The following is a 919118-nucleotide window of genomic DNA, read 5'->3' on the forward strand; positions in this document are numbered from 1 at the left end:
GCGCCTCAACGCCACGCAGTTGGAGGCGGGCGGCAAGACCTTCGCCAACCCGCGCAACGCGGCGGCGGGGAGCCTGCGCCAGCTGGATTCGAAGATCACCGCCAACCGCCCGCTGGAATTCTGCTGCTACGGCATCGGCCAGGTGACCGCTGATATTGCCGATACCCATATCGGCAATCTCAATCAGCTCAAGGCCTGGGGCATGCCCATCAGTCGCGAACTGAAGCTGGCCCACGGTATCGACGAATGCCTGGATTACTACCGCGACATTGGCGAACGGCGCAGTGCGTTGCCTTATGAAATCGACGGTGTGGTGTTCAAGGTCAACAGCATCGCCTCCCAGCGTGAACTGGGTTTCCGTGCCCGGGAGCCGCGCTGGGCCATCGCCCATAAATTCCCGGCCAGCGAAGAACTCACCGAGCTGTTGGACGTCGAGTTCCAGGTCGGTCGCACTGGCGCTGTCACGCCCGTTGCACGGCTCAAGCCGGTCAAGGTGGCTGGCGTGACCGTGGCCAACGCCACGTTGCACAACATGGACGAAGTGGCGCGCCTGGGTTTGATGATCGGCGACACAGTGATTATCCGTCGCGCCGGGGACGTGATCCCACAAGTGGTGCAAGTGATAACCGAGCGCCGCCCGGACAATGCCCGGCCGGTGGAGATCCCGCAAGAATGTCCGGTCTGTGGCTCCCATGTGGAACGCACGCAGTTGATCAAGCGCAGCAAGGGCCGCGAGACCATCAGCGAAGGTGCGGTGTACCGCTGCGTCGGTCGCCTGGCCTGCGGCGCGCAGCTCAAGCAGGCGATCATTCATTTCGTGTCGCGCCGGGCCATGGACATCGAGGGTCTGGGCGAGAAGAGCGTCGAACAGTTGGTGGACGAGGGACTGGTGGGGTCGCCGGCCGATCTGTATGCCCTGACCTTCGAGCAGGTGGTCGACCTGGAAGGCTTCGCTGAACTGTCGAGCAAGAACCTGCTGGCGGCCATCGTCGACAGCAAAAAGCCGAGCCTCGCGCGCTTTATCTACGCCCTCGGCATCCCGGACGTGGGCGAGGAGACCGCCAAGGTCCTGGCTCGCTCCCTCGGCTCCCTGGAGCGCGTGCAGGCAGCTTTGCCTCAAGTCCTCACGTACTTGCCCGATGTCGGCCTGGAAGTGGCTCACGAGATCCACAGCTTCTTCGAAGACCTGCACAATCGCCAGGTGATCAAGGACTTGCTGCGCCATGGCCTCGATATCCAGGACCAGGGCGAGCTGGGTGCCGAGTTCTCCGCCAGCACCACCCTGGGCGGTTTTCTGGACAAGCTGAACATTCCGTCGGTCGGGCCGGGCGGGGCGCAGAAACTGGCGGATAAATTCGGTTCACTCGAAGCGGTCATGAGTGCCGACTGGCTCGACATGCGCCAGGCGCTGCCGGAAAAACAGGCCAACGCCGTGCGTGAGTTCTTCGCTATCGCTGCCAACCGTCAGCAGGCCGAAGCTGCCGAGAAGCAGCTGCAGGACTTTGGCATGCATTGGCTGAGCGAGAAGAAAGTCGTCGAAGGCCTGCCCGAGGCGGGACACACCTGGGTGCTGACCGGTTCGCTGGAGTTGATGAGCCGCGATGTCGCCAAGGACAAGCTGGAAAGCCTGGGGGCCAAGGTGGCTGGTTCCGTGTCGGCGAAAACCCATTGCGTGGTAGCCGGACCGGGCGCGGGCTCGAAGCTGACCAAGGCTAACGAGCTTGGGCTCAAGGTGCTGGATGAAGAGGCGTTTGTGGCCTTTTTGAGTAAGCATGGCCTCACGGTTTAATCAGAAGCGCTCCTTCGGGCAACATGCTGGCTCTTGTGGCGAGGGAGCTTGCTAGCGCTCGGGGGCACCGGCGAGGTAACGCGTGGGAACGATCGTGGGCAGAGGATGATCTAGTCTTGCAGGCTCCAGGGAGATCGCCATGTACCGCTTCTTTGAACAACTGAGTTCGCGCATTGCCGCGCCATTTGTGGGCGATCGCTCGCGTAACAGCAAAATCTGGGCGTGTCGCTGTGGTCAGTCGCTGTTTTTTCGCAACAGCCAATGCCTGGCCTGCCTGGCGGCGCTGGGCTATCAGCCGGAGCAAAGTCGCCTGTCGTCCTTGCAGCCCGGCGAGCAGCCCGACACCTGGACGCTGGACGCCGACCCGCAAGCCGGGGTGTTTCGCCGTTGCGCCAACCTCGACACCCCGGCGGCGTGCAACTGGTTGCTTGCGGCCAATGACCACGATGCCTTGTGCGTCGCCTGCAGCCTGAATCGCACCATTCCCGACTTGTCGATCCCGGAAAACCCCGAGCGCTGGCGCAAGGTCGAGACTGCCAAGCGCCGTCTGGTGGCGCAACTGATCACCCTCGGCTTGCCGGTTATCCCGAAAACCGTCGATGAAAACATTGGCTTGGCTTTCGATTTCATCGGCGTCGATCCTGATGGCACGCCTCCGACCACGGGGCACGCCAGCGGACTGGTCACCCTCGACATCAAAGAGGCCGACGATGACCATCGCGAATACGTGCGCCAGCAGATGCGCGAACCGTATCGCACCTTGCTCGGGCATTTCCGGCATGAGGTAGGGCACTACTATTGGGACAGGCTGGTCGCCAACAGCCACTGGCTCGAGGCGTTTCGCCAGCTGTTCGGCGATGAGCGCGCCAGTTACGCCGATGCCCTGGAGCGGCACTATCAGCAGGGAGCGCCGCTGGACTGGCAAACCCATTACGTCAGCGCCTACGCCACCATGCACCCGTGGGAAGACTGGGCGGAAACCTGGGCCCATTACCTGCACATGATGGACGCGGTGGACACGGCGCTGGGTTTCGGCATGAGTGCCCGGGAAATGGATATCGACTACCAGCCTTTCCCGCCGGAGACCCTGTACGACCCCGAGCACACCGGGGGGACGGCGTTCCTGTCATTCGTCAACGCCTGGATCGAGCTGGCCGGCATGCTCAACGAATTGTCTCGCAGTATGGGGCAGCCGGACTTCTATCCGTTCGTCGTATCCGCCGCCGTCATCACCAAGCTGCATTTCATCCATCTGGTGATCCAGGAGGAGGGTGGTCGGGCGGATGAGGTGCTGATGTAATTTTGCTACCGCTGCAAGTGTCTGCTCAGCAGATAAATTGTCGATTCTCGAAAAGGGGTTGAGCGAAGTTAAAGTGATGCCATTTGTTTTGACAGTGGTTTTCTATTCAAACTTTCCTTTACCCTAAAGCCGCCATGGATGATGGCTATATTTATTATGGAAGATGTTATGAAATATGAAGAGATGGATAAAGCGGCAACTATTCCCAATGCGCCTCGGCGGCTTTCCCAAGCAGGGCAGAGCCAATACACCATTATATTGGCTTGGCAAATCTCGGATAATGTCCGGCCCGATCAGATTGCGGGTCACACGTTTAAAGTAACTGCGGTGGCAACTGGACAGCCACAGTTTGTTCCCGCAACCCAAGTGAAACCGGATGGGCGCGGCTGGTACCGACATGAAATAGGCGTCAGTGGCGGTTCCCGGCCTGTCTATTTCAATGTTCAAGTTCGGGCGCAAGCTTCCAATGGTGAGTATGGGCCGTTCTGCCCAGTGGTAGTTTGTAATACTTCGTCATGACCGGCTATTTAATGTCAACAATGATTCAAGGCCGTAGTTGCTCATTGGTAGTTGTTTGAAAGATTCAATCTATTACGACTCACAGCAGGCCTGTGGGAGCGAGCCTGCTCGCGATGGCGGTGGATCAGCTTGTATTGATGTTGAGTGAACCTCCGTCATCGCGAGCAAGCTCGGCTCCCACATGGGTTCTCTAGTGTCCGCAGATCCAGTGTTCGCTCCAGATCCCTTGTGGGGGCGAGCTTGCTCGCGAAAGCGGTGGGTCAGCTTGCACCCAGGTCGAATGTGCCGAAGCCATCGCAAGCACGCTTTGCCCCCACAGCAAGTGCTTGAACATCTTAAGTTTTTTTATCCGGCGCGAACGGTTGTATCTTCTCGTCAGATAGGTACAATGGCGCGGCTCGCCGTCAGGTGAGCGTCGTTATGGTGACCCCATCGGTCCCCCCGCAACGATTACCCGTGAACCTGGTCAGATCCGGAAGGAAGCAGCCACAGCGGGAACATTGTGTGCCGGGGTGTGGCTGGTGGGGTTGCCTCCATAACGCCCAAGCCTTCGTTCGCAAGGTTTGCCAATTTTCAACTATTCCTATTATTCGCTGATCGATATCGATCGTTGCTTTCTGCTGTCCGGATTTTGGCCGGGGCAGGGCAGCTGAGTACTGGAACAGGTCCGTCTTGCCTCGGCGGACCGAGCTCCTGTCGCAGGTCGCTTGGATCAGCACTCCACGAATCGAGGGCAGTGGGGCTGTGTACAAATCGCCAGCCAGGCAAACGAGCGCCAAAGAGAAGCCTGGTCCGGCTTGTACCGACAGGCCAGATTCCTCTTGTTCATGACTGCATCAAGGCTTGGACAAGGCCTGGTCAACCGCTGCGATCAGCTTTCCCAGATCCTTCGGGGTGGCTCTATGTATGACACCGAACAGATACGCTCGCTGTTCGTCTTCATCGCCCATGTCGGCAAAAAAGGCTTTCAGCTGCACATCCAGCACGTCGGCAAGTAGGAACAAGGCTTCGATGCTGGGGGTGTAGGTGCCGGTTTCGAAGCGGCTGATGGTTTTGGGGTCAAAACCGGTTTTTTCGCCAAGTTCAGCCTGAGTAAGCCCCGCTACTTTGCGATAGCGTTTGATGGCCGCACCCAAACTTGAAATTTGCATCGCTCAATTCCCATTTAGAATCAAGAACTTAACGACAGTTTTTTGCATTAGGCAACCGCATTATTCATCACCTTGCTTTGCAAAATGTGATGCGTTTCGTAGAATCGGCCTTTGGCATGGGTATTTGGTGCCCTGCTTCTGAGCCGGGATGTGCGAAAAGAGTGGGCCTTGTGTTTCTTGCCGCGACACAAGACTTGAGCCTGGGCCCTCTGGTAGCACCGCCGGGGGTCTGTGCCCCAGCTTCTCTCAAGGTGTTTGAGCCTAGTTGATTTTCGCCTTTCCTGGAGGCGGTGCAACCGCGCGCGACAAATGAGCCTGACTCATGGATGACTGCTTCGATGGATAAGAAGTACCGCAGAGCCGTTGATGCCGCCGCGATTTTTTCCGAAACAGATCTGAGTGGGCGCATCACTTACGTCAACGATCAGTTTTGTAAACTGTTCGGGTACCGGCGTGAGGAACTGCTGGGGGCCGATCATCGCCTGCTCAATTCCGGCCAGCATCCCGGCGAGTTCTTCAGCGCCATGTGGCGCACCATTGCCTTGGGGCAGGTCTGGAAAGGGGAAATCTGTAACCGGGCCAAGGACGGCACGTTGCACTGGGTCGATACGACTTTGGTGCCGGTGATCGACGATGCGACCGGGCAAATCGAACGCTACCTGGCGATTCGCTTTGACGTCAGCGAAAAGCGCCAGCTGTTGCATTCGCTGCAGTGGCGGGTCGGGCACGATGTGCTGACCGGATTGCCCAATCGCACCTATCTGTCCGAGTTGCTGGACCAGGCCCTGGAGTTTTCCCGGCTGGAAAACTTTCCCTTGGCCGTGTGCATGCTCGACCTGGACGGCTTCAAGGCCGTCAACGATGGTCATGGCCACGCCAGTGGCGATCAATTGCTGGTGGAGGTCGCCAGGCGGCTGCGCACCATTGTGCGTGGAGAGGACGTGGTGGCGCGGCTGGCCGGGGACGAATTCGTGCTGGTGTTACGCCATGTGCGGGGGATGGAGGAATTGCACGCGGCGTTAAACCGAGTGTTGATTGCCGTGTCCATGCCGTATGGCATCAACGGTAAAGGCATCAAGGTTTTCGCCAGCATTGGCGTCACGTTGTTCCCGTGGGACAACGAAAACGCCGAGACCTTGTTGCGCCACGCCGATCAGGCGATGTATGTGGCCAAACAAAGCGGCCGTAATCGTTTTCATCTGTTCGATGTGTCCCGGGACAAGGAGGTCCGGGCCACTTACCAGACTGTCGAGCGGGTCCGGCAGGCGCTGGCGGGTAACGAATTGCGGTTGCACTTCCAGCCCAAGGTCAATATGCGCAATGGCACAGTGGTTGGTCTTGAGGCGTTGTTGCGCTGGAAGCATCCGCAACGTGGCCTGGTGCCGCCTCGGGAGTTCCTGCCGCTGGTGGAGGAGACTGACCTGATCGTCGAGATTGGCGAGTGGGTCATGGAGCAGGTGCTGACCCAGTTGCAGCAATGGCAGCAGGCGGGGCAGGGCTGGCCGGTGAGCATCAATATCTCGGCGCGTCATTTTCAGCGAGAGGACTTCGTCGAGCGGCTGCAGCAGGTGTTGGAGCGGCACCCGGCGGTGTCGCCGCGCATGCTGGATCTGCAGATCGTTGAGTCCGTCGCCGTGGAAAACCTTGCGCACGTCAGCGCGTGCCTCCAGTCATGCCAGGCGTTGGGTGTAGGCTTTTCACTGGGTGGCTTTGGCACTGGCTACTGCTCGCTCAACGACCTCAAGCACCTGCGCACGCAAACCATCAAGATCGACAAGGCCTTTGTCCGCGATATTCTCGAAGACCGCGATGACCTGGCGCTGACCGAAGCGGTGATCGGCCTGGCCCGGGCGTTTGGCCGCGAGGTGGTCGCGGAGGGGTTGGACAGCCTCGAACATGGGCTACTGTTGCTGCGCCTGGGCTGCGAGGTGGCTCAAGGCTATTTCATTGCCCGGCCCATGCCGGCCGAGCAAGTCCCTGGTTGGGTGACGGATTTTATCCCGCCGTTGCAATGGCGGCAGCGGCCGGGCGTTCAAGGCGAACCGGCTTCGGCCTGCGACGTGTCCCTGCGGCCAGTGTAGAGCCGGATGATTGCGTCGATCTCTCCCGACGTTTTCATTTTCAGCAAGGTGCGCAAAATGCGTTGTGCCGGGATTTTCGGATCGTCGCGCACGTAACAGCTCAACTGCTGTTCCTGGAGCAATGCCACCTCATGTAGCTGCCGATCAGCGTTATGCCGTTGATTGAACCAGTCCAGTGCCCATTGATTAGTGACCGCGTAGCGATAGCGGCCGGCCAGCAGTTTCGCCAGTACTTGTTCCTGGCTACGGGCATCGTCACGGTGCAGTTGGCCGCCATCGAAAAAGGGTTGCAAGGTCGGGTAGGTATAGCTCAGCACGGTGCCTATGGACTGGTGCGCCAGCGTCGCCAGCGTCACCGCTGCGGGGGCGTTCGCCGTGCCGACGAGCACGTCACGCTGGAAAAACAGTGGGACACTCCACAAATAATTGCCGCCCTCACTCACCCAGTCGGGGCTGACATAACACCGTACGTCGATTTCACCCTGCTTCATGGCTCCGTCCATCCGGGCGCGGGAGAGGACGTGAAATTCCGCCGGCATACCCACTTGGGTCGCCAGGCTGGTCATGATGTCGGGAAGGATGCCCTGGGTCGGGCGACCTCGTTCGATCTGTACCATGGGCATGGCCCAGCCGTCGGTAATGGCAAAGCGCAGTGGTACTTCGTCAGCCAAACAACCGGTCCCTAACATCAGCAAAGCCCCCATGGCTGAGCGCATAAACTCTCCTGACTGTGCAAAACCCTGTCGACAACCGAGTCCCAGATTCAAGCTTAGACAGATTAGACAAGCACACCGGATGCAATTTCGCCCCTGCTCCGCTAGCATTAGCCGCTTATGTTCCTTCGTTGCGACGGTTTTCGATGAGTTATCAGGTTCTTGCACGTAAGTGGCGTCCGCGCTCGTTCCGCGAAATGGTCGGCCAGACCCATGTGCTCAAGGCCCTGATCAATGCCTTGGACAGCCAGCGGCTGCACCATGCCTATCTGTTCACCGGTACCCGTGGCGTGGGCAAGACCACCATCGCGCGGATCATCGCCAAGTGCCTGAACTGCGAAACCGGCATTACCTCTACGCCTTGCGGCGAGTGTTCGGTGTGCCGGGAAATCGACGAAGGTCGTTTCGTCGACCTGATCGAGATTGACGCCGCCAGCCGCACCAAGGTCGAAGATACTCGCGAGTTGCTCGACAACGTGCAGTACGCGCCGAGCCGTGGGCGCTTCAAGGTCTATCTGATCGACGAAGTGCACATGCTCTCCAGCCATTCGTTCAATGCGCTGCTCAAGACCCTCGAGGAGCCGCCGCCCTACGTCAAGTTCATACTGGCGACCACCGACCCGCAGAAACTTCCTGCGACGATTTTGTCGCGGTGCCTGCAGTTCTCCCTGAAGAACATGACGCCGGAGCGGGTCGTCGAGCACCTGACCCACGTGCTGGGCGTCGAGAACGTTCCGTTCGAGGACGATGCGCTGTGGCTGCTGGGCCGCGCTGCCGATGGGTCGATGCGTGACGCCATGAGCCTGACCGACCAGGCCATTGCCTTCGGTGAAGGCAAGGTCATGGCCGCCGATGTGCGGGCGATGCTCGGCACCCTCGATCACGGCCAGGTCTATGACGTGTTGCATGCGTTGATCGAGGGTGACGCGAAGGCGTTGCTCGAAGCGGTGCGTCACCTGGCCGAGCAGGGCCCGGACTGGAATGGCGTGCTTTCGGAGATCCTCAATGTGCTGCACCGGGTCGCCATTGCCCAGGCCTTGCCTGAGGGTGTCGACAACGGTCATGGCGACCGTGATCGCGTACTGGCCCTGGCCCAGGCGCTGCCGGCCGAAGACGTGCAGTTCTATTACCAGATGGGCCTGATCGGCCGTCGTGACTTGCCCCTGGCGCCGGATCCGCGAGGCGGCTTCGAAATGGTCTTGTTGCGAATGCTGGCGTTCCGACCGGCCGACACGGCGGACGCCCCGAGGCAACCGCTAAAGCCAGTGGGGATCAGCCAGGCCACAGCTGATTCCGCCAAGCCAGTGGCTGCCGCGCCTGTCGTTGCGCCGGCAGTGGCTTCTGCTCCGGCGGCAGTGGTACCTATGGCCGAACCGGCTCCGGTGCCTGTCATTGCGCCAATTGAACCCGAGCCTGAACCGGTCGTCGAGGCATTGCCTGAGCCGGTCGCCGAAGCGGTCATCGACTTGCCCTGGAATGATCCGGTCGAGCCGCAGATCGTCCAGCAGCCCGCAGTGGAACCCGTGCTGGAAACCACCGCCGAGCAGCCCGAACTGCCACCGATGCCCCTGCCGACGCCCGACAGCGTGGTGCCGGATGCGCCCGAGTGGGTCGCCGCCCCGGTGCCTGAGCCGACAGTGGCCGACGTCGATGACGCCACACCGGGTATGGACCTGGATGACGAGCCGCCGCTGGATGAGGATTACATAGAGCCGGACATGGATTCGGCCTACAGCTATCTGGACGAGCTGGCCAGCGAACACGCTGCTGAACCAGCACCGGAACCCGAGCCGGAGCCGGCGGCGATGCCTGCCACCGGGCTGGCCTTGCAATGGCTGGAGCTGTTCCCGAAACTGCCGATTACCGGCATGACCGGCAGCATCGCGGCCAACTGCACGTTGATCGCCGTGGAAGGCGATCACTGGCTGCTGCATCTGGACCCGGCCCACAGCGCCTTGTTCAATGCCACCCAGCAGCGTCGCCTCAACGATGCGCTGAACCAGTACCACCAGCGCACCCTGACGCTGAACATCGAACTGATCAAGCCTGAGCAGGAAACCCCGGCCCAGGCCGCGTCCCGCCGCCGTGCCGACCGTCAGCGCGAAGCCGAGGAGTCGATCCACAGTGATCCGTTCATCCAGCAGATGATGCAACAGTTCGGCGCCGTGGTTCGTCACGATACTATCGAACCTGTCGAGGCCCCGGTTACTCAGGGCTCATAACTGAAAGCGTCGGGCTGAATGGCCGGACGCGGTGTTTATCCAAGTACTTTCGAGGTGATTCCCATGATGAAAGGTGGCATGGCCGGCCTGATGAAGCAGGCGCAGCAGATGCAGGAAAAAATGGCCAAGATGCAGGAAGAACTGGCCAACGCCGAAGTCACCGGCAAGTCCGGCGGCGATATGGTGACGGTGGTCATGACCGGCCGCCACGACATCAAGCGCGTCAGCATCGACCCAAGCGTGGTCGAAGGCCTGAGCGAAGACGACAAGGAAATGCTTGAAGCCCTGTTCGCCGCCGCCGTCAACGACGCAGTGCGCAAGATCGAAGCCAACAGCCAGGACAAGATGTCCGGCATGACTGCCGGCATGCAACTGCCGCCGGGCATGAAATTGCCGTTCTGATTCGCCATCCCGGTTGGGATGGGCTACACACAATGCCAGGCATCGCGCCTGGCATTTTTGTTTCTGTCATAGGGCCGAGCGGTGGCAGAAACCTTACTTGCTCCCACAAGTACCCACTGAATAAACATCGAACGCCGCTCCACCGGCAATGGTCTGCTTCCTATAGGTCCCACTCAACGATCAAGGAGAACGCTTCCATGTCACAAGCATCGACATCCAACCAGCGCATCGTCCTAGCCTCCCGCCCCAAAGGCGCGCCCACCGCGGACAACTTCCGTATCGAGCAGGTAACGCTGCCGGACCTGGTGGACGGGCAGATCCTGCTCAAGACCCTGTTCCTGTCCCTGGACCCCTACATGCGGGGACGGATGAGCGACGCACCTTCCTACGCCGCCCCGGTGGAAATCGGTGAGGTAATGACCGGAGGCGCTGTCAGCCGCGTGGAGCGTTCGATGCACCCGAAATTCCACGAAGGCGACCTGGTGGTGGGCGCCACAGGTTGGCAGAGCCACGGCATCAGCGATGGGCGCAATGTCACTCCGATCCCCTCCGGGCTACCCAGTCCGTCGATGGCCTTGGGTGTGCTGGGCATGCCGGGCATGACCGCGTACATGGGGCTGATGGACATTGGCCAGCCCAAGGAGGGGGAAACCCTGGTGGTCGCGGCGGCGTCGGGAGCCGTGGGCTCGGTGGTCGGCCAGGTGGCGAAGATCAAGGGGCTGCGGGTGGTCGGCGTGGCTGGCGGCAGCGCGAAATGTAAATACGTGGTCGACGAGTTGGGGTTCGATGCCTGCATCGATCACAAGAGCGAACACTTTGCCGAGGAGCTGGCCCAAGCCTGCGACAAAGGCATCGACATCTATTACGAAAACGTTGGCGGCAAGGTGTTCGACGCAGTGGTGCCGCTGCTCAACGCCAAGGCCCGTATTCCGCTCTGTGGCCTGATCGCGTCCTACAATGAGCACGAAGCACCGAGCGGCCCGGATCGCTTGCCGCAATTGCAGCGCACCTTGTTGACTAAACGCGTGCGGATCCAGGGTTTTATCGTGTTCGACGACTACGGCGACCGTCAGCCGGAGTTCATCAGCGCCATGGCGCCCTGGGTGCGTGATGGCAAGGTCAAGTTCCGCGAAGACGTAGTCGATGGCCTTGAGAATGCACCGCAGGCCTTTATCGGGCTGCTGGAGGGGCGCAACTTCGGCAAGTTGGTGGTCCGGGTGGCGCGGGATTGAGTATTTGACGCTAATCGGAGGCGCGGGTATAAACCGCGTCTCGTTGTTATGTCGGACATTTCCTCCATGAGCTTCAGCCCTTTGATTCGCCAACTGATCGATGCCCTGCGAACTTTGCCAGGTGTGGGTCAGAAAACTGCCCAGCGCATGGCGTTGCAATTGCTCGAGCGTGATCGCAGCGGCGGTTCGCGCCTGGCCCAGGCCTTGAGCCAGGCCATGGAGGGCGTAGGGCATTGCCGTTTATGCCGCACGCTCACTGAAGACGACCTTTGCCCGCAATGCGCGGACCCGCGTCGGGACGACAGCCTGCTGTGCGTCGTGGAAGGGCCGATGGATGTCTATGCGGTCGAGCAGACGGGTTTTCGCGGACGCTATTTCGTGCTCAAGGGCCATTTGTCACCGCTCGACGGCTTGGGGCCGGAAGCCATTGGCATTCCACAGTTGATTGCGCGGATCGAAGAGGCGGGCACGTTCACCGAAGTCATCCTCGCCACCAATCCGACGGTCGAAGGCGAAGCCACCGCCCACTACATCGCCCAATTGCTGAACAACAAAGGCCTGATCGCCTCCCGCATCGCCCATGGCGTGCCACTGGGTGGTGAACTGGAGTTGGTGGACGGTGGGACGCTGGCGCATTCGTTTGCCGGGCGCAAGCCGATCGCGTTGTAACAGCCAGCCAGAAGCTAATGTGGGAGCGGGCTTGCTCGCGAAAGCGGTGGATCAGTCAGTGAATATATTGACTGACACTCCGCTTTCGCGAGCAAGCCCGCTCCCACAGGTTAGATTGTTGTTTGCCGGTTACCTTTCGCTCAGGGAAAACTGCGTCAGGCAGAACGTCGGAATCCCCATATCTTCCAACCGCTGGGAACCGAGCAATTCCGGCAAATCAATAATCGCCGCCGCTTCGTGGACCTTGGCGCCCATGCGGCGGATCAGGTTGGCGGCGGCGATCAGCGTGCCGCCGGTGGCGATCAGGTCATCGAACATCACCACCGAATCACCCTCGCACAGGCTGTCGGCGTGGACTTCCAGGAAGGCCTCGCCGTATTCGGTCTGGTAACCCTCGGCCAGCACATCCGCCGGCAGCTTGCCTTGCTTGCGGAACAGCACAAGGGGCTTGTTCAACTGATAAGCCAGGATTGAGCCGATCAAGAAGCCCCGTGCATCCATCGCGCCGATGTGAGTGAACTCGGCCTCGACATAACGGTGGGCGAAACTGTCCATCACCAGCCGCAGGGCGGTGGGGGACTGGAACAGCGGGGTAATGTCGCGAAAGATCACGCCCGGCTTGGGGAAGTCGATCACGGGGCGGATCAGGGATTTGATGTCGAAGGAGTCGAAAACCATCGTCGAGGTGTCCTGGCAGGGCTGCAAACGCGGCAGTATAGCGCGGCCAGGACAATCCCTCAGCCGCGCATGTGCGTCAGCCTTCGAGCGAGCCGCCGGCCAGGGCGCAGAGCTGGATCGGGTCGAGAATATGAATTTCCTTGCCTTCGGCGGCGATCAACTCGTTCTGCTGGAAGCGGGTGAATACCCGGGACACGGTTTCCACCGCCAGGCCCAGGTAGTTGCCGATTTCGTTACGCGACATGCTCAGGCGGAACTGGTTGGCCGAGAACCCGCGGGCGCGGAAGCGGGCCGAGAGGTTGACCAGGAAGGTCGCAATGCGCTCGTCGGCGGTTTTTTTCGAGAGCAGCAGCATCATTTGCTGATCGTCGCGGATCTCCCGGCTCATCACTCGCATCAGCTGACGGCGCAGTTGCGGCAGTTGCAGGGCCAGTTCGTCGAGACGGTCGAAAGGAATTTCGCACACCGAGGTGGTTTCCAGCGCCTGGGCCGAGACCGGATGGGTCTCGGTGTCCATGCCCGACAGGCCCACCAGTTCGCTGGGCAGGTGGAAACCGGTGAGTTGTTCTTCGCCACCGTCACTCAGGTTGAAGGTTTTCAAGGCGCCCGAGCGCACCGCATAGACGGAATCGAAGGTGTCGCCCTGACGAAACAGGAATTCACCTTTTTTCAACGGGCGACCCCGTTTAACGATATCGTCCAGCGCGTCCATGTCCTCCAGATTCAATGAAAGTGGCAGGCAGAGAGGGGCCAGGCTGCAATCCTTGCAATGGGCCTGGTTGTGGGCGCGCAGCTTGACTGGCTCGGACATTTCTTCAATCCTTGTGGGAAAACACACATAAGGCGTAAGGGTACCCCAGAGCAGTCACTCCGGCCAGTGCGGTTTTGTCGTCAAATTGTCGCGCTCAGATGACCCTGGAGAAGCGTTGCAGGTTGTGTTGCTCCAAATACGCATCGAACACCATGCACACTGATCGCACCAGCAGGCGCCCGGCGGGCAGGACTTTGATGTGCATGTTGTCGAGCTCGATCAGACCGTCCTTGGCCATGGCCTGCAATTGCGGCCATAACGGCGCGAAATAGCCACGAAAATCGATATTGAAAGTTTGCTCGATGTCGGCGAAGGCCAGATTGAAATGACAGATCAACTGCTGGATCACTGCGCGCCGCAGGCGGTCGTCGGCGTTGCAGATCAGCCCGCGACTGGTCGCCAGTTGCCCGTCGGCGAGGGTGTTCTGGTAATGGTTCAGGTCGCTGCTGTTCTGGCAGTACAGATCACCGACCTGGCTGATGGCTGACACGCCGAGGCCGATCAGGTCGCAATGGCCATGGGTAGTGTAGCCCTGGAAGTTGCGCTGCAGGGTCGCTTCTTCCTGGGCGATCGCCAGTTCGTCGTCGGGCAGGGCAAAGTGGTCCATGCCGATGTAACGGTAACCGGCGGCGGTCAGTTGTTCGATGGTGCCTTGCAGCATGGCCAGTTTTTGCATCGGGTTCGGCAGGTCCTGGCTGTTGATGCGCCGCTGGGGCATGAAGCGCTCCGGCAGGTGGGCGTAGTTGAACACCGAGAGCCGATCCGGCTGCAGGTTGATGACTTCCTCGATGGTACGGGCGAAGTTTTCCGGCGTTTGCTTGGGCAGGCCGTAGATCAGGTCGATGTTGATCGAGCGGAACTGCAAGGTCCGGGCAGCTTCGATCACGGCGCGGGTTTCGTCCAGGCTTTGTAGGCGATTGACGGCACGTTGCACGGCCGGGTCAAGGTCCTGCAGGCCGATGCTGACCCGGTTGAACCCCAGCTCTCGCAGTAGGCCCATTGTCGACCAGTCGGCTTCGCGAGGGTCGATTTCGATGCTGTAGTCGCCGGAGTCGTCGTCCAGCAGGTTCAAGTGCTTGCGCAACTTGGCCATCAGTTGGCGCAGTTCGTCGTGGTTGAGGAAGGTCGGGGTACCACCGCCCAGATGCAATTGTTCCACGCGCTGGGCGGAGTCCAGGTGGCAGCCAATCAGCTGGATTTCCTGTTCCAGGCGTTGCAGGTAGACGTGAGCGCGGCCGCGGTCCTTGGTGATGACCTTGTTGCAGGCGCAGTAGTAGCAAATGTTCGCGCAGAACGGCACATGCACATACAGCGACAATGGCCGCAGGGCCTTGCGGCTGTCGCGCAGGGCATGAAGCAGGTCGAAGGCACCCACCTGGCTACCAAATTGCGCCGCGGTCGGATACGAGGTGTAGCGTGGACCCGCCAGGTCATAACGGCGGATCAGGTCTGTGTCCCAACGAATGGCGTCGAGCATGCGGGCGTTCCCCCGGATAGGCTGGCATGGGCACAAGTGTAAGAGGGTGGGCGCGGGGCGGTTTTGATTTGCGTCAACGGGGGGAGTCTGGGCGAAGGCCAATCGCGAGCAGGCTCGCACATTGGGGATGTGGTGTTCGCCCCCCTGCTCGCGATTGGCGGCTACTCGGTCAATGCCCCATCAGCCAATCCTGATGCGGCCCCGGCAATGTCCAGACACCAAAGACTATCACCAGCAACCCACCAGCCATGCGCACACTGCGTTTGCGCAGCAGGGCGGTGACGCGTTCGGCGGCCAGGCCGGTGGCGAGCAGCACCGGCCAGGTGCCGAGGCCGAAGGCGAGCATCAGTAACGCACTGTCCAGTGCATTGCCCTGGCTGGCGGACCACAACAGGGTGCTGTAGACCAGTCCACATGGTAGCCAGCCCCATAGCGCGCCGAGCAGCAAGGCCCGGGGCAGGCTCGACACTGGTAGCAAACGGTTGGCGACGGGCTGGATATGCCGCCACAAGCCACGGCCAATGCTTTCGATGCGGGTCAGGCCGCTCCACCAACCCGCCAGGTACAGGCCCATGGCGATCAACAGCAAACCGGCCAGTACCCGCATGATCATCGCCGCCGGGCTATTGGCCACGGCCCAGCCGGCCAGGCCGATCAACAAGCCGGCGGTGGCGTAGCTCAGGATCCGCCCCAGGTTGTACGCCAGCAGCAGCCGGAACCGCCGACTGCGCTGTTCCTTGGGAATCGCCAGGGTCAGGGCGCCCATCAGGCCGCCGCACATGCCCAGGCAATGCCCGCCACCGAGCAGGCCAAGGATGACCGCCGAGACGAGTAATGGCGCCAGATCAAGCATGGGGCGGGGCCTTGTCGTCCGGTTCACGGGCCTCGCCACTGGCTTCATCCACGGCCGCCTTGTGGTTCGGGTCCTGATCGTCGAACAGGATGCTGTGGGCCGGGCCGTCAAGGTCGTCGTACTGGCCGCTGTCCACGGCCCAGAAGAAAATGTACACGGCGATGGCCACGATCAGCAGTGCGGCCGGGATCATCACGTAGAGAGCTGGCATGTTGGAACTCCATGCCCGCGCGGCTCAGGCCGGCAGCGGGCGGGTATCGGGCGTGGCGTCGAGAGCGTGCGCCTTGGGCTGGCGGGTCAGCCTCAGCGCATTCAACACCACGGTCAACGAACTGATGGACATGCCGACCGCCGCCCACACCGGCGTAATCCAGCCGAGGGCGGCGAACGGCAACATGAGGCCATTGTACAGCCCGGCCCACACCAGGTTCTCAATGATCACCCGGCGGGTGCGTCGGGCCAGGCTGAAGGCGTGGATCAGGGCGTCGAGACGGTTGGACAGCAGCACCGCATCGGCGCTGGTCTTGGCCAGGTCGGTGGCCGAGCCCATGGCGACACTGATGTCCGCCGCCGCCAGCACCGGCACGTCGTTCACCCCGTCGCCGAGCATCAGCACCTTGCGGCCCTGTTGGTGCAACTGTTGCAACATCGCCAGCTTGTCGTCCGGACGCAAGCCGCCGCGGGCTTCGTCGATGCCCAGTTCGGCGGCGACGCTGGCAACCATCGGCGAACTGTCGCCCGACAACAGCAGCGTGCGCCAGCCCCGCGCCTTGCAGGCTGCCAGCAACGCCGGGGCGTCGGCGCGCAAGCGGTCGTCGAGGACGAACCAGGCCAATGGCCCGATATCATCGCCCAGCAACAGCCACTGGCCGGGCTCGTCCGGCATCATCGGCGTCGAGGCACCACTGAGTTCGCAAACGAAACCGGGCTGGCCGATGCGCAGGCGCTGTTCGCCCACCAGGCCTTCCAGCCCCAGCCCCGGAGTGCTGTGCACTTGCTCGGCGGCCAATGGCGCGCGACCGAAGGCGCGGGCAATGGGGTGTTCTGAGCGGTTTTCCAGGGCAGCGGCCAGGCCCAGGCATTGATCGCTGTCGAGGGCCGCCAGCGGTCGAATGGCACGCAATGCCAGGCGGCCCTCGGTGAGGGTGCCGGTCTTGTCGAAAATCACTGTGTCGATCTGGTTCAGGCCCTCCAGCACATGGCCGCGGGTCAGCAGCAAGCCGAGCTTGTGCAGGGTGCCGGTGGCTGCGGTGAGGGCGGTCGGCGTCGCCAGGGACAGGGCGCAAGGGCAGGTGGCGACCAGCATCGCCAATACGATCCAGAAGGCCCGGGAGGCATCCAGTTGCCACCACAACAGGCCTATGACGGCAGCGGCGATCAACGAGAACAACAGAAACCATTGGGCGGCCCGATCAGCGATTTCAGCCAGTCGCGGCTTCTCGGCCTGGGCCCGCTCCAGCAACCGCACGATGGCGGACAGTCGGGTGTCCTGCCCAAGTGCCAGCACCTTGACCGTCAAGGCACCTTCGACGTTGAGCGTGCCAGCGGTGACCGCATCGCCCGCCTGGCGGGGTTGTGGCAGGTATTCGCCAGTCAGCAGCGATTCGTCGACGCTGGACTGGCCGTCGAGAATCTTGCCATCGGCCGGCAGGATCGCCCCGGGCTGCACCAGCACCCGGTCGCCTGTGCGCAACTCACTGAGCAGGATGCGTTCGCTCTGGCCGTTATCCTCCAGGCGCAGGCACGAGGCCGGCAACAGGTTGACCAGTTGCGCGGTGGCGGCAGCGGTGCGCTCCCGGGCCCGGCGCTCCAGGTAACGACCGGTCAACAGGAACAGGGCGAACATGCCCACGGCATCGAAATACAGCTCGCCCACACCGGTGATGGAGGTCCAGATCCCGGCGACGTAGGCGCCGCCAATGGCCAGCGATACGGAAACGTCCATGGTCAGGTGCCGGGTGCGCAGGTCGCGCATCGCGCCTTTGAAAAACGGCGCGCAGCTGTAGAAGACGATGGGCGTGGTGAGGAACAGCGCAACCCAGCGCAGGATGGTGTGCATCTCCGGGCTCAGGTCGATATTGAATTCCGGCCAGGTGGCCATGGTCGCCATCATCGCCTGGAACCACAGCAGCCCGGCCACGCCCAACTGGCGCAAGGCCAAGCGGTTTTGTGCGGCGAGTTGCTCGCAGGCTTGGTCGGCCTGGTACGGGTGGGCGACGTATCCGATCTGGCGCAATTCAGCGAGCAGTTTGCTCAGCGGTAATTGCGCGTCGGCCCACTGCACATGCAGGCGATGATTGGACAGGTTCAACCGTGCCTCGGCCACGGCCGGCAGGCTACGCAATTGTTTTTCGATCAACCAGCCGCAGGCGGCGCAACTGATGCCTTCCATCAGCAGGGTGGCTTCGGCCAGTTCACCGTCATGGCGCACGAACGACTGCTGCACGTCAGGGCGATCGTACAGCGCCAGTTCATCGGTCAGTTGGACCGGCAGGGTTTCGGGGTTGGCCGACGCTTCGCTGCGATGCTGGTAATAACTTTCCAAACCACCGGCAACGATGGCCTCGGCCACCGCCTGGCAGCCCGGGCAGCACAGCTCACGGGTTTCACCCAGGACAACGGCGGTGAAGCGACTGCCGGGGGGGACGGGCAGGGCGCAGTGGTAGCAGGGCTGTGGAATGCTCATGGTTGTCGCTATGAAGGCCTGGCATAGATGGGCTTGCAAGGAGATACACGAATTGTAGGAGCTGCCGAAGGCTGCGATCTTTCCCCTGACACTTGAATCTCAAGGGCAAGATCAAAATCAAAAAATCGCAGCCTTCGGCAGCTTCTACAGAGGCCATCGATCGGTTTTTATTTCTTCAGGTCTTCAGCGCCTTGCAGCGGTTCATCGCCGAGCAGGATGTCCTGCTCATGGTTGATCTGTTCTTCTTCGAACAGACGCCAGGTCTTGTCGTTCTCCACACCCAGCAATTCGACAAAGCGCCGGCCTTCGATCTTGTCCGTCAACTGGCCAACGTACCGCCCCGGTTCGCTGTCGTTGCGAGTCAGGACGATCTTGCGGTCTTTCTCCGGCTGGGTCGGCGAGATCAGGCTCAGCTCCAGGGTCTGAGGCCGGCTGTTGCCGTTCAGGCGCAGGTTCACTTCACCGGTCACGTCGTCCAGTTGCACGTTGGCATGCAACTGCAGGGTCTGGGCCAGCAGTTCGCGTTCCAGCGAGCGGTTGATGCCTTTGCCGGCCTCGTAATAGTTGTCGTTGACCAGGTTATCCGGGTTCTTCACCGCAATGGTCACCATCGTCAGGCTCAGTGTCACCGAACAGGTCAGGATCCCAATAATGATCCATGGCCAGAGATGCTTGTACCAAGGGCTGGTGGCGGTTGCTGCAGGCATGTTCAGTTCTCTTAACGAATTTGTGGGCCGATGAACCGGCTCTTGGCTTCAACATGAACGCTGTTGTCATCGGCATCCTTGAGGATGAATGTTACTTCGTTGGTGCTCGACGGCAGTTGGTCCGGTGCGCTGGACAGTTCAACCGGCTGACTGAAGATCTCGCCGGCCGCGACCTTGATTTCTCGCCGGCCCTGCAACTTGAGATCGGGCAGGCCGGTGGCTTCCAGTACGTAGGTGTGGTCGCGTTGGTCCTTGTTCATGATTTTCAGGCTGTAGACGTTTTCGATCCGGCCTTCGGCGTTTTCGCGGTACAGCACGCGGTCTTTACTGACGTCGAACCCCACCAGCGAACGCATGAAGAACGCCGTCACCAGCAGGCTTACCATCGTCAGTAACACCAGCGCATAACCGATCAGGCGCGGACGCAGTTTATGGGTTTTCTGCCCCGACAGGTTGTGTTCGGTGGTGTAGCTGATCAGGCCACGGGGATAATCCATTTTGTCCATGATGTTGTCGCAGGCGTCGATGCAGGCCGCGCAACCGATGCATTCGATCTGCAGGCCGTCGCGAATGTCGATGCCGGTCGGGCAGACCTGGACGCACATGGTGCAGTCGATGCAATCCCCCAGGCCCAGGGCCTTGTAGTCGACACCTTTCTTGCGCGGGCCACGGCTTTCACCGCGACGCGGGTCGTAGGAGACGATCAGCGTGTCCTTGTCGAACATCACGCTCTGGAAACGGGCGTAAGGGCACATGTAGATGCACACCTGCTCACGCAGCCAGCCGGCGTTGCCGTAGGTGGCGAGGGTGAAGAAGCCAACCCAGAAATACGACCAGCCATCGGCTTGGCCGGTAAAGAACTCGAACACCAGTTCGCGGATCGGCGTGAAGTAGCCGACGAAGGTCATGCCCGTGACGAAACCGATCAGCAGCCAAAGGCTGTGCTTGGCGAACTTGCGCAGGAACTTGTTGGTGCCCATGGGCGCCTTGTCCAGCTTGATGCGCTGGTTGCGGTCGCCTTCGGTGACCTTCTCGCACCACATGAAAATCCAGGTCCACACGCTTTGCGGGCAGGTGTAGCCGCACCAGACACGCCCGGCATAAACCGTAATGAAAAACAGGCCGAATGCGGCAATGATCAGCAGTCCGGACAGCAGGATGAAATCCTGGGGCCAGAAGGTCGCACCAAAAATAAAGAATTTGCGTTCCGGCAGGTTCCACCAGACGGCCTGATGCCCGCCCCAGTTCAGCCAGACCGTACCGAAATACAGCAGGAACAATAGGGCGCCGCCGACCATTCGCAGGTTGCGGAACAGGCCCGTGAAGGCACGGGTGTAGATTTTTTCCCGAGAGGCATACAGGTCGACGCTTTTGTTCGCGTCCTTGGCAGGCGGGGTAACGTCATGTACCGGAATCTGGTTGCTCATCAGTTGCATCCCACGGCAGTGGAAAAGTGCCGAGGCCAGTACGTGCCGACCACGGTCAGAAGGGTGTTGCGGTGGTGCAATGATACGCCTGTCGCTCTAGCCCAAGGGTGCGACCTTTGGTCGCGTTGGGGGTATGCATAGAATGGTGTAGTGGATGTAACAAGTCATGACCCAGATCAATTGACTATAGACATTCCGTGGGGTTGGCAAAAAACGAAAGGGCGGGTGTGGGCAAATCAGTAGACAGGAGAAACCTCCCAACTCGGCTCGCTGAAGGCACCACAAACCGCACGAAGTCTCAGGGTGGATCTAGTTTTTTTCATCTCCTGACCATGGGTTAAGCAACGCCACGCCGCTGCCTTGAAAATCACTCACGTTGCGGGTCACCACGGTCAATCCATGGACCAGCGCGGTAGCGGCAATCAATGCGTCACATTCATTGCTGCGGTCAGGCACATGCAGGCGAGCGCAACGTAACGCGATGGCACGGTCAACCGCCAGGATCCTGCCAGCAAACGCGGGCAGGACGTGGTTATCCAGCCACGCACGCAGGCGGCTGCCTTGGGCCGGGTCCTTGCGTTCGAAGCGCAACACACCGGTTTCCAGTTCCAATACGGTAATTGCCGAGACGTACAGGTTGGGGGCGGGCACGCTACGTGCCCAGGCCTGTACGTTTTTATCTGCCTGCGGTTTGCGTAGTTCCGAAATAACATTGGTGTCGAGTAAAAACATCAGGACAGGTCCACCGGCCTAGGAGTGATGGCGGCACGTTCGGTATCGAAGTCGATATCCGGCGCGTCGGGCATGACCAGCAACTCGACAATGCTGGGGCCGATGCCGGTCAGTTTCTGGTACTCCTCAATGCTTAGCAGCACATGGGCAGGCTTGCCACGGTCGGTGATGATGACCGGTCCTTCACGGCTAGCTTTTTTGGCACCACTTGTGTCGTGGTTGAATTCGCGGCTGGAGATGGTCGTGATGGACATGAAAGTGCCCTCATTGAGCTCGAATGTAGGCACGTTACTACAGGCGTGGGTGGTCGGCAAGCGAAACAGATTTGCCCAGGTTTCGGACCGTAACAAAAAGGCCCCGCCAATCAAATTGGCGGGGCCTTTGGTGTATCAGGCGCTTGCCTTACTGGGCGTCTGCGACCGGAGCCTTCTCGCCGTGAGACAGGCTGTAGACATAGGCGGCCAGCAAGTGGACCTTGTCGTTGCCTTGCAGGTCAGCTTGGGCAGGCATCTGGCCCTGACGGCCGTAACGGATAGTCTGCTGCAACTGAGCGAAGCTCGAGCCGTAGATGAAACCGGCCGGATGCGTCAGGTCGGGTGCGCCCATGGCAGGCGTGCCCTTGCCGGCTGGACCGTGGCAGGCCACGCAGTTGGCGGCAAACAGTTTCTGGCCGTTGGCCGGATCGGCCTTGGCGCCTTCCGGCAGTTTGCGCCCGTGCAGGCTGGTCACCACATAGGCGGATACATCGGCGACGCCTTGCTCGCCGACCACGGCAGCCCAGCCCGGCATCACGGCGTGACGACCGCCCATGATGGTGGTCTTGATGGTTTCCGGTTCACCACCCCAGCGCCAGTCGGCGTCGGTCAGATTAGGGAAACCATAGGCACCCTTGGCGTCGGAACCGTGGCAGACCGAGCAGTTGGAGGCGAACAGGCGGCCACCCATCTTCAGGGCTTGCGGGTCCTTGGCGACTTCTTCGATCGGCATGGAGGCGAACTTGGCGAAGATCGGACCGAACTTGGCGTCCGAACGAGCCATTTCCTTTTCCCACTCGTGGACGCCGGTCCAGCCGGTCTGGCCGTTGGCGAAGGCGGTCTGCTTTTCGGTGTCCAGGTAGTTGTAGCCTGGCAACAGGCCTTTCCAGTTGCCCAGGCCAGGGTAGAGCACCAGGTAGCCGAGGGCGAACACAATGGTGCCCACGAACAGCATGAACCACCATTTTGGCAGTGGGTTGTCATACTCCTCGATGCCATCGAAGGAGTGACCAACGGTTTCGTCCGTTTGCTCGGCGCGCTGGCCCTTACGGGTCGACAACAGCAGCCAGGTCAGGGCGAAGATTGTTCCCAGACTGAGGACTGTGACGTACAGACTCCAGAACGTAGTCATTCTTTGTTACTCCTAGAAGCTTGCTCGACGTGCTTGATGGCTTCGGGATCATCCGCGAACGGCAGCAAGGTCGCGTCTTCAAACTCCGACTTGCGCTTGGGGCTGAACACCCACAAGGCCAGACCGATAAAGGCCACCATTACGACGACGGTGCCCAGGCCGCGAATCATCCCGATATCCATCTAAATCACCGTTTGCTTTTGATGATGGTGCCCAGGCCTTGCAGATAGGCCACCAGCGCGTCCATTTCGGTCTTGCCCTTGACGGCATCCTTGGCACCGGCGATGTCTTCGTCGGTGTAAGGCACGCCCAGGGTGCGCAAGACTTCCATTTTCTTGGCGGTGTCTTTGCCGTCGAGCTTGTTTTCTACGAGGAACGGGTAGGCCGGCATTTTCGACTCAGGCACCACGTTGCGCGGGTTGTACAGGTGCGCACGCTGCCAGTCGTCGGAGTAGCGGCCGCCAACGCGGGCCAGGTCCGGGCCGGTACGCTTGGAACCCCACAGGAATGGGTGGTCCCAGACGCTTTCACCAGCGACCGAGTAGTGGCCGTAGCGTTCGGTCTCGGCGCGGAACGGACGGATCATCTGCGAGTGGCAGCCGACACAGCCGTTGGCGATGTAGACGTCGCGGCCTTCCAGTTCAAGGGCGGTACGCGGCTTCATGCCTTCGACCGGCTTGTTGGTCACGTCCTGGAAGAACAGCGGAACGATCTGGGTCAGGCCGCCGATGCTGACAGCGATGACCATGAAGAAGGCCAGCAGGCCAATATTCTTCTCTACTGCTTCGTGCTTCATCAGTGAGCTCCAACTACGGCGATCTTGGCGGCGGCTTCAGCTTCAGCCGGGTCAGAGGCACGAACGGTGCGATACACGTTGTAGGCCATGAACAGCATGCCGCTGGCGAAGAACGCGCCGCCCAGGGCACGCACGATGAAGCCAGGGTGGCTGGCTTGCAGCGCTTCGACGAACGAGTAGGTCAAGGTGCCGTCGTCGTTGATTGCACGCCACATCAGGCCCTGAGTGATGCCGTTGACCCACATCGAGGCGATGTAGAGCACGGTACCGATGGTCGCGAGCCAGAAGTGCGCGTTGATCAGGCCGGTGCTGTGCATCTGCGCACGACCGAACAGTTTCGGGATCATGTGGTAGATGGCGCCGATGGAAATCATCGCGACCCAACCGAGCGCGCCGGCGTGTACGTGGCCGATGGTCCAGTCGGTGTAGTGGCTCAGGGAGTTGACGGTCTTGATGGCCATCATCGGGCCTTCGAAGGTCGACATGCCGTAGAACGCCAGGGAAACCACCAGAAAGCGCAGGATCGGGTCGGTGCGCAATTTATGCCAGGCACCCGACAGGGTCATCATGCCGTTGATCATGCCGCCCCAGCTTGGCGCCAGCAGGATGATCGACATCGCCATGCCCAGGGACTGCGCCCAATCCGGCAACGCGGTGTAGTGCAGGTGGTGCGGACCGGCCCAGATGTACAGGGTGATCAGCGCCCAGAAGTGGACGATGGACAGGCGATAGGAGTAGATCGGACGCTCGGCCTGTTTCGGCACGAAGTAGTACATCATCCCCAGGAAACCGGTGGTCAGGAAGAAGCCCACCGCGTTGTGGCCGTACCACCACTGGATCATTGCGTCGGTCGCGCCCGAGTAGGCCGAGTACGACTTGAAGAAGCTGACCGGCAGGGACGCGTGGTTGACGATGTGCAGCATGGCCGTCACGACGATGAAGGCACCGTAGAACCAGTTACCCACATAGATATGCTTGGTCTTGCGCTTGACGATGGTGCCGAAGAACACCAAACCGTAGGTCACCCAGACGATGGCCAGCAGGATAGCCAGGGGCCATTCCAGCTCCGCGTATTCCTTGGTGGTGGTGTAACCCAGTGGCAAGGTTACGATCGCACCGACGATGACCGCTTGCCAACCCCAGAAGGTGAAGGCCGCGAGGCTGTCGGAAATCAGTCGCGTTTGGCAGGTTCGCTGCACGACGTAATAGGAAGTGGCAAACAATGCACAACCACCGAAGGCGAAGATCACCAGGTTGGTGTGCAACGGGCGCAGGCGTCCAAACGTCGTCCATGGCAGACCGAAATTCAATTCCGGCCAGACCAGTTGCGAGGCGATGAAGACACCGAGCCCCATGCCAAGGATCCCCCAGACCACCGTCATGATGGCGAACTGGCGGACTACCTTATAGTTATAAGCAGTCGGACTGATTGCTGTGCTCATTCTAAGGTTCCACGGTTTGGGTGTTTTATTAGGATAAAAATCGGTCGCAAGTATGGAGAAAGCGGGGGGTCATTGCAACGCGCCATGACCTGGGTCAATGCTTTCCAAAGCTGATTCTGCGGCCTTTCCATGTTCCGTGTAGGGACAAAATTGGCCCTCGGCAAAATGTCGCAACGAAGGAAACAGGCGAGGGGGTCGGGTCGGTTGTAACGGGGTATGTTCAAACACTGCGTTCGGGGGATGCCAGGCAACTGTCGCAACAGCCGTTGTCTACCTGCCTTTGCGGTCTTTTTTACCGAACGGATTGTCGAACACATCGGGTCGGGTCGACCTGAAACCGGCAATCGCCAGTGCACGCAGAGGCAAGCTTAGACCCGATTAGGGAGAACCGAAAGGCAGACTATGGAAGGGTGCGACAATGCGTCGCGCAGGGGCACGGAACCGCCGCATCCGGATGGATGCGGCTGTTCGTGTGGTCAGGATTTATTCGCTTTTACTTTCAGCTTGCAGGCGTTCGGCGCCGGCGGTGTGGGACAGGCTGTAGACGTAGGCGGCCAGCAGTTGCACTTTGTCATTGCCGAGCAGTTCATTTTGCGCCGGCATATGGCCTTGGCGGCCATGGCGAATGGTCTGCTGCAACTGTGCCAGGCTGGTGCCGTAGATGAAGCCGGCCGGTTGCGTCAGGTTCGGCGCCCCCATGGCTTCGGTGCCCTGGCCGTTGGCGCCGTGGCAAGCCACGCAGGTGGTGTTGAATGCCTGCTGGCCGGCTTGCAGGTCGGCGCCGCTGTCCGCTGGCAGAGGCAGGCCGGCCAGGTCGTGACGCACATACGCCGCCACGTTCTTGACCCCGGCTTCCCCCAACACTTCGCCCCAGGCCGGCATTGCCGCCATGCGGCCGCCCATGATGGTGGTCTTGATGGTGTCGGCAGTGCCGCCCCAGCGCCAGTTGCTGTCGGCCAGGTTCGGGAAGCCGAAGGCGCCCTTGGCGTCCGAGCCGTGGCAGACCGAGCAGTTGGAGGCGAACAGGCGGCCGCCCATCTTCAAGGCCTGTGGGTCCTTGGCAACTTCTTCCACTGGCATGGCGGCGAATTTGGCGAAGATCGGGCCGAACTTGGCGTCGGCCTTGGCCATTTCCTTTTCCCATTCATGGGCGCCGGTCCAACCATTCTCGTAGCCTGGCAGGATGCCTTTCCAGTTGCCCAGGCCCGGATAGAGGACCAGGTAGCCGACGGAAAACACCAGGGTGCCGGCGAACAACAGGAACCACCACTGCGGCAGTGGGTTGTCGTACTCCTCGATGCCATCGAAGCTGTGGCCCATGGTCTGGTCGACGCTGCCCTTGGTCTCGCCCTTGCGGGTGCCGATCAGCAGCCAGGTCAGGCCGATCAGGCTGCCGATGGTCAGTACGCAGATCCACGTACTCCAGAAGGTGGTCATGGCCGGGTACTCCTTGTTGCAGGGTCTTGGGGGGTGGCGAGGTCGGCGGGCGGCTCGTCGGCGAACGGCAGCAGGCGCGCCTGGGCGAATTCCGGGCCGCGTTTGCTGCTGAATACCCAGAGGGTCAGGCCGATGAAGGCCACGAACACCACGACCGTGCCCAGGCCGCGGATCATTCCTGTACTCATTTCAAGAACCATGGCTCACCTCTTGCTCTTGATGGCAGTGCCGAGCACTTGCAGGTACGCCACCAGCGCATCCATTTCGGTCTTGCCCTTGAGCGAGGCCACGCTGCCGGTGATGTCGTCGTCGGTATACGGCACGCCCAGGGTGCGCATGGCGCGCAGCTTGCCTTCGGTATGGCTGCTGTCCACCGCTTGGGTCACCAGCCATGGGTAGGCCGGCATTTTCGACTCGGGCACGACGTTGCGCGGGTTGTACAAGTGGGCGCGGTGCCAGTCATCGGAGTAGCGCGCGCCGACCCGTGCCAGGTCCGGCCCGGTACGCTTGGAGCCCCACAGGAACGGGTGGTCCCAGACGCTTTCGCCCGCCACCGAATAGTGGCCGTAGCGTTCGGTCTCGGCGCGGAACGGACGGATCATCTGCGAATGGCAACCGACGCAACCTTCGCGGATGTAGATGTCGCGGCCTTCCAGTTGCAAGGCGGTGTAGGGCTTCATGCCGTCCACCGGTTTATTGGTCACGTCCTGGAAGAACAGCGGCACGATCTGAGTCAGGCCGCCAATGCTCACGGCCAACACCATCAGCAGCATCAGCAGGCCGACGTTTTTTTCGATTGTTTCGTGTTTCATGGTGGACTCCTCAGGCCATCTGCGCGGCAGCGGCGGCTTCGGCAGGCTGGTAGGCCCGCACGGTGCGCCAGGTGTTGTAGGCCATCAGCAGCATGCCGAGGAGGAAGATCGCCCCGCCTGCCAGCCGTACGACGAAGCCGGGGTGGCTGGCCACCAGGGTTTCGACGAAGGAGTAGGTGAGCGTGCCGTCCTCGTTCACCGCGCGCCACATCAGGCCCTGGGCGATGCCGTTGACCCACATGGAGGCGATGTACAGCACGGTGCCGATGGTCGCGAGCCAGAAGTGCGCGTTGATCAGGCCGATGCTGTGCATCTGTGGCCGGCCGAAGACTTTCGGGATCATGTGGTAGAGCGCCCCGATGGAGATCATCGCGACCCAGCCCAGCGCGCCAGCATGGACGTGGCCGATGGTCCAGTCGGTGTAGTGGGAGAGGGCGTTGACGGTCTTGATGGCCATCATCGGACCTTCGAAGGTCGACATGCCGTAGAACGCCAGGGACACGACGAGGAAGCGCAGGATCGGGTCACTGCGCAATTTATGCCAGGCACCCGAGAGGGTCATCATGCCGTTGATCATGCCGCCCCAGCTTGGCGCCAGCAGGATCAGCGACATCACCATGCCCAACGACTGTGCCCAGTCCGGCAGCGCGGTGTAGTGCAGGTGGTGGGGACCTGCCCAGATGTACAGGGTGATCAGCGCCCAGAAGTGCACGATGGACAAGCGATAGGAATACACCGGGCGCTCGGCCTGTTTCGGCACGAAGTAGTACATCATCCCCAGGAAGCCTGCGGTGAGGAAAAAGCCCACGGCGTTGTGGCCGTACCACCATTGCACCATCGCATCGGTAGCCCCGGCGTACACCGAGTAGGACTTGGTGAAGCTCACTGGCAGTTCCAGGTTGTTGACGATGTGCAGGATCGCCACGGTCAGGATGAACCCGCCGAAGAACCAGTTACCGACGTATATGTGCTTGGTGTTGCGCTTGGCCACGGTGCCGAAGAACACGATGGCGTAGGCAACCCAGACGATGGTGATCAAGATATCGATCGGCCATTCCAGTTCGGCGTATTCCTTGGAACTGGTGTAGCCCAGTGGCAGGCTGATGGCCGCCAGCAGGATCACCAGTTGCCAGCCCCAGAAGCAGAACGCGGCGATTTTCGGCGCGAACAGCTGGGTCTGGCAGGTGCGTTGCACCGAGTAGAACGAACTGGCGAACAGGGCGCAGCCGCCGAAGGCGAAGATCACTGCGTTGGTGTGCAGCGGGCGCAGACGGCCAAAGCTGGTCCAGGGCAAATCGAAGTTGAGCTGTGGCCAGACCAATTGGGCCGCGAGAAAAACCCCGAGGCCCATGCCGACGATGCCCCACACCACCGTCATAATGGCGAATTGGCGGACCACCTTGTAGTTGTAGGCGGTACTGATAGAAGTGTTCATGGTTCCCCATCCACGGTTCAGCCGAAGTGAGCGCCTGCGCAAGGCAGTGCGGCGTTCTTCGCCTGGAGTTATAGGCAGACTAAAAGCGAGATCAGCATGGACAAACAGCACAAGGCCAGTATTGACGGGGATCAATGGGCGCGATGTGTGGCCGAACACGGCTGGCTATGGACAGCCGGACAAGCGGTTGCCAGCGCCAAGGCGCCGACCCTGGTCCTGGCCCATGGTGCCGGTGCGCCGATGGACAGCGGCTTCATGGAAGAAATGGCTGCGCGCCTTGCCGCGCATGGCGTCAACGTGTTGCGTTTCGAGTTTCCCTACATGGCCCAGCGGCGCCTGGATGGGGGCAAGCGCCCACCCAACCCGGCACCGAAGCTGCTGGAGTGCTGGCGTGAGGTTTACGCCACGGTGCGGCCTTATGTCGCTGGGCGGCTGGCTATCGGCGGCAAGTCCATGGGCGGACGCATGGCGAGTTTGCTCGCCGATGAGTTGGGCAGCGATGCGCTGGTGTGCCTGGGCTATCCCTTCTATGCGGTGGGCAAACCGGAGAAACCGCGGGTCGAACACCTGGCGGCGTTGAAGACCCGAACCTTGATCGTCCAGGGCGAGCGCGATGCGCTGGGCAATCGTGAGGCAGTGCAGGGATATGCCTTGTCACCAAGCATCGAGGTGATGTGGCTGGCGGCAGGGGATCATGATCTGAAGCCGTTGAAGGCTTCGGGGTTTAGTCATGAGCAGCATCTGGAGGCGGCGGCGGGCAAGGTGGCGGCGTTTCTTCTTCAGGATTGATAGCGCCTGTCCCGGCCTCTTCGCGAGCAGGCCCGCTCCCACATTTTGAAATGCGTTTGCAGGAGCAACTGCAATCCCCTGTGGGAGCGGGCTTGCTCGCGAAGACGGTTCATAACGCGACACCACTTTTGAATTGGCAATAAAAAACCGGGAAGTATCACCTTCCCGGTTTTTTATTGAACAGGCATCTCTCAGCGGTTAAACCGCTCCACCAACGAATACTGCGTATTGGCCGTGCGGGTCAATTCTTCGCTGAGCAACGCCGAGCTGTGGGCCTGGCCCGAGGTCTGGTCGGCCAGTTCCGAAATGTTGCTGATGTTGCGGCTGATCTCCTCGGCCACCGAACTCTGCTCTTCGGTAGCGGCAGCGATCTGTGTGGTCATGTCGGTGATGTTGGCCACTGCTTCGCTGATTCCCACCAGCGCCGCGTCCGCTTCCATGACCCGCGCCACGCCTTCTTCGGCCTGGCGGTGGCCGGCCTCCATGGTCTGCACGGCATTGGTCGCGGTTTGCTGGAGCTTGGCGATCAGGGCATGGATCTGCCCGGTGGATTCGCTGGTGCGTTGCGCCAGTTGCCGCACTTCATCGGCCACTACGGCAAAGCCACGCCCCATTTCCCCGGCACGGGCCGCTTCGATGGCGGCATTGAGGGCCAGCAGGTTGGTCTGGTCGGCGATGCCTTTGATCACATCGACCACGCCACCGATCTCGTCGCTGTCCTTGGCCAGTTGAGTCACGGTCTGGCCGGTCTCGCCGACCACCACCGACAGGCGCTCGATGGCTTCACGGGTTTCGCCTGCGATGTCGCGGCCGCGACTGGTCAGGCGATTGGCTTCCTGGGTGGCGTCGGCGGTGCGCTGCACATGGCTGGCGACTTCCTGGGTGGTCGCGGCCATCTGGTTGACCGCGGTGGCGACCTGTTCGGTTTCCACTCGCTGGCGTTCCAGGCCGCTGGAACTGTTGTGGGCCAGGGTGTTGGACTGGCGCGCCTGATCATTGAGGTGCTCAGCGGTGTCCTGCAGGCGGGTCAGGCAGGTTTTCAGGCGAGCTTCCTGGCTGAGGATCGACATCTCCAGGCGCGCCTGGGCGCCACGGCTATCGGTATACATCTGGGCAATCAGTGGATCGGAGGTGGTTTGCTCGGCCAGGCGCAGCAGGCGCTTGATCCCGCGTTGTTGCCATTGCAGGCCCATCAGCCCCAGGGGCACTGACAGCGCGGCCGCCAGGGCAAAGCCCCAGGAGGAGTTGAGGAACGCGCCCACGACGAAGCTCAATTGGCTGACCAGGATAAACGGCAGCCAGTCCTGCAGTATCGGCACCCATTTGTCGCTGCCCGGGACCGCGGCCTTGCCTTGGTTGATGCGTCGATAGAGTGCTTCGGCCCGAGCGATCTGTTCGGCGGTGGGTTTGACCCGCACCGACTCGTAGCCGACGACCTGGTTGCCTTCGAACACGGGGGTGACATAGGCGTTGACCCAGTAATGGTCACCGTTCTTGCTGCGGTTCTTGACGATGCCCATCCATGGCAAGCCTTGTTTCAACGTGCCCCACATATGCGCGAACACGGCTGGGGGAACATCGGGATGACGCACCAGGTTGTGCGGCGAACGGATCAATTCTTCCTTCGTATACCCACTGATTTCAACGAACGCGTCGTTGCAGTAGGTGATTACACCCTTGGCGTCGGTGGTGGAAATCAATCGTTGCTGGGCCGGGAAGGTCCTTTCGCGTTGTGTGACAGGTTGATTGTTACGCATGGTGTGTATAGATCCGCAAGGCTTTGAAAGGTTGTCGGCGCCGTCAGGTTTTAATTGAGGCTATTTTTACCTGTCGCTATCACGCCAGCATCGGGTAGGTAAATAGGGCGAAATGAAGCAGATTGAGGCCGAAATGGGTGGTAATCGCGGCGCCCAGGCCGCCAAAACGATAAGCGAGGCCGTAACCGACCCCTGCCAGGCCCGACAGCAGCACCCATTGCCAGCCCGCGCCGATGTGCACCAGGCCGAACAGCAGCGAGGCCAGCAGCAGCGCCAGGTTGTCGCCATGGGTCAAATGTTTGAAGCGCCGGCTCAGGCCTCCCTGAATGTAGCCACGAAACAGCGCCTCCTCCACTAACGTCACCAATAAAAGATTATTAAGCACCCACAGCCAGGCGTGGTCCGGCCACTTCGGTGCCCAGTGGATCATGCCCAGGAGCATCGCTCCGCCGAGGGCCAGCACCGTGCTGAACGCCAGGCCCAGGGCCGTGGCATAGATCGACAAACGCAACGAGCGTCGACCAACGATCCACGGGCAGGCCAGTAGCAGCCAGAAACCGATCAGCGGCTTGTCCTGATTCAAGTACATGGCGAACCGCACGGCATCAGCGGTCAAGCGTTGCGCCGGGATCGCCCGCCCGTTGAAAAAGCCCGGCATCCAGTGCAGCGCCAGCGCCAGGGCCATTACCAGGAAAAGGATATGTCCGAGAAACCGGCCAACCAGCGTTTGCTCCTGGCGAACCGCATACCCGGCAAATAGCAATAACGCGACTGAGATGCCTGCGGTCCAGGCCAGTTGGCCGTAGGCCAAAGCCGAGACATAGCCGATGGAGAGGAGCGCCAGGTACGGCCAGGGTAGGGCAGGCATATCACATCCTTTTGAGACTGAGGAACCGGTGTGGCGGGTCGGGCAGGCAGAGCCGGCGGGATTATAGGCAGGCTCATACAAAAACACCGCCTTTAAGCGGCGGTGTTTTTGTAGGACGGGTCTTTTTAACCTGTAATCAATTGCCGTAGGACGTAATGCAGGATTCCTCCGGCCTTGAAGTATTCCACTTCATTCAAGGTATCGATTCGACACAGTACTTCAATCCGCTCCTGGCGCCCGTCTTCCCGGGTGATGACCACGGGCAGGTTCATGCGCGGTGTCAGTTCGACGTCATTGAGCCCCAGGATGTCGAGGGTTTCCTTGCCCGTGAGGTTCAGGCTCTTGCGATTCTGATCGAGCTTGAACTGCAACGGTAGTACGCCCATCCCCACCAGGTTGGAACGATGGATGCGCTCGAAGCTTTCGGCGATCACCGCTTTTACGCCCAGCAGGTTCGTGCCCTTGGCCGCCCAGTCCCGGCTCGAACCGGTGCCATATTCCTGGCCGGCAATCACCACCAGTGGCGTGCCCATGGCCTGGTACAACATGGCGGCGTCGTAGATTGGCATTCTTTCGCCCGTGGGGATGTAGATCGTATTGCCGCCTTCTTCGCCGCCAAGCATTTCGTTGCGAATGCGGATATTGGCAAAGGTGCCGCGCATCATCACCTGGTGGTTGCCGCGCCTTGAACCGTAGGAGTTGAAGTCTCGCGGCTCGACACCCTGTTCGCGCAAATAGCGGCCGGCCGGACTGTCGGTCTTGATGTTGCCGGCGGGGGAGATGTGGTCGGTGGTCACCGAGTCCCCCAGCAGGGCCAGTACCCGGGCGCCCTCGACATTCTTGACGGCCGGTGGCGGCCCGCCGATGTCGTCGAAGAACGGTGGGTGCTGGATGTAGGTCGAGTCGGCCTGCCAGACGTAAGTCGCCGCTTGCGGCACCTCGATGGCCTGCCATTGCTCGTCACCGGCAAACACGGCGGCGTATTCCTTGTGGAACATGCTGGTGTTCACCTGGGCCACGGCCTCGGCCACTTCCCGGCTGCTGGGCCAAATGTCCCGCAGATACACCGGGTTGCCGTCCCGGTCGTTGCCCAGCGGCTCGCTGCTGATATCGATACGCACCGTGCCGGCCAGGGCATAGGCGACCACCAGCGGCGGCGAGGCCAACCAGTTGGTCTTCACCAGCGGATGCACCCGGCCTTCGAAGTTGCGGTTGCCCGACAATACCGAGGCCACGGTCAGATCGGCCTTCTGGATGGCTTTTTCGATCGGCTCCGGCAACGGTCCGGAGTTACCGATGCACGTCGTGCAACCGTAGCCCACCAGGGCGAATCCCAGTTTGTCCAGGTACTCGGTCAGGCCGGCGGCCTTGTAGTAATCGGTAACCACCTTGGAGCCCGGCGCCAGGGAGCTCTTGACCCAAGGCTTGCGGGTCAGGCCTTTTTCCACGGCTTTTTTCGCCAGCAGCCCGGCGGCCATCATCACGCTGGGGTTGGAGGTGTTGGTGCAGGAAGTGATGGCGGCGATCACCACCGCGCCGTTTTTCAGGCGATGGGTATGGCCTTCGAATTCGTACTCGGTTTCCCCCACCTGATCGGCGTTGCCCACCGCGACCCCACCGCCGCCCTCGCTTTCCAGGCGTCCTTCTTCTTTGCTGGTGGGTTTGACTTGCAGCCCCAGGAAGTCACTGAAGGCCTGGCCGACATTCGGCAGCGAGACACGGTCCTGAGGGCGTTTCGGCCCGGCGAGACTGGCCTCGACGCTGCCCATGTCCAGCTCCAGGGTGTCGGTGAACACCGGTTCCTGGCCGGGCAAGCGCCACAGGCCCTGGGCTTTGCAATAGGCCTCTACCAGTTTCACCGTTTCCGCCGGCCGCCCGGACAGGCGCAGGTAGTCCAGGGTCACATCGTCTACCGGGAAGAAGCCACAGGTGGCGCCGTATTCCGGGGCCATATTGGCGATGGTGGCGCGGTCGGCCAGGGGCAGGTCGGCAAGGCCATCGCCATAGAACTCGACGAATTTCCCCACCACACCTTTTTTACGCAGCATCTGCGTGACCGTCAGCACCAGGTCAGTGGCGGTGATGCCTTCGCGCAGCTTGCCGGTGAGCTTGAAGCCGATGACCTCGGGAATGAGCATCGACACCGGCTGGCCGAGCATCGCCGCTTCCGCTTCGATCCCGCCGACCCCCCAACCCAGCACACCGAGGCCATTGATCATGGTGGTGTGGGAGTCGGTGCCCACCAGGGTATCCGGGAACGCGTAGGTGCGACCGTCTTCTTCGCGGGTCCACACGGTGCGGCCCAGGTATTCGAGGTTGACCTGGTGGCAGATGCCGGTGCCCGGCGGCACCACACTGAAGTTGTCGAAGGCGCTTTGGCCCCAACGCAGGAAGGCGTAGCGTTCGCCGTTGCGCTGCATTTCGATGTCGACGTTCTGTTCGAATGCCTGGCTGCTGGCGAACTTGTCCACCATCACCGAGTGGTCAATCACCAGGTCCACCGGCGACAGCGGGTTGATTCGCTGGGGATCTCCGCCGGCCTTTTCCATGGCGGCGCGCATGGCGGCTAGGTCGACCACGGCGGGGACACCAGTGAAGTCTTGCATTAATACCCGTGCCGGACGGTATTGAATCTCGCGGTCGGAACGACGTTCTTTCAGCCAACCGGCCAGGGCCTTGAGGTCGGTGCCGGTGACGGTTTTTTCATCTTCCCAGCGCAGCAGGTTTTCCAGCAGCACTTTGAGCGACATCGGCAGCTTGTCCAGGTCGCCCAGGCTTCGGGCGGCGTCCGGCAGACTGAAGTAATGGTAGGTCCTGGCGTCGACTTGCAGCGTTTTGAGGGTTTTCAGGCTATCGAGGGACGGCATTGAAATGACTCCTTTGAGTCCGCACGGCTACGGACTGACGGGACGGACAGAGCCTTTAACCTAGCCCTGTTTTGAGCGTATGACTAATCACTGGACTCTATGGGCAGGTTCGGGGTTCCGAAGTCCGCTATCATGCGGCGGTTTTCGTGACAGGCTTTGCTACGGAGTTTCAATGAACACGCTTTTCATGCACTGCCGACCAGGCTTCGAAGGCGAGGTCTGTTCCGAGATCGCCGAGCACGCCGCCCGGCTCAATGTGGCCGGCTACGCCAAGGCCAAACCGGCCAGTGCCTGCGCTGAATTTGTCTGCACCGAAGACGACGGTGCCGCGCGGCTGATGGGCGGCCAGCGTTTCGCCGAACTGATTTTTCCGCGCCAGTGGGCGCGCGGCACCTTCATCGACTTGCCGGAAACGGATCGCATCAGCGTTATCCTGGCCCACATGGCGCAGTTCCCGACCTGCGGCAGCCTGTGGCTGGAAGTGGTGGACACCAATGACGGCAAGGAACTGTCGAACTTCTGCAAAAAGTTCGAAGGCCCCTTGCGCAAGGCACTGGTCGGCGCCGGCAAGCTGGTGGACGACCCGCACAAGCCGCGCCTGCTGCTGACCTTCAAGAGTGGCCGCGAAGTGTTCCTGGGGCTGGCGGAATCCGATAACTCGGCGATGTGGCCCATGGGCATTCCCCGCCTGAAATTCCCCCGGGAAGCGCCGAGCCGTTCCACCCTAAAGCTCGAAGAGGCCTGGCACCATTTCATCCCCCGGGACCAGTGGGACGAGCGCCTGCACAGCGACATGACCGGTGTGGACCTCGGTGCGGCGCCAGGCGGCTGGACCTGGCAGTTGGTCAACCGGGGCATGCTGGTGACCGCTATCGACAACGGCCCGATGGCTGAAAGCCTGATGGACACCGGCCTGGTTCAGCACCTGATGGCGGACGGTTTTACGTTCAAGCCCAAGCAGCCGGTGGACTGGATGGTCTGCGACATCGTCGAGAAACCGGCGCGCAATGCGGCGATGCTCGAAGAGTGGATTGGCGAAGGGCATTGTCGCGAGGCGGTGGTCAATCTCAAGCTGCCGATGAAACAGCGCTATGCCGAAGTCAAACGCCTGCTCGAACGCATCGCCGACGGTTTCAAGGCCCGGGGTATCAAGGTCGAGATCGGCTGCAAGCAGCTGTACCACGACCGTGAGGAAGTGACCTGCCATCTGCGGCGGTTGGATACCAGGAAACCCAAGTCCCGCTAGCGCTCAAAGGCAATGAGATTTGCTTGTGGGAGCGGGCTTGCTCGCGAAAGCGGTGGGTCAGTTAACATTTGAATAACAGGCAGATCGCCTTCGCGAGCAAGCCCGCTCCCACAGGATACGGTGTTAAGCCAGAGGTGACCGAGCGCCGACATTGCGCGACAATGCCGGCCAGTTTCAGGAGTAGAACATGAGTGAAATGAACGATACGCCGGTCGACGGCACACTGGATGCCACCGGTCTCAATTGCCCGGAACCGGTGATGATGCTGCACCAGCACATTCGCGACCTGGCGCCCGGTGGGTTGCTGAAGGTGATTGCCACCGACCCCTCGACCCGTCGCGACATCCCCAAGTTTTGCGTGTTCCTCGACCACGAGCTGGTGGCCCAGCAGGAGGAAGCCGGCACCTACCTCTACTGGATCCGCAAGAAACTCGCTTAACCCACCGTGCGGCTGATGCGGTTCTGCTTGCGTGCGCTGCGGGCCAGGCGGATCGACAGCATCAGCGCCGCGCAGCTCAAGCCCACGATCAGGCCTTGCCACAACCCGCTCGGGCCGCTGGGTGCGCCGAGCCAGTCGGTCAGGCCCAGGGCGTAACCCACTGGCAGGCCAATGCCCCAGTAGGCGAACAAGGTCAGGATCATCGTCACCCGAGTGTCCTGGTAGCCGCGCAACGCGCCCGCCGCCGTGACCTGGATCGCATCGGAAAACTGAAACAGCGCCGCGTAGACGATCAGCATCGATGCCACGTTGATCACCACCGGATCGGCGGTGTAGATCGCGGCAATGGGCCCGCGCAGCGCGAACATCAGGCTCGCCGACAGGCAGGCGTAGGCCAAAGCGCTGCCCATGCCCACGCCTGCGGCGAAGCGCGCTTCACGGGGCAGGCCGCGGCCGAGCGTCTGGCCAACCCGCACCGTCACAGCCATGCCCAGGGAGTAGGGGATCATGAACACCAGGGAGCTGAAGTTCAGCGCGATCTGGTGCCCGGCCACCACCGTGGCGCCGAGGCTGCCGATCAGCAGGGCGATCACTGCAAAAATGCTCGACTCGGCAAACACTGCGATGCCAATCGGCAGGCCGATGCCCAGCAAGCGCTTGATGACCGCCCATTGCGGCCAGTCAAAACGAGCGAACAAGCGGCTTGACTGATAGGCTGGCGCCCAGCGGGCCCAACCGGCCATGCCCAGGGCCATGACCCACATCACGATGGCGGTAGCCCAGCCGCACCCGACGCCGCCCATGGCCGGTACGCCGAGGTGCCCGTAAATGAAGATGTAATTGAGCGGGATGTTCAGCGCCAGCCCGCACAAGCCCAACACCATGGCCGGGCGGGTCCGACCCAGGCCGTCGCTGAAGCAACGCAGTACGTGATACAGCGCCACCGCCGGCAGGCCGGTGCCGATGCCGCGCAGGTATTCCATGCACGGGCCGATCAATTCGGGGTCCACATTCATGACGTGCAGGATCGGCTCGGCGCTGAACAGCGCCAGCGTTGCAGTCAACCCCACCACCAATGCCAGCCACAGCGCCTGGCGCACCAACGGGCCGATCTGGTCGAACGTACCGGCGCCGAAGCGCTGGGCGACTTTCGGCGTGGTAGCCAGCAGTGTGCCGGTCATCAGCAGGAACACCGGCACCCAGATCGAGTTGCCCAACGCCACTGCTGCCAGGTCCCGCGGGCCGACACGCCCGGCCATCACCGCATCGACAAAGCCCATGGCGGTGGTCGCCAGTTGCGCCACCATGATCGGCAGCGCCAGGGCCAGCAGTGTCTTGAACTCCCGGCGAACCCGGGCCGGGCGGGAGAGGGGAGTCGGGGTGTCGATCACAGGATTCACAGGGCAAGCGTCCGAAAAGATTAAGCGCAAGGCGGCGCATTCTACGCCTTGACACAGTGGTCAGGAAAAAACCTGTGTTGGGGATTTGTAATCGCTTTTTCAGTTTGCGAGCACCCGTGGGAGCAAGGCTTGCCCGCGATGAAGATGACGCGGTCTCCCAAGGAACCGAGGCGCCTGCATCGCGAGCAAGCTTTGCTCCCACAAGAGCGGGGTAATCCCTTGGCCACAGCATCGTTCGCTCCCGTTAATGCACGGACTTACGGGAACGCCTACACTGCCAACCCCGCCAAAGGAGCTCTGCCATGCTGATCGTCGCTGACGAAAACATCCCCCTGCTTGATGCGTTTTTCCAAGGTTTCGGCGAAATCCGCCGGGTACCGGGGCGGGGCATCGACCGGACGATGGTCGAACAGGCCGATGTGTTGCTGGTGCGCTCGGTCAGCCAGGTCAATCGGGCATTGCTGGAAGGCAGCAAAGTGCGCTTCGTCGGCACTTGCACCATCGGCACCGATCACCTGGACCTGGATTATTTCGCCGAGGCCGGCATCCGCTGGGCCAGCGCGCCGGGCTGCAATGCCCGTGGGGTGGTGGACTATGTGCTGGGCAGCCTGATGACCCTGGCTGAAATCGAAGGCGCGCAGCTTAAGCAGCGCACCTTTGGCGTGGTCGGCGCAGGCCAGGTGGGCGGACGCTTGATCGAGGTGCTAAAGGGGCTTGGCTGGGCCGTGAAGGTCTGCGATCCGCCGCGTCAGGCCGCCGAAGGAGGCGACTATGTAAGCCTGGAGCAGATCATCGAGCAGTGCGACGTCATCAGCCTGCACACCCCGTTGACCCGCGACGGTGAGCAACCGACCTGGCACCTGTTCGACGAAGCGCGTTTGAACCAGCTCAAACCCGGCACCTGGCTGATCAACGCTGCTCGCGGGCCGGTGATCGATAATGCGGCGCTGCGCGAGGTGCTGCTGGAGCGCGAAGACCTGCAAGCGGTGCTGGATGTCTGGGAGCAGGAGCCGACCGTGGACGTCGACCTGGCTGACCTGTGCGTGATCGCCACTCCCCACATAGCCGGTTACAGCCTCGATGGCCGTCAGCGTGGCACGGCGCAGATCTACGAGGCCTTATGCGGTTTTCTGGAACGGCCGGTTGAAGTCAGCCTCAACGATTTGCTGCCGCGGCCCTGGTTGGGTGGTATTACCCTGGATGCCGAAACCGACCCGGCCTGGGCCCTGGCGACGTTGTGCCGTGGTGTGTACGACCCTCGTGGCGACGATGCGAACTTTCGCCGCAGCCTGGTGGGAACAGTCAGCGAACAACGCAGCGCCTTCGATGCCCTGCGCAAGCACTACCCGCCGCGACGGGAAATCGACAGCTTGAAGGTTCGTATCGAAGGACAGTCCCCAACCTTGCAGCAGATCGTCACCGCGCTGGGCGCCACCGCCATCTAGATCGTGGAGTGCTCTTGTGGCGAGGGAGCAAGCGCCCTCGCCACAAGAGCTGCACTACAAGGGCCTGCAAAGTCAGCAGGCATAAAAAACCCGACATCAAGGTCGGGTTCAATTGAAGACGGGCTGTATCACTTTTGTTCGGCAGGCTTGACCAGTCGTTTTTCCAGCTCGCTGCAAGCTTTTTGGATCATGTCTTCGGTGATCGGAACTTCGCGCCCTTGGGCATCGATGAACGAGCAGCCCAGGGACTGGTCCGGTTGCGTGCGGATTACTTGAATCTTGTCGTCGCTGCTGTGTTGCAAGGACATGGCCTGTCTCCTCATCAGGTTGTGTGCCTACTTTAATGTCGCCAGGTGACCGAGCCATGACACTCCTTGTAGGTTCATGGCGACACCTCCACTCAATCAGAAACACAGTTGCGTTTCCAGCCAGACTTTAGACCGATAACATCTAGTCCCTAGTCGTTGTGGTCATATTTAACCTGACTCATTCTGATTCAAACATGGTTGCGCTGCGCTTCGGTGTCGCTGATCGGCCTTTTTCTGCTGCATTATCGGACGTTTCTGATGCTTTCTTCCCAACAGCGCCGGGCTATCCACCTGGCCAGCGGTTTTATCGCACCTTATCGCAAGCAGGTCGTCGGCGCTTTGCTGGCGCTGATTGTTACCGCCGGTATTACTTTGTCCATGGGGCAAGGCATCCGGTTGTTGGTGGACCAGGGGTTCATGACCCGTTCCCCGCACTTGCTCAATCAGTCCATCGGTCTGTTCATGGTGCTGGTGGTGGGGCTGGCGATTGGTACATTTTCCCGTTTCTACCTGGTGTCGTGGATCGGTGAGCGGGTGGTGGCGGATATCCGGCGGCAGGTCTTCAACCATTTGGTCTACCTGCACCCGGGGTTCTACGAGAACAACCGCAGTTCGGAAATTCAGTCGCGCCTGACCGCCGATACCACCCTGCTGCAGTCGGTGATTGGTTCGTCGCTGTCGTTGTTTTTGCGCAACGCCTTGATGGTGGTGGGCGGCATCGTGCTGTTGTTTATCACCAACCCCAAACTCACCAGCATCGTGGTGATTGCCCTGCCGTTGGTGTTGGCGCCGATCCTGGTGTTCGGCCGCCGGGTGCGCAGCCTGTCGCGTCAGAGCCAGGACCGCATTGCCGACGTCGGCAGTTACGTCTCCGAAACCCTCGGCCAGATCAAGACCGTGCAGGCTTACAATCATCAGGTCCAGGATGAACAACGTTTTTCCGTGACGGTGGAGCAGGCCTTCGAGACCGCCCGCAAGCGCATCGCCCAGCGGGCCTGGCTGATCACCCTGGTGATCGTGCTGGTGCTGGGAGCGGTTGGCGTGATGCTCTGGGTTGGCGGCATGGATGTGATCGCCGGGCGGATTTCCGGCGGTGAGCTGGCGGCTTTCGTGTTCTATAGCCTGATCGTCGGCAGCGCCTTCGGTACCCTGAGCGAAGTGATCGGCGAGTTGCAACGGGCGGCGGGCGCGGCGGAGCGAATTGCCGAGTTGCTGCGTTCGGAAAACATCATCCAGCCGCCGGCCGCAGGTCTTGTGACATTGCCTGCACGAGTCAGGGGCGATTTGCGTCTCGAAGGTGTGCGTTTTTCCTATCCGTCCCGGCCGGAAAGCTATGCGGTCGACGGCCTTGACCTGACCATCCACGCTGGCGAAACCCTCGCCCTGGTCGGGCCTTCCGGCGCCGGCAAATCAACGGTGTATGACCTGCTGCTGCGTTTCTACGATCCGGTGCAAGGGCAAATCTTCATCGATGACGTGCCGCTGACGCAGCTCGATCCGCTGGACCTGCGTCGCCATTTCGCCCTGGTTTCGCAAAATCCAGCGCTGTTTTTTGGCACGGTTGAAGAGAACATTCGCTACGGCAACCCCGAGGCGACGTCCGAGCAGGTGCGCGAGGCTGCGCAGATCGCCCATGCCCACGATTTCATCGAAAAAATGCCCGACGGCTACCAGACCCACCTGGGCGACGGGGGCCTCGGGCTTTCCGGCGGCCAGCGTCAACGCCTGGCCATCGCCCGGGCGCTGCTGGTGGATGCACCGATCCTGCTGCTGGACGAAGCCACCAGTGCCCTCGATGCGCAAAGCGAACACCTGATCCAGCAGGCCTTGCCCAGCCTGATGAAAAACCGCACCACCCTGGTCATCGCCCACCGCCTGGCCACGGTGAAAAACGCCGACCGGATCGCCGTGATGGATCAGGGCAAAGTGGTAGCCGTGGGCACTCACCAGGAACTGGTGGCCAGCAATGCGCTGTATGCGCGGTTGGCGGCGTTGCAGTTCAATGTGGGCCTGGAGCCGGCAACTGACTGAGGACTACGCACACCTGTGGGAGCGGGCTTGCTCGCGAAAGCGGTTGTCAGTCAGCATCATCGTTGGCTGATACATCGCCTTCGCGAGCAAGCCCGCTCCTACAAGGTCCAGTAACGGACCAAAAAAATGCCCGTATCTTTCAATACGGGCATTTTTGCTTTCAGGAGCCGCTTGCCGCTAACCCTCACTGATCATCAAAGTAGCGCTCATGCCAGTCCACCAGCGGTTGTGGCGAGTTGAGCTTCTGGCCGTAGATCACCGAGTATGACAACACGTTCTGCACGTATTGGCGGGTTTCATCGAACGGGATGCTTTCGACCCAGACGTCGAAGCTCAAGTGGTCGGCGCCGCGCAGCCACTGGCGTACGCGACCGGGGCCGGCGTTGTAGGCCGCCGAGGCCAGGACGCGGTTGCCGTTGAACTGGCTGTGGACCTGGCTCAGGTAGGCCGCGCCAAGCTGGATGTTTTTGTCCGGGTTCAACACCTGCTGTGGCGAAGCCAGGGGGATGCTGAATTTGCGCGCGGTTTCCTTGGCGGTGCCAGGCATTAACTGCATCAGGCCAGCGGCGCCGACGCCGGAGCGGGCGTCGTCCATGAAGGCGCTTTCCTGGCGGGTGATCGCGAACACCCAGCTCGAATGCAGGCCACGGACCTTCGCTTCGCGCACCAGGGTATCGCGGTGGGCCATCGGGAAACGGATGTCCAGGTCGTCCCAGTACTTGGCCTGGCTGATGGTGCGGATGGCCGGAAAATACCATTTCAGGTCATAGGCCAGCTTCGCCTGGGCGACCATTTCGTCCCGGCTGAAATGACGGCTGACGTGATACCACTCGCGGCGTCCGTCGACGATGTCGCCACGGGCATGAAATTCCAGCGCCCGACGTATTCCGGGCGTGTTGCGCACCTTATTGATCAGCGCCTGGCTCATCACCAGGGGTTTGTTGACGAGCGAGTACGGTGACTGGGAGCGGTCGGCAGCCAGGAAACCATAGAAATCCCGCTCACGGGCCAGATGCTTGTACAGCGTCAGCGCCTCGGGGTTTTGCGGCTGTGCCAGCTCCAAGGCGCGGGCCTGCCAGTAGCGCCAGCGGTTGGTGCTGGCCAGTGACTCGGGCAAGCGACGCGTCAACTGATAGGCGTCGTCCCAGCGGGCCAGGCGCAGCAGCAGGCGCAGGCGCCATTCCGAAACGGTGTCGTCCCGCAGTTCCGGGTCGTATTTGGTCATCACGTCCAGGGCGCGGCTGTCGAAGCGCTTGGCCAGGGTCAGGCCAATTTCCCGGGCAATCGCGACTTTTTCATCCCGGGAGAAGTGCATGGTGCTGGCGTAGCCGTCCAGCAGCGCCATGGCTTTCTCTGGATCCTGACGGGCCAGGCGACGCAGGCCGAGGCTGACGATATCGGCCATCGGTTCATCGGCCGGGGCGAAGCGCGATGGTTGGTTGAGCAGTTCCGGTTTCTGCGCGACGTCCACGAGCAAACTGCCGCGGGGGGCAAGGGTGGTCAGGCCGCTGACCAGGCTCTTGGCCAGCGGGTAATTGCGCGCCTGGGCCGCCAGTTTGGTGCGCTCCCAGCGTTTTTGCTCGGTCAGTTGTCCCTGGGATGCCCACAGGCCGAACAGCGCATCGCATGCCTGCGGCTGGGACTTGCCGGTGAGCCACAGTTTTTCGGTGTTGGCGTAGCCTTCGGCCTTCAGCCCATGGGTGAGCTGGTACTGCGCGTTGAGACAGTCCAGTTCGGTGAAGTTGAGTTTGGGGTCGTAATACTTGACGAACGTTTCCCAGTCGCCGCGCTCGCTCAGCCAGCGCAACCAGCGCAGCTTCATCCAGTTGGCCTGGGGCAGGTCACCGTGTTCGGCGAGGAATTTCTCGATTTCGGCGTTGCTGGCGCTCTTGAGGCGAGCGGTCAGTTCGTCGTAGGCCAGGTAGGGTTCCAGCGGATAATCGCGCAGAGCCTGGCTGTAGCGAAAGTAGGGGGCGGAATCACCCTTGGCCAAGGCGCGCTTGGCTTCATCGTAATACTGGCGTTGTGTGGAAATATCCACTGCCTGGGCGGTCTGAACGGCAGTGGCACATACAAATAGGCAAGATAAAACACTGAAAAGGCGACTGCGCATGATACGTCCGGGCAGAAAAAACATGACAAGCCCAAGGGTTAACCCAGGGTAACTATCTGTAGCTTAGCCTTTTGCCAGCAACCGGCGAAAGCTTTGCAGGGCCGTCGGTGCAAGTTCGCAACAATTATTGTGCAGAGTGCTGCAGTGGCGAAATTGGCGGACTCTTGGGGCCTCATCTCAGGTAGAATGCGCGCCCGGTTTTTGGAGAAGCTCATGACCCTGCTCAAATTCAGCGATGTGTCCCTTGCTTTCGGCGCTATGCCGTTGTTGGACAAGGTGTCCTGGCAGATCGCCCGTGGTGAGCGGGTGTGCATCATCGGCCGCAACGGCACTGGCAAGTCCAGCATGATGAAGCTGGTCAAGGGCGATCAGAAGCCCGATGACGGCTCGGTCTGGCGCGCCCCAGGCCTGAAAATCGGCGAATTGCCCCAGGAACTGCCGGTGGCCGACGAGCGGACCGTGTTCGACGTGGTCGCCGAAGGCCTGGACGGTGTCGGCGCGCTGCTGGCCGAGTATCACCACTTGAGCCAGAACATCGTTACCGATGCCGACCTGGACAAGTTGATGCACGTGCAGCACGACCTTGAAGCCCGTGATGGCTGGCGTCTGCAGCAATTGGTCGACAGCACCCTGAGCCGCCTGCAACTGCCGGCCGACAAGACCCTCGCCGAGTTATCCGGCGGCTGGCGTCGCCGCGTCCTGCTGGCCCAGGCCCTGGTGTCCGAACCGGACCTGCTGCTGCTCGACGAACCGACCAACCACCTGGACATCGGCGCCATCGCCTGGCTTGAAGAAGCCTTGAAGGACTTCCAGGGCGCGGTGCTGTTCATCACCCACGACCGTTCTTTCCTGCAGAACCTGGCGACCCGTATCCTCGAACTGGACCGCGGCGGCCTGATCGACTGGAACGGCGATTACGCCAGCTTCCTGGTGCACAAGGAAGCGGCGCTGGCGGCGGAAGAAACCGCCAACGCGCTGTTCGATAAAAAACTGGCCCAGGAAGAAGTCTGGATTCGCCAGGGTATCAAGGCTCGTCGCACCCGCAACGAAGGTCGTGTGCGCGCGCTCAAGGCCCTTCGCATGGAGCGCAGCGAACGTCGCGAACGCACCGGCAAGGCCAACATTCAGTTGGATACCGCTGATAAGTCCGGCAAGCAGGTAATGGTGCTTGAGAACGTGAGTTTCGCGCACCCGGGCGGCCCGTTCCTGATCAAGGACTTTTCCATGGTGTTGCAGCGCGGTGACCGCATCGGGCTGCTGGGCGCCAACGGCACCGGCAAGACCACCTTGCTCAAGCTGATGCTCGGCGGCCTGGTGCCGACCAACGGCAAGGTGGAAGAGGGCACGAAGATCGACGTCGCCTACTTCGACCAGTTGCGCCATCAGTTGGACCTGGAAAAGACTGTGATCGACAACGTCGCTGAAGGTCGCGACTTCATCGATATCGACGGTCAGAGCCGCCACGTGCTGAGCTACCTCGGCGATTTCCTGTTCAGCCCCCAGCGTGCCCGTACGCCGGTCAAGGCGTTGTCCGGTGGTGAGCGAGCCCGTCTGTTGCTGGCCAAACTGTTCAGCAAGCCGGCGAACCTGCTGGTGCTCGACGAACCGACCAACGACCTGGATGTGGAAACCCTCGAGTTGCTGGAAGAGGTGCTGCTGACCTTCAACGGCACCGTGCTGATGGTCAGCCACGACCGGGCATTCCTCGACAACGTGGTCACCAGTACCCTGGTGTTCGAAGGCGAAGGCCTGGTCCGCGAATACGTCGGTGGTTATCAGGACTGGCTGCGCCAGGGTGGCTCGCCGCGCCTTTTAGGGGTAACCGAGAGCAAGTCCGGCAAGGCTGACCTGAACTCGGCCGTGGTCAAGGCCGAGCCGGCCCCGGTCGCTGCTGCGGCCCCGGCACCGGCCAAGAAAAAGCTCAGCTACAAGCTGCAGCGCGAGCTGGAAGCATTGCCGGGTGATATCGACGCGAAGGAAAAGCAGATCGCAGCGGTGGAGGCCGACATGGCCGACGCTGGCTTCTATCAGCGGCCTGCCACCGAAACCGCCAAGGTGATCGCGCACCTGGAGCAGTTGCAGGCCGAGCTGGATGCACTGGTCGAGCGCTGGGCTGAACTGGACGCTTGATCCACTGCTGTGAAGAATCCCGGTGCTCAGGGATGAGCGCCGGGATTTCTATTTGAAAACGCAAGCCCGCTCCCACACAGGTTTTAGGCGCGCTTGACCAGGTGTACTGCCAATACATCGCAAGGCGCGCCATGCAATACATCGTTGGCGGTCGAGCCCAGCAACAGGGCCAGGCCGTGACGGCCATGGCTGCCGACGACGATCAGGTCGCAACCCTGTTCCTTGGCCAGGTGATGGATCTCCTGGCGCGGTTGGCCGTAGGTCAGGTGGCTGAATTCCTTTTTCAGGGCAGGGTATTTCACGATCAGTCGGTCAAGGCGTTCCTTGGCCTGATCGAATTGCTGTTGCTGCAGCTGGGAAAGGTCCATTGGCACGTCACCGCCAAAGGCCATGGCCATCGGCTCGACGATGTGCACCAGCGATAGCTTGGTGTCTCGGCCCTCGCAAAGCGCGAGGGCGCGCTTGACGACGGGATCGCATTCTTCCGTGAGGTCGACGGCAACCAGAACGTGTTCGTAGTACATGGAAAGCACTCCAGGGAATTGCGATACGGTAAGTATGGCTGGTTTCAAGCGCATTGACGGCGACGTGGGTCAATGGTCAATGGGCTCAGCAGAATTCGGGGAGTACGAATATGACGGTCTGGATAGTGGTGTCAATCCTGTTGGTGGTGTTAAGCCCCCTGGCATGGTTGCGGCCGTCCCGTGTTCAGAGCGGCCGCATGGCCTTGCGCATGGAGGCGCGGCGCCTGGGCCTGGCCATGCAACTGGCGCCGCAGGAGTGGCCGCACTGGCTCGGCCAGCAGCCGCCAAACCCCTGCGCGCAGTACCACCGGCCCCGACGCGGCAAGGAGCCAGCGGTCTGGAGCTATTGGCAGACTGCGCCGGGGGTGTGGGTCAACCAGTGGCGAGAAGTCTGCCAGGATGAGGCGTTGCTCAATCATTTCGAAAAATTGCCGGCCAACGTCTACAAGGTCGAAGCCGATCGACAAATGATCGCCTTGTATTGGGGCGAGAAGGGCGAAGCCAGTGTTTTGCAGGACATTTCCAATGTGCTCAAGGCTCTGGCCTGAGGCGTAAAAAAGCCCGACAGTCTCATCGGGCGGGTTGGCCAGGCAGGCCGGTAACCAAAACACCTATCCGGACGTTCGTTCGTAACGTCCTTTGCTCAAGATTTCAATCGTACCCCCGACAGCGTAGTCGCCTGAGTCAGGCTTGCCTGTAATTAGGGCGACTTTTCTAATTATTGATTCTATGAATGACTACCCATGCAGCGCCGTGTTGCGGATCTGTGCGGTACGGAAATGACCGCGAAGTCGCGTTCAAACCCCTTGTTTAGGGCGATTGACAATTGTCGGAAATTCCGTGAAGGTGACGTACCCAAATCAAACGGGCGTATGAATTGAGCGTTTGTATTATCCGAACGCTCCTACAGAACCCCGACTATCGCGTTGACGGGTGTGCCTGGCGGATTGGCGTAGCATCGACGGTAACGTCAATGCCGAACCAGCAGTCAGCGTTCAACGTGTACTGTTCAGCTTCCATATCGTGGAGATCAGTTGATGATTTACGAAGGTAAAGCCATCACGGTTAAGGCTCTTGAAAGTGGCATCGTCGAACTGAAGTTCGATCTCAAGGGTGAGTCCGTCAACAAGTTCAATCGTCTAACCCTGAATGAATTGCGTCAGGCAGTGGACACTATCAAGGCAGATGCTTCGATCAAGGGTGTGATCGTCAGCAGCGGCAAGGACGTCTTCATCGTCGGCGCCGACATCACCGAATTCGTCGATAACTTCAAGCTGCCCGATGCCGAACTGATCGCTGGCAACCTCGAAGCCAACCGTATCTTCAGCGACTTCGAAGACCTCAACGTACCGACCGTCGTGGCCATCAACGGCATCGCCCTGGGTGGCGGCCTGGAAATGTGCCTGGCAGCGGATTACCGCGTCATGTCCACCGTGGCCAAGATCGGCCTGCCGGAAGTCAAGCTGGGCATCTACCCAGGCTTCGGCGGTACCGTGCGCCTGCCGCGCCTGATCGGTGCCGACAACGCCATCGAGTGGATTGCCGCCGGCAAGGAAAACCGCGCTGAAGACGCGCTGAAAATCGGCGCGGTGGATGCCGTGGTCGAGCCTGGCAAACTCCAGGAAGCGGCCCTTGAAACGCTCAAGCGTGCCATCAGCGGCGAGTTCGACTACAAGGCCAAGCGTCAGCCAAAGCTGGACAAGCTCAAGCTCAACGCTATCGAACAAATGATGGCCTTCGAAACCGCCAAGGGTTTCGTTGCAGGCCAGGCCGGGCCGAACTACCCGGCACCGGTTGAAGCGATCAAGACCATCCAGAAAGCCGCGAACTTTGGTCGCGACAAAGCCCTGGAAGTCGAAGCCGCCGGCTTCGTCAAGCTGGCCAAGACCTCGGCTGCGCAAAGCCTGATCGGTCTGTTCCTCAATGACCAGGAACTGAAGAAGAAGGCCAAGGCCTACGATGAAATCGCCCGTGACGTGAAGCAGGCCGCTGTACTCGGCGCCGGCATCATGGGGGGCGGCATCGCCTATCAGTCGGCGTCCAAAGGCACGCCGATCCTGATGAAAGACATCAACGAACACGGCATCGAACAGGGCCTGGCCGAAGCCGCCAAGCTGCTGGTTGGCCGCGTCGATAAAGGTCGCATGACTGCTGCGAAGATGGCCGAAGTGCTCAACGGCATTCGCCCAACCCTGTCCTACGGTGATTTCGGCCATGTCGACCTGGTGGTCGAAGCGGTTGTCGAGAACCCGAAGGTCAAGCAGGCGGTACTGGCTGAAGTCGAAGACAAGGTCAAAGAGGACACCATCCTCGCCTCGAACACCTCGACCATTTCCATTTCGCTGCTGGCCAAGGCCCTCAAGCGTCCGGAAAACTTCGTCGGCATGCACTTCTTCAACCCGGTGCACATGATGCCGCTGGTGGAAGTGATCCGTGGCGAGAAGTCCAGCGAACTGGCCGTTGCCACCACCGTCGCCTACGCCAAGAAAATGGGCAAGAACCCGATCGTCGTCAACGATTGCCCGGGCTTTTTGGTCAACCGCGTGCTGTTCCCGTACTTCGGCGGTTTCGCCAAGCTGGTCAGCGCTGGTGTGGACTTTGTGCGCATCGACAAGGTCATGGAAAAATTCGGCTGGCCGATGGGCCCGGCGTACCTGATGGACGTGGTCGGCATCGACACCGGTCACCACGGTCGCGATGTAATGGCTGAAGGCTTCCCGGACCGCATGAAAGATGACCGTCGTTCGGCTGTCGACGTGCTCTACGAAGCCAAGCGCCTGGGCCAGAAGAACGGCAAGGGCTTCTACGCCTACGAGACCGACAAGCGCGGCAAGCAGAAGAAAGTCGCCGATTCGTCGGTGCTGGAAGTGCTCAAGCCGATCGTCTATGAGCAGCGCGACGTTACCGACGAGGACATCATCAACTGGATGATGATCCCGCTGTGCCTCGAAACCGTGCGTTGCCTGGAAGATGGCATTGTCGAAACCGCCGCCGAAGCCGACATGGGTCTGGTCTACGGTATCGGTTTCCCTCCATTCCGTGGCGGTGCGCTGCGCTACATCGATTCGATCGGTGTGGCCGAGTTCGTTGCCCTGGCTGACCAGTACGCTGATTTGGGCGCGCTGTACCACCCGACTGCGAAGCTGCGTGAAATGGCCAAGAACGGCCAGAGCTTCTTCGGTTAAGCGCCCAACGACTAGAGCGAGAGAACATTTATGAGCTTGAATCCTAGAGACGTCGTGATTGTCGACTTCGGTCGTACCCCGATGGGCCGCTCCAAGGGCGGCATGCACCGCAATACCCGCGCCGAAGATATGTCGGCGCACCTGATCAGCAAGCTGCTGGAACGCAACGTCAAGGTCGACCCGAACGAAGTCGAAGACGTGATCTGGGGCTGTGTGAACCAGACCCTGGAGCAGGGCTGGAACATCGCCCGCATGGCCTCGCTGATGACCCAGATCCCTCACACTGCGGCCGGCCAGACCGTCAGCCGCCTGTGTGGTTCGTCCATGAGCGCGCTGCACACTGCCGCCCAGGCGATCATGACCGGTAACGGTGACGTGTTCGTCGTCGGTGGTGTCGAGCACATGGGCCACGTGAGCATGATGCACGGTGTCGATCCGAACCCGCACATGTCGCTGTACGCGGCAAAAGCCTCGGGCATGATGGGCCTGACCGCGGAGATGCTCGGCAAAATGCACGGCATCACTCGCGAACAGCAGGACGCCTTCGGCGTGCGTTCCCACCAACTCGCCCACAAGGCGACCGTGGAAGGCAAGTTCAAGGATGAAATCATCCCGATGCAGGGCTACGACGAGAATGGCTTCCTGAAGCTGTTCGACTACGACGAAACCATTCGTCCGGAAACCACCCTGGAAAGCCTGGCGGCCCTCAAGCCGGCATTCAATCCCAAGGGCGGCACCGTGACGGCCGGTACTTCGTCGCAGATCACCGACGGCGCCTCATGCATGATCGTGATGTCGGCCCAGCGTGCCCAGGACCTGGGCATCCAGCCGATGGCCGTGATTCGTTCGATGGCGGTGGCGGGTGTGGACCCGGCAATCATGGGCTATGGTCCAGTGCCAGCGACGCAGAAAGCTTTGAAGCGTGCCGGCCTGAGTATTTCCGATATCGACTTCTTCGAACTCAACGAAGCTTTCGCTGCACAGGCCCTGCCCGTGTTGAAAGATTTGAAAGTGCTCGACAAGATGAACGAGAAGGTTAACCTGCACGGCGGCGCGATCGCCCTGGGTCACCCGTTCGGTTGTTCCGGTGCGCGTATCTCCGGCACCCTGCTCAACGTCATGAAGCAGAATGGCGGCACCTTTGGCGTGTCCACCATGTGCATTGGCCTCGGCCAGGGCATCGCCACTGTCTTCGAACGCGTCTAAGCGTTGCGTTGATGGAAGCCGGGGCCAAGTGCCCCGGTTTTTGTTTTTCCGGGTTTAGTAAAAAAAAGATTTTGTTTTTATTTTGAAAAGATTTCAGTGAGGGCCAAAGCATGCCGATACAACCTGGGCTCTACCAACATTACAAAGGTCCGCAGTACCGCGTATTCAGTATCGCGCGGCATTCCGAGACCGAGGAAGAAGTGGTCTTCTATCAAGCCCTGTATGGCGATTACGGCTTTTGGGTGAGGCCCTTGAGCATGTTCGAGGAGTCCGTCGAGGTTGACGGCGAACAGGTACCACGCTTTGCTTTGGTGCAGGCCGAAGAGAGCCTTTTTTCCAAGCCTTGAGGGCAGGCTGCGGGAAACCCTGCGCTTGACCTCACCTTGTAGCCACTATATATAGCGGTGCCGCGTCAGGCGCCAACCGCCTTTCACTTTTTAGAATTCAGGAATTTTCTGATCCATGGGCAAATCGCTGGTCATTGTGGAATCCCCGGCTAAGGCCAAGACCATCAACAAGTATCTGGGCAACCAATACGTGGTGAAGTCGAGTATCGGCCATATCCGAGACCTGCCCACCAGCGGTTCGGCTAGCGCCAGCAAGGAGCCAGCCGCCAAGCGCGGCAAGGCTGCTGCCGGTGAAGCGCCGGCGCTGTCGCCCAAGGAAAAGGCGCGCAAGCAGTTGGTCTCGCGCATGGGTGTTGATCCGGACCACGGCTGGAAAGCCAAGTACGAGATCCTCCCGGGCAAGGAAAAGGTCATCGAAGAGCTGCGCCGGCTCGCCAAGGATGCTGACACCATCTATCTCGCGACGGACTTGGACCGCGAAGGGGAAGCCATTGCCTGGCACCTGCGCGAAGCCATTGGTGGGGATGACAGCCGCTACAAGCGCGTGGTGTTCAACGAAATCACCAAGAAGGCCATCCAGGAAGCCTTCTCCCAACCGGGCGAGCTGGATATCGATCGGGTCAACGCCCAACAGGCGCGTCGCTTCCTGGACCGCGTGGTGGGCTACATGGTCTCGCCACTGCTGTGGGCCAAGATCGCCCGCGGCCTGTCGGCTGGTCGTGTGCAGTCGGTTGCGGTGAAGTTGGTGGTAGAGCGTGAGCGGGAGATCCGTGCGTTCATCCCTGAAGAGTACTGGGAAGTCCACGCCGACCTCGGCACCGCGAAAGGCGCCACCGTGCGCTTCGACGTGGCCCGGGAGAAAGGCGAAGCCTTCAAGCCGCTCAACGAAGCCCAGGCCATGGCCGCGCTGGAGAAGCTCAAGGCTTCCAGCTACAGCATCGTCAAGCGTGAAGACAAACCGACCAGCAGCAAGCCGTCGGCACCGTTCATCACGTCCACGCTGCAGCAGGCCGCGAGCAACCGCTTGGGCTTTGGCGTGAAGAAAACCATGATGATGGCCCAGCGTCTGTACGAAGCCGGCTACATCACTTATATGCGTACCGACTCGACCAATCTCTCGGTCGATGCCGTGGCGATGGCGCGCACTTATATAGAGAGCGAGTTCGGCAAGAAATACCTGCCGGAGACGCCGAATGTCTACAGCAGCAAGGAAGGCGCACAGGAGGCGCACGAAGCAATTCGTCCGTCCGACGCCAACACCGAGCCAAGCAAGTTGTCGGGCATGGAGCGCGATGCCGAGCGCCTCTACGAGTTGATCTGGCGCCAGTTCCTGGCCTGCCAGATGCTGCCGGCGCAATACCTGTCGACCACCGTCAGCGTCGGTGCTGGCGACTTCGAGCTGCGCGCCAAGGGCCGCATCCTGAAGTTCGACGGCTACACCCGTGTCATGCCGCAGATCACCAAGCCTGGGGACGACGACGTCCTGCCGGACATGGCCCAGGGCGATGTGATGAAGCTGATCAAGCTTGATCCGACCCAGCACTTCACCAAGCCGCCGGCCCGTTATTCGGAAGCCAGCCTGGTCAAGGAAATGGAAAAACGTGGCATCGGTCGTCCTTCGACCTACGCGGCGATCATTTCCACCATCCAGGACCGTGGCTACGTGGCGTTGCACAACCGCCGTTTCTATTCGGAAAAGATGGGTGACATTGTTACCGAGCGTTTGTCCGAGAGCTTCTCGAACCTGATGGACTACGGCTTCACCGCCGGCATGGAAGAGAACCTCGACGATGTGGCCCAGGGCGAACGGGACTGGAAAAACGTTCTCGACGAATTCTACGGCGACTTCAAGAAAAAACTCGAAGTGGCTGAAAGCCCTGACAACGGCATGCGGGCCAACCAACCGGTCATGACCGACATTCCGTGCCTGACCTGCGGTCGTCCGATGCAGATCCGCACGGCATCGACCGGTGTCTTCCTCGGTTGCTCAGGCTACAGCCTGCCACCCAAGGAGCGCTGTAAGGCGACGGTCAACCTGGTGCCGGGCGACGAAATCGCTGCGGACGACGAGGGCGAGTCGGAATCCCTGGTATTGCGTGGCAAGCATCGCTGCCCGATCTGCAGCACGGCGATGGATGCCTACCTGTTGGATGAGAAGCGCAAGCTGCACATCTGCGGTAACAACCCGGACTGCGCCGGCTACGAGATTGAAGAGGGCACCTATCGCATCAAGGGCTACGAAGGTCCGAGCCTGGAATGCGACAAGTGTGGCAGCGAGATGCAGCTCAAGACCGGCCGCTTCGGCAAGTTCTTCGGTTGCACCAACCCGACCTGCAAGAACACCCGCAAACTGCTCAAGAGCGGTGACGCGGCACCGCCGAAAATGGACCCGGTGAAGATGCCGGAACTCAAGTGCGAGAAGGTAAACGACACCTATATCCTGCGTGACGGGGCATCTGGCCTGTTCCTGGCGGCCAGTCAGTTCCCGAAAAACCGCGAGACTCGGGCCCCGTTAGTGATGGAGATCCTGCCGCACAAGAGCGAGATTGATCCGAAGTACCATTTCCTCTGCGAAGCACCGCAGAAAGATCCCGATGGGCGTCCGGCGGTCATTCGCTACAGCCGCAAGACCAAGGAGCAGTACGTGCAGACCGAAGTCGATGGCAAGCCAACCGGCTGGAAGGCGTACTACGACGGCGGTAAATGGACGGTTGAGGATAAGCGCTGATCGCCGGAGCTAATCTGAAGGTAGGGGGGCTCCCTGTGGCGAGGGAGCGTCCCCATAAGCCCCAAGTGAATAAAGGCCGCATGAACACCCAAGGGTTTTCATGCGGCCTTTTTGTTTTTGACTTGCAGTGGCCTCGGTTGATCCACGACACTGTCGCACTTGCGTGAAGCTCTTATTTCGCTGGGGAGAATGCCGCCATGGCCCACGAACTCTACACCCGAACCAATCAGAAAATTTATTTCGCCGGCCTGTCGCTCGAGGCGCTCGCCAGGGCGGAGGATGGCCGCGCAATGAATTCCCCAGCGTTGATCCAGGCAGGGCGCGAATCAGCGCTGTTTCATCTGTACGGTGCGTTGTTGGGGCTGTGCCATGAAATTGCCGGTTTCTATCGTCTGCCACAAGCGAATGCGCCACGGGCTGAGCAGCTGTTGACCCGTGACGTGCTGGATACCATCGCTATTCCTGAGTTGGCTGAGATGGTCGAGCTGGCCCACAACCCGGAAACCTGGTTGGCCAAGCTGCTGGCGGCCCACGCGGCGCTGTTCGAGCCACCAAGGGCTCCTCGCAAACCCAAGGGCGACGTGACCCAGCCGTTGATCGTGGCGGTCAATCTGGATGAGCAAGAACCCGAGCAGGAGCTGAGCCAGGAGGAGCTGGAGAGCTGGCGCCAGAACTTGAAAAGTTTGGCGATCCGCTTTCGTGAAGGTTTGAACGAGTGCTGAATTTTCCTTCAGCCCGTTCTGAACGTTGATAACGCTTGGTCAAGATCCCGAGCGAACCCTGGCCGATGACTATATAATCCTCGCCTTTCGTGGAGAACAGACCTTTATGCCAACGTCCTTTCTAGAAATTGTCGAACTTCCTGATGGCCGCATCGAGCTGCGCAGGGCCGAGGACGAAGGTTCTCTGGTTACCCTGAACTTCTCCGAAGATGCCAAGGTATTCCTTCAAGGTCAGCATGTCGAAGTCGCCAAGGCGATGCTAAGCGTAGGTGTCCAGATGGCAGGTCGCCTGGTTGAAGGTGAATTCAACAAGGAAGAGGGGCCGCGGGTTCTTCATTGATTCCCGTCTGTCGGCTTTTTAAAGATAGTTCTACTGATCGGCTTCTCTGTCCTGAAGAAGCCCTGCGTTTGTCTTAGCCCAATCGAATATTCAGGCTTTGCGCGTCCCCAGTGCGAGCGGCGCTGATCAACTGTTGCCGTGCGGTAGCGGTCAACGGATTGAGCCAACTGACCACTGTATGACTGCGTCCCAGGCGCAAGGCTTCACACGTCAGTTGCTGGGCGCTTTGAGTTCCCCGCGGTTGCAGCAGCAGGATGCGTTCACGGTTCAGGCCGGCGTCCCGCAACCAGGCCTGGGTGACGCTGGCTGGCGGTGCAATCAGGGTCAACCAGCGAGCGTCCTGGTCCTGGCTGAGTTCTCGCAGAATCGGTGCCAGTAGGTTCAGGCAATTCCCGGCCGCACCACGTAACGACAGCTCGCTGAAAGCCTCGGGCTCGACGCCCCAGGGCGACTCGATGACCTCTTTCAGGACTGGAGCCAGCGGTTGGGCCATGAATGCCTCGAACAGCGGAAGTTGTGTGTGCTGTGGTGTGTGTGGGAACTGCATAAAGCCTCCTTTAGCGGCGAATGACGCCGACACTCAAGCCTTCGATGACCAGGTCCTGATCTTTCAGGTTCACTTCGATGGGGGCGAACTCGGGGTTCTCGGCGATCAGCCAGACCTTGCTGCCATCGCGCTTGAAGCGCTTGACGGTCACTTCATCGCCGATTCGCGCCACGACGATCTGGCCATTGCGGGCTTCGCGTGTCGTGTGGACCGCCAGGAGGTCACCGTCGAAGATGCCGATGTCCTTCATGCTCATGCCGTGCACGCGCAGAAGGTAATCAGCTCGTGGGTGGAAGAATGAAGGATTGATGTTGCAGGATTCCTCGACGTGCTGCTGGGCGAGGATCGGCGCGCCTGCTGCTACCCGGCCAATGATCGGCAGGGTGGTTTCGTCGGCCTTGGCTTCGAAGCCTGGAATGCGAATGCCGCGGGATGCGCCCGGCGTCATTTCGATCGCACCCTTGCGGGCCAGCGCCTTGAGGTGTTCTTCAGCCGCGTTGGGCGATTTGAAACCCAGTTCCTGAGCGATTTCCGCACGGGTCGGCGGGTAGCCGTTGTCTTCGAGGCAGCGTTTGATGAAGGCCAGAATCTCTGCTTGGCGTGGCGTCAGCTTTAGCATATTGATCGCTCTGTCTTTTTATACAGTGACTGGGATTATATACAGTGAACGGCGCTTGGCAATCCTCCTTTTTCAACAGCCCGCTGGACGGTCGGTCGGGCCGCTGGAAGCGACATGGCTACAGCCTGTTTAAAGGTGTGGTTAAATACTGACCGGGCGTTCGCAAAACGTCCCGGCAGGCTTGACAATTCCAAGGCTGAAACGTATGTTTCAAACAAGTGTTTGTCAGGCGGAGTAGCCATGGCCCAGTCGGAAACCGTTGAACGCATTCTCGATGCTGCCGAGCAATTGTTCGCGGAGAAAGGTTTCGCCGAAACCTCGTTGCGTCTGATCACCAGCAAGGCTGGGGTCAACCTGGCGGCGGTGAACTATCACTTCGGTTCAAAAAAAGCCCTGATCCAAGCGGTTTTCTCGCGCTTCCTCGGGCCTTTCTGCCTCAGTCTCGATCGCGAGCTGGAACGTCGCCAGGCCAAACCCGACGTCAAGCCAACCCTGGAAGAACTGCTGGAAATGCTGGTCGAGCAAGCGCTTGCCGTGCAGCCACGCAGCGGTAACGACCTTTCCATTTTCATGCGTTTGTTAGGCTTGGCATTCAGCCAGAGCCAGGGCCACCTGCGGCGTTACCTGGAAGACATGTACGGCAAGGTGTTCCGCCGCTACATGCTGCTGGTCAATGAGGCCGCGCCGCGCATCCCGCCGATCGAACTGTTCTGGCGCGTGCACTTCATGCTTGGCGCCGCCGCGTTCAGCATGTCGGGTATCAAGGCGTTGCGAGCCATCGCGGAAACCGATTTCGGTGTGAACACGTCGATCGAGCAGGTGATGCGCCTGATGGTGCCATTCCTGGCGGCCGGCATGCGTGCCGAAAGTGGTGTCACCGATGAGGCGATGGCCGCCGCACAGTTGCGTCCGCGCAGCAAATCAGCCCCGGCGCTCGCCAAGGCTTGAGTTCACGGGTGGGCGCGGCTGTCTACATCCGCTAAGCTAGCCGCCCATGCCGACTCTCGTTTCGAACCCGCTTTATATTTCATCGCAAAACCTTCGCCTGCCGGGCCTGGAGCCCGTGGGTGCGGTCGTGTGTGTGGGGTTCATCGTTATTAAGGAAATGCTATGACTGCTGGCCTGCAAGGCTCGTTGATGGTGGACGTCGCCGGTACATGGCTGACGGCCGAAGATCGCCACCTGTTGCGCCAGCCTGAAGTGGGTGGCCTGATTATTTTCGCGCGCAACATTGAGCATCCACGCCAGGTACGCGAGCTGAGCGCCGCGATCCGGGCCATTCGTCCCGACCTCTTGCTGGCGGTCGACCAGGAAGGCGGCCGCGTGCAGCGCCTGCGCCAGGGATTTGTGCGGTTGCCGGCGATGCGGGCGATTGCCGACAATCCGAACGCCGAATACCTGGCCGAGCAGTGCGGCTGGATCATGGCCACTGAAGTGCTGGCGGTTGGTCTCGACTTGAGCTTTGCCCCGGTGCTGGACCTCGATTATCAGCGTAGCGCCGTCGTCGGCAGTCGTGCCTTCGAAGGCGACCCCGAGCGTGCCGCGTTGCTGGCCGGCGCATTTATTCGCGGCATGAACGCCGCCGGGATGGCCGCCACCGGCAAGCATTTCCCCGGGCACGGCTGGGCCGAGGCTGATTCCCATGTGGCGATTCCCAACGATGAGCGCAGTCTCGAACAGATCCGCGCCAGCGACCTGGTACCGTTTGCCAAGCTGAGCAAGCAGCTCGCGGCGGTCATGCCCGCCCATGTCATTTACCCGCAGGTTGACGCCAATCCAGCTGGATTTTCCCGACGCTGGTTGCAGGACATCCTGCGCGGCGAGTTGCAATTCGATGGCGTGATCTTCAGTGATGATCTGTCGATGGCCGGCGCCCATGTAGTGGGTGATGCCGCCAGTCGTATCGAGGCTGCCTTGACGGCCGGCTGCGATATGGGTCTGGTGTGCAACGACCGCGCCGCTGCCGAGCTGGCCCTGAGTGCCGCCCAGCGCCTGAAGGTTCAGCCATCGGCAAGGATCGCCCGCATGCGCGGCCAGGCTTTCGCCTCCACCGAGTATCGCCAGGATCCACGTTGGTTGACGGCAATCGGCGCGCTGAAAGCCGCTCAATTGATCGATTAAGGACTTTTTCATGACCGTTTACGCAATTATCGGCGGCACAGGCCTGACCCAGCTCGAAGGCCTGACCATCCGCCAGTCCCTGGCGGTGGAGACGCCCTACGGCGCGCCATCGGCCCAGGTGCAGATCGGCGATTATGCCGGGCGCGAAGTGCTGTTCCTGGCTCGCCATGGCCATCCTCATCGTTTGCCGCCGCATCAGGTGAACTATCGCGCCAATCTCTGGGCCCTCAAGCAGGCCGGCGCCGAGGCGATCCTGGCGGTCAACGCCGTGGGCGGGATTCACGCCGCGATGGGAACCGGGCATTTCTGTGTGCCCCATCAGTTGATCGATTACACCAGTGGCCGCCAGCACACCTACTTTGCCGATGACCTGGAAGCGGTCACCCACATCGATTTCAGCTACCCCTACAGCGAGTCGCTACGTCAGCAACTGATTGCTGCGCTGGCCGCCGAAGGCTGCTGTTACAGCAGCCATGGCGTGTACGCCTGCACGCAAGGCCCGCGCCTGGAAACCGTGGCCGAAATCGCCCGCCTGGAGCGCGACGGCTGCGACATCGTCGGCATGACCGGCATGCCGGAAGCGGCGCTGGCCCGTGAATTGGAACTGGAGTACGCCTGCTTGGCTCTGGTGGTCAACCCGGCGGCGGGCAAGTCCACTGCGGTGATCACCATGGCTGAGATCGAGCAGGCGTTGCATGACGGGATGGGGAAGGTGAAGTCGACCTTGGCGCGGGTGTTGATGGCTGGCTAGTGGATGGTTAAGTCCGCTGCCTGATCGTCAGCTATCGCGAGCAAGCTCGGCTCCCACAGGGATCGGTGTGTGTCAGCGCTTTTCCAGCTTATCCGGCAGCGGCGCGAACAGTGCTTCGATATCGTCGCTCTGCAGTTTCCAGTCTCCGGCCACGCGTCCGTCCAGCACGCCGGCGGCGAGGTCGGATTTTTCCTTTTGCAGCAGCTGAATCTTCTCTTCCACCGTGCCGCGGGCAATCAGTTTGTAGACGAACACCGGCTTTTCCTGGCCGATGCGATAAGCGCGGTCGGTGGCCTGGTTTTCGGTGGCCGGGTTCCACCACGGGTCGTAGTGAATTACCGTGTCGGCCTCGGTCAGGTTCAGGCCTACGCCACCGGCCTTCAGGCTGATCAGAAAGATCTGACGCTTGCCGCTCTGGAACTCCTTGACGGGCGTGCGTCGGTCCCGGGTCTGGCCGGTCAGGATCGCGTAATCGACACCGCGTTTTTTCAGTTCATCCTCAATCAGCGACAACATCGACGTGAACTGGGAAAACAACAGCACCCGGCGGCCTTCTTCAAACAGCTCTTCGAGCATATCCATCAGGCTGTCGAGCTTGCCCGAGGTGCTGCCTCGGGCGGGCAGGGCGGCGTCGTTGAGCAGGCGTAGATCGCAGCACACCTGGCGCAGCTTTAGCAGCGCCTCGAGGATGATGATCTGGCTGCGGGCCACGCCTTTGCGGGTGATTTCGTCGCGGACTTTCTTGTCCATGGCCAGGCGCATGGTTTCGTAGACGTCCCGCTGGGCATCGCTGAGTTCCACCCAATGGATGATCTCGGTCTTGGGCGGCAATTCTGTCGCCACTTGCTCCTTGGTCCTGCGCAGCAGGAAAGGTTTTATCCGACCGTTGAGGTGCTGCAGTCGCACGTCGCTGCCGCGTTTTTCAATTGGCACGCGGTAGTCGCGGTTGAAACTCTTGACGTCCCCGAGCCAGCCCGGCAGCAGGAAGTGGAACAATGACCAGAGTTCGCCCAGGTGATTTTCCAGAGGCGTGCCGGACAGGCACAGGCGCTGCCGGGCGTTGAGCTCGCGGGCGGCCTGGGCGGCTTTGCTGGTGGGGTTCTTGATGTACTGGGCTTCGTCGAGGATCAGCACGTGCAGCGGCTGTGCTGCGAGGCGCTCGACATCCTTGGGTAGCAGCGCGTAGGTGGTAAGGACCAGGTCGTATTCGGCCAACCGTTCGAAATGTTTCTTGCGCCCAGCGCCATAAAGGGCCAGCACCTTGAGCTGCGGCGTGAAGTGGGCCGCCTCATCAAGCCAGTTGGGGATCAGGCTGGTGGGCATGACCACCATGCACGGCCGGTCGAGGCGCCCGGCGTTTTTTTCGCTGAGAATGTGCGCCAGGGTCTGTAGGGTTTTACCCAGACCCATGTCGTCCGCGAGGATGCCGCCGACTTCCAGCTGTCGCAGTGATTGCATCCAGCTCAAGCCTTCAAGCTGATAAGGCCGCAGTATAGCGTTCAGGCCTTCTGGCGCGGTGGTCGTGTAATCCTTGATGTCTCGCAGACGCTGGGCGAGGCCACGAATGTGTTCGCCACCTTCCCAGCTCAACGGCATGTCTTGCAGCGGGTTCAGGCGCAAGGCGTCCGCGCTGTTGAGGCGCAGTTTGGTGGTGCCGGGCTCTTGCAGGTAAAACTCGCCCAGGGTCGCCAGCACCGGTTTCAGCCGGCCGTAGGGCAGGGCCACCTGCTGGGGGCCGAACTCGGAATTCGGGCGGTTCGGCAAGTTGACCAGGATGAGTTCGTCGTCGCGGCGCCGGGCCAGGCGTTCGGGATTGAACAACTCGATGTGCGAGCGCATCAGGTTCAGCAGGATCGGCAGCAGGCTCAGGCGTTCACCGTTGACGATGATCCCCAGCTCCAGGTCGAACCAGTCCCGTTCCGGTGTTTCCTCCACCGTGGCGTACCAGTCGTCCACGGCAGTCAGGTCGAAACCGAAGTCCTCGTCGATCTGCAACTCCCAACCTTGGTCACGCAGTTTTGGCAGGTCGTTGAGGGTGAACGTCAGCCAGGCGCTGTCATTGACCATCTCGTACAGCTCGCCGGCACTTTCTGGCAGGGCCTTGCTTTGCCGGGTCGCAATCTTGAAGCCGAGGATTCGTAGTTGTTCGCGGTAGGACTGTTCCACATCGGTATGGCGTTTGATTCGCAGCGTCTGCGTTTCCTGACGAATCAGCACGTCTGTATTGCGCTGGCCGCTGACGTATTCGTCCAGGTAGCTGAAGGACAGGGCGGCGCGGTGCTGAATGTAGCGCTGCATCTTGCCGTTGCGCGGTTCAAAAGCGCTGAATTCGATGCTTGCCAGCCACAGGCGCGGCAGCGGTTGCACGTTGTCCACCAGCACTTGCGGCGGGGCCTTGGGGCTGCGGTTGTCCAGCACTGCCTGGAGTTTCTCCAGTAACTGCGCGTCCTTCTCGGCGGCCGGGTAGGCCAGGGTTTCCTGGACTTGCAGTAGCACCGCCGCGCAGTGTTTGCAGTTGATGCGCACCGGGCAGGAGCACGCGGCCTCAAGCAGAATCAACGTACCCTTGGCTGACTCTTTAAGGCGAATGGTCTGACGGTAGATGTTGCCGCCAGAGCCTTCGCAACTGGCGGTGATGGTGCTGTCGCCAGCCTCGACGATTCTGACGCGGTTTTCCAGCGCATAACGGCGCCCGCGCTCCAGGCTCTGTTCCTTGAATCGATTGACCCAGGAAGGTGCCAGGGGTTTGCTCAGGGGCGAGGGCATAGGCGCGCCGATCAGTCCGGAATGGCTTCAGGCGCCTGCCGTGGCGCGGGCGCGGTCAGCGAGGTGATCTTGATCAGCAAGCCGAGATGGCCGTTGTCGAGGAAGTTCAGTTGGCCATTTTTGGTATGACTCTGCTGTTTGAGGCGCTCGCTGGACGTCACCAGGCCGTTGGCGTCGATCTGGTTGATCCAGAAATCGGCATCCACATCGGTGAAGCGCCCCAGTTTCAGCTCCAGGGTGCCTTCGATGGGAAATTGACCGAACTGTTCGGTGCCGTCGCTGATGGCAACTTTGCGACCCTGTTCACCGAGGTTCTGCTGCCAGGCCTTGTGCATCAACACCGTGTATTGGCCGCTGGCAGTGAGTTTCTCCACGATATTGCCCAGCGCCGGTGTGCGCTGGCTGTTCGTATCCAGGCGTTGCACGCCGGCATCCCAGTCCTCCGGCGCGGCGCGGCTGACAATCGCCGGCTCGGCGTTCTGACGCACCAGAATCATTTCAACCTGATACAGGTCGTCGGCAAGCGCCAGGGGAGCGACCAGGGTCATCAACAAGGTCAGTGAGCGAAACAGGCGCATGTGGCGTCCTTCAAGCAGTGGTCGGAGTGAGGCGCTCAAACAGCGCTTCTACGGTATTGAAGCGCTCTTCAGAGCGCTCCATGGGCACCATGAATTTGAACATCGTGGCACCTTCGAACTTGTAGCGTTTGGGCTGGCCCTGGATCAGTTTGATCAGCACCAGTGGATCGACCGGCGTCTGGGCCTCGAACTCGAGACGGCCGCCGTTGGGCCCGCCGTCGACTTTCTTGATGCCCAGTTGTTCGGCCTTGAGCTTGAGCAACGTGGTGCGCACCAGGTTCTTGGTCGGTTCGGGCAGCAGGCCGAAGCGGTCGATCATCTCCACTTGCAGATCCTTGAGGCCTTCTTCGTCGCTGGCCGAGGCAATGCGTTTGTAGAGGATCAGCCGTGCGTGGACATCCGGCAGGTAATCTTCCGGGATCAGTGCCGGCACCCGAAGGTTGATTTCCGGCCCGCCGCCCAGGGGCTGATCGAGGTTCGGTTGTTCGCCCTTGCGGATCGACTTGACCGCCCGTTCGAGCATTTCCATGTACAGGGTGAAGCCGACGGCCTGGATCTGGCCGCTCTGGCCATCGCCGAGCAATTCGCCAGCGCCACGGATTTCCAGGTCGTTGGTGGCCAACACGAATCCGGCACCGAGGTCCTGGGTGTTGGCGATCGCTTCCAGGCGCTTTTCCGCATCCGGGGTGATCTGCTGGCGTGGCGGCGTCAACAGGTAGGCGTAGGCCTGGTGGTGACTGCGCCCGACCCGACCGCGCAACTGGTGCAACTGGGCCAGGCCGAACTTGTCGGCGCGCTCGATGATGATGGTGTTGGCGCTCGGCACGTCGATGCCGGTCTCGATGATGGTCGAGGCGATCAGCACGTTGAAGCGCTTGTGGTAGAAGTCGCTCATCACCTGTTCGAGTTCGCGTTCGCGCATCTGCCCATGGCCGATACCAATGCGGGCTTCCGGCACCAGTTCGGCGAGGTCGGCGGCGCACTTCTCGATGGTCTTCACGTCGTTGTGCAGGTAATAGACCTGGCCGCCACGCAGCAGCTCGCGCAGCAAGGCTTCCTTGATCGTGCTTTTGTTCTGCTCCATGACGAAGGTGCGCACCGACAGGCGCCGGGCCGGCGGTGTGGCGATGATCGACAGGTCGCGCATGCCCGACACCGCCATGTTCAGCGTGCGCGGGATCGGCGTGGCGGTCAGGGTCAGGATATCGACTTCGCTGCGCAGGGCCTTGAGCTGTTCTTTCTGGCGCACCCCGAAGCGGTGCTCTTCGTCGATGATCACCAGCCCAAGGTTTTTGATCTTCACGTCGTCCTGCAGCAACTTGTGCGTGCCGATGACAATGTCGATCTTACCCTCGGCCAGGTCGGCCACGGCGGCATTCACTTCCTTGGTGGATTTGAAGCGGCTCATCACTTCCACGGTCACTGGCCAGTCGGCGAAACGGTCGCGGAAACTGTTGTAGTGCTGCTGGGCGAGCAGGGTGGTCGGCACCAGGATCGCCACCTGCTTGCCGCCGTGTACGGCAATGAACGCGGCGCGCATGGCCACTTCGGTCTTGCCGAAACCCACGTCGCCGCACACCAGGCGGTCCATCGGCTTGGGCGCGAGCATGTCGGCGCGCACGGCTTCGATGGTGGTCTGCTGGTCGACGGTTTCTTCGAACGGGAAACCGGCGCTGAAGGTTTCGTAGTCGGCTTTCGGATCGGCGAAGGCGTAACCCTCGCGGGCAGCGCGGCGGGCGTAGATGTCCAGCAGTTCGGCGGCCACGTCACGCACCTGCTCGGCGGCCTTGCGCTTGGCTTTCTGCCAGGTTTCCGAACCCAGGCGATGCAGCGGGGCCAGGGCGTCGTCGCTGCCGGTGTAACGGGCGATCAGGTGCAGGTTCGCCACGGGCACGTAGAGTTTGGCGCCCTCGGCGTACTCCAGTGTGAGGAATTCGGCGGCCTGGTGGTCGATTTCCAGAGTCGCGAGGCCCAGGTAGCGGCCCACGCCGTGGTCGATGTGCACCACCGGCGCGCCTTCGCGCAGCTCGGTGAGGTTCTTGATCACCGCATCGTTGGCGGCGTCGGCGCGTTTCTCGCGACGGCGACGCTGCATGACGCGTTGGCCGAACAACGGGCTTTCGGCGACCAAGGCAAGGGCTGGGTCATCCAGGACCAGGCCGTCGTTCAGTGGCGCGATGGTAATCGCCAGGCGCTCTTTACCCGCGACGAAATCCGGCCAGCTGTCCACTGTCTTCGGCCGCAGCTTCAGGCGTTCGAGCAGTTCCAGCAGCACTTCGCGACGGCCGGCGGACTCGGCGGTGAACAGCACGCGGCCGGGAAATTCGTCGAGGAAGCTGGCCAGTGCCGCCAGGGGTTGCGTGGCCTTGGCTTCAATGGCCAGGTCCGGTAGAGGCTTGGCCGGGAAACGTTCACGGCCAACGCCGGTTTCCACGTCCTGTTGGCTCGCCACCACCCGTGGCCAATTCTTGAGGCGGGCAAAGCAGTCTTCCACCGGCAGGAACAGCTCGGCCGGTGGCAATAAAGGACGGGAAGGATCGACGCGGCGTTCTTCGTAGCGGTTGCGCACGTCGTTCCAGAAGTTTTCCGCCGCCTGTTCGATGCCCGGCAAGGAAAACACCTGTGTGTCCTGGGGCAGGTAATCGAACAGGGTGGATGTTTCTTCGAAAAACAGCGGCAGGTAGTACTCGATGCCGGCAGGGGTGATCCCGCTGCTCAGGTCCTGGAAGATCGGGCAGCGGCGGAAATCCACATCGAAGCGCTCGCGAAACCGCGCCTTGAAGCGGGTCACGGCGTCTTTCTGCAGCGGGAACTCCTTGGCCGGCAACAGGCGGATCGACTGCACCTTATCGATGGAACGCTGGTTTTCCGGATCGAAAGTGCGCAGGGTTTCGATCTCGTCATCGAACAGGTCGATGCGATAAGGCAGTTTGCTGCCCATCGGAAACAGGTCGATCAGGGCGCCGCGTACCGCGAATTCGCCATGCTCGTACACCGTGTCGACGCAGCGATAGCCGCTGGCCTCAAGCCGGGTGCGCATTTGTTCGACGTCGAGCTTCTGGCCGATGTCCAGCACCAGGCTGCTGCCGAGCAGGAATTGGGTCGGTGCCAGGCGATGTAGGGCTGTGGTGATCGGCACTACCAAAACGCCATGACTGAGCTCCGGCAGCCGATATAGGCTGGCGATTCGCTGGGAAATGATGTCCTGGTGGGGCGAAAACAGATCGTAGGGCAGGGTTTCCCAGTCCGGAAAATGCAGCACGGGCAAATCCGGGGCGAAGAAACTCAGCTCCTGTTCCAGCCGCTCGGCGCTTTGGCTGTCGGCGGTCAGCAGTAGGGTAAAGCGCTTTGCAGCGCTGGCAGCCTCGGCAATGGCCAGGCTCAGGGCGGCACCGGGCAGGTTGCCCCAGTGCTGTTTACCTGCCGCGGCAGGGAGAAGCGGAAGACGCAGAACGGGCACGGAAGATTGAGCTCCAGCGTTGCGACAAAGTCGACAATTGTAGCGGGGGAAGGGGGCGGCTGTCAGTCGCAGACTACCGCGGCAGACAGGAAAACCACGGTGCGACAGGCGCGCATTGCTCCGCAGTGGACTCGGCGGCATAATGTAGCCCCTTTTTTCAGCCCCTACATGTGGAAGGTTACCGTGACTCAGAAGCCCGACCAGTGTCTTGGTGAATGGATTGATCGTGAAGCTCTCGCAGAAGCGATGATCCCTCTCATCGGTCAGCTCTACCGCAATAACAACGTGGTGAGCTCGATCTATGGCCGCAGCCTGATCAACCAGTCTGTCATCGCGATCCTCAAAGCCCACCGCTTTGCGCGCCACCGTTCTTCCGACGACAGCGAACTCTCCGTCCACGAAACATTCCCTCTGCTCAAGGCCATGAGCGAGCTCAAGCTCGGCGCGGCTTCGGTGGATCTGGGCAAGTTGGCGTTCAAATTCCGCAACGAAGGCAATGGCCGTAGCGCCGAGCAGTTCGTGCGTGAAGAGATGGCGGATGTGGTTGGCCAGCAGAACGTTTCGGCTCGCAAAGGTACTGATGTGGTCCTGTACGGCTTCGGTCGTATCGGTCGTCTGCTGGCGCGTATCCTGATCGAAAAAACCGGTGGTGGCGACGGCCTGCGCCTGCGCGCCATCGTGGTGCGCAAGGGCGCCGAGAATGACCTGACCAAGCGTGCCAGCCTGCTGCGTCGCGATTCGGTCCATGGTTCGTTCAACGGCACCATCACCATCGACGAAGAAAACAACACCATCACCGCCAACGGCAACCTGATCCAGGTGATCTACGCGAAGAACCCGACCGAGGTGGACTACACCCAGTACGGTATCAAGGATGCGCTGCTGGTGGACAACACCGGTGTATGGCGTGATGCCGACGGCCTGGGCCAGCACCTGACCTGCCCGGGCATCGATCGCGTTGTTCTGACCGCGCCTGGCAAGGGCAAGCTGAAGAACATCGTTCACGGCATCAACCACGGCGAAATCACTGCTGACGACAAGATTGTCTCCGCCGCCTCCTGCACCACCAACGCCATCGTGCCGGTGCTCAAGGCTGTGAACGACAAGTTCGGCATCGTCAACGGTCACGTTGAAACTGTTCACTCGTACACCAACGACCAGAACCTGATCGACAACTTCCACAAGGGCGATCGCCGTGGTCGCAGCGCCGCGCTGAACATGGTGATCACCGAGACCGGTGCCGCCACTGCCGCCGCCAAGGCCCTGCCTGAACTGGCCGGCAAGCTGACCGGCAATGCGATCCGTGTGCCGACGCCGAACGTGTCGATGGCCATTCTCAACCTGAACCTTGAGAAAGCTGCCACCCGTGAAGAGATGAACGAGTACCTGCGCTACATGGCGCTGCACTCCGATCTGCATAAGCAGATCGACTTCGTCAATTCCCAGGAAGTGGTGTCCACCGACTTCGTTGGCTCGCGCCACGCCGGTGTAGTGGATGCTGAAGCCACCATCAGCCAAGACAACCGCGTTGTCCTGTACGTCTGGTACGACAATGAATTCGGTTACAGCTGCCAGGTGGTTCGTGTGATGGAAGACATGGCCGGTGTAAACCCGCCAGCGTTCCCGCGCTAAGCTTTAGCCGCACATGAAAACGCCCCGACTTGTCGGGGCGTTTTTTTTGTCTGGGTTTTTGTGGTGACTGGGCTGGCCTCATCGCGAGCAAGCTCGCTTGTATGTTTAGACTTGAAGGGGTGGGCGGGACTAAAAGCTCGATTCCGACTCTAGCCAGTACGGACCGTGGGAGACTTCTCGTTCCGCCCTTTCTACCTAAAGCGCCGATAAGGAATTCATCGGTAAAACCGACGATAGAGGCAAGCCAGCGCAAAGGTAGACCCCGACAAGCACCTAAACCCTAGCTCCGAGGATTCGTCATGACAATCCTTAACTCACCAACGGTTATTGGTATCGATGTAGCGAAGGCCGAAATCGTCGTTTACCGCGAAGACCTGAAAATCACTCAAGCCATCGACAACAATCGAGAAGCTCTTGGCCGGTGGCTCAAAACACTACCAGCCCAAAGCTCGATTGCGCTGGAAGCCACCAGTTTTTATCACCTGGACACAGCTGAGCTGGCCCATGGAATGGGGTTTCATGTTTACGTTGTGGATCCTTATCGGGTGGCTCATTACCGTGAAAGTATTGGTCTGCGGGCTAAAACTGATCCTTGTGATGCGCGTTTGCTGGCTCGTTATCTAACGAACGAACAAGCAAGGCTGCGTATCTGGAGCCCACCTCCAGAAGCCTACAAAGTGTTAAAAAGCCTGCTTAGAAAACGTGCGGCACTCATCAAGGCCCGCGTCAGCATCGTGCTGAGCTTTTCGAACGAACCGCGTCTGAAGGACATCTTGGCCCGGCAGTTGGAGGTCTTCAAAGAGTCCGATCAGGCCATTCAGAAACTAATGCGTGAGGCCAGCCAAGCGGCAGGGATCACTGAAAACATCAACCGCTGCAAAGCCATTGAAGGGATTGGTGAACTGACGGCCATTGGCTTGGCGACCGCATTCATGCGCGGTCACTTCGTCAGTGGCGATGCATTCATTGCTTTCTTGGGGATGGATTTGCGTCCAAAAGATTCAGGGAAGAAGCACAGTCCTCGTCACTTGAGCAAAAAAGGGGACGGGGAGCTACGACGCTTGGCGCACAACGCCGCGATGGCGGCCTGTCGGTCTCCTGCCTGGAAACCTTACTATGAGGCCTTCTTGGCACGAGGCCTGGCCAGAACTCAGGCCTTGGTTATCCTCGCTCGCAAGTTGTGTCGGGTAGCATTCGCCCTGATGAAAAATCAGAGCGAATACCAACCAAATTCAGGGTTGCAGGGTTCCCCTGCAACATAGAATCTCCCACAGGGTATGCGCGGTCAACTGTGGGAGCGAGCTTGCTCGCGATAGCGATGTGTCAGGCGCCGCCGACGACTGAAGCTTGTGCAGTCCGCAGCTCATGCCGATTACCCTTGAACAACACCAAGGTCGCAATCAACCCCAACACCGCCGCGCCACTGAGCCAGATCCCTGGCGCTGCCTTGTTATCCAATACATGAATCAGGTAAGTGCAGGCGGCAGGCGTAAACCCACCAAACGTCGCTGTCGCCAGGCTGTAGGCCAGGGAGAAGCCGGTGGTACGCACCTCGACCGGCATGATTTCCGTCAAGGCCACCACCATGGCGCCGTTGTACGATCCATACAGGAACGACAGCCACAGTTCGACGATCAGCAGATGACTGAAGCTGGGGTTTGCCACCAGCCAGGACAGTGCCGGGTACGCCGTCAGGACCGCCAGGATAGTCGCGCCAAGCAGCAGGGGTTTGCGTCCTATCTTGTCGGAAAACGCGCCCATCACCGGCAACCAGAAGAAGTTCGACAGGCCGATGCACACCGTGACCAGCAATGCGTCCAGATCCGACAGGTTCAATTCGGCTTTGCCGAAGGTCGGCGTGTAAGCGGTGATCAGGTAGAACGACACCGTGGTCATGACCACCAGCGCCATGCCGGCCAAGACGATGCCGAAGTTCTGACCGATGGAGCGGATGATTTCCGATAGGGTAGGGTGATGTTTTCTCGCCTGGAATTCAGGCGTTTCTTCCAAGGAGCGACGGATCACGAATATCGCCGGCACGATCAGGCAGCCGACCAGGAACGGGACGCGCCAGCCCCAATCGCCCATCTCTTGGGGGCTCAGCCAGTGATTGAGGCCAACCCCCAGCAGGCCGGCAAATACCACGGCGGCCTGTTGGCTGGCCGATTGCCAACTGACAAAGAAGCCCTTGCGCCCCGGCGTGGAGATTTCCGCCAGGTACACCGACACACCGCCCAGTTCGACACCGGCGGAGAAGCCTTGCAGCAAGCGACCCAGCAGCACCAGCAGCGGTGCCGCCACGCCCAGGACGGCGTAGCCCGGCACGCAGGCGATCAGGATGGTGCCCATGGCCATCATCGCCAGGGTGATGATCAAGCCTTTGCGACGGCCGTGACGGTCGATGTAGGCGCCGAGGAAAATCGCCCCCAGGGGGCGCATCAGGAACCCGGCGCCGAACGTGGCCAGGGACAGCATCAGCGAGGCGAAAGCACTGTCGGTCGGAAAGAACGTCTTGGCGATGGCCGTGGCGTAGAAGCCATAGACCATGAAGTCGAACATCTCCAGGAAGTTGCCGCTGACAACGCGAAAGATCGCCTTGCCGTTGCTCGTGGTGGAAGGCATTTGTAGGTACTCACTCTGACTATCTTGTATGAAAGCGCTGCACCTGTGAGAGCAAGGCTTGGGGGGCCAAAGCCCGTGGGAGCAAAGCTTGCTCGCGATGCAGGCGATACGGTTCACCTGCTATACCGCGTCATCGTTTGTCGCGAGCAAGCTTTGCTCCCACAGGTTCGCGCAGGCACGCACTGAAGCCCATAATGGCTTGCGCGGTTTTGAGGGGAGATGAAGATTTGTTAACTGGACGATGGATTGGGCTTGTGGTGCTGGTCAGTGTGTTGTCCGGCTGTGGCAACGACGACACCCTGGAGCGCTTCGACGGCCCGACCATGGGCAGTCACTACTCCATTCAATACGTCAGGCATTCCGCCACGCCCGGTCCGAAAGGGGTGCAGGCCGAGGTGGAAAACATCCTTGCCGAAGTGGATCGGCAATTCTCCACTTATCGCAGCGACTCGGACGTCGAACGTTTCAATGCGTTGCCGGCCAACGGCTGCCAGGTCATGCCAGGTCCGGTCCTGGAGTTGGTCCGGATGGGTGAGCAGTTGTCTTCACAAAGTGACGGCTCTTTCGACCTGACGGTGGAGCCGCTGCTGAACCTGTGGGGCTTCGGCCCCCAGTCCCGAGCCGAGAAAGTACCGACTGCAGAAGCTCTGGCCCTGGTGCGTCAGCGCGTCGGGCATGGTCATCTGCGTATCGACGGCGACCGGTTGTGCAAGGACGCCGCAGTGGAGGTCGACTTCAACAGTATTGCCGCGGGCTACGCCGTCGACCGGATCGCCGCCCGGCTCCAGGCCTTGGGCATCGACAGCTACCTGGCCGAAGCCACCGGCGAGCTCAAGGCTGTCGGGCGCAAACCCGATGGTTCGGCCTGGCGCATTGCCCTGGAGGAACCACGGGACGACCGGCAAGTGGCCGAGCGTGTCATCGAGGTCAATGGCTACGGGGTTTCGACGTCCGGTGATTACCGTCGTTATTTCGAGCAGGACGGCGTGCGTTATTCCCACGCCTTCGATGCGCGCACCGGTGCGCCGGTCCTACACAGCTTGGCGTCAGTCACGGTGATTCATCCTTCGGCGTTGATGGCCGATGGACTGTCGACGCTGTTGTTGATTCTCGGGCCTGAACGGGGTTGGGACTATGCCCAAGAACACGGTGTCGGGGTATTTTTCGTGCTGCGCGACGGTAATCGTTTTGTCACCCGTACCAACGATGTGTTTGAACGGATGAGCAACGGAAAAAGCCAATGATGACAGCGTTACGAAAGCGTACCTGTTGCGAAATAGCGCAGGCAAAGGGGGCGTTCTCAATTAGTTTCCCCACCGCGCCGGGTCTGCTGTTGTGCAGGGCAAGGCGCGAGAAGCGTGGTTTGGTCATTCCAAATAAGCTTTGAGCAACGCAGCCCTGCACAACAGCAGGCCCGGCCCTCCGGGTTGCGCCTTAAAGCGGGCCATGCTGCGTTGCAGGCCTTGGAAAGGGAACACCATTCCCAGCGGCCTGCGCCTTGCCTGGCCCGCTTTAAGGCACAACGCGGTGGGGAAACTAATTGAGAACGCCCCCTAGCCTCCGACGCGACCAAGGGGTAATGTGCGCGGCGTTGACGCTTCTATAGACTGTGGCCGGGCTCGTGAACCGGCCCCAAATTGTTCCTTCATGCCGCAGGCCGGCATGATTTAGCCGTTGGTGCCAAGTGAGGCACCACGGCCTGTTCTGAGGAGTACGCATGGCTGTCTACAACTACGACGTGGTGGTACTGGGTTCTGGCCCGGCGGGTGAAGGCGCGGCAATGAACGCTGCCAAGGCAGGGCGCAAGGTGGCGATGGTCGACAGCCGTCGGCAGGTCGGCGGTAACTGCACCCACTTGGGCACCATCCCGTCCAAGGCCTTGCGTCACTCGGTCCGGCAGATCATGCAGTTCAACACCAACCCGATGTTCCGGGCCATCGGCGAGCCGCGCTGGTTCTCCTTCCCGGACGTGCTCAAGAGCGCCGAGAAGGTGATCTCCAAGCAGGTCGCCTCGCGCACTGGCTACTACGCCCGCAATCGCGTTGACGTGTTCTTTGGCACCGGCAGCTTTGCCGATGAGCAGACCGTCGAAGTAGTCTGCGGCAACGGTGTGGTCGAAAAACTGGTGGCCAAGCACATCATCATCGCCACCGGCTCGCGCCCGTATCGCCCGGCCGACATCGATTTCAACCATGCGCGTATCTACGATAGCGACACTATCCTGAGCCTGGGCCACACCCCGCGTAAGCTCATCGTCTACGGCGCCGGGGTGATCGGTTGCGAATACGCCTCGATCTTCAGCGGCCTGGGTGTTCTGGTGGAGTTGGTGGATAACCGCGGCCAGTTGCTGAGCTTCCTGGACTCGGAGATCTCCCAGGCCCTGAGTTATCACTTCAGCAACAACAACATCACCGTGCGCCACAACGAAGACTACGACCGTGTCGAAGGTGTGGACAATGGCGTGATCCTGCACCTCAAGTCCGGCAAGAAGATCAAGGCCGACGCCTTGCTCTGGTGCAACGGTCGTACCGGTAACACCGACACCCTGGGCCTGGAAAACATCGGCGTGAAGGTCAACAGCCGTGGCCAGATCGAAGTCGATGAGAACTACCGTACTTGCGTGCCGAATATCTACGGCGCCGGTGACGTGATTGGCTGGCCGAGCCTGGCCAGTGCCGCCCACGACCAGGGCCGTTCGGCCGCCGGCAGCATCGTCGACAACGGCAGCTGGCGCTTCGTCAACGACGTACCGACCGGTATCTACACCATTCCGGAAATCAGCTCGATCGGCAAGAACGAGCAGGAACTGACCCAAGCCAAGGTGCCTTATGAAGTGGGCAAGGCCTTCTTCAAGAGCATGGCGCGGGCGCAGATCGCCGGTGAGCCGCAAGGCATGCTGAAGATCCTGTTCCACCGCGAGACCCTGGAAGTGCTGGGCGTGCACTGCTTCGGCTACCAGGCTTCGGAGATCGTTCACATTGGCCAGGCGATCATGAACCAGCCGGGCGAGTTGAACACCCTGAAGTACTTCGTCAACACCACGTTCAACTACCCGACCATGGCTGAAGCCTATCGGGTAGCGGCCTATGACGGGCTCAACCGGCTTTTTTGAGCGGCTCCGGCCGGTGGCCTGAGCCGGCCGGGGAGACCGATTTCAGCAATTCTCGAGCGTGGCAGTGGCCAAACCGGGAAAGTCTGTAATCAGGCTGTCAGCGCCAAAGTCGGCGAGCCTGCGCATCAGCGCGGGTTCGTTGACGGTCCACACCGACACGTGCAGCCCCTGACGCTGGGCCTTGACCAGGCGTTCGGGCGTGCACAGCGTCCAGTTCAGCGCCAGGATTTCACAGCCATAACTCTGGGCGACCTTCAACGGGTCGAGCCAGGCGTACTCGGCCACCAGGCCGCGCGAAATGTCCGGCGTCAGGTCCAGGGCCGCCTTGAGCACTTCCCGGGAGCTGGAGGTGATGGTGATTTTGTCCAGCAGTCCGAAACGCTGGGCCATTTCGCGGATCCCCAGCACGGTGGCGGCGGCGCGGGTGCGCGAGGCGCTCTTGACCTCCAGTTGCCAATGCTCGAAATCACATTTTTCGAACAACTCCTCCAGGCGTGGAATCGGGCATGGTTTGATCCAGCCCGGGCCACCCTTGCGCGCATCGTAGGTGACCAGTTCGGCGGCGGTGTGCTCGACCACCTTGCCCCGGCGATCGGTGGTGCGCTTGAGGGTCGGGTCGTGGATCACCATCAACTCGCCGTCCATCGAAAGATGCAGGTCCAGCTCGCAACGGCGCACGCCGTGCTTGAGACACTCCTGAAAACCGGTCAGGGTATTTTCCGGCGCTTCGCCCTTGGCGCCGCGGTGGCCATAAATGAGGGTCACGGTTGTTCCTTATTGATACCTGATTCGTTCAGTTCCCGAGCCAGGCGACGTTCTTGCGCCTGTTTCTGCAGGATATAGCGGGCCAGTAGCTGACGCTGGGCGTCGGTGGGGTGTTCGAATTCGGTGCCCACATCGTAGCCGTCGCCCTTGGGGTCGCAATGCGTGACGCGTGCCCGGAGTAACAACCCGAGGGCCTGCGGCATCAGTACCAGCTTGATTGACAGATGTGTACCGACGGCGACGGGCGTGGGGTATTGGAAGTCGATGCCGCCTTCGGAAATGATCACCGGTTTGGGTTCGCCGATTTCGCCAAGCGCAGTGAGGGCGATGACCTGACTGAGCAGATCGATGCGTTTGTTCATCGCCTTGAGGTACGCGGCGATGCTGCGTTCGCGCTCGCTGATCTGGCGCAGCAGGTGCTGGGACTCAAATTCGCTCAGGTGCAGTTCACTGAGCAGATTGAACAGTGGAGAAGCATCCTGCAACACTTCCTGGCCAGCAGCTTCAGGAATGGAGAGGGGCCGAATTTCCAGTGCGATCGTGTCCTCGATACGGTAGTATTCGCGGCGATCTTCTTCATCTAATGTCGACATGGCGAACCCATGGTAGCGGCGGTGGTCTGAGTGTAAAGCTGGTTTGTGACCCCCGCCACAAGGACGTTCCTTTTCCCTCCGAACAAGCCCCGACATGTTCAGACCTCTCTTCGTATTTATCGGCACGCGTTATACCCGTGCAAAGCGTCGCAATCATTTCGTATCGTTCATTTCCCTGACTTCTATCATTGGGCTGGCCCTCGGCGTGGTCGTGATGATCGTCGTGCTGTCGGTGATGAACGGCTTTGATCATGAAATGCGCACCCGCGTGCTGGGCATGGTGCCCCACGCGACCCTCGAATCCGGCGAGGCCATCAGCGATTGGCCGAGCCTGGCCGCCAAGGTCAAGCAGAACCCGCAGGTGTTGGCCGTTGCGCCTTTCACTCAGATGCAGGGGCTGCTGACCAACAATGGCAAGGTCTCCAAGGTCTTGCTCAATGGTATCGACCCCGGGCTTGAGCGGCAGGTGTCGATCATCGACAACTTCATGCAACAGGGAAAACTCGACGACCTGGAGCCGGGCAGTTTCGGCATCGTCATCGGCGACAAGGCCGCGGCCAAGCTCGGCGCCGCCATCGGCGACAAGCTGACCTTCGTCGCACCGGAAGTCACCGTGACGCCGGGCGGCATGTTCCCGCGCATGAAACGCTTTACCGTGGTCGGCATTTTCCATGTCGGCGCCGGTGAGCTGGACGGTTACCTGGGCGTCACCAATCTCCAGGACCTGGCTCGACTGCATCGCTGGAAGCCGGATCAGGTCCAGGGCCTGCGGCTGAAGTTCGACGATCTGTTCCAGGCGCCGCGCGTCGCGTGGACCATCGCCCAGCAGCTCGGCGAAGACCGTTACTACGCTCGCGACTGGACCCGCACCCACGGCAACCTGTACCAGGCGATCCGCATGGAAAAAGCCATGATCGGCCTGCTATTGCTGCTGATCGTCGCCGTTGCCGCGTTCAACATCATTTCCACCCTGGTGATGGTGGTGAACGATAAGAAAGGCGACATCGCCATCCTGCGCACCCTTGGCGCTACGCCGGGGCAGATCATGCGGATCTTCATGGTCCAGGGCACGGTCATTGGGGTGATCGGCACATTCGTCGGCGCCCTGGTCGGGATGTTCGCCGCGCTGAACGTCAGCGCCGCCATCGCGGCCCTCGAAGGCCTGATCGGGCACAAGTTTCTCAACGCCGACGTGTATTTCATCGACTACCTGCCATCGCAATTGCAGGCAGATGACGTGTTGATGGTCTGCGGCGCCGCGTTGGTCCTGAGTTTCCTCGCCACCCTGTATCCAGCCTGGCGTGCCGCGCGCACCCAGCCTGCGGAGGCGTTACGTTATGAGTGAGTCGGGCATGAGTGAAAAAGCGATTTTGAGCTGCCGTAACCTGGGCAAATCTTACGAGGAAGGCCCGGAGTCGGTGGTGGTGTTGTCGGGCCTGCAACTGGAGCTGCATCCGGGCGAGCGCGTGGCGATTGTCGGCACCTCCGGGTCGGGCAAGAGTACATTGCTCAACCTGCTGGGCGGCCTCGATACGCCGACCGCCGGCAGTGTCTGGCTGGCGGGCGAAGAACTTTCGGCGCTGAACGAGAAGGCCCGTGGCCTGCTGCGCAACCGTTCCCTGGGCTTCGTTTACCAGTTCCACCATTTGTTGCCTGAGTTCACCGCCCTGGAAAACGTCTGCATGCCGCTGTTGATCGGTCGCACCGCGATTCCTGAAGCGCGTCAGCGCGCCACGGCATTGCTGGAGCGGGTAGGGCTGGGCCATCGCCTGGAGCATAAGCCGGCCGAACTGTCCGGTGGTGAGCGCCAGCGCGTGGCGATTGCCCGGGCCCTGGTCAACAAGCCTGGCCTGGTGATGCTCGATGAGCCGACCGGCAACCTCGACTCTCACACCGCCCAAGGCATCCAGGACCTGATGCTGGAACTCAGCACCTCGATGCGCACCGCGTTCCTGGTGGTGACCCACGACATGAACCTGGCCCGGCAGATGGACCGCGTCCTGCACTTGCAGGAAGGTTGCCTGACGCCCATCTGACCGACCGAAACCCGGTGTTTGCTACACACGCCGGGTCTCTTATTTTTATACGGTGCCCCGCGAATGTTCAGACCGTTATCGATTTTTATCGGCACGCGCTATACCCGCGCCAAGCGCCGCAATCGCTTTGTTTCGTTCATCTCCATGACTTCGATGATCGGCCTCGCCCTGGGTGTGCTGGCGATGATCGTGGTGCTGTCGGTGATGAACGGCTTCCAGCGCGAAATGAGTTCGCGCATCCTCGGCATGGTGCCCCACGCCACCATCGTCGGCGTCAATCCGATCGACGACTGGCAACCGGTGGCCGCCGCAGCGCTGAAAAATCCGGAAGTGGTCGCCGCCGTACCGTTCACCGAAATGGAGGGCATGCTCAGCCATAAAGGTTCGATGCAGCCGATTCAGATCAGTGGTATCGATCCGGCCCAGGAAGGCAAGGTGTCCATCGTCGCCCAGCATATCGTCCAGGGGCGTCTCGATGCGCTGAAGCCGGGTGAATTCGGCGTGGTGATCGGAGAAATCACCGCCCGGCGCTTTCGCCTCAACGTCGGCGACAAACTGACCCTGATCGTGCCGGAAATCAGCACCGCGCCGGGCGGCATTACCCCGCGCATGCAGCGGCTGAACGTGGTGGGTGTGTTCAAGGTCGGCGCCGAGCTGGATGGCTCCATGGCCTTGATCCACTTGGCCGACGCCGCGCAGATGCAGCACTGGCAGCCGAATCAGGTGCAGAGTGTGCGCCTGGCGGTGAAAGATCTGTACGCCGCGCCGCAAGTCTCTGGCGACATCGCCACGGGGCTTGGCGCGAAGTACAAGGCCGACGACTGGACCCACACCCAGGGCAGCCTGTTCAGTGCCATGAAAATGGAAAAAACCATGATTGGTTTGCTGTTGCTGATGATCGTCGCGGTGGCGGCGTTCAACATCATCGCCACCCTGATCATGGTGGTGAATGACAAGGGCGCGGACATCGCGATCCTGCGCACCATCGGCGCGACACCGCGGCAGATCATGGCGATCTTCATGGTCCAGGGCACGGTGATCGGCATCGTCGGCACACTGATTGGCGGCGTGCTGGGGGTGATTGCGGCGTTGAACGTCAGTGCCCTGGTGGGCTGGTTGGAGCGGGTCAGCGGTCAGCACATCTTCAGTTCCGATGTGTATTTCGTCAGCAACCTGCCATCGGAGCTTCAGCGCGGCGATGTGGTGTTGATCTGCTCCGCCGGGTTCATCCTGAGTTTCCTCGCCACGGTTTACCCGGCGTGGCGTGCGGCGAAGATCGAACCGGCGCAGGCGTTGCGCTATTCCTGAGAAACTACAAAATGGGTTTGCTGAGCCACTGCAAGCCCAGGGGCAAGTGGCGATTGCCCCTGTGGCGAGGGAGCTTGTGTCGGCCTTAATCCCCCTTCGGCAACTCAATCACAAACCGCGTCCAGCCATCGGCCGATTCACATCGAATCTGCCCGCCATGAGCGCGGATGATCGAGCGGGTAATCGCCAGCCCGAGCCCTGCGTGCTCGCTGCTGCCTTCCTGGCGAGCCGGGTCGGCGCGGTAGAAACGGTCGAACAGGCGCGGCAGCAAGTCCGCTGAAATACCCTTGCCACTGTTTTCCACGCTTACGCTCACCATGTGAGCCTCATCGACAATTCGCACCCGCACTTCACCGCCACCGGGGGTGAAGCGCAGGGCGTTGTCCAGCAGGTTGGACAGCGCCCTGCGCAACATGCTGCGATCACCCTCGATGTGGCCTTTGCCCTCACGGCTCAAGCGGACATCGGCGTCTTCAGCCAGCGGCGCGAAAAACTCCAGCAGCAGGTCCACTTCCTCCGCCAGTTCCAGCGGCTCGCGGTTGGGTGCCAGTAGGCCGTGGTCGGCCTTGGCCAGGTACAGCATGTCGTTGACCAACTGCGCCATCCATTGCAGTTCCTCGAGATTACTGTGCAGCGCTTCGCGGTAATCCTCCAGCGAACGCTCGCGGGTGAGGGTGACCTGGGTGTGGGTCAGCAGGTTCGACAGCGGCGTGCGCAGCTCATGGGCGATGTCGGCAGAAAACGCTGAGAGACGCTGAAACGCATCGTCGAGGCGTCCGAGCATGGCGTTGATGCTGTGGGACAATTCCGCGAGTTCCGCGGGCATTTGCTCTTCTGGTAGTCGGGCGTTGAGGGAGCGGGCCGAGACACTGCCGGCGATGGCACCCATGCGTCGCAACGGTCGCAAGGCGCGTCGGGCGGCCCAGGCACCGAGCAGGGCGGTGGCCAGGGCCGAGAGGCCGACGGTCAGCCAGATCAGGCGCTGCATGCGTTGCAGGAAGTGCTGATGATGGGTGATGTCCAGCAGCAGCGTCAGTTGTGGCGAATTGGGTTGCTCGGGATACAACGGTGCGTTCAGTACACGGTAATCGCTGTCGCCATCGCTGAGGGTCGACAGCCCCGGGCGCTCGGGCAATTGCGCCGGAATCCGGATCGAGCTGTCGTACCAGCGCACCCCATCTCTGCCCTTGATGCGCAGCGCCAGGTCGGCCTGACGGCTCAGCTCATCTTCCAGGCGACTCTGGGCCTGCTCGGCATTGAGGTCCTGCAGGGCGCGGCGCAGTCCGATCAGTTTGCCTTCCAGCAGTTGCTGGTCCAGCTCGATGAAATGCGCCTCGCTGCCACGGCTGAACAACACCCCGGCAAACAGCGACACTACGGCGGTGCAGGCAGCGAACAGCAGCGCCAGCCGGCTGCTCAGTGACCACTGGCCCCTCACAGGCTGCGCTCTTCAAGCACATACCCCATGCCCCGCACGGTGTGGATCAGCTTGCTGGGGAAGTCATCGTCAATCTTGATTCGCAGGCGCCGTATCGCGACTTCGATCACGTTGGTGTCGCTGTCGAAATTCATGTCCCAGACCTGGGACGCGATCAGGGATTTGGGCAGGACTTCGCCCTGGCGCCGCAGGAGCATTTCCAGCAAGGCGAATTCCTTGGCAGTGAGGTCGATGCGTCGGCCGCTGCGTTCGACGCGTCGGCGGATCAGGTCCAGGCGCAAGTCGGCCAGTTGCAGGCTGGTTTCCTGGGGCGTCGAGCTGCCCCGGCGCAACAGGCTGCGCACCCGTGCCAGCAGTTCGGAAAAAGCGAAGGGTTTGACCAGGTAATCATCGGCGCCCAACTCCAGGCCGTGCACCCGATCCTCTACCGCATCCCGCGCCGTGAGGAACAGCACCGGCGTATCCAGCCCGGCCCCGCGCACGGCTTGCAGAATCTGCCAGCCATCGCGGCCGGGTAGCATCACGTCGAGGATCAGCAAGGCGTATTCGCCGCTCAAGGCCAGTTGCTGACCGGTGATGCCGTCGGCCACCAGGTCGGCATTGAACCCGGCTTCGCCCAGGCCCTGGCGCAGGTATTGGCCGGTTTTCGTTTGGTCTTCGACAATCAGCAGTTTCATGGGCAACTCAAGGCATGGTTGGAACAAGGGCGTTATACCGTGGCAGTCAGTGCCGTGGCGCAACCTGACAAAGTTGTAATCGAGCCGTCAGCCGTCTGGCAGGCGGGCCAGGATAGAGTTTCCCACAAGCTGAATCTGATTGGAGTATGGACATGTTGATGGGAAAACGCTTGATCCTGGCCGCCTGCGCACTGGTTTTCAGCGCGCCATCCTGGGCGTCACCCGGCCATTTTGATTTCGGCCAGCCTGCGCCGGCGGCCAAGGCCAGTCGCAGCATTGATGTGGTGATGGGGGATATGACGTTCGATCCCGGCGCGCTTGATATCAAGGCAGGGGAAACCGTTCGTTTTGTGCTCATCAACAAAGGCCGGTTGCTCCACGAGTTCAACCTGGGCAATGTCGCGATGCATGCCCAGCATCAGCAGGAAATGCTCAAGATGCAACAGAGCGGACAGCTGACGCCGACTGCGATGAAGCAAGGCATGGACCATGCCTCCATGGGGCACGGCCAGGCGGGCATGGGCCACGACGACCCTAACAGTGTGCTGGTGGAGCCGGGCAAAACCGCCGAGCTGACCTGGACGTTCAACAAGGCTACGCGCCTGGAATTTGCCTGTAATGTTCCCGGCCATTACCAGGCCGGGATGAAGGGCGAGCTGACAGTCAGTCAGTAAGCACTCAAAGGCTGCGGCAAAGGCTGATAGAATCGGCTGATTCTTCAGTCAGGTTTCCGTCATGCATCCCGCAGCCGAACATTCGCCGCTGGGCAAGTCCAGCGAATACATCGCCACGTACACGCCGTCACTGCTGTTCCCGATCCCGCGTACCGCAAAATGGGCGGAGTTGGGCCTGACGGCTGAGAGCCTGCCGTACAAAGGCGTGGATTTCTGGAATTGCTTCGAACTGTCGTGGCTGTTGCCGTCCGGCAAGCCGGTGGTGGCTATCGGCGAATTCTCGATCCCTGCGGATTCGCCGAACATCATCGAGTCCAAATCCTTCAAGCTTTACCTCAACTCCTTGAACCAGACGCCGTTCGCCGATATCGAGAGCCTGGAAGCGACCCTGCGCCAGGACTTGTCCGCCGCTGCTGGTAAACCGGTGGGCGTGCGCGTTCGCAGTCTCAAGGACGTGGAGTGTGAAGGCATCGTGGCGCTGCCCGGCGTGTGCATCGACGACTTGGACATCAGCGTCGACTCCTACGAGCACCCGCGCCCGGAACTGCTAAGTTGCGATGATTCGCGCATCGTCGAGGAAAGCCTGCACAGCCATCTGCTCAAGTCCAACTGCCCGGTGACCAGCCAGCCGGATTGGGGCAGCGTGGCGGTGCAATATCGCGGTGCAGCCCTGGACCACGCGAGCCTGTTGGCCTACATCGTCAGCTTCCGCCAGCATTCGGATTTCCATGAACAATGCGTGGAGCGGATCTTTCTCGACTTGCAGCGCTTGCTCAAGCCGGAGAAGTTGACGGTGTATGCGCGGTATGTGCGCCGTGGCGGGTTGGACATCAACCCGTATCGCAGTACCGAAGACGTCCAGCTGCCGAACCACCGTTTGGTTCGCCAATGAATAACCCCTGTGGGAGCGAACTTGCTCGCGATGAGGGCGGCACATTTAACATTGATGTTGGCTGACAAGCCGCTATCGCGAGCAAGCCCGCTCCCACAATGGGTTGCATTTCAGCTCGTGAAATTAAAAAGCCCCGCTATCGACAGCAGGGCTTTTGGCTTTTGGCGGGTTCAGATCCCCATATTGCCCAAGGCTTGCACGATATTGCGTAACGTCCCGGCAAGGGTCGGGTGTTCCAGTTCGAAGCGTTCGACGGCCAGGTTCACATTGTCGGCGAGGTTGGTGTCCGGTGTTTTGGTTTCCAGCTCAAGCTCAAGTTCGATCTGTTGCATCAGCGCGTGCAGGTCGTCGCGCTCGACTTCGGAAAGTGGTGGATTCTGTTCCAATTGCTCGCGCAGTTTATTGAGCTGTTCTTGCAATTCGCGGGCAGGCATTGGCGTACTCCCTTTATTGATAGGCACAGCCATGGACCGCGACGGTTCGTCAAAAGTCCATGGCTTGCCTTAAGAGTAATCCACCCTCACGCACCCTGCATGATCCCGGTCATGGCTTCTCGCCTTTGAGTCGGCGCAGGCTGATATCGGCCAGGCAGGTGTCGAGTTCGCCCAGGTGATCGATCACCGAATGCACCCCCAGGCCGAACAATTGCACGGTGGCCTTGGCGCGCTTGGTTTCCCGTTCCTGTTTGCTTAGCGCCTGCCATTCATCCGGCGTCAGGCCACACAGCGAGCCGCAGGACGCCAGCCCGATGGTCCACAAACCGGCGTTGAGCCCCGATTGCAACAGCCTGGGTTCGCCACTGACCAACACGCAGCCGTCCAATTGCTGGACGTTCAGCGTCATCAAGGCTTGCCAGCAGGCATGCGGTGCCGGCCACGGATTATTTGTTGCTGGAAGTTGCGGCGGTTTGATCCAGGTCGGTAACGAGGCCGCCAGGGCATGACTGACAGCAGGTGGCAATTCATCGAGCCAGGCGCAGGGAATTTCCTGTCGCTGTAAGTGGTGCAGGCTCTCAAGGGCGCCAGGTGTCGGTTGCGCATGCTCGGCCGGCGCTGCCCCTGGCTGACGAATGCGTCCCCCGAAATCCACCAGGCATCCGCTCAGGCCAAACAATACAGCGGTCAGGCTGGGAGCGGGGAGGGGCAGGGCTTCGGCGCGGGGCATGGGAACGTCCTTGAAATACCCTGCAGCCTAACGTGCATCAATGACAGTCCAGTGACAGTGACATGAAGGCGTCGGGTGGTGGAAACGTCCTACGGTTTGCGCGTTTTTCAGTGCTGCCTATCTACGCGTTCCGTCTTATACTAGCCGCCTTACCGCCTGGGCTCGGCGCCCTTGCCTGATTAATCCAAGGAGTTTCCCCTTATGCGCTGGAGCCATTGTCTAGCTCAGCTGTGTTTGTCTGCCAGCGTCCTGCTGGTTCCGTTCGCTGCCCAGGCCGCCACGGAAGAAGATCCTTGGGAAAGCATCAACCGTCCGATCTTCACCTTCAACGACACGGTCGATACCTATGCGCTCAAGCCGTTGGCCCAGGGTTATCAGTATGTGACGCCGCAATTCCTCGAAGACGGCATCCATAACATGTTCCGCAACATCGGTGACGTGGGCAACCTGGCCAACAACTTGTTGCAGGCCAAGCCGGCCGCTGCCGGGACTGATACTGCACGGCTGATCTTCAACACCACCTTCGGTCTGTTGGGCTTCTTCGACGTGGGCACTCAGATGGGCCTGCAGCGCAGCGATGAAGATTTTGGCCAGACCCTGGGCTACTGGGGGGTGGGCAGCGGTCCCTATGTGATGCTGCCGCTGTTGGGGCCAAGCACCGTGCGTGACGCGCCAGCCAAGCTGGTCGACGACTACACCGCTCCGTATCGTTACATCGATAACGTTTCGGTGCGTAACTCTATCAGGGGCCTGAACATCGTAGACACCCGCGCCAGCCTGTTGTCGGCCGAGAAAATGGTGAGCGGCGACAAGTATGTGTTCCTGCGCAACGCGTTCCTGCAAAACCGCGAATTCAAGGTCAAGGATGGCCAGGTCGAAGACGATTTCTGATTTCGTCCGGTAAATCAGGAAGGCGGCCTAAAAGGCCGCCTTCCGTGCTTTGGCGCCGTGTTTGAGCGGGTTTGATCCTTCCATTGAGTTACGCTCCGCTCGGTTCTTATAACTCTCTGTACTTTGACAAATAAAGACGGCAAGCGGCTATCTGCCTGAGCTTGAAACGCCCCGCGGATGGGAGTACCGTCTGCGCCTTAGAAGGGCACCTCTGATGTAACTGTGTGTAGGGCAAAGGCCGGAAGCAGGTACGACAGAGAGGCTAGAAAGCGAATCCAGTAGTGCGCGCCAGGCCCAAGTGCCCAGCCCGCTACGCCAACCTAATTCTGGCGCCGTTTGCCCACATGCCAAAAACCAGTGCCACGCTGCTGATAATCGATGATGACGAAGTGGTGCGAGCCAGTCTCGCGGCCTACTTGGAAGACAGTGGTTTCAGCGTCCTGCAGGCCAGCAATGGCCAACAGGGTCTTCAGGTATTCGAGCAAGACAAGCCCGACCTGGTCATCTGCGACCTGCGCATGCCGCAGATGGGCGGACTCGAACTCATTCGCCAGGTCACCGAGCTTTCCTCGCAGACCCCGGTGATCGTGGTTTCGGGCGCGGGCGTGATGAACGACGCGGTCGAGGCGTTGCGCCTGGGCGCGGCGGATTACCTGATCAAGCCCCTTGAAGACCTGGCTGTGCTCGAGCACTCGGTGCGTCGGGCCCTGGACCGTTCGCGCCTGCTGGTGGAAAACCAGCGGTACCGCGAAAAGCTGGAAACCGCCAACCGCGAACTGGAAGCCAGCCTGAACCTGTTGCAGGAAGACCAGAACGCCGGGCGCCAGGTGCAGATGAACATGCTGCCGGTCAGCCCTTGGGCCGTCGACGATTTCCGTTTTGCCCACCAGATCATCCCGTCGTTGTACCTGTCGGGAGACTTTGTGGACTACTTCCGGGTCGATGAGCGGCGAGTGGCGTTCTATCTGGCGGATGTTTCCGGTCACGGGGCTTCGTCGGCATTCGTCACGGTGCTGTTGAAGTTCATGACCACGCGCCTGCTGTTCGAATCCAAGCGCAACGGCACATTGCCCGAGTTCAAGCCATCAGAAGTCCTTGGGCATATCAACCGAGGCCTGATCAGTTGTAAGCTGGGCAAACACGTCACAATGGTCGGTGGAGTCATCGACGAGGAGACGGGTTTGTTGACCTATAGCATCGGCGGTCACCTGCCGTTGCCTGTTTTGTACACGCCAGACAGTGTTCGTTATCTGGAAGGGCGTGGTTTGCCGGTCGGCCTGTTCAACGAGGCCACCTACGAAGACCACGTGCTGGAATTGCCGCCGACATTCAGCTTGACGTTAATGTCTGATGGCATTTTGGACCTTTTGACAGAACCTACACTCAAAGAGAAAGAAGCGGCCTTGCCTGAACGGGTGAGTGCAGCGGGCGGCAGCCTGGAAGGCTTGCGTCAAGTGTTTGGATTAGCCACGCTCGGGGAGATGCCGGATGATATCGCCCTGTTAGTGTTGAGCAGGAATCTTTGATGAGTACTGGTAGAATCCAGTTCGCCGAGCAGGACGGCACCTTTGTCCTGAAGTTTGTCGGTGAAGTGCGCCTGACTCTATGTTCGGCGCTGGATGCGACTATTGAGCGGATCTTCACCGCGCTGAACTTCAGCGCCATCGTGATTGACCTGACCGAAACCCGCAGCATCGACAGCACCACCCTTGGCCTGCTGGCCAAGCTGTCGATCCTGTCGCGGCAAAAGGTCGGCCTGCTGCCGACCGTCGTCACCACCCACAACGACATCACCCGTCTGCTGCAGTCCATGGGCTTCGATCAGGTGTTCAACATCGTCGGCGATCCCGTGCCATGCCCTGAATGCCTGGACGACCTGCCTGACCAGGACCAGTCTGAAGAAGAGGTGCGGATCAAGGTGCTTGAAGCCCACAAGATCCTCATGGGGCTGAATGACTCCAATCGTGAAGCGTTTCATGACTTGGTTAATGCGCTGGAGCGGCCTTGAGCCTTGGGCTTTATGTAGGCTGCGCCCGCCTCATCGCGAGCAAGCTCGCTCCCACAGGTCTTGTGGCGTTCTCTTAATCGAGCCCAACCGACATCCCCCTGTGGGAGCGAGCTTGCTCGCGATAGCGTTTGTCGAGCCGCCACATCGCTTAAGCCAAACCGCATAAAAAAGGGCGAACCCACCAAGGTTCGCCCTTTTCACATCCCTGAATCAGCTCAAAGCTTGGCTTGCAGCAACGCTTCCAGCTTCTCCTGGTCCCGGGCAAACTGACGAATGCCTTCGGCCAGTTTCTCAGTCGCCATGGCGTCCTCGTTGGACAACCAGCGGAACTGCGCTTCGTTGAGAATCAAGCGCGCTTCCCCGGCTTGGCCTGGCGCAAGCTTGCGCTCAAGCTTGCCTTCATCGGCGGCCAGTTTTTCCAGCAGTTCCGGGCTGACGGTCAAGCGGTCGCAGCCGGCCAGTTGTTCGATCTGGTTGAGGTTGCGGAAGCTCGCACCCATGACCACGGTCTTATAGTCATTGGCCTTGTAGTAATTGTAGATGCGCGTCACCGACTGCACGCCCGGGTCATCGGCACCGGTGTAGTCGTTGCCATTGGCTTTCTTGTACCAGTCGTAGATCCGGCCCACGAACGGCGAAATCAGGAACACCCCGGCATCGGCACAGGCCGCAGCCTGGGCGAAGGAAAACAGCAGGGTCAGGTTGCACTGGATGCCTTCACGCTCCAGCTTCTCGGCGGCGCGAATGCCTTCCCAAGTGGAAGCGATCTTGATCAGCACGCGATCACGGCCAACGCCGGCTTTTTCATACAGATCGATCAGACGATGCGCACGCTTCAACATGGCTTCGGTATCGAACGACAGGCGCGCATCCACTTCAGTGGAAATACGCCCTGGAATCACCTTCAGGATTTCTTGCCCAACCGCCACGCCGAAACGGTCGCTGGCCAGGCCTACGTCACCCTTGCAGTCCGCGACGCAGGCGTTCAGCAGCTCGGCATAGCCTTGGATGGCCGAAGCCTTGAGCAGCAGGGAAGGGTTGGTGGTGGCATCCACGGGTTTAACGCGGGCGATGGCTTCGAAGTCGCCGGTATCGGCCACTACGGTAGTGAATTGTTTGAGTTGTTCCAGCTTGGAAGTCATGAGCGTGCTCTGTCCTATGGGTCTGTTGACATTACCCGAGGGCCGGCAGCCACTCAAGGGCGTGAAGAGGTATCAAATGGCCCCGGTGGCAACAACCTGAAAACGGCTGTTTGAAAGGTCGGGGCGGGTATCGGTAGATACGATTCCAAAACAGGCCGCAGGTTCAAAGCAAGTGACGGTCAGCGCCCTTCCAGCAACTGCCCCGCCTGATCCAGCAACGCCAACGGATCCTTGGTTTTGTGAATATCCACCGACAATAACTGCCGAAACCGCCGTGCTCCCGGAAAACCGGTGCCCAGCCCGAGCACGTGACGAGTGATGTGATGCATCGCGCCACCAGCGGCCAGATGATTGGCGATATACGGCCGCAACTGCGCCAATGCCTCGGCCCGGCTGATGATCGGTGCGGTGCTGCCAAACAGCTGTTGGTCCACCTCGGCCAGCAGATACGGGTTGTGATACGCCTCGCGACCCAACATTACGCCATCGAAGGTCTGCAAATGCTCATGGCACGCCTCCAGCGTCTTGATTCCGCCGTTGAGCACAATCTCCAACTCCGGAAAGTCCGCCTTCAACCGCGCGGCCACGTCATACCGCAGCGGCGGGATGTCTCGATTCTCCTTCGGCGACAACCCCTCCAGAATCGCAATCCGCGCATGCACGGTAAAACTCGTGCACCCGGCGTCACGCACCGTCCCGACGAACTCACACAACTGCTCATAACTGTCCCGCCCATTGATCCCGATCCGATGCTTGACCGTCACCGGAATCGACACGGCATCACGCATGGCCTTCACACAATCGGCCACCAACACCGGATGCCCCATCAGGCAGGCACCAATCATGTTGTTCTGCACCCGGTCGCTGGGGCAGCCGACGTTGAGGTTCACCTCGTCGTAGCCGTGCTCCTGGGCCATCCGGGCGCACGCGGCCAGGTCGGCGGGAACACTGCCGCCCAGTTGCAGGGCCAGGGGGTGTTCGGACTCGTGGTGGCGCAGGAAGCGTTCGTGGTCGCCGTTGAGTAACGCGCCGGTGGTGACCATTTCGGTGTAGAGCAGGGCGTGTTTGGAGAGGATGCGTAGGAAGAACCGGCAGTGGGCGTCGGTCCAATCCATCATCGGGGCAACGGAGAAGCGGCGGGACAGCGGGGCAGTTTGTAGGGGCATTGGGAATCTGGGTCAGCGAGGCGAGTGGCACAGTTTATCAGGGAAGGGCAGGAGGTGTTGGGAGAGCAATATTGCGCCGACTTCACCATTTGGTACGGGGGCGTTGTCGAGTGTGAAATACGCCGAGTATTTGGAGGCGATCACCGTGTACTCCAGCGCCGAGCACGCATAGCTGCCACTTGGTCACCGGTAACAAATTTGCCTTGATCAGCTTCCTTTACGGCAAGTTCGATCTGCGTGGTCAGAGCTTTTTCGTGTTCGATGTAGTCGCGAAGAACGTCTCGCGTCAGGTAGTTCGCACTTTGACCGGTGGTCTTGGCCAGATCGGCGAGGGAGTTTGATAGCTCTTCAGGCCGATTTAGCGTTATACCGGACAAGGCTGTCTCGATGGGGGAGGTTTGTCAGGCATCTTATACCGTTGAACGCTCGCTTTAATCCTTAGACCGTCGCTAGGTGTATCTCGACGTGAGTTGTTCCCCTCCTGCGCAGACACGAAGAGTTTCGCCGATGCTGTCGTCAAAGGGTACATTTCTGCGGGGGGAGTGTGGTTTGGAGCAGGCCGGTCCAACGACTAAAATCGCTCGACTCTTACTCTTATTGCCTTCTTGATAGGGGATTTAATAAAACGGGCCCCTTTCTTTAATTTAGCAAGCGAGATCGGCAATGTAGCAACTGGGCACGATCACATCGCGTAAGTGCCAAGTCAACTTGACGGCCTACAAAGCGCAGATACGGATTAATCGGGACGGGAGGACAGTTTATTAGTAAAACTAGCCCTTCCACCGCAAGCAGGTCATCCGGGTCCGGATCTAACGCCGCGAAACGGAGCTGGCGGAATCTGTTAGCAGCGAGCGCGCAAACCGAAAAGCTGTAACGATCAGGGGATGATCCAGCCGTGCCTGGCAAGGCGCGCTTGGCTGCGTTTAATCACAGTGCTACCGAGGTTCGCCTGGAAATGGCCGGGCCCGAGATCCCCACGTTTTAGCCTGTCCTTGTGGTGGGGCGTCGTTGGAAAAAACTAGCGGCTACCTCCCCAAAACTAATGTAGATAATTTGTAAGCTAATACTTACAATGCTTCCGTAAGTCTATGGCCGTCATGCCTCTGAACGGGGCAAAAATAATCCATGCGTCAGGACGTAACTTAAGTAGGGACACGTGTTGTGATTAAGAGCTTGACCATCGGGCAATCGACCATGCTCAACCTCATACGAGCGTTGGCTGCCTTCTCAGTCTTGGTAGGTCATACCCTTGTAGGAGTGGTTCCGGTAAGTTGGTTTGGAAAGGTAGTTCCCTTTCAGAGTCTGGCCGTTGTTGTTTTTTTCTGGCTATCAGGGTTTCTGATCGCTTATCAATGTTTGAATAAGGTCAAATATAGTTTTAGTGAATATATGATCGATCGCTTCAGCAGGATTTATGTTCTGTATATTCCGGCGCTGATTATTTCATATGTTGTTTTTATAATGGTGTTAGGTCGTGTACCTCCAGCAACTTGGGACTTGGTCGGGCACCTTCTGCAGCTTCAGCATACTCCGTTTGCTCGGATGATTGAAGGCGTGCCGCCGATAAAGGTTTACGGTGGTAACAGTGTTCTTTGGACGATAGCCATTGAATGGTGGTTGTATGTATTTTTCGGCATTGCTTTTTTTTGGCGGTCGATGTCCTTGACTGAAAGAGTCTTTGCAATTGCCCTTGCTGGACCTGCGGTCCTCGTTGTGGGGTATTTTACGGTATGGGAGTCTGTTGCATGGGAGTGGTTTCTTGGGGCCGCCTGTGCTGCGATTTATGTTTATGCACCGCAGACTAACTGGAAGCAAATTCTTGTACCGCTTGCCGCCGTTGTAGTTGGAATGTCGTGGCGGTTTCAGAAGCTTTCGCTAGCGAGTCAGATAAATATGTATGATTTGCAGCTTATGATTCTAGTCGGTGTGGTATTGATGTTTGTAGTGTTAGCGAGCACGAATCTTCCCGTCGTCTCGTCAGTCAGGTGGGTAGTGGCGAAAGGTGCATATGTCTCTTATGCAATGTACCTAACGCATGAGCCGATTCGCGTGTTGATCAGCAAGTATATGAATGTGTCCCAAATGGCCAATGCGTGGCTGTCAATCTTCCTGTGTGTGCTGTTTGCGGCTGCTTGCGCATGGCTTCTTGAAGACAAACATCTGGACCTGCGTCGCTGGCTGAAAAAGAAGCTCATTGCTCCCGAGCGAGAGCTGATTACGGTCCAGGCCAATAAGCTGAGCTAGGTTCAACCATCATAGCCCGCCATGTGCGGGCTTTTTTACATTTGAATTTGTCCTTCGCCAAGCAGGAAGGCCACTGCAGCGATAGTCGCCGAATATTTGAACGCACCACGTTGAAGCGCGCATCATCACTGGAAGAGGTTCTAAATATCCGTGCCCCCGCACGCTTATCTGGTCTCTATCGCAAGGGAGAGCAAGCAAGGGGCGGGCATTCTCGAGGGGATCTCGCGAGTGGATCGAACAATGGAGTTTGCGCAGGGGCACATCGTTGTCAGTGCGGCTGAACAACGAGCCCGTATGTAAACGGCTAGGCATGCGGGTAGTCTGGGAGCGAGTACGACTGATCCCTTAACTCATTGTGTCATGCTGATGTCGGTGATGGTTTCGGTTTTGATCTCTACGAGGCTTAACGCCCCATCGGAAAATGAACAGCCGGTGTCGGTATATATGACGTTGCCCAGACGTGTGACGCTCGACACTGTTGAGTGGCCAACGTAGAGCTGGTTTATTCCTTTTATTGGAGTGTGGTCTTGTCGCTCGATTTTTTCTCTGGCATACAGCGCTGTTTTCAGGGCCAACTGCTGATTTTGTTCCCCGAGTTTTCCAGTTATTGCGTCCTTTGCTTCCTGCCAGCCATCGTGATGTCTGCTGATAGGCGCTTCGGCATGCACAATGCCAATTGTTCGATCGCTTGCCAAATTGACTTCAATGATTAGTGGGAGTTCTTGCAAGGACTTTAAAAGTTCATGCTGGGTGGCGGGTTGTAGTGTATAGAGCCAAGCGCCGCCGTTTCGGATATGCCGGGGGATATCTCCGTGGCCGGAGATACAGTCAATAAGCATCTGCTCATGATTGCCGCGCACCGCATGGAACCACGGCTCCTTAAGCCAGTTCAACACGTCTTCGGAATCGGGGCCCCGGTCGATGAGATCGCCCACGGAAAAAATACGATCCAGATCAGTATTGAAGTTTAGTTTGTTTAAGGCTGACGTTAGAAGCTTGAAGTGCCCGTGAATGTCGCCCACTACAAAGTCTCGACCTTCTTTGTTGATTGGGAATGACTTTGTCTTGTACATGTTCAGTGCTTCAGCAGATGTTAATTGGCGGCAACTGTATCACTTGGCGGAGTAAATCGTAAGGCGGTGAGGGTGAGTACAGTCGGCTGGTCAAGGCCGAATCGGCTGTCCGATACACTTTTCGAATACCAGCTCCATCGGTCCAGGGACGCAGTTGTAAGCCGCGATATTTGCGCAGATCCACTCATCTTTCTCAATTCCCCACCAGCTGATTTCAAATCCGGCATTCATGATGAGGTGTTCAAACAGGATGCGTTGCGCACGGCCATTGCCTTCGCGGAAGGGGTGTACGACGTTGATATCGGAATAGGCTTCTGCAACGGCGACGATCAGGTCAGCCCGGCTCATCCCCTCGAACCAGTTTGCCGCCGCCATGTTGGCGAATATTTTATTGGCTTCCTTTTCCATGTACTCGGGTTGGCAGAAGCGGGTGGTTTGTTTGGACATGCCAACGGTGCGCAGCTCCCCAGCCCACTCGAAAAGGTCCGAAAAGAGAATTCGATGAATGTTCTGCAGATCAGCCAGGCTGTAGGGAGGAGGGCTGAATTCGACGTTGTCCGCCGCGATGGCCGAGAGCTGTTGTTCGGCTGCGCTTAGGGTCAGTTCGTCACGGATGTCGAGTTTGTTGCGAAGGACCGTGGAGCCGGGATAGCAATAAGCGTCCTCGCCGACTCCATATTTGTCAGGCATTAGTTCTGGTCTGGGTGAAGGCCTTCAAGACCTCTTCACGCGTTGGCATTTTGCATTCGCCGTCCGCGAGGGTCACTTTGAAGCCTTCAAGACGGAGGCTGGCCGCGTAGTTGGATCTACGCGTCCTGGCGGCATAGGCCTTTTTGGTTTCAAGGCTGACATTGCCCATGGGGCTGGACCTCAAATCACGCTGGTGGGCGGATTATAGCCCATCCCGCAGGCATGGCCTATGTTGCGACCTGGACGAAAGGCGTTGAGCGCTCATTCGTTTCGAGATTTGTCCTTGCCGCCCATAGTTGCGCAGCCCAATCCATCGCCGGACGCCCCCATCGGAAATTTCCCTCAAGCTGTGTCGCTCCCCGCTGACTATTCACCGAATCACCCCGTGCGCTAAGTTTTCTCCGTCGCTGCAAATTCAGCGGCAGGGTGTGGAAGCCCTAATGCCTGGGATTTTTTCAATTAATCCTGAGATCACCCAATGAAAAAAGGTACAGCTATTGCTTTAAAACTGTGTCCGCAAGGCACGCATTATCTCAACCTCATCCAATCTGTGTTCCATTACATCAACTACCACCTCCTGCTCAACCTACGAATTCCGACCTCGGATTCGGTCCTTCATCCGTGGCATCCCTATCTTCAACCCAGCACTGACCTCCCATCCCCGCAGGAGTAACCCCTCATGTCCCGTTACATGCCCATCACCGGTATTGAAAACAACCTCCACGCGCTCCTGATCGACACAGAAGCGCCGCTGGACGTGCTGCACGACACCGCCGCTTACCGCATCGCCGCTGTCACCCAGTTGCTGGAAAACCTCGCCATGCGTTCCGACATCAGTACGGACGCGGTGGTACGCCATGATTTTGCCCAAGTGCTAGCGATTCCCCTGCGCGATGGGTGTGATTTGCTGGATGTGGTTGGGCGGCGATTGCAGGCGCAGGTTTTGGCGTCGTAAGGGAAGTGGGTGATCTCATAAGGTCTCCTGCCTGACTCACCATCCTTTGCAGGCAGCGATTTGTGGGAGCGGGCTTGCTCGCGAAAGCGGTGTGTCAGTTTGCAGGATGCTGGCTGTGCCGACGCCTTCGCGAGCAAGCCCGCTCCCACAGGTTAATCAGCGTTTCGATGGGTTTGCTTGTATCCTCCCTGGGGGGATAGGATGGCGGTGTTGATTCATCGAAACCCAAGGCTCAAGTCATGAGTGCGCACGACCACGAACATCCCCACCAAAGCCATGCAGCGATCATCAAGCGCCTCAAGCGTGCGGACGGTCATTTGCGCAGCATTATCACGATGATCGAAGAGGGTCGTGAGTGCGTGGATATCGCTCAGCAGTTGCATGCGGTGGAAAAAGCGGTGTGCCAGGCCAAGCGCACGTTGATCCAGGATCACATCGATCACTGCCTGGAGGACACCGTTTCGTCGCTAAATAAAGGCGAGCGCGCGCCCCTGGAAGCCTTCAAACAAATCACCAAGTACCTCTAGGCCCGACATGCCCAATTTTGCTGAGTTGCTGCAACAGGGGGGCGCTCACGCCTGGCTGTATTTTCCCAGCGCTATCTTGCTGGGCGCCTTGCATGGTTTGGAACCGGGCCATTCAAAAACCATGATGGCGGCGTTTATCGTGGCCATCCGTGGCTCGGTAAAGCAAGCGGTGTTGCTGGGCTTGGCGGCTACGCTTTCCCACACGGCCGTGGTGTGGCTGGTCGCCATTGGCGGCATGTACCTCGGCCAGGGGCTGGATGCCAAGACCACCGAGCCCTATTTCCAACTGGCGTCTTCCGGGCTGATCATCGCCATCGCGCTGTGGATGTTGTGGCGTACCTGGCGTGGCGAGCAGGTGTTCAAGCTCGAGCATCGTCACGATCACACTCATCATCACGATCATCACGACGACCACAACCACGACGAGCTGAAAGACCTGGCGCCGTCCCTCGATGGCTATCAGGATGCCCATGAGCGGGCGCACGCCAACGATATCCGTAAGCGCTTCACCAATCGGGAGGTCACCACGGGCCAGATCGTCGTGTTCGGCCTGACGGGTGGTTTGATTCCTTGCCCGGCGGCCATTACCGTCTTGCTGCTGTGCCTTCAGGTCAAGGAAGTCGCGCTGGGCGGCATGCTGGTGCTGAGCTTCAGTATCGGCTTGGCAATCACCCTCGTGACCGTGGGCGCGGCTGCGGCCATAGGGGCAAGGCAGGCCTCCAACCGCTGGCCTTGGTTGGGCAGTGTTGCGCGGCGCGCACCTTACCTGTCCAGCGTGTTGATCATCGGTGTTGGTTTGTACGTCGGTATCCACGGCTGGAACGGTTTGAACGCGTAGCCGAGCGCAGATCATTCAGCCGTTGGTTTCCGCTAGCGCCGCAGACGCATTGCCAGGTCGATGCAGTGAAGCCCCCTCCAACGTCTTCCACAGCTTACGCATCGTCGGATTCCGATTGGCGATCGCACAATACGAGCGGATCTCCAGCCGCGTGCTCCATTCCTCGCTGCCAGCCCGGACCAACAACCCACGCTCCAACTCATCAGCCACCGCGCTCTGTGGCAACCAGGCCACGCCATAGCCTTCGATGGCCATGCGCATCAGCAGCATCGCCATGTCGGCCTCGTAACAGCGCTCCAGCTCAGTCGGTGCCGGGCCGTTCTTGATGACGATATCCGCCACGCGACCCAGGAATGTCGTGGCCGTGTAGGCCAAGTAAGGGACGGGTTTGCCGGAGCGGCCCGGCAAGGGGAACAGCGGTTCGCCTTTAGGGTTGGGGGCACACAGAGGGATGAACGCATCGTGGCCGAGGGTCAGGCTGCCGAAGCGCTCGGCGTCCAGCAGGATCGGCGCCAGCGGATGGTGGTAGACCATCATCAAATCGCAACTGCCTTCCTCCAGCGCGATAACGGCGTCATGAATATTGGCGGCGACCACCCGAGCGTTGAACTGCTCGGTGTTTTGCTGGAACTGCGAAAGCCATTTCGGCAGAAAGGTCATCGAGAGGCTGTGACCTGCGGTGATCTGGATGGAGCGTCCCGGCATCCGCTCTACGTCACGCAGCATCGAGCGCAATCTCAGTAAACCGGCGAGGGCTTCTCTGCTTTCGTCGCAGAAGGTGATGCCTGCGGCCGTGAGCTGGACGGGGTAGGTGCCACGGTCCACCAGCTTGACCCCCACCCATTCCTCGAGGCACTGGATTCGGCGCGACAAGGCCGATTGCGTCACGCAGCGGACTTCGGCGGCGCGGGAGAAGTTTTTCCATTCGGCGATCGCCAGTAGATCGTCCAGCCACTTGAGTTGCATATCAGGATCTCCCGCTGTGAGAGCGCCATTTTACGTCGCAACTGCCCGGCCCAGCGTGGCTTTTCGTTAACTATTCCAAAAGCGCATGGAGCTAGCAGGATTACTCATCATCTCCCCGGATCCGCTCCTTAGAATCATTACCGTAGTACCCATGCCGCCAAGAGTATCGGTACATCCACTTGATCCCTGCCAAGTAAAAAACTCCAATAACTACTTGAGGACAGCACCGTGAAGAAGAATAAGCTCCCACGTCGAATTGCAATGGGTATCGCCCTCGGCGTGCTGGTGGGTTGGGCGTGTCACCATTTCGCAGGGAGCGAGCAAAGTGCCAAAGAGATAGCTTCTTACTTTTCGATGGTCACCGATATTTTCCTGCGCATGATCAAGATGATCATCGCGCCGCTGGTCTTTGCGACGCTGGTCGGTGGTATCGCCAGCATGGGCAATTCACGTTCCGTCGGCAGGATTGGCGCTCGGGCGATGGCCTGGTTCGTTACCGCTTCGGTGGTATCGCTGCTGATCGGTATGGGCCTGGTCAATCTGTTTCAACCCGGTGCCGGGCTGAATATGGACGTGGCCCAGCAAGCGACGGCTGCCGTGCCGGTCAACACCGGCGATTTCAGCCTCAAGGCGTTCATCGGTCATGTGTTCCCTCGCAGTATTGCTGAGGCGATGGCCAACAACGAGATCCTGCAGATCGTGGTGTTTTCGCTGTTCTTCGGCTTTGCGTTGGCGGGCGTGAAACGGGCGGGCTATACGCGGATCACCGACTCCATCGAAGAGCTGGCGAAGGTGATGTTCAAGATCACCGACTACGTCATGGCCTTCGCGCCGATTGGGGTTTTTGCCGCCATCGCCTCGGCCATCACCACCCAGGGGCTTGGCTTGCTCGTCGATTACGGCAAGCTGATTGCCGAGTTCTACTTGGGGATCCTGATCCTATGGGTGCTGCTGTTCGGTGCCGGCTACCTGTTTCTCGGTCGCTCCGTTTTCCACCTCGGCAAGCTCATCCGCGAGCCGATCCTCCTGGCGTTTTCCACCGCCAGCAGCGAGTCCGCCTACCCGAAAACTATCGAAGCGCTGGAGAAGTTTGGCGCACCCAAACGCGTGTCCAGCTTCGTGTTGCCCCTGGGTTATTCGTTCAACCTGGACGGTTCCATGATGTACCAGGCGTTCGCCATCCTGTTCATCGCCCAGGCCTACAACATTGACCTGAGTTTCACCCAGCAACTGCTGATTCTTCTGACATTGATGATCACCAGCAAGGGCATGGCCGGTGTCGCACGCGCCTCGGTCGTCGTGGTCGCGGCCACGTTGCCGATGTTCAATCTTCCTGAGGCGGGACTGTTGTTGATCATTGGCATCGACCAGTTCCTGGACATGGCCCGCACGGCCACCAACGTGGTGGGTAACAGCATCGCGACGGCGGTGGTCGCCAAGTCCGAGCCTTTCGAAGAGGCCGCTGAAGACGAGGGCGCGCATTCCCCCGTTCGGTCCCGATCCGAACCGGTTCCGGTTGTTTGAGGAGAGGGTCATGAAGGTTAAAGCGAAGGTGAGCCACCAGGCCTCTGTTGTCCGCAAGTTGGGCATTGTCGGTGGGCTTGGGTCACTGGCCGGGGGCGATCTGTTCTACAAGTTGGTCAAGTCCCGTGCGGTGCTCGAGGATCAAGGGCGCTACCACTTTCTGTTCGAGCAGCACCCCTTCAAGGATGTGCTGTTGCCGCTGGACCAAGGCGCGAGCATGACGTCGCGCAAGTTCTATGTGTTCCAGGTGTGCAAGTCGTTCGAGGAAAGTGGCTTCGATGCGGTGATGCTCCCGTGCTTCGCCAGCCAGACTTTCCGTGCGGAGATAGAAGATGAGCTGGGTATTCCCGTGCTGGACATGATGGCCGCCTTGACCCGGCACGTCAGCCACACGGTGCCACCCCAGACGACCCTGGGCGTCATCGCCTCTGACTTCGTGCGTCATTGCGGATTGTTCGAGCGGCATTTTGGGAAAGACTTCCAGATTGTCTACCCCGACGCAGATGCTCAAGCAGGGTTGATGGACGCCATGTACGGCCTCAACGGCATCAAGGACGGTCACCTCGACGGTGTGCCGCTTGAAGCGGTCTACCAGGCGTGCCTCTCGTTGCAAGCCCAGGGTGCGACGGTGGTCCTGCCCGGCATGACCGAGCTTTCGCTGGTGTGTGCCGACTTGCAGCGCCGTGGGATCGCGGTGCTGGATATCAACGAGATCTACGCGGACTTCGCGACGCTGGATCAGCAACAGCCCAGGCGGCCGCCCTTCAAATTGGGCATCGTCGGCGGCGTTGGGCCTGCCGCCACGGTGGATTTCATGGCCAAGGTGGTGGCCAATACGCCGGCGGGAAAGGACCAGGACCACATCAAGATGGTGGTCGAGCAGAACCCGCAGATACCGGACCGGACGGCGAACCTGCTACGGGATGAAACCGATCCGACCATGGCGATGTACGCCACCTGCAAACGCCTCGAAAGCGCGGGTGCCAACGCCATCGCGATTCCTTGCAATACCGCCCATGCCTTCGTCGAGCGCATCCAGGCACACCTGAGGGTGCCCATCGTCAACATGCTGACCGAGACGGTGGAGTGGGTCGTGCACACCTACGGTTCGGGCAAGGCGATTGGTCTGCTGGCGACCTCCGGTACCGTGCAAAGCCAGGTCTATCACCAGGCGGCACGCCGCGCCGGGCTTCAGATCCTTACGCCGGGTGTCGATTATCAGGCGATGGTCATGGACGCCATCTACGGGCCGCGGGGGGTCAAGGCTGGTTTCACAGAAGGGCTTTGCAGGGAGCAACTGTTGCTGGCGGCGGAGCATTTGTGTGAGTTGGGGGCGGGGGTTCTGATTTTGGGGTGTACGGAGTTGCCCTTGGTGCTTGGGCATTGCGAAGCGTTCGACATCAATGGGCACACCGTGGCGCTTGTTGATCCGACGATGATCTTGGCGTTGAAGTGTGTTGCCTTGGCGCAAAGGCACGGCCTCGTGGGAGCAAGGCTTGCCCGCGATGAAGCTAACGCGGTCTCCTGAAGGCCAAGGCGCCTGCATCGCGAGCAAGCTTTGCTCCCACGGTTAATCCATGCGCGATGATGAATCAAACAGCCTTGGCCGGGCTACGCAACGCCGCGATATCCCGCTTGGGTGGCGCGCCAAACAGGCGGGCGTATTCACGGCTGAACTGCGAGGGGCTTTCATAACCCACTTTGAAGGCCGCACTCGCCACGTCCACATAGTCGTTGAGCATCAAGCGTTTCGCTTCGTTCAACCGCAGCCACTTCTGGTACTGCAGCGGGCTCATCGCGGTCAGTTGACGGAAGTGGTGATGAAACGTGGGCGCGCTCATCTGTACCAGCGCCGCGAGGTCGTCCACGCGGATCTGCTCGGTGTAGTTCAACTTCAACCAATCGATGGCCTTGGCGATCCGGTGACCCTGGCTGTCCACCGAGGCGATCTGCCGCAGTCGGGCAGCCTGGTCGCTCATCAACAGCCGGTAGTGAATCTCGCGCTGGATCAGCGGCGCCAGTACCGGGATCGCTTCAGGTTCATCGAGCAGCATCAGCAGGCGCACGAACGGCTCCAGCAGTTCGGGCGTTACCGTACCGATCCCCGCGCCGATCCCGACGGGGCGATCACGACACGGCGCGATCTCACCCTGGGCGACCAGATCGGCCACCAGGCGCAGGTCGAGCCGCATGACCAGGCCCAGGCAGGGCTGTTCCGGGGCTGCCGCGATCACTTCGGAATTGGCCGGCAAATCCAGTGACGTCATGAAGAAACGCGTGGTGTCGTACCCATAGGCCTGGCCACCGATCCATACCTGTTTCACGCCTTGGGCCACGAGCACGATGCTCGGCCCGATCATGCAGGTGGCGGGCGGTGCAAGGGCTTCGCGTCGGAAGAAGGCGAGGCCGGCGATCGAGGTTTCGAAGTCGCCGGTTCCAGTGGTGCGGGCACCAATGAGGTCGGCGAGCGTCTCTTGTGGGGATCTGCGTTGAGTGGCCATATTGGGTTCAGGTGTCATCTCAGGTTAATAGCTCTGGGCAGAACATTAACCCGCCAAGCGAAGCGCTGCCTATATGCAGTCTGTGAAGTCACAGGATCAGGCAAGAACTCCAGCGAAATGCACTACCGGATATCGGGGGGGATCCCCGAAGATGCACATCAACGGTGACGTCAAGTATCGCTTCGTGATCGATAACGCGACCTTGGCTAGCTGATCTTCGAGGCCCGGTTGAGCAACGTTGACCGGGTTCTCGCACAACAATCTGAAGCAACCGCTGATGCTCCTGTTCTGCGGCGCCGACCCTCGGTGCCGCAGTGCGCCTCTTTGAGCCCTGAGTGTCCCGACGTTCAAGTCCATCCAGAAACACAGGATTCCCTCCGATGACCGATACCTCTTTGCCGAAATCAAAAGGCCAACCCGCATGGAGCGCGGTATTCGCCATGTCACTCGCCGCGTTCGCCCTCGTTGCATCGGAGTTCATGCCGGTCAGCCTGTTGACGCCGGTCGCGAGCGATCTGCAGGTCAGCGAAGGGCAAGCCGGCCAGGGCATTGCTGTTTCCGGCGCGTTCGCCCTGATCACCAGTCTGTTCATCGCATCAATTGCCGCCCGGGTCGACCGCAAATGGTTGTTGTCAGGTCTGACGCTGCTGATGATCGTTTCCGCAACGGTGGCCGCACTGGCGCCCAACTACGCCACCTTCATGGTCGGTCGCGCGTTGATCGGGGTGGCGATTGGCGGTTTCTGGTCACTGTCGGCGGCCACGGCGATGCGGCTGGTGCAGGACGATCAGGTCCCGCGGGCATTGGCCATCGTCAACGGCGGCAATGCCTTGGCGACCGTGATCGCGGCGCCGTTGGGCAGCCTATTGGGGGCGATCATCGGTTGGCGTGGCGCGTTCTTTTGCATCGTGCCTGTTGCAGCCGTTGCGTTGGTCTGGCTGCTGTTGCGCATGCCCTCCATGCATTCGCAGCCGAAGGAGGGCAGCAATAACGTCTTCCGGTTGATGACCCGTGCTCCGGTCGCGCTGGGCATGTTGGCCGTCAGCACGTTCTTCATGGGCCAGTTCATGCTGTTCACTTACCTGCGACCGTTCCTTGAGACGGTGACGCAGGTGAGCGTGTCGATGCTTTCCTTCATGTTGCTGGTGATTGGCGTGGCGGGTTTGCTGGGTACCTTCCTGATCGGGGCATTCTTGAAGAACGGGCTGTATCGGACGCTCATCGTCATTCCCCTGTTGATGGCCGCCATCGCCATGGCTCTTGTGTGGTTCGGCGGGTCAGTGATGATCACGACGTTCCTGCTCGGTCTCTGGGGCCTGGTGGCCACCGCTGCCCCCGTAGGCTGGTGGACCTGGCTGGCGCGCACGCTGCCGGATAATGCCGAAGCCGGGGGCGGATTGATGGTGGCGATCGTCCAACTTGCCATTGCGGCGGGTGCAACGGTGGGCGGCATACTGTTTGACCTGAGCGGGTATCAAGCGACCTTCGAAACCAGCGCGGCCGTGTTGGGCATGGCCGCCGTGCTGACTCTTCTGGCTGCACGTTCCGCCGTTCGGGGGGCGTCACTGACTCCGAGCGCGACGACATGTAGTACGGCGGGTTAAAAACAGCTGGCACCCGTGACAATGGCAACTTTCCCCGTGAGTCGGTTCCTAACCCGTTCCCCGCGCGCGCAAAGCCAAAGGCTGTTGAATGGACGACCGTTGAGCGCGCCATGGTCGGTGGCACATTGATGGCATGGTATGCTCTGCACTTGTTTAACCATCAAGTTGGCGAGTTGTGACTACCGAGCGAATTTCCCAGTTAGAGCAAGCCCTTATGGCCGTGATTGCTGCTGCGGGAAAGGTGGGCATCAGCAGCGACGAGCTGTGCGCACAAGCGGTGGGCGGGCTGATGTCTGATCCTTACTGGTGCTGGGTAGATGCCCGATGCGCACAAGGCGCGGCGGACGAAATCGACAACGCCTTGAACAGTCTGGTGGGAAGGCAGACGGTGCCACTTACGCCGCCACCGATTGAAATCGCGTCTGATGGAGTCATTGAGTCAGCGGCGCAGATCAGCGGCTGATCAGTTTGACTCAATACAAATGGGCGACCTCAAGAGGTCGCCCATTTGCGTTAAAGCCCCAGGCCTTCTTCTACCAGTGCAATCAGAGCGTCTTCGTTCAGCACCATGGGCTCGGGTTGCTGTTGCCCGGTCGAGCGGAGCGCCTGGGTGTGCCACAGTGATTCACCATGCTCACCCACGGTTCGCACAATGCAGCGTTCCTGCCCCGTCATATGGACTTCAATACAGCCTTCTCCCTTGGAAGAAAAGCGGGCGATCGGGTCGAGTTCGATGCGCCGGTGGTTGCCTTCAATCACCAACTGATCGATGGCGTAGCTGTAAGTCGAGCCGCTGAAGTGACTTTCGAATACGTGGGTGGGGTTGTGCCGGATGTCCAGGCCGGCCTCGCAGACCGGCGCCAGCCAGGTCTCGATCTGACGGTATAACTCGTAGACCTGAGCGGGCCAGTGTTCGATGGCCAGGTCGGCACAATGATCGGTATCGGCCGGGGTCCGTTGGGCTTGCCTCAGTTTGGCCGCCAGCTCGTCTGCTTTGCTCATGTCGATTTTCCCTGTCGTGATGATTGGGTTGAGCGTAGCTGAAGGACAATGGGGATCGTCTTGCGCTGGGTCATGAGCTGGCGCTTTGTTGAGTCTTGCTGGCATTGGCTGGCGTTTGCCTTGGACGATTTCATCCATCTGTTGCACGCTGTCCATCAGCTCATCGAAGAATTTGCTCACGGTTATCTCCAGTACTCGACGATGAGCAATGCTATGGACTCCATTCCCCGATTCACCCTATGGTTTGTAACCCAATCTGGGAGTCGGACAGGACACAGGACGGAGCAACAGTCATGCGCATGACAGCACTGAGTAATGACGATCTTGAACCGTTACGCCACGCGCTCACCTTGGCTGGCTTGCCCGTGGATGACCTGGATTACCCAGGCCGGCAGTTTTTCAGCTTCAGTCAAGCGGGTTTCGACGTGGCGTTCGCTGGGATCGAGGGGGAGGGAACCGACCGATTGCTGCGCTCGCTGGTTGTCTTCGAGGGGCAACGCGGGCGAGGCACCGGTGCGGCGGTGCTGGGCGCTCTTGAGGTGTTTGCGAAAAGCGAGGGGGTAGAGCGGCTCCATCTGCTGACCGATAGCGCCGCCGCGTTCTTTATCGCCCAGGGCTACCAGGAACAAGACCGTTCGCTGGCGCCCGCTTCGATCAGCGCAACGGCGCAATTCAAGACGTTGTGCCCGGCCTCGGCGACGTATCTGAGCAAGAGCCTCGCTTAGCGCAGCAGGTACACCGCCAGCCCGGCCAGCCCGCAGGCCAGCAACACCTGGATCACCCCGCGTTTGTAGCGAAACAGCGCAATGGCCGCCGAGACTGCGATGATTGCCGACGGCCAGTCCAGGGCACTTGAAAAACCGTTGGGCCAAAGCACGTGGTAACCGAAGAAACAGGCCAGGTTGAGGATCACCCCGACCACGGCCGCGGTAATCGCTGTCAGCGGGGCGGTGAACTTCAGCACGTTGTGGGTCGACTCCACCAACGGGCCACCGGCCAGGATGAACAGGAACGAAGGCAGGAACGTAAACCAGGTCACCAGCGTGGCGGCGACGGCACCGGCGAGAAACGCCTGTTCGGGACCGAATACCTGCATCACGTAGCCACCGACGAAGCCAACGAACGCCACCACCATGATCAGCGGCCCGGGGGTGGTTTCGCCCAAGGCCAGGCCGTCGATCATTTGTGTCGGTGTCAGCCAGCCGAAGTGTCCGACGGCGCCCTGGTAGACGTAAGGCAACACCGCGTAGGCACCGCCGAAAGTCAGCAAGGCGGCCTTGGTGAAGAACCAGGCCATTTGCGTCAGGGTGCCTTCCCAGCCGAATGCCGCGGTCAGCAGCCCCATCGGCAATGCCCATAGCAGGGTACCGATAATTGCCAGCCGAGCGAGTCTGAAGGCGCTGAACCGGGCATGCTCCGGGGGCGGGGTGTCGTCGTCGATCAGGGCCGGGCCGAAGGATTGGTGCTGGGTGCCGTGACTGCCCTGGCTGAATTTTTCCGGTGCCCAGCGACCGCCCAGGTAGCCGATGATGGCTGCACCCAGCACGATCATTGGGAAGGGGACGTTGAAGGCGAATATCGCGGTGAACGACGCGGCGGCGATCGCCCACAGCCAATTGTTCTTGAGCGCGCGGGAGCCTATCCGGTGGGCGGCGTGCACCACGATTGCTGTCACGGCGGGCTTGATGCCGTAGAAAATCCCCGCCACCACCGGCACTTCGCCAAAGGCGACATACAGCCAGGACAGCGTAATGAGGATGAACAGCGAAGGCAGCACGAACAGCGCCCCGGCAATGACCCCGCCCCAACTGCGGTGCATCAGCCAGCCCAGGTATGTCGCCAATTGCTGGGCTTCCGGCCCCGGCAACAACATGCAGTAATTGAGTGCATGTAGAAAGCGTCGCTCGGAAATCCAGCGTCGGCGTTCCACCAGTTCCTGATGCATGATCGAGATCTGCCCGGCCGGTCCGCCGAAACTGATAAAACCCAGCTTGAGCCAGAACCAGAAGGCTTCACGCAGGCTAACGGCCGAGGGTCTGGCGAGGGCCTGTTCGTCGACGATTCGGGTGGGGGTGTTCATGGTCGGTGGGTACTTAACAGTCCGGGGCACTCTACGTTAGGGGGCATCACGCAATTTAGATAGCCCCTGCAAGGTTTGCTTGTAAAAGGCAGCGGCGGGTTAGCTGATAAATTCCCTCGCCACAACAATATTCGACTCAGGAATATCGGAGTGGCTTCCCTCAGGTTGGCCTGTCGTTTTCAGCCGGTTTGAGTTCGGTTTTTGGATCCATCCAGCCACCTATCGGCTGCGTGACACGGGCAAATTGCCGCCCCACAAGCGGTAGGCTAAGCTCACGAATATTGGGGGCTTTGAGCCATTTACTCATGCTTTGCCCTCCTCAGGAATTCGCTTGCCTATCCCCATTTTCGATCCGTTCCATACCCCCGGCGGAGCTCTGAAGCGCGTGCCGTTGCTGAAGGCAGCGGTAGCGTTCATTGCGGCGGTGTGCCTGTGCCTTTGCGGTTTGCTTTATCTGCAACTGGAGCAGTCGCGCCGCTATGACCTGGAGTCGGCCCGTGTCGCCTCGGCCAACCTTACCCGGGCCATGGCCCAGCAGGCCCAGGACACGTTCCTGCAGACCGATCTGGTCCTGGCCAGCCTGGCGGACTGGATGCAGATCGACGGTTTCGGTCCGGCGCTGCAACCGCGCTTGCAGGCAACCTTTTCCCGGCGAGTGCAATCACTGGAGCAATTGCATGGCCTGTTTCTGTTCGACAAGCACGGGCAATGGGTCATCACCTCCTTTGAAAACTTGCACAGAGGGCCTGGAATTGCGGACCGGGAGTACTTTACGTTCCACCAACAGAACGCGTCTCTGATCGCCCATATCGGTCCGGCGATCCGCAGTCGGCAAAATGGCGAGTGGATCATCCCGGTTTCCCGGCGCTTGAATGATCAGGACGGCAACTTCCAGGGCGTGCTGTTGGCCGGGATAAAAATGTCCTACTTCGACCAGTTCTTCAAAAGCTTCAGCCTCGACGACAAAGGTGAGATGGTCCTGGCCTTGTCCAACGGGATCTTGCTGGCCCGTCGGCCCTTCGATGAGGCGAAGATTGGCCGCTCTCTGCTCCAGGACCCCGTCTTCCAGCATGAGTCGCAGAGCATCACGTCCGACAATACGGCGATTCGTTCCGTCGTCGATGGCGTCCTCAGGCTTTATGATCATCAACATTTACAGGCCTACCCGCTGGTGGTCACCGCCGCGATGTCCGAAGAGGCGATCCTGGCGAGCTGGCACGACAGGGCGTTCCAATCCATCTTGATTGTGGCCCTGGTGGTTTTGGGCATTTGCCTGTTCGGCTGGGTATTCCTGCGTCAGGTGCGCAATAGCGAGCGGATCGAAGCGGACCTGCGCAAGGCCCAGGAAGCCCTGGAGCTGATTGCTACCCATGACAGCTTGACCGGGCTGGCGAACAGGCGGCTGTTCGAACGGGCCCTGGACATCGAGTTCGGCCGAGGCGCCCGCCAGCGCAGCCCCTTGAGCCTGGTGATGGTCGACATCGATTTCTTCAAGCGTTACAACGACACCTACGGGCACGTGGCGGGGGATCATTGCCTGGCGGAAATGGCGAAGGTGCTCAAGAGCTGCTGTCACCGCAAGGCTGACCTTGCCGTGCGTTATGGCGGTGAAGAATTCGCGGTGCTGTTGCCCGATACCAACTTGCAGGGGGCCATGGCGTTGGCCGAACAGATCCGGCAGAGGGTCATCGACACGCACATCACCCATTCCGGTTCCCCGATCGGTTACCTGACGGTGAGCCTGGGTTGCTATGCGTTTGTGCCCAGCAGCCTGGACAGCATTGAAGTCTTTATCCAGCGGGCCGATGCCGCGCTTTATCAGGCCAAGCACGGCGGCCGTAACCGTGTCGCGGCCTTGTCGAGCGAAGGCGGACTCGACCCACTGGAACGCTCGGATCGTTGAGGTTGAGTGCAAACATCGACTCATCGGCCACGGGCGCTTGCTCAGGTTGAAAACCGGTTCCTGAGGATCCCGTGCAACCACCGCGACCGATTGCAGGTCACAGCCAGTGTCCTGGCATTTCGAGTGGGCCCCCATGAAAAACCTGCGGATCGCGACCTTCAATATCAATGGCATCCGCGCCCGGCTGCCTAACCTGCTGGAGTGGCTGGAGCGGGAAAAACCCGACATTGTCTGTTTGCAGGAGCTCAAGGCAGCGGACAAGGACTTTCCGGCGGCGGAGCTGGAGTCGGTGGGGTATGGCGCGATCTGGCACGGGCAGACGTCGTGGAACGGCGTCGCTATCCTGGCCCGTGATGCAGAGCCGCTGGAGAGCCGCCGTGGCCTGCCCGGCGGGGAAGAGGACAGTCACAGTCGCTACCTGGAGGCGGCGGTGCATGGGGTGCTGGTAGGGTGCCTGTATTTGCCCAATGGCAACCCGCAGCCTGGCCCCAAGTTCGACTACAAACTGGCGTGGTTCGAACGGCTTATCGACTATGCCCAAGGACTCCAGGCCAGCGATCACCCGGTGGTGCTGGCGGGTGACTACAACGTGGTGCCCACCGACATGGACATCTACAACCCGCGTTCCTGGCTCAAGGATGCGCTGTTGCAGCCCGAAAGCCGTGAGTGCTATCAGCGCCTGCTGGACCAGGGCTGGACGGATTCGTTACGCCATCTGTACCCGCAAGAGCGGATCTACACCTTCTGGGATTATTTCCGTCAGCACTGGCAGAAAAACTCCGGGCTGCGCATCGATCACCTGTTGCTCAACCCGGTGGCAAGCCCCTACTTGAGTGAGGCGGGCGTGGACGCCTGGGTCAGGAACCAGGCGCACCCCAGCGACCATGCTCCAACCTGGATCCGGCTGGCTTCGCGAAAGCGGCGTTGAGGGGCGCAGGGCCCATGCCGCTTATTGTCTCTGAAAGGGGAATGCCTTATACCTGGCGCCCAGCAGCAGGGTGCTTTCTGCCAGCCCTGCATGGACCAGGAAAAGGACACCCTAATGAGCCAACCCCGACTGAGTGATACCGGCCGCTATCTGCGCCGACTGGGCTTCGATACGCCGCCAGCCCCGACCCTTGACACGTTGCGTCAGCTTCAATGGCGTCACACGGCCGAATTTCCCTTTGAAACCCTCTCGACGCTGCTGCGCCAACCCGTGGCCATCGACCTTGAGTCGGTCGAGCGAAAAGTCTTCGAGCAAGGACGCGGCGGCTATTGCTATGAGCTCAATCAACTGTTCCTGGCGCTGTTACAGGCGCTGGGCTTCGAGGCCCGAGGCATCACCGGACGGGTAGTGATCAATGCCCCCGAGGGCGCCTGGCCCGCGCGAACTCATCGCCTGAGCCTCGTGACGTTCGACGGTGTGCGCTACATCACCGATGTGGGCTTTGGTGGCATGGTGCCGACCGCGCCGCTGCTGTTGGACAGCCGAGACATCCAGGTCACCCCCCACGAACCGTTCCGAATCGAAGACAACGAGGACGGCTACCTGCTGCGAGCCAACGTCGCCGGCGAGTGGCGGCCCATGTACCTGTTCGATCTGCAACGCCAGCAAGACATCGACTACACCCTCGGCAATTGGTACGTCTGCAGCCACCCTGAGTCGCCGTTCATGGGCCGGCTGATGGTGTCCCGCACCGGTGACGGCTTGCGCAAGACGCTGAATGGCAACAGTTACGCCGTGCACAAGATGGGGCAAGAGAGTGAGCGACGCTCGATCACCGACGCGGACGAATTGATCGACCTGTTGGAAAATGAGTTTGGCCTGCGCGTACCGCCGCGGGAACTCTTGCGGCCTGCGGTTGAGGGCCTGTTGCAGCTATGAAATAGGGCTTTGCGGCTGCGCGGCGGTGCTCTGTTCGTCGCGCGATGCGCAACAAGTTGTATACAACTCTATGGACATTTGTCTTTAGTTTTGAATACAGTGTGCGCATAACAAAAAACAGGGAACCCCCGAACCATGAAAACGCCCCATGTTTCACTCCCACGGCCCGAGGACGAAAACCTTGGCGTCGGCGCGAATATGGCTTACGGCCTGCAACATGTGTTGACGATGTACGGTGGCATCGTCGCCGTGCCGTTGATCATCGGCCAGGCGGCCGGGCTCTCACCGGCGGACATCGGTCTATTGATTGCGGCGTCCTTGTTCGCGGGTGGCCTGGCGACGTTGTTGCAAACCCTTGGCCTGCCATTCTTTGGCTGCCAACTGCCACTGGTTCAAGGGGTTTCGTTTTCAGGCGTCGCCACCATGGTGGCGATTGTCGGCAGCGGCCCAGAAGGGGGCTTTCAGGCGATCCTGGGTGCGGTGATTGCCGCATCCCTGATCGGTTTGCTGATTACCCCGGTGTTCTCCCGAATCACTCGGTTCTTTCCGCCGCTGGTCACCGGCATCGTGATCACTACCATCGGCTTGACCCTGATGCCGGTGGCGGCGCGCTGGGCCATGGGCGGTAACAGTCACGCCGCCGATTTCGGCAGCATGGCGAACATCGGCCTGGCTGCCGTCACGTTGGTGCTGGTGCTGCTGTTGAGCAAAATGGGCAACGCAACCATCTCTCGGTTGTCGATTCTGCTGGCGATGGTCATCGGCACAATCGTAGCGGTGTTCCTGGGCATGGCGGACTTTTCATCGGTCAGCGAAGGCCCGATGTTCGGCTTCCCCACACCGTTTCACTTCGGAATGCCGACCTTCCATATCGCGGCGATTCTGTCGATGTGCATTGTCATCATGGTGACCCTGGTGGAAACCTCCGCCGACATCCTCGCCGTGGGTGAGATCATCGACACCAAAGTCGACTCCAGGCGTCTGGGCAACGGTTTGCGGGCCGACATGCTGTCGAGCATGATCGCGCCGATCTTCGGCTCTTTCACCCAGAGTGCCTTTGCCCAGAACGTCGGGTTGGTGGCGGTGACCGGGATCAAGAGCCGTTTCGTGGTGGCCACCGGCGGGGTGTTCCTGGTGGTGCTCGGCCTGCTGCCGTTCATGGGCCGGGTGATCGCCGCAGTGCCGACTTCCGTGCTGGGTGGGGCCGGTATCGTGCTGTTCGGCACCGTTGCCGCCAGTGGCATCCGAACCTTGTCGAAAGTCGATTACCGCAACAACGTGAATCTGATCATTGTCGCCACTTCAATCGGCTTCGGCATGATCCCTATCGCCGCACCGAACTTCTACGATCATTTCCCGAGCTGGTTCGCGACGATCTTCCACTCGGGTATCAGTTCTTCGGCAATCATGGCGATCATCCTGAACCTGGCGTTCAACCACTTTACCGCGGGTAACTCTGACCAGCAGTCAGTCTTCGCCGCCGGCACCGAGCGAGTGTTGCGCTATCAGGATCTGGCGGCGTTGCGTGAAGGTGATTACTTCAGTGACGGCAAGCTGCACGACTGCGATGGCAATCAGATTCCCGTGGTGGCGGAGCCTTCGCACGCACCGGAGGAACATGGTCCGGTGCGCCTCAAAAGCAGTGAGCACGTCTGACACTGCCAGCCCAATGAAAAAGCAGCCTGTGATCCTCGATCACAGGCTGCTTTTTTGTGTCACCTAAGAGGCTGATTACCAGCGACCGTAATGACCGCGAGGTGGGCCATAGTAATAGCCCCGTGGTGGCCCGTAATACACCGGTGCCGGGCGGTAGTAGATCGGTTGTTCAACATACACCGGCTGTGGCTGGTAATAGACTGGTGGCGGTTGCTGCACATAGACCGGCTGCGGCTGGACGTAGACCGGTTGCTGCTGCACATACACCGGACGATCACGGTTGATGATGGCTGAGCCGACGATGGCCGAACCGACGATCGCGCCAAACACTGCGGGCCCCTCCCAACCACCACGACCGTGGGCGGATGCCTGGCCGGTGACCGCGAGTGCCCCCATGAGCAGGGCAATGATGGGAAGTTTACGATTCATGGCTGTTCCTCGTTTCGGCCCCGGCGCCTGTGGTCTGTAACAGACCCGATGAGGGTCGCGGGGATACTTGCTCTGACAGCGATTTTTTCAAAATTTGCCGCGCCGTTGGGTAAATATTGTGTAAGGTCTGTAGCGTTTTCTTTACCGCGTTGCGCCATTCATCCGGTCTGAGGTCGGGCTGGATAGGGCCGTATCATCATCGAGTAAAACCTTTCGGGACGGGGATTCCGTTTGTCAGAAAGTGACTGCAAGAGGACCCAGCATGCAGATCAATCCCAACAAAGACACCCAACTGTGCATGTCGCTATCGGCACGCCCCGGGAATTTCGGCCTGCGTTTTCATAATCACTTGTATGAACAGCTGGGCCTGAACTTCTACTACAAGGCCTTCAGTAGCCAGGACCTGCCCGCAGCGGTGGGGGGGATTCGTGCCCTGGGTATCCGCGGGTGCGGGGTGTCGATGCCGTTCAAGGAAGCCTGCATTGCCCTGGTCGATGAACTGGATCCTTCCGCTGCGGCGATCCAGTCCATCAACACCATCGTCAACACCAATGGCCATTTAAAGGCCTACAACACCGACTACATTGCCATTGCTCAGTTGCTGCAGACCCACGCCGTGCCCAAGGACTCGACCTTTGCCCTGCGCGGCAGCGGCGGCATGGCCAAGGCTGTGGCCAGCGCCCTGCGCGACGGCGGTTACAAGAAGGGGTTGATTGTTGCCCGCAATGAAACCGCCGGACGCGCCCTGGCCGAGTCCCTGGGTTTTGAGTGGCAAGCTGAGTTGGGTACGCTGCGGCCACAGATGCTGATCAACGTCACGCCGATCGGCATGACCGGTGGCGCGGAAGCCGACCAGCTGGCGTTCGAACCCGATACCATTGCAGCGGCCGATACCGTGTTCGATGTGGTGGCGATCCCCTCGGAAACGCCACTGATCGTGCGGGCCCGGGCTGAGGGCAAGCGGGTCATCACCGGGCTGGAAGTGATTGCGATCCAGGCCCTGGAGCAGTTCGTGCTATACACCGGCGTGCGGCCAAGCCCGGAGCAGTTCGACAAAGCCGTGGCGTTCGCCCGGGCCTGAGGCGGTTATTCCAGGCGCGCCAGACGCTCCTCCAGCGCCGCGATCCGCGCTTCGAGCTCTTCGATGCGCTCCAGCGGCACGCCGCTGCCGGCACCGCGCTCCACGGGATACTGGCGCGCGGCGAGGATCGTCTCGATGTCTGCCGGGTCGCCCATGGCATGCATATAACGATCTTCGCGTTGGCCAGCCTGGCGCGGCACCAGCAGCGCCAGCCCACGGGCAATCAGACGTTCAAGCTGATGCACCACTTGTTCGGTATCTTCAAAGTCGTGCATGCGACCGCTGCGGGTCAACAGTTCATTGACGGTTTGCGGGCCGCGCAGGAACAGCAACCCCATCAGAATCACCTGGGCCGGCACCAGCTCCAACGCCTTGTCGACCCGATGCTCCCAGCGGTCGGCGCGACTGCCCATCACCAGTTTGGTAAAGCCGCGACCTTCCAGCGCTCGCAGGCTTTGGCCGACCTGGCCCGGGTTGAGATTCATCACCGGTTCACGGCTGGTTTTCTGGTTGCAGGCCAATACCAGGGCGTTGAGGGTCAGCGGGTAGGTCTCAGGGTTGGTCGCCTGTTTCTCGACCAGCGCGCCGAGGATGCGAATTTCTGTGCTGTTGAGCCGTGGTTCTTCAGCCTGGCTTTGTTCTTCGATACTCATCGCGCGTTCCCTATGCTGTGGAAGCCGCCTAGCCTAATCCTTGCGCAATAAAAGACAAGCTGCGCAACGGCCGTGGCTATAATCGCTGCACATTTTGATGTGTCCTTTTCCACCTCCTGCATGAGATCGCCATGACTATTTCCCTGTACGCCGCTTCCGTCCCGGTTTTCAAGCAGATGCTCAACGCCCTGAGTGATGTCCTGAGCAAGGCCGAAGCCCACGCCAGCGCGAAAAACATCGACCCGAACGCCTTCCTGCAAGCCCGCCTGTACCCGGACATGTTCCCCCTGGTGCGCCAGGTGCAGATCGCCGTGGACTTCGCCAAAGGTGTGTCCGCGCGTCTGGCCGAGATTGAAGTGCCGAAATATGACGACAGCGAAACCACTTTCGCTGAGCTGCAAGCGTTGATCGCCAAGGTCCTGGCCTTCATCGACGGCATCAGCCCCGAGAAGATCGATGGCAAGGAAGGCATTGAAATCGTCACCCGTCCAGGCACGCCGAAGGAAAAACGCTTCACTGGTCAAAGCTACCTGCTGACCTATGGCCTGCCGCAGTTCTTCTTCCACGTCACCACCACCTATGCACTGCTGCGCCACAACGGTGTGGAAGTGGGCAAGCGCGACTACATGGGCGCGTTCTAAACCCGCCGGCATGAAAAAGCCCGGGACGGTGTGGGCCGTTCCGGGCTTTTTTGTGGCTGTAATATTTGCGCAGTTCTGATGTACCGAAGCCTGCTTCGCGAGCAAGCCCGCTCCCACAGGAAATATTTGGGCAGACATAAATCCAATGTGGGAGCGGGCTTGCTCGCGAATGCGGAAGATCAGCCAACCGCATAGGCCAAGTTTGCCCCGATCGTTACGCCGTGCGCGCGAGCCTCTCTTCCTCACCCAAGCAAGCCGCCGCCGTAAACAGCACATCCGTAGACGAATTCAACGCCGTCTCCGCCGAGTCCTGCAGCACACCAATGATGAACCCCACCGCCACAACCTGCATGGCAATCTCACTGGGAATACCGAACAGGCTGCACGCCAGGGGAATCAGCAGTAGCGAACCGCCAGCCACGCCAGACGCACCGCAGGCGCAAATGGCTGCAACGACACTCAGCAGCACCGCCGTCGGTATATCCACCGCGATACCCAGGGTATGCACGGCCGCCAGGGTCAGTACGGTAATGGTGATGGCGGCACCGGCCATGTTGATGGTCGCACCCAGTGGGATCGACACCGAATAGGTGTCTTCATGCAGGCCCAGGCGCTTGCTCAGCTCCAGGTTCACCGGAATATTCGCCGCCGAACTGCGGGTGAAGAACGCGGTGATGCCACTCTCGCGCAGGCAAGTGAATACCAATGGGTAGGGGTTGCGACGCAGCTTCCAGAACACAATGAGTGGGTTGACCACCAGCGCCACGAACAGCATGCAGCCGATCAGTACGGTGAGCAGATGCAGGTAGCCGAGCAGGGCACCGAAGCCGGAAGTGGCCAGGGTCGAGGCCACCAGCCCGAAGATCCCCAGCGGGGCGAAGCGGATCACCAGGCGCACGATCACGGTCACGCCATTGGACAAGTCTTCGAGCACGGTGCGTGTGGTTTGGCCAGCGTGGCGAATGGCGATGCCCATGCCGATAGCCCAGGCCAAAATGCCGATGAAGTTACCGTTCATCAGGGCCCGGACCGGGTTGTCCACCACGCTCAGCAGCAAGCTTTGCAGCACTTCGCTGATGCCGCCCGGAGCGGTGACGGCGACGTCGTGGGTCGTCAGCACCAGGCTGGACGGAAACAGCGTGCTGGCAACCACCGCGACCACGGCTGCGGCGAAAGTGCCCAGCAGATAGAGGAAAAGAATCGGGCGAATATGGGTTTCCTGGCCGTGCTTATGGTTGGCGATCGACGCCATGACCAGCACGAACACCAGGATCGGCGCCACGGCCTTGAGCGCGGAGACGAAGACCTTGCCGATGAATTCGGTGGACTTCGCCAGCTCCGGAGCCAACCACGCCAGGGCGATACCGGCGATCAGGCCGATGACGATTTGTGTGACCAGGCCAGTGCGTTTGAGGCGTTGTAAAAGGGACGGTGACAAAGCAGTCATAACGGCATCTCTGTTTTTTTTGTGTGCAACGGTCGACGAACTCAGGGCAACAAGCGGGCAGGCCACATGAGCGGGACCGAGAGGATGTACAGCATTCGCAGGGCGCGGACTTTATCACAGCTCGCTGAAAAATCTGACGGACCTGTGACGATCCGTCACCCTTATCCGGGTCATTCGGCGCGTTTTGTCTGGCCTGCAGATTCTGTTAGGCTTTGTCCTTCCCTCATTTCTCTATTTGCCAGCGAGCCCTCGGGCTAACGCTGGTATCGTCGTTTTGCTGGAGTTGTGCATGTTGTTACCCATTTTCCTGTTGTCGGCCGCCGGTTTTACCGTGCTGACTACGGAATTCATCATCGTTGGCCTGCTGCCATCCATCGCCCGCGACCTGCAAGTCACCATTCCCCAGGCCGGTCTGCTGGTCACGTTGTTCGCGTTTACGGTGGCGGCGTTCGGGCCGTTCCTGACTGCCTGGTTCGCTCGCTTCGAACGGCGCAAACTGTTTATCAGCGTGCTGGTGATGTTCGGCCTGGCCAACGTGCTGGCAACGTTCGCCCCCAATATCTGGGTGATGGCCGTTGCCCGGTTGATTCCGGCCCTGGGCTTGCCGGTGTTCTGGGCGTTGGCCAGTGAAACCGCGGTGGACATTGTCGGCCCCGAGTACGCGGGGCGGGCCATTGCCCGGATCGGCTTCGGCATCGTCTGCGCCACGGTGTTCGGCATTCCGGTGGGCACCCTTATTTCCGACGCATTCGGCTGGCGCAGCGCTTTTGCGATCCTGGCGGTCATTGCCTTCGCCAAGGCGCTGCTGCTGTTTATCTACCTGCCCAGAACCAACCTGCACCAGCATCAAGTGAGCTTGCGTTCGCAATTCAAGATCCTGCGCAGCCCGTTGATGCAAGGGCATGTGCTGCTGTCGATCCTGGTGTTCAGTGGCATGTTCACTGCCTACACCTATCTGGCGGACATTCTCGAACGCCTGGCCGGGTTCAACGGCACGTTGGTGGGCTGGTGCCTGATGGGCTTCGGCGCCGTGGGGTTGCTCGGCAACTCCTTGGGCGGCCGAGCGGTGGACCGGCATCCGTTGATCGCGTCGATGGTGTTCTGCCTGTTCCTGATCGGCGGCATGGTGGCGGTGGTACCGGCTATCCATTCGACCTTCGGGTTGGCGGCGGCGATGGGCATCTGGGGCGTAACCCAGGCGGCGTTGTTCCTGGTCAGCCACGTGCGGCTGATGAAGGCTGCGCCCGAAGCCCCGGCCTTTGCCGCGTCGCTGAACATCGCCGGTGCCAACCTGGGGATTGGCCTTGGCGCGATGGTCGGCGGCCGGGTCATCGATACCCTGGGCCTGGGCAGCGTCGGTTTTGCCGCCGCCGGGTTCATCCTTGTATCGATCCTGCTGGCGATGTTGCTGATGACCTTCAAGCCTCGCGCCACCTGCACGAATAGCTAAGCGCTGAACAGTTCGCGCCGCGCCCCTTCGGCGATCGCTACGATGCCTGGGTGGCTGACCTTGCGCTCCACGGAAATGGCGTAGAAGGATTCACTCACTGCGTCGGTCTGGCCGATCACTTCTACGCCGTACTGGCGCTTCACCTCTTCGGCAATCACGCTTGGGCCGATGAAAATCCCACTGCCTGACTGGCCGAAGGCCTGCATCAATGCGCTGTCGTCGAACTCACCGACGATGCGCGGTTGGATCTGTTGCTCGGCGAACCAGCGTTGCAGGCGGCTGCGCACCACGGTTTCCGGGCCTGGAATCAGCAGCGGGGCGTCATGCAGGCTGTGGGGGAAATCCTGCCCGTAGCGTTCGGCCAGCGCGGCGGTGGCGAAAAAACTGATCCCACATTCCCCCAATTTCTGGCTGTAGCCCTTGATGTCCAGGTGAGTCGGCATCGGGCTGTCGGAAATCACCAAGTCCAGGCGCTGGATCGCCAGGTCCGCCAGCAGCCGTTCGAGCTTGTCCTCGCGGCAGGTGATGCGCAGCGGTTCACTCAGTTCCATGGTCGGCGCCAGTAGCCGATAGACGATGGACTTGGGTACCACATCCGCTACCCCGACCCGGAACAGCGTCTGCTGCTCGTTGGGCTGGGCGCGCAGCATCAGCTCGAGTTCGCCGCCCAGTTGGAACATGTGTTCGGCGTAGGGCAGTGTTTGCCGGCCAGCCTCGGTCAACTCCAGCTGCCGCCCGACGCGGCGAAACAACTTGATGTTATAGGTCTGCTCGAACAGGGAAATCTGTCCGCTGATGGTTTGCGGGGTGAGGTTCAGTTGCTCGCAGGCCCGAACGATGCTGCCCGTTTTCGCCACCACCCAGAAGTAATGCAATTGTCGGTAATTGAGCATGGGTGCACACCGATTCGTAAAAACCGAAGTATAACCGCTGAAAATACGAATTTTCCTGAAGTATCGTCGTCTCTAGAATGCCTTGCCATTGGCGAGCCACCTTTCGTGCTCCGTCTAATCTCTTAGAGGCATTTACTCCATGACATACAAATCCCTGGGGCTTGCAGCTTTGTTGGTGATCTCTTCAATGACGCTGGCGGGTTGTGAACAGGCCGAAAAAAGCGCCCAGCAATTGATGGGGCAGGCAGCAGAAACCGCCAAGCAAGCAATCGACGACACCCATAAGGCCGCCGAACAGGCTATCAGCGAAGCCACCGGTGGGTTGATCAGCCCCAAGAAAAAACCGGCGGACGACGCTGACGAGTCAACATCCTCCAACCAAACCATCTAAACCCGTCACATCAGTCAGGACTGACCCATGGATTATCTTTTACAGCTCGCCGCCAGCCCCACTGCGTGGATCGCCCTGGCAACTCTGGTCGTCATGGAAATCGTGCTTGGCATCGATAACCTGATCTTCATTTCGATCCTGACCAACAAGCTGCCCGAACAGCACCGTGCCAAGGCGCGGCGGATCGGTATCGGCATGGCGCTGATCCTGCGCCTGGGCTTGTTGAGCACCATTGCGTTCATTGTGCAGTTGACCGAACCTGTCATCGAGATCCTTGGCCAGGCGTTCTCCTGGAAGGACATGATCCTGATCGCCGGCGGCCTGTTCCTACTGTGGAAGGCCACCACTGAGATCCACCACAGCATGGATCCGGCGCCGAACGATCCCAAGTCGGCCACGTCCGGCGTGACCTTGGGCTTTGCCGCCGCGATCGGTCAGATCCTGATGCTGGACCTGGTGTTCTCCATCGACAGCATCATCACCGCCGTGGGCATGACCGAGCACTTGCCGATCATGATCATCGCCGTCGTGGTGTCGGTACTGGTGATGCTGCTGGCAGCCGAGCCGTTGGCCAAGTTCATCAATGACAACCCGACGGTGGTCATGCTGGCCCTGGGCTTCCTGATCATGATCGGCATGACGCTGATCGCCGAAGGCTTCGGCGCTCATGTGCCTAAAGGCTATATCTACGCCGCCATGGCGTTCTCGGCGGCGATTGAGACGTTGAACATGCTGTCCCGTCGCGCCAGGCAGAAGACGTTGGCTGAAAGCGCCTGATTCCAGGCAGACAATAAAGCCGCCCGGGTCTACATCCCGGGCGGTTTTTTTTTGGGGATTTTGAACAGTCGGTGCTCAGTGTGCGGTTGCGTGGCGCCGGGAGGCTTTCGTGGTTTTTTCCGATAGAGCGGGCGGTGCGTGATGATGGCGGCGGGTAATTCGCAACACACCCCATAACATGGCGGTCGCTACGCTCAGCCAGCCGAATATCAGCATCAGAATTGTCGTCGTTAGGCTCATCTGTGCCTCCTTCTGCCCCGGTTCAGGGCGCGCAATCAGTACAGTAGACAGTCTAGTCGAGCCAGTGTTGCAGGCAGTCGATCGGTAGCGCCCGGCACGGGCCGATTCGTTCTATCGCGACGGTGCGACCGTTGTTTAAGGCTATACCCAGGCTTGTGCGCACCTTATGATCGACGGCCCAAGCATGGCCCGAATATCGGGTACCTGAACTAGAGAGTCATAATGTTGCCGGTAATTTCCTCTTTTCGATCACTGGTACTGGCGACGGTTTGCCTGGCGACCCTGGCGGGTTGCGCGGGCAGCGTGTCGCCTCAGATCCAACGCCTGCCCGAGCGGGTTGAGCTCAACAGCGTGCCGTTCTTTCGGGGCGAAATGTACCAGGGAGCCCCCCAATCGCTGGCGGCCCTGCTGACGTTGCAAGGCACAGTCATTACGCCGGGGCTGCTGGAGAAACCTCTGCACCTGCCGGGCGGAGAAGCTGCTTTGCAGCAGAATATGCAAACCCTGGCGCGAGAGTATGGGCTGGTGGTGTATCCCCTCGACAACGCGCTGCCCGCATTGCTGGAGCAGGTTGCGGCGGGTTACCCCGTATTGCTGCGTTATACCGAGGGGACGGCGTTCTGGTCCGCGCCGCGCTACGGGATTCTGGCCGGCTATAACCGGCAGAAGCAGACCGTCTTGTTGCGATCAGGCATGAATCGGCGACAGTTGATGAGCTTCAGTTCGTTCGAATCGGCCTTCAAAGATGCCGGTGGCTGGGCGGTTCTGGTCCAGCGTCCTACGCAGCTTCCGGCCAATGTTGACTCGCAGCGCTGGCTGAAAGCGGCGAATGAGCTGGCCGGGGCAGGGCAGGAGCACGAGGCGGCGCGGGCCACCAAAGCCCTGGGCACCGCCCACTGATCGCCGGTCCCGTTCGTCACTCGCCGGGCACGACTTGGCTGGCCCGGGGCTCTTATCGTCAGGGTTCGGAATTTTTCCGACCATGATTCCAGGAGGCAGGTATGGCACAGCCAAAAGCACCTACGGGGCCACATTCTTCCGAGCATTCTTCCGGTGACAATGATCTGGGCTTCGATCCGGACTCTCCGGATCTCGGCGACCCACAAGTCGATCCGGTAGGGCCAGCCAAGGCGCCTCTGGACGAGAAAGACGAGCAAGAGAAGTCCAAGCCCTATGATCCGCTGGGTGATCTAAAGCCGTGAACAAAAAAGCCCCGACAAATCGGGGCTTTTTTTGGGAGGGTGGATTACTGGGACGCTTCCACCACGCCACTCTGACGGCTCTTGAGGTTCTTCGCCGCCTTGTATTGGAGGGCCACCGATGGCACGTTGGCGCTTTTGCCGGTTTCTACCCAACTGCGAATTCGGCTGGCATCAGCGAAGTGGGTGTATTTGCCGAAGGCATCAAGGATCACCAGCGCCATTGGACGATTACCCATTTTCGTCACCAGCACCAGGCAGTGGCCGGCCTGGTTGGTGAAACCGGTCTTGGTCAGTTGAATGTCCCAATTGGCTTTGTGGACCAGGTGGTCGGTGTTGCGAAAGCCCAGGCTATACACCGGTTTGCGGAAAGTGACGGTTTTTTCCTTGGTGGTGCTCAGTTCGCTCAGCAGCGGATACTTGCGGGCCGCGATCAGCAGTTTGGTCAGGTCCCTGGCGGTAGAAACGTTCCGGACTGACAGGCCTGTGGGTTCGACGTAATGAGTGCTGGTCATGCCCAGCGATTTGGCCTTGGCGTTCATGGCTGCGATGAATGCCGCGTATCCGCCTGGATAATGATGCGCGAGGCTGGCGGCTGCGCGGTTTTCCGAAGACATCAGGGCGATGAGCAGTACGTCCCGGCGCGACAATTCACTGTTGAGCTTGACCCGGGAGAACACACCTTTCATCTCTGGCGTGTTCGCGATGGTGATGGAGATGTACTCATCCAGGTTCTGTTTGGCATCCAGTACGATCAAGCCGGTCATCAATTTGGTCACCGAAGCGATCGGTACTACCACGTCCGGATTGCTGGAATAGACGACTTTATCTGTCTGCAAGTCCAGCAGGATCGCGCTGCCTGAGGCAACCTGCAGTTTTGAAGTGTCTCGTGGGGCCGCGATGGTTTCCTGCGCGTCGACATTTTGCGTGATGAAGGTGCCTGTGAAAGCGATGAACAGGCTAAGGATCGAAAGACGGATTTTCACGCGAGTAGGCTCGATGGAGTTGAAAAGGTGCCGTTGGCAACGGTTTTCTAAAAAAACGTTGCATTTTATGAGTATGGGCGACAACAGCGCTATATGCCTGTGCCGCCGGGGCTTGTGAATAAATAAAGTTTAATGAAGGGGGATTTTGGCGAATCGGATCTGAAAAATTTGTAGTTTGGGGGATTCAATAACAACCGCCGACGGCTGCCTGTCGATTCAAGAACAGGCGACCAAAACATCTGTGGGAGCGAGCCTGCTCACGATAGCGGTATGTCAGCCACCATTGATGCTGGCTGATCCGAGGCTATCGCGGGCAAGCTCGCTCCCACTGGGGGGGGCGGCTGGATTGAAACGGTGTATCAGCTATGCAGCGTTTCTGCTGCGTACAACGTGTTTTCCAGCAGGCAGGCGCGGGTCATCGGGCCTACGCCGCCTGGTACCGGGGTGATCCAGGCGGCGCGGGGCAGGGCGGTCTCATAGACCACGTCACCTACCAGCTTGCCATCGTCCTGACGGTTGATGCCCACGTCGATGACGATGGCGCCTTCCTTGATCCACTCGCCCTTCACCAGGCCGGGTTTGCCGGCGGCTACCACCACCAGATCGGCGCGGCCGACGTGGCCGGCCAGGTCCTTGGTGAAACGGTGGGTCACGGTGACGGTACAGCCGGCCAGCAGTAACTCCATGGCCATTGGGCGGCCGACGATGTTGGACGCGCCCACGACCACTGCATCAAGGCCATAAAGGTCCACGCCGGTGCTTTCCAGTAGCGTCATGATGCCTTTTGGGGTGCAGGGGCGCAGCAACGGGATGCGCTGGGCCAGCCGGCCGACGTTATAAGGATGGAAGCCATCGACGTCTTTGTCCGGGCGGATACGCTCCAGCAGCTTGGAGGCATCCAGGTGCTGGGGCAGCGGCAGTTGGAGCAGAACGCCGTCGATGTTCGGGTCGTCGTTCAGGCGATCGATCAGATCGGCCAATGCTTGCTGAGTGGTTTCGGAAGGCAGGTCGTAAGCCTGGGAAAGGAAGCCGACCTCTTCACAGTCTTTACGCTTGTGCGAGACATAAACCTGAGAGGCAGGATCGCTGCCGACCAGAATCACCGCAAGGCCGGGCGTGCGCAGGCCTTGCTGGCGGCGCTCGGTGACTCGTTGGGCGATCTGCTGGCGCAGGCTGGCGGCGATCGATTTGCCGTCGATAAGTTGTGCAGTCATTGCGCGTGGTTAACCATCGAGAGGGGGAAAAAAGAGAACGCATTCTCGCACGCCGAGGCGTGAGGGCAAAGGCGCTTGGTCTGCAAATTCCCCTAAGCCCTTTAATTAAATGAATTTTTTTTAAAAAAGAGTTGACGACCTATCAGGCCGTCTATAACATTCGTCGCACTTGTCGGGCACAGCCTAGCACTGGTTAAGAAGGTTGAGCGGAGTTGGTTGTTTCAACTCGGCAAAACTGAAAGCACTTAGTTTGTAATCGTCCAAGAATACAGATTAAAAAGGCGCCCGTAGCTCAGCTGGATAGAGCATCCGCCTTCTAAGCGGATGGTCGCAGGTTCGAGTCCTGCCGGGTGCGCCAATTAGGCAGCTTTGGCACAAGTAAGGCAACAAGGCAATATGGTGGGCGTAGCTCAGTTGGTAGAGCACGGGATTGTGACTCCCGTTGTCGTGGGTTCGATCCCCATCGTCCACCCCATATTCTAGAAAGGCGCCAGATTTAAAAGTCTGGCGCCTTTGCTTTAAAAGCTTGATACGCGGATGTGGTGGAATTGGTAGACACACTGGATTTAGGTTCCAGCGCCGCAAGGTGTGAGAGTTCGAGTCTCTCCGTCCGCACCATACAAGTCGCTATTTAAATAGCAGAAAACGGCGCAGTACCTGAAAAGGGCTGCGCCGTTTTTGTTTTCAATGGTTTTGTGTTGTTCGCCAGCTCCGGTTTTGGAGTTGTGCGCAGCGATCGGTTCGTCGCGATTGTGTTTCGTGATGATACGCGGGGCGCCCGTCGGTCTCCTTGCGGGGCCGGGAGCCGCGAGTTCGGATACCGTGCTTCTATATATAGGAGCGTTGGTGCAGAGCCTTGGGCTGATCGACTGTATTTGCAATCCGGGCGGGGCATGATCGTTTGCCCCGTCCTTAAATTCGGCGCCTGTTTCCTGCGCGTTTTCAGTAGGGTGACTTCTTGAGTTTGACCTACTAGAATGCATGCCCTTGATTCTGGGGTCGGAAACGCCCGGCCAACGTCTGTGCAACGAGGAATATCCATGCAAGTTTCTGTTGAAAATACTTCTGCTCTTGAGCGCCGCATGAGCATCACCGTGCCGGCTGAGCGCATCGAGACTCAGGTCAACAAGCGTCTGCAGCAGACTGCCCAAAAGGCCAAAATCCCAGGTTTCCGCCCAGGCAAAGTGCCAATGAGCGTGATCCGTCAGCGTTACGAAGCTGACGCGCGTCAGGAAGCCGTGGGCGACGTGATCCAGTCTTCGTTCTACGAAGCGGTTGTCGAGCAGAAGCTGAACCCGGCTGGCGCTCCCTCCGTCGAGCCTAAAGTGCTGGAAAAAGGCAAGGACCTGGAATTCATCGCCACGTTCGAAGTGTTCCCTGAGTTCACTGTTGCCGGTTTCGAGTCCATCGCTGTCGAGCGCCTGAGCGCTGACGTTTCGGACGCTGACCTGGACAAGATGCTGGACATCCTGCGTAAGCAGAACACCCGTTTCGAAGTGGCCGAGCGCGCTGCCCAGAACGAAGATCAACTGAACATCGATTTTGTCGGCAAGGTCGACGGTGAAGTGTTCGCCGGCGGTTCCGCCAAGGCTACCCAGCTGGTACTGGGTTCCGGCCGCATGATCCCTGGCTTCGAAGACGGCCTGGTCGGCGCAAAAGCCGGCGAAGAGCGTGTGCTGAACCTGACCTTCCCTGAGGACTACCAGAACCTGGACCTGGCTGGCAAAACCGCCGAGTTCACCGTGACGGTCAACAGCGTTTCCGAGCCGAAGCTGCCTGAGCTGAACGAAGAGTTCTTCGCCCAGTTCGGCATCAAGGAAACCGGTCTGGAAGGCTTCCGCACCGAAGTTCGCAAGAACATGGAGCGTGAGCTGCGCCAGGCCATCAAGTCCAAGGTCAAGAACCAGGTGATGGACGGTCTGCTGGCCTCCAACCCGATCGAAGTGCCAAAGGCTCTGCTGGACAACGAAGTGAACCGTCTGCGTGTGCAGGCTGTTCAGCAGTTCGGCGGCAACATCAAGCCGGACCAACTGCCTGCCGAGCTGTTCGAAGAGCAAGCCAAGCGCCGCGTCGTGCTGGGCCTGATCGTTGCCGAAGTGGTCAAGCAGTTCGAACTCAAGCCTGACGAAGCCCGCGTTCGCGAGCTGATCCAGGAAATGGCCTCGGCCTACCAGGAACCTGAGCAAGTCGTGTCCTGGTACTACAAGAACGACCAGCAGCTGAACGAAGTCCGTTCGGTTGTGCTGGAAGAACAAGTTGTGGATACTGTTCTGCAGAAAGCTAGCGTGACCGATAAAGCGGTCTCTTACGAAGAAGCGGTCAAGCCGGTGGAAGCTCCACAAGCCGATTGATCGTTCTGCGGTAAGAAATACACACCCATAAGCCAGCCTTCGTGCTGGCTTATGCGTATTCAAGACATAACTATTTGGGAGTGACTGCGAGACATGTCCCGCAATTCTTTTTATCAGCAGAGCTCTGACATCCAAGCCGCAGGCGGCCTGGTCCCGATGGTTATCGAGCAGTCCGCCCGTGGCGAGCGTGCCTATGACATCTACTCGCGTCTGCTCAAGGAACGCGTCATCTTCCTGATCGGCCCCGTTGAAGACTACATGGCCAACCTGGTCGCGGCGCAACTGCTGTTCCTTGAAGCGGAAAACCCGGACAAGGATATCCATCTGTACATCAACTCACCCGGCGGTTCGGTGACTGCGGGGATGTCGATCTACGACACCATGCAATTCATCAAGCCAGACGTTTCCACCATCTGCATCGGCCAGGCCTGCAGCATGGGCGCATTCCTGCTTGCCGGTGGCGCAGCGGGCAAGCGTCACTGCCTGCCTAACTCGCGCATGATGATTCACCAGCCACTGGGCGGCTTCCAGGGCCAGGCTTCGGATATCGATATCCATGCCAAGGAAATCCTCCACATTCGCTCGCGTCTCAATTCGCTGCTGGCCCATCACACCGGTCAAAGCCTCGAAACCATTGAGCGTGATACCGAGCGTGACAACTTCATGAGCGCCGAGCGTGCAGCCGAATACGGTCTGATCGACTCTGTGATCAACAAGCGTCAAATGCCTGCCTAAGCCGCTCAAAATGCAGGTGGTTGGGATGACCGGCCGCCTGCGGGCTTGAAAAAGCCCGCAATTGCCTTCATCTTGTGTTGCAAGCCTATCGGATTTGGATCGATCGAATGACTGACACCCGCAACGGCGAGGACAACGGCAAACTGCTTTATTGCTCCTTCTGTGGCAAAAGCCAGCATGAAGTACGCAAATTGATTGCCGGCCCCTCGGTCTTCATTTGCGACGAGTGCGTCGACCTGTGCAATGACATCATCCGCGAGGAGGTGCAGGAAGCCCAGGCCGAGAGCAGCGCGCATAAATTGCCTTCGCCTAAAGAAATCAGCGGCATCCTTGATCAGTATGTGATTGGTCAAGAACGTGCGAAAAAGGTACTGGCCGTAGCGGTGTACAACCACTACAAGCGCCTGAACCAGCGTGACAAAAAGAATGACGACGTCGAACTCGGCAAGAGCAACATCCTGCTGATCGGCCCGACAGGCTCGGGTAAAACCCTGCTTGCCGAAACTTTGGCGCGCTTGCTGAACGTTCCGTTCACCATCGCCGACGCAACCACCCTTACCGAGGCGGGTTACGTAGGTGAAGATGTCGAGAATATTATTCAGAAGTTGTTGCAGAAGTGCGATTACGATGTGGAAAAGGCCCAGATGGGCATTGTCTACATTGACGAAATCGACAAGATTTCCCGCAAGTCCGACAACCCGTCCATCACCCGGGATGTTTCCGGCGAGGGCGTGCAGCAGGCCTTGCTCAAGTTGATCGAAGGTACGGTCGCTTCCGTTCCGCCCCAGGGTGGCCGCAAGCATCCGCAGCAGGAGTTCCTGCAGGTCGACACCCGTAACATCCTGTTCATCTGCGGTGGTGCGTTCTCCGGCCTGGAAAAGGTTATTCAAAACCGTTCCACCCGTGGCGGCATTGGTTTCAACGCCGAAGTGCGCAGCAAGGAAGAAGGCAAGAAGGTCGGTGAGTCCCTGCGTGAAGTCGAGCCTGACGATCTGGTCAAGTTCGGTCTGATCCCGGAATTCGTGGGTCGTCTGCCGGTCCTGGCGACGCTGGACGAGTTGGATGAAGCGGCGTTGATGCAGATTCTGACCGAGCCGAAAAACGCCCTGACCAAGCAGTACGCCAAGCTGTTCGAAATGGAAGGTGTAGACCTGGAGTTCCGTTCCGACGCGCTGAAATCGGTTGCCAAACGTGCCCTGGAGCGTAAGACCGGTGCCCGTGGGTTGCGCTCGATTCTCGAAGGCGTCTTGCTCGACACGATGTATGAAATCCCCTCGCAGTCCGAGGTGAGTAAAGTCGTGATCGACGAAAGCGTTATAGAAGGCAAGTCCAAGCCATTGTATATCTACGAAAACAATGAGCCGACTGCCAAGGCCGCGCCGGACGCGTAAGCGTCCCGCTGTTGGTACAAAGGAGGGGCCTTCGGGCCCCTTTGCTTTTAGCGCGTTTTAGACGTGTCTTAGCGCTTGTTTTTTTTCAAGGCTGCCCCCATCTTGGTTTCAAGCTTACTTCCATCTGTTTCCGGCCTTGTGGCCGCCGTAGAGGCGAAATCATGAAGACAACCATCGAATTGCCTCTCCTGCCATTGCGTGATGTTGTGGTGTATCCGCACATGGTTATCCCGCTGTTCGTGGGGCGCGAGAAGTCTATCGAAGCCCTCGAGGCTGCGATGACGGGTGACAAGCAGATCCTTCTGCTGGCTCAGAGAAATCCTGCTGACGACGATCCCGGCGAAGACGCACTTTATCGCGTAGGTACGATTGCAACGGTTCTGCAACTGCTCAAGCTGCCCGACGGCACCGTCAAGGTTCTCGTTGAAGGTGAACAGCGCGGTGCAGTCGAGCGTTTCAGCGAAGTGGACGGCCATTGCCGGGCCGAAGTGTCGCTGATCGAAGAGGTCGATGCGCCCGAGCGTGAATCCGAGGTGTTTGTCCGCAGCCTGCTGTCTCAGTTCGAGCAATACGTGCAGTTGGGCAAGAAGGTGCCTGCCGAGGTCCTGTCGTCGCTTAACAGCATCGACGAGCCCGGGCGGCTGGTCGATACGATGGCGGCCCACATGGCGCTCAAGATCGAGCAGAAGCAGGAAATTCTCGAAATCATCGATTTGTCGGCCCGTGTCGAACACGTGCTGGCATTGCTCGATGGCGAAATCGATCTGCTGCAGGTCGAGAAACGCATTCGCGGTCGCGTCAAGAAGCAAATGGAGCGCAGCCAGCGCGAGTACTACCTGAATGAGCAGATGAAGGCCATTCAAAAGGAACTCGGCGATGGTGACGAAGGCCACAACGAAATCGAAGAGCTGAAAAAGCGTATCGATGCCGCTGGCTTGCCCAAGGATGCACTGGCCAAGGCCCAGGCCGAGCTGAACAAGCTCAAGCAGATGTCGCCGATGTCTGCCGAAGCCACCGTGGTGCGCTCCTACATCGATTGGCTGGTGCAGGTGCCGTGGAAGGCCCAGAGCAAGGTGCGTCTGGACTTGGCCCGTGCCGAAGACATCCTCGACGCCGACCATTACGGTCTGGAAGAGGTCAAGGAACGCATCCTTGAATACCTCGCCGTGCAAAAGCGCGTGAAAAAAATTCGCGGTCCGGTGCTGTGCCTGGTTGGTCCTCCCGGGGTTGGTAAAACCTCCCTGGCGGAGTCGATTGCCCACGCCACCAACCGTAAATTCGTGCGTATGGCCCTTGGCGGCGTGCGCGACGAGGCGGAAATCCGCGGTCATCGCCGCACCTACATCGGGTCGATGCCAGGAAGATTGATTCAAAAGATGACAAAAGTGGGTGTGCGCAACCCATTGTTCCTTTTGGATGAAATCGACAAGATGGGCAGCGATATGCGTGGCGATCCCGCCTCTGCGTTGCTTGAAGTGCTCGATCCTGAGCAGAATCACAATTTCAACGATCACTACCTGGAGGTCGACTACGACCTGTCGGACGTGATGTTCCTTTGCACCTCCAACTCCATGAACATTCCGGCGGCCCTGCTGGATCGGATGGAGGTGATTCGTCTGCCCGGCTATACCGAAGACGAGAAGATCAACATCGCCGTCAAATACCTTTCGCCCAAGCAGATCCAGGCCAACGGCCTGAAAAAAGGCGAGTTGGAATTCGATGAGGAAGCCATTCGCGACATCATCCGTTACTACACCCGCGAAGCCGGTGTGCGTGGCCTGGAGCGGCAAATTGCCAAGGTTTGCCGCAAGGCGGTCAAGGAGCATGCGCTGGAAAAACGCTTCGCGGTCAAGGTCACTTCGGACCTGCTGGAGCACTTCCTGGGTGTGCGCAAATTCCGCTATGGCCTGGCCGAGCAACAGGATCAGATTGGTCAGGTGACCGGTCTTGCGTGGACCCAAGTGGGCGGCGAGTTGCTGACCATCGAGGCGGCTGTGGTGCCGGGCAAAGGGCAGTTGATCAAGACCGGTTCCCTGGGCGACGTGATGGTTGAGTCGATTACTGCGGCGCTGACGGTGGTTCGTAGCCGCGCTCGGAGCCTGGGCATTCCTGTGGACTTCCACGAGAAGCGCGATACGCATATCCACATGCCTGAAGGGGCGACGCCCAAGGATGGCCCAAGCGCTGGCGTAGGTATGTGCACGGCCCTGGTATCAGCGCTGACCGGCATCCCGGTGCGCGCCGATGTCGCCATGACGGGTGAAATCACGCTGCGCGGCCAGGTATTGGCAATCGGCGGCCTGAAGGAAAAACTGCTGGCGGCTCACCGTGGCGGGATCAAGACCGTGATCATTCCTGAAGAGAATGTTCGCGATCTGAAGGAAATTCCTGACAACATTAAGCAGGATCTTCAGATCAAACCAGTTAAATGGATTGACGAGGTCCTGCAAATTGCGCTGCAATACGCGCCGGAGCCCTTGCCGGATGTGGCTCCGGAGATAGTCGCGAAGGACGAAAAGCGCGAGTCTGACTCTAAGGAAAGAATTAGTACGCATTAATACGCATTTGCCTGGGGGGCTTCCTTGACAGTTTTTTAGAGCCCTTGTTATAAAGCGGCTCTTAAGTGTCTGTAGGCCATTCAGCACTCGTTTTTGCTTTCACCAAAAAAACTTAGAATCATCTCAAATAGATATAAGGGGACTTAGAGTGAACAAGTCGGAACTGATTGATGCTATCGCTGCATCCGCTGATATCCCGAAAGCTGCTGCTGGCCGTGCGCTGGACGCTGTAATCGAATCCGTCACTGGCGCTCTCAAGGCCGGCGACTCCGTTGTTCTGGTAGGTTTCGGCACCTTCTCCGTGACTGACCGCCCAGCTCGTACCGGTCGCAACCCGCAGACCGGCAAGACGCTGGAAATCCCTGCTGCCAAAAAGCCGGGTTTCAAAGCTGGTAAAGCGCTGAAAGAAGCCGTTAACTAAGGTTTCATTGAGTTTATCCGGGTCGGGGTCATGCCTGGCTTGGCAGCGGAGCGGTAATAGGACCGGTTGCTACTGGTCTGTGACGCCAGGGCTTGAGGGTTCGAGCCCGGTCCGCTCCGCCAGTTACGAGAAGGCGCATCCTCGGATGCGCCTTTCTTCTATCCGGATTCTACCCACGCTCCACGGTTGCCTAATTTTGAAGTTCAACCGTTTCTGGGGGACGCATGCTGCAGAATATCAGGGACAATTCACAAGGCTGGATTGCCAAAACCATCATCGGGGTCATCGTCGCATTGATGGCGTTGACCGGTTTCGATGCCATTTTTCAAGCCACCACCAACAGCAATGACGCGGCCAAGGTCAACGGCGAAAAAATCAGCCAGAACGAGCTGAGCCAGGCGGTCGATATGCAACGCCGTCAGCTCATGCAACAGTTGGGCAAGGATTTCGACGCCTCTTTGCTGGACGAAAAAATGCTGCGTGATTCGGCGCTCAAGGGCCTGATCGATCGCAAGCTGCTGCTGCAGGGCGCAAACGACGCGAAATTCGCTTTTTCCGAAGCCGCGCTGGATCAAGTGATCCTGCAAACACCTGAATTCCAGGTCGACGGCAAGTTCAGCGCCGAGCGTTTCGATCAGGTGATCCGCCAGCTGGGTTACAACCGTATGCAATTCCGCCAGATGCTGGCCCAGGAAATGCTGATCGGTCAGCTGCGTGCCGGTCTGGCTGGCAGCGGTTTCGTCACGGATGCCCAGGTGCTGGCATTCGCCCGCCTGGAAAAACAGACCCGTGATTTCGCCACCCTGAACATCAAGGCCGACCCGTCGGCAGTGAAGCTGACCGATGACGAGGTCAAGGCTTACTACGATAAACACGCTAAGGAATTCATGACGCCTGATCAGGTGGTCATCGATTATCTCGAACTGAAGAAAGCCTCGTTCTTCGATCAGGTCAGCGTCAAGGACGAAGACCTGCAAGCGGCCTATCAGAAAGAAATCGCCAACCTGTCCGAACAGCGTCGGGCTGCGCACATCCTGATCGAAGTGAACGACAAGGTCACCGAAGCCCAGGCCAAGGCGAAGATCGAGGAAATCCAGGCCCGCCTGGCCAAGGGTGAGTCGTTTGAAGCCCTGGCGAAGGAGTTTTCCCAGGACCCGGGTTCGGCGAATAACGGCGGTGATCTCGGTTATGCCGGTCCAGGCGTTTACGATCCGGAATTCGAAAAGGCGTTGTATGCCTTGAACAAGGACCAGGTATCGGCGCCGGTGCGCACCGATTTCGGTTTGCACCTGATCAAGCTGCTGGGTGTCGAAGCGCCTGAAGTTCCCACGTTTGCCAGTCTTAAGGACAAGCTGACCCGCGAGCTGAAGACCCAACAGGTAGAGCAGCGTTTCGTGGAAGCGACCAAGCAACTGGAGGATGCCTCGTTTGAAGCGTCCGACCTGGCGCAACCGGCTCAGGACCTGAAGCTGACCGTCCACACGTCGGCACCATTCGGGCGTGAAGGCGGGGAAGGGGTTGCGGCCAACCGTGCCGTGGTCACCGCTGCCTTCAGCCCGGAAGTGCTGGATGAGGGTGCCAATAGCACCGCCATCGAGCTGGACCCGGAAACTGTCGTGGTGCTGCGTGCCAAGGAACACCGCAAGCCTGAACAAATGTCGCTGGAAAGCGTGTCTGGGGCGATTCGCACTCAATTGGCCAAGGAACACGCCAGCGCGGCAGCCAAGACCCAGGCCGATGAGTTGATCGTCAGCCTGCGTGACGGCAAGACTGCCCTGGACAAGCCGGTTGCCGGCCAAAGCTGGAAAGTCAGCGAAGCGGCAACCCGTAACCAGGAAGGTATCGATCCGGCAGTGCTGCAAGCACTGTTCCGCATGCCCAAGCCTGAGTCGAAGGATAAGCCGACGTTCGCCAGCGTGACGTTGCCAGACGGCAGCCTGGTGGTCGTGCGTCTGAACGGCGTGAACGAAGCGGCGGCACCGACCGACGAAGAGAAGGCTCAGTATCGTCGCTATCTCGCTTCCCGTATCGGCCAGCAGGACTTCGCCGCTTATCGCAAGCAGTTGGAGAGCCAGGCGGACATCAAGCGTTTCTGAATGCGATGATGGCTCGCTAACCAAAGACCCCGGCCGAAAAGCCGGGGTCTTTTTGTATCTGCTTATTGCCAATGGCGGAATGTTCGTCGATCCATCGAGATTGCTTCTTTTTCCTGCAAACAACCCCCAGTAGACTTGTATCCCGTTCAAGTCGTGATTACTCACGCTGCCGAGCCGCGTTCTGTTGCACAATACGCCCCGGACTGTTTTTCTCAGGATGTTCAATGTTCAGATCACCTCACATGCGCACCCTCGGGCTTGCCTTGGCGTTGGCCGCCGCAGCCGGTTGCTCGTCCAAGAAAGCTGCCATTTACGAGCATGAAAACTTCGATGATTCCGGTACATTTTCGCGTACTTACCCAGTGAGTGATGCCGCGACCTGTGAAGCCGGGCGCCGGGCGTTGCTCAGTCAGGGCTACATCATCACCAGCAGCGATGCGAAACTGGTCAGTGGTCACAAGAGCTTTCAGCAGACCGGCGAAACCCACATGGAGATCAGTTTCAACCTGGTCTGTGCCGAAGACGGTGGTACCGGACATCGTGCGACCATGTTCGCCAACGCCCTGCAGGACCGTTATGCCCTGAAGAAAACCAACAACTCCGCCAGCCTGGGTGTGGGGGTGCTGGGCTCGGTGTCGATGCCGATCGGCTCGTCAGATGATTCGATGGTCAAGGTCGCCAGCGAAACCGTGTCGGCGGCCAAGTTCTATGAGCGTTTCTTTGCTTTGGTGGAATTGTTCCTACCGCCTGAAGCGAAAAAAGCCGTTGAGAACGTCGAAAAACCAAAAGATGAATTGGGTGTTCCGGAAACCAAGGTCGAACCGGCGGCGCTGATGCCTGCTCCTGCACCTGAACCTGAACCTGAACCTGAATCTTCCGCGCCGCAAGCGGCGCCACCACCTGTCGAACCCGCGCCTGCGGTGTCGGAGCCGATCACTCCGCCTGCCGAGCCAGCGCCGATTGCGCCTGAGCCGTCAGAGCCAACGCCAACCACGGAAACCATCACTGCGCCACCGCCCAGTACTTTGCCGGCGCCGACCGAGCCAATCCAGCCGCTCCCCTGAGGTTCGGCGAGGGGTAATCTCTTGCCACACCTTAATACGGTAATTTTCCGACGCTGTGCTACGTTTAATTCATGAAGCTTTTGCTTCATGTTTTGTTCATAAAGCAGCTTTATGCTGATTCCAACGCCATCAGGCATCGGTTTCAACGACAGGGGAAGGACTCGTAATGGATGATTATCAGGAAGAGCTGCTGGAATACCAGGCGTATGAACTGGACCCGCTGGAACCCGCCGAGGATGCGACGGAGTTGTAGTGCAAGGGCAGCGTACGCTACACGTTATTAGTGGAAAGTTTGAAGCTCAAATCACTCTATGACTGCGGCGAAACTCTCCGGGCGTCTGGTCGTTCCAGCGCTTGAAGGCACGTTGGAACGCCTCGGCTGAGGCGAAGCCCAACAGGTAGGCGATTTCGCCGAACGCCAGTTCGGTATCGCGGATGTAGGTCATGGCAAGGTCGCGGCGGGTGTCGTTGAGGATCGCGCGAAATTGCGTGCCTTCCTCGGCCAGTTTGCGGCGCAAGGTCCAGGTCGGTAGCTTCAGGCGTGCCGCCACTTCTTCCAGGTCGGGTTCCCGGCCGCCATTGAGCAACGGCCCCAGCAGTTGGATGATGCGCTCGCGTAGACTGCGGGTTCGGGTCAGCTGCTCCAGTTCCTGTTCACACAACTGAACCAGATGCCGCCAGGTACTGGGGCAATGCTGCCGATTGCGCTGGGCGAGACTGTCCAGGCCCAGGCGCAGTTGATTCTGCTGGGCGCCAAACTGGATAGGGCAATCACCGAGCGTTCGGTAGGCCTCCACGTACGGCGGTTCTTCGAATTCGATCTCTATGCGTTCGGCCCGCACCGCGATGTCGCTCACGCTCGATAGCTGCGCAAGCCAACCGGCAATGATCGAGTCCACGACGAAGCGGTTGTAGGCGTTATATGGGCTGATGGAATAGAACCGCAGCCACGCTCCCCGGGCGTCCTCATGAAAACTCGATTGGCCACGATAGTTGGAACCGTACAGAGGCTCGAAGCGGATCATGCAGCGTGCGGCTTCGCGTACGGTCGGCGCCTGGGCAGCAGTGACGCCCGCCAGCCCGGCCTGGCTCAAACGGCTGAGTTGACCCATACGCAGGCCCAGGGCCGGATCCTGGGTCTGTTGGATCGCCGCATGGCCCAGGCGCATGTAGCGTGGGATCGACAGGCGAGCCCCGGGTTGGGCCAGGCGTGCGGCATCGAGGCCGTATTGTTCAAGCAAGGGCTGGGGGTCCTGTCCATGACTGGCAACCGCATCCGCCAGGCTATGGACGAAGCCCACGGACAGGTCCCCCAGGCGCATCGGTTGCGGTTTCATGTTCACAACCAAAGGTTCAGCAAGCGGGCGCCACGGGCTTCTCCGTCAGAGAAGTGCTCGCCGCTGTGGCTGATGAAGCTCTGCCCGGCACTGCCGCTGTCCCAGAACTGGCCCCGCAGGAAGACGCTGACGCCGCCCCTGGCCCGGCTGATGGGCAATTGGCTGGTCAGCGTCAGGCGGTGCCAGGCCTGGCCTTCACTCACCTCGCCGGGTTTGAGGCTCACTTCGCTCGGCGTGGACAGGCCTTTATAGCCGCTCCAAGGTTTGTCCCACGTGTCGCGCCCGATGACGAAGGCGGGCACTGCGATCAGTTGCACGCCTTGTTCGTCGAGCTGCCGATAGTGGACTGGGTACCAGCTGTCGCTGCCGATCAGCACGCCCAGGCGCCCGGCGGGGGTGTCGATGACGCGGGTGGTGTTCGAGTGCTCCGCGCCCAGCACATCCCGTTGTTCAAACACCGGATGCTGTTGGCGCTGGGGTTGGCCGATCGGCTGCCCATCGCGGCCAAATACCAGGCTGCTGTTATACAGCGCGCCGCGGCCAATCTTCAGTTGACCGTTACTGACGCTGGGCTCGGGCAGCACGATGGAGCCGGCCACCAGGGTCACGCCGAATTCCTTCGCCAGTCCGCCAAACAGCGCCTGATAGTCATGGGCCATGGTGTCGGCCTTCATGCGTAGGTAGGCATCGTCCAGCCGGTTGTCGCCTTGAGCATTGAACAGGGCCTGGATAAACGCCAGCGGGTTGCTGATCGCCAGCCAATTCATGGCGTCCTTCAGCGTGGCAGCCTGATACAACTCGTCTTTTTCCCCGCTGACCATCAGCCAGGTACCAATGTGCTCGGGCAAGACCACGATGGTTTTGTCGTTGATAAAGCCTTGGTCGCGAGCGTTCTGCAGATAGGCCGCCAGCTTGCGACGCAGGTGCGCGGGGCTTTGGTAGTCAGTGGGAAATAATTCCGGTTGGATGCCCAACAGGTTGCCTCGATCGGCGGGGGTGCCCTGGTCGACCGCCAGGTTGATGCGAAGGTCTGACAGGTAATGACCCGCCGGACGGTCCGCCGTCCACAGTGCATAGGTGATCAGGGCGGCAATCAAGGCCAGTGAAAACAGCAGGTACAGAAATTTGCGCATGGGGGACAGTCGGCGGTCGTGTGCGGATTCACTGACTAGGGTAGGGCCCACAGTGGGCGTTGCCAAGGGGCGCTGCGCATTTGGATCATTAAGTTGTCAGTTACGGTCATTGAGTGAGTGCATCCCGGCTCTTAGGCTGTTACGCATGACAGAGGGAAGCCGCAGAGCTTCCGCATTTTTCCGTGATTGCCCGTTGTGGAGTTATCGATGACCGCCTCCCATTACCCGCACCTGCTGGCTCCGTTGGACTTGGGTTTTACCACGTTGCGCAACCGTACCCTGATGGGGTCGATGCACACCGGTCTTGAAGAAAAGCCCGGCGGCTTCGAACGCATGGCGGCGTATTTTGCCGAGCGGGCCCGGGGCGGCGTGGGCCTGATGGTCACCGGCGGCATCGGGCCGAATGACGAGGGCGGCGTGTACTCCGGCGCCGCCAAGCTGACCACTGAAGAAGAGGCGCTCAAGCATCAGATCGTGACTCGCGCGGTACACGAGGCCGGTGGCAAGATCTGCATGCAGATCCTCCACGCCGGGCGCTATGCCTATAGCCCCAAGCAAGTGGCGCCGAGCGCGATCCAGGCGCCAATCAACCCGTTCAAGCCCAAGGAGCTGGACGAGGAGGGTATCGAGAAACAGATCAGCGATTTCGTCACCTGTTCGACACTGGCCCAGATGGCTGAATACGACGGTGTCGAGATCATGGGGTCGGAAGGTTATTTCATTAACCAGTTCCTGGCGGCCCACACCAACCACCGGACCGACCGTTGGGGCGGCAGTTACGAAAACCGCATGCGCTTGCCGGTGGAAATCGTGCGTCGGGTGCGCGAGGCGGTCGGTCCGAATTTCATCATCATCTTTCGCCTGTCGATGCTCGATCTGGTGGAGGGCGGCAGCTCCTGGGACGAGATCGTCCAGTTGGCCAAGGCCATCGAGCAGGCCGGCGCGACGATTATCAACACCGGTATTGGCTGGCATGAAGCGCGGATTCCTACCATCGCCACCAAGGTTCCTCGGGCGGCGTTCAGCAAAGTCACGGCCAAGCTGCGCGGCTCGGTGAGTATTCCGCTGATCACCACCAACCGTATCAACACCCCGGAAGTGGCCGAGCAGATCCTTGCCGAAGGCGACGCCGACATGGTCTCGATGGCGCGGCCGTTCCTGGCGGACCCGGAGTTCGTCAACAAGGCCGCCGCGGGTCGTGGCGATGAAATCAACACCTGCATTGGCTGCAACCAGGCCTGCCTCGACCATACCTTTGGCGGCAAACTCACCAGTTGCCTGGTGAACCCACGGGCGTGCCATGAAACCGAGCTCAACTACCTGCCGGTGACCCAGGTGAAGAAAATCGCCGTGGTCGGTGCTGGCCCCGCCGGGCTGTCCGCCGCCACCGTGGCGGCCGAGCGCGGTCACCAGGTGACGCTGTTCGATTCGGCCAGCGAGATTGGCGGCCAGTTCAACATTGCCAAGCGTGTGCCGGGCAAGGAAGAGTTCTTTGAGACCCTGCGTTACTTCAATCGCAAGTTGCAGACCACGAATGTCGAGTTGTGCCTCAACACTCGGGTGGATGTGGCGCAACTGGTGGCGGGCGGCTATGACGAGATCATCCTCGCCACCGGCATCGCGCCGCGTGTGCCGGCGATTCCCGGGGTGGAGCATGCCAAGGTGTTGAGCTACCTGGATGTGATCCTGGAGCGCAAGCCGGTGGGTCGCAGCGTCGCGGTGATTGGGGCCGGCGGTATTGGCTTTGATGTCTCGGAATTCCTGGTTCACCAGGGCGTCGCCACCAGTCAGGACCGTGAGGCGTTCTGGAGGGAGTGGGGGATCGACACTCAGCTCCAGGCGCGCGGTGGCGTGGCCGGAATCAAGGCCGAACCCCATGCCCCGGCACGCCAGGTGTTCCTGCTCCAGCGCAAGACGTCCAAGGTCGGCGATGGCCTGGGCAAGACCACCGGCTGGATTCACCGCACTGGCTTGAAGAACAAGCAGGTGCAAATGCTCAACAGCGTCGAGTACCTGAAGATCGACGACGAAGGCCTGCACATTCGCATCGGCGAAACCGGCGAGCCGCAAGTGCTGGCCGTGGACAATATCGTGATCTGCGCTGGCCAGGATCCGCTGCGCGAGTTGCAGGAAGGCCTGGTGGCAGCGGGGCAGAACATCCACCTCATCGGCGGTGCCGATGTCGCGGCGGAGCTGGATGCCAAGCGGGCAATCAACCAGGGTTCGCGGTTGGCGGCGCAGTTGTAAGGCATAAACCTGTGCGGTGACCTTGTTTTCAACCATGGAATCCAAGGTCACCACAAATTCAATGTGGGAGCGGGCTTGCTCGCGAAAGCGCCGAGTCAGCTTGGATCAATGTTGAATGTGCCGTCGTCTTCGCGAGCAAGCCCGCTCCCACAGGGTTTTGCATTGCCAGGTCATCGCAGCCGAGCTGTTAAGATGCCGGCATATTTTCAACCGGCCTGCTGCAATGCTTCTTCCCGCCCTCGACTGGCACCCCCAACCCCGACTCGAACGCCTTCATCTGGACTGGCTTGCCCGTGCCGGCATTGAAGTGGCGGTGTTGCGCCTGGATCGGATCGATCCGCTGATCAGCGGTAACAAGTGGTTCAAGCTGGTTCATCATTTGCGCGCCGCCCACGAGGTGGGGGCCGAGGGCGTCATGAGCCTGGGCGGCGCCTATTCCAATCATCTGCATGCGCTGGCCGCGGCGGGCAAGCGCTTCGGGTTTCCCACGGTCGGGCTGCTGCGTGGCCATCCCCAGGAAACGCCAACGGTGCTCGACCTCAACGCGTTCGGTATGACGTTGCACTGGTTGGGTTACGGTGGATACCGGGAGCGGCACACAGCGGATTTCTGGGTGCCCTGGCGGGTGCGTTATCCAGATTTGTATCCGGTGCCCGAGGGTGGTTCAGGATTGCCCGGCGCCCGGGGTTGCATGGCCTGGGTGGCCAGTGCCCGTGAGCAAATGTCAGCGTTGGGGTGGACGGATTATCACGGCTGGTGGTTGGCCTGCGGCACCGGCACGTCGTTGGCGGGGCTGGTACTGGCCGAAGCGGGAGAGCGCCCGGTCTACGGTGTGCTGGCGGTGCCTCAGGACTATGGCGTGGCGCAGCAGGTCGAAAGCATCGTGGGGGAGGCGGGGCTTTCCCATCCGCTTTATGAGTTGTTCGACGGCAGCCGTGGCGGTTTCGCTCGGGTCGACGCCGAACTCACCACCTTCATCGAAACCACAGGCGTAATCGAGCTGGAGCCGTTGTACACCGGCAAGGCGTTGATGTTGCTCAAGGCGCGGGTCGAGGCCGGACAGTTTGCCCCAGGTACCCGCTTGATCTTCGTTCACACCGGCGGCTTGCAAGGCCGCCGAGGGTTTGCGTAACCCGCCGTCAACCGCGTTTAGGCATCATCCGCAGCAGCGTGTTATCGCGCACCACGTAGTGGTGATAGAGCCCCGCCAAGGCATGCAGGCCAATCAACCAATAGCCGATGGTGCCGCCCAGCACATGCCAGCCTTCCAGCTGTTTGGCAAAGTCCTTGTCCTGATCGATGAGCAGCGGCAAATCGAAACCGTAGAACATGACTTGATGTCCTTCGGCACTGGTGATCAGCCAGCCCAGTAGCGGCATGGCGATCATGAACAGGTACAACGCCCAGTGCATCAGGCGTGCAAGGACGATCTGCCACGCAGGCGAAGCCGGGAAAATCGCCGGTGCCTGACCCATGCTGCGGGCGAACAGGCGCAGCCAGACCAGCACAAACACCGTCAGGCCGAGCATGAAATGCGCTTCCTTGATCAAGGTCCGACCGCCACTGCCCTTGGGGAAAATTCCTCGGAACTCGATGCAGGCGTAAACCACGGCCAGCAGAATCAGCATTAGCCAATGCAAGGTGACGGTGACGGTACTGTAGCGGCTTTCTGAGTTAGTCCAGGGCATTGCGCAGCTCTCCAGCATCAGGGTAATGCGCCGTCTTGAGCGGCGTTGTGTGCTTTTTACTGTAAGCCGGTTTCGCTGGGTTTGCTTGAGCCAGATCAGTTTTGCCAGCACGAAGTCCTGATAAGTGCACTCGCTACAAGGTGACGGGTCAGGGTGTCGTGTCCGGTGGGTTCAGCAGCCAGTCGAGTAGCAGTCCTGCATCAGGGATGGGCGGCACCGGTTGCGCTGGCGCAACGACTTGCCCGCCACCGCTGTCGACAATTCCCGGGCACAGCACGGGTCGATCGGGGTCGCCGTCGAGAAAGCTCACCAGCACTTCACTGCCGGCCATCAGGGTGGGCCTGGCATGCTGTGCCAGCCGCGACACGGGCAGCATGATGCCTTCGTCATCCGGGGTCCACAGACTGACGCTGATGTGGCCGCGCTCATCGGGTCTGGCCGGCTGGCCAGCGGGGCCGAGCACATGGGCGAGGTGATAACCGGGAATGCGGGGCTTGGGATGTTTGAGTGCCGGCCTGAACACGGTGGACCACGCAATGGCTGTGAATCGGTTGCGATAGTCCAGGGCCGGCGGAGTGGGCGGTAGATTGGTTTCAAGGATCGAAAACTGCCGCCCGCGATGTTGGACTTCGGTGATCAGCCATTGGTCGTTGAAGGTGGGAACCGGGTGTTCGCCGATCTGCGCGATATGGCCGCTACGCAGGGCCGGCTGGGTGCTGTGGCCGTGGATCTGCCGTTGCCGACAGCGCAACCGTTCAAGGCTTCGGCGAGTGACCTGGTCATCATGAGCCAGCGCCGGATTGCCGCGCAGGGTTTCGTGGTCGACGCCTTTGAAGGGATGATTCGCGGCGCTGCTCCCGGCTTCGCTCATCGCCCGGTCGCTGAAACCGGCAGGCAGGCCCGGCGCCGTTAAGCGGTGACGCTGATACAGCCGTTGGATGGCCGATTGCCGGCCAGCGTCCTGGCGTAGTGTCAGTTCGACCGGACGCGCGGGGAAGCTTTTAGGGTCTTCGGCGAACACCAGGACATGGCCCTGGTGGGCATGTTCGAAGTGATAATGGATACCTTCTTCTTCGCATAAGCGTTGTAGCAGATCCAGATCACTTTCCTCGTACTGGATGCAGAAGGGACGGCGTGGGTAATGCCCGTGGGGCAGTTCGAAACGGTAGCTGTGGGCGGGCAGTGCGTTGTCCTGCAACAGGCGTTGCAACACTTGCACAACGGTGAGCCGATAGAAGATCCGTCGCCGCGGGCCTTGTTCCAGATGCTGGAGGTAAGGAACCAGCGTCACACGGTAGCCGATGCGGTGCGGTGTATGAGCGCTCAGGCAGACGCTGTGGACAATCCCATGGATGCCCGATTCGCCGTCCAGGCGCAGGAAGGCCGGTTGTCCCAGTAGCGTGTCAGGGGTCATCGGTGGCGCCAGGCCGATCAATTCGAGATCAAAGCGGTACGGCTGGTTGAGGGCTTCCCGACCGTTGAACCGCAATACTTGCAGGCGCAAGTCGCTTTGCGTGAGGGTCAGGCTGAAGGGACTTTCCGTGTCGTTGTGCATCACCGCTCTTACTTGCAGGGAGAGAAGCGCAGAGGGTACGAAACCCCAAGGTGAAACGGTGCTAGCGAATCGCTATTTCAGAAAACCCCTACAACACGCTGTGAAAATGTCGATTCGCAAGGGCTGAATTTTTTGGTCGATCAGCCGGTTTAGGCCGTATAAACTTGCGCCACAGCGCCGGCCGGCAGATGTCTCGGCGCGTCAGACAAGAGAGTGAGTAATGGGCGCACAGTGGAAGGTTAAACACAAAGAAGCGGCTGCCAACGCCAAGGGCAAGATTTTCGGCAAGCTGGTGAAAGAAATCACCATTGCCGCGCGCAACGGCGCCGACACCGCTACCAACGCGCACTTGCGCCTGGTGGTCGAGCAGGCGAAGAAGGCCTCGATGCCCCGCGAGACCTTGGAACGTGCGATCAAGAAAGGCTCTGGCCAGCTCGGCGAAACCGTGCAATACCACCGTGTCACCTACGAAGGCTTCGCACCGCATCAGGTGCCGCTGATCGTTGAATGCGTGACCGACAACATCAACCGCACCGTTGCCGAGATTCGTGTGGCGTTCCGCAAGGGCCAACTGGGCGCTTCAGGTTCGGTCGCCTGGGACTTCAACCATGTCGGCATGATCGAGGCCGCGCCGGACAGCCCTGACGCCGATCCGGAAATGGCCGCCATCGAGGCCGGTGCCCAGGATTTCGAACCGGGCGAAGACGGCGCGACGTTGTTCATCACCGATCCTGCCGACCTCGATGCGGTGCAGAAGGGGTTGCCTGAGCAGGGCTTCACCGTGTTGTCGGCCAAGCTGGGCTATCAGCCGAAAAACCCGGTCAGCGGCCTGACCGACGAGCAGATGGCTGAAGTCGAAGCTTTCCTTGAAGGCCTCGACAACCATGATGACGTGCAGGATATGTTTGTCGGGTTGGCGGGTTAAGCAGCACAACTCCCTGTGGCGAGGAAGGTTTTTCTGTGGGAGCAAGACTTGCCCGCGAGGCAGGCGCCTCGTTTTCTCAGCGACCGCGTTGTCTTCATCGCGGGCAAGCCTTGCTCCCACACCAGTGTTCCTCCCCTCACCACAGTCGAGCGCTCTAGCGCTCGATGCTGCGGTTCCAGCGCGCGTTCCAGGCTGGGCGCTGTTCGTTGACCTGATCCCAATCCACGGCGATGGCGGTTTCCAGATAGCGCTTCATCGCCTCCACCTGGCCACGGGTCTTGTCAGTGGTCGGGGTGTTGGGGTTGGACGGGATCTGGTCGCCTTCTTCCAGGGCAATGGCCTGGGCTTCAGGCGTCAGCAGGAACGCCGCGAGCTTTTGCGCCAGTTCCGGTTGGGTATTTTGCGCGATGGCGCATTCGGCGACGTTGAGCACCACCGAGCCTTCCTTCGGCTGCGCGTACTCGACCGGCATGCCCTTGATTTTCAGCGCGGTCACCTGGGTGGGGGTCAGCGGGAACAGCGCGGCCTCGTCGGTCTGCAGCATTTCGGAGATCTTCGCTGAACTCGGGATGTATTCCAGCACGTTGCGTCCGATCGTGTTCGGCCAGGCCTTGAAGCCCGGTTCGACGTCGGCCTCGCTGCCGCCCTGGATCCGGTTGAACATCAGGAAACCGTGCAAGCCAAACGTGGATGAGGCCATCGACTGGAACACCACTTTATCCTTGAAGCGTGGGTCGGCCAGGTCCATCCAGGACGTCGGCGTATTCCAGCCTTTTTCCGTGAACAGCCGTGTGTTGTAGGCCAGTCCGGTTACCCCGAGGCTGACCGCCACCGCCTGCTCCTTGATACGGCCCTTGGCCGGAATCTGCGCCAGGGGCGGGCTGTCCGCGAGTTTGTCGCACAGCCCCATGGCAATGGCGCGGTACATGATGCCGTCATCGAGGAACATCACATGCATCTGCGGGTTGCCTTTGCTGGCCTGGACTTTGGCCAGGATGTCGGCGGAGGTGCCGGGCACGATCACCACTTTGACGTTGTTGGCTTTCTCGAAGGCCGGCAAGACTTTGTCGGCGTAGAGCCGCTCCATGGTGCCGCCGTTCATGCCCAGGTAAAGCGTCGGCTCGGCCAACGCCTGGGTGACCGGGAGCAGGGCGCCCAGGCAAGCGCAACCCAGCGAGCAGAAACCGAACAGTGCACTGCGTTTGACGTTATTCATTGGCGCGACCTTCCTCTATCAAGCAACGGAGATGGAGTGAAACCGGGTGATGGAAAACGCATCCAACGGCGTGGTTGAGGCGCCGTTGCAGATGATCTCGGTGAGCGCCTGGCCCACCGCAGGGCCGATCTGAAAGCCCGCGCCGGCAAAGCCGAACGCATGCAACAGGCCGGCTTGGGTACTGCTATGGCCGATCACCGGTTGGCGATCGGGAAGATAACCTTCGGTGCCGCTCCAGGTGCGAATCGCCTGGGCGCCCTGCAAAAACGGATAGAGTTCGACCGCCTGGCGCAGGATGTCGATTACCGCGTTCTGGCCGGGACGGGCCCGGGCATCGTCCAGGGCAAACCCTTGGCCGCCTCCCAGCACGCAGTTGCCACGGGCGACCTGGCGCGCATAGATACCGCCGCCCTCCACGCCGGTGCTGGCGTTCATCACCCAGGGCAATGGCTCGGTGACCAGCATCGCCGGGTGCCCGGCGTGCATGGGCACCGCTTCGCCAAACTGCGCGGCGAAATGGCTCGCCCAGGCTCCGGCGCAGTTCAGCAGCCAGGGGGCGTGAACCACCAGGCCCGTTTCGCTGTGTACGGCAAAGCGCTGGCCGTTGTGTTCGATAGTGCTGACCGCGCATTGTTCGTGGATCTGCGCGCCGTGCCGGCGGGCTGCCTGGGCGAATGCCGGCGACACCAGGCGCGGATTGGCGTGGCCGTCATCCGGGCACAGCGACGCGCCGACCGCGATCGCGCCGACCCATGGAAAGCGGGCACGCAGCTCCGCACGATCGAGCAGTTGCAAGTCGAGGCCGAAGCCCTGGCTGCTGGTGGCGTAATCGTGCAGCGCTCGCAGATCTTCAGCGTTGCGGGCCAGTTTCAGATGACCGCTGCGCTGGTACTCACCGTCGATGCCGATCAACCGAGGCAACTGGCCCCAGATTTCATGGGCCCGTTGCGACAGTGGCAGTTGCGACAATGGCCGTCCCTGTCGACGCACACCGCCGTAATTCACGCCGCTGGAGTGCGAGCCGCAAAAGTCCCGTTCCAGCAGTGCCACCCTTCGTCCGGCCTGGCTCAGGAACAGCGCGGCGGAGGCGCCGACGATACCGCCGCCAATGATCACCACATCCACTTCGATCATGGTTCGACCTCCAGGCCGAACGGCACGGGTTTGATCGGCGCCTGGGCCCGCAAGCGGCCAATGCTGGAGACAGGGCGTCCACTTTCCCAGGCGATGATTTCCGCTGCGGCGGCGCCGCACATCCGACCCTGGCAACGCCCCATGCCGACCCGGCAATGGGCCTTGACCCGGTTGATCTCCCAGTGGCCTTCGCCCACCACTTGGCGGATGTCGCCGGCGCTGACTTCTTCGCAGCGGCAAATCATCAGGTGGTCAGCGGCATCGGCGGCCCAGTTTTCGGGAAAGGCAAATGCGCGCTCCAGGCCCAGGCGGAAATGGCCGATGCGTTCGAGGGCTTGTTCCAACTGAGCGCAATGCTGCGGGTCGATCAGATAACCGATGTCCTCGAGCAGGGCCAGGGCCGCCCGTTCGCCGGCCACTTCAGCGGCATCGGCGCCCATGATCCCTGCACCGTCGCCCGCCAGGTAAACCCCGGGCACGTTGCTGCGACCGGCGCTATCTCGTTTCGGCAACCAGGCGCGATTGAGCGGGTTCCAGGCGAATTCGCAGCCCAGCAGGTCGGCCAATTGGGTTTCGCTGCGCAAACCGTGGGCGAAGGCCAGTGCGTCGCACTCAAGGGATTGCTCGCCTTTTGCGTTGCGCCATTTCAGTGACTGCACCCGGCGCTCACCTTCGATACACGACAGGCTCGCGCCTTGATGCACGGCGATGCCATGGGCGCTCAGCCAGGCGCGGTAATAGAGGCCCTTGGCGAGGGTGGCCGGTTGCGCCAGCAGGCCGGGCAGGGCACGAGCCTGGGCGCTGAAGGGCGAACTGTCGAGCACTGCGACCACGTTGGCACCGGCCTTGGCGTATTGATACGCCACCAGATAAAGCAATGGGCCGCTGCCGGCGAACACCACTCGCTCACCGATGGCGCAACCCTGGAATTTCAAGGCGATCTGCGCCGCGCCCAGGCTGTACACCCCTGGCAGGGTCCAACCTGGTACCGGCAGGATCCGGTCGGTGGCGCCCGTGGCGACGATCACACTGGTGTACTCCAGGCGGTCAGCGCGGCCTTCATGCAAGGTGTCCAGCAGGCCGGCCTCGGCGTTCCACACCAGGGTGTCGGGACGGTAATCGAGCTGTTCGCGCAGTTCGTCGAGGGTCTGGTGGATGGCGTTGGCCTTGTGCGCTTCGAAGCCATACAGCTTGGCTGGTGAGCGCTTGAAATTGGCCGGTTGCCGCCGATAGATCTGCCCGCCACCGTGGGCGGCTTCGTCCAGCAGGATGGGGTATACGCCATGGGCAACCAGCGTCTGTGCGGCACGGATACCGGCCGGGCCGGCGCCGATGATGGCTATGGGTTTCATGGCCACCTCGTTGGCGGTGCTGTGGGGTTGGTGGCGTTTTTAAAGACGCCTTCGCGAGCAAGCCCGCTCCCACAGGGGGGCTGTGGTGGGCATGGGTTTTGTGGGCGGCACAAGTCTCCTGTGGGAGCGGGCTTGCTCGCGATGAGGTTGGCATTATTCATAGCTGGCGCCCCGGTTCGCGGCTGATGTGCAGCCCGGCTTCGAGCAGGGTCGAGCAGGCGCGTACGCGGCGGCCGTCGCCCAGGCGGACCCAACAGTCCTGGCAGGCGCCCATCAGGCAGAAACCGGCCCGGGGTTCGGCGCTGAAGTCGCTGCCGCGCAGGTGTTCGCTGTTGGTCAGCACGGCAGTCAGCAACGTGTCACCCAGCAGGCCGCGGGCGGGTACGCCGTCGAGGGTAAAGTCCAGGGCCGGGCGGTCGCCTTCGGCCAGTCGTTTCAGCAGAGCCATGGCGCCCTCATTGTTTGCCTACCAGGACCCGATCCAGGCCATAGACCCGGTCGAGCAGAATCATGGTCAGCGCGGTCAGCCCGATGACCAATGCCGACACCGCCGCCATCATCGGGTCGATGGATTCGGTGGCGTAGACATACATGCGCACCGGCAGGGTTTGCGTGGCCGGTGAGGTGACGAAGATCGACAGCGTGACTTCATCGAAGCTGTTGATGAACGCCAGCAACCAGCCCCCGGCCACCCCCGGCAGAATCATCGGCAAGGTGATTTGCCGAAACAGCGTGAAGCGTCCGGCCCCCAGCGACTGCGCGGCCTGTTCGGCGCTGCGGTCCAGGCCGATGGCCGATGCGAGCACCAGGCGCAGCACATACGGGGTGATCACCAGCACGTGGGCGAAGATCAGCCAGGCAAAGCTGCCGTTCACCCCCATCAGCGCAAACAGGCGTAGCAATGCGACCCCCAGCACCAGGTGCGGAATGATGATCGGCGACAGGAACAGACCGTTGAAAAAGTCCCTGCCCGGGAACTCGAGCCGAGTGATCGCCAAAGCCGCCGGCACCGCAATCAACGTCGCCAACGAGGCTGCGCAGAACGCCAGGATCAGGCTGTTGTAGAACGCATCGACAAAATCCGCGCGCTCGAACACGGCGCGGAACCAGCGCAGGGAAAATTCCGTAGTCGGCAGGCTCAGGGTGTTTTCCGGGGTGAAGGCGACGAGGCAGACCACCACCAGCGGCGCCAGCATGAACACCACTACCAGGGTATGAAACAACAGAGCGAAAGGACCGTTCCTGGACATGACGAATTACCCCAATGACTTCTTGTAGCGGCCTTCGATCATCCGGTTCCACGACAACATGATCAGCAGGTTGAGCAGCAGTAGCGCGACGGCAATGGCCGCGCCCATGGGCCAGTTGAGTTCCGACAGGTATTGGTCGTAGATCAGCGTGGCGACCATTTTCAAACGGCGCCCACCGAGCAGGCCGGGAATCGCGAAGGAGCTGGCGGCGAGGCCGAACACGATCAAGGTGCCCGACAGCACGCCGGGCATGATCTGCGGCAGCACGACTTTGCGGATTACCGTGAACTGGCTCGCGCCCAGCGACAGCGCGGCCTGTTCGGCGGCTGGGTCGAGTTTCTGCAGCGAGGTCCAGACCGGAATGATCATGAACGGCAACATCACGTGAACCAGGGCGATGACCACGGCGAACGGCGTATACAACAACTTCATCGGTGAGCCGCCGAAGGCTTGCAAGGTCTGATTGACCAAGCCGTCGGCGCCGAGCAACAGGCTCCAGCCGAAGGCCCGCACCACCACCGAAATCAGCAGCGGCGTAAGAATCAGGATCAGGAAAATCGAGCGCCACGGCGCCCTCATGCGGCTGAGGACGTAAGCTTCCGGTACGCCAATCAGCACACACAACAGCGTGGTCAGGCCGCTGATCCAGAGCGTGCGTAGAAAGATCTCGTAGAAGTACGGATCACCCAGCAGGCTGGCGTAATGCTCGAAGGTATAGGCGTCGCCGTTGATGCCCGAACTGTAGTCAAAGACGTTGAACGACAGCACCAGCGTCAGGCCCAGGGGGATGACCAGCAGGCCCAGGTACAAGGCCAGGGCCGGCGCGGACATCAGGTAGCCTTGCCGACCCCGACGCATTGCCTCGATCAGCTTCATGCCGGCACCTCATCGACGCTCAGCACCCGCAGCAGCGCCGGGTCCCAGTCCAAGCCGACGACGGTGCCTTCGGTCATGGGCGCTGAGCCGTCGTTGCGGCGCACCACGCAGAGTTCGCCCAGGACGGTCGAGACGCCGTACAACCATTGGCTGCCGAGAAAGAAGCGGCTGATGAGGGTGCCTTGCAGTCGGCCTGCACCGGCGGCGCACAGGTCGATTTTTTCCGGGCGCAGGCTCAGGATCAGGTCGCCCTTGTCCTGCTTGCAGACTTGAACGACGCCTGCGCTGTCACGCTCACCGGGCAGCAGATTGGCTTTGCCGACGAAGCCGGAAATGAACTCAGTGCGCGGGTGTTCGTAAAGGGTGTATGGCGCGTCGATCTGTGTGATGCGCCCGGCCTGCATCACTACGACCCGGTCACTGATGGACAGCGCCTCGGACTGGTCGTGGGTGACCATCAACGTGGTGATCCCGACTTCGCGCTGGATACGGCGGATTTCGTATTGCATCTCTTCGCGCAAGTTGGCGTCGAGGTTGGACAGCGGTTCGTCGAGCAGCAGCACTGGCGGCTCGATCACCAGCGCCCGGGCCAGTGCCACACGTTGGCGCTGGCCGCCCGAGAGCTCTCGTGGATAGCGTTCGGCGTGTGGGTCCAGGCGTACCAGCTTCAGCACCCGATCAACCCGTTGTTGCAACTCGGCGTTGGCCACTTTGCGCATGCGCAGGCCGAAGGCGACGTTGTCCTTGACGGTCATGTGGGGGAACAGCGCGTAACTCTGGAATACCACGCCCAGGCCCCGGCTGGCGGGCTTGGCGTGGGTGATGTCGCGACCGTCCAAAAGAATGCGCCCGCTGCTGACTTCGACGAAGCCGGCGATCATCTGCAAGGTGGTGGTTTTACCGCAGCCGGAGGGGCCCAGCAGCGAGACAAACTCGCCTTTCTCCACGGACAGGTTGGTGGCGACCACCGCGTCGATGTCGCCGTAACGTTTGCCAAGTCCTTCAAGTCGCACAAAAGCCATAGCTGCGCTCCACCTTGGATTGTTATGCGTCGCCGTGAGGCGCGCTTTTTTATGGGCAGATACGAAAGGATGCTGCGGGGTGCGTTGGCGCTCGAGCTTGTGTCGGCTGCCGTTGTTGTTCGGATCGCCCCTGTCTGGACGCAGAGTAGGACGAAGAATAGGATGGGCTCAATGGCCTATTTCACTGAAGCGAAGACTATTTTCAGTTTCATTCGGTGAGTAAATTTATTGATGGAAAATTAAATGTCAGATTCCACTGATCGGAATGATGCGAAGTCTGAGGTCGGGGTTGGCGCTGTCTCCAGATTGTTCGCCGTGTTGCGTAGCCTGGGGGACACCGTCGAAGGCGGCGAGCGGGTGACGCAATTGGCACAACGCATCGGCCTGTCCCAGCCCACCACCCATCGCTTGCTGCGCAGCCTGATGGACGAGGGCATGGTCGAGCAGGACGCGCGCAGCAAACGCTATCGCTTGAGCCTGGACTTCTTTGCCTTGGCCGCCCGTGCCGGCAACTCTGGCAACCTGCGTGATCTTGCGCGACCTGCCATGCTGCGGCTGTCGGCGTCCTTGGGGGACTCGTTGTTTTTGCTGGCGCGCAGTGGGTTCGATGCCATTTGCCTGGACCGTAGTGAAGGGCCGTTCCCGATCCGCACATTCACCGGCGACATTGGCGGGCGAGTGGCTCTGGGCGTGGGGCAGGGCAGCCTGGCCATCCTCGCGTTCCTGCCGGAAGAGGAGCGCGACACGGTGATTCATTACAACCTGCCCCGGCTCAAGGATTTCCATTTGTACGACGAAGTCTTCCTGCGCACGGAAGTGGAGAACGTGCGCGCACTGGGCTATGCCGGACGCAATACAGGCGTGTTGCAGGGCATGGCCGGGGTGGCCGTGCCGATCCTGGACCGTGACGGCCGTGCCGTGGCGGCCTTGAGCGTGGCAACAGTGAGCGATCGACTGGGGCCCGATCGCTTGCCGACGGTGGTGGAAATGCTCAAGCGCGAGGCGGCGCTGATCGGACCGCGAGTCAACCCGTTCGACCCGCTGCTGCGCAGGCCTTCGCAGGTGTTTGGGCAGGGTTGAGTTTCACGGACATCCCCGACCCCTGTGAGAGCGGGCTTGCTCGCGAAAGCGGTGTGTCAAACGACATTGATGTTGAATGTGCCAGCGCCTTCGCGAGCAAGCCCGCTCCTACAGGGGATCTGCGGTGCTCAGAAATTCAGGGTCTGCTTGAGCTTTTGCGCCGCCGGCGTATCACTGGGTATGACCATCGCATAGTTGTATCCCGGCCCGGACCAATACTCGGCCTGCAGCTCGCCGTCGCGGCGGCTGCCACGGGGCAGCAGGAAGTTTTTCGGGCCCGGTGGGCGCACGTAGAAGCTGATCTTCTGGCCGCTTGGGTCTTGATAAACCACCATGGCCGCCGCCCCTTGCTCGGTGCTGAGCAAGCGACCGCTGACCGGCTTGAAACCGGCGCCCGACAGGTCTGGCAGCCGGTTGGCCTGGGTGAAGTAACGGTCGAGCCAACCTTGCATGCTCTGCTCGTCGCCGGTTTGGTAATCGGCCGGAAGGATGCCCTGTTGGGCGAACAGTCGGTACGCCTGTAGTGCGTCAGCCATGGGGGCTACGGCGCTGAGAATGGTCATCTCCCGCGCCTTCCAGCCGCTGAACCCGCCCACACTGACCGCCAGCAACAACACTGCTGCGCTGGCCAGGTGGCGGCGGGATCGATGTTTCAGGCGCTGGCGAATCATGGCCGGGTCGAGATCCGGGTTGGCCGGCCGCTGCAAGGCTCCACTCAGGGCCGTGCGCAGGTGTTGCGCGTCCTGTTGCCAGGCGCGGACCCGGGCGGCAACCTCGGGGTGACCGGCGAGGTAAGTGTCCATCAGACGCTGGTCGGCCTCGCTCAGTTGGCGATCGACGTAGGCGTGCAGGTCGCTGTCGCTGGGGGGCATGCTGATCATTTGAGTATCCGCAGGGTAGGGCGGGTGATTTCGCCGTCGCTGAGTTGGCGCAGGGCCTGGCGGGCGCGAGACAGGCGCGACATCACCGTACCGGTCGGTACACCGAGGATGTCGGCGACTTGCTGGTAACTCAAGCCTTCCACCGACACCCATAACAACAGTGCACGTTGTTCAGTGGAGAGTTGGTCGAAGGCCTGCAGGGACGATTGCGCAATCACGCTGCGTTCGGCCGAAGGATGGGCATCGTCGCGGCCGGTGAAAAATTCCAGCATGCGCGCATATCGCCGGGAACGGCGATGGGCATCGAGAAACTGCCGATAAAGAATCGAAAACAGCCAGGCCCGCAGGTCGCCGTCAGGGCGCTTGTCGTCCCATTTGGACAGCGCCCGCTCCAGGCACATCTGCACCAGGTCATCGGCGTTGCTGGAGTTGCGCGTCAGCGACACGGCAAACCGCCGTAGCCGGGGGATGAGGATGCGCAACTGTTCGTCGAGTTCGTTCATGGGAGTGTGGCTTCTTGGGGCAGTCACTGCGCCTGGACTGGAAAGACGATCCGCGAACGAGATTATTCCAGCGCAGGAAAAATAAATACGAGGCGTGGGAATAAACCTGTCAGGCCTTCGTCTCACGGGTTCTTTCCGCAAGCGCTGGAGCTTTCTTATGGTTGACCCTTCCTCTTCGCCGAGTCGGCCGCCGCTGAGCGCCGCCAGCCTGACGCTGCGCCTGAGCGGCATCGCGGTGATCGTCGCCGCGCTGGCCGGGGCCTTTGCCTACGTCAATGGCACCTTTGACCCGCAACGTCTGACACCGAATGCGCTGGTCAACGTGTTGGAAAAAAATAACGGTGTTCACCCGGGCTTTCGGCGCAATCACTCGAAGGGTGTCTGCGTCGCCGGCTATTTCGAAAGCACCGACCAGGCCCGCGCCTATTCCAGCGCGCAGGTGTTCATGGCGGCGCGAACGCCGGTGGTCGGGCGTTTCGCCCTGCCCAGCGGCAACCCCTATGCACCGGACGGCAGCGTCCCGATTCGCAGTCTGGCGTTGCGTTTTACCCAGGCCAACGGCCAGCAATGGCGCACGGGCATGAACAGCATGCCGGTGTTCCCGGTGGGTACGCCTGAAGCGTTCTATCAATTGCAACAGGCCCAGTCGCCGGATCCGGCCACGGGGAAACCGAACCCGGCGGCGGTGCCAGCGTTCTTTGCCGCGCACCCGGAAGCTGTGCCGTTCCTGCAATGGATCAAGACCGCCAAACCATCGGCCAGCTATGCCACCGAAACCTACAACGGCATCAATGCGTTCTACCTGGTCAACTCGACAGGGCAGCGCCAGGCCGTGCGCTGGGGCGTGGTGCCGATGAGCCAGGACGTAGCGGACGCCACCCCACCCCAGGGGGCCGACTTTCTGGAGCAGGATTTGGTGAAGCGTCTGGCTGCCGGGCCGTTGCGCTGGCAGTTGAACATCACCTTGGCCAATCCTGGCGACCCGGTGAACGATGCCAGCAAGGCCTGGCCGTCTGATCGCAAGGTGCTCAATGCCGGCACGCTGGTGCTCGAGCGCACCCAGGCGCAGGACAACGGCGAGTGCCGCGATATCAACTATGACCCGCTGATCCTGCCCAGCGGGATCGAGGGTTCCGAGGACCCGCTGTTGGCCGCGCGTTCCGCCGCCTATGCCAGTTCCTATCTGCGGCGTACCAGCGAAGTCAGCCAATTGCCCGCTAACCAGGAGTCCCGCCCATGAGCGCCCCTCGTCACTTTGCACCATTGGCCCGGCTGCTGCACTGGCTGATGGCATTGATGATCATCGCCATGCTGTTTATCGGCGCTGGCATGGTCGCCTCGGTGTCCGAGCGCCATGAATGGCTGCTGCAACTGCACAAGCCGTTGGGCATTGCGATTCTGTTGCTGGTAGTCGTGCGCCTGGTGGTGCGCTTTTCCACCCGACAGCCGCCGCTGCCGGCCGATTTGCCAAGTTGGCAGGTGTTGGCGGCCAGAGCTTCGCATGTGCTGTTGTACGCTTTGATGCTCGTCCTGCCGCTACTGGGTTGGGGCATGATTTCGGCAGCGGGGGACCCGGTGATGCTCAGTCATTCGTTGCAACTGCCCGCGATCCTGCCGGCGGACGCCCAGACCTTCGCACTGCTGCGCAAGGCCCACGGGTACCTGGCCTATCTGTTGTTCCTGACCGTGCTGGTGCATTTGGCGGCGGCGTTGTTTCACGGTTGGGTGCGCCGGGATGAGGTGTTGGACAGTATGTTGCGAGGTAAGGGCTAATAGAGGAAACCGTGGCGAGGGAGCTTGCTCCCTCGCCACGGAATCTATTCATGTCGTTAAATTGAACGTCAGCGCAATTCGTCGACCATGTCCGCGACGGTGCTCAACACATCCTTGCCCAATTGCATCGAGCGCTTGCCGGACCAGCCGGTCAGCGGGTTCGGGTGGTCGTCGTGGTCTTTGAACGGCATTTCCAGGGTCAGGGACAAGCAATCGTATTTCTGACCGACCGCGTTGCAGGCCAGGGTCATGTTGGCCTGGCCCGGTTCGTCGCGGGTGTAGCCGTGAGCGGTCTGGAAGTCTTTGGTCTGGTGTTTGAGATGGCTGCGAAAGCGCTCTTCGAGTTGGGCAATACGCGGCGTGTAACCCGGATTACCTTCACATGCGGCGGTGAAGACATGGGGGATTTCCTCATCGCCATGCACATCGAGGAACAGATCGACCCCGTACTTTTCCATTTGCTGCTGTACGAAAAACACCTCCGGGCTGATTTCCGGACTGGCGTTCTGCCAGGCACGGTTGAGGTCCTGGCCCAGGGCATTGGTACGCAAATGACCGTGGAACGCGCCGTCCGGGTTCATGTTCGGCACCAGATACAGATCGGCCTTGGCCAGCAATTGTCCCAGTTGCGGATCATCCTGATGCTGGAGGCGTTCGATCACGCCTTCCATGAACCATTCGGCCATGTGCTCGCCAGGGTGCTGCTGGGCGATGATCCAGACCTTGCGCCGACCTTCGGCACCGCTGCCCTTGCGCAGCAATTGAATGTCACGGCCTTGCGCACTTTTACCGACGGCCAGCAGTTCGGTACCGGCCTTGTGCAACGCTTGCTCGATCAACCAATCATGACGGCCACGGCTGTAGGGTTCGAAGTAGGCGAACCAGGCATGAGGTTGTTCGGCCTCGAGGTGAAAGCGCAGGGCGTCGCCTTCAAACTGCGTGGGAATACGGAACCAGTTGACGTGATCGTAGGAGGCAACGGTCTGGTAGCCGGTCCAAGCCTTGTTGTAGGACGATTGACTGGCATTGAGCAGGCGGAAGGAATATTCCTGGCCGACATGCAGGCCGCTGGCCTTGAAGTGGAACCATTGAAAGTGAGCGCTGCGGGTGTCGGGTCGGATCTTCAGCAGCGACTGCAGCGGGTTGCTGATGTCGACGACTTCAATGTTGCCGCTGTCAAAATTGGCGCTGATATCGAAAGAGGATTTAGCCACGGTCACGGCTCCTGAAAAGGATTTTCATGGCCGTTACTTTACACGCAAGAAAGGCAAAACCGGACGATTTGAGTCATTTGAAGAAGGGGGCGCCCTCCCTGGACGCCAACGCAGCTTAGAGAGTCAGCAGTGGATTCTCAAGTAGCTGCCTATCGATCGCTTTCGCGGCTGAGGCGGGGGGAACACTTGTAAATGGATACTCATTTGCTATCATCGCCGCCACCGAATTAGCGACACCCAAAGACTTCATTAGCCTGAAGCCATAAGCCGAAAAATCGGCAAAAAAAGACCCGGCAAAAAGCCGGGTCAAAAACCGTGATTAGCCTGATGAGGAGATATTCCAGAAGTCCGACCTAAGGTCTTCTGGCCTATCGACTGATCTCGCGACCAGCTGATGCAATAATAATCATTATCATTTGCAAGTCAAATGGTTTTATCGCATCGATTGGAAAATATTTCCTTTCGCCCGCATTCGCGGCGCCATTCCCCTGTGCTACGCCTAGCGAGTAGGGTAGCCATCCAGGGACCGGTCAAGCATCACCTTGACCAGATCAATCATATGCACCACTGAAAATGCCAGGTCCCGGCTCGAACCATCCAGCCGGTTGGCGGATTCGTGGGCGGTGGCCGCCGCGCAGCGCAGCAGATCACAAGCGTGAACCAGGGCTTCTTCTGAGCTGATGTTGCGATTTACGTCGAAGAAGCGATGCTCTGCCGGCGCATCCGAAACACCTGGTTTCAAGTAGTAGTCGAGGGCGCGTTGGGCCGCCGGGCAATCCTGCAGCGAGGGGAACGAGCTGTCGAAAGGGTTGTTGGGCTGATCCTTGTTGGGTGTGTCCATGGTGTCGAGATTCTCCGTATGGGGGGCTGAAGTCCTGAACCCAGAATAGTACCTATCGTAATTGTGACGATAATTTAAATACTACAATTTGTGTTTTGATGGTCGGAGACAGCCACGTATCGTGCCGCACATGGATAAATGGATAGAGTTGGTCAAGGCCAAGATGAAGGAGCTGCGCGTCACGCAAGTGGTGCTCGCAGAACGTTTGGGCATGTCCCAGGGCGGTGTCGGCCATTGGCTGACCAAGCGCCGGCAGCCCAGTGTCGAAGACATGAATCGGGTCCTGCAGGAGCTGGGGCTGGAGTTTCTGGAAGTGGCGATGGTGATTCGCGAGCCGGATACTTCGACCGACGAAGGCATGGCCCTGGCGCAGAAGTACAATCCGTACTTCCGTTACCCGGTGAGCGATTGGAGCGAGGTGGGTGAAATCCGCGAAGGCGAGCTCGCGACCTACGACAAGGCGCGCTATGAGCTGACGGATTACCATGCCCAGGGCGACGCGTTCTGGCTGGTGGTGGTTGGCGATGCGATGACCGCACCGAGCGGGTTGAGCATTCCCGAGGGGATGTCGATCCTGATCGACCCGGCCATCGAAGCGGTGCCCGGCAAACTGGTGGTCGCGCAACTGCCTGGCAGCAGCGATGCGACCTTTCGCAAATTGATCGAAGAGAGCGGCCAGCGTTATCTGGTTCCGCTCAATCCGACTTACCCGAAAAACCTGTACACCGAACAATGCCGCATCATCGGTGTGGTCGTGCAGGCCACCATCAGGTTCTAACTGGATCGACCCGGCATACGGGTCGATGCCTATTCTTCGAACGCCACCAGTGCGCTGCCTTCGCTGACCATTTCACCTTCCTGGCAATACAGCGCCTTGATCACGCCGGCCTTGGGCGCACGAATGCTGTGCTCCATTTTCATCGCTTCCAGCACCACCAGTTGCGCCCCGGTTTCCACCGTTTGGCCGACGCTCACCAATACCCGGACGATGCTGCCGTTCATGGGGGCGGTCAGGCCGCCTTGATGGCTGTGGCTGGCTTCGGCAGCGGCCAACGGGTCGTACAGATCGACTCGGTGCAGGTCACCTTCCCATTGCAGATACAGGCTGTCGCCCTGGCGGATGGCCCGATGTCTACGGCGCAGGCCGTGGTGCTCGATCAGCAGTTGCTCGCCCTTGAACTCCGCGCTACCCGCTGTAACGTCCAGCGTCATCGCGCGATCCTGTCCTTCGCAGCTCAAGTGCAGGGTGGTTTCCCTTGGCAGTCCCAGGCGCAGCCCGGCGACGTTGGCCCAGGGCGAGTGGGCGTCATCGGCTCGTACACGTGGCGTCAGACTCAAGGCAAAACCGTGGGCCGCAGCGCGCCAGAAATCATCATTCAATTCGCCAGGCTCTGGCAGTAATTGCGCCTGATAGCGTGGGATAAATCCAGTGTCCAGCTCCGCCGCCGCGAAGGCGGGGTGAGCGACGATGCGTCGCAGGAACCCGATATTGGTTTTCAGTCCGCCAATGGCAAATTCGTCGAGCATGCTCAATAGCCGTAACCGCGCCTGTTCACGGTCCTCGCCCCAGGCGATCAGCTTACCGAGCATCGGGTCGTAGAACGGCGAGATCTCATCACCTTCTTCCACGCCACTGTCGACCCGCCGCCCCGGCCCTTCGGCTGATTCGCGATACAGCGCCAGGCGTCCGGTGGCCGGCAGGAAATCGTTGGCCGGGTCTTCGGCGTACAGCCGCACTTCGATGGCGTGGCCGATCAAAGGCACCTCGTCCTGAGTCATCGGCAGCGCTTCGCCACGCGCCACGCGAATCTGCCAGGCCACCAGATCGAGGCCGGTAATGGCTTCGGTCACCGGGTGTTCGACTTGCAGGCGCGTGTTCATCTCCATGAAGAAAAACTCGCCGCGCGCATCCAGCAAGAATTCCACGGTACCGGCGCCGACATAACCGATGGCTTGTGCCGAGCGCACCGCAGCTTCGCCCATGGCTCGTCGCAGTTGCGGACTCAGGCCCGGCGCCGGGGCTTCTTCGACGACCTTCTGGTGCCGACGCTGAATCGAGCAATCGCGCTCGTTGAGGTACAGGCAGTTGCCGTGCTGATCGGCGAACACCTGGATCTCAACGTGGCGCGGCTTGAGCAGGTATTTCTCCACCAGCATCCGCGAATCGCCGAATGACGATTGCGCTTCACGCTGGGCCGAGGCAAGGGCTTCGGCCAGCTGGCTGACGTCTTCGACCACTTTCATGCCTTTGCCGCCACCACCGGCAGTGGCCTTGAGCAGCACGGGATAACCGATGCGTGCACAGGCGTCGCGGAAGGTGTCGAGGTCTTGGGCTTCGCCGTGATAGCCGGGCACCAGGGGCACGCCGGCGGTTTCCATCAAGGCCTTGGCCGCGGACTTGCTGCCCATGGCGTCGATGGCCGAGGCGGGCGGGCCGAGGAAGATCAACCCGGCGTTTTCGATGGCGCGGGCGAACCCGGCATTCTCCGACAGAAAGCCATAACCCGGATGGATCGCCTGGGCGCCACTGGCCAGGGCGGCGGCGATCAGCTTGTCGATTTGCAGGTAGCTGTCGGTGGCCTTGCTGCCGCCCAGGTCGACGCGAATGTCGGCTTCACGGCTGTGGCGCGCATCGCGGTCGGTGGCGCTGTGCACGGCCACAGTGGTCAGGCCCATGGCTTTGGCGGTGCGCATTACGCGGCAGGCGATTTCACCACGGTTGGCCACCAGCAAAGTAGTGAGGACAGGGGCGCTCATCGACGCGGCTCCTTATTATTCGACTCGGCTTGCCAGTTCGGCGCACGTTTTTGCAGGAAGGCTCGTAACCCTTCCTGGCCCTCCGGGCTGACACGGATGCGGGCGATGGCGTTTTCGGTGTAGCGCCGCAGCGCCGGGGTGAGGGCGCCGTTACCGACTTCGCGCAACAGTTCCTTGCTGGCGCGCATGGCCGCCGGGCTGTTGAGCAACAGGTTGTCGATCCATTGCTCGACCTGCTGATCCAGGGTCTCGGCCGGGTGACTTTCCGACAGCAAACCGATTTCTTTCGCACGTTGCCCGCCGAAGCGTTCAGCGGTCAGGGCGTAACGCCGGGCCGCCCGTTCGCCTATGGCTTGCACCACGAACGGGCTGATCACCGCCGGCGCCAGGCCAATGCGTACTTCCGACAGGCAGAACTGCGCTTCATCGGCGCCAATGGCCATGTCGCAGGCGCTGATCAGCCCCAGCGCACCCCCAAACGCCGCACCTTGGACGACCGCCAACGTAGGGATTTTCAGCTTGGCGAGGTTGTACATCAGCTCCGCCAGTTCCCGGGCGTCGTCGAGGTTGGTGTGATAGTCGAGCTCGGCCGATTGCTGCATCCAGGCCAGGTCGGCGCCGGCGCTGAAATGTTTGCCACGCCCGCGGATCAGCAGGAAGCGCAGGCTCGGATCGCCGCTGACCTGATCCAGGGCGAGGATCAGTTCGCGGATCATTTCAGCGTTGAACGCGTTGTTTTTCGACTCGCGGCTCAGCCATAGGGTGGCGACGCCACGCGGGTCGGTGAGCAGTTCGAGGGTATTGAAGTTATCCATGGGCATTCCCCGTTTACATCCGGAACACGCCGAAGCGGCTCGGTTCGATGGGCGCGTTCAGTGACGCAGACAAGGCCAGGCCCAGTACGTCGCGGGTCTGGGCCGGGTCGATGACGCCGTCGTCCCACAGCCGTGCGCTGGAATAGTAGGGGTGACCCTGTTCTTCGTACTGATCGAGAATCGGTTGCTTGATCTCAGCCTCCTGGGCAGCGCTGAAAGGATGGCCGCTGCGTTCGGCCTGTTCGCGCTTGACCTGCACCAACACACCTGCCGCCTGCTCGGCGCCCATCACGCCAATCCGTGCATTCGGCCACATCCACAGGAACCGTGGGTCGTAGGCCCGGCCGCACATGCCATAGTTACCGGCGCCGAAACTGCCGCCGATGATCACGGTGAATTTCGGCACCTTGGCGCAAGCCACCGCCGTCACCAGCTTCGCGCCGTGCTTGGCGATGCCGCCGGCTTCGTATTTCTGCCCGACCATGAAGCCGGTGATGTTCTGCAGGAACAGCAGCGCAATACCACGTTGACAGGCCAGTTCGATGAAGTGCGCGCCTTTCTGCGCCGCTTCGGCAAACAGGATGCCGTTGTTGGCCAGGATCGCGATCGGGTAGCCGTGCAAGTGGGCGAAGCCGCACACCAGCGTCGTGCCGAACAGCGCCTTGAACTCGTCGAACACCGAACCGTCCACCAGGCGTGCGATCACTTCGCGCACATCGAACGGTTGCTTGGCGTCGGCCGACACCACGCCGTACAGCTCATCGCTCGCATACAACGGAGCGATGGGTTGGCGTTGCTGCACGTCACCGAGTTTGCGCCAGTTGAGGTTGGCCACGCTGCGGCGGGCAATGGCAAGGGCGTGTTCATCGCTGTCGGCGTAGTGGTCGGCGACGCCAGAAATCTTGCAATGCACATCGGCACCGCCCAGGTCTTCGGCACTCACCACTTCGCCGGTGGCGGCTTTCACCAGGGGTGGGCCGGCGAGAAAAATCGTGGCTTGCTGGCGGACCATGATCGCTTCGTCAGCCATCGCTGGCACGTAGGCGCCACCGGCGGTGCAGGAGCCCATGACCACGGCGATCTGCGGGATGCCCTGGGCACTCATGTTGGCCTGGTTGAAGAAGATCCGTCCGAAGTGCTCGCGGTCCGGGAACACTTCGTCCTGGCGCGGCAGGTTGGCGCCGCCCGAATCCACCAGGTAAATGCAGGGCAGGCGATTCTGCTGGGCGATGGTCTGGGCGCGCAGGTGTTTTTTCACTGTCAGCGGATAGTAGGAGCCGCCTTTGACCGTCGCGTCGTTGGCGACAATCATGCACTCGACGCCCTCCACGCGGCCGATCCCGGCAATCACCCCAGCCGCTGGCACGTCTTCGCCATAGACTTCATAGGCCGCCAACGGGCTGATTTCCAGAAACGGTGATCCGGGATCCAGCAGCCGATTGATGCGCTCACGGGGCAGCAGTTTGCCCCGCGAAGTGTGGCGCTCCTGGGCCTTGGGGCCGCCACCTTGCTGCACTTGTGCGAGCAAGGTGTGCAGGGCCTCGACCTGTTTGAGCATCGCATCGCGGTTGGCGATGAAATCCGGCGAACGGGGGTTGAGCTGAGTGTGTAGCGTGGCCATGGTCAGCTCCGTTAGCGGGTTTCGTTGAACAGTTCGCGGCCGATCAACATCCGACGAATCTCACTGGTGCCAGCACCGATTTCGTACAGCTTGGCGTCACGCAGCAGACGACCGGCGGGGAATTCATTGATGTAGCCGTTGCCGCCGAGGATCTGGATCGCGTCGAGGGCCATTTGCGTGGCGCGTTCGGCGCTGTAGAGGATCACCCCGGCGGCGTCCTTGCGGGTGGTTTCGCCGCGCTCACAAGCCTGGGCCACCGCATACAGGTAGGCGCGGCTGGCGTTGAGCTGGGTGTACATGTCGGCGACCTTGCCCTGGATCAGCTGGAATTCGCCGATGCTCTGGCCGAACTGCTTGCGGTCGTGGATGTACGGCACGATCAGGTCCATGCAGGCCTGCATGATCCCGGTGGGGCCGCCCGAGAGCACCACGCGCTCGTAATCGAGGCCGCTCATCAGCACTTTCACGCCGCCATTGAGCGCGCCGAGGATGTTCTCTTCCGGCACTTCAACGTCATCGAAAAACAGCTCGCAGGTGTTCGAGCCGCGCATTCCGAGCTTGTCGAACTTGTTGCTGCGGCTGAAGCCTTTCCAGTCACGCTCGACGATGAAGGCGGTGATGCCGTGGGGGCCTTTTTCCAGGTCGGTCTTGGCGTAGATCACGTAGGTGTTGGCGTCGGGACCGTTGGTGATCCAGGTCTTGCTGCCGTTGAGTACGTAATGATCGCCACGCTTGTCGGCGCGCAGCTTCATCGAGACCACGTCGGAGCCGGCGTTCGGCTCGCTCATGGCCAGGGCGCCAACGTGTTCGCCGCTGATCAACTTGGGCAGGTATTTGGTCTTCTGCTCATGATTGCCGTTGCGGTTGATCTGGTTCACGCAGAGGTTGGAGTGGGCGCCGTAGGAGAGGGCGACCGAAGCCGAGCCGCGGCTGATTTCTTCCATCGCCACCACGTGGGCCAGATAGCCCAGGCCGGCACCGCCGTATTCTTCCGCGACCGTAATGCCCAGCAGGCCCATGTCGCCAAACTTGCGCCACAGGTCGGCGGGGAACAGGTTGTCGATGTCGATCTGAGCGGCGCGTGGAGCGATCTCTTTGGCGACGAAGGACTGAACCTGGTCGCGCAGCATGTCGATGGTTTCGCCGAGGGCAAAGTTCAGGGATGGGTAGCTCATGGGACACCTTTGGCTTTTTTATCGGGTGCGGAGAGCTGAAGAGTGGCTCTCACCTTTACGTTAACGTAAGCCTGTGACGGATGGCTGTCAATCGCCCTTTACGTTAACGTCAACTTGAGCCAGAGTAAGTGCGCTCTGCATCAGGTTCACCGCTACACCCACTAATAAAGACAAGAGGGGGCGTCATGGATCAATCCGGTTCGCATTCGCAATTCAGCTACACCCGTGGCTCCCAGGCCAAGGCGTTGTTGGCGCAAACCATCGGCCAGGCTTTCGACCAGACAGTGGCCCGCCATCCGGAGGGCGAGGCGCTGGTGGTTCGCCATCAATCGCTGCGTTACACCTGGCGACAACTGGCCGAAGCCGTCGACCTGCATGCCCGAGCCTTGTTGGCATTGGGTTTGAAAGCCGGCGATCGTCTCGGTGTGTGGGCACCCAATTGTGCCCAGTGGTGCATCAGCCAGTTCGCCAGTGCGAAGATCGGTGTGATCCTGGTCAACATCAACCCGGCCTACCGCACCTCGGAGCTGGAGTACGTGCTCAAACAATCCGGCTGCCAATGGCTGGTGTGCGCCGGGGCGTTCAAGACGTCGGATTATCACGCCATGCTGCAATCGCTGGCCCCGGAGTTGGTGGAACAATCGATCGGCCAGTTGCAGAGTGAATGTTTGCCGGACCTGCGAGGCGTGATCAGCCTCGATCTTCAGCCGCCGCCAGGCTTTCTGCCCTGGTCGCAATTGGCCGCCCTTGGCGCAGCGACTACATCTGAACAACTGGCCGAGCGCCAGGCCAGCCTGCATTTCGATCAACCGGTGAATATCCAGTACACCTCCGGCACCACCGGTTTTCCCAAGGGCGCGACCCTCAGCCACCGCAACATCCTCAATAACGGCTACATGGTCGGCGAAAGCCTGGGCCTGGTCGCCGCCGACCGGCTGGTGATTCCGGTGCCGCTCTACCACTGCTTTGGCATGGTCATGGGTAACCTGGGCTGCATGACCCATGGCAGCACCATGATCTACCCCAACGATGCCTTCGATCCGTTATTGACGCTAAAGACCGTCGCCGAGGAAAAAGCCACGGCGCTGTATGGCGTACCCACCATGTTCATCGCCATGCTGGATCAGCCGCAAAGGGGTGAGTTCGACCTGTCCAGCCTGCGCACCGGGATCATGGCCGGGGCCACGTGCCCGATCGAAGTGATGCGGCGGGTCATCAATGAGATGCACATGGCCGAGGTGCAAATTGCCTACGGCATGACGGAAACCAGTCCGGTGTCATTGCAGACCGGTCCTGCGGATGAACTGGAGTTGCGCGTCACCACCGTGGGCCGCACCCAGCCGCAACTGGAAAGCAAGATCGTCGATGAGGCTGGCGAGATCGTTCCCCGTGGCACCATCGGCGAGTTGTGTACCCGCGGTTACAGCGTGATGCTCGGTTACTGGAACAACCCCAAGGGCACCGCCGAGGCCATAGACCAGGACAACTGGATGCACACCGGCGACCTGGCGACCATGGATGAGCAGGGCTATGTCCGCATTGTCGGACGCAACAAGGACATGATTATTCGCGGCGGTGAGAATGTTTACCCGCGTGAGCTGGAAGAGTTCTTCTTCACCCACCCGGCGGTGGCGGACGTGCAAGTGATCGGTATCCCATGCTCGCGCTACGGCGAAGAAATCGTCGCCTGGATCAAATTCCACCCCGGTCACAGCGCCACCGAGCAGGAGCTGCAAGCCTGGTGCAAGGAGCGTATCGCCCACTTCAAGACGCCGCGTTATTTCAAGTTCGTCGAAGAATTTCCGATGACCGTCACCGGCAAGATCCAGAAGTTTCGCATGCGCGAAATCAGCATTGAAGAACTGCGCGAAAAGGGAGACTGAGCAAAATCCCCTGTGGGAGCGGGCTTGCTCGCGAAGGCGATGTATCGGCCAAGGTGATATGACTGACACACCGCCTTCATGAAATGTCCCGGAAAACTTAAACACCAGACAGCACAAAGGGGAGCCGAAGCTCCCCTTTAATTTTGTCGTCGCGTGCTCTTTTTTTATTATTGAGGGGCGGCCTGTTGTTGTTTTTGGTAGCCGTGACCCTTTACCGCTGTTTTTGGCGACCCCCATCCGGGATCAAGAGCAAACGTATTTTTTTGAGCGCTGATCTGCTTTTTCGCCTGGCGATCCAACCGATTCGGGAGCTACCTGAAGGTAGTTTTATTGTTCTCTGCCCGGTTGCGGGTTGCTCCTGAAAGCACCCTGAAAAGCACATCCTCTCCAAAAAAATCTGTTAGCTGCGTCTCTGCCGTGTTGTTTTTGTTATGTCAGAGTCGTTTCGTCTTGTTTTTATTGGGTTTGCTGCGTTTTTTTATTCTTGTTATGTCAGAGATATAGCAGGTGGCGTGCCAACTTTTAAAATTATATATAAATCAATGAGTTATGTTTTTTGCTGCAAAAGGCAGGCGGGCCATACCTGACAAATTGTTTCCGTGTTACTCGTTTCGCCGCTGTTACAACGCCAGCGGTAACACCTCACTGTGCGGCGCGGGCCTTGGCGACGCGCGAACCGGTCGGGCGGCCAAGCACGTCACAAATCTGCCGGCCCGCGCCGATCAATGCGTCCAGGTCGACCCCGGTCTCAATGCCCAAGCCGTTGAGCAGGTACAGCACGTCTTCGGTGGCAACGTTACCGCTGGCGCCCTTGGCGTACGGGCAGCCACCAAGGCCGGCGATGGAGCTGTCAAACACCGCGATGCCTTCCAGCAGGCTGGCGTACACGTTGGCCATGGCCTGGCCGTAGGTGTCGTGGAAATGCCCGGCCAGTTTGTCCCGAGGTACCTGTGCGCCAACCACCTCGAACATCCTGCGCGTGGCGCCGGCGGTGCCGGTGCCGATGGTGTCGCCCAAGGAGACCTCGTAACAGCCCATTGTGTACAGTTCCCGCGCGACCCACGCGACCTGCTCGGCCTTGACCTCGCCTTCATACGGGCAGCCCAGCACGCAGGACACATAACCGCGCACGCTGACCCCATGCTGCTTCGCGGCCTCCATGATCGGCGCGAAGCGCTCCAGGCTTTCCTGGATGGAACAGTTGATGTTGCGCTGAGAGAACGCTTCGGACGCGGCGGCAAACACCGCCACTTCTTTCACGCCGGCCGCCAGTGCGTCTTCAAAGCCCCGCAGGTTCGGTGCCAGGGCGCCATAGGTGACGCCGGGCTTGCGCTGGATCTGCGCGAACACCTCGGCGGAGCCGGCCATTTGCGGCACCCACTTGGGCGAGACAAAACTGCCGACCTCGATGTAACCCAGGCCGGCGGCACTCAAGGCGTCTACCAGGCGCACCTTGTCGGCGACGCTGATGGGTTGCGCTTCATTCTGCAGACCGTCGCGGGGGCCGACTTCGATCAGGCGTACAAAGGAGGGGAGGGACATGGGGATTGACCTGTAGTAGTGGGCGTGTCAATCCATTGTGGGGGCGGGCTTGCTCGCGAAGGCGGTGTGCCAGTCGCCAAATAGGCTGAAATAAGTCCGCATTCGCGAGCAAGCCCGCTCCCACAATGGAATCACGTCGTTATTGGACGATTTCCTGGCCCTTGATCGTCTGCTCCAGTGCCTGGATGCAGCGTTCTTCGGCGGTGTCCAGTTCGAGTTTCATCTGTTCGATGTCCAGCAGTTGCTGTTCGAGTTGTTCTCGGCGTTCGGCGATTTTCGCCAGCATGCTGTGCAGTTGTTTCTGATTGCCGCTGGTGGGGTCGTAGAGTTCGATCAGTTCGCGGCACTCGGCCAAGGAAAAACCGATGCGCTTGCCCCGCAGGATCAGCTTCAGGCTGACCTTGTCCCGCGGCGAGTAAATACGTTCCTGGCCACGTCGCTCCGGGCTCAATAGGCCTTGTTCTTCATAGAAGCGGATGGCCCGGGTGGTGATATCCAATTCGCGGGCGAGGTCGGAGATGCTGTAAGTCTGGCTGCTCATGGAAGCGCTCGAAACGAAAGGGGCTGGCGCTAAGCTAAAGGCAGGTTGACGTTCGCGTCAAGCAGTCGTAGGTGCGTTGCCTGTACAGGCCTCTTCGCGAGCAAGCCCGCTCCCACAGATTCTGCGTTGTACACAAATGTTGAGTGTATTGCAGGTCCAATGTGGGAGCGGGCTTGCTCGCGAAGAACGAGAACGCGGTCCAGAGCTTTACACCACCTTATCAAGCTTCTTCTCGTGCGCCGTCACCTGCTGGCAGAGTTCGATCATCTGCTCGCGCATCCAGCGGTTGGCCGGGTCCTGGTCGGTGCTTTCGTGCCAGTACAAGTGGGTTTCCACCGGCGGCACATCGTTGACCGGCAACAGGAAGGCGTGCAGATCGTGACGACGGGCAAAGCGCTCGGGGACGGTCATGACCATGTCGGTCTGCTGCAGCACCTGGGACGCCATCAGGTAATGCTGGGAACGCAGGGCGATCTTGCGCTGGATGCCCATCTTGCCGAGGGCCAGGTCGACATAACCGAGCCCGTTGCGGCGGCTGGAAATATGCACGTGGGTCTGGGCCAGGTAATCGTCGAGGCTGATCTTCTCCTTGCCCGCCAGCGGGTGCCCCTTGCGCATGGCGCACACGTAGCGGTCTTCCATCAGCTTGACGTGGCGCACCTGCGGGTCGGTGTTGAGCGGCGCGTCCACGGCGAAGTCGAGGCGCCCGGCGGCCAGTTCCTTGGTGGTTTCACGGCGTTTGGACAGGAAACTCTCGATGGCCACGGTCGGTGCCAGGCGGCGCAGACGTTGGAACAACGGCGGCAGGATCACGCCTTCGGTGAGGTCGGTCATGCTGATGCGGTAGGTCTTGACCGCCTGCAACGGGTTGAAAATCCGGCTTTCCTGCACCGACACCCGCAGCAACGACAGGGCATTGCGCACCGGGCCGATGATGTTCTGCGCCATGGGCGTGGGCACCATGCCCTGGGCGGTGCGCACGAACAGCGGGTCGTTGAAGGTCTCCCGCAGGCGCGCCAGGGCATTGGACACGGCCGGCTGCGTGATGCCGACGATCTGCCCGGCGCGGGTCAGGTTGGCTTCGGTGTAGATCGCATCGAAGACAATGAAAAGGTTGAGGTCGACCTTGCTCAGATTCATGGCGCTGCACTCTTATTCTTGGACGTGTTGTGAGGTGCCGGGTGGCGATGCGAATCAGTGAAACATATATCGGTGATGAATGTTAATACACGCCGAGAATAGGTTAGGTAAATTTTCGTAGCTGAACTAGCATCGATTTCATGACCTAAAACAACCTCTGCCAAGAAGGTGCTGCTCATGGATTTCGCCTATTCCCCCAAGGTTCAGGAACTGCGTGAACGTGTCACGGCGTTCATGGATGCCTACGTTTACCCGGCCGAAGCGGTGTTCGAACGGCAAGTGGCCGAAGGCGACCGCTGGCAGCCCACGGCCATCATGGAAGAGCTCAAGGCCAAGGCCAAGGCTGAGGGTTTGTGGAACCTGTTCCTGCCCGAGTCCGAACTGGGTGCCGGCCTGACCAACCTGGAATATGCACCGTTGGCAGAGATCATGGGCCGCTCGCTGTTGGGGCCGGAGCCGTTCAACTGCTCGGCGCCGGATACCGGCAACATGGAAGTGCTGGTGCGCTACGCCAATGAAGAGCAGAAGCAGCGTTGGCTGGAGCCGCTGCTGCGCGGCGAGATCCGCTCGGCTTTCGCCATGACCGAGCCGGACGTTGCCTCCTCGGACGCCACCAACATGGCCGCCCGTGCCGAGCGCGATGGTGACCAGTGGGTGATCAATGGCAAGAAGTGGTGGACCTCAGGGGCCTGTGACCCGCGCTGCAAGATCCTGATCTTCATGGGGCTGAGCAACCCCGATGCACCACGGCATGCCCAGCATTCGATGATTCTGGTGCCGGTGGACATCCCTGGGGTCAAAATCGTCCGGCCACTGCCGGTGTTCGGCTACGATGACGCGCCGCACGGGCATGCCGAAGTGCTGTTCGATAACGTGCGAGTGCCGTACGAAAACGTCCTGCTGGGTGAAGGCCGCGGCTTTGAAATTGCCCAGGGTCGCCTTGGCCCAGGCCGGATTCACCACTGCATGCGTTCCATCGGCATGGCCGAGCGCGCCTTGGAGTTGATGTGCAAGCGGGCCGTGAGCCGCACTGCCTTCGGCCAGCCATTGGCGCGCCTGGGCGGTAACGTCGACAAGATCGCCGACTCGCGGATGGAGATCGACATGGCGCGCCTGCTGACGCTGAAAGCGGCGTACATGATGGACACCGTCGGCAATAAAGTGGCCAAGAGCGAAATTGCCCAGATCAAGGTCGTCGCGCCGAACGTGGCCTTGAAAGTCATCGATAGGGCGATCCAGATCCACGGTGGGGCCGGGGTCTCCAACGATTTCCCGCTGGCCTACATGTACGCCATGCAGCGCACCCTGCGCCTGGCCGACGGCCCGGATGAAGTCCACCGCGCCGCCATCGGCAAGTTCGAGATCGGCAAATACGTGCCTAAGGAAATGCTGCGTAGCAAGGGCTAGGAGCTGGCCCACCAAGGGCCTCTGTGGGAGCAAGCTTTGCTCCCACAGGCTAATCCTGTGGGAGCGAGTTCGCTTACTCCTTGACGCTCATGTACTCCTCGGCCCAACGGATGTACTCCTCGGGCTGGGTGTAGGTGTGGGTCAGTTCGGTGGCGCTGAGATCCGACGCCTGGGTGAAGATCTGCCGTTGTTCACGAAGGCTGTCGTAGGTGGCCTTGATCGCGGCGAAATAGGCGCCGTGGCCGTCGATGGTGACTCGCACACCCAGCTCAGCCAGGCGTTTGTCGTCGCGCAACTTCGGGTTGCCATAGGTGACGAGCATCAACGGCAGCGTCAGGTTCTCGCTGATCTGCTCCAGGTGTTCGAAGTCCTGCACACCCACCATGCAAATCCCATCCGCCCCGGCACGCTCATATTGCTGGGTGCGGCTGATGATTTCCTGGACCGGCAAAATCCCGGCATTGGTACGGGCAATGATCGCCATTTCCGAATCGACTCGCGCCTCCAGTGCTGCGCGAATCTTGCCGACGCCTTCGGCCACGCCGATCAAATCGGTGGATTTACGCCCAAACTGGGCCGGCAGCAAGGTGTCCTCGATGGTCAGCGCCGCCACGCCGGCGCGTTCCAGTTCGATGATGGTGCGCATCACGTTCAGGGCATTGCCGTAGCCGTGGTCGGCGTCGGCAATCACCGGCAGTTGGGCCACACGGCCGATGCGGGTGGCCTGTTCGGCGAATTCGCTGAGGGTGATCAGGGCGAAGTCCGGCGCGCCCAACACTTGCAACGACGCGACCGAGCCACCCAGGATCCCCACTTCAAACCCCAGGTCGGCGGCGATGCGCGCCGACATTGGGTCAAACACCGAGGCGGTGTGGTAGCAGGTTTTGGAAGCCAGCAGTTGACGAAAATTGCGACGCAAATCTTGATGGGAAAGCCTGGACATATGAGTTCCACCAATGGAATGGAAAGGCTTGAGCAAAAGTGTCAACGCCGAAGGAACAAAAGGCTATCACGTGGGAGACGCAAAGATGATGACGAATGCGCATGGGCGATGCCGTCCCTGCATCGAAAAAAGGCGATATTGAGCCCAACCCGCGGGTTACGCCGCTACCGCCTGTCGTCCCTGTTTGAGCAGCGCCACGGCGCGCACCATGTCACCCGGTTGTACTTGCAGGCGTTTGGCGGTGAGCCGGTCGACCAGCAGACTCTGACCATGCTGGCGTGCCCGGGCACTGGTCACGCGGCAGTTCGCCAGACGTCGGTTATGGATCAACCAGACCGGAGCTTGTTCGTCCGGCGTGCCGATGGCCAGGGTCAACGACTGGCTGTCGCGCACGGTGCGGATCTTCGAAACCGGCGCCTCGATGACCGGGCCGGCGTCGAAAATATCGATATAGCCTTTATGAGAGAACCCCTCGGCGCCGAGAATCTTCATGGCTGGCTCGGTATTCGGGTGGGCCTTGCCGATCACCGCCTGGGCCTGTTCAGTGAGCAGGCAGGTGTACAGCGGCTGGCGCGGCATCAACTCGGCAATGAACGATTTGTTGCCCATGCCGGACAACTGGTCGGCGTAGCTGAAATCCTTCTTGAAAAAGTGCCGTCCCAGGCTATCCCAGAACGGTGAGCAACCTTGCTCGTCGGCGTGGCCGCGCAATTCGGCGATCATTTTCTCGCCGAACAGCTCTGAGAACTCGGCCACGAACAGCAGGCGCGCCAGGGACAGCAGGCGTCCATTGTGGCCACGGCGTTGCTCGGGGTGCAGGAACAACGAGCAGATTTCCGATTGCCCGGTCATTTCGTTGTTGAGAAACAGCGTCGGGATCTGTCGCTGGATGCCCAGCTCCGGTGCCGAACTGACGGTCACCCCAACGCGGTAGTTGTACCAAGGCTCGCGTAATCCCACCGCACCGGTCAGGGCGCTGATGCCCACTACTTGCCGGTCATCATCCTCGAGCACGAACAGGTAATCGGCGTCGGCACGTTCGACTTGCCCGGCAAAGGTGCGCTGGGCCCAGCGAACGCGATGGGCCAGGCGCTCTTCGTTGGCCGGCAGGCTGGTGAACCCGGGGCCCGCGCAGCGGGCAAGGTCCAGCAGGGCGGGCAGGTCGGTGATGGCGACCGGGCGGACAATCATGAGGCAGCTCCTTCATCGTGTCGGTCCAAGCGCGGATACGCAACACGGGCTCCAGTGAGATTCATAAGGCAACCACCCGGATCGGCTGGCCATCCGTGACGCCCAGGGCGGCCAGCATGTCTGGCGACAACACCACGGCGCCCTCGGTATTGACGTCCAGTTCGGCCACGATCGCCCGGTAGCTTCCAAGCCCATCATTGCTCACCAGATAGCGGCCGCGGGCGTCGATCTGCGGGCTTTGCCGAGCCGTGGCAATCTGGCTTTGCGTGATGGAGCGGATGTTGGCGACACGGGCATGCAACGTCGGCCCGCCGTCGAAGATGTCCACGTAGCTGTTGGTTTCGAAACCCTCGCGCTCCAGAATGTCGAAGGCTTCCTGGCCGTCGGGATGCACCCGGCCGATGCAAGCCTGGGCCTGCGCCGGCAACATTGGCACGTAGATCGGGTATTGCGGCATCAGCTCGGCCAGAAAGGTACGGCTTTGCAGGCCGCACAAGCGTTCGGCCTCGACGTAGGGCAGGTCGAAGAAGTGCTTGCCGATGGCATCCCAGAACGGCGACTGGCCGTCTTCGCTGCTGAAACCGACGATCTCCGTGATCACCGATTCGGCAAAGCGCTGAGGGTGCGCGGCGATAAACATCAGCCGGGCCCGCGACAGCAGTTCTGATTCGGGCGTGCGAACCCGCTCGGCGTCGATGTGAAACCCACGCAACAGTGTCTGGCCGTTGAGGTCCTGGCACAGCGACAGCGCGGGTACACCATGGTGGATATTCAGTTCCCGGGATTCGCTGGAGAACGGCCGGTTGCGCAGGCTGTAGAACGGTTCGTTGCAACCGGTGTTGGAGAGGATTTCCGAACAGCCGGCCAGGTGCCCGGATACCAGGTCCTGCAGGACAAAAAAATAATTCTCGCCGCCAGGGCTTTGCACGTCGGCCTCGAACGAGGCGCACGAGTCGAGGATTTTTTCCCGCAGGCGCTCGGTATCGTCCGGCAGCGAGGTCACGCCTACCAGGCTGTTGCGGGCCAGCTGCTGCAACTGCGGCAGGTCGCTTAATTGAACTGGACGTAAGGCCAGCATGGATTGCACTCCTGTTCCAGAGAGCCCGGTGACCAGCACCGGGCTTGACGATCACTGTCGATCTCCACGCGTACTCACTACGGCAGGTCGAACCCTTCGACCGCCGAACTTCACTGAGCGGCCGGATCGGGCAACGCAGTGCGGCTGCCGAATTTATTCAGCACGCACAGATAGACCACGCCTGCGGCAATCCAGATCAGGCCGAGCTTCTGCGCATCCACGCCCATGTTGTACATGATGGCCGCGACGATCACGAAGCCGACCAGCGGGCAGATCAGATGGCGAATCACCTGGCCGGAGCGCTGGCGGCGCCAGTAATGGTTGATCACGGTGATGTGCAGCAACATGAAGCCGCTCAGGGCGCCGAAGTTGACCAGGGAGGTCAGGGTGTCCACGGCATTGATAAACAGGTAGCAGATCAATAGCGACAGCACGGCGACCAGATAAATGCTCAGGTACGGGGTGTTGTGTTTCGGATGGACCTTGGCCAGCACCTTGGGCAACTTGCCGTCCCGGGCCATGCCGAACAACAGCCGCGACACCGCCGCTTGCGAGGTGATCGCCACCGCCACGCCCCAGGCCAGCGCCGTGGCGACAGCGGTCAAGGTTGCCAGCCAGCTGCCGGCCGCCAGTTCGGCGATTTCATAGAATGCGGTGTCAGCTGACTTGAAGCCCATGCCGGCCGCCAGGTCAGTGGCGATCCAGGTCTGCACCACGAAAATCGCCCCCATCACCAGCAAGGTCACCAACGCTGCCTTGCCGACGCTGCGGCCCGGGTCGCCCTTGATTTCTTCGGCCAGGGTGGAAATGGCGTCGAACCCCAAAAACGACAACACGGCGATGGACACGGCTTGCATCAGCAGGGCGAAGTTGAAGTGTTCCGGGCTGTACAGCGGCGCCAGGGTCAGTTGGCCGTTACCGCCGCCGCTGTGCAGGGCATTCCAGGCGTAGAACAGGAAAATCCCCAGTACCACCAGTTGTGCCAGCAGGAAAATAATGTTCATCCGTGCGGTGAAGGTGATGCCCCGCAGGTTGACGAAGGTCGCACTTACCAGGAACGCGAGGATGAAACCGACCTTGGGAATGTCCGGGTACAGATGATTCAACGCCATGGCGGCGTAGACATACAGCAGCGGCGGGATCAGCAGGTAGTCCAGCAGCATCAGCCAGCCCGCGATGAACCCGACGTGTGGGTTGAGGCCTCGTTGTGCGTAGGAATAGACGGAACCGGCCACCGGAAAAGCCCGGGCCATGCTGCCGTAGCTCAACGCGGTGAACAGCATCGCCACCATGCCGATGATATACGCCAGCGGCACCATCCCCGGGGCCTCGGCGTTCACGTAGCCATACACGCCAAACGGGGCGATGGGGATCATGAAAATCATCCCGTACACCACCAGGTCCGTCAGTGACAGGCTGCGCTTCAATTCCTGTTTGTAGCCAAATGCCTCGATACTCATGAGCCGTTCTCCTTCTCAGCTGTGTGTGGGTGTGCTCTTGCTTGTCGCTTGCCGCTCAAACCTCGCCGCTGCGTTCCTACAACAACGGGGCCAGGTAAGCGCTCCAGGTTCGCACCGCGTCGGGGCTGCGCAGCAGGTCGTTGCGCACTTCGATCAACACCGAATCCAGGCCGCGTCCATCGCCGTGCACCGGGACCGTCATGTCGGTCAGAGGGTTGATCTTGTAGGGCTGGTTGCCCGCCGCGCGCAGCGAATGCCGGCCCAGCCCGTCGACGATGCGTTGGGCGTAATCCTTGGCTTCGCCGAACAGTACGCCGGCTTCCAGCGCGCGCGGTTGGCCGTAGAACACCGGTGTAAAACTGTGGATGCCCACTACCCGCACCAACCGGTCGGCGGCCAGGCGCTGGTCGATCAACGCCCGCAGCCGATCATGGAACGGGTGGAACAGGCGCTGCTGGCGATAGGCACGAGTGGCCTCGTCCAGGGAATGGTTGCCCGGGACCTGGTAGATCTCGCTCTGGGCCGGAATGCTATCGGACACGTGAAGCGGGCGGTTCAGGTCGATCAATAACCGTGAATAATTGGCCGACAGCAAGGTCGCGCCCAACGTTTCGGCCAGGCGTTCGGCCAGGGCCAGGGCGCCGATGTCCCAGGCGATGTGCTCCTGGGCGGCTGTTTCATCCAGGCCCAGGTCATTCAGGGCTTCGGGCATGAAGCGGCTGGCGTGTTCGCACACCAGCAGCACCGGGTGCTCGGAGTCTTCCCGGAGCAGCCGGTAGGCCGGTCCGGTGTAGAGGCCTGATTCAGCACACTCAATAGATTCGCGCATAGTGCTCACAACGCTCGGCAGGTGACAGCGCCTGGGTCAAGGCCAGCTCCTGGGCCTTCAAGGCGAAGTAGGTTTCAACCAGCGGGGCGGGCAGGGCTTCGAGCAGCGCCCCACTGTGGCGCAGGCAATCCAGCGCCTGGGTCAGGGTTGTTGGCAGAGCGATAATGCCACGGGCGCGACGTTGTTCTTCATTCAACTCATCGGGTATTTCATCGGTGACAGCGTTCAGCGCCAGCCGTTGCTCGATGCCCAGGCGTCCGGCGACCAACAGTGCTGCCATCGCCAGATGTGGCGAGGCGGTGGCGTCCATGGCACGAAATTCCAGGTTGTACTGGTTCGCCACGGGTTTACCGCCCAGGCTCACGGTCGGGCAGATGCGCAGCGCCGCTTCGCGGTTGCGCTGTCCCAGGCAGGCGTAGGACGCGCTCCAGTGATGGGGTTGCAGGCGTTCGTAGGACAGCGGTGTTGGGGCGGTCAGCGCGCACAGCGCCGGCAGATAGTGCAGCACCCCCGCGGCCCAGTGTTGGCCGAGGCTGGACAAGCCGTTGCTGCTCGCGGCGTCATGGAGCACGGGGTCGCCGCTCAGGTCTTGCAGGCTCAGGTGCAGGTGCACACCGTTGCACACGGCATTCTCTGCGGTCTTGGGGGCGAAGCTTAAGCCCAAGCCCATTTGCCGGGCGATCTCGCGGCTGATTTCCCGCACGTTCACCGCACGGTCGGCAGCGGCCACGCCGAGGGTCGGGCGGCAGGTGATTTCGTATTGGTGCTTGCCGTATTCGGGCAGGAACATTTCCGGCTCGACACCGCCGGCCCGCAGGGCACTGAGCAGCCAACCGGCGAACCCGGCCTGCTGGCGCTGGGCCTGGAGGCTGAAGGCCAGGCGGTCGGGTTGGGACGGCGTGGTATTGAGGTTGAACTCATGCTCGAACGCAGCGAACACCTGCAAGCCGAGTTCGGTGCGATAACGCTCCACTTCGTCATGCAGCAGCGTGCGCGGGCAGGCGCCCCACGGTCGGCCATCGGTTTCCCGGATGTCGCAGTGGATGAAATCCAGGGCGGGGGCCTGGGCGTCGGGGCCGTTGCTGATGGTCACCCGGCTGGACAGGTCCGGCACCAGCCGCAAGTCGCCATAGGCGCCCCAGGGGTTGGCCGAAGCGATGATGTCCTGGGGCGTCAGCGCGCTATTGGCCGGCACCCAGCCACAACCGGCGGTGACGTAGTGGGGCAGCTCATCGCTGGGAAACGAACGCCCGCGGGTCACGCCGATCAGGTCGGTGCTTACCAGCGTCGTGATGGGTAACGGTGCCAGGGGCGCGGCGGTATCGAGGCGGCTCACGGCTGCATCTCCTGCAAACGCCCGAGCACGGTGTCGGTATCGGCGATCCAGCAGTAGCCCTTGATCGCGTTCAGGCACGCCAGATGCCGTTGTTCGGTGTACGTGGCGCAGGCATCTTCCACCAGCGTGACCAGGTAGCCGCGGTCGGCGGCGTCACGCACGGCCATATCGACGCATTGGTCGGTGACGATGCCGGCGATGATCAGATGGCGGGTCTGCAGGTTGCGCAGCACGTAGTCGATGTTGGTGGAATTGAAGACCCCCGAGGAGGTCTTGGGCAGCACGATTTCGTTTTCCAGCGGCGCCAGCTCGGCAATGATCTGCGCCTCGGGGCTGCCCTTGGGCAGGTGCATGTCCGACAGCTTGTGATCCAGGGAGCGGTCACGGCCATCGGCGGTGAGGCTTTCGATGTGAGTGTGCAACACGTTGTGCCGGGCCGCGCGCAGCGCGTTGAGCAGGCGTTGCTGGTTGGGAATCACCTGCTGGCGCGCCCGACGGATGAAATATTCGGCCTCGGCGGTGTTCAGATGGGCATCGAATTGCGGTTCCAGCCAGGCGCGTTGCATGTCCACCAGCAGCAACGCCGTGTGGTCGTGAGTGAACGGCAAATCCCGAGGCGAGCGGTGGGGGAGCGAGAACATCCTTATTTTTCCTCCAACAGGTGCGTGCTGAATTCCGCGCGCAAGGCGTCGATACCCTCCAGGCGCTCGGCCAGGTCAGGGCATTGCAGGGTCATGCAGGCGATCAGCGCTTCGACCTGGGCCAGCGCCGGCACCAGGCTGTCGAAGGCTGAGACCGATTCCACCGGAGCGCTGATGATCAGGTCGGCCAGCTCTCGCAATGGCGAGGCATAGACGTCGCTGAACAATACGACCCGGGCGTGGCGAGCCTTGGCCGCGCTGGCCACACGCAGGGCCTGGGCCTGGTAGCGGCGATAATCGAAGATCAGCACCACGTCCTGGCGCTGCACGTCGAACAGTCGGTCGGGCAACTGGGCGTTGTCTTCCAGGGCAAAACAGCCTGCCCGCAACAGGCGCAAGTGGTTGAGCAGGTAGTGGGCAAGAAAGCTGCTGAAGCGCCCACCAAAGCAATGCACCTGGTGGCGGCTGTCGATCAGCCACTGCACGAGAATGCGCACGTCTTCGGGTTGGGTCAGGGCCTGGGTGTCGTTGAGGGTGCGTTGGCTGGCCGCCAGGTACTGGCTCCAGGTATCGCCTTGCGGCAATTTGGCCCGCGGTTGCAACAGCGTGCGAGGCGAGCGCAGGCGGTGGTCCATGTCACTGAGCAGCGCATCCTGGAATTCGGCGTAACCGCCAAATCCGAGCTTTTTTACCAGCCGCACGATGGTCGGGTCGCTGACGCCGGCATGGTCCGCCAGACGCGACATCGGGCCCAGGCCGTTGCGTGGATAGTGATCGAGCAGGGCGCGTACGACCTTGCGTTCCGACGGCGTCAAAACCAGGCCGGGATCGGTGATCAGGTCTCTGAGAGGCGGCATCCGTGCTCCTTGCCTGGATGGGGTGTTGGATTTCTTTCATAACTCCTGAAAATAGTATTTATGTAGCTGGTGCTACATGTCCAGTGGTTTTTACGTTCTGTTTAAAATGTTCAATGATGGTACGAAACCCCTGTAGGACTTGGGCTTAGTTGTCTGGAGTGGATATGTCAGTCGGCGCTTCAGTTGGTGTCAGATAAAACGCCTTTTTGTCTCAGTTATTTGATTTCATATAAGGTGCTGTACAAGAAAAGGACTAGTCTCCCGCCCACCGATTGCCTGAGTATCCCGCGTGCAAGCAACCCGTCTGACCCTGATTTGCCACGCCCGCACCGTTGCCCAGAAACAGGCGCGCTTTGGCCTGGAAGAGCCGCTGGATGCTGGCTGGCTGGCGCAGCGTCCAGAGGCCGGCCACGGCTATCGAAATGTCCGGCAACTGCTCTGCGGGCCAGAACTGCGCACTCGCCAGACGGCTGTGTTGTTCGGCGCAGAGCCCCAGGTCGTCCAGGCCCTGGCCGATTGCGATTTGGGTCGCTGGCGTGGTTTGTCCATCGACGAGGTGTTCACGACTGAACCGCAACAACTGCAAGCCTGGCTCGACGATCCTGAGGCGGCCCCCCATGGCGGCGAATCCGTTGCCCGGTTGTGTCGCCGTGTCGGCGACTGGTTGACCAGCCTGCAAGACAAGCCGGGACATCTGCTGGCCGTCACCCACCCATTCGTGATCCGTGCGGCCCTGATGAATGTATTGCACTGCCCGGCAACCACGTTCCACCGGATCGACATCGAACCGCTGTCGGCCATGGAGTTGCGTTTCAACGGGGTGTGGCGATTGCGCGCCCAGGAGTCGCAGGCATGAAGACGTTATCTGTCATCGGCATCGGCGCCGGCGATCCGGACTACCTGACGATGCAGGCGGTGAAAGCCTTGAATCGGGTGGACGTGTTTTTCCTCATGGATAAAGGGCCCGCCAAGAGCAAACTGATGGATTTGCGCCGCGAAATCTGTCAGCGCTACATCGTTGATCGCACTTACCGTTTCGTCGAAGCCTACAGCCCCGAACGCCAACGCGGCGAGTTGGACTACGCCGCCAGCGTCGAAGAGCTGAACCGAGCGAAGCAGGCCACTTTCGAACGGTTGATCAATGACGAACTGTCCGATGGCGAGTGCGCTGGTTTTCTGGTGTGGGGTGATCCGGCGTTGTACGACAGCACCGTGCGCATCCTGCAGGCGATTGTCGATGCCGGCCGCTGCGCCTTTGAGTTCGAGGTGATTCCTGGCATCACCAGTGTCCAGGCCCTTGCCGCCCGGCACAAGGTGGCGCTGAACGACATTGGCGGTTCGCTGGAAATCACCACTGGCCGCCGATTGGCGGCAGGGCAGGTGGGCGATGCTTCAAGCGTGGTGGTGATGCTCGATGCCGAAGATGCGTATCGCCAGGTGAGCGACCCGGATACGCACATTTACTGGGGCGCCTATGTCGGCACACCGGATGAAATCCTCATTGCTGGCCGGCTGGGGGATGTGGCCGATGACATCGAAGCCACCCGCAAGGCCGCGCGGCAGGCGAATGGGTGGATCATGGATAGTTATTTGCTGCGTAAACCCTGACTGATGACTTAAACCGAACCGTGGCGAGGGAGCTTGCTCCCTCGCCACGGGGTGTGAAGTTGCCAGGTGTCTTTGCATTTTCACCCCCGCCCAAACCGCTCCCGATACACCGACGGCGCCAACCCCACTACGCTGCGAAACGCCACGCGAAAGCTTTCCACCGAGCGGTAGCCACACAACTGCGCAATGTTGTCGGTGTTGTCTTCAGTGCTCTCCAGTAATTCGCGAGCCCTGGCCAGGCGTTCATGTTGCAGCCAGGCCTTGGGCGACAGGCCGCAGGCTTGGGTGAAGTGGCGCAAAAAGGTCCGTTCGCTCATGGCCGCCTGGCTGGCCAGTTCGCGTACGCCAAGGGGTTTGTGCAGGCGTTCGCGGGCCCATTGCATGACGCTCGACAGATCGCTGCGTGGCGTTCGGCTGACCGGCGACGGAATGAACTGCGCCTGGCCGCCCGTGCGTTGCGGTGACATCACCAGCCGGCGCGCCACGCTGTTGGCGACCTGGACGCCATAATCCCGTGCTACCAGATGCAAGCAGGCATCGATGCCTGCGGCGCTGCCGGCCGAGGTGATGACTTGTCCTGAATCCACATACAACACGTGCGGGTCTACCCGGATGGCGGGAAAGCTATCCGCCAGTTCGTCGGTGTAGCGCCAGTGGGTCGTGGCCCCCAGCCCATCCAGCAGCCCGGCGGCTGCCAGGACGAAGGCCCCGGAGCAGATCGACAGCAGGCGCGCGCCTCGGCCATGGGCGCGGCGCAGTGCCTCGAGCAAGGCCGGAGGCGGTGGCTCGTTGCGGCTACGCCAACCTGGCACGACAATGGTTCGAGCCGTTTCGAGCAACTCCATGCCGCCATCGGCCAATACCTGGAAGCCGCCCATGGCGCGCATTGGGCCGTCATCGACGGCGACGATGCGATGCTGGTACCAGGGGAAATCGAATTCGGGCCGCTCCAATCCGAAGATCTCGACGGCAACGCCGAATTCGAACGTGCATAAGCCGTCATAAGCGAGGATCGCGACCAGGCCGGGAGTAGGCTGCATTTGGCGGAAAATTCCCACAGAGTGTCTTGTGCGCCACTGTAGCGGTAAGCGGCGGACGGATAAAGTCTGCTCACGCCCTCATCTACCCTGGAGTACACCCCGATGACCAGTCTGGTTCGCGAAGTGCCTGCTGCCCCGTCCGAGATCGCCCTGCAGCATTTTAGTCGGCGTCTGACATTCGAAACCGATTGTTCCGACGTTCACGCCAGCCAACAGGCTGGCGAACTCGATTTTGTGCTGGTGGATGTGCGTGGGCCCTTGGCTTATGAGCGCGGGCATGTGCCTGGGGCGATCAACCTGGCGACCCGTACGCTTACCGCCCAGGCGCTGGAGGCCTATCCCAAGAGCACGTTGTTCGTGGTGTATTGTGCAGGCCCGCACTGCAATGGCGCGAACAAGGCGGCGGTCCGTCTGGCGACCTTGGGTTACCCGGTCAAGGAAATGATCGGTGGCGTCATGGGTTGGCTCGATGAAGGCTTTCGCCTGACCGGCCTGGTGGAGCGCATGGCGGATGAGGCGATCAGCTGCGATTGCTGATTCTCTTCTGTAACCAGGCTTTTGTGGCGAGGGAGCAAGCTCCCTCGCCACAGGGGTTTACCTGTCAGGTTTTTCGCAAATCACTTGTCCTTGGGAAAGCCTGTTTATTTTCATAACTATTTGTCGCCTCAACACAATTTCCCTCCTGGGTGCCCCTCTAGACTCCCGGCCACTTCGGTTTTTACTGACTGAACGCTGCCTACGAATCTGCCAATAATCGCTAATAAAATCCCTGCGCACTCAGGAGCAAAAATGAACAAACTAGCCATGTTCGGTGCCCTGGCACTGTCCGTATTGTCCCTGTCGGCCGTGGCCGAAGAGGCCAAGCCGATCCGTCTCGGGATCGAAGCCGGTTACCCACCTTTTTCGATGAAAACCCCAGACGGCAAACTGGCCGGCTTCGATGTCGATATCGGCGATGCGCTCTGTGCGCAGATGAAGGTCAAGTGCACCTGGGTCGAGCAGGAATTCGATGGCCTGATTCCGGCACTGAAAGTGAAGAAAATCGACGCGATCCTGTCGTCCATGACCATCACCGACGATCGCAAGAAAAACGTCGATTTCACCATCAAGTACTACCACACCCCGGCGCGTTTCGTGATGAAGGAGGGCGCCGACGTCAAGGACCCGCTGACCGAACTCAAGGGCAAGAAAGTCGGTGTGCTGCGGGCCAGTACCCACGACCGTTTCGCCACTGAAGTGCTGGTGCCGGCGGGCATCAACCTGGTGCGTTATGGTTCCCAGCAGGAAGCCAACCTGGACATGGTCGCCGGTCGCCTCGACGCCATGCTGGCCGACTCGGTCAACCTTGACGAAGGCTTCCTGAAAACCGACGCCGGCAAGGGCTTCGCCTTCGTCGGCCCGACCTACGAAGACCCGAAATATTTCGGTGGCGGCGCCGGCATTGCGGTGCGCAAGGGTGATCAGGCCCTGGCCGATAAATTCAACGCCGCCATCACCGAAATCCGCGCCAACGGCACGTACAAGAAGGTGCAGGACAAATACTTCGCCTTTGACGTCTACGGGCATTAATCGCTGACGCCAAGGTGGCCCGCCGTTGACCCGGCCGGCCACCTTTTTCATGGGCGATTGTTTTACCCTGCGCCTATCGAGATACCGCCATCCGGAGAGTTCATGCAACGCATCGACCATACCCTGCCATGGAGCCACCTGGGCACCGAGCGCCGGCTCAGTGTGTTTCGTTTTGGCCATGGCCCGCGCAAGGCCTATATCCAGGCCAGCCTCCACGCCGATGAGTTGCCGGGCATGCGCACCGCCTGGGAACTGAAGCAGCGGCTCAACGACCTCGAGGCCCAGGGCTTGCTCAAGGGCGTGATCGAGCTGGTGCCGGTGGCCAACCCCATTGGCCTGGACCAACACCTGCAAAGCGCCCACATGGGACGTTTCGAGTTGGGCAGCGGCAAGAACTTCAACCGCGCCTTCGTCGAACTCAGTACCCCGGTGGCGCAACGCATTGGTGATCGCCTGGGTGACGACCCGGCCGCCAATATCACCCTGATTCGCCAGACCATGGCCCAGGTCCTTGATGATCTGCCAGCACCGCCTTCACAACTCGAAGGGCTGCACCGTCTGTTGCTCAAGCATGCCTGCGACGCTGATGTGACCCTGGATCTGCATTGCGATTTCGAGGCGGCTATCCACTTGTATGCCTTGCCGCAACACTGGCCACAGTGGCGCTCCCTGGCAGCACGGCTGAAAGCCGGTGTCGCGTTGCTGTGCGAAGATTCCGGCGGCAGTTCGTTTGACGAGTCGTGTTCCACGCCCTGGTTGCGCCTGGCCAAGACCTTTCCCGAGGCGGCGATCCCGCTGGCCAACCTGGCGACAACGCTGGAGCTGGGCAGCATGGGCGACACCCGGGTAGAGCAAGCCCAGGCCAATTGCGAAGCGATTCTCGGATTCCTCGCTGAGCAGGGCTTCATCAGTGGCGATTGGCCGTGCGCACCCACTCAATGCTGCGAAGGTTTTCCGTTCGAAGGCACTGAGTATCTGTTCGCGCCGCACCATGGTGTCGTGAGTTTCCTGCGCGAAGCGGGGGAATGGGTGGAGCAGGGCGATCCGTTGTTCGAAGTGGTCGATCCGCTCAGCGACCGCGTCACCACCGTCCGGGCCGGCACCCCTGGCGTGTTGTTCGCCCTGGACCGTGGGCGCTACACCCAACCGGGAATCTGGCAGGCGAAAGTCGCCGGGCGTGAACCGATTCGGAGCGGGAAATTGAGCAACGACTGATAAGTGCTGTCTACCTCAGCGCACGGTCTTTGCCGTGCGGCTATCGAACGATGGAGGAAGATTGATGTTTAAAGCGCTCGCCCTGTTTCTATTGCTGGTCTCGTCCGGGTTGCAGGCCCAACCCTCGCTGCACACCGACTTGCCGCTCAACTACCTGGCCCAGGTCGATGAGCAAGCTAAAAACCGACCGCTGGTGATCTTCCTGCATGGTTCCGGCAGCAACGAGCAGGACTTGTTCGACCTCAAGGACGAGTTGCCCCGGCACTACAACTACCTCTCGGTGCGGGCCCCGAAGACCATGGAGCAGGGAAGTTACCAGTGGTTTGCCAAGCAGGGCGAGGGGGCCTATGACGGCGACCCCGCGGACCTGAAGGCCAGCGGCCAGTTGCTGCTGGATTTCATCGAGAAAGCCCGCACCAAATACTCGACCGACGCGAGCAAGGTTTACTTGGTGGGCTTTAGCCAGGGCGCGATGATGAGCTACGAAATAGCCCTGCGACACCCCGAAGCCGTGGGCGGCATTGCTGCGATGGGGGGGCGGGTCCTGTCGGTGCTACGCAGCGAGCTGACACCCAACGAGGCACGTCGGGCACTGGCGGTGTTCATCGGCCATGGCACGGTAGATCCGGTCATTCCCTACCACGACGGCACCGAGGCCAACACATTCCTCAAGACCCTGGCGCTGGAACCGGAATTCCATGCCTACCTGGGCCTTGGCCATAACATCAGTGCGCAGGAGGTGCAGGATCTACGGGCCTGGCTGGAGCGACTCAATCCCTAGGCTGCGTTGGATGTGCCGACGCCATCGCGAGCAAGCTCGGCTCCCACAGGTTCCGGGGGGCTTACTGACCGCTGGCGATCTGTTTCACCAATGCCTCATGACCGGCCTTGTCACTGGCCCGGGAGATGACCTGTACCACCGCCATGCGGGTGCCGGAGGCACCTATCAACGTGGTGTCGAGGGTTGGCCCGCCGCCCTGGGTGGCGCTGGTGTCGAGCTGGCGCAGACCCAGGCCGGTGCCTTTTTGGGTCAGGCTTTTTTCGCCCAGGATCTTGGCATCCGGCAGGGCCTTGGTTTTCTGAACGGCGAAGTCAGCGAAGGTGGTATCGAGAAAGGCATTGTCGTTGTCCTTCACATTCGTGCCGTTGACGATGGTGTTTTCAGCCGCGATCACCACGGTTTTACGGGTGGCATTGCTGTACATCGTGCCCGTTGCCCCGGCTGTGCCCTGGGCGACTTCACCGGCGGGCAGCGATGTCGCGGTGAAGCCCTTGGGCAAGGTGAAGACGAACTTGCCGCCCAGCATCGAAACCTTCTGCGCCGGCGCATCGCCGGTGGTTTTCGGCTGGGCCGCATGGGCCGGCGCCATGATCAGGCTGGCGATGGCCGTCAGCAACAGGGCGGTGGCGTGTTTACTCAGCAATGACATGAAACTCTCCACGGATGGTCGCGCTTGGACGCCGATCATCCCATGGGCATGGCATCTGACTCCAGCATGGAGGCGGACGGGGCGGTCATTTTGCTGGCGGCGGCGTGGTGGCGGGGGTGATCGCCACGGGGGCCGCGGTGCGCACCAGCAAGCAGCGGGTCACGCCGAGCATGGTCACCGATACCGCGATGCCCAGGATGAAGGCCGGCATGCCGAATAACGGCAGGGCGACGGCCACGGTCAGGCAGAAGGCGGCGAAGCAGTACATGCCGGTGGCTGTGGCCCGCAGCAGCGCCGCAGTGAAGGCCGGCCCCCGGGTTTGCTGGGAGAATACGGCCATGACGCTGCCCAGCACCGGAAAGACGGCCAGCAGTCCACTCCAGCGTTCGCCGACGGTGCTGGCCAGCAAGGTCACTGTCAGGGTCAACAGCGCGCCGGCGATCATGCGCAGCAGCAGTTTGTCAGACTTGGGCGCCGGGCCGTTCATGACTGGCCGGACTGCCGGGAACAGATAAGGCGCCGCCACGAGGGCGACCATGGCGATCAGGCTGGACAATGGCAGCGAAGCGGGTAACCGGGACAGCACCAGCGCCACCAAGGCCCAGACGCCTAGGGCGACGGCCAGTGCCCAGGGCCAGGTGCGATGCTGGGCAACCCGGGCGTACACCACGCAGAAAGCAATCATCGCAAACATAGCCGCCAGCGCCGCAGTCGCCGATTGCGCGGCGAACACCTCGCCTTGCTCCAGGGCCAGGAACAGCAAAATGGGCCCCACCACCACCGGTAATCCCGACAGCCAACCGGCCACGCTCGGTCCCCAACGCCTGCCCGCCAGCGAAATCAACAGCAGGAAAGCGGGAATCACCAGCAGTTTGAGCAACAGCACGCGATCAACCTTGTCGGAGGGGAGTCGTCACGTTAGCACCTCCACGCCCAGGTCATCCACCCGCAGCCTGACCGAACGTATGGCTGACCTCGGCCCTACCGTGCGCGCCGGAACCGTGGAGGTGCTGGTGGCGGTCAATGAACCTGGTCCAGTTGACTGAGCACCACACTGCGGTCAGCGATCCCAGTAGGGCACTTCGCCAAAACATTCCAGGAAGAAATCGATCACCGTGCGGACCTTCACGGATAGGCGTCGGCTGCCGGGCCAGAGGATGGCGATCTGTTGGGGTTCGAGGCTGTTGGAGGCCTGGTAATCCTGCAGTACCGGGACCAGCGTGCCGTTGCGCAGCGCTTCGCCGATCAGCCAGGACGGAAACATCACCAACCCCAGGCCTTGTTCGGCGGCCTGGGTCAAGGTGTCGGCGTGGTTGCCGGTGATCGGGCCTTTGACGCTGTAGGGTGTCCAGGCCTGGCCCGGACGGCGGAAGAACCAGCGCTGCTGGCCGGTCACGCCTTTGTAGGCCAGGCATTGATGAGCCGCCAGATCCTGGGGTTTGAGCGGCGCGCCGTGGCGAGCCAGGTAAGCGGGGCTGGCCGCGATCTGGAAACGGTGGGGGGCGAGGACCCGCGCCTGCATGCCTGAGTCATGCAACGGGCCGATGCGAAACAGCAGGTCGGCGCCTTCTTGCAGTGGGTCGACATAACTGTCGGTCTGCTGGATCTCCAGTTGCAGCTTCGGGTAGCGCTCGCACAACTGTCCCAGCCACGGCGTCAGGTGGCGCTGGCCGAATACCACCGGGGCGTTGATCCGTACCAGCCCGGAGGGCTCGCTGTGTTGTTCCTGCAAGGCTTGTTCGGCTTCTTCCAATTGCACCAGTAGCAGCCGCGCGTGATGACCCAGCAGGCGGCCGGCTTCGGTGGGGGACACGGCGCGGGTGTGGCGATAAAGCAACTGCTGGTTCAGGGCCTGCTCCATCAGTTGGATCTGTCGGGAAATCGATGACGGAGCCAGGCCTTCGCGCCGTGCGACCTCCGAGAAACTGCCGTGATCGAGCACCGCGACAAACAAGCGAAGCGCCTTGAAGCCAAGTTCATTGAGGCCGTGCATGGGGCGGCTGTCCTGTGCGAATTACGCAAAAGTGTTGTCGGAATACTCCCATTTATCGCACAGAGGCACCAGCCGATAATACCGGCCATCCTTTTCCAAACAGGTTATGACTATGCAGGTTTCCTCATTGAACGAGGCCGGCCCGGTGGCGGTTGCCACCCCACCGCGGTCGTTCTTGCGTTGGCTATTGCTGCCCCTGGTGATCCTGGCCGGTATGGGCTTGTCGGTCGAGGCCGGCCTGCTGGGGCCGCTCGGGGGCCAGGTCGGGCATTTGTGGGCCACCCTGAGCATTTTTGGCGTCGGCTCGGCGATTCTCTTCCTGCTGTTACTGCTCAGCGGTCGGCAACAAGGCCCGGCCTTGAATGAGCTGCCGCGTTGGCAACTGATCGGCGGTTTCCTGGGGCCCGTCTACGTGGTGGTGCTGACGCTTGCCACACCCCACATCGGCATCGCCATGACCATGGTCGCGATCCTTTCCGGCCAGGTGGGCAAAAGTGTGTTGATCGACCATTTCGGCTGGTTCGGTGCGAGCCGCAAGCGGGTCAACGGCGAACGTTGGCTGGCGTTGGCACTGATCGTCGTGGCCCTTGTCCTGATTGCCCGAGGTTGAATATGAGTCTGTTTATTTTATTGCTGGTGGTCGTCGCTGCGGGTGCGGTGTTGAGCGTGCAGGCGGCTATCAACGGCCGCCTGGGCCAGACGGTCGGTGTGCTGCGCAGCAGCCTGCTGACGTTTACGGTGGGCACTGTGACCACCGGGTTGCTGATCGTGTTTTTCGAACCGGCCCACGCTGTCACTTTGCTGGATGTGCCGAAATGGCAGCTCAGCGGTGCGTTGTTCGGTGTCGTCTACATGATGGTGATGGTCGGTGCGGTGCCGCGGGTGGGGACTGGCGTGGCCACGGTGGCGGTGATCGTCGGGCAATTGGGCATGGGCATGTTGATCGACAACTTCGGCTGGCTGGGCAACCCGGCCATCGAGTTGTCCAGTAGCCGGGTCCTGGCCATGGCCTGCCTGGCGCTGGCGCTGGTGTTCATGTATCGCAGCAATGCGCAGCAGGCCTGAAGGTCTCAGTTGCTTTCGACGTTCAGTCGCAGGCTGCCATCGTCCAGGCGCTCGGTGCTTCGGACGATGCCACTGGTTTGCCGGCCTTCGGCGCTGAATACTACGATCTGGGCTTTATCCAGGTCGTCCGGCATCGGTGGGCGTACGTGCAGTACGAACCATGGCGGTTCGGCGTCGTCGAAGCGTTTGACGTCGAATTGGCAAGTGGCATTTTGGGTCTGGTGCCCAAGCAGCGCGTCCAGGCCGTAATAGAAGTGAGTGCTGTCGGCAGCAAGGGGCATGTGCATCGGCGGTCTCCTGGGGACGCTCGGTGGATGTTCAAGTGATCCTGCCTGGAATGGAAAATTCCATCGGGTGAGCTATAGAAATTAGCTCACCACCCCTGCACATTTCCTGTGACGTGGGCTTCGATAGATCACAAAGCAGGCACTCCGTCTTTCCACACCGACCAGTTTTTCACGATGTCCTGCACCACCGGGTTGCCGGTGCGGAAGAGGTTTTCCAGTGCAGGAACGAACGCGCCCTGGTCAGCGTATTTGAGCAGGTTGTCCACTTCGTTGCCGCCGGGTTCGGGACGGTCGAAGTCCGAGCCGGCCCGCAGCACGGCCAGCCGGTTGATATCCACCCGACCTTCGCGGCTGGCTCGCAGCAAGGCCTCGTAGGTGGAATTGTCCTCCTGTTGGGTGGTGCAGTAGACGCCTTTGTTATCCGTGAGCAGGCGGGTCCAGACTTCGGCGCGTTCGCTCAGGCGCGTACCGGAGAACCAGGTGTTGCCGGCCAGGGTGTCACAGCGGGTTACCACCGGTGGCTGGTTGGCCGGTGCATACGGATATTTCAAGCGCCAGGCGGCTGACTCCTTGCTTTCAGCCAAGGTCACGTTCTGGCTGAGCGCAAATGCCTTGGCTTGCAGCGCCGGGTTGAGTTCGAAGACTTCGGTCTTGTAGTCCAGCGGCGGCTTCTCATTCGGCCCCTTGGTGTTGATGCCCAGGTAGCCGGTGGGCCATTCCTTGGGTACATCTCGCGAATCCAATTCACACTGGGTACCGAACTCCACCAGGTAATGGGCCCAGGCCGTCGTACCGAGGGTGCCGTGGTGCGGGTTGATCCCGGCGATCCCGGCCACCAGGAAATAGCTTTTGCGCAGGTCGACGGTTGGCGAGAGCGCCAGGGCCAGTGTCGAGGCTGCGGCGTTGGTCTGGCCCATGCCGGTGATCAGCAGGCAGACCCGCTCGGTATTGCAGCGGATAGTCGGATATTCAGCGGACAGCCCTGGTATGCGGATCTCATTCTTGAGCTGCAGGCGTTCGATCCAGTTCTGCGCCTCGGGGGCGAACATTGTGATCAGCATGACCTTGGGTTGATACGGCGGTGCGGCCCCTGCGGTTGCGCAGAACAGCGCAGTACTGGCCAGGCTGATGGAAGTAAACAGGCGATTGATCATGTATTGGTGACCTCCATGGATTCGAAGTGGGTGTTGCTACAGGCACGGGCTCGCTCAGAATTGATAGCCAACCCCCGCGTAGTAGCCCCACCCATCTGAGCGGGCGCGGAAGTTGCCGTCGCCAAAGTTAAGTTCACTGCCGTCCTGCCAGTTGCCGCCGTTGTGAAAGTAACGGCCCACCAGCGTGAAGCGCAGGTGCGTGAAGGAGTACAGCAAGACGTTGGTCGCGACCGTGGCGTTGGCCGTGCGAGCCGGGTTGTCTTTATGCAGGTCTGAACCGAAATCGAAGTTGGTGAAGCCGATGTACGTCAGCGAAGCACCGTTGCTGAACTGGCTGATGGGCACGATGTACTTGAGTTGGGCGCGGTAGCCGTCCCAGGAATACTCATTGCTGGCGCCGTAGTTTTCCCACTGATACCGCCCGTAGAAGTTGGCCGACAGATTGACCCGCGAATGGATGTCGATATCGGTGCCCAGGCCGCTGTACAAGGTATTGGCGCGATTGGCGGAGTTGCTGCCGTGATCGTAGATCCAGTCGAACGCCACATACCATTCCTTGAACGGCCCGACGGCCAGGCTGCGGCCCGCCAGGTAGTCGATGGAAATGCGTGGTTCGTGCTCCATGAACACCGGCGAGCCGTGGTCCCACACCCCTTTGTCGTGGCTGTTGCCGATGTTGAAGATCTTCGGGATGTCGATGTAGCCATACAACTCGAACGGCCCCTTGCGCCCGAAATACTCATATTCCAGGTAGACATCGTCGGCCGGTTGCGGGCCGAAACTGATGTCCTTGCTGCCGATGATCGTCAGGTCCTGGTTGTACCAGTCCGACAGATAGGCACCTTTTTTCGAGGGGGTGGCGTCAGGGCTGAGGGCTTCGCCCTGGGCGGACGCATCGGTTGTCTGGGCTTGGGTCGTGGGGCTGAGTAGTGCGGTAACGGCGGTCAGTAGCAGGGCGCCTGCAAATACGCCAGGCGCGGCGCAACACCGGGAAGTGAAATGCATGGAAAGTCCTTGTTCGTGCAGGCCGAAGCCTGTGTTCCGTGATTGAAAAAGTACCCGACCTGGAGAATTCGATCGATTGCGCAAACGTTTGCAGTTCTCATACCAGTTTTTCGTACTTGCTTGAAAAATAGGGGGTTGAGGCTTTTTTCCTGTCCTTTTGATCAGGTGGCGCGCACCGGATGTTCACGTTGTTGCGCGAAGGGGCACCAAAGGGTGGCAGGGTGTGTGGCGGGCACCCATCGTGCCGTGGCACTGGGCGACTGGCGTTGCTGGTAGACTCGGTCAACTTGACTGACAAGAGGTATGCCCATGAGCGAGCCGATTCGCCTGACGCAGTACAGCCACGGCGCCGGTTGCGGCTGCAAGATTTCGCCCCAGGTGCTGGAAGTGATTCTGGCCGGCAGCGGCGCGCAGAACCTTGACCCGAAGCTGTGGGTCGGCAATGCCTCCCGTGACGATGCAGCGGTATACGCCATCGATGAGGAGCGCGGGGTGGTCTCGACCACCGACTTTTTCATGCCGATTGTCGATGATCCTTTCGATTTCGGCCGCATCGCCGCCACCAATGCCATCAGCGACATCTACGCCATGGGCGGTGACCCGCTGATGGCGATTGCGATTCTCGGCTGGCCGGTCAATGTCCTGGCTCCGGAGATTGCCCGGGAGGTGATACGCGGCGGTCGTTCGGTGTGCGACGAGGCGGGCATTCCCCTGGCCGGCGGGCATTCGATTGATACGCCTGAGCCGATTTTCGGCCTGGCGGTCACCGGTCTGGTGCAAAAGCGCCACATGAAACGCAACGACACCGCCACCGCGGGCTGCCGCTTGTACCTGACCAAGCCCCTGGGCATCGGCATCCTCACCACCGCAGAAAAGAAAGGCAAACTGCGCGCCGCCGACGTTGGCCTCGCCCGTGACTGGATGTGCACCCTCAACAAACCCGGCAGTCGCTTCGGCAAGCTCGACGGCGTGACGGCGATGACCGATGTCACCGGTTTTGGCCTGCTCGGGCACCTGGTGGAAATGGCCGACGGCAGCCAACTGACGGCGCGGATCCGCTACGACGCGGTGCCGCGCCTGCCGGGCGTCGAGTACTACCTGGACCTGGGCTGTATGCCGGGCGGCACGTTGCGCAACTACGACAGCTACGCCAGCAAGGTTGGTCGGCTTCAGGAACTGCACAAGCGCGTGCTGTGCGACCCACAGACCAGTGGTGGCCTGCTGATCGCTGTCACGGCGCAAGGCGAGGCGGAGTTCCTTGCGGTTGCCGCTGAACTGGGCCTCACACTGGAGCCGATTGGCGAACTGGTCGAGCGACAGACCTACGCGGTCGAGGTGTCTTGATGGCCAATGACATCACCGATTACCGCGACATCTTCCTCAATGACCGGCCGATGATGGACACCCGCGCGCCGATTGAATTTCTCAAGGGCGCCTTCCCTGGCGTGGTCAATCTGCCGCTGATGACCGACAGCGAACGGCAACGCGTCGGCACCTGCTACAAACAGCAGGGTCAACAAGCAGCCATCGTCCTGGGGCATCAACTGGTGTCCGGCGAGACCAAGGCGCAACGCATTCAGGCCTGGAGCGAGTTCGCCCAAACCCATCCGGACGGCGTGCTGTATTGCTTTCGCGGTGGCTTGCGTTCACAGATCGTCCAGCAATGGCTCAAGGACGAAGCGGGCATCGACTACCCCAGGGTCGGTGGCGGCTACAAGGCCATGCGCACATTCTTGCTGGACACCGTCGAGCAGGCGGCCAGTCAATGTGACCTGGTGCTGTTGGGTGGCATGACCGGTACCGGCAAGACCGAAGTGCTGATCCAGTTGGGCAATAGCCTGGACCTGGAAGGCCATGCCAACCATCGCGGCTCAAGCTTCGGCAAACGCGCCACCGGGCAGCCTTCCAACATCGATTTCGAGAACCGTCTGGCGGTGGACGTGCTGAAGAAGCGCGCCGCTGGTATCGAGCAATTTGTACTCGAAGATGAAAGCCGCATGGTCGGCAGCTGCGCCTTGCCGCTGCCGTTGTTCCAGCGCATGCAGCAGGTGCCGATGGTCTGGCTTGAAGACAGCGTGGAGCAGCGGGTCGAGCGGATCCTGCGCGATTACGTCATCAACCTGTGCGCCGAGTTCATTGCCGTACATGGCGACGAGGGCTTCTCACTGTTTTCCGAGCGATTGCTGGCGAGCCTGGACAACATCCACAAGCGTCTGGGCGGCGACCGTCACCGGCGCTTGATGAACATCCTGGAAGCCGCCCTGGCCGAGCAGGCCCATAGCGGCGCCGTCGACTTGCATCGCGGCTGGATCGAAGGCTTGTTGCGTGAATATTACGACCCGATGTACGTGTTCCAGCGGGAAAAGAAGGGCCTGCGCATCGAGTTTGCCGGGGAGCGGGCGGCGGTGTTGGAGTATTTGCGAGAGCGAGCGGGGCGGGGAGGGTGATCACGGATTGGGTATCCACCGTCAACTCCTGTGGGAGCGGGCTTGCTCGCGAAGGCAGTGCCCCAGTCGACATCAACGCCAACTGACCCACCGCTTTCGCGAGCAAGCCCGCTCTCACAGGGAATACCGACTGATTACGTTGGACAGGCTTCCTTGCCATTGTCCAACCCTTGCTTGTAACTCTGGCTACTGAGGCTGGCCTTGCCGTTGTGCCAGGTCAAGGTCAGCACATACAGCGAGTCGAAGTCCCCGGATGCCCAGTCGGCGGTGATGGTCTGCTCTTTGCCCACCGCTTCACCGGCAACTTTATTGATCAGTTCCGGCAGGTAGCCATGGGACCAGGCGGTATAGATGGTGGAGTTGTGGTACTTGTCGTCCAGCAACTCGTCAGCCAGATCGCTGGTGTCGTTGGCCGAAAAGTTGATGTTCACCGGCAACCCGAGCTTGATGGCGCTGGGGCTGATGGTCATCAGCGGGCGAATGTAGCTGTAGGAGTTATCCAGCTCACCCTCTTCGACATTGCGAGTCGGGTTCGCCGCGAACACGTAATCGGCCTTGCCGAACTTTTCCGGCAGCAGGGTAGCCAGGTCGATGGCTCGGTTGAGGCCCTGGCAATTGAGCTGGCCCAGGCCGCCGGCGGGCTTCTCGGCGTGGCGCAGGAACACCAGGGTCTGGGTGCCGTCGGCTGGCTGGGCGCGGCTGATGCTGGATTCCAGCAATAGCCCCAGGCCACAGACCACAAGCAGCGTCGGCAGCATCAGCCACGAACGGTGTTTGAAGCGTCTGGCGAAATTCAGTGGGTTCATCATCGAATAAATATTCTTCAGCACTCTCGATTAAGGCTGACAAACCTTGGCACCGCAGAGCTTTTGGCCCGGGGTGTTTTTCCCTGTCGTTACGCCGCTTCGATTCCTCGGGGGCATTGCTCAGAGTCTCCTGAGCTCCTTTGGTTCGATCGGGGTTGATCCTGTGCACTGTAAGGCCTCCTGTCTGGAGGTGAGTCGAATGTTAGCGACAGGATGTTGCGAAATTAAGAAGGGGTAGTGTGAATCCCGTGACGTGCTTGTGATGTTGTCCCGCACGTCTTGGATTATTCTCAGGCCTTTCCTTAATCGCCGAGCTTGCCCCCATGCCCGACCTGACCCCATTCCCCATCACCCAAAAATGGCCCGCCCAATACCCTGAATGGCTCCAGCTCTACTCCCTGCCAACCCCCAACGGCGTCAAGGTTTCGATCATGCTGGAAGAGATCGGCCTGCCCTACGAGCCCCACAAAGTGGATTTCGGCAGCAACGATCAGCTGTCTCCCGAGTTTCTCTCCCTGAACCCCAACAACAAGATCCCGGCGATTCTCGATCCTCATGGGCCGGGGGATCAGCCGTTGGCGTTGTTCGAGTCGGGGGCGATTCTGATTTATCTGGCGGACAAGAGTGGTCAGTTGCTGGCTCAGGAGTCGGCGGCGCGCTACGAGACGATCCAGTGGCTGATGTTCCAGATGGGCGGGATCGGGCCGATGTTCGGGCAGTTGGGATTCTTCAATAAGTTTGCCGGCAAGGACTACGAAGACAAACGGCCTCGCGATCGGTATGTCGAGGAAAGCAAGCGCCTGCTCAAGGTGCTCGACGGTCGCCTGCAAGGACGGGACTGGATCATGGGCGAGCGCTACACCATCGCTGACATCGCCACGTTTCCCTGGGTGCGCAACTTGATCGGGTTTTATGAGGCCGGTGATCTGGTGGGTATCCAGGACTTCCCCAATGTGACGCGGGTGTTGGAGCGCTTTCTGGCGCGACCGGCGGTGGTACGCGGCTTGAAGATTCCGGAATGAATGAGCCGATGGCCAGCCGATTCGATTTCAAACAACTGGATGTGTTCAGCAACGTGCCGCTCAAGGGGAATCCGCTGGCAGTGGTGTTTGGCGCGGATGAGCTCAGTGGCGAGCGCATGGGCGCTTTTGCCAACTGGACCAACCTCAGCGAAACCGCGTTCCTGCTGGCGCCGCAGCATCCGGAGGCCGATTACCGGGTGCGTATTTTCACCACCTCGACCGAGCTGGCGTTTGCCGGTCACCCGACCTTGGGCAGTTGCCACGCCTGGCTCGAAGCCGGAGGCGTGCCGAAAGGGCTGGAGATCGTGCAGGAATGTGGCGTCGGCCTGGTCAGAATTCGCCGCAGCGATTACGGGTTGGCATTCCTGGCGCCGCCCTTGCTCAAATCCGGACCGCTGGAGGCCGACCTGCTGGAGCGGGTGTGCAAGGGGCTTGGGCTGGAGACCGAGGCGATTGTCGAGGCGCAATGGGTCGATAATGGCGCCGGTTGGCTGGCGGTGATGCTCAAGGATCGCCAGCAGGTCCTGACGCTCAAGCCTGATTATCATCAATTGCTCGACCTGGCCGTGGGCGTGATCGCGCCTTGGGATCCGGCCGTGGATGGCGACGAGGCACAGTTTGAAGTGCGTGGTTTCATTGCGGGCGATGGCATGCCCGAGGATCCCGCCACCGGCAGCCTGAACGCTGGGCTTGCGCAGTGGATGCTGGCCAAGGGGGTGGCGCCTTCGGCTTATGTGGTCAGCCAGGGCTTGACCATGGGCCGGGCCGGGCAGATTCATGTCGAGCAAATAGGGGAGGAGGTGTGGATTGGTGGCGCGGTGGTGACTTGCATCAATGGCTCGCTGACCTTGTAAGGGGATTATTGCCAGGTCGGTAACACTCTGTTTTCCTGCCGGCGTTTGTGCCTTGGTCGACCAGGGCATAAGCTTTGCCCCCTGTGATCGAGCCCCATTTGCCCAGGAGTCCCATGTCCAGCCAGTTCCCCGAAGCACGTCCACGCCGTCTGCGCCGCAATGCGAGCCTGCGCAGCCTGTTCCAGGAAACCGAATTCACCTTGAATGACCTGGTGTTGCCGATTTTCGTCGAAGAAGAAATCGATGACTTCGTGCCGATCAAGAGCATGCCGGGCGTGGTGCGTATTCCTGAGTCGAAACTGGCCGGTGAGATCGAGCGCTATGCCCGGGCCGGCATCAAGGCGGTGATGACCTTTGGTGTCTCCCATCATTTGGACAGCGACGGCAGCGATACCTGGAACGAGCGCGGCCTGGTGTCGCGCATGGCGGGGATTTGCAAGGACGCGGTGCCGGAAATGATCGTGATGTCCGACACTTGCTTCTGTGAGTACACCGATCACGGCCATTGCGGCGTACTTCACGGGCACGAAGTGGACAACGACCGGACCCTGGCCAACCTCGGCAAGCAAGCCGTGGCCGCGGCCCGCGCGGGTGCCGATGTGATTGCGCCGTCCGCGGCCATGGACGGACAGGTCCAGGCCATCCGCCGGGCCCTGGACGAAGCCGGTTTCAGCCAGACGGCGATCATGGCCTATTCCACCAAATTCGCCTCGGCGCTCTACGGCCCGTTCCGCGAGGCGGGCGGCAGTGCGTTGAAAGGCGACCGCAAGAGCTATCAGATGAACCCGATGAACCGTCGCGAAGCGCTGCGCGAATCCTTGCTCGACGAGCAGGAAGGCGCCGATGCGCTGATGGTCAAGCCGGCCGGTGCCTACCTCGACATCATCCGCGACATTCGCCAGGCTTCGAACCTGCCGCTGTCGGCCTATCAGGTCAGCGGCGAATACGCGATGATCAAATTCGCCGGCCAGGCCGGCGCCATCGACGAAGCCCGCGTAGTGCGCGAAAGCCTTGGCGCGATCAAGCGGGCGGGGGCAGACCTGATCTTCACTTACTTTGCGATGGACCTGGCGTTGAGCGGGATCTGATCAGCGCTGGGTTTTCGCTGGGAGCGGGTGTTCACACATCCGACGTTCACCCAGATCCCTGTGGGAGCTGAGCTTGCTCGCGATGGCGGTGGATCAGGTGGCGGTGATGTTGAATGTGCTGACGCCTTCGCGAGCAAGCCCGCTCCCACATCAGGTATCGGGTGACTGTTGAACCGGTTCTTTCCCACAGCCATTTCGGTGCTCTGGACGACGGGCCATAGCCCGTGCCCGCTTTTGATCGTATGGTTGCTCCGCAATAACAGACTTGATGGAGCACCATGCAACTCAATCGATTGATGATCAGCGTCGCCGCATTGCTGGCTCTTGCCGGTTGTGGCAGTCGCCAGGTCCAGGAACCTGAACGCCAGCCCGCCGAGGTCAAGAGGCAGATCGTGCGGTTGCTGCCGGCCAAGACTGCGGATCGCGAAGGTTGGGCGACTGACATTTATGTGGCCTTCGCGGCTCAGCAGATCCCAACCACGACGCAGAATATCTGTGCGGTCCTGGCTGTGACCGAACAGGAATCGACGTTCCAGGCAGATCCGGCGGTGCCGGGGCTGGGCAAGATCGCTCGGCAGGAGATCAACCGCCGTGCGGCGAAGGTACACATTCCGCAGTTGTTGGTCAGCGGCGCACTGGAGGTGCGTTCGCCCAACGGCAAGAGCTACAGCGACCGGCTCGACGCGGCGCGTAGCGAGAAGGCGTTGAGTGAGATTTTCGATGATTTCATCGGCACGGTGCCGTTGGGCAAAACGCTGTTCGACGGCTTCAATCCGGTACACACGGGCGGACCGATGCAGGTCAGCATCGCCTTTGCCCAGGACAATGCCCGGGACTATCCCTACACGGTGGATGGCTCGATTCGTCGTGAAGTGTTCAGTCGTCGTGGCGGGATGTATTTCGGTATCGCACATTTGCTCGGCTATCCGGTGAGCTATACCGAGCCGTTGTATCGTTTTGCCGATTTCAATGCCGGGTGGTACGCCAGTCGCAACGCCGCTTTCCAGCATGCGGTGAGCCGGGCCTCAGGCATTTCCCTGGCGCTGGACGGGGATTTGATTCTGCCGGGTTCCATCATGCCGGGCAGCACGGAGCTGGCGGTGCGTACGTTGGGCAAGTCGCTGGGGATGCGCAACCCGACCATTCGCGATCAGTTGGAGCTGGGTGATAGTCTCGCGTTCGAAGACAGCAAGCTCTACAAGCGCGTGTTCGAATTGGCTGAGCGGGCCGAGGGCAAGCGGTTGCCGCGAGCGGTATTGCCGGGAATCGTGCTCAAGAGCCCGAAGATCACTCGCAAGCTGACCACGGCGTGGTTTGCCAAGCGGGTGGATGAGCGTTATCAGCGGTGCATGGCACGGGCGGCGGGGCGCTAGGTAAACCTGGCCCATGAAAAAGCCCGGTGGATGAGACCGGGCTTTTATTGCGATGGGGCTGGTTCGGCAGACGATTGAAGCGTTGTGGTTGAACAACTCATACACGGTTTTCGATCAGGCGATCAGAGCCACCTTCAGCGACGCGACGTTCCAGCAGACGATCAGCACCGCCTTCGGCAACACGGTTTTCGATCAGGCGATCAGAGCCACCTTCAGCAACACGACGTTCCAGCAGACGATCAGCACCGCCTTCGGCAACGCGGTTTTCGATCAGGCGATCAGAGCCACCTTCAGCAACACGACGTTCCAGCAGACGATCAGCACCGCCTTCGGCAACACGGTTTTCGATCAGGCGATCAGAGCCACCTTCAGCGACGCGGCGTTCCAGCAGACGATCAGCACCGCCTTCGGCAACACGGTTTTCGATCAGGCGATCAGAGCCACCTTCAGCGACGCGACGTTCCAGCAGACGATCAGCACCGCCTTCGGCAACACGGTTTTCGATCAGGCGATCGGAACCACCTTCAGCGACGCGACGTTCCAGCAAGCGATCAGCACCGCCTTCGGCAACGCGATTTTCAATCAATCGATCAGAGCCGCCTTCGGCGACGACGGGTTGGGAGGAGGCGGCGAATACGTTGGCGGCCAGGACAGAGAAAGCGACGCTGAGGATGATTTGGCGTTTCATGATGGTGTGCTCCGGGGATGCTGTTGGTTTGTGTGGGGCCATTGTTGCGCCGGGGGATTATCAAGAGAACTTCATTGACGTGATGGTGAACATCGACGGCAGTGATAGCTCGTTGGTCCGCTACCGGCCAGCTTGATGGAACACTGATGGGGCCGCGGGCTCTACCGGCTACCCCTTATGCTGGAGGCAAGTTCATGTATCAGTTATTCGGCCACAGCCAATCCGGTTCTTCGGCGGTGGAGATTGCCCTGCGTCTATGTGACGTGGCTTATCGCCGGATCGATGCCTATTCCACCGAAGACAGCGACGCGGCGAAAGAACTCGAGGCATTGAACCCTCAGAAGCAGGTTCCGACCCTGCAGTTGCCGGACGGCTCGGTGCTGACCGAAGCCGCAGCGATCCTGATTCATCTCGGGCTGACCTATCCAGAGTCGAAGTTGCTGCCTGATGACCCCGCGCAGCGCGCACAAGCCATACGCGGCCTGGTCTATATCGCCGCCAATTGCTATACGCCCATCGGCATCATTGATTTTCCGGAACGCTGGCTGGCCGATGCGGACGAGGCAACCCGGCAGCAATTGGTCGCGGGCACCCGGCAACGGCTGTATCGCAACTGGGCGCTGTTTGCCGACCAGTTCCCGGCCCGACCTTTTCTCAGCGGTGCCGAGCCGGGTGCGCTGGATATCCTGGCCGCCGTGATCTCCAAGTGGAGCGGCACGCGGGAGGCGCTGATAGGCGCCCGTCCTGAGTTCTACGGGCTATTGGAGCGCATTGACCACCATCCGCGCATCGCACCAGTGCTGTCGCTGCATTGGCCCGGGTGAGTCAAGGGCAGGCATTACGCGAAGCGGCTTGCTCAACCAGGCCGACAAATTGCCGGACATTGTCCTGATGTGCCGTCACCAGCGCATCGATGCTGTCCGCCGCCGGAGTTTGCAGGCTGCTGCGGCAGGTGAGGGGAGGGGCTTCGTTGCCCAGGTTGCGCAGGCGCCATTGCACGTCCATGCGAGCATAACGGCCAGGGATGGAGTCGAAGCGTTGTACGTCGACCCGCAGCAACCGCTTCGGCGCACCGGGGTTGTTCAGTTGCTCCTCCAGGCTGCTGTGCAGTTCATCGGCCAGACTGGCGCCCCACCATTGCGTTTCCAGGATCGCCAGCCCGCTGTTGCCTTGGCGAATGACGATCTGGGTGCGATCCACCTGGGGCGGAACGCTCACCTGTTCGATCTGGATGTCCACGCCAGAGCGCGACTGGCCGGCCGGTTGGGCCGGGCTCAGGGTGTGATAGTGAATGGGATCGCTGCGGCAGGCGCCGAGCAGCAGTGCCACGGCAACCAGGGTGAGTTTCAGCGTCAGCGGCATGGGGCGGGCTCCTGTGGTCATTCTGTCACCGGCAAGGTGAGGTTCTGCGCCGGTGCGTCCTTGGGACGGCCGCGAAGCAGCGATTCGGGATGGCGGCTCAGGTAGTCGGACAGCTCGCGCAGCGAACGTGACATGCGTCCCAGGTCGTCCAGGGTCTGGGTCAGTTGTTCACGCTGCGGCGAGTCTTCGGCCAGGGTCGAGTTGGCCGATTGCAGGGTCTTGCTGACGTCCTGCAAGGTGTTTTGCACGCTTGGCAGCGTCTTGCTATTGAATTGGGCCAGGCCTTTGCGCAGTTCCACCAGATTGCCGTTCAGGTTGTTGGCAACGCTTTCCAGCGGCAGTTTGTTGATGCGCTCGACCATCGCTTGCAGTTGTTCCTGCAATTGTTGGAGGCTGCCCGGGATAGTCGGTATACGGACCGGCCGGGCGGCGGGGTCGAAGGCGACTTTTTCTGCCTTGGGGTAGAAATCCAGCGAAATGTACAACTGCCCGGTCAGCAGGTTGCCGCTGCGGGCCTGGGCACGCAGTCCCCGATCGACGAAGCTGCCCATCAGGCGGGCGGAGGCCGCTTCGTCCTCCGGGTCGTGATTGAGCGCCTTGAGCAGTTTCTCATGGGCCTTGCCCAGGCGCTGTGGGTAGATCACCACACCGACGTTGACCGGAAAACTGCGCTGCTTCTCATCGAAATCCAGGTTGATGGCGACCACCTTGCCGACTTCCACGCCAAGGAACTCGACCGGCGCGCCGACGCGCAATCCGCGCAGTGCCTGATCGAAACGTAAAGCCAGGTATTGCGCCTTGCCATCGGGTGGGGCGAGGGCGCTCTGCTGGTCGGCAAACAGCTCGAATGTCTTGTCCTCGCTGGCGGGGGTGTCATTGGGGCTGTACTCCGGCGCCCGGAACGCAATGCCGCCCAGCAGCAGCGCCGAAAGTGATTCGGTCTTCACCGCAAAACCGTTGGCACCGACGTTCACGTCCACACCGCTGACATTCCAGAACCGGGTGTTTTCGGTGACGTACACATCGTTGGGTGCGTTGACGAACACGTCGATGTTCACGCCTTTGCCCTCGGCGTCCAGCGCATAGGACACCACCTGGCCCACCGGGATCTTGCGCAGGTACACCGGCGAGCCGATGTCCAGCGAGCCGAGGTCCTGGGAATGCAAGGTGAAGCGCTTGCCCGGTTCGCCATAAGTAATGGGGGGCGGGTTCTCCAAGCCAGTAAAGGACTTGGCGCGCACTTTCGACTGACCGGCGTCGGCCCCGATGAAGTCCCCAGACAGCAAGGTGTCGATCCCCGAGATGCCGCCGGCCCCTATGCGCGGTCGCACGACCCAGAACACCGAGTCTTGGTGAGTGAAAGTGTCGGCCGTCTTGGCCAGCTTGACCGTGGCGGTGACGTTCTTCTGGTCGGCGCTCAGTTGCACGTCGGTGACTTGGCCGATGACCACGTTGCGATATTTCACCTGGGTCTTGTTGGCGGTCAGGCCCTGGCCGGTCTTGAAGGTGATGGTGATGGTCGGGCCTTCCTGCAGCCAGTTGTGGACCACCAGGGACAGCCCTACCAGCACCGCGATGATTGGCACGATCCAGACCAGCGACACCGTCCAGCGGCGGGTGGTGACATTGGCGCGACCCGGTGTGGGTTGCTGCCCGTCAGTGGCTTGCGACTTCATCCATGACCTCCTCGGAAGGTTGGGTGTCCCAGATCAATCGGGGGTCGAAACTCATGGCCGAGAGCATGGTGAACAGCACCACGAGGCCGAAGAACAGGATGCCCGGCCGCGGTTCGATATCACTCAGGGCCTGGAACTTGACCAGCGCCGCCACCAGGGCGACCACCAGCACGTCGAGCATCGACCAGTAGCCGATGATTTCCACCAGCCGGTACAGCTTCGCCCGCTGGACCTGGGCCCAGATGCTGCGCCGTTGTACTGTGACCAGCAGCAAGGTCAGTACCACGAACTTGATGCCCGGCACTGCGATGCTGGCGATGAAAATGATCAGGGCGATGTCCCAGGCGCCGCTCTGCCAGAATTCGATGACGCCGCTGATGATGGTGCTGTCGGCACCGTCACCGAGCATCTGGGTGTTCATCACCGGAAGGAGATTGGCCGGGATATAGAACACCAGCGCGGCGAGCATGTAGGCCCAGGTGCGTGTGATGGGGTTGGGTTTGCGTCGATGCAGGGCGGCGTCGCAGCGGGGGCATGTCTCGGGTTCGTCGGTCATGTCGCAAGCCAGGCCGCAGCTGTGGCACAGGCACAGGTTCAGATCGCGAGCCTCTGGCGGAGTGTTCTGCGGCTTGCCGTTCACAGGCTGTCCCACAGGTCGCGGACATCGCGCCCGGCAATGCGGATCATCAACAGGCTCAAGACCGCCAGGGCGAACAGGCCGATGCCCGGCAGCACGTCCAGCAACCCGGCGAGCTTGATCACCGCCACCAGCGCGCCCAGCAGGCACACCTCCAGCATGCTCCAGGGCCGCAGGGTTTCCAGGCTGCGCATGCACAGGTTGAACCCCGGCGCCCGCTGGTTGGCGTAGGCGTAGGCCAGTACCCAGATCAGGAGCGTCAGTTGAAAGGCTGGGGCAATGATGATCGCCACCGCCGCGACCAGGGCGATGAAGGTAATCGGCCCCAGGCTCAGCGCGACGATGGAGTCCCACAGCGTGGCGCTGTTGCTCAGGCCCTGAAGGCGAATGCTCATCACCGGATAGACGTTGGCGAACGCCCAGAGCACCGCTGCGGTAACGCTCAGGGCCAGGCGCTGCTCGATGCTCAGGCCGTTGTAACGCTGGATCACCGCGTGGCAGCGCACGCACGAGGCTTTCTGGTGCGGGGCCAGCACAACCGGCTCGTACACCGCATCGCAATGCTCACAAATGATCAGTCGGTCGGTGGTGGCCATCGGGATGCTCGCAGGAACAACCCCTTCAATATAGAAGTACGTTGAGAATGAGCAACCCGACCGGCTGGCCATGTGAAAACTCGCTGGGTTTTCACGTGGCCAGCAGAACGATCATTCGCCGCGAATGTACTGCTCCAGTTGCCGGATCAGGTCCGCCTGCTCGGCAATCGCTTCCTTGACCAGGTCACCAATGGACAGCAGGCCGACGAGCTTGCCGTCCTCGACCACCGGCAAATGCCGCAGGTGCTTTTCAGTCATGATGCTCAGGCAGGTTTCGACATTCTGGTGCGGGTCTATGGTGATGACCGGGGAGACCATGATGTCGCTCACTTTCGTGCCCACCGACGAGCGGCCGTGCAAGACCATTTTGCGCGCATAGTCACGCTCACTGATGATCCCCAGCACTTCATCGTTTTTCACCACCAGCAAGGCGCCGACGTTTTTCTCGGCCATGCGCATCAGGGCCTGCAATACCATGTCGTCCGGTGAAATGGTGTGCACTTGCTGGTTTTTCTCATCTTTTATCCGGAGCAACTGCGCGACGGTTTTCATGGAGAAGCCTCAGGTGTTGTTTTTGCGGGTGCTTAAAGAATCGTAGACCCAATGGCGTAGAGCAAGCGGTAAAGCGGCGGCCAGTCGTCCAAAAGCGTCATTGCCAGTTAAATTAACGCCGATGCAAGGCTATTCCCCCTGTGGCGAGGGAGCTCATGAGCAGGTGAAGTCCCCTCGCCACAGGTAGAATCACCGCTCACGCAAAATTGAGGTTGCAGCGGTGGATTTACAGCAGGGCTTCGTCCTGACCCGGCATTGGCGCGACACCCCGGCCGGCACCGAAGTCGAGTTCTGGCTGGCGACCGACGCCGGCCCCCGACATGTGCGCCTGCCGGTGCAGCCGTCGGTGGCGTTTGTGCCACAGATTCAGCGTGGCCAACTCGAAGCCCTGCTGCAAGGGGAGAAGGACGTAGAGCTTCGCCCCCTGGACCTGCTGGATTTCGAACATCGCCCGGTGTTGGGGCTGTATTGCCAGCAACACGCCCAGTTGATGCGCCTGGACACCACCCTGCGCCGTGCCGGCGTGGAGGTGTTCGAGGCTGACATCCGGCCCCCGGAACGCTACTTGATGGAGCGTTTCATCACCGCCCCGGTCTGGTTTGACGGCACACCGACGGCTGACGGCCTGTTGCTCAACGCCCAGATGAAACCGGCGCCCGAATACCGGCCACCGTTGCGCCTGGTGTCCCTGGACATCGAAACCACCGCCCAGGGCGATTTGTATTCCATTGCCCTTGAGGGCTGCGGCGAGCGTCAGGTCTACATGCTCGGCCCGCCCAATGGCGACGCCAGCGGTGTGGATTTTCAGCTCGAGTACTGCGACTCGCGCACGGTACTGCTGAAAAAACTCAACGACTGGTTCGCCCGTTTCGACCCCGATGGGATCATCGGCTGGAACCTGGTGCAATTCGATCTGCGCGTGTTGCACGAGCATGCCCGGCGCCTGGCCGTGCCGTTACGCCTGGGGCGTGGTGGGGAAGAGATGCAATGGCGCGAGCACGGCGCGCGCAAGAACCACTTTTTTGCCTCGGCGGCCGGCCGGCTGATCATCGACGGTATCGAGTCCTTGCGTTCAGCGACCTGGAGTTTTCCGTCATTCAGCCTGGAAAACGTCGCCCAGACGCTGCTGGGGGAGGGCAAGTCCATCGATAACCCGTACCAGCGCATGGACGAGATCAATCGCATGTTCGCCGAGGACAAACCGGCCCTGGCCCGCTACAACCTCAAGGACTGCGAGCTAGTGACGCGGATCTTCGTCAAGACCGAGTTGCTCAAGTTCCTGCTGGAACGGGCCAGCGTCACCGGCCTGCCGGCGGACCGCAGCGGCGGTTCGGTGGCGGCTTTCACGCACCTGTATATGCCGCTGATGCACCGCCAGGGTTTCGTCGCGCCGAACCTTGGTCAGCGCCCGCCCGAGGCCAGCCCGGGTGGCTTTGTCATGGATTCCCAGCCAGGACTCTACGAGTCGGTGCTGGTGCTGGACTACAAGAGCCTGTATCCGTCGATCATCCGCACCTTCCTCATCGATCCGGTGGGTTTGATCGAAGGCCTGCGTCATCCCGACGACCAGGCGTCGGTGCCAGGCTTTCGCGGTGCGCGGTTTTCCCGTACCCGGCATTGCCTGCCGGCCATCGTGGCGCGGATTGCCGAAGGCCGGGAAACCGCCAAGCGCGAACATAACGCACCGCTGTCCCAGGCGTTGAAAATCATCATGAACGCCTTTTATGGCGTGCTCGGTTCCAGTGGGTGCCGCTTCTTCGATACACGGTTGGCCTCGTCCATCACCCTGCGTGGCCACCAGATCATGCAGCGCACCCGGCAATTGATCGAGGCCAAGGGGCATGTGGTGATTTATGGGGATACCGACTCCACGTTCGTCTGGTTGCGCCGGCCCCATGGCCAGGAGGAGGCGGCCAGCATCGGTCGCGAGCTGGTGACGCACGTCAACCAGTGGTGGCTCGAGCACGTGCGTGACGAATTCGGCCTGGAGAGCGCGCTGGAGTTGCAGTTCGAAACCCACTTCAAGCGTTTTTTGATGCCAACTATTCGTGGCGCCGAGGAAGGCAGCAAAAAACGCTACGCCGGACTGGTGACCCGCGCCGACGGCAGCGACGAGATCGTCTACAAGGGCCTGGAGACCGTACGCACCGACTGGTCGCCCCTGGCTCGGCAATTCCAGCAGGAGCTGTACGGGCGGATCTTCCACCGCAAGCCTTATCAGGATTACGTACGCGATTACGTGCAGCAGACCCTGGCCGGTGCGTTTGATGAACGGCTGGTCTACCGCAAGCGCCTGCGTCGGCCACTGGAGGACTACGAACGTAACGTGCCGCCCCATGTGCGCGCCGCGCGCCTGGCCGACGAGTTCAACCAACGCCAGGGGCGTCCGCGGCAGTACCAGAATGGCGGCTGGATCAGCTACGTCATCACCGTCGCCGGCCCTGAACCGCTGGAAATCCGTAGCGCCCCGATTGATTACGACCACTACGTGACCAAGCAGCTACAACCGGTGGCGGATGCGATTCTGCCGTTTGTGGACGATGATTTCTCGACGTTGGTGGGGGGGCAGATGGGGTTGTTCTGACGGGATGCGGCATTATTGGTTGGCTGGATGCCTTTGTGGCGAGGGAGCTTGCTCCCGCTGGGCTCTGTAGGCGCTGGCGAAGCCTGCGATCTTTTGATCTTTCGCTTGAGATTCAAGTGTCATGGGAAAGAAAGATCGCAGCCTCGTTGCACTCGATAGCTCCTACGGGAGCAAGCTCCCTCGCCACAAAAAAGCCCACTGCTCGTGAGAACTAGACCATCGCCAGCCGCTGCTTGCCCCGAGGCTGCGGAAACATCAGGTCCAACGCCGCCAGATCCTGTGGTTCAAGCGTCAGGTTCGCCGCTTCGGCATTCAAGCGCACATGTTCAGGCTGCACGGCCTTGGGAATCGCAATGACGTTGTCCTGGCGCAACAGCCAGGCCAGGGCGATTTGCGCCGGCGTCGCGCCGTGGCGTTCGGCGATCTGCCCCAGGGTATGGTCCTTGAGCAGATGTCCGCCCTGGCCGACCGGGCAGTACGCCATGACCGGCATGGGTTGTTTTTGGCTCCAGGGCAGCAGGTCGAATTCGATGCCGCGCTCTTGCAGGTTGTACAGTACCTGATTGGTCGCGCAGGCCGGCGAGGCCAGTTCTTCAAGGTCCGCCACGTCGAAGTTCGACACGCCCCAACGGCCGATCTTGCCTTCTTCGCGCAGACGCTCGAAAGCTTCGACGGTTTCCTCCAGCGGGTACTGCCCGCGCCAGTGCAGCAGGTAAAGGTCGATGTAGTCGGTGTCGAGCCGGCGCAAACTGCGTTCGCACGCCAGGGGAATGCCTTTGCGACTGGCGTTGTGAGGGTAGACCTTGCTCACCAGGAAAACCTGATCCCGCAGGCCGGTGATTGCTTCGCCAACGACGGTCTCGGCACCCCCCTCGGCATACATTTCCGCCGTGTCGATCAGGGTCATGCCCAGCTCGATGCCCAAGCGCAGGGCTGCGACTTCTTTCTTGTGATGGGACGGTTCTTCCCCCATGCGCCAGGTGCCTTGGCCAATCACCGGTACGGACACGCCGGCCAATTCCAGAGTCCTCATGTCTACCTCCTGTCATGCTGATCGATAATCCAATGGACAGCAGGATAGTCGTAGGCGCTGGCGAAGCCTGCGATCTTTTGATCTTTCGCTCCAGGCTCAATGGTCTGGGGAGAGATCGCAGCCTCGCTTCGCTCGACAGCACCTACGGGTGTTGCGTTGGGTTTTATTTCGCCGAGAACTTCAACACCATGGTCTGGGTGTAGGTCTGGCCTGGATCAAGTCGCGTCGAGGGGAAGTTCGGCTGGTTGGGCGAATCGGGGTAGTGCTGGGTTTCCAGGGTAAACGCACCCCAATGCGGGTAGACCTTGCCTTGCTTGCCCTTGACCGTGCCGTCGAGGAAGTTGCTGGTGTAGAACTGCACGCCAGGCTCGGTGGTATAGAGCTGCAGGCGTCGTCCGGATTCCGTGTCATACACCTCGGCGGCCAGTTTTTTCACGTCGCCCTTGGCGTCCAGCGCCCAGTTGAAATCGAAGCCGCCCTGTTTCGGTTCGGCGAATTTGAGTTGGGGGTGATCAGCCTTGATATGCGTGCCGATGGCGGTGGGCTGGGTGAAATCCATCGGTGTACCGGCCACGGGGGCCAGCTCGCCGGTGGGAATGAGCTTGCCGGTGACCGGCGTGTAGTGGGCCGCGTGCAAAGTCGCGATCTGCTCGAGTATGTCGCCATTGCCGGCGCCGGCCAGGTTGAAATAGCTGTGGTTGGTCAGATTCAGCACCGTGGGTTTATCGGTGGTGGCCTTGTAATCGATGCGCAACTCGTTCTGTTCATTGAGGCTGTAGGTGACATCGGTCGTCAACGCACCGGGAAAGCCCATCTCGCCATCTGGCGACACATAGGTCAGGGTGACGCCCACCGAGTCTTTGCCATCATGGGGCTCGGCCTTCCACACGCGTTTGTCGAAGCCTTGGGGCCCGCCATGCAAGGAATTGCCATGGTCGTTCTGCGGCACCTGGTAACGCTTGCCATCGAGCTCGAATGCGCCGTCGGCCAGGCGATTGCCGAAGCGGCCGATGGTCGCGCCGAAATACACGCTGCCGTTCTTCTGGTAACCCTGCACATCGTCGAAACCGAGCACGATATCGGCGGCCTTGCCGTTTTTGTCGGGCACGCTCAATGACTGGAGGATACCGCCGTAAGTGATGACGGTGGCCTCCATGCCATGGCTGTTGCGCAGCACAAATTTTTCCACCGCCGTGCCGTCGCTGGTCTTGCCGAACGCACCGCGTTCATTGGTCAGGCCAGCAGCCTGGGAAGCCGAGGTGGCGATCATCAGAGACACTCCGAGGGCCGTGAGCAGATGTCTGGATTCAAGCATGGTATGACCTTCCTTCCTGTTGTTTTGTTGTTGTTTTTAACGCGAGTCGAGTCAGTTACTGGTCGGACAGCGGTGAAGGTTTTTTTGTCAGTAGTCTTTCTATTTGTGGGTTTAGAAGAGGATTTATAGCCATAAATAGAGATATATCAATTAAAAAGTAAGACTAATTGAACGGGCGAGTCTAGCCAGGGAGGGAAGGTTTTTCGCCGGGCACTGCACTTTTGCGCTTTTTGCCGCTCTATCCATGGCCTGGAAGCGGCGACCCCCGTGGCTTCCCCATGCTCAGACCGAGACTCGATGGCCGGTGCTTTTTATTCCGTGATGATGTTGCGACGTCGCTGTCCGGCGTTGTTGGTCGGTGTGTTGCTGCTGCTCAGCGGCGGTTGCAGCCACCAGCAGGGGCAGGACATGGTCACTCAGTTCAGCAACGCCAGGCCCCAGGAGTTCTTGCAGACCAGCGTCGACCGCATGGCCACGCTGTCGATGCGCGACAACCTGCAAAGTCTTTATCTGCTGATGAGCAAGCTGTACCTGCGCAACCCCGAGGAACTGCGAAAATCCGGCTTTCTCGACGCTCGCGCCGCCGAGAAACAGGTGCGCATGGCCATCGAGCAGCAACAACCCTTGCCCACCCTGGGGGGCAAGAAAGACCTGGCCGCCCTGAGCTATGCCATGAGCCCGGAGTTCCTCGGCGATCGGGTCGGTGCGTTCATCTATGCCATCGGCAGCATGCTGGTCACGGCCCATGGCAATCGCCTGGAGTTCTACATGACCGATGCCATCGACCCGCGCTTTGTCAATAACGCGGCCCGCAATATCGAAAAGGCCACCTGGTTGCTGAGCCAGCGACAGAACAAGGCCGGCCAGCCGTTGCTGTTTTCCAACGAGATCTCGGAGGAGGGCAGCAACCTGAGTTTCGCCGTGGAATTCGGAAAAATCGTTGCGCGCCTGGACCTGCTGACTCAGATGCTGGACGAGCGTTACCGGCGGATCGGGCTGAACTACGCCCAGAGCCTGTTGTTCCTGAACTTCCTGCCGGTTCAGTGAGTTGATAATGAAAAAGGAATAAAGATAGATCACATCGATATAGGTGGTTATAAGAAAAATCGCTATGCTCGCGGCCAGATTTTCCACGCGGTCGCGCTGAGACGGGTTTAATGGATTTCGGTAATGTCGGTTTAGTCGTAGCAGGCCTGGTGGTCGGTTTCATCGTCGGGATGACCGGCGTCGGTGGCGGTTCGCTGATGACCCCCATTCTGTTGTGGTTCGGTATCAACCCTGCGACTGCGGTAGGTACGGACTTGCTGTACGCGGCCATTACCAAATCTGGCGGTGTCCTGGTTCATGCCAGGAATCGCAACATCGACTGGGCCATTACTGGCTGGCTGACCTTGGGCAGCGTGCCGGCGGTCGGCTTGACGCTGTGGTTTCTCAGCAGCCTGCACAGTTCGCCCGACGCCATGAACGCGGTGATCAAGCAAGCCCTGGGCTTTGTCTTGTTCGCCACCGCCCTGGCGATCCTGTTCAAGAAACGCCTGCTGCAATTCGCCCATGATCGCGCTGGCGGTCACTACAACCCCACTGGCACAAGACTTAACGTGCTTACGGTTGTCACCGGCCTGGTGCTGGGCACCATGGTTGCGTTGACCTCCATCGGTGCCGGGGCCCTGGGCACCGTCGCGTTGTTCATTCTCTACCCGTTCCTGGTCACCAAGCGCCTGGTGGGCACCGAAATCGCCCACGCCGTGCCACTGACGTTGGTCGCGGGCCTTGGCCACGCGAGCATGGGCAACATGGACTGGCACATCCTTGGCTACTTGCTGGTCGGTTCGTTGCCGGGGATCTACCTGGGTAGCCATTTGTCCGGGCGCATCTCTGACGAGGTACTGCGCCCGTGCCTGGCGGTGATGCTGGCGATGATCGGGTTCAAGTTGGCGTTCTGACACTGCCCCCCCCGCTCCCACAATAGTCCCTTCTGGCTTCAGTACCGAAGTCGTCTGCTCCTCGCCCGGTTGCGCAATGAACCCTCTAGCCTAAGCTTCAAGGCAGGCAGGCGTAGTATTGGGCGAGTCGCGGAACAATCGCCGCCATGCGCAATCAGTACAGCGTAGATATCAAAAGGAGAGGCGCATGCTCATTCGGTCGTTGACCTTCGCTACCTTGCTGGCTGTCGCCGGCCCCCTGTTCGCCGCGGATGGCGACCCACCCCTGGAGGCGGAGAAGGGCAAGACCCGGCCCCTGATCGTCATCGCCCCCAGCACTGTCGACCCCGCCTGGGTCAGCCTGAAAAAAGCCTTGGACGAGCCGGCCGGCAAGCAGGGCTTTGCCGAGCGCAACATGGTGCTCTACACCATCCTCAACACTATCGGCCAGCGTGATGGCAAAGACTTGGACCCACAAAGCACCATGGCGTTGATCCGTTCACTCAGGTTGGGCGCCGGTGCCCAGACCAAGGTCATCCTGGTGGGCAAGGACGGGGAAAAGAAGTTGGAGCATTCCGGGGCGATCGAACTGAAAGACGTCTTTGATGCCGTCGATAAACTGCCTGCGGCAGAAAAGGAGGCGACACCTCCCGCCCCACCTCCCGCACCGGAACCTGTGCCGACCAAGGATGCGAAGGGCGCCAAGGCTGGCAAGGCAGTCAAACCGTCCGCTGCGCCGAAGCCGTTGGATGATTGAGCCTTAAGGCTGATGAGACCCTTGTGGCGAGGGAGCAAGCTCCCTCGCCACAGCAAGCTTCCCTCGCGTACGCGTTGCTTATTGCCCATCCAGTGCAGTGAGGATCCGGTACGCCACTTTCACCCGTTCCTCATTCGGATAGTTCTTGTTCGCCAGCAACACAATCCCCATGTTCTTGCCGGGCACGAACGCGGCATAGGCGCCAAAACCGCGGGTCGACCCGGTCTTGTTGATCCAGGCGTCGTCCGGCGCAGGCCGTGGTGGATCGAGAGGTTCTACTGTGTTGGGCTCCATGGCCATCTGTGTCGAGTTGCCGGCCAGTAACTGTTCCAAAGTGAGAGGGTAAGGGTAGAGCTCCCAACCCAGGCCCTGGGTCATCCCGCCTACGGTGTAGAACCCGGTGTGGGTCGTGGCAATGGCTTGGTGCAGATCGGCGTCCAGTTTTTCAGGCCGCAGGTTGGCCTCGACGAAACGAATCAGATCAGATGAGCTGGTTTTCACCCCGTAAGCCTCGGAATCCATCGCGCCGGGCCCGACCCGGACGGCTTCGCCGTCCTTTGCGTAGCCCTGGGCGTATCGGTTCTGTTGATCCTTCGGCACCCGCACATAACTGTGTTTGAGCCCCAATCCCGGCATCAGCGTGTGTTCCATCAGCTCATCGAATGGCTGGCCCAGGCTGCGGGCTGCCAGATAGCCGAACAATCCGATGCTCGGGTTTGAATAGAGCCGCTGAGTGCCGGCCGGGTAGAGCGGTTTCCAGGTCTTGTAATAACTGAACATCCGGTCTGGATGGTCCGCGTCCTCGGGAAACTGCAAAGGCAGGCCGCCGGGGGTGTAGGTGGCGAGGTTGAGCAGGCTGATGCCCTCGAAGGCGCTCCCGCGCAGTTCGGGGGCGAAGCGACTGGCCGGGTCCGACAGGGACAGTTTGCCACGGGCCTGGGCATAGGCCCCGAGCGTCGCGGTGAAGGTCTTGCTGACTGAGCCGATCTCGAAGAGGGTCTGGTCGGTCACCGGTTTTTTCGTATCTTTGGAGGCCACGCCGTAATTGAAGTAATGCCGTTGACCGTTGTAGGTCACCGCAACGGCCATGCCAGCGATGTCCTGTTGTTTCATCAGAGGCTGGATAGCGGCATTGACCGTGTCCTCCAGGCTGTCCTGGGCCAAGGCTGGCGTGAGGCCACAGCACAGAAAGAAAGTACCTGCGAGTATCGATTTGGCAATGTGCATGTCTGACCGCTCTCCATGGATGGTTCCAGCCGCTCCGCATCCGGAGCGCCTGAGGGGGGCTCAATCTAGGGAGTTTTCGGTTGGCTGGCAATCGGCTGTCGTGTGGCCCAAACCCGCTTGCGAGTCGTCCGACTGGGGCATAGGAGAGTTCCTACGAAAAACTTTGATGTCCGGGCGTTCCACGGTCGTATGGCAAACCACACAAACTCACGGGCGCCGGGTAAACTTGCGCTCTTTCTAAAGGAGTCGACATGAGCTACTACCAGCCCGGCATTCTTGCCACCCCTGTTCCGCCTCAGGCCCGTCACTTGTTTTTTGCCCTGGAATCGGTCGAGGCGCTGCCGGCTGCGATAGACAGGCTCCTGTTGCTGGTCGATGGTCGTGCAGTGATTGGCTTCGGTGAGTCGCTGGTCCAGGCGCTGGGTGCCCAGATCGAAGGCCTGCGGGCATTTCCGGCACTGGCTGGTGTCGGCGTGGACAACCCTTCGACCCAGCACGCGCTGTGGTGCTGGTTGCACGGCGAGGACCGCGGCGAGCTGCTGCACCGCAGCCGCGCCATCGAGGCGGCGCTGGCCCCGGCGTTGCGCCTGGTGCAGATGAACGAAACCTTCCGCCACATGACCGGCCATGACCTGACGGGTTATGAAGATGGCACCGAAAACCCGCATGACGAAGCAGCTGTCGCCGCAGCCCTGGCCCAAGGCGTCGACGGCGTGCGTGGTGGCAGTTTTGCCGCGATCCAGCAGTGGCAACACGATTTGGACGGTTTCGCCGCCATGCAGCCTCACGAGCGCGACAACATCATGGGCCGGCGCTTGAGCGACAACGAGGAAATCGACGAAGCGCCGGAGTCGGCCCACGTCAAACGCACCGCCCAGGAAAGCTTCGCGCCGGAGGCCTTCGTCGTGCGCCGCTCCATGCCGTGGATCGAGGGCGATCGCGCCGGTCTGATGTTTCTGGCGTTTGGTTTCTCCCTCGACGCTTTTGAAGCGCAACTGCGGCGCATGAGTGGTCTGGAGGACGGCATCACCGACGGTCTGTATCGCATGAGCCGGCCGATCACCGGCGGTTACTACTGGTGCCCGCCGCTGCTGGACGGGCGCCTGGACCTGCGCGCCCTGGCCCGGTAAGCGCAGCGGTTTGTGCAAAGCGTGACGTGAACGCTATCCTTGGGGGCGCACGTCTATCCGTGGAACGGGGGAAGCAAACGTGGATAAAGTCATCGTCATTACCGGTGGCGGCCGCGGAATCGGAGCGGCCACGGCGCTGTTGGCCGCCGAACTGGGTTACCGGATCTGCATCAACTACCAGTCCGATGAAAGCGCCGCGCAGGAGGTGCTTGAGCATGTCCGGGCCAAGGGGGCGCAGGCGATTGCCGTGCGTGCCGACGTGAGCATCGAAGACGAAGTGATCGCGCTGTTCCACCGGGTGGACGCCGAACTCGGCCGCGTCACGGCGCTGGTGAACAATGCCGGCACGGTCGCCCAGAAGTCCCGGCTCGATGAAATGTCCGAGTTCCGCATTCTCAAGATCCTGAAGACCAATGTGCTGGGACCGATTCTATGTGCCAAGCACGCGGTGCTGCGCATGTCGCCCCGCCATGGCGGGCAGGGCGGTAGCATCGTCAACGTCTCGTCCGTGGCCGCCCGCCTGGGTTCCCCGAATGAGTACGTTGATTACGCGGCCTCCAAGGGCGCACTGGACACCTTCACCATTGGCCTGTCCAAGGAAGTGGCCGGCGAAGGCATTCGCGTCAACGCCGTTCGCCCGGGTTATATCTACACCGATTTCCATGCCCTCAGTGGTGATCCGGACCGGGTCAGCAAGCTGGAATCGGCGATCCCCATGGCCCGGGGCGGCCGTCCGGACGAAGTGGCCGAAGCGATTATCTGGCTGCTGTCGGACAAGGCTTCGTATGCGACCGGGACGTTTGTGGATTTGGGGGGCGGGCGCTAAACCTCTGGTTTGTCGTTGTCAGTATCGACCTCTTCGCGAGCAAGCCCGCTCCCACCCTGGACTGCGGTGAACCAATGATTGTGGCCGCACAGCAAATCCAATGTGGGAGCGGGCTTGCTCGCGAAGGCGATAGCCAGATCGACACAGCAGTCAAAACGATCGAATAATCCGCCCCAACGTCTCCATCGCCTTCTCCGACACTTCGGTCCACGGGCTGCCGTAGTTCAGGCGGATGCAGTTCCTGAAACGCCGGGTCGGTGAAAAAATCGGCCCCGGGGCGATGCTGATGCCTTGGGCCAGGGCCATCTGGAACAGTTTCAGCGAGTCCATCTGTTCCGGCAGTTCCAGCCACAGGAAATAACCACCCGCCGGCTGGCTGACGCGGGTCTGGGCTGGAAAGTAGCGGGCGATGGCGGCGAGCATGGCGCTTTGCTGTTCTTCCAGGGCGTAACGCAGTTTGCGCAGATGACGGTCATAGCCGCCGTGTTGCAGGTAGTCGGCGATGGCGACCTGGGCCGGCATCGAGGCACACAGTGACGTCATGAGTTTGAGCCGTTCGATCTTCTGTGCGTAGCGCCCGGCGGCGACCCAGCCGATGCGATAGCCTGGCGCCAGGCTCTTGGCGAAGGAACCGCAGTGCATCACCAGCCCTTCGGTGTCGAACGCCTTGGCCGGTTTGGGGGCCTGCTGGCCGTAATAGAGTTCGGCGTAGACATCGTCTTCGATCAGCGGCACCTGATGGCGGCGCAGCAGCTCAACCAAGGCCTGTTTCCTTTCCTCGGGCATGGTCGCGCCCATGGGGTTCTGGAAACTGGTCATGCACCAGCAGGCCTTGATCGGATGGCGTTCCAGCGTCTGTGCCAACACGTCCAGGTCGATGCCGTCGCGCGGATGGACGGGGATTTCAACGGCCTTGAGCTTGAGCCGTTCCAACACTTGCAGGCTGGCGTAGAACGCCGGCGCTTCGATCGCCACCAGGTCTCCGGGCTCGGTCACCGCTTGCAGGCACAGGTTCAAGGCTTCCAGGGCGCCGTTGGTGACCAGCAGTTCCTCCATGGGCAGCATCAGCCCACCGACCATGTAGCGCAGGGCAATCTGTCGACGCAGTTGCGGGTTGCCCGGTGACATGTCCGTGACCACCATGCGCGGGTCCATATCCCGGGTGGCGCTGGACAGCGAGCGGGACAACCGTTGCAGTGGAAACAGCATCGGGCTGGGGAACGCCGAGCCGAACGGTACGGTGGTCGGATCCTTGATCGAGTCCAGCACGGAAAACACCAGCTCGCTGACGTCGACTTCGGTGGATTCGTGCACATGGCTGCTGACCGCCGGTTCGGAAAACGGGTTCGGCGCATGGGTGTTGACGAAGTAGCCCGAGCGTGGCCGAGCCCGGATCAGGCCGCGGCGCTCCAGCAGGTAATAGGCCTGGAACACCGTGGACGGGCTGACACCGTAGGTCTGGCTGGCGTAGCGAACCGATGGCACACGCTGACCCGGGCCCAGCATGCCGGAACGGATCAGTTCAGCGATGTCGTCGGCGAATTTTTCGTAGCGTTTCATTGCGGGCCCAGCCTTGAGTGACACATGGTTTGCGCTTTTAAACTGTGGGAGAGCCCGTGGGAGCAAAGCTCCCATAGGTGCTCGGCATCTTAAAGCTTCACCGATTCATCGGCGCGACAAAACGGCTCTTGGCCACGCTGTAGATGTCAGGCTCGTCACTGTCTGCCACCTTGAAGGTCATTTCCCGAGAGCCGCGTTCAGGCCGTTCGCTGAGCATCGCCACCGACACCGGCACATCGACAATTTCCCCCGGAGCCAGGCTCAGCTGCGTCTTGCCTTGCAGGAGGAAGCCGTCGCCGTCCACCAGGGACAGTTCATAGTCCTGGCGCTGCTGGGTCTTGTTGATGATTTTCAGGCTGTAGATGTTTTCGATCTGGCCAGCGCTGTTTTCGCGGAACAGGCCTCGGTCCTTGCTCACGTCCAGCGACACCATGGACCGCTCCACCAACGCGAGGGCCAGCGCGCCGATCATCACCAGCAACACGGCGGTATAGCCGATCAGCCGAGGCCGTAGCAGATGGGTCTTGCCGCCTTGCAGCTGATGTTCGGAGGTGTATTTGATCAGGCCGCGGGCATACCCCATCTTGTCCATGATCGAGTCGCAGGCGTCGATGCACGCTGCGCAGCCGATGCATTCCATTTGCAAACCGTCACGGATGTCGATGCCGGTGGGGCAGACCTGCACACACATCTGGCAGTCGATGCAATCGCCCAGGCCAATATTGGCCGGGTTCACTTCGCGTTTGCGCGGGCCGCGGATTTCGCCACGGACCGTGTCATAGGAAATGGTCAGCGTGTCCTTGTCGAACATCACGCTCTGGAACCGTGCATAGGGGCACATGTGCATGCACACCGCTTCACGCAGCCAGCCGGCGTTGAGGTAGGTGGCCGCAGTAAAGAACAGCACCCAGAACAAACTGACGCCGGCCATTTGCAGGGTCAGCAGCTCTTCGGCCAGCGGTCGGATCGGTGTGAAGTAGCCGACGAAGGTCAGACCGGTAAGCAAACTGATGGCCAGCCACAGCGTGTGCTTGGCCGAGCGGCGCAGCAGTTTATTCAGGCCCCAGGGCGCGGCTTGCAGCTTGATCCGCTGGTTGCGCTCGCCCTCGGTGATTTTCTCGCACCACATGAAAATCCAGGTCCAGGAGCTTTGTGGGCAGGTGTAGCCGCACCACACGCGACCGGCGAACACGGTAATCGCGAACAGCCCGAAGGCGGCGATGATCAACAAGGCCGACAACAGGATGAAATCCTGGGGCCAGAAGGTCGCGCCAAAGATGTGGAATTTGCTCTCGGAAAGGTCCCAGAGCACCGCTTGGCGGTCGCCCCAGTTCAGCCAGGCTGTGCCGAAAAACAGCAGGAACAGAACCCCCGCACCGCTTATGCGCAAGGTGCGAAACAAGCCGGTGAAGCTGCGGGTGTGGATCAGTTTATCAGTGGTCTTGGCCTTGATCTTTGGTGGCGAGGGTTCGAAGGTCTGTATCAACTGGACGGGGATTCTATCGCTCATGGTCGGTCGCTCATCAGCCTCTATCTGGCCGGCGCACTATGACCATGGAACTGTTTGCATAACAGACTCAGATGTTTAGATAAAAACCGGATCAGATGCCAGAAAACCCCGGCCCTGCGACACTTTGATGCACTCAAGGATAGCCGAACAAGCCTTTGTGGCGAGGGCGCTTGCTTGCTCGCCACAGGTGGGGGCTTTTCTCGTTACAGGGATTCAGATCACCGAATCGCTGTCAGTGGCCTTGAGGTGTTTGCGTCCATCAACTGCCCCGGCTACGGTCAAGGCGTCGGCTTCGGTCTCGGTGATATAGACCCGCTCGCCGTTGACATCCACGGCTGACATGGCTTTGTCCGAATCAGTCACGATGATCAGCTCGCTGGCAGGGCGCAGTTGTTCCGTCCCGTTGTCGGTTGTGAAATGGCAGGTCTTGTCTTCGTCGATTTTCTCAAGCATGACGTCACTCCTTCCTGAATGTCCTGAACGTTAGGCGTCACCCCATCGCCGGGGTTCGACGCGGCTGATCAGCGGTCAAGCGCACCTCTGCCGCCGCCTGCGGTCCATCATTTAATCGATTGAAAAGAGGACGACTCATGGACGCCTGGTGGCATGAAGTCTGGATGACCTTGCAAGCGGAATTCGCCGACATCACCGATGCCCAACAGATGACCCGGGTCACGGTGCGCCTGCTGATGGCGGCGCTGCTGGGCGGTATCCTGGGTTTCGAACGCGAGCACAAGGGCAAGGCCGCCGGTGTGCGCACGCATATGCTGGTGGCGCTGGGGGCCGCGTTGTTCGTGCTGGTGCCGCAGATGTCCGGCTCTCAGGCCGACGCCATGAGCCGGGTCATTCAAGGCGTTGTCGCGGGCATCGGCTTTCTTGGGGCCGGCACCATCCTGAAAAGCAACGACGGCGACGAAAGCCACGTGAAGGGCCTGACCACCGCCGCCGGCCTGTGGATGACCGCCGCCATCGGCGTCGCCGCCGGGCTGGGCCGAGAGGCGACGGCCGTGCTGAGCACCTTGCTGGCGTTGGCGATCTTCAGTGTGATGCCGGTGATCATCCGGGCGCTGGAGAGGGAGGACAAGCCGTGACCGCGATCTCTAGCCAGAACACAAGCCAAAGTGGGAGCGGGCTTGCTCGCGAAAGCGCTGTGTCAGTCGACGAAACCTAGCCTGACACACCGCCTTCGCGAGCAAGCCCGCTCCCACAGGTTTTCTGTTATCCACTAGGCTGTTGATCAAACCCGCTCTCCGGCGGCGCCTCGCTTGGCGGATCGCCCAGCGGCGGCTGTGGATCCAGTGGCGGGTCTTGCTCCGGAATCGGTTCCGGATCAGGGCCGGGTGGCGGCAAGGTGGGATCGTCAATGTTCGGGTCGGGTGTTTCGGCCGGGATGGGAATATTCATCGGGACGGTTCTCCATAACGCATATGGCTTGAGTCGTGCTTATTGTTGTTGACCACCCCGCACCGGGTTTGATCCCGGAAGGCCTCTGGGCAAATCCCGCTGAACTTTTAACCGCTGATTCGGTTCGGAGTTTAAGTGAGTTTTTTCAGGGACCCGTTGGGCCTTTACCGTCACAAGCGCGTCCATGGGGCGTAAAAAGGAGTGATGCTCGATGACTGCTGAATACCCGACTGACTTGGCCTCTACCCTGCACTTGCCGTTGTCCCAGGCCTTGTTGTTGCCGCGTATTGCAATTGAAAACACCATGCCGGTGATCGACGGCGGGCTATTCGCCGCCAAGGCCGTGGCCGGGCAAGACGTGACGGTGACCAGTAAAGTTTTCGCCGATGGCCACGATAAGTTGGCCGTGCACATCCGCTGGCGCGCGCTTGAAGACGAGGCGTGGAACCGCGAAGCGATGACCGATCTGGGCAATAACGGCTGGGGTGGCCAGTTCAACGTGCCGGAGCAAGGTCGCTATGTGTTCTGCATCGAAGCCTGGATCGATCAGTTCGCCAGCTTCCGCTACGAGCTGGAGAAGAAATTCGGCGCCGGGGTGCCTATCAGCCTGGAGCTGCAGGAGGGGCGCAACCAAGTGCAGATGGCCTCCGAGCGTAGCGACGGTGAGCTGAGCGAACAGTTGGCCGCGTTGCACCATGAACTCTCCGGCCTGTTGCCGGCCGAACAGGTTGCGTTGTTCCTGGCGCCTCGCAGTGCCGACCTGATGTCCCAGGCCGACCACCGACCTTACTTGAGCATCAGCCCTCAGTACCCGTTGGACGTGGAGCGCAAACTGGCCGAGTTTGCCAGTTGGTATGAGCTGTTCCCACGCTCGATCACTGATGATCCCGCCCGCCATGGCACGTTCAACGACGTGCATTCGCGCCTGGCGGTGATCCAGGACATGGGTTTTGACGTGTTGTATTTCCCGCCGATCCACCCCATCGGCCGCAGCTTCCGCAAAGGCCCGAACAATTCCCTTACGGCCGGGCCCGACGATCCGGGCAGCCCCTACGCCATCGGCAGCGAGGAGGGCGGGCACGAAGCGATTCACCCGCAATTGGGCTCCCGTGACGACTTCCGCCGCCTGGTGGCGGCAGCCGCCGACCATGGCCTGGAGATCGCTCTCGACTTCGCCATCCAGTGCTCCCAGGATCACCCGTGGCTCAAGCAGCATCCGGGCTGGTTCAGCTGGCGGCCGGACGGCACGATCAAATACGCGGAAAACCCGCCGAAGAAATACCAGGACATCGTCAACGTTGATTTCTACGCGGCGGATGCGATTCCCAGTCTGTGGCTGGAGCTACGGGACATTGTGGTGGGCTGGGTCAAAGAAGGCGTGAAGATATTCCGCGTCGACAATCCCCACACCAAGCCGTTGCCGTTCTGGCAGTGGCTGATCGCCGATGTGCGGGCTCAACACCCGGAAGTGATGTTCCTCGCCGAAGCCTTCACCACCCCGGCCATGATGGCCCGCTTGGGCAAGGTCGGCTATTCCCAGAGCTACACCTATTTCACCTGGCGCAACACCAAGGCCGAGCTGGCGACCTATTTCACCGAGCTCAACGAGTCGCCTTGGCGCGAATGCTACCGGCCCAATTTTTTCGTCAACACACCAGACATCAACCCGGCGTTTCTCCATGAATCGGGGCGGGCGGGCTTTTTGATCCGCGCAGCGCTGGCAACCATGGGCTCGGGCTTGTGGGGCATGTATTCAGGTTTCGAGTTGTGCGAATCGGCACCGGTGCCCGGCAAGGAGGAATACCTCGACTCGGAGAAGTACGAAATCCGCCCTCGAGACTTTACGGCGCCGGGCAACATTGTTGCCGAAATTGCCCAGCTCAACCGCATCCGCCGGCAGAACCCGGCGTTGCATACGCACTTGGGCCTGAAGGTCTACAACGCCTGGAACGACAACATTCTCTATTTCGGCAAGCGCACGCCTGACGGCAGCAATTTCATCCTGGTGGCGGTGAACCTCGATCCGCATAACCCGCAGGAAGCCAATTTCGAACTGCCGCTGTGGGAGATGGGCTTGCCGGACGATGCCGCGACCCAAGGCGAGGATTTGATGAGCGGCCATCGCTGGACCTGGTATGGCAAGTACCAGTTCATGCGGATTGACCCGGCGACCCAGCCGTTTGGGATCTGGCGGATCAGCCTGGCTTGACGCTGTGGGAGCAAGGCTTGCCCGCGATGAAGATGACGCGGTCTCTTGGAGAATCCAGGCGCCTGCATCGCGAGCAAGCTTTGCTCCCACAAAGCGGGGCGGCGCGACGTTTCGCTAAATCCCTCCGCCACAAAAAGACTTAACAAGCCTGTTCCCGCGGCTTTATTGAATTCATCAGGAGTTGCAAATGGCGAAGAAACCCCGGTCTGCCACCTTTATCAAAGACCCGCTCTGGTACAAGGACGCGGTGATTTATCAGGTCCACGTAAAATCCTATTTTGACTCCAATAACGACGGGATCGGGGACTTTCCCGGCCTGATCGAGAAGCTCGACTACATCGCCGATCTGGGCGTCAACACCATCTGGCTGCTGCCGTTCTACCCTTCGCCGCGTCGCGATGACGGCTACGACATTGCCGAGTACCGTGGCGTCAGCCCCGACTACGGCACCATGGCCGATGCGCGGCGCTTCATCGCTGAAGCCCACAAACGCAACCTGCGGGTCATCACCGAACTGGTCATCAACCACACCTCGGACCAGCATGCGTGGTTTCAGCGCGCGCGCAAGGCCAAGCCGGGTTCGGCGGCGCGGGACTTCTACGTCTGGTCCGACGACGACCACAAATACGATGGCACACGGATCATTTTCCTCGACACCGAGAAGTCCAACTGGACGTGGGACCCGGTAGCCGGCCAGTACTTCTGGCACCGTTTCTACTCCCACCAGCCCGACCTCAATTTCGATAACCCGCAGGTCATCAAGGCCGTGCTGTCGGTGATGCGCTACTGGCTGGACATGGGCATCGACGGCTTGCGCCTGGACGCCATCCCGTACCTGATCGAGCGCGACGGCACCAACAACGAAAACCTGCCCGAGACCCACGACGTCCTCAAGCAGATTCGTGCCGAGATCGACGCCAATTACCCCGACCGCATGTTGCTGGCCGAAGCCAACCAGTGGCCGGAAGACACCCAGCTGTATTTCGGTGATGTCGATGCCCAGGGTATGAACGGTGACGAATGCCACATGGCGTTCCACTTCCCGCTGATGCCGCGCATGTACATGGCGCTGGCCCAGGAAGACCGCTTCCCGATCACCGACATCCTGCGCCAGACCCCGGAGATTCCGGCCAATTGCCAGTGGGCGATTTTCCTGCGCAACCACGATGAACTGACCCTGGAGATGGTCACTGACAAGGAGCGCGATTACCTGTGGAATTATTACGCGGCCGACCGTCGGGCGCGGATCAACCTGGGGATTCGCCGGCGCCTGGCGCCGCTGATGGAGCGCGATCGTCGTCGCATTGAATTGCTCAACAGCCTGCTGCTGTCGATGCCTGGCACGCCGACTCTGTATTACGGCGATGAAATCGGCATGGGCGACAACATTTACCTGGGCGACCGCGATGGCGTGCGCACGCCGATGCAGTGGTCCATCGACCGCAACGGCGGCTTCTCGCGGGCCGACCCGGCCAGCCTGGTGCTGCCGCCGATCATGGACCCGCAATACGGCTACCAGTCGGTCAACGTCGAGACCCAGGCCGGCGATCCGCATTCGCTGCTCAACTGGACTCGTCGGATGCTGGCGGTGCGCAAGCAGTCGCAAGCCTTCGGCCGGGGCACGCTGAAAATGCTGTCGCCGAGCAACCGTCGGATCCTGGCCTACACCCGGGAATACACCAGCCCGGAAGGCAAGCACGAAATCATCCTCTGCGTGGCCAACGTGTCCCGCAGCGCCCAGGCTGCCGAGCTGGATCTGTCGGCCTACGCCGGCATGGTCCCGGTGGAGATGCTGGGGGGCAATGCCTTTCCGCCCATTGGCCAGCTGAATTTCCTGCTGACCCTACCGCCGTACGGTTTCTATTGGTTCGCCCTGGCGGCGGAAAACCAGATGCCGAGCTGGCACGTGGAACCGGCCCAGAGCCTGCCGGATTTCACCACGCTGGTGTTGAAAAAACGTCTGGAAGAGTTGCTCGAAGCGCCGTCGCGCACCACGTTGGAGCAAACCATCCTGCCGAGCTGGCTGCAGAACCGTCGTTGGTTCGCCGGCAAGGACAGCAAGATCGAGAAGGTCAATATCGTCTACGGCGTGCGCTTCGGTGATCCGCAGCACCCGGTGCTGCTCAGCGAAATCGACGTCACCAGTGCCGGCCAGACTCTGCGTTATCAACTGCCGTTCGGCCTGCTGCCTGAAGACCAGGTCGGGGCGGCGTTGCCACAGCAATTGGCGCTGTCGCGTGTTCGTCGGGTTCGCCAAGTCGGCCTGATCACCGATGCGTTCAGCCTGGAGAGCTTCGTGCGGGCCGTGCTGCAAGGCATGCAGAGCGCCACGGTGCTGCCATGCACCGAAGGTGAATTGCGTTTTGAGCCCACCGAAGGCCTGACCGCGTTGAACCTGGGGGCTGAGCCTGAGGTGCGTTACCTGTCCGCCGAGCAGTCCAACAGTTCGGTGGTGGTCGGCGGCAGCCTGGTGCTCAAACTGATCCGCAAAGTCGCTTCGGGCGTGCATCCGGAACTGGAGATGAGCGCCTATCTGACGGCCGCAGGCTTCAGCAATATCTCGCCGCTGTTGGGTTCGGTGATCCGCCGCGACGCCGAGGGCGAGGACGCGCTGCTGATGATTGCCCAGGGCTACCTGAGCAACCAGGGCGATGCTTGGGAATGGACCCAGAACAACCTTGAACGCGCATTGCGCGATGAATTGGCCGATGCCGTGTCCGAGCAGGAGCAGCATTACAACGCGTTGGGCGAGCTGAAGGATTTCGCCGGTATGCTCGGCCAACGCCTGGGGGAAATGCACCAGGTGCTGGCCAAGTCCACCGACGACCCAGACTTCGCGCCGCAGGCTACCAATGCCAAGGAAGCCCAGGCCATCGGCAAGGATGTGGCCGCTCAAGTGGAAAACGCTCTGCGCCTGCTCAAGCAGAATCAGAGTCAGTTGAACTCGACGGATCAAGCCATGGTCGCGCGTTTGCTCGAGCACAAGAAAACCGTCCTGGGCCACATTCAGGAACTGGCCAGCAAGGCCGCCGGTGGCTTGCGCATTCGCGTGCACGGCGACCTGCACCTGGGGCAGGTGCTGGTGATCAAGGGCGACGCCTACCTGATCGACTTCGAGGGCGAGCCGGCACGACCGTTGCACGAACGTCGGGGCAAGCACAGCCCGTACAAGGACGTCAGTGGTGTGCTGCGTTCCTTCGATTACGCGGCCGCCATGGCGATCCATTTGAACACTGTCGACAGCACCGCCGATGCCGATGCGGCGCGGCAGCGGGTGGCTGATCGTTATTTAAAAGAGGCCCGCGAGGCATTTGTTCAGGCATATCGACTGGCGGCAGCTAGTCTTGCTCATGAATGGAAGGATGCTGAAGGCGAAGACGCCGCGCTGGCGTTGTTCGGCCTGGAGAAGGCGGCCTATGAAGTGGCCTATGAAGCCGAGAATCGCCCCGCCTGGCTGCCCGTGCCATTGCACGGTCTGTACGGGTTATTGAGTGGGCTGAAACCCTTTTCCGATTAAGCCGGACCGATTTAGTGGAGAGAATCATGAGTGTCTCGAACAAAGAATCCCAAGGGCAGGCCAAAGAGTCATTGCTGCCTGCACCCCATGACATCGACGCGCTGGTGCGCGCCGAGCATCAAGACCCATTTTCGATCCTGGGCCCTCACGGCGATGGCGCGAGCGGACAGTTCATTCGGGCGTACTTGCCCGGTGCGTTGAGCGTGCAGGTGCTCGCCCGTGACGGCGGTGAGGAGCTCGGTGAGCTGCAACAGAGCGAAACCCCGGGCCTGTTTGTCGGCCATTTCGACCGCGCCCAGGCCTACCTGCTGCGCACCCGTTGGGCCGGCGGCGAGCAAGTGGCAGAGGACCCGTACAGCTTCGGGCCGCTGCTGGGAGAGATGGATCTTTACCTGTTTGCCGAGGGTAATCACCGCGACCTCAGTTCCTGCCTCGGTGCGCAACTGACCACCGTCGATGGCATCGACGGCGTGCGGTTCGCCGTGTGGGCGCCGAATGCGCGGCGCGTCTCGGTGGTGGGGGACTTCAACGTCTGGGACGGGCGTCGGCATCCGATGCGCATCCGCTATCCGTCCGGTGTGTGGGAGCTGTTCATCCCACGGCTTGGCGCGGGTGAAGGCTACAAATATGAAATCCTTGGCGCCCACGGCATCCTGCCGCTCAAGGCCGACCCCGTGGCGCTGGCTACCCAAATGCCGCCAGACACCGCGTCGAAAGTCGCCGCGCCGTTGAAGATCGAATGGCAGGACCACGAATGGATGCAGCAACGCGCTGAGCGGCATCTGCCCGCTGCCCCGTTGTCGATCTACGAGTTGCACGCCGGTTCCTGGCAGTGCGAAATCGACGAGGCGGGGGAGGTGGCCCGGCAATACAACTGGCATGAAATGGCCGAACGGCTGGTGCCTTACGTCAAGGACCTGGGTTTTACCCACATCGAGCTGATGCCGATCATGGAGCACCCGTTCGGCGGCTCCTGGGGCTATCAACCGCTGTCGCAGTTCGCCCCGACGGCGCGCTTCGGCTCGCCGGACGATTTCGCTGCGTTCGTCAATGCCTGCCACCAGGCCAACATCGGTGTGATCCTTGACTGGGTGCCGGCGCATTTTCCCACTGACACCCATGGTCTGGCCCAATTCGACGGCACCGCGTTGTACGAATACGGCAACCCGCTGGAAGGCTTCCACCAGGATTGGGACACCCTGATCTACAACCTGGGGCGCACCGAAGTCCACGGTTTCATGCTGGCCTCGGCGCTGCACTGGCTCAAGCATTTCCACATCGATGGCCTGCGTGTGGATGCCGTAGCCTCGATGCTGTACCGCGACTATTCGCGCAAGGCGGGCGAGTGGGTGCCTAACCGTCACGGCGGGCGCGAGAACCTGGAAGCCATTGATTTCCTGCGGCACCTCAACGACGTGGTGGCATTGGAAGCCCCTGGCGCGTTGGTCATCGCCGAAGAGTCCACCGCCTGGCCGGGCGTCAGCCAGAGCACGCAACAGGGCGGCCTGGGTTTTTCCTATAAATGGAACATGGGCTGGATGCACGATTCGCTGCACTACATCCAGCAGGACCCGGTGTACCGCGCCCATCACCATAACGAACTGAGTTTTGGCCTGATGTACGCGTGGTCCGAGCGGTTCGTGCTGCCGATTTCCCATGACGAAGTGGTCCACGGCAAACGTTCGTTGATCGACAAAATGCCCGGTGATCGTTGGCAGAAGTTCGCCAACCTGCGGGCCTACCTCAGTTTCATGTGGGGCCATCCGGGCAAGAAGCTGCTGTTCATGGGCTGCGAGTTCGGCCAATGGCGCGAGTGGAACCACGATCAACAGTTGGATTGGTACCTGCTGCAATACCCTGAGCACCGCGGGGTGCAGAAACTGGTCAGCGATCTGAACCGACTGTATCGCGAAGAACCGGCGTTGCATGACCAGGATGACGCGCCTCAGGGTTTCCAATGGTTGATTGGTGACGATGCGGTCAACAGCGTCTACGCCTGGCTGCGTTGGAGCAAGGATGGTCGGCCGGCGTTGGTGGTGGCCAACTTCACACCGGTGCCGCGCGAGGCCTATCGGGTTGGCGTGCCGTTCGCCGGGCGTTGGGTGGAATTGCTCAACAGCGATGCCGACACCTATGCCGGTTCCAACTACGGCAACGGCGGCGGTGCCTCCACCGAAGAAGTGCCCAGCCATGGGCAAAACCTGTCGCTGGAACTCAACCTGCCGCCGTTGGCGGTGTTGATCCTGCGGCCGGAGGGCTAGTCACGCAGTCCCACACGGCGTCATGGGTGACTTCAAGCTCAAGAGCGCCTGAGTCAATGTGGGAGCGGGCTTGCTCGCGAAAGCGGCGTGTCAGTCACCATTAATGTGGCTGATTCATCGCCATCGCGAGCAAGCTCGCTCCCACAGGGGGGAGTCGTTTCAGCGCACCAGGCACGGCCGCTTGTTGTTGAACGTCCAGCCCGGAATCAGGTACTGCATCGCCACCGCATCGTCCCTTGCTCCTAGCCCCATGCCTTTGTACAGCTCATGGGCCTTGGCCAACTGATCGGTATCCAGCTCAATCCCCAGCCCCGGTTTTTTCGGCACCTGCACGCAGCCGCCCTGGATCTGTAGCGGCGCCTTGGTCAGCCGTTGGCCGTCCTGCCAGATCCAGTGAGTGTCGATGGCGGTGATGTCGCCCGGCGCTGCAGCGGCCACATGCGTGAACATCGCCAGGGAGATATCGAAGTGGTTGTTGGAATGCGAACCCCAGGTCAGGCCCCATTCATTGCACATCTGCGCCACCCGCACCGAACCCTGCATGGTCCAGAAATGCGGATCGGCCAGAGGAATGTCCACTGACTGCAAAGTGATCGCGTGGCCCATCTCGCGCCAGTCGGTGGCGATCATGTTGGTCGCGGTCTTGAGGCCTGTAGCCCGGCGAAACTCGGCCATGACCTCACGCCCGGAGTAGCCGTTCTCGGCCCCGCAAGGGTCCTCGGCATAGGCCAGCACTTTGTGCTGGTCGCGGCACAGACGGATCGCTTCCTTGAGTGACCAGGCACCGTTCGGGTCCAGGGTGATGCGTGCCTGGGGGAAACGTTCGGCCAGTGCGCTAACCGCTTCGATTTCTGCGTCACCCTCGAGCACGCCGCCCTTGAGCTTGAAATCCTCAAAGCCATAACGCGCGTGAGCGGCTTCGGCCAGGCGCACCACGGCGTCGGCGTCCAGGGCTTTTTCGTGGCGGATGCGGAACCAGTCGTTGTCGGCGTCCGGTTCGCTGCGGTAGGCCAGGTCGGTCTGCTGGCGATCGCCGACATAAAACAGATAACCGAGCATCTTCACTTCATCGCGCTGCTGGCCTTCGCCGAGCAGGGCTGCGACCGGCACGTCCAGGTGTTGGCCGAGCAGGTCCAACAACGCCGCTTCCAGGCCGGTTACCGCGTGGATGGTGATGCGCAGGTCGAAGGTCTGCAGGCCCCGGCCACCGGCATCGCGGTCGGCGAACGCCTGGCGCACCGTGTTGAGGATCTTCTGGTAGGTGCCGATGGGGCTGCCGACCACCAGCGAGCGGGCGTCTTCGAGGGTCTGGCGAATGCGCTCGCCACCGGGCACTTCGCCCACTCCGGTGTGGCCGGCGTTGTCCTTGAGGATGACGATGTTGCGGGTGAAGAACGGGCCGTGGGCGCCGCTGAGGTTCAGCAGCATGCCGTCATGGCCGGCCACGGGCACGACCTGCATGCTGGTGATGATCGGGGCTTTGCTGGTTTCTGGTGTAGTCATGTGTACTTATCCTTGAACAAATCGAATGGATCAGACGTGGCTGGCGGCGGGACTGGTCGGCGTCGTTGCCGGCTTGGGCTTGGGCGTATTGCGTGCGGCAAACACGATGATCGCGGCAATGATCGAAGTGGCTGCCAGGCCGTAGAGGCCGCCCTGGATCGAGCCGGTGTGCTCCTCCAGCAGGCCGAACGTGGTCGGGGCAACGAAGCCGCCAAGGTTGCCCACGGAGTTGATCAACGCAATCACCCCTGCGGCAATTCGCGCGTCCAGGTAGGCCTGGGGAATCGGCCAGAACAGCGACGACGCCGACTTGAAGCCCAGGGCCGCGAAGCAGATGGCGACGAAGGCGAAGATCGGCCCGCCGGTGGTGGACATGAACATCCCGGCCGCCGCGATCAGCAGGGCAGCGGCCACCCAGGCCTGTTGGAACTTCCACTTGGCCGACAGAGAGGCGAAGGCGTACATGCCGACAATCGACAGCAGCCAGGGGATGGAGTTGAACAGCCCGACCTGAATGTCGCTGAGGTCGCCCATCTTCTTGATGATGCTTGGCAGCCAGAACGTGGCGGCATAGATCGTCAATTGGATGAAAAAGTAGATTAGGCAAAACAGGATGATCTGGCGATCCTTGAGCAATTGGCCGATGGACAATTTGACCGGCGTGGCGGCTTCGCGGGCTGCCTGTTCATCGTCGATGGCCTTGACCAGCGCGTCCTGTTCGTCGCGATTCAGCCATTTGGCATCGTGGGGCTTGGAGTCCAGCCAGAACCAGACGAAGACGCATAGGCAGACGGAGAACATCCCTTCGATGAAGTACATCCACTGCCAGCCATGCATGCCCAGGCCGTTGATTTGCAGGAGCAACCCCGACAGCGGGCCGGAGATCAACGACGCGATGGCCGAGCCGCTGAGGAAGATGGCGATGGCTTTGCCGCGTTCAACCCCTGGCAGCCAGCGGGTGAAGTAGTAAATCACCCCAGGGAAGAAACCGGCTTCGGCCACGCCCAGCAGAAAGCGCAGGATGTAGAAGTGGGTTTCGTTCTGGATGAACGCCATGCAGGCGGCCACCAGGCCCCAAGTGAGCATGATGCGGGTGAGCCAGATACGTGCGCCGATTTTCTGCAGCAGGATGTTGGACGGGACTTCGAACAGCGCATAGCCGATGAAGAACAGGCCGGCACCGAAGCCGTAGGCGGCCGCGCCGATGCCCAGGTCGTGCTCCATGTGGGCACGCACGAAGCCGATGTTCACGCGGTCGATGTAGTTGACGATAAACATGATGACGAACAGCGGCAGGATGTGGCGCTTGACCTTGGAAATGGCCGACAGCAGCACCGGATCCGCGCCGGCATTCGCCTTGAGGCTGGATGTGTTCACTGGTTTTTCTCCCACTCGTTATTTTTATGCGGGCATCGTGCAGGTGTCGATGTTGATGGACATCATACAACTTGATTTTTTTGAGTGACAAGACATTTTTGAACGTGTCTGGATGGGCGGATGGGTCTTTTTGTACCGTATTCATGAGGTGTTGTGACGATATTGAGGGGCGCTGGTGCGACGGGATGCGAGCCTTTCGTAGTGCGGGGTATTTGAAGTAATTTGTTAAAGCTGGTGTGTTGTCATATAAGTTGGCTGTTCGGTAATGCTCACTCTCATGCCTGCTGATGGTAGGATCGATCAGCCTGTTTTCGAGGAACCCTGGCGATGCAAGACACCGAAGCGCCTCTGCGCAAGCGTACCCATAACCTGGCCCATGACTTGGTGGCGAAGCTGAGCCAGAGCATCTTGCTGGGGCAGTTGAAGCCCGGGGAAAAGCTGCCATCGGAAGGCGCTATCGTGCGCGAGCATGGTGTCAGTCGCACGGTGGTGCGCGAGGCGATTTCCAAGTTGCAGGCGTCGGGACTGGTGGAAACCCGTCACGGCATTGGCACCTTTGTGCTGGAGCAGACCGGCGAGCCGGGCCTGCGGCTCAATGTCGATACCGCGGCGGGGGTGCGCGCCATTCTGGAACTGCGCCTGGGCCTGGAAACCCAGGCGGCTGCGTTGGCGGCCCAGCGCCGCAGTGAACACCAACTGCAGCAGATGCGTCAGGCGCTGGATGATTATCAACGGTTGTCCAGCAACAACGACAGCTGCGTCGAAGCCGACCGGCGTTTCCATTTGCTCATCGCCGAAGCCACGGACAACACCTGCTTTGTCGAGATCATGCAACACCTGGGCAGTGCGATGATCCCCAGGACCCGAGTGAACGTGGCCGAACGCGGCCAGGCTGATCTCGGGAAACTGGCGCAATTGGCCAGCCTCGAGCACGAGGCAATCTTCAACGCCATCAAACGCCAGGACCCCGACGCCGCCCGCGCCGCCATGTGGCTGCACCTGACCAACAGCCGCGACCGGTTTGGCGCGGGAGCCTGAGGGCTCATCGTCGCCTGACCCACCGCCTTCGCGAGCAAGCCCGCTCCCACACTGGAACTGTGGTGGACGTCGCATCTGTGAGCCCCCAAGAACCCTTGTGGGAGCCCAGCTTGCTCGCGATGACGGCCGGCGGGCCAGACTCAAAACCAGCAGGCAAAAAAAACCGGCGCAACCGAGGTTGCGCCGGTGGTGGTGCCAGTGGCTGCGCGGATGTTCGTGGGTCCGCACAACCGCTGTTGAACCCTTTGCCGGTTACGCCCGTTCCAGCGCCAAGGCCACGCCTTGGCCGCCGCCGATGCACAGCGTTGCGAGGCCTTTCTTGGCATCGCGCTTGATCATTTCATGCAGCAGCGACACCAGTACCCGGCAACCTGAAGCCCCGATGGGGTGACCCAGGGCGATGGCGCCGCCATTGACGTTGACCTTGTCCATGTCCCATTTCAGCTCCTTGGCCACGGCCAACGACTGGGCGGCGAAGGCTTCGTTGGCTTCGATCAGATCCAGTTGCTCCAGCGACCAACCGGCCTTGTCCAGGCAGCGGCGGGTGGCCGAGACCGGGCCGATGCCCATGATCGCCGGGTCGACGCCAGCGTTGGCGTAGGCACTGATTTTCGCCAGCACCGGCAAGCCCAGCGCCTTGGCTTTTTCGGCGCTCATCAGCACGACCGCAGCGGCGCCGTCATTGAGCGACGAAGCATTGCCGGCGGTGACGCTGCCGTCCTTCTTGAAGGCGGGCTTGAGCTTGCCCAGGGATTCTGCGGTGGTGCCGGCCCGTGGTTGTTCGTCGGTGGCGAACGCCACGGGATCACCTTTGCGCTGCGGAATCAGGATCGGCGTGATCTCATCGGCAAACCGACCGCCTTCAACAGCGGCGACGGCTTTCTGCTGGGACGCGGCGGCAAAGGCGTCCTGCTCCTCGCGGCTGATGCCGTACTTGTCCACCAGATTCTCGGCGGTGATGCCCATGTGGTAATCGTTGAAGGCATCCCACAGGCCGTCGGTAATCATGCTGTCGATCATCTTCGCGTGGCCCATGCGCAGGCCGGTGCGAGCGGCCGGCAACACGTATGGGGCCAGGCTCATGTTCTCCATGCCGCCGGCGATGATGACCTCGGCATCGCCACAGCGGATCGCCTGGGCGCCCAGGTGCAACGCTTTGAGCCCCGAGCCGCAGACCTTGTTCAGGGTCAGCGCAGGCACTGCATGGGGCAGACCGGCGAGGATCGACGCCTGGCGGGCCGGGTTTTGCCCGGAGCCTGCGGTCAGCACCTGGCCGAGGATCACTTCATCGACCTGCTCGCCGGACAGGCCGGTCTGTTCCAGCAGGCGGCGAATCACCGCCGCACCGAGTTCCGGTGCGGGAATGGAAGCCAGCGAACCCTGGAAGCTGCCAATGGCAGTGCGGGTGGCGGCGACAATCACGACTTCTTGCATCGAATCTCTCCTCACTGGGCAGCGAACTGCATTTCAGGCACATGGTCCGGCACGATAAGTTTGCCGGCGGTCTTGGCGACGATTTCCTCGACGCTGACGCCCGGGGCACGTTCTTTCAGGATGAAGGCGCCGTCCTGGATTTCCAGGTAGGCCAGGTCGGTCAGTACACGCTTGATGCAGCCGGCGCCGGTCAGCGGCAGGCTGCAACGTGGCAGCAGTTTCGACTCACCGTCCTTGGACGCATGGGTCATGGTAACGATGATGTTCTCGGCGCCGGCCACCAGGTCCATCGCGCCGCCCATGCCTTTGACGAGCTTGCCGGGGATCATCCACGAGGCAATGTTGCCTTCCACATCCACTTCGAACGCGCCAAGCACGGTCAGGTCGATATGGCCGCCACGGATCATGGCAAACGATTCGGCCGAAGAGAAGATCGAGGCACCGATGCGCGCGGTGACGGTCTGCTTGCCGGCGTTGATCATGTCGGCATCGACCTCGGCTTCGGTGGGAAACGCGCCCATGCCAAGCAGGCCGTTTTCCGACTGCAGCATGACTTCCATGCCTTCGGGGATGTAGTTGGCGACCAGGGTCGGAATGCCGATACCCAGGTTCACGTAGTAGCCGTCCTGCATTTCGCGGGCGACGCGTTGAGCCATTTGTTCGCGGGAAAGTGCCATGTTGTTATTCCTTCATTCGGGCCGGGGGCAGGGGATCACTTACGCACGGTGCGCTGTTCGATGCGCTTTTCGAACGTGCCGCAAATGACCCGGTCGACGTAGATGCCAGGGGTATGGATCTGCGTCGGGTCCAGCTCGCCGGGTTCGACGATTTCTTCGACTTCCACCACGGTGATCTTGCCGGCCGTGGCAGCCAGCGGGTTGAAGTTCTGGGCGGTATGGCGATAGACCACGTTGCCGAAATGGTCGGCTTTCCAGCCTTTGACAATGGCGAAATCGCCGGTGATGGATTCTTCCATCAGGTACTGGCGGCCATGGAACTCACGCACTTCCTTGCCTTCGGCCACGGGGGTGCCGACGCCGGTAGCGGTGAAGAACGCCGGGATGCCTGCGCCACCGGCGCGCATTTTTTCGGCGAGGGTGCCTTGGGGGGTGAGTACGACTTCGATTTCGCCGCTCAGTAGCTGCTTTTCGAAGAGGGCGTTTTCGCCCACGTAGGAGGCCACCACTTTGCGAATCTGCCGATCTTCCAACAGCACGCCGAGGCCGAAACCGTCGACTCCGCAGTTGTTGGAGACCACGGTGAGATCGCGAATACCCTTGCGCTTGATCTCGGCGATCAGGTTTTCCGGAATGCCGCAGAGGCCGAAACCACCGGCGATGACGGTCATGCCGTCCTTCAAGCCTTCCAGCGCTTCTTCATAAGAACTCACGCGTTTGTCGAAACCTGCCATAGACACCTCTTTTATTCTTGATGGGCTCGCAATGAATGCAGTGTTGCGCCAACTCATATATTTGTTAAGTTGATTTTTAGGTTGAATTGATTGATAAAACTCAATAATTGCCACCCGGAACACCGCGCCCATGACCCTCAAGCAAATCCGTGCCTTTCTCGCCGTGGCCCAGAGCCTGAGCTTCGCCGTGGCCTGCGAGCGACTGCACCTGTCCCAGTCGGCCTTGAGCCTGACCATAAAGGCTCTGGAAGAGGGCCTCGGCGGTCGGTTGTTCAGCCGCAATACCCGTAACGTCGCGCTGACGCCTGAAGGCGAATCCTTGCTGCCACTGGCTCGACGGCTGGTTGCCGATTGGGACAACGCCGAGGATGAAATGCGCCAACGCTTCACCTTGCAGCGCGGTCGGGTGACGTTGGCGGCGATGCCGTCATTTGCCGGTAACTTGCTGCCACCGATCCTCAAGACCTTCCGCGCCCGTTATCCGAATGTCAACGTCACGGTCAACGATGTAATCAACGAGCAGGTGCTGGAGATGGTGCGTGATCGCCATGTCGAACTGGGGGTAGCGTTTGAACCGCAGCAGAGCTCATCCCTGGCCTTTACCCCTTTGTACCTGGATCGCTTTGTTGCCGTGGTGCCCCTCGATTCGCCGCTGGCCCAGCTGAGCGAAATCAAGTGGCAGGCCTTGCTGGAACAGCCGTTTATCACTTTGCAGCGGCCCTCCACCGTGCGGGTGATGCTCGAGGAACATTTGCAGGCCCGGGGCATGAAACTGCCGGTGGAGTTCGAGAGCCATCAACTGGCGACCGTCGGGCGAATGGTCGCCAGCGGGTTGGGGGTGAGTGCAGTACCGGCCCTGTGTGTCGGGCAGATGCATGAGTTGGGCGCCCGTTGCATTACCTTGAGCGATCCGGTGATCGAGCGGGCCATCGGTGTGCTGACCAAGCCGGGGCATGAACTGTCGGCGGCGGCGCAGGCGTTGTTCGATACGCTCAAGGAGCAGGATCTTGGTGCGCAGTTGGCCGTACGCTGAGTACCGAGCTTTTGTGGGAGCAGGCTTGCTCGCGAAGACGGTGGAACATTCAGCATTGATGTCGACTGATACTCCGCTTTCGCGAGCAAGCCCGCTCCCACAGGGGGCTGAGTTGTTCGTTAGAACTGGCGATGTGTCAGTAAAGGCAGCAACGCCTCGCATGGCTCTTCCAGCTTCAAATCCAGCAACTCATCAGCCCGGGTCTTGCCCCGGTTGATCGCCAGCAGCGGTTTGCCCTGATCCTTGATCGCCCGGCACAGGCGAAACGCCGACCAGGCCATCAGCGACGAGCCCACCACCAGCAGGCCGTCCGCATCCTCGACGGCCTGGGTGGCGCGAGCGGCGGTAACGGCGGCGACGTTTTCGCCGAAAAAAACCACGTCGGGTTTCAAGCGTTCACCGCCGCAATGGGGGCAGTGAGGTATCTGGAAGCGCGCTTCGAACGCCGGGGCCAGCAGGGTGTCGCCGTCGGGCGCCTGCACCGCATCGACGTCGGCCAGGTAAGGGTTTTGTGCTTCCATCAACAATTGGATCTGCTGCCGTTCGCTGCGCTGCTCGCAATCCAGGCACAGCACGCGATGCAGGCTGCCATGGAGTTCGATCACCTCCTGGCTGCCGGCCTGGTCGTGCAGGGTGTCAACGTTCTGGGTGATCAGGCCGCTGATGCGTTGTTCGGCCTGCAGCGTCGCCAAGGCCTCGTGGGCTGCATTCGGTCGCGCCTGGCGCACCCGTGGCCAGCCCAGCATCGCTCGCGCCCAATAGCGTCGCCGCGCCTCGGGTTTGGCGAGAAACTCCTGGTACATCATGGGCTGTCGACCCCGGCGTACACCGTCGCTGTCGCGGTAATCGGGAATGCCCGATGGGGTGCTGATGCCGGCGCCGGTGAGGACCAGGAAATGGCGCCCGGCCATGTGTTCCAGCAACTGATCGAGCGGTTCACGGTGAAGATCGTCGGGCATGTGGGAGTCTCCGCTGGCCTGGAACTGTTGAGATTAGCACTGCGGTTGAGCAGGGAAACGGCGATACGCCTTTCGTCGCTCTATGCGGTGGTTCTTCAAACTTCCCCGGGCCCGCGATATCCACTTCTATGTGCGGCGATCGCGGCCGCTCCTGAACCTGCCGAGAGAAGGAGGCGTATGAAACAGACCACCGGTAAAGTACGGGTCATCAATCGACAGCGTGCAATGGTGGGTGTGTACGTCGAGCAAGAGGACGACCACACCGTGCTCAAACTAAGTTCGGTCAATGACATCGACATTGGCGACGTCATGGCGTGGGACAGCGGCACGGCCTTGGGCACCCAGTCCTATCGTAACTTGACCAAGGGCTGGACCGCCGAGGTGTATGTGGCTAAGCACGGTGTTGCGACGGCGAATCTTGAGGTCCAGTTGAGGTGAGATCCCGACAGGGTTCATATGGCTGAAATATACCGGATCTAAATCATCTAAGGGTTGTGGTTTGATCAATAGCCTATTGCAATAGGCCAGGGCGTCGACCCCATAAATAAGGTGAGCATGAAAGCATCGACCGTTCGTCGTCGCATGCGCGCATTCTCTAAAACCTTAGCGGCCTCGAGTTTTCCGAATACTACGAACCAGCAGGTTCGTTAACATCAATTAACGAGGTGAATGAAATGGCTAACACAGGAAATAACAATCCTGGCAATTTCGCTAACGATCGTGAGAAGGCCTCGCAAGCTGGGAAGAAAGGCGGCCAAGCCTCGGGTGGCAACTTCGCCAACGACCCGGAGCGCGCATCCGAGGCCGGACGCAAGGGTGGGCAAGCCTCGGGCGGCAATTTCGCCAACGACCCAGGACGTGCCGCAGAGGCCGGCCGCAAAGGCGGGCAGGCCTCGGGGGGCAATTTTGCCAAAGATCCGGAACGCGCCTCTGAAGCGGGGCGTAAAGGCGGCCAAGCCTCCGGTGGCAACGTAGCCAACGACCGTGAGCAAGCCAGCGATGCCGGTCGAAAAGGCAGTGGAAACAGTCAGGGGGGAGGGCGTAAATCGTAATGTCCGGTGACTTTGCAGACCCTGTGCTAATTCCATAGGCCTAGGCTGGTTGGATATAACTGCCTGGCGAGAAGTTATGGATTGGCCAGATCGATGGGCTTGTAAGTTACTTAATGGTCGGGTGATTTGAACGGTTTATATAAATGACCGCTCGTCATCGTGTTGGATAAAAAATAAACTGTATTCCTTCCGCTCCTTTGGATTTTTGTGGACGCTACTATCGGTAGCGTCCACATGCGTTGTGCCAGTTGGAGAGCTTTAATCATTTTTCACATGAAAAAAAGACTGCACTGCACCCCGCCGCCACGGGTGCCGGCTTGGGTTCTGGGATGCAAGGTGACAAACTGTAAAAACGGCCAGGGGGTCGACTTCCTCGCCTGAACATTCAGTTTGATCATTCAAGTCGTGACGCCAACGACCAGGCATGGCCTGGCTAAAACCAGTAAGGACATTCAATGGACCAGCCCACCTCCCGGATCCGATCGCCCTGGCGTACCTGGCTGGATCCTGTGCAAAACAATCTAGTGCTGGGGATGACCTTCTGGCTGGGGTTGGCCGTCATTACCGCGTTGTTGCTCTACAGCGGCTACAACGCGCTGGTGGGGGCTGACCGGCAAAACCTGGGGTATGCGGTGCTGGGCGGCACGTCCGGCTTCGCCGCCACCGCGGTGGGCGCCATGATGGCGGTGGTGTTGCGGGACATCTCGTCCCGTACCCAGGACATCATGCTGGGTTTCGCCGCGGGCATGATGCTCGCCGCCAGTTCATTCTCACTGATCTTGCCGGGGATCGAGGCTGCACAGGTCATTTGTGGCAATCAGTTGCTTGCCGCGTTTGTCGTCGTAGTCGGCCTGGGGCTCGGCGTCGCCCTGATGATCGGCCTTGACCGTTTCGTTCCCCACGAACACGAGTTGAGTGGTCGGCGCGGCCCGCAGGTCGAGCGCATCAATCGTGTCTGGCTGTTCGTCCTTGCCATCACCTTGCACAATTTGCCGGAAGGCATGGCCATTGGTGTCAGTTTTGCCGACGGCGATTTCAAGGTCGGCCTGCCCCTGACCACCGCCATTGCCATTCAGGACATCCCGGAAGGTCTCGCCATCGCCATGGCGCTGCGGGTCACTGGCATCAGTACTCTGCGTGCAGCGCTGATTGCGGTGGGCTCGGGGCTGATGGAGCCGCTGGGGGCGGTGATCGGCCTGGGCATGTCCTCGGGCGTGGCTGTTGCTTATCCCATCAGCCTGGGCCTGGCTGCCGGGGCGATGATCTTCGTGGTGTCCCACGAAGTGATTCCCGAAACCCACCGCAACGGCCATGAAACCCCGGCTACCTTGGGATTGATGATGGGGTTTGCGGTGATGATGTTTCTCGACACGGCGTTGGGGTGATTGTCCCGCCAAATACCTGTTGGATGAGATCTTGGGTTTTGTGTGTTTAGGCCAAGCCCCTGTTTCCCGCCACCTATACTCAACCCCGTGGATCACATGAATCCGGGGTGGCGCGATTGTGCTGCGTTCGCTGATGCTGGCCGTTTTGCTCGTTCTGGCGGGGTGTGCCATGCCGCAGCGCGGACAACAGGTCGCTACGGTGGTGATTCCCCAGGACACCTGGCGGCAGGTCGACCAGCAGATCATCGCGGCGTCGAAAAGCGCTATCGAACAGGCCGGAGTCTACGCCCGCGGGTCGATGGAGCATTGGCGGATGCTGGTGTACCAGCGGACCGAAGTTGAGTTCATCCCCTGGTTCAGCAGCTACTGGACCCAGGAGTGGCTGGCAGTGAAGGTCAGTTGGTATGCCGCCAGTGCCAAGGGTGAGGAGGACTCCTCGGCAAGGCGTCTGGCGGTTTATCTGCAAGAGCAGTATCGCGAGCAGGTGCTGGAGCCGGTGGCGGTGGAAATCGATCCTGAGGCGATCAGGGCCAGTGCGACGGATTATTACCTGCGCCTGGTCAGTCAGCAGGTTCAGGTGATCGCCTCGCGGCATCAAATCCCGACCGAGCTGATGAACCGACGCCTGCACGGCATTCCTGCTATCAGCCTGGGCCCGCCGGCGGCGCGCAACGCTTCGTTGTATGAGATGGTCCATACCGAACCGCTCAATACACTGCCGGCCTATGCCGCGCTGATTGATCATGTGAACAAAGCCGCCGCCACCGGTTCGGGCCCATCGGACGCAGTGATTGCCACGGTGGCACAGCGTACCAGTGAAAAAATCGAAGCGCAGTTCGCCACACGAGGAGCGGCCGGCGCGGCGGCGGCCGTGGCCGGGAAGGCGGCGGGGGCGTTGATTTCGGTGGGTGTGGCGGGTATTCGCGCCATGATCCACGAGGGCGAACGGCTGGAAATGGAAGCGCAGATCCGCAAAAACCTGAGCGCCGCGTTCGACGAGGCTTGGTTCAGGTCACTCAAGCATCCCCTCAGTGGGGTGATGGCGCCGGTGTACTACCTGGACGAAGAAATCAAAGGCTACCTGGTCGAGTCGGACCTGGCCAACCGAGCGGTGGCGTTGCCGGACATCAAACCGTGACGGGGCGGGTTCACTCGCCGAGTGTGACGCGGCAACCCTTGCGATGACGGATCTGTTCATCCGTGGGACGTTCCTTGACGAATTCGAAACGCGGCTCGCCTTCGCTGTAAATCACCAGCCAGCCCCATTCCAGCTCGCTTTCATCCTGCCCGGGCCTGGGCGGCGAGGCCCACCAGGGTTCTTTTTGCATGATTTGACGCATCCTGTACCTCCTGTCGGTTGATCCCTTCAACTATAGACTGCTGGATTTCGTCGCAAGCGCCCGTGAAAACGCTTGCAGTCAATTGAGTGTGCTCTGACGCCGCCCATCAGCGTCTAGCGTCTGTATCCCCGCACTTCGAACGGGGAATGACTGGACCCCGCGCATATGCAAGCACTGTTGAACGAGATCCTCGATACGGTTCGCCCCCTGATCGGTCAGGGCAAGGTGGCCGACTACATTCCAGCCCTGGGCACCGTGGCGCCCAATCAGCTGGGCATTGCCGTGTATGGCAATGACGGCGAGATGTATTGCGCAGGCGACGCCGACACGGTGTTTTCGGTGCAGAGTATTTCCAAGGTGTTCAGCCTGGTGCAGGCCATCGGGCATTCCGGCGAAGCGATCTGGGAGCGCCTGGGCCATGAGCCGTCCGGCCAGCCTTTCAACTCCCTGGTGCAGCTGGAGTTCGAACGCGGCCGGCCCCGCAACCCGTTCATCAACGCCGGCGCCTTGGTGATCTGCGATATCAACCAGTCGCGTTTCGCCGCTCCGGCGTTGTCGATGCGCGATTTCGTGCGGCGCCTGTCGGGCAACCCGCAAGTGATGGTGGACGGCAAGGTCGCCGAGTCGGAATACCAGCACCGTGCCCGCAACGCGGCGATGGCCTACCTGATGCAGTCCTTTGGCAACTTCCATAACGACGTGGAAGCGGTGCTGCGCAGTTATTTCAGCCACTGCGCCCTGCGGATGAGCTGCATCGACCTGGCCCGGGCGTTCTGCTTCCTGGCCAACGACGGGTTCTGCAAGCACAGCGGCGAACAGATCCTCACTGCGCGGCAGACCCAGCAGGTCAACTCCATCATGGCTACCAGCGGGCTGTACGACGAGGCCGGCAATTTCGCCTATCGCGTCGGCCTGCCTGGCAAGAGCGGGGTGGGCGGCGGGATTGTCGCCGTGGTGCCGGGGCGCTTCACGGTGTGCGTCTGGTCGCCTGAACTCAACGTCGCCGGCAACTCCCTGGCCGGCATGGCGGCGCTGGAGTTGATGAGCCAGCGGATCGGCTGGTCGGTGTTCTAGATACAACGAAAAAGGGCCCGTTCCTGGTTGAGGAACGGGCCCTTTTTATTCAAGTGCAATCAGCAGAAGCGATCGATGACCTGCACTTGCGAGGTGTTTTGCATCGACTGCCAAGCCTGGGTCAACGTTTGCAATACTCGACCGATGAAGTCCTTGTCCGCAGCGGCCTTCTTGCCGACATAGCCCTGGCCGCGACGGTACATCTTCAGCCGGGCACACAGGTCTTGGGTGTTCTTGTCGAACTCCTCCTCACCGGCGAAAGGCGCCAGGCAGTCCATATGCACTTGGCCAGTCTTGCTGATCCACAGGATATGGCTGTCGAGAGTGTCCTTGTGCGCTGCGAACATGCGAGCCAGTTCATCAATAGATGGTTGATTATTCAGATTCATGTGTAAGCCCCTTGACCATTTGGTTGATCTGTCTGGTGGTTCGCAAAAACTTCGCTTCTCGGTAAGTGCTACCTGGTACCGAAACCAGGCCGTCAGCGTTCATCCGTCGAACTTCGACGGGGTCGTGCATCGGTTGTGTAGTGTTATCGAAGGGCTGCTACGCAAATGCGCTACAACGAAGAGAAACAGCGAAGAATCTTCAGCCAGTGTCAACTTTCGAGGGTCGACCACGCGCATCATGAGGATTGATCGCCAGCGTTTCTCGTCCTTGTTACCGGACGGTCATGCCAGGTCAGCACCTTCAATCTGCCTTGTGGGCAGTCCCTTATCCAAAAAAACAGCTCGGCGGTCAGACGAGCTTGCTCAAACGGTTGCCTGTACTCCCGATCGGGGAGACGTCTGCATCATGCAAGGGCAAATCGGAGGCGTCAACGGTTTTGTAGTGATTATTTTTGTTCACTACATATTGTCGGACAAAATGGTTTGGGTATGAGAAACCGGTGAAAGGTTACGAGATGCTGACTCTGTGGCGAGGGGATTCTCGCCAGGTCATTGTCAGGTCACCTTGGCTTTGCTCGCCTTACGCGGTGTACCGGCAGCCTTGCGCTTGGCCGGCTTGCGCTTGTTCTTCCACGGTGTGGCTCCACGGCCGGCGGGGCTGGCCGGGCCGCTGATGGTCAGGCTCATGCCCTGGCAGCGAGCGATGTGCTTGCTCATCCACGCGGCTTGCCGGGTGACGAATTCTTCCAGGCTCATTTCACCGCTTTGCACCATGTCCAGCGCCTGCTCCCAGATGGCCGTGGTACCGGGGTCGGCGATGGCTCGGGGTACGGCGTCGATCAGGCTGAAGGCCGCCGGGGTGGCAGACAAGGCCTTGCCGTTTTTCACCAGGTAACCGCGGTCGAGCAGCCCCTGGATGATCGAGGCCCGGGTCGCTTCGGTGCCGATGCCGGTGGTGTCCTTGAGCTTTTGCTTGAGCAACGGATCTTCCACCAGTTTGGCGACGTTCTTCATGGCCTTGATCAGGTCGCCTTCGGTAAACGGCTTGGGTGGCTGGGTCCACAGGTCCTTGAGTTTTACCTCGTCCACTGCGCAGTCACGCCCCTCGGTCAGCGCTGGCAGGGTCTGCGGCACGGGTGCCTCACGGCCCCGCGCCGGCGCCAGCGCCTCGGGCAGGGCGCGTTTCCAGCCAGGTTCGACGATCTGCTTGCCCACCGCGCGTAGCGCCTGGCCGGCACAGTCGAAATCGGCTTGGGTCCGGTCGTATTCGTGGTTGGGCAGGAACTGCGCCAGGTAGCGCGCGCGAATCAGCGTATAGACGGCTCGCTGCTTGCTGGCGAGTTTGTCGAGGTTCTTTGCGGCGGCGGTGGGGATGATACCGTGGTGGGCACTGACCTTGGCGTCGTTCCAGGCCCGGGATTTGCGCTGTGGCTGCAGGTGCTCGCGCAGGGGCGCAAGGCCCGGGTCGGCCTGGGCGAGGGCGGTGAGGATGGCCGGGGCTTCGCTGTGTTGGCTCAAGGGCAGGAAACCGCAATCACTGCGAGGATAGGTGATGAGCTTGTAGGTCTCGTAGAGCGACTGGGCAATGTCCAGGGTTTCCTGGGCGCCGAGGCCGAGCTTCTTCGAGCAGACCTCTTGCAGGGTGCCCAGGTCGAAGGGCAACGGCGCCGCTTCGCGCAGACGCTCGGTGCGCACCTTCATCACCCGGGCGGTGGCGGCATTGCCCATGGCTTGGGCGGCGTCCCGGGCCAGGGTCTGGTTCAGGCAGCGTTCCTGATCGTCGCAAGCATCCGGGTCGGCACGCCACTGGGCGGTGAAAGCGGTGCCTGCGTGGCTGAGTTGCACGTCGATGGCCCAGTAGGCGACCGGGACGAAGTCGGCGATGCTGCGGTCGCGGTCCACCACCAGCCGCAATGTCGGTGTCTGCACGCGGCCCACCGGCAGCACGCCCTGGTAGCCGGACTGACGCCCCAGCAGGGTGAACAGGCGACTCATGTTCATGCCGATCAGCCAGTCGGCCCGGGAACGGCCCAGGGCCGAATGATACAGGTTGAAGGTTTCGGCCCCCGGCTTGAGGGCGGCGAGGGCCTTGCGGATCGACGCTTCGTCCAGGGCCGACAGCCATAGCCGCTGGATCGGCCCGCGATAGCGGCAATGCTCCACCAGCTCCCGGGCGATCATCTCGCCCTCACGGTCGGCGTCGGTGGCAATCACCAGTTCCTTCGCTTCCCCCAGCAGGCGCTTGACCGCCTTGTACTGACTGGCGGTCTTCGGTTTGACGGTCATTTTCCATTGCGCCGGCACGATGGGCAGGTCGGCCAGCACCCAGCGCTTGTAGCGGGCGTCGTAGGCGTCGGGCGGGGCGGTTTCCAGCAGATGACCAATGCACCAGGTGACCGTGACGTTCGCACCCAGCCAGCAACCGTCGCCACGGCGCGTGGCCCCGAGTACGGCTGCGATGTCCTTGGCCTGGGACGGTTTTTCACACAGGTACAGCTGCATAACGCCCTATTCCTAAGCAGAGTTCATGGGGTTGTAGCATGGTCATGGATGCGTGTCGGGGCAAGTTTTATCTGTATGGATATACAGATAAAGGCGTTGCAATGCGTTGCAACGGGGTGTCTGGCGCAACGTTCGGCGGTGTATTTGCACGCAGAATGAATTTTATCGCCAGGGCATCGCTCATAACTTGCAGAGCGGCCGATACCGCAAAGAACGTTTACGGGGTCAAGGAGAGTCACTTACATGAATTCGATGCCAAAGGGCAACGGACAGGCGACCGCACGTTTGATTCTCGTTGTTGAAGATGATCAGACCATTCTGGAGTTCCTGTGCGAGATCCTGCAGGAGGAGGGTTTTGATGTGGAGCCGCGGGAAAGCGCCGACGCGGCGCTGGAGTTCCTCGAACAGAGTGCCGGCGACGTAGACTTGTTACTCACCGATATCACCATGCCGGGCATGCTGAACGGCGCGGACCTGGCCAACGTCACCGGGGACCGGTGGCCGCAGATACCCCTGCTGATCATGTCCGGCTACGAAACGCCGGAGAGCGCCGGGATCAAGCACCACGCTTCGTTCATCGCCAAGCCCTGGGCGTTGGGGCAGATGTTGGATCTGGTGGAAAGCACGGTGAAAAATCACTCGGTGCATTGAGCTATGGTGAAGTGGCTGGGCCGGTCCCGCGTATGTTTGGGTTGCAAGCGGCGATGCGCTCGATGACAATGCGATTCATTATCAGTCGCGAATTATTCCATTGCCATGCCCGCCAACGATCTGTCCTTACGCAGTGCTGTCGACGTTCTGTACAGTGATCATCACAGTTGGCTCCAGGGCTGGCTGCGCAAGCGCTTGGGCAACACCTTCGATGCCGCGGACCTGACCCAGGATACTTTTGTGCGCGTCATCAAGGCGCGCTCCGCATTGGATATTCGTGAGCCGAGACCCTATCTGTCGATGATCGCCAAGGGGCTGTTGATCGATTTGTTTCGCCGCCGCTCGCTGGAACAATCCTATCTCGAAGCCTTGGCCGCGATGCCGCAAGAGCAGCACCCGTCGCTGGAAGAACAGGCCATCCTGCTCCAGGCCCTGATGGAGATCGACCGCTTGCTGCTGGGGCTGGGGCCGCGAGTCAGGCAGGCGTTCATCCTGTCGCAGTTCGATGGCCTGACCTACCCGCAAATTGCCGAGCGCCTGGGCGTCAGCGTTCGTACGGTCAATAACCACATGGCCAAGGCCATGGAACGTTGCTGCCTGATGCAGATTCAATTGCAGCTTTCATGAACCTGCCAGCCGAAGAGTTGCAAGCCATCCGTGCCGCGGCGCAGTGGTACGCCCGGCTTCATTCCGGCATTACGACCGACGCGGATCGGGCCGGGTGGAATGCCTGGCTGACTGCAAGCCCGTTGCATAGCCAGGCCTGGCAAAGAATCACGGCGGTGGCCGAACAGATGGCGAGTGTGCCGGGCGCCCTGGCGGCACCGATCTTGAGCGAACGCCACAATCGATCCCGTCGCCAGGTATTGCGCAGCGCCTTGTTGCTGACGTCCGCCAGCGGCCTGGGTTGGTTGGGCTGGCGCAGCCAGGCTACACAGAACCTGCTTTGCGATTACCGCACCGCAGTGGGCGAGCGCCGCGAGTTTCAGCTGGCGGACGGCAGCACTGTGCTGCTCAACACCGACACCTCGGTCAACGTTCGTTTCGATGGGCGCCAGCGGCTACTGGAGCTGTTGTGGGGGGAGATCATCGTGACGACGGCGGTCGATCCCTTGCAGCGGCCGTTCAAGGTCATCACCGGTCATGTCGAGGTACTTGCGCTGGGCACGCGGTTTATCGTTCGTGGCCAGGCGCGGGGCGGCGAAGTGGCGGTGCTTGAGAAAGCGGTCGAGGTGAGCCTGCCGGCGATTGGCTCGAGGATGCGGGTCGAAGCCGGCCAGCGCCTGGATTTCAATGATCGGTCGCTGGGTACGCTGCGCGGCAACGATGTGTCGGTCGGTGCCTGGCAGAAGGGCAGCATCATCGCCATTGACCGTCCTCTGGCGGCGCTGCTGGATGAACTCTCGCGTTACCGCAACGGCGTGCTGCGTTGTGATCCGGCCATTGCCGACTTGAAGGTTTCCGGCGTGTTTCCCGTCGACAACACGGATCTCGCCCTGGCGGCGCTGGAGAGTGGTTTTTCGTTGCGCGTGACCCGCTACAGCCGATTCTGGGTCCGGGTATCGAGCAGCGATCAGCGCTGAGACGCACATAAAAAATTCTTGTCCTGCACTTTTTATCCCCATCGTTCGGCTCTTCCTCAGTGAGTTTTTATCGACCGTTTTTGGGGAGGGGAAGCATGTCTTGGGTGAGCGTGCCAGGTCATCTGGTGTCTGCAGTGAAAATCGGCTTGTTGGTCGTCACGACCGCCAGCGTCGGGGTTGTGAATGCCAGCCCGGTTCCAGTGGACTCGGCGCAGCAGCGTTCGGCGCAGGCTTACGATATCGGGGCCGGTAGCCTGGTGGATGTCCTGACCCGGTTCTCCAGCACCGCCGGTGTCGCCATTTCGTTTGATGCCCGGCAACTCCAGGGTCTGCAATCGCCCGGCCTGAGAGGTTCGTTCGGCGTGAGTGATGGGTTTGCCCGTATTCTTGGCGGTAGCGGCCTGCAAGCCGACCTCCAGGCCAACGGCACGTACGTGCTGCGCCAACTGCCCGCCAATGGTTCGATCATGGAGCTGGGAGCAACCACCATCGAAGGGCAGATGCTCGGAGCGACCACCGAGAACAGTGGCTCCTACACGACGGGGGCGGTCACGATCGGCAAAGGCGAGCATTCTCTGCGTGAGACGCCGCAATCGGTGACGGTGATCACCCGCAAAATGCTCGATGACCAGAACCTGAACACCATCGATCAAGTGATGGAAAAGACGCCCGGTATTACCGTCTACGACTCGACCATGGGCGGCAAGTATTTCTATTCCCGTGGGTTCCGGATGTCCGGTCAGTATCAATATGACGGGGTTCCGCTGGACATGGGCAACAGCTATGTCCAGGCCGACAGTTTCAGCAGTGACATGGCGTATTACGACCGGGTCGAAGTCCTGCGCGGTGCCGCCGGGATGATGAAGGGGGCGGGCGGTACCTCTGGCGGCGTCAATTTCGTCCGTAAACGCGGCCAGGCCACGGCGCAGACAGAACTCAGCCTGTCCGGTGGCACCTGGGACAACTACCGTGGGCAGGTCGATACCGGTGGCCCGCTGAATGATTCCGGTACCGTGCGGGGCAGGGCGGTGATCGCCGAGCAGAGCCGGCATTATTTCTACGACGATGCCCGGCGCAAGGACCAGATTTATTACGGCGCCCTGGACTTCGACCTGACGCCCGACACCACCCTCGGCCTGGGCCTGGCCTATGAAGACGTCGATGCGAGCCCTTGCTGGGGCGGGCAGCCGCGCTATAGGGATGGCAGCGATTTGAAACTCAGTCGCTCCACTTGCCTGGATCCGTCGTGGAACACCTGGCGTAGCCAGCGGACCACGGTGTTCAGCGATCTCAAGCATCAGCTCAATGACGACTGGGCCGTGAAGGTGGCCGGTGTCTATACGAAAAACACCCAGGACATCAAATACGCCTTTGCATCCGGCTCGGTGACGCCGGGCGTCTCGACCACCAACGTGCTGGGCAGCATGTACGACTATGACCAGATCGATTACGGCCTCGACGCCTACTTGGACGGCAAGTTCGACGCCTTCGGGCAGCAGCATGAATTGATCGTCGGCTTCAACGCCAGCCGTTCGGACAAGGATGATTTTTTCTCGGTCGCCTTCCTGCCGCAGCAACAGAACGTATTCGATCCGGATCGACACATTCCGGAACCGGACGACAGTTACTTCATCGAGAACTCGACGCGCGGTGGCCCGGTTAAAACCGTCACCCGGCAACAAGGCCTGTATTCGACCCTGCGCCTGAAACTGGCGGACCCATTGACCTTTGTCGTGGGCAGCCGGGTGAGCTGGTACAACTCCAAGACCGACTCGGTGTTCCTCACCGGTGGCTCGGAGCACGCCAAGAGCACGGAGACGGGCCAGGTCACCCCGTTTGCCGCCGTGTTGCTGGACCTCAACGAACACCTGACGGCCTACGCCAGTTACTCGGACATTTTCACCCCCCAAGGCAACTACCGCTCCGAAAGCGGTTCGGCACTCAAGCCCCTGGTGGGTGAAAGCTATGAGCTGGGGATCAAGGGCGAATGGTTCGAGGGCCGTCTGAACAGCGCCTTCAACCTGTTCCGCACGCTGCAGAAAGACCAGGCCCAGACCGACTACATCTCAAGCTGTTCGTCCTCGGACGGTTTTTGCTATGAGAACGCCGGCAAGGTGCGCGCCCAGGGCTTCGAAGCCGAGATCAGCGGTGAAGTCATCGAGCGCCTGCAGTTGCTTGCCGGCTACACCTACACCCAGACCAAGACCCTGGATGACATTGACACCAGCCTCAACGGCGGCTCGTTCAACAGCTATGTGCCGCGTCATGTGCTGCGCCTGTGGGGCGATTACGCCCTGGGTGGGGCGTTCGAACGGTTCAGCGTCGGTGCCGGGGTCAACGCCCAAAGCGACAATTTCCGGGTATCGCCGGCGACGGGCGAGAAGATCACCCAGGCTGGTTATGCCGTGTGGAACGGGCGTGTCGGCTACCGCATTGATGACACCTGGTCGTTGGCCCTCAATGGCAACAACCTGTTCGACAAGCGCTACTACAGCACCATCGGGACCGAGAACTTCGGTAACTATTACGGTGAACCGCGCAACTTCACCATGACCATGAAGGCGCGCTTCTGATCCGCTGGCGAGGGAACAAGTGCCCTCGCCACGGTTTTGCCCTCAGTTTTTATCCAGGTCCACGTTCCGGGTTTCCCGCAGGCAGATCATACCCACCACAAGGCTCACCCCGGTGATCACCACCGGGTACCACAGCCCATAGAAAATGTCCCCGGTGTAGACCACCAGGGCAAACGACACGGTGGGCAGGAAGCCGCCGAACCAGCCGTTGCCGATGTGGTAGGGCAGGGACATGGAGGTGTAGCGGATCCGGGTGGGGAACAGTTCGACCATCAGCGCCGCCAGCGGGCCGTAGCACATCGCGGAAATGATGATCAGCGCCACGATCAGGGCCACGATCATCGGCCGGTTGATCTGCTGGGCGTCGGCCTGTTGCGGGTAGCCCGCCAGGGTCACCGCGCCGCGCAGGGCGGCTTCGTCGTAGCCATCGATCGTCACCTCACCGACGCTGACCTGCACATTGCTGCCGGCCGGCGCCGCGACACTGCTGTAGGGCAGGCCTTGTTTGACCAGGAAGGTCTTGACCTTGTCGCAAGGGCTGTCGAAACGCGCCTTGCCCACCGGGTCGAACTGGAAGGTGCAGGTGGCCGGGTCGGCGAGCACGGTGATCGGCGCCTGGCGGCTCGCCTGGTCGATGGCCGGGTTGGCGTAGTGGGCCAGAGTCTTGAAGATCGGGAAGTACAGCGCCGTGGCCAGCAGCAGGCCGATCATCAACACCGGTTTGCGCCCGACCTTGTCCGACAGCCAGCCAAAGAAAATGAAGAACGGTGCGCCGATCACCACACTGACGATCAGCAGGCTGTTGGCCAGGGCCGGGTCCATCTTCAGGAACTGGGTGAGGAAAAACAGCACGTAGAATTGCGCGGCGTAGAAGGTCACCGCTTGCCCGGCGTTGATGCTGAACAGGGCGATCAACACCACTTTCAGGTTTTCCCAGTTGCCGAAGGATTCGCGGATCGGCGCTTTGCAGCACTTGCCTTCTTCTTTCATTTTCACGAAGGCTGGCGACTCGTGCAGGCTCAGGCGAATCCAGGTGGAAATGCCCAGCAGCAGGATCGACAACAGGAACGGAATACGCCAGCCCCAGACTTCGAACTGATCGCCGGTGAAGTAGCGGCAGCCCAGCACCACCAACAGCGAGAGCAACAGCCCCAGCGTGGCGGTGGACTGAATCCAGCTGGTATGAAAACCGCGCTTGCCCATTGGCGCGTGCTCGGCGACGTAGGTGGCCGCGCCGCCGTACTCACCGCCCAGGGCCAGGCCCTGGAGCATGCGCAACACCACCAGGATGATCGGCGCGGCGATGCCGATGCTGGCGTAGTTGGGCAGCAGGCCGACACAGAACGTCGCCAGGCCCATGAGGACGATGGTTGCCAGGAACGTGTATTTGCGCCCGATCATGTCTCCCAGCCGGCCGAACACCAGCGCACCGAACGGCCGCACGATGAAACCGGCGGCGAACGCCATCAGGGCGAAGATGAACGCCGTGGTGTCGTTGACCCCGGCGAAGAACTGCTTGCTGATCACCGCCGCCAGGGCGCCGTAGAGGAAAAAGTCGTACCACTCGAACACCGTCCCCAGGGACGAGGCGAAGATGACTTTCTGGGTTTCCTGGCTGGTGCCGACGCTGCGCGTAGCTTCCAGGGGCTGAACATGTTCAGACATAGCGGTATCCCTCACAGTGATTGTTTTTGTTGTTCCACTGTCGACGCCGGGGTGGCGTCTCCTGCCTTCCTTCGTACGCACATTCCCCTGTGGGAGCGGGCTTGCTCGCTCCCACAGGGGGACTTACTTGTTCTTCAGACCGTGGCTGGCTCCTTCTGGATCGTGGTGCTCCTGGTGTCCTGTTCAAGCATCATCTGCGCCGCCTTCTCGGCAATCATCAGCGTCGGCGAGCAGGTGTTGCCCGAGGTGATGCGGGGCATGATCGAGGCGTCGGCGATGCGCAGGCACTTGATGCCATGCACGCGCAGTTGCGCATCCACCACCGCATCGCAGTCCTGGCCCATGCGGCAGGTGCCCACCGGGTGGAAAATCGTCGTGCCGATGCGCGCGGCGGCCTGGTGCAGTTGCTCTTCGGTTTGCAGGCTGGTGCCCGGCAGGTATTCCACCGGTTTGAAGGCGCTCAGGGCCGGGGCCGCGACGATGCGTCGGGTCAGGCGAATAGCGTCGGCGGCGACCCGCAGGTCTTCGGGATGGCTCAGGTAATTGGGCTGGATCAACGGTGCTTCGTGCGGGTCGGCCGAGCGGATATCGACCCGGCCACGGCTTTGTGGGCGCAGGTCACAGACCGACGCGGTGAACGCCGGGAAGCTGTGCAGCGGTTCGCCGAAGCGTTCCAGGGACAATGGCTGCACATGGTATTCAAGGTTGGCCGAGGTCTGTTCCGGCCCCGATCGGGCAAACGCGCCGAGTTGGCTGGGGGCCATGGACAGCGGGCCGCTGCGGTCGTACAGGTAGCGCAGGCCCATGCCCATCTTGCCCCACAAGGTGCCGGCGATCTGGTTCAGGGTCCGGGCGTTTTCCAATTGGTAGATCAGCCGCAATTGCAGGTGATCCTGCAGGTTGTCGCCCACGCCGGGCAGTTCATGCACCACACCGATGCCCAGGCGCTGCAGCAGGCTGCGCGGGCCGATCCCGGAGCGCTGCAGGATCCCCGGCGAACCAACGGCTCCGGCGCACAGCACGATTTCCTTGCGGGCCTTGAAGGTCATGCCCTTGCCTTGCCAGCGGGCACTGACAGCGTGGGCCCGGTCATCACGCAGCAACACGCGGTCGACTTCGACGTCGGTCAATACCGTGAGGTTGGGGCGCTGGCGAATCGGTTTGAGAAAGGCCTTGGCCGCGTTCCAGCGTACCCCGGCTTTCTGGTTGACCTGGAAGTAGCCGCAGCCTTCATTGTCGCCGCCATTGAAGTCGTCGACGTTGGGGATGCCAGTCTGCTCGGCGGCGCTGCGAAATGCATCGAGAATCGGCCATGACAGGCGCTGGCGTTCGACCCGCCATTCCCCGCTGGCGCCGTGGAATTCGGACGCTCCGGCAAAGTGATTTTCGCTTTGCCGGAACAGCGGCAGCACGTCCTTCCAGGCCCAGCCGGGATTGCCCTCGGCGGCCCAGCCGTCGTAGTCCGCGGCCTGGCCGCGCATGTAGATCATGCCGTTGATCGAGGAGCAGCCACCCAACACCTTGCCCCGTGGGTAACTCAGGGCGCGCCCTTGCAGGCCTGGCTGCGCTTCGGTCTTGAAGCACCAGTCGGTGCGCGGGTTGCCGATGCAGAACAGGTAGCCGACCGGGATGTGAATCCACGGATAGTTGTCGCGCCCGCCGGCTTCGAGCAGCAGCACCCGATGTTGCGGGTTGGCCGAAAGCCGATTGGCCAGCAGGCATCCGGCAGGGCCGGCGCCCACGATCACGTAATCGTATTCATCGACGACAGGTTGCATTCGCGACCTCATTTTTATTCTTGTGGGGTCCATCCTAGTTGTTAGTTTTCGTCAAAAGAATGTTAGTTTTTGCGCAGCGGCTGTGCGTTTTTAAACAATCATGCCTTCAGGCGTGTTCAAGGATGGTCCATGTTCGATTGGAATGACCTGCGCTATTTTCTCGAACTGCAACGCAGTGGCCGTTTGCTGACGGCCGCCCGTCGCCTCAACACCACCCATGCCACGGTGGCCCGGCACATCGAAGCCATCGAAAAGAGCCTTGGCACTGCGTTGTTTGTCCAGCATGCCCAGGGTTATGAACTGACCCCGGCCGGCGAAACGTTGCTCAAGCACGCTGAGGCCATGGAAAACGTGGCGTTGCTGGCCCAGGAGGACATCACCCAGTCCAGCGCGCCCCTGGGCAAGATCCGCCTGGGGGTGACCGAAGGGTTGGGCATCATGTTTCTGGCCAGCCGCATGGACGGGCTGTTCCAACGTTATCCGGGGCTGGAGGTGGAACTGGTGGCGGTGCCGCGATTTGTCAGCATCCTCAACCGTGAGGCGGAAATCAGCATCCACCTCGAACGCCCGGCGGCCGACCTGCTGGTGACGCGCAAACTCACCGACTACAGCCTGGCGCTGTACGCCAGCCAGGCCTACCTGGACCGCTCGCCAGCGTTGCGCAGCCGCGAGGACCTGGCTCGTCACGCCTGGATCGGCTACGTCGATGACTTGCTGTTCAGCCAGGAACTGATGTTCCTCAACAGCTTTTGCCGCAACCCCCGCGTGGTGTTCCACAGTACCAGCGTCATCGCGCAGCAACAGGCCGCGCGTTCGGGGCTGGGGATCGCCGTGCTGCCTTGCTACATGGCCAGCGGCGACCCGGCGCTGGTGCCCTTGCTACCAGACGAAACCATCCGCCGCAGCTACTGGATCAGCACCCGCCGCGAATTGCACAAGTCTGTGCGGCTGCGGGTGTTGTGGGATTACGTGGTGCAGTTGTGCGAGCGCGAGCAGGGGTTGCTGCTTCCTTAGCAGCGCTAGGGAATTCGCGGTCGGCCCAACCCCCGTGGCGAGGGAGCTTGCTCTCATAAGGGTTGGCGGTGGGCTCTGAGTCTGTGAGCTGACTGGCGGTGCTTGTCAGAAAAAACCGACAGGAGTACAAATGTACTCCATGACGACTCTCACTCCTCGCCGTACCGCCATCCTGACCTTCATCCGCGAACGCATCGCCGATCAGGGCCAGCCTCCCAGCCTCGCTGAAATCAGCGAGGCGTTTGGTTTTGCCTCGCGCAGCGTGGCGCGCAAGCATGTGCTGGCGTTGACCGAAGCCGGTTTTATCGAAGTCAATCCGCACCAGGCCCGGGGTATCCGCTTGCTGAACCAGCCACCGCGTCCCGAGCTGCTGGACGTGCCGGTGCTGGGGCGGGTGGCTGCCGGCCTGCCGATTGGCGCCGACGCCGAGGTCCACAGCCGTCTGATGCTGGACCCGGCAATGTTCACCAAGGCGCCGGATTACCTGCTGCGGGTCCAGGGCGACTCGATGATCGAGGACGGCATTCTCGACGGTGATCTGGTGGGGGTGCAGCGCACGCCCCAGGCCTCCAACGGCCAGATCGTCGTGGCGCGCCTGGACGGTGAAGTCACCATCAAGCGTTTCGAGCGAATTGGCGAACGTGTACGTTTGCTGCCACGCAACCCGGCCTACCAACCGATCATCGTCGAAGCCGACCAGGACCTGGCGATTGAAGGGGTGTTCTGTGGCCTGTTGAGGCAAGGCTGATGGGCGCCGTCGTTGCATTGGATACGCTGTTCAACGGCGGCCAGGTCTGGAAGGGCCGGCCTGCGCCTGCGGTCACCAGCCCGCACCCCACTGGCCATGCGGCACTGGACGCGGCGTTGCCCAGCGGTGGTTGGCCGGAAGCGGCGCTGACGGAATTGCTTATCGCCGCACCCGGTATAGGCGAGTTGCAACTGGTGTGGCCGACCCTGGCGCGGCTGTCGGCGGCAGGGGAGCGAGTCGTGCTGGTGGCGCCGCCGTTCGTGCCCTATCCCCAGGCCTGGCAGAGCGCCGGGGTCGATCTGAGCCAGTTGTCGGTGATCCGCGCCGATGAGCGCGAGGCCCTGTGGGCCACCGAACAATGCTTGCGCTCGGGCAGTTGTGGCGCGGTGCTGTGCTGGCCTCGCCTGGTTGACGACCGGGCCCTGCGTCGCCTGCAAGTGGCGGCGGAAACCGGCCAGACCCTGGCGTTCGCCTGGCGCTCGATCCAGGAGGCCATCAACCCATCACCGGCGGCCCTGCGCATCGCCATCGATGCCCGGCCTGGGCAGTTGCGCGTGCTCAAGTGCCGCGGCGGACTGGCCCGTTCGGCACCGATCGCTTTTGCCGCGCTCTCCACACAGACAGGGCATTGAGGTTGCGATGCGCTGGGTCTGTATTCTCTTCCCGCAATTGGCGCTGGACGCCGCGCTGCGTCAGCGCCCCGATCCCGACGAACCCCTGGCTTTGCTGACCGGTCCGGCCCAACGCCGGGTGCTGCAAGCTGTCAATGCCCCGGCCCGCGCCTTGGGCTTGCGGCCCGGCCAGACCATGACCGCCGCCCAGGCCCTGAGCAAAGGTTTCGCCACCGCCGAATACGACGTGGCGCAGATCGCACACTGGCAACAGTTCCTGGCGGCCTGGGCCTATCGTTTCAGTTCCCAGGTCAGCGTGCATTACCCGCGTACGGTGCTGTTCGAGATCGAGTCGAGCCTGGGCCTGTTTGGGCCCTGGCCGGTGTTCGAGGCGCGGTTGCGGGCCGAGCTGACTGAGCTGGGGTTTCGTCATCGCATCGTCGCGGCCCCGAACCCGGTGGCGGCGCGGGTCTTGGCCAATGCCTATGACGCCCTGGTAGTGCCCGATAGTGAGACTTTGCAACAGTGCCTGGGACACATGCCGGTGGAGCGGATCGGCCTGGAACCCGACGTCGCCACGGCGTTGTCGCGCATGGGCCTGCGCCGTCTGAGCCAGGTCCAGGCCTTGCCCCGGCACACCCTGGCACGGCGCTTCGAAGCCCAGGTGCTCAAGCACCTCGACGCGCTGACCGGCAGTCGCACCCTGGCGCTGTCGTTCTACCTGCCGCCGGACCGCTTCGATGTACGCATCGAGCTCAACTATGACGTCCAGTCCCACCAGGCGCTGCTGTTCCCGTTGCGCCGGTTGACCGGTGATCTGTCGGCCTTCTTGTGCGGTCGCGACAGCGGCGTGCAGCGTTTCGACCTGCACCTGGAGCACGCCGGATTGCCGGACACGCTGATCAAAGTCGGCCTGCTCAGCGCCGAACGGGACCCTTCAATGCTCTTCGAACTGGCCCGTGGTCGGTTGGAACAAGTGCAGGTCGCGGCACCGGTGCGCGGCTTTCGCTTATGTGCCGAAGACTTGCCGAGTTTCGTGCCTCAGCGCTTGGAATTGTTCGATGAGCGCCCGCAACAGTCCTTGCCTTGGGAGCAACTGCGCGAACGACTGCGCGCGCGACTGGGGGATGACGCGGTGCAGGGCCTGGGGTTTCGCGACGATCATCGGCCTGAATGCGCCTGGCAAATGACCTCCCAACCTCGGCCCCAGGCCTGCCCGATGCGCGATGGCGTGCTGCGTCCCGGCTGGCTGCTCGGTGACCCCCAGGTTCTGCCGGAAGGCCACACGCGTATCCTCATGGGCCCGGAGCGAATCGAGACCGGCTGGTGGGACGGCGCCGACGTACGCCGCGATTACTACCTGATCGAAACCCGTACCGGGCAACGCGGCTGGGCCTATCGACCGGTAGGCGAGGGCGGGTCGTTGTGGCTGCAGGGCTGGTTCGCATGAGCGTCGACTATGCCGAGCTGCATTGCCTGTCGAATTTCAGCTTCCAGCGCGGCGCCTCCAGCGCCCTGGAGTTGTGCCGGCGGGCCAAGGAGCAGGGTTACCAAGCCCTGGCAATCACCGACGAATGCACCCTGGCCGGCATCGTCCGAGCCTGGCAGGCGGCCAAGGAACTGAAGCTGCAGTTGATCGTTGGCAGCGAGATCCAGATCGAAAACGGTCCGAAACTGGTGTTGCTGGTGGAGAATCTGGAGGGCTATCAAGCCCTGTGCCGGCTGATCACCCGCGCCCGGCGCCGCAGCGAGAAGGGCCGCTATCGCATCGTGCGCGAGGACTTTGACGAGCCCTTGCCGGGACTGCTGGCGCTGTGGGTGCCCGATGGAAAAGACTCCGAAGACCAAGGCCGCTGGCTCCAGCAGGTTTTTGCCGGGCGCCTGTGGCTGGCGGTCCAGTTGCATTGCGGGCAGGACGACCGGCGGCGGTTGGCAGACTTGCTGGCATTGGCAGAGCGCTTGAACCTGCCGGCTGTCGCCAGTGGCGATGTACACATGCACGTGCGCGGCCGGCGTGCCTTGCAGGACACCATGACCGCCATCCGGCACCACGTCACGGTGGCCGAGGCCGGCCAGCGCCTGCACCCCAACGGCGAGCGCCATCTGCGCAGCCGCAAGGATCTGGCCGATCTCTATCCTCGCGCCTTGCTCGAGGAAACCCTGGCGATCGCCCGGCGCTGTACCTTCGACCTCGGTCAGTTGCGCTATCAATACCCACGGGAACTGGTGCCTGAGGGCCATGACCCGGCATCGTGGCTGCGAGAGCTGACTGAGCGCGGGATGCGTGAGCGTTGGAAAAATGCTGTGGAAGATAAGGTCCGGCGGCAAATCAACGATGAATTGGCGCTGATCGCCGAGCTGGGCTACGACAGTTATTTCCTCACCGTGCAGGATATCGTCAGCTTCGCTCGCAGCCGGAAAATCCTCTGTCAGGGGCGCGGTTCGGCAGCGAACTCGGCGGTGTGCTACGCCTTGGGCATCACCGAAATCGACCCCAGTCGCACCAGCATGTTGTTCGAGCGTTTCCTGTCCCGCGAGCGCAATGAACCGCCGGACATCGACGTCGATTTCGAACATGAGCGGCGTGAGGAAGTGCTGCAGTACGTGTTCCAGCGCTACGGTCGTCATCGTGCGGCTTTGACGGCGGTGGTCAGCAGTTACCACGGCGCCGGGGCGGTGCGCGATGTCGCCAAGGCCCTGGGGCTGCCGCCGGATCAGGTCAACGCCCTGGCCGATTGTTGCGGTCGCTGGAGCGACGAGGCGCCGCCGGTGGAGCGCTTGCGCGAGGGCGGTTTCGATCCAGACAGCCCGGTGCTGCGCCGGGTCCTGAGCCTGACCCAGCAATTGATCGGTTTTCCCCGGCATCTGTCCCAGCACCCTGGCGGCTTTGTGATTTCCGAGCAACCACTGGACACCCTGGTGCCGGTGGAAAACGCCGCCATGGCCGAGCGCACCATCATCCAGTGGGACAAGGACGACCTGGACGCGGTGGGGTTGCTCAAGGTGGATATTTTGGCCCTGGGCATGCTCAGTGCGATTCGCCGGTGTTTCGATTTGATCGAGCGCTACCGGGGCGAGCGCTATGCCCTGGCGTCGTTGCCCAAGGAGGATCGGGCGACCTACGAAATGATCACCCGCGCCGACACCATCGGTGTGTTCCAGATCGAATCCCGGGCGCAGATGTCGATGTTGCCTCGACTGAGACCCGAGACGTTTTATGACTTGGTCATTGAAGTGGCAATCGTGCGGCCGGGGCCGATTCAAGGCGGGATGGTGCATCCGTACTTGCGGCGCAAGAACAAAGAGGAGGCGGTGATCTACCCCTCCGAAGCGTTGGAAGAAGTGCTCAAACGCACCTTGGGTGTGCCGCTGTTTCAAGAACAGGTCATGCAGATCGCCATCGTCGCGGCCGATTACACCCCCGGCGAAGCTGACCAGTTGCGACGCTCCATGGCTGCCTGGAAACGTCACGGCGGCTTGGAGCCCCACCGGGAGCGCCTGGCCGCCGGGATGAAGAAAAACGGTTACACCGCCGAATTCGCCGCGCAGATCTTCGAACAGATCAAGGGCTTCGGCAATTACGGCTTTCCCGAATCCCACGCCGCCAGTTTCGCCTTGTTGACCTACGCCAGCAGTTGGCTCAAATGCCACGAACCGGCGGCGTTCGCCTGTGCCCTGATCAACAGCTGGCCCATGGGGTTCTACAGCCCGGACCAGATCCTCCAGGATGCCCGCAGGCATCAATTGCAGATCCGTCCGGTGGACGTGCGCGCCAGTGACTGGGATTGCAGCCTCGAACCCCTGGAAGGCCGGCAACCGGCGATCCGCATGGGCCTGCGCCTGGTCAAGGGCTTTCGCGAAGAGGATGCCCGGCGTATCGAAGCGGCCCGCCGGCAGCGGGCTTTCAGTGACGTGGCCGACCTGGGCGAGCGCGCGCAACTCGATGCCCGGGCTTTGGCGCAACTGGCCGATGCCGGGGCCTTGCAAGGCTTGGCCGGTGATCGTCATCGGGCCCGCTGGGAAGTCGCCGGGGTGCAGAAACAACTGGGTTTGTTCGCCGGTTTGCCCAGCCAGGAAGAACCGCCCGTGGCCCTGCCAACACCCACGGTGGGCGAAAACCTGTGTGCCGATTACGCCACGCTCGGCACGACCCTGGGCCCTCATCCGCTGGCCTTGCTACGCCCCGAACTGCGCGCCCGCCGTTGCCGCAGTTCGCGGGAGCTGCAAGAGGTGGAACATGGCCGCAACGTCAGCGTCGCCGGGCTGGTCACCGGCCGCCAACGCCCGGGCACGGCCAGCGGCGTGACCTTCGTCACCCTGGAAGATGAGTTCGGTAACCTCAACGTGGTGGTCTGGCGCGACTTGGCGGACCGTCAGCGCAAGATCCTGGTGGGCTCTCAATTACTCAGGGTCGACGGGCGCTGGGAAAGCGTCGGCGAGGTTCGCCACCTGATCGCCGGGCGCTTGAGCGACCTGACGCAATTGCTGGCGGGTATCAATGTGCGCAGTCGCGATTTCCACTAAGCCGGCTGCTGTCTCGCCATGCTTGGCGAAAGTATCGTGCCCGACGAATTGTCCTGTGTCGGCAAGGGCATTAGCGGCGGGTGACTCTGTGCGATACAAACAAATGGAACCGAAGCTGTTGCGTCATCTTCGAATGACAAGACCGGTCATCATTCCGGCCCTGTCATGAACGAGGTGTCTATGAACGACGATCCTGCAAACACCCAGCAACAAGGCCAGACACAATCTCCACGTAACGACCCGGCCATCGATCCCCAGGTGTCGACTACCCCGGCCGGTGCCCAGCCAGTCAGCCCCGCCGGGACGGACCAGGCCCAGAGCGCTGACAGCGAGGTCGATCAGAAGAATCATCATCAAGACAATGACAATACCTTCAGCCCCGGCTTCAAGCCTGACCCGGACCGGCCAAAATCCGATGAAAGCACTGACGCTGATATCGACACCGATGGTGGTTAACCGCGACCCGATTGCTGGGAACGTTGAGTGCTACCCGCCCGGATCGATGAGTCGTCTGGTACTTGGGCCGATAGGCGCGCCAGCGCATTTTTTGTGCAACGGGGCCTCAGCGCTTGCCTTTCCAGCGGTCCAGGGCAATCAACACCAGTGACACTACCACCAATCCCAGCAGCACCATCACTGCATTGATGAACACTCGTGGATAACCCAGCGTGTCCACTTCGATAAAGGGATAGGGGTAGGAACCGACGAAGTGACCACGCACCAGGGCATAGATGAAATAGACCAGCGGATAGATCAGCCATGGCCAGACATCTCGCCATTGCAAGGCCCCCTTGGGCACGCAGAACCACCAATAGACCACAAACAGCACCGGCATCACGTCATGCAGCAATTCATCGGCCACCCACTGCAAGCCTTGGGGGTTCCAGATATTGCGCAGCAGCAGGTTGTACGCCAGCCCCACCAGTATAATGGCAGCGGCTACACCGCCCTGGACCGTGGGTTTGAGAAAGAATCTCCGCAGCGCCGAATCCCCTGAGGTGGCCGCGCAAGTCAGCACCACGGCCACCAGGATATTGGTCAGCACCGTAAAATAACTAAAGAAGATGTCTACTCCGCCCAACAGGCTCTTGCCGCCTTGCCAGCGTGAAGTCAGGATCAGGTAGAGCTGGAGAATCAATGCGAACCATCCCAGCAGTGCGGCGATTTTCACCGTAATACCGCCAGCGCTTTGCGTTAACACTGATTCATCGCTCATGACTTGTCTCCTGCTACGCGGCACCTGCGACTGCAAAGCCCCCAAGAGGTTGGATGCTTGTATAAGCAGGATTGTCTGTTGAGCGAGACCCTAGGAGCATGAGTTGCAAGATTCTACTGTCATAAATGACAGTGCTGACCAGCGGTAGCCGGGAACACCGACGCACTTGGGTCGAATAAGGTCATCTTCAAGAAGACGGCCTTATTCTGTGCCTCAGGATTACTTGCTTGGATGAGCAGCCTGAAGTTTTTTGGCCTCGTCCAAGTGATGCTGCAGGGCTGGCAGCATCTTCTGGGCGAACGCTTTGAGCTCAGTGTTGCCAGGCTTCTTGTCGTCCGTCACGGTCTCGGCTTCTTTCTTGAACAGGGCGATGGTTTCCTCGTGAGCCTTCACTTGGTTGTTGGCATAGGCTGCATCAAAGGACTCGTCCCGCAGGTCGAGGATTTTTTCCTTGGCCTTCTTCACCAGCGTGGTGTCGTCTGGCACTTCGATGTCGTGTTTTTTCGCCAGCGATTTCAACTCTTCATTGGCCTTGGTGTGATCGGTGATCATCATGTTGGCGAACGCCTTGATGTCCGCCGAGCCACTCTTTTCCAGCGCCAGTTTGCTGGTCTCGATTTCCGCGATGCCACCGGCTGCCGCGTTGTCGACGAAGTCGTTGGAAGTCGCGGCCCAGGCCACGCTCATGCTGGTGCTCAGGGCAACTGCCAGGCCGAGTTGACGCAAGGTAAATCCGTCCATAGGTAGGTCTCCACACAGGTTGAAAGAGCGATTCGTTTCGTCTCTGTTCAATGGAGAGCGGTGCGCCGGCAAAGGTTTGATTGGAAGATATCCCGTTACGACGAACGGTCACCGCTGGTCGGATTGGCGGTCGACAGAACCCCGTCGACGAGGCCATCCTGATCATCGACGAGCGCCGTAAAGGCGTCTGCCACCGACCCACTGAAGGAGGTGTTCCATGCCGGTGTCCCACGATTTGTGCCAGGATCTCAACTGCACAAAAGACCACATCCAGCAAAAGCGCAGCGAGGATCCAAGGCTCGACTCGTTATTTCAAAAATATTCCCTACTTGATGCCGAGGTGGTGGATGCCGAAAAGCCGACATCCGCCACCCTGTCCGGCGAGGCCCTGGAGACACTCAAGAAGAAACGGTTGCAGATCAAGGACGAGATCGCTAAGCGGTTGCAATAAAACCGTCCTGCTTGCTGCTTGTGGGGGGGCTTTTACGAAGGGCCCTTGAGGAAGCCATAAACCCGTGGCGAGGGAGCTTGCTCCCGCTGGGCTGCGCAGCAGCTCCAAATTATTCGCCACGGTCCCCCAGCTTTTTTACGACTGCTGCGCAGCCGAGCGGGAGCAAGCTCCCTCGCCACGATGTAGTTCACAACAAAGTCGATATTCAGGGAGCAGCCGAACCGGCATCCATCAACCCAGCGGGTCCCAGCGCTGGGACCAGTCGCTGCCGGTCTTGACGATCTCGCGCAGCACTTCGAACGCCTGCTGCAACGCCGCCGAATCCCGGTCCCGGGAGTAGACCAGGTAGGTCGGGTAGTTGAATTCCGGTGCCTTGGGCACCCGTTCCAGGATGCCGCTGTCCAGGTAACTCTGCACGACGCGAGTGCGGAAGTAGCCGCTGCCGCCGTTCTCCAGGATGTACTGCAGGGCCAGTGGGCCAAGGTTGAAGGTCACGGCGGCCTTGGCTTTGTCCGGCAGGGCGGTGTCGTGCTGGCGGCGGAAGTCAGCGCTCCAGTCGATGTACACGTAGGGTTCCGGACGGGTGGCCAGGCGCACCAGGATGAGTTTTTCTTCCAGTAACTGTTCAACTTGCAGGCGCGGCCAGTATTCGGGCTGGTACACCACCGCTGCATCCAACAGGCCCAGTTCCAGCTGTTGCAGCAGTTTTTCACCGTCGCGGATGTCCATGCGCAGGGCATGACCGGGGATCTTCTGCCGCAATTCCCCGGCCCAGGCGAGCATCAAGGGATTACACAGGCTGACCTCGCCACCCAGATGCAGGACGTTGCGATAGCCCTCGGGCAGCGGCAGATCCCGGCGGGCCGCTTCCCAGGTCTGCACGAGTTGGTTGGCGTAGATCACGAAGGCTTCGCCATCGGCAGTCAGACGTGCGCCGGCTCGGTTGCGCACGAACAATGCACAACCGAGCTGGCTTTCGAGCTTTTGTACCCGGGCGGTAATCGCTGTCTGGGTGACGTGCAGCTTGTCGGCCGCCGCAGCGAGACTGCCGTGGCGGACAATTTCCAGGAAGGTGCGGGCGAGGTCGATGTCCATGGTCAGGCCGATGCGAGGGAAGCGGGCATTGTAAGAGCTGCCACGCATCGCCGATACCGGGAATCATGGAGCGGCTTGAGCCTCAGCCACTCGCGCCCAGGGGGCGATCAGACGCTCGGGCGTGCGACAGGCTTTGCGCTTGAGCACGAAGTTGCGGCATTTCTCGGCAAAGCCGTGGCGGTTTTCCACCATGTCGCGGCGCATTTGCGTGAGCTCGCCGGCGCGACACGCCTGGATCGCCGGCAGGCTCCGTTCGGCCTTGCGAACCCGGATGGCCTCATAGATCGGATCGAGCAGGGCGCTGTTGGCCCGTTGCAGCAGCCACAGACCGAACTCGTCAGGGCAGCGCGGCCCGATCTCCTGGACCATGCCGCAGCGTAACGCCTGGAGGGCGCTGATGGGCAAGCAGTCCTGGGTGAGTTTCCAGGCCATGTCCGGGCCGACCGCGCGGGGCAAGCTGTAGGTCCAGTACTCGGAGCCGTACAGGCCCATAGTTGCGTAATGCGGGTTGAGCACGATGTCACTGCGCGCCAGAACGATATCGGCCGCCAGGGCGAGCATCACACCGCCGGCCCCGGCGTTACCTGTCAGGCCGCTGACCACCAGTTGCCGGGCGCTGAACAACTCCAGGCAAACATCGTCGATGGCTTGGATATTGGCCCACGCTTCCAGGCCGGGTTCGGCGGCGGCCTGGATCACGTTCAGGTGCACGCCGTTGGAAAAACTGCCGCGTGCGCCGCGGATCAACAGCACTTGGGTGTCCCGGGACTTGGCCCAGCGCAGCGCTTGCACCAGGCGCTGGCATTGCTCGGTGCTCATCGCGCCGTTATAGAACTCGAACGTCAGCTCTCCCACATGGCCGCACTCCCGGTAGCGAATGGGCTGATAGGGTTCATCGCTGAACGGTTGTCGAGCCAGGGAACTGTCGAGCAGCGGGATATCGTCGAGCCGTCCCGAGAGCACATGGCGCGCCGGTCGTTTGAAGGTCTGTTCACCGGGCTGCGGCTTGTGGCGCAGGGCGCCGATCCACAGGCTCGCATCACCGGTCGCCACCAGCACCGCATCGTCGCGCACGGCCAGCAGTTCGCCGGGCATGCCGCGACGGACGTCCGGATGGGCGTCGTACAGGTAAAACTGGCTGCCGGCCAGGCTCGCGAGCACACCCGGCTGGCCGTCGGCGGCGTCGATGCAGCGCTTGATGAAATCGGTGCTGTCGTGCCAGCTGAAGGTGCGGTCGTCCTGGGTCATGTTCGGTTGCAGGCGCCCGACCACGTCATGGCGACTGTAATCCAGCGGCACTGGGACGAAACCGTTACTGAATTTCTCCACGACTTCGCGGATACAACGAATGGCCGCATCGCTGACCGGGCCGTTATACAACTGCGATTTGCGCAGGCCCTCGGGCAAGTTGAATTCGCAGGTGGCCCAAATCGGCCCGGCGTCCATTTCTTCTACCGCCTGCAGCGCCGTCACGCCCCAGCGCTTGGGTTGCCGGGTGATCGCCCAGTCGAGGGCACTGGCGCCGCGATCGCCGACAATGCCGGGATGAATGATCACTACCGGGCGCCGAGGGTTGCGCCACAGCTGCTCGGGTACGCGGTCCTTGAGAAACGGGCAGATCACCAGGTCGGCGGCGCTTTCTTCGATTTGCTGGCAGACCGCGGCCGGATCGGTGAACAGCACCACGCTGGGGCGATAGCCAGCCTCGCGCAGCTCTAGCCAGGCGCGTTGGGTCAGGCCATTGAATGCGGTCGACAGCAGAATAATCTTCAGTTTGGGCATGAAACTCTCTTCCTTGAGATGAGCGGGCGCAGGCTCCCGATGAGCCGTCCCTGGCTTCGATGGAGGCGCTAAATTAGCGGCTCAAGGGCGAGGGGCAACTGACGAGGGTCAAGGTTGAGTGTGTTGCGGGAAATCATCGGAAGATAAAAACGCGAATCCCGCCTCGGGGGCGGGATTCGTTTGCAGCCAAAAGGCCCGCGAAGAACGCGAGCGCAGTCTCAGCTTGGGAACAGCTCGGACAGTTTCATCGCCAGCATCATGTCGCCTTCGGCGCGCAGCTTGCCGCCCATGAACGCTTGCATGCCGTCGGTGCTGCCGTCGACGATGCCTTGGAGGGTTTCGCCGTCCATTACCAGGGTCACCTGGGCGTCCGGGTTTTCACCTTCCTGCAGTTCGCAGGTGCTGTCCTTGACGATCAGCGAGAAATTCTTGGTTTCGTCGATGCGGAAACCGAATACCAGGTCCAGGCCGGCAGCAGCGGCTGGGTTGAACTTGGCTTTCATGGCTTGTACGGCGTCGGCTACGGAGGTCATGGTTTCGATCCTTATTTGGGTGGTACAGCAAGGGTCTACAGTAATCCGGACTCAGCGAAAGGTGATGAGGTCCGGGGCCTTCAGCAGTTGCAGATGGGCGTGACTGTTGAAGGAAGCCAGGGCCACCTCGCGGCCCCTGAACTTCAGGTGGTTGAGCGAGGTGTTGACGATTTGCCAGTTCAGTTCGAAGGCTTGTCGGGCGGGTATCCGGGTGATCAGGTGGAGCAGGGCGGTGATGGTGCCGCCAGACGTGAACACAGCGATTTTCTGGGTGTTGTCGGCTTGTTCCAGGATGCGATGCAGGCCCGCTTGGACCCGCTCGACGAAACCCAGCCAGCTTTCCAGACCGGGCGGGTCGTACTGGCCGCTGAGCCAGCGCTCGACGATCAATGCGAAGATGCGCTGGAATTCGGCGCGGTTCTGCGCGGCGTTGCGCAGGATATGCAGCGCTTCGGGCTCCTGGGGGAGCATGTCCGGCAGCAGGGCACGAATGACCGCGTCGGCGTCGAACTCGTTGAATGCGGCGTCGATTTCCAGTCCGGGAACCGGCAGCCCGGCGGCGGACATCTGGCCCAACGCTCCGGTGGCGGTGTCCTGCTGGCGGCGCAGGTCGCCCGAAAGGCAGCGATCGAACACCACGCCGAGCTCTGCCAGGTGGCTGCCGAGCACTTGCGCCTGGCGTACGCCGTTGGGCGAAAGGACATCGTAGTCGTCCGCACCGAAGGAGGCTTGGCCATGTCGAATCAGATAGATGCTGCCCACGTCCGCGTCATCCCGGTACGTTGAAGGTTTGGCGAGGTTATGAGGATGGGGGGGAGCTGTCAATGAAAAAACATACGCTTGTTTGAAATGCCCGTTACAGCCTTGTCCTGCCAGGCTCGCGTTAAGGTAACCACAGGTTTCATGGCTGGTCGCGACGCAGGCGCATGGGTATGCTGGGGCTGTTACGCGCCTGCGTTCAGTGGCGCATTACATTTAAGGAGTTGCTGTGGAGTTTTTCATCGAATACGCCGGTTTTCTGGCCAAGACCGTGACGCTGGTGATCGCCATTTTGGTGGTGCTGGCCAGTTTTGCCGCGTTACGTAGCAAGGGGCGACGCAAGTCGACCGGCCAGTTGCAGGTGAGCAAACTCAACGATTTCTACAAAGGGCTGCGTGAGCGCCTGGAGCAGACGCTGCTGGATAAAGACCAGCTCAAGGCCCTGCGCAAGGCGCAAGGCAAGACTGAAAAGGCCGAGAAGAAGCAAAAGGACAAGCCAGCGGCCAAGCCCCGGGTGTTCGTGCTGGATTTCGACGGCGACATCAAGGCCTCGGCCACCGAGAGCCTGCGGCATGAAATCACCGCGCTGCTGACCCTGGCGACCCCGAAGGACGAAGTCGTGCTGCGCCTGGAAAGCGGCGGCGGCATGGTCCACAGCTATGGCTTGGCTTCGTCGCAACTGGCGCGGATCCGTCAGGCCGGCGTGCCGTTGACGGTCTGTATCGACAAGGTCGCGGCCAGCGGCGGCTACATGATGGCGTGCATCGGCGAGAAGATCATCAGCGCCCCGTTCGCCATTCTTGGCTCCATTGGCGTTGTCGCGCAGTTGCCCAACGTCAACCGGCTGCTGAAGAAGCACGATATTGATTTCGAAGTGCTGACGGCGGGTGAATACAAGCGCACGTTGACGGTGTTCGGCGAAAATACCGAGAAGGGCCGGGAGAAATTCCAGGAAGACCTGGATATCACCCATGCGTTGTTCAAGAACTTCGTCTCCAATTACCGCCCGCAACTGGCCATCGATGAAGTGGCCACCGGTGAAGTCTGGCTGGGTGTGGCGGCGCTGGGCAAAGGGCTGGTAGACGAGTTGAAGACCAGCGACGAATACCTCGCCGAACGAGCCAAAGGCGCCGAGTTGTATCACCTGCACTACGCCGAACGCAAAAGCTTGCAGGAACGCATCGGCATGGCGGCCAGCGGTTCTGTTGACCGGGTGCTGCTGAGTTGGTGGAGCCGCCTTACCCAGCAGCGTTTCTGGTAACGGCTAATCCCTGTGGGAGCGAGCCTGCTCCCACATTGGTTTCGAAGTGGTTGCGGGATTTCGACATAATTCATGCCCCAATAAAAAAGCCCTGAACCGGAACACCCGGATCAGGGCTTTTTCATGTCTCAGGTTTCAGCGACGACGAAACAGCGGCAGCGGCTCGTCGGTGGCAGCCTGGTAGGTCACCGAGAAGTCCTTGAGGCTTTCGAGGGCTTCATAGGGGTCTTTGTCGGCACGCAAGGCAAAGGCGTCGAAACCGCAGCGACGCATGTAGAACAGCTGGTCGCGCAGCACATCGCCAATCGCCCGCAACTCACCCTTGAAACCATAGCGATCACGCAACAGGCGGGCGTTGGAGTAGCTGCGCCCGTCGGTGAAGGCCGGGAAGTTCAGGGCGATGACCTGTAGCTGATTGGCGTCATCACCAATTTCTTCCGCTTCCTCGTCGGCGTCCAGCCACACACCCAGGCCGCCGTCGCGGGCCTTGAGGGCGTGAGCATGGTCGCGCCACAGGGCCAGGGGCACGATCAGGTCGTCGCAGTTGGAGATGCCATCGAAGGACGCATCCTTGGGCAACAGGTGCCAGGTTTCGTCGATGACCTCGTTGTTCTTAATGATTCGCTGCATAGACGCGTTCCTTGAAGAGGTCGATGCCAATACGTTGGTAAGTGTCGATGAAGCGCTCGTCTTCGGTACGTTGTTCGATGTACACGTCGATCAGCTTCTCGATCACGTCAGGCATGTCGTCCTGGGCAAAGGACGGGCCGAGGATCTTGCCCAGGCTGGCGTCGCGGCTACCGCTGCCGCCCAGGGAGACCTGGTAGAACTCTTCGCCTTTCTTGTCCACGCCCAGGATGCCGATGTGGCCAACGTGGTGGTGACCACAGGCGTTCATGCAACCGGAAATGTTCAGGTCCAGCTCGCCGATGTCGAACAGGTAGTCCAGGTCGTCAAAGCGACGCTGGATCGATTCGGCAATAGGGATCGACTTGGCGTTGGCCAGGGAGCAGAAGTCACCGCCGGGGCAGCAGATCATGTCGGTCAGCAGGCCGATGTTCGGCGTGGCGAAACCTTGCTCGCGCAATTCGCCCCACAGGGTGAACAACTGGCTCTGTTCAACGTCCGCCAGGATGATGTTCTGCTCGTGGGATGTGCGCAGTTGACCGAAGCTGTAGCGCTCGGCCAGGTCGGCCACGGCATCCAGTTGCTTGTCGGTGATGTCGCCCGGTGCAACGCCGGTCGGTTTCAGCGACAGGGTCACCGCGACATAGCCTGGCTTCTTGTGGGCCAGGGTGTTGCGGGTGCGCCAGCGGGCGAAGCCTGGATGCTCTTTGTCGAGCGCTGCCAGTTCGGCGTCCTGATTGCTCAGGGCCTTGTAGGCGGGGTCGACGAAGTGCTTGGCCACGCGATGGACTTCGGCTTCGGTCAGGGTGGTCTGGCCGCCGCGCAGGTGAGCCATTTCGGCCTCGACCTTCTCGGCGAACACTTCAGGCGTAAGGGCCTTGACCAGGATCTTGATCCGCGCCTTGTACTTGTTGTCGCGACGGCCATAGCGGTTGTACACCCGCAGGATGGCGTCGAGGTAACTCAGCAGGTCCGGCCAAGGCAAGAACTCGTTGATGAACGCGCCGACCACCGGCGTACGGCCGAGGCCGCCGCCCACCAGCACACGGAAGCCCAACTCGCCGGCGGCGTTGTAGACCGTCTCCAGGCCGATGTCGTGGACTTCGATGGCGGCACGGTCCGAGGTCGAGCCATTGATGGCGATCTTGAACTTGCGCGGCAGGTAGGCGAATTCCGGGTGGAAAGTGGTCCACTGACGGACGATCTCGCACCATGGTCGCGGGTCGATCAGCTCATCGGCGGCGACACCGGCAAATTGATCGGTGGTGACGTTACGCAGGCAGTTGCCGCTGGTCTGGATCGCGTGCATCTGCACGGTGGCCAGTTCAGCCAGGATCTCAGGCACATCTTCCAGGGCCGGCCAGTTGTACTGGACGTTCTGCCGGGTACTGATGTGGGCGTAGCCCTTGTCATAGTCGCGGGCAATCTGGGCCAGCTTGCGCACCTGGCGCGAGGTCAGTTGGCCATAAGGCACGGCGACGCGCAGCATCGGGGCGAAGCGCTGGATATACAGGCCATTCTGCAAGCGCAGAGGGCGGAATTCTTCTTCGCTCAGCTCGCCTGCCAGATAGCGTCGGGTCTGATCACGGAACTGCTTGACGCGGTCCTCGATGATCCGCTGATCGTACTCGTCATATACGTACATATAAGTCTCGTTCTCAGGCTTGGGCCGACTCAGAAACAGCTGCGTGTTGGCTCGCTGAAATCGGGTTCTGCCTCGGCAATTCTGCGCGCACGGCCGCGCACTCCTAGAGGAGCCGGTGCAAGATACCTGTTTTGGGTTATGCGCAAAAGTGATGTTTGAGTATATGTAAAGAACCAAATCGACTAATGAGATTGATTATTGCCTAATCCACATTTGTCGTGCGGGCAATCATCGTCTTAACTGTGGTCGAGTCCCGATGCAATCACCTATAAAACCGACAAGAGGCGATGCAATGAGCAATCCGACCAAAGCAAGGAAAAGCGACAGTTCTGTTGATGCCTGGGCCATTTTGTTCCTGATTATCCTGGTGGTGGGCACCGCAGTGTTCTGGGTCAGTCATCAATAAGCTCGAGCCGTTGCAGGCCGCATGAAGGTCTTGAGTTCATGTGCCCGTTCGCCACCTGGGTCGTTATACTAGGTGGCGTATTATTCGGGGCGGGCGGGATGTCGAAGTTTATTTGCAGGCTACTGGCGTGGTTATGCCTGTCATTCTGGGCGCAGGTCCAAGCCGCCAATACGGTTTCCTCCTCGACCGAGGCTTCGCTGGCGAGATCGACTGCTCCTTCGGTAGTGTTCCTCAATCCGGGGTATTCCACGGAGCCTTTCTGGGTCAGCTATACCGAATTCATGCAAGCGGCGGCAAGCGGGCTGGGCCTGCGGCTGCGCGTGGAATATGCCGAGCGCGATCCTCTGGCCATGATCCGCATGGCGCGCGAGGCGGTTACGGCGACTGACCGTCCGGACTATCTGGTGTTGGTCAATGAGCAGTATGTCGCCCCGCGAATCCTGCAATTGGCCCAAGGCAGTGGGGTCAAGCTGTTCCTGGTGAACAACACGTTGACCAGCGATCAAAGCCGCCTGCTGACTGAGAATGGTGCCCCGCCTTCCGAGCTGCTCGGTAGCCTGGTGCCCAACGATGAACGCAGCGGCTACCTGATGCTCAAGGAGCTGTTGCGCCAACACGGGCCGCTGGCGCCTGGGCAGACCCTCGACTTGCTGGCATTTTCCGGGAAAAAACTCACCCCTTCGGCGCAACTGCGCGAGAAAGGGCTGCTCCGGGCGCTGGCCGAGCACCCGCAGGTGCGTCTGCGCCAGTTGGTCTATGGCGAGTGGAACCGTGAACGGGCTTATGAGCAGGCGAGCCAGTTGGTCAAACGCTATCCGCAGACCGCGCTGGTCTGGTCCGCCAACGATGAAATGGCCCTGGGCGCCATGCAAGCGTTCGAGGAGGCGGGGCGCCAGCCGGGAAAGGATGTGTTGTTCAGTGCGATGAACAGCTCCAGGCCGGCGCTTCAAGCACGTATCGATGGGCGCTTGAGCGTTCTGTTCACCGGGCATTTCAGCCTGGGGGGCTGGGCCATGGTCATGCTGCATGATCACGCTCTGGGCGTCGACCTCGCGCGCCATGGCGGCTACGACCAGCAGCTCGACCTGATGCAGTCCCTCGACCAGGCCCGGGCCCGTGCCTGGTTGAAGATGAATCCCGCCAAGGACTATCGCCTGGACTTCAAGCGCTTCAGCCTGGTGTCCCACCCGGATGGCGAGCGCTATGCCTTCTCGCTCGATGGTCTGGGGCGTCGCTAGCCTCAGTCCGGATTGCAGGCAAGCTGTCCATAATGATCTGTGGATACTGAGTGTTCACACACCCGCAAAGTACAACACCAAATTAACGATCCCATACAACGTCAACCCGAAAATCACCGTAAACAGGATGCCGAGGATCACGAAGTGACTCGGCTTTCCATGGGTAAAGTCCCGGGCGCGGTTTTTCCCGCTTTGCACGCCAAAGGCCGCCGCCCCCACGCTATGCAGCATTTGCCAGAGGGTTGGCGCCTTGTTTTCAGTTGGTTCGTCCATGATGCTCTCCATACACAAGGTCGTGTGTGGAGAGCATAGCCAATCTCTGCGAACTTAGCTGTCGTAACCCAGGTTCGGCGACAGCCAGCGCTCGGTCACGCTCAGGTCCTGGCCCTTGCGGGCGGTGTAGCTCTGGACCTGGTCCTTGTCGATCTTGCCCACGGCGAAATACTGCGCCTGGGGGTGGGCGAAGTACCAGCCGCTGACCGCTGCCGCCGGGAACATGGCGTAGTGTTCGGTGAGGAACACGCCGCTGCGTCCGGCCTTCAGTTCGCTGGCCTCGGGGTCGAGCAGGCGGAACAGGGTGGCTTTCTCGGTGTGATCCGGGCAGGCCGGGTAGCCGGGAGCAGGGCGGATGCCGGTGTATTGCTCCTTGATCAGGGCGTCGTTGTCCAGGCTCTCGTCCTGGGCGTAGCCCCAATGTTCCTTGCGCACCTGCTGGTGCAGCCATTCGGCGCAGGCCTCGGCCAGACGATCGGCCAGAGCCTTGACCATGATCGAGTTGTAATCGTCGCCAGCGTCCTGGTAGGCCTTGGCAACTTCTTCGGCGCCGATGCCGGCGGTGGTGATGAAACCGCCGACGTAGTCGGTCACGCCGCTGTCTTTGGGGGCAACGAAGTCGGCCAGGGAGAAGTTCGGCTTGCCGTCGGTCTTGATGATCTGCTGGCGCAGGTGATGCAGGCGCGCCAGCGGCTTGCCGTCGTTGCCGTAGACTTCCAGGTCGTCGTCATGCACCTGGTTGGCCGGCCAGAAGCCAAACACGGCGCGAGCGCTGATGAGTTTCTCGTCGATCAGCTTGCGCAACATCGCCCGGGCATCGGCGTAGAGCGCGGTCGCGGCTTCGCCGACCACTTCGTCGGTGAGGATGCGCGGGAACTTGCCGGCCAGGTCCCAGGAAATGAAGAACGGGGTCCAGTCGATGTATTCGGCCAGGACGTTGAGGTCGATGTTGTCCAACACCTTGGCACCGGTGAAGGTCGGCTTGACTGGCTGGTAGCTGCTCCAGTCGAACTGCGGCTTCTTGGCCACGGCGGCGGGGTAGCTCAGGCGCTCGGTGCGGGCACTGCGGTTGGCGGTGCGCTCGCGCACGTCCACGTATTCCAGGCGGGTCTTCTCGACGAACGCCGGCTTGAGTTCCTTGGACAACAACTGCGTCGCCACGCCCACGGCGCGGGAGGCGTCGGTAACGTAGATCACCGCGTCGTTGCTGTACTTGGGTTCGATCTTCACCGCCGTGTGGGCCTTGGACGTCGTTGCGCCGCCGATCATCAATGGCAGATGGAAATCCTGGCGCTGCATCTCGCGCGCCACATGCACCATCTCATCCAGGGACGGGGTGATCAGGCCGGACAGGCCAATGATGTCGCACTTCTGCTCCTTGGCCACCTGCAGGATCTTCTCCGCCGGCACCATCACGCCCAGGTCGACAATGTCGTAGCCGTTGCAACCGAGCACCACGCCGACGATGTTCTTGCCAATGTCATGGACGTCGCCCTTGACCGTAGCCATGAGGATCTTGCCCTTGGCCTCCGGCTTGTCGCCTTTTTCCGCCTCGATGAACGGAATCAAGTGGGCCACGGCCTGCTTCATCACCCGGGCGGATTTCACCACCTGGGGCAGGAACATTTTGCCGGCGCCGAACAGGTCGCCGACGATGTTCATGCCGGCCATCAGCGGGCCTTCGATGACTTCGATCGGACGGCTGAAGGACTGTCGCGACTCTTCGGTGTCTTCAACGATGTGGGTGGTGATGCCCTTGACCAGCGCATGTTCCAGGCGCTTGTTCACTTCCCAGCCGCGCCACTCCTCGGTTTCCGCTTCCCTGACGCTGCCATCGCCCTTGTACTTGTCGGCGATGGCGAGGAGGGCGTCGGTGCCTTCGGGGGTGCGGTTGAGGATTACGTCCTCCACGGCATCGCGCAGCTCCGCCGGGATCTGGTCGTAGATCTCCAACTGGCCGGCGTTGACGATGCCCATGGTCAGGCCCGCGCGAATCGCATAGAGCAGGAACACCGAGTGAATCGCCTCGCGCACCGGGTTGTTGCCGCGGAACGAGAAGGACACGTTGGACACGCCACCGGAGGTCAGCGCGTAGGGCAGTTCGTCGCGGATGTAGGCGCAGGCGTTGATGAAGTCCACGGCATAGTTGTTGTGCTCTTCTATACCGGTGGCGACGGCGAAGATGTTCGGGTCGAAGATGATGTCTTCCGGTGGGAAGCCGACTTCGTTGACCAGGATGTCGTAGGAGCGCTTGCAGATTTCCTTCTTGCGCGCCTCGGTGTCGGCCTGGCCGGCTTCGTCGAAGGCCATCACCACCACGGCGGCGCCATAGCGCTTGCACAGTTTGGCGTGGTGGATGAACTGCTCGACGCCTTCCTTCATGCTGATGGAGTTGACGATGCCCTTGCCCTGGATGCACTTGAGGCCGGCTTCGATCACTTCCCATTTCGAGGAGTCGATCATGATCGGTACGCGGGAGATGTCCGGTTCGCCGGCGATCAGATTGAGGAAGGTCACCATGGCCTTCTTCGAATCGAGCATGCCCTCGTCCATGTTGATGTCGATCACCTGGGCGCCGGCCTCGACCTGTTGCAGGGCCACTTCCAGGGCTTCGGTGTAGTTGTCCTCGCGGATCAGCCGGGCGAACTTGGCGGAACCGGTGATGTTGGTCCGCTCGCCGACGTTGACGAACAGGGAGCTGCGATCGATGGTGAACGGTTCCAGGCCCGACAGGCGGCAAGCCCGAGGGATATCCGGAATCTGCCGCGGTGCGTAACCGGCCACGGCCTTGGCGATGGCTTCGATATGCGCCGGGGTGGTGCCGCAGCAGCCGCCGACGATGTTCAGGAAACCGCTTTGGGCGAATTCTTCGATGACCTTGGCGGTCTCGACCGGCAACTCGTCGTATTCACCGAATTCGTTGGGCAGGCCGGCGTTCGGGTGCGCTGATACGTGGGTGCTGGCCTTGTTCGACAACTCTTCCAGGTATGGGCGCAGCTCGCTGGCACCGAGGGCGCAGTTCAAGCCCACGGAGATCGGCTTGGCGTGGGCCACGGAGTTCCAGAAGGCTTCGGTGGTCTGGCCGGACAGGGTACGGCCGGATGCATCGGTGATGGTGCCGGAGATCATGATCGGCAGTTCGACGCCCAGCTCTTCATAAACCCCTTGTACGGCGAAAATCGCCGCCTTGGCGTTGAGCGTATCGAAAATGGTTTCGATCAGGATCAGGTCGGCACCGCCTTCGATCAGGCCCTTGGTGGCCTCGGTGTAGTTCTCCACCAGTTCGTCGAAGGTCACGTTGCGGTAGCCGGGGTTGTTGACGTCCGGCGACAGCGAGCAGGTGCGGCTGGTCGGGCCGAGCACGCCGGCGACGAAGCGCGGCTTGTCCGGGGTTTCCAGGGTCTTGGCGTCGGCCACTTTACGGGCCAGGCGCGCGCCTTCCAGATTCAACTCATAGGCAAGCGCCTGCATGCCGTAGTCGGCCTGGGACACCTGGGTGGCGTTGAAGGTGTTGGTTTCCAGGATGTCGGCACCGGCATCCAGGTAGGCTTTTTCGATGGCGCCGATTACGTCAGGGCGGCTCAGCACCAGCAAGTCGTTGTTGCCCTTGACGTCACTCGGCCAGTCGGCGAAACGCTTGCCGCGGTAGTCCTGCTCCTCCAGCTTGTAGCTCTGGATCATCGTGCCCATGCCGCCGTCGAGGATCAGGATGCGCTCCTTGAGGGCTTGCTGGAGAAGATAAAGGCGAGCGCTGCGATCGGACATAGGACTACCTGGAAAAAAAGACCATTACGAAGGCCGGGATGATAGCAAACCTGTGCAGGATTTGATCATGGTGGGCTTTTGCATGAATATCGCTCATGTTTGCAAGGCGATGCTGGCCCGGTAGAATCGCCGGATTATCTCTTAGGGACCCGAGACATGCCGTATCGCGTTTTCTTCGGCAGTCTGTTGCTGCTGTTGTCTTTTACCGCAGTGGCAAAGGATTCCGCTCCAGCGCTTTCCTACACCCGTGACATCCAGCCGATCTTCACGCAAAAGTGCGTGGCTTGCCATGCGTGCTACGACTCCGCCTGCCAGTTGAACCTGGGCAGTGGCGAAGGCGCGGCCCGCGGCGCGACCAAGCTATCGGTATACGACGGCGAGCGCCGCCAGGCCGCCGACCCGACCCGTTTGTTCTATGACGCCTCTGGCCCGCAGGCCTGGCAGCGCAAGGGTTTCTATTCGGTGCTCGACGCCCAGGGCAGCCAGGCCGCGCTAATGGCACGGATGCTGGAACTGGGGCATCGCACGCCGTTGCAGCCTAACGCCAAGCTGCCGGAGGAAATCGTGCTGGGCCTGAACCGTGAGAACAGTTGCGCGATGCCCGGGCAATTCGACGAATACGCCGCCGCGCACCCCAAGGAAGGTATGCCCCTGGCCGTTACCGGCCTGACCGACCAGCAATACCAGACGTTGCAGCGCTGGCTGGCGGCTGGCGCACCCATCGATCAGCAGGCCCTGGCGCCGAGTGCCGCCGAAGCCTTGCAGGTGGTGCAGTGGGAGAATCTGCTTAATGCCCCAGGTGCCCGGGAAAGCCTGGTGGGCCGCTGGTTGTTTGAGCACTGGTTTCTGGCACACATCTATTTCAAGGATGGCGAGTCGGGGCATTTCTTCCAGTGGGTGCGTTCGCGCACGCCCACCGGTCAGCCCATCGACCTGATCAACACCCGTCGCCCGAACGACGACCCTGGCACCCGGGTGTATTACCGGCTCTGGCCGGTGCAAGGGGTGATCGTGCACAAGACCCACATCACCTATGGCTTGAGCGCGGCGAAAATGGCGCGGATCAAGAGTCTGTTCTACAGCGGCAAATGGCAGGTCACGGCATTGCCGGGCTATGGGCCGGAACGCCGGGCCAACCCGTTTTCCACCTTCGAAGCGATCCCCGCCCAGGCCCGCTATCAGTTCATGCTCGATAACGCCGAGTATTTTGTGCGCACGTTCATCCGCGGCCCGGTATGTCGGGGCCAGATCGCCACCGACGTGATCCGCGATAATTTCTGGGCGCTGTTCCAGGCCCCCGAACATGACCTGTACATCACTGACCCGAACTACCGCGGCCAGGCCACGCCGTTGCTGGCGATGCCGGGGCAGAACGACGATGTGGGCAGTGTCCTCAGTCTCTGGCTCGACTACCGGGACAAACGTAACGAATATGAAGCCTTGCGCCGCGACAATTACGCCGAGGTACCCGCGCCGAGCTGGTCGACGCTGTGGGCCGGCAACGACAATGCGTTGCTGAGTATTTTTCGCAACTTCGACAGTGCTTCGGTCACCAAGGGCTTGATCGGCGAAGTGCCGCAGACGATGTGGTTGTTCGACTTTCCGTTGCTGGAGCGCACCTATTACCAGTTGGCGGTGAATTTCGACGTGTTCGGCAACGTCTCCCATCAGGCCCAGACCCGGCTGTACTTCGACTTGATACGCAATGGCGCGGAGCAGAATTTCCTGCGCCTGATGCCGGCTGACTCCCGGGAAGGTTATCTCGACGATTGGTATCAGGCCGGTGGCAAATTCAAGATGTGGCTCGATTACGAGTCCATCGACGATGACAAGCCGACCGCGCTCAAGCTGGACGAACACGACCCCAAGCGCGATTTCGCCCAGCAATTGCTGGCCCGTTATGGCGAACTGAACGCGCGCCCCGATCCAATCAACCGCTGTGAAGGGGCTTACTGTTCACGGCCCAATATCGACCCGACCTTGCAGAACGCCGAACAGGCTCTCAGTCGGCTGGTGTCGCGCCCGGCGGCGGGGCTCAGCGTGATCAATCAGTTGCCCGAAGCGACCATGCTGCGAATCGAAACCGCCAGCGGTCAGCGTGAGGTCTACAGCCTGCTGCGCAACCGGGCCCACAGTAACGTGGCGTTTCTGTTGGGGGAGGAACTGCGCTACCAGCCGGGGCTCGATACGTTGACGGTGTACCCGGGCTTGCTCAGTAGCTACCCGAACTTCATCTTCAACATCCCGGCCGAGCAAGTGCCAGCGTTTGTCGATGCAATGGAGCGTGCCTCGGATGCCCAGGCTTTCGAGCGGATCGTCGAGCGCTGGGGGATTCGTCGCAGCCACCCGCAGTTCTGGGAATACTTCCACGACTTGAGCCAGTACATCCGCGAGACCGAGCCCCTGGAGGCCGGTGTGCTGGACATGAATCGCTACCAGAACCTCTGATCGACATGCCCGGCGGTGAGGAGCCCACCGTCGGTTGCTTTCCCGACAAAAATACTGGGACTTTGTCCGGCGCGATGATTGGCGTAAACTGCCGGCAAGCCTGCGAGGAGTTCCCATGACCGCTATTACGATTACCGACGCCGCCCACGATTACCTGGCTGATCTGCTGTCCAAGCAGAACACCCCGGGTATCGGGATCCGCGTCTTCATCACCCAGCCCGGCACCCAGTACGCTGAGACGTGCATTGCCTACTGCAAGCCGGGGGAAGAAAAACCCGAAGACACCGCGCTGGGGCTCAAGAGCTTCACCGCCTACATCGACTCGTTCAGCGAAGCGTTCCTGGACGATGCAGTGGTCGACTACGCCACCGACCGCATGGGCGGCCAACTGACCATCAAGGCGCCGAACGCCAAGGTGCCGATGGTCAACGCCGACAGCCCGGTCAACGAGCGCATCAATTACTACCTGCAAACCGAAATCAACCCGGGGCTGGCCAGCCACGGCGGCCAGGTTTCGCTGATCGACGTAGTGGAAGACGGCATCGCCGTGCTCCAGTTCGGCGGCGGCTGCCAGGGCTGCGGCCAGGCTGACGTGACCCTTAGGGAAGGCATCGAGCGCACCTTGCTCGAACGCATTCCGGAGCTCAAGGGCGTGCGCGACGTGACCGACCACACGCAGAAAGAAAACGCCTACTACTGATAGGTGTTCGCTGCGGATATAAGAAACGGTGCCCGTGAGCACCGTTTTTTATGGGCGCAGATCCGACCGCCGCCAATCCCTGTGGGAGCGAGCTTGCTCGCGAAGGCGTCGGCACATTCAACATCACCGCTGGCTGATCCACCGCTATCGCGAGCAAGCTCGCTCCCACAGGGGATCCCGGTTGGCTCTCGCTGATTGAGTCAGGGCCTGTAGAGATGCGCATGCCCGGCGCGATACAGCGACGATTCGCTGAACACATCATTACCCAGCACACGCCCCACCAGAATCAGCGCCGTTCGGCGAAAGCCCTTGGCCTGTACCTTGGCGGCGATATCGGCCAGGGTGCCCACGACCCAATCCTGATCCGGCCAGGTGGCCCGGTGAATCACGGCGATCGGGCAATCCGCGCCGTAATGGGGCAGCAGTTCGCTGATGATTTTCTCCAGATGATTGACCCCCAGGTGAATCGCCATGGTCGCCCCGTGCTGTGCCAGGCTGCTCAGTTCCTCACCCGCAGGCATCGCGGTTTTGTCTGCGTAACGGGTGAGAATCACGCTTTGGGACACGTCCGGCAAGGTTAGTTCCGCACCCAGCAGGGCGGCGCAGGCTGAGGTTGCGGTCACGCCCGGAATGATCTCGAACGGGATCTCCAATTCCCGCAGGCAACGAATCTGCTCGCCGATGGCGCCGTACAGGCTTGGGTCGCCGGAGTGTACCCGGGCCACGTCCTGGCCTTTGTGGTGTGCGGTTTTGATCAGCTCGATGATTTGTTCCAGGTGCAGCTCGGCGCTGTTGATCACCTGTTCGGCGTGATGGCCCTCAAGCACGGCCGTCGGCACCAGAGAGCCGGCGTAGATGATCACCGCGCAACTGCGGATCAGCCGCTGGCCTTTGACGGTGATGAGTTCCGGGTCGCCGGGGCCGGCGCCGATGAAGTAAACGGTCATGACCGGCTCCTGTGAAAGATGGGTGAGCGTCGCCCAGATGAAGATCGCTCATGATCCTGAGTGCGGATTATCGGGATTTACAAGGCGAGCGCCAATGCCAAGGTGCTCATGGGACCGCTCAGGCGAGGAATCAGCAGCGTTGCAGGCGTCGTGCCCAGCTTGTCGGCCAGGGCCAGGGCGGCACTTTCGGCGACGCCGTAGCAACCCGTGCGTTCGAAAGCGATCTCGGAGCGGTGACTGAGCCGCTCCCGATAATCGGCCAACTGCTCGGCGCTGAAGCAAGTCAGCGGCAGCGCCAGTTGTTCGGCCAGTTCCAGCAGGCCCGGTTCGTCACGCTTGAGGTCGATACTGGCCAGGGCCCGCACCTGATCAAGCGCAATACCGTGGGCCAGCAACGCCTGATCGAGCAATGCCCGTAACGTGCTGGCCAGGCAGCCGCGCTGGCAGCCGAGGCCGACCACCAGGATCGGCCCGCTGTTCATGCGTCGTGCTGGGCTTGACCGTCACGGCGAAACAGCCAGGCGCTGATCAGGCCGAGGGCCAGCCAGAACGCGACGTTGGTCACTTGCGAGGCGATCTTGAATTGGCTTTCCAGCGCTTCGGGCGCCAGCATCGAGTGAACTTCCGGCTGCGGTGCGCCGATGACATGAGGCACCAGCAACGTCGCCACGCCCAGCAGCTTGAGCAGCCAATGTCTGCCGAAGGCGATCAGGGCGATGCCCACCGCCGTGGACGCTGCGGTGCCAATCCACCACATCTGCCGCTGGGCCAGGTCGGCTGCTGCGGTGCCGGGCAGTTCCGGTGGCAGGCCGAGGGTCGGCGCCAGAACGAAAGTGGCATAACCGGCCAGGCCCCAAAGCAGGCCCTGGGAGGTGCGAGTCGGTGCGCGCAAGGTGTACAGGCCCGCCAGCATCAGGGCGAAACCCACCGCCACCACCAGGTTACCGCCGGTGGTAGACAGCACGCGCTGCCAGCCATCCTCCGGTTCCCAGGCCTCGGCATCATGGGTGTGAGCGGCTCCATTGGCGTGCTCATGAACCTCGGCGGCCGGGGCTTTCTCATAGGTTTCGGCTTGCAGAATCAGCGGCGACACCCAGAAACTTTGCAGGAGGGTCAGCAGCAGGGCGGCCAGCAAGCCGCTGAAACCGGCGGTCTGCGCGATACGCTTGATCATGTCGTCAGGTCTCAATGGCACGGGAAGGCGGCGCTGTGGCGGGTGTCGTGGGCCGCGTTGTGTACGGCTTCGATGTGGGAGAAACCGGCGAAATAGACCAGGCCGGCGCCCAGGATCGAGGCGAAGATCGCAGCGCTCAGGCGTTGGCTCAAGGTGGTGGTGCTGCTGGCGGTGCGGGCGGTGCTGCTGATGGTCGACATGGCGCTTCCCTCTGTTCTTGTTCAGTGGGTGATTCGAGCGCAATGAAACCCCGGGCGCAAGCCCGCCAAGGTTCGAACAGCGCCCGCCCACCGCGGGTTTGTTGATGCTTGAGTCATGGGCCGGTCTCCGGGCTTGCGAGGGGCCGGGCTTGTGCCTGGCCTGCAAGCGTCACCTTCCCATGTCGACAGACACAGTGGTTCAGACGCTTCGCTCGCTTACCGTTGCGGGGGCAGCACCGGACTGACGTGGCCTTGAAGTAAAGCACACGATTCACCGGTTTCCCGTTTCACCCTGTGAAGGGCACCCGTAACTAGGCGCACAGGAGAGCATGGGCGAGGGCGGGGCGTCAATTGGCATGGGGTTTCAGGCTGGCACCGAGTCGCGCCCAATCGCGAGCAAGCTCGCTCCCACAGGGAACTTGTGGTGATCGTTATTTCTATGTACGCCAGCAACCAACGTGGGAGCGAGCTTGCTCGCGATGACGGTGGCAAGGCCACCACAGAACTTACCTGCGGACATTGACCCGCCCCCACACCCTGCGTAGCCTTGCGCCTTCGAGGTTCTTCGGCACGTGTCGAAGCTAAGAAGGGAACGCGGTCCAAGCCGCGGCTGCCCCCGCAACTGTGAACGGTGCTGTTTCTGCAAGGCCACTGTGCATGCCCTTTTTCACCGGGCGCACGGGAAGGCGCAGTCATTGCCAGTCGAATGACTGGCCCACCGTCAGCCAGGAGACCTGCCTCGAGACAGATTCTCACTACAACCGGGCGGGGTGATCCGGTGGCGAAATCTTCCGCGCATGCCTTGCCTGCGGTTGTCGTCCCGTTTGCCCGCCACTTTGCCAAGGGGCATCGGATGAAAACACTGGCCAAACTTCCCGTCACCATCGTCACCGGTTTCCTCGGCTCGGGTAAAACCACCTTGCTGCGGCACATGCTCGACAACGCCCAGGGCCGCCGCATCGCGGTGATCGTCAACGAGTTCGGCGAGCTGGGCATCGACGGCGAGATCCTCAAGCAGTGCTCCATCGGTTGCACCGAAGAAGAAGCCAACGGCCGCGTCTACGAACTGGCCAACGGTTGCCTGTGCTGCACGGTGCAGGAAGAGTTCTTCCCGGTGATGCGCGAGCTGGTGGCCCGACGTGGCGACCTCGACCACATCCTCATCGAAACCTCCGGCCTGGCCTTGCCCAAGCCGCTGGTCCAGGCCTTCCAATGGCCGGAAATCCGCAGCGCATGCACTGTCGATGCGGTGATTACCGTGGTCGACAGCCCAGCCGTGGCCGCCGGCACCTTCGCTGCCTTCCCTGACCAGGTCGATGCCCAGCGCAAACTCGACCCGAACCTGGACCACGAATCACCGCTGCACGAGCTGTTCGCCGATCAACTGGCCAGCGCCGACCTGGTGATCCTCAACAAAGCCGACCTGATCAGCCCGGAAGACCTGGCGAAAGTGCGCCTGGAAGTGGCCGAAGAGTTGCCGCCGGCGGTCAAGGTCATCGAAGCCAGCAGCGGTCGCCTGCCACTGGAGGTGTTGATCGGCCTGGGCGCTGGCTCCGAAGAACACATCGACGGCCGCCACAGTCATCACGATCATCACCATGACGGTGATGAAGACGACCACGATCACGACGCTTTCGATTCGATTTCCATCGAGTTGCCCCAGGCCGACGAGAGCCTGCTGCTGGACGCGCTGACGCAATTGGTGGTCCAGCACGGCGTGCTGCGGGTCAAGGGTTTCGCGGCGATCCCGAACAAGCCGATGCGCCTGCTGATCCAGGGTGTTGGCACGCGTTTCGACAAGCATTTCGACCGCCAGTGGGGCGCCGATGAAGCGCGGGTTACCCGTCTGGTGCTGATCGGCCAGGCGCTCGATGCCGGGCTGCTTGAAGCGCAGTTGCGCGCCGCCCTCAGCGCCTAAGCCATGCACCTGCTCAGGACCCAGCCCGGCGGCTTTGTGTCGGATGACAACATTGCCGACCTGGGACAAACCCCCGCCGAACTGGTGATCCTGTGCAGCGGCGACTCCAGCCTGGCGCTGCTGGCCGAAGCCGCAAAGCAGTTGCCAGACGACTATCCGGAATTTCGCCTGGCCAACCCGATGCAGGTGCAAAACCACGCTTCGGTGGATCTGTACTTCGAAGACGTGCTGCGGCACGCCAAGGTCATCCTGTTGTCGCTGCACGGTGGCATTGGCTATTGGCGCTACGGCATCGAGCGCCTGATGGAGCTGGCCGGGCGCGGGGTGAAGCTGATCCTGGTGCCGGGGGACGATCGTCCGGACCCGGAGCTCAGCGACTTGAGCAACGTGCCTTTAGAGGGCCGCGACCGGCTCTGGCAGTTCTTGCGCCAGGGCGGGCTGGGCAATGCCCTGGACTTGTTTCACAACTTGGGCAGCCAATGGTTCGGCCGCGATTATCCCTGGCGTGAGCCGCAAACTCTGCCGCGCACGGCGATCTACCACCCTCGAAAAACCAGCGCCAGCCTCGGCGATTGGCAAGCCGACTGGCAGGCCGATCGACCGGTGGCGGCGGTGCTGTTCTATCGCTCCCACCTGCAAGCGGCGAACACCGCGTTCATCGACGTGTTCTGCCAGCGCCTGCAAGTGGCGGGGCTCAATCCACTGCCGATTGCCGTGGCCAGCCTCAAGGAGCCCGGTTGCCTGGCATGGGTGGAAGATTGGTTGGATGAGGTCGAAGCCGGGGTGATCCTCAATACCACCGGTTTCGCCCAATCCAGCCCCGAAGCGCCGCATCTGCGACCGTTTCGTCGCAACATCCCGGTGATCCAGGCGATCTGCGCCCAGGACAACGAACCCGGCTGGCGCGCCAGCGAGCAGGGCCTGGGCCCGCGGGACCTGGCGATGCACATTGCCTTGCCGGAACTGGACGGGCGGATCATCAGCCGGCCCATCAGTTTCAAGGACCTGGCCTGGCGCAGCGAGCGCAGCCAGAGCGATGTGGTCTGTTACCGGGCCGTGCCCGAACGCATGGATTTTGTCGCCGAACTGGCCCGGCGCTGGACCACCCTGGCGCGCCTGCCCAACGCCGAAAAGCGCGTGGCGCTGATCCTCGCCAACTACCCGACCCGGGACGGGCGAATCGGCAATGGGGTCGGCCTGGACACCCCGGCGGCGGCGCTGAATATCCTGCGGGCCATGCAGGCCGAGGGTTATCCGCTGCCGGCCGAACTGCCTGAGAGCGGTACTGCGCTGATTCAGCAATTGCTCGGCGGGGTCAGCAACGACCTGGACAGCCTCGACGTGCGACCCTGTCACCAAAGCCTGGCCCTCGACGCTTACCAGGCCATGTTCGACGCATTGCCCGAGGCCAATCGCCAGGCAGTGCTGCAGCGTTGGGGCTCGCCCGAGAAAGACCCAATGTTCCGCGAAGGGCGCCTGATGGTCGCCGGCCTGCGCCTGGGCCTGACCTTCGTCGGTATCCAGCCGGCCCGTGGTTATCAAGTCGATCCGAGTGGGGTCTACCACGACCCGGACCTGGTGCCGCCCCACGGCTATCTGGCGTTTTATTTCTGGTTGCGCCACACCTACGGCGTCCACGGGGTGATCCACGTCGGCAAGCACGGCAACCTCGAATGGCTGCCGGGCAAGGGCGTCGGGCTCTCGGAGAATTGCTGGCCCGATGCGCTGCTGGGGCCGCTGCCGAATATCTATCCGTTCATCGTCAACGACCCTGGGGAGGGCGCCCAGGCCAAGCGTCGGACCCAGGCGGTGATCATCGACCACTTGATGCCACCGCTGACCCGGGCCGAAACCTACGGACCGCTGCGTAACCTAGAGTTGTTGGCCGACGAATATTACGAGGCGCAATTGCTCGACCCGCGCCGCGCCCGGGAACTGCAGCGGGACATTCTCAACCTGGTGCGCGAGACGCACATCGACCGCGAGTTGCAACTGGACGACGACGCTGACGCTGCAACTTGGCTGCCGCGGCTGGACACCTATCTGTGTGATTTGAAGGAGTCGCAGATTCGCGATGGCCTGCACATTTTTGGCGAGTCGCCCAGCGGACGGCTGCGTATCGACACCTTGCTGGCGTTGCTGCGCATTCCCCGTGGCGATGGCAAGGGCGCGCAGTCGAGCCTGCTGCGGGCGCTGGCCAAGGCGTTCGGGCTGGGTTTCGATCCGCTGGATTGTGCCTTGGCCGAGCCTTGGACTGGCGACTGTCCCGAGGCGTTGCGCCGGACCAGCGCCGAACCTTGGCGAACCGCTGGCGATACCCGCGAGCGCCTGGAGTTGTTTGCTGCGCAGTTGATCGAGCAAGCGCTAAACGGTGAAGTGCCGCAACTCGACGCACCGGGCTGGGAGGTGGTGAGCAGCATCATCGCGAGCCTGCGCGGCGTCGTGGCCCCGCGCCTGGACGCCTGCGGCCCGGCGGAAATGCGCGGCTTGCTCGATGCCTTGAGCGGGCGCTTCGTGCCGGCCGGCCCCAGCGGCGCGCCGAGTCGAGGACGCCTGGATGTGTTGCCCACCGGGCGCAATTTCTTCTCGGTGGATGTGCGCAACCTGCCGACCACCACGGCGTGGCGCATCGGTTTCCAGTCGGCGAACCTGATTCTTGAACGGCATTTGCAGGACCACGGCGATCACCTGCGTCAGCTCGGCCTGTCGGTGTGGGGCACCGCGACCATGCGCACCGGTGGCGACGACATCGCCCAGGCCATGGCGCTGATGGGTGTGCGCCCGGTGTGGGCCACGGGCAGCCAGCGGGTCGATGATTTCGAGATTCTGCCCTTGAGCCTGCTGGACCGGCCTCGGGTCGATGTCACGCTGCGGGTCTCCGGGTTCTTCCGTGACGCCTTCGCCAACCTGATCCGCCTGTTCGATGCGGCGGTGCAGGCGGTTGCTGCCCTTGATGAGCCGGACGACATGAACCCCTTGGCGGCCAAGGTGCTTAGCGAGCGCGAAGCCTTGCTGGCGTCGGGCCTTGAGCCGGAGGTTGCGGCCCGACAGGCCGGCTGGCGGATCTTCGGCGCCAAACCCGGTGCCTATGGCGCCGGCGTGCAGGGCGCGATTGATGGTCGCTTGTGGCAGAGCCGCGAGGATTTGGCCGAGGTGTACCTGAACTGGGGCGGCTACGCTTACGGCGCCAGCGATGAAGGCAGCGCCGCCCGCGATCAGTTCTCCCGGCGCTTGAGCCAGGTGCAAGCGGTGTTGCAGAACCAGGACAACCGCGAGCACGACCTGCTCGATTCCAACGATTACTACCAGTTTCAGGGCGGTATGCTGGCGGCGGTAGAGACCCTCAGCGGTGCGGCAGCGGCCAGTTACCATGGCGATCACAGCCAGCCGGATCTGCCGAAGATCCGCACCTTGAAAGAAGAGCTCAACCGCGTCATCCGTTCCCGCGCGGCGAATCCGAAGTGGATCGACGGGGTCAAGCGTCACGGCTATAAAGGCGCGTTCGAACTGGCGGCGACAGTGGACAACCTGTTCGCGTTCGACGCCACCACCCGGTTGATCGACGATCACCAATACGCTTTGCTGGCTGATGCGTACCTGCTCGACCCGGACACCCGGGATTTCGTCCGCCAGCACAACCCCGACGCCCTGCGGGACATGACCGAGCGCATGCTCGAAGCGCAGCAGCGCGGAATGTGGCAGGAGCCGGGCGAGTATCGCCAGGCCCTGGAGAATTTGTTGTTGGACATAGAAGAAGACAGCTGACATGAGGATGACAGACGCGCAGTTGTGGCGAGAGAGCTTGCTCCCGCTCGGCTGCGCAGCAGTCGTCATTCTGAAACAACACTGGGACCTCAGATTCTGGGGGCCGCTTCGCGCCCCAGCGGGAGCAAGCTCCCTCGCCACAGGGAACCTCGCACATTTCATGAGACATCAACATGACCGACACCCCCCATTTCCCGCTCTCCGCCGTGGTCGGCGCCGATGACTTGAAACTCGCCCTGTGCCTGGCCGCCATCGATCCGAAAATCGGCGGCGTGCTGATCGAAGGTCCGCGGGGCATGGCCAAGTCCACGTTGGCCCGGGGCCTGGCGGATCTGCTGGCCAGTGGTCAGTTCGTCACCTTGCCCCTCGGTGCCACCGAAGAGCGGCTGGTGGGGACTCTCGATCTGGACGCAGCTTTGGGAGAAGGGCGTGCGCAGTTCTCCCCGGGCGTGCTGGCCAAGGCCGACGGCGGCGTGTTGTACGTCGATGAAGTGAACCTGCTGCCCGATCATCTGGTGGACCTGCTGCTCGATGTGGCCGCCAGCGGCACCAACCTGATCGAGCGCGACGGCATTTCCCACCGGCACCCGGCGCGTTTTGTGTTGATCGGCACCATGAACCCGGAAGAAGGCGAACTGCGTCCGCAGTTGCTTGACCGTTTCGGCCTGAACGTGGCCCTCGACGGTCACACCGCCCCCGCCGAGCGCGGGCAGATCATTCGACGCCGGTTGGATTTCGACAATGACCCGGTGCGGTTCTGCGCAGAGTGGGAGATGGCCCAGCAGCAACTGCGCGAACGTTGCCAGGAGGCGCGCAACCGCTTGGCCGCGATTGCCCTGGATGATGCGGCACTGGCGCAGATTACCGAACGCTGTTTTGCCGCCGGGGTCGATGGCTTGCGCGCCGATCTGGTCTGGCTAAGGGCAGCCCGGGCCCATGCCGCCTGGCGTGGGGCGCAGGCTATCGCCGCTGAAGACATCGATGCAGTCGCCGAGTTTGCCTTGCGTCACCGTCGACGTGGGCATTCGGCACCGACACCGTCCCAGGCGCCGCAAACACCTGCAAATGCAACGGCTCAGCCCAACGAAGGCCAGGGCCAGTGGGGTGATTTGCCGGCCCAGGCATTGCCCACGGGGGCCCGGCGTGAAGTGCCGAGCTGGCCAAAAAAGCCCTAGGCATTCGCCCCCGTTCACCGGCGGGGGCGAATGCCAGACCCCGTGCCGGACGACTCGACCAAGGCCGTCAGGGCCGGAGCAAAGCGGCGGTCAGCGGTGTGGTGAACTGGCCGGGCACGTTACTCAATGGCCGTCCGCGCCTGCATGAAGACCTGCGTTTTCACGGTCGCCACCGCTCGTCCCATGAGCTGTGGCTGGTCATCGTCGATGCCTCGGCCTCGACCCGTCGGCATCGAGCCCTCTGCGATGGCAAAGGCCTGCTGGCGCAATTGTTCGATGACGCCTACCGACAACGCGCTCGGGTGGCACTGCTGACGGCCAGCGGCACGGTGCCGAACTGGCAGGTGCAGGGGCTCAAGGCCTCGGCCGGCCTGCGGGACTGGCTCGATGGGCTGGGCGCCGGTGGTGGTACGCCGTTGCTGGCGGCGCTGAGCGAGGCCGGACGCTGGCTGTCGGCCCGGCGCAAGCGTTTCCCAGCGGAGCAGCAGCGGGTGTTGCTGATGACCGATGGACGAGTGAAAGAAGGGCTGGCACTGCCCTCCATGGATTGCCCGTGCCTGTTGATCGACATCGAGCGCGGCCCGATTCGCCTGGGCCGGGCCCGGCAGTTGGCGGGGCAGTTGGGGGCTGAGTATCGGCATATTGATGAGGTGTGATGGGCTTGAGTGTGAGGTGCCTGGTCGGACGCCTTCGCGAGCAAGCCCGCTCCCACACGGGTTCTGCGGTGTTCAAGCATTATCTGTTCACAACGATCAGATGTGGGAGCGGGCTTGCTCGCGAAGGCATCCCATCGGTCCCGGACTTGTCCCCTTAACCCGGATCACTGCTCTATGCTCAGGCAGTCCATCACAGGAGTGAACCATGCGCGTACTCGCCACCAACCCCCAGGACGATTTTCGGGTCAAGGCCTATGCCGGCACCAACGGCGTGCTGCTCGCCATGGACCTGGCCGAATCCCGGCGCAAGGGCTTGCTGGGTTTTGCCATCGAGAAGCAGCAGGGCGATAGACCCTGGCTGTTCCTGTTCAACAGCCTGACCTTCCCCGACAAGGCCCACACATTCCCCCAGTTCCACGCCACGCCTAGCGACAAGGCACCGTTGCAAAAATTTCGCTGGGCCGACTACGCCGTCAACCCTGGCGTGACAATGCACTACCGCGTGCACCTGGCCTACGGCAGCCCCGATGCGCCGCAGTTGGGGGAGGCCCTGGAAATCACGATCACCAGCGACGACGGGCAGCCGGCCAATCAACGGGTGATCTTCAATCGTGCCGTGGCCGCCAGTCAGGCGTTCCAGCGCAAGTTTCCCGAAGTGGACGCGTTGATCAGTGCCAACAAAAAACTTTCCATCGATGACTGGCCCGACGCCCCGCGCCGCTGGCTGGAAAATGGCTTATTGGGACGTTTGACCGGTTTCATCGACCGGGCCCTGGATGCCAACTGGGCCTTGGATGTCGCCATCTACGAATACGAACTGCCGGTGATCGTCGACGCGGTCAACGCCGCTCATGCTCGCGGGGCACGGGTCCGAGTGCTTTACCACGCCGAACCAGGCGATGACACCACGCAACGCAACGAAGCCAACCTCGAAAAACTGCCAGCGGCCAACAAGCGTGGGCGGGTCACTCACAACATTTTTCATGACAAGTTCATCGTGCTGAGCAAGGTCGGTGGCGGCGGTGCGCTACAACCCGAAGCGGTGCTGTGCGGCAGCACCAACTTCACCGCCAACGGCGTCTACCGCCAGGCCAACGTTGTCCACGTGCTGGATGATCCACGGGTCAGCGACAGTTACCGCCAGGTGTTTGAACAGATCTGGGCCGAACCCCAGGACGTCGATGCCACTCGTCAGTGGCTGACCCGGAACAACCCAATGGCTCCGGACGAGCCATTGTTCGCCGGGTTTTCGCCGCGTACGGGAGGAGGCGACCTGGACCGCTTCGTCGAGATCATCAATGGCGCGCGAAAGGACCTGCTATTCGTCACGGCATTCGTCTTGCCTGACCGAATTCTCGATGCCTTGCTCGGTCAACCCAATGATGAAGTGCTGCGCTATGGCCTGCAAAACACCACCAGCCGCATCACCGGCTTCCATGCCGACCGCACCGCCGAATTCGCCGCCACCGCACTGCTCAACACCGGCCTGGAAGGCTGGCTCAGGGAAAACATGAAAGGCCAGAAGGGCAACCTGCTGGTGCACACCAAAGCCATCGTCACCGACTTCACCAGCGACACGCCGACGATCATCAGCGGTAGCCACAACCTGAGTGCCGCGGCCAGCAGTGGCAACGACGAGAACTACCTGATCATCCAGGACAACACCGACCTGGCCGACCGCTACGGCCTGGAACTGTTGCGTTTCTATGAACACTATCGCTTCCGCTATTTCGCGAAAAAACTCGCGCTCAAGCAGGTCAAACCCCTGGCGGTGGACGACAGTTGGAGCGATGACTATTACCGCGAGGGGGATTTGCGGATGCTGTCCAGGGTGAGGTTTTGCGGGCGCTGAGCGGTGGCAAGAGATGTTTTAGAGTGCTACTTTTAGCTCCATTAAGAGTGCTTAAGGACTTATCTCATGACACATATCGTGCTTTCTCAAGTGGTAGCCAGCATTTCCGAACTCAAGAAAAATCCAATGGGCACCGTTGCTGCTGGTGGAGGATTATCTGTAGCGATCCTCAACCGGAACGAGCCGGCTTTCTATTGTGTTCCTGCCAAGGAATACGAAGCCATGATGGACCGGCTTGAGGACATGGAGTTGGTTGCTCTTTGTCGCGAGCGAGAGAATGATTCAACGATCAAGGTTTCTCTCGATGACTTATGAGTTGGAATTTTCCGACAAAGCATGGAAGGAGTGGCAAAAGCTGGGTGCAACTTTAAGGGCACAGTTCAAGAAAAAGCTGGAGGAGCGGCTTGAGAACCCACATGTCCAGGCGGACCGTCTACACGGACTGGGCAATGCCTATAAGATTAAGTTGCGTAATGCAGGGTACCGACTGGTCTACCGCGTGGTAGACGATCTGCTGGTCGTTACGGTGATTGGCGTTGGTAAGCGTGAGCGTGGCCAGGTTTATGACGAGGCGGCTGCCAAGCGGTAAGTCGTCTGTTTTCCGATACAGGAATTTAAGCCGAGAGCGGCTTGCGGACGTTAGGTGCAGCAGTTATCCGGTGATAGCATAGGGCTACCTATCAGCCAGGAAGCTGTCATGAGTCTCTGCCACGGAATGTCCGGTTTACTGCGCACCAGTGTCGCAATCCTGTTGTTGGCCATGGGTACTTCGGCCGTTGCCGCCAATCAACCGTGTTCCGGACGCAAGGGTGGGATTGCCGGGTGTGATGGCGATACCTTCCTGTGTAACGACGGCTCCATCAGCGCTTCGAAGAGGTCCTGTTCTGCGGTGCTGGGGCTGCGCAATGAGGCTCGACCGCAGTCGTTGCTCAAATCCTCTGACGGTTGCCAATGCGGCACTGGCAATTATTGCGTCGGGCCCCGGGGCGGGGTGTATTGCCTCACGCCTGGCGGTAGTAAGAGTTACAAGCGCAAGTAGGCCGCATACCTTTCAATAACACCACCGAACATAATGTGGGAGCGGGCTTGCTCGCGAAGGCGGCGTTACATTCAACTTCTTGGTTGACTGACACGCCGCCTTCGCGAGCAAGCCGCTCCCACAGGCACTCATTCACAACGCCAATTCTGCGTTTAGCGCACGTCCGTTTCGTTTCGGTGCAGTGCCACCCGGTGCAGCTCCGGTTTGGGGCCTTGTTACCCGTGCGTCGTGGCCAACGGTAGCAACAGCATTTGCACGCGGACGCCGCCGTCCGCAGGTCTGTTTCCCCATCCCCCTGATTTCCTTCACTTTCCATTTTCCTCACCCATGGCCCTCAAGCCTATGGCACACTTTCTGCTGTCTATTCCGTTGTTACATACTTAGTTCCGGTATAGCGGAATAAACTTACCCTGGAGTGCTTGCCATGCAACGCCGACCTTCCTTGTTCAAAGCGTGTGTTTTTCTCTTCGCGGCCACGACGGCTGCCATGGGTGTCGCTCAGGCGGCCGACAGCAAGCTGGACAGCGTGCTGCAACGGGGGAAATTGATCGTGGGCACGGGCAGTACCAATGCGCCGTGGCACTTCCAGGGAGCGGATGGCAAGTTGCAGGGGTTTGATATCGACATCGCGCGGATGGTCGCCAAGGGCCTGTTCAATGACCCGGAGAAAGTCGAGTTTGTGGTGCAGTCTTCCGACGCGCGGATTCCCAACCTGCTGACCGACAAGGTCGACATGAGCTGCCAGTTCATCACCGTTACCGCCAGCCGTGCCCAGCAAGTGGCCTTTACCTTGCCGTACTACCGTGAAGGGGTGGGCCTGCTGCTGCCAAACAACAGCAAGTACAAGGAAATCGAAGACCTCAAGGCCGCCGGCGACGGTGTCACCGTGGCCGTGCTGCAGAACGTCTATGCCGAAGAACTGGTGCACCAGGCGCTGCCCAAGGCCAAGGTCGACCAGTACGACAGCGTCGACCTGATGTATCAGGCGGTGAACTCTGGTCGTGCCGATGCCGCCGCCACCGACCAGTCCTCGGTCAAGTACCTGATGGTGCAGAACCCTGGTCGCTATCGCAGCCCGGCCTACGCCTGGAGCCCGCAAACCTATGCCTGCGCGGTCAAGCGCGGCGACCAGGACTGGCTGAACTTCGTCAACACCACCTTGCATGAAGCCATGACCGGGGTGGAGTTCCCCACCTATGCGGCGTCGTTCAAGCAGTGGTTCGGTGTAGATCTGCCGTCGCCGGCGATCGGCTTCCCCGTTGAATTCAAATGACCCTGTGAGCCCGGGGCGCCGTTTGCGGGCGCCCCGGAGAAGGTACTGCCGACCATGAATTATCAGTTGAACTTTGCCGCCGTCTGGCGCGATTTCGACACCTTGCTGGCGGGGCTTGGCCTGGGGCTGTCCCTGGCGCTGGTGTCGATCGCCATTGGGTGCGTGATCGGCCTGGCAATGGCATTTGCGCTGCTCAGCAAGCACCGGGTCTTGCGGGTGCTGGCGTCGGTGTATGTCACGGTGATCCGCAATACGCCGATCCTGGTGCTGATCCTGTTGATCTACTTCGCCTTGCCGGGCCTGGGCATTCGCCTGGACAAGCTGCCGTCATTCGTCATCACCCTCTCGCTGTACGCCGGGGCGTACCTGACCGAAGTGTTTCGCGGCGGGCTGATGAGTATTCACAAAGGACAGCGGGAAGCGGGGCTGGCCATCGGCCTGGGCGAGTGGCAGGTGAAAGCCTACGTCACCGTGCCGGTGATGCTGCGCAACGTGTTGCCGGCCTTGTCGAACAACTTCATTTCGCTGTTCAAGGACACCTCCCTGGCGGCGGCGATTGCCGTGCCCGAGCTGACCTATTACGCCCGCAAGATCAATGTGGAGAGCTACCGGGTGATCGAAACCTGGCTGGTCACCACGGCGCTGTATGTCGCGGCCTGTTACTTCATTGCCATGCTGCTGCGGTATTTCGAGCAGCGCCTGGCGATCCGCCGTTAGGAGTGTTCCATGTACGAATCTCCCAGTTGGTTGCATGAGTTGTGGGTCGCCCGGGACACCTTGTGGGCCGGTTTCCTGACCAGTGTGCAGTGTTCGGTGCTGGCGATTTTGTTGGGCACCTTGATCGGCCTGTTCGCCGGGCTGGTGCTGACTTACGGTCGGACCTGGATGCGCGCGCCGTTTCGTTTCTATGTCGACGTGATTCGCGGCACGCCGGTGTTCGTGCTGGTGCTGGCCTGCTTCTACATGGCCCCGGCGCTGGGCTGGCAAATCGGCGCGTTCCAGGCCGGCGTCCTGGGCCTGACGCTGTTTTGTGGCTCCCACGTCGCCGAGATCGTGCGCGGGGCCTTGCAGGCGTTGCCGCGCGGGCAGATGGAAGCGAGCCAGGCCATCGGCCTGACGTTCTTCCAGGCGTTGGGTTACGTGCTGTTGCCCCAGGCCTTGCGGCAGATCTTGCCGACCTGGGTCAACTCCTCCACCGAGATCGTCAAGGCCTCGACCCTGCTGTCGGTGATCGGCGTTGCCGAACTGCTACTCAGCACGCAGCAGATCATCGCCCGGACCTTCATGACCCTGGAGTTTTACCTGTTCGCCGGGTTTCTCTTTTTCATCATCAATTACGCCATCGAATTGCTCGGGCGGCACATTGAAAAGCGGGTGGCTTTGCCATGACTGACGTTTCGAATCTCTCCAATACAGAGCTCTCCAACCCCCAGCCGCTGCTGGATATTCGCGGCTTGCGCAAACAATACGGCCCGCTGGAGGTGCTCAAGGGGGTGGACCTGAGCATGCAGCGTGGCAACGTGGTCACGCTGATCGGCTCCAGCGGCTCGGGCAAGACCACGCTGCTGCGCTGCGTCAACATGCTGGAAGAATTCCAGGGCGGGCAGATCGTCCTCGATGGCGAGTCCATCGGTTACGACGACGTCAACGGCAAGCGCGTGCGCCATCCCGAGAAAGTCATCGCCCGGCACCGGGCCATGACCGGCATGGCGTTCCAGCAATTCAACCTGTTTCCCCATTTGACCGCGTTGCAGAACGTCACCCTGGGCCTGCTCAAGGTGAAAAAACTGCCCAAGGACGAAGCGGTGGCCCTGGCCGAGAAATGGCTGGAGCGGGTTGGCCTGCTGGAACGCCGTGATCATTTCCCCGGTCAGTTGTCCGGTGGCCAGCAGCAGCGCGTGGCGATTGCCCGGGCGATTGCCATGAACCCCAGCCTGATGCTGTTCGACGAAGTCACCTCGGCCCTGGACCCGGAACTGGTGGGCGAAGTGTTGAACGTGATCAAGGGCCTGGCTGAAGACGGCATGACCATGTTGCTGGTGACCCATGAAATGCGCTTTGCCTTCGAGGTCTCCGACAAGATTGTGTTTATGAACCAGGGGCGCATCGAAGAGCAGGGGCCGCCGAAAGAATTGTTCGAACGACCCCAGTCGCCGCGACTGGCGGAATTTCTCAAGAACACCCGTTTTTAATTTTCTTGAACATTTTTACCCGCAAGGAGAAACACCCATGAGCATTACCCGTTACGGCACCGGCAGCACCGCAGGCGGTGGTCAGCCGCGGCCCTTCGCCCGCGCCGTGGAGGCCGATGGCTGGTTGCACGTGTCTGGCCAGGTGCCGGCGGTGAACGGCGAGATCATTGTCGGCGGGATCGTCGAGCAGACGCACCAGACCATGAAAAACTTGGTCGCCATTCTCGAAGAAGCCGGGTATGGCCTCAAGGATGTGGTGCGCTGCGGCGTGTGGCTGGAAGATCCACGGGACTTCTGGAGTTTCAACAAGGTGTTCGGCGAGTACTTCAGCCCGGAACACGCCCCGGCCCGCGCTTGTGTGCAGGCGAACATGATGGTCGATTGCAAGGTTGAGATTGACTGCGTCGCCTACAAGAAAAAGGCCTGAACCGTTGTAGGAGCTGCCGAAGGCTGCGATCTTTTGATCTTGATCTGTCGGGCTTTCGCTCAAGACTCAATTGGCTGGGGAAAGATCGCAGCCTCGTTACACTCGACAGCTCCTACGACCAATGAACGGGAATGCAATAAATGACCGAAGACACCATCAAACGCCGGGCCCGGGGACTGGATCGGGCGTTCGATATCCTCGATTTCCTCAAGGAAATCGGCCAGCCGCTGCGTCCGAACGACATCGCCAGCGGCATCGGCAGCCCCAAGTCCACGGTCTATGAACTGGTGGCGTCGCTGCTGGAGCGACGCATCCTCGAACCCGTGGGCAAGGACGGTCACGTCTACCTGGGCCGCCAGTTGTACTTTCTCGGGCAGGCGCACCTGCGGCATTTCGACCTCAGCCGCGAGGCCGATCACGCGTTGCAGGAGATCGTCAGCCAGACCCGCGAAACCGCGCAGATGTGCCTGCTCAACGGGCGCAAATACACCGTGGCGCTGATGAAGGAGGGCGAGCGGCATTTCCGTATTTCATCGGACATTGGTGAAAACGCGCCGATCCCCTGGACCGCGTCCGGGCGCCTGCTGCTGGCGCATTTGAGCGACCAGCAGATCGTCGATTTGATCGACCCCGACGACTTCATCCTGCCGGACGGCGAGCGGCTGCCCCTGGAGCAGTTTCTCAAGGAAATCCGCCAGGCCGGCCTCGACGGTTTTTTCTCTTTCGACAGTGTGGCCGACACCTTCACCCATTGCTTCGCCGCGCCGGTCAAAGACCCCACTGGCGTGGCCATCGCAACCCTGTGCATCGTCGCCCCACGGGCCGACGCCAAGAACAATTACGCCGACTACCGCCGGGTGCTGATCGACAGCGCCAACAACCTGGCCCGGCGCATCAATGAATAGACAGCAGCGGCTGCAAGCGGCCGTGTGCGAGGAGTTCGAACATGTCTTCTGCCATTCTTAACGCGGGCATAGAGAAGGGCGCCGCCACTGTCGGCGCCCACCTGTTGCGGGACGTCAGCCTGCCGGCGCTGGTGCTGCACCGCGCGGCGCTGGAGCACAACATCCACTGGATGCAAACCTTCGTCACAGGCAGCGGCGCCGAACTGGCGCCCCACGGCAAGACCAGCATGACCCCGGCGCTGTTTCGCCGCCAGCTTGACGCCGGCGCCTGGGGCCTGACCCTCGCCACCGCGGTGCAGACCCGTGCCGCTTACGCCCACGGCGTGCGCCGGGTGCTGATGGCCAACCAATTGGTGGGCACGCCGAACATGGCGCTGATCGCTGATTTGTTGGCCGACCCGGGGTTTGAGTTCCATTGCATGGTCGATCATCCCGACAACGTGGCTGACCTGGGCACGTTCTTCGCCTCTCGCGGCATCCAGTTGAACGTGATGATCGAGTACGGCGTGGTCGGCGGCCGTTGTGGCTGCAGGACCGAGGCCGAGGTGCTGGCCCTGGCCGAGGCGATCCAGGCGCAACCGGCGCTGGCGTTGACCGGTATCGAAGGCTACGAAGGAGTGATTCACGGTGACCACGCCATCAGCGGCATCCGCGCGTTCGCTGCGTCCCTGGTGCGGCTGGCGGTGCAACTGCAGGACAGCGGCGCGTTTGCCATCGACAAGCCGATCATCACCGCCTCGGGTTCGGCCTGGTACGACCTGATCGCTGAATCCTTCGAAGCCCAGAATGCCCACGGGCGTTTTCTCAGTGTGCTGCGCCCCGGCAGTTACGTGGCCCATGACCATGGTATCTACAAAGAAGCCCAGTGCTGTGTGTTGGAGCGGCGCAGTGACCTGCACGAAGGCCTGCGCCCGGCCCTGGAAGTCTGGGCCCACGTGCAATCGCTGCCGGAGCCGGGCTTCGCGGTAATCGCCCTGGGCAAGCGCGACGTGGCCTACGACGCCGGGCTGCCGGTACCGCTCAAGCGCTACAAGCCGGGTTCAGCTTCGGTGGCGGGGGATGATGTGAGCGGCTGCAAAGTGACGGCGGTGATGGACCAGCATGCGTTCATGAGCGTGGCACCGGGGGTTGCGTTGCGAGTCGGAGACATCATTTCGTTCGGTACTTCCCATCCGTGCCTGACGTTCGACAAGTGGCGGGTGGGGTGTCTGGTGGATGAGCAGTTGCGGGTGGTGGAGAGCATGGAGACTTGTTTCTAGCCTTCAGACCGAGTCGCGGCTATCGCGAGCAAGCTCGCTCCCACAGGGGATGTTTGGCGAGCACGGATTGTGTGTTCACAACGGCCCAAATGTGGGAGCGAGCTTGCTCGCGATAGCGCCCTGCCAGACACCACCGAAACATCAGGATCATTCATGAGTACATCCAAACCCCGCATCGCCCTGATCGGCGAATGCATGATCGAACTGCAACAACGCGCCGACGGCAGCCTGCAACAAAGCTTCGGCGGTGACACCCTGAACACCGCGGTGTACCTGGCCCGCGCCTTGGGCGAGCGGGGCTCGGTTGACTATGTCACCGCCCTGGGCGACGACAGTTTCAGCGATGCCATGTGCGAGCAGTGGGCCGCGGAAAACATCGGCCTTGAACGGGTCCAGCGCTTGCCCGGGCGCTTGCCGGGCTTGTATTGCATCCAGACCGATGCGGCGGGCGAGCGGCGTTTTCTGTATTGGCGCAACGAAGCGGCGGTGCGCGAGTGCTTCACCACCCCGGCCGCCGGGCCGATCCTCGCCGCGTTACTGGATTACGATGTGCTGTATTTCAGTGGCGTCACCCTGGCGGTGCTCGGCGAGCAGGGGCGGGTCAGACTCATCGAAACCCTGGTCGAAGCACGTCGACGCGGGGCCCAGGTGGTGTTCGACAACAACTACCGGCCAAGGCTCTGGGCCTCGGTTGAAGCGGCCCGTGCGGCCTATCGCAGCGTATTGCCCTACGTGGAGCTGGCGCTGTTGACGGTGGAGGACGAGCAGGCGCTGTTCGGGTATGCCGACAGTGAGGCGGTGTTCGCCGCGTATGAGCAACTCGGCACGCCGGAAGTGGTGCTCAAGCGCGGCGCCGAGGCGTGCCTGATCCGTTGCGATGGCCAGTCTTATGAAGTGTCTGCCCAGCGGGTCGAGCGGGTAGTGGACACTACGGCGGCAGGGGATTCATTCAGCGCCGCGTACCTGGCGAGTCGCCTGCTGGGCGGCAGTCCGCAGGAGGCAGCCGAGGCCGGGCATCTGCTGGCGAGCCGGGTTATTCAGGTGCCGGGGGCGTTGATGCCCAGGGACTGACTACACCGGAAGTTGGGTGTGTCCTGTGGCGCGGGAGCAAGCTCCCTCGCCACAGGGTCAGGTTGTCAGGGCAATGTCATTTCAATCCCGGTAAAACACCTGCACCAAGTGATACCCGAACTTGCTCTTGATCGGCCCATGCACCACCCGCAGCGGCTTCTTGAAGATCACCGCATCAATCACGCCAACCATCTGCCCTGGCCGCACTTCACCGAGGTCGCCGCCACGTTTGCCGGACGGGCAGGTGGAGTACTTCTTGGCCAGCACATCGAAGGCTTCGCCCTTGGCGATGCGTTGTTTGAGCTGTTCGGCTTCTTCGGCGGTTTTCACCAGGATATGGCGGGCTTGGGCTTTCATTGCAGCGGTGACCTGAGCGGTGTGACGGGCCGGCGATTATGCCTCAAGTCAGTTGCCATGGTTGATCATCGTCCGAATCTTGTTTGCCAACAGATCGAGGGTGAAGGGCTTGGCGACCATGTCCATGCCCTGGTCGAGAAAGCCCTGGCGTTCGGCGGCTTTCTGCGCATAGCCGGTCATGAACAGCACTTTCAGGTCGGGTCGATGCTGGCGGGCGATTTCTGCCAGTTGTCGGCCGTTCATGCCCGGTAGGCCGACATCGGTCACCAATAGGTCGATGCGTCGGTCTGACTCCAGCAGCACAATGGCCGTCTTGGCGTCCTGGGCTTCGAGGGCGGTGTAGCCCAAGGCTTCCAGCAGATCGCGCACCAGCATCCGCACCGCCGGTTCATCCTCCACCAGTAATACGGTTTCCCCGGCGACCGCCGCCGGCGCGTCGACAACCACGGGTGCGGTCGGCTGTTCGGCGGGTGTGACGTACAGCCGCGGCAGGTACAACTGCACCCGCGTGCCCTGGCCCGGCACACTGTCGAGGTGGAGGTGCCCGCCGGACTGTTGGGCGAACCCGTAGATCATCGACAGCCCCAGGCCGGTGCCCTGGCCGATGGGCTTGGTGGTGAAGAACGGATCGAAGGCCTTCGCCAGCACGGAGGGGGTCATGCCGCTGCCGTTGTCGCTGACGGCAATCATCACGTAGTCCCCAGCCTTGACCGGTTCCAGGGTGCTGATGTCATCGCCGTCGAGGTAGACATTGGCGGTTTCGATGGTCAGTTCGCCGCCATCGGGCATGGCGTCCCTGGCGTTGATTACCAGGTTGAGCAAGGCGTTTTCCAATTGGCTGACATCGGTGCTCACCGGCCACAGCTCATCGGCCAGTTGCAGCCGCAGCACGATGTGATCGCCGGTGGTACGGCTCAACAAGTCTTCAAGTGAATGCACCAGGCCGTTAGGGTCCAGCGGCTTGCGGTCCAGCGACTGGCGTCGGGAAAAAGCCAGCAGCCGATGGGTCAGGGCGGCGGCGCGGTTGGCCGAGGACACCGCCGCTTCGGTAAAGCGCCCGATCTCGGTGGCGCGGCCATCGGCGATGTAGCGTTGCATCAGGTCGAGGCTGCCGAGAATGCCGGTGAGCATGTTGTTGAAGTCATGGGCGATACCGCCGGTGAGCTGGCCCACGGCTTCCATTTTCTGGGCATGGCGCAGCGCTTCTTCGGCGCGTTCGCGTTCGAACATCTCGCTTTGCAGGCGATGGTTGGCTTCGGCCAGTTGCTGGGTGCGAGCGATGACCCGTTCTTCCAGCGTTTCGTTGAGGTAGCGCAGGGCTTCTTCGGTTTTTTTGCGCTCGGTTTCGTCGATCACAAAGATGTAGAAACCGTTCACCGACCCGTCCGAGCCACGGCGAGGCAGGTAGTTGATCAGTGAATGGCGCGGGCGGCCGTCGCGATGGTTCGCTTGTACGGTGAAGCTGCAGGGCTTGCCCGCCAGGGCGTCGGCGATCTGCTCGGCGCGGGCTGCGTAGGCTTCTTCACCGAGCACTTCGCGTACGGTCTTGCCGTACAGTTCCTGGGGCGTCAGGCCGTACCAGTCCAAATAGGCGCTGTTGTTCAGTCGGAAACGTTCTTCGCGATCCACATAGCTGATGAGGATCGGCATGGCGTTGATGATCAACTGCAGCTCGGTCTGACTCTGGCGCAAGGCCTGCTCGGTGTGCTTGCGTTCGGTCAGGTCCAGGGCCGCACCGAGAAACCGCTTGGGCCGGCCGTGGCGATCCTTGTAGCAACGACCGCGCACGAACACCCAGCGCAGGTCACCGTCGGGCTGCAGTAAACGGTATTCCTCGGCATATTCGGTGCCGTGGGTGATGCAGTGCTTGATGCTGCGAGCAACCATGGCCCGGTCTTCGGGGTGCACGCCTTCGAGGTAGGCGCTGATGGGCAACTGGCGTGACAGGCTCGGATCGACGCCATGCAGCAGCGCGAAGTGTTCGTCGGCGATGAAGCGATCTTCGCTGATATCCCAGTCCCAGGTGCCCAACGCATCGGTGGCGGCCAGGGCCAGTTGCAAGCGTTCCTCGCTTTCATACTGGGCCTTGAGGCTGGCCTCGGAGCGCCGTTCGAACTCCTGGGCCAGTCGTCGCCGTTCGCTGGTTTCGATGGCTGTGATCAGGATGCCGGCGACGCCAGCGCTTTCGTCGTGCACGGGGCTGTAGGTCAGGTCCAGCCACAGGTCGCAGAGGCGACCGGCAAATGGCAGGCGCCAGTGCTGATCGCGGCTGCTGTGGGGCCGGCCTTGCAACACGCTGTGATAAATCGGTTCGCTGACGCCCCGCAGTTCGGGCCATGCGGTGTGGGTCGGTTGGCCGAACGCCAGCGGATGCTTGTCTCCGACCAGTCGGGCAAAGGCGTCATTGTAGAGGTGGGTCAGTTGGGGGCCCCACAGCAAGGCCATTGGCATCGGGGAGTGGAGCACGATGTCCACGCTGGTGCGCAGGCTTTGTGGCCAGGATTGGACGGCGCCCAGCGGGCTGCCAGCCCAGTCCAGTCGGGCCATCAGGCTCTGAATGTCGCTCCCGGAGGGTAATGCGTTCATTGCGCCCCCCCTGGAAATCGTGTCGGTGCCACAGCGTCTACTATCCTCTGAAGAAGGTAAGCGCGGGTTGGTCTGAAGGGTTTCATGCTCGGGTCAGCTTGTTTCAATTGATGTCTCGCGGAAATTTCAGTCCATGGAAATCGATCCCTTGTTGCGAATCCTGGCAAGCCAGGATGGCTCCGACCTCTACATGTCCACCGGGGCGCCACCGTGTGTGCGGTTCGAGGGCGTGCTCAAGCCCTTGGGCAACCAGGCATTCAAGGTCGGCGACATTGCCGGGCTCGCCGAGTCTTTGATGGACGCCGAACAGCGCCTCGAGTTCGATCGGGAGCTGGAAATGAACCTGGCGATCTCCATGGCCGGTGTCGGGCGGTTCCGGGTCAATATATTCAAGCAACGCAACGATGTGTCCATGGTGATACGCAACGTCAAGCTGGACATTCCGCGTTTCGAAGACTTGAAACTGCCGCTGGTGTTACTGGACACCATTATGCAGAAGCAAGGGCTGATACTGTTCGTTGGCGCGACAGGGTCGGGCAAGTCGACCTCCCTGGCGGCCCTGATCGATTACCGCAATCGCAACAGCAGCGGCCACATCATCACCATCGAAGACCCGGTGGAGTATATCCATCGGCATAAGAAATCGATCATCAACCAGCGCGAAGTCGGTGTCGACACCCGCAGTTTTCATGCGGCCCTGAAAAACACCCTGCGCCAGGCGCCGGACGTGGTGCTGATCGGCGAAATCCGTGATCGTGAAACCATGGAACACGCCCTGGCCTTCGCCGACACCGGGCACCTGGTGATTTCCACGCTGCATGCCCACAACGCCAACCAGGCCCTGGACCGGGTGATCAATTTCTTCCCTGAGGAGCGCCGGCCGCAACTGCTGAACGATCTGGGCAACAACCTCAAGGCATTCGTCTCCCAGCGCCTGGTGCGCACCCGCACCGGTCAGCGCCGGGCGGCGGTGGAGGTGATGCTGGGCTCGCCCACGGTGGCCGACCTGATCAGGAGCAATCAGTTTTCTGAACTCAAGGGGATTATGGAAAAGTCCGTGGAGCAAGGGATGCAAACGTTCGACCACGCGCTTTACGCGCTGGTCGTCGAGGGCGTGATTGAAGAGGAGGAAGCACTGAAGCATGCGGACTCGGTGAACAACCTGCGGCTGCAGTTGAAATTGCACGCCGAAGCATCACCGCAGCCCCAAGCGCCGTCGGGCGAATGGGGCCTGATGGACTGATAAGCGCCTCATCCGTGCGTTGTTGGACATTGGAGGTGCAAGGTTAATGACTGAATGAGTTATGAAACGCATTTACCCCAAACAGCATCTATGCCCCAGGGCGACTTTTCTATCGGGTGATATATAGCGGCTTCTGAAGTCAGGGCCGCGATGATTTAATTCTGCGAGTGCTTTATCTATGTGTACGGGCTGGATGTCGGCGGCTGGGGAGTATACGGCGAGTATTCCACACATGGTTGTGCTCTTTATTTCGATTTTTTTGGTTTTTATAGGGGGTGCTGAATGAATGCATCAACTGGGCAAGATTTTGGGGGGGGGCGTAACTTATTATTTTGTAATGTTGTGGTTGCGGCGGAAGACGTTCAGTGGGTCATATTTTTTCTTTGTGAAAGATAGCCTGTTATCGCTATTCGAAAATACTGAGGGCTTGGTGTTTTCTTCATCGGGCGTGTAATTTGAGTATGAAAGTGCTTCCGCAGCGTTAGTGATCGAGCTCGCGGCGCTTTTGACCCAGCTCACGTATTTGGCGTCATCACTTGAGGACGTCCAGCGAGCGGAAAATAAAATTCCATAGTTCATCGTTTTTATCGCAAGTGCTGACTCCACGCCTGATTTTTCTCTTCTGGATGGGTTCAGATGTTCTATCATCACACTGCAGTTAGGTCCTGGGATTCTTTTTTGCCAATCCGTTAACAAATGCGGCATATTCTCTCCCATGATTTCGGGGCACACTGATTTCCAGTATCCTCTCATCGGTTGAGCAAAACGCTCATCAGACCATGATTGCCATGTCAGAAAGTCACTGGTCAGATAAGTGTGCTTGATAGTCTGGCTCAAATATTCTTCGAGATTTTTGATTTCTGAATAATCGATTGAGTCGCTTAAACAGAAATCGATGGAGAGCATGCACTCCATTGAGTTTTTATGGCGATGAAGAACCGGAGCGACAACCAAGTTGGATGGGCAGTGATTGTCCAGATATTCAAACAGGTCGCTCAATGCAGCTTCGACATCATTTCCAGTGAATTCCAGGGTGCCACAATAAACGGAAGGCAGTCTCGATAGCTTGTACCTGAATTCAAGTACGATACCAAAATTTCCGCCTCCGCCGCGCAACGCCCACAACAAATCCTCATGCCCCGGATCTTCGGCCCTTACGAGAGCCCCTGTAGCCAGAAGTACATCTGCGCCAACAAGATTCTCACAGGTATAGCCGTACTTCCCCAGTAGCCAGCCAATACCACCACCCAGCGTCAATCCAGCAATACCCGTATCACTCACCGTGCCGGTAGGTATGACGTATCCATGTTGGCAAAGTGCATCATCCACATCCTTTAACCGTGCCCCCGGCAGGACGCGGGCAACTTTATGGTTTTCATCAATCACGATATCGTTGTAAGGTGAGAAATCGAGCAGTATGCCTCCCTGCGTGGAACCGAAGCCCGCAATGTGGTGCCCGCCACCCCGGATAGCGAGTTCTATGTCATTGGCCGTGACAAAGCTGACGATCTCCTTTAATGCTGCTCGGTTCAGGGTTTGAATAATCATCGACGGATAAAGGTCGTGCATCCTGTTATAGACTTGCCTGGTCTTCTCATAAGTGCTGTCGTCAGGAAAGATAATGCTGACGTCCTCATATTTGCTTATGAGGGCGTCACCAAAATATCGATGGTTCATGAGTTGGACTCTGCGCTGGGTTGTTTGAATGAAATTTAAGTGGGGTGCGCGTTCGCGATAAGCTATCTTTTTAAAGTCTATTGGCTTGTTTTGCTATCCGTAAAGCTTTTAAGCGGGCGCAATCTTTAACCGGATATTTCCCATGTATGGGTGTTGGTAGGTGTTAGCTTGATCAAGCTTTTTATTGTGGGAAAATTCAGTTTCGCTTGTCATCCTGTGAAGGTGTCAAGCGTTCAGCGGGTGCCTTGCTTTTCCAAAGGGGTTGTTTTTTTATGTGGGTGTGTCTGGCGGGTGAACTATATTTCCTCCGGGTATTTACATTGCGCCATCATTAAAATATTCCTGCGGTACAAGTTGAAACAATTTTATGCGTTTTTAAGTGCGCGGTGATATTCGCTCGCGCACGATTTGAGGCGGTATTAATGAGTGTGTATGTGCGATCGCAACGCCGGGCCAACGAACTCAGGTCGTCAGTTCAGGGCGATCGCGAAATTGCTCCAGTGCTTCGGGATTGGCCAGTGCATCGGTGTTCTTGACCGCCTGCCCATGCACCACATTGCGTACTGCCAACTCGACGACTTTGCCGCTGATAGTCCGGGGAATGTCCGTCACCGCCACAATTTTCGCCGGCACATGCCTTGGCGTGGTGTTGGCCCGGATGACTTGGCGGATCTGCTGCTCCAAGGTCTCATCCAGTCGCACGCCGTCCCGCAGGCGCACAAACAGCACCACCCGCACGTCCCCCTGCCATTGCTGGCCGATGGCGACGCTGTCCAGCACTTGCTCGACCTTTTCCACCTGCCGATAGATCTCCGCCGTACCAATGCGTACACCGCCGGGGTTGAGCACGGCGTCGGAGCGTCCATGGATCAAAACGCCGCCGTGGGGCAGTTCTTCGGCGTAGTCACCCTGGGCCCATACGCCAGGGAATTGGTTGAAGTAGGACGCACGAAGTTTCTCCTGCCGCGGGTCGTTCCACAAACCAATGGGCATGGCCGGAAAATGCCGCGTGCACACCAGTTCGCCTTTCTCGCCGATGACCGCTTGGCCGGCCTCGTTCCAGACCTGCACCGCCATGCCCAGGCTCTTGCCTTGCATCTCGCCTCGACGCACCGGTGACAGCGGGTTGCCGTTGACGAAGCACGACACTATGTCGGTGCCGCCGGACATCGAGGCCAGGCAGACGTCGGGCTTGAAGTCGCGGTACACGAAATCGTAGCTATGAGGCGCCAGCGCCGAACCGGTGGACAGGATGGTTTTCAGGCTGCCCAGGTCGTGGGTTTGCCGAGGCTTGAAGCCTTGGCTCTCCAGTGAGGCCAGGAACTTGGGGCTGGTGCCGAATACGCTGATGCGCTGTTGGTCGATCAGGTCCAGCAGGCGCTCGGGGCCGGGATGGAAGGGTGAGCCGTCATAGAGCACCACCGCACTGCCGACGGCGAGGGCCGACACCAGCCAGTTCCACATCATCCAGCCACAGGTGGTGTAGTAGAACAGCCGATCATCGGGGCCTAGATCGACGTGCAGGCCATGTTCCTTGACGTGTTGCAGCAACACGCCACCGGTGCCGTGGACGATGCACTTCGGCACGCCGGTGGTGCCGCTGGAATAGAGAATGTACAGCGGATGATCGAAGGGCACGCTGGTGAATTGCGGCTGGCCAGCGCTTTGGTAAAACGCCCCCCACAACGCGACGTTGGCCTGGGTCTTGAAGTCGTCGATGCGTGCATCTGGCTGGGCATAGGGCAGCACGATCAACTGCTGCAACGACGGCAGTCGCTCGAGGATTTCGTTGACCTTGGGCCGCTGGTCGATGACCTTGCCGGCGTAACGATAACCGGCGCAGGTGATCAGCACTTTCGGTTCGATCTGGCCGAAGCGATCGATGACGCCCTGGGTGCCGAAATCCGGCGACGAACAGGACCAGATCGCGCCGAGGCTGGTGGTGGCGAGCATGCCCACCAATGTCTGCCAGGTATTGGGCATGCAGGCGGCTACCCGGTCGCCGGGGGTGACGCCGGCGGCTTGCAGGCTTCTTTGCAGGCCAGCGACATGGGCGGCGAGTTCGCTCCAGGTCAGTTGCTCCTCACCGCCGTTTTCGTCGAGCGCCACCACGGCGACGGCGTCATCGCGGCGGCGCAGCAGGTGTTCGGCGAAGTTCAGCGTGGCGCCAGGGAACCACCGGGCACAGGGCATTTGCGAACCCTCCACCAATACCGCGTCGGGGGCTTGGTGAAAGCGAATCTCGAAGAAATCGACGATGGCCTGCCAGAAATCTTCGCGCTGGTCGATGCTCCAGGCGTGCAGGGCAGGGTAGTCGTTCAGTTGCAGATGATGCCGCGCGTTGACGAACTGGCGAAAGGCGTTCATGCGCGACTGGGCGATGCGTTCGGGGTTGGGTTGCCAGAGGATGTCGGACATGGGGTGCCTCTTATTTTTTTATGCACACATACAAACTATAGAGCGGCTCAATCTTGTGTGGGAGCAAAGCTTGCTCGCGAAACAGGCGCCTCGCTTCTGAAAGACCGCATCGCCTTCCTTGCGGGCAAGCCTTGTTCCCACAGTGGTTCGCAGGAGCTTATTGGGCCAACCACCCACCATCAATATTCCACGCCGCGCCGCGCACCTGGCTGCCGGCTTCACTGCACAGGAACAGCACCAGTTCCCCCAGTTGCGGCGGGGTGACGAATGCCAGGGACGGTTGCTTCTCGGCCAGCAGATCATGCTGTGCCTGTTGTGGATCGACGCCTGCCTGGACGCGGTCGTCGATCTGTTTTTGCACCAGCGGCGTCAGCACCCAGCCGGGGCAGATGGCATTGCAGGTCACGTTGCTGGTGGCGGTTTCCAGGCCGACTACTTTGGTCAGGCCGATCACCCCATGCTTGGCCGCGACGTACGCCGCCTTGCCCACCGAGCCGACCTGGCCGTGCACCGAGGCGACGTTGATAATCCGCCCCCAAGCCTTGGCGCGCATGCCCGGCAGGCTCAGGCGGGTGGCGTGGAACACCGAGGACAGGTTGATGGCAATGATCGAGTCCCAGCGCTCCACTGGAAAATCTTCCACGGCCGCCACGTGCTGGATCCCGGCATTGTTGACCAGAATGTCCACGCCGCCGAACTCGCGCTCAGCGTAGGCGAGCATGTCGGCGATCTGCGCCGGGTCGCTGACATCGGCCGGATGATGGCCGACCTTGCCGCCGAACTGTTGCACCTCGGCGATCACCGCCGAGGCATCGCCAAAACCATTGAGGATCAAATTGGCGCCGGCCTTGGCCAGGCTCAGGGCGATGCCCAGGCCGATGCCGCTGGTAGAGCCGGTGACCAGGGCAGTCTTGCCCGAAAGAGGGGTTGTCATAGGAACCTCACACAATGCCAGTGGCGTAGAACACACCGATCACCACGAAAACCGCGAGGGTCTTGATCAGCGTAATACAGAAAATATCTTTGTAGGCTTCCCGGTGGGTCAGTCCGGTCACCGCCAGCAAGGTGATCACCGCACCGTTGTGGGGCAGGGTGTCCATGCCGCCGCTGGCCATGGCGGCCACCCGGTGCAGCACCTCCAGCGGAATATTGGCGGCGTGGGCGGCGCTGATGAAGGTTTCGGACATCGCCGCCAGGGCGATGCTCATGCCGCCCGACGCAGAGCCGGTGATGCCCGCCAGCAGGGTTACGGTCACAGCTTCGTTGACCAGCGGGTTGGGAATGTTCTTGAGCCAGTCGGCCAGTACCAGGAAGCCTGGCAAGGATGCGATCACCGCACCAAAACCGTATTCCGAAGCGGTATTCATTGCCGCCAGCAAGGCACCGCCCACTGCGCTCTTGCTGCCTTCGGCCAGCTTGCTGCGGATGGCACGGAAGCCGAACAGCAGGACCATGATGATGCCCACCAGCAACGCGGCCTGCACGGCCCAGATCGCGGTGAGCTTGGCGATGTCGCTGGTCACCGGCGTTGCCATGCCCGGCAGTGCCAGGCTGTGGGTCTTGCCATACCACTGGGGAATCCACTGGGTGAACAGCAGGTTCATGATCCCCACCGCCAGCAGCGGCGAAACGGCGAGCCATGGATTGGGCAGCTTGATGTCTTCGGCGGTCTCCGGCTCGTTGCGCAGTTCGGTGCCGTAGCCTTCGCCCACGCGCTGGGCCTTGTTGCGCTGGCGTTGCAGGAACAGCATGCCGAAACTGAACACGAAGATTGTGCCGATCACACCCAGCCATGGCGCGGCCCAGGCGGTGGTGTTGAAGAAGGTGCTGGGGATGATGTTCTGGATCTGCGGCGTGCCGGGCAGGGCGTCCATGGTGAACGAGAACGCGCCGAGGGCAATGGTGGCCGGGATCAGGCGCTTGGGAATGTTGCTCTGGCGGAACATCTCGGCGGCGAACGGGTACACCGCGAACACCACGACGAACAACGACACGCCACCATAGGTCAGCAAGGCGCAGACCAGTACGATCACCAGCATGGCCTGGCGTGTGCCCAGCAAGCGAATCGCCGCCGCGACGATGGAGCGGGAGAAGCCCGACAGCTCGATCAGCTTGCCGAACACCGCCCCCAGCAGGAACACCGGGAAATACAGTTTGATGAAACCGACCATTTTCTCCATGAACACCCCGGTGAACGCAGGGGCGACGGCGGAAGGGTCGGTGAGCAGGACGGCGCCGAGGGCGGCGATGGGGGCAAAGAGGATAACGCTGTAGCCACGGTAGGCGGCGACCATCAGCAGCGCGAGGGCCGCCAAGGCAATGATCACACTCATGGTGTGTCTCCTGGATTGTTATTGTTGTGGTGAAGCGGTGGGAGGGCTTTAGCGAGTTTTGTGCCAGGTGTGTAATTGATTGAAATATAAGGGGATTATTGATTTTGGTGTAAGAGGGTCGAGAGTTTTGTCTCTGTTTGGAGATTTTTATGGAGTGGGCTGGCCTCATCGCGCGCAAGCTCGCTCCCACAGTTGTCCGCGTACGTCAGGAGAACACCGTCCCATCTGGGAGCGAGCTTGCTCGCGATGAGCGCAAAGCGCCCCAAAAGAATTGTCTATTTATGGAGATATGAGTCTCATTATTGAGACTCTGCAATCCCCAGCGCCACCATCTTCTTATACAAAGTCGACCTGCCGAGCCCCAGCCGCTCAGCCGCTTCAACCACCTTGCCCCCGCATTGCGCGAGGGTGGTTTCGATCAGGTGCCGGTCGAATCGCGCCCGGGCCTGGCTGAAGGTTTCGTGCGCCAGCGGCTCCAGGCTTGGGCTGGCCGAGCGGGTAACCGGTGTGAAAGTGCCGATGGCGGCGCGGATGTCGGCAGCGGTGAGCAGCAGCTTGTCGCTGAGCAGCGCGGCCCGTTCCAATACATTGCGCAATTCCCGGATGTTGCCCGGCCAGGCATGTTGACCCAACAGGTCCAGTGCATCGCGGTTCAATTCGTGCTGGCTGCGCAGTTCTTCGAGGATCGCCTCGCTCAGGGCCGGCAAGTCATCCAGGCGTTCGCGCAGCGGCGGAACCTGGATCGGCAACACATTGAGGCGGTAATACAGGTCGGCGCGGAACTCGCCGCGCTTGATCGCAGCCTCCAAGTCCATGGAGGTGGCGGCGATCACCCGCACATCGCTTTGCAGCACCTCGTTGGAGCCCACCGGTTCGTATTCCTTTTCCTGGAGCACCCGCAGCAGTTTGCTTTGCAGCGGCAACGGCATGTCGCCAATCTCGTCCAGGAACAACGTACCGCCTTGGGCGATCTGCAATTTGCCGGCGCGGCCCTTGCGGTCGGCGCCGGTGAAGGCCCCTGGGGCGGTGCCGAAGAACTCGGCTTCCAGCAAGGATTCAGGGATCGCCGCGCTGTTGATGCTGACGAAGGCCTTGTGTGCTCGTGGTGACGCACTGTGGATCGCCTGGGCCAGCAACTCCTTGCCGGTGCCGGTCTCGCCGAGCAGCAGCACCGGTGAATCGGCGCTGGCGCTGCGCCGGGCACGGCGCTTGACCTCCAGGCCGGCGCTGCTGGTGCCGATGAAATGGGCGAAGTTGTACTTGGTCTGCCGCGCCCGCAGCAGCGAACGGGTGGACGCCAGTTCTTCCTGCATGCTCAGGTAGCGCTTGAGCATTGGCGACAGGCTGCGCAACTCATCGAACAAGGCAAAGCCGATGGCGCCGATCACCGCGCCCGCGCTGTCGTGGATCGGCAGGCGCATCACCACCAGCGGCTCCTTGGGCGTGTCCTGCATGTCCAGCAGAATCGGCCGCCCGGTACGCACCACTTCACGCAGCAGGCTGCCGGGGATCACACTCTCGCAGGCCCGGCCGATGGCTTCCTGTGCCGAGTTCAGGCCGAAGCGCCGGGCGTAGCGTTCGTTCATCCAGACGATGTTCGCGTCACGGTCGACAATCACCGTGCCTTCGCTGGACTGCTCGATGATCTCGAACAACGAACGGATCGCCAGCGTGCGTACGCGCTTGTAATCCTTGAGGCTTTCGGTGGAGTTCATGGTCGAATCCGAATTGTGTATTGCCTGTCAGGCCGCCATCGCGAGCAAGCTCGCTCTCACATTGGTCTGCGTCGCGCTGAAGATCAAACGTGGGAGCGAGCTTGCTCGCGATGGCGGCGACTCGGTGTCATTGCATTATGCCCACCCCGTATGCGCCGCCGCCAACAGCTCCTTGGTATAAGGATGTTGAGGTGAATCGAACACATCATGGCTGGCGCCTTGCTCGATCACTTTACCGTCCTTGATCACGATCATGTCGTGGGCCAGGGCGCGGATCACTGCCAGGTCATGGCTGATGAACAGGTAGGTCAAGTCGTACTTCTCCTGGAGCTGGCGGAGCAGGGCGACTACTTGCTTTTGCACGGTACGGTCCAGGGCCGAGGTCGGCTCGTCCAACAGGATCAAGGCCGGCTTGAGTACCACGGCCCGGGCAATGGCGATGCGTTGGCGTTGGCCTCCAGAGAATTCGTGGGGGTAGCGATGGCGGGTCAGCGGGTCGAGGCCGACTTCCTTGAGGGCCTGGATCACCCGGGCTTCACACTCTTGCGGGCTGGAGGGCTGGTGGACCTCAAGGCCTTCGCTGATGATCTGCTGCACCGACATCCGTGGGCTGAGGCTGCCGAACGGGTCCTGGAACACCACCTGCATCTGCTTGCGCCACGGCCGCAAGGCTTTTTGCGACAGTTGATCGAGGGCCTGGCCCTGGAAGCGAATGCTGCCTTCGGACTCGATCAGGCGCAGGATCGCCTGGCCTAGCGTGGACTTGCCGGAGCCGGATTCGCCGACGATGCCCAAGGTTTTGCCTCGCTGGATGGACAGGCTGATGCCGTCCACGGCGCGCAAGTATTCCTTGCGCCGGAACAGGCCGCCACCGAGGGGGAAACTGACGCGCAGGTCCTGCACCTGCAACACCTCTTCCCGGTCGTCCCGGGGCAGGGCTTCGCCTTCCGGTTCGGCGTGCAGCAGCTCGCAGCTGTAGGGGTGTTCCGGTGCGCTGAAGAGGGTTTCGCAAGGCGCCTGCTCGACGATTTCCCCATCTTTCATCACGCACACCCGCTGCGCGATGCTGCGCACCAGGTTCAGGTCGTGGCTGATCAATAACATGGACATGCCAAGCCGTTGCTGCAGCGACTTGAGCAGCAGCAGAATCTTGCGCTGCACGGTCACGTCCAATGCGGTGGTCGGTTCATCGGCAATCAACAGTTCCGGCTCGCAGGCCAGGGCCATGGCGATGATGACCCGCTGCCGTTGACCGCCGGACAGTTGATGGGGATAGGCCTTGAGTCGCTCGACAGGGTTCTGAATGCCAACCAGGGCCAGCAGTTCCAGAATGCGCTGGCGCGCGGCTTTGCCCCCCAGGCCCTTGTGCAGCATCAGCGTTTCGCCAATCTGCTTTTCGACGCTGTGCAGCGGGTTCAGCGACGTCATCGGCTCCTGGAAGATCATCGCGATCCGGTTGCCGCGTATCTCCCGCAGGGCCGTGGTATCGGCGCCCACCAGTTCTTGGCCGCGATAGCGAATGCTGCCGGTGGTGCGGGCTTCTGTTTCGGGCAGCAATTGCAGGATCGAGTGGGCGGTCACCGACTTGCCGGAGCCGGACTCGCCGACCAGGGCCAGGCATTCGCCGGGACGGATGTCCAGGCACAGGTTGCGCACTACCGTGTTGTCGTTGAAGGCCACGCTCAGGTCGCGGATTTCGATCAGGTTGTCGCTCATCTCAAGATTCCGCTTCATGATCGTGGGTCGAACGCGTCTCGCAACGCCTCGCCGATAAATACCAGCAGGGAAAGAATCAGCGCCAGGGTGAAGAACGCCGTCAGCCCCAGCCATGGCGCTTGCAGGTTCTGCTTGCCCTGGGCGATCAGTTCGCCCAGGGAGGCGCTGCCGGCCGGCATGCCGAAGCCGAGGAAGTCCAGGGCCGTGAGGGTGGAAATCGCCCCGGTGAGGATGAAGGGCAGGTAGCTCAGGGTGGCGTTCATCGCGTTGGGCAGGATATGCCGCACGATCACCTTGCGGTCATTCAGGCCCAGGGCCCTGGCGGCTTTCACGTATTCGAGGTTGCGCCCGCGCAGGAATTCGGCGCGGACCACGTCCACCAGGGCCAGCCAGGAAAACAGCGCCATGATCCCCAGCAGCCACCAGAAATTCGGCTCGACGAAACCGGACAGGATGATCAGCAGGTAGAGCACCGGCAACCCCGACCAGACTTCCAGCAAGCGTTGTCCCAACAGGTCCACCCAGCCGCCGTAATAACCCTGCAATGCCCCGGCGGCGATGCCGATCAGCGCGCTGATGGCGGTCAGGGCCAAGGCGAACAGGATCGACACCCGCGCGCCGAAAATCACCCGGGCCAGCACGTCCCGGGCCTGGTCATCAGTGCCCAGCCAGTTCACTGATGAGGGCGGGCTCGGGGCCGGTTGGCTAAGGTCGTAATTGGGCGTGTCGTCGCTGAACGGGACGGGCGGAAACAACAGCCAGCCGCCGTCCTTGTGGATCAGGTTCTGCACGTAGCTGCTGCGGTAGTCGGCCTGGAACGGCAACTGTCCGCCAAATTCCTGCTCGGTATGGCGTTTGAACACCGGGAAATACAGCGAGCCCTGGTAGCTCACCACCAGCGGTTTGTCATTGGCGATCAACTCACCGCCCAGCGTCAGGATGAACAGGCCGATGAATAGCCACAGCGACCACCAGCCCCGGCGGTTTTTCTTGAAACGTTCGAAGCGTCGGCGGCCCAAGGGTGAAAACTTGAACATCAGGCGTTCCTCGCAGCGAAGTCGATGCGTGGGTCCACCAGGGTGTAGCAGAGGTCGCCGATGAGTTTGATGAGCAGGCCGAACAGCGTGAAGATGAACAGCGAGCCGAACACCACCGGGTAGTCCCGCGATACAGCAGCCTCGTAGCTCATGCGGCCCAGGCCATCGAGGGAGAAGATCACCTCGATCAGCAAGGACCCGGCAAAAAACACGCTGATGAACGCCTGGGGAATGCCTGAGACCACCAGCAGCATCGCATTGCGGAACACGTGGCCATACAGCACCCGGCGTTCGCTCATGCCTTTGGCCCGCGCCGTGACCACATATTGGCGGGTGATTTCATTGAGGAACGAGTTCTTGGTCAGGATCGTCAGGGTGGCGAAGCCGCCGATCACCAGTGAGGTCACCGGCAGCACCAGGTGCCAGAAGTAGTCGGCGATCTTGCCCAGGGTCGACAGCGACTCGAAGTTATCCGACACCAGCCCGCGCACCGGAAACCAGTTCAGCGACGTGCCACCGGCGAACACCACGATCAGGAACATCGCAAAGAGGAACGCCGGCATCGCATAGCCAATGATGATCGCCGTGCTGCTCCACACATCGAACGCGGAACCGTGACGCACGGCCTTGCGAATACCCAGGGGAATCGACACCAGGTAGGTGATCAGCGTGGCCCAGAGCCCGAGGGAAATGGTCACCGGCATTTTTTCCAGGATCAGGTCGGTGACCGTGGCGCCACGGAAGAAGCTCTTGCCGAAGTCCAGCCGGGCGTAGCTGCTGAGCATCAGCCACAAACGCTCGTGGGCCGGTTTGTCGAAGCCGTACTGTTTTTCGATGTCCTTGATCAGCTGTGGATCGAGGCCGCGGCTGGCCCGGGAGCTGCCGGTCATGGCGTTACCCGAACTGCCGACGGTGGCGCCGCCGCCAATGCCTTGCAGGTGGGCGATGGCCTGTTCCACCGGCCCGCCTGGTGCGGCCTGCACGATGACGAAGTTCACCAGCAGGATGATCAGCAGTGTCGGGATGATCAGCAGCAGGCGTCGCGCGATATAAGCCCACATCAATGCTGCCCTCCGGGTGAGCCACGTTTGAGGCGTTCGGCGGTCATCTGCTCGTTGGTCAGCGGTGTGGTGCTCATCTCCCACCAGCTTTCGATGGCTTCATCGTTGCTGGCCTGTACCTTCGGAATGCCGAAGCGGTTCCACCATACGGTCGAGCTGCCCGGCGGGTAATAGTTGGGGATCCAGTAGTAGTTCCATTGCAGCACCCGGTCCAGGGCGTGGGCGTGGCGGAGCATGTCGCTTTTGGTGGTGGCCTTGACCAGCCCGTCGATCAGGGCATCCACCGCCGGGTCCTTCAGGGCCATGTAATTGTTGGCGCCCGGGTCGTTGGCGGCCGCCGAACCGAAGTAATTGTAGAGTTCCATGCCCGGTGAAGTGCTGACCGGGTAACCGGTGATGATCATGTCGTAGTCACGGCTCATCAGGCGATTGACGTACTGGGAGGCGTCGATGCGCCGGATGCTCATGTCGATGCCGATCTGCGCCAGGGTTCGTTTATAGGGCAGCAGCAGGCGCTCGATGCCATTCTGGCTGTTCAGGAAGGTGAAGCTCAGCGGTTCGCCCTCGGCGTTGACCAGGCGGTCGCCGTCGGGTTTCCAGCCGGCCTGTTCCAGCAGTGCCAGGGCTTGCAGTTGTTTGTCGCGGATCACGCCGCTGCCGTCGGTTTTCGGCGCCTCGAACACTTGGGTGAAGACTTCGTCGGGTATCTGCCCGCGCAACGGCTCGAGAATCGCCCGTTCGCCGGCATCGGGCAGTTGTCGGGCGGCGAGGTCGGTGTTGGAAAAGTAACTCTGCTGACGCACGTAGAGGTTGCGCATCATCTGGCGGTTGCTCCACTCGAAATCCCAGAGCATGGCCAGGGCCTGGCGTACACGGCGATCCTGGAACTGCGGCTTCTGCAGGTTGAACACGAAGCCCTGGGCGGTCTGGGGCGCCTCGGTGGCCAGGTGGGCCTTTTGCAGGCGACCGTCGCGCAGGGCGGGGCTGTCATAGCCGATGGAATAGCCGGTGGCGGAAAATTCGCGATTGTAGTCGTAGGCGCCGCCGCGCAGGACCTGTCGGGCCACATCGGTGTCGCCGAAGTACTCGATGCTGAAATGGTCGAAATTGTAGAGGCCGCGGCTGACCGGCAGGTCCTTGCCCCACCAGTTGGCATTGCGTTCAAAGGTGATGCTGCGTCCGGAGTCGATCTTGCCCACCCGATAGGGACCGCTACCCAAAGGCGCCTCGTAGCCGCCTCCATTGGCAAAGTCGCGGGTTTTCCACCAGTGCTCGGGAAAGACCGGCAGGGTGGCAATGTCCAGGGGCAGGGTACGGCTTTCGTTGTTCTTGAAGTCGAAGCGAACAGTGCGCTCGGATTCCACCTCGACACCTTTGACGGCCGCGAACTGAGTGCGGTAGCGCAGGCTGCCCTGGGTCATCAGCAGCTCGAAGCTGTAGCGCACGTCCTGGGCGGTGATGGGTTTGCCATCGGCGAAGCGGGCCTTGGGATTCAGGTAGAAGCGCAGGGACAGGCCATCGTCGGCGCGTTCCATCTTCTCTGCCACCAGACCGTAGACGGTGTAGGGCTCATCCAGCGAACGCAGGGCGAGGGGCGAATACAGCATCCCGTCGATCTGGCTGACGCCGATGCCTTTGTCGATATACGGCAGCACATGGTCGAAATGGCCGATCTCGATGGCCGAGCGGCGCATGGTCCCACCTTTGGGGGCCTGTGGATTGGTGTAGGCGAAGTGGCCGAAGCCCTCGGCATATTTAGCCGGTTCGCCATACACGGTGAGGGCATGTTGCGGTGCGGCATCCACACCGGTGGCGCCTGTCAGCAGGGCCACGGCAGTGAATAGCAGAGAAGGGAACGCCAGTCGCATTGTCAGCCTTAAAGCCGGGTGATCGATGACCACGATTTGTACGCGAGCGGCGTACGGATCGCCAGCCCTTCGCATGACGCAAACACAACGGCCCACCGAAAGGCGGGCCGTCATGTCGAAAAAACGGGATCAGTCCTGGCGGCTGGTCACTTCCAGCAGGTGGTAGCCGAACTGGGTCTTGACCGGACCTTGGACCACATTGATCGGGGCGCTGAACACCACGGTGTCAAACTCCTTGACCATCTGGCCTGGACCGAACGAACCCAGGTCGCCGCCTTGACGGCTGGACGGGCACGAGGAGTTGGCCTTGGCGACTTCGGCGAAATCGGCGCCGGCTTCGATCTGGGCCTTGAGTTCGTTGCACTTGTCTTCGCTGGAAACCAGGATGTGGCGGGCAGTGGCTTTGGCCATGGGGAAATTCCTTTCAATATTTTTAAAGGTGATGAGCCTACCGGATTCATTGACGGGTTGTTGTCAAAATTGCGTCAAAACCTTGAGCCTGGCGATCAAAGGCCGGCTTTGCGCAAGCGCTCGGCGTGGTGCAGGTAAAGCGCTACCGGGTCGGTACCCTTGCGTACGTTCTCGGTCCCTGGGTGAATTGCCTGCATGTGATCCATGGGATAGTCGGAGCGAATGACTTTGCCCAGGTGCGAGCTGAAACGCCCGACCAGGCCGTCGTTCTGCCCGGCTTCGGTAATGAAATATTTGGAAAACGCCCGGCAGAAGGCATGGGAGGGGGGCATCGCATTGAATCCTTCGCCCGACGCCTCTGGCAACGTGCCGCTCCATGAGTAGTAGCGCACACCGTTGACGATGCCCGGACCGCTGCTTCCCCAGTTCTTTGGCAGGCCTTGGGGGTATTTGTCATTGAACGCACCGACGCCTTCCGTGGTGAGTGCGGCCAGCGCTGCAATGGCCGTCTGGGGGAGCCGTGCCTGGCCGCTTAGCAGCGAGATAAAGTCGGCGAACAGCGTGGCCACCTTGCTCGCCACGTGCTCCGGCAGGCGTCCCGGGGTCAGGGCCTTGTGCAGGAAGTCGGCCAGTTCGGAACCGTGGTTGGGGCCGCTGACCGAAGTCACCGAGGCGGCCCTGTCGGGTGCCAGTGCCGCGGCGTAGCGAGCGGCGAGTGCGCCTTGGCTGTGGCCGATCAGGTTGACCTTGGCAGCGCCGGTTCCGCTCAGGACCCGATCCATCTGAACCAACAACTGTTCGCCGCGGGCTTCGTTGGAATGGGTGGCCGACAAATGCGGGATGAACACCCGGGTACCGGCGGCGCGTAATGCCTGTTTGATGCCGTGGAACAGTTCGAAGCTTGCGACCCTGTCAAACCCGAACAACCCATGGACCAACAGGATGGGATATTGAGTATTTGCATTCCGTTGCATGTTCGTACCTTTTTCGAAGAGGTTCACGTTGAATTTGCCACCTCACTCTAATGCAGCCCGGAGATGGGTGGTGTAGGAAGAAACCTCAGTGACTTACTGAAAGCGGAATAAAAAAAGCGGGAATAATCGGATAAGCAGCCGGACGGCGCGCAAGGTGTCGGGATACTTCTGATAGCGCCTGGCGTTTGCAGCTACAGCTTCAAGTGCAAGCGACCACTGCTGTTGTGGCCTTGTCTGACTGTGGATTTACAGCGGTCGGGCTTTAATGGGGTGTCGGGCACCGTCAGGTAAAAGCGGTGCCGTTAATCCAAGGACTGGAGCCTATACATGATCACTTACCGATCCACCCAACGAGCCCGGTTCACCTCAACCGCGACGCTACCGGCACCGTCTCTTCCAGCTGCCAAGGGAGGGGTGATCAACCCCGCCTGGAGAAAAGTCGTCATCACCGTCAAGCCTTATCCACTGATGGCGTGTGGGGACGAACTGGTGCTGTTTTGGCACGGGCTCAACTCGGACGCCCAGCCCTATCAGAATGAAGTACGCAGGTTCGTGACAGAGCGGCAGGTGGGGCGGGACGTCGTTTTCGTCGTGCGTGAACCTCATATCGCCGAGCTTGATGGCGGCTCGCTGGAAATCTCCTACCGGGTGACCGGCAAACAATTACCGGCCACGCTGGTTTCGGAGCCCCTGCAACTGGAGATCGGTGATGCGCCACTGCTTCTGCTGGCCGCCGTTGCCGACGATGCGGTGGGCGCAAGCCTTGATCCGGGGCGGGTGCCAGAGGGGACCTGTTTGACCATTCGGCCTTATTCCAGGATGGCTGTCGGCGATCGGCTGATCCTGACGGCCAGCAGGGATGCCAAGGCCCTGTGGCGTGACGTGCTGGACATCGAGGCCCACGCGGTCGGCCGTGAGCTGTCGTTCTGGATCGATCATGCGCAAATAGCGCCCCATATCGGCCATAGCCTGAGTCTGGCTTATGTCGTCAGGCGCGGACATTCAGTGCGCCGTGGCGAACCCTTGTCGTTGCACATTGGCCCTCTGGTGCGCCCTGCGCTGAAGGCGCCCCGGCTTCTGGGATTGGACGAGGGGAGGTTGGACATCGATGATCTGCACAATGGGGTGACGGTCGTCATCGAGGGTGCCGGGCTCGAGGCCGGGGAGGTGGTCTGGCTGCAGTGCAACGGCAACTACGCCCATGTCGAGGAGCGGGAAATCACCGAGGCCATGGCAGGTCAGCGGGTCACTTTTGTCGTGCCAGCGGCGTATTGGCAGGACCAGCGCGGCCGCGCGGTGCGGCTGTTCTATCAGGTTGAGCGCCTGGATGACGTCAGCCAGCAATCCAGCTGGGTGACGGTCCAGGTGCGTTCCAAGGTGCCAGGCTGAGTGAAGGCCCTCCCAGGGGAGGGCTCTTGTGGGGGCTCAGGGCAATTGCAGTTTGCGATGGGCCTGGCGCAGCAACTGCTCGGTAGCATCCCAGCCCAGGCAACCATCGGTGACCGATACACCGTAGCGCATCGATGGGCTTAATGGCTGGCAGCCTTCGAACAGATGACTTTCCAGCATCATGCCAACGAGGGCGCGGTTGCCTTGCAGGCGCTGCTCCAGCACGTCATTGAACACCTGCGGCTGGCGCAGCGGGTCTTTGCCGCTGTTGGCGTGGCTGCAGTCCACCATGATCCGGGCCGGTATCTTCAGGCGGGTCAGGTCACTGTGTATCTGCGTGACGCTCTGGCGGTCATAGTTCGGTCCGCGATGGCCGCCGCGCAGCACCAGGTGGGTGTCGGGGTTGCCCGGGGTCTGGATGATTGCCGGATGCCCCTGGCTGTCGACGCCGAAATGCCGATGAGGATGGGCCGCCGAACGCATGGCATCGCAGGCAATGCCGACACCGCCGTCGGTGCCATTCTTGAAGCCCACCGGCATGCCCAGGCCGCTGGCCATCTCCCGGTGGATCTGCGATTCGGTGGTGCGCGCGCCGATGGCGACCCAACTGAGCAGGTCATCGAAGTAGCTGGCGGCCATGGGTTGCAACAGTTCGGTGGCGACGGGCAGGCCCAGCTGGAGCATCTCGCGCATCAGCTCCCGGGACAGCGTCAGGCCGGCGGCCATGTCATCGCTGCCATCCAGGCCGGGATCGTAGGCCAGGCCTTTCCAGCCCACGGTGGTGCGCGGTTTTTCCACATAGGCGCGCATCACCAGCAGCATGCTGTCGCTCACCTCATGGGCAACACGCGCCAGGTTGGCGGCGTATTCGAGGGCCGATTTCGGGTCGTGGATGGAGCAGGGGCCGACGATGACCAGCAGGCGGGAGTCCTCACCGTCGAGGATCGCGCGGATGGCCTGGCGATGGGCGCTAACCTGTTGGCTCAGCGCAGTGCTGAGGGGCAATTGATGCTTGAGCTGCAACGAGCTGGGCAGACGCAGGGTCAGGGCTTCATTGGCAGGGTTGAGCGTGGACAGCGGCAAAGCAGAGACGGACGAATTCATGATCTGGCTTCCTGGACGGGCAGCGGGCTCGTTCCCGCGTGCCGGTCCTATTGGGGTGTTCGACAATTGGCCGTATTGGCCCGCAATTGAGGCTTGCCACCGGCAGGTGACCGATCGGAGGCGGCAGGCTGTCCCGAGCGGTGGCTGGTAAATCGCCAGGCGGAAAAACTGTCGTAACGGTAATAAGTGGCGTAGTTCATGGCTCAATCCTCAAGTTGTCGGGTGCTGCAAATGTTTGGGGCCTGAAAAACAAAACCCCCGGTCGGGAGGCCGACCGGGGGTTTGGAAAACTCTGGAAGGCGACCCGTTTAAAGTGGGCGCCGGTTGGGTATCAGGCGCGCCAGTGGCTAAACCAATACCCAAAATAAAAGTTGACCGGAGTTTGAACGCTGTTCGCCCAGGCAGCCGCAACCGAGCGCGGGGCGCTGGCGGTTTGAAGCGGTGAGAGGGCGTTGAACATGGTCTGTCTCCGATGAATGGCCCTGAGCTTACGCGAGGCTGGTGCGTCGGTTCAATCAGAAAATTCTATCGTCGTCATGCAATTGTTCCGGTTGGCTTGAGTCCGCCGGGCTTTATGACAAACTTCGAGTTTGCGCCATCTTCCAGGGACGAACCATGACCGCTCCAATCTTCGCTGCTGCCCAGTCGATTTCCGTCGCCGGGGATATTCGCGCCAATCTCGTCCGCCATCAGTGTTTCATGCAGGCCGCGGCTGAACAGCATGTGCAATTGCTGGTGTTTCCTGAGCTGTCGCTCACCGGTTACGAACGGGGCCTGGCTGCGGAGCTGGCCATCCTGCCGGAGGATGGCGTCTTGCAACCGCTGCGTGACCTGGCGCGCGAACTTGGCTTGAGCGCAGTGGTCGGCATGCCGATTCGCCTGTCGGCAGACGCGCCGGTGTTGATCGGTGCACTGGTCCTCGGCGCCGACGGATCTCTCGGGGTGTACAGCAAACAGCATCTGCACCCCGGCGAAGAAGTGGCCTTCGCCCCAGGCCATGGCGGCTCGATGCTGGCGATGGGGCCGGAGCATGTCGCATTGGCGGTATGCGCCGATTTTTCCCACGCCAGCCACGCTGCCGCCGCCGTCGAGCGGGGCGCTACGCTGTATGCAGCAGGGGTGTTGATTACCGAAGGTGGCTATATGACGGATACGACGATGCTGCAAGGTTATGCCAGGCAACATGGCATGACCGTCTTGATGGCCAATCACGGTGGCGCCACCGGTGGTTGGGAATCGGCCGGTCGCAGCGCGATCTGGGGCCCGGACGGTTCGCTGATTGCGGCAGCGCCAGGTACGGGCGATCTGTTGGTGATCGCTCGCCGCGCCGCCGAGGGTTGGGCCGGGCACGTCGTGCCGGTGGCAACGCTTTGATGAGGTCCGCATGAGTTTCCACTGGCGTGCGGCAACGGCCGGGGACATCGACTTCGCCCGGCAACTGACTTGCGACAACATGCTGGCTTACTATCTCAAGCATGATTTGCTGTGGCAGGACGAAGCGTTCGATGTGGCCTGGATTATTCGCCAGAACTGGATAATTTGCCGTGGCGACCAGAGGCTGGGTTTTGCCAGCCTCAGCCGTGATGCCCGGGCGTTGTATATCCGCGAACTACAGATCGATAAGGCGTTTCGCGGGCAGGGTGCTGGTACTTGGGCGATCGGACAGGTTTGGGGCATGGTGGCGCTGGAGCGTCGGCCGGCGCTGCGCCTGACGGTTTTCAAGAATAATCCGGCCAGGGCGCTTTACGAACGCATGGGGCTGCGCGTCGTGGGCGAGGATGAGTGCTTCTTGAGAATGCAGCGAGACGCCGGTGCTTGAGACCTCGGATATTGCGGCGATCAAGAAGTGTTGTAACTTTTATCTGTCCCTTTGCGCTAGGTCTGTCGGATGCTTTTTGCTAAGGTGTGGGGCAACCCAAATAAGACCAAATCGTGAGGTGTCTGCTTGATTAGGGTGTTAGTGGTCGATGACCATGATCTCGTCCGTACGGGCATTACACGAATGCTGGCTGACATCGATGGCCTGCAGGTAGTTGGCCAGGCCGAATCCGGGGAAGAAGCCCTGATCAAGGCCCGTGAATTGAAACCCGACGTGGTGTTGATGGACGTCAAGATGCCTGGCATCGGCGGTCTTGAAGCCACGCGCAAACTGTTGCGCAGCCATCCGGACATCAAGGTGGTCGCGGTAACCGTCTGCGAAGAAGATCCGTTCCCGACCCGGTTGTTGCAGGCGGGCGCAGCGGGTTACCTGACCAAGGGCGCTGGTTTGAACGAGATGGTCCAGGCCATCCGCCTGGTATTTGCCGGGCAACGCTACATCAGCCCGCAAATCGCCCAGCAGTTGGCGATCAAGTCGTTCCAACCGACCAACGATTCGCCCTTCGACGCGTTGTCGGAGCGGGAAATCCAGATCGCCTTGATGATTGTCGGTTGCCAGAAGGTGCAGATCATCTCCGATAAGCTGTGTTTGTCGCCTAAAACCGTCAACACCTACCGTTACCGTATCTTCGAGAAACTATCGATCAGTAGCGACGTCGAGTTGACGCTGCTGGCGGTGCGCCACGGCATGGTCGATGCCAGCGCCTGATAATGACTGAACTGTTTGATCCAAGCGCTTTCCTGTCTACATGCAGTGGCCGCCCAGGCGTGTACCGCATGTTCGACAGTGATGCGCGCCTGTTGTATGTCGGCAAGGCCAAGAATCTCAAGAAACGCCTGGCGAGTTACTTCCGCAAGACCGGTCTCGCACCGAAGACGGCAGCCCTGGTGGGGCGCATCGCGCAAATCGAAACCACCATCACCGCCAATGAAACCGAGGCGTTGCTGCTCGAGCAGACGCTGATCAAGGAATGGCGCCCGCCGTACAACATCCTGCTGCGTGACGATAAGTCCTACCCGTACGTGTTCCTGTCCGACGGAGCGTTCCCGCGCCTGAGCATTCATCGCGGGGCGAAGAAGGCCAAGGGCCGGTATTTCGGTCCTTACCCCAGCGCCGGGGCGATCCGCGAAAGCCTGAGCCTGCTGCAGAAGACCTTCTTCGTTCGCCAGTGTGAGGACAGCTACTACAAGAACCGCACCCGGCCCTGTCTGCAATACCAGATCAAGCGCTGCAAGGCCCCTTGCGTCGGGTTCGTCGAACCCGAGGTCTACGCCGAGGATGTGCGTCACTCGGTGATGTTCCTGGAAGGGCGCAGCAATGCGCTGACTGATGAGCTGTCAGCGGCGATGGAAGACGCGGCGGTCAATCTTGAATTCGAACGGGCCGCCGAACTGCGCGACCAGATCGGCCTGCTGCGCCGGGTACAGGACCAGCAGAGCATGGAAGGCGGCAGTGGCGACGTCGATGTGATCGCCGCGTTCATCAACCCAGGTGGCGCCTGTGTGCACTTGATCAGCGTGCGCGGCGGTCGGGTGTTGGGCAGCAAGAACTTCTTCCCTCAAGTCGGCATCGAGGAAGACGTCGCCGAGGTCATGGCGGCCTTTCTGGGTCAGTACTACATCAGCAGTCCGGAACGCGACCTGCCGGCCGAGTTGATCGTCAACGTGGTCCATGAAGACTTCCCAGCCTTGATCGAAGCCATCGATACCCTTCGCGGTCGCGAACTGACCATCAGCCACCGCGTGCGTGGTACGCGGGCGCGCTGGCAGCAGCTGGCCGTGACCAACGCCGAACAGGCCCTGGGTGCGCGCCTGGCTAACCGCCAGCACGTCGCGGCGCGGTTCGATGCCCTGGCCGACGTTCTCAACCTGGACGAGCCGCCGCAACGGCTGGAGTGCTACGACATCAGCCATTCCAGCGGCGAGGCCACCGTGGCGTCCTGCGTGGTGTTCGGTCCGGAAGGCCCGATCAAGTCCGATTACCGCCGTTACAACATTGAAGGCGTCACACCCGGAGATGACTATGCGGCGATGCACCAGGCGTTGATGCGCCGCTTTGGCAAGCTGAAGGACGGGGAGGGCAAACTCCCGGACATCCTGCTGGTGGACGGCGGTAAAGGCCAGCTGTCCATGGCCCGCGACGTGCTCAATGAGCTGATGGTGCCCGATCTGATCCTGCTGGGCGTGGCCAAGGGCGCAACCCGCAAGGCCGGCTTCGAGACCCTGTACCTGAACGATGCCGCCCATGAGTTCACCCTGAAGGGCGATTCGCCGGCGTTGCACCTGATCCAACAGATCCGTGACGAAGCTCACCGTTTCGCCATCACCGGTCACCGCGCCCGCCGTGGCAAGACCCGCCGCACGTCGACGCTGGAAGGGGTGGCCGGGGTCGGTCCGACCCGACGTCGCGACCTGCTAAAACATTTTGGTGGATTGCAGGAGCTGTCTCGTGCCAGCATCGAAGAGATAGCCAAAGCACCCGGTATCAGTAAAAAGCTCGCTGAGTCGATTTATGCAAACCTGCACAGCGAGTAGAATGCCCGTCAACCTCGTAGCCAGTTGTGCCGATGAATATCCCAAACCTGATTACCGTTCTACGCGTCCTGCTCATCCCGATCTTCATATTGCTGTTCTATTTGCCGTACCACTGGAGCTACGTGGCCTCTGCCTCGGTCTTCGCCTTCGCCGCCGCGACCGACTGGCTCGACGGCTACCTGGCCCGCCGCCTGGAGCAGAGCACGCCGTTCGGCGCGTTCCTCGACCCGGTGGCCGACAAGCTGATGGTGGCGGTGGCCCTGGTGCTGCTGGTGCAGGAACACGGTAACCTCTGGCTGACCTTGCCGGCGGCGGTGATCATCGGGCGCGAAATCGTCGTATCGGCACTCCGGGAATGGATGGCCGAGCTGGGTGCGCGCGCCCAGGTCGCCGTGTCGAATCTCGGTAAATGGAAAACTGCCGCGCAAATGCTGGCGCTGGTGATCCTGCTGGCCAACCCGTCGGACTTCAGTTTCTGGGTCCTGTTGGGCTATGCATTGCTGCTGATTTCCGCTGGTTTGACGCTGTGGTCGATGGTCCAGTACCTGCGCGCCGCCTGGCCGCATCTGCGCACTGACGTGGACCCGAAATAAACTTTTTTGAATCAAAGGGTTGACGGCGTAATCTGAATCTATAGAATGCGCCACACCAAGACGCGGGAATAGCTCAGTTGGTAGAGCACGACCTTGCCAAGGTCGGGGTCGCGAGTTCGAGTCTCGTTTCCCGCTCCAAGATTCAGAAAAATGCCACTCAGATGAGTGGCTTTTTTTTGTGCCTGAGAAATGCCTCGGCGTTACTTGATGACGCGGGGCTGCGATACGGCGGTGGCATCTGCATTAAATATGAGCCTGAATTTTAGATCGGGTAGAGTTCCCCGCGCGCGGCCGAGCTACTACCGATACTTAGACCACCCTGGCTTCCCATCGAGCTCTTCCAGCAGGTCATTGTCGTCATTTCTCTCCCGATAGCCGTTCGACACCGGGCGAGGATTGAGCTCTTCGAAATTCAAGATCGCTTGAGTCTGCCTGGTCGGCGCGTGGTAGGTGGCTTGTTCGTAGCAGGAGAACCGCCGAGCATCATCGCTGGTGCTCCAATCCGTCCCATCAATGTCTGCCTCATGAAGGCCGCTTATTCCGTCCCTGTGCGCTTTGGCAGCAGCAGAGTTTTGAGGAAGGGGAATTCCTTTGGTGATCCACACCCTGGCATCGCGCAAGGCCTTCGAACCAATTGAATACTTGACCACACCATCCTCCGCGCATTATCTACTGTCGCCGGAGCGATGGCCTGACAAGGCGTACGCGCTTTATCAGCATATCTTCGGAATGGGTAACTCTTATCCCGATGATGGCTTTTTCTACGTTGGGATCACGAAGCGGCGATGGCAGACCAGGTGGGCTGAACATTTTCGAGCAGTGAAAAAGGGAAGCAATCTACATTTCCATCGAAAATTCAGAGAGGAGAGGGACGCGGGACGGATTACTTACATCCATCATAAGGTGATGGCGATCACGGACGACCTGGATAAACTCTACAACGCTGAGAAATTTTTGATCGAAGGTCACTGGGATGATGAACGACGGCTCAACATGATCCCAGGTGGCAAAACTGGCCTCCGATACCTTCAATACTCAAGGAGGGAGAAATTGCTACACCGGATGAGCGAGATGGTGTCGTGGACGCGTGGCTCACTGGCCATCGAGGGGAAAGCCTCCCACCCATAACTATCACCGACAGGTGGCAGGATGAGACTTGGGCCGCCGCCCAGGTATGTAGCCGTTCAGACCGCCTCTCGATAGACCAAATCACGGCCATTCGTGACTTAGCCACCAGCCATTGTCTGCAAGAGATTGCTGAGAGAATAGGGGGGAGAGTCGACCAAATTCAAGGCATCATCAGTGGGAATACTTACTCGGGGGTGAAGGGGCCTCCATAGGCTAGACGTGATTGTCGTCGCCGCAAATGAGCAGTGAAACCCCAGGTTCAAACGTTGAGGCAACACGCCATCAGATAGTGCAATCCGCAGGGATCCTCGATAACCGGCAACTGCGGCCTGCACGTTGTGCTTGCTTGTTCTACGGCTTGGAAAATTCGCTGGACGGCTTCAACCAGGACCTGGCCGGGGAGAGTTAACCGAGTGCCTCGCGAGTTTCTATCAAACAATTGTGTGCCTATGTCTGATTCGAGTTCTTTGATGGTCCTGGACAAGGGAGATTGCTCTATGTGCAGTCGTTCAGCCGCGCGCGCAAAGTGCAGCTCCTCCGCAACCGCGACGAAGCTGCGCAAATGACGAAGTTCCAAGTGTTTTCCTTAGCTTTTAACAGATGATATGGGAGTTGATGATTATCCGTTTGGAATGTGTTTCGACTATTGTTAGCAAGCCAATCTTGAGTGGAATCAGATCCTTGAGTGAAAACTCTCCGCAATAGGTAGATAGCTGAAGCGAGTAACTCCAGCATGGTTGGGGGATGTGAATGTTAAGATGTTCATTGGCTCCGTGTGGTTCGACTGTTTGCGCTGGAAGAAGAATTGTTATTCAAGCTTGTCGTATTAGTTGTCGTGGGCTGTAGTCATGATCTATCTCGTATAGAGGAAATTGGAAATTGATCGGCCTGCCTGTAATATTTGGACATTATCTGATTTGGTGCAATTGCTCTCATTGTTCGAAAGTGGTGCGAGTTGCTGCTACTTTGACGTCTTCCAGTGTCTTCGCGAATAAGTAGTGATTGAAGTGCGTGAATTTTTTCCTGCCAATTTACAACAGCTTTGCCGCTACTACCGTTCTATTGCGGAGGTCTGTCGGAAGCTAAATATCAATCGTGGTCAATTCAACAAATATTTGAGTCGGCACAGCTTCCCGGCTGCATTCAACCTGAAACGCATTTGTGATTTTTTTGGGGTGGAGGAGTATGAGATCGCCTTGCCGACGGATCAGTTCATCAGTCTCATCGGGGGACGAGCAAGGCAAACGGCGTCGGCGATACTGATGGCTGCTCCCCAGCGAGCTATAGAGCACCTAAGGCAGCGCTCTTCACCTCAAGCACCCCCCTTGCCGATCGTACTTTTAGATGGGCGCTGAAAGCTAAATTTTATCAGCTGGTTTTTGGCGATTTGCGTTGAAGGAGCCGAACGATAATCGGCTAGACGTTGGTCTCATTAAATCCTGAATGACGCGGATTTACGTAGGGTGCTGACGTGAGTGAGTCAGTGCGTTTTTGTTAGTCATATATCTTGATGCGTTAAAAAACAGGATTTAAATAACCGTTGGGCAGTTGATGTGCGTATATTGGCGCTTCTCTGCAGAGATTAGCGGTTGTTTTTCTCATGCGCGCGCCGGTATTACCTCGAATTGCGAAAATACGTACGCTGTTTCACATAACTCACCCAGAGTGGACAATAAACGAGCAATAAGCGTGTTTGAGTGAGTGGCCTTCCATGTTAAGCGGTATTTAATTCAACGAGCAACAGCAGGAATTATTCGGATGGCTGCCTTGAGCATTCGCGGAGTGCTCCCGTGACAAGTTGCTCAACAAGAAGTATACACGCCTCGTCACCTAACTGGCGATCATCAAGCCAGTCCGGTAGGCAATTGAGAAATTTTATAATCACATGCACAGCCATCGAGCCCGTATCTTTGGCAAGGAAAGTACCGTTGAATACTGCGGCAATAAATGCGCTTTCATATAGCTTACGCTTGTGGACGATCCGTTGCTGCTGAGCGTCATCTAGATAGACGAAGCCATGTAGCGCCAGTCGAAAGAACTGCGGGCGCCGACGGTGCAAGCGCAGATGTGCAACGATAAGACTCGACAGAGAACGAACTTGAGTAGCTCCTTGCCTCGCAGGTTGAACAAGTAGATAGAGCTCTTCATAAATTTCCTCTATTAGATCGAATAGCAATGCTTGCTTGCTTGGGAAGTGGTTGTACAGTGAGCCGGGAGCAAGGCCTACATGGCGAGCCAATTCCCGCATGCTAACTTGACCGAATCCTTTGTTGACAAAAAGCTCTAAAGCTTGAGCACGTATAGTGTCGTACCCCCTATGAGCTTCAGCTGTAGACATGAAAGCCTCGTCCCGATTTTTTGCCCAAGAAGCCCGCGCTGACAAACTCCCTAAGTAAAGGTGCAGCACGGTATTTCGGGTCACCAAAACCGGTTTGCAAGCTTTCCAGAATGGCCAGCACGGTATCCAATCCAATAAGGTCGGCCAATGCCAAAGGTCCGATCGGCTGATTGCACCCCAGGCGCATGCTGGCATCGATTGCTTGAGCGTCGCCATTTTCCTGAAGGACGAAAATGGCTTCGTTGATCATCGGAATGAGGATTCTGTTGACTATGAACCCAGGGCGATTTTGAGTGTGGATCGCGGTTTTGCCCAGCTGTTCGACCAATGCCTGGGCGATGGAACAGGTCGCGTCGCTGGTCTGCAAGCCACGGATTAACTCCACCAAGTCCATAACGGGCACTGGGTTGAAGAAATGAATACCCATGAAACGTTCCGGATGGCTGATGCTGGTTGCCAGTTCTGTGATCGACAGCGATGAGGTGTTGCTGGCGATCAGGCAGTCCGGACAAACATGGGCAGCGATCTGTTGTAGGATCGAGCGCTTGAGGGCAAGGTTTTCCGTTGCTGCTTCAATCACCATATCCATGTCGTTCAAATCGATGTAATGAGTCGAGGTGTGGATACGTTGCAGCGTGTCGGTGGCTTGCTCGCAGGTGAGAGTACCTTTGCTCACTTGTCGGTCCAGATTCTTCTCCACTACGTGCAGGCCTCGCTCGAGTGCCTGTTCGCTGATATCGATGAGCAATAGGTCGTGGCCGGCTGCCGCGCACGTCTGGGCGATTCCACTGCCCATCGTGCCTGCGCCGATCACTGCAATGTGACGCAGGGTCATGTAGATATCCTAGATTCAGCGTTCGGGAAAATTTTGGTTAGTCGCGTTTCGCACCGATCATCACAAACAGTGCTCGGGCGACTTGATCACTTTTGTTACGCCAGGCGTGACGGGTTCCACGCTGGATGACAACCTCACCGGGCCGGATCAGTTTCTGTTCGCCATTGTCCAGCTCCAACCAGAGCTCGCCCTGAAGCAGGATGCCGTAGTCGATGGTAGGCGTCGTATGCATGCCCGGATGATCTGGTTCGAAACATTCGAACAAGCCGGGCAGGGCGCTGCCCAGTTCCTCGATCATCCGTCCGACATCCGTCGGGTTCTGCATCACCATGTCCGGCGGAAAATCATAGATTGCCAGACTGGTTTCGCCCGGCTGGGGTATCAGGGAAGGGTGCCCCAGGGTGGGGTCCTGCTGCGCGCCGGCCGTTGAGCCGGTGGACCACAGGTGCGCCATGGCATGGCCGGGAATGGACTCAAAGGCGCAAGACCGCGGGGCCGCGTCATCGCTGATGAATACGGATTGGCCTGAGGCATCCAGGCCGGTGACGACTCTTCTAATTTTCATAGCATTCCCTGAATCAGTGGCGGGCCTTAGCGTGCCCGCCGTTGTGTTGAACCTGTCTGGTTGATGTCAGGGGCAGATGACGTAGTTACTGAAGCCACCATGACGATTTTCAATGCCGGTTATTGCGCCGTTGACGTCTTCCAGGCTAAAGGCGGTGTTTTCGAAGAATGAAAGATCCAGTGTCCCGGATTCCACCATGTCCGCCATGGCTTGTCCTTGTCCTGTAGTGAACCAGGCCGAGCCACTGATCTGGATGTCGTTGTCCATGATCCAGTGCAGATCGATGGGGACCTCACCTGCGATAGCACCGATATTGACCAGATGCCCGCCGCGGTGAATGGACTTGAGGGCTTGGGTCAGGGTCTCGTGTGGTGCCCCTGGGCCCAGGGCATCGATAACCACATCGACGCCTTCACCGTGGGTGACTTCACTGACCCATTCATTGGTGGGTATCGTGCCCAACGTGTGAATTTCAATCCGGCCTGGTGCGGCGAGGTCTTTCACCCGCTGGAAGAGCTCCTGGTTACGAGCCGTGCCGAGGATCTTGCGAGCGCCCATGGCCAGCGCCAGCGCGACGGCACCCAAGCCGAGCGTGCCACTGATGCCATTGATCAGCAGGGTGGTGCCGGGCCCGACATTGGCCTTGAGCATTGCCTTGTAGGCGGTACCCAGGTAGCCCAGTCGCGCGGCCGTCTCGAAACTGAGGTTCTCGGGCAGTTTCACCAGACTGTATTGTGGAGCAGGGATGTACTCGCAAAGGCCACCGTAGGGATAGTCTTCGAACATGCGCGGGCTTTTTGACGTGAAACCGAAATAGCCATTGAAGGTGTAGGCGGTGCAAGCGATGGTATTGCCCGCTCGACAAGCCCGGCAGGAACCACAGTGGCGGCCCGGATTGACATAGACCCGGTCACCGACCTTGAAGTCGTAGACCTGTTCGCCTATAGCCTCGATGACCCCCGTGGGGTCGAGGCCGAAAGTCGCCGGCAGTTTCGGTAATGGGTTCTGGGGGAACCATTTGACCCAGTTGGTCAGAATGTTGTGAAGGTTCGGGACGATCCCGCACGCCTTGACCTTGACCAGCACCTCGGTCGGGCGAATCTCGGGGACGGGCATTTGCTCGATGACCATGGGTTTACCGCCTTCATACAGACGTGCGGCGCGCATAGTTTTTGCAGTCATGATGTTCTCCAACACACATATTGTTTTTGTAGTGGTATGTAACCCTGCAGCACGCTTCAAATCGTCGCCCCTAACGCAGCCCGTCTTCGCCCTTCACCTCGCTGGCAGCCAGACCACCGAGTCGCGCATGAATCCGTCCGCCCGTGGCCATGGCCAGGCCAAAAGCGATTTCGCCGCGACGAGGGCCGTCCCATACGCTCATTTCAGCCACGCCGAAGTGGCTGCGAACATAGGCCGCCTGGATGTGCCCGAGCGGGATCATCACCCGGCAACCAGGGCCGCCGATGGTCTTCGCCGCCGGCACGATCGCCTTCGGATTGCCGAGCGCTTCACGCATTGCCCAGCCACCGGCTTCGTGCCAGACCGCACCGTGTTCCAACTCGCCGTCTTCACCGACGATTGCACCTTTGCCATAGGCCTGCACGTGTTGGGCACCGCCCAGCGCGAGGATCAGCCGCTGGGACAGCTCTGCACCCAGCCCTCTCAATTCCTGCATGAACGGCAGCAGGTCTTCTACATATTGACCCGCGTAAGGGTTGGCGACCACGGCGGTGGCGACCGCAATCCTCAGTGGGACCGACGAGCGATGCCCGCCTTCGTGGAACACTTCTTCGATGTCCAGTTTTACCTTACGAACCATCACAAGCGACATGCCTAACCTCCAGAACCGTGAGCTTTACGTAGCTCGTTATTTTTTTAAACCGGCCTTTTGCATTATGCATTTAATGATGTATGGTGCAAGAAATTAGTTTTTGTGCATAAAAAATAGGAGAAGAACATGAAGCTGATTTCGTACCGTAAAGAAGGAAAGGCCCATTTCGGCGCCGTGTCGGGTGACGGGGTGGTCGAGCTGACCCGTCGTTTTGCGCAGGTTCCGGACCTCGCATCCTTTCTGGCCAATCCGCTGTTGGTGCAGGAGGCACGCAAAATCGTAGAGGCCGTCCAGCCCGACTACCCGTTTTCCAGCATTCAACTGGAGTCGGTCATACCCAATCCCGGCAAGGTGATTTGTGTGGGGATCAACTATGTGGCTCACGCCGAAGAGGCGGGCCGAAAGGTTGGGGAGTTCCCGGTGATTTTCCAGCGTTTTGCCGAAACCCTGCTTCCCCACGGCGAGCCGCTGGTCAGGCCTCAGGTGTCAGAGCAATTTGATTTTGAAGCTGAACTGGCCGTGGTGATCGGGAAGGGTGGTGCGCACATCGATCCCGCCGATGCAATGGATCACGTCGCGGGTTACACCTGCTTCAACGATGCTAGCGTTCGCGATTGGCAGTTCCATACGCACCAGTACGGCATGGGCAAGACCTTCAGAAAAACCGGCGCGTTGGGCCCATGGGTCATTCCGGCGTCGGAAATTCCCGATTACCGTAAGCTAGTGGTACGGGGTGTACTCAATGGCGAGCAATTGCAGGAAGGCAGCCTTTCAGAATTGGCATTCGACATTCCGCATTTGATTTCGTATGTGTCGAAGGCTCTTCCATGGAACCCGGGCGACATTCTGGCAACCGGTACGCCGAGCGGGATTGGCTTCAAGAGAAATCCACCGATTTTCCTGAAACCCGGTGATGTATTCGAAGTGGTCATCACCGAGATCGGGACACTATCCAACGGCGTTATTGACGAAGCCTAAGCGTTGTCCTCTACACAATCATAAAAACCGGAGGTTCCAAATGCCCGCCTTACCAACCATCAATTTCACCCACACCGGCGTGTTTTGCGCAGACCTCGATCGTATGGTCGATTTTTACTGCCGCACCTTGGGCTTCATCGTCAGTGACAAAGGTGTCGCCTCAACGGGGCATCGGCTGTTCTTCATGACGCAAAACCCGGAACTGCATCACCAGGTCGTACTCTTTGACGGCAAACCTGTTGACCTGCCATTCAACCCGATCAATCAATTGTCGTTTCTGCTCAATTCCCTGGACGACTTGAAGACTTACTACCAATTCGCCAAAAAAAGCGGCATCGAAGGGATTCTCCAGGTGGATCACGGGAACGCCTGGTCGATCTACTTCAAAGACCCTGAAGGCAACCCCATCGAAATGTATGTCGATGCGCCTTTCTACACCGCTCAACCTTGCAAGGAGCCACTCGATCTCGAACTGCCGAGCGAGGTCATCCTGGCCCAGACCGAAGCCATGTGTAAGCGCCGCCCCGGTTTCCAGACGCGAGAGCAATGGATGGATTCCATTCGGGCGAAGATCGCAGAGCAGCGGGTTCGAATCGGCTGATGGTTCTTGAGGCCTGGTTGATGGGTGTGTGCAAGCCCGCTCATCAACCAGAAGTCACACGGGATAAAAACAAAAAGCGGAGTAGACGATGGACTACGATGTCATCATTGTTGGAATGGGGCCGGTGGGTGCTCTGTGCGCAAATCTGGCCGGCATGTGGGGGCTGGATGCGCTCGTCGTGGACAAGACCGAAACGGTGTACACCAACCCCCGGGCCATGGGCTTTGACCATGAAGTGATGCGTGTCTTCGGCAATATTGGCTTGGCCAATGAGATCGCCGAGCATGTCATGCCTTATCGTCCCTCGGAGTACCGAACTACCGGATCCCGGCTGATCAAGCGCATCGATGCCGCCAAGCCGCCCTTTGCGCTGGGGTGGGCGCCTAACTATGTATTCTCGCAACCACCGGTCGAGCGTGCACTGCGCGGTAAAATTGCCGATTTGAAGTCCGTCACCGTGGAACTCGGTTCAGAGGTTCTATCTGTCGATTCCACAGGCTCGCAAGCGCACGTGCGCATTCAGGCCAAAGACGGGATTGAGCGTACGGTCACGGCGGAGTATGTGCTGGCATGCGATGGTGGAACCAGCCCGATCCGTACCCGTCTGGGGCTGAAAATGGAGGATCTCGCGTTCGACGAGCCGTGGCTGGTGGTCGACGTGATCCTCAACGACGGGGCGGGCGAGCATCTGCCGAAGACCAACGTGCAGTTTTGCGAGCTGGCCAGACCGTGCACATTTGTCGTCGGCCCTGGTCGGCATCGTCGTTGGGAATTCATGATCAATCCTGATGAGCAGCCTTCGGAAATCTCGCAGCCTGAAGCGATCAAGAAGCTGATCGCTCGTTGGTTGCCGGAGGGTGACTACCAACTATGGCGGGCCTCTGCGTATAGATTCCACGCGCTGATTCTGGAGCAGTGGAAAGCCGACCGAGTGTTCTTCCTCGGGGACGCGGCCCATATGACGCCGCCGTTCCTGGCACAAGGCATGTGCCAGGGGATCCGCGATGCGCTGAATCTGGTCTGGAAGCTTGCGCTGGTAAAAGGAGGGCTGGCAGCTCCTGCGTTTCTGAACACCTATCAGACCGAGCGAATTCCCCATGTCCGCCAAACCACGATGGCGGCCAAGGAATTTGGCGGAGTGATCTGCGAGCGCGATAGCGAGAAAGCCGCGATTCGGGATGCGCGTTTGATCCAGCAAATGACGGAGAACCCTGACGGGATCATCAGGCAATCACTGATTCCCGGTTTGTCTCAAGGCTTTGTCGCGCAAGTCGCGCCGGCCGGTGAGCTGTTTCCTCAACCGATGGTCATCAACCATGCCGGCAAGCAGGCGCTGCTCGATGAGTTTACCGGCCAGTCCTTTCGCGTGGTCATTGCGCCCGGATTCGACGCCAGCGCTTTGTTGAGATGTCTGCACAGCAGTCAATCGCTAAAAGGTTTGCCCATCCATGTCGTGCGGTTGGTCAGCGCTCAACAGCCAGGGACGCGCACTGCCGATGATTATCAGGAGGTTGATGGCGTACTGGCGCAATGGCTTGAGCGTCGAGGCTGCAATGTCGTCATCGTACGGCCAGATCACTACGTGTATGGCGGGGCGGTCACGGTGGCCTGGGCGATGGAGTTGCTTGAGGGCATGGAGCTTGCGCTGTGGTGCAAGGAGCCGGAGCAGGCTGCACAGGGTCATGGCGGTACGTGCGATACGACGCTCAGGTTTGCACAGGCGCTAAGCCAGTAAAAGGAAAAGCCCTTCGCTTCGCACTGTCCACGAAAGCAGTGACGAGGCGAAGGGCTTTTTTCTGGACATTACTTGGCACCCTATATCCCACAGGTATTTGCGCTGAATTCAGTTCTGATTGATCTATTGAAGCGTGGCTTGTTGGCGTTCGATCGCTTCGACGGTTCGGCCCAGGGTCTCCTGAATGTGATTGCGCAACAGCGTCACTGCTTTTTCGGGGTCACGCGCCAAAGCAGTCTCCATCAGTTGCTGATGCTCATTGCCCTTGTGTCTTGGGGTGATTCGCTGCTTGGCTGAAAAACGTCGGTAGCGCTCGGCCCGGTCAAACAGGGAGTCGATCATCTTCAACATCAACGGTGAAGGGCAGGCGGCGAACAGCGCAAAGTGGAATGCCTTGTGCCGGGTGGACCACTCATCATCGAGCACGAGCTCGCCGCTTCCGAGTTTTTTCTCGATCAAATTCAAGCGGTGAAACGCACCCAGTACGTCGGCTTCCCACGTGTCATCGCCATACTGAATGGCATCTGCCAGCGCTTCGCATTCCAGCAGACAACGCATTCGCGTGATGTCCCGGAAGTCCGTCGTGGAAATAGGCGCAACCCTGAACCCCTTGTTATCGCTGGCTTCGACAACGCCATCCTGGGTCAGTCGATTGAGCGCTTCACGAATAGGGGAGCTGCTGAGTCCGTAGGTTTTGGACAGCTCTGCGACTTTGAGTTTTTCGCCGGGGGCCAGCTCACAGCAAACAATCGCTTTTTTCATCTTCGTCAGCGCGACATCGATCAGCGGACTGTTGGGAGAGGGGATCATGGTCGTGGTCATCCTGAAATTTGCACTAAACGGATTTTATGCGCAAAAAACAGTTTAGTGCAAAGGATGAATTCCGCCTCTTGCCCATAAAATTTTCCTCGTCGCAAGGAGAAAATTTCAGAACAGTCTTTGCAGCGCTCTAGTCCGGCCCTGAGTCTGCATCTCTTCCTCCTCCTGCTTCCCATCTTGCCACACCCATGAACCTGCGATCCCGAATCTGCTTGACATTGAATTTGCGTAGGAATATTTTTTGTGCATAAAATTATTTTAAGTGCAGCAAAATATTTTTTACGCACAATGTTGCTGGGCGTAAAAACAGGCAACGAAGGAGCTCACAGCGGTACGCAACACCCAGTGGTATTCGCAGCCGATGTTGCGAGTGGATGACCTTTTACAAAAACAAAAAAACAGGAACATCTCCATGAAAACAGCCAACCAGCGGCTCTGCCCGTTGCCGGTTTCCAGCCTCGCTTGCGCGGTTAGCGCAACGGTCCTGCTAAGCCTCTCGACGCCATCGCACGCCTTCCAGATCGACACCGGCAATCCCGATCTTTCGGCGAGCTGGGACAATACGATCAAGTACAGCAACGCCTGGCGCGTGAATAAACTCGATCACAAGGTCGCGGTTGGTCCGGGCACGGCCAACAGCAACCCTAACCTGGATGATGGCGACCGCAATTTCGATCGCGGGCTCATTTCCAACCGCCTGGATCTGCTGTCCGAATTCGACATCAAGTACAAAGATGTCGGTGCCCGTCTCAGCGCGGCGTCCTGGTACGACAATGTCTACAGTCACGACAACGATAACGACTCACCCGGCACCGCCAACTCCGTGAGCGTCGGTCACGATGAGTTCACCAGCGACACCCGGCGCATCCACGGACAGCACACTGAGATCCTCGATGCCTTTGTCTACGGCTCAAAGGAAATCGGCACCACCTCGTTGTCCGGGCGCCTGGGGCAGTTCACGCAGATCTACGGTGAAAGCCTTTTCTTCGGCGCCAACGGCATCGCCAATGCGCAATCCACGGTTGATCTGGTGAAGCTGCAATCGGTGCCCGGGTCTCAGTTCAAAGAGATTCTGATGCCGACCAAACAGGTGTCCGGCAACTGGCAGTTGAATGATAAGGTCAGTGTCGGCGCCTACTACCAGTTCGAGTGGAACAAGACCCGTCTGCCCGCAGCGGGCAGCTACTTCAGCGGTGCGGATTTTGTCGGTGAAGGCGGGGAACGGGTGTTCTTCCCGACTGGCGATCTGCTCCACGGCAAGGACAAGGATGCGAGGAACTCAGGGCAGTTCGGTGCACAACTCAAGTTCGCCGTCGAGGACTGGGAGTTCGGCCTGTACGCCGCCAAGTACCACGAAAAGACCCCGGTGTTTTACTTCCGTCCGGCCGCGTTGGTGCCGGGTGCGGATGACACGTTCATCAACGTGTATCCCGAAGACATCAAGGTCTTCGGTGCAAGTTTCAGCACCCTGGTCGGCGAAGCGAACATCGCCGGTGAAACCTCGATCCGGCTTGATACGCCGCTGGCGGGCGTCGGCGGTACGATCATTACCGGCATGGATTCCGACAACGATTCGAACCCCGCTTACCCGATTGGCCGGTCGTGGCATGCCCAGGTCTCGATGGTCAACGTCTATGGCGGATCGGCGCTGTGGGATGGCGCCTCTTTCGTCGGTGAACTGGCGTTCAACCGCCGCCTGAGCGTGACAAAAAATGCCGACCAACTGGATCCCAACACCACCCGCGATGCCTTCGCGCTGCGCTTCACGTTTGAACCGCAGTACTTCCAGGTGTTTCCCGGGATCGATGTCCAGGCCCCGATCACTATTGGCTACAACCCTTCCGGACGTTCTTCGGTCACGCCCCAGGCATTTGGCCCGGAACATGGCGGTGACCTGACGTTGGGACTCAAGGCCGATTACAAGAAGCAGTGGTACGCCTCGTTGAGCTACACCAACTTCTTCGGTGAGGCCGGGCCGGTCATCAACTCCGCCAACTCATTCACCTATCAGCAAAACATGAAAGACCGGGATTTCGTGGCGTTCTCGATCCAGCGAACCTTTTAAGCAATGAACAGGCGGGCCCTGATAATGACAAAAATTAAACTGCTGCTTTCCACTCTGTCGATTTCCATCTGCGCCGGCTCCGCATTTGCGGCGGTGAGTCCTGACGAGGCGGCGAAGCTCAAGACCACGCTGACGCCCCTGGGCGCCGAAAAGGCCGGTAATGCCGATGGCTCGATTCCCGCGTGGACCGGAGGGCTGACCAAGGACGTCGCGGGTGCCAAGTTCGGCGATGTGCCGGCAGATCCGTTTCCGGGCGAGAAACCGCTGCTGCAGATTACCGCCAAAAACGCTGCGCAATATGCGGACAAGTTGAGCGAAGGCACCAAAGCACTCCTGGCCAAATACCCGGACACGTTCCATCTGGATGTCTACCCGACTCACCGCACGGCGGCGGCGCCTGACAGCGTTTATCAAAACACCTTCGCCAATGCGACCAAGTGCAAGACCACCAGCAACGGGTTGTCGGTGGAAGGTTGCTTTGGCGGTATCCCGTTCCCCATCCCGAAAACCGGGAACGAGGTCATCTGGAATTTCCTGCTGCGGGTCGAAGCCGAGTCCATTCAGATGGGCTATGCCAACGTCATCGGCAATGCTGACGGCACCCGGACCCTGGCCAGTCGGGGCGTCGAGAATTGGCAATACCCGTATTACTACAAGGACGGCGCTGCCGATAAGTGGTCGGGTCAATATGCTCTGCTGCGCTTCTTGACCAACGAGCCACCGTTCAAGGCCGGCGAGTCGCTGGTGACGCACGACAGCATCAACGCACAAGAACCACGGGAAGCCTGGCAGTACCTGGTCGGCCAGCGCCGTGTGCGTCGCGCTCCAACCGTGGGTTACGACACACCGGACTTCGTTGCTTCGGGCGCCAATTACTTCGATGAGGTGCATGGTTTCATTGGCCATCCGGATCGTTACGACTGGAAACTGGTCGGCAAGAAAGAACTGTACATCCCGTACAACGACAACAAATTCAATGCCGAAAAACGCGACGACGCCTTTGTCGCTAACCACCTCAACTCGGACAAAGTGCGCTGGGAACTGCATCGCGTCTGGGAACTGGAAGCCACCGTTGCCGCCGGCAAACGCCACGCGGTGCCCAAGCGCAAATTCTTTATCGATGAAGACAGCTGGACAGTTTCGCTGGTCGATGGCTACGACGCCGAGGGCAAGCTGTGGCGTGTGTCCCAAGTGCTGCCATTCGTTGTTCCCTCCATTCCGGCGGTGGTGGTGAAACCGGTGGTGATCTACAACCTGCAAGCCAAGACGTACAGCGTCGTGCAAAGCCTGAACGGCGAAACCTACAGCGTTATCCCGCGCAAACCTGAGAACTTTTTTACCGGTAACTCGGTAGCGTCCGGGTCGGTGCGCTGAGCCTCGCAACAGCGTGTGCACACTTGTGTTCCAGGGACGCCGTGCCACTGACGCGGCGTCCACCGAACCGCATCATCGAGGCTCGAAAATGCGTATTCAAACTCCCAGGCTTTTACATCTGCATCCGTTCAAGGCGTTCGTGCTGAGCGTGTCGATCATCACGGCGCTCACCGGCACGGCTGCGGCGGCACAAACCGAAGGACTGCCGGTGCAGCCATCGATCACCAGCGCCATGGCGGCCCAATCGGTCATGCTGAGTGTTGCGAGGGCAGGGCAACGCCTTGTGGCCGTTGGCGAGCGAGGTTTCATCATTGTTTCTGAAGACAATGGCCGTACCTGGAAGCAAGTCAGTTCCCCAGTCAGCATCACGCTGGTCAAGGTTCGCTTCATTGATGACCGCGAAGGCTGGGTGGTCGGGCACGCCGGGGTTGTCTTGCACAGCCAGGATGGTGGACTGAGCTGGCGCAAGCAGCTCGATGGCGTCCAGGCAGCCGAGATCGAACTGCAGGAAGCGAAACGCTTCGACGATGCGGAAAAAATCGCTCAAGCACAGCAACTGGTGGACGATGGCCCCGACAAACCCCTGCTCGATCTGCTCTTCCTCGACGCCAAAAACGGGCTGGTGGTAGGCGCTTACGGTCTGGCGTTTGTCACCCGTGATGGCGGGCTCAGCTGGCAATCGATCCGCTCCCGTCTCGATAACCCGAACGGATTGCACCTCTACAGCATCGAGCGTGTAGGGGCGGACCTCTTCGTAGCCGGCGAACAGGGCACGTTGTTGCGCTCAGTTGACGAGGGCCAGACATTCGAGTCGCTGACATCACCCTATGAGGGCACGACCTTCGGCCTCCAGGCGACCAGCAGTGGTTCGATTCTGGCGTTCGGGCTGCGTGGCAAAGCCTTTGAGTCCAAAGATCGCGGCGATACCTGGCAGCGTCTCGACACCTTGCAACCCGTCACCTTGACCAGCGGCCTGCGGCTTGACGATGGCTCGGTACTGCTCACCGATGAGTCCGGCCGAGTGCTGCGTTTCGCGGACGGCGATACCAAAGCCTCTCTCCTTCAAGTGACTCAACCCGGTTACTTCACAGGCATGGCGCAAGCCGCGAACGGTGACCTGATCATCAGCAGCGCACGCGGCATGCTGTCGTCCGTGGTTGCCGTGGAATCGTCGGAGCACGATCAATGAACAGCTTTACGCGTACTGCCGAGCCTCACGCCGTCCCTCAATCGGACACCTTCGATACTTCTTCCGGCACCCTGGTTGAACGGCTTTTGTTCAATCACCGCCGCGTCATTTTGGGCATCTGTGTCTTGCTTAGCGTGGTGTTCGGCTACCAGGCGCTGAGTTTGAAGCTCAATGCCGCCTTCGAAAAAATGATCCCGACGGATCACCCTTATGTGCAGAACTACCTGAAGAATCGCGGCCAGTTGGGGGAGGGCGGCAATACCTTGCGGATTGCGATCGAGGCCAGGCAGGGCAGCATTTTTGATGCTGCCTATCTTGAGACGGTCAAGAAAATCAACGACGAGGTCTTTTTGCTCCCTGGTGTCGACCGGTCGTACATGAAGTCCCTGTGGACCCCGGCGACCCGCTGGATCGGCGTGACGGAGGAGGGTTTCGACGGCGGCCCGGTCATCCCGGACAACTACGATGGCTCTGCCGGCAGCCTGGAGCAGGTTCGACAGAACGTCGAACGGTCGGGCGAAGTCGGCCGGCTCGTGGCCTCTAACTTCAAGTCCAGCATCGTGCTTTTGCCGCTTCAGGACATCACCTCGGACGACGGCAAACCGCTGGACTACAACGCGCTCTCAAGCCAGCTGGAGACGATTCGCGCGAAGTACGAAACCGACAACATCAAAATCCACATCACCGGTTTCGCCAAGGTGGTGGGCGATCTGATTGACGGCATGCGGCAGATGCAGTTGTTCTTCGCCGCGACGCTGGTGATCTGCGGCATCGTACTGTTCTGGTACACCCGCTGCGTGCGCAGCACGTTATTGGTATTGCTGTGCTCGATCATCGCCGTGGTCTGGTTGCTGGGATTGCTGCCCACCCTGGGGTTTGATCTCGACCCGTATTCGATCCTCGTCCCGTTCCTAGTGTTCGCCATCGGGCTGAGTCATGGCGCCCAGAAGATGAACGGGATCATGCAGGACATCGGTCGCGGTGCGGACAAACTGGTGGCGGCACGCTTCACTTTTCGCCGGCTGTTTTTGACCGGGCTGATGGCGCTGGTGGCCGACGCCGTGGGTTTCGCGGTGTTGATGATCATCAAGATTCCGGTGATTCAGGATCTCGCCGTCGCCGCGACAATCGGCGTTCTGACATTGATTTTCACCAACCTGATTCTGTTGCCGATTCTGTTGTCGTACACCGGTGTCAGCAAAGCGGCGGCTCAGCGTGAAGCGGCTAACGACAAGTTCTCACAGCTGGACGCGCTTCACGCTCGGCACCCATTCTGGGCATTTCTGGATCGATTCACCGAGCGTAAATGGGCGAGCGGTGCCATCCTTATCGCCGTGATCCTTGGGGTGGCCGGTTTTGCCGTCAGTCTGCACGTGAAGATCGGTGACTTGAATCCCGGGGCGCCGGAACTGCGTCCGGAGTCGCGCTACAACAGCGACAACCGCTTCATGGTCAGCAACTTTTCCGCCAGCAGTGACAAGTACGTGGTGATGGTGAAAACACCGCAGTACTTCTGCGCCAACTATCAGACATTGGTGTCGGTCGATGCGCTGGAGGCGCAGCTTCAACAGTTGCCGGGGGTTGTTTCAACCACGTCGTTGGCGGCGCTGAGCAAGCAGGCCGCAGCGGGCATGAATGAAGGCAGTATGACCTGGTATGAGATACCCCGTAATCAGGGGCTGTTGAACGCGATCATCACCCGCGCACCGCGAGAACTGTTCAACCAGAACTGCGACCTGCTGACGGTGTATGTCTACCTCAAGGACCACAAGGCCGACACGCTCACCAGTGTGGTGCAGACCGTCGAGCAGTTCGCGGCGACCCATAACAGCGACCAGATCCAGTTCCTCAATGCGGCGGGCAATGCCGGGATCGAAGCGGCCACCAATATCGTGGTGAAGCGTTCGAACGTGCAGATGCTCTTCATGGTATATGCAGCCGTTATCGCTCTGTGCTTTATCACCTTCAGATCTTGGCGAGCTGTCGTATGCACGGTATTGCCGCTGATGCTGACGTCTATTTTGTGCGAAGCCTTGATGGTAGGGCTGAACATCGGCGTCAAGGTCGCGACGCTGCCCGTGATTGCGCTGGGGGTAGGCATCGGGGTGGATTACGCGCTGTACATCCTTAGCGTAACCCTGACCAACCTGCGTAATGGCTCAAGCCTGTCCGATGCTTACTACCTAGCCCTGCTCTCGACGGGAAAAGTGGTGGTGATGACGGGGATTACCTTGGGTATTGCCGTACTGACCTGGGTATTGTCTCCCATCAAGTTCCAAGCAGATATGGGCATCCTGCTCGGCTTCATGTTCATCTGGAACATGGTGGGTGCATTGATACTGGTGCCGGCGCTCGCTCATTTCCTCCTCAAGCCAAAACCGCAGATTGTGAGCATTTAAATGACGGCAACGATAAATATCCTCGGCCTGTCAGGCAGCCTGCGTCAGCATTCGGCCCATACTGCGATCCTCAATACAGTGGCTGAGCAATTGTCCGGGCAGGTTCGATTGACGCTCCATGGATTGGAAAGAATCCCGCCGTACAACGAAGATAACGACGGCGTCCATGCCCCGCAGGCCGTGAGTGACCTGCGTGCAGCTGTGGCGGCGGCCGATGGGGTATTGATCGGCTCGCCGGAATACAACCACGGAATGTCTGGCGTATTGAAAAATGCGCTGGACTGGTTGTCCCGCCCCCATGGTAAGTCGGCCCTGACTGGGCGCCCAGTGCTGGGTTTCACGGCTTCGCCTGCGTTTACCGGAGGGGTTCGAGCTCATCAACAACTCAACGAAACTCTCTGGGCCGTCAAGGCTGCCTTGGTGGTTTATCCGCAGATCGTCATTGGCGACGTACACAGCAAAATAGAACACGGACGGTTGGCGGACGGAGCCGCCCAGACTTTTCTGCTGGATGGTATAGGCGCGTTGATTGAGCTGATCAACAAGCAAGAAAAAGTCGACTCGAATAGTCCGAGGCGCTGAATGGTTAGATTCGCTGCCAATTTATCGTTGCTCTTCACTGAATTCTCCTTCGAAGATCGATTTGATGCGGCGCGCGACGCGGGTTTTGGGGCCGTTGAGTTCAGCTTTCCGCAAGGCATATCAGCCGTCGCCGTCGCAAAACATCTGCATCGCACCGGCCTTCAGCAGGTTTTAGCAACCGCGCCATTGCGATCCGGCAGCAAAGGGTTGGCTGCTGTAGCCAGTCGAACAGGCGAGTTTAGGGATGATTTCCTGCGGGGACTGGAGTATGCCGTAGCGGGCAACAGTCCGCTTCTGCACGTATTGAGCGGTGTTGTCGATAGTGCTAGCTATGAGGTGGGATGCAGTGGATTTGAAGAGAACATGAGCTGGGCTATTGAAGAGGCAGGACAGTACAGGGTTAAGCTGGTTATCGAAGCGATCAATCAAATTTCGGTACCCAGTTATTTTATTCGCTCTTTGAGTGACGCCATTCGATGGACGGAACGATTGGACGGGCTAGGATTGGTCCTTGACATTTATCACGCGTCTATGGAGCAGCTCGATCCAGTCTGTTGCACCACGCGCTACCTTGCCCAGACTGATCATATTCAAATTGCTGGATTTCCAGGTCGAAATGAGCCGGATGTAGGGAGTCTCAAGACACGAGGAATCCTAGATTTACTCAGCACACATTCATATCAGGGCTGGGTTGGTTGTGAGTATAAGCCCATTGCCAGAACCCTCGACGGCCTAGGATGGCTTAATTGTTATCGAGATCATCAGGTACAGGTAAGTAAGCAGGATGACTCGAGGGCGCATCGGATAATCAATTCCCCATGATAGGTCTGCGCCCCACCGGATTGTGTTCCATCTAGCAACACATCCAAACCAACGAGCCGTTGCAGGGCGCGACCTTGAGGTAACAGGGTTGGCGAAATCGGTCGTTTTGAATCACACAATTTGTTCGAGCGTTAATACTCGACGCTCTATTCAATTCAGACATTGGGCGCCAGCCCGGGCTTTTTGCGCATCCTGCTCAGCATGTCTAGTTTTTACTTTTTTTTGCTACTAGATAGGCCTCGGCCATCTTTTTGACGGCGGGTTCGATATCAGTCGTCCTGACTCCTCCATACCCCAGGACATAACCTTTCATTGAGTGCGGCAGTTGGTGATAGAGGCTTATGTCGCGCAGATATACGCCTCTCGTTCTGGCTTCTGCTGTCATTCTGGCAAGGTCGATGTTGGAGGTGAACTGTATGGTCAGGTGCAGTCCGGTGTTACCGGTTGAAACTGTTATGGTGTCACCAAAGTGTTCGTTCAACGCACGTTTCAGTTCGCGCTGACGCTCAGCGTAAATGCCCCGCATTCTTCTGATATGGGTCGCGAAATAACCCTCGCCGATGAAGTCGGCCATGGCGGCCTGAAGTCCAAGCTGGCCTGGTCGGTACAACTGAGTCAGGCCACTGGCGAAGGCGTCGGCGAGTGCTTCGGGCACCACCAGATAGCTCATTCGCAATCCTGGGTACATCACCTTGCTAAAGGTGCCCAGATAGATGACCCGCTCATGTTCATCCAGTCCTTGCAGAGAGGGCAGGGGACTGGAGTCATAACGGAACTCGCTGTCGTAGTCGTCTTCAATAATCCAGAAGTTGTGTTCCCTGGCCAACTCAATTAACAGTCGCCGCCGATGCAAGCCCATCGAGCCCCCCATCGGGTATTGGTGCGACGGTGTCGTGAAGAGTAATTTTGGCAGGTCTTCAGGCTTGGTTTTCTGAAAAGGAAAGAGCTGAGCAGCGACACCATCCTCATCGATCGGAACAGGCACTACTCTCAGACTTGCCGCTTTCCAAATAAGTGCCGTGCTCCAGTTGCAGGGCTCCTCGATCAGTGCGACGTCGCCCGTGTCGGCCAGCATATGCGCGCACAAGTCCAGGGACTGATTCGTTCCCATCGTGATCAGGATCTGGTGCGGGCTGCATTTTACTGAGCGCGATATCTGCAAGTACTCCGCCAGGGCCTGACGCAGAGGCAGATAACCACCGTCGCTGCTGTAGCCGGTCAGCGCCGAGAAGGGCTTCTTGGCGTATCGATTCTGCATGCGTTGCCAGATATGGAAGGGGAAGTTGGTGGTATCGGCAACACCCGGGACGAATGCCCCTTCATGCTCTGTCGCCCCGTGAGTCCCACCCACCAGTTCGACCGCCCGGCGTGACAGTCCTGGTCTATCCTCAGACGCTGAAAGCTCCGTTGCCATCTGTATCCGGCTGACGGCAGGGTGAATATTGGCCACGAAACTGCCGCTGCCATGAGTGCTGACAATGTATCCCTCGGCGCCCAGTTTGTCGTAGGCCAAGGTGACGGTCATACGTGAGACCTTCAATTCTTTGGCCAGCGCGCGAGTTGCAGGCAGGCGATGACCTGGGGCCAGCCGCGCGTCAAGGATCGCTTGCTGCACCACTTTGTAGATTTGCCGTTGCAGCGATATTCCGCTGCTTTCCTTTAGCGTGGCGAGAATCAGGTCAGACAGTAGATTGGGGTCAAAAGTGGACATAACAACTAGTTCCGATTGGACATAGGGGCTCAGTCCATATTGTCATAGTTTGTCTGTAACGAGGAGCGCAGCCGGGTCGTGACGTGCTGGTTGCCCTGCCACAGTTTTTACAGACGAGCGTGAGAGTAACTATGAGCACTACACAAGAGTTCGTGATTGATCTGTTGATCGACGGCAAGCTGGTTCGCGGCGAAGGCCACGCGGAAACGCTGGTGAACCCGGCCACCGGTCGAGTGCTGGGAGAAGTGCCGGAAGCCAGCCTCGAACAGATTGATCAAGCGGTGGCAGCCGCTCGCAAGGCGTTCCCGGCCTGGTCGCAGTTGCCCCCAGGAAAACGCTCGGCGCTGCTGCTGAAAATTGCCGATCGAATCGAACAGGAAGGCGCCGCTTTTGCCCAAATCGAATCGTTGAACGTGGGCAAGCCCTACGAGCGCATGCTTGAGGATGAGATCCCGGGCGTGGTCGACAACATTCGCTTTTTTGCTGGCGCGGCGCGTTGCCTGACCGGGCTGGCGGCCGGCGAGTACGCAGCCAACCATACGAGCATCATTCGTCGTGACCCGGTTGGGGTGGTCGGGGCCATTGCTCCCTGGAACTTCCCGCTGGCCATGGCCACCTGGAAGATTTTCGCGCCGATTGCCGTGGGTAATACCGTGGTGATGAAACCGTCGGAAAACACCCCGCTCACCGCATTGAAACTGGGCAGTATCCTTGCCGAGATGCTGCCACCTGGTGTGGTCAATATCGTCACCGGACGCGGGCACACGGTCGGTCAGGCCCTGGGTGAACATCCGGACATCAACATGATGTCCATCACTGGTGATGTCACCACTGGCCAGAAAGTCCTGCAAGCGGCAACTGGCAATCTCAAACGTACCCACCTCGAGCTGGGCGGCAAGGCGCCGGTGATCGTGATGGCCGACGCGGACCTGGAGGCGGTGGTTTCCACCGTACGCTCGGCTGGCTTCTACAATGCCGGTCAGGATTGCTGCGCCGCTTGCCGAATCTACGTGCATGAAAGCGTCCACGACACCCTAGTCGCGGCCCTCAAGGAGGCTGTGTGCTCAATCAAGCTCGGGCCCACCGACCAGGCCGGTACAGAGCTCGGTCCGCTGATCAGCGCCCGACAGCGTGAACGCGTTGCAGGTTTTGTCGACCGTGCGAAGGATCAGCCGCATATCCAGGTCATCACGGGTGGCAAGCATGTGGCGGGTAATGGTTTCTACTACGAGCCGACCCTCGTCGTCGGAGCCTTGCAAACCGACGAAATCGTCCAGCGTGAAGTGTTCGGCCCTGTGGTTTCAGTGACCTCCTTCCAGGACGTCGATCAGGTCATCGGTTGGGCAAATGACAGCCGCTATGGCTTGGCTTCGTCAGTCTGGACCCGTGATGCCAAGACTGCTGCCAAGGTCAGTGCGCGTCTGCAATACGGCACCACCTGGGTCAATCAACACTTCACCCTCCTGAGCGAAATGCCTCATGGCGGCATGAAGATGTCCGGTTATGGCAAGGATCAGTCGATCTACTGCCTGGAAGACTACACGGTCGTTCGTCACGTCATGATGAACTTCGAATGATATGACGCCCCCGCTCCGGCGGGGGTACTCCCGATATTCGAGATTCGGGACTCTTGTGAACGCACTGTAGAGCAACCTGTTTATCAGGTTGCGGCTGGACCGTGCTTCGAAAACGGGTTCTGAATAGCATTAGGCAGTATATCCAATGACTATTAACGGTCTTTCGCTATCACTGAGCAATATGACGACCGCTGTCGAAGAGACGCCTTTGGCGGAAGTCGAAGCGCTTGTTCTGGGCCGGTATGGCATGAGTGTCCGATGCACGCGAATCAGTTGTGAGCGTGACGAGCTGTTCCATGTTTTTTCAGCTGACGGCTTGCAGTACATCCTGCGGATGTCGAACCCTGCAGATGATCACGCGACCATTGATATGCAGATTCAAGCACTGGCCTGGCTGGCCGAACGCGCACCGCATATTCCAGTTCCCCTATTGATTACGTCGCTCAACGGTGAAACGTCCTTTGCGGCGAAAGTGGGTGACAACCCGAGACGAATTATCTGGATGACTTCGTTTCTGGAAGGCTTGGCGTTGCCGAAAAGTGTCAGCTCGCAAGCCCAGTTGCGCAACATCGGCATCAGTCTGGCCGAGCTTGGGTTAGCGCTGCGTGGTTTCAATCACCCGGGTGCTGATCGAGTCCTGGCGTGGGACATTCAGCAAGCGGCGGCTTGCCGGGAGATGCTGCCATCAACGCAGCATACCGATGACAATAAACCCTGGTACCTGGTCCGGGCAGGCTTCGATTATTTCGACGAAGTCGTCTACCACCGACTTATAAAAATGCGCAGCCAAGTGGTTCATGCCGACTTTAATCCACACAACATCCTGATGGATGAGGGGCGCCATGATGAAGTCTCGGGCATCCTCGATTTTGGCGACATGGTGGCGACCCAACTGATCAACGACATCGCCATTGCCGCCAGTTACCACACCGACGGCGACCACCCGTTGAGCAAGGTGGTCGAGATGCTTGGGGCCTATCACCGCGTGCTGCCGCTCCTGGTCGAGGAAGTGGACTTGCTTTACGACCTGATTATCACGCGTCTGTGTACCGCGATTGCGATCACGGAGTTTCGGGCACGTCTATATCCCGCAAACCGTCATTACATCCTCAAGAACACAGGCGTTGCCTGGGATGGGCTCCAGCGATTGGCGCAAGTCAGTCGAGCGGATGCCCAGTCCATTCTTCGCAAAGCATGCAACCTGGAGTGAAATAATGAATCGTCCATTGATGATCAACTCGTTCGATCCTGCTCAGGCTCATGGCCTGGACCCAGTGATCGAACAACTGCTCAAACGCCGCGCAAAAGTGCTGGGCCCGTCCTACAAGTTGTTTTATGAAAAGCCTGTGCACTTCGTCCGCGCTGAAGGCGTGTGGATGTACGACTCGCACAACACGCCGTACCTGGATGTGTACAACAACGTGCCTTCGGTAGGACATTGTCATCCTCATGTCGTGGAGGCGGTTTCCAAACAGATGGCACTGCTCAATACCCACACCCGCTATCTGTACGACACTGTACTGACCTACGCCGAAAAGCTGATCGCTACCTTCCCTGGGGAATTGGCGAACGTCATGTTTACTTGCACCGGTAGTGAGTCATCGGACCTTGCGGTACGAATCGCGCGTTGCCATACCGGTAATACTGGCATCATCGTGACTGAAAACGCCTACCACGGCATTACTGCCGCGATTGCCGAGATGTCCCCCTCTTTGGGTGAAGGCGTGGCGTTGGGCAGCATGGTGCGCCTGGTCCCGGCACCGGATGCCTATCGTGCGGGTGACAAGGACGTCGGCGACGCGTTCGCCGAGTCGGTTGAAGCGGCAATCGCGGACATGCTGCGTCACGGCATCCGTCCGGCGGCGCTGGTGACAGACACCATATTCTCCAGTGATGGCGTCTTCTCCGACCCGCGTGGTTTTCTGGTCAAGGCCGTCGAAGCGGTCCGCCGGGCTGGCGGGCTGTTCATCGCTGATGAGGTCCAGCCTGGTTTCGCGCGTACCGGCGATACGTTTTGGGGCTTCCAGCGTCACGGTGTCGTGCCAGACCTGGTGATCATGGGCAAGCCAATGGGCAACGGTCTTCCCATCGGCGGTGTGGTGGCGAAACCGGAACTGCTGACCCGTTTTGCAACGACCGCGCGTTACTTCAATACCTTTGGCGGTAACCCGGTTTCCACCGCCGCGGCGATGGCGGTACTGGAGGTGATCGAAGCGGAAAGCCTGCAAAAGAATTCTCTGGTGGTCGGTGAGGTATTACGTGCCGGTCTGCGTGATCTGGCCAAGGAATATCCGGTGATCGGTGATGTTCGGGGTGCGGGTCTGTTCATCGGTGCCGAGTTCGTCAAGGACCCGCTTACCAAAGAACCGCACGAGGAACTGGCCATGCAAGTGGTCAACAAATTGCGCGACCATAATGTGTTGATCAGCGCTTCCAGTCCGTTGGGCAACGTTCTGAAGATACGCCCGCCGTTGCCATTTACCGCCGACAACGCCGCCTACTTCCTCGACATTCTGGCCGACGTCATGGCCGATCTGAGCAAAACCACCGGTGTGAGGGGATGATGATGAAAACCTACTCCATGCTGATCTACTTCACCGGCAAGGCCGAAGCCATCGGCCACGCCACCGGTGTCGTAAGGTCCCGTGCCCAGGGGCTGATTCTTGCACTCGATCCAGTGGCGGATGTGCAGGGCGAGGGGGCGTTGCAGGTTCCGACTGGTGTCGCACACTTCGATACGGTGGTGACCGTGCGGGGCGAGCAAAGTTGGGAAACCGGCCGCGTCGACTTCCCCGGGATCGACAGTTATCTCGATGTTGAAACGGTCATGCCAGGCCAGTTTAAAGTGCAGGCAAGCGGCTACAGCACCGGTTCGATCGCTTGGCGCGTGATTCGTGGTGGTGGCCGATTCGAAGGCGCGACCGGCATTGTGACGGGCAATTTTGTCGGTCACCCGGATGACACCTTCACCGATCACCAGTTGTTCAAGTTGGTGCTGCCGGCCTGAGTCGCTGGCCGTGCAGGCGGCCTGTTCACCGAGCTGGTGGACAGGCATTTGATTTCACATTCAGATGGAATGACGCCGTGAGTAAGCATAACGATCTTGATGCCCTGATCATTGGTGCCGGCCATAACGGGCTGGTGTGCGCAAACTATCTGGCCAGGGCAGGCCTCAAGGTGTTGGTGTTGGAGGCCCGGCCGATTGTGGGGGGCGCCTGTACCAGTGAAGAACTGATACCGGGCGCTATTTTCTCTTCTTGCTCGTACATTCAGATGATGTTTCGACAGGAAGTGGTCGACGATCTGGAACTGAAAAAATACGGACTGGAGTCGGTGGCTCCGGGCTTGCAGGAAATGGCGCTATGGGACGACGGCGATTGTGTGATGTTCTGGCAGGAGATCGACAAGACCCTGCGTTCGATCGAAGATCACAACAAGGCCGATGGCGCCAACTTCATGCGTTTCGCCACGCGGCTTAAGCGCTTCGGTGAGCTGACGCATGAAATCCAGCTCAGCGACCCGCCGACTCAACAACGCTTGAAAGCGATCTTTGACGACGCCGGTGAAAGCGCGCTGTACGACGAGTTCATGACGGCTTCGGCCGAGGACCTGCTGAAGGACTACATAGAATCCGATCGTCTTCGCGGCTTCATGATGTTCATGGGCCTGGTCTCCACGTGGGGAAGTCCAACCACGCCAGGCACGGCCTATGTCTATGGCTATCACGCGTTGGGAGAGTTCGAAGGTCAGTTCGGACGTTATGGCCTGCCGAAAGGCGGGATGGGCATGATCAGTGAATCGCTGGTCAGTGCCTTGCAAGCATTCGGCGGAAGGGTTGAAACGAGTACGTCCATCCAACAGGTGTTGATTGAAGAGGGTAAGGCAGTGGGGGTTCTGCTGGCCTCGGGCGAGCAGATTCGCGCGCCGCTGGTCATTTCCGGTGCAGACCCGACTCGCTCTCTGGTGGGGTTGTTACCCGAAGGGGCGCTACCCGAGGCGGCGGCAGCCGATGCCAAGGAGATTGATCAGCGCGGCTCCATGGCGCGTATTCACCTGCTGGTGGACGCGCTGCCGGATTATGTCGGCTTTCCGGCCGGCAAGCTGGGGCCCCAGCATCAGGGTTTGAACATTCTCGGCCCATCCCCGGCCCTTTATGAAATGGCCTGGCAAGCACAGCAGCGTGGCGAGTTTCCGGATGACATGGTGGTTGAGGCGCTGATTCCCTCTGTGACTCACCCGGGACTGGTGAGCCAGCCAGGTACTCATACTCTCTCGTTGGGGGTGCAGCAATTGCCATTTGACCTGGCCCATGGAGATTGGGACACACGCAAGGAAGAGTGGGCTGACAAGGTGCTGGAGATCTATTTCCGCTATGCACCGAACATGCGCAATCACATTCTCGCTCGCCACGTGATAACCCCACTGGATCTGCATCGCGACTATCACATCACCCGTGGAAATATCTTCCACCAGTCCATGATCGGCCTGGACAACCTCTTCGACAATCGCCCCATCAAAGCGGCGGCGCATTACCGGACGCCGGTTCCCGGTTATTACCTTTGTGGCTCTGGCAGCCATCCCGGCGGCGGTGTCAGTGGTATGCCCGGGCACAACGCGGCGCAACGCATCCTTGCCGACCTGGCCGGGCAAACCGATACGGCAGCGGGGCGCAAGGTGCTCAAGGCGGATAACGGACTGATCGGCAATTTTTTGAAAACGGATGTCGGGCAACGCCTCGGCTATCAGGTCGCCAGGTCGCGCATTTTTCGAAGCCTCACCGAACGCCTGAGCAAGTGACAGCGATTGTGTACGACGTGCCTTTCTCTTGATGGGAAGGCGGCATAACCGAATAGGTGGATCACTACATGAAACTTCCAATCTTTACACCGGGCTCGAACGATGGCGGTCGTCGCAAGATGTTCGTCAATGGTCAATGGATCAGCGCCTTTGCCTGGTTTCCGGTGCGCTCTCCTGCGACCGGGGAAATCATCGCCGAGCTTCCGAGTGCCGGTATTGAAGAGGCAATGTTGGCTGCCGATGCCGCCAGTGCCGCATTCCAGACCTGGCGTCAGACAACCGCTCATCATCGGTGCGCACTGCTGCGTGCCTGGTACAACGCCGTCATCGAACACACCGAGGGCATTGCCCGTACCATCACCATGGAAATGGGCAAGCCGATTCAGGAAGCCCGTGGAGAAGTCCTTTACGCCGCTTCGTTTATCGACTGGTTTGCCGAAGAAGGGCGGCGTGTCGGCGGCGAAAGCATGCCGAGCCAACATGGCAACAAACGGCTGGCGACCCTGCAACAGCCGGTTGGGCCTGTGTATGCCATTACACCGTGGAATTTTCCTGCGGCGATGATCACCCGCAAGCTGGCGCCGGCGCTGGCAGTGGGGTGTACGGCCATTGTCAAACCTCCCGTGCAAGCACCGCTCACAGCACTGTATTTCGCCAAACTGTGGGAAGAAGTAGGGGGCCCTCCCGGAACCTTGCAGGTGATTACCACCACGGATCCGCGGACGGTGTCTCAGGTGATGTTCGATGACCCACGTATTCGCAAACTCACCTTTACCGGTAGCACTGAGGTGGGCAAGCGTCTGTACGAACAATCGGCCAAGACACTGAAAAGGATGTCTCTGGAATTGGGGGGGCATGCGCCGTTCATCATTTTTGAAGATGCCGATCTGGACGCGGCCGTGGATGAGGTCGTGGCTTGCAAATTCCGCAATGCCGGACAGACCTGTGTATGCACCAATCGCATCTATGTCCATCGCTCGATCGCCAGTCAGTTCGCCGAAAAACTCGCTGTTGCGGTCAATCGGCTCCAGGTGGGCGACCCATTGCTAGAGTCCACCCGGATAGGCCCGTTGGTGGATGAACATGCACGCGATAAAGCACTCGGCCATATCGCCGATGCGGTGGCCCAAGGTGCTCGAATCATCGCCGGAGGTGTCCGGATGGAAGGCTTCTATGTTCAACCGACCGTGCTCCAGGACGTGACTGCAACGATGTTGATCATGCAGGAGGAAACCTTTGGTCCGGTGGCGCCGCTGATTACGTTCGACAGTGAAGCTGAAGTGGTGGCGGCAGCCAACGCATCACCGTACGGCTTGGCGGCCTATCTGTGGACAAGGAACCTGACCCGAGCGCAACTGGTGGCTGAAGCGTTGGAATACGGAATGATCGGCGTCAACGATGGCGCGCCATCGACCGCACAAGCGCCGTTCGGTGGCAATAAGGACAGCGGACTGGGCAGGGAAGGTGGTCACTGGGGACTTCAAGAGTACCTCGACGTGAAGTTCATATCGACCAAACTTGAACGTTGTACTTTGGAGTCATAAACACACGTCTTACATGATGAACGTCTGTTCTAAAGTATTTGATTTGGGCGCGAACAGTCCGGAGAGATCTTTTGGTTGTCGCGGTACAGGGATATGACGGATCTACGAACAAAGTCTGCACCGATTCATCAATAATAAGGACACTTGTTACTCCGAAAAACCAGAAAGTGCCGAGGTGTATATAGGCACGCTGCCGAGTATTGCTTGTTTAACGACTGCCTCGCTTTACCGAAATAAAAAACTCACTACCTACAGGGTTTTAGCGATGTCATACGAATATAGTAATAAACCAGCTACGCTGGACGTAACGGGATCAACACCGAGAAAGACCATGACCCCAAGTTCTGATAGCCGAGACCTCGAGCGAAACAGTATCGGCATTATGGGTATCGTGTTCTTTGTGATTGCCGCCGCAGCGCCACTGACGGTGGTTGTCGCGTTGTTCCCTGTGATCATTGGCTCTGGAAATGGCATTGGCATTGCCGGTGCGTTTGTGGCGGTTGCCCTGGTGCTGTTGCTGTTCGCTGTGGGTTATGTGGCGATGAGTAAACACATCACCAACGCCGGGGCGTTCTACGCCTACATCACCAAAGGCATCGGCCGCCCCATGGGACTGGGCTCTGCCTCTTTGGCAATTTTTTCCTATAACGCGATTCAACTTGGTCTGTACGGAGGTATCGGCTATTACCTCAATGAGTTGCTCGGCAAGCAACTCAACCTCCATCTGCCGTGGTGGGTGTACTCCTTCACCGCCATGGCGATGTGCCTGTGGCTGGGGTTACGGCGATTGCATGCAGGCGCCGTGGTATTGGCGGTCCTGCTCACGCTGGAGACGGTAATTATCCTGATACTGGACCTGGGCATTTTGTTTGGCGATCACTCGGTGCCGGTGAGCCAGTTTTCGTTTGAACCATTCAGTCCGTCGGCGACATTCTCAGGCGCAATCGGTGTCGCTCTGATGTTCGCCCATGCATCGTTCATCGGGTTCGAGGGCACTGCCATTTATGGTGAGGAAGCACGCGACCCCAAACGCACGGTGCCGATAGCGACCTATATCGCGGTGATTTTCATGGGCGTGTTTTATGCGCTGACAGCCTGGTTGATCATCAATGCAATCGGTACAACCGAAGCAGTGGCGGTGGCCAAGGACCAATCGGGCAATCTGATTTTCTGGGTCAGCGATAAGATCCTCGGTGGCTGGGCGACGGAGTTGTTTCAGGTGCTGGTGATTACCAGTCTGTTTGCTGCCATCGTAACGTTCCACAGTAACGTTGCCCGTTACCTCTACTCATTGGGGCGCCAGGGGTTACTCAGCCAGAAACTGGGCTCGACTCACCCGGTCCAGAAGTCGCCCCATGTGGCGTGCTACGTGCAAACCGCAATGGTGGCCATAGTGGTCGCGATCTTCGCGGTGCTCGGGCTGAACCCCTACGACACGCTATTCACCTGGTTTACCGGTGTCGGTGCGGCCGGGATCATTACCATCCAGTGCATTGCCAGTATTGCGATTTTTGTGTTTTTCCGTCGCTCCACGGTGGATAAGCGGATGTGGCACACCTTTCTCGCGCCGCTGTTAAGTGTCGCAGGTCTCCTACCGTTTCTTTATTTTGCTCTGACCAGCTTCGATGTCTTGCTGGGCGTACAAGGCGCACTTGAGGTGTTCTTCATGGCGCTGTTGTTTGGTTCGTTTGCGCTGGGTTTTCTGGGCGCATTCTACTTGAGTGTCCGGTCACCCGAGAAATATGCACGGTTGGAGTCCTCGTTAGGCGATCAAGTCTGACAACTCGGTGACCTGTCTTTGCCGCTGCTGCGATGGGCGCAGTAGCGGCTAAATTAATGATAATGAACGTAAAGTTCTTCACCGCGCTTTGTCATTGCTTAAGTCGATTTAATTCATAGCTATTGCTGTTTGATAATCAAAAGAGGAAGTGTGATGAGCAAGACGTTTCGAATTGCCGCGATTGCCGGCGACGGAATCGGCGTCGAAGTGATGCCTGAGGGTATTAAAGTTGTGCAGAAGGCTGCTTCCAAGTACGGTATTGAGGTTGAATTTCAAAATTTTGAATGGGCCAGTTGCGACTATTATCTCGCCTGCGGCAAGATGATGCCCGACGACTGGTTTGAGCAACTTAAAGGTTTCGATGCCATTTATTTTGGTGCTGTTGGTTGGCCGGACAAAGTGCCAGACCATATTTCTCTTTGGGGGTCCTTGTTGAAATTTCGCAGGGAGTTCGATCAGTACGCGAACATACGCCCGGTGAAGCTGTTCCCTGGTGTGGCATGTCCCTTAGCCAATCGCAAGCCTGGAGACATCGACTTCATCGTTGTCCGGGAAAATACCGAGGGTGAATATTCTTCAGTGGGGGGCCGGGTCTTTGAAGGTACTGAGCATGAATTCGTGCTGCAGGAATCGGTATTCACCCGGCGAGGTGTCGACCGCATCCTCAAATACGCCTTCGATCTCGCCCAGACACGATCACGCAAATATGTGACCGCAGCTACCAAATCAAATGGCATGGCAATCAGCATGCCGTACTGGGATGAACGCGTTGCGGCGATGGCGGACAACTACCCCGACATCAAATGGGACAAGCAACATATCGACATCCTGTGTGCCCGCTTTATCTTGCATCCAGATCGCTTTGATGTGGTGGTGGCGTCCAACCTGTTTGGCGACATCCTCTCTGACCTCGGCCCGGCCTGCACGGGCACCATTGGTATTGCACCTTCGGCCAACCTCAATCCGGAGCGCAAATTTCCTTCGCTGTTCGAACCCGTCCACGGCTCGGCGCCGGACATCTTCGGCAAGAACATTGCCAACCCTATTGCCATGATTTGGTCGGGTGCGTTGATGCTTGATTTCCTGGGTGACGGTCCGGAGTTTCGTGCTGCTCACGATGCAATCATGCAGGCCATTGAGACGGTCATTGCGCAAGGTCCTAAGACGCGTGATTTGGGCGGACAGGGATCTACCCAAGAGGTAGGCCAAGCGATCGCCGACGCTCTTTAACTTCGCCTGTTTAGCAAGTGGTGGTGCTTTCTTCGTTGGGCCGCCACTTGCGTTTGTTTAGGTGTTATCCCGCAGCGTGTGGGAGCAGAGCCAGCAGGACCATGCACTCGAATGACTGACGAGTTGTTGCAACTCACGGAGCGTTGACATGTCCATTTTCAGCTTTTCCATAAAGCTTCGCATAACGCTGCTCGCGGGCATTTGCATGTTGGGCGTAGCGGCCATCTTGATAGGTTTCTCAATCTACCGGATCGACGCTATCTCGACATTGAGCAATGAGTCCAGCTCACTCACCATCAAAGAGGGGGCATTGCAGTACATGACCAAGCTGGGCGAGCAGCAAGCCCAAGTTGTGAGTCAACGATTCGTCACCAGTAGGGTTTTTGGCGACACGGTCATGCACCAAGTCATCTTCCTGCGTGAACAAGCAAAGCGATTAAGCTCGGACAGCAAAACATTGCGTAGTGACCTATTCAAACTTATGCAGTTGCAAGTGGCTGCTAATCGGGACGTACTAGGTTTAGGAGTAGGATTCGAGCCCAATGCATTGGATGGCGATGACGCTCGTTTTACGAACCAGAAAACCGATGGAGGGAATGAAAAAGGTCGTTTCGCTTCCTACGCCTCCACGCTTGTTCCGAGCTATACCATGAGCGAAAAGGAGATGGCCGATGATGGGGCTCCAGGTACTTTTTGGTACACCTGTGCGTTCAAGACCAAACAAGACTGCGTAAGTAACCCGTATGCGTTCACTAATGCCCAAGGCATCACGACGCTGATGTCGACTGTTTCAGTCCCTTTGATGAGCGGTGATTCTGTGCTCGGCGTTCTCTGTGTGGACTTAAGTTTGGCGAGCCTGCAAGAGCTGGTCGAAAGCTCGAGCGGTGCGCTTTACGGCGGCAATGCACAGGTGAGTTTTATAAGTGCTGACGGTGTTATTGCCGCTCGAAGTGGTGAACCCCAAGCGGCGGGAAAGCCTTTGGTGAGCGTAGATCCTGAGCTTGGAAAACAAATCTCGGCGAGTACGAAAGGTGATACTCCTGAGGTACTTGAGCGTGACGGGAACGTCGTCGTCATCATGCCGTTTTCCCCCATTCCAGGTGCACAGCATTGGAGTATTGTCATTCAGGTTCCAGAGGTGGTCCTGCTGGCCTCAGCTCGACAGCTCAAAGAGTCGCTGGACAAAGCAAACAAGGATGCGGCTGGCATTCAACTCATGGTGGGTATTTTGGCGGCATTATCAGGATTGGTGCTGATATGGATGCTGGCTCGTAGCATCACGCAGCCGATCCTACGTGTTGCGGCGATGTTCCAGGATATCGCAAGTGGTGAGGGTGATCTGACACGGCGGGTGGACTATGAAAGACATGATGAAATCGGGAATTTAACGAGTTGGTTCAACCGGTTTCTTGACAAGCTGCAGCCCATTATCGCTCAAGTGAAATCATCAGTTGATGACACCCGTCGTACTGCTGACCAGGCAGCAGACATTGCTACGCAAACCAATAGCGGCATGCAGCAACAATTGCTTGAAGTTGACCAGGTCGCAACTGCATCTCAGGAAATGAGCGTGACTTCGCAGGAGGTGGCCCGCAATGCTGCGTTAGCAGCTCAAGCGGTTCGTAATGTTGATCTCGCGACCCAGGAGGGTGTGCAGACAATCGACAGAACCACTGATTGCATCACACAACTTGCTACGGAAATGCATCAGGCGATGCAACAAGTAGAGGCGCTGGCCAACAATAGCGAGCAAATTGGGTCAGTCCTCGAAGTCATTCGCTCTGTTGCCGAGCAAACGAATCTTCTTGCCTTGAACGCTGCGATTGAAGCGGCTAGGGCAGGTGAGTCTGGTAGGGGATTTGCGGTAGTCGCGGACGAGGTGCGTCATTTAGCCAAGCGAACGCAAGAGTCGGTAGGTCAGATTCAACACGTCATCGAACATCTTCAATCAGGCACTCGAAGCGTGGTTCAGTCGATGCAAAACAGCCGCAGCCAGGCCGATGGCAGTGTTGCACAGGTGAAACGTGCTGTGGGAGCGCTTCAAAAAATCAATCAGGGTATCGAGATTATCAGTGAGATGAATATTCAGATTGCCAGTGCAGCGGAAGAGCAGAGCGTCGTTTCAGAGGAGGTGAATCGTAACTTGTCCAGCATACGGGACGTCACGAATGTTCTGGTACGCCAATCGAAAGATTCCGCGAGCATCAGTCAAGCCTTGAATTTGCTAGCGAACCATCAGCAGCAACTTATGGGCGGTTTCCGCACCTGAAGTTGAGTCGTTCCTGTATTGATACCTGAATTCACAACATCTCCTGCGCTGTGTTCCACCGAAGGCCCAAGGCAGCCTCCGCCACCGGAAATGTCCGGAATTTGGAGTAAACCAATTGGCCTCCTGGCCCCACGACCTTATACGTGAAGACAGGGTTTGAAAAAAAATACTAAGACAAACTGGTGGGGTGACTGAATAACTCATGATGCCGTCACCTCATCTGAGTTTCATGAGGATGCTATGGATACTGAGCACATTCAAGCTCATTTCCTCACTCATGTCGGCCAGCTCTTGCGTCAGGAAGTGCGGCGCATCTATCCATTTTTTGAGCGTTCCGAAGGGATGCTACGTAATTGATGCCTGAAACTTGGTGGTTGTTCGTCCATTGGCTAAGGGTAATTCTATAGCCTTGCTGAAAGTTAGTTTTGTTGCTGTTGAAATACCCCAAAAACTAGTCCAGAATTAAGTCATTTCCTGCTTCGTTAAGAAAGGAAACCCCTTAGATTTCAATGAGTCGGACACCAGATACGAGTCTCGTTTCCCGCTCCAAGATTCAGAAAAAAGCCACTCAGATGAGTGGCTTTTTTTTGTGCCTGTTTCACTGGCCAGGCTGTGACATAGATCCGACAGGCATCAGCAGAAAGGTCGCGCGAATTACCCTGGGAGGTCTGCCCGTCTGCCACTGTGCTGCCGAGCGTCGAAGGGGCGGGATTGGATGTGCAGAAGTCAGCTGAAGCCGTAGTAAGTGGCGGTTAACCGCGCCATCAAGGGCCGAACAGGTTGTGCCGCCAGCTCATCAGCTTTGGGAATTCTCCGATGTCACAATCTGCAGCGGAATATGCACCCGGTGACGCACAGGATCGAACTGCTCCGCAGTCTGCAATTCCACCAGTAGATCCACCAGTGCCGTTGCAGTCTGGCGCGGCTGAGAGTCGATCACCACGTCGACCAAACCCTGGGCCAGGGCTTGGCGTGACAGCTCGGTGGACTCCTGCAAAATGCAGCACAGCGCCGGGCGCTTGGGCAGTTGCGCCAGGGCGTTGATGATCCCGTCGCCACCGCCGCCTACCACGCACAGCCCGCGCAAATCGTCATGCCGAACCAAGAGGTCGAGGGTTGCTTCTTCGGTGATGTCGCAGTTGTCCAGATTGATCAGCGGCTCCAGCGGGCGCAGCCCAGGTGCGTGTTCGGCCAAGTAGCTGTGCAAACCTTCGACCCGCTCCTGGTGGCCAAGAAAGCGATGGCCACCGAGCAGAACACCGATGCTGCCTTTGCGCGCGCCACAGGTGCGGGCCAGCAGCCACCCCATCGTGCGCCCGACTACCTGATTGTCTTGGCCGACATAGGGCTCGGCCGCTGCCTCATGAATGCCTGACAGCAGTGCCACCACGGGCACGCCGGCCTCGCGAATCTGGGCAAGGGCGGCGTTGATCTGCGGGTGGGCGAAGCTGACCACCGCCAGGCCGTCGCACTGCACCGCCAGCTGTTCGATCTGGGCAATGATGGCGCTGGGGGTGCGATCAAAAACGTATTCGAATTGGCAGGTCAGGTTGGCCCCGGCCTGGCGCTGCGCGGCCTCGGTGATGGCTTGGGCCAGGTTGGCGTAGAACGCCTGGGCGGTGCCCAGCAGCAGGATGCCGAAACGGTACGTGGGGCGGCGTTCGAGAATGCGCTGGCCGATCAGCCGCGCAGCAAAATAGCCCACGGCTTCGGCGGCCTGAAGCACCTGTTTGGCAGTGGCTGGATTAACCGGGGCGCGAGCGTTGAGCACGCGGTCGACGGTGGCGACGCTTAAACCTGCGTGTTCGGCGACCGTGGCGATGGTGGGGCGTTTATTGTTATTCATGATGAGCCTTCAAAGCGTCTTGATAGAAAACTATCAAGCCCTGCAGGAACTGGATGATAGCTTGATAGGGAATGTATTCAAGACCTTGAGGGTACCTTCCACGCTCTCTATATTTTTTTACGCAAAGCACCTGACATCTCACGCTTGCGGAGAACAATAACAATGCCTCAAGACAACACAGCCTCTCCCCGGGACTATCGCCTGACCGGCCCTGAAGCCGCCCGCGCGGCCGAAAAAGGTCTTGTATCGGCCAGTTGGTACCAGTCGCCCATTTCCCGTCAACGCATGAAGCAACTGATGCAGCGCCGCGACGGCCCGGCCTTGCTCGACACCGCCATCTGGCTGCTGACCCTGGTGATCACCGGCTTCGGCGGCTACTGGTTCTGGGGCACTTGGGCTTGTGTGCCGTTTTTCCTTGCGTATGGGGTTTTGTACGCCACCGCCTCCAACCCGCGCTGGCATGAAGCCGGTCACGGCACCGCCTTCAAGACCCGCTGGATGAATGATGCGCTCTACCAGGTGGCGAGCTTCATGTGCATGTTCGAGCCCCATGTGTGGCGTTGGAGCCATGCCCGGCACCATACCGACACCATCGTCGTCGGCCGCGATCCGGAAATCGTCGAACCGCGTCCACCGAGCTTGTTCATGATGCTGCTGAGCCTCTTCCAGATCCCGTTGCTGCTGAAGACGATGGGAGGCCTGTGCCGGCACGCGGTTGGCAAAATGGATGCCCAGGAACAGACGTTTATCCCTGAGTCCGAATGGTCCAAGGTGTTCCTGGCGGCCCGTATCTGGCTCGCGATTTACGCCGTTGTCTTTGGCGCGGCGCTTTACCTGCACAGCTGGTTGCCGCTGATGTATATCGGCCTGCCCATCCTGTATGGCGGCTGGTTGTCTTACCTGTTTGGCCTCACCCAACATGTGGGCCTGGCGGAAGACGTGCTGGACCACCGCAGCAACTGCCGCACCATCTATATGAACCGGGTGCTGCGCTTTCTGTACATGAACATGAATTATCACCTTGAGCACCACATGTACCCGATGGTGCCGTACCACGCCCTGGCGCAACTCCATGAAGAGATCCGCCACGACTGCCCGCCGCCTTACGCCAACATAGGCGAGGCCTTCAAGGAAATCATTCCGACCCTCTTGAAGCAGCGCAAGGACCCGACGTATTTCGTGCGGCGCCCCGTCGGTAACTCAAGGCCTGCCGCTGGTGCTCATCCACAGGCTGAAGTCACGCTGGTCTGACACCCTCCAACTGCATCCCGAACAAGAGAAAACGCCGTGAACGATCAATGGATCGATGTATGCGCCGTGGGCGAAATTAATGAAGAAGACGTCATTCGCTTCGACCACGGTTCGCACACCTATGCCGTCTACCGCTCTGCCGATAACGAGTTTTTCGCCACTGCTGGCCTGTGTACTCACGAGTCGATCCACCTGGCTGACGGCCTGGTGATGGACCACGTCATCGAGTGCCCCAAGCACAACGGGCGCTTTGACTATCGCAACGGCAAAGCCTTGGGGGCGCCAGTGTGCGTCAATCTCAAGACCTATCCGGTACGGGTCGACGGGGGGCGGGTTCTGCTCGCCATTTCGGCTTGACCGCCAGGAGTGCACGCCATGAATGCTCCACTGATTATCGTCGGCGCCGGCCATGCCGGTGGCCGCGCGGCGCTGACTTTGCGCGAGCAGGGTTATACCGGTCGGCTGATCCTGATCGGCGATGAACTCCATCGGCCGTACGAGCGTCCTGCGCTGTCCAAGGGCTTGCTGCAGGGCACGATGGACCTGGACGATTGCAGCTTGTGGGGGGATAGCCGGCTCACTGAACTGAACATCGAACACCTGGCGGGCAACCCGGTAAACAGTCTGGATCCGCAGCACCACCGCCTGCAATTGACCGACGGACGTTGGCTGTCCTACAGCCGATTACTGCTGGCGACCGGAGGCAGAGTGCGTCGCTTGCCCCAGGTGCCTGAATCTCTGGCCAACGTGCTTTACCTGCGCACCCATGACGAAGCCCTGGCCCTGCGCAGCGCATTGAGGCCCGGCACGCGCCTGGTGATTGTCGGCGGTGGCTTTATCGGCCTCGAAGTCGCGGCAACGGCCCGAACCCTGGGCTGTCAGGTGACGTTGCTGGAAGCCGGGCCACGACTGGCCGGGCGAGTCTTGCCTGAAGCCGTATCCCAGGCCTTGTTGGAGTTGCATCGGCAACAGGGCGTGGACGTGCGGCTGAACGTAGCGCTTGAAATTGTACAAGGCATCGAACGCGCTGAGGCGGTGCAACTGGTGGACGGCCAGGTGCTGCCCTGTGACTGGGTGGTGGTCGGTATCGGCATGCAACCCAACATCGAATTGGCCGCGGCGGGGGGGCTTGAGGTGGGCCAGGGAATTCGAGTCGATGCCCAGTTGCGCACCAGCGCGCCAGACATCTTTGCCGCCGGCGATGTGTGTGAGTTTCGCCTGCACGCCGACGCGTTATTCCAGCGCCAGGAAACCTGGCGCAATGCCGAGACCCAGGGCCGTCACGCGGCATTGAATCTGTTGGGCGGCGAGTTGCCGTTCGAGGGGGTTCCCGGCTTCTGGTCTGATCAGTACGACTGGGGCTTGCAGACGGTGGGCGTGATCTCACCGACGCCACCTTCGGCCGTTCGCGCCCTGGCAGACGGTGGTCTGCTGCTGTTCTACCTGGACACCGAGCGACGTTTGCAAGGCGCCTGCGGTTGGGGGCAGGGCAACAGCGTTGCCAAGGACATCAAGTTGTGTGAACGGCTGATTGCCAACTTGACCCCACTCTCTGTGGACGCATTGGCCGACGCCGATGTGTCGCTCAAACATCTGCTAAGGCCATGACATGCGTGAATTCCTGGTATTCCAGTCCCTGTGGGCCATGCAAGATCACCGTGGTCAATGCGATCTTTCCCTTGAGGCGCAGGTGGAGAAGATTGCCGCTGCTGGCTTCGATGGGATCACCGACCATTTCTGGATCGCGCCACAGGCCGAACGTCTGCATGCCGCTGCCAAGGCGCAAGGCCTGCAAATCGAAGGTCAACTGTTTCCCCGCACCGTGAGTGACTTGGCGCAAGCGCTTGAGGTTGCCTCCCGCTACGGCTGCCATCACCTCACGCTGCAAGCCGACGTCCGGCCGCGCACGCTGGCACAGGCGATCACACTGATCGAAGGCTGGCAGTGTCTGGCCGAGCAGGTGGACTTTCCGATCCTGCTGGAAACCCACCGCTATCGTCTCACCAGTGACCTGTTGTTCACCCTCGACTTGCTTGCGCAGATGCCCGACCTCAAATTGTTGGCTGACTTGTCCCATTACGTTGTGAGCCGCGAACTGCCTGAGTCGGCCACTGCCGAAGACGACGAACAGATTCACACCATCTTGCGACACAGTTGGGGTTTTCACGGGCGGGTCGCTAATAGTGAGCAGGTCCAGGTGCCCTTGACCTTCGCCCAGCATCGCCCTTGGTTGGACCGGTTTTTGGGCTGGTGGCGTTACGGAATCAAGGACTGGCTGGCGCGACCGAACACACCCGCGAGCCTGTCCTTCACTTGCGAGCTTGGCCCGCCACCCTATGCGATCACGGGGAGTGATGGGCGCGATATAACGGATCGCTGGGGCGAGGCGCTGATGCTGAAGGAACTGATGCGTGGTGTTTGGGATGAGTGTCAGGCGGGGCGCTGATCATAATGCATGATGGTTGTGATGCTCTGTATACGTGGATAAAACCAGAGAGGTCCAGATTGGAAAACCGTTGTTGGGGTGTTTCAAATCGCATAGTCCGAAGCCGCCTCTTATTGACCCTTGATGCACCTCAAAAACAAGTCCGGGATTAAGTCTTTTCCTGTTTCGGCAAGAAAAGAAACCCCTTAGATTTCAATGGGTCGGACACCAGATAAGAGTCTCGTTTCCCTCCAGGATTCAGAAAAAAGCCACTCAGAATTTTCGTTCTGGTTTTGACCGTTGAACCGGCCCTAAAACGTTTTTACACAGCCTCGGCCAAAAGCGGACGTTCCGAGGACTTGGCAGACCTCCCTTGAGGCTTGGAGGTGTCTACGAAGCCAGGGGCGATTCAGTCTTGGGGGGAATCCATATGTGCACTGGGCAAGTTCTGAAGGCCAGGGGCACAAAGATCCAAATTGATACAACCCGCTAACTAGCGGAAGTCAGTGTCAATCTTTGGTTTCCCATCAAGCGGATCCGCCGCGCGCTGTGAAGTAGCGTGAGTTCCAAGAACTTGCCAGTCAAACCGTCACGTCGACCTTATTGGCGCCTACGGGCATCTGGGTGACTGTTTCATGCGTCATCCGCTCGCCCTTGCTCCACAACTGGGAGGAGAAGAAGCCGTTCAGGGTCTCAGCGTTTGGGGTTGTCCCTTTTTTAAGGAATAGGGCACCCAGATCGATGGTGTTGGCGAAGTTGTCCTTGTTCAGAATGTACCCACCCGTAAAGTTGCCACCCCACGTAGCGTCGGCGGCCACCAGGGCGATGGAGGCGTCGCGGTAGCTGCTCGCTGCCGATTTCAACTCACTGGAAGCATTCAACCGCTCGTTCAGCCGATCCATGTCGGAAGCGCTGAGCTGGCGTGAACTGTCGAGAACCTTGAGGCTGCCATCCGCTTCGATGGTGAAGCCAAATTTCTTGTCGGCGAGATCCGGATCGGTGTGAACCAACGCTGATTGGAACTCTTCGAAAGAGAGTTTCAGCGATTGATGGGCGCTTTTGTGCCCCTCGGCAATTTGCGGGTAATCCGGCGACTGGGTGCGTGCGATCATGCTCTCGATCGATTCCGTTTCCGGGCTCGGCGCGGGGGCTTCATTGATTGGATGGTAAATTGCCGCAGGATTGATGTTGACCGTGGTTTTCAGCAAGTCTTCACTGAGGGATTTGGTGGTCAATGGCTGGCTGGTTTGGCTCAGCTGAGCGGCTGGTGGCCGGATAAATACGGAATTGATTGAAAGGGTCATGTCGTCATTCCTTGAACGTCTGAATTAGCAGGGTATCGACGGCCTATGAAAAAACATGAGGGTGGAAGGGAAAGTCCAGGCGGATTGCATACGTGAAGCCTTGTTTTAAACGGTCAGCTCCAGCGCGGCGTTTTGGCAGCGATGAGCCGTTCAGCCAGCAGGATCGCGCCCGCCACCAACATCATCGGGATGTGCCAGGACCCGCTGACAAGCGGTACGACCATCCAGGCCCAGCACGAAACGATACAAAAGAGGCCGTGCGCCAGGCCTCGGATCAGGCAATCCCTGTTGGCAGCCCAGCCGAACAGGCTTAGCCGCCCCATTCGGTGGCCACGATTGAGGGCTGCGCGGTGCCACGGGCTCGCGCTCCACAGCATCGCAACCAGCAGCGCCACGGCCAGGGCATTTTCTGCGGCAGCCATCTGTAGCAACAGCGCCAGGGCGATCAGGAGCGGGCCATGGCCATAATGGCTGAAAACGCCTGTTTGAGCAGATCGAGCTCGGCGTTGGACAGCGTGGTGATGTCCTTGCGGACCCTGGCCAAGGTTGAAGATCGGGCACTGCTTCGACAAGTTGACGTATGCATGAATCTGCACATATAGTCCTCCGCATGACAAACCCAACCTCCGCACGTACCCGTGCAATTGATGCTGCTATCGACTCGCTCGATGGATCCTTCTTCAAAGCTCTGTGCGAGCCGTCGCGAGTAGCTGTGCTCAAGCGAGTCATGCAACTGGGGCGAGCGGATATCGCCGAGATTGCCGAAGGGCTGCCTCAAGAGCGTTCAGTGGTGTCCCGACATCTACAAGTGCTATTAGAGGCGGGCATCGTCCGTGCTACCAAGGTCAGTCGGCAGATGTTCTACGAGGTGGATGGACCGGCAGTGGTGACACGGCTCGAAGCCATTCTCCAGCACATGAAGAGTCTGGCCCCGTTTTGCTGCCCTGGTGCACCAAAGTAGTTTTTATTTATCTTTATATATGCATGGATGTGCACGCATGAACATAATTAATGAGTCCACGGATGTCATCGTTATTGGTGCAGGCCAAGCCGGGCTCGCGTGCGGTTGGCATCTGCGGCAGCAGAATCTCAGGTTTCTTATTCTGGATGCCGAGAGCCAGCCAGGTGGAAACTGGCGCAATTATTACGACAGCCTGAGACTTTTTTCCCCTGCGGCTTACTCATCGTTACCTGGAATGCCTTTTCCGGCGCAAGCCAAGCATTACCCGTTACGCGATGAAGTCATACGTTATCTGGAGCAGTACGCGGACGCTTTCCAGCTACCCATTCGGCAGAACACACGCATCCAGAACGTGCGTAGGGAGGATGGGCTGTTTTTGCTTCAGGCATCTGATGGCCAGTCTTACCGCTCAAAAGCATTGATCGTTTGTACGGGCGGATTCAATCAGCCGTTCATCCCTGACATTCCAGGGCTGGAGAGTTTTCGCGGGCAACGTTTACACAGTGCGGATTACCGAAATGCCGAGGGCTTCAGCGATCAACGCGTCGTGGTCATCGGTGCGGCCAACTCAGCCGTACAAATTGCCCATGAGTTGGCTCAAGTCGGTCGCGTTGTGTTGGCGACACGGGAATCGATTCGGTTTTTTCCGCAAAAGATCCTCGGTATTGATTTTCATGCTTGGCTCAAGTGGACAGGACTGGAGAAGACTCGTTGGCTGAATGATCAAAGTACCCCTGTGCTGGATGACGGCACCTATCGTCGAGCCATAAAGCAGGGACTTTTTGAGCGCAAGCCGATGTTCGCGGAGGTAACGTCAACGGGTGTGATCTGGGCTGATGGGCAGCACACTGAAGTGGACAGTCTGGTTTTCGCGACCGGGTTTCGTCCGAACCTTGGTTTTTTGGCAGGTCTGCACGTGGCGGGCAATGAACGCCTGAGGCAACGTAACGGGCAGGCGGAGCATATGCCGGGTTTGTATTTTGTGGGATTACCGAAGCAGCGTAACTTCGCCTCGGCCACCCTTAGGGGTGTCGGGCCAGATGCTTCTCACATCATTCCTGGCTTGATGCGCTTCATCGACAATGCATCGGCCCCGCTGTTCGCTTGATGCCGGTTATCGATTTTCAAGCTCCAGGTTGGTTGGATCGGAGCCGAGGCTACCCTCAAGTGTATGACAGACTTATTACAAAATTCATATATTCGACTATCCAGATGCGCATGGGGCTTTCTGCTGATGAATATTCTGTTAGCCCCGTAAATACTGGGCTTAAGAGTGGCGTTATTGGCAGGAGTCGATTTTTACAGCGTTTTCTTTGCCGTAGGGCTTTACCGTGTATGCATAAAAACATATATTCGGAAAACCGTATGTGAGCTGAGATCTTCACGATGACCAGCAAAGCCCGAGTTCTGTTCGTTTGTACCGTCAACGCTGCCCGCTCACAGTCCAGGCCCGACGCATTTCGCCACACGCTTCATGAAATTCATGAGCGCATCAAGATGTTCGTCTTGGTGAAAACCAAACGCTGAGAATCGACATGGCTGACCATCTGACACCCACCACTGTTTTCAAATGCCTGGCTGATGAAACCCGTGTCCGCACCATGTTGCTCATCACTCGGGAAGGGGAGCTTTGTGTCTGCGAACTGACCTGCGCGTTGAACGAGAGTCAGCCAAAAATCTCCAGGCACCTGGCGCAGTTGCGCACATGCGGTCTGCTTTCGGACCGCCGCCAAGGCCAATGGGTTTATTACCGGCTGCACCCAAATCTCCCCGATTGGGTTCATCAAGTGCTGACAACTACGTTCGAAAGCAACAAGCATTGGTTAAGCCCTGATGCCAAACGCCTTGATGAAATGGGTGACCGTCCTGAACGTGCAGCCGCGTGCTGTGAAAACAAGGTCGCTTGATTCCGCCCTCGACGACGAGACCGCTCGATGAAAATCCTTTTTCTCTGCACTGCCAACAGCTGCCGCAGCATCCTTTGTGAAGCGGTCTTCAATCACTTGGCAGCTGACGGCATGAAAGCCTACAGCGCAGGCAGTCAACCCAAAGGCGAAGTGCATCCGCTGAGTCTCAAAACGTTGGAAAAGGCTGGTATCTCGACGTCCGGGCTGTTCAGCAAGTCCAGTGATGCCCATATGAGCTTGGCACCTGATTTCGTCATCACGGTGTGCGACAAGGCTGCCGGGGAGGCATGTCCTGTATTTTTCGGGCCGGCCACCAAGGCCCATTGGGGGTTGGCTGATCCTTCGCAATACCACGGAACTCAAGAAGAGATAGAGGCGGCGTTTGAAGTCACCCTGGAGCAGATCAGAACCCGCATCCAAGCCTTCCTGGCTCTACCGCTTTCTCAACTGAGTGCCGAGCAGCTCAAGGCAGAGCTGGCTCTCATTGGCACGCTGTAACCACAGGAGCAATGAAACGCCGCTGGTTCGATGACTCCAAGAGCGCCATTGCGCAGGACAATGACTATGTACGATGACCACATCCCCCAACTCAATACTGAACTGATCGATCTACCTTCGACAGACAAACTCGGCATCGAAAAAATCTCCATCCACAAGCCACGCATTTTGCTGCTGTACGGGTCCACTCGTGAGCGCTCCTTCAGTCGTCTGCTGGTGGAGGAGGCCGCTCGACTGTTGGAGCTCTTCGGCGCCGAGACGCGGATTTTCAATCCGTCAGGTTTGCCACTGCCCGATGACGCCCCCGACGACCATCCACGCGTGAAGGAGCTGCGTGACTGGGTGTTGTGGTCCGAGGGGCAGGTCTGGTGCTCTCCAGAACGTCACGGAAACATCAGCGCTGTGTTCAAGGCGCAGATCGACTGGGTGCCACTGGCCATGGGCGCGGTGCGACCGACTCAGGGCAAGACCCTTGCGGTGATGCAAGTGTGCGGCGGCTCGCAGTCGTTCAACGTGGTCAATCAGTTGCGAGTGCTGGGGCGTTGGATGCGTATGTTCACCATCCCCAATCAATCGTCCGTGCCAAAAGCCTATATGGAGTTCGACGATAACGGCCGGATGAAGCCTTCTGCGTTCTACGACCGTGTCGTGGATGTGATGGAGGAGTTGGTGAAATTCACGCTGCTACTTCGTGACCGTCAGGACTATCTGGTGGATCGTTATTCCGAGCGCAAGGAGTCGGCAGAGGAACTGATGAAGCGTGTTAACCAGCGGTCGATTTGAAAGGGGGGGCGCGCGTCACCGTTTTCGGCTGGAACGAGCCTTGTGCCGCATTTTTCAAGGCAGGCCAAAGAACTTCTACCTCTGCGGTGTTGCGTCCGCGTGCCATCCAGCCTCCAGCCCACATTGAATACATCGGCCGTTTCGACGTCCAGTCGAACGCCCACTGACAACAGAGACAGAGCACAACGACATGACTATTAAAATTGGTATCAATGGTTTTGGCCGGATCGGTCGCCTTGCTCTGCGGGCAGCCTGGAATTGGCCTGAGTTCGAATTCGTGCAGATCAACGATCCAGCGGGCGACGCGGTGACCCATGCGCACTTGATCAACTTCGACTCGGTGCATGGCCGTTGGAACAACGAAGCCAGCGCCGACGGCGACAACGTCGTCATCGACGGTAAACGGATCAAAGTAACGGCCAACAAGGCGATTGCCGAGACAGATTGGTCGGGCTGCGATCTGGTGATCGAGGCCAGCGGCAAGATGAAAACCGTGGCGGTGTTGCAGGGCTACCTGGATCAGGGCGTCAAGCGTGTAGTGGTCTGCGCTCCGGTGAAAGAGCCGGGCGCGTTGAACGTTGTCATGGGCGTCAACCAGCACCTGTTCGATCCTGTGCAGCACCGCATCGTCACCGCGGCTTCGTGCACCACCAACTGTTTGGCCCCCGTCGTGAAAGTCATCCACGAAAAGCTGGGCATTCGCCACGGCTCAATCACCACCATCCATGACCTGACCAACACCCAAAGCATCCTCGATCAGCCGCACAAGGATCTGCGTCGTGCACGTGCTTCGGGCATGAGCCTGATTCCGACCAGCACGGGCTCGGCCACCGCCATCGCCGAAATTTTCCCGGAGCTGCGTGGACGCCTGAATGGTCACGCCGTGCGGGTGCCGCTGGCCAACGCTTCGCTGACCGACTGTGTCTTCGAAGTCGAGCGGGCTACCACTGTCGAAGAAGTGAATCAGTTCCTCAAGGACGCTTCCGAGAACGAACTGAAAGATATCCTCGGTTTTGAGGAGCGTCCGTTGGTGTCCATCGATTACCGCACCGACCCGCGTTCATCGATCATCGATGCGCTGTCGACCATGGTCATCAATGGCACCCAGGTCAAACTCTATGCCTGGTACGACAACGAATGGGGTTATGCCAACCGCGCCGTCGAATTGGCCAGGCTGGTCGGTCTGGCAGTCTGAGGAGCGGTCATGAAAGCCTTGTCAGCCCTCGCACCGGAAGTTCGGCAGTACCTGCTCGTGACGGGCAACTACTGGGCCTTCACCCTCACCGACGGCGCCCTGCGCATGTTGGTGGTGCTGCACTTTCACGCGTTGGGCTACAGCCCACTGCAAATCGCCGCATTGTTTCTGTTCTACGAAATCTTTGGCGTGATCACCAACCTGGTGGGGGGGTATCTCGGCGCTCGACTGGGTCTTAACCGGACCATGAACATCGGGCTGGGCATCCAGGTCGCAGCGCTGCTGATGCTCACGGTTCCGGTTGCCTGGCTGACCATCCCCTGGGTAATGGGTGCCCAGGCGCTCTCTGGGATTGCCAAAGACCTGAACAAGATGAGCGCCAAAAGCTCGATCAAGCTGCTGGTCCCCGATGGGCAGCAAGGCAAGCTCTATCAATGGGTGGCTGTCCTCACCGGCTCGAAGAACGCACTCAAGGGCGTCGGCTTCTTTCTTGGTGGAGCCTTGCTGGCCCTGATCGGCTTCAAAGGCGCCTTGCTGGCCATGGCGGGTGTCCTGGCGCTGATCTGGATCAGCAGCGTGATTTTGTTGAAGAGGGACCTGGGCAAGGCAAAAGCCAAACCCAAGTTTCGCGATATCTTGTCCAAAAGCCGGGCAGTCAACATCCTTTCGGCGGCGCGGATGTTCCTGTTCGGCGCCCGGGATGTCTGGTTCGTGGTGGCCTTGCCGGTGTACCTGAGCAGCGTGTTCGGCTGGGATTTCTGGAAGGTTGGCGGCTTCCTGGCGGCCTGGGTGATTGGCTACGGTATTGTGCAGTCCTTAGCACCCAACATCACCGGCAAGAAACGTGGGCGTGTACCGGATGGTCGTGCAGCTTTTGTGTGGGCACTCGCGCTGGCGGGCCTACCAGCCTTGATTGCGCTTGGGCTCGACAGCGGGTGGTCACCACAGACGGTACTGCTAGGCGGCCTTATGGTCTTTGGCGCGTTGTTCGCGGTGAATTCGTCCCTGCACAGCTACCTGATCGTGTCCTATGCCAACGAAGACGGCGTATCCCTGGACGTGGGTTTCTACTACATGTCCAACGCCATGGGACGACTGATTGGCACCGTGCTCTCCGGCTGGGTTTATCAGCTGTACGGTCTGGAGGCGTGCTTGTGGATCTCGAGCGTGTTCGTATTGCTGGCCGCCCTGATTTCCATCGCATTACCAAGGCATGCCCAGCCACTCCTTTGAGTGGCTTTTTTGTGTCTGGGATTTCCCAATGTCAGTGGTTGTGTGGCGATCGACTGTATTGTTTCCGCGCAACTTCGTCGTCCTTGCACGGGCTGCAATCCCGCATTGAGCATGACATTGGTTAATTGCATACCTCGCAGTAGCCCTGGGTCGGTGAGCAGCTTGAAGAAAGCATGGGCATTGCTGTTCGTAGCGTGTTGGCGCATGCGGTGCTGTTGATGTCGGACGATTTGGCGTCTACGGATTCACTCGTTCCCGCGAAACTCGCCAGCGTTAGTTCATGGATTTCTGAACTAACTATTTGCTACAGCCTATTCAATCATTTGTCACGATGGCCTTAGGATCCTCCACATGGGACTGCCGCCATCAGAGCAGCAGCCCGCAGCAGCCCCTTTTCGACTGCCCAGCAACGCCACCCGCCCAATCCGCCAGTGGCCCGACGCAGTCGAGAGGAATGCATGAAGCTAGAGATTTTCCGTACCTTATGGGGCTATACCGCCAGCCATGCATCCGCCCTGGATGAATTGCTCGCCGCCGGTTTCGATGGGATCGAAACACGCTTGCCACTGCAGGCCAATGAGCGTGGCGAGTTCGGCGTTTTCCTACGCAGCAATCACGTCCCCTACATCTGCACCCTGTTTAGTGCTTACGATGTTTTGCCTGATCAGCGCGCCACGCCTGCCCAGCACTTGGTCGACATCGATCGTAAGCTCGGCTGGGCCACGGAGCTGACCCCCCGTTTCGTCAATCTGCTCGCAGGCAATGATCGCTGGCCCCTGGCGCAGCAGGTCGAGTTCTTCGGTCAGGCCCTGGAGCTGGCCGCCAGGCATGGGGTGTTCTGCAGTTTCGAGACTCACCGCGCCCGCTCCCTGTTCAGCCCTTGGGTGACTCTGGAACTGATTCGCCAACTGCCGGAACTGCGTTTCACCAGTGACATCAGCCATTGGGTGGTGTGCTGTGAGCGGTTACTGGACGACCCGGCCGACGATCTGTCGTCCTTCGTCGAGCGCGTTCATCACATTCAAGCTCGGGTCGGTTATGACCAGGGCCCGCAAGTGCCCCATCCCGGCGCCCCGGAATATGCCCGTGAACTGGTGTTTCACCAGCGCCACTGGGAGGCGGTCTGGGCTTCTCAATTTCAGCGCGGCTATGCAGTCAGCACCCTGACCCCGGAGTTCGGTGCCGACGGGTATCTGCATCACATGCCCTTCACCAACATGCCGGTGGCCGATCTCTGGACCTTGAACCAGTGGATGGCGCGAACCGAGCGCGAACACTTCAACCGTTTTACCTGTGAAGGAGCCCACGATGAATAAGACTTCGCTGACCCAGGCCAACTTCAATCGCATTCCAGTGGTGAACATCGCCGGCCTCTTCAGTATCGAACTGGAGCATCGCCTCGCCGTGGCCGAGCAACTGGGTCGTGCCGCCAGCGATGTGGGGTTTCTGTACATCACCGGGCACGGCATTGATCCGGCACTGATCGAGGGCCTGCGCCAGGCGAGCAAGGATTATTTCGCGCAGCCCCTGGAGACCAAGATGCGCCATTACATCGGCGCCTCGGAAAGCCACAAGGGCTTCGTGCCCGAAGGTGAGGAGGTGTACTCCAAGGGCAAGCCGGACCACAAAGAGGCCTTCGACATCGGTTTCGAAGTGCCGGTGGATGATCCGCTATTCCTGAGTCGAACGCCGCTGCTGGGCCCGAACCACTGGCCCGACGTGCCGGGTTTTCAGGCAGCAGTACAAAATTACTATCAGGCCGTGTTTGCCCTGGGCCGCCGATTGTTCGATGGTTTCGCCCTGGCCCTTGGCCTGGAAGAGGGCTACTTCGACGCACTGGTCACCCGTCCGCCTTCCAAGCTGCGGCTGATCCATTACCCCTTCGACGCCACTGCCGTGGATGCTCCAGGCATCGGCGCGCATACCGACTACGAGTGCTTCACCATCCTGCACGCCGATCAGCCGGGGTTGGAGGTGCTGAACGACCAGGATCAGTGGATCGATGCACCGCCAATGCCCGGTGCGTTTGTGGTGAACATCGGCGACATGCTGGAAGTCATGACCGCTGGGACCTTTGTGGCCACCGCTCACCGAGTGCGCAAGGTGGCTCAGGAGCGCTATAGCTTCCCGCTGTTTTACGCCTGCGACTACCACACGCTGATCAAGCCGTTGCCGGCATTCATCAATGACGCTCAGGTCTACGAGGCGCTGACGATTGGTGAACACATGTGGAGTCAAGCCCTGCAGACCTATCAATACCTGCGCAAACGCGTCGAGAACGGCGAGCTTGAACTGCCGTCCCGAGCCCGCAAGCCATCGAGCTTCGGTCGCCTGAAAAACACTGCCACTCATTCCTAAAAAAACCAACGGAGCTTCCCATCATGAAAACCCCCTACGCCCTGACCGGACTGAGTCTGCTCGCCGCTAGTCTGTTCTGTGCCAGTGCCGTCTTCGCCAGCACCGCGACCCCGGGTGTATTGAAGGTCGGTATGGAAATCACCTACCCACCGTTCGAGTCCTATGACGCCAACAAGAATGTGGTCGGCTCCGATCCGGAGTTGGCCCATTCCCTGGCCAAGGCAATGGGGGTCAAGGCCAACTTCGTCGATACCAAGTTTCCCAATCTGCTCAACGGCCTCAACGCCGGGCATTACGACGCAATCATCTCCGGCATGTACATCACCCCGGAGCGCCAGGCCCAGGCCCGGACCATTGCTTATGCCAACACCGGCGCGGCGATCATGGTGCCCAAGGGCAGTGAGTTGAACCCGCAGGTTCCCGAAGACCTGTGTGGCCTGAAAGTCGGGCTGGAGCAGGGCACCACCTGGGTCGGCAAGTTCCGTCAGTTGTCCAGCGACTACTGCGTCCCGAACAACAAGGGCGCCATCACCGTCAGTGAGTTTCCCTCGGCACCCGAGGTGACGCAGGCGCTGCTGTCAAAGAACATCCAGGCTCAAGTGGAAATTGCCGGCGCCGCGCACATGATCGCTCAGCGTACCAACGGCCGTGTGATCGTCAGCTCGCAGAAGTTGGTTTACCCGCAAACTTTGGGCATCTACGTCAAGAAAGACGCCGACGCGACCTATCAGGCGCTGGTCAAGGCGTTGGCTGAGAGCAAGGCCAACGGCGAGTACGCCGCCATTCTCAAGGCGTATGACCTGGAACCGGTCTCTGAGTAATGCCTGAAACCGCGCCCTCGATCGGGGGCGCGGCTTGCGCGAGGTGTCTATGCAATTCGATTGGGATTACTTTTTTTCGCTGTTCACCCTGGCTGACTTCTGGGCGGCGAGCCTGACCGTCATCGAACTGAGCACCCTGGCCTGGTTTCTGGGCATGCTGCTGGGTTTCGTCCTGGCATCGGCCAAACTGTCGAGCGTGCGTTGGCTGCGCATCCCCGCATCACTCTACATCTGGTTCTTTCGCAGCATTCCGCTGCTGGTGCTGGTGGTCTTCGTCTACAACCTGCCGCAGTTGCTGCCCGGTGCCGGGCCGGTGCTGTCGGTGCCATTTTATTCCGGTCTCTTGGCACTGGTGGTCACTGAGGCCGCCTACATGGCAGAAATTCATCGTGGTGGGCTGATTTCGATCGCCAAGGGCCAGAAGGAAGCGGGCCGTGCCCTGGGGCTCGGGCTGCTTGGCGTGCAGCGGCTGATCGTCATTCCTCAAGCGTTTCGTATCTCACTGCCGACGTTGATTAACGAATACATCACGGTGGTCAAACTGACCTCGTTGATCTCGGTGATTTCACTGACCGAACTGCTGACTGTCGGCCAGCGTCTGTATGCCCAGAACTTTCTGGTTATGGAGACCCTGGCTGCGGTGGGCCTGTACTACGTGCTGATCGTTACAGTGTTTGGCTTCGCCTTGCAGCGTCTGGAATGTTACCTGGACCTGAACCTGCGTACACCGCAAACCCTGGAGAGCGCCCCGACACAAGTGCTGCGTGACAGTCTGGCACCTAGGGTATCGAGCAAGGTCAGCCCCCCAGCCAAAGGTGCGGCCCCGGCCCTGCACCTGCGGGACGTGCACAAACGCTACGGCGATCATCATGTGCTCAAGGGCATCGACCTGAAGGTGCAAAGCGGCCAGGTGATTTCCATCATCGGCCCGTCCGGCTCCGGCAAGACCTCGTTGATCCGCACCATTAATGGCCTGGAACGCATCGATCAGGGTGAAATTCTGTTGTTCGGGGAGGGCTTCATTAATGCCGAGGACAAACCGGATGGCTCTCGGGTTCGTCAGGGCGTACAGCGCATCGGCATGGTGTTCCAGAACTTCAACCTGTTTCCGCACCGGACACTGTTGGACAACATCAGCCTCGCCCCTCGTTATCATGGCGTCAGCCGCGCACTGAGCGAGCAACGGGCCTGCCAACTGCTCGACAAGGTCGGCCTGCTGGCCCACGTTCACAAATATCCGCATCAACTGTCTGGCGGCCAGCAACAACGTGTGGCGATCGCCCGGGCCATGGCCATGGACCCGGACATCCTGCTGTTTGACGAACCGACTTCGGCGCTGGACCCGGAACTGGTCGGCGAGGTACTTACGGTGATCGCCGACCTGGCTCGCGAAGGCATGACCCTGCTGATTGTCACTCACGAAATGGAATTTGCCCTGTCGATCTCTGACCGGGTGATTTTCATGGAAAACGGCAACGTGCAGCTGGATGCCTCGCCACAGGCGATCCGCGAAGGGCATGGCGCCCAACGGGTGCGACGGTTTATCGGGTTGGAAGAATCAGAGGAGGAGCGTTGTCTGTTGATGGGCTGAGTTGAGCGCGTTTGGTCGCACGATCCGCTTTATCGTGGGCACATCGCTCTCGGGCCAAGGCGTGCCCGCGCGATCGAACATTTCACCCTTGAAACCCTGGCAAAACAGGTCGATGGACTCGCCCATTCTCTGGGCACAAGTTAGCTATGTCCGTACAGGTTTGGAGGCCGTTGCTTTCGATGGTCCTAGCCCTGAAACCGGTGTAAGCCTATTTCAGAACTAGACACTTTCAATTCAGACTGGCGTTTGGCCTCGTCCGCGGGGCAGCATCACTCGGTTTTCGCCGCCATCAAAGCGTTCAATTCGCCGTATGTGTGGGCTTTCAAGGTTTGGGTGTCGAGTTGGCCGTTGTCCAAGAAACTGCGGACCAATGCTCCCATGGCGCCGTGCAGAAACTCGGCGATGCTGGAGCCCGCACTGAGTCGTCTGACGCCCAGACGCTTCAATTCGTCGGGGGAGGGCAGTCCGTCCCGGGACAGCAGGTTGACTGGTAGTTTGGTGTCCCGGCAGATGGTGGCAATTTCGTTCGAATCGACCACGCCAGCGGCAAACAGACCATCCGCCCCGCCGCTGGCATACAGTGCGCTGCGCTTGAGGAGTTCCTCCAGGCGTTGTTCGGCAGGGAACAGGTTTTTCAGGTAGACGTCGGTCCGTACGTTGATGAACAGTTTGACGCCCGCCTGGTTCGCCACCTTTCTCGCGACGTCGATCTTGCGGACAAGCAGCTCTGGAGAGCCCAGGCCGTCTTCGATGTTGATCCCGACCGCCCCAGCGGCGATGACGGCGTCAATCACTTGGCCGACCCGCTCCAGGTCATCCGAATAGCCGCCTTCGATATCCACCGTGAGCGGTACGCTGAGCCCCCGTACCATCGACTTGACGGTGGTACTCAGCAGGTCGAGAGGCAGCTTGTTGCCATCCTGATAACCATGCGACCAGGCCATGGCCGCGCTGCTGGTCGCTACAGCCTTGCCGCCCAAGCGTTCGACGATGCGCGCACCGCCCGCATCGGCCACATTGGCCAAGACCAGTAGTCCATTCTGATGCAGGCTGTGAAAAGCGTTATCCAGTGTGGTCATGACAATTCAACTCCTTTGAACGTTATGTTTTTAATGACAAGGGCGGCGTCTTAGGCAGGGCTATCACAATGATTGAATCAGGTAAGTGGTTGCTGGCGGTATGCAATGTCTGCGCAAGGGAGTCTTGGAGGGGAGCACTGTTTTTAAGTGTAGGCGGACAGTGCCTTGGCCGAGTTGGTGTCCGAAGGGATGCTGATGCGCCGTCGCACAACCGACACCGCGCTTTCAATAGGCACTTCTAGCCGAGTACCGCACTATGCCACGATCCGATCCGCGCGCTCGGCCCAGGGGATTACCGTCCGTGCTGGCGCCGAGGGTGTCAGGGTGCTTGCTGTATCGAGGCGGCTGATGTGCTCGGAAGAAAGCTCAAGCGACAGCGCGCCGAGGTTGTCGGTGAGCTGGGTCATTGAGCGTGGCCCGATGATCGGCACTGCCCCGTGGGTGCCTGCCCAGGCAATGGCGACCTGACCCGCACTGGCGCCGATCTCGCCCGCGATGGCAATGACGGTGTCGAGGATTTGCGTACGCTGCGCCGAATTCTCCGGCTGGAACACCCGGCCGCCCAAACCTTCGGCACGACCTTTCTCCCCTTGGCGGTACTTGCCCGTCAGCATGCCGCCGCCCAGCGGCGACCACGTGACGATACCAAGGCCCAGCGCGTGCGATGCCGGGAACAGGTCGGCTTCGGGCTCGCGATGAACCAGGCTGTGCTCGAACTGCGCAGCCGCGATGGGAACAGTACGAGTCAGTTCGGCCAGGGTCACTGCACGGGCGAGTCGCCAGGCGGCGAAGTTCGAAAGGCCTGCATAGAGGATCTTGCCCGCGCGTGCCAAGTCCTCGAAGCCACGGACGATTTCCTCGGCTGGCGTGAGGCCATCGGGATGATGCACCCAGTAAATGTCAATCCGATCCGTCTTGAGTCGCTTCAGGCTCGCTTCCACGGAGGCGACCATGGCCCTGCGACTGTTGCCGGTGACCAGCCTATTGGCATTCGGCTGCGCGCCGCTGCTGTACTTCGTCGCGATGACGAAATCTTCGCGTCGTCCCTCCAGCAGGCTGCCGATCTGTTCCTCCGATTGTCCGAACTGGTAGACATCCGCTGTATCGATGAAATTGCCTCCAGCCTCGGCATAGGCGTTGAAGATTGCTTTGCTGGTATCGGGATCGGCGCCATGGCCCCAACCCGTGCCAAAGTTGCCCGTGCCGAGCGCCACCTGCGAAACCCGCAGGCCGGTTTTGCCAAAGGATGTGTATTTCATGACTTTCTCCGTTGATCGAGGCGGAACCACGAGGTTGCTCAGTTCAGACCGCAGCGCAGAGAACAATGTCAGGCTTGTTCATGTGGACGCCTCGGGGAAGGTGCAGGGAAATCGAAGATCAAGCATGTCGTGGTGGCGTGCGCGTACAGCTTGCCGTCGGGGCCAACGATTCGGCCTTCGGCCGTGGCAATCCGACTTCCTGCATGGATCAACTTTCCCTCGGCGCGTACTAGCGGCACCGCGTCGGTCAAGGCGCGGACCATGTTGACTTTCAGCTCCAGCGTAGTGAAGCCCTTGCCTGCGGGTAAGGTCGAATGCACGGCGCAACCCACCGCCGAATCGAGCAGCGTGGAAAACCAACCGCCGTGCACGGTTCCCAGCGGGTTGTAGTGCCTTCGTTGCGGTCGACCTTGAAAGACCGCTGTGCCTGGTTCCATGTGAATGGGCAGGAAATCGAGCGTATCGCCGATTGGGGCGGGCGGTAGTTGCCCGGCAAAAATTGCCTCGAACAACTCCATGCCTGTCAGGCTGGTGATCTGTTTGTGCGTTGCGGTGTGGGAGGTGTTCCAACGGGCACGAATCGCTTTTTCCTCTTCCTCCCACCGAGCAACGACCTGGTCAGCCTGCATCACGAACTCCTTCCTCATTCTCAATACTTGTATATGCAATACTTGTAGATACAATCTATAACATGAAAAATATGACCAAGCCACAGGGTTGCACCAATCTGAAGATTCGCCAGCTCAATCGCATGGTGACGCGTCACTACGATCGCTATATCGCCGAGTCCGGATTAAAAAACACGCAGTACTCATTGTTGTCACACGTCGTCAGACTGGGTCCCATTCGCCCGAGCGACCTGGCTAGGCGAATGCAAATGGAGGCTTCGACGTTGACACGGAATATGCAGCCACTGGTTGCTCAAGGCTGGTTGACGGTCGGGGCAGGTGGCGACGCGCGCAGCCGCCTTGTCCAGGTGACCGAAGCAGGACTGGCAAAGCAAGCCGAAGGGCGGCGCGCCTGGAAAGAGGCGCAATTGGCACTTAATGAGCGACTCGGCGTGCATCGCGTTGCGGCGCTCCATGAATTGCTGGATGCATGTATCGAGTGCCTTGATGATGAGCCTGAAACTTGTACGGACTGACTGGTAGACGATTGGCCGTTTCCCAAACAACGTGCGACGAAATAGGAAACGGAGCAGAGGCAGCTAGGGTGGCGACTTCATTTGCGTCTAACCATACGACCGCTGTTCAATCTCTTCGGACGTGTTTTCAGCTCAGTTTGGTCAGATACTCCGGCACTTGTTGCTCAGGTAGCACGGACAGAACTTTCAACCGCTGCAACATGCGTTGGCGGGCGCGGTGAAGGTGTTCCTTGAGGTTCAGCGCTGCTGCGTCGAATGCGCCATGCAATAGCAGCTCTAAAATCAAACGGTGCTCGGCCAGCATGGCTTCGTCGGGACCGAGACCCAACTGACTGTAGAAAATCCGACTGATGATCCTGGGGCTCTGGCCCTGCCGGATCAATGTAGCGATCTTGCGATTGGTGATTCCGGCGAGGCAGTGGTAATGCAGGTCCTCCTCCAGTTGCTCGATCTCTGCCAGGCTGCAATGGGGATTGCTCTGTGCTTGCGCAACTCGAGCCAGCATTGCTTCAAGAGACTCCCGGCTCAACCCCGGTGCACTCTGGCGTAACGCCTCAGGCTCGAGACAGGCGCGCAGTTCGTAGTCTTCCGTGACTTCCCTGGCGGTGAGCGGGCCGGCGAGCCACTGGGAGTAGGGTTCCTTTTCCACCAGGCCGCGATCACGCAGACGCATCAACGCCTCGCGGACTACCGCTCGGCTGACGCCGTAATGCTCGGCGGCCATTTGCTCGTCGAGTCGATAGTGTCCAAAAGCAATGCAAGTCGATAAAGCCGAGCCGATTTCATCGAATATCCGCTCGCCCAGTGGCCGAGTATCGACCAATTCTTCGCTGCTATTAAGGCCGAGCTGTTTGTGGGTGAGGGCTAGCCGCAGGGGTTCCACTTCAATCCCCTTCGGGTTGACCAAATAACCGCGGCCATCAAATCGGCTGATCAAGCCTTCGTCATGCAACAGATTCAATGCTTTGCGCACCGGCACTCGGCTGGTCCCAAACAGGTCAGCCAAGGGGGCTTCGAGCAGCACGAGTCCCTGAGCCACCTCTGCGTTAACGATGGCGTCACGCAGGACCTGCCGGATCATGGCGTAGCGGGATGCGGTGCGGTAATCCTCGGCGGTCATCGATTTCATACGCTTCTCGAAGGGCAGGGGGGCAATTCTCGCACAAGTACGATTGTCACCGTGGGCTACGTCGCTGCGCGCGTTCATGGGGCTCCTGTTACTTTCTTGCAATAAAATGGATCTTTTTGAAAATGTCCATCATTGACGATGCTTTCTCACCTTGGGCGATAGCGCACTACGAATGGGAGTTTTTAATAGTGGCTGAAGGCGTCTAATCCGGTCGTCTGACTGAAGCCGCGCACCTCGGCACCTACTCTGACCCGGATTAATGTTCACTCTGGCACGTTATCTGCCTTTATAAAATGTACATTTTAACAATATGTACATTTATTGAGTGAGTCAGATGTCCGACACCAATTCTCAAATCAGGCCCGTAGCCGATGCGTTAGTGATGGCTGAAGCATTTGCGTCGGGCAGGAGTGACCCGGTTCAGGCGTTGGAAAAAGTGCTGGCTAAGACGGCGGATGTCGATGATGTGTTCATCTCCCTCTGTTCGGCACGTGCCCTTCGTGAAGCACACGCATCAGCCGCACGCTGGAAGGCCGGACAGCCGGCAAGCGCGCTGGACGGCGTGCCGATCGCATGGAAAGACCTGTTTGACGTCGCAGGCAGTCCGACAACCGCAGGCGCAGCCGTGCGCCGCGACATTTCGCCAGCGCTGCTCGACGCCAATGTCGTAGGTCTACTGGCGCGAGCCGGGATGGTCAGTGTCGGGAAAACCAACCTTAGCGAATTTGCTTACTCAGGCCTCGGACTCAATCCCCATTTTGGCACGCCGCGTAATCCCGTAGGCCTCGACCAGCCACGCATTCCGGGCGGCTCGTCCTCAGGCTCAGCGGTCGCCGTCGCGGCGGGAATCGTGCCGATCGCCATGGGCACGGACACCGCTGGCTCCATCCGAATTCCAGCGGCCTTCAACGGATTGGTCGGATTTCGCAGCAGTTGCAGACGCTACAGCCGCGAAGGCGTCTTCCCGCTCGCGCATACCCTCGACAGCGTGGGGCCTCTGACACGCAGTGTGCGCGACACCTTATCCATCGACGACATCCTGCTTGGGCGCGCCAAACCGACATCGCTCGTCCCCCGAGATTTGTCCGGGCAGCGATTTTGGCTTGATCAGGCGGTCATTGAGGATGAGCGCATAGAGCCTGCGGTGCGCGACAACCTGCTGCGATGCGTGAGCGTGTTGAAAAATCACGGTGCGCTGATTGACCTGCGACCCTCGCCAGCCTTTCAGGCGGCACTTGGGCTCATTGAGCAACAAGGCTGGCTCGGTGCTCCTGAGGCTTTTGCCCTGCATCAGTCTCTGCTGGACAGTGATGCCGCCGCACGACTCGACCCCCGTGTTCGGCGCCGTCTGGAAGCGGCACGTGCATTCCCCGCCAGCCAGTTGGTCAACCTCTACGGCGCACGCAAACGCCTGCAGCAACAAATCACCGATGAGCTTGATGGCGCGTTTTTGATTACCCCAAGCGTGGCCCATGTGGCGCCGCCGTTGGCGCCACTGGAAGCCGATGACGAGCTGTTCACGCAGACCAACCTCGCTACGTTGCGCCTGACGATGCCCGGCAGTTTGCTGGATATGCCGGGTGTGTCATTGCCCAGCGGCTGCGATGCGCTCGGTTTGCCCACCGGCATGTTGATAAGCGCGCCGCCGGGCGAAGACTCGCGATTGTTGCGAGCTGCGCTGGCGGTTGAAGCCGCGTTGCGCCACCACTGAAACACCCCCGATTGATCTGATAAATCCGCAGGAGAGAGATGATGGCTAAAGACATTCTGTGCGCCTTCGGCGTCGACGTAGACGCCGTGGCAGGCTGGCTCGGCTCATATGGTGGCGAGGATTCGCCTGACGATATTTCCCGTGGCCTGTTCGCCGGTGAAATCGGCGCGCCGCGCCTGCTCAAACTGTTCGAGCGCTACGGCCTGCGCACCACCTGGTTTATCCCCGGCCACTCGATGGAAACTTTTCCTGAGCAGATGAAGGCCGTGGCCGACGCCGGCCACGAAATCGGCGTGCATGGCTACAGCCATGAAAATCCGATTGCGATGACCGCCGAACAGGAAGAGATCGTCCTGGATAAATCCATCGAGCTGATCACCCAGGTCACTGGCAAACGCCCCACCGGCTATGTTGCGCCGTGGTGGGAATTCAGCAAGGTCACCAACGAATTGCTGCTGAAAAAAGGCATCAAGTACGACCACAGCCTGATGCACAACGACTTCCACCCTTACTACGTACGCAAGGGCGATAGCTGGACCAAGATCGACTACAGCCAGCACCCCGATACCTGGATGAAACCCCTGGTACGCGGCGAAGAAACCGACTTGGTAGAGATCCCGGCCAACTGGTACCTCGACGACCTGCCGCCGATGATGTTTATCAAGAAAGCTCCCAACAGCCACGGCTTCGTCAACCCGCGTCACCTGGAAGAAATGTGGCGCGACCAGTTCGACTGGGTTTACCGCGAACACGAACACGCGGTGTTCACCATGACCATCCACCCCGACGTGTCCGGCCGCCCACAAGTGCTGCTGATGCTTGAGCGTCTGATCGAACACATCCAGAGCCATGCCGGCGTGCGCTTCGTCACCTTTGACGAAATCGCCGACGACTTTATCCGCCGCCAACCCCGTACCTGACCCTTTGCTCACACCCTCGAGGCGCGATTTATGTCCATCTACAACAAGCTTGACCTGACTGGCTGGAAACCCCGGCAACTGACGTCCCAGGAAGTACGCTTCGCCACCTGGATCGCGTTTTTCGCCTGGGTGTTCGCGGTGTATGACTTCATCCTCTTCGGCACCTTGCTGCCGGAGATCGGCCGGCACTTTGGCTGGGGTGAAGTGGAGCAGGCTGAAATCGCGACCTGGGTGGCGGTGGGTACCGCCGTCGTCGCCCTGGCCATCGGCCCGATTGTCGACAGGCTGGGGCGGCGCAAAGGGATTATTTTCACCGTGGCCGGTTCTGCCCTGTGCTCGGCGCTGACCGCAATCGGTGGGGCGTGGGGCAAGTCGCCGTTGATTCTGATCCGTTCGTTGGGTGGCCTGGGCTATGCCGAAGAAACCGTCAATGCCACCTATTTGACCGAGTTGTATGGCGCCTCTGAAGACCCACGGCTGACCAAACGTCGCGGCTTTATCTACAGCCTGGTGCAGGGCGGCTGGCCGGTCGGTGCGTTGATCGCCGCCGGGTTGACAGCGCTGTTGCTGCCGATCATCGGCTGGCAGGGGTGTTTCATCTTCGCCGCAATCCCGGCGGTGGTGATTGCGATCATGGCGCGCAAGCTCAAGGAGAGCCCGCAGTTCCAGATCCACGAACGCATCAGTCAGTTGCGTAAAAACGGCGCCGTGATCGAAGCGCAAAACGTCGCCGTGACCTACGGCGTGGACTATGACGAACACAGCAAGGCTGGCCTCAAAGCCGCGTTCCGTGGCCCGGCCCGCCGCGCCACATTGGTGATTGGCGCCGCGCTGTTGCTCAATTGGGCGGCGATCCAGGTGTTCAGCGTGCTCGGCACTTCGGTGATCGTCAGCGTGCACCACATCTCGTTCGAGAACTCGCTGATCATCCTCGTGTTGTCGAACCTGGTGGGTTACTGCGGCTACCTCAGCCACGGCTGGATGGGCGACAAGATCGGCCGTCGCAACGTGATTGGCTTGGGTTGGATGCTCGGCGGCCTGTCGTTTGCCGGGATGCTGTTCGGCCCGAGCAATATGCCGATGGTGGTCGGGCTGTACAGCCTGGGCTTGTTCTTCCTGATCGGGCCGTATTCGGCGGCACTGTTCTTTATCAGTGAAAGTTTCCCCACCAGCATCCGCGCCACCGGTGGCGCGATCATCCATGCCATGGGCCCGATTGGCGCGGTGGTCGCAGGGTTTGGTGCCACCCAAGTGTTGTCCGCCGGCAGCGACTGGCAGACCGCCGCGCTGTGGTTCGGCGCCGTGCCGTGCTTTTTGTCCGGCGTCCTGATGTTTGCCGCGCGCCATGTGCGCCCGGAAACCGTTCAGTAAGGAGTAGTCGATGAGCTGTAAAGTTGCCTTGATTACCGGTGCCGCTAGCGGCATCGGCCAAGCCCTCGCCGTGGCCTATGCGCGCAGTGGCGTGGCGGTGGTGGGCGGTTATTACCCGGCCGACCCCCATGATCCGCAGACCACCGTCAGCCTGGTGGAAGCAGCTGGCGGCGAGTGCCTGATGCTGCCGTTGGACGTGGGCGATACCGCCTCGGTGGACGCACTGGCTGCGCAAGCAATACAGCATTTTGGGCGGCTGGATTATGCGGTGGCCAACGCCGGCTTGCTGCGCCGTGCGCCGTTGCTGGAAATGACCGATGCGCTGTGGGACGAAATGCTGAATGTCGACCTGACGGGGGTGATGCGCACCTTTCGCGCGGCGACTCGGCATATGGGGGAAGGCGGTGCGTTGGTGGCGATTTCGTCGATTGCCGGCGGCGTATATGGCTGGCAAGAGCACAGCCATTACGCAGCGGCCAAGGCCGGCGTGCCGGGGTTGTGTCGTTCGCTGGCAGTGGAATTGGCGCCGAAGGGGATTCGCTGTAATGCGGTGATCCCTGGGTTGATCGAGACGCCGCAGTCGCTGGATGCCAAGAACTCCCTCGGGCCTGAGGGTTTGGCCAAGGCCGCGCGGGCGATTCCATTGGGGCGAGTAGGGCGGGCGGATGAGGTGGCGTCGCTGGTGCAGTTCCTGACCAGTGAAGCGTCGAGTTACCTGACTGGGCAGAGCATCGTCATCGACGGTGGCCTGACCGTGCGTTGGCCCGACTGACTGTACTCAATTCAAATGTGGGACCTGTGTTTGCTTCAGGAGAATTTACATGCCTCAACTAACCAACCGCCGCGCCGTCATCACCGGTGCCGGCAGCGGCATCGGTGCCGCCATCGCCCGCGCCTATGCGACTGAAGGTGCACGGCTGTTGTTGGCCGACCGCAACGCCGCAAGCCTCGCGCAAACAGCCATCACCTGCCGCAGCCTCGGCGCCGAAGTTTTCGAATGCCTGGCCGACGTGGGCGCTGTCGAAGGCGCCCAGGCCAGTGTCGACCGTTGCGTCGAGCATTTCGGCGGCATCGACATCCTGGTCAACAACGCCGGCATGCTCACTCAGGCGCGCTGCGTCGACCTGTCCATCGAGATGTGGAACGACATGCTGCGCGTCGATCTCACCAGCGTGTTCGTCGCCAGTCAGCGCGCCTTGCCGCATATGGTGGCGCAGCGCTGGGGGCGGATTATCAATGTCGCCTCGCAACTGGGTATCAAGGGCGGCGCCGAGCTGACTCATTACGCCGCCGCCAAGGCCGGGGTGATCGGCTTTACCAAGTCCCTGGCCTTGGAAGTGGCCAAGGACAATGTGCTGGTCAATGCCATTGCACCGGGGCCCATTGAAACGCCCCTGGTGGGCGGTATCAGTGACGACTGGAAACGTGCCAAGGCCGGCGAGCTACCCCTGGGCCGTTTCGGCCTGGCCGATGAAGTTGCGCCGACGGCGGTGCTATTGGCCAGCGAGCCGGGTGGCAATCTGTTCGTCGGCCAGACCCTGGGCCCGAACTCCGGCGATGTCATGCCATGAGCGGGGTGTAGCCGTGTGCGGACTCTGCGGATTGCTTGGCGAAGACCTGCACTGGAGCGACCCGTTGGGCGATGAGCTGCCCAGGCGCCGCGAACGCCTGCGCCGTATCGCCGCGATCAATCAGGTACTGGCGGTGTTCCGGCTCAAGGTCGAGGATTTCCAGGGCGCCTCTTATCTGTTGTTGGGTGCCACCGGTAAACAGGCGTTGGCGAGTGGCCTGGACCAACTCTGGCAGGCGGCCGAAACCATGCTCGGCCGGCCCTTGGACCCCCTCGATCAGCGGCTGTTGGAGCACTTGGAGTCAGACACATGAGCATCGCCCTAAATGTGATCACCGGTTTCCTCGGCAGCGGTAAAACCACCTTGCTCAAACGCCTGCTGCAAGGCGAAAGTCTTGGCGATACCGCGTTGCTGATCAACGAATTCGGTGACGTCGGCATTGATCACCTGTTGGTGGAAGAGGTCGCGCCGGACACCGTGCTGCTGCCCAGCGGCTGCGTGTGCTGCTCGATCCGGGGCGAGCTGAAAGACGCACTGCTCGGCCTGCTGCAACGCCGTGAGCGTGGCGAAATCCCGGCGTTCAAACGGGTGATCCTGGAAACCACCGGCCTGGCCGACCCCGCGCCAATTCTTGCCACCTTGAACAACGATGTGCAGCTGCGCGGGCGTTTTCATATCGGCCTGGTGGTCACTCTCGTAGACGCCAGCCACGCCGCGCTGCAAGAGCGCCTGCACCCGGAATGGCTGGCCCAGGTGGCAGCGGCGGACCGTTTGCTGCTGAGCAAGACCGACCTGGCGGGTGACTGTGTTTCACTGCGCGCGCACTTGCAGGCGCTCAATACCGGCACGCCGATCCTCGATACCCAGGACATCCACAGTGGCGACCAACTGCTGCTAGGCGAAGGCTTGCGTAGTGCCGAACCCGCGGTGGAGGTCAACCGTTGGCAACTGCATCAAACCACCACGGCCACCCATGGCGCTGCGCAAGTGTGCAGCCTGACCTTCGACCAACCGCTGGACTGGGTGGGTTTCGGGGTGTGGTTGTCGATGCTGTTAAGATGTCACGGCGAACGAATCCTTCGTGTCAAAGGGCTGCTCAACGTGAACGCCAGTAACTCCCCCATCGTCATTCATGGTGTGCAGCATTGCTTGCATGCCCCGGTGCACCTGCCTGCCTGGCCGGGCACTGATCGGCAATCGCGTCTGGTGTTTATCCTGCGTGGCCTCGATCCCGTGCTGCTGCGGCGCTCCTTTGACGTGTTCTCCCGGCGGTTCGCCGCATGATCACACTCCGCGTCCTCGGTACCTCAGTGACCTTGCTCGAATGCCTGCGCGTTCGCGCTGAACAGGAACTAGGCATTCGCCTGGTGTACCAGGTGCACGACGTTGAACAGGCCCAGCGCATCGCGGTGATGCAGCCCGACAGCTACGACCTGTACGACCAATGGTTCCACAACGTCGACTTCGTATGGCCGGCCCGGGCGATCCAACCCATCGACACGCGGCGCATTGCGTTGTGGCATGAGATCAACGACCTGCCCAAGCGCGGGCGGCTGTCGCCCGATGACCGGCTGGGCAGCGGCAGCGTGCCCAGCGAACGCCTGTTCGTGCAGCACGATGGCAGCCTCGGCAGCACCGTCACCGAACGCATCAGCATGCTGCCCCTGACCCATAACGCCGACAGTTTCGCTTACCGCCCCGAACGCTTGCCCGACGGTTTTTCCCACGACAATGAAAGCTGGGGCTGGTTGCTGGACCCCGCGTGGAGCGCGCGCACCGCTCTGCAAAGCGACGCCGCCATCGGCGCCCTGGATGCCGCGCTGGCGGTGCAGGGTGCGGGGCTGGCCAGCTTCAAGGACATCGGCAATATGAGCATCGAAGAGATCGATGTGCTGGCCGACATCCTGGTGCGCAAACAGCGGGAAGGACACTTTGCGGCATTCTGGTCCGATGATGAGGAGGCCGCACAATTGATGCTCAGCCCGAGCATCGATATCCAGAGCCTATGGTCGCCGACCTTGATGCGCCTGCATCGCGCCGGGGTGAAATACCGTCTGGCGGTGCCTCGCGAGGGCTACCGCGCCTGGTTCGGCGGTTTGTCATTGTCGCGTCACGCCCAGGGCCCGGTGCTGGATGCGGCCTACGCCTACCTCAATTGGTGGTTGTCCGGCTGGCCCGGCGCGGTGATGGCGCGCCAGGGTTACTACATCGGCAATCCGGCGCGCAGCCGCGACCATCTGAGCAGTGCCGAGTGGGATTACTGGTACGCCGGTCAACCTGCGCGGGAGGAGTTGCTGGGCAGTGATGGTTTGCCGCTGATTGACATCGGTGATGTGCGCGATGGCGGTTCCTATGAGCAGCGGATGGGGCATATCGCTGTTTGGAATGCAGTAATGGATGAGCACAACTATCTAGTGCGTCGCTGGAGCGATATTTTACGGGCGGGGGCGAAAAGCTCCCGCAGGCCATGAGTTTCTGAACCTGGCCAGGCAATACCGTCATCGAGTGCGTTTGAGTGCCGAATGAGAGTCTCGAATTCGGGCGTGCATTGAATTGGTTTGTTGCTGGAGCAGCTTGGACCGCGAGATGAGCATCTGGCCCTGACTCTGGGGAGATGCCACTTTGTCTCCCTGACACAGCGTTTTCGCACAGCAAAGGCCGACATCAGCCGCTGCGCTGTATCTGCTCCAGTATCTGGCTGTCGGTGATGTTCATGTCGTCCAGCAACAGAAACATCTTGCTCAGCACCTCGGCCATTTTCTTGTCGGTGTCGGCGAACGGCAGGTAGAACTCCGTGAGGCTGCTGCCGGCGGGTACGATGCACAGGTAGTTGCCCGGTTCGATATGGATGGCTGCGCTGCCCAGATGAATGCGGTAGTTCGCACGCTGGCCGGTAATGTACAGAAAATGCCCTTCACATTTAACGTTTCGCAACCCTAGCCCCTGAATCAACTCGCCAACCAGTTCGGTGCGTCGTTGCAGGGTTTCGTTGCTGGTGCTGTAGCTGTCTGCGGCGTGGGCCACGGAGACCAGCAGGTCGGCGTCGCGCATGATTTCTGAGAACAGCAGCGGCGGTACTTGCTCAAGGGGCATGGCTTTCTGGTCGCGGTAGAACGCAATCGTGTCGAAGGTAAAGTGCTCTGTTTCCGAGAGGTAATGGCCGGTATCCAGAAAGTTGAACAGGGCGTAAATGCCGTGCTCTTTGCTCTCGTAATAGATGTCCTCGACGCTTGAGGTCGACCAGTTGCGCACCTGCAGCAACCGGGCGGCGACTTTGCCTTTCAGGCGGTGGCCGGCAAATCGGTTGGACCACAGGCCGGTGTCTCGTTCGGCAGGTGTCAGCAGGTACAGCTCGCGAAAGGCCTGTTTGAACGGCTGCACGCGGCGATGGTTGACCACTTCTTTCTGCCAGGCCGACAGTTGCCCTGCCGTGAACAGATGAAAAGGGTGCGCAATACGCAGGTTCTTTTCAGCGACGTGTTGGCGGCCTTCAAGGTCAGTCACCGTCAGCGTCGCGGCATCGAGCCAGCCCAGCGCAGCGTCGTCGGCCTGCACGATCAGTTGCTCCAGCAGCAGGCGAACCGCCGGCATTTTCAACAGCGGCTTCAGGTCGTCCAGCGCCAGGGTTTCGCCGCTGCTCATCATCGCTTCCAGGGTACGGCAGAAGCGTGCGATCTGTTCCTTGAGCTGGGCCTGCTGCGTTTTGAGCGCGACGAAGTCGGCGTGCTTGCGAATCGCAGGTGGTGCGCTTTTGAGCGTCTTGCCGGCTTTGCAGATGTGCAACGTAGGCGACAAGCCGTCGATGACGAGCGTGATGTCATAGCCATCGATGGTGGCGGCCGTCAGGGCGGATTCGGCGATCTCCGATTCCATGGCCCATTCCAGGCGAATCGCTGAGGGATAACCGGCGACACGCGCCAGGTTTTCCAGTCCTGCCTGCACCGCTGCATGGGAGTTGGCCTGTCGTTGAGCGCCGTATTTACGCACCTCTTTGTGCAGTTTCTTGAGCGTCAGATAGCGCTGGCGTACGTCGTCCGGTCCCGTGACGGGCAGTACGCCATAGATGCGCATTGCCGGCTGTGCGTGGCGGGTCAATTTCTTTTCCAGCGCCGGTCGGCCGATGCCCTGGTAGGCGTCGAGCAGTACACGCGTCTCGGGAAACGCCCAGTGCGAGGGTTCGAGCGCCGCGAGGTATTCGCGCAGGTGGTCTGGGTCGGCTTCGGCCAGGGCCTTGTCCAGCAGGTAACGGTCCACCACACCCACTGTTTCATCCGGCGTATTGGGCAGGTCGCTGCCCCAGCCGGACCGAGGCGCCAGGGCAATGTTCAGGTATTCACGCTGGAAGGCTTGCAGATCACTCCAACCGAGCGCGTCGAGCACCACTCGGCTGGCTTGGCCGGCGTAGGGCAGGGCGGTGAGCAGGGTGTTTCTTGAAAAGCCGGACAACGCCGCGCGCAGCTCTGCCGATTGGGTCCTGGGCAAATCCTGAAGCAGTAGGAAGCATTGGAGCACCGCGGCCGTATCGCCGAAGCTATCGAAGTCATCCGGCGTCATGCCCAGTCGTTCGATGACCGCCAGGGCCTGCAGCAGCCAGCGGGACTGATACACCTCTACCAAACGGAAGGTGTCAGCCAGCTTCTCGGCATTATCGGGCAGTCCAGCCAGGGCGTCCTCGACGTAACGAACGGTGAAGCTCGCCAGGATAGGATGCACTGCAACGGGTTCTTCAGAGGGGATGTCATCGCTCTGCGGCGACTCATCATCGATGCCTTCGTCTTCCGGAGCCTCGTCGTCTGAAGTGTCCTCGTCGAATCCTTCATCGGCGTACTGATTCAGGTCCACATCATCGCTGTCCAGTCCTGTGTCGTCCGAGTAGAACATCATGGCGCGGCCCCAGGTATTGGCCGCCCGGACGAAACGCGGGTAATCGAGGCGGTCCGCTTCCAGCAGGCCCAGAGCGATGCGCTGGATTTCCTTGTGCACGTAGATGTACGCGTCGGCGACTTTCCTTTGTTCTTCATCAGGCGGGGAAGGGGGCTGCACGCGGTTCCAACTGCCGTCCAGCAACCATTCGGCGAAGGTCTGCCAGGCCGGGGTGGACGGGTAATGGCTCAGGCGATTGATGCAAGCCTGAACGTCAGGGAAGGCCCAGGCCTGGTCCGGACTTCTTCGGTAATAGGCAGGGCTATCTTCGTCAGTGGGCAATGGATAGTCGCTGTCCTCGAAGGCAAATTGCAGCATGTGCTGCAGTCGCGCGCCGATCTGCTCCAAGGCATAGGCATCCGGATGCGCAGTGATCCACGCATCGCAGAGTCGATATTGCAGGCCATAGCGCTGTTGATCGCGGCGGTCTTCCAGATCGTCCCAAACGGTCGGGAACACAAAACCATCGGCCAGTGCTTTGGGGCCATCCTGGGGGTGCTGCCTGACCCAGTCATCGGCTATGCGCAGGAAGTCGATGCCGTCCCAGAAATCGAGCTCGAATTCGTCATGTCGGCTGAGCTCGGGATAGTCATCCAGCGCTCTATCGCAGAATGCTCGCAGCGCAGCGAGGCGTGTGGCTTGTTCGGGCACAGGACGGCGTGATTGCATGAGGGAATCCGAGGAAGTGAGCGACGAGGATCAACCGCCAATCAGCGGCACCAGGCGGATAAACGCGAGCGAGGAAGGGGGGCTCAACTCGATTGACTCATCGAGTCTTTGCAGCATGACGCCGTTGTGCAGAACGCGGAACGCACGGGTTTCAAAACCCTTCAAGGCGCGCTCGACCTCAACGCCGACATCCAGGTCTGGAGACGCGCTAGGCTGAGGCATGACAACCGCGCCTTCACTGGCTTGCTGAAGAATGTCCCGCTCGCTCAGGTATTGGCGGTCGAGCACTTCACGCACCGACACGTGTGCCAGCCAGTGCTGGACCGACAGTGCGGCGATCTGTTCGGCAACGGTCAGGCGAATGAGCTCGGCGACCGTCAAGGTCAACGAGGTCGGTGTCAGGGTGACAGGGGGCAGCAAAGGCTCCTGGCGTGCGCCTTTCAGGCAATAGCTATGAACCACGAATTCCATGACGCATTCCTTGCAAGCCAGGCCAGCCGGGCGGATGGCGCTTAGCATATCCCGGTCTGCAATAAACTTCATCGCGCGGCGGCGTTGTGGCTGCGATTTCAACAGCGCCCGGCGGTATCCGGCGCAGGAGTCCCCGAGCATTGACCATCAGGCATATTTGCAGGGAGGACAATTCATGTTTCCCGTGCTGGAGCCATGCCACCAATGGAACCTAGATGCGTGGAAAACCATGGTGCCTGGCGGACCACACCACCGTTAACGTGATGATCAGAAGAGCGATCAGGGCAGGCGCAAACGCAGCGACGCCCAGGTAATCCAGCAGCACGCCCCCAATGATCCCGCCGCCCGCAATGGCCAGGTTCCAGGCTGTGACCAACATGGACTGGGCGACATCCGCCGCATCTCCCGACGTCTTGGCTATTGCAGTCTGGAACAAGGTTCCCGCGCCTCCGAAAGCGATCCCCCAGGCCCCAACCGCGATATAGATCACAACCAGGTTGTCGTTCTTCACCCACAGCATCAACGCCGCGATGGCGAACAGTGTCGTGCCGGCAAGCGTCAATGGCCGAAGATGCCGATCAATCAGTACGCCGACGACCCAGATGCCCAGTAGTGACGTGACGCCGAAAACCAGTAGCACCTGCTCTGTGCGCTCGGCCAGTCCGGCCGCACCTAGGAATGGGGCGATGTAGGTGAAGAGAATGTTGTGTGCCAGCACGAACGAAAGCACCACGAACAGGACCGGTCGAACGCCCGGCAGCGTGATGACGTGGCCCAAGCCAAAGCGTTTGTTGGCGGTTTGGCCAGGGAAGTCAGGCACCTTCAGCCGCACCCAGACCATCAAGGCTATTGCAAACAGGCTCATGAGCGCGAAGCTCATCCGCCAACCGATCAGGTTGCCGAGCAGGGTCCCGGCAGGCACACCCAGGGATAATGCCAGTGGCGCACCGACCATGGCGATCGCGATGGCTCGGCCTTTTTGGCTCTCTGGCACCATGCGGGCGGCATAGCCTGCCAACAATGCCCAGAGCAGCCCGGCTGAAACGCCACCCAGCATACGGGCAATGATCGTCAAGCCGTAGCTGGTTGAAAGCGCCGTAACCGTGTTGGCAACGGCAAAGCCCGCGATCGCGGACAACAGCAGCGACCGTCGCCGCATGCCTTGGGTGGCTGCCGTCAGTGGGATAGCCGCGAGTAACGAGCCGATGGCATAGACCGTCACCCACTGGCCCGCGAGCGCCTCGGAAATGGCCAGCCCTTCGCTGATCTGAGTGAGCAGGCCGGCGGGCAATGCTTCGGTCAGGATCGTAATGAATGCGGCCAACGCCAGGGCAAACAATGATCCGATGGGCAGTGGCGCAGGGGCTTGCGCAACGTCTGGAGGGAGCTCGATGTGGGTATTGGCAATCGTCATGGTTCACCTTTTGGCGGCGCTGTTGACGCACTCGACGGTGTCGTCAATTACGGGGTCGGTACTGGCCACTACGGTAGGTGCCTGCCTTGGATGAGACAAGAATGCTAGAGTACGTAACACATCGGAAAAAATGTCCGCAATGGGGTTGTCATGGCATCGTTAAGCGGGATTGATTTTTTTGTTCGGGCCGCTGAAACCCGCAGCTTTTCGGAGGCCGGGCGAGCGCTGGGTATTTCGTCCTCGGCGGTGGGCAAAAGTGTCGCCCGGCTGGAGACACGCCTGGGCGTACGGCTGTTTCACCGCAGCACACGGAGCATCACGCTGACGGCGGAGGGCGCGCTTTTTCTCGAGCGTTGTCGGCGCATTCTCTGCGAAGTGGAAGCGGCGGAATTGGAGTTGTCCGAAACCCGGAAAGCGCCACGGGGCAAGCTGCGGGTGAGTGTGCCGCTGGTTGCGGATTTGATCATGCCCACGCTGATCGCCTTCATGCGTCGCTACCCGAGCATTGAACTGGACCTGGATTTTTCCGATCGGTTGGTGGACATCATCGAGGAAGGTTTCGATGTGGTGATTCGTACCGGGGAGCCGAATGACTCCCGGCTGATGTCGCGTCCATTGGGCACGTTCAAGCTGCTGGTGGTCGGTTCACCCCAGTACTTCGCCAAACACGGTACGCCGCAGGTGCCTACGGATCTGCTGCAGCATGCCTGCCTGCTCTATAAATTCCCCAGCACTGGCAGGCTGCAGGTCTGGCCAGTCAGGCAAGAAGGCGAGGTTGAGCTCAACCTCCCGGCAGCCTTGCTGTGCAATACCACCGAGGCCTTGCTTCATGTCGTGCGTGATGCATTGGGGATCGCCTGTGTGCCGGATTTTACCGTGCGTGATGCCCTCGCTAACGGTGAACTGGTCACCGTCCTGGACGATTTCAATCAGCACCAGAGCACCTTCCGGATGCTATGGCCCTCCAGCAAGCACCTGGCACCGAAGCTTCGGGTGTTCATTGATTTCATGAACGCGGAGCTGTTCAAGCGCTGAGCCTGCTACTCGCCCGGAGCCGTGGTTGGGCTCCCGTTGCTCCAACACTCGGGCCAATTCAGGGGCTGCACAGGGTCTGGCCATCAGCTCATTTGCCACCGGTCACGTCGAGGAATGTACCGGTAACGAATGATGCCTCTGCACTCGCCAGCCATAGAATGGCCCGCGCCACTTCCTCCGGCTGACCACCCCGGCCCATGGGGATCGAGTCCTTGACGCGATCGACCCGCCCCGGCTCGCCGCCGCTGGCATGCATTTCGGTATAGATGTGACCGGGGCGAATACAGTTGACGCGTATCCCTTCCCGGGCGACCTCTTTGGCCAACCCGATGGTGAAGGTTTCCAGGGCTCCCTTTGACGCCGCATAGTCGACATATTCATTGGGGCTGCCGAGGCGTGCCGATGCCGAGGAAACATTGATCACCACGCCGCCCGGACCGTTGTGCCGGTAAGACATGCGCTTCACCGCCTGTTGAGCACAGAGGATCGGACCGATGGAATTGACCGCGAAGATGCGCTGCATGCGTTCGAAACCGAGGTCCTCCAGGCGTGATTGAGTCGACAGTACCCCAGCGTTATTGACCAGTACGTCGATGCGCCCGAACGAGCGGTCGATGGCCGCGAACAAAGCGGCGACCTGTTCGGGGTCCGCGCTGTCGGCCCGCATGGCTAACGCCCGACGTCCCAATGCCTCGACATCTGCCGCCACAGCCAGCGCTGCGGGTTCGTTGGCAACGTAGCTGATCGCGACGTCATAGCCTTGCGCGGCGGCTAGCCGCGCGGTGGCGGCACCCACTCCGTGGCCGCCGCCGGTTATCAGAATCAGCGGTGCCTGCGAGACGTTTTTCATCGAGAGTACCCCCTGCTACGGTGAGAATTTGGCCATGTCAGCCGATGATGAGGGTGCCGCTGGCGATCACTGCGCACGCCAGGAGCCGGCGAGCGGTCAGTGTCTCGCCGAGGAACACGTAGCCAATCAACGCCGCAAACAGCACGCTGGTTTCGCGCAAGGCTGATACCGCCCCCAAGGGCGCTTCGTTCATGGCGTAGATGACTATTCCATAGGCCAGCAAGGAGACCAGCCCGCCGAACAGGGCGGTCAATAGGCCGGGCCGGACGGAGAATAAGCTGCGGGTGTCGCGTAGGCCGATGTACACCGCAGGCATCAACACGCCCCACAAGTGCACATCCACACGGTGTAGGCGAGCGGTGCGCCGGAGAGCCGGGTGCCGATGCCGTCGGTGACACTGTAGGCCGCGATGAAACAGCCCGTTCCCAGCGCATAGGGCAGGCTGGGCACCGACAGGTTGCGTCCCCTGAAGGCCAGCGAAATGATTGCGCCCGACACCAGCGCAATACCGAGTAACGCGCTGGGGGCGATGTTTTCTCCAGCAAAGACGGCGGCGCCCAGGGTGATCAACACCGGTGACGATCCACGGGCAATCGGATAGGTCTGCCCCAGGTCGCCGACCCGGTAACTGCGCACCAGAAACAGGTTGTAGCCGACATGCAGCAACGCCGAAAGCAGCGCATAGCCCCAACTGGCAGCCGCGGGTGGCGCCAGGAACGCTGCGGCGACGGCACTGGCGATGGCGACGGCGATGCACATGATCGTCATTGACCACAGCCGATCGGCGCCGCCACGCAGTAGCGCATTCCAGCTGGCATGCAGGAGCGCGGCGAAAAGAACCAGCAAGGTGATATGGATAGGCATGCGCCATTTTAAGCAGCCCAATTGCCCGGACTACAGCGAAGTCTCCTCATCGATTCATGAGTAAAACCTCATGCATCACCCATAGGCGCATTGGACTTTCAGCGCCTCGCTCATCAACCACTGGCGGAAGCTGACGATGTGCGGCTGCGATTCGATGCCTTTCGGACAAACGAAATAGTAGGCCAGCGGTGATGGGAACGGCACATCGAACAACCGCACCAGACGGCCATCGCCGATTTCGGTTTCAACATGCCCGCTGCGCACCAAGGCGACGCCCTGGCCGAGCAAAGCGGCCTCGACCGTCATGTTGGTATCCCCAAATCTGACGCTTTCCTTGAGCGGCAAGAACTCCAGCCCGACCTTTTGAAACCAGACCTCCCATTTAGGCACGAGCTCGGCGCCATCTCGGGTCAGCAGCGGGTAGTGCAACAATTCGGCAGGGCTGCGCGGTGTCCCGAAGCGCTGCAGCAGATCGGGACTTGCCACCGGAAACACCTGCTCGCCGAACAGGAACTCCGAATGAAGGCCTGGGTAAATGCCCTTGCCGAGCCGGATCGCAACATCGGCCTGGGCGCTGGAGAAGTGGATGATCTTGTCCGTGGTGTCCAGCGAGACCAACAGCTCGGGATGCTGGCGGGAGAGACTCGGCAAGCGTGGCAGCAGCCATTTCAACGCGAAGGAATACGTGGTGCTGACCTCGAGCCGGACCCTGCCTTTCTGCTCGCGCAGATCGCCCAGAGTCGCCTCCAGGCTCATGAAGAATTCCCGCACGATGGGCGCCAGCGTAGCCCCCGCTGCCGTGAGGCTCAACGACTTGCCACGCTCGAACAATTGCAATCCCCAAAGCTCCTCGAGATGCTTGAGCTGGTGGCTGACTGCGCTTTGAGTGACATGCAACTCGTTTGCGGCAGAGGTAAAGGTTGTGTGTCGGGTGGCAACTTCAAAGGCACGCAATGTAGCGGTCGGTGGCAGATCTCTCATGTATAGGGTGTCCAGGCGAGTCATCAGAAATGCGTGTCATGAGCGCTGGCTCATGATAGAGCATCATGGCCGCAATGGCCTGGTCGGTCGTTCAGTTGGTTGAAATCCTCTACGGTCGCGCGCGAAGCGGCCACGTTGAGACTATGCTGATGACCACATGGTCGATGCCTTGACTTGGAAATGGCAAATGGCACGGAATGCGACGCACCAAACGCTCTGCATTGAGTTCGGAAATGGGGCATGCGCGCAGGCGCCACTGAGAACTTCCCAGCAGATCCATTACGACTCACTGACCGAACTGCCCCATGACGCCTCCCCCGGCGACCGTTTGACTCCGTCGATCTTCCTTTCCAAACGCCCCAACGAACAATGGGCGGTGATGTTTCTTGGACTCGATCGTTTCCACCGCATCACCAATGTCCTTGGCTACCCGATGAGCAAATACGTCCATGAGCCGAGCGTAAATCCCAAGCGTGATGGAGAACCGCATGAACACTAAACCGATCCACAAAATCTTGTGGCGCTTCGCCGGCTGCGTGACCGGGCTGGCGATGGTTGCCGCCAGTCCGGCCCAAGCTGCCGACGGTGGCATCGCCAGCGGCCCTACCGCAAGCCATAGCATTGCCTTCAGCAATTCCTACGCGGGTAGCGATTTCCGCAAGGTGATGGTGCGCAACTGGCAGGAGATTGCGGCCCAGGCGCAAAAGGATGGCTTGATCCGGGAGGCCCCGGTGGTCAGCGCCAATAACTCGGCGTCGGAGCAAGCGGCCCATATCCAGGACATGATCGTCAAGGGCGTCAACGCCATCGTCATCCTTGCCGCGTCCGACACGGCCCTCAACGGGGTGATCCGCGATGCCTGCAACGCTGGCATCGTGGTGGTGGTCATGGCCAGCCTGGTCACCGAACGTTGCGTTTATACCGTGGACTACAACTGGTCTGCCATGGGGCGAGTGGAGGTGGACTATATCGCCGAGCGCCTCAAGGGGAACGGAACGCTGCTAGAGATCCGTGGCATTGCCGGCGATGCCACCGATAAAAACATCAGCGACGGCATTCGCAAGGCTGCCAGCGACTATCCGGGCCTGAAGTTCGCCAAGACCGTGTACGGGAACTGGACGGCTTCCGTGGCACGCAAGGAGGTGGCGCTGGCGCTGCCGTCGCTGCCCACCATCGATGCGGTCGCTACTCAAGGGGGCGACGGTTATGGCGCGGCCATGGCGTTCAAGGCGGCGGGACGCCCTTTGCCGATCATCGTGATGGGGAACCGTCAGGACGAACTCGCCCTGTGGAAACAGGAGCGCGATGCCAATGGCTACGAGACCGTCTCGGTTTCCGCCTCACCGAGCGTCTCCCAGGTGGGTTTCTGGGTGGCCCAGCAGATTCTGGCGGGCAAGCAGGTGCCGAAGTTCGTCGAGGTGCCACTGGTACGCATCGATGCGAAAGACCTGGACGCCTGGCTCGCTACTATGCCGGTGGGCGGGGCCGCCAATCCTTTCTACAGCCAGGCTTCCGTTGCGGCGATGATCGACGCGGGCATCAACCATACGGCGCCGCCGGCGCCTTTGCCGGAGGTTACGAAGCAGTAGCGGCGGGCGAGGATGCGAGGCGCCATGTTGACATTCAAACCCGTCAGGGACAGGCCCATTGCCGTCAAAATTGGCCTGGCGGTCGCCGCACTGGTGTTCCTGATGTTGGCGGTGTCGCTCGTGAACCTCTACGGCCTGCGCGGCATGGTACGTGCGGTGGATTCCGCCAGCCATTCCGCGGAAATTCTGGCGTCGGTCAACGGGGCCACCGGGCGGGTGGAAAACTTCATCGCCACCCGCGACCAGGAAAGCCTGAGCCAGGCCGAAGGCATGGTGGCGACGGCTATCGTCGGCCTCACCGCCATTCCGGTGGCAGAGGCGCAATCGCTCAAGGGCAGTCTACAGAGGCTTGCCTCGGCGATCGCTGCCTTGCGGGCGGCGACCCTGGCCATGGATGGCGAAACGGAGAACATGACAGCCCACTACGGCCGGATGCGAGAGGCGACGATCCTCGTCGAACAGGGCATCGCCGACGGGCTGAAGGAGATTGATTCCCGCGCCGCCGACCACAAGGCGCGGGTAAGCAACATCGAAAGCGCCCACCGCATCCTGGATATCCTGCGCAACAGCGAAAGGATCATCACCGCCAATGTGGCCAAGATGCTGGTGACTGGTGATGGGGCGGCCGCCACCGCGGCGCAGAACGCTGGCGCGGCACTGCCGCCCGTGGTCGAGCAATTGCGCGAGTTGATGGGGGCGCCGCAGGAGGTGGAGACCCTGGAGCAATTGGCGACGGCGGTCGCTGCTGCCAGCCTGGCGGTCGAGCACCTTGGCGAGGCGCCCAAGCTCCGGGGCGGTGAGGCTTTGCGGCATCTCGCCGCCGTCGGGGATGCGGCCGGGCGCCTCGAGGCGATGTTGGATGAAGTGGGCGAGCACGTTGCCCATGACGCAAACGACATTCAGGCCGCCACGGGTTTGCTGCAAAATGCAGCCGCGTTGTCCAAGCGTTTCGCCGAGCGCGTTGCGACCCTGGAGGCGCAGACCTTGTCGTTTCGCTTGTCACCGTCGGCCGAGGTCGCCAGCTCTGTTGGCACCCTCCTGGACGAGCTCTCTCGTCTCTCTCGGGTTCTCCCTTCGTCCGTAGGGCTGCAAACCAAGGCTACGCCCCTGACGGTCTACGATCAGATTGCCGGCTACCGGGCGGCATTCGCCAGGTTCCATCAGGCGAGCAACGCCTTGAGTGGCGCGCGCGATCAGGTTCGCAACGAGGCACGCAGCGCCGGTCTGTTGGTGGCGCGCTTCGCGGGTGAAGCGCGCTCCGAGGCCCTGGTTCACAATGATCGCGGCATGCTTGCGACGGTGCTCGCGGGTACCGTCGCCATCCTGCTGGCTGGCGCCATCGCCTGGAGCACGTCGCGGTTTGTCGCGCAGCCCATCGTGGCCCTGGCCTCGGTCATGCGCCGGCTTGCGGCCGGCGACCTGAACGCCGAAATCGCCAGCGCCGGACGCGGCGACGAGATTGGGATCATGACCCGTGCGGTACGGGTGTTCCAGGAGAATGCCCTGCGCATCCGGGTGCTGGAAGCCGAGGCAGAAGCCGAGCGACAGCAAGTCCAGGCCTCTTTGGAAAGAATGGTCGCCGAACGGACCGACACGCTGCACCAGCAGACCGAGGTCCTGGAGGCGCAGGCCGTCGAGCTTATTCAGGCGCGCAACCAGGCCGATACGGCTAACCAGGCAAAGAGCGATTTCGTTGCCACCGTCAGCCACGAACTGCGCACCCCCCTGACCCTCATTCTCGCACCCCTGGAGCAGCTCTCGGCGGCGACCACACCACCGGCGGACTGGCATGTGCAAATCGACCGCGCCCAACGCAACGCACTGCGCTTGATGAACCGGGTGAACGACATCCTCGATTTCTCCAAGGCCGAAGCGGGCAAGTTTGAGTTGTGTCCAACGCCAATGGACTTGAGCAAGGTGGTGGGTGTGCTGGCCGAGGATGCCGCCATGGTGGCCGAGGGCAAAGGCTGCACCTTGACCTGCAGCATCGATCCCGCGCTTGGCACGGTGTTCCTGGACCCCCGACACTTCGAGAAGATTCTCCTCAACCTGGTGAGCAATGCCATCAAGTTCACGCCCGCTGGCGGCACCGTGCACCTGGCCGTCACTGCGCTTGATGGCGAGCGATTTGAACTCGCGGTGCAAGACTCCGGGATTGGCATTGCCCCAGACAAACTGCCGCTGCTGTTCCAGCGTTTTTCCCAGATCGATAATTCCGCCACGCGCCACTACAGCGGCACAGGCATCGGTCTCGCCCTGGTCAAGGATCTGGTCAAACTGATGGGGGGCGAAGTCGGCGTCAACAGCGAGCTCGGACGGGGTTCGTGCTTCTTTGTTCGACTTCCGCTGGGGGCTGAGCAAGACACCGTGTCGACCGAAGCCAGCGCTATGCACGAGCGATCGTCAGCGAACGCAACGAGCACGACCGAGCAGCGCCACCTGCGTTTCGACGACGGCGGCCATGGCAGTGGCAACGACCGAGCTTCGATGGACAGCGCAGACGGGCAGCCCCCGCAACACGCCGCGCAATCCAGAGTGCTGGTGGTAGACGACAGCCCGGAAATGCTGAGCTACCTGCGCGAACTTTTGCACAACGACTACATCGTCGCCACCGCAGTTGATGGAGAGCAGGCCTGGGCACTCCTGCAGCGTCGCCCCATCGATGTCGTCCTCTCGGACGTGATGATGCCGCGGCTCGACGGCTTTGGCCTGACAGCCAGAATCAAAGCCAGCGCCGGTTTCGCCCATTTACCCGTGATCTTGTTGACCGCCCGAGGCGGCAGCGAGGCCTGTGTTTCCGGGCTGGAGAGTGGCGCCGATGACTATATCGCCAAACCCTTCTCGCCGCTGGAGCTCAAGGCTCGCGTTCGCGCGGCGCTACGCATGAGCCAGGTGCAAACCGAACTGCATGCAAAATCCCGTCAGGCGGGCATGGCCGAAATCGCCACGACTGTGCTGCACAACGTCGGCAACGTTCTCAACAGCGTGAACGTATCGGCAGAACTGGTCAGCAGCCAGATGCGCACCTCCAAAGCCCAGGGGTTGGGCAAGGTGGCTCAACTGATGAACGAACACATCCATGACCTGGCCGATTTTCTCACCACAGACCACAAAGGAAAGATGCTGCCCGGCTATCTGCTCAAGCTGGCGGAGGTGGTGAGCGCAGAGCAACTGAGCATCATCGAAGAACTCGAGCAACTCACCAAGGGTATTGACCACATCAAAACCATTGTCGCTGCCCAGCAGTCCTATGCCGTTGCTGTCAGTATTGTCGAGACAGTGCCGGTCCCGGAGTTAATCGACGATGCCTTGCGCATGAGTGCTGGATTACTGGCGCGCCAGGAGGTGACGGTGGTCAAGGACATTGCCGACTTGCCCCTGCTGTCGCTGGACCGGCATCGGATGCTGCTGATTCTGGTGAACCTGATCAACAATGCCAAGCAGGCGTTGGACGGCGTGATCGATCGCAGCCCATGCATCACGTTCAGCGTCTCCCTCGCTGACGGGCCGGTATTGCGTATCACAGTGGCCGACAACGGCAATGGGATTACGCCTGAGCACATGGCGCGTATCTTTTCCCATGGTTTCACGACGCGCAAAGACGGTCACGGTTTCGGCCTGCACAGCTGCGCGCTGGCCGCGCAGGAAATGGGGGGCAGCTTGAGCGTGCATAGCGACGGGGCCGGGCAGGGCGCGACGTTCATACTCGATATTCCCATTGATGTTGCGCAGAGCCAGCTGGATGTCATGACGAGATAGCTGTCCCGTCAAAGCCTACAGTCCTGTGTAAGCAGGGCAGGGACATGTGCGCCCATTTCCTCAGGGCATGATGGGTAGTTCAATGAGATTCAGGCAACCTGAGCGAATACCTTCTTCGACAGCTCCCGCAATATCGCCGGCGCGCTCGATCCTGCGGGAAGGGATCCCCAGGGAAGAGGCGAGGGCCAGGATATCGATCGCCGGGGCGCAGAACCTCATCTGATCTGGAAGCTTTAATCTAGCTGGCTTGCTGTGGTCACTGTCATGCGGCAATCGGATTGCCCGAGCCATGGTGATATCTGGCGAATACAGCTTGATTCCCTCATTGTGCAAAGCATCAACCGTTGGTCGGCTCTGTCTCTTGGCACCGGTCTCTCCATTGCGCCGACCTCGCTGTATATCCAGGAACTTATTTAATTTACGCCCGATCTTTCCAGTGACTGGCTCCGGACCGAACCGTTACCCGTGGCCTTCAAAATCGCATTGCACAAGGCCCGGGCGACAGGTGCGTAACTGGTCTGGCTGGGCTGTGCGGCTTCGGGAGCTGCGGTGGGATTGATCAGGTGCACCGCGATCTGTCCTGGCAGCCATGAGACGAGTGGCCAACGGGTGCGATAGGCAGGTTTAGGCCGGGTATCTCCGGTGCTCGGAGCAAAATCGCAGGATGTCACAAACGCTATCCCTATCAGGCAAGCGCCTATGAGCTGCGAGCGCACGCGACCAGGATTTTTCAAGAAACCCAAGTCCGCGACAACGACCGCGTCATGAATGATCAAGCGGCCTTCGTCGCTCACCTCGATGTCGAGAACGACCGCCATGCAGGTCTGCGCGTCATAGTGGGCAGCGATGCCTTGCGCCCGACCATGTCTTGGGGGCTTGCCCCAATGAGCTTTCTCTGCCGCTTCGGTGATGACGCTCCGCATTCGATGCCCATCGACGCATGATGAGTGCCGAGTACCGTCGTTCACCGTCGAGGCCGGATCAATCAGCGAAAGCAGGTAGTCCCTGTGATCCAGCTTGCAGGCTCGCACCTGCGCGGCCATGAATCGCTGTTCGGCGAACAGGCGCAGCAACAGGCCTTTTCTGTCCAGATTGCTGTCGAGCGTCGATTGCCAAGTGAATGGATCAAGAGCACTGACGTGCGCATCAGGATGGCTCATTGCGTTTCTCCTTCCGGCTGATGGCAAGAGGTCCAGCTAAAGTGATGTGTCCTTGGTGCCTGTAACGCTGGCACCGCAAGTGCAGTCATTGGGGGATACTTTAGTGAGAAGGATCTGACGTCAGAGTGACCGGAGGCTGACAGGAACATGTCAGGCGTTGGGCTAGTCGGCTATTCCAAATAGCCGTTGCTAAAGCACTTTGATCAAGCCGCTCGAGCCGACCCGATGCCAAAGAGCGGCGGGTGCGGCCAGGCGCAGGCGCGATGGTTGACACGGCCACGGCTGGATGACCCCGAGGGGTTATTCTGCTGGCTCGTATCTATGGCGATCCGAATTACAGGGACACGATGGCCGAGCGTGGCCTGCGCCAGCAGGACGCTTACGGAGAGAAGTCTTAGTGATGATCGCGTATTGAGGATTTGCCGCGTAGGAAAATCCCTACGCGCCCATCTGTAATCCCTAGACCTAAATAAGATTGCTCTGATTCTTTGATTGATGGCGCATGGCTATTATTCAAGGGCCAGGGTGGCATCCTGATGCGTACTCCAGACATCCCACGCTGGGTTAATGCGTTCGGGCAATTCAGGGAAGGCGGTTGCAAACAGAGAGGGATCTGCATCGTGCTGAAACATATCGGTGTGAGCGATCTTTGCGTAGGAATGTATGTCCAGGAGCTATCCGGTTCTCGTGAGGAGCGTCCGTTCTGGAGCAAAGGCTTCCTGATTCTGAATGAAGAGGTGCTGGAGAAAGTCCTCGCCTCGGGCATTGTTGGTGCATGGATCGACCCGTCCAAGGGCGCGGACGTGCAAGCATCTACGCCTGATGAAAGCGTTGTGCAGGTCGGTCAAGGTGGCCAGCAGCCTGCTTGCCTATCGATCCGACCTTGTGCAGAGGTCCCTGGGCCGCGTCCGAGGGTGGCAATGAGCGAAGAGCTGTTGAGGGCGATCAACCTTTGCGCCAGTTCCAAGGCTGCTGTCATGCAGATGTTCGGCGATCTGCGGATGGGACGGATCGTTCAACTGGATCGCGTCACGGACATGGTGGGTGAAATCTCCGATTCGCTGTTACGTCATCCGGATGCACTGCTCAGCCTGGTGCGCCTCAAGACTGCCGATGAATACACCTACATGCATTCCGTGGCCGTCTGTGGATTGATGATTGGTTTGGCGCGTCAGCTGGATTTACCACCGCCCCTGGTCCAAGAAGCCGGGCTGGCGGGCTTGCTGCATGACGTGGGCAAGATGGCGATACCTGCGGCCATCCTGGCGAAACCATTGCCATTGAATGACCACGAACATACGACGATGCGCACGCACCCGGAGGCGGGCGCCAGGATGCTGGCGGACAGCAGGCATTTCACTTCCCGGGTGCAGGACGTTTGCCTGCATCACCATGAGAAGGTGGACGGCAGTGGCTATCCACATAAGTTATGTGGAACCCAGATCAGCTTGTTCGCGCGCATGGCCGCTGTCTGTGATGTGTATGACGCCGTGACATCTGACCGTCCTTATCGGGATCGCTGGGGCCCCGCCGAATCGATTCGAAAAATGGCCGGATGGATCGGGCATTTCGACCAGAAAGTGTTTCACGCCTTCGTCAAATGCATTGGCATCTATCCGGTTGGCGCTTTGGTGCGCCTTCAAAGTGACAGGTTGGCGGTGGTAATAGAGCAGCACGCCGAATGTTTGCTGACGCCCACGGTAAAGGTTTTCTACTCGGCGTCGACTCGTACCCCGTTGTCTCCCGAATGCATTGATCTGGCCTGTGGGCAGGACCGCATCGTCAGCTTTGAGTCAGAGAAAACCTGGGGGTTGAAGAACCTTGAAGCGCTTTGGGTGGGCGAGGGGCAAGGCAGCGAGTCGCGGTTTGGATGACGCGGTGCGTGTCTGTGTTTTTTACCAGCGCTAGTCGCTGGTTTTCTTTTTCTGTCGTTTTGGGTTCCTGTCGCCGTCGAGTAGGAATTCTCCTACCGCGCAACCGCAATCCTTAGTTGTAAATCAGGATGCTCCGATAGTTTCAAGGCTGTCACTTGGCCATTATTTCTCTAAGCCAACAAAACCGGGCATCCCCGTAGTGGATGTCTTGCGCTGGGTCCCGTCGGATCCGCATTGAACTGGAGAGATGAAGGTGAAAGGACAGGTAATTTCCTCCCCCCTGATCTTGATGATGCTGCCCGCGGGTCTGACGGGAGTGCTTGGTTGCGCCGCGATTCTGATCAGCGCGGATTTCAATCTGCGCAGTGCAGCCAGTTGCGTGCTTGTCTTGTTTGGCGCGTTGCTGATGGGCGTGTGGGCCCAGCGTTTATCGAGCACCCAGCCGCACGCTCAGCCAGGCGACGATCAGCAACTTCACCCGGCCGCTTCGCCTGATGATGGATTGGGCGAGGTGTGCGTGCAGGTACTGCCGATCTGGAGTCACCAGATCGACGCAGCGCGCATCCTCAGTGAGGAATCGATCCTCAAGCTCAGTCACCGCTTCGCGACGCTGTCGGGGGATATCAGTGCTTCTGCTTCCCACGGCGCGGGCCAGAGTTCGGGAGCACGGTTGCTGGAAATCCTTGAAGTCGGCCAGCGGGACCTGGATTCGATCATGGTTGCCCTGCGCGACGCGCTTTTGCGCAAGGAGTCGGAACTCAAGGAAGTAATGCTCCTTTCCGACTTCACCTCTCAATTGCAAGAGATGGCCAAGTTCGTCGGCGATATTGCCCAGCAGACCAATCTGTTGGCACTCAACGCCGCCATTGAAGCAGCCCGGGCGGGGGATGCCGGACGCGGTTTCGCGGTAGTGGCGGATGAAGTGCGCAAATTGTCCAGCTTATCCGGGGAGACGGGGCAGAAAATCAGTGAGACGGTCAACACCGTCAACGCTGCCATCTCTCGCACCGTCGAGCTTTCTCGGCATCAGGCGCAGCAGGATTCACAAACCCTGGCTCATTCGGAGCAACTGGTGTCCCAGGTGATCGAGCACTTCCGGCACAACGCCCAGGCCATCGTCGATACCAGCAGCAGTCTTCAGCAGCAGAGCGAAAACGTTGCCACGGAGATAGCGGGGGTACTGGTCGCCCTGCAGTTCCAGGATCGGGTCGGCCAGATGCTTTCCCTGGTCAACAACGATCTTCGCAAGTTGCATGGGCATATCGCCGAACGCCAGCAACTGGCTCTCGCCGGCGGTACGCCTGCCCCGATCATCGCCGATACCTGGCTTGAGCAATTGGCAAGTACCTACACCATGCCTGAACAGCATGCGATCCATCACGGTAAGCCTGTGGTGAGCAGCACTTCATCCGAGATCACTTTTTTCTAGGGAGTTTCCCCATGAGCAAAACCATCCTGATTGTCGATGACTCTGCCTCCATTCGCCAAGTGGTGAGCATCACCTTGAAGGGCGCCGGATACGAGGTCATCGAAGGTGTTGACGGTCGCGACGCCCTTACCAAGCTCGACGGACGCAAGATCCACTTGATTGTAAGTGACGTGAACATGCCGAACATGGACGGCCTCAGCTTCATCAAGGCCGCTAAACAACTGCCGGCCTACAAGTTCACGCCAGTGATCATGCTGACCACCGAAACCGGCGATGCCATGAAGCAACAGGGCCAGGCCGTCGGTGCCAAGGCCTGGATGGTCAAGCCCTTCCAGCCGGCTCAGATGCTCGGCGCCGTCTCCAAACTGATCATGCCGTAACGCCGCCCAGAGTCCCTGGAAAGGAGGTTGTCATGACAAACACCACAGCTAGTCTGCGTCGGATTCTGGTTCTCGAAGGGTCGCTGACCATTTACACCGCCGCTGAACGCAAAGACCTGTTGCTGGAACTGTTTCCCTTGGCTCAGGAAGTCGAAATGGATCTGGGGGGCGTGGACGAAATGGACACCGCCGGGCTCCAGCTGTTGGTGCTGATCAAGCAGGAGTCACTGCGCCATGGCTCCAGCCTGTTGCTGAGCAATCCCAGCGCGGCGGTGCTCGATGCACTGGATATGAGTGGGCTGCACAGCTTTTTCGACGCGTCGGCCCCGACCCGTCAGCAGAGAGGTTGAAACCATGAGTTCGCCTATGAATCTGGACGACGTGCTACAGACGTTCATCGCCGAAAGCCAGGAGCTTTTGCTTCTGATGGAGGATGCGCTGTTGCAGATCGAACAGGCGCCGGATGATGCCGACACCATCAATGCGCTGTTTCGCGTCGCCCATACCATCAAAGGTTCCGCTGGCCTGTTTGGCTTCACGCCGATCGTTGCCTTTACCCACGTGGCAGAAAGCGTGCTGGACCGGGTTCGTGGACATGAATTGCGGGTGGACGAGTCGCTGAGTGCCTTGTTCCTGGAAGTGCGGGATCACTTGTGCACGCTGATTGAACTGCTTGCCTGCCACGGTGACCTGCAAGGCATGACCGCAGAGCATGAGCGGCAGGGCGCGGCATTGGTGGAGCGTCTTAACGGCTACCTGGAGCACCGTCACGAGCCGGAGCAATCCCTGGCAACGGTTGAGTCGGTGCAATCGGCTTGTACCGCGCGTTGGCATCTGTCCCTGCGCCTGTGTCCCGACGTCCTGCGCAACGGCATGGATCCGCTGTCGTTGCTGCGCTACCTCAACAGTTTCGGTCAAGTCAGCGCGGTCGTGTGCATCACCGATGGCATGCCGGACATCTCGAAGATGGACCCGGAAACGTGTTACCTGGGCTTTGAGCTGGGGTTTGTCAGTGATGCCGACCAGGCCACCATTGAAGGTGCCTTCGACTTCGTTCGCGAGGGCAGCCAGATCTGCGTGTTGCCGTGCAATGACGACCTGACAGGTTTCCGGGCGTTGATTGGCCGTCTCGAGGCTGAGCCCGAAGTCATGGTCGAAGCCTTTATCGCTTGTGGTTCCGTGACCCGTGAAGGTTGGCTGGCGAATCCGTCTTCTGGTGAATCGACGCCAGTGGCGACGCCCCTCGTGGCACCGGACCATGCGGTCCACGATGACGCGCCCAAGAGCCGGGGGGCAAAAGAGGCCCGTCCGGCCGAAGGTAATCTGATTCGTGTCGACGCCGGCAAACTGGACCAATTGATCAACCTGGTGGGCGAACTGATCATCGCCGGCGCTGGCGCCAATCTGGGGGCCATCCAAAGCGGAATCGGCGAGCTGATTGAAGCGACAAGCTCGCTCTCGCGCCTTGTCGAGGAGGTGCGCGATTGTGCCCTGACCCTGCGAATGGTGCAGATCGGCGGCACCTTCAACCGCTTCCAGCGGGTGGTGCGCGATGTGTCCAAGGAGCTGGGCAAAGACATCGCCTTGCAGGTACATGGCGGGGAGACCGAGCTGGACAAAACGGTGGTCGAGCGCATTGGTGATCCCCTGACTCACCTGGTGCGTAACGCCATGGACCACGGTATCGAGCCCTCGCAGCTGCGCCGTGAGCGGGGTAAACCGGAGCAGGGTACGGTTCGCCTCAATGCCTATCACGAGGCAAACAGCATCGTCATTGAAGTCAGTGACGACGGTGGAGGCCTGAACAAACAACGCATCCTGGCCAAGGCGACGGAGCGCGGCCTGGTTGCCGAAGGGCAACAGCTGGCCGACGGCGACATTCTCAATCTGATTTTCGAGCCAGGCTTCTCCACTGCCGATCAGGTCAGCAACCTGTCCGGGCGCGGGGTGGGCATGGACGTCGTCAAACGGAACATCGTCGCCCTGCGAGGCTCGGTCGATCTGGAAAGCGAGGAGGGGGTGGGCACCACGGTGCGTATCCGCCTGCCGCTGACCCTGGCCATCATCGATGGCTTTCTGATCGGAGTGGGCAATGCCTCTTATGTCGTGCCTCTGGACATGGTTGAGGAGTGCATCGAGCTATCGACCGACGACTGCGGCAATCAGGATTTCCTGGACCTGCGAGGCTTGGTGCTTCCAGTCCTGCGCCTGCGCGAGATGTTTGCCATCGATGAGCCTAACCATGGCCGTGAAAACATCGTGGTCGTGCATTACGCGGGAATGCGAGTGGGCCTGGTCGTCGATCAATTGCTGGGGGAATTCCAGACGGTGATCAAGCCGTTGGGCAAGATTTTCGGTACAGCCCATGGACTGGGCGGCTTCACCATCCTGGGGAACGGCGCAGTCGCGTTGATCCTGGATATTCCAAAACTACTCGGGCAAGTCGCCAGCCGGCAGAAGCACGGTACGCCCCTCAGCCCTGAATTGACTCAATAATTCTTTTTGGAGTACAGCATCATGACCGTCAAGAAAAATATCTCGCTTTTGGTTGCCTCAGCTCTGTTGGGCATCCTGATCCTGGTCAGCCTCAGTCTTTATCTGATAGGCGGAGTCAGGAGCACCGCCAGCTATGCGCAAGTCAATACGGTGCCCAGCCTGCAGTTGCTGGAGCAAGTGGCCCTGACCTTGGCGGATAGCCATAGCCTGCAATGGCAGCGTCTGTCCGAACCTGTCGGTAGTCCCCTGCAAAGCGACAAGGAATCGGTGCTCCAGGCGCTGGATCGCTACCAGAAAGAGTTCGTCTCCGACAATCATGATGCGACGCTGCTAAGCGCCTTGCGCAGTGCGGTCAACGAATACAATCGAGGCACGGAACGTTTCGATAACGCCCTCAAGAATGCAGCCCCGCAAGCCCGTGGTTTGCTGCTCGACCTGGAGGTTGCCCGCGACAAAGTCACTTCCGCCTTGGGTGATATGCGTCAGTACAACCTGGAGCTGGGGCGCAAAAATGCAGCGGTCGCGGCATCGACCGAACAGACCGCGATCTACAGCATCGCCTCGATCGGTGGCGCCACCTTGCTGGTCATCGGCGTGATCGGTTTCTTCCTGGTACGCCGACTGCTCAGCGCGTTGGGGGGTGAACCCGACGATGTACGGCTGCTGGCCGACCGGCTCGTGGCCGGGCAACTGGATGTGCGAGGCAACGGCAATGGCCCTGAACGTACCGGACTGTTGGGTTCCATGGATCGGCTGAACGGGACCCTGAATCAATTGATCAGCGAAATGAATCACATGTCCGCAGAGCATGACAAGGGCGACATCGACGTGCAGATCGATGCGGCACGCTTTGTTGGCAGCTATGGGCTGATGGCCCAAGGCATCAACGATATGGTCAGTGGTCATATCAGCGTCAAGAAGCAAGCCATGGCCTGCATCAAGTCGATCAGCGAAGGCGATCTGCAGGCGCCCCTGCAAGCATTTCCGGGCAAGAAAGCCTTTATCAACGTCACCATCGAACATCTGCGCAGCACCATCATGGCGCTGATCGAAGAGATGCGTCACATGTCGGACGAGCATGAGAAAGGCGACATCGACGTGCAGATCGACGTACAACGATTCCAAGGCTCGTACCGTCAGATTGCCCAGGGCATCAACGATATGGTCAATGGCCACATCAGCGTGAAAAAACAGGCCATGGCTTGCATACGTTCTTTCGGCGAAGGGGACCTGTCGGCACCATTGGCCCGCTTCCCCGGCAAAAAAGCCTTTATCAACGACAACATCGAACAACTGCGCAGCAACATCCAGGCGCTGATCGAAGACACTCAGATGCTGAGCGCGAATGCTGTGATCGGCAAACTCGATACCCGTGCCGACAGTACTCGCCATCAAGGTGATTTCCGCCGCATCGTGGCCGGAATCAACAGCACCCTGGACTCGATCGTTGCCCCCCTCAGCGAGGCGATGGAGGTCATGACGGCCCTGTCCAATGGAGACCTGACTCGCAGCGTCAAAGGTGATTACCAGGGCAGCCTGCAAGACCTGAAGAGTGCGGTCAACGAAACGGTGAGCAAGCTCTCGCAGATCATTGGCGAGGTGCGCAGTTCCGCCGATTCGCTGTCCAGCGCTTCGGAAGAGATTTCCGCCACGGCCCAAAGCATCAGCCAATCGGCTTCGGTACAGGCTGCGTCGGTTGAAGAAACGTCGGCGTCGATGGAACAGATGTCGGCGTCGATTTCCCAGAACACCGAGAACGCCAAAGTGACCGATGGCATGGCCGGCAAGGCGAGCAAGGAAGCGAGTGAGGGTGGACAGGCCGTCAAGGATACCGTCTCGGCCATGAAAACCATCGCCGAGAAGATAGGGATCGTTGACTCGATTGCCTATCAGACGAACCTGCTGGCGCTCAACGCGGCCATCGAAGCGGCCCGGGCCGGCGAGCACGGCAAAGGCTTCGCGGTCGTCGCCGCCGAGGTGCGCAAGCTCGCCGAACGCAGCCAGGTCGCGGCGCAGGAAATCGGCCAGGTGGCCAAAAGCAGTGTTGCCCTGGCTGAACGGGCCGGCAATCTGCTCGATGAAATCGTGCCCTCGATCACCAAGACTTCCGACTTGGTTCAGGAGATCGCCGCTGCATCTGAAGAGCAGTCCATCGGCTCGGAGCAGATCAATACTGCCATGTCGCAGATGAGCCAGATCACTCAGCAAAACGCTTCGGCTTCCGAAGAACTGGCCGCTACCGCTGAGGAAATGAGTAGCCAGGCCGAACAGTTGCAGGAGTTGATGGGCTTTTTCACCCTGCACGGTCGGGTTGCGGTTGCCGCCGTACCTCGGGCCGCCTCTTCCAGTCTGAGCGGGATGCAAAGCAGTGAGCATACCCAGGAAGGCGGTTTCATCCGCTTCGGGAGTTGAGACATGGAAGCTGCAGTCTTCAGCCATTTCGAGCATGCGCCGCAGAGTCCGTGTGACAGCGATTTCCTGCAGTTCCTGACATTCGTATCCGCCAGGGAGGTTTATGCAATCGATACCTTGTGCGTGCGCGAGATTATCGAGTATGGCCAGGTGACAAGCGTTCCGATGATGCCGGATTTCATTCGGGGGGTGATCAATCTGCGTGGGGCGGTGGTACCGGTGATCGATCTGCAGGCGCGCTTCAGCAAGGGCGCCACGCAGCAAGGCAACAGGACCTGCATCGTTATCCTGGAACTGGTTCAGGACGGCGAGCCGCAAGTGCTGGGTATCGTAGTCGACTCGGTGAGCGAGGTGATCGAAATAGAGTTGGCCGACATCAAGGCCGCGCCGGCGATCGGAAACCGGATCCGTGAAGACTTTATTCGAGGGATGGTCAAGGTGCGAGGGGCGTTCCTGACTGTGCTTCAGATCGACCAGGTGCTGTGTGTCAGCGAGATCGCCAGCCAGTTGCACTGAGGTGTAGCGCTCAGGCGTGCCTACATTGTCTTGAGAGGGAGGCTGCCGTCTACGGTGGATCCCGAGGAGTGAACCATGTCCATATCCGCCTCGCGCCTGCCGGCCCCAGGGACGACAGCGCCACAGTACCTGACCTTCAGTGTGGGCCAGGAGATGTTTGCGGTCGGTACCCTGTGCGTACGGGAAATTGTCGAATACGGTCCGATTACCCCGTTGCCGATGGCGCCGCCGAAGGTTCGCGGCATCACCAATCTGCGTGGAGCGGCCATTCCAGTACTGGACCTCGGGCTGTGTTTTGGGGGCACCCAGACCCTGGCAAATCCACGTACCTGCATCGTCATGCTGGAGGTCCACGGCAGCGGCGGCGCAGGCCTGGTGGGCATCGTCGTGGACGCCGTCAGCGAAGTGCTGGAGATCCCGGCCGAACAGATCGAGCCGGCCCCGGCACTGCAGGGGCGCCTCAGCCCTGCATTTGTGGTGGGGATCGGCAAACTCAGCGACCGTTTTGTCTTGCTGCTGGATATCGAGCACATGCTCAGTAGCGATGACTGGTCGACGCTGCTCCCTTCGAACATCGACGCAGACGGGCTGAGACCATGAATGTCGTTCTCTCCGACAACGAGTTCCAGCAGTTTCGGGCAATGATTCATGAAATTGCCGGGATCAGCTTGTCGGTTGCCAAGAAACAGCTGGTCAGTGGCCGTCTGGCCAAGCGTTTGCAGTTTTTCAACCTGACCACCTACGGCAGCTATTACCGCTTGCTGATGAAGGACCGGACCGAGTTGCAAATGGCGGTGGACTTGCTGACCACTAACGAAACCTACTTTTTCCGCGAACCCAAGCATTTTGAGTTTCTGCGCCATGTGGTTCTCCCTGAGCTTCGTGGGAATGGCCCGGTGCGCATCTGGAGTGGTGCCTGTTCCACGGGAGAAGAACCCTACACCCTGGCCATGGTGCTGGCCGACAGCCTGGGCACCAGGCCATGGGAGATCCTCGCTTCCGACATCAGTAACCGCGTGCTGGAAAAAGCCCAGGGTGGACGCTACCCACTCGATGGTATCCGCGGCATTCCCGAGGCGCTGTTGAACAAGTACTGCTTGAGGGGCGTGGGCTGCAACAACGGCATTTTCATGGTGGATCGCGCGTTGGCGTCACGGATGACGTTCACGTCGATCAACTTGAACAATGCGCTGCCTTCAGTGGGGCAGTTCGACGTGATCTTCCTGCGCAATGTGATGATCTATTTCGATAACCAGACCAAGTCCGAGGTGGTCAAGCGTTTGAGCAAACACCTGAGGCCAGGCGGCTATTTCATCGTGAGCCATTCAGAGAGCCTGAATGGCATCAGTGATGAATTGCAGTTGGTCAAACCTTCCATCTACCGCAAACCGGACGCTTGAAATGGGCCGGGTGATCGAATGTTTCTTGCAGCCCGGTGACGTGGCGTTCGGAGGCCGCCAAACGCGCCTGTGTACCGTGCTGGGCTCCTGTGTCGCACTGGTGTTCTGGCATCCGCAACGCTTGTTGGGCGGCATGTGTCATTACATGTTGCCTCGTCGTGGGGCGCATGGCGCGGGACACCTGAACGGACGTTACGCAGCCGATGCGTTGGCGCTGCTGTTCGAGTGCATTCACCGCGCGGGGGCCCGGCCCGAGCAGTTCGAGGTGAGCCTTTTTGGTGGGGCTGACATGTTTCCCGGGGTAAAGCGCGGTAACGGTATCGGGATTGGCCAACAGAATGTCGATGCCGCCAGAAGCCTGATACAGGCCCATGGGTTGCAATGCCGGGTTTATCACGTAGGTGGCCGGGGCCATCGCCACCTGGTGTTCGATGTGGGTACCGGACGCCTTCAACTCAATCATGCCGATTCCGTACTTAAAGTAACCGAATCGCCCAAGAGTAATGCCAGATGACGGATATCAAGGTGTTGATCGTTGATGATTCGGCGGTGGTGCGCCAGGTGCTGAGCGCGACCCTGAACCAGGCCAGCGGTATCCAGGTGATCGATGTTGCCGTCGATCCGGTGTATGCCATGGAGAAGATGAGCAGGCAATGGCCTGACGTGATCGTGCTGGACGTCGAGATGCCACGAATGGACGGCATTACCTTCCTGAAAAAACTGATGGCGCAAAAGCCCACACCGGTGGTGATCTGTTCGACGCTGACCGAGAAGGGCGCCAAGACCACCTTGCAGGCACTGGCGGCCGGTGCCGTCAGTATCGTCACTAAGCCACAGTCCAACCTGCGACAGTTCCTGACTGAAAGCGCGGACGATCTGGTCCAGGCCGTCAGGGCCGCGGCAAAGGCCAACCTGCGGCGTGTAGGGGGGGCTCGGGCGCCTGTTGAGGTGCCACCCCGGCTCAGTGCCGACTCGATCCTGTCTCCCGCGAACGTGGCCATGGCCCGCACGACTGAAAACATCGTTGCCATTGGCACTTCCACCGGCGGCACGCAGGCCCTGGAACAGGTACTCCAAGGGTTGCCGCGGGTGTGTCCGGGCATCGTCGTGGTGCAGCACATGCCAGAGAAGTTTACCGCCGCGTTCGCCGAGCGCCTCAATCACGTTTGCGAGATCGAGGTGCGCGAGGCTGTACAGGGCGATCGCATCATCCCCGGGCGCGCGCTGATCGCACCCGGTGGAACCCACATGCTGGTCAAGCGCAGTGGTGCCCAGTATCAGGTGGATATCGTGCAGGGGCCGCCTGTCAGTCGGCATCGACCCTCGGTGGATGTGCTGTTCCGTTCGGTCGCTCGTAGCGCGGGCAGCAATGCCCTTGGCATCATCATGACGGGCATGGGGGATGATGGTGCTCGCGGCCTCAAGGAAATGCGCGATGCCGGCGCAAGGACCCTGGGCCAGGATGAAGACTCTTGTGTCGTGTATGGAATGCCACGCGAGGCCTTGAAGCTGGGAGCGGTCGAGCGCGAGTTGCCACTGGAGCAGATTGCTGCGGCCATCCTTGGCGTTCGCGGACCTCATCCCTGAGAGCGCGCCGTCGTTTCAGACCAGGCCTTCATTCAAGGCGTAGCGCACCAGGTCTGTGCTGGTGGCAAAGCACATCTTCTCCATCAGTCGAGTCTTGTGGGTGCTGACGGTTTTATTGCTGATCACCAGTTGTTCGGCGATCTGGTTGACGCTCAGCCCCTGCGCCAGCATGCGCAGGATCTGGAATTCACGCGAGGTCAGGCTCTGCGAAGCGTTATCGGGCGTCACACCGCTGCTCTGCAATGCGATCTGTTCGGCCAGTTGTGGATCGAGGTAGCGTGCGCCGGTGCTCACCTTGCGGATGGCAGCCAGCAGCGCTTCCGGGTCGCGGTCCTTGGTCATGTAGCCCGAGGCGCCGGCGCGCAGGGCACGTTGGGCGATGTGGGCTTCATTGTGCATGCTCAGGATGAGCATTGGCAGCTTGGGGTAATGGGCGTGGATACGGCCGATCAGATCCTCGCCACTGGAACCGGGCATGGTCATGTCGAGCAGGAGCACATCGACTTCGGTATGGCGCAACAACTCCAGGACCTGGGCTCCATTCTCCGCTTCCGCCACCACGGAAAAGTCCTTTACCAGCGCGAACAATTGCTTGAGGCCTTCGCGCATGATCGTGTGATCGTCGGCCACCATTAAACGGATCATGAGTCTTGACTCCTTGAAACAGGTACGCGCAGTTGAACAGTAGTACCGCAGCCGATGCTGCTGGATATGGTGGTGGTTCCTCCCAAAGTCAGGCCCCGTTCGCGCATTCCCAGCAAACCGAGGGTCCTGGACGATTGTCCGCGTTGCTCAAAGCCTTTGCCGTTGTCGGTGATTTCCAGCGACCAGCCATTCTCGCCTTGCTCAAACGTGATGTCGACCCGAGTGGCTTCGGCGTGCCGGGCAATGTTGGTCAGCGACTCCTGGGCGATGCGAAATGCAGCTGTTGCGCTGGCATCGTCCAGACGGATTTTCTGCGGATGAATCTGCAGGTTGCAGTCGATGCCCCATTGCTGTTTGAACGTGTCGGTCAGCCATTCCAGTGACGCGGCGATGCCCATGTTGAGGATGGAAGGGCGCAGGCTGGTGGAAATGTTCCTGACCACCTGCACCGTTTGGTCGATCAGTTGCAGCAGGCGTGCGACTTGTTCACTGAGCTGGGGCAGTTGCTCGCCATACTGGAAGCGTAGCAGCGAAGTACCCATGCGTATCGCGGTCAGATGTTGTCCGAGTTCATCATGGATTTCCTGCGCAATCAGCTTGCGTTCCTCTTCCCGTGCACTTTCCCGACTGGACATCAATTGGCGCAGTTGCTGGTTGAGCGATGCCAGGCGCAGTTCGGCCAGGCGCAGCTGGGATATATCGCGAACGACAGCCAGCACAGTGGCAATTTTTCCCTGAATGTCCTGCTCGGGAACGAGACTGATGTGATAGACGCGTTGCAGTCGATGTTGCTCGGCGAGCACATATTCATGCTCCAGGGGCTGGCCCTTTTCCACCGCTTCGATGACTGCTGCACTGAATAATTGGCTCTGCAGGTTTTTCGGCAGAATCTCGAGCAGATCCTTGTGCAGCAAGTCGATTTGCGGGCGATCCAACCAGGCTTCCAGTGCCGGATTGACGAACAGCAGTTCTCCCGTGCGACTGAGTCGTGCAATACCATCCGGAGAGTTCTCGACCAATGTGCCGATTTCCTGCTGCCGCGCCAGTTCGTTGCGCTGGGCCTCCCGGATATCGGTAATGTTGCGAGCAATGCACACCAGGCGATGCCAGCGCCCATTCGAGTCGGCTACGGGTACCAGGTTGAAATGGACAACGAGTGAGCGCTGGCCGCAAGGCAACTGTGCATCCAGCTCGATGGGGGCTCCCACGGCAATGCAGTGAAGGCAGATCGCCTCGATGATATTGGCGACTTCTTTTTCCAGGCACTGGCCCAACGGTTGGCCGATCATGTCCGAATGACTTTTGGCGAGCATCTCGCACAGCTTTGGATTGGCTTCCAGGCAACTGAGTTGCTGGTCGGCATCCACGGCGAGCAGGCAAAGCATGTCTTGCGAATGGTCGAAGACTTCACGGTAACGACGTTCGCTTTGCGCCAGGTGGCTGTGGGCGGAGCTGCGCTCCCACGCGATGGCGCCAATATGACTGGCCATTTGTGCATGCTTGCGGTCCTGTTCGCTCAGCTGGCTTTCACCGCAGACGAACAACAGGATGGCGCCCATCGTGATACCGGTCTGATTGACCACCGGTTCTACCCAGCAACCTTGATAACCTGCCTGCAAGGCGGGCTGGCTGAAAGCGAGATCCGGAGCATCGCTCCTCAAATCACGAATGAAGTGATGGTGCTCGAACAGTTCGGGATGTCGATCAAGATCTTCGGCCAGGCAGGTTTCAATCGAGGAGGTGCCTGCGGCGCACGCGCGAAGGGGATCGTCGCCGGGTACTGGCTTGAAAGCCATGGCGTTACGAAATTCAGGCGTCAGAATCTCCAGGTAGGCGCTGAGCAGCGGCAGCACCTCGAGCAGCGTGTCGTTAGTGACCATCTTTTGAAAGATGGCAGAGCGTGCATTTTCGGCGCGCTCCTGCCGGCGCAACGCGCTGATATCCTGGGCCGTGACAAGTACCCCGCAAAGCTCGCCTGTTTCGTCATGCTCCGGCGTCAGGTTGCACAGGAAATCCCCGGAACGACCTGAATGCGAGTTTCTGTTTTCCAGCAGGAACGTGTTCGCTGCACCGGTCGATAACGTGAGTTTTACTTGCGTGCGAAAGTACTCGTCGAGCGGATCGGGTGTCGAGGTACGTTCCGTGATGTGCGTATTGGGAAAGCCGCGAGCGCGTTCAAGCTCGGGGTTGGCATAGATCTGTTGTCCAAGCCGGTTGTAGCGAAGGATGATGCTTTGTGAGTTTTTAGCCAGTGAAAGGTATTTTTTTTCGTTATTGAACAATGCCTGGCGCAGGGCAAGATGTTCACTGATGTCTTCCAGCTGCGATACAAAGTAAAGCGCTTGGGCTTGGGAGTTACGGGCGATGCCTACCGTCAAGCGTGCCCACAGGGTGCTGCCGTCTTTACGAATATAGCGTTTTTCCAGGGTCAGGCTGGTGCGTTGGCCCTGGATGAGCCTGTGTAATTCGTCCTTACTGACATCTGCGTCGTCCGGATGAGTCAAGCGCTGGAAAGACGTGGCGCGGAGTTCTTCTTCGGTGTAGCCGAGCATCTGGCACAGCATTCGATTGGCAGCGATCCATTCACCGCTCATTCGCAGTAAGGCCAGGCCCGTGCCGGCGGAGTCGAATGCCAGGCGATAATCCTGTTCGGCAAGGTGAACGTGTTCGGCGCGGCGGATCTTTATCAGGTACGTGGACTGATGTGCTTTGTAGTCGAGCTTCACATTCAGTGTGTCGCCATTGGACGACATACTTTGGAAATGCCAGTTCCCCTTCAGTCGTGCATGGGTGAGGTGCTGCTCAAACGTCAGCGGCTTGAGAGAAAACAGGGAGGGCAAGGGGGCAAGGGAGGCGGCGGTCTCGCTTAGCCCTAACAATGCACTGGCGCAGTCATCCATGATGAGTAGCGCCCCATGGACATCCAGCAACAATACACCCACATCATCCGCGTCCTGCGTGAACGGCGCTGCTACCGCCATGGCTGAATCCATTCGCCTCATCCTCTGGTAACCCGCTCTTGAGCATAGCTTAAGTCGTTGGGAACGAAATCGAGTGTTCGACTATGGTCATAAGGCTGTCCACGGGTTTTTGATCGATGCTTGCCGTACCCGCAAGGTTGTTCTGCTGGCGGACGAAAGGAGAGGGTTCCCTTGGACAGAAATCAAGGATGAGACCACAATGATGTCACTGTGACATCAATTGTGTGGCCAACGCAGCGAGCGTGCCTATGCAGGCAGATTCAAAGAAGAGGGTCAGTTTGCGCACATGGATCTGGCGGGCGTTTGCCAGTACCAGCCTGTTGCCGCTCGTCTTGGTGGAAGGCGTGCTGATCACCACTTATTTCATCACCAACCAGTCCATTCGAAGTTCCCAGGTCGAGTACCTGCATCAAAGCGCGACACGAGACATACAAGTATCGGTTCAGCAAAACGCGCTGTTGGTGCAAGGACAACTGGAGCAGATCCACAATGCGATTGGCCTTTATGCCAAGGCCACTGAAAATGAACTCACCGAAAACCACCCCCCCGTGGCGGCATCGCTTTCAGTAAGTGCCGACGGTGTTCGCTACAGCGCAACAAATGACGGGGTGTCTGCCTCGTTTTATTCGAATGTCACCCCGTTGGAAAAACAGGACCTCTACAAAGTCTCTCTTCTGGCGAATCAGGATTTCATGATGAAGCAGTTGAAGGACGGGGATCCTCTGATTGCCAGCATCTATTTCAATAGTTGGGATAGCTATAACCGGATTTATCCCTGGTTCAATACGCTCGAGCAGTACCCACATGATATGGATATCACCCAATACAACTTCTACTACTTGGCCGATGCCAAACATAACCCGGATAAAAAAGTAGTCTGGACGGATGTCTACCTGGATCCTGCTGGCCAGGGCTGGATGATGTCTGCCGTTGCGCCGGTTTACAGCGCGGATTTCCTGGAGGGCGTAGCCGGGGTCGACGTAACGGTCGATGGCATCTTGAAGCGAATAGAGCAGTTGAAGATGCCTTGGGATGGCTACCTGATGCTGGTCAACAACAAGCTCGATATCATGGCCGTACCCGAGGCGGGGCAGCGTGATTTTTCCCTGCAAGCCGTCGAGAACCAGCCCGCTGGAGAGCCTGTCGAGCGCGAGCGCTTGCAATCGCCGGATTTGAACCTCGCCCGTCATCCGGACCTCGCCAGTCTCAACAAGAACTTACCCGACCACCCAGAAGGTCTCGTTGCGCTGACATTGAATGGACGGCCGCATCTGCTCGCCTGGAGTGCTATCCCTTCCACCGGCTGGTTCTTGCTGGCGGTGGTGGATGAAGCCGCGGTCATGCAGGAAACCAATCTGCTGGCCAGTCATTACCGCGAAGTGGGGTATCTGTTGGTCGCGGGCCTGGTTCTGTTCTATGCCTTGTTCTTTGCCTTCATGTGGTGGCGTACACGGGACCTCAGTCGCCAGTTGAGCACGCCGGTGCAAGGCGTCTCACGAATGATGCGAGAGATCGGTCGGGGTAACTGGCAGCCGGCGACAACTCCTTCCGATATCACCGAACTGTCGTCAATGTCCAACCAGGCACTGGGGATGGGCAGGCAGTTGGCTCAGGCTGAGCTCATTCGCAGTTCCACGCAGCAGCGTCTTGAGTTGGTCATGGAGAGTTTTGCCGAAGGGCTTTGGGAGTACTACCCGAAACGGCAGCGTTTCATTCTCAAGGGGGCCTTGTGCCAACGCTTCGGCTTTGCCGCCAACGAAGTGCCGATGGCGACTCTGCTGGAGAACATTCCCATTGAGGATCGGCAGACCTTTACGCAGTTCCTTGAAGAGGCCAGGGGCAGTGCAAGCGTGGCGCCGGAAGTGGAGTTCCGGATCCGGGACGTGCATGGAAAACTGATCTGGATACTTTGCCGGGGCCGTACGCTGGAACCCTCCCGGCTTGATGATTCCGATGTCGTGGTCGTGGCGTGTGTCGACATCACGACACTCAAGCAGACTCAGTTGGATCTGCGAGAGAAGACCTTGGAGGCAGAAGCCGCCAGTACTGCCAAATCCAAATTCATCTCCAGCATGAGCCATGAGTTGCGTACGCCATTAAACGCGATCTACGGGTTTGCCCAGTTGGGGCTCATGCAGTCGCCTGCCCAGGCAGCGCAGCAGACGACCAATCTGCAGGAAATCATCGAGGCCAGTGAACACCTCATGCAGTTGGTTGATGACTTGCTTGAACTCTCCAGTTTGCAGGCCGAGAAGCCCCTGCTGGACCTCAAGCCCGTGCATGTGGCGAGCCTGTTATCCAACTGCGCTGACATGGTCCAGCAGCAAGTCTCGGCGCACGGCCAGACCTTGCACATCAATGTTCCCCTGGATACATGGCATGTCTGGGCGGATAAGCGCCGTCTCAAGCAGGTCCTGATCAATCTGTTATCCAATGCAATCAAGTACAACCGGCCCGGCGGAGATATCACTCTGGGGGCCTTGGCTGTCGAGGACGGAGCCAGGCTTCGACTTTATGTAACGGATACCGGGATGGGCATTTCTCCGGCTTTGCAGGGCGAGCTTTTCAGGCCCTTCCAGCGATTGGGCAAAGAGAACTCTTCCATCCAGGGAACTGGCATTGGCTTGGCGCTGTGCCGAGACTTGGCGCTGCTGATGCATGGCACCATGGGCTTGGAAAGCAACGTCGAAGTGGGGACGACTTTCTGGATCGACCTGTGTTCGTCGGCTTTTCCTGTGCCCGGGAGCACATCCAAAGTGTCGACGATAGCCCTGCCACGGGTCCTGCTGGTGAGTAAAAACGCCGAGGATGGTCAGGTGGCTCGAGAGGCGTTAGCCGGCGATTTCGAGTTGGAGTGGGTCAATACGTTGCCCGACGCCAGCCTCGTGCTCGACTCCACAACGGTCCGTGTTTTGATCGTCGCCACTGCGGACTCTGTGTCTGTGCTGCACACTTTTTTCAACGGCTTGCGCACCAGTATCGCAACGACTGCCATGTCGATCGTCGTGGTCCGTGCGGCTGCCGATCACGCTTCGATGAGCCACCTGGAATGCCAGGCCATCGTGTCTTCTCCGTTGGAGATGCAGAGTATTCGTAGTCTGGTATTGAGGCTCGCCATGGGGAGGGCAGATGTATGTTTTCCAAAATAAATGCTGAAAGCAGGATCGTCATTATCGACGATGTGGCCACCAATCTGCGGCTTCTGGATTCCTGCTTGCGAGCCGTGGGCCTGAATAACATCACGACATTCAGCGATTCTGGCGAAGGACTGGACTGGCTGCTTTCGAACGCCTGGGACCTGCTGTTGCTGGACCTGGACATGCCCGCGCCCGATGGTTTTGAAATCCTTGATCGCCTCAGTACACGCGACCGCACGGAGTCACCGGTCATCATCGTAACGGCCTTGAATGATCAGCAGAACAGGCGAAAAGGACTGGAAAAGGGCGCTAACGACTTCATCTCCAAACCCATTGACCTACCCGAAGTGCTGCTCAGAGTGCGAAATTGCCTGGAGCTGGCCCAGGCGGCGAAGCTGCTGCGCGACGTCAATGCTGAACTCGAGCGCAAAGTGGAGTTACGCACGGCCCAGCTGGCTTCCAGCTACAAGGCGATCAGCAGCAGCTTGAGTCGAGCCGCCAGCTATCGCGACGACGACACGGGGCACCACATTGTCCGTATTGGCGAGTCTGCTGCGTTGTTGGCCAAGGCCATCGGCATGCCCGCTCAATGGTGCGAGCTTATGAGGATGGCTGCACCGATGCACGATGTGGGAAAAATCGGCATTCAAGATGCCATTCTGCAAAAGCCTGGCGCTCTGACGCCGCAAGAACGGACGATCATGCAGGAGCATGCGCGCATTGGTTATGAAATCCTGCATGACCCAGAGGGTTCGCCGTTGACGGACCTGGCAGCGGAAATTGCCCTGTCCCATCACGAACGGTGGGATGGCACGGGCTATCCCAAGGGATTGCGGGGTAAGGAGATCCCGTTATCCGCAAGGATTGTGGCGATATGTGATGTGTATGACGCCATAAGGATGCCTCGAGCCTATAAACAGGCTTGGGATATCGAGAGTTCGAGGCGATTTATCATCGAACAAGCGGGTTCCCACTTCGATCCTTTCCTGGTGGACATCTTTTGTAATCTCTTTGACGAAGTAGATCGCTTACGCCTGGCCGATGCGCGAGAGGGCTGATTGATGTCGTTCAGGCGTCGATGGCGTGCCCGGCTCCCGGTATATCCGCTCGCCATTGTGTCGAAGGTGAAGCGTTCTGTTTCCGAATGGTAATGGCTGGTATCCAGAAAGTTGAACATGGCTCAGATTACTTTTTCACCATTGCCATCCGACGATCACTCATGAAGCACAAGAGGCCCCCCATCGCGGTCAGTGCGCTCAACGCATAGAACATCGTGGGCGCCGGGGTGTGCATCAGCAGGTATCCGCAGATCACCGGGCTCAGGGCGCCACCCAGCGCTGCCAGGTTTTGAGCGCCGTAGTAGCTGCCGCGCAGTTTCTCCGGGGCCAGGGTGTCGACGAAAAGGAATTCGGCTGGGTAAATGATCATTTCACCGAGGGTGAAAATGAACATCGCCACGCACCAGCTCACCATGCTGTTCGCCAGGCTGAAGCCGATCAGGCCAAGAACCCGTCTAATTGCTGGGCCCTCAACAGTCGGTCGAAAAATAATCGCATCAGGCTGTCGATTTCGGCCATTGCCATTCGATTAGTCCGTAGAGCCGCCACACGGACGGCTTGATCCATCCACTCTCAGGAGATATGAGCATGCGATTTATGGTGATCGTCAAAGCCAGTCCGGAATCGGAAGCCGGACAGATGCCCAGCGAAGAACTGCTGGCCGCCATGGGCGCCTACAACGAAGAATTGGTCAAGGCCGGGGTGATGCTCGCCGGTGAAGGCCTGCATCCCAGTGCCGAGGGCGTGCGCGTGCAGTTTTCCGGCAAGAACCGGACGGTGATTGATGGGCCCTTTGCGCAAACCAAGGAACTGATCGCCGGCTTCTGGATTTTCAAGGTCCAGTCATTGCAGGAGGCCGTCGATTGGGTCAAACGCTGCCCGAATCCGATGGTCAGTGACAGTGAAATCGAGATCCGCCAGATCTTCGAAGTCGAGGATTTCGGCGAGACCTTTACCCCCGAGTTGCGCGAGCAGGAAGAACGCTTGCGGGCGCAGATGTCCAGTCAATCGTGAAACCGGCTACAGGAGATCCGACCATGAAAATCATCCCTTACCTGACCTTCAATGGCCGCTGCAAGGAAGCCTTTGCGTTGTACAAGGACGTGCTTGGCGGCGAGCTGTTTTCCATGTCTTTTGCCGAGGCGCCTGAAGACGTCGGCATGCCCAAGGACGCGGACCTGATCATGCACACCTGCCTGACCGTGGGTCATTTCAGCCTGATGGCTTCCGACTGCCCGCCAGGCCAGCCATTTAGCAAGCCGCAAGGCGTGTCGGTTTCCCTCAATGTCGACAGCGTGGAAGAGGCCGAGCGGCTGTTTAACGGCTTGAGTGCCGGTGGCAGCGTGCAGATGCCCTTGGAGAAGACCTTCTGGGCGGAACGCTTTGCCATGTTCGAAGATCGTTTCGGGATTGCCTGGATGGTCAATTGCGAGGGCGGAAAATAAGCCGAACGAAGCCTTGGTCGCCGGCCTGGAGACAGCCGGCGACCTGAACATCAATAGGAATTCGGTAATCTCTTCACGCTGCCGGTGGTTTGTATCCCGCAAGCATTTTCAACACCTCATCATGTGAACCGCTCGCTTCAGCAAACCGTAATGGCTTGGCGCGCTCGACGACCAGTTCTTGTGGGGTTGGAGAGATCTCGAGCAATTCGAATATCTCATTCAAAAACTCGTCCAGGGGCATGGCGTGCTCGTCATTTTCCTGGCCAAGCAGAGTGGTACGCACACCCGGTGGCGCAAGTTCGATAACTTCGACTGACGAGTCCTCTAGCTGCACTCGAAGGCTTTGAGTGAACGAATGAACTGCCGCTTTGGTTGCGCTGTAGGTCGGTGTCGCAGGCAGCGGGACGAAGGCCAACGCTGAACTGACATTGATAATCGTGGCACTGGGCTGCTTGAGCAGTTGGGGAGTAAATGCATACACCATGCGGATTGTGCCCAGTAAGTTCGTTGTCACGATATCTTCGGCTGTGTTCAGGTATTGGGAATCAGTCAGATCCTCCCAGTGCATGATCCCCGCGTTGTTGATGAGCACGTTCAGATTCGGGTGACTGATCGCAAGTGCTTCGCGGGTGCGCTGGATGGATTGTGGATCGCAGACGTCCAGCAAGACGGATTCAATGCCTGGGTGTTCCGACATGATCTTGTCCAGCAGAGCTTTGCGCCGTCCCGCGATGATTACCTGGTTGCCCGCCTTGTGAAGCCTGAGTGCCAGGCCAAGGCCTATGCCAGAAGTGCTGCCGGTAACCAGAATCGTGTTGCCAGTGCTGTTCATAGTAAACTCCAGTGAGAATGCTTAATCGGACAATTGTCCGTTTGCAAAACGTACCGGACAGCTGTCCGCTTTGCAATGCAAAAGGAAAAACTTTGCTCATGACTGACGAATTGGTGATGCGTTCTGACGCCAAGAAAAACCGGGAACGGATACTGGAGGTCGCGGTGGTAGAGCTGACTAACGATCCTGCGGTTGCGCTGAGCACGATTGCGAAGAAAGCCGGGGTAGGACAGGGCACGTTCTATCGCCATTTCGCCAACAGGGAGGCGCTGGTATTCGAGGTCTACCAATTCGAAATGCAGCAAGTGGCCTCGTTGGCCGAACAGCTGCTCGCCACAAAACCCCCTAAGGAGGCCCTCCGAGAGTGGATGGACTGCCTCGTTGCATATGCAATGACCAAGGCGGGACTCGCGACCGCGATACGGCAAGCAGCCTCTACTTACGAATTTCCTGGGAAGTCGGGATACGCGCCGGTCCAGGCAGCCGCCGAGTTGCTTTTGAGGGCTAATGAAAAGGCCGGAACGATTCGTAGCGGGGTTACCCACGACGACTTTTTTCTAGCCACTGCTGGAATATGGCAAATAGATTCCCTGAGCGAATGGCGCCCACGTCTCGCCAGATTGATGGACTTGGTGATGGATGGTCTATGCGCAGGTAGCCCTGAAAGCCTGAAGAATAACGTGTAGCTTTCGTCCAAGCGCAAACCACTACCGGTCATGCCGTGGTTTAAACGGAATGACCGGAGCGCCTTACGGATTATTTTTGCGCCAGCAATGCCTTTCTTGTCGCCTTTTGGTGTTTCATGGCGGCGATCTCACGCTCGCAGGCCTCGACATCGAACGAGTTGTCCCACTTGGCAATGGCGATGGTGCCGATGCCGTTACCGATCAGGTTGGTCACGGCGCGCGCTTCGTTGAGGAACCGGTCAATGCCCAGGAGCAAAACGAGGCCGACCAGAGGAATGGAGTGAATGGTTGTGAGCGTTGCAGCCAGTGTCACAAACCCCGCACCCGCCACCCCAGCCGAGCCTTTTGAAGTCAGCAGGAACACGCCCAGCAGAATCATCTGATCCACAAAGGTCAGTGGCGTATTGGTCGCCTGGGCGATAAAGATCGCGGCCATGGTGAGATAGATGCAGGTGCCGTCCGCATTGAAGGTGTACCCCGTAGGCAACACCATGCCCACTACCGATTTTTTGCAGCCAAGCTTTTCAAGTTTCACCATCATTCGTGGCAGCACGGCTTCGGTTGAGCAGGTGCCAAGGGTGATGAGGATTTCATCTTTGAAATAACGAAGAAATTGCAGAAGCGGCATGCCCGACCATCGAGCAACCGTACCCAGCACGACCACGATGAAAAACAAGGTCGTGATGTAGAGCGCGACCAGCAACTGGCCGAGTGACAGCAAGGTGCCAATCCCGTATTTGCCGATCGTGAAAGCCATGCCGGCACCCGCGCCAATCGGCGCCAAGCGCATGACCATTGCAACGATCTTGAACAGACCTTGCAGGAACAGATCAAGGGTGTTGATCAGCGGCTTGCTGGTTTCACCCATTTGAACCAGGGCCACACCCATCAATACCGAAAGCAGGATGACCTGAAGCATGACGCCATTGGAGAATGCGCCGATGAAGGTTTGCGGGATGATATTGAGAAAGAAATCAATGGTGCCGCCTTGCTCACTGGCAGCTTGGCTGTATTTGCTAATGGCACCTCCATCAAGCGCGCTGGCGTTGATGTTCATACCGACGCCAGGCTTCACGATGTTGACCACAATGAGGCCGACGACCAGGGCGATGGTTGAAAGAATCTCGAAGTAGATCAGCGCTTTTACGCCAATCCGGCCGACTTCTTTGATGTTGCCCATCTTTGCGATACCCACAACGACCGTACCGAAAATAATGGGCGCCAACAGCATTTTGATCAGTTTGATGAAGCCATCGGCAAAGGGTTGCAGCTTGGCTCCGATATCAGGCACGAAGTAACCGATTGCTGCTCCGATCACGATGCCGATCAGCACTTGCACATACAGCTGGCCATACCAGCGGGACTTGGAGATTTCCACGGAAGCACCTCATTTTATTGTTGTGATGGGCATGTGGCTCGGCGTCAGTGGGTGACGCCGGGGGCTGCGGCCTCTTTCAAAGAGACCGCAGATCGAGGTTGATCAGCCTTCGCCCAACTCACGCATCACTGCGTACAAAGCGGACTTGGCCTCGAAGCCGACACCTGGAATATCCGGCAGACCGACATAGCCGTTTTCCACGCGGATGCCGTCAGCGAAGCCGCCGAACGGCTGGAACACATCCGGGTAGGATTCGTTGCCGCCCAGGTGCAGACCTGCTGCGATGTTCAGGGACATCTGGTGACCGCCATGGGGCACTACGCGGCGGGAAGACCAACCCATTTCTTCCATCACCTTCAGGGTGCGCATGTACTCCACGAGCCCGTAGGACAGAGCGCAGTCGAACTGGAGGTAGTCGCGATCGGGGCGCATGCCACCGTGGCGCAGCAGGTTACGGGCATCCTGGTGAGAGAACAGGTTTTCACCGGTAGCCATGGGCAGTTCATAGTGATTGGCAAGCTCGGCCTGGAGTGCGTAGTCCAGCGGATCGCCAACCTCTTCGTACCAGAAGAGGTTGTACTTCTTGATGGCTTCAGCGTACGCAATACCGGTCTGAAGATCGAAACGACCATTGGCGTCGACCGCCAACCGACGGCCGTCGCCAACCACTTCAAGTACCGCTTCGATGCGGCGGATGTCTTCGTCCAGCGGTACCGCACCAATCTTCATCTTGACGACGTCGTAGCCACGATCCAGATAGCTCTGCATTTCTGCCTTGAGCTTGGTCTGGTCTTTGCCAGGGTAGTAGTAGCCGCCCGCTGCATAGACCCAGACCTTGTCATCGGCCACGCCGTTACGGTAACGGTCGGCCAGCAGGCGATACAGCGGTTTGCCTTCAATCTTGGCGACGGCATCCCATACCGCCATGTCGATGGTGCCAACGGCGACAGAGCGCTCGCCATGGCCGCCTGGCTTTTCGTTGGTCATCAAGGTTTTCCAGATGGCGAACGGATCCAGGTTGTTGTTTTCATGGTCGACGAGCGTGTCTGGATCCGCTTCCGTAATCCGCCCCAGGAAACGATCACGCATCAGTGCGCCTTGGCCATAGCGACCATTGGAGTTGAAACCGTAGCCAATGACAGGCTTCCCATCGCGGATCACATCAGTGATGACCGCGACAACCGAGCAGGTCATTTTCGAAAAATCGATGTAGGCGTTAGCGATTGGGGAGGCAATGGAAACAGTTTTTTCACGAATGTCTACGATGCGCATGACGGGGTCCTCTTGTTGTTTGTAGGCCCACGTTAGGCTTTGCGATGGCCCCCGCCCAATGCTATTAATGCCGCACCCTATGCACAGGAGGCATGGCCCTTGGAACTCGTTTGGCTTGAAGATTTTTCAGCGCTTGCGGAGTACGGCAGCTTTGTTCGGGCGGCTGAAGCGCGGCACGTTACCCAGCCGGCATTCAGCCGCAGAGTGCGCTCGTTAGAGAGTTGGATGGGGGTGCAGTTGTTCGTTCGAACGCCTCAAGGCGCGACGCTTACTGAAGCTGGCAGGCAAATTTTGCCAAGTGCCCAAGAGGCTGCCAGGCGCTTGTACAGAATGCGCAACGAGGCTCAAGAGGTTGCTGGAATGGCCGCCAAGTCGCTTCAATTCGCGGCAACTCACTCCCTGTCGTTTACATTTTTTCCCAAGTGGCTGCGAAGCTCAGAGAACGGTGCCCCCATTGAGGCTGTGCAACTGCATTCAGACAGCATGGCTGCCTGTGAGCAGATGCTGATACATGGCCAGGTTCAGTTTCTGCTCTGCCACCGCCATCCCGATGTTCCACCGCTACTGGCTCCTGATCAGTTCATCGGCAAGAAGGTGGGTGAAGACGTTCTCGTTCCTCTTGCGAGTGCCTGCGCTAACTTCGGCACCTCGCCTGCGGCATTGCCGTACCTCGCTTACACCCATGAATCCGGGTTGGGGCGTATCGTCGCGCACAGACTGCGTGGCAAAGAAGATTACCTTCACCTCAAACCGCTCTTTAGCAGCCACCTTGCAGCGGTGCTAATGTCCATGGCCCTGGAAAGCAAAGGCGTGGCCTGGTTGCCCAGGAGCCTCACCGAGCAAGAAATACTGGATGGGCGCCTGGTCAGAGCGCTCGACGAAAGCTGGGATATACCGCTGGAAATTCATCTGACCCGTCCAGCCGCGCCACTCAGTCAATCTGCCGAAGAGTTCTGGGCCAGGGTGGGGCAGTGACTCGGCGGGTTTTATATGACGCGCTGTGTTGCTCAATAGGGTTTGAGGTTGCGCATCGCCGCTGATCCCTTGCCGGGATCGCGGCGAAGTGTTGAGCTTTTCGCTACTTGTAATGTTGTTCAAACACCGCCAATTGCTCAGGCTTGATCAACTGAAAGGGTACCCAGACGTCCGTTTCCACCGGCTCTCCCTTGATCATCTTGAGTGCTGCTTGTACCGCGCTGCTCGCCTGGGCCTTGGGGTCCTGGAATACCGAGGCGACCAGCATCCCGCGCTTGATGGCCGCCAGGCCGTCAGGCAAGCCGTCGATACCGACAATCGCAATCTCGCCCTTGGCTTTGCCGGCCTGCTGCAACGCCATGGCTGCACCGATGGCCATCTCGTCGTTGTTGGCGACGATGGCATCGAAACGGCTCCCAGCCAGCAACCAATTACTGGTCAGGTCCATCCCTTTGCTGCGCTGCCACTCGGCACTTTGCTGCTCGACAATCTTGATCCCGGGATAATCCTTGAGCACCTGTTTGACGCCTTCGGTGCGGTCGTGGGTAGCGTTTTGCGCCAGGTCGCCCATGATGATCGCGAGGTTGCCCTTGCCTCCGAGCTTTTCGGCCAGGTAGCGCATTTGCAGCTGTCCGGCCTCAATGTCATTGGACGCTACCGTGACCACGCCTTTGGGCAAGGTACGCTCGTCCGGGTGACGGTTGACGTAGACCAGCGGGGTCTTCGCTTCGACCGCGGCGCGGGTGATGTTGGCCGTGGCGGAGGTGTCCACCGGCAGGACAATGACCGCATCCACTTTCTGGTTGATAAAACCCTGGACCTGGTTGAGTTGGCGCACCACATCGCCTTGGGCGTCCTCGAATTGAATCTGCACGTTTTCCTTTTTCGCGGCCTCGTCCAGGCCGTTACGCACGTAGGTCATGAAGTTGTCGTCGACCCTGGCGATGCTGACGCCGATGCGATAGTCGGCGGCGGCCCATTGGCTGAAAAGCAACAGCAGGGTGGCGAAAAGCAGTGTGCAACGACGCATGAGGGTTTTCCTTTTGTTGTTATGAGTAGTACGTCACCGAGAGAAGAAATCTTCCAAACGTTTTGAATTCGGCGCGGGCCTCATCCATCAAGCGTGAAGGCCTGTCTGAAACGCTCAAGCGCGACTTCACTGTCACCGCTGGCCCAGCCTTCGAGGCCGACGACACCGCTGTATCCCATGCCGAACAAGGCCCTGGCAATGGCGCGATAGTGGATTTCGCCGGTCCCGGGCTCCATGCGACCCGGGACGTCGGCGACCTGGATTTCGCCGATGGCGCTGCCGGCGCGCTGGATCAGTTCGATCAGGTTTCCTTCGCCGATCTGTGCGTGATAGAGGTCCAGGTTCATCTTCAGGTGCGGGCTGCCCACGGCCTCGATCAGCGCCAGGGTATCGTCGGCACGGGCGAAAGGCGTGCCCGGGTGGTCGACTTCAGTGTTGAGGTTCTCCAGCAGGAATACCCGACCCGCGTCTTCGCCCAGGCGAGCGATTTTTTCCAGCGTCTTGCAGGCGCTCAACCACATGCGGCCGGTGGTCTGGGCAACGGGTTTGACCGGCAATCCCTGATCACCCAGGCCGGTGCCATGCAGGTTCAGGCTTGGGCAACCCAATTGAGCGGCGACCGCCAAGGATTCCTGGGCGCTGTCGAGCAGTTGCTGGATATCCTCGGGATCGGTCAGGTTGCCCGAGATGTAGCCGGTCATGGAGGTGAAATCCGCGCCGGTCGCTACGAGGGCTTGGATGTCTTTGGTCGTCCAGTTCCATATCTCGACGCTGAAGCCCAGCGCATGGATGCGTTTGACTCGCTCGGTAAAGGGCAGGTCGAGGAAGACCATCTCGGCGCTGATCGCCAGTTTGAAGGGTGTGAAACTCATGAACGAGCTCCTTGCACGCGCACCGGTTTGCCCAGTTGGAAGGACTCGATACAGGCGCGAGCAATGGCCAGTGCCGCCCGGGCATCTTCACCGCTGGCCAGAGGTTTTTCGCCGCTGCGCACGCAACCGACAAAGTGGTTGAGCTCGGCCACATAGGCATCACGCAGCAAGTCGGTGTCCATGCGCTGGGTGTCAGCCTGGACCCCACTGGCCAGGTAGCGCAGCAGGTCAGAGTCGTTGACGTTGCCCATGGTCAGCATGCCTGCGCTGCCGAACACTTCGCCGCGGACATCGTAGCCATAGACCGCTTGGAAATTGGCCTCGGCCGTGGCGATGGCGCCATTGTCGAAGCGGATCGTGACCACCGCTGTGTCGAGAAATCCTTTGTCCTTGTAGGCCGGTGCGATCAGGGCATCGGCCATTACAAAAACCTCAACCGCTTCGGCACCTGGATTCAGATAGCGCAGGGTATCGAAGTCATGGATCAGGGTTTCCAGGAAGATCACCCATTGCGGTGACGCGGCGGGGTTGTTCAGCGCCGGGTCGCGTGTCAGCGAGCGCAGCAGTTGTGGCGTACCGATCCGGCCGGCAACCACGTCCAGATGAGCGGTGCGGAAACTTCTGGCAAAGCGCCGGTTGAAGCCGACTTGTAGCGTCACCTGTGCATCGGCAGCGGCGGCGATGGCGCGGTCCGCTTCGTCCAGGGTGATGGCCATCGGTTTTTCACAGAACACACTTTTGCCGGCCCGGGCCGCACTGATCACCAGTTCGGCATGGCTGCGTGCCGGGGCGGCAATCAGCACGGCGTCGATGTCCGGGTCATCAAGCAGTTGCTGTGGATCGACATAGACCTTCTGCACGTCCAGTTCTGCCGCCAGGCGTGCGGCTTGGCCGGGGGTGGGGTCGGCGATGGCGGCGAGGCACGCGCCGGGGATGTGACGGGCGGCGGTCAGGCCGTGAAAGCTGCCCATGCGACCGGCGCCGATGAGGCCAAGGCGAATGGTCTTGGATGTGCTCATAAACATGACTCCCTTTATTGTTTTTACGACTCGGCGGTAAGAATGTCCTCGTCTGGGTAAGCAGGGAGCAAGCGTTGTGCCAATAATTAACTGATTGATATTAAAAGGATTTTATTCGTTGTCGTTTGATTGAGTGTTCATTTCTATTACATGTCTATACTGACATGTCGAAAACATGAACATGGACCCGGATGATGAATCAGCAACCTGCAGCCTTGAGCGCCGAAGACCGCGATTACCTCACCGCGCTGGGTCCTGCGTCGTTGAACGAAGGGCCCAGCACTGCGCTGGATGAGGCGTGGCGAGCGTGCTTGCAGGGGGAAACCGATCGCCCTGTCGGGATCAGGCAGGTGATTTGGGAGTCCTGGTTGCGCAGCGTCAACGCCGGTCTCGATCCGGAAGATGGCGAGTACCGTTTTGTCGCGCCCGCCGACCTGACTGCGACACTGGCAGCCAACCGGGTGTTGATCGCCGCGGCGGCGCAAGTCATGCGCGGTTTGCTCGCCTACAACCCCAAGGGCCATATCAACCTGACCGATACCGAAGGCACGACGTTGTATTTTTGTGGCCTGGACCTCACCCCCATAGGCAGTCGACTGCTGGAGTCGGTACAGGGCACCAATTGCACCGGGCTGGCGATCGTCGAAGACCGTTTGGTCTATGTGCTGGCCGAGGAGAACTTCGGGCTTGGCTTGCGCCAGCGCCGCATGCATTGCGCCGCCGCGCCAATCCGGGATGCTCAAGGCCGAACCCTGGGTATGTTGACCTTGACGGCAGAACCAGGCTGGTTTCATTTCCATACGCTGGGCACTGTCCAGGCGGCGGCCGAGGCGGTCTCGAGGCAGATGGCGCTGCAAGCCTTGCTGGAAGAACAACAAACAGTCCTTGAGGTACTCAACGAGGGCTTGGTGGTATTGGATGAGCAGGGCTGCATCAAGGCGCTCAACCATTACGCCCGACAGTTGTTCCGCGTGGGCCGTGACCTGCTGGGCAGTCCGTTCAAGAGCCTGGGGCGGAGCGAGTTGACCGATGCAATCCTGCTCGGGGGCGGGGAAGGGGTGCGAGACCTGGATTGCACCTTTGAACTGCACGACCACAGCCATCTGGCATGCCTGGTGTCGGTTTGCCCGCTGGAACAAGGCGGGCGGATTGTTTCGTTGCGCGAAAACCGACGCATCCGGGAAATCACCCGGCGGATCATGGGCACCCAGGCCAGCTACACCTTCGAAACCATCCTGGGTCGCTCACGGGCGATTCAGGATGCAGTGCACCTGGCACGGATTGCCAGTCGCAGTGATTCGACCACGCTGATCCTCGGCGAGAGCGGCACAGGCAAGGAGCTGTTCGCCCAGGCGATCCATAATGCCAGCGACCGTTGCGGTGGTCCTTTCGTGGCGGTCAATTGCGGGGCCATTCCCCGTGATCTGGTGCAGAGCGAACTGTTCGGTCATGTCGAAGGCGCTTTCACCGGATCGGCGCGCGGTGGTTCGGCAGGCAAGTTCGAATTGGCCGATGGCGGGACGATCTTCCTCGACGAAATCGGTGACATGTCCTTTGATGCGCAGGTCAGCTTGCTGCGTGTCCTGCAGGAAGGCGAGGTGACACGGGTGGGGGCGAAAAAATCGCTGCGGGTCAACGTTCGCATCATTGCCGCCACTCACCGCAACCTGAGTCAGGCGGTGGCCGAAGGCGCCTTTCGTGAGGACCTTTATTACCGGCTCAACGTGCTGAACCTGACGGTGCCGCCACTGCGGATGCGCCGCGAGGACGTGCCGTTGCTGGCGCGGCATTTTCTCGCGCGGTGTGCCCGGTCGCTACGCAAGTCGGTGCGCGACCTTTCACCTGGTGCGCTGGATAGGCTTGGCGCCTATCACTGGCCGGGCAATGTTCGCGAGCTGGAAAACGTCATTGAGCGGGCGACCAATCTGGCGATGACCGACCTGATCCTACCGAGCGATCTTGCACTGGACATCCGGCAGCAAGGGCGGCCATCGAGGTGGGGAAGCGCCCCAGAGCCTCAGACGGCTCCGGACCTTGGCACCCATGAAATGAATGCAATCATCGCCGCCCTCAAAGACACGCGCGGAAACATCCGCCTGGCTGCTCAACGCTTGAATGTGTCGCGTGGTGGGTTGTACAACAAAATGAATCGATTCGGGCTCAGGATTGAGGCGTTCCGTTCAACGTTGGACTGAATCGTAAACAGGATCTTGCCATCCCCCAGGATGGTTTTCTCCACAATCACCGAATACACGTCCGTCACGCCGATAAATTCAGCCAGGCTTCAACATAGGGTTTCTGAAAGTCGAAGCGCGTTGCCGGTGTGATCGGTGTTGCGCTAACTCCGGCAATCGATACCTCAGTCGACCGTTTACGCCTCTGTTGAAGTGCCGATCGCCTGCCGTATCTCGCGCACGTCGCGTGCAGGTGATGCGCCGAATTGCCGTAGATATTCACGGCTAAACTGTGATGCGCTTTCATAGCCGACAGCGAACGCCACGTCAGACGCCCGATGCTCGCCGGCAAGCAAAAGCTGGCGAGCTTCCTGCAATCTGAGCTGTTTCTGATACTGGATAGGACTGAGGCCCGTCATCGACAGAAAATGGCGATGCAGACTTGCCCGGCTCATGCCGCTGGCATTGCACAACGCCTCGATACGAAGTCGGGCAGTGTAATTATCCCTGATCCAAGCAACGGCCCGCCGGATGCTACCCAGTGCTCCATCGGGTTGGGCAATCTGACGCAGTAGCTTTCCTTGAGGACCCTGTAGGAGACGATAGAGCAATTCCCGTTCGACCATGGGGCCGAGAACAGGGATATCGGCAGGCGTGTCGAGCAGCGACAATAAGCGCAGCAACGTGTCGCGCAGCGAAGCGGTCATCGGATTTATAGTGATGCCAATCCCCTTTTGTACGCTCTCGCGAACCGGCGGCATGGTCGCCGCCAATTCCGCCAGCATGGCCGGGTCCAGCACGAGCGATACCGCAACGTAGGGCTGCCCCCCTTCAGCATCTATAATCTGTCCGATCAGAGGCAGATCCAGGGCGCTGATGAGATATTGCTCACTGTCGTAGCTCAGAAGAGTGTCGTTAATCGCAACGCGCTTCGAGCCTTGCAGGATGAAGCAGATCATCGAGCGATACAGGCATGGCGCCTTGTCTGTAGAACCTCGCCCGACACAGATGTCTACACGCGGGATCGGTGTGATAGTCAAACCCGGGGGCGCGTGGCGCAGGGCTATATCAAGATGCGGTGCAAGAGGGTTGTTCATGAACCGATTATGCCGACGCCCTGCCACCACGCAAGGTGATTGATACAATCAGGCAATGAATTGAGCTTATTAGGCGTGGGTTGAAAACCGCTCATTGCCTATCTTGAGCAGGTCAAGAACGCACCGAAAGGCGCGCCTAACCTAGCAGAGACAATCCATGACCCACCAGATCGCACTCATCACCGGCGCCAGCCGTGGCCTTGGCCGTAACATGGCCCTTCACCTCGCCAAGCGCGGCGTCCACATCATCGGCACCTATCGCAGCGGCGCAGCAGAAGCCGAGACGCTGAAGCAGGAGATCGAAGCGCAGGGCGGCAAGGTTGCGATGCTGCCGCTCGACATCACCGACACCGCCAGCTATCCGGCTTTTTCAAGCGCAGTGACTCATACGCTGATGGCCGACTTCGGCCGCGAGCGCTTCGACTTCCTCATCAACAATGCCGGCAATGGCCTCTTTGCGAACTTTGTTGATGCGACCGAAGAGCAGTTTGGCTCACTGGTCGCCACGCACCTTCGCGGTCCGATCTTTCTGACTCAGAAGCTGCTACCACTTATGGACGACGGTGGTCGTATCCTGAACGTTTCCTCCGGCTTCGTGCGCTTTACTCTGCCGGGCTACAGCATTTATGCGGCGGTGAAGGCTGCCGTCGAGGTGCTGACCCGTTTCATGGCCGTGGAACTCGGTTCGCGTCGAATTCGGGTGAATGCGATTGCTCCGGGCGCCATCGCAACCGATTTTGGCGGTGGTGCAGTGCGCGACAATCAGGATGTGAACGCCTACGTCGCACAGGGCATTGCGCTGGGTCGTGTCGGTCTACCGGACGATATAGGCGGTGCGGTAGCCGCCATCCTGTCCGATGACATGGCCTGGGCTAACGGAACGACTTTTGACATTTCGGGCGGGCAGTTGCTCTAGCCACAGACCGAGCGGTGGCCGAATTGACCGCTTCAGGGATTGGATTTCATCCGGCCCTGAATCGCCGTGCGCAGACAATCCCAGGCGAAGAATCCGATGATCAACACCTCGGCTATGCCCATAAGCATGTTGAGTGAAAAGCTGAACGGTTGCTCGGCCCAGTAGAGGGTCGTCGTACGAAAGCCACCGACGCGCAGTCGTCCGGCAAGCAGAGCCGGCACCAATGCGATGACGTTGCTCAGCTCCAGCACTGCCAGGAACGTGCCCAGCAGCATGAGCAAGGCGCGTGCGGGAATGCCGAATTTATCGGTCGACTCAGGCGCAGGCGTGGCCCCCTTTTCTCGGCGCTGCCTGGCTTCCCTCACCGCCTTACCGCTGGTGGGCGCTGGGGCAGGCCGATAGGGTGCCTTCACGCCCGCCGCCGAACCCTCGACAACCTCGGTGGGGACCGCCACATTCAGGTAGTCGGCCAGTTCACGTAGCCACAAGTCGGTGCGTTGACTTCCCGGCACGACCGGAACGTTGTCGGTGGTCAAGCGGTGCGCGGTGCCGTCGCGCATCATCAGCCACAGCTGGGTGTGGGCTCGCTCAGCCTGTGGACGGCGGCGAAGTTCGAGGTGGTCGGCGGCATCGATTCTAAAGACCGAATGCACACGCTCGCGGCGTCCAAAAAAGTTTCGAGTGAGGCGCTTGCCTTCACCGGCGACTCGCGACAACACCAAGGTCTCGCGGATGCCGATGTAAACCATCAGGAGCAGGCCGAGGGCAGGAATCAGCGCCAGCCCCAGAACGATCAGCAGTGAGGGCAGTGGCGCCAGATCAGCCAACGGCGAGCGATCATCAGCCATCAAAAACATGGCGAACGCCATCGGCAAGATGAAGGCAAGCGGGCCTACCAGCAGCACGACGGTGCTCTGCACCAGGTTGCGCGAGTGGATATGCAGGTCACCCTGCGCGGTGCGTTCGAACCGATGTCCAATCAACATGTAGAGTTCCTGGTGCGCCGCCTTTCAGATTGATCGAGGGGCGCCATGACATGGGTTACACGTCGCGGGCGAGGATCGTGTTTTACGCAGCGCAGAATATCTCATGGCGAGGATGCCGCGCGCTCGCCTATTGACCCTGATTAACGTGATTGATAGGGTTGCCTCTCTTTCAAAACGCCCTCCCGGTTCGCCGGGAGGGCGTTTTCGTTTTGGTTCCCCCGACCACAAAGGAACCATGCAATGAAAGCCCCCGTTGAAATCAGCTTCGGAGCTGACACCACCTTAGGGTATGTGCGGTACGGCAATGGCCCCACTCACGTGCTGGTCATGCATGACTGGCTGGGCGACCACTCCAGCTACGACGCCGTCATGCCCTGTCTTGACGGCCACGCGTTTACCTATGTTTTCGTTGATGTGCGTGGCTACGGACAATCCATTGAATTGGCTGGCGAATTTACAGTAGAGGAGATTTCCTCCGATTGCCTCATGCTCGCCGACCAGCTCGGTTGGACGCGTTTCCACGTGGTCGGCCACTCGATGACCGGGATGATCACGCAACGTATTGCGGCGGATGCCCCGTCTCGCGTCGCGAGCGCGATAGCGGTGTGTCCCGTTTCTGCCGCTGGCAATCGGTTGAGTCCAGAGGCTCTGGCGTTCTTTGCCAGCACGATAGAAGACGACGAGGCCCTTCGGCGTCTGTTCAAATTCGTGGCCGGAGGTCTCTCCGATAAGTGGGTTGATCTCAAGGTCCGACAAAGCCGCGACACAGTCTCACCAGCCTGCCGGGCGAGGTACCTCGAAATGCTGGTCACAGCAAATTTCGTTGATGACGTTCGAGGCCTTGAAACACCGTATTTGGTTATTGTCGGCGACAAGGATCCTGGACTTGATTCCGCGGCTATGACACGCACCTTTCTGGCGTGGCATCCGAACGCAGAACTGCACGTTATCCCCAACTGCGGTCATTACCCGATGCAGGAGTGCCCGCCTTATTTCGCAGCTCTTATCGAGGGTTTCCTGAAACGCATAGTCGGCAATAGCGTCCATGGCACAGCTCCCGAATTGAAGTGACTGACGCTATCTCCCTGTCGAGGGGGGTGTCCATTTTTTGCCTGAAAGGGGAGACTGTACTCCAAGCCTTCATCCTACCCCGCACTCAACCCCCACAACACATCCAACACATGTTGCGTAGACCGCTCGACGTCGCCACCCCGATGGGCAATCCCCAGTTCACGCCACAATAAGGGCTGCAATGGCCTCATGACGATTCGGGTATCGGGCAATGGCGTGGAGGCTTCATGGGGCAACAACGTCGCGCCGTAACCAGCAGCTACCAGGCTTTTGATCGCATCGTTGTAGTTCAGTTGAATGCGTGGCGCAGGCTGGCGTTCATCCGCGGCGAACCACTCCGATGTCAAGCGCGAAAGTCGCGTGGTGTGGTCATTCAGAATCAATGGCTGAGTGGCCAACCAGCCGGGCGTCACGATGTCCGGGCATTCCCAGCGGGCCGGCAAGAAGGCCATGACCGGGTCCCGCCGCCATGGCTCGATCCGCAATCCCTTCACCGGGGGCTGCGGCAGCGCGACCAGACCGATCTCCAACGAACCCTCGGCAAGCTTCTTCAAAGTCTCCTGCGAGGTGAGCACCGCGACCTGCACATCGATAGCGGGATGGCGTTGGCCTAACGTCTCCAACGCTTGCGGCAGCAACTGGGCAATGGCCCCTGTGGAGGCCCCCAGCCGCACACGCCCGGCCAAGCCCTGCACCTGACGCTCCACGTCCTCAAGCGCCTGCTCCGCATCGGCCAACAGGCGCCGCGCCCGTTCCACCAGTGTTTCGCCAATCGCCGAAGGTTGAATGCGCCCACGGGTGCGTGACAACAGCTTGCCGCCCACCCGTGACTCCAGGTCGGCGATATGCAAACTGACCGTGGGTGGCGCGAGGTGCAAGGCACGAGCGGCCTCGGCAAATGAGCCCAAGTCGACAATGGCCACCAACGTGCGCAGACGGTCCAGGCTGATTTCGCGCATGCGTCATTCCAGTTCAGAAAAACTGAATCTTATCGTTTATAAATTCAACTTTTCCAATCTTAGCCCTTCACTGAAAATGAAATCTCCTGATTTCCCATGTCCGAGAGCATTCCATGGCCATTCCTCATGTATTTATCGACGGCGACCAAGGCACCACCGGGTTGCAAATCCATCAGCGCCTATGCAACCGGACCGATCTGCGGCTTGTCACGCTTAGCCACGAACATCGCAAGGATCCGCAACGCCGCGCTGAAATCATCAACGACTGCGACATCGCGATTCTCTGCTTGCCCGACCAAGCTGCGCGCGACGCCGTAGCGAGCATCAAAAACCCCGCTGTTCGCGTGATTGACGCAAGTTCCGCGCACCGTACCCATCCAGACTGGGTCTATGGTTTCGCCCAGATGAACTCGCAGCAGGCCAGACGAATCGCCGCGGCGCGGCGTGTCAGCAACCCCGGTTGCTATCCCACGGGAGCCATAGGCCTGCTGCGCCCACTGCTGGAGGCCGGGCTACTGCCTACGGACTACCCGATGAACATTCATGCTGTGTCGGGCTATTCCGGAAAAGGACGCGCCGGCGTGCAGGAGCATGAGGGCGAGGGCGCATCGCAAGCGCCTGCGTTCCAGGTTTACGGCCTGGGGTTGGCACACAAACATATTCCGGAGATCCAGCAGCACAGCGGTTTGACGGAGCGGCCGCTGTTCGTGCCGGCCTATGGGGCGTTTCGGCAGGGGATCGTGCTGACCATCCCATTGCAACTTCGGTTGCTGGCACAGGGCGTGGATGCGATGCGCTTGCACGCATGCCTTATGCAGCACTATGCCGATGCGCGCCATGTGCAGGTCATGTCGATGGAGGAGGCTAAAGCGTTGACGCACCTCGATCCTCAGGCGCTTAACGGGACTGATAGCTTGCAGTTGGTGGTGTTTGAAAATGACGAGACGGGACAGGTTCTGTTGGCTGCGGTATTTGACAATCTTGGGAAGGGAGCCGCTGGGGCGGCGGTGCAGAATCTGGATTTGATGATGGGCGCGTGATTCTGCCCGGTGATGCTTGAGTCAGTGAGAGGCAGCAATCGGCCCAGAGTGTGTAAAAACGCTTCGCCAAAAATTGAATTGTGCGCGTCTACGTTAAATCTGAAATTTATCGGCACATCAGCAGATATGGATTTCGCGTAGAAGCACGATTTCCAGTCCAGCTTTGAGTACCTGACGCGCTCAAAAACGTTTTTACACACCCTCGGCCGAAAGCTGCCGTTAGCCGAGAGCAGCTATCGGCCAAAAGCGGACGGTCGTGGGGCTGAAATTGACCTTATTCACATCAAATCACCATCACTCGCCACTGCCGCGGACCCAGCAAATTTCCATTTGAGATTTCAGGCCGCCATGCACATGTCAAATCTCGCCCAGCAGCGGCCCATCTCACGATTGTGGCCCGAATTCATAAAAGTCTTTACCAAATTCGCGCCTATTTCCGCAAAAGCCTCAAGCTTAAAGTTCGTCCTCCCAGCACGGCAGACGACTGATAGTCGACAGCTCCCCAATCGACAACTTAGTAACTTTAACTAGTCGGCAAAATAACATTATGCTTAACACGATTAATCCTGCGTGTACTGCCGACCAATTTTTGCAAGCAATATTAACACCTACTTAAAGCAATTTTCCTATGAAAGCTCCAATGGTAATCCTCGCGCTCTTCGGTTTCTGCTCTGTGGTAATCGCGCAGGAAGGCGCTATCAAAACTCAAGGGCAACAGGTCCCTGTCGAGCAATATACATACGCCACCCACCTTGACGTCGCCAAGGTGATCTCTGAAGACCAAGTGCCGGATGTATGCGGTGTTGTGCCGATGCGCATGACGTACCAAGACTCCCAGGGAAAACAGCACGTATTGGAATATGAAGTCATGGGCACCGGTTGCAGCGACGGTTGATCAACCAGCTCTTACAATAATTGCGCCTCAGAGAATTTCCTTACCGAGGCGCAAATACCCTATTCCTAGTAACTTCTCAATCGATGAGTTCTTTAGCAGTGGTTGCTAGCTGAATACCAACCTGATTTTTTAACACGTCAATAAAGCGAGTTATCTTTGCGTCGACAAACTGTCGAGAGGTATAGACAGCATAAACGTTGCGCTCATACGTGTGATAGTCAGGCAAAACCCGCACCAGCTTCCCAGAGCGCAAGTCGTCGATGGCCGTGAATCCAGCCAGCAAGCCGATCCCAGCTCCCTCCCGTATAGCAACCGCCATCGCGTCCATGTCATTTACGCTGAAACTTGGCCCCGCGGGCACAAATTTCGCGTCACCAGCCTTGCTCTTCAACTGCCACTCATCCCTCACATAGTCCACAGTGCCCAGCAGCAGGCATTGGTGATCTCTGAGGTCCTCTGGCGTCACCGGGGCCGCATGCCTCTTCAGATAGTCTGGAGACGCTACCAAGACACAATGGCTGACTCCAATCTTCTGACTGACATACGCCGAATCCGGCAGCGTTCGGGCAATCAGGATCGAGACATCCAGTTGGTCTTCCAGCAGGTTGGGCATTCGTTGGGAAAGCATTAAATCCACGGTCACATCCGGAAATTCCTTGCGGTACTCCAGCACGGCGCCGGTGACCAGTTGCCTCGCCAGTCCGGGTACGCAATGCACACGTAGAGTCCCCCTGGGATTCAAGGCTGCATTGCTTGCTTCGGCTTCCGCACTCTCAAGATCTGCCAGAATTTTCGTGCACCGCTCATAAAATCGCCGGCCCGCATCGGTCACGGAGAGACGCCGAGTCGAGCGTTGCAACAGACGGGCGTCGAGTACGTTTTCAAGTGCGGACACAGCACGCGATACGTTACCTACGGTGGAGTCCAGATGGTTTGCCACGGCAGTGAAACTGCCCATCTCGACAACCTTTACGTACACCGACATGTTCGAAAGTTTATCCATCCCGACCTTCCTGTAGATCTGACAAATACCCGTGATAACGAGCGATTGCTCCAGATGCTACACGCTCCTCCATGTGCTCGATATTACTTCTGGGTACAACATTGATTCCCTTTTGGCCGACTAAATCAAATGGCTCACCTTCCATAGACTTGGTTGCACAGGCCGCCTGAACAGGCCCTGCGGCACAGCCACTCAGGTGCCGATCTTCATACGAATCTCTGACAACCAACTGAAGGCCAAATCATGAACACTTCCTACGATCCGCTTTATCTTTTTATCGGTGGTGAATGGATCAGTGCCGAAGGGCGCGATACTGCCGCTGTCGTTAACCCGGCAACCGGACGTGAAATCGGACTCGTCCCCCTCGCCACCGCAGTCGACCTTGATCGCGCCCTTGAGGTGGCTCGACTGAGCTTCGAAGAATGGCGCCAGACCGTGCCTGACAAACGCGCGAAAATCCTGAAACGGGCCGCCGATCTGATTCAGGAACGAGCACCTCACATTGCAGCGCAGATGACACTGGAAGAAGGCAAGCCACTGGATGAAAGCATGGATGAAGTTAACCGTGCAGCAGAATACTTCGAGTGGTTTGCCGAAAGCGCTCGTCGTATCGATGGCCGGGTTGTACCGGCCAACCGCCCAGGCGTACTGCAACTTGTAAAACGCCAGGCAATCGGCCCTGTGGCTGCATTCACACCCTGGAATTTCCCGGCCATTACTCCCGCTCGCAAGCTCTCGGCAGCTTTGGCCGCCGGTTGCAGTGTCATTCTCAAGCCAGGCGAAGAAAGCCCCTCCACGGCGCTGGCCCTGGCTCGCGCCCTCGACGATGCAGGATTGCCTAAAGGCGTATTGCAAGTGGTCTTTGGCGTCCCGGATCAAGTGTCCAGCCACCTGATCGCCTCATCGATCATTCGTAAGGTGACGTTTACCGGCTCAGTGCCCATCGGCAGACTCCTGTCAGCCCGAGCAGCGGAGGGCGTCAAGCCAATTACCCTTGAACTGGGTGGCCACGGACCCGCGCTGGTATTTGAAGACGCAGACATTGAAAAGGCCGCTGTAGAGGGTGTCGCGAACCGGTTTCGAGGGACTGGCCAAGTATGTATCTCATCCACCCGTTTTCTGATCCAGCGTGGCGCATATCAGAGGTTTGTCGATCATTTTGTCGCTGCAACCAAAGCCCTGAGAATCGGTAATGGCCTGCATCCGCAGACCCAGGTCGGACCGCTTTCCAACCCAAGGCAACTGGCAAAGATGGAAGAGCTGATAGCCGATGCCGTCGAGAAAGGTGCACGAGTATTGGTCGGTGGCGAGGCCTTACCAGGTGAAGGCTTCTTCTTCCAGCCCACCGTTCTGGCAGATGTCCCCATGAACGCCCGCGTTATGCACGAAGAACCCTTCGGGCCCATCGCCGTGCTGATGCCTTTCGATGAGCTGACTGATGGCCTGAAAGAAGCCAACCGTTTGCCCTACGGGCTTTCAGCCTACGCGTTCACCTCCAGCGCTCGAACTGCAATTGACGTCGCTGACGGTTTGGAGGCCGGGATGATCGGGATCAACCAATACCGCATCGTCGCCACCGAGTTGCCTTTCGGCGGAATGAAAGAAAGCGGTCACGGCTCGGAAGGCGGCATTGAGGGAATTGAGCACTATCTCACCAACAAATTTATCAGCCAGGTTTAAGGAAACTTTCCCATGTCCAATATCAATTTCAGCAGTCCTCGCGAAGCGGCCCGAGCGTTTACACCGAAACTGTCGCAATTCGTCGACTCAACTCTCTATCCGCAGATCTGGAGCGATCCCGCGTTGTCCCCCCGTGACCGCAGTCTGATCACAGTGGCCGCATTGATTGCCGGTAGTCACTCAGAAGAGTTGCCTGCACACCTGCGGCGGGCGGTTAGCAATGGGGTTACTCATGACGAAATTGCGGCGGCGATAACCCACCTGGCGTTTTACGTGGGTTTCCCTGGCGCCATAACAGCGTCTGCTATTGCCAATGCAACGTTTACCGAATCGGAGAAAAACTAAGATGAAAGCCATCAACATCAGAGAATTCGGCGCGGCGGACGTCCTGGAACTCGCAGATGCTCCCAATCCTGAAGTACGCCCTACCGACCTGCTAGTGCGTGTCTATGCAGCGGGCGTGAACCGTGCGGATCTGACTCATCGAAGCGGTGGATATGGCCATCCGAATTTCGGCGACTCGCTGATTATCGGGTTGGAAATTGCCGGTGAGGTGATTGAGAAAGGTAGCGCAGTGACAGGTTTCGAGGTGGGAGATCGAGTGATGGGCGTAGTCGGAGGCGGCGCCTATGCCGAACTGGCACGCATCGACTACCGCATGGCCATGCACATCCCTGCGCAGCTCGACTATGTGCACGCGGCGGCAATTCCCGAGGTCTTCGTCACCGCCCATGAAGCAATGATGCACCTGGCTCGGCTGAAGTCCGGCGACTCGGTATTAATTCACGCTGCTGCTGGAGGCGTAGGGTCTGCCGCAGTGCAATTGGCATACGCCACAGGCGCCACGGTGTATGCGACAACCGAAGGCAGCAAGTTATCGCGTGTGGAGCATTTGGGGGCCGATATCGCTGTTGACTACAAGACACAGGATTTCGCCGAAGTCATTGCCGATAAAACCAATGGTCGAGGCGTCGATGTCGTTATCGACTTTGTTGGCGAGCCCTACTTCGCACGCAACGTCGCGTCTCTTGCTCACGGTGGCCGTATGATCCAGGTCGGTATCCTTGGCGGTGGTGGCAAGGTGACTGTGGAGCTGGAGCACATCCTCTACCGTCACTTGCAAATAATCGGCACGGTCATGAAGTCCCGCACGCAGCCGGAGAAGCACGACATGATCAAGCGCTTCCGCGAGCATTGGCTTGATCGCTTCGATGGCGCTGGAAGTCTAGAGCCGGTCGTTGATAGCACTTTCCCGCTGTCACGTGCTACCGATGCCCATCGCCGTATGGAGTCGTCCGAGAACGTTGGGAAAATTATCTTGACGATGCAGCCAGAAGACTTGGTTTGAGTCGGGGCCGTATCGTCGTCGATTCACATGAAAAGGCGCCTCCAAGGGGCGCCTTTTGCTATATGAAACCTGTCTCCCTTGGCCATTCTCACCCGGCAGTTTGCGGCCCAGAGTGTGTCAAAACCATTGTTAGCGGCTTCCACTCTAGTGTTTTTTCCTACTCAGACCCAGGTCTGACATCAGTTGCTCAGATTCAGTATAAGATTCCGGAGATCAGCAGGTACGCCGACAACGTGGGCTAGAGGCTAGAAATCTGGGGGTTGGATGATTGCAAGCAACGTTTCATATCATTGTCCGGTTTGTGGGTACCCCGGGCTTGAAGAGCCTCCATACGATGAGGTTGGCTGCTCTTCGTTTGGCATGTGCCCGTCCTGCGGTACGCAGTTTGGCTATGATGACGCGACATCTGCTCATGCTGATTTGCGGAAATTATGGATCTCTAAAGGAATGCTTTGGTGGAGCAAAGCTCAAGCGTCGCCGAGTGGCTGGGACCCGGTAAGGCAACTACAGGCGGTTGAAAAACGCATCAATGTCTGAACAGAACACCGCTCTTAGCCCTGCTATGATTTCCGAGGATTTCATCGCAGGGATCGCCCATGAAGCGCTTCATCCAAGGTGAACATCGAGGTCAAGGCACCTTACTTCCCGAAAGCCTCGACGACTACGTCAACGATACCAATCCGGTGCGCGTAGTCGACGTCTTCGTCGATGAACTCGACCTGCTCCATCTGGGTTTTGACGGTGTTATTCCTGCTGACACAGGCCGGCCTGCTTACCACCCTGCAATCCTGCTGAAGATCTACATCTATGGCTATCTCAACCGCATCCAGTCGAGCCGACGTTTGGAGCGAGAAGCCCAGCGCAATGTCGAGCTGATGTGGCTGACCGGGCGGTTGATGCCTGACTTCAAGACCATCGCCAACTTCCGAAAAGACAACAGCAAGGCCATCCGAGGCGTCTGTCGCCAGTTCGTTGTGCTGTGTCAGCAGTTGGGATTATTCGGAGAAAATCTGGTCGCCATCGATGGCAGTAAATTCAAAGCAGTCAACAACCGCGACCGCAATTTCACCAGCGCCAAACTGAAGCGGCGCATGGAAGAAATTGAATCGAGTATCAATCATTACCTGGTGGCACTTGATGCTGCCGATCGGCAAGAACCAACAGCTTCCGAGCCCAGCGCCGTGCGGCTGGAAGAGAAAATCGCCAAGCTGAAAACTCAAATGAAGGAGCTTCAGGCGATTGAAATCCAGCTCAACGAATCGCCGGATAAGCAGGTCTCACTGACCGATCCAGACGCCCGTTCCATGATGACGCGCGGCACGGGAATCGTTGGCTACAACGTGCAGACAGCGGTCGATACGCAGCACCATCTGATCGTTGCACACGAGGTGACTAACGTCGGTTCCGACCGCGATCAACTCAGCTCGATGGCCAAGCAGGCCCGCGAGGCGATGGCGTCAGGGACGTTGTCGGTACTGGCTGACCGAGGTTACTTCAAAAGCGAACAAATCCTCGCTTGTCACGAAGCCGGTATCACCGCCTATGTGCCCAAGCCGATGACCTCTGGGGCCAAGGCTGACGGGCGTTTCAATAACGATGCCTTCATCTATGACGCGGCAAAAAACGAATACATTTGCCCAGCTGGTGAGGCGCTGATCTGGCGCTATTCCTACGTTGAAAAAGACCTGAAGTTGCATCGTTACTGGAGTTCGAAATGCCAGGGCTGCGCGTTGAAGTCGCAATGCACACCGAGCACGGAACGACGAATTCGGCGCTGGGAGCATGAAACCGTATTGGAGGACATGCAGCTTCGGCTGAGTAAAGCCCCGGAGATGATGCGAGTCCGAAAACGGACGGTTGAGCATCCCTTCGGGACGCTCAAACAATGGATGGGAGCGACGCACTTCCTGACGCGAAAACTGGCCGGGGTGAGTGCGGAGATGAGCTTGAATGTGCTCGCCTACAACTTGAAACGGGTCATGAAAATCATCGGTACCAACGGTTTGATAAACGCGCTGACGGCCTGAAAAAGGCTGATTCTGGCCCATCCGATAGGCTATAAAAGCGGCGTTACGTGTTCCAGGACGCTACCGATGCGCCCCGCGGCACTGACCATACGATCGCTCAACCAACGAACGTCAATGTTCCAAGCGATGAGGCCCGTGAGCGTTTTTACACACTCTGGGCCCGAAGCAGTCGTTGGTGACGGGGGCTACGAGCTCGGCTGTCGGTGCCGGGCATAGAGTATTGAACCACCCACTCCCGACGCTCCTTTAGTTTGCAGTTCAAACGTATCTGGATATCCCTTGATCAACTCACTGAGCTTTTTATAACCATGGGTGCGAGGGTCGAACTCAGGTCTTAATTTGCTGATGTTGGTGCCCAGCGCGCCCAATTGAGCCCAGCCGTCCTCGTCGGCAATGTCATCCAGGATCTTTGCGATGAAACTGACTGGTGCCCTGGGTAGCTTCTTTGCTTCGGCCGTACTGGCGGTTTTGGTGGCTTCGATTTCAGCGCGTGGCTCGGGTTCGAGTCGACCGTGTCCATTGCTTGCAGCAACAAGCGCTTCACCGCGCAGCAATTCGGTATAGATGAACTTGTCGCAGGCCGACACGAACGGTCTCGGGGTTTTCTCTTCACCAAACCCGTAGACCGTCAAACCTTCTTCCCGTAACCGCGAAGCGAGGCGGGTGAAGTCACTGTCGCTCGAAACCAGGCAGAAACCGTCGAAGCGTCGGGTGTACAGCAGGTCCATTGCGTCGATGATCAAGGCACTGTCTGTTGCGTTCTTACCTTTGGTGTACGCGAACTGTTGGATAGGCTGGATCGAATGGTCGAGTAGCACCTTTTTCCACCCACCCAACTGAGGGCCGGTCCAGTCGCCATAGATCCGTTTGACGTTGGCGACACCGTACTTGGCGATTTCTTCGAATAAACCTTCAACAATTGCTGCGGGAGCATTGTCGGCGTCGATTAACACTGCCAAGTGTTTTTGCATGGGGGCGGGTGCGTGGATGGCCATGGGTCGTCCTTGAATTGAGGACTTCAACATACCGTTAAATCACGGATGAGCAAAGGGATCACAGCTTCGCGTTAGAGAGTGCGTTTTGCCAACGGCTATGGGGTTGCAGTGATGTGCAAAGCGGAACCGATTAGCCATTGACTTTTAAGCGACCGATAGCAGCTTGCGCAAGGTGAGTTGGGCTGACGCTTACGTTGCGCAAGGGCTGCGATGAGAACTGACTACTCTGGAGTCAACTCAACCATAAGCGGCTGTGCAACGGGCTCGTCTGAATAAGAGATGACTTCCCAGTCAACGTAGCCAGGCGCTGTGACTTGGATCAGCGACCGACGCCTCATGGAACAACAAATATAGGGAAGCGACCAAAGAGTGTAACCACTGAGCGCAAAGGCTCCCTTTTCATCCGTCGTGGTGTGACGAATTTTATTGCCAGGAAATGAAGTGTATTTGACAGTCGCTTGTTTAATCGGCAGCAGAGAGTCTCGGTCGCCAAACCCGTAATCTAGCTTCGATTGCAAGCCTTGCTGGTTTGCCTACGTGCCTTCTTGTGCATTTTATTTTTGTCACAAAGTTGGAAGTGGAGGATTGGCCCAGTAAGAATGTGGGCCCTAGCCGGGGAACGGGCCCACATGCTCACCTCTCATCTCAAAATCATCGATTTTTTGAAATCACCCCAGTCATGTATTGATGTAAATCACGCAGATCCTGAACCCGCCAAGCGTACGGCGCTAGCTTTACGCCATTCTCTCGCAACGTTCTTGGAATCAGGTCCCCATTTGGACGAAGGATTATCGAAGACACGATAACGCCCGGATAATCATTCAGTCTTTTTTTGAAAACGGAGGTTGTAAGGTCAGGCGTAGGGGGATTGCTTTTATTGGCCAGTGGTCCTGTTCCTTTGATATCTGTTCCGTGGCACATGGCGCATCTCTGTACATAGAGATTTTTCCCATTGGCGTTATCCGCGAAGGACAGGGATGTTTGAATCAGCGATAAAATTCCTAGCGAAGCGATGAATAATATTTTCGTTTTCACTTTTTCATGTGGCCTTGTTCTATAAATCATATCTGAATCGAGGGCAGACTCCGGAGGTGCCACTGCAACACTCAATTCCCTCGATAACCTTGAAAACGGCCACTCGAACCCATTACCCGATCAGCTGTTTTGTAGGACGAGAGAGTCACCCATGTTCCGCTGCCAACATTGACCTGAACTGAGCAATGATCTCTGAAGACAGCCCGGCACTTTCGAACACTGCGCAGGTGAAGCTAACGGGGGCGGGGCCTGGAGCCGTTATGATGCGGTCCGCAACCACAGCGACCGGGCTGCTTCGATAAAGCGCGTGCCCTTCATAACCTACGGCATTGTGTTGTAAGAACTCTGTGCTGTTCGAGGTATGAGCAACTCTGTCGAGCAGCCCGGCCCTCGCAAGTGCCAGCGTTCCCCCGCAGATACCGGCAATCGTCGCGCCACTTGAGCGACTGGCATGAAGAAAGTCTCGAATATCGGGTGCTTCTGCGCGCTCCCAGATCATTCCTCCAATGACGACAACAACGTCCGGCTTCCAGTCCAGGCATTGTTGCAAACTGCTATCGACCGTGACAGCCAATCCACCCTGCGAGCGGAACTGCCCCGTAGCCGGAGCGAAAAACCTGACGTCGATCCCGTAAAAAGGGGACGCAGTTCCAGCAATGAAAGCATATTCCCAGTCTGCAAAACCGGGTGTCAGTATCAAACCCACGCGTGCCATCAGTCAGAATCCTCCATGAATGCCAATAATATTGGATGACGAAAAACAGATATCGAGGGCTGTTCAGGGCGGCCAATGATCGCCCTAAACCGCCCACGCCCATGACTATTCCACCGCCTCAACCACCCCCTGATCCTCGCCCAGAAATCCGCCGCTCTGGTGATGCCACAGCCGCGCATAGGTACCGTTCTTCCCGAGCAGTTCCGTGTGGGTGCCTTGTTCTATGATGCGCCCGTCATCCATCACGATGAGCCTGTCCATGGCGGCGATCGTGGACAGACGATGGGCGATGGCAATCACGGTCTTGCCCTGCATCATGTCATCGAGGCTTTCCTGGATGGCCACTTCGACTTCTGAATCCAGGGCGCTTGTGGCCTCGTCCAGTAGCAGGATCGGGGCGTTCTTGAGCATCACGCGGGCAATGGCGACGCGTTGACGCTGGCCGCCCGACAGCTTGATACCACGCTCACCGACCAGGGTGTCGTAGCCGCTATGGCCATGCTTATCGCTCAGTTGGCTGATGAAGCCATCGGCCTGGGCATTGGCGGCGGCGCTGCGGATTTGCTCGTCGGTTGCGTCGGGGCGACCGTAGGCGATGTTGTCGCGAATGGACCGGTGCAGCAGGGAAGTATCCTGAGTGACCATGCCGATGGCGCTGCGTAGGCTGTCTTGGGTGACGTGCGCGATGTTTTGCCCGTCAATGCGAATCTCACCCTTGTCCACATCGTAGAAGCGCAACAGCAGGTTGATGAGCGTGGATTTTCCGGCGCCGGAGCGGCCCACCAAGCCAATTTTCTCCCCAGCGCGGATGGTCAGGCTCAGCCCATCGAGCACCTGGCGTTCGCCGTTGTAGTTGAAGCTCACATTGTCGAAGGTCACCGCGCCGCCAGTGGTCACCAGCGCACTCGCGTGCGGCGCGTCCTGCACCTTGGGGCCGCGGGTCAAGGTGGCCATGCCATCCTGCACGGTGCCGATGTTTTCGAAGAGCGAGGTCATTTGCCACATGATCCAGTGCGACATGCCATTGATGCGCAACGCCATGGCGGTAATCGCCGCCACGGCACCTGCGCCGACTTCGCCCTGGTGCCACAGCCATAGGGCATAACCGCCTGCACCCATGATCAACGCGACCACCAGTGCCTGGTTGACGATTTCGAATTGGCTGACCAGGCGCATCTGACGCAAGCCGGTCTGCTTGAAATCCTCCATTGCAGCGCGCGCGAAGTGGGCTTCGCGTTTTGAGTGCGAGAACAGTTTCACCGTGGTGATGTTGGTATAGGCATCGGAGATACGGCCGGTCATCGATGACCGCGCATTGGCCTGTTCCTGCCCGACTTCTCCCAGGCGGGGCACGAAGTAGCGCATGGCCAGGCCGAACAACGCGACCCAGGCAATGAAAGGCAGCATCAGTTTCAGGTCGAAGCCGCCGGCCAGGGCGATGATCGCGATGAAGTAAACGCCGATCCCCGGTGCGACCTCGATGAGGGTGAATAGCACCTCGCGCACCGACAGCGCCGTCTGCATCACCTTGGTGGTGACGCGGCCGGAGAACTCATCGGAGAAGAACGAAAGGCTTTGTCGCAGCATCAGCCGATGGAAATCCCAGCGCAGCCGCAGCGGTAGATTGATCGCCAATATCTGGTGCTGCACCATCGTGCGCAACGCGACCAGCCCAATGCTGGTCAGCAATACGATGCCGATGCCCCACAGCACGCGACTTTCCTGCACCACCGCATCGCCACCGGCCTGCCAGGTCGACAGCAGGTCCACGACCTGCCCGAGGAAAGAAAACAGCCAGGCTTCGTAAATCGACACACCGGCACTGAGCAGCGCCAGCGCGAGAATATAGCCGCGGGCACCGCGCGTGCAGGCCCAGAGAAATCGCGCCAGGCCATCAGGCGGCGGCGGTACTTCGTCGGGCGGGAAGGGGTCGAGCCATTTCTCAAACGTGCGAAGCATGGTGGTCTCCAAAACATCCAGTGAGGAGATTCTGGCATTTAAAGGTTGCTTTGAGGGTTTTTGTAAGAGGTAAGGTTAATCGCCCAGAACCTTTTCCATGATGATGGTGCGCTCGACGCCGTGAAATTCGTCCCGGATTTTCAGGAAACCCAGGGCAAGATAAAACCCTTCGGCAGTGATCGAGGAGGGGACACGCAACAGCTTCACGCCGCTCTGCGCGGCCATTGATTCAATCGTCGCCATCAGTCGACTCCCAATGCCTTTCCCCTGATGGGCCGGGTCAACGAATAGGCTTCGGACGGTGTTTCGATCAAGGCTTCCTGTTGCGACGAGATGACCGTCAATGCTCGCGACATACACCTGACGTTGGGTTAGAAGGGACAGGATCGCCGAGGGTGAAAAGCTTTGTTGCACTCGTTTGATGATGTCTGGCGAATAATCTTGAGCATTGGATTCGCGCAACGCAGCCACTACGACCTCGCTTATTGCTGCGGCGTCCGTACTTATTGCGTTTCGAATCACACAGTCCATTGGGCATCCTTCGTTGAGTCTCCTGCGCCGCAGTCGTCGCTGCTGGTGGCCGAGCAGCGGTAAATCGATCACGAGACGATATTACACAGGCGTTTATCTTGGGCGGTGCTACTGTTTCATTTGTGCCTGCGGCGGGGAGGCGACCGCTGACGGAAAACTGAATATTGGACGTAAATTCTTCATTAGCCAGGAGGCTAACATTATGTCTGCACAACCCCTCACACACGTGCTTATAGACACCGACGTCGATTTCGACGACTTCATGGCCATCTCGTATTTGCTAAAGCATCATGCGGTCAAGGTCGAAGGCATCACAGTGACGGGGGTGGGCGCTGTTCACTTGAGTCACGGCGTTGAAAACATCAGTAACTTCCTCACGCTGTTCAATGACCCAGAGATCGAGCGCATCCCCGTTGCCGCTGGTTTTCAGCGCCCCATGGTGTACAGCAATACCTTTCCCTTTGAAACGCGCCAGGCAGCGGATCAACATTACGACGCTGCGTTTCCACGGAAAAACCTCAATCCCACGCGAACCGATGCGGTCGCTTTCCTAAGGGAAACACTGAAAAATGCCGATCACACATTCACCGTATTGATGATAGGCGGGGGCACGACCTGGGGGCATTTGTTCCAGCAAGCTCAAACCGACGCCGCATTACAAGATTTGTTGCGCAGCAAAGTAGACCGCATCGTTATGATGGGGGGCAATTTGTTGCCGCAATACGTCCAGCCCGGAGCGCCTGGCAATATTATTGACGCCTTGGGCGACACTCCCTACTACACCAATAAAGTGGCCGAATGGAACATCTTCCTGGATCCGCTCTCTGCCCAATATGTCTTTAATAGCGGGATCCCAGTGCAATTGGTTGCGCTAAACGCCTGTAACCAGATCCTCATTACGCAGGATTTCCTGCGACAACTCTCCCGTATTACCAACCCGGTTGCTCAATTCCTCACACAGGTGCTGCAAAGCTCGACCATAGCGCCCGGTATCGGCAACTATCTGTATTTTTGGGACCCCTTGGCGGCCATCGCGATAACCGATCCTCAGCTTATCCAATTTACCCGCTATAGCCTGCTGGTAGAGCAAGAGCTGAACGAAGAACAGGATACGAGCGGGAAGTTGATTCCGGATAACGCTGGCGCTCCAGTCGACGTTGCCGTGGGAACCGGCCCCGGTTTCGTCAAGGCTCTTTATCTGAACACCATCGCAGGGAACTCGACCAAAGCCACGGCTGAAAACATGGCCAACATTACGGAGGTAACGCCAGATGAATAGAGTGCTCTCTATTGTTGCAACCGGCCGGGTCTCCCAGGGAGATTTTACCTAGCAACGCAGACGTCAAAAGGGCCCAGGCGTTCTCATACAGCCTGGGCCCATTGTCGACGAGGAAATCGCCATGCACCCTGGCGTCGACGCTCGACAACCCCTATACGTTGCCTTTAACGAAGTGCTATCCGATTAGTTCTTGAGCTTGTTTTGGTTGTCGCTGATCCAGAACATGAACCATCAGGCAGGCATACAGCGACACGAGGATAAACAGTCCCATGCGCACGGCAAACGCCGTGTAGACGTCCTTGCCCGCAATACTGTCCTGAACCGACTGGCCCAGCAGGATAATCAGCGTGATCAGGCTGTTGAGCCAGAACCCCGGGCTCAACCGTGTAGGGCTTAGTGCATATAGCTTGCGCGCGAGTGCGAGACCGAACAGCAGCATCCAAAGGAAGAACATCCATAGGTGTACAAAGAGGCTGAGTGCACACCAGAAAAGCACGGCCAGCAGGCCGCCTAACAAGGTAGAGCCAATCAATTCTCGAGCGGCATTGCGCGTCGTCGTTGTGGAGCTCTGCTGACCCAGGCTGACCGCTTTCAAGACAATGGGTAGGTAACTGGCCGGATCGATCAGGGCCACCAGAAACGTCGGCAATACAATCAGCGCCGCACGCAACGCAACCCTGTCGACTTCTTCCGCTCGCAGGGCCGGGGCCGCGGGTGGTGCCGGCGTATTGGCTGGCTCGGGAAACAGCCAGTGACTTAACGCGAGCACGATGACGGCGAGGATCAAGCCTTTGACTAATGCACCGATGATCATCATCGCCAAGTCAAAATCGGCGAAGCCAGCTGAGGAGATCATGGTCAGGCCGATCACCAGAAACGTGACGATCAGGTTATTGCCGCCACGCAAGCCAAATCGAAAAACCAGGAACAGGCTGACGCTGATCAGGAGAATGCCGCTGACCGGGTAGTAGCGCAGGATCGGGATAAGCAATAGGCCTACACCGGTGGTCAACATCGCTGCCAGTGCAAGTGTCAGTCCGGCCTTGAGTTGCAACGGCCGATTGAGGGTCGCGAGCAGTAGTACCGCAAACACGGGCGCGATAAAGGGAATCGGCAAGGCCATCGCGAAGCTGGCGGCAAGGCACAGCGCGGTGCCTGTAGCCAGGCGTAACGCCCGCTGAGTCCTTGGCATCCGCTTAGTAGGCATAAGACAGCCAACTCATCAGCCTCAGAAATAAGCGGCCCAGTGGATTCAGCGGGTTGCCTTGAGAGGGGAAAGCCATGACCTCGGCTTGGCCACCGGCACGCATCGTGCGACTGTCACGCAGCCTGGCCATGGAGTCCTCGGAAAATTCGATGATCACCGGAAAACGCTGTGCTGGACGAAGCCAGTCCCGGCTGTTCTGCACTGTTGGCAAGGTCCCGGGGGGTGGCGTTTGACCCACGCTGACGCCGTAGCCGACACTGCGTACGCGCCCGTCGAACACTTCGCCTGGCACTGCATCCAGGACGATCGCAACCGGTGTGTCGGGCTTGACCAGGCCGAGGTTGTTTTCGGTCATGTCTGCGCTGATCCACACATCGTGGATGGCGATCAGGGTCATGACAGGGCTGCCGACGGCTGCGAACTGCCCAGCGTCGGTGCGTAGATCGGTGATCAAACCTGCCGAGCGTGCGCGAACCTGTGTATTAGCCTGATCGAGTTCAGCTTTCGACAACGCGGTGGCAGCGCTGAGCAGCAAGGCGTTGTTTTGCGCACTGCCACCTTCCTGCTCGCGCGCGCGCTGGACTTCGGCACGGGCGGCGGCGACCTGGCTGACCGCTTGTTTGTAGTTGGCGCGAGATACTTCGAGCAGGCGTACGGAAATGGTGCCGGGGTCTTCGCGGTACAAGCCCTCGAGGCGCTGGTTATCCTGCTGCGCCTTGAGTTCATTCGCCTGGGCCGCTTGCAAATTGGCTTGTGCCGCGGCGATGCCGGCGGTGCTGGCACCGATCTGTCGACGGGTGGACTCAAGATCTGCACGCGCACGGTCGACGGTAATCTGATAGGGCTGAGGATCCACTTCGAACAGCACGTCTCCCGCCTTGACTTCTTGATTGTTACGCACGTTGACGCGGATGACTCGACCAGCCACTTCCGCAGCTACCGGAATCACAAACGCTCCTACTCGAGCCTGTTGCGTATAAGGCGTAATGCGGTCAGCCAACAAGTACCAGACCAGACTCAGTGTGATTAAAATCAGTACCCACTTGATGCCTTTTGACGCTGGATCAGCGGGCGGTTCTGGCGCCTTGGGAGAAGAGGCATCAGGGGAGGGCTGCGCGGCTTCACTCATGATTGTTTTCCTTTTTGGGTCCCGCTGCCGAGGGCTCATCCAGCCATTTGCCCCAGTCTGTGCGCGCTTCCATTTGCTGGCGGGTGGCCGGGTCAACTTTCGGTAGGGCGCTGTGCCAACCACCGCCCAGCGCTTTGTATAGGGCAATCAAATTGCTGACAGCATCGCTTCGGCTGACCAGGTAATTGTCCTGTTGCTCCAGCAGTGCGCGTTGCGAGTCAAGCACCCGCTGGAAGTCCGAATACCCTTCACGATACTGGGCGCTGGCCAGCACCAATGAACGCCTGGCGGCGACTTCGGCCTCACGCAGGATTGCTTCGCGCTCCAGGGACTTGATCAGTCCATTGGCTGCGTCATCTGCCTCGCGTGCAGCTTGGCGCACCCTTTCGCGGTAAGCTTCGATCAGTTGCTGCAACCGCGCATCCTGCACGCGTACGTTGTTACTGATCTGGCCATGGTCGAACAGATTCCAGCGCAGACTCGGGCCACCGATCAGGTCCAGACTCCTGGGCGTGCCATTGAGCGTGTCAGTCGTCCAAGCGATGCTGCCCAGCAAGGTCAGCGATGGATAGAAATCGGCTTCGGCCACGCCGATCAGGGCCGATTGGGCCGCGACATTGAGTTCAGCGGCGCGCACGTCGGGCCTACGCAGCAGCAGATTAGCCGGTACATCCTGCAGCACCGTCCGGTCCACCAGCGGGATCAATCCTTCATTTTCCACCAGCTGCGGTAGTGTGCCGGGCGGTCGTCCAATCAATACCGCCAACGAATTACGGGTACGCAGAACCTGATCTTCGAAGTTGGGGATGGTACTGAGGGTGCCCAGGTATTGGGTTTTGGCTTGTTGCAGGTCGAGTTCTGCACTCTGGCCGCTCTTGAACAGCTTTTCGGTGATCTCGAAGTTACGCTTTTGCTGTTTGGCGTTTTCCTTGGCAACGCGCAAACGTGCTTCGGTGGTACGCAGCGAAAAGTAAGTACTCGCCAGTTGGGCGCGTAGCAGAACCAGCCCGTCTTCGTAATTGGCCTGGGCGGCGAAGTAACTGGCATCGGATGATTCAATGGCGCGACTGAAGCGTCCCCAGAAGTCCAGTTCCCAGCCGATGTCGAACCCCGCACCGTATTGCCAGAAATGGCTGTTCTGCGGATTACTCCCGCCGGATTGCTTACGGTTGAAGTACAGACTGTCGGCGCTGGCTTGCTGCAGTTGTGGGTAACGCCCGCTTTGGGCGATCCCCAACTGGGCCCGAGCCTCAATCACCCGCAGACCGGCAACTTTAAGGTCTGAATTGTTGGCATCCGCCTCGGCAATCAGACGGTTGAGGACCGGATCGTCGAAAACTTGCCACCATTGACGAAAGTCCGGGGTCCGGCTGCGTTGACTGACGTGCTCAAGGGCAGGGGTGGTCCAGTGTCCTGGCCACGCTTCCCTGGGTGACTGAAAGTCTGGCCCCAGGCGCACGCAGCCACTTAAGCCGAGCACTCCAAACACCAGCAGTTGGCCCGATCGCGTCAGAGGCATGCGTTTTTCCCGGTCAAGGAAGATTACAGGAGCATAGACGCCCTGATCGTCCGCAGACTGCTACGCTTTTCAAGCATCTTCACATCTGAAACGACCAAGCCAAAAGGTACGACAGCCATGAACTCCCCCCATACCGCTAAATGGCGCTTCAAACTGGGTATAGCCATTATTTGTCTTATGCTCGGCTCTTGGCTCATGGTGCCGGTCGCGGCTGCGCTTGAAGTGCCTGGTTCGAAGATCGCGGCGCTGAGTGGGGTCCTATTTATCAGCAACAAAATCCTGCTGATTCTCGTCATCGCTGTAATGGGTAAGGCAGGCTTCCAGCAGTTGAAGCGCAGCGTGTTCGGTTACGTGTCCGGGCTTGTGCCTTCTATGGACAATGAAGTTGGTCCGGTTCGTCATCGAATCGGCATCGTAATGTTCTGCTTGCCGTTGATCTCAGCATTCCTCGAACCTTACGTCGATACTTTCTGGCCAGGTCTCAGACCGAACCTCTGGCAGGCTCAGGTGTTGGGTGACGCCATGCTGATTGGCAGCTTTTTTGTACTCGGGGGGAATTTTTGGGAGAAGGTACACGCGTTATTTGTTCGAACTGCACGTGTCTCAGATTCAAGTACGGTTTGAGTCTACGATAGAACGACTGTTTGCGTGCCGGAGAAAGAAGGTTGATTGGTACCGCGTCCCACCCAATGCCTTTTCGAGATATCACTGACTGCTGTACGGGCTGGATCCGGACGCAGAGTATGAATCCAACCCCTTTGAACTGGAGCAACTGCGAACTCAGCCCGGCTTCCCCGCAATGGGATTATTGCCGATCGGTCGCGACGGCGGCGCGAGCCTATTGCTGCTGGACCTGCGGGAAGGCCGTCAGGACGTGGGCGCGATGGTTGCGGGCTTACCTGCATGGGGCGGCCACCGCCATCTGACGCCTCCAACTATTGCGCAACCGCAAAACCATACGTCTGCTCCTGCAGACTCGTTTTGATCAACTCGGCCAGTTGTTTAACGGCGGGCGTCGGGTCTTCTTCACTGCTGTGAAGCACATAGCCGAGGCTTGGTACGGGCGGTAAGCCGGAAATGACGGTGAGATGACTCGGCAGCCCAATGCGAGTTCGCAGAGTCAGGCCCAAGCCAGCGGCAACGGCCGCCCAGATGCCAGCGACGCTGGGGCTGGTCAGGGCGATTCGCCAGGGAACTTGCGCGGCATCCAGCGCCTGTGTGGCAGTGCTACGCAACACGCAAGGCGCGTCGAACATGATCAATGGCAGCGGTGAGTCAGCAAGAGGGGTAAGTGCCAGCGTGTCACGAGCCCCGATCCAGTGCATCTGTGTTTCGCCCAGTCGCGTGGCATAGGGCGACGTCTGCCCAGTGTCCCACGTCAGGGCCAAGTCCAGGCCAGCGCTTTCGACCAGCGCAAGCAATTCGGCGTTACGCGCGATCCGGACTTCGAGAGTCACCATCGGGTAAGCCTGGACGAAGCGTCGGAGAATCTGGCTCAGTAAATGTTCCCCAAAGTCTTCCTGCAGCCCGAGGCGAATTGTCCCGGCGGTTTGGCTTTCATGCAGGGTCTGGAAAATGCCGTCGTTCAATTCCAGCAATCGACGGGCATGACTGAGCAGTGATTCACCTACGGGCGTCAAGACTAACCCTCGACCAGATTTGGTCAGTACCGGCGTGCCGATCTGTTCCTCAAGTTTCTTCAATTGAGCGCTCACGGCGGAAGTCGATCGACCGAGACGATCCGCCGCTTTGGCAAAGCTGTTGAACTCCACGCCCGTGACGAAAGTACGCAATACATCAAGATCGAAGGTCGGGCGGCGCATTGGATGGTCCACTAATTTGGGATGATCACCTCTATTAAATCTGATATTCGGAACTGTCGCGACTTGATAGTTTTCCCCTTGTCGATTTAGCCATGGGAGTCACTGGTATGCCGTTTTCACGTATTTCACTGCACCGGGGGAAATCGGCCGAGTATTTACGGGCGTTGTCCCAGGGGTTGCACGACGCCCTGGTTGATAGCTTCGAGGTGCCGAAGGCCGATCGCTTCCAGGTCATTCACCAGCATGAAGTGGGCGAGCTGATATTTGATCCCGACTACCTGGGTGGACCGCGGAGCCATGACTTTGTGCTGATTACAATTACCGCTGGCCGTCCTCGAAGCGTCGAGACGAAACAGCGTTTCTACCGTGATCTGGTCGAAAAACTGAGGCGTGCGCCAGGTCTCAACGAGGAGGATGTAATGGTGGTGATCAGCACTACGGCCAGCGATGAATGGTCGTTTGGCGGCGGCCGGGGCAACTAATCTTCGGGTCTGTGCCGCGTGTGAAGAATCGCGCTGCAGGCCCACTCGGCCACCACTTTTCCATTTACACCGCCTCGGCCGGAAGCTGAGCCGGCCGATCGGCAGACACGGTGCACACGACGGTGTCCGCCTGAGCGCTAGGCCTTCGCGCCATGCATAATTATCCGGCCATCGTATCCACAGCTGATCCAGCCACCGGTCCTGGTGGGAAGAACATCGGTTGCAAAATTTTCGTGCGCCCCGATGACAGCCCCTTGCCGTGACGGCAGGTCCCACCGGCTTACGAACCCATCCTCGCCGCATGTCAGCAGCACGTGTCGGGCCTCGAATCGCACGCGCCGGACCGGCCCGTCGTGGGCCGCAAGGCAGTCCAGGTGCTCCAGCATCGGGTCGGTCGCTAACAGGTGCACCCTGCCGTCAAGGTCGCCAGCGGCCAAGATGACGCTGCCATCGGCGTCAATCCAGCTCGCGAGCGTCCTCAGGGGGCGGCCCAGATCGATCACTTGCGCACAGTCCCGCACCGCGGGCCGCCACAGCCTGACCGTTCCATCCTCCGATGCGGTGGCGAAACCGCCGTGGCTCAAAGGTGCGATCGCCCAGATCCAGCAGGCATGGGCCTGGCGCCTGTCCGCGGCGCCCGTCGCCAGGTTCCAGACCGTCACGCGACCGTCGGCGGCCCCGGTCACGAGTCGGCCACAGTCGAGCCGTACACAGGACAGCACGGCCGAATCCGACGTGCCGACCAGCGTTGATTTCCCGGTCGCCAAGGACCAGCGCCGGATCGTGCGGTCCCGCGAATGCGACACAAGCTCACCAGGCGCAGATTCCACCAGGCCCAGGACGGACTGGGTGTGTCCATCGAGCTGGCCAAAACACTTGCCCTCGTGGTCCCAAAGCCGGATGGTTGCGTCGCGCCCAGCGCTTGCAAAGCCCATGTCGCCAAGGCTGGCAAGCGCCCATATGTATCCGTTGTGGTCCGGTTGGAAGGGGGCGTCGACCTGCGGGGGATGCTGCGGCTCGTACATCAGATCACTGCGCATGACGTATTTTTGGCCAGAGTCCACCAGGGCGCCGGCGTGCCAGAGCGAGTGGTCGAACACGATCAGGCTGCCCTCGCGGGGACGCAGACGGAGCGTGGCATCCCGGTTCGACATGGCTGCGGACCTCCCCTCAAAAAACACCGTCTCCCCGCCGCTAAATGCATCGTCGTTCAGATAGACCATGAAGGTCAGGCGCGACTGTGTGCGCTGGTGATGGTGTACACCGTCCTGATGGGCGCGGAACTGAGTGCCGGGCCGGTAGCGGCAAAAGCGCAACCGCTCATTGACGCCAACCATGCGCCAGTCGTCTTCCTTCACCACCGCGCCGAGCTCCGGCATCTGTGAGACGAAGTGCATCAGGCGTTCGAAAAGCCGCCTGGCCAGGGTTGGATCGTCCACCACGATCCGGTCATTGTCGCGGTAGGAGGGTGGGTAGTCAGGCCCTGCGCTGGCGAATCCACGCTTCTCCGCAGCCTCCACCAAGGCCGCGCACTCGCTTGCCGAGAGAAACCCGTGGACGAGGACGCACCGCACCGCGTCACCAAGCGGTAGCTCGACCGTGGCCGATGGAGCAATCGCTCCCGCCAGCAGTGTTTCAGCGAAGGAATTCATCGCGGCCTCCAAAGTTGGCTAAATGACCAATATTGGCAAAGCTAGGGTGTAGCGAGACCTCTGTCAATGCTAAGCTGGTTGTGTAACCAACATTGGGGAGTGACATGGCACGACGCTCGAATACCGATGAAAGACGCAGCCAGATCGTAGCGGCACTCCAGGCCGTCATGGCAAGGGCCGGTTACGCCGGCGCAACCATAGCGGCCATCGCCCGGCATGCAGGGCTCGCCCCGGGCCTGGTGCACTATCACTTCAAGGACAAGCGCGAGATCTTGGTGGCACTGGTCGATTCGCTGGCCGACTACGCCCATCAGCGTTATGCGTCCCGGGCCGCCGCGGCCCAAACGGCCGGGCAAAAGCTCGAGGCCTACATTACAGCCCACCTTGCCTACGGCCCGGACGCGCAGCCCGATGCGGTCGCGGCGTGGGTGATGATCGGCGAGCAGTCGGCGCACGACCCTGACGTGCGCGAGGTCTATCAGGCGGCGCTAGCGGCGCAGATGAAGCTCCTGAAAGGCCTGCTCCGGCAGCGATTCGCCGAATGCGGACGTCGCGCCCGGCGGCTCGACTCCTTCGTGGCTGGCGTCACATGCTTCATCCAGGGCGCGTTCACCCTGTCCACCACGGCGCGGCCGCTGCTGCCGACGGCCTTCGCCGCACCGACACTGATCGCCTGGGTGGAACGCTACATTGAGGCGGAGGAGGAGCGATGACGGGCCAGTCAGACGGGAGCGGCCGATTCCCGGCTAGCGCAAACGGCGACCTCGAGGTGCCTGATGGCGTGGGTTTCGCCGCCTGGGCGCGCGTCTGGGCGGAGCTTGGCGTCAGCTGTGCGTCGCGCGAGACGTACGAAGAACTCATTCGACGCTACTGCGAGCCGCACCGTGCGTATCACAACCGCCAGCATTTAGAGGAATGCCTCCAGGTGCGCCGATTCGTCAACGCTGCCTGCCAGGCTCCCGCCGAAGTCGATCTCGCGCTATGGTTCCATGACGCGATCTACGAGCCCCTTCGCAGCGACAACGAGTTGCGCAGTGCGCAATGGTTGGACGACGTGGCACGCAATAGCGGCCTCGGCGATGAAACACGACGCAGGCTTTACGACCTGGTCATGGTGACGCGACACGACGGCGCTCCGGCGTCGGCAGACGAAGCGGTGTTGGTGGACACGGATCTGGCGATCCTTGGGGCATCGTTCGAGCGATTCGAGGAATACGACCAACAAGTCCGCCGCGAGTACCAGTATGTGCCTCAGTTTGTGTACCGCCGAAAGCGGCGCCAGGTACTGGAGGGCTTCCTGGCGCGCGGGCGCATCTATACGACCGCACCGTACTTCGACGCATTCGAGCAGCAGGCACGCGTAAATCTTGCACGCGCCATCGATCGCCTCGACTGAGGGGCGGATTCAAGCGGCGAAGGGATATTCTCCTTTGCCGGTGCTTGGCCACGATAACGGGCCTCAAGACCATCGCGAACTTCCGAAAAGACAACAGCAAGGCCATCCGAGATGCCTGTCACGGCAGCCTTTCTCGTTACTGCTCAAGCATCAAGCTACGCCAAAGGATCACCGGCTTTTCTACCGGCGCATCTTCCGGTTCCAGCTGCTCTTGTATGGGCCCGTTGTGCGGTGGCGGCTCCTCGGGTTCGGGCGTTGGAGTCTGATACGGGTCGGCATGCTCGTTATCTACTGACATCTTTTGTGGTGCGCTTATTGGATTGTTATGGTGACTTTGCCTTTTGACCTGCCCTGCTCGACGTATCGCAACGCCTCTGCGGTCGATACAAAAGGGAAGGAGCGATCGATGACCGGTTTGATGACGCCAGCCTCGATAAGCGAGGTGATTTTTTGCAGTTGCACTCCGTTGGCACGCATAAACAAAAATGCATAGCTCACCCCATGTTTGCGGGCTTTTCTGCGAATACCGCTGCTCAGCAGGCGCATGACTTGCCCCAGTACCCAGGACAAGCCTTGCTCTTGGGCAAACTGCGCGGTCGGCGGCCCTGAAAGGGAAATGAGCAGTCCGCCGGGCTTGAGAACCTTGATCGATTTCTCCAGTACATCGGCGCCGAGGCTGTTCAACACCACGTCGTAGTCACGTAACTCGTTGGCAAAATCCTGCTGTTTGTAATCGATGACCACATCCGCCCCGAGTGCTTTCACCCATTCGACATTCGCCGTGCTGGTGGTGGTCGCAACGAAGGCGCCGAGGTGTTTGGCGAGCTGGATGGCCAGCGTGCCGACTCCGCCGGATCCGGCATGAATTAACACCTTCTGGCCTTTTTTCACCTGGGCGGTCTCAACCAGCGCCTGCCAGGCCGTCAAGACGGCCAAGGGGATGGACGCCGCTTCGGCCATATCGAGATTCGAAGGTTTCAGCGCGAGCGCGTTTTCGTCCACGGCGATCAGTTCAGCAAACGTCCCGATCCGTGCCTCGGGGGGGCGGGCGTAGACTTCGTCTCCTGGCTTGAATCGCTTCACCGCCGAACCCGTGCGAACCACCACTCCGGCCAGGTCATTGCCCAATACCAATGGAAACGTATAGGGCAGGATCAGTTTGAATTCTCCTGTTCTGATCTTCGAGTCCAACGGATTCACGCTCGTTGCATGCACCTGGATCAGAACGTCATGCACACCGACCGCGGGGTCGGGCACTTCGCCAATCACTCCGTTCTGCTTGCCGTAGCGGTCGATAAAAAATGCCTTCATGTTGCAGTTGCTCTTGTCGGTGGAATGAGAAAGGGCGAGGCCGGCCTGCTCGACCTGGGTCAGCCTTGAGTCAAATAGCGTTGGGCCACGGCGGACTGCCTGATCTGCGACAAAAGCCCCTGACGCGCGGTTTGCAGGGCATCCCAACGCTCGCCTTCATGCAGCGGAGGAATGGTCACCGGTTCGCGACGGTCGAAGCCCACCAGTGCGGCATCGACCAGATCACCCACTTCCATGATGTCGCTCAAGGTGTTGATGTCGATACCGGCGCGATCCCAGATCTCCGTGCGAGTGGCGGCGGGCAGTACGGCTTGCACGTAAACACCCAGGGGCGAAAGTTCCAGGCTCAGGCCTTGGGACAGGAACAGCACAAACGCCTTGGTCGCCCCATAGACCGACATGCCGAACTCAGGTGCCAGACCCACCACCGAACCGATGTTGATGATCGCGCCTTCACCTGCTTTGGCCAGGCGAGGCGCAATGGCGCTGGCGAGCCGCACCAGTGCGGTGGTGTTAAGGGCCACCAGCTGCGCAACGCTGTCGGTGCTTTGCTCGATGAAGTTGCCAGACTGTGCGGCGCCGGCATTGTTGACGAGGATGCCGATGCGCGCGTCATCCCGCAGACGCGTTTCGACGGTGTACAGGTCGCTGAGTTGAGTCAGGTCGGCCTGAAGCACTTCAACGGCGACGTTGTGCTCGCCACGCAACTTCGCGGCGAGCGTTTCCAGGCGCGAGTGGTCGCGGGCGACCAACACCAGATCATGTCCACGTTGGGCGAAACGCTCGGCGTAGACTGCGCCGATGCCGGTGGACGCGCCAGTGATGAGAACGGTAGGGCGAGTAGTCATGATGTCAGCTCTTTTTCGGAAAGATGAATGGGGATTGATGCACGAATAAACCAGGCTCGATCAACCAGTGCCTAGTTCGCGGCAGCGCTTGATTCGGCAAGCGTCGGGTAGTCGATGTATCCCGCCGCGCCGCCGCCGTAGAGCGTGGAAGGGTCAAAGGCGGACAGTGGCGCGCCGGCCTTGAGCCGCTCCACCAGATCAGGGTTGCCGATAAACGGGCGGCCAAAGGCGATCAGGTCGGCCTTGTCTTGCGCAAGGCGTGCCGTGGCCAGGTCCAGGTCATAACCGTTGTTGGCGATGTACGTGTTCTTGAAGCGTTGGCGCAAGGCATCGAAATCAAAGGGCGCCACGTCGCGTGGGCCACCGGTCGCACCTTCGACGACGTGCAGATAAACGATGTCCAGAGCATTGAGTTGGTCGACGATGTAATCGAACTGAGCCTGTGGATCACTGCTCGATACACCATTGGCCGGCGAGACTGGCGAAAGGCGAAGGCCCGTGCGATCAGCACCAATCTCGGCGACCACCGCAGCCGTCACCTCCAGCAGCAGGCGCGCACGGTTTGCGATCGAGCCGCCGTAGGCATCAGTACGCAGGTTGGCGCCGTCCTTGATGAACTGATCCAGCAAATAGCCGTTTGCACCGTGGATTTCCACGCCGTCGAAGCCGGCGGCAATGGCGTTTGCCGCCGCCTGGCGGAAATCGTTGACGATGCCCGGCAGTTCGTCAGTCTCCAGCGCTCGCGGCTCGGAAACGTCCTCGAAGCGATTGTTGACGAACACCTTGGTCGCGGGACGAAGTGCGGACGGGGCTACCGGCGCCGCGCCTTGGGGCTGCAGATCCACGTGGGAAACACGGCCCACATGCCACAGCTGCAGGAAAATTTTCCCGCCCTTGACGTGCACGGCATCGGTCACCTTGCGCCATCCCTCTATCTGCGGCTGCGTGTAAATGCCCGGGGTGTCCTGATAGCCCTGGCCCTGCTGCGAGATCTGCGTGGCTTCGCAAATCAGCAAGCCCGCGCTGGCCCGCTGGCTGTAGTAAGCAGCAGCAAACTCACTCGGCACAAAGCCTTTGCCGGCGCGATTACGCGTCAGGGGAGCGAGAACCACGCGGTTCGACAACGTCAGGGCGCCAAGGGTGTAAGGGGTAAACAGATTCAGATCGCTCATGGAGGGTGTTCCGTGTCCGTTGGTAATGGGTCAGATCGTTGGTGATTAGGATGATGATCGAAATCTAAGCTGTCAACGGTTTTGATTATGATCGACATCCATGTATCATCGACCAATGAATTTCCAGCGGTAGCGAGGTATCGAAACATGCGAGTGTCCAAGGCTCAGGCCCAGGCAAATCGGGAGCACATCGTCGAAACCGCCTCAGTCGTGTTTCGCGAGCGCGGTTTTGATGGGGTCGGCGTGGCCGACCTGATGGCCGCCGCCGGTTTCACCCATGGCGGTTTCTACAAACATTTCGGTTCGAAGGCTGACCTGATGGCCGAAGCCGCGACGAAAAGCCTTGAGCAGTCACTGATCGGCGCCGAAGCATTGAGCGTGAAGGACTTCATTGATGTGTATGTGTCACGGGACCATCGCGACGGGCGCGCCACGGGCTGCACCATGGCCGCGTTGTGCGGTGACGCGGCACGTCAGTCGGGCGATTTGAAGTCGGCCTTCGCTGAAGGCATCGAGCGCATGTTGCAAACCCTCGGCGAAAAATACCCGACCGGGCCGGAGGCGGCGCCGGGTGAGGCGAGGGTGAAAATGATCGACCTGCTGGCGCGCGCGGTCGGCGCGATCATGCTCTCGCGCTCCTGTCCGGACGACTTGGCGCTGGCCGATGAAATTCTGGCGGTGTGTCACGCGCAAATGACCGCATCACTGTCTATTCGATCGTAGATTCAGTTGTAGAGGGGGGGACGGATGTCGCAGGAATGCCCGCTTTCCCGAAGCCAGAATCCAACGGCTCGAAGCGTTCACTCGTATCCATACGAACATTACGCAGGCCCACGGTTTCCAGGTGTGATGCGTATAGCGGTTCCGAAAAATAGCCGATCAGAATCGAGCGCCGTCGCGCGCCGATCAAGTTCAGACTGCCCGCATGCACCAAGTCCACATCGAACACCAGGATGTCACCGGCGCGGCCTGAAAGCTGTACGGAGCGTGACTCGTTGGTGAAGTCGAATGGCTGCTCGCCCGGCTCGGGGCGATGGCTGCCGGGGACGATACGTGTCGCACCGTTCTCGGGGCCATAATCGTCGAAAAAAGCCAGGGCCATGGCGATGTCGCCTGGCCGTTGGGCCGACAAATCGCGGTGCAACTGTTGATGGCCGCCACCGGCAAGAGGTTCGCGCCCCTCCACCTGAGACAGAAAGAACCGCTCCCCGATCAATTCACCCGCCACCGCCAGCACCTGGGGCAGGCGACACACAGCTTGGACTTTCGCATCATCGTCCAACATCGAATAACGCCAGTCCATGCCACGTGGCACCGGCCACTGATCCGACGGCCTTACACCGGCATCGAACACGGTACGCAGGTCATCAAGCCACTCGGGCGGGATCGCTCGACGGAGCAGGGCATAGCCGTCTCGATGGAGTTGCTTGCGGTCGGTCATGGCTTTCTCGACTTCCTTGTGCGGACTTTGGAACGCTAGTCTTCAAACCAATGTAGATGAAAACCAATCTGTTTCCTCACTCTGGCAAACTGATCGCTGTGCAACCTTCTGAACAGGAACCAGAATTCATCCGGCCGTCATAAAAGCCCTCGAAATCATCTCGGTCGAGCGTAACGCGCACCATCGAGCATTGGCTGATTGAGGGCAGGGATGATCGCAAGCTTCAAATCGGAATGCCCGAAACCACCAGGTGATACGCAAGATTGGAACCAGGAGACAAACCCGGAAGTCCTTCCAGAGAGACAGGGGCGCAGTTCACGGCCTTTCCCGATGACAGACACTAATGAACCGCGCTAAGGGAAGGATTACGTTGCCACCGCCGACATCAGCAACTTGCGGATTTCCCCTGTAATCGCACTTTTGGTGCCTTGTTCCAATATCCCCACCCGGCGTACTGCCAGGTCGCCCGGCAACGGCAGCACCCGCAGGCTTGGGTCTTTGTGCCAGTCGAAATTTTTCAGCAGCGGCACAATCGCCACCCCGACTTGCTGGCGCACCAGATCGGCGATTCCGATGATCGAGTTCAGTTCCAGGATCTCCAGCGGTTCGACCGATTCACTCTTGATGATCGACTGCACCTTGCGACCCACCGCCGTGGACCTGTCGTAGCGAATAAACGGCTGGGTTCTCAACAACTCCACGGCGTCGTCGATGCCGGCGGTCTGGGTGGCATTGGCGAGCATGACGATCGGTTCGTTGTAGAGCAGGGTCCAACTCATGCCATCGAAGTTTTGCCGCGCAGTCTCGATCAGCAGCGCGGCGTCGAGTTTGGCGGCCTGTACCAGGTTGACCACTTCGTCGGAGCGGGCGGTCATCAGGTTGACCGATATCTTGGGGTGTAGTTTTTTCAGTTGCACCAGGCAATTGGCGAGCAGGCCCATGCCAGAGGTAATGCCGCCGATCGACACTTCGCCCTCCATGGCCTCGCCGTCGGGGGCTTCGGCGATCATTTGCTCGTAGTCCGCCAGCAGACGCTTGGCCTTGGGCAGCAATAACACACCATCGCGGCTCAGCTTGATTTGCCGCTGGCTGCGGTCGAACAGCGGCCGGCGCATTTCCTCTTCGAGTGCGCGCATTTGTTGGCCGACGGCGGCGTTGGTCAATGCCACGCGGTCGGCAGCGGCGGCAAAGCTGCCGTACTCGGCGACGGCGATAAACGTCTTGAAAAAACGAATGTTGCTCATGGATCAACTCGCAGCCATGGGTAGAACTTGATCGTAAAGGTTTTGTTTGTTCTGGATAAAGTTTAATTAGTTTTTCTTTTTATAGAGCCCGACCAATACTCAAGTCCGAACTGATTCGGCGAACTTTCCACATGAGCAATTCAGATACCAACCCCATCGACGCGGCCTTGCGCGCGGCCAAAAACGTGTACCACCTCGGCGCTACCACGGTGTACTCGCATCACGAGGACAGCCGTTTTGCCTACACCCTCTATGTGCCCGAAACCATCGAGGACAGCTCCCGGCCAGTGGATCTGGTGGTGTCGCTGCACGGCTCGACCCGTGCGATGGAGATTTATCGCAATGGCTTCGCGGAGTTTGGCCGCTGGAACGATTGTGTGATCCTGTCGCCACTGTTCCCGGTCGGCGTGCTGGGTGACAGCAACGGCGATGGCTACAAGCAACTGGTCGAGGGCGATATCCGTTACGACCAAGTATTGCTCGACATGATCGCCAGCGTCGGCAAGCGCTACGATCGTCGCTTCGATACCTTTGCGCTGTTCGGCTATTCCGGCGGCGGACAATTCACCCACCGGTTCTGCTACCTGCACCCTGAGAAACTCTGGGCGGCGTCCATCGGTGCGCCGGGTTCGGTGACCTTGCTGGATTTCGAGCAGGACTGGTGGGTCGGCGTGCGGGACTTCGCGACGCGCTTTGGCAAACCGTTGAACCTGCAAGCCTTGCAGCAACTGCCGGTGCATATGGTGGTCGGCGATTCAGACCTCGAAACCTGGGAAATCACCCACCGCGAAGGGGGCAAACACTACATGGCCGGTGCCAACGCTGCCGGACGCACGCGCCCGGAGCGCCTGGCCAGCTTGAAGGCGAGTTTCGAAGCCGCCGGCGTGCAAGTGCACTTCGACCTGTTGCCCAACGTCGCGCACCAGGGCATCAAGGCCATGCCGGCTGCCCAGGACTTCTTCGCCAAAGTGTTGCGCCGCAAGCGCAGCCTTGGCTGATACACCGTTGGTAGATGCACTCAGAACAGGCCGTACAACAATAACCAAGGATTCACTCATTCTGATGCCGGTCCTGCCTTGGCCCTCGCCACTGACCGGAAAATTTCTTCAAGGAGTCTTTCTCCCGTGAATAGTTACGTAAAGACGGCACTGGCCGTCGCGATGTCGGCGTGCACCTTTTCCATGGCCGTCGCGCAAGACAAGGTCATCAGCGTTGGTCTCAATGGTGATATCCGCAGCACCGACCCGGGCGTCAACCGTGACGACAATACCGATGCGGTGATGATGCATATCGTCGAGGGGCTGGTGGCGTATCGCGAAGACACCAGCATCGCGCCGATGCTGGCCAGTGCAATCGCAGTCTCGTCGGACGGCCTGCGCTACACCTTCAGCCTGCGAGACGGCGTGCACTTCCAGAATGGCCAGCGGTTGACGGCCAAGGATGTGCAATGGACCTGGCAGCGCTACCTGGACCCCAAGACCCAGTGGCGTTGCCTGGCGGAGTTCGACGGGCGTGGCGCAGCCAAGATTGTCGATGTCGCCACCCCTGACCCGAAAACCGTGGTGTTCACGCTGGACCAGGCCAACGGCTTGTTTCTCGCCGCGATGGCACGCCCGGATTGTGCCGGCAGCGGCATCCTGCACCCGGACTCCCTGGCCGCCGATGGCAGTTGGCGTGCACCGATTGGCACCGGGCCGTTCACCCTGGGCAAATGGCAGAAGGGCCAGTACGTCGAACTGGATCGTTTCAAGGGATACACGCCGCGTGCCGAGGCCGAGGCGGACGGGTACACCGGCAACAAGCAGGCGTTTGTCGACAAGGTGCGTTTCGAGGTGATCCCCGATTCGGCCTCGGCCAAGGCCGCGCTGCTCTCGGGTGGCGTCGACCTGCTGCCGGACGTGACGGCGATGGACGCCGCACAGCTCAAGCAGGTCAAGAATCTGCAGATCCAGGTCAGCCCGATCATGACCATCAGCGGCCTGTTGTTCCAGACCCGTGACCCGTTGCTCAAGGACGTGCGCATTCGTCGCGCGGTGGCGTTGTCCCTGGATTACGCACAGATGGTGGCGGCCTTGTCCGATGGCTTGTCGGTAGTCAACAACTCGGTGATCCCCACCGCCAGCCCGTACTACGACGACACCGCGCGCCAGGGCTACACCTACAACCTCGATGAGGCCCGGCGCCTGCTGAAAGAGGCCGGTTACGGCGGCGAAAAAATCCGCATGCTGGTCAACAAGCGCTACCCGCAGATGTTCGACATGGGTTTGCTCAGCCAGGCCATGACTCAGGCGGCGGGGCTGAATATCGAGATGGAGACCCTGGAGTGGGGCACGCAGCTGGAACGCTACCAGACCGGCAGTTACCAGATGATGTCCTTCTCCTATTCGGGGCGTTTCGATGCGGCGCAGAGCTACGAATCAGTGATCGGCGACAAACAGAAGGAGCCGCGCAAGGTCTGGGACAACCCCGAAGCCTTGGCAATCTTGCGCGAGGCCCAGCGTGAGGTTGACCCCGCCAAGCGCCAGCCGCTGTTCGACAAGCTACACACCTTGATGCTCAAGGATGTACCGATGGTGGTCATCTACAACGGTACCGCCATCGGCGCCATGGGCAAGCGCGTTGAAGGTTATCGCTCCTGGCCCGTTGCCAAGCCGCGCCTGTGGGGCGTGAAGCTGGTCGACACTTCCAAGTAAGGCGTACCGCTATGTTTCGATTCATATTGCACAGGCTCGGCATGGCGGTGCCGACCCTTCTGTTGATCTCGGTGATTGTATTTGCCTTGATTCGCCTGATCCCCGGCGACCCGGCGTTGTTGATGCTGGGCGACATGGCCGACCCGAAAAGCCTTGCCGACATGCGCGGCAGCCTGGGGTTGGACCATTCGGTGGTGACCCAGTACCTGATCTGGATCAAGTCGGTGCTCAGTGGCGATCTCGGGATGTCCATCAGCAGCCGCCAGCCGGTATTGGAGTTGCTGATCGAACGATTCAGCGTCAGTGCCACAGTAGTACTCGTGGCGGTGTTACTGGCGACCCTGCTCGCGGTGCCGGTGGGGTTGCTCGCGGCCTGGAAGCAAAACAGTGCGCTGGATTTGGGCCTGGTGGCTACGGCGACGTTGCTGCTGTCGGTGCCGAGTTTCTGGTTGGGCCTGTTGCTGCTCTATGTGTTTGGCATTCAGCTCGGCTGGTTGCCGGTGATCGGTTACGTCGGCTTTGCCAGCGACCCGATGAAAGCGTTGACCTATGTGGTGCTGCCGATCATCACCCTGACCCTGGTGGAGTTCGGCGCCATTGCGCGAATGGCGCGGGCCAGCACCATCGAAGTGCTGCGCCTGGAGTACATCGCCCATGCCCGGGCCAAGGGGTTGTCGGAGGGGGCGGTGCTGTGGAAACACGCTCTGCGCAACGCGTTTGCGCCCACCTGGACCTTGATTGGCCTGATTCTCGGCAATTTGCTCGGCGGCATTGCGGTACTGGAAACCGTATTCACCTTGCCCGGTATTGGTCGCTTGATGGTCGATGCGATCTTCTCCCGTGACTACCCGGTGCTGCAGGGTTGCCTGCTGCTGGTCACCTGCATCTACGTGTTGGTCAACCTGTTGGTGGATCTGTTGTATCCGCTGTTCGATCCTAGGGTGAAGCTATGAACCTCAAGACTCCTGCCTTGCCGACAGGGCTGGATACCCAGCCTCGACGTGCCTGGCGTTACCCGCCGTTGAATGTGTTGATCGGCGGCAGCTTACTCGCGGCACTGGTATTGCTGGCATTGCTCGGTGTGGTGTGGACACCTTATGACCCGCTCAAGCTGGACCTGTTGTCGCGCCTGCACGCGCCAAATGCTGCGCACTGGCTGGGTACCGATGAATTCGGCCGTGACGTGTTCAGTCGATTGATCATTGGTGCACGCACCAGCCTGTGGATCAGCCTGCTCTCGGTGAGCGTGGCGGTTATCTGCGGCACGGTAATCGGCATGCTTGCCGGTTACCTGCGCGGCTGGACCGACCGCGTGCTGATGATGTTCAACGATGCTCTGCTGGCGTTTCCGGGCATTCTCATGGCCCTGGGCATCATGGCGATCATTGGTGCCAGCCAGTACGGCATCGTGCTCGCCCTGGGCATTGCCTATACCCCGTCAGTGGTGCGGGTAGTGCGGGGCAGTGTGTTGTCGTTGCGCGAGCTGGAGTTCATCGAGGCCTCTCGAGTGATCGGCAACTCCGAGTTGTACACCATGTTCCGCCATATCACCCCCAACTGCCTGGCGCCGCTGTGTGTGCTGGGCACGAGCATGTTCGGCTGGGCATTGCTCTCGGAGAGTGCGCTGAGTTTCCTGGGGCTGGGCGTTCCGCCGCCGGCCGCGACCTGGGGCAGCATGCTCTCGGCGAGCCGCACCTACATCTCGACGGCGCCGTGGCTGGGGATCTTCCCGGGCATTTTTATCAGCCTGACGTTGCTGGCTATCAATCTGTTCGGCGATGCCTTGCGTGATCGTCTCGACCCGCGCATGAGGAAATGAGCATGAGCGTTCCAGTCCCATTACTGGCCGTTGAAAATCTACAGATTCGCGTCGGTGCAGACGGTCCGCTGGCCGTCGATGATTTCAGCTTCACCATGGCCCCTGGCGAGATCGTCGCGCTGGTCGGCGAATCGGGCAGCGGCAAGACCATGGCCGCACGGGCTGCCATTGGCTTGTTGCCAGCACCGATGCGGGTGTGTGGTGGACGCATCACCTTCCAGGGCGAACCGCTGGACAGCGGCAATGCCAAGGCGATGCGTGCAGTGCGCGGTGCGCGGATCGGCATGGTGTTCCAGGAACCCATGGTCTCGCTCAACCCCGCGCTGACGATTGGCCGGCAGATGAGCGAGGCGCTCAAACTGCATACCGCGCTGGATGCGGCGACGATCCGCGAGCGCTGCCTTGCCATGCTGCAACGCATCGGTATCAAGGATGCCGAGAAATGCCTGGGGTCCTACCCGCACCAGTTCTCCGGCGGCATGCGCCAACGCATCATGCTGGCCTCGGTGATGTTGCTGCGTCCTGCGCTGCTGATCGCTGACGAGCCAACCACGGCGCTCGATTGCCTGGCACAACTGGACGTGATCGAGTTGATGCTGGAACTGACGCGCGAACAAGGCACCGCGATTCTGTTCATCAGCCACGACCTGTCCCTGGTGGCGCGTTATGCCCACAAGGTAGTGGTGATGCGTGCGGGCAAGGCGGTGGAGCAGGGCCGTATCGAAGACATCCTGTTCGCGCCGAAGGCCGACTACACCCGGCAGTTGCTTGAAGCGCTGCCCCGGCGCGGCGAACTGGCGCCATTGCCGGTCACCGACCATGCGTTGTTGCAGGTCCGGGATGTGTGCATCGAACACCCGGGGCCGCGCAGTTTCTGGGGGCGCAGCGTACCCAAGCGCGTGGTGCATTCGGTGAACCTGAGCATTGCACCGGGCGAGACCTTGGCCTTGGTCGGTGGCAGCGGTTCGGGCAAAACCACCCTCGGGCGTGCAGTGGTCGGGTTGGTCACGCCATGCGCTGGGGCCATCCTGTTCCAGGGCGTGGATATCCTCAAGGCCGCCAACCGTGCACACCGCCTGCAATGCCAGATGATTTTCCAGGACCCGTATTCTTCCCTCGATCCACGCATGACCGTCGGCCAGATCATTGCCGAGCCGCTGCGTCACGAGCCGGGGCTGACGGCCGCGCAAAAACGTCAGCGGGTCACCGAGACCCTGGTTGACGTTGGCTTGCCCGAGCAGTTCCGTGAGCGCTTTGCCCATCAACTCTCCGGTGGCCAGCGCCAGCGCGTGGCGATTGGCCGGGCGCTGGTCAGGCGGCCCAAGCTGGTGATTGCCGATGAGCCGATTTCGGCATTGGACATGACCATTCAAAAGCAGGTTCTTGAGTTGTTCGAGCGCTTGCAACGCCAATACGGATTCGCCTGCCTGTTCATTTCCCATGACTTGTCGGCAGTGGAGCGCATCGCTCATCGCGTGGCGGTGATGAACCAGGGCGAGGTGGTTGAAATGGGGCCGCGCGACACCATTTTCGACACCCCACAACATCCCTATACCCGCCGGCTGCTCGCAGCGGCCAGCCCCTTGGAGAAACGTGCGGATGGCAGTTACCGCCTCCGTGCCGGTGTGATTTAGGTACTGCTGCACCCCAGGCCATGTTTTGAAACCCAACCCTTCGTCAATCGGTGATTGGCGAGGTAGGCGAAGCCATGGCCGAAGAAAACAAAAACAACCCCACTCAACCTGTCTGCCAGGAACCTACACATGAATAACCGCATCAACAAAGTTGTCAGCAGTGCCAGCGTCATGGGCGTCGGTTTCATGCCCTTGTTTGCCCAGGCCGACTTTGTCGCCGACAGCAAGGCCTCGCTTGAATTGAAGAACTATTACTTCAACCGTGACTACCGCGAGTCCAGCGGACAGAACAAGCGCGCCGAATGGGCGCAGGGGTTCATTCTCAACCTCCAATCGGGCTTTACCGACGGCACGCTGGGTTTTGGCCTGGACGCGGTCGGCATGCTGGGCGTGAAGCTCGACTCGAGCCCGGATAACTCCGGCACCGGGCTGCTGGCGCGCTCAAGCGTGGCCGAACCGGGCTCTCCCAGTTATGCACGCCGTGCCCATGACAATTACTCCAAACTCGGTATCACCGGTAAGGCGCGCATGGCCCAAAGCGAGCTGCGTGTGGGCTATATGGTGCCGGACCTGCCCACCCTGCAACCCAACCTCAGCCGTCTGTTCCCGCAGAGTTTCAGTGGTACAGCGCTCACCTCCAAGGACATCGACAAGCTGACCCTGACCGTGGGCCAACTGGACCAGGTCAAGCAACGCGACTCGACCGACTACGAGGACATGGGCCTTACCAGCCAGTACGGCGCCTACAAAAGCAGCGCCAAAAGTGATGAGTTCCGCTACGCCGGCGGCGAGTACAAGCTCACGCCAACCACGGTCGTTACCTATCAGTACGCGCAACTGGAAAGCCTCTACCAACAGCATTACCTGGGTTTGAAAAATAGCTTCAAGTGGGGCCCCGGCACGTTCAAGACCGACATTCGTTACTTCAGCGCCAGTGAAGACGCTGCGGCCCTGGCCGGCAAGGTGGATAACCGCGCATGGAGTACCCGAATCGGCTACAGCCTCCATGGCCACAGCCTCAGCGGCGGTTACCAGGAACAGTACGGATCGACGCCGTTCACCTACGTGGACGGCACCAACACCTACCTGTTCACCGAGTACCAACTGGCCAACTTCTCCCAGACCGGCGAGCGCGTGTGGCATGCCCGCTATGACTATGACTTCGCCTCGCTGGGCCTGCCGGGCCTGCTGTTCTCGACGCGTTACGCCAAGGGTGACAACGCCAAGGTCATCGGCTTCGAGGGCGAAGGGCGCGAGTGGGAGCGCGATTTCAGCTTCGGCTACGTCGTGCAGAGCGGCACGTTCAAGGATGTGTCTGTGCGTTGGCAGAACGCCAGCGCCACCAGCAACTTCACCCGTGACACCAACGAAAACCGAGTGATCCTGGGTTACACCGTGGCGCTCTGGTAGCGGTAACGGCGTGCGACAGGGTCAGCCTGTCGCACGCCAAGGCAGTGGAAATGAGGGGATAGATCAGATGACGAGTTTGCCGTTGCGGCGGGCGCTGCCCAGCCAACAACGCGTATCGGCGCGAGGCGTGAGTGATTTCATTGATGCGGTGAACGCGACGGGCCTGGAGTTGCACAGTTTCATGCTGTACCGCGACGGTGCGGTGGTGGCCGAAGCGTTTTGGGCGCCTTATCGCGCCGAGCGGTTGCATGTTCAGCATTCGGTCACCAAAAGCTGGGTATCCATGGCCATCGGGCTGTTGGTGGATGACGGCGTGCTGTCGCTGGACGCCAAGGTGGTGGACTTTTTTGCCGCAGATTGCCCGGTAACTATCAGCGCAAACCTGGCAGCCATGACCGTGCGCGATTTGCTGACCATGCGCACCGGCCATCGCCAGGGCATTTCCGGCGGGGCCTGGCGTGGGCGCAGTGAAAGCTGGGTCAAGCTGTTCCTCGATGAACCGGTTGAAGACCCACCCGGGCAGCACTTTATCTACAGCAGCGCCTCAAGCTTCATGCTCTCGGCGATTGTCAGCGTGGTCAGCGGCCAGACGGCCTTTGAATTGTGCAACGCACGTATCTTCCAACCCATGGCCATGGGGCCCATCGAGTGGGACCTGGCACCTGGTGGCTTCAACACCGGCGGCAATGGTCTGAGTTGCAGCACTGAGGACTTGCTCAAGTTCGGTGTGCTGCACTTGCAACAAGGCAACTGGGAAGGGCAGCAGTTACTATCCCGGGAATGGGTGGCCGAAGCCACCCGTGGGCATGTCGATGATGTATGGATGGGGGCCTTCGACGGCAAGCGCTACCAGGGCCGCGACTCGAGCGACGCGGGTGTCACGCGCCGCGAAGGCTACGGCTACCAGTGGTGGATGACCCTGCACGGTGGCTACTACGCCTCCGGGGTATTTGGCCAGCAGTGCATCGTCTTGCCACGCCATGACGCGGTGATTGCGTTTACCGCCGGGCTGCCCTTGGGCGAGCGGCGCTTGCACAGCCTGCTCTGGGAACATCTGTTGCCGGCGCTGGGTGCACCCACCGACGGCGCGGCGGATGCCGAGTTGGCGGCGCTGTTGGCACGCCAGCAGCGGCCGGCTCTCTCTGGGGCGTCGACCTCGCCGCGTCACGCCGAGTTCAACGGCACGTTTGTGGTGGAGGCCAACGAAGATCAAGTCAGCGAAATACGTTTGGTGCTTGGCCCTGACCATTGCGACTTCTACCTCACCGACCCCCGTGGCACCCACTGCATTCGCGCCGGGCTGGCTAACGGCATCGAAAGCCAGACCAGCATGACCGGCCACTATCTGCATCACCAATACCAGCCGGAGCTCACCCCGGTGGTGGCGCAGGCGCGCTGGACCGACGACGGGGTATTAAGCATGACCTGGCAGTTTGTCGAGATGGCGTTTTGTGACCGTGTCAGCTGCCGTATTGAGCGCGGCAAGTTGTATGTGGACCGCAGCGTCAACGTTAACGCCGGCCCGTTGCAGCGCCCGACGCTGACCGGCCATCCAAGAACAGCTTTGCAGGAGTCGCTATGAACGATATTTCCAACCCGACAGGTTCCGAGTATGGCGCGTTCTGGGCGCCGTTTACCCCGATGCGCCAGTTCCAGCACCAACCGATGATGTTCGCCAGTGCTGACGGCATGTACTACACCACCACCGATGGGCGTCGTGTGCTCGATGCAATGGCAGGGCTCTGGTGCGTCAACGCCGGGCATGGCCAGCCGAAAATCGTCGAGGCCATTCGCGAGGCCGCGGGGCGCCTGGACTTTGTCTCGTCATTCAAGATGAGCCACCCCCACGCCCTGGAGATGGCCGAGCGCCTAATCGACATCAGCCCGGCCGGCATGGCGCAGGTGTTCTTTACCAACTCAGGTTCCGAGGCCGTCGACACCGCGTTGAAGATTGCCCGGGCGTATCACCAGGCCCGCGGCGACAGCCGCCGTACCAAGTTTATCGGCCGTGCCAAGGGCTATCACGGCATGGGGTTCGGTGGGCTGTCGGTGTCGGGTATCGGCCGGCAGAAGCGTGACTTCGGTCCGTTGTTGGGCGAAGTGTCACACCTGCCGCTGCCGTACGACGCGGGTATGCGTTTCAGCGCCGGGCAACCGCAGCAGGGCGAACGTTACGCCGACGCGCTGACACAACTGTTGGACATTCAGGATCCGAGCACTGTGGCCGCGGTGATCGTGGAGCCGGTGACAGGCTCCGGCGGGGTGTACCCGCCGCCCCAGGGTTATCTGCAACGCTTGCGCGAGATCTGCACCCGGCACGGCGTGCTGCTGATTTTCGACGAAGTGATCACCGGTTTTGGCCGCGTCGGCGCCAGCTTCGCCGCCCAGGCGTTCGGCGTAACGCCAGACCTGATCACCACCGCCAAAGGCCTGACCAATGGCGCCGTGCCCATGGGCGGCGTGCTGGTAAGCGGTGCGGTGTACGAAGCGTTCATGGCCGGGCCGGCAAACGTCATCGAGCTGATGCATGGCTATACCTATTCGGCGCATCCGCTGGCGTGTGCGGCCGGGTTGGCGACCATCGAGGTGCATCGCGAACTGGGCATCAACCAACACGTCAACGCGGTCAGCGGGCCCTGGCAGTCGGCCGCGCTGGCGCTGCAGGGTGTGGGTCCGGTGCTGGACGTACGCACCATCGGCTTGCTTTGCGCCGTCGAACTCGAGCCGCGTCCCGGTGCCGCCGGCGCACGTGGCAGTGAAGTTGCGCAGTGGTGCTTTGAGCACGGCGTACTGGTGCGCGGTTCGGGCGACACCATCGTGATTTCACCGCCGTTGGTGATCAGCCAGCAGGAGATCGCCCAGGTGTTCGACACCTTGGCGGGTGCCTTGAACCAGGTTGCCTGAAGGGAGTCGATGGTATGTACGATTTGTTTGAGTTCTACATTGACGGCGCCTGGGTCAAACCCCACGGCGAAACCGTCGAGACCGTGGTAAACCCGTCCACCGAGCAGGGGGGGGCGCGCATCATCCTGGGCGACGCTCGCGATGTAGACCGTGCGCTCGGCGCAGCCCGGCAGGCTTTTCCGGCGTTCGCCGCGAGTTCGCTCCAGGCACGTATCGACTTGCTGCAGCGCATCATCGAAGCCTACAAACGCCATAGCGAGGCGTTGATCGAGGCGGTTCATCTGGAGATGGGCGCGCCGCTGTCCCTGGCCCGAAACGCTCATGTCCCGGCGGGCCTGGGTCATCTGACGCAGGCGCTGGAAGTGCTGCGCGAGTTCCGCTTCGAACGGCGTCTGGGCCAGACGCTGGTACTGCGTGAGCCTATCGGCGTGTGCGCCTTGATCACCCCCTGGAACTGGCCACTCAATCAACTCACCTGCAAGCTCGCACCCGCCCTGGCGGTGGGCTGCACGGTCGTACTCAAGCCAAGTGAGTGTGCGCCGTTGTCGGCGTATATCATCGCGCAAATCCTGCATGAGGCCGGGGTGCCGAAGGGGGTGTTCAACCTGGTCAACGGTAATGGGCCGGAGGTCGGCGCTGCGCTGGCCAGCCATGCCGAGGTGGACATGGTGTCGTTTACCGGCTCGACCCGCGCCGGCATCGCAGTGGCCAAGGCGGCGGCCGATACAGTGAAGCGCGTGTCCCAGGAACTGGGCGGCAAATCCGCGAATATCCTGCTCGACGATGCCTACCTGCCGAGCGCGGTGCGCCACGGGGTACAGGCGTGCATCCGTAACAGCGGCCAGTCGTGCAATGCGCCAACGCGCCTGCTAGTACCGCGCGCGCAACAACAGGCGGTGATTGATATCGTCCGGGAAGTGCTGGCGCAGGTGTGCTTCGACGACAGTAACCCGATCTGCGCCATCGGTCCCGTGGCGAATGCCCTGCAATTCGAACGGGTACAGGCCATGATCGCCCAAGCCATCGCCGAGGGTTCGCGATTGATCGCCGGAGGTTTGGGACGACCACAAGGGATTGAGCGCGGCTACTACGTGCAACCTACGGTGTTTGCCGACGTCACCCCGGACATGCTGGTGGCGCGGGAAGAAATCTTCGGCCCGGTCCTGGCGATCATGCCGTACGACAGCGAAGCCGAGGCGATAGCCATCGCGAACGACAGCCCTTACGGCTTGTCAGGCTACGTCACCTCGACCAGCCTCGAACGCAGCCGCAGGGTTGCGCGGCAATTGCGCACCGGCATGGTCCATCTCAATGGCGCCCGGGCCGACCAGGCCGCGCCGTTTGGCGGCTATAAGCAGTCGGGTAATGGGCGCGAGTGGGGGGAGATGGGGTTTGAAGAATACCTGGAGAGCAAGTCGCTGTTTGGGTATTGACGGCTTCAGAGGTGCGCGATGGGGCGACAGATAAATCAACGACCGCCTTTTCGCGCGGGTTGGCGCTTATATGAAGTCATAACTGATCTGTGGATAATCTGCTTTCGGCCAGAAGCGGTAACTCGCAGTCTCTTTGGGGCAATTGTGTCGAATTGAACCACCGAAGCTTCATCGTCCTTTCTCTTAAGGATCTCTAATGACAAACCAACGGGCGAAAGCTGCCTCCTAGAATACGGAGCATCGCCATTAGCAATCAGGGGGAGAAGATGAACGAAGAATTCAGCTACGTCTGGTTGCTGCCGCTGCTTGAAAAACCTTTCGAAACAGCTGCACTCGATCTGCCAGATACGGTAGGAGCCCTTAGCGGGAAATATACACTGCCTGCCGGTATAGCTTTGCAGCCGCTGGTGATCACAGCCTTGACGTCGCATTCCGAATATTGGTCGGGGCTGGCGCTTAAATGGCTGGAGGATGGCTTTCCGATAGACGTTGAGCTGACCACGCTCTTGGCTCATTGCACCGAGGACCAAACGTTATCCCAGTCTCGCCGTCATAGGGCACGTAGGCTCGTTGGCCGGAAAAAATCAGAAAGCTGAATCCTATGCCTGGTTGTTATTGGTCAGAAGCAGCCCGTCGCGATCAGAAGCGTTTGACGACAACGCGTCGCTCTCGCACTCTGTTTTGCCCCCTATTTCTTCACTAGGCTTCCCTATGTCATTCACGACCGTAGTACTGCTCGACTCCTGGCCACAGCCAAGTACGTCGCCCGAACCCGTCGTGTTCGCCACGGACACGCAGCTATGTTTACGGTATTGCACCGCTGGGGACGAAATAGCGGTAATCCATTTTCCCCTAGTTAAAAAAATTCAATTCGGTTCACCAAACGACGAAGCTTTGGGCGGTCATGCGCTTATTGGACTTGGACTCAAGCATTACCAAATTCATCGAATAGATAATTCGCCTTGGCTAGCAGAGCTTGAGCAGAGAAACGCCATTCATCCGCGACACGATAAACAGCGGTTTATAAAAGATGCCATCCATTATGTCTTTACGTTTCAGGACTCTACCTTGGAATGCATCGTAATTGAGGGGCAATTCTGGCATCCAAAAATACAAGTCTTTACCTCGGAGCAGAAGGCAAGGGACGTCTGGCGCGAATTGATAAATGACGTGGGCGCATGAACCCAATAGTCATGAGTGGATGACCGCTCTGGGTCGAAAGTTGACTTTCCTCACCGGCTGCTTCTGGCCCAGGCTGTGTAAAAACGCAGGCGTCGTTTTGAAGTCCGCGTTGCTACGTAAAATCTGCCTGTGCTTGGTTAGTCAGTAGACCCAAAATTTGCGTAGGAACGAAATTTTCGTTCTGGTTTTGACCGTTGAACCGGCCCTAAAACGTTTTTACACAGCCTCGGCCGAAAGCAGCCTCTGGGATGGCGATTTTCGACCCGAAGCGGACTTTTAAATTTCGTCGTCGAAACTTGGTTTTACGAGCAATAGTTCGTAAGTCAAATCTACTTCATGAAATGTGGCGCACCATTCTTGAAAGCCTGGCCGGTGCTCACACAATAGACGGACGATGAGTCCGGACTCCGTGCTAAAAGTTTCATTAACGACTGCAATATCTCCAGGCGCCGCATCACGAGCATTTATCCAGTCAACATATAGGGCCTTCGTAGAATCGACGTAGGTCAATTTGATGATATCGCCTTTGATAAGTGTCATGGCTGTGGTTAATACTCATATAGATTCACGGAGGAACCTTGTTCGAATGACCGCTTCTGGCCAGAAGCAGGTAAACGTTCGGGCAATACACGCCGCTCACCGGTTTTATATTTTGATCAAGGTGACGTGCTCGCCTAATTTAAACGTACTGTGCCTCAGAAGAATCATACCGTTTGACAAACCGGCGCTCGTCGACCGCGTAACCTTGCTGCTGATAAAAAGTGTGAGCCTGTATTCGGTGGTCACTGCTAGTCACCTCAGCCCGGACGCAAAGTTGCTCTATAAAAAACGCGTCAGCAGCGGAAACCAGCATTGCCCCGACGCCTTGTCCTCGGAAATCGTCATCAATGACAAGGGAGGTAATGCGTCCGAGCCTACCCGGCTGATGAAACAGTTCAAGTACGTGTAAGCTCATGACGCCGATAATGTTTTTACCGTCTTGTGCCAGCAGCACGGCATCCCGAGCGCTAAGTTCCAAAGCCTCAAGCTTATCCCGGATTAGCTTTGGCGAGGCTTGGTAGCCTAACTGGCCTAGGAGTTTGGACACCGATTCTGCATCGGTCAGTAAGGCTTTTCGAACTTTCATATCGTTCTCAACTGGGTATTGCACACCATTGTATTCGACCTGACCTGTCGCTTGCATCGGACTTGACCAGCACACTGGGTGGCTGAGACCGGCAGAAAGCGACCCGAGCGGACAGTGCTATTTATTTGGAGGCCCTCGCGTCAGGGGCGATGCGGTCCTGTAACGGGCGCTTCCAGGCATCCGTAGTTCTATCAGCTTTCAACCTGCGCAGGGAGTCGTCAACCGATGACCATAGCAAATTGGGGGAAAAGGAGATGAATTTATTGCTTGGAATAGTTCCGTCCCCTTATCGGTCCCGCGCAAGTGTCCTACGACTTCTTTCGCCTAATTAATGTGCGCCTCGCTAGGGCGCTTTCTCACCTTAGCCGACATTTTTATGCTGTCCATGTTCCTGCTCAAAAAGTTTAAGTTATATGTTATCTAAATATATATTTCGAAAGGTTATAGGTTGCTATCGGTCTGGTAGTACCCTCTTGTCCGTTTGTTTTGTGTGGAAAAGGCGGGTGGCGGGTGTTGAGAGAGTCCATCAGCGTGTGTTTTATTTATTCTATGGTTGTATTTATTTTTTATGGTGGGCAATCCAATACCTTGCGCTAGCCTGAGAATTCTCCTCTAGAGGAGAGATCAATTAATCAAAGGAATGAACCAATGAATAAGCCAGAATCCAACCCGCAGTTGAAGCACGGTCGTGTCATTTCCCCTCCTAGTCGTTCTGCTATTGCTACAGACGAGGGCCTTATTCTTGACTGGCATGCTAATGCAATGGAAGGAGGTAAGAACTTCCCATCATTGACGGCTGGGCCATTCCCAATACCTTATGAGAGTGACGTCGCGAGCCTAGTACCACCGGCGGATGGTTATATCCTCAGTGGTGGCCAGACGGATGAACGCGACTGCGTTAACTTCACCGACGAGGAAATGAGCAAAAAACTAAATCGCCCATTTACCTGGCCTCTATTGAATGTCGAACCGGGCCAGGCGTTTCATGTAAGATGGGTATACACCATGCCTCACGTGACTCGGGGTTTTAGCTGGTTTATTACTAAGGATGGCTGGGATCCTGAAAAGCGTATCAGCCGCGCTCAGCTTGAGCCAAAGTCTTTCTATGATGATTTTTATACCCAGGTTCCCTTCTACGAATATACCGACGAATTGAAGGCGAAGGTTGAACATGAAGTGAAGCTGCCAACGGGTAAGCAAGGTCATCATGTTATTGTTCTGCTGTGGGTTGTTGCTGATACGGGTAATGCGTTCTATCAGGCGTTTGATGTGAACTTTAAATAAAGTCGGGCTGTGTACGGCCCCTAGTACAGTTCTGAAGGAATAGAACAATGACCAAGATTGATTTTTCTTTGCTGAAGTCCAAAGTAAGTGATTCAGCCACCTTGATGCCTAGCATTGCCAATAGAAAAATTCTGATGGGTTTTTGGCATAACTGGCCGGCCGGTCATAGTGACGGCTATCAAGGTGGGCAGTTCGCCAATCTAGATCTGGTGGATGTACCCAAGGACTACAATGTTGTTGCTGTGGCTTTTATGAAAGGCCGGGGCATTCCTACTTTCAAACCCTATAACCTCTCCGACGACGAGTTTCGCCGTCAGGTAGGCGTGCTGAACAGTCAGGGAAGGGCTGTGTTGATCTCGTTGGGTGGCGCCGATGCTCATATCGAGTTGCACAAAGGGGATGAACAACCTCTGGCGAATGAGATCATCCGGTTGGTTGAAGTCTACGGCTTCGATGGGTTGGATATCGACCTTGAGCAAAGCGCCATTGATGTCGCTGACAACATGACGGTACTGCCTGCAGCCTTGAAACTGGTGAAGGATCACTACAAGGGCGAAGAGAAACATTTCATCATCAGCATGGCACCTGAGTTTCCCTATCTCAGAACGGGCGGCAAGTACGTTGGCTACATTCAGGCCCTTGAGGGGTACTACGACTTCATCGCGCCTCAGTATTACAACCAAGGTGGCGATGGGATCTGGGTTCAGGAGGCCAACGGTGGTCAAGGTGCCTGGATTGCGCAGAACAATGATGAGATGAAAGAGGATTTCCTCTACTACCTGACCGAAAGCCTGGTGACGGGCACTCGGGACTACATCGCCATCCCAGCAGATAAATTTGTCATTGGCTTACCGGCCAACAATGATGCCGCGGCCACTGGCTATGTGATTGATCCTGCGGCAGTGGTAAATGCATTCAAGCGTCTCGACGCTGCCGGCCATTCCATCAAAGGGCTGATGACGTGGTCTATCAACTGGGACGATGGCATTACCAGGGACAATGTTTCCTATAACTGGGAGTTCTACAATCGTTACGCCCCGTTGATTCACGGCGAGTCGGAGCCTGGTGACCGGCCGACGGCTCCCGCAAACCTGTCCGCCAGGGACGTAACCGAGACGGGTATGACCTTGAGTTGGGGGGCTTCAAGCGGCCCTCGTCCGATCGAGACACACACGTTGTACCGAAATGGGGCTGTGATAGGCCGTTCGGCGTCTTTAACGCTGACAGACTCAGGCTTAACGCCGAACACTCAGTACAGCTACTTTGTCACGGCAACAGACTCTCAGGGAAATGAGTCGCTTCCGAGCAAGAGCCTGAGCGTTCGAACTGCTGGAGACATCACCGATCCAGAGTTCCCCGAGTGGCAGTTGAACCTTCGGTATCGCAAGGAGGATGGCGTGACTTACGAAGGTAATAATTACGTGTGCCTGCAAGAGCACGTATCAAACTCAGGCTGGACACCCCCAGTTGCCTTTACCCTGTGGTCGAAGGTCGCAATCAAACGGCGTGCTTAGAACGCTATGCAAAGCCCGGCTGAAATGCCGGGCTTTTCTCTGTCTTCACCGCCGAGCCGCGATAACAACAAGGTCTCGCGGGGTGCGTGTAAAACATCAGCATCAGGCCAAGGGCAGGTATCAGTAACAGCGCGAGCACCCGCAAAACGGAGGACAGTGGCTCCAGGTCCGCCAGCAGCACGACTGCGCTTTGCACCAGGTTGCGCGAATGGACGTTAAGGTCATCCTGGGCGGCGATGGCTAATTAGCGATGGGCTGGTTTCAAGAGCGCTTGAAGAGGCTTGAAAAGCGCTTTTGCGCCGGGCGGGGCAGGGGGCTAGTCGTCATCGTTTCATGGTCCGGCCCATTTATTTCTGCGTGCGGGTTGTTTCCAACGTCGAAGCGATAAGGTCGCGTAGCCATATATGGGCAGGATCGCGATGCAGTCGCTCGGGCCATAACATCAGCATTTCAAACCCGGGAATGGCGAGCGGAGGTTCCTGGACGTGAAGCGCTGGCTCATGTTTCACCAGCCTTTCCGGCACCACCGCAACCAAATCGCTGTGCACCAATGCTGAGACCAGCGAGTTGAAATTGGACACGGACAAGACCACTCGCCGTTCCAGACCTTCAGCTGCCAGAGCGTGGTCGGTACTGCCAACGAAGCCGGCGCCATCAGGTGACATGACGGCATGTTCAAGGGCGCAGAACGTTTTGAGCGACAGCCTGGTTGCCAGCGCGGGATGGCCGCGCCGCGCCGCCAGCACATAGCGTTCGTGAATCAAGGAGCGCTGACGCAACTTGGGCGGCGCTTCATCGCGGGTGTGCAGCGCCAGATCGATAAGGCCGTTTTCCAGATCCTTGGCAAAGTCGACAGTCGGTTTATTCATAAGCGCCAACCGCGTGTACGGCGCCAGGTGCCTGAGCCGCGAGAGCGACGGCCAGATCAAGGCAGTCGTCGCATAATCACTGGCAGCGATCTTCCACGTTTGATGGGACCGTCCGGGTTCAAAAGCGGCAGCAGGAATCAGTGCGCTTTCCAGCGCGGCCAACGCGTCACGCAGGGGCCCCTGCAATTCGCGAGCTCGCTCGGTGGGCGACATCCCTCGGGGGCCAGGCAGCAAAAGCGGATCATCAAGAAGCTCTCTCAGCCTGCCCAGTTGCAGGCTGACGGTCGGTTGCGCGAGATTGAGCAAGCGCGCTGCCCGCGTCACATTTTGCTCGGCCAGCAAGGCATCCAATGTGACCAACAAATTAAGATCCAGACGGCGCAAGCTATTGTGCATGCAAATACCATGTGTTTCGGGAATTCATTTCTATCATAGCGGATACAGGCTTACGGTGAGGGACACATTCAACGCGGAGCCCTCATGAAAATACTGCTGATCTACGCCCATCCCGAACCTCGTTCGCTCAATGGCGCGCTCAAGGATTTTGCGATCACTCACCTGGAAACAGCGGGCCACGAGGTCGAAGTCTCAGATCTCTACGGCATGCGGTGGAAAGCATCCCTCGATCCGGACGACGCCCCAGGTTATGACGCAGAAACGCCTTTCAACCCGGCGCTTGAATCCCAGCGTGTATTTGCCGTTGGTAGCCAACCGGCGGATATCCAGGCAGAGCAGGCCAAATTGCTCTGGGCCGATGCCGTCATCTTTCAATTTCCGCTGTGGTGGTTCTCGATGCCCGCGATTCTCAAGGGCTGGATCGAACGCGTCTACGCTTACGGGTTTGCCTACGGTGTCGGCGAACATAGCGAAAGCCACTGGGGCGATCGCTACGGCGAAGGCAGCATGACAGGCAAGCGCGCCATGTTGGTGGTCACAATGGGCGGTTGGGAATCCCACTACAGCGGCCGAGGGGTGAATGGTGCGTTGAATGACCTGCTATTTCCTATCCAGCATGGGGTGCTTTTCTATCCTGGCTTCACGGTCATGCCGGCCTTTCCAATCTATAAGACCAGCAAGATGGACGCGGCCCGGTTCCAATCCATTTGCACGGCTTATGCCGCTCGCTTGAATACGCTCTTCAGTGATCAACCCTTGCCATTTCGTCGCCAGAATCACGGCGATTACGAAATCCCGGCGTTGACGCTCAAACCGCATCTTGCATCTGGTCGTTGCGATCTTGGTATCCATATCAGGGACGGTGAGAGCGTTTGAGGTGAAACGTGCATTGGAGGCTTGAGCCCAAGGGCCTTGGTAGTCGGGTTGCGCGCTTCAGGATTGATCATTCTTGGAGGTCAGTAATGACGGGCCCGGCGATGCTCAGGGCGAACCCTTCTCCGAAGACCCTGGCCCCCGTCTATGAGCGAGAGATTATCTTCCGCGTACTCCAAGGCCCCCATGGCTGGATGTTGCGAGACATCGCCGCGCCGGATACCGCGATGGCCCGAATCAACCTGGCAATCCAATGAATCCGCCGCGACTTCGCCGAGCCCGTTGGTGTTGAGTGATTGGTGCAACGCGCTTCAATGAGCGTCTCGGCATTCCATAGTCACTTCAAAGCTGTCACCAACCTGAGCCCCTTGTGCAGTGCCAGAAGCGGGTTCGTCTGCTTCAGGCCAGCACCCTGATGGTGGCGAATGCCAAAAGCGTTATGGCGGCTGCCTTCGAAGTGGGCTACGAGAGCGCGGCGCAATTCAGCCGGGATTATGCGCGGGTGTTTGGACTTCCGCCTGGACAGGATGCCGGGAGGATGCTCGGCAATATGAAGGCGGTTAGAGGCTAGTCGGTTGGCGGGTTGATGAGGGGATGGCGATTTTCTTGATCGGCGGCGTTCGGCCGATAGGATTAGACTACACCGCATTCCTGTCAGAGATTATTTTCATGCTGATTGAGTGCCAAAGGTGCGGCCAAGGTTACGTTCGAGCAATGCGGGTCCGCTCTACACAACTTTTGCTGTGGGTGTGCGAAGAATGTGAAGCAACGTGGGCCAGCCAGGCTGAGGTGAATGTCTGTAATTTTGAAGACTACGGAACATTAATGGCCGGTATTGGGCGCAGAGGTTTATGGTCAGAATTGGAGCCACAGTGAAAATTTCGTCATCGGAACGGAAAAGTGCGGAAAAGCGGACGGATTTATTTGCTTGTAAATAGATCCGCCCTCATTTTCTAATGGTCCCCACGCAATATGAGTGCTTGGCAATTTTCGGTTTTCGCCAGAGCAGAAAGTTATGGGATAACGCAGGCTACACGTTCAAGAAAGCCTAGGTCTTCATTTCCCGAAGTGGTTAGGTGGGGGATTTCTTGAAAGGCATAAACGATTGAGGCTTTGGATTTCATGAATGATGAGTTGATGGTTTCAGCAGTTTGTTGGGAAATGGATGCAGCGGTGTCTGCCAGTTTCGCCCACGCTGTTAAGGTGACGGAAGAATTCCTGTTTTTTTGCCCTGAATGCCTGGTTGACGTTGTTGCTTCAATATCTACAAAGAAAAACTTCTTTTTTCGGGCACCTAAACTACACAGGCTAGGCTGTAAAAATGAGAAGCGTCAAAGTGATTCTACCCTGCCTGCTCGTTATCCTGTAAATCGGACCTCTCCTGACCCGGAACCGATCATCCCCAGTCACTTGGGCGATTTACCTAAACGCCGTAAGAAAAAGAAACCGTCAATGCCCGAGCGCCAGACGTTGGCGAAAAGCATTCAGCCTGGCGCTGTCCTGCATCCAGGAACCCTACGGGAAGTTGTAGATGCATGGTTCACGATGAATATCGATCATCGTAAGCATTGTCTCCTGACCGTGGGCAGTACTCAAATGACCTATTATGATGCTTTTGCTTTACTGAGTTCGGGTGGAGATATTTCGACGCTAGGATGTGCAGTAAATGTAGTCTTTGGTTCGGCCTCGGTGAATAAGTATGGCGATTCTTTCTACGTAACCACTCGGAGTAAGTTCAAATTCGGGGAGCAGATGCTACCAATCAAAGCGCGGGTTCGACCTAGTGATCCTGATTTCGATCTGCTCAAGGACGGCCGTAAGAGCGTCCAAATCTTCGCACACGGGTCTACTCCGATTCCTGATAGTCAAATCCGTTATTTTCACCCACCTGCAGCAACACGCTACACGGGTTTCGTTATCAAACCCGAGCAGTCAGGTTAAGAAAAGGGTCATCCTTACTGCAAGGCCGTCGTCTGACGCTGACGGGGCTAGGGAACGAAAAAGGGGACGCCCATTAGCCGGTCTCAAGTCAAGGCTAAAAGCCAACTCGCCCTGCAGCTTTTAACTGTAGGGTTCCCCTTTATCTCAACCTGCCTGGTTGAACCTGTCGTCCCCGTTTCCTCATCAATGGCTACGACCGAGTCGTGCCAGACACCCATTTGGATCAAGCGGTAGCGATACAGCACGCACCGCCCTGGCAGTGAACTGCCCCAGAGAAACGTTGGTGCCGCCAATGTGTCCAAAACGTGTCGCAGAACTGTGGCTCGCGCGTGGCACGCACGTCCAGTCTCAACTGGCTCACTTGGCGGACGACCCGGTTACAACACACTCAGGCGGTGATGGTCGGGCGCCACTCGGATTTCGTGGTTCATGCCCAGTCCCCTTTTGGTTGGCCGGCCATCACCTAACTCGCCCTTCAGGCGAAACAGCGTTTAGCGTCAAAAGGCTGTTTCTCCTTAAATATGTGGTAGCTCGCACGCGCCAATTTATGAGCCAGTGCTTTGGTCGCGACCACGCTGTTTGTCTTGGCTTTCTTTTTCTCGAAAAATCGTTTGGCATCGTCACTGAAACGCCGGGCAAAATTGGCTGCTTCAATGAAAGCCCAAATGAGGTAAGCGTTGCCATTTTTTGCGTTGCCTTCACCTTTCTTTTTTCCGTTGGAGTAATGCGCACTTTTTACGCAGCGAGCGTAAGAGGCGAAGTTGCCGACCTCTGCAAAACGGTCTATGTCACCGGTTTCCAACATGATGATCGTTGCCAGTACTTCACCCACGCCTGGCATCGTTTTTAGCAACAAATATTCAGGTCGTAGCTTGGCCTGTTGAAGCAGTCGCGCGTCTAGCTCGGCGATCTGCGCCTCGAGCGCTTGGATGACCACCACATTGGCCTTGATCGCCAAAGCCACATCTATTGGCAGGCCCAGCCTGTCAACAGATGCGGCTGAAAAGCCTTTGATTTCATTACAGCTAAAACTATGCCCAAATTGACGTGCAGCGATATTTTAGACGGCCAGGATGTGCTGGGTTCTTGTGCGAACCAATTGAATTCGTTTACGCGCCAAATCTCGTAGCGCTCGTTCGTGCGGAGGATGAATATAGCCCGTCGGCAGAATCCCCAGTCGCAGCAAATGCGCGAGAAATACGGCATCATCCTTATCGTCCGAGTGCTTCAAACCGTCATAGCGTTTCATCGCCACCGGGTTCGCCAATTTGACGTTCAAGCCCGCAGCCATAAGGCCATCGACAAGCCAATACCAGTTGTACGTCGACTCGACCACCACGCCGGCCAACTCGTCACGGTGCGGATCGAGGAGCGCAATAATCGGCGTTAGCTCATTGGGACAGCGCCGGCTCACCAAAACTCTATCCGTTTCGTCGGTAACCACGACAACGCTGTTGTTCGAATGCAGGTCTATGCCACAAAATTTCATCACGGCCTCCTCAGCAAAAGTCTAAGTTCGCACCTTGAATTTTGCGCCACCTCTGTGAGGTGGGGAGGCCGGCCAGATGATTCTCAGATTTATTTGCTTGTAAATAGATCCGTCCCCTTTTTGTCTCTTTTTGTCTGCGGCTCCGAAAAATAGTCGATCATAATCGAGCAACAGCGGGCACCGATTGAGCTAATCACTGCTGCTGCCCATAAGTATCCATCGTTGCCCCAAAATATGGATATCGAACGCAAAATCCCAAAACACTGGATAGGCTGGGTGCCCTTTTGCAAGCCAGAATGAGGTTACGTTTTCGGCCTGATCGAGATTCACTGATTGAAACAGGGCTTCGGCTAAAGACAGGATTTCCGAGCGCTTAGTCAACAGATCCAGCGGCCCATAACCGCCATCGCCCGCGTGAAGCAGCAGCTCCAGCGCCTGGCTTCTGGCATCCCCCACAGACACCGAAGTCGCATTACCCACAACACAATCTTTGGAAACAGAACTACGAAGGGCCTCTTCGAGAGTTTGCTTTATACCAAGAGGGCCGTAGGTATTTACCCAGACGGTATAGTTGTATCCCTCCAAGAGGTGTTCGAGTCTGAGAACCTCATCCGGTCTGGTGTCTATCACTATTTGCATGCTGGAACCACGGGGGCGGTCTTGGGTGAGTACGCAGTTTACTGGGATTGATCGGCTTGTTCGTTGGTTGGTCTTTCTTGTGCCAAAAGTTGTCGTCGGAAACTCTTGAGTTCAGCACCACACAGGCTGCAGGCCAAGTCTCGTATAGCCCAATACACGAGGCGTTTCACCTTCGATCGTAAACGGAAGGTTGTGTTTTCTCAGTGTGGACAGCAACCAATCGAGCGAGACCGCTCTGAGTTCGATCCACTCGATTTCCGCTACCGGATGGACGTGGTAATGCCAATCGCCATCCCAGTCTGTGCAATAGCCGCTCGGAGCTAAAACACTGTGCAGTCTGAATTCCGGTCGCATTTGCGGCGAGCCAAGCATTGCTTCGATCAGCTCGGCCCATTTGGTTTTATTCATCACTGGCAAAATCGTGCCGGCAGCCAACAGCCTGTGAAGCTTCGCTTTCACAGCATCGTCGGGCTCGGGAAGTTGCTGCCTAAAATCAGTGCCCCTCATTGACTCAGCGGTTCCTTCTGCAGTTTTTCGAACGTCTCCAGCGCAGCGAGGAACTCCTCCAGGGAAAAGCTTACCGGCTGGTTTTCCACGTTCCAGCGAGTAGAAATACCCACTTCCAGCTTGCTGGAAACGCTCCAGCCGAAACGCCGCCAATGCACGGTGTCGCCGTCGATAACCTGTTCGACCATCAGCACGGTGCAGTCGAAGTCCATATCGTCGCTGCACACCAGCAATGGTACAAGGGTGGAGCTGCCGTCCTCGCTGGGAATGAAGCGGCGCCTGGCGAGGGCATCTTCTTCCTCATCCATCAACCACATTAAGGAAAGACCAAGCAGGGAGACACTGGCGTCATTCAGGTGGGAGGCCAACCATTGCTCGATAGCCACATCGTCAATGGTCAACCACGCGCAAGCGCTGCGGGAGAAGGCCGCTTGATGGTAAGCGGCGTGGATGCGGTGATGCATGAAAAAATCCGTCTGCTAATAGAGAGAGGCCTAGCAAGCTATTGTGCCTACTTTAAATGCGCTCATGGGTAGCAATAATTTGGTTTTTGAGCAGCCGTTATTTTTCAAGAAGCGTTGGGCCAATCTCGCAGATAGCTTGGGGTAGACCACGGTTATAAAATTGTGGTCTGGTCCCGATTTTCCATAAAGCGGACAGTCGAAGGGGCAGCTAATAATGAAGTAGTTCGCCCGTCACGTAATCAAAACGATAGACAGACCTGTTGAAGTCAACGGCTTCGATATAGGCAGGTAATAAGCAAAAGCCTTCAGAGAATATGTCTGCGCCAGAGGCTTGCCAGATTATGACGCCATCCCTGGACAAGCGAGTGATCTCCAGTTCGCCGTGTGAAAGGAGAGCACGTTGCTGATTTTCATAGTGGATGCCAAAGCATGTAGCGATATCGACACGAACGGACCACAGAAGCCTATAGGGAAGCTCTAGCGATAAACACGCGATGTGATCACCGACCGCCAAATAGAGCTTGCCGTCGAGCACGAGTGCCGAATGCTTATGGATGGCGGTGCATCCTCCCGCGGCACCAACTACCAGGATGCTGTCTCCGTTTAATTTGACACCATGGATTGACGTGACCGACTCGTCCGTAAGGAGGACGTGGAGAGCATAGGGCTGCGCGTTGTCAGTGGAGTTAAACGAGTAATTAGGTTCGTCAACTATTGTGACCAATCCATATGGGGTGTGCACGTTCATATGATTTCTATTTTCTGGCCCGTTTACGATCAGATTATGTCTCAGGTTGATCTGGGAAACCTTTAGAAGGAACGACCGCTTCTGGCCGATCTCTGCCGGCAGGGACCTTTAAACTAGGTGGCCAGATTTGAGGCGCGGTGCAGATACCACCTCTAATTACGTAAAACGGGCGCTTTTAGGCGCCCGTAGTTCCATCAGCTTTCGACCTGCGCCTGAAGTCGCCTACCAATCACCTCCAGCAAATCACAGCCATCACGCAACGGAATCACCAGAAGCTGTGCGAAGTCCGAAAGCACCACTGTATTGCTGGTGATTTCAGAACGAAACGCGATGTTCTCCAGTACCTGAGTCACCACACGTATGCGGTAATCAGCCGTTGCATGCAGGACGTCAAGCGGGGCTTGGGTGTCGATTAGCAGGGAAGCGGGAGTGCAGTCGATGCCGGTGATGGGGATGTATCTTTCCATGGGATTGCTCCGATCAGGTTAATGGGCTGATCCGATCCTCAGGTCGCCAAACCTGATCGCTATTGAGCGATGGGCATCACTATAGATTTTGTCGGATTGGGTGGGGAAGGTGACGGCTTCCTAAAGCTTCGTAGGAGTTGCGATCGTTTTTTGCCGGAGGGATCTGACATGGCTGGCTCGGCTGATTCAAAACCATCGACAGGCAGGGTGTGAGCTTTAGGACTGCTTCGCAGTCCAGCGGGGATAAATCCCCTCGCCACAGGGAGAGTGCTGCAACTAGCCTTCGAACTCCGTTTGCAGCATCGCCAAAAACGCCTCCCTGGCAGGATGCTTCCCAGCGTTTTCATGCCAGTAAAAAAGGTTATCAATCCCCGTCAGCTCAGGAAACTCATACCCCGTCCAACCAGCCCCTTGGCGGTACTGCTCATAAATCCCCCGGGGCACCAGCGAGACGCCTGCACCCGCACTGACACAACCAACAATGGCGCCATAACTGGCGATGCTGGTGATCGGTTGCACCTGACCATGACGCAGCAGCCACTGCTCCAGCGCCAAGCGGTACGGACAGCCCGTGGGCCACATGAAGATTGCCTTGCCTTGCAGATCTGCGGCGCTGCGCAGCGGGCCGTGTGACTCGGAGGCGATGAGCACCAGGTCTTCGCGGTACATCACCGCTCGTTTGAGTCCAGGCCGTTCGATGTCCACCGCTACGATCACGCCGTCGAGCCGGTGATGTTGGATATCGTCCAGCAACTGCGCCCAGGTGCCGGTGCTCAGTTCCAGCGACACCTGCGGATACTGCGCGTGGTATTTGGCGAGCAATTGAGGCAGACGCCCGGTGGCGCTGGACTCGATCGCGCCTATGCGCAGTGGGCCGCTCGGTGCGCGGGTGGGGGCGACTGCGCGGCGGGCTTCTTCCGTCAGGCTCAGTATTTTTGTCGCGTACTCCAGAAACACTTCGCCTGCCGGGCTGACTTGCAGCCCGCGACCTTCGCGGAAAAACAGCGGCGTGCCGAGTTCCCGCTCCAGGGACTTGAGGCGCGCGGTGATGTTGGACGGCACGCAGTGCAGCACTTCGGCGGCGCGGGCGATGCTGCCGGTGTCGCAGACCGTCTTGAGCATGCGCAGTTGGGACAGTTCCATAGCTCACCAAAAGTGAATGATTGATAGAGTTTAAGTCACTTGTGCTGAGGTTGGGTGGTTTCGATACTTCGAGGTAAATCAGCCAGACGCTCAGTGAGCAGGAACTCTCGATGGAAATGCGTTGTGTGCCGTTTGAAGGTTCTTCCAGCAAACCTGGTGCGAAAATTTTCCTGGCGACGATGTTCGTGATTCTTTGCTGGGCCTATTCGCCGATTGGCATTCGCATCGGCTTGCAGGCTTACGAGCCCGGTCAACTAGCGTTGATGCGGTTTCTCATTGCTTCGGCGTTCATGGCTTTTGTCGCGATGGTGAAGGGCATTTCCCTGCCGCGTATCAGGGATCTGCCATTGCTAGCGGTGTTGGGTTTCTTTGCCGTCAGCCTGCACCACATTGCCCTTAACTACGGCCAACGGGGCGTCAGCGCTGGGGCGGCCAGTGTGCTGGCCCAGTCCACGCCGTTGTTCAGCACGTTGCTGGCGCATTTTGTCTTCAAGGACAGAGTCAGCGGTTGGCAGTGGGGTTGTGTGCTGTGCGGCTTGCTTGGCGCCGGCGTGGTGGTTGCGGGGGATCGTGGCTTGGGTGACATGGACGCCCATGGACTATTGATCCTGTTGGCGGCGCTGTCCTCGAGCCTGTATTTCACTTTGCAAAAGCGCCACTCCCATCGCTATGACGGATTGACCCTGGTTTGTTACACCGTCTGGTCGGGCACGATCCTGTTGTTCATTTTCGCGCCAGGAATGTCGAGCTCGGCGCGACAGGCTCCGGTTTCGGTGAATCTGGCGATGTTGGTTCTCGGTATTTTCCCCAGCGCGCTGGCGTATCTCGCTTGGGCTTACGTGCTGGCGCACAGCAACGTGAGCCGTGCCTCCATGGCGCTTTACCTGATACCGCCCACGGCTATGTTGATGGCTTCTTTGGTGCTGGCTGAGCGCCCGTCAATGATGGTTGTTGTTGGGGCGGTGATTGTGTTGATGAGCGTGCTGGCGTTGAGGCTTGAGCCGGGGGGTGGGGCAAAAGTCGGTTGATTCTGTCGTGGATGTAGGCAATGACGTTGGATGAGGGACCACGGAGCAGCGTCCTACGGACAGGCGACCGCTTTGGGATAAAACGCAGAAGTCTCTGACAACTTTTTAGGGTTGGCCTTCGGAAACACCGGTCTTACGATCTGGCGTTGTCTCGGTGCTCCGTGTGGCATCCGGCACGCTCAGTTTTGTTTTATATCGTGAGGACAGATCGATGCCTGAAACCCTATACGTCAAGGCCTTGGAGCACGCCACCGATGTTTTCGGTGGTCAACGGTTGGCTGAAGACTGGTTGAGGAAGCCCTGCACGTACCTGGACGATCAGGTGCCATTGGAGCTGATCGATAACCCGCCGGGCTTTCAGGTAGTAGAGGATTATCTGGCCCGGATTGAGCTGGGGGTTTATCAATGAGTCCTTGTTCTGCTGCGCGGTTTTTGGGTCTGCTGCGCAGCCCAGCGGGGATAAATCCCCTCGCCACAGGTTGCGTTATGCCTACAACTTTGAACGATCGTTCCTCACGCTCTGCGTGGGAATGCCGCCAGGGACGCTCCGCGTTCCGCTTCTGGAGGGTGACGCAGAGCGTCACGGGATGCATTCCCACGCGGGAGCGTAGGAACGATCATCCGAACGAGCGGGTGCATTATTTCTTGACCGGATAATCCTGCCCCCACACCCGTACCGTGCTGACCGCCTCGTTCATGCCTTCAAACACGAACTTCTGGCGCACGGCAGTCTTCGGTGGAATGGTGACTTCATCCGGGTTGTCCAGGCCGGTGAGGCGGTTGGAGTAACCCGCCTGGTCAATGGCCAGCAGCACGCCGGTCTGGCCGAGGTTCACAAGGCGCAGTTGGGTGTCGGTGCTGTTCTTGAAACCGAGGGTAATGCTGACGTTGTCGTCGCTGGGTTCGAGCTTCAACACTTCAACGGCGATGCGATCTTTCATTTGCTCGCCAGAGGAAATGATTGCGGCGCCATCGGTGCCCTGGGCCGACTCGCGGCCATCGAGCACGCCCTCGCTGACTCCGCCCAGCAGGTTTTTGCCGGCGGTGATGAACGTTGAAACTGCGGCTTTGGTCGAGTCCTTGATGAGGCTGCCGTCGGTTGGCTCGCCTTCGGCGAAGCACATTGAGCTGAGCAAGAGGCTGGAGACGAGGAGGGTGGAGCGTGACGGCAGAAGATTCATACCTGAGTCCTTGAGGGGGGCTGCGACATCGCCCGTCAACAGGGCGAACGGCAATGATAGCCGCGATGGTGGGCTGCTAGCGATCTGCTTCCTTGAGTTTTTCCGACATCTTGACCAACGCCGCCAATGAATCTGCCTCCATCTTGCGCATCAAGGCCCCGCGCCGCACTTTCACGGTCACCTCGCTCAAGCCCAACCGGGCGGCCACTTGCTTGTTCAGCAGCCCCGAAACCACCAACCCCATCACATCCCGTTCCCCGTCAGTCAGTCCGGCATAACGGCGTTTCAAGTCGTCGACCAGCGCGGAAGTCTTGCGCCGTTCCCTATCACGGCCCAGGCCCAGGCTGATTGCATCGAGCAGGTCTTGTTCACGGAATGGTTTGGTCAAGAACTCCAGAGCCCCGGCCTTCATGGCTTTTACCGACATGGGAATGTCGCCATGGGCGGTGATGAACACAACCGGGATGCGAATATTCAATCGAGCCATTTCCTGTTGGAAATCCAGCCCGCTCAAACCCGGCATCCGCACATCCAGGATCAGGCACGCCGGGGCATCCGGCAGGTCGGCGTCCATGAACTCGCGGGCCGAGCCGAATGCCCGGCTCGCCAGGCCTACAGAAGCCAGCAGGTCTTGCAGCGATTCGCGCACCGAGCTGTCATCGTCGACGATGTAGATCATCGATTCGGCCAGGTCGTGAACGTCAGTTTGGCTCATCGGATTCCCTGGTGACGGCTGGCAGGGTGAAGTGGAAAGTCGCGCCGGTCTGTGGGTCGCTTGAGGCCCAGAGACGACCGTCATGGGCTTCGATGATTGAACGGCTGATCGCCAACCCCATGCCCATGCCATCCTGCTTAGTGCTGTAGAAGGCCTCGAACACTCGCTCGCGGTCGCTTGACGACAGACCGCTGCCCTGGTCGGAAACCGAAAACAGTAGTTGCTGGCGCGACTCCAGCGCCACATCAAATTGCAGGATCCGGCGCTCGACGTCTACCTGACGCATCGCCTCGACTGCGTTCATCGCCAGGTTGAGGATGACTTGTTGGATTTGCACTTCATCCGCGAGCATCGGTGGCAGGCCTTCCTCGACATGCACGCGCAAGGTGATGCTCTGCTCGTTCAGCTCTCCGGCCAGCAAGCGCAGCGCGGCATTGACCGTGTCGGCCACGTTCAGCCATTGCTTGGTCGGCGCTTGATGCCTGGCCATGCCGCGCAAGCGGGCGATGATTTCGCTGGCCCGATGGGTGTCGGCGATGATTCGCTCCACCGCTTGCTGGGCTTTGGTCAGGTTGGGTGGCTCGGTGGCCATCCAGCGCAGGCAGGCGCTGCCGCTGGTGGCCACCGCGGCCAGTGGCTGGTTGACTTCGTGGGCAATCGAGGCGGCGAGTTCGCCCAACATGTTGATGCGGGCGATGTGCGCCAGGTGGGCGCGGGTCTGATGCACCGTGCGGATCGCGGCCGACAGACGCAGCGCCAGATACGTGGTGCCGGCGATCGCCGCGAGGCTGATCAAGACGTTGATCAGCCCCGCCTCGGTATCGCCAAAGCGGGTGAGCCGATAACTCAGGATCGTCAATGCCATGCAGAGGAGCGAGACGCCCGCCACCGCCCGTGCCGGCAGGATCCGCACGGCGATCAGGACCACCACGATCTGGAATACGCCCACGGCAATTTCCAGATCGGTGACGGTATCGATCGCGGCAATGCCCAGCGCCAAGCCCAGCAACAGCAGCAGGCGAAGCGTCAACTGGGTTCTTCTCATCGAGTGTTCATCTCGCATTGCTCCAACCACCAGGCGTGATCCATGCAGTTTATACCGCCAAGCCCTCAGGACGGGTTGTCCAGGCTGAACTGATCCGCCACTTCGTCATAGGCAAACAGCTCGGCGTAGCGTCCCCATTGCGTGACGCAATCCAGGGTATTGGCGGCATCGTGTGCGGACATGAAATCTTCCAGTTGATCGCGGAAACGCCTGGCCGGTGCCGTGCGGGTAGGGCGCTCGTCCAGCACCCTGCGGACATGACCCACCAACGGCACGTATCTAAGCAGGTGCTGGGCGAACAGTTGTTTGCGCTCATCCACTGCTGAATCGGCGTAGCGTTGCCCGGCCGGCAGCAGCGTTACATGGCCATCCTGCATGTCGGCCAAACGCATGAGCTGCAGCACTTCGGCGACCGGAAGAAGGCCACTGGCGGTGTAGCGCAACACTTCGGCGAGTTCGCGCAAATCCGCCTGGCCGGCAAACGGCTGAGCCTGCACCGCCTCGATCAGCCCAGCCAGGGCGTTGGTGGAAATTGTCGGCAAGACCATGCCCATGCCGGTGCCTGCAAACATGCCCTGGCGGGGAGAACCGACATTCGCGCCCCCGGCCATCTGCACATAGATGTGTTCGACCAGGGCTTGGAAGGCCGGGTCTGCGCGGTTACGCGGCTGACTGAGGTCCACGCTGATTTCCCGCATGACCCGCCCCGGGTTGGAGGAAAAAATCAGGATCCGATCACACATCAGCACGGCTTCTTCGATGTTATGGGTGACCATCAATATCGACTTGATCGGCATCCGTCCCTCGCCCCACAAATCCAGCAGGTCAGTGCGCAGGGTTTCGGCGGTCAATACGTCGAGCGCGGAAAACGGCTCGTCCATCAACAACACATCCGGGGCGACCACCAAGGCCCGGGCCAGGCCGACGCGTTGGCGCATGCCGCCTGACAGTTCTTTCGGGAAAGCGCTTTCGAAACCATCGAGGCCGATCATGTCGATGGCGGCCAAGGCACGACGCCGGCGCTCCGGGGCTGCCACATCCAGGGCCTCCAGGCCGATCTCGACGTTCTGCAGCACGGTCAGCCAGGGAAACAGGGCGAAGCTCTGGAAGACCATGCGCACCGAGCTCGAGACTCCCTGAGCATTGGCCGGAAAATCAACCATGCCGGTGGTGGGCGAAATCAGGCCCGCGATGGAGCGCAGCAGGGTCGACTTCCCAGACCCCGAACGTCCCAGCAGGCCGACGATTTCCCCCTCGTCCAGGCGCATGCAGACATTGTCCAACACCCGTCGCTCGGCGCCACCTGTTGTGCCATAGACGTGCCCCAGTTGCTGCACGTCGACGAGGCAAGGTTTGTCTATTACTTGCATTGGTTCATCCTCAATCAATTCGAAGCCGACGCTCGGCAAAACCGTACAGCGGACGCCATAGCAACCGGTTGAAACCCACCACGAAAATCGACATGACCGACACGCCCAGCGCCACCCGCTGCAGATCCCCCGCCGCGGTGGCCTGGGCGATATAGGACCCCAACCCGCAGGCGTAGAGATGCTCGTTGCCCCAGGAAACTGCCTCGGCGACGATGCTGGCGTTCCACGAGCCACCCGCTGCGGTGAGGGCGCCAGTGATGTAGTAGGGGAAAATTCCGGGCAGGGCGAATTGGCGCCACCACTGCCAGCCGCGCACGTGGAAGCTGCGCGCCGCCTCGCGCAAATCGGTGGGCAACGCGCTGGCCCCGGCAATCACATTGAAGAGGATGTACCACTGGGTACCGAGGATCATCAGCGGCGACAGCCAGATATCCGGGTTGAGTTTCAGGGCGACGATGGCGATCACCGCAAACGGAAACAGAACGTTGGCCGGGAACGCCGCCAGCAATTGCGCGACGGGCTGTAAGCGCTCGGCCCAACGTGGATTCAAGCCGATCCAGACGCCGATGGGCACCCAAAGCACGCTGGCCAGGGCGATCAACACAGTCACGCGCAACAGGGTGGCCAGGCCAAGGCCGAAGGTGTTGATCACATCCTCCAAACCCAGGGTGCTGCCAATGAAGCGCGACAATTGCAGGATACCGATCATGCAGGCCGCGATGACCAGGGCGGTCCAGATCAAGTCAGATGCACGGCTGAAGCGGGCACTGCTCTTGAACCCGATCCGAGGCAGCCGGGGAAGCTTGTCCAGGAACAACGAAGCCTTGATACCTGCCAGTGTTTGCAGCACCCAGGGCACAAGACGCGTCGAGCGCAACAGGTCGTAAACCCTGGACCGTGGGCGTTTTTGAGAGGCGGTCTGTTCGAAGCGGAATTTGTCCGCCCAGGCGACGATCGGCCGGAAAAACAACAGGTCATACGCAATGATCACCCCGACCATGGCCAGCACTGCCCAGGCAATCGCGGCAATATTTTGCTGCTCGATCGCCAAGGCCAGCCACGAGCCGATGCCTGGCAAGCTGACGGTTGTGTCGCCCACGGTGATGGCCTCGGAGGCAACCACAAAAAACCAGCCGCCCGACATGGACATCATCATGTTCCACACCAGGCCCGGGGTTGCGAAAGGCAGCTCCAGCTTGACGAACCGTTGCCATGGCGAAAACGAGAATTGTCGGCTGACTTCATAAAGGTCGTGAGGCACGGTTCTCAGTGATTGATAGAAGCTGAAGGTCATGTTCCAGACCTGGCTGGTGAAAATGGCGAAGATTGCCGCGCATTCCACGCCGGTTTCCTTGCCGGGGAAAAGTCCCATGAAGAACACGACGGTAAAGGTGAGAAATCCAAGTACCGGCACGGATTGGAGAATATCCAAGGTGGGCAGGATAACGATTGCCGCCTTGCGACTCTTTGCGGCCAACGTGGCAACGACTACAGAAAAGATAAATGAAGCAAACAAGGCGATGAACATTCGCAGTGTGGTGCGCAGCGTATATTCCGGCAGTTGGGCCAGATCAAGGGATAGCGGCGAAGCGTCAAGGGCGCCGAGGGGTTGGTTCATTTGCTCGAGGCCATAGAATATGAAGCCTGCCAAGAGCACCAGAATGGCAAGTAGCGCGATATCTGTCCACCAGGAACTGTGAGTGAGTTGTTCCGTGTCGCTAAAGGAAGTAAATGCAGGTACTGGAGATGAAGGGCGCATTTATCACCTCTTTACGCTATTGAAACCAGGGCAGTAGGAACATGAAGTTAACGAGCACTCAACTTGGCGTGTTAAATGCCCGGCAAGATTAAGCTTCGCCTTCGCGGATCGCCACGCTGACTTGGGACAGGAAAATATACTTTGGTATAGGTGAGGGGCAGGTCGCTTTGGTTAAAGGAACTCGTTGTATGGCTGGATCCTTTCGATGGCGCACAAAAGAGCCGCGTGCTGAGGGCTACGCGCTTCGTCTGATCCGTATTTTCCTGTTACACCTGCCGCTGTAATGAACCCCATCCCCACCCCAGAATAGCCACGCGGTTTGCTTATCAGACCGCCCGTGTACTGCAATTTTTTGCTTCAGGAGTGCTCATGGCGAAGATGGCGATTTTTTTGGGTGGTTTTTTGGCGCTGACTCTTTTGATTGGCGTGCTGGCGACGATTTCGCCTGTATAGGCGCAAATGGCTGAAGCATCTGTGGCGAGAGGATTTATCTTCGCCACATATCCACTGTGGGAGGTGCTCGGTCCTGACTACTTATGCAAAATCACCTGCGCAATCTCCTGCAATCCCATCACCCGTTGCGCGGCGTTGAGTTTGATCGCTTCCTTGGGCATGCCGAAGACCACGCAGCTGGCTTCGTCCTGGGCCACGGTGGTGCTGCCGGCGTCGAGCATTTCCTTCAGGCCACGGGCGCCGTCGTCGCCCATGCCGGTCATGATGATGCCGGTGGCGTTGCGGCCGGCGAATTTGGCCACTGAGCGGAACAGCACGTCCACCGAAGGGCGGTGGCGGTTGACCAAGGGGCCGTCCACCACTTGCACGTGATAGAACGCGCCGCTGCGGGTCACCATCATGTGTTTGCCGCCGGGCGCGATCAGCGCCAGGCCGGGGTGGATGCGGTCGTTGTTGCGCGCTTCACGTACTTCGATCTGGCACAGGCTGTTGAGCCGGGCGGCGAACGAGGCGGTGAATTTTTCCGGCATGTGCTGGACGATGACGATGCCCGGGCACACGCGCGGCAGGGCGGTCAGCACCGCTTCCAGGGCCTGGGTGCCGCCAGTGGAGGTGCCCAGGGCGACGATGCGTTCGGTGGTCTGCGCCATGGCGTGGCCATTGGCGGCGGGCAGCATGGCGTCAGCGGTGAGTTTGATCGCGGGTGTCAACGGGGCCGGGCGCTTGCCCAGGTTGCGCACGTTGACCTGGGCCGCAGCCCGGATCGCCGCCACCAGTTCCGGGGCCGATTCCAGCAGGAAACTCTTCAAGCCGCTGGTGGGCTTGGTAATGATCTCCACCGCGCCGGCAGCCATCGCCTGCAAGGTGGTCTCCGCGCCTTTGGGCGTCAGCGACGAGCAGATCACCACCGGCGTGGGGCGCTCGCTCATGATTTTTTTCAGAAAGGTGATGCCATCCATGCGCGGCATTTCCACGTCCAGTACGATCACGTCTGGCCATTCCTTGGCCAGTTTGTCCATGGCGAAAATTGGATCGGACGCCGCGCCCATGACATGGATGTCCGGCGTGTCGCTGAGGATTGCCAGTAACACCTGGCGAACCACGGCCGAGTCATCCACCAGCAGTACATTTATCTTTTTTGACATGGTTAATGCCGGGTCCTTATCGGTTGGTGCCTGACCCATACATCGCCGCTGCAAAGGTCAAAGATGATGTTTCGGTGACCGGTGCTGCCCATGTCCTGGGCAATCAGGTCGAGGCGGTAGAGGGCAGCGATTTCCAGGGCCGCATTGACGTTCAGTCGCGCCACGTCGCCGTAGGGCACGTGGCGTTGCAGTTCGGGGAACATTTCGCCGCCGCCGAACAGCTTGAGTTGGTAGTCTTCGGGCTCAGTGTGATGGGCCCTTGCCTGGCGGACGAACAGCTCGATGGCTTCGTCGGCGTACATGCCATTGAGCGCCGTGGAGCAGCGCACCCGACTGGGCAACATGAAGTGGCACATGCCGCCGATCCGGCGCTCGGGGTGCCACAGCGTGATCGCCACGCAAGAACCGAGGATGGTGCGCAGCCGGGTTGGGCAGGTGGCGAAGCGAAACTCCCCCGGCGCCAGGTACATCTCGACCACTTCCCTCATCGCGGCGCTCATGGCTTGCGATAAATCGAGGGCGACACCAGTTTCAACGCATCGGACACGCCGTTGAGGCTTTCCGAATGGCTCACGATGAAATACCCGCCGGGCTTGAGCCGGGGGACCAATCGGGCGACCACTTTGCTTTTGGTGGGTTGGTCGAAATAGATCATAACGTTGCGCAGGAAAATCACATCGAATTCCCCCAGGTCCGGCAAGGTGTCGTTGAGGTTGACCTGGATGAAATTGACCCGGCTGCGCAACGCCCGGTCGATGAGGAACGTGCCTTGCTGGCTGCCGGTGCCCTTGAGGCAGTATTTCACCAGCAGCGGATGGGGCAGGTTGCTGGCGCGTTCCATCGGATAATGCCCGGCGCGCGCCTTGGCCAGCACCTGGGTGCTGATGTCCGAACCGATGACTTCCCAGGGCGTGGTGCCCAGCCCTTCGGCCAGGGTCATGGCCAGGCTGTAGGGTTCTTCGCCCGACGAACTGGCCGCGCTCCACAGGCGAAAGGTCTTGCCCGGCGTTGCGTGGGGCAGCACATGCTGACGCAGGAAGTCGAAATGCTTGGGCTCGCGGAAAAAGTAGGTCTCGTTGGTGGTGAGCAGGTCCAGCGCCACCTGCAATTCATCGGTGCGCTGACCGCTCATGATCAGCTTGAAATACTCGCCGTAGTTCTCCAGTTCATAGTGCTTGAGCCGCTTGAACAAACGCCCGGCCACCAGGGCTTTCTTGGCCGAGGACAAGTTAATGCCCGCGGCCTGGTATAGCCAGGATTGAAACTGGCTGAACTCCCGATCACTGAGCGCCAGCGAACTCACCGTGCGTTCCTTGCAGCTCTCGGCGTTCATGGTGCGTCAACTTCCAGCGCAGGGCTGGTCTGGGCGAGTTGAGACATTTCGTCGATGGACAGCACACGGCCCACCTCCAGCACGATCACGAACTTACCGTCGACCTTGGCCATGCCGCTGATAAAGTCAGCGCGGATCTTCGCCCCGAAACTCGGTGGCGGTTCGATCTGCGACGCCGGAATCTCCAGCACCGCCGACACCGTGTCCACCAGCAGGCCGATGTCCTGAGCGTGTCCGTCCTCGGTGTTGGCCTCGATGATCACCACGCACGAACGCCGGGTGATCGCCGAATTCTGCCGGCCGAAACGCGCCGACAAATCCACCACCGGCACCACCGCGCCGCGCAGGTTAATCACCCCGCGCACGAAGGTCGGCATCATCGGCACCACGGTGAGGTTGCCGTACTCGATGATTTCCTTGATGCACAGAATGCCGATGGCAAACATCTCCGTGCCGAGCATAAACGTCAGGTATTGCGCTTCTTCCTCAACCGCAATGGCGGCGTGACGTGTGGTCGCGATGGCGCCCATGCCGTTATCTCCTTTTAGCGAGCCTGTGGGAACGAACCGTCAGAACCGGGTGAATTCGGATTCGTCCGGAGCGTTGGCCATGCTGTAGGCAAACGCCTTGGGCAATGCGGGCACGGGGGCTCGGACCGATTTGCGGCTGGACGAGCCGGGCGTGTTGTCCACCTTCAGGGGCTGGCTGGCCGATTTGGGCGGCGTGTCCAGGGTGAAGAAGCTCATGGCCTGTTGCAGCTGTTCGGCCTGGCTGCTCATCTCTTCGGCGGTGGCGGCCAGCTCTTCGCTGCTGGAGGCGTTCTGCTGGGTCACCTGGTTGAGCTGGGTCATGGCGGTGTTGATCTGCGCCACGCCGGCGGCCTGTTCTTCGGAAGCGGCGCTGATTTCCTGTACCAGGTCCGAGGTCTTGTTGATGGACGGCACCATCTCATTGAGCAAGTGCCCGGCCTTCTCGGCCATGTCGACGCTGCTGGAGGACAGCTCGCCGATTTCCTGGGCCGCCACCTGGCTGCGTTCCGCCAGTTTGCGCACTTCGGCGGCAACGACGGCGAAGCCTTTGCCGTGCTCCCCGGCGCGGGCCGCTTCGATAGCTGCGTTGAGTGCCAGCAGGTTGGTCTGGTAGGCAATGTCGTCGATGATGCTGATGCGCTGGGCGATTTTCTTCATCGCCACCACGGTTTGCTGCACCGATTCGCCGCCGTCGGTGGCTTCCTTGGCGGCCTTGCTGGCCATGCCGTCGGTGACCTTGGCGTTCTCGGTGTTCTGGTTGATGCTGGCGCTCATCTGTTCGATGGAGGCGCTGGTTTCCTCGACACTGGCCGCCTGTTCGCTGGTGGCCTGGCTCATCGATTGTGCGGTGGCACTGACTTGTTCCGAAGCACTGGCCAGATTGTCCGCCGCGTTGCGCACTTCACCGATGATATGCGACAGCTTGCCCACCATATTCTGCATGGCGTTGAGCACCATGCCGGTTTCGTCCTTGGAGCCGCCCTCGATTTTCGCGTTCAGGTTGCCTTCGGCCAATTGTTCGGCCACGGCTGCGGCCTGTTTCAGCGGACGGGAGATGATTCGCGAAATGAACAGCGCCAGGGCCAACCCCACCAGCAAGGCGGCAATCAGCACGACGATGATCGACAGACGCGCATTTTCGAACAGCGTCGTGCCGTGCTCGGCGGCCACGCTGGCCCCCGCATCGTTGAATTCGACCAGTTTTTGTAGATCGGTGGTCACCAGGTCGAAATGACGCTTGGACTCGCCCTTGAGCAGCGCATGGGCCTCGTCGGTGAGGTTTTGCCGGGACAGTGCGAACAGATCCTTGCTCACCGCCAAATAGGCCGCCCAATCATTACGAGCGGTCTCAAACAGTTGGCGGTCTTCGGCGCTGGAAAGCAGTTTTTCATAGGTCGCGAGACGGGTTTCGAAGCCTTTCTTGGCATCTTCCGCTTCTTGCTCGATGGCGACGCGTTCCTGTTCGGAATCGGCGGTAATGTGGCGGTTTTCCTTGAGGCGGTAGTTCGCCCCATAGAAACGCATCCCCGAGGCCGCACGCATGGAGGGCATCCAGTTTTCACGGATTTCCAAGGTGGTGCCGTTCACCTGGCCCAGTTGGATGATCGAGAACACACCCATGACGGCGGTCAGGGCCAGCACCACAACAAATGATGTGATCAGTTTGGTGGCGATTCTAAGATCGTAGAACCATTTCATTGGGAAGTACCTCTCCATGGAGTTGCTAAAGCGTCAGCGAGCAGTGGCTTGTTGTAATGGGGTTGCGGTGTAGCGGGTTTCGATTTGTGCGATCTGGGTGAGCAGCGCGGGAACGTCGAGAATCAACGCCACGGCGCCGCTGCCCAGGATGGTCGAGCCGCTGATGCCGCGCAGGGCGCCGAACAGTTTGCCCAGGGGTTTGATGACGGTCTGGAATTCACCCAGCAAGTCATCCACCACCAGCCCTGCCTTGAGTTCGGCGTAGCGCACCACCACCACGTTCTGCCGGCGCGAGGCCGGGCCTTCGTGGCTGAAGTGATCACGCAGGTACACCAGGGGCAGCACTTCGCCGCGCAGGTCCAGGTAACCTTGTTCGCGGCTGGCGGTCCCAGCGTCTTCGCTCAGTTCGATGCATTCCTGGACCATGTCCAGGGGAATGACGTAGGTGGACTGGCCGATGCCCACCAGAAAACCATTGATGATCGCCAGGGTCAGCGGCAGGCGGATGCGCACCACGGTGCCCTTGCCCGGCTGGCTGTCCAGGTCGACGGTGCCGCGCAGCAGGGTAATGTTGCGCTTGACCACGTCCATGCCGACGCCACGCCCTGAAAGGCTGGTGACGGCCTGGGCGGTGGAAAAGCCGGGTTCGAAGATCAGGTTGTAGATTTCCTGGTCGGTCGGGCTCGCCCCGGCGGGCACCAGGCCACGTTCCTGGGCTTTTTCCAGGATCCGGTCGCGGTTCAGGCCGGCGCCATCGTCAGCGATTTCCAGCACAATGCTGCCTGAGTCGTGGTAGGCGTTGAGGTGCAGATGCCCCTTGACCGGCTTGCCGGCCGCCAGCCGTGCCTCGGCGGTTTCGATGCCGTGGTCCATGGCGTTGCGCAGCAGGTGCATGAGCGGATCGCCGATTTTCTCCACCACGGTCTTGTCCAGTTCGGTTTCCGCGCCGCTGATGATCAGGTCGATGTCCTTGCCCAGTTCCTGGCTGACGTCGCGCACCACCCGGCGGAACCGGTTGAAGGTTTCGCCGATGGGGATCATGCGCAGGCGCAGGGCGCCATCAAGGATTTCTTCCACCAGTGCCGACACCGTCGAAGTGGACTCCTGCAACGGATCGTTGTTGCAGGTGCGCGCCAGCAGGCTGGCACCGGCACTGGCGATGACCAGTTCCCCCACCAGGTTGATCAACTCGTCGAGCTTGTCAGCGTTGACCCGCACATAAGTGCCGTCCTTGGCTTTGTTGTCGCTTGTCACCGGTTGTTTGTCGACGGCTACCTGGGTGGACAGGCGCGGTGTCTTGCGCTGGTCCGGCAGCAACTCGCCCGTGGTGACCAGTGCTGTGCCGGCGTCGGGCTGCTCTTGTCCGGTGGTCACCAGACCGGTGTTCACCTGCGGCGCGAGGTCCTCCACGGCAACGATCTCGATCTGGCAGTCTTCACGCACGAAATCGAAGACTTCGTTAATTGCCCCGTGGCCGGCGGCCGAGCGAAACTCGATGTCGAAGCCCAGGTAGCAGGATTCGGCATCCCAGCATTCGGCCGAGGGCAACGTGTCGGTCAACGTATCGATGTGAGCGATTTCACCGAGGGTTTGCAGGTAGCGCAGGAACGACAGCGGGTCCATGCCGTTGCGGAATACGTCCGGGCCGAAGCGCAGGGAAATGTGCCAGAGGCGCGTTTCGCCAGGCTCGGCGGTTTTGGCTTCAGCCTCCGGTGTCGGGTCGGCGGCAGGCGAGGGCGCCTGGTATTCCTGCAGGATCTGGCACAGCTGCATTTCCCGTTCGAGGGCTGGTGGGGTCAGTGTCCCGCCCTGGTTGGCCACCACGTTGATCAATTCCAGCATGTGATCGCTGGACTTGAGCAACACGGCGATCAGGCCCGTGTCCACCTCGACGCTGCCGTCGCGCAGGCGATCGAGCACGTCTTCGACGATGTGAGTGAAGCTGACGATCGGTTCCAGGCCGAACAGCCCGGCCGAGCCCTTGATGGTGTGTGCGGCCCGGAAAATCGCGCCAACGGCGTCATCGTCGCCGGGGTCGGTTTCCAGTTGCAGCAGCGATTCTTCCATCGACTGCAACAACTCCCGTGCCTCGACGATGAACGTTTGTTGTGCCTGATCGAGATTGATGCTCACGCTCATATCCTTTGTCGTGTCGGGGCGGTGGTGCAGGTCGCTAGGCCTTCAGGTTGCACAGCTCCAGCGTTTCGGTAACGGCCTTGCTACGACCGGTCAATGTCAGTTGGGTACCGGCTTTCGGTGCCTCGCGCAGCGCCATCAACAGCAGTTGCAGGCCGGCGCCATCCATTTCGGTAATCTGCGACAGGTCCAGAGCCATGTGCGGCGTTTCTCCCAAGCGCGGCAGCCACTGCGCGGCCAGGTCGGCGGCGGTGTAGATCGTCAGCTCGCCGTCGATGTGAACCTGCGCGGTGTCATCGTGGGTTTCGTACAACAAGGGCATTGCAGCCTCCGGCCATCAAGGAAGAATCAACTTGGAAACCGCCGCCAGCATCTGCGCCGGCTGGAACGGCTTGACCACCCAGGCCTTGGCACCCGCCGCCTGGCCCTCTTGTTTCTTCGATTCCTGGGATTCGGTGGTGAGCATGATGATCGGCGTGAACTTGTAGCTGGCCAGTTTCTTGACCTCCTTGACGAAGGTGATGCCGTCCATGTTCGGCATGTTCACGTCGCTGATGATCAGGTGCACTTTCTGGCCATTGAGCTTGCCCAGTGCATCCTTGCCATCGCTGGCCTCGATCACGTCGTAGCCGGCACTTTTCAACGCGATGCCGACGACCTGCCGAACGCTCGCGGAGTCGTCGACAACCAATACACTCTTAGCCATGAAGGCTCTCCTAAAAGAAGGTTATTTCCTGTGAAACCTGTTGCGCGCCCGAGTCGCCGCGATGGTTGCGGCGTTGCTCGTCGGTGGCATAAGTGGTTTCCATGCGTGCCAGCCATTGGCGGGCATCGATGGTAACGGCCTGGTCCGGCGACTGACTGGCCTGCTGCATGTGCACATGCAGGTCCTCGATGTTGTCGCGTACGTGGCTGAGGATCTGGCTGACCCGATCCTGGAATTGCAGGCTGACCAGCACTTCGGTGAGTTCGTCACGAATGCCGAAACTCTCCTGTTGGAGCATGTCAGCCGATTCGGCCAGCCGCCCGGTGACGCTCTTGAACCGTTCCAGCACGTGCTGGATGCTGTCTTCGGAGCTGGTCACCGAGTGGCTGTCCTGGTCGGCGCCGCTGGAGGCGGCCTGGACCAGTTGGGTAATGGCGTTATTGATGATGTCGACCTTGGCCGACATCTGCTGGCCGGTCTCGCTGGACTTGCTCGACAGGCTGCGCACGGCGTCCGCCACCACCGCAAAACCGCGTCCGGCTTCACCCGCACGGGCGGCTTCGATGGCGGCGTTGAGTGCCAGCAGATTGGTCTGGGCAGCAATCGCCGCGACATCGGCGGCCATGGTCCGCAGCTCGCCGGTGTAGGCCGTGAGGTTGCGCACCTGGGCCAGGGTTTCATCACGGCTGGCCTGGGTGGCCTTCAAGGAGTCGATCACCTGGACCAGTTCGCCTTCGCTCTGGGCCAGCACCTGCACGGCGCCGCCGCTGCTTTTGCCGGCCAGTTCACCGGCGGCCAGTTGCGAGGCTTGCACGGTTTCCTCCAGGCGCGAAGAAATGCCGGTGAAGCGGCTGGTGAGGGAGACAATCGCGGTTTCGGTCTGCTGCCGGGAGCTTTCCACCTGCTTGGCCCAGATCGGCATGGCCCCAAGGATGACTTCGTTGAGTTGCGCTTGGGTTTTATGGGAAAGACGTTCAGAGGCCTGCTCGTGCTGGGCAATGGCCGCTGCAACGGCGCTGTCGAGCTGACGACGCTGCGCACGTGCGCTCCACACGCCAGCACCAACGCCCAAGGCCAGGACCGTGACACTCAAACCGATGTTTTGCACACTGGGACCGTTGAGTGCCAGCACGCCGACGCTGGCGGCGATACCTGCGAGCACTGCGCTCCAAAGGATGCGTGGCTGGGGTTGGGAAGGGGAATGACCGGGTGAATACGACGTCATGGTTCGGTCCTTGAACAAATGTAGCTAACTGGTTATTTGCGAATAACTGGTTATCTGCGTCCTTTGCTCGGACTTGAAGACCAGTCGTCCGATATCACATAGCTATAGACATTCACCTACACAGCGTCTGGCACTGTGCTATCTCAGATTAGACGCAGTCTGCAAAATGTCGAGGGCACCCGACGAAGGTATGAGCCGCACTGAGTGCCCTATGTTGGACTAGGAATGGGATAACCCGGTGGCGAGGATATCTGTGGGAGCAAGGCTTGCCCGCGATGAAGATGACGCTGTCGATCTGGAACCGAGTCGCCTGCTTCGCGGGCAAGCCTTGCTCCCACAGATAAATCCCCTCGCCACAGGTATGGATTGCGCTAAATTACCGGCACCTGAATTGTCGAACCTGCCATTACGAGCCCTCATGCCCACCCAGCCTCTCTGGAAAACCTATCTTCTGTTCCTGATCCCCATGGTCCTGTCCAATTTCCTGCAGTCCATGTCCGGCACACTCAACAGCATCTACATCGGCCAGATGCTCGGCACCCAGGCATTGGCGGCGGTGTCGGGCATGTTTCCCATCGTGTTTTTCTTCATTGCCCTGGTCATCGGCCTGGGGGCGGGGGCAGGGGTATTGATCGGGCAAGCCTACGGCGCCGGGCAAACCGGTACGGTGAAAGCCATCGCCGGCTCGACATTGTTGTTGGGGGCGATTATCGGGCTGGTGGCGGCGGTGCTCGGTAGTGTCTTTGCGCGCCAGGCGTTGCAGGGGCTCGGCACACCGGCCGATGTGCTGGAGGACGCCGTTTCCTATGCGCGGGTCATGATGTGGATCCTGCCGATGTTGCTGGTATTCGTGCTGTTCACTCAACTGTTACGCGGGGTGAGCGATACGGTGTCACCGATGTTGGCGTTGCTGGTGTCCACCAGCGTCGGGCTGCTGCTCACGCCGGCGTTGATTCGCGGCTGGCTGGGGCTGCCACAGATGGGCATCCAGAGCGCGGCATTGGCGGGGTTGGTGGGGACGACGTCGGCGATGCTGATGCTGGCGTGGCGCCTGAACCGTCGCGAGCATGCCCTGGCGCCGGACCGCGCGTTGTTTGCGGCGATGCGCCTGGACATGGACATCCTCGGCAAAGTGCTGCGCATCGGCCTGCCCACGGGGCTGCAAATGGTGGTGATCTCGTTGTCGGAGCTGGTGATCCTGGCGCTGGTCAACGGCCACGGTTCCCAGGCCACGGCGGCCTACGGCGCGGTGACGCAGATCGTCAATTACGTGCAGTTCCCGGCGCTATCAATCGCCATCACCGCTTCGATCCTCGGCGCCCAGGCCATCGGTGCCGGACGCCTGGAACGCCTGGGACCGATCCTGCGCACGGGGCTGTTGATCAACCTCTGGCTCACCGGTGGGCTGGTGGTGTTGGGGTATCTGTTGTCCCACTGGCTGCTGGGCCTGTTCATCACCGATCCGGCGGCGCGGGTGCAGGCCGAGCACCTGCTGCACATCATGCTCTGGAGCCTGCTGGTGTTCGGCTTCCAGGCGATTGTCGGCGGCATCATGCGCGCCAGCGGCACGGTGCTGATGCCGGTGGCGATCTCGATTTTCTGTATCGTCGGCGTGCAGGTGCCCGCGGCGTATCTGCTGGACGCCCACTTCGGCTTGCAAGGGGTGTGGATGGCCTTTCCCGTGGCTTACCTGAGCATGCTGTTGTTGCAGACGCTGTATTACAAACGGGTCTGGCAGCATCAGCCGATTGAGCGGTTGGTGTAATCGGCCCACCGCTGAACCCTGTGGGAGCGAGCTTGCTCGCGATAGCGGTGGATCAGCTTGCATCAATGCTGGATGTTCCGACGCCTTCGCGAGCAAGCCCGCTCCCACAAGGGGGGCAGCGCTTGGCGATGTTACAGTGACCCCCATCCACCCTTCATCACCGAGGCCTCGATGCCAGCCAACCATTCCTACCGCGCCTTCCTCTTCGACATGGACGGCACACTGCTCAACTCCATTGCCGCCGCCGAGCGCATCTGGACACGCTGGGCCATGCGTCATGGCGTGGATGTGGCGACGTTCCTGCCGACGATTCATGGCGTGCGCGCCATCGACACCATTGCCCGTCAGCATCTGCCGGGGGTGGATGCCCAGGCTGAGTCCGAGCAGATTACCCGGGAGGAAATCGAAGACGTCGAAGGGGTGGTGCAGGTGCCCGGTGCGCTGGCGTTTCTGAAAAGCCTGCCGCCCACGCAATGGGCAATTGTCACCTCGGCGCCGATGGCATTGGCGTTGCGGCGCATGGAAGCGGCGGGGATACCGCGCCCCGGGGTGATGGTCACCGCCGAGGACGTAAGCGACGGCAAGCCCAACCCAGCCTGCTATCGCTTGGCCGCCGAGCGTTTGCAAGTGACACCCCAGGAGTGCCTGGTCTTCGAAGACGCCGACGCGGGAATCAAGGCCGGCGAAGCGGCGGGAGCGGATGTAAGGGTGGTGACGGCGACCCATATGCACCCGGTGGACACCCACCATCCGCTGATCAAGGATTACCGTGGGCTTGCTGTTGAGGTGAATGAAGCCGGCCTGATGCGGATTCTGTAACCACAAAAATCCCCTGTGGGAGCGGGCTTGCTCGCGATAGCGGTGGGTCAGCTTGCATTCATGTTGAATGTGCCAATGCCATCGCGGGCAAGCCTTGCTCCCACAGGGGGGAGTGGCGGTTTTGAAGGTCAGGTCACCACGCGATAGCACGGTACATACGCCGCGCCGCCCGGCAGTTTCATGCGGTGTTGGGCGACGAAGGCCTGGAGCAGGCGGTCGAGGGGTTCCATGATGGCGGCGTCGCCGTGGATTTCGTACGGGCCGCGCTCCTCGATCAGGCGGATGCCCTTGTCCTTGACGTTACCCGCCACGATCCCGGAGAACGCCCGGCGCAGGTTGGCGGCCAGTTCGTGGGCGGGCAGGTCGCGGCGCAGGCCCAGGCTGGCCATGTTCGCGTGGGTCGGGTCGAACGGACGCTGGAAGCCTTCGTCGATTTTCAGCAACCAGTTGAAGTGGAAGGCGTCGTTACGCTCACGGCGGAACTGCTTGACCTCCTTGAGCCCCTGGGTCATTTGCCGCGCCACTTCGGCCGGGTCATCGATGATGATCTGGTAGTGCTTCTGCGCTTCCTCGCCCAGGGTCGCACCGACGAACGCGTGCAACTGATCGAGGTACGGCGCAGCGCTTTTCGGCCCGGTAAGCACCACCGGGAAGGGCAGGTCCTGGTTGGCTGGGTGCATCAGGATGCCCAGCAGGTAGAGGAACTCCTCCGCGGTACCGGCACCGCCCGGGAAGATGATGATGCCGTGGCCGACGCGTACGAAGGCTTCCAGGCGTTTCTCGATGTCCGGCAGGATCACCAGCTCATTGACGATCGGGTTCGGCGCTTCGGCGGCGATGATGCCCGGCTCCGTCAGGCCCAGGTAACGGCCGCCATGGATCCGCTGCTTGGCGTGGGCAATGGTGGCGCCTTTCATCGGGCCTTTCATCACGCCCGGGCCGCAACCGGTGCAGATGTCCAGGCTGCGCAGGCCCAGTTCGTGGCCGACTTTCTTGGTGTATTTGTATTCTTCGGTGTTGATCGAGTGACCGCCCCAGCACACGACGATCTTCGGCTCCACGCCAGGGCGCAAGGTGCGGGCGTTGCGCAGCAGGTGGAACACGTAGTCGCTGATACCCTGGGACGAGCTCAGGTCAATGCGCTGGCTGTCCAGCTCGTTCTCGGTGTAGACGATGTCGCGCAGGGCGCTGAACAGCATCTCGCGGGTGCTGGCGATCATTTCGCCGTCGACAAAAGCATCGGCCGGCGCGTTCAGCAGCTCCAGGCGTACGCCGCGGTCCTGCTGGTGAATGCGGATCTCGAAGTCCTTGTAGGCTTCCAGGATGGTCTTGGCGTTATCAACATGGGCGCCGGTATTGAGGATGGCCAGGGCGCACTGGCGGAAGAGGGTATAGATACTGCCGGAACCGGCTTCGCTCAGTTGCTGGACTTCGCGCTGGGACAGGGTCTCCAGGCTGCCCTTGGGGCTTACCGAGGCGTTGATTACATGTCTTTGATTCATTCAGCTTTCCTTGAAAACGATGCCGCACACACTAAGGCGACATCTTGAAAAAAACGTCCACGCAGAAAGATCGCACGATCCTTGCGGTATCGCCATGGACTTTGATCCGGATCCTTCGGTTCGGTTGCAGCACAAAATGAGCCCCAGCATAGCTAAATCGGCCGGGCAGGCGATAATGCGTGACTCTTTTTATGCCGTACAAGGAAATTGCACCGCGATGTTCGAGATCAAACCGTGGGATGCCGGCACCTACCGACAGCAGACCCGCCGCAGCACCCTCATCGTCGCCGTGACGTTCCTGGCCCTGGCGATGCTGCTGTCGAGTCTGGCGGTGATGTTGTTCGGCACGCCGGGAGGCGATAACTTTCGCTTCAATCTCGGCGGGGTGATTGTCGCGGTGCTGGCGATGGTTGCGCTGATGCGTTTGTACTTCTGGTCGCAGCCATGGATGGCCGCAGCGGTGTACGGCTGGCAGCTCAAGCGCAGCCTGATGAAAATCACCAACGTGATGCACCAGGTGACAGCCGGCGTGCAGGCCCAGGACCCCACCGCGATGAGGCTGCTGCGCTTCTATCACCTGGGGCTGGCCCAGATGCATCAACTGGACGCCAACTCCAGCGCCCAGGGCTCACTGACCCGCGAGGCCGACGAACACTTGGCGAAGATGCAGGCACTGAACCTGGACACAGAGCAGTCGCGCCTGGATCCGGCCTGGATCGAAACGGTGAAACAGGCCTATATCGAGCGCTGATTGAGCGGCCCAACACTCGCAGTTAATTGACGGTGCTGAACGACTGCGAGCCGCCGGACACCTGCATTACCGCTAGGGTCTTGCCCAGGGGAACAAAGGTTGAAGAAGCAAATGTGGGGCGCAGCAGCGCTACGCCCCAACGGCCTGGAGGGTTACGATTTTCTGCCGCCGCCTTGGTTGCGGTCGTTACCTTTGTTACCGGCTCCAGTGCCTTTTTGCCGGTCGTTGGCAACATTGCCGCCTGACGCTTGTCCGCCTTTCTTGCCGGCTTCAGATGCTTTGTCGCGATCATTTGCGAAGTTGCCTGGGTTTTTGTTTCCGCTACTGGCCATTTCGAGAATCCTCTTCTTGGTTGAGCGAGCAACGAGCCTCGCATTATTTGGGAAAGAAAATAGCCGCTGGAAGTTTAATAAAAACGGCTTGCTCGCGACGAATGGTCAGCGGCCCGCGGTCTTCACTTCTAATCCTCGCCGCCGCTGACTTTCCAATGCGTGGCATCCGCCGGAAAAACCACCTGCTCGACCCGGTGCGCGATGCCGAAGGCCAGGGAGTTTTCCGCCGGAATGACCCGTTCCTCGGCGCACAGGCATTTGAAGATATCCAGCTGGGTCGCGGCGCCGGCGGTTTCCTTGACGTAGATTTCCACGTACCGCGCCACGTCGTTATCCAGGCTGGACAGGTATTCGCGCAAGCGGGAGTGGTCTACCGATTTCTGGCCGAAATACCAGTTCATCGGGTGGATCAGAAACCGCGAGTGGGGCGTGGTGGTGCGGTCGCTGGCGGCCAGGTACATGACGATGCCCATCGATTCGATATTTCCGGCATTCACGGCGCGCACGGGCACGGGAAGGGACTTGATGAAGGTGTAGAGGGTGAAACCGAAGTTGGTACTGCCGCCCACTGTCGAGAGGTTGAGCATCAGCGAGTCGGCGCCTTTCTCGATGGCTTCCAGGCAATTGTCGCGGAAGCGTTCCGTGGTGCCCTGGTCGATCTGGCAGTGAAAATGGACAATGTGTTCGGACATCTGAAACTCCTGTCGACTTCATCCGTTGACGTGTCTGCGCTCGGGGGGCCGTACAGCTGGGAGTCCAGCGCTCTGCGGATGTTCCTCCTGCGTGGTTCGCTGTTCGTGAACCCGTCAAGCCGATTGCTTCTGCTCGCAGGCCTCGGCGGCTTGGGTCATGCGCTGCAAAAACATCGTCAGCCCGGCTTCTTCCGCGCTGAGGCCTTTGCGTACCCGGGGTTTAGGCAATTCCCTCAGGGTCCCGAGCAGGAAACCCTCGACCACCGCAGGATGAATGTAGCACTTGCGACAGACGCTCGGCGTGTTGCCCAGTTGCCTGGACACCTGCCTGACCATCTCGGTGACGTGTTTCTTCGCCTCGGTCTCGGTTTCCCAGCGCAGCGCCCGCAACCCGGCCAGCGCCGCTGCGCTGCCGGCCCATGTGCGGTAATCCTTGGCCGTGAAATCAGCGCCAGTGAGGGTCTTGAGGTAGGCGTTGATGTCCGATGAACTGATGGAGTGGCGCTCACCATCCTCGTCCAGGTACTGGAACAGATTCTGCCCGGGTATCTCCTGGCAACGTTTGATGACTCGCGCCAAGCGTCGGTCTTTTACGGTGATCTGGTGTTCGACGCCGCTCTTGCCACGGAACTGGAAGGCGATGGCACTGCCGTTGACCTCGACATGCCGGGTGCGCAAGGTGGTCAGGCCGTAGGAGCGATTGTCCCGGGCGTACTGGGTATTGCCGACCCGGATCAGGGTCTTGTCCAGCAAGGTAATGACCGTGGCCATGACCTTGTCGCGGCTGAAGCCAGGTGTGGCGAGGATTTCTTCCAGGCGTTTGCGCAAGCGGGGCAGGGTGTGTCCGAATTCGAGCATGCGCGAATACTTGTCCGCGTCGCGCACCTCACGCCAGCGCGCATGGTAACGGTATTGCTTGCGCCCTCGGGCATCGCGACCGGTGGCCTGGAGATGGCCGCGCGGGTCGGTGCAGATCCACACCTCGGTGTAGGCCGGCGGCACCGCCAGGGCGTTGATGCGCTGGATTTCGGCGGCGTCGGTAATGCGCTGGCCCTGCGGGTCGAAATAACAGAACTTGCCCCGCAGTTTTTTACGGGTGATGCCGGGGGCGGTGTCGTCGACGTAATGCAAATCGGCCGGCAGTGCATCCGGCGGCAGGGTGTCGGGCATGAAAAAGTCCTTGGCGGCGAATCCGATGGCCTATGGATTCATTGACCGCAGCCCGTTGCGGTCGTGCCAAGTTTCTGAGGTCTCAGGTAGACCACCGAACCTGTGGGAGCGGGCTTGCTCGCGAAGGCGTCGGCACATCCAACATTGACGGTGCCTGACCCACCGCTTTCGCGAGCAAGCCCGCTCCCACAAGGGATTTGTGTGCGGCTGCCCTACGCCAACACCGCCACCGCCTTGATCTGCGCCCACAACAACTGCCCCGGATGCAGTTTCAACTGGTCGCGGGAATAGCGGGTGATACGCGCCAACAGCGGTGTTCCGGCCGCGTCCAGGCGGATCAGGACATGGGCAGCATTGTCGGCGGCCAGTTCGCTGACCACCGTCACCGGCAGGCGGTTGAGAATGCTGGTCTGGGCATCGTTCGCCAGGCTGAGGCTGACGTCCCGGGCCTGGACTTTGAAGCGCAATGGCTGCCCGAGGGCGAGTGCCGTATGGGCCACGCGCATGTTCAACTGGCTGCCGGGTAGTGTCAGGGTCAGCAGTTGATAGGTGGGGTCATAGTCACTGACTTTGCCCTGGACCACCACCCCTGCGTCATCTCCCAGGGCCAGTGGCAGATCGAGTCGGGCCAGGGTCTCGCCAATCGGCCCGCTGGCCAGTGCGCGACCGCCGTCCAGCAAGACGATATGGTCGGCCAGGCGCGCCACCTCGTCCTGGGAATGACTGACATACAGCACCGGGATGTCCAGTTCATCATGGAGGCGTTGCAGGTACGGCAGGATTTCGTTTTTGCGCCGGCTATCGAGGGCCGCCAGCGGCTCGTCCATCAGCAACAGTCGCGGGCTGGTCAGCAAGGCCCGGGCGATGCCCACCCGTTGGCGTTCGCCGCCGGACAGGTGGTCTGGCTGTCGATCGAGCAAGTGACCGATGCCCAGCAGTTCGGTCGCCTGGGTCATGTCCACACGCCGTTGCGCCGGTGCAATGCGCTTGAGGCCGAACGCCAGGTTGCCCCGCACTGACAGGTGGGCGAACAGGCTCGCCTCCTGGAACACATACCCGACCGGCCGCTTATGGGGCGGTAGGAACACGCCGCCCTCAGTGTCCTGCCACACGTGGCCATTGACCTCGATAAAACCACGGGTCGGCCGTGCAAGCCCGGCGATGCAGCGCAGGCAGGTGGTCTTGCCGGAACCGGACGGGCCATAGAGCGCGGTCACACCCCGGCCCGGCAGTTGCACATCCAGGTCCAGGGAAAAATCCCCGTGGTCGAGTTGTAAACGTGCCTGGATCATCGGTCAGCTCCAGCCTGCGCGGGTTTTGCGGCTGGAGTACAGCGCCAGCAACACAAGGAAGGAAAACACCAACATCGCCGCAGCCAGCCAGTGGGCCTGGGCGTATTCCAGGGCTTCGACGTGGTCGTAGATCTGCACCGACACCACCCGGGTCTTTTCGGGGATGTTGCCGCCGATCATCAACACCACACCGAACTCGCCGACGGTGTGGGCGAAGCCGAGAATCGCGGCGGTGATGAACCCGGGGCGAGCCAAGGGCAGGATCACGCTGAAGAAGGTATCCCACGGACCGGCCCGCAGGGTGGCGGCGACTTCCAGGGGGCGGCTGCCGATGGCGGCAAAAGCGTTCTGCAACGGCTGCACCACAAACGGCAGCGAATAGATCACCGAGCCGATTACCAGCCCGGTGAAACTGAAGGTGAGGGTGCCCAGCCCGAGGGCCTGGGTGAACTGGCCGATCCAGCCATTCGGCCCTAGGGCCAATAGCAGGTAAAAGCCGATCACCGTGGGCGGCAGCACCAGCGGCAGCGCCACCACCGCACCCACCGGCCCGCGCAACCAGGATTGGCTGCGCGACAGCCACAGGGCGATGGGCGTACCGATCAGCAGCAGGATCACCGTGGTCAGCGACGCCAGTTTCAGGGTCAGCCAGATCGCTGCGAAGTCGGCACTGGTTAGCGGCATTTAACGTTGATAACCGTAGGCTTGGATGATGGCGGCGGCTTTCGGGCCCTTGAGGTAGTCCATCAGCGCTACGGCGGCAGGGTTGTCCTGGCCTTTGCTGAGAATCACCGCGTCCTGTTTGATCGGGTCATGCAGTTGGGCCGGGACGATCCACGCCGAGCCACTGGTCACTTTGCCGTCCTTGTAAATCTGCGACAAGGCCACGAAGCCCAGTTCGGCGTTGCCGGTGGAGACGAACTGATAGGCCTGGGTGATGTTCTGGCCTTCGACGAGCTTGCTTTTGACCTGGGCGGTCACGCCCAGCTTGTCCAGCACTTGAGTCGCGGCCAGGCCATAGGGCGCGGCTTTCGGGTTGGCGATGGACAGGTGCTGGAAGCCGTTGTCCTTGAGCACCTGGCCCTTGCCGTCGACATAACCGTCCTTGGCCGACCACAGCGCCAGTGTGCCGATGGCGTAGGTGAAGCGTGAGCCCTTGACGGTGTTGCCTTCGCTCTCGAGCCGGGCCGGGGTGGTGTCGTCGGCGGCGAGGAAAACCTCGAACGGCGCGCCGTTCTTGATCTGGGTGTAGAACTGCCCGGTGGCGCCGTAAGCCGCCACCAATTTGTGGCCGGTGTCTTTTTCGAAATCGGCGGCGATGGCCTGGAGCGGCGCGGTGAAATTGGCGGCAACCGCCACCTGCACCTCATCGGCCTGGACGGCGCCAACGGTAAACAGCGTGGTCAGTAGCAACGGCGCGAAGCGGGTGAGGGGCATGGTAGGGATCCGTAGGGTCAGGTTCGCTGTATACGGAAATATATAGCGAATGGCCGATAAACGGAACGTGGCATTTTGTCGGGGATCAACAACAGGAAAGGTGAGAGGGCCGCCGCCATGGCGGCCTGACAGGCGGTGACGACCGTCAGGACCGACCACGGCTGTTCAGTTGGGCCAGCGCCTCCTCGGCCAGTTGTCGGGTCAACTCGGCGCTCGACAACTCGCGCCCCAGGGGGAATGCCTGGCCGGCCCAGAGGTTGCTGAAGTCCGCTTCATCCTTGGCCCGCAGCGGCATCAACGCGCCGCCGGCCAAGGGAAAAGCTGGCGCCATCGGGCTCATCGGGCCCACTTCGCGCATCACCCGATTGACGATGCCCCGGGCCGGGCGGCCGGTGAACAGGTTGGTGACAGCCGTCTGGCTTTCCTTCGCCGTGCGCAGCGCCCGGTGATGGGACGCGCTGATCTTGGCCTCAGGGGTGAACAGATAAGCGCTGCCCAGTTGCGCCGCTGAAGCGCCCAGGGCAAACGCTGCGACGATCCCCCGCGCATCGCCGATGCCGCCGGTCGCGATCACCGGCACCTTCACCGCATCCACCACCTGCGGCAGCAAGGCGAACAGGCCGACCTGGGTGTTGAGGTCGTCACTGAGAAACATCCCGCGATGGCCGCCGGCTTCATAGCCCATGGCAATGATTGCATCGCAACCGTGCTGTTCCAGCCAGATGGCCTCTTCCACGGTGGTGGCCGAAGAGAGGATTTTCGCCCCGGTGGCTTTCACCCGGTCCAGCAGGGATTTTTCCGGCAGGCCAAAGTGGAAACTGACCACTTTTGGACGCATCTCTTCCAGCACACGGCAGGCGGCATCATCGAACGGCGTGCGGTTGGACACCGGGGTCGGCGCGGCGAAATCGGCGCCCAGTTCCTCGTAGTAAGGTTTGAGCCGTTGCTTCCAGGCCTCGGCCCGCTGTTCATCGAACACGGGCGGCTGGTGACAGAAAAAATTCACACTGAACGGTTTGTCGGTCTGTTCGCGGATCGCCGTCAGCGCCTGGCGCAGTTGCTCGACATCCAGCATCGCCGCCGGCATCGAACCCAGCCCGCCGGCATTGCAAGTGGCGACCACCATCGCTGGACCGGTTACGCCGGCCAGCGGCCCCTGGATAATGGGCTGCTCGATTCCGAGCAGGTCAAGAATGCGAGTGTCTGGCCACTGGCTCATGGGCGGGTCTCCGACGGCAGAAGGAAACCGTGTTTTTAGCAGGTGTACCCCGGCCAGGGCCAGTCGAGTTTTTCAATGGCGCGCCGTAACTTGATCCCCACGGTGGGAGGGTTACCATGCCGCTTCATTCATCAAGGAGCCTGACTCATGGACGTAAAACTCAAGACCGTCGAACCCTTCACCGTCGCCGGCTTGCAGGTGCACACCCGCAACACCGACGAGCAGCAACCCGACACGGCAAGGATCGGTCCGATGTGGCAGCGGTTCTTCACCGAAGGACTGTTCGACAAAATCCCGGCCCGGCAGTCGGAGTCGTTCGTCTACGGCGTGTATTCCAATTATGAGTCCGATGCCACCGGCTACTTCGATGTGACCGCCGGCGTGCAGGTGGATGCGACGAGCGCAGGCTACCCCGCCGTGAACATCGAAGGCGGGGATTACCTGGTGTTTTCGGCCAAGGGGCCGATGCCCGATTGTGTGATCCAGACCTGGGGCCTGATCTGGGCGTACTTCGCCGATAACCCGCAAACCCTGCGCCGTTTCACCAGCGATTTCGAGGTCTACAGCGGCCCCGATTCGGTGGCGATTTACATCGGTGTTCAGTCCGCGGACGAGCGTTCCAGCGCCAGCAACTGACGCTTGCGCTCCACGCCCCAGCGATAGCCCGACAGGGCGCCGTCGCTGCGCACCACCCGGTGGCAGGGGATCGCCACCGCCAGGCTGTTGGCGCCGCAGGCTTGTGCCACGGCGCGCACGGCCTTGGGCAGGCCGATGCGCTGGGCGATCTCGGCGTAGCTGGCGGTGCTGCCCGCTGGAATGTCCCGCAAAGCCTGCCAGACCCGTTCCTGGAACGCCGTGCCGCGCAGGTCCAAGGGCAGGTCGAGGCCCAGGGCCGGTGCTTCGATAAAGCCCACCACCTGGGCGATCAACTGCTCGAACTCGCGGTCGGCGCCGATCAGGTTGGCCCGACGGAACTTGTCTTGCAGGTCCCGCACCAGCACGTCCGGGTCGTCTCCCAGCAGGATCGCGCACACGCCACGCTCGCTTTGTGCCACCAGGATGGCCCCGAGGGAGCATTGGCCGACGGCGAAACGGATGTCGGTGTTCTGCCCCTTGGCGCGGTAGTCGGCGGGTTTCATGCCGAGGACTTTGTCGGCGGCTTCATAAAAACGGCTGTTGGAATTGAAACCGGCGTCGTACAGCGCGTCAGTGATCGTCCCGCCATCGGCCAGGCGTTCGCGGACCCTGCGCGAGCGGTGGGCGGCGGCATAGCCCTTGGGAGTCAGGCCGGTGATCGCCTTGAAGACCCGATGAAAATGGAAAGGACTCAAGCCGGCGCTTTGCGCCAGTTCATTCAACCCCGGCAGTTCTTCGGCGGCTTCGATCTGCCGGCAGGCGGCCGCGACCCGGGCTGCTTGTTGGGCGGCGACCTGGGTCTGGTCCCTGGCCACGCGTTTGCTGGGGCGATAGCCCGCCGCCTGGGCCTGTTCCGGGGTATCGAAGAATTCAACGTTACGCGGGTTGGGCAGGCGCGACAGGCTGCTGGGGTGGCAGTAGATGCCGGTGGTTTTTACGCCATAGACGAATTGCCCATCGGCGCGTGGATCCCGGGCGAGCACGGCGGCCCAGCGCGGATCCAGTTCAGGGGCGAGATTGTTCGAAGTGCTGTTCATGGTCGTTATGTCCATTGGCCCGTTTTGCCTACAGTAGCGAGCCTGCGAGGTGGCAACACTCCGGGTCTTGCGGTTGAATTCTGCACCTTCACCCGGCGGTGCGAAACGTCAGGTTGATCCGCTGGCCGCCCAGGCGCGGGTGCTGTCCTTCCTTGAGCGGCAGTACACCGTGGTAGCGCAAGCGGTCGACGCCGCCCCAGACCACGATGTCGCCATGGAACAACGGGATGCGCAGGCTTTTGTCGCTGCGCTCGAAACCGCCGAACTGAAACATCGCCGGCAGGCCCAGGGACATCGAGACGATGGGGGCGTTGAGGCTGCGTTCGTTCTTGTCCTGATGCAGCGACATCCGCGCACCGGGTACGTAGCGGTTGATCAGGCAGGCATCGGGCTCGAAGTGCTCGAACTGCGCCTGCCGGGCGGCGGCCTGTGCCAGTTCGCGGAACACCACGGGCATGTCGGGCCAGGGTTTACCGGTCTGTGGGTCATGGGCGGTGTAGCGATAGCCACTGCGGTCAGTGGTCCAGCCCAGCGCACCGCAACTGCTCAACGCCACCGACATGGTAAAGCCGCCGGGCGTGACCATTTGCCGGAACGGCGCGGCCTGCAGGACGGCTTCCAGCGCCGGCAGAAGCCGGTCGAGCCAGGGCAGGGCGAACCCGCGCAGCACGAAGGATTGCTGGCCGATCCGTTCGACCTGGCCGGGCGTCGTCGGTGTCTCGTCGGCGAATAGGTCCAGGGTGATCGGGTGGTCGTTATTGCGCATCATGAAAGATGATTCCCAAGGTGTGTCGCCTGCCACCGTGTACGCGGCTGACGCCATGGCGCATGTTCACCCGATAATAACCGCGAACGCCTTTGACCGGCCGTTGGTGCACGGCAAATACCACGGCGTCGCCCTGTTTCAGATCGATGACCTGTGGTCGCGACTGCATGCGCGGGCGTTGTTCGGTGAGGACAAACTCGCCGCCGGTAAAATCCTCGCCAGGTTCCGCCAGCAGGATCGCCACCTGCAACGGGAACACCTGCTCGCCGTACAGATCCTGGTGCAGGCAGTTGTAATCCTGCGGGCCGTATTGCAGTAACAGCGGAGTCGGACGCGATTGCCCGGCGGCATGACAGCGCTGAATAAAGTCGGCGTGCTCGTCGGGGTAGCGTACTTCGACGCCCATGCATTCGTTCCAGCGATTGGCCAGCGGCACCAGCAGCGGATACAGCGACTGACGCAGTTGCTGGACGATATCGGGTAGCGGATAGCGAAAATACTGATATTCGCCACGCCCGAATCCGTGGCGCGCCATGATTACCCGCGAACGAAACAGCCCGGGCTCGGCGTACAAACCGCTGAGCATCCGGCATTGGGTGGCCGAGAGCAGGTTGCGGATGATCGCGCTGCCGTCCTGATCGAGGTTTTGCTCCAGGGCAGGCCAGTCCAGATTGTCCATGGCGTGGTTCAGCGAGGGTGTTTGCAGGATAGCGGACATGATCACAAACCTTGGTAGAAAGGATTGCTCAGTCTGGCGAGTGCCCCGACGATCGGCACTCCGAGGCTTGCGGTCAATATTTTATCCGGTGCGCCAAGAGGGGGCCTGGATCCCTATGCCAGCCGATAAACCACCTACCCTGTGGCGAGGGGATAAATCCCCTCGCCACAAAAAATCAATCAGGGCGAGCCTTTACAGCGCCTTGCTGACACTGACGTCGCTGATGACATCATCGGTCTGGCCGTGCAACGCCTGCAGCGCTGCCCTGGCTTCTTCCTCGGTGCCGGTTTGCAGTTGCGCGAACTCGAAACGGCGTTCGCCGTTGAGCTTGTACTTGATGACGTATTTGGTCGTCTGGGCCACGGTTTTGCCTTTCTTGAAGGGGCGATGCTCAGCTCAGTTTCGAGCTGGAACGCCGGATGATCTTGATCTTGTGGGTCAGGGTCGGCTTGCGCGTAACACTGATCGCACGGCGGTTGACGGTGTCGATGGTGATATTCCAGAAACCGGTGCTTGGTGCGGTGATCCTGGCCGGGAACGTATCGAACGCGCCGCCGTGATAAGTGTGCCGGCCGCCGTTCTTGAAACTGCGGAAGTTGGCGTCGTTCATCAAACGGATGTTGCACATTTGGGAGCATTCGATGACGACGATGTCGTCTTCGTTCAGGTGCTCGCGCTGGTGGATGAATTTCATGGGCGCCTCCAGAAGGGCTTTTTCTACAAAATCAAAACGATAGCAAGGGGCAATGATGCGCAGTTTATCAGCCCCGAGTGTTAATATCCGGCCCGCGCTCCAGGCTTTGATCATTTATCGCAGGAAGCGGGATAAAAAAAGCGGTGCGGCCCCGGAGAAAAACGGCGTCTGCACTGTCGGAGGGTCTTTAATGGAGGAATCATATGAAGCGCAGCGTGTGGGTGTTGGCATTGGCAATGAGTGGATGTGCATCGGTATCGGACATCAACCAGACGCCGCCCACCATGAGCGTCATCTCCGGAAAGAAGCCCCATGAATATGCCAAGTGCGTGTCCGACAAGCTGGCCAGCAGCCGTGGCCCGCTGCAAATGGAACCGCACAAGAACGGCGTGCGGTTGATTGTGCCGGGCAAACTGTCGGCCCTGCCGGCGGCGGTGTTCGACATTGACGAGCGCTCCAGTGGCAGCAGCATCAAGCTGCACGAAAGCCTATCCAATGTGCCGGTGCGCCCGGGCGATGTGCAGGATGCCGCCAACGCCTGCATTTCCGGCTGAGCGCGACCTGACGAGCGGGCCGGGCATCGGATAAACTATTGCCCTCGACAAAAAATGCCGCCACGGTCAACGTTGGCGGCATTGTCATTTATGGAGTCAGTCGATGAAACGCGAGCAGGTGCGGGAGCGCCATGCAGAAGGTCTTATATCTGCCACCCATGTGATTCAGAACCCGGCGAGCCCGGGCGAATGGATCGTCTTCTTCAAAAAAAGCGCCGGGCGCAGTTTTTTCCTGGTGGATGAGCAGGACGAAGTCGAGTCTTTCAGCCGTCTCGACGATTTGATCGAGACCATACGTGGCTTGGGGATCAAATTCGCCGAGATCCATATCTAGTTATTTACTTGCACACGACCAGGACGCTGCGGCTGGTGTAGTTGCCGACATCGACCCCCAGGGTCTTTTCGCTTTCCTTGGCTTGCGGCGTGCCATCGGTGCCGACGATGCGGTAGCCAGTACCGGCACAGGATGCATCAGCCTTTTCATAGCAGGTGGCCCAGGAATTGGCTTCGCCGGAGCAATCGATGGTCAGCCCCTGTTCGCCATTGTTCAAGTAGGTTTTTTCGGCAGAGGCACAGCCCGCCAAGGCCAGGACGGCAAACAGCGCCAGAAGTGTTTTCATCGAATCGTCATCAAGAAGGGAGGGGCAGGCCCGAGAGTATAGCGAATGGCCATTCCGGTACAGATAAACAAAGCCCCGTTCAATGCCGTGCGTCATTTACTTGAGGCGTGTCTGTTTACTTCTTGCGGCGAGGGCTGCGGGCCGGGGCCGTTTCACGTTCCTTGGTCGCCGGGGCCGAGCGGTCGTCCTGGAATACCGCCGCCACTTCTACCGCCATCGACTTGCTGGGCAGGGGGCCGGCGACCTGCTCGCCGTGGTAGTTGATAATCCACCATTGGCCGTCCTTGTCCTGGCTGACCGAATAACCGTTTGCGTTTTGTGTGACCGACATCTAACTGCCTCGTTGGCGGAATCAAGGGCGCCATGATACGTCAAATGCTCGCAAACAGCGCTCATGGGCGTACAGTGAGACCGCCGGACCCATCGAGACGAAAGGCGATTGAACTATCCGGCGTTTTTTATTTCTCTATGATGGCATCGGTTGGCCAGTGCGGGCATTGTAAGGTGCCCGTCGCCTGATTAGACTGCCCCGAAACTCGTACACACCGCCTTTTCAAGGACTTATATGATCAAGAAATGCTTGTTCCCAGCAGCCGGTTACGGTACTCGCTTCCTGCCAGCGACTAAAGCCATGCCCAAAGAAATGCTGCCGGTGGTGAACAAGCCACTGATCCAGTACGGCGTCGAAGAAGCCCTCGATGCGGGCCTGACGGAAATCTCCATCGTCACCGGTCGCGGCAAACGCGCCCTGGAAGACCACTTCGACATCAGCTACGAGCTGGAAAACCAGATCAAGGGCACCGACAAAGAGAAGTATCTGGTCGGTATCCGCAAACTGCTGGATGAGTGCTCGTTCTCCTACACTCGCCAGACCGAAATGAAAGGCCTGGGCCACGCGATCCTGACCGGCCGCCCGCTGATCGGTGACGAACCGTTCGCCGTGGTCCTGGCGGATGACTTGTGCGTCAACCTCGAAGGCGACGGCGTGCTGACCCAGATGGTCAAGCTGTACAAGCAGTTCCGCTGCTCCATCGTGGCGATCCAGGAAGTCGATCCGCAGGAAACCCACAAGTACGGGGTGATTGCTGGTGAAATGATCCGCGACGACATCTACCGCGTCCACAGCATGGTTGAAAAACCAAAGCCTGAAGATGCACCGTCGAACCTGGCGATCATCGGTCGCTACATCCTGACCCCGGACATCTTCGACCTGATCGAACAGACCGAGCCAGGCAAGGGCGGCGAAATCCAGATCACCGACGCCCTGATGAAGCAGGCCCAGAACGGCTGCGTCATGGCCTACAAGTTCAAAGGCAAGCGTTTCGACTGCGGCGGCGCCGAAGGCTACATCGACGCGACCAACTTCTGCTTCGAGAACTTCTACAAGACGGGCAAGGCTTACTGATAGCCTGGGCCATGCCTTGAAAAAAACGCCCCGACTGGTTCGGGGCGTTTTTTTTGCCCGGGGAAAAGTTGCTCGCAGATCACACAAGCAAACCCCCTGTGGGAGTGCGCTTAACTTGAGCATTGCTGCCAATTCGATCCAGTCCAGCTGGCTTTTCCATTTTCCGCCCCCATAACCATCGCAACGCTGCCTCAGGTGAAAACAGCGGGTATGCTGATGGCCTGCCGAAGGAGATAGAGATGGCCTACGATTTTGACTTGTATGTGATTGGCGCCGGTTCCGGCGGTGTGCGGGCGGCGCGGTTCGCGGCCGGTTTTGGCGCGAAAGTGGCCGTGGCGGAGAGCCGCTACCTGGGCGGTACCTGCGTGAACGTGGGGTGCGTGCCCAAGAAGTTGCTGGTCTACGGCGCGCATTACGCCGAGGATTTCGAGCAAGCGTCGGCCTATGGTTGGACGGCGGGGGAGCCGAGTTTCGACTGGGCCACGCTGATCGCCAACAAGGACCGGGAAATCAATCGCCTCAACGGGATTTATCGCAACCTGCTGGTCAACAGCGGCGTTGTGCTGCACGAAGGTCACGCGAAAATCACCGGGCCCCATGAGGTCGAGATCAACGACCAACGCTATACCGCCAAGCACATCATGATCGCCACCGGCGGCTGGCCGGTGATCCCGGACATTCCGGGGCGCGAGCATGCCATCAGCTCCAACGAGGCGTTTTTCCTCAAGGAACTGCCCAAGCGCGTCATCGTGGTGGGCGGCGGCTACATTGCGGTGGAGTTCGCCGGGATTTTCCACGGCATGGGCGCGCAGACGTCACTGCTGTATCGCGGTGACCTGTTCCTGCGCGGCTTTGACGGTGCGGTGCGCAAGCACCTGGCGGAAGAGCTGACCCGGCGTGGCCTGGATCTGCAATTCAACGCCGACATCAAATCCATCGAAAAACTGGACGATGGCAGCCTCAGGGTAGAGCTCAAGGATGGCAAAACGTTGATCACCGATTGCGTGTTCTACGCCACTGGCCGGCGACCGATGCTCGACAATCTTGGCCTGGAGAACACCGCTGTCACAGTGGACGAGAAGGGTTTTGTCGTGGTCAACGAAAAATACGAGACCACTGAACCGTCGATCCTGGCCATTGGCGACGTGATCGGTCGCGTCCAGCTCACCCCCGTTGCCTTGGCCGAAGGCATGGCGGTGGCGCGGCGTCTGTTCAAGCCTGAGCAGTATCGCCTGGTGGATTACCGGATGATTCCCACCGCCGTGTTCAGCCTGCCGAACATCGGCACCGTGGGTCTGACCGAAGAGCAGGCCAGGGAGGAGGGCCATGAGGTTGAGATATTCGAAAGCCGCTTCCGGCCGATGAAGCTGAGCTTGACCGAATGCCAGGAGCGCACCCTGATGAAACTGGTGGTGAATGCCAAGACCGACAAGGTGCTGGGTTGCCATATGGTCGGGCCGGATGCCGGGGAAATCGTCCAAGGCTTGGCCATCGCCCTCAAGGCCGGCGCCACCAAGCGTGATTTCGACGAAACCATCGGCGTGCATCCAACCGCCGCCGAGGAATTCGTCACCATGCGTACCCCCGTAGCCTCCTGATCACCAAGCGAACATATGGCGAGCGCGCTTGCTCGCCATATTAAGTTTTCTTCTATTGATTTAGCTGCTGATAGCCAAAACCAATCATTCACATGAGGTTTGCCAATGAGCCAGCCCAGGAATGAGTGGATAAGATTCCCTCCATCAACTTTTCAACCCTGATGGAGAAACATCGATGCCTATCATCAACAGCCAAGTTAAACCGTTCAACGCTACCGCCTTCAAAAACGGCGAATTCGTCGAAGTATCGGACGCCAACCTGAAGGGCAAGTGGTCTGTCGTGTTCTTCTACCCAGCTGACTTCACCTTCGTTTGCCCAACCGAGCTGGAAGACCTGGCCGACAACTACGCCGAATTCCAGAAACTGGGCGTCGAAGTCTACAGCGTGTCGACCGACACCCACTTTGCCCACGCGGCCTGGCACAACACTTCGCCAGCCATCGGCAAGATCCAGTACACCATGATCGGCGACCCGACCCACGTTATCTCCCGCAACTTCGACGTGCTGATCGAAGAAGTCGGCCTGGCTGACCGCGGTACTTTCGTGATCAACCCGCAAGGCCAGATCAAGATCGTTGAAATCAACGACGGCGGTGTAGGCCGTGACGCTTCCGAGCTGCTGCGCAAGGTCAAGGCCGCTCAGTACGTTGCCGCTCACCCGGGTGAAGTCTGCCCAGCCAAGTGGAAAGAAGGCGAGGCCACCCTGGCTCCGTCCCTGGACCTGGTCGGCAAGATCTAAACCTGTGAGTCATTCGAGGGCGATTCGCTCTTAATCAAGCAAGCCGCTTCGCCCCAAAAAACGCCTGGGCGAGATTCGCTCGGGCGTTGTTTTTTCTGAAAATCAAAAAATGGAAATCGCCCGTATGTTGGACGCCAATCTTAAAGCTCAGTTGAAGTCATACCTGGAACGGGTCACCCAGCCGATCGAGATCGTCGCCTCCCTCGACGACGGTGCGAAATCCCAGGAAATGCTTGCGTTACTCAAAGACGTTGCCAGTCTTTGCGACCAGATTACCTTGCTCGACAACGGCACCGACGGGCGCAAGCCATCGTTTTCGTTGAATCGCCCGGGAGCCGATATCAGCCTGCGTTTTGCCGGCATCCCCATGGGGCACGAATTCACTTCGCTGGTGTTGGCCTTGCTGCAAGTCGGCGGCCACCCTTCGAAGGCCAGTGTCGAAGTCATTGAACAGATTCGCTCCCTTAAAGGTGAGTTCAACTTCGAGACGTATTTTTCGCTGTCGTGCCAGAACTGCCCGGACGTGGTCCAGGCGCTGAACCTGATGGCGGTGCTCAACCCGAACATTCGTCACGTCGCTATCGATGGCGCGCTGTTCCAGGCCGAAGTCGATGAACGCCAGATCATGGCCGTGCCGAGCGTTTACCTGAACGGTGTGAACTTTGGCCAGGGCCGCATGGGCCTGGAGGAGATTCTTGCCAAGATCGACACCAGCGGCATCGAACGCCAGGCCGAGAAGATCAGCGCCAAAGAGGCTTTTGATGTGCTGGTGGTTGGCGGTGGCCCGGCCGGTGCTTCAGCGGCGATCTACGCGGCCCGTAAAGGCATCCGCACCGGTGTCGCGGCCGAGCGTTTCGGCGGTCAGGTGCTCGACACCATGGCCATCGAGAACTTCATCTCGGTCCAGGAAACCGAAGGGCCGAAACTGGCTGTCGCCCTGGAAGAGCACGTCAAGCAGTACGACGTGGACATCATGAACCTGCAACGCGCCGATGCATTGGTGCCTGGCAAGGATGGCGCGCTGCACGAAATCAGATTCGCCAGCGGTGCGAGCCTCAAGGCCAAGACCGTGATCCTGGCGACCGGTGCCCGCTGGCGCGAAATGAACGTGCCAGGTGAGCAGCAATATCGCAACAAGGGTGTGGCGTACTGCCCGCACTGTGACGGTCCGTTGTTCAAAGGCAAGCGCGTGGCGGTGATTGGCGGCGGTAACTCCGGCGTCGAAGCGGCCATCGACCTGGCCGGTATCGTGGCCCATGTCACCCTGCTGGAGTTCGATGTGCAATTGCGTGCCGACGCGGTGTTGCAACGCAAGCTGCACAGCCTGCCGAACGTGACGGTGATCACCAACGCCCAGACTACCGAAGTGACGGGCGATGGCCAGAAGGTCAACGGCTTGCGCTACAAGGACCGTCCAAGTGGTGAAGTGCGCGATGTGGCGCTGGAAGGGATCTTTGTGCAGATCGGCCTGTTACCCAACACCGATTGGCTCAAAGGCACCGTCGAGCTGTCGCCGCGTGGCGAGATCATCGTTGATGCCCGTGGTGAAACCTCGATCCCGGGGGTATTCGCCGCCGGTGACGTGACCACCGTGCCGTACAAGCAGATCGTGATCGCCGTGGGCGAGGGGGCCAAGGCTTCGCTGAGCGCCTTCGACCACCTGATCCGTACCTCTGCGCCGGCGTAAACAGCCGATAGCGGAAAAAACAAAACCCCATGGGCCATGGCTCATGGGGTTTTATTTTGGATCAAGCGTCACTCTGTGGGAGCGAGCTTGCTCGCGATAGCGGTGGTTCAGCCTGCATTCATGTTGAATGCACCGCCGTCATCGCGAGCAAGCTCGCTCCCACAGGGGGATGGTGGTGAGGTTTACAGCGGCGCAGGCTGGATGATTTCAACCCAGTAGCCATCCGGGTCTTTGATGAACGCCAGGCTTTTCATGCGGCCGTCGCTCAGGCGCTTCTGGAAATCGCAGCCCAGTGCTTCGAAGCGCTCGCAGGCCGCGACGATGTCCGGCACCGAGATGCAGATGTGGCCGAAGCCGCGCGGGTCGGTGTTGCCGTTGTGATAGGCGAATGCCGGATCACTTTCGGTGCCGTGGTTGTGGGTCAGCTCGAGGATGCCAGGGATCGACTTCATCCATTCGGTACGTGCGTCGGCTTCTGCTGGAATCTGGCTCTTGTCCACCAGGGCCAGGAAATACAAGCTGAATTCAGCTTCCGGGAAGTCGCGCTTCTCCACCAGCGAAAAACCCAGCACGCGGGTGTAGAAATCCAGTGACTGGGTGATGTCCTTGACCCGCAGCATGGTGTGGTTGAAAACGAATTTGGCGGTGGCGGCGTCAGGTTGTGCGGTGACGCCAGGGAAAGTATTGAGTTCTTGCAGGCTCATGGGCCCTCCGGAGAATAAGTGGGGCAAACGGCGTCGCAAATGTGCTGTGACAGTTCCTGGGCTTGCGTCAGATGGCTTCCATGCAGGTGCGCCCATGATACGCAAGGGACGTGGCATCGCCAAACCGCGTGTGGCTATTGCCTGGTTCTGCGGCGGGCTTCAGACTTTACGCTTCGTCCTTGAGTGCAACGCAATGATTCGACTGTTTCTTTCGCTGTTTGTCCTGCTGTTGGCCACCGCTGCGAGTGTCGGCGTCCAGGCAGGCCAGCCGCAGGTCGCATGGCCAGCGGGTTGGGTCGTCGAGCCGCTGCCCGCCGATGCACCTGCGCCGACGGCGGCGCCGGGAACCACTCGACAACGCGCGACCAAAAGCGATTCTGCGGGCAATGCGGTCATGGTCATGGAACTGACCGCAACGCCCGTCGGGCCCGATCATCAAGTCAACTTAGAAGGCGTTTTACTGGAAATGCGTAAGTCAATCCAAAAGGATTTTTTCCAGGGCGGTTATCAAAGTGTGTGTAACAGGATTCATTCTTCCATGTTGGGCGAGGTCACGGCCTTGGAAACCACTTGCACAATCACGCAGAACGGCCGACATGTGTTGTCTCAGACTCTCGTCGCGGCACTAAATGAGGGCCGGGCTTATGTGCTGTCCTATGCGGGACAGGCGCAGGTGTTTGTTGAAAGTCAGGATGAAATACAGTCGGTACGAAAGAGCCTGAAACTATAAGGCGAGCAGCGCAATACGCCATGGTGTGATCCAGAAGTTGATCCCATAAAAAAGCCCTGAATGTACTCAGGGCTTTTTTTCATCCAGGAGATTTCAACCACGCAACCAGGAATCAACGGTGCCCGCACCGTATTGTTCTTTCCAGGCTTTCAGGCCGCGATGGTTGCCGCCCTTGGTTTCGATCAACTCACCGGTATGCGGGTTCTGGTAAACCTTCACCACTCGCGCACGCCGGGTCTTAACGGGCTTGGTCGATTGCAGGCTGGTCTTGGACGGGTTCGGATCGAGGATCGCGACGATGTCGCGCAGGCTCTTGCCGTAGGTTTTCATCAGTCCCTGGAGCTTTTCTTCGAATTCGATTTCTTTCTTGAGCCCGGCATCGTTCTTCAGCGATTCCAGCTGCTTGAGCTGCTCTTGAAGGGCCTTTTCGGCTGCACGAAATTCAGCGAGTCTGGACAAAATCGTTACTCCAATCAGAATGTTTGGCTGATACCAACCGCAAACAAAGCTATAAGCCAAGTGCCTTGAAGCGACTCGGTGATAAATGACTCTCCTGCTGTCTAGCACAGGTAAAAAAATTGTAGTAGTTAATCAGGAAAGTGTAAATCGTAACTTTTTCGTTATGTAACAACAGCAAACGTTTTTATCCGTCGGCGGGTCATCGTCAATAGCCCGGCGGCGGGTAATTGCCATTAAGGGCGGTCAAGGCCTCAATGAAGTCCTGCCCGCTAATCGGTCGACCAAATAGAAAGCCCTGTAGGAAGTTCACCCCGTGGGCCGCCAGGTAGTCGCTTTGTTCGACGGTTTCGACGCCTTCGGCAACCATATTCAGGTCCAGCTTGCCCGACAGTTCGATGATGCTGTCGAGGATGTGGCGCGACAGGGCGTCGGCACCGATCATCGCGACAAAGCTCTGGTCGATCTTCAGGAAGTCCACATTGAACTGACGCAAATAACCCAGGCTGGAATGTCCGGTGCCGAAATCGTCGATGGCGATCTTCACCCCCAGCCCATGCAACTGTTCGAACAATTGGTGGGTGATGGGCGTAGGTTCGATCAGTTCGCGCTCGGTCAGCTCCAGCACCAGTGCAATCGCACCCGGTGGGAAGGCATCGAGAAACCGGCGGCAATCGTCCACCAGCGCCAGATCCTGGCAGTGGCGAGCGGTGATGTTGATGCCGACATGAAACGGCGCTTCCAGCAGAGGAGTCAGCGGTACCAGCAACTGCAGGGTTTGCTGCATCAATGCCCGGGTCATCGGCACGATCAAGCCGTTGTGTTCGGCGAACGGAATAAACAGGTCCGGGCGTACCAGGCCTTCGGTGGGATGGTTCCAGCGCATCAGCACTTCAACGCCAGCCCAGCGCTTGCTGTCGCTATGCACGATCGGTTGCAGGTACGGAACGAACTCTCCGGCTTCCAGGGCCCGTTGCAGTTCACGACTGGGAGAGGAGGTGCGTTGTTGCAGCCAGTGTCCGAGTGCTGCGGCGATGGCACCGAAGAAGATCAGCAGGCTGAACAGCGGTGGATACTCCCGGGCCATGTAACGCCAGACTTCCCCCTCATCAAAGCCGGCTTCAACATTGAATGGGTAGCGTGATGAGGCCAGGCCGCTCTGGGCAACCAGCAGCGCGGGCAGTGGGGTTTGTCGGACCTTGCCGTCCGCCGCCAGCCAGTTCGATCCTACTTGTAGCCGCAGTCGAGTCTGGCCGCCAATCAGATGCAGGGCATTGGCCAGGTAATAACCGTCGAGGGTCGCCAATACGCCTTGCTGGCCCTCGTTGAGCCGGTAGATCAGCAGCGCGGTGTCGGGCGTGACTGGGTTGCCATTCATGAGCCACAACGTGCCCTGGTGGTAATCGTCCGGATTGACCTTTTCCTCGAAGGCGCCGAACAACGAACTGCAATACAGGGTGTTGTCTCGTACCAGGTTGGTCGAACGGACAAAGGGCCGTCGTGTCACTTGTTCGCGTAACGCCAGCTTGACCGCCTCGCAAGGCTGGCCGGCCAGGGGCAGCAATTCACGAGACGACAACGCGGTGTTGTCGAGCATCAACTCGACCTGCTGGACCAGCTCTTGGGCAGTCTGCCGGGTGTGTTGCTCCAGCGTCCGTTCGGCCTGCATGTACAGGATGCCCAGCCCAGACAATATCGGCAGCAGGCCGCAGAGCAGGGTGATCAGGTAGCGACGGGGCCGCGTGCGCGAGCGTGTGGCGGTCAAGGGCATCTGCACAACCTGTGGCGTGAGGGAAAAGGGATCAAGGAGAGGACGCGTCGAATGCTGACCATGATAGATGGCCGGCCGGTTCCTTGCCCCGAGCGGTGTGAACACCTGTGATGGAGTGTGGGAGGGTGGCCTTGGGTTTTGTGGTCTCTGCAAATCCTCTGTGGGATCTGGAGACTCATGACTGCCGGGCCAGTTCGACAAAGGCCAGGGTGGCCGGTGAGGCCTGGCGGCTGTCCAATACCGCGAGGCCAATCTGGCGCGGAACTCGAGGTGACAATGGCCGTGTGACGAAGCCCGGGTTGGGGCCGCCCGGCAGCGAGCCTTCGGAAACCACGCTCACCGCCTCGCCGCGGCTGACGACATCCAGGGTGCTGAGCAGTTGCGAACAACGAAAGCGCACGTTTGGTGTAAGCCGGGCGGCATTGAACAGGCGCGACACCAGCTCCGACGATCCGGCCTCGGTGAGTACGAAGGGGTCGTTGCACAGGTCCTTGAGGCTCACGCTGGCCTGGGCGGCGAGGGGATGGGCGGTGGGGAGCAGGGCGACCATCTGATCCTCCATCAGCATGAACGTATCGAAACGGTCCTCGGGCAGCACCACAAAGCCGACGTCTATTCGTCGTTCATCCAGCCACTGGATGACTTGTCGGTCCGGCCCTTCATCGATGTGCACCTCGATCCCCGGATGCAGCGCGCGGTAGCGCTGCAGGATGGCGGGCAGCAATTTCATCGACGAAGTCGGCCCGAACGAGCCGATGCGCAAGGTGCCACGGCGCATGCCACGGGCGTCGGCGGCTTCCTGGCGCAAGGTGTTGGCCAACCCGAGCATGGCCCGGGCCCGCTGTAGCAATTGCTCGCCAATGTCGCTGAGTTCCACCGCAGACTGATGACGCCTGAGCAGTTCCACGCCCAACTCTTGTTCCAGGGACTTGATGGCGTGGGACACCGCCGACTGGCCGATGCCCAATCGCGTTGCAGCGGCGGTGAAGCCACGCAGCTCGGCGACCAGGGAGAAGATTTCGAGTTGGGTGAGGGTCATGAGGGATTGCTCATTTTACGATGACCAAGCATGAGGTAAACAATGCGACATCTCAAGCGCGCAAGGACTGTGGTGCCAGGAGCTTTTCTGTGGCGAGGGAGCTTGCTCCCTCGCCACAGGTATTTGTTTGATTCAACGGGTGAACCATGAAAACCTTCGAACAAACCATCCCAACGCCCTCAGACCTGCCGGTCTACCTGAAGCTCGCCATGGTCACCATGATCTGGGGCGGCACCTTCGTCGCTGGCAGGATCCTTTCCGATGCCCTGGCGCCTCTGTTCGCCGCCAGCCTGCGTTTCCTGCTGGCGAGTGTCGCGTTGCTGCTGTTTCTCGCCGTGGCCGGGATCCCGCTGGCCAGGCCCAGCGTGAAGCAAGGGCTGCAATTGGCTGCCCTGGGGTTCTTCGGTATTTTCTTCTATAACCTGTGCTTCTTTTACGGCCTGCAGTACATCAATGCGTCGCGCGCCTCATTGATCGTCGCCTTGAATCCGGCGGTGATCGGATTGGCGTCCTGGTGGTTGTTCAAGGAGCGGCTGAGCCGCTTGAAAGTGGCGGGCATCGTGCTGTGCATCGGCGGGGCAGGGTTGGTGATCGTCAGTCGCGATCCGTCTTTGTTGCAGGGTTCGGCGCAGAGCTGGATCGGCGACCTGCTGATTTTTGGTTGCGTGCTGGGCTGGGGCATCTATTCACTGTTTTCCAGAAACCTGAACGAAAGCCTTGGCCCCCTGCAGACCGTAACCTGGTCGATTCTGCTGGGCACGTTGATGTTGTGGCTGGCTTGCGCGGCTGGGGGCGAGATTCGCTTCGAAGCACTGCGCGGGCTGGACATCCGCCAATGGCTGAGCTTGCTGTACCTCGGCGTACTGGGTTCGGCTTTGGCCTACATCGCCTGGTACGACGGCATTCGTCGGATTGGCGCGACCCGTTCCGGCGTGTTTATCGCCCTCAATCCGCTGACGGCGGTGCTGCTGGGAGCGCTGCTGTTGGACGAACGGCTCACAGCCTTGATGTGTGTAGGCGGGGGCGTGATCCTGGTGGGCATTTTCCTGTGCAACAAACCCCTTGCGTGCTCGGCGGAAAAGACGATTTGATACAGAAGGCGGACAAACCTGGTTACGCTGTGTAGAATCGATTTACGCATATAAGAATAAACGTCTTCTGGCAGCAGAAGCCTCGCCCGCAAGAGCCTTGGGTCGACAATGAAGATACTTGGGTTTCAACTGATCTATGGCGATTTCCTCGCCCGCAGCGTTCGCGGCATTTCCTGCGCGCCACCGCACGCCCTCAGCATGGCCAGCAACTAACGTTCCTGTTACTTGATAAGCATGATGAGGCGCCGACATGGCAGATCTATACGAAAACCCGATGGGCCTGATGGGTTTTGAATTCATCGAATTCGCATCCCCAACACCCAACACCCTGGAGCCGATCTTCGAGATCATGGGCTTCACCAAAGTGGCCTCCCACCGCTCCAAGGATGTGCATCTGTATCGCCAGGGCGCGATCAACCTGATCCTCAACAACGAACCCCACAGTGTGGCCTCGTACTTCGCGGCCGAGCACGGCCCGTCGGTATGCGGCATGGCGTTCCGGGTCAAGGATTCGCAACAGGCCTACAAGCGTGCCCTGGAACTTGGCGCCCAGCCGATCCACATCGAAACCGGCCCGATGGAGCTGAACCTGCCGGCGATCAAAGGCATTGGCGGCGCGCCGCTGTACCTGATCGACCGTTTTGGCGAAGGCAGCTCGATCTATGACATCGACTTCGTGTTCATCGAGGGCGTTGAGCGTAACCCGGTGGGCGCGGGCCTGAAAATCATCGACCACCTGACCCACAACGTCTATCGCGGACGCATGGCCTACTGGGCCGGCTTCTACGAGAAGCTGTTCAACTTCCGCGAGATCCGTTATTTCGACATCAAGGGCGAATACACCGGCCTGACCTCCAAGGCCATGACAGCCCCGGATGGCATGATCCGCATCCCGTTGAACGAAGAGTCGTCCAAGGGCGCCGGGCAGATCGAAGAGTTCCTGATGCAGTTCAACGGCGAAGGCATCCAGCACGTGGCATTCCTCACCGATGACCTGATCAAGACCTGGGATAAGCTGAAAAGCATCGGCATGCGCTTCATGACCGCGCCGCCGGACACCTATTACGAAATGCTCGAAGGCCGCCTGCCGAACCACGGCGAGCCGGTGGACGAACTGCAAGCGCGGGGCATTCTGCTGGACGGTGCTTCCGAGCAGGGCGACAAGCGCCTGCTGCTGCAGATCTTTTCGGAAACCCTGATGGGGCCGGTGTTCTTCGAATTCATCCAGCGCAAGGGCGACGATGGTTTCGGCGAAGGCAACTTCAAGGCGCTGTTCGAGTCCATCGAGCGTGACCAGGTGCGACGTGGGGTGCTGGCTACCGATTAAGGCCTGAACCCAATAAAAAGCCCGCCCGGCAGTGATGTCGGGCGGGCTTTTTATTGCCAATACAGAACCCCTGTGGGGGCGATGTGAGCCTTAAGACCGGCGTCGCTGCCGCGTCAGGTGCTTGAACCCTTCGAATACCAGCACCGCCACCGCGATCCAGATGGGGATGTAGGTCAGCCATTCACTGGTCTGGATGCTTTCGCCCAACAGCAGCGCAACGCCCAGCAGCAATACCGGCTCGACATAACTCAACAGGCCGAACAGGCTGAACGGCAGCAGTCGACTGGCGAGGATGTAGGTCACCAGGGCCGAAGCGCTGATGACTCCGAGCACCGGAATCAATAGCGACAGCCTGGGGTATTGATCGAACACATTGAAGCCTTGCTCACCGCTCTGCACGAACCAGAGCGCCAGTGGCAGCATCAGGGTCATGTCCAGCCAGAGCCCGCCCAGGTTGTCGGTCTTGATGCGTTTGCGCAGGATGAAGTAGATCGGGTAGCCCAGCACCACGAGCAAGGTGGCCCAGGAAAAACCGCCCACTTGGTACACCTCGTTGAACACGCCAAGGGTGGCAAAGAACACGGCGACTTTCTGCAAGTACGACAGGCGTTCGCCGTAGACGATGCGACCGGTCAGCACCATCGACAGCGGCAGCAGGAAATACCCCAGCGACACGTCCAGGCTGTAGCCGTTGAGCGGTGCCCACATGAACAGCCACAGCTGCGCACCCATCAGTGCCGAAGAGGCGATCGCCGCGATCAACAGCCGTGGCGTGGCGATCAGGCGCCGGACCAACTGCGTAACGAGGCTCCACTCCCGGGCCAGCAGCATGAACACCGTCATGCACGGCATCGTCAGTAGCATGCGCCAGCCGAATATCTCCAGGCCGGTCAGCGGTGAGAGCAGTGACGTGTAGTAGTACATGACGGCGAACAGCACAGAGGCCGAGACCGATAGAGCGATGCCTTTGGACACTGAAGCCTCTGTTGACGGAAATGAAGCTGGGTTGTGGCGAGGGAGCAAGCTCCCTCGCCACGATTATTTCAGGAAAGGGCTTAAACTGTACGCGGCACCCGCCCCGACACGAAATGGCCGACGTCATTGAACCCCGGCGTCGAGGCATGCCCCGGGGTCACCAGCGAATCAATGAAGGCTTCATCCTCTGCCGTGATTTCCACCGCCTGCGCCTTGGTGTACCCGTCCCACTGTTCCTCGGTGCGCGGTCCGACGATGGCCGAGGTCACGGCGCGATTGTTCAGCACCCAGGCAATGGCGAACTCGACGATGCCCACGCCCCGGTCCTGGGTGTATTGCTGGATCTGCTGGGCAATGCGCAGGGATTCAACGCGCCATTCGGTTTCCAGGATGCGTTTATCCTGGCGGCCGGCACGGCTGTTGGCGTCTGGCGCCACGTCCGGCGCGTACTTGCCGCTGAGCACGCCGCGGGCGAGGGGGCTGAAGGGCACCACGCCGAGGCCATAATTCTGCGCAGCGGTGATCTGCTCGGTTTCTGCCTGGCGGTTGACGATGTTGTACAGCGGCTGGCTGATCACCGGCCGGTCGATGCCCAGGCTGTCGGCGATCCGGATCACCTCGGCGATGCGCCAACCCCGGTAGTTCGACAGGCCCCAATAGCGGATTTTGCCCTGGCGAATCAAATCGCCAATGGCCGACACCGTGACCTCAAGCGGCGTATTGTGGTCTTCGCGATGCAGGTAATAGATGTCCAGGTAGTCGGTGCCCAGGCGCGTCAGGCTGGCCTCGATGCCATTGAAAATGTGCTTGCGGCTCAGGCCGCTGCGGTTGGGCACGCCGTCCGGTGGGCCGAAGCCGACCTTGGTGGCCAGCACCCATTCCTGGCGGCGACGGGCGATCGCCTCGCCGACGATCTCTTCGGAACGGCCGTTGGTGTAGACGTCCGCCGTGTCGATGAAATTGATGCCCTGGTCCCAGGCCTTGTCGATGATCCGCAGCGAGTCCTCGGTGCTGGTCTGTTCGCCGAACATCATGGTGCCCAGGGTCAGTGTCGAGACTTGCAACCCGGAATGGCCTAGCGTGCGGTAGCTCATGACGAAATCCTTTTGCCGGAGAGAAAGGCCCAATCAAACCCCAGAACCACCGCTTGGATCAAACACAATTCTCAAACACCCCCAAATCAACTGTGGGAGCGGGCTTGCTCGCGATAGCGTCAAGTCAGCCAACATCTATATTGACTGGTTCACCGCTATCGCGAGCAAGCTCGCTCCCACAAGAAAAAGGGTGTCAGGCCCGCAGGGTGCGGGTCATGCGCAACGCCAGCAGGCTGCCGCCGACAATCACCGCCGCCAGCAGGTACAGCGCCGCATCGGTCGAGCCAGTGGCGTCCTTGACCCAACCCACCAGGTACGGGCTCAGGAAACCGGCCATCTGGCCCATGGAGTTGATCAAGGCCAACCCACCGGCTGCCGCACCCGCGCTGAGCATCGCGGTGGGCACCGGCCAGAACATCGGCAGACCGGTGAGGGCGCCCATGGTGGCGATGGACAGGCCGAGGATGGCGATGGCCGGGGTGGCGGCGAAGTTGACGGCAATCAGCAGCCCGACCGCGCCCATCAGCATCGGCACCACCAGATGCCAACGACGCTCCTTATGCAGGTCCGCCGAACGGCCCACCAGCAACATAAACACCGCCGCCAGCAGATAGGGGATCGCACTCAGCCAGCCAATTACCAGGTTATCGCTGAAACCCAGGCTCTTGATGATTGACGGCAGCCAGAAGTTGATCGCGTACACGCCGCTCTGGATGCAGAAGTACACCAGGCCAAAGGCCCAGATTACCGGGTTCTTGAACACCGCCAGCAGGGAGTCGGTGGTGGTTTTCGGTTTATTCGCCAGGTCTTCGGCATGGTCCGCGGTGAGCACGGCGCGCTCCTGGTCGGTCAGCCACTTGGCGTTGGCGAAGGTGTCGCTGAGCAGGAAAAACGCCAGCGCCCCGAGGATCACCGTCGGGATGCCTTGCAGCAGGAACATCCACTGCCAACCCGCCAGGCCGCCCTGGCCGGCGGCGAAGTGATTGAGGATCCAGCCGGAAAACGGGCTGCCGAGCAGGCCGGACACCGGAATGGCCGACATGAACAAGGCCATGATCCGGCCGCGTCGGAACGTCGGGAACCATTGCGAGAGATACAGCACCACGCCAGGAAAGAATCCGGCTTCAGCCGCGCCGGTAAACAGCCGCAAGGTATAGAACTCGGTGGGCGTGGTGACGAACAGCAGGCAGGTCGAGAGGGTGCCCCAGGTGATCATCATCAGCGCGATCCAGCGCCGCGGGCCGAATCGGGTCAGGGCCAGATTGCTCGGCACGCCACACAGTACGTAGCCGATGAAAAAGATCCCGGCACCGAGGCCGTACACGGTTTCGCTGAATTTCAAGGCATCGAGCATCTGCAACTTGGCGAAGCCAACGTTGACCCGGTCGAGGTAGTTGAACAGGTAGCAGATGAAGATGAACGGGATCAAGCGCAGGGTAATGCGCTTGTAGACGGTGTTTTTTTCGTCGGGGGTAGCCAGGAGGGCTGCTGCGCTCTGGGACATGGCGGGTCTCTCTTTATTATGATTTTTTGCGAGCCAAGGGGTAACGTTGACTGCCCCTGGAGTCTCGGCCAGCCCGAGGTCTCGTGTCTTTGTGCCTGAGCACAGGGTTTGAATGCGGACCCTGTGCGCCTGACCAATCCCATGCTCAAAACAACAACCCACGCCGCTTGCAAGGAACACCGTCCATGTTCGAACTTGATCACGACCTGGCGCAGGACATCGTCGACCGGGCGATGGCGATCCTGCCCTATAACGTCAACGTCATGGACAACCAGGGCCTGATTCTTGGCAGTGGCGAGCGTGAGCGGGTCAATACCCGTCACGAGGGTGCGCAACTGGTCCTGGCCAATGGCCGGGTGGTGGAAATCGACGAGCACACCGCGATGCACCTCAAGGGCGTGCAGCCGGGAATCAACCTGCCATTGATGCTCGATCAACGCCTGATTGGGGTGTTGGGCATCACCGGCGAGCCAGCGCAACTGCGCACCTACGCCGAACTGGTGCGCATGACCGCCGAAATGTTGGTGGGCCAGCGCAACCAACAGGCCGAACAGCAGTGGCGCCGACAACGTTGCGATGACTTGCTGGCGCTGCTGCTGGGCGACGCCGGGGACTCGCCACGGCTGTTGGACGAAGCGCGGCAGATGGGCCTCAAGCCGCAATTGTCGCGGGTGCCCTATCTGTTCGAGCTGGGACTGGAGCACGGGCCTGGGCAGACCGTCGAGGCGCTGAGCGCCTGGCTGATGTCCCGTTACCCCGACAGTTGGTGCCTGACCTCGTCCACGTCTTCCTTGCTCTGGTGCCGACCGGTCACCGCTTCGGTGGAGAACGAGCGGCTGCTGGGCAAGCTCGACGGGCTGGGTTGGAACATTCTGCGGGTGGCGGTGGGTGGCCAGGCCGAAGGGCTGACGGGGCTGCGTCGTTGCTACCGACGGGTGGCGGACCTGCTGGCCTATGGGCGTGATGTGTTGCCACAAGTGCGCTTGTTGAACCTCAACCGTTATCGCCTGCCGGTCCTGCTCTGGCGCCACCGCAGCGACGATGCCCTGGACGAATTGCTCAGCCCGTTGCGCAAGGTCATCGCCAAGGACAGCAACGGCCAGTTGCTCGCCACCCTGCGCAGTTGGTGCGAACACGACGGCCAGAGCCAGGCCTGCGCCGACGCCCTGGGTATCCACCGCAACAGCTTGCGCTACCGCATGGAACGCATCGCCGAGCTGAGCGGCGTGGATCCGCTGCGGTTGGATGGGATGTTGGCGTTGTACCTGGGGGTTCAGTTGTTGCCGCAGACCCCAGATCCAGCCACATAACCTGTGGGAGCGAGCTTGCTCGCGATAGAGGCCAACCGCCTCAAGCCGAATCTCCCGGCCAAACCGATCTTTGTGAAATTGAACAATAATGCCCAGTGTCTTTTGTGCGGTGGACCGGCGTCATGGCTGCGGTCAGCTGGCAGCATGCTGTGCATCGGAACCGGAGAATAATATGAAAATAGTCATCGCCCCCGACTCGTTCAAGGATAGCCTCAGCGCCCAGGACGTAGCCGATGCCATCGCCCAGGGGCTGGCCCAGGTCTGGCCGCAGGCGCAGTTGATCAAGTGCCCGATGGCCGACGGCGGGGAGGGGACGGTGGCATCGGTGCTGGCCGCCTGCAACGGTGAGTGGCGCCGCACCCGGGTCCGCGGCCCCCTGGGTGTTGCCGTCGAGGCGCGTTGGGGCTGGTTGGCCGAGAGTCGCACGGCGATCATCGAGATGGCCGAGGCCAGTGGCTTGCAGTTGGTCCCGCCGGAGCAACGCGATGCCTGTTCCAGCAGCACCTATGGCACTGGCGAGTTGATTCGCGCCGCCCTGGATGAAGGCGCCGGGCGAGTGATCCTGGCGATCGGCGGCAGCGCCAGCAACGATGCCGGTGCCGGTGCGATGCAGGCCCTGGGCGTGGCGTTGCTGGATGTACACAACCAACCCCTGCCTCCCGGCGGCCTGGCCCTGGCGAACCTGTCGCGCATTGACCTGGGCGGCCTGGATCCGCGCCTGGCCCAGGTCAGCTTCGAGATCGCCGCCGACGTCGATAACCCGTTGTGCGGGCCCCATGGCGCATCCGCCGTTTTCGGTCCGCAGAAGGGCGCCTCTGCCCTGCAGGTGCGGGAACTGGACCGGGCCCTGGGGCATTTTGCCGAACACTGTGCCCAGGCGTTGAATAAAGATGTACGGGATGAGCCGGGCAGCGGCGCCGCCGGTGGCCTGGGGTTCGCGGCCAAGGCGTTCCTGGGCGCACAATTTCGTACTGGCGTGGAAGTCGTCGCCCAATTGACCGGACTGGCCGCTGCGATCAATGGCGCCGACCTGGTGATCACCGGCGAAGGCCGTTTCGACGCCCAGACCCTGCGCGGCAAAACCCCCTTTGGTGTGGCCCGCATTGCTCGCCAGCATGGCGTACCGGTGCTGGTCATCGCCGGCACGCTGGGGGAGGGCTACCAGGCGCTGTACGAACACGGCATCGACGCGGCCTTTGCCCTGGCCAGCGGGCCGATGACATTGCAAGAAGCCTGTGCCGATGCCCCGCGCCTGCTGAGTGAGCGCGCCCAGGACATCGCCCGGCTGTGGCGGGTGGCCGCCCGCTAACCGTCACCCCGTACAAAACCCGTGGCGAGGGAGCAAGCGTGCGCGCCACACCCATCGCAAAACCGTCGCGCCGAATGGCGGCTTGGAATGCGATGGTGGCGCGCTTTGTGATTTGAGATAGGGTTGTGGCTGGACATCGCGCAATCAGGAGACGTACATGCGCTTTTCAGCTTTGACCCAACGCATCACCGGCGATGGCGCCGCCGCCTGGCAGATTCACGACCGGGCGCTGGCCCTGCGTGAGCAGGGTGTGGACGTGCTGCTGTTGTCGGTGGGTGACCCGGATTTTGACACGCCGCACGCCATCGTCGAGGCTGCAGTGAACAGCCTGCGGGCCGGGGAGACCCATTATTCGGACATTCGTGGCCTGCACACCTTGCGGGCCAGTATTGCTCGGCGTCATCGCCGGCGCTGTGGTCAGCCGGTGGGCGCCGAACATGTCACGGTGTTGCCGGGGGCGCAGTGTGCGGTGTATGCGGTTGCGCAATGCCTGCTCGACCCTGGTGATGAGGTGATTGTCGCCGAGCCGATGTATGTCACTTACGAGGCGGTATTCGGCGCCTGCGGGGCGAAAGTGGTGCCGGTGGCGGTGCGTCCGGAAAACGGTTTTCGAGTCGAACCGGCCGATGTGGCCCGGCTGATTACCCCGCGTACTCGGGCAATGCTGCTCAACAGTCCCAACAACCCCTCCGGTGCGAGCCTGTCGCGGCCTACCTGGCAAGCACTGGCGCAGTTGTGCATCGAGCATGACCTGTGGCTGATCAGTGACGAGGTCTACAGCGACCTGTTGTTCGACGGCGAACACATCAGTCCGGCCAGTCTGCCGGGCATGGCCGAACGCACCGCGACCCTCAACAGCCTGTCCAAATCCCACGCCATGACTGGGTGGCGCATTGGCTGGGTCATTGGGCCTGAACCCTTGGCCGAGCATTTGGCGAATCTGTCCCTGTGCATGCTGTTCGGCTTGCCGGACTTTGTGCAACGGGCCGCCCAGGTAGCGCTGGAGCAGGACTTGCCGGAAGTGGCGCAGATGCGCGAGGAGTATCGCCAGCGCCGGGACCTGGTCTGCGCGGCCCTCGAGGCTTGTCCTGGCCTGCGGCCTGTGCGGCCTGATGGTGGCATGTTTGTAATGGTCGACGTGCGCCAGACAGGCCTCGATGCCCAGGGCTTTGCCGAACGACTGCTGGACGGTTATGGCGTGTCGGTGCTGGCCGGCGAGGCATTCGGGCCGAGTGCGGCGGGGCATATCCGGATCGGGCTGGTGGTGGACCAGGTGAAACTGGCGGATGCCTGCCAGCGGATTGCCTTGTGCACGGCGGGGTTGTTGCAGGCGCGGCGAGCTTGAGAAACGGGCTGAATTCGAAGGCCCCATCGCGAGCAAGCTCACTCCCACATTGTCCGGTGGTGGTCGCAAGGCTCATGTCCGCCAAAAATCCCCTGTGGGAGCGAGCTTGCTCGCGATAGCGGTGTGTCAGCCAACTCAATATCGACTGGCTTGATGCCTTCGTGAGCAAACTCGCTCCCACAGGTTTTAGTGGTGTTTGCCGAATCTGCGCACGAGCTTCATCACCACCACAAAGAACACCGGTACGAACATCACCGCCAGTGTGGCGGTGATCATGCCGCCGATCACGCCGGTGCCGATGGCCTGTTGGCTCGCCGAGCTGGCCCCGGTGGCGATGGCCAGCGGCACCACGCCGAGGATGAAGGCCAGGGAGGTCATGATGATCGGACGCAGGCGCAGGCGTGCGGCCGCAAGCGTTGCCTCGATCAGGTCATGGCCTTGATCGTGCAGGCTCTTGGCAAACTCGATGATCAGGATCGCGTTCTTCGCCGACAGGCCGATGATGGTCACCAGCCCGACCTTGAAGAACACGTCATTGGGCAGGCCGCGCAACGACACCGCCAGTACCGCGCCGAGCACCCCCAGTGGCACCACCAGCAGCACCGATGTGGGAATCGCCCAGCTCTCGTACAACGCCGCCAGGCACAGGAACACCACTAGCAACGACAGGCCCAGCAAGATCGGCGCCTGGCTGCCGGACAGGCGTTCCTGCAACGACAACCCGGTCCATTCCTGACCCAGCCCCGCCGGACCCTGGGCCACCAGCCGTTCGATCTCCGCCATGGCCTCGCCGGTGCTGTGGCCAGGCGCCGGTTCGCCGGAAATGCTGATGGCCGGGTAGCCATTGTAACGGGTCAGTTGCGCCGGCCCCTGGGTCCATTTGGCCCGGACAAAGGCCGACAACGGCACCATTTTTCCGGCGTCGTTGCGCACATGGATCTTCAACAGATCGGCCACCTGGCTGCGTTGGTCGCCCTCAGCCTGGACCACCACCCGTTGCATCCGCCCCAGGTTGGGGAAGTCATTGATGTAGGCCGAACCCACGGCGGTGGCCAGGACGTTGCCAACATCGGCAAAGGACACGCCCAGGGCATTGGCCTGCTTGCGATCGACCTCCAACTGAACCTGCGGCGCTTCGGCCAGGGCGCTTTCGCGCACGTTCATCAGCACCGGGCTATTTTCGGCGGCGGCGAGCAACTCGCTGCGGGCCTGCATCAGCGTGGCATGGCCGAGGCCGCCACGGTCTTGCAGGCGGAACTCGAAACCGCTGGAGGTTCCCAGGCCATCCACTGGCGGCGGCAGCACGGCAAAGGCCATGGCGTCCTTGATCTGGCTGAAGGCTTGGTTGGCGCGGTCGGCAATGGCGCTTGCCGAGTCGTCACTGCCACGCTCCGACCAGTCCTTGAGAGTAGTAAACGCCAGCGCGGCGTTCTGCCCGCTGCCGGAAAAGCTGAAGCCCAGAATCACCGTACTGTCGCCCACCCCAGGCTCGCCAGCGTTGTGGGCTTCGATCTGCTCGACCACCTGCACTGTGCGGTTCTTGCTCGCGCCGGGCGGTAACTGAATATCGGTGATGGTGTAGCCCTGGTCTTCTACCGGCAGGAACGAGGAGGGCAAGCGGCTGAACAGCAGACCCATGCCCACCAGCAGCACGCCGTAGATCAACAGATACCGCCCGCTGCGCTTGAGGGCATAGGCTACCCAGCCTTGATAGCGATCGCCCAATTGATCGAAGCGACGATTGAACCAGCCGAAAAAGCCGCTTTTGGCGTGGTGTTCACCCTGGGCGATGGGCTTTAACAAGGTCGCACAGAGGGCTGGCGTCAGGCTCAGCGCGAGGAAGGCCGAAAACAGGATCGAGGTGGCCATGGACAGGGAGAATTGCCGGTAGATGACGCCCACCGACCCCTGCATGAACGCCATCGGAATAAACACCGCCACCAGCACCAAGGTGATGCCGATGATCGCTCCGGTGATCTGCTGCATTGCCTTGCGCGTCGCTTCCTTGGGCGACAGCCCTTCGCTGGCCATGATCCGCTCGACGTTTTCCACCACCACGATGGCATCGTCCACCAGGATGCCGATGGCCAGCACCATGCCGAACATGGTCAGCACGTTGATGGAAAAACCCAGGACAAGCATCGTGGCGAACGTTCCCATCAACGCCACCGGCACCACCAGGGTCGGGATCAAGGTGTAGCGGATGTTTTGCAGGAACAGGAACATCACAGCGAACACCAGCAACATCGCCTCGCCGAGGGTATAGATCACTTTGGTGATGGAGACTTTGACGAAGGGCGAAGTGTCGTACGGGATCTTGTACGCCACGCCAGCCGGGAAGTAGCGCGACAGTTCGTCCATCTTCGCCCGCACCCGGGTCGCGGTGCTCACGGCATTGGCGCCGGGTGACAATTGCACGCTGACGGCGGTGGAGGGCTTGCCGTTCAGCCGTGTGGAGAATTGGTATTCCTGGCTGCCGATTTCCACGCGCGCCACGTCGCCGATGCGTACGGTCGAGCCGTCGGGGTTGGCCTTGAGCACGATGTCGGCGAACTCTTCAGGCGTCGACAGTTGGCCCTTGACCAGGACAGTCGCGGTGATTTCCTGGGTCGTACGCGTCGGCAAGTCGCCGATACTGCCGGCCGACACCTGGGCGTTCTGCGCCACGATGGCCGCATTCACGTCGGCCGGGGTCAGGTTGAAGCTGAGCAGCTTCTGCGGGTCGAGCCAGATGCGCATCGCCCGTTCGGCACCGTACAACTGGGCCTTGCCGACGCCGTCCAGGCGCTTGATCTCGTTCATCACGTTGCGCGCCAGGTAATCGCTGAGCGCCACGTCGTCGAGCTTGCCGTCACTGGAAGTGAGGGTGATCAGCAGCAAGAAGCCCGCCGAGACTTTTTCGACCTGCAAGCCTTGCTGGGTGACCGCTTGCGGCAAGCGCGACTCCACGGCCTTGAGGCGGTTCTGCACGTCGACCTGGGCCAGTTCCGGGTTGGTGCCGGGTTGGAACGTCGCGGTGATGGTGGCGCTGCCCAGGCTGCTCTGGGAGCCGAAGTACAGCAGGTTGTCGGCGCCGTTGAGCTCCTCCTCGATCAGGCTGACCACGCTTTCGTCCACGGTCTGCGCCGAAGCGCCCGGGTACGTGGCGGAGATCTCGATCTGCGGCGGCGCGACGTCGGGGTACTGCGCCACCGGCAGTTGCGGCAGGGCCAATACGCCCGCCAACAGGATGAACAACGCGACCACCCAGGCGAACACCGGGCGGTCGATAAAGAACTGCGGCATGGGAAACGTCCTGCTTACTGACCAGGTGCCTGGGCAAGTGGAAGAGGGGTATCGTCGATCCGGACTTTTTCACCGGGCCGTGCGTGTTGCAGGCCTTGCACCACGATGCGGTCGCCGGACTTCAGGCCATGGATGACGATCCAGCGATCGTTCTGTACGGCGCCCAGTTCCACCGGTTGCACGCGAACCTGCTGTTGCGCGTCGAGCAGCAACACCTGGGCAACGCCCGAGCTGTCACGCTGGATCGCCCGTTGCGGCACGCTGATGCCTTGCCGGTCGAAGGCCTGCTCCAGACGCACGCGCACGAAGCTGCCCGGCAGCAGGTCGAGGTCGGGGTTGGGAAACTCGCTGCGCAGGGTGATCTGGCCGGTGCCCGGGTCGACGCTGATGTCGGTGAACAGCAACTTGCCAGGCAGCGGATAAAGACTGCCGTCGTCCTGGATCAACGTGGCTTTTGCCTGATCCTGGCCGACCTGCTGCAACTGGCCGGAGCGCAGGGCACGACGCAAATCGTTGAGCTCGCGGGTCGATTGCGTGAGGTCGGCGTGAATCGGGTTCAACTGCTGGATCAGGGCCAGCGGCGTGGTTTCGTTCTGCCCCACCAGGGCGCCTTCGGTTACCAGTGCCCGGCCGATGCGCCCGGCAATCGGTGCGGTGACGGTGGCATAACCCAGGTTCAGCCTGGCCCGTTCCACCGCGGCCTTGTTGGCGGCGACATCGGCGGCGGTCTGGCGGACGGCGGCGCGGGCGTTGTCGTAGTCCTGGCCGCTGATGGCGTTGTCGTCGATCAGTTGCGCGTAACGCTGCGCTTGCAAGCGTGCCTGGAACGCGTTGGCCTCGGCTTTGCGCAGCGCCGCTTCGGCGCTGTCCAGGTCGGCCTTGAATGGCGCTGGATCAATCCGGAACAGCACGTCGCCTTTTTTTACGTCGCTGCCTTCGCGAAAGACCCGCTGCAACACCACACCGGGCACGCGCGCGCGGACTTCGGCGATCCGCGGCGCGGCAATGCGCCCGCTCAGTTCGCTGCTGATGGACAGCGGCCGGGCCTCGATGGTTTCGACGGTCACGGTGGCCAGCGGCGCTTCGTCCTTGGGTGCCGAGGATGAGTCGCAGGCGCTCAACAGCAGCGCCCCGAGCAGCAAGCCCAGGGTGGCGAAAGGATTTCTTGGCATGGTGCTTCCCCAATAATGAGCATTGCCATGCTACGGGGGGCGACCGCCGGCAACGGTAAAGCTTTGTAGGGGGTGTGTGAAATTGTGTAAGGGGTTTGCTCGTGGGTGGGTGAGGGCGTATATCCTTGGCAGCTTGATTCCTTGGTGCCTGTTATGCCGCCTTCGCGAGCAAGCCCGTTCCCACAATGGTCATGCGAACTTTTGTGGGAGCGGGCTTGCTCGCGAAGGCGATCCACACAGGCCCCCCAGCACTTTCTGGAAACACCCATGCCCAACATCCTCCTGGTGGAAGACGACTCCGCACTTTCCGAACTGATCGCCAGTTACCTGGAGCGCAACGGCTATCAGGTCAGTGTGCTCAGTCGTGGCGACCACGTGCGCGAGCGGGCCCGGATCGATCCGCCGGACCTGGTGATTCTCGACCTGATGCTGCCGGGGCTGGACGGTTTGCAGGTCTGCCGCTTGCTGCGGGCCGATTCGGCGACCTTGCCGATCCTGATGCTCACCGCTCGGGACGACAGCCACGACCAGGTGCTGGGCCTGGAGATGGGCGCCGACGACTACGTCACCAAGCCTTGCGAGCCCCGGGTGTTGCTGGCGCGGGTACGCACCTTGTTGCGCCGCAGCAGTCTCACCGAGCCGCAGACGGCCAATGACCGGATCCTCATGGGCAACCTGTGCATCGATCTGTCCGAGCGCACGGTAACTTGGCGCGGCCAAGGGGTGGAATTGTCCAGCGGCGAATACAACCTGCTGGTGGTGCTGGCCCGTCATTCCGGGGAAGTGCTGAGCCGCGACCAGATTTTGCAACGCCTGCGGGGCATCGAATTCAACGGCACCGACCGCTCGGTGGACGTGGCGATTTCCAAGCTGCGGCGCAAGTTCGACGATAACGCCGGTGAAGCGCGCAAGATCAAGACGGTGTGGGGCAAGGGCTATCTGTTCAGCCGTTCCGAGTGGGAATGCTGAGCGATGTGGAAGCTGCTGATTCGCCTCTACCTGGTCACCATCGTGTCCTACAGCGCGGCGATGTACCTGATGCCGGAATTGGTGATTCGCCTGTTCCATGAGCGCTTTGTGACTTACAACCTCGACCACTCCCGTGGCCTGCAAACCTTGATGGTCAAGCAGTTCCGCGCCGTGCCCAGCGAGCAGTGGCCGGCGCTGGCGGCGCAGATGGACAAGGAGTTCGAGCCGTTGCGCATTGAGCTGGCGGCTGTCGAGGATGAGGATTTCACCCCCGATGAACAGGCCCGTCTCAAACGCGGAGAGAACGTGGTGCGCCTGGGTGAATGGGCTTGGCGCACCCTGACGGCCGCACCGCTGGATGAGCACACGGCGGTCAAGATGATCGTGCCTCCGGACCCGGCGGACGTCAGTTGGCTGTACTGGAGCATCAACGTTCTGATCGGTGCGACGATGCTGGCCTGCCTGCTGCTTTGGCTGCGGCCGCACTGGCGCGATCTGGAACGCCTCAGAAGCACCGCGCAGCGCTTCGGCAAGGGGCATCTGGGCGAACGCACGCACATTGCCTCCAGCTCGAACATCGGCAGCCTGGCCCACGTGTTCGACACCATGGCCGGCGACATCGAGAACCTGCTCAACCAGCAGCGGGATCTGCTCAATGCGGTGTCCCACGAACTGCGCACGCCCCTGACCCGGCTGGACTTCGGCCTGGCCCTGGCGCTGTCCGAGGACCTGCCGGCGGCCAGTCGCGAGCGCCTGCAAGGGTTGGTGGCGCACATCCGCGAGTTGGATGAGTTGGTGCTGGAGTTGCTGTCCTACAGCCGTCTGCAGAACCCCGAGCGTTTGCCCGAGCGGGTCGAAGTGCCGTTGGACGAATTCATCGACAGCATTTTGGGCAGCGTCGACGAGGATCTGGCGGCACCGGACGTGGTGATCGATGTGCTGTTGCACGGCGCGCTGGAGCGTTTTGTGCTGGACCCACGCCTGACCGCCCGGGCGCTGCAAAACCTGCTGCGCAATGCCATGCGTTATTGCGAGAAACGAATCCAGATTGGCGTGCTGGTCAGTGAGCACGGCTGCGAGATCTGGGTCGACGACGACGGCATCGGGATTCCCGACAGCGAACGCGAGCGCGTGTTCGAGCCATTCTACCGTCTGGACCGCAGCCGCGACCGCGCCACGGGCGGTTTCGGCCTCGGCCTGGCCATCAGCCGCCGCGCCCTGGAAGCCCAGGGCGGCACCCTGACGGTCGAAGCCTCGCCGCTGGCCGGGGCACGCTTCAGGCTGTGGCTGCCAACCCCTTCCTCCCTTTGAAGGTTGCTGCGGTCCTGTGGCGAGGGAGCTTGCTCCCGCTGGGTCGCGAAGCGACCCCAACGACTATCACCCAAACAACCCCGCCGCAATATTGATCGAAAACCCCAGAATCGCCGTATTGAACACAAACCCGATCAACGATTGCGCCAGCACGATCTTGCGCAACTGCCGCGTGGCAACGCCCACGTCCGAGGTCTGCACCGCCACCCCGATGGTGAAAGAGAAATACAGGAAATCCCAATAGTTGGGCGTGGTCAGCCCCTCGGCAAACCGCAGCGCCGGCTCCTTGCCCTCCCAGGTGTAATACAGCCGCGCGTAGTGAACGCTGAAGATCACCCCGATCAGCAACCATGAACCGATCACGGTCATTGCCGTGAAGCCGTAGTGCAGCAGCTTGCCAGCGGTTTGCAGATCGCGGCTGCCCGCCAGTTCGAAGGTGATGGTCGCCAGGCTGGCCAACGCCGCGACGCAGACGAGCAGCAGCACCAGCCCGGCATTTTCGTCTTCAATCTCGGCGATGCGTTTGACGTCGGGCGCCTTGGCCCGCACGGTCAGCCAGGACATCAGCACCAGGTAGGTCCAGACCCCGGCGTTCCAGCCGATCAGGATTTTGCTGATGATCGAATCCACGGGAACCAGCAAACCCACCGCCAGGCCAAGGACCGTGGCGCTGGAAAGACGCGGGTGGGTGCGGGCAAGGAAGGGCATGGGGGCTCACTGTACGAGAAAGGACTGCTGAGTATGCGTCATCAGGCGAGGGCCTGGCCTGTTATCGCGGTGGACTGAATCAACTCTACACCGGCGGTCTGCATCCTGCGGATCGCGCTGTCCATCGAGCCATCCATATCGATGCCTCGGCAGGCGTCGAGCACCACAAATGCATTGAACCCGGCCGCCCGGGCGTCCAGCGCCGAGAACATCACGCAGAAGTCCAGGGCCAGTCCGACCAGGTACACCGTGTCGATGCCGCGCTCCTTCAAGTAACCCGCCAACCCGGTCGTGGTCTGGCGATCGGCCTCCATGAAGGCTGAATAACTGTCGATATCCGGGTTGCAGCCCTTGCGAATGATCAGTTGGGCGTGGGTCAGTTCCAGCGTCGGGTGGAATTCGGCGCCTCGGCTGCCCTGGGTGCAGTGGTCGGGCCAGAGTTTCTGCTCGCCGTACGGCAATTGGACGATCTCGAATGGCTGCTTGCCGGGATGGCTGGAGGCAAACGACGCATGCCCGGCTGGGTGCCAGTCCTGGGCGAGGATGACCTGTCGGAATGAGCGGCCCAGTTGATTGATCAACGGCACAATCTCATCGCCCCCCGGCACGGCCAGGCGGCCGCCGGGGATGAAGTCGTTCTGTACGTCGATGACCAGTAGGGCGCTGGTCGAAGCCCGGGTGGCTGGAACAGTCATGGATACATCCTCCTTGAAGTGGTCCTCCGATATTAGCCGAACAATCCCAGGCCCCGACATCTGCACAAGCTGACATACCGCTATCGCGAGCAAGCCCGCTCTCACAGTAGATTGGCGGTGATAGCTGACCCGAGTCCCCATGTGGGAGCGGGCTTGCTCGCGAAGGCGGCACATCCAACATCAATGCAAGCAGACCCACTCCAGCGGCCAAGCCCTATCCAACAAGGGTCGAGGCTGGATCATGTATATTGCCGCCCATCCACAAGATGTCTTTCGTCGCAAATATCCCCGCGTTGATGGCTTTTTGACATTTGCCCCGTGCGTCCATGACACGATTAAGTACAATCGCCGGCTTTCAACCGGGCATGGAAGCAGTTCGGCTTTGCAGTCACGAGAAAAAACCATGCTCATAGGCAGTTACTCCCCCGCCTTAGTTTTTATTTCCCTGTTTGTTGCAGTATTGGCCTCCTACACCGCGCTAGACCTGACCGGGCGTATCGCCACCGCGCGGGGACGTGCGGCCCATTTGTGGATGGCTGGAGGGGCATTGGCGATGGGCGTGGGTGTCTGGTCCATGCATTTCATCGGCATGCTCGCGTTCACCTTGCCGATCGAGCTTGGTTACGATGTGTCGATCACCGCGCTGTCGCTGCTGATTGCCATCCTTTCCTGCGGATTTGCTTTGTGGCTGGTCAGCCAGCCGCGGTTGCCGGCGTGGCAGCTGGCGTTTGGCGCACTGATCATGGGCGCGGGCATCAGTACCATGCATTACACCGGCATGGCCGCGCTGCAGATGCAGCCGGGCATCGATTATGACCCGACGCTGTTCGGCGCGTCCTTGGTGATTGCCGTCGGGGCGTCGGCGGCGGCGCTATGGATTGCCTTTCGTCTGCGCCAGAACACTCCCCATGTGCGCATGGCTCGTGCTGGCGCTGCGGTGGTGATGGGCGTCGCCATCGTTGGCATGCACTACACCGGCATGGCCGGGGCGCGGTTCAGTGAGGGCAGCTTTTGCGGCTCCCTGGACGGTTTGAGCGGCAAGGGCCTGGACAATCTGGTGCTGATCACCACCCTGGCGGTGCTGGCCATTGCCTTGCTGACCTCGATTCTCGACGCGCGCCTGGAAGCCCGTACCGCGGAGCTGGCCCATTCGTTGACCCAGGCCAACCGGGAACTGACCCAATTGGCCCTGCACGACCCTCTCACCGCATTGCCCAATCGCGTGCTGCTGGCTGATCGCATCGGCCAGGCCATGCACCGGGTGCAGGAGCAGGGCGGTTGCTTTGCCTTGATGTTCATCGACCTCGACGGTTTCAAACCGGTCAACGATGCCTTTGGTCATCACATGGGGGATTTGTTGCTGCGGGACGTGGCCCTGCGCCTGCGCGAAGACCTGCGCAGCCAGGACACCCTGGCGCGGATCGGCGGCGATGAGTTCGTGCTACTGGTGCAATTGGCCGAACCCGACGATGCCCTGCGACTGGCGGCACGTCAGGTCGGGCTGATCGCCCGCACGTTCCGGGTCGCTGACCACGACCTGCAGATTTCCGCCAGCGTCGGCATTTCGCTTTACCCGGGCAACGGCCAGAACGCCGAAGAGTTGCTGATGAACGCCGACGCGGCGATGTACCACGCCAAAGGCGCTGGCAAAAACGGCTACAGCTTTTTCGATGCGTCGATGAACAGCAACGCCCGCAAGCAATTGCAGTTGCTGCAAGACTTGCGCATCGCTGTCGAACAACGGCAATTCAGCCTCTACTATCAGCCCAAGTTCGACGCCGCCAATGGCCGGCCGGTCGGCGCCGAGGCGTTGCTGCGCTGGACCCACCCGACCCAGGGCCTGTTGATGCCCGACACCTTCATCGACCTGGCGGAAAAGACCGGGCTGATCATCCCCATCGGCGAATGGGTGTTGAACGAGGCCTGTCGCCAGATGCGCGAATGGTACGTGCTCGGTTATACCGACTGGCGCATCGCGGTGAACCTGTCGGCCTTGCAGTTCTGCCATACCGGGTTGGTGCAAAGTGTGGCCAAGGCGTTGGAAACCCATCAGCTGCCGGCCAACAGCCTGACCCTGGAAATCACCGAAACCACCGCCATGAGCGATGCGGACGCGAGCATGACCGTGCTGCAGCAGCTCTCGGACATGGGCGTGGACCTGTCCATCGATGACTTCGGCACCGGCTATTCGAGCCTGATGTACCTCAAGCGCCTGCCGGCCAACGAACTGAAGATCGATCGCGGTTTCGTGCGCGACCTGGAGCACGACAGTGATGATGCCGCCATCGTCTCGGCCATCGTCGCCCTCGGCCAGGCCCTGGGCCTGCGGATCGTTGCCGAAGGCGTGGAGACCGATGTGCAACAGGACTTCCTGACCCAACTGGGCTGCGATTCGCTGCAGGGTTACCTGCTGGGGCATCCGCTGCCGGCCGAGCGCTTCATCCACGATATCCGCCAGGCACAACGGGTGGCGGTGGTCTGAGCGGCTTCAAGCAATGATGTCGAACGCCGTGCTGTCCAGCCGCTCGCCATTGACCAGCAGATGCACCGCATGCCGGCCCGCATAGTGCCGGCGAGTGGTCTGCTCGCGAATATGTTGTGAACGGCTGAGGGTGACGCAACTTTCGGCGGGCAGGTCGAAGGTCTTGAGCTTGAAGACCTTGGCCGATGTGCCGCCCGAGGCTTTTACGTAATCGATCGCGTAATCGATCACCAGGCGCTGGCTCTGCCCGAGGGTCGATTGCACCTTGAAGGACAGGGTGATCTGTTCTCCCAGGCGAATGACCGCTGGCGTCACCTTCAGGTCCAGGATTTCGACCTGGGCCTTGCCACCTACACCGATGACCGCCAGTGCCCGGGGATGGCCTTGTTTGATCAGGCTGCGCAGCGCATGCCGGGCGATCCACGCGGTGTGGCGGTCTTGCAGTGGCCAGCCTTCGATCTGCTCCAGCACCCAGTCCGGATGCTGCTTGGTGACGTCGTTGAGGTGGTTGGCCACGGACTTGCGCACATAGAGACTGTCGTCGGCCTTGAGGGCGTCGAGGATCGCGGCCGCCAGGTCGGGGTTGGCCTGGATCGGCTCGAGGTGGAACGACCACGGCAAGCGCGGCCGACTGCCTTCGCTGGCCAGGCGCCGTACGTGTTCGTTGGCATCCAGTGCCCAGTCGTGCATGACCTTGAGGGTGCCGGCCAGGTCGTCGCGCAGGAAGTGCCGCACCGCGAACTCCGACGAGCCGAACCGGGTGAAGTACTTGAGCGCGTCCATCGACAGGTCGAAGGTGTGCCGGCCGTAAGACGCCACATAGTGCGGCAGGAACATGCTGACGAACATGCTGTTGAGGCGCGGAGCCAGATCACGCAGCACGTCCAGAGACGCTTCGTAACCCAGGGGTAGCACGGCATGCAGGCATTCACTGACCCGTGCCATGCGTTGCATCACCGACAATTCGGCCAGCCCGTCGTTGGCCATGTGCAAGAACGCCTTGGCGTCGAATGCCGGATACACCACGAGCATTTCGCTGGCGATGTGCTCCAGGCGGGCGCTGTTGAAGATTTCCTTGAGGGCTGGGGAGGAGGCGGTGGTGCTCATGGTGGGTCCGTCCGGCGGGTGTTGTAGTTCCGAGCCTGACACTATGCCATGCGCGACCCGTGGCGAGGGAGGCTCTCAGCTTCCAGTCGCTGCAGTAAAGGGAATGATTCGCCGCCCGCGAAGTCCCAGATTCAGTCCCTCGAATAACTGGAGTTTTTTCTATGCGCAAACCAACCCTGATCGCCAGCCTGGTCCTGATCGCCGGCCTCGGAGCCCTTGGGCCTGTTGCGCAAGCGGTCGAAAAAACCGGAGACGCCCTGGAACATTCGCCGAGCAATGGGCGCAGGCTGGTGGAAAACGACCGAGTACCGGCGGACTACCAGCGTGCGGACAGGGCCATGAAAGACTGGAAACAGAAGAAACTCGAGCAGCCGACACAAGAACAGCAATGGGTGCATATCGACGACAAGTACTTGCTGATCGAAACCGTGTCCGGCGCAATCGTCAAGATCGTTCCGGCCACACGTTAAGTCTTCAGGTCACTTCGCCCTTGTCCCACAGGCGAACCAGTTCGCCGGGTGCCTGGTCCTCAGGCACCTGCAACACCATCTCGTCGTCATGGTCGTCAGTGCGATAACGCACCTCGATCTGGAAAAAACGCTGGTCGCCCCGGCCAGGTGTGGACGAAGTCAGTGGCAGACAGCCCTCCAGCACCGAGCAGATGCGCGTGCGTTGGTCGAGGTCGCACTGGGCGAACTCGATTTCCCGGGGCCGGGTCAAGGCATGGATGGCCGCCACGCCGCCCTGGCGTGACAGTCGTACCACGGCATTATCGTCGAGGTCTGGAAGGGTTTTCATCAGCTTTCCTCTGTCAGATCGACACCGACCTGGGCCCAGCCGTTCTGCACCGCTTGCACCTCCCGTTCACCGAAGCGCTGGCGGGCGTGCTCGACAGTGAGGCGGGCGAAAGCGCTGAAGGACGCGTCGTTGGCCAGTTTTCGGTCGCACAAGGTGTCATACCAGATCCGGCCGGCCTTTTCCCAGGCAAATCCGCCCAGCGTGGTGGCCGCCAGATAAAAGGCGCGATTGGGAATACCGGAGTTGATATGCACGCCGCCGTTGTCTTCGCGGGTGATGACGAATTCGCGCATGTGCGCCGGTTGCGGGTCTTTGCCCAGCAACGGGTCATCGTAGGCGGAGCCGGGGTTGGACATGCTGCGCAGGCCGTCGCCATTGATCTTGTCAGTGAGCAGGTCGGCGCCGATCAGCCAGTCGGCCTGGTCGGCGGTCTGCTCCAGCACGAACTGCTTGACCAGCACGCCGAACACATCGGAGATGGACTCGTTCAACGCTCCGGACTGGTTGGCGTAGACCAACCCGGCTTCACTTTCGGTGACACCATGGGCCAGTTCATGGGCGACCACGTCCAGGGAGCGGGTGAAGCGCTGGAAGATTTCTCCATCGCCGTCGCCAAACACCATTTGCGCGCCGTTCCAGAAGGCGTTTTCGTAGCCCTGGCCATAATGCACGCTGCCCACCAGGGCGAAGCCTTTGTTGTCGATGGAATCGCGCCCCAGGACTTTCCAGAAAAAATCATAGGTGGCACCGAGGGCGTTGTAGGCTTCGTCCACGGCTGGGTCGCCGCTGGCCGACTGGCCTTCCAGGCGAACCGGCTGGCCAGGCAGCTCCATGGTGTTTTGGGCATCATGCACGCTGCGCTGCGGGTGGCCGGGCCTGCCAGGCTTGGAGAATTTCGCGGCGGCGGGAAGATGACTGGGCGGCCCGGGGTTGTGCCGCAGGCTGCGCACGTGGGACAGGGTGCCGAGGGCGCTGGAGCGTTGCTGTTCGGAGCCATGGGCGATGATGCGATTGAGGATATACGGCGGAATGAAACCGTGGAGCGGACGAGAGTCGATCATCAGAAAATCCTTATCTGAAAGGCAGGGTCGATACCCATGTGAACCGAAGTGACCGCTGCGGTTCCCTGCTGCATGCAATACACATAAGTTTGCCAGGCGCGCCAATTTCTGCGAAAACCCCGCGCTTGAATTCCACGGAAATACCCCATGAACGAAGAACTGCAAATCATCGACCTGGAACAGGGCGACGGCAAAAGCGTAGTCAAAGGCGCGCTGATCACCACCCAATACCGCGGCACCCTTGAAGACGGCACCGAATTCGATTCGTCCTACAGTCGTGGCAAACCCTTTCAGTGCGTGATCGGCACCGGTCGCGTCATCAAGGGTTGGGACCTGGGCCTGATGGGCATGCAGGTCGGCGGCAAGCGCAAGCTGCTGGTACCGGCTCACTTGGCCTATGGCGAACGCTCCATGGGCGCCCATATCAAGCCCAACGCCAACCTCATCTTTGAAATCGAGTTGCTGGAAGTCCTGACCCGGGACGATTGAGCGATGCTGTGGATCAGGGCGTTTTCGTCCCGGGCCGGTCGCTGAACAACGGAATGCGTCCGTTGATAGAAGGGCGGTAGCACCAGATCAATTGATCCAGTCGTGGTTCACGCTCAAGAAGCGCACCCAGTGTGGCCTGTGCGATGTCCAATGCCAGGGTTTGACCGGGGCACTCATGGCGCCCGGCGCCGAAGCTGAAACTGCGGCGGCCCGGGCGGTCCAGCAGCAGGATGTCCGGTTGCGGGTTGAGCTGTGGATCGCGGTTGGCCGAGGCCAGTAGCACCAGGATTACATCCCCTGGGTTCAGCGTGGTACCGAGGGGTTCGCAGGGCGCGGCGACGAAGCGGCGCGTGTGCTGCACCGAAGGGTCGAAGCGCTGGACTTCGGCCAGCAACGGGCGGATTTTCCCAGGATCCTCCCGGAGTGTGCGCTGCAGTGCCGGATCGCGGATCAGTGCCAGCAACGCATTGCCAATCAGGCCGGCCGTGGCTTCATAGGTCTGCGAGAGCAGGCCGATCAGGTTGGCGATCAGGCCGTCCGGATCGGTACCTTCGAAGCCCCGGCCAATGTGCGCCAACAACGGGCTGTCCCGCGCCTCGATCCGCTCCCCGAAAACTGTGACCAGTCGCTCGCTGGCCCGGTGCGCCGCGTCCAGTTGCGCCGCGTCACTCAGGGGCGACAGACAGCTCACGAAATTCCCGGTCAGCTCGCTGATCATGCGACAGTCCGCCGGACTGAAACCCAACAGCGCCGCCACCACGCTGGCCGGTCCGATGAACTGAGCCTGGTGCAGGCCTTCGGCACCTTCCTTGAAGAAGCGCGCCCTGACCAATGCCTCGACCTGTTGCGGGTCGATGTCCTGCAACCGCGGCGCAATCGCGGCCCTCGGGCAACGCTGCTGTTCACCTTCGTTCATACGCATCAGGCGCCCGAATACGTGCCCGGCGGGCCCCTCGGCAATGGCCTTTGGCACGGGCTCGTGGGCCGGGCGCACATGGCAATCGGGGTGATGTAACACCGCGCATACGGCCTCGGCGCTGCTGGCGATCCACAGATTCAATTGCGGATCGAAGGTCAGCCCGCCTGCGGCCCGCAGGTTCGCGTAGTAGGGGTAGGGATCAGGGTGAGTCGCGGCGATGATCGGGTCCATGGAGTACGGCCTTGTTCATGATGGAGAAAGTGCTGCTACTCTCTCCAGTCGGTGCATGGCTTGATTCGTCGGGGAGCGAAATATGAACGCAGAGCAACATGATGTTGGCGTGTCCCAAGTGGCCGCGGCTATCGCCGAACCAGCCCGGACCCGAATGCTGTGTTCGCTGATGGACGGCCATGCCCGCACCAGCACGGAATTGGCGAGCATTGCCGATGTCAGTGCCTCTACCGCCAGCGCCCACCTGGCGAAGCTCAAGGAACTGGCCCTGGTGCGCCTGCACGTCCAGGGGCGTCATCGTTATTACAGCCTGGCGGACAAACGCGTCGCCCAGGCCCTTGAAGCGCTGATGGTGATCGGCCAGAACGCCGCTCCGACCTTCACGCCACGCACCCCGGATCGCCTGCAATTCGCTCGCACCTGTTACGACCACATGGCCGGCACCCTGGCGGTGCGGCTGCATGATCGGATGATCGAGGCCGGGTGGCTGGTAGACGTGGAAGGGCGCGATTATCGGTTGAGTGAATCGGGCGAGGCCCTGGTCGAGGGGCTGGGCGTGGATGTTCAGGCGTTGAGCGCCCAACGCCGCCGATTCGCCTGTCCCTGCCTGGACTGGAGCATGCGCCGTCCGCACCTGGGCGGTGCCCTGGGGGCGGCGTTGCTGCAAGTGGCGATCAAGCGCAAGTGGGTGATTCAGGACCTGGATAGCCGGGCGTTGGGGTTGACGGCCAGTGGTCGCCGGGAAATGGCGGGGCGGTTGGGTATCGATGTCGAGATGGATGCCGGGCCTGCCGGCGCCATCGCTAGCAGGCTTGCTCCCACATTGGCACTCGGATACTCAAAAATCCGGCGTTCACCATAAATCTCCTGTGGGAGCTGAGCTTGCTCGCGATGGCGATTCCAGCCACGTCATCGCAGGCAGGTTCACACCATTCCCGAAAACTCCTGCATGGCATCGAGCAAAGCCTCTCGGAAATACGCTTTTGACGCCCGATCGCACAGGATGTGCAAACTTGCCTGCTGCGCGGTACTGGAGTTGATCACGATCACATTGATGCGTGCCGCCGACGTTTGGGCCACCGCTCCCGGGCCGAACGCCTGTGGGCTCAGATCGACCCCACAGAGCTTGGCCATCACTTCACTCAAATGCTCTCCCGTCAGTTGAAAACAGGCATGACTGTCCTGACGAGGCAGCAAATAGTTGGCTTGGTGATCGAGCTCCCAGCGCGCTTCTTCGTCGGCAATGCGCTGGCCCTGGTCTTCGAGGCTGCCCAACAGCAGATATTCGGTCTGCGACAGGCGTGCCACTTGGCTGCCATCGGTCTGGGGCTCGGCGCGATTGGGGGCGTGGGGCAGAACGAAATGGCGACCTTGCAGGTACGCGGCACTGTGAGCACCACGAAAACCTACCCGAGGCAGGTCAGTTAAATCCGCCAGCGTGCACGTGGGCAACGGCGCGAGAGCGTGGTGCCCGACGGTGTGTTGTTCTTTCAGACTGGTCATGGCTCAAAGCTCCTGGCGTTGGTTGTCGGGATCAAAGAAGGGCAACTGCACCACCTCGGCCTGGACGACGATGCCCCCTTCGACACGGATCGGGATGCGTTGCCCCGGGGTGCTTTGGTCGATGCCGGCGTAGGCCAGGCCGATGATCTTGCCAAGGCTTGCGGAATATTCGCAGGACGTGACATTGCCGCTGATGTCCGGCCCGTTGAGCACCAGATGCCCTTCAAGCGGTTGCGGGCTGTTCTTCGGTAGGCTGAAGCCCACCAGTTTGCGTTTTAGCGGCTGGGCTTGGAGGATGTCCACCGAGCGCCGGCCAACAAAGAACGGCTTGCTGCGGTTGACCGCCCAGCCCATGTCGATTTCCGCCGGATGGGTCATGCCGTCGGTGTCCTGACTGATGATCACGTGGCCTTTTTCCAGGCGCAGCAGGCGTTGGGTTTCGACGCCGAAGGGGCGGATGCCGTGGGCCTTGCCGGCCTCCATCAGTGCGTCCCAAAGCTTGAGCCCATGACGCGCCGGCACGTGGATTTCATAGCCCAGTTCGCCGACAAAACCCACTCGCAGCAAACGGGCCTTGATGCCGGCCACGGTGCCCTGGCGCACCCCCAGATAAGGAAACGCTTCGGCGCTCAGATCCAGGTCGGTGCAAACCTGCTCCAGTACTTTGCGCGAGTCGGGCCCGGCGACGTTGACCGCGCAAATGGCCGCGGTGACGTTGGCGACATCCACGTCGAGGCGCCATTGCGCGTTCCACTTGAGCATTTGCTGATAGATCCGGTCGACGCCACTGGTAGTGGCGGTGACGTAGAAGTGATTTTCGGCAAACCGCGCGCAGACACCATCGTCGATCACCACGCCGTGCTCGTTGGTCATCAGCGCATAGCGGGAGCGGCCGACCGGTTGTTTGAGGAAGGCGAAGGTGTACATGCGGTTGAGCAGCTCGGCGGCGTCTGGGCCACGTACATCCAAACCGCCCAGTGTCGAGACGTCGATGAGGCCGACCTTATTGCGTACATGCAGGGCTTCGGCCTGCATGCAGGCCTCGCGATCCTTGGTATCACCGTAGTAGGCCGGGCGTTGCCAGATGCCGGCGGGCATCATCTTCGCCCCGGCCTGCAGGTGGCGGGCATGCATCGGCGTTTGTCGGTAGGGATCGAATGCGCGACCGGCGACGTGCGCCAGCTTCTCGGCCACAAACGGCGGCCGCGCGGTGGTCACACCGGTTTCGCTGATGTTGCGTTGCGTGGCCCACGCCACCAGCCGAGCGGTCGGCAGCGCCGAGTGACGCCCTTGAGACGGTCCCATGCCGACGGTGGAGTAGCGCTTGACCAGTTGCACGTCGCGATAGCCGACGCGGGTGGCGTTGACGATGTCGGCCACCTGCAGGTCCTCGTCGAAGTCGACGAAGTCCTTGCCTTTGGGGTGCGGGAAGATGGGCCAATTGAAATTGACCCGAGCCTCGCCACTCAATGGCGCGCGTTGCGTGCTGACGGTCAGACCCAGCGCGAGGGCGGCTTCGGCGCCGGCATTCACGCCATCGGCAATCACGTTATCCAGATGGTGCCGACCGTTGACCGAGCCGGCGACATTCAGATTCCCTGGCAGGCCGCTGAGGGTGAACTCGGCCCGTTGATCGTCGTAGGCCAGTTTGCCGCCGGCCTGGCACAGCAGTTGATAGACCGGCATGTAACCGGCGGACATGCACAGTAAATCGCACGCCAGATATTGCCCGCTCTCGGCGACCTGGCCCTGTGCGGTGATCTGGCGCACGTCGACACCGTTGATATGGCGCATGCCTTTTTCGTGCTGGGCTTCATAAACGGTGCTGTTGGCCTGACGGTAGATCTTGCGTTGCGCCAGTGCGCGCAGCAGGGCTTCGTCCGCAGGCCCTTGGCGCAGGTCCACCACCGCGACGACTTCCACGCCCTGGTCATGCAGATCAAGCGCGGCGAGGTAACCATCGTCGTTGCCCGTCAGCACCACGGCGCGGTTGCCCGGTTTGACCGCATACAGCTTCATCAGCCTTTGCGCGGCGCTGGTCAGCATCACTCCCGGCAGGTCGTTGTTGCGAAAGATCACCGGCTGATCGAACGCGCCGCTGCACACCAGGCATTGGCGGGCGCGGACCTTGTACAGGCGTTTGCCCTGGATCACCGGCAGGTAGTTATCGGTGAACCAGGCGTTGCACGTGGCTTCGGTGAGGATCTGGATATTGGCGTGTTGCTCGACCGCCGCGAGCAGTTCGCGGCGCAGGTTTTCAGCCTTGTTGCCGTCGATGTCGAAGCGGGCATAGGTGAGCGAGCCACCGAGAATCGGCTGTTGCTCGATGAGCAGCACCTTGGCTCCGGCGTTGGCGGCGGTCAGGGCGGCGTGCAACCCGGCGGGACCGGCACCGATGACGGCGACGTCGGTAAACAGGTACGCCTTGTCGTAGTACTCCGGCTGGAACTTCAGGTCGAGCACACCGAGGCCGGCCTTCTTGCGAATGATCGGTTCCCAGACTTTCCACATGCCCTTGGGCTTGTAGAACGAGCGGTAGTAGAAGCCCACCGGCATGAATTTGGAAAACTTGCCCAGGTAGGCGTCGCGGTCGTTATCCAGCGAGCCGTTGACGTTCTGCGCCGTCACCTGCAAACCCGCAGACAGCGCGTGAGCGTCGGCCAGCACATTGGGTTCCTGGGGCAGTTGCACCAGGCTGTTGGCGTCCTGGCCAGCCATGGTCAGCGGGCCGCGTGGGCGATGGTATTTGAACGAGCGGGAGATCAGGAAGCGCCCGTTGGCCAACAAGGCGCTGGCGATACTGTCGCCTTGCAAGCCTTGGTAGCGCTGCCCGTCGAAACTGAAATCCAGCGGCTGATCACGGTCGATCAGCAAGCCCATGGGGGCGGGTAGGCGATTCATCCTGCGATCTCCTTGGCGGCGGCGTTGAATTCGACACGGGTGCTGAAGAGCTCTTTAGGATCGAAGGTGCGCAGAATTTCGTCGGTGACGGTATGCCGCTCCGCGAGGAACCAGTAGCTGGAGGGGGTGTGCATCCACCATTCGCGCACCACGCCGGCGAGGTTGTCGGTGTTGAACACGTAGTCCGCCCATTCGCCGTCGCTGCAGGTGACCGGGTCGGGCATGGGTTTGAATTCACCGCCATAGGTGAACTCGCTGATATTGCGCGGCCCGTTGAGCGGGCAAGTCATGATTTTCATAGTCTGCTCTGCGTCAGTGACTGGCCGCCGTGGCGCCCATTTCGTTGACTTGCTGGAAGGTCGAGAAGCGTTCGAGGCCGAACGGTTTGATCAGCTCCGGCACCTTGCCGCCGCTGGCGACCAACTCGGCCATGGTCTTGCCGCAGATCGGCGTGGCCTTGAAGCCCCAGGTGCCCCAGCCCGCGTCGAGGTAGTAATTGTTCACCGGCGACAGGCCCATGATCGGGCTGTAGTCCGGGGTCATGTCGGTGATCCCGGCCCATTGGCGCATCAGCTTGGCGTTGGCCAGGAGCGGGAACATCTCGATGGCATGGGCCAGCAGGCTTTCCTTCAAATCGAGCGTGGAACGGGTATTGAACAGTGGATAGGGGTCTGAGCCGCCACCGAATACCACCTCGCCACGACTCGTTTGCTGCACATAGCAGTGCAAGGCAGAGGAGCTCACCAGTGGATCGAGAAACGGCTTGAACGGCTGAGTGACCATCGCTTGCAGCGGGAAGGTCTGGATCGGCGAACGAATCCCGGCCTTGGCCATCAGCAACGAGCTGTGCCCGGCAATCGCCTGCACCGCGCAACCGCACTTGATGGTGCCGCGGTTGGTCTTGACCGCGGTGAGGGTGCCGTTCTCGATGATCAGGTCCTGGACTTCAGTGAGCTGATGGATTTCCACACCGCGCTTGGCCGCCTGTTTGGCGTAACCCCAGGCCACCGCGTCGTGGCGGGCGGTGGCGCCGTCGATGTGCCACAGCCCTGCGAGCACCGGCAAGTGGCCGGGATCGAGGTTGAGGCTGGGCACCAGTTCACGGATCTGCTGACGGTCGATCATCTCGCTGCGGCCGCCAAAGTGTTTGTTGACCTCGGCGCGCTGACGGAACGAGCGCACCGTGGCATCGGTGTGGGCCAGGGTCAGTTGGCCGCGCTCGGAGTACATGATGTTGAAATCGAATTCGTTGGACAGCGATTGGAACATCCGCACCGACTCGGCATAAAAGCGCACGCCTTCGCTGGTCAGGTAGTTGGAGCGGATCACCGCCGTGTTGCGTGCGGTATTGCCGCCGCCCAGGTAGGACTTCTCCAACACCGCGACGTTGGTGATGCCGTGGTACTTGGCCAGGTAATAAGCGATGGCCAGGCCGTGGCCGCCGGCGCCGATGATCACCACGTCGTAGCTTGATTTGAGTTCGCATGGTGGCGGCAGATCCACTTCCACCGGGTACTGCGAACTCAGCCCGTATTTCAATAGATTGAATGGCATAGGGCCTCCGATTGGCTGCGTTGGGCCTGGTGTTGTGCAAGGGCTGCGGTGACAGTGTTTTTCATCAGGAAGGCAATGGTCATCGGGCCGACACCACCGGGTACTGGGGTGATCGCCGCGACGTGCGCCAGGGCGCTGTCGAAGTCGACGTCGCCCACCAGACGGCTGCGGCCATCGTCTTCGATGCGGTTGATGCCGACGTCGATCACCACGGCGCCAGGCTTGAGCCAACTGGCGTCGATCAACCGTGGGCGACCCACGGCGGCGATGACGATGTCTGCCTGCCGGCACAGCGCCTGGGGATCCGGGCTGCGCGAATGCAGGAGGGTCACCGAGCAGTCGGCCTTAAGCAGCAACGCAGCCATGGGTTTGCCGACGATGTTCGAGCGGCCGATCACCACCGCGTGCTTGCCGCGCAGATCACCGCAGGTTTGTTCCAGCAAATACAAACAACCACTGGGGGTGCAAGGTGCGAGTACCGTACGACCCTGGCTGAGGCCGCCGACGTTCTGACTGTGGAACCCGTCGACGTCCTTGTCTGGCGCGATAGCCTCCAGTGCCCGTAATTCATCGATATGGGCAGGCAGCGGCAGTTGCAGAAGAATGCCGTGGATCGAACGATCGGCATTCAATCGGGCGATCAGAATGAGTAACTGTTCAGTGCTGGTGTCCGCAGGCAGCCGATGTTCCAGCGAGCGAATACCCACCTCTTCGGCGCGCAGGATTTTGTTGCGCACGTAGACCTGGCTGGCCGGGTCGCTGCCCACCAGGATCACCGCCAGTGCCGGTTCAATGGCTTGCTCGCGCAGACGCTCCACGTCCTCGCGAACCTGTATGAGCACGCGGGCGGCGGTTGCTTTGCCGTCGATCAGTTTGTGCGTGTTCACCGGAAGATCACCGTTCTGTCCTGATTGAGGAAAACCCGGTGCTCCAGGTGGTACTTGACCGCCTTGGACAGGGCCACGGTTTCGGTGTCGCGGCCGGTGGCCACCAGGTCGTCGGGCAGGTAGACGTGGTCGACGCGCTGTACTTCCTGCTCAATGATCGGTCCCTCATCGAGGTCGCTGGTGACGTAATGAGCGGTGGCGCCAATGAGTTTCACCCCACGCTGGTAGGCCTGGTGATAGGGTTTGGCGCCTTTGAAACCGGGCAAGAACGAATGGTGAATGTTGATCGCCCGACCCGAGAGTTGCTTGCACAGGTCATCGGAGAGAATTTGCATGTAGCGCGCCAACACCACGAGCTCGGTGCCGGTGTCGTCGACGATCTTCATCAGTTCGGCTTCCTGCCGGGCCTTGGTCTCCTTGGTCACTGGCAGGTAAATGAAGCGAATGCCTTCGCGTTCGGCCATCGGGCGCAGGTCGAGGTGGTTGGAGACAATGGCGGTGATGATCATGTCCATCTCGCCTTTGTGGTAGCGGTAGAGCAGGTCGGTCAGGCAGTGGTCGAACTTGCTGACCATCAGCAATACGCGCATGGGTTCGCGGGTGTCATGCAATTCCCAGGTCATGTCGAAGGCTTGGGCGACGTGGGCGAAACCGTCCTTGATCTGTTGCAGATCGCCTGGGTGACCGTCGTTGAAACGAAACACCGCACGCATGAAAAAACGGCCGCTGAAGTCGTCGTCGAATTGCGCCATCTCCCCGATGTAGCAATGGTTGTCCGCCAGATAGGTGGTGACGGCTGCGACGATGCCGGACACCGCGGGACAGGTGATCTTGATGATGAAATGGTTTTTTTCGTGTTGCATGACACGTCCTCGGGATGATGGCGGCAGCTCATCGCATAGCGAAAAAAATCATCAACGGACAGCAGGCTCATCCATGAGCATATTTTCTTGTTGGGAATAAAATATTCCTGAAATGGCTTTATAGGGGAGTGGGGGCGGGACGTCTAGAGTTTTGGGAAAGATTTTTAACTGAGGGGAATTTTTTGCGAGGGAAGGCGACTCGGTTTCTTCGTTCGAACGCGGTCAAAAATGTGGGAGAGGGCTTGCTCGCGAATGCGCTCTGTCAGTTGATAGAGATGACAACTGGCACATCGCATTCGCGAACAAGCCCGCTCCCACAGGTTGATCTTCATGCATCGGGAGGGAGGCGTTACTCTTTGTCGTTGCCGTAGTTCATGATCGACAAAAGGCGGATAGGCACCTGCACCAGTTGCTCGGGGCCGTGGGGGATTTCGCCTTCGAACGTCAGACTGTCGCCAGCTTCCATGCGGTAAAGCTGATTGCCGTGGCGATAGATCAGTTCACCTTCCAGCAGATGAAGGAATTCGGTGCCGGGGTGAGAGAAGGTCGGAAACTCCTCACTCGCGTCGTCCATGCTGACCATATAAGCCTCGAAGCTCTTCTTCGGCCCGCGGGTATGGTTGAGCAGATGGTACGTATGGCCTTTCTCGGTGCCACGGCGCACCACTTCCATGCCCTGGTCAGCCTTGACCAGAAGCGCACTGCCGTCTTGTTGGTCGTATTCGCTGAACAACTTGGACAGTGGCAGGCCGAGCACGTCGCACAGACGGCTCAGGGTATCGAGGCTGGTGGATACCTGGGCGTTTTCGATCTTGCTCAACATGCCTTGACTGATATCGGCAATCTTGGCCACGTCAGACAATTTCAGATCCTGGGCCTGGCGCTGACGCTTGATCTGCAAGCCCAGGTATTGCTCAAGCTTGAGGCGCGGGGCGGTTTCGGTCGGCATAGTCATCAAATCCTGCACACTTTCCGTTCAGTAATATTAGTTTCGCACTGAGAAAGTGCAAATGGCGGCGTTCGGCTCGCGTCTATTGAGCGATATTCCCACGGGGAAAAGAATTTTCCCATATATACAGCACAAAAGCGCTTTTCTGGGAGGCTCGGCGCTTCACTCGCGAATCTGGCAAGGGCCTTGCATTCCTATTGGGAAAATAACTTTCTTTTTAGGAATAAAAAGTCAGTCAAGGCCATCCACAATGTTTTGCCCTTTCGCGAGGAGTGACGAGCAATGTTGCCAGCAGAAACCCAGCGCATCATCGACAAGCATGGAATCAAGTACGTGCTTGCGCAGTTTGTGGATATTCACGGTTCGGCCAAAACCAAGTCAGTGCCTATCTGTGGGCTCAAGGCGGTGGCCGAAGAGGGAGCGGGTTTTGCCGGATTCGCGATCAGCGGCATGGGCATGGAGCCCCACGGGCCGGACTTCATGGCCCGCGGCGATTTGTCCACCTTGACTCCGGTGCCCTGGCAGCCGGGTTACGGGCGCGTGGTGTGCATCGGTCACGTCGACGGTAAGCCGCACCCGTACGACAGCCGTTATGTGTTGCAGCAACAAGTGCAACGCCTGGCAGAAAAGGGCTGGACGCTCAACACCGGCCTGGAGCCCGAGTTCAACCTGATGCGCCGCGACGCACAGGGCAAACTGCAACTGGTGGACCTCAGCGACAATCTGGACAAGCCTTGCTACGACTACAAAGGCCTGTCGCGCTCCCGGGTTTTCCTTGAGCGGCTGACCGAAGCCTTGCAGGCAGTGGATTTCGAGGTCTATCAAATCGACCACGAGGACGCCAACGGCCAGTTCGAGATCAACTACACCTACAGCGACGCCATGACCTCGGCGGATCGCTTCACGTTTTTCCGCATGGCCGCCGGCGAAATCGCCAATGACCTGGGCATGATCTGCTCGTTCATGCCCAAGCCCGACCCGAAACGGGCCGGCAACGGCATGCATTTTCACCTTTCGATCAGCAGCGCCGAGAACAGGAACCTGTTCCATGACGCCAGTGATCCCAGCGGCATGGGCCTGTCGAAAATGGCCTATCACTTCGCCGCGGGCCTGCTTGCCCACGGCCCGGCGCTGTGTGCCTTCGCCGCGCCGACGGTCAACTCCTACAAGCGTCTGGTGGTCGGCAATTCGTTGTCCGGCGCGACCTGGGCGCCGGCCTTTATCGCCTTCGGCGCCAACAACCGTTCGGCCATGGTGCGGGTGCCTTACGGCCGCCTGGAATTCCGCCTGCCGGACGCCGGTTGCAATCCTTATCTGGTCAGCGCCGCGATCATCGCTGCCGGCCTGGATGGCATCGATCGCCAGCTGGAAATCGACCACGTCTGCAATGAAAACCTCTACAGCCTGAGCCTGGAACAGATCGCCGCTCGGGGCATCAAGACCCTGCCGCAATCGCTCAAGGAAGCCTGCGACGCCCTGGAAGCCGACCCGTTGTTCGCCGAGGTGCTGGGCCCGCAGATCGTAGGCGAGTTCATCAAGCTCAAGCGCATGGAGTGGGTGGAATACAGCCGCCACGTCTCCGACTGGGAGATCCAGCGCTACACCGAATTTTTCTGACTCAGTGTTTTGCCAACCATTCGGGCACCCGGCTCGGCGTCGGATGTTCAGTGCCTTCGAAGGAGAATTGATATGTGTGGGATCGTAGGTCTTTACCTGAAAAATCCGCAGTTGGAATCCCAGCTCGGCAAGCTGTTTGAACCGATGTTGCAGGCCATGACCGACCGCGGGCCGGACAGTGCCGGGTTTGCCATCTATGGCGATGAAGTGGCGCACGGTTGGGTCAAGCTGACCCTGCAGGCGACCACCGACGGTTTCGATTGGAAAGCCCTGATGGGCGAACTGGAAGGGCGTCTTGGCTGCTCGCTGGACTGGTTCCAGAACGCCAGCGCTGCCGTGCTCAAGATCAATGCCCAAGAGGCGCCGGTACGTCTGGCCCTCGCTGAACTGGCGCCGAGCGTGCGCATCATGAGCGCCGGCCAGAGCATCGAAATCCTCAAGGGCATGGGCTTGCCCCAGGAGATTTCCCAACGCTTCGGCCTGGCCGGCATGAAGGGCAGCCACATTATCGGCCACACCCGCATGGCCACTGAAAGCGCGGTGACCATGGAAGGCAGCCACCCATTCTCCACCGGCGCCGACCTGTGCCTGGTGCACAACGGCTCGCTGTCCAACCACTTCCGCCTGCGTCAGGAACTCAAGCGCGAAGGCATTCACTTCGAGACCGACAACGATACCGAAGTGGCCGCCGGCTACCTGACCTGGCGCCTGCAGCAGGGTGACTCATTGAAAGAAGCGCTGGATCACTCGCTGGAGGATCTGGACGGTTTCTTCACTTTCGCCATCGGCACCCGCAACGGTTTTGCCGTGATCCGCGACCCGATTGCCTGCAAGCCGGCGATCCTCGCCGAGACCGACGATTACGTCGCCATGGCCTCCGAGTATCAGGCCCTGTCGAGCCTGCCAGGCATCGAGCACGCCAAGGTCTGGGAGCCGGCACCGGCCACTATGTACATCTGGGAACGCGAGTCAGCTTAAGGAGCGCACACATGAAAACCATCGACCTTTCCACGGCCACCGTGCGTGAACTCAATCAGGCGTTGCACGACCAGGTCAACAACGTTGAACACCACGAATGGGTGGTGAGTCATTCGGACGGCAAGCACAACCTCGCGGTCGGGGTGAACGAAGCACTGTCCATCGATATTCAGGGACACGCCGGTTACTACTGCGCGGGAATGAATCAAAAGGCCTCGATCACCGTGCACGGCAACGTCGGTGTCGGTTGCGCCGAGAACATGATGTCTGGCTACGTCCGCGTCAAAGGCAGCGCCTCCCAGGCCGCCGGTGCCACGGCCCATGGCGGGCTGCTGGTGATTGAAGGGGATGCCGGCGCGCGTTGCGGGATTTCCATGAAGGGCATCGACATTGTCGTGGGTGGCAGCATCGGCCATATGAGCTGTTTCATGGGCCAGGCCGGGCGTCTGGTGGTCTGCGGCGATGCCGGCGATGCGCTGGGCGATTCCTTGTACGAGACCCACATCTACGTGAAGGGCACTGTGGAGTCCCTGGGCTCCGATTGCATCGAGAAAGAGATGCGAGCCGAGCACCTCCAAGAGCTCCAGGACCTGTTGAACCGTGCCGGTTTCGCGCACAAGGCGGCTGACTTCAAACGCTACGGTTCGGCCCGTCAGCTGTACAACTTTAAAGTCGATAACGCGTCCGCGTACTGATCCGCGCGAGGAGAACAGATATGAGCGATCCAATCAGCGAAAAAGCGGCTCCGGTACTGCGCGAGTCAGCCACCTTCGACCGCCTGACCATCCAGGAAATCCAACGGGCCGCCGAGACTGGCATCTACGATATTCGTGGCGGCGGCACCAAGCGCAAATTGCCGCACTTCGATGACTTGCTGCTGCTCGGCGCCAGCGTTTCGCGTTACCCGTTGGAAGGCTATCGGGAGAAGTGCGGCACCGATGTGATCCTCGGCAACCGCTTTGCCAAGAAGCCGATCCACCTGAAGATTCCGGTGACCATCGCCGGCATGAGCTTCGGTGCGTTGTCGGCCAATGCCAAGGAGGCCCTGGGCCGTGGCGCGACCATCGCGGGCACCAGTACCACCACCGGTGACGGCGGCATGACCCCGGAGGAGCGCGGTCAGTCGCAGCACTTGGTCTATCAGTATTTGCCGTCGCGCTACGGTATGAACCCGGACGACTTGCGCAAGGCTGACGCGATTGAAATCGTCCTGGGGCAGGGCGCCAAACCTGGCGGCGGCGGTATGTTGCTGGGGATGAAAGTCACCGAGCGTGTTGCCGGCATGCGCACCTTGCCGATTGGCGTCGATCAGCGCAGTGCCTGCCGTCACCCCGACTGGACCGGCCCGGATGACCTGGCGATCAAGATTGCCGAGATCCGCGAAATCACTGATTGGGAAAAACCGATCTACGTGAAAATCGGCGCCAGCCGGCCGTACTACGACGTCAAGTTGGCCGTGAAGGCCGGGGCGGATGTGATTGTGCTCGATGGCATGCAAGGCGGGACGGCGGCAACCCAGGAGGTCTTTATCGAGCACGTGGGAATTCCGATTTTGTCGGCCATCCCGCAAGCGGTACAGGCTTTGCAGGAGATGGGCATGCATCGCAAGGTACAGCTGATCGTTTCTGGAGGGATTCGCAACGGTGCCGACGTCGCCAAGGCCATGGCGCTGGGTGCGGATGCGGTGGCCATCGGCACCGCTGCACTGATCGCGCTGGGCGACAACCACCCGCGCCTGGACGAGGAACTGAAGAAAATCGGCTCGGCCGCCGGTTTTTACGATGATTGGCAGAACGGTCGCGACCCGGCCGGGATCACGACGCAGGACCCGGAGCTGTCCAAGCGGCTGGACCCGGTGGAGGGTGGTCGGCGCTTGGCCAACTACCTACGTGTCCTGGTGCTGGAAGCCCAGACCATGGCCCGCGCTTGCGGCAAGTCGCACCTGCACAACCTCGATCCCGAGGATTTGGTAGCGCTGACGGTGGAGTCAGCGGCCATGGCCCGGGTGCCGTTGGCGGGGACCAACTGGGTTCCAGGTTCTGGTACCGGTTACTGACAAAAAACTGTGGGGGCGAGCTTGCTCGCGAAGACGGCGGCACAGGCAAAACCGATGCAAGCTGACCCGCCGCTATCGCGAGCAAGCTCGCTCCCACAAGTCCTGTTCATGGCATTTATATTCGAGAGGCTGAAAAGGCCCGTATCTCATTCTTTACTGCTCGCTGCCCGACACTCACCTTTCTTTGCAGGAGCTTTGAACATGGTCAATCGTCTTCTCGGAAAATCCCTTCTTGGCTTATTGGCGACCGGTGCACTTGCGCCATTGGCCCAGGCCGCCGATGCCCCCGCGTTGAACACTGGCAGCACCGCCTGGATGGTCACTGCCGCGGTGCTGGTGCTGTTTATGTGTCTACCGGGTCTGGCATTGTTTTACGGCGGCCTGGTCCGGGCAAAAAACATGCTTTCGCTGTTCACCCAGTGCTTCGGCATCGCCGGCCTGGTCGGCGTGTTGTGGGTGATCTATGGCTACAGCATGGTGGTCGACAGCACCGGCATGATTGAGGGGCAGGTGACGTTCAACAGTTTCGTCGGCGGTTTGAGCCGGGCCTTTCTGGCGGGCATGACCCCGGAGAGCCTGGTGGGGGATATTCCGGAGGGCGTGTTCGTGACCTTCCAGATGACCTTCGCGATCATCACCCCGGCGCTGATTGCCGGTGCGTTCGCCGAACGCATGAAGTTTTCGGCGGCGCTGTGGTTCATGGCGTTGTGGTTCACCCTGGTGTATGCCCCGGTGGCGCATATGGTCTGGGGTGGCGCGGGCGCTTTGATGCATAACTGGGGGGTACTCGATTTCGCCGGTGGCACCGCCGTGCACATCAATGCCGGCGTCGCCGCTTTGGCCGCGTGCCTGATTCTTGGCAAGCGCAAGGGCTATCAGAACACGCCGATGCCCGCCCACAACCTGAGCCTGACCATGGCCGGTGCGGCGATGCTCTGGGTGGGTTGGTTTGGCTTCAACATCGGTTCCGGCGGTGGCCTCAACGGCACTTCAGGCATCGTCATGCTCAACACCCAGTTGGGGGCGTGCGCGGGTATTCTCGGCTGGATGTTCACCGAGTGGTTCAAGGTTGGCAAACCCAGCGCTCTGGGCCTGGCCAGTGGTGCCTTGGCCGGGCTGGTCGGCATCACCCCGGCGTGCGCGTATGTCGGCGTCGGTGGTGCGTTGGCCATCGGTTTGTTGTGCGGGGTGTTCTGCTACTTGAGCGTCACCGTGCTCAAGCGGCGCTTCGGTTATGACGACAGCCTCGACGTGTTCGGCTTGCACGGCATTGGCGGGATGATTGGCGCGGTGTTGACCGGGGTGTTCTGTGTGCCGTCGGTGGGGGATTGGTCGAAGGCGTGACCATGGGGCCCAGGTCGTGGCGCAAATCAAAGGCGTATTGCTGACGACGGTTTACTGCTTTGTCATCAGTTGGGTCATTCTCAAGGTGATCAACGCGGTGATCGGCTTGCGCGCCGATGAGTCGGTGGAGGAGATGGGGCTGGACCTGGCTGAACACAACGAACGTGCCTACAACCACTGATCGTTGCTGTTGATCGACACGGTTCACCTTCGAGTGTTCACTTAGAAAAAGTGGTGCTGTATCTACTTGCTTTGGTGTGTATATCCGTTTTTGCGGTAACGGATATACACACCAATCCCCCAAAAAACACGCTAGGAACGGAAGATCAGAATCTCCGGGAACGGCTTAAGTAAACAGCATTACACCCTCGAACGGGCCGTACGCGTTGTGCTCAACTCACCACCAGATGGCTGGCAGATGCCTGCCCACGGGCCTGGGCCGCGTGTTGCAACTGGCTGGCGATCAGGGTGTTCTTCAGCAGATAAGCAATGGTCATCGGCCCGACGCCGCCGGGGACCGGCGTGATCGCGCTGGCGACGGTACGCGCGCTGGCGTAGTCGACATCCCCCACCAGATGGCTGCCGGATTCATCAGTAACACGATTGATTCCGACATCGATCACCACGGCGCCAGGTTTGAGCCAACTGGCATCGATCAGCCCAGGACGGCCCACCGCTGCGACGACGATATCGGCCAGTCGACACAACGCCGGGGCGTCGACGCTGCGTGAGTGCACCACGCTGACCGAACAGTGAGCCTGCAACAACAAGGTTGCCATGGGCTTGCCGACGATGTTCGAGCGCCCGACGACCACGGCGTGCAAGCCGCTCACGTCGCCGCAGGTTTCGTACAGTAGACGCATGCAGCCGCTGGGCGTGCAGGGTGTCAGGACTTCCATGCCTTGCACCAGGCCGCCGACGTTCTCGCGATGAAAACCGTCCACGTCCTTGATCGGGTCGATGGCCTGAATGACTGCTGCCTCGTCGATATGCCCCGGCAATGGCAATTGCACCAGGATGCCGTTCACCGTGACATCGGCGTTCAGTTGGGCAATCAGTTCCAGTACCTGGTGCTGGCTGGCATTGGCTGGCAGACGGTACTCCAGGGAGCGAATGCCGACTTCCTTGGCCCGCAGCAGTTTGTTGCGTACATAAACCTCGCTGGCCGGGTCTTCACCCACCAACAGTACAGCCAGGGCCGGGTAGATGTGCTGGTGTGCGAGGGCCAGAACCTCTTCTCGAACCTCCTCGAGAACCCGGGCGGAGATGGCCTTGCCGTCGATATCGCGAGCAAGTGCAGGGTGGTGCTGATCAAAAGAGTCACCGTTGGCTTGAAATGATAGAGGGGCGAAATAATCACCGAGGCGTCGTTGCGCCTCGATGATTAGCGAAGATCTGCAAGCAAGGGCGCTCAGACTACCAATTGATGGCTGCCGTACACCACAAGAACACCCGCGACCAGCGTGAGGTAAGGCCACCAGCCAGCGCGTTTCTGACCCGTATCCGCCTGAACGTAGAGATCGTTGAGCATGGCTTCGGGGAAGAGCCCCTTGTCCTGCACATAGTGGCGGTAGCAGAACACCGGCAGGATCAACAGCGCCAGCAGCAGGCCGGTCATCAGGGTTCCAGCGCCCCAGATATCGGCGCCCAGCCCCATGCAGGCCAGGTTGACGAAGCTCAGCACGCCACCGGCTGCCAGGAGCACGGTAGGGCTTTGTACGGGCGTATCCAGTCAGGACGATCCAGACGATGGATCCAGCCCGCGTTGAGATTGAGGAAGTTGAAGATGATGTAGCTGACGTTGGACGCCGCGAGCACGAAGACATAGTCGGACATCAGCAACAGCAGCAGGTTGAAACACAGGTCGGTCCACATCGCGGCGGTGGGTGCGCCGTGGTCATTGGTGCGGCCCAGGTATTTCGGCAGCCAGCCATCCACCGACGCCTGGTACAAAGTGCGCGACGAGCCGGACATCGACGTCATGATCGCCAGCAGGGTGGCCAGGACCAGCATGATCAGCACGATGTGGCCACCAGTTTACCGCCGCCGATACTGTCCGCCATCACCTGGCCGACGCCCATGCCGCTGTAGATCGCCGGCGACAACAGGCCACTGTAGACCGCCGGCGAAACCACGGCGCCGCTGGCGTCCAGCACGGCCGGTGTCACCAGTTGACCGAGCCCAAGGCTGCCTTGAAACGCCAGGGGCACCAGAGTGAACACCAGAATGCACAGCAGGCCGGCATAGAAAATCGCCTTGAACGTGTCGCGCTTGGGGTCTTTGAATTCCCGGGTGTAGCACACCGCCGTTTCGAAGCCGTAGGTGGACCACGCCGCCATGAACAGACCGCCGGCCATCAGCGTCCAGCCGGACAGATCCAGGCCCATCGATCACTTGCCCGGCATCATCATGGGCCAGGGGGTACAACGGCAGGAAATTGGCCTGGGCCGCATCGCCGGTGAGCAACGGCACCACACCCACCAGCAGCAAGGGGATCAGCGATGTCACGCCGAGCACCAGGTCAGACGCGCCGAGCGCAGAATGCCGCCATGCTGCACGGCGAACACCGTCAGCAGGATCAACAGACCGATGGCGAATGTCGCATTGATCCGCAACGACAGGCCACTCTTGATCCAACCCAGATCGAGCAGGGTCAATTGCCAGGTATTGATCAACGCGTCGGCGGGAAACAGTGCGGTGAGTATGTAGCCGGCTGCCAGCCCTGAACCGATCGACAGTACCGGCGACCAGGCCAGCCAGTTGCACCACACCGAAACCGGTGCGATCAGCTTGCTGTAACGCACCCAGGCGACCGGCGCCATAGACTGAGGCACCGCCGGATTTGTGCGGGAACAGCCCGGCGATTTCGGCGTAGGTGAAGGCTTGGATAAACCCGAACAGGATCGACACGATCCAGACGATCCACGCCGGCTTGCCCACTGTGGCGGCAATCGCACCGATTGAAAACAGCACCAACGCGGGCACGCCACTGGCAACCCAGAAAGCCCCGCGCCAATCGATCTTGCGGTGCAGGCTGCCAACTGAGCTGGCGGCCTGCGGTACGGTCTCGAACGTAGTCGCTTCCATCTTCGTATTCCCATGTCTGAGTAGCGGAGTAGTGGGGGCAGTCAAAGTCAGGGTGGCGCCCAGGTCCGTCTGGTCGATCAACTGCGCACCCGGCTCTTTTGCGGGTCGTAGAAAATCGCTGCGGTGACCTCGGCGCTGATGCGCTTCTGCAGGCCATCGACTTTGCCGATCTCAAGCATCGTGCCGACGTCGGCGCAGGCCACGTCGACCCGGCACAGCGCGATGTTGCTGGCCAGCAGCGGCGAGCGGCAGGCACTGGTGATGACCCCGACCTGGGCCCGGCCGCGATACACCGGGTCACCGTGGTGGGCGCCTTCGTTGCCACTCAGTTGCAGGCCCACCAGCTTCTGGGCGGGGTGGGCACTGCGCCGCAACAGCGCATCGCGGCCGATGAAATCGTCGGTTTTGCTGTTCATCGGCACGCTAAAGCCGATACCCGCTTCGAAAGGATCGGTCTGGTCGCTGAACTCGTAGCCGGCGAAAATCAGCCCGGCTTCGATGCGCAGCATGTCCAGTGCTTCCAGGCCCAGCGGCACCAGGCCCAGGGGTTGGCCCAGTTGCCAGATCCGGTCCCAGACCCGCTCGGCATCCTCGGGCTGGCACCAGACTTCGTAGCCCAGTTCGCCGGTGTAGCCGGTGCGCGAGATCATCAGCGGGCAGCCGTCGTAACCGTCCAGGCGGCCCACCAGGAAGCGGAACCAGCCCAGGGTTTCCAGGCTCGGTTGGGTCGGTGGGGTCCAGACCATCTGTTTGAGCAGTTCACGACTCATCGGGCCCTGGACGGCCAGGTTGTGAATCTGCTCGCTGGCGGATTTGACCCAGACCTTCATGCCGAGCTTTTGCGCCTGTTCGCGCAGCCAGACTCCGGCGTAATCCTCGCCGCAGATCCAGCGGAAATTGTCCGGGCCCAGGCGCAGCAGGGTGCCGTCGTCGAGCATGCCGCCGTGTTCGTGGCACATCGCCGAGTACACCACTTGACCCACCGCCAGGCGCCGCACATCCCGGGTCAGGCAGTACTGCAGCAAGGCTTCGGCGTCGGGGCCGAGGATTTCGAATTTGCGCAGGGCGGTCAGGTCCATCACCGCGACGCGTTCGCGGCAACCGAGGTATTCCTCGATGGCGCCATAGCCGTCGTAGCGCAGCGGCAGCCACCAGTTGCGGTAGTCGGCAAAGCTGCCGGTCAAGGCGCTGGTGCGTGAATGGAACGCGGACTCACGGGTGAGGATCGGGTCGGCATCGGCCGTGGTACGAGTGCTCATGGCGATGGAAAAACGCTCCTTTTCGCTGTAGATACGGACATGGATATCGGTTGGGTTCCAGCCGTTGGCCGGGTCGATGTCATCGGGGCATGAGGTGCTGCCACACAGCAGATCGGTCATGGCCCGCAGCAGCACGTAATCGCCGGGTCGCGACCAGGGCTCGTCGAGCGTCATCTGCTGGTGGGCGTCGATCCCGGTGTTGAAGAACAAATTGATCGCCGGCCAACCGCTGCGAGCCTCGACCCCATGAGGTGCCAAGGCCCGGCTCAGGTTGTCGCTGCAGTTGTCGTGCCCGAAGTAGCCATGGCTTTCGTAGTAGCGCGCGGCGCAGGCCAGGGCGAAGGAGTCGTGGCGGCCGACGGTGTCACGCACCACCTCCAGCATCGGTTGCATCTGCCGGTCGAAAAACTTCGAGAACAATCCCGGTGCCGGGTAGGCGCTGCCGTTCAGGGTGCGGGTGACGGTCTGGTCCAGGTCCAGTTCCAGGCCACGATCCAATGCCCGCCGATCGAGGGCGACGAAGTCCGAGCATTGGCGACCGGCCACGTCCAGCACCTGCACGTACTGCCCTTTGCCGACCGTGTAACTGTGGGCGGTGCCGGCGTGAAGAGTGAATTCATCGAGCAACTCGCCCAACGGTTCGGGTAATGCCGGGAGCAGCAGCGACGAGGGATTGGCCCGTGTCACCCACAACCGCAGTTCGCTGGGCCGGTACTGCCGATCGACGGACGTGGGACCCGCGGGCGCGGCGACAATCACTAACAGTTCATCGTTGGCGACAAACTGGCGGCTGAAGTCGGCAGGGCTGTCCTCGTCCCAAAGTGAAGCGGCACTGGGCAGGTGGTCCGGATCAACGCCGCGTCGGCGCAACGCCTGGTGGATACGTCGAGCTTGCAAGGTCGGTTCGGCGAGCCGTGCGCCGATGAATTCGCAAGCCGCCGAACCGCTCAACGCCCAGGCCGACAGCGCGCTGCGGCCGAGCGTATCCATGGCCAGCAATTGGCAGGGTTGCCGGCCTTCAAGGTCGATCACTTGCAGGCTGTCGCCGGGCTGCAGCGCGACAAGGGTCAGGCCGCCGGCGACCACCCGATAGCGCTCCAGGTCCGGGACCCGGGCAAAGAGTCCGGGCTCGCGCGGATGGGAAACACGAGGTGCGTTCATGGTGGCGCTCCCGGGTCAACCGATCGACTTGACGGACATCGGCGGCTCAGCGAGGTACGCCGCCATCGAGTCGTCCAGCGCATGCAGCCAGGGGGTGTGGTGCGGCGGTGACTGGGTTCCGGTCATCAACGAGCGATAGGACTTGTCGCGATAGCCCATGATGTTTTCCGCTTTGTCGTGCTTCCAGTGCAGGAAGGTTTCATTGACGGCGGCGATGTCGAAGTTCGGGTAGTCGGTGGCGTCCACCAGGTGCTGGATATAGGCGCCCTGGTATTCGAACATTTGCTGGTTGGTTTCCAGGGTCTGTTCCCGTTCGTGCCATTGCCGGCTGTCGGCGATCATTTCGGCCTGGCCGGGCAGTTGAATACGCCCCAGGATGACATCGCGGGCGTACCAGGCTTGCGCGTCGAACATGTTGAACGAGTACCACTGGTCCTGCATGCCGAGGTAGATCAGCTGCGGGTTGGATTCCCAGAAAATGCCTTTGTACAGGTTCATCGGCCACAGCCGGTTATCGGTCTTGAGGCACAGTTCGTCCGGCAGGAAGGGGAAGTGATGTTTGTAGCCGGTGCAGAGGATCACCGCATCGATGTGCTTGTGGCTGCCGTCGATAAAGTACGCGCGGTTTTTTTCCAGGCGCTGCAACAGCGGTTTTTCTTCCCAATTGGCGGGCCAGTCATAGCCCATCGGCGCGGTGCGGTAGCAACTGGTGATGCTGCGGGCGCCGTATTTGTAGCACTGGGAACCGATGTCTTCGGCAGAATAGCTGCTGCCGACGATGAGCAGATCCTTGCCCTTGAACTCCAGCGCATCGCGGAAATCATGGGCGTGCAGGACGCGCCCGCCGAACTGCTCGAATCCGGGGAAGTACGGCATCTTCGGCGTCGAAAAGTGCCCGCAGGCGTTGATCACATAATCGAACTCCTCCGAGGTCTGGGTATCGCTGCCGTGGTCGTGGGCGAGCACCGTGAAGCGGCGAGTCGCTTGGTCAAAGGTGACCTGGCGCACCACGTTGTTGAACCGGATGTAATCCCGTACCCCGGCTTTTTCGACGCGGCCCTTGATGTAATCCCAGAGCACTTCTCGCGGCGGGTAAGAGCCGATGGGGCGGCCAAAATGTTCCTCGAAGGTGTAGTCGGCGAACTCCAGGCATTCCTTCGGGCCGTTCGACCACAGGTAACGGTACATGCTGCCATGCACCGGCTCGCCGTTCTCGTCCAGACCGGTGCGCCAGGTGTAGTTCCACATGCCGCCCCAATCCTGCTGTTTTTCAAAGCACACCAGTTCGGGAATGGCGGTGCCCTTGTCGCGGGCAGACTGGAAGGCGCGAAGTTGAGCCAGGCCGCACGGGCCGGCGCCGATGATTGCTACGCGTAGTGTCATGAGCGTGCCTCCTGAGGGGTTTCAGCGAAAGATCACTGTCTTGTCCTGGTTGATGAACACCCGGTGTTCCAGGTGGTATTTCAGGGCTTTGGAAAGGGCGACGGTTTCGGTGTCACGGCCGATGGCAACCAGCGAGTCGGGCAGGTGCGTGTGGTCGACGCGCTGGATTTCCTGCTCGATGATCGGCCCCTCATCGAGGTCGCTGGTGACGTAGTGGGCGGTCGCACCGATCAGCTTCACGCCCCGGTCATACGCCTGGTGATAGGGTTTGGCGCCCTTGAAACCGGGGAGGAACGAGTGATGGATGTTGATGGCCCGACCGGACAACTGCTGGCACAGGCCATCGGAGAGAATCTGCATATAGCGCGCGAGCACCACCAGGTCGGTCTGGGTGTCTTCGACAATGCGCATCAGCTCGACTTCCTGGCTGGCCTTGCTGTCCTTGGTGACCGGCAGGTAGATGAAGCGAATGCCTTCGCGTTCGGCCATGGCCCGCAGGTCCAGGTGATTGGAGACCACCGCAGTGATGTGCATGTCCATCTCGCCCTTGCGGTGGCGGTAGAGCAGGTCGGTCAGGCAATGGTCGAACTTGCTGACCATCAGCAGCACCCGGGTCGGCTGGCTTGAGCAGAACAGTTGCCACTGCATGTCGAAGCCGCCAGCCAGGTCGCCCAGGTCTTCACGCAGGGCGCCAATATCGCCGGTCACGCCGGTGTTGAAACGAAAGACCGCGCGCATGAAAAACTGCCCGGTGAACTCGTCGTCGAATTGCGCGAGCTCACTGATGTAGCACTGTTGCCGGGCCAGGCAGGTACTGATGGCGGCGACGATGCCGGACGCCGCCGGGCAGTTGATCTTGAGAATGTAGTGTTCGCTGGAGGTGTCCATCGAGGGCTCCCTGTGCAAGGTGGTAGAGGCTCAGCCCTTGGCCGTGCGCTTGGTTTTTTCCGGGTCGTCGAAGGGAAGGGCGTGGGTCACCGCGGCGCTTTCCTGGCTGCCACGCACCTGCAAGGCAATCCCGGGAACCGCGCAGGCGACGTTCATGCGGGCGATGGCCATGGAGCGTTTGCTCAGGCGCGAATACATGCCGCAGGTGATCACCCCGACTTGCTGATTGCCTTGCCACAGGGTGTCGCCCGCCTCGGCGGCGCGCACACCTTCGAGCAACACGCCGGTGATCTTGAAACGCTCTTGGCCGCGCAACCGGAAGTGCTCCTCGGCGCCACGAAATTCGCGTTTGTCTGGAGAAACGGTGAAATCCAGGCCCATTTCCCACAGGGTGTCGCCGGCCTTCTGGTCGGCGAAGGGGTACATCTGCGAGTTGTCGTAGGGGAAAAACATCAGCGAGCTTTCGACCCGCAACCAGTCCAGGGCGGTAAAGGCGCACGGGATGATGCCCAGGCCCGCGCCCTGTTCGAGGATGTTGTCCCACAGCGCCGGGGCGTCGGCCGCCTTGCAGAAAATCTCGTAGCCGCGTTCGCCGGTGTAGCCGGTGCGAGAGATCATCACCGGGCGATCGAACAGGCGGGTTTGCAGGTGATGGAAATAGGGCAACTGACGAATCCCGGGGACGTGCTCGGCGAGAAAGTCCACCGCCAGCGGTCCTTGCAGCGACAGGTCGTGCAGGTCGTCGTCGAACAGCACCGCCACTTGCCGGCCCTGGGATGAACGCACCAGCATTTCGTGACCGCTGCCGGCGCCGTGGACCACCATGAACGCGTTAGGCCCGGTGCGGTAGACGATGCAGTCATCGACGAACTTGCCTTCCTCGTCGAGCATCGAGGCGTACACCGATTTGCCGGGGTAGAGCTTGGCGATGTCGCGGGTGGTCGCCCATTGCAGCAGGCTTTCGGCATGGGGCCCGACGTAGTGGACTTTCTTCAGCCCGGAAACGTCCATCAGCCCGGCGCGGGTGCGGATCGCTTGATGGTGATCGGCCAGGTCGCTGGCATAGGTCCAGGCCGTGCCCATGCCGTTCCAGTCTTCCAGGTTCGAGCCGAGCGCGCGGTGCCGTTCGGCCAGTGCAGAAATACGCCATGAATGAGCCATGTGGAGGATCCTTGTCGGTGAAAGTGGGTCAGGGTTCAGGCCTGGTCGAAGCGGCTCAGCCACTGGACCAGGGTCTGGCGGTAGCGGCTCATGCCTTTGTAGTCGGCGATCGGCTCGGGCAGGTCGCGCAGCACGCGGTGCAGGCGACAGCCCCAGCCGGGTTGAGTGACCAGTTCGTCCATGCTGATCAGGTAGGTGCGGATGCTGAACATCACCGCGTTGCTGCGCGGCAGGCGGGCCATCACTTGCAGCTCGACGCGCAGATGAACCTGCTGCCCGACGTTTTCGGCGGTGATGCGGCCGCGGTCGGCGCCCCATTCATGGAATGTCTCGGGCGAGGAGTCCAGGCGCGGGTTGATCGTCAGCGTCCAATTCAGGCGCCGCACCGGTTGGCCCACTTGCAGGTTGAGCAGGTACTTCAGCGCGCGGTCGAACACGCCCATCTGATGGGCCATGGGCACCGGTGAATGCCACTGCTTGAAGCTCATGCCGGCGTCGAAGGCCAGGGACCAGTCGGCCGGGCTGGTAACCAGGCCGGCGTCCATGTACAGATCGCCGTCGCGCTGATCGAGCAGGGCAAAATCACCCTGCACCTGGCGGCCGATGAACGCCAGCGGCTCGCAGGGCAGGCTGCTGGCGTCACCGAAGACAAAGTGCTGATCGATATTGAGCAGCGTGTTGTGCCAATGCCAGTGATCACCGTCACGGGCCAGCCGGAACCATTGCGGATAGTCAGTGGCGAGGTGTTCCATGAGCATCTGCAGCGCATCCCAGGCGGCCACTTGCATGTGCGGCATCACCAGATAGCGGCGTGGATCCTTGTCCAGCACCAGGGCGCGTTCGGCCATTTCCGAGCGGTAGTGTTCGTCGATGTCGAAGCCATGCTCATAGATCGAACCGGGGTCGCGGGAGGTGGCCGGTTCGATATTTACCGAGTACAGGTAGCTGTCCTCGACAAAGGGAAAGGGAAAACGACGGATGGCCGCGGGGCTGTTGCGAAAGCTGAAGTCGTCGCGATAGCTCAGCACAGGGCTCGTTTGCAGGGGCATGTCACTCACTCCTATAGGTCCAGCGAAATGCAGGGGCCGCTGCCGCGCGAGACGCAGGGCATCAGAAAGTCGGCCTGTTCGGCCGGGCTGAGGAAGCTGTCGCGATGTTCGATGGCACCGCCGGTGTGGCGTGTGATGCACTGGCCGCAGACCCCGCCACGGCACAAGTTGGGCACTGAAAGACCTGCGTGCTCCAGGGCTTCGAGCAGGCTTTGCTCTGCCTCGACGCGCAAGCGCCGGCCACTGCGCAATAGCTGCAGGTCAAACGGTTGGCCTGGTTGCGCACCTTTGAATGCTTCGCAATGCAGGCGTTTGCGCGGCCAGCCGAGGCGCGTGGCCTCACGCTCAACCGCGTCGAGCAGCGACTGCGGGCCACAGGTGTAGACGTGGCTGCCCAGCGGCCGGCCGGCGAGGATCTGGTTCAGGTCGGGACGACTGTTGTACGCGTGCAGGCGCGCGCCGAGGCGCTGTTGCAGTTCGTCGAGGTAGGCGTCGCTAAGGCCCGGGCGGAACAGGTAATGCAGTTCGAAATCGACCTGCTGCTGTTCCATCGCGGCGATATAGGCCATGAACGGCGTGATGCCGATGCCGGCGGCGATCAGGATATGCAGGCGTGCGGTGCCGTGGGGTGCGAACAGATTGGCCGGCGGCGAAATCTGCAAGGTGTCGCCGACCTGCACCTGGCGATGCAGGTACTGCGAGCCGCCACGAGAAGCATCCTGCAGGCGCACGGCGATGCGGTAGTGCTGGGTGTGCGCCGGGTCGCTGGTGAGCGAGTAGGCGTTGCGCACCTTGCCCTCGGCCAGTGGCAGATGCACCTGCACATGGCTGCCGGGCGAGAAGCCAGGCAGGGTGCCGTCGCAGGCCGTCAGGGTCAATTCGCGCACCACCGGCGTGAGCATTCTTGCTGCGCTGACTTGAACGTTGAGGGCCGCGCTCATGGCTGGAATGCCGCATAGGGCTGGTCGGGATCAATGCACACCCCGAGATAAGCCCCCAGGCGCCTGGAAAAATGCGCACGTACCTCAAGCCCGACGTTACAGCCGATGCAGTTCAACACTGCGTCCGGCCCGACAGCCTGGGTCAGGCCGCAATGTGCGCAATACACCTGGCGCAGGCCGGGCGTCGCACAGGGAATGTTGATCTCGTCGTCTTCCAGGCCAGCGGCGCGTGCCTCCCCGTGAACACGCCAAACAAAAGCTTCATCGCCCAGCAGGTAGAGCCGACAACCCACGGTTGCGCTGGCCAATACGTGTTGCAAGCGCCGGGCGAAGTCGGGGTGTTCGCCGTTCAGCAGCAGGGGATTGTCCAGTTCAGCGACAACCTGCGTGCAGGTGGTTGCCGATTGCATCACCACGATGGGGCGGCTAAGGGTGGGCTTCATGGGGGCTCTCCAAAGTGCTCTTTTGTTTCCTGTTGGGAGAGATACTTTCCTATAGGGAAAATCTTCTCAATCTGGAAAAAGGGCTATGCCTTTGGAGATAAGCCTTGCTGTACGGCCGTCCGGGGCATGGAAGTTGCTGGTGTTCGAGGAGTGTGGAGCAACCGGACGGGGAGTTATCGAGAGTGCGAACACGACCGCAGTGGTGGCCGCTCTGGTTAGGGCCTGTGCGCCCCGAACAGGCACACAGCGTGCGCAAGCTGTTGGCCGGGTTACCTTTGAGCCAGGCGCACGCTGACGGTGCCTTATCGGGTTTTCTGGACCGTTTCGACGCACTGCTGCCGCCTGCCAGGCTGAACCTGATTCTCGGCGGCGAAGACCTCAGCCCGACGCGACGCGGCTTGATCGAGGGTTGCCAGGACGCGGCGACTTGCCCCTGGCGCGACGCAAGCGCGGCAGACACCCCCCAAACCTGCGGCACGTGCCGGCAACGCGGCGTGCACCGCCTGGTGTGCGCGTTGCCCGAGGGCCAAAAGGGTGTGTTGCTGCTCGATAGCCCAAAACGGGCCGGTGCCAGTTGGCGCCAGTTACTGGAAGAGGCGGCGCAGGCAGTAGGCGTGGCCGTGCGCTTGCGCAGCTACAACCGTGAGCAACAGCGCAAGCAGGCGACGTCCCGGCACGGCGCGTTGGCCCGTGAGCTGCACGATTCGGTGGCTCAGCAGTTGGGTTACCTGTCGTTCCAGGCGCGTTTACTGCAGTCGCAGTTGGGCGAGCCTGAGCAGGCCAGCGCCGGGTTGCAGGAACTGTGCGTCGGCTTGAGCCAGTTGCAGCGCCAGGTGCGCGAGTTGATCACCAATGCTCGCCTGACCATGGACGGGCGCTCGCTGCGCCAGGCCCTGGCCGACTCCATCGCGGAGTTCTCGCGGCGCTGCATCATTGTGTTCGAACTGGACAATCGCCTGGCCGACGATGCCTTGAGCCCGGGCACCGAACTACAGGTTTTGCAGATCATTCGCGAGGCACTGGCCAACGCGGTGCGCCATTCCCATGCGCGGCATGTACGCATCGAGTTACGGCAAAACCAGGCCGGTGATGCCTCCATTTCGGTGGAGGATGACGGCATCGGGCTCAGCCCGGCGTCAGGGGAGCAAAACCATTTCGGCCTGGCGATCATCCGCGAGCGCGCCGCGAGCATCGGCGCCCGGCTGACAATTGAAGCGATCCGTCCGCACGGGGTCCGCGTACACCTTGGCCTCAGCCGCCACCAAGACCTGCCACAGGGGAGTTTCGATGGACTGCACGACCTTATTACTGATCGATGATCACCCATTGTTTCGCAAAGGCCTGGCGCAGCTATTCGATGCCAGCGACGACTTCGAAGTGGTGGGGCAGGCGGCCAGCGGTCGCGAAGGCATCAACCTGGCCGTGAGCCTGGCACCGCAGCAGGTCTTGCTTGATCTGCACATGCCCGGCTTGAGCGGTTTGCAGGTGCTCGACGAACTGCGTCAGTTGCGCCTCGACTGCCAGGTGGTGGTGCTCACCGCCTCGATGGATCGCGCCGAGCTGTTGACGGCCTTGCGCCTGGGCGCCAGTGGTTACGTGCTCAAGGAAACCGAACCCGATGCGTTGTTGAGCTACATGCGCAATTGCCACAAGGGCGCGATCGTCCTGGATTCAACCCTGGTTGCCCTGTTGGCCGATCAGGCCGAGTCGGGGAGCCGGACCACACACGATCTGGACCTGCCAGACACAGGCAACCTCACCGAGCGCGAGGGGCAGACCCTGGCCCTGATCGGCGCCGGCATGAGCAATAAACAGATCGGCCGGGAACTGGGGATCAGCGATGGTACGGTCAAGATCTATGTGAGGAATCTGTTGCAGAAGTTTAGCCTGCACTCCCGTCTGGAACTGGCTGCGTGGGTGCACAACGGTGCGTCGACGAGACACGAGGAGCGTCATTAGATGATGGAACGACCAGAGGCATTTGTGCAGCCACTGCCCGTGCACCTGATGGACCGCTTTCCGGCGGCATTGCTTGAACTGCGCGACAGCGGTCAGATTGCCCAGTTCAACCTGGCCTGGGTCGAGCTGATGGATCTGCCAGGCACGGAACGCAACCTCATCGACTATGTGCACCACGAAGACCGGTCGTTGTGGCGTCAGGCCCTGCATGAACTGCGTCGGCGCCCCGAAACCTCCTTCAACCAGCGGCTGCGTTTCGTTCACCCTTCGGGGGAACTGCGCTGGTTCGAGGTCAGCCTGAAGCGCGGGCACCAGGGTTTCTATCTGGTGGCCGGCGACGTCACTGCGCACAAGCGGCGCGAGATTGCCTTACAGGCGAGCCAGCGCAGCAGCATGAGCCTGCTCGACAGCATGCCGGGGCTGATCTATCGCGGTCGCAACAACCGCGACTGGACCATGGAATTCGTCAGTGCCGGTTGCCTGCAACTGACCGGGTATCCGCCGGAGCGGCTGGTGGACAACCATGAATTCACCTACAACAGCCTGATCCTGGCGCAGGATGCCGATTACGTCTGGCGCGAGGTGCAATATGCCTTGTCGCGGCAGGAACCGTTCGAACTCAATTACCGGATTCGCTGTGCCGATCAGTCGATCAAGCAGGTCTGGGAAAAGGGCGTCGGGATCTATGCCGACACGCGTGAAGTGCTGGGTATCGAGGGGGCGATTTTCGAGCGTAGGGCGGGTCAGCCCCGAACCGATGGGTGACGGCAGGTACGGTTTGCTTTTTTGAATCCTGGCGCCCTTTGTAGCGAGGGGATTTATCCCCTCGCTACAAGCGCCTCGGTACTACGGGTAGGCCTGGCTCAGACCTTGACGATCCAACCCGCTGGCGCTTCCACGTCGCCGGTCTGCACGCCGGTCAGCTCTTTGTAGAGCTTCTGGGTGATCGGGCCGACTTCGGTTTCGCTGTGGAACACGTGCAGCTTGTCTTTGTAGCTGATGCCGCCAATCGGGGTGATGACCGCTGCGGTACCGCAGGCGCCGGCTTCCTTGAAGTCCGAGAGCTTGTCGATGAACACGTCGCCTTCGATCACTTCCAGGCCCAGGCGCGATTTGGCCAGTTCGATCAGCGACAGGCGGGTGATGCCCGGCAGGACCGAAGGGGAGTTGGGTGTGACGAATTTGTTGTCGTGGGCGATGCCGAAGAAGTTGGCCGAACCGACTTCCTCGATTTTCGAATGGGTCATCGGGTCCAGGTAGATGCAGTCGGCGAAGCTCGCTTTCTTGGCCAGGGAACCGGGCATCAGGCTGGCGGCGTAGTTGCCACCGACCTTGGCCGCGCCGGTGCCTTGTGGTGCGGCGCGGTCGTAGCTGGAGATCAGGAAGTTATGCGGGGTCAGGCCGCCCTTGAAGTAGGCGCCAACCGGGATGCAGAAGATCGAGAAGATGAACTCGGGTGCGGTGCGCACGCCGATGTTGTCACCCACGCCGATCACGAACGGGCGCAGGTACAGCGCGCCGCCGGTGCCGTAAGGCGGGATGAAGCGCTCGTTGGCGCGGACCACTTGCTTGCAGGCTTCGATGAACTGCTCGGTCTCGACATGCGGCATCAGCAGGCGCGCGCAGCTGCGTTGCATGCGGGCGGCGTTCTGGTCCGGGCGGAACAGGTTGATCGAACCGTCCTTGCAGCGATAGGCCTTCAGGCCTTCGAAGCACTGCTGACCGTAGTGCAGGGCGGTGGAGCCCTCGCTGATGTGCAGCACGTTGTCGTCGGTCAGGGTGCCGGCGTCCCAGGCGCCATCGCGCCAGTGCGACAGGTAGCGCTTGTCGGTCTTGATGTAGTCAAAGCCCAGTTTGTCCCAATTGATGCTCTCGTTACCCATGACACCCTCTATTTCTTAGCAACCGTCGAAACGGTTCAAGGCTTCTGACGTTTTTTGGATGGGGACAACAATACTTCATTCCGGGGGTGTTTCGCAGCCTGCTCGATGGGGGGTAGGCAGATAAATGGTGGTGTTTTTGAAAATTCGCGAGCAAGCCCGCTCCCACATGGGATTGCGTTCGCATGAACGACCGAGATCACCTGTGGGAGCGGGCTTGCTCGCGAAGAGGCCACCACTCACACCCTAAAATCCCCTGAATCACAGATGCAACGCATGCCCCAACGCCCGCAACGCCGCTTCCTGCACCGCCTCACCCAGCGTCGGGTGGGCGTGGATGGTGCCGGCGATGTCTTCCAGGCGTGCGCCCATTTCCAGGGACTGGCCAAACGCGGTGGACAGCTCCGAGACGCCAACGCCAACGGCTTGCCAACCGACGATCAAGTGATTGTCCCGGCGCGCCACGACCCGCACGAAACCGCTTTTCGATTCCAGGGTCATGGCCCGGCCATTGGCGGCGAACGGGAAGCTCGACACCATGCAGTCCAGGCCGGCCGCCTTGGCTTCGTCCGGCGTCTTGCCGACCACCACCAGTTCCGGGTCGGTGAAGCACACCGCAGCGATGGCGGTCGGGTTGAACTCGCGATGCTGGCCGGCGATCAGCTCGGCGACCATTTCGCCCTGGGCCATGGCCCGGTGGGCGAGCATCGGTTCGCCGCTCAGGTCGCCGATGGCCCAGACGTTGCGCATGCTGGTCTGGCACCGGTTATCGATTTTCACCGCCGAACCGTTCATCGCCAAGTCCAGGGCTTCGAGGTTCCAGCCCTGGGTGTTGGGTTTGCGACCAACGGCCACCAGTACCCGGTCGGTGTCCAGGTTCAGCGTCTCGCCATTGGGATCACGCACTTGCAGAGTGCTGGCCTGGGCATCGAAACCTTCGACGCTGTGCTTGAGGTACAGCTTCACGCCCAGTTGCTTGAGCGCATCATGCACTGGTTGGGTCAGTTCGCCGTCGTAGGCTGGCAGGATCCGTTCCTGGGCCTCGACCACGCTGACCTCGGCGCCGAGCTTGCGGTAGGCGATACCCAGCTCCAGGCCGATGTAGCCGCCGCCGACCACCACCAGATGCTTGGGCACCGAGGTCGGGGCGAGGGCTTCGGTGGAGGAAATGATCGGCCCGCCAATCGGCAGCATCGGCAGGTCGACGCTTTTCGAGCCGGTGGCCAGCAGCAGGTGTTCGCACTGGATGCGGGTGTCGTCGACATCGACGGTCTTGCCGTCGACCACCTTGGCCCAGCCGTGAATGACCTGGACCTTGTGCTTTTTCAACAGCGCCGCGACGCCGGTGGTCAGGCGATCGACGATGCCGTCCTTCCATTCCACGCTCTTGCCGATGTCCAGGCTCGGCGCCGACACCGTGATGCCCAGGGCCGAGCCCTGGCTGTGGTGCCGTGTCTGGTGGAACTGCTCGGCCACATGAATCAGCGCCTTGGATGGAATGCAGCCGATGTTCAGGCAGGTCCCGCCCAGCGCCTGGCCTTCCACCAGGATGGTCGGGATGCCCAACTGGCCGGCGCGGATCGCTGCCACATAACCGCCAGGACCGCCGCCGATGATCAGCAGCGTGGTGTTCAAAGTCTGTTGCATGCCTTACTCCACAAACAGCGTTGCGGGTTGTTCGAGCAGGCCACGCAGGGCCTGGATGAATTGCGCCGCGTCCATGCCGTCGACCACCCGATGATCGAAGGAGCTGGAGAGGTTCATCATCTTGCGGATCACGATCTGGCCTTTGATCACTACGGGCCTCTCGACGATTTTGTTCACACCGACAATCGCCACTTCCGGCAGGTTCAGCACCGGTGTGCTGACGATGCCGCCCAACGCACCGAGGCTGGTCAGGGTGATGGTCGAGCCGGACAGCTCATCACGACTGGCCTTGCCATTGCGCGCCGCTGTGGCCAGGCGCGAGATTTCCGCCGCGCTGTCCCACAGGCTGCGGGCTTCGGCGTGACGCACCACCGGCACCATCAGGCCCACATCGCTCTGGGTCGCGACGCCGACATGCACGGCGCCGGAGCGGTGGATGACCTGGGCTTCGTCGTCATAGCGGGCGTTCATTTGCGGGAAGTCCCGCAGGGCCACGACCAACGCGCGGACCAGGAACGGCAGCAAGGTCAGCTTGCCGCGACTGGCGCCGTGTTTTTCATTCAGGTGCATCCGCAGCTCTTCCAGGGCAGTGACGTCGATTTCCTCGACGTAGCTGAAATGGGCGGCGCGTTGGGTCGCTTCCTGCATGCGCTGGGCGATCTTGCGACGCATGCCGATCACCGGGATCTGCTGCTCGTCGTGGCGTTCGGCATAGCCCGAACCGCCCTTGGCCTGGGCCGATGGACCCTGGGCCAGATAAGCCTCGAGGTCTTCATGCAGGATACGCCCGGCGGGACCGCTGCCCTGGACCAGGCGCAATTGAATGCCCAGGTCCAACGCATGCTTGCGCACGGCCGGCGAGGCCAGTGGGCGTTCTTCGGGATCGCGGGCCACCGGCGCTTGCGGGGCGCAGCGTGGCGCAGTGGTCTTTTCCACCACGGGGTCAGGTGTTGCCACTGGCGTCGGCTTTGGCGCCTGTGTAGCCGCCTGCGTCGCCGCAGCTGGCGCCGGTTGGGCCGATTCCTTCAAGTTACCCGCACCTTCGACTTCAATGCGGATCAGTTCGCTGCCCACCGCCATGACTTCACCGGGCTCGCCACCCAAGGCGATGACCCGGCCATGCACTGGCGAAGGAATGTCGACCATGGCTTTGTCGGTCATGACATCGGCCAGTACCTGGTCCTCGACCACCATGTCACCGACCTTGACGTGCCACACCGACAGTTCAACTTCGGCGATGCCTTCGCCAATGTCCGGCATCTTGATAACGTGCGTGCCCATTCAGACCTCCATGACCCGTTTCAACGCCGCGCCCACACGGGACGGCCCTGGGAAATACGCCCACTCCTGCGCATGCGGGTAGGGCGTGTCCCACCCGGTGACACGCTCGATGGGCGCTTCCAGGTGGTGGAAGCAATGTTCTTGCACCAGCGAAACCAGCTCGGCGCCAAAGCCGCAGGTACGGGTGGCTTCGTGGACGATCACGCAACGACCGGTTTTCTTCACCGACTTGACGATGGTCTCCAGGTCCAGCGGCCACAGGCTGCGCAGGTCGATGACTTCGGCGTCGATGCCGGTTTCCTCGGCGGCGGCCAGGGACACATACACGGTGGTGCCGTAAGTGAGAATGGTCACGTCTTTACCGGGGCGGGTGATGGCGGCCACGTCCAGCGGTACCGTGTAGTAGCCGTCCGGCACCTGCGCCGAGGGGTGTTTCGACCACGGCGTTACCGGACGGTCGTGGTGGCCGTCGAACGGGCCGTTATACAGGCGCTTGGGCTCGAGGAAGATCACCGGATCATCGTTTTCGATGGAGGCGATCAGCAGGCCCTTGGCGTCGTAAGGGTTCGAAGGCATCACAGTGCGCAAGCCGCAGACCTGGGTGAACATTGCCTCGATGCTCTGGCTGTGGGTCTGACCGCCATAGATGCCGCCGCCGCAAGGCATGCGCAGGGTCATCGGCGCGGTGAACTCGCCGGCCGAGCGATAGCGCAAGCGCGCCGCTTCGGAAATGATCTGGTCCGAGGCCGGGTAGACGTAGTCGGCGAATTGGATTTCTGCCACTGGGCGCAATCCGTAGGCGCCCATGCCCACGGCCACGCCGACGATGCCGCTTTCGGAGATCGGCGCGTCGAATACCCGCGAGGTGCCGTATTTGTTCTGCAGGCCTTCGGTGCAGCGGAACACGCCGCCGAAGTAGCCCACGTCCTGGCCGAAGACCACGACGTTATCATCGCGTTCGAGCATCACGTCCATGGCCGAGCGCAGGGCCTGGATCATGGTCATGGTGGTAGTGGTCATGGCGGTGTCCAGCGCAATATTGTTGTTGTGATCGTTCATGTCAGATCCCCAACTCCTGACGCTGGCGCTTCAAGTGCTCCGGCATCTCTTTGTAGACGTCTTCGAACATGGTCGCGGCGCTCGGGATCTGCCCGCCAGCGAGGGTGCCGTACTGCTCGGCTTCCTTCTGCGCGGCGATCACCTCGGCTTCGAGTTCGGCGGTGACGGCGGCATGTTCCTCTTCGGACCAATGGCCGATTTTCACCAGGTGCTGCTTGAGGCGTGCAATCGGGTCGCCCAGCGGGAAGTGGCTCCAGTCGTCGGCGGGACGGTACTTCGAGGGATCGTCGGACGTGGAGTGCGGGCCAGCGCGATAAGTGACCCATTCGATCAGCGCCGGGCCGAGGTTGCGGCGGGCGCGTTCGGCGGCCCAGCGTGAAGCGGCGTAGACCGCCATGAAATCGTTGCCGTCGACACGCAGCGAGGCAATGCCGCAACCGACGCCGCGTCCGGCGAAGGTGGTGGCTTCACCGCCGGCGATGGCCTGGAAGGTGGAGATTGCCCACTGGTTGTTGACCACGTTGAGGATCACCGGCGCCCGGTAGACGTGGGCGAAGGTGAGGGCGGTGTGGAAGTCCGATTCGGCGGTGGCCCCGTCACCGATCCAGGCCGAGGCGATCTTGGTGTCGCCCTTGATCGCCGAGGCCATGCCCCAGCCCACGCCCTGGATGAATTGGGTGGCGAGGTTGCCGGAGATGGTGAAGAAACCGGCGTCCTTGACCGAGTACATGATCGGCAACTGCCGGCCCTTGAGCGGATCGCGCTCGTTGGACAGCAGTTGGCAGATCATGCCCACCAGAGGCACCTCGCGGGCCATCAGGATGCTTTGCTGGCGATAGGTGGGGAAGCACATGTCATCGATGTTCAGCGCCAGGGCCTGGCCGCTGCCGATGGCTTCCTCGCCGAGGCTCTGCATGTAGAACGACATTTTTTTCTGGCGCTGGGCGACCACCATGCGGTTGTCGTAGATGCGCGTCTTGAGCATGGCGCGCATGCCTTTACGCAGGATCTCGAGCGGCACGTCTTCGGCCCATGGACCGTGGGCATTGCCCTGGTCATCGAGCACGCGGATCAGGCTTCGGGCCAGGTCGGCGGTGTCGGACGGTTCGACGTCGATGGAAGGTTTTCGCACCGTGCCGGCATCGGACAGATGCAGGTAGGAGAAGTCGGTCTGGCAGCCGGGACGGCCCGAGGGTTCGGGGACGTGCAGGCGTAGCGGTTCGTACGCTGGGTTCATGGCTTTCTACGCTCGATCTTGTGAATTTCTTGTAGTGGGCGCGCTAGCTGACGAATTTCCCCGGGTACGGGAAATTGTCCTACAACAATCATAGGCTCGACGCAGAAGAATATTTTTCTCTGTTGGCTTGCTGTTCAGATCATTTGCAGATAAAAAATCTGCACAACGATAAAAAACAGGATTATTTGTCTCATGCGCAAATTGGATCGCACCGACATCGGGATTCTGAACAGCCTTCAGGAAAATGCCCGCATCACCAACGCCGAGCTGGCCCGTTCGGTCAACCTTTCGCCGACGCCGTGCTTCAACCGGGTTCGGGCCATGGAGGAGCTGGGGGTGATCCGCGAGCAGGTCACGCTGCTGGACGCCGACCTGCTGGGGCTGCACGTCAACGTGTTCATCCATGTCAGCCTGGAGAAACAGGTGGAGGAGGCGCTGCAGCACTTCGAAGAGGCGATTTCCGACCGGCCGGAGGTGATGGAGTGCTACCTGATGGCTGGCGATCCGGATTACCTGATCCGCGTGCTGGTGCCGACCATCCAGTCGTTGGAGCGGTTCATGATGGACTTTTTGACCAAGGTCCCGGGCGTGGCGAATATCCGCTCCAGCTTTGCCCTCAAGCAGGTGCGCTACAAGACGGCGTTGCCGTTGCCGGCCAATGGGTTGACCTTGGGCACCTGAGGCTCAATACCACAGCAGCCTGCTTGGATGGGTTACAGGGGGCGGCACTGCATCGAAAACCCCAGCGCCACCGACTGCCCTTGCTCCAGCAAGCGCAACCCCGGCCGCCCTGGCAGGTGGTGCGCATTGACCGGATGGCTGACCGGTTCGATGCAAAAGAAGTCCAGGTCCACGGGGCAGTACAGCAGGAAATAGTCGCTGCCACTGGCTCGGCATTCCAGTTCGTAGCCCAGGTCCGGTTGCTGGATCAGGCAGTGTCCTTCCCAACCGCCGAAGCCATTGTCCACGAGCGTATCCGGCAGCAATCGGGGCTGCTGGAAATCCCAATTTTCAGGAATCTCCCGAAGTTCTGTCGGCAGTTTCGAGGCATCACACATCCAGACTTCGCTGGCGCGGGTTTGCAGGCGAGTGCTGGCGGTGCGTGGAAAGTACGGATGCAAACCCAGCCCGTGCCACGCGGCCTGTTCGGCCATGTGGGTGACGTGCATTGCGATTTGCAACTGGCCGCCACTCAAGCGGATCCGCAGGCTGGCGCAGTAGGCGAATGGCTGCTGGCTGTCGAGTTGCAACAACACTTGCTGGGCACTCTGCTCGATCACCTGCCACGGCTGTTGCCAGGCGCTGCCGTGGATCGGAAACGGATCGTTGGGGCTGTTGGCTTCCAAAGCGAGCCAGCCGCCGGGACAGTCGAAACCGCCGTGGGCGATCCGGTTCGACCAGGGAATCAGCGGGAAGCCGCCGAGTTTGCCTGGAAGGCGGTTTTCCAGCGCTTGCGGCGCGGGAGGGCGTAGCAGGGGAGCGCCGGTGCTGAGCAAGGTCCATTCAACGAGACTGGCGCCCAGGTGAGGAGCGAGGGTGAGGCGGGTGAGTTCGTCTTCGAGGTAGAGAAGAGGCTGCGTCATGATGGTCGCGTCTTTTGGGAAGAGGGTGCTTTTGTGGCGAGGGAGCAAGCTCCCTCGCCACAAGGGGGCTTGCTTGCTTTTGGGGTTACAACACCAGGTGCGGCAACCACAGCGAGATGGCAGGGATGTAGGTCACCAGCAGCAGTACCAGGAACAGCATCGCGTAGAACGGCAGCAGGGCCTTGACGGTGCTTTCGATACTGACCTTGCCAATGGCGGCACCCACGAACAGCACCGCGCCCACCGGTGGCGTGATCAGCCCGATACCCAGGTTCACCAGCATGATCATGCCGAACTGCACCGGGTCCACGCCGATGCCCATGATCACTGGCATCAGGATGGGCGTGAGGATCAGGATCAGCGGCGCCATATCCATCACCGTGCCGAGGAGCAGCAGCATCACGTTGATGCACATCAGGATCACGTAGCGGTTGTCCGACAGCGTCAGGAACGCAGTGGTGATCTTCGCCGGAATCTCCATCAGCGTCATGATGTAGCCGAAGCTGGCGGCGAAGCCGATCAGGATCATCACGATGGAGATGGTGCGTACCGTACGGTGCATCAGTTTCGGCAACTCGCTCCACTTGTAGTCGCGGTAGATGCACATGGTCACGAAGAACGCCCACACCACGGCAATGGCGGCCGATTCGGTGGCGGTGAAAACGCCCGAGAGAATGCCGCCAAGGATGATGAACAGGGTCATCATGCCCCACATGGCTTCCTTGCAGATCTTCAATGCTTGCTTGAGTGGAATCACTTCGCCCTTGGGGTAATTGCGCTTTCTCGCAAAGACCAGGCACAGCGCCATCAGGCAGAGGTTCATCAGGATGCCGGGCACGATACCGGCCATGAACAGAGAACCGATCGATACGGTACCGCCAGCCGCGAGCGAATACAGCACCGCGTTATGGCTTGGCGGTGTCAGCAAGGCCTGGACCGAGCCGCTGACAGTCACGGCAGTGGCGAATTCACGCGGATAGCCCCGGCGTTCCATTTCCGGGATCAGCACCGAACCGACCGAGGCGGTGTCGGCCACCGAGGAACCGGAGATCGCGCCAAAAAAACTCGAGGCCACGAGGTTGACCAATGACAGGCCGCCGCGCACGAACCCTACCAACACACTGGCGAATGCCACCAGTCGGCGAGACATGCCGCCCTCGGCCATGATCGCGCCGGCCAAGACGAAAAATGGAATGGCCAACAGCGAGAATTTGTTCACCCCGCCCGCCACCTGAATCATCATGGCCTGGAACGGAATATCGATCCACCACGCCCCAATCAGGGCGGCAGCACCCAGCGCGTAGGCGACTGGCATACCGATCATGATCAACAACAAAAAACTGCCTAGCAGAATCAGAGCGTCCATTAAACGGCACCTTCGCTTTCTTCAATCAGATCGAACTGCACGACCCGACGCTGGCTTTGATCACCCAGGAAGAGTTTCTCCAGGACAAAAATCAAGGTCAGGAAACCTCCTATCGGAATCGGCATGTAGGTGATGCCGACGCGCAGGGTGGGGATGGCGCTCATGAATTGATTCCAGGTGGTCATGCACAGCTTGGTGCCCCAGATGGTCATGAAAATGCACACTGCCGCCATCAAGAGCTGGGTGAAAACCGAAGCCAAGGTTTGCCAGTGCGGTGGCAGGCGGCTGGTGACCATGTCCACGGCCATGTGCGAGCCGGAGCGGTAGCTGGCGGCGGCACCGATGAAGGTGAACACGATCATCAGCAAGATGGCGGTGGGCTCTGGCCAGCTAGAGCCGGTCCCGAGTACATAGCGGGCGAACACCCCCCACGGAATCATCAGTGCAACTGCCAGGACAGAAAGGCCGGCCACCCAGATGCAAGTCATGTAAATCTTGTCGTTGATACGCAGCAGTAAATTCTTCATCGGGTTCCACCGTAACCAGGCGCGCCTTTTAACCGCAGGCGCGCCCAGCCTTTTCATGAGTACAGATTGAGAGGGCTTACTGAACGGCTTCGATACGCTTGATCAGGTCGGCATACGGCGCGCCGTATTTGGCCCGGATTGGCGCCGTGGCGTCGTAGAAAGGTTTCTTGTCCACGGTGATGAACTCGACGCCGGCGGCCTTGAGTTTCTCTTCGCTGGCGGTGGACTTCTTGTCCCACAGCACGCGCTCTTCAGCCTGTGCCGCCTTGGCGGCTTTCTTCACCATGTCTTGCTGCTCGGGCGTGAGCTTGTTCCAGGTGATTTTCGACATCACGATGGGCTCAGGCAGGATCAGGTGACCGGTCAGGCTGTAGAACTTGGCGTTCTGATAGTGATTGTGTTCAAGCATGGTCGGCGGGTTGTTTTCCGCGCCGTCGATCACGCCGGTCTGCAAGGCGCTGAAGATCTCGCCGGTGTCCATGGCGATACCATTGCCGCCCATGGCGTTGATGGTCTCGATGAACATCGGGTTGCCCTGGACGCGAATCTTCATGCCCTTCATGTCTTCGAGCTTGCGCACCGGTTTCTTGGTGTACAGGTTGCGCGTGCCGCCATCCATCCAGGCCAGGGCCACCAGGCCGAATTCGGAGTTGGTGATTCGGTCGAGGATCGCATCGCCGACTTCACCATCGATGACCGCGCGCATGTGGGCCTGGTCGCGGAAGATGAACGGCATGTTGAAGACGTTCACATCCGGCACGACAGGACCGACGATACCCAGGCTGACCCGGGACATCTGGATCGCGCCAGCTTGCATCTGCTCGATGACTTCTTTTTCAGAACCCAGTACGCCACCCGGGAAATATCTGAATTTCAGTTCACCCTTACTTTCCGCTTCCAGGGTTTTACCCATGGACTCCTCGGCGACCACGGTAGGGTAGCCCTTGGGATGGATGTCGGCGATCTTGATATCGAGGGCATGGGCTGCCTGTGCCAGAAAGGCCAGGGGTAGGGCGGCGATCAGAAGCGTGCGTTTGAAGTTCATGGTCAATCTCCAGTCTTGTTGTTTTTTTTATGTGCTTATCCAGTGAAGCGGCAATGCAGATCAGTTCGCGGAGTGTTTCAGTCCTCCAAACGCGGGTTCAGCCAGGCCCTTGACGCCGGGATTGAGGGCGAACACGCCGCCGGCCAAAGACTGCGGGTCGCTGTCGTCACCGGGGCGGATCGAGGTGACGAAGAGGGTGTCCAGGCGACTGCCGCCAAAGGCGCACATGGTCGGCTTTTTCACCGGCACGGCCAGTGAGCGATCCAGTCGGCCATCCGGAGTGAAGCGATGGATGAGGCCGGCATCGTTGGCGCAGATCCAATAGCAACCGTCGGCATCCACCGCCGCACCGTCCGGGCGCCCGGCCAACGGCAGCATGTCGACGAACAGCCGCCGGTTGGACGGCGTGCCGCTGTCGACGTCGTAGTCGAAGGCCCAGATCTGTTGCACCAGCGGGTGTGAGTCGGAGAGGTACATCGTGCGTCCATCCGGGCTGAAGCCCAGGCCATTGGGCACGATGAACCCACTCAGTTGTGCCTCGACCGGGCTACGTTGGCCCGCCTCGTAGCGATACATCCGGCCTTCGTCGGCGTTGGCGCCCATGTTCAGCACCATGCTGCCGGCCCAGAAACGGCCCTGGCGGTCGCAACGGCCATCGTTGAGGCGCATGTCGGTGCGGCTGTGCTCGACGTTTGCGCACAGTTCGCTGTCCAGGCTGCCGTCGTCATTGGGGTGCAGGCGAAAGAAACCGCTCTCCATGCCGGCGACCCAACCACCGTCCCGGTGACGGGCCAGGCAGGCGAGCATTTCCGGCGCTTCCCAGCCCTTGAGTTGGCCGGTCCCGGCGTTCCAGCACTGCAGGCCGCCACTGGGAATGTCCACCCAATACAGGGCGTTCTCCTCGGGGACCCACACCGGGCTTTCCCCGACGGCGTTGCGTGCATCGACAATCAATTCGGCTTGCATGGTGATTCCTTGGTTCGTTTCGTATCCCATGAAAAACAGGCGAATCAGTCGTCGAACGGGCCGGTCGCGACAAAGGCGCCGCCCTGGTAGATCCTGGCCGGGTCATCGGCGGCCGGCATCGGCTGCGCTTCGACCTTGGCGCGGAAAATTTCCGAGCTGTCCTTGGGCTGGTAGCCCAGGTGCGCGGCGTGGCTGTTGTCCCACCAGACGTCGCGGTTGGCGGACACGCCATAGACCACGGTGTGGCCCACGTTCGGGGTGTAGAGCGAACATTCGATCAACTGGGTGAGGTCGTCGAAGCTCAGCCAGGTGCTCATCATCCGGCGGTTCTGCGGTTCGGGGAACGACGAGCCGATGCGGATGCTCACGGTCTCGATGCCGTAGCGATCGAAGTAGAAACTGGCCATGTCTTCGCCGTAGGACTTGGACAGGCCGTAGTAGCCATCCGGACGACGAGGAGAAAGGGCATCAAGGCCCTCATCCTGCTTGTAGAAGCCAATGACATGGTTGGAGCTGGCGAAGATGACGCGTTTGACGCCGTGCTTGCGGGCGGCCTCATAGATGTGGAATACACCGCTGATGTTGGCGCCGAGGATTTCCTCGAACGGGCGCTCAACCGAAACACCACCGAAATGCAGGATCGCATCGACGCCCTCTACCAGTTGATGCACCGCCTGCTTGTCGGACAGGTCGCAGGGCACCACTTCCTCGCTTTCATCGATGGCCGGGGCCATGTTGGCGATGTCGGACAGGCGAATGTGGCGGGCGAAAGGCTTGAGACGCTCGCGCAAGACTTTGCCCAGGCCGCCGGCGGCACCGGTCAGCAGCAGGCGATTGAGGGGGTGGCGGGTGAGTGTCGTAGTCATGAAATTCCCTGGGCAAACAGTTAAAGGTGTCAGTGCCGCTTGGCCCGACGTGGCCATGTACCCGTGCGCGCCGGGACTTGGCAACGTCGGGTTCCACGATTAAAGCAAGGACAACGGGTAGCTGATGAAGATCCGGTTTTCGTCGAACTCGTTGGTGCTGTAGTCCCGACGAATCGATGCGTTACGCCATTTAACGTTGAGGCTCTTCAGCGCGCCGCTCTGTACGGTGTAGGCCAGTTCGGTTTCACGGCCCCATTCCTTGCCGTCGTCAACGGTGGCGGTGTGCACGTTGTCACCGCTGATGTAGCGGTTCATCAGGGTCAAGCCCGGCACGCCGACGGCGGCGAAGTTGAAGTCATGGCGCAGTTGCCAGGATTTTTCCTTCGCGTTGTCGTAGCTGGAGTTGTAGCTGTCGTTGGCCAGGGTGCCGCCGCTGGTGCCGTTGACGCGCATCCAGGCATCGTCGCCGCTGACTTTTTGCAGGCCGACATAGAAGGTGTTGCCGCCGTATTTGGCCGAGAGCAGGGCGAACGCGGTTTTGTTGTCCAGGTCGCCGGCCAGGGCACTGCCATCTTCCTTGCCGATGAAGTAGCCGAGGTTGGCGCCCAGGGTCCAGTCGCCGATGGGCTGGCTGTGGGTCAGGTTGAAGTATTGTTGCTGGTAGATGTCGGACAGTTCCGAGTACCAGACGCCGACTTGGGTGCGTTTTTCGTTGAAGGCATATTCACCGCCGCCGAAGTTGAAACGGTCGGAAGTGAACGCGCCACGGCCGTTCATCGACATGTCTTCCATGCTTGCGTCGTTGCGCGGGCTGTTGGCGCGGAACTGGCCGCCGTACAGCGTCAGGCCGCTGATCTCGGTGGAGGTCACCTGGCCGCCACGGAAGGTTTGCGGCAGGGAACGGCCGTCGTCGGAGCGCAGGATCGGCAGCACCGGCATCCATTCGCCAACCTTCAGCTCGGTCTTCGACACCTTGGCCTTGAGGGCCACGCCCAGGCGACCGAAGTCATCGGCCGGACGACCGTCATCGTGCACCGGCAGCAGCTGCGTACCGGTGGTGCCGCGACCGCCATCGAGCTTGACCGAATACGTGCCCAACACGTCCACGCCGAAACCGACCACGCCTTGGGTGAAACCGGACTTGGCGTCGAGGATGAAGCTTTGGGTCCATTCCTCGGCTTTGCCTTGGGCATTGTTCGGGTTGGTGAAGTTACGGTTGAAATAGGCGTTGCGCAGGTTCAGCGTGGCTTTAGCGTCATCGACGAAGCCTTCGGCGCTGGCCGTCATTGGCAGAAACACGGACAAGCTGCTGCAACCGAGCAGAATCAGTGCGGGGCTGGAATTGAAGAGGGTACGGCGGTTTGGACGGTTGTCGGGCGAAAAACGGACACGTGTGCTCACTATGACGCTCCCTACTTTTTTGTTGTTTTTATTTGTCATACGTCGTCGTACAACATGGGGATGATTATTTGGAAGCTGCCCCTCGTTGTCAACTGGCCATTATCGGAATTATCCAAGCCGAGGGTGCTTCAAAATGAGGCGTTTCGATGGTTGTCACTGAACGAGTTCAAGATCGCAAGCCTTGGTGCCGGGCAAATGGGTGATCTGAGAATAGCGGTGTGTGCGTTTGGTTATGCGATGACTGGTCTAAGACATTAGTCGAATGCACCCGATCTGACAGATGGTGAAGTCCCTTGTGGCGAGGGGATAAATCCCCTCGCCACAAGGGTGTGTTGTTAACCCATTCTCCCAGTCCAAACAGGCCTTTGTTTATCCAGATGTAGGATCGCTCTGGATCGGGCTACGTTGTCTTGCGCCGTTGCCTACAACTGCGCCAGAATCCGCCGGCTTGTGCGCTCGTGGGCCGGGTTTTATCGTTTCCGGGTCGTTGAGGAATCAGCGATCGGGTTTGGTAGCCCGGTTTTTCCATATGACGCACAGCTTCATCTTCTGCAGGTGCTTTTCTTCAGCATTTGTATTTGATGGTGGCCATGCGTAGGGCGTCTTCGGGCGCGCCGGTGTTCATGTGGACCGGTCTACCAACCTTCGTATGGCCACCGCCCTTCGTTTGGTAGCGAGGGTGATGGCTCCTCCAATCCCACATGAGGTTCCATCTATGTTCAAACCAACACCCAACCCACCAGACACCGATCCGACTTCACCGCGCAAAAAAAACCAGACCCAAAAACTCGACGAAGCCGCCGAACGCGCCCTCGACTATTACCTGAACCCCAAACCGGACAAACCAGGAGCCGATGCGGCGGCTGGCCAACTCTTCACCGTCATCAAGGACATCGACACCGAAAGCCTGCTCGCCAACCTCAGCGAAACCCTGGCCTCGGCCAATGCCATGGTCAGCGACCTGGCCTTTGACCTGGAAGGTTCACGGCGGCACGTGGCCCTGGGCATCCAGCAGTTGATCGAACTGGGCGGATTGCTGGCTAACCGCGCGCTGGACAACGTCGAACCACGCTAACCGACATATCGCGTCTCTCTGGACAGAAACACAGTCAAAATGTGGGAGCGAGCTTGCTCGCGATAGCGGTGGTTCAGCCAATCACAACGCAACTGACCTACCGCTATCGCGAGCAAGCTCGCTCCCACAAGGGACCACCAGTGTTTTCGAAAGTGGGCGGATGCTAGTCTTGACCAACGCTGTTGCCAGGGAGCCCTCATGGGCAATCACAAGATCGAGATTCGTCGCAGTAACGTCGAGAAAATCCTGTTGGCCGCCGAGAAGGTCTTTGCCGAGAAAGGCTTCGGCAGCACGGCCATGGCCGACATCGCCGCCGAAGTGCAATTGCCTCGTTCCAACCTGCATTACTACTTCAGCACCAAGAGCGAACTCTACAGCGCCGTGCTGTTCGACCTGCTGGAAGTCTGGAAGCAGGACGCCTTGTGCTTTGAAATGTTCGACGACCCACGGGTGGTGCTCAGCAGCTACATCCGCGCCAAGATGAACCACTCCCGCAGCCGCCCCTACGGCTCGAAAGTCTGGGCCAACGAAATCATCCACGGCGCCCCGACGCTAGGCCAGGCCTTGGATGCCAGCCTTTACGACTGGGCCAAGATGAAGGAAGCGAAAATCCGCCAGTGGGTGGAGGACAAACGCATCCTCCCCGTGGAACCGTCCAGCCTGCTCTACATGATCTGGGCCTCGACCCAGCACTACGCCGACTTCGACCACCAGATCAATATTCTCAATGATCATCAGCCGCTGTCGGACATGCAGTTCGAGCGGGCGGTGCAGACGGTGACCAGTGTGATTTTGCGGGGGATTGGGTTGGAGCCCTGAGGTTTTGTGGTGAAGCTGATGGCCTCATCGCGAGCAAGCTCGCGAAGAGGCCAGTCCAGACACCTCAGCCCTCAGACAGCAACATGATAGGGATTACGCGGATCATGGTTCCAATCCAAAAACGGCTTGCCCGTGTCCACCGTCACCATCTCGATGCAGTCCTGCACCGGGCAGGTGATTTGGCAGAGGTTGCAGCCCACGCATTCTTCATCGATCACTTCATATTTACGTGTTCCGTCCGCTTGCTTGAGGCTGGCGATGGCCTGGTGTGAAGTGTCCTCGCAGGCGATGTGGCAGCGGCCGCAACCGATGCAGGCGTCCTGGTCGATCTTGGCGATGACCTGGTAGTTGATGTCCAGGTACTTCCAGTCGGTGGTGTTGCCCACCGCGCGCCCGGAGAAGGCCTGGAGGTTGGCGTGGCCGTGATCGTCCATCCAGCGTGACAGGCCGTCCTTCATCTCCTCGACGATGCGAAAACCATGCAGCATCGCCGCCGTGCAGACCTGCACCGCGCCGCTGCCCAGGGCGATGAATTCGGCGGCGTCGCGCCAGCTGCCGATGCCGCCGATGCCGCAGATCGGCAAGCCGTGGGTCTGTGGGTCGCGGGCGATTTCGGCGACCATGTTCAGGGCGATGGGTTTGACCGCCGAGCCACAGTAACCACCATGGGTGCTCTGGCTGCCGACGGTGGGCAGGGCGACCATGCGGTCCAGGTCAACGCTGGTGATGGAGTTGATGGTGTTGATCAACGACACCGCGTCCGCGCCGCCGCGATGGGCCGCGCGGGCGGCGACGCGGATGTCGGTGATGTTCGGTGTGAGCTTGACGATCACCGGCAGCGAGCAATAGGTCTTGCACCAGCGAGTCACTTGCTCGACGTATTCCGGCACTTGGCCGACCGCCGCGCCCATGCCCCGTTCCGGCATGCCGTGGGGGCAACCGAAGTTCAGCTCGATGCCGTCGGCGCCAGTGGCCTCCACCAAGGGCAGGATGCGCTTCCACGACTCTTCCACGCACGGCACCATCAGCGACACGATCAACGCCCGGTCCGGCCAGTCCTTTTTCACCTGGGTGATTTCCCGCAGGTTGATCTCCAGCGAACGGTCGGTGATCAGCTCGATGTTATTGATGCCCAGCACCTCGCGATTGGCGCCGTAGTGGGCCGAGTAGCGCGACGACACGTTCACGGCGGCCGGGTCTTCCCCGAGGGTTTTCCAGACCACGCCACCCCAGCCGGCCTCGAAGGCGCGAACCACGTTGTAGGCCTTGTCGGTGGGCGGCGCGGAGGCCAGCCAGAACGGATTGGGGGCTTTGATGCCTGCGAAGACAATCGACAGATCGGCCATTTACGCAGCCTCCACGTTGAGCATCAGTTGAGCGTTGATCGCCTCGGCGGCGAGCTTGCCATGTTGCACGGCCTGCACAGTGAGGTCCTGGTCCAGGCTGGTGCAATCGCCACCGGCATACACCCCGGCAATGCTGGTGCGCAGTTGTTCGTCCACCAGGATCCGCCCGTCCTGGCGCTTGAGTTCCCGGGCCAGCGGATCCACCAGCGCGTTGTCGTCGAAGGCCTGGCCGATGGCTTTGAAAATGGCGTCGGCGGGCAGGTCGAAGGTTTCGGCGCTGGTGACCAGGCGACCGTTTTCCAGATGCGTACGGGAGAAGCGCATGCCGCGCACATTTCCAGTGTCGTCGAGCAAGACCTGTTGCGGCTGAGCCCAGGTCAGCAGGCGCACCTGATTGGCCTTGGCGATGTCTTGTTCATGCACGGTGGCACCCATGTCTTCAAGGCCGCGCCGGTACACCAGGCTGACGTCCCGGGCGCCAAGACGCGCCATTTGCACGGCCATGTCGATGGCGGTGTTACCGGCGCCGAGGACGATGCAACGGTCGGCCAGCGGCAACTGGCTGAGGTCGTCGGCCTGGCGCAGTTCGCGGATGTACTCGGTGGCGGCCAGCAGCCCCGGCGCTTGTTCGTCGCTCAGGCCCAGCTGTTTGCTGGCGGCCAGGCCGAGGCCGAGGAACACCGCGTCGAACTGTTGGTGCAAATCGCTCAGGCTCAGGTTCTCGCCTAGCTTCTGGCCATGGCGGATTTCGATGCCGCCGATGTCCAGCAGAAAGGCCAGTTCGCGCTGGGCGTAATCGCCTACCAGTTTGTATTTGGCGATGCCGTATTCGTTGAGGCCGCCGGCTTTTTCCCGTGCTTCGAAGATCACCACGTCATGCCCGTGCATCGCGCTGCGGTGGGCGCAGGACAAGCCCGCAGGGCCCGCGCCGACCACGGCGATGCGCTTGCCGGTGGCGGCGCCGCGTTTGAAGGGGTGCTCGCTGAAGTGGGCGTTGTCTACGGCATAGCGCTGTAATGAACCGATCAGTACCGGCGCGCACTCCCGGGCGTTGTTGCGCACGCAGGCTTGCTGGCAAAGGATCTCGGTGGGACAGACCCGGGCGCAACTGCCACCGAGGATGTTGGCCGAGAGGATTTTCTGTGCTGCGCCTTGGACGTTGTCCTGGTGGATGTTGCGAATGAACGAGGGGATATCGATCTCGCTTGGACAGGCGTTCACGCACGGCGCGTCGTAGCAGTACAGACAGCGGGAGGCTTCCAGGTGGGCCTGGCGCGCATTGAGCGGCGGCGCCAGGTCGCTGAAACGGGCGGCGAGGGTGGCCGGCTCTTCCGGGGAATGGGGGAGGTGACTCAAGGGCTGGATCATGGAATGGGCCTCACGGTGTTTGAGGTGCTGCCTCTGGTGGGCAGTGGTTTTTTCGTTGTCTGGACCGACGTCTTCGCGAGCAAGCCCGCTCCCACAAGGGATTTGCTACACACCACACATCTGCGTCTATCCCAGATCCAATGTGGGAGCGGGCTTGCTCGCGAAGGCCGAAGGCCTGGATTTCAGCGTTTAACCGCAGTTGGTTTGTTCAGCTCCGCCCGCTTACTCAGCAAATCAAACACCGCCGGATACGCCGGCCGTTCGACGTAGCGCCCGGCACCGCGTTCGGCCCGCAGGTCGCCATCGGCCCAGACCAGTCGCCCCTGGCTGATGGTGTGGCTGGGCACGCCCCGCACGGTCTTGCCTTCGAAGATGTTGAAGTCCACTTGCTGGTGATGGGTCTTGGCGGAAATCGTGCGGCTGCCTTGCGGGTCCCAGAGCACCAGGTCGGCGTCGGCACCGACGCGGATCGCCCCTTTGCGTGGGTAGAGGTTGAAGATCTTCGCGGTGTTGGTGGAGGTGAGGGCGACGAAGTCGTGCATCGACAATTTGCCGCTGTTGACCCCCTCGTCCCAGAGCACGGCCATGCGGTCTTCGATACCGGCGGTGCCGTTGGGGATTTTGCTGAAGTCGTCGCGACCGGCGGCTTTCTGCTCGGCGCAGAAGCAGCAGTGGTCGGTGGCGGTGGTGTGCAGGTTGCCCGACTGCAAGCCGTGCCAGAGCGCGTCCTGATGGCCGCGAGGCCGGAAGGGTGGGCTCATCACGTAGCCGGCGGCGGTCTGCCAGTCCGGGTTGCGATAGACGCTGTCGTCCAGCAGCAGATGCCCGGCCAGCACTTCACCGTAGACCGGCTGGCCCTTGCTGCGGGCATAGGTGATTTCGTCCAGCGCCTCTTTGGTGGACACGTGCACCAGGTACAGCGGTGTGCCCAGGGTCTCGGCAATGCGGATGGCCCGGCTCGCGGCTTCGCCTTCCACTTGCGAGGGGCGCGACAGCGGATGGGCTTCCGGCCCGGTGATGCCTTGGGCCAGCAGCTTGCGTTGCAGGTGATAGACCAGTTCGCCGTTCTCGGCGTGCACCGTGGGCACCGCCCCCAGTTCCAGGCAGCGTTCGAAGCTCGCGACCAAGGTGTCATCGGCGGCCATGATCGCGTTCTTGTAGGCCATGAAATGCTTGAAGCTGTTCACGCCGTGCTGGCTGACCAGCTCGGCCATTTCTTCGCGAACCTGCTCGCTCCACCAGGTGATCGCCACGTGAAAACCGTAGTCGCTGGCGCTTTTCTCGGCCCAGCCACGCCATTGATGAAAGGCTTCCATCAGCGACTGCTGCGGGTTGGGAATCACGAAGTCGATGATCGAGGTGGTGCCCCCGGCCAGGCCTGCCGCCGTGCCGCTGAAGAAATCCTCGCTGGCGACCGTGCCCATGAACGGCAACTGCATGTGGGTATGCGGGTCAATGCCGCCCGGCATCAGGTATTGGCCGCTGCCATCGAGCACTTCGACCTCGGCGGGAACATCCAGGTTTTCACCAATGGCCTTGATCACGCCGTCGGCACAGAACACATCGGCGCGATAACTTTCATCATGGGTAATTACCGTGGCACCACGGATCAACAGAGACATTCCGAGCTCCTCGCAGGCATGACCGACTGATGCCGGTTCTTTATGTTTTATAGACCACGATTAATAAGTGACAAAACGTGGCAGGTTATATTCCTGTCACGGCTGTCAGGATTAGACGCTAGCTGGAGTTGAGAGAATGAGCAAGATTATTTTTCATAAGCTTATTCTGTTAATAACTATTTGAAAAATAACTAATAAATAATTAAATCACCAAAATGGTGAGCCGCCTCACCATTTTGACGCACTTGACAGGATCGCTATTTGAGCGAGATTTGTCATGGTAAATCAGCGGCTTGAAAGCTGTGAAAGTGCGGTTTAGACACGTCGCATAAAGTGGGGGTGCACCACTTTGAATCTTCAGCTCGACAGAACGTACAGGTCATCTAGCCTAAAGGGCGATGTTCAGCAGTGTGGCAAGGTTCTGAGTGTGAATTAAAGTATTAAACATCAAGTGGTTATAAGTGTTTTATCGATCGCCCAGTCAACTCGGCGCAACAATCGGCACGGTTATTGAGTGTTGACGCTGTCGGGCAGGGCCGTCGGTAGCACGCGTGCTTACATGCAAGTACTCCGGCCATCGCCAGTCGATGAGCAAAAATAATGAAAACAGTGGAGCGGACATGACCAGATCAACAGTGACTGAGCGCGACGGGTTGTTCGAGCTTGATGCCGGCAGCGACGTCCTCGACAGCCCCCGTTACAACCACGACATCGCGCCGACCAAGGTGCACGAGCGAACCTGGAACAAGTGGCACATCACTGCATTGTGGGTCGGCATGGCGATCTGCGTGCCGACCTACACCCTTGGCGGCGTTCTCACTGCCTACTTTGGCCTGACGGTGGGCGAGGCGCTGCTGGCGATACTATTCGCCAACATCATCGTGTTGATTCCCCTGACCCTCAACGCCTTCGCCGGGACCAAGTACGGCATCCCGTTTCCGGTGTTGTTGCGTTCGTCCTTCGGTGTCATTGGCTCCAATGTCCCGTGTCTGATTCGCGCCTTGGTGGCGTGTGGCTGGTTTGGCATCCAGACAATGTTCGGCGGGCTGGCGATCCACCTGTTTCTCGGCTCGGTGTTCGAAGGCTGGAAGAGCCTGGGCGGCACCGGTGAAGTGATCGGCTTCATGCTGTTCTGGGTCATGAACCTGTGGGTGGTGTTGCGCGGTGCCGAGTCGATCAAATGGCTGGAAACCTTGTCCGCGCCACTGCTGGTGCTGGTGGGGGCCGGGCTGTTGGTGTGGGCGTTGCCCAATGTGTCATTGACTGAGCTGATGGCGGTCCCGGCCAAACGGCCTGAAGGTGCTGGCGTGACCAGTTACTTTCTTGCCGGGCTGACGGCCATGGTCGGTTTCTGGGCGACGTTGTCGTTGAACATTCCTGACTTCAGCCGCTACGCCAAGAGCCAGAAAGACCAGATCGTGGGGCAGGTCATCGGCCTGCCGTTGACCATGTTCCTGTTTGCCTCCCTCGGCGTGGTCATGACCGCCGCCTCGGAGAAACTGGTGGGGGTGACCGTCTCCGATCCGGTGAGCTTGATCGGGCACATCCAGAGCCCGGTGTGGGTGGCCCTGGCCATGGTGCTGATCATCGTCGCCACGTTGTCGACCAACACCGCCGCCAACATCGTCTCGCCCACCAACGATTTCCAGAACCTGGCGCCGAAACTGATCGGCCGTACCAAGGCCGTCATGCTCACCGGGCTGGTGGGGTTGGCGCTGATGGCCCACGAACTGCTGAAAAAGCTTGGCCTGATCGTCTCCGAGGTCAGTCTTGAATCGGTTTATTCGAACTGGTTGCTGGGTTATTCAAGCCTGCTGGGGCCCATTGCCGGGATCATGGTGGTGGACTATTTCCTGATCAAGAAACAGCAACTGGATCTGGCCGGGCTGTACCGCGACGACGTTTATCCGGCATGGAACTGGAACGGCTTCATCGCCTTTGGCGTGCCGGTGCTGCTGACCTTGTTGTCCCTGGGCAGCGACGCGTTCAGCTGGTTCTACAGCTACGGCTGGTTCACCGGTTCGGCGCTGGGCGGGGTGATTTATTACGGGTTGTGCGGTTTTCGTGCGAGCCCATCCGTCGCCAAATCTGAGGTGTGAAGGAGGGCCCCATCGCGAGCAAGCTCGCTCCCACACTGGATTCGGGTGGCCGCGAAATCTATGCGCACAGTAGATCCCTTGTGGGAGCGAGCTTGCTCGCGATAGCGGCCTCAAAAACACCAAAAAAATGCCTGAAAAATGGAGATCCCCCATGAACGCAGCCGTCGACGTTCTACAGTCCACCCACCCGCACATCAACCGCGACCGCCTGTGGCAATCGCTCATGGACCTGGCCCGGCTCGGTGCCACGGTCAAGGGCGGTGTGTGTCGGCTGGCCTTGACCGATCTCGATCGCCAGGCCCGGGACCTGTTCGTGCAATGGACCGAAGCGGCCGGCTGCACGGTCAGCATCGATGCGGTGGGCAATATCTTTGCCCGACGCCCGGGGCGCAATCCGAACCTGCCGCCGGTGATGACCGGCAGTCACATCGACACTCAACCCACCGGCGGCAAGTTCGACGGCTGCTTTGGCGTGCTGTCCGGGCTGGAAGTGCTGCGTACCCTCAATGACCTGGGCATCGAAACCGAGGCACCGCTGGAAGTGGTGGTGTGGACCAACGAAGAGGGTTCGCGCTTCGCCCCGTGCATGATGGGCTCCGGCGTGTTCGCGGAAAAATTCACCCTTGAAGAAACCCTGGCCAAGGTCGACGCCGAAGGCATCACCGTCGGCCAGGCGCTCAACGCTATCGGTTACGCCGGCCCGCGCCAGGTCAGTGGGCATCCGGTGGGGGCGTATTTTGAAGCGCACATTGAACAGGGGCCGATCCTGGAAGATGAACACAAGACCATCGGCATCGTCATGGGCGCCCTCGGGCAGAAATGGTTCGACCTGACGTTGCGGGGCGTCGAAGCCCATGCCGGCCCGACCCCGATGCACCTGCGCAAGGACGCCCTGGTGGGCGCCTCGATCATCGTCGGCGCCGTCAACCGCGCCGCCCTCGGTCATCAACCCCATGCCTGCGGCACGGTGGGTTGCCTGCAAGCCTATCCGGGCTCGCGCAATGTCATCCCCGGCGAGGTGCGCATGACCCTGGATTTCCGTCATCTGGAACCGGCGCGGCTGGATTCGATGATCGCCGAGGTCAAGCAGGTGATCGACGACACCTGCCGGCAGCATGGCCTGACCTATGACCTGAAACCCACGGCCGACTTCCCGCCGCTGTATTTCAACCCAGGCTGCGTCGAAGCCGTACGTGGCGCGGCCCAGGGCCTCGGTCTGTCGCACATGGAGATCGTCAGCGGGGCTGGTCATGACGCGATATTCCTCGCCGAACTGGGCCCGGCCGGGATGATCTTCGTGCCGTGTGAAGGCGGTATCAGCCACAACGAAATAGAAAATGCCGCCCCCGACGATCTCGCCGCCGGTTGCGCGGTCCTGCTGCGGGCGATGCTGGCAGCCTCACAGGCCATTGCCGAGGGGCGCATGGCGGTTTGAGTGGCGTGGTGCACTATCGCAACCCCATGTGGTCGTAACCTTCAACGCATCCATGCTTGAAAATTGCACTGACCACATGGAGACCCAATGAACCAAGATGTCCCGACCACCGATACCAATCGTCGCCAATTGCTGCAAATTATCGCCGGGCTGTCTGACGGGGTGATCTTGATCGAAGTCGATCAGACCATCGCCTGGGCCAACGAAGCGGCGTTGACCATGCACGGGGTCACTGACCTCAAAGCGCTGGGTGCCAATGCCGAGGAATACGCCCAGCGGTTCAATTTGCGTTATCGCAACAATCACCCGTTGACTGCGGACAACTACCCCATTGCCCGGGCCGCCCGGGGCGATGAGTTCAGTGATGTGCTGGTGGAAGTCACGCCCGAGGCCGCTCCGGACCGCACCTGGGTTCATCGGATCCGCAGCCTGGTATTGACCGACCGCAGCGGCGAGGCGGAATTACTGGTACTGATCCTCAGCGATGCCACCGAATGGGCCAGCGCCGAGCAGCGTTTTGAAAGAACCTTCGGGGCCAACCCGGCGCCGGCAGTGATCTGTCGTCTCAGTGACTTGCGCTATATCAAGGTCAACCAGGGTTTTCTGGAAATGACTGGCTACAGCCGCGAGCAAGTGATCGGCCGTTCGGTGTATGAGCTGGACGTGCTCGAGAGCGCTGAAAAACGTGATTTGGCCATTGAGCGTCTGGGGCAGGGCACGACCATTCCGCAAATGCAGGCCGAGCTGAAATTGCCAGGCGGCGGCAGCAAGCAAGTGATTGTCGCCGGCCAGCCGCTGGATGACCTGCACGACGAAGACTGCATGCTGTTTTCCTTCATGGACATGGAGCCGCGCCGCAAGGCGGAAACGGCGCTGCGCCAGAGCGAGGAACGTTTTGCCAAGTCGTTCCGCCTCACGCCGGTACCCACCCTGGTGTGCAGCGCCGAACAGCAATTGCTGGAAATCAACGAAGCCTTTCTCCAAACCACCGGTTATGCCAGTGAGGAGCTGCTGGGTAAAACCGTGGAGGAAATCGGCTTCCTCGGCAAGGGCGCCAGCGCCGCACTGTTTGCCACCCTGGAAAAGACCGCGACGGTGTCCAGCGTCGACGTCAAGGTCCACAAGAAAGACGGCGAACAGATCGACTGCGAGGTGGCGGCCGACACCGTGATCATCCAGGACAAGCCCTGCTACCTGCTGGTGTTGATGAACATCACTGAGCGCAAGCGCTCGGAGCTGGAGTTGGTGGCGGCCATCGAGGAAGTGATGAAGGACGCTTCCTGGTTCAGCCGGACCCTGATCGAAAAATTGGCCAATGTGAGGAGTATCAACGCTCAGGTGTCCAGTGTGTCGTTCACCGAGTTGACGGCCCGGGAGCGTGATGTGCTGGGCTTGATCTGTGAGGGCCTGGCGGACAAGGAAATCGCCGCGCGCTTGAAACTGGCCCCCAATACCGTACGAAATCATGTGGCGACGCTGTACTCCAAGCTGGACGTGCACAGTCGCAGCGAAGCCATCGTCTGGGCTCGGGAGCGGGGCTTGTTCGCCAGCGAATGGCGAAACAAGGCACGATGATGGTGCAAATGCACTGGGTCCACTGGTGCATATTCGGGTTCTGCGCGGGCGCTTGGGACCTTAGGCTGTGAGGGTGCGGCATTAGTTTGCTATGTCGCGTCCCCATGAAACAGTCAAGGAACAGGTCGCATGCGCAGTGAACCCATCAAACGTGTAAACAGGATGTCTGTTAAGGCCGGGAGCCCGGTGTTGTCCATCAGTCGTTTGCAATCTCAACGCTGAGGTACACCGCATGACCCAACTGGCCCCTGTGCGCGCGCGCCTCGAAGAAAGCTTCAAGCCGCTGGCTTGCGAATGCAGCCTCAATGGCGACGGCACCCTTACGGTACGCCTCTATCATCGCGAAAGCGGCGAGGTGGACTTGGTCGTGAGTGGCATGAGCCTGGACAGCGTTCGTTCGGAAGAAAGCCTGACGAAGCTGATCGACGAACTGCGCTATGAGCTTGAAAACACCCCTCTGCGTCGCAGTGACCTGGCATAGATGATCCGCTGAACGCCGTCCATTGTGGCGAGGGGATAAATCCCCTCGCCACAAGTGCGGTCCAGCTCATGTCTACAACAACGTCGCCCGGCAATCGAGTACCAACCGCGCCCCGCCGCGCTCGCTGCTGCCCACTTCCAGCGTGAACCCGTGCAAATTGACAATCGCTGCGACGATCGACAGGCCCAGGCCGAATCCGCCGTGCTGGCTGCTGCCCTCGGCACGATAAAAGCGGCGGAATACGGCCTTGCGCTCCGCCTCAGGGATGCCGGGGCCGGAGTCGAGCACTTCGATGCGGGTACTGTCGCCCTGATCGACCCCGCGCAGAATCACTTCGCCCCCTGGCGGGGTGAACTTGATGGAATTGCTCAGCAGGTTCGACACCGCCTCGAACAGCAACGCACGGTCGCCATTGAGCAGGGGCAGGGCGTCAGGCGCTTCCAGGGTGAAAGTCAGTTGGCCTTCCTCGGCCAGCGGCAGGTAAAAGTCGTGCAGTTCCTGCAATAACTGCAACGGATCGAGGCGCACAAACCCCGAGCGACGCTGTTGGTCTTCCAGTTCGGAAATCCGTAACAAGCCACGAAAGCGCGCCATCAGCGTATCGGTCTCGGCAATCACCTGGTCCATCTGCAGCGCCTCGGGCGAGCCGTCCGGGGCTTCTTGCTGGATGCGATAAAGCTGCGCGCGCAGACGGGTCAGCGGCGTGCGCAGGTCATGGGCGATGTTGTCGCACACGCCCTTGACCTCGTTCATCAAGCGTTCGATGCGCTCGAGCATGGCGTTGACGATCGCCGCCAGCATGTCCAGTTCATCGCGCCGGCTTGAGAGGGGCAGGCGATGGGTCAGGTCGCCGGCGACGATGGCCTCGGCGCTGGCTTGCAGTTTGCGAATACGCTGCAGCGGGCGGCGACGCAGCAGATGCCAGCCGGCAATGCCTGGGAGTATGGTCAGCGACACGCCCCAGAACAGCGCGTGCAAGATGATCCGCGTCACGGCGAACAGCGAGCCGTTGTCCCGCGCCAATACCAGCCAGCGCCCGTCCTGAGTCCGGGTCGCCACCGCGTCGCAACTGTCGGAAGACACGCCGGGGGCGTCGGAATCGACGCAGCCGCCGAGCATGTGGATCCTGCCATCGAGTGGCAGGTCCGCGGGGATCCGCTGGATCGGCCCGCTCAAGTGGTGCAGTTGCGGATCGAACAGACCGTAGGCATCGACGCCGCGCTCGTCCAGCGTCAGGCTGGCCATGAGCGCGTCTTCCAACTGATCGCCGTGGATTCGCGAAAACAGATGCTGGCGCTGCATCAGCGAGTGTTTTGCCAGGCTGTCGAGGTAGCCAAACACTTCGTAATACATCACCCCCATCAGGATCGCGCTCCAGATCACGAACAGCGAACTGTACAGCGCCAGCAGGCGGCTGCTGGAGGAACGCCAGCCCTTAGCAGGGTTCAGCAATGACATAGCCGGAACCCCGTACCGTGCGAATCAGCGGTTCCAGGCCCGGCGGGTCGATCTTCTTGCGCAGGCGGCCAATGTGGACGTCGATCAGATTGGTGCCTGGGTCGAAGTGATAGCCCCAGACTTCCTCGAAAATCATCATGCGCGAGAGGATCTGCCCGCTGTTGCGCATCAGGAATTCCAGCAACTTGTATTCGGTGGGCAGCAGGCTGAGTAATTGCCCGTTGCGACTGGCTTCGCGGCTGATCAGGTTCAGCTCCAGGTCGGCCACCCGCAGCGCGGTTTCCGGCTCGCGGGTACCACTGTTACGTCGCAGCAGCACCTCGACGCGGGCGGCCATTTCGTCGGTGGCGAAGGGCTTGGTCAGGTAGTCGTCGCCACCGGCCCGCAGACCGCGCACCCGTTCATCGACATCGGAAAGGGCGCTGATCATCAGGATCGGCGTGGCCACGCCCATGGTCCGCAGGGTGGTCACGATTACCAGGCCATCGAGCTCGGGCAGCATGCGGTCGAGGGTAATCAGGTCGTAGTCACCGCTTACCGCGCGCTCCAGGCCTTCGCGACCGTTGTCGACCCAGTCGACATCCAGGCCGTTGCGGGTCAGCTCGGCGACGATTTCACGGGCGGTCACGGCGTCGTCTTCGATGGTCAGGATGCGATTCATGGGCGGTACCGTGTTGGGAAGTTGGTGCTCTTGCGCAGCATTCTGCCAAAGAATACCTGTCGGCTTTCTGAAAAAAAGTTCATGAGCCAGCAAGCGGATTCGCTGGCCTGGATCAATACTTGGTCACAAATAATCCCTAACATAAATTTCGTGCGCACTATCATGTTGCGTCTGTCGCCCCGTTTTGGCGCGCTGCCGCTACCGGGTACTGATGCGAACCGGTGATGGTGTGCCGCAAGGAGCCGAGCCCCCACAGACCTTTCAAGGACGAGCAGTATGATGCAACCTCCAGACCTTCTACGCCGAAAATTCGATATCCAGCCGCTGACCCAGGCCGACATGACGGTGCGCCTGGACGGGCAGGCTGTCAGCGCCGCCCAGGGTGAGACCGTTCTCACCGTCATCCAGTCCCTGGGCCAACGTCAAGTGGCCCGCAACGATCACGACCAGATCAGCGGCGCTTACTGCGGCATGGGCGTGTGCCAGTGCTGCCTGGTCAAGATCGACGGTCGCCACAAGCGCCGCGCCTGCCAGACCCTGGTACGTCCCGGCATGCAGGTCGAAACCCGGGCCAACCGCATCACCGAGACGGAGGCGTCATGAGCCTTGATCCGGTGATTGTCGGCGGTGGGCCGGCGGGTATGGCCGCAGCCATTGAGCTGGCCTCCCATGGGGTGCGCAGCACCTTGCTCGAAGAAGCGCCGCGCCTGGGTGGCGTGGTGTATCGCGGACCGTTGCGCGATGGTGTGCGCGTGGATTACCTGGGCCCCCGCTACAGCGAAGCCCTGGAGAAGCTCCACGGTGAATTCCAGCGCTATGCCGGGTTGATCGACGTGCGATTGAGCAGCCGTGTCATTGGCGCCGAAGGCTTCCGGGCGCTGATGCTGCTGGACGTCGACGAGCGCCTGCGCGAGGTTGTCTACTCACATTTGGTCCTGGCGGCCGGTTGTCACGAACGCAGCGTGCCGTTTCCTGGCTGGACCTTGCCGGGGGTGATGATGCTCGGTGGCCTGCAATTGCAGATCAAGAGCGGAGTGGTCAAGCCGCCTGGGCCGGTGGTGATCGCCGGCACCGGCCCGTTGCTGCCGCTGGTGGCTTGCCAACTGCACGCTTCGGGCGTGGCGGTGGCGGGTGTCTATGAGGCCTGCACCTTCGGCAGGATTGCCAAGGAAAGCCTGGCGTTGCTGAACAAGCCGCAGTTGTTCCTCGATGGCCTGAGCATGTTGGCCTATCTCAAGCTCAATCGCATTCCCGTGCGCTATGGCTGGGGCGTGGTCCAGGCGGACGGCGAGGGGGAGTTGAGCCACGTCACCGTCGCGCCGTATTCCAGTACCTGGGAGCCGGACTTGAAACGCGCCGAGGAGGTGCCGGCCCAGACCCTGGCGGTTGGCTACGGGTTTATCCCACGTACTCAGCTGAGCCAGCAGATGGGCCTGGAGCACGGCTTCAGCGATGACGGCTACTTGCGGGCCGTGTCCGATGCCTGGCAACAAAGCAGCGAGGCGCACATTCACCTGGCCGGCGACATGGGCGGGATTCGTGGTGGGGAAGCGGCCATGCTGAGCGGGCGCATCGCAGCGTTGTCGATCCTGATGCAACGCAACGTACTGGATGTGTCCGCCGCCCTGGCGCAGCGCGAGCGGTACCAGGCGCAACTGGAGCGAATCGTTCGCTTTCGCGCCGCTGTGGACCGCTACACCCAGCGTGGCACCGGGCAAACCGCATTGCCGGCTGCCGATACGGTGATTTGCCGCTGCGAGCACGCGACCCGCGCCGACATCGACCGGGCCCTGGAGCAAGGCGTGCAAGACATGGCCAGTCTGAAAATGCGCACCCGCGTCAGCATGGGCGACTGCCAGGGGCGGATGTGCGTCGGCTATTGCAGTGATCGATTGCGCGAAGCCACCGGGCGTGCCGACGTGGGTTGGCTACGACCGCGTTTCCCCATCGATCCGATTCCATTTTCTGCATTCCACGACGCCGACACGGAGGCCGCCCAGCATGATTAAGCATCCAGATCTCAAGGACTACGACGTGGTCATCGCCGGTGGCGGGGTGATCGGGGCCTCCTGTGCCTATCAGCTGTCCAAGCGCAGGCACCTGAAGATCGCCCTGGTCGATGCCAAGCGTCCCGGCAACGCCACCCGTGCCTCGGCCGGCGGCCTGTGGGCCATTGGCGAGTCGGTGGGGCTGGGCTGCGGGGTGATCTTTTTTCGCATGATGTCGGCCAATCGCAAGCGCCAGACCCAGGGTGCCGCCGTGGCGGTGGACGCCAGCACGCCGCACATCCTGCCCCAGTCGTTTTTTGATTTCGCCTTGCAGTCCAACGCGATGTATCCCCAATTGCACCGCGAGTTGATCGACAACCATGGCATGGATTTCAAATTCGAGGAGACCGGGCTCAAGTTCGTGATCTACGACGATGAAGACCGTCTGTACGCCGAGCATATCGTCGCCTGCATTCCCCACCTGGCCGATCAGGTGCGTTGGCTCGACCAGACCGCCCTGCGCGAGGCCGAGCCGAATGTCAGTCATGAGGCCCGTGGCGCGCTGGAGTTCCTGTGTGATCACCAGGTCAGCCCGTTCCGCCTGGCTGACGCCTACACCGAAGGTGCCCGGCAGAACGGTGTCGATATGTTTTTCAACACCAACGTGACGGAAGTCCTGCGCAGTGGTTCGCGGGTCACCGGCGTGAAAACCGCCGAGGCCGGGACTTTCACCTGCCGGACCCTGATCAACGCGACGGGGGCCTGGGCGGCGGACCTGAGCGAGCAAGCCACCGGCGTGCGGATCCCGGTGAAGCCGGTCAAGGGGCAAATCCTGCTGACCGAACGCATGCCGAAAATCCTCAACGGCTGCCTGACCACCAGCGACTGCTACGTGGCGCAGAAAGACAACGGCGAAATCCTGATTGGCAGCACCACGGAAGACAAGGGTTTCGACGTGACCACCACCTACCCCGAGATCGAAGGGCTGGTGCAGGGCGCGGTGCGGTGTATTCCGCAACTGGCCGACATCAACCTGAAACGCACCTGGGCCGGCCTGCGCCCGGGGTCTCCCGATGAATTGCCGATCCTGGGGCCGATGCGTGGCGTGGAAGGCTACCTCAACGCCTGCGGCCATTTCCGCACCGGCATCCTCACTTCGGCCATCACCGGAGTGCTGCTGGACAAACTGGTGAACAACGAACCGTTGCCGCTGGACATCTCGCCATTTCTGGCGGATCGCTTCGAGGTGGCGCCGAAGGCCGTTGAAACAAAGGAAGTGGAGCTGGCTTGAGAATAAGCCCTCGCTAACTACAGAGATTTGTCGTCAACCCTGTGGGAGCCGAGCTTGCTCGCGATGACGGCGGCACATTCAGCATCCATGCAAGCTGACTCACCGCTATCGCGAGCAAGCTCAGCTCCCACAGGGTTTGTGGTGGACACAGGTTCTTGGGTGTCGCCATTATTCCATCGGCGTGCTGGCAAACACCTCCAACCCTTCGGCATAAGCCGTAAACGCGCTGATCAACGGAAAAGCCTTGTCCTGCACCTGGTCCGGCACCACAAGGTTGGTGAAACTCCACGCCACTGCCACAGTGATGCCAGCCTGATCAATCGAGCCGTCGGTGCTCAACGGCTGTTTCTCCAGTTCCTGCTCCAGCATTCCATAGGCCGCGGCCAGTTGGCCTTCCACGCGTTCAACCCACGGCGCATGTTGAATCTCCGTCGGCCGCAGGTTGCGCTCATAGTAAATCTGCACCGATTTTTCGCACGCCGCCAAGGCCAGCCCGATCAGCCGCAGTGAGCGTACTCGTTGTCCAAGATCATCCGGCATCAGGCTTTTGCCCGGTGCGGCCAAGGCCTCGAGATAATCAATGATCAACGTGGAGTCCATCAGCACAGTGCCATCGTCCAGCACCAGGGAAGGGGCCTTGACCACTGGGTTGATGCGCTGGAATTGCTCGAAATGCCTGAACACCGAAACCGATTGGTGTTCCAGGGCAACCCCCAGGCATTTGGCGGAAATGGCGGCGCGGCGCACGTAGGGCGAGTCCAGCATGCCGATCAGTTTCATGGCTTCTCCTTCAATTGATAGCTCGGGGCGTCAGTCCTCGAACCCGACCTGTTCATGGATTTCATCGACCTTGAGTTCCAGCCGGTAGGCCACGGCAATGAACAAGGCCTGGCACAGGCACAACGTGGCACTCAACGAGCGGAAGGCGAACGAGCTGCCTTCGTTCACCAGCAGCACCGCATTGGCGCGCTTGGCCAGGGGCGACAGGTTGCTGTCGGTGATGATCAGTGTCTTGGCCTGATGATGCTGGGCGATGCGCAGGCAGTGCTGGGTTTCCTTGCCGTAGGGCGTGAAGCTGATGGCAATGACCAGGTCGTTGGCCCGCACACTACGCATCTGCTCGCGATAACTGCCCCCCAGGCCGGACACCAGGTGAATGCGTTTATTGGTGTGTTGCAGGTTGTAGACCAGGTAATCGGCCACCGCGAACGAGCGGCGTACACCCACCACATAGATGTTGTCGGCGTTGACCACCAGGTCCACGGCTTTTTCGAAAGCCTGGTCATCCAGCTCCAACCCCAGGCGCTCGATGCCCGACAGGGTGGCGTTGACGCACTCGCGGGCCAGGTCGCCGCCGCTGGCTTTCTGCGACTTGTTGGCGATCATGCTGCGGATGCGCTGCTGGTAGTTCTGCACCGGCGTGGTCTTGTGGGTGTAGGCCTCGCGGAACAACGCCTGCATTTCACTGAAGCCGCTGAAACCGAAGCGTTGCGAGAACCTGACGATGGCCGAGGGGTGCACTTCGCATTCCCGGGCGATGTCGCTGATGCGATCGACCATGATCCGGTCGCTCTGCTGGCTCATGTAGCTGGCGATGCGTTTGAGCTGGCGCGGCAGGCTTTCGTATTCATCGGTAATCAGTTGCAGCAGGCGCTCGGCATTGATCGGAGGGCTGGAGAGGGCGGGTTCGGACGCGCTCTCGGACGGCGCCGGCAGATCATCGGGGCGGGTCATAGAAAATCCTTCTGGCTTGTTCTTATGGGCGGCCCCAAAAGAGGCCGGCCCTCGACAATAGGTTGGCTGGTCGCAGTCTACAGCGTAGGCGCAGGGAAAATCATGGGTGGACAACGTTGCAATAGGTGCTGAAACGATGCACTGCGTCTGGTCCGGTTCAGCTATAGCGTATTGGAAAAAATATTCCACGTAAAAAATTTATAGAATAATTATTGATTATTGGCGGCTGCTCGTTTTAGTCTGCATCCACCAAGAGCGTTGGCGCCGGTTCCGGCGGCAAGCGCAGGCTGATAAAAATAACAGGAGCCAGCATGGGCCAGACTCGTTTTGCCAGTGGGCGTCAATTGGATGTGATCTGCCTGGGACGCCTGGGTGTCGACCTTTACGCGCAGCAAGTCGGAGCGCGCCTGGAAGATGTCTCAAGCTTTGCCAAATACCTGGGTGGTTCGTCGGCCAACATCGCCTTCGGCACGGCGCGATTAGGACTCAAGTCGGCGATGTTGAGCCGGGTCGGCGATGACCACATGGGCCGCTTCCTGGTGGAGTCCCTGGCCCGCGAAGGCTGCGATGTCAGCGGCATCAAGGTCGACCCGCAGCGCCTGACGGCCATGGTCCTGTTGGGTATCAAGGACCGGGAGACCTTTCCCTTGGTGTTCTACCGGGAAAACTGCGCCGACATGGCGCTGCGCGCCGAGGACATCAATGAAACGTTCATTGCCTCCAGCAAGGCGCTGCTGATCACCGGCACTCATTTCTCTACCGAGGACGTCTATAAAGCCAGCACCCAGGCGCTGGATTACGCCGAGAAACACAACGTCAAACGCGTGTTGGACATTGACTATCGCCCGGTACTCTGGGGCCTGGCAGGCAAGGCGGATGGGGAAACCCGGTTCGTCGCCGACCAGAAAGTCAGCCAGCACGTGCAAAGCATCCTGCCGCGTTTTGACCTGATCGTCGGCACCGAAGAAGAATTCCTGATTGCCGGTGGCAGTGAAGACCTGCTGACCGCGCTGCGAACCGTGCGTTCGCTGACGGCTGCCACGCTGGTGGTCAAGCTCGGGCCGCAGGGCTGCACAGTCATCCACGGCGCTATCCCGACCCGACTGGAAGACGGTGCCCTTTATCCTGGGGTACGGGTCGAAGTCCTGAATGTATTGGGCGCCGGTGATGCGTTCATGTCGGGCTTTCTCGCCGGGTGGCTGGAGGACGCCAGCGATGAACGTTGCTGCCAATTGGCCAATGCCTGCGGCGGCCTGGTGGTGTCGCGCCATGCCTGTGCCCCGGCGATGCCGACCCGGGCCGAGCTCGACTATTTATTCAAGAGTCCGGTGCCGATTACCCGGCCGGACCAGGACGCCGTGTTGCAGCGGCTGCATCAGGTCAGCGTGCCACGCAAGGTCTGGAAACAGCTGTTCATCTTTGCGTTCGACCATCGCTGGCAACTGGTGGAACTGGCCCAGAAGAGCGGTCGCGACCTGAGTTGCATTGGTCAGCTCAAGCAACTGTTCATCCAGGCGGTGGAGCGGGTCGAAGCCGACCTGCAGCGTCAGGGTATCGCGGCTGATGTCGGCCTGCTGGCCGATCAACGTTTCGGCCAGGACTCGCTGAACGCTGCGACCGGCCGGGGCTGGTGGGTGGCGCGGCCCGTGGAGGTGCAGAACTCGCGGCCGCTGGCGTTTGAACATGGGCGCTCGATCGGCAGCAATCTGATCGCCTGGCCCCAGGAACAGATCATCAAGTGCCTGGTGCAATTTCACCCCGATGACGAACCGCTGCTGCGCCTCGAACAGGAGGCGCAATTGATGGGGTTGTACAAGGCCTCCCAGGTCAGCGGCCACGAATTGCTGTTGGAAGTCATTCCGCCCAAGGATCACCCCTCGCCGCACCCGGACGTGCTCTATCGCGCCCTCAAGCGCCTCTACAACCTGGGCATTTTCCCGGCGTGGTGGAAGATCGAGGCCCAGAGTGCGCAGGAGTGGAAGCAGCTCGACGAACTGATCCAACAGCGCGATCCGTACTGCCGGGGCGTGGTACTGCTGGGCCTCAACGCCCCGGCTGCCGCCCTGGCCGAAGGTTTCCGCCAGGCCAGCCAGAGCTCCACCTGCCGCGGGTTTGCCGTGGGTCGCACGATCTTCCAGGAACCGAGCCGGGCCTGGCTGGCCGGGGAAATCGATGATGAAACGTTGATCCGGCAAGTGCAGGGCAGGTTTGTGGAGTTGATCGAGGCGTGGCGTGCTGCGCGGGATAGATGAGTTAACGCCAATCCAATGTGGGAGTGGGGTTACTCGCCAAAGCGGTGTGTCGGGCGACATCCATGTTGAATATGCCGCCGCCTTCGCGAGCAAGCCCGCTCCCACAAGTGTTCAGCGTCGTTCTTACTGATTTGTGAAAAACAATAAAAGGTGCAGCCATGCCCGCTATTCGAATTGGCATCAACCCGATTTCCTGGAGCAACGACGACTTGCCATCGTTGGGCGGCGAGACGCCGTTGAGCACGGCGCTGAGCGAAGGCAAGGCCATCGGTTACGAAGGTTTTGAGCTCAACGGCAAGTTCCCCAAGGACGCCAAGGGTGTCGGCGATGTGCTGCGTCCTTATGACCTGGCGTTGGTTTCCGGCTGGTATTCCAGTCGCTTGGCCCAGCGTTCTGCGGCTGAGGAAATCGACGCCATCGCCAGCCATGTCGAGCTGCTGGCGCAGAACGGTGCAACGGTGCTGGTGTATGGCGAAGTCGCCGACTCCATTCAAGGCCAGCGCATTCCTCTGATCGAACGGCCGCGCTTTCACACCGATGAAGCCTGGCAAGCCTACGCTGACAAACTCACCGAGCTGGCACGCTTCACCTTATCCAGGGGCGTGCGCCTGGCCTATCACCACCACATGGGGGCCTACGTCGAATCGCCCGCGGACATCGACAAGTTGATGGCTTTGACCGGCAGTGAAGTGGGCCTGCTATTCGACTCGGGCCACTGCTACATGGGCGGCGGTGAGCCGTTGCAGGTGTTGCGCAAACACATCGAGCGCGTTTGCCATGTGCACTTCAAGGACGTGCGCAAAGCGGTGGTGCAACTGGCGCGCAACAACCTCTGGAGTTTTCCTGACTGCATCATTAACGGCACCTTCACGGTGCCGGGGGACGGTGACATCGATTTCGCCGCGTTGCTCGACGTGCTGCTGGCCGCCGATTACCAAGGCTGGCTGGTGGTCGAAGCCGAGCAGGATCCGGCCGTGGCGCCGAGTTATGTCTACGCCAAGAAAGGCTACGACACCCTGTGCGCCTTGCTGCAAGAGAGGACTGCGTCATGAGCCTGTTGATCAAAAGCCAATCCAGCGGTCGGACCATGGTCGAGCTGCCTGCTGGCGAACTGGAATATGTCGGCTTCACCGCCTACCGTTTGAGCCTTGGTGAAACCTTGCCGGTAGCCGCCGCTGACAAGGAGTTGTGCCTGGTGCTGCTCAGCGGTCGCATCGGCCTCAAGGGCGAAGCGCCGGGGCAGGGCGCCTTTGACTGGGACAACCTCGGTGACCGCCACTCGGTGTTCGAGGACAAATCGCCCTATGCCGCGTATCTGCCGCCCGGCAGCCAGGCCCAGGTGACTGCCCTGAGCGACGTGCAGATTGCCGTGTGTGCCGCGCCGGGTTCTGCGCAAAACAATTACGGCCCACGGCTGATCCGCCCGGACAGCATGAAGCGCAGCGTGCGCGGCAAGGGTGCCAACACCCGGTATGTCTGCGACATCCTGCCCGACAGCGAACCGGCCCATTCGCTGCTAGTGGTGGAAGTGCGCACGCCGTCGGGGCACTCGTCGAGCTACCCGCCCCACAAGCACGACACTGACGACTTGCCGCACCAGAGCTTTCTGGAAGAAACCTATTACCACCAGGTCAACCCGTCCCAGGGCTTTGTGTTCCAGCGGGTCTACACCGACGACCGCAGCATCGACCAGGCCATGGCCGTGGAGAACAGCGACCTGGTGGTGGTGCCCAAGGGCTACCACCCGGTCAGCGTGCCCTATGGGTACGAGTCGTATTACCTGAACGTCATGGCCGGCCCGAAGCGGGTCTGGCAGTTCCATAACGACCCGCAGCACAGTTGGCTGCTCGACCTCTGAATTCCACCCTTTGCACGGAGAACAAGAACAATGAGTGACGCCCCGGTAATAGGCCATTACATCAACGGCCACGTGCAGGACAGCGACAGCGCGCGGTTCAGCAAGGTGTTCAACCCGGCCACTGGCCAGGTGCAGGCCCGGGTCGCCCTGGCCGAACCGGGCACCGTCGATGCGGCGGTGGCCTCGGCGCTGGCGGCGTTTCCGGCCTGGTCCGAGCAATCGTCCCTGCGCCGTTCGCGGGTGATGTTCAAGTTCAAGGAATTGCTCGACCGCCATCACGACGAACTGGCGCAGATCATCAGCCGCGAACACGGCAAGGTCTTGTCCGACGCCCATGGTGAGGTCACCCGGGGCATCGAGATCGTCGAGTACGCCTGCGGTGCGCCGAGCCTGCTCAAGACCGATTTCAGTGACAACATCGGTGGCGGCATCGACAACTGGAACCTGCGCCAGCCCCTGGGCGTGTGCGCCGGTGTCACGCCGTTCAATTTTCCGGTGATGGTGCCGCTGTGGATGATTCCCCTGGCGCTGGTCGCGGGCAACTGCTTCATCCTCAAGCCTTCGGAACGTGACCCGTCCGCCAGTTTGCTGATGGCCCGGTTGCTGACGGAAGCCGGTTTGCCCGACGGTGTGTTCAACGTGGTCCAGGGCGACAAAGTGGCGGTGGATGCGCTGTTGCAGCACCCGGACATCGAAGCCATTTCTTTTGTCGGCTCCACGCCGATCGCCGAGTACATCCATCAGCAGGGTACCGCGAACGGCAAGCGCGTCCAGGCCCTGGGCGGCGCCAAGAATCACATGATTGTCATGCCCGACGCCGACCTCGACCAGGCGGCGGATGCGTTGATCGGTGCGGCCTACGGTTCGGCTGGTGAGCGCTGCATGGCGATTTCCATCGCCGTGGCTGTGGGGGAGGTGGGCGATGAGTTGATTGCCAAACTGTTGCCGCGCATCGATCAGTTGAAGATCGGCGACGGCCAGCAGCCCGGCACCGACATGGGGCCGCTGGTCACCGCCGAGCACAAGGCCAAGGTCGAAGGCTTCATCGACGCCGGCGTGGCCGAGGGCGCTCGGCTGATCGTCGACGGCCGTGGTTTCAAGGTGCCGGGGGCCGAGCAGGGGTTCTTTGTCGGGGCGACGCTGTTCGATCAGGTCAGCGTCGAGATGAGCATCTACCAGCAAGAGATCTTCGGCCCGGTGCTGGGGATCGTTCGCGTGCCGGATTTCGCCACGGCAGTCGCGCTGATCAACGCCCATGAATTCGGCAACGGCGTGTCCTGCTTCACCCGTGACGGCGGCATCGCCCGGGCGTTCGCCCGCAGCATCAAGGTCGGCATGGTCGGCATCAACGTACCGATTCCGGTGCCCATGGCCTGGCATTCCTTTGGCGGCTGGAAGCGCTCGTTGTTCGGCGATCACCATGCCTACGGCGAGGAAGGCCTGCGTTTCTATAGTCGCTACAAAAGCGTGATGCAGCGCTGGCCCGACAGCATTTCCAAGGGGCCTGAATTCAGCATGCCGACTGCCCAATAACTCATTTTTGAATGACTGCCGGAGGGAGAACAACAATGAACAAGCCCCTGCGTTTTGCCCTGAATCGAATGGTTGCCCCGCGCCTGTCACTGCCCGCTTTTATCGACCTGGCCCTGGCGTTGAAAACCGATGCCATCGAGATCCGCAACGATCTGAAGGGTGTCGAGATCGAAGACGGCATGCCGCCGGCCCGCGTGCGTGAGTTGTGCGAGGCGCGGGGCATCAAGGTGCTGTCGATCAACGCCCTGTACCCCTTCGACGTGTGGAATGAAGAGCGCCGTGCCCAGGCCGTGCGCCTGGCCGACTACGCCCGTGAATGCGGTGCCGAGGGGCTGGTGATGTGCCCGCTCAACGATCGCGCCGACCCGCGCAGCGAGGCCGAGCGCGCGGCGGGGCTGCGCACGGCCCTCAGTGAACTGGCGCCGATTCTGCGGGCCTTTGGCATCTACGGTTTCATCGAACCGCTGGGTTTCGAGGAGTGCTCGCTGCGCCGCAAACGCACGGCGGTGGAGGCGATCAAGGCCATTGGCGGGCTCGATGTGTTCCGCCTGGTGCATGACACCTTCCACCATCATCTGGCCGGTGAGCAGGAAGTCTTCCCCGAACTGACCGGGCTGGTGCACATCTCCGGCGTCGAGGATACCCAGGCCCCCTTGGCCACCATCCGCGACGGTCATCGGGTGCTGGTGGGCGAGGCCGACATCCTCGGCAATGCCGCGCAGATCGAGGCGTTGCGGGCCGGTGGTTACGAGGGCTACCTGTCCTTCGAACCGTTTGCCGAGAGCGTCCATGAACTGGCCGACATTCGCCAGGCGCTGGGGGCGAGCATGAATCACCTGCAAAGCTCCCAGGCCTGACCCGATTGTTGACCCGATGAAGATCCCAATGTGGGAGCGGGCTTGCTCGCGAAAGCGGCCGCACATTCAACATTGATGTCGCCTGACACACCGCTTTCGCGAGCAAGCCCGCTCCCACACTTGACCGAGTTGCGTTTGAAAAGGTGCAAGCATGACCACAACACGACTGACCATGGCCCAGGCCCTGGTGAAATTCCTCGATAACCAGTACATCGAGGTCGATGGCGTCCAGAGCAAATTCGTCGCCGGGGTCTTTACCATTTTCGGCCACGGCAACGTGCTGGGCCTGGGCCAGGCGCTGGAGCAGGACAGCGGCGACCTGGTGGTCCATCAAGGCCGCAACGAGCAGGGCATGGCCCATGCCGCCATCGGCTTTGCCAAGCAGCACCTGCGCCGCAAGATCTACGCCTGCAGCTCGTCGGTCGGCCCAGGCGCGGCGAACATGCTGACCGCCGCCGCCACGGCGACGGCCAATCGTATTCCGTTGCTGCTGTTGCCCGGCGACGTCTACGCCAGCCGCCAACCGGACCCGGTGCTGCAACAGATCGAGCAGTTTCACGACCTGAGCATCAGCACCAACGATGCCTTTAAGGCCGTGAGCAAATACTGGGACCGCATCAACCGCCCCGAGCAACTGATGACCGCCGCGATCCATGCGATGCGCGTCTTGACCGACCCGGCCGAAACCGGCGCGGTAACCCTGGCGCTGCCCCAGGACGTACAGGCCGAAGCCTACGATTACCCGGATTACTTCCTGCAGAAACGGGTTCATCGCATCGACCGTCGCCCGGCCACCGAGGCGATGCTCGGCGATGCCCTGGCGCTGCTCAAGGGCAAGCGCCAGCCGTTGATCATCTGCGGTGGCGGTGTGCGGTATTCCGGTGCGAATGCCGCGTTGCAGGCCTTTGCCGAGCGCTTCGACATTCCCTTCGCCGAGACTCAGGCCGGCAAGAGCGCCGTGGTTTCCAGCCACCCGCTGAACGTGGGTGGCGTCGGCGAAACCGGTTGCCTGGCGGCGAATCTGTTGGCCAAGAAAGCCGACCTGATCATCGGTATCGGCACTCGCTACAGCGATTTCACCACAGCCTCGAAATGGCTGTTCCAGCACCCGGACGTGCAATTCCTCAATCTCAACATCAGCCCGTGCGATGCCCTGAAACTCGACGGCGTGCAACTGCTGGCCGACGCGCGTTCGGGCCTGGAGGCACTGTCGGCGGCGATGGGCGACTATCGCGCCGAATGGGGCGGGCAGGTCGCCGATGCCAAGGCCCAGCTGGACGCCGAAGTGGATCGGATCTATCAGGCCGACTTCCAGACCGAGGATTTCGTCCCGGAAATCAACGACCACATGGACCCGGCGGTGTTTCGTGAATTCATCGAGCTCACCGGTTCCTGCCTGACCCAGAGCCGCGTGTTGGGTACGCTCAATGAAAGCCTGGCGGATGACGCCATCATCGTCGCCGCCGCTGGCAGCCTGCCCGGCGACTTGCAACGCAGCTGGCGCAGCAAGGGCGTGAACACCTATCACCTCGAGTACGGCTATTCGTGCATGGGTTACGAGGTGAATGCGGCGCTGGGGGTCAAGCTCGCCGAGCCCGACAAAGAGGTGTACGCCCTGGTGGGTGATGGCTCCTACATGATGCTGCACTCGGAGCTGGCGACCTCGATCCAGGAGCGGCGCAAGATCAATGTGGTACTGCTGGACAACATGACGTTCGGTTGCATCAACAACCTGCAAATGGAACACGGCATGGACAGTTTCGGCACCGAGTTCCGCTTCCGCAACCCGGACACCGGCAAGCTCGACGGCGGTTTCGTGCCGGTGGACTTCGCCATGAGCGCGGCGGCCTATGGCTGCAAGACCTACAAGGTCAAGACCCTCGACGAGCTGCACGCGGCCCTGGCCGATGCGCGGCGGCAAACGGTCTCGACGCTGATCGACATCAAGGTCCTGCCCAAGACCATGATCCACAAATACCTGTCGTGGTGGCGGGTCGGCGTGGCGCAAGTTTCTACCAGCGCCCGCACCGATGCAGTCGCCAAGACCCTCAATGAGCGACTGGCCAAGGCCCGTCAATACTGATTGCCCCACCACTACGAAAGGAGTTTTTCATGTCTTTGAAGCTGGGCGTCATCGGCACCGGGGCCATCGGCCAGGACCATATCCGTCGTTGCAGCCAGACCTTGCTCAACAGCCAGGTGGTGGCGGTGACCGACATCAACCTGCAACAAGCGGCCAAGGTCGTTGCCGATCTCAAGCTGACCGCCGAGGTCTACCCCGACGGTCATGCGTTGATCAAGGCGCCGGACGTGGAGGCGATCCTCGTGACCTCCTGGGGACCGAGCCACGAAGAGTTCGTGCTGGCGGCGATTGCCGCTGGCAAACCGGTGTTCTGTGAAAAGCCCCTGGCCGTCACGGCCGAAGGCTGCCGCAAGATCGTCGAGGCCGAAGTCGCCCACGGCAAGCGCCTGGTGCAGGTCGGTTTCATGCGCCCGTACGATGAAGGTTATCGGGCGCTCAAGGCGGTGATTGACAGTGGGCAGATCGGTGAACCGCTGATGCTGCACTGCGCCCACCGCAACCCGAGCGTCGGCGAGAACTACAAGACCGACATGGCCATCACCGATACCTTGATCCATGAATTGGATGTGTTGCGCTGGCTGCTGGCCGATGACTATGTCTCGGTGCAGGTGGTGTTCCCGCGCAAGACCAGCAAGGCCCTGGCGCACTTGCGGGATCCGCAGATCGTTCTGTTGGAAACCGCGAAGGGCACGCGCATCGACGTGGAGGTGTTCGTCAACTGCCAGTACGGCTACGACATCCAGTGTGAAGTGGTGGGGGAGACCGGCATCGCCAAGCTCCCGGAACCGTCCCAGGTGCAACTGCGCAGCGGCGCCAAGCTGTCCAACGCCATCCTGATGGATTGGAAGGACCGCTTCATCGCTGCCTACGACGTCGAATTGCAGGCCTTCATCGACGGCGTGCGCACCGGGCAGGTGGGCGGTCCGTCGGCCTGGGACGGCTTCGCCGCGGCGGTGGCGGCGGATGCTTGCATTCAAGCGCAGCAGAGCGGGCAGATCGTCAAAGTCGAACTGCCCGAGCGCCCGCGTTTCTACGGCTAACCACAATCGACCGCGTTTCCCTGAAGGTACTCGGTCAATTGTGGGAGCCGAGCTTGCTCGCGATAGCGGTGGGTCAGTCGACATAGTGCAAGCTGATCCGACGCCATCGCGAGCAAGCTCGCTCCCACGGGGCGGTGTTATATCCAAATAAGGAGCTTTCATGCGAATCGGACTAGTGGGCTATGGCAAGGGCGGGCGGTTTTTTCATGCGCCGCTGATCAGCAGCCTGCCGGGGGCTACGTTTGTTGGCGTGGTGACCCGGTCCGCCGAGCGGCGCGAGCAACTGGCGAGTGATTACCCGCACGTCCAGGCCTTCGACACGCTCGAACAATTGGTGGCGGCCGGCGTCGATGCGGTGGTGGTGTCCACGCCGTTGGACGGTCGCCCAGCCGTGGTGATGCAAGCCATCGAACTCGGCGTGGCAGTGGTCAGCGATAAGCCTTTCGCCCAAGACGCTGGGCAAGCCGAGGCCATGGTGTTGGCGGCCGAACGGCGCAATGTGCCGTTGAGCGTGTACCAGAACCGTCGCTGGGATTCGGATTTCCTGACTCTGCGTAAGCTGCTGGCTTCCGGAGCCCTGGGGCAAATCATTCGTTTTGAATCCAGCGTCGAGCGCTATTCGCCGATGTCGGTGGGCAAGGGCAGTGGTGGCGGATTTCTGCGTGACCTGGGCAGTCATCTGGTGGACCAGGCGCTGCAACTGTTCGGGCCGGTGGCCAGGGTGTACGCCGAACTGGATTACCGGCAGCCAGGCCAGGCGTTCGATAACGGCTTCTTCATGTCCTTGACCCATGCCGGTGGCGTGATTTCCCACTTGAGCGGCAATTGTGTGCAAAACGCACCGCGCCCGCGTTTCCGGGTCAATGGCACCGAGGGTTGTTATACCGTCGATGGCCTGGATGGCCAGGAGGCCCAGGCGTTGGCCGGGTTGAGCCCAGCGACCGAGGGTGAGCGCTGGGGCGCCGAAGAACATCGGCGCTGGGGCTGGTTCGAACACGGCACCGAGCGTGAGCGGGTGACCTCGGAGCGAGGCTGCTGGATGGCGTTCTACCAACGCTTGCAAACCGCGTTGCAGGGCTCTGGCCCGCTACCGGTGGAAGCCCGTGATGCGCTGGCGACCACGCGCATCCTCGACGCTGCCAGGCAGAGTGCCGAGCAGGGCGGGGTGGTGTGTTTAACCGTGCCTGTAGGGCATGGAATAAAAAACGAATAAAATTCTAAAATGAGTTGATATGGAAAATATTTTCCAATAAAGTCGATTCCAGGTTACCGACAACCCTGTCCGCTTCTTGCCAAGCCCAGCCTTGAAGAGATGACGGACGAAACAAAAACAAGAAACACAGCTAGGTACCGTCGATGAAAACCTTCAGCCGCTCTGCGTTTCACCTGTCACATCTGCTGCGCCTGTCTGCAGTCCTTCCCCTGTTCGAATCCCTCTGCATCCAGCGCAACGGCGCCATGGTGTGTTGCATGCCCGGCGCACCGATCGTGCGCTTGCCCCGTTCCTGATTCGCTACGCCTTATCCATAAAACCAACAAAAAAGTGGAGAAAGACCGTTCATGAAGACCAAGACCCGTATCGCCTCGCTGGCCCTGTCGTTGATGCTCACCAGCGGCGCTGCCCTGGCGGACCTGAAGATCGGCGTCAGCATGTCCCAGTTCGATGACACCTGGCTGACCTACCTGCGCGAATCCATGGACAAGAAAGCCAAGTCATTCCCGGACGGCGTCACCTTGCAGTTCGAAGACGCGCGCAGTGATGTGGTCAAGCAACTGAGCCAGGTGGAAAGCTTCATCAGCCAGAAGGTCGACGCGCTCATCGTCAACCCGGTGGACACCGCCGCGACCCAGCGCATCACCAAGGCCGCCGTGGCCGCCGGTATTCCCCTGGTGTACGTCAACCGCCGCCCGGACGATCCGAAATTGCCGGAAGGCGTGGTCACCGTGGCCTCCGATGACCTCGAAGCCGGGCGCATGCAGATGCAGTACCTGGCCGACAAGATGGGCGGCAAAGGCGACATCGTGATCCTGTTGGGTGACCTGGCCAACAACTCCACCACGAACCGCACCAAGGGCGTCAAGGAGGTGCTGGCCAAGTATCCGGGCATCAAGATTGAACAGGAACAGACCGGTATCTGGTCGCGAGACAAGGGCATGACCCTGGTCAACGACTGGCTCACCCAGGGCCGCGACTTCCAGGCCGTGGTGTCCAACAACGACGAGATGGCCATCGGTGCCGCGATGGCACTCAAGCAAGCGGGCACCAAGAAAGGCAGCGTATTGATTGCCGGGGTCGATGGTACGCCGGACGGCTTGAACGCCATCAAGAAAGGCGAAATGGCGGTCTCGGTGTTCCAGGACGCCAAGGGCCAGGCCGATGGCTCGATCGATACGGCGGTGAAAATGGTCAAGAAGCAGCCGGTCGAACAGGCCGTCTGGGTGCCGTACCGGCTGATCACGCCGGAAAATGTCGATCAGTTCAAGTGACGTTTTAACGTACCGCCACCACAACAATAAACAGGCAAGGTCGCACGCCGACCTTGCCGAGGGAGTACCTGATCATGTTCGCTTCAGCGACTGCTTCGAGCGCCCCGGCGATGACTGTCCAGCCGGACGTAACACCTGAAGAACCGTACCTGCTGGAAGTCGTCAATGTCAGCAAAGGCTTTCCCGGCGTGGTGGCCCTGTCCGATGTACAGCTGCGGGTCCGTCCTGGTTCCGTGCTGGCCCTGATGGGTGAAAACGGCGCGGGCAAATCCACCCTGATGAAAATCATCGCCGGCATTTACCAGCCGGACGCCGGCGAGCTGCGCCTGCGCGGCAAGCCGATAACCTTCGATACGCCCCTGGCGGCCTTGCAGGCGGGTATTGCGATGATCCATCAGGAACTGAACCTGATGCCGCACATGAGCATTGCCGAAAACATCTGGATCGGCCGCGAGCAGCTCAACGGCCTGCACATGGTCGACCATGGCGAAATGCATCGCTGCACCGCCAGGCTGCTGGAGCGCCTGCGGATCAACCTCGATCCTGAAGAGCAAGTGGGCAACCTGAGCATTGCCGAACGACAGATGGTCGAGATCGCCAAGGCTGTGTCCTACGATTCCGACATCCTGATCATGGACGAACCGACTTCGGCGATCACCGAGACGGAAGTCGCCCATCTGTTCTCGATCATTGCCGACCTCAAGTCCCAGGGTAAGGGCATCATCTACATCACCCATAAAATGAACGAAGTATTCGCCATCGCCGATGAAGTGGCGGTGTTTCGCGACGGCGCCTACATCGGCCTGCAACGGGCTGACAGCATGGATGGCGACAGCCTGATTTCGATGATGGTTGGGCGCGAGTTGAGCCAGTTGTTCCCGGTGCGGGAGCAACCCATCGGTGAATTGGTGCTGTCGGTGCGCGACCTGAGCCTGGACGGCATCTTCAAAGGCGTGTCTTTCGACCTGCATGCCGGGGAAATCCTTGGCATCGCCGGGCTGATGGGTTCGGGCCGGACCAATGTGGCCGAGGCGATTTTCGGCGTAACCCCAAGCACCGGTGGCGAGATCCTGCTGGACGGCCAACCGGTACGCATCAGTGACCCGCACATGGCCATCGAGAAGGGCTTTGCGCTGTTGACCGAGGATCGCAAGCTTAGCGGCCTGTTCCCGTGCCTGTCGGTGCTGGAAAACATGGAAATGGCCGTGTTGCCCCATTACGTCGGCAACGGCTTCATCCAGCAGAAAGCCCTGCGTGCCTTGTGCGAAGACATGTGCAAGAAGCTGCGGGTCAAGACCCCATCCCTTGAGCAGTGCATTGACACCTTGTCCGGCGGCAATCAACAGAAGGCGTTGCTGGCCCGCTGGCTGATGACCAACCCACGCATCCTGATCCTTGACGAGCCGACCCGCGGCATCGACGTGGGGGCCAAGGCCGAGATCTACCGGCTGATTTCCTTCCTCGCCAGCGAGGGTATGGCGGTGATCATGATTTCTTCGGAACTGCCGGAAGTGCTGGGCATGAGCGACCGGGTGATGGTGATGCACGAGGGCGACCTGATGGGCACCCTCGACCGCAGCGAAGCGACCCAGGAGCGGGTGATGCAATTGGCTTCGGGCCTGTCTGCGGTTCATTAGTAGTTAAACGAATCGACGTCGGCGGCGATACCTGCGCCGCTGGCACGCAATAAAAAAGGTGAATGGCTATGAACGCGATACTGGAAAACAAACCCGCGGCCGCACCGGCCAGGACGCGTCGGCGGCTGCCGACGGAACTGAGCATCTTCCTAGTGCTGATTGGCATTGGCCTGGTGTTCGAAATGTTCGGCTGGATCATGCGCGACCAGAGTTTCCTGATGAACTCCCAGCGCCTGGTGCTGATGATCCTGCAAGTATCGATCATTGGCCTACTGGCCATCGGCGTGACCCAGGTGATCATCACCACCGGCATCGACCTGTCGTCCGGCTCGGTGCTGGCGCTGTCGGCCATGATCGCCGCCAGCCTGGCCCAGACTTCGGACTTCGCCCGGGCGGTGTTTCCTTCCCTGACGGACCTGCCGGTGTGGATCCCGGTGGTCGCCGGGCTCGGCGTGGGGCTATTGGCGGGGGCGATCAACGGCAGCATCATCGCCATGACCGGCATTCCGCCGTTTATTGCCACCCTCGGCATGATGGTCTCGGCCCGTGGCCTGGCGCGTTACTACACCGAAGGCCAGCCGGTGAGCATGTTGTCCGATTCCTACACCGCCATCGGCCATGGCGCCATGCCGGTGATCATCTTCCTGGTGGTGGCGGTGATCTTCCACATTGCCCTGCGCTACACCAAGTACGGCAAATACACCTACGCCATCGGCGGCAACATGCAGGCGGCGCGCACTTCCGGGATCAACGTCAAGCGCCACCTGGTGATTGTCTACAGCATCGCCGGGTTGCTGGCGGGGCTGGCCGGGGTGGTCGCCTCGGCGCGGGCGGCGACCGGCCAGGCCGGCATGGGCATGTCTTATGAGCTGGATGCGATTGCGGCGGCGGTGATCGGCGGTACCAGCCTGGCGGGTGGGGTGGGGCGTATCACCGGAACGGTGATCGGGGCGCTGATCCTCGGGGTGATGGCCAGTGGTTTCACCTTCGTCGGTGTCGATGCCTACATCCAGGACATCATCAAGGGGCTGATCATCGTGGTGGCGGTGGTCATCGACCAGTACCGCAACAAGCGTAAACTCAAGCGCTGAAGGTCCCTGTCCTGCGACAAAGCGCCACGCCTGACCCGCGTGGCGTTGCCATTTGTCTTCTTAATACAGCTATTACACTGAATTTCTTGTTATAAACGCACTCCGATGACCGCCAAAAGCCTGTCAGAGAACATTTGAAGGGGTTGTCGGACATTTTCCCTATGTTTTCAGTTGCTGAGGCCTCGACTCGGCCTTAGACTGCCGCCCCTCGTAAATTGAGTGCCGGGTGGCGCTTGGAATAGACGGCGCCTTCCCGATGAGCGCGGCAGCTGCGCTGCGGGACGCTCCATAATTCGCCTTAATGCACGTTTTTTTATAGAGATATCAATGACAAAGGAAAAGTTGCTGGCCATGCCGGCGGATGACTACATGAATGCCGAGCAGCTGGCTTTCTTCACCAAGCTGTTGCAGAACATGAAAGTCGAAACCCACGAGCGCATCGAACAGAACCGAATCGCCATTGAGAGCCTGGACACCCCGGCTGACCCAGCGGACGCTGCTTCCGTAGAAGAAGAGCGGACCTGGCTGGTTAACGCCATCGATCGCGACCAGCGCATGCTGCCTCAGCTGGAGCAGGCCCTGGACCGTATCAACGACGACAGCTTTGGCTGGTGCGACGACAGCGGCGAGCCAATCGGCCTCAAGCGCCTGCTGATCAGCCCGACCACCAAGTACTGCATCGAAGCTCAGGAACGTCACGAGCAGATCGATAAGCACCAACGTCAGGCCTGATTCCCGGCTCAAACAAAGATCGCAGCCTTCTCACCGAAGGCTGCGATCTTTTGTTTTCGTCTCCCGGCTATTTATCTACTCCCGTTGACCTGCTGCAAGAACACGACTAATGGACCATGGATAATGGCTCGGTAGTGGCGTTTAATGCGGTCATAACAACGAGAATTGTGGGTGACGAACATGGCGACAGACGGATCTCTGGCGGGAGCGGTGCCTGCCTCGGTGCCTGGGACAAAAAACGCAGCGCGCTGGCTGACGCCGACCCTGCAGAGTCTCGCCCTGACCTTGCTGCTGTGTGGCATGGCCCTGGGCGGCTGGTCGCTGTACCTGGGCCTGCCGCTGGTGATGCTTATCGTCTGGCTGCCGCGCCTGCGTTCTCGCCTGGCCGCCGTGCCTGAACCGGCAGAGGGCGTCGGCAGCTTGGCCGAGCTGACTCGCGACCTGTCCTACACCACCAGCCATAACGCGTTGTCGGCGGCCGGAGTCGCCTATTCGGTCAAGCAATTGGCCGGCAAGGTCCAGTCGCAACTCGACGCCGCCGCGCAGATCGTCAGCAATGCCGAATCGATGATCGCCACCGAACAAGCCACCTCACAACTCAGCCAGCAGGCCCTGAGCGCCGCCAGTGAAGCTCATCGCAGCAGCGTGGCCGGGCGCAGCGAACTGGTGGAGTCCATCAGCCGTATGCACCAGCTTAGCCAGCGCGCCAACGACAGCCGCGAGTTGATCGAGGCCTTGAGCGTGCGCAGTGATGAAATCCAACGGGTCAGCCTGGTGATTCAGTCCATCGCCAGCCAGACCAACCTGCTGGCGCTGAACGCGGCCATCGAGGCGGCACGGGCCGGTGAGCATGGTCGTGGGTTCGCGGTGGTGGCCGATGAAGTACGCGGCCTGGCCGGGCGCACGGCTGCGGCGACCGGCGAAGTGGGGGTGATGGTGGCGGACATCCAGCAGCGCACCGCCCAGGTGGTGGAACAGATCCGTCAATTGGCCAGTGACCTGGACAGCGGTGTGCAGCAGGTCGAACACACCGGCCAGCACCTGGAAAACATTGCCCGGCTCGCGGCGGGTGTGGAAACTCAGGTCAGCGCCATCGCCCAGGGCACCGACACCAATCGTGAGCAACTCGACAGCCTGTTCCATGCCATCGAGCAGATGCGCGGCGACCTGTCCATCAGCGACCAGCAGACTCAGCGCCTCGCCGAGGCGGCGGTGCAGATGGAAGGCCAGGCCGAAACCATCAGCGAACGCCTGGCCGAGGTGGGCCTGGACGACTATCACCAACGGGTCTATGACCTGGCACGGGAAGGGGCGAGCCAGATCGCCGCGCAATTCGAGGCCGATATCGACCAGGGCCGGGTCAGCCTGGAGGATCTGTTCGACCGTAGCTACCAGCCTATCCCCAACACCCAGCCGGCCAAATACCAGACCCGTTTCGACCGCTACACCGATCAGGTGCTGCCGGCGATCCAGGAGCCATTGCTTGCCCGCCACGAAGGCCTGGTGTTTGCGATTGCCTGCACCCAGCAAGGTTATGTGCCGACTCACAACAAGGTCTTCAGCCAGCCGCTGACCGGCGACCCGCAGGTGGACACGCTGAACAACCGCACCAAGCGCAAATTTTCCGATCGCACCGGGATCCGCTGCGGCAGCCACCAACAGCCGGTGCTGCTCCAGACCTACACCCGCGACACGGGTGAGTTGATGCACGACCTTTCCGTACCGATCATGCTCAAGGGGCGGCATTGGGGTGGTTTGCGCTTGGGCTACAAACCCGAGAAACCGCGCTAGGCCTCAACGCCACTGAGTGGCAAAGGCGCTTTTGTGGCGAGGAAATTATCTGTGGGAGCAAGGCTTGCCCGCGATGAAGGCGACGCGGTCTCATGAGGGATCGAGGCGCCTGTATCGCGAGCAAGCTTTGCTCCCACCAATCCCCTAGCCACAGGGGACTCATGGTTCTTGGCGCTACTTACCGCCGTGCAGGCGCACGTTCAGTTCGTCTACCAACAGAGCTTCTTCGCCGTCGGCGCGCATCCATTCCTTGAGCAGGGCTTTCTGGTGTGGTGCCAAGAAATCGGCTTCCACCAGCTTAATCTCCGGCGCCAGCGGGTGCGCCATGATGAAATCGTCGATGGCTTTGCCGTCCGAGGGCAGGCCTAGTTGGTCGAACAGGGTATTGAGTTCGTAGGATGGCTGTTCCATGGGGGACTCCTTTGAGCGGGCGCCGTCGTGGCGCCTCGGTGGCTTCCCTCTATCTGAGGCAAGCGCTCGTCAGGAGTTCGATCGGACTCAGGCTTTCAAGGCCCCTTCATCCACCGCGGCCTTCAAGGCCTTGGCCACTTCCCTGGCGGCCTCGGCAGCGATCTCCGACGTCTTGAACCAGCGGTCCTTTTCCACTTGGTGGCAGCTGACAGCGGTCAGGGGCGGTTTGGCGCGCATCACGATGACGGCCTGGAACTCGCCTTCAACCTCTCTGGCTTCGCCCCGGATAAAAAATTCGCCGATATCAAATTCCGTCACGTCGCGCCTTCTCTTCAAAAGTCATATTGTTGGTGCGCGATCCGTCGATGGGAGACGGTCTTCGCGGGCAGGCAGTATGGCAGCAGTTGCCTGTCGGCGGCTGAGTTAAGTCATGGACGGGCGTATATGAGCTCAGGCACTGCGTTCGAGACGCCTGGCCAGGTAGCAGGCTTCGTTATGATCGGTCCGGAATCCTCTTACGCGTCCCGTCGAAGTTTCTTCAATATGAAAGAAACACTTGCCGGCCAGGACGACCCGGTAGCGCGGTTGAATCAACGAAACGGGGAGGCAATCGACCCCGTCGAACCTGTCGTGTGTCTCCACGATGCAGGGGGGGGCTGGTTGGGTCTGGGTTGTGAAAGTGGCCATGCGAATTCCTTTTCTATGGTTTACCGACGAATTGTCGAGTACTTCGGGTAGTCTCCACGCCTGCGACTGCTCTAGAATCCGCAGTGCCGTGGGGACGGTTGTGCCTATCTAAAGCAATTTTTTTTGGGCTCGATGTCAGAAAAATGCTTTTTTAAGTGGGAAATTTCCCTAAAGTTAGTAGTCCGATCTTTTCCGATGCTCAGAGTGGCGTTTTCCTTCAGCCTCTGACGCCTTCCGGGAAAGACGGCGAGAGCGGCAATCCTTTAGTCTCCTCTCGCTCCGGGACAGGGCGCGCCGTTCACTTCGAATTTCAGTTTCAGGTCCATTGCGACACTACAGTCGGCACGGGTTCTCGTGGTCCGTCCTTTTCAGAGGGCGGACCGTTTTCAAAGATGGGGATGTTTCCTTGGCAGTAAGTAATCTCGACATGCATGCGTTATTTGTACTTGGTGACCTGCGGGCAAAACTGGTCAAACAATTCCAGTCACGTTTCGTCTACATCACCGAGCAGACCGCCGAAGGTATTTATGTCGCCGAAATCGACACCGAATCGGCCCTGGTGGTCGATGACAAGCCCAGGCTCGAACTCAAGGTCGGCGATCATTTTCGCGCAGCGGTGTTGCCCAGTCGTGAAGGCGGCAAGTTTGAAATCAAGTTTCGCGAAATCAAGCTGACGGTCTATGGCCTTGGGGACTACGCGTTCGTCACGACCCCCGCCGGTCACGCGATCCTGTTCAAGGAAGGCCATAGCGTGGTGACGGTGTTCGCGGCCAATGAACAGCTGCAGGAAGGCCTGACCAAGACCCTGAAGGCGGTCACCGCCAAAGCCGCCAAGTGGCGCAAGGGCGAGCTGGTGACGTTCAAGGCCAGCGAGTGAGGCAGGCAGCGCCGCTGACCGCCAGGTTCGCTGGGGCTTCGGTCGCCCAGGACCGGTAACGGTTTTAACGAAATATCGCTGGAACCTCGGCTACAGTCAGTTGACTGAACTATTCAGAGGCTTGCGTTCGGTTGCGCAGGGCCGTTCAGCTATGGCTGTGTCTGGCACGAGGTACAACGCATGAAACGAGTTCGACAGTGGTTGGCTGCCTGGGCCACCTTCGCTGTGTTGGTTTCGCCACTCCCGGCGTCAGCCGCTGCAGCGCCGATCCACTTCGCTGACTTGAACTGGGAAAGCGGCAGCCTGATCACCGATATCCTGCGGATCATCGTCGAAAAGGGCTATGGGCTTGCGACCGACACATTGCCGGGTACCACCATTACCCTGGAAACCGCCCTGGCCAATAACGACATACAGGTGATCGGTGAAGAGTGGGCCGGGCGCAGCCCGGTGTGGGTCAAGGCCGAGGCCGAAGGCAAGGTGATTGCCCTGGGCGATACGGTCAAGGGGGCGACCGAAGGCTGGTGGGTGCCGGAATACGTGATCAAGGGCGACCCGGCCAAGGGCATCAAGCCCCTGGCACCGGACCTGCGCAGCGTTGAAGACCTGGCGCGCTACAAGCACGTGTTCAAGGACCCGGAAAGCCCCGACAAGGGGCGCTTCCTCAACAGCCCCATCGGCTGGACGTCCGAAGTGGTCAACAAACAGAAACTCAAGGCCTATGGCCTGTCCGGCAGCTATGTGAATTTCCGCAGCGGCTCGGGGGCGGCGCTGGATGCGGAAATCAGCTCGTCGATCCGCCGGGGCAAGCCGATCCTGTTTTATTACTGGTCGCCCACGCCGTTGCTCGGACGTTTCAAGCTGGTGCAACTGCAAGAGCCGCCGTTCGATGCGGAGGCCTGGAAAACCCTGACCGACGCCGACAACCCCAACCCGAAGCCGACCCGTTCACTGGCCTCGAAGTTGTCGATTGGCGTCTCCGCGCCGTTCCAGAAGCAATACCCGGACATTGCCGAGTTCTTCAGCAAGGTCGACCTGCCTATCGAACCGTTGAACAAGGCCCTGGCCGAGATGAGCGAAAAGCACACGCCACCGCGCGAAGCCGCCGAGGCGTTCCTCAAGGCCCATCCACAGGTCTGGCAGGCCTGGTTGCCCAAGGATGTGGCCGATAAGGTCTCCGCGGGCCTGTAGGAGGGCTTGGATGCCAGCAGGTTGAACACTTGATCCTGGGCAATGAGTGATTCTCTGGAATCTGGCAATCTGCGCCGGTCCCAGCGAAATGCCAAATTCCAGCTAGGATGATTGTTCAACCTTTTTCAAGGAGGCTGGCGAATGACGCTTTTATTAGCACGGACGCTGGTCGCAGTGTTTGCGACCATCAGCTTGATTCATTTGTATTGGGCCCTGGGTGGGCGATGGGCAGCCCTGGCGGTGGTGCCTCAGGTGCCAGTGAAGCAAGGGGGGGCGTTGCGACCGGCGTTCGACCCCTCGGGCTGGCTGACCTTGTTGGTGGCTCTGGCGCTGCTGATGATTGCGCTGCTGGTGTGCCTACGAGTCGGCCTGCTGGCGCAGCCGGTCACCCATCGGGCATTGCAATGGCTGATCAGCGCGATCGCCTTGCTGATGTTCGCCCGGGCCATTGGCGAGTCGGAGCTGGTGGGCTTCTTCAAGGAGGTCAAGGGCTCGACTTTCGCCAGGCTCGACACCTGGGTCTATTCGCCGTTGTGCGTGGTGCTTGGGGCTGGGTTGTTGACGGTGGCGTGGGCTTGAGTCACTCAGTTACTAGCTAAACAGGGTTGCTACAGGTCTCTGTAACAACCCTGGGTCTTTGTATCTTTCATGTAGCAGGGGTGGTCAACCAACTGCTGTTCACGGTTGCCAGTAAAGACGCATCCGAGATCACACCGGAGGTTTTCGGATCGAATCCAGGATGGCTAGCGCTAAATCCAGCCATGGCTTGAACCAATTGATCCACTTGAGCACCCAGCACATAGCCAGAACTACTTCCCCCCAGCGCAATTTTTTCAAGTTTGCTGACGGAAGCGTCGTACCAACCCTGAACGGTGATATCGGTATCACTGCCCAGCAATTGGACACGCAGATCATTGCCAGATCGAGCGAACCACAATGATTGTCGAGTTTCATTGTCGATCTGAAGTTCCCCCCGTACTCCGCCGATACCATTGACGACAGTGTCATGTCCCTTGCCTCTGGCAGTGACATAACGGTCATAGCCACCACCACCGCTCAGAAGATCGTTACCTGCGCCACCTTGAAGACGATTTGCGCCTGCATCGCCGGACAAGATGTCGTCATACGCCGAGCCCAAGACATTCTCAATTCCCGTCAGGCGATCAACCCCACCATAACCATTACTCGCGGTACCTTTCGATAGGTCAACAAGGACGCCTGAAGGTGCGCCGTCATAGCTGACGGTATCCACGCCTTCACCGCCGTTCAGCGTGTTTTTTCCACCTTTACCAGACAGCATATCCGCACCGGCACCACCATTGAGTACGTTGTCCCGGCTGTCACCGCTCAGACGATCGGCGAAGGCACTTCCCGTCAGGTTTTGCACATGGGTGAATCCGTCGAAATCACGTGGTGTTAGCGAGTCCAGCGATACGTCGATCCCTCGCACCAATTTTGAATAATCCACAGTGCTGACCCCAAGCAGATTGTCATACAGCGATAGGTTGTTCAGGTTCAGGCCGGTCAACGTGAGCAGTGGCCCCCCTGTCGCATAGGAAACACGTGCCTGTGTGGAGGCATCTTGGTCAAGATAGGCGGTTGTTAAGCCAGCGCTGAGCAGCAACCTGTCGCCTCCAAGTCCGGCTTGGAAGTTTTTAACTAGGTGACCTTTCGCTCCAGCGATATCGGTGAACAGTAAAGTGTCACGGCCTGCGCCGCCCGTTAGACCTTGGTTGCTCCCGGCTCCGGAAATTAACAGGCTTCCTGCCGCAGAGGCCGTCGCTGCAGCATTAGTGCCGGACAGAAACCGAACATCGGTATATCCCAGTATCGAGCCCAGCGCCGTTTTGTAGGTTTGCATGCTGGCATTGGCTGCCGCATAGGCGTCCTGCGCTGCTGCCTGCGCAAACAGGATTGCAGCTGCCTTGTTCTTATCAGTAGCCGAAGCCCAGTCATAGCGGGTGGTGGTGATGACATCAACCCAGGTTCCGACGTTAGGATTCAAAACATTGGTCGGAATAAATCGTTTTGTGGTCGTCGTACTGTTAGCCGGCAAGATACTGCCCAAACGATCACGGTTCCGAGTGATGAGCAAAGAGGCTTCGGATAATCGGGAAAGTGCATCCTGATAAAGGACCACCGTACGCCCCAAACCTTGTTCAAAGGCGCTCGCTGCAGTCCCGGCCAACTGGGCTGTTGACAGGTTTTTCGTGTCGTTGGCCTTTACCGCTTGCTCCAGTGCCGATTGCCGAGCTGTTGCGCTTGAGGCGACGGCCTGCCCCGCGGTAACTGCCGTAGAAAGTGAGCTGGTAATAGCGGTCAGGTCTGTGATGGAAGCACCGACCGCGCCAACACCTCGCTCAAGCTTTTCAGCAGGAGTGGAAGTCGATGACGGTGAAGAAATATCTATCGTTTTTTGAATATAGAAAGCATCGGCGTTCAGGGCCGTTATTCGCTGAAAGCTTGTGACATAGCTTGGCCGTCCCAATAGCGGGTTTGTAGAGTTCCAATCTCTTGGCGTAGAAACGATATATGTCTGAGCGTCCTGGCTGGTCTGATAGCGGTAGGTGTTCTGATTCGGGTTCAGGAAAACCGAGGAAACCTGGGCAGCTAAACTGCGGATTGAGGTGATCTTGGTGCTCAGAGCAGTCACCGCCGTCGTCGCTGTGTTGACAGCTGTGCCAGCCAGCCCCTTGCCTTGAGTGACGCTTCCCGATTCAAAAGTGCGCTTTGTTTCCAAGGCTACGCTGGACACCGAAGGCACCAGGGGGATTTCTACCTGAGCGGTGAAATACCCCGCCAATGAGGGGGCTCGGCCCGCAGTACTGGGATTTAGCGGATCGAAGGTGGGATTGGCCTGTTTCCAGGCTTGTTGCGTCGCAATGGCAAGTTCCACCCCATTGCTGCCCAGCTTGAGACCACTATCCAGTTCGATGGCCGCCAACTTGCGATAGTCCGCGGCAAACCAGTCTTGGACCGTAACCCGATCATGGCTGCCGAGTACCGTCAGCACCAGATTATTGCCTTCACGCGATAACCAGAGATCGCTGGCCTTGATGCCCGCGCGCAATTTCAAGATGGAGCTGGGGCTAGCATTGCCGGAGACGCCGTTGAACACCGTATCCTGACCATCGCCGCGGTCGAAGACAAAAACGTCATTACCACCAGCGCCTTCAAGGCGATCATTGCCACGGCCACCTGTCAGTACGTTGTTCGTTGAGGAGCCTGTCAGTATGTCGCGCCAGGTAGATCCTGCGAGATTTTCAATGTTGTATAACGTGCTGCCGAAGCTGTCCTTACCAGTGGAAAGGTTCGCGATGACGCTACCTGTAGCGTCGGCGTAACTAACTTGATCAACACCGCCACCGCCATCAAGCCAGTAGCCTTGACCTTTAATTACCAACGTATCGTTTGCGGTACCACCTCTGAGCACCGACGCCCAGTCACCGCCGATCAATGTATCGCCGAGGTTTGAAGCCGTGATCTCATTGACATGCACTTGGCCGTCGTTGAGTGAGTTACCTTGCAAACTACGTACGCCAGCCTGATTGAAACCGGCAAAGGAGAGGGCGCGAACGCCGCTGAAGTTAGCAAATAGGTTGAGGCTTTGGGCTGTGACACCCAACAAATCAACATAGCGTTGCCCGTCGGCTGCGCTAACCCGAAGGCCGCCCTGAATACTGGTAATTGCAGCCGCATTTCCCAGTCCCAGAAGCTGAATTTGGTCGCCGGCACTACCGGCTTGGAACCCCTGCAGGGTGACCTGGCCGCTGGCCTGACTGAGCAGCACATTGTCGACCTTGCTGTTGAGCACAAATCGCTGTGCTCCCTGGCCTGCCAGGACCAGATTGTAGCCATTGCCCAACGTAACCGTCCCACCGCTAACCCCTGTGTAGGCTTTGGCATAACCAGCCGATTGGGCAAAGGCCCCCAAGGACGCATCTACACCGATTTTTAGGTCCCTGAACAATTGCAGCACCGCCGTATAAGCAGTGAAGGTGTCCGCTGCAAAACCGGAGTCTTGAGGAGAAAAGAATGTGTAGCCACCAGGCAAATGTCCGGTATAGGACTGATTGATCGGAACCAGGTTGTTCAGTCCGCCACGCAGCGCTTCTAACTGCGCAGCATAGGTCGCCCAAGCGCCCACAGTATTCAAATAGGATGTCGCGGCTGCACCCCATGCCGTTGCGGCTGTCTGAGCTTGGGCCTGAGCCGCGGCGCGACTGTCAGCTGTTGATACCGCGTTGGCCACCTGAGCAGCACTTTGCGCCCGAGCGAGCGCGCTGGCCCCAGCGTCGACTGCTTGCAAGGTCGAGCGCACCGTCGTGTAGTAGGCGCTGCCCTGTTGCATCAACGTCATGACATCCTTCCCAGCAGTATTTCCACGCTGAGTGGCGGGGTTGCTGCCTTCGTAAGTCGTAATGAGCGCCGGATCCTTAGTCTTGATGAGCGGGTTCGCATAACCTTGATAAGTATGTGAACGTGCGCTCGCCATCCAAGTGCGTAACGCGCTCATTAATCCAGTAAAATTTGGCGCATGAGTCGCTAACGCAGCATCAACCCCTCGTGCCTGACCCGCCGCCATAGCGGCGAAGCTTTTGGATGCGTACTCGGCAAAAATCAGAGCTCCTGGATTGATGGGCGAGGTCGTGGGGCTGCTGGAGGTCTGCACGCTCAAGCCGATATCTGCGATGTCCAGGCGCGCCCCGTTGTTGAGTGTGAAACCGGCGGTAGAGTCGATCAGCCCGCCTGCGATCTGTCGGCCATCATGAACCGATGTCAAATCAATGGACTTGATGTTCAGGGCCGCCAAAGTTTTTAGCTCGCCGGCGGTCGAAACACCGTTTTGATCAGCGTCCACCCATACATTCAGTGCGTCAAAATAACTGGTACCAGTAAGCGGATTGATCAGTGCTGTCTCCCGGGAGAACACTGTACTCCCTGACTTCGTCAGCTTAGCCAATGCTTCGAAGCCATTTTTTCCGGCCGGCCCCGTGCTGCCTGGCACGACAAAAGCTTCGCCAAACCATTCGGCAGCGCTATCGATAACACCGTTGCGGTTTGTATCAAAAACCAGGATGCCATTGTCCGCGCCCACCCAACCGACGGGGCGTTTTATCCCATCAGCGTTGAGGTCGAATACCGCGTTACTTTGGGAGGGGGCAACCAGTTTTATTCCATTGCCGGATAAATCCAGCACTAAAGGTAAACGGTGCAATGGTTGGTTGCCGAAACCCAACACTTGAACATTGAAAATGGAGGCGAGCGGGGTACTCCAGCGTTGCTGGGCATTATTGATCGCTTGTTGGATCGCCGCCGCCAAGCTATTCGACAACGTCAAGGAAGCGGGGATAGCCCCGCTCAACGCAATCGGTGCCCAGCGATCAGAAACACCCTCCAATCCCAGGCGCTTTTGCAAATACCTCAAGGATGCCGCATTGTCTGTCCCCGCTGCCACCCCGTCGGCAGCTGTTCCGAGGGTATCTGTGGTTGCAGCTTGTTTGGCCTGAAGTGCTCCAGCCAGAGCTGAGTCGTTTGCTTGGATGGAAGACTTGGAAATGAACGCAGCCAAGTCCGGTTCCGCGCCGGTGAACGTAGTGCCGTTTTGTTTCCAAGTGGTCTTGACTGGCACCCCATCAAAACCGTAGGTCTGCTCTACAGTCAATCCGCCGTTGACATTTTTCCAAGTGACGATGACACCTTCGCTACTTAAGCGATATGTCGCTGACAAGTCGCCATAGCGATTTAGTACAGAGACGTTTTGTTGGCCTATGGTTATTTGAGCTTCTTTGGGAGCATCGATCAGAGTGATCCCTGCAATACTCACTTGAATGCCGTTGCTTCTGTACAAAACAGATGTTGCACTGCCAAACTCGGTTGATGATAGATTGAGTTTAATGTTTCCGTCTGCGTCTAGCTCAACGTTGCCAATGTTGTCAATTGAGATGTTGGTCATGTCGTCAAGCAGAACGTTAAAAGCGTTTTTATCAATGATGTCTGATAGGGTCGATAGTTTTATGCCGAAATAACCAAGGGTGGCATCCAAGCCAAGCGGAGTGAACAGACCCTTGTTGGATGCGTCTATTGTTATTTTTAATAATCCTGACAGCGTGGCTTCATCTACTCTTTCCTGCCAGCGGGAAAAAACTTCAGAGGTATTTGTGAACTGAGCTTGTTTTGAAAGATATTCTGATTCGTAGTTTTGTCGGCTGACTTCTGTGGCAGTTTCAAGAAATTGAGCGGAGCTACTCAGTCCGCCAGTTCGATTGCCCCACATGGCCAATTCGGCAACAAATTGCAAATCCAAGCCGTTTCGATCCAAACCACCAGGACCATTTGGGTTCTTGCTGGCGGCGTCTAGGGCAAGATTTACATAGCGTTCAATAATAGTAAGTTGCTGCTCATCCGCAGCGTCGACTAAGCTGGTATGTGCCGATAACGCTTTGTCCACCATGGCCCGCTCAGTGCTGCTTAGCTGCAGATTTTGGCTGGCTTTTGAATATAGACTGTCCGCCTGTGCCGAGGTTAGAGCACCCAAACTAACTTCAGCATCCAAGATGTTTCGGAAGGCAGTCCGAGCTATAGAGTTATTACCTACATCATTTTGAAGGGCGCCGAAGGATAATCCGCTATTTCCAGTGGATAGTACGGACACATAGGGACTAGTGTTGCCAATCTCTGAACTGGATACTGATTTCTTAATGAAATCTCGTAACTGCTGATTATCGAGCATAAGCCCACCTCAAATGTATATCGATTTGACTAGGACGGTAGTTTGAATGCAAGCCTATCCACCGTAGCAGTTCTCGTAAATGGCTTTAACTTTCCACTGATCCGTATCGGTGAACTCATTTAGCATCGAAAAATATCCCACCATCATATCGTTGCAAACGAAAACTTTTTCTGCGATTTGATTGTGTTTATAAGTGCAGACGCTACCAAAGCTATGGTTTCCATTTGCAACGCCAACAGGAAAGTCATAGATGTCAGAGCAATTTTTTATAGCTCCCGCGTAGCCTTTGCGCTTCAAGCTTTCATTGAATGATTCTGTGCGTTTAATAATCGTTTTTGGGTCTTCTATCGTTCTCACGACTGACTCGTTCCCCTTCCACTCGACTTCTCGAGAGAAAACACCAATGGAAAATCCTGAAAGAATAAAAAATGCAATTAATAAATAGCGTATGCTGACTCTCGCTGCAGAGGGTTTGTATGCTTCATCCATTTCTGTAATCTCGTGTTCTAAAAGCGGGACGGCATGGGAAGGTACTAGATATTTTGGAGTGAATATTTTTGCTTTGTCTGGGAAGGCAGTTTTCCATGTTGTGCCTGAAGTGGGTTGCTCCCTCCTTGGCTCCAAGGTCCATGTAGTAGGGATCGCTAGCTTTAATGTCTACTGTAAGTTGGTGCGTTTCGGGTTGGAAAGTGACGCGAGTTCTTAGTCCAGTGGCGTTGGTGTCTGGATAATTGCCCGTCTCTAGTATTCCGTTGTGAGCCTCTGATCTAGTAATGGTTGCGTCCCATTTGGGGTTTTTAACGGATAGTTCTTGAACGGTTTTTTGTGCGCATGAAATAACTTCCTGAGCCGACACCCGCGAATCTGTCTCCCAGCTTGTCCGTGAATGTGGCTCGACTAGGCTGCAACCGCTTAGCGCCAGTCCATATGTCAGCCAAACACTTGCCATAGGGAAAAAAGAAACTCTCATAGACAGACCTATTTTGTGAACGCACACAGAAGACTGTTTTCGAAACCGAAGACCGAACCTGCTCGTGGAGAAAAACTCATGCTGGCTCCTTAACGCTCTCTCAAGCTCTCATCAATATGCTGCTGCAAGGGGCTCAAAAAGTAATCGAGCACTCGACGCTGATCGGTTTTCACTTCGGCCGTGACAGACATCCCCGGCGACAACGCTACGCTTTGCCCGTTGATGATGAGGCTGTTGGTTTTGAGGCGAATACGGCTGCTGTAGATAGGTCCGCGTTTTTCGTCCTCGATAGCGTCATTGGAGACGCTGAGTACTTCACCCTCGACGGTTCCGTAGCGAGTAAACGTAAAGGTTTCTACTTTTACGGTGACTGCTTGGCCGGCGCGGACAAAACCAACGTCTTTGTTTTCCAGCATCGCCTCTACTTCCACGGGCTGATCCATAGGGACGATGACCATCAGGGCTTGCGCGGGAGTGACGACACCGCCCACCGTATGTACGGCAAGCTGTTGTACGGTGCCTGCCACTGAAGCCTTAAGCTGGGTCAAGGTCTCTTGGTAATGCGCCTTCGCTAGCTGCTGAACCAGGCTTGCTTCTTTTTGGCTAGCTTCCTGTTGCAGATCAAGCATGGCTCGCCGGGTTTGGGCCACCACACCTTCGCGGCGGCGCCGGGCTTCATTTTGTGCCGCAGTGGACTGCGCCACGCTTGCCTGTTGCACGCTGAGTTGTCGTAATACATCCAGACGAGCCTGCTCTTTTTGCAGATATTCGTGACGCGCCACGTACTGCTGGGTGAGCAAGCGTTCATAGTCCTCAGCCAGTCGAGTGGCGATCGGCAGGGTCGTGCGTAAATTCGACACCTGAACCTGGGCCGCCTGGATATCTGCACTGCGTTGAAGAATCTCGGCATCTGCCAGTTCGAGCTGACTTCTGTACTCCTGATATTGCCCTTGTAACCATCGCTGAGTGGCAAGGAGCTGATCCGCATTTGCCTCTTGCAGGCTTTCATGCGGAAGCCTTGGTTCCTGCGGATGGTTAATGGCTTCTAACATGGCGGTACTGCGAGCCTGATCAATGCGCGCGGCCAGCAAGTCGCTTTGAAGGCGCCGAACCTCTGCACCCGCCGAAGTGGGGTCCAGTTCAATTAATACCTCACCAACACTGACAAGCTGGCCGTCGCTGACATGAATCGCTTTGACCACGGCTGTTTCACTGGACTGGACGAGCTTGGTTTTCCCGCTAGGAACAATTTTTCCAGGGGCGACGGCCACCACCTCGATCTTTCCAAAATACGCCCAAGACAGTGCTAGAACAGCAAACACAATGATGGCCCAGATTAAAATTCTGGGAGCTGGGTGGGAGGGGCTTTCTTGCAGCGTCAAAGCCGCCGGCAAAAACTGCAATTCATGGGGCAAACGCTTTGGCGGTTCCATACGTTTGCGCTGTCGCCAGGATTCACCCCAGACTTGTCGATACCGTTGTAACAGTGCCAAGTCCATTTCTACCGACTCCTTGCCTGCACTCAACTCTGCTGCATGCGGTGTAAGCGTGAATAATGCCCCGCTTGGTGGGCCAGCAACTCGAGATGGGTACCTTGCTCAACGATCTGCCCGCGATCCACTACAAGAATACGGTGGGCGTCGCGTACTGCTGACAGCCGGTGGGCAATGATGATCACCGTGCGACCAGCACAAATACTTTGCATGTTCTGTTGAATGACCCGCTCTGATTCATAATCCAGAGCACTGGTGGCTTCGTCGAAAATCAGAATGCGTGGATTGCCGATCAACGCCCGAGCAATAGCGATCCGTTGCCGCTGGCCGCCGGAGAGCGAAGCACCATGTTCACCGACTTCAGTGTCGTAGCCTTCCGGTAGCTCGAGGATAAATTCGTGCGCGCCGGCCATTTTGGCGGCATGCATGACGTTCTCTAGTGGGCAGCCAGGGTCAGTCAATGCGATGTTTTCACGGATGCTGCGGTTGAACAGCATGTTGTCCTGAAGTACTACGCCGATCTGTCGGCGTAATGACGACACGTCGGCCAGCGCCAGATCCATGCCATCAACTAGCACGCGTCCACGCTCCGGGACATAAAGCCTCTGTAACAGGCGTGTCAGAGTGCTTTTTCCTGAGCCTGAACGACCTACGACACCAATTACTTGGCCAGCCTGGATCTGCACACTGACGCCTCGCAAAACCTCTGATCCATCGAGGCGGTAACGGAAATGCACTTGATCAAATTCGATGTGACCCTGAAGTGAGGGTAATGCGCTGCGCGCCGTTTGGGACAGCTCGGTGTGGGTATTGAGGATGTCCCCCAGACGCTGCACTGACACCCCGGTTTGCTGGAAGCTGGTCCATAGCTGGGCAAGACGCATAATTGGTTGGGATACTCGACCGGCCATCATGTTGAAGGCAATTAGCGCACCTACCGTCAATTGACCCTCAATCACCAACCGCGCGCCCATCCAGAGTGTCGCGACGGTCACTAGCTTGCCAATGAAAGACACGCTTTCATTGGCAATCGCCGATAGGTTTTGTGTCTTGAACCCCGCTGCAACGTATCCCGCAATCTGGTCTTCCCATTTGCGTGCCACTTGAGGCTCAACCGCCATGGACTTTAGAGTGTCGATACCATTCACGGTCTCCACCAGAAAAGCCTGATTCTGGGCTCCACGATTGAAACTGTCCTGTAATCGAGCTCGTAGCAGAGGGGTCACAATAAGAGACACCAGGAAATACAGGGGCAGGGATAGTAGGACGATCAATGTTAACCAGGCGCTGTAATAGAACATCACGACGATGAACACTACCGAGAACAACACATCAAGAACGACGGTGATAGCGTTCCCGGTAAGAAAGCTGCGGATGTTTTCCAGTTCACGAACACGCGCTACCGAATCCCCCACACGTCGAGCCTGAAAATACGCCAAGGGCAAGTTCAACAAATGACGAAACAACCGCGAACCTAGTTCTACGTCGATACGGCTGGCGGTATGGGCGAATAGGTAAGTGCGCAGCCCACTCAATGCGGACTCAAACACCATGATCCCCAGTAGACCGATGGCGACGACGTCCAACGTGGTCAGCCCGTGGTGCACCAGGACTTTGTCCATGACCACTTGAAAAAACAGCGGTGTGACCAATGCAAACACTTGTAGTACAAAGGAGACCAGCAGTACTTCGCCTAATAGCTTGCGATATTTGACGATGGCAGGAATGAACCAGGTAAAGTCGAAACGGGAGTTTTCACGCTGTAGGTTCGCATCAGAGCGTACCAGGATCAAAGTGCCCGACCACCGTCCCTGCAACGTTTCCAGCGCTATGATCTCTGCTCGTGCCACACGGGGGTCATGGATAACCGCTTTGCTTTGGTCGACCTTGGCGATAATGAAAAACTCACCGTTATGATCAGTGGCAATCGCGGGAAGAGGGGTATGTTCCAGACGGCTTACAGTCGTCTGTACGGACTTGGCCTTAAGACCTACTCGTTGAGCGGCTAGCAGCATCTCTCGTGAGCTAAAAAGGCCGCCCTCGCTGCAAAACTCATGAGTCAGTTGCTCAGCACTGATAGCAACGTTGTGCAACCGAGCAAGCATGACCAGGCAGATAAGGCCTGTATCTACTGGCGCATCAACGTTTGCTTGTTGTTCATTCATCTCGCGTCCATGCCTACAAAAGTCTGTGGTGAGTCGGATCTCACCCATCCGTTAATAGATGTGTACGCCATACAGATGATGGCTTTATGACGCCTGCGAATTATCGATAGGTCGTCCGCCGGGGCTGGTCTAGCCTTTTGTTAAAAAGGCTTACGGGCATCGGGCGGAAGAAAGTCGCGATCGGCGTTGTAGCTTTTGGTCATATACATGGCCAAGCTCGACAGGTCGGCGGGGCTCAATGTCCCGGCTGTCTGCTTGAGTTTTAATGTGTCGATGATGTAGTCATAACGCGCATTGTTGTATTCCCTGACGGCGTTATAGAGTTGGCGTTGGGCGTTGAGCACGTCGGCTGTGTTGCGTGTTCCCAGTTCCCGACCTACCTGGCTGGCCTTTACCGATGCCTGAGTAGACAGAATGGTCTGCCGACGGGCGATGACTTGTTCAACATCCGAGTTGACCGCACGGTGCAGGTTGCGCACATTCTGCACAACCTCACGGCGCAGGTCTTCTCTCTCATCTTCGCTTTGTGACAGGCGCTCAGTCGTTTCTCGCACTTGCGAGCGTGTTGAGCCGCCCGAGTACAAAGGGATATTCAACTCAATTCCGACACTTCGTTGCGCCACATTACCTTGATAATCGGACCGATTGAAATCGGTGGGATTGCTATAGCCGAAGCTGTCGTTGTCACCTCTGCGGTAGGACACCACCGCATCTAGGGTCGGTGCGAAACCTGCTTTACGTTGACGTTGGACGTGCTCGGCGGCGGCGACCGCAAAGCTGCTCGCCTGCAGTGAAAGGTTTTGCCGTACAGCATTGGTTACCCATGCATTGGCATCATTGGGCTGCGGTGTCTCAATAGGGAGCTGATGCTCGATACCCTCGATCGTCGAATAGTCTTGTCGTGTTAGACGCGATAGGGCCTCGAAGGCGTCGTCAACCTTGCGTTCAGCCAGCTTGCGATTAGCCTGAGCATTATCAAATGCAGCTTGGGCGTCTAGCACGTCTGTGATACTTGCGGCACCATTTTCCAGACGAGACTGAGCTTGCTTCTGTTGTCGCTTAAGAGCCGACTCCTCTGCCTTTGACGCTGCCAGTAAATCCCGTGTGCGCAACACATCAAAATAGGCTTGGGCAGCTTTTAGAATCAGCTCTTGCTCTTTGGCCGAATGCTCCAGCTCCGCCTGATTGGTACTGGCCTGAGCTGCCTCAAGAGCGAACCAGCGATCGAGTCGAAATATGGGTTGATTCAAATTCGCCTGGAAGACCGATTGACTGCGAGTTCGGGTTAATGTCGGGGCGTCACGCTCCAGTCGTACGGACTCAATATTGCCGCCCGCGCTGAGAGTAGGGAGCAAGCCAGCGCGCGCCTGGGGAACAGCTTCACGCTGTGCGGCGACTGCATGTCTGGATGCAGACAAGGTCGCATCGTTGATAACTGCTTGCTGGTATATGCCTAGCAAATCTGCGGTTTTGTCGGATGGATTGGCAGCGGCCCACAGGCAGTTGCACAGCAGACAACTCAAAATGCCGCAGATCCTGGCGGAATAGATCATGGAAGTCCATTTGGTAGGGGGTATTGACCGACTCTGTACACGGCAAAAATTTTCGCCGCCCCCAATATTAAGAATCCATTGTTACCATTTCAGGTGTTGTCGCTGACTCAATCCCTATAAGTAACGGAGGTTCTGGTGGTCAGCTATCGACTAAAATCGACAGCCCAGAACTGCTGAATACATGTCAGCCTGACACTCCGAGGTGGCAGGTCTCGGGGCTGCTGCGCACCCCAGCGGGAGCAAGCTCCCTCGCCACAAAAGCTGTACCGGCTCGAGATACCTGTCAGTCGGTTCGGCGGCTGCTCACTTCCGCCGGCACATCGTCCCCCGCCATACGCTTGCGAAACAACGCCGCCCGGGCCAGCAGCAGGGTGGTTACCGGTACGGTGATCGACAGCAGGATCGGGATAAGCCAGGCATGCAACACTGGCCCGGACTTGAGCGCCGAGAAATAAATGATCGAGGCCAGTGCCACGCTCCAGGCACCCAGTGTAGAGGCCAGGGCCGGTGGGTGCATGCGCTGGAAATAGTCCTTCAAACGCACCAGGCCGATTGCCCCGACCAGGGCGAAGAGGCCGCCGAGCACCAGCAGGATCGCCACCGGGATTTCCACCCACATCGACAGTTCGCCGGTCATTCGATTACCTCGCCACGCAGCAGGAACTTGGCCAGGGCGAACGAGCCGACAAAGCCGAACAGGGCGATCAGCAGCGCCGCCTCGAAATAGGTGTCACTGGCATAACGGATGCCCAGCACCAACATCATCAGCATCGCCACGATGTACAGATAGTCCAGGGCCAATACCCGATCCTGGGCCGACGGGCCCTTGAACAGCCGCCACAGGGTCAACACCATCGCCAGGGAGAACAGGAACAGGCTCAACAGGATCGCATTGGACAGCAGCGGGCTCATTCGAAAATCTCCATCAACGGGCGCTCGTAGGTGGCCTTGAAATGCGCGATGAAAGACGCCTCGTCTTGCAGGTCGAACACATGCATCAGCAGGATGCTGCGATTCAGGGCCAGTTCCGACCAGACTGTCCCGGGTACCACCGTGGTGATCATCGACAGCGCTGCCAGGCCGTTGGCATCGCGCAGGTCCAGCGGCACCTTGATGAACTGCGAGCGAGGCGGGCGGCGCCCGGCGTTCAACACACCCCAGGCCACCGCCAGGTTCGAGGCGAGTACATCGCGGCCCACCAACAGGAACAGGCGCAGTACCACCCACGGTCGCCGGATACGGATGGGCCGTGGGCGCAGCGGGCGCATCATCAGCGGCGCGAGAAAGCCCAACGCCGCCCCCAGCAGCAGGTGCCCGGCGCTGAGGGACAGGTTCAGCACCAGCCACAGCAACCAGAGCGCCAGGGACAGCCACGGAGCGGGAAACAGGCGCTTCATGGTTGCACCTCCGGCAATGCGGTGCTGGCCTGGGGGTTGGGCACGGCGCGGGTGGCCAGAACCGACATCACATAATGTTCAGGGTTGTTCAGCGCATCGGCGGCGGACTGGGTATAGCGCAGCAACGGCTCGGCCTTGAAGGTCAGCGCGATGCCCAGGCCCAGCAGGACGATGATCGGCAGGCATTCGAACGGCCGCAGCAACGGCGACGGTCGTTCCTGTGGCGTCCAGAAGCGCTGGATGCCCAGGCGCGAGAACGCGATCAACGAGGCCAACCCCGACAGAATCAGCAACGCCAACAGGCTCCACGCCTGATTCGACACCGGCGCCCCGGCGCTGGCCCCCAACCCCTGGGGATTGAGCAACGCGCTCAGCAGACCCAGCTTGCCGATGAACCCCGAGAGCGGCGGCATTCCGATAATCAATAGCGCGCAGAAGATGAAACTCAAGCCGAGAAAGGCCATGGTCCAGGGAATCACTTGGCCGACCACGGCTTTCTGCTCGTCATCGAGGTTGATGCCCTTGGGCGGCTGCAGGGATTCCTGCGGTCGCGGCAACGTGTCGAAGTCGTCGTCCAGGCCCGCTTCATTGGCCGAGCGCGAGCGTTCGACCAACTCCGCCAGCAGGAACAGCGCGCAAAGCGCCAGGGTCGAGCTCACCAGATAAAACAGCGCCGCGCCCACCAGGTTCGGCTGGGCAAAACCAATGGCCGACAGCAAGATTCCGGCCGAGACCAGGATACTCAGACTGGCCATGCGCTCCAGGCGCTGGGCCGCGAGAATGGCGATGGCGGCGCAGACGATGGTCGCCATGCCGCCGTAGACCAGCCAGTCGGCGCCGAAATACGCCGAGGCGCCGGCCTGGCCGGAGAACAGCAACGTCCACAGGCGCAGGATCGTGTAGACGCCGACCTTGGTCATGATCGCAAACAGCGCCGCCACCGGCGCACTGGCGGCACTGTAAGCCGGCACCAGCCAGAAGTTCAGCGGCCACATGCCGGCCTTGGCCAGGAACGCCACCGCGAGAATGCCTGCCCCCGCGTGCAGCAAGCCGCGGTCGGCCTCCGGCACCAGCGGGATTTTCAGGGCCAGGTCGGCCATGTTCAACGTGCCAGTGACGCCATAGATCAGCGCCGCGCCGATCAGGAACAACGACGAGGCCAGCAGATTGATGGAAATGTAATGCAGCCCCGACGATACCCGCGCCCGACCTGACCCGTGCAGCATCAAACCGTAGGAAGCTGCCAGCAGTACCTCGAAGAACACGAACAGGTTGAACAGGTCCGCCGTCAGGAAGGCGCCGTAGAGGCCCATCAGCTGGATCTGGAACAGCGCATGGAAACTGGCACCGGCGCGGTCCCAGCGGGCCGTGGCGAAGAGCAGGGCGCTGACGCCGATGATGCCAGTCAGCACCAGCATCAGCGCTGACAGACGATCGACCACCAGGACGATGCCGAACGGCGCCTGCCAGTTACCGGGCAAGTACACACCGATGGAGGCGGGCAGGGCCTGGTCCTGGGTCCAGCGCAGCAGCAACACGGCGATGCCCAGGCCCAGCAGGCTGGAGAACAGGTTGATCCGCGCTTTGAGTGGGCGGTGCTTTTCACCGAGCATCAGCATCAACGCGGCGGTCAGCAGCGGCAACAGGATGGGCGCGGCGATCAGATGGGGCGTCAACATCATTCCTTGGGCTCCCGGCCGTCCACATGGTCGGTGCCGGTCAGGCCCCGGGACGCCAGCAGCACCACCAGGAACAGCGCGGTCATGGCGAAGCTGATGACGATGGCGGTCAGCACCAGCGCCTGGGGCAGCGGATCGGTGTAGTGCAACAGGTCCTGGGGCACGCCGTCCTTGATGATCGGCTCCTTGCCGATGAACAGGCTGCCCATGCTGAAGATGAACAGGTTGACCCCGTAGGACAGCAGGCACAGGCCCATGACCACCTGGAAGGTCCGTGGTCGCAACACCAGCCAGACACCGGAGGCGGCCAGTACGCCGATAGCGATTGCGATGACTTCTTCCATCAGGCGGTGGCTCCTGGTTGGGTGACGGGTTTGGCTTGCAGGCCCGGTTTATGCGCACGTACCGACTGGTGAGCCAGGGCGGTGAGAATCAGCAGCGTCGAGCCGACCACCACGGCGTACACGCCGATGTCGAAGAACAGTGCGCTGGCCAGATGAATGTCGCCCAGCAGCGGCAAGTGGAAATGCCAGGTGTGGGTGGTCAGGAACGGATAACCCACCACCATCGCCCCAAGCCCCGTGGCTGTGGCGAACAACAGCCCAGTGCCCATCCAACGCAGTGGTCGCAGGCTCATTTGCGCCTCGACCCACTGGGTGCCGGCGACCATGTATTGCAGGATGAACGCCACCGACATCACCAGCCCGGCGACGAAACCGCCGCCGGGTTGGTTGTGTCCGCGCATGAACAGGTAGAACGACACCACCAGCGCAATCGGCAGCAGCAGCCGCACCAGCACCGACGGCACCATCATGAAGCCTAGCGCGGTGTCGCTGGCATGGCGCGGGTTGACCAGGTCGGTGACCACGTCCGGCGCCAGCAGACGCTGTTGCGCCGGCAGTTGCATGCTTTCCTTCGGCGGTCGGAACCGTCGCAGCAGGGCGAACACGGCCAGGGCCACCGCCACCAGCACGGTGACTTCCCCCAGGGTGTCGAAGCCACGGAAATCCACCAGCATCACGTTCACCACGTTACTGCCGCCACCTTCGGGCAGGGCCCGGCTCAAGTAGAACGAAGAAATGTCGTTGGGGGTCTGGCGCGTCAGCATCGCGTAGGACAACAGCGCCATGCCGCTGCCCACCGCGATGGACAGCAGCAGGTCCCGCAGGCGTCGAATGCGCGCGCGCCGTTCGCTATTGGGCCGGGGCGAGGCATCCTCGATCCGCCGTGGCAGCCAGCGCAGGCCGAGCAGAATCAGCACCGTGGTCACCACTTCCACCACCAGTTGCGTCAAGGCCAGGTCGGGCGCGGAGAACCAGACGAAGGTCACGCAGGTCATCAGGCCGCAGACGCTGACCATGGTCAGGGCCGCGAGCCGGTGGTACTTGGCCTGCCAGGCCGCACCCAGGGCACAGGCGATCGCCAGCAGCCACAGGGTGACGAACACGATGGAGCCGGGGATCTTCGGCCGGTCACCCCAGACCAGCGTGCTGTGCAGCATCGGGATCAACCCGGCGAGCACCGCAGCCAGCACCAGCCAGAACAACTGGGCCTGCAGGCGGCGGGTGCTGATCAGCCGTTCCAGCCGCCGGCTCTGGCGCATCATCAGCACCAGGCAGCGCTCGAACAGCCGCTTGCCGCTGAGCCGGCCAATGAACGGTGGGTGCTTGATGTGCCCCTGCCTGAACTGATTACGCAACAGCAGGTACAGCACGATGCCGCCGGACATCGCCACCAGGCTCATGATCATTGGCGCGTTCAGGCCATGCCAGATCGCCAGGCTGTACTCGGGCAGCGTGCCGCCCACCACCGGCAACGCCGCCGCAGCGAGCAACGAGCCGACCACCTGGGCCGGGAAAATCCCCACCAGCAGGCAGGTGAACACCAGCAACTCCACCGGCGCGCGCATCCAGCGCGGCGGCTCGTGGGGGGTATGGGGCAGGTCGGTGGCGGTGGGGCCGAAGAACACGTCCACGGTGAAGCGCAGGGAGTAGGCGACGCTGAAGGTCCCGGCGATGGTGGCGATGATCGGCAGCGCCAGCTCGACCCAGGCTGTGGCGGAAATGAACACGGTCTCGGCGAAGAACATTTCCTTGGACAGAAAGCCGTTGAGCAGCGGCACCCCGGCCATTGCCGCGCTGGCCACCATCGCCAGGGTCGCGGTGAACGGAATCAGCCGCACCAGGCCGCTGAGCTTGCGAATGTCGCGGGTGCCGCTTTCGTGGTCGATGATCCCGGCGGCCATGAACAGCGAGGCCTTGAAGGTGGCGTGGTTGAGGATATGAAACACCGCCGCCACCGCCGCCAGCGGGCTGTTCAGGCCCAGCAGCAGGGTGATCAGCCCGAGGTGGCTGATGGTGGAGTAGGCCAGCAGCCCTTTGAGATCGTTCTGGAACATCGCGCAGTAAGCGCCCAGCAACAAGGTGCAGGCCCCCGCGCCGCCGACGATATAGAACCACTGTTCACTGCCCGACAGCGCCGGCCACAACCGCGCCAGCAAGAACACCCCGGCCTTGACCATGGTCGCCGAGTGCAAATAGGCCGACACCGGCGTGGGCGCGGCCATGGCGTGGGGCAGCCAGAAGTGGAAGGGGAACTGGGCGCTTTTGCTCAGGGCGCCGATCAGGGTCAGCGAGAGCAGGGTGGGGTAGAGGGCATGGGCACGGATCAGGTCGCCGGCGGCCAGGACCTTGTCCAGGTCATAGCTGCCCACCACATGGCCGAGCAGCATCACTCCGGCCAACAGGCACAGCCCGCCGGCCCCGGTCACCATCAAGGCCATGTAGGCACCGCGCCGGGCGTCGGCGCGGTGGTGCCAGTAGCCGATCAGCAGGAACGAGAACAGGCTGGTCAGCTCCCAGAAGAACACCATCTGGATCAGGTTGCCGGAGATCACCAGCCCGAGCATGGCGCCCATGAACGCCAGGAAAAAGGCAAAGAAGCGCGGCACCGGATCGTCCGGTGACATGTAATAGCGCGCGTACAGCGACACCAGCGTGCCGATACCCAGCACCAGCAACGAAAACAGCCAGGCGAAACCGTCCAGGCGCAACACGAAATCCAGGCCCAGGCTGGGCAGCCAGGAATATTCTTCGCGGATCACGCCGCCGTCAGCGATCTGCGGGTACAGCAAGGCCACCTGAACGGTGCCGACCAGGGCCACGAGGCCCGCCAGCAACGATTCGGCGTTACGGGCGTTATGCGGCAGCAGCGCCGCGACACAGCTGCCGATGAAGGGTAAAAGCAATAGAACTATCAGTGACATAGGCTTCTATTCGGCGGGAGTTTGTGAGGGATCATACGTGGCGTATCCCGGATCACCAACCGCGAGGCTGTCTCAGAATCCTACAAAGCAGGTGGAGTTTTCTGACTTTGCATGGCTGCAAGAGGAGGCAAGGCAACGATTTCTCGACGGCCTCACTGCTCGCGCTCAAGCACCTCATCCACCTCGACCTCACCTTTGCTCCGGGTCTTCAGCTCACTGACAATCACTGCCGCGACGATCAGCGCCGCGCCGAACAAGGCAATCGCCGGCAGCCGCTCGCCCGCCAGGCGCCCGGCAATGCCGGCCCACACCGGCTCACCGGCATAGATCAGCGTGGCACGGGTTGGCGAGACGCTTTTCTGCGCCCAGTTCATCGCCACCTGGATCGCTGCACTGGCGGCCCCCAGGCCCACGGCGCTGACCAGCAGCAGCCAGGAAAAATCCGGGATGGCTTCCTGGGTCGGCACCACCATCAAGAATGCCAGTACCGCCGTGCTCGCCAGTTGCACCACGGTCACCCGGCGCACATCGACCTGGCCGGCATAGGCGCTGATCAGGATGATCTCGGCGGCAATCGCGATGGCGCTGATCAGCGTGGCGATCTCGCCGGCACTGAAATTCAACGAGGCGCCCGCCGGCCCCGAGACCAGCATCAGTCCGGTGAACGCCAGCATGATGCCGATGCTCGGCATCAAGCCAGGCCGGCGGCCCAGCACCAGCCACTGCAACAGCGGCACGAAGGGTACGTACAGCGCGGTGATGAACGCCGACTGGCTGCTGGGGATGGTTTGCAGGCCGACCGTTTGCAAGCCATAGCCGAGCATGATCGCCACGCCGATGAAGCTCCCGGCCTTGAGCTCGAACAAGGTCAGTTCCCGCAACTGGCGCCAGGAGAACAGCGCGACAAACCCCGCCGCGGCGGCAAAGCGCAAACCCACGAAAAACATCGGTCCGCTGACGGTCATGGCGTGCTGCACCAGCAAGAAAGTCCCGCCCCAGATCATGGTGATCAGCACCAGCACGCATTCGGCCTTGCTGAACCTTGAGAAACGGGAGGAAGCTTGAGGGGAGTTCACCGATGTCATGACCTTGCGCGCCACTTGAGGCGGACGCACAATGCGCCCGAAGTTGGGCAGTATAATGCGCAGCCCTAGCATGTGAGCAATATAGTGCACAAAGAAAACGGCCAGCGGGCATCCGTCCTGCAACACGTCAGCCAGAACGTCCGCCGCCTGCGGCATGTCGCGCAGCTCAGCCAGACCGCGCTGGCGGAACTGTCCGGGGTCAGCCGGCGAATGCTGGTGGCCATCGAAGCCGGCGAAAAAAACGTCAGCCTGACCACCCTGGACCGCGTCGCCGAGGCCCTCAACGTGGCCTTCAGCGACTTGATCCAGGCCCCCGACGCCCGCGATCCGAGCCGCATCAACGAGTTGGCCTGGGCCGGCACCATCCCCGGCAGCAAAGCCGTGCTGCTGGCCAAAGCCACTGCCAGTCGCGAAGTCGAACTTTGGGAATGGCGCCTGGAGCCCGGTGAGCATTACCCTTCCGAACCCGACGCCGAGGGTTGGAGCGAACAGCTCTATGTGTTCGAAGGCTGCCTGACCCTGTTGTTGGGCAGCGAAGAGCGCCGGATCGACGCCGGTGAGTTTTTCATGTTCGCCAGCAACCAGCCCCATGCCTATCGCAACGATGGGCCGGTGGCGGCGAGATTCGTCCGCAATGTGGTGATTTGATTCCTGGAGAGCGGTATGGATACAGCGCTGGATCGACATGAGCATGGCGTCACCCGCGAGGCGGACATCCTGATCATCGGCGGCGGCCTGAGCGGTGCCATGCTGGCGGCGCAATTGTTGCGCCTGCCGGGCCGACGCGAGGTGTTGATCGTCGAGCCGCGCAGCGAACTGGGGCGGGGCGAAGCCTACAGTGCCGTGGAACTGGGCCATACCTTGAATGGCAACGCGGCGCGGATGAGTGTCGATCCGGACAACGCCGATGACCTGACCCAATGGCTCACTGCGTTCATCGAGGCCGGCGGCTGGCCCGAGTCGGATCAGCAACAGGTGCCCATCAGCGAGCTGTTCCCACCCCGGGGGATGTTTGGCCTTTATGCGCAGCAACGCCTGGCCGAGGCTCGCGAGTTGGGCGTACAAAACGGTTCGACCGCCGAGCACGTGCGCGGGGAGGCCGTGGACCTGCGGGTTGTCGACGATGCCGTAATGCTGACCCTGGATGACGGCCAGGTCTTGCGTGGCCGTTTCGCCGTGCTGGCCACCGGCATGTTTCCGGCGGCGCGAACCCCGCAAACCGAATCCAGCGGCTTGAATGCCGCCGCCCTGGACCCTTGGGATGTGGCGGCGATGCGCCGGCTCGATCCGCAATCCACCGTGTTGATCATCGGCTCGGGGCTGACCATGGTTGACGCCGTGGTGTCCCTGGAGCAGGCCGGGCATCGCGGGCCGATCGAAGTGTTTTCCCGTCATGGCCTGCTGCCCCATGTACGTCGCCAGCCGCCGGCCTGGGTGGATTTCCTGGCCGAGGATCACAGCCTGCGTTCGCCGCGCCAACTGATGCGGGCCTTGCGGCAGCAATGCCGCCAGGCCCTGGCCCAAGGCATTGATTGGCAGGCGCCGCTGGACACGGTGCGCGCGCACATCGGGCGTTTGTGGAGCCAGGCCAGCGATGTGCAGCGCCGGCAGTTCGTCCGGCACGTACGGCCCTGGTGGGAGAGCCATCACCATCGCTCGCCACCGTTGAGCGCCGAACTGGTGGCGCGTCTGCACGAAGAAGGGCGGTTGCGGATCCGGGCGGCGTCGTTCAACGGGCTGGCGTCCTCTGCTGAGGGGACACTGGCGATTCACATCCGTCGACGGGGCGAGGCTGGCCTGACCGTGGTGCAGGGCGCGGCATTGATCAACTCCAGCGGCATCGAATATGACTGGCGCCGGGTGGCGCGACCGTTGCCGCAGCAGTTGCTGGCCCGTGGTCTGATCCAGCCCGGCCCATTGGCCCTGGGCATCGCCGCGTGTCCCGATGGGGCCGTGCTGGACGCCCACGGCGAGCCCGCCGAGCGCCTTTTCGCGATGGGCCCGCCGCTGCGCGGAATGTGGTGGGAAAGCACCGCGGTGACCGACGTGGCGAGCCAGGCCAAGGCGCTGGCGGCGCGCTTGGTTGAGTTGCAAACCCACCACCCAGATTGACCTCGTCCCCCGTGGCGAGGGAGCAAGCTCCCTCGCCACAAAAGCGGATCAGCGGCGGGCAGTGACTATTCACTGATTTTCACCCAGCGCTGTTCCCGCGCCGCCACACGAATCGCCGCCGCCAGCCGCTCCACCTCCCAGGCCTCGGCAAAATCTGTCCCGCTGCCACCCTGGCCGGCAAGGGCCATGAGCAGTTCCTGCACCTCCAGAGTCTTCAATTCGTTGTACCCCAACTGATGCCCGGCCGCCGGGCTGAACGCGGCATACCCCGGCAAGTCCGGCCCGGCCAGCAATCGCTGGAAACCCGGCTGGCCGATGCGGCACAGGCGCAGTTCATTGAGCCGCTCCTGATCGAACGCCAGGGTGCCGAGGGTGCCGCTGATCTCGAAGCTCAGGTGGTTCTTGTAGCCATGCTTGAGCCAACTGCTGCTCACTGTGCCCCGGGCGCCGTTAGTGAAGCGCAGCAGGGCGTGGACCTGGTCGTCCACCACAATGGCGCGCTGTTCGGGATTGCCCGCGCTGGCCGGGCGTTGGTTGTGCACGGTCTGGCTGTCGGCGCACACCGCTTCGACATTGCCCAACAGGTGACGGGCCATGGCCAGCAAGTGACTGCCCAGGTCGGCCAGCGCACCACCAGCGTGGGCCGCTTCGCAGCGCCATGACCAGGGCGAGGTCGGATCGGCCATGAAGTCTTCGCTGAATTCACCCTGGAAGCTGATGATCCGCCCCAGTTCCCCGCGCTGGATCATGTCCCGTGCCAGTTGGATGATCGGGTTGTGCTGATAGTTGTAGCCGACCCGTGTGACCACGCCAGCGGCCTTGGCTGCCTGCTGCATCTGCTCGGCCTGCTCCAGGGACACCGCCAGGGGTTTTTCACAATAGACCGGCTTGCCCGCCGCCAGGGCCGCCATGGCCATCGGGAAGTGCAGATGGTTGGGGGTGGTGATGGCGATCAGGTTGACCTTCGGGTCGTCGATCAGCTGTTGCCAATCGCTATGGGCCGTCGCGAACCCCCAGCTCTGGGCGCATTGCCGGGCACGCTGCGGATCGGCGTCGGCCAGGGCCGCCAGTGTCAGGTTCAGGGGGAAGTCGAATACCGCTTTGGCATTGTGGAACGCCAAGGCATGGGCACGGCCCATGAAGCCGGTGCCAATCAGACCGATGCCGAGTTCACGCATAGAAAGAGCCCTTTGAATTGTTATTTTCAGGAAGGCTCTTTATGGAATAAATATTCCCAAATTGCAAATATTGGAATAAATATTCATTTCTGTAGTCACTGCTATTCCCTGTGGGAGCGGGCTTGCTCGCGAATGCGCCGGGTCAGTCACAACGGTATTAACTGATCCACCGCATTCGCGAGCAAGCCCGCTCCCACAGGGTGGGTGTCGCTATCAGGACAGGAACCCACCATCCACATTCAGCGCCACACCCGTGGTGTAGCTCGACGCATCACTGGCCAGGTACAACACCGCGCCGGCCATCTCGCTCGGATCGGCCACGCGCTTGAGCGGGATCTGCGCCAGGGCGGTTTTCAGGATCGCGTCGTTCTTGACCAGGGCCGAGGCGAACTTGGTGTCGGTCAGGCCCGGCAACAGGGCGTTGCAGCGGATGCCGAACTGCGCGCATTCCTTGGCGAACACCTTGGTCATGTTGATCACGGCGGCCTTGGTCACCGAATAGATGCCTTGGAAGATTCCCGGCGAGATGCCGTTGATCGACGCCACGTTGATGATGCTGCCGCCGCCGTTCTCGCGCATCAGCTTGCCGGCTTCCACCGACATGAAGAAGTAGCCGCGAATGTTCACGTCGACGGTTTTCTGGAACGCTCCCAGGTCGGTGTCCAGTACGTTGCAGAATTGCGGGTTGGTGGCGGCGTTGTTCACCAGGATGTCCAGGCGCCCGAACTGCTCGCGGATGCCAGCGAACACCTGGCTGATCTGCTCCATTTCGCCGATGTGGCAGGCAATGGCGGTGGCCTTGCCGCCGGCGGCGATGATGGCGTCGGCCACATGCTGGCAACCGTCGAGCTTGCGGCTCGACACAATCACGTGGGCGCCTTGCTGGGCCAGCAGTTTGGCGATGGCTTCGCCGATGCCACGGCTGGCGCCGGAAACGAAAGCGATTTTACCGTCGAGGTCGAACAACTGAGTCTTGGACATGCTGTTTCCTTGTTATAGGTGCGCTCAAAGCGTGGATTTGCCGATGACGTGCAGGCTCATCTGCTCCAGCAGTTTGTTCATCTGAACGAACTGCGCGAAGCGTTTGTCCTGGGTCTGGCCGTGGAAGAAGCGGTAGTAGATCTGCTGGACGATCCCGGCCAGGCGGAACAGGCCGTAGGTGTAATAGAAATCGAAGTTGTCGATGCGGATCCCGGCGCGCTCGGCGTAGTAATCGACGAACTCGCGGCGGGTCAGCATGCCGGGCGCGTGGCTTGGCTGGCGGCGCATCAACTGCACCGGCGCCGGGTCGTTGGCCTCGATCCAGTAGGCGAGGCTGTTGCCCAGGTCCATCAACGGGTCGCCGATGGTGGTCAGTTCCCAGTCCAGCACGCCGATGATCTGCATCGGGTTGTCCGGGTCGAGAATGACGTTGTCGAACCGGTAGTCGTTGTGCACGATGCTCGAAGTCGGGTGGTCGGCGGGCATCTTGTCGTTGAGCCAGGCCTTGACCGCTTCCCACTTCGGCGCGTCGGGAGTCAGGGCTTTTTCGTAACGGTCGCTCCAGCCACGGATCTGCCGGGCCACGTAGCCTTCGGGCTTGCCCAGGTCGGCCAGGCCACAGGCCTGGTAGTCAACCCGGTGCAGTTCGACGAGCCGGTCGATGAAGCTCTTGCACAGTGTTTCGGTACGGGCGGCGTCGAAACCCAGTTCCGGCGGCAACTCGGAGCGCAGGATGATGCCCTTGACCCGTTCCATCACGTAGAACTCGGCGCCCATCACCGATTCGTCGGTGCAGTGCACGTAAGCCTTTGGGCAGTACGGGAAACCGTCACGCAATTGATTGAGGATGCGAAACTCCCGGCCCATGTCGTGGGCCGATTTGGCCTTGTGGCCGAATGGCGGACGGCGCAGGACGAATTCCTGTTCGGGGTATTCCAGCAGGTACGTCAGGTTCGACGCGCCACCGGGAAACTGGCTGATCTGCGGCATGCCGGTCAGGCCCGGAATGTGGGCCTTGAGGTATGGGTCGATCAGACTGGCATCGAGTTCTTCACCGTCGCGCACGCGGGTGGACTGATCAGTAAACGCCATGCTTATCCCTTCTGCTTATTTTGGAGGCCATCGATCATTGGCTAATCTAATGGCGCGTGGGCGGCGTCACAAGCACGCCAGGGTCTTATAGGTTAGCGTGTTGCAGGATAATCATCGGGCCTGATGCGCGGTGGTTGCGGGCGAGCTATGGTTTGGGGGGCAGTCGCTTTCAAGGAGGTAACCGCGATGGGATGTCCGCAAGTCTGTGGCACCGCCACCCTGCAATGCAGCTTCGGCGTGGCCCCGGCGGTACTCAATGTGCTGCCGGTCAATCGCCTGCTGACCGGTGGGATGCCGGCGGCGAACATCATGGATCACATTCCGCTGGTGAACATCACCACGTTCGGCATGTGCCAGAGCCTGGCCAACCCGACCGTGGCCGCCGCGACCGCTGCGGCACTGGGTGTGCTGACCCCCATGCCGTGCATTCCCGCCACCGCCACCCCCTGGATCCCCGGCGGCGCACCGACCCTGTTACTGGGCAACATGCCGGCTATCGACGCCAATAGCACCTTGATGTGTACCTGGGCCGGAGTGATCAAGATCGTCGTGCCGGGGCAGGTGCAGATGCTTATCCCTTGATGGTTGTGAGGTGGCCCGGGATTGCTGTCCACCTCAAATCCCCTGTGGGAGCGCTCGCGATAGCGGAGGGTCAGTTGGCGGTGATGTTGACTGTGAAACCGTCATCGCGAGCAAGCTCGCTCCCACAGGCTGGACGGGGTGGTCAGGCCTGTGCTGGATCATTCCAGCGCCTGAACCACCAGCGCACCCGGGAGATCGGTTTACCCTCGGCGTCCAGCGGCCGGCCGTCTTCGGCGTAGGCGTGGGCCGGCTCCAGCAGTTGGCCGTTGAGGTAGCGGGCTTCGACCGCCGGGTTGCCGTTGGGATGCAGGCGGCGATAACGGCCGTCGCGCACGCCGTCGCGATAGAACTCGGCCTCGGCCAGTTGCCCGTCAGGGAAGTAGTTGTTGGCCTCACCGTGCAGCAAGCCATTGCGATACGTGGCCTGGCGCTGCAACCCACCTTCGGCGGCATAGAAACTCGCCACGCCCTGCAACTTGCCTTTGACGAACGGCATCACTGCCGAGACCCTTCCATTGGGGTGATACAAGGTGCTGGTGCCTTGCAGTTCACCCTGGCTGTAGTTGAGTTTTGCCTGCGGGCGCTGCGCCTCTTCAATCTGCAGTGGACCGTCGAGCCGACCATCGACCAGTTGCCCGCTCAGTTGGCTGTCGCCACGCTCCACGTCGAGTTTTTTCGAGGCCATCGGCACGCTCCTGTCAGTTGACCTTCACCAGGCCGCCCTTGATCGTCAGCATGCCGCCGCCGTCCACGGTCTGTTCGGCGGCGGCCTTGTTCACCAGGCTGATGCCGGCGTCGTTGGTCAGCGTGGTGCCGGCCTTGTTTTCCAACGACGTACCGGCCTGGTTGCTCAGCGCCGTGCCGGCCTTCTGGCTGATGGAAGTGCTGGCCTGGGCCGCCAGGTCCGCGCCGCTCTTGATCGCGAAACTGCCGCCGCTTTGCAGGGTCAGGGTGCCACTGACCTTGATGGTCAGGTTGCCGTCCACCGTCAGGTCATAGTTACCGGTGACCTTGTGCGCGTAGTTGCCGCCGGTGCTGTGGTTCTGGTCCGAGCCCACGGTCACGGTGCGGGTGTCTTTCACATCGAGGCTGTCGCTGCCGGTCTGGAGGGTCACGCTACGCTTGCCTTTCTCCAGGGTGATGGTCTCGTCGCCGTCCTTGACCGTGCGGGTGCGAGCGTTCTGCACCGTGAGGGTTTCATCGTGACCGACCGTCGCGGTGGTGTCGTTGAGCACGTTGATGTTGAAGTCTTTCTGGGCCTGGAGAAACACTTCCTCAGCGTCCTTCTTGTCTTCGAAACGCAACTCGTTGAAACCGCCGCCACCCTTGGACGAGTTGGTCTTGATCCCGGACTGGGTCTGGTTCGCCGGCAACGCGTAGGGCAGGGCGTTGTCGCCGTTGTAGACGCAACCGGTCACCAGCGGCCGGTCCGGGTCGCCATCGATGAACGTGACGATGACTTCCTGGCCGATGCGCGGCACGAACTGCATGCCAAAACCCTTGCCGCTCCAGGGCAACACAACGCGCACCCAGCAGGACGAGGTTTCGTCGTTCTTGCCGGTGCGGTCCCAGGGGAACTGCAATTTGATCCGCCCATACTCATCGGTCCAGATCTCTTCACCGGCCTTGCCCACCACCAGCGCCGTCTGGGTGTGCATGCGCGGTTTTGGCGTGGTGCGCGCCGGTCGATAAGGGGTGGCCTTGGGGATCGCTTCGAAGCGGTTGCGGTAGCTGTCATGGCTGGCTTCATGGCTGACCGAGGTCACCACCCAATCGATATTCAGCGTCGTGTCTTCATGGCCGGCGAGGGTGAACCAATACCCCGGCACCAGCCAACGGCAGTCGCTTTCGCCGACAAAACGCTTCTCCTGGCTGCGCAGGCCATCCACCCGCTGTTTGGTCAACCCATCGCCCTGGGCTTTGGCGGTATAGCCGCCCGGATGTTCATACATCGAGCTTGGCCCGGCCACGGCTTCGGCCTGGCTGTAGAGCGATGTCGTCGGCGTGGTGAATTCGTAGTCGGTTGCCTGATAAACCCCAGCCACCGCTTGCAGGCACACGTGCCCGCTGCGGATGCCGTGCAGTTCCCGCTCACCCAGCTTCTGCCCGAGATAGTTCACCGTCGGTCCATTGGGAATGGGCGCGAAGGCGTCATTGCTGTCGGCCAGTACCAGGGTGTGCGTGCCGTCCTCATGGGTGAAGAACCAGAAGATCCCGTCCTCTTCCAGCAGGCGCGAGACGAAGGCCAGATCGGTTTCGCCGTACTGCACGCAGTATTCGCGTGGCGTGTAGCTGCCGGTGAGTTTGAGCTGGAAATCGGTGAAGCCATGGGCCTTGAAAATCGTCGTGACGATGTCCGACGTGGCGAGGTTTTGGAACACGCGGTTGTTGCTGGCAAGGCTCAGCCACCACAGCCAGGGCCGTAACAAGAGTTGATAGCGCTCGGCGGTGGCATCGGCAGGGAGCTGGCGGATTTCGGCCACCAGAAAGTCCATGGGGCGCAGTAGGGCATCCTTGTGCAGCGTCGTGGTGACGTGGCTGGCGACGGCCGTGGTGAGGGTCAACGAAGCGCCGTCGTTGATGCCGTTGAGGAGGTGCGAGCCCAATGCATTGAGGCGTTCTTCGCCGGACAGCGAATCAGGGTACAGCGCCGACAGTGTAGTGGCGGTGAGCGATAGCGTGGTGTTGCTGTCGGTGGAGCGGGGCATTGAAAGGCCTCACGACTTCAAGAAAAAAACAGGCGTCAGCTGTAATGAGTGGTGATGAAGTTGTACGGCGCGCTTAATTCGTTCGATCGACTGATAGGAAGGCCATGAGGGTACGTGTCTATGTTGCAGAGATAAGCGGTAAAGGACCCCTCGGCGTCGAAGACCCATGAATCACCACGGTTCAATGTCTTGTCCAGCAACTCACGATTTTTCTGGCTTGTAGCGACGACAACGACCCAGCGATTATCAGCCTTGAACCCGTGGAGCTTGTTGACATCCCGGGTGATGGATTCCTGAAGGCTCGCACCGCCGAAATCTCCGTTTGTGCTCTCTACCTTGATCTCCACTGCAAAACTCTTTCCCAGAAGAACGAAATAGAAATCCACCTTCTCTGCGCTGTAAGGCCAGGGGTAACTGATCTCCCTGACCTTGGCAGTGATCCCGTAGCCACGTTGGAGGTGGTAGGAAATCTCAACTTGGGCGGCGCTTTCCCACGGGCCGTTCGAAGTCCAGCTTTTATTGAACTGGCTGGGTGTGCCGGAGAAGTCTTGCGGATGGACGCCAGCCGCCTGCAAGACAACGTTTAAAAATTCTTCTTCCGTCATGATGCCTGTCTCCGCTGAGTAAGAAGCTGTTGTAAAAGTCGGCTGGTTTAGCAGTATTACTCCAACACCCACTCCGCCAACTTCCCGGTCACCTGCGTCATCAACACATTCTCGACATCCCGCGCACCCGCCGCGCTGCACTTGGCCAACACCGCCTTGACAATCCCCGCATCAAACTCGAATTGCTTGCCGGTCGCGGCCTTGTAGCGCCCGCGCAATTTCTCCAGTTTCGCCAACACAATCCCCTCCAGCGTCGCCTCATCCAGTGGCCGATAGGCCACCACTGTCATGCGCGCCAAAAACGCCGGGCGAAACGCTTGTAGCAGTACTTTGTGCAAGGCTGCGTTGAAGGCGTCGCTGCCCAGTTGCGCGACGGGCGTATCCAACAGCAGTTCGGCGCCGACGTTGCTGGTGGCGAGCATCACGGTGTTCTTGAAATCCACCACCAGGCCGGTGCCGTCCTCCATCAGGCCTTTGTCGAAGACGTTGTAGAACGCCTCGAGTACATCCGGGTGGGCCTTTTCGATTTCATCCAGCAGCACCACCGAATAGGGTTTGCGCCGCACCGCTTCGGTGAGCACGCCGCCGCTGCCATAGCCGACGTAGCCGGGCGGGGCGCCTTTGAGTTGGCTGACGGTGTGGGCCTCCTGATACTCCGAGAGGTTGATGCTGATCAGGTTGCGCTCGCCGCCGTACAGGGCATCGGCCAGGGCATAGGCGGTTTCGGTCTTGCCCACGCCCGTGGGGCCGACCAGCAGGAACACCCCGACCGGTTTCTGCGGGTCGGTGAGGCCGGCGCGGTAGGCTTGCAGGCGCTGGGCGATGGTGTTCAGCGCCGTGCTCTGGCCCATGACCCGCTGGCCCATGCGCTGGCCGAGGGTGCGCACGGCGTGGGCTTCGTCGGCGAGCATCTTGCCGACCGGGATGCCGGTCCAGCCGGCGATCACCGCAGCGACGGTCTTGCTGTCGACCTGTTCCGGCACCAGGGGGTCGTCCTGGCGAATGGCATCGAGGCCGGCTTCCAGGCGCAGCAGTTCGGCGGCCAGGTGGTCGATGCGGTTATCGATCTCGGTGTCGGGTTTTTCGCTGTCGGCGCGCTCGCTCAGGGCCAGCAGTTCGCGCCGGGTGTCGAGCAGTTCGCGCACCGCTTCGCGTTCTTCGCCCCAGCGGGTTTCCAGCTCGCGGATGGCCTGCACGTTGCTGGTCGATTCGCCTTCGAGCAGGGTGATGCGTTCGCGGTGGTCCAGCCCGGTGGCCTGTTCCCGGCGCAAGCGTTCGACTTCGTCCTTGAGGCTGTTCTGCCGGTGGCGCAGGCTTTCCAGGGGCGGTGGCACGTCATGTTGGCCGAGGGCGACCCGCGCGCAGGCGGTGTCGAGCACACTGATGGCTTTGTCCGGCAACTGGCGCCCGGAGATGTAGCGGTGAGACAACTTCACGGCTTCGTGGATGGCCGCGTCCAGCACCTGCACGCCGTGGTGTTGTTCCAGTTTTGTCGCTACTCCACGAAGCATTTCCACGGCGGTGAGTTCGTCCGGCTCTTCGACCTGCACCAGTTGGAAACGGCGCGCCAGGGCCGGGTCTTTCTCGAAATATTTTTTGTATTCAAGCCAGGTGGTGGCGGCCAGGGTGCGCAGCTCGCCCCGAGCCAGGGCCGGTTTGAGCAGATTGGCGGCGTCACTGCCGCCCTCTGCGCCGCCTGCGCCGATCAGGGTGTGGGCTTCGTCGATGAACAGGATGATCGGTTTTTCGGCGCTGCGGACCGCGTCGATCACGCCTTTGAGGCGCTGTTCGAACTCGCCTTTGACCCCCGCGCCGGCCTGCAACAGGCCCAGATCCAGTACGCGCAGGGTGACTTCCTGCAACGACGGTGGCACATCCCCGGCGGCAATGCGCAGGGCCAGGCCTTCCACCACGGCGGTCTTGCCGACCCCCGGAGCGCCCACCAGGATCGGGTTGTTCTGCCGGCGCCGGAGCAGGATATCGATGCACTGGCGAATCTCCCCGTCGCGACCGACGATGGGGTCGATGCGTCCGGCCCGGGCGTCTGCGGTCAGGTCCTGGGTGTACTGGTCGAGGACCGGGTCTTGTTTCTGCTGAGCATCGCCGGGCTTGGCCGGGCGCACGCCGCCGACGTGCTCGCGGGAGCTTTCGGTCCAGTCCAGCAGGTGCGTGCGCAAGGCCTCCCGTGGAATACGCAGCAGCGACGAGGCACTGTTGAGCAGCAAGCTGCGGCGTTCGTCACGGTCGAGCAGGGCCAGCAGCAACAGACCGGAGCGGATGCTGTCCAGGCCCAATACGCTGGCCTCAACCACGGCGTCTTCCAAAAGGCCGATGGTTTGCGCTGAGAGCGCAGGCGTGCGGGTGCTGCCGGATTTGAACAGTTCCAGGGCCTTGTTGATTTCTGCCGCGACCGCGTCACGCTCCAGGCCAAAACGCGGCAATAGACAGGCAAAGTCGCCGCCTTCGATGTCCAGCAATTCCAGCAGCAAGTGTTCGATTTCCACGTAGTGATGGCTGCGCTGCATGCAACGTTGCGCGGCCCGTTCCAGGGCACGGCGGTTGTCCGGGTTGAGGCGTCCGATCAGGCTGGCCAGTTCCATTCAGGCGATCTCCGGTTGACGAAGGCGGGTTTCGATCCGTTGCACGGCCAGGTTCGGCTGACGTTGCAGGCCACCGTTCCAGTTCAAGCGTGGCGGTGCCTGGCGACCCAGTTGCAGTGGGCCGGCGCCACGGATCAGCAGCACCAGCGTGCAATCCAGGTCAGGGCCGAAATACAAGGCATACAGGCTGGCGAGCAGCGGATGGGTTTCGCCATTGGGCAGCAGTCCAGCGGCCTGGGCGACAGTCAGCGGGCCGAGGGTCAGGCGCACCCCGGCGTGTTCGTCCCAGACCCGGGTGCCGGCCACCGCGCTGCGGCCCAGGCGCAAATTGCGCCCGCCCGGTTGCAAGCGGCTACGGCTGGCCGGGGGGATTTCGCGCCAGCCACCTGCGTACGCGGTCAGCTCCACCGGCAGCGCGAACTGTTCACGGACAATCGCCGCGAACCCAGCCAGGGAACGACGGCCATCGGCGTACAGCGCGGTGCAAGCCAGTACGGCGGAGTCGGGTGCGGCCTGGCGTTCTTGCAGGGCTTTGGGCAACAGACCGGTCAGCGCCCGTAACTGCGCTTGTACGGCGGACGCCCCTGGGGCGGTGAAGCCCAGGGCGATGCGATGTTTGCGCATGACCTTGTAGAGCAGGCTGAGCAGGCGATGCTGGAACAGGTCGAGAAATTGCGCCGGTGCGTGATCGCGTGCGCGCGCCCGTTGTTGCAGCCATTCCTGATAAGCGTAGGGCAGGGGGCCGTCGGGACCACCGAGGCCGAAGATGGGTGTGGTCAGGGTTGGCGGCGAGCCCGCTTCCTGGCTCAGGCTTTCGATTTCACTGGCGGCGAACAGCGGCGTCAACGGCCCGCGCAAGCGCAAGGCTTCGGCGTGCGGCGCGGTGCCGCTGCCCAGGGTTTCGGCCTGAGGATGTTCACGTTCCAGCAGCAGCAAGGCCTGGAGCCATTCGAAGCGTTGTGGATCATTGCGCAGTCGTTGGCTCAGGTTCAGAGCGTCAGGGGTTTGCCGGCTTGGGGTTGCCATGTTTTCACCTCCTTATCGGCCTGGACCAGCACGGTGCGCACGAAGCGATTGGCAGTGGCGTACAGGGAAAAGAACTGCGCCAGCACCCCCGAGAACAGCACCGCGCTGCTGCCGACGAAGTGTTGCGGATCCAGTTGCAGGCGCACCTCCAGTCCGTTGCGCCAGCCACGCCAGGCGTCCTCGCCGACATGAGCGATGACCCGCTCGCAGCCCAGCCCCAACACCCCTTCGATCTGGCGCCGGGCGCTGGCCTCGTCCCGCAGGTTGTGCAACTCAAGAATCTCGCGCAGCGCGTCCAGTGCCTGGGAGCCTTCCACCAGGGACAAATGGTTGAGGGTCAATTGCGACACCAATCGCCAGCGCGATTCACCGTCCAGGCGCGGCAGGCTCTGGGGGCTGGGCGGGTTGCGCAGTCGGGCCCAGGCCACCGGCCCCGGGCGCTCGAAACCCAGCGCCGTACCGGCCGGCAGGCTTTGGGCCAGGTGCCGGTTGGTGCACAGCAGTTCGGCGGTGAGGCTGTAGTCGCGGGTATCGGCCAGCGGGTCGAACTGGGTGTCCACCAGGCTGACCATCAAATCGGTGCCCAGCCGGTTCGGGCTCATGCCGCTGACCCGCCGTGCATGCCAATAGCATGTCTGGTCGCTGCCGTGCTGGCTGCCGTAATAGGCCGGCACCTTGCGCACGCCCTGGCTGGAGGTGGCACGCATGCCGCGGATGCTGTGGATCTCGACGCTGTTTTCCCGATGACTGTCGGCCACCAGGCGGTATTCGCTGCGGGTGCCATCCGGGCGCAGTGGCTCGGAAGTCCTGGGGAACAGGTTGATCACTGGCGCGCAGCCCAGGGCGATGTCGCTGGCCTGGAGTGGCAGGCGGCTGGCGGGGGCGCGGTCGAAAACGATGTACAGGTACAAGGAGGGGCTATCGCTGGTGGCCCCGGTCAACGGCAGGTCGAAAAAGCCGAACTTGTCAGGGAAGGCGAAGTACTCGGCCAGCAGGCGCATGCCGGGATGCACGCCGTCTTCATCCGGCAGCAAGACTTGGTCACTGGCGAAACCGACGATCTGCGGCAAGCCTGCCAGTGGCTCCGGCACGCTGCCTGGCGGGCCGGCCAAAACCTTGACGGCATGGGCGCCGAGCAAGTCGTAGAGCCAGGCATTGATCATCGGTGACGCCGCCAGGTGCACCCGCAGTTGATCGATCCCCAAGGTCGCCCATTGGCTTTCCCCCAGGCAACGCAGGTTCAGGCGCAAGGCCGAGCGGGCCTGGACCACCCCGGTCAGCGCCTGGGCCTCATCGCTGCCCAGCAGCAACGCTTCGCTGACTTCCAGCGGCCACAGGTGCACGGCGGCGGTGGTGCGAAAATGAATGCTCTGGCCCTTGTCCGTGGTGACGAACAGCGGCGTATCCCGGGGCAGCGGATAGCCCTCGTTCAGGTTGCCTTTGCTCGGGTCGGGTTCGAATTGCACGATGGCGCAGGACGGCAGGGGGCGCATCGCCAACGGGTAAAGTTGTTCGAGCAGGGCATCGCTGAACTCGGCGTAGTCGTCATCGAGCCGGCGTTGCAAACGCGCGGCCAGCAGCGCGAAGCCCTCCAGAAGACGCTCGACGTGGGGGTCGGGGCATTCGCCAGGGGACAGTTCCAGGCGCCGGGCGACCTTGGGGTAACGTTCGGCGAACAGGCTCCCGGCATGTCGCAGCCAGGTCAGTTCGCGCTGGTAATAGTCCAGCAGTTGCGGGTCAATCGAGTCGCTCATGGCGTACCTCAAGGCCGTCGCCGGCATGCTCGATGACAAATGCCACCGGCCATGCGTGCGAGTCGCCGCGTAGCTCGCCCAGCAGCCGTATGCACAGTTGCTGCGGATGGCCCGGCACCGGGGTGACCTGCACCTCGCCCAGTCGCAAGCGAGGTTCAAAGTGGGTGATGGCCTGGCGGATTTCACGGGTCAGTTGCCGACGGTCATCGCTGCGCTGCTGTTGCAAGGCGGTCCAGTCAGCGATGCCGTAGTCCAGGATGCTCGGCGGTTCGGTCAGTGCTTGCGGGCCGCGTCGGGTGTTGAACAGACGTTGCAGTTCGGCGTGGACCGAGTCCTGCAACGCCTGTCGATCGAACACCCGCCCAACATCGTCCGCCGGGTTGGCCAGACGATCGAACAGCGGTGGGCGAAGCCCGAAGCCAGCCATGGGCGCGCTCCGTCACTTGGTCATTTTGTTGGCCGCCAGGTCCCAGGTCGTGCCCGCCGTGCCTTCCTTGGTGCCGTCGTCTTTCTGGGCGGTGAGTTCCCATTTGATCTTGGTGAAGTTCAGCGACAGGGTTTCCACCGGTTTGCCGCCGGTACCGCCGCTGACGCTGACGTTGGACAGCACCACGTTGGTGAGGGTGTAGATGATGAACGGCATGAGCTTGCCGCTGCCTTCGGCGGCGTTGCGGCCGATGGTGATGACCGCTTGCGGGATCGGTTTGCCGGCGCAGCAATACTCGTTGAGGGAGGGGGTGGAGCTGTCGATGAATTTGGTCAGGGTGAATTCACCGATGTGGGGCCGGCCGGAGGTGCGTTCCGAGTTGCTCACGTCGTTGGTGACCTGCATCGCCACGTTGTGGCTGTAGGACATGACCTCGATTTTGTCCGTGAAACCCTCGAGCAGGCTGTCGCCCTTGATGTCGCCGCCGAGGTCGAGAATGATTGCATCCATTGTGTGGAACTCCTGAAGAACACAGATGAGGTAATGCCCGATGCCTGTAGGAGCTGCCGAAGGCTGCGATCTTTTGATCTTTCACTTGGGACTCAAGCGTCCTTGGAAAGATCGCAGCCTCGTTGCACTCGTCAGCTCCTACGGCAAGTCAGCGGGAGCAAATGATCAGGCAGCTACCGGTGGCGGCAGGGTCGCCACCAGGCGGATCGAGGCGGTCAGCTCCTCGAGCTGGAAGTGCGGCCGCAGGAACACCGTGGCCTTGTAGGCCCCCGGCTTGCCGGCCACCTCCGTCACGTCCACCCGTGCTTCGCGCAACGGGTATTGCGCCTTGATCTCTTGCGGCGCGTTGTCGTTGATCAGCACGTAGTCGGCGATCCAGTTGTTGAGGTAGGTCTGCACGTTGTCGCGGGTCATGAAACTGCCGACCTTGTCGCGCATGATCACCTTCAGGTAATGGGCGAAACGCGAGGCCGCGAGCACGTACGGCAACATCGCCGAGATCCGCGCGTTGGCGTTGGCCTCGTTGGTGTTGTAGAGCTTGGCCTTGTTGGTGGTCTGGCCGCCGAAGAACACCGCCACGTCGCTGTTTTTCTTGTGGCACAGGGCAATGAATCCCAGGTCGTTGAGTTCTTTCTCGCGACGGTCGGTGATCGCCACTTCGGTCGGGCATTTGAGCGACAGGTCCCCGGAGCTGGTACGGAAGGTATGGGCCGGCAGGCCTTCCACCGCGCCACCACCTTCGGCACCGCGAATCGCGGCGCACCAGCCATATTTGGCGAAGGCTTCGGTGATACGTTGCGACAGCGCCCAGGCGGCGTTGCCCCACAGGTATTTGCTGTGGTCGGTGCCGTTGACGTCTTCGACGTAATTGATGCCTTCCACCGGCAGGGTGTCCGGGCCGTAAGGCAGGCGCAGCAGGAAGTGCGGCAGCACCAGGGACACGTAGCGCGAGTCTTCGCTTTCACGGAACGAGCGCCACTTGATCAGTTCCTGGCTTTCGAAAATTTTCGACAGGTCCCTCGGCACCGCCAGTTCAGTGAAGCTGGTCATGTCGAACAACCGTGGGCTGGCGGCGGCAATGAACGGCGCGTGCGCGGCGGCGGCGACGTTCGAGAGTTTTTCCAGCAGACCGATGTCTTGCGGATGCCGGCCGAAGGTGTAGTCACCCACCAGCAGGCTGAACGGGTGCCCGCCGAAGGTGCCGTATTCTTCTTCGTAGATTTTCTTGAAGAGTGCGCTCTGGTCGAATTCGACGGCTTTTTCCAGATCGTTCTGCAGTTCTTTCTGGGTCACGTTAAGCAGGCGCAATTTGAGCCGGGTGCTGGTCTCGGTGTTCTGCACCAGCAGGTGCAGGCCGCGCCAGGAGGCTTCGAGTTTCTGCAGGTCGGGGTGGTGCAGCACTTCGTTGAGCTGGGCGCTGATCAACTGGTCGATCTGGCTGATGCGGTCATTGATCATCGCCACGGTGTCCTTGTCGATGGCCATGCCTTCGTCGAGGACCTGGGTGGCAAATTCGGCAAGCATGTCGCGGGCGTAGTCCTGCTGGCTGTCGTCGTGGGCCATGCGGCCTTCGGCGATGATCTTGTCCAGCAGGGACAGGGTCTGGGTCGTGCTCTCGCTGGTTTGAGCGCTGGATGAAGCAGGCATGGCTTTATCTCCCTTGAGTGATGAGCGCGATCAGGCCTGTGGTTCGGTCGGGGCCGGGTCATCGTTGGCGGCCACGGTGGGCAGCTCGGTCGTTGCGTCCTGAGGGCGGGCCGACTTGATCTCTTGCAGGCCTTCGGTGTTGGCGATCACGTCGCGCAGCAGCTTGTCCAGGTCGTCGTTGCCATCGAGCTTGGTCAACAGGTCCCGCAGGCGCTGGCGCGCTTCGAACAGGCGCCGCAGCGGCGTGACCTGCTCAACGACCTTGACCGGATCGAAGTCGTCGATGTGCCGGAAGTTGAGTTCGATGTTGAGCTTGCTGTCGTCGCCGCTGAGGGTGTTGTTCACCTGGAGCGTGGCGCGGGGGGAGATGGAGGCGAGCACCTCGTTGAAATTATCCCGATCGATTTCCGTGAAGCGCCGCTCATTGAGCTTGGGCAGCGGGTCCAGTGGCTTGCCCGAAAGGTCGGCCAGAATGCCGACCACCAGTGGCAATTCCTTTTTCTCGATGGCGTTGCCGATTTCCACGTCATAGGTGATCTGGACGCGGGGAGGACGGACTCTGTCGAGCTTGTGCTGGGTACTTTCTGCCATGGCGGCCGACTCCGATGCATGTGTGGAAGCAATGCATCGGGAGTCCCGCTCATCGCATTCCCTTGCTGATCCGCAGGTTGCAAATGGACGGCAGAAAACCTGTCATTCCCTTGACGAACCTGGTGCATTCGACCGTGCTGGTCGAACTATCCAAGACGCTAGAACAGGTCTATAAAAATGCAAGGGAAAACAATTTATGACCGCTGAGAAAAGGAAAATTCATTTTGCGTGTCTTTTTTTGCGGATCTTTTTTGAGCCTGGTACTTACCGGTTGCTCGCTTTTTGCACCCAGTGTCGACCTGGACAGCCTGACCCTGGACGTCGCACCGCGGGCCAATGACGACACGCCGATCGCGGTGGATTTCATCGCCGTGAACGACCCGGACCTGCTCAAGCAGCTGTCGGGTATCACCGCCAGCCAGTGGTTTTCCGAGCGCGAACAGTTCCAGCGCGACTATCGTCAACTCATGTCGGTGTGGGGGCTGGAGCTGGTTCCAGGGCAATTCATCGACCGCCAACCCTTCCCACTGGAGGGCCGGCGCGCCGCTGGACTTTTGGTCTTCGCCAGCTATAACACTCCCGGAGCCCACCGGCTTCGGCTGGACGATCAGCGCGAGGCCTGGCTCAAGTTCGACAGTCGTGAGATGACCCTCGTCAGCGATGGTCAGCTCAATGACCGTCAGCCATGAGTGACCGCGGGCCGCCAACTGCGGCGACATTGGGATGTCGAAGGGAGTCGTATGAGTCTGTTACCTGACGCGGTGTGCTGGCATGAGGGCATGCAGTTGCTGCCCCAACATTTCCAATTGCAAGGGTTGCGCGCCGAGGCCCTGGCCGCGCATTTTGCCGGGGCCTGCAATCCCTGGTTCTGGGGCGTCAGCCAGTTGGAAGTCGACCCTTCGGCCCTGAGCGCCGGCCAGGTGCGGCTGTTGCAGCTGCAAGGCACCTTGCCCGATGGCTTGCCGGTCAACCTGCAGGCCGGTGTCGGGCCGACCCTGGAGCTGGACATCAGCGAGGCGGTCAACAAGACCGACGATGCCACCGTGACCGTGTACCTGGCCATCAGCCCGCTCTGGCGCGCCGGGCAATTGCTGCCACTCAAGGGGCGCTTGCAATCGGTGGTCGGCGAGGCGTTGCCGGACCTCACCAGTGGCGAATTTCCCGAGTCGATCACCGTCTGGCGACCGAACCCGAGGCTTTGCACGCAGTTGAGCAAGGCCGATTCGATCTGCCTGCCGCTGTTGCGCATTCGCAAGGAGGGCGGTGGCTTTTTGCGGGTACCCTACACGCCGCCCACGCCCGTCCTGCTGCCGGAGTCGCCGCTCGGTCGGCGCGTCGCCGGGCTGTGTGCCCGGGCCCGGGAAAAATGCCTGTTCCTCGCCGGTCGGTTGCGCCAGGCCCAGGCGGCGGGCAACCAGGACGATGCCATGGAGATCCGCCGGCAACTGACCGCATTGTGGTCACGCTTGCCGGAGGTCGAAGGCGCGCTGAACACCCGGGTCGCGACACCCCAGGCGCTCTACGGTTTGCTGCTGGGGCTGGCCGGTACCTGGTCGGCCCTCGACTCACTGGCCGGCGTGCCGGCCTTCGCGCCCCTGGACTTTCTGGAGTTGCAGCGCGGCTACGAGCCGCTGCTCGACTGGCTGGAAGACACCCTGGAACTGGTTCGTGCCGGCTATCGCAGCCTGGCCTTCGAGCGCAATGATCAGGTCTTCTCGATCCAGTTGCCCGACGATCAGCCGAACCAACGCCTGGTGATTGGCCTGCGCATGCCCAACGGCGCCAGCGAGCAGGCCGCAGCCGAGTGGTTGCGTGGGGCAATCATTGCGTCTGCGCCGCATGTCGTGCTCTTGAGTCGGCAACGCATGAGCGGTTTGCCCCATCAGGCCATGAGCCGCAACGAACAGGTGGCCTACAGCGTGGGCGACGACACTCGATTGTTTGTGGTGAGCGCCAGCGGGCAGTGGTTCGACGGGCAGTTGCCACTGCACATCGTGGCGCCGGCGTCGACCCAGGCCAGTAGCCCGTGGCAAGTGGTGTTGTTTGTGGCGCAAGCCGGTGAAAGTGCCTGATTGCAAAAGGGGAGTCGTATGCCTGACGGAAGTGGCGGGGCGGTTCGGGGTCTGCATGAGGCGCCGCTGAGCAGCGCTTTTCGTCAGGCTTGGCTGAAGTGGTCCCAGGAATGGCAGGACTTGCCCAAGGACAGCGACCCTGCGGTATTGGCCAGCCGGGTGGTGGAGTTTTCCGGTCGCAGCGCCCAACGCTTGTGGCGCGTGGCCTTCGCCACCGTCGGCGATGCCGCCACCGAGCAGGTCAAGGCGCTGGTCTATGCGTTTGTGGCGCTGGTGGACGAAACCTTGCTATTCACCCCCTGGCCCGGGCAGCTCGCCTGGCAGCAGCATCCCCTCGAGTCACGCATGTATTCCAGCCGCCAGGCCGGCGAGCGGCTGCCCGCGGCCATCAAGAAACTGCTGGATGAGCAGATGCCCGGCACCCGGGACCTGGCGAATGTCTACCTGCAATGCCTGATCCTCGGGTTCCAGGGCCGGCTGCGCGGCGAGCCCGGTCAGGTCCAGCATGAAAAATGGCGCCTGGCGTTGTTCACATTTGCCTGGCAGCACGATCCCGATTATGTCGATGTCAGTCAGCGCCTGGCGATGTCTTCGGCCGCGGCGCCGGTCCGTATGCCGGGGCAGCAGTCACTGCCGGACGGGGTCCGCCTGGGGCTGGCGATCCTGGCGATGGTGGTGTTGCTGACCGGGCTGGGGCAGGTGTTCTGGCGTGACATTAGTACCGAGCTCGAACCAGTGCTGCAACTGAACGAGTCGGCGGTCCAGGAGCAGGACTCATGAGCCCCTTGAGCATCGTCGCCCTGGTGTTGTTCGCCATCGTCGTGGTGCTGTTGATCTCGGCCGTGATCTGGTGGCTGCGCACCCAGGGCGGCGCGGCGATCCGTAGTTTCTACGGGGCGGTGCGCCGTATGGAACAGGAACAGGGCACCCGGGACCGCTACCAGATGCCCTGGCTGATGATGCTCGGCAACGAAGCCGACGGTGCCCAACTGTGCGCCCAGTGGCGCTTGCAACCGACGGACAAGGCCGCATGGTTCGGGCGCTGGTGGTCGGATGCCGAAGGTGCGGTGCTGGTGGTACCGCAGGCGTTGTTCCTGCCCGATGAAGGCATGAACCGGCAACGGGGCAACTGGTGGCGTTTGTTGGGGTTGATCCTGCGGTTGCGCAGCAGACGGCCTTTGGATGCGGTGATCTGGACCGTTCCGTTCGGCAAACTCGACGACATCGAACACACCACCGAGTTGAGCCTCAAGGTCCGGCGCTGCTTTATCGATCTCCTGCAACGCTTTGGCCTCAGCTTGCCGGTGTACGTGGTGATTACCGGGATGGAGGAGTTACCGGGGTTCCAGGAACTGGTCAGCGCATTGCCCGCCGAGGCTCGGGAATCGATGCTGGGTTGGTCGTCACCCTACTTGCCCGATGCAGCCTGGCAATCGCAGTGGAGTGATCAGGCGCTGGATCAGGTCAACGCCGCGCTGTCGCAGTCGATCATCGAAATCGGCGCGCTGTCGGGGCAATTGAGTACAGACCTTTATGGTTTGCCAGAGCGTTTCGAAGGCTTGCGACGGGCCATGCAGATCCTGCTGGAACCGGTCTTCCAGGGTAACGCCCAAGGCGAGGCACCGCGTTTTCGTGGCGTATATTTCACCGCGAGCCAGGCGCCGGCCATTCGCGGGGACGGACTGGACGCCACCGACAGCGCCCTGCGGCAGACGGTATTCGCCCGGCAACTGTGGTCGCGGCGGTTGGTGGCTGAGCATGGCTTGGCCCAACCCGTGCCACGCCTGTTGCGCTTGCGTCAGCGCTGGCATCGCCTGGCCGGTGCGGTCGCGCTGGTGGTCGGCCTGGTCTGGCTGGGGAGTATGTTGTGGGTCTGGCGCGACTCGGTGGAGCAAGCCGAGGAGCTATCGCGGTTGATCCTCAGTGCCCATAAGAACCATCTGGTGGTCGACCCTGACGAACCGCAACTGGAGCCGACCCGGCACAACGTGCAGAACTACTGGAACGTGCTGGAAAAAGCGCCGAGCTGGCGTTTCGTCTCGGTGGTGTTCCCCACGTCGTGGTTCTCCTCGGTGGACACGCAACTGCAGGACGGCTTGCGTCTGACCGCCCGGCACCATTGGGTCATGCCGCTGCGTGACCTGTTGAATTCGGACCTGGAACAGCTCAAGGCCATCCGCAACACCGAGCGGCGCGGCAACGTGGAAAGCGAAGACCCGGCGCAGTGGCAGAGTTATGTGAAGGCCAGGGACCTGGTGGAGCGCGCGGTGCGCCTGGAGCAGCACAACCAGTTGTTCAGCCAGGCGATAAACAACCCCAAGGCGCCGCTGGATGAGCTGGTGCAACTGAGTAACAACGCCTTGTCGCTGAACCTCAACACCGGCACCTTGAGCCGGGCGCGGTTCTACAATCGGGTGCTGTTCGATTCGCAAAACACCGATCTGAAAGGGCTGGACCTGAACGCTGCGCGCCCGGGGATCTCCGATAACTTCACGGGCCTGATGCAGCGCTGGCTCGATCATTATTTTCTGGCGGACAACTTCGTGCGCCAGGCCGGCTACCTCAAGCTGCATCTGCAACGGCTGGAAGCGGGCAGTGGAAACTCCTTGAGCGAACTCGAAGACCTGATGGCGCTGATCGACGACTTGCAGACGCTGGTCAGCCTGACCAATTCGGCCTGGGGACGAGGCAAGGGCCAGGACCTGGTGCCCGGTTACACGCAACTGATGGACCAGGTCAGCCACAGTACCTTGCTTGGGCCGGATATCGAACAGGATCTGGAGAGCCAGGCAGCGAAGCTGCAGCAGAGCTTCAGGGACCAGTGGATCGTCCAGACCGGTTCCCGGGACAATCTGCTGGTGCAGCAGGGCAGTGGCCTGCTGGTGCTGCAAGACCATGTCACGGCGCTGGACGGCGCGGTGCAAGCCCTCTTCAAGCGTGATTTCGTGGCGCTGGCGTTGCAGAAGGATCCGTCGGACAGCAACGCCGGTTCGATGAGCCAGGGCGACGGCAGCGATGATTTCAGCGTCGCCCTGAACTACTTCGCCAGCTACAAGAGCTACGCCAACGAAGAGCTGCCGCGCATCCCGCCGGATTACCGTGACGCGCTGATGCAGGCCGCTGAAGGGGCGGCGGCGCAGGCCATGTGGTTGAGCCTCAATGAGAGCGACGAGCAGTTGCCGGGCATGGGCTTCAATGTGCAGACGTCCCAGGCTGTTGCACTGCAAAAGGCTTTCATGGACGTACATCGGGGCGATTTGGCGATACGTTTCCAGCGCCTGCTCAATCGTCGGGCCTTGGCGCAGATCAAGAGCGGCCTGAACGAAATCGATGCCCAGCCGCTGTTCAGCCAACGGGCCGATGTCCAGCGTTGGAACGGTTCGAAGAACTTCGGTTTGCAGCTCTATGGCGCTACCGATACACAGGATCTGAAGCTGAACTTGAACCAGCAGTTCGGCGCCATGTTGCAGATCGCCGAGCAACGGATGCCGGCGCTGGAATGGCTGATCGTCCAGCAGGACAACCTGTCGGCCCTGGAGCACGATCAGGTGGCGCGGTTCATGGCCATCAACGATGAATTGCTCAAGTACAAGAACCAGAACCCGGCCAGCTCGGCGGCCCAACTGGAGCAGTTGGTGAGCCGGGATTTCATCGAGATGGACACCACCTCCTGCGCGCAGATCCTGCAAACCGCCAGTCTGTCCGCCGGGCGCGGTGACCTGGCCCAGCGTACTGTCGCGCTGCAGCAGAGCGCCCTGCAGCGTTGCCTGTACCTGCAACAGAACCAGGCAGCGACCGCCTGGAATGACCTGGCCAACTATTTCAATCAATACCTGGCCGGGCGCTTCCCGTTTTCCCAGGATGTGCGGGCCAGCGATGCCGACCCGGCGCGGGTCCAGCGCCTGCTGGAGTTGATCGACACGCGCTTGCCCCTGGCCCAGGCAGGGCTGACGTTGAGCCAGACGCCGGATCGGCTGGCGGCCGAAGATTTCCTCAATCGCTTGAAACAGGCCAGTACCTGGCTCGGGCCGCTGTTCGTACGGGACAAGAGCGGCATTCTCGGCGTGGAAATGGACGTGCGCTGGCGCACCGATCGCGAGGAAGAACGCGGCGCCGACCAGGTGATCGCCTGGGGCCTGAACGCCGGCAACCAGCAGATCAGCTACCCCGGTGGCGCCCAGCAGAACCTGCGCTGGATGGTCGGGCAGCCGGTGCGCCTGACCTTGCGCTGGGCCCGCAACGGTTACCAGCGTCCGGCCAACGACCCCTTGCAACCGAACCTGGTGGTGCGCAATCTGGAAGCTGGCTGGGAATACCAGGGCCCCTGGTCGTTGCTGCGCCTGATGCGCTCGTTGGGGTCGGTCCAGCGCCAGCCGAATGTCGACTACACCGATTTTCCGCTGACCCTGCAACTGCCGGTGACGGCCCAGACCCAGGCCAGCACGGCGCAGCAAACGTTGATGTTCGTGCGCCTGTCGTTGATGAGCCAGGGCTCGAAGCTGCCGTTGTCGATCCCGCCGCTACCGACCCGGGCACCCCGTTCACCTTTCATGGCGACCTCATCGAGCCCCGCCATCGCGACCCGTGAGGAGGGCCTGTGAGCTTGCCGATATCCCCTTTGCCCGAGCTGGTCACCCAGTTGCTCGAGCCGATCAGCGCCGAATCGCCCTGTGGGCAGGACCTGCGCTACGACCCGGAATTCGACCAGTTGCGTGAGTTGCGCCGTGAAGACGACACCAGCCTGCCCACCGGTGTCTGGCAGGCCTCGATCAAGCGCGCCCAATGGCCGGAACTGGAAAGACTCGCCACCACCTTGTTGCTCGAGCGCAGCAAGGACCTGATGATCAGCGCCTGGTTGGGGGAGGCCTGGCTGCATCTGGCGGGAGTGGAGGGGTTGCCGGGCAGCCTGGCGCTGGTGGCGGGTCTGTGTGAGCGCTATCCCGAGCAGTTGCACCCCCAGGCCGATGAGGGCGACCAGGCGTGGCGGGTGATTCCGCTGGAGTGGCTGGCCCGGCGCTACAGTGAAGTGCTGCTGACGCGGGTGCCGTTGTTCGATGGCCGGGACCCGTCTTTCGCCGGTTTCAGCCTGGATGACTGGCAACGTTTGCAGCGCCAGCAAGTGTTGGGCAACGACAGCAAAAACGCCAAGGCATCGGCCGAAGCCGCACGCAGCGATCAAAAGAAACTCACGGAATTGATTCGCACCACACCGTTGTCGTTCTGGCTACATCGCCAAGGCAGCTTGATGCTGGGCCTGCAGCATTTGCAACGGCTCGAAGCCTGGAGCGACGCTTACCTGGGCAATCTGGCCCCGGGCTACAAAGCCCTGCAGGATGTGATGCAGGCCTTGCTGACTCTGGTAGAGGAGTTCATCGCAATGAATCCGCAGCAACCCACCGTCGCGCCGGTGCCAATTTCCCCAGCGGTTACGCCGCCGACTTCTGTGTCGCAGGCGGCACCTGCCCAGGTCTTTCAAGAACCGGCCAGCCGTGAAGAGGCCTATCGACAGCTATTGGTCATCGCCGGTTACCTGGCACGCACCGAACCCCATAGCCCGGTGCCCTACTTGATCCGGCGGGGCGTTGAGTGGGGCAACAAGCCGCTGAGCGAGTTGCTGGGCGAACTGATCAGTGCCGATGCCGAATCCCGACGGTTGTGGACATTGCTGGGGGTTCTTTAAGGTTACACGTCGGGTAACGGTACCGGCGTCAGCACCGGCTTGCCGGAAAAAAACGCGTTCAGGTTCTGGCCCACCAGCTCCACGGTGCTTCGGGTCGCTTCCGGGGACAGGCCCGCCACGTGTGGGGTCAGGATCACATTGGGCAGGCGTTTCAACGCGTCGGGCACTTCAGGTTCGTGATCGAACACATCCAGCGCCGCGCCGGCGATTCTCCGGTGCTCCAGGGCATTGATCAGGTCGGCGGTGGCGACCACGCTGGCCCGGGCAATGTTCACCAAAAAACCGTTGGGCCCCAGGGCATCAAGGGCCTGTTTGTTGATCAGCTGCCGGGTATCGAGACCGCCGGGCGTGGCGACGATGAGGAAGTCCGAGACCCGGGCCAGTTCCGTGGGCGTGGCGCAGAAGGTGTAGGGCACGTCGCTGCGCACCCGGCGATTGTGGTAGTTGACGCTCATGTCAAAGCCCAGGGCGGCCCGTTTGGCAATCGCCATGCCCACCGCGCCAAGGCCCAGCACACCCAGGCGCTTGCCGGCCAGGGAGGGGCGCGAGGTCCTCGGCCATTCACCCCGACGCAAGGCCGCATCCGACCGGGGAATGTCGCGTACCAGCGCCAGCAACAACGCCATGGCATGGTCAGCCACCGAGGAAGCGTTGACCCCGGCACCGTTAGTCACCACGATGTTGCGCTTGCGCGCAGCCTGCAGGTCCACCTGCTCGTAGCCGGCACCGATCACGCAGATGATCTGCAGGTTGGGCAGGGCGGCGATCTCTTTGGCCGTCAAACCCAGGGGGCCGCGGGTCAGCACCGCGCCGAACCGTTCACCGTGTTCGAAAATCGCCGTCTTGCGTTCGGCAGGCGTTGGCGCCAATTCCAGGTGGTAGCCCTGCCGCTCGAGAATCGGTAGGTATTCATTGACGGTTTCAACCAGTACCAGAACGGTTGCGGTCATGCTGGGCTCCTGTGGGCGCTGGGGCGATTTCAAGTATTCAACCTGATTGTAGGAGCCGAGGGCAGGGGGCTCCGGCTTTTTATGTGCATTTCGTGTCCAGCGTCGTCCTTGTGGGAGCGGGCTTGCTCGCGAAGGTGGTGTATCAGTAACGCATCGGCTGAATGACACACCGCTTTCGCGAGCAAGCCCGCTCCCACAGGGAATGTGGCGACGGTTTCTATTGGCGTGATCTGATCCGCACAACCGCTCCTCAGCTAAGTCTTTGCTTCTGCTCGCTAATCCCGGACAATCGCGCCCCTGTTTCGGCCAGGGCGCTGCCTGTCGGGTTTTTCCGACTCGTCCCGGCCGGGTGCATGTGACCGGAAAACGGAGATCCGACCGGATGAATGATCAGGCCAATAGCGTCGAAGAGCGCTTTGAAACGACTGTCCCAGCCACCCTCAGCCAATGGAGTCGCCATGACACCACCTGGATGCTGGGTCTGTTTGGCACCGCCATCGGTGCAGGCACGCTGTTTTTACCGATCAATGCGGGCCTGGGCGGTTTTTGGCCGCTGCTGATCCTGGCGTTGCTGGCGTTCCCCATGACGTTCTATGCCCACCGGGGCCTGACCCGCTTCGTCTTGTCCGGTCGTGACGGCGCGGACATCACCGAGGTGGTGGAAGAGCATTTCGGCCTCAAGGCCGGTGCGCTGATCACCTTGCTGTACTTCTTTGCGATTTTCCCGATCCTGCTGATCTACAGCGTGGCGCTGACCAACACGGTGGGCAGCTTCCTGGAGCATCAACTGCATATCCAGCCGCCGCCTCGGGTCGTGTTGTCCCTGGTGCTGATCCTGGGCCTGCTGGCGGTGGTGCGTTGTGGCGAGCAGGCGATCGTCAAGGCCATGAGTCTGATGGTCTATCCGTTTATCGTCGCGTTGCTGTTCCTGGCGGTGTTTCTGATCCCGCACTGGAACGGCGGCATCCTGACCACCGCGTCTACGCCGCCTGCACCTGCGGCGCTGCTGCATACCCTGTGGCTGGCGATTCCGGTGATGGTGTTCTCGTTCAACCACTCGCCGATCATCTCGGCGTTTGCGGTGGACCAGAAGCGTCGGTATGGCGCCAACGCCGAGGAGCGCAGTTCGCAGATCCTGTCGCGCGCCCATGTACTGATGGTGGTGATGGTGCTGTTCTTTGTGTTCAGTTGCGTGCTGACCTTGTCGCCGGCACAACTGGCCGAAGCCAAGGCGCAGAATCTGTCGATCCTGTCGTACCTGGCCAACCATTTCAGCAACCCGACCATCGCTTTTGCCGCACCGTTGATTGCGTTCGTGGCGATCTCCAAGTCCTTCCTGGGGCATTACATCGGCGCCAGTGAGGGCCTCAAGGGCCTGGTCGTCAAGAGCGGTCGCCGTCCGGCGCCCAAGACCCTGGACCGCCTGACTGCGGCGTTCATGCTGGTGGTGTGCTGGATCGTCGCTACGCTCAACCCAAGCATTCTGGGCATGATCGAAACCCTGGGCGGTCCGGTCATCGCGGCAATCCTGTTTCTGATGCCGATGTACGCCATCCGCAAAGTCCCGGCCATGGCCCGTTACCGTGGCCAGGCCTCCAATGTGTTCGTGACATTGGTGGGCCTGGTGGCGATCACAGCGTTGATCTACTCCCTTATGGCCTGACCGTCACCTTGTGGGAGCGAGCTTGCTCGTGATAGCGGTTGCTTGGTTTGCATCGAAACAGCAGGCATAAAAAAACGCCGCCCCTCGCAAGAAGGGCGGCGTTTTTAGTCGGGCGTTGTAGCGTTAGGCTTGAACGACCGGGATGTTGGCGTTTGCAGCGGCTTCACGGAACTCGGCGATCTGGTCGAAGCTCAGGTAGCGGTACACGTCCGCTGCCATGCTGTCGATCTTACCGGCGTATTCCATGTACTCCTCGACGGTCGGCAGGCGACCCAGGATCGAGGCCACGGACGCCAGTTCGGCCGAAGCCAGGTAGACGTTCGCGCCGTCGCCCAGACGGTTCGGGAAGTTACGGGTCGACGTCGAGACCACGGTGGAGTTCGGCTCAACGCGTGCCTGGTTACCCATGCACAGCGAGCAGCCTGGCATTTCCATCCGTGCACCGGCCTTGCCGTAGATGCCGTAGTAGCCTTCTTCGGTCAGTTGGTGAGCGTCCATCTTGGTCGGCGGCGACAGCCACAGACGGGTTGGCAGCTGACCCTTGACCTGATCCAGCAACTTGCCGGCAGCGCGGAAGTGACCGATGTTGGTCATGCACGAACCGATGAACACTTCGTCGATCTTCTCGCCAGCCACGCTGGAGAGCAGACGGGCGTCGTCCGGGTCGTTCGGCGCGCAGAGCACTGGCTCCTTGATGTCGGCCAGGTCGATTTCGATGACTTCAGCGTATTCGGCGTCAGCATCGGCTTCCATCAACTCAGGGTTGGCGATCCAGGCTTCCATCGCTTGGGCACGACGTTCCAGGGTACGCACATCGCCGTAGCCTTCACCGATCATCCAGCGCAGCAGGGTGATGTTCGATTGCAGGTATTCGGTAATCGATTCTTTCGACAGCTTGATGGTGCAACCGGCGGCCGAACGTTCGGCAGAGGCGTCGGACAGCTCGAAAGCCTGTTCGATGCTCAGGTTGTCCAGGCCTTCGATTTCCAGAATGCGGCCGGAGAAGGCGTTCTTCTTGCCTTTCTTCTCGACAGTCAGCAGACCAGCCTGAATCGCGAAGTAAGGAATGGCGTGAACCAGGTCACGCAGGGTGACACCCGGTTGCATCTTGCCTTTGAAGCGCACCAGGATCGATTCCGGCATGTCCAGCGGCATGACGCCAGTGGCTGCGGCGAACGCGACCAGACCGGAACCGGCCGGGAACGAAATGCCCATTGGGAAACGGGTATGGGAGTCACCACCGGTGCCGACGGTGTCCGGCAGCAGCATGCGGTTCAGCCAGCTGTGGATGATGCCGTCGCCCGGACGCAGGGACACGCCGCCGCGGGTCATGATGAAATCAGGCAGGGTGTGGTGAGTGGTCACGTCGATCGGCTTTGGATAAGCCGCGGTGTGGCAGAACGACTGCATGACCAGATCGGCCGAGAAGCCCAGGCACGCCAGGTCTTTCAGTTCATCACGGGTCATCGGGCCAGTGGTGTCCTGGGAGCCGACGGTGGTCATCTTCGGTTCGCAGTAGGTGCCAGGACGCACACCGGCGACGCCGCAGGCCTTGCCGACCATTTTCTGCGCCAGGGTGAAGCCCTTGGTGCTTTCGATCGGGGCATCCGGTTTCTTGAACAGGTCGAACGCTGGCAGGCCCAGTTCGGCGCGAGCCTTCTCGGTCAGGCCACGGCCGATGATCAGCGGGATACGGCCGCCGGCACGGACTTCGTCCAACAGGACCGGGGTCTTCATTTCGAAGGTGGTCAGGACTTCATCGGTACCGTGCTTGCAGACTTTGCCAGCATGCGGGTACAGGTCGATCACGTCGCCCATGTGCATGTTGGACACATCGAATTCGATCGGCAGGGCGCCGGCGTCTTCCATGGTGTTGTAGAAAATCGGGGCGATCTTGCTGCCGAAGCAGAAACCACCAGCGCGCTTGTTCGGAACGAAAGGCACGTCGTCGCCGAAGAACCACAGTACCGAGTTGGTCGCCGATTTACGCGACGAACCGGTACCGACCACGTCACCGACGTAGGCGATCGGGAAGCCTTGGCCACGCATCTCTTCGATCTGCTTCATCGGGCCGGTCTTGCCTTGTTCATCAGGCACGATGCCGTCGCGGGCCATTTTCAGCATGGCCAGGGCGTGCAGCGGGATGTCCGGGCGGGACCAGGCATCAGGGGCAGGGGACAGGTCGTCGGTGTTGGTTTCGCCGGTGACCTTGAACACCCGCAGGCTGATCTTGTCGGCCAGCACAGGGCGGTTCTTGAACCACTCGCCGTCGGCCCAGGATTGCAGCACGGCTTTGGCGTGAACGTTGCCGTTCTTGGCTTTTTCAGCCACGTCGTGGAAGGCATCGAACATCAGCAGGGTGTGCTTGAGTTCCTTGGCCGCGACCGGCGCCAGCTCGGCGTCGTCCAGCAGCTCGACCAGGGTCACGATGTTGTAGCCACCCTGCATGGTGCCGAGCAGTTCAACGGCACGTTTCTTGTCCAGCAGAGGGGATTGGGCTTGACCCTTGGCCAGGGCGGACAGGAAACCGGCCTTGACGTAGGCGGCTTCGTCGACTCCAGGCGGAACGCGATTGGTGATCAGGTCAACGAGGAAAGCTTCTTCGCCAGCCGGAGGATTTTTCAGCAGCTCGATCAGACCTGCGGTTTGTTCGGCGTTAAGCGGCTGGGGAACGATACCCAGTGCTGCACGCTCTTCGATATGTTTGCGGTAGGCTTCAAGCACAGTTATTACCCTCATCAGTGGTCCCAAATGGGTGTCCGGGACGCTCATCCAGAAACCCACGGTACTCATGCGCGTCGCAGGCTTTTTGAGCCACTACGCCAGAGTTTCCGGGGTTCCTCACAGAAGCTGCTTTCAAAGTTTTACGCCTGCAGAACGGGGAGCTGATGAGGGTTGGCGTTGGGCTTTCCCCGCTGGAAAGACCCTCGGCCAACACCGCTCTGAAGGAACGACTGTGCTCGTGACGCTTTGAAAACAGCTTCTAACGGACATTGGCGCCTTAAAAGGCTGGCTGATTCTACGGCAAAAAAAAATTAAAGGTAAGTTGGGCTACGAAGTTTGAAGGGGTGATCAATCTTAGACAAAGGGCTAACATGCCGGCCTGTCCTGCTTTAGCGTGTGCTTTTCCTTATGCCCAACCACCTCATCAAGACCCCCTGCGTCGGCCTCTGCTCCACTGTCTACGGTGATTTGGTGTGCCGTGGCTGCAAGCGGTTCCACCATGAAGTGATTCACTGGAACGGCTACAACGAGGAGCAGAAGCGCGCGGTGTGGATGCGGTTGGAGCAGCTATTGGCGCAGGTGATGGTGGCCAAGCTGGAGGTTTTCGACCCCGGTTTGCTCCGCCAGCAACTGGAAGCCCGCAAGATCCGCTTCGTCCCGAACCAATCGGAGTACTGCTGGGCCTATCAGTTGATTGCCCGGGGGGCGCGGGTCATCAACAACCTCGAAGCCTACGGCATGGTGTTGATGCCGGAATTTCGCGACTGGGAACTGCCAGACCTGCGGGACGCCATTGATCGGGAATTTTTCCTCCTGTCCGAAGCCCATTACCAGCGCTACATCGCGCCGGGGTTCCTGAAGGATGCGATTGGCGGCTGAAAAGATCGCAGCCTTCGGCAGCTCCTACAAGGATCGCGCCATACCGTAGGAGCTGGCGAAGCCTGCGATCGCTTGATCTTCAGCCCTTGACCGCCAACTCCACCAGATGATCCTCAACCTCTTGGGGCTTGAGCACCAGCACGTCGCTTTCCAGCGTATCGAGCACCGCTTCAGCGGTATTGCCGATCAAGACCCCTGACAACCCGGAACGCGCCACGGTGCCGATCACCGTCACTGCGGCCTGCAGCTTGCGCGCCATGAACGGGATCAATACGTCCGCCGGGCCCTCTTCGATGTGCAGGTGCTGGTCGTCGATGTCGAACTCCGCCTGGAACGCCCGGCATTGCTCGCGATAGCGCGCCTCGATGGATTCCTTGAGCTGGAACGTCGGGTCGGCGGACGACAGCATCGGCGTGGGGTGGGCGCTGATCACGTGCAGGTGGGCCTTGGCCAGGATGGCAATGTCGTAGCCGTGATCGATGATCGTGTTGTGCAGGTGACGGTGCTCGTCGTCAGTATTGCCGACGTCGATGGCGGCCAGAATCACCTTGTCTTTCCAGGAACCGGCGGTTTTCACCAGCAGCACCGGGGTTGGGCAATGGCGCAGCAGTTTCCAGTCCGCCGGGGTGAGCAGGGCTTTTTTCAGCGGGCTGTCGGGGAAGTGCTGCTTGATCACCAGGCCGCAACCTTCGGCCTGCTGCACATCGATGATGGTTTCATACAGGCTTTCATTCCAGGCCTGTTCGGTCGTCACGCTGTAGCCGTCCGCCAGCAGCGCGGCCTTCAGGACGCTGAGCATGCCGGCGTGGTCGTGCTTTCTGTCGCATACCAGCAGGTGCAGGTGGGCCTGGGTCACGCCGGCGATCAGTTTGGCGCGCTTGAGCGCCAGGCTTTCCGAATGTTCGGGGTCGATGACCACCAGGATGCTGCGAATGGCTTGCATGATCGGTGTCTCCAGCAATGAAAAGGCACGGCATTGCTCAACTATAGTTGCTATGGCTGAGTCGTCGACTTGATGCATATCAACGACGGTGGCTGGTGGTCTGGGGGCAGGCCGGTATAATCGGCGCCCTTCGCTCGACTACCTTTTTCCCGTGAGCCCCATGATCCTTCCCGAAATCCACGAATTCCTTGGCTGTCGCACCCCTGATGCCTGGGTCCAGGCCGCGCTGGCCGATCAGGAAACGTTGCTGATCGACCACAAGAACTGCGAGTTCAAGGCCGCGAGCACCGCCCTGAGCCTGATTGCCAAGTACCACTCCCACGTCGACCTGATCAACTTGATGTCGCGCCTGGCCCGGGAAGAACTGGTGCATCACGAGCAGGTCATGCGGCTGATGAAAAAGCGCAAGATCGGCCTGCGCCAGCTCTCTGCCGGGCGTTATGCCTCGGGGCTGCGCAAGGTGGTCCGCAGCCACGAGCCGGTGAAACTGGTGGATACCCTGGTGGTCGGTGCCTTTATCGAAGCCCGCAGCTGCGAGCGTTTCGAGGCGCTGGTGCCGCACCTGGACGAAGAATTGGGCAAGTTCTATTTTGGCCTGCTGAAAAGCGAGGCCCGGCATTTCCAGGGTTACTTGAAGCTGGCCTACCAGTATGGCGATGCCAAGGACATTGCCCAGGTGATCGACAAGGTCCGCGACGCTGAACGCGAGCTGATCGAGTCGCCGGATGTGGAGTTTCGGTTCCACAGTGGTGTGCCTGCGGCATAGAGCTGTTTGTCCTGACGCCATCGCGAGCAAGCTCGCTCCCACAGGGGATTTTCTGTGTACACATTATTTGTGAACACTGAAGATCAAATGTGGGAGCGGGCTTGCTCGCGATGAATGATGACACGGTCTAGCGACTGGGCACCCGCCACAAATACCATGCCGCCACTGTCCGATAAGGGCTCAACGCCTGTCCGATCCCAACCATCTGCTTGCGCGTCGGTTGGACGTCCAAGCCCTTGAGCCGCCGATACCCCTCGCGCACTCCAAAGTCATCTCCCGGCAGGATGTCCGGTCGCTCCAGGCTGTAGATCAGCAGCATCTCCACGGTCCAGCGCCCGACGCCGCGCAAGCTGATCAAACGCTCGATCAACACTTCATCCTCCATGGCCAGTGCCGTGGCGTAATCCGGCACCACCCCATCCAGCGCCGCCTGGGCGATGCCGTGGATGGTTGCGATTTTGCTGGCGGAGAACCCACAACTGCGCATTTGCGCAAAGTCCGTCGCCAGGAGCTGTTCAGGCCTGGGGAAGGTCAATGCCGGGAACAGCGCCAACAGTCGACCGAGGATCGCATCGCCTGCCTTGGCGTGCAGTTGCTGATAGGCAATCGCCCGCACCAGGGCTTCATAGGGATCACGGGCCGGTTTGGGTTGCAACAGACAAGGACCGATCGCCTCGACATGGCGTCGCCAGTCCTCATCCAGGCTGGCCAGAAAGGTGCTCGCCGCTTGATAGGGTACAGGCATCAGCGGTTCATTCTCCAGGGGATCAAAATGCCAGCGGCAGCGAAACCTGCACCGCGGCTTTTTCCAGACGTAGCAGAAACGCCTTGCGCGGCTGTCCGCCACCGTAGCCGGTCAGCGATCCGTCCGCACCGATCACTCGATGGCAAGGGATGACGATGGCCAGGCGATTCTGCCCGTTGGCCAGGCCCACGGCACGGCTGGCGCCGGGGCTGCCGAGTGTGGAGGCGATGCCGCCGTAGCTGCGGGTCTCGCCGTAGGGGATTTTTTGCAACTCGGCCCAGACCCGGACGGCGAAGGCGCTGCCGGGCATGTGCAAGGGGACACTGAACGCAGTGAGCTTGCCGGTGAAGTAGTCGGCCAGTTCGGTTTCGATCTGCTGCAAATGATGGTTGTGTCCCGGCGCGACGGTGTAGCCATAGCGCTGCTGCAACTCTTCGATTTCCCGGGTCAGGGCCGGGCGATCAAGGAACTCCAGCAGTACCAGGCCGCGCCGTTCGGCCATGGCCAGCATGGGGCCCAATGGCGTGGTCAGGCGGGTGAACAGCAGGGGTTCGCTGAGGGCGGCGCGACCTGGCGTGATGTGAAAGGATTTTACGAATGCATCACGAAACCCACTCAGGGACTCATAGCCGCAATCGAGCGCTGCATTGTCGATGGATGCACCTTCCTTGATACCTCCCAGGGCGATACCCAAGCGTCGGGTCCGCAGATACGCATGGAAGGTCATGCCGAAATGTTGCTTGAACCAGCGCCGCAGTTTCAGCGGTTCGATACCTTGTTCCAGCAGCAGGGCGTCGGTCCAGCGCAGGTCGGGCTCAGCGTCCACGGCTTTGAGCAGGGCCTGGATCCAGTCCGGCGCGATGGCCGCGGCATCCAGTGGCTTGCAGCGCAGGCAGGCCCGGTAGCCGGCTGACATGGCTTCGTCGGCATGGGCGAAGAACTCGACGTTCTCCGGTTTCGGTTTGCGCGCCGTGCAACTGGGGCGACAGAAAATGCCGGTGGTCTTGACCGCAGTGAAGAACACCCCCTCGTAGGCGGTGTCTCGTTCGAGCATGGCGCGGACCATCTCGGCGTGGGGCGGGAGCAGCGAGTCTTGTCGGTTCATGGGGCTGAGCATAGAACCGTGCCGGGAACGACTCCACCGAAAAATCGACAGTGAATTTCCCTTCACTTGGTCGGATGGTCACGAACAAAAGTTGAACCCTTGAGTCTTAAAGGTTCAACCGTTGTTTTTGTCTTTCGGAGACATCATGTCCAAACATAAGAAATCCCTGATCGCCGCCGCTGTCTGTGCCTTGATGCTGGGTGCCTCAGCCTTGCTGCCCGCCGACCTGTCGCCTATCGGTGCGAGCTACGCCGCTGGCGGTGGCAATGGGGGTGGTGGCGGAAACGGCGGCGGAAACGGCGGTGGCCGAGGGGGCGGCATCGGTGGTGGGCAGGGCAGCGGCAAGTCCAGCGATTCCAGCGGCCTTGGTAAAGGATTGACCAGCGACCACAGCGGCACCCGCACGCGCGACCATGGTCTCAGCGGCAAGCATACCGGTGCCACCCGCACTGACCGAGCCAGCAAGGCTTCGCTCACGTCGAGCATCGCCAAGGATCGCGATACTCGTGGCTTGACCAAGGCTTCCGCGATTTCCACGGCTACACCGGGCACCCACAACACCAAGGGGTTGACCAAGGCGACCAGTTCTTCGATCAAGAACGACCGCTGATCGCTTGAAAAAAGCCGCGATGCCTGTTCATGGCATCGCGGCTTTTTTGTTTGTCTGCTTCGCATTACCCGAAGTGTTCAATACTTCCAGAACACCGGCGTGAACAACACCAGCACGGTCAGAATCTCCAGCCGGCCCAGCAGCATGCCAATGGTCAGCAGCCATTTGGCCGCATCGGGCAACGTCGAGAAGTTACCGGCCGGTCCGATGATCGTGCCCAGTCCGGGCCCGACGTTGCACACGGCGGTGGCCGCGCCGGTCAAGGCTGTCGTCCAGTCCAGGCCAATCAGCGCCAGCCCCAGGGCGATGGCGCCGATGGTGATGGTGAAGAAAAATGAAAACGTCAGCAGCGAGCGGACGATCTCTTCGTCGATGGGGTGGTTGTTGTATTTTTTCTGGATCACCGCCCGGGGATGGATCAGTTGTTTCAGGCTGCCCATCAGCAATGCGCCGGCTACCTGGAAGCGGAAAATTTTCAACCCGCCGGAGGTCGAGCCCGAGCAGCCACCGATAAATGTCAAATAGAAGAACAGCAACAGGGCAAAGCTGCCCCATAGCGTGTAATCCCCCAGCGCCACGCCTGTGGTGGTCACCACCGATGTCACGTTGACGGCCACGATGCGCACCGCGTCCCACCAGGTGTGATCGCTGTGCAGGCTCAGCCAGGTCCCCACCGCGAGCCAGGTAACGACCAGGAAACCGACGAAGCCCCTGACTTGTTGGTCCTTGAGCAGCGCGCGCGTGTTGCCGCGCAAGGTGGCGACATACAAGGTGAACGGCAGTGCACCGGCCATCATGATGACCACTGACACCCAGTGGATGGCCGGTTGGGGCCAGTGCCCCAGGGAGGCATCGGAAGTGGAAAAGCCACCAGTGGAAATCAAGGACATCGCATGGTTGATCGCGTCGAAGGGCGTCATGCCGGCCAACCATAAGGCCAGGGTGGCGAGGGCGGTCAATCCGACATAGATCCACAGGATGTAGTTCGCCGCGACATGGGAGCGCGGTGTGACTTTCTCCGACCAGTCCGACGACTCGGTCTGGAACAGCCGCATGCCGCCGACCCGCAGCAACGGCAGGATCGCCACCGCCATGCCGATGAAGCCGATCCCGCCGAGCCAGTGCAACATCGAGCGCCAGATCAACAAGCCCGGGGACGCGGTGTCCAGCCCGGTCAGGATCGTCGAACCGGTGGTGGTGATGCCAGACATGGTCTCGAAAAAGGCATCGGTATAGCTGATGTCCTGGATGAACACCATGGGCAGGGCGGCGAAGGTACAGACGATGACCCAACTGGCAGTGGTCAGCAGGTACATGTCCCGGGGGCGCATCTGGATGTGCGCTGGCCGACCGCGAGCCACCAGCGCGACGCCGCAGACAAAGGTGATCAGGCTCGACCACAAAAATGCCGACAGGTCATCGTTGCGATCGTACATCACCAGCGTCAGAAGCGGGATGGCCATGCTGGCGGCGAGGGTGATCAGGAAAATGCCGAGGATGAAACCGATAAACCGCACTACCGCAATGGACATAGAGCACGCCTGAGTGAATGAGCCGCACAGTATTGTTTTCGTTGGACGGACTCAGCGTAAAGTTTTCGTAAAAAATACGCGCAGCGACGCTGTTCCCGCGAGGGGTTGCTGCGCTCATTGGGCAGTTTTGTTCAATACCTGCGGCAGATGAAAACCTACCCTGATCGCCACCTCACAGTTCATGAAGAAGGTATGCGATGAGTCTGATTCTTTCCATGGCGGCGTTTGCGTTAGTCGCCTCTATTACGCCGGGCCCGGTCAATATCATAGCCCTCAGCTCCGGGGCCCGGTACGGCTTTCGTGCCACCTTGCGCCATGTCGGTGGCGCGACCCTGGGCTTTGTCTTGTTGCTGGTGCTGATGGGGCTTGGGTTGCATGAAGTGCTGCAGCGCTGGCCTGGGCTCACACGGGTCGTGCAACTGGGCGGTGTGGGGTTTCTGTTGTTCATGGCCTGGAAGCTGGCGATGGACAACGGGCACCTGGGCGACGCAGATGAGGGGCGGGCGCCCTCGATGTTCTACGGAGCGCTGATGCAATGGCTCAACCCCAAGGCCTGGCTGGCCTGTGTGGCGGGCATGGGCGCATTCGTGGCTGACGGCGAGGCGCGGCTGGTGTGGCAGTTTGCGGCAATCTACCTGGTGATCTGCTACGTCTCGGTGGGCTGCTGGGCCTATGCCGGCAGTTTTCTGCGCTCCTGGTTGGGCAACCCGGCGACCATGCGCCTATTCAACCGGGTGATGGCCGTGTTGCTGGTGGCCAGTGCGGTGTATTTGTTGTTGCCTTGAGTCGAGTCCCTTCGCCACAAAAGGGCGGGTATCAACCGCGATACTGACCCGGCGTAGCCGCCAGGTGTTGCTTGAAGGCCCGCTGGAAATGCGCCTGGTCGGCAAATCCGCTGTCCAGCGCCACATCGGCAATCAGCTTGCCTTCGCGCAATTGTCGGCGGGCGAACTGGATCCGACGGTTGACCAGAAAGGCATGGGGCGTCATCCCGTAATGGTGCTTGAAGGCCCGGCTCAGGTATGACGGCGAGAGTTGCGCGGCGGCGCAGATGTCTTCGAGCTTCAGCGCGTCGGTGCAATGGTCATGGATGAACTGCGCCGCTCGCATCAGCCCCGGATGGCTGCCCCGGTCCGGGCGGCCGGCGGGGTTGAGCCGCTGCTGCAGGTCGGTGAAGAACGCCTCGGCGGCGGCGTGCTTGTGATGGGTATCGATCTGCTCGTCCACCAGTTGCTCATACAGCCCTTGCAGTGCGGTGAACAGCTCGATGTCGCGGCTATGGGTGGTCGCGAAGCCCTGGAAATCCAGGCTCTCGTCGAAGCCGATACGGCGCTGCAAGTCTCTTAGCCACTGGGTGTCGACGTACAGCATCAAGTAAGACCATGGCTCATCATTGACCGGGTTGCACGCATGGACATCGCCGGGGTTCATCAGCACCACCGTGCCGCTCTGCACCTGGAAATTCGAGCGCTCGTGAATGTAGGTGCTGCGCCCGGCGGTGATCGCCCCGATGGAAAAATGGTCGTGGGAGTGACGTGAATAGCAGACCTTGCGCCCATCGGCGATGGCCCGGGCTTCGATGAAGGGCAAGGCCGCATCGCGCCAGAAGCGTGGGGCGGCGTCATGGGTGGCGAGCTTCATCGGTCAGCGTCCTCGTCTTGAATCTGTGAAGCAGTGTATTAGCCCTCGCCAGCAAATGCCCGTTTGATTTAGCCGTTGGGTTTGAAGGGGAGTGGGCCTGGGCTAGACTTCAGGAAGTGCCGCCAATGGAGCTCCCGATGATCGAGCCAGGTAAACCGGACAACGAAGCCGTTCGCCTCAAGAATCTGCGGTCGCTCAAATTGCTCGACACCGCGCCCGAGGAGCGTTTTGATCGCCTGACCCGTCTTGCCCGGCGGCTGTTTGATGTGCCCATTGCGTTGGTGTCTCTGGTGGATGCCAACCGACAGTGGTTCAAATCCAATGCCGGCATGGACGCCAGCGAAACCTCGCGGGAGATTTCTTTCTGTGGGCATGCGATTTTGCAGGATCAGATCCTGGAAATCTGCGACGCGGAACAGGACGAGCGGTTTCACGATAACCCGCTTGTCACGGATAAGCCTGGTATTCGTTTTTATGCCGGGCATCCGCTGGGGTTGGAGGATGGCAGCATGCTGGGCACGTTGTGCCTGCTCGACACCCGGCCACGCAAGCTCAATGACGAGGAGCGCGATCTGCTGCGTGACCTGGCGCGCATGGCCGAGCAGGAAATGATTGCCGTGCAGATGGCGAGCATGGACGAACTGACGCTGTTGTCCAATCGGCGCGGCTTCAAGATGCTGGCCCAGCACGCATTGAGCGTGTGCGAGCGCCTGTCGCGTCCGGCGACGCTGCTGTTTTTCGATCTCAATGACTTCAAGTCCATCAATGACCGCTTCGGGCACGCCGAGGGGGACACCGCGCTGAAGACCTTCGCCGACGTGCTGCGCATCGCCTTTCGCGAAAGCGATGTGATCGGTCGTTTGGGCGGTGATGAGTTCGTCGCGTTGCTCACCGGCTCGTCCCATGTCGAGACCTCGGCGATCATGGCGCGGCTCCGGGAAATCCTCGATGAGCGCAATGCGATGCTGCGGCGCGGCTATGACATCCACTTCAGTGTCGGCCAGATCGAATACGACCCGCAGCGTCATCAGTCGATCGACGGCCTGCTGGCCGAAGCGGATGCGGCCATGTATGCACAGAAACAGACGCTACGCCGCTAGTAAAGTGGGCCTGACCAACATCAATGCCAACTGATCCACCGCCATCGCGAGCAAGCTCGCTCCCACAGGGTGTTGCGGTGTAATCAGACCATCGGCAAAAAAAGACGCCGCTTGCCCTTTCCAGGACAAACGGCGTTTTTTACGCGTGGGTGTGGGTGAAGATTACTCTTCGATATTGCCCATGGCCGTGGTGTTGAAACCGCCGTCCACGTACATGATTTCACCGCTGATGCCCGACGCCAGGTCCGAGCACAGGAACGCGCCGGCGTTGCCGACTTCGTCGATGGTGACGTTGCGACGCAGCGGGGTTTGCGCTTCGTTGGCGGCCAGCATCTTGCGGAAGTTCTTGATGCCGGAGGCGGCGAGGGTGCGGATCGGGCCGGCCGATACAGCGTTGACGCGGGTGCCTTCCGGGCCCAGGGAACCGGCCAGGTAACGCACGCCGGCTTCCAGGGACGCCTTGGCCATGCCCATGACGTTGTAGTTCGGCATGGTGCGCTCGGCACCCAGGTACGACAGGGTCAGCAGGCTGCCATTGCGGCCTTTCATCATTTCGCGGCCGGCCTTGGCCAGGGCCACGAAGCTGTAGGCGCTGATGTCGTGGGCGATGCGGAAACCTTCGCGGGTGGTGGCTTCGGTGAAGTCGCCATCGAGCTGGTCGCCCGGGGCAAAGCCCACGGAGTGCACGATGCAATCCAGGCCGTCCCACTTCTTGCTCAGTTCTTCGAAGACCTTGGCGATTTCTTCATCGCTGGCCACGTCGCACGGGAAGCACAGCTCAGGGCTCGAGCCCCAGCCTTGTGCGAACTCTTCGACACGACCCTTGAGTTTGTCGTTCTGATAAGTGAAGGCAAGCTCAGCGCCCTCGCGATGCATGGCGGCGGCGATGCCGGATGCGATGGACAGCTTGCTGGCGACACCGACGATCAATACGCGCTTACCGGCGAGAAAACCCATGTGTTGCTCCTCTTTCAGGTTATTCGGCAGTGGTTGGGGCCAGGAAGGCGGCCTCCAGCAACTGCTGTGTGTAGGGGTGTTGCGGCGCGGCGAATACGCTGCGGGCATCACCTTGTTCGACCACTTGGCCGTGCTTGACCACCATCAATTGGTGGCTCAGCGCTTTGACGACAGCCAGGTCATGGCTGATAAACAGGTACGTCAGGTTGTACTTGGTTTGCAGCGACCGTAACAGCTCCACCACCTGGCGTTGCACGGTACGGTCCAGGGCTGACGTTGGTTCATCCAGCAGAATCAACGCCGGCTTGAGCACCAGGGCCCGGGCAATGGCGATACGCTGACGTTGCCCTCCGGAAAATTCATGGGGGTAGCGGTTCCGGGTTTCCGGATCCAGGCCTACCTCCTTCAATGCCGCGATTATCGCTTGTTCCTGCTCGGCTGCGGTGCCGATCTTGTGGATCCGCAGGCCTTCGCCGACGATCTGGCTCACACACATCCGTGGGCTCAGGCTGCCGAACGGGTCCTGAAACACCACTTGCATCTCCCGGCGCAGTGGCCGGACCTGTTGCTGCGTCAGGCTGTCGAGCTGTTTGCCTTCGAAGCGGATCCCGCCCTGGCTGCCGATCAACCGCAAGATCGCCAGCCCCAGGGTGGATTTGCCGGAACCGCTTTCGCCAACGATGCCCAGGGTCTGGCCCTGGGGCAGGTTGAAGCAGATACCGTCCACGGCCTTAATGTAATCCACCGTGCGTTTGAACAGACCTTTCTTGATCGGGAACCAGACTTTCAGGTCTTCGACCTGCAGCAGCGGCGGGCCGACCACGTTGGTCGCCGGGGTGCCGCTGGGTTCGGCGGCCAGCAGTTCCCGAGTGTACGGATGCTGTGGCGCGCGAAACAGCTCCTCGCACGGTGCCTGTTCGACGATGCAACCGCGCTGCATGACACATACGCGATGGGCAATTCTTCGCACCAGGTTCAAGTCGTGGCTGATCAGCAGCAGCGACATGCCCAGCCGCGCCTGCAGTTCCTTGAGCAATTCGAGGATTTTCAGCTGGACGGTGACGTCCAGAGCCGTGGTCGGTTCGTCGGCAATCAGCAGTTCCGGCTCGTTGGCCAGGGCCATGGCGATCATTACCCGCTGGCGCTGGCCGCCGGACAGCTCATGGGGCAAGGCCTTGAGGCGCTTGTGGGGCTCGGGGATGCCGACCAGCTCCAGCAACTCAAGGGTCCGGCGGGTCGCGACCTTGCCGGTGAGGCCTTTGTGAATGCCAAGCACTTCATTGATCTGTTTTTCAATCGAGTGCAACGGGTTGAGTGAGGTCATCGGCTCCTGGAAGATCATCGCGATCCGGTTACCCCGGATATGGCGAATGGTCTTTTCTTTCAGGCCCAGCAAATCCTGCCCGGCGTACTGGATGCTGCCGGTCGGGTGGTGGGCCAACGGGTAGGGCAGCAAGCGCAGGATCGAGTGGGCGGTCACCGACTTGCCCGAGCCGCTTTCGCCCACCAGGGCCAGGGTTTCGCCGCGCTTGATATCGAAGCTGACGCCTTCGACCACCCGCTGGCGGCGTTCGCCGACAATGAATTCCACCGCCAGGTCACGTACTTCGATCAGATTGTCCTGGTTCATTTCACTTCCTCGGATCGAAGGCATCGCGAGCGGACTCGCCGATGAACACCAACAGGCTCAGCATCAAGGCCAGCACCGCGAACGCGCTGATGCCCAGCCACGGCGCCTGCAGGTTTGATTTGCCCTGGGCCACCAGCTCGCCCAGGGACGGCGCGCCAGGCGGCAGGCCGAAACCGAGGAAGTCCAACGCAGTGAGGGTGCCGATGGCGCCGGTGAGGATGAACGGCATGAAGGTCATGGTCGAGACCATGGCATTGGGCAGGATGTGGCGGAACATGATCGCGCCGTTCTGCATGCCCAGCGCCCGCGCGGCGCGCACGTACTCCAGGTTGCGCCCACGCAGGAACTCGGCGCGGACCACGTCCACCAGGCTCATCCAGGAGAACAACAGCATGATGCCCAGCAGCCACCAGAAGTTTGGCTGGACGAAACTGGCGAGGATGATCAGCAGATAAAGAACCGGCAGCCCGGACCAGATCTCCAGGAAACGCTGGCCGGCCAGGTCGACCCAGCCGCCATAGAAGCCCTGCAGGGCGCCGGCGATCACGCCGATGATCGAGCTGAGTAGCGTCAGGGTCAGGGCGAACAACACTGAAATGCGGAAGCCGTAGATCACTCGCGCCAATACGTCGCGGCCCTGGTCGTCAGTGCCCAGCCAGTTCATGGCCGAGGGCGGTGCCGGCGCCGGGACTTTCAGGTCGTAATTGATGCTCTGGTAGCTGAACGGGATCGGTGCCCACAGCACCCAGGCGTCCTTGGCGGCCAGTAGTTCACGGATGTACGGGCTCTTGTAGTTGGCTTCCAGCGGGAATTCGCCGCCGAACGTGGTTTCCGGGTAGCGCTTGAGGGCCGGGAAGTACCAGCCATCGTCGTAATGCACCACCAGCGGTTTGTCGTTGGCGATCAGTTCGGCGCCCAGGCTCAGGACGAACAGCACCAGGAACAGCCACAGCGACCACCAGCCACGCTTGTTGGCCTTGAACAGTTCGAAGCGGCGGCGATTGAGAGGGGACAGGTTCATCTCAATGCTCCCGGCTTTCGAAGTCGATGCGTGGATCGACAAAGGTGTAGGTCAGGTCACCGATCAGTTTTACCACCAGCCCCAGCAGGGTGAAGATGAACAGCGTGCCGAATACCACCGGGTAGTCGCGGTTGATGGCCGCTTCGAAGCTCATCAGCCCGAGACCGTCGAGGGAGAAAATCACTTCCACCAGCAAGGAGCCGGTGAAGAAGATACCGATGAACGCCGAAGGGAACCCGGCGATCACCAGCAACATGGCGTTGCGGAACACATGGCCATAGAGCACCCGGTGGCGAGTCAGCCCCTTGGCCTTGGCCGTGACCACGTATTGCTTGTTGATTTCGTCGAGGAAGCTGTTCTTGGTCAGCAAAGTCATGGTGGCGAAGTTGCCGATTACCAGGGCGGTCACGGGCAAGGCCAGGTGCCAGAAGTAGTCGAGGATCTTGCCGCCCATGCTCAGTTCGTCGAAGTTGTTGGAGGTCAGCCCGCGCAACGGGAACCAGTCGAAATAACTGCCGCCGGCAAACACTACGATCAGCAGGATGGCGAACAGAAACGACGGGATCGCATAACCGACAATGATCGCCGAGCTGGTCCACACGTCAAAGTGGCTGCCGTGCCGGGTGGCCTTGGCGATCCCCAGCGGGATCGACACCAGGTACATGATCAGCGTGCTCCACAGCCCAAGGGAGATGGACACCGGCATCTTTTCCTTGATCAGGTCGATGACCTTGGCGTCGCGGAAGAAGCTGTCTCCAAAGTCCAGGCGGGCGTAATTCTTGATCATGATCCACAGACGTTCGGGGGCCGACTTGTCGAAGCCGTACATGCGCTCGATTTCCTTGACCAGCGCCGGGTCCAGGCCCTGGGCGCCACGGTAGGAGGAACCGGCCACCGACACCTCGGCACCGCCGCCGGCAATGCGGCTGGTGGCGCCTTCAAAACCTTCGAGCTTGGCGATCATCTGCTCCACCGGCCCACCGGGCGCGGCCTGGATGATGAGGAAGTTGATCAACAGGATGCCGAACAGGGTCGGGATGATCAGCAGCAGCCGCCGGAATATATAAGCCAGCATCGGGTTACTCCACGCTCGCCGGGGCGGCGTTGATCTGTTGTTCCATGACTTGTTTTTCTACCTCGATGGCAGGTTTGGTGTCCGGCTTGACCCACCAGGTCGTGGTGCCGATGTCATAGGTCGGCGTGACGGTTGGATGGCCGATGTGGTTCCAGTAGGCCACGCGCCAGGTCTTGATGTGCCAGTTGGGAATCACGTAGTAACCCCATTGCAACACCCGGTCCAGCGCCCGGGCGTGGGCCACCAGGCTTTTGCGTGAGTCGGCGTTGATCAGTTGTTCCACCAGTTGGTCGACGGCCGGGTCCTTCAGGCCCATGGTGTTGCGGCTGCCGGGCTTGTCAGCGGCGGCCGACATCCAGAATTCGCGTTGTTCGTTACCCGGCGAGCTGGATTGCGGGAAACTGCCTACCACCAGGTCGAAATCCCGGGAGCGCACGCGGTTGATGTACTGGGACACGTCCACGCGGCGGATGACCAGTTCGATGCCCAGGTCGCTCAGGTTGCGCTTGAATGGCAGCAGCACTCGTTCGAACTCGGTCTGGGCCAGCAGGAACTCCAGCACCACCGGTTTGCCCTGGGCGTCGACCATCTTGTCGTCGACGATGCGCCAGCCGGCCTCTTGCAGCAGTTGGTAAGCCTTGCGCTGCTGGTCGCGGATCATGCCACTGCCGTCGCACATCGAAGGATGGAAGGCTTCGGTGAAGACCTGTTCGGGGATTTTGCCGCGCAGGGGCTCGAGGATTTTCAGTTCGTCTTCGCCGGGCAGGCCGGTGGCGGCCATTTCCGAGTTTTCGAAATAACTGCGGGTACGGGCGTAAGCGCCGTGGAACAGTTGTTTGTTGGTCCACTCGAAATCCAGCAGCAGGCTCAGGGCCTTGCGCACCCGCACATCCTGGAAGATCGGGCGGCGCAGGTTGTAGACGAACCCCTGCATGCCGGTGGGGTTGCCGTTGGGGATCTGTTCCTTGATCAGCCGGCCTTCGGCCACGGCGGGGATGTTGTAGGCGTTGGCCCAGTTCTTGGCGGCCATTTCCAGCCAGAAATCGAACTGCCCGGCCTTGAGCGCTTCGACTGCGACGGTGTTGTCGCGGAAGTAGTCGGTGGTCAGTACGTCGAAATTGTAGAAGCCGCGGTTGACCGGCAGGTCCTTGCCCCAGTAGTCCTTTACGCGCTCATAGCGAATCGAGCGCCCGGCCTTCACTTCGGCGACCCTGTAAGGACCACTGCCCAGGGGGATCTCCAGGTTGCCCTTGCTGAAGTCGCGCTCGGCCCACCAGTGCTTGGGCAATACCGGTAACTGGCCGAGGATCAACGGCAGTTCGCGGTTGTTGGTGTGCTTGAACTTGAACAGCACTTTGAGCGGTTCTTCGGCGATGACATCGGCAACGTCGTTGTAATAGCCGCGGAACATCGGTGCGCCGTCCTTGGTCAGGGTCTGGAAGCTGAAGACAACGTCTTCGGCGCGCACCGGATGGCCGTCGTTGAATCGGGCTTCGGGGCGCAGGTAGAAACGCACCCAGCCGTTGTCCGGGGCCTTCTCGATTTTTTCGGCGATCAGGCCATATTCGGTGAAGGGTTCGTCCAGGCCTTGTTTGGCCAGGGTGTCGTAGATCAGGCCGATGTCATCGGCCGGTACGCCTTTGCTGATAAACGGGTTGAGGCTGTCGAAGCTGCCAAACCCGCCCTGGCGGAATATCCCGCCCTTGGGGGCGTCGGGGTTCACGTAGTCGAAATGCTTGAAATTGGCCGGGTATTTCGGCGGTTCGTTGTACAAGGTCAAGGCGTGCTGCGGCGCGGCACAGGCCAGCCCGGCGAATAACAGGCTGCTGGCCTGCAGGAGCAGGGCGCGAAAAGGCTTCATTGATCTTTCTCCGAAGATTTCAGCCACCAGGCGCTCAGGCCCAGGGTGTAGGGCGGCGTGGTGACGAAGGCGAACCGGTTGCGGTACGCCAGGCGATGATAGTTGAGATACCAGTTGGGGATGCAGTAGTGCTGCCATAGCAGCACGCGGTCCAAGGCTTTGCCGGCGGCGACCTGTTCGTCGCGGGTCTGGGCGGCCAGCAGCTTTTCCAGCAGGTGATCGACCACCGGGTTGGTAATCCCGGCGTAGTTCTTGCTGCCCTTGACCCCGGCCTGGCTGGAGTGAAAGTACTGCCATTGCTCCAGGCCCGGGCTGAGGGTCTGGCCCAGGGTAAGCAGGATCATGTCGAAGTCGAACTGATCCAGGCGCTGTTTGTACTGGGCGCGGTCCACCGTGCGCAGCCGGGCCTGGATACCGATGCTGGCGAGGTTTTCAACGTAGGGTTGCAGGATGCGCTCCAGGTTCGGGTTCACCAACAGGATCTCGAAGCGCAGGGGCTGGCTGTCGGCATTCACCAGGCGCTGGCCGTTGAGAGTCCAGCCAGCCTCTTTCAATAACCCCAAGGCCTTGCGCAGGGTTTCCCGGGGAATGCCGCGACCGTCGGTTTTCGGCAAGCTGAAGGGTTCGGTGAGCAATCGGGCTGGCAATTGTTCGCGGTATGGCTTGAGCAACAGCCATTCATGGCCCACCGGCAGGCCGCTGGCGGAGAATTCGCTGTTGGGGTAATAACTGAGGGTGCGCTTGTAGGCGCCGCTGAACAGTGTGCGATTGGTCCACTCGAAGTCGAACATCAGCCCCAGGGCTTCGCGAACCTTGGCCTCGGCAAAAGTGCCGCGCCGGGTGTTCATGAACAGGCCCTGGGTCTGGGTCGGGATCTGGTGGGGGATCTGCGCCTTGATCACATCGCCGCGTTTGATCGCCGGGAAGTCATAGCCGTTGGCCCAGTTCTTGGCCTGATGTTCGATATAGATATCGAATTCACCGGCCTTGAAGGCCTCGAAGGCCACTTCGCTGTCACGATAGAACTCCACGTCCATGCGGTTGTAGTTGTATTTGCCGCGATTGACCGGCAGGTCCTTGCCCCAGTAATCCTTGACCCTTTCGAATACCAGTTGGCGACCGGGCTGCACTTTGGTGATGCGATAAGGCCCACTGCCCAGGGGCGGTTCGAAGGTGGTGGCCTTGAAGTCGCGGTCTTTCCAATAATGCTGGGGCAACACTGGCAACTCCCCCAGGCGCAGGATCAGCAGCGGGTTGCCCGCGCGTTTGAAGACAAAGCGGATCTTCAGCGGGTTGAGGATATCGACCCGCAGCACTTCCTGCAGGTTGGTGCGGTATTGCGGGTGGCCGTCCTTGAGCAGCGTTTTGTAGGAGAACGCCACGTCATAGGCGGTGATCGGCACGCCATCGTGAAACCGCGCTTCGGGCCGCAGGTTGAACACCACCCAGCTGCGGTCTTCGCTGTACTCCACCGACTGGGCGATCAGGCCGTAGCTCGACGTTGGCTCATCGCCGGAGGGCGCGTATTGGCCGGTGCCGACCATCAGCGGTTCGTTCAGCTCGTTGATGCCGTATTGCAGGAAATTTGGCGTGGAAACCGGGCTGCTGCCCTTGAATGTATAGGGGTTGAGCGTATCGAAGGTGCCGAATGCCATGACCCGCAAGGTACCGCCCTTGGGCGCTTGCGGGTTGACCCAGTCGAAGTGGGTAAATCTGGCCGGGTACTTGAGCGTGCCGAACTGCGCATAGCCATGGCTTTCGCTGATGGTTGCGCTGGCGGGGGAGCTCAAGGCCAGGCTGATCAGGAGCAGGAGGAGGGGACGTATCAAGTCTGAGATCCGATCCAGGCGGCTTGGGCTTTTATGGCCTGTACAGTAACAGCTTGTATCGGCAGGAAAAAGGCGGGGGCTCAAAGCTGCAGGGATTACCCGGAACTGTGGCGAGGGAGCAAGCTCCCTCGCCACAACAAGCCCCTCGATCAAGGTGGGGCTTAATGCGGGGAGTACACCGTCAGCATCTGCCCAGGTTTGAGCGCCTTGCCCATCCGTGGATTCCAGCGCTTGAGGTGTTGCATTTCCACGTTGAAGCGCTTGGCGACCACATACAACGAATCGCCCTGCTTGACCTTGTACTGGGTCTGTTTTTTCTGGTCCTTGCTGTTGGCGGCCACCACGGTGCTGATGCGCTTGCCGGTAGCCTTGGTGGGCTTGGTGTCGCGCATCACCAGGGTCTGGCCGACCTTGAGCTTGCTGCCGCTGAGCTTGTTCCAGCGTTGCAGGTCCTTGGTCTGGACGTTGTTGGCCTTGGCGATCTGGGCCAGGTTCTCGCCGCGCTTGACGCGGTAGGTGCGCCTTGCGCCTTCCACTTCACTGTCGTCGACGTTTTCAAAGACCGGTTTGAGCGAGCGCTGGCTGATCAGCTCTTCCGGGCGCATGGTCGACAGGCTGGCGGTCAGCAACTGGGCCTTGGAGGTGGGCACCAGCAGGTGCTGCGGGCCGTCGATGGTGGTGCGTTGCTTGAAGGCCGGATTGAGCTGGAACAGTTCGTCTTCGTCGATGTTGGCCACCGCCGCAACCTTGGACAGGTCCATGCGCTGGTTGATTTCGACGACTTGGAAATAGGGTTCGTTGGCGATCGGGTTGAGGTTCACGCCATAAGCATCGGGCGAGAGCACGACCTGGGACAACGCCAGCAACTTCGGCACATAGGCCTGGGTTTCGCTGGGCAGTGGCAGGTTCCAGTAGTCGGTGGGCAGGCCGAGCTTTTCGTTGCGCTCGATGGCGCGGCTGACCGTGCCTTCACCGGCGTTGTACGCGGCCAGCGCCAGCAACCAGTCGCCGTTGAACATGTCGTGCAGGCGCGTCAGGTAATCCATGGCGGCCGTGGTGGAGGCGGTGATGTCGCGGCGCCCGTCATAGAAGCGGGTCTGGCGCAGGTTGAAGTAACGTCCCGTGGACGGGATGAATTGCCACAGCCCTACGGCGTTGGCCCGGGAATAGGCCATGGGGTTGTAGGCGCTTTCGATCACTGGCAGCAGCGCCAGCTCCAGCGGCATGTTGCGTTCTTCGAGGCGTTCGACGATGTAATGGATGTACAGGCTGCCGCGCTCACCGGCGTTTTCCAGGAAAGACGGGTTGCTGGCGAACCACAGGCGCTGTTGCTCGATGCGTGGATTGACGCCGGCGGTTTCCTGGAGCTGGAAGCCCTGGCGCATGCGTTCCCAGACATCCTGGGGCACTTGGGGGCTGGGTTTTTCAGTGAGCCAGACAGGCTTCTGTTTGGCGCGAGCGGCGATATTCGGCGTGTGGGCCGCGTCGGTCTGCGGCACCTGGCTCGTGCTCTGGCAGCCCGCCAGTGTCGCGGACACAGCCACCGCAATGGCTTGAGCCAAGCGGGTCAATGTGTCTGACTGGGCGGACCTGCGTATAGATGACGACATTGGCTGGAAGTAAGTTCCGGGCAAAAATGTCGGCCGATTCTAGGAAGCGCACCCCAACAGGTCAACCATTCAGAATTTTTATATCAATCGATAGCTACCTTAGAACTTATCTTTCCAAGCCCTCAAGGCCGCAAAAACCTCGCTTGGCGTCTCGTTACGCTGGCCATTCCGTTCGTCTGCTTTTTGTTTAACGAATGTTTCAGTGGTGCGCAGGAACGGATTGGTCAGCTTTTCCAGGGCCAGGGTCGAGGGCAGGGAAATGACGCCTTCGCTGCGTAGCCGGCTGACTTTTTCCAGACGGGCGGCGATGTCCGGATTGCCCGGCTCCACTGCGGCGGCAAACTTCAGGTTGCTGAGGGTGTATTCATGGGTGCAGTAGACCAGCGTATCTTCGGGCAGGGCGGCGAGGCGGCTGAGCGAGTGGTGCATTTGCGCCGGCGTCCCTTCGAAGAGCCGGCCGCATCCGGCGGCAAACAGGGTGTCGCCACAGAACAGCAGGCCATGGTGGTAGTAGGCGATGTGTCCCAATGTATGGCCAGGCACGGCGTAGACATCGAAGTCCAGGCCGAGCACGCTGAGCGTGTCGTTGTCATTGAGCGCCATGTCCCGCGCCGGGATGTTTTCGCTGGCCGGGCCGTAGACGGTGGCGTGCGTTGCGTTTTTCAGTGCCTCGACGCCGCCGACATGGTCATGGTGATGGTGGGTGACCAGTATGTCGCTCAAGACCCAGCCGGGGTGGGCGTCGAGCCAGGCTTGTACCGGCGCGGCGTCTCCCGGGTCGACCACGGCGCAGCGCTGGGTCGCGTGGTCCTGTAACAACCAGATGTAGTTATCGGTGAACGCGGGCAGGGCACTGATCTGTATCATCGCGAAATTCGCCAAGCGGAAAACAAAGGCGCATCTTAGAACTTCCTGACGCGTTGGAGAATGCAATGACCGATAAAGCGTTCGCTCAGGCTGATCCTGACTGGCTGGCGTTGATCAGCGCGGCCCGCGAATGGTTGTCCGGCCCTGTCGGGCAATTTTTGTTGGAAGAGGAGCGGCGCATGCTCGAAGACGAGCTGGGCCGGTTCTTTGGCGGCTACCTGGTGCATTACGGGCCTTCGGCGCAGACGCCGCCGTCGGCGCCGCAGGTGCAGCGCAATGTCCGCCTGGGGGCGCCATTGCCTGGGGTCGAGATCGTCTGCGAGGAGCAGGCCTGGCCTTTGAGTGAGCATGCCGCCGATGTGGTGGTGCTGCAGCACGGCCTGGATTTCTGCCTGTCTCCCCACGGTTTGCTGCGTGAAGCCGCCAGCAGCGTGCGCCCCGGTGGCCATCTGTTGATCATCGGCATCAATCCCTGGAGCAGTTGGGGGTTGCGCCACGTGTTCGCCCACGACGCCTTGCGCCAGGCTCGCTGCATCTCGGCCTCGCGGGTCGGCGACTGGCTCAACCTGCTGGGCTTCGCGCTGGAGAAACGCCGCTTCGGGTGCTATCGTCCGCCGCTTGCGTCGCCCAAGTGGCAGGCCCGTCTGGCCGGCTGGGAGCGCAAGGCCGGTGACTGGCAACTGTCCGGCGGTGGTTTCTATCTGTTGGTGGCGCGCAAGATCGCGGTCGGGCTGCGCCCGGTGCGTCAGGCGCGACGCGAGCCGATGGGCAAGCTGATTCCCTTGCCGATGGCCAAGGTCAACCGTCGCCACATCGAGCCGTAACCCTTTTTCTGATGGTCTGGCCGGTATATCGGCGGCGGGCGTTATTGTCCCGACCGGCAGGCCTTTGCATTTTTTCTGGATAGATTGGCATGAGCGATAGCGTAGAACTCTTCACCGATGGCGCCTGCAAGGGCAATCCCGGCCCGGGCGGCTGGGGCGCGTTGCTGGTGTGCAAGGGCGTGGAAAAAGAGCTCTGGGGCGGCGAAACCAATACCACCAACAATCGCATGGAACTGATGGGCGCGATCCGCGGCCTGGAAGAGCTCAAGCGGCCCTGCGATGTGCTGTTGGTGACTGACTCGCAGTACGTGATGAAAGGCATCAACGAGTGGATGGCCAACTGGAAGAAGCGCGGCTGGAAGACCGCCGCCAAGGAGCCAGTGAAAAACGCCGACCTCTGGAAAATGCTGGATGAGCAGGTCAATCGCCATAACGTCACCTGGAAATGGGTGCGCGGCCACATCGGCCACCACGGCAACGAACGGGCCGACCAGTTGGCCAATCGTGGGGTGGATGAGGTGCGGGGTTTCAAGCAGGCTTGATTCAGCTGGATGTGACCCCTGTGGCGAGGGAGCTCCCGCCGGGTCCTGTAGGCGCTGGCGAAGCCTGCGATCTTTTGATCTTTTGATCTTTTGATCTTTCGCTTGAGATTCAAGTGTCTGGGGAAAGATCGCAGCCTCGTTGCACTCGACAGCTCCTCCGGAACCAGAATCCAGCGAGAGCAAGCTGTGTTCCCCCAGAATTTGCTCCCGCACAATCCACTTTTCCTCCATAAGCCTGGGGTCAATCCCCTGGCCACAGGAGCGTGTTAACATCCGCGTTTTTGCAAGCCTGCCCGTTGAGAGCTGAACACTGATGGCCAACAGATCTGTTGTACTGGATACCGAAACCACCGGCATGCCGGTGACCGATGGTCACCGGATTATCGAAATCGGCTGTGTCGAGCTGATGGGCCGGCGCCTGACCGGTCGCCACTTCCACGTCTACCTGCAACCGGACCGCGAAAGTGACGAGGGCGCCATCGGCGTCCACGGCATCACCAACGAGTTCCTGGTGGGCAAGCCGCGTTTCGCCGAAGTGGCCGATGAGTTCTTCGAATTCATCCAGGGCGCGCAGTTGATCATCCACAACGCGGCGTTCGACGTGGGGTTCATCAACAACGAGTTCGCCTTGATGGGCCAGCACGACCGGGCCGACATCACCCAGCATTGCACCATCCTCGATACCCTGATGATGGCCCGGGAACGTCACCCGGGGCAGCGCAACAGCCTCGATGCGTTGTGCAAGCGCTACGGCGTCGATAACTCCGGCCGTGAACTGCACGGCGCCTTGCTTGACTCCGAGATTCTGGCCGACGTCTACCTGACCATGACCGGTGGCCAGACCAGTCTGTCCCTGGCCGGTAACGCCTCGGATGGCAACGGTACCGGCGAAGGCTCGGGCAACCAGGCCACGGAAATCCGGCGTTTGCCCGCTGACCGCAGGCCATCGCGGATCATCCGCGCCAGCGAAAGCGACCTGGCCGAACATGCCGCGCGTCTGGAAGCCATCGCCAAGTCCGCCGGTGCTCCGGCACTGTGGACGCAGTTGGTCGAGGCGCAGGCCGCCACGAACTGATGAAACCTTCCTTGTGGGAGCGAGCTTGCTCCCACAGAGTTATCCATCGCTCATTTCTCGCCACAATCGCCAGTACCTTCTAACCTGAGGTAACGGGCAGGCTACGGATCCCGCTTGATGTGTGAAGATTTGAAAGGCAAGGGCAATGGATGGCGATGCGCCGTTGGTTGTCTCAAGGAATGAGGACTTTCCCCAGTATGCAACCGGTCATGAATCCCAAACACCCTGGTCTGTCGGTGCGCGTCGTCGATGATGGCTTTGCCGCCTACATCTGGGGCAGTGATTTCAGCTTCGAAGTCAGCGACTACGGTACGGCGCAGGTTGGCCGGCCGGTGAGCCAATGGCCGGTGACGCCCATTGTTCCCTACCGCAAGTGCTATGGCATCGATCCGGAAGAGTTCAGCAGCTTTCGCAATGCCCCGGACAGCGAAATCTTCATGGCCTATCTCGACGACCAGCCGGTAGGGCATCTGGTGGTCAGTACCAACTGGAATGGTTTCGCCCACATTGATGAACTCGCGGTGCATGCTCCGGCGCGTCGCCACGGGGTGGCCAAGGCGCTGCTCGACGTCGCGCATTTCTGGAGCCGCAAGAAAAAACTGCCGGGGATCATGCTGGAAACCCAGAACAACAACCTGGGGGCTTGCCGACTCTATGAGCGTTGCGGGTACGTGCTCGGTGGTATCGATCACCTGCGCTATCGCGGCATTGACCGACACACCGCCGAAGTGGCGCTGTTCTGGTACCGGTTGTTCGATGATCCGGTGGGCATGTCGATCAGTGGCCCAGCAACGCCTCGGCTTGTTCCGTGATCCGCTCCAGCAGCGATTGAATGGCCGGCGAGAGGGCCGTGCCATTCAGGCTCAGGGCATAGAGACTGATTGGGATGGCGGGTGATACCGGGCAAACGTCCAGTCCTCCGTCCTTGGCGCCTGAGGCGGTGAACGGGTCGACGATGGCAAGGCCTTCGCCGGCCTCGACCATGGCGCGCATCATCTGATGCGTCTGGACGCGTATCTGGATCACTGGCGCCGGGCGCAGCGCTCCCAGCTTATGGTCGAACGCCGGGCTCAGCGGGTCGTGACCATCGAGTCCCACCAGCGACTGGCCCGCCAGATCCTGAAGTGAAATGTATTTTTGCCGTGGTTGCAGCCAGCCGTGGGGCGCGAGCAATTGCAATTTGCCCTGGGCAATGACCTGGCAATGGATGTCGGGGTGTTCTGGGTCGTGCAAGCTCAGCCCCAGGTCACTTTCCCGCAAGAGAAGGCTGTGGACGATGTCGCGAGTCGGTTGGCTGAGCAGGGTGCAAGGTGCATCCGGATGACGTCGGCGCAGGGCGGCGATGCTCTGCGGTAACAGTTGTTGGGCCAGCGGCGGGGTGCAGATGATTCGCAGGGGAGGCGCCTGATAGTGTTTCAGGCTGCTGGCCAGTCGCTGTACCGGCTCGAGGGTGTCGTACAGCCGCGTGATGCCATCGCGCAATTCCAGGGTTTCTCGAGTGGCCTGCAAGCGCCCGCGCACACTGGCAAACAGCATGAAGCCCAGTTGCGCCTCGGCATCGCGCAGGATCGCCTCGACCTCTGCCATCGGCAGTTGCAGCCATTCGGCCGCTGTGCCGAGGTGGCCGGTTTGCAGCAGCGCCTGGATTACTTCGATGTGGCGTAAACGCATGCAAGAAGTCCATGTTCGGCGGGTGAGCCATTGAGTGGCCAAATCCTAACCCAAGTCCGGGCATGACTTCTGCTCATAACTACCAGTTATGAAGCTATTTGCGTTTCAGTGGGCGTTTGAGCTTGCGGTGGCGTTTCCGGTTCGCGGGTTAATTCGACTTGGGACTGCACCAGTACAAATTTGCCATCGTCGAGTTTGTTGACGCGATCACCGATAGCCAGCTTATAGGTCGTGACAGGCTCCTTGCCATTTCCGTCGGGCGACGGGGTCGATTCCTGGAACTCATGCACCGAATAGACGCGACCTTCGGCGTCCCGCGCATGAAATTGTCCGACAAGTACTGCTGCCATTGCTTAGAACCTCTGGAAATAGATCACTCGATTTGCGGTTCTGTAGACCCCGGTCAAGCGCGGTAAGTTTTCCTACATGAAAAAAATAGTCCAGACGGCAGGTTTTCGTCGTTCCGCTGGTCCAATTGTGATGCCAATCATCTATAACTACAGGCTCCTTTAAGCCGACAGACGAGAAGCCTCTCATGAGTAATGTCTACACAGTGGCCGTTTTGGTGGGCAGCCTGCGCAAGGCATCAATCAATCGTAAGGTGGCGCTGGCACTGGCTGAACTGGCACCGGCCAATCTGAAATTGAACATCGTTGAAATCGGCGACTTGCCGCTCTACAACGAAGACATTGACGTGACGCCACCACCGGCAGCCTACAGCACTTTCCGTCAGCAGGTGGGTGCGGCCGACGCATTGTTGTTCGTCACGCCCGAATACAACCGTTCGGTGCCGGCACCGCTGAAGAATGCCATCGACGTCGGCTCGCGCCCTTACGGCCAGAGTTGCCTGAGTGGCAAGCCGGGCGCGGTAATCAGTGCCTCGCCGGGCGCCATCGGTGGTTTTGGTGCCAACCATCACTTGCGCCAGTCCCTGGTGTTCCTCGATGTGCCTTGCATGCAACAGCCGGAAGCCTACCTGAGCGGCGCCGGGACGGCGTTTGACGAGGCGGGTAATCTGTCGGAGTCCGTAAGACCGTTCCTGCAGAAATTCATCGACGCCTATGGCAAGTGGGTCGAGCAACACAAGAAGGCCTGATGGCCCGGTACTTCAAGCAAACAAAGCACTTGTGGCGAGGGAGCTTGCTCCCGCTGGACTGCGAAGCAGGCCCTTCGGGCGGTCGCTTCGCAACCGAGCGGGAGCAAGCTCCCTCGCCACAGATGCATTTGCAGTTCCAAATCAAATCCCCGCTTTACTGAATATTCGAATTTCCATATATTCACCCTCCGCTCATCCAGACCCGTCGTTGTCATGTCCGATCCTCACAATCCTGTCGAAGTCTTCAAGGCGTTGGCCGACGACACCCGTACGCGCATTGCGTTGCTGGTGGCTCGGGAAGGCGAGTTATGTGTCTGTGAACTCACCACAGCCTTGGGCCTGAGCCAGCCGAAGATCTCCCGACACTTGGCCCAACTGCGCAACGCTGGCCTGCTCAGCGACCGGCGCCAGGGCCAGTGGGTTTACTACCGCCTGCATCCGCAGTTGCCGTCCTGGGTCAGTACCTTGCTTGCGCAGGCGTTGGCGGCCAACACGGTTTGGCTGACGGCGGATGTGCAGCGTTTAAGCGCGATGACCGACCGTCCGGTGGTGCGTTGCGGCTGATTGTTTCTTTTTAATTCCTCTTTCAAGGCTGTAGCACATGCTCATCGCGTCGTTGATTTTCCTGCTGACCATTACTCTGGTGATCTGGCAGCCCAAGGGGCTCGGCGTCGGCTGGAGCGCGACGTTCGGTGCGTTGCTGGCTTTGCTGAGCGGGGTGGTGCAGGTCGGTGATATTGCCCTGGTGTGGCAGATCATCTGGAACGCCACCGGTACCTTTGTCGCGCTGATCATCATCAGCCTGCTGCTGGACGAGGCTGGGTTCTTCGCCTGGGCGGCCCTGCATGTGGCCCGCTGGGGCCGGGGCAACGGGCGCAAGCTGTTTGCCTTCATGGTGCTGCTGGGCGCGCTGGTGTCGGCACTGTTTGCCAATGACGGGGCGGCGCTGATCCTGACGCCCATCGTGATTTCGATGTTGCTGGCGTTGCGTTTTTCCCCGGCGGCGACCCTGGCATTCGTGATGGGCGCCGGTTTCATCGCCGACAGCGCGAGCCTGCCGCTGGTGGTGTCGAACCTGGTGAACATTGTCTCGGCGGATTTCTTCGGCATCGGTTTCAACCGCTACGCGGCGGTCATGGTGCCGGTGAATCTGGTCAGCGTGGCGGCCAGCCTGGGGATACTGCTGTGGTTCTTTCGCCGCGACATCCCGCGCGATTATGACCCGGATCAACTGGACGATCCGGCGAGCGCGATCCATGACACGGCAACCTTCTACACCGGCTGGGCAGTGTTGGTGATCCTGCTGCTGGGCTGTTTTGCCCTGGAGCCGCTGGGGATTCCCATCAGCGCGATTTCGGCGGTCTGTGCCGCGTTGCTGCTGGCCGTCGCGGCCCGTGGCCACAAGATCTCCACCCGCAAGGTGATGAAGGAAGCGCCGTGGCAGATCGTGATCTTCTCCCTGGGCATGTACCTGGTGGTCTATGGCTTGCGCAATGCCGGGCTGACTGGCTACCTGGCCCAATGGCTCGATGGTTTCGCCGAATACGGCGTATGGGGTGCGGCGATGGGGACCGGGCTGTTGACGGCGCTGCTTTCGTCGATCATGAACAACCTGCCGACAGTGCTGATCGGCGCCTTGTCCATCGATGCCAGCCAGGCCACCGGGGTGGTGAAGGAGGCAATGATCTACGCCAACGTCATCGGCAGCGACCTGGGGCCGAAAATCACCCCGATCGGCAGCCTGGCGACTTTGCTGTGGCTGCATGTGCTGGCGCGCAAGAATATCCAGATCGGCTGGGGGTATTACTTCAAGGTCGGGATCGTGCTGACCGTGCCGGTGTTGCTGGTGACGTTGGCGGCGTTGGCTTTGCGGTTGTCCATTTGATCGAGTTGGCTTCAATCGCGAGCAAGCTCGCTCCCACAGTGGATTGGTGTTGCTTACAGAATTGATGATCTGCACATAACCCTGTGGGAGCGAGCTTGCTCGCGATGGGGCCCTGAAAGGCACCACAAAACTCACCCATTCCCCGGCACATCCGGCCAAAGATCGGCCACCAGGAATAGCCGCTCCGCTTCTTCCCATTCTCCGTCGGCATTTTCAGTCAGGCGCACCATCAACTGCGCCGGTGCCATTGGGTCGAGGGCCATTCGCCAGGCGTCCAGTTGTTCGGCGCACCAGGTCTGCTCCGCCGGATAGTGGGCCGGGGCCAGCCAGGCGGCGCGGGGCAGGGGTTGCCAGCGCCCAGGCGGTCGCTGGGCGACGAAGGCGGACCAATCTCGCTGATGCAGCCAGCTTCCCCGTAGATGCCGGGGGTGCGCACCGGTCGGCGGTTCGGCCTGGCCCGGCCAGGGGTAAAGTAAATACCCACCGAGCCAGAGCTCGGAGCGAAACACCTCGAGACCGGATGGTTCGATGCCCAGTGCCGCCAGGGCCTGGCGGCTTTCCGGGCGTGCCGAAATCGGTAGCTGATGCTCGCGCAAATGCGCCAGTTTACGGTCGAGCCGGTCATGGCAGCCCGGGCCGAGCCACTGCGCGGGGTCCTGGCCATTACCGTTCTGGGGGCCGAGGTACAATTTGATCGCCAATTCCAGATGGTGGATGCCGGCGCCATCGCGCAGCAGCAAGTCCAATTCCCCCAGCGTATGACCTTCGTGCCGGATCGGCAGGTTCGCCGCAATCAGCTCGATGCCTGGCGCCTGTTGCACGGCGAATTGCCAGAGCCTTTCGTAGTACAGGCCCAGGCGCCGCGTGCGCCCTTGGGACAGGCAATGCAGCAGTGGGTAGCTGTCGCGGTCCAGTTGCCGCAGCCAATGTTCCAGTCGATGGGGATCCTGCACCCAGTCACTGCCGGTCAGGGGATGGCGCTGCGGCCAGGGCGGATCGATGAGCATCGGCGGGGCAAGCAGCGCCCACGCCAGATCGCGCACTTCGGGATGGCGCAGGCGGCGGGGCAGGTCCAGCAATTCGGGAAACAGGATCATGTTGCGAGCATAGCCGCTGCGGTGAAGGCTTAAAGAATTTTGTCTATGGAGCGCTTTCGCCCATAATCGTGTTTTTCGCCCGTCGCAGACCTTCGCAGGAGCCTCATGGAGCAATTTCGCAATATCGGCATCATCGGTCGCCTGGGCAGTTCACAGGTGCTGGACACCGTTCGCCGTCTCAAACGTTTCCTCCTGGAGCGGCACCTGCATGTGATCCTCGAAGATACCATCGCCGAAGTGCTGCCGGGCCATGGCCTGCAGACCTCGTCGCGCAAGATGCTCGGCGAAGTCTGTGACATGGTGATCGTGGTCGGCGGCGACGGCAGCCTGCTGGGGGCCGCCCGGGCCCTGGCGCGGCACAATATTCCGGTGTTGGGGATCAATCGGGGCAGCCTGGGCTTCCTGACCGATATCCGCCCTGACGAGCTGGAAACCAAAGTCGCCGAGGTGCTGGACGGCCACTACCTGGTGGAAAACCGCTTCCTGCTGCAAGCCGAGGTGCGCCGTCACGCCGAGGCCATCGGCCAGGGCGATGCCCTCAATGACGTGGTGCTGCACCCCGGCAAATCCACGCGCATGATCGAATTCGAGCTGTACATCGACGGCCAGTTCGTCTGCAGCCAGAAGGCTGACGGCCTGATCGTCGCCACCCCGACCGGCTCCACGGCCTATGCGCTGTCCGCGGGTGGTCCGATCATGCATCCCAAGCTCGACGCTATTGTGATTGTGCCCATGTACCCCCATACCTTGTCTGGGCGACCGATTGTGGTCGATGGCAACAGTGAGCTGAAAATCGTCGTGTCCAAGGATATGCAGATCTACCCGCAAGTGTCCTGTGACGGTCAGAACCATTTCACCTGCGCGCCGGGTGACACCATCACCGTCAGCAAGAAAGCGCAGAAGCTGCGCCTGATCCATCCGCTGGATCACAACTACTACGAAGTCTGCCGGACCAAGCTCGGCTGGGGTAGCCGGTTGGGGGGTGGAGGCGACTGATGCTCGATCCTGCGCGCAGTTACGACCTGATCGGCGATGTGCACGGATGCGCCCTGACCCTGGAACACCTGCTGGACCGACTCGGTTACCACAAGCAGGGCGGAGTCTGGCGGCATCCGTCGCGCATGGCCGTGTTCCTGGGGGACATCATCGACCGGGGCCCACGCATCCGCGAGGCGCTGCATATCGTCCACGACATGGTGGTGGCCGGCCAGGCGCTGTGCATCATGGGCAACCACGAGTTCAATGCCTTGGGCTGGAGCACGCCGGCACTGCCGGGCAGTGGCCAGCGCTACGTGCGCGAACACACGCCGCGCCATGCCCGCCTGCTCAACGAAACCCTGACCCAGTTCGAGCAGCATCCCGCGGACTGGCAGGACTTTCTCAAGTGGTTCTATGAACTGCCGTTGTTTGTCGACGCCGGCCGTTTCCGGGTGGTGCATGCCTGCTGGGACGCCGGTCTGATCGAACCGTTGCGCGGCCTGTTTCCGGACGGTTGCATCGACGAGCATTTCCTCCAGGCCTCGGCGCAGCCGGGCAGCTTTGCCTGCACCGTGTTCGATCGTTTGCTGCGTGGCACCGACATGCGCCTGCCCCATGGCCTGACCCTTACCGGCGGCGATGGCCTGACCCGCTCGTTCTTCCGGACCAAATTCTGGGAAGACAACCCGCAGACCTACGGCGACATCGTGTTCCAACCCGACGCCTTGCCTGAACCGGTGGCGCGCACGCCGCTGACGCCGGATGAAAAGAACAACCTGCTGCGGTATGGCGAGCATGAGCCGCTGCTGTTCGTCGGTCACTATTGGCGCAGCGGCAAGCCCGCGCCAATCCGCCAGAACCTCGCGTGCCTGGACTACAGCGCGGTGCTCTACGGCAAGCTGGTGGCTTATCGGCTCGACCAGGAAACCCATCTGGACCCGCACAAGTTCGTCTGGGTCGATGTCGAGCGGCCGGAGGTGATGCAATGAGTGCCGTCGCGGTATTACGCCTGCCCCTGGCGGTGGACTTGAGCGGCTTCGTCAAGTTGCTACAGCGCATGCAGGTGCCTCATCGGGTCAGCGAGGAGGCGGGCGAGCAAGTGCTCTGGGTGTCGGATGAACTCAGTGAGGACGTGCGCGCCTTGTACGTGCGCTTCCCGGCCGGCGATCCGGAGCAACAATTGGAACTGCCGGCCGCTGGCAGCACGCCGCGACGGCCTGGCTTTGTCCAGCAACTGACCCGTAGTCCGATGACCGCGCTGGTGTTGCTGTTGAGCCTGATCGTCAGCGCTGTGACTCTGCTGGGGGAAAACCTGGAGGTCCTGCGTTGGCTGACCTTCCTGGAGTTTCGCGTCGTCGGCCAGTACATTCAGTTCACACCGCTGGCTGACAGTATGGCGGCGGGGCAGTGGTGGCGCCTGGTGACACCGATGCTGATCCACTTCGGCTTCCTGCACATCGCCATGAATGGCATGTGGTACTGGGAGCTGGGACGACGAATCGAAGCGCGCCAGGGTGGCATCAACCTGCTGGGGCTTACGCTGCTGTTCAGCCTCGTGTCCAATTTCGCCCAGTACATCTTCAGCGGTGCAACCCTGTTTGGCGGTTTGTCCGGCGTGCTGTACGGCCTGCTGGGGCATTGCTGGATCTATCAACTGCTCGCTCCGAACCCGGCCTATCACTTGCCCCGTGGGGTGTTGGTGATGATGCTGGTGTGGCTGCTGCTGTGTCTGTCCGGGCTGGTCTCGCTGATCGGTTTCGGCGAAATCGCCAACGCGGCCCACGTCGGCGGGCTGCTCGTCGGTTGCTTCACGGGTTTGTTGGGTGGGCTGTTCGCTCGCCGTAAAATGACCCTCTGACAGGCGCCTGTGCCTCTTGAATATGCGCAATTGCGCGGAGAACCCATGTCCTCGTTCAACGAAATGATCCAGAACATCACCCCTGACATCTACAAAAGCCTGAAACTGGCGGTGGAAATCGGTAAATGGGCCGATGGCAACAAGCTCACCGCCGAGCAGCGCGAGCTGTCGCTGCAGGCGATGATCGCCTGGGAAATCCAGAACCTGCCTGAAGAAGAACGCACTGGCTACATGGGCCCGCAGGAGTGCCAGTCGAAGGCGACTGAAGTGCCGAACATCCTGTTCAAGTCGGACGCCATCCATTGATCGAGATTGGCCGCGGTGCAATCAGCAAGATGTCGGCGCGCCTTGACGGGCCGACCGTTCAATACGCCTTTCGCCTGGGCGATACCGAGGTGCCGGTCAACCCGTTGATTGGCAGCACGGTACGCCTGGAGTTTCTCGGTGCGATCCACTGCAGCCATTGCGGACGCAGGACCAAGACCAGTTTCAGCCAGGGTTATTGCTACCCTTGCATGACCAAACTGGCCCAGTGTGACCTGTGCATCATGAGCCCCGAGCGCTGCCATTTCGAGGCCGGCACCTGCCGTGAGCCGGCCTGGGGCGAGCAGTTTTGCATGACCGATCATGTGGTGTACCTGGCCAACTCCTCGGGCGTGAAGGTCGGCATTACCCGTGCCACGCAATTGCCGACCCGCTGGCTGGACCAGGGCGCCAGCCAGGCGCTGCCGATCCTGCGGGTCGCCACCCGCCAGCAGTCGGGGTTTGTCGAAGACCTGTTTCGCAGCCAGGTGGCGGACAAGACCAACTGGCGCGCCTTGCTCAAGGGCGATGCCGTCGCGGTGGATCTGCCACGGATCCGCGATGCACTGTTCGAAAGCTGCGCCGAGGGATTGCAGGGCTTGCAGGAACGATTCGGCTTGCAGGCGATCCAGACCATAGCGGACGTCGAACCCCTCGAGATCCGTTATCCGGTGGAGCAATACCCGGCCAAGATCGTCAGCTTCAACCTGGACAAGAACCCGATTGCCGAAGGTACGCTGTTGGGGATCAAGGGCCAGTACCTGATTTTCGACACCGGCGTGATCAATATTCGTAAATACACGGCTTACCAGCTCGCCGTGCATCAGTAGAAGGATTCGACCTATGCGCACCGAACAACCGAAGATGATTTACCTGAAGGACTATCAGGCGCCCGAGTACCTGATCGACGAGACGCACCTGACCTTCGAGTTGTTCGAGGACCACAGCCTGGTCCATGCGCAACTGGTGATGCGCCGCAACCCCGAGGGCGGGGCCGGGTTGCCGCCCCTGGTGCTCGATGGCCAGCACCTGGAGCTGGTCTCGATCAAGCTCGACGACGCCGACCTGGGGCAGGGCGATTACCAGCTGGACGACAGCCACCTGACCCTGCAGCCCAAGACCCAGGCCTTCACGGTTGACACCACCGTGAGGATCCACCCGGAAACCAACACGGCCCTGGAAGGCCTGTACAAGTCCGGCAGCATGTTCTGCACCCAGTGCGAGGCCGAGGGTTTCCGCAAAATCACCTATTACCTCGACCGCCCGGATGTCATGAGCAAGTTCACCACCACCGTGGTGGCCGAGCAGCACAGCTATCCGGTGCTGCTGTCCAACGGCAACCCGATTGCCAGCGGTCCTGGCGAAGACGGTCGCCATTGGGCGACCTGGGAAGATCCGTTCAAGAAGCCAGCGTACCTGTTTGCCCTGGTGGCCGGTGACCTGTGGTGCGTCGAAGACACCTTCACCACCATGAGCGAGCGCAGCGTGGCGTTGCGCATTTATGTCGAGCCGGAAAACATCGACAAATGCCAGCACGCCATGACCAGCCTGAAGAAGTCGATGCGCTGGGACGAAGAAGTCTATGGGCGTGAATACGACCTGGACATCTTCATGATTGTCGCGGTCAACGACTTCAACATGGGCGCCATGGAGAACAAGGGCCTCAATATCTTCAACTCCAGCGCCGTGCTGGCTCGCGCCGAAACCGCCACCGACGCTGCGCACCAGCGGGTCGAGGCGATCGTTGCCCACGAGTACTTCCACAACTGGTCCGGCAACCGCGTGACCTGCCGCGACTGGTTCCAGCTGTCGCTCAAGGAAGGTTTCACGGTGTTCCGCGATGCGGGGTTCTCGGCCGACATGAACTCCGCCACGGTCAAGCGCATCCAGGACGTGGCCTACCTGCGCACTCACCAGTTCGCCGAAGACGCCGGCCCCATGGCCCATGCTGTGCGGCCGGACAGCTTTATCGAGATCTCCAACTTCTACACCCTGACCGTGTACGAAAAAGGCTCGGAAGTGGTTGGCATGATCCACACCCTGTTGGGGCCTGAGGGTTTCCGCAAGGGCAGTGATTTGTACTTCGAGCGCCACGACGGCCAGGCCGTGACCTGCGATGACTTCATCAAGGCCATGGAAGACGCCAACGGCGTCGACCTGAGCCAGTTCAAGCGCTGGTACAGCCAGGCCGGCACGCCACGGTTGGCGGTGAGCGAGTCCTACGACGCCGCGGCCAAGACCTACAGCCTGACCTTCAGCCAGAGTTGCCCGCCGACCCCGGACAAGATGGAAAAGCTGCCGTTCGTGATTCCCGTGGAACTGGGCCTGCTCGACAGCAAGGGCGCTGAGATCCCTCTGCGCCTGGCCGGGGAAGCGGCGGCAGACGGCACGTCCCGGGTGATCTCGGTGACCGAAGCCGAGCAGACCTTCACCTTTGTCGGCATCGCCGAACAACCCTTGCCCTCGCTGCTGCGCGGCTTCTCGGCGCCGGTGAAACTGAGCTTCCCGTACACCCGCGACCAACTGATGTTCCTGATGCAGCACGACAGCGACGGTTTCAACCGCTGGGATGCCGGCCAGCAGTTGTCGGTGCAGGTGTTGCAGGAACTGATCGCCCAGCATCAGAAGGGTACGAGCCTGGTGCTGGATCCTCGCCTGGTCAGCGCCTTGCGCACGGTGCTGTCGGACGAGTCCCTGGACCAGGCCATGGTCGCCGAAATGCTCTCGCTGCCAGGCGAGGCCTATCTGACCGAAATCAGCGAAGTGGCCGACGTCGAGGCGATCCATGCCGCCCGCGAGTTCGCCCGTCGGCAGTTGGCCGAGAACCTGTTCGAGGCCTTGTGGCTTCGCTACGAAGCCAACCGCGACCTGTCCAAACGCACGCCGTATGTGGCCGAGGCCGAGCATTTCGCCCGGCGCGCATTGCAGAACATCGCATTGTCGTACCTGATGCTCACCGACAAGCCTGAGGTGCTGAGCGCGACCCTGGAGCAGTTCGATACGGCTGACAACATGACCGAGCGCCTCACCGCGCTGGCAGTGCTGGTCAACTCGCCGTTCGAAGCCGAGAAGGCCAAGGCCCTGGAAGTGTTCGCGGAAAACTTCAAGGGCAACCCGCTGGTCATGGACCAATGGTTCAGCGTCCAGGCCGGCAGCCCGCTGCCAGGTGGCCTGGCGCGGGTCAAGGCATTGATGGAGCACCCGGCGTTCAACATCAAGAACCCGAACAAGGTGCGGGCGCTGATCGGTGCGTTCGCCGGGCAGAACCTGATCAACTTCCACGCCGCCGACGGTTCGGGCTATCGCTTCCTGGCGGACCTGGTGATCCAGCTCAATGGTTTCAACCCGCAGATCGCCTCGCGACAGTTGGCGCCGCTGACCCGCTGGCGCAAATACGACAGCGCCCGCCAGGCGCTGATGAAAGCCGAACTGGAGCGCATCCTGGCGTCCGGCGGGCTGTCCAGCGATGTGTTTGAAGTGGTGAGCAAGAGCCTGGCATAAACAGACACTGCCTTACCTTTGTGGCGAGGGAGCTTGCTCCCTCGCCACATTCATCACCCTCACGAATGTCTTCTTATTCGCCCTTGGCCTATATCCCCCCGGTTAACAAAAGATAACGCGCCATCGATTGTCAGACCTTTCCAAAGCCCGATAGGATAGGTCAGCTTCCGAAGTGGCTCTAGATTGCAGGTTTCAGGACTATGCTCCAGAACTGGCGACGTACAAAGCCTAACAATAATAATGGGGGAAAGGTCTATGAGTGAGCCTGTCATGGCTGTGGGGTGCTGCCGCCCGCCGGTGCTGCGCAGAGTCGCGTTGCTGGCTTCGGTGCTCTCGCTGCTGGGCTCTGCCGTGTTGTCGGCACCGGTGATGGCGGTTGCGGCGTCGACGTCCGATGTCATCTACTCCGTCGAATCGCCCAAGGCCAGCAAAACTCTGATGCTTGACGTGGTCCACGCCGGCCAGCGCCTGGTGGCGGTCGGTGACCGTGGGCACATTGTCTATTCGGACGACCAAGGCAGTTCCTGGACCCAGGCCAAAGTGCCAACCCGCCAACTGCTCACCGCCGTATTTTTCGTCGACGACAAGCACGGCTGGGCGGTGGGGCATGACGCACAGATCCTCGCCAGCGACGACGGTGGCAGCACCTGGACCAAGCAATTCGAAGACCTGGCCCGTGAATCGCCGCTGCTGGATGTCTGGTTCAAGGACGCCAGCAACGGTTTTGCCGTGGGCGCCTACGGTGCGCTGCTCGAAACCACCGATGGCGGCAAGCACTGGGAAGACGCCAGTGACCGCCTCGATAACGAAGACCAGTTCCACCTCAATGCCATAGCTGCCGTGAAAGACGCCGGGCTGTTCATCGTTGGCGAGGCCGGCAGCATGTTCCGCTCCGCCGACTGGGGCCAGACCTGGGAAAAGGTCGAAGGCCCCTACGAAGGCTCGCTGTTCGGTGTCATCGGCACCGCCGAGCCTTCGACACTTTTGGCTTACGGCTTGCGCGGCAACCTTTATCGCTCCGCCGACTTCGGTGGCAGCTGGGAACAGGTCGAACTCAAGGCCGCCCGTGGTGCCCTGGAGTTCGGCCTGTCTGGGGCCACGTTGTTGCCGGACGGTTCCATCGTGATCGTCGGCAACGGCGGCAGTGTGGTGCGCAGTACCGACGACGGCGTGACCTTCAGCGTGTTCAACCGCCCGGACCGAATCTCCGTGGCGGCCGTCACGGCGGCGGGCAACGGCAACCTGATCCTGGCGGGGCAAGGGGGCGTGCGCGCCACCACGTCCACTGGCGCCGAACTGAGCAAATGAGTCACGCCTGCAAGACGGGCATAAAAACAAGAAGGCGGACCCCATGAGCAGTCATCATCAAGACAAGGCGACGTTCCTCGAACGCCTGATTTTCAACAACCGCCCGGCAGTGATCGTCATTTGCCTGCTGGTCAGCGTTTTCCTGTTCTGGCAGGCCACGCTGATCCGGCCGTCCACCAGTTTTGAAAAGATGATCCCGCTCCAGCACCCCTTCATCGAGAAGATGCTCGAGCACCGCAATGACCTGGCGAACCTGGGCAACACGGTACGAATTTCCGTGGAAGCCACCAATGGCGACATCTTCTCCAAGGAATACATGGAGACCCTGCGCCAGATTCACGACGAGGTCTTCTACATTTCCGGGGTTGACCGTTCCGGGCTCAAGTCGCTGTGGAGCCCGAGCGTGCGCTGGACCGAAGTGACGGAGGAGGGCTTCGCCGGTGGCGAGGTGATCCCCCAGAGCTACAACGGCTCAGCCGACAGCCTGGATCTGCTGCGCAACAACGTACTCAAGTCCGGCCAGGTCGGGCGTCTGGTGGCCAACGATTTCAAGTCGAGCATCATCGATATCCCGTTGCTGGAGTCCTACCCGGACCCACAGGACCAGGGCAAGTTGCTCGCCCTCGACTACCGGAAGTTTTCCCACGAGCTTGAAGACAAGATCCGCAACAAGTTTGAAGCGCAGAACCCCAACGTGCAGATCCATATCGTCGGTTTTGCCAAGAAGGTCGGCGACCTGATCGACGGTCTGGTCATGGTGGTGATGTTTTTCGGCGTGGCGTTCGTCATCACCCTGATCCTGCTGTACTGGTTCACCAACTGCATGCGCAGCACCATCGCGGTATTGAGCACCACATTGGTGGCGGTGGTCTGGCAGTTGGGGCTGATGCACGCGGCCGGTTTCGGTCTCGATCCGTATTCGATGCTGGTGCCGTTCCTGATCTTCGCCATCGGCATTTCCCACGGCGTGCAGAAAATCAACGGCATCGCCTTGCAGTCCGGCGAAGCGGACAACGCCCTGACGGCGGCGCGGCGCACCTTCCGCCAGCTGTTCCTGCCGGGGATGATCGCGATCCTGGCGGACGCCGTCGGCTTCATCACCTTGCTGATCATCGACATCGGCGTGATCCGCGAACTGGCCATCGGTGCGTCCATCGGCGTGGCGGTGATCGTGTTCACCAACCTGATCCTGCTGCCGGTGGCGATTTCCTATGTCGGTATCAGCAAACGTGCCGTCGAGCGCAGCAAGAAAGACGCGACCCGCGAACACCCGTTCTGGCGCACGTTGTCGAACTTCGCCAGCGCCAAGGTCGCGCCGGTGTCCATTGCCCTGGCGGTGATCGCTTTCGGTGGTGGCCTCTGGTACAGCCAGAACCTGAAGATCGGTGACCTCGATCAGGGCGCGCCGGAATTGCGTCCGGACTCGCGCTACAACCAGGACAACAACTTCATCATCAGCAACTACTCCACCAGCTCCGATGTTCTGGTGGTGATGGTCAAGACCAAGGCCGAGGGCTGCTCGCGCTATGAAGCCATGGCGCCCATCGACGAGCTGATGTGGAAGATGCAGAACACCGAGGGCGTGCAGTCGGCGATTTCCCTGGTGACCGTGTCCAAGCAAATGATCAAGGGCATGAACGAGGGCAACCTGAAATGGGAAACCCTGTCGCGCAACCCTGACGTGCTGAACAACTCCATTGCCCGGGCCGATGGCCTGTACAACAACAGCTGCTCCCTGGCGCCGGTGCTGGTGTTCCTCAACGACCACAAGGCCGAGACCCTGGACCGTGCGGTGAAGGCGGTGCAGGACTTTGCCAGGGACAACAACCGCGACGGTCTGGAATTCATCCTCGCCGCCGGTAACGCCGGCATCGAGGCGGCCACCAACGAAGTGATCAAGGAATCGGAACTGATCATCCTGATCCTGGTGTACATCTGCGTGGCGACCATGTGCATGATCACCTTCCGTTCCTGGGCGGCGACGCTGTGCATCGTGCTACCGCTGGTGCTGACCTCGGTGCTGGGCAACGCCCTGATGGCGTTCATGGGCATTGGCGTGAAAGTCGCGACCCTGCCGGTGGTGGCCCTTGGCGTGGGGATTGGCGTGGACTACGGCATCTACATCTACAGCCGTCTGGAAAGCTTCCTGCGGGCCGGATTGCCGTTGCAGGAGGCGTACTACCAGACGCTCAAATCCACCGGTAAAGCCGTATTGTTCACCGGTCTGTGCCTGGCCATCGGCGTGTGCACCTGGATCTTCTCGGCCATCAAGTTCCAGGCCGACATGGGGCTGATGCTGACGTTCATGTTGCTGTGGAACATGTTCGGTGCGTTGTGGCTGCTGCCGGCGCTGGCGCGGTTCCTGATCAAGCCGGAGAAGTTGGCGGGGCAGAAGGGTAATTCGTTGTTTGCTCATTGATGGGTTGCTGGAGGGGAATGCTGTCCCCTCAATGGACTTGAAATACATGTGGCGAGGGAGCTTGCTCCCTCGCCACAATGAATTACGCCAGCCTTTGAGCGGTGATCACGGCGCCAACGGCAAGAACTTGCTCTGCGCCAACGACCTGCCGATCTGCCCTCGATGTACATTCACCACTGCATAAGGGCTCTTCGCCTTGGCCAGCATCGAGTGGTAGTGCTCCCGGCGTTGCTCCTTGGTTTTCAAATGCGCAACGCTGTAGTCCGTTTTCAGCGTGTCGACCGTCTCGTAATGAAAGTGCGCGTACCAGAGCGTCCAGCCGTCGCGGTCGTTGATGGCGTATTCCTGGAGGAAATCCTTGCGTTCGCCTTTCAAGGCTTTGCGTTCGCCGAGCCGTGCGACTTGTATCAGGTTCTTTGCGAACAGGTAGCGCAGATTGCTGTCGGTGGGCGGCAACTTCAGGCTCAGTTCGGTGCGCAGTTCACTGCCCCGGGTGGTCAGGCGGAAAGCTGCGTTTGACAGTTCATCGATCAATGTCTGATCCGCTGCTGTGCGCGGTTTTGTCGAGGCGGTGAAGGCTCTTTCGAGTTCTTCGCAGCGTTTGCGGTAGCGACTCGCCTCATTGTTCATGATCTCCTCGATTTCCTGGGGAAAGCGGCACTGGGTTTTATACCGCTCTGCGCTCAGTAAACTGTTCTCCAGTTGATCCAGCAGCTTGCGCGCATCGCCCTTGATCGTTTTGATCGCTCTGGTGCGTGGTGATGGAGCCGGTCGTTGTACTTCGACGATGTCCCAGACGTCGTCGTGCTGTGAATAGGTGGCGAGTAACTCGTCATCGACTTCGGAGCGTAGCTCGACGACTTCAATCGGCAGGGAGGTGCCGGCGGGTTTCAGATCACCAATCAAGACGCCAGCCTTCCGGGTTTTGATCACCTTTTTTTGCGGGCGCCCGCTCGCCGTTTTGGTGCGTTTTTGCGGACGCTTGCGCGGCTGCGGCGCGGGTTTGAGCTCGGCGGACAATTTCTTGGAGACGTCGTCATAGAGATGTTCGATCAGCTTGAACAGCCTGGCGAAATAGGATGGGTCAATGTCGTTGGCATTGAGTGCCTTGATGCCCTGCATGGCATCTAGGGAAGCGCCATAGTTTTCGGTCAGACTTTCCAGCACTTCAAGCCGCTCCGGAGGGGGCAGGTCATATGTTTCCAGGTCGGAGTGGGAGCGCACCTGTTCCAGCAAGAGCTTGATGAAATTATGCAGACTGGCGGGAAGGTCGGACTCGGGGTTTTTGACCAGCAGGGCGGCGAGTATGGGTAACTGCAAGGACTTGGTGGCCAGCGCAGATCTTTCTTCCTGGGGACGATCCTTGGTCAGCCGCTCGAATATCTGCGCGCCTTCGGCGTCCAGGTTCAATAACGCGTCCAGGTGCCGCTCCTCGAGTTCCAGCCAATAGATAGTACGATCGTTGATGACGCTCATTGCGTCGAGGTACGCAAAGTAGCCTACGGGGTTGTCGGCGACAGCCTCCTTCAACGCCGGTCCATTTTTCATGAAGTGGATATTGGCGGCATCCAGGGCCACTAAATCCAACTCGACGACAAGAAAGGCCTTACGGGCGTTGTTGATCACATTTTCCATCAGTGCGCGAAGCAGTTCCGGGGGCAATGTCATGTCAAGGCTGGCATATTCCGTTGCTTTGTTCAGCAGCCGCAGATAGTCGTCAGTCTGGTCCTGGAGCAATTCATAAAACTGCGCACGTTTTGCCGCACGTTGTTCCTCGGTAAAGTCGCCTTCCTGGGTTCTGCTCAAGACTTCCTGGGCAACTTGCACGGCCTTTAGCTTATCGGCTTCCTGTGCGTGATAATTCCTCAGCTCCTGGGTCAATTCCATCCCCCGCTGGGCCCTGAGCTTGCGCAGTTCGGCCACCCGCTTTGGGGGCATGCCCCCGCGCAGACGCAGGCGTAGGTCCATGGACCAGTTGCCCTGGATATCTGACTTCAACACCGGACCATTTTTTGCCGGGTCTCGTGGAGCCTGCGGGTCGACGATCACCGTGTTGCCGTCCGGCTCCGGACTGATCCGATACAGTTTGTCTTCCACCAGTGCGTACCATTTGTTCTGGATGACGTACAAGCCTGTGTAGGGGCCATATTTGATCGGTTCAGGCATTGAAGTGGGGCGTGGCACCTGTAGCCGCTGCAGCCGGTTACGTTGCTCCTGCGTCAGGCGCTGCCCGGTGCTGGCGAAACTGAGGTCCAGGGCGCCCTGCGAGTGTTCGCCGGGCAAGCCCACCGGCCCTTCGAGAATCCTGGGCGGCACCGGCGTCGGCCACTGCTCAGGGATGACGCGCGGTGCTGGGGGACGCATCGCCTGTTCCTTCAGTGCATGGGGCACCGGTGCATGGGACAAGGCGCTGATGGAGGGAAATTGATGCGCCAGCATGCCAAGGTTGAGTAGCAGGTCGACGACGGCCAGTTCACGGGTCACCGGGTCTTCGCTGCTCAGGGCCGGAATATCATGACTGGCACTGCTCATCAGGTTCCACAGCCAGAGCGTGGTCATGACTGGGCCGCGCAGCAAGGGCATCAGCAGCGTATTGAACAACAGGCTGCCGCCTTCCAGCAGCACTGCCCAGCGGCTCTCGCTGTTGGAGACCGAATCATGGTCGGCCTGGGAGACCAGAGCGCGGGCATTACTGCCGTACAGATACTGCATCAGTTCACCGTTGTGCAGGAACTGCCGCAGTTCGTCGTTTGTACCGTCAATGGCCAGCGTTGCGGGGGCAGGCTTGGCGGGGAGGCTGAACTCATCGCCCTGGAAAAAGCGCACGATGTGCGGCTCCTGGAAACCACCATCGGCATAGATCGGGCGCGCGGCGTCGGACATCCAGGTCAGGATGCTCTTTTGCAGATCCCCAGGAGTGACGATGGCCTTCAACAGTGCCTCGCGCGTAGGGAGCTCTTGCAACGAGGGCGCGTAAAGCGGGCGATACAGTAGGTGCGGTCCGGTTTGGACATCCGCCGGCTCAATGATGAACATGTTGCCCACGATGTCGGGATGGGCTTCGGGTTTGCGCAGGAAGGCCAGGTGGCGAATGACCACCGACTGGCCGCCGACCTGTTGACTGCTCGCGTCGGGGTTGAGCAGGGCTTCAACCAGGCGCAGGCCTTGGCGGGTTACGCCGTTTTCATGGTTGAGCATTTGCTTGAGGGCTTCAAGCGACAACTGCGCCGGGATCTGTTCTGCAAACAGTCGCTGGCGTTCCTGGGCCTGGGTCAAATCATCCAGCAGGCGTTGTTGCAGGTAGCGAGGATAGGTCGTGCCAATGTCGACCTGTTCGATCAGCCCGTTCTTGCGAGTGATGAAATCCGGCGTCAGCCACCGGGGCAGCGTCAGGCCCAGGCGATGGCTGAGGACCAGGTTTGCACTCGGTCGAGCGACGAGGTTGTTGATGGCCAGTTCGGTCAGGCTCATCTTCCGTTTCTCGATGATCCCGATGGTTCCGGGATAACCGGCTGCCACGGTGAAAGTCAGCTCTACATCGTCGGGCTGGTATTGGTTGGTTTGAGCCTTGTCCGGTTGGCTGTCGTTGGTTTGCTGCATCTGCTTGAGCAGGGCGTCGGCGGCAAAGGCCTTGATGTCCTCGATGTCGCTGAGAAAGGTGCGGCCCTGGTGGCGTTTTTTCGCGCTGGCCAATGTCAGGCTGTAATGCTGGAATTTCGTTTGATCGACGATGGAGGCTTGTTTCAACCAGTCGGGCAACAGCGGCTCGATCCGTGCCGCCGTTTCGGGCGTGAGATGCGGTGCGTCAAGCAGATAACGGGCGGGGTCGCTCAGCTCCTGGTAGAGCGTCGACAGGTCTGGCAGGCCAATCCGCGCGGGCAACTGCACTGCGTTCAGGTCGGCCAGTTGCTGCTCCAGCAGCATGGCGGCCTGGGTGTCGAAAGCATTGCCGCTGATCTCGTTGCGTTGGCAAGTCAGGGTGTCGACGATGTAGCGGCTGGCAATCCCTGCGCCCCAATGGCTATTGAATTCTTCCAGGGATGCAAAGGACTGCACGGCGCCGCCCGGACTGCAAAGCAGGAAGACGGTAGCGCCATTTTTGCAATAGGTCAGGAGCATTTCGCTGCCGATCAGCACGCTGCTGGAGCCGTTTCGGGTGACTTTGGTTTCCAGGCTGTAGGCGTAGACGGGGGATAGGTTGGTGCGGCGAAATCGCTGCTCGCGGTCCGGCCAGCAGACGATTTGGTCCAGGGCTTCGCGCGCCGGGTCAGTGAGGTCGGGTTGTTGCAGGCTGCGGATAGACAGCGTGTTCTTGAGTGCATCGCTGAGCCAGCGCCAGCGGCTGATGTCATTACCCGTGTCGATGCCGGCGTTCCAATAGCGGGTCAGCGCATCCTCCAGCCCGATCGGTACGGTCCAGGGCAGTTCAAGCAGCAGTTTTTCGATGACCTTGATGTCCAGCTTGTCGTCTTGCGGTGAGAGCTCGCGGGGCGGTGCGTCGGAAAGAAAGCAGCGACGCCCACCGCGTTCCGTGAAATCCAGAGGGGTGCCCAAGGCCAGGTAATCGAGGACGCGGGGCATGAACGGTTGGAGCGTGAAACCACGAGAGGCGGGATCCGGCGTTGCCAATTTGGTCTTGGACAGGTCGAAGCTCAACGAGGGATATTTTTCCTTGATGGCTTGTTCGAGCATGCGTTGCGCGACTTCTTCGAAGGTCGGGCGGCTGGCAAATAGCAGGCTGACCCTTTGTGCAAGCGCGGGGAGAGTATTGGTCGGAGTGGCTGCGGTCATATGAAATCCTTTTCATAAGTTCATGGCCGCCGGGAGTGACGACGAGGGAAGTATCGACATCCCGCTTCCGCGAGGGCGGTAAATAAATACCACCCGGGCGGATGTGGGTTATGCCAGGACTCGTCTTTTGGCTAAGGGGGGATCAGGCAGGGTCGGCGCCCAGCACCACATTCAGCGCGCTGCGGGCATCATCCAGTTGCACCAGGGTGGCGTGGCGGGCACCGAGGGCGTCGCGGTTCTCGATGGCGGTGAGAATCGCCTTGTGGCGCGGCATCGCCAGTTCATGCAGGTTGGGCCGCTGGTTGGAGTGCTTGAGCGCTTCGGCGATGGCCACCGACAACATGTTGCACAGGTTGGCGAGCAAGTCGTTGTGGGTGGCGTCGGCGATGCGGCTGTGGAAGTCCAGGTCAGGTTGCAGCACGGCCTCGGGGGTCGGCGCGGCTTCCATGCGCTGGTAGGCTTCACGGATGGCGGCGATGTCGCTGGCGTCGGCGAACTGTGCGGCGAGGGCGGCGGCAGCCGGTTCGATGATGCTGCGCACACTGGTCAGCAAGTTGAAGAATTCATTCTGCGGACTGCTCTGCATCAGCCAGTGCAGCACATCCGGATCGAGCATGTGCCATTCCCGCCGGGCCTTGACCACCGTGCCCACCCGCGGGCGCGAATACACCAGGCCCTTGGCGACCAGCACTCGCGTGGCTTCGCGCAGCACTGGGCGGCTGACGGCGTACTCCTCGCACAACAGGGCTTCGGCGGGCAGTTTGTCGTCCGGCTTGAAACGCCCGGAGACGATCTGCATGCCCAGTTCCTGGACAATGCGCGAGTGCATGCTCTTGCGGTCGGAGGGTTTACGGTAATCCATGGGGCGCGGCGCGATCCTGTGCGTAGGGGATGCTGCGCATGATAGCAGGCGCGGCGATGGCGGGTCGCTAGTGCGAACTTGATGTGGACACCGGTCCATTGTGGGAGCGGGCTTTTGTGGGAGCTGAGCTTGCTCGCGATGAGGCCCTTCCAGTCAATATCTCTGTTGTCTGTTACACCGCTATCGCGAGCAAGCTCAGCTCCCACAAAAGCTTGCTCCCACAGGGCGATGGGTGGTGTCAGTGAGAGTGGCGTGGCACCTCGGCGCCGCGGCAACCGACCAGGAAGTCGAAGTCACAGCCCTGGTCCGCTTGCAGGACATGGTCGATGTACAGCTGGCGATAGCCGCCCACCAGCAGTTGTTGCGGAGGAACCAGGTCGGCCAGGCGCGCGGCCAGTTCGGCGTCGGAGATGTCCAGGTGCAGGCGGCCGCTGGCGCAATCGAGCTCGATCCAGTCGCCTTCCTTCACTGCCGCCAAGGGCCCGCCGGCTGCCGCTTCCGGTGCCACGTGCAACACCACCGTGCCGTAGGCGGTGCCGCTCATGCGCGCATCGGAAATCCGCACCATGTCGGTCACGCCCTGGGCCAGCAGCTTGGCCGGCAGGCCCATATTGCCCACTTCGGCCATGCCCGGATAACCCTTGGGTCCGCAGTTCTTCATCACCAGGATCGAGTTGGCATCCACATCCAGCTCCGGGTCATTGATCCGCGCCTTGTACTCGTCGAAGTTCTCGAACACCACGGCACGACCGCGATGCTGCATCAGTTCGGCGGTGGCGGCGGACGGCTTGAGCACCGCGCCCAGTGGCGCCAGGTTACCGCGTAGCACGCAGATGCCGCCGTCGGCGCGGATCGGGTTGTCCAGGGTGCGAATGACTTCGTCCTGGCCGTAGATCGGTGCGTCCTTGGTGTTCTCGCCGATGCTCTTGCCGTTGACGGTCAAGGCATTCGGGTTGGGGATCAGGTTCGCTTCACCGAGACGACGCAGCACGGCGGGCAAACCACCGGCGTAGTAGAACTCTTCCATCAGGAAGCGCCCGGACGGCTGCAGGTCGACGATGGTCGGCATGCCGCGACCGATGCGGGTCCAGTCGTCCAGGTCCAGTTGTACGCCGATGCGCCCGGCAATGGCCTTGAGATGGATCACCGCGTTGGTCGAGCCGCCGATGGCCGCGTTGACGCGGATGGCGTTTTCGAAGGCTTCCTTGGTCAGGATCTTCGACAGCCTCAGGTCTTCACGGACCATTTCCACCGCGCGCATGCCGGACATATGGGCCAACACATAACGGCGTGCATCCACGGCCGGAATCGCCGCGTTGTGCGGCAGGGAGGTGCCGAGGGCTTCGGCCATGCAGGCCATGGTCGAGGCGGTGCCCATGGTGTTGCAGGTACCGGCCGAGCGAGACATGCCGCCCTCGGCCGCGAGGAAGTCGTCAATGGTGATCGTGCCGGCCTTGACCTGCTCGCTCAATTGCCAGACCACCGTGCCCGAACCGATGTCCTGGCCTTTGTGCTTGCCATTGAGCATCGGCCCGCCGGTGACGACGATGGCCGGCACATCGCAACTGGCGGCGCCCATCAGCAAGGCAGGGGTGGTCTTGTCGCAACCGGTGAGCAGCACCACGCCGTCAATCGGGTTGCCGCGAATCGCTTCCTCCACGTCCATGCTCGCCAGGTTGCGGGTCAGCATGGCAGTGGGGCGCAGGTTCGATTCGCCATTGGAGAACACCGGGAATTCCACCGGAAAGCCCCCGGCCTCGATCACGCCGCGCTTGACGTGCTCGGCGATCTGCCGGAAATGCGCGTTGCACGGCGTCAGCTCCGACCAGGTGTTGCAGATGCCGATGATTGGCTTGCCATGGAACTGATGGTCGGCGATGCCCTGATTTTTCATCCAGCTGCGGTACATGAAGCCGTTTTTATCGGCGGTGCCAAACCATTGGGCCGAGCGCAGGGAGGGTTTCTTATCAGACATGATCGATTCTCTTATTGTATGACTATATTGTTCTAGCGTGAGGGTAACATAAGCGCAATTTACGCGGTTTGGAAGTGTTGTTGGGTAAATAGTATTACTATATAGTCCGGTTTAACGGAGGGGTTGTCCTGGCTGTCATTGGCGAGAGAAATCCCCCGAGGTTCTATAACAACAACAATTGGAGAACAGTCCCATGAGCCAGGAATTGCGGCTTATTCGTCGCATCACGCTGAAACTGATTCCCTTCCTGATCCTGCTTTACCTGATCGCCTACGTGGACCGTTCCGCCGTGGGCTTTGCCAAGCTGCACATGGGGGCTGACCTGGGCATTGGCGATGCGGCCTATGGCTTGGGCGCGGGGCTGTTTTTCATCGGTTATTTCCTGCTGGAGATCCCCAGCAACCTGATGCTCGAACGCTTCGGTGCCCGGCGCTGGTTCGCCCGGATCATGATCACCTGGGGCGCCATCACCATCGGCATGGCGTTCGTACAAGGTCCGCATAGCTTCTATGTGATGCGCTTTTTGCTGGGCGCGGCGGAAGCCGGGTTCTTCCCGGGCGTGCTGTACTACATCACTCAATGGTTCCCGGTACGCCATCGCGGCAAGATCCTGGGCCTGTTCATTCTTTCCCAACCCATCGCGATGATGATCACCGGCCCGGTGTCCGGTGGCTTGCTGGGCATGGACGGCATCCTTGGCCTGCACGGCTGGCAGTGGCTGTTCATTGTCATTGGCCTGCCAGCGGTACTGCTGACCTGGCCGGTGCTGCGTTATTTGCCGGATGGCCCGCAACAAGTGAAATGGATGGACCAGGCCGAGAAGGACTGGCTGACGGGTGAGCTGAAAAAAGACTTGCAGGAATACGGCCAGACTCGCCATGGCAACCCGCTGCACGCCCTGAAAGACAAGCGTGTCCTGCTGCTGGCGCTGTTCTACCTGCCCGTGACCCTGAGCATCTACGGCCTGGGCCTGTGGTTGCCGACGCTGATCAAGCAGTTCGGCGGCAGTGATTTGGTTACCGGCTTTGTGTCTTCGGTGCCGTACATCTTCGGCATCATCGGCCTGCTGATCATTCCCCGCAGTTCCGACCGCTTGAACGACCGCTACGGTCATCTGGCCGTGCTCTATGTGCTGGGCGCCATCGGCCTGTTCCTCAGCGCCTGGCTGTCGGTGCCAGTGTTGCAACTGGCGGCGCTGTGCCTGGTGGCGTTTGCGCTGTTTTCCTGCACCGCGGTGTTCTGGACCTTGCCCGGGCGTTTTTTTGCCGGCGCCAGTGCGGCGGCGGGTATCGCGCTGATCAACTCGGTGGGCAACCTGGGTGGCTACATCGGGCCGTTCGTGATTGGTGCGCTGAAGGAATACACCGGTAATTTGGCGTCGGGGTTGTACTTCCTGTCGGGTGTGATGGTCTTTGGCCTGGTATTGACCGGCGTGGTCTATCGCCTGCTGGAGCGCAAGCATGTGCTGCCGGCGGATCAGTTCGCGGCCAGTGCCCGGGGGGCTACGCGTACATAAAAATTTCAGGGGTAACCCCGATCAACTGTGGGAGCGAGCTTGCTCGCGATAGCGGTCTTACATTCACCCATGATGTCGACTGTCAGACTGCAATCACGAGCAAGCTCGCTTCCACAGGGATCAGTGTGTAATTCAAGTTATGTTTGCAGGGAGAAGAATATGCGTTTAGTTCAGTTTGAATTGCCTGACGGTGAACGCCGCGTCGGTGTGGTCGACGGCGAGCAAGTGCGGGAAGTGCAGGGCGCGGGGAGCGTGCGCGACCTGGCGCTGGCGGCCATCGAGGCCGGCGTCAAGCTTGAGCAACAGGTCAATAGCCTGGGCTTGGGCGCCAGCCATGACTACGCCCGGTTGCTCGGTGAACTGCGCATCCTGCCGCCGCTGGATCACCCAGACCCGGCGCACCTGCTGGTCAGCGGCACCGGCCTGACCCACCTGGGCAGTGCTTCGGCCCGGGACAAGATGCACCAGCAGGCCGGCGACGAAAGCGCCATGACTGACACCATGCGCATCTTCAAGTGGGGCGTGGAGGGCGGCAAACCCGAGGCCGGGCAGGCCGGCGTGCAACCGGAATGGTTCTACAAGGGCGACGGCAGCATCGTCGTCCGTCCGGGCCATCCGTTCCCGCTGCCGCCGTTCGCCGAAGACGCGGGCGAGGAGCCGGAAATCAGCGGCCTGTATGTCATCGGCCACGACGCCAAGCCTTATCGCCTGGGCTTTGCGGTGGGCAACGAGTTCTCCGACCACGTGATGGAACGCAAGAATTACCTGTACCTGGCCCATTCGAAATTGCGCAGTTGCAGTTTTGGCCCGGAACTTCGCGTGGGTGAACTGCCTCAACATCTGTCCGGGACCAGTCGTATCCTGCGCAACGGCGAAGTGCTGTGGCAGAACGAATTCCTCAGCGGCGAGGCGAACATGTGCCACAGCCTCGAAAACCTGGAATTCCATCACTTCAAGTACAGTCAGTTCCTGCGCCCGGGGGATGTACACGTTCATTTCTTTGGCACCGCGACGCTGTCGTTCGCCGACGGCATTCGCACTCAGCCGGGGGATGTGTTCGAGATCAGTCAGGCCGAATTCGGCGCGCCGCTGGTCAACGGCATTGCCCCGGTGGACGCGGTGTTCAACCCGGGTACTATCGGCACACTTTAAAGGAGACTTGCGATGAACCAGATCCTTGGCCACAACTACATCGGCGGGGCGCGTAGCGCGGCCGGCCAGACTCGCCTGCAGAGCATCGACGCCAGCACTGGCGAAGCCTTGCCCCATGATTTCATCCAGGCCACGGCAGAAGAAGTCGACGCCGCCGCCAAGGCTGCCGCCGCTGCTTATCCGGCCTATCGCAGCCTGAGCGCGGTGCGCCGGGCCGAGTTCCTCGAAGCCATTGCCGATGAACTGGATGCCTTGGGCGATGAGTTCGTGGCTGTGGTTTGCCGTGAAACCGCATTGCCGGCGGCGCGGATCCAGGGTGAGCGCGGTCGCACCAGCGGTCAGATGCGCCTGTTCGCCAAGGTTTTGCGCCGTGGCGATTTCTACGGCGCGCGCATCGACCGGGCCTTGCCGGAGCGCACGCCGTTGCCCCGTCCGGACCTGCGTCAGTACCGCATCGGCCTGGGCCCGGTGGCGGTGTTCGGTGCCAGCAACTTCCCCCTGGCGTTCTCCACGGCCGGTGGCGACACGGCGTCGGCCCTGGCAGCCGGCTGCCCGGTGGTATTCAAAGCCCATAGCGGGCACATGGCGACCGCCGAGCACGTGGCCGATGCAATTATCCGTGCGGCTGAAAAGACCGCGATGCCAGCCGGTGTGTTCAACATGATCTACGGCGGTGGCGTCGGCGAATGGCTGGTCAAGCATCCGGCGATCCAGGCCGTGGGCTTCACCGGCTCTCTCAAGGGCGGGCGTGCCTTGTGCGACATGGCCGCCGCGCGACCGCAGCCGATCCCGGTGTTCGCCGAAATGTCGAGCATCAACCCGGTGATCGTGTTGCCGCAAGCCTTGGAGAATCGCGCCGAGAGCGTTGCCCGCGATTTGACCGCCTCGGTGGTGCAGGGTTGTGGCCAGTTTTGCACCAACCCCGGTTTGGTGATCGGTATCCGTTCGCCGCAGTTCACTGCGTTCACTCAACAAGTGGCGGCGTTGATCGGCGACCAGGCCCCTCAAACCATGCTCAACGCCGGCACGCTGCAAAGCTACGGCAAGGGCCTGCAGAAATTGTTGGCCCACCCCGGCATCGAGCATCTGGCCGGGCGTGAACAGCAGGGCAACCAGGCCCAGCCGCAGTTGTTCAAGGCCGATGCCAGCCTGTTGGTCAACGGCGACGAGGCGTTGCAGGAAGAAGTGTTCGGCCCGACCACGGTGTTTGTCGAAGTGGCGGACCAAGCCCAGCTCTCTGCCGCGCTGAACGGCCTGCACGGCCAGCTGACCGCGACAATGATCGGCGAGCCGGCGGATTTCGAACGGTTCAGCGAATTGACGCCGTTGCTGGAGCAGAAGGTCGGTCGCATCCTGCTCAACGGTTATCCGACCGGGGTGGAAGTGTGTGATTCGATGGTGCACGGCGGCCCTTACCCGGCGACGTCCGATGCCCGTGGCACGTCGGTGGGGACTTTGGCGATTGATCGTTTCCTGCGTCCGGTGTGCTTCCAGAACTATCCCGACAGCCTGCTGCCGGAGCCGCTGAAGAACGCCAACCCGTTGGGGATCCTGCGGTTGGTGGATGGGGTGCCGGGGCGCGAGGCGGTCTGAGGATCGCGGTCAGGCCGTTACATTGAGGTTGAATGTACCGGCCTCTTTGCGAGCAAGCCCGCTCCCACATCGGAATGCGTTCCCATGTGGGAGCGAGCTTGCTCGCGAAGGCAATCGCCCAGTCAACATCGAGTCTGAAGTTATGGCCCAAGGCCCACTCCCACATTGGGTTATCATGGCAACTTTCCCAATGACCGACTGATCACCATGACTGCCGTTACCGACACCCTGCTGCACGCCCTCGAATCCTGCGACATGCTGATCATTGACGGGTTGTACGCATTCGATTTTTCCCTCGATGAGCAAGATCAGCTGCACGTCGAGTGCATGAATGGCCGCACCCTCGAACACTGGCGTTTCACGCCGACGCAGATGCAGGCCGCGACGTTCGACAAAGCCTCCAAGCACTGGATCATCACCAGCGATTCGGGTGATCACCACCTGGAGTGCGTGGAAGCGACCAGAGGCCACGACGATGATGAGGACGACGAACATGAAGATGCGTAGTCTCTGGCCGTTGTTGATGGCCGGCAGCGTGGGCGCCATGGGCGTTCAGGCAGAAACTGATGAACGTCATCAACTGTTGGTAGGTTCCTACACCGCCGGCCAGAGTCAGGGCATCTACCGGCTGCAATTCGACAGCCGCACCGGCCAGCTCGACGCCAACCCATTGCAAGTGATCAAGACTGACAATCCTTCGTGGCTGACCCTTTCCAAGGACATGACCCGGCTGTTCGTGGTCAACGAAAACGGGCCGGGCCAGAAAGACCCGGTGGGCAAGGTCAGCAGCTACGCCATCGCCCCGAAAACCCATGAACTGAGCCTGATCAACCAAGTGCAGTCCCTGGGCAACGAGCCGACCCATTCCAGCCTCAGTGGTGATGGACGGCATCTGCTGGTCAGCAACTACTCGGTGGTGGAAGACCCGGGTGGCACCCTGGCGGTGTTGCCGGTGGCCGCCGACGGCAAGTTGTCACCCCCGGTGCAGTTGAGCAGCCATCAGCCGAGCCGGGTCAATCCCGAGCGGCAGATGTCGGCCCACGTGCACGCCGCAGTCTCTTCGCCGGATGGCAAGTATGTGTTCGCCAACGACCTGGGGGCGGACAAGGTGTTCGTCTACCGCTACGACCCCAAGGCCAACCCCGAGCTGCCGCTGACCGCCGCCGATCCGGCCTTCGTGCAGTTGCCGCCCGGCAGCGGCCCGCGTCATCTGCTGTTCAGCGCCGACGGCAAGCACGCCTGGTTGACGATGGAGATGACCGCACAAGTGGCGGTGTTCGATTATCAGGATGGACGCTTGACCCAGCGCCAATTGGTCGACCTGGCGGCTGGCAAGCCTCAACCGGGCAGGGCGGCGGCTGCGCTGCATGCCTCCAGGGATGGCAAGTTCCTCTATGTCAGCAACCGTGGCACCACCAACGAAGTGTTGGTGTTTGCCATTGACCCGGCCGCTGGCACACTGAAAGAGCTTCAGCGCCGCTCGGTTGAAGGTGATCACCCCCGGGAGTTCAGCCTCGACCCGAGTGGGAAATTCCTGTTGATCGCCAACCAGAAGAGCAATCAGATCGTGGTGCTCGAGCGCGATCCCAAGACCGGTCTGCTGGGTAAAACTGTGCAGAAGCTAGCGATGGATGCGCCGAGCGATTTGAAGTTCATCGTCCGTCAATAGACCGCAGGCCCCGTTTTTCGGGGCCTTCGTGGTTGTATCAACGAGACTGATATTCGTTAGTCATGCAAAGCATTTCAAGGCAGGACGCCTCGGCGCGTAAGTTTGCTTCACGGCCCCACCGGGCAAGCCAGCCAACTGAATCCGAGGATTACCGCCATGAATCTGAATCTCTTCTCTGTGATCGCTGCTTCCGCCATCTCTGCCACCGTGGCGCTGCCAGCCAGTGCCAGCATCGAAATCAGCGACAAGAAAAACCGCACCCAGAGCTACACCGAGAAATACCTGCAGCAGAGCGCCAACTTCTACGCCGCGCTGGACCACAAGACCCAGCACTGAAAGGTTTTGACGATTGAAGCCTGCGATCTTTTCATCTTTAAGGAGAGAAAAGATCGCAGGCTTCGCCGTTTCTGAACAAATCCCACTGTAATATCACTTGGCCATGTGTTTAAATTTGACGCTATTAAATTGACTCCTTCTCTCATAAGGATCGACATCATGGCGATGCGTCTGGCAGTGATGCTGCTGTTTCTCTATTCCACCCCGATTGTTTCAGCCGCTCAGCCGGATTCCGGCGAGTTGGAAGTGGCTCGTGAGCGATTGTTGAGTTTGCTGAGTGACTGAGTGGGTCGGGTAACGATCAAGAGTGGGACGCATGATTGCTCTTGTGGCGAGGGAGCTTTGTACTGTGTCGATAATTACTTGGCCATGATCGCCACGAACAGCTCGGATTCCAGAAGATGCTGCAGCCATTGCTGTAGATGAGGGTAGGGCGCCTGGGCGAACCACTCACGGTCGACATGGGCGAACTGGCGCACGAACGGCATCAGCGCCACGTCGGCCAGGCTCTGGTGATTCGCCGCCAGGAATGGTCGGGTAGCAAGCAATGCTTCCAGCCTGCGCAGAAAGACCTCGCCCTCGGCCCTATAGTGCTCCATCGCGTGTTCGGGGTGGCGCTCAGGGTATTTGTAGCGGTTCAGATGAAGCTTGAAGACCTGGTCGTTTTCCTCGATCAACGCTGCCGTCAACATTTGGCCTTCGGGGTCGCCGAGCAATCTCCAATTATCCGGATCCTGCTGTGCCAAGGCCCAGCTCATGATCTCCAGGCTTTCATCGATCACCCGGCCCTCAACCTGCAACACCGGCACCGTGCCTTTGCTGGAAAGCGCGAGCATTTCGGGTGGCTTGGCCTTCAGGCTGACTTCGACAATCTCCAATTCGATTGCGCTGTGACGCAACGCCATGCGCGCCCGCATCGCGTAGGGACAGCGACGGAAGGAGTAGAGCGTGGCACGGCTCATTTCACCTCCACCGTGCTCAAGCCATTACCCTGGCGGCGGACCTGGATCTGCACCGGGATCCGCTCGTGCATTTCCTGCACGTGGGAAATCACCGCGACCTTGCGGCCCTGGGCCTGCAATCCGTCAAGCGCATCCATCGCCAATTGCAGCGACTCGGGATCGAGGCTGCCAAAGCCTTCGTCGATGAACAACGACTCGATTTTCAGCGTGCTGGACGCCATCGAGGCCAGGCCCAACGCCAGGGCCAGGGAAACCAGGAAGGTCTCGCCGCCGGATAACGAATGCACCGAGCGCAGTTCATCGCCCATCTCCGTGTCCATCACCAGCAGCCCGAGCATGCTGCCGCCACGTTTGAGCCGGTAGCGACGCACCAGTTGCCGCAATTGGGTGTTGGCGTGGTGCACCAGCAAATCGAGGTTGTAGGCCTGGGCCAGCTTGCGGAAGCGGTCGCCGGTGGCCGAGCCGATCAGCGCATCCAGGCGTGCCCAGCGCTGGTATTCGGCGTAGGCCTGTTCGATCTGCTGGGCCAGGGCCTGGTTGGCGTTCTGCCGCCGCTGGTCCTCGGCCTGTTCGGCGCGCAGTTCGGCGCAGTGTTGTTCGCTGGCGGCGAATTGAGCTTGTAGCTCGGTGAGGGCTTGTGCCAACTGTTCGGGCAGCAGGTTGCCGTTGTGCTGGGCCTGGTGGTTTTGCAGGCGCTGCTCACGTTCGGTGAGTAAGACGCGGGCTTGCTCGATGGCTTTTTCGCTGTTGAGCAAGCGCTGGCGCAACTGGCTGACGTGCTGCTCGTCGAGACTGAGCAAGGCTTCGAGGGACGCGTCGTCCAATTCAGGATGTGTGGTGCGCCACTGCGCGATGGCGGCCGCCAGCGCTTGAAGTTCGCTGTCCAGGGATTGTGCCTGCTCCTGCCGGGCCTTGAGTTCGGCGGCCAACTGCACCAGGTTATTGCGCAGTTCCTGCAGGCGTTGATTGGCTCCTGCTTCGGCATTGCGAGCCTGTTCCAGGGCCTGGTCGATTTGTTGCTGCCACTGTTCGGCGCTGGTGTGTTCACCCAGCAGCTGCGTGAGTTTTTGCTGGCAGGCCTGCTGTTGCTCGGTCAGGGCGCTGAATTGCTGTTGCGCCGACGCCAATTGCTGCACGCGGGTTTGCTGGCGGTCCTGCTCCTTCTCCAGGGTCTGCTGGCGCTGGAGCTGTTCGCTGAGTTCGTCGCGCTGCTGTTCCAATTGCTCCAGCCGTTGGGTGATCTGCTGGTCGAGCTGCATGAAGGTCGCGGCCGGCTCGCTGCGCAGGGCCTGTAGCGTGTCTGCCGGCAACAAGGCGCTGAAGTGGCTCAACTCGTCATCCAGGCGCAGGCGATCACGGGCCAGTTCCTGTTGCTGGTTGTTCAGGTGCTGTAACGCTTGCTGGCTCGCCGTCTCGGCATTGTGCAGTTGCTGCGTCAGGCGCACCGCGTCCTGCTGTAGGGTCAGCAGGGCAGTTTGCCGTTGTTCGTCCTGGCTGATGTGTTGGTGCAGCTGGCTGTTCTGTTGCGCCAGCCAGGCATCGCGTTTGCCAGAATCCTGGGCCAGCAGCTGCGCCGACAGTGGGTGGGCCTCAAGGCTGGGCGCCAGGCCCTGTTGCTGGCCGGCGAGTTGTTCCTGCTGCTGTTTGAGCTCTTTGAGCTGGGCGATGACGCCGCTGTATTGCGCCCGCAGGTCGATGACTTTTTCATTGAGCAGATCGACGGCTTTGCGGGCATTGGCCTCTTCGCTTTCATCATGGCGCCCGAGGCTTTGCAGCAGGGCTTCGGGCTGATGATAGGGATGTTCGACGCTGCCACACACCGGGCACGGCTGGTCGTCCTGCAATTGCGTGCGCAGTTGTTCGACGCTTTCGCTGCGGGCCAGGCGCTGACGTTCCAGCAGTTCGCGGGTGACGGTCAGGGTCTGTTCGGCAATCGCCAGTTCGGCTTTGGCTTCACCGCCTTCACGCACCAGCCGGTCACGTTCCTGCAACGCCCGTTGTTGGCGTTGTTCCAGATCGGCGCCACGTTTGTCCAGTTCCTGCTGGCTGGCCCACAGCCGGGTCAGGTCTTCGAATGCACGCAATTGCTTGCGGTTGTCTTGCAACAGGTTGCCGAGCAACTGGATCTGTTCGGCCACCGCGTCCGGTTCGGCGCCGGCTTCTTTGTAGAGCACTTCGAGGTCTTGCCGGCGGGTTGCCAGGTCCTCGGCGGTGCGGGCGGCGCTTTGCTCCAGGGTGGCGAGTTCGGCCTGGCCCTGGTTCAGGCGATTGCCGATCAGCATCAACTGCTGGAGGCGATCGCGATAGGCCTTCCAAGCGTCGCTCAGTGGTGCAAGGTGGGTGCTTTGTGCAAGCTCGCCGGCGATTCGCTGCAAGCGCGCGGCCACCTGCTTTTGCTGTTCGAGCAAGGTGTCGATTGTGCGCTGGCCCTCGGTGCAGTCCTGTTGCGCTTGCTCCTGACGCTCAGCGCCCTGGCTCGCGTCCCGGGCAAGGCGGGCGAGGGTGCTCTGCTCTTCAAAGGCTTGGCGCAGCAACGGCGCGCTGTCGCTGCTTTGTTGCCGGGCGGTGGCCAGCGCCAGTTGTGCGGCGCTCAAGCCTTTTTCCAGTGCGGCCTGTTGTTCATGCAGGTCGATTTGCTGCTGGGTGAGCTGCTGGATCTGCACCGCCAACGGTTCAAGCTGACGGGTCAGTTCCGTCTGGCGGATGAATTGATGGCGCTGGGGCGCCAGTTGTTCCAGGCGCGTCAGTTTCAGGCGTTGATCTGCCAGGGCGTCCCAATCGGCCTGGGCCTGTTGCAGTTGCTCGGCGGCGCTGGCCTGTTCGTCCTGCAACAGGCGCAGGTCCTTGAGCCAGGTGTGTTGTTGCTCCAATTGCTTGAGTTGCGCCTGTTGGGCCTTGAGTTGTTGCTGGGCGTCGTTGAAGCGCTGGTCCAGCTCGGCCCGGGCCTCGGGGGCGAGTGGGGTGACGCCGGTGGCCTGGTCTTGTAACTGCTTGTGGGTTTCCTTGGCTTGCTTGGCCTTGTCGAAGGCGCGGCGGCCAAGGCGGGTGTACAGGGCGGTGTCGGTGAGCTTTTCCAGGAGTTCGCTGCGGTCGTTGTCATCGGCCTTGAGAAACGCGCTGAACTCGCTCTGAGCCAGCAGCACGGCGCGGGTGAACTGTTCGAAGTTCAGGCCCAGGGCGGCTTCGAGCTGGGCCTTGTATTCACCTTTCTGGCTCGCCAGCAGTTGATCGTTGTCCAGGTCTCGCAGGCTCTGGCGGCTAGCTTGCAGCTTGCCGCCAGCCTTTTCCCGGGCGCGATTGGCTTCCCAGCGGGCCCGATAGCGGCGCCCGTCGATGCCGCGAAAATCCACTTCGGCATAGCCATCGCCGGTGCCGCGGCGCAACAGCGTGCGCGGGTCGCCCGTGGCGATTTCACCGTCGGCGTCTGGCACCTTGGCGTCACGCCCGGTGTTGTTGAGGCGCGGTACGGCGCCGAACAGCGCCAGGCACAAGGCATCGAGCAGCGTGCTCTTGCCGGCGCCCGTGGGACCGGTGATGGCGAACAGACCGGCGCTGGCCAAGGGTTCTGCAGTGAAATCGATTTCGAAAGGCCCGGCCAGGGAGGCGAGGTTCTTGAGGCGGATCGCGAGAATCTTCATGGTTGCTCGCTCTCCATCTGCACGTCTTGCAACAGCACGGCAAAATCCTTGAGGGTCTGTTCATCCACTTCGTTGCCGTAGGTGTCCTGCCAGGCACGGCTGAACAGTTCCTGCGGGCTGAGTTGATCCAGCTCGATCAGCGCCGCGCCATCATCGGCACCGCCGGTGCTACCGTTGCCGGCGTACTCGGCGGCGATCCGCACCAGGCGCACGGCCTTGCCTTGCAGCGCGGTTTCCACCTGGTGACGCAGGTCCGGTTGCGGCTCGTCGAGGCGCACCCGGACTTCCAGCCAGGGCTGACGCTGGACGTCAGCCAACAGGTCGATGTCCGGCAGGTCCTTGAGTTGCACCAGGATATCGGCCAACGGTGCCGGGCCCAGGCGTTGCAGGTTGACGGCCCGGGGAATCAGGCGTGGCTCGACCTTGACCAGGGTGTCGCCGTCCAGGGTGATGTCGAGGATCTGATGCTGATAGCCGATCTCCGAGAACGACAGCGGAATCGGCGAGCCGCTGTAGCGGATCCGTTCTTCACCGTTGACCTTCTGCGGCTTGTGCAAGTGGCCGAGGGCGACGTAGCTGATGCTCGGGCCGAACAGGCTGGCGGGCAGGGCCTCGGCGTTGCCGATGATCAGGCTGCGCTCGGAGTCTTCGGACACCGAACCGCCGGCCATGTGCGCATGGCTGATGGCGATCAGCGCCTGGCCTTTCTTGCGTTTGCTGTTGGCGGCGGCGATCAGCCATTCATGAACCTGGCCGATACCGCGCAAGTAGTCGTCACCCAGTTGCGCGCCGGTGACTTCGGCGGGCCGCAGGAACGGCAGGGCCAGGCACCACGCCTTGACCTTACCCTTGGCGTCGGGCAATGGCAGCAGCAGGCGTTCGACGTCCAACTGCCCGTCGTCCAGCCACAACACCCGGCCCAGGGCATGGGTGCGCAAGCGGCGCATCAGCGGCGCGGGCAGTTCGATCCGCGAGCCGGAGTCGTGGTTGCCGGCGATCATCACGATGGTCAGGTTGGCATTTTGCTCATGGGCGTTGACGATGAAGTCGTACAGCCGTTCCTGGGCTTTGACCGGCGGGTTGACGGTGTCGAAAATATCCCCGGCGATCAGCAGCACGTCGGGTTTTTCGCTGGTCAGTTGGCGCAGCAGCCATTCGAGGAAACAGGCGTGTTCGAAATCACGCTCCTGGCCGTGCAGGTTTTGCCCCAGGTGCCAGTCGGAGGTGTGAAACAGACGCAAGGTGAACTCCAGAAAACAGATGATGGCCGCGGGAAGATGGGCGGCTAAAAGAGAAGGAGTTTACTGGGAAACAGCAGAGAGGACCCGTGCAACTTCTCCGGTTGAGCTGGTACCCGTCCCTTCGCCACAAAAAGCTCTATGTGCCGCAAAAAGGGTTATTTGGGGTAAAGCGGCGGCAATCCACTGTCGCCCAGTGGGTCCTGGGAGCGTTCTGCGGTGGGAATGGTGCGAATGGCCCGCCACAGGTCCTCGCCTTGCCAGAGCTGGCCGGTCTCGCTGTAGAGTGCGCCGTTGAGGCCGTCGAGGGCGTCGGACAGCGGTACGAAGCGCGCCGCCATGTCGGCCAGGGTTTCCGGTTGCTGGCGGGCCCAGGCGTCGAGGGCCTGGCGGGTGGCGTGGGGGTCGTTGGCCAGGCAGGTACGCTTGAGATCATCCAGCAGGGTGCGCGGGCTGGGGCCGGCCTGGGTCGCGCGCAGGACGGCGGGCTGCGAGCGGGCTCGCCACCACAGGCCGAAGCCGAGCAGCGTGGTGCAGGCCAGGATCAGGCTGCTCAATTGCCAATACCACAGGCTGTCGCTCTCGACGGTCGTCACGATCTGCGCCGTGCCCGCCGGCGTATCCACCATCAGGCTCGGATTGTTCGCCACTTGCAGGGTTCGCGCCGGCAGGCTGGTACGGTCCAGGTGGTTTTCCAGGGTGTTCCACCAGACCACTTCCACCGGCGGCAGCTCGATGGTGCCGCTGCGGTTGGGCACCAGGGCTTCACGGTCTTCGCGGCTGCCCACCAGCCCGCGTTCACTGCTGCGGCTGCTGAGTACCGGCTGGTCTGGATAGCGCCGCAGGCCATTGATCTCCGTGGCCGGCAGGGGCGGCAACTGGGCGCTGGCCAGGCCTTCGGCTTCCAGGGTCAGGCTGCGGGTCAGGGAGTCGCCGACCTGGCTGTGGGTCGGTTCCGGGCTCCAGCTTTCACTCAAGGACAGGCTGCGTGCTGGCAACCAGGGCACATCGGCCGGGTAGCTGGTTGGCTTGGGATTGACGGTCAGCTGCAGTTGCTCGGAGCTGACGCGCATCAGTTGGCCGGGTTTCGGCCCCGAAGGCACCGCGCCCTGGGCCACCGGCTCGACCAGGGTGGCGCTGAAGGTCTGGGCCGGAATCGTCAGCTCGCCGCTGCGCTGCGGGTAGATGCCGTAGCGCAGTTCGATCACGCCGTGGCGCACATCGTTGATGACCTTTTCATAAGTGCGCGACTCGCCGAGCTGTTCGGTGCGAGCGTCGGGGATGTGCAGCGGTGTCAGGCTGCTGTCGTCGTACAGCGACACCGAGTGGTAGATGCGCAGGGTCAGGATTGCCTGGGCCTGCACATACACTTGGGTCTGGTCGAGGCTGGCCTCGATGAACACCGGCGCCAGGTTGCCGGATGCATTGCGGGTCTCACTTTCGATCACTTGCAGGGTGATCGGTTGGCTGCTCACTTCTCCCAGTTGCAACGGCGGAATCGTCACGGTGCCGCTCTGGCGTGGCAGCAGGGTCACGATCCAGCGGGTGGTGGCGCGGTTCTCGCCGTCGAGGGTGGTCAGCTGGTTGACCTGGCGGGTGCCACGCACGTCGAACAGTGCCTGGAGTGGGCTCAGGTCGGGTTTGCCGAACAGCGTGGCGTCATTGGACTCCAGGGTCAGTTCCACGGTTTCCCCGGAATTCAGGCGGCCGCGATCCACACTGGCGGTCAGCTGTGCTGCCTGGGTTCCAGAGGCCCAGAGCAGCAACACGAGGAGGTAGGCGGTGAAGCGGGTCATGGGGTTTTTCCCTGGGCCTGATGGCTTTGCTGTTCATACCAGAATTTACGCCTGAGCAGTTCCCCTGGGTTGTCCGGGATCTGGCGCAGCCATTGTTCCAGTGCCTGGCGCTGTTCTTCTTCGTTACGCTGGCCGGCGGCGGGGCGCAGCGGTGGCGTGGTGGTCTGCTCGTCCGGCAACTCACTGCCCGGCACATCCTGGGCGCCGGGCGGTGGCGGGGTGCGCGGCGCCTGGGCCTCGTCCGGCGCTTCGGTCGTTTCGGAGGAGGGCTGTCCCTGTTCCGAAGACTGGCTTTGCCTCTCGGTATCCGGCGCTTGCTCCGCGGGACCCGGTTCCTCGCTTTCGGCAGGCTTGGGTTCTTCCGGTGGTGGTGCCTGTTCTTTCAACAAGCTTTCCACCAGCGCCTTGTTGGTCTGGGCGGGGCGCAGGTCCGGTTGCAACTCCAGGGCCTGTTCATAGGCATCCAGCGCGGCTTCCAGTTCGCCGCTCCTGGCCAGGGCGTTGCCACGATTGTAATGGGCGCGGGCGTCGGTGCCCTCGGCAAAGCGCCGGGCGGCTTCGCTGTAGTCACCGGCTTCGTACAGGGCGACGCCTTGCCATTGGCGCTCCTCGAAGTGCTCGGCGGCCTCGGCCGGGCGCTTCTGCTTGAGCAAGTGCTGGCCCTGTTGGTCGGGGCGCAACCACAAATCCTGGAACTCAAAGGCGTGCCCGGTTTGCGGCAACACGAACAGCAGCGGCAGGCAGAACAGCCAGCCTCGACGTCCGGCGCAGGCGGCCAGCAGCAACAGCGGCAGGAGCAGCCAGTAGCCCTGGTCGGCCCAGCTGTCCAGGCGCAAGGTCTGACCGTCGCTGCGCAGATGGCGTGGGCCGTCCAGCAGGCCCAGGCCGCGCAGGTCACTGTCGTCCAGCCGTGCCGGGCGGTAACGACCGTCCAGCTCATTGATAAAGGCTTTGAGGCTTGGGCTGTCCAGGCGCGGCACCAGAATCGCGCCTTGAGCGTCCTTGAGGTAACTGCCATCCTCCTGGGCTACCGGCGCGCCTTCCCGGGTACCGATGCCCAGCATCAGCAAGCGCGTGGCAGAACCGTCCATGATCTGGCGAATGTGCTCGCGTTCCTGCTCGTTCAACGAAGAACCGATCAGCAGGATCCGGCCATGGCCTAACCCGCTCTGCTCCAGCAGGGCCATGGCCTTGTTGACCGCCAGGTCGGCGCGATGGCCGCTTTGCGGCATGATCGACGGCGCGAGGGCTTCGAGCAGGTTGGCGCTGGTGGACAGGTCGTCGGACAGTGGCACCAGCGTGTGGGCGCTGCCGGCATAGACGATGATCGCGGTCTGGGCGTCGCTGCGGTTGTGCAGCAGGTCCAGGACCTTGCGTCGCGCCTGCTCCAGTCGTGTAGGCGGGACGTCGGTGGCGAGCATCTCCGGCGTCAGTTCCAGCACCACCACCAGCGGATCGGCGGGTTTCTGGCTGGCCTGTTCAACCCGCGCCCAGCTAGGCCCCAGTAACGCCAGCAGCATCAACAGCCAACCCAGGCCCAGGGCAATCCACGGCAGCCTGCTTTCACGGCCACTGCCGCCACTGAGCAGCACCGCGTGAAAGGCCGGAGGCAAGATCATCTGCCAGCGCCCGACGCGTTTTTGCCGATGCCACAGTTGCCAGAGCAACCAGCCCAGCAACGGCAACAGCAAGATGAACCAGGGGCGTAGCCAGTGCGGCCAGAGGGCGATCATCGACGCCTCCGCAAGCGCAGGCGCTTGAGCCGCTGACGCCACTCGGCATGTTGGCTGGTCTGGAACAGCGGCCGATTGAACAGGCGCTGCAGTGGATTGTCCGGCCAGCGCTCCCACACCACCAGCAACACACTCAATAGCAACGCCAGGGCCAGGGGCCAGTGATAAAGCGCCAGGGCAGGGCGGGCCTGGGTCGGTTGCTGGGTCACCGGCTCGAGCTGGTCGAGGGCAGTTTTGATCGCCAGCAGTTGTTCACCATCCTGGGCGCGAAAATACTGGCCGCCCGTGACATGAGCGATGTCCTTGAGTGTCGGCTCGTCGAGGTCCAGGCTCGGGTTGATGCCGAGCAAGCCCGTCGTGCCGCTTTGTTCCGGGTCGGCGCCGATGCCGATCGGGTAGATTTTCACGCCTTCGTCGGCGGCCAGTCGCGCGGCGGTCAGTGGGTCGATTTCACCGCCGTTGTTGGCCCCATCGGTGACCAGGATCAGCACCCGGCTGTGGGCCGGACGCTGGCGCAGGCGCTTGAGGGCCAGGCCGATGGCGTCGCCGATGGCGGTGTTCTTGCCGGCGATGCCGATACGCGCCTCGTCGAGCCAATGTCGCACGGTGCGGCGATCGAAGGTCAGTGGTGCCTGCAGATAGGCCTGGCTGCCGAACAGGATCAGGCCGACCCGGTCGCCTTCGCGGCCCTCGAGAAAATCCCCGAGCATATGCTGCACCAGCGTCAGGCGACTGACCTCTTCGTCCCGCCACTGCATGTCGGGGAAATCCATGGAGCCTGAAACGTCCACCGCCACCAGCAGGTCACGGCCGCTGGCGGCAATTGGCAGCGGCTCGCCGAGCCATTGAGGGCGGGCGGCGGCCATCAACAACAGCAGCCAGAGCAGGATGAAGGGTGTCTGTTGACGCCAGCTCGGCAGATTGGCCCGGGCCCGACGCCCCACCAGGCCTTCGAGGTCGCCCAGGAAACTGACCTTGAGCGCCGGCTCGCCGCTATCGGCCGCCGGCAATACCAGGCGCATCAGCCAGGGCAGCGGCAACAGGGCGAACACCCACGGCCAGGCGAATTCAAACATGTTTGCGAATCCAGATTTCGACTGCTTGGGTCAGGCCGGCGATGGCTTTGTCATCGAGTTTGCATTCGGGCTTGTAGGCACCTTCCACCAGCACCATCCAACGAGTGAGGCCGGCTGCGGGGCAGCGGTTATCCAGGAAGGCCAGCCACTTGCGCCCGTTGAGGGTGTGGCTCTGGCTGTAGGGGTAGTGGTTGCGACACAGTCGCTTGAGCAGCCCGTTGAGTTGTTGCAGCCAGGCCCCGGCCGGCGCTCCGTCATAAGGTTTGGGCAGCAAGGCGAGCTCGGCCAGGGCGGCCAGGCGCACCGGGTCCAGGGGTTGCTCGGCGCGGGCGACGTTGCGCTTGGCGGGAATAAACCGACGTAGCTGCCACAAGCCCAGGCCCAGCAACGGGATCAACACCAGCAGCAACCACCAGCCTGGCGCGGGAGGCCAGAAACCTATGGGGGGCGGCGCCATCAGCGGCTGCAATTGATCCAGATTGCTCATCGGCTTTTCCCGGCCCGCTTGGGGTTCAGGTATTCGCGCAGTTGTTCGACCATATCGCCCTGGGTACTCAGGGGCATCATCAGGATCCGCAGTTTCTGCGCCAGTATCTCCCAGCGCTCCTGGCGTGCCTCGGCCTGGGCGCGATAGGCCTGGCGCAGTTCGAAGTTCAGGGTGTCGAGCTCCAGCTGCGAATCGCGTTGGGCAAAACGTAGCAGGCCGGCGGCGGGCAGGGCGTGATCCAGTGGGTCCGACAGGGGTAGCAGCAACAGATCGCAATGGCGCGACAGCAGGCTCAGTTGTTGCTCGGCACTGTCGGACAGCGCGCGCTCGTCGCAAATCACGATCACCAGGCTGCCGGGCCGCAGCACTTCCCGGGCCCGACGCAGGGCAATGCCGAACGAATCGCGGTCCGGCTCGCCTTCGGTGTGCAGCGACTGATTGACCCGCACCAGGCGGTTGAGCAGTTGCAGAAGGCTCTGTTTGCTGCGCCGAGGCTTGACCTCGTAATGGGTGTTGTCGCCGAACACCAGCCCGCCGACCCGGTCATTGTGCCCCAGCGCGGCCCAGCCGATCAGGCTGGCGGCCTGTGCGGCAAGCACCGACTTGAACATCAGCCCGGAGCCGAAGAACAGCCGGTGGCTTTGCTCGATCATGATGAAAATCGGCCGTTCCCGTTCTTCGTGGAACAGTTTGGTGTGAGGCTCCTGGGTACGCGCGGTGACGCGCCAGTCAATGGTGCGCACATCGTCGCCGGCCTGATAGACCCGCACTTGATCGAAATCCACCCCGCGCCCGCGCAGCTTGGAATGGTGCAAGCCGATCAGCGGGCTGCGCTGGCCGGGGGTGGAAAACAACTGCACCTCGCGCACGCGATGGCGCATCTCGATCAGCTCCGAAAGGCTGATGCGGATGCCCGGTGCGGGCGCCAGTGGGTTATTCATGACTCATACTCAAGCGACAGCGACGACGTCGAGAATCCGCTGCACGACCCGGTCCTGGTCGATGCCGGCGGCTTCGGCTTCGAACGACAGGATGATGCGATGGCGCAGCACGTCGAACAGCACGGCCTGGATATCTTCCGGGCTGACGAAGTCGCGTCCGGCCAACCAGGCGTGGGCACGGGCGCAACGGTCCAGGGCGATGGAGCCCCGCGGGCTGGCGCCATAGGCGATCCACTCGGCCATCTCCGGGTCGAACTTGGCCGGTGTGCGGGTGGCCATGACCAGTTGCACCAAGTATTCCTCCACGGCATCGGCCATGTACAAACCGAGGATTTCCTTGCGCGCGGAGAAAATCGCCTGCTGGCTGACGCGGCGTTCGGGCTTGGTTTCGCCGTTCAGCGCTTCACCCCGGGCCTGCTGCAGGATGCGGCGTTCCACTGCGGCGTCCGGGAAGCCGATCTTGACGTGCATCAGGAAGCGGTCGAGCTGGGCTTCGGGCAGCGGGTAGGTGCCTTCCTGCTCGATTGGGTTCTGCGTGGCCATTACCAGGAACAGCGGCGACAGTTCATAGGTGCTGCGCCCGACGCTGACCTGCCGCTCGGCCATGGCTTCGAGCAAGGCCGACTGGACCTTGGCCGGGGCGCGGTTGATTTCGTCCGCCAGCACCAGGTTGTGGAAAATCGGCCCCTGCTGGAACACGAAACTGCCGGTTTCCGGGCGATAGATTTCCGTGCCGGTGATGTCGGCAGGCAGCAGGTCGGGGGTGAACTGGATGCGATGGAATTGCGCTTCGATGCCCTCGGCCAACTCTTTGATGGCCTTGGTCTTGGCCAGCCCCGGCGCGCCTTCCACCAACATGTGGCCGTCGGCGAGCAGGGCGATGAGCAGGCGCTCGATGAGTTTTTCCTGGCCGAGAATCTGCGTTGAAAGAAAGGTTCGCAGCGCCAGCAGCGCTTCACGATGTTCCATCGGTGACTGTTCCTGGAAAGGGTGGCCCCGGGCGTTCGGATAACGCCGGGGCTGGGGTCGTTACTTTAATGCATGGCGGGGTGTGGCGACTAACGGGATTTTGTCTGGCATGCAGAATTGTGATCGGCTTGGATTCATTGTGGGAGCGGGCTTGCTCGCGAAAGCGGTGTGTCAGTCGATGAAAAGGTTGCCTGACACTAAGCCTTCGCGAGCAAGCTCGCTCCCACAGGGGATCTTGGGTGAGCAACGATTCTATGAATGCCCCAGACCAGTGTGGGAGCTGAGCTTGCTCGCGATGACGGCGGCACATTCAACCTCAATGCAGCCTGACCCACCGCTATCGCGAGCAAGCTCGGCGCAGCCCAGCGGGGATAAATCCCCTCGCCACAAAAACTGCGCCCGGCTTCATCCACCACCTTGCCCCGGGAGATCTTGATGAAGATGCTCTCGGGATACATCCGTGCGAACACTTAGGCGCCGATCACTCCTTGTGTCTCAGCCGTAACGGGATTCCCGACACTAGAGCGACGACGATGGCTCGTCTCAGTCAAACAGCCGGTGCAGAGGTCATGTGGCTCCTGCTGTGAAGCGGCAGATCAGCACCGTCCAGGCGATTTGCAGAGCGCAAGGCCGTGTGCTTAGCTGCCTGCATTTCCCGGCCCTTTGACTACCGAAGCCCTTATGAACTTTACCCAGCCTCGTTTGAGATTGCTGTCGATACTGAGTGTGACTCTGTTAATCCTGGGCTGTACGGCCTACTACCTGCTTCGCCCGGACGGTGCACCGGCATATGAAGGCTTTAGCGCCGAGGACATGAACGAAGGCGGTATAGAAGACATCGGTACGCTGGCGCTGCCCGAGGTGGAAAAGCGCTTGAATTACTTGATCCATGACACGGGTGACAGCCTCAGGTCGTTGGCGCTGGTCATGGACGCGCAATTGAGCCTGACTATTGGCGCAACCGAGCCGGCCAGCGAGCAGGCGTTGCAATACGAGGAACTGTTTGTCCCGTTCACCAGTGCGCAGCTGAAAACCGCACTGGCGTCGGTCCAGGACCTGCGTTTCGCCCAGAAGCTGTTTGCCGATGGTTCCGAAGTGAGGCTCGATACCAGCAGCCTTGATCCGCTCTGGAAGCGCGCGGCCACGCCGGATGAGCCGGTGGCTGCGCAGTACCGGCCGGAGCGCCTGCGTTTTCGCGACGGCAGCGAAAAAAACTTTGCCGATCTCACGGCGCCGGCCCAGATTGAGTCGGACGAGATACTGTCGCCCCGTGAAACGATCGCACTTTCGGTCAACAAACCCTTGGCCAGTCTCGGCCTGACGATCGCTTACCGCAGCTACCCGGGGTTCAAGAAAGTCGTTCTGGACAAGGACCACCCCAAGGTTGCCCTGGACGACGGTCAATCTTTCCAGCTCACGGCCCTGGGTGATGACAGCGCCTCATTGCGGCTGAGTACGCTGAAAACGTCGACCTTGGTGGTGCAAGGGGTGACCGAGGCGGGCAAGGCGCTCTACAGCAACGGGAACAACACTCGTTCCTTCCCCTCGGACGAGGACATTGCGGCGTTGCGTGACTATCACGCTGCGCTGCTCGAGACCAAGAAGGATCTCGCGCAGCTCAAGACCGGTCAGGCTGTGCAGCAGCGGCTGGAGCAGGTGACCCAGGCGCTTGTCACCGGGGTGGGGCCGCTGAAGAACACCGAGGCCGACTACCACTTCGAGGCTACCCCGCAGCGCATCGTCATTCATGTACTTGATCCGCTGGAAGACAACACCGTTGAGTTCACCCAGGTCGACAACGTCCTCGCGGAACAAGCGCGTTACATCGCTCTGGACCGGAGCGCCGAGCGCTATGGCTTCATCGATCAGGCCGGCCAGTGGGTGATCAAACCCCGTTGGGTGCAGGTGCAAGATAGCCTGATGGCCGATACCTACACGTTGTTTACCCCGGAAAAATCCAGCGATCCCGAGTCGGACGGACAGGCGTTGCGCAGCCAACTCGCCTATTTTCCCGCCGGCAGCAACAAGCTCGTGGACCTGCCGTTCGAATACATCACCGAGGCGTTGAGCAATGGCCTGCTGTTGGTGGAACGGGAAACCAACGGACCTTATGGGCTTTACGACGCCAGGAATCATCGTTTCATATTACCGATGAAGTTCGTCAACCCCACCGTGACCGACAATGTGTTCATTGCCCGTCTCGGCAAGCGAACCGATGTCATGGAAGGCCTGTACGGTGCCTATACCCTGGATGGCAAGGAAATCCTGCCGACGCAATTCTCGGGTATCGAGCACCGCGAGGGTTTTCTTTACACCAGCTCCGCCGATCGGAGCCGACAGGACGTTTTCGACCTGGAAGGTAAACGGATCAATCTTCAGGGTTATAACGTGATAGGTCGATTCGTGGGGCAGCAACCGTTACTGGTGCAGGACACTAAAAGCAGGAAATTCGCTTTTATCAATCGCCAGGGCGCGCGGCTACCCATCAAATTGCCGTATGACGAGGTGGCGCCGTTTTCCAACGGCATGGCGGTGGTCGGGCGCAATGGCAGCTACGGTGCCATCGACCTGGCGGGCACGTTGCAGGTCCCACTGGATTACACCCAGATCAACGCGTTCCAGACCCGTTACGCAGCGGCCATCCGGGCCGGCGGTGGTTCCGGGCTGGTCCTGATCAGTCAAACCAACAAGTTGATCAAGGAATTGGGTTCCTACACCAGCCTGAAGGTGCCGGATAACGGCAATGAAGCCCGTTACTACGTGAGGGATCCCAGTAATAGTGACGAGTACCTGGTCTATGACGCCGATGGCAATCTCGTGCAGAAAGACGAATAGGCGCTGATGCACTGAACCTGTGGCGAGGGAGCTATAGGTGTAGGAGCTGTCGAGCGGGAACAAGCTCCCTCGCCACAGGGGAGCTATCGCCTTTGGAATCAGAGCTGGCTTATATAGGTGCCCGTCCCCTTGAGGATGTTCTGCAACGTCAGTTCGACTTCCACCAGATCCGCCGCATCAGTGTCATGGGTGATTTCCAGTACATCGTCGCCATTGAGCGCATCGGCATCGGCCGCTGCAATTTCAATCAGCAGGCGGGTAGGGCTGAGGGTGACTTTCACGCCATCGAGCGTCGAAGGCTCGCCATCGAGGGCGATTTCCAGTTCGTCTTCGTCGGGGTAGCGGGTCATCAGGAACATTTCGCCCTGGGCGCTGTGGCAGCAGAGCATGGCCATGTTGTCTTCTTCTTCGTCGCACGGGTTGGCGATCAGCAGGGCGGTGGTCATTTGCATGGTGATGGGCTCCTGGCTCGATGAGCCGAAAAAAGTGGATTTTGCCAGCCTGGAAGACTTTGCGCTGGATTACCGCAATCTGGCTGCGATTTCACCCTGCCAGGTGCCGTTTGGCCCCTGGGCTGCTAGGGTTGTTCGATGAACACGGGCCGGTTTAGCTTGCCGATGACCGAATATGTCGCAGCGCCGCAAGCAGGCATATTGTCGCACTCGTTAAGCTGCGCAACGGATGTGCACCTGCAAAGGCCACCCCGAGGTGCTTTTTGCAGGTGCCCATGACATGAAATTACATGGAAAAGGATGTGACCTGCGGGTCGCGTCCAGCTTCACCCACCTGTCATCCTGTTTCCTCTGCCCGAGAATCAGGAACGGGATGGCCGACAGCCCCGCAAGGGGTTGCACGCGACGCTTTCATCAATAACAAGCCCAAGCGGAGTACCACAGATGGCGTTCTTCACCGCAGCCAGCAAAGCCGACTTCCAGCATCAACTGCAAGCGGCACTGGCGCAGCACATCAGTGAACAGGCACTGCCACAAGTGGCGCTGTTCGCTGAACAATTCTTCGGCATCATTTCCCTCGATGAACTCACCCAGCGCCGGTTGTCCGACCTCGCCGGCTGCACCCTGTCTGCCTGGCGCCTGCTTGAGCGCTTCGATCACGCGCAACCGCAGGTGCGTGTCTACAACCCCGATTACGAACGCCACGGCTGGCAGTCGACCCACACGGCCGTGGAAGTGCTGCACCATGACCTGCCGTTCCTGGTGGATTCGGTCCGTACCGAACTGAACCGTCGCGGCTACAGCATCCATACCCTGCAAACCACCGTGCTGAGCGTGCGTCGCGGCAGCAAGGGCGAGTTGCTGGAAATCCTGCCAAAGGGCACCCAGGGCGACGACATCCTGCAAGAGTCGTTGATGTACCTGGAAATCGACCGCTGCGCCAACGCCGCCGAACTCAATGTCCTGAGCAAGGAACTTGAGCAAGTGCTGGGCGAAGTGCGGGTGGCGGTGGCTGATTTCGAGCCGATGAAAGCCAAGGTCCAGGAAATCCTGATCGGCCTGGACGAAAGCGCCTATGCCATCGATGCCGACGAAAAAAGCGAAATCAAGAGCTTCCTGGAATGGCTGGTGGGCAACCACTTCACCTTCCTCGGCTACGAAGAGTTCGTGGTGCGTGATGAAGCCGATGGCGGCCACATCGAATACAACCCCGATTCGTTCCTCGGCCTGACCAAACTGCTGCGCGCCGGCCTCACCGCCGATGACCTGCGCATCGAAGACTACGCCGTCAACTACCTGCGCGAACCGACCCTGCTGTCGTTCGCCAAGGCCGCGCACCCGAGCCGCGTACACCGTCCGGCCTACCCGGACTACGTGTCGATCCGCGTGATCGACGCCAATGGCAAGGTCGTCAAGGAATGCCGCTTCATGGGCCTGTACACCTCCTCGGTGTATGGCGAGAGCGTGCGGGTCATCCCGTACATCCGTCGCAAGGTCGAGGAAGTCGAGCGTCGTTCGGGCTTCCAGGCCAAGGCGCACCTGGGCAAGGAATTGGCTCAGGTGGTCGAAGTGCTGCCCCGTGACGACCTGTTCCAGACCCCGGTGGACGAGCTGTTCAGCACCGTCATGTCCATCGTGCAGATCCAGGAACGCAACAAGATCCGTGTGTTCCTGCGCAAAGACCCGTATGGCCGTTTCTGCTACTGCCTGGCCTACGTGCCGCGGGATATCTATTCCACCGAAGTGCGCCAGAAGATCCAGCAAGTGCTGATGGATCGCCTGAAGGCCTCGGATTGCGAGTTCTGGACCTTCTTCTCCGAATCCGTGCTGGCCCGCGTGCAGTTGATTCTGCGGGTGGACCCGAAGAACCGTCTCGACATCGATCCGGTCCTGCTGGAAAAAGAAGTGGTGCAGGCCTGCCGCAGCTGGAAGGACGACTACGCCAACCTGGTGATCGAAAGCTTCGGCGAAGCCCAGGGCACCAACGTGCTGTCGGATTTCCCGAAAGGCTTCCCGGCCGGCTACCGTGAGCGTTTTGCCGCCCACTCGGCCGTGGTCGACATGCAGCACCTGCTGAGCCTGAGCGAAAAAAATCCGCTGGTGATGAGCTTCTACCAGCCGCTGGGCCAGGTATCCGGCCAGCGCGAGTTGCATTGCAAGCTGTATCACGCCGACACGCCGCTGGCGCTGTCCGACGTCCTGCCGATCCTGGAAAACCTCGGCCTGCGCGTGCTGGGCGAGTTCCCGTACCGCCTGCGCCACACCAATGGCCGCGAATTCTGGATTCATGACTTTGCGTTCACCGCCGCCGAAGGCCTGGACCTGGACATCCAGCAGCTCAACGACACCTTGCAGGACGCCTTCGTCCACATCGTGCGTGGCGATGCCGAGAACGATGCGTTCAACCGCCTGGTGCTGACCGCCGGCCTGCCATGGCGTGACGTCGCGCTGCTGCGTGCCTACGCCCGTTACCTGAAGCAGATCCGCCTGGGCTTTGACCTGGGTTACATCGCCAGCACCCTGAACAACCACACCGACATCGCTCGCGAGTTGACCCGGTTGTTCAAGACCCGCTTCTACCTGGCGCGCAAACTCAGCGGCGATGACCTGGAAGACAAGCAGTTGCGTCTGGAACAGGCGATCCTCACGGCGCTGGACGACGTCCAGGTGCTCAACGAAGACCGCATCCTGCGTCGCTACCTGGACCTGATCAAGGCCACCCTGCGGACCAACTTCTACCAGACCGACGCCAACGGCCAGAACAAGTCCTACTTCAGCTTCAAGTTCAACCCGCACCTGATCCCGGAACTGCCGAAACCGGTGCCCAAGTTCGAGATCTTCGTCTACTCGCCACGGGTCGAAGGCGTGCACTTGCGCTTCGGCAACGTTGCTCGCGGCGGCCTGCGCTGGTCCGACCGTGAAGAAGACTACCGCACTGAAGTGCTCGGCCTGGTGAAGGCCCAGCAAGTGAAGAACTCGGTGATCGTGCCGGTGGGCGCCAAGGGCGGTTTCCTGCCACGTCGCCTGCCGCTGGGCGGCAGCCGGGACGAGATCGCGGCCGAGGGTATCGCCTGCTATCGCATCTTCATTTCGGGCCTGCTGGACATCACCGACAACCTCAAGGACGGCGCGCTGGTGCCGCCGGCCAACGTTGTGCGGCATGACGACGATGACCCGTACCTGGTAGTGGCGGCGGACAAAGGCACTGCGACCTTCTCCGACATCGCCAACGGCATCGCCATCGACTACGGCTTCTGGCTGGGCGATGCGTTCGCCTCCGGCGGTTCGGCCGGCTACGATCACAAGAAAATGGGCATCACCGCCAAGGGCGCGTGGGTGGGCGTTCAGCGTCACTTCCGCGAGCGCGGCATCAATGTCCAGGAAGACAGCATCACCGTGGTGGGTGTCGGCGACATGGCCGGCGACGTGTTCGGCAACGGCTTGTTGATGTCCGACAAGCTGCAACTGGTCGCGGCCTTCAACCACTTGCACATCTTCATCGACCCGAACCCGGAGCCCGCCAGCAGCTTTGCCGAGCGCAAGCGTCTGTTCGATTTGCCGCGTTCGGCCTGGACCGACTACGACGCCAGCATCATGTCCGAAGGCGGCGGGATCTTCTCGCGTAGCGCCAAGAGCATCGCCATCTCGCCGCAGATGAAAGAGCGCTTCGACATCAAGGCCGACAAACTGACCCCGACCGAACTGCTCAATGCCTTGCTCAAGGCACCGGTGGATCTGTTGTGGAACGGCGGTATCGGTACCTACGTCAAGGCCAGCAGCGAAAGCCACGCCGATGTCGGCGACAAGGCCAACGATGCACTGCGGGTGAATGGCAACGAACTGCGCTGCAAAGTGGTGGGCGAGGGCGGCAACCTGGGCATGACCCAGCTGGGTCGCGTCGAGTTCGGCCTCAATGGCGGCGGTTCCAACACCGACTTCATCGATAACGCTGGCGGCGTGGACTGCTCCGACCACGAAGTGAACATCAAGATCCTGCTCAACGAAGTGGTGCAGGCCGGTGACATGACCGACAAGCAACGCAACCAGTTGCTGGCGAGCATGACCGACGAAGTCGGTGGCCTGGTGTTGGGCAACAACTACAAGCAGACCCAGGCCCTGTCCCTGGCGGCCCGTCGCGCCTTCGTGCGGATCGCCGAATACAAGCGCCTGATGAACGACCTGGAAGCCCGGGGCAAGCTGGACCGCGCCATCGAGTTCCTGCCGACCGAAGAACAGCTGACTGAGCGTGTCGCGGCGGGCCATGGCCTGACCCGTGCCGAACTGTCGGTGCTGATCTCCTACAGCAAGATCGACCTCAAGGAAGCGCTGCTCAACTCCCTGGTACCGGACGACGATTACCTGACCCGTGACATGGAAACCGCGTTCCCGCCGACGCTGGTGAATCAATTCTCCGAGGCCATGCGTCGCCATCGCCTGAAACGCGAGATCGTCAGCACCCAGATCGCCAACGACCTGGTCAACCACATGGGCATTACCTTCGTTCAAAGGCTCAAGGAGTCTACGGGCATGAGCCCGGCGAACGTGGCCGGTGCCTATGTGATCGTGCGCGATATCTTCCATCTCCCGCACTGGTTCCGGCAGATCGAAGCGCTGGACCATCAGGTCTCGGCCGACGTGCAACTGGAGCTGATGGACGAGCTGATGCGCCTGGGCCGTCGCGCCACGCGCTGGTTCCTGCGCAGCCGTCGCAACGAGCAGAACGCTGCCCGTGACGTCGCGCACTTCGGTCCGCACCTGGCGGCGTTGGGCCTCAAGCTCGACGAACTGCTGGAAGGCCCGACCCGCGAAGGCTGGCAGACCCGCTACCAGGCCTATGTCGCGGCTGGCGTGCCAGAGTTGTTGGCGCGCATGGTCGCCGGCACCACGCACCTGTACACCTTGCTGCCGATCATCGAGGCGTCCGACGTGACTGGCCAGAACGCCGCCGATGTGGCCAAGGCTTACTTCGCCGTGGGCAGCGCCCTGGACATTACCTGGTACCTGCAACAGATCAGCGCTCTGCCGGTGGAAAACAACTGGCAGGCCCTGGCCCGCGAAGCGTTCCGCGATGACGTCGACTGGCAGCAACGGGCGATCACCATCTCGGTCCTGCAGGAGGGTGACGGTAGTCAGGAAGTGGAAACCCGCCTGGCACTATGGCTGGAGCAGCATCACAGCATGGTCGAGCGCTGGCGCGCGATGCTGGTGGACATCCGTGCCGCCAGCGGCACCGACTACGCCATGTACGCGGTCGCCAACCGCGAGCTGCTGGACCTGGCAATGAGTGGTCAGGCGGTCGTAACGGCCAACTGATCCGGCGTTGAATGAAAAAGCCCCGCATTGAGAGATGCGGGGCTTTTTTATTGATGCAGTTGCTCCTTAGGTAAAGATACTCCCACAGAGGCGCAGCGGTGTGGCTGGTCAGTTTTTCAGCGGAATCAACACCGCCTCATCCTTGCCCATCACCATGAACACCAGCAACTTCGCCGGTTCGGTCGCGCTGGCGTTTTTCGAAACCAGGTGCTCGGACCCTGCGGCTTCGTACCAGAATTCCCCCGCCTTGTAGGTGATCGCCGGCTCGCCCTTGACCTGTGAGGTGATGGCGCCTTCCAGTACATAGGCCATGGCCGTGCCCTCATGTTTGTGGGCGATGGACGACTGGCCGGGGGCGTAGTCGACGGTCAGCATCATGGCCTTTTTCCCGGGAGCGTTTTTCAACATCTGCTCCTGCAACACGTTGACCTTCTCCGAGGGCGCGGCTTCGTGGGCGTAGATGTGGGTGATGGGCAGCAGGCTGAGGGCGGCGATCAGATAGAGGGCTTTCATGGCAGGTTACCTTCGTGGGTTTTTTGAGTGAGTTCGCGTTGCCGCGATGATGAAGTCACCCTAAGCCCCACGTTGAGGCAAACAAACGTCCAATCTTTCGGAAGGCGGGTAGACCAATGCCGCGATCCACCAAACTCGAAAGGTAACCCCCTGTAGGAGCTGCCGAAGGCTGCGATCTTTTGATCTTTTGATCTTTCGCTTGAGATTCAATTGGATTGGACAAGATCGCAGCCTCGTTGCACTCGGCAGCTCCTACGGGCCCGGGGTGTCAGCTGTTGAAGTCGACACTGCGGGCCAGGCGGTTGTCGATCAGGCCGATAAAGCCCTGCACCTCGGGGCAGTTGAAGTGGGCTTGCATCGCCGCTTCCGATTGCCAGCGGGCGCTGACGTTCCAGCGGTCGCCATCCTCCGGGCAACGGTCGACCATGTAGGCATCGCACCCCGGCTGTGCACGCAGGGTCTCGACGATTTGCTGCAACTGCCGGCCCAGTTCTTCCGAGCGCCCGGCGGCGGCCTGCACCTGGACGGTATTGATCACTTGGCGAGACATTGTTCAGGCTCCTGAATCAAGTCGAATGGGGGTTGCTCAACATTCAACGACACCCGTGCAGGATAGGCCTGTCGGGGCGAGGCTCAAACAGCCAATGGGCGGATAAATGCCCAGTCCAATCGCTCAGGCGACCTGCTGCAAAATGTCCCGCAAGCGGTCGAGGGCGATGTCGATGTCGAGGATTTCGATGGCACCGAAACCGAAGAACAGACCCGGTCGCACCGGGGTATCGTTGAAAAAACCAGCGAGGCTGTAGAGCCCGACTTCGGCTTTTTTCGCCAGCTCGATCACCAGGGCCAGGTCGATTGGCACCTTGCACAGCACTGCCATGTGAAACCCCGCCGTGGTGGGCACGGCCTCGAACCAGGGCGACAAGTCCCCGGCCATGCGTGCCAGGATCCGCTCACGCCGACCGGCATACAGGGTATGGCAGCGGCGGATGTGCTTGAGCAGGCAGCCCTCGGCGATGAACTTGGCCAGCGCCCATTGGGGCAGGGTGGAGGTGTGCTGGTCGGTGAGGCGCTTGGCCAGGATCACCGCTTCGAGAATCGCCGGTGGCAGGATCGCGTAGCCGAGGCGCAGCTCTGGCAGCAGGGTCTTGGAAAAGGTCCCGACGTACGCCACGATCCCGCGCTCGTCCATGCTCTGCAGCGAGTCGGCGGGCCGACCTTCGTAGCGGAATTCACTGTCGTAATCGTCTTCGATGATGATCGCCCCCAACTCGTAGGCCCGCGCCAGCAAAGCCTCGCGGCGGGCCTGGCTCATGGGCATGCCCAGGGGGAACTGGTGGGAGGGCGTCACATAAATCAGCCGCGTGCCATCGGGGATCAGCTCCACGCGCATGCCTTGCTCATCCACCGGCACCCCGGCCACCGTGGCGCCGTGGGAGCCAAACAGCAGTCGCGCCGGCGGATAACCCGGATCTTCCATGGCGACCAGACTGCCGGGCCGGGTCAACACCCGCGAGATCAGGTCCAGGGCCTGTTGCGCGCCGTTGCACACCACCACGTCAGCGTCCTGGCAATTGACCCCGCGGGAAAACGCGATGTGCCGGGCGATGGCATTGCGCAACGCCGGCAAGCCTTCGGGCTGGCTGTAGAAGCCCTTGGCGCTGGCGATCTGGCGCAGGGCATGGGCGGTGCAGCGGCGCCAGTCATCCAGGGGAAACTGGCCCTTGCCGATGGCGCCACCGATGAAGTCGTAACGTAGCGCACCTTCAAGGGTGGGATGACGCATCAGGTCCGGCATGTTGCGCCAGGCTTCGACGACATCGGCTCCGGCCAGCTCGTGGTGGCTTTGTTTTCGCACGTTCCTGGCAGGTCGTGCATTGACGTAGGTGCCTTTGCCGATGATGCCGGTGAGGAAGTTTTCGTAGGTCAGTTGCGCATAGGTGTCGGAAACGGTCTTGCGCGAGATGCCCAGTTGTTCGGCGAGCAAGCGGCTGGGCGGCAGTTGCGTGCCGGCGGCCAGGCGACCGCTTTCGATGGCGCTGCGTAATTGTTGATACAACTGGCCCGCCAGGTCCTTGCGGCCGTTGATGACAACATGAAGTTCCATACCCGCAGGCTCCTGTTTGGCGGCAAGCGTCAAAGGCGCAAGATTACCTGCATTGTGCGACTGCATAGAAGTTGCGTGGAGGAAATCCCGTCCATTGGTCTTGTGCACGTTGGCCCCGGTTTTTTCGACGAATTGGACCTGTCGCTCACCGACCCCAAGGCCTACCGTGAAGGTCCCAATCGCCACGGAACCCAGCCATGAGCCCGCGTCTGGATTACTACAGTGCGTCCCCCGGGGCGATGAAGGCCATGATCGGTCTGGAAGCTCTGACGAGTCGCTTGAGTATCGAAGCGGCGCTGCTGCACCTGATCAAGATCCGCGCCTCGCAACTCAATGGCTGCGCCTTCTGCACTGACATGCATTCGGTGGATGCGCGCCGCCTGGGCGAGACCGAACGGCGTCTTTACGCCGTGGCGGTATGGCGCGACAGCGGCTTTTTTACGCCTCGCGAACGCGCCGCCCTGGCCTGGACCGAGGCGGTGACGCTGTTGGCCGAAAGCCAGGTGCCGGATGAGATCTATGCCCAGGCCCGTGCCGAGTTCAGCGAAGAGGAACTGGTGGACCTGACCCTGGCGATCAGCACCATCAACAGTTGGAACCGGCTGGCGGTGAGTTTTCGCCAGAGTCCTGGTGGCTGATGTTCATTCATCCAGCCTGAATGCGTTCCTGTGGCGAGGGAGCAAGCTCCCTCGCCACAGAGGCAGAACCGTCATTTGGGCAGCGGTGAGTTGTTAGTCGGCACCGGCGGCCTTTGCGGCTTGACCGACGTCCCAAAGGTATTGCCCATGCGCACGCTGGTGGCCGCCGGGGTCGCCAGGCCGATGCTGTTTGGTGCGCGTTCGTTGACGGGGACATTCAAGGCGTCCTGTGCCCGTTGCGCGGCCGCCGCCGCTTGTGGGTCGTTGCCCATCTGCCGGCTCAGGCAGTTGTAGTCCGGGGTCTTGTAGCCGCCAACCGTCACCTCGATACACGCCGGCGCCTCTTCACCCTGGGCCCAGGGCAGGGCCAGGAGCAGTCCGAGGCCTGCCGTCATTCTCATCCACTGTTTCATCACCGACCTCCTGGCCCGTCACAGCGGACGGTTCGTTGTCAGAGCATCAGTCTAGTGCGGCCCGGGGGATTTGTATCAGTTGTCATACGACATTCATAAACTCCCCTCAGGATGACGGTTTTCAACGGATACGTCAGTCGTGCAGCAGGGCAAAGCCGGGGGCGGACGCAGACGTGGATTGACCAGGGCGCCCTTGGGGTGGCTGACGGTGTTGTTGTGTCTGTTGGCCGGACCGATCCAGGCGGGTGATCTGGTGGATCTGGACATCGCGCCCCAGGAACTGACCACGGCACTGGAGTTGTTCAGTCGTGCGACGGGCATGGCGGTGCTGGTCGATCACCGGTTGTCGAGCCAGCGCCACACGTTGGGTGTCCAGGGGCTATTCACACCCTCCCAAGGGTTGAATGTGTTGCTCAGCGGCACTGGGCTTGTGGCGCATTACGCCCGGGCGGATGCGTTCACGTTGCAGCCGGTGCGGGTCCGTGAGGTGCCGCTGCCTCCCGGCGTCACCCCAAGCTTGAGTGACAGTAATTACGCGGCAGCGATCCAGACGGTTATCCAACGCAACTTATGTCGTTCACCGCTGACCCGCCCGGGAAGTTTTCGGGCGGTGCTGCAAGTGTGGATCGGCCGCGACGGCGTGGTCCAGCACAGCCGCCTGGTCAGTTCCACCGGCGATCTGATGCGTGACAGGGCCTTGGTCAATAGCTTGCAAAACCTCAGGATCGACCGCCCGGCGCCCAGTTCGTTGCGCCAGCCGGTGACCCTGCTTTTGTTACCCGATTCATCAGGAAAAAGCATGGAATGCACAGCAGGGGAAGGGGTGTCCGGGCGATGAAAGACACTGGTCGCAGCCCGATGGTCAAGTTGTTCCTCACCTCTTACGAGGATTTCAAGGTGCGTCTGCGCCGGCGCCTGGGCTCCGAGGAACTGGCCAACGATGTGCTGCATGAAACCTACCTGCGGGTCGACCGGATGGGCGATACGCCGGACATTGCCCAGCCCAACGCCTATTTGTATCGCATGGCCCTGAACATTGCCGCCGACCGTCGGCAAGCCGATGCGCGCCTGCTCACTGGCGATGAAATCGAGGAGTTGCTGCAGATCTCCGATGAAGCGCTGGATCCGGCCCGGGTGGTGGGTGGGCAAAAGGAGCTGCAGGTCCTGCTCAAGGCTTTGTATGAGCTGCCGGCACGGCGCCGCAGGATTTTCATCGCGGCGCGCCTGGAGGAAGCGCCACACCTGGAAATCTCCCAGCGCTTTGGCATTTCCACGCGCATGGTAGAGAAGGAAATCAAGGCTGCATTGGGACATTGCGCCCAGCGCCTGGAAAGAAAAGTCATTCAGCGGTTCGGTCCCGGCGCGGGAAAACCGTCTTGAGAGTAGAGACCAGACCATTTTGTGAGTGTGTGTGCGCTTGAACATCTTCAGCATCACTTCCCCTGACGCCACGCCCCAGGCCCGACTGGATGGCGAGGCCCGCGACTGGCTGATCCTGCTGACCTCGGGACGCGCCACCGTGGCCGATGCCCGGGCCTTGCGCCAGTGGTGTGGGCAAAGCCCCGAGCATGCGCGGGCATTCGAACAGGCCAAGGCGCTGTGGCATGGGCTGCAACCTGCGGCCCAGGCGTTGCAGGCGCCGCGCCATTTCGGGCGGCGGGCGTTGCTGGGCGGCGCGATTGCAGCGTCGGTCGGTTTCCTGCTGATCCGGGCCACGGTGCCTGGTGGTGTTTCAGGGTTGGGAGCCGATTACATCACTGAAGTCGGCGAACAGCGCCGGGTTGAACTGGTGGATGGCATCAGCCTGGAACTCAACACCCAGACCCGCCTCAGCCGCCTTCCGTTGAACGATGGTGGGCAAGGATTGGAATTGCTCAGCGGTGAGATCGAAGTACAGGGGCGCAGCCCACAGACGGTCAGCGTCCAGGCCGGCGCCGGCTGGATCAGTGCCGCCCGGGCACGTTTTAACGTTCGTTATACCGACCAGAGTGTCTGCGCGACCTGCCTGGAAGGCGTCGTGCAAGTACAAGTGCAAGGCCAGAGTTTTCGCCTGGAACCGGGCATGCAATTGACCTACGACACTGGCCGGGTTGGCACCCCACAGCATGCCGATGTGTCGGCAGCCGTTGCCTGGCGCGATCAAGTGCTGGTGTTCAACGACGCGACCCTGGCCAGGGTCATCGACGAAATCAACCGCTACCGTCCCGGCATGTTGCTGTTGCTCAATCGCGAACTGGGCCTGCGCAAGGTCCAGGCGCGGTTTCGCCTCGATCAACTGGCGGGCGTGGCGCTGCTGATCCGCGATGCCTACGGCGCCAAATGCACCGAGTTGCCGGGTGGGGTGGTGGTGTTGAGCTGAGACTCACGTTGCCTGGGCGGGCCTCATCGCGAGAAGGCTCGCTCCCACACGGGTTATGCATTGACCGTGACAGAAGGGTTCGGCTTACTCCAGTGGCCCTAGCACCTGCCGATACTTTTCAACGCCTTGGGGTGTCCGCCGACTCAGGCTGATTTCGATGCCTGCCGGGTTTTCCTGGCGGTTGCCGCTGAGTTTGCGCCAGCCTTTTTCCTGATCCCAGAAGCGCAGCCCTGCATCGCTGACTTCACTGAGCACGGCCACTCCCGCGCCGGGTGCCGGCAAGGGGTAGCGGCTGCGGGCCTGGCCTTGGGCGCGGTAGAGGGTGTCGCCCTTGAGCCACCAGCGAACCCGTTGCAGCTCGCCTTCCTGAGTGGCGGCCACGCGGATCACGTCCAGGCGGAACCCTTGACCCTCGGTGCTGCGCACGGTGAGGGCGGGTGGGGCGGTTGAAGGGGCGTCGTCGATCCCGGGTTTTACCGGTTCGCTCAACTCGACGCTGGCGCGCAGGGCGACGTCGCGCTCCAGTTGGTTCAACACCCGCAGCAAGGCTTCGGTCTGTTCGGTACTGGCCTGCAGATGGGTGTCGGCCCGGGTCACGCTGTCCAACCCGCGCCAGGCGATCAGGCTGACCACCGCCATCAGCAGGATCGCCACCATGACTTCAAGCAAGGTGAAACCCGACTGCCGGCCGTTCATTGGATTTGCATCCGGCCGGCGGCACTGCGTTGCACGTTGAGGCTGTTCTGGCCGTCCGACAGGCGGATCTGCAAGGGCTCACCGATCCATTCGGCATTCAGCACGACCCGCTGCCTGGGCTCGACACGAATCTCCATCGATGGGCTCTGCCAGCGACGCGGATGTAGCTGCGGGTCGTCCTTGAACCGATCCAGCCCAGCCCCATGATCGTTGCGACGGGTGAAGGCAAATCCCTTGGCATCCCAGCGCCAGGTAATCGGCCGGCCATCGGTGCGGGCTTCAGTCTGGGCCAGCTGTAGGAGTTGCACCAATTGCCCGGCGTCCTGGCGCAGCAACTTCAATGGGTCCGGCTTGATGCTCAGGCTCACGGCGGCGCTGGCGATGCCGATGATCACCAGCACCACCATCAATTCGATCAAGGTGAAACCGCGTTGCTTGCCGACGTTCATGCGCGCTCCTTTGCGTCGGACCATCCTGCACGGTGAAGATGATAAGCATGTGAAATAAAACGGAGAGAATTGACGCGTACGCTGGTGGCTGGAATAAAAAAGGAGATTCAGGCCATGGCATTCATCGAGCGTGTGTCCCCGGCGCAAATCGTGCAGGTACTCGGCTTGTTGGCGGCGTTGGCCGGGGTGGCGACCTGGTCTTCGCTGTTGCTGACATCCGCCGAGTCCCGCACCCCGGACGTCGCCCCGCAACGTCTGGCCGAGCGTTCCGATAACCCGGCGCTGCAGTGGTTTTCCAACCAGCCGGCGCCGGTGCGGATCAAGGTCAGCGGTGTCATGGCCGGCGCCCGTGGGGCTGTGGCGATCCTCAGCCTCAACGACGGGCCACCGCGCAGTTTCCTGGTGGGTGAACGGGTGGCCCAAGGGGTGCGGCTGGTGTCGATCGAGGCGCAGGCGGTGGTAATCGAGCGCGGTACCGAGCAGACCCGGCTGGCGCTCGCACGGTTGCCGGATTCGGTGGCTTTGCCCTCATTGACCCGCTGAAAACTGTGGCGAGGGGATTTAGCGAAACGTTGCACCGCCTCACTGTGGGAGCAAGGCTTGCCCGCGATGCAGGCGCCTCGTTTCCTCGCAGACCGCGTCGTCTTCACCGCGGGCAAGCCTTGCTCCCACAAATAAATCCTCTCGCCACAGGGGTTGTGTTCAGCCGCTATTTTCCCCGGCTGACCAACGTCTCCAATCGCGCTAACGGCGGTGCGTCGTGGCTGCGATCCGACACGGTCAGTTCAACCCGCAACATCCGGCCATTTTCCGCCGGGCGCAGGTTCTGTTCGCAACGCAGCAGCAACCGCCCCTGATCGCAGTCGAACACTTTCGAACCCTGGGCAAAACGTCCTTCCAGGCGTAACTGCGCCAGTTGACTACGGGCCGCCAGCAGGGCGATGGATTTGTCTCGCAACAAGCCGTTGCTCTGGGTCATCACCGCGGCCACGCGCACCGCTGCCGACATGGCCACGGCGATGATCGCCAGTGCCACCAGCACTTCAATCAGGGTGAAGCCGGCTTGCGGAGCAGGGCGTGGCATGGCGCGGGCTCGATGGGCGGGGGCAGCCCCCAAGGCTAGTCCACGTTCGTGACCGATTGACGACGTAAGCTCCTGAGCAATTTCAATATCACTGACATATTTTCTTGCAACACTGCGCCTCGAATCGAATCCAGCGAAGGACCGTCGAGATGCAGATCGCCCGTTACAACGCCCGTTCCCAAGGCCCACGCGGGCAGCGGGGTTTCACCCTGATCGAAATCATGGTCGTGGTGGTCATCCTCGGTATCCTGGCGGCGATGGTGGTGCCCAAGGTCCTCGACCGTCCCGACCAGGCGCGGGCAACGGCGGCGAAACAGGACATTGGCGGCCTGATGCAAGCCTTGAAGCTTTACCGCCTGGATCACGGCAGCTACCCGAGCATGAACCAGGGCCTCAAGGTGCTGGTGGAGAAACCTGCCGACGCCAAAAACAGCACCTGGCGCTCCTACCTGGAACGCCTGCCCAACGACCCATGGGGCCGTCCCTACAACTACCTCAACCCCGGTGCCAATGGCGAAGTCGATATCTTTTCCCTCGGTGCCGACGGCCAGCCTGACGGCGACGGCGTGAATGCCGACATTGGCTCCTGGCAGCTATAAGGGCCGTGATGCGAACGAATTCGCCCACCGTGGCGAAACAGCGCGGCATGGCGGTCATCAGTGCCTTGTTGATCGCCGCCGTGGTGGCGGTCATTGCCGGCGGCATGCTCACCCGCCAGACCCTGTTCACCCGCAGCCTGGAAGCCGAGCAGCTGCGCATCCAGGGCACGGCGCGGTTGCAGGGTGGCCTGCAATTGAGTCGCCAGTTGCTATCGGATGCCCGCCAGCGCGACCCCCTGACACGCTTCGGCCAGCCGTGGGCCAACCCCATCGTGATGCCAGGCTCGAACCTGGTCGACACGCCGTTCGAAGGGCAGTTGGAAGACGAGCAAGGCAAATTCAACCTGCGCAACCTGGTCGCCAATGAACGGGTGGACCAGGAGCAGGTACGCGCCTTCGAACGATTGTGCGATCAGCTTGGCGTCGCCGCGACAGTACGTGCGCGCATCGTCGAGCGGGTGATTGCTGCGTACCCGCGGGTGTTGAATCCGGAACTGGCGGACAAGGCGCCAGTGAGCAATTCGTTCGACAGCGGCCGCGACACCTCGCCGGACGCCTCCAATGCACCACTGGCACCGACACGGCCCATGCTTCGCACATTGCAAGACCTGCGCGGCGTCAAGGGGGTCACCGAGGCGTTGCTGGAAACCCTGGCGCCCTATGTGACGATTCTGCCGACCAATACCTGGCTCAACGGCAACACCGCCAGTGCCTCGGTGCTGGCGGCCTACGTGCCGGGGCTGTCGCTGCAACGGGCCCAGGCGCTGGTCCGCGAGCGAGACGGTGGCCACTGGTTTATCAATCGTGGGGATTTCGTCAATCGCCTGCGCATGCCCGAGCTGGAAATGACCTCCGTCAAGGTCGGTATCACCAGCGACTGGTTCCGCCTGCGGGGCCAGGCGCGCAGCGGGCAACGGCGGGTGGAGATCGATGCTTTGCTGCAACGCAGCCAGGACCGCTTGCCCCAGGTGATCTGGTCACGGGTGGGCGTATGACTCTTTTGCGCATAGCACTGACGCCGCTGGCCAGTCTGAACCTTGACAGCCCGGTGGCGTTTGCCTGGCTGGATCGCCAGGGCCAGGTTCGTGAAGAAGGGCACAGCAGCCTGCGGGCCCTCGGTCAGGGGAGGAAGAACCTGCGGGTCGAATGTTTCCTCCATCCCCGTGACAGTTTGCTGACCACCCTGGAACTGCCGCTGTTGCCGGCGGCGAAAATCACCGCGGCGGTGAATTGCGCGGCCCAAGCGCTGATGCTTGGTGCCAGTGAGCGCATGCAGGTCGCCCACAGCCCGCGCGGTGCCGACGGGCAGGTGCAGATCGCCTGGCTGGACCGGGAGTCACTCGATGCCCTGGGCCGGATGCTGCGTCAGGCCGGGATGAATCTGCGCGGCCTATACCCGGCGTCCTATGCCTTGCCGGTGCTGTCCGGGCCGGTGGCCTGCATCGAAGACGGACACTTGCTGGTGCGCCACAGCGTGCAGCACGCCGTGGTGCAACCGTTATTGGACGGCGCACTGGATGAATGGCTGCTGCAGACAGGCGCCGGGCTGCGTTGGGTCGGCGAGTCGCCGCCGCCGGCCTCGGTTGAGACCTTGCCCGGCACCCAGCGCTGGACCGGTGTCGCCCCCGGCTGGGGCTTGCACACCGGCCTGACGCACGGCGTCGCTGAGCGCGGCGGGTGGGGCCGGGCGGTGACCCTCTGCACGGTGGCGTTGGCGGTGTGGGTCGTTGGCCTGAATCTCTACGCCGCCCGTGAAGCGGCCCAGGGCCAGCGGCTCAAGGCGCAGATGAGCCAGCGGGTGAAGCAGGCGTTTCCGGAGTTGCCGGTGATTCTCAACCCCTTGCAGCAGGCCCGCCAGCAAATCAGCGCACGCCAGAACGGTACGGCGGCCGACCCGGCCCAGCGCTTCGCCAGTCTGGTGCAACAGGCGGGCAGCGCCATGCCGTTCATGGGCGGCAACCTGCAGACGCTGGTGTTCGAGAGCGGTGAGTTGCGTCTGGAGGTCGTGGCCGAGGCACAAAAAAACGCTGCTGAAGATGACTGGAAAATCCCCCTGGGCCAGGCCGGTATCGACGTCGCGGCCAATGACCAGGGTTGGACCCTGCGGGTGGCGCCGGCCGGGCAGGGTGCGCAGGACAACCCTGACGAAACCCCGGAAGCCGATGATGAATAAGCAATCCCTGGCCTTGTTGTGGGCGCGCTGGCAAACCCTTCGCACGCGTTGCCGGACGTCCTGGCAGGGCCTGGCCGTGCGCGAACAACGTGCCGTGGCCCTGGCGGCGTTGGTACTGGGCGGTTGCCTGGTCTGGCTGGCGCTGATCGAGCCGCCGCTCAAGACCATCGCTTATTGGCAGACCGAAACCCCGAAGCTGCGCTCGCAGACCGAAGCCCTGGAAGTGCTGCTGCGCGACATCGGCGGCCCGGCGCAGGGCCAACCTCTTGAAGCAGCCCTGCGCCAGGCCCTCGACGCCAGTGGCCTGAATGCGCATTACCAATTGCAGGCGCCAGGCGCCGAGACCCCCAACGCCTGGCAGCTGACCTTCACCGACGCCCCGGCCGACGGGGTGATCGGCTGGCTGTTGAGCAGCCCGGCACAATTTTCCCTGGAAGTGATCGAGGCCCGTTTGCAACGGTCGGCCACGGCCACCTCTGGCAACGCCGAAAACACTGACATTACCGCCGGCACACTGTCCGGAACCGTTCGCATGAATCAGGCGCCAGGCGCTAAGGAAGCTTCATGAAGGGTGCCAGCTACCCACGTCATTGGCGCAAGGCCGCGCCGTTGCTGTTGCTTGCATTGAGCGCGTGCAACAGCACGCCGCCAGCGTCGCAGCCACCGTTGTTGGTGGACAGTGAGCTGGGCATCCCGTTGGGCAGTACCCAGCGCAGCGGCGACGCGCTATTGGATCGTCAACGGGCCCAGGACTTGCGTGAACAGAAACCTGCGGTGCGGCATCAGGTCGATCTCACCGCCCGGGCCCGCGCGCCTCGCGCCAGTCCTTCGGCGAGCAATCCGCTGGGTGATCAACCGGTGACCCTGAATTTTGTCGAGGCCGACATTCAGGCTGTGGTGCGGGCCTTGTCCCGCTCCACCGGCCAACAGTTTCTGGTGGACCCTCGGGTCAAGGGCAACCTGACGCTGGTGTCCGAAGGCCAGGTGCCGGCTCATCAGGCCTACGACATGCTGCTGGCCGCGCTGCGCATGCAAGGCTTCAGCGTGGTGGACGTTGGCGGCGTGGCCCAGGTGGTGCCGGAGGCCGATGCCAAGCTGCTGGGCGGGCCGATCTACAGCGCCGATAAACCGGCCGGCAACGGCATGCTGACCCGCACTTTCCGCTTGCAATACGAAAACGCGGTGAACCTGATCCCGGTGCTGCGCCCGATCGTGTCGCCGAACAACCCGATCAACGCCTACCCGGGCAACAACACCATTGTCGTCACCGACTATGCCGAGAACCTGTCACGGGTGGCGCAGCTCATCGAAGGCATCGATACCCCCAGCGCCATCGACACCGATGTGGTGCCGATCCACAACGGCATCGCCGTGGACATCGCGCAGATGGTTTCCGACTTGCTGGAAACCCAGGGCGGCGACCAGACCCAGAAAATCAACGTGATCGGTGACCCGCGTTCCAATTCCATCATCATCCGCGCCGGCAGTCCCGAGCGCACCGAGCTGGCGCGCAACCTGATCTACAAGCTCGACAACGCCCAGAACAATCCGAGCAACCTGCACGTGGTGTACTTGCGCAATGCCCAGGCCGGCAAACTGGCCCAGTCCCTGCGCGGTTTGCTCACTGGGGAAAGCGAAGGCGAGGGCAGCGACAACGCCCGTTCGGTGCTCAGCGGCATGGGCGCCAGCACCAGCGGCCAGAGTGGGCAGGGCAGCGGCGGCGATGGCAGCAGTAGCACCACCAGCGGCAGTGCTTCGACCACCGGCAACGGCTACGCCCAGGGCAGCGGCGGGCAGACTTCCGCCTCGACGCAGAACGAGCAGAACACCGCCTTCAGCGCTGGCGGCGTGACCATCCAGGCCGACGCCACCACCAACACCTTGCTGATCTCCGCGCCGGACCCGCTGTACCGCAACCTGCGCGAAGTCATCGACCTGCTGGACCAGCGCCGCGCCCAAGTGGTGATCGAGAGCTTGATCGTCGAGGTCGGCGAGGACGACGCCAGCGAGTTCGGCGTGCAATGGCAGAGCGGCAACCTGGGCGGCAGCGGCGTGATCGGTGGGGTCAATCTCGGCGGCACGGGGCTCAACCTCAATGGCAAGACCAGCATCGACGTGCTGCCCCAGGGCCTGAACCTCGGCGTGGTCAATGGCACGGTGGACATTCCCGGCATCGGCAAGATCCTCGACCTCAAGGTCCTGGCCCGGGCGTTGAAGAGCAAGGGCGGCACCAATGTGTTGTCGACGCCGAACCTACTGACCCTGGACAACGAAGCGGCGAGCATTTTTGTCGGCCAGACCATTCCGTTTGTCAGCGGCAGCTATGTCACCGGTGGCGGTGGCACCAGCAACAACCCGTTCCAGACCGTGACCCGCGAAGAGGTCGGCTTGAAGCTCAATGTCCGGCCGCAAATTTCCGAGGGCGGCACGGTCAAGCTCGATATCTATCAAGAGGTCAGCAGCGTCGACAACCGCGCTTCGAGCACCACCGGGATTGTCACCAACAAGCGCGCCATCGACACCAGCATCCTGTTGGACGACGGGCAGATCATGGTCCTCGGTGGGTTGCTGCAGGATGGCTACAGCCAGAGCAATGACGCGGTGCCGTGGCTGTCGACCATCCCCGGTGTCGGTGCGCTGTTTCGCAACGAGCGGCGGCAGATCACCAAGACCAACCTGATGGTGTTCCTGCGGCCGTACATCATCCGCGACACGGCGGCGGGACGCGGCATCACCCTCAACCGCTACGACTTCATGCGCCGCGCCCAAGGCCTGCTGCAACCGGATCGCAGTTGGGCCATGCCGGACATGCAGGCGCCGCAACTGCCGGCCTCGGCCCGGGCGATTCCGGGGGCGGCGCCGGTTGGCTTGCAAACGCCGAGGGCGGTGATCAAGGCAGTGCCGATCGAAGGAGGCGCTCGCTGATGAACACTCATCCTGTGGGAGCGAGCTTGCTCGCGATGACGGCAGCCCAGTCAACATTCATGCAAACTGACACGCCGCTATTGCGAGCAAGCTCGCTCCCACAGGGGACATGTGTGTTTCTTGGGTCTGAGGTGTCAGCATGAACACCCTCCCATACGCCTGGGCCAAGGCCCAGCGCCTGGTACTGCGTCAGTCCGACGACGGCGCGGTGTTGATGGTGTGTCCGTCCACGCCGGGCTGGTCCATCAGTGAAGTACGTCGCCAGTTCGGCGAGGTACGCCTGGAGCGGGTGCGTGACGAGGAACTCGATGGGTTGCTCAATACGGCCTACGCCGACACCGGCAGCGCCGCCGCCGTGGTGGGCGCGGCGGAGAACGAGGTGGACCTCGACCGGCTGATGCAGGACATACCCGAGATCACCGACCTACTGGATACCCAGGACGGCGCGCCGGTAATCCGCATGATCAACGCCTTGCTGACCCAGGCCGCACGGGACGAGGCCAGCGACATTCACATCGAGCCCTACGAAAGCCATTCGGTGGTGCGCTACCGGGTCGACGGCACCCTGCGCGACGTGGTTTCGCCACGCAAGGCCCTGCACGGCGCGCTGGTGTCGCGGATCAAGATCATGGCCCAGCTCGACATCGCCGAAAAACGCCTGCCCCAGGACGGGCGCATCGCCTTGCGCGTGGCCGGGCGACCGATCGACATCCGTGTCTCGACGGTGCCCACCGGCCATGGCGAACGGGTGGTGATGCGGTTGCTGGACAAGCAAGCTGGACGCCTGCAACTGGAAACGTTGGGGATGGACCCGGACGTGCTGGGCAAGCTCGATCACCTGATCCGTCAGCCCCACGGCATCGTGCTGGTCACCGGCCCCACCGGCAGTGGCAAGACCACCAGCCTCTACGCCGCCCTGGCTCGTCTGGACGCCAGTGTCCACAACATCCTCACCGTGGAAGATCCAGTGGAATACGACCTGCCGGGCATCAGCCAGATCCAGGTCAACGCCAAGATCGACATGACCTTCGCCCTGGCCTTGCGGGCGATCCTGCGCCAGGACCCGGACATCATCATGATCGGTGAAATCCGCGATCTGGAGACCGCACAAATCGCCGTGCAGGCCTCCCTCACCGGTCACCTGGTGCTGGCCACGTTGCACACCAATGACGCGGTGTCGGCCGTCAATCGTCTGATCGACATGGGCGTCGAGCCGTTCCTGCTGGCCTCGTCGATGCTTGGCGTGCTCGCCCAGCGTCTGGTGCGCAGGCTGTGCCCGCAGTGCAAACAAGCCGATCCGGCAGCGCCCGGCACCTGGCGCCCGGTGGGTTGCCCGACCTGTAACCAGACCGGCTACAGCGGCCGCACCGGTATTCATGAGTTGTTCTGCATCGACGATGACATCCGCACGCTCATCCACCAAGGGGCAGGGGAGCAGGCGCTGCGTGCGGCCGCCCGCCAGGCTGGCATGTTCAGCATGCGCGAGGATGGTGAACGTTGGGTTCGCAGCGGCGCCACCGCCCCTGAAGAAATCTTGCGCGTGACACGGGACGCCTGATGAATCGCTACCGTTTCGAGGCCGCTGACGCCACCGGAAAAATCGAGGTCGGGCACCTGGAAGCCGACAGCCAGGGGGCGGCCTTCAACCTGCTGCGCAGCCGCGGCCTGACGGCGTTGCAGGTGCAGGTCGAACGCAATACCACGCAGGCCAATGGCGGTGGCTTGTTCAGCGCCAAACTCTCGGACAACGACTTGGCCTGGGCCACCCGACAACTGGCGAGCCTGTTGGGGGCGAGCCTGCCATTGGAGGCAGCATTAAGCGCCACGGTGGAGCAGGCCGAACGCAAGCACATCGCCCAGACCCTCAGCGCAGTGCGCGCCGACGTGCGCGGCGGCATGCGCCTGGCCGAAGCCCTGGCCGCGCGGCCACGGGACTTCCCGGAAATCTACCGGGCGCTGATTGCCGCCGGCGAGGAGTCCGGCGACCTGGCCCAGGTGATGGAGCGGCTGGCGGATTACATCGAAGAGCGCAACAACCTGCGGGGCAAGATCCTTACCGCGTTTATCTATCCGGGTGTAGTGGGGCTGGTGTCGATCGCTATTGTGATTTTCCTCCTCAGCTATGTGGTGCCACAGGTGGTCAGCGCGTTCTCCCAGGCCCGGCAGGACTTGCCCGGGCTGACCGTGGCGATGCTCACCGCCAGTGACTTCATCCGTGCCTGGGGCTGGTTGTGTTTTGGCGTGCTGGCCGGTGGGTTCTGGAGTTGGCGCATGTACTTGCGCAACCCGGCAGCGCGGTTGAACTGGCATGCGCGGGTGCTGCGCCTGCCGCTGATCGGACGCTTCGTGCTGGGCCTCAACACCGCGCGCTTTGCCTCGACCCTGGCGATTCTCGGCGGCGCCGGGGTGCCGTTGCTGCGGGCCCTGGAGGCGGCGCGCCAGACCCTGTCCAACGACCGGCTGAGCCTGAGTGTCAGCGATGCCACGGCCAAGGTCCGCGAAGGGGTCAACCTGGCCGCAGCGTTGCGGGTGGAAAAAGTCTTCCCGCCGGTGCTGATCCACCTGATCGCCAGTGGCGAGAAAACTGGCTGCCTGCCACCGATGCTCGAACGCGCCGCGCAAACCCTGTCCCGCGACATCGAACGCCGGGCCATGGGCATGACCGCACTGCTGGAACCGCTGATGATCGTGATCATGGGCGGCGTGGTGCTGGTGATCGTCATGGCGGTGTTGTTGCCGATTATCGAGATCAACCAGTTGGTCCAGTAAACCGAGCACTTTCTGGTGAACACCACCCTTGTGGCGAGGGAGCAAGCTCCCTCGTCACAAAAACAATCAGTTATTTTTGCGCTGCCGCGACACCTCCCGACCCTTGCCAGCACCAAACTCGGGTTCCTCGTTCTGTCATCTTTCTTCGCCCGACAACCACCTGCCGCCATCCCCACGCCCACCCTGCGCAACAGCGCCGCCAGACCCAGTCGAAACCCCGCTCCAGAGCCCTCGAACACCCGAGGAAAAAAGCCAAAAAACAGCCCTCAGCTCCCGAGGTTTTTTCCTTTATCTGTCACCGGAAACTGCGAATTTCTAACCCATGGCCTCACCCCACCGCCATCGGCACAGGACCGAGCGCCATGACGGCAAGCACGCGTCACCCAACCTACGTACGAACACGATGAAAGGAGATTCTTCATGTTTAAGCGCAACGTTCTCGCGGTATCCCTGACCCTCGCCGGCCTCTGCGCCGCTCAGGCCGCCATGGCTGATGTCAATGGCGGTGGTGCCACCTTGCCTCAGCCGCTGTACCAGACTTCCGGCGTACTGACTGCCGGTTTCGCCCCTTACATCGGTGTGGGCAGCGGTGCTGGCAAGGCTGCTTTCCTGAACAACGACTACACCAAGTTCGTGGCTGGCAACACCAGCAAAAACGTGCACTGGGCGGGTAGTGATTCGAAGCTCAGCCAGGCTGAGCTGGATGGCTACGTTGCCAACCACGGTGCCGCTTGGGGTCCATTGATCCAGGTGCCTTCGGTCGCCACTTCGGTTGCCATTCCCTTCAACAAGACCGGCACTGCTAACGTCAACTTGAGCGTTGACCAGTTGTGTGGCGTGTTCTCCGGCCGTCTGAACGACTGGAGCCAGATCACCGGCTCGGGCCGTACCGGCGCAATTACCGTGGTTTATCGTGCTGAGAGCAGCGGTACCACTGAGCTGTTCACTCGTTTCCTGAACGCCAAGTGCGCTGAACCTAACAGCGCCAAGTTCGCAATCACCACCAACTTCGCCTCCAGCTTCAGCGGCGGTCTGCCATCCGGTGCCGTTTCCGCCACTGGCAGCCAGGCTGTGATGACTGCTGTGAACGCTGCCCAGGGTCGTATCACCTACATGAGCCCGGACTACGCCGCCACCACCTTGGCCGGTCTGGATGACGCCACCAAGGTTGCTCGCGTTGCCGGTGTTTCCCCTGCCCCAGCCAACGTATCGACTGCCATCGCTGCTGTTTCAGTACCAGCCGCCGCCAACCGCGCCAATCCGAACGCCTGGGTGCCGGTGTTCGCCGCAACCACTAACCCTAACGATCCAAGCGTCGTGGCTTACCCAACCACCGGTTATCCGATCCTGGGCTTCACCAACCTGATCTTCAGCCAGTGCTATGCCAACGCTGCGCAAACCACGCAGGTGCGAGACTTCTTCACCCGCCACTACAACGCCACGGCAGCGAACAACAACGACGCAGCAATCACCGCCAACCGCTTCGTACCGCTCCCAGCGGCCTGGAAGACCGCCATCCGTGGCAGCTTCGTGACCGCAACCAACACCCTTAGCATCGGCAACACCAACGTCTGCAACGGCATCGGTCGTCCGCTGTAACACCGCGTTCGAGCGACACGCAACACTGATCAGCAACGGCGCAAGCCGTTGCTGATTTCTTTGTAGTTAACGGTGGTCGTTTCACACCCTTCAGCTGCGCTTACAGCTCGGTTTACTCGGGCCTGGGGCAGCATTCCAAGACAGGAGTCTTGTCATGTTCAACCAATTTCCCAAGACCGTTGCATTGTTGTGCGGCGCTATATGTGCGCCGTTTGCACTGGCAGATGTCAATGGCGGTGGCGCTACTTTGCCTCAGCCGCTTTACCAAACGTCCGGCGTATTGACCACCGGTTTTGCTCCTTACATCGGTGTGGGCAGTGGAGCAGGCAAGGTAGCGTTCCTGAACAACGATTACTCTCGGTTCGTACCGGGCGATACCAGTAAAAATGTGCATTGGGCTGCCAGCGACTCGAAGCTCACCGCTACCGAACTGAGTACCTACGTCAGCGTTCACGGTGCGACCTGGGGGCCATTGATTCAGATACCGTCGGCGGCCACGTCGGTTGCCATTCCTTTCAATAAAGCAGGGACCGCTAACGTCGATTTGAGCGTGAATCAACTGTGCGGCATCTTCTCTGGACGGCTTACTGACTGGAGCCAGATCATCGGGGCCGGCCGTACCGGTGCCATTACCGTCGTTTACCCCCAAGGTTCCAGTGGTACTACGGAGCTGTTTACCCGTTTCCTGAATGCCAAGTGCGCTGAAACCGGCACCTTTGCCGTCACCACCAACTTTGCCTCCACCTATAGTGGCGGCCTTCCGGTCGGTGCAATATCAGCAAACGGTAGTTCAGGTGTCATGAGTGCGGTGAATGCGGCTCAAGGTCGTATCACCTACATGAGCCCCGCCTATGCAGCGTCCGCGCTGGCCGGTCTGGACGACGCCACAAAAGTGGCGCGGGTTGCTGGTGTTTCTCCAGCACCAGCGAATATTTCGGCTGCGATCGCGAACATTGACGTACCTGCCGCCTACAATCGCGCCAACCCTAATGCCTGGGTTCCGGTGTTCGCCGCAACCACCAACCCTAACGACCCAAGCGTCGTGGCGTACCCAACCACCGGTTATCCGATTTTGGGCTTTACAAATCTGATCCTGAGCCAGTGCTACACCGACCCTTCGCAGAGCGCACAAGTGCGAGGTTTCCTCACTCGTCACTATGGTGCATTGGCCGTAAACAACAATGACTCCGCTATCATCGCCAATCGCCTCTTGCCACTGTCAGCCCGTTTGAAAACCTTTATTCGTTCCAGCTTCCTGACCGCTAGCAATGGTCTAAGTGTCGGCAACCCTAACGTCTGCAATGGCATCGGTCGCCCTCTGTAAACCCATGTCGGGTGCACCCACTACACCATCAGCAACGGCGCAAGCCGTTGCTGATTTTTTGCTCTGGCGCCGCGACCAACACAGCCACATGAAATTTTCATGACAACCGTTCGGTCCCGTCCCCCTGTAACCGCCTATCCCCTATAACCAACGCTGGCAGCCTGACAGCACTGCGTTGTGTCCCCTTAGAGCAAACCGAAAGGATGAGTAGGATGCTGCGCTGCAAACCCCAGACGAACCTGAACGCTCCACGTCGCGACAGCGAGTTGTCGATGCTGCGGCTCAAGCCGTTGGCCCAGGCCATTGCGCTGCTGATGGTGGCCGGCAATGCCCACGCAGCGACGGCGTTCAGTTCGGCCTGGTTTGCCGCCAAGGGGGCGACCCAGGCCGGTGGCGCGACGCGGCCTACGACCGCGCAGCCAGGCATGCCGCCGCCCTTGGCGCAGCAGCAACGGGCTAACGCGCAGTTGCAGCGTTCGTTGACCAATCTCAACAACACCGTGGCTGCTATCGCGGCCCAGCAAGCCGCCCAGGCAGCGGGGCGGCAAGCCGCGTTCGGGCAGGTGCAGACTGTGCCCGACGGGCTGGGCGAGGGTGGGCTCAAGGTCGATAACAGCCTGACCCAGGGCTGGCTCAACGCCAAGGGCCCGAAGCAGACTCAGTCCGGCGGCAAGACCACGGTGACGATCGAGCAGACCGCCGACAAGGCGATTCTCAACTGGGAAACCTTCAACGTCGGGCGCAATACCACGGTGGATTTCCAGCAGCAGTCGAACTGGGCCGTGCTCAACCGAGTCAACGACCCTCAAGCGCGACCAAGCCAGATCCAGGGCCAGATCAAGGGCAACGGCACGGTGATGCTGATCAACCGCAACGGCATCATTTTCAGCGGCAGCAGCCAGGTCAACGTGCGCAACCTGGCGGCGGTGGCGGCCAACATCAGCGATGAGCAATTCAGCAAGCGCGGCTTGTACGTCGATGCCATCGGCAGCCAACCGACCTTCACCGACGCAGCGGGCAAGGTCGAAGTGCAGCAGGGCGCGCTGATCGAAACCCATCGAGCTGCCACCTCCACGGCCGGTGGTGGTTATGCCTTGCTGCTAGGTTCCGAAGTGGAGAACGCCGGTTCCATCATCACCGCCAAGGGCCAGACCACCCTGGCGGCGGGCGACAACTTCTACATCCGGCGCGGCCAGGGCACCAGCGGCAACCTGCGCTCCACCACCCGTGGCAACGAGGTCGCGACATCCCTCAAACCGGGCAGCAGCGCCGGCACGGTGATCAACAGCGGCCTGATCCAGGCCAGCACCGGCGACATCACCCTCACTGGGCACAATGTGCAGCAGAACGGCGTGGCGGTGGCGAGCAGTTCGGTGGACACCCGCGGCACGGTGCACCTGCTCAACGCTTTCAGCGACAGCACCGGCAGCGTGACCCTGGGGCAGGGCAGCGCCACCGCAGTGCTTCTCGACGCTGCGGGCGGCAGCGCCCTGGACAGCCAGCGCAATGCCGGACCGGCTGGCCTGGACGGCACGCCGAACAACCTGATCACCGGTCAGTTCAACAACCTCAGCAGCGTGGTCGACCGCAGCGACCAGTCCCGGGTCGAGATCGTCAGTGGCGGCAGCGTCGACTTCCAGAACGGCTCCATTACCCTGGCCACCGGCGGCCAGGTCGCGGTCAGCGCCGCCGGTCGCAGCCTGGTGCGCGATGGTGCGGTGATCGATGTGTCCGGCGCCATCGGCGTCAAGGTGGCGATGGAATCCAACTCCATCAAGGTCAACGTGCAGGGCAACGAACAGCGTGATGCTCCGGTCAACCGCGAGGGCGGCAAGCTGACCAACAACGATGTCTGGGTGGACGTGCGTGACTTGATCTACGTCCCGGCGGGCACCAACGGCTACGCCACTGACCGTTGGTACACGGCGGGTGGGCTGTTGGAAGTCGGCGGTTATTTGGGGACCCGAGGCCACAGCGCCGGTGAATGGGCTGCTCAAGGCGGCACCCTGACGTTCACCGGCAACGACGTGGTGACCCAACAGGCGGCGCAGTTGAACCTGTCCGGCGGCACCCTGGATGTGCAGAGCGGCTACCTGCGTCAGTCCTGGCTCAAGGGCCCCAATGGGCGCTTGTATGAATTGTCCAAGGCGCCGGGGGACATCCTCTACACCGGCATCTACAAGGGCTACGAAGACCACAGCCAACGCTGGGGCCAGACCGATTACTACTACAACCCGCTGATTGCCCCGCGCGAGCGTTTCGAAGCGGGTTACACAGTCGGTCGCGATGCCGGCAAGCTGGTGGTGTCGACCCGCAACGCGGTGCTGGAAGGCCAGATCGTCGGCGAGGTCTACCAGGGCGAACGCCAGACCCAGGCGCCGAACCTCAACCTCGACGGTTACCAGCAATCGCAAAACGCTGTGGCCCGACGGGCGCAGTTGTGGGTGGGCAGTTACACGCCGATCTATGACAAGACCAGTGGTGTGATCAATAGCGGCCTGAACCCCACGCTCGATCAGGTCACCGTCGGTAAGGTGGCCGACAAGATTGCCGCGGGCCTGGACCTGACCTCGGTGGTCGGCACTGATCGGCAAGGCAAACTGGTTCTGGATAACGATCTGCTCAACGGCTTCCAACTCGGCGCGGTCAAGGTCGCGGCGCTTGAGGGCATCAAGGTCGAGGGGGCACTCAAGGTCACCGATGGCGGCGACATCACGCTTTATGCACCGCAGGTCGAGGTGAATGCCGACCTGACGGCCCGCAGCGGTCGCATTGCCTTGGGTAACGTGCTTAAACAGGTCAGAATCGACAATTTCCAGATGGGAGACGTCGTGCTTTCGCCCGCCACAGGTCAGCGTGCGGTGGTCACGTTGGGCGAGGGCGTGACGTTGAACACCGCTGGCCGGTGGAGCAACCTGCTGCTTGAAGGCAACGATCACCAGAACCTGCCGTTTATCAACGGCGGTGCCGTGTCCGTGCGCAGCGACAACATAGATGTGCGCCAGGGCAGCCTGATTGACGTCAGCTCCGGCGCCGCGGTCATGGCCGATGGCAAGACCCGCGGTGGTAAGGGCGGGGACCTGACTCTGACGGCGATTACCAGTACGTCGTCAGACAGCGGCGACTTGAGCCTGGGTGGTGAGCTGCGCGGGACCGGAGTGAGCGGTGGCGGGACCTTGAAGCTGGCGGCCAATAAAGTGCTGATTGGCAACAGCGACTCGCCGCTTGAACCGGGCACCCTGCAACTGGGCGGTGACTTCTTCGACAAGGGCTTCTCGGCCTATGACATCACCGGCAACGAAGGCCTGACGGTGGCCGAAGGCACCCGAGTCGATGTGACGATGCCGGTGTACCGTTTTGGCGAGCAGGCGTTGAGCACCGGCAGCGATGCAGAGCCGGCCGAGGCTTTGCAGCGCTGGACGCCGGAGCTGTACCAGGAAGATGCGATCAAAGGCGTCCTCACCCAGCGTCGCGGCGCGAGCCTGAGCCTCACTGCCGGTACCGCGAACTCCAGCGCCGCCGACATGGCGAGCACGGTGTTGAACCTGGGCAAGGGTAGCGTGATCAGCGTCGATCCGGGGCAGGGCATCGATGTGCGCAGCATTGGTCAACTGACTGCCAACGGCACCCTTAATGCGTGGGGTGGGCGGGTCAGTCTCACCGAGTTGAGCGTCACGGGTGCGGACGGCGAAGGGGTCAATGCCCAGGGCCACGGTCGTTCCATTTGGCTCGGCGAACAGGCGCTGATCGACGTCTCCAGTCGCGCCGTGACTGCCCAGGATATGCGCGGCCAGACCTACGGCCTGGTGCGCGACGGCGGCCAGATTGTCATCGGCGGCCAGATCGATGCCGCGAAAGGTTCTGCTTCCGCATCCGAACTGTTTGTGGTGGTGCGCGACGGTGCGCGTCTGCAAGCGGATGGCAGCCAGGCCGTACTGGACATTCCCGGCCAGGGACGTACGTCGGTGGCGAGTAATGGAGGCAGTATTTCCCTGGCATCGGCCAATGGTTTGTACCTGGACGGCGACTTCAGCGCTCGTTCGGGTGGCACAGGGGCGGCAGGCGGCAGTTTGTCAGTAGCCCTGGAAACGCCCTATTACCGCAACGATGCGGTCAGTGATCGGGTCTTGCAAGTGCGTGAGCTGGTGCTGGGGCAAAACGCCCAGGCGACCCTACTGGGCGACTCAGCCGAAACCTCAGCGGATTCACTTGTCTACGGTCACGGTCGGTTGGGCGTGGACCAGGTCCAGTCGGGCGGCTTCGACAGCCTTGCCTTGTTGAGCAATGGCCTGTTGAGCGCCGATGGCGACGTGTCACTGTCTCTCGGCCAAAGCCTGAGTCTGTATGCCCGCAGCTTTGGGCCGAGTGCAAATGCGCCAGCCAATACCCGGGTCCAACTCAATGCCTCCCATGTGCTGCTGTCCGGGCCTGCGGCCGCGCGACCGAATATGGACGGGTATACTCGGCCCGCAGTCGAGGGCGGCGGTGTGTCGCTGTTGGCAAACAAGGCAGTGTTTTCCGTTAACGCAGACCTGCTGGATGTACAGGGTAGTGTGATATTTAGCGGCAAAGGCACGCTGAGGCAGGCCGACGGTACTACCGTCGAGCTGGAGCGCGCCGGTTTCGACCGGGTCCAGCTAAGCAGTCGGGGTGATTTACGATTCCTGGCCGGGTTCTCTGGCGGCGGTATGCCTGAAGGCTTCACTACCCAATTGCTGACCCCTTCGGACATGATCTTGCAAGCGGCGCAGTTGTATCCCGCGACCGGGGTCGGCGCACGGATATTGGCAGGATATGGCTGGGGCACTGAACCCGGTAGCGGCATGATTCTCTATGATCCGGCGCGTAGCCTGGTCATCGGACGCACCACACAGGTAGCACCTCAAGTGCCTTATTCGGTGTTCGGTCGCTTGCAACTGGGTAGCGCCAAGATCGAACAAGGTGGTGTTGTCCGTGCACCTTTGGGGTTGCTTGAAATCGGTACAAACAACAGCTTGGCGGGTGTATCGGCTCGAGTAGACTTGTTGCCGGGCAGCCTGACCTCGGTCAGCGGCCTGGGGTTGGTGCTGCCTTATGGTGGCACTGTCGATGGGCAGAGCTATCAGTACGCTGGAAAGAAGGTTGTGTTGCTAGGGCAAGGAGCGACTGCCGGCAATGGTGACCTGAATATCGGCGTGATTCTCGGCGGCAAGTCGGTGGCGGCCCAGGAAGGCTCGGTGCTCGATCTTTCGGGTGGTGGTGAATTGCTCGGCGCCGGTTTTATCTCTGGCCGAGGCGGTTCCACCGATGCTCGCTTCAACCCGCTGGTACAAATCGGCGCGAACGGCGGTTTCACCTTGCCGGGATTGTCCAGCAACCCGGTCTACGCCATCGTGCCGGGCAACCAGAGCCAGTATGCGCCGGTCGCCTCCGAGGGCGGTGCGGTGGACCCTAGGGTCGGTCAGCAAATCACCATAGGTGCCGGTGTGCCTGGGCTGGCTGCCGGTACCTATACCCTGATGCCGTCCACCTATGCTTTGCTGCCGGGGGCGTTTCGAGTCGAGGTCAATGGCTTGGCGGGGCAAGGCGTTACAACCGGCGCGCAACAGATGCGCAACGGTTCGTGGACCGCCGCCGGGGTGCTGTCGGTGGCCAATACCGGGCAGCGCAACAGCATTGCCAGCCAGCTCATTCTGACGTCTGGCGATGTGCTGCGTCGTTACTCGCAGTACAACGAAACCAGCTATGCCCAGTTTGCCGTGGCCGATGCCGCACGGCTGGGTGTCCCCAGGGCTTTGTTGCCAGTGGACGCCAAGACGTTGAAGTTGAACCTGGCCAAGGGCGCGGGGGATCAGGCGTTCTCCTTCAAGGGCATCGGCAAGTTCGCGCCTCAGACCGGGGGATACGGCGGCACCGTCGCGGTGGTCGCCAGCAATGGTACCGCGCTGGAGGTGGTCGCCGAAGGGCGCGGGGCCACGGACGGCTTCGAGGGCGTGACCCTCAACGCCGAAAGCCTCAATGCATTGAATGCCTCACGGCAAGTGATCGGCGGCCAGTTTTCGGTGCTCTATGGCCAAGGTGGCAACTACATCACGCCGCAAAACGTGTCCCGTAGTGTCGCACTGCGTGAAGGTGCGACCCTGTCGGCGCCTGAGGTATTCCTCCTGGCCGACGGCGGCGAACTGTTGGTGGAACAAGGCGCCGCCATCAACACCATCGGACGGGGCAAGGCCGCTTACGATGCCCGTGATGGTTTTATCTATAACCTCAATGTGAAGTTCCAAAACTATAGCTTGCTGGCCGCCTCCAATGGCTTGCTCAATGTATTGGCCCCTCTGTCAGGCACCACCGGCACGGTCAACATCGGCGGGTGCAGCCTGACGCCGTGCAGCGGCGTGACCCGAATTCACTCCGAAGGCAGCATCGTTGCTGCGTCCGGCAGCAGCCTGGAGTTGGACGACCAGGTGCGTTACGGCACCCGTCACCTGACTCTGGCCCTGAGCAACATCAACGTCGGCACCGCCCAGGCCCTGAGCAACGCGGCGACGCGCCAGGTACTGCCTGCCGGTCTGACCCTGAGCCAGACCGTGCTCGATCGCCTGTTGCGCGGGGACACCGAGTACGGTGCCCCAGCCCTGGAAACCCTCGAACTGTCGGCCAGTCAGGCGCTGAATTTCTACGGCACCGTCAGTCTCGACACCTTTGACCCGACCACAGGCAAGTCGCGCCTGAATAACCTGATGCTCAGCACCCCGGCCATTTATGGCGCCGGCAGCGCCAATGACGTGGCGACCATTCGCACCGCCAACCTGATCTGGAACGGTGCCGTTGGCGCACCGGGTTCGGTGATTGCCGGCGGTGCCGGTACCGGCACCGGTCGCCTGGACATCCAGGCCCAGCGCATCGAATTCGGCTACGGTGACTTCGCCCAACCTAGCTCGGTCACCACCCTGGACCGTCTCGCACTGGGATTCGCCAACGTCAACCTCAGTGCCAGCGAGCGCCTGACGGCCAACCACAAAGGCAGCCTGGCGGTGTATCAAAGCCAGGGTGCCTATGACGCGAAAACGGGCTACGCCTACAGCGGCGGCAACCTGAATATCCTCACCCCGTTGCTGACCGGTGAAGCCGGTTCGGTCAACCGCATCACCGCGGGCGGGGCGGTCAACGTAGCGGGCACAAGCGCTAAGCCGGGCAGCGTCTCCGGGCTTGGGGGCGAGTTGTCCATCAAAGGCGCGAGCCTCAACCTTGCCAGCGCGGTGATGCTGCCCAGCGGCAAGCTGACCCTGAGCGCGACGGATGACCTGACCCTGGCCGATGAGGCGCTGATCGACGTGGCGGGCCGCACCGTCACCTTCAACGATGTGACACGCTACAGCGCCGGTGGCGAGGTGATCCTGCAAAGCCAGAGCGGCAACATCCGCCAGGCGGATGGTTCAAGCATCGACGTCTCGGCCCGACACAACCAGGCCGGTCGGCTCAGTGCGGTGGCTCTGGACGAGGCGGCCGGGATCGTTGATTTGCAGGGGCGGATTCTCGGCAGCAGCACGGGCGAATATGACGCCGGAGGCACCGCCATGCCGTACCTGGCCGGCGGCGTGGAAATCCAGGCCCAGCGCCTGGGCGGTAGCGGTAGCCTCAGCGAGCAGTTTGCGGCGTTGAACCAACGGTTGAACGACGGGCAGGTGTTCGGGTCCCGCAGCTTCCAGCTCAAACAGGGCGACTTGGTGATCGGTAACGAACTCAAAGCCTCGTCCATCAGCGTTTCCTTGGACAATGGCAGCCTGCTGGTCAACGGCAAAGTGGACGCCAGCGGCGAGCGGGTCGGCAGCATCCGGCTCGCGGCCGGGCGCTCCCTGACCCTGGGCAGCAACGCGGTGCTCGATGCCCACGGCAGCCGTCTGCGGGTGGACAGCTACGGCAAGATCATCGATTCACCGAACCGGGCCATCGTTGATCTGACTTCCCGCGGCGGTGTGCTGACCTTGGCCGACGGTGCACGTATCGATCTGCGACATGGCACCGCGGCGCCTGCCGGGCAGCACGACGGTCGTGCCCGTGGCACGCTGGAACTCAATGCGCGGCGTGCCGGCTCGAATCCGACCCAGGGCGACATTGCCATCGACGCCAGCGGTGGCCTGGATATCCAGGGCGCTCGTTCGATTGCCGTCAACGGTACGTGGCAGTACAACGACGCAGCCTACGGCAGCGATCCGGCGGCCAGCGGTCGCCCTTATCAGGTCATCGACCAGGCGTACCTGGATGGCAAGCATCAGGACAGTATCGCTTTCATCAACGCGGCGCTGGCCAACGGCGATTTGATGCAACGCAAACTCGCCGGTCTGAACAACGCTCGATATGCCGATGCGTTCCACTTGCGGCCGGGTGTGGAGATCGTCAGCGCGACGGCTGACGGTGACTTGGTGGTGCGGGGTGACCTGGACCTGTCCGGCTATCGCTATGCCAGTGTGAATCCGCATACCCGTAAAACCGCCGTGTACGGCTCCGGTGAGTCGGGGGCGCTGACGCTGCGGGCCGGAGGTGACCTGAATATCTACGGCAGCATCAACGATGGATTTGCCCAGCCGCCGGCCACCAACGACGACAAGGGCTGGGTGCTGTTGCCGGGCATTGATTTCGCGGCGGGCGATATCGTCGTGCCCGGTACCGGCGTGACCCTGGCCGACGACACGGCGTTTCCGGCGGGCTCGGTGCTCAACTTTGACGTGCCGCTCAAGGGCGCTACCTTGGCGGCGGGAACGCGCCTGCCGGTCGCTGCGACGCTTGATCAACCACTGGTGCTACCGGCCGGTACGGTGCTGGCCGCGGCGGTGCATGACGCCTCGGGTAACCTGTTGTTCGCGGCCGGCACCTTGTTGGCTTCGACTCAGACCCTTGAGGCGGGAACAGTGCTGGGGGCGGGCAGCCTGCTGGGCAGCAGCGCAACCATCGGCAGCCTGATCTGGCCTAAAGGCGTTGCGTTGCCGGGCATTGCGGACGCGAGCAACGGCTTGACCAACGTCCTGCGTCTCAGCGGTCCCCTGGCACTGAGTGTGGGTTCGAAAATCCCTTCAGGTACCGACATCAAGCTGCCGGCCGGTGTCGAGTCGGTGCAGTTGCGTCCGGAAGTGGCGGGGAGCAACTGGGCCATCGCACCGATGTTGGCCGAGGGCTCGCAGTCCTGGTCGTTGCGCCTTGTGGCGGGCGCCGATACACAGGCGGCGGACAGCCGGGTCGTGCAGCCTGCCTCGGCACGTGGCGATCTTCATCTGGCTGACAGTCATTACGGTGTATTTGGCGTGCCGAATATGGTCTGGACCGAAGCCGGATCGCTGGAGTTTTTTGGTGACTCCAGCATGGTAGGGCAACCCGTGGACTTCGTTGGGTTCGGCGATCCGAATCTGTGCATCGACGACCCGTCTCGCTGTGAAGAGGATGGTCCCCCCGGATATAAGCCGGGCAGCCAACGCTGGAGTGTCATTCGCACTGGCACGGCAGACCTTGAGTTGCTATCGGCAGGTGATCTGAAAATGGATTCCCTTTATGGGGTCTACACCGCCGGCAGTTCGGCCAACGCAACCTACGCCGGCGATCCATACAACCAGCCCAAGGCACTGGGTGCAGAAGGTAAAGTGCTCAATGACGATACAGGCGAAAACGAGCAATTCGTGGACGGCGGCGTCAACAGTGTTTATCGCGCTTGGTACCCTGACTCAGGCGGCAACCTGACCCTGAAGGTCGGCGGTGACTTGATCGGCAACGCCATGGATGTTTCCAGCAGCAATTATGGGCGGCCCAACCTATACGACACCGGTTACGACACGGTCAACGTTGGTAACTGGCTGTGGCGCCAAGGCAACGGCTCAGTTGCCACGGGTACCGGGGCACAACCGTCCGCCTGGTGGATCAACTTTGGTAGTTACACCGCTGCGCAGGATCCTATCAATGCTGACCTGATGGTTGGTTTTACCGGTTTCGGTACGCTGGGCGGGGGGAATCTGAACGTCCAAGTGGCCGGCGATGCCGGAATACTCGATCAACTGGCGGGCAGTCTTCTTGAGCCGCGCAGCAACCGCCGCAGTCAAGGACTGGTTCTTGCCGTGGGCAGCACCGGGCGGGTAGGTGCCGATGGGAGTTTGCAACTGACCGGCGGTGGTGATCTCAATCTGCGTGTGGGTGGTGCTTTGAATCCCGAGGGCCTGTTCGTGAGCGGACATCTCAACGGCGCGGTCATCAACCTGCGGGGCCACGCGCAGATCGACAGCGGCGCCATCGGTCGAATCGACCTTCAATACGGCAATGCTGTCGCAGTACAGTCCCCTGGAGAAACGCGGGCCTACGACTCCTTCAAATCCACACGAGGGTTTGCGACCGGCGGCCTGACCCTCATGCCGGGCGATGCTACCTTCGATCTGACGACTTCAGGCGACCTTGTGGTGACGGACGTCGCCGACCCGGGTCGGGCGTCGATGATGAGCGCCTCACGCTTCAAGGACGGTAACACTAACGGATCGGGCGTGAGCTGGTTCACGCTGTGGACGGCCAATACTGCGGTCGACTTGTGGTCGTCGGGAGGTAACCTGACGCCTTTTACCTTCAGTACCGCAACGGATCTGGCGGTCGTCTATCCGTCCATCCTGAGAGCTGTGGCAGCCAGTGGCAGTCTTTATTACGGGAAGTCCTCGCAACTGTATGACACAGGCTACAACGGCAACAATCGTCCGGCACTGCTGCTCGCTCCCGGCATCAACAGTGAGCTGCAATTCATGGCCGGCGATTCCATCTACGGCGGCGATATGTCGGTCAGTCGCTCCGGTGCATCGTCCGCAGCCCTGGCCACACCGTTTCGGCCGGCCTTTGCCGGTATCGTCGATGGTTTCATCATAAAGGCCAGCAATCTCTCAACCGATGGCAACCCCGCTCGCCCTAGTGCGAACATATTGCCTCTGTTTGCCTTCGACACCAGCAGCGCTTCCAGCGAATGGGCCCTCAATGTCGATTCTGCTCGCTTCTATGCGCTTGAAGGTGACTTGCTGGCAGTCGCCACTGGACGGTCGATGACCTCAGTCTCTACAGGCAGATGGCCGGGGCGAATCGCGTACGAAGGCGCCGGACCTGTACGGATGATGGCTGGGCGAGACATCGTCAGCAGCGGCATACCGCTGGGCGGGTCTCTGAATGATAATTTCGACGCGGGGAACTACACCAGCACCGGCAACCTCTTTATCCACAACAACCCAACCGACATCTCCATCGTCTCGGCCGGGCGCGACATCCTCTACAGCACCTTCAACGTCGCCGGCCCCGGCCTGCTGGAAATCACCGCCGGGCGCAATATCCTGATGGACGACAAGGTCAGCATCACCAGCCTCGGCGCGGTGGTGCCAGGGGATGCGCGCCCCGGCGCGAGCCTGGTGCTGCAAGCCGGCGCGGGGCTCAACGGGGCGGATTACGAGCGCTTCGTCAAGGCGTACCTGGACCCGGCGAACCAGGCCCTGGCCGGTGTGCCCCTGGCGAACCAGGACGGTAAGGTCGCCAAGACCTACGAGGTGGAACTGGTGAAATGGCTGGAGAAACGCTTCGGCTTCAGCGGCGATACCGAGCAAGCCCGCAGTTACTTCGCGGCACTGCCGGCCGAGCAGCAACGGGTGTTTGCCCGCGATGTGTACTTCGCCGAACTCAAGGCCGCTGGCCGTGAGTACAACGAAGTGGGCGGTGTGCGCCAGGGCAGTTACCTGCGGGGCCGGGAGGCGATTGCGCTGTTGTTCCCGGACAAGGATGTGGCGGGCAATGCGATCACCTACAAGGGCGATATCACGATGTTCGGCGGGGCGGGGGTGCACACCGATTTCGGTGGCACTATCCAGATGCTCACCCCAGGTGGCGGGCAGACATTTGGCATCGAGGGTAATGCGCCGCCGTCCACCGCCGGGGTCATTACCCAGGGCGAGGGCGATATCCAGTTGTACGCGCAGAACAGCATTCTGCTGGGGCAGAGCCGGATCATGACCACCTTTGGTGGCTCGATCCTCGGCTGGTCGGCCCAGGGCGACATCAACGCCGGTCGTGGCTCGAAGACCACCGTGGTCTACACGCCGCCCAAGCGCTTGTATGACACCTGGGGCAACGTGACGCTGTCGCCGTCAGTGCCGAGCACCGGGGCCGGTATCGCCACGCTCAACCCGATTGCCGAAGTGGCGCCTGGCGACATCGACCTGATCGCGCCGCTGGGCACCATCGATGCGGGCGAGGCGGGGATCCGGGTGTCGGGCAACGTCAACATCGCGGCATTGACCGTGGTGAACGCAGCCAACATCCAGACCCAGGGCAAATCCTCCGGTGTACCGCTGGCGGCTTCGGTGAACACTGGGGCCATCACCTCGGCCAGTTCGGCGGCGTCCTCGGCCACCCAAGCGGCGGAAGACGTGGCGCGCCAGCAGCAAAATGCGGCGCGGCAGAACCAGGCGTCGGTGTTCACCGTGCAGGTGGTGAGCTTCGGCTCGGAACAACTGGCCCCGTCCCGCGACGGCGCCAGCCGCGAAGCGCCACGGGCCTACGACCCGGCCAGCCCGGTCCAGGTATTGGGTGCCGGCCCGCTCGATGAACAGACCCGGCAGCGGTTGACCGAGGACGAGCGGGGGCGATTGAGTTTGTAGACCGGTCGTAGACCGAGTCGCCCCCATTCGCGAGCAAGCCCGCTCCCACACGGGTTCTCAGGTGTTCAGAGAATCTGTGTACACCCAAAAACTGTGGGAGCCGAGCTTGCTCGCGATAGCGGTGGATCAGCTTGCAATGATGTTGGCCATGCCGCTGCCATCGCGAGCAGGCTCGGCTCCCACAGTTTTTTTATCGCTAGTGCGATGTCCCCTCGGCAAATTCGATCTTGTTGCCGACGTTGTACTTGCCCGAAGGTTTGTTCATGGGCAGGCGCTTGATCTCCTGGAGGGTGTTGCTGTCGTAGACGATCAGCGCGCCGTCGGTGGCCCAGATGCTCAGCAGCAGGTATCGGCCGTCGCGGGTGAATTCGACGTGGGCGGCGGTTTTGCCGGGCATCGGGCGCAGGGTGTGGGCGATTTCCAGGGTCTGTTTGTCGATCAGGTGGATGGCATCGTTGTCCGGGCCGAAGAACACGTCGGTCCAGGCATAGCGCGAGTTGACGTGGCTGCGCAGGAAGAAACCCGGCCCCAGGGTGGGGATCTGCTTGATGACTTTCCAGGTGTTGAAGTCGATCACCGAAATCAGCCCCTTGCTGATATTGGGCGTGGCGAACACCCAGTGCCCATCGCGCTTCCAATAAGTGCCCGAGCCCAGGTGCGGCATGCCCGGCAACGCGATGTCGGTGACGACACGACCAGAGTCGAGGTCGATCACCTGGCCGCCTTGGGCCTTGCGCGAGGTGGCGAGCAATTGGCGGTAGTCGGGCGAGAAGGAGAAGTCGTCCAGATCATCCTCGGTCTCGATACGCCTGGGCACGAAGTCCGGGCTCGGTCCGGTGGACAGTTCCCAAACTTCTTTGACGTCCTTCAACGCGACAATGAAGCTGTTGCGCGGTGGGGCTGTGTAGACCGCGCTGACCCGCGAAGCTTGCCCGTCGCGGCCCACCGTTGGGAGGGTCTTGACCAGTGACAGGTCGCGGGCATCGAGCACCGTCAGGTTGCCGGGCAGGTAGTTGCCCACCAACACCCAGCGGCCGTCTTTGCTCACCGCCAGGTTACGGGTATTGAGCCCGGCCCGTACCTCGGCGATCAGCTTGAGGTTGTGCAGGTCGTACAGGCTGATCCAGCCGTCCCGGGAGGCCAGGTAGACGAAGCGCCCATCCGGCGAAAACTTCGGCCCGCCATGCACGGCGAAGTGCGAGGCGAAACGTGCGAGGACCTCGAAGCGATCGCCGTCGACCACGTCGATGTGATGATCGCCGGCCTCCACCACCACGAACAGGTTCAGCGGATCGGCCTTGTGCTGAGGGGTGTCGGGCAGTCTGGCGACGTCGGCCAGCAGCCGATGGCTCTGGCGAATGTCGTCCTCATTCCAGGTCGGCTCGACGGCGAGGGGGCGCTGCAAGTACAGCGCCAGGGCGTCGATCCGCGCCGGCTCCAGCACCGTGCCGAACGCCGCCATCTGGCTGGCCGGCCGGCCGTTTTCAATTACCTGGCGGACTTCGGCGGGCTTGATCCGGCTCAGGCTCTGGGGCAACAGCGCCGGCCCGGTGCCGCCGATACGATTGACGCCGTGGCATTGTTGGCAATGCTGCTGGTAGTCACGCTCGGCCAGTTGCAGATCCACGTCGCGGGTGACCGCGCCATGGGCCGCGCCGATCCACAGCAGTGGCAGCCACCAGCGCTTCATAGCGCCACCTTCAGGGCCTGTGTGATGGGGTGAAGACGCGCCGGATGCTCCAGCATTTGATGGGCGAACAGGCCGACGACCTTGCCGATCACCGTCAACGTCGGCAGGCCTTCGCAGCATTGCAGCGCCATGCCCGGCAATTGCCGCAGGGTGCCACGCAGCACCTGTTGGTCGGGGCGGGTGCCGTTGCTGATCAACGCCGCCGGGGTGTCGGCCGCCAGGCCTGCCTCCATCAGCCGCGCAGCAATGGTGCCCAGGTTCGACAGCCCCATGTAAAACACCAGGGTCTGGCTGTCATCCGCCAGGCTTTGCCATGGCAGGCTCAAATCGCCTTCGCGTTGCAGATGACCGGTGATGAACCGGCAGGAATTGACCAGGTCGCGATGGGTCAGCGGAATGCCGGCGTAGGCGCTGCAACCGGCCGCAGCGGTGATGCCGGGCACCACTTGGCAATCGATGCCACGGGCCAGCAAGTACTCCAGTTCTTCGGCACCGCGACCGAAAATGAATGGGTCGCCGCCCTTGAGTCGGACCACCCGTTGTCCCTGGTCCGCCAGCTCGGCCAGCAGCTCGTTGATCTGCGCCTGGGGCAGGCTGTGGCAACCGGCGGCCTTGCCGACGTAATGTCGGGCGCAGGTCAACGGGATCAGGCTCAGCAGTTGCGGGCTGATCAAGCGGTCGTAGACAACCGCGTCGGCCTGCATCAACAGGCTCCAGGCGCGCAACGTCAGCAGGCCCGGGTCACCGGGACCGGCGCCGACCAGGGCGACTTCCCCCGGTCTGAGGAACGATTGCAGGGCAGCGGGCAAAACGAGGGGGGCTGGCATGGGACTTCCTTGGTTCGGCATCAGGTTCGCCATTGGGTTATCGGGCGCAGGGCAACGCAGTGCTGGGAATCCCAACGCTGGGAATCGCGTGCACACCAATTTCTTCATCGCTGAGGTGGCAGCCCGGGTCCTGGCCCCACAGGTCGCCGTCGGCCCAGGCACGGGTGCGGGTATTGCCGTTGCAGATCGCCAGCCAGCGGCATTGTCCGCAGCGACCGCTCACGGCCCGTGGGTGCTCACGCAGTTTCAGCAGCAGGGCATCGGGACGCTCGAGCCAGAGGGTCTTGAACGGGGTCTGGCGGACATTGCCCACCGAGTGCTGCCACCAATAAGTGTCGGGATGGACCTCGCCGGTGTTGTCGATATTGGCGATGCCGCTGCCCGAAGCATTGCCGCCCCAGGCCCGCAGCATCTGCTCCAGTGCGGTGTAGTGCTGGGGCAGGCGCCGGGCGACCCATTGCAGCAGCACGATTGCATCGGCGTCGTTGTTGCCGCTGACGAAATCACTCTCACGACCCTGCTCGACATCGCGCCAGGCCCGCTCGAAAATCAGCGTCATTGCTTCGCGGCTCATCTGCTGCAGGGCGTCGAGCTTGCGGCTGCGCTTGCCCCGGCCGCTGTAGTTGAGGTGCGACAGGTAGAATTTCTGCACGTCGTATTCAGTCATCAAGTCCAGCAGCCGTGGCAGCTGGGTATGGTTTTGCTGGGTGAGGGTGGTGCGCAACCCGACGCGGATCCCGCGTTCACGGCAGAGCCGGATGGCCGCCATGGAACTGGCGAAACTGCCCTTGAGTTGCCGGAACTCATCGTGGGTGGCTTCCAGGCCATCAATGCTGATGCCCACGTAATCGAAGTTCGCCGCGGCAATCTGTTCGATGTTGGACGCGTTGATCAGCGTGCCGTTGGTAGACAGGGCGAGGAAAAAGCCTTTGTCGCGGGCATAGGCGCTGAGCTGGAACAGGTCCTCGCGCAGCAACGGTTCGCCACCGGAAAGGATCAACACACGTACGCCGGCGTCATGCAGGTCGTCGATGACCTGCAGCGCCGCCGTCGTGTCCAGCTCATCGCGAAACACGCTGTCGGCGGACGTGGCGTAGCAGTGCTTGCAGGTCAGGTTGCAGCGCCTGAGCAGGTTCCAGATCACCACGGGCGGCCGGCTGCTGCCCGGTGATGCTACGCGTGGGGCAGCGCATTGGCCGGCCAGGGCCCGCAGGTAGTGGCTGATCCTCAACATAACGTGCTCCTTCGGCCGACGTGCCGGTTCAGCCCAAGGTGGGCGACAGGCGCAGGCCGGTTTTTTTCAGGATGCGGCTGCTCACCAGCATGTCGTCGGCGGCACAGGCGTCACCCAGCAAGTAGCGCAGGTGCTCGCGGTAGCTGTCGATTTCTTCGCGGCTGCGGCCATGGACCATGGCGAACAGGTTGTAACGCCAGTGGGGCCGGCGCGGACGGCGGTAGCAATGGCTGACGAAAGGCTGCGCGCCCAGCAGGGCACCGAGGCGCGCGATGTCGGTATCGCACACGTCCCAGACGGTCATGCCGTTGTGGCGATAACCCAGGCGATAGTGATTGGGGACGGCGGCGATGCGACGGATCGCGCCTTCGGCCTGCAGGCGCTTGAGCAAATCGAGCGTGGATTCCACACTCAGCCCCAGTTGCTCCGCGAGCCAGGCCCAGGGGTCTTCGAGCAAGGGCAGGCCGGCCTGGGTCAGTTCCACCAGCCGCAGCGCCAGAGGTGTTTCATCCAACCGAGGCAGGGGCCGCAGCAATGACTCAGACCGGGAAATACAGGCCGACATGGTAGGTCTCCTCTTTGGGCAGGTTCAGCGGCACCAGGCCGGTCAGATGCTCGATGCGCGTCAGGGTGTCGCTGATGGCTTGTTCGCTGGGGCAGGCGAGCACGAACCACATGTTCCAGGTGTGTTCGCGGCGGTAGTTGTGGGCCACCTCGGGCATGGCCCCAAGCAGCTCGGCGACGGTGTCGAAACGCGGCTCGGGCACCGCCAGCGCCGCCAGGGTGAAGGCGCCGCCCAGGCGATCGATGTCGAACATCGGACCGAAGCGGGTGAGGACGCCGTCGTTGAGCAATTCGTGCAGGCGGTCGAGCAATTCGCTGCTACTGCTGTCCAGTTCGCGGGCCAGGGCCTGCCAGGGATGCCGCACCAGTGGCAGGCCCAGTTGCAGGCGGTTGATCAGGCGACGGTCGAGGTCATCCATTGAGGCAGGCTCCGGCCGGTGGGGCGAAGCGCCCGCCGCATTGCTTGAACAGGTGCGTGCTGAACAACAACTGGTGGGGCAGGTCGTCGAGCAAATGCTCTTGCAGCAACGCCTGGACCTGGGCTTCCACGCGGTCACGCTGGCGCCCGTGGATCATGCAGAACAGGTTGTATTGCCACTGGGGCAAGCGCCGCGGCCGTTGATAGCAAAGGCTGATGCCCGGCGCCTGGCCCAGGCGACGACCGACTTCATCGACCAGTGCGTCCGGCACATCCAGCACCAGCATGGCGTTGGCGGCGAAACCCAAAGCGCGATGGTTGACCACCAGGCCGACGCGCCGGAACAGGCCTTGTTCATGCCAAGCCTGCATCTGTTCGAGGACGTGTTGCTCGCTGGCATCGATCTGCTCGGCCAGGACCTGGAAGGGCCGTGCGGCCAGGGGCAGGCCGGCTTCCAGCAGGCGGCGTAGCGTCAGTAACTGTTGCTCGTTCAAGGGGATGTTCATGGGGTGGCCTCCAGGGCAAAGCCCAGGTCGATGCGGTAGGCGGTCAGCATGGGCAGGTCCAGTGGTGTGAGGCCGGTGTCGCTTTCCAGCTCCTGGAGAATGTTGTCCAGGTGTGCGCGGTCAGGGCCGGTCAGCACGAACCAGAGGTTGTAGCGATGTTCCCGGGCGTAGTTGTGATTCACTTCCGGGTATTGGCTGACGCGCGCCGCGACTTGATGCAAGCGGTCCTCGGGCACCGCCAGGGCGGCGAGGGTGCTGGCGCCGGCCCGGGTGTGTTCGAACACCGGGCCGACTCGCGACAAGGTGCCGGCCACTTGCAGGTGTTGCAGGCATTCGAGCACTTGCGCCTCGCTGCAGCCCAGGGCATCGGCCATGGCCCGATAGGGTTCGGCGCACAGCGGCATGCCGTGCTGGAATTGATCGATCAGGCGCCGGGCCAGTGAACTCGATGTCATGGTCAGTACCCCGGTTTGTGTGCGCGGCTGCTGAAGAAAATGCCGCTGGGGCTAAGGGCCGGCAGGCTGCCCAGGCGTTCGAGGCGATAAGGGTCCCAGACTTGCACCTCAGCGCCATCTCGTGCGGACAGCCACAGCTGGTCACCCCTTGCGGTAAATTCCATGTGCAGCACCGCCGGCCCCGGTCGCAGGTCGGCGACGATGGCGTGGGTCTGGGTGTCGATGACCTGCACGCGATCGTTGTCCGGGTAGGCGAAGTTGACCCACAGTTGCCGGCCGTCCGGGCGTGCCGTGACAAACACTGGCTGGCCGGCCACGGCGATGGCATCGCGCTGCTGCCAGTTGCTCGCGTCCATCACCAACACCTGGTGATGGCCGACGGCGGGCACGAAGGCTTGTTGGTCGGCCAGGGCCCAGCCTTCCAGATGGGGCATCTTGTACACCGGGAGGCGGGCCTCGCCGCGTCCGTATTGCCCCAGCACCCGTTTCACGCCGTGTTCCGGGTGCCAGAGATCGAGTTGCGCCATACCGTCCTCACCGAACAGCCCGGCCATGTAATAACGCCCGTCTGGGGTGATCAACGCGTCGTAGGGTTGCTGGCCGATGGCGGTGAAACGTTCGATGCGCGGCGTGTGGCCCTGGCTGAAGTCGGCGGTCCAGATTTCGCCGGTGTCGAACAGGCTGAACACGAAGCGCTGCCCCGGGGCGTCCACCAGACCGACCACTCGTGAACGTTTCTTGCCGTCAGGCAAAGGCGTGGCCGGAATGTCAGCGACCTGTGCCAAGGTCTGGGCATCGAACACCTTGACGCCGCCGGGCTCGTAGTTGGACACCGCGATCAGTTTGCCGTCCTGACTGATCGCGCCACCGATGCTGTTGCCGCCCTGGATAATGCGCCGGTCGATGTGTGCGGTGAGCAGGTCAACCTTGCTCAAGCCGCCATCGCGGCCGAACACATAGGCATAACGCTGGTCACGGGAGAACACCACCGAGGCGTGAGACAGATCCCCCAGTCCCTCAACGCGGGCGAGGGCGGTGCGGGTGTCGCTTTCGATGATTTGCAGGCTGCCGGTGGCGCGCTCCACCACCACGCCGAGATCGCCGGTGCCGCGCAGCGGTGTCTGGGCGCAAGCCGAGAGCAGCAGGGCGGTGGCTGTAAGGGACAATAGAGAACGGATCATGAGGCGGGTTTTCCTTGAAGGAGCCGGTCCACCAGCCAGCGGATATCGTCGGGGCCGAGCAGCGGCGCCCAAGCGGGCATGGCACTGCCGGGCCGCCCCAGGGTGACGGTGGCGATGAGGTTGTCTCGGGATTTTCCGGCCAGGGCATCACGGGTCAGGGCTGGGCCGAGGCCGCCGGTCATGTACAGGCCGTGGCAGGCGCCACAATCCTGTTCCAACAGGTGTTGCAGTTGCACCTGGCGCTGGTGGTCGGGATCGGCCAGCACACAGGAGGAGAAAACAAAGAGGAGGGTGGTCATCAAGGTTGCAGAGCGGTGTCGTTCCATGACGTCCTCCTGATCAAGAAATAAAGTCGAGCGCAGCTTTTGTGGCGAGGGGGTTATGTGGGAGCAAGCTTTGCTCCCACATAAATCCCTCGCCACAGGGAGATGCTCTCAGTCAAAGTTATTTAAGGCTCAACACCCACGCAGCCAGGATCTTGGCTTCTTCATCGGTCACTGGGTTGGCCGGCATCGGCATCGGTCCCCAGTTGCCTTGCGTACCCTCCTTGATGTGCTTGGCGAGCAGGTCCTGCGCGCCAGCGACGCCGGCGTTTTTCGCCGCCACTTCCTTGAGCGCCGGGCCAACCACCTTGGTATCGATGGAATGGCAGGCTGCGCAGGGTTTGCTCTTGAACAGCGTCGGGCCGTCTTGTGCCAGCGCCGGTAGGCTGTAGGCGGCCGTCAGGGCCAAGGCAATCAGAATAGGCTTCATGGTTTTTCCTCTTATTGATGGGGCTCAATAGATGTCGTGTTGGGTGTTGTAGACGTTGAATTTCCCGGTCGGGGTGATCAGGCGCTTGTCCTTGATCACGTTCTTGACCTTGAGGGTCTTGTCGTCGATCACCACCAGCGCCGACTCGTCTTCCTGGCCACTCCAGACCGAGAACCAGACCTCATCGCCGGCCTTGTTGTATTCCGGCTGGACCACGCGCAACGCGCCTTTCTTGATACCGGCGTACTCGGCAATCGGCAGCACGGTGTAGCCGGCGTCGAGCTTGTCGATGTTGAATACCGCTACCGACTGGCTGAGCTTGGCGTCGGGGCTGAGGGTGGTGTCGACATACAGGTGACGGGATTCGGGGTGGGTCTTGATGAACAGCGAACCGCCACCTTGGCCCTGCAGCGAGCCGACCTGCTTCCAGGCGTATTGCGGGTGTTTGACCGGGTCGGTGCCGATCAGCGAAACCCCGGCGTCGCCCAAGTGGCTGGTGGCCCAGACCGGTCCGTAGAGCGGGTGGTTGAAGTTGGCGCCGCGTCCCGGATGCGGGGTCTTGCCTACGTCCACCAGGGCGGTGAGCTTGCGTTCCTTGGAGTCGATCACCGCGACTTTGTTGGAGTTGTTGGCCGCCGTCATGAAGTAGCGATGGCTGCTGTCCCAACCGCCGTCGTGCAGGAACGGCGCGGCGTCGATGCTGGTGATGGTGAGGTTCTTGATGTCCTGGTAGTTGACCAGCATCACCTTGCCGGTTTCCTTGACGTTGACGATGAACTCCGGCCACTCGTGGGAGGCGATGATGGCCGCGACCCGAGGTTCCGGGTGGTATTGCTGGGTGTCGACGGTCATGCCACGGGTCGAGACGATCTGCTTGGGCTCCAGGGTCTCGCCGTCCATGATGGTGAACTGCGGCGGCCAGTAGGAACCGGCGATGGTGTATTTGTCTTCGTAGCCCTTGAACTTGGAGGTTTCCACCGAGCGGGCCTCGATGCCCACCTTGATTTCCGCAACCTTGGTCGGTTCTTTCGGCCACAGGTCGATCATGTCGATCTTGGCGTCCCGACCGATCACCAGCAGGTAGCGACCCGAGGCCGAGATGCGCGAAATGTGCACGGCGTAACCGGTGTCGATCAGCTTGACGATTTTCTTGCTGTCGCCGTCGATCAAGGCAATCTTGCCGTCGTCGCGCAGGGTCACTGAAAACAGGTTTTGCAGGTTGAGTGAGTTGAGTTGCCGGGTCGGCCGGTCCTCAGGCTTGACCAGCACTTTCCAGGTCTTGAGGGTTTCGGCCATGCCCCATTCCGGCGGCGTCGGCGGGGTGTGCTGAATGAACTTGGCCATCACCGTGATCTGGTCTTTGCTCAGGGCATTGGAGGTGCCCCAGTTCGGCATGCCGGCGGCCGAGCCATAGGTGATCAGCGCCTCCAGGTATGGCTGGCCGCGTGCCTGGGTGATGTCGGGTGTCAGCGGCTTGCCGGTGGCGCCCTTGCGTAGTACGCCGTGGCAGCCGGCGCAGCGTTGGAAATAGATTTCCTTGGCCGAGTCGAAGTCGGCCTGGCTCAGGTCCGGCGCGCCTTCGCTCTTGACCACGCGGGGTTGCTCCGGCGCAGCGGTTTGGTCGGCGAAGGCGTGGGGGGCGACCAGCGCTGTACACAGCGCCGTGACCCTCAGGGCCCACGATTTTTTGTGGCTGATCAGCATTCCATTTCTCCTCAGGCGTGACCCGCGCTGCCCTGCAATTGACGTTCGGCGCGCAGATTCTTGGTGCGCTGCAAGGCTATGCCCAGGCCGGTGGTTAGCCGCTTGACGGCGATCAAGTTTGCCCGCCGCAGCCCTTGCCAGGTTGTCGCAGGGCCCCGTAGCGTGGCCGGCAATCGCGCTCTCTGATCAGGCTCTGTCATGAACACTCTCCATACCTTGCAGCACCCGGACGAACCCTTTTATCAACCTCAGGACAACGAACAGGCGCTGTTCGAACAGGCCTGGCATCACGGCATGCCGGTGCTGATCAAAGGCCCCACCGGGTGTGGCAAGACCCGTTTTGTCCAGCACATGGCCCACCGTCTGAAACTGCCGCTGTACACCGTGGCCTGCCACGATGACTTGAGCGCGGCCGACCTGATCGGCCGTCACCTGATCGGCGCCCAGGGCACCTGGTGGCAGGACGGGCCATTGACCCGGGCGGTGCGCGAGGGAGGCATCTGTTACCTGGACGAGGTGGTCGAAGCGCGGCAGGACACGGCGGTGGTGCTGCACCCACTGGCCGATGATCGGCGGCAGTTGTATCTGGAGCGCACGGGCGAAGTGCTCCAGGCGCCGCGGTCCTTCATGCTGGTGGTGTCTTACAACCCCGGTTACCAGAACCTGCTCAAAGGCATGAAGCCCAGCACCCGCCAGCGTTTCGTGGCGATGCGCTTTGGTTATCCGGCTGTTGCCGATGAAGAACGTATCGTTGCCCGTGAGGCCGGCGTTGATATGGCCCTGGCAGCCCAGGTGGTGCGACTGGGGCAGGCACTGCGCCGGCTCGATCAGCATGATCTGGAGGAGGTCGCTTCCACGCGCTTGCTGATTTTTGCGGCGCGCATGATCGGTTCCGGTATGGGCCCGCGACAGGCCTGTCTGGCGTGCCTGGCCGAGCCCTTGAGTGATGACCCGCAGACGGTTGCCGCGTTGATGGATGTGGTCGATGTCCACTTCGGCTGAAACCGCTATCACACCCCGGCGTTTGCCGGGGGACTTGGCGATGTGGTTTTTCATCCTCGCCGAGTTGTCAGTGTTTGCACTGTTGATCCTGGCGTTCGCCGTCGCCCAGATGTTGCACCCGCAGATGTTCAGTGAAGGCAGGCAGTTGCTGGACCGTTCCACGGGGCTGGCGATGACCCTCAGCCTGCTGACCGCCGGGCTGTTCGCCGCCCTGGCCCAGGAGCAGGTCAGGCAGGACCGGCCGGGTCGAGGTGCGCTGTTTTTGTCTGTGGCGTTGTTGCTTGCCTGTGGCTATGTGGGGATCAAGCTCACTGAGTACGCCCATCTGTTGGCGAGCGGCCTGGGCATGGAGCACAACACCTTCTTCACCTTGTACTGGATCCTCACGGCGTTTCATTTCCTGCACGTGCTGCTGGGCATGGTGATTCTCGGTTGGCTGGCCGAGGGTTGTCGGCGCCGTCGTTATGATTCACAGCGCTACAGCGGGCTGGAATCCGGCGTGCTGTATTGGCACATGGTGGATCTGGTCTGGGTGCTGTTGTTTCCGTTGGTCTACATCCTTGATTGAGATGAAATACCCATGTCGGCTTCTCGTGTTCTGATCGTTTGTTGGATGGCGCTGGCGGTGTTGAGCAGCGCCACCGTGGCCCTGGGCCAGGCAGCCGCCACCGGACTGGTTTCCATCGCCATATTGACGGTGGCGGTGGCCAAGGCCTGGTTGATCGCCGACGGCTTCATGGAACTGCACCATGCGCCGCGCCTGTGGCGGCGGTTGGTACTGAGCTGGGCGGTGGTGCTGGCGAGCGTGATAGGGATCGTCATCACATCCGCGGTCTGAATCTGTGAACACGGTCCCTGTGGCGAGGGAGCTTGCTCCCTCGCCACAGCAAGCTCCCCAGTCACAGGGGGGCGAACAACCGACTAAAACCATCGGAGATTCTTGATCGCCATCAAGCGGTTTCAGACCCCTCGCTTCCTAGAATGAACACGCCAAGCAATGAGGAAGTGACCATGTCAGATACCTTCACCAAAGGCATGGCCAGGAATATTTATTTCGGGGGAAGCGTGTTCTTTTTCCTGATATTCCTGGCCCTGACCTACCACACGGAACAGACCTTTCCAGAGCGCAGCAACCAGGCGCAATTGAGCGAATCGGTGATACGCGGCAAGGGCGTCTGGGAGCGCAACAACTGCATCGGCTGCCATACCCTGCTGGGCGAGGGTGCGTACTTTGCGCCGGAGCTGGGCAATGTGGTCAACCGTCGCGGTGGCGAGGAAGCCTTCAAGCCGTTCCTGCAGGCCTGGATGAAAATGCAGCCGCTGAACGTCCCGGGCCGTCGGGCCATGCCGCAGTTCAACCTGAGCGAGCAGGAAGTCGACGACATCGCCGAGTTCCTCAAGTGGAGTTCGAAAATCAATACCAATGGCTGGCCGCCAAACAAGGAGGGCTGAGAGATGAGCATGGCTAATCCGCATCTGAAATTCGCCTCGCAGGCCGTCGCCAAACCTTACTTCGTGTTTGCCCTGATGCTGTTCCTGGGGCAAGTGCTGTTCGGTTTGATCATGGGCTTGCAATACGTGGTCGGCGACTTTCTGTTCCCGCTGATTCCCTTCAACGTGGCCCGCATGGTCCACACCAATCTGCTGATCGTCTGGCTGCTGTTTGGCTTCATGGGCGCGGCGTATTACCTGATTCCGGAGGAGGCTGATCGAGAGCTGCACAGCCCGAAACTGGCGCTCGTGCTGTTTTGGGTGTTCGCCGCCGCGGGTGTGGCGACGATCCTGGGTTACCTCTCGGTGCCTTATGCGACGCTGGCGAAATTCACCGGCAACGACTTGCTGCCGACCATGGGCCGTGAGTTCCTGGAGCAACCGACCATCACCAAGATGGGCATCGTCGTGGTGTGCCTGGGGTTCCTCTACAACATCGGCATGACCCTGCTCAAGGGGCGCAAAACCACGGTCAGCATGGTGATGATGACCGGGTTGATCGGCCTGGCAGTGTTCTTCCTGTTCTCCTTCTACAACCCGGAAAACCTCGCCCGTGACAAGTTCTACTGGTGGTGGGTGGTGCATCTTTGGGTGGAAGGTGTCTGGGAACTGATCATGGGTTCGATGCTCGCTTTTGTCCTGATCAAAATCACCGGCGTGGACCGCGAAGTGGTCGAGAAATGGCTCTACGTGATCATCGCCATGGCGCTGATTACCGGGATCATTGGTACCGGTCACCACTTCTTCTGGATCGGCGCACCCGAGGTCTGGTTGTGGGTCGGCTCGATCTTCTCGGCGTTGGAACCGTTACCGTTCCTGGCGATGGTGGTGTTCGCCTTCAGCATGGTGAAAAACCGTCGTCGGCAACACCCGAATCGCGCCGCCACGTTGTGGGCCAAGGGCACCACGGTCACCGCGTTCTTCGGTGCGGGCGTCTGGGGGTTCCTGCACACCCTGGCCCCGGTCAACTACTACACCCACGGTTCGCAACTGACCGCGGCCCACGGTCACCTGGCTTTCTACGGTGCCTACGCGATGATCGTGATGACGTTGATCAGCTACGCCATGCCACGCTTGCGTGGGCTGGGTGAAGCGGCAGATGAGCGTTCCCAGCGGTTGGAAATCTGGGGCTTCTGGTTGATGACCCTGTCGATGGTAATGATCACCTTGTTCCTCACCGCCGCCGGTGTCGTCCAGGTGTGGTTGCAACGCTGGATGGCGGACGGTAGTGCCTTGCCGTTCATGGCCACGATGGATCATTTGAAGCCGCTGTTCTGGGCGCGGCTGGTCAGTGGCGTGGGGTTCCTGGCGGGGTTGCTCTGCTACCTGTTCAGCTTCCGCCAGCGTGGCCGTGCGGCCTTGCGCGCACCGGCGGCGGTGGTGCCGTCGTGAATCATCATCGCTGAACCTGTGGCAAGGGCGTTTGTTGTGGGGAGGGAGCAAGCTCCCTCGCCACAACAACGGTGCGAGTCAGTCCCTTCACTGCAACGGGTCGATAGGAGAGTAACCATGGCATTCACCCTGGAGCTGGAAGAATGGGTCGGCAGTGTCTGGCACCGTTTCATCACCCGCCGCGCCAGCGTCGATTTTCCCGAGGCACGGGTCGAGCTGATTCCTCGGCAACGCGCCCTGCAGGTATTGTTTCGCGCCACCGGCGGTGCGCTTCACCTGGGTGTGGAGGCCGTCAGCGACCGCGATCTGCTGCTGCGCCGCAACCTGTTGCAGCAGATCGCCGGCACCTGCAAGCAAGTGCCCCTGGCCTGGTGCGATGGCGACAACCTGCGTTTGCCAGCGAACCTGGCGGCGTTTCCCGATATCGGGCTGAACGAGGAGCTGTATCGCTGGCTTGCGTTGCTGGCCGCGCAATCGGGGCCGATGCGGCACTGGGGGCGGGACAATCAGCGCTGGACGCAAGCAGTATTGAAGCGCTACCCGGCGCTGCGCGCTCGTTACCGGCGGCTGGTGGAAGCGCATTTGTCCCTGCGCCCCGATCCCGCCACGCTCAACCCAGCCGAAGCCGCCCTGGAGCGCGCGCTGTGCCAAGCCTTGCGCGAACCAGGCAGTGTCGAGCATTTTCCACGCAGTGAACGGGCCGCCTGGCCATTGCCGCTGTGGCTGTATCCGCCGCAGCATCTGGCCAATCCCCAGGCAGCCGAGCTTGAAGAGTCCGACCAATACCTGGCGACGCCGCCGGGTGAGCAGCAGGGCGGGCGCAAGCGCGCTGAGCGCATCGACGAAACCAGTCGTGACGGTGGCTTGCTGATCGTGCGCCTGGAGAACCTGTTCAGCTGGACCGAACACGTGGACCTGGATCGCTGGGCGGACGACAGCGAAGACCCGGACGCCGCCCGGGTGGCCGAAGATTTGGACCAATTGACCCTGTCACGTACCCGCTTGCGCAAGGGCGGCGGCCTGAAGCTGCACCTGGACCTGCCGCCGGCCGATTTGGATGACATCCCCTTGGGCGAGGGCATCCTGTTGCCCGAATGGGACTACCGCAAGCAACGGCTGCAGGATGATTTCGTCAGCGTACAGACCTTCATTCCCCGGGACTGCGAGCCGCAGCCGCTGCCATCGCGCCTGCGCCCCTCGGCCCAGCGCTTGCGTCGCCAATTCGAACACCTGCGTAACGATCGACAATGGCTGCGCCAGCAAACCCAGGGCTCGGAACTGGACCTGCAAGCCTGGCTGGATTTTCACGTCGAGCGCCAGCACGGCCGATGCAGCGAGCGCGGCCTGTTCATGGAACAACGCCAGACCCGCCGCGACCTGGCCTGCCTGCTGTTGGCGGACCTGTCGATGTCCACCGATGCCCACCTCAACGACGAACACCGGGTGATCGATGTGATCCGCGACAGCCTGTTGCTGTTCGGTGAAACCCTGTCGGTGCTGGGCGACGATTTTGCTTTGTACGGGTTCTCCTCACTGCGGCGTCAACAGGTGCGGATGCATGAACTGAAGGCGTTCAACCAGCGCTACGACGACCACACCCGGGGCCGGATCCAGGGGCTCAAACCCGGTTATTACACACGCATGGGGGCGGCGATTCGCCAAGCCACGCAACGGTTGGAGGGCTGCAAGCGGCGGCGCAAATTGTTGCTGCTGCTCAGTGACGGCAAGCCCAATGACTTGGACCTCTACGAAGGGCGTTACGGCGTGGAAGACACTCGCCAAGCGGTGCTCGAGGCCCGGCGCCAAGGGCTGACGCCGTTCTGCATCACTATTGATCGCGAGGCGGGGGATTATCTGCCGTACATGTTCGGGGCCAACGGCTACACCTTGATTCGTCAGCCCGAACAACTGCCGCTGCGGCTGCCGCAGTTGTACCGGCAATTGACGCAGGATTGAGGGTTCAGACGATGCTGCGGGGCAGCCAGAAGAACATGACGATGCAGAAGATCGTCAGCCCGACACAGAACCAGCCGAAGCGCCGCAGCCGACGCTCGCCGGCCAACGCAGCTTCGGCCGGCAGGGGCATGCCGCACTGGCGACATTCGCTTTCATCGGTGGGATTAGCCTGTTGGCAATACAGGCAGACGGGCTGTGCGTTCATTCGAATTGCTCCAGGCGCAGGCGATCGAGAATGGCGATCTGGCGACCGTCCTGGGTGATGATCTTTTCATCGATCAGGCGCCGGATGATCCGCGAGAAGGTTTCCGGCTGGATCGACAAGTGCCCGGCGATCAATTGCTTGGCCATTGGCAGTTCGAACTGGCTGTTCACGGTTTGCAGGCGCACCAGTTGCGTCAGCAGGTAGCGCACCACGCGGTGAGTGGCGTTCTTCAGCGACAGGGTTTCAATCTCGTTGACCCGTTGGTGCAGGCGTACGCAAAGCTTGCCGAGCAGGGCAAAGGTCAACCGGCTGTTGCTGTGCAACAGGCGCATGTACGTGGCGTTGGACAGGCGATACAACTGGGTCGGGCCGACGGCTTCGGCGGATGCGACGTAGTTGGGGGTGTCCATCAGCATCATCGCCTCGGCGAAAGTCTGGCGCTCGCCGATCACCTCGAAGACTTTCTCCTGGCCGTCCGGGGTCAACCGGTAGATTTTCACCGCCCCGGAGATCACGAAGTAAAACGCCTGCGCCGGTTCGCCCTGGCGGAACAGCGGATCGCCCTTGTCGATATTCAGCAGTTGGCTGGTGCTCATCAGTTCGTCGAGTTGTTCTTCATTCAACGGCTCGAACAGGTGATGGCTGCGCAGAATCTGGTGATGGACACGGTGGAGCACCATGGCATGAATCCTTGTGGTGGCAAGAAAGTAAGCGGGTTCAGACGAGGCTCAGGGACAGGCTGCTGGCCAGTGCTACGACGCAGGAGAGCAGGACGAACCAGGTCAGTGGCAGCGCGACATTTTTCATGGATTACCCCGGGCAAAAGTCTATGCCCTGCCTGAGCAAGACGCGGGCCATGCTGGCGGGCGTTGATTCGCGGGGCGATGCAGGCGATGTGGGTACAAATGACCCTGGCCTGATAGGGTTAAAACAACCATAAAAAGGTCATAAATACCCTTTCAGCTACAGTCTTTGTGGGAGTGAGCCCTCGTGGGAGCCAAGCTTGCTCGCGATGAAGACACCGGGATCTACAGCGGAACCGCGTTATCGTTCATCGCGAGCAAGCTTGGTTCCCACAACGGCAAGCCCCTTGCAAGTGCCTGTTCGAGACGGGAGGTTGCCGATGCGCGGGCTTGATCTGAGACAAGGCCTGCCGGCGTCGATAACCGATCATTCGAACCCTGATTTGTCGTACCTCATTGGCGGGCCAGATCCCCGGTGAGGCAGAGGAGTGGTGTATGCAAGTGCTTGACCGTCGCAAGGCCATGGCCATCCTGCCGTTGTGGCGCCTGGCGTTCCGACCGTTCTTTCTCGCCGGGGGTGTGCTTGCGCTACTGGCGGTGCCGCTGTGGCTCGCGGCGTTCACCGGGCGATTGGCGGCCTGGCAGCCGGCTGGCGGCTGGTTGGCCTGGCATCGCCATGAGCTGTTGTTCGGCTTCGGCCTGGCGATCATTGCCGGGTTCCTGCTGACGGCGGTACAGACCTGGACGGGAACGCCGGGACTCAGCGGCAAGCGCTTGGCGGCGCTGGCGGTGGTGTGGCTTGGCGCACGATTGGCCTGGTTGGTGGATGCGCCCTGGCCAGTGCTGACGGTGCTGGAGCTGGGATTCGCCCTGGCGGTCGCGGTGTTGATGGGGCTGACGTTGTGGCGCGTGCGGCAGAAGCGCAATTACCCGATTGTCCTGGTATTGCTGCTGTTGGCCGCCGCCGATGCGTTATCCCTGTACGGCCTGGTGCAGCACAACGAGGGCTTGCAACGTCAGAGTGTGCTCACCGGCCTGTGGCTGGTGGCGGCGATGATGGGGCTGATCGGCGGGCGCGTGATTCCGTTCTTTACCCAGCGCGGCCTCGGTCGGGTCGAGGGCGTCGCGCCCTGGCCGTGGCTCGATCGTCTGTTGCTGGCGGGTTCGGCGCTGGTGGCGTTGCTGTATGCCTTCGGTCTGGCGCTGGCGGCCAGTGCCTGGGTCGGCCTGTTGTTCGTCGCGCTGGCGGTGGGGCACGGGATTCGACTGGTGCGTTGGCATGATCGGGATTTGTGGCGGGTGCCGCTGCTGTGGTCGTTGCACCTGGCTTACGCTTGGCTGGCGGTGGCGTGCCTGGGCATGGCGCTGTGGCACTTCGGTGTGCCGGTGAATCCGAGCCTGGCGGTGCACGGCCTGACCATCGGGGCCATGGCCGGGCTGATCCTGGCGATGATCGCCCGCGTCAGCCTGGGCCATACCGGGCGCCCCCTTGAGCCGCCAGCGGGCATGACCCTGGCTTTCATTCTGTTGAACCTGGCGTGTGTGAGCCGTGTTTTGCTGGTGCTGGTATTCCCGTTGGCCGGGCTGTGGTTGGCGGCGCTGTGCTGGACGTTGGCGTTCGGCCTCTACGCCTGGCGTTATGGCCCGATGCTGTTGCAGACCCGGGTGGATGGGCATCCGGGATGAGCCGAGGGGATCGATGATGTATGGGGTCTTGCTGGTCACGCACCTGTTGGCGGCTATCGCCTTTATCGGCACGTTGTTTTTCGAGGTTTTTATCTGGCATGCCGCCCGCAGGCCCTTGGCCCAAGGCGTCAAGGACGCCGCCGACTCGGCGATCGCCAAGCGTTCGCGGCAGGTGTTGCACGGTGTGGTGCTGGTGCTTTACAGCGCCGGCATAGCCCTGGCCTGGCAGCATCGCGGTGCATTGAGCCAACCGTTGAACAACAGCTTCGGCCTGTTGCTGAGCCTGAAGATCCTGCTGGCCCTGAGCATCATCGGCCATTATTTGTGGCTGGCGTACTGGCTCAAGCGCGGGCGGCTGACCCCGGGCCGCGCTAGTTGGCTGCGTCGCAGTATCCTGGGGCACATGTTGCTGATCGTGGTGTTGGCCAAGGCGATGTTCTATTGGCAGTTTTGAGCGGGAGAATACAACACCGAACCCCTGTGGGAGCGAGCAAGCCCGCTCCCACACTGAACCGAGGTGATTGCAAAAAGGGTGAATATCACAAATCCCTTGTGGAAGCAGGCTTGCCCCCACAAGGGGTTTTCAGTGTTTGATGTTCAGCGGGCAGGCTTCATCGCGTTGACGAACAACACATTGTTTTCCAGATGGATATGCTGCATCAGGTCATCACGAAACTCCACGAGCCCGCGATACAGGGCGCGCCAGGTGTTGCAGGCGTTGGCGGGCGGGGTGATCTGGTCGGTCAGGGTGAGCATGGTTTCCAGGGCTTCACCGTGCTGGTCGTGTTCGTAACGCAGGACCTGGATTGGCGCCGAGGCCCGTTCGCCGAGGCCCTGTTGCAGCATCGGGAACAGCACCTGTTCTTCCTTGAGCATGTGGCCTTCGAGCTCCTGATACATGTCCTGCAGGTGATCAGCCAGACCGTTCGGGCAGTTGGGCCGCGCACCATGGACCTGCTCGACACGCCGGGCCAGGCGGATAAGTTCCGGCAGTTGTTCGCGATGGCGGGCGTGGTAGCGTTCCAGGATGTGGCCGATCAACAGCGCCTGGGGCTCGTCGCGCCAGTCATGGCCCAGCTCCCCGGCGGCTTGCAGCGTGCGCAGGGCATCGGCGATCAGCAGTGGGTTGAGGCCTTTGCCCAGCGCCGCTTCGCGCAAGGACTTTTGCCCGCCGCAGCAGAAGTCGAGGTTGTAATGATGGAAGGTACGGGTGGCACCGGGAATGTCGCAGGCCAGTTGGCCGAGGCTTTGTTCCAGCAGATCGAGGCTCATCGTGTTTCCTTGGGTTGAATCCCGGGGAGGGACAGATGAGCGAACTTTGCAGTCAGCGTGCCAGATGTAACTGACTGAAAATAAAGCATTAATTTTTTACCAGGGTGATTGTCACCCTGGTTGCGAAGGGTCAAACGAACCCTGGAGGGTCATCACTACCATGCTGCGTGAAAGCCTGGCCGCCGACCTGATCGTCGAGCTGCCCAATGCCGTGCGATTGCAGCGCCTGGTGCAGACCCTGCGCGAATACTTCAACAGTGGCGCCGTGGGTTTGTTGCGCCTGGACGATGACAGCCTCAGGCCCGTGGCCACCGTGGGCCTGGTTCACGAGGCGTTGGGCCGTCGCTTCGTGATTGCCCAGCACCCGCGCCTGGCGGCGATCATGGCTTCGCGTGAACCCACCTGGTTCGAGCCCGACAGCCGCTTGCCGGATCCTTATGACGGCTTGCTCGACAACCACGTCGGCGAACCGCTGCCGGTGCACGACTGCATGGGCGTGAGCCTGTACGTGGAAGGCCGGCTGTGGGGGGCGATCACCCTCGATGCGTTGCACGCCGGTACCTTCGACAGCCGCGCTCGCGAGGAGCTCAAGCGTTGTACCTTGCAGATCGAGGCGGCGGTGCGGGTCACCCGACTCGAGCAGGAAAACCGCAGCCTGCGGGCCTCGCGCAGTGATCCGGCGGACCTGCGCCTGCCGGCCGAAGAGGGCGAAATCCTCGGGCGCAGCGAGGGGCTGCAGCAGTTGCTCAACGAGCTGGATGTACTGGCCGACTCGGAACTGCCGGTGCTGTTGCTGGGGGAAACCGGTGTCGGCAAGGAGTTGTTCGCCCGCCGCCTGCATCGCCTGTCCCGGCGTGGCCACAAGCCGTTGGTCCAGGTCAATTGCGCGGCGCTGCCGGAGTCCCTGGCCGAAAGCGAGTTGTTCGGTCACGTCAAAGGCGCGTTTTCCGGCGCGACCACCGACCGTGCCGGACGGTTCGACGCGGCCAATGGCGGCACGCTGTTTCTCGACGAGGTCGGCGAATTGCCGTTGAGCGTGCAGGCCAAGTTGCTGCGCACCCTGCAGAATGGCGAGATCCAGCGCCTGGGGGCGGACAAGCCGCTGCACGTCGATGTGCGGATCATCGCCGCCACCAACCGACATTTGCCCGACAGCATCCGTGACGGCCTGTTTCGCGCCGACCTGTATCATCGGCTCTCGGTCTACCCGGTGCCGATCCCGCCGTTGCGCGAACGCGGCCACGACGTGTTGATGCTGGCCGGCCACTTCCTCGAACTGAACCGCACACGCCTGGGCCTGCGCGGTTTGCGCCTGTCACCGGCGGCCGAACAGGCGCTGCTGGCGTACTCCTGGCCGGGCAACGTGCGGGAGCTGGAACACGTGATCAGTCGCGCGGCGTTGAAGCAACTGAGTCGCGGCGCCAGTCGCAGCCTGATCATGACCCTGGAACCGCAGGTGCTGGATCTGGACGTCAATGCCAGTGCAGCGTCGGCGCAGGCGATGCCGGACCAAGCCCTGGAGGCTCTGGATACGCCCGTGCAACCCTTGAGCGAAGCCGTCGATGGTTGTCAGCGCCAGGCGATCCTCAAGGCCCTGGAGCGTTGCGGGCAGAACTGGGCCGGGGCGGCGCGGCTGTTGGAGGTTGATCCGAGCAATCTGCATAAGCTGGCACGGCGGTTGGGGCTCAAGTAGCGTTTTGTCTGTCACGACCGAGCCGCCTTCATCGCGAGCAAGCTCGCTCCCACATTCGTCCTGTGGCGCTCACAAAACCCTGTGGGAGCGAGCTTGCTCGCGATGGCGTCGGTAAATTCAACACAGGAATCAGCATTGACAACGATCAAGGTCGGCTCAGGCGGCCAGGCGCAGACTGGGCCAAACCTATCGGGAGATCACCGTCATGCCCCTTTCCCTGGCCAAAATGCGCCGCCAGTACACCCTCGATGGTCTGGATGAAGCCCAGGCACCAGACGACCCGATGGTCTTGTTCGGGTTGTGGATGCAACAGGCCCGCGATACCGAGAGCCCGCCAGTGGAAGCCAACAGCATGGCCCTGGCGACGGTGGACGGGCAGGGCCGGCCTCACTGCCGGATCTTGTTGCTCAAGGGCTTCAGTAGCGAAGGCTTCTCGTTTTTCGGTAACTACGACAGTGCCAAGGGCCAGGACCTGGCCGCCAATCCCTGGGCGGCCATGACCTTTTTCTGGCCGGGACTGGAGCGGCAAGTGCGTATCGAAGGGGTCGTCGGCAAGCTCGCCCCGGCGCTGTCGGATGCCTATTTCGCCTCCCGCTCCGTGGCCAGCCGTCTTGGCGCCTGGGCCTCACCACAAAGCCGTCCATTGGACGATCGTGCCACCCTCGAGATCTTGCTGGCGCAAACCGGACAACATTTCGCCGATCAACCGGTGCCGCGTCCCGAGCATTGGGGCGGTTATTGCCTGCGGCCCGAACGGCTGGAGTTCTGGCAGGGCCGCGCCGACCGTCTGCATGATCGTCTCGACTACCGCCGGCAAGCGGGCGTATGGCAGCGCACGCGTCTGGCGCCCTGACGCCGAGGAGGTACCTCCATGGAGGAATAGGCCCGGCACCGAATGCGGTTCAGGCTGGGCCATCTTTTCTGACAGGACGGCTGACCATGGCCCATCTGACGCAACGCCTTTTTCAACCGCTGAACATTGCGGTACTCACCATCAGCGATACCCGCAGTTTCGACACCGATACCTCCGGCCAAACCCTCGCCGATCTATTGCAAACCGCCGGGCATGTGCTGATCGACCGCGGGCTGGTGAAGGACGATATCTACCAGATCCGCGCCCAGGTCTCGCAGTGGATCGCCGACCCGAACGTGCAAGTGGTGTTGATGACCGGTGGCACCGGTTTCACCCCGCGCGATAATACGCCCCAGGCGGTGGCACCGTTGCTGGACAAGCACGTCGACGGTTTTGGCGAGTTGTTCCGACAGGTGTCGTTGGCCGAGATCGGCATGTCCACCCTGCAATCTCGTGCCTTGGCGGGTATGAGCAACGGTGTGCTGGTGTGCTGCCTGCCAGGCTCGCCGGGGGCTTGCCGCACCGGTTGGGAACAGATCCTGGCCGGGCAATTGGACAGTCGCACTGGCCCGTGCAATTTCACGCCCCACCTCAAGCCGCAGCCAGGTATTGCCCTGGAACCCTGTGAGGCGCGTTCATGAGCAGCGGCGCGTGTGGCAGCGCCTGTGACAGCGGCGCGCTGATGCCGGTGGAGGAAGCCATTCGCTATTTGCTGGATCAGGCGCCGCTGCCGCCTCCGGTGCAGCGGGTGGCGCTGGCCCAGGCCTTGGGCCGAGTGCTGGCGACCGACATCCGTTGTCCGGTGAACTTGCCCCCATGGGACAACAGTGCCATGGACGGTTATGCCCTGCGGGCCGCTGACCTGCCAGCCGCCGGCGGTTCCCTGACCCTGGCCGGGCGCATTGCCGCCGGCCAGGCATCGAGTCAACCGCTGCGGTCCGGACAGGCCGTACGGATTTTCACCGGCGCGCCGCTGCCGCCGGGGGCAGACACGGTGGTTCCCCAGGAAAGCTGCCGGGTGGAAGGTGAGCGAGTCTGGTTGCCACCGGTCAATGGCGGGGAGCATGTGCGCAAGGAAGGCGAGGAAGTGCGCCGAGGGGACCGTTTGCTTCAGGCCGGAAAACGCTTGCGGGCCCAGGAACTGGGGTTGCTGGCCGGTGCCGGGATTGCCCGGGTAGAGGTCTATCGACCGTTGCAGGTGGGCCTGCTCAGCAGCGGTGATGAATTGCGCGAACCGGGCGAAACGCTGGCACCAGGGCAGATCTACAACAGCAATCGCCATAGCCTCGCGGCACTGCTGCGCGGCTGGGGTATCGAGGTCCACGACTACGGCGTCATGCCGGACAAACTGCTCGCCAGTCGCCAGGCCTTGAGCCTGGCGGCGGCCGAATGCGACGTGCTGCTGACCTCCGGCGGTGTGTCGGTGGGTGAGGAGGATCATCTCAAACAAGCCATCGAAGCCCTGGGCAGCGTTGACCTGTGGCGCCTGGCAATCCAGCCGGGCAAACCCCTGGCCTTTGGCGAGGTGGCGGGCAAACCCTGGATCGGGCTGCCGGGTAACCCGTCGGCGGCGCTGATTACCGCGTTGATTGTCGTGCGCCCGTTCCTGTTCCGGGCCCAGGGCATGGATGAGGTGTTGCCCGCAGCGTTGCAGGTGCCGGCCGGATTTGACTGGTTAAAACCCAACCGGCGACGGCAGTACTTGCGGGCGAAATTGACCCCGACCGCCGATGGCTCGTTGTGTGTCGAGCTGCATCCCCAGCAAAGTTCGGCCATGTTGGCGGCCGCGTGCTGGGCCGATGGCTTGGCCGTGGTGGAGTGCCAGGCGCAAGTGCACAAGCACGACAAAGTGATGTATCTGCCGTTCGCGAGCCTGATGCAGTGACGGCAATTGATTGCCGTCAAGGTGGCCAGCGGAGGGCTGGCTAGACTGGCGGCGCCCTTAGTTTTCTCACGAGGATGCCCCATGCAACTGGTTTGCCCGGCAGGGAATCTGCCTGCCCTCAAAGCGGCGGTGCGCCAAGGCGCCGATGCCGTCTATGTCGGCTTTCGCGATGACACCAATGCCCGGCATTTCGCCGGGCTGAACATGGACGACAAGCAATTCGACGCCGCTGTCGCGCACATCCGTCAACACCAACGCAAGCTGTATGTGGCGGTCAACACCTACCCGCAACCCAAGGGCTGGGAGCGCTGGCAGCGGGCGGTGGACCGTGCCGCCGATTTCGGCGTGGACGCGCTGATTGCCGCCGACCCCGGTGTGCTCAGCTACGCCCGCCAGCGCCATCCACAACTGGCGTTGCACCTGTCGGTACAGGGCTCGGCGACCCACGCGGCGGCCCTGGCTTTTTACGCCGAGCGCTATGACATCCGCCGCGCCGTGCTGCCACGGGTGCTGTCCCTGGCCCAGGTGCGTCAGGTGGCAGCGGCCAGCCCGGTGCCGATCGAGGTCTTCGGTTTCGGTAGCTTGTGCATCATGGCCGAGGGCCGTTGTCACTTGTCTTCCTACATCACCGGCGAATCACCGAACCTCTGTGGTGTCTGCTCGCCCGCCAAGGCGGTGCGCTGGAGCGAGGACGCCGACGGCCTGAGTGCCCGCTTGAGCGAGGTGCTGATCGACCGCTACACCCCTGAAGAACCCGCCGGTTACCCAACCCTGTGCAAGGGCCGCTTCCTGGTGGGCGGCAAGCGTTTCCATGCATTGGAAGAACCCACCAGCCTCGACACCCTGGACCTGCTGCCGGAACTGACGGCCATTGGCGTCGAAGCGGTGAAAATCGAAGGTCGCCAGCGCAGCCCGGCGTATGTCGAACAAGTGACCCGGGTCTGGCGCGCCGCGCTGGACGCACACCAGGCCGCGCCGCAACGGTTCCGGGTACAGGAAGAATGGCGCCAGGTGTTGGCCGGTTTGTCCGAGGGCAGCCAGACCACCCTGGGTGCCTACCATCGATCATGGCAATGAGGGAAACCCGATGAAACTCAGCCTGGGACCGGTCCTGTTTTACTGGGACAAAGCGCAACTGGGGAATTTCTACGCCGAGATGTCGGCCCTGCCGTTGGATGTGATTTACCTGGGGGAAACCGTGTGTTCCAAGCGCCGGGCATTTTCCCTGGATCAATGGCTGGGCTTGGCGCGTGAGCTGCAAGCGTGCAGTCAGGCGCAGATCGTATTGTCGAGCCTGACGCTGATCGAGGCGGCCTCGGAGCTGTCCTCGCTGCGACGCCTGTGTGACAACGGCCAGTTGTTGGTGGAGGCCAATGACATGGGCGCGGTGCAGTTCCTCGCCGAGCGCAAATTGCCCTTCGTCGGCGGGCCGGCGTTGAACTTGTACAACGGCCATGCCCTCGGGCAATTGCTCGACAGCGGCATGATCCGTTGGGTACCGCCTGTGGAGTGTTCGGCGGCACTGATCGGCGATGTACTGGAGCAGGTGCGCGAGATGGACCGTGAACTGCCCGAGGTGGAGATTTTTGCCTACGGCCATCTGCCTTTGGCTTACTCGGCGCGCTGCTTCACCGCCCGGGCCGAAAACCGCCCCAAGGACGACTGCCAGTTCTGTTGCATCAACTATCCCGACGGCCTGGCGTTGAGCAGTCAGGAGGGCCAGCAGTTGTTCACCCTCAACGGTATCCAGACGATGTCGGGGGAGGTGACGAATCTGCTGGCTGATTACAACGCACTCATGGCCAGTGGCGCCGACCTGCTGCGCCTGAGCCCGCGCGCCCAGGGCATGGCCGAGGTGGTCACGGCGTTCGACAAGGTGCGCCAGGGCGAGGCTCCACCGCTGTTCGTGGAGGGTTGCAACGGTTACTGGCACGGCCATGCCGGCATGTTGAAGGTAGAGGAGGCAGGCCTGTGTTGAGTCCGAAGAAGTGGCTGCTCAAAGGTGCCGACCGCGTGTTGCCGCTGGTGAGCAAGGTGCCGTTCGTGGTGCAGCGATTGGCGTTGCAGCAGGCGCTCAATCGTTGCCTGGCCGAGCCAGTGCGCGATGGCGGATTCGAAGTGCTGCGCGGGCGCTGGTTGTGCCTGCGGGTGCCGGACCTGAAGTTGTGCTGGTACTTGACCCTGGCACGGGATGGCTTGCGCATCGCCGAACGGGCTGAAGCCCAGGTCACCATCAGCGGCAACTGGCGTGAGTTCCTGTTGCTGGCCAGCCGTCAGGAGGATCCTGATACCTTGTTCTTCCGCAGGCGCCTGGTGATTGAGGGCGACACCGAACTCGGGCTGGCGCTGAAGAACCTGATCGACAGCCTTGACCCGGAGGTCCTGCCGCCATGGCTGTGGCGCAACCTGGAGCGGGCGGGCAAGGGGTTGGCAGCGGTGTGATGAAAGCCCCGAGCGCATTGCCCCTGGTGTATTCGTGTTCCGGTTGCTCCAACGTCGCGCAACTGGCCAACAGCGTTGCCCTGCGCCTGGACCGTGTCGGCCTGGCGGAGATGTCCTGCATTGTCGGGGTGGGCGGGCATGTGGCGGCGCTGGTCAACAAGGCGCGCTCGGGGCGGCGGATCATTGCGCTGGACGGGTGTCCGTTGCAGTGCGTCCAGGCATGTTTGCAGCAGCATGATCTGACGGCGGATGTGCATGTGATTTTGAGCCAGTTGGGGCTGCGCAAGCGTTTCGGGGTCGATTGTTCGCAAGAGGAGGGGGACGAGTTGTTCGAGCGGTTGATACCGATGATAGGCGTTGATCGATAACCCGTGGCGAGGGCGCTTGCTCCCGCTGGGTCCTGTAGGCGCTGGCGAAGCCTGCGATCTTTTGATCTTTCGCTTGAGAATCAAGTGTCTGGGGAAAGATCGCAGCCTCGTTGCACTCGACAGCTCCTACTGCTGGTAAGCCTCCAGCTCATCCTCGGCCAGGATGCGAATGTTGCGCCGTTCCATGGCAATCAGGCCGCCATCCACCAGGCGATGAAGAATGCGCGAGAAGGTCTCCGGCTGAATCCCCAGCTTGGAGGCCACCAGGCGTTTGGACACCTGCAGCACCAACTGGCCGTCACGGGGATCGCGCTCCTGAAGCAGAAAGTTGATGACGCGCCGGCTGGCGCTGGCCAGGGTCAGGTTGTCGATGTCCTTGAGGCGCTGGTGCAGATGGATGCTCATGCTCGCCAGGATTGCCAGGCAGACCTTTGGTTGGTCTTCCAGGGCGTTTCGGTAATGGTTGCCTTCGACACTCACCAGCACACTGTCCTTGATCGCCGACGCGCTGACCGGGTAGCACTTGGCCTGGCTGAACAGCAGGGCCTCGGCGAAGGTCTGGCCGGGCTGGATGATCTCCACCAGGTTTTCCTGGCCTTCGCCGGTGACCCGATACAACTTGATCTGCCCACTGACCAGCAGGAAAAACCGCTTGGCCGGGTCGCCCTGATGCATGAGCGTGCTGTTGCAGGGCAGGCGCTTGAGGACGGCGAGGTTGCACACTTCCTCGAAAATCCGCTCCGGCAACTGGCTGAACAAGTGGTGACGGCGCAACAGTAAAACGATGGAAGGGTGAGTCAGCATGGCGTACCTCCGCGTACCCTCATGGTAGGGCCCAAGGCGCCGCCGGCCTATGCCTCGGCAGGCCTACCTCGGAAGAGGGATGGGCCCCCGCTCAAGACACAAACCTTGTGGGAGCAAAGCTTGCTCGCGATAGCGGTGGGGCAGCTTGCCGGGGTGTTGAATGTGCCGCCGCCTTCGCGAGCAAGCTGTGCTCCCACAGGGGGGATGTGCTGGCTGGGCTAGCCCGCTCCGCGCAGATGCTCCATGGCCCATACGGCCGCTTCGACCCGTGAACGCAGGCCGAGCTTGTGCAGCAGGTTTTTCACATGGACCTTGACCGTGCCTTCGGTGATGCCCAGTTTGTGGCCGATGACTTTGTTGCTGTAGCCGCCAGCAATGGTCTTGAGCACCTGGCGTTCGCGCTCGGTCAGTTCCACATCGGTCTGGCGCGGCGGGGAGCGCAGGGCTTGGGCCATGACGCGGGTCAGGCCGGGGCTGATCACCAGCGCGCCGTTGAGGGCGTCGCGGATGTACTGGATCAGCAGTTCAGGCTCCATGTCCTTGAGCAGGTAGCCGTTGGCGTCCAGGCGCAGGGCATCGCGGATGTCGTCTTCGGCGTCGGACACGGTGAACAGCAACACCTTGCCGGTGTAGTGCATGGCGCGTAGCCGACGCAGGGTTTCGATGCCGTTCATCTGCGGCATGTTGTTGTCCAGCAGCACCAGATCGGGCTTGAGCGGTTCGATCAGCGTCAGGGCTTCTTCGCCGTGGCTGGCTTCGCCGACGATCTGCAAATCGTCTTCAAGCTCAAGCATCTGGCGGATCCCGCGACGCATCATCGGGTGATCGTCGACCAATAGCAAGGTGTGACGCAGAGGGGCGTTCATGTTGCGAGGCCTTCGGTGTGTTGGCCCAGGAATTCCGGTTGGAAATGCACCTGGATACGGGTGCCCTGGGGGGCTCGGGAGAGAATCTGCAATTGGCCGCGCAGGCTGCGGGCCCGTTCGTTCATGATGTTCAGCCCATGGTGTTCGCGCTGGTCGACCTCGCCGCTAAAGCCCCGGCCATCGTCTTCGATCGACAGCCGCACCGTCTCGCCTTCCTGGCGCAGTTCGAGCCAGGCGTTCTCGGCATGGGCATGGCGCAGGCAGTTGGACAGGGCCTCACGGGTGATCTGCAGGATGTGGATTTGCTCACTGGCTGACAGCTCGAAAGCCAGGGTGTCAACGAACAGGTGCACTTTGAAGTCGCCTCGGTTGGAGAACTCTTCAGCGGTGTCCTTGAGCTCCTCGACCAGGCCGTCGTCGTGGATCTGCAGGCGGAAGGTCGTCAGCAATTCGCGCAACTGGCGGTAGGCGTTGTTGAGGCCTTCGCGCAGTTCGCCGGTGACGGTCTCCAGGGTTTGCACCGGCTCGCCCCGACGCATCAGGGTCTGCATGCGGCTGACTTGCAGCTTCATGTACGACAAAGCCTGGGCCAGGGAATCATGCAGCTCGCGGGCAATGATTGTGCGCTCATCGAGCAGCAGCAGGCGATGGTCCTGTTCACGCTGGCGCTTGAGCGACAGTGATGTGCCAATCAGGTTCGCCAAGGCTTGGATCAGTGCGGTTTCCCAGGGTTGCGCCGTGTGGCCGTCGACAAAATGCGCCTTGAGTTCACCCAGTTCATTGCCCTGGTTACTGATGCTGAACGTCTGCGGACGAGCGGTGTGATGTTTCTGGCAGGTGGCGCAATCGCTGCTGGCGCACACCTCGCGGCTGTTGGCGCCATGCAGGGCCAGCAGTTGCCGGGCCGGTGCCTGCAATTGCCCTTGCAGGCACAGCGATAGACGCAGGCCAGGGAGTCGCTGTTGGAAGCGCCGGATCAATTCATCGAGCCCTTCGGCGTTGGCCTGGCGGGTGGCGAGGTTGCGGCTGCTCTGATACAGCAACTCCAGGGCGGCATTGGCCTGTTGCAGGTTCAGGGTCTTTTGCTGGACCTGGTTTTCCAAGGTGCGGTGGGATTGCTCAATGGTCTCGGCCATGGTGTTGAAGCTCGTCGCCAACTGGCCCAACTCATCCGCGGATTGATGATTGACCCGTACCTGGAACTCGCCACGGCGAAAGCGCTGGGTGGCTTCCACCAATTCCTGCAAGGGTGTGACCACGCCGTACTGCAACTCATACAGGCCGATCAGCAGGATGATCATGGTGCTGAACAGCGCCATGCCCTGGATCGTCTGTTGCCAGCCCTGTTTGTGTTCGCTCTGGCGTTGCAGCAGGGTGACAAATTGGTCCAGTTGCTCAACGAAAGAGCTGGCGCTGGCCTGGAAAAACGCCGCATCGCCGCGCTCGATGGCCGGTCGCAAGGTCTGGTTCCAGCGTTGCACAAGGTTCTGGTAGCTCTGGTGCAGGGAGGTTGTCGGCCCATCTTCCAGCACGGCGCGCAAGGCGGGGCTGTCGAGGCGCTGTTGCAGGCTGTCGATGATTGCCGGGACCTCACCGGTGGCCCCGGCCGCCAGTTTCCAGCTCAGGTGGTAGGTCTCCATGCGTACGGAGCCGGCAGTGTTGATGGCCGCGGCGTCGCCCTGGCTGAACCAGGCGATCAACCCGGCGCTCAACGAACTGGCCAGGGCGAGGATGGCGATGAGGATCACCGCCACGCCGGCGCGAGCGGGCAGGGAGCTGCGCAGCCAGCCCATCATTGAGGCTGACTCTGCAAGAAAATCTGAAACCCGAACATGGGCGACGCCTGGACCTGGGGTGTAGTCGCCGATCCTTGGCGTACTACCTCTAAAGAGTTGCCCGCCGCTCCGTTTCGATAAAAGCTTCGGCAGACGTGATCAAGATGTTGATAAATAAAGGGTTTTATCGATATCAGGGTCTACCTCCTTAGAGGTAGGCGGGCCAAGCATAGGCCAGTACCGCCTTGGGGCACGTTGACCCAGGTCAAGTTTTTGCGGGGTTCGCATCACTAGGCTGCGCTCATCGAACTGACGGAGTGCATCGTGATGCGAGCGCAAATGCAACAAGGGCTGGTACTAGGGATGAGTACCCTGGCCTTCACCGTGTGCTTCATGGTCTGGATGATGTTTGCCGTGCTCGGCGTCCCGATCAAGGAAATGCTGGCCCTCAACGAAACCCAATTCGGCCTGTTGGCCGCCACCCCGGTGCTGACCGGTTCGCTGGTGCGTTTGCCCCTGGGCCTTCTGACCGACCGCTTTGGCGGACGGATCGTGTTCTTCCTGCTGATGCTCTCCTGCGTGTTGCCGCTGTACCTGATCACCCTGGCGACCGCTTTCTGGCAGTTCCTGGTGCTGGGCCTGTTCGTCGGCCTGGCCGGTGGTTCGTTCTCGGTGGGCATCGCCTACGTCGCCAAATGGTTCGACAAGCAGAACCAGGGTTTCGCCATGGGCGTCTTCGGTGCGGGCAACGCGGGGGCTGCGGTGACCAAGTTCCTCGCTCCGGCGTTGATCGCCTTCGGCTCCTGGCACCTGGTGCCGAAAGTGTTCAGCGCCATCCTGTTCATCACTGCGCTGCTGTTCTGGTTTCTCACCAGCGAGAAAAAGGAACACAGCGGCACTGGCGGCGCCACGTTGCGCGAGCAATTGAAAACCTTGAAAGAACCGGCGGTGTGGCGCTACTGCCAGTACTACTCGATCGTGTTCGGCGGCTACGTGGCCCTGGCCCTGTGGATGACCAAGTACTACGTGCAGGAATACGGTTTCAGCCTGCAAAGCGCAGCGCTGCTGGCGGCGTGTTTCTCCCTGCCCGGCGGCGTGCTGCGGGCCGTCGGCGGCTGGATGTCCGACCGCTGGGGTGCCCAGAGCGTGACCTGGTGGGTGTTGTGGGTCAGCTGGATCTGCCTGTTCCTGCTGTCCTACCCCCAGACCCAACTGCAAGTGCAGACCGTCAACGGCCTCGTCGACTTCCACATCGGCCTCAGCGCCACGCTGTTCACCGTGCTGCTGTTCGTGATGGGCATCGCCTTCGCGTTCGGCAAGGCCTCGGTCTTCAAATACATCGCCAACGACTACCCGAAAAACATGGGTGCGGTGTCCGGCATCGTCGGCCTGGCCGGCGGCTTGGGTGGGTTCGTGCTGCCGATCATGTTTGGCGCCCTGGTGGACCTCACCGGCGTGCGCTCGTCCTGCTTCATGTTGATGTACGGCGTGGTCTGGGTCTCCCTGATCTGGATGTACCTGAGCGAAGTGCGCAAGCGCCCGCTGCTGGGTAAACAAGCGCCGGCCAGTCAGTCCCCGTTTTCCAGCATTGCCCAAGGAGAAGAACATGTCCGTTCTGCAAACGCCTGAAAAAGGCCCGGTCATTCATGACTGGCGCCCGGAAGACCCTGCATTCTGGGGGCGCAGCGGCAAACAGACCGCACGCCGTAATCTGTGGATTTCCATCCCGGCGCTGTTGTTGGCCTTCGCGGTGTGGATGGTCTGGAGCACGGTGATCGTGCGCCTGAACGCCATCGGCTTCAGCTTCACCACTGACCAGCTGTTCTGGCTGGCGGCCCTGCCGGGGCTGTCCGGCGCGACCTTGCGCATCTTCTATTCGTTCATGGTGCCGATCTTCGGTGGCCGGCGCTGGACCGCCCTGAGCACCGCGTCGCTGCTGGTGCCTGCGCTGTGGATGGGCTTCGCCGTGCAGGATCCGGCCACGCCTTATAGCGTGTTCGTACTGATCGCGCTGCTCTGCGGTTTTGGGGGCGGCAACTTCGCCTCGAGCATGTCCAACATCAGCTTCTTCTACCCCAAGTCCCAGCAGGGCACCGCCCTGGGCCTGAACGCCGGGCTGGGTAACCTGGGTGTGTCGGTGATGCAGTTCAGCGTGCCGCTGGTGATCTCCTTCGGTGTGTTCGGCTTCATGGGCGGCCAGCCACAGGTGTTGGCCGACGGCAGCTCGTTGTGGCTGCAAAACGCCGGTTTCATCTGGGTGCCGTTCATCCTCGCCGTGACCCTGATTGCCTGGTTCGGCATGAACGACCTGTCCAGCGCCCGCGCTTCGTTCAGCGAGCAGGCAGTGATTTTCAAGCGCAAGCACAACTGGCTGATGTGCTGGTTGTACCTGGCAACCTTCGGCTCGTTCATCGGTTTCTCTGCCGCCTTTCCACTGCTGATCAAGACCTCGTTCCCGGAAGTCATCGCGCTGAAATTCGCCTTCCTCGGCCCGCTGGTCGGTGCCTTGGTGCGGCCACTGGGCGGCTGGCTGGCGGACAAGCTCGGTGGGGCGAAGGTCACCCTGTGGAACTTCGTCCTGATGATCGCGATGGTCTTCGGCGTCCTGCACTTTTTGCCGCAGAACGGCCAGGGTGGCAGCTTCTACGGCTTCCTGGGGATGTTCATGTTGCTGTTCATCACCACCGGCGTGGGCAACGGTTCCACCTTCCGGATGATCCCGGTGATCTTCCGCACCCTGCATGAAAAAGCCGCCCTGGGCAAAAAGCCCGAGGTACGCGAGCAAGCGCTCAAGAACGCCGGCAAGGAATCGGCCGCGGTGCTGGGTTTCAGCTCGGCCATGGGCGCCTTTGGGGCGTTCTTCATTCCCAAATCATTTGGCACTTCGATGGCCCTGACCGGCGGCCCGGAGATGGCCTTCTACATGTTCGTCGGCTTTTACCTGAGCTGCATCGTGGTGACTTGGTGGTGGTACGCCCGCAAGGGCGCCGCGACACCTTGCTAAGCCGAACCTAAACCTGCGTGGGCGGGGCGCAGACCCCGCGGAGCAAGCCTGAGAGGAACACACTGTGAGTCATTTATTGGATCAACTGCGGTTTTTCAACCGCAAGCAAGGCGAGTTTTCCGACGGTCATGGCGAGACCCGCAAGGAGTCCCGCGACTGGGAGAACGTCTACCGCTCCCGCTGGCAGTACGACAAGATCGTGCGTTCCACCCATGGGGTGAACTGCACCGGTTCGTGTTCGTGGAAAATCTACGTCAAGAACGGCCTGATCACCTGGGAAACCCAGCAGACTGACTACCCGCGTACCCGCAACGACCTGCCCAATCACGAGCCGCGCGGCTGCCCTCGTGGCGCCAGCTACAGCTGGTACATCTACAGTGCCAATCGGCTCAAGTACCCGAAGATCCGCAAGCCATTGCTCAAGCTGTGGCGCGAAGCCCGGCAGACCCTGCCGCCAGTGGAGGCCTGGGCCAGCATTGTCGAGGACAAGGCCAAGGCTGACGCCTATAAAAGCAAGCGTGGCATGGGCGGTTTCATCCGTTCCAATTGGGAGGAAGTCAACGAGATCATTGCCGCGGCCAACGTCTACACCGTCAAGGAACACGGCCCGGACCGGGTGGTCGGCTTCTCGCCGATCCCGGCGATGTCGATGGTCAGCTATGCCGCCGGTTCGCGTTACCTTTCGCTGATCGGTGGCGTGTGCCTGAGTTTCTATGACTGGTACTGCGACTTGCCACCGGCCTCGCCGATGGTCTGGGGTGAGCAGACCGACGTGCCGGAATCGGCCGACTGGTACAACTCCAACTACATCATCGCCTGGGGCTCCAACGTTCCGCAGACCCGTACCCCCGACGCGCACTTCTTCACCGAGGTGCGCTACAAGGGCACCAAGACCGTGGCGATCACCCCGGATTACTCGGAAGTCGCCAAGCTCACCGACCTGTGGCTCAACCCCAAGCAGGGCACCGACGCCGCGCTGGCCCAGGCCTTCAACCATGTGATCTTCAAAGAATTCCACCTGGACAAGCCTAGCGCCTATTTCACCGAATACGCCAAGCGCTACACCGACTTGCCGGTGCTGGTGATGCTCAAGCCGATGCTCGGCGCAGCGCCGGGTGCCGGTTATCAGCCGGACCGTTTCCTGCGCGCCAGCGACCTGACCGACAACCTCGGCCAGGACAACAACCCGGAATGGAAAACCATTGCCCTGGATGCCGACGGCGAACTGGTTTCGCCCCAAGGCTCCATCGGCTATCGCTGGGGCGAGAAGGGCAAGTGGAACATCCTGCCCCGTGAAGGCGGCGCAGGGCGTGAGATCGACCTCAAGCTGAGCCTGATCGGTGGCGACGTCGCCGAGGTGGCGTTCCCGTATTTTGCCGGTGAAGCCCAGGAGTACTTCCAGCACGTGGCCGGTGATGCGGTGCAGTTCCGTCGGGTGCCGGTGCACAGCGTGGTGCTTGCCGATGGCAGCGTGGCGAAAGTCGCCACTGTATTCGACCTGTCGGCGGCCAACCTGGCCATTGACCGTGGCCTGGGTGGCGCCAACGTTGCCAAGGACTACGACGATGCCTCGGTGCCTGGCACCCCGGCCTGGCAAGAGCAGATCACTGGCGTGAGCCGCGAGAAAGCGATCCAGATCGCTCGCGAGTTCGCCGACAACGCCGACAAGACCCGTGGACGCTCGATGATCATCGTCGGTGCGGCGATGAACCACTGGTACCACATGGACATGAACTACCGTGGGCTGATCAACATGCTCATGCTCTGCGGTTGCGTCGGCCAGACCGGCGGTGGCTGGGCCCACTACGTCGGCCAGGAAAAACTCCGTCCGCAATGCGGCTGGCTGCCCCTGGCCTTCGGCCTGGACTGGAACCGTCCGCCACGGCAGATGAATGGCACGAGCTTCTTCTACGGCCACAGTTCGCAATGGCGCCACGAGAAGATGAGCATGCACGATGTGCTCTCGCCCCTGGCCGACAAATCGCAATTCCCCGAGCACGCCCTGGACTACAACATCCGCGCCGAACGGGCCGGCTGGTTGCCGAGCGCGCCGCAGCTCAACACCAACCCGCTGCACATCTGCCGCGATGCCGCCGCCGCTGGCCTGGACCCCAAGGACTACGTGGTCAAGTCACTGCAGGACGGTTCCCTGCGCTTTGCCTGCGAGCAGCCCGACAGCCCGGTGAATTTCCCGCGCAACATGTTCATCTGGCGTTCCAACCTGCTGGGCTCCTCTGGCAAGGGCCACGAGTACATGCTCAAGTACCTGCTGGGCACCAAGAACGGCGTGATGAACGAAGACATCGGCCATAGCACCGAGTGCAAGCCCACCGAGGCCGAATGGGTCGACGAGGGCGCCATTGGCAAGCTCGACCTGGTGACTACCCTGGACTTCCGCATGTCCTCGACTTGCGTGTATTCCGACATCGTCTTGCCGACCGCCACCTGGTACGAAAAAGACGACATGAACACCTCGGACATGCACCCGTTCATTCACCCGCTGTCGGCCGCTATCGATCCGGCCTGGGAGTCGCGTTCGGACTGGGAAATCTACAAAGGCATCGCCAAGGCGTTTTCCGCCATGTCGGTCGGCCACCTGGGCGTCGAGAAAGACCTGGTCACCGTGCCGTTGATGCATGACAGCGTCGGCGAGCTGGCCCAACCCTTTGGCGGCACCGACTGGAAAAGTGCCGGTGTGGCGCCCATCCCGGGCAAGAACGCACCGAACCTGCAGGTGGTGGAGCGCGACTACCCGAACATCTACAAGCAGTTCACCTCCCTGGGCCCGATGCTCGAGAAGCTCGGCAACGGTGGCAAGGGCATCAACTGGAACACCGACACTGAAGTTAAATTCCTCGGCGAACTGAACCACAAGGAAGTCGAGGCGGGTATCAGTCAAGGGCGGCCGAAGATCGACAGCGCCATCGACGCCGCCGAAGTGATCCTGTCCCTGGCCCCGGAAACCAACGGCCATGTCGCGGTGAAAGCCTGGGCTGCACTGTCGGAGTTCACCGGCATCGACCACAGCCACCTGGCCATCTCCAAGGAGCACGAGGCGATTCGTTTCCGCGACATCCAGGCCCAGCCGCGCAAGATCATTTCCAGCCCGACCTGGTCTGGCCTGGAAGACGATCACGTGAGCTACAACGCCGGCTACACCAACGTCCACGAGTCGATCCCATGGCGCACCATCACCGGCCGCCAGCAGTTCTACCAGGATCACCCGTGGATGCAGGCGTTCGGCGAGCAGTTGATGAGCTACCGGCCACCGGTCAACACCCGCACCATCGAAGGCGTGAAGGGCAAGCGCAGCAATGGCCAGACCGAGATCGTCCTGAACTGGATCACCCCGCACCAGAAGTGGGGCATCCACAGCACTTACAGCGACAACCTGCTGATGCTCACCTTGAGCCGTGGCGGACCGATTGTCTGGCTCTCGGAAATCGACGCCAAGCGCGCCGGTATCGAGGACAACGACTGGATCGAATGCTTCAACGTCAACGGCGCGCTGACCGCCCGGGCGGTGGTCAGCCAGCGGGTCAAGGAAGGCATGGTGATGATGTATCACGCTCAGGAACGGATCGTGAACGTGCCCGGCTCGGAAACCACCAAGACCCGTGGCGGCCACCACAACTCGGTGACCCGCGTGGTGCTCAAGCCCACCCACATGATCGGTGGCTATGCGCAACAGGCCTATGGCTTCAACTATTACGGCACGGTCGGTTGCAACCGCGACGAGTTCGTCGTGGTGCGCAAGATGTCCAAAGTCGATTGGCTCGATGGTTCCAGTGGCGATGATCTGCCGCGTCCACTGCCGACTGATATCGAGGAGAACTGAGATGAAAATTCGCTCACAAATCGGCATGGTCCTGAACCTGGACAAATGCATCGGCTGCCACACTTGCTCGATTACCTGCAAAAACGTCTGGACCAGCCGTGAAGGCATGGAATACGCCTGGTTCAACAACGTCGAATCCAAGCCGGGCATTGGCTATCCCAAGGAATGGGAAAACCAGGACAAGTGGAAGGGCGGCTGGATCCGCAACGCCGACGGTTCGATCAACCCGCGCATTGGCGGCAAGTTCCGCGTGCTGGCGAACATCTTCGCCAACCCGGACCTGCCGAGCCTGGACGACTACTACGAACCGTTCGACTTCGACTACCAGCACCTGCACACCGCGCCGCTGGGCGAGCATCAGCCCACCGCGCGGCCGCGTTCACTGGTGTCTGGCAAGCGCATGCAGAAAATCGAATGGGGCCCGAACTGGGAGGAAATCCTCGGCACCGAATTCGCCAAACGGCGCAAGGACAAGAATTTCGACAAGATCCAGGCGGACATCTACGGCGAGTACGAAAACACCTTCATGATGTACCTGCCGCGCCTGTGCGAGCACTGCCTGAACCCAGCGTGCGCGGCGTCCTGCCCGAGCGGCGCGATCTACAAGCGCGAAGAGGACGGCATTGTCCTGATCGACCAGGAGAAGTGCCGCGGCTGGCGCATGTGCATCAGCGGCTGCCCGTACAAGAAGATCTATTTCAACTGGAAGAGCGGCAAGTCGGAAAAATGCATTTTCTGCTACCCGCGCATCGAAGCCGGGATGCCGACAGTCTGTGCTGAAACCTGCGTCGGACGGATTCGTTACCTCGGTGTGCTGCTGTATGACGCCGACCGCATCAGCGAAGTGGCCAGCACCGCCAATGAGCAGGACCTGTACGAAAAACAACTGGAGATTTTCCTCGACCCGAACGACCCGGCGGTGATTCGCCAGGCCCTGGCCGATGGCGTGCCGCAGTCGGTGATCGACTCGGCGCAACGCTCGCCGGTCTACAAAATGGCCGTGGACTGGAAGCTCGCGCTGCCGCTGCACCCGGAGTACCGCACCTTGCCGATGGTCTGGTACGTGCCGCCACTCTCGCCGATCCAAAACGCGGCCGCCGCTGGCACCGTGGGCATGAACGGGGTGATCCCGGATGTCGACAGCCTGCGCATCCCGCTGCGTTACCTGGCGAACATGCTCACCGCTGGCGATGAAAAACCGGTCAAGCGCGCCCTCAAGCGCCTGCTGGCGATGCGTGCCTACAAGCGTTCCGAACAAGTGGACGGCGTGCAGGATCTGCAAGTGCTGGCCGACGTCGGCTTGAGCGTGAACCAGGTGGAAGAGATGTACCGCTACCTGGCCATTGCCAACTACGAAGATCGGTTTGTCGTGCCAAGCGCCCACCGCGAAGACGCCATGAGCGATGCGTTCGCCGAACGCTCCGGTTGTGGCTTCAGCTTTGGTAGCGGTTGCAGCGGCAGTTCCGACACCAACATGTTCGGCGGCAAGAAAGCCAACCGCCGCGACGTAATCAAAACCGTGCAGTTGTGGGAGGAGTGAGCATGCGCATTCTCAAAGTGATTTCGTTGCTGCTCGATTATCCGACCGAGACCCTGGTGGCCGCTCGGGATGAGCTGGAACAAGCGATTCTCCAAGCGAGGGAAATCAGTCCGAACCAGCGCGCCGGGTTGTTCGAGTTGCTCGAGGTGATCTGCGGCAAGGACCTGATGGACGGCCAGGAGCATTACGGCGCGCTGTTCGGCCGGGGCCGTTCGCTGTCGCTGCTGTTGTTCGAACACGTCCACGGCGAGTCCCGCGACCGCGGCCAGGCCATGGTGGACATGATGGCCCAGTACGAAGAGGCCGGCTTTGCCATCGGCGTCAAGGAGCTGCCCGATTACATCCCGCTGTACCTGGAGTTCTTGTCCACTCGCGAAGACATCGAGGCCCGCGAGGGCCTGGCCGATGTGGCGCACCTGCTGGCCTTGCTTGCGGCGCGCCTGGATGAGCGTGAAAGCGCCTACGCCAGTTGCTTCCGGGCCTTGTTGCAAATCGCTGGGGCCGAGCCTCAGGTGGCGGTGGCCGAGTTGCGTGAGCAAGTGAAGGCCGAGCCACGGGACGACTCACTCGAAGCCCTGGACAGGATCTGGGAAGAGGAGGCGGTGGATTTCATGAAAGCCGAACAGCAGGACCGTTGCAGTTCACTGCCGAGCGCGCCGGGCAAGGCGCGGGACGAAAGCGCGGTGCCGTTGCACTGGGTGGATTTTCAGCATGAAGGGCGGGCCGCTGCGCCTGCCGGGGAGGTGGGCAATGTCTAAATGGGATCTGTTGTTGTTCGGGGTCTACCCCTATATCGCCTTGGCGATTTGCCTGCTCGGCAGCTGGGCGCGGTTCGACCTGTCCCAGTACACCTGGAAGGCCGGTTCCAGCCAGATGCTGAGCAATCGTGGCATGCGCGTGGCGAGCAACCTGTTCCACGTCGGCGTGCTGTTCGTGCTGGCCGGGCACTTCGTCGGGCTGCTGACGCCATCGGCGATTTACCACCATGTGCTGAGCACCGAGAACAAGCAGTTGTTGGCGATGGTCTCCGGCGGCTTCTTCGGTGTCCTGGGCCTGATCGGCCTGGTGATGCTGATCAATCGGCGCCTGACCGACCCACGGGTCCGCGCCACGTCCAGTACCTCGGACATTCTGGTGCTGGTGGTGCTGCTGGTGCAACTGGTGTTGGGGCTGCTGACCATCGTCGCGTCCACCGCCCACATGGACGGATCGGTAATGGTGATGCTGGCCGACTGGGCCCAGAACACCGTGCTGTTGCGTCCGGTGGAAGCGGCTACGGCCATCGCACCAGTGGGCTTGGTCTACAAGCTCCATGTGCTGCTGGGCCTGACGCTGTTCGTGTTGTTCCCGTTCACTCGTCTGGTCCACATCGTCAGTGCGCCGGTCTGGTACCTGGGACGTCGTTATCAAATCGTTCGGCAGAAGTTTTGAGGAGAAGATCATGACGAGTGGATGCGGATGTGGCGGTAGTGGTGGCGGCAGCGGCGGCTGCGGTTCTTCGGCAAAAGCGGCACCGGTGAGCGCGCCGGTTGCCGATGTCGAATCGACAGGAGCGGTGCAGTTCGAACCGGCCCAGGCCGAGCCGGCGGCGGGTGATGAAGCCCCGGCGCAATTGATCGCCAGCAGTGAGCAGGAGTGGCCGATCATCAGCGTCAACGGGGTGTCGATCACCCCGCAGGCGATGGCTCAGGAGCTGCAATATCACCCGGCCGAGAGCCGCGAGGATGCGGTCTACCAGGCCGCCCGGGCCCTGGTGATACGCGAACTGCTTCAGCAGCGCATCGCCGAGTTGGGTCTGGCACTGCAGGTCGGCGCCGGTGAAAACGAAGAGGAAGCGGCCACGCGGCTGCTCCTTGAGCGTGAGGTGCAGGTGCCGAACTGTGACGAGGCCACTTGCCTGCGTTACTACGAGAGCAATCGGGCGCGCTTTCACAGCGCACCGTTGCTGGCGGTGCGGCACATTCTGCTCGAATGTGCGCCGGATGATACCGAGGCCCGCGATCAGGCCCATGTCCAGGCCGAGTTGCTGCTGGAACGGCTTGACCAGTTCCCGGGCAGCTTCGCCGAACTGGCGCTGATGCATTCGGCTTGCCCGTCCAAGGAGCAGGGCGGCTCGCTGGGACAGATCAGCAAGGGGCAGACCGTGCCCGAGCTGGAACGCCAGTTGTTCACCCTGCCGGCGGGCCTGGCCAGCAAACCGCTGGAAAGTCGTTACGGCTGGCACGTGATCAGCATCGACCAGCGCATCGAAGGCCAGCCGTTGCCTTACGAGGTGGTGGCGACGGCGATTCGCACCCAGTTGCAGCAGGGCGTGTGGCAAAAAGCGCTGGTGCAGTACCTGCAAACCCTGATCGGTGCGGCGGACATCCGTGGCATTCATCTTCAGGGCGCCGACTCGCCGCTGGTGCAGTGAGCACTGGTTCAATCAGGGGACATACATGAACGCGGTGTTGCAGGACGGGTTTGGGCGCCAGATCGATTATTTGCGGATGTCGGTGACCGATCGTTGTGATTTTCGCTGTGTGTATTGCATGGCGAAGAACATGACGTTCCTGCCGCGCCAGCAGGTGTTGACCCTGGAAGAGTTGCAACGTCTGGCGCGGTTGTTCGTCGGCCTGGGGGTGAAGAAAATTCGCCTGACCGGTGGCGAGCCGTTGATCCGTCCGGGCATCGTCGGGCTGTGCCGCGAGATCGCGGCATTGCCCGGCCTGCGGGAACTGGTGATGACCAGCAACGGCTCGCAGTTGGGACGACTGGCACGGCCGCTGGTCGACGCTGGCGTCAAGCGCATGAACATCAGCCTCGACAGCCTGGACGGCGAGCGCTTCCGGGCGATCACCCGCAACGGCAACCTGGATCAGGTGCTGGCTGGCATTGAAGCGGCGAAGGTGGCCGGGTTCGAACGGATCAAACTCAACTGCGTGGTGATGAAAGGGCGCAACTTCGATGAAGTCCCGGCGTTGGTGCAGTACGCCATCGAGCAGCGGATCGACATCAGCTTTATCGAGGAAATGCCCTTGGGGGAGGTCGGGCGTTCCCGGGGTGAATCGTTCTGTTCCAGTGATGAAGTCAGGGCTGAGATCGCCAGCCATCACCGGCTGCTCGACAGCACTGAAAACAGCGGTGGCCCGGCGCGCTATGTACGCCTGGAGCGGCATCCGCAGACCCGGATCGGTTTCATTTCGCCCAACACCCATAACTTCTGCGCCAGTTGCAACCGCGTGCGCATGACCGTTGAAGGACGGTTGCTGCTGTGCCTTGGGCAAGAGGATTCCCTCGACCTGCGTGGCTTGCTGCGCCGCTATCCGTTGGACGACCAGCCGCTGATCCAGGCGGTGCAGCAGGCGTTGCGCGGCAAACCCTTGCGCCACGACTTCAACCCTGGCGGGGAGGTGCAGATTGTGCGGTTCATGAACATGAGTGGGGGGTGAGCTTCACTACATATGTTGAATGTACCGCCGCCATCGCGAGCAAGGTCAACCTCAATGCTGCTGACCCACCCTCGATTCTTGATATCGATCAATTGCAACCCGTGCCTTTGTCCGTACCATCCACTGCATGTTGTGTTTTAAAGATCATGAAAATCTATATGTAGTGTCTGGAGCCAAAATGCAGAGCACGTTGATCTCAGTAGGCTGTAACCGTTTGCACAAGCGCGATGGCAGTGTGGTCGCCTTTGATGCGGACAAGATCCGCCAGGCGCTGATCGCTGCCGGCAAGGCCACCGGCGAGTACGCCGAAGTCGAGGCCGAAGGGTTGCTGGAGGCGGTGTTGGCGCGGTTGGAAGGGCAAACGCGGTTGAACGTCGAGCAGATCCAGGACCGCGTCGAACGGGTGCTGATGGATGCGGGTTTCTTCCTCTCCATGCGTGCCTATATCGTCTACCGCGAGCAACATGGTCGCTTGCGCCGGGACCGCCGCACCCTGGTGGAAGTCGCCACCTCGATGAACGAATACCTGGACCGTGAAGACTGGCGCGTGCAAGCCAACGCCAACCAGGGCTATTCCCTTGGCGGGCTGATCCTCAACGTATCGGGCAAGGTCACCGCCAACTACTGGCTCGACGAGGTCTACAGCCAGGCCATCGGCCAGGCCCACCGCGAGGCCGATCTGCATATCCACGACCTGGACATGCTCGCCGGTTACTGTGCCGGTTGGTCCTTGCGCACGTTGTTGCATGAAGGCCTCAACGGCGTGCCAGGTCGGGTCGAGGCCGGGCCACCCAAGCACCTGAGCAGCGCCTTGGGACAGATGGTGAATTTCCTCGGCACCCTGCAAAACGAATGGGCCGGGGCCCAGGCATTCAGCTCGTTCGACACTTACCTGGCGCCCTACGTGCGCAAGGACCAACTCAGCTACGACGAGGTTCGCCAGTCGTTGCAGGAGTTCATCTACAACCTCAACGTGCCGTCACGCTGGGGCACGCAAACGCCGTTTACCAACCTCACGTTCGACTGGGTCTGCCCGCAGGATCTGCGCGAACAGATCCCGGTGATCGGCGGCGAAGAGATGCCATTCGCCTATGGCGACCTGCAAGTGGAAATGGAGCTGATCAACCGTGCCTACATCGAAGTGATGCAGGCTGGCGATGCGAAAGGGCGGGTGTTCACGTTCCCGATCCCGACCTACAACATTACCCATGACTTCCCGTGGGACAGTGAGAACGCCGATCGGCTGTTCGAAATGACCGCTCGCTACGGCTTGCCGTATTTCCAGAACTTCCTCAACTCGGACATGCAACCCAACCAGGTGCGCTCAATGTGCTGCCGCCTGCAACTGGACGTGCGTGAGTTGCTCAAGCGCGGTGGTGGCCTGTTCGGCTCAGCGGAACAGACCGGCTCCCTGGGGGTGGTGACGATCAACTGCGCACGCCTGGGCTATCTGTACAAAGGGAATACCAGCGCATTGCTGCAACGCATCGATGCGCTGATGGAGCTGGCGAAGGAGAGCCTGGAGGTCAAGCGCAAGGTCATCCAGCACCACATGGATGCCGGTTTGTACCCCTACACCAAGCGCTACCTGGGCACCTTGCGCAATCACTTCTCCACCATCGGCGTGAACGGCTTGCATGAAATGCTGCGCAACTTCACCGACGACCAGCAAGGCCTGCACACCGAGCAGGGTCGGGCGTTCGCGCTGAAACTGCTGGATCACGTGCGGGCCACGCTGCTGCGTTTCCAGGAAGAAACCGGCCACCTCTACAACCTGGAAGCCACGCCCGCCGAAGGCACCACCTACCGCTTCGCCAAGGAAGACCTCAAGCGCTACCCCGACATCTTGCAGGCCGGCAGCCCGGTCGCCCCGTACTACACCAACTCGTCGCAACTGCCGGTGGGCTTCACCGACGATCCGTTCGAAGCCCTGGAGCTGCAAGACGAACTGCAATGCAAGTACACCGGCGGCACCGTGCTGCATCTGTACATGGCCGAGCAGATTTCCTCCACTCAGGCCTGCAAGCAACTGGTGCGCAAGGCCCTGGGACGTTTCCGCCTGCCGTACCTGACCATCACGCCGACCTTTTCCATCTGCCCGGTGCACGGTTACCTGGCCGGCGAACACGAGTTCTGCCCCAAATGCGACGAAGCCTTGCTGCTGCAACAGCAGTTGGCAGGCAGCGTTCACTGATCCGATCCATCGACCGCAAGGAGCTTCTCCCATGAACGCATCACAATCTCTTCCGCAGGCACAGCGTCAACGTTGCGAAGTCTGGACCCGCGTGATGGGTTACCACCGCCCGGTGGCGGCCTTCAACCCGGGCAAGCAGTCCGAGCATCGCGAACGGCTGCACTTCACTGAAAGCGCGGCCGGGCGTCCATGAGTCGAGTGCTACGGGTCGGGGGCATGGTGCCCCTGACCACCCTCGATTATCCGGGCCAACTGGCTTGCGTACTGTTTTGCCAGGGTTGCGCCTGGCGTTGTCGTTACTGCCATAACCCGCAATTGATCCCGCCGCGCGGCAGCGAGGAGGTGGATTGGTGTCGGGTCTTGGCGTTCCTGCAACGCCGCCAGGACCTGCTCGATGCCGTGGTGTTCAGCGGCGGCGAGCCGACCTTGCAGGACGGCCTGGCCTCGGCCATGGAGGAGGTCCGGCAGATGGGGTTTCGCGTCGGCCTGCACAGCGCCGGAATCAAGCCGGCGGCCTTCGCCAAAGTGGTCGGTCTGGCCGACTGGGTGGGCTTCGACATCAAGGCGTTGCCCGAAGATGCCCTGGACGTGACCCGGGTCGAAGGCAGTGGTGCCGCCAACTGGCGCAGCCTCGACCATCTGCTGGCCAGCGGCGTGGAGTATGAATGCCGTACCACCGTGCATTGGCACCTGTTCGACCCCGAACGGTTGTTGACCCTGGCCCGCCGTTTGAGCGAGCGCGGCGTCAGCCGGTTCGCCGTGCAATTGGTGCGCACTGCGCGGATGCTCGACCCCCATCTTTCCAGCGTCTCGGCACAAGCCTTGCAACCTGAGTTGTGGGCCGCCCTGCGCGAGTTGTTCCCCTCGTTCGTCTTACGCAGTTGACCGAACGCAGGGATGAACGACCGACAGCGGCCCGGGATGACCGGGCCACACTTTTTTAAGGTTTTCAAATGCGCTGCCAGTCGGCAGGTAATTGAACAGGGAGCATTTGATATGACCAGACTCACCACTGCCCAACGTATCGTGATCGGCTTTGCCATCGCCCCACTGGCCTTGATCGCCTTGGCGCTGTACGCCTTGAGCGACCTGGCGATGCTGCGCGACCAGGCCGAGCAGATCGTCAGGCAGGATTGGCCGAAGATCGATCCGATCATGGTGATCGCCACGGGCGTGCGCGATAACGCCAGGAACACCCGGGACCTGTTGATCGACAAGAACAATGCGCAAGTCCAGCAATCGATCGACACCACCCGGCAACGCATTACCCAGGCCTTTGCCACGCTGGAGCCGTTGTTCGATCAACCCGAAGGCAAGGCCGCCTATGCCGAGCTGAAGAAGCGCCGCGAGGCTTATGTGGCAGCGTTCGTCCAGGTGCAGGCGTTGATCCGCCAAGGCGCTACGGACGAGGCGATGACGCAGCTCAAGCAAGGCGTGATGCCGGCAGAGCTTGAGGTGTACAAAAGCCTGGATGCGCTGATGGCGATGCAGGGCAAGGTCTTTGTCGAACGTGAACAGTTGGCCCAGGCGCGTTACAGCGATGCGCGGCGCAACATGCTCGCGCTGGTGCTGGCTTGCCTGGCCCTGGTGAGCCTTGTCGCGATACTGGTGACCCGCAGCGTGACCCGTCCACTGGGGGGGGAGCCCAATGACGCGGCGCGGGTGCTGAACCTTATCGCCCAGGGCGACCTGACGATCCGGGTACCGGTGGGTGTCGGCGCCAACGACAGTGTGATGAGCAACATGCATGACATGCAGCAGAGCCTCAACAGCATGGTCCGGCACATTGCGGCCTCGGTGGATCGGGTGGCCAGTTCCTCCGAAGAATTGAGCGCGGTGAGCAGCCAGACCAACAGCACCTTGCAGTTGCAAGGACAGGAAATCGAACAGGCTGCGGCGGCGGTGAACCAGATGACCGCCGCCGTGGATGAAGTGGCGCGCAATGCCGTGAGCACCAGCGAAGCCTCGCGGGTGTCCGAGCAAACCGCCCAGCGTGGCCGTGAGCAGGTTCAGGAGACGGTCGCTTCCATTACTGCGCTGGCGGACGGTGTGACGGACAGCTCCGGGCGAATCCAGCAATTGGCCGGACGGGTGCAGGACATCAGTTCGGTGTTGGATGTGATTCGCAGCATCGCTGAACAAACCAACCTGCTGGCCCTGAACGCCGCCATCGAAGCGGCTCGCGCGGGTGATGCCGGGCGTGGTTTTGCGGTGGTCGCCGATGAAGTCCGCGCACTGGCCCATCGGACCCAGGTTTCGACCCGGGAGATCGAGGACATGATCGGCAATATCCGCCTGGACAGCGGCCACGCGGTGACCTCCATGCAAAACAACAGTGAACTGGTGCAGGCCACCCTGCTAGTGGCCCAGCGCTCCGGCGATGCCCTGGATGAAATCGCCCATTCGATCTCGCAGATCAACGAGCGCAACCTGATGATCGCCAGCGCCACGGAACAGCAGGCCCTGGTGGCCCGAGAGGTGGACCGCAACCTGGTGGGTATTCGCAACCTGTCCGAACAGGTGCTGCTGGGCGCCCGCCACACCGACACCGCCGGCCAGGACCTGGCGCAGATGGCCGGTTCGCTGCATGAGACGGTGGCGCGGTTCAAGGTATAGGCGAGGCACTGCCAGGCTTCACAGCAATCGACCTCACCATAAATCCCCTGTGGGAGCGAGGCGGTGGGTCAGTTTGCGGTGATGTTGGATGTGCCGACGTCATCGCGAGCAAGCTCGCTCCCACAGGGGGAGTTCAGGTGTTGGAGCGGTGATCACCAACCCCGGAACTGCAACCACCAGCCATAGCCCACCAAGCTGCTGGCCAGGACCAGGCAGGCCATGGCTGCCAGTCGTTGAATCGGTGATGCAGTCATCTGCTCCAGGCGTTTCCAGCCCAGCCACAGGCTCCATGCGATCGCCAGCACCAGCAACCCAGCCCGTGCCGGCTGTACCCATTCCAGCAGCAGCCCTTCATAACGCAGCAGTTTGACCGTGGTGGCTGACAAGCCGAGGAACAACCCTGCACCGCCAAGGGGCGTGAGGGTGATGGCTAAGGGCCAATATTGTGCAGGATCACCCGAGAGTCTTGCCGCCAGGCGCATCAGCAGCATCAATGACATGCCCAGCAGCAAGGCACTCATGCCCAAATAAACGACGATGCAAAAGCCATCGAGCCAACTGAAGCTGTCATTGAGTTGCGGATAGTGGGTCAGCAACCACCAAGGTGCGTTGTCCTGCAGGGGCCACAGCTGGTCGTGCGTCACCAGCCATTGTGCCAGTGCCTGTTTCAGGGCAATGAACCAGGGGCTGACAGTCCACTGAAAGGCCCCCATGGCCAGGCCGATGACACCGAACAGCAATAAGCGAACATCCCAGGGCGAGAGCGTGTCAGCGCGTGAGTGAAGAATTTCTTCGTTACTGGAGCGAGCAATCAGGCGCACCGCATCGCGCTGGCCGCTGCAGCGACCACAGGCGTGGCAATCGGCGGCGCCGCGCAGGCGACGGATGTCCAGCAAGGGCGCGCAGTTGGGGGCGGGCGGCGCGGCGCAGGATTTTCCAGCCAGCGTTGTTCGTCCACCCGAAAGTGCACCGGCGCCAAGCGGGCGAGCAGGGCGAAGACTCCACTGACCGGACACAGGTAACGGCACCACACCCGTTTGCCGCGGGCGAACAACAGGCCAACGATCACCGCAGCGACGGTCGAGCCCCCCAGGATCAGCAACGCAGCCTGGGCATAGTCGTACACGCTGATCAACTGGCCGTAGATTGTGGTCAGGCAGAACGCCAGGGTCGGCCAGCCAGCCCAGCGCAACCCGCGCGGCATGCCCAGGCCTTTGCCGTAGCGACTGGCCCATTCACTCAAGGCGCCTTCGGGGCACAGCACGCCACACCAGAGTCGCCCGAACAACACGATCGAGAGCAACACGAACGGCCACCATACCCCCCAGAACAGAAACTGTGCCAGCAGCGTGAGGTTGTCGAACAGACGCGCCTGGCTGCTGGGCAATGGCGACAGGGCCGGTACCACCAGCAGCACTGCGTAGAACAGCACCACCGCCCATTGCACGGCGCGAATGCTTGCACCGTGGCGCCGCATGCCGTCGCCCAGGCGCTGGAGCCAAGGGTTCAGGTCGGACATGGCAGGTCTTGCGCCTTGTGTGGCCGCAGCCAACCCGCAACGACGCCCCAATAGCAGAGCCATACCAGCAACGTCAGCGCGCTGGGGCTGGCTCGATAGCCGGTGAAATCAGCCAGGAACCCACCGAAACCGTGGCCGTCGTCGAGGATCGCGCTGCTGTCCCAAAGTGCCTCGCCAATGCCGCGATACACCGCGTCGGGCCAGTCCATACCGAGCAACTGCCCAGCGACCCGCTCGATACCGCTGACCAACAACGCCGCGCCCAACAGCAGCAGGATTGCTTCGCTGATGGCAAAGAACCGCGGCCATGAGATGAACCGGCGACTGCTGTGCAGCAAGGAAACGGTCAACAGCGCCAGCGTCAGGCCAGCGATTGCCCCGACGGCGAACAGCCCCAGTTGCGCCCCTTGCAAGCGGGCGCCGGCGCCATACAGGAAGACCACAGTTTCACTGCCTTCGCGGCTGACCGCCAGCAATGCCAGCACCAGCAGGCCCAGGCCGCCCTGGCGGCTCAGGCGCTGGTCGGCGTGGCGCGCCAGGTCCTGTTTCAGCGTCCCCGCGTTGCGGTGCATCCAGCCGACCATTTGCACGATCAGCAGACTCGCAACCAGTGCCAACGACGCCTGGAACCATTCGTTGGCCGCGCCGCTCATGGCTTCGCCGGCCAGCAGAATCAGGCCGGCCAATACGCCGGAAAGCAGCAAGCCCAACGCCGCGCCGGCCCATACGTAACGCAGCAGTTGGCTGGCCTGTTGCTGGCGGCCGACCCAGGCCTGGAGAATACCGATCACCAACAGCGCCTCGACGCTTTCGCGCCAGACAATAAACATCGATTGAGTCATGCAAACGCCTCCTGCTGACCGATTACTGGGCCAGGATGCCGCCCTCGGGCAGTTGCGGATTGAATTCATCGAAAAACGGATAGTGCCCGGGGCGCAGCGGGTGAATCACTACGAAAGTGGTGACACCCGGGGACAGCACTTTTTCCACCCGCAGTGGCGTGCTCTCGAACTCCGCAGGACCCTGGCCGACGTTTTTCAGCACGATCTTGAAGCGCTGCCCGGCGGGGACTTCCAGCAGCGGTGGAGTGAAATGCCCGTCGCGAATGCTCAGCTCGTAAGTCGGCAATTGGGCATGGGCGCTTGACGGCAACATCAGGCCGGCCAGCATCAGCCAGGCCAAGTGTTTGCAGGTCGGGCGATTCATCCTCAGTACCCGCCTTTTTTACCGATCCCGGCGTAGACGAATTCGTAATGCAGTTCACAGCGCTCGAACCATGGCGCCACGCCGGTTTCCTTGTCGGTATGACGGCCGAGGGAGCCATGGCCGCCGGGCGGCAGGACGGTGAAGGTCAGTTGGTATTTACCAGGGCCGAGCAGCTTCACGTTGTCGCCATAATGGGGGCCGTCATTGGCGACCATGGCATGGAAGTCACCCTTGAGCTCGGTGTCGTTGCCTTGTTTCTTCAGTTGGAACGACACATTGAGGTAGGGCACGAAACTGCCTTCCTGGAAGCCCTGCTGGTTGTCCGCCGTGGCGCGGATGTCGGCTTCCAGGTGAACGTCGGAATCGGCCGTGGCCCGCATCATCCCGGCCGGGGCCATTTCAATCGGCTGCAGATACACCGCGCCGACTTCCAGCCCAGGGCACAGTTGCGGTTCGCCGATGGGGTATTCCTTGGCCTGGGCCAGCGGTGCGAGAAACAGCAGGGCGAGGGACAGAGGGGCAAGCGTGCGCATGATGACTTCCTGGACGACGTAAAAGATGGCCGAGTCTAGGAGGCTTCGCCGCGAATAATAATGATTCTTGTCAATTTTCAGCGTTAATTCACGCTCGCCAGCGGCAGTTCACTCAGGCACGGCGGTTCTTGATCATGGTCAAGGGCCACTGCGCCCCGACGCGGTAGGGTACGGGTACACCCATCGTTATACGGGGTCGTCATGGCAAAGCCATTTCCCATCAGTCCCAAGCATCCCGAGCGCATTTGCTGGGGTTGCGATCGTTACTGCCCGACCAGTGCGCTGGCCTGTGGTAACGGTGCCGATCGAACGATGCACCCGGCCGAGATGATCGGCGAGGACTGGTACCTGCATGGTGATTGGGGGCTGGAGCTGGTGGACATTACGGCCAAGGTCATCGACCCAAGCGCAACCCACCTGAAGGAATGAAATAAACCTGTGGCGAGGGAGCAAGCGTCCTCGCCACAGTGGATCACACGGGGCTTACAGCTTCGGCAACTGCCCAATCCGCCCCATCATCTCGGTCACGATCTGCAGGTCCAGCAGGAACTGCTCGACCGTCTTGAACTCGTTGTCGTTATGCCCGGTGTACTTGACGTCGGGCATGGCCAGGCCGAACTGTACGCCGTTGGGCAGCTCATGCACCGAAGTGGCACCGGCAGAGGTGCCGTATTTGTGTTCCATGCCCAGGTTTTCACTGGCCACGGCCAACAGCGCCTTGACCCATTCACCCTCAGGGTTGCGATACATCGGCTCGTCGATGGAATAATCGAAGGCCACGGCGACATGGGACTTCTTGCTCCAGGTGGCGAGCTTATCGGCGATTTCAGTCTTGAGGGTTTCGGTGGACTTGCCGACCGGCACCCGCAGGTTGACCGCCAGCTTGAAAGCCTTGTCATCCATGCCGACATAGGTCAGGGACGCGGTCAGCGGGCCCATGAACGCATCGGAAAAACCAATGCCCAGTTTTTTACCCAGGTAGTCCAGGCCCCAGTTGTCGGCGGCGTAGCGCGCGGCATCGGTGATGTGGTTGTGCTTGAGCGCGACCTTGCCGTCCAGGCCGTTGATGAAGTCCAGCATCCGCGCCACCGGGTTGACGCCTGACTCGGGCTCGGAGGAGTGCGCGGACACGCCGGTGAAGGTCAGTTGGACGTCCTTGCCGACGACGTTGGTGGCGACCTCGAAATTGCCGCCATTGCGCTTGGCATAGTCGGTACCGGCCTTGAGCAGGTTGGCGGCCAGTTCGGTGGGCTTGTCGCTGGCAAAGGTGGCCACCGAGGTCGATGGAATCTGGTTGGTGGCCAGGCCGCCGGTCAGCGCGGTGATTTCCGCGCCTTTACCCTGTGCGCTGCGCCGAGCGAAGTTCGCCATGACCGTGCCGTAGCCTTTTTCGGCAATCACGACGGGGTAGCCGCCATCCAGCGCCAGGTTGTAGTTGGGCGTCGGGTTGCGTTCGAAGTAATAGGGAATCGCGTCGCCGCTGGTTTCCTCGGTGGTGTCGACCAGCAGCTTGAAGTTCCTCGCCAGTGGCAGCTTCTCTTCCTTGATGATTTTCATGGCATAGAGCGCCACCACGATGCCGTTCTTATCGTCTTCGGTGCCGCGGCCATACATGCGGTCGCCCACCAGGGTGACCTTGAACGGATCAAGGCGGGTGCCGTCTTTCAATACCCAGTTTTCCGGCGTCACCGGCACCACGTCGGCATGGGCGTGAATGCCGACGACTTCGTCGCCGCTGCCTTCGAGGGAAATCTCATAGACGCGGTTGTCGATGTTGCGAAAGTTCAGCTTGAAGGACTGGGCCAGGTCCTTGATCTTGTCCGCGATCTTGAGGAATTCGGGATTCTCGTGCTGAGCAACGCCGTCCTTGCGAAAGGTCGGGATCGCTACCAGCTCTTTCAGCGTCTCGGTGGCTGCGCTGCCGTACTTCACCCGGGCATAGAGACCCAGCAGGCGATGGATTTCGTTCTGCTGTTCAGCCGAAAGCGCCTTGTTGTCGAGGAAGGCGCTGATGGCCGGGCCAAGGTTGGCGGGCTTGGCGACGTCACTCTTGGCCACGCTTGCCAGGAACTGCCTGAAGTCGGTGGCTGAGGTTTCAGTGAAGGTCTTGACGATGGCTGCGCTCTGTTGCGCGCTGATATTGGCGAATGCTGGCGTGGTGATCGACGCGAGGCTGGACAGAATCAGGGTGGTCACGGCCAGGTGCTTGAGGGAGAAGTCCATTGCTGGGGGCATTCCTTTGCAGGCAGTTGAGAGGGAAGTGTCTGATTTGATGACACAAACCCTTACAACCTAACACCACGGGGAAGCGGCGGGGGAGTCCTGAAAGATGATCTGTCGCACAGCAAAGCAAAAACGGCGCAGAAATGAAAAATGGTGTGGGAGCGGGCTTGCTCGCGAAGGCGGCACATTCAACATCAATGCAAGCAGACCCACCGCTTTCGCGAGCAAGCCCGCCCCCACAAAGGATTTGTGCTGAGCACAAATCCTGGGATTTGCTCAATGCGGCGCGCGAGGAATCGTCTTGAGCAGGTCTTCAGGGCTGATGTAGCCGACCACTGGCTGCGCTGTGCTACCCGGCAGCGGCAGGTCAAGGATATGGCCCTTGATCTTGCCGACTACATGCATCTCGCAGGGTTTGCAGTCGAACTTCAACGTCAGCACTTCATCGCCGTGTATCAGCTGCATTGGCGCAACCTTGGTACGCACGCCGGTGACGCCCTTGGCTTGCTTGGGGCAGAGGTTGAACGAGAAACGCAGGCAGTGCTTGGTGATCATCACCGGCACTTCACCGGTCTCTTCATGGGCCTCGAACGCGGCGTCGATCAGCTTCACGCCGTGGCGATGATAGAAATCCCGGGCCTTCTGGTTGTAGACGTTGGCGAGGAACGACAGGTGCGACTCCGGGTACACCGGTGGCGGATTGGTCTCGGCCTTGCGGCCACCGCGCGGGTGGGCCTCGATGCGGGCGGCGGTCAAGGCTTCGATGACTTCGCGACGCAATGCCTTGAGCTGCGAATTGGGAATGAAGTACGCCTGGGGCGCATCCAGCTCGATCGCGGTGGCGTGGTATTCGGTGGTGCCCAATTGGCCCAGCAGGTCGTGCAGTTGCTCCAGGGCCTGTTCCGGCTTGTTCGCCAGGCCAAATGGTCCATCCAGGGCGACGCTGGCGCTGATGCCTTCCTCGCTGGTGGCGGTCAGTTCCAGGCGTTCTTCGCGCAGGCGCGCGACCCACGTCAGGCCCACACGACGCTCGGAGGACGTCTTGAGCAGCGCTTGTTGCCAGTTGTGGTCCAGGTTACGGCTCAACGGATGGTTGGGGCGCAATTGGTACATGCCGGCGGGCATCTCGTTGGGCTCGACGCGGTAGCGATAACGCTTCTGGCCGTCCTCCTCGAACTCGCCCTTGGGCTCGGCGATGTTGGCCCGAAAGCCCACCACTTCACGCTTGACCTGCACGTTCAGGCCGTCGCCATTGGACAGCGGATCAAAGGTCACCACTTGCAGGTCGCGCTTGCCGACTTTCTCCACTACACCCACTGGCACGCCAGTAAAGGTCGGCGAATCGAAGGCGCCGATGTCGATCTTGCGCTCGCTGACGAAGTAGTCGGTGCTGCCACGATGGAAGGTCTTGTCCGGATCCGGCACGAAGAAGTGTGCGGTGCGGCCACTGGAGGCGCGGGCCAGGTCTGGGCGGTCTTCGAGGACGTCGTCCAGGCGCTGACGGTAATAGGCGGTGATGTTCTTCACATAGCCCATGTCCTTGTAGCGCCCTTCGATCTTGAACGAACGCACGCCGGCTTCCACCAGGGCGCGGATGTTGGCGCTCTGGTTGTTGTCCTTCATCGACAGCAGGTGTTTTTCGTAGGCGACCACCCGACCCTGGTCATCCTTGAGGGTGTAGGGCAGGCGACAGGCCTGGGAGCAGTCGCCACGGTTGGCGCTGCGGCCGTTCTGGGCGTGGGAGATGTTGCACTGGCCGGAAAACGCCACGCACAGCGCGCCATGGATAAAGAACTCGATGGCCGCTTCGGTCTCGTCGGCGATGGCGCGGATTTCCTGCAGGTTCAACTCGCGGGCGAGCACCAGTTGCGAGAAACCGGCCTGGTCGAGGAATTTTGCCCGTGCCAGGGTACGGATGTCGGTCTGGGTGCTGGCGTGCAGCTCGATGGGCGGGATATCCAGCTCCATCACCCCCAGGTCCTGGACGATCAGCGCATCGACGCCGGCATCGTACAGTTGGTGGATCAACTGGCGGGCCGGCTCCAGCTCGTTGTCGTGCAGGATGGTGTTGATCGTGGTGAACACCCGGGCGTGGTAGCGATGGGCGAACTCCACCAGCCGGGCAATATCGCCCACCTCGTTGCAGGCGTTGTGACGCGCGCCGAAACTCGGGCCACCGATGTACACGGCGTCGGCGCCATGCAGGATGGCTTCGCGGGCGATGGTCACGTCGCGGGCAGGGCTGAGCAGTTCCAGATGATGTTTGGGCAAGGACATGTTTTTTTAGTCGGGCTGGTCACGGTCGAAGCGCCCATTGTAGCCGTCAGGCGCCTGACAGGCACCTGTGGACTTGGGTTCGCATGATGTGGACCGATGCGCGGCTGTCCGGCGGGGTTTATCCCTGGGACGCGCCAGCGCTGCACCAGCGATTTCGCCCGGTGTTTTTCGCCAGGTACAAAAAGGCGTCAGCGGCCTTTATCAGCATGGCTGGGGTCATATCCTCGCTGCCCGGCTGGCTGATGGTAATGCCCGCGCTGGCCGTGACGATGCCCAATGGATGATCAACGTGCTCGATGTTCAGCGCCCTGATGGCTTCCAGGATCTCTTGGGCGATCTTGGTGGCGCCTGCGCTGTGGGTGTGGGGAAGCAACACGGTGAACTCTTCGCCACCGTACCTCACGGCCAGGTCACCCGGTCGCTTGATGGTTTTCTGGATCGCACCTGCAATCGCGCGCAGGCAGTCGTCCCCGGCAGCGTGACCGTATTTGTCGTTGAAGCGTTTGAAGTAATCGACATCGAGCATGATCAATGCCAGGCAAGAGCCGTCGCGCTTGGCCCTGCGCACCTCATCGGCCAATGCGGTGTCCAGCCGCCTGCGGTTGCCCAGCCCGGTCAGGCTGTCGGTCAGTGCCATATCCCGCATGACCTGGTGGGCGCTGCGAATCTGCTTCTCCATGGTCATCCGGTAGCGCAACTGACTCAGCACGATGAGCCCGAAGCCTACGAGTATCACGATCAGGAAAATCAGGACAAAGCCGGTCTTGAGCAGGTCACGACGCCAGGGTGCGATGATCGACTCCCGGGACAGGCCGGCTTCTACCACCAAGGGGTAGGTGGTCAAGGCCCGATAGCCGTACAGGCGCTCAGTGTCATCGACGACAGCCCTGGCCTCTGCGACGCCCTGGTTTGAAGTGGGCAGGTGTTCTCTGAAAATCACGCTATTGAGCAGGCTCTTGCCGACCACCGAGGCCACGAACGGCCGACGCACCAGGATGGTTCCACTGCGCATGGCCAGGACCAGGGCACCCTTGTCGTCGATCTTGAAGTCACCGTAGTAGTCCACGAAGTAGCTGACCTTGACTGTTCCCAGCAGCACACCGGCGAACGAACCATCGGGGTTGTTCAAACGACGGGAGATAGGGATGATCAGGTCGTTGGTGGATCGGCTCTTGATCACTTCGCCGATGCGCACGCGTCGATCCGCGTGGGTGCGGTGGTACTGGAAGTAATCGCGGTCGGCGTTGTTTGCCGGTTCCGGAGTCACTTCCTTGTCGGTGACTACCCACTGCCCGTCGGGGCCGTAGATAAACAGCCCGTGCAGTTGCGGCATGATGGCGGATTGCTGGACCAGCAGCTTGTGGATGCGCGGGATGTCGATGTTCTGGAGTCCGTCACCTTCCACGCGCTCACTGAGGGCGGCAGTCACCACATCCACTTGGCGGATGGTGTCCTCGGCATGCTGGGCCGTCGCCCGCGCCAGGTTCGTCACCGAGTCGCGTGCCGACGCAAAGGCCGCGCGATAATCACGCCACGTCCGCCAGCCTTCAACGGCCAGGAAGGCGACAATCACCACCAGCATGAAGCTCACGGTGAGCCGCAACGCTGCTCCGGCCCGGGCCGACTGGGGAGAAAAGGCTTCATCAGAGCTTTCAATCTTTGGCTCTGGCCGTTTGCGTCCGAGCATCAACATTTCCTTCTACGACGGGTCTGCGCATGATTGATGCGCAGCCTATCTTATTCGATTTCAGCACGTTAGCTAGCTGAGACGCGGCCGGCAGGGGGCAGCGACACTTGCGGGTCGATATCAAGCAATAAAGTAAGGACACAAACGCCCGTGGTTAGTGCCTAATACCTTTCGGTCAAGCCGTGCCGCGCTATAAGGTTTGCCTGAGTCATTGTGGTGCGGGAGTCCGCTCCCGTCGGGCTGCACGGCAGCTGCTGTTTTTTGCGAGGGAACCGCTCATGAAAGTTGGCGTCATTTCCGATACCCACGGCCTGCTCCGCCCGCAAGCGCTGGTAGCGTTGGAGGGCTGTGAACAGATCATCCATGCCGGTGACATCGGCAACCCCGGGATCCTGGATCAACTGGCGTCCATCGCGCCATTGCACGTGGTGCGCGGCAATAACGACCTGGGGGCCGATTGGGCCGGGCAACTTGCCGATCGCCTGCAATTCGAGCTCTGCGGGTGGGCGGTTGTGCTGGTGCATGACATCGCCGATGTGCCAGCAACGCTCGAACCGGGCGTGAAACTGGTGATCACCGGCCATTCCCACAAGCCAGGCATCGAGTGGCGCGGCGAGCGCTTGTACCTCAACCCCGGCAGCGCCGGCCGGCGGCGGTTCAAGCTACCGGTGACGCTGGCCTTGCTCGAGGTGAGTGCAAGTGCGATAGACCCGCGGATCGTTCAATTACTGGAGTGACGAACGCGTCTACCTGAAGTACTTGTCGACGTAGGCCTGGATTTCCTTGCGCATGAAGCGCCCGGATTCATCCGCCCGTTCTTCCCAGCCGAACACACAGGCAGTGACGATGCCGTCGAAGCCAGTCTTGGCCAGTTCGCTGAAGAACAGGTCCCAGTCGATCTCGCCCTGGTGCATGTCCATGTGCTGGTGGACGGTGACTTTGGCGCCAGGTGGGTTGACGATGTAGCGCAGGCCTGAGGAGGCCTTGTGGTTGTAGGTGTCGGCGATGTGGACATGGGCGATCATTGACCCGGCCTCGGCGATCATGGCCTTCATGTCATCGCCGAAATAGAAGGTGTGCGGCGTGCAGTAAAGGAACTTGACGTTGTCCGAACCGATGGTCTTGAGCATGTCCAGGGCCGGGTGCAGTGTCTCGCACCAGTCTTCCGGGTGGGGCTCGACGTTCAGCGTGACCCCCTCGCTTTCCAGGATCGGCACCAGTTCCTCCATCGAGCGCCACCACGCCGCTTCGCTGGACTCATGGCTGTGCAGCCCCCCGCAGCAGCTGACTTTGTGCCCGCGATCCGGTGAAGGCCCGCGACCGAACTCCGAATTCATGGTCGTGCAGCCCATCTCCACGGCGACCTGGATGGCTTCTTTCCAGTAATTCACCGCCGCCCGGCGTTCGTCTTCGTGGGGGCTGGCCCAGCGGTACATCGGCAACAGCGAGGCCAGTTGCAGGTTATGGTCGCGCAGGGCTTTCTTGAATTGGGCGATGCGTTCCTTGTGGGCGCGGGGGCGCACCCACCACGGCAGGAAGTCTTCCCGTGGCGACAGCTCCAGGTATTCGTAGCCAAGCTCGGCGGTCTTGCGGCACAGATCCGGCAGGCCCAGGTGGCGGTGCATGTAGGGGTCGAGTGCGATTTTCATTGTTGTTCTCCGGTGAGCATTGGGGGCATTGTCTTTTCGATTGCAGGTAAGTCGCCCGCTCAGTAGGCAACCCAGGCCGCGTCCTTGTCGGCTGATTCCACACAACGTTCGACCCAGCGCACGCCTTCGACGCCGGCGTTGATGTCGGGGTAATGCAGGGCGGCCAGTGCCTCGCTGTCGCCACGGTCGGATGCGTCCATGGCCAGGGCAAAGCGGCGATAGAGATTGGACCAGGCTTCGAACAACCCTTCGGGATGGCCGCCGCCGATGCGATCGTCCTGCTGCGCGTCGGGGTGCAGGTAGCCCATGCCGCGCTCCAGGACCTGCGCCGGTTGGCCCTGGATTTCGAAACTCAGCTGGTTGGGCCGTTCGTCCCACCATTCAAGGCTGGCCCGGGAGCCGATCACGCGGATCTTCTGCCCGTGCATGGACCCTGCGTTCACCGCGCTGGACCAGACCGTGCCCATGGCGCCGCCCTCGTATTCCATCAAGGTGTAGGCGTTGTCCTCCAACGGGGCGCGGCTGGCGACGAAGCTTTGCCGACTGCACATCAGTCGTTTGATCTTGAGGTCGGGCAACATCACTTTGGCCAGGTACAACGGGTGGGTGCCGACATCCCCCAGCACGTAGCTGGGCCCGGCCTGGCGCGGGTCGACACGCCACTGGGTGGCCTGGTTCTGCGTCTCGACCGGCGCGCTATGGAAACCATGGGCGAACTGCATGTGCACCATACGCACGTCCCCCAGTTCGCCCGCCGCGATCATCGCCCGGGCCTGTTCGATCAACTGGTGCCCGGCGTAGCCGTAGGTCAGGCCAACGATGCGGTCCCTGGATTGCGCCAGGGTTCGCAGCGCCTCAGCCTGTTCGAGGGTGAAACACAGTGGTTTTTCGCAGACCACATGCAGCCCGGCTTCAAGGGCGGCCCGGGTGATAGCGTAGTGGGTACCATTGGGCGTGGCGATTGACACTGCCTCGATCCCATCGGCACGTTGTGCTTCCAGTTCGAACAGGCTCAGGTAGTCCGAATAGCAGCGCGCGGGGTCGATGCCCAATTGCTCGCCAAAGGCCCGGCCGCGTGCAGGGTCGATATCCAGCGCCGCAGCGACCAATTCGAAATTCCGGTCGCGCAGGGCGGCCGAGCGGTGGATGTAGCCGATCTGGCTGTGCTCACCGCCACCGACCATGGCCCAACGGATGGGCCGGGTAATTGTCTTGCTGCCATTGATCATGGGGCTGTCCTCATGTGATCAGAAACCGATTCGGGCCAGGTAGGCGCGGCTGGCCGCTACATCGTCCAGGCTGGTCCCGGCGTTGCGCGGGTCGCGTTCCTGTTCGACGGTGATGCAGCCTTGGTAACCCAACTCATGCACGAGGTTGTGCAGCGCTGGGTAGTCGATGACGCCGCGTCCAATGGGGCACATGACGCCCCGGGCGCAGGCGGCAAAGAAGCGGATGTGTTCGTTCAACACCTGGTCGAAAACCACCGGGTCGATGTCTTTGAAGTGCAGGTAGTCCAGGCGATGAGCGTAGGTGCGCAGCGACGCGACCGGGTCCATGCCTGCGTAATAGAGATGTCCGGTGTCCAGGCACAGCCCGGCGACTTCGTCGGGGATGTCGTCCACCAGGCGTGCCAACTCGTCGGCGAACTCGATGTAGCCGCCAGCGTGGGGATGGACGACGGCGCGGATGCCGTATTGATGCCAGGCAATGTCAGCGATGGCGCGGATGTGCGCCATCATGGTGTTCCAGCGCGCATCGTCCAGGCGTGGCGCGCGGTCCGAGTGCCCGGCGGCGTAGTCGCGCTCGTCGTGGCCCCAATCGATGATCACCAGATAGGGGCCGGCATGGCGCTGTCCGGTTTGCTTTTGCGGGGCTGGCAATTGCTTGAGCAGCGCGCAGATGTTGTGGGTCTGGCGCAGCAGCTCGGGCAGGTTGGCGGGGGTGACGAGGTCGTCGAAGATCGTCCCGGCGATCACACGCAGATCGTGTTCGGACAAGGCTGGCCCGACGGTTTCGGCGTCCAGCGGCAGGTAACCATAGGGGCCCAGCTCGATGCCGCGATAGCCAGCCTCGGCTGCTTCGCCAAGCACGCGGCGCCACGGAGGCAGGAAAGGGTTCTTGACGTCATCGACGCCCCAGCAGCAAGGCGCGGTGCAGATGTGGATCGTCATGGGGCACTCCGGCTGTGTTTGTTTTTATGTGCTTGGCCTGATGCTATTGGGTTGCCGGGGAAGGGGCCATGGGTGGATGGCTTAATCTGTCAAAACCCCTTATGATGCCCAATAGAGGTGTCAAAACATGTCAGAGAAGTCACGTCGTAAACTGCGTCCCACGATGGCCGATGTCGCTCGGGAAGCCGGAGTCAGCCTGTCCACCGTAGACCGGGTGCTGAACCTGCGCGCTGACGTGCGCGCCGACACCGCCCAGCGCATCGCCGCGGCTGCCGCGCGGTTGGGGTTTCATGCCAAGGGCGTTATCGAACAGCGGGTGCTCAACGACCGCCCGACCTTGCGGCTTGGCTTCCTGTTGCAGAAAAGTGGCGTGCCTTTTTACCAAGGCCTTGCCCACGCGTTGTCAAATGCCGCCGTAACCTGCACGCGAGCGCGGATTCGGGTGGTCATCGGCTATTTGGATGAGCTTGACCCGATCACCGTGGCGCAGCGCATCTCGTCCTTGCGCGATCAAGTGGACGGCCTGGGCGTGGTGGCGGTGGACCATCCCAGGGTGCGCGAGGCGGTCGCACAACTGCGCGAGACGGGTGTTTCGGTGGTGGCACTGCTGTCCGAGTTGTCCAGCGCTACCGGCACCGGCTATGTCGGGTTGGACAACCGGCTCACCGGGCGCACGGCAGGCTGGTTCGTCAGCCGCCTCGCCGGCCAGCCCGGCCCGGTGGCGGTCATGCTCAGCAGCCAGCGTTTCCAGTGCCAGGAGTTGTGCGAACTGAGCTTTCGCAGTTATCTGGCGGAGCACTCCAGCGAATGGGAACTGCTCGCCTCGCGCCTGACGCTGGAGGACGATGAGTTCGCCTATGGCAACACGTTGGACCTGCTCACGGCAGAACCTGATCTTGTCGGGCTTTATGTGGCTGGAGGTGGTATAGCGGGGGTGTTGCGGGCTTTGCGCGATCTCAAGGACCGACAGCTGCGCTTGCCCATCGTGGTGTGCCATGACCTGACGCCACTGACGCGTGACGCGTTGAAGACGGGGCTGGTCCAGGCGGTGCTGTCGCATCCTGTCGCGGCCATGGCCGAACAAGCGGTCGAAGCACTGGTCGAGGCAGCAACAGCCACGCCGCCAGGCTCGGCGTCAAGGCGGGTGGTGCCACTTCAGATCGATGTGTCGGAAAGCATATAGCTGCACATACGATCCGGTTTATCCATTCTGCGAAATGATCCTCGTGACCACTAAGTCAGCGGAGTTTTCTTTAAAAGCTGTACAAAATTAATTTCTTGTACAATTATCAAGGCTCCCTTGGTAAACGGGTAGTGCTTTCATGGCCCGGTCGCTCGCGCTCAGGAAAAGCTTGGTCGCCATAGTCGTTTGCATGTCTACGCTTTATTGCACTCAAACCTTGTCGGACTGGCGCGGCGTTTTGCCAGGCACGCGTCTGGTCGGGCAAGCCGATTTCGACTGGTACGGGTTCGACATCTACCAGGCCAGGCTCTGGAGTGCGGCCGCTGTGCCAAGCCTGGAAACGGCGTTTGCCCTGGAACTCAGTTACCGGCGCGCCATCGGTAAAGAGGCTTTGGTCCAAACGAGCCTGAAGGAAATGCAGCGCCTCAACGGGGCGCCCCTGGACGTCAAGCGCCGGGACGAATGGGCCGGTCAAATGCGCCGTGCTTTTATTGATGTGAAGCCTGGAAGCCGTATCACTGGCGTGTATCTACCGGGGCAGGGCTGTCATTTCTATGTGGGTGAAAAGCTGTCTCTTGTGGTCGCAGACCCACTGTTTGCCCAGGCATTTTTTGCTATCTGGCTCGATCCTCGAACTCGAGAACCCATTCTTAGGAATCAATTACTTGGAATCCAGAGTTCAAGTGAAGGGAGAGAGAATCAGTGAAGCATTTTCTGCTGGCATTGCTGCTGATGCTGGGCCTGACCAGTTGCGGGAATGTGAATGTCGAACGTTATGCCGACCAGCAACCACGACTGGATCTGGCGCAGTTTTTCAGCAATCCCGTCAAGGCCTGGGGCATCTATCAAAAGCGTTCGGGTGAAGTGATCAAGCGTTTTGTGGTGGAGATTTCCAGCCGCCACGAGGGTGATCGACTGATCCTGGATGAGCGTTTCCTCTACAGCGATGGCACTCGCCAGCGGCGGGTCTGGACGTTGACGCCTGTTGGGCCAGGGCTTTGGCGCGGTCGTGCGGACGACGTGATCGGCGAGGCGCAGGGAGAAGTGGCCGGCAATGCTCTACGTTGGCGTTATCGGCTGAACCTGCCGGTCGACGGTTCGACCTATGAAGTCACTTTCGATGACTGGATGTACCTGATGGATGAAGACACGCTGATCAACCGTTCCAGCATGAGCAAGCTCGGTGTCGAGCTGGGCCAGGTGACCCTGTTTTTCCGTCGTCAGGCCGGGAGTACGCCATGACCTTGCAGGAGCTGACCGATCTGGCCGTCGACGGTCGGATCCATGAACTCGAGCTCTTGTCGCTGGAAGGCGGTCTTTACGTGTTGCGCGCTCGGCGGGGCAGTGGGTTGTATACGCTGCTCGACGAATCGGGCAAGACGTTGCCGGTGCGCTCTACCACCCATCTTCGTGAACTGCTGCGTTTTGTGCCGCGCCTGCCGTGCGTGCTGGTGCAACAGGTGGTCCATGATGAAATGTGCGGTTTGCGCGAGGGGGTGGTCGAGCCATTGCGCCTCCCACTTTTTCTGGACGAGCCTTGGTAGCTGCCCGCTTGCATCCCGTGGTCAGCGCGATTCAGCCAGGCGCAGCGCCAGTGGTAGCCATAACCCCCAGAGAGGGGCCAAGACCAACGCGGTTCCGAGTACGCCAAGGGGCAGCGTGACCCCGGCCAATGGTGCTCCCACGCAATAGGCCAGCGGACCACCCACCATGCCTGCCAGCGCACCGCGCCAGACCGGCCGTATGGCCCAGGCCAGGCTATGCCGCAAGCCCGTGGCGAAGACCAACCAGAGCAGGGCCAGCCAAAGTGGCAACGGGCTCTGCTTGAACACGAACAGGCCCTGTGCGCCCAGGCTCCAGTCCAGCAACATGCCGCAGAGGCCAACGCTGGTCACCGCATAGAACTCGGACTTGGGCGTCGGGCTGAATGCAAGGTGAGCGAGCAGGCCACAGATTACCACCAGCAGCCAGCCTGGCTGGTGGGCGCCGGCCACGCATCCCCACCAGCCCAGTTGCAGCCAGAGTGCGTTGATCAGCAGGCCGATGCGGTTCATCGGGCCTGCCGTTGTTCCGCCAGGGACGTCGGGCGGGCAGCGGGGCCGGCGAACACCAACTGGGCAACGCCGATGGCACGCTCCTGGAATCCCCCTTCGCAGTAGCACAGGTAGAATTCCCACAGGCGCTGGAAGGTTTCGTCATAGCCCAGCTCCAACAAAACCTGGCGCGATTGGCGCAGATTCTCATGCCAGTGTCGCAGCGTACGGGCGTAGTGCGCACCGAAATCCTCAAGGTGCAGCAGGTTGAGTTGCGTCCGCGTGCTGGCGGTGCTCAACAGAATCGACAGCGACGGCAGTGCGCCGCCGGGGAAAACATGGCGCTGGATAAAATCCACCGAACGTCGGGCCTGGGTGTAGCGCTGGTCGCGGATGGTGATCGATTGCAGCAGCATCAGGCCGTCATCCTTGAGCAACGCGGCGCAGCAGCGGAAATACTCAGGCAGGTATCGATGCCCGACGGCTTCGATCATTTCGATGGACACCAACTTGTCGTAGCGCCCATGCAAGTCACGATAGTCCTTGCACAGCACGTGCACGCGCTCCTGCAGGCCCAGCGTCTCGATGCGCTGCAGCGCGTGGCGGTATTGCTCGTCGGACAAGGTCGTGGTGGTCACCTTGCAACCGTAGTGAGTGGCTGCATGGATGGCGAGGCTGCCCCAGCCCGTACCGATTTCCAGCAAATGGTCGCCTGGGCGCAGATCGAGCTTGCGGCAGATGCGTTCAAGCTTGTTGAGCTGGGCGTCTTCCAGGCTTTGCTCCGGGCTTTCGAACAGTGCGGCCGAATACATCATGGTGGGGTCGAGCAGTCGCTCGAACAGCTCATTACCCAAGTCGTAGTGAGCGATGATATTGCGCCGCGAGCCTTTTCGATTGTTGCGGTTGAGCCAGTGCAAGCCGCGCATCAGGGGGCGACTGAGGCGGGCCAGGCCGCTGTCCATGGCGTCGAGCACTTCCAGGTTGGCCACAAACAGGCGTGTCACGGCGGTCAGGTCGGCGCTGCGCCAGTAGCCCCGGATATAGGCCTCGCCGGCGCCGATGGAACCGTTACCAGCGACCATGCCCCAGGCGGCGGCGTCGAGGATCTCGACCTCGGCCACCAAGGGACTGCTCAGGTCGCCGAAACTCAACGGCGCGCCATCGACCGTCAGGCGCAGATGGCCGTGACGCAGGCGGCGCAGTTGGCCGAGCACGGCCTGCTTGAAGAAGCCGCCGTTGAACGGGGAGAAGCTGCTGGCCTTAGTAACGCTCAGGGTGGGTTCGGGCATGGTCGGGGTCCTTGTGGGCGGTTTCACCAATACTCAGGTCGCCTTGGCTTGCCTGGTGTGTGTACAGGGGGCTGCGTTTGAGCAGCAGGCGCAACGCCTGCCAGTAGATGGCGCTGACAGTGCGCAGGCTCATCCATGGGAATGCCAGGACATGGCGGCGCAACGACCGGCCATCGAGAGGCTCGCGCTCGAGCGCCAGGTGGGCCTCGAAGACCTTGTGCCCGTCGCGCCAGTTCTCCATGTGCACGCGAATGTGGGAGTCCTGGAGCCGAAAGCGCATGCGGTAATCCATGTCCCGGGGCAGGAACGGTGAAACATGGAAAGCCTTGGCCACCCGGAACGCCTGGGGCTCGCCAGGGCGTACCGGCAGCACGTAGTGATGACGCTCGCGCCACGGGGTGTTGCGCACTTCGCAGAGAATCGCCGACAGGCGCCCGTCGGCTTCGTGGCAGAAATAGAAACTCACCGGGTTGAACGACAGGCCCCAGCTACGTGGCTGGGTCAGCAGTTGGATCGCGCCTTGGGGAGCCGTACCCAGCGCTTCGGTGAGGATCTCGCGCACGGCGTCGACCAAGGGCACACCCAGGCGGGTGCGCGCAGGCAGGTAGTCGCGTTCGCGCCAGCACAGCGGTGCCAGGGGCCATGACCGCAGCAGGCGTGACAGACCCAGCACATGATCCTGTTCGGCGAGGTCCAGGTACAGCATGCCGATCGGATAACGAAATGCGTGGACTCGCGGTGCATGGCGCCGATGGTCGATCCAGCCGCGACACAGGCTGCTGTTCAAAGGCGTTCTCCGAAAAGCTCCGCTACGTGGAGTGCGCTGACCACGCCGTCTTCATGGAAACCATTGGCCCAGTAGGCACCGCAGAAATAGCTGTGCCGGTGTCCTTGCAATTCACCCTGGCGGGCCTGCGCGGCTACCCCGGCGAGGCTGTACTGGGGATGGGCGTACTCGAAGCGCGCAAGCACCTGCGCCGGATCGACCGCATCGCTCTGATTCAGGCTTACGCAAAAGGTCACCGGCGCGTCCAGGCCCTGGAGGATGTTCATGTTGTAGGTCAGCGCGGCCGGAGCGTTAGGTGGGCCGCCGAGGCGGTAGTTCCAGCTCGCCCAGGCCTGGCGCCGCCGTGGCAATAATCGCGTGTCGGTGTGCAGCAGCACTTCATTGCTGGCATAGGCCAGGGCACCGAGGACCTCGGTTTCTTCGGTGCTGGGCGCCTCGAGCAGGGCGAGGGCCTGGTCGCTATGGCAGGCGAACACCACTTTATCGAAACGCTCGATGCCCGCGGCGCTGGTCACGCATACCCCAGTCGCGTCTCGGCTGACGCTTTGCACCGGGCAGTTGAGCCGGATGTGTTGGTGAAACCCGGCGCATAAGGGACTGATGTAACTGCGTGAACCGCCCTCGATCACGCGCCATTGTGGGCGGCGATTGAGCGACAGGAGGCCGTGGTTGTGGCAGAAGCGCACGAAGAACTGCAGCGGAAACTCCAGCATCCTGGCCGGCGACATCGACCAGATCGCAGAACCCATGGGCACGATGTAGTGGTCGATGAAACGCTGGCCATAACCGTGGCTGTGCAGGTAGTCACCGAGTCGCGTGGCGCTGTCGATACGGTGCGCCTGCAGGTCGGCCGTCGCCTGCCGGTTGAACCGGAGGATGTCGCGCAGCATGCCCCAGAAACCGGGCGACAGCAGGTTGCGCCGGCGGGCGAACAGGCTGCGCAAGGTGTAGCCCTTGTATTCCTGTCCGGTGGCCGGGTCACGCACCGAGAAGCTCATCTGCGTAGGACGCGAAGCGACGCCCAATTGATCCAGCAGGCGAATGAAATTCGGGTAGGTCCAGTCGTTGTACACGATGAAGCCGGTATCAACGCTAAAGCGCCTGCCCTGGCAATCGACATCCACGGTATGGGTGTGGCCACCGATCCGGCTGTCGGCCTCGAACAGAGTGACCTGATGTCGACGAGCCAACAGATAGGCACAGGTCAGCCCGGAAATGCCGCTGCCGATGATTGCGATGCGCATGTCTCAAGATTCCTTGGAGGGGCGTGCCAGGCGCCGGCCCAGGGCCAGCCGCCAGCTTGCGGGCAAGTGTCCAAGCAAGCGCAGGACGACGGTGAAGAACCAGGGAAACACGATGTCCAAAGGCCGTGCCGGCAAGCGCCGTGCGATATGCCGTGCGGCCCGTTGCGCCGACCAGCGCATGGGCATGGGAAAATCGTTGCGTCGGGTCAGTGGCGTATCGACGAAACCGGGGCTCACCAGGGTGACGTCGATGCCCTCGGTGGCCAGGTCGATACGCAAGGACTCCACCAGATAGCGCAACGCGGCCTTCGAGGCACCGTAGGCGCCGGCGCGAGGCAGGGCCAGCCAGGTGACCGCGCTGCTCACCACCACCAGATGTGGGCACTGGCCTCGGCGCAGCAAGGGTAGGGCGGCCTCCAGGCAATGGCTGGTGCCCAGCAGGTTGCTGGTGATGACGCGTTCGACGAGACGGGTGTCGAAGCGTCCAGGCTCCAGGTATTCGCAGGTACCGGCATTGAGAATCACCAGGTCCAGCGCCAACCACTCACAGTCAATCTGCTGGCAGATCCTGGCGACCTGGCGCGGGTCGGTCAGGTCGCCTGGCACTACCAGCACCTGGTCTGGATAGCGTGTTGCCAGTGCCTGCAAGGGTTCTACCTGGCGCGCGCTCAATGCCAAGTGGTGACCCTGTTCCAGCAGCACTTGCGCTAATGCCGCGCCAATGCCGCTGCTGGCGCCGGTCAGCCAGACGCGGCTCATGCCAGCCTGCGCTTGAGCCAGCGGATCACCGGCCCCAATAACGGTAAGTGTTCGTAGAGCAGGGCACCGGCGTCAAAGAAGTCCTGGTGGTGGTAGACCCGGTCGGTCCAGCGCAAATGGCTGCAACCCGACAATGCTACGGGGGCTCCGCCCGCCAGGCGTGGGTGCCGAAAGTGCAAGGTCCAGCGCAAATAGCCTTCGCCGGGAGCGACCTCATCGAACGAGTGGAAGTCGTAGCGCACGTCACTGGCACTGGCATACAACTGCGCAAAGTATTCACGCAGGGCCGTCAGGCCTTCGATCCGGTGCAAGGGGTCTTGGAAATGGATGTCGACGCTGTAGAGCTCATCGAGTTCGGCCAGGCGTCGGGCGTCCAGTTCGGCGAAAGCCTGGGCGAAACGTTGGAGATAGGCGGACATGCTAGGCTCCTAAATATTGTACAGATACATATCTCTGTACAAGTTTTTGAAGCCTACTTCAGGAGTTGTACATTTTAAAGTTATTTGTATAAGAAAATGTGAATTTGTACAATTTCAAGCCGAGACGAGAGGAGGGCACTGAAGCCTTGCCTCCCGTCTCACTGGATCATTGTTGTGTCTGGGTTTCGGCCAACGTCGGATAATCTGTATAACCCTGTTCGTCACCCTGGTAGAACGTCGCCGCGTCTGGAGTGTTCAGGGCCTTGCCCAGTTTGAAACGCTCCACCAGGTCCGGGTTCGCCAGAAACGGCGTGCCGAACGCCACCAGGTCCGCTTCACCACGGCTGATGGCGGTGGCTGCGCGTTCGGCGCTGTAGCCGCCGTTGGCAATGTAGGGCCCGCCAAAGCGGCGCTTGAGTTCCAGGAAATCGAACGTGCCTTCGCCCAGTTCCACGATATGCAGGTAGGCCAGGCCATAACGGCTGAGCATCCTGGCGGCGTATTCAAAAGTTGCCTGCGGATTGCTGTCGCTCATCGAGAAGTAGCTGAAGATCGGCGACAGCCGCACGCCGACGCGGCTGGCACCGAAGACTTCGATCACCGACTCGACCACTTCCTTGAGGAAACGCGCGCGGTTCTCGATCGAGCCGCCGTAGGCATCGGTACGTTGGTTGGTGCCGTCACGCAGGAACTGGTCGATCAAGTAGCCGTTGGCGCCATGAATCTCCACGCCGTCGAACCCGGCCAGCTTCGCGTTGACCGCGGCTTGGCGAAAGTCGGCGACCACGCCTGGAATTTCATCGAGCTCCAATGCCCGTGGCAGTTCATAGGGCTTGAGACCTTCGGCGGTGTAGATCTCGCCATCGGCCTTGATCGCCGAAGGGGCCACCGGCTGGGCGCCGTTGAGCTGCACCAGCGGATGGGAAAGACGGCCTACGTGCCACAGTTGCAGGAAGATCTGTCCGCCCTCGGCGTGGACCGCGTCGGTCACTTGTTTCCAGCCGGCGATTTGTTCGCTGGTAAAGATCCCTGGCGTGCGCAGGTAACCCTTGCCCTGGGCCGATACCTGGGAGCCTTCGCTGATGATCAGCCCCGCGCTGGCCCGCTGGCTGTAGTACTCGGCCATCAGGGGCGTGGCCACGTCACCCGCGCCTGCGCGGCTGCGGGTCATCGGCGCCATGATCATGCGGTTTTTCAGGGACAGCTTGCCGAGCTGAACACGGGACAGCAGAAGATCGAGACCGATGTTGGTCATGATTCACCTCTATGTGATGGGGTATGGATAGGGGGTGAGTCGAGGGTCGGCTAAGCCAACCGGCCCTCTTGTTGCAAAAGGGCGCCGATGCGCTGGATTTCTTTCTCGCCTTTCTCCAGCGCGGCCTCGCTGGTGTGCACGGAGTAGTAGCCCAGCACCAGGTCGTGGGGATGCTTGACCGCCGAACCGAGGACGAAGGACGTCGCGCCCCGGGCAACGATGTCGATGGCCTCGCTGGATTCTGCGAATACCGCCATTTCTCCGGCATTGACGTTGCCGCCAGCATCGAGGCTGCCGCCGTTGACCGCCAGCCAGGCGACGGTGTGCCCGGCCGGTGGGGTGTAGCGCCAGCGCTCGTTGTCTTGCAACTGCACGGCGAGGTAATTCATATCGGCGGGGAAGGAGACGCGGCTGCGGGCTGCGCCGTATTGGCCGAGCAATACCAGCGCCGGGCCTTCCCGGGGGATCTCGGCGGGCGCCAGGTAGAGGCTGTGGGCCGGGGCATTTTCTTCTGCCGCCGGCAGCGCCACCCAGAGCTGGAAACCTTGGATCGGCGAGCCACCGGCCGGCCGGGCGTTATGCCAAACGCCGTTGCCGGCCTGCATCCACTCCATGCCGCCGCTGGGCAGCGTACCGGACTGGCCCGTGGTGTCTTCGTAGATCATTTGGCCTTCGATCATGTAGGTCAGCGTGGCGATTCCGGAATGAGGGTGCATGCCGAAACCCCTTTGCATGGCGTCGGCCTTGAACCCGAAGAGATCGAGAAATACGAAGGGCTTGCAGAGCTGGCCCAGGTCGCCGGGGCTCATGAGCCGGGTGATCGGTCCGTGGCTGCTGCCAAAGGTGCGGTGGACGATGGCGCGTGGCGGTGCTTTGACGATGCTGTTCATGGTGAGCCTCGGATGCTTGAGCGTTTGGGGGCCTCGATGCAAGAGAGGATAAGTGCCTTCCAATAGATTGATTAGCCGATACAATCGGATTGAACTCATCCAAAAAACGAAGGAATTACGGCGCCATGTTCGATCTCAACGATGTTGCGCTGTTTGTCCAGGTGGTCCGCAGTGGCAGTTTTGCCGAGGCGGCCAGGCGGCTGGGCATGCCATCCAACACCGTCAGCCGACGGGTGCAGCAGTTGGAGGCGCAGCTGGAATCGCGACTTCTGCAGCGCTCGACTCGCAAACTCACGCTGACCCATGCGGGTCAGGGTTTTTATGAACGCTGCGTGGATGCGGTGGATGGGCTGATGGAGGCGGGACAGGAATTGATGATGGGCAGCGAAGAGCCCAGCGGTCTGGTGCGCATCGCGGCGATGGCGGATTTTTTCGACTTCTTCCCCATGGAATGGGTGGCCGACTTTTTAGCCGCACATCCTCGGGTGCAACTTGATTTTGTGCTCAGCGATGCCCGTGTCGACCTGATTGCCGATCGCATCGACGTCGCCTTTCGCGGCGGTCCGTTGCAGGATTCGGGGTATGTCGGCCGTCAACTCCTCAAGAACGACGGTGATGGCATGGTCGCCAGCCCGGCCTACATCGCCGCACGCGGTGCGCCGGCTTCACTGCAGGACCTGGCTCACCACGACAGCGTGAGCTTCGCCCACCCCAGCGGCATGACCCATTGGCGATTCGTCGGTCCGGACGGCATCGAGGAGCACGTGCAGGTCGCCAGTCGATTCAACGCCAACACCGCCCAAGCGTTGCGCAGGGCAACCGTCGCGGGCCTGGGCATCGCCGTGCTGCCGTCGGCGCTGAGCCGCCTCGACCTGGAGGCCGGCAGGCTGGTACGCGTGCTACCGCAATACCAACGCGCCGGCTTTGGCCTGAATGTGCTTTACCCGAGTCGACGTCAGTTGCCGCTGGCGGTGTCGGCCTTCATTGGGTTGGTGATGGAGAAGCTTGAGCTCAAGGCGTTTCCGGCGCAGTTGAAACAGACCTGTCAGTAGACGCTTGATACCAAGTTATCAGGATCCACTGCCGCATCCTCCCTTCAAGCCCCGAGCCACTGCGGAACGCCTGACTCGACATCAGGCGTGCATCCAGTTTTTTCCTTCCCAGCAACGATAAAAACCCTCGTTTCGCAAATCCCCGCCTGCCAACACAATCGCCTCGACACCTCTTCCCGATAGTCGCAATAGCAGAACAAAAAAATCAGTACCCGAGGCGGCGCCATGCCGGCCTGAACCAACCCACTGCCGGAAGTGCACAGACATGCCCGTTGAAACCCTACGCATCGATACGCTTGTTATAGGCGCCGGCCAGGCCGGCGTGGCCATGAGCGAACACTTGAGCCGACAAGGTGTGCCTCACCTGGTCGTGGAGCGCAACCGGATTGCCGAGGCCTGGCGCACCGCGCGTTGGGACTCGCTGGTCGCCAACGGCCCGGCCTGGCATGACCGTTTTCCTGGCTTGGAATTCGAGGGGCTCGACCCCGATGCCTTCGCCGCCAAGGATCAAGTGGCCGATTACTTCGAGGCCTACGCGCGCAAGTTCAATGCGCCGATCCGTACCGGTGTGGAGGTCAAAAAAGTCGAGCGCAATGTCGGCCGCCCCGGCTTCAGCATTGAAACGTCCGAGGGCCTGATCGAGGCTATTCACGTGGTCGTCGCCACCGGGCCATTCCAGCGGCCGGTGATTCCGCCGATCGCCCCCGAAATGGCCACGGTCACCCAGATTCACTCCGCCGAGTATCGCAATCCGCAGCAGTTGCCCGAGGGGGCGGTGCTGGTGGTGGGCGCCGGGTCGTCAGGGGTGCAGATCGCCGACGAGTTGCAGCGCGCCGGCAAGCAAGTCTACCTCTCGGTGGGCGCTCATGATCGTCCGCCACGGGCCTATCGCAACCGCGATTTCTGCTGGTGGCTGGGGGTGCTGGGCGAGTGGGACGCAGAGGCGGTCCAGCCTGGCAAAGAGCACGTCACCATCGCGGTGAGCGGTGCCCGTGGTGGCCACACCGTAGATTTTCGCCGGTTGGCCCATGAGGGCATCACCTTGGTAGGCCTAACGAAGTCGTTCAACGGCAGTGTGGTGACCTTTGAATCGAATCTTGCCGAAAACATCGCCCGCGGCGACGAAAACTACCTGGCACTGCTGGATGCCGCCGACGCCTACATTGCCCGCAATGGTCTGGATCTGCCGCTCGAACCGGAAGCTCGCGATCTGCTGCCCGACCCGCAGTGCCTGACCCAGCCGATTCTGGAGCTGGACCTGGTCGCCGCCGGCGTGACCAGCGTTATTTGGGCCACCGGCTATTCGGTGGATTACAGCTGGCTGAAGGTCGACGCCCTCGGTGCCAATGGCAAGCCTCGGCATCAGCGCGGTGTTTCCAGCGAGCCGGGCCTGTATTTCGTCGGCTTGCCCTGGTTGTCGCGGCGCGGCTCGGCGTTCATTTGGGGTGTCTGGCATGACGCCCGGCATATTGCCGATCACATCGTGAAGCAACGCATTTATCTCGCCTATCAAGATGCTGCCCAGCGCCAGGCCCCAGCACTCGATAGCGATTCGTATCGTTCGAAAACCAGTCTCACGGGAGTCCGTTGATGCCTACTCACACACGCATCCGCATGTTCAATACCAAAGACACCTACCCGAACCAGACCCTGGACAACGACCTGTGCCAAGCCGTGCGCGCAGGCAACACCGTCTATGTGCGCGGACAGGTCGGCACGGACTTCAATGGTCAGTTGGTGGGCCTTGGCGACCCTCGTGCCCAGGCCGAGCAAGCCATGCGCAACGTCAAGCAACTGCTTGAAGAGGCCGGCAGCGACCTGAGCCATATCGTCAAGACCACCACCTACCTGATCGACCCACGCTACCGCGAACCGGTGTACCAGGAAGTCGGCAAATGGCTCAAGGGTGTGTTCCCGATTTCCACCGGGCTGGTGGTCAGCGCCCTCGGCCAGCCGCAGTGGCTGATGGAAATCGACGTGATCGCGGTAATCCCTGAATAAAGGAGTGGCACATGACTTTTTCCATCGTCGGGCGCTGCGCCGAAACCGGTCAGTTGGGTGTCGCTATCAGCTCATCGAGCATTGCCGTCGGCGCCCGTTGCCCCTGGTTGCGGGCGGGCGTCGGCGCGGTGGCGAGCCAGAACATTACGCTACCGGCCCTGGGCCCGTTGATCCTTGACGAGCTGGCCGGTGGCCTGACGGCGCAAGAAGCCGTGGACCGCGCCCTGGCGCGCAATGGCTACAGCCAGTACCGCCAAGTGGCGGTGGTCGATACCCATGGACACACGGCGATTTTCAGTGGCAGCCATGCCTTGGGCATCCACAACGCGCTGGCCGGTGAGCAGTGCGTCGCCGCCGGCAATCTGTTGGCCAGTGCTGGGGTGATCGAGGCCATGGTCGCCGCCTTCGAGCACAGCGGAGGCTGCCTTGCTTCACGCCTGATGAGTGCGTTGCAGGCCGGGCAGCAGGCTGGTGGCGAAGCCGGGGCGGTGCATTCGGCGGCGCTGTCGGTGGTGGATGACCTGACCTGGCCCATCGTCGATCTGCGGGTGGACTGGGCTGAGGAGAATCCCATCGGCGAGCTGGAAAAACTCTGGCTGGCCTATCAACCGCAATTGCAGGACTACCTGACCCGCGCCCTCGACCCGACCCAGGCCCCCAGCTATGGAGTGCCGGGCGATGAGTGAACTGCGCAGCCGCGCGTTACTCGCCCGTCTGGTGGGCTTTGCCACGGTCAGTCGCGAGTCGAACCTGGCGCTGATTGAGTTCGTGCGTGACTACCTGCGCGACCTGGGGGTGGTGTGCGAGCTGATCTACAACCCCGAGCGGACCAAGGCCAACCTGTTGGCGAGCATCGGCCCGTCGGTACCCGATGGCGTGGTGTTGTCCGGGCATACCGATGTGGTGCCAGTGGACGGGCAGGCCTGGACGGTCGAGCCGTTCTGCCTGAGCGAGGCGGGCGGCAAGCTGTACGGCCGGGGTACGGCGGACATGAAGGGTTATCTGGCCTCGGTGCTGGCGGCGGTGCCGCTGTTCCTCGCCAGCCCGCTTCGTCGCCCGCTGCACCTGGCATTTTCCTATGACGAAGAGGTCGGTTGCCTGGGCGTGCGCAGTCTGCTGGAGGTGCTGCTGCAGCGCATTCCCCAGCCAGCGTTGTGCCTGATCGGCGAGCCGACCCGTTTGCAACCGGTGCTGGCCCACAAGGGCAAGCTGGCGATGCGTTGCCATGTCAAAGGGGCGGCCTGCCATTCGGCCTACGCACCTTACGGCGTGAATGCCATTGAGCAGGCGGCGCGACTGATTGGCCGGTTGGGGGAGATCGGCGCAGCGCTGGCCGATCCCTCGTTGCAGGACGCACGCTTCGACCCGGCTTATTCGACGGTGCAGGTCGGCGTGATCCAGGGCGGTACGGCATTGAATATCGTCCCGGCCGATTGCCGCTTCGATTTCGAAGTGCGCGCCTTGCCGGATTTCGCCCCGCAAGTGGTGGCCGAGCAATTGCAAGACTTTGCCGAGCGGACGCTGCTGCCGCCGATGCGTGCGGTGCAAGGCGACACCTCGATCCGTTTTGAACAGCTGTCCGCCTACCCAGGCCTGGCGACTTCCCCTGACAGCGCCGCCGCGCAACTGCTCGCCCGTCTGTGCGGTAGCAACGCGTTCAGCACCGTCGCGTTCGGCACCGAAGGCGGCTTGTTTCATCAGGCTGGCGTGCCAACGGTGGTGTGTGGCCCCGGCAGCATGGACCAGGGGCACAAGCCCGACGAATACGTGAGCGTTGAACAGATGGCCGCCTGCGATCGCTTGATGGATCGGCTGGCGAGCTATCTCTGTGAACCCAATGATTGCTGACTGCAAGGGTGCCTGAGGAGAGTGATTTCAATGGACGCAGATTCCTGGTGGTCAGCCAGGCGACAACGAACAGGCCGACAAGAGCCTTTGCTGTAGACCATACCGCCCGTGTTTACGGTCACCTTTGAGTCCCGTCACCGGCTCGTGCGGGCGAGCCGGCATTTCGAGGAACCGCTTCATGTCCAGATCCTTGCGTTGCAATATTGCGTGTGCCCTGGCGTTGTTGAGTACCAGCGTCCTGGCCGCGCCCCAGAGTTTGACCGTGATTTCCTTCGGCGGCGCCACCAAGCAGGCCCAGGACAAGGCCTACTTCCAACCCTTCAACGCCAGCGGTGCGGGAAGCATCGTGGCCGGCGAATACAACGGTGAATTATCGAAGATCAAGGCCATGGTCGCGGCTGGTCACACCAGTTGGGATGTGGTCGAAGTGGAAAGCCCCGAGTTGCTGCGTGGTTGTGAGGAGGGCCTGTTTGAAAAGCTCGACCAGACGGCCCTGGGCGACCCGGCGGATTTTGTCCCGGGGGCACTCACCGAATGTGGCGTAGCTACCTATGTCTGGTCGATGGTCCTGGCCTATGACCAGAGCAAGCTCGCCAAGGCGCCCAAATCCTGGGCGGACTTCTGGAATGTGGCCGATTACCCGGGCAAACGTGGTTTGCGCAAAGGGGCCAAGTACACCTTGGAAATCGCCTTGCTGGCCGATGGGGTCAAGGCCCAGGACTTGTACAAGGTGTTGAACACACCGCAGGGCGTGGCCCGGGCATTCGCCAAGCTGGACCAGATCAAGCCCAACATCCAGTGGTGGGAAGCGGGTGCCCAACCGGCGCAGTGGCTGGTGGCGGGTGACGTGGCGATGAGTGCCGCCTACAACGGGCGCATCGCCTCGGCGCAAAAGGAAGGCATGAAGCTGAGTATCGTCTGGCCGCAGAGCCTGTACGACCCGGAGTTCTGGGCCGTGGTCAAGGGCACGCCGAACAAGGCCTTGGCCGAGCAGTTCATTGCCTTTGCCAGCCAGCCACAGGCGCAGAAGGTATTCTCGGAAAACATCCCTTATGGGCCGGTGCATCGCAAGACGCTGGCCTTGTTGCCCGCGGCAGTGCAAGAACAGTTGCCCACCGCCGAGGCCAATCTGGCTGAAGCCCGGGCCGTGGATGCCGAGTTCTGGGTCGACCATGGCGAGGAGCTGGAGCAACGTTTCAACGCCTGGGCGGCTCGCTAGTCCCGAACCTGCGGCGAACACCACCTGTTTGTGGCGAGGGAGCAGATCCCTCGCCACGGACTATCCGGTGGTCCTGGAAATCTCATCCCAGCCATTGCTGGAATTGTTCCTTGCAGTAATCCACGAACAACTGCGCCGGTTTGGTCAGGTGTGCGCGTTTGAGCCATCCGGCCACCAACGCCGAGCCGGTCACGTCTTCGGCGATGTTGACGCAGACCACTTGCTGCCCATCGTAGGTGCAGGTGGAGTGCGGTCGGGTCACCAGCACCGCAAAGCCGAACGCCTGGCCGACCATGCCACGCACCATCTCGATGGACGGTGAGCTGAACACGATGTTCGGGGTCAGGCCCAACTCCTCGAAGATGCTCACGAAATAAGTCCGGCTGGGCTGCACGTCCAGCAGGATCATCGGCTCCAGCGCCAGGTCGCGCAGCGACACTTGCGCCTGATTGGCAAAACGATGCCCCGCCGGCAACAATGCGTAGGGTCGCTGTGGGGCGGTCAACGCTTCGGTCTCGATGGTGCTGTCCAGGTCGTGCTCATAGAAAATCGCCAAGTCGAAACGCCCACCCGTCAAGCCTTGCACCAGCTCCTGCTGCTCGCCATCCTGCACGCGGATCTCCACCCCGGGAAAGCGCTCACGGAAACCGGCGATCAGCCGTGGCAGGTAAAGCGGGGCGACCGTTTCAAAGCAGCCGATGTCGATCTGGCCGCTGACCACATCGTTATCGGCCAGCGCGTTCTGCTCGAACTCCCGGGCCATGCGCAACAGCTCCTGGGCCTTGCGGTAGAAACGCGCACCGCCCGGGGTCAGCGACACGCCTTGGGCGTGATGGCGGATAAGCAGTTGCACGCCGAAGCTGTCCTCCAGTCCCTTGACGGCCGTGGCAATCGACGGCTGGGCGATGTACAGCTTGCGGGATGCTTCAGCGACGCTGCCACACTCGACGGTGGTGACGAAATACTTCAGCTGACGCAGGGAATAGGACGCCACGGCACACCTCGATCCGGATGGTTTTCGCCTACCTTACCGCGTGCCGCTGGTACATAGGGTGAGCATTGCTACGGATTTTGCTGGGCATTGACGATATTCAGGCTGGCTTGTTGGTGGACACCTGCCGAGGTCCACACGTTGCCCAGCTGGATGAAGATCGCTTCGAGGTCCACTTCAACCGACGGAGAACCACTCTTGAGCAGGTCGCACATGGTCAAGTCCAGCAAGCCCATTCGCGGCTACGCCAGGAACATCCGCGTGCGCGGTTTCGAGTTCATCAGAGGGCAGGGGAAGGGGATTGCAACAGGGCGTTATCGTAGCGCTTCGGTGTGCAGAGGTTGGTTTAATCCTGTCGTTACCCGCTGGCAACTGAGTCCGGGCTGACTATCCGTTTTCGGCACAATTGAATAACCCGCTTGCGAGGCGGAATGGAACTTGCCTGACCTTTGATCCATAAGCCCTGGAATCATCAAAGGTCGGGTCAATGAACAACGACAACATGGCGCAACCACTTGTCTTGGCAAGCGTGTTGCCGGCGCAGCCGATCAATCGGTTCCGCACCGCCGACATCGACGAGCACGCGCGCAACATGGGCGGCTGGCAGGTGAGCTATGACCAGTTGACCCCCGGACGCTTCGAAGGTGAACTGATCGAATTTCGCTGCGACTGGATGCAACTGGTGCGTGACCGCTCTAATCAGGCCCTGACCAAGCGAGGCATGGCTTGGGAGGGCGCCATTACGTTCAGCGTGCCGTTGAGTGCCGATGGACCGGTGTTTTGCGCCGGGCATCCGATTACCGAGCCCAGCCTGCTGGTCGCCCGCGGGCAGAACCTGCCTGATTTGCGCACGCCCCAGCATCTGGACCTGCTCGGGGTCGCGGTGGAAGAGCAGGCACTGGAACATCTGCTGGAGCGCCAGGGCAGTCGTTTTCGAATTACCGATCTTCCCAAGTGTTACCGCCTCGGCGACTCGACGCTGCCAGTTGAACTGGCGGCGCTGTTCGATGAACTCGAAGGGGGCGAGCAGGGGCGCGACTCGTTGCTTGGTTACGAGTCGATCCGCCGTGGCCTGCGCGATACGGTAATGCTGCATATGCTGGAGCTGGTGGCGCCGGATGAGGCGCCGCCGCTCAACCCTACGGCACGCAAGCGCATGGTCGACCGGGCGCGGGAGTACGCCCTGGCCCACGTCGACGAACCGCTGTCGATCCTCGACCTGTGCAACCACATCGGTGCCAGCCGGCGCAAATTGCAGTATTGCTTCCAGGAGACCCTGGGCATCAACCCGGTGGCCTATTTGCGGGCATTGCGCCTCAATGCCGTGCGCCGTGAACTGCGCAGTGGCGATCAGGCGCTGGGGGTACAGGAGGTCGCTGCACGCTGGGGGTTCTGGCATTTGAGCCGGTTTTCCAGTGACTATCGGATCCTGTTTGGCGAAACCCCGTCACAAACCCTGCGCCGCACTCAACTGTGCTGAAAACGGATAACCGCTGACGAGCCGGCTCCCTAGGATGACCCCAACACCACATGGTCGGAGGGGCATTCGATGTACCAAAATAAAAAAATCAACGTCTGGCACTGTACGTGGCTGACCCTGGGGCTGATCGGTCTCTGTACCGCAGCCCATGGCACCGAAAACGGCGCGCCGACCACGGCGGTCGGGGTCTACGATTTCGGCGCGGGCATGATGCCCCCGGCCACGCCTTTCGGGACCGTCGGCCTGCGAACCGCCTTCTATTCAGCCAACGTGCAGAAAGATCGCCACGGCAAATCGCTGGACAACAATTTCTCCCTGGATGTCTTGTCCATCGGCGTTGCCTATATGCGCATGACCGATTACACCGTGCTGGGCGCCAAGTACGGCTTCGGCACCGTGGTGCCGTTCTTCCAGATGGATGCCTCGGTGCAGGTGCAGACGCCTGTTGGCCCGTTGGATCTTGCGGCCGATCCGTTTCGCATGGCCGACATCCAGGTGCTGCCGGTGATCCTGCAGTGGACCCTTTCGCCGAACCTGTTCGTCAATGCCCAGTTCCAGATCCAGGCACCGACCGGTGACTACGACAAGAATCGGCTGATCTCGCCGGGGCTCAATCACTGGACCTTTTCGCCGATTCTCAACGCGACTTACATCTCCGACAGCGGCTTTGAAGTCTCTTCAAGCTTCGAAGCCGACATCAATACGCGCAACCAGGCCACCGACTACAAGAACGGTGTCGAATACCGCCACGAATTCGCCGTGGGCCAGCACGTCGGGCCGTGGACCGTGGGTGTGGGCGGGTATTACTACCGGCAGTTCACCGATGACGATGCGCCAGGCCTGGAGGCGGGCAATCGCGCCCGAGTGCTGGCTGTCGGGCCGGCGGTGAGCTACTTCAAACCCGGCATACCGCCGGTCTGGCTGCACGTCTACAAGGAGCTCGATGCGCGAAACCGCGCCGAAGGCTACACCGCGGCGCTGCGTATCTCTCAAAGTTTCTAAGGGGCTCGCCATGAACCAATCAAGTTCCGTTTCAACGGCCGCGGCGTCGTCGCGACAGGCCGGTCGTCGTGAAGGGTTGGTGCTGATGCTGGGCAGCAGCCTGACCATCATGGGCTCGACGATGGTCGCGCCTATCCTGCCTCGATTGGGCGCCGAATTCGGCCCCATGGAACCTCGTGCCGATCTGCTGGTGCCGTTGGCGATCACCGGCCCGGCCCTGGCGATTGCGTTGTGCGCGCCGTTGGCCGGTTGGCTGGCCGACCGGGTCGGACGCAAGGTCCTGCTGGTGATCGCCACGCTGCTCTACGCCTTGCTCGGGGCCTTGCCAGCCATCCTCGATAACTTGCCTTCGATTGTCGGCGCGCGGCTGTTATTCGGTTGCGCCGAAGCGGCGGTGATGACCTGCTGCGCGACCCTGATCGCTGACTATTGGCACGGCGAGGAGCGCATGCGCTACGTCAACCGACAGGTAGTCACCATCGGTCTGGTCGGGGCGCTGTTCTTTGTGGTGGGCGGGGCGCTTGGGGAGCATTCGTGGCGTTCGCCGTTCCTTCTGTACTTGCTGCCGTTGCTGCTGGTGCCGGCGATGGTGAACGTGCTGTGGGAACCGACGCTGGTGAAGCGGAAAACGGTCGAGCCGCGAGCCGATGAGGTGGGCCTGACCAAGGTCGCGGTGCCGCAGCTGGTGGTCGGCTACCTGATGATCCTGGGGGGCATGATCCTGACCTTCGTCATGCCGATCCAGGCACCGATGCTGCTGGTCAGCCTGGGGATCACCTCCAGCACCATGATCGGTCTGGCGGCAGGACTGAGCCTGCTGGCGACCTTGGTCGGTTCGCTGATGTGGCCCTTGTTGCGGCGTCGTCTTGGCATCGCCGGTTGCAACGCCTTGTTGCTGGGCCTGATGGGCATCGGGATGTGGTTGCTGATGCGCAGCCAGAGCTACAACGCAGTACTGGTGGCCGCGTTCATCCAAGGCCTGGGCGCCGGGTTGCTGGTGCCCAACGTGATGGCGCCGGTGATGAATGCCTTGACCGCCACCACCCGTGGCCGGGGCCTGGGCGGGTTCACTTCGTGCCTGTACATCGGCCAGTTTGTCAGTCCGCTGGTGGTGGCTTTCGTGGGCGCCTTTGCCGGTGACCTTCGTCATGCCATCCAGTGGTTGGCGCTTGTCAGTTTTATCGCCGCGTTGCTCTGGGTGATCGTCGGCCTGCGAGCGCGAACCCACGGCCAGGCGGCCCCCGTCGGATCACGTCAATCGTCATGAAATAGGAGCCTGAAGCATGGCTATGCAAGACATCCACCACTTGATGGACAATGAAGACGCCACAGGGCTGGCCGAGTGGGTCAGGCGCGGCGAAGTGCTGCCCGGCGAACTGCTTGAGGCAGCCATCGAGCGCCTTGAACGGGTCGAGCCGCAGATCAATGCCGTGGCCGAGCGGTTGTACGCGTCGGCACGGGAGGCGGCGCACACGACCCAGGCGGGGCAAGGCCTGCTGGCCGGCGTGCCGACCTTGATCAAAGACCTGTTCTCACCGGTCAACGGTGCGGCGATGACCAACGGCTCGCGCTCTTTAGGCGATTGTCGTGCGGACTTCGAAGCGGAAATCGTGACGCGTTTGCGGCGTGCGGGGTGCCAGATCGTGGGCACCAGCACCTCGCCGGAATTCGGCACGTCGTACTCCACCGAATCCTCGCGCTTTGGCGCCACGCGCAACCCATGGAGCATCGACCACAGCGCCGGCGGTTCCAGCGGTGGCGCGGCGGCGCTGGTGGCGGCCCGGGTGGTGCCGTTCGCCCATGGCAACGATGGCGGTGGTTCATTGCGGGTGCCGGCGTCCTGCTGTGGCGTGTTCGGGCTCAAGCCCAGCCGTGGCCTGCTGCCGTCGGGGCCAATGGTGGGAGAGGGCTGGGCCGGGATGGGCACGCCTCATGCGATCACCTTGTCGGTGCGCGACAGTGCCGCGCTGCTCGATGCCACCGCCGGGATGGATCTTGGCGCGCCGTATGCGGCGCCGGTCCAGGCGTTGCCTTATGTGATGGCGGTGCAACGTGATCCTAAACCGTTGCGCATTGCCCTGGTCGAGCAGCTCGGCCCTTGGCCTACGTCGCCGCAGAGCCTTCAGGCCGTGGGCGAGGCTGCGCGGTTGTGCGAATCCCTGGGCCATCGTGTCGAACCGGTCAGCCTGCCGGTGGTGCTGCCGGAGTTTCTGGATCAGGTCTTTACCATCATCGGTGCAAGCACGCGGCACTATGTTGATCTGCTGGGTCAGATGCGTGGGTTTACCGTGCAGGCCGAGGAATTGGAAGTACGTACCCGGATCATCCTGCGGGACAAGGGCAATGTCAGCGGCGCCCAGTACGCGGCCGCCGTGGGGTGGATTCATGCCCTGGGCCGGCAACTGGCGATGTTCATGCAGGATTATGATCTGATCCTGACCCCGGTCCTGACTCGGGAACCGATGCCGATTGGCGAACTGGACGTTGAGGATGTGTGCATGAGCCTCGATCAACTGCTGGAGCGCTACCACAGCTACTCGCCGTTCACCGCGCTGTTCAATGCCAGTGGTCAGCCGGCGATGTCGGTACCGTTGTCCTGGAGTGCCAACGGCCTGCCGATGGGGGCGCACTTCGCTGCTCGCTTCGGCGAGGAAAGCACCTTGCTGGCCCTGGCCGCACAACTGGAACGCGCCCAACCGTGGCGCGGCCGGGTACCGCCGGTAAACGCCTGTCGCCCACAACATCAACGTTGATTGACAGTCCGCTTCGCGAGCAAGCCCGCTCCCACAGGGGTGTGTGGAAACACCCACGTTCAGATAAAAACGATCTCGTACGGCATGCCCATACGATCAAGGATGACCCGCGGTACCAGCGGTGAGATACCGCTGGCGGGTTCGCCGTTGAGCTGGCTGGCGTAGGCGTGCATCGCGTGGCGCTTGCGGGCGGTGGTCCAGACATCGAGGCGCAGTTTGCGTGCCCGGTGCCAGGGTATTTTGTTCTGCTCGCGGACCGGCCAGTGCCAGGCCCACACTGGCAGTTCGTTAAATACTGCCCCGATGTTCTCAGCCGCCAGGGCACCGGCGCGGCCGACTGTTTCGTGGTCGGCGTCGCCGTCCTTGCGCCATGTGCTGAACACCACGTCACCGGGCCGTAGATATTGACCAATGAAGGCGGCCACTTGGGCCTCGTGTTCGACCAGGGTCTTTTCCGGGAAGCCGCCGCGCACCCATTGCAGGCCATGGGTCGGTACGCCCAGGCGATGCAGGGCGTCCACGCTTTCCTGGGGGTGAGGGCGGTGCGTACGCAGGCGCTCATCGCTCCACAAGGGCGAACTGGGATGGCCATGGCTACCGTCAGTCACCGAAATCAACAACATGGGCTGGTCCAGGTTGCTCAGCAACTGGAGCAATCCGCCGCAGGCCCCGACCTCATCGCCCGGATGCGGGGCGAGGATGACCGCGCGGGCGCCGGCCGGGATGAGTGTCTGGGTGCTGATGATGGGAATGTCGGCCAGTTGCGGGGCACTGTTCCATATTTGCGGATGATGCCGACCTTGCAAGCGAGAGGCGGGTTTCATGAGGGACGTCCTTGTTGAATTCAATCTTTGAGTCATGCACCGGACCTACTGCCCGATCAGGCCTTGAGGGCCAGACTGCGATCTGCGGTGCTCCTGATCCTGGAGTCGCCCGCACACGAAGTATTGCTCATGTCGGCTGATTCGTCGCGTCACATGTGTACCTGAACTGTATTTTTTTCTGCGAACTGAGTTGCCCTGCTTCGAAGAACCGCGTCCCTGCGGATCTTCATCTTCAGCAACCGTTTATCGCGGGAATTTACTCATCGTCCTCGCGTTGCAGTTCGAACAGCAGCAGCGAGCGTCCGGTGACGGAGTACTCGGAATTGAAATCGAACCGCTCCTGGCCACGTACCGCCGGCTGGTTGGTGTCGACCATGCAGGTCCAGAAACTGCCTTCGGGGACTTCCGGCAAGAGGAAGTTGACGATGTCATGGTGGGCATTGACCACCAGCAGCAACGTCGCGTCGGCGCCCTTGCGCCGGATGCCGGTTTCCTGGGCGCGCCCGTCCATCAACATGCCCAGGCAACGACCGTGACCGTCGTGCCATTGCTCGGTGGTCATCTCGCTGCCGTCCGGGGCCAGCCAGGTGACGTCCTTGACGCCGATGTCCTCGTTGTAATTGCCCACCAGGAACCGTCCGCGCCGCAGGATCGGATAGGCCAGGCGCAGTTTGATCAGGCGCTTGACGAATTTGAGCAGCGCCGCACCTTCCTCGCTCAGGTCCCAGTTGACCCAACCAATCTCACTGTCCTGGCAATAGGCATTGTTGTTGCCGTGCTGGGTGCGGGCGAACTCGTCCCCGGCGACGAGCATCGGGGTGCCTTGGGCCAGCAGCAAGGTGGCGAAGAAGTTGCGCATCTGCCGATGGCGCAGCGCGTTGATCGCCGGATCGTCGGTAGGGCCTTCGACACCGTGGTTCCAGGACAGGTTGTTGTTGCTGCCGTCCTGGTTGTTTTCGTCGTTGGCTTCGTTGTGCTTGTCGTTGTACGAGACCAGGTCATTGAGGGTAAACCCGTCATGGGCGGTCACGAAATTCACCGAGGCGTAAGGGCGCCGACCCCGCTGGTTGAACATTTCGCCCGAGGCGGTCATGCGGCTGGCGAAATCGGCAAGTTGGCCGTCGTCGCCTTTCCAGAATGCGCGCACGGTGTCGCGGAATTTGTCGTTCCACTCCACCCAGCCCGGTGGGAAGCCCCCCACCTGATAGCCACCGGGGCCGCAGTCCCAGGGCTCGGCAATCATTTTCACCTGGCGCAGCACCGGATCCTGGCGGCAGGCGACGAGGAAGCTGTGACGCTCGTCGAAGCCGTCATGGTATCGGCCCAGAATCGTCGCCAGGTCGAAGCGGAAACCGTCGACATGCATCTCCGTGGCCCAGTAGCGCAGGGAGTCGGTGACCATCTGCAATACGCACGGGTGGCTCAGGTCCAGGGTGTTGCCGGTGCCGGAGTCGTTGATGTAATAGCGTTTGTCATCGGGCATCAGCCGGTAGTACGACGCGTTGTCGATGCCGCGCATGGACAGGGTCGGGCCCTGTTCATTGCCTTCGGCAGTGTGGTTGTAGACCACGTCGAGGATGACCTCCAGGTTGGCCTCGTGCAGGTGCGCGACCATTTCCTTGAACTCGGCGATTTTGCCGCTGGCCAGGTAACGCGGGTCCGGGGCGAAGAAGGCAATACTGTTGTAGCCCCAGTAGTTGGTCATGCCTTTGTGCAGCAGATGCTGGTCATTGACGAACGCATGGACTGGCAGCAGCTCCACCGATGAAACACCCAGCTTGCGGATGTGCTCCAGCACGTCGTCGACCATCAGTCCGGCGAAGGTACCGCGCACATTCTCGGGAACCGAGGGATGACGCATGCTGATGCCGCGAACATGGGTTTCATACAGGATGGTCTTGTCCCAGGGCACACTGACACGCTGGTCATTGCCCCAGGTATGGGCCGGGTCGATGACTTTGCATTTGGGCACGAACGGCGCGCTGTCGCGCTCATCGAAACTGAGGTCGCCGTCGGGGTGCCCGATGGTGTAGCCGAACAGTGCTTCGGACCACTTCAACTGACCGACCAATTGTTTGGCGTAAGGGTCGATCAGCAACTTGTTGGGGTTGAAACGATGGCCATTCTCCGGGTCGTAAGCGCCATAGACCCGATAGCCGTAGATCATCCCAGGGTGGGCGTCGGGCAGGTAGCCGTGGTAGATCTCGTCGGTGTATTCCGGCAGCTCGATGCGTTCGAGTTCGACCTCGCCGGCATCATCGAAAATACACAGTTCAACTTTGGTGGCGTTGGCTGAGAACAGCGCGAAATTGACCCCGAGGCCATCCCAGGTTGCACCGAGCGGAAAAGGCAGCCCTTCACGAATCCGCGAAGCCTCGATAACGGGCGGCGGCGTGGTTTTGTTTGGACGGGTCATAGTTGCTCCTGCAAAAGACAGATACGCAATGCTGTTCAAGTTAAGACGGGTGGTTGTGCGATGAACCCTGTGGCGAAGGGATAAATCCCCTCGCCACAAAGAGCTGTTTGCTTGAGATCAGTGAGGGGGAAATCAACTCGCCGGCGGCTTGCGTGCCGCCCGTGGCTTCTTGTTGGCAGGTTTTTCAGCGGGTGTGACCGCCGCTGCCGCAGGCTTGGCCTTGGCTGTGCTTTTTGGCGCGGCCTTGGCAGCGGTGCTTTTGGCTGCGGCAGGCTTGGCGCCGTCGGCCTTGGCAACTGCGGGCTTTCCCGCAGCCTTGGTCGGTTTGCTTGGCGCCAGGGCTTCGGCTTCGGCCAGTTTGCGGGCCATCTCCCAGTGACGTTTTTCGTGCCCTGTCGGCTTACCCTCGGATTCCCAGATTTGATAGGCGAATTCACGAATGCGTTTATCGTCGGTACTCATCGCGGTGCTCCTGACTGAACTCAAGGTTGGATAAAAACATTGACCGGGAAATCCCCCAGCGCGGCGCTGACCATCAGCTCCCTTTGGGGTGTGACTGCCGTGCTTGAAAAAAGTCCCTTCAGTTTTTCATCCCCGGCGGCAAATGGCAGCGACACGCGGGTATCGCCCCAGTCCGATGCAGCAACCTGTGGTACGGCACTGTTTTCCAGCAGACGGGCTGCGTGGATCGGTACCACTATGATTGCCCGTTGTTGCTCGTACTCACGCATGAACGCCAGCACCCGGTGGGCGTGTTCGCCGACTACCTGCAGCGGCTGATAGCGGCCTTGGTGAAACAGCTGCGGGTGTTCGGCCCGCATGGCCAAGGTCCTGGCGATCAATGCCTGCTTGACCCGGCCGTCGCGCCAGTCGCGTATCAGCGTTGCCGGAGTGTTGTCGGCGTGCATCGCCTCACGGCGCGCCTGGAAATCCACCGGCCGGCGGTTGTCCGGATCCACCAGGCTGAAATCCCAGAATTCGTTGCCCTGATACAGATCCGGCACACCGGGTACGGTCATGCGCAGCAAAGTCTGCGCCAAGCTGTTGAGGGCGCCCGCTGCGGCAATGGCCTGGACCGCCTCGGCGATGGCACTGCGCAACGGCAGTCCCTCATCGCCCAGCAACAAGCGTTCGAGGAACATCTGGGTCGCCTGCTCATAGGCGTCATTGACCGCCGCCCAGCTACTTTGCAGTTTGGCTTCACGCAGGGCCTTGCGTTGCCACTGCCACAGGCGCTCGTTGTACTCGGCCAGGGCCTTGTGGTCCCGCAGGTCGAGGTTCAGCGGCCAGCTTCCGAGCAGCGCCTGGTAGAGAATCAGTTCATCGCCGGCCGAAGGCGCCGCCGGATCGCTGTGCAGCGAAGGCGAGAGAATGCGCCATTGCTCGATACAGGCGGTGTACCAGTCGGCGCGCTCGCTGATGATCGCCAACCGGGCACGGGTGTCTTCGCCGCGCTTGTGGTCGTGGGTGGCGGTGGTCATCAGGTTGTCAGGAAAGTGTTCCAGCCGCTGAGCGCAGGCGTTGTGGAACGCTTGCGGCGGGGCACTGAACTGTTCGGTGTTGTAGCCCACGTCGTTACGCGACAACAGCACCGCCGAGCGATAGAGCGCCGTATCCTCCACGGCTTTGGCGGCCGCCGGCGAGGTCAGTTGCTGGAAACGCACGCAGGCATGGCGCAGACGTTTGCGCTGGCTCCCCCGTGGTCGTTGCCGCCAGGGCATGCCGCCGAGCCAGCCGGCCAGGCAATCAAGTACCGGCCAATCGGCTTCGCTGAGGGTTTGCCGGGCGCCTTCAAGGGCCTGGTTGAAAAACACCTCGTCCTCGGCGCAGCGGCCCAACGGATTGATATAGGTGCGGTACACCGGGAAATGCACGATCAGCTCCTGCAAGGCCCGACGAATCGCCCCCAGGGTCAGGTCGCGGGTCATCACATCGTCCCGGGCCACTTGCAGCAGGGCCTGGGCGACACTTTCGAAGTCGCCGGCCAGGGAGCCGTTGAGAATCTGCTGGCGGGCCAGGCGGGCTTCTTCGATGAACTGCGCTGGCCGCTCGCTATGGCGGCTCCAGAACTCGGCGAGGGGGGCGGCACCGGCTGGGTCATGTTGCAGCAGCGAGATCTGGTTCATGAACTCGTAGCCGGTGCTGCCGTCGATGTTCCAGTCCTGGCGCAAGGTCTCCCCATCGCCGAGGATCTTCTCGATGAAAATCGGCAGGTGCCGCGACGGCGAAAGCGAATCGACGCGTCTGCGCAATTTGCGGCAGTAACCACGTGGATCGGCAAGCCCATCGATATGGTCGATACGCAGCCCGTCCACCAACCCTTCGCCGATCAGTTCAAAAATCTTTGCATGGGTGGCTTCGAACACGGTCGGCCGTTCGACTCGCAGCCCGCCCAGTTCGTTGACATCGAAAAAGCGCCGCCAGTTGATGTCGTCCGCCGCGGTGCGCCAGCTGGCGAGGCGGTAGCTTTGCCGCTCCAGCAGTTGATGCAGGCGTTCGAACCCCTCAGGCGCCAGGGAATCGTAGCCGCTGAGGTTGTCCTCGATGGCGGCCAGGATGCCCGGTTGCGTGGCCAGGTCCCGCAGCTCTGCTTGCAGCGGACGGGCGAGGCTGTGGGCGTTGGTCTGGTAGTTCAATGTGGTGAAGCGCTCGGCCAGGGCCTTGAGCGATTCAGCCTGTTCCGATGGCAGGGTTTCGGCGGGCTTGAGTAGCTCGCCGTACTGCATCGGGCAGATAGGGAAGTGATGCTCGTAATGCTCGACGTAGAAGCTGCCTTGGGTGGCATCGAAACGCAGGTTCAGCGTGCCTTCCTGCAACGCCACGCCGTAGTCACTGCCCAGGAACGGGAGCAGCAACTGACCTTCCATCAGCGGGTCAGGGGAGTGCCACTGGATATCGAAGAACTCGCCATAGGGGCTCAAGCGCCCCCATTCCAGCAGGTCCAGCCACCAGGGGTTGTCGTTGCCGCCGACGGCCATGTGGTTGGAGACGATGTCGAGGATCAGCCCCATCCCGTGTTCACGCAAGGTCGCGACCAGGCGTCTGAGCGCGGTTTCACCGCCCAGCTCCGGGTTGACCACGGTCGGGTCGACCACGTCGTAGCCATGCATGGAGCCGGCACGGGCCTTGAGCAACGGAGAGGCATAGATGTGGCTGATGCCCAGAGACGCGAAGTACGGCACCTGCGGTACGGCATCGTCCAGGGTGAAGTCTTTATGAAACTGCAGGCGAAGTGTCGCCCGCAGCGGTTGCATCAACGTCGGTTTCATCGGTCACGCTCGTTCGCCTGAAGTCGTGCGCAGGCGAGTATTTCCAGACGCCGGGCGGCGTCCGGGGCATCCAGCAACGCCTGGCTTTCGTGGGCCAGGCGGCGGCGCCAATTCGGGTGGGTGTCGGTGGTGCCGGGCAGGTTGGCCTGCTCGTCGATGCCCAGGGCATCCTCGATCGGCAGCAACACCAGTGGCGCGCGGGTGTGGCCGAGGAAACGCACGCTGGCATCCAGCACCTGGTCGGTTTCGAGGTGTTCTTCGCGAAAGTTCTGCGGGTCCTGGTTCAATACGTTGCGCAGGCCTTCGCGTTCGCGTTCGCGGTGTTTGCGCCAGTCCATTTCAGTGTGGGAATCGATCAGGTCCAGCCGGGCGTTCCAGTCGATATCATGACCATGCCACCAGCCGTTGAGGGTTGGCAGATCGTGGGTGCTGGTGGTCGCCAGGGCGTTGTCCGGCCAGTCGAGAATCGGTTTGAAGTGGGTGTTGTCCTGTTCGAACAACAGCACGCGCATGCCCAGGATTGACCGGGCGCTGAGCTTCTCCCGCAGGCCGTCCGGCACGGTGCCGAGGTCTTCGCCCAGCACGATGGCCTGGTGACGGTGCGATTCCAGTGCCAGCAGGCGCAGCAGGTCGTCCAGCGGGTAATACAGGTAGGCGCCATCGGAAGGCGGGGCGTCGTTAGGAATCACCCACAGTCGTTGCAGCCCCATGACGTGGTCGATGCGCAAGCCGCCAGCATGGGCAAAGTTGGCCCGCAGCATTTCAATGAACGCACGAAAACCATTGCGGACCAGGCCTTCCGGGGAAAACGCGGAGATCCCCCAGCCTTGGCCGGAACGGTTGAGAATGTCCGGCGGCGCGCCCACGGTCAGCGAAGCGAGCAGTTCATCCTGCCGGCTCCAGGCCTGGCTGCCGCCGCCATCGGCGCCCACCGCCAGGTCGGCGATCAGGCCGATGCCCATGCCACTGGATTTGGCCGCGCTCTGGGCGCGCTCCAGGCAGCGGGCGATCAGCCATTGGCAAAAGGCGTAGTAGCCAATCTCGTCAGCATTTTCTTCGGCAAAATGCGTCAGCGCCGGGCTTCGTGGGTTACGCCATTCTTCGGGCCAGTGGCGCCAGTCCAGGCTTTCTCCCCGGGCTGCGCGTTCGGCTTGCAAGGCTTCGAAGCGGCAGTGGTTTTCCAAAGCTTCGCCGCTGGTGTGGCGGAAGCTGCTGAAATCTTCATGCAGCGGATGCTCGCCCTGGCTGAAACCGTCGTACAGGGCGCGCAGGATTTTGTGTTTGGCTTCGGCAGCCACCGGCCAATCGACCAGGGGTTGCTCTTCGAGGTGGCGCAGTTGATTGGTCAAGCCAGTGGCGTCGATGGCCGTGCGCAGGGCGCGTTCACCGAGGATGGTGCCGGGTGCTGCGTACAGGCTGTTGAGGAACAGTCGGCTGGACGGTGAGTAAGGGCTGTAGCTTCCCGTATTGCTGCTGAACATCGCGTGCATCGGGCTGATGGCGATGGCATCGGCACCGCGTTCGCCGGCCACCCGTGCCAGTTCTTCCAAGGCCTGGGTGTCGCCGAAACCGCCGTCGCCAGGACGCCGCAGCGCATACAACTGCGCGCTCAGGCCCCAGGCCCGTGGCGTCGGGTCGTCCACCGCATCGGCGACGCTGTAGCAACGGGCCGGCGCGACGGCCAGGGTGAAACGCTGGTCCTCGATGGCGACGTGCTGATACCCCACCGGGACTATCCCGGGCAGCTTGGCATCGGCATCCAGTTTCAGGTTCAGTGTCGCGCCGTCCTCCAGTTTGATTTCGCAGGGTGTTTCGCCTGCAAAATAGCGGCTCAAGTCCACACTGACCCCGGCGTCGGCGGTGATCAACGGGGGCAGTTGATGATTTTGCTGATCCTGTTGCAGTTGCTGCAGGCTGGCATCGATTTCCTGGGCACTACCGGCTGGATGGCCCAGGCCGGTGAGGACCGAACGCAACACGGCAGGCGAGACTTTTTGCGCCCGGCCGTTAGCGTCGATCCAGTCCACTGCAAGGCCCGCTCGACTGGCGAGAATTTCAAGTTGCGCATCGCTCATAGGCGCTCTCCAGTGATGTTGGGCAAGTTTGCCGCTTGCGTCAGACTGACCAGCGCGCTGTAGGGCGCAAGGGCGCCCTGTTGCAACAGACCCATGGTCTGCTGCGGATGTTCGAAAAGAATGCGCGCTTCTTCGGGGGCGGTATGCTCGACGGACTGCTCGCTGAGGTTCAGGTCAATGCGTAATACGCTGCCATCTCCCAGCCGCCAGCGTGCGCTGATCGCGCCGTCGCCCAGCACATCGGCCCCCAGGGCCTGGGCACCAGGCAGGCGTGGAACGATCTCCTCGCGGCGAATCTTCAACAGCTGGCGGTACAGCGCCTCGGTGGCGTGCTGGTGGGGATGCTGCGCTTCGAACGCCGGGCGCGAGGTTTCGAAGGTGCTGGCCTCATTGGGGTCGGGAATCCGCTCGCGCTTTTGCGGATCGGCGAAGGCGCTGAAGGCCGCGAATTCGTTGCGCCGGCCTTCACGCACCAGCTCTGCCAATTCGCCGTGATGGCTGGTGAAAAACAGGAACGGGTTTTCGGCGGCCACTTCATCGCCCATGAACAGCAACGGAATCATGGGCGATAACAGCAACAAGGCGATCGCCGCGTGCAGCGCCTGGGGTGGGGCCAGTTGATGCAGGCGCTCCCCCAAGGCACGGTTGCCGATCTGATCGTGGTTTTGCAGGAACAGCACAAACGCGCTGGGTGGCAGGTGACCGCTGGGTTCGCCACGGACCTCCCCATGGCGATTGGTGTGGCCCTGGAAGACGAAACCCTGGCTGAGACAGCGCGCCAGTTGTTCGGTCGGTTGCTCGGCATAGTCGGCGTAATAGGCGTCGGTTTCGCCGGTCAGCAACACATGCAGGGCGTTGTGGCCGTCGTCATTCCACTGGGCGTCGTAGTTGTGTTCCAGCAGGCTGGCCTGGTTGTGTTCGTTCTCCACGGTCAGCCAGACATGTCGGGTCGGGTCGATCTGCTGCCGCACCTTGATCGCCAGTTCATGGAGAAAGTCCGGATCTTCAATGGCATGCACGGCATCCAGGCGCAGGCCGTCGAAACGGTACTCCAGCAGCCACATGAGCGCGTTGTCGATGAAGAAATCCCGCACCTCGCGACGGCGGAAATCAATGGCCGCGCCCCAGGGGGTGTGTTTGTCTTCGCGGAAGAAGCCCTTGGCGTAGCGGTGCAGATAGTTGCCGTCGGGGCCGAAGTGGTTGTAGACCACATCCACAATCACCGCCAGCCCATGTCCGTGGGCGCTGTCGATCAGGTGCTTGAGCTGTTCCGGCGTGCCATAGGAGGCCTGGGGCGCATAGGGCAGGACGCCGTCGTAACCCCAGTTGCGATCGCCGGGAAACTGCGCCAGCGGCATCAATTCGATGGCGGTCACGCCCAGTCCGGCCAGGCGTGCCAGGTGTTGTTCGACCCCTTCGAAACCACCGAGGGCACCGACGTGTAGCTCGTAGATCACTGCTTCGTGCCAGGGCCGACCGCACCAGTTCGTGTGTCGCCATTGGTAGGCATGGGGGTCGACCACTACGCTGTGGCGGTCGATGTCACCGGCCTGGGCGCGGGAGGCCGGGTCCGGCACCTCCAGTTCGCCGTCGATGTTGTAGCGATAGCGGGTGCCGGCGGGGCAACGGGTCTGGATCATGAACCAGCCGTCGGCTTGGGGCAGTAGCGGTATTGAATCTCCGGTGTCGAGCTCGACACTGACAAAAAAAGCATCCGGGGCCCAGAGGGCGAAGCGGGTGTGCTCGGCATCGAGCATGACCGCGCCATGGGTCCAGGTTTCAGGCGTCCTTGACGGCATTGTTACCTCATTGTCTGACCGATTTACCCAGTGACTTGGCCACCAGCTGTTCGTAGAGTTCGGCGTAGGGCTCCACGGCCTTGCACCAATTGAACGGTGCCGACATGGCCCGACAGCGCATGGCGTTGAGCAGGTCAGGAAAAGCGAAGACCTTGAAGGCCCGGCTCAAGGCCTGTTTGTAGCTGTCCACCGTGGATTCATCGAACAGAAACCCGGTGATGCCGTCTTCGATGGTGTCTGCCAGCCCACCGGTATTGCGCGCCACCGGCAGCGAGCCGAAGCGCTGGGCGTACATCTGGCTCAAGCCGCAAGGCTCGTAGCGCGAGGGCATCAGCAGGAAATCGCTGCCGGCGAACATCCGTCGGGCATCGGTTTCATTGAAGCCGATGCGCACGCCGATCCGTCCGGGAAAGCGCAGTGCCAGTTCACGCATGGCTTGTTCTTCTTCCGGTTCGCCGCGACCAATAATGGCGATCTGTCCACCAGATTCGACGATGAATTCGGCGACCGCTTCGGTCAGGTCCAGGCCTTTCTGGTACACCAGGCGCGACACCACGGCGAACAGCGGGCCGGTGGAATCGTCGAGGCCGAACAGATTGCGCACATGGGCGGCGTTGACCGCCTTGCCTTCCCAGTCGCCCATGGCGAACTGGCGGAACAGGTGCGTGTCAGTGGCCGCGTCCCAGCTTTCATCGATGCCGTTGGGGATGCCGCTGAGCAGGCCTTGTTGGGTCTTGGCCGCGAGGAAACCATCGAGCCCGCAACCGAACGCCGGGGTGGTGATTTCCTGGGCGTAGGTGGCACTGACCGTGGTGATGTGGCTGGAGTAGGCCATGCCGGCCTTGAGGAACGACAACTTGCCGTAGAACTCCATGCCTTCTTGTTGCAGTGCGTGTTCGGGAATACCCAGCTCCGGGCAAGACGCCAGGCTCACCACACCCTGATAGGCCAGGTTGTGGATGGTGAACAGGGTTGGAGTACGCTGGCCGCGCCAGTGCATATAGGCCGGCGCCAGCCCGGCTGGCCAGTCGTGGGCGTGGACCAGGTCAGGGCACCAGTGGATCTGCGCGAGGTTGGCGGCGATGTCGGCTGCGGCCAGGCCCAGGCGAGCGAAGCGAATGTGGTTGTCGGGCCAGTCGCGCCCGTTGTTGGCACCGTAGGGTGAACCTTCGCGGGCAAACAGTTCCGGGCAGATCAGTACGTAGATCACCAGGCCGTCGGGCATGTCCATGCGTCCGATCTTGCACGGCGGTAGCGCTGCGTGGCCACCCAACTCGCCGATGATGTGGATCGGATTGCCGCTGTTCATCACTTGCGGATAACCGGGGATCAGTACCCGGACATCATGCAACCCGGCCATGGCCCGGGGCAGTGCGGCTGAAACGTCGCCCAGGCCGCCGGTCTTGACCAGGTCGGCGATTTCCGACGTTACGAACAATACCTTCTTGCGATTGGGATTCTGTCGAACGACGGGGAGCAGTGCCTTGCCGCCGGTGGCCAGCACCGGTGCCGTCAGCGACTCAGCCGCTGGCGGTAATTGAGAACGGACTTGCTGTGGTTCCAAGGCAGCACTGATCATAACTTTCTCCCATTTTTTCGATCTGTTTCCGGCAAGCGCCAGAGCTGTTGTTTCATTGGCCGAATCCTGCGGCCAGGCGCACAAGCGCTACGCAAGGAAAGCAAAGCGCTGCCCAATGCGGCAAAGCGAATCAGGTGAAAGGGTGGTTGCAAGGAATGCACCAGCCACTGTTGCCCTACCTCTAACCTGACCTGTCGCCGTTGCGAAAAGTTTCGACTTTTTTTCGCCTGGGTGACCGGCAGGTTTTCCCCCCGGTTAGGCAGTCTAGGTCAGAACGTAGAGCGGTGCGGCTCGCTTCGTCGCATTGTCGGACAATCACGGATTTTGTCGGCAATCACTTACACAACAAAGGGGGATACGCACCGACGAAGTGCAGTTTCTTGAAATCAAAAGGGTGTAAGGGGAAGGCGGTGTTTCATCGCCGTGCGCGATGGAATGGCGCGACGCACCATTGGAGGGCGGGTGGGATAGAGGCGTTTTGATGGCTACTAATGGCGCGAGAAACACACTCTTTTGTGGGAGCGGGCTTGCTCGCGAGTGCGGTCTGTCAGCCGATGCATTGACTGCCTGATGCTCCGCCTTCACGAGCAAGCCCGCTCCCACAGGAGGCGTTAGGTTGTGCCTGAAATCAGGTTGTCGGGGTCAGCAGACGAATCGGCTTGCCCGCCGCCCAGGCCTGCAAGTCTTCAATCATCAAGGCATAAAACTGCTGATAATTCTGTCGGCTGACATACCCCACATGCGGCGTGGCCAGCACGTTATCCAAGGTCCGGAATGGGTGGCCGGAGGGCAGGGGCTCCTGGGCGAAGACGTCCAGGGCGGCACCGGCCAGGCGCTTGTGCTGGAGGGCGTCGATCAGGGCGGCCTCATCGACGATCGGCCCGCGCGCGGTGTTGACCAGCAGGGCCTCGGGCTTCATCCAACTCAGGGCCTGGGCATCCACCAGGCCGCGGCTGCGCTCGCTGAGCACGAGATGGATCGAGAGAATGTCGGCCTGTTCGAACAGCGCCTGTTTACTCACGTAGGTCACACCGGCTTCGGCGGCCTTTTCGGCGGTGAGGTTCTGGCTCCAGGCGATGACCCGCATGCCGAATACTTGGCCGAACTGCGCGACACGTTTGCCGATGCTGCCCAGGCCGAGGATCGCCAGGGTCTTGCCATGCAAATCACCCCCCAAGCCTTGCTGCCACAGGCCGGCGCGCAGGGCGTTGGCTTCCTGTACCAGGTTGCGGGTCAGGGCCATGACCAGCGCCCAGGTCAGTTCGGGGGCGGCATGCTTGTAGCTGTCGGTGCCGCAGACCTGGATGCCCAGCTCGGCGGCGGTCTTGAGGTCCAGGGCCGCATTGCGCATGCCGCCGGTGAGCAGTAGCTTGAGATTCGGCAGCCGGCGCAGCAGTTCTTCGTCGAACGACGTGCGTTCACGCATCACACAGATCACTTCGAAACGCCGCAGGCGCTGGGCGAGGGTGTCGCGGTCGGCGGGGTAGTCGTGAAGAAAAGTCACCTGGCCGATGCTGTCCAGCACCGACCAGTCGACCACGTCCCGTGCCACGTCTTGCCAATCGTCGATGACTGCTATTTGCACCGCCATGGAACACCTCGTCAGGGAATGGGTTTATTCAGCCAGCCCAGCAGGGCCTGGTGGAAGCGGTCCGGCTCTTCCATTTGTGGGGCATGCCCCAGATTGGGGAACTCTACCAGGGTCGAGCGGGGAATCAGCTGAGCGACCTGCTTGCCCAGCACCTCATAGCGGCCCAGTTTGGCTTTCACCGGCGGCGGCGCGATGTCGCTGCCAATGGCTGTGGTGTCGGAGGTGCCGATCAGCAGCAGGGTTGGCACGGTTAAGTCTTTGAACTCGTAATAGACCGGCTGGGTGAAGATCATGTCGTAGATCAACGCCGAGTTCCACGCGACTTGCGTATGACCGGGCCCCTTGTTCAGCCCGGCGAGCATGTCCACCCAGCGGTCGAATTCCGGCTTCCAGCGGCCGCCGTAATAAGTTGTGCGCTCGTAGTTGCGAATGCCGTCGGCGTTGAGCTTCAGCTCGCGCTGGTACCACTGGTCCACAGTACGGTAGGGCACGCCGAGGGCTTTCCAGTCCTCCAGGCCAATGGGATTGACCATCGCCAGGCGTTCGACCTGATCGGGAAACTGCAAGGCATAGCGGGTGGCGAGCATGCCGCCGGTGGAATGGCCGAGCACGACGGCTTTCTGAACGCCGAGGGCCTTGAGCAGGGCCTGGGTGTTGCTCGCCAACTGCTGGAAACTGTACTGGTAATGGCCTGGTTTGCTTGAGGTGCAAAAGCCGATCTGGTCCGGGGCAATCACCCGGTAACCGGCCTCGCTGAGGGTCCTGATCGAATCGCCCCAGGTGGCGGCGCAGAAGTTCTTGCCGTGCATCAGCACCACGCTGCGGCCATTGACCTTGCCTTGGGCCGGCACGTCCATATAGCCCATCTGCAACGACTGGCCCTGGGACTGGAAAGCGAAATGCTTGAGGGTATAGGGGTATTCGAATCCCTCGAGCTGCGCACCGTAGGCCGGGCCTTGCGGTGGATTGGCGGCCTGGGCGAGCAAGGGCAGGGCGGTGGTCAGGAACAGGCTGGGCAACCAGCGAGTGGTGGGACGCGACATGGTCAACTCTCCTTGGGCATCCGGCCGATCCTGGGACGGCCCGATTATGGCGACATTAACCACAGGCAACCGCACGGCCCGAACGTTCAACCCATCCAGCCCAGGGTCGCGAGGGCGAGCACGCCATAACGCAGGCCTTTGGCAAGGGTCACCAACAACAGAAAGCGTCGCCAGGGCTCGCCCATCACCCCGGCCACCAGGGTCAGGGGATCACCAATGATCGGCAGCCAACTGAGCAGCAGCGACCAACGTCCGTAGCGTCGGTAGTGCCCGCGGGCCTTGTCCAGGTGGGCCGGGCTGATGGGAAACCAACGCCGGTCCTTGAACTGCTCCAGGCGTGTGCCCAGCCACCAGTTCACCAGCGAGCCCAAGACGTTGCCCAGTGTGGCGACCCCCAGCAACAGCCAAAGCGCATAGCGCTCGCTGAGCAACAGGCCCACCAACAGGGCTTCCGATTGCAGGGGTAGCAAGGTCGCCGCCCCGAAGGCGGCCAGGAACAACCCGATGTACGCCTCGCCCATCAGTGGGCCGGGTAATCCGCCACTACGGTTTGCGTCCCGTCCTTTTTCAGGCCGATCACTTGATAGGCATCGCTCATACCGTCCATTTCCATGCCCGGCGAGCCCATGGGCATGCCGGGCGCCGCCACGCCGAGCAAGTCATCGCGTTTACTCAACGCCAGCACCTGATCAGCCGGGACATGACCTTCGACGAATTTGCCGTTGATCTCGGCGGTGTGGCAGGAGCGCAGGTTCGGTGCCACGCCCAGGCGTTGCTTGACCGAACTCATGTCGGCCTCGACATGGTCGTTGACCTTGAAGCCGTTTTCCTGCAGATGCGAAATCCACTTTTTGCAGCAGCCGCAATTGGCATCGCGGTGCACATCAATGGTGACCGGTTCGGCGGCCTGGGCCAGGGAGGTGATGAGCAGGGCGCTCAGGGCGAGCAAGTGCAGGGGATTGGCCATGGGGTGGTCTCGTGTCGAACGGTTTGGAGGGAGGATAACAGAGTAGCGAGTGCGAGCTGACAGGGGGCTGAGGGGAGGATTACAGAATTGTCAGGTTGGAAGAATGAAAGCAGGACTTCCCGGTATCGCGGCAACCCCTGTGGGAGCAAGCCTGCTCGCGATAGCGGTGGGTCAGCTACTGTGATGCTGATCTTAATCCGCCATCGCGAGCAGGGGAATGTGGCCGATGCAGTTTCGTATCCACCTGCTGACAGTATGGAACCGGTTCAGCGGACCTTGAACCGATCAGTGGGCTGGCAAACGCACCTAGCGGTGCTGCTCGAAGCCGGGGCCGGGACCGGGACCGCCACGGCGATCATGGTCGCCATGACCGCGGTCGTGAGGGAAAAAGAGGCAGCCACTCAGGGTCAGGATGGACAACAGGGGAAGCAACAGGGTCAGGCGACGAAACATAAATAAATCCTCATGGTTTAACACCGTGGTTGCGCGAAAACGCTCCTTCGGCTGTACCATGGGACCCCGTTTGCTGCCGCTTATCCCCAAAACAAGGTATGAGCCTGGCAAGCAGGCGGATACAGAACGGATACATTCGGGAAATTGGCAATGACTCATTCGCAACGTTTGAAATACTCGATCCTGATCGTCCTCGTCGTCCTGGCGATCATGCTGGGACTGTCCTGGATGCAGAACAACGGCATGATCAGCGAACAGCTGTTTCAATACATCGCCATTGCCGTGGCGGTCATCGTGGTGGTGATCAACGGCGTGATGCGGCGTAAGGTCAAGCCCTGAGCATCAGCGTTATTCACCCGTTTCGAGCACGGCCATGGCCTTGGGGTGCAGGCAGTAGCTCTTATCCGGGTTGAAGGTGACGACGCCCTCGCTGCACAAACGCTTGAGCACCTCGCGTACGCTGAGGAAGGACAAGGGAATGTCCAGCCCCAGCAATTGACTGTGCACGCCCCGCACACCCAGGCAGCGATTCTCATTGGCGGCCCTGAGCAAGGCATCGATGACTTTGAGGCGGATCAAGCTGGTCCTGAGCCCGTAGCTCTTGAGCAGCCGCCTGATGTGTTCATTGCCACCGCGCTCTGCTGGCCCGCCGAACACGTTGTGAGTGACGGTCATCGAGACGCCGCTCGACCTGGACTTACCTTCCATTGGCAGTTGCCTGTCATGCATGCAAAAAATCCTTACCAGCCTGTTCAGAAAAGGTCACGAATACTCTCTTGTAATAGGACGAACGAGCGCGAGCAATAATGAGGGCCCTGAGGTGAAAAAAATGTCTGGAGCCTGCATTTCTTCACCGTGAGCCCGTTGATTAGCCGTTAATTTTTTTTCATCCGGTTCGTTTTCAGGGAAGGCACATTCCGCTTCTGCAGGCGGTCTGTGATTGTCCAGGCGGGCCAACGGTCGTACCGGTCGCCGTCCTGGTTCTGAAGTTTTCGCTCAGGAGTGAACGCAAGAATGTCCGGTCAGTTATCGAGGCGTGGCCTCGCAGGCGTGTTTTTGGCGATGAGCCTGGGGCTCAGCACCGTTGCCAGCGCGCAAGGCGATGCGGGGCAGGCCAGTGCCGAAATTGCCCGCACCCGTTTTGGCGTGCCGCATATCCAGGCTCAGGATGAGCGCGGGCTGGGTTACGGCATTGGCTATGCGTACGCCCAGGATAATCTTTGCCTGCTGGCCAATGAAATCGTCACGGTCAATGGCCAGCGCTCGCGCTATTTCGGGCCTGAACAGCTGACGGTCGAGCAGCGGGAGAACCGCGTCAGCGATCTGTTTTTCAGTTGGCTCAATACGCCGCAAGCGGTGTCCGGTTTCTGGCAAGCGCAGACGCCTGAGGTGCAGCACCTGGTCGAAGGTTATGTGGCGGGCTACAACCGCCTGCTGGCCGAGCGCAAGGCCAAAGGCCTGCCCGAGCAATGCGCCAGCGAGTGGGTGCGACCGATCACGGCGTTGGACCTGGTCAAGTTGACCCGTCGGCTGTTGGTGGAAGGCGGCGTTGGCCAGTTCGCCGAAGCCCTGGCTGGCGCACAGCCACCCAAGGCAACGGCGCTCACTGGCGCCCCGACGGCGGGTTTTGCCGGCGCGGCAGCCCGGCAGCAGCGTTTCGCCCTGGAGCGCGGTAGCAATGCGCTGGCCATCGGCAGCGAGCGTTCGTTCAACGGTCGCGGGATGTTGCTGGCGAACCCGCATTTCCCCTGGTTGGGGGGCATGCGTTTTTATCAGATGCACCTGACCATCCCCGGCAAGCTGGACGTCATGGGCGCGGCCCTGCCAGGCTTGCCGGTGATCAACATCGGGTTCAGCCAGCACCTGGCCTGGACCCACACCGTCGACAGCTCCAAACACTTCACCCTGTACCGATTGCAGCTCGATCCGAAAGATCCGACCCGCTACCTGCTCGATGGCAAATCCGTACCGATGAGCCAGCAGACGATCACGGTGGACGTCCAGCAAGCCGATGGTCAGGTGGAAACGCTCTCTCGAGTGGTTTACGGCTCGCAGTTCGGTCCAATCGTGCAATGGCCAGGCCGGCTGGACTGGAATAACCAGTTCGCCTACAGCCTGCGGGACGCCAACCTGGAAAACGATCGGGTGCTGGCCCAGTGGTACGCGATGAACAAGGCCGTCACGCTCAAGGATTTGCAGAACGCGGTCCATGGGATCCAGGGCATTCCCTGGGTCAATACCCTGGCAGTGGACGATCAGGGGCAAAGTCTCTACATGAACCTGTCGGTGGTGCCGAATGTCGGTGCCGACAAACTGGCTCGCTGCAGCGATCCCCGGGCCGGGCTGCGGCTGATCGTGCTGGATGGCTCACGCAGTGAATGCGCCTGGGACATCGATGCCAAAGCCATGCAAAAAGGCATCTACGCGGCCGACAAGTTGCCGCAGTTGTTGCGTCGCGATTATGTACAGAACTCCAACGATTCGGCCTGGATGGCCAATCCTTCGCAACCGTTGTCCGGTTATTCGCCTTTGATCAGCCAGCAGGACCAGCCCCTGGGCCTGCGGGCGCGTTTTGCCCTGGACCGCCTGGGCCAGTTGGCCAAAGGCGGGCCGGTGAAGGCGCAGGACTTGCAGCGCATGGTCATGGACGATCAGGTTTACCTGGCTGACCAGGTGATGCCAGACCTGCTCGGTTTTTGCGCCAGTGACCTGGGGGCCGATGCCTCGGCGTTGGTCGAAGCCTGTACCCGCCTCAAGGCGTGGGACCGCACTGCCGGCCTGGACAGCGGGCTGGGGTTCATTCATTTCCAGTCCATCATGGAGCCGTTGCAGGCGACGCCTGATGTGTGGCGTGTCGCGTTCGATCCGAAGGACCCGCAACATACCCCGCGAGGCCTGGCGATCGAGCGACCGGCAGTGCGCAAGGCGCTGCGTGAAGCGATGCTGGCTTCAGTGGCGGCGGTGAAGGCCGCCGGGTTGACGAAGGACAGTCGATGGCAGGACGTTCAGGTGGCCAGCAGTGGTGGTCGACAGACGCCCATCCACGGCGGCCCAGGGGAGTTGGGAATCTATAACGCGATCCAGAGTGTGCCGGCGGCGAACGGTCAGCGGGAAGTGGTCAGCGGTACCAGCTATCTGCAAGTGGTGACGTTTGACGACAAAGGCCCTCAGGCCCAGGGGTTGTTGGCGTTTTCCATCTCCAGCGACCCGGCATCGCCTTACTCGGCAGACCAGACCCAGGCCTTTTCGAAGAAACAGTGGAGTGTGCTGCCCTTCACCAAACAGCAGATCAAAGCCGATCCGCACTATCAGGCCCTGATTATCCGTGAGCGTGACGAGGCGGGCAGGGTGGTGACGCACTAAGTGTTGTTGTTGGGTTTCAGGACTAGACAGGGGACTTTGGACTGTCCGGAAATCGCAGCCCGACACAGGTCTAAATTGTGGGAGCGAAGGTCATAAATGGCGCGATAACCTGCAAAAAAGCCGCGTCCGAAAGGATCGCGGCTTTTTCAGTTGTTGGCGGGGCGTTGGCCGATGGAGTTGAGGACAGGGTTGCCGTCCTTGTTCCGCGTCAGGTAAACCGGCAGGACTTTGGGCAACGAAGGCACAAGGTTCTGCACTTCGTTGAGGTTGTAGATGCCGCCCACACGCAAGGCGCCGGTGCTGTTGTCGGCCAGCATGACGGGATGGTCGAGGTAGCGGTTGATCAGCGGCAGCGCGTCGCTGAGGGCGAGATCATCCAGGACCAGCTTGCCGTTGCGCCACGCCAGCGAGCTGTCATTGGGGCCGATCTCACGCACTTGCGGTTGGTAGTCGCCAGCCTTGTAGCTCGCCTGCATGCCCGGCGAGAGCCGCGAGCCGTTGTTGGCGAGTGCCTGGTTACTGGTCACCCATACCGAGCCCTCCACCAGCGTGACCCGCACTTGATCCTGGTACATCCAGACGTTGAAGCGAGTGCCGGTCACGCGCACTTGGCCCTGGCCCGCGCGAACAACGAACGGGTGCTGTGCGTCATGGCTGACGTCGAAAAACGCCTCGCCCTTTTTCAGCGTGACCCGGCGTTCATGCTTGTAGTTGGCATAGACCAGCTCACTGCCCAGGTTCAGTTCTACCTGGCTGCCATCGTCCAGAGTGATGTGGTGTACGCTCGCGCCGGCTTCGAATCGTTGGTACGAATTTGCCAGCCAGCCCAGGTTCCAGCCAGTGAAAGCGGCCAGGGGCAAGCCCAGTGCGAGCACCGCCGCAGCCACCGCCAGCCGGCTCCAACGTGACCGCGAGCGCGGTCGGGACGCTGGAGCGGGCGCCGCCGTTGATTCGACCCGGGGCAGATGATCGGCAACAGTCCAGATTTCCAGCATGGCTTCATATTCGAAGGCGTGCAGGGGATCGGCATCGTGCCATTGCTTGAACGCCAGCCGTTCGGCTGGCGTGCAGTCAGCCGCATGCAACCGCATGCACCAATGCGCGGCCGCATCGGTAATGGCGTCGTATTCGGCTTCAGAGAGGGTACGTTCGGTCATTGACTCTTCCTGGTTTGCCGCATTCTAACCTTCGGCATGAGCTGCCGAGAACAGCCATCATGGCGTTTGCATATCAAATGAGCCTATTTTTAGGATTAAACACCGTTATTCGGCAGTCGTAGCGTCCCATAAACGTCGTGAAAAAAAGATCAACGCCCAATCACCCGCGCCAAGTGTCGCCGTCAAGACGAGGTCGTGGGTGATGGCGGATCGAGCTGGCGACCCAACTCACAAATCAGCAGCGTCAGGGAGTCGGCGTTTCGAAGTATGACGTCGATGCGTTTGTCCGGTAAGTCCGGATCCAGGAAGGCATCGCGTGCTTCGTCCAGGGTCCTGGCGCCGGTTATTTTCAGGATTTCCTTCACGGTGTCCTTATACCGGCCGAAAAGATCCAGGCTTCTCGGCGCGTCGTCCTCGATATCCCATGCCGTAAACAATCGGGCTCTTGGCGTGGTCAGCGAAAGCACACTGGTTTGTTGATTTTTTAGCGCGTTGTATTTTCGTCGGCCTTCGTGAGTCGCCTGGGAAATCAGGTCCAGGAAGGGCATTGCGGCTTCCAGATAAACGATATCGATGGTGTCGAAAAGCTGATGGGAAATTTCGTGGATAAGGGTAGCGCCCTGGGCGTGAGCATCGACGTTAAAGGAGTCTGGTACCGCTTCCTTGTACCAATCCATCCCCATGTCGAAGAAAAGGTCGGTGAGGTAGATTGTGCCGGTTGCTTCAGGCTCCAGCACAAACGCAACCAGGTTATCGTCTGCTTGGCTGAGGGAGCCAATCACGACGCGCTTGGGGTTCTGCGAGTCCCAGGAGGGATCAGCCAACGCCCTGCATATCGGTGAGATCGCAGTATGTATCTTCTGGATAAGACTGACATCGACTTTTTTGACCCCGAAAAATGGCTTGAGAAAAGTATCCACTCGAGAGCCTGAAGGGACCCGTCGTTTGATTAGCGCGAGGTTGTGCAGGGCGTTGAACGAGTAATACCGCGCCGTTTCCAGGGCCTGCACGATCGCGTTTGCGCGGTGAGGATACTTTCTGCGTATTTCAGCCATGCCCCGCGCTTCGATATTCATTGCCAACGAAGCCTTGTAGTCACTGTAAGAGTTGGCCAGTGTCGACATCACCTTGCCGTAGCGAATGCCGTGGCGTTGTGGGTCAATCGTCCATTGTGGGCCGCCAGGCGATTTTTTCAGTATCGGGCCTTCTCCGTTCTCATGGACAACGCGCCAGACCTGATTGGTTTTCGCCACTTGAAAGACTTTGCCGGCAACATGGGCGTAGAGCTTGCCGGACGCTATCGATTTGTAGGTCCCCTCCACTGCGTTTCTCTGAAGATCCTGGAGGCTGATGCCGGTGGCTTCGAAAGCCTGCAGGTTGGTGCGCCTCGGGGCCGTGGAGGCAATCTCTTTCCAATGGGCGGGGGTTGCCACTGGGCCGTTTTGCGAGCCAGGACCTACCGGGGCGAGCAGGCCGAAGGTGTCGTCGGGATTCAGCGATCCCAGCGAGGCCATCTCGACGGCACCGGCGATGAAATCGTGCAAGCCGGCTTTCCAATCGTGCTCCTGCAGGGATTCGGCAGAGGCCTTGAAGTCCTGATAGCTTTCCCACAGCGTTTCGATAAACGTCAGTTTGCCCGGCAACTGCCTACCCACCAGCTTGACGCCAGCGCTGAACAGATGCCGAACCGTTTCCCAGTCGAACTGGCGTTTTTTGTTTGTTTGGGTGGTCAGCATGTCGGACAGCAACGTTGTGTTGTCGTCGAACAGCGTGTCGAGCAGGTTGGTCTTGATAGGATTGGAGGCCAGGGTGATTTCCGAGAGAGCCCCGGCCGTGGCGGCGAACAGGTTTTTGAATGTGGCTTGCTGGCTCTCGGGCAGTCGGCGAATCAGTAAATCCTGGAGCGCTCCCGGCGCATTGAATGCCGCTATCACGCTCGCTTCATCCTTGAACTCGGTGAAGTTCTGGCCGGCATGGTAGGGCGCATACAGCACATGGGGTGCCTTGGCGTCGGCGCTCGACCCGATCAGGTAAAGTCCCAGTGCTTTGACCGCAGCCGTGCCCCCGGTTTTAATCAGCTCCAGTGGACGAATCCACGCGCTGGCGCCTTCCACCGCTTGGCGAGCGATGGCATCCGGCATGTCCAGCACTTGGCGAATCAAGTCGAACGCCGTCGGTGAAAGATGCTGTTGCAGGTGCCGTGCATGAGCCTGCTGCAACAATTGCCAGGGTATTTGCCGGCGGAACCGCTGCTTCCTTTGCTGGACGTCGGCGGCGGTCCCGGAAAGCTTGTCCAGTACGTGTTTTTTATAAACGCTGGGGATATCCAATGACAGCAGCATTTGCCTGACAGCCGCCTCGTTCAAGCTGTCCGGCAACTTCTGCCGGGAGGTGGAGGACACCTTGAAGCCGGTCATCTGGGTGACCTCGATATGATTCAGGGCAAAATCGGTCAAGGTGCATGCTGGGCCCGCCAGCGCCAGGTTCGGTGTGATCAGCAGGGTGGCGGGGTCGAGGCTTTTGTCGGCAAAGCGCGCGTCCAGTAGCGCTTTCAGTTTTTTACTCACATAGGCGTGCAGGGGCTCGACACCGTCGAGGTAATCTTTGCCATCGACCACGCTGTTTCGATATTGCTCAACCAGGTCAATGTGCAGGCGTTGATCTTCCACAGAGGCCGTGCCGAGCCAGGCGGGAAGTTTCTGTTGCCACCTGATGGCCTCGGCGATACGGCCGGCGCGTTTGAGATTGGTCGGTGCGCCTTCCTGGCGTATCGCCTCACGGCTTTTGACCAAGGCAGGCCCGGTCAGTTGCCAATCCCCGGCTTTCAACGTGCTCAAATAACCGTACTCGGCCTCGAAGTGTTTGATGAACGAACTCATCCGATTGAGCAGCACATTGTCTTCGATCAGTTCAAACGCCTCGAGCTGATAACGTCCATGGGGTTTGCGTTGAGCGGGCGTGAGGTTTGCCAGCCATCCAAAGCGCTTTTGTCCGTCGAGCAGGTGGCGGTTCAATTGCGTCGTGGCCAGCTCGACGGAGCTGAACACCTGCAAGCCATCGGCGGGCGTCCAGAGAATGCCCAGGCCCGAATATGGCGTATCCAACCCTCCGCGTTCAGTCAGTAAAAAACAATTGGCGAGGGGCAGGGAAAGCGTTTCACCTTCTGCGGTGTACGCCAGTCGCAATGAATAGACATCCGGTCGAAAGCCCTTCACCCCTATGCGTTGCTTGCGCTGCGGGTATTCGGGGTCGAAGGCAAACACGCTGCTGATGAGGTCGTGCGCGGCAGGGGGCAGTGTGCCATTGAGTTCCCTGAGCTCGGCCTCTGCCCGGATCCCCAGGGAAAAAACATTGGTCAATTGAGGCAGCAGGCCCCTCAGTTCGTTGCGCAGCAAGATTTCGTTGGACAGCGGCAGCTGTTTGAACAGGGTATTGAACGCGTCTTCGACACTGGCATAGCTCTTGACCTTGCGCTCCAAGGTGTCGGCCAAGTAGTTGGACGGTCGCATCTCTCCGTAAAAGGCCGGTTGCGTACCCCAGTGGCCAGCGGTTTTCTGCTTCAACAGGCTTTGGTTGATCAGGGCCCGGATGTCCAGGGCCTTGTCGATGAGCGTGTGGATGTCCACATCGCCCTGGCGGGACATCTCCAGTGCGTAATGAAGGTTCTCCAGTTGCTTGCCGATGATCGCGTTAGCCAACGACTCGGAGACTGGCAGGTTCAGCGACTTGCCCGACACTTGTGGCTCGTCAAAGCGCAGGAACCGGTTGCGCTCCTCCAGGCTCAGAAGGCTATAGAGCTCTTCCTTGCGCACCGTACTGGTGGGGGTGCTGAGCAGCGCATCCTTGAAGCCCAGGTAGTTGGCCACTTTCTGCAGGCCATGGCTGGGGGTATAGAGGTAGTGGTGGCGGCCGCTGATCATCAAGGAACCTGCGAGCTCCACGTAGAGCGGCTCATATTCCCAAAGACGAACCGTTTCGATAAACAGCAGCGCCTCATCCGCGCGCGACGGCCTGAACAGTCGAAGCAGTTCCCGGCTGTGTGCATCGGTCAGTTGCCTTTTCTCCCGCTGGATCAGGATCGTGGATTGCAGCGAATCCTTGATGACCTGGGCCAGGAAATCCCGGCGTGAAGTATGGAAGGGGCCCGTGGCGTCCCAATAGGTATTGATGCGGTGGCTGAGTTTGGGAATCAGGTTCCTGGCCGTGACCCTCAAGATGCTTTCCCACTGCCGGGTATTCTGGGGGGACGCGGTTATCCCAGGGTGAGTGAAGTCGACGTCATGCCCGCGAGGTCGTCCCTGATTGTGGAAGTAGAGCAGGACCGCGTCGCTCAGTGACAGGCTCCTGGTTACCTGGTTTGCCTGCGGATCACCCGTACTCAGTGTCACTCTGGCCTGTTTATGATCGAAGTTCGACAGCACCTCATTCAACACCTCGTCGAGCATTGAAGTCAGCGAGGGTAATTTGATCAGCTCATTCACCATTGCCAGGGCGTTGAGGTCTTGTGCGTGCTCAATGGATTCGACCTGGGTTTTGAACACGTCACCGTTGATGATCTGCCGGCTTTGGGTAAGGGTGGCTGCGCTGTTCAGTTCGGCGCGCTGGGCAATCGACAGGAGTTGAAACAGGTCGTCACGCTCTGTCGGGTGCGCCAGCATTTCGTCTATCCGCCTGGCGAGAGCGTCCGGGCTGTCGAACTTTTTGATTCCACCCAGCGGCGTGTAAAGGAACGCAGGCTTGGGGGCTGACGCCTTGGTGCCTGACAAGGCGCTGAGGGTAAAGCAGCCTGCCAGCGGGATGGGAGCCTTACCCTCGGCGTGCAACAGAATTGTTTCGGCGGACATCGCCGGTGTCTGCGCGACGCGTAGCATGTGGTTGGCCAGGGAAGTGTGGTGCAGCCAGTCGAGGTCGGCCTGGGTCAAGTCATTGGCGGCGGTCAACTCGTCCAGGCGCTTGGCGTCCAGCACTTGGGCAAAGAAAAGTGGCATGGTCTCAGTGGTCATCGTTGCTTCTCGATCAAGGCGCCGCATGGCGGCACATCGGTGGATGAAGCGGTCAGACTAGAGAGCGATGAATGAGCAAAGGTGGTACATAGTTACCGCACGAAAGTCTTCAGACCTGTCAGGCTCTCTGTGTGGGAGCCGAGCTTGTTCGCGATGACCATATGACTGAGGGACCGCTATCGCGAGCACGCTTTGCTCCCACGGCGAAGCAGTGTTTAATCACCGGGCTGGTCCTACGCTGTTGCTACCTCCAACAATCACTCTGGAGCTTCAGATGTCTGCGCTATCCGATCGTGCTGGTTCCACCCTGTCCTTTGATGCGTTGGTGAGTTTGCTGGAGAAGATTTTCCTGCGCCATGGCACGTCGGCCGAAGTCGCCCGGACCCTGGCCGAAAACTGTGCCGGCGCCGAACGCGACGGTGCCCATAGCCATGGGGTGTTTCGCATTCCGGGCTATGTTTCGACACTGAACAGCGGTTGGGTCAACGGTAAGGCCGTGCCAGCGGTCGAAGACGTCGCATCGGGTTTTGTCGCGGTTGACGCCGCAAACGGGTTTGCCCAGCCAGCCCTGGCGGCAGCGCGCCCATTGCTGGTGGCTAAGGCCCGCAGCGCCGGGATTGCGGTCCTGGCGATTCGTAACTCCCATCACTTCGCCGCCCTGTGGCCGGATGTCGAGCCGTTTGCCTACGAAGGCCTGGTGGCGTTGAGCGTGGTCAACAGCATGACCTGCGTGGTGCCCCACGGCGCCGACCGTCCGCTGTTCGGCACCAATCCGATCGCCTTCGCCGCGCCCCGGGCCGACGGCGAGCCGATAGTCTTCGACCTGGCCACCAGCGCCATCGCCCATGGCGACGTGCAGATTGCCGCCCGCAAAGGCGAGCTGTTGCCGCCAGGCATGGGCGTGGACAGCCTCGGCCAACCGACCTGCGATCCGAAAGCGATTCTCGAAGGCGGGGCACTCCTGCCGTTTGGCGGACACAAGGGCTCGGCGTTGTCGATGATGGGCGAGTTGCTGGCGGCGGCCCTGACCGGGGGGAATTTTTCGTTCGAGTTCGACTGGAGCAATCATCCCGGCGCCAAGACGCCATGGACCGGCCAATTACTGATCGTCATCGACCCGAGCAAGGCCGCCGGCCAGAACTTCGCCGAGCGCAGCCAGGAGCTGGTCAGGCAAATGCATGCCGTGGGGCTACGGCGGCTGCCGGGGGATCGTCGGCATCGCGAGCGCAGCAAATCCAATGAGCGGGGGATTGTGTTGGAGGAGCAGACGTTGGCGCAGTTGCGCGAGTTGGCGGGGCAGTAAGCAATTGTATTTTTGTGGCGAGGGAGCGTGCTCCCGCTGCGCTGCGAAGCAGCCCTCGCTTTTTTGCGGTTGTTTCACAACCGAGCGGGAGCAAGCTCCCTCGCCACGGATAACCGTCCTTCTGGGTGCTGCTTAACGCCGTCCGAGCAACAAACCCACCACCAGCCCGAATCCGGCGGAAATCGCCACGGTTTGCCATGGATGACCGCCAATATAGACTTCCGTGGCATCGACCATCGGCCGGGTGCGCTCCCGGGCGCTGGTGACCGAATCCAGGGCCTGTTGCAGTTTCTGGGAGATCTGGCCCCGCAGGTCTTCGGCGTCCTCGCCGACCAGTGACGCGCTGCTCTTGAGCAGTTTTTCCGATTCCTCAATCAGTGCCTTCAGTTCGCTGAAGGCTTGATCCTTGATTTGCTCTCCGTTTTGCACGGTGGTTTTACGAGCCATTGAGGTACTCCTTGGTGATGATGGCAGTGAACAATGGAGTGTTGCGTTCGGGCAAAAGTTGCAGGGCGTGACGCTGGCAGCATACCCCTGAACAAATCGTGGTTAAGACGTTTCTCTGCAAGGTGTAAGATGGCGCCTATTTACGCAACAGGTAATTCCCATGAGTTTCAATCTGGCTGACAAGCCCCTGGCCGAGCGTGCGGCGCTGGAAGACGAAAAATCCCGACTCTTTGAGCTGTGGCAAAACAATTTGGGCAAGGCCAAGGGCGACGCTGCCCGGCTGTTTGGCGAGCGCTCCAAGCGCAAGGGCAAGTGGTCTGAGTGGGTGCGCTCGGAACTGGACGGCATGTCGCCGCCGGAATACGCCAACATGGTGCGCAGTGAAGTCAATCGCCTGATGGCCGCCAACAAGTAAACCCTACGTGAAGGTTGCGACAATCGCCTCGCGAACCTTGACCATCGCGGGATCCATTTGCGTGGGGGTTCGCCAGCCCAGTTCGATCGGGTAGTGCGGCAAGGCGAGGGGGCAGGGCAGCACTTCCAGGCCGCTGAGGGATGCGATGGCCCGGGCGGCATGGGCCGGAATGGTCGCCACCGCCTGGCTGCCCTTGAGCAGGAATGGCAGCGCGGCAAAGTGGGTGGTCGAGGCGCACACCCGCCGGCTCAGACCGAGCCCGGCCAGCCCTTCGTCGGTGATGCCGATAAAACCACCCGACGACACCAGCACATGTTCACGGGCCACGAACGCTTCCAGGGAGAGGGTGTGCTGGCCCTCCGTCAGGCTGGCCGGGTCCACCAGGCAGGCGTAGTCGCCTTCGCCCAATACCTGGCGGCTGAGCAAGCGCTGGGCGAAACCTCCCGCCGTGATCGCCAGGTCGAGGTTGCGCTCCATCAGGGCCTGGCCGACGATCTGGCTGTGGGTCTGGCGAAAAATCAAGCGTAACCCCGGCGCACGTTGTGCCACTTCCTCAATCAGACGTCGCCCGTGGGCAATTTCGAAATCGTCGGACAGCCCGACGATGACCGAGCGGCCTTGGTAATGGCTGACATGGGGATCGACCATTGCCAGGCTCTGGCGGCATTTGTCCAGTGCTTCGCTGATCACCGGCTTCAACTGATTGGCCCGCAGTGTCGGTGCCAGGCCGCGCCCGGTGCGCACGAATAATTGATCACCATACAGGTTTCGAAGCCTGCGCAGGGCTGCGCTGATGGCCGACTGGGTTACGCCCAGGCGCAACGCGGCGCGGCTGGCGCTGGATTCGTCATGCAGGGCTTCGAAGGTCTTGAGCAGATTGAGGTCGACATTGGCGATATTCATAAGGCTCATATCATTTAGCAGCATTCGGGGCTTTGTTCATGATCGGCTGACACCTGAGAATCAGCAACACCTGATGACCACGGAGTTGAAAGCCATGCCCAAATCCATTGTCGCTGCCCTGCAGATCGGTTCGTTGCCCGGCGGCAAGGACGAGACCCTGGCGCAGATCCTTTCCTATGAAGACGCCATCCGCCAGGCCGGCGCCCGTTTGGTGGTAATGCCCGAAGCCTTACTGGGGGGCTATCCCAAGGGCGAGGGGTTCGGGACTCAACTGGGTTACCGACTGCCCGAGGGGCGCGAGACGTTTGCCCGTTATTTTGCCAATGCCATTGACGTGCCTGGCGCCGAAACCGAGGCGCTGGCCGGACTTTCGGCCCGGACCGGGGCCAGCCTGGTGCTCGGCGTCATCGAGCGTGCCGGCAGCACCTTGTACTGCACGGCGCTGTACTTCGAGCCCGAGGCCGGCTTGGTGGCCAAGCACCGCAAGCTGATGCCCACCGGCACCGAGCGGCTGATCTGGGGCAAGGGCGACGGTTCGACCTTGCCGGTGATCGACAGCCAGGTCGGTCGTTTGGGCGCTGCAGTGTGTTGGGAAAACATGATGCCGTTGTTGCGCACCGCGATGTACGCCAAAGGCGTTGAGGTCTGGTGTGCGCCGACGGTGGATGAGCGAGAGATGTGGCAGGTGACCATGCGCCACATCGCCCACGAAGGCCGTTGCTTTGTGGTCAGTGCCTGCCAGGTCCAGGCCTCGCCACAGGCATTGGGCATCGACGTCGCCCATTGGCCGGCCGAGCGACCGTTGATTGCCGGTGGTAGCGTGATTATCGGGCCCATGGGCGACGTATTGGCTGGGCCACTGAAAGACACGGCCGGGTTGCTCACCGCTGAAATCGATACCGATGAACTGGTGCGGGCGCGCTACGACTATGACGTGGTCGGGCATTACGCCAGGCCGGATGTGTTCGAACTGGTGGTGGACGAGCGGGCCAAGCCCGGCGTGCGGTTTACCGCCTGATCACCAGGTGGCCGCGGAGCCCGGTAAGTCGAGGGTGCCGCGGTCGACGAAGCGCGTGGTGCCGAACACGCCGCCGGCGAGTTTGCCCTTGAGCACATAGGGCAGGTTATTCAGGCTTTGGGTCTGGCTCAGGCCCAAGGTCTGACGCAGCACGGAAAACGCCGAAATGCTCACCGGCACGCTCAGCACCGCTTCGGAAAAGCGTGGAATGGAACCGGCCTGGTCACTGACGCCCGATGCCAGCGTACGACCGTTGACCTCCAGGTCCAGGGCCACGCCGTTGTAGTCGATCGCGGTTTCGTTGGGGTTCTGCAAGCGCAGCTTCACGGCAAAGCGCATCTCCAGCTCCTGGCTGGGCAGTGGTTCGATGCCGACCACGTTGATATTCAACGGATCCCGGTGCGGGAAAAGGGCGCAGGCGCTCAGGCTGAGCAGTATCAGGAAAAGGGATAAGCCGAGGATTCTGCGCATGGATAAACTCTCAAGAGATGGAGAAAAACTCGGAAAACTGCGGGGTACGATAACCCACCGCGTTCTCAAGGCAACCGTAAACCCCTGTGGCGTGGGAGCAAGCTCCCTCGCCACAAAAGCGGGCTACACCCAGGTTACGCCCTTGAGCACATGGCTCCTGACAGTTTCTGACAGCGGCCTCTGCTAATCTGCGTCAACTTTTTCCTTCCGGATCGCCATCGTGTCGCGTACCACTCGGCTGCTCACTTTGCTGCAAGTCTTGCGGGGCAAGCGCTGCCCGGTCACCGCCGCGACATTGGCGGCCGAGCTGAAGGTGTCCGAGCGCACCTTGTACCGCGACATCGCCGAACTCACCGCCCTCGGTGCGCCGATCCAGGGTGAGGCGGGCATCGGCTATGTGTTGCGCAGTGGCCTGTTCCTGCCGCCGTTGATGTTCACTGCCGACGAAATCGAGGCCATTGTATTGGGCTTGCGCTACGTCGATCAGCGTGGCGACGATGTGTTGGGCAAGGCCGCCGCCGATGCGCTGGCCAAAGTCGCGGCGGTGCTGGCCCCTGACGTGCGGGACGCCTTGCGCAACCCGACGGTGCTGCCCGGTCCGCCTGGCTATGGCTATCCGCAGAATACGGTGGAGCTGAATGTCTATCGCCAAGCCATTCGCACGCAAGCCAAGTTGCAGATCGATTACGCCGACGTGAATAAAACTCCGAGCCAGCGCTTGATCTGGCCACTGGCCCTGGGCTTTTTCAATGAGGCGCGGGTGGTGGTGGCCTGGTGTGAATTGCGCGGTGCCTATCGGACCTTTCGCACCGACCGGATTGCCTCTGCCAGCGAGCAGGAGGAGCGGTATCCCGGCCGGCGCAGTGACTGGTTGCGTGCCTGGTTCAAGTTGATGGAACTGGATGAAACCGGGCGCTTCACTCCTGACAAAAACTGACACAAGGCTGTTCTAGCATGGAGCCAGATCGATAAAACAAGGAGCCCCACCATGTCCAATCCCGTCTCTTCCCTGGCCCCGGCCATCGCCGGCTACATTGCGGCCGCCAATGCCCGTGACAGTTCGGCGGTGACGCGTTTCTTCGCCGAGGATGCCAACGTATTCGATGAAGGCCAGCACCGTGTTGGCGCCCAGGCCATCGCCCAATGGATGGAAGACACTGCCCAGCGCTTCCAGCCCAGGGTGCAAGTGCTCAATGTGCAGCAGCGCACCGGCAAAGTGCTGGTGCATAACCTGATCTCGGGCACCTTTCCCGGCAGCCCGCTGGAGTTGCGCTATACCTTCCGGCTTGATGAGCAGGGCAAGATCAGTCGGTTGGATATCTCGGTTTAGTGTTCTGCACTTTGTCAGGTGAGCACTGTTGTGGCGAGGGAGCAAGCTCCCTCGCCACAGGGTTTTGTATTGTTTCATGGAGCCGGCGTGATCGCTGATCCTGCCAACATGGCATACTCCCCACCTTCATTTCCCGGACCTGGGCCGTATGACTTTCGACTCCCCCTTGAGTGCCTGGCAGCATGCCATTGAACACCACGGTTTTGTCCAGGACGAAGCCCAGGAGTTGGCCATCATGGCCCTGGAGCAATGCCACAAGGCGTTGCACGAGGGCCGTAAGTCGATCAAGGGCGTTTATCTCTGGGGGCCGGTGGGGCGTGGCAAGACTTGGCTGATGGACCGTTTCTACGACAGCCTCAAGGTGCCAGCCCGCCGTCAGCACTTCCACCACTTCATGGCCTGGGTGCATCAGCGCTCATTCCAGCTCACCGGTACGGCGGACCCTTTGCAGGCCCTGGCCCGGGAGTTGAGCGCAGAAGTGCGGGTGCTGTGTTTCGACGAATTGTTTGTCAGCGACATCGGCGACGCCATCATCCTCGGTCGGCTGTTCCAAGTGATGTTCGAGCAGGGCATGGTGGTGGTGAGCACCTCCAACCTGCCGCCGGAGGAGCTCTACGCCAATGGCCATAACCGCGAACGGTTCCTGCCGACCATCACCGCCATCAAGCAACACATGCAGGTCGTGCCGGTCAATGGATGGCAAGACCACCGCCAGCATCCGGGCCAGTTGCAGCAGCGTTATTGGCTGCGCGACCCCGGACAGCCCGAGCCGTTGAGCGATATCTTCGACCAGTTGACGGCAGGGCAGAGGCTGAGTCATGAACCGATTGCAGTCGGCCATCGTCAGGTAGAACCGGTCCAGGCCAGTGACACGGTGCTCTGGAGCCGTTACCCGGATCTCTGTGAACAACCGTTCTCGGCGCTGGATTTCATGGCCCTGTGCGATCGTTTCAACGTCATCCTGCTCAGTGATGTGCCGTGCCTGAGCGGCGAACAGCGCGAGGGGCGGATTGCCCGTGGCACGGAAGACGGTGTCGAGCGGGTTGTGGCCGGTGATCGCGAACTGCCACAATTGTCGGTGCATGATGACGGCGTACGGCGTTTCATCGCCCTGGTCGACGAATGTTATGACCGTAAGGTGCCGCTGTACCTTTCGGCCCAGGTGCCGATGGATCAGTTGTACACCGAGGGCTATCTGCAATTTCCGTTTCGCCGTACGCTCAGTCGCCTTCAGGAAATGCAAATGCAACGTTTTGGTCAGCCCGCCTGACTGTATCCCGCCGCCGGATCGAGCCGCCGGTACTACCGAAGTGAGATGGTAATGATCATGGAAGAAGCCAAGGACATTCTTGTATTGCAAGCGAGCTATACCAACCCGGTTCACGCTGAAGCAATCTGCCACGTGCTCAATGGTTATGCAGAGGATCCCATGGGAGGCGGCCACTCGCTGCCCGCCGAAGTGCTGCTGCACCTGCCCGAGGAACTGGCCAAGCGCCCCCATGCGTTCAGCGTGCTGGCTTTCGTCAATGGCGAACCGGCGGGGCTGGTCAACTGTTTCGAAGGTTTTTCAACCTTCGCCTGTCGACCTTTGGTGAATATCCACGACGTGGCGGTGATGAAAGAGTTTCGCGGGCTCGGGCTGAGCCAGAAAATGCTGCAGAAGGTCGAGGACATCGCCCGCCAGCGCGGTTGCTGCAAGATCACCCTGGAGGTGCTTGAGGGGAATGCCGTGGCCCAGGGTAGCTATGCCAAGTTCGGCTTTGCTGCTGGGATGTTTGACCCGGCCCATGGGCGTATGTTGTTTTGGATAAAGCCGTTGTGAAGGCTTTATGTTGGGTACATATCCATTTTCGCGGTAACGGCGGCTGACGGTGCTGTTCTTGCAGCGGGTCACTTTTGGATGAGCCGGAATGCCGCACCCGCCAAAAGTGACCAAAAACTTCTGCACAAGCGGGAGCACTATGTAGCCGGACCACCGCCATCGCGAGCAGGCTCGCCCCCACATGGGGCTGCGGGTGTTCTCAGCATCTGGACACGACGCAAAAACCTTCCTCAAAAAAACGGCGCTTCCCCAATGTGAGAAGCGCCGTTTTCCTTAAGTAAACAACACAGCCTGTAAAAGCAGGCCTCGCAGGTTCCGGTTATTTCTGCACAACCTCAGCCCGCGGCGCCTTGGGCTTCATCAAGCTGAAGTCGATCAGCCCTTTATGCTGACTTTCGTAAGGATTGCCGATCAACAGCGGCCGGGCCTTGAAGTCATCGCTGACCAGGCTCTTGCTGCGGTCCAGTTCATCGAAGCTCAAGCCGGCCATGTCTGCCCAGGTGTGAATCAGGTGAGAGCTGCTGTAGGGCCGGGACAGGTCGCCGGCAAAGCTCCAGTCATGGCTTTCGCGCCACTTGGGCGATGCCCAGGCCATGAACGGAATGGTGTACATCGGCGCGGTCGGTTTGGCTTCGTTGCGGCCCAGGGTGTTATGGCCCTGCGAATCGAACACGTCTTCACCATGGTCCGACAGGTACAGCAGGAAGCCGTTGGGGTCGGTCTTGGCGTAGTCCTTGATCAGGCTGGATACCACAAAATCGTTGTACAGCACTGCGTTATCGTAACTGTTGTAGGTCGGGACCTGATCGTCACTTACGCCGGCGGGCACGCCTTGGCGGTCGGTGAATTTGTTGAAGGTCGGCGGATAGCGGTACTGATAGCTCATGTGGGTGCCGAGCAGATGCACCACGATCAGCTTGCGCGGTGCGCTATCGGTCAAGGCCTTGTTGAAGGGCTCGATCACGTCGCCATCGTACTGCGCGGCGTTCTGGTTGCGGTTGTTGTTCAGGTATACCTGCTCATCGGCCTGTTGGGAGAAGGTCGTGAGCATGGTGTTGCGCTTGGTCATGGTCTGCTGGTTAGTGATCCAGAAGGTCTTGTAGCCGGCCTGCTTCATCATGCTTACCAGCGATGGCGTGCTCAGGTACAGGTCCGGGTTCTCCTCGTCAGCGAACGTCAGCACCTGCTGCAGTGCTTCGATGGTGTAGGGGCGTGGGGTGATGACGTTGTCGAAAACCGAAAGCTGGTCCTTGAGCTTGTCCAGCTCCGGCGTGGTTTCCCGTGGGTAGCCATAGAGGCTCATGCGCTGGCGGTTGGTCGATTCGCCGATGACCAGCACCAGCGTTGCCGGCTGGTTGGTCACGGTGTCCTTGAGGTTACTCAGGGGCTTGATCTTGCTGGCGCTGTGCAGCATGCCTTGCATGTTTTCCAGCTGTTCGCCGTAGCGACGATAGGCCACCAGCATCTGCCACGGCACGGCGGGCTCGATGCGATCTTCGAGTTTCTCCAGGCCCTTGGCGAAGTTGCCGGCTCGCAAGGTCTGCTTGACCAGTGGATAACCGACCACGGCCACGACGATCACGGCCGCCGCCACCCAGGCTTGGCCCCGAGGCAAGTACACAGGGCGCAGACGGGTCCAGAGCCAGTAACCGACGGCGGTGTGGGCCAGGAAGGCCGCGACCATCCACCAGGCAAAATACTGGGTCATGTACTCGCCGGCTTCAGACACGTTCGATTCGAACATGATGAAGATGACGCTCTGGGAAAACTCCTGTTGGTAAATGAAGAAATAACCCAGGCTGGCCATGGAGCAAGCCCACAGCACCACGCCGATCAAGGCGGCGAGCACGCGCGTGCGGGCGGGGAAGAGCAGCATAGGCGCCAACCACAGCGCACTCATCACGAACGCTTGGCGAAACCCGGTGAAACCGGAAGTGTCGCTCAGCAGAATGAGCAGTTGGGTGATGCCCGAGAAATACCAGAAGAACAGAAAAAGCCAGCCGAATCCGGCCCAGTCGAAACCTTTCGCAGTCGTTTTGCTGCGTTTGAACAAGCTCATCAAGCGCTCCAGCCGTTATCGACGAAGCCGTCGGCACCGGATTGGTGACCGTAGGCATACGCCGAGCAACCCTAAAAGGCCGGGAGTATCGCGGTAAGGGTGTGAAAAGTTTGTGATTTTTTTGGATACAAAATGCTGGCGCGGGCGCGAATGCACCAGAGGGATTTATCTGTGGCGAGGGGATTTATCCCCGTTGAGTTGCGCAGCAACCCTACTAGGGTAGGTACTTGGCCAGCCCGGCAGGCCGCGCACGCAGGTTCGGGACCGCTACGCGGTCCAGCGGGGATAAATCCCCTCGCCACACGTGCACATGGCAGGCTTACATGGAAGTGACACTGGCCTGGCCAGTGTCACGCGCTGGC

Annotated in this window: 800 protein-coding genes, 4 tRNA genes, 1 other RNA gene, 20 pseudogenes and 2 riboswitches (1 of these 827 cut by a window edge); of the genes and pseudogenes, 413 read left to right on the forward strand and 412 right to left on the reverse strand. The window is 60.7% G+C overall.

Annotated features, from left to right (window positions below; all coding sequences use genetic code 11):
• The 4 genes from ligA to ffs form a co-directional block, all read left to right on the forward strand.
• A protein-coding gene (ligA, locus tag EPZ47_RS09265) for an NAD-dependent DNA ligase LigA (protein WP_135844495.1) crosses the window boundary here: on the forward strand, nt 1–1789 show its 3' portion. 569 nt of this gene lie to the left of the window's left edge; only the last 1789 of its 2358 coding nucleotides appear in the window; its start codon lies off the left edge, out of view; it ends in the stop codon at nt 1787–1789.
• Between the two features lie 139 nt (nt 1790–1928).
• Nucleotides 1929–3089, forward strand: coding sequence for a zinc-binding metallopeptidase family protein (locus EPZ47_RS09270; RefSeq protein WP_135844496.1), 1161 nt, complete (start codon nt 1929–1931; stop codon nt 3087–3089).
• A 168-nt stretch (nt 3090–3257) separates the two neighbouring features.
• Nucleotides 3258–3608 carry a hypothetical protein gene (locus EPZ47_RS09275; RefSeq protein WP_135844497.1) on the forward strand — a complete coding sequence of 117 codons (351 nt, stop codon included), beginning with the start codon at nt 3258–3260 and terminating at the stop codon, nt 3606–3608.
• Nucleotides 3609–4038: 430 nt separating this feature from the next.
• Nucleotides 4039–4135: signal recognition particle sRNA small type (gene ffs / locus EPZ47_RS09280), an RNA gene on the forward strand.
• A gap of 309 nt (nt 4136–4444) precedes the next feature.
• Here the strand turns inward: ffs and EPZ47_RS09285 are convergent.
• Nucleotides 4445–4759: a helix-turn-helix domain-containing protein gene (locus tag EPZ47_RS09285; RefSeq protein WP_135844498.1), complete on the reverse strand. Its 315-nt coding sequence runs from the start codon at nt 4757–4759 to the stop codon at nt 4445–4447.
• A gap of 338 nt (nt 4760–5097) precedes the next feature.
• Here EPZ47_RS09285 and EPZ47_RS09290 point away from each other — a divergent pair, with 338 nt between their 5' ends.
• Nucleotides 5098–6840 (forward strand): putative bifunctional diguanylate cyclase/phosphodiesterase, encoded by a 1743-nt coding sequence (locus EPZ47_RS09290; protein ID WP_135844499.1) that lies wholly within the window; start codon nt 5098–5100, stop codon nt 6838–6840.
• Here EPZ47_RS09290 and EPZ47_RS09295 read toward each other — a convergent pair.
• On the reverse strand, nt 6792–7556 hold the full coding sequence (locus EPZ47_RS09295) for a substrate-binding periplasmic protein (protein ID WP_135844500.1): 765 nt from the start codon (nt 7554–7556) through the stop codon (nt 6792–6794). The two genes, EPZ47_RS09290 and EPZ47_RS09295, sit on opposite strands and share 49 nt — an antisense overlap.
• A gap of 143 nt (nt 7557–7699) precedes the next feature.
• On the opposite strand from EPZ47_RS09295, the gene dnaX reads away from it, so the two are divergent.
• The 4 genes from dnaX to recR all read left to right on the forward strand — a co-directional run bounded on the left by dnaX (nt 7700) and on the right by recR (nt 12078).
• Nucleotides 7700–9775: a DNA polymerase III subunit gamma/tau gene (gene dnaX / locus EPZ47_RS09300; protein ID WP_135844501.1), complete on the forward strand. Its 2076-nt coding sequence runs from the start codon at nt 7700–7702 to the stop codon at nt 9773–9775.
• 63 nt (nt 9776–9838) lie between these two features.
• Nucleotides 9839–10177, forward strand: a complete 339-nt coding sequence (locus EPZ47_RS09305; RefSeq protein ID WP_003183512.1) for a YbaB/EbfC family nucleoid-associated protein — start codon at nt 9839–9841, stop codon at nt 10175–10177.
• A 197-nt stretch (nt 10178–10374) separates the two neighbouring features.
• Nucleotides 10375–11409: an NADP-dependent oxidoreductase gene (locus tag EPZ47_RS09310; RefSeq protein WP_135844502.1), complete on the forward strand. Its 1035-nt coding sequence runs from the start codon at nt 10375–10377 to the stop codon at nt 11407–11409.
• 66 nt (nt 11410–11475) lie between these two features.
• Nucleotides 11476–12078 (forward strand): recombination mediator RecR, encoded by a 603-nt coding sequence (gene recR, locus EPZ47_RS09315; protein ID WP_003199585.1) that lies wholly within the window; start codon nt 11476–11478, stop codon nt 12076–12078.
• Nucleotides 12079–12207: 129 nt separating this feature from the next.
• Here recR and EPZ47_RS09320 read toward each other — a convergent pair whose 3' ends face one another.
• The 18 genes from EPZ47_RS09320 to ccoN (EPZ47_RS09405) form a co-directional block, all read right to left on the reverse strand.
• The gene (locus EPZ47_RS09320) at nt 12208–12756 is read right to left on the reverse strand and encodes an adenine phosphoribosyltransferase (protein WP_041020481.1); all 549 of its coding nucleotides are present in this window, start codon (nt 12754–12756) and stop codon (nt 12208–12210) included.
• Between the two features lie 76 nt (nt 12757–12832).
• Nucleotides 12833–13567 carry a fumarate/nitrate reduction transcriptional regulator Fnr gene (fnr, locus tag EPZ47_RS09325; RefSeq protein WP_135844503.1) on the reverse strand — a complete coding sequence of 245 codons (735 nt, stop codon included), beginning with the start codon at nt 13565–13567 and terminating at the stop codon, nt 12833–12835.
• Between the two features lie 94 nt (nt 13568–13661).
• Nucleotides 13662–15044, reverse strand: coding sequence for an oxygen-independent coproporphyrinogen III oxidase (gene hemN / locus EPZ47_RS09330; protein WP_135844504.1), 1383 nt, complete (start codon nt 15042–15044; stop codon nt 13662–13664).
• Nucleotides 15045–15213: 169 nt separating this feature from the next.
• On the reverse strand, nt 15214–15897 hold the full coding sequence (locus EPZ47_RS09335; RefSeq protein ID WP_135844505.1) for a sulfite exporter TauE/SafE family protein: 684 nt from the start codon (nt 15895–15897) through the stop codon (nt 15214–15216).
• Complete coding sequence (gene ccoS, locus EPZ47_RS09340; protein ID WP_072348138.1) at nt 15890–16108, reverse strand: cbb3-type cytochrome oxidase assembly protein CcoS; 219 nt, start codon at nt 16106–16108, stop codon at nt 15890–15892. Before ccoS ends, EPZ47_RS09335 begins: the two co-directional genes overlap by 8 nt.
• Nucleotides 16109–16132: 24 nt before the next feature.
• Nucleotides 16133–18583: a heavy metal translocating P-type ATPase gene (locus EPZ47_RS09345; RefSeq protein WP_135844506.1), complete on the reverse strand. Its 2451-nt coding sequence runs from the start codon at nt 18581–18583 to the stop codon at nt 16133–16135.
• 167 nt (nt 18584–18750) lie between these two features.
• Nucleotides 18751–19290, reverse strand: coding sequence for a FixH family protein (locus EPZ47_RS09350; protein ID WP_135844507.1), 540 nt, complete (start codon nt 19288–19290; stop codon nt 18751–18753).
• Nucleotides 19291–19301: 11 nt separating this feature from the next.
• Nucleotides 19302–20717, reverse strand: coding sequence for a cytochrome c oxidase accessory protein CcoG (ccoG, locus tag EPZ47_RS09355; RefSeq protein WP_135844508.1), 1416 nt, complete (start codon nt 20715–20717; stop codon nt 19302–19304).
• 309 nt (nt 20718–21026) lie between these two features.
• Nucleotides 21027–21449, reverse strand: coding sequence for a type II toxin-antitoxin system VapC family toxin (locus EPZ47_RS09360; protein ID WP_135844509.1), 423 nt, complete (start codon nt 21447–21449; stop codon nt 21027–21029).
• Nucleotides 21449–21703: a type II toxin-antitoxin system Phd/YefM family antitoxin gene (locus tag EPZ47_RS09365; protein WP_135844510.1), complete on the reverse strand. Its 255-nt coding sequence runs from the start codon at nt 21701–21703 to the stop codon at nt 21449–21451. The genes EPZ47_RS09360 and EPZ47_RS09365 overlap by 1 nt, the downstream gene beginning before the upstream one ends.
• A 148-nt stretch (nt 21704–21851) precedes the next feature.
• Nucleotides 21852–22835 (reverse strand): cytochrome-c oxidase, cbb3-type subunit III, encoded by a 984-nt coding sequence (gene ccoP, locus EPZ47_RS09370; RefSeq protein WP_135844511.1) that lies wholly within the window; start codon nt 22833–22835, stop codon nt 21852–21854.
• Nucleotides 22832–23017 carry a CcoQ/FixQ family Cbb3-type cytochrome c oxidase assembly chaperone gene (locus tag EPZ47_RS09375; protein WP_003175465.1) on the reverse strand — a complete coding sequence of 62 codons (186 nt, stop codon included), beginning with the start codon at nt 23015–23017 and terminating at the stop codon, nt 22832–22834. Before EPZ47_RS09375 ends, ccoP (EPZ47_RS09370) begins: the two co-directional genes overlap by 4 nt.
• 5 nt (nt 23018–23022) lie before the next feature.
• Complete coding sequence (gene ccoO / locus EPZ47_RS09380) at nt 23023–23631, reverse strand: cytochrome-c oxidase, cbb3-type subunit II (RefSeq protein WP_009042961.1); 609 nt, start codon at nt 23629–23631, stop codon at nt 23023–23025.
• Nucleotides 23631–25073, reverse strand: a complete 1443-nt coding sequence (gene ccoN / locus EPZ47_RS09385; protein ID WP_123414475.1) for a cytochrome-c oxidase, cbb3-type subunit I — start codon at nt 25071–25073, stop codon at nt 23631–23633. Before ccoN (EPZ47_RS09385) ends, ccoO (EPZ47_RS09380) begins: the two co-directional genes overlap by 1 nt.
• A 483-nt stretch (nt 25074–25556) precedes the next feature.
• The gene (gene ccoP, locus EPZ47_RS09390; RefSeq protein ID WP_135844512.1) at nt 25557–26510 is read right to left on the reverse strand and encodes a cytochrome-c oxidase, cbb3-type subunit III; all 954 of its coding nucleotides are present in this window, start codon (nt 26508–26510) and stop codon (nt 25557–25559) included.
• Nucleotides 26507–26710 carry a cbb3-type cytochrome oxidase subunit 3 gene (locus tag EPZ47_RS09395; RefSeq protein WP_135844513.1) on the reverse strand — a complete coding sequence of 68 codons (204 nt, stop codon included), beginning with the start codon at nt 26708–26710 and terminating at the stop codon, nt 26507–26509. Before EPZ47_RS09395 ends, ccoP (EPZ47_RS09390) begins: the two co-directional genes overlap by 4 nt.
• Nucleotides 26711–26713: 3 nt before the next feature.
• Nucleotides 26714–27322, reverse strand: coding sequence for a cytochrome-c oxidase, cbb3-type subunit II (gene ccoO / locus EPZ47_RS09400; protein ID WP_014339376.1), 609 nt, complete (start codon nt 27320–27322; stop codon nt 26714–26716).
• A 10-nt stretch (nt 27323–27332) separates the two neighbouring features.
• Nucleotides 27333–28757, reverse strand: coding sequence for a cytochrome-c oxidase, cbb3-type subunit I (gene ccoN, locus EPZ47_RS09405; RefSeq protein ID WP_014339375.1), 1425 nt, complete (start codon nt 28755–28757; stop codon nt 27333–27335).
• Nucleotides 28758–28853: 96 nt separating this feature from the next.
• Between ccoN (EPZ47_RS09405) and EPZ47_RS09410 the strand changes: the two genes are divergently transcribed.
• Complete coding sequence (locus EPZ47_RS09410) at nt 28854–29546, forward strand: alpha/beta family hydrolase (RefSeq protein WP_135844514.1); 693 nt, start codon at nt 28854–28856, stop codon at nt 29544–29546.
• Nucleotides 29547–29737: 191 nt separating this feature from the next.
• Here the strand turns inward: EPZ47_RS09410 and EPZ47_RS09415 are convergent, their stop codons facing one another.
• The 3 genes from EPZ47_RS09415 to acnA all read right to left on the reverse strand — a co-directional run bounded on the left by EPZ47_RS09415 (nt 29738) and on the right by acnA (nt 35038).
• Nucleotides 29738–31303 carry a methyl-accepting chemotaxis protein gene (locus EPZ47_RS09415; protein WP_135844515.1) on the reverse strand — a complete coding sequence of 522 codons (1566 nt, stop codon included), beginning with the start codon at nt 31301–31303 and terminating at the stop codon, nt 29738–29740.
• 79 nt (nt 31304–31382) lie between these two features.
• A complete protein-coding gene (locus EPZ47_RS09420; RefSeq protein WP_135844516.1) occupies nt 31383–32171 on the reverse strand; it encodes a CPBP family intramembrane glutamic endopeptidase in 789 nt (262 codons plus the stop codon).
• Between the two features lie 125 nt (nt 32172–32296).
• Nucleotides 32297–35038, reverse strand: coding sequence for an aconitate hydratase AcnA (gene acnA / locus EPZ47_RS09425; RefSeq protein ID WP_135844517.1), 2742 nt, complete (start codon nt 35036–35038; stop codon nt 32297–32299).
• Between the two features lie 172 nt (nt 35039–35210).
• Here acnA and rlmM point away from each other — a divergent pair, with 172 nt between their 5' ends.
• Complete coding sequence (gene rlmM, locus EPZ47_RS09430; protein ID WP_135844518.1) at nt 35211–36284, forward strand: 23S rRNA (cytidine(2498)-2'-O)-methyltransferase RlmM; 1074 nt, start codon at nt 35211–35213, stop codon at nt 36282–36284.
• Nucleotides 36285–36471: 187 nt separating this feature from the next.
• On the forward strand, nt 36472–36723 hold the full coding sequence (gene tusA / locus EPZ47_RS09435; protein ID WP_003183455.1) for a sulfurtransferase TusA: 252 nt from the start codon (nt 36472–36474) through the stop codon (nt 36721–36723).
• Here the strand turns inward: tusA and EPZ47_RS09440 are convergent.
• A complete protein-coding gene (locus EPZ47_RS09440) occupies nt 36720–38123 on the reverse strand; it encodes an MATE family efflux transporter (protein WP_135844519.1) in 1404 nt (467 codons plus the stop codon). The genes tusA and EPZ47_RS09440 overlap by 4 nt on opposite strands.
• Nucleotides 38124–38425: 302 nt before the next feature.
• Here EPZ47_RS09440 and pdxB point away from each other — a divergent pair, with 302 nt between their 5' ends.
• On the forward strand, nt 38426–39568 hold the full coding sequence (gene pdxB, locus EPZ47_RS09445; RefSeq protein ID WP_135844520.1) for a 4-phosphoerythronate dehydrogenase PdxB: 1143 nt from the start codon (nt 38426–38428) through the stop codon (nt 39566–39568).
• Nucleotides 39569–39696: 128 nt separating this feature from the next.
• On the opposite strand, the gene EPZ47_RS09450 is transcribed toward pdxB, so the two are convergent.
• Nucleotides 39697–39876, reverse strand: coding sequence for a PA1571 family protein (locus EPZ47_RS09450; protein WP_003199629.1), 180 nt, complete (start codon nt 39874–39876; stop codon nt 39697–39699).
• A 258-nt stretch (nt 39877–40134) separates the two neighbouring features.
• On the opposite strand from EPZ47_RS09450, the gene EPZ47_RS09455 reads away from it, so the two are divergent.
• Nucleotides 40135–41907 (forward strand): ABC transporter transmembrane domain-containing protein, encoded by a 1773-nt coding sequence (locus EPZ47_RS09455; RefSeq protein WP_135844521.1) that lies wholly within the window; start codon nt 40135–40137, stop codon nt 41905–41907.
• Between the two features lie 184 nt (nt 41908–42091).
• Here EPZ47_RS09455 and EPZ47_RS09460 read toward each other — a convergent pair whose 3' ends face one another.
• Entirely contained in the window at nt 42092–44020 is a 1929-nt protein-coding gene (locus tag EPZ47_RS09460; protein WP_135844522.1) for a transglycosylase SLT domain-containing protein, read from the reverse strand.
• 213 nt (nt 44021–44233) lie between these two features.
• On the opposite strand from EPZ47_RS09460, the gene EPZ47_RS09465 reads away from it, so the two are divergent.
• Nucleotides 44234–46150, forward strand: coding sequence for an ATP-binding cassette domain-containing protein (locus EPZ47_RS09465; protein ID WP_135844523.1), 1917 nt, complete (start codon nt 44234–44236; stop codon nt 46148–46150).
• 83 nt (nt 46151–46233) lie between these two features.
• Here EPZ47_RS09465 and EPZ47_RS09470 read toward each other — a convergent pair whose 3' ends face one another.
• Nucleotides 46234–46674 (reverse strand): universal stress protein, encoded by a 441-nt coding sequence (locus EPZ47_RS09470; protein WP_135844524.1) that lies wholly within the window; start codon nt 46672–46674, stop codon nt 46234–46236.
• 110 nt (nt 46675–46784) lie between these two features.
• On the opposite strand from EPZ47_RS09470, the gene EPZ47_RS09475 reads away from it, so the two are divergent.
• From EPZ47_RS09475 to EPZ47_RS09505, 7 genes are all read left to right on the forward strand, one after another.
• Nucleotides 46785–47222 carry a hypothetical protein gene (locus EPZ47_RS09475; RefSeq protein ID WP_135844525.1) on the forward strand — a complete coding sequence of 146 codons (438 nt, stop codon included), beginning with the start codon at nt 46785–46787 and terminating at the stop codon, nt 47220–47222.
• A gap of 489 nt (nt 47223–47711) precedes the next feature.
• On the forward strand, nt 47712–49859 hold the full coding sequence (gene fadB / locus EPZ47_RS09480; RefSeq protein WP_135844526.1) for a fatty acid oxidation complex subunit alpha FadB: 2148 nt from the start codon (nt 47712–47714) through the stop codon (nt 49857–49859).
• Between the two features lie 30 nt (nt 49860–49889).
• Nucleotides 49890–51065 (forward strand): acetyl-CoA C-acyltransferase FadA, encoded by a 1176-nt coding sequence (gene fadA / locus EPZ47_RS09485; protein WP_025212747.1) that lies wholly within the window; start codon nt 49890–49892, stop codon nt 51063–51065.
• Nucleotides 51066–51175: 110 nt separating this feature from the next.
• Nucleotides 51176–51412: a DUF1653 domain-containing protein gene (locus tag EPZ47_RS09490; RefSeq protein WP_135844527.1), complete on the forward strand. Its 237-nt coding sequence runs from the start codon at nt 51176–51178 to the stop codon at nt 51410–51412.
• Nucleotides 51413–51527: 115 nt separating this feature from the next.
• A complete protein-coding gene (topA, locus tag EPZ47_RS09495; protein ID WP_135844528.1) occupies nt 51528–54140 on the forward strand; it encodes a type I DNA topoisomerase in 2613 nt (870 codons plus the stop codon).
• Nucleotides 54141–54337: 197 nt separating this feature from the next.
• The gene (locus EPZ47_RS09500; RefSeq protein WP_135844529.1) at nt 54338–54862 is read left to right on the forward strand and encodes a DUF6586 family protein; all 525 of its coding nucleotides are present in this window, start codon (nt 54338–54340) and stop codon (nt 54860–54862) included.
• 106 nt (nt 54863–54968) lie between these two features.
• Entirely contained in the window at nt 54969–55202 is a 234-nt protein-coding gene (locus EPZ47_RS09505) for a hypothetical protein (RefSeq protein ID WP_003183419.1), read from the forward strand.
• Between the two features lie 73 nt (nt 55203–55275).
• Here the strand turns inward: EPZ47_RS09505 and sulA are convergent, their stop codons facing one another.
• Complete coding sequence (gene sulA, locus EPZ47_RS09510; RefSeq protein ID WP_014339358.1) at nt 55276–55749, reverse strand: SOS-induced cell division inhibitor SulA; 474 nt, start codon at nt 55747–55749, stop codon at nt 55276–55278.
• 10 nt (nt 55750–55759) lie between these two features.
• Nucleotides 55760–56368 carry a transcriptional repressor LexA gene (gene lexA / locus EPZ47_RS09515; protein ID WP_003199651.1) on the reverse strand — a complete coding sequence of 203 codons (609 nt, stop codon included), beginning with the start codon at nt 56366–56368 and terminating at the stop codon, nt 55760–55762.
• Between the two features lie 240 nt (nt 56369–56608).
• Here lexA (EPZ47_RS09515) and EPZ47_RS09520 point away from each other — a divergent pair, with 240 nt between their 5' ends.
• The 3 genes from EPZ47_RS09520 (at nt 56609) to EPZ47_RS09530 (ending at nt 59240) form a co-directional block, all read left to right on the forward strand.
• Nucleotides 56609–57316 carry a TetR/AcrR family transcriptional regulator gene (locus EPZ47_RS09520; RefSeq protein WP_025212751.1) on the forward strand — a complete coding sequence of 236 codons (708 nt, stop codon included), beginning with the start codon at nt 56609–56611 and terminating at the stop codon, nt 57314–57316.
• Nucleotides 57317–57490: 174 nt separating this feature from the next.
• On the forward strand, nt 57491–58489 hold the full coding sequence (nagZ, locus tag EPZ47_RS09525; RefSeq protein WP_178084306.1) for a beta-N-acetylhexosaminidase: 999 nt from the start codon (nt 57491–57493) through the stop codon (nt 58487–58489).
• Nucleotides 58490–58499: 10 nt separating this feature from the next.
• On the forward strand, nt 58500–59240 hold the full coding sequence (locus EPZ47_RS09530) for an S-methyl-5'-thioinosine phosphorylase (protein ID WP_135844531.1): 741 nt from the start codon (nt 58500–58502) through the stop codon (nt 59238–59240).
• A 72-nt stretch (nt 59241–59312) separates the two neighbouring features.
• On the opposite strand, the gene EPZ47_RS09535 is transcribed toward EPZ47_RS09530, so the two are convergent.
• The 3 genes from EPZ47_RS09535 to mfd are packed head-to-tail and all read right to left on the reverse strand — an operon-like array spanning nt 59313 to nt 66044.
• Nucleotides 59313–62006 (reverse strand): DEAD/DEAH box helicase, encoded by a 2694-nt coding sequence (locus tag EPZ47_RS09535; protein ID WP_135844532.1) that lies wholly within the window; start codon nt 62004–62006, stop codon nt 59313–59315.
• 11 nt (nt 62007–62017) lie between these two features.
• A complete protein-coding gene (locus EPZ47_RS09540) occupies nt 62018–62584 on the reverse strand; it encodes a CsiV family protein (protein WP_135844533.1) in 567 nt (188 codons plus the stop codon).
• 10 nt (nt 62585–62594) lie between these two features.
• Entirely contained in the window at nt 62595–66044 is a 3450-nt protein-coding gene (gene mfd / locus EPZ47_RS09545; RefSeq protein ID WP_135844534.1) for a transcription-repair coupling factor, read from the reverse strand.
• Between the two features lie 168 nt (nt 66045–66212).
• Here mfd and EPZ47_RS09550 point away from each other — a divergent pair, with 168 nt between their 5' ends.
• Together EPZ47_RS09550 and EPZ47_RS09555 are read left to right on the forward strand one after the other, a co-directional pair.
• Nucleotides 66213–67676 (forward strand): glyceraldehyde-3-phosphate dehydrogenase, encoded by a 1464-nt coding sequence (locus EPZ47_RS09550; protein ID WP_135844535.1) that lies wholly within the window; start codon nt 66213–66215, stop codon nt 67674–67676.
• A gap of 299 nt (nt 67677–67975) precedes the next feature.
• A complete protein-coding gene (locus EPZ47_RS09555) occupies nt 67976–68938 on the forward strand; it encodes an IS110 family transposase (protein ID WP_135844194.1) in 963 nt (320 codons plus the stop codon).
• A gap of 61 nt (nt 68939–68999) precedes the next feature.
• Here the strand turns inward: EPZ47_RS09555 and tcuC are convergent, their stop codons facing one another.
• Entirely contained in the window at nt 69000–70298 is a 1299-nt protein-coding gene (tcuC, locus tag EPZ47_RS09560; RefSeq protein ID WP_135844536.1) for an MFS transporter, read from the reverse strand.
• Nucleotides 70299–70552: 254 nt separating this feature from the next.
• Here tcuC and EPZ47_RS09565 point away from each other — a divergent pair, with 254 nt between their 5' ends.
• Nucleotides 70553–71542, forward strand: a complete 990-nt coding sequence (locus tag EPZ47_RS09565) for an FAD:protein FMN transferase (protein ID WP_135844537.1) — start codon at nt 70553–70555, stop codon at nt 71540–71542.
• A gap of 473 nt (nt 71543–72015) precedes the next feature.
• Nucleotides 72016–73410, forward strand: coding sequence for a Si-specific NAD(P)(+) transhydrogenase (gene sthA / locus EPZ47_RS09570; protein ID WP_003183399.1), 1395 nt, complete (start codon nt 72016–72018; stop codon nt 73408–73410).
• A 42-nt stretch (nt 73411–73452) separates the two neighbouring features.
• On the opposite strand, the gene EPZ47_RS09575 is transcribed toward sthA, so the two are convergent.
• Both EPZ47_RS09575 and EPZ47_RS09580 read right to left on the reverse strand, forming a co-directional pair.
• A complete protein-coding gene (locus EPZ47_RS09575; protein WP_018604880.1) occupies nt 73453–74175 on the reverse strand; it encodes a glycerophosphodiester phosphodiesterase in 723 nt (240 codons plus the stop codon).
• Entirely contained in the window at nt 74172–74768 is a 597-nt protein-coding gene (locus tag EPZ47_RS09580; RefSeq protein WP_135844538.1) for a PilZ domain-containing protein, read from the reverse strand. The genes EPZ47_RS09575 and EPZ47_RS09580 overlap by 4 nt, the downstream gene beginning before the upstream one ends.
• 94 nt (nt 74769–74862) lie before the next feature.
• Between EPZ47_RS09580 and EPZ47_RS09585 the strand changes: the two genes are divergently transcribed.
• From EPZ47_RS09585 to EPZ47_RS09595, 3 genes are all read left to right on the forward strand, one after another.
• Nucleotides 74863–76113 (forward strand): lipoprotein-releasing ABC transporter permease subunit, encoded by a 1251-nt coding sequence (locus tag EPZ47_RS09585; protein ID WP_135844539.1) that lies wholly within the window; start codon nt 74863–74865, stop codon nt 76111–76113.
• 7 nt (nt 76114–76120) lie between these two features.
• The gene (lolD, locus tag EPZ47_RS09590) at nt 76121–76804 is read left to right on the forward strand and encodes a lipoprotein-releasing ABC transporter ATP-binding protein LolD (protein ID WP_162843734.1); all 684 of its coding nucleotides are present in this window, start codon (nt 76121–76123) and stop codon (nt 76802–76804) included.
• Nucleotides 76805–76867: 63 nt separating this feature from the next.
• Nucleotides 76868–78112, forward strand: coding sequence for a lipoprotein-releasing ABC transporter permease subunit (locus EPZ47_RS09595; protein WP_135844540.1), 1245 nt, complete (start codon nt 76868–76870; stop codon nt 78110–78112).
• A gap of 85 nt (nt 78113–78197) precedes the next feature.
• On the opposite strand, the gene EPZ47_RS09600 is transcribed toward EPZ47_RS09595, so the two are convergent.
• Both EPZ47_RS09600 and EPZ47_RS09605 read right to left on the reverse strand, forming a co-directional pair.
• Nucleotides 78198–79550 (reverse strand): heavy metal sensor histidine kinase, encoded by a 1353-nt coding sequence (locus EPZ47_RS09600; RefSeq protein ID WP_135844541.1) that lies wholly within the window; start codon nt 79548–79550, stop codon nt 78198–78200.
• Nucleotides 79547–80227, reverse strand: a complete 681-nt coding sequence (locus tag EPZ47_RS09605; protein WP_135844542.1) for a heavy metal response regulator transcription factor — start codon at nt 80225–80227, stop codon at nt 79547–79549. Before EPZ47_RS09605 ends, EPZ47_RS09600 begins: the two co-directional genes overlap by 4 nt.
• A 152-nt stretch (nt 80228–80379) precedes the next feature.
• Between EPZ47_RS09605 and copI the strand changes: the two genes are divergently transcribed.
• Nucleotides 80380–80901 carry a copper-resistant cuproprotein CopI gene (copI, locus tag EPZ47_RS09610; protein WP_135844543.1) on the forward strand — a complete coding sequence of 174 codons (522 nt, stop codon included), beginning with the start codon at nt 80380–80382 and terminating at the stop codon, nt 80899–80901.
• Nucleotides 80902–80962: 61 nt separating this feature from the next.
• The gene (queF, locus tag EPZ47_RS09615) at nt 80963–81793 is read left to right on the forward strand and encodes an NADPH-dependent 7-cyano-7-deazaguanine reductase QueF (RefSeq protein ID WP_135844544.1); all 831 of its coding nucleotides are present in this window, start codon (nt 80963–80965) and stop codon (nt 81791–81793) included.
• Nucleotides 81794–81963: 170 nt separating this feature from the next.
• Here queF and EPZ47_RS09620 read toward each other — a convergent pair whose 3' ends face one another.
• Both EPZ47_RS09620 and EPZ47_RS09625 read right to left on the reverse strand, forming a co-directional pair.
• Nucleotides 81964–82227 (reverse strand): DUF4404 family protein, encoded by a 264-nt coding sequence (locus EPZ47_RS09620; protein WP_135844545.1) that lies wholly within the window; start codon nt 82225–82227, stop codon nt 81964–81966.
• Nucleotides 82228–82336: 109 nt separating this feature from the next.
• Nucleotides 82337–82957: an HAD superfamily inactivated hydrolase PcrP gene (locus EPZ47_RS09625; protein WP_135844546.1), complete on the reverse strand. Its 621-nt coding sequence runs from the start codon at nt 82955–82957 to the stop codon at nt 82337–82339.
• A gap of 201 nt (nt 82958–83158) precedes the next feature.
• On the opposite strand from EPZ47_RS09625, the gene EPZ47_RS09630 reads away from it, so the two are divergent.
• The 3 genes from EPZ47_RS09630 to rssC all read left to right on the forward strand — a co-directional run bounded on the left by EPZ47_RS09630 (nt 83159) and on the right by rssC (nt 85856).
• Nucleotides 83159–83848, forward strand: coding sequence for an MlaA family lipoprotein (locus EPZ47_RS09630; protein WP_135844547.1), 690 nt, complete (start codon nt 83159–83161; stop codon nt 83846–83848).
• A 344-nt stretch (nt 83849–84192) separates the two neighbouring features.
• The gene (gene rssB / locus EPZ47_RS09635) at nt 84193–85374 is read left to right on the forward strand and encodes a two-component system response regulator RssB (protein WP_003199694.1); all 1182 of its coding nucleotides are present in this window, start codon (nt 84193–84195) and stop codon (nt 85372–85374) included.
• Nucleotides 85374–85856: an anti-sigma factor antagonist RssC gene (gene rssC, locus EPZ47_RS09640; protein ID WP_025212773.1), complete on the forward strand. Its 483-nt coding sequence runs from the start codon at nt 85374–85376 to the stop codon at nt 85854–85856. Before rssB ends, rssC begins: the two co-directional genes overlap by 1 nt.
• A 215-nt stretch (nt 85857–86071) precedes the next feature.
• Here rssC and tal read toward each other — a convergent pair whose 3' ends face one another.
• The 3 genes from tal to EPZ47_RS09660 form a co-directional block, all read right to left on the reverse strand.
• Complete coding sequence (gene tal, locus EPZ47_RS09645; protein WP_135844548.1) at nt 86072–86998, reverse strand: transaldolase; 927 nt, start codon at nt 86996–86998, stop codon at nt 86072–86074.
• A gap of 179 nt (nt 86999–87177) precedes the next feature.
• Nucleotides 87178–88164 carry a tRNA dihydrouridine(20/20a) synthase DusA gene (dusA, locus tag EPZ47_RS09650; RefSeq protein ID WP_135844549.1) on the reverse strand — a complete coding sequence of 329 codons (987 nt, stop codon included), beginning with the start codon at nt 88162–88164 and terminating at the stop codon, nt 87178–87180.
• Nucleotides 88165–88304: 140 nt separating this feature from the next.
• Complete coding sequence (locus EPZ47_RS09660) at nt 88305–88541, reverse strand: CopG family ribbon-helix-helix protein (protein ID WP_135844550.1); 237 nt, start codon at nt 88539–88541, stop codon at nt 88305–88307.
• Between the two features lie 784 nt (nt 88542–89325).
• Between EPZ47_RS09660 and EPZ47_RS09665 the strand changes: the two genes are divergently transcribed.
• Nucleotides 89326–90408, forward strand: coding sequence for an acyltransferase family protein (locus tag EPZ47_RS09665; RefSeq protein ID WP_135844551.1), 1083 nt, complete (start codon nt 89326–89328; stop codon nt 90406–90408).
• 350 nt (nt 90409–90758) lie between these two features.
• Here EPZ47_RS09665 and EPZ47_RS09675 read toward each other — a convergent pair whose 3' ends face one another.
• From EPZ47_RS09675 to EPZ47_RS09685, 3 genes are all read right to left on the reverse strand, one after another.
• Complete coding sequence (locus EPZ47_RS09675; RefSeq protein WP_135844552.1) at nt 90759–91481, reverse strand: metallophosphoesterase; 723 nt, start codon at nt 91479–91481, stop codon at nt 90759–90761.
• A gap of 90 nt (nt 91482–91571) precedes the next feature.
• Nucleotides 91572–92171: a putative adenosine monophosphate-protein transferase Fic gene (locus EPZ47_RS09680; protein ID WP_135844553.1), complete on the reverse strand. Its 600-nt coding sequence runs from the start codon at nt 92169–92171 to the stop codon at nt 91572–91574.
• Nucleotides 92164–92340, reverse strand: a complete 177-nt coding sequence (locus EPZ47_RS09685; protein WP_135844554.1) for a YhfG family protein — start codon at nt 92338–92340, stop codon at nt 92164–92166. Before EPZ47_RS09685 ends, EPZ47_RS09680 begins: the two co-directional genes overlap by 8 nt.
• Nucleotides 92341–92850: 510 nt before the next feature.
• Between EPZ47_RS09685 and EPZ47_RS09690 the strand changes: the two genes are divergently transcribed.
• The 3 genes from EPZ47_RS09690 to EPZ47_RS09700 all read left to right on the forward strand — a co-directional run bounded on the left by EPZ47_RS09690 (nt 92851) and on the right by EPZ47_RS09700 (nt 94491).
• Nucleotides 92851–93126: a hypothetical protein gene (locus tag EPZ47_RS09690; RefSeq protein ID WP_135844555.1), complete on the forward strand. Its 276-nt coding sequence runs from the start codon at nt 92851–92853 to the stop codon at nt 93124–93126.
• 239 nt (nt 93127–93365) lie between these two features.
• Nucleotides 93366–93653: a metal-sensing transcriptional repressor gene (locus tag EPZ47_RS09695; RefSeq protein ID WP_018610008.1), complete on the forward strand. Its 288-nt coding sequence runs from the start codon at nt 93366–93368 to the stop codon at nt 93651–93653.
• A 7-nt stretch (nt 93654–93660) separates the two neighbouring features.
• Nucleotides 93661–94491, forward strand: coding sequence for a nickel/cobalt efflux protein RcnA (locus tag EPZ47_RS09700; protein WP_135844556.1), 831 nt, complete (start codon nt 93661–93663; stop codon nt 94489–94491).
• Between the two features lie 15 nt (nt 94492–94506).
• On the opposite strand, the gene EPZ47_RS09705 is transcribed toward EPZ47_RS09700, so the two are convergent.
• Nucleotides 94507–95457: a LysR substrate-binding domain-containing protein gene (locus EPZ47_RS09705; RefSeq protein ID WP_135844557.1), complete on the reverse strand. Its 951-nt coding sequence runs from the start codon at nt 95455–95457 to the stop codon at nt 94507–94509.
• Nucleotides 95458–95685: 228 nt separating this feature from the next.
• On the opposite strand from EPZ47_RS09705, the gene EPZ47_RS09710 reads away from it, so the two are divergent.
• Both EPZ47_RS09710 and cuyB read left to right on the forward strand, forming a co-directional pair.
• Nucleotides 95686–96981 carry a dicarboxylate/amino acid:cation symporter gene (locus EPZ47_RS09710; protein WP_135844558.1) on the forward strand — a complete coding sequence of 432 codons (1296 nt, stop codon included), beginning with the start codon at nt 95686–95688 and terminating at the stop codon, nt 96979–96981.
• A 10-nt stretch (nt 96982–96991) separates the two neighbouring features.
• Nucleotides 96992–98509, forward strand: coding sequence for a cysteate racemase (gene cuyB, locus EPZ47_RS09715; RefSeq protein ID WP_135844559.1), 1518 nt, complete (start codon nt 96992–96994; stop codon nt 98507–98509).
• Between the two features lie 64 nt (nt 98510–98573).
• Here the strand turns inward: cuyB and EPZ47_RS09720 are convergent, their stop codons facing one another.
• Nucleotides 98574–99482: an AraC family transcriptional regulator gene (locus tag EPZ47_RS09720; protein ID WP_135844560.1), complete on the reverse strand. Its 909-nt coding sequence runs from the start codon at nt 99480–99482 to the stop codon at nt 98574–98576.
• A gap of 380 nt (nt 99483–99862) precedes the next feature.
• On the opposite strand from EPZ47_RS09720, the gene EPZ47_RS09725 reads away from it, so the two are divergent.
• Both EPZ47_RS09725 and EPZ47_RS09730 read left to right on the forward strand, forming a co-directional pair.
• Nucleotides 99863–101086, forward strand: a complete 1224-nt coding sequence (locus EPZ47_RS09725; RefSeq protein WP_135844561.1) for an MFS transporter — start codon at nt 99863–99865, stop codon at nt 101084–101086.
• 214 nt (nt 101087–101300) lie between these two features.
• On the forward strand, nt 101301–101549 hold the full coding sequence (locus EPZ47_RS09730) for a hypothetical protein (protein ID WP_178084244.1): 249 nt from the start codon (nt 101301–101303) through the stop codon (nt 101547–101549).
• A gap of 50 nt (nt 101550–101599) precedes the next feature.
• On the opposite strand, the gene EPZ47_RS09735 is transcribed toward EPZ47_RS09730, so the two are convergent.
• Entirely contained in the window at nt 101600–102088 is a 489-nt protein-coding gene (locus EPZ47_RS09735) for a hypothetical protein (RefSeq protein ID WP_135847968.1), read from the reverse strand.
• 293 nt (nt 102089–102381) lie between these two features.
• Between EPZ47_RS09735 and arsN2 the strand changes: the two genes are divergently transcribed.
• Nucleotides 102382–102813, forward strand: a complete 432-nt coding sequence (gene arsN2 / locus EPZ47_RS09745; RefSeq protein ID WP_135844562.1) for an arsenic resistance N-acetyltransferase ArsN2 — start codon at nt 102382–102384, stop codon at nt 102811–102813.
• On the opposite strand, the gene chrA is transcribed toward arsN2, so the two are convergent.
• Both chrA and EPZ47_RS30090 read right to left on the reverse strand, forming a co-directional pair.
• Nucleotides 102810–104168 carry a chromate efflux transporter gene (chrA, locus tag EPZ47_RS09750; protein WP_135844563.1) on the reverse strand — a complete coding sequence of 453 codons (1359 nt, stop codon included), beginning with the start codon at nt 104166–104168 and terminating at the stop codon, nt 102810–102812. The genes arsN2 and chrA overlap by 4 nt on opposite strands.
• 160 nt (nt 104169–104328) lie before the next feature.
• Nucleotides 104329–104475, reverse strand: coding sequence for a hypothetical protein (locus EPZ47_RS30090; RefSeq protein ID WP_158296352.1), 147 nt, complete (start codon nt 104473–104475; stop codon nt 104329–104331).
• A gap of 24 nt (nt 104476–104499) precedes the next feature.
• On the opposite strand from EPZ47_RS30090, the gene EPZ47_RS09755 reads away from it, so the two are divergent.
• The 4 genes from EPZ47_RS09755 to EPZ47_RS09770 all read left to right on the forward strand — a co-directional run bounded on the left by EPZ47_RS09755 (nt 104500) and on the right by EPZ47_RS09770 (nt 109594).
• Nucleotides 104500–106071, forward strand: a complete 1572-nt coding sequence (locus EPZ47_RS09755; RefSeq protein WP_135844564.1) for a sensor domain-containing diguanylate cyclase — start codon at nt 104500–104502, stop codon at nt 106069–106071.
• Between the two features lie 133 nt (nt 106072–106204).
• The gene (gene xth, locus EPZ47_RS09760; protein WP_135844565.1) at nt 106205–106999 is read left to right on the forward strand and encodes an exodeoxyribonuclease III; all 795 of its coding nucleotides are present in this window, start codon (nt 106205–106207) and stop codon (nt 106997–106999) included.
• Between the two features lie 114 nt (nt 107000–107113).
• Complete coding sequence (locus tag EPZ47_RS09765) at nt 107114–107938, forward strand: arylamine N-acetyltransferase family protein (RefSeq protein ID WP_135844566.1); 825 nt, start codon at nt 107114–107116, stop codon at nt 107936–107938.
• 135 nt (nt 107939–108073) lie between these two features.
• Entirely contained in the window at nt 108074–109594 is a 1521-nt protein-coding gene (locus EPZ47_RS09770) for a nucleobase:cation symporter-2 family protein (RefSeq protein ID WP_135844567.1), read from the forward strand.
• A 75-nt stretch (nt 109595–109669) separates the two neighbouring features.
• On the opposite strand, the gene EPZ47_RS09775 is transcribed toward EPZ47_RS09770, so the two are convergent.
• Nucleotides 109670–110023 carry a hypothetical protein gene (locus EPZ47_RS09775; protein WP_135844568.1) on the reverse strand — a complete coding sequence of 118 codons (354 nt, stop codon included), beginning with the start codon at nt 110021–110023 and terminating at the stop codon, nt 109670–109672.
• 262 nt (nt 110024–110285) lie between these two features.
• Here EPZ47_RS09775 and EPZ47_RS09780 point away from each other — a divergent pair, with 262 nt between their 5' ends.
• A complete protein-coding gene (locus tag EPZ47_RS09780) occupies nt 110286–111104 on the forward strand; it encodes a shikimate 5-dehydrogenase (protein WP_135844569.1) in 819 nt (272 codons plus the stop codon).
• Between the two features lie 5 nt (nt 111105–111109).
• Here the strand turns inward: EPZ47_RS09780 and EPZ47_RS09785 are convergent, their stop codons facing one another.
• Nucleotides 111110–111757, reverse strand: coding sequence for a YceH family protein (locus EPZ47_RS09785; RefSeq protein WP_135844570.1), 648 nt, complete (start codon nt 111755–111757; stop codon nt 111110–111112).
• A 131-nt stretch (nt 111758–111888) separates the two neighbouring features.
• Between EPZ47_RS09785 and EPZ47_RS09790 the strand changes: the two genes are divergently transcribed.
• Complete coding sequence (locus EPZ47_RS09790; protein ID WP_135844571.1) at nt 111889–112398, forward strand: DUF1993 domain-containing protein; 510 nt, start codon at nt 111889–111891, stop codon at nt 112396–112398.
• Between the two features lie 214 nt (nt 112399–112612).
• Here the strand turns inward: EPZ47_RS09790 and sstT are convergent, their stop codons facing one another.
• The gene (gene sstT, locus EPZ47_RS09795; RefSeq protein ID WP_135844572.1) at nt 112613–113845 is read right to left on the reverse strand and encodes a serine/threonine transporter SstT; all 1233 of its coding nucleotides are present in this window, start codon (nt 113843–113845) and stop codon (nt 112613–112615) included.
• A 289-nt stretch (nt 113846–114134) separates the two neighbouring features.
• Here sstT and EPZ47_RS09800 point away from each other — a divergent pair, with 289 nt between their 5' ends.
• A complete protein-coding gene (locus tag EPZ47_RS09800; RefSeq protein ID WP_135844573.1) occupies nt 114135–115295 on the forward strand; it encodes an MFS transporter in 1161 nt (386 codons plus the stop codon).
• On the opposite strand, the gene nhaR is transcribed toward EPZ47_RS09800, so the two are convergent.
• Nucleotides 115292–116188: a transcriptional activator NhaR gene (nhaR, locus tag EPZ47_RS09805; protein WP_135844574.1), complete on the reverse strand. Its 897-nt coding sequence runs from the start codon at nt 116186–116188 to the stop codon at nt 115292–115294. The two genes, EPZ47_RS09800 and nhaR, sit on opposite strands and share 4 nt — an antisense overlap.
• Nucleotides 116189–116327: 139 nt before the next feature.
• Here nhaR and EPZ47_RS09810 point away from each other — a divergent pair, with 139 nt between their 5' ends.
• The 4 genes from EPZ47_RS09810 to EPZ47_RS09825 all read left to right on the forward strand — a co-directional run bounded on the left by EPZ47_RS09810 (nt 116328) and on the right by EPZ47_RS09825 (nt 118798).
• The gene (locus EPZ47_RS09810) at nt 116328–116579 is read left to right on the forward strand and encodes a hypothetical protein (protein WP_135844575.1); all 252 of its coding nucleotides are present in this window, start codon (nt 116328–116330) and stop codon (nt 116577–116579) included.
• A 27-nt stretch (nt 116580–116606) separates the two neighbouring features.
• A complete protein-coding gene (locus EPZ47_RS09815; RefSeq protein ID WP_135844576.1) occupies nt 116607–117356 on the forward strand; it encodes a TerC family protein in 750 nt (249 codons plus the stop codon).
• Between the two features lie 462 nt (nt 117357–117818).
• Nucleotides 117819–118496: a peptidase C39 family protein gene (locus EPZ47_RS09820; RefSeq protein WP_135844577.1), complete on the forward strand. Its 678-nt coding sequence runs from the start codon at nt 117819–117821 to the stop codon at nt 118494–118496.
• 101 nt (nt 118497–118597) lie between these two features.
• Nucleotides 118598–118798, forward strand: coding sequence for a DUF6021 family protein (locus tag EPZ47_RS09825; protein WP_135844578.1), 201 nt, complete (start codon nt 118598–118600; stop codon nt 118796–118798).
• 44 nt (nt 118799–118842) lie between these two features.
• On the opposite strand, the gene pbpG is transcribed toward EPZ47_RS09825, so the two are convergent.
• The gene (gene pbpG, locus EPZ47_RS09830; RefSeq protein WP_135844579.1) at nt 118843–119781 is read right to left on the reverse strand and encodes a D-alanyl-D-alanine endopeptidase; all 939 of its coding nucleotides are present in this window, start codon (nt 119779–119781) and stop codon (nt 118843–118845) included.
• A gap of 359 nt (nt 119782–120140) precedes the next feature.
• A complete protein-coding gene (gene folD, locus EPZ47_RS09840) occupies nt 120141–120995 on the reverse strand; it encodes a bifunctional methylenetetrahydrofolate dehydrogenase/methenyltetrahydrofolate cyclohydrolase FolD (protein ID WP_135844581.1) in 855 nt (284 codons plus the stop codon).
• A gap of 281 nt (nt 120996–121276) precedes the next feature.
• Here folD (EPZ47_RS09840) and EPZ47_RS09845 point away from each other — a divergent pair.
• The 10 genes from EPZ47_RS09845 to EPZ47_RS09895 all read left to right on the forward strand — a co-directional run bounded on the left by EPZ47_RS09845 (nt 121277) and on the right by EPZ47_RS09895 (nt 131611).
• Nucleotides 121277–121353: transfer RNA gene (locus EPZ47_RS09845), tRNA-Arg, on the forward strand.
• A gap of 41 nt (nt 121354–121394) precedes the next feature.
• A tRNA-His gene (locus EPZ47_RS09850) sits at nt 121395–121470 on the forward strand.
• Between the two features lie 58 nt (nt 121471–121528).
• A tRNA-Leu gene (locus tag EPZ47_RS09855) sits at nt 121529–121613 on the forward strand.
• Nucleotides 121614–122035: 422 nt separating this feature from the next.
• The gene (gene tig / locus EPZ47_RS09860; RefSeq protein ID WP_135844582.1) at nt 122036–123346 is read left to right on the forward strand and encodes a trigger factor; all 1311 of its coding nucleotides are present in this window, start codon (nt 122036–122038) and stop codon (nt 123344–123346) included.
• A 93-nt stretch (nt 123347–123439) separates the two neighbouring features.
• Entirely contained in the window at nt 123440–124081 is a 642-nt protein-coding gene (gene clpP / locus EPZ47_RS09865) for an ATP-dependent Clp endopeptidase proteolytic subunit ClpP (protein WP_003183177.1), read from the forward strand.
• Between the two features lie 107 nt (nt 124082–124188).
• The gene (gene clpX / locus EPZ47_RS09870; protein WP_123416516.1) at nt 124189–125472 is read left to right on the forward strand and encodes an ATP-dependent Clp protease ATP-binding subunit ClpX; all 1284 of its coding nucleotides are present in this window, start codon (nt 124189–124191) and stop codon (nt 125470–125472) included.
• 161 nt (nt 125473–125633) lie between these two features.
• Nucleotides 125634–128030 carry an endopeptidase La gene (lon, locus tag EPZ47_RS09875; protein WP_135844583.1) on the forward strand — a complete coding sequence of 799 codons (2397 nt, stop codon included), beginning with the start codon at nt 125634–125636 and terminating at the stop codon, nt 128028–128030.
• Between the two features lie 148 nt (nt 128031–128178).
• Nucleotides 128179–128451, forward strand: coding sequence for an HU family DNA-binding protein (locus tag EPZ47_RS09880; protein ID WP_003183171.1), 273 nt, complete (start codon nt 128179–128181; stop codon nt 128449–128451).
• 224 nt (nt 128452–128675) lie between these two features.
• Complete coding sequence (locus EPZ47_RS09890) at nt 128676–130547, forward strand: SurA N-terminal domain-containing protein (protein ID WP_135844584.1); 1872 nt, start codon at nt 128676–128678, stop codon at nt 130545–130547.
• A 224-nt stretch (nt 130548–130771) separates the two neighbouring features.
• Nucleotides 130772–131611, forward strand: a complete 840-nt coding sequence (locus tag EPZ47_RS09895; RefSeq protein ID WP_135844585.1) for a DUF2242 domain-containing protein — start codon at nt 130772–130774, stop codon at nt 131609–131611.
• 299 nt (nt 131612–131910) lie between these two features.
• Here the strand turns inward: EPZ47_RS09895 and EPZ47_RS09900 are convergent, their stop codons facing one another.
• The gene (locus EPZ47_RS09900) at nt 131911–132948 is read right to left on the reverse strand and encodes an AraC family transcriptional regulator (RefSeq protein WP_135844586.1); all 1038 of its coding nucleotides are present in this window, start codon (nt 132946–132948) and stop codon (nt 131911–131913) included.
• A 2-nt stretch (nt 132949–132950) separates the two neighbouring features.
• Complete coding sequence (locus EPZ47_RS09905; RefSeq protein ID WP_135844587.1) at nt 132951–134081, reverse strand: carbon-nitrogen hydrolase family protein; 1131 nt, start codon at nt 134079–134081, stop codon at nt 132951–132953.
• Nucleotides 134082–134288: 207 nt separating this feature from the next.
• On the opposite strand from EPZ47_RS09905, the gene EPZ47_RS09910 reads away from it, so the two are divergent.
• Both EPZ47_RS09910 and EPZ47_RS09915 read left to right on the forward strand, forming a co-directional pair.
• Nucleotides 134289–136328, forward strand: coding sequence for an oxidoreductase (locus EPZ47_RS09910; RefSeq protein WP_135844588.1), 2040 nt, complete (start codon nt 134289–134291; stop codon nt 136326–136328).
• 223 nt (nt 136329–136551) lie between these two features.
• The gene (locus EPZ47_RS09915; RefSeq protein WP_135844589.1) at nt 136552–137460 is read left to right on the forward strand and encodes a 1-aminocyclopropane-1-carboxylate deaminase/D-cysteine desulfhydrase; all 909 of its coding nucleotides are present in this window, start codon (nt 136552–136554) and stop codon (nt 137458–137460) included.
• Nucleotides 137461–137467: 7 nt separating this feature from the next.
• On the opposite strand, the gene EPZ47_RS09920 is transcribed toward EPZ47_RS09915, so the two are convergent.
• Together EPZ47_RS09920 and EPZ47_RS09925 are read right to left on the reverse strand one after the other, a co-directional pair.
• A complete protein-coding gene (locus tag EPZ47_RS09920) occupies nt 137468–138016 on the reverse strand; it encodes a cytochrome b (protein WP_135844590.1) in 549 nt (182 codons plus the stop codon).
• Nucleotides 138017–138164: 148 nt separating this feature from the next.
• Nucleotides 138165–139571 (reverse strand): type VI secretion system Vgr family protein, encoded by a 1407-nt coding sequence (locus tag EPZ47_RS09925; RefSeq protein WP_135844591.1) that lies wholly within the window; start codon nt 139569–139571, stop codon nt 138165–138167.
• A 220-nt stretch (nt 139572–139791) separates the two neighbouring features.
• Here EPZ47_RS09925 and EPZ47_RS09930 point away from each other — a divergent pair, with 220 nt between their 5' ends.
• Nucleotides 139792–140496 carry a YebC/PmpR family DNA-binding transcriptional regulator gene (locus EPZ47_RS09930; RefSeq protein ID WP_135844592.1) on the forward strand — a complete coding sequence of 235 codons (705 nt, stop codon included), beginning with the start codon at nt 139792–139794 and terminating at the stop codon, nt 140494–140496.
• A 154-nt stretch (nt 140497–140650) separates the two neighbouring features.
• Here EPZ47_RS09930 and EPZ47_RS09940 read toward each other — a convergent pair whose 3' ends face one another.
• The 7 genes from EPZ47_RS09940 to EPZ47_RS09970 all read right to left on the reverse strand — a co-directional run bounded on the left by EPZ47_RS09940 (nt 140651) and on the right by EPZ47_RS09970 (nt 147346).
• A complete protein-coding gene (locus EPZ47_RS09940; protein ID WP_135844594.1) occupies nt 140651–141712 on the reverse strand; it encodes an ABC transporter substrate-binding protein in 1062 nt (353 codons plus the stop codon).
• A gap of 18 nt (nt 141713–141730) precedes the next feature.
• Nucleotides 141731–142846, reverse strand: coding sequence for an NAD(P)/FAD-dependent oxidoreductase (locus EPZ47_RS09945; RefSeq protein ID WP_135844595.1), 1116 nt, complete (start codon nt 142844–142846; stop codon nt 141731–141733).
• Nucleotides 142843–144198, reverse strand: coding sequence for an FAD/NAD(P)-dependent oxidoreductase (locus tag EPZ47_RS09950; RefSeq protein WP_135844596.1), 1356 nt, complete (start codon nt 144196–144198; stop codon nt 142843–142845). Before EPZ47_RS09950 ends, EPZ47_RS09945 begins: the two co-directional genes overlap by 4 nt.
• 157 nt (nt 144199–144355) lie before the next feature.
• Complete coding sequence (locus EPZ47_RS09955; protein WP_135844597.1) at nt 144356–144646, reverse strand: (2Fe-2S)-binding protein; 291 nt, start codon at nt 144644–144646, stop codon at nt 144356–144358.
• A gap of 7 nt (nt 144647–144653) precedes the next feature.
• Complete coding sequence (locus EPZ47_RS09960; RefSeq protein WP_135844598.1) at nt 144654–145448, reverse strand: ABC transporter permease; 795 nt, start codon at nt 145446–145448, stop codon at nt 144654–144656.
• A gap of 6 nt (nt 145449–145454) precedes the next feature.
• A complete protein-coding gene (locus EPZ47_RS09965) occupies nt 145455–146324 on the reverse strand; it encodes an ABC transporter permease (protein WP_135844599.1) in 870 nt (289 codons plus the stop codon).
• Nucleotides 146321–147346, reverse strand: a complete 1026-nt coding sequence (locus EPZ47_RS09970) for an ABC transporter ATP-binding protein (protein WP_135844600.1) — start codon at nt 147344–147346, stop codon at nt 146321–146323. Before EPZ47_RS09970 ends, EPZ47_RS09965 begins: the two co-directional genes overlap by 4 nt.
• Nucleotides 147347–147589: 243 nt before the next feature.
• Between EPZ47_RS09970 and EPZ47_RS09975 the strand changes: the two genes are divergently transcribed.
• Entirely contained in the window at nt 147590–148426 is an 837-nt protein-coding gene (locus EPZ47_RS09975; protein ID WP_135844601.1) for an IclR family transcriptional regulator, read from the forward strand.
• Nucleotides 148427–148554: 128 nt separating this feature from the next.
• Here the strand turns inward: EPZ47_RS09975 and EPZ47_RS09980 are convergent, their stop codons facing one another.
• Nucleotides 148555–149307 carry an anti-sigma factor family protein gene (locus EPZ47_RS09980; protein WP_135844602.1) on the reverse strand — a complete coding sequence of 251 codons (753 nt, stop codon included), beginning with the start codon at nt 149305–149307 and terminating at the stop codon, nt 148555–148557.
• Nucleotides 149304–149810 carry a sigma-70 family RNA polymerase sigma factor gene (locus EPZ47_RS09985; protein ID WP_135844603.1) on the reverse strand — a complete coding sequence of 169 codons (507 nt, stop codon included), beginning with the start codon at nt 149808–149810 and terminating at the stop codon, nt 149304–149306. Before EPZ47_RS09985 ends, EPZ47_RS09980 begins: the two co-directional genes overlap by 4 nt.
• 157 nt (nt 149811–149967) lie before the next feature.
• Between EPZ47_RS09985 and EPZ47_RS09990 the strand changes: the two genes are divergently transcribed.
• Both EPZ47_RS09990 and EPZ47_RS09995 read left to right on the forward strand, forming a co-directional pair.
• Complete coding sequence (locus EPZ47_RS09990; RefSeq protein ID WP_135844604.1) at nt 149968–151050, forward strand: catalase family peroxidase; 1083 nt, start codon at nt 149968–149970, stop codon at nt 151048–151050.
• The gene (locus tag EPZ47_RS09995) at nt 151047–151583 is read left to right on the forward strand and encodes a cytochrome b (protein WP_135844605.1); all 537 of its coding nucleotides are present in this window, start codon (nt 151047–151049) and stop codon (nt 151581–151583) included. Before EPZ47_RS09990 ends, EPZ47_RS09995 begins: the two co-directional genes overlap by 4 nt.
• Before the next feature lie 68 nt (nt 151584–151651).
• Here EPZ47_RS09995 and EPZ47_RS10000 read toward each other — a convergent pair whose 3' ends face one another.
• Complete coding sequence (locus EPZ47_RS10000) at nt 151652–152803, reverse strand: M14 family metallopeptidase (RefSeq protein ID WP_135844606.1); 1152 nt, start codon at nt 152801–152803, stop codon at nt 151652–151654.
• A gap of 493 nt (nt 152804–153296) precedes the next feature.
• On the reverse strand, nt 153297–153638 hold the full coding sequence (locus tag EPZ47_RS10005; RefSeq protein WP_135844607.1) for a DUF6124 family protein: 342 nt from the start codon (nt 153636–153638) through the stop codon (nt 153297–153299).
• Nucleotides 153639–153768: 130 nt separating this feature from the next.
• Here EPZ47_RS10005 and EPZ47_RS10010 point away from each other — a divergent pair, with 130 nt between their 5' ends.
• Nucleotides 153769–154416, forward strand: coding sequence for a LexA family protein (locus EPZ47_RS10010; protein WP_135844608.1), 648 nt, complete (start codon nt 153769–153771; stop codon nt 154414–154416).
• A gap of 29 nt (nt 154417–154445) precedes the next feature.
• Here EPZ47_RS10010 and EPZ47_RS10015 read toward each other — a convergent pair whose 3' ends face one another.
• Genes EPZ47_RS10015 through EPZ47_RS10030 form a run of 4 tightly spaced genes read right to left on the reverse strand, consistent with a single transcriptional unit; the run spans nt 154446 to nt 160006 of the window.
• Entirely contained in the window at nt 154446–156395 is a 1950-nt protein-coding gene (locus tag EPZ47_RS10015) for an acetyl/propionyl/methylcrotonyl-CoA carboxylase subunit alpha (RefSeq protein WP_135844609.1), read from the reverse strand.
• Entirely contained in the window at nt 156392–157210 is an 819-nt protein-coding gene (locus EPZ47_RS10020) for a gamma-carboxygeranoyl-CoA hydratase (RefSeq protein ID WP_135844610.1), read from the reverse strand. Before EPZ47_RS10020 ends, EPZ47_RS10015 begins: the two co-directional genes overlap by 4 nt.
• A 13-nt stretch (nt 157211–157223) precedes the next feature.
• A complete protein-coding gene (locus EPZ47_RS10025) occupies nt 157224–158831 on the reverse strand; it encodes a carboxyl transferase domain-containing protein (protein ID WP_135844611.1) in 1608 nt (535 codons plus the stop codon).
• Between the two features lie 11 nt (nt 158832–158842).
• Nucleotides 158843–160006 carry an isovaleryl-CoA dehydrogenase gene (locus tag EPZ47_RS10030; protein WP_135844612.1) on the reverse strand — a complete coding sequence of 388 codons (1164 nt, stop codon included), beginning with the start codon at nt 160004–160006 and terminating at the stop codon, nt 158843–158845.
• A gap of 185 nt (nt 160007–160191) precedes the next feature.
• On the opposite strand from EPZ47_RS10030, the gene EPZ47_RS10035 reads away from it, so the two are divergent.
• Complete coding sequence (locus EPZ47_RS10035) at nt 160192–161889, forward strand: AMP-binding protein (protein ID WP_135844613.1); 1698 nt, start codon at nt 160192–160194, stop codon at nt 161887–161889.
• Nucleotides 161890–162531: 642 nt separating this feature from the next.
• Here the strand turns inward: EPZ47_RS10035 and EPZ47_RS10040 are convergent.
• From EPZ47_RS10040 to EPZ47_RS10050, 3 genes are all read right to left on the reverse strand, one after another.
• Nucleotides 162532–163431 (reverse strand): hydroxymethylglutaryl-CoA lyase, encoded by a 900-nt coding sequence (locus tag EPZ47_RS10040; protein ID WP_135844614.1) that lies wholly within the window; start codon nt 163429–163431, stop codon nt 162532–162534.
• 139 nt (nt 163432–163570) lie between these two features.
• Complete coding sequence (locus tag EPZ47_RS10045) at nt 163571–163972, reverse strand: MerR family transcriptional regulator (protein WP_135844615.1); 402 nt, start codon at nt 163970–163972, stop codon at nt 163571–163573.
• A 207-nt stretch (nt 163973–164179) separates the two neighbouring features.
• A complete protein-coding gene (locus EPZ47_RS10050) occupies nt 164180–165112 on the reverse strand; it encodes a LysR family transcriptional regulator (protein WP_135844616.1) in 933 nt (310 codons plus the stop codon).
• A 177-nt stretch (nt 165113–165289) separates the two neighbouring features.
• Between EPZ47_RS10050 and EPZ47_RS10055 the strand changes: the two genes are divergently transcribed.
• The gene (locus EPZ47_RS10055; protein ID WP_135844617.1) at nt 165290–166519 is read left to right on the forward strand and encodes an acyl-CoA dehydrogenase; all 1230 of its coding nucleotides are present in this window, start codon (nt 165290–165292) and stop codon (nt 166517–166519) included.
• Between the two features lie 73 nt (nt 166520–166592).
• On the opposite strand, the gene EPZ47_RS10060 is transcribed toward EPZ47_RS10055, so the two are convergent.
• From EPZ47_RS10060 to EPZ47_RS10095, 8 genes are all read right to left on the reverse strand, one after another.
• Nucleotides 166593–167462: an isocitrate lyase/PEP mutase family protein gene (locus tag EPZ47_RS10060; protein ID WP_135844618.1), complete on the reverse strand. Its 870-nt coding sequence runs from the start codon at nt 167460–167462 to the stop codon at nt 166593–166595.
• A gap of 156 nt (nt 167463–167618) precedes the next feature.
• Nucleotides 167619–168653 carry an arginine N-succinyltransferase gene (gene astA / locus EPZ47_RS10065; RefSeq protein WP_135844619.1) on the reverse strand — a complete coding sequence of 345 codons (1035 nt, stop codon included), beginning with the start codon at nt 168651–168653 and terminating at the stop codon, nt 167619–167621.
• 61 nt (nt 168654–168714) lie between these two features.
• Nucleotides 168715–169731, reverse strand: coding sequence for an arginine N-succinyltransferase (locus EPZ47_RS10070; protein WP_135844620.1), 1017 nt, complete (start codon nt 169729–169731; stop codon nt 168715–168717).
• A gap of 110 nt (nt 169732–169841) precedes the next feature.
• Complete coding sequence (locus EPZ47_RS10075; protein ID WP_135844621.1) at nt 169842–171191, reverse strand: APC family permease; 1350 nt, start codon at nt 171189–171191, stop codon at nt 169842–169844.
• Nucleotides 171192–171267: 76 nt separating this feature from the next.
• Nucleotides 171268–172020 (reverse strand): N-formylglutamate amidohydrolase, encoded by a 753-nt coding sequence (locus EPZ47_RS10080; protein ID WP_135844622.1) that lies wholly within the window; start codon nt 172018–172020, stop codon nt 171268–171270.
• Complete coding sequence (locus tag EPZ47_RS10085; protein WP_135844623.1) at nt 172004–173356, reverse strand: type I glutamate--ammonia ligase; 1353 nt, start codon at nt 173354–173356, stop codon at nt 172004–172006. The genes EPZ47_RS10080 and EPZ47_RS10085 overlap by 17 nt, the downstream gene beginning before the upstream one ends.
• Nucleotides 173353–173997 carry a cysteine hydrolase family protein gene (locus EPZ47_RS10090; RefSeq protein WP_135844624.1) on the reverse strand — a complete coding sequence of 215 codons (645 nt, stop codon included), beginning with the start codon at nt 173995–173997 and terminating at the stop codon, nt 173353–173355. The genes EPZ47_RS10085 and EPZ47_RS10090 overlap by 4 nt, the downstream gene beginning before the upstream one ends.
• Before the next feature lie 2 nt (nt 173998–173999).
• Nucleotides 174000–174854 (reverse strand): MurR/RpiR family transcriptional regulator, encoded by an 855-nt coding sequence (locus tag EPZ47_RS10095; protein ID WP_135844625.1) that lies wholly within the window; start codon nt 174852–174854, stop codon nt 174000–174002.
• Nucleotides 174855–175143: 289 nt separating this feature from the next.
• On the opposite strand from EPZ47_RS10095, the gene EPZ47_RS10100 reads away from it, so the two are divergent.
• Together EPZ47_RS10100 and cobF are read left to right on the forward strand one after the other, a co-directional pair.
• Nucleotides 175144–175710: a histidine phosphatase family protein gene (locus tag EPZ47_RS10100; RefSeq protein ID WP_135844626.1), complete on the forward strand. Its 567-nt coding sequence runs from the start codon at nt 175144–175146 to the stop codon at nt 175708–175710.
• The gene (gene cobF / locus EPZ47_RS10105; RefSeq protein WP_135844627.1) at nt 175707–176462 is read left to right on the forward strand and encodes a precorrin-6A synthase (deacetylating); all 756 of its coding nucleotides are present in this window, start codon (nt 175707–175709) and stop codon (nt 176460–176462) included. Before EPZ47_RS10100 ends, cobF begins: the two co-directional genes overlap by 4 nt.
• Before the next feature lie 80 nt (nt 176463–176542).
• On the opposite strand, the gene ftrA is transcribed toward cobF, so the two are convergent.
• The gene (gene ftrA / locus EPZ47_RS10110) at nt 176543–177502 is read right to left on the reverse strand and encodes a transcriptional regulator FtrA (protein ID WP_135844628.1); all 960 of its coding nucleotides are present in this window, start codon (nt 177500–177502) and stop codon (nt 176543–176545) included.
• A 102-nt stretch (nt 177503–177604) separates the two neighbouring features.
• On the opposite strand from ftrA, the gene EPZ47_RS10115 reads away from it, so the two are divergent.
• From EPZ47_RS10115 to EPZ47_RS10130, 4 genes are all read left to right on the forward strand, one after another.
• Nucleotides 177605–178039 carry a rhodanese-like domain-containing protein gene (locus EPZ47_RS10115; protein ID WP_135844629.1) on the forward strand — a complete coding sequence of 145 codons (435 nt, stop codon included), beginning with the start codon at nt 177605–177607 and terminating at the stop codon, nt 178037–178039.
• A 252-nt stretch (nt 178040–178291) separates the two neighbouring features.
• The gene (locus EPZ47_RS10120) at nt 178292–179071 is read left to right on the forward strand and encodes an ABC transporter substrate-binding protein (protein WP_135844630.1); all 780 of its coding nucleotides are present in this window, start codon (nt 178292–178294) and stop codon (nt 179069–179071) included.
• Nucleotides 179072–179173: 102 nt separating this feature from the next.
• A complete protein-coding gene (locus tag EPZ47_RS10125; protein WP_135844631.1) occupies nt 179174–180286 on the forward strand; it encodes a M14 family metallopeptidase in 1113 nt (370 codons plus the stop codon).
• Between the two features lie 64 nt (nt 180287–180350).
• Complete coding sequence (locus EPZ47_RS10130; RefSeq protein ID WP_135844632.1) at nt 180351–181067, forward strand: alpha/beta hydrolase; 717 nt, start codon at nt 180351–180353, stop codon at nt 181065–181067.
• A gap of 61 nt (nt 181068–181128) precedes the next feature.
• On the opposite strand, the gene EPZ47_RS10135 is transcribed toward EPZ47_RS10130, so the two are convergent.
• The 3 genes from EPZ47_RS10135 to EPZ47_RS10145 form a co-directional block, all read right to left on the reverse strand.
• Nucleotides 181129–181716, reverse strand: a complete 588-nt coding sequence (locus tag EPZ47_RS10135) for a DcrB/PsbP domain-containing protein (protein ID WP_135844633.1) — start codon at nt 181714–181716, stop codon at nt 181129–181131.
• Between the two features lie 85 nt (nt 181717–181801).
• A complete protein-coding gene (locus EPZ47_RS10140; protein WP_135844634.1) occupies nt 181802–182602 on the reverse strand; it encodes a hypothetical protein in 801 nt (266 codons plus the stop codon).
• A gap of 174 nt (nt 182603–182776) precedes the next feature.
• Nucleotides 182777–183709: a LysR family transcriptional regulator gene (locus EPZ47_RS10145; RefSeq protein WP_135844635.1), complete on the reverse strand. Its 933-nt coding sequence runs from the start codon at nt 183707–183709 to the stop codon at nt 182777–182779.
• Between the two features lie 112 nt (nt 183710–183821).
• On the opposite strand from EPZ47_RS10145, the gene EPZ47_RS10150 reads away from it, so the two are divergent.
• Nucleotides 183822–184319, forward strand: coding sequence for a DMT family transporter (locus EPZ47_RS10150; protein ID WP_135844636.1), 498 nt, complete (start codon nt 183822–183824; stop codon nt 184317–184319).
• Nucleotides 184320–184321: 2 nt separating this feature from the next.
• On the forward strand, nt 184322–184774 hold the full coding sequence (locus EPZ47_RS10155) for a DMT family transporter (protein WP_135844637.1): 453 nt from the start codon (nt 184322–184324) through the stop codon (nt 184772–184774).
• Nucleotides 184775–184779: 5 nt separating this feature from the next.
• Here the strand turns inward: EPZ47_RS10155 and EPZ47_RS10160 are convergent, their stop codons facing one another.
• The 3 genes from EPZ47_RS10160 to EPZ47_RS10170 form a co-directional block, all read right to left on the reverse strand.
• Nucleotides 184780–185061: a hypothetical protein gene (locus tag EPZ47_RS10160; RefSeq protein ID WP_135844638.1), complete on the reverse strand. Its 282-nt coding sequence runs from the start codon at nt 185059–185061 to the stop codon at nt 184780–184782.
• A gap of 128 nt (nt 185062–185189) precedes the next feature.
• The gene (locus EPZ47_RS10165) at nt 185190–186215 is read right to left on the reverse strand and encodes a purine-nucleoside phosphorylase (protein WP_135844639.1); all 1026 of its coding nucleotides are present in this window, start codon (nt 186213–186215) and stop codon (nt 185190–185192) included.
• A 54-nt stretch (nt 186216–186269) separates the two neighbouring features.
• Nucleotides 186270–187220 carry a nucleoside-specific channel-forming protein Tsx gene (locus EPZ47_RS10170; RefSeq protein ID WP_135844640.1) on the reverse strand — a complete coding sequence of 317 codons (951 nt, stop codon included), beginning with the start codon at nt 187218–187220 and terminating at the stop codon, nt 186270–186272.
• Nucleotides 187221–187529: 309 nt separating this feature from the next.
• Between EPZ47_RS10170 and selD the strand changes: the two genes are divergently transcribed.
• The gene (gene selD, locus EPZ47_RS10175) at nt 187530–188564 is read left to right on the forward strand and encodes a selenide, water dikinase SelD (RefSeq protein ID WP_135844641.1); all 1035 of its coding nucleotides are present in this window, start codon (nt 187530–187532) and stop codon (nt 188562–188564) included.
• Entirely contained in the window at nt 188564–189667 is a 1104-nt protein-coding gene (mnmH, locus tag EPZ47_RS10180) for a tRNA 2-selenouridine(34) synthase MnmH (protein ID WP_135844642.1), read from the forward strand. The genes selD and mnmH overlap by 1 nt, the downstream gene beginning before the upstream one ends.
• Nucleotides 189668–189801: 134 nt before the next feature.
• Here the strand turns inward: mnmH and EPZ47_RS10185 are convergent, their stop codons facing one another.
• Complete coding sequence (locus EPZ47_RS10185) at nt 189802–190476, reverse strand: histidine phosphatase family protein (protein WP_135844643.1); 675 nt, start codon at nt 190474–190476, stop codon at nt 189802–189804.
• Nucleotides 190477–190796: 320 nt separating this feature from the next.
• Here EPZ47_RS10185 and EPZ47_RS10190 point away from each other — a divergent pair, with 320 nt between their 5' ends.
• From EPZ47_RS10190 to EPZ47_RS10205, 4 genes are all read left to right on the forward strand, one after another.
• Complete coding sequence (locus EPZ47_RS10190) at nt 190797–191495, forward strand: glutathione binding-like protein (protein WP_135844644.1); 699 nt, start codon at nt 190797–190799, stop codon at nt 191493–191495.
• Nucleotides 191496–191503: 8 nt separating this feature from the next.
• Nucleotides 191504–192349 (forward strand): PhzF family phenazine biosynthesis protein, encoded by an 846-nt coding sequence (locus tag EPZ47_RS10195; protein WP_135844645.1) that lies wholly within the window; start codon nt 191504–191506, stop codon nt 192347–192349.
• Nucleotides 192350–192462: 113 nt separating this feature from the next.
• Nucleotides 192463–193437 (forward strand): porphobilinogen synthase, encoded by a 975-nt coding sequence (hemB, locus tag EPZ47_RS10200; RefSeq protein ID WP_135844646.1) that lies wholly within the window; start codon nt 192463–192465, stop codon nt 193435–193437.
• 278 nt (nt 193438–193715) lie between these two features.
• Nucleotides 193716–194810 carry a DUF1615 domain-containing protein gene (locus EPZ47_RS10205; RefSeq protein ID WP_135844647.1) on the forward strand — a complete coding sequence of 365 codons (1095 nt, stop codon included), beginning with the start codon at nt 193716–193718 and terminating at the stop codon, nt 194808–194810.
• A gap of 97 nt (nt 194811–194907) precedes the next feature.
• Here the strand turns inward: EPZ47_RS10205 and EPZ47_RS10210 are convergent, their stop codons facing one another.
• Complete coding sequence (locus EPZ47_RS10210) at nt 194908–195498, reverse strand: phage infection protein (protein WP_135844648.1); 591 nt, start codon at nt 195496–195498, stop codon at nt 194908–194910.
• A gap of 194 nt (nt 195499–195692) precedes the next feature.
• Here EPZ47_RS10210 and EPZ47_RS10215 point away from each other — a divergent pair, with 194 nt between their 5' ends.
• A complete protein-coding gene (locus tag EPZ47_RS10215) occupies nt 195693–196322 on the forward strand; it encodes a glutathione S-transferase family protein (RefSeq protein ID WP_135844649.1) in 630 nt (209 codons plus the stop codon).
• A 1-nt stretch (nt 196323) separates the two neighbouring features.
• Here the strand turns inward: EPZ47_RS10215 and EPZ47_RS10220 are convergent, their stop codons facing one another.
• The 5 genes from EPZ47_RS10220 to EPZ47_RS10240 all read right to left on the reverse strand — a co-directional run bounded on the left by EPZ47_RS10220 (nt 196324) and on the right by EPZ47_RS10240 (nt 200321).
• Nucleotides 196324–196860 (reverse strand): PqiC family protein, encoded by a 537-nt coding sequence (locus tag EPZ47_RS10220; protein WP_135844650.1) that lies wholly within the window; start codon nt 196858–196860, stop codon nt 196324–196326.
• 17 nt (nt 196861–196877) lie between these two features.
• Entirely contained in the window at nt 196878–198536 is a 1659-nt protein-coding gene (locus EPZ47_RS10225) for a PqiB family protein (protein ID WP_135844651.1), read from the reverse strand.
• Entirely contained in the window at nt 198517–199176 is a 660-nt protein-coding gene (locus tag EPZ47_RS10230; RefSeq protein ID WP_135844652.1) for a paraquat-inducible protein A, read from the reverse strand. Before EPZ47_RS10230 ends, EPZ47_RS10225 begins: the two co-directional genes overlap by 20 nt.
• The gene (locus EPZ47_RS10235; RefSeq protein WP_135844653.1) at nt 199173–199769 is read right to left on the reverse strand and encodes a paraquat-inducible protein A; all 597 of its coding nucleotides are present in this window, start codon (nt 199767–199769) and stop codon (nt 199173–199175) included. The genes EPZ47_RS10230 and EPZ47_RS10235 overlap by 4 nt, the downstream gene beginning before the upstream one ends.
• A gap of 111 nt (nt 199770–199880) precedes the next feature.
• A complete protein-coding gene (locus EPZ47_RS10240; RefSeq protein WP_030138503.1) occupies nt 199881–200321 on the reverse strand; it encodes a CBS domain-containing protein in 441 nt (146 codons plus the stop codon).
• Nucleotides 200322–200541: 220 nt separating this feature from the next.
• Here EPZ47_RS10240 and EPZ47_RS10245 point away from each other — a divergent pair, with 220 nt between their 5' ends.
• A complete protein-coding gene (locus EPZ47_RS10245; protein WP_135844654.1) occupies nt 200542–202905 on the forward strand; it encodes a DNA polymerase II in 2364 nt (787 codons plus the stop codon).
• A 211-nt stretch (nt 202906–203116) separates the two neighbouring features.
• On the opposite strand, the gene EPZ47_RS10250 is transcribed toward EPZ47_RS10245, so the two are convergent.
• Both EPZ47_RS10250 and EPZ47_RS10255 read right to left on the reverse strand, forming a co-directional pair.
• A complete protein-coding gene (locus EPZ47_RS10250) occupies nt 203117–203938 on the reverse strand; it encodes an aldo/keto reductase (RefSeq protein ID WP_135844655.1) in 822 nt (273 codons plus the stop codon).
• A 163-nt stretch (nt 203939–204101) separates the two neighbouring features.
• Entirely contained in the window at nt 204102–205253 is a 1152-nt protein-coding gene (locus tag EPZ47_RS10255) for an aldose epimerase family protein (protein WP_135844656.1), read from the reverse strand.
• Nucleotides 205254–205574: 321 nt separating this feature from the next.
• Here EPZ47_RS10255 and EPZ47_RS10260 point away from each other — a divergent pair, with 321 nt between their 5' ends.
• From EPZ47_RS10260 to EPZ47_RS10270, 3 genes are all read left to right on the forward strand, one after another.
• Nucleotides 205575–206300, forward strand: coding sequence for a hypothetical protein (locus EPZ47_RS10260; RefSeq protein WP_238346750.1), 726 nt, complete (start codon nt 205575–205577; stop codon nt 206298–206300).
• 110 nt (nt 206301–206410) lie between these two features.
• Nucleotides 206411–207196: a sulfite exporter TauE/SafE family protein gene (locus EPZ47_RS10265; RefSeq protein ID WP_135844658.1), complete on the forward strand. Its 786-nt coding sequence runs from the start codon at nt 206411–206413 to the stop codon at nt 207194–207196.
• Nucleotides 207197–207383: 187 nt separating this feature from the next.
• Nucleotides 207384–207932, forward strand: coding sequence for a DUF4174 domain-containing protein (locus tag EPZ47_RS10270; RefSeq protein ID WP_135844659.1), 549 nt, complete (start codon nt 207384–207386; stop codon nt 207930–207932).
• A 78-nt stretch (nt 207933–208010) separates the two neighbouring features.
• On the opposite strand, the gene ampC is transcribed toward EPZ47_RS10270, so the two are convergent.
• Nucleotides 208011–209159: a class C beta-lactamase gene (gene ampC / locus EPZ47_RS10275; RefSeq protein WP_135844660.1), complete on the reverse strand. Its 1149-nt coding sequence runs from the start codon at nt 209157–209159 to the stop codon at nt 208011–208013.
• Nucleotides 209160–209410: 251 nt separating this feature from the next.
• Here ampC and EPZ47_RS10280 point away from each other — a divergent pair, with 251 nt between their 5' ends.
• Nucleotides 209411–210289: a Dyp-type peroxidase gene (locus EPZ47_RS10280; protein WP_135844661.1), complete on the forward strand. Its 879-nt coding sequence runs from the start codon at nt 209411–209413 to the stop codon at nt 210287–210289.
• Between the two features lie 79 nt (nt 210290–210368).
• A complete protein-coding gene (locus EPZ47_RS10285; RefSeq protein WP_135844662.1) occupies nt 210369–211115 on the forward strand; it encodes an SDR family oxidoreductase in 747 nt (248 codons plus the stop codon).
• Between the two features lie 150 nt (nt 211116–211265).
• Here EPZ47_RS10285 and mapR read toward each other — a convergent pair whose 3' ends face one another.
• The 3 genes from mapR to EPZ47_RS10300 form a co-directional block, all read right to left on the reverse strand.
• Nucleotides 211266–212675, reverse strand: a complete 1410-nt coding sequence (gene mapR, locus EPZ47_RS10290) for a GntR family transcriptional regulator MpaR (protein WP_135844663.1) — start codon at nt 212673–212675, stop codon at nt 211266–211268.
• Between the two features lie 97 nt (nt 212676–212772).
• A complete protein-coding gene (gene ccoG / locus EPZ47_RS10295; protein WP_135844664.1) occupies nt 212773–214185 on the reverse strand; it encodes a cytochrome c oxidase accessory protein CcoG in 1413 nt (470 codons plus the stop codon).
• 213 nt (nt 214186–214398) lie between these two features.
• Nucleotides 214399–214638 carry a DUF3203 family protein gene (locus EPZ47_RS10300; RefSeq protein ID WP_135844665.1) on the reverse strand — a complete coding sequence of 80 codons (240 nt, stop codon included), beginning with the start codon at nt 214636–214638 and terminating at the stop codon, nt 214399–214401.
• Between the two features lie 137 nt (nt 214639–214775).
• Between EPZ47_RS10300 and EPZ47_RS10305 the strand changes: the two genes are divergently transcribed.
• Nucleotides 214776–215276: an MgtC/SapB family protein gene (locus tag EPZ47_RS10305; RefSeq protein WP_135844666.1), complete on the forward strand. Its 501-nt coding sequence runs from the start codon at nt 214776–214778 to the stop codon at nt 215274–215276.
• A gap of 127 nt (nt 215277–215403) precedes the next feature.
• Here EPZ47_RS10305 and EPZ47_RS10310 read toward each other — a convergent pair whose 3' ends face one another.
• Nucleotides 215404–215589: a hypothetical protein gene (locus EPZ47_RS10310; RefSeq protein WP_135844667.1), complete on the reverse strand. Its 186-nt coding sequence runs from the start codon at nt 215587–215589 to the stop codon at nt 215404–215406.
• Between the two features lie 211 nt (nt 215590–215800).
• Between EPZ47_RS10310 and EPZ47_RS10315 the strand changes: the two genes are divergently transcribed.
• The 3 genes from EPZ47_RS10315 to glgB all read left to right on the forward strand — a co-directional run bounded on the left by EPZ47_RS10315 (nt 215801) and on the right by glgB (nt 223576).
• Complete coding sequence (locus EPZ47_RS10315) at nt 215801–217798, forward strand: alpha-1,4-glucan--maltose-1-phosphate maltosyltransferase (protein ID WP_135844668.1); 1998 nt, start codon at nt 215801–215803, stop codon at nt 217796–217798.
• A 187-nt stretch (nt 217799–217985) separates the two neighbouring features.
• Nucleotides 217986–221315, forward strand: a complete 3330-nt coding sequence (gene treS / locus EPZ47_RS10320; RefSeq protein WP_135844669.1) for a maltose alpha-D-glucosyltransferase — start codon at nt 217986–217988, stop codon at nt 221313–221315.
• A 26-nt stretch (nt 221316–221341) separates the two neighbouring features.
• A complete protein-coding gene (glgB, locus tag EPZ47_RS10325; RefSeq protein ID WP_135844670.1) occupies nt 221342–223576 on the forward strand; it encodes a 1,4-alpha-glucan branching protein GlgB in 2235 nt (744 codons plus the stop codon).
• A 159-nt stretch (nt 223577–223735) separates the two neighbouring features.
• On the opposite strand, the gene gudD is transcribed toward glgB, so the two are convergent.
• Both gudD and EPZ47_RS10335 read right to left on the reverse strand, forming a co-directional pair.
• On the reverse strand, nt 223736–225079 hold the full coding sequence (gudD, locus tag EPZ47_RS10330) for a glucarate dehydratase (protein ID WP_135844671.1): 1344 nt from the start codon (nt 225077–225079) through the stop codon (nt 223736–223738).
• A gap of 30 nt (nt 225080–225109) precedes the next feature.
• Nucleotides 225110–226456 carry an MFS transporter gene (locus tag EPZ47_RS10335; RefSeq protein WP_135844672.1) on the reverse strand — a complete coding sequence of 449 codons (1347 nt, stop codon included), beginning with the start codon at nt 226454–226456 and terminating at the stop codon, nt 225110–225112.
• A 327-nt stretch (nt 226457–226783) separates the two neighbouring features.
• Between EPZ47_RS10335 and EPZ47_RS10340 the strand changes: the two genes are divergently transcribed.
• Complete coding sequence (locus tag EPZ47_RS10340; protein WP_135844673.1) at nt 226784–227494, forward strand: FadR/GntR family transcriptional regulator; 711 nt, start codon at nt 226784–226786, stop codon at nt 227492–227494.
• Nucleotides 227495–227746: 252 nt separating this feature from the next.
• On the opposite strand, the gene EPZ47_RS10345 is transcribed toward EPZ47_RS10340, so the two are convergent.
• The 3 genes from EPZ47_RS10345 to EPZ47_RS10355 are packed head-to-tail and all read right to left on the reverse strand — an operon-like array spanning nt 227747 to nt 230339.
• Nucleotides 227747–228928, reverse strand: coding sequence for an acetyl-CoA C-acetyltransferase (locus EPZ47_RS10345; protein ID WP_135844674.1), 1182 nt, complete (start codon nt 228926–228928; stop codon nt 227747–227749).
• A gap of 11 nt (nt 228929–228939) precedes the next feature.
• On the reverse strand, nt 228940–229605 hold the full coding sequence (locus EPZ47_RS10350) for a CoA transferase subunit B (RefSeq protein WP_003180355.1): 666 nt from the start codon (nt 229603–229605) through the stop codon (nt 228940–228942).
• A 35-nt stretch (nt 229606–229640) separates the two neighbouring features.
• The gene (locus tag EPZ47_RS10355) at nt 229641–230339 is read right to left on the reverse strand and encodes a CoA transferase subunit A (protein WP_003180356.1); all 699 of its coding nucleotides are present in this window, start codon (nt 230337–230339) and stop codon (nt 229641–229643) included.
• A 130-nt stretch (nt 230340–230469) separates the two neighbouring features.
• Here EPZ47_RS10355 and EPZ47_RS10360 point away from each other — a divergent pair, with 130 nt between their 5' ends.
• Nucleotides 230470–231372, forward strand: coding sequence for a LysR family transcriptional regulator (locus tag EPZ47_RS10360; RefSeq protein WP_135844675.1), 903 nt, complete (start codon nt 230470–230472; stop codon nt 231370–231372).
• Nucleotides 231373–231491: 119 nt separating this feature from the next.
• Here EPZ47_RS10360 and EPZ47_RS10370 read toward each other — a convergent pair whose 3' ends face one another.
• Nucleotides 231492–232331 carry an NAD-dependent protein deacetylase gene (locus EPZ47_RS10370; RefSeq protein WP_135844676.1) on the reverse strand — a complete coding sequence of 280 codons (840 nt, stop codon included), beginning with the start codon at nt 232329–232331 and terminating at the stop codon, nt 231492–231494.
• A gap of 177 nt (nt 232332–232508) precedes the next feature.
• Here EPZ47_RS10370 and EPZ47_RS10375 point away from each other — a divergent pair, with 177 nt between their 5' ends.
• From EPZ47_RS10375 to EPZ47_RS10390, 5 genes and pseudogenes are all read left to right on the forward strand, one after another.
• A complete protein-coding gene (locus EPZ47_RS10375) occupies nt 232509–232769 on the forward strand; it encodes a hypothetical protein (protein WP_135844677.1) in 261 nt (86 codons plus the stop codon).
• Nucleotides 232770–233005: 236 nt separating this feature from the next.
• Nucleotides 233006–233095, forward strand: a pseudogene (locus tag EPZ47_RS30750) (KGG domain-containing protein); the annotation flags it as partial.
• A gap of 9 nt (nt 233096–233104) precedes the next feature.
• A pseudogene (locus EPZ47_RS30755) lies at nt 233105–233302 on the forward strand (con-10 family general stress protein); the annotation flags it as partial.
• A gap of 614 nt (nt 233303–233916) precedes the next feature.
• A complete protein-coding gene (locus tag EPZ47_RS10385; protein WP_406550161.1) occupies nt 233917–234768 on the forward strand; it encodes a ZIP family metal transporter in 852 nt (283 codons plus the stop codon).
• 169 nt (nt 234769–234937) lie between these two features.
• The gene (locus EPZ47_RS10390; protein ID WP_238346721.1) at nt 234938–235906 is read left to right on the forward strand and encodes a hypothetical protein; all 969 of its coding nucleotides are present in this window, start codon (nt 234938–234940) and stop codon (nt 235904–235906) included.
• A 10-nt stretch (nt 235907–235916) separates the two neighbouring features.
• On the opposite strand, the gene EPZ47_RS10395 is transcribed toward EPZ47_RS10390, so the two are convergent.
• Nucleotides 235917–236108, reverse strand: coding sequence for a hypothetical protein (locus EPZ47_RS10395; protein WP_135844681.1), 192 nt, complete (start codon nt 236106–236108; stop codon nt 235917–235919).
• Nucleotides 236109–236273: 165 nt separating this feature from the next.
• Here EPZ47_RS10395 and glsB point away from each other — a divergent pair, with 165 nt between their 5' ends.
• Nucleotides 236274–237182 (forward strand): glutaminase B, encoded by a 909-nt coding sequence (gene glsB / locus EPZ47_RS10400; protein WP_135844682.1) that lies wholly within the window; start codon nt 236274–236276, stop codon nt 237180–237182.
• A gap of 59 nt (nt 237183–237241) precedes the next feature.
• Here the strand turns inward: glsB and EPZ47_RS10405 are convergent, their stop codons facing one another.
• Together EPZ47_RS10405 and EPZ47_RS10415 are read right to left on the reverse strand one after the other, a co-directional pair.
• Nucleotides 237242–237571: a hypothetical protein gene (locus EPZ47_RS10405; RefSeq protein WP_135844683.1), complete on the reverse strand. Its 330-nt coding sequence runs from the start codon at nt 237569–237571 to the stop codon at nt 237242–237244.
• Nucleotides 237572–238126: 555 nt separating this feature from the next.
• Complete coding sequence (locus tag EPZ47_RS10415; RefSeq protein ID WP_135844685.1) at nt 238127–240073, reverse strand: DNA topoisomerase III; 1947 nt, start codon at nt 240071–240073, stop codon at nt 238127–238129.
• Between the two features lie 243 nt (nt 240074–240316).
• Between EPZ47_RS10415 and EPZ47_RS10420 the strand changes: the two genes are divergently transcribed.
• The 4 genes from EPZ47_RS10420 (at nt 240317) to EPZ47_RS10435 (ending at nt 244880) form a co-directional block, all read left to right on the forward strand.
• Complete coding sequence (locus tag EPZ47_RS10420) at nt 240317–240724, forward strand: response regulator (RefSeq protein ID WP_135844686.1); 408 nt, start codon at nt 240317–240319, stop codon at nt 240722–240724.
• A 105-nt stretch (nt 240725–240829) separates the two neighbouring features.
• Nucleotides 240830–241351, forward strand: coding sequence for a sigma-70 family RNA polymerase sigma factor (locus EPZ47_RS10425; protein WP_135844687.1), 522 nt, complete (start codon nt 240830–240832; stop codon nt 241349–241351).
• Complete coding sequence (locus EPZ47_RS10430) at nt 241348–242307, forward strand: FecR domain-containing protein (protein ID WP_135844688.1); 960 nt, start codon at nt 241348–241350, stop codon at nt 242305–242307. The genes EPZ47_RS10425 and EPZ47_RS10430 overlap by 4 nt, the downstream gene beginning before the upstream one ends.
• 95 nt (nt 242308–242402) lie before the next feature.
• Entirely contained in the window at nt 242403–244880 is a 2478-nt protein-coding gene (locus EPZ47_RS10435) for a TonB-dependent siderophore receptor (protein ID WP_135844689.1), read from the forward strand.
• Between the two features lie 42 nt (nt 244881–244922).
• On the opposite strand, the gene EPZ47_RS10440 is transcribed toward EPZ47_RS10435, so the two are convergent.
• Nucleotides 244923–246545, reverse strand: a complete 1623-nt coding sequence (locus EPZ47_RS10440; protein WP_135844690.1) for an MFS transporter — start codon at nt 246543–246545, stop codon at nt 244923–244925.
• A 134-nt stretch (nt 246546–246679) separates the two neighbouring features.
• Nucleotides 246680–248323: a GMC family oxidoreductase gene (locus tag EPZ47_RS10445; RefSeq protein ID WP_135844691.1), complete on the reverse strand. Its 1644-nt coding sequence runs from the start codon at nt 248321–248323 to the stop codon at nt 246680–246682.
• A gap of 129 nt (nt 248324–248452) precedes the next feature.
• Between EPZ47_RS10445 and EPZ47_RS10450 the strand changes: the two genes are divergently transcribed.
• The 6 genes from EPZ47_RS10450 to EPZ47_RS10475 all read left to right on the forward strand — a co-directional run bounded on the left by EPZ47_RS10450 (nt 248453) and on the right by EPZ47_RS10475 (nt 255676).
• A complete protein-coding gene (locus tag EPZ47_RS10450; RefSeq protein ID WP_135844692.1) occupies nt 248453–249337 on the forward strand; it encodes a LysR family transcriptional regulator in 885 nt (294 codons plus the stop codon).
• 130 nt (nt 249338–249467) lie between these two features.
• A complete protein-coding gene (gene lexA / locus EPZ47_RS10455; protein ID WP_135844693.1) occupies nt 249468–250085 on the forward strand; it encodes a transcriptional repressor LexA in 618 nt (205 codons plus the stop codon).
• The gene (imuA, locus tag EPZ47_RS10460) at nt 250085–250717 is read left to right on the forward strand and encodes a translesion DNA synthesis-associated protein ImuA (protein WP_135844694.1); all 633 of its coding nucleotides are present in this window, start codon (nt 250085–250087) and stop codon (nt 250715–250717) included. Before lexA (EPZ47_RS10455) ends, imuA begins: the two co-directional genes overlap by 1 nt.
• Nucleotides 250718–250724: 7 nt before the next feature.
• Nucleotides 250725–252146 carry a Y-family DNA polymerase gene (locus EPZ47_RS10465; protein ID WP_135844695.1) on the forward strand — a complete coding sequence of 474 codons (1422 nt, stop codon included), beginning with the start codon at nt 250725–250727 and terminating at the stop codon, nt 252144–252146.
• A complete protein-coding gene (locus EPZ47_RS10470; protein WP_178084245.1) occupies nt 252122–255220 on the forward strand; it encodes an error-prone DNA polymerase in 3099 nt (1032 codons plus the stop codon). The genes EPZ47_RS10465 and EPZ47_RS10470 overlap by 25 nt, the downstream gene beginning before the upstream one ends.
• Nucleotides 255221–255400: 180 nt before the next feature.
• A complete protein-coding gene (locus tag EPZ47_RS10475) occupies nt 255401–255676 on the forward strand; it encodes a hypothetical protein (protein ID WP_135844697.1) in 276 nt (91 codons plus the stop codon).
• A 106-nt stretch (nt 255677–255782) separates the two neighbouring features.
• Here the strand turns inward: EPZ47_RS10475 and EPZ47_RS10480 are convergent, their stop codons facing one another.
• Both EPZ47_RS10480 and EPZ47_RS10485 read right to left on the reverse strand, forming a co-directional pair.
• Nucleotides 255783–256436, reverse strand: a complete 654-nt coding sequence (locus tag EPZ47_RS10480; protein ID WP_135844698.1) for a Pr6Pr family membrane protein — start codon at nt 256434–256436, stop codon at nt 255783–255785.
• 219 nt (nt 256437–256655) lie between these two features.
• Nucleotides 256656–257177 carry a DUF4142 domain-containing protein gene (locus tag EPZ47_RS10485; RefSeq protein ID WP_135844699.1) on the reverse strand — a complete coding sequence of 174 codons (522 nt, stop codon included), beginning with the start codon at nt 257175–257177 and terminating at the stop codon, nt 256656–256658.
• 217 nt (nt 257178–257394) lie between these two features.
• Here EPZ47_RS10485 and EPZ47_RS10490 point away from each other — a divergent pair, with 217 nt between their 5' ends.
• Entirely contained in the window at nt 257395–257628 is a 234-nt protein-coding gene (locus tag EPZ47_RS10490) for an HP1242/YdcH family protein (RefSeq protein WP_135844700.1), read from the forward strand.
• Nucleotides 257629–257859: 231 nt separating this feature from the next.
• Here EPZ47_RS10490 and EPZ47_RS10500 read toward each other — a convergent pair whose 3' ends face one another.
• The 4 genes from EPZ47_RS10500 to EPZ47_RS10515 all read right to left on the reverse strand — a co-directional run bounded on the left by EPZ47_RS10500 (nt 257860) and on the right by EPZ47_RS10515 (nt 261800).
• The gene (locus tag EPZ47_RS10500; protein WP_135847969.1) at nt 257860–258723 is read right to left on the reverse strand and encodes a LysR family transcriptional regulator; all 864 of its coding nucleotides are present in this window, start codon (nt 258721–258723) and stop codon (nt 257860–257862) included.
• Between the two features lie 63 nt (nt 258724–258786).
• Nucleotides 258787–260505, reverse strand: a complete 1719-nt coding sequence (locus EPZ47_RS10505) for a hydrogenase maturation protein (protein ID WP_135844702.1) — start codon at nt 260503–260505, stop codon at nt 258787–258789.
• 218 nt (nt 260506–260723) lie between these two features.
• Nucleotides 260724–261038, reverse strand: a complete 315-nt coding sequence (locus tag EPZ47_RS10510) for an SCP2 sterol-binding domain-containing protein (protein ID WP_030137963.1) — start codon at nt 261036–261038, stop codon at nt 260724–260726.
• 51 nt (nt 261039–261089) lie between these two features.
• Nucleotides 261090–261800 (reverse strand): histidine phosphatase family protein, encoded by a 711-nt coding sequence (locus tag EPZ47_RS10515; RefSeq protein ID WP_135844703.1) that lies wholly within the window; start codon nt 261798–261800, stop codon nt 261090–261092.
• Nucleotides 261801–262026: 226 nt separating this feature from the next.
• Here EPZ47_RS10515 and sohB point away from each other — a divergent pair, with 226 nt between their 5' ends.
• Nucleotides 262027–263058, forward strand: coding sequence for a protease SohB (gene sohB / locus EPZ47_RS10520; protein ID WP_135844704.1), 1032 nt, complete (start codon nt 262027–262029; stop codon nt 263056–263058).
• Between the two features lie 135 nt (nt 263059–263193).
• On the opposite strand, the gene EPZ47_RS10525 is transcribed toward sohB, so the two are convergent.
• Entirely contained in the window at nt 263194–263688 is a 495-nt protein-coding gene (locus tag EPZ47_RS10525; protein ID WP_123413203.1) for a DUF934 domain-containing protein, read from the reverse strand.
• On the reverse strand, nt 263672–265330 hold the full coding sequence (locus tag EPZ47_RS10530) for a nitrite/sulfite reductase (RefSeq protein ID WP_135844705.1): 1659 nt from the start codon (nt 265328–265330) through the stop codon (nt 263672–263674). Before EPZ47_RS10530 ends, EPZ47_RS10525 begins: the two co-directional genes overlap by 17 nt.
• 504 nt (nt 265331–265834) lie before the next feature.
• Between EPZ47_RS10530 and EPZ47_RS10535 the strand changes: the two genes are divergently transcribed.
• Nucleotides 265835–266974, forward strand: coding sequence for an ABC transporter substrate-binding protein (locus EPZ47_RS10535; protein ID WP_135844706.1), 1140 nt, complete (start codon nt 265835–265837; stop codon nt 266972–266974).
• Nucleotides 266975–267028: 54 nt separating this feature from the next.
• On the opposite strand, the gene EPZ47_RS10540 is transcribed toward EPZ47_RS10535, so the two are convergent.
• Both EPZ47_RS10540 and metH read right to left on the reverse strand, forming a co-directional pair.
• Nucleotides 267029–267247, reverse strand: a complete 219-nt coding sequence (locus EPZ47_RS10540; protein ID WP_135844707.1) for a DUF2970 domain-containing protein — start codon at nt 267245–267247, stop codon at nt 267029–267031.
• Between the two features lie 54 nt (nt 267248–267301).
• Nucleotides 267302–271012 (reverse strand): methionine synthase, encoded by a 3711-nt coding sequence (gene metH, locus EPZ47_RS10545; RefSeq protein ID WP_135844708.1) that lies wholly within the window; start codon nt 271010–271012, stop codon nt 267302–267304.
• 156 nt (nt 271013–271168) lie between these two features.
• On the opposite strand from metH, the gene EPZ47_RS10550 reads away from it, so the two are divergent.
• Together EPZ47_RS10550 and nfuA are read left to right on the forward strand one after the other, a co-directional pair.
• The gene (locus EPZ47_RS10550) at nt 271169–273460 is read left to right on the forward strand and encodes a fatty acid cis/trans isomerase (protein WP_135844709.1); all 2292 of its coding nucleotides are present in this window, start codon (nt 271169–271171) and stop codon (nt 273458–273460) included.
• 115 nt (nt 273461–273575) lie between these two features.
• Complete coding sequence (nfuA, locus tag EPZ47_RS10555) at nt 273576–274160, forward strand: Fe-S biogenesis protein NfuA (RefSeq protein WP_135844710.1); 585 nt, start codon at nt 273576–273578, stop codon at nt 274158–274160.
• A gap of 200 nt (nt 274161–274360) precedes the next feature.
• Here the strand turns inward: nfuA and cobM are convergent, their stop codons facing one another.
• From cobM to EPZ47_RS10580, 4 genes are all read right to left on the reverse strand, one after another.
• Nucleotides 274361–275107: a precorrin-4 C(11)-methyltransferase gene (gene cobM, locus EPZ47_RS10565; protein WP_135844712.1), complete on the reverse strand. Its 747-nt coding sequence runs from the start codon at nt 275105–275107 to the stop codon at nt 274361–274363.
• Nucleotides 275108–275184: 77 nt separating this feature from the next.
• Nucleotides 275185–275589 carry a cobalamin biosynthesis protein gene (locus EPZ47_RS10570; protein WP_135844713.1) on the reverse strand — a complete coding sequence of 135 codons (405 nt, stop codon included), beginning with the start codon at nt 275587–275589 and terminating at the stop codon, nt 275185–275187.
• Nucleotides 275586–276281 (reverse strand): CbtA family protein, encoded by a 696-nt coding sequence (locus EPZ47_RS10575; protein WP_135844714.1) that lies wholly within the window; start codon nt 276279–276281, stop codon nt 275586–275588. Before EPZ47_RS10575 ends, EPZ47_RS10570 begins: the two co-directional genes overlap by 4 nt.
• An 11-nt stretch (nt 276282–276292) precedes the next feature.
• Nucleotides 276293–276481 (reverse strand): CbtB domain-containing protein, encoded by a 189-nt coding sequence (locus tag EPZ47_RS10580; protein WP_025214547.1) that lies wholly within the window; start codon nt 276479–276481, stop codon nt 276293–276295.
• A gap of 101 nt (nt 276482–276582) precedes the next feature.
• Nucleotides 276583–276805: riboswitch (cobalamin riboswitch) on the reverse strand.
• A gap of 217 nt (nt 276806–277022) precedes the next feature.
• Nucleotides 277023–277237: riboswitch (cobalamin riboswitch) on the forward strand.
• Between the two features lie 97 nt (nt 277238–277334).
• Here EPZ47_RS10580 and cobW point away from each other — a divergent pair.
• The 16 genes from cobW to EPZ47_RS10665 all read left to right on the forward strand — a co-directional run bounded on the left by cobW (nt 277335) and on the right by EPZ47_RS10665 (nt 294013).
• Complete coding sequence (cobW, locus tag EPZ47_RS10585) at nt 277335–278399, forward strand: cobalamin biosynthesis protein CobW (protein ID WP_135844715.1); 1065 nt, start codon at nt 277335–277337, stop codon at nt 278397–278399.
• 3 nt (nt 278400–278402) lie between these two features.
• The gene (gene cobN / locus EPZ47_RS10590; protein ID WP_135844716.1) at nt 278403–282164 is read left to right on the forward strand and encodes a cobaltochelatase subunit CobN; all 3762 of its coding nucleotides are present in this window, start codon (nt 278403–278405) and stop codon (nt 282162–282164) included.
• A gap of 173 nt (nt 282165–282337) precedes the next feature.
• Complete coding sequence (locus EPZ47_RS10595) at nt 282338–283339, forward strand: magnesium chelatase ATPase subunit I (RefSeq protein ID WP_135844717.1); 1002 nt, start codon at nt 282338–282340, stop codon at nt 283337–283339.
• A gap of 101 nt (nt 283340–283440) precedes the next feature.
• Nucleotides 283441–283995 (forward strand): vWA domain-containing protein, encoded by a 555-nt coding sequence (locus tag EPZ47_RS10600; RefSeq protein WP_135847970.1) that lies wholly within the window; start codon nt 283441–283443, stop codon nt 283993–283995.
• A 205-nt stretch (nt 283996–284200) separates the two neighbouring features.
• Entirely contained in the window at nt 284201–285847 is a 1647-nt protein-coding gene (locus EPZ47_RS10605; RefSeq protein WP_135844718.1) for a phospholipase D-like domain-containing protein, read from the forward strand.
• A 66-nt stretch (nt 285848–285913) separates the two neighbouring features.
• Entirely contained in the window at nt 285914–286162 is a 249-nt protein-coding gene (locus EPZ47_RS10610; RefSeq protein WP_135844719.1) for a type II toxin-antitoxin system Phd/YefM family antitoxin, read from the forward strand.
• Nucleotides 286152–286436 carry a type II toxin-antitoxin system RelE family toxin gene (locus EPZ47_RS10615; RefSeq protein ID WP_135844720.1) on the forward strand — a complete coding sequence of 95 codons (285 nt, stop codon included), beginning with the start codon at nt 286152–286154 and terminating at the stop codon, nt 286434–286436. Before EPZ47_RS10610 ends, EPZ47_RS10615 begins: the two co-directional genes overlap by 11 nt.
• A gap of 126 nt (nt 286437–286562) precedes the next feature.
• The gene (locus tag EPZ47_RS10620) at nt 286563–286886 is read left to right on the forward strand and encodes a YdcA family protein (RefSeq protein WP_420825048.1); all 324 of its coding nucleotides are present in this window, start codon (nt 286563–286565) and stop codon (nt 286884–286886) included.
• A 424-nt stretch (nt 286887–287310) separates the two neighbouring features.
• Complete coding sequence (locus EPZ47_RS10630; RefSeq protein ID WP_135844722.1) at nt 287311–288159, forward strand: transporter substrate-binding domain-containing protein; 849 nt, start codon at nt 287311–287313, stop codon at nt 288157–288159.
• A gap of 54 nt (nt 288160–288213) precedes the next feature.
• Nucleotides 288214–288876 (forward strand): amino acid ABC transporter permease, encoded by a 663-nt coding sequence (locus tag EPZ47_RS10635; RefSeq protein ID WP_135844723.1) that lies wholly within the window; start codon nt 288214–288216, stop codon nt 288874–288876.
• A gap of 9 nt (nt 288877–288885) precedes the next feature.
• Entirely contained in the window at nt 288886–289548 is a 663-nt protein-coding gene (locus EPZ47_RS10640) for an amino acid ABC transporter permease (protein WP_135844724.1), read from the forward strand.
• Nucleotides 289545–290351: an amino acid ABC transporter ATP-binding protein gene (locus EPZ47_RS10645; RefSeq protein WP_135844725.1), complete on the forward strand. Its 807-nt coding sequence runs from the start codon at nt 289545–289547 to the stop codon at nt 290349–290351. The genes EPZ47_RS10640 and EPZ47_RS10645 overlap by 4 nt, the downstream gene beginning before the upstream one ends.
• A gap of 37 nt (nt 290352–290388) precedes the next feature.
• Nucleotides 290389–290778 (forward strand): RidA family protein, encoded by a 390-nt coding sequence (locus EPZ47_RS10650; protein ID WP_135844726.1) that lies wholly within the window; start codon nt 290389–290391, stop codon nt 290776–290778.
• Between the two features lie 140 nt (nt 290779–290918).
• Entirely contained in the window at nt 290919–291683 is a 765-nt protein-coding gene (locus EPZ47_RS10655; protein ID WP_135844727.1) for an IclR family transcriptional regulator, read from the forward strand.
• A gap of 41 nt (nt 291684–291724) precedes the next feature.
• Nucleotides 291725–292942: an amino acid deaminase gene (locus EPZ47_RS10660; protein WP_135844728.1), complete on the forward strand. Its 1218-nt coding sequence runs from the start codon at nt 291725–291727 to the stop codon at nt 292940–292942.
• A gap of 153 nt (nt 292943–293095) precedes the next feature.
• The gene (locus EPZ47_RS10665) at nt 293096–294013 is read left to right on the forward strand and encodes a sugar kinase (protein WP_135844729.1); all 918 of its coding nucleotides are present in this window, start codon (nt 293096–293098) and stop codon (nt 294011–294013) included.
• An 81-nt stretch (nt 294014–294094) separates the two neighbouring features.
• Here EPZ47_RS10665 and EPZ47_RS10670 read toward each other — a convergent pair whose 3' ends face one another.
• Nucleotides 294095–294370 (reverse strand): peptidylprolyl isomerase, encoded by a 276-nt coding sequence (locus tag EPZ47_RS10670; protein ID WP_003182808.1) that lies wholly within the window; start codon nt 294368–294370, stop codon nt 294095–294097.
• 48 nt (nt 294371–294418) lie between these two features.
• Nucleotides 294419–296956 (reverse strand): PAS domain-containing hybrid sensor histidine kinase/response regulator, encoded by a 2538-nt coding sequence (locus EPZ47_RS10675; protein WP_135844730.1) that lies wholly within the window; start codon nt 296954–296956, stop codon nt 294419–294421.
• Between the two features lie 133 nt (nt 296957–297089).
• On the opposite strand from EPZ47_RS10675, the gene EPZ47_RS10680 reads away from it, so the two are divergent.
• A complete protein-coding gene (locus EPZ47_RS10680) occupies nt 297090–298199 on the forward strand; it encodes a PilT/PilU family type 4a pilus ATPase (RefSeq protein WP_135844731.1) in 1110 nt (369 codons plus the stop codon).
• 327 nt (nt 298200–298526) lie between these two features.
• Here EPZ47_RS10680 and EPZ47_RS10685 read toward each other — a convergent pair whose 3' ends face one another.
• From EPZ47_RS10685 to EPZ47_RS10735, 11 genes are all read right to left on the reverse strand, one after another.
• Entirely contained in the window at nt 298527–299876 is a 1350-nt protein-coding gene (locus EPZ47_RS10685; RefSeq protein ID WP_135844732.1) for an FAD-binding oxidoreductase, read from the reverse strand.
• Between the two features lie 462 nt (nt 299877–300338).
• Nucleotides 300339–302294, reverse strand: coding sequence for an acetoacetate--CoA ligase (locus EPZ47_RS10690; RefSeq protein WP_135844733.1), 1956 nt, complete (start codon nt 302292–302294; stop codon nt 300339–300341).
• Nucleotides 302295–302451: 157 nt separating this feature from the next.
• Nucleotides 302452–303228 carry a 3-hydroxybutyrate dehydrogenase gene (locus EPZ47_RS10695; protein WP_135844734.1) on the reverse strand — a complete coding sequence of 259 codons (777 nt, stop codon included), beginning with the start codon at nt 303226–303228 and terminating at the stop codon, nt 302452–302454.
• A gap of 7 nt (nt 303229–303235) precedes the next feature.
• Nucleotides 303236–304627 (reverse strand): GntP family permease, encoded by a 1392-nt coding sequence (locus tag EPZ47_RS10700; RefSeq protein ID WP_135844735.1) that lies wholly within the window; start codon nt 304625–304627, stop codon nt 303236–303238.
• Nucleotides 304628–304926: 299 nt separating this feature from the next.
• Nucleotides 304927–306342: a sigma-54 interaction domain-containing protein gene (locus EPZ47_RS10705; protein WP_135844736.1), complete on the reverse strand. Its 1416-nt coding sequence runs from the start codon at nt 306340–306342 to the stop codon at nt 304927–304929.
• A gap of 135 nt (nt 306343–306477) precedes the next feature.
• Entirely contained in the window at nt 306478–308058 is a 1581-nt protein-coding gene (locus EPZ47_RS10710; protein WP_135844737.1) for an ABC transporter ATP-binding protein, read from the reverse strand.
• Nucleotides 308059–308072: 14 nt separating this feature from the next.
• Nucleotides 308073–309095, reverse strand: coding sequence for an ABC transporter permease (locus EPZ47_RS10715; RefSeq protein WP_135844738.1), 1023 nt, complete (start codon nt 309093–309095; stop codon nt 308073–308075).
• Nucleotides 309095–310156 (reverse strand): microcin C ABC transporter permease YejB, encoded by a 1062-nt coding sequence (locus EPZ47_RS10720; RefSeq protein WP_135844739.1) that lies wholly within the window; start codon nt 310154–310156, stop codon nt 309095–309097. Before EPZ47_RS10720 ends, EPZ47_RS10715 begins: the two co-directional genes overlap by 1 nt.
• Nucleotides 310156–312024 (reverse strand): extracellular solute-binding protein, encoded by a 1869-nt coding sequence (locus EPZ47_RS10725; RefSeq protein ID WP_135844740.1) that lies wholly within the window; start codon nt 312022–312024, stop codon nt 310156–310158. The genes EPZ47_RS10720 and EPZ47_RS10725 overlap by 1 nt, the downstream gene beginning before the upstream one ends.
• A gap of 129 nt (nt 312025–312153) precedes the next feature.
• Nucleotides 312154–312453 carry a peptidylprolyl isomerase gene (locus EPZ47_RS10730; protein WP_265073092.1) on the reverse strand — a complete coding sequence of 100 codons (300 nt, stop codon included), beginning with the start codon at nt 312451–312453 and terminating at the stop codon, nt 312154–312156.
• A 77-nt stretch (nt 312454–312530) separates the two neighbouring features.
• Complete coding sequence (locus tag EPZ47_RS10735) at nt 312531–313409, reverse strand: esterase/lipase family protein (RefSeq protein WP_135844741.1); 879 nt, start codon at nt 313407–313409, stop codon at nt 312531–312533.
• Between the two features lie 327 nt (nt 313410–313736).
• On the opposite strand from EPZ47_RS10735, the gene EPZ47_RS10740 reads away from it, so the two are divergent.
• A complete protein-coding gene (locus tag EPZ47_RS10740; RefSeq protein WP_238346722.1) occupies nt 313737–314798 on the forward strand; it encodes a hypothetical protein in 1062 nt (353 codons plus the stop codon).
• 36 nt (nt 314799–314834) lie between these two features.
• Here EPZ47_RS10740 and EPZ47_RS10745 read toward each other — a convergent pair whose 3' ends face one another.
• Nucleotides 314835–315902 (reverse strand): 3-deoxy-7-phosphoheptulonate synthase, encoded by a 1068-nt coding sequence (locus EPZ47_RS10745; RefSeq protein WP_135844742.1) that lies wholly within the window; start codon nt 315900–315902, stop codon nt 314835–314837.
• Nucleotides 315903–316517: 615 nt separating this feature from the next.
• Here EPZ47_RS10745 and EPZ47_RS10750 point away from each other — a divergent pair.
• The 7 genes from EPZ47_RS10750 to EPZ47_RS10785 all read left to right on the forward strand — a co-directional run bounded on the left by EPZ47_RS10750 (nt 316518) and on the right by EPZ47_RS10785 (nt 322036).
• Nucleotides 316518–317276: a carbon-nitrogen hydrolase family protein gene (locus EPZ47_RS10750; RefSeq protein WP_135844743.1), complete on the forward strand. Its 759-nt coding sequence runs from the start codon at nt 316518–316520 to the stop codon at nt 317274–317276.
• 10 nt (nt 317277–317286) lie between these two features.
• Complete coding sequence (locus EPZ47_RS10755; RefSeq protein WP_135844744.1) at nt 317287–317721, forward strand: GNAT family N-acetyltransferase; 435 nt, start codon at nt 317287–317289, stop codon at nt 317719–317721.
• A gap of 126 nt (nt 317722–317847) precedes the next feature.
• Nucleotides 317848–318489, forward strand: a complete 642-nt coding sequence (gacA, locus tag EPZ47_RS10760; protein WP_003182764.1) for a response regulator transcription factor GacA — start codon at nt 317848–317850, stop codon at nt 318487–318489.
• A gap of 2 nt (nt 318490–318491) precedes the next feature.
• Entirely contained in the window at nt 318492–320315 is a 1824-nt protein-coding gene (gene uvrC / locus EPZ47_RS10765) for an excinuclease ABC subunit UvrC (protein WP_135844745.1), read from the forward strand.
• Between the two features lie 32 nt (nt 320316–320347).
• Nucleotides 320348–320908 carry a CDP-diacylglycerol--glycerol-3-phosphate 3-phosphatidyltransferase gene (pgsA, locus tag EPZ47_RS10770; protein WP_123343204.1) on the forward strand — a complete coding sequence of 187 codons (561 nt, stop codon included), beginning with the start codon at nt 320348–320350 and terminating at the stop codon, nt 320906–320908.
• 62 nt (nt 320909–320970) lie between these two features.
• Nucleotides 320971–321046 (forward strand) — tRNA-Gly (locus EPZ47_RS10775).
• 456 nt (nt 321047–321502) lie between these two features.
• Entirely contained in the window at nt 321503–322036 is a 534-nt protein-coding gene (locus tag EPZ47_RS10785; protein ID WP_135844746.1) for a GIY-YIG nuclease family protein, read from the forward strand.
• Between the two features lie 260 nt (nt 322037–322296).
• Here the strand turns inward: EPZ47_RS10785 and EPZ47_RS30585 are convergent.
• A pseudogene (locus EPZ47_RS30585) lies at nt 322297–322613 on the reverse strand (LysR family transcriptional regulator); the annotation flags it as partial.
• Nucleotides 322614–323043: 430 nt separating this feature from the next.
• Here EPZ47_RS30585 and EPZ47_RS10795 point away from each other — a divergent pair.
• Nucleotides 323044–323292 (forward strand): annotated as a pseudogene (locus tag EPZ47_RS10795) (helix-turn-helix domain-containing protein); the annotation flags it as partial.
• 494 nt (nt 323293–323786) lie between these two features.
• Here the strand turns inward: EPZ47_RS10795 and EPZ47_RS10800 are convergent.
• The 5 genes from EPZ47_RS10800 to EPZ47_RS10820 all read right to left on the reverse strand — a co-directional run bounded on the left by EPZ47_RS10800 (nt 323787) and on the right by EPZ47_RS10820 (nt 327608).
• Complete coding sequence (locus EPZ47_RS10800) at nt 323787–324374, reverse strand: TetR/AcrR family transcriptional regulator (RefSeq protein WP_135844747.1); 588 nt, start codon at nt 324372–324374, stop codon at nt 323787–323789.
• Nucleotides 324361–325209 (reverse strand): 3-hydroxybutyryl-CoA dehydrogenase, encoded by an 849-nt coding sequence (locus EPZ47_RS10805; RefSeq protein ID WP_135844748.1) that lies wholly within the window; start codon nt 325207–325209, stop codon nt 324361–324363. Before EPZ47_RS10805 ends, EPZ47_RS10800 begins: the two co-directional genes overlap by 14 nt.
• A gap of 37 nt (nt 325210–325246) precedes the next feature.
• The gene (locus EPZ47_RS10810) at nt 325247–325774 is read right to left on the reverse strand and encodes a cupin domain-containing protein (protein WP_135844749.1); all 528 of its coding nucleotides are present in this window, start codon (nt 325772–325774) and stop codon (nt 325247–325249) included.
• A gap of 66 nt (nt 325775–325840) precedes the next feature.
• Complete coding sequence (locus tag EPZ47_RS10815) at nt 325841–326956, reverse strand: alcohol dehydrogenase catalytic domain-containing protein (protein ID WP_135844750.1); 1116 nt, start codon at nt 326954–326956, stop codon at nt 325841–325843.
• Between the two features lie 70 nt (nt 326957–327026).
• The gene (locus EPZ47_RS10820; RefSeq protein WP_135844751.1) at nt 327027–327608 is read right to left on the reverse strand and encodes an amino acid synthesis family protein; all 582 of its coding nucleotides are present in this window, start codon (nt 327606–327608) and stop codon (nt 327027–327029) included.
• A gap of 126 nt (nt 327609–327734) precedes the next feature.
• Between EPZ47_RS10820 and EPZ47_RS10825 the strand changes: the two genes are divergently transcribed.
• From EPZ47_RS10825 to EPZ47_RS10835, 3 genes are all read left to right on the forward strand, one after another.
• A complete protein-coding gene (locus EPZ47_RS10825) occupies nt 327735–328586 on the forward strand; it encodes a fumarylacetoacetate hydrolase family protein (protein ID WP_135844752.1) in 852 nt (283 codons plus the stop codon).
• A gap of 40 nt (nt 328587–328626) precedes the next feature.
• Nucleotides 328627–329187 (forward strand): VOC family protein, encoded by a 561-nt coding sequence (locus EPZ47_RS10830; protein ID WP_135844753.1) that lies wholly within the window; start codon nt 328627–328629, stop codon nt 329185–329187.
• An 88-nt stretch (nt 329188–329275) separates the two neighbouring features.
• Nucleotides 329276–330922, forward strand: coding sequence for a bifunctional 3-(3-hydroxy-phenyl)propionate/3-hydroxycinnamic acid hydroxylase (locus tag EPZ47_RS10835; protein ID WP_135844754.1), 1647 nt, complete (start codon nt 329276–329278; stop codon nt 330920–330922).
• A 123-nt stretch (nt 330923–331045) separates the two neighbouring features.
• Here EPZ47_RS10835 and EPZ47_RS10840 read toward each other — a convergent pair whose 3' ends face one another.
• A complete protein-coding gene (locus EPZ47_RS10840) occupies nt 331046–331732 on the reverse strand; it encodes a GntR family transcriptional regulator (RefSeq protein WP_135844755.1) in 687 nt (228 codons plus the stop codon).
• 421 nt (nt 331733–332153) lie between these two features.
• On the opposite strand from EPZ47_RS10840, the gene EPZ47_RS10845 reads away from it, so the two are divergent.
• The 6 genes from EPZ47_RS10845 (at nt 332154) to EPZ47_RS10870 (ending at nt 340172) form a co-directional block, all read left to right on the forward strand.
• Nucleotides 332154–333806, forward strand: coding sequence for a DUF1302 domain-containing protein (locus tag EPZ47_RS10845; protein WP_135844756.1), 1653 nt, complete (start codon nt 332154–332156; stop codon nt 333804–333806).
• Nucleotides 333807–333830: 24 nt separating this feature from the next.
• Nucleotides 333831–335180 (forward strand): DUF1329 domain-containing protein, encoded by a 1350-nt coding sequence (locus tag EPZ47_RS10850; protein ID WP_135844757.1) that lies wholly within the window; start codon nt 333831–333833, stop codon nt 335178–335180.
• A gap of 88 nt (nt 335181–335268) precedes the next feature.
• Complete coding sequence (locus EPZ47_RS10855) at nt 335269–336369, forward strand: WD40/YVTN/BNR-like repeat-containing protein (protein WP_135844758.1); 1101 nt, start codon at nt 335269–335271, stop codon at nt 336367–336369.
• Nucleotides 336366–338768, forward strand: a complete 2403-nt coding sequence (locus EPZ47_RS10860) for an efflux RND transporter permease subunit (protein WP_135844759.1) — start codon at nt 336366–336368, stop codon at nt 338766–338768. The genes EPZ47_RS10855 and EPZ47_RS10860 overlap by 4 nt, the downstream gene beginning before the upstream one ends.
• Complete coding sequence (locus EPZ47_RS10865; RefSeq protein ID WP_135844760.1) at nt 338769–339350, forward strand: NADPH-dependent FMN reductase; 582 nt, start codon at nt 338769–338771, stop codon at nt 339348–339350. It abuts the gene before it with no gap.
• Nucleotides 339351–340172 (forward strand): hydroxypyruvate isomerase family protein, encoded by an 822-nt coding sequence (locus tag EPZ47_RS10870; protein ID WP_135844761.1) that lies wholly within the window; start codon nt 339351–339353, stop codon nt 340170–340172.
• A gap of 205 nt (nt 340173–340377) precedes the next feature.
• Here the strand turns inward: EPZ47_RS10870 and pdxR (EPZ47_RS10875) are convergent, their stop codons facing one another.
• On the reverse strand, nt 340378–341883 hold the full coding sequence (pdxR, locus tag EPZ47_RS10875) for a MocR-like pyridoxine biosynthesis transcription factor PdxR (RefSeq protein WP_135844762.1): 1506 nt from the start codon (nt 341881–341883) through the stop codon (nt 340378–340380).
• 131 nt (nt 341884–342014) lie between these two features.
• On the opposite strand from pdxR (EPZ47_RS10875), the gene EPZ47_RS10880 reads away from it, so the two are divergent.
• The 9 genes from EPZ47_RS10880 to EPZ47_RS31010 all read left to right on the forward strand — a co-directional run bounded on the left by EPZ47_RS10880 (nt 342015) and on the right by EPZ47_RS31010 (nt 355080).
• Nucleotides 342015–343460 (forward strand): gamma-aminobutyraldehyde dehydrogenase, encoded by a 1446-nt coding sequence (locus EPZ47_RS10880; RefSeq protein ID WP_135844763.1) that lies wholly within the window; start codon nt 342015–342017, stop codon nt 343458–343460.
• A 145-nt stretch (nt 343461–343605) separates the two neighbouring features.
• Nucleotides 343606–344670: a phosphotransferase gene (locus EPZ47_RS10885; RefSeq protein WP_135844764.1), complete on the forward strand. Its 1065-nt coding sequence runs from the start codon at nt 343606–343608 to the stop codon at nt 344668–344670.
• A gap of 4 nt (nt 344671–344674) precedes the next feature.
• Entirely contained in the window at nt 344675–346024 is a 1350-nt protein-coding gene (locus tag EPZ47_RS10890) for an aspartate aminotransferase family protein (RefSeq protein ID WP_135844765.1), read from the forward strand.
• Nucleotides 346021–346467, forward strand: a complete 447-nt coding sequence (locus EPZ47_RS10895) for a hypothetical protein (protein WP_135844766.1) — start codon at nt 346021–346023, stop codon at nt 346465–346467. Before EPZ47_RS10890 ends, EPZ47_RS10895 begins: the two co-directional genes overlap by 4 nt.
• Before the next feature lie 77 nt (nt 346468–346544).
• Nucleotides 346545–348257 carry a phytoene desaturase family protein gene (locus tag EPZ47_RS10900; protein WP_135844767.1) on the forward strand — a complete coding sequence of 571 codons (1713 nt, stop codon included), beginning with the start codon at nt 346545–346547 and terminating at the stop codon, nt 348255–348257.
• 119 nt (nt 348258–348376) lie between these two features.
• The gene (locus EPZ47_RS10905; RefSeq protein ID WP_135844768.1) at nt 348377–349801 is read left to right on the forward strand and encodes an NAD-dependent succinate-semialdehyde dehydrogenase; all 1425 of its coding nucleotides are present in this window, start codon (nt 348377–348379) and stop codon (nt 349799–349801) included.
• 265 nt (nt 349802–350066) lie between these two features.
• Nucleotides 350067–351581 carry an APC family permease gene (locus EPZ47_RS10910; RefSeq protein WP_135844769.1) on the forward strand — a complete coding sequence of 505 codons (1515 nt, stop codon included), beginning with the start codon at nt 350067–350069 and terminating at the stop codon, nt 351579–351581.
• A gap of 153 nt (nt 351582–351734) precedes the next feature.
• Entirely contained in the window at nt 351735–352811 is a 1077-nt protein-coding gene (locus EPZ47_RS10915) for a tartrate dehydrogenase (protein ID WP_135844770.1), read from the forward strand.
• A 148-nt stretch (nt 352812–352959) separates the two neighbouring features.
• Nucleotides 352960–355080, forward strand: a complete 2121-nt coding sequence (locus tag EPZ47_RS31010; RefSeq protein WP_135844771.1) for a methyl-accepting chemotaxis protein — start codon at nt 352960–352962, stop codon at nt 355078–355080.
• Between the two features lie 796 nt (nt 355081–355876).
• Here the strand turns inward: EPZ47_RS31010 and EPZ47_RS10925 are convergent.
• Entirely contained in the window at nt 355877–356926 is a 1050-nt protein-coding gene (locus tag EPZ47_RS10925) for a LacI family DNA-binding transcriptional regulator (RefSeq protein ID WP_135844772.1), read from the reverse strand.
• 162 nt (nt 356927–357088) lie between these two features.
• On the opposite strand from EPZ47_RS10925, the gene EPZ47_RS10930 reads away from it, so the two are divergent.
• From EPZ47_RS10930 to EPZ47_RS10945, 4 genes are read left to right on the forward strand one after another with little or no spacing between them, the layout of a single operon-like run.
• Complete coding sequence (locus EPZ47_RS10930; protein WP_135844773.1) at nt 357089–358177, forward strand: fatty acid desaturase family protein; 1089 nt, start codon at nt 357089–357091, stop codon at nt 358175–358177.
• 36 nt (nt 358178–358213) lie between these two features.
• A complete protein-coding gene (locus EPZ47_RS10935) occupies nt 358214–358534 on the forward strand; it encodes a MocE family 2Fe-2S type ferredoxin (RefSeq protein WP_135844774.1) in 321 nt (106 codons plus the stop codon).
• A 9-nt stretch (nt 358535–358543) separates the two neighbouring features.
• A complete protein-coding gene (locus tag EPZ47_RS10940) occupies nt 358544–359785 on the forward strand; it encodes an NAD(P)/FAD-dependent oxidoreductase (protein ID WP_135844775.1) in 1242 nt (413 codons plus the stop codon).
• Between the two features lies 1 nt (nt 359786).
• A complete protein-coding gene (locus EPZ47_RS10945; RefSeq protein ID WP_135844776.1) occupies nt 359787–360623 on the forward strand; it encodes a sugar phosphate isomerase/epimerase family protein in 837 nt (278 codons plus the stop codon).
• 560 nt (nt 360624–361183) lie between these two features.
• Here EPZ47_RS10945 and EPZ47_RS10950 read toward each other — a convergent pair.
• Entirely contained in the window at nt 361184–361906 is a 723-nt protein-coding gene (locus tag EPZ47_RS10950; protein ID WP_135844777.1) for a hypothetical protein, read from the reverse strand.
• 113 nt (nt 361907–362019) lie between these two features.
• On the reverse strand, nt 362020–362502 hold the full coding sequence (locus tag EPZ47_RS10955; protein WP_238346723.1) for a copper chaperone: 483 nt from the start codon (nt 362500–362502) through the stop codon (nt 362020–362022).
• Between the two features lie 14 nt (nt 362503–362516).
• Between EPZ47_RS10955 and EPZ47_RS10960 the strand changes: the two genes are divergently transcribed.
• The 12 genes and pseudogenes from EPZ47_RS10960 (at nt 362517) to EPZ47_RS11020 (ending at nt 373253) form a co-directional block, all read left to right on the forward strand.
• A complete protein-coding gene (locus tag EPZ47_RS10960; protein WP_135844778.1) occupies nt 362517–362867 on the forward strand; it encodes an ArsR/SmtB family transcription factor in 351 nt (116 codons plus the stop codon).
• A gap of 37 nt (nt 362868–362904) precedes the next feature.
• Nucleotides 362905–363975, forward strand: coding sequence for a flavin-containing monooxygenase (locus tag EPZ47_RS10965; RefSeq protein ID WP_135844779.1), 1071 nt, complete (start codon nt 362905–362907; stop codon nt 363973–363975).
• A gap of 329 nt (nt 363976–364304) precedes the next feature.
• Nucleotides 364305–364394 (forward strand): annotated as a pseudogene (locus EPZ47_RS30370) (arsenate reductase ArsC); the annotation flags it as partial.
• 8 nt (nt 364395–364402) lie between these two features.
• Complete coding sequence (locus tag EPZ47_RS10975) at nt 364403–364774, forward strand: metalloregulator ArsR/SmtB family transcription factor (protein ID WP_135844781.1); 372 nt, start codon at nt 364403–364405, stop codon at nt 364772–364774.
• 27 nt (nt 364775–364801) lie between these two features.
• Entirely contained in the window at nt 364802–365272 is a 471-nt protein-coding gene (locus EPZ47_RS10980; protein WP_135844782.1) for an arsenate reductase ArsC, read from the forward strand.
• Between the two features lie 66 nt (nt 365273–365338).
• Entirely contained in the window at nt 365339–366055 is a 717-nt protein-coding gene (gene arsH, locus EPZ47_RS10985) for an arsenical resistance protein ArsH (protein ID WP_135844783.1), read from the forward strand.
• 190 nt (nt 366056–366245) lie between these two features.
• A complete protein-coding gene (locus EPZ47_RS10995) occupies nt 366246–367250 on the forward strand; it encodes an ArsJ-associated glyceraldehyde-3-phosphate dehydrogenase (RefSeq protein ID WP_135844784.1) in 1005 nt (334 codons plus the stop codon).
• Nucleotides 367251–367259: 9 nt separating this feature from the next.
• The gene (gene arsJ, locus EPZ47_RS11000; RefSeq protein ID WP_135844785.1) at nt 367260–368483 is read left to right on the forward strand and encodes an organoarsenical effux MFS transporter ArsJ; all 1224 of its coding nucleotides are present in this window, start codon (nt 367260–367262) and stop codon (nt 368481–368483) included.
• A 458-nt stretch (nt 368484–368941) separates the two neighbouring features.
• Nucleotides 368942–369799: a sugar phosphate isomerase/epimerase family protein gene (locus EPZ47_RS11005; RefSeq protein ID WP_135844786.1), complete on the forward strand. Its 858-nt coding sequence runs from the start codon at nt 368942–368944 to the stop codon at nt 369797–369799.
• Nucleotides 369792–370841, forward strand: coding sequence for an isopenicillin N synthase family dioxygenase (locus EPZ47_RS11010; RefSeq protein WP_135844787.1), 1050 nt, complete (start codon nt 369792–369794; stop codon nt 370839–370841). The genes EPZ47_RS11005 and EPZ47_RS11010 overlap by 8 nt, the downstream gene beginning before the upstream one ends.
• A gap of 23 nt (nt 370842–370864) precedes the next feature.
• Nucleotides 370865–371662, forward strand: coding sequence for a transporter substrate-binding domain-containing protein (locus tag EPZ47_RS11015; protein WP_135844788.1), 798 nt, complete (start codon nt 370865–370867; stop codon nt 371660–371662).
• 49 nt (nt 371663–371711) lie between these two features.
• The gene (locus EPZ47_RS11020) at nt 371712–373253 is read left to right on the forward strand and encodes an amino acid ABC transporter permease/ATP-binding protein (RefSeq protein WP_135844789.1); all 1542 of its coding nucleotides are present in this window, start codon (nt 371712–371714) and stop codon (nt 373251–373253) included.
• A 269-nt stretch (nt 373254–373522) separates the two neighbouring features.
• Here EPZ47_RS11020 and EPZ47_RS11025 read toward each other — a convergent pair whose 3' ends face one another.
• From EPZ47_RS11025 to EPZ47_RS11035, 3 genes are all read right to left on the reverse strand, one after another.
• Nucleotides 373523–374332 carry an isocitrate lyase/PEP mutase family protein gene (locus tag EPZ47_RS11025; protein ID WP_135844790.1) on the reverse strand — a complete coding sequence of 270 codons (810 nt, stop codon included), beginning with the start codon at nt 374330–374332 and terminating at the stop codon, nt 373523–373525.
• Between the two features lie 254 nt (nt 374333–374586).
• A complete protein-coding gene (locus EPZ47_RS11030; RefSeq protein ID WP_135844791.1) occupies nt 374587–375591 on the reverse strand; it encodes an aldo/keto reductase in 1005 nt (334 codons plus the stop codon).
• A gap of 68 nt (nt 375592–375659) precedes the next feature.
• Nucleotides 375660–376220 carry a PaaI family thioesterase gene (locus EPZ47_RS11035; protein WP_135844792.1) on the reverse strand — a complete coding sequence of 187 codons (561 nt, stop codon included), beginning with the start codon at nt 376218–376220 and terminating at the stop codon, nt 375660–375662.
• 62 nt (nt 376221–376282) lie between these two features.
• On the opposite strand from EPZ47_RS11035, the gene EPZ47_RS11040 reads away from it, so the two are divergent.
• Entirely contained in the window at nt 376283–376735 is a 453-nt protein-coding gene (locus tag EPZ47_RS11040; RefSeq protein WP_135844793.1) for a MarR family winged helix-turn-helix transcriptional regulator, read from the forward strand.
• A gap of 127 nt (nt 376736–376862) precedes the next feature.
• Here the strand turns inward: EPZ47_RS11040 and EPZ47_RS11045 are convergent, their stop codons facing one another.
• Complete coding sequence (locus EPZ47_RS11045) at nt 376863–377855, reverse strand: GntR family transcriptional regulator (RefSeq protein WP_406550163.1); 993 nt, start codon at nt 377853–377855, stop codon at nt 376863–376865.
• A 343-nt stretch (nt 377856–378198) separates the two neighbouring features.
• On the opposite strand from EPZ47_RS11045, the gene EPZ47_RS11050 reads away from it, so the two are divergent.
• The 8 genes from EPZ47_RS11050 to EPZ47_RS11085 are packed head-to-tail and all read left to right on the forward strand — an operon-like array spanning nt 378199 to nt 385908.
• The gene (locus EPZ47_RS11050; protein ID WP_135844794.1) at nt 378199–379575 is read left to right on the forward strand and encodes an amidase; all 1377 of its coding nucleotides are present in this window, start codon (nt 378199–378201) and stop codon (nt 379573–379575) included.
• A 41-nt stretch (nt 379576–379616) separates the two neighbouring features.
• Nucleotides 379617–380495 carry a polysaccharide deacetylase family protein gene (locus EPZ47_RS11055; RefSeq protein WP_003234086.1) on the forward strand — a complete coding sequence of 293 codons (879 nt, stop codon included), beginning with the start codon at nt 379617–379619 and terminating at the stop codon, nt 380493–380495.
• A 30-nt stretch (nt 380496–380525) separates the two neighbouring features.
• Entirely contained in the window at nt 380526–381866 is a 1341-nt protein-coding gene (locus EPZ47_RS11060) for an MFS transporter (RefSeq protein WP_135844795.1), read from the forward strand.
• Between the two features lie 10 nt (nt 381867–381876).
• The gene (locus EPZ47_RS11065; RefSeq protein WP_135844796.1) at nt 381877–382638 is read left to right on the forward strand and encodes an SDR family NAD(P)-dependent oxidoreductase; all 762 of its coding nucleotides are present in this window, start codon (nt 381877–381879) and stop codon (nt 382636–382638) included.
• 49 nt (nt 382639–382687) lie between these two features.
• Nucleotides 382688–383437 (forward strand): SDR family NAD(P)-dependent oxidoreductase, encoded by a 750-nt coding sequence (locus EPZ47_RS11070; RefSeq protein WP_135844797.1) that lies wholly within the window; start codon nt 382688–382690, stop codon nt 383435–383437.
• A 13-nt stretch (nt 383438–383450) separates the two neighbouring features.
• Nucleotides 383451–383750 (forward strand): hypothetical protein, encoded by a 300-nt coding sequence (locus tag EPZ47_RS11075; RefSeq protein ID WP_135844798.1) that lies wholly within the window; start codon nt 383451–383453, stop codon nt 383748–383750.
• Entirely contained in the window at nt 383747–384721 is a 975-nt protein-coding gene (locus EPZ47_RS11080) for a CobW family GTP-binding protein (protein WP_135844799.1), read from the forward strand. The genes EPZ47_RS11075 and EPZ47_RS11080 overlap by 4 nt, the downstream gene beginning before the upstream one ends.
• Nucleotides 384718–385908, forward strand: a complete 1191-nt coding sequence (locus tag EPZ47_RS11085) for an ABC transporter substrate-binding protein (RefSeq protein ID WP_135844800.1) — start codon at nt 384718–384720, stop codon at nt 385906–385908. The genes EPZ47_RS11080 and EPZ47_RS11085 overlap by 4 nt, the downstream gene beginning before the upstream one ends.
• A gap of 193 nt (nt 385909–386101) precedes the next feature.
• On the opposite strand, the gene EPZ47_RS11090 is transcribed toward EPZ47_RS11085, so the two are convergent.
• The 3 genes from EPZ47_RS11090 to EPZ47_RS11100 all read right to left on the reverse strand — a co-directional run bounded on the left by EPZ47_RS11090 (nt 386102) and on the right by EPZ47_RS11100 (nt 390914).
• On the reverse strand, nt 386102–389029 hold the full coding sequence (locus EPZ47_RS11090) for a DUF4132 domain-containing protein (protein WP_135844801.1): 2928 nt from the start codon (nt 389027–389029) through the stop codon (nt 386102–386104).
• A 30-nt stretch (nt 389030–389059) separates the two neighbouring features.
• Nucleotides 389060–389500, reverse strand: a complete 441-nt coding sequence (locus tag EPZ47_RS11095) for a hypothetical protein (RefSeq protein ID WP_135844802.1) — start codon at nt 389498–389500, stop codon at nt 389060–389062.
• A gap of 211 nt (nt 389501–389711) precedes the next feature.
• On the reverse strand, nt 389712–390914 hold the full coding sequence (locus EPZ47_RS11100; protein ID WP_135844803.1) for an MFS transporter: 1203 nt from the start codon (nt 390912–390914) through the stop codon (nt 389712–389714).
• Between the two features lie 150 nt (nt 390915–391064).
• On the opposite strand from EPZ47_RS11100, the gene EPZ47_RS11105 reads away from it, so the two are divergent.
• The gene (locus tag EPZ47_RS11105; protein WP_135844804.1) at nt 391065–391949 is read left to right on the forward strand and encodes a LysR family transcriptional regulator; all 885 of its coding nucleotides are present in this window, start codon (nt 391065–391067) and stop codon (nt 391947–391949) included.
• Nucleotides 391950–392037: 88 nt separating this feature from the next.
• Here the strand turns inward: EPZ47_RS11105 and EPZ47_RS11110 are convergent, their stop codons facing one another.
• From EPZ47_RS11110 to gcvA, 3 genes and pseudogenes are all read right to left on the reverse strand, one after another.
• The gene (locus EPZ47_RS11110; RefSeq protein WP_135844805.1) at nt 392038–392799 is read right to left on the reverse strand and encodes an SDR family oxidoreductase; all 762 of its coding nucleotides are present in this window, start codon (nt 392797–392799) and stop codon (nt 392038–392040) included.
• A gap of 37 nt (nt 392800–392836) precedes the next feature.
• Nucleotides 392837–393663, reverse strand: a pseudogene (locus EPZ47_RS11115) (EamA family transporter).
• A gap of 75 nt (nt 393664–393738) precedes the next feature.
• Nucleotides 393739–394644 carry a transcriptional regulator GcvA gene (gene gcvA / locus EPZ47_RS11120; protein WP_135844806.1) on the reverse strand — a complete coding sequence of 302 codons (906 nt, stop codon included), beginning with the start codon at nt 394642–394644 and terminating at the stop codon, nt 393739–393741.
• 157 nt (nt 394645–394801) lie between these two features.
• On the opposite strand from gcvA, the gene EPZ47_RS11125 reads away from it, so the two are divergent.
• From EPZ47_RS11125 to EPZ47_RS30780, 5 genes and pseudogenes are all read left to right on the forward strand, one after another.
• Nucleotides 394802–395143 carry a GGDEF domain-containing protein gene (locus EPZ47_RS11125; RefSeq protein WP_135844807.1) on the forward strand — a complete coding sequence of 114 codons (342 nt, stop codon included), beginning with the start codon at nt 394802–394804 and terminating at the stop codon, nt 395141–395143.
• Entirely contained in the window at nt 395133–396233 is a 1101-nt protein-coding gene (locus EPZ47_RS11130) for an ABC transporter substrate-binding protein (protein ID WP_135844808.1), read from the forward strand. Before EPZ47_RS11125 ends, EPZ47_RS11130 begins: the two co-directional genes overlap by 11 nt.
• A 1287-nt stretch (nt 396234–397520) precedes the next feature.
• Nucleotides 397521–398570, forward strand: a pseudogene (locus EPZ47_RS30770) (sensor histidine kinase); the annotation flags it as partial.
• Between the two features lie 210 nt (nt 398571–398780).
• A pseudogene (locus EPZ47_RS30775) lies at nt 398781–399116 on the forward strand (response regulator transcription factor); the annotation flags it as partial.
• 519 nt (nt 399117–399635) lie between these two features.
• A pseudogene (locus tag EPZ47_RS30780) lies at nt 399636–399992 on the forward strand (ATP-binding protein); the annotation flags it as partial.
• Nucleotides 399993–400405: 413 nt separating this feature from the next.
• Here EPZ47_RS30780 and EPZ47_RS11145 read toward each other — a convergent pair.
• Nucleotides 400406–401152: a hypothetical protein gene (locus EPZ47_RS11145; RefSeq protein WP_178084246.1), complete on the reverse strand. Its 747-nt coding sequence runs from the start codon at nt 401150–401152 to the stop codon at nt 400406–400408.
• Between the two features lie 620 nt (nt 401153–401772).
• On the opposite strand from EPZ47_RS11145, the gene EPZ47_RS11150 reads away from it, so the two are divergent.
• From EPZ47_RS11150 to EPZ47_RS11200, 12 genes and pseudogenes are all read left to right on the forward strand, one after another.
• Entirely contained in the window at nt 401773–403026 is a 1254-nt protein-coding gene (locus tag EPZ47_RS11150) for a cyclic di-GMP phosphodiesterase (RefSeq protein ID WP_135847973.1), read from the forward strand.
• An 826-nt stretch (nt 403027–403852) separates the two neighbouring features.
• Nucleotides 403853–404455 (forward strand): annotated as a pseudogene (locus tag EPZ47_RS30785) (methyl-accepting chemotaxis protein); the annotation flags it as partial.
• Nucleotides 404456–404466: 11 nt separating this feature from the next.
• Complete coding sequence (locus EPZ47_RS11160) at nt 404467–404835, forward strand: response regulator (protein ID WP_135844811.1); 369 nt, start codon at nt 404467–404469, stop codon at nt 404833–404835.
• Between the two features lie 32 nt (nt 404836–404867).
• Nucleotides 404868–405185 (forward strand): STAS domain-containing protein, encoded by a 318-nt coding sequence (locus EPZ47_RS11165; protein ID WP_135844812.1) that lies wholly within the window; start codon nt 404868–404870, stop codon nt 405183–405185.
• A gap of 16 nt (nt 405186–405201) precedes the next feature.
• Nucleotides 405202–407331, forward strand: a complete 2130-nt coding sequence (locus EPZ47_RS11170; RefSeq protein ID WP_135847975.1) for a chemotaxis protein CheA — start codon at nt 405202–405204, stop codon at nt 407329–407331.
• 891 nt (nt 407332–408222) lie between these two features.
• Nucleotides 408223–408357 (forward strand): annotated as a pseudogene (locus EPZ47_RS31015) (hypothetical protein); the annotation flags it as partial.
• A 33-nt stretch (nt 408358–408390) separates the two neighbouring features.
• Nucleotides 408391–409743 (forward strand): annotated as a pseudogene (locus EPZ47_RS30795) (methyl-accepting chemotaxis protein); the annotation flags it as partial.
• Nucleotides 409744–409746: 3 nt separating this feature from the next.
• Nucleotides 409747–410259, forward strand: a complete 513-nt coding sequence (locus EPZ47_RS11180) for a chemotaxis protein CheW (RefSeq protein WP_135844814.1) — start codon at nt 409747–409749, stop codon at nt 410257–410259.
• A 75-nt stretch (nt 410260–410334) separates the two neighbouring features.
• Nucleotides 410335–410859, forward strand: a complete 525-nt coding sequence (locus tag EPZ47_RS11185) for a chemotaxis protein CheW (RefSeq protein ID WP_135844815.1) — start codon at nt 410335–410337, stop codon at nt 410857–410859.
• Nucleotides 410856–411659: a CheR family methyltransferase gene (locus tag EPZ47_RS11190; RefSeq protein WP_135844816.1), complete on the forward strand. Its 804-nt coding sequence runs from the start codon at nt 410856–410858 to the stop codon at nt 411657–411659. The genes EPZ47_RS11185 and EPZ47_RS11190 overlap by 4 nt, the downstream gene beginning before the upstream one ends.
• Before the next feature lie 145 nt (nt 411660–411804).
• Nucleotides 411805–412173, forward strand: coding sequence for a chemotaxis protein CheD (locus tag EPZ47_RS11195; protein ID WP_238346751.1), 369 nt, complete (start codon nt 411805–411807; stop codon nt 412171–412173).
• Nucleotides 412170–413246 (forward strand): protein-glutamate methylesterase/protein-glutamine glutaminase, encoded by a 1077-nt coding sequence (locus EPZ47_RS11200; RefSeq protein ID WP_135844818.1) that lies wholly within the window; start codon nt 412170–412172, stop codon nt 413244–413246. The genes EPZ47_RS11195 and EPZ47_RS11200 overlap by 4 nt, the downstream gene beginning before the upstream one ends.
• A 15-nt stretch (nt 413247–413261) precedes the next feature.
• Here EPZ47_RS11200 and EPZ47_RS11205 read toward each other — a convergent pair whose 3' ends face one another.
• Nucleotides 413262–413891 (reverse strand): response regulator, encoded by a 630-nt coding sequence (locus EPZ47_RS11205; protein ID WP_135844819.1) that lies wholly within the window; start codon nt 413889–413891, stop codon nt 413262–413264.
• A complete protein-coding gene (locus EPZ47_RS11210; RefSeq protein ID WP_135844820.1) occupies nt 413888–416884 on the reverse strand; it encodes a sensor histidine kinase in 2997 nt (998 codons plus the stop codon). The genes EPZ47_RS11205 and EPZ47_RS11210 overlap by 4 nt, the downstream gene beginning before the upstream one ends.
• Nucleotides 416885–417120: 236 nt before the next feature.
• On the opposite strand from EPZ47_RS11210, the gene EPZ47_RS11215 reads away from it, so the two are divergent.
• Nucleotides 417121–420021: a sensor histidine kinase gene (locus EPZ47_RS11215; RefSeq protein ID WP_135844821.1), complete on the forward strand. Its 2901-nt coding sequence runs from the start codon at nt 417121–417123 to the stop codon at nt 420019–420021.
• Nucleotides 420006–421067 (forward strand): HD-GYP domain-containing protein, encoded by a 1062-nt coding sequence (locus tag EPZ47_RS11220; protein WP_135844822.1) that lies wholly within the window; start codon nt 420006–420008, stop codon nt 421065–421067. The genes EPZ47_RS11215 and EPZ47_RS11220 overlap by 16 nt, the downstream gene beginning before the upstream one ends.
• A 127-nt stretch (nt 421068–421194) precedes the next feature.
• Here the strand turns inward: EPZ47_RS11220 and EPZ47_RS11225 are convergent.
• Nucleotides 421195–421518: pseudogene (locus EPZ47_RS11225) on the reverse strand (MFS transporter); the annotation flags it as partial.
• Nucleotides 421519–421655: 137 nt separating this feature from the next.
• Here EPZ47_RS11225 and EPZ47_RS11230 point away from each other — a divergent pair.
• Together EPZ47_RS11230 and EPZ47_RS11235 are read left to right on the forward strand one after the other, a co-directional pair.
• Complete coding sequence (locus EPZ47_RS11230; RefSeq protein WP_135844823.1) at nt 421656–422081, forward strand: YciI family protein; 426 nt, start codon at nt 421656–421658, stop codon at nt 422079–422081.
• Between the two features lie 23 nt (nt 422082–422104).
• A complete protein-coding gene (locus EPZ47_RS11235; protein ID WP_135844824.1) occupies nt 422105–422512 on the forward strand; it encodes a VOC family protein in 408 nt (135 codons plus the stop codon).
• Nucleotides 422513–422585: 73 nt separating this feature from the next.
• Here EPZ47_RS11235 and EPZ47_RS11240 read toward each other — a convergent pair whose 3' ends face one another.
• A complete protein-coding gene (locus EPZ47_RS11240) occupies nt 422586–423344 on the reverse strand; it encodes an SDR family oxidoreductase (RefSeq protein ID WP_135844825.1) in 759 nt (252 codons plus the stop codon).
• Nucleotides 423345–423442: 98 nt separating this feature from the next.
• Here EPZ47_RS11240 and EPZ47_RS11245 point away from each other — a divergent pair, with 98 nt between their 5' ends.
• Nucleotides 423443–424030, forward strand: a complete 588-nt coding sequence (locus tag EPZ47_RS11245; RefSeq protein ID WP_178084247.1) for a TetR/AcrR family transcriptional regulator — start codon at nt 423443–423445, stop codon at nt 424028–424030.
• 70 nt (nt 424031–424100) lie between these two features.
• Here EPZ47_RS11245 and dctA read toward each other — a convergent pair whose 3' ends face one another.
• Nucleotides 424101–425408, reverse strand: coding sequence for a C4-dicarboxylate transporter DctA (gene dctA / locus EPZ47_RS11250; protein ID WP_076384140.1), 1308 nt, complete (start codon nt 425406–425408; stop codon nt 424101–424103).
• A 102-nt stretch (nt 425409–425510) separates the two neighbouring features.
• Nucleotides 425511–426680, reverse strand: coding sequence for a mandelate racemase/muconate lactonizing enzyme family protein (locus EPZ47_RS11255; RefSeq protein WP_135844826.1), 1170 nt, complete (start codon nt 426678–426680; stop codon nt 425511–425513).
• Between the two features lie 99 nt (nt 426681–426779).
• Between EPZ47_RS11255 and EPZ47_RS11260 the strand changes: the two genes are divergently transcribed.
• A complete protein-coding gene (locus tag EPZ47_RS11260; RefSeq protein ID WP_135844827.1) occupies nt 426780–427655 on the forward strand; it encodes a LysR family transcriptional regulator in 876 nt (291 codons plus the stop codon).
• Nucleotides 427656–427758: 103 nt separating this feature from the next.
• Here EPZ47_RS11260 and EPZ47_RS11265 read toward each other — a convergent pair whose 3' ends face one another.
• The 3 genes from EPZ47_RS11265 to EPZ47_RS11275 all read right to left on the reverse strand — a co-directional run bounded on the left by EPZ47_RS11265 (nt 427759) and on the right by EPZ47_RS11275 (nt 430576).
• Entirely contained in the window at nt 427759–428685 is a 927-nt protein-coding gene (locus EPZ47_RS11265; protein ID WP_135844828.1) for a sugar ABC transporter substrate-binding protein, read from the reverse strand.
• 80 nt (nt 428686–428765) lie between these two features.
• The gene (locus EPZ47_RS11270; RefSeq protein ID WP_135844829.1) at nt 428766–429557 is read right to left on the reverse strand and encodes a TIM barrel protein; all 792 of its coding nucleotides are present in this window, start codon (nt 429555–429557) and stop codon (nt 428766–428768) included.
• Nucleotides 429554–430576 (reverse strand): Gfo/Idh/MocA family oxidoreductase, encoded by a 1023-nt coding sequence (locus tag EPZ47_RS11275; RefSeq protein WP_135844830.1) that lies wholly within the window; start codon nt 430574–430576, stop codon nt 429554–429556. The genes EPZ47_RS11270 and EPZ47_RS11275 overlap by 4 nt, the downstream gene beginning before the upstream one ends.
• Before the next feature lie 194 nt (nt 430577–430770).
• On the opposite strand from EPZ47_RS11275, the gene EPZ47_RS11280 reads away from it, so the two are divergent.
• Nucleotides 430771–432771 (forward strand): sigma-54 interaction domain-containing protein, encoded by a 2001-nt coding sequence (locus EPZ47_RS11280; protein WP_135844831.1) that lies wholly within the window; start codon nt 430771–430773, stop codon nt 432769–432771.
• 20 nt (nt 432772–432791) lie between these two features.
• Here EPZ47_RS11280 and EPZ47_RS30375 read toward each other — a convergent pair.
• Nucleotides 432792–432916: pseudogene (locus tag EPZ47_RS30375) on the reverse strand (FMN-dependent NADH-azoreductase); the annotation flags it as partial.
• A 31-nt stretch (nt 432917–432947) separates the two neighbouring features.
• Entirely contained in the window at nt 432948–433847 is a 900-nt protein-coding gene (locus EPZ47_RS11290; RefSeq protein ID WP_135844832.1) for an AraC family transcriptional regulator, read from the reverse strand.
• A 157-nt stretch (nt 433848–434004) separates the two neighbouring features.
• Here EPZ47_RS11290 and EPZ47_RS11295 point away from each other — a divergent pair, with 157 nt between their 5' ends.
• A complete protein-coding gene (locus tag EPZ47_RS11295; protein ID WP_135844833.1) occupies nt 434005–434763 on the forward strand; it encodes an SDR family NAD(P)-dependent oxidoreductase in 759 nt (252 codons plus the stop codon).
• Between the two features lie 32 nt (nt 434764–434795).
• On the opposite strand, the gene EPZ47_RS11300 is transcribed toward EPZ47_RS11295, so the two are convergent.
• A complete protein-coding gene (locus EPZ47_RS11300; protein ID WP_135844834.1) occupies nt 434796–435749 on the reverse strand; it encodes a hypothetical protein in 954 nt (317 codons plus the stop codon).
• A gap of 240 nt (nt 435750–435989) precedes the next feature.
• Between EPZ47_RS11300 and EPZ47_RS11305 the strand changes: the two genes are divergently transcribed.
• Nucleotides 435990–436820 (forward strand): alpha/beta fold hydrolase, encoded by an 831-nt coding sequence (locus tag EPZ47_RS11305; protein WP_135844835.1) that lies wholly within the window; start codon nt 435990–435992, stop codon nt 436818–436820.
• 74 nt (nt 436821–436894) lie between these two features.
• On the opposite strand, the gene EPZ47_RS11310 is transcribed toward EPZ47_RS11305, so the two are convergent.
• The gene (locus EPZ47_RS11310; protein WP_135844836.1) at nt 436895–437779 is read right to left on the reverse strand and encodes a LysR family transcriptional regulator; all 885 of its coding nucleotides are present in this window, start codon (nt 437777–437779) and stop codon (nt 436895–436897) included.
• Between the two features lie 113 nt (nt 437780–437892).
• Between EPZ47_RS11310 and argC the strand changes: the two genes are divergently transcribed.
• A complete protein-coding gene (gene argC, locus EPZ47_RS11315) occupies nt 437893–438819 on the forward strand; it encodes an N-acetyl-gamma-glutamyl-phosphate reductase (RefSeq protein WP_135844837.1) in 927 nt (308 codons plus the stop codon).
• Nucleotides 438820–439447: 628 nt separating this feature from the next.
• The gene (locus EPZ47_RS11320; protein WP_135844838.1) at nt 439448–439714 is read left to right on the forward strand and encodes a DUF2790 domain-containing protein; all 267 of its coding nucleotides are present in this window, start codon (nt 439448–439450) and stop codon (nt 439712–439714) included.
• Nucleotides 439715–439790: 76 nt separating this feature from the next.
• Here the strand turns inward: EPZ47_RS11320 and EPZ47_RS11325 are convergent, their stop codons facing one another.
• The gene (locus EPZ47_RS11325) at nt 439791–440717 is read right to left on the reverse strand and encodes a LysR family transcriptional regulator (protein WP_135844839.1); all 927 of its coding nucleotides are present in this window, start codon (nt 440715–440717) and stop codon (nt 439791–439793) included.
• A 243-nt stretch (nt 440718–440960) separates the two neighbouring features.
• Here EPZ47_RS11325 and EPZ47_RS11330 point away from each other — a divergent pair, with 243 nt between their 5' ends.
• From EPZ47_RS11330 to EPZ47_RS11350, 4 genes are all read left to right on the forward strand, one after another.
• Complete coding sequence (locus EPZ47_RS11330; RefSeq protein ID WP_135844840.1) at nt 440961–442397, forward strand: NAD-dependent succinate-semialdehyde dehydrogenase; 1437 nt, start codon at nt 440961–440963, stop codon at nt 442395–442397.
• Nucleotides 442398–442409: 12 nt separating this feature from the next.
• A complete protein-coding gene (locus EPZ47_RS11335; protein WP_135844841.1) occupies nt 442410–442742 on the forward strand; it encodes a carboxymuconolactone decarboxylase family protein in 333 nt (110 codons plus the stop codon).
• A gap of 1 nt (nt 442743) precedes the next feature.
• Nucleotides 442744–443745 (forward strand): NAD(P)H-quinone oxidoreductase, encoded by a 1002-nt coding sequence (locus EPZ47_RS11340; protein ID WP_135844842.1) that lies wholly within the window; start codon nt 442744–442746, stop codon nt 443743–443745.
• A gap of 596 nt (nt 443746–444341) precedes the next feature.
• Nucleotides 444342–445772, forward strand: a complete 1431-nt coding sequence (locus tag EPZ47_RS11350) for an IS1182 family transposase (RefSeq protein ID WP_135844844.1) — start codon at nt 444342–444344, stop codon at nt 445770–445772.
• 185 nt (nt 445773–445957) lie between these two features.
• Here the strand turns inward: EPZ47_RS11350 and EPZ47_RS11355 are convergent, their stop codons facing one another.
• The 5 genes from EPZ47_RS11355 to EPZ47_RS11375 form a co-directional block, all read right to left on the reverse strand.
• On the reverse strand, nt 445958–446767 hold the full coding sequence (locus tag EPZ47_RS11355; protein ID WP_135844845.1) for an NYN domain-containing protein: 810 nt from the start codon (nt 446765–446767) through the stop codon (nt 445958–445960).
• 651 nt (nt 446768–447418) lie between these two features.
• Nucleotides 447419–447832: a c-type cytochrome gene (locus EPZ47_RS11360; RefSeq protein ID WP_202879087.1), complete on the reverse strand. Its 414-nt coding sequence runs from the start codon at nt 447830–447832 to the stop codon at nt 447419–447421.
• A gap of 115 nt (nt 447833–447947) precedes the next feature.
• A complete protein-coding gene (locus EPZ47_RS11365) occupies nt 447948–448517 on the reverse strand; it encodes a DJ-1/PfpI family protein (RefSeq protein WP_135844846.1) in 570 nt (189 codons plus the stop codon).
• A gap of 105 nt (nt 448518–448622) precedes the next feature.
• A complete protein-coding gene (locus tag EPZ47_RS11370) occupies nt 448623–450476 on the reverse strand; it encodes an ABC transporter ATP-binding protein (protein ID WP_135844847.1) in 1854 nt (617 codons plus the stop codon).
• A 75-nt stretch (nt 450477–450551) separates the two neighbouring features.
• Nucleotides 450552–451007, reverse strand: coding sequence for a GNAT family N-acetyltransferase (locus EPZ47_RS11375; RefSeq protein WP_135844848.1), 456 nt, complete (start codon nt 451005–451007; stop codon nt 450552–450554).
• Between the two features lie 202 nt (nt 451008–451209).
• Here EPZ47_RS11375 and EPZ47_RS11380 point away from each other — a divergent pair, with 202 nt between their 5' ends.
• Entirely contained in the window at nt 451210–452286 is a 1077-nt protein-coding gene (locus tag EPZ47_RS11380) for a nucleoside hydrolase (protein WP_135844849.1), read from the forward strand.
• A gap of 175 nt (nt 452287–452461) precedes the next feature.
• Here the strand turns inward: EPZ47_RS11380 and EPZ47_RS11385 are convergent, their stop codons facing one another.
• Genes EPZ47_RS11385 through EPZ47_RS11395 form a run of 3 tightly spaced genes read right to left on the reverse strand, consistent with a single transcriptional unit; the run spans nt 452462 to nt 456141 of the window.
• On the reverse strand, nt 452462–453493 hold the full coding sequence (locus EPZ47_RS11385; protein WP_135844850.1) for a DUF2955 domain-containing protein: 1032 nt from the start codon (nt 453491–453493) through the stop codon (nt 452462–452464).
• Nucleotides 453483–454622 (reverse strand): HlyD family secretion protein, encoded by a 1140-nt coding sequence (locus tag EPZ47_RS11390; protein ID WP_135844851.1) that lies wholly within the window; start codon nt 454620–454622, stop codon nt 453483–453485. Before EPZ47_RS11390 ends, EPZ47_RS11385 begins: the two co-directional genes overlap by 11 nt.
• Nucleotides 454615–456141 carry a TolC family protein gene (locus EPZ47_RS11395; protein ID WP_135844852.1) on the reverse strand — a complete coding sequence of 509 codons (1527 nt, stop codon included), beginning with the start codon at nt 456139–456141 and terminating at the stop codon, nt 454615–454617. The genes EPZ47_RS11390 and EPZ47_RS11395 overlap by 8 nt, the downstream gene beginning before the upstream one ends.
• A gap of 117 nt (nt 456142–456258) precedes the next feature.
• Between EPZ47_RS11395 and EPZ47_RS11400 the strand changes: the two genes are divergently transcribed.
• Nucleotides 456259–456765 carry a transporter suffix domain-containing protein gene (locus EPZ47_RS11400; protein ID WP_135844853.1) on the forward strand — a complete coding sequence of 169 codons (507 nt, stop codon included), beginning with the start codon at nt 456259–456261 and terminating at the stop codon, nt 456763–456765.
• Between the two features lie 311 nt (nt 456766–457076).
• On the opposite strand, the gene EPZ47_RS11410 is transcribed toward EPZ47_RS11400, so the two are convergent.
• Entirely contained in the window at nt 457077–457964 is an 888-nt protein-coding gene (locus EPZ47_RS11410; protein WP_135844854.1) for a LysR substrate-binding domain-containing protein, read from the reverse strand.
• A 107-nt stretch (nt 457965–458071) separates the two neighbouring features.
• On the opposite strand from EPZ47_RS11410, the gene EPZ47_RS11415 reads away from it, so the two are divergent.
• Entirely contained in the window at nt 458072–458446 is a 375-nt protein-coding gene (locus tag EPZ47_RS11415; RefSeq protein WP_135844855.1) for a tautomerase family protein, read from the forward strand.
• A gap of 137 nt (nt 458447–458583) precedes the next feature.
• Here the strand turns inward: EPZ47_RS11415 and EPZ47_RS11420 are convergent, their stop codons facing one another.
• Nucleotides 458584–460098 (reverse strand): 2OG-Fe(II) oxygenase, encoded by a 1515-nt coding sequence (locus tag EPZ47_RS11420; protein WP_135844856.1) that lies wholly within the window; start codon nt 460096–460098, stop codon nt 458584–458586.
• A 104-nt stretch (nt 460099–460202) separates the two neighbouring features.
• On the opposite strand from EPZ47_RS11420, the gene EPZ47_RS11425 reads away from it, so the two are divergent.
• On the forward strand, nt 460203–460811 hold the full coding sequence (locus EPZ47_RS11425) for a TetR/AcrR family transcriptional regulator (RefSeq protein ID WP_135844857.1): 609 nt from the start codon (nt 460203–460205) through the stop codon (nt 460809–460811).
• A complete protein-coding gene (locus tag EPZ47_RS11430) occupies nt 460808–461494 on the forward strand; it encodes an HD domain-containing protein (protein WP_135844858.1) in 687 nt (228 codons plus the stop codon). Before EPZ47_RS11425 ends, EPZ47_RS11430 begins: the two co-directional genes overlap by 4 nt.
• A 312-nt stretch (nt 461495–461806) precedes the next feature.
• On the opposite strand, the gene EPZ47_RS11435 is transcribed toward EPZ47_RS11430, so the two are convergent.
• The 3 genes from EPZ47_RS11435 to EPZ47_RS11445 all read right to left on the reverse strand — a co-directional run bounded on the left by EPZ47_RS11435 (nt 461807) and on the right by EPZ47_RS11445 (nt 464825).
• Nucleotides 461807–462805: an NADP-dependent oxidoreductase gene (locus EPZ47_RS11435; protein ID WP_135844859.1), complete on the reverse strand. Its 999-nt coding sequence runs from the start codon at nt 462803–462805 to the stop codon at nt 461807–461809.
• 59 nt (nt 462806–462864) lie between these two features.
• The gene (locus EPZ47_RS11440; RefSeq protein WP_135844860.1) at nt 462865–463653 is read right to left on the reverse strand and encodes an SDR family NAD(P)-dependent oxidoreductase; all 789 of its coding nucleotides are present in this window, start codon (nt 463651–463653) and stop codon (nt 462865–462867) included.
• A gap of 71 nt (nt 463654–463724) precedes the next feature.
• On the reverse strand, nt 463725–464825 hold the full coding sequence (locus EPZ47_RS11445; protein WP_135844861.1) for an alkene reductase: 1101 nt from the start codon (nt 464823–464825) through the stop codon (nt 463725–463727).
• A 147-nt stretch (nt 464826–464972) separates the two neighbouring features.
• Here EPZ47_RS11445 and EPZ47_RS11450 point away from each other — a divergent pair, with 147 nt between their 5' ends.
• Nucleotides 464973–465548 (forward strand): TetR/AcrR family transcriptional regulator, encoded by a 576-nt coding sequence (locus tag EPZ47_RS11450; RefSeq protein WP_135844862.1) that lies wholly within the window; start codon nt 464973–464975, stop codon nt 465546–465548.
• On the opposite strand, the gene EPZ47_RS11455 is transcribed toward EPZ47_RS11450, so the two are convergent.
• Nucleotides 465535–466266 (reverse strand): phytanoyl-CoA dioxygenase family protein, encoded by a 732-nt coding sequence (locus tag EPZ47_RS11455; protein WP_135844863.1) that lies wholly within the window; start codon nt 466264–466266, stop codon nt 465535–465537. The two genes, EPZ47_RS11450 and EPZ47_RS11455, sit on opposite strands and share 14 nt — an antisense overlap.
• 365 nt (nt 466267–466631) lie before the next feature.
• Nucleotides 466632–467510 (reverse strand): LysR family transcriptional regulator, encoded by an 879-nt coding sequence (locus EPZ47_RS11460; protein ID WP_135844864.1) that lies wholly within the window; start codon nt 467508–467510, stop codon nt 466632–466634.
• Between the two features lie 131 nt (nt 467511–467641).
• Here EPZ47_RS11460 and EPZ47_RS11465 point away from each other — a divergent pair, with 131 nt between their 5' ends.
• From EPZ47_RS11465 to EPZ47_RS11515, 11 genes are all read left to right on the forward strand, one after another.
• Nucleotides 467642–468508 (forward strand): alpha/beta hydrolase, encoded by an 867-nt coding sequence (locus EPZ47_RS11465; RefSeq protein ID WP_135844865.1) that lies wholly within the window; start codon nt 467642–467644, stop codon nt 468506–468508.
• Nucleotides 468509–468634: 126 nt separating this feature from the next.
• Nucleotides 468635–470203 (forward strand): ABC transporter substrate-binding protein, encoded by a 1569-nt coding sequence (locus tag EPZ47_RS11470; protein ID WP_135844866.1) that lies wholly within the window; start codon nt 468635–468637, stop codon nt 470201–470203.
• Nucleotides 470204–470214: 11 nt separating this feature from the next.
• Nucleotides 470215–471156 carry an ABC transporter permease gene (locus EPZ47_RS11475; protein ID WP_135844867.1) on the forward strand — a complete coding sequence of 314 codons (942 nt, stop codon included), beginning with the start codon at nt 470215–470217 and terminating at the stop codon, nt 471154–471156.
• A complete protein-coding gene (locus tag EPZ47_RS11480) occupies nt 471153–472022 on the forward strand; it encodes an ABC transporter permease (RefSeq protein ID WP_135844868.1) in 870 nt (289 codons plus the stop codon). The genes EPZ47_RS11475 and EPZ47_RS11480 overlap by 4 nt, the downstream gene beginning before the upstream one ends.
• A gap of 2 nt (nt 472023–472024) precedes the next feature.
• The gene (locus tag EPZ47_RS11485) at nt 472025–473656 is read left to right on the forward strand and encodes an ABC transporter ATP-binding protein (RefSeq protein ID WP_135844869.1); all 1632 of its coding nucleotides are present in this window, start codon (nt 472025–472027) and stop codon (nt 473654–473656) included.
• A 129-nt stretch (nt 473657–473785) separates the two neighbouring features.
• On the forward strand, nt 473786–475066 hold the full coding sequence (locus EPZ47_RS11490; RefSeq protein ID WP_135844870.1) for an OprD family porin: 1281 nt from the start codon (nt 473786–473788) through the stop codon (nt 475064–475066).
• 67 nt (nt 475067–475133) lie between these two features.
• Nucleotides 475134–476648, forward strand: a complete 1515-nt coding sequence (locus tag EPZ47_RS11495) for a serine hydrolase domain-containing protein (protein WP_135844871.1) — start codon at nt 475134–475136, stop codon at nt 476646–476648.
• Complete coding sequence (gene aptA, locus EPZ47_RS11500) at nt 476645–477970, forward strand: omega-aminotransferase AptA (protein ID WP_135844872.1); 1326 nt, start codon at nt 476645–476647, stop codon at nt 477968–477970. The genes EPZ47_RS11495 and aptA overlap by 4 nt, the downstream gene beginning before the upstream one ends.
• A 14-nt stretch (nt 477971–477984) precedes the next feature.
• Nucleotides 477985–479403, forward strand: coding sequence for an aldehyde dehydrogenase family protein (locus tag EPZ47_RS11505; RefSeq protein ID WP_135844873.1), 1419 nt, complete (start codon nt 477985–477987; stop codon nt 479401–479403).
• Nucleotides 479404–479669: 266 nt separating this feature from the next.
• On the forward strand, nt 479670–479999 hold the full coding sequence (locus EPZ47_RS11510) for a hypothetical protein (RefSeq protein WP_135844874.1): 330 nt from the start codon (nt 479670–479672) through the stop codon (nt 479997–479999).
• A gap of 115 nt (nt 480000–480114) precedes the next feature.
• Complete coding sequence (locus EPZ47_RS11515) at nt 480115–480585, forward strand: hypothetical protein (protein ID WP_135844875.1); 471 nt, start codon at nt 480115–480117, stop codon at nt 480583–480585.
• Nucleotides 480586–481264: 679 nt separating this feature from the next.
• Here EPZ47_RS11515 and EPZ47_RS11525 read toward each other — a convergent pair.
• Nucleotides 481265–481768, reverse strand: a complete 504-nt coding sequence (locus tag EPZ47_RS11525; RefSeq protein ID WP_238346725.1) for a GNAT family N-acetyltransferase — start codon at nt 481766–481768, stop codon at nt 481265–481267.
• A gap of 591 nt (nt 481769–482359) precedes the next feature.
• Here EPZ47_RS11525 and EPZ47_RS11530 point away from each other — a divergent pair.
• Both EPZ47_RS11530 and EPZ47_RS11535 read left to right on the forward strand, forming a co-directional pair.
• Complete coding sequence (locus tag EPZ47_RS11530) at nt 482360–482995, forward strand: lytic polysaccharide monooxygenase auxiliary activity family 9 protein (protein WP_135844877.1); 636 nt, start codon at nt 482360–482362, stop codon at nt 482993–482995.
• A 47-nt stretch (nt 482996–483042) separates the two neighbouring features.
• On the forward strand, nt 483043–484509 hold the full coding sequence (locus tag EPZ47_RS11535) for a glycosyl hydrolase family 18 protein (protein ID WP_135844878.1): 1467 nt from the start codon (nt 483043–483045) through the stop codon (nt 484507–484509).
• A gap of 347 nt (nt 484510–484856) precedes the next feature.
• Here EPZ47_RS11535 and EPZ47_RS11545 read toward each other — a convergent pair whose 3' ends face one another.
• On the reverse strand, nt 484857–485774 hold the full coding sequence (locus EPZ47_RS11545; protein WP_135844879.1) for a LysR family transcriptional regulator: 918 nt from the start codon (nt 485772–485774) through the stop codon (nt 484857–484859).
• Between the two features lie 84 nt (nt 485775–485858).
• Between EPZ47_RS11545 and EPZ47_RS11550 the strand changes: the two genes are divergently transcribed.
• The 3 genes and pseudogenes from EPZ47_RS11550 (at nt 485859) to EPZ47_RS11565 (ending at nt 488588) form a co-directional block, all read left to right on the forward strand.
• Nucleotides 485859–486650 carry an NAD(P)H-dependent oxidoreductase gene (locus EPZ47_RS11550; RefSeq protein WP_135844880.1) on the forward strand — a complete coding sequence of 264 codons (792 nt, stop codon included), beginning with the start codon at nt 485859–485861 and terminating at the stop codon, nt 486648–486650.
• Between the two features lie 128 nt (nt 486651–486778).
• Nucleotides 486779–487218, forward strand: a pseudogene (locus EPZ47_RS11555) (helix-turn-helix domain-containing protein); the annotation flags it as partial.
• Between the two features lie 551 nt (nt 487219–487769).
• A complete protein-coding gene (locus EPZ47_RS11565) occupies nt 487770–488588 on the forward strand; it encodes a hypothetical protein (RefSeq protein WP_135844881.1) in 819 nt (272 codons plus the stop codon).
• Between the two features lie 475 nt (nt 488589–489063).
• Here EPZ47_RS11565 and EPZ47_RS30380 read toward each other — a convergent pair whose 3' ends face one another.
• The 8 genes from EPZ47_RS30380 to EPZ47_RS11600 form a co-directional block, all read right to left on the reverse strand.
• Complete coding sequence (locus tag EPZ47_RS30380; RefSeq protein ID WP_238346726.1) at nt 489064–489546, reverse strand: transposase; 483 nt, start codon at nt 489544–489546, stop codon at nt 489064–489066.
• Between the two features lie 102 nt (nt 489547–489648).
• Nucleotides 489649–490077 carry an IS110 family transposase gene (locus EPZ47_RS30385; RefSeq protein WP_238346727.1) on the reverse strand — a complete coding sequence of 143 codons (429 nt, stop codon included), beginning with the start codon at nt 490075–490077 and terminating at the stop codon, nt 489649–489651.
• 189 nt (nt 490078–490266) lie between these two features.
• Entirely contained in the window at nt 490267–490716 is a 450-nt protein-coding gene (locus EPZ47_RS11575; RefSeq protein ID WP_135844882.1) for a hypothetical protein, read from the reverse strand.
• A gap of 111 nt (nt 490717–490827) precedes the next feature.
• Nucleotides 490828–491223, reverse strand: a complete 396-nt coding sequence (locus EPZ47_RS11580; protein ID WP_135844883.1) for a DUF6678 family protein — start codon at nt 491221–491223, stop codon at nt 490828–490830.
• Nucleotides 491220–491687 carry a hypothetical protein gene (locus EPZ47_RS11585; RefSeq protein WP_135844884.1) on the reverse strand — a complete coding sequence of 156 codons (468 nt, stop codon included), beginning with the start codon at nt 491685–491687 and terminating at the stop codon, nt 491220–491222. Before EPZ47_RS11585 ends, EPZ47_RS11580 begins: the two co-directional genes overlap by 4 nt.
• Before the next feature lie 208 nt (nt 491688–491895).
• Nucleotides 491896–492435 (reverse strand): hypothetical protein, encoded by a 540-nt coding sequence (locus EPZ47_RS11590; protein ID WP_135844885.1) that lies wholly within the window; start codon nt 492433–492435, stop codon nt 491896–491898.
• 194 nt (nt 492436–492629) lie between these two features.
• Nucleotides 492630–492902 carry a hypothetical protein gene (locus EPZ47_RS11595; protein ID WP_135844886.1) on the reverse strand — a complete coding sequence of 91 codons (273 nt, stop codon included), beginning with the start codon at nt 492900–492902 and terminating at the stop codon, nt 492630–492632.
• Nucleotides 492903–493178: 276 nt separating this feature from the next.
• Nucleotides 493179–494045, reverse strand: a complete 867-nt coding sequence (locus tag EPZ47_RS11600) for a LysR family transcriptional regulator (RefSeq protein WP_135844887.1) — start codon at nt 494043–494045, stop codon at nt 493179–493181.
• A gap of 110 nt (nt 494046–494155) precedes the next feature.
• Here EPZ47_RS11600 and EPZ47_RS11605 point away from each other — a divergent pair, with 110 nt between their 5' ends.
• Both EPZ47_RS11605 and EPZ47_RS11610 read left to right on the forward strand, forming a co-directional pair.
• Nucleotides 494156–495073, forward strand: a complete 918-nt coding sequence (locus EPZ47_RS11605; RefSeq protein ID WP_135844888.1) for a DMT family transporter — start codon at nt 494156–494158, stop codon at nt 495071–495073.
• A gap of 211 nt (nt 495074–495284) precedes the next feature.
• Nucleotides 495285–495482 (forward strand): MbcA/ParS/Xre antitoxin family protein, encoded by a 198-nt coding sequence (locus EPZ47_RS11610; protein ID WP_135844889.1) that lies wholly within the window; start codon nt 495285–495287, stop codon nt 495480–495482.
• A 229-nt stretch (nt 495483–495711) separates the two neighbouring features.
• Here EPZ47_RS11610 and EPZ47_RS11615 read toward each other — a convergent pair whose 3' ends face one another.
• The 14 genes and pseudogenes from EPZ47_RS11615 to EPZ47_RS11680 all read right to left on the reverse strand — a co-directional run.
• Entirely contained in the window at nt 495712–496254 is a 543-nt protein-coding gene (locus EPZ47_RS11615) for a hypothetical protein (RefSeq protein ID WP_135844890.1), read from the reverse strand.
• Nucleotides 496255–496330: 76 nt separating this feature from the next.
• Nucleotides 496331–496969 (reverse strand): response regulator transcription factor, encoded by a 639-nt coding sequence (locus tag EPZ47_RS11620; protein ID WP_135844891.1) that lies wholly within the window; start codon nt 496967–496969, stop codon nt 496331–496333.
• A complete protein-coding gene (locus EPZ47_RS11625; protein ID WP_406550131.1) occupies nt 496956–498032 on the reverse strand; it encodes a sensor histidine kinase in 1077 nt (358 codons plus the stop codon). The genes EPZ47_RS11620 and EPZ47_RS11625 overlap by 14 nt, the downstream gene beginning before the upstream one ends.
• Nucleotides 498033–498079: 47 nt before the next feature.
• On the reverse strand, nt 498080–499384 hold the full coding sequence (locus tag EPZ47_RS11630) for an ABC transporter ATP-binding protein (protein WP_135844893.1): 1305 nt from the start codon (nt 499382–499384) through the stop codon (nt 498080–498082).
• Nucleotides 499385–499394: 10 nt separating this feature from the next.
• A complete protein-coding gene (locus EPZ47_RS11635) occupies nt 499395–501143 on the reverse strand; it encodes an ABC transporter permease (RefSeq protein WP_135844894.1) in 1749 nt (582 codons plus the stop codon).
• Nucleotides 501144–501673: 530 nt separating this feature from the next.
• Nucleotides 501674–502741: a protein-glutamate methylesterase/protein-glutamine glutaminase gene (locus EPZ47_RS11640; protein WP_135844895.1), complete on the reverse strand. Its 1068-nt coding sequence runs from the start codon at nt 502739–502741 to the stop codon at nt 501674–501676.
• Between the two features lie 2 nt (nt 502742–502743).
• Nucleotides 502744–503241: a chemoreceptor glutamine deamidase CheD gene (cheD, locus tag EPZ47_RS11645; protein ID WP_135844896.1), complete on the reverse strand. Its 498-nt coding sequence runs from the start codon at nt 503239–503241 to the stop codon at nt 502744–502746.
• Entirely contained in the window at nt 503238–504074 is an 837-nt protein-coding gene (locus tag EPZ47_RS11650) for a CheR family methyltransferase (RefSeq protein ID WP_135844897.1), read from the reverse strand. The genes cheD and EPZ47_RS11650 overlap by 4 nt, the downstream gene beginning before the upstream one ends.
• On the reverse strand, nt 504071–504604 hold the full coding sequence (locus EPZ47_RS11655) for a chemotaxis protein CheW (RefSeq protein ID WP_135844898.1): 534 nt from the start codon (nt 504602–504604) through the stop codon (nt 504071–504073). The genes EPZ47_RS11650 and EPZ47_RS11655 overlap by 4 nt, the downstream gene beginning before the upstream one ends.
• Before the next feature lie 39 nt (nt 504605–504643).
• Entirely contained in the window at nt 504644–506302 is a 1659-nt protein-coding gene (locus tag EPZ47_RS11660) for a methyl-accepting chemotaxis protein (RefSeq protein WP_135844899.1), read from the reverse strand.
• Between the two features lie 33 nt (nt 506303–506335).
• Nucleotides 506336–508435 (reverse strand): chemotaxis protein CheA, encoded by a 2100-nt coding sequence (locus EPZ47_RS11665; protein WP_135844900.1) that lies wholly within the window; start codon nt 508433–508435, stop codon nt 506336–506338.
• A 40-nt stretch (nt 508436–508475) separates the two neighbouring features.
• Nucleotides 508476–508760 (reverse strand): STAS domain-containing protein, encoded by a 285-nt coding sequence (locus EPZ47_RS11670; protein WP_135844901.1) that lies wholly within the window; start codon nt 508758–508760, stop codon nt 508476–508478.
• Nucleotides 508761–508775: 15 nt separating this feature from the next.
• Nucleotides 508776–509144 (reverse strand): response regulator, encoded by a 369-nt coding sequence (locus EPZ47_RS11675; RefSeq protein ID WP_003203044.1) that lies wholly within the window; start codon nt 509142–509144, stop codon nt 508776–508778.
• A 10-nt stretch (nt 509145–509154) separates the two neighbouring features.
• Nucleotides 509155–510099 (reverse strand): annotated as a pseudogene (locus tag EPZ47_RS11680) (methyl-accepting chemotaxis protein); the annotation flags it as partial.
• 688 nt (nt 510100–510787) lie between these two features.
• Between EPZ47_RS11680 and EPZ47_RS11685 the strand changes: the two are divergent.
• Both EPZ47_RS11685 and EPZ47_RS11690 read left to right on the forward strand, forming a co-directional pair.
• Nucleotides 510788–512134, forward strand: coding sequence for an MATE family efflux transporter (locus EPZ47_RS11685; protein WP_135844903.1), 1347 nt, complete (start codon nt 510788–510790; stop codon nt 512132–512134).
• Between the two features lie 171 nt (nt 512135–512305).
• Nucleotides 512306–512953: an HAD family hydrolase gene (locus tag EPZ47_RS11690; RefSeq protein ID WP_135844904.1), complete on the forward strand. Its 648-nt coding sequence runs from the start codon at nt 512306–512308 to the stop codon at nt 512951–512953.
• A 128-nt stretch (nt 512954–513081) separates the two neighbouring features.
• Here the strand turns inward: EPZ47_RS11690 and ppnN are convergent, their stop codons facing one another.
• A complete protein-coding gene (gene ppnN / locus EPZ47_RS11695) occupies nt 513082–514455 on the reverse strand; it encodes a nucleotide 5'-monophosphate nucleosidase PpnN (RefSeq protein WP_135844905.1) in 1374 nt (457 codons plus the stop codon).
• 217 nt (nt 514456–514672) lie between these two features.
• Between ppnN and EPZ47_RS11700 the strand changes: the two genes are divergently transcribed.
• Nucleotides 514673–515206, forward strand: a complete 534-nt coding sequence (locus EPZ47_RS11700) for a DUF3087 family protein (protein WP_135844906.1) — start codon at nt 514673–514675, stop codon at nt 515204–515206.
• Nucleotides 515207–515358: 152 nt separating this feature from the next.
• Here the strand turns inward: EPZ47_RS11700 and EPZ47_RS11710 are convergent, their stop codons facing one another.
• The 7 genes from EPZ47_RS11710 to EPZ47_RS11745 all read right to left on the reverse strand — a co-directional run bounded on the left by EPZ47_RS11710 (nt 515359) and on the right by EPZ47_RS11745 (nt 521348).
• Entirely contained in the window at nt 515359–515538 is a 180-nt protein-coding gene (locus EPZ47_RS11710; protein ID WP_135844908.1) for a con-10 family general stress protein, read from the reverse strand.
• A 128-nt stretch (nt 515539–515666) separates the two neighbouring features.
• Nucleotides 515667–516230 carry an ATP-dependent Clp protease proteolytic subunit gene (locus EPZ47_RS11715; RefSeq protein WP_135844909.1) on the reverse strand — a complete coding sequence of 188 codons (564 nt, stop codon included), beginning with the start codon at nt 516228–516230 and terminating at the stop codon, nt 515667–515669.
• Between the two features lie 114 nt (nt 516231–516344).
• Nucleotides 516345–517400 (reverse strand): DNA topoisomerase IB, encoded by a 1056-nt coding sequence (locus EPZ47_RS11720; RefSeq protein WP_135844910.1) that lies wholly within the window; start codon nt 517398–517400, stop codon nt 516345–516347.
• Nucleotides 517401–517612: 212 nt separating this feature from the next.
• Nucleotides 517613–518692, reverse strand: a complete 1080-nt coding sequence (gene modC / locus EPZ47_RS11730; RefSeq protein ID WP_135844911.1) for a molybdenum ABC transporter ATP-binding protein — start codon at nt 518690–518692, stop codon at nt 517613–517615.
• Between the two features lie 3 nt (nt 518693–518695).
• Nucleotides 518696–519376: a molybdate ABC transporter permease subunit gene (modB, locus tag EPZ47_RS11735; RefSeq protein ID WP_135844912.1), complete on the reverse strand. Its 681-nt coding sequence runs from the start codon at nt 519374–519376 to the stop codon at nt 518696–518698.
• Nucleotides 519377–520129: a molybdate ABC transporter substrate-binding protein gene (gene modA / locus EPZ47_RS11740; protein WP_135844913.1), complete on the reverse strand. Its 753-nt coding sequence runs from the start codon at nt 520127–520129 to the stop codon at nt 519377–519379.
• Nucleotides 520130–520274: 145 nt separating this feature from the next.
• Nucleotides 520275–521348, reverse strand: coding sequence for an NAD(P)H-dependent flavin oxidoreductase (locus EPZ47_RS11745; protein ID WP_135844914.1), 1074 nt, complete (start codon nt 521346–521348; stop codon nt 520275–520277).
• Between the two features lie 147 nt (nt 521349–521495).
• Here EPZ47_RS11745 and EPZ47_RS11750 point away from each other — a divergent pair, with 147 nt between their 5' ends.
• Nucleotides 521496–521984: a GyrI-like domain-containing protein gene (locus tag EPZ47_RS11750; RefSeq protein ID WP_135844915.1), complete on the forward strand. Its 489-nt coding sequence runs from the start codon at nt 521496–521498 to the stop codon at nt 521982–521984.
• On the opposite strand, the gene ada is transcribed toward EPZ47_RS11750, so the two are convergent.
• The 5 genes from ada to EPZ47_RS11770 all read right to left on the reverse strand — a co-directional run bounded on the left by ada (nt 521948) and on the right by EPZ47_RS11770 (nt 525199).
• Nucleotides 521948–523021, reverse strand: a complete 1074-nt coding sequence (gene ada / locus EPZ47_RS11755; RefSeq protein WP_135844916.1) for a bifunctional DNA-binding transcriptional regulator/O6-methylguanine-DNA methyltransferase Ada — start codon at nt 523019–523021, stop codon at nt 521948–521950. The genes EPZ47_RS11750 and ada overlap by 37 nt on opposite strands.
• An 88-nt stretch (nt 523022–523109) precedes the next feature.
• Nucleotides 523110–523790, reverse strand: a complete 681-nt coding sequence (gene alkB / locus EPZ47_RS11760; RefSeq protein ID WP_135844917.1) for a DNA oxidative demethylase AlkB — start codon at nt 523788–523790, stop codon at nt 523110–523112.
• Nucleotides 523777–524505: a 2OG-Fe(II) oxygenase gene (locus tag EPZ47_RS11765; protein ID WP_135844918.1), complete on the reverse strand. Its 729-nt coding sequence runs from the start codon at nt 524503–524505 to the stop codon at nt 523777–523779. The genes alkB and EPZ47_RS11765 overlap by 14 nt, the downstream gene beginning before the upstream one ends.
• A gap of 192 nt (nt 524506–524697) precedes the next feature.
• Nucleotides 524698–524868 carry a hypothetical protein gene (locus tag EPZ47_RS30200; RefSeq protein ID WP_178084248.1) on the reverse strand — a complete coding sequence of 57 codons (171 nt, stop codon included), beginning with the start codon at nt 524866–524868 and terminating at the stop codon, nt 524698–524700.
• A 28-nt stretch (nt 524869–524896) separates the two neighbouring features.
• The gene (locus EPZ47_RS11770; protein WP_003182962.1) at nt 524897–525199 is read right to left on the reverse strand and encodes a DUF1883 domain-containing protein; all 303 of its coding nucleotides are present in this window, start codon (nt 525197–525199) and stop codon (nt 524897–524899) included.
• 203 nt (nt 525200–525402) lie between these two features.
• On the opposite strand from EPZ47_RS11770, the gene EPZ47_RS11775 reads away from it, so the two are divergent.
• Nucleotides 525403–525753: a hypothetical protein gene (locus tag EPZ47_RS11775; RefSeq protein WP_135844919.1), complete on the forward strand. Its 351-nt coding sequence runs from the start codon at nt 525403–525405 to the stop codon at nt 525751–525753.
• Between the two features lie 103 nt (nt 525754–525856).
• Nucleotides 525857–526087 carry a hypothetical protein gene (locus EPZ47_RS11780; RefSeq protein ID WP_135844920.1) on the forward strand — a complete coding sequence of 77 codons (231 nt, stop codon included), beginning with the start codon at nt 525857–525859 and terminating at the stop codon, nt 526085–526087.
• Between the two features lie 4 nt (nt 526088–526091).
• Here EPZ47_RS11780 and EPZ47_RS11785 read toward each other — a convergent pair whose 3' ends face one another.
• Together EPZ47_RS11785 and EPZ47_RS11790 are read right to left on the reverse strand one after the other, a co-directional pair.
• Entirely contained in the window at nt 526092–526373 is a 282-nt protein-coding gene (locus EPZ47_RS11785; protein WP_135844921.1) for a hypothetical protein, read from the reverse strand.
• Between the two features lie 115 nt (nt 526374–526488).
• Nucleotides 526489–526704: a hypothetical protein gene (locus tag EPZ47_RS11790; protein WP_135844922.1), complete on the reverse strand. Its 216-nt coding sequence runs from the start codon at nt 526702–526704 to the stop codon at nt 526489–526491.
• A gap of 234 nt (nt 526705–526938) precedes the next feature.
• Here EPZ47_RS11790 and galU point away from each other — a divergent pair, with 234 nt between their 5' ends.
• The 4 genes from galU to ahpF all read left to right on the forward strand — a co-directional run bounded on the left by galU (nt 526939) and on the right by ahpF (nt 531802).
• A complete protein-coding gene (galU, locus tag EPZ47_RS11795) occupies nt 526939–527778 on the forward strand; it encodes a UTP--glucose-1-phosphate uridylyltransferase GalU (protein WP_007900040.1) in 840 nt (279 codons plus the stop codon).
• Between the two features lie 239 nt (nt 527779–528017).
• Nucleotides 528018–529376: a glutathione-disulfide reductase gene (gene gorA / locus EPZ47_RS11800; protein WP_135844923.1), complete on the forward strand. Its 1359-nt coding sequence runs from the start codon at nt 528018–528020 to the stop codon at nt 529374–529376.
• 175 nt (nt 529377–529551) lie between these two features.
• Nucleotides 529552–530115, forward strand: a complete 564-nt coding sequence (gene ahpC / locus EPZ47_RS11805) for an alkyl hydroperoxide reductase subunit C (protein ID WP_135844924.1) — start codon at nt 529552–529554, stop codon at nt 530113–530115.
• A gap of 124 nt (nt 530116–530239) precedes the next feature.
• On the forward strand, nt 530240–531802 hold the full coding sequence (gene ahpF / locus EPZ47_RS11810) for an alkyl hydroperoxide reductase subunit F (RefSeq protein WP_135844925.1): 1563 nt from the start codon (nt 530240–530242) through the stop codon (nt 531800–531802).
• Nucleotides 531803–531984: 182 nt separating this feature from the next.
• Here ahpF and gloA read toward each other — a convergent pair whose 3' ends face one another.
• A complete protein-coding gene (gene gloA, locus EPZ47_RS11815) occupies nt 531985–532506 on the reverse strand; it encodes a lactoylglutathione lyase (protein WP_135844926.1) in 522 nt (173 codons plus the stop codon).
• A 193-nt stretch (nt 532507–532699) separates the two neighbouring features.
• Here gloA and EPZ47_RS11820 point away from each other — a divergent pair, with 193 nt between their 5' ends.
• Nucleotides 532700–533236, forward strand: a complete 537-nt coding sequence (locus EPZ47_RS11820) for a DUF4946 domain-containing protein (protein WP_135847979.1) — start codon at nt 532700–532702, stop codon at nt 533234–533236.
• A 93-nt stretch (nt 533237–533329) separates the two neighbouring features.
• On the opposite strand, the gene EPZ47_RS11825 is transcribed toward EPZ47_RS11820, so the two are convergent.
• The 3 genes from EPZ47_RS11825 to EPZ47_RS11835 form a co-directional block, all read right to left on the reverse strand.
• Nucleotides 533330–533695, reverse strand: coding sequence for a histone-like nucleoid-structuring protein, MvaT/MvaU family (locus EPZ47_RS11825; protein WP_135844927.1), 366 nt, complete (start codon nt 533693–533695; stop codon nt 533330–533332).
• A gap of 205 nt (nt 533696–533900) precedes the next feature.
• On the reverse strand, nt 533901–535463 hold the full coding sequence (locus tag EPZ47_RS11830; RefSeq protein WP_135844928.1) for an EAL domain-containing protein: 1563 nt from the start codon (nt 535461–535463) through the stop codon (nt 533901–533903).
• Nucleotides 535464–535638: 175 nt separating this feature from the next.
• A complete protein-coding gene (locus EPZ47_RS11835; protein WP_135844929.1) occupies nt 535639–536502 on the reverse strand; it encodes a LysR family transcriptional regulator in 864 nt (287 codons plus the stop codon).
• Nucleotides 536503–536648: 146 nt separating this feature from the next.
• Between EPZ47_RS11835 and EPZ47_RS11840 the strand changes: the two genes are divergently transcribed.
• Both EPZ47_RS11840 and hppD read left to right on the forward strand, forming a co-directional pair.
• Complete coding sequence (locus tag EPZ47_RS11840; protein WP_135844930.1) at nt 536649–537593, forward strand: DMT family transporter; 945 nt, start codon at nt 536649–536651, stop codon at nt 537591–537593.
• 250 nt (nt 537594–537843) lie between these two features.
• Entirely contained in the window at nt 537844–538920 is a 1077-nt protein-coding gene (gene hppD / locus EPZ47_RS11845) for a 4-hydroxyphenylpyruvate dioxygenase (protein ID WP_135844931.1), read from the forward strand.
• Between the two features lie 90 nt (nt 538921–539010).
• On the opposite strand, the gene rarD is transcribed toward hppD, so the two are convergent.
• The 3 genes from rarD to EPZ47_RS11860 all read right to left on the reverse strand — a co-directional run bounded on the left by rarD (nt 539011) and on the right by EPZ47_RS11860 (nt 542493).
• The gene (gene rarD, locus EPZ47_RS11850; RefSeq protein ID WP_135844932.1) at nt 539011–539895 is read right to left on the reverse strand and encodes an EamA family transporter RarD; all 885 of its coding nucleotides are present in this window, start codon (nt 539893–539895) and stop codon (nt 539011–539013) included.
• 80 nt (nt 539896–539975) lie between these two features.
• On the reverse strand, nt 539976–540989 hold the full coding sequence (locus EPZ47_RS11855) for an aldo/keto reductase (protein ID WP_135844933.1): 1014 nt from the start codon (nt 540987–540989) through the stop codon (nt 539976–539978).
• 193 nt (nt 540990–541182) lie between these two features.
• Nucleotides 541183–542493 carry an MFS transporter gene (locus EPZ47_RS11860; protein ID WP_135844934.1) on the reverse strand — a complete coding sequence of 437 codons (1311 nt, stop codon included), beginning with the start codon at nt 542491–542493 and terminating at the stop codon, nt 541183–541185.
• 185 nt (nt 542494–542678) lie between these two features.
• On the opposite strand from EPZ47_RS11860, the gene EPZ47_RS11865 reads away from it, so the two are divergent.
• The 3 genes from EPZ47_RS11865 (at nt 542679) to EPZ47_RS11875 (ending at nt 546457) form a co-directional block, all read left to right on the forward strand.
• A complete protein-coding gene (locus EPZ47_RS11865) occupies nt 542679–543803 on the forward strand; it encodes a sugar diacid recognition domain-containing protein (protein WP_135844935.1) in 1125 nt (374 codons plus the stop codon).
• 172 nt (nt 543804–543975) lie between these two features.
• On the forward strand, nt 543976–545112 hold the full coding sequence (locus EPZ47_RS11870; protein ID WP_135844936.1) for a glycerate kinase: 1137 nt from the start codon (nt 543976–543978) through the stop codon (nt 545110–545112).
• A 157-nt stretch (nt 545113–545269) separates the two neighbouring features.
• Nucleotides 545270–546457 (forward strand): pyridoxal phosphate-dependent aminotransferase, encoded by a 1188-nt coding sequence (locus EPZ47_RS11875; RefSeq protein WP_135844937.1) that lies wholly within the window; start codon nt 545270–545272, stop codon nt 546455–546457.
• A gap of 186 nt (nt 546458–546643) precedes the next feature.
• Here EPZ47_RS11875 and EPZ47_RS11880 read toward each other — a convergent pair whose 3' ends face one another.
• Together EPZ47_RS11880 and EPZ47_RS11885 are read right to left on the reverse strand one after the other, a co-directional pair.
• Entirely contained in the window at nt 546644–549742 is a 3099-nt protein-coding gene (locus EPZ47_RS11880; protein ID WP_135844938.1) for an efflux RND transporter permease subunit, read from the reverse strand.
• 14 nt (nt 549743–549756) lie between these two features.
• Nucleotides 549757–550914, reverse strand: coding sequence for an efflux RND transporter periplasmic adaptor subunit (locus tag EPZ47_RS11885; protein WP_135844939.1), 1158 nt, complete (start codon nt 550912–550914; stop codon nt 549757–549759).
• 267 nt (nt 550915–551181) lie between these two features.
• Here EPZ47_RS11885 and EPZ47_RS11890 point away from each other — a divergent pair, with 267 nt between their 5' ends.
• Both EPZ47_RS11890 and EPZ47_RS11895 read left to right on the forward strand, forming a co-directional pair.
• On the forward strand, nt 551182–551883 hold the full coding sequence (locus tag EPZ47_RS11890; protein WP_135844940.1) for a response regulator: 702 nt from the start codon (nt 551182–551184) through the stop codon (nt 551881–551883).
• Nucleotides 551884–551886: 3 nt separating this feature from the next.
• Nucleotides 551887–553194, forward strand: a complete 1308-nt coding sequence (locus EPZ47_RS11895; protein WP_135844941.1) for an ATP-binding protein — start codon at nt 551887–551889, stop codon at nt 553192–553194.
• A 66-nt stretch (nt 553195–553260) separates the two neighbouring features.
• Here EPZ47_RS11895 and EPZ47_RS11900 read toward each other — a convergent pair whose 3' ends face one another.
• Entirely contained in the window at nt 553261–553902 is a 642-nt protein-coding gene (locus tag EPZ47_RS11900; RefSeq protein WP_135844942.1) for a DUF1345 domain-containing protein, read from the reverse strand.
• A gap of 41 nt (nt 553903–553943) precedes the next feature.
• Nucleotides 553944–554597 (reverse strand): bifunctional nicotinamidase/pyrazinamidase, encoded by a 654-nt coding sequence (gene pncA, locus EPZ47_RS11905; protein ID WP_135844943.1) that lies wholly within the window; start codon nt 554595–554597, stop codon nt 553944–553946.
• A gap of 403 nt (nt 554598–555000) precedes the next feature.
• Between pncA and EPZ47_RS11915 the strand changes: the two genes are divergently transcribed.
• The gene (locus tag EPZ47_RS11915; RefSeq protein ID WP_135844945.1) at nt 555001–557079 is read left to right on the forward strand and encodes a putative bifunctional diguanylate cyclase/phosphodiesterase; all 2079 of its coding nucleotides are present in this window, start codon (nt 555001–555003) and stop codon (nt 557077–557079) included.
• 6 nt (nt 557080–557085) lie between these two features.
• On the opposite strand, the gene EPZ47_RS11920 is transcribed toward EPZ47_RS11915, so the two are convergent.
• The gene (locus EPZ47_RS11920) at nt 557086–558186 is read right to left on the reverse strand and encodes a DNA alkylation repair protein (protein WP_135844946.1); all 1101 of its coding nucleotides are present in this window, start codon (nt 558184–558186) and stop codon (nt 557086–557088) included.
• Between the two features lie 161 nt (nt 558187–558347).
• Between EPZ47_RS11920 and EPZ47_RS11925 the strand changes: the two genes are divergently transcribed.
• Nucleotides 558348–558656 carry an RcnB family protein gene (locus tag EPZ47_RS11925; protein ID WP_135844947.1) on the forward strand — a complete coding sequence of 103 codons (309 nt, stop codon included), beginning with the start codon at nt 558348–558350 and terminating at the stop codon, nt 558654–558656.
• Between the two features lie 4 nt (nt 558657–558660).
• On the opposite strand, the gene EPZ47_RS11930 is transcribed toward EPZ47_RS11925, so the two are convergent.
• Nucleotides 558661–558984, reverse strand: coding sequence for a protealysin inhibitor emfourin (locus EPZ47_RS11930; RefSeq protein ID WP_135844948.1), 324 nt, complete (start codon nt 558982–558984; stop codon nt 558661–558663).
• Nucleotides 558984–560045 carry a M4 family metallopeptidase gene (locus EPZ47_RS11935; RefSeq protein ID WP_135844949.1) on the reverse strand — a complete coding sequence of 354 codons (1062 nt, stop codon included), beginning with the start codon at nt 560043–560045 and terminating at the stop codon, nt 558984–558986. The genes EPZ47_RS11930 and EPZ47_RS11935 overlap by 1 nt, the downstream gene beginning before the upstream one ends.
• 147 nt (nt 560046–560192) lie before the next feature.
• On the opposite strand from EPZ47_RS11935, the gene EPZ47_RS11940 reads away from it, so the two are divergent.
• Nucleotides 560193–560534 carry an FKBP-type peptidyl-prolyl cis-trans isomerase gene (locus EPZ47_RS11940; protein WP_135844950.1) on the forward strand — a complete coding sequence of 114 codons (342 nt, stop codon included), beginning with the start codon at nt 560193–560195 and terminating at the stop codon, nt 560532–560534.
• 13 nt (nt 560535–560547) lie between these two features.
• Here the strand turns inward: EPZ47_RS11940 and EPZ47_RS11945 are convergent, their stop codons facing one another.
• Nucleotides 560548–561684 (reverse strand): cytochrome P450, encoded by a 1137-nt coding sequence (locus tag EPZ47_RS11945; protein WP_135844951.1) that lies wholly within the window; start codon nt 561682–561684, stop codon nt 560548–560550.
• A gap of 82 nt (nt 561685–561766) precedes the next feature.
• On the opposite strand from EPZ47_RS11945, the gene EPZ47_RS11950 reads away from it, so the two are divergent.
• Entirely contained in the window at nt 561767–562546 is a 780-nt protein-coding gene (locus EPZ47_RS11950; RefSeq protein ID WP_135844952.1) for an ArsR/SmtB family transcription factor, read from the forward strand.
• A gap of 62 nt (nt 562547–562608) precedes the next feature.
• Here EPZ47_RS11950 and EPZ47_RS11955 read toward each other — a convergent pair whose 3' ends face one another.
• The 7 genes from EPZ47_RS11955 to EPZ47_RS11985 all read right to left on the reverse strand — a co-directional run bounded on the left by EPZ47_RS11955 (nt 562609) and on the right by EPZ47_RS11985 (nt 570347).
• The gene (locus EPZ47_RS11955; protein WP_135844953.1) at nt 562609–563187 is read right to left on the reverse strand and encodes a sarcosine oxidase subunit gamma; all 579 of its coding nucleotides are present in this window, start codon (nt 563185–563187) and stop codon (nt 562609–562611) included.
• A 3-nt stretch (nt 563188–563190) separates the two neighbouring features.
• Complete coding sequence (locus EPZ47_RS11960; protein WP_135844954.1) at nt 563191–566088, reverse strand: 2Fe-2S iron-sulfur cluster-binding protein; 2898 nt, start codon at nt 566086–566088, stop codon at nt 563191–563193.
• Nucleotides 566085–566387: a sarcosine oxidase subunit delta gene (locus EPZ47_RS11965; protein WP_135844955.1), complete on the reverse strand. Its 303-nt coding sequence runs from the start codon at nt 566385–566387 to the stop codon at nt 566085–566087. The genes EPZ47_RS11960 and EPZ47_RS11965 overlap by 4 nt, the downstream gene beginning before the upstream one ends.
• 13 nt (nt 566388–566400) lie before the next feature.
• On the reverse strand, nt 566401–567642 hold the full coding sequence (locus EPZ47_RS11970; RefSeq protein WP_135844956.1) for an FAD-dependent oxidoreductase: 1242 nt from the start codon (nt 567640–567642) through the stop codon (nt 566401–566403).
• The gene (gene folD, locus EPZ47_RS11975) at nt 567624–568529 is read right to left on the reverse strand and encodes a bifunctional methylenetetrahydrofolate dehydrogenase/methenyltetrahydrofolate cyclohydrolase FolD (protein WP_135844957.1); all 906 of its coding nucleotides are present in this window, start codon (nt 568527–568529) and stop codon (nt 567624–567626) included. Before folD (EPZ47_RS11975) ends, EPZ47_RS11970 begins: the two co-directional genes overlap by 19 nt.
• Entirely contained in the window at nt 568526–569392 is an 867-nt protein-coding gene (purU, locus tag EPZ47_RS11980; protein ID WP_135844958.1) for a formyltetrahydrofolate deformylase, read from the reverse strand. The genes folD (EPZ47_RS11975) and purU (EPZ47_RS11980) overlap by 4 nt, the downstream gene beginning before the upstream one ends.
• 349 nt (nt 569393–569741) lie before the next feature.
• On the reverse strand, nt 569742–570347 hold the full coding sequence (locus EPZ47_RS11985; protein ID WP_109755155.1) for a helix-turn-helix domain-containing protein: 606 nt from the start codon (nt 570345–570347) through the stop codon (nt 569742–569744).
• Between the two features lie 276 nt (nt 570348–570623).
• On the opposite strand from EPZ47_RS11985, the gene glnT reads away from it, so the two are divergent.
• The 5 genes and pseudogenes from glnT (at nt 570624) to EPZ47_RS12010 (ending at nt 576517) form a co-directional block, all read left to right on the forward strand.
• Nucleotides 570624–571958 (forward strand): type III glutamate--ammonia ligase, encoded by a 1335-nt coding sequence (glnT, locus tag EPZ47_RS11990; protein ID WP_135844959.1) that lies wholly within the window; start codon nt 570624–570626, stop codon nt 571956–571958.
• Nucleotides 571959–572030: 72 nt separating this feature from the next.
• Nucleotides 572031–572936, forward strand: a complete 906-nt coding sequence (locus tag EPZ47_RS11995; protein WP_135844960.1) for a class II glutamine amidotransferase — start codon at nt 572031–572033, stop codon at nt 572934–572936.
• 11 nt (nt 572937–572947) lie between these two features.
• Nucleotides 572948–573631 carry a GltB/FmdC/FwdC-like GXGXG domain-containing protein gene (locus tag EPZ47_RS12000; protein WP_135844961.1) on the forward strand — a complete coding sequence of 228 codons (684 nt, stop codon included), beginning with the start codon at nt 572948–572950 and terminating at the stop codon, nt 573629–573631.
• Nucleotides 573632–573651: 20 nt separating this feature from the next.
• On the forward strand, nt 573652–574992 hold the full coding sequence (locus tag EPZ47_RS12005) for an FMN-binding glutamate synthase family protein (protein WP_135844962.1): 1341 nt from the start codon (nt 573652–573654) through the stop codon (nt 574990–574992).
• A 201-nt stretch (nt 574993–575193) separates the two neighbouring features.
• Nucleotides 575194–576517: pseudogene (locus tag EPZ47_RS12010) on the forward strand (ammonium transporter).
• A gap of 211 nt (nt 576518–576728) precedes the next feature.
• Here the strand turns inward: EPZ47_RS12010 and folD (EPZ47_RS12015) are convergent.
• The 11 genes and pseudogenes from folD (EPZ47_RS12015) to EPZ47_RS12055 form a co-directional block, all read right to left on the reverse strand.
• Entirely contained in the window at nt 576729–577619 is an 891-nt protein-coding gene (folD, locus tag EPZ47_RS12015; protein WP_135847980.1) for a bifunctional methylenetetrahydrofolate dehydrogenase/methenyltetrahydrofolate cyclohydrolase FolD, read from the reverse strand.
• Between the two features lie 128 nt (nt 577620–577747).
• Entirely contained in the window at nt 577748–578041 is a 294-nt protein-coding gene (locus EPZ47_RS30390; protein ID WP_238346728.1) for a hypothetical protein, read from the reverse strand.
• Entirely contained in the window at nt 578014–578349 is a 336-nt protein-coding gene (locus EPZ47_RS30395) for an amino acid permease (protein WP_238346752.1), read from the reverse strand. Before EPZ47_RS30395 ends, EPZ47_RS30390 begins: the two co-directional genes overlap by 28 nt.
• Before the next feature lie 2 nt (nt 578350–578351).
• Nucleotides 578352–579437, reverse strand: a pseudogene (locus EPZ47_RS30660) (APC family permease).
• Nucleotides 579438–579500: 63 nt separating this feature from the next.
• A complete protein-coding gene (locus EPZ47_RS12025) occupies nt 579501–581843 on the reverse strand; it encodes a trimethylamine N-oxide demethylase (protein WP_135844963.1) in 2343 nt (780 codons plus the stop codon).
• Between the two features lie 15 nt (nt 581844–581858).
• Nucleotides 581859–583226, reverse strand: a complete 1368-nt coding sequence (locus EPZ47_RS12030; protein WP_135844964.1) for an NAD(P)-binding domain-containing protein — start codon at nt 583224–583226, stop codon at nt 581859–581861.
• A gap of 21 nt (nt 583227–583247) precedes the next feature.
• Nucleotides 583248–584114, reverse strand: a complete 867-nt coding sequence (purU, locus tag EPZ47_RS12035) for a formyltetrahydrofolate deformylase (protein WP_109755144.1) — start codon at nt 584112–584114, stop codon at nt 583248–583250.
• 30 nt (nt 584115–584144) lie between these two features.
• Entirely contained in the window at nt 584145–585275 is a 1131-nt protein-coding gene (locus EPZ47_RS12040) for an aminomethyl transferase family protein (RefSeq protein ID WP_135844965.1), read from the reverse strand.
• A gap of 35 nt (nt 585276–585310) precedes the next feature.
• Entirely contained in the window at nt 585311–586324 is a 1014-nt protein-coding gene (locus EPZ47_RS12045) for a heme-dependent oxidative N-demethylase family protein (protein ID WP_135844966.1), read from the reverse strand.
• A gap of 11 nt (nt 586325–586335) precedes the next feature.
• A complete protein-coding gene (locus EPZ47_RS12050) occupies nt 586336–587265 on the reverse strand; it encodes a PDR/VanB family oxidoreductase (RefSeq protein WP_135844967.1) in 930 nt (309 codons plus the stop codon).
• Entirely contained in the window at nt 587262–587708 is a 447-nt protein-coding gene (locus EPZ47_RS12055; RefSeq protein ID WP_135844968.1) for a dimethylamine monooxygenase subunit DmmA family protein, read from the reverse strand. The genes EPZ47_RS12050 and EPZ47_RS12055 overlap by 4 nt, the downstream gene beginning before the upstream one ends.
• A 248-nt stretch (nt 587709–587956) precedes the next feature.
• Between EPZ47_RS12055 and EPZ47_RS12060 the strand changes: the two genes are divergently transcribed.
• The 3 genes from EPZ47_RS12060 to EPZ47_RS12070 are packed head-to-tail and all read left to right on the forward strand — an operon-like array spanning nt 587957 to nt 590432.
• Nucleotides 587957–589027, forward strand: a complete 1071-nt coding sequence (locus EPZ47_RS12060) for an ATP-binding protein (protein WP_135844969.1) — start codon at nt 587957–587959, stop codon at nt 589025–589027.
• On the forward strand, nt 588996–589667 hold the full coding sequence (locus tag EPZ47_RS12065; protein ID WP_135844970.1) for a response regulator: 672 nt from the start codon (nt 588996–588998) through the stop codon (nt 589665–589667). Before EPZ47_RS12060 ends, EPZ47_RS12065 begins: the two co-directional genes overlap by 32 nt.
• Entirely contained in the window at nt 589668–590432 is a 765-nt protein-coding gene (locus tag EPZ47_RS12070) for a PAS domain-containing protein (RefSeq protein ID WP_135844971.1), read from the forward strand. It abuts the gene before it with no gap.
• Between the two features lie 98 nt (nt 590433–590530).
• Here EPZ47_RS12070 and EPZ47_RS12075 read toward each other — a convergent pair whose 3' ends face one another.
• The 5 genes from EPZ47_RS12075 to EPZ47_RS12095 form a co-directional block, all read right to left on the reverse strand.
• Nucleotides 590531–591550, reverse strand: a complete 1020-nt coding sequence (locus EPZ47_RS12075) for a branched-chain amino acid aminotransferase (RefSeq protein WP_135844972.1) — start codon at nt 591548–591550, stop codon at nt 590531–590533.
• A gap of 258 nt (nt 591551–591808) precedes the next feature.
• Nucleotides 591809–593194 carry a dihydrolipoyl dehydrogenase gene (gene lpdA, locus EPZ47_RS12080; protein ID WP_135844973.1) on the reverse strand — a complete coding sequence of 462 codons (1386 nt, stop codon included), beginning with the start codon at nt 593192–593194 and terminating at the stop codon, nt 591809–591811.
• Between the two features lie 3 nt (nt 593195–593197).
• Nucleotides 593198–594475, reverse strand: a complete 1278-nt coding sequence (locus EPZ47_RS12085) for a dihydrolipoamide acetyltransferase family protein (RefSeq protein WP_135844974.1) — start codon at nt 594473–594475, stop codon at nt 593198–593200.
• Nucleotides 594476–595534 carry an alpha-ketoacid dehydrogenase subunit beta gene (locus EPZ47_RS12090; RefSeq protein WP_135844975.1) on the reverse strand — a complete coding sequence of 353 codons (1059 nt, stop codon included), beginning with the start codon at nt 595532–595534 and terminating at the stop codon, nt 594476–594478. It lies immediately after the preceding gene.
• 1 nt (nt 595535) lies between these two features.
• Complete coding sequence (locus EPZ47_RS12095; protein WP_135844976.1) at nt 595536–596771, reverse strand: 3-methyl-2-oxobutanoate dehydrogenase (2-methylpropanoyl-transferring) subunit alpha; 1236 nt, start codon at nt 596769–596771, stop codon at nt 595536–595538.
• A gap of 192 nt (nt 596772–596963) precedes the next feature.
• Here EPZ47_RS12095 and bkdR point away from each other — a divergent pair, with 192 nt between their 5' ends.
• Nucleotides 596964–597452, forward strand: a complete 489-nt coding sequence (gene bkdR / locus EPZ47_RS12100; RefSeq protein WP_109755132.1) for a Bkd operon transcriptional regulator BkdR — start codon at nt 596964–596966, stop codon at nt 597450–597452.
• A gap of 32 nt (nt 597453–597484) precedes the next feature.
• Here the strand turns inward: bkdR and EPZ47_RS12105 are convergent, their stop codons facing one another.
• The 7 genes from EPZ47_RS12105 to EPZ47_RS12135 all read right to left on the reverse strand — a co-directional run bounded on the left by EPZ47_RS12105 (nt 597485) and on the right by EPZ47_RS12135 (nt 604411).
• Nucleotides 597485–598354, reverse strand: a complete 870-nt coding sequence (locus EPZ47_RS12105; protein WP_135844977.1) for an aldose 1-epimerase — start codon at nt 598352–598354, stop codon at nt 597485–597487.
• Between the two features lie 85 nt (nt 598355–598439).
• Entirely contained in the window at nt 598440–599720 is a 1281-nt protein-coding gene (locus EPZ47_RS12110) for a TRAP transporter large permease (protein ID WP_135844978.1), read from the reverse strand.
• Entirely contained in the window at nt 599720–600247 is a 528-nt protein-coding gene (locus tag EPZ47_RS12115) for a TRAP transporter small permease (protein ID WP_135844979.1), read from the reverse strand. Before EPZ47_RS12115 ends, EPZ47_RS12110 begins: the two co-directional genes overlap by 1 nt.
• Nucleotides 600248–600323: 76 nt before the next feature.
• Nucleotides 600324–601292 (reverse strand): TRAP transporter substrate-binding protein, encoded by a 969-nt coding sequence (locus EPZ47_RS12120; RefSeq protein ID WP_135844980.1) that lies wholly within the window; start codon nt 601290–601292, stop codon nt 600324–600326.
• A 60-nt stretch (nt 601293–601352) separates the two neighbouring features.
• A complete protein-coding gene (locus tag EPZ47_RS12125) occupies nt 601353–602258 on the reverse strand; it encodes an SMP-30/gluconolactonase/LRE family protein (protein WP_135844981.1) in 906 nt (301 codons plus the stop codon).
• A gap of 44 nt (nt 602259–602302) precedes the next feature.
• Nucleotides 602303–603124 carry an NAD-dependent epimerase/dehydratase family protein gene (locus EPZ47_RS12130; protein ID WP_135844982.1) on the reverse strand — a complete coding sequence of 274 codons (822 nt, stop codon included), beginning with the start codon at nt 603122–603124 and terminating at the stop codon, nt 602303–602305.
• Nucleotides 603125–603223: 99 nt separating this feature from the next.
• Nucleotides 603224–604411, reverse strand: coding sequence for an OprD family porin (locus EPZ47_RS12135; protein ID WP_406550164.1), 1188 nt, complete (start codon nt 604409–604411; stop codon nt 603224–603226).
• Between the two features lie 829 nt (nt 604412–605240).
• Between EPZ47_RS12135 and EPZ47_RS12140 the strand changes: the two genes are divergently transcribed.
• Together EPZ47_RS12140 and EPZ47_RS12145 are read left to right on the forward strand one after the other, a co-directional pair.
• Nucleotides 605241–605600: a DUF6124 family protein gene (locus EPZ47_RS12140; RefSeq protein ID WP_135844984.1), complete on the forward strand. Its 360-nt coding sequence runs from the start codon at nt 605241–605243 to the stop codon at nt 605598–605600.
• A 198-nt stretch (nt 605601–605798) separates the two neighbouring features.
• Entirely contained in the window at nt 605799–606419 is a 621-nt protein-coding gene (locus tag EPZ47_RS12145) for a TetR/AcrR family transcriptional regulator (RefSeq protein ID WP_003202912.1), read from the forward strand.
• 71 nt (nt 606420–606490) lie between these two features.
• On the opposite strand, the gene preA is transcribed toward EPZ47_RS12145, so the two are convergent.
• From preA to hydA, 3 genes are all read right to left on the reverse strand, one after another.
• Nucleotides 606491–607765, reverse strand: a complete 1275-nt coding sequence (gene preA, locus EPZ47_RS12150) for an NAD-dependent dihydropyrimidine dehydrogenase subunit PreA (protein ID WP_135844985.1) — start codon at nt 607763–607765, stop codon at nt 606491–606493.
• Complete coding sequence (locus EPZ47_RS12155; protein WP_135844986.1) at nt 607766–609133, reverse strand: NAD(P)-dependent oxidoreductase; 1368 nt, start codon at nt 609131–609133, stop codon at nt 607766–607768.
• A gap of 182 nt (nt 609134–609315) precedes the next feature.
• Nucleotides 609316–610755 carry a dihydropyrimidinase gene (gene hydA / locus EPZ47_RS12160; RefSeq protein ID WP_135844987.1) on the reverse strand — a complete coding sequence of 480 codons (1440 nt, stop codon included), beginning with the start codon at nt 610753–610755 and terminating at the stop codon, nt 609316–609318.
• 620 nt (nt 610756–611375) lie between these two features.
• Between hydA and EPZ47_RS12165 the strand changes: the two genes are divergently transcribed.
• The 4 genes from EPZ47_RS12165 to EPZ47_RS12180 all read left to right on the forward strand — a co-directional run bounded on the left by EPZ47_RS12165 (nt 611376) and on the right by EPZ47_RS12180 (nt 616345).
• Entirely contained in the window at nt 611376–612854 is a 1479-nt protein-coding gene (locus EPZ47_RS12165) for an NCS1 family nucleobase:cation symporter-1 (RefSeq protein ID WP_135844988.1), read from the forward strand.
• Nucleotides 612855–613005: 151 nt separating this feature from the next.
• Nucleotides 613006–614289 (forward strand): Zn-dependent hydrolase, encoded by a 1284-nt coding sequence (locus EPZ47_RS12170; RefSeq protein ID WP_135844989.1) that lies wholly within the window; start codon nt 613006–613008, stop codon nt 614287–614289.
• Nucleotides 614290–614376: 87 nt separating this feature from the next.
• A complete protein-coding gene (locus tag EPZ47_RS12175; RefSeq protein WP_135844990.1) occupies nt 614377–615864 on the forward strand; it encodes a PAS domain S-box protein in 1488 nt (495 codons plus the stop codon).
• A gap of 232 nt (nt 615865–616096) precedes the next feature.
• Nucleotides 616097–616345 carry a DUF1652 domain-containing protein gene (locus tag EPZ47_RS12180; protein WP_135844991.1) on the forward strand — a complete coding sequence of 83 codons (249 nt, stop codon included), beginning with the start codon at nt 616097–616099 and terminating at the stop codon, nt 616343–616345.
• A 72-nt stretch (nt 616346–616417) separates the two neighbouring features.
• On the opposite strand, the gene EPZ47_RS12185 is transcribed toward EPZ47_RS12180, so the two are convergent.
• Both EPZ47_RS12185 and EPZ47_RS12190 read right to left on the reverse strand, forming a co-directional pair.
• Nucleotides 616418–617803, reverse strand: a complete 1386-nt coding sequence (locus EPZ47_RS12185; RefSeq protein ID WP_135844992.1) for a sensor histidine kinase — start codon at nt 617801–617803, stop codon at nt 616418–616420.
• Nucleotides 617781–618464 carry a response regulator transcription factor gene (locus EPZ47_RS12190; protein WP_135844993.1) on the reverse strand — a complete coding sequence of 228 codons (684 nt, stop codon included), beginning with the start codon at nt 618462–618464 and terminating at the stop codon, nt 617781–617783. Before EPZ47_RS12190 ends, EPZ47_RS12185 begins: the two co-directional genes overlap by 23 nt.
• 276 nt (nt 618465–618740) lie before the next feature.
• Here EPZ47_RS12190 and hcnA point away from each other — a divergent pair, with 276 nt between their 5' ends.
• Genes hcnA through hcnC form a run of 3 tightly spaced genes read left to right on the forward strand, consistent with a single transcriptional unit; the run spans nt 618741 to nt 621743 of the window.
• Complete coding sequence (hcnA, locus tag EPZ47_RS12195; protein WP_135844994.1) at nt 618741–619067, forward strand: cyanide-forming glycine dehydrogenase subunit HcnA; 327 nt, start codon at nt 618741–618743, stop codon at nt 619065–619067.
• Nucleotides 619064–620473: a cyanide-forming glycine dehydrogenase subunit HcnB gene (hcnB, locus tag EPZ47_RS12200; protein WP_135844995.1), complete on the forward strand. Its 1410-nt coding sequence runs from the start codon at nt 619064–619066 to the stop codon at nt 620471–620473. Before hcnA ends, hcnB begins: the two co-directional genes overlap by 4 nt.
• Nucleotides 620466–621743, forward strand: a complete 1278-nt coding sequence (gene hcnC, locus EPZ47_RS12205) for a cyanide-forming glycine dehydrogenase subunit HcnC (protein ID WP_135844996.1) — start codon at nt 620466–620468, stop codon at nt 621741–621743. The genes hcnB and hcnC overlap by 8 nt, the downstream gene beginning before the upstream one ends.
• A 168-nt stretch (nt 621744–621911) precedes the next feature.
• On the opposite strand, the gene EPZ47_RS12210 is transcribed toward hcnC, so the two are convergent.
• Together EPZ47_RS12210 and EPZ47_RS12215 are read right to left on the reverse strand one after the other, a co-directional pair.
• Nucleotides 621912–622523: a glutathione S-transferase family protein gene (locus tag EPZ47_RS12210; protein ID WP_135844997.1), complete on the reverse strand. Its 612-nt coding sequence runs from the start codon at nt 622521–622523 to the stop codon at nt 621912–621914.
• 30 nt (nt 622524–622553) lie between these two features.
• On the reverse strand, nt 622554–623477 hold the full coding sequence (locus EPZ47_RS12215; protein WP_014337867.1) for a MurR/RpiR family transcriptional regulator: 924 nt from the start codon (nt 623475–623477) through the stop codon (nt 622554–622556).
• 311 nt (nt 623478–623788) lie between these two features.
• On the opposite strand from EPZ47_RS12215, the gene EPZ47_RS12220 reads away from it, so the two are divergent.
• The 14 genes from EPZ47_RS12220 to EPZ47_RS12285 all read left to right on the forward strand — a co-directional run bounded on the left by EPZ47_RS12220 (nt 623789) and on the right by EPZ47_RS12285 (nt 640838).
• On the forward strand, nt 623789–625729 hold the full coding sequence (locus tag EPZ47_RS12220) for a bifunctional 5-dehydro-2-deoxygluconokinase/5-dehydro-2-deoxyphosphogluconate aldolase (RefSeq protein ID WP_135844998.1): 1941 nt from the start codon (nt 623789–623791) through the stop codon (nt 625727–625729).
• A 158-nt stretch (nt 625730–625887) separates the two neighbouring features.
• Nucleotides 625888–626781 (forward strand): myo-inosose-2 dehydratase, encoded by an 894-nt coding sequence (gene iolE, locus EPZ47_RS12225; RefSeq protein WP_135844999.1) that lies wholly within the window; start codon nt 625888–625890, stop codon nt 626779–626781.
• Nucleotides 626778–627587: a 5-deoxy-glucuronate isomerase gene (gene iolB, locus EPZ47_RS12230; RefSeq protein ID WP_135845000.1), complete on the forward strand. Its 810-nt coding sequence runs from the start codon at nt 626778–626780 to the stop codon at nt 627585–627587. The genes iolE and iolB overlap by 4 nt, the downstream gene beginning before the upstream one ends.
• A 30-nt stretch (nt 627588–627617) precedes the next feature.
• Nucleotides 627618–629120 carry a CoA-acylating methylmalonate-semialdehyde dehydrogenase gene (locus EPZ47_RS12235; protein ID WP_135845001.1) on the forward strand — a complete coding sequence of 501 codons (1503 nt, stop codon included), beginning with the start codon at nt 627618–627620 and terminating at the stop codon, nt 629118–629120.
• Between the two features lie 35 nt (nt 629121–629155).
• On the forward strand, nt 629156–629977 hold the full coding sequence (locus EPZ47_RS12240; protein WP_135845002.1) for a TIM barrel protein: 822 nt from the start codon (nt 629156–629158) through the stop codon (nt 629975–629977).
• 151 nt (nt 629978–630128) lie between these two features.
• Nucleotides 630129–632060 carry a 3D-(3,5/4)-trihydroxycyclohexane-1,2-dione acylhydrolase (decyclizing) gene (iolD, locus tag EPZ47_RS12250; RefSeq protein ID WP_135845003.1) on the forward strand — a complete coding sequence of 644 codons (1932 nt, stop codon included), beginning with the start codon at nt 630129–630131 and terminating at the stop codon, nt 632058–632060.
• Between the two features lie 29 nt (nt 632061–632089).
• Complete coding sequence (gene iolG / locus EPZ47_RS12255; protein WP_135845004.1) at nt 632090–633100, forward strand: bifunctional inositol 2-dehydrogenase/D-chiro-inositol 1-dehydrogenase; 1011 nt, start codon at nt 632090–632092, stop codon at nt 633098–633100.
• A 160-nt stretch (nt 633101–633260) separates the two neighbouring features.
• The gene (locus EPZ47_RS12260) at nt 633261–634313 is read left to right on the forward strand and encodes a Gfo/Idh/MocA family protein (protein ID WP_135845005.1); all 1053 of its coding nucleotides are present in this window, start codon (nt 633261–633263) and stop codon (nt 634311–634313) included.
• A 143-nt stretch (nt 634314–634456) separates the two neighbouring features.
• The gene (locus EPZ47_RS30205; protein ID WP_018612770.1) at nt 634457–634609 is read left to right on the forward strand and encodes a hypothetical protein; all 153 of its coding nucleotides are present in this window, start codon (nt 634457–634459) and stop codon (nt 634607–634609) included.
• A 51-nt stretch (nt 634610–634660) separates the two neighbouring features.
• Entirely contained in the window at nt 634661–635587 is a 927-nt protein-coding gene (locus EPZ47_RS12265) for a sugar ABC transporter substrate-binding protein (RefSeq protein WP_135845006.1), read from the forward strand.
• 74 nt (nt 635588–635661) lie between these two features.
• Nucleotides 635662–637224: a sugar ABC transporter ATP-binding protein gene (locus tag EPZ47_RS12270; protein ID WP_135845007.1), complete on the forward strand. Its 1563-nt coding sequence runs from the start codon at nt 635662–635664 to the stop codon at nt 637222–637224.
• Nucleotides 637225–637292: 68 nt separating this feature from the next.
• Nucleotides 637293–638315 (forward strand): ABC transporter permease, encoded by a 1023-nt coding sequence (locus tag EPZ47_RS12275; RefSeq protein WP_135845008.1) that lies wholly within the window; start codon nt 637293–637295, stop codon nt 638313–638315.
• Nucleotides 638316–638642: 327 nt separating this feature from the next.
• Nucleotides 638643–639047 (forward strand): TraR/DksA family transcriptional regulator, encoded by a 405-nt coding sequence (locus tag EPZ47_RS12280; RefSeq protein WP_003202859.1) that lies wholly within the window; start codon nt 638643–638645, stop codon nt 639045–639047.
• Nucleotides 639048–639614: 567 nt separating this feature from the next.
• Nucleotides 639615–640838 carry a methyl-accepting chemotaxis protein gene (locus EPZ47_RS12285; RefSeq protein WP_406550165.1) on the forward strand — a complete coding sequence of 408 codons (1224 nt, stop codon included), beginning with the start codon at nt 639615–639617 and terminating at the stop codon, nt 640836–640838.
• A gap of 174 nt (nt 640839–641012) precedes the next feature.
• Here the strand turns inward: EPZ47_RS12285 and EPZ47_RS12290 are convergent, their stop codons facing one another.
• From EPZ47_RS12290 to EPZ47_RS30415, 3 genes are all read right to left on the reverse strand, one after another.
• Nucleotides 641013–641249, reverse strand: a complete 237-nt coding sequence (locus tag EPZ47_RS12290; protein WP_135845010.1) for a DUF2789 family protein — start codon at nt 641247–641249, stop codon at nt 641013–641015.
• Nucleotides 641250–641336: 87 nt separating this feature from the next.
• Complete coding sequence (locus tag EPZ47_RS12295) at nt 641337–641567, reverse strand: hypothetical protein (protein ID WP_135845011.1); 231 nt, start codon at nt 641565–641567, stop codon at nt 641337–641339.
• A 132-nt stretch (nt 641568–641699) separates the two neighbouring features.
• Entirely contained in the window at nt 641700–641936 is a 237-nt protein-coding gene (locus tag EPZ47_RS30415; RefSeq protein ID WP_135845012.1) for a hypothetical protein, read from the reverse strand.
• Between the two features lie 427 nt (nt 641937–642363).
• Between EPZ47_RS30415 and EPZ47_RS12305 the strand changes: the two genes are divergently transcribed.
• The 3 genes from EPZ47_RS12305 (at nt 642364) to EPZ47_RS12315 (ending at nt 644583) form a co-directional block, all read left to right on the forward strand.
• Nucleotides 642364–642813 (forward strand): hypothetical protein, encoded by a 450-nt coding sequence (locus EPZ47_RS12305; protein ID WP_135845013.1) that lies wholly within the window; start codon nt 642364–642366, stop codon nt 642811–642813.
• Between the two features lie 180 nt (nt 642814–642993).
• Nucleotides 642994–644004, forward strand: a complete 1011-nt coding sequence (locus tag EPZ47_RS12310) for an ABC transporter substrate-binding protein (RefSeq protein WP_135845014.1) — start codon at nt 642994–642996, stop codon at nt 644002–644004.
• A gap of 141 nt (nt 644005–644145) precedes the next feature.
• Nucleotides 644146–644583, forward strand: coding sequence for a DUF3995 domain-containing protein (locus EPZ47_RS12315; RefSeq protein WP_135845015.1), 438 nt, complete (start codon nt 644146–644148; stop codon nt 644581–644583).
• 67 nt (nt 644584–644650) lie between these two features.
• Here EPZ47_RS12315 and EPZ47_RS12320 read toward each other — a convergent pair whose 3' ends face one another.
• From EPZ47_RS12320 to EPZ47_RS12375, 12 genes are all read right to left on the reverse strand, one after another.
• Complete coding sequence (locus EPZ47_RS12320) at nt 644651–650737, reverse strand: calcium-binding protein (protein ID WP_135845016.1); 6087 nt, start codon at nt 650735–650737, stop codon at nt 644651–644653.
• A 54-nt stretch (nt 650738–650791) separates the two neighbouring features.
• Nucleotides 650792–651226, reverse strand: a complete 435-nt coding sequence (locus EPZ47_RS12325; RefSeq protein ID WP_135845017.1) for a hypothetical protein — start codon at nt 651224–651226, stop codon at nt 650792–650794.
• A 570-nt stretch (nt 651227–651796) separates the two neighbouring features.
• Nucleotides 651797–653206 (reverse strand): HlyD family type I secretion periplasmic adaptor subunit, encoded by a 1410-nt coding sequence (locus EPZ47_RS12330; protein WP_135845018.1) that lies wholly within the window; start codon nt 653204–653206, stop codon nt 651797–651799.
• A gap of 23 nt (nt 653207–653229) precedes the next feature.
• A complete protein-coding gene (locus EPZ47_RS12335) occupies nt 653230–655365 on the reverse strand; it encodes a type I secretion system permease/ATPase (RefSeq protein ID WP_135845019.1) in 2136 nt (711 codons plus the stop codon).
• Nucleotides 655366–655505: 140 nt separating this feature from the next.
• Entirely contained in the window at nt 655506–656918 is a 1413-nt protein-coding gene (locus EPZ47_RS12340) for a TolC family outer membrane protein (RefSeq protein ID WP_135845020.1), read from the reverse strand.
• Between the two features lie 283 nt (nt 656919–657201).
• On the reverse strand, nt 657202–657555 hold the full coding sequence (locus tag EPZ47_RS12345) for a Na+/H+ antiporter subunit G (protein ID WP_135845021.1): 354 nt from the start codon (nt 657553–657555) through the stop codon (nt 657202–657204).
• On the reverse strand, nt 657552–657830 hold the full coding sequence (locus tag EPZ47_RS12350) for a K+/H+ antiporter subunit F (protein ID WP_003202841.1): 279 nt from the start codon (nt 657828–657830) through the stop codon (nt 657552–657554). Before EPZ47_RS12350 ends, EPZ47_RS12345 begins: the two co-directional genes overlap by 4 nt.
• Nucleotides 657827–658315 (reverse strand): Na+/H+ antiporter subunit E, encoded by a 489-nt coding sequence (locus EPZ47_RS12355; RefSeq protein ID WP_135845022.1) that lies wholly within the window; start codon nt 658313–658315, stop codon nt 657827–657829. The genes EPZ47_RS12350 and EPZ47_RS12355 overlap by 4 nt, the downstream gene beginning before the upstream one ends.
• Nucleotides 658312–659997 carry a monovalent cation/H+ antiporter subunit D gene (locus tag EPZ47_RS12360; protein ID WP_135845023.1) on the reverse strand — a complete coding sequence of 562 codons (1686 nt, stop codon included), beginning with the start codon at nt 659995–659997 and terminating at the stop codon, nt 658312–658314. Before EPZ47_RS12360 ends, EPZ47_RS12355 begins: the two co-directional genes overlap by 4 nt.
• Entirely contained in the window at nt 659994–660338 is a 345-nt protein-coding gene (locus EPZ47_RS12365; protein WP_003202835.1) for a Na+/H+ antiporter subunit C, read from the reverse strand. Before EPZ47_RS12365 ends, EPZ47_RS12360 begins: the two co-directional genes overlap by 4 nt.
• Nucleotides 660338–663259, reverse strand: a complete 2922-nt coding sequence (locus tag EPZ47_RS12370) for a monovalent cation/H+ antiporter subunit A (protein WP_135845024.1) — start codon at nt 663257–663259, stop codon at nt 660338–660340. The genes EPZ47_RS12365 and EPZ47_RS12370 overlap by 1 nt, the downstream gene beginning before the upstream one ends.
• A 152-nt stretch (nt 663260–663411) precedes the next feature.
• Complete coding sequence (locus EPZ47_RS12375) at nt 663412–664416, reverse strand: DMT family transporter (protein ID WP_178084309.1); 1005 nt, start codon at nt 664414–664416, stop codon at nt 663412–663414.
• Between the two features lie 12 nt (nt 664417–664428).
• Here EPZ47_RS12375 and EPZ47_RS12380 point away from each other — a divergent pair, with 12 nt between their 5' ends.
• Nucleotides 664429–664992 carry a helix-turn-helix domain-containing protein gene (locus EPZ47_RS12380; protein ID WP_135845026.1) on the forward strand — a complete coding sequence of 188 codons (564 nt, stop codon included), beginning with the start codon at nt 664429–664431 and terminating at the stop codon, nt 664990–664992.
• A 15-nt stretch (nt 664993–665007) separates the two neighbouring features.
• On the forward strand, nt 665008–666456 hold the full coding sequence (locus tag EPZ47_RS12385) for an FAD/NAD(P)-binding protein (protein WP_135845027.1): 1449 nt from the start codon (nt 665008–665010) through the stop codon (nt 666454–666456).
• 65 nt (nt 666457–666521) lie between these two features.
• Here EPZ47_RS12385 and EPZ47_RS12390 read toward each other — a convergent pair whose 3' ends face one another.
• From EPZ47_RS12390 to EPZ47_RS12400, 3 genes are all read right to left on the reverse strand, one after another.
• On the reverse strand, nt 666522–667634 hold the full coding sequence (locus tag EPZ47_RS12390) for a Gfo/Idh/MocA family protein (protein WP_135845028.1): 1113 nt from the start codon (nt 667632–667634) through the stop codon (nt 666522–666524).
• 213 nt (nt 667635–667847) lie between these two features.
• Nucleotides 667848–668615 carry an SDR family oxidoreductase gene (locus EPZ47_RS12395; RefSeq protein WP_003180553.1) on the reverse strand — a complete coding sequence of 256 codons (768 nt, stop codon included), beginning with the start codon at nt 668613–668615 and terminating at the stop codon, nt 667848–667850.
• Nucleotides 668616–668639: 24 nt separating this feature from the next.
• Nucleotides 668640–669707 carry a phosphotransferase family protein gene (locus tag EPZ47_RS12400; protein ID WP_135845029.1) on the reverse strand — a complete coding sequence of 356 codons (1068 nt, stop codon included), beginning with the start codon at nt 669705–669707 and terminating at the stop codon, nt 668640–668642.
• 186 nt (nt 669708–669893) lie between these two features.
• On the opposite strand from EPZ47_RS12400, the gene EPZ47_RS12405 reads away from it, so the two are divergent.
• On the forward strand, nt 669894–670289 hold the full coding sequence (locus EPZ47_RS12405) for a DUF4280 domain-containing protein (protein WP_109755997.1): 396 nt from the start codon (nt 669894–669896) through the stop codon (nt 670287–670289).
• A gap of 142 nt (nt 670290–670431) precedes the next feature.
• On the opposite strand, the gene EPZ47_RS12410 is transcribed toward EPZ47_RS12405, so the two are convergent.
• The 10 genes from EPZ47_RS12410 to tssB all read right to left on the reverse strand — a co-directional run bounded on the left by EPZ47_RS12410 (nt 670432) and on the right by tssB (nt 682157).
• On the reverse strand, nt 670432–670974 hold the full coding sequence (locus tag EPZ47_RS12410) for a toxin-antitoxin system YwqK family antitoxin (RefSeq protein ID WP_135845030.1): 543 nt from the start codon (nt 670972–670974) through the stop codon (nt 670432–670434).
• A 13-nt stretch (nt 670975–670987) separates the two neighbouring features.
• Entirely contained in the window at nt 670988–672997 is a 2010-nt protein-coding gene (tssI, locus tag EPZ47_RS12415; protein WP_135845031.1) for a type VI secretion system tip protein TssI/VgrG, read from the reverse strand.
• A 35-nt stretch (nt 672998–673032) separates the two neighbouring features.
• The gene (locus tag EPZ47_RS12420; protein WP_135845032.1) at nt 673033–673602 is read right to left on the reverse strand and encodes a hypothetical protein; all 570 of its coding nucleotides are present in this window, start codon (nt 673600–673602) and stop codon (nt 673033–673035) included.
• 56 nt (nt 673603–673658) lie between these two features.
• Nucleotides 673659–676202: a type VI secretion system ATPase TssH gene (gene tssH, locus EPZ47_RS12425; RefSeq protein WP_135845033.1), complete on the reverse strand. Its 2544-nt coding sequence runs from the start codon at nt 676200–676202 to the stop codon at nt 673659–673661.
• Nucleotides 676203–677228 carry a type VI secretion system baseplate subunit TssG gene (tssG, locus tag EPZ47_RS12430; protein WP_135845034.1) on the reverse strand — a complete coding sequence of 342 codons (1026 nt, stop codon included), beginning with the start codon at nt 677226–677228 and terminating at the stop codon, nt 676203–676205.
• Nucleotides 677192–678982: a type VI secretion system baseplate subunit TssF gene (tssF, locus tag EPZ47_RS12435; protein ID WP_135845035.1), complete on the reverse strand. Its 1791-nt coding sequence runs from the start codon at nt 678980–678982 to the stop codon at nt 677192–677194. Before tssF ends, tssG begins: the two co-directional genes overlap by 37 nt.
• Nucleotides 678966–679409, reverse strand: coding sequence for a type VI secretion system baseplate subunit TssE (gene tssE / locus EPZ47_RS12440; RefSeq protein ID WP_135845036.1), 444 nt, complete (start codon nt 679407–679409; stop codon nt 678966–678968). The genes tssF and tssE overlap by 17 nt, the downstream gene beginning before the upstream one ends.
• 12 nt (nt 679410–679421) lie before the next feature.
• The gene (locus EPZ47_RS12445; RefSeq protein WP_109756006.1) at nt 679422–679919 is read right to left on the reverse strand and encodes an Hcp family type VI secretion system effector; all 498 of its coding nucleotides are present in this window, start codon (nt 679917–679919) and stop codon (nt 679422–679424) included.
• Nucleotides 679920–680084: 165 nt separating this feature from the next.
• Nucleotides 680085–681566 (reverse strand): type VI secretion system contractile sheath large subunit, encoded by a 1482-nt coding sequence (gene tssC / locus EPZ47_RS12450; protein WP_135845037.1) that lies wholly within the window; start codon nt 681564–681566, stop codon nt 680085–680087.
• A 30-nt stretch (nt 681567–681596) separates the two neighbouring features.
• On the reverse strand, nt 681597–682157 hold the full coding sequence (gene tssB / locus EPZ47_RS12455; protein ID WP_135845038.1) for a type VI secretion system contractile sheath small subunit: 561 nt from the start codon (nt 682155–682157) through the stop codon (nt 681597–681599).
• A 224-nt stretch (nt 682158–682381) separates the two neighbouring features.
• Between tssB and EPZ47_RS12465 the strand changes: the two genes are divergently transcribed.
• Genes EPZ47_RS12465 through tssA form a run of 5 tightly spaced genes read left to right on the forward strand, consistent with a single transcriptional unit; the run spans nt 682382 to nt 689909 of the window.
• Nucleotides 682382–682846, forward strand: coding sequence for a type VI secretion protein (locus EPZ47_RS12465; protein WP_135845040.1), 465 nt, complete (start codon nt 682382–682384; stop codon nt 682844–682846).
• Between the two features lie 51 nt (nt 682847–682897).
• Complete coding sequence (gene tssK, locus EPZ47_RS12470) at nt 682898–684229, forward strand: type VI secretion system baseplate subunit TssK (RefSeq protein WP_135845041.1); 1332 nt, start codon at nt 682898–682900, stop codon at nt 684227–684229.
• A gap of 18 nt (nt 684230–684247) precedes the next feature.
• Nucleotides 684248–685009 (forward strand): DotU family type IV/VI secretion system protein, encoded by a 762-nt coding sequence (locus EPZ47_RS12475; RefSeq protein WP_135845042.1) that lies wholly within the window; start codon nt 684248–684250, stop codon nt 685007–685009.
• On the forward strand, nt 685006–688830 hold the full coding sequence (locus EPZ47_RS12480; protein WP_135845043.1) for a type VI secretion system protein: 3825 nt from the start codon (nt 685006–685008) through the stop codon (nt 688828–688830). The genes EPZ47_RS12475 and EPZ47_RS12480 overlap by 4 nt, the downstream gene beginning before the upstream one ends.
• On the forward strand, nt 688827–689909 hold the full coding sequence (gene tssA / locus EPZ47_RS12485; protein WP_135845044.1) for a type VI secretion system protein TssA: 1083 nt from the start codon (nt 688827–688829) through the stop codon (nt 689907–689909). The genes EPZ47_RS12480 and tssA overlap by 4 nt, the downstream gene beginning before the upstream one ends.
• 2 nt (nt 689910–689911) lie before the next feature.
• Here the strand turns inward: tssA and EPZ47_RS12490 are convergent, their stop codons facing one another.
• Nucleotides 689912–690859 (reverse strand): 2-hydroxyacid dehydrogenase, encoded by a 948-nt coding sequence (locus EPZ47_RS12490; protein ID WP_135845045.1) that lies wholly within the window; start codon nt 690857–690859, stop codon nt 689912–689914.
• A 382-nt stretch (nt 690860–691241) separates the two neighbouring features.
• Between EPZ47_RS12490 and EPZ47_RS12495 the strand changes: the two genes are divergently transcribed.
• A complete protein-coding gene (locus EPZ47_RS12495) occupies nt 691242–692522 on the forward strand; it encodes a serine/threonine transporter (protein WP_135845046.1) in 1281 nt (426 codons plus the stop codon).
• 123 nt (nt 692523–692645) lie between these two features.
• On the opposite strand, the gene acnB is transcribed toward EPZ47_RS12495, so the two are convergent.
• On the reverse strand, nt 692646–695246 hold the full coding sequence (gene acnB, locus EPZ47_RS12500; protein ID WP_135847981.1) for a bifunctional aconitate hydratase 2/2-methylisocitrate dehydratase: 2601 nt from the start codon (nt 695244–695246) through the stop codon (nt 692646–692648).
• Nucleotides 695247–695654: 408 nt separating this feature from the next.
• On the opposite strand from acnB, the gene EPZ47_RS12505 reads away from it, so the two are divergent.
• The gene (locus tag EPZ47_RS12505) at nt 695655–696125 is read left to right on the forward strand and encodes a DUF1289 domain-containing protein (RefSeq protein ID WP_135845047.1); all 471 of its coding nucleotides are present in this window, start codon (nt 695655–695657) and stop codon (nt 696123–696125) included.
• Nucleotides 696126–696204: 79 nt separating this feature from the next.
• Here EPZ47_RS12505 and EPZ47_RS12510 read toward each other — a convergent pair whose 3' ends face one another.
• Nucleotides 696205–697068 (reverse strand): universal stress protein, encoded by an 864-nt coding sequence (locus EPZ47_RS12510; RefSeq protein ID WP_135845048.1) that lies wholly within the window; start codon nt 697066–697068, stop codon nt 696205–696207.
• A gap of 160 nt (nt 697069–697228) precedes the next feature.
• Here EPZ47_RS12510 and EPZ47_RS12515 point away from each other — a divergent pair, with 160 nt between their 5' ends.
• Nucleotides 697229–697834 carry a MiaE family protein gene (locus tag EPZ47_RS12515; RefSeq protein ID WP_135845049.1) on the forward strand — a complete coding sequence of 202 codons (606 nt, stop codon included), beginning with the start codon at nt 697229–697231 and terminating at the stop codon, nt 697832–697834.
• Nucleotides 697835–697961: 127 nt separating this feature from the next.
• Here the strand turns inward: EPZ47_RS12515 and EPZ47_RS12520 are convergent, their stop codons facing one another.
• Nucleotides 697962–698579, reverse strand: coding sequence for a DNA-3-methyladenine glycosylase family protein (locus EPZ47_RS12520; protein ID WP_135845050.1), 618 nt, complete (start codon nt 698577–698579; stop codon nt 697962–697964).
• Between the two features lie 22 nt (nt 698580–698601).
• Nucleotides 698602–699684 (reverse strand): bifunctional transcriptional activator/DNA repair enzyme AdaA, encoded by a 1083-nt coding sequence (locus EPZ47_RS12525; RefSeq protein ID WP_135845051.1) that lies wholly within the window; start codon nt 699682–699684, stop codon nt 698602–698604.
• Between the two features lie 145 nt (nt 699685–699829).
• Here EPZ47_RS12525 and EPZ47_RS30210 point away from each other — a divergent pair, with 145 nt between their 5' ends.
• Complete coding sequence (locus tag EPZ47_RS30210; protein WP_178084249.1) at nt 699830–700294, forward strand: hypothetical protein; 465 nt, start codon at nt 699830–699832, stop codon at nt 700292–700294.
• A gap of 77 nt (nt 700295–700371) precedes the next feature.
• Here EPZ47_RS30210 and EPZ47_RS12535 read toward each other — a convergent pair whose 3' ends face one another.
• Nucleotides 700372–701826, reverse strand: coding sequence for a TrkH family potassium uptake protein (locus EPZ47_RS12535; protein ID WP_135845053.1), 1455 nt, complete (start codon nt 701824–701826; stop codon nt 700372–700374).
• Between the two features lie 197 nt (nt 701827–702023).
• On the opposite strand from EPZ47_RS12535, the gene EPZ47_RS12540 reads away from it, so the two are divergent.
• Nucleotides 702024–702611, forward strand: coding sequence for a LysE family translocator (locus EPZ47_RS12540; RefSeq protein ID WP_135845054.1), 588 nt, complete (start codon nt 702024–702026; stop codon nt 702609–702611).
• A 31-nt stretch (nt 702612–702642) separates the two neighbouring features.
• Here EPZ47_RS12540 and EPZ47_RS12545 read toward each other — a convergent pair whose 3' ends face one another.
• A complete protein-coding gene (locus EPZ47_RS12545; protein WP_135845055.1) occupies nt 702643–703467 on the reverse strand; it encodes a helix-turn-helix transcriptional regulator in 825 nt (274 codons plus the stop codon).
• Nucleotides 703468–703604: 137 nt separating this feature from the next.
• Here EPZ47_RS12545 and EPZ47_RS12550 point away from each other — a divergent pair, with 137 nt between their 5' ends.
• Nucleotides 703605–704567 (forward strand): sensor domain-containing diguanylate cyclase, encoded by a 963-nt coding sequence (locus EPZ47_RS12550; protein ID WP_135845056.1) that lies wholly within the window; start codon nt 703605–703607, stop codon nt 704565–704567.
• A 162-nt stretch (nt 704568–704729) separates the two neighbouring features.
• Here the strand turns inward: EPZ47_RS12550 and fabI are convergent, their stop codons facing one another.
• The 8 genes from fabI to gloB form a co-directional block, all read right to left on the reverse strand.
• Complete coding sequence (gene fabI, locus EPZ47_RS12555; protein WP_135845057.1) at nt 704730–705524, reverse strand: enoyl-ACP reductase FabI; 795 nt, start codon at nt 705522–705524, stop codon at nt 704730–704732.
• A 19-nt stretch (nt 705525–705543) separates the two neighbouring features.
• Entirely contained in the window at nt 705544–707154 is a 1611-nt protein-coding gene (locus EPZ47_RS12560) for an ABC transporter ATP-binding protein (RefSeq protein ID WP_135845058.1), read from the reverse strand.
• A 1-nt stretch (nt 707155) separates the two neighbouring features.
• Nucleotides 707156–708175 (reverse strand): ABC transporter permease, encoded by a 1020-nt coding sequence (locus EPZ47_RS12565; protein WP_135845059.1) that lies wholly within the window; start codon nt 708173–708175, stop codon nt 707156–707158.
• Nucleotide 708176: 1 nt separating this feature from the next.
• Entirely contained in the window at nt 708177–709250 is a 1074-nt protein-coding gene (locus EPZ47_RS12570) for a microcin C ABC transporter permease YejB (protein WP_135845060.1), read from the reverse strand.
• A 4-nt stretch (nt 709251–709254) separates the two neighbouring features.
• Nucleotides 709255–711111, reverse strand: a complete 1857-nt coding sequence (locus EPZ47_RS12575; protein WP_135845061.1) for an extracellular solute-binding protein — start codon at nt 711109–711111, stop codon at nt 709255–709257.
• A complete protein-coding gene (locus EPZ47_RS12580) occupies nt 711108–712940 on the reverse strand; it encodes an extracellular solute-binding protein (protein ID WP_135845062.1) in 1833 nt (610 codons plus the stop codon). Before EPZ47_RS12580 ends, EPZ47_RS12575 begins: the two co-directional genes overlap by 4 nt.
• A gap of 161 nt (nt 712941–713101) precedes the next feature.
• Nucleotides 713102–714550 carry a transglycosylase SLT domain-containing protein gene (locus tag EPZ47_RS12585; RefSeq protein WP_135845063.1) on the reverse strand — a complete coding sequence of 483 codons (1449 nt, stop codon included), beginning with the start codon at nt 714548–714550 and terminating at the stop codon, nt 713102–713104.
• Between the two features lie 99 nt (nt 714551–714649).
• Nucleotides 714650–715417 (reverse strand): hydroxyacylglutathione hydrolase, encoded by a 768-nt coding sequence (gene gloB / locus EPZ47_RS12590; protein WP_135845064.1) that lies wholly within the window; start codon nt 715415–715417, stop codon nt 714650–714652.
• Between the two features lie 65 nt (nt 715418–715482).
• On the opposite strand from gloB, the gene EPZ47_RS12595 reads away from it, so the two are divergent.
• From EPZ47_RS12595 to EPZ47_RS12610, 4 genes are all read left to right on the forward strand, one after another.
• Nucleotides 715483–716241, forward strand: a complete 759-nt coding sequence (locus EPZ47_RS12595; RefSeq protein WP_135845065.1) for a methyltransferase domain-containing protein — start codon at nt 715483–715485, stop codon at nt 716239–716241.
• Between the two features lie 89 nt (nt 716242–716330).
• A complete protein-coding gene (gene rnhA / locus EPZ47_RS12600; RefSeq protein WP_047528325.1) occupies nt 716331–716783 on the forward strand; it encodes a ribonuclease HI in 453 nt (150 codons plus the stop codon).
• Nucleotides 716784–717096: 313 nt separating this feature from the next.
• Entirely contained in the window at nt 717097–717858 is a 762-nt protein-coding gene (gene dnaQ / locus EPZ47_RS12605; RefSeq protein ID WP_135845066.1) for a DNA polymerase III subunit epsilon, read from the forward strand.
• 197 nt (nt 717859–718055) lie between these two features.
• The gene (locus EPZ47_RS12610) at nt 718056–718670 is read left to right on the forward strand and encodes a GNAT family N-acetyltransferase (protein WP_135845067.1); all 615 of its coding nucleotides are present in this window, start codon (nt 718056–718058) and stop codon (nt 718668–718670) included.
• On the opposite strand, the gene EPZ47_RS12615 is transcribed toward EPZ47_RS12610, so the two are convergent.
• Both EPZ47_RS12615 and EPZ47_RS12620 read right to left on the reverse strand, forming a co-directional pair.
• Nucleotides 718636–719529 (reverse strand): LysR family transcriptional regulator, encoded by an 894-nt coding sequence (locus EPZ47_RS12615; protein WP_135845068.1) that lies wholly within the window; start codon nt 719527–719529, stop codon nt 718636–718638. The two genes, EPZ47_RS12610 and EPZ47_RS12615, sit on opposite strands and share 35 nt — an antisense overlap.
• A gap of 86 nt (nt 719530–719615) precedes the next feature.
• On the reverse strand, nt 719616–719879 hold the full coding sequence (locus EPZ47_RS12620; protein ID WP_135845069.1) for a hypothetical protein: 264 nt from the start codon (nt 719877–719879) through the stop codon (nt 719616–719618).
• A gap of 185 nt (nt 719880–720064) precedes the next feature.
• Here EPZ47_RS12620 and EPZ47_RS12625 point away from each other — a divergent pair, with 185 nt between their 5' ends.
• The 3 genes from EPZ47_RS12625 to EPZ47_RS12635 all read left to right on the forward strand — a co-directional run bounded on the left by EPZ47_RS12625 (nt 720065) and on the right by EPZ47_RS12635 (nt 722510).
• Nucleotides 720065–720625, forward strand: a complete 561-nt coding sequence (locus EPZ47_RS12625) for an NADPH-dependent FMN reductase (RefSeq protein ID WP_135845070.1) — start codon at nt 720065–720067, stop codon at nt 720623–720625.
• Between the two features lie 213 nt (nt 720626–720838).
• On the forward strand, nt 720839–721189 hold the full coding sequence (locus tag EPZ47_RS12630; protein ID WP_135845071.1) for a metalloregulator ArsR/SmtB family transcription factor: 351 nt from the start codon (nt 720839–720841) through the stop codon (nt 721187–721189).
• Nucleotides 721190–721226: 37 nt separating this feature from the next.
• Nucleotides 721227–722510 carry an arsenic transporter gene (locus EPZ47_RS12635; protein WP_135845072.1) on the forward strand — a complete coding sequence of 428 codons (1284 nt, stop codon included), beginning with the start codon at nt 721227–721229 and terminating at the stop codon, nt 722508–722510.
• A gap of 131 nt (nt 722511–722641) precedes the next feature.
• On the opposite strand, the gene EPZ47_RS12640 is transcribed toward EPZ47_RS12635, so the two are convergent.
• Complete coding sequence (locus tag EPZ47_RS12640) at nt 722642–723607, reverse strand: DUF1853 family protein (RefSeq protein ID WP_135845073.1); 966 nt, start codon at nt 723605–723607, stop codon at nt 722642–722644.
• Between the two features lie 105 nt (nt 723608–723712).
• Between EPZ47_RS12640 and EPZ47_RS12645 the strand changes: the two genes are divergently transcribed.
• The 8 genes from EPZ47_RS12645 to EPZ47_RS12680 all read left to right on the forward strand — a co-directional run bounded on the left by EPZ47_RS12645 (nt 723713) and on the right by EPZ47_RS12680 (nt 733974).
• Entirely contained in the window at nt 723713–724603 is an 891-nt protein-coding gene (locus EPZ47_RS12645) for an NAD(+) kinase (protein WP_003202709.1), read from the forward strand.
• Complete coding sequence (locus tag EPZ47_RS12650) at nt 724600–725574, forward strand: metallophosphoesterase (protein ID WP_406550166.1); 975 nt, start codon at nt 724600–724602, stop codon at nt 725572–725574. The genes EPZ47_RS12645 and EPZ47_RS12650 overlap by 4 nt, the downstream gene beginning before the upstream one ends.
• Nucleotides 725571–726443, forward strand: coding sequence for a rhomboid family intramembrane serine protease (locus EPZ47_RS12655; RefSeq protein WP_135845075.1), 873 nt, complete (start codon nt 725571–725573; stop codon nt 726441–726443). The genes EPZ47_RS12650 and EPZ47_RS12655 overlap by 4 nt, the downstream gene beginning before the upstream one ends.
• A gap of 45 nt (nt 726444–726488) precedes the next feature.
• Nucleotides 726489–726749 carry a YeaC family protein gene (locus EPZ47_RS12660; RefSeq protein WP_135845076.1) on the forward strand — a complete coding sequence of 87 codons (261 nt, stop codon included), beginning with the start codon at nt 726489–726491 and terminating at the stop codon, nt 726747–726749.
• Complete coding sequence (locus tag EPZ47_RS12665) at nt 726746–727576, forward strand: DUF2797 domain-containing protein (RefSeq protein ID WP_135845077.1); 831 nt, start codon at nt 726746–726748, stop codon at nt 727574–727576. The genes EPZ47_RS12660 and EPZ47_RS12665 overlap by 4 nt, the downstream gene beginning before the upstream one ends.
• 13 nt (nt 727577–727589) lie before the next feature.
• Nucleotides 727590–730247 carry an aminopeptidase N gene (gene pepN / locus EPZ47_RS12670; RefSeq protein ID WP_135845078.1) on the forward strand — a complete coding sequence of 886 codons (2658 nt, stop codon included), beginning with the start codon at nt 727590–727592 and terminating at the stop codon, nt 730245–730247.
• A 255-nt stretch (nt 730248–730502) separates the two neighbouring features.
• Nucleotides 730503–731555: a YCF48-related protein gene (locus EPZ47_RS12675; protein WP_135845079.1), complete on the forward strand. Its 1053-nt coding sequence runs from the start codon at nt 730503–730505 to the stop codon at nt 731553–731555.
• A gap of 43 nt (nt 731556–731598) precedes the next feature.
• Nucleotides 731599–733974: an efflux RND transporter permease subunit gene (locus EPZ47_RS12680; RefSeq protein ID WP_135845080.1), complete on the forward strand. Its 2376-nt coding sequence runs from the start codon at nt 731599–731601 to the stop codon at nt 733972–733974.
• Between the two features lie 105 nt (nt 733975–734079).
• Here EPZ47_RS12680 and EPZ47_RS12685 read toward each other — a convergent pair whose 3' ends face one another.
• The 3 genes from EPZ47_RS12685 to EPZ47_RS12695 all read right to left on the reverse strand — a co-directional run bounded on the left by EPZ47_RS12685 (nt 734080) and on the right by EPZ47_RS12695 (nt 741602).
• Nucleotides 734080–738765, reverse strand: a complete 4686-nt coding sequence (locus EPZ47_RS12685; protein ID WP_135845081.1) for a hypothetical protein — start codon at nt 738763–738765, stop codon at nt 734080–734082.
• 142 nt (nt 738766–738907) lie between these two features.
• Nucleotides 738908–739627, reverse strand: a complete 720-nt coding sequence (locus tag EPZ47_RS12690) for a FadR/GntR family transcriptional regulator (protein WP_135845082.1) — start codon at nt 739625–739627, stop codon at nt 738908–738910.
• A 238-nt stretch (nt 739628–739865) separates the two neighbouring features.
• A complete protein-coding gene (locus EPZ47_RS12695) occupies nt 739866–741602 on the reverse strand; it encodes an IlvD/Edd family dehydratase (protein ID WP_135845083.1) in 1737 nt (578 codons plus the stop codon).
• A 193-nt stretch (nt 741603–741795) separates the two neighbouring features.
• Between EPZ47_RS12695 and EPZ47_RS12700 the strand changes: the two genes are divergently transcribed.
• The 7 genes from EPZ47_RS12700 to EPZ47_RS30590 all read left to right on the forward strand — a co-directional run bounded on the left by EPZ47_RS12700 (nt 741796) and on the right by EPZ47_RS30590 (nt 748153).
• Nucleotides 741796–743118, forward strand: coding sequence for an MFS transporter (locus EPZ47_RS12700; protein ID WP_123341408.1), 1323 nt, complete (start codon nt 741796–741798; stop codon nt 743116–743118).
• A 159-nt stretch (nt 743119–743277) separates the two neighbouring features.
• Nucleotides 743278–744270 carry an AraD1 family protein gene (gene araD1, locus EPZ47_RS12705; RefSeq protein WP_135845084.1) on the forward strand — a complete coding sequence of 331 codons (993 nt, stop codon included), beginning with the start codon at nt 743278–743280 and terminating at the stop codon, nt 744268–744270.
• 12 nt (nt 744271–744282) lie between these two features.
• Nucleotides 744283–745863 (forward strand): aldehyde dehydrogenase (NADP(+)), encoded by a 1581-nt coding sequence (locus EPZ47_RS12710; protein WP_135845085.1) that lies wholly within the window; start codon nt 744283–744285, stop codon nt 745861–745863.
• A 165-nt stretch (nt 745864–746028) separates the two neighbouring features.
• Nucleotides 746029–746370 carry a DUF5629 family protein gene (locus EPZ47_RS12715; protein ID WP_135845086.1) on the forward strand — a complete coding sequence of 114 codons (342 nt, stop codon included), beginning with the start codon at nt 746029–746031 and terminating at the stop codon, nt 746368–746370.
• Nucleotides 746357–747532, forward strand: a complete 1176-nt coding sequence (locus tag EPZ47_RS12720) for a lactonase family protein (protein ID WP_135845087.1) — start codon at nt 746357–746359, stop codon at nt 747530–747532. Before EPZ47_RS12715 ends, EPZ47_RS12720 begins: the two co-directional genes overlap by 14 nt.
• A 156-nt stretch (nt 747533–747688) precedes the next feature.
• The gene (locus EPZ47_RS12725; RefSeq protein WP_018611529.1) at nt 747689–747868 is read left to right on the forward strand and encodes a hypothetical protein; all 180 of its coding nucleotides are present in this window, start codon (nt 747689–747691) and stop codon (nt 747866–747868) included.
• 159 nt (nt 747869–748027) lie between these two features.
• Nucleotides 748028–748153, forward strand: a complete 126-nt coding sequence (locus EPZ47_RS30590; RefSeq protein ID WP_003180680.1) for a hypothetical protein — start codon at nt 748028–748030, stop codon at nt 748151–748153.
• Between the two features lie 74 nt (nt 748154–748227).
• On the opposite strand, the gene EPZ47_RS12730 is transcribed toward EPZ47_RS30590, so the two are convergent.
• The 10 genes and pseudogenes from EPZ47_RS12730 to EPZ47_RS30420 all read right to left on the reverse strand — a co-directional run.
• Nucleotides 748228–748830, reverse strand: coding sequence for a glutathione S-transferase (locus tag EPZ47_RS12730; protein WP_135845088.1), 603 nt, complete (start codon nt 748828–748830; stop codon nt 748228–748230).
• Entirely contained in the window at nt 748827–752468 is a 3642-nt protein-coding gene (locus EPZ47_RS12735) for an AAA family ATPase (protein WP_135845089.1), read from the reverse strand. Before EPZ47_RS12735 ends, EPZ47_RS12730 begins: the two co-directional genes overlap by 4 nt.
• A complete protein-coding gene (locus tag EPZ47_RS12740) occupies nt 752465–753709 on the reverse strand; it encodes an exonuclease SbcCD subunit D C-terminal domain-containing protein (RefSeq protein ID WP_135845090.1) in 1245 nt (414 codons plus the stop codon). Before EPZ47_RS12740 ends, EPZ47_RS12735 begins: the two co-directional genes overlap by 4 nt.
• A 155-nt stretch (nt 753710–753864) precedes the next feature.
• The gene (locus tag EPZ47_RS12745) at nt 753865–755502 is read right to left on the reverse strand and encodes a BatD family protein (protein WP_135845091.1); all 1638 of its coding nucleotides are present in this window, start codon (nt 755500–755502) and stop codon (nt 753865–753867) included.
• Nucleotides 755499–757235 carry a tetratricopeptide repeat protein gene (locus tag EPZ47_RS12750; RefSeq protein WP_135845092.1) on the reverse strand — a complete coding sequence of 579 codons (1737 nt, stop codon included), beginning with the start codon at nt 757233–757235 and terminating at the stop codon, nt 755499–755501. Before EPZ47_RS12750 ends, EPZ47_RS12745 begins: the two co-directional genes overlap by 4 nt.
• On the reverse strand, nt 757232–758311 hold the full coding sequence (locus EPZ47_RS12755; protein WP_135845093.1) for a vWA domain-containing protein: 1080 nt from the start codon (nt 758309–758311) through the stop codon (nt 757232–757234). Before EPZ47_RS12755 ends, EPZ47_RS12750 begins: the two co-directional genes overlap by 4 nt.
• Complete coding sequence (locus tag EPZ47_RS12760; RefSeq protein ID WP_135845094.1) at nt 758304–758798, reverse strand: DUF4381 domain-containing protein; 495 nt, start codon at nt 758796–758798, stop codon at nt 758304–758306. Before EPZ47_RS12760 ends, EPZ47_RS12755 begins: the two co-directional genes overlap by 8 nt.
• Nucleotides 758795–759739, reverse strand: coding sequence for a DUF58 domain-containing protein (locus EPZ47_RS12765; protein ID WP_135845095.1), 945 nt, complete (start codon nt 759737–759739; stop codon nt 758795–758797). The genes EPZ47_RS12760 and EPZ47_RS12765 overlap by 4 nt, the downstream gene beginning before the upstream one ends.
• Nucleotides 759740–759748: 9 nt before the next feature.
• Nucleotides 759749–760708 (reverse strand): AAA family ATPase, encoded by a 960-nt coding sequence (locus EPZ47_RS12770; protein WP_025213310.1) that lies wholly within the window; start codon nt 760706–760708, stop codon nt 759749–759751.
• A gap of 401 nt (nt 760709–761109) precedes the next feature.
• A pseudogene (locus EPZ47_RS30420) lies at nt 761110–761217 on the reverse strand (NAD(P)-dependent oxidoreductase); the annotation flags it as partial.
• Between the two features lie 172 nt (nt 761218–761389).
• Here EPZ47_RS30420 and EPZ47_RS12785 point away from each other — a divergent pair.
• Complete coding sequence (locus tag EPZ47_RS12785) at nt 761390–763543, forward strand: WG repeat-containing protein (protein WP_135845097.1); 2154 nt, start codon at nt 761390–761392, stop codon at nt 763541–763543.
• A gap of 98 nt (nt 763544–763641) precedes the next feature.
• Here the strand turns inward: EPZ47_RS12785 and EPZ47_RS12790 are convergent, their stop codons facing one another.
• Nucleotides 763642–763995: a hypothetical protein gene (locus EPZ47_RS12790; RefSeq protein ID WP_135845098.1), complete on the reverse strand. Its 354-nt coding sequence runs from the start codon at nt 763993–763995 to the stop codon at nt 763642–763644.
• Nucleotides 763996–764439: 444 nt separating this feature from the next.
• Between EPZ47_RS12790 and EPZ47_RS12795 the strand changes: the two genes are divergently transcribed.
• Nucleotides 764440–769308 carry an NAD-glutamate dehydrogenase gene (locus tag EPZ47_RS12795; RefSeq protein WP_135845099.1) on the forward strand — a complete coding sequence of 1623 codons (4869 nt, stop codon included), beginning with the start codon at nt 764440–764442 and terminating at the stop codon, nt 769306–769308.
• Between the two features lie 108 nt (nt 769309–769416).
• On the opposite strand, the gene EPZ47_RS12800 is transcribed toward EPZ47_RS12795, so the two are convergent.
• The 3 genes from EPZ47_RS12800 to pdxR (EPZ47_RS12810) all read right to left on the reverse strand — a co-directional run bounded on the left by EPZ47_RS12800 (nt 769417) and on the right by pdxR (EPZ47_RS12810) (nt 771928).
• Nucleotides 769417–769821, reverse strand: coding sequence for a cupin domain-containing protein (locus EPZ47_RS12800; RefSeq protein WP_135845100.1), 405 nt, complete (start codon nt 769819–769821; stop codon nt 769417–769419).
• A 268-nt stretch (nt 769822–770089) separates the two neighbouring features.
• Nucleotides 770090–770371 (reverse strand): antibiotic biosynthesis monooxygenase family protein, encoded by a 282-nt coding sequence (locus tag EPZ47_RS12805; protein ID WP_135845101.1) that lies wholly within the window; start codon nt 770369–770371, stop codon nt 770090–770092.
• A gap of 123 nt (nt 770372–770494) precedes the next feature.
• Entirely contained in the window at nt 770495–771928 is a 1434-nt protein-coding gene (gene pdxR / locus EPZ47_RS12810) for a MocR-like pyridoxine biosynthesis transcription factor PdxR (RefSeq protein WP_135845102.1), read from the reverse strand.
• 197 nt (nt 771929–772125) lie between these two features.
• Here pdxR (EPZ47_RS12810) and EPZ47_RS12815 point away from each other — a divergent pair, with 197 nt between their 5' ends.
• Nucleotides 772126–772566 carry a carboxymuconolactone decarboxylase family protein gene (locus EPZ47_RS12815; RefSeq protein ID WP_135845103.1) on the forward strand — a complete coding sequence of 147 codons (441 nt, stop codon included), beginning with the start codon at nt 772126–772128 and terminating at the stop codon, nt 772564–772566.
• 71 nt (nt 772567–772637) lie between these two features.
• On the opposite strand, the gene EPZ47_RS12820 is transcribed toward EPZ47_RS12815, so the two are convergent.
• The gene (locus EPZ47_RS12820; protein WP_135845104.1) at nt 772638–772979 is read right to left on the reverse strand and encodes a hypothetical protein; all 342 of its coding nucleotides are present in this window, start codon (nt 772977–772979) and stop codon (nt 772638–772640) included.
• Between the two features lie 193 nt (nt 772980–773172).
• On the opposite strand from EPZ47_RS12820, the gene EPZ47_RS12825 reads away from it, so the two are divergent.
• From EPZ47_RS12825 to EPZ47_RS12835, 3 genes are read left to right on the forward strand one after another with little or no spacing between them, the layout of a single operon-like run.
• The gene (locus EPZ47_RS12825) at nt 773173–773817 is read left to right on the forward strand and encodes a TonB C-terminal domain-containing protein (RefSeq protein WP_135847982.1); all 645 of its coding nucleotides are present in this window, start codon (nt 773173–773175) and stop codon (nt 773815–773817) included.
• On the forward strand, nt 773814–774359 hold the full coding sequence (locus tag EPZ47_RS12830) for a sigma-70 family RNA polymerase sigma factor (protein ID WP_135845105.1): 546 nt from the start codon (nt 773814–773816) through the stop codon (nt 774357–774359). The genes EPZ47_RS12825 and EPZ47_RS12830 overlap by 4 nt, the downstream gene beginning before the upstream one ends.
• Nucleotides 774360–774396: 37 nt before the next feature.
• Nucleotides 774397–775338 (forward strand): FecR family protein, encoded by a 942-nt coding sequence (locus EPZ47_RS12835; protein WP_135847983.1) that lies wholly within the window; start codon nt 774397–774399, stop codon nt 775336–775338.
• A gap of 84 nt (nt 775339–775422) precedes the next feature.
• Here EPZ47_RS12835 and EPZ47_RS12840 read toward each other — a convergent pair whose 3' ends face one another.
• On the reverse strand, nt 775423–776034 hold the full coding sequence (locus tag EPZ47_RS12840; RefSeq protein WP_135845106.1) for a type II secretion system protein GspJ: 612 nt from the start codon (nt 776032–776034) through the stop codon (nt 775423–775425).
• Nucleotides 776031–776483, reverse strand: coding sequence for a type II secretion system minor pseudopilin GspH (gspH, locus tag EPZ47_RS12845; protein WP_135845107.1), 453 nt, complete (start codon nt 776481–776483; stop codon nt 776031–776033). The genes EPZ47_RS12840 and gspH overlap by 4 nt, the downstream gene beginning before the upstream one ends.
• A gap of 114 nt (nt 776484–776597) precedes the next feature.
• Here gspH and EPZ47_RS12850 point away from each other — a divergent pair, with 114 nt between their 5' ends.
• Nucleotides 776598–777026 (forward strand): type II secretion system protein N, encoded by a 429-nt coding sequence (locus EPZ47_RS12850; protein ID WP_135845108.1) that lies wholly within the window; start codon nt 776598–776600, stop codon nt 777024–777026.
• A gap of 166 nt (nt 777027–777192) precedes the next feature.
• Here the strand turns inward: EPZ47_RS12850 and gspI are convergent, their stop codons facing one another.
• Nucleotides 777193–777567 carry a type II secretion system minor pseudopilin GspI gene (gspI, locus tag EPZ47_RS12855; RefSeq protein WP_135845109.1) on the reverse strand — a complete coding sequence of 125 codons (375 nt, stop codon included), beginning with the start codon at nt 777565–777567 and terminating at the stop codon, nt 777193–777195.
• A 149-nt stretch (nt 777568–777716) separates the two neighbouring features.
• On the opposite strand from gspI, the gene gspG reads away from it, so the two are divergent.
• The 10 genes from gspG to EPZ47_RS12905 all read left to right on the forward strand — a co-directional run bounded on the left by gspG (nt 777717) and on the right by EPZ47_RS12905 (nt 801591).
• On the forward strand, nt 777717–778166 hold the full coding sequence (gene gspG, locus EPZ47_RS12860) for a type II secretion system major pseudopilin GspG (RefSeq protein WP_046062736.1): 450 nt from the start codon (nt 777717–777719) through the stop codon (nt 778164–778166).
• A gap of 8 nt (nt 778167–778174) precedes the next feature.
• Nucleotides 778175–779161: a type II secretion system minor pseudopilin GspK gene (gene gspK / locus EPZ47_RS12865; protein WP_135845110.1), complete on the forward strand. Its 987-nt coding sequence runs from the start codon at nt 778175–778177 to the stop codon at nt 779159–779161.
• Complete coding sequence (gene gspL, locus EPZ47_RS12870) at nt 779158–780339, forward strand: type II secretion system protein GspL (RefSeq protein ID WP_135845111.1); 1182 nt, start codon at nt 779158–779160, stop codon at nt 780337–780339. The genes gspK and gspL overlap by 4 nt, the downstream gene beginning before the upstream one ends.
• Nucleotides 780332–780907, forward strand: a complete 576-nt coding sequence (gene gspM / locus EPZ47_RS12875) for a type II secretion system protein GspM (protein ID WP_135845112.1) — start codon at nt 780332–780334, stop codon at nt 780905–780907. Before gspL ends, gspM begins: the two co-directional genes overlap by 8 nt.
• Nucleotides 780904–783264 (forward strand): type II secretion system secretin GspD, encoded by a 2361-nt coding sequence (gene gspD, locus EPZ47_RS12880; protein ID WP_135845113.1) that lies wholly within the window; start codon nt 780904–780906, stop codon nt 783262–783264. Before gspM ends, gspD begins: the two co-directional genes overlap by 4 nt.
• Before the next feature lie 139 nt (nt 783265–783403).
• Nucleotides 783404–784822 (forward strand): type II secretion system ATPase GspE, encoded by a 1419-nt coding sequence (gene gspE, locus EPZ47_RS12885; protein WP_135845114.1) that lies wholly within the window; start codon nt 783404–783406, stop codon nt 784820–784822.
• Nucleotides 784822–786033, forward strand: coding sequence for a type II secretion system inner membrane protein GspF (gspF, locus tag EPZ47_RS12890; RefSeq protein ID WP_135845115.1), 1212 nt, complete (start codon nt 784822–784824; stop codon nt 786031–786033). Before gspE ends, gspF begins: the two co-directional genes overlap by 1 nt.
• A gap of 420 nt (nt 786034–786453) precedes the next feature.
• The gene (locus EPZ47_RS12895) at nt 786454–787632 is read left to right on the forward strand and encodes a substrate-binding domain-containing protein (protein WP_135845116.1); all 1179 of its coding nucleotides are present in this window, start codon (nt 786454–786456) and stop codon (nt 787630–787632) included.
• 154 nt (nt 787633–787786) lie between these two features.
• Nucleotides 787787–788956, forward strand: a complete 1170-nt coding sequence (locus EPZ47_RS12900; RefSeq protein ID WP_135845117.1) for a substrate-binding domain-containing protein — start codon at nt 787787–787789, stop codon at nt 788954–788956.
• A 212-nt stretch (nt 788957–789168) separates the two neighbouring features.
• Nucleotides 789169–801591, forward strand: a complete 12423-nt coding sequence (locus EPZ47_RS12905) for a filamentous hemagglutinin family protein (RefSeq protein ID WP_135845118.1) — start codon at nt 789169–789171, stop codon at nt 801589–801591.
• 196 nt (nt 801592–801787) lie between these two features.
• Here EPZ47_RS12905 and EPZ47_RS12910 read toward each other — a convergent pair whose 3' ends face one another.
• The 12 genes from EPZ47_RS12910 to EPZ47_RS12965 form a co-directional block, all read right to left on the reverse strand.
• Nucleotides 801788–803281 carry a nitrite reductase gene (locus EPZ47_RS12910; RefSeq protein WP_135845119.1) on the reverse strand — a complete coding sequence of 498 codons (1494 nt, stop codon included), beginning with the start codon at nt 803279–803281 and terminating at the stop codon, nt 801788–801790.
• Nucleotides 803278–804108 (reverse strand): uroporphyrinogen-III C-methyltransferase, encoded by an 831-nt coding sequence (gene cobA / locus EPZ47_RS12915; RefSeq protein WP_135845120.1) that lies wholly within the window; start codon nt 804106–804108, stop codon nt 803278–803280. The genes EPZ47_RS12910 and cobA overlap by 4 nt, the downstream gene beginning before the upstream one ends.
• 37 nt (nt 804109–804145) lie before the next feature.
• A complete protein-coding gene (nirJ, locus tag EPZ47_RS12920) occupies nt 804146–805342 on the reverse strand; it encodes a heme d1 biosynthesis radical SAM protein NirJ (protein ID WP_135845121.1) in 1197 nt (398 codons plus the stop codon).
• A 28-nt stretch (nt 805343–805370) separates the two neighbouring features.
• Nucleotides 805371–805907, reverse strand: coding sequence for a siroheme decarboxylase subunit beta (gene ahbB / locus EPZ47_RS12925; protein ID WP_135845122.1), 537 nt, complete (start codon nt 805905–805907; stop codon nt 805371–805373).
• Complete coding sequence (locus EPZ47_RS12930) at nt 805882–806325, reverse strand: Lrp/AsnC family transcriptional regulator (protein ID WP_135845123.1); 444 nt, start codon at nt 806323–806325, stop codon at nt 805882–805884. Before EPZ47_RS12930 ends, ahbB (EPZ47_RS12925) begins: the two co-directional genes overlap by 26 nt.
• On the reverse strand, nt 806318–806830 hold the full coding sequence (ahbB, locus tag EPZ47_RS12935) for a siroheme decarboxylase subunit beta (RefSeq protein ID WP_135845124.1): 513 nt from the start codon (nt 806828–806830) through the stop codon (nt 806318–806320). The genes EPZ47_RS12930 and ahbB (EPZ47_RS12935) overlap by 8 nt, the downstream gene beginning before the upstream one ends.
• Complete coding sequence (locus EPZ47_RS12940) at nt 806827–807285, reverse strand: Lrp/AsnC family transcriptional regulator (protein ID WP_135845125.1); 459 nt, start codon at nt 807283–807285, stop codon at nt 806827–806829. The genes ahbB (EPZ47_RS12935) and EPZ47_RS12940 overlap by 4 nt, the downstream gene beginning before the upstream one ends.
• Before the next feature lie 2 nt (nt 807286–807287).
• Nucleotides 807288–808466 (reverse strand): cytochrome D1 domain-containing protein, encoded by a 1179-nt coding sequence (locus EPZ47_RS12945; RefSeq protein ID WP_135845126.1) that lies wholly within the window; start codon nt 808464–808466, stop codon nt 807288–807290.
• On the reverse strand, nt 808463–808792 hold the full coding sequence (locus tag EPZ47_RS12950) for a c-type cytochrome (protein ID WP_135845127.1): 330 nt from the start codon (nt 808790–808792) through the stop codon (nt 808463–808465). Before EPZ47_RS12950 ends, EPZ47_RS12945 begins: the two co-directional genes overlap by 4 nt.
• Before the next feature lie 118 nt (nt 808793–808910).
• Nucleotides 808911–809219: a c-type cytochrome gene (locus EPZ47_RS12955; RefSeq protein WP_135845128.1), complete on the reverse strand. Its 309-nt coding sequence runs from the start codon at nt 809217–809219 to the stop codon at nt 808911–808913.
• Nucleotides 809220–809243: 24 nt separating this feature from the next.
• Nucleotides 809244–810923: a cytochrome D1 domain-containing protein gene (locus EPZ47_RS12960; protein ID WP_135845129.1), complete on the reverse strand. Its 1680-nt coding sequence runs from the start codon at nt 810921–810923 to the stop codon at nt 809244–809246.
• A gap of 11 nt (nt 810924–810934) precedes the next feature.
• Entirely contained in the window at nt 810935–811123 is a 189-nt protein-coding gene (locus EPZ47_RS12965; RefSeq protein ID WP_135845130.1) for a hypothetical protein, read from the reverse strand.
• Here EPZ47_RS12965 and EPZ47_RS12970 point away from each other — a divergent pair.
• From EPZ47_RS12970 to EPZ47_RS12995, 6 genes are all read left to right on the forward strand, one after another.
• The gene (locus EPZ47_RS12970; RefSeq protein ID WP_135845131.1) at nt 811122–811925 is read left to right on the forward strand and encodes a CbbQ/NirQ/NorQ/GpvN family protein; all 804 of its coding nucleotides are present in this window, start codon (nt 811122–811124) and stop codon (nt 811923–811925) included. The two genes, EPZ47_RS12965 and EPZ47_RS12970, sit on opposite strands and share 2 nt — an antisense overlap.
• On the forward strand, nt 811909–812493 hold the full coding sequence (locus EPZ47_RS12975) for a cytochrome c oxidase subunit 3 family protein (RefSeq protein WP_135845132.1): 585 nt from the start codon (nt 811909–811911) through the stop codon (nt 812491–812493). The genes EPZ47_RS12970 and EPZ47_RS12975 overlap by 17 nt, the downstream gene beginning before the upstream one ends.
• 12 nt (nt 812494–812505) lie before the next feature.
• Nucleotides 812506–812763: a cytochrome C oxidase subunit IV family protein gene (locus EPZ47_RS12980; RefSeq protein WP_135845133.1), complete on the forward strand. Its 258-nt coding sequence runs from the start codon at nt 812506–812508 to the stop codon at nt 812761–812763.
• 173 nt (nt 812764–812936) lie between these two features.
• Nucleotides 812937–813377 carry a c-type cytochrome gene (locus EPZ47_RS12985; RefSeq protein ID WP_109756147.1) on the forward strand — a complete coding sequence of 147 codons (441 nt, stop codon included), beginning with the start codon at nt 812937–812939 and terminating at the stop codon, nt 813375–813377.
• A 3-nt stretch (nt 813378–813380) separates the two neighbouring features.
• Complete coding sequence (locus EPZ47_RS12990; RefSeq protein WP_135845134.1) at nt 813381–814808, forward strand: cbb3-type cytochrome c oxidase subunit I; 1428 nt, start codon at nt 813381–813383, stop codon at nt 814806–814808.
• 117 nt (nt 814809–814925) lie between these two features.
• Nucleotides 814926–816764 (forward strand): nitric oxide reductase activation protein NorD, encoded by a 1839-nt coding sequence (locus tag EPZ47_RS12995; RefSeq protein ID WP_135845135.1) that lies wholly within the window; start codon nt 814926–814928, stop codon nt 816762–816764.
• A gap of 4 nt (nt 816765–816768) precedes the next feature.
• On the opposite strand, the gene EPZ47_RS13000 is transcribed toward EPZ47_RS12995, so the two are convergent.
• Nucleotides 816769–816969: a protein DnrP gene (locus tag EPZ47_RS13000; protein WP_135845136.1), complete on the reverse strand. Its 201-nt coding sequence runs from the start codon at nt 816967–816969 to the stop codon at nt 816769–816771.
• Nucleotides 816966–817649 (reverse strand): Crp/Fnr family transcriptional regulator, encoded by a 684-nt coding sequence (locus tag EPZ47_RS13005; protein WP_135845137.1) that lies wholly within the window; start codon nt 817647–817649, stop codon nt 816966–816968. Before EPZ47_RS13005 ends, EPZ47_RS13000 begins: the two co-directional genes overlap by 4 nt.
• A 558-nt stretch (nt 817650–818207) precedes the next feature.
• On the opposite strand from EPZ47_RS13005, the gene EPZ47_RS13010 reads away from it, so the two are divergent.
• On the forward strand, nt 818208–819398 hold the full coding sequence (locus tag EPZ47_RS13010) for an NnrS family protein (protein ID WP_135845138.1): 1191 nt from the start codon (nt 818208–818210) through the stop codon (nt 819396–819398).
• A 13-nt stretch (nt 819399–819411) separates the two neighbouring features.
• Complete coding sequence (locus tag EPZ47_RS13015) at nt 819412–819852, forward strand: hypothetical protein (protein ID WP_135845139.1); 441 nt, start codon at nt 819412–819414, stop codon at nt 819850–819852.
• Nucleotides 819853–819995: 143 nt separating this feature from the next.
• On the opposite strand, the gene ytfE is transcribed toward EPZ47_RS13015, so the two are convergent.
• Entirely contained in the window at nt 819996–820670 is a 675-nt protein-coding gene (gene ytfE, locus EPZ47_RS13020; protein WP_135845140.1) for an iron-sulfur cluster repair protein YtfE, read from the reverse strand.
• 160 nt (nt 820671–820830) lie between these two features.
• Between ytfE and norR the strand changes: the two genes are divergently transcribed.
• The 8 genes from norR (at nt 820831) to EPZ47_RS13060 (ending at nt 827911) form a co-directional block, all read left to right on the forward strand.
• Nucleotides 820831–822363 carry a nitric oxide reductase transcriptional regulator NorR gene (gene norR, locus EPZ47_RS13025; protein WP_135845141.1) on the forward strand — a complete coding sequence of 511 codons (1533 nt, stop codon included), beginning with the start codon at nt 820831–820833 and terminating at the stop codon, nt 822361–822363.
• Between the two features lie 205 nt (nt 822364–822568).
• On the forward strand, nt 822569–823216 hold the full coding sequence (gene pdxH, locus EPZ47_RS13030; protein ID WP_135845142.1) for a pyridoxamine 5'-phosphate oxidase: 648 nt from the start codon (nt 822569–822571) through the stop codon (nt 823214–823216).
• An 86-nt stretch (nt 823217–823302) separates the two neighbouring features.
• Nucleotides 823303–823857 carry a molybdenum cofactor biosynthesis protein B gene (gene moaB, locus EPZ47_RS13035; RefSeq protein WP_135845143.1) on the forward strand — a complete coding sequence of 185 codons (555 nt, stop codon included), beginning with the start codon at nt 823303–823305 and terminating at the stop codon, nt 823855–823857.
• Nucleotides 823854–825101, forward strand: coding sequence for a molybdopterin molybdotransferase MoeA (locus EPZ47_RS13040; RefSeq protein WP_135845144.1), 1248 nt, complete (start codon nt 823854–823856; stop codon nt 825099–825101). Before moaB ends, EPZ47_RS13040 begins: the two co-directional genes overlap by 4 nt.
• An 81-nt stretch (nt 825102–825182) precedes the next feature.
• Nucleotides 825183–826178, forward strand: a complete 996-nt coding sequence (gene ubiU / locus EPZ47_RS13045; protein WP_135845145.1) for a ubiquinone anaerobic biosynthesis protein UbiU — start codon at nt 825183–825185, stop codon at nt 826176–826178.
• 10 nt (nt 826179–826188) lie between these two features.
• The gene (locus tag EPZ47_RS13050; protein ID WP_135845146.1) at nt 826189–827079 is read left to right on the forward strand and encodes a U32 family peptidase; all 891 of its coding nucleotides are present in this window, start codon (nt 826189–826191) and stop codon (nt 827077–827079) included.
• Nucleotides 827073–827543, forward strand: a complete 471-nt coding sequence (ubiT, locus tag EPZ47_RS13055; protein ID WP_135845147.1) for a ubiquinone anaerobic biosynthesis accessory factor UbiT — start codon at nt 827073–827075, stop codon at nt 827541–827543. The genes EPZ47_RS13050 and ubiT overlap by 7 nt, the downstream gene beginning before the upstream one ends.
• Entirely contained in the window at nt 827543–827911 is a 369-nt protein-coding gene (locus EPZ47_RS13060; protein ID WP_135845148.1) for a putative zinc-binding protein, read from the forward strand. Before ubiT ends, EPZ47_RS13060 begins: the two co-directional genes overlap by 1 nt.
• Before the next feature lie 126 nt (nt 827912–828037).
• Here EPZ47_RS13060 and EPZ47_RS13065 read toward each other — a convergent pair whose 3' ends face one another.
• The 3 genes from EPZ47_RS13065 to EPZ47_RS13075 form a co-directional block, all read right to left on the reverse strand.
• On the reverse strand, nt 828038–828715 hold the full coding sequence (locus EPZ47_RS13065; protein WP_135845149.1) for a Crp/Fnr family transcriptional regulator: 678 nt from the start codon (nt 828713–828715) through the stop codon (nt 828038–828040).
• A gap of 218 nt (nt 828716–828933) precedes the next feature.
• Nucleotides 828934–829581 carry a two-component system response regulator NarL gene (gene narL, locus EPZ47_RS13070; RefSeq protein WP_123413743.1) on the reverse strand — a complete coding sequence of 216 codons (648 nt, stop codon included), beginning with the start codon at nt 829579–829581 and terminating at the stop codon, nt 828934–828936.
• Nucleotides 829578–831377 (reverse strand): HAMP domain-containing protein, encoded by a 1800-nt coding sequence (locus tag EPZ47_RS13075; RefSeq protein WP_135845150.1) that lies wholly within the window; start codon nt 831375–831377, stop codon nt 829578–829580. The genes narL and EPZ47_RS13075 overlap by 4 nt, the downstream gene beginning before the upstream one ends.
• A 306-nt stretch (nt 831378–831683) precedes the next feature.
• Here EPZ47_RS13075 and EPZ47_RS13080 point away from each other — a divergent pair, with 306 nt between their 5' ends.
• From EPZ47_RS13080 to EPZ47_RS13135, 12 genes are all read left to right on the forward strand, one after another.
• The gene (locus EPZ47_RS13080) at nt 831684–832985 is read left to right on the forward strand and encodes an MFS transporter (RefSeq protein ID WP_406550168.1); all 1302 of its coding nucleotides are present in this window, start codon (nt 831684–831686) and stop codon (nt 832983–832985) included.
• A complete protein-coding gene (locus tag EPZ47_RS13085; protein WP_135845152.1) occupies nt 832963–834360 on the forward strand; it encodes a NarK family nitrate/nitrite MFS transporter in 1398 nt (465 codons plus the stop codon). Before EPZ47_RS13080 ends, EPZ47_RS13085 begins: the two co-directional genes overlap by 23 nt.
• A 64-nt stretch (nt 834361–834424) precedes the next feature.
• Nucleotides 834425–838198, forward strand: coding sequence for a nitrate reductase subunit alpha (locus EPZ47_RS13090; RefSeq protein ID WP_135845153.1), 3774 nt, complete (start codon nt 834425–834427; stop codon nt 838196–838198).
• A gap of 1 nt (nt 838199) precedes the next feature.
• Nucleotides 838200–839738, forward strand: coding sequence for a nitrate reductase subunit beta (narH, locus tag EPZ47_RS13095; protein WP_025213361.1), 1539 nt, complete (start codon nt 838200–838202; stop codon nt 839736–839738).
• 2 nt (nt 839739–839740) lie between these two features.
• Entirely contained in the window at nt 839741–840496 is a 756-nt protein-coding gene (narJ, locus tag EPZ47_RS13100; protein WP_135845154.1) for a nitrate reductase molybdenum cofactor assembly chaperone, read from the forward strand.
• Nucleotides 840489–841169, forward strand: coding sequence for a respiratory nitrate reductase subunit gamma (gene narI / locus EPZ47_RS13105; protein WP_135845155.1), 681 nt, complete (start codon nt 840489–840491; stop codon nt 841167–841169). Before narJ ends, narI begins: the two co-directional genes overlap by 8 nt.
• Nucleotides 841170–841179: 10 nt before the next feature.
• Nucleotides 841180–842151 carry a peptidylprolyl isomerase gene (locus EPZ47_RS13110; protein ID WP_135845156.1) on the forward strand — a complete coding sequence of 324 codons (972 nt, stop codon included), beginning with the start codon at nt 841180–841182 and terminating at the stop codon, nt 842149–842151.
• A gap of 25 nt (nt 842152–842176) precedes the next feature.
• Nucleotides 842177–843169 (forward strand): GTP 3',8-cyclase MoaA, encoded by a 993-nt coding sequence (moaA, locus tag EPZ47_RS13115; RefSeq protein ID WP_135845157.1) that lies wholly within the window; start codon nt 842177–842179, stop codon nt 843167–843169.
• Between the two features lie 178 nt (nt 843170–843347).
• Nucleotides 843348–845363: a ribonucleoside triphosphate reductase gene (locus EPZ47_RS13120; RefSeq protein WP_135845158.1), complete on the forward strand. Its 2016-nt coding sequence runs from the start codon at nt 843348–843350 to the stop codon at nt 845361–845363.
• Nucleotides 845364–845394: 31 nt separating this feature from the next.
• Nucleotides 845395–845556: an anaerobic ribonucleoside-triphosphate reductase gene (gene nrdD / locus EPZ47_RS30595; RefSeq protein WP_135845159.1), complete on the forward strand. Its 162-nt coding sequence runs from the start codon at nt 845395–845397 to the stop codon at nt 845554–845556.
• A complete protein-coding gene (locus EPZ47_RS13130; RefSeq protein WP_135845160.1) occupies nt 845553–846248 on the forward strand; it encodes an anaerobic ribonucleoside-triphosphate reductase activating protein in 696 nt (231 codons plus the stop codon). The genes nrdD and EPZ47_RS13130 overlap by 4 nt, the downstream gene beginning before the upstream one ends.
• Before the next feature lie 111 nt (nt 846249–846359).
• Nucleotides 846360–847979 carry a methyl-accepting chemotaxis protein gene (locus tag EPZ47_RS13135; RefSeq protein ID WP_135845161.1) on the forward strand — a complete coding sequence of 540 codons (1620 nt, stop codon included), beginning with the start codon at nt 846360–846362 and terminating at the stop codon, nt 847977–847979.
• A 152-nt stretch (nt 847980–848131) separates the two neighbouring features.
• Here EPZ47_RS13135 and EPZ47_RS13140 read toward each other — a convergent pair.
• From EPZ47_RS13140 to EPZ47_RS13155, 4 genes and pseudogenes are all read right to left on the reverse strand, one after another.
• A pseudogene (locus tag EPZ47_RS13140) lies at nt 848132–849498 on the reverse strand (4Fe-4S binding protein).
• Nucleotides 849486–850340: an FTR1 family iron permease gene (locus EPZ47_RS13145; RefSeq protein WP_135845162.1), complete on the reverse strand. Its 855-nt coding sequence runs from the start codon at nt 850338–850340 to the stop codon at nt 849486–849488. The pseudogene EPZ47_RS13140 and the gene EPZ47_RS13145 overlap by 13 nt, the downstream one beginning before the upstream one ends.
• Before the next feature lie 22 nt (nt 850341–850362).
• A complete protein-coding gene (locus tag EPZ47_RS13150) occupies nt 850363–850704 on the reverse strand; it encodes a cupredoxin domain-containing protein (protein ID WP_135845163.1) in 342 nt (113 codons plus the stop codon).
• A gap of 2 nt (nt 850705–850706) precedes the next feature.
• On the reverse strand, nt 850707–851237 hold the full coding sequence (locus EPZ47_RS13155) for an iron transporter (RefSeq protein WP_135845164.1): 531 nt from the start codon (nt 851235–851237) through the stop codon (nt 850707–850709).
• Nucleotides 851238–851438: 201 nt separating this feature from the next.
• Between EPZ47_RS13155 and EPZ47_RS13160 the strand changes: the two genes are divergently transcribed.
• Nucleotides 851439–851666, forward strand: a complete 228-nt coding sequence (locus tag EPZ47_RS13160) for a DUF3079 domain-containing protein (protein ID WP_028237016.1) — start codon at nt 851439–851441, stop codon at nt 851664–851666.
• Between the two features lie 54 nt (nt 851667–851720).
• On the opposite strand, the gene EPZ47_RS13165 is transcribed toward EPZ47_RS13160, so the two are convergent.
• The 3 genes from EPZ47_RS13165 to EPZ47_RS13175 all read right to left on the reverse strand — a co-directional run bounded on the left by EPZ47_RS13165 (nt 851721) and on the right by EPZ47_RS13175 (nt 857424).
• On the reverse strand, nt 851721–853460 hold the full coding sequence (locus tag EPZ47_RS13165; RefSeq protein ID WP_135845165.1) for a dipeptidase: 1740 nt from the start codon (nt 853458–853460) through the stop codon (nt 851721–851723).
• Between the two features lie 276 nt (nt 853461–853736).
• Nucleotides 853737–855737, reverse strand: coding sequence for a peptidase U32 family protein (locus tag EPZ47_RS13170; RefSeq protein WP_135845166.1), 2001 nt, complete (start codon nt 855735–855737; stop codon nt 853737–853739).
• Between the two features lie 118 nt (nt 855738–855855).
• Entirely contained in the window at nt 855856–857424 is a 1569-nt protein-coding gene (locus EPZ47_RS13175; protein WP_135845167.1) for a sensor domain-containing diguanylate cyclase, read from the reverse strand.
• Between the two features lie 278 nt (nt 857425–857702).
• On the opposite strand from EPZ47_RS13175, the gene EPZ47_RS13180 reads away from it, so the two are divergent.
• Nucleotides 857703–858161 (forward strand): metallophosphoesterase family protein, encoded by a 459-nt coding sequence (locus EPZ47_RS13180; RefSeq protein ID WP_135845168.1) that lies wholly within the window; start codon nt 857703–857705, stop codon nt 858159–858161.
• A gap of 9 nt (nt 858162–858170) precedes the next feature.
• Here the strand turns inward: EPZ47_RS13180 and EPZ47_RS13185 are convergent, their stop codons facing one another.
• The 3 genes from EPZ47_RS13185 to EPZ47_RS13195 are packed head-to-tail and all read right to left on the reverse strand — an operon-like array spanning nt 858171 to nt 861244.
• Nucleotides 858171–859073: a sugar phosphate isomerase/epimerase family protein gene (locus EPZ47_RS13185; protein WP_135845169.1), complete on the reverse strand. Its 903-nt coding sequence runs from the start codon at nt 859071–859073 to the stop codon at nt 858171–858173.
• A 59-nt stretch (nt 859074–859132) separates the two neighbouring features.
• Nucleotides 859133–860302, reverse strand: a complete 1170-nt coding sequence (locus EPZ47_RS13190) for a Gfo/Idh/MocA family protein (RefSeq protein WP_135845170.1) — start codon at nt 860300–860302, stop codon at nt 859133–859135.
• Nucleotides 860303–860320: 18 nt separating this feature from the next.
• Entirely contained in the window at nt 860321–861244 is a 924-nt protein-coding gene (locus EPZ47_RS13195; RefSeq protein ID WP_135845171.1) for a TIM barrel protein, read from the reverse strand.
• 127 nt (nt 861245–861371) lie between these two features.
• Here EPZ47_RS13195 and EPZ47_RS13200 point away from each other — a divergent pair, with 127 nt between their 5' ends.
• The 4 genes from EPZ47_RS13200 to EPZ47_RS13215 all read left to right on the forward strand — a co-directional run bounded on the left by EPZ47_RS13200 (nt 861372) and on the right by EPZ47_RS13215 (nt 863971).
• A complete protein-coding gene (locus EPZ47_RS13200) occupies nt 861372–862427 on the forward strand; it encodes a LacI family DNA-binding transcriptional regulator (protein WP_135845172.1) in 1056 nt (351 codons plus the stop codon).
• A gap of 139 nt (nt 862428–862566) precedes the next feature.
• Nucleotides 862567–863133, forward strand: coding sequence for a chalcone isomerase family protein (locus EPZ47_RS13205; RefSeq protein ID WP_135845173.1), 567 nt, complete (start codon nt 862567–862569; stop codon nt 863131–863133).
• A 26-nt stretch (nt 863134–863159) separates the two neighbouring features.
• Entirely contained in the window at nt 863160–863669 is a 510-nt protein-coding gene (locus EPZ47_RS13210; protein WP_420825049.1) for a DUF3833 domain-containing protein, read from the forward strand.
• A complete protein-coding gene (locus EPZ47_RS13215) occupies nt 863666–863971 on the forward strand; it encodes a DUF6482 family protein (protein ID WP_135845175.1) in 306 nt (101 codons plus the stop codon). The genes EPZ47_RS13210 and EPZ47_RS13215 overlap by 4 nt, the downstream gene beginning before the upstream one ends.
• A gap of 21 nt (nt 863972–863992) precedes the next feature.
• Here EPZ47_RS13215 and EPZ47_RS13220 read toward each other — a convergent pair whose 3' ends face one another.
• The 8 genes from EPZ47_RS13220 to EPZ47_RS13255 form a co-directional block, all read right to left on the reverse strand.
• On the reverse strand, nt 863993–864481 hold the full coding sequence (locus tag EPZ47_RS13220; RefSeq protein ID WP_135845176.1) for a DUF2878 domain-containing protein: 489 nt from the start codon (nt 864479–864481) through the stop codon (nt 863993–863995).
• The gene (locus EPZ47_RS13225) at nt 864478–865749 is read right to left on the reverse strand and encodes an SAM-dependent methyltransferase (protein ID WP_135845177.1); all 1272 of its coding nucleotides are present in this window, start codon (nt 865747–865749) and stop codon (nt 864478–864480) included. The genes EPZ47_RS13220 and EPZ47_RS13225 overlap by 4 nt, the downstream gene beginning before the upstream one ends.
• A complete protein-coding gene (locus tag EPZ47_RS13230) occupies nt 865721–866536 on the reverse strand; it encodes a DUF1365 domain-containing protein (protein ID WP_135845178.1) in 816 nt (271 codons plus the stop codon). The genes EPZ47_RS13225 and EPZ47_RS13230 overlap by 29 nt, the downstream gene beginning before the upstream one ends.
• Nucleotides 866533–867780: an NAD(P)/FAD-dependent oxidoreductase gene (locus EPZ47_RS13235; protein ID WP_135845179.1), complete on the reverse strand. Its 1248-nt coding sequence runs from the start codon at nt 867778–867780 to the stop codon at nt 866533–866535. Before EPZ47_RS13235 ends, EPZ47_RS13230 begins: the two co-directional genes overlap by 4 nt.
• 3 nt (nt 867781–867783) lie before the next feature.
• The gene (locus EPZ47_RS13240) at nt 867784–868539 is read right to left on the reverse strand and encodes an SDR family NAD(P)-dependent oxidoreductase (protein WP_135845180.1); all 756 of its coding nucleotides are present in this window, start codon (nt 868537–868539) and stop codon (nt 867784–867786) included.
• A complete protein-coding gene (locus tag EPZ47_RS13245; protein ID WP_135845181.1) occupies nt 868536–868958 on the reverse strand; it encodes a nuclear transport factor 2 family protein in 423 nt (140 codons plus the stop codon). Before EPZ47_RS13245 ends, EPZ47_RS13240 begins: the two co-directional genes overlap by 4 nt.
• 166 nt (nt 868959–869124) lie before the next feature.
• Complete coding sequence (locus EPZ47_RS13250; RefSeq protein WP_135845182.1) at nt 869125–870213, reverse strand: alkene reductase; 1089 nt, start codon at nt 870211–870213, stop codon at nt 869125–869127.
• A 50-nt stretch (nt 870214–870263) separates the two neighbouring features.
• A complete protein-coding gene (locus EPZ47_RS13255; protein ID WP_135845183.1) occupies nt 870264–871103 on the reverse strand; it encodes a pirin family protein in 840 nt (279 codons plus the stop codon).
• Nucleotides 871104–871228: 125 nt separating this feature from the next.
• Between EPZ47_RS13255 and EPZ47_RS13260 the strand changes: the two genes are divergently transcribed.
• The 6 genes from EPZ47_RS13260 (at nt 871229) to EPZ47_RS13285 (ending at nt 877223) form a co-directional block, all read left to right on the forward strand.
• Nucleotides 871229–872155 (forward strand): LysR family transcriptional regulator, encoded by a 927-nt coding sequence (locus tag EPZ47_RS13260; protein ID WP_135845184.1) that lies wholly within the window; start codon nt 871229–871231, stop codon nt 872153–872155.
• Between the two features lie 265 nt (nt 872156–872420).
• Nucleotides 872421–873746, forward strand: a complete 1326-nt coding sequence (locus tag EPZ47_RS13265; RefSeq protein ID WP_135845185.1) for a flavin-containing monooxygenase — start codon at nt 872421–872423, stop codon at nt 873744–873746.
• A complete protein-coding gene (locus EPZ47_RS13270; RefSeq protein WP_003201555.1) occupies nt 873746–874156 on the forward strand; it encodes a RidA family protein in 411 nt (136 codons plus the stop codon). Before EPZ47_RS13265 ends, EPZ47_RS13270 begins: the two co-directional genes overlap by 1 nt.
• An 11-nt stretch (nt 874157–874167) precedes the next feature.
• Nucleotides 874168–874842: a DUF1028 domain-containing protein gene (locus EPZ47_RS13275; RefSeq protein WP_135845186.1), complete on the forward strand. Its 675-nt coding sequence runs from the start codon at nt 874168–874170 to the stop codon at nt 874840–874842.
• Complete coding sequence (gene argE, locus EPZ47_RS13280) at nt 874835–876004, forward strand: acetylornithine deacetylase (RefSeq protein WP_135845187.1); 1170 nt, start codon at nt 874835–874837, stop codon at nt 876002–876004. The genes EPZ47_RS13275 and argE overlap by 8 nt, the downstream gene beginning before the upstream one ends.
• Before the next feature lie 178 nt (nt 876005–876182).
• A complete protein-coding gene (locus EPZ47_RS13285) occupies nt 876183–877223 on the forward strand; it encodes an ABC transporter substrate-binding protein (RefSeq protein ID WP_135845188.1) in 1041 nt (346 codons plus the stop codon).
• Nucleotides 877224–877305: 82 nt separating this feature from the next.
• On the opposite strand, the gene EPZ47_RS13290 is transcribed toward EPZ47_RS13285, so the two are convergent.
• Together EPZ47_RS13290 and EPZ47_RS30100 are read right to left on the reverse strand one after the other, a co-directional pair.
• The gene (locus tag EPZ47_RS13290) at nt 877306–878217 is read right to left on the reverse strand and encodes a LysR substrate-binding domain-containing protein (protein ID WP_135845189.1); all 912 of its coding nucleotides are present in this window, start codon (nt 878215–878217) and stop codon (nt 877306–877308) included.
• A 68-nt stretch (nt 878218–878285) separates the two neighbouring features.
• Nucleotides 878286–878450 (reverse strand): type 1 glutamine amidotransferase family protein, encoded by a 165-nt coding sequence (locus tag EPZ47_RS30100; RefSeq protein ID WP_158296353.1) that lies wholly within the window; start codon nt 878448–878450, stop codon nt 878286–878288.
• Between the two features lie 251 nt (nt 878451–878701).
• Between EPZ47_RS30100 and EPZ47_RS13295 the strand changes: the two genes are divergently transcribed.
• The 4 genes from EPZ47_RS13295 (at nt 878702) to EPZ47_RS13310 (ending at nt 883449) form a co-directional block, all read left to right on the forward strand.
• A complete protein-coding gene (locus EPZ47_RS13295) occupies nt 878702–879694 on the forward strand; it encodes a helix-turn-helix domain-containing protein (RefSeq protein ID WP_135845190.1) in 993 nt (330 codons plus the stop codon).
• A gap of 69 nt (nt 879695–879763) precedes the next feature.
• Entirely contained in the window at nt 879764–880696 is a 933-nt protein-coding gene (locus EPZ47_RS13300) for a SphA family protein (RefSeq protein WP_135845191.1), read from the forward strand.
• A gap of 10 nt (nt 880697–880706) precedes the next feature.
• Nucleotides 880707–881963: an MFS transporter gene (locus tag EPZ47_RS13305; RefSeq protein WP_135845192.1), complete on the forward strand. Its 1257-nt coding sequence runs from the start codon at nt 880707–880709 to the stop codon at nt 881961–881963.
• A 16-nt stretch (nt 881964–881979) separates the two neighbouring features.
• On the forward strand, nt 881980–883449 hold the full coding sequence (locus EPZ47_RS13310; protein ID WP_135845193.1) for an amidase: 1470 nt from the start codon (nt 881980–881982) through the stop codon (nt 883447–883449).
• A 59-nt stretch (nt 883450–883508) separates the two neighbouring features.
• Here EPZ47_RS13310 and EPZ47_RS13315 read toward each other — a convergent pair whose 3' ends face one another.
• The 12 genes from EPZ47_RS13315 to EPZ47_RS30215 all read right to left on the reverse strand — a co-directional run bounded on the left by EPZ47_RS13315 (nt 883509) and on the right by EPZ47_RS30215 (nt 899465).
• On the reverse strand, nt 883509–884273 hold the full coding sequence (locus tag EPZ47_RS13315; protein ID WP_135845194.1) for a PIG-L deacetylase family protein: 765 nt from the start codon (nt 884271–884273) through the stop codon (nt 883509–883511).
• A 256-nt stretch (nt 884274–884529) separates the two neighbouring features.
• A complete protein-coding gene (gene glgX / locus EPZ47_RS13320; RefSeq protein WP_135845195.1) occupies nt 884530–886689 on the reverse strand; it encodes a glycogen debranching protein GlgX in 2160 nt (719 codons plus the stop codon).
• Between the two features lie 132 nt (nt 886690–886821).
• Nucleotides 886822–887151 carry a DUF2934 domain-containing protein gene (locus tag EPZ47_RS13325; protein ID WP_135845196.1) on the reverse strand — a complete coding sequence of 110 codons (330 nt, stop codon included), beginning with the start codon at nt 887149–887151 and terminating at the stop codon, nt 886822–886824.
• 20 nt (nt 887152–887171) lie between these two features.
• Complete coding sequence (locus tag EPZ47_RS13330; RefSeq protein WP_135845197.1) at nt 887172–889958, reverse strand: malto-oligosyltrehalose synthase; 2787 nt, start codon at nt 889956–889958, stop codon at nt 887172–887174.
• The gene (malQ, locus tag EPZ47_RS13335; protein ID WP_135845198.1) at nt 889955–892033 is read right to left on the reverse strand and encodes a 4-alpha-glucanotransferase; all 2079 of its coding nucleotides are present in this window, start codon (nt 892031–892033) and stop codon (nt 889955–889957) included. The genes EPZ47_RS13330 and malQ overlap by 4 nt, the downstream gene beginning before the upstream one ends.
• The gene (treZ, locus tag EPZ47_RS13340) at nt 892030–893832 is read right to left on the reverse strand and encodes a malto-oligosyltrehalose trehalohydrolase (RefSeq protein ID WP_135845199.1); all 1803 of its coding nucleotides are present in this window, start codon (nt 893830–893832) and stop codon (nt 892030–892032) included. The genes malQ and treZ overlap by 4 nt, the downstream gene beginning before the upstream one ends.
• A 7-nt stretch (nt 893833–893839) precedes the next feature.
• Nucleotides 893840–895411, reverse strand: a complete 1572-nt coding sequence (gene glgA / locus EPZ47_RS13345; protein WP_135845200.1) for a glycogen synthase GlgA — start codon at nt 895409–895411, stop codon at nt 893840–893842.
• Between the two features lie 628 nt (nt 895412–896039).
• The gene (locus EPZ47_RS13350) at nt 896040–897002 is read right to left on the reverse strand and encodes a D-2-hydroxyacid dehydrogenase family protein (RefSeq protein ID WP_135845201.1); all 963 of its coding nucleotides are present in this window, start codon (nt 897000–897002) and stop codon (nt 896040–896042) included.
• 11 nt (nt 897003–897013) lie between these two features.
• Nucleotides 897014–898045 carry an alpha/beta fold hydrolase gene (locus EPZ47_RS13355; protein WP_135845202.1) on the reverse strand — a complete coding sequence of 344 codons (1032 nt, stop codon included), beginning with the start codon at nt 898043–898045 and terminating at the stop codon, nt 897014–897016.
• Nucleotides 898046–898131: 86 nt separating this feature from the next.
• Entirely contained in the window at nt 898132–898566 is a 435-nt protein-coding gene (locus tag EPZ47_RS13360; protein ID WP_135845203.1) for a YqaA family protein, read from the reverse strand.
• Complete coding sequence (locus EPZ47_RS13365) at nt 898566–899012, reverse strand: DUF411 domain-containing protein (RefSeq protein WP_135845204.1); 447 nt, start codon at nt 899010–899012, stop codon at nt 898566–898568. Before EPZ47_RS13365 ends, EPZ47_RS13360 begins: the two co-directional genes overlap by 1 nt.
• Before the next feature lie 306 nt (nt 899013–899318).
• Entirely contained in the window at nt 899319–899465 is a 147-nt protein-coding gene (locus EPZ47_RS30215; protein ID WP_178084250.1) for a hypothetical protein, read from the reverse strand.
• Nucleotides 899466–899615: 150 nt separating this feature from the next.
• Between EPZ47_RS30215 and EPZ47_RS13370 the strand changes: the two genes are divergently transcribed.
• Complete coding sequence (locus EPZ47_RS13370) at nt 899616–899804, forward strand: hypothetical protein (RefSeq protein WP_135845205.1); 189 nt, start codon at nt 899616–899618, stop codon at nt 899802–899804.
• A 9-nt stretch (nt 899805–899813) separates the two neighbouring features.
• On the opposite strand, the gene EPZ47_RS13375 is transcribed toward EPZ47_RS13370, so the two are convergent.
• Complete coding sequence (locus EPZ47_RS13375; RefSeq protein ID WP_135845206.1) at nt 899814–900194, reverse strand: fe2+ zn2+ uptake regulation protein; 381 nt, start codon at nt 900192–900194, stop codon at nt 899814–899816.
• A gap of 285 nt (nt 900195–900479) precedes the next feature.
• Here EPZ47_RS13375 and pvdQ point away from each other — a divergent pair, with 285 nt between their 5' ends.
• Entirely contained in the window at nt 900480–902828 is a 2349-nt protein-coding gene (pvdQ, locus tag EPZ47_RS13380) for a bifunctional acylase PvdQ (RefSeq protein WP_135845207.1), read from the forward strand.
• Nucleotides 902829–902974: 146 nt separating this feature from the next.
• Here pvdQ and EPZ47_RS13385 read toward each other — a convergent pair whose 3' ends face one another.
• Together EPZ47_RS13385 and EPZ47_RS13390 are read right to left on the reverse strand one after the other, a co-directional pair.
• Nucleotides 902975–903985 carry a FecR family protein gene (locus EPZ47_RS13385; RefSeq protein WP_135845208.1) on the reverse strand — a complete coding sequence of 337 codons (1011 nt, stop codon included), beginning with the start codon at nt 903983–903985 and terminating at the stop codon, nt 902975–902977.
• Nucleotides 903986–904167: 182 nt separating this feature from the next.
• The gene (locus EPZ47_RS13390; RefSeq protein WP_135845209.1) at nt 904168–908988 is read right to left on the reverse strand and encodes a dermonecrotic toxin domain-containing protein; all 4821 of its coding nucleotides are present in this window, start codon (nt 908986–908988) and stop codon (nt 904168–904170) included.
• Between the two features lie 274 nt (nt 908989–909262).
• On the opposite strand from EPZ47_RS13390, the gene EPZ47_RS13395 reads away from it, so the two are divergent.
• Nucleotides 909263–910291, forward strand: coding sequence for an Ldh family oxidoreductase (locus tag EPZ47_RS13395; protein ID WP_135845210.1), 1029 nt, complete (start codon nt 909263–909265; stop codon nt 910289–910291).
• Between the two features lie 132 nt (nt 910292–910423).
• Here EPZ47_RS13395 and EPZ47_RS13400 read toward each other — a convergent pair whose 3' ends face one another.
• Complete coding sequence (locus tag EPZ47_RS13400) at nt 910424–910738, reverse strand: ElaB/YgaM/YqjD family protein (RefSeq protein WP_135845211.1); 315 nt, start codon at nt 910736–910738, stop codon at nt 910424–910426.
• Between the two features lie 160 nt (nt 910739–910898).
• On the opposite strand from EPZ47_RS13400, the gene EPZ47_RS13405 reads away from it, so the two are divergent.
• Nucleotides 910899–911153, forward strand: coding sequence for a hypothetical protein (locus EPZ47_RS13405; RefSeq protein WP_135845212.1), 255 nt, complete (start codon nt 910899–910901; stop codon nt 911151–911153).
• 3 nt (nt 911154–911156) lie between these two features.
• On the opposite strand, the gene EPZ47_RS13410 is transcribed toward EPZ47_RS13405, so the two are convergent.
• Nucleotides 911157–912065, reverse strand: a complete 909-nt coding sequence (locus EPZ47_RS13410; RefSeq protein ID WP_178084251.1) for a LysR family transcriptional regulator — start codon at nt 912063–912065, stop codon at nt 911157–911159.
• A gap of 85 nt (nt 912066–912150) precedes the next feature.
• Here EPZ47_RS13410 and EPZ47_RS13415 point away from each other — a divergent pair, with 85 nt between their 5' ends.
• The gene (locus EPZ47_RS13415; protein ID WP_135845214.1) at nt 912151–913074 is read left to right on the forward strand and encodes a carbon-nitrogen hydrolase family protein; all 924 of its coding nucleotides are present in this window, start codon (nt 912151–912153) and stop codon (nt 913072–913074) included.
• On the opposite strand, the gene EPZ47_RS13420 is transcribed toward EPZ47_RS13415, so the two are convergent.
• Nucleotides 913075–913545 carry an LEA/WHy family protein gene (locus EPZ47_RS13420; protein ID WP_135845215.1) on the reverse strand — a complete coding sequence of 157 codons (471 nt, stop codon included), beginning with the start codon at nt 913543–913545 and terminating at the stop codon, nt 913075–913077.
• Nucleotides 913546–913765: 220 nt separating this feature from the next.
• On the opposite strand from EPZ47_RS13420, the gene EPZ47_RS13425 reads away from it, so the two are divergent.
• The 4 genes from EPZ47_RS13425 to EPZ47_RS13440 all read left to right on the forward strand — a co-directional run bounded on the left by EPZ47_RS13425 (nt 913766) and on the right by EPZ47_RS13440 (nt 916697).
• Nucleotides 913766–914482 (forward strand): helix-turn-helix transcriptional regulator, encoded by a 717-nt coding sequence (locus tag EPZ47_RS13425; RefSeq protein ID WP_135845216.1) that lies wholly within the window; start codon nt 913766–913768, stop codon nt 914480–914482.
• 51 nt (nt 914483–914533) lie between these two features.
• Nucleotides 914534–914875 carry a nuclear transport factor 2 family protein gene (locus tag EPZ47_RS13430; protein ID WP_135845217.1) on the forward strand — a complete coding sequence of 114 codons (342 nt, stop codon included), beginning with the start codon at nt 914534–914536 and terminating at the stop codon, nt 914873–914875.
• A gap of 148 nt (nt 914876–915023) precedes the next feature.
• Nucleotides 915024–916145 (forward strand): cell division protein ZapE, encoded by a 1122-nt coding sequence (gene zapE / locus EPZ47_RS13435; RefSeq protein ID WP_135845218.1) that lies wholly within the window; start codon nt 915024–915026, stop codon nt 916143–916145.
• A gap of 57 nt (nt 916146–916202) precedes the next feature.
• Nucleotides 916203–916697: a GNAT family N-acetyltransferase gene (locus EPZ47_RS13440; RefSeq protein WP_135847984.1), complete on the forward strand. Its 495-nt coding sequence runs from the start codon at nt 916203–916205 to the stop codon at nt 916695–916697.
• A 319-nt stretch (nt 916698–917016) separates the two neighbouring features.
• Here the strand turns inward: EPZ47_RS13440 and EPZ47_RS13445 are convergent, their stop codons facing one another.
• Complete coding sequence (locus EPZ47_RS13445) at nt 917017–918756, reverse strand: phosphoethanolamine transferase CptA (protein ID WP_135845219.1); 1740 nt, start codon at nt 918754–918756, stop codon at nt 917017–917019.
• Nucleotides 918757–919118: the final 362 nt, after the last annotated feature.

Source organism: Pseudomonas viciae, from assembly GCF_004786035.1.
In the GTDB taxonomy this organism is placed as follows: domain Bacteria; phylum Pseudomonadota; class Gammaproteobacteria; order Pseudomonadales; family Pseudomonadaceae; genus Aquipseudomonas; species Aquipseudomonas viciae.

Coding starts and splice junctions, on each gene's coding strand:
- EPZ47_RS09270 (WP_135844496.1), top strand. CDS start 1,929: ATGTACCGCTTCTTTGAACAACTGAGTTCGCGCATTGCCGCGCCATTT.
- EPZ47_RS09275 (WP_135844497.1), top strand. CDS start 3,258: ATGAAATATGAAGAGATGGATAAAGCGGCAACTATTCCCAATGCGCCT.
- EPZ47_RS09285 (WP_135844498.1), bottom strand. CDS start 4,759: ATGCAAATTTCAAGTTTGGGTGCGGCCATCAAACGCTATCGCAAAGTA.
- EPZ47_RS09290 (WP_135844499.1), top strand. CDS start 5,098: ATGGATAAGAAGTACCGCAGAGCCGTTGATGCCGCCGCGATTTTTTCC.
- EPZ47_RS09295 (WP_135844500.1), bottom strand. CDS start 7,556: ATGCGCTCAGCCATGGGGGCTTTGCTGATGTTAGGGACCGGTTGTTTG.
- dnaX (WP_135844501.1), top strand. CDS start 7,700: ATGAGTTATCAGGTTCTTGCACGTAAGTGGCGTCCGCGCTCGTTCCGC.
- EPZ47_RS09305 (WP_003183512.1), top strand. CDS start 9,839: ATGATGAAAGGTGGCATGGCCGGCCTGATGAAGCAGGCGCAGCAGATG.
- EPZ47_RS09310 (WP_135844502.1), top strand. CDS start 10,375: ATGTCACAAGCATCGACATCCAACCAGCGCATCGTCCTAGCCTCCCGC.
- recR (WP_003199585.1), top strand. CDS start 11,476: ATGAGCTTCAGCCCTTTGATTCGCCAACTGATCGATGCCCTGCGAACT.
- EPZ47_RS09320 (WP_041020481.1), bottom strand. CDS start 12,756: ATGGTTTTCGACTCCTTCGACATCAAATCCCTGATCCGCCCCGTGATC.
- fnr (WP_135844503.1), bottom strand. CDS start 13,567: ATGTCCGAGCCAGTCAAGCTGCGCGCCCACAACCAGGCCCATTGCAAG.
- hemN (WP_135844504.1), bottom strand. CDS start 15,044: ATGCTCGACGCCATTCGTTGGGACACAGACCTGATCCGCCGTTATGAC.
- EPZ47_RS09335 (WP_135844505.1), bottom strand. CDS start 15,897: ATGCTTGATCTGGCGCCATTACTCGTCTCGGCGGTCATCCTTGGCCTG.
- ccoS (WP_072348138.1), bottom strand. CDS start 16,108: ATGCCAGCTCTCTACGTGATGATCCCGGCCGCACTGCTGATCGTGGCC.
- EPZ47_RS09345 (WP_135844506.1), bottom strand. CDS start 18,583: ATGAGCATTCCACAGCCCTGCTACCACTGCGCCCTGCCCGTCCCCCCC.
- EPZ47_RS09350 (WP_135844507.1), bottom strand. CDS start 19,290: ATGCCTGCAGCAACCGCCACCAGCCCTTGGTACAAGCATCTCTGGCCA.
- ccoG (WP_135844508.1), bottom strand. CDS start 20,717: ATGAGCAACCAGATTCCGGTACATGACGTTACCCCGCCTGCCAAGGAC.
- EPZ47_RS09360 (WP_135844509.1), bottom strand. CDS start 21,449: ATGTTTTTACTCGACACCAATGTTATTTCGGAACTACGCAAACCGCAG.
- EPZ47_RS09365 (WP_135844510.1), bottom strand. CDS start 21,703: ATGTCCATCACGACCATCTCCAGCCGCGAATTCAACCACGACACAAGT.
- ccoP (WP_135844511.1), bottom strand. CDS start 22,835: ATGACTACGTTCTGGAGTCTGTACGTCACAGTCCTCAGTCTGGGAACA.
- EPZ47_RS09375 (WP_003175465.1), bottom strand. CDS start 23,017: ATGGATATCGGGATGATTCGCGGCCTGGGCACCGTCGTCGTAATGGTG.
- ccoO (WP_009042961.1), bottom strand. CDS start 23,631: ATGAAGCACGAAGCAGTAGAGAAGAATATTGGCCTGCTGGCCTTCTTC.
- ccoN (WP_123414475.1), bottom strand. CDS start 25,073: ATGAGCACAGCAATCAGTCCGACTGCTTATAACTATAAGGTAGTCCGC.
- ccoP (WP_135844512.1), bottom strand. CDS start 26,510: ATGACCACCTTCTGGAGTACGTGGATCTGCGTACTGACCATCGGCAGC.
- EPZ47_RS09395 (WP_135844513.1), bottom strand. CDS start 26,710: ATGGTTCTTGAAATGAGTACAGGAATGATCCGCGGCCTGGGCACGGTC.
- ccoO (WP_014339376.1), bottom strand. CDS start 27,322: ATGAAACACGAAACAATCGAAAAAAACGTCGGCCTGCTGATGCTGCTG.
- ccoN (WP_014339375.1), bottom strand. CDS start 28,757: ATGAACACTTCTATCAGTACCGCCTACAACTACAAGGTGGTCCGCCAA.
- EPZ47_RS09410 (WP_135844514.1), top strand. CDS start 28,854: ATGGACAAACAGCACAAGGCCAGTATTGACGGGGATCAATGGGCGCGA.
- EPZ47_RS09415 (WP_135844515.1), bottom strand. CDS start 31,303: ATGCGTAACAATCAACCTGTCACACAACGCGAAAGGACCTTCCCGGCC.
- EPZ47_RS09420 (WP_135844516.1), bottom strand. CDS start 32,171: ATGCCTGCCCTACCCTGGCCGTACCTGGCGCTCCTCTCCATCGGCTAT.
- acnA (WP_135844517.1), bottom strand. CDS start 35,038: ATGCCGTCCCTCGATAGCCTGAAAACCCTCAAAACGCTGCAAGTCGAC.
- rlmM (WP_135844518.1), top strand. CDS start 35,211: ATGAACACGCTTTTCATGCACTGCCGACCAGGCTTCGAAGGCGAGGTC.
- tusA (WP_003183455.1), top strand. CDS start 36,472: ATGAGTGAAATGAACGATACGCCGGTCGACGGCACACTGGATGCCACC.
- pdxB (WP_135844520.1), top strand. CDS start 38,426: ATGCTGATCGTCGCTGACGAAAACATCCCCCTGCTTGATGCGTTTTTC.
- EPZ47_RS09450 (WP_003199629.1), bottom strand. CDS start 39,876: ATGTCCTTGCAACACAGCAGCGACGACAAGATTCAAGTAATCCGCACG.
- EPZ47_RS09455 (WP_135844521.1), top strand. CDS start 40,135: ATGCTTTCTTCCCAACAGCGCCGGGCTATCCACCTGGCCAGCGGTTTT.
- EPZ47_RS09460 (WP_135844522.1), bottom strand. CDS start 44,020: ATGCGCAGTCGCCTTTTCAGTGTTTTATCTTGCCTATTTGTATGTGCC.
- EPZ47_RS09465 (WP_135844523.1), top strand. CDS start 44,234: ATGACCCTGCTCAAATTCAGCGATGTGTCCCTTGCTTTCGGCGCTATG.
- EPZ47_RS09470 (WP_135844524.1), bottom strand. CDS start 46,674: ATGTACTACGAACACGTTCTGGTTGCCGTCGACCTCACGGAAGAATGC.
- EPZ47_RS09475 (WP_135844525.1), top strand. CDS start 46,785: ATGACGGTCTGGATAGTGGTGTCAATCCTGTTGGTGGTGTTAAGCCCC.
- fadB (WP_135844526.1), top strand. CDS start 47,712: ATGATTTACGAAGGTAAAGCCATCACGGTTAAGGCTCTTGAAAGTGGC.
- fadA (WP_025212747.1), top strand. CDS start 49,890: ATGAGCTTGAATCCTAGAGACGTCGTGATTGTCGACTTCGGTCGTACC.
- EPZ47_RS09490 (WP_135844527.1), top strand. CDS start 51,176: ATGCCGATACAACCTGGGCTCTACCAACATTACAAAGGTCCGCAGTAC.
- topA (WP_135844528.1), top strand. CDS start 51,528: ATGGGCAAATCGCTGGTCATTGTGGAATCCCCGGCTAAGGCCAAGACC.
- EPZ47_RS09500 (WP_135844529.1), top strand. CDS start 54,338: ATGGCCCACGAACTCTACACCCGAACCAATCAGAAAATTTATTTCGCC.
- EPZ47_RS09505 (WP_003183419.1), top strand. CDS start 54,969: ATGCCAACGTCCTTTCTAGAAATTGTCGAACTTCCTGATGGCCGCATC.
- sulA (WP_014339358.1), bottom strand. CDS start 55,749: ATGCAGTTCCCACACACACCACAGCACACACAACTTCCGCTGTTCGAG.
- lexA (WP_003199651.1), bottom strand. CDS start 56,368: ATGCTAAAGCTGACGCCACGCCAAGCAGAGATTCTGGCCTTCATCAAA.
- EPZ47_RS09520 (WP_025212751.1), top strand. CDS start 56,609: ATGGCCCAGTCGGAAACCGTTGAACGCATTCTCGATGCTGCCGAGCAA.
- EPZ47_RS09530 (WP_135844531.1), top strand. CDS start 58,500: ATGACCGTTTACGCAATTATCGGCGGCACAGGCCTGACCCAGCTCGAA.
- EPZ47_RS09535 (WP_135844532.1), bottom strand. CDS start 62,006: ATGCCCTCGCCCCTGAGCAAACCCCTGGCACCTTCCTGGGTCAATCGA.
- EPZ47_RS09540 (WP_135844533.1), bottom strand. CDS start 62,584: ATGCGCCTGTTTCGCTCACTGACCTTGTTGATGACCCTGGTCGCTCCC.
- EPZ47_RS09550 (WP_135844535.1), top strand. CDS start 66,213: ATGTGGAAGGTTACCGTGACTCAGAAGCCCGACCAGTGTCTTGGTGAA.
- EPZ47_RS09555 (WP_135844194.1), top strand. CDS start 67,976: ATGACAATCCTTAACTCACCAACGGTTATTGGTATCGATGTAGCGAAG.
- tcuC (WP_135844536.1), bottom strand. CDS start 70,298: ATGCCTTCCACCACGAGCAACGGCAAGGCGATCTTTCGCGTTGTCAGC.
- sthA (WP_003183399.1), top strand. CDS start 72,016: ATGGCTGTCTACAACTACGACGTGGTGGTACTGGGTTCTGGCCCGGCG.
- EPZ47_RS09580 (WP_135844538.1), bottom strand. CDS start 74,768: ATGTCGACATTAGATGAAGAAGATCGCCGCGAATACTACCGTATCGAG.
- EPZ47_RS09585 (WP_135844539.1), top strand. CDS start 74,863: ATGTTCAGACCTCTCTTCGTATTTATCGGCACGCGTTATACCCGTGCA.
- lolD (WP_162843734.1), top strand. CDS start 76,121: ATGAGTGAAAAAGCGATTTTGAGCTGCCGTAACCTGGGCAAATCTTAC.
- EPZ47_RS09595 (WP_135844540.1), top strand. CDS start 76,868: ATGTTCAGACCGTTATCGATTTTTATCGGCACGCGCTATACCCGCGCC.
- EPZ47_RS09605 (WP_135844542.1), bottom strand. CDS start 80,227: ATGAAACTGCTGATTGTCGAAGACCAAACGAAAACCGGCCAATACCTG.
- copI (WP_135844543.1), top strand. CDS start 80,380: ATGTTGATGGGAAAACGCTTGATCCTGGCCGCCTGCGCACTGGTTTTC.
- queF (WP_135844544.1), top strand. CDS start 80,963: ATGCATCCCGCAGCCGAACATTCGCCGCTGGGCAAGTCCAGCGAATAC.
- EPZ47_RS09620 (WP_135844545.1), bottom strand. CDS start 82,227: ATGCCTGCCCGCGAATTGCAAGAACAGCTCAATAAACTGCGCGAGCAA.
- EPZ47_RS09625 (WP_135844546.1), bottom strand. CDS start 82,957: ATGCCCCGCGCCGAAGCCCTGCCCCTCCCCGCTCCCAGCCTGACCGCT.
- EPZ47_RS09630 (WP_135844547.1), top strand. CDS start 83,159: ATGCGCTGGAGCCATTGTCTAGCTCAGCTGTGTTTGTCTGCCAGCGTC.
- rssB (WP_003199694.1), top strand. CDS start 84,193: ATGCCAAAAACCAGTGCCACGCTGCTGATAATCGATGATGACGAAGTG.
- rssC (WP_025212773.1), top strand. CDS start 85,374: ATGAGTACTGGTAGAATCCAGTTCGCCGAGCAGGACGGCACCTTTGTC.
- tal (WP_135844548.1), bottom strand. CDS start 86,998: ATGACTTCCAAGCTGGAACAACTCAAACAATTCACTACCGTAGTGGCC.
- dusA (WP_135844549.1), bottom strand. CDS start 88,164: ATGCCCCTACAAACTGCCCCGCTGTCCCGCCGCTTCTCCGTTGCCCCG.
- EPZ47_RS09675 (WP_135844552.1), bottom strand. CDS start 91,481: ATGTACAAGACAAAGTCATTCCCAATCAACAAAGAAGGTCGAGACTTT.
- EPZ47_RS09680 (WP_135844553.1), bottom strand. CDS start 92,171: ATGCCTGACAAATATGGAGTCGGCGAGGACGCTTATTGCTATCCCGGC.
- EPZ47_RS09685 (WP_135844554.1), bottom strand. CDS start 92,340: ATGGGCAATGTCAGCCTTGAAACCAAAAAGGCCTATGCCGCCAGGACG.
- EPZ47_RS09690 (WP_135844555.1), top strand. CDS start 92,851: ATGTCCCGTTACATGCCCATCACCGGTATTGAAAACAACCTCCACGCG.
- EPZ47_RS09695 (WP_018610008.1), top strand. CDS start 93,366: ATGAGTGCGCACGACCACGAACATCCCCACCAAAGCCATGCAGCGATC.
- EPZ47_RS09700 (WP_135844556.1), top strand. CDS start 93,661: ATGCCCAATTTTGCTGAGTTGCTGCAACAGGGGGGCGCTCACGCCTGG.
- EPZ47_RS09705 (WP_135844557.1), bottom strand. CDS start 95,457: ATGCAACTCAAGTGGCTGGACGATCTACTGGCGATCGCCGAATGGAAA.
- cuyB (WP_135844559.1), top strand. CDS start 96,992: ATGAAGGTTAAAGCGAAGGTGAGCCACCAGGCCTCTGTTGTCCGCAAG.
- EPZ47_RS09720 (WP_135844560.1), bottom strand. CDS start 99,482: ATGGCCACTCAACGCAGATCCCCACAAGAGACGCTCGCCGACCTCATT.
- EPZ47_RS09725 (WP_135844561.1), top strand. CDS start 99,863: ATGACCGATACCTCTTTGCCGAAATCAAAAGGCCAACCCGCATGGAGC.
- EPZ47_RS09730 (WP_178084244.1), top strand. CDS start 101,301: ATGGCCGTGATTGCTGCTGCGGGAAAGGTGGGCATCAGCAGCGACGAG.
- EPZ47_RS09735 (WP_135847968.1), bottom strand. CDS start 102,088: ATGAGCAAAGCAGACGAGCTGGCGGCCAAACTGAGGCAAGCCCAACGG.
- arsN2 (WP_135844562.1), top strand. CDS start 102,382: ATGCGCATGACAGCACTGAGTAATGACGATCTTGAACCGTTACGCCAC.
- chrA (WP_135844563.1), bottom strand. CDS start 104,168: ATGAACACCCCCACCCGAATCGTCGACGAACAGGCCCTCGCCAGACCC.
- EPZ47_RS30090 (WP_158296352.1), bottom strand. CDS start 104,475: ATGAGTAAATGGCTCAAAGCCCCCAATATTCGTGAGCTTAGCCTACCG.
- xth (WP_135844565.1), top strand. CDS start 106,205: ATGAAAAACCTGCGGATCGCGACCTTCAATATCAATGGCATCCGCGCC.
- EPZ47_RS09765 (WP_135844566.1), top strand. CDS start 107,114: ATGAGCCAACCCCGACTGAGTGATACCGGCCGCTATCTGCGCCGACTG.
- EPZ47_RS09770 (WP_135844567.1), top strand. CDS start 108,074: ATGAAAACGCCCCATGTTTCACTCCCACGGCCCGAGGACGAAAACCTT.
- EPZ47_RS09775 (WP_135844568.1), bottom strand. CDS start 110,023: ATGAATCGTAAACTTCCCATCATTGCCCTGCTCATGGGGGCACTCGCG.
- EPZ47_RS09780 (WP_135844569.1), top strand. CDS start 110,286: ATGCAGATCAATCCCAACAAAGACACCCAACTGTGCATGTCGCTATCG.
- EPZ47_RS09785 (WP_135844570.1), bottom strand. CDS start 111,757: ATGAGTATCGAAGAACAAAGCCAGGCTGAAGAACCACGGCTCAACAGC.
- EPZ47_RS09790 (WP_135844571.1), top strand. CDS start 111,889: ATGACTATTTCCCTGTACGCCGCTTCCGTCCCGGTTTTCAAGCAGATG.
- sstT (WP_135844572.1), bottom strand. CDS start 113,845: ATGACTGCTTTGTCACCGTCCCTTTTACAACGCCTCAAACGCACTGGC.
- EPZ47_RS09800 (WP_135844573.1), top strand. CDS start 114,135: ATGTTGTTACCCATTTTCCTGTTGTCGGCCGCCGGTTTTACCGTGCTG.
- nhaR (WP_135844574.1), bottom strand. CDS start 116,188: ATGCTCAATTACCGACAATTGCATTACTTCTGGGTGGTGGCGAAAACG.
- EPZ47_RS09810 (WP_135844575.1), top strand. CDS start 116,328: ATGACATACAAATCCCTGGGGCTTGCAGCTTTGTTGGTGATCTCTTCA.
- EPZ47_RS09815 (WP_135844576.1), top strand. CDS start 116,607: ATGGATTATCTTTTACAGCTCGCCGCCAGCCCCACTGCGTGGATCGCC.
- EPZ47_RS09820 (WP_135844577.1), top strand. CDS start 117,819: ATGTTGCCGGTAATTTCCTCTTTTCGATCACTGGTACTGGCGACGGTT.
- EPZ47_RS09825 (WP_135844578.1), top strand. CDS start 118,598: ATGGCACAGCCAAAAGCACCTACGGGGCCACATTCTTCCGAGCATTCT.
- folD (WP_135844581.1), bottom strand. CDS start 120,995: ATGACTGCACAACTTATCGACGGCAAATCGATCGCCGCCAGCCTGCGC.
- tig (WP_135844582.1), top strand. CDS start 122,036: ATGCAAGTTTCTGTTGAAAATACTTCTGCTCTTGAGCGCCGCATGAGC.
- clpP (WP_003183177.1), top strand. CDS start 123,440: ATGTCCCGCAATTCTTTTTATCAGCAGAGCTCTGACATCCAAGCCGCA.
- clpX (WP_123416516.1), top strand. CDS start 124,189: ATGACTGACACCCGCAACGGCGAGGACAACGGCAAACTGCTTTATTGC.
- lon (WP_135844583.1), top strand. CDS start 125,634: ATGAAGACAACCATCGAATTGCCTCTCCTGCCATTGCGTGATGTTGTG.
- EPZ47_RS09890 (WP_135844584.1), top strand. CDS start 128,676: ATGCTGCAGAATATCAGGGACAATTCACAAGGCTGGATTGCCAAAACC.
- EPZ47_RS09895 (WP_135844585.1), top strand. CDS start 130,772: ATGTTCAGATCACCTCACATGCGCACCCTCGGGCTTGCCTTGGCGTTG.
- EPZ47_RS09900 (WP_135844586.1), bottom strand. CDS start 132,948: ATGAAACCGCAACCGATGCGCCTGGGGGACCTGTCCGTGGGCTTCGTC.
- EPZ47_RS09905 (WP_135844587.1), bottom strand. CDS start 134,081: ATGCGCAAATTTCTGTACCTGCTGTTTTCACTGGCCTTGATTGCCGCC.
- EPZ47_RS09910 (WP_135844588.1), top strand. CDS start 134,289: ATGACCGCCTCCCATTACCCGCACCTGCTGGCTCCGTTGGACTTGGGT.
- EPZ47_RS09915 (WP_135844589.1), top strand. CDS start 136,552: ATGCTTCTTCCCGCCCTCGACTGGCACCCCCAACCCCGACTCGAACGC.
- EPZ47_RS09920 (WP_135844590.1), bottom strand. CDS start 138,016: ATGCCCTGGACTAACTCAGAAAGCCGCTACAGTACCGTCACCGTCACC.
- EPZ47_RS09925 (WP_135844591.1), bottom strand. CDS start 139,571: ATGCACAACGACACGGAAAGTCCCTTCAGCCTGACCCTCACGCAAAGC.
- EPZ47_RS09930 (WP_135844592.1), top strand. CDS start 139,792: ATGGGCGCACAGTGGAAGGTTAAACACAAAGAAGCGGCTGCCAACGCC.
- EPZ47_RS09940 (WP_135844594.1), bottom strand. CDS start 141,712: ATGAATAACGTCAAACGCAGTGCACTGTTCGGTTTCTGCTCGCTGGGT.
- EPZ47_RS09945 (WP_135844595.1), bottom strand. CDS start 142,846: ATGATCGAAGTGGATGTGGTGATCATTGGCGGCGGTATCGTCGGCGCC.
- EPZ47_RS09950 (WP_135844596.1), bottom strand. CDS start 144,198: ATGAAACCCATAGCCATCATCGGCGCCGGCCCGGCCGGTATCCGTGCC.
- EPZ47_RS09955 (WP_135844597.1), bottom strand. CDS start 144,646: ATGGCTCTGCTGAAACGACTGGCCGAAGGCGACCGCCCGGCCCTGGAC.
- EPZ47_RS09960 (WP_135844598.1), bottom strand. CDS start 145,448: ATGTCCAGGAACGGTCCTTTCGCTCTGTTGTTTCATACCCTGGTAGTG.
- EPZ47_RS09965 (WP_135844599.1), bottom strand. CDS start 146,324: ATGAAGCTGATCGAGGCAATGCGTCGGGGTCGGCAAGGCTACCTGATG.
- EPZ47_RS09970 (WP_135844600.1), bottom strand. CDS start 147,346: ATGGCTTTTGTGCGACTTGAAGGACTTGGCAAACGTTACGGCGACATC.
- EPZ47_RS09975 (WP_135844601.1), top strand. CDS start 147,590: ATGTCAGATTCCACTGATCGGAATGATGCGAAGTCTGAGGTCGGGGTT.
- EPZ47_RS09980 (WP_135844602.1), bottom strand. CDS start 149,307: ATGATCAGCATGCCCCCCAGCGACAGCGACCTGCACGCCTACGTCGAT.
- EPZ47_RS09985 (WP_135844603.1), bottom strand. CDS start 149,810: ATGAACGAACTCGACGAACAGTTGCGCATCCTCATCCCCCGGCTACGG.
- EPZ47_RS09990 (WP_135844604.1), top strand. CDS start 149,968: ATGGTTGACCCTTCCTCTTCGCCGAGTCGGCCGCCGCTGAGCGCCGCC.
- EPZ47_RS09995 (WP_135844605.1), top strand. CDS start 151,047: ATGAGCGCCCCTCGTCACTTTGCACCATTGGCCCGGCTGCTGCACTGG.
- EPZ47_RS10005 (WP_135844607.1), bottom strand. CDS start 153,638: ATGGACACACCCAACAAGGATCAGCCCAACAACCCTTTCGACAGCTCG.
- EPZ47_RS10010 (WP_135844608.1), top strand. CDS start 153,769: ATGGATAAATGGATAGAGTTGGTCAAGGCCAAGATGAAGGAGCTGCGC.
- EPZ47_RS10015 (WP_135844609.1), bottom strand. CDS start 156,395: ATGAGCGCCCCTGTCCTCACTACTTTGCTGGTGGCCAACCGTGGTGAA.
- EPZ47_RS10020 (WP_135844610.1), bottom strand. CDS start 157,210: ATGGATAACTTCAATACCCTCGAACTGCTCACCGACCCGCGTGGCGTC.
- EPZ47_RS10025 (WP_135844611.1), bottom strand. CDS start 158,831: ATGGCCACGCTACACACTCAGCTCAACCCCCGTTCGCCGGATTTCATC.
- EPZ47_RS10030 (WP_135844612.1), bottom strand. CDS start 160,006: ATGAGCTACCCATCCCTGAACTTTGCCCTCGGCGAAACCATCGACATG.
- EPZ47_RS10035 (WP_135844613.1), top strand. CDS start 160,192: ATGGATCAATCCGGTTCGCATTCGCAATTCAGCTACACCCGTGGCTCC.
- EPZ47_RS10040 (WP_135844614.1), bottom strand. CDS start 163,431: ATGTCCCTCCCCTCCTTTGTACGCCTGATCGAAGTCGGCCCCCGCGAC.
- EPZ47_RS10045 (WP_135844615.1), bottom strand. CDS start 163,972: ATGAGCAGCCAGACTTACAGCATCTCCGACCTCGCCCGCGAATTGGAT.
- EPZ47_RS10050 (WP_135844616.1), bottom strand. CDS start 165,112: ATGAATCTGAGCAAGGTCGACCTCAACCTTTTCATTGTCTTCGATGCG.
- EPZ47_RS10055 (WP_135844617.1), top strand. CDS start 165,290: ATGGATTTCGCCTATTCCCCCAAGGTTCAGGAACTGCGTGAACGTGTC.
- EPZ47_RS10060 (WP_135844618.1), bottom strand. CDS start 167,462: ATGTCCAGGCTTTCCCATCAAGATTTGCGTCGCAATTTTCGTCAACTG.
- astA (WP_135844619.1), bottom strand. CDS start 168,653: ATGATTGTCCGCCCGGTCGCCATCACCGACCTGCCCGCCCTGCTGGAC.
- EPZ47_RS10070 (WP_135844620.1), bottom strand. CDS start 169,731: ATGCTGGCCTTACGTCCAGTTCAATTAAGCGACCTGCCGCAGTTGCAG.
- EPZ47_RS10075 (WP_135844621.1), bottom strand. CDS start 171,191: ATGAGTATCGAGGCATTTGGCTACAAACAGGAATTGAAGCGCAGCCTG.
- EPZ47_RS10080 (WP_135844622.1), bottom strand. CDS start 172,020: ATGCGCGAATCTATTGAGTGTGCTGAATCAGGCCTCTACACCGGACCG.
- EPZ47_RS10090 (WP_135844624.1), bottom strand. CDS start 173,997: ATGTTCTCGCTCCCCCACCGCTCGCCTCGGGATTTGCCGTTCACTCAC.
- EPZ47_RS10095 (WP_135844625.1), bottom strand. CDS start 174,854: ATGCCGCCTCTCAGAGACCTGATCACCGATCCCGGCCTGGTTTTGACG.
- cobF (WP_135844627.1), top strand. CDS start 175,707: ATGAAGACGTTATCTGTCATCGGCATCGGCGCCGGCGATCCGGACTAC.
- ftrA (WP_135844628.1), bottom strand. CDS start 177,502: ATGCAGCCTACTCCCGGCCTGGTCGCGATCCTCGCTTATGACGGCTTA.
- EPZ47_RS10115 (WP_135844629.1), top strand. CDS start 177,605: ATGACCAGTCTGGTTCGCGAAGTGCCTGCTGCCCCGTCCGAGATCGCC.
- EPZ47_RS10120 (WP_135844630.1), top strand. CDS start 178,292: ATGAACAAACTAGCCATGTTCGGTGCCCTGGCACTGTCCGTATTGTCC.
- EPZ47_RS10125 (WP_135844631.1), top strand. CDS start 179,174: ATGCAACGCATCGACCATACCCTGCCATGGAGCCACCTGGGCACCGAG.
- EPZ47_RS10130 (WP_135844632.1), top strand. CDS start 180,351: ATGTTTAAAGCGCTCGCCCTGTTTCTATTGCTGGTCTCGTCCGGGTTG.
- EPZ47_RS10135 (WP_135844633.1), bottom strand. CDS start 181,716: ATGTCATTGCTGAGTAAACACGCCACCGCCCTGTTGCTGACGGCCATC.
- EPZ47_RS10145 (WP_135844635.1), bottom strand. CDS start 183,709: ATGCACGGCCTCAATGAACTTGGCTTCAAGGCGCTTCGCTTGTTTGTC.
- EPZ47_RS10150 (WP_135844636.1), top strand. CDS start 183,822: ATGCAGGTTTCCTCATTGAACGAGGCCGGCCCGGTGGCGGTTGCCACC.
- EPZ47_RS10155 (WP_135844637.1), top strand. CDS start 184,322: ATGAGTCTGTTTATTTTATTGCTGGTGGTCGTCGCTGCGGGTGCGGTG.
- EPZ47_RS10160 (WP_135844638.1), bottom strand. CDS start 185,061: ATGCACATGCCCCTTGCTGCCGACAGCACTCACTTCTATTACGGCCTG.
- EPZ47_RS10165 (WP_135844639.1), bottom strand. CDS start 186,215: ATGATCAATCGCCTGTTTACTTCCATCAGCCTGGCCAGTACTGCGCTG.
- EPZ47_RS10170 (WP_135844640.1), bottom strand. CDS start 187,220: ATGCATTTCACTTCCCGGTGTTGCGCCGCGCCTGGCGTATTTGCAGGC.
- selD (WP_135844641.1), top strand. CDS start 187,530: ATGAGCGAGCCGATTCGCCTGACGCAGTACAGCCACGGCGCCGGTTGC.
- mnmH (WP_135844642.1), top strand. CDS start 188,564: ATGGCCAATGACATCACCGATTACCGCGACATCTTCCTCAATGACCGG.
- EPZ47_RS10185 (WP_135844643.1), bottom strand. CDS start 190,476: ATGATGAACCCACTGAATTTCGCCAGACGCTTCAAACACCGTTCGTGG.
- EPZ47_RS10190 (WP_135844644.1), top strand. CDS start 190,797: ATGCCCGACCTGACCCCATTCCCCATCACCCAAAAATGGCCCGCCCAA.
- EPZ47_RS10195 (WP_135844645.1), top strand. CDS start 191,504: ATGGCCAGCCGATTCGATTTCAAACAACTGGATGTGTTCAGCAACGTG.
- hemB (WP_135844646.1), top strand. CDS start 192,463: ATGTCCAGCCAGTTCCCCGAAGCACGTCCACGCCGTCTGCGCCGCAAT.
- EPZ47_RS10205 (WP_135844647.1), top strand. CDS start 193,716: ATGCAACTCAATCGATTGATGATCAGCGTCGCCGCATTGCTGGCTCTT.
- EPZ47_RS10210 (WP_135844648.1), bottom strand. CDS start 195,498: ATGAAACGCCAAATCATCCTCAGCGTCGCTTTCTCTGTCCTGGCCGCC.
- EPZ47_RS10215 (WP_135844649.1), top strand. CDS start 195,693: ATGTATCAGTTATTCGGCCACAGCCAATCCGGTTCTTCGGCGGTGGAG.
- EPZ47_RS10220 (WP_135844650.1), bottom strand. CDS start 196,860: ATGCCGCTGACGCTGAAACTCACCCTGGTTGCCGTGGCACTGCTGCTC.
- EPZ47_RS10225 (WP_135844651.1), bottom strand. CDS start 198,536: ATGAAGTCGCAAGCCACTGACGGGCAGCAACCCACACCGGGTCGCGCC.
- EPZ47_RS10235 (WP_135844653.1), bottom strand. CDS start 199,769: ATGGCCACCACCGACCGACTGATCATTTGTGAGCATTGCGATGCGGTG.
- EPZ47_RS10240 (WP_030138503.1), bottom strand. CDS start 200,321: ATGAAAACCGTCGCGCAGTTGCTCCGGATAAAAGATGAGAAAAACCAG.
- EPZ47_RS10250 (WP_135844655.1), bottom strand. CDS start 203,938: ATGAGGACTCTGGAATTGGCCGGCGTGTCCGTACCGGTGATTGGCCAA.
- EPZ47_RS10255 (WP_135844656.1), bottom strand. CDS start 205,253: ATGCTTGAATCCAGACATCTGCTCACGGCCCTCGGAGTGTCTCTGATG.
- EPZ47_RS10260 (WP_238346750.1), top strand. CDS start 205,575: ATGATGTTGCGACGTCGCTGTCCGGCGTTGTTGGTCGGTGTGTTGCTG.
- EPZ47_RS10265 (WP_135844658.1), top strand. CDS start 206,411: ATGGATTTCGGTAATGTCGGTTTAGTCGTAGCAGGCCTGGTGGTCGGT.
- EPZ47_RS10270 (WP_135844659.1), top strand. CDS start 207,384: ATGCTCATTCGGTCGTTGACCTTCGCTACCTTGCTGGCTGTCGCCGGC.
- ampC (WP_135844660.1), bottom strand. CDS start 209,159: ATGCACATTGCCAAATCGATACTCGCAGGTACTTTCTTTCTGTGCTGT.
- EPZ47_RS10280 (WP_135844661.1), top strand. CDS start 209,411: ATGAGCTACTACCAGCCCGGCATTCTTGCCACCCCTGTTCCGCCTCAG.
- mapR (WP_135844663.1), bottom strand. CDS start 212,675: ATGAAACGCTACGAAAAATTCGCCGACGACATCGCTGAACTGATCCGT.
- ccoG (WP_135844664.1), bottom strand. CDS start 214,185: ATGAGCGATAGAATCCCCGTCCAGTTGATACAGACCTTCGAACCCTCG.
- EPZ47_RS10300 (WP_135844665.1), bottom strand. CDS start 214,638: ATGCTTGAGAAAATCGACGAAGACAAGACCTGCCATTTCACAACCGAC.
- EPZ47_RS10305 (WP_135844666.1), top strand. CDS start 214,776: ATGGACGCCTGGTGGCATGAAGTCTGGATGACCTTGCAAGCGGAATTC.
- EPZ47_RS10310 (WP_135844667.1), bottom strand. CDS start 215,589: ATGAATATTCCCATCCCGGCCGAAACACCCGACCCGAACATTGACGAT.
- EPZ47_RS10315 (WP_135844668.1), top strand. CDS start 215,801: ATGACTGCTGAATACCCGACTGACTTGGCCTCTACCCTGCACTTGCCG.
- treS (WP_135844669.1), top strand. CDS start 217,986: ATGGCGAAGAAACCCCGGTCTGCCACCTTTATCAAAGACCCGCTCTGG.
- glgB (WP_135844670.1), top strand. CDS start 221,342: ATGAGTGTCTCGAACAAAGAATCCCAAGGGCAGGCCAAAGAGTCATTG.
- gudD (WP_135844671.1), bottom strand. CDS start 225,079: ATGACTACACCAGAAACCAGCAAAGCCCCGATCATCACCAGCATGCAG.
- EPZ47_RS10340 (WP_135844673.1), top strand. CDS start 226,784: ATGCAAGACACCGAAGCGCCTCTGCGCAAGCGTACCCATAACCTGGCC.
- EPZ47_RS10345 (WP_135844674.1), bottom strand. CDS start 228,928: ATGCAAGAAGTCGTGATTGTCGCCGCCACCCGCACTGCCATTGGCAGC.
- EPZ47_RS10350 (WP_003180355.1), bottom strand. CDS start 229,605: ATGGCACTTTCCCGCGAACAAATGGCTCAACGCGTCGCCCGCGAAATG.
- EPZ47_RS10355 (WP_003180356.1), bottom strand. CDS start 230,339: ATGGCAGGTTTCGACAAACGCGTGAGTTCTTATGAAGAAGCGCTGGAA.
- EPZ47_RS10360 (WP_135844675.1), top strand. CDS start 230,470: ATGACCCTCAAGCAAATCCGTGCCTTTCTCGCCGTGGCCCAGAGCCTG.
- EPZ47_RS10370 (WP_135844676.1), bottom strand. CDS start 232,331: ATGCCCGACGATCTTCACCGTGAACCGCTCGATCAGTTGCTGGAACAC.
- EPZ47_RS10375 (WP_135844677.1), top strand. CDS start 232,509: ATGAAACAGACCACCGGTAAAGTACGGGTCATCAATCGACAGCGTGCA.
- EPZ47_RS10385 (WP_406550161.1), top strand. CDS start 233,917: ATGACCTTCTGGCTGGGGTTGGCCGTCATTACCGCGTTGTTGCTCTAC.
- EPZ47_RS10390 (WP_238346721.1), top strand. CDS start 234,938: ATGCCGCAGCGCGGACAACAGGTCGCTACGGTGGTGATTCCCCAGGAC.
- EPZ47_RS10395 (WP_135844681.1), bottom strand. CDS start 236,108: ATGCGTCAAATCATGCAAAAAGAACCCTGGTGGGCCTCGCCGCCCAGG.
- glsB (WP_135844682.1), top strand. CDS start 236,274: ATGCAAGCACTGTTGAACGAGATCCTCGATACGGTTCGCCCCCTGATC.
- EPZ47_RS10405 (WP_135844683.1), bottom strand. CDS start 237,571: ATGAATCTGAATAATCAACCATCTATTGATGAACTGGCTCGCATGTTC.
- EPZ47_RS10415 (WP_135844685.1), bottom strand. CDS start 240,073: ATGCAGCTGTACCTGTGTGAAAAACCGTCCCAGGCCAAGGACATCGCA.
- EPZ47_RS10420 (WP_135844686.1), top strand. CDS start 240,317: ATGAATTCGATGCCAAAGGGCAACGGACAGGCGACCGCACGTTTGATT.
- EPZ47_RS10425 (WP_135844687.1), top strand. CDS start 240,830: ATGCCCGCCAACGATCTGTCCTTACGCAGTGCTGTCGACGTTCTGTAC.
- EPZ47_RS10430 (WP_135844688.1), top strand. CDS start 241,348: ATGAACCTGCCAGCCGAAGAGTTGCAAGCCATCCGTGCCGCGGCGCAG.
- EPZ47_RS10435 (WP_135844689.1), top strand. CDS start 242,403: ATGTCTTGGGTGAGCGTGCCAGGTCATCTGGTGTCTGCAGTGAAAATC.
- EPZ47_RS10440 (WP_135844690.1), bottom strand. CDS start 246,545: ATGTCTGAACATGTTCAGCCCCTGGAAGCTACGCGCAGCGTCGGCACC.
- EPZ47_RS10445 (WP_135844691.1), bottom strand. CDS start 248,323: ATGCAACCTGTCGTCGATGAATACGATTACGTGATCGTGGGCGCCGGC.
- EPZ47_RS10450 (WP_135844692.1), top strand. CDS start 248,453: ATGTTCGATTGGAATGACCTGCGCTATTTTCTCGAACTGCAACGCAGT.
- lexA (WP_135844693.1), top strand. CDS start 249,468: ATGTACTCCATGACGACTCTCACTCCTCGCCGTACCGCCATCCTGACC.
- imuA (WP_135844694.1), top strand. CDS start 250,085: ATGGGCGCCGTCGTTGCATTGGATACGCTGTTCAACGGCGGCCAGGTC.
- EPZ47_RS10465 (WP_135844695.1), top strand. CDS start 250,725: ATGCGCTGGGTCTGTATTCTCTTCCCGCAATTGGCGCTGGACGCCGCG.
- EPZ47_RS10475 (WP_135844697.1), top strand. CDS start 255,401: ATGAACGACGATCCTGCAAACACCCAGCAACAAGGCCAGACACAATCT.
- EPZ47_RS10480 (WP_135844698.1), bottom strand. CDS start 256,436: ATGAGCGATGAATCAGTGTTAACGCAAAGCGCTGGCGGTATTACGGTG.
- EPZ47_RS10485 (WP_135844699.1), bottom strand. CDS start 257,177: ATGGACGGATTTACCTTGCGTCAACTCGGCCTGGCAGTTGCCCTGAGC.
- EPZ47_RS10490 (WP_135844700.1), top strand. CDS start 257,395: ATGCCGGTGTCCCACGATTTGTGCCAGGATCTCAACTGCACAAAAGAC.
- EPZ47_RS10500 (WP_135847969.1), bottom strand. CDS start 258,723: ATGGACATCGACCTCGCCCGCACCTTCCTGGAAATTGTCCGCCACGGC.
- EPZ47_RS10505 (WP_135844702.1), bottom strand. CDS start 260,505: ATGCCCAAACTGAAGATTATTCTGCTGTCGACCGCATTCAATGGCCTG.
- EPZ47_RS10510 (WP_030137963.1), bottom strand. CDS start 261,038: ATGACCTCCGTAGCCGACGCCGTACAAGCCATGAAAGCCAAGTTCAAC.
- EPZ47_RS10525 (WP_123413203.1), bottom strand. CDS start 263,688: ATGCAGCGAATCATTAAGAACAACGAGGTCATCGACGAAACCTGGCAC.
- EPZ47_RS10530 (WP_135844705.1), bottom strand. CDS start 265,330: ATGTACGTATATGACGAGTACGATCAGCGGATCATCGAGGACCGCGTC.
- EPZ47_RS10535 (WP_135844706.1), top strand. CDS start 265,835: ATGTCGAAGTTTATTTGCAGGCTACTGGCGTGGTTATGCCTGTCATTC.
- EPZ47_RS10540 (WP_135844707.1), bottom strand. CDS start 267,247: ATGGACGAACCAACTGAAAACAAGGCGCCAACCCTCTGGCAAATGCTG.
- metH (WP_135844708.1), bottom strand. CDS start 271,012: ATGTCCGATCGCAGCGCTCGCCTTTATCTTCTCCAGCAAGCCCTCAAG.
- EPZ47_RS10550 (WP_135844709.1), top strand. CDS start 271,169: ATGCCGTATCGCGTTTTCTTCGGCAGTCTGTTGCTGCTGTTGTCTTTT.
- nfuA (WP_135844710.1), top strand. CDS start 273,576: ATGACCGCTATTACGATTACCGACGCCGCCCACGATTACCTGGCTGAT.
- cobM (WP_135844712.1), bottom strand. CDS start 275,107: ATGACCGTTTACTTCATCGGCGCCGGCCCCGGCGACCCGGAACTCATC.
- EPZ47_RS10570 (WP_135844713.1), bottom strand. CDS start 275,589: ATGAACAGCGGGCCGATCCTGGTGGTCGGCCTCGGCTGCCAGCGCGGC.
- EPZ47_RS10575 (WP_135844714.1), bottom strand. CDS start 276,281: ATGATCAAGCGTATCGCGCAGACCGCCGGTTTCAGCGGCTTGCTGGCC.
- EPZ47_RS10580 (WP_025214547.1), bottom strand. CDS start 276,481: ATGTCGACCATCAGCAGCACCGCCCGCACCGCCAGCAGCACCACCACC.
- cobW (WP_135844715.1), top strand. CDS start 277,335: ATGAAAACACTGGCCAAACTTCCCGTCACCATCGTCACCGGTTTCCTC.
- cobN (WP_135844716.1), top strand. CDS start 278,403: ATGCACCTGCTCAGGACCCAGCCCGGCGGCTTTGTGTCGGATGACAAC.
- EPZ47_RS10595 (WP_135844717.1), top strand. CDS start 282,338: ATGACCGACACCCCCCATTTCCCGCTCTCCGCCGTGGTCGGCGCCGAT.
- EPZ47_RS10605 (WP_135844718.1), top strand. CDS start 284,201: ATGCGCGTACTCGCCACCAACCCCCAGGACGATTTTCGGGTCAAGGCC.
- EPZ47_RS10610 (WP_135844719.1), top strand. CDS start 285,914: ATGACACATATCGTGCTTTCTCAAGTGGTAGCCAGCATTTCCGAACTC.
- EPZ47_RS10615 (WP_135844720.1), top strand. CDS start 286,152: ATGACTTATGAGTTGGAATTTTCCGACAAAGCATGGAAGGAGTGGCAA.
- EPZ47_RS10620 (WP_420825048.1), top strand. CDS start 286,563: ATGTCCGGTTTACTGCGCACCAGTGTCGCAATCCTGTTGTTGGCCATG.
- EPZ47_RS10630 (WP_135844722.1), top strand. CDS start 287,311: ATGCAACGCCGACCTTCCTTGTTCAAAGCGTGTGTTTTTCTCTTCGCG.
- EPZ47_RS10635 (WP_135844723.1), top strand. CDS start 288,214: ATGAATTATCAGTTGAACTTTGCCGCCGTCTGGCGCGATTTCGACACC.
- EPZ47_RS10640 (WP_135844724.1), top strand. CDS start 288,886: ATGTACGAATCTCCCAGTTGGTTGCATGAGTTGTGGGTCGCCCGGGAC.
- EPZ47_RS10645 (WP_135844725.1), top strand. CDS start 289,545: ATGACTGACGTTTCGAATCTCTCCAATACAGAGCTCTCCAACCCCCAG.
- EPZ47_RS10650 (WP_135844726.1), top strand. CDS start 290,389: ATGAGCATTACCCGTTACGGCACCGGCAGCACCGCAGGCGGTGGTCAG.
- EPZ47_RS10655 (WP_135844727.1), top strand. CDS start 290,919: ATGACCGAAGACACCATCAAACGCCGGGCCCGGGGACTGGATCGGGCG.
- EPZ47_RS10660 (WP_135844728.1), top strand. CDS start 291,725: ATGTCTTCTGCCATTCTTAACGCGGGCATAGAGAAGGGCGCCGCCACT.
- EPZ47_RS10665 (WP_135844729.1), top strand. CDS start 293,096: ATGAGTACATCCAAACCCCGCATCGCCCTGATCGGCGAATGCATGATC.
- EPZ47_RS10670 (WP_003182808.1), bottom strand. CDS start 294,370: ATGAAAGCCCAAGCCCGCCATATCCTGGTGAAAACCGCCGAAGAAGCC.
- EPZ47_RS10675 (WP_135844730.1), bottom strand. CDS start 296,956: ATGAACGCATTACCCTCCGGGAGCGACATTCAGAGCCTGATGGCCCGA.
- EPZ47_RS10680 (WP_135844731.1), top strand. CDS start 297,090: ATGGAAATCGATCCCTTGTTGCGAATCCTGGCAAGCCAGGATGGCTCC.
- EPZ47_RS10685 (WP_135844732.1), bottom strand. CDS start 299,876: ATGAACCATCGATATTTTGGTGACGCCCTCATAAGCAAATATGAGGAC.
- EPZ47_RS10690 (WP_135844733.1), bottom strand. CDS start 302,294: ATGTCCGACATCCTCTGGCAACCCAACCCCGAACGCATCGCCCAGTCG.
- EPZ47_RS10695 (WP_135844734.1), bottom strand. CDS start 303,228: ATGACAACCCCTCTTTCGGGCAAGACTGCCCTGGTCACCGGCTCTACC.
- EPZ47_RS10700 (WP_135844735.1), bottom strand. CDS start 304,627: ATGAGTGTGATCATTGCCTTGGCGGCCCTCGCGCTGCTGATGGTCGCC.
- EPZ47_RS10705 (WP_135844736.1), bottom strand. CDS start 306,342: ATGAACTCCACCGAAAGCCTCAAGGATTACAAGCGCGTACGCACGCTG.
- EPZ47_RS10710 (WP_135844737.1), bottom strand. CDS start 308,058: ATGAGCGACAACCTGATCGAAATCCGCGACCTGAGCGTGGCCTTCAAC.
- EPZ47_RS10715 (WP_135844738.1), bottom strand. CDS start 309,095: ATGTTCAAGTTTTCACCCTTGGGCCGCCGACGCTTCGAACGTTTCAAG.
- EPZ47_RS10720 (WP_135844739.1), bottom strand. CDS start 310,156: ATGTGGGCTTATATCGCGCGACGCCTGCTGCTGATCATCCCGACACTG.
- EPZ47_RS10725 (WP_135844740.1), bottom strand. CDS start 312,024: ATGCGACTGGCGTTCCCTTCTCTGCTATTCACTGCCGTGGCCCTGCTG.
- EPZ47_RS10735 (WP_135844741.1), bottom strand. CDS start 313,409: ATGCAACGGAATGCAAATACTCAATATCCCATCCTGTTGGTCCATGGG.
- EPZ47_RS10740 (WP_238346722.1), top strand. CDS start 313,737: ATGATCACTTACCGATCCACCCAACGAGCCCGGTTCACCTCAACCGCG.
- EPZ47_RS10745 (WP_135844742.1), bottom strand. CDS start 315,902: ATGAATTCGTCCGTCTCTGCTTTGCCGCTGTCCACGCTCAACCCTGCC.
- EPZ47_RS10750 (WP_135844743.1), top strand. CDS start 316,518: ATGACCGCTCCAATCTTCGCTGCTGCCCAGTCGATTTCCGTCGCCGGG.
- EPZ47_RS10755 (WP_135844744.1), top strand. CDS start 317,287: ATGAGTTTCCACTGGCGTGCGGCAACGGCCGGGGACATCGACTTCGCC.
- uvrC (WP_135844745.1), top strand. CDS start 318,492: ATGACTGAACTGTTTGATCCAAGCGCTTTCCTGTCTACATGCAGTGGC.
- pgsA (WP_123343204.1), top strand. CDS start 320,348: ATGAATATCCCAAACCTGATTACCGTTCTACGCGTCCTGCTCATCCCG.
- EPZ47_RS10800 (WP_135844747.1), bottom strand. CDS start 324,374: ATGTCTACAGCTGAAGCTCATAGGGGGTACGACACTATACGTGCTCAA.
- EPZ47_RS10805 (WP_135844748.1), bottom strand. CDS start 325,209: ATGACCCTGCGTCACATTGCAGTGATCGGCGCAGGCACGATGGGCAGT.
- EPZ47_RS10810 (WP_135844749.1), bottom strand. CDS start 325,774: ATGAAAATTAGAAGAGTCGTCACCGGCCTGGATGCCTCAGGCCAATCC.
- EPZ47_RS10815 (WP_135844750.1), bottom strand. CDS start 326,956: ATGACTGCAAAAACTATGCGCGCCGCACGTCTGTATGAAGGCGGTAAA.
- EPZ47_RS10820 (WP_135844751.1), bottom strand. CDS start 327,608: ATGTCGCTTGTGATGGTTCGTAAGGTAAAACTGGACATCGAAGAAGTG.
- EPZ47_RS10825 (WP_135844752.1), top strand. CDS start 327,735: ATGAAGCTGATTTCGTACCGTAAAGAAGGAAAGGCCCATTTCGGCGCC.
- EPZ47_RS10830 (WP_135844753.1), top strand. CDS start 328,627: ATGCCCGCCTTACCAACCATCAATTTCACCCACACCGGCGTGTTTTGC.
- EPZ47_RS10835 (WP_135844754.1), top strand. CDS start 329,276: ATGGACTACGATGTCATCATTGTTGGAATGGGGCCGGTGGGTGCTCTG.
- EPZ47_RS10840 (WP_135844755.1), bottom strand. CDS start 331,732: ATGATCCCCTCTCCCAACAGTCCGCTGATCGATGTCGCGCTGACGAAG.
- EPZ47_RS10845 (WP_135844756.1), top strand. CDS start 332,154: ATGAAAACAGCCAACCAGCGGCTCTGCCCGTTGCCGGTTTCCAGCCTC.
- EPZ47_RS10850 (WP_135844757.1), top strand. CDS start 333,831: ATGACAAAAATTAAACTGCTGCTTTCCACTCTGTCGATTTCCATCTGC.
- EPZ47_RS10855 (WP_135844758.1), top strand. CDS start 335,269: ATGCGTATTCAAACTCCCAGGCTTTTACATCTGCATCCGTTCAAGGCG.
- EPZ47_RS10860 (WP_135844759.1), top strand. CDS start 336,366: ATGAACAGCTTTACGCGTACTGCCGAGCCTCACGCCGTCCCTCAATCG.
- EPZ47_RS10865 (WP_135844760.1), top strand. CDS start 338,769: ATGACGGCAACGATAAATATCCTCGGCCTGTCAGGCAGCCTGCGTCAG.
- EPZ47_RS10870 (WP_135844761.1), top strand. CDS start 339,351: ATGGTTAGATTCGCTGCCAATTTATCGTTGCTCTTCACTGAATTCTCC.
- pdxR (WP_135844762.1), bottom strand. CDS start 341,883: ATGTCCACTTTTGACCCCAATCTACTGTCTGACCTGATTCTCGCCACG.
- EPZ47_RS10880 (WP_135844763.1), top strand. CDS start 342,015: ATGAGCACTACACAAGAGTTCGTGATTGATCTGTTGATCGACGGCAAG.
- EPZ47_RS10885 (WP_135844764.1), top strand. CDS start 343,606: ATGACTATTAACGGTCTTTCGCTATCACTGAGCAATATGACGACCGCT.
- EPZ47_RS10890 (WP_135844765.1), top strand. CDS start 344,675: ATGAATCGTCCATTGATGATCAACTCGTTCGATCCTGCTCAGGCTCAT.
- EPZ47_RS10895 (WP_135844766.1), top strand. CDS start 346,021: ATGATGATGAAAACCTACTCCATGCTGATCTACTTCACCGGCAAGGCC.
- EPZ47_RS10905 (WP_135844768.1), top strand. CDS start 348,377: ATGTTCGTCAATGGTCAATGGATCAGCGCCTTTGCCTGGTTTCCGGTG.
- EPZ47_RS10910 (WP_135844769.1), top strand. CDS start 350,067: ATGTCATACGAATATAGTAATAAACCAGCTACGCTGGACGTAACGGGA.
- EPZ47_RS10915 (WP_135844770.1), top strand. CDS start 351,735: ATGAGCAAGACGTTTCGAATTGCCGCGATTGCCGGCGACGGAATCGGC.
- EPZ47_RS31010 (WP_135844771.1), top strand. CDS start 352,960: ATGTCCATTTTCAGCTTTTCCATAAAGCTTCGCATAACGCTGCTCGCG.
- EPZ47_RS10925 (WP_135844772.1), bottom strand. CDS start 356,926: ATGAATAACAATAAACGCCCCACCATCGCCACGGTCGCCGAACACGCA.
- EPZ47_RS10930 (WP_135844773.1), top strand. CDS start 357,089: ATGCCTCAAGACAACACAGCCTCTCCCCGGGACTATCGCCTGACCGGC.
- EPZ47_RS10945 (WP_135844776.1), top strand. CDS start 359,787: ATGCGTGAATTCCTGGTATTCCAGTCCCTGTGGGCCATGCAAGATCAC.
- EPZ47_RS10950 (WP_135844777.1), bottom strand. CDS start 361,906: ATGACCCTTTCAATCAATTCCGTATTTATCCGGCCACCAGCCGCTCAG.
- EPZ47_RS10960 (WP_135844778.1), top strand. CDS start 362,517: ATGACAAACCCAACCTCCGCACGTACCCGTGCAATTGATGCTGCTATC.
- EPZ47_RS10965 (WP_135844779.1), top strand. CDS start 362,905: ATGAACATAATTAATGAGTCCACGGATGTCATCGTTATTGGTGCAGGC.
- EPZ47_RS10975 (WP_135844781.1), top strand. CDS start 364,403: ATGGCTGACCATCTGACACCCACCACTGTTTTCAAATGCCTGGCTGAT.
- EPZ47_RS10980 (WP_135844782.1), top strand. CDS start 364,802: ATGAAAATCCTTTTTCTCTGCACTGCCAACAGCTGCCGCAGCATCCTT.
- arsH (WP_135844783.1), top strand. CDS start 365,339: ATGTACGATGACCACATCCCCCAACTCAATACTGAACTGATCGATCTA.
- EPZ47_RS10995 (WP_135844784.1), top strand. CDS start 366,246: ATGACTATTAAAATTGGTATCAATGGTTTTGGCCGGATCGGTCGCCTT.
- arsJ (WP_135844785.1), top strand. CDS start 367,260: ATGAAAGCCTTGTCAGCCCTCGCACCGGAAGTTCGGCAGTACCTGCTC.
- EPZ47_RS11005 (WP_135844786.1), top strand. CDS start 368,942: ATGAAGCTAGAGATTTTCCGTACCTTATGGGGCTATACCGCCAGCCAT.
- EPZ47_RS11010 (WP_135844787.1), top strand. CDS start 369,792: ATGAATAAGACTTCGCTGACCCAGGCCAACTTCAATCGCATTCCAGTG.
- EPZ47_RS11015 (WP_135844788.1), top strand. CDS start 370,865: ATGAAAACCCCCTACGCCCTGACCGGACTGAGTCTGCTCGCCGCTAGT.
- EPZ47_RS11020 (WP_135844789.1), top strand. CDS start 371,712: ATGCAATTCGATTGGGATTACTTTTTTTCGCTGTTCACCCTGGCTGAC.
- EPZ47_RS11025 (WP_135844790.1), bottom strand. CDS start 374,332: ATGACCACACTGGATAACGCTTTTCACAGCCTGCATCAGAATGGACTA.
- EPZ47_RS11030 (WP_135844791.1), bottom strand. CDS start 375,591: ATGAAATACACATCCTTTGGCAAAACCGGCCTGCGGGTTTCGCAGGTG.
- EPZ47_RS11035 (WP_135844792.1), bottom strand. CDS start 376,220: ATGCAGGCTGACCAGGTCGTTGCTCGGTGGGAGGAAGAGGAAAAAGCG.
- EPZ47_RS11040 (WP_135844793.1), top strand. CDS start 376,283: ATGAAAAATATGACCAAGCCACAGGGTTGCACCAATCTGAAGATTCGC.
- EPZ47_RS11045 (WP_406550163.1), bottom strand. CDS start 377,855: ATGACCGCCGAGGATTACCGCACCGCATCCCGCTACGCCATGATCCGG.
- EPZ47_RS11050 (WP_135844794.1), top strand. CDS start 378,199: ATGTCCGACACCAATTCTCAAATCAGGCCCGTAGCCGATGCGTTAGTG.
- EPZ47_RS11055 (WP_003234086.1), top strand. CDS start 379,617: ATGGCTAAAGACATTCTGTGCGCCTTCGGCGTCGACGTAGACGCCGTG.
- EPZ47_RS11060 (WP_135844795.1), top strand. CDS start 380,526: ATGTCCATCTACAACAAGCTTGACCTGACTGGCTGGAAACCCCGGCAA.
- EPZ47_RS11065 (WP_135844796.1), top strand. CDS start 381,877: ATGAGCTGTAAAGTTGCCTTGATTACCGGTGCCGCTAGCGGCATCGGC.
- EPZ47_RS11070 (WP_135844797.1), top strand. CDS start 382,688: ATGCCTCAACTAACCAACCGCCGCGCCGTCATCACCGGTGCCGGCAGC.
- EPZ47_RS11080 (WP_135844799.1), top strand. CDS start 383,747: ATGAGCATCGCCCTAAATGTGATCACCGGTTTCCTCGGCAGCGGTAAA.
- EPZ47_RS11085 (WP_135844800.1), top strand. CDS start 384,718: ATGATCACACTCCGCGTCCTCGGTACCTCAGTGACCTTGCTCGAATGC.
- EPZ47_RS11090 (WP_135844801.1), bottom strand. CDS start 389,029: ATGCAATCACGCCGTCCTGTGCCCGAACAAGCCACACGCCTCGCTGCG.
- EPZ47_RS11095 (WP_135844802.1), bottom strand. CDS start 389,500: ATGGAATTCGTGGTTCATAGCTATTGCCTGAAAGGCGCACGCCAGGAG.
- EPZ47_RS11100 (WP_135844803.1), bottom strand. CDS start 390,914: ATGACGATTGCCAATACCCACATCGAGCTCCCTCCAGACGTTGCGCAA.
- EPZ47_RS11105 (WP_135844804.1), top strand. CDS start 391,065: ATGGCATCGTTAAGCGGGATTGATTTTTTTGTTCGGGCCGCTGAAACC.
- EPZ47_RS11110 (WP_135844805.1), bottom strand. CDS start 392,799: ATGAAAAACGTCTCGCAGGCACCGCTGATTCTGATAACCGGCGGCGGC.
- gcvA (WP_135844806.1), bottom strand. CDS start 394,644: ATGAGAGATCTGCCACCGACCGCTACATTGCGTGCCTTTGAAGTTGCC.
- EPZ47_RS11125 (WP_135844807.1), top strand. CDS start 394,802: ATGGTCGATGCCTTGACTTGGAAATGGCAAATGGCACGGAATGCGACG.
- EPZ47_RS11130 (WP_135844808.1), top strand. CDS start 395,133: ATGAACACTAAACCGATCCACAAAATCTTGTGGCGCTTCGCCGGCTGC.
- EPZ47_RS11145 (WP_178084246.1), bottom strand. CDS start 401,152: ATGAGCCATCCTGATGCGCACGTCAGTGCTCTTGATCCATTCACTTGG.
- EPZ47_RS11160 (WP_135844811.1), top strand. CDS start 404,467: ATGAGCAAAACCATCCTGATTGTCGATGACTCTGCCTCCATTCGCCAA.
- EPZ47_RS11165 (WP_135844812.1), top strand. CDS start 404,868: ATGACAAACACCACAGCTAGTCTGCGTCGGATTCTGGTTCTCGAAGGG.
- EPZ47_RS11170 (WP_135847975.1), top strand. CDS start 405,202: ATGAATCTGGACGACGTGCTACAGACGTTCATCGCCGAAAGCCAGGAG.
- EPZ47_RS11180 (WP_135844814.1), top strand. CDS start 409,747: ATGGAAGCTGCAGTCTTCAGCCATTTCGAGCATGCGCCGCAGAGTCCG.
- EPZ47_RS11185 (WP_135844815.1), top strand. CDS start 410,335: ATGTCCATATCCGCCTCGCGCCTGCCGGCCCCAGGGACGACAGCGCCA.
- EPZ47_RS11190 (WP_135844816.1), top strand. CDS start 410,856: ATGAATGTCGTTCTCTCCGACAACGAGTTCCAGCAGTTTCGGGCAATG.
- EPZ47_RS11195 (WP_238346751.1), top strand. CDS start 411,805: ATGTTGCCTCGTCGTGGGGCGCATGGCGCGGGACACCTGAACGGACGT.
- EPZ47_RS11200 (WP_135844818.1), top strand. CDS start 412,170: ATGACGGATATCAAGGTGTTGATCGTTGATGATTCGGCGGTGGTGCGC.
- EPZ47_RS11205 (WP_135844819.1), bottom strand. CDS start 413,891: ATGATCCGTTTAATGGTGGCCGACGATCACACGATCATGCGCGAAGGC.
- EPZ47_RS11210 (WP_135844820.1), bottom strand. CDS start 416,884: ATGGATTCAGCCATGGCGGTAGCAGCGCCGTTCACGCAGGACGCGGAT.
- EPZ47_RS11215 (WP_135844821.1), top strand. CDS start 417,121: ATGCAGGCAGATTCAAAGAAGAGGGTCAGTTTGCGCACATGGATCTGG.
- EPZ47_RS11220 (WP_135844822.1), top strand. CDS start 420,006: ATGTTTTCCAAAATAAATGCTGAAAGCAGGATCGTCATTATCGACGAT.
- EPZ47_RS11230 (WP_135844823.1), top strand. CDS start 421,656: ATGCGATTTATGGTGATCGTCAAAGCCAGTCCGGAATCGGAAGCCGGA.
- EPZ47_RS11235 (WP_135844824.1), top strand. CDS start 422,105: ATGAAAATCATCCCTTACCTGACCTTCAATGGCCGCTGCAAGGAAGCC.
- EPZ47_RS11240 (WP_135844825.1), bottom strand. CDS start 423,344: ATGAACAGCACTGGCAACACGATTCTGGTTACCGGCAGCACTTCTGGC.
- EPZ47_RS11245 (WP_178084247.1), top strand. CDS start 423,443: ATGACTGACGAATTGGTGATGCGTTCTGACGCCAAGAAAAACCGGGAA.
- EPZ47_RS11255 (WP_135844826.1), bottom strand. CDS start 426,680: ATGCGCATCGTAGACATTCGTGAAAAAACTGTTTCCATTGCCTCCCCA.
- EPZ47_RS11265 (WP_135844828.1), bottom strand. CDS start 428,685: ATGCGTCGTTGCACACTGCTTTTCGCCACCCTGCTGTTGCTTTTCAGC.
- EPZ47_RS11270 (WP_135844829.1), bottom strand. CDS start 429,557: ATGAGTTTCACACCCTTCAAACTGGCGATCAGCGCCGAGATGGTCTTC.
- EPZ47_RS11275 (WP_135844830.1), bottom strand. CDS start 430,576: ATGAGCACATCCAAGACCATTCGCCTTGGCCTCATCGGCGCCGGTCGC.
- EPZ47_RS11280 (WP_135844831.1), top strand. CDS start 430,771: ATGAATCAGCAACCTGCAGCCTTGAGCGCCGAAGACCGCGATTACCTC.
- EPZ47_RS11290 (WP_135844832.1), bottom strand. CDS start 433,847: ATGAACAACCCTCTTGCACCGCATCTTGATATAGCCCTGCGCCACGCG.
- EPZ47_RS11295 (WP_135844833.1), top strand. CDS start 434,005: ATGACCCACCAGATCGCACTCATCACCGGCGCCAGCCGTGGCCTTGGC.
- EPZ47_RS11300 (WP_135844834.1), bottom strand. CDS start 435,749: ATGTTGATTGGACATCGGTTCGAACGCACCGCGCAGGGTGACCTGCAT.
- EPZ47_RS11305 (WP_135844835.1), top strand. CDS start 435,990: ATGAAAGCCCCCGTTGAAATCAGCTTCGGAGCTGACACCACCTTAGGG.
- EPZ47_RS11310 (WP_135844836.1), bottom strand. CDS start 437,779: ATGCGCGAAATCAGCCTGGACCGTCTGCGCACGTTGGTGGCCATTGTC.
- argC (WP_135844837.1), top strand. CDS start 437,893: ATGGCCATTCCTCATGTATTTATCGACGGCGACCAAGGCACCACCGGG.
- EPZ47_RS11320 (WP_135844838.1), top strand. CDS start 439,448: ATGAAAGCTCCAATGGTAATCCTCGCGCTCTTCGGTTTCTGCTCTGTG.
- EPZ47_RS11325 (WP_135844839.1), bottom strand. CDS start 440,717: ATGGATAAACTTTCGAACATGTCGGTGTACGTAAAGGTTGTCGAGATG.
- EPZ47_RS11330 (WP_135844840.1), top strand. CDS start 440,961: ATGAACACTTCCTACGATCCGCTTTATCTTTTTATCGGTGGTGAATGG.
- EPZ47_RS11335 (WP_135844841.1), top strand. CDS start 442,410: ATGTCCAATATCAATTTCAGCAGTCCTCGCGAAGCGGCCCGAGCGTTT.
- EPZ47_RS11340 (WP_135844842.1), top strand. CDS start 442,744: ATGAAAGCCATCAACATCAGAGAATTCGGCGCGGCGGACGTCCTGGAA.
- EPZ47_RS11350 (WP_135844844.1), top strand. CDS start 444,342: ATGAAGCGCTTCATCCAAGGTGAACATCGAGGTCAAGGCACCTTACTT.
- EPZ47_RS11355 (WP_135844845.1), bottom strand. CDS start 446,767: ATGGCCATCCACGCACCCGCCCCCATGCAAAAACACTTGGCAGTGTTA.
- EPZ47_RS11360 (WP_202879087.1), bottom strand. CDS start 447,832: ATGATTTATAGAACAAGGCCACATGAAAAAGTGAAAACGAAAATATTA.
- EPZ47_RS11365 (WP_135844846.1), bottom strand. CDS start 448,517: ATGGCACGCGTGGGTTTGATACTGACACCCGGTTTTGCAGACTGGGAA.
- EPZ47_RS11370 (WP_135844847.1), bottom strand. CDS start 450,476: ATGCTTCGCACGTTTGAGAAATGGCTCGACCCCTTCCCGCCCGACGAA.
- EPZ47_RS11375 (WP_135844848.1), bottom strand. CDS start 451,007: ATGGACTGTGTGATTCGAAACGCAATAAGTACGGACGCCGCAGCAATA.
- EPZ47_RS11380 (WP_135844849.1), top strand. CDS start 451,210: ATGTCTGCACAACCCCTCACACACGTGCTTATAGACACCGACGTCGAT.
- EPZ47_RS11385 (WP_135844850.1), bottom strand. CDS start 453,493: ATGCCTACTAAGCGGATGCCAAGGACTCAGCGGGCGTTACGCCTGGCT.
- EPZ47_RS11390 (WP_135844851.1), bottom strand. CDS start 454,622: ATGAGTGAAGCCGCGCAGCCCTCCCCTGATGCCTCTTCTCCCAAGGCG.
- EPZ47_RS11395 (WP_135844852.1), bottom strand. CDS start 456,141: ATGCCTCTGACGCGATCGGGCCAACTGCTGGTGTTTGGAGTGCTCGGC.
- EPZ47_RS11400 (WP_135844853.1), top strand. CDS start 456,259: ATGAACTCCCCCCATACCGCTAAATGGCGCTTCAAACTGGGTATAGCC.
- EPZ47_RS11410 (WP_135844854.1), bottom strand. CDS start 457,964: ATGCGCCGCCCGACCTTCGATCTTGATGTATTGCGTACTTTCGTCACG.
- EPZ47_RS11415 (WP_135844855.1), top strand. CDS start 458,072: ATGCCGTTTTCACGTATTTCACTGCACCGGGGGAAATCGGCCGAGTAT.
- EPZ47_RS11420 (WP_135844856.1), bottom strand. CDS start 460,098: ATGAATTCCTTCGCTGAAACACTGCTGGCGGGAGCGATTGCTCCATCG.
- EPZ47_RS11425 (WP_135844857.1), top strand. CDS start 460,203: ATGGCACGACGCTCGAATACCGATGAAAGACGCAGCCAGATCGTAGCG.
- EPZ47_RS11430 (WP_135844858.1), top strand. CDS start 460,808: ATGACGGGCCAGTCAGACGGGAGCGGCCGATTCCCGGCTAGCGCAAAC.
- EPZ47_RS11435 (WP_135844859.1), bottom strand. CDS start 462,805: ATGAAGGCATTTTTTATCGACCGCTACGGCAAGCAGAACGGAGTGATT.
- EPZ47_RS11440 (WP_135844860.1), bottom strand. CDS start 463,653: ATGACTACTCGCCCTACCGTTCTCATCACTGGCGCGTCCACCGGCATC.
- EPZ47_RS11445 (WP_135844861.1), bottom strand. CDS start 464,825: ATGAGCGATCTGAATCTGTTTACCCCTTACACCCTTGGCGCCCTGACG.
- EPZ47_RS11450 (WP_135844862.1), top strand. CDS start 464,973: ATGCGAGTGTCCAAGGCTCAGGCCCAGGCAAATCGGGAGCACATCGTC.
- EPZ47_RS11455 (WP_135844863.1), bottom strand. CDS start 466,266: ATGACCGACCGCAAGCAACTCCATCGAGACGGCTATGCCCTGCTCCGT.
- EPZ47_RS11460 (WP_135844864.1), bottom strand. CDS start 467,510: ATGAGCAACATTCGTTTTTTCAAGACGTTTATCGCCGTCGCCGAGTAC.
- EPZ47_RS11465 (WP_135844865.1), top strand. CDS start 467,642: ATGAGCAATTCAGATACCAACCCCATCGACGCGGCCTTGCGCGCGGCC.
- EPZ47_RS11475 (WP_135844867.1), top strand. CDS start 470,215: ATGTTTCGATTCATATTGCACAGGCTCGGCATGGCGGTGCCGACCCTT.
- EPZ47_RS11480 (WP_135844868.1), top strand. CDS start 471,153: ATGAACCTCAAGACTCCTGCCTTGCCGACAGGGCTGGATACCCAGCCT.
- EPZ47_RS11485 (WP_135844869.1), top strand. CDS start 472,025: ATGAGCGTTCCAGTCCCATTACTGGCCGTTGAAAATCTACAGATTCGC.
- EPZ47_RS11490 (WP_135844870.1), top strand. CDS start 473,786: ATGAATAACCGCATCAACAAAGTTGTCAGCAGTGCCAGCGTCATGGGC.
- EPZ47_RS11495 (WP_135844871.1), top strand. CDS start 475,134: ATGACGAGTTTGCCGTTGCGGCGGGCGCTGCCCAGCCAACAACGCGTA.
- aptA (WP_135844872.1), top strand. CDS start 476,645: ATGAACGATATTTCCAACCCGACAGGTTCCGAGTATGGCGCGTTCTGG.
- EPZ47_RS11505 (WP_135844873.1), top strand. CDS start 477,985: ATGTACGATTTGTTTGAGTTCTACATTGACGGCGCCTGGGTCAAACCC.
- EPZ47_RS11510 (WP_135844874.1), top strand. CDS start 479,670: ATGAACGAAGAATTCAGCTACGTCTGGTTGCTGCCGCTGCTTGAAAAA.
- EPZ47_RS11515 (WP_135844875.1), top strand. CDS start 480,115: ATGTCATTCACGACCGTAGTACTGCTCGACTCCTGGCCACAGCCAAGT.
- EPZ47_RS11525 (WP_238346725.1), bottom strand. CDS start 481,768: ATGCAAGCGACAGGTCAGGTCGAATACAATGGTGTGCAATACCCAGTT.
- EPZ47_RS11530 (WP_135844877.1), top strand. CDS start 482,360: ATGAATAAGCCAGAATCCAACCCGCAGTTGAAGCACGGTCGTGTCATT.
- EPZ47_RS11535 (WP_135844878.1), top strand. CDS start 483,043: ATGACCAAGATTGATTTTTCTTTGCTGAAGTCCAAAGTAAGTGATTCA.
- EPZ47_RS11545 (WP_135844879.1), bottom strand. CDS start 485,774: ATGCACAATAGCTTGCGCCGTCTGGATCTTAATTTGTTGGTCACATTG.
- EPZ47_RS11550 (WP_135844880.1), top strand. CDS start 485,859: ATGAAAATACTGCTGATCTACGCCCATCCCGAACCTCGTTCGCTCAAT.
- EPZ47_RS11565 (WP_135844881.1), top strand. CDS start 487,770: ATGAATGATGAGTTGATGGTTTCAGCAGTTTGTTGGGAAATGGATGCA.
- EPZ47_RS30385 (WP_238346727.1), bottom strand. CDS start 490,077: ATGAAATTTTGTGGCATAGACCTGCATTCGAACAACAGCGTTGTCGTG.
- EPZ47_RS11575 (WP_135844882.1), bottom strand. CDS start 490,716: ATGCAAATAGTGATAGACACCAGACCGGATGAGGTTCTCAGACTCGAA.
- EPZ47_RS11580 (WP_135844883.1), bottom strand. CDS start 491,223: ATGAGGGGCACTGATTTTAGGCAGCAACTTCCCGAGCCCGACGATGCT.
- EPZ47_RS11585 (WP_135844884.1), bottom strand. CDS start 491,687: ATGCATCACCGCATCCACGCCGCTTACCATCAAGCGGCCTTCTCCCGC.
- EPZ47_RS11590 (WP_135844885.1), bottom strand. CDS start 492,435: ATGAACGTGCACACCCCATATGGATTGGTCACAATAGTTGACGAACCT.
- EPZ47_RS11595 (WP_135844886.1), bottom strand. CDS start 492,902: ATGGAAAGATACATCCCCATCACCGGCATCGACTGCACTCCCGCTTCC.
- EPZ47_RS11600 (WP_135844887.1), bottom strand. CDS start 494,045: ATGGAACTGTCCCAACTGCGCATGCTCAAGACGGTCTGCGACACCGGC.
- EPZ47_RS11605 (WP_135844888.1), top strand. CDS start 494,156: ATGGAAATGCGTTGTGTGCCGTTTGAAGGTTCTTCCAGCAAACCTGGT.
- EPZ47_RS11610 (WP_135844889.1), top strand. CDS start 495,285: ATGCCTGAAACCCTATACGTCAAGGCCTTGGAGCACGCCACCGATGTT.
- EPZ47_RS11615 (WP_135844890.1), bottom strand. CDS start 496,254: ATGAATCTTCTGCCGTCACGCTCCACCCTCCTCGTCTCCAGCCTCTTG.
- EPZ47_RS11620 (WP_135844891.1), bottom strand. CDS start 496,969: ATGAGCCAAACTGACGTTCACGACCTGGCCGAATCGATGATCTACATC.
- EPZ47_RS11625 (WP_406550131.1), bottom strand. CDS start 498,032: ATGCGAGATGAACACTCGATGAGAAGAACCCAGTTGACGCTTCGCCTG.
- EPZ47_RS11630 (WP_135844893.1), bottom strand. CDS start 499,384: ATGCAAGTAATAGACAAACCTTGCCTCGTCGACGTGCAGCAACTGGGG.
- EPZ47_RS11635 (WP_135844894.1), bottom strand. CDS start 501,143: ATGCGCCCTTCATCTCCAGTACCTGCATTTACTTCCTTTAGCGACACG.
- EPZ47_RS11640 (WP_135844895.1), bottom strand. CDS start 502,741: ATGTCAAAAAAGATAAATGTACTGCTGGTGGATGACTCGGCCGTGGTT.
- cheD (WP_135844896.1), bottom strand. CDS start 503,241: ATGAGCGCCGCGATGAGGGAAGTGGTCGAGATGTACCTGGCGCCGGGG.
- EPZ47_RS11650 (WP_135844897.1), bottom strand. CDS start 504,074: ATGAACGCCGAGAGCTGCAAGGAACGCACGGTGAGTTCGCTGGCGCTC.
- EPZ47_RS11655 (WP_135844898.1), bottom strand. CDS start 504,604: ATGGGCGCCATCGCGACCACACGTCACGCCGCCATTGCGGTTGAGGAA.
- EPZ47_RS11660 (WP_135844899.1), bottom strand. CDS start 506,302: ATGAAATGGTTCTACGATCTTAGAATCGCCACCAAACTGATCACATCA.
- EPZ47_RS11670 (WP_135844901.1), bottom strand. CDS start 508,760: ATGCCCTTGTTGTACGAAACCCACGATGACACCGCGCAGGTTCACATC.
- EPZ47_RS11675 (WP_003203044.1), bottom strand. CDS start 509,144: ATGGCTAAGAGTGTATTGGTTGTCGACGACTCCGCGAGCGTTCGGCAG.
- EPZ47_RS11685 (WP_135844903.1), top strand. CDS start 510,788: ATGCCCACCCAGCCTCTCTGGAAAACCTATCTTCTGTTCCTGATCCCC.
- EPZ47_RS11690 (WP_135844904.1), top strand. CDS start 512,306: ATGCCAGCCAACCATTCCTACCGCGCCTTCCTCTTCGACATGGACGGC.
- ppnN (WP_135844905.1), bottom strand. CDS start 514,455: ATGAATCAAAGACATGTAATCAACGCCTCGGTAAGCCCCAAGGGCAGC.
- EPZ47_RS11700 (WP_135844906.1), top strand. CDS start 514,673: ATGTTCGAGATCAAACCGTGGGATGCCGGCACCTACCGACAGCAGACC.
- EPZ47_RS11710 (WP_135844908.1), bottom strand. CDS start 515,538: ATGGCCAGTAGCGGAAACAAAAACCCAGGCAACTTCGCAAATGATCGC.
- EPZ47_RS11715 (WP_135844909.1), bottom strand. CDS start 516,230: ATGTCCGAACACATTGTCCATTTTCACTGCCAGATCGACCAGGGCACC.
- EPZ47_RS11720 (WP_135844910.1), bottom strand. CDS start 517,400: ATGCCCGACACCCTGCCGCCGGATGCACTGCCGGCCGATTTGCATTAC.
- modC (WP_135844911.1), bottom strand. CDS start 518,692: ATGATCCAGGCACGTTTACAACTCGACCACGGGGATTTTTCCCTGGAC.
- modB (WP_135844912.1), bottom strand. CDS start 519,376: ATGCCGCTAACCAGTGCCGACTTCGCAGCGATCTGGCTGACCCTGAAA.
- modA (WP_135844913.1), bottom strand. CDS start 520,129: ATGCCCCTCACCCGCTTCGCGCCGTTGCTACTGACCACGCTGTTTACC.
- EPZ47_RS11745 (WP_135844914.1), bottom strand. CDS start 521,348: ATGAGCCAGTGGCCAGACACTCGCATTCTTGACCTGCTCGGAATCGAG.
- EPZ47_RS11750 (WP_135844915.1), top strand. CDS start 521,496: ATGGACGTAAAACTCAAGACCGTCGAACCCTTCACCGTCGCCGGCTTG.
- ada (WP_135844916.1), bottom strand. CDS start 523,021: ATGAACAGCACTTCGAACAATCTCGCCCCTGAACTGGATCCGCGCTGG.
- alkB (WP_135844917.1), bottom strand. CDS start 523,790: ATGATGCGCAATAACGACCACCCGATCACCCTGGACCTATTCGCCGAC.
- EPZ47_RS11765 (WP_135844918.1), bottom strand. CDS start 524,505: ATGTCCGCTATCCTGCAAACACCCTCGCTGAACCACGCCATGGACAAT.
- EPZ47_RS11770 (WP_003182962.1), bottom strand. CDS start 525,199: ATGAAATTCATCCACCAGCGCGAGCACCTGAACGAAGACGACATCGTC.
- EPZ47_RS11775 (WP_135844919.1), top strand. CDS start 525,403: ATGAAGCGCAGCGTGTGGGTGTTGGCATTGGCAATGAGTGGATGTGCA.
- EPZ47_RS11780 (WP_135844920.1), top strand. CDS start 525,857: ATGAAACGCGAGCAGGTGCGGGAGCGCCATGCAGAAGGTCTTATATCT.
- EPZ47_RS11785 (WP_135844921.1), bottom strand. CDS start 526,373: ATGAAAACACTTCTGGCGCTGTTTGCCGTCCTGGCCTTGGCGGGCTGT.
- EPZ47_RS11790 (WP_135844922.1), bottom strand. CDS start 526,704: ATGTCGGTCACACAAAACGCAAACGGTTATTCGGTCAGCCAGGACAAG.
- galU (WP_007900040.1), top strand. CDS start 526,939: ATGATCAAGAAATGCTTGTTCCCAGCAGCCGGTTACGGTACTCGCTTC.
- gorA (WP_135844923.1), top strand. CDS start 528,018: ATGGCCTACGATTTTGACTTGTATGTGATTGGCGCCGGTTCCGGCGGT.
- ahpC (WP_135844924.1), top strand. CDS start 529,552: ATGCCTATCATCAACAGCCAAGTTAAACCGTTCAACGCTACCGCCTTC.
- ahpF (WP_135844925.1), top strand. CDS start 530,240: ATGTTGGACGCCAATCTTAAAGCTCAGTTGAAGTCATACCTGGAACGG.
- gloA (WP_135844926.1), bottom strand. CDS start 532,506: ATGAGCCTGCAAGAACTCAATACTTTCCCTGGCGTCACCGCACAACCT.
- EPZ47_RS11820 (WP_135847979.1), top strand. CDS start 532,700: ATGATTCGACTGTTTCTTTCGCTGTTTGTCCTGCTGTTGGCCACCGCT.
- EPZ47_RS11830 (WP_135844928.1), bottom strand. CDS start 535,463: ATGCCCTTGACCGCCACACGCTCGCGCACGCGGCCCCGTCGCTACCTG.
- EPZ47_RS11835 (WP_135844929.1), bottom strand. CDS start 536,502: ATGACCCTCACCCAACTCGAAATCTTCTCCCTGGTCGCCGAGCTGCGT.
- EPZ47_RS11840 (WP_135844930.1), top strand. CDS start 536,649: ATGAAAACCTTCGAACAAACCATCCCAACGCCCTCAGACCTGCCGGTC.
- hppD (WP_135844931.1), top strand. CDS start 537,844: ATGGCAGATCTATACGAAAACCCGATGGGCCTGATGGGTTTTGAATTC.
- EPZ47_RS11855 (WP_135844933.1), bottom strand. CDS start 540,989: ATGAGCTACCGCACGCTAGGCCATTCCGGGTTGCAAGTCTCGACACTG.
- EPZ47_RS11860 (WP_135844934.1), bottom strand. CDS start 542,493: ATGTCCCAGAGCGCAGCAGCCCTCCTGGCTACCCCCGACGAAAAAAAC.
- EPZ47_RS11865 (WP_135844935.1), top strand. CDS start 542,679: ATGTTCGAACTTGATCACGACCTGGCGCAGGACATCGTCGACCGGGCG.
- EPZ47_RS11870 (WP_135844936.1), top strand. CDS start 543,976: ATGAAAATAGTCATCGCCCCCGACTCGTTCAAGGATAGCCTCAGCGCC.
- EPZ47_RS11875 (WP_135844937.1), top strand. CDS start 545,270: ATGCGCTTTTCAGCTTTGACCCAACGCATCACCGGCGATGGCGCCGCC.
- EPZ47_RS11880 (WP_135844938.1), bottom strand. CDS start 549,742: ATGCCGCAGTTCTTTATCGACCGCCCGGTGTTCGCCTGGGTGGTCGCG.
- EPZ47_RS11885 (WP_135844939.1), bottom strand. CDS start 550,914: ATGCCAAGAAATCCTTTCGCCACCCTGGGCTTGCTGCTCGGGGCGCTG.
- EPZ47_RS11890 (WP_135844940.1), top strand. CDS start 551,182: ATGCCCAACATCCTCCTGGTGGAAGACGACTCCGCACTTTCCGAACTG.
- EPZ47_RS11895 (WP_135844941.1), top strand. CDS start 551,887: ATGTGGAAGCTGCTGATTCGCCTCTACCTGGTCACCATCGTGTCCTAC.
- EPZ47_RS11900 (WP_135844942.1), bottom strand. CDS start 553,902: ATGCCCTTCCTTGCCCGCACCCACCCGCGTCTTTCCAGCGCCACGGTC.
- pncA (WP_135844943.1), bottom strand. CDS start 554,597: ATGACTGTTCCAGCCACCCGGGCTTCGACCAGCGCCCTACTGGTCATC.
- EPZ47_RS11915 (WP_135844945.1), top strand. CDS start 555,001: ATGCTCATAGGCAGTTACTCCCCCGCCTTAGTTTTTATTTCCCTGTTT.
- EPZ47_RS11920 (WP_135844946.1), bottom strand. CDS start 558,186: ATGAGCACCACCGCCTCCTCCCCAGCCCTCAAGGAAATCTTCAACAGC.
- EPZ47_RS11925 (WP_135844947.1), top strand. CDS start 558,348: ATGCGCAAACCAACCCTGATCGCCAGCCTGGTCCTGATCGCCGGCCTC.
- EPZ47_RS11930 (WP_135844948.1), bottom strand. CDS start 558,984: ATGAAAACCCTTCCAGACCTCGACGATAATGCCGTGGTACGACTGTCA.
- EPZ47_RS11935 (WP_135844949.1), bottom strand. CDS start 560,045: ATGATCGACTCTCGTCCGCTCCACGGTTTCATTCCGCCGTATATCCTC.
- EPZ47_RS11940 (WP_135844950.1), top strand. CDS start 560,193: ATGAACGAAGAACTGCAAATCATCGACCTGGAACAGGGCGACGGCAAA.
- EPZ47_RS11945 (WP_135844951.1), bottom strand. CDS start 561,684: ATGGACCCGATCATCGCCGCGACTCACCCTGATCCCTACCCCTACTAC.
- EPZ47_RS11950 (WP_135844952.1), top strand. CDS start 561,767: ATGAACGCAGAGCAACATGATGTTGGCGTGTCCCAAGTGGCCGCGGCT.
- EPZ47_RS11955 (WP_135844953.1), bottom strand. CDS start 563,187: ATGACCAGTCTGAAAGAACAACACACCGTCGGGCACCACGCTCTCGCG.
- EPZ47_RS11960 (WP_135844954.1), bottom strand. CDS start 566,088: ATGAATCGCCTACCCGCCCCCATGGGCTTGCTGATCGACCGTGATCAG.
- EPZ47_RS11965 (WP_135844955.1), bottom strand. CDS start 566,387: ATGAAAATCATGACTTGCCCGCTCAACGGGCCGCGCAATATCAGCGAG.
- EPZ47_RS11970 (WP_135844956.1), bottom strand. CDS start 567,642: ATGCCATTCAATCTATTGAAATACGGGCTGAGTTCGCAGTACCCGGTG.
- purU (WP_135844958.1), bottom strand. CDS start 569,392: ATGCAACACGAAAAAAACCATTTCATCATCAAGATCACCTGTCCCGCG.
- EPZ47_RS11985 (WP_109755155.1), bottom strand. CDS start 570,347: ATGACTATGCCGACCGAAACCGCCCCGCGCCTCAAGCTTGAGCAATAC.
- glnT (WP_135844959.1), top strand. CDS start 570,624: ATGTTGCCAGCAGAAACCCAGCGCATCATCGACAAGCATGGAATCAAG.
- EPZ47_RS11995 (WP_135844960.1), top strand. CDS start 572,031: ATGTGTGGGATCGTAGGTCTTTACCTGAAAAATCCGCAGTTGGAATCC.
- EPZ47_RS12000 (WP_135844961.1), top strand. CDS start 572,948: ATGAAAACCATCGACCTTTCCACGGCCACCGTGCGTGAACTCAATCAG.
- EPZ47_RS12005 (WP_135844962.1), top strand. CDS start 573,652: ATGAGCGATCCAATCAGCGAAAAAGCGGCTCCGGTACTGCGCGAGTCA.
- EPZ47_RS30395 (WP_238346752.1), bottom strand. CDS start 578,349: ATGCTGGTCCTGGCCACCCTGCTGGCGATCATGACGTCGATGTCCGGC.
- EPZ47_RS12025 (WP_135844963.1), bottom strand. CDS start 581,843: ATGAACGCACCTCGTGTTTCCCATCCGCGCGAGCCCGGACTCTTTGCC.
- EPZ47_RS12030 (WP_135844964.1), bottom strand. CDS start 583,226: ATGACACTACGCGTAGCAATCATCGGCGCCGGCCCGTGCGGCCTGGCT.
- purU (WP_109755144.1), bottom strand. CDS start 584,114: ATGGACACCTCCAGCGAACACTACATTCTCAAGATCAACTGCCCGGCG.
- EPZ47_RS12040 (WP_135844965.1), bottom strand. CDS start 585,275: ATGGCTCATTCATGGCGTATTTCTGCACTGGCCGAACGGCACCGCGCG.
- EPZ47_RS12045 (WP_135844966.1), bottom strand. CDS start 586,324: ATGCCCCTGCAAACGAGCCCTGTGCTGAGCTATCGCGACGACTTCAGC.
- EPZ47_RS12050 (WP_135844967.1), bottom strand. CDS start 587,265: ATGAGCGCGGCCCTCAACGTTCAAGTCAGCGCAGCAAGAATGCTCACG.
- EPZ47_RS12055 (WP_135844968.1), bottom strand. CDS start 587,708: ATGAAGCCCACCCTTAGCCGCCCCATCGTGGTGATGCAATCGGCAACC.
- EPZ47_RS12065 (WP_135844970.1), top strand. CDS start 588,996: ATGGACTGCACGACCTTATTACTGATCGATGATCACCCATTGTTTCGC.
- EPZ47_RS12070 (WP_135844971.1), top strand. CDS start 589,668: ATGATGGAACGACCAGAGGCATTTGTGCAGCCACTGCCCGTGCACCTG.
- EPZ47_RS12075 (WP_135844972.1), bottom strand. CDS start 591,550: ATGGGTAACGAGAGCATCAATTGGGACAAACTGGGCTTTGACTACATC.
- lpdA (WP_135844973.1), bottom strand. CDS start 593,194: ATGCAACAGACTTTGAACACCACGCTGCTGATCATCGGCGGCGGTCCT.
- EPZ47_RS12085 (WP_135844974.1), bottom strand. CDS start 594,475: ATGGGCACGCACGTTATCAAGATGCCGGACATTGGCGAAGGCATCGCC.
- EPZ47_RS12090 (WP_135844975.1), bottom strand. CDS start 595,534: ATGAACGATCACAACAACAATATTGCGCTGGACACCGCCATGACCACT.
- EPZ47_RS12095 (WP_135844976.1), bottom strand. CDS start 596,771: ATGAACCCAGCGTACGAACCGCTACGCCTGCACGTCCCCGAACCCTCG.
- bkdR (WP_109755132.1), top strand. CDS start 596,964: ATGCGCAAATTGGATCGCACCGACATCGGGATTCTGAACAGCCTTCAG.
- EPZ47_RS12105 (WP_135844977.1), bottom strand. CDS start 598,354: ATGACGCAGCCTCTTCTCTACCTCGAAGACGAACTCACCCGCCTCACC.
- EPZ47_RS12110 (WP_135844978.1), bottom strand. CDS start 599,720: ATGGACGCTCTGATTCTGCTAGGCAGTTTTTTGTTGTTGATCATGATC.
- EPZ47_RS12115 (WP_135844979.1), bottom strand. CDS start 600,247: ATGAAGAATTTACTGCTGCGTATCAACGACAAGATTTACATGACTTGC.
- EPZ47_RS12120 (WP_135844980.1), bottom strand. CDS start 601,292: ATGAACTTCAAACGCACGCTTCTGATCGCCGCCCTACCCCTGGCCTTT.
- EPZ47_RS12125 (WP_135844981.1), bottom strand. CDS start 602,258: ATGCAAGCCGAATTGATTGTCGATGCACGCAACGCCGTCGGGGAAAGC.
- EPZ47_RS12130 (WP_135844982.1), bottom strand. CDS start 603,124: ATGACTACGACACTCACCCGCCACCCCCTCAATCGCCTGCTGCTGACC.
- EPZ47_RS12135 (WP_406550164.1), bottom strand. CDS start 604,411: ATGACGGCCAGCGCCGAAGGCTTCGTCGATGACGCTAAAGCCACGCTG.
- EPZ47_RS12140 (WP_135844984.1), top strand. CDS start 605,241: ATGTTCAAACCAACACCCAACCCACCAGACACCGATCCGACTTCACCG.
- EPZ47_RS12145 (WP_003202912.1), top strand. CDS start 605,799: ATGGGCAATCACAAGATCGAGATTCGTCGCAGTAACGTCGAGAAAATC.
- preA (WP_135844985.1), bottom strand. CDS start 607,765: ATGGCCGATCTGTCGATTGTCTTCGCAGGCATCAAAGCCCCCAATCCG.
- EPZ47_RS12155 (WP_135844986.1), bottom strand. CDS start 609,133: ATGATCCAGCCCTTGAGTCACCTCCCCCATTCCCCGGAAGAGCCGGCC.
- hydA (WP_135844987.1), bottom strand. CDS start 610,755: ATGTCTCTGTTGATCCGTGGTGCCACGGTAATTACCCATGATGAAAGT.
- EPZ47_RS12165 (WP_135844988.1), top strand. CDS start 611,376: ATGACCAGATCAACAGTGACTGAGCGCGACGGGTTGTTCGAGCTTGAT.
- EPZ47_RS12170 (WP_135844989.1), top strand. CDS start 613,006: ATGAACGCAGCCGTCGACGTTCTACAGTCCACCCACCCGCACATCAAC.
- EPZ47_RS12175 (WP_135844990.1), top strand. CDS start 614,377: ATGAACCAAGATGTCCCGACCACCGATACCAATCGTCGCCAATTGCTG.
- EPZ47_RS12180 (WP_135844991.1), top strand. CDS start 616,097: ATGACCCAACTGGCCCCTGTGCGCGCGCGCCTCGAAGAAAGCTTCAAG.
- EPZ47_RS12185 (WP_135844992.1), bottom strand. CDS start 617,803: ATGTCATTGCTGAACCCTGCTAAGGGCTGGCGTTCCTCCAGCAGCCGC.
- EPZ47_RS12190 (WP_135844993.1), bottom strand. CDS start 618,464: ATGAATCGCATCCTGACCATCGAAGACGACGCCGTGACCGCCCGTGAA.
- hcnA (WP_135844994.1), top strand. CDS start 618,741: ATGATGCAACCTCCAGACCTTCTACGCCGAAAATTCGATATCCAGCCG.
- hcnB (WP_135844995.1), top strand. CDS start 619,064: ATGAGCCTTGATCCGGTGATTGTCGGCGGTGGGCCGGCGGGTATGGCC.
- hcnC (WP_135844996.1), top strand. CDS start 620,466: ATGATTAAGCATCCAGATCTCAAGGACTACGACGTGGTCATCGCCGGT.
- EPZ47_RS12210 (WP_135844997.1), bottom strand. CDS start 622,523: ATGAAACTGATCGGCATGCTGGACTCGCCCTACGTGCGCCGCGCCGCC.
- EPZ47_RS12215 (WP_014337867.1), bottom strand. CDS start 623,477: ATGACCCGCCCCGATGATCTGCCGGCGCCGTCCGAGAGCGCGTCCGAA.
- EPZ47_RS12220 (WP_135844998.1), top strand. CDS start 623,789: ATGGGCCAGACTCGTTTTGCCAGTGGGCGTCAATTGGATGTGATCTGC.
- iolE (WP_135844999.1), top strand. CDS start 625,888: ATGCCCGCTATTCGAATTGGCATCAACCCGATTTCCTGGAGCAACGAC.
- iolB (WP_135845000.1), top strand. CDS start 626,778: ATGAGCCTGTTGATCAAAAGCCAATCCAGCGGTCGGACCATGGTCGAG.
- EPZ47_RS12235 (WP_135845001.1), top strand. CDS start 627,618: ATGAGTGACGCCCCGGTAATAGGCCATTACATCAACGGCCACGTGCAG.
- EPZ47_RS12240 (WP_135845002.1), top strand. CDS start 629,156: ATGAACAAGCCCCTGCGTTTTGCCCTGAATCGAATGGTTGCCCCGCGC.
- iolD (WP_135845003.1), top strand. CDS start 630,129: ATGACCACAACACGACTGACCATGGCCCAGGCCCTGGTGAAATTCCTC.
- iolG (WP_135845004.1), top strand. CDS start 632,090: ATGTCTTTGAAGCTGGGCGTCATCGGCACCGGGGCCATCGGCCAGGAC.
- EPZ47_RS12260 (WP_135845005.1), top strand. CDS start 633,261: ATGCGAATCGGACTAGTGGGCTATGGCAAGGGCGGGCGGTTTTTTCAT.
- EPZ47_RS30205 (WP_018612770.1), top strand. CDS start 634,457: ATGAAAACCTTCAGCCGCTCTGCGTTTCACCTGTCACATCTGCTGCGC.
- EPZ47_RS12265 (WP_135845006.1), top strand. CDS start 634,661: ATGAAGACCAAGACCCGTATCGCCTCGCTGGCCCTGTCGTTGATGCTC.
- EPZ47_RS12270 (WP_135845007.1), top strand. CDS start 635,662: ATGTTCGCTTCAGCGACTGCTTCGAGCGCCCCGGCGATGACTGTCCAG.
- EPZ47_RS12275 (WP_135845008.1), top strand. CDS start 637,293: ATGAACGCGATACTGGAAAACAAACCCGCGGCCGCACCGGCCAGGACG.
- EPZ47_RS12280 (WP_003202859.1), top strand. CDS start 638,643: ATGACAAAGGAAAAGTTGCTGGCCATGCCGGCGGATGACTACATGAAT.
- EPZ47_RS12285 (WP_406550165.1), top strand. CDS start 639,615: ATGATCGCCACCGAACAAGCCACCTCACAACTCAGCCAGCAGGCCCTG.
- EPZ47_RS12290 (WP_135845010.1), bottom strand. CDS start 641,249: ATGGAACAGCCATCCTACGAACTCAATACCCTGTTCGACCAACTAGGC.
- EPZ47_RS30415 (WP_135845012.1), bottom strand. CDS start 641,936: ATGGCCACTTTCACAACCCAGACCCAACCAGCCCCCCCCTGCATCGTG.
- EPZ47_RS12305 (WP_135845013.1), top strand. CDS start 642,364: ATGCATGCGTTATTTGTACTTGGTGACCTGCGGGCAAAACTGGTCAAA.
- EPZ47_RS12310 (WP_135845014.1), top strand. CDS start 642,994: ATGAAACGAGTTCGACAGTGGTTGGCTGCCTGGGCCACCTTCGCTGTG.
- EPZ47_RS12315 (WP_135845015.1), top strand. CDS start 644,146: ATGACGCTTTTATTAGCACGGACGCTGGTCGCAGTGTTTGCGACCATC.
- EPZ47_RS12320 (WP_135845016.1), bottom strand. CDS start 650,737: ATGCTCGATAATCAGCAGTTACGAGATTTCATTAAGAAATCAGTATCC.
- EPZ47_RS12325 (WP_135845017.1), bottom strand. CDS start 651,226: ATGGATGAAGCATACAAACCCTCTGCAGCGAGAGTCAGCATACGCTAT.
- EPZ47_RS12330 (WP_135845018.1), bottom strand. CDS start 653,206: ATGGACTTGGCACTGTTACAACGGTATCGACAAGTCTGGGGTGAATCC.
- EPZ47_RS12335 (WP_135845019.1), bottom strand. CDS start 655,365: ATGAATGAACAACAAGCAAACGTTGATGCGCCAGTAGATACAGGCCTT.
- EPZ47_RS12340 (WP_135845020.1), bottom strand. CDS start 656,918: ATGATCTATTCCGCCAGGATCTGCGGCATTTTGAGTTGTCTGCTGTGC.
- EPZ47_RS12345 (WP_135845021.1), bottom strand. CDS start 657,555: ATGACCGGCGAACTGTCGATGTGGGTGGAAATCCCGGTGGCGATCCTG.
- EPZ47_RS12350 (WP_003202841.1), bottom strand. CDS start 657,830: ATGAGCCCGCTGCTGTCCAATGCGATCCTGTTGAGCCTGTTCCTGTTC.
- EPZ47_RS12355 (WP_135845022.1), bottom strand. CDS start 658,315: ATGAAGCGCCTGTTTCCCGCTCCGTGGCTGTCCCTGGCGCTCTGGTTG.
- EPZ47_RS12360 (WP_135845023.1), bottom strand. CDS start 659,997: ATGATGTTGACGCCCCATCTGATCGCCGCGCCCATCCTGTTGCCGCTG.
- EPZ47_RS12365 (WP_003202835.1), bottom strand. CDS start 660,338: ATGGAAGAAGTCATCGCAATCGCTATCGGCGTACTGGCCGCCTCCGGT.
- EPZ47_RS12370 (WP_135845024.1), bottom strand. CDS start 663,259: ATGTCACTGATAGTTCTATTGCTTTTACCCTTCATCGGCAGCTGTGTC.
- EPZ47_RS12375 (WP_178084309.1), bottom strand. CDS start 664,416: ATGCTAGGGCTGCGCATTATACTGCCCAACTTCGGGCGCATTGTGCGT.
- EPZ47_RS12385 (WP_135845027.1), top strand. CDS start 665,008: ATGGATACAGCGCTGGATCGACATGAGCATGGCGTCACCCGCGAGGCG.
- EPZ47_RS12390 (WP_135845028.1), bottom strand. CDS start 667,634: ATGCGTGAACTCGGCATCGGTCTGATTGGCACCGGCTTCATGGGCCGT.
- EPZ47_RS12395 (WP_003180553.1), bottom strand. CDS start 668,615: ATGTCCAAGACTCAGTTGTTCGACCTCGACGGTAAAATCGCTTTCGTT.
- EPZ47_RS12400 (WP_135845029.1), bottom strand. CDS start 669,707: ATGGCGTTTACTGATCAGTCCACCCGCGTGCGCGACGGTGAAGAACTC.
- EPZ47_RS12405 (WP_109755997.1), top strand. CDS start 669,894: ATGGGATGTCCGCAAGTCTGTGGCACCGCCACCCTGCAATGCAGCTTC.
- EPZ47_RS12410 (WP_135845030.1), bottom strand. CDS start 670,974: ATGGCCTCGAAAAAACTCGACGTGGAGCGTGGCGACAGCCAACTGAGC.
- tssI (WP_135845031.1), bottom strand. CDS start 672,997: ATGCCCCGCTCCACCGACAGCAACACCACGCTATCGCTCACCGCCACT.
- EPZ47_RS12420 (WP_135845032.1), bottom strand. CDS start 673,602: ATGACGGAAGAAGAATTTTTAAACGTTGTCTTGCAGGCGGCTGGCGTC.
- tssH (WP_135845033.1), bottom strand. CDS start 676,202: ATGGAACTGGCCAGCCTGATCGGACGCCTCAACCCGGACAACCGCCGT.
- tssG (WP_135845034.1), bottom strand. CDS start 677,228: ATGGCAACCCCAAGCCGGCAAACCCCTGACGCTCTGAACCTGAGCCAA.
- tssF (WP_135845035.1), bottom strand. CDS start 678,982: ATGAGCGACTCGATTGACCCGCAACTGCTGGACTATTACCAGCGCGAA.
- tssE (WP_135845036.1), bottom strand. CDS start 679,409: ATGGCTGGCTTCGGGCTTCGCCCACCGCTGTTCGATCGTCTGGCCAAC.
- EPZ47_RS12445 (WP_109756006.1), bottom strand. CDS start 679,919: ATGGATGCAATCATTCTCGACCTCGGCGGCGACATCAAGGGCGACAGC.
- tssC (WP_135845037.1), bottom strand. CDS start 681,566: ATGCCTGCTTCATCCAGCGCTCAAACCAGCGAGAGCACGACCCAGACC.
- tssB (WP_135845038.1), bottom strand. CDS start 682,157: ATGGCAGAAAGTACCCAGCACAAGCTCGACAGAGTCCGTCCTCCCCGC.
- tssK (WP_135845041.1), top strand. CDS start 682,898: ATGAGTCTGTTACCTGACGCGGTGTGCTGGCATGAGGGCATGCAGTTG.
- EPZ47_RS12475 (WP_135845042.1), top strand. CDS start 684,248: ATGCCTGACGGAAGTGGCGGGGCGGTTCGGGGTCTGCATGAGGCGCCG.
- EPZ47_RS12480 (WP_135845043.1), top strand. CDS start 685,006: ATGAGCCCCTTGAGCATCGTCGCCCTGGTGTTGTTCGCCATCGTCGTG.
- EPZ47_RS12490 (WP_135845045.1), bottom strand. CDS start 690,859: ATGACCGCAACCGTTCTGGTACTGGTTGAAACCGTCAATGAATACCTA.
- EPZ47_RS12495 (WP_135845046.1), top strand. CDS start 691,242: ATGAATGATCAGGCCAATAGCGTCGAAGAGCGCTTTGAAACGACTGTC.
- EPZ47_RS12505 (WP_135845047.1), top strand. CDS start 695,655: ATGCCCAACCACCTCATCAAGACCCCCTGCGTCGGCCTCTGCTCCACT.
- EPZ47_RS12510 (WP_135845048.1), bottom strand. CDS start 697,068: ATGCAAGCCATTCGCAGCATCCTGGTGGTCATCGACCCCGAACATTCG.
- EPZ47_RS12515 (WP_135845049.1), top strand. CDS start 697,229: ATGATCCTTCCCGAAATCCACGAATTCCTTGGCTGTCGCACCCCTGAT.
- EPZ47_RS12520 (WP_135845050.1), bottom strand. CDS start 698,579: ATGCCTGTACCCTATCAAGCGGCGAGCACCTTTCTGGCCAGCCTGGAT.
- EPZ47_RS12525 (WP_135845051.1), bottom strand. CDS start 699,684: ATGAACCGACAAGACTCGCTGCTCCCGCCCCACGCCGAGATGGTCCGC.
- EPZ47_RS30210 (WP_178084249.1), top strand. CDS start 699,830: ATGTCCAAACATAAGAAATCCCTGATCGCCGCCGCTGTCTGTGCCTTG.
- EPZ47_RS12535 (WP_135845053.1), bottom strand. CDS start 701,826: ATGTCCATTGCGGTAGTGCGGTTTATCGGTTTCATCCTCGGCATTTTC.
- EPZ47_RS12540 (WP_135845054.1), top strand. CDS start 702,024: ATGAGTCTGATTCTTTCCATGGCGGCGTTTGCGTTAGTCGCCTCTATT.
- EPZ47_RS12545 (WP_135845055.1), bottom strand. CDS start 703,467: ATGAAGCTCGCCACCCATGACGCCGCCCCACGCTTCTGGCGCGATGCG.
- EPZ47_RS12550 (WP_135845056.1), top strand. CDS start 703,605: ATGATCGAGCCAGGTAAACCGGACAACGAAGCCGTTCGCCTCAAGAAT.
- fabI (WP_135845057.1), bottom strand. CDS start 705,524: ATGGGTTTTCTCGCCGGTAAGCGCGTATTGATCGTCGGTGTCGCCAGC.
- EPZ47_RS12560 (WP_135845058.1), bottom strand. CDS start 707,154: ATGAACCAGGACAATCTGATCGAAGTACGTGACCTGGCGGTGGAATTC.
- EPZ47_RS12565 (WP_135845059.1), bottom strand. CDS start 708,175: ATGAACCTGTCCCCTCTCAATCGCCGCCGCTTCGAACTGTTCAAGGCC.
- EPZ47_RS12570 (WP_135845060.1), bottom strand. CDS start 709,250: ATGCTGGCTTATATATTCCGGCGGCTGCTGCTGATCATCCCGACCCTG.
- EPZ47_RS12575 (WP_135845061.1), bottom strand. CDS start 711,111: ATGAAGCCTTTTCGCGCCCTGCTCCTGCAGGCCAGCAGCCTGTTATTC.
- EPZ47_RS12585 (WP_135845063.1), bottom strand. CDS start 714,550: ATGTCGTCATCTATACGCAGGTCCGCCCAGTCAGACACATTGACCCGC.
- gloB (WP_135845064.1), bottom strand. CDS start 715,417: ATGATACAGATCAGTGCCCTGCCCGCGTTCACCGATAACTACATCTGG.
- EPZ47_RS12595 (WP_135845065.1), top strand. CDS start 715,483: ATGACCGATAAAGCGTTCGCTCAGGCTGATCCTGACTGGCTGGCGTTG.
- rnhA (WP_047528325.1), top strand. CDS start 716,331: ATGAGCGATAGCGTAGAACTCTTCACCGATGGCGCCTGCAAGGGCAAT.
- dnaQ (WP_135845066.1), top strand. CDS start 717,097: ATGGCCAACAGATCTGTTGTACTGGATACCGAAACCACCGGCATGCCG.
- EPZ47_RS12610 (WP_135845067.1), top strand. CDS start 718,056: ATGCAACCGGTCATGAATCCCAAACACCCTGGTCTGTCGGTGCGCGTC.
- EPZ47_RS12615 (WP_135845068.1), bottom strand. CDS start 719,529: ATGCGTTTACGCCACATCGAAGTAATCCAGGCGCTGCTGCAAACCGGC.
- EPZ47_RS12620 (WP_135845069.1), bottom strand. CDS start 719,879: ATGGCAGCAGTACTTGTCGGACAATTTCATGCGCGGGACGCCGAAGGT.
- EPZ47_RS12625 (WP_135845070.1), top strand. CDS start 720,065: ATGAGTAATGTCTACACAGTGGCCGTTTTGGTGGGCAGCCTGCGCAAG.
- EPZ47_RS12630 (WP_135845071.1), top strand. CDS start 720,839: ATGTCCGATCCTCACAATCCTGTCGAAGTCTTCAAGGCGTTGGCCGAC.
- EPZ47_RS12635 (WP_135845072.1), top strand. CDS start 721,227: ATGCTCATCGCGTCGTTGATTTTCCTGCTGACCATTACTCTGGTGATC.
- EPZ47_RS12640 (WP_135845073.1), bottom strand. CDS start 723,607: ATGATCCTGTTTCCCGAATTGCTGGACCTGCCCCGCCGCCTGCGCCAT.
- EPZ47_RS12645 (WP_003202709.1), top strand. CDS start 723,713: ATGGAGCAATTTCGCAATATCGGCATCATCGGTCGCCTGGGCAGTTCA.
- EPZ47_RS12655 (WP_135845075.1), top strand. CDS start 725,571: ATGAGTGCCGTCGCGGTATTACGCCTGCCCCTGGCGGTGGACTTGAGC.
- EPZ47_RS12660 (WP_135845076.1), top strand. CDS start 726,489: ATGTCCTCGTTCAACGAAATGATCCAGAACATCACCCCTGACATCTAC.
- pepN (WP_135845078.1), top strand. CDS start 727,590: ATGCGCACCGAACAACCGAAGATGATTTACCTGAAGGACTATCAGGCG.
- EPZ47_RS12675 (WP_135845079.1), top strand. CDS start 730,503: ATGAGTGAGCCTGTCATGGCTGTGGGGTGCTGCCGCCCGCCGGTGCTG.
- EPZ47_RS12680 (WP_135845080.1), top strand. CDS start 731,599: ATGAGCAGTCATCATCAAGACAAGGCGACGTTCCTCGAACGCCTGATT.
- EPZ47_RS12685 (WP_135845081.1), bottom strand. CDS start 738,765: ATGACCGCAGCCACTCCGACCAATACTCTCCCCGCGCTTGCACAAAGG.
- EPZ47_RS12690 (WP_135845082.1), bottom strand. CDS start 739,627: ATGGATTACCGTAAACCCTCCGACCGCAAGAGCATGCACTCGCGCATT.
- EPZ47_RS12695 (WP_135845083.1), bottom strand. CDS start 741,602: ATGTCTGATAAGAAACCCTCCCTGCGCTCGGCCCAATGGTTTGGCACC.
- EPZ47_RS12700 (WP_123341408.1), top strand. CDS start 741,796: ATGAGCCAGGAATTGCGGCTTATTCGTCGCATCACGCTGAAACTGATT.
- araD1 (WP_135845084.1), top strand. CDS start 743,278: ATGCGTTTAGTTCAGTTTGAATTGCCTGACGGTGAACGCCGCGTCGGT.
- EPZ47_RS12710 (WP_135845085.1), top strand. CDS start 744,283: ATGAACCAGATCCTTGGCCACAACTACATCGGCGGGGCGCGTAGCGCG.
- EPZ47_RS12720 (WP_135845087.1), top strand. CDS start 746,357: ATGAAGATGCGTAGTCTCTGGCCGTTGTTGATGGCCGGCAGCGTGGGC.
- EPZ47_RS12725 (WP_018611529.1), top strand. CDS start 747,689: ATGAATCTGAATCTCTTCTCTGTGATCGCTGCTTCCGCCATCTCTGCC.
- EPZ47_RS30590 (WP_003180680.1), top strand. CDS start 748,028: ATGGCGATGCGTCTGGCAGTGATGCTGCTGTTTCTCTATTCCACCCCG.
- EPZ47_RS12730 (WP_135845088.1), bottom strand. CDS start 748,830: ATGAGCCGTGCCACGCTCTACTCCTTCCGTCGCTGTCCCTACGCGATG.
- EPZ47_RS12735 (WP_135845089.1), bottom strand. CDS start 752,468: ATGAAGATTCTCGCGATCCGCCTCAAGAACCTCGCCTCCCTGGCCGGG.
- EPZ47_RS12745 (WP_135845091.1), bottom strand. CDS start 755,502: ATGACCCGCTTCACCGCCTACCTCCTCGTGTTGCTGCTCTGGGCCTCT.
- EPZ47_RS12750 (WP_135845092.1), bottom strand. CDS start 757,235: ATGATCGCCCTCTGGCCGCACTGGCTACGCCCCTGGTTCATCTTGCTG.
- EPZ47_RS12755 (WP_135845093.1), bottom strand. CDS start 758,311: ATGTTTGAATTCGCCTGGCCGTGGGTGTTCGCCCTGTTGCCGCTGCCC.
- EPZ47_RS12760 (WP_135845094.1), bottom strand. CDS start 758,798: ATGAGCAATCTGGATCAATTGCAGCCGCTGATGGCGCCGCCCCCCATA.
- EPZ47_RS12765 (WP_135845095.1), bottom strand. CDS start 759,739: ATGAATAACCCACTGGCGCCCGCACCGGGCATCCGCATCAGCCTTTCG.
- EPZ47_RS12770 (WP_025213310.1), bottom strand. CDS start 760,708: ATGGAACATCGTGAAGCGCTGCTGGCGCTGCGAACCTTTCTTTCAACG.
- EPZ47_RS12785 (WP_135845097.1), top strand. CDS start 761,390: ATGAACTTTACCCAGCCTCGTTTGAGATTGCTGTCGATACTGAGTGTG.
- EPZ47_RS12790 (WP_135845098.1), bottom strand. CDS start 763,995: ATGCAAATGACCACCGCCCTGCTGATCGCCAACCCGTGCGACGAAGAA.
- EPZ47_RS12795 (WP_135845099.1), top strand. CDS start 764,440: ATGGCGTTCTTCACCGCAGCCAGCAAAGCCGACTTCCAGCATCAACTG.
- EPZ47_RS12800 (WP_135845100.1), bottom strand. CDS start 769,821: ATGAAAGCCCTCTATCTGATCGCCGCCCTCAGCCTGCTGCCCATCACC.
- EPZ47_RS12805 (WP_135845101.1), bottom strand. CDS start 770,371: ATGTCTCGCCAAGTGATCAATACCGTCCAGGTGCAGGCCGCCGCCGGG.
- pdxR (WP_135845102.1), bottom strand. CDS start 771,928: ATGGAACTTCATGTTGTCATCAACGGCCGCAAGGACCTGGCGGGCCAG.
- EPZ47_RS12815 (WP_135845103.1), top strand. CDS start 772,126: ATGAGCCCGCGTCTGGATTACTACAGTGCGTCCCCCGGGGCGATGAAG.
- EPZ47_RS12820 (WP_135845104.1), bottom strand. CDS start 772,979: ATGAAACAGTGGATGAGAATGACGGCAGGCCTCGGACTGCTCCTGGCC.
- EPZ47_RS12830 (WP_135845105.1), top strand. CDS start 773,814: ATGAAAGACACTGGTCGCAGCCCGATGGTCAAGTTGTTCCTCACCTCT.
- EPZ47_RS12840 (WP_135845106.1), bottom strand. CDS start 776,034: ATGAACGGCCGGCAGTCGGGTTTCACCTTGCTTGAAGTCATGGTGGCG.
- gspH (WP_135845107.1), bottom strand. CDS start 776,483: ATGAACGTCGGCAAGCAACGCGGTTTCACCTTGATCGAATTGATGGTG.
- EPZ47_RS12850 (WP_135845108.1), top strand. CDS start 776,598: ATGGCATTCATCGAGCGTGTGTCCCCGGCGCAAATCGTGCAGGTACTC.
- gspI (WP_135845109.1), bottom strand. CDS start 777,567: ATGCCACGCCCTGCTCCGCAAGCCGGCTTCACCCTGATTGAAGTGCTG.
- gspG (WP_046062736.1), top strand. CDS start 777,717: ATGCAGATCGCCCGTTACAACGCCCGTTCCCAAGGCCCACGCGGGCAG.
- gspK (WP_135845110.1), top strand. CDS start 778,175: ATGCGAACGAATTCGCCCACCGTGGCGAAACAGCGCGGCATGGCGGTC.
- gspL (WP_135845111.1), top strand. CDS start 779,158: ATGACTCTTTTGCGCATAGCACTGACGCCGCTGGCCAGTCTGAACCTT.
- gspM (WP_135845112.1), top strand. CDS start 780,332: ATGAATAAGCAATCCCTGGCCTTGTTGTGGGCGCGCTGGCAAACCCTT.
- gspD (WP_135845113.1), top strand. CDS start 780,904: ATGAAGGGTGCCAGCTACCCACGTCATTGGCGCAAGGCCGCGCCGTTG.
- gspE (WP_135845114.1), top strand. CDS start 783,404: ATGAACACCCTCCCATACGCCTGGGCCAAGGCCCAGCGCCTGGTACTG.
- gspF (WP_135845115.1), top strand. CDS start 784,822: ATGAATCGCTACCGTTTCGAGGCCGCTGACGCCACCGGAAAAATCGAG.
- EPZ47_RS12895 (WP_135845116.1), top strand. CDS start 786,454: ATGTTTAAGCGCAACGTTCTCGCGGTATCCCTGACCCTCGCCGGCCTC.
- EPZ47_RS12900 (WP_135845117.1), top strand. CDS start 787,787: ATGTTCAACCAATTTCCCAAGACCGTTGCATTGTTGTGCGGCGCTATA.
- EPZ47_RS12905 (WP_135845118.1), top strand. CDS start 789,169: ATGCTGCGCTGCAAACCCCAGACGAACCTGAACGCTCCACGTCGCGAC.
- EPZ47_RS12910 (WP_135845119.1), bottom strand. CDS start 803,281: ATGAAGCGCTGGTGGCTGCCACTGCTGTGGATCGGCGCGGCCCATGGC.
- cobA (WP_135845120.1), bottom strand. CDS start 804,108: ATGCCAGCCCCCCTCGTTTTGCCCGCTGCCCTGCAATCGTTCCTCAGA.
- nirJ (WP_135845121.1), bottom strand. CDS start 805,342: ATGTTGAGGATCAGCCACTACCTGCGGGCCCTGGCCGGCCAATGCGCT.
- ahbB (WP_135845122.1), bottom strand. CDS start 805,907: ATGTCGGCCTGTATTTCCCGGTCTGAGTCATTGCTGCGGCCCCTGCCT.
- EPZ47_RS12930 (WP_135845123.1), bottom strand. CDS start 806,325: ATGGATGACCTCGACCGTCGCCTGATCAACCGCCTGCAACTGGGCCTG.
- ahbB (WP_135845124.1), bottom strand. CDS start 806,830: ATGAACATCCCCTTGAACGAGCAACAGTTACTGACGCTACGCCGCCTG.
- EPZ47_RS12940 (WP_135845125.1), bottom strand. CDS start 807,285: ATGACATCGAGTTCACTGGCCCGGCGCCTGATCGATCAATTCCAGCAC.
- EPZ47_RS12945 (WP_135845126.1), bottom strand. CDS start 808,466: ATGATCCGTTCTCTATTGTCCCTTACAGCCACCGCCCTGCTGCTCTCG.
- EPZ47_RS12950 (WP_135845127.1), bottom strand. CDS start 808,792: ATGGAACGACACCGCTCTGCAACCTTGATGACCACCCTCCTCTTTGTT.
- EPZ47_RS12955 (WP_135845128.1), bottom strand. CDS start 809,219: ATGAAGCCTATTCTGATTGCCTTGGCCCTGACGGCCGCCTACAGCCTA.
- EPZ47_RS12960 (WP_135845129.1), bottom strand. CDS start 810,923: ATGCTGATCAGCCACAAAAAATCGTGGGCCCTGAGGGTCACGGCGCTG.
- EPZ47_RS12970 (WP_135845131.1), top strand. CDS start 811,122: ATGAACACTCTCCATACCTTGCAGCACCCGGACGAACCCTTTTATCAA.
- EPZ47_RS12965 (WP_135845130.1), bottom strand. CDS start 811,123: ATGACAGAGCCTGATCAGAGAGCGCGATTGCCGGCCACGCTACGGGGC.
- EPZ47_RS12975 (WP_135845132.1), top strand. CDS start 811,909: ATGTCCACTTCGGCTGAAACCGCTATCACACCCCGGCGTTTGCCGGGG.
- EPZ47_RS12980 (WP_135845133.1), top strand. CDS start 812,506: ATGTCGGCTTCTCGTGTTCTGATCGTTTGTTGGATGGCGCTGGCGGTG.
- EPZ47_RS12985 (WP_109756147.1), top strand. CDS start 812,937: ATGTCAGATACCTTCACCAAAGGCATGGCCAGGAATATTTATTTCGGG.
- EPZ47_RS12990 (WP_135845134.1), top strand. CDS start 813,381: ATGAGCATGGCTAATCCGCATCTGAAATTCGCCTCGCAGGCCGTCGCC.
- EPZ47_RS12995 (WP_135845135.1), top strand. CDS start 814,926: ATGGCATTCACCCTGGAGCTGGAAGAATGGGTCGGCAGTGTCTGGCAC.
- EPZ47_RS13000 (WP_135845136.1), bottom strand. CDS start 816,969: ATGAACGCACAGCCCGTCTGCCTGTATTGCCAACAGGCTAATCCCACC.
- EPZ47_RS13005 (WP_135845137.1), bottom strand. CDS start 817,649: ATGGTGCTCCACCGTGTCCATCACCAGATTCTGCGCAGCCATCACCTG.
- EPZ47_RS13010 (WP_135845138.1), top strand. CDS start 818,208: ATGCAAGTGCTTGACCGTCGCAAGGCCATGGCCATCCTGCCGTTGTGG.
- EPZ47_RS13015 (WP_135845139.1), top strand. CDS start 819,412: ATGATGTATGGGGTCTTGCTGGTCACGCACCTGTTGGCGGCTATCGCC.
- ytfE (WP_135845140.1), bottom strand. CDS start 820,670: ATGAGCCTCGATCTGCTGGAACAAAGCCTCGGCCAACTGGCCTGCGAC.
- norR (WP_135845141.1), top strand. CDS start 820,831: ATGCTGCGTGAAAGCCTGGCCGCCGACCTGATCGTCGAGCTGCCCAAT.
- pdxH (WP_135845142.1), top strand. CDS start 822,569: ATGCCCCTTTCCCTGGCCAAAATGCGCCGCCAGTACACCCTCGATGGT.
- moaB (WP_135845143.1), top strand. CDS start 823,303: ATGGCCCATCTGACGCAACGCCTTTTTCAACCGCTGAACATTGCGGTA.
- EPZ47_RS13040 (WP_135845144.1), top strand. CDS start 823,854: ATGAGCAGCGGCGCGTGTGGCAGCGCCTGTGACAGCGGCGCGCTGATG.
- ubiU (WP_135845145.1), top strand. CDS start 825,183: ATGCAACTGGTTTGCCCGGCAGGGAATCTGCCTGCCCTCAAAGCGGCG.
- EPZ47_RS13050 (WP_135845146.1), top strand. CDS start 826,189: ATGAAACTCAGCCTGGGACCGGTCCTGTTTTACTGGGACAAAGCGCAA.
- EPZ47_RS13060 (WP_135845148.1), top strand. CDS start 827,543: ATGAAAGCCCCGAGCGCATTGCCCCTGGTGTATTCGTGTTCCGGTTGC.
- EPZ47_RS13065 (WP_135845149.1), bottom strand. CDS start 828,715: ATGCTGACTCACCCTTCCATCGTTTTACTGTTGCGCCGTCACCACTTG.
- narL (WP_123413743.1), bottom strand. CDS start 829,581: ATGAACGCCCCTCTGCGTCACACCTTGCTATTGGTCGACGATCACCCG.
- EPZ47_RS13075 (WP_135845150.1), bottom strand. CDS start 831,377: ATGATGGGCTGGCTGCGCAGCTCCCTGCCCGCTCGCGCCGGCGTGGCG.
- EPZ47_RS13080 (WP_406550168.1), top strand. CDS start 831,684: ATGCGAGCGCAAATGCAACAAGGGCTGGTACTAGGGATGAGTACCCTG.
- EPZ47_RS13085 (WP_135845152.1), top strand. CDS start 832,963: ATGTCCGTTCTGCAAACGCCTGAAAAAGGCCCGGTCATTCATGACTGG.
- narH (WP_025213361.1), top strand. CDS start 838,200: ATGAAAATTCGCTCACAAATCGGCATGGTCCTGAACCTGGACAAATGC.
- narJ (WP_135845154.1), top strand. CDS start 839,741: ATGCGCATTCTCAAAGTGATTTCGTTGCTGCTCGATTATCCGACCGAG.
- narI (WP_135845155.1), top strand. CDS start 840,489: ATGTCTAAATGGGATCTGTTGTTGTTCGGGGTCTACCCCTATATCGCC.
- EPZ47_RS13110 (WP_135845156.1), top strand. CDS start 841,180: ATGACGAGTGGATGCGGATGTGGCGGTAGTGGTGGCGGCAGCGGCGGC.
- moaA (WP_135845157.1), top strand. CDS start 842,177: ATGAACGCGGTGTTGCAGGACGGGTTTGGGCGCCAGATCGATTATTTG.
- EPZ47_RS13120 (WP_135845158.1), top strand. CDS start 843,348: ATGCAGAGCACGTTGATCTCAGTAGGCTGTAACCGTTTGCACAAGCGC.
- nrdD (WP_135845159.1), top strand. CDS start 845,395: ATGAACGCATCACAATCTCTTCCGCAGGCACAGCGTCAACGTTGCGAA.
- EPZ47_RS13130 (WP_135845160.1), top strand. CDS start 845,553: ATGAGTCGAGTGCTACGGGTCGGGGGCATGGTGCCCCTGACCACCCTC.
- EPZ47_RS13135 (WP_135845161.1), top strand. CDS start 846,360: ATGACCAGACTCACCACTGCCCAACGTATCGTGATCGGCTTTGCCATC.
- EPZ47_RS13145 (WP_135845162.1), bottom strand. CDS start 850,340: ATGACTCAATCGATGTTTATTGTCTGGCGCGAAAGCGTCGAGGCGCTG.
- EPZ47_RS13150 (WP_135845163.1), bottom strand. CDS start 850,704: ATGAATCGCCCGACCTGCAAACACTTGGCCTGGCTGATGCTGGCCGGC.
- EPZ47_RS13155 (WP_135845164.1), bottom strand. CDS start 851,237: ATGCGCACGCTTGCCCCTCTGTCCCTCGCCCTGCTGTTTCTCGCACCG.
- EPZ47_RS13160 (WP_028237016.1), top strand. CDS start 851,439: ATGGCAAAGCCATTTCCCATCAGTCCCAAGCATCCCGAGCGCATTTGC.
- EPZ47_RS13165 (WP_135845165.1), bottom strand. CDS start 853,460: ATGGACTTCTCCCTCAAGCACCTGGCCGTGACCACCCTGATTCTGTCC.
- EPZ47_RS13170 (WP_135845166.1), bottom strand. CDS start 855,737: ATGTCCTTGCCCAAACATCATCTGGAACTGCTCAGCCCTGCCCGCGAC.
- EPZ47_RS13175 (WP_135845167.1), bottom strand. CDS start 857,424: ATGCTCGGACGCAAACGGCCAGAGCCAAAGATTGAAAGCTCTGATGAA.
- EPZ47_RS13180 (WP_135845168.1), top strand. CDS start 857,703: ATGAAAGTTGGCGTCATTTCCGATACCCACGGCCTGCTCCGCCCGCAA.
- EPZ47_RS13185 (WP_135845169.1), bottom strand. CDS start 859,073: ATGAAAATCGCACTCGACCCCTACATGCACCGCCACCTGGGCCTGCCG.
- EPZ47_RS13190 (WP_135845170.1), bottom strand. CDS start 860,302: ATGATCAATGGCAGCAAGACAATTACCCGGCCCATCCGTTGGGCCATG.
- EPZ47_RS13195 (WP_135845171.1), bottom strand. CDS start 861,244: ATGACGATCCACATCTGCACCGCGCCTTGCTGCTGGGGCGTCGATGAC.
- EPZ47_RS13200 (WP_135845172.1), top strand. CDS start 861,372: ATGTCAGAGAAGTCACGTCGTAAACTGCGTCCCACGATGGCCGATGTC.
- EPZ47_RS13205 (WP_135845173.1), top strand. CDS start 862,567: ATGGCCCGGTCGCTCGCGCTCAGGAAAAGCTTGGTCGCCATAGTCGTT.
- EPZ47_RS13210 (WP_420825049.1), top strand. CDS start 863,160: ATGCTGGGCCTGACCAGTTGCGGGAATGTGAATGTCGAACGTTATGCC.
- EPZ47_RS13215 (WP_135845175.1), top strand. CDS start 863,666: ATGACCTTGCAGGAGCTGACCGATCTGGCCGTCGACGGTCGGATCCAT.
- EPZ47_RS13220 (WP_135845176.1), bottom strand. CDS start 864,481: ATGAACCGCATCGGCCTGCTGATCAACGCACTCTGGCTGCAACTGGGC.
- EPZ47_RS13225 (WP_135845177.1), bottom strand. CDS start 865,749: ATGCCCGAACCCACCCTGAGCGTTACTAAGGCCAGCAGCTTCTCCCCG.
- EPZ47_RS13235 (WP_135845179.1), bottom strand. CDS start 867,780: ATGCGCATCGCAATCATCGGCAGCGGCATTTCCGGGCTGACCTGTGCC.
- EPZ47_RS13240 (WP_135845180.1), bottom strand. CDS start 868,539: ATGAGCCGCGTCTGGCTGACCGGCGCCAGCAGCGGCATTGGCGCGGCA.
- EPZ47_RS13245 (WP_135845181.1), bottom strand. CDS start 868,958: ATGTCCGCCTATCTCCAACGTTTCGCCCAGGCTTTCGCCGAACTGGAC.
- EPZ47_RS13250 (WP_135845182.1), bottom strand. CDS start 870,213: ATGACCAACATCGGTCTCGATCTTCTGCTGTCCCGTGTTCAGCTCGGC.
- EPZ47_RS13255 (WP_135845183.1), bottom strand. CDS start 871,103: ATGAACAGCATCGTCAAAGCACCGCCACGCGCCATCGTCCACCGCACC.
- EPZ47_RS13260 (WP_135845184.1), top strand. CDS start 871,229: ATGTTCGATCTCAACGATGTTGCGCTGTTTGTCCAGGTGGTCCGCAGT.
- EPZ47_RS13265 (WP_135845185.1), top strand. CDS start 872,421: ATGCCCGTTGAAACCCTACGCATCGATACGCTTGTTATAGGCGCCGGC.
- EPZ47_RS13270 (WP_003201555.1), top strand. CDS start 873,746: ATGCCTACTCACACACGCATCCGCATGTTCAATACCAAAGACACCTAC.
- EPZ47_RS13275 (WP_135845186.1), top strand. CDS start 874,168: ATGACTTTTTCCATCGTCGGGCGCTGCGCCGAAACCGGTCAGTTGGGT.
- argE (WP_135845187.1), top strand. CDS start 874,835: ATGAGTGAACTGCGCAGCCGCGCGTTACTCGCCCGTCTGGTGGGCTTT.
- EPZ47_RS13285 (WP_135845188.1), top strand. CDS start 876,183: ATGTCCAGATCCTTGCGTTGCAATATTGCGTGTGCCCTGGCGTTGTTG.
- EPZ47_RS30100 (WP_158296353.1), bottom strand. CDS start 878,450: ATGGGCTTGCTGGACTTGACCATGTGCGACCTGCTCAAGAGTGGTTCT.
- EPZ47_RS13295 (WP_135845190.1), top strand. CDS start 878,702: ATGAACAACGACAACATGGCGCAACCACTTGTCTTGGCAAGCGTGTTG.
- EPZ47_RS13300 (WP_135845191.1), top strand. CDS start 879,764: ATGTACCAAAATAAAAAAATCAACGTCTGGCACTGTACGTGGCTGACC.
- EPZ47_RS13305 (WP_135845192.1), top strand. CDS start 880,707: ATGAACCAATCAAGTTCCGTTTCAACGGCCGCGGCGTCGTCGCGACAG.
- EPZ47_RS13310 (WP_135845193.1), top strand. CDS start 881,980: ATGGCTATGCAAGACATCCACCACTTGATGGACAATGAAGACGCCACA.
- EPZ47_RS13315 (WP_135845194.1), bottom strand. CDS start 884,273: ATGAAACCCGCCTCTCGCTTGCAAGGTCGGCATCATCCGCAAATATGG.
- glgX (WP_135845195.1), bottom strand. CDS start 886,689: ATGACCCGTCCAAACAAAACCACGCCGCCGCCCGTTATCGAGGCTTCG.
- EPZ47_RS13325 (WP_135845196.1), bottom strand. CDS start 887,151: ATGAGTACCGACGATAAACGCATTCGTGAATTCGCCTATCAAATCTGG.
- EPZ47_RS13330 (WP_135845197.1), bottom strand. CDS start 889,958: ATGAAACCGACGTTGATGCAACCGCTGCGGGCGACACTTCGCCTGCAG.
- malQ (WP_135845198.1), bottom strand. CDS start 892,033: ATGAGCGATGCGCAACTTGAAATTCTCGCCAGTCGAGCGGGCCTTGCA.
- treZ (WP_135845199.1), bottom strand. CDS start 893,832: ATGCCGTCAAGGACGCCTGAAACCTGGACCCATGGCGCGGTCATGCTC.
- glgA (WP_135845200.1), bottom strand. CDS start 895,411: ATGATCAGTGCTGCCTTGGAACCACAGCAAGTCCGTTCTCAATTACCG.
- EPZ47_RS13350 (WP_135845201.1), bottom strand. CDS start 897,002: ATGGCGGTGCAAATAGCAGTCATCGACGATTGGCAAGACGTGGCACGG.
- EPZ47_RS13355 (WP_135845202.1), bottom strand. CDS start 898,045: ATGTCGCGTCCCACCACTCGCTGGTTGCCCAGCCTGTTCCTGACCACC.
- EPZ47_RS13360 (WP_135845203.1), bottom strand. CDS start 898,566: ATGGGCGAGGCGTACATCGGGTTGTTCCTGGCCGCCTTCGGGGCGGCG.
- EPZ47_RS13365 (WP_135845204.1), bottom strand. CDS start 899,012: ATGGCCAATCCCCTGCACTTGCTCGCCCTGAGCGCCCTGCTCATCACC.
- EPZ47_RS30215 (WP_178084250.1), bottom strand. CDS start 899,465: ATGTTTCGTCGCCTGACCCTGTTGCTTCCCCTGTTGTCCATCCTGACC.
- EPZ47_RS13370 (WP_135845205.1), top strand. CDS start 899,616: ATGACTCATTCGCAACGTTTGAAATACTCGATCCTGATCGTCCTCGTC.
- EPZ47_RS13375 (WP_135845206.1), bottom strand. CDS start 900,194: ATGCATGACAGGCAACTGCCAATGGAAGGTAAGTCCAGGTCGAGCGGC.
- pvdQ (WP_135845207.1), top strand. CDS start 900,480: ATGTCCGGTCAGTTATCGAGGCGTGGCCTCGCAGGCGTGTTTTTGGCG.
- EPZ47_RS13385 (WP_135845208.1), bottom strand. CDS start 903,985: ATGACCGAACGTACCCTCTCTGAAGCCGAATACGACGCCATTACCGAT.
- EPZ47_RS13390 (WP_135845209.1), bottom strand. CDS start 908,988: ATGACCACTGAGACCATGCCACTTTTCTTTGCCCAAGTGCTGGACGCC.
- EPZ47_RS13395 (WP_135845210.1), top strand. CDS start 909,263: ATGTCTGCGCTATCCGATCGTGCTGGTTCCACCCTGTCCTTTGATGCG.
- EPZ47_RS13400 (WP_135845211.1), bottom strand. CDS start 910,738: ATGGCTCGTAAAACCACCGTGCAAAACGGAGAGCAAATCAAGGATCAA.
- EPZ47_RS13405 (WP_135845212.1), top strand. CDS start 910,899: ATGAGTTTCAATCTGGCTGACAAGCCCCTGGCCGAGCGTGCGGCGCTG.
- EPZ47_RS13410 (WP_178084251.1), bottom strand. CDS start 912,065: ATGAGCCTTATGAATATCGCCAATGTCGACCTCAATCTGCTCAAGACC.
- EPZ47_RS13415 (WP_135845214.1), top strand. CDS start 912,151: ATGCCCAAATCCATTGTCGCTGCCCTGCAGATCGGTTCGTTGCCCGGC.
- EPZ47_RS13420 (WP_135845215.1), bottom strand. CDS start 913,545: ATGCGCAGAATCCTCGGCTTATCCCTTTTCCTGATACTGCTCAGCCTG.
- EPZ47_RS13430 (WP_135845217.1), top strand. CDS start 914,534: ATGTCCAATCCCGTCTCTTCCCTGGCCCCGGCCATCGCCGGCTACATT.
- zapE (WP_135845218.1), top strand. CDS start 915,024: ATGACTTTCGACTCCCCCTTGAGTGCCTGGCAGCATGCCATTGAACAC.
- EPZ47_RS13440 (WP_135847984.1), top strand. CDS start 916,203: ATGGAAGAAGCCAAGGACATTCTTGTATTGCAAGCGAGCTATACCAAC.
- EPZ47_RS13445 (WP_135845219.1), bottom strand. CDS start 918,756: ATGAGCTTGTTCAAACGCAGCAAAACGACTGCGAAAGGTTTCGACTGG.